Source organism: Serratia sp. BNK-10 (assembly GCF_047456065.1).
Taxonomy (GTDB): Bacteria; Pseudomonadota; Gammaproteobacteria; order Enterobacterales; family Enterobacteriaceae; genus Serratia; species Serratia ureilytica.
Window position 1 is genome coordinate 1,708,067 of the sequence record NZ_CP179894.1, and the last position, 900,961, is coordinate 2,609,027.

The 900,961-nt window shown below is 59.2% G+C and carries 858 protein-coding genes, 8 tRNA genes, 2 other RNA genes, 13 pseudogenes, 1 riboswitch and 2 other annotated features (2 of these 884 cut by a window edge); of the genes and pseudogenes, 485 read left to right on the forward strand and 396 right to left on the reverse strand.

The window, feature by feature from the left end; all coding sequences use genetic code 11:
- Positions 1-103, reverse strand: partial view of a Maf family protein gene (locus ACMGG9_RS08275; protein WP_033650741.1) — the 5' portion only. 479 nt of this gene lie to the left of the window's left edge; the window shows 103 of its 582 coding nt (coding positions 1-103); the start codon lies at positions 101-103; the stop codon falls past the left edge of the window.
- Between the two features lie 141 nt (positions 104-244).
- Between ACMGG9_RS08275 and yceD the strand changes: the two genes are divergently transcribed.
- From yceD to ptsG, 14 genes are all read left to right on the forward strand, one after another.
- Positions 245-766: a 23S rRNA accumulation protein YceD gene (gene yceD, locus ACMGG9_RS08280; protein WP_004927780.1), complete on the forward strand. Its 522-nt coding sequence runs from the start codon at positions 245-247 to the stop codon at positions 764-766.
- A gap of 16 nt (positions 767-782) precedes the next feature.
- Positions 783-950 (forward strand): 50S ribosomal protein L32, encoded by a 168-nt coding sequence (rpmF, locus tag ACMGG9_RS08285; RefSeq protein ID WP_004927778.1) that lies wholly within the window; start codon positions 783-785, stop codon positions 948-950.
- A gap of 11 nt (positions 951-961) precedes the next feature.
- The gene (gene plsX / locus ACMGG9_RS08290; RefSeq protein ID WP_025159946.1) at positions 962-1,996 is read left to right on the forward strand and encodes a phosphate acyltransferase PlsX; all 1,035 of its coding nucleotides are present in this window, start codon (positions 962-964) and stop codon (positions 1,994-1,996) included.
- 6 nt (positions 1,997-2,002) lie between these two features.
- A complete protein-coding gene (locus tag ACMGG9_RS08295) occupies positions 2,003-2,956 on the forward strand; it encodes a beta-ketoacyl-ACP synthase III (RefSeq protein WP_033642683.1) in 954 nt (317 codons plus the stop codon).
- An 18-nt stretch (positions 2,957-2,974) separates the two neighbouring features.
- Positions 2,975-3,904 carry an ACP S-malonyltransferase gene (gene fabD, locus ACMGG9_RS08300; RefSeq protein WP_033650742.1) on the forward strand — a complete coding sequence of 310 codons (930 nt, stop codon included), beginning with the start codon at positions 2,975-2,977 and terminating at the stop codon, positions 3,902-3,904.
- Between the two features lie 11 nt (positions 3,905-3,915).
- Positions 3,916-4,650 carry a 3-oxoacyl-ACP reductase FabG gene (fabG, locus tag ACMGG9_RS08305; protein WP_004928729.1) on the forward strand — a complete coding sequence of 245 codons (735 nt, stop codon included), beginning with the start codon at positions 3,916-3,918 and terminating at the stop codon, positions 4,648-4,650.
- Positions 4,651-4,804: 154 nt separating this feature from the next.
- The gene (gene acpP / locus ACMGG9_RS08310; RefSeq protein WP_004719003.1) at positions 4,805-5,041 is read left to right on the forward strand and encodes an acyl carrier protein; all 237 of its coding nucleotides are present in this window, start codon (positions 4,805-4,807) and stop codon (positions 5,039-5,041) included.
- 82 nt (positions 5,042-5,123) lie between these two features.
- Positions 5,124-6,365, forward strand: coding sequence for a beta-ketoacyl-ACP synthase II (fabF, locus tag ACMGG9_RS08315; protein ID WP_033642685.1), 1,242 nt, complete (start codon positions 5,124-5,126; stop codon positions 6,363-6,365).
- A 145-nt stretch (positions 6,366-6,510) separates the two neighbouring features.
- A complete protein-coding gene (gene pabC / locus ACMGG9_RS08320) occupies positions 6,511-7,308 on the forward strand; it encodes an aminodeoxychorismate lyase (protein ID WP_033642686.1) in 798 nt (265 codons plus the stop codon).
- A 13-nt stretch (positions 7,309-7,321) separates the two neighbouring features.
- Complete coding sequence (gene mltG, locus ACMGG9_RS08325) at positions 7,322-8,347, forward strand: endolytic transglycosylase MltG (RefSeq protein ID WP_414162065.1); 1,026 nt, start codon at positions 7,322-7,324, stop codon at positions 8,345-8,347.
- A complete protein-coding gene (tmk, locus tag ACMGG9_RS08330) occupies positions 8,337-8,975 on the forward strand; it encodes a dTMP kinase (protein WP_044031477.1) in 639 nt (212 codons plus the stop codon). Before mltG ends, tmk begins: the two co-directional genes overlap by 11 nt.
- Positions 8,975-9,982, forward strand: a complete 1,008-nt coding sequence (gene holB / locus ACMGG9_RS08335; RefSeq protein WP_033650744.1) for a DNA polymerase III subunit delta' — start codon at positions 8,975-8,977, stop codon at positions 9,980-9,982. The genes tmk and holB overlap by 1 nt, the downstream gene beginning before the upstream one ends.
- A 19-nt stretch (positions 9,983-10,001) precedes the next feature.
- Positions 10,002-10,778: a metal-dependent hydrolase gene (locus ACMGG9_RS08340; RefSeq protein ID WP_042784208.1), complete on the forward strand. Its 777-nt coding sequence runs from the start codon at positions 10,002-10,004 to the stop codon at positions 10,776-10,778.
- Positions 10,779-11,120: 342 nt separating this feature from the next.
- Positions 11,121-12,554: a PTS glucose transporter subunit IIBC gene (ptsG, locus tag ACMGG9_RS08345; protein WP_019455831.1), complete on the forward strand. Its 1,434-nt coding sequence runs from the start codon at positions 11,121-11,123 to the stop codon at positions 12,552-12,554.
- A gap of 748 nt (positions 12,555-13,302) precedes the next feature.
- On the opposite strand, the gene ACMGG9_RS08350 is transcribed toward ptsG, so the two are convergent.
- The 3 genes and pseudogenes from ACMGG9_RS08350 to ACMGG9_RS08360 all read right to left on the reverse strand — a co-directional run.
- The gene (locus ACMGG9_RS08350) at positions 13,303-13,572 is read right to left on the reverse strand and encodes a hypothetical protein (RefSeq protein ID WP_262825648.1); all 270 of its coding nucleotides are present in this window, start codon (positions 13,570-13,572) and stop codon (positions 13,303-13,305) included.
- Positions 13,573-13,891: 319 nt separating this feature from the next.
- The gene (locus ACMGG9_RS08355; RefSeq protein ID WP_262825647.1) at positions 13,892-14,917 is read right to left on the reverse strand and encodes a hypothetical protein; all 1,026 of its coding nucleotides are present in this window, start codon (positions 14,915-14,917) and stop codon (positions 13,892-13,894) included.
- A 272-nt stretch (positions 14,918-15,189) separates the two neighbouring features.
- Positions 15,190-15,804 (reverse strand): annotated as a pseudogene (locus ACMGG9_RS08360) (replication endonuclease); the annotation flags it as partial.
- 195 nt (positions 15,805-15,999) lie between these two features.
- Here ACMGG9_RS08360 and ACMGG9_RS08365 point away from each other — a divergent pair.
- The 3 genes and pseudogenes from ACMGG9_RS08365 (at position 16,000) to ACMGG9_RS08375 (ending at position 18,615) form a co-directional block, all read left to right on the forward strand.
- Positions 16,000-16,617 carry a type VI secretion system-associated protein TagO gene (locus ACMGG9_RS08365; RefSeq protein ID WP_414162066.1) on the forward strand — a complete coding sequence of 206 codons (618 nt, stop codon included), beginning with the start codon at positions 16,000-16,002 and terminating at the stop codon, positions 16,615-16,617.
- Positions 16,618-16,626: 9 nt separating this feature from the next.
- Positions 16,627-17,594: pseudogene (locus tag ACMGG9_RS08370) on the forward strand (tyrosine-type recombinase/integrase).
- Positions 17,595-17,700: 106 nt separating this feature from the next.
- A complete protein-coding gene (locus ACMGG9_RS08375; RefSeq protein ID WP_414162067.1) occupies positions 17,701-18,615 on the forward strand; it encodes a hypothetical protein in 915 nt (304 codons plus the stop codon).
- A gap of 232 nt (positions 18,616-18,847) precedes the next feature.
- On the opposite strand, the gene ACMGG9_RS08380 is transcribed toward ACMGG9_RS08375, so the two are convergent.
- Both ACMGG9_RS08380 and mntR read right to left on the reverse strand, forming a co-directional pair.
- Positions 18,848-19,213 carry a DUF4180 domain-containing protein gene (locus ACMGG9_RS08380; RefSeq protein WP_414162068.1) on the reverse strand — a complete coding sequence of 122 codons (366 nt, stop codon included), beginning with the start codon at positions 19,211-19,213 and terminating at the stop codon, positions 18,848-18,850.
- Positions 19,214-19,227: 14 nt separating this feature from the next.
- Positions 19,228-19,698, reverse strand: coding sequence for a manganese-binding transcriptional regulator MntR (gene mntR, locus ACMGG9_RS08385; protein ID WP_016928182.1), 471 nt, complete (start codon positions 19,696-19,698; stop codon positions 19,228-19,230).
- A gap of 230 nt (positions 19,699-19,928) precedes the next feature.
- Here mntR and ACMGG9_RS08390 point away from each other — a divergent pair, with 230 nt between their 5' ends.
- Positions 19,929-21,233 carry an Nramp family divalent metal transporter gene (locus ACMGG9_RS08390; protein WP_019455828.1) on the forward strand — a complete coding sequence of 435 codons (1,305 nt, stop codon included), beginning with the start codon at positions 19,929-19,931 and terminating at the stop codon, positions 21,231-21,233.
- 9 nt (positions 21,234-21,242) lie between these two features.
- Here ACMGG9_RS08390 and ACMGG9_RS08395 read toward each other — a convergent pair whose 3' ends face one another.
- Positions 21,243-22,148 (reverse strand): LysR family transcriptional regulator, encoded by a 906-nt coding sequence (locus tag ACMGG9_RS08395; RefSeq protein WP_142002294.1) that lies wholly within the window; start codon positions 22,146-22,148, stop codon positions 21,243-21,245.
- A 158-nt stretch (positions 22,149-22,306) separates the two neighbouring features.
- On the opposite strand from ACMGG9_RS08395, the gene ACMGG9_RS08400 reads away from it, so the two are divergent.
- Positions 22,307-22,825, forward strand: coding sequence for a YybH family protein (locus ACMGG9_RS08400; RefSeq protein WP_142075329.1), 519 nt, complete (start codon positions 22,307-22,309; stop codon positions 22,823-22,825).
- Positions 22,826-22,874: 49 nt separating this feature from the next.
- Here ACMGG9_RS08400 and ACMGG9_RS08405 read toward each other — a convergent pair whose 3' ends face one another.
- Entirely contained in the window at positions 22,875-23,624 is a 750-nt protein-coding gene (locus tag ACMGG9_RS08405) for an SDR family oxidoreductase (RefSeq protein WP_414162069.1), read from the reverse strand.
- Positions 23,625-23,723: 99 nt separating this feature from the next.
- Between ACMGG9_RS08405 and ACMGG9_RS08410 the strand changes: the two genes are divergently transcribed.
- Complete coding sequence (locus ACMGG9_RS08410; protein ID WP_080273385.1) at positions 23,724-24,101, forward strand: winged helix-turn-helix transcriptional regulator; 378 nt, start codon at positions 23,724-23,726, stop codon at positions 24,099-24,101.
- On the opposite strand, the gene ACMGG9_RS08415 is transcribed toward ACMGG9_RS08410, so the two are convergent.
- Entirely contained in the window at positions 24,098-25,003 is a 906-nt protein-coding gene (locus ACMGG9_RS08415) for a transporter substrate-binding domain-containing protein (RefSeq protein ID WP_060659655.1), read from the reverse strand. The two genes, ACMGG9_RS08410 and ACMGG9_RS08415, sit on opposite strands and share 4 nt — an antisense overlap.
- A 221-nt stretch (positions 25,004-25,224) precedes the next feature.
- Between ACMGG9_RS08415 and hinT the strand changes: the two genes are divergently transcribed.
- The 9 genes from hinT (at position 25,225) to ACMGG9_RS08460 (ending at position 32,394) form a co-directional block, all read left to right on the forward strand.
- Positions 25,225-25,575, forward strand: a complete 351-nt coding sequence (gene hinT, locus ACMGG9_RS08420; RefSeq protein WP_004928776.1) for a purine nucleoside phosphoramidase — start codon at positions 25,225-25,227, stop codon at positions 25,573-25,575.
- A gap of 11 nt (positions 25,576-25,586) precedes the next feature.
- Entirely contained in the window at positions 25,587-25,976 is a 390-nt protein-coding gene (locus ACMGG9_RS08425; RefSeq protein ID WP_025302428.1) for a YcfL family protein, read from the forward strand.
- 26 nt (positions 25,977-26,002) lie between these two features.
- Complete coding sequence (lpoB, locus tag ACMGG9_RS08430; protein WP_044031470.1) at positions 26,003-26,593, forward strand: penicillin-binding protein activator LpoB; 591 nt, start codon at positions 26,003-26,005, stop codon at positions 26,591-26,593.
- Positions 26,574-27,440, forward strand: coding sequence for a thiamine kinase (thiK, locus tag ACMGG9_RS08435; protein WP_414162070.1), 867 nt, complete (start codon positions 26,574-26,576; stop codon positions 27,438-27,440). The genes lpoB and thiK overlap by 20 nt, the downstream gene beginning before the upstream one ends.
- 37 nt (positions 27,441-27,477) lie before the next feature.
- Positions 27,478-28,497: a beta-N-acetylhexosaminidase gene (gene nagZ, locus ACMGG9_RS08440; RefSeq protein WP_033650752.1), complete on the forward strand. Its 1,020-nt coding sequence runs from the start codon at positions 27,478-27,480 to the stop codon at positions 28,495-28,497.
- Between the two features lie 79 nt (positions 28,498-28,576).
- Positions 28,577-29,119, forward strand: coding sequence for an alpha/beta hydrolase YcfP (gene ycfP / locus ACMGG9_RS08445; protein WP_015377468.1), 543 nt, complete (start codon positions 28,577-28,579; stop codon positions 29,117-29,119).
- 332 nt (positions 29,120-29,451) lie between these two features.
- The gene (locus ACMGG9_RS08450; protein WP_414162071.1) at positions 29,452-30,756 is read left to right on the forward strand and encodes an NAD(P)/FAD-dependent oxidoreductase; all 1,305 of its coding nucleotides are present in this window, start codon (positions 29,452-29,454) and stop codon (positions 30,754-30,756) included.
- 356 nt (positions 30,757-31,112) lie between these two features.
- The gene (locus ACMGG9_RS08455) at positions 31,113-31,649 is read left to right on the forward strand and encodes a glycine zipper 2TM domain-containing protein (protein WP_004928798.1); all 537 of its coding nucleotides are present in this window, start codon (positions 31,113-31,115) and stop codon (positions 31,647-31,649) included.
- A gap of 265 nt (positions 31,650-31,914) precedes the next feature.
- Positions 31,915-32,394 (forward strand): RrF2 family transcriptional regulator, encoded by a 480-nt coding sequence (locus ACMGG9_RS08460; RefSeq protein ID WP_033642703.1) that lies wholly within the window; start codon positions 31,915-31,917, stop codon positions 32,392-32,394.
- A 65-nt stretch (positions 32,395-32,459) separates the two neighbouring features.
- Here ACMGG9_RS08460 and sdeB read toward each other — a convergent pair whose 3' ends face one another.
- Positions 32,460-35,609 carry an efflux RND transporter permease subunit gene (gene sdeB / locus ACMGG9_RS08465; protein WP_206356739.1) on the reverse strand — a complete coding sequence of 1,050 codons (3,150 nt, stop codon included), beginning with the start codon at positions 35,607-35,609 and terminating at the stop codon, positions 32,460-32,462.
- 24 nt (positions 35,610-35,633) lie between these two features.
- Positions 35,634-36,821 (reverse strand): multidrug efflux RND transporter periplasmic adaptor subunit SdeA, encoded by a 1,188-nt coding sequence (gene sdeA, locus ACMGG9_RS08470; protein WP_047026285.1) that lies wholly within the window; start codon positions 36,819-36,821, stop codon positions 35,634-35,636.
- A 297-nt stretch (positions 36,822-37,118) separates the two neighbouring features.
- On the opposite strand from sdeA, the gene ACMGG9_RS08475 reads away from it, so the two are divergent.
- Positions 37,119-37,475, forward strand: a complete 357-nt coding sequence (locus ACMGG9_RS08475; protein ID WP_033642706.1) for a helix-turn-helix domain-containing protein — start codon at positions 37,119-37,121, stop codon at positions 37,473-37,475.
- A gap of 219 nt (positions 37,476-37,694) precedes the next feature.
- Here ACMGG9_RS08475 and ACMGG9_RS08480 read toward each other — a convergent pair.
- Positions 37,695-37,814, reverse strand: a non-coding RNA gene (locus ACMGG9_RS08480) — RtT sRNA.
- Between the two features lie 46 nt (positions 37,815-37,860).
- A tRNA-Ser gene (locus ACMGG9_RS08485) sits at positions 37,861-37,950 on the reverse strand.
- Between the two features lie 695 nt (positions 37,951-38,645).
- Between ACMGG9_RS08485 and ACMGG9_RS08490 the strand changes: the two genes are divergently transcribed.
- Both ACMGG9_RS08490 and ACMGG9_RS08495 read left to right on the forward strand, forming a co-directional pair.
- Positions 38,646-39,269, forward strand: coding sequence for a hypothetical protein (locus tag ACMGG9_RS08490; protein ID WP_414162072.1), 624 nt, complete (start codon positions 38,646-38,648; stop codon positions 39,267-39,269).
- A gap of 1 nt (position 39,270) precedes the next feature.
- Positions 39,271-40,398, forward strand: coding sequence for a hypothetical protein (locus ACMGG9_RS08495; protein WP_414162073.1), 1,128 nt, complete (start codon positions 39,271-39,273; stop codon positions 40,396-40,398).
- A gap of 446 nt (positions 40,399-40,844) precedes the next feature.
- Here the strand turns inward: ACMGG9_RS08495 and ACMGG9_RS08500 are convergent.
- Positions 40,845-40,934: transfer RNA gene (locus ACMGG9_RS08500), tRNA-Ser, on the reverse strand.
- Between the two features lie 446 nt (positions 40,935-41,380).
- Between ACMGG9_RS08500 and ACMGG9_RS08505 the strand changes: the two genes are divergently transcribed.
- From ACMGG9_RS08505 to ACMGG9_RS08530, 6 genes are all read left to right on the forward strand, one after another.
- Positions 41,381-42,847 carry a peptide MFS transporter gene (locus ACMGG9_RS08505; RefSeq protein WP_414162266.1) on the forward strand — a complete coding sequence of 489 codons (1,467 nt, stop codon included), beginning with the start codon at positions 41,381-41,383 and terminating at the stop codon, positions 42,845-42,847.
- 127 nt (positions 42,848-42,974) lie between these two features.
- On the forward strand, positions 42,975-43,916 hold the full coding sequence (ghrA, locus tag ACMGG9_RS08510; RefSeq protein WP_046686868.1) for a glyoxylate/hydroxypyruvate reductase GhrA: 942 nt from the start codon (positions 42,975-42,977) through the stop codon (positions 43,914-43,916).
- Positions 43,917-44,006: 90 nt separating this feature from the next.
- The gene (locus ACMGG9_RS08515; RefSeq protein ID WP_033642709.1) at positions 44,007-44,744 is read left to right on the forward strand and encodes a phosphatase; all 738 of its coding nucleotides are present in this window, start codon (positions 44,007-44,009) and stop codon (positions 44,742-44,744) included.
- A gap of 42 nt (positions 44,745-44,786) precedes the next feature.
- Complete coding sequence (locus ACMGG9_RS08520) at positions 44,787-45,365, forward strand: molecular chaperone (protein ID WP_033642710.1); 579 nt, start codon at positions 44,787-44,789, stop codon at positions 45,363-45,365.
- A gap of 149 nt (positions 45,366-45,514) precedes the next feature.
- Entirely contained in the window at positions 45,515-46,168 is a 654-nt protein-coding gene (locus ACMGG9_RS08525) for a tellurite resistance TerB family protein (RefSeq protein ID WP_108682279.1), read from the forward strand.
- 68 nt (positions 46,169-46,236) lie between these two features.
- A complete protein-coding gene (locus ACMGG9_RS08530) occupies positions 46,237-48,270 on the forward strand; it encodes a S9 family peptidase (protein WP_414162074.1) in 2,034 nt (677 codons plus the stop codon).
- 35 nt (positions 48,271-48,305) lie between these two features.
- Here the strand turns inward: ACMGG9_RS08530 and exoX are convergent, their stop codons facing one another.
- Both exoX and ACMGG9_RS08540 read right to left on the reverse strand, forming a co-directional pair.
- Positions 48,306-48,974 (reverse strand): exodeoxyribonuclease X, encoded by a 669-nt coding sequence (exoX, locus tag ACMGG9_RS08535; protein WP_033644251.1) that lies wholly within the window; start codon positions 48,972-48,974, stop codon positions 48,306-48,308.
- Positions 48,975-49,000: 26 nt separating this feature from the next.
- Complete coding sequence (locus ACMGG9_RS08540) at positions 49,001-49,747, reverse strand: carbon-nitrogen hydrolase family protein (protein ID WP_414162075.1); 747 nt, start codon at positions 49,745-49,747, stop codon at positions 49,001-49,003.
- A gap of 369 nt (positions 49,748-50,116) precedes the next feature.
- Here ACMGG9_RS08540 and dksA point away from each other — a divergent pair, with 369 nt between their 5' ends.
- Together dksA and pip are read left to right on the forward strand one after the other, a co-directional pair.
- A complete protein-coding gene (gene dksA / locus ACMGG9_RS08545; RefSeq protein ID WP_033652008.1) occupies positions 50,117-50,542 on the forward strand; it encodes an RNA polymerase-binding protein DksA in 426 nt (141 codons plus the stop codon).
- 177 nt (positions 50,543-50,719) lie between these two features.
- The gene (pip, locus tag ACMGG9_RS08550; protein ID WP_414162076.1) at positions 50,720-51,673 is read left to right on the forward strand and encodes a prolyl aminopeptidase; all 954 of its coding nucleotides are present in this window, start codon (positions 50,720-50,722) and stop codon (positions 51,671-51,673) included.
- Between the two features lie 31 nt (positions 51,674-51,704).
- On the opposite strand, the gene ACMGG9_RS08555 is transcribed toward pip, so the two are convergent.
- The gene (locus ACMGG9_RS08555) at positions 51,705-51,935 is read right to left on the reverse strand and encodes a DNA polymerase III subunit theta (RefSeq protein WP_033642715.1); all 231 of its coding nucleotides are present in this window, start codon (positions 51,933-51,935) and stop codon (positions 51,705-51,707) included.
- Between the two features lie 340 nt (positions 51,936-52,275).
- On the opposite strand from ACMGG9_RS08555, the gene ftnA reads away from it, so the two are divergent.
- The 5 genes from ftnA to ACMGG9_RS08580 all read left to right on the forward strand — a co-directional run bounded on the left by ftnA (position 52,276) and on the right by ACMGG9_RS08580 (position 55,692).
- Positions 52,276-52,794, forward strand: a complete 519-nt coding sequence (gene ftnA / locus ACMGG9_RS08560; protein WP_033642716.1) for a non-heme ferritin — start codon at positions 52,276-52,278, stop codon at positions 52,792-52,794.
- A 293-nt stretch (positions 52,795-53,087) separates the two neighbouring features.
- Entirely contained in the window at positions 53,088-53,504 is a 417-nt protein-coding gene (yobA, locus tag ACMGG9_RS08565) for a CopC domain-containing protein YobA (protein ID WP_046686875.1), read from the forward strand.
- Positions 53,505-53,506: 2 nt separating this feature from the next.
- Positions 53,507-54,388, forward strand: coding sequence for a copper homeostasis membrane protein CopD (copD, locus tag ACMGG9_RS08570; RefSeq protein ID WP_164120395.1), 882 nt, complete (start codon positions 53,507-53,509; stop codon positions 54,386-54,388).
- Between the two features lie 69 nt (positions 54,389-54,457).
- Complete coding sequence (locus ACMGG9_RS08575) at positions 54,458-54,799, forward strand: YebY family protein (protein ID WP_016928154.1); 342 nt, start codon at positions 54,458-54,460, stop codon at positions 54,797-54,799.
- Positions 54,800-55,287: 488 nt separating this feature from the next.
- Complete coding sequence (locus ACMGG9_RS08580) at positions 55,288-55,692, forward strand: hypothetical protein (RefSeq protein WP_187048805.1); 405 nt, start codon at positions 55,288-55,290, stop codon at positions 55,690-55,692.
- On the opposite strand, the gene ACMGG9_RS08585 is transcribed toward ACMGG9_RS08580, so the two are convergent.
- Entirely contained in the window at positions 55,689-55,907 is a 219-nt protein-coding gene (locus ACMGG9_RS08585) for a hypothetical protein (protein ID WP_004940942.1), read from the reverse strand. The two genes, ACMGG9_RS08580 and ACMGG9_RS08585, sit on opposite strands and share 4 nt — an antisense overlap.
- Before the next feature lie 74 nt (positions 55,908-55,981).
- A complete protein-coding gene (locus ACMGG9_RS08590) occupies positions 55,982-56,326 on the reverse strand; it encodes a hypothetical protein (RefSeq protein WP_033642719.1) in 345 nt (114 codons plus the stop codon).
- Positions 56,327-56,574: 248 nt separating this feature from the next.
- Here ACMGG9_RS08590 and ACMGG9_RS08595 point away from each other — a divergent pair, with 248 nt between their 5' ends.
- The gene (locus ACMGG9_RS08595) at positions 56,575-56,925 is read left to right on the forward strand and encodes a DUF4377 domain-containing protein (protein WP_089191555.1); all 351 of its coding nucleotides are present in this window, start codon (positions 56,575-56,577) and stop codon (positions 56,923-56,925) included.
- Positions 56,926-56,975: 50 nt separating this feature from the next.
- On the opposite strand, the gene ACMGG9_RS08600 is transcribed toward ACMGG9_RS08595, so the two are convergent.
- Both ACMGG9_RS08600 and ACMGG9_RS08605 read right to left on the reverse strand, forming a co-directional pair.
- Positions 56,976-57,278, reverse strand: a complete 303-nt coding sequence (locus tag ACMGG9_RS08600; protein ID WP_072627800.1) for a hypothetical protein — start codon at positions 57,276-57,278, stop codon at positions 56,976-56,978.
- Positions 57,278-58,054, reverse strand: a complete 777-nt coding sequence (locus ACMGG9_RS08605) for a DUF4225 domain-containing protein (RefSeq protein ID WP_197845149.1) — start codon at positions 58,052-58,054, stop codon at positions 57,278-57,280. Before ACMGG9_RS08605 ends, ACMGG9_RS08600 begins: the two co-directional genes overlap by 1 nt.
- A 276-nt stretch (positions 58,055-58,330) precedes the next feature.
- Here ACMGG9_RS08605 and fabV point away from each other — a divergent pair, with 276 nt between their 5' ends.
- The 6 genes from fabV (at position 58,331) to ACMGG9_RS08635 (ending at position 62,267) form a co-directional block, all read left to right on the forward strand.
- On the forward strand, positions 58,331-59,530 hold the full coding sequence (gene fabV, locus ACMGG9_RS08610; protein ID WP_033642722.1) for an enoyl-ACP reductase FabV: 1,200 nt from the start codon (positions 58,331-58,333) through the stop codon (positions 59,528-59,530).
- 157 nt (positions 59,531-59,687) lie between these two features.
- Positions 59,688-60,251: a DUF2975 domain-containing protein gene (locus ACMGG9_RS08615; RefSeq protein WP_033642723.1), complete on the forward strand. Its 564-nt coding sequence runs from the start codon at positions 59,688-59,690 to the stop codon at positions 60,249-60,251.
- Positions 60,252-60,258: 7 nt separating this feature from the next.
- The gene (locus ACMGG9_RS08620; RefSeq protein WP_025302459.1) at positions 60,259-60,474 is read left to right on the forward strand and encodes a helix-turn-helix domain-containing protein; all 216 of its coding nucleotides are present in this window, start codon (positions 60,259-60,261) and stop codon (positions 60,472-60,474) included.
- A 637-nt stretch (positions 60,475-61,111) separates the two neighbouring features.
- Positions 61,112-61,411, forward strand: coding sequence for a hypothetical protein (locus ACMGG9_RS08625; protein WP_033642724.1), 300 nt, complete (start codon positions 61,112-61,114; stop codon positions 61,409-61,411).
- A 61-nt stretch (positions 61,412-61,472) separates the two neighbouring features.
- A complete protein-coding gene (locus ACMGG9_RS08630; protein WP_050440156.1) occupies positions 61,473-61,898 on the forward strand; it encodes a hypothetical protein in 426 nt (141 codons plus the stop codon).
- A gap of 33 nt (positions 61,899-61,931) precedes the next feature.
- Positions 61,932-62,267: a hypothetical protein gene (locus ACMGG9_RS08635; protein ID WP_197751894.1), complete on the forward strand. Its 336-nt coding sequence runs from the start codon at positions 61,932-61,934 to the stop codon at positions 62,265-62,267.
- Positions 62,268-62,304: 37 nt separating this feature from the next.
- Here ACMGG9_RS08635 and dcuR read toward each other — a convergent pair whose 3' ends face one another.
- The 3 genes from dcuR to ACMGG9_RS08650 all read right to left on the reverse strand — a co-directional run bounded on the left by dcuR (position 62,305) and on the right by ACMGG9_RS08650 (position 65,598).
- Complete coding sequence (gene dcuR / locus ACMGG9_RS08640) at positions 62,305-63,024, reverse strand: two-component system response regulator DcuR (RefSeq protein ID WP_033642727.1); 720 nt, start codon at positions 63,022-63,024, stop codon at positions 62,305-62,307.
- A complete protein-coding gene (locus tag ACMGG9_RS08645; RefSeq protein WP_414162077.1) occupies positions 63,017-64,630 on the reverse strand; it encodes a sensor histidine kinase in 1,614 nt (537 codons plus the stop codon). Before ACMGG9_RS08645 ends, dcuR begins: the two co-directional genes overlap by 8 nt.
- 125 nt (positions 64,631-64,755) lie before the next feature.
- On the reverse strand, positions 64,756-65,598 hold the full coding sequence (locus ACMGG9_RS08650; RefSeq protein WP_033642729.1) for a class I fructose-bisphosphate aldolase: 843 nt from the start codon (positions 65,596-65,598) through the stop codon (positions 64,756-64,758).
- 496 nt (positions 65,599-66,094) lie between these two features.
- Between ACMGG9_RS08650 and ACMGG9_RS08655 the strand changes: the two genes are divergently transcribed.
- The 5 genes from ACMGG9_RS08655 (at position 66,095) to ACMGG9_RS08675 (ending at position 71,528) form a co-directional block, all read left to right on the forward strand.
- The gene (locus ACMGG9_RS08655; protein WP_033652022.1) at positions 66,095-67,024 is read left to right on the forward strand and encodes a sugar ABC transporter substrate-binding protein; all 930 of its coding nucleotides are present in this window, start codon (positions 66,095-66,097) and stop codon (positions 67,022-67,024) included.
- Positions 67,025-67,099: 75 nt separating this feature from the next.
- On the forward strand, positions 67,100-68,584 hold the full coding sequence (locus ACMGG9_RS08660) for a sugar ABC transporter ATP-binding protein (RefSeq protein WP_033642731.1): 1,485 nt from the start codon (positions 67,100-67,102) through the stop codon (positions 68,582-68,584).
- A 15-nt stretch (positions 68,585-68,599) separates the two neighbouring features.
- Positions 68,600-69,640: an ABC transporter permease gene (locus ACMGG9_RS08665; protein ID WP_033652114.1), complete on the forward strand. Its 1,041-nt coding sequence runs from the start codon at positions 68,600-68,602 to the stop codon at positions 69,638-69,640.
- Between the two features lie 65 nt (positions 69,641-69,705).
- The gene (locus ACMGG9_RS08670) at positions 69,706-70,626 is read left to right on the forward strand and encodes a sugar ABC transporter substrate-binding protein (RefSeq protein WP_033642732.1); all 921 of its coding nucleotides are present in this window, start codon (positions 69,706-69,708) and stop codon (positions 70,624-70,626) included.
- A 137-nt stretch (positions 70,627-70,763) separates the two neighbouring features.
- A complete protein-coding gene (locus ACMGG9_RS08675) occupies positions 70,764-71,528 on the forward strand; it encodes an SDR family oxidoreductase (protein ID WP_089196937.1) in 765 nt (254 codons plus the stop codon).
- Between the two features lie 46 nt (positions 71,529-71,574).
- Here the strand turns inward: ACMGG9_RS08675 and metQ are convergent, their stop codons facing one another.
- Positions 71,575-72,390 carry a methionine ABC transporter substrate-binding lipoprotein MetQ gene (gene metQ / locus ACMGG9_RS08680; RefSeq protein ID WP_015377546.1) on the reverse strand — a complete coding sequence of 272 codons (816 nt, stop codon included), beginning with the start codon at positions 72,388-72,390 and terminating at the stop codon, positions 71,575-71,577.
- 236 nt (positions 72,391-72,626) lie between these two features.
- On the opposite strand from metQ, the gene ACMGG9_RS08685 reads away from it, so the two are divergent.
- The 5 genes from ACMGG9_RS08685 (at position 72,627) to ACMGG9_RS08705 (ending at position 75,108) form a co-directional block, all read left to right on the forward strand.
- The gene (locus ACMGG9_RS08685) at positions 72,627-73,145 is read left to right on the forward strand and encodes a hypothetical protein (RefSeq protein ID WP_033652024.1); all 519 of its coding nucleotides are present in this window, start codon (positions 72,627-72,629) and stop codon (positions 73,143-73,145) included.
- Between the two features lie 147 nt (positions 73,146-73,292).
- Positions 73,293-73,718, forward strand: coding sequence for a universal stress protein (locus ACMGG9_RS08690; protein ID WP_033642735.1), 426 nt, complete (start codon positions 73,293-73,295; stop codon positions 73,716-73,718).
- Between the two features lie 110 nt (positions 73,719-73,828).
- Positions 73,829-74,143, forward strand: a complete 315-nt coding sequence (locus ACMGG9_RS08695) for an ArsR/SmtB family transcription factor (RefSeq protein ID WP_033642736.1) — start codon at positions 73,829-73,831, stop codon at positions 74,141-74,143.
- Entirely contained in the window at positions 74,140-74,469 is a 330-nt protein-coding gene (locus tag ACMGG9_RS08700; protein ID WP_414162078.1) for an SRPBCC family protein, read from the forward strand. The genes ACMGG9_RS08695 and ACMGG9_RS08700 overlap by 4 nt, the downstream gene beginning before the upstream one ends.
- 45 nt (positions 74,470-74,514) lie before the next feature.
- Entirely contained in the window at positions 74,515-75,108 is a 594-nt protein-coding gene (locus ACMGG9_RS08705; RefSeq protein WP_033642740.1) for an ATP-dependent Clp protease proteolytic subunit, read from the forward strand.
- A 5-nt stretch (positions 75,109-75,113) separates the two neighbouring features.
- Here ACMGG9_RS08705 and ACMGG9_RS08710 read toward each other — a convergent pair whose 3' ends face one another.
- The 6 genes from ACMGG9_RS08710 to ACMGG9_RS08735 all read right to left on the reverse strand — a co-directional run bounded on the left by ACMGG9_RS08710 (position 75,114) and on the right by ACMGG9_RS08735 (position 82,039).
- Positions 75,114-75,980, reverse strand: coding sequence for a hypothetical protein (locus ACMGG9_RS08710; protein ID WP_187048809.1), 867 nt, complete (start codon positions 75,978-75,980; stop codon positions 75,114-75,116).
- Between the two features lie 44 nt (positions 75,981-76,024).
- Positions 76,025-76,777: a molecular chaperone gene (locus ACMGG9_RS08715; RefSeq protein ID WP_226886058.1), complete on the reverse strand. Its 753-nt coding sequence runs from the start codon at positions 76,775-76,777 to the stop codon at positions 76,025-76,027.
- Positions 76,774-78,114 carry a fimbrial protein gene (locus tag ACMGG9_RS08720; RefSeq protein WP_414162079.1) on the reverse strand — a complete coding sequence of 447 codons (1,341 nt, stop codon included), beginning with the start codon at positions 78,112-78,114 and terminating at the stop codon, positions 76,774-76,776. The genes ACMGG9_RS08715 and ACMGG9_RS08720 overlap by 4 nt, the downstream gene beginning before the upstream one ends.
- Positions 78,115-78,141: 27 nt before the next feature.
- Positions 78,142-80,673 carry a fimbria/pilus outer membrane usher protein gene (locus tag ACMGG9_RS08725; RefSeq protein ID WP_414162080.1) on the reverse strand — a complete coding sequence of 844 codons (2,532 nt, stop codon included), beginning with the start codon at positions 80,671-80,673 and terminating at the stop codon, positions 78,142-78,144.
- A gap of 20 nt (positions 80,674-80,693) precedes the next feature.
- Positions 80,694-81,416, reverse strand: a complete 723-nt coding sequence (locus ACMGG9_RS08730) for a molecular chaperone (protein WP_033642746.1) — start codon at positions 81,414-81,416, stop codon at positions 80,694-80,696.
- A gap of 89 nt (positions 81,417-81,505) precedes the next feature.
- Positions 81,506-82,039, reverse strand: a complete 534-nt coding sequence (locus tag ACMGG9_RS08735) for a fimbrial protein (protein ID WP_342173910.1) — start codon at positions 82,037-82,039, stop codon at positions 81,506-81,508.
- Positions 82,040-82,414: 375 nt separating this feature from the next.
- On the opposite strand from ACMGG9_RS08735, the gene ACMGG9_RS08740 reads away from it, so the two are divergent.
- On the forward strand, positions 82,415-83,098 hold the full coding sequence (locus ACMGG9_RS08740; protein ID WP_414162081.1) for a helix-turn-helix transcriptional regulator: 684 nt from the start codon (positions 82,415-82,417) through the stop codon (positions 83,096-83,098).
- A 1-nt stretch (position 83,099) separates the two neighbouring features.
- Here the strand turns inward: ACMGG9_RS08740 and ACMGG9_RS08745 are convergent, their stop codons facing one another.
- Positions 83,100-83,600 carry a winged helix-turn-helix transcriptional regulator gene (locus ACMGG9_RS08745; protein WP_069100075.1) on the reverse strand — a complete coding sequence of 167 codons (501 nt, stop codon included), beginning with the start codon at positions 83,598-83,600 and terminating at the stop codon, positions 83,100-83,102.
- 166 nt (positions 83,601-83,766) lie between these two features.
- Here ACMGG9_RS08745 and ACMGG9_RS08750 point away from each other — a divergent pair, with 166 nt between their 5' ends.
- Entirely contained in the window at positions 83,767-84,192 is a 426-nt protein-coding gene (locus ACMGG9_RS08750; RefSeq protein WP_147880719.1) for a tautomerase family protein, read from the forward strand.
- Between the two features lie 111 nt (positions 84,193-84,303).
- Here the strand turns inward: ACMGG9_RS08750 and ACMGG9_RS08755 are convergent, their stop codons facing one another.
- A complete protein-coding gene (locus tag ACMGG9_RS08755; RefSeq protein WP_147880718.1) occupies positions 84,304-85,185 on the reverse strand; it encodes a LysR family transcriptional regulator in 882 nt (293 codons plus the stop codon).
- Between the two features lie 181 nt (positions 85,186-85,366).
- Between ACMGG9_RS08755 and ACMGG9_RS08760 the strand changes: the two genes are divergently transcribed.
- Positions 85,367-86,311 carry an amidohydrolase family protein gene (locus tag ACMGG9_RS08760; RefSeq protein WP_342173911.1) on the forward strand — a complete coding sequence of 315 codons (945 nt, stop codon included), beginning with the start codon at positions 85,367-85,369 and terminating at the stop codon, positions 86,309-86,311.
- A 131-nt stretch (positions 86,312-86,442) separates the two neighbouring features.
- Here the strand turns inward: ACMGG9_RS08760 and ychF are convergent, their stop codons facing one another.
- Together ychF and pth are read right to left on the reverse strand one after the other, a co-directional pair.
- Positions 86,443-87,534, reverse strand: a complete 1,092-nt coding sequence (gene ychF, locus ACMGG9_RS08765; protein ID WP_025302489.1) for a redox-regulated ATPase YchF — start codon at positions 87,532-87,534, stop codon at positions 86,443-86,445.
- 225 nt (positions 87,535-87,759) lie between these two features.
- The gene (gene pth, locus ACMGG9_RS08770; RefSeq protein ID WP_033652046.1) at positions 87,760-88,350 is read right to left on the reverse strand and encodes an aminoacyl-tRNA hydrolase; all 591 of its coding nucleotides are present in this window, start codon (positions 88,348-88,350) and stop codon (positions 87,760-87,762) included.
- 301 nt (positions 88,351-88,651) lie between these two features.
- On the opposite strand from pth, the gene ychH reads away from it, so the two are divergent.
- Positions 88,652-88,930, forward strand: a complete 279-nt coding sequence (ychH, locus tag ACMGG9_RS08775; RefSeq protein WP_108680531.1) for a stress-induced protein YchH — start codon at positions 88,652-88,654, stop codon at positions 88,928-88,930.
- A gap of 185 nt (positions 88,931-89,115) precedes the next feature.
- Here the strand turns inward: ychH and prs are convergent, their stop codons facing one another.
- The 3 genes from prs to lolB all read right to left on the reverse strand — a co-directional run bounded on the left by prs (position 89,116) and on the right by lolB (position 91,724).
- The gene (prs, locus tag ACMGG9_RS08780) at positions 89,116-90,063 is read right to left on the reverse strand and encodes a ribose-phosphate diphosphokinase (RefSeq protein ID WP_004941061.1); all 948 of its coding nucleotides are present in this window, start codon (positions 90,061-90,063) and stop codon (positions 89,116-89,118) included.
- A gap of 174 nt (positions 90,064-90,237) precedes the next feature.
- Positions 90,238-91,104 (reverse strand): 4-(cytidine 5'-diphospho)-2-C-methyl-D-erythritol kinase, encoded by an 867-nt coding sequence (ispE, locus tag ACMGG9_RS08785; protein ID WP_089191567.1) that lies wholly within the window; start codon positions 91,102-91,104, stop codon positions 90,238-90,240.
- Complete coding sequence (gene lolB, locus ACMGG9_RS08790; protein ID WP_025302493.1) at positions 91,101-91,724, reverse strand: lipoprotein insertase outer membrane protein LolB; 624 nt, start codon at positions 91,722-91,724, stop codon at positions 91,101-91,103. The genes ispE and lolB overlap by 4 nt, the downstream gene beginning before the upstream one ends.
- Before the next feature lie 468 nt (positions 91,725-92,192).
- Here lolB and hemA point away from each other — a divergent pair, with 468 nt between their 5' ends.
- Genes hemA through kdsA form a run of 6 tightly spaced genes read left to right on the forward strand, consistent with a single transcriptional unit; the run spans position 92,193 to position 97,567 of the window.
- Positions 92,193-93,455, forward strand: coding sequence for a glutamyl-tRNA reductase (gene hemA, locus ACMGG9_RS08795; RefSeq protein ID WP_019454778.1), 1,263 nt, complete (start codon positions 92,193-92,195; stop codon positions 93,453-93,455).
- A gap of 31 nt (positions 93,456-93,486) precedes the next feature.
- Positions 93,487-94,572: a peptide chain release factor 1 gene (prfA, locus tag ACMGG9_RS08800; protein WP_033652048.1), complete on the forward strand. Its 1,086-nt coding sequence runs from the start codon at positions 93,487-93,489 to the stop codon at positions 94,570-94,572.
- Positions 94,572-95,405 (forward strand): peptide chain release factor N(5)-glutamine methyltransferase, encoded by an 834-nt coding sequence (prmC, locus tag ACMGG9_RS08805; RefSeq protein ID WP_033642757.1) that lies wholly within the window; start codon positions 94,572-94,574, stop codon positions 95,403-95,405. The genes prfA and prmC overlap by 1 nt, the downstream gene beginning before the upstream one ends.
- A gap of 44 nt (positions 95,406-95,449) precedes the next feature.
- Positions 95,450-95,848, forward strand: a complete 399-nt coding sequence (locus tag ACMGG9_RS08810; protein ID WP_033642758.1) for a SirB2 family protein — start codon at positions 95,450-95,452, stop codon at positions 95,846-95,848.
- Complete coding sequence (sirB1, locus tag ACMGG9_RS08815; RefSeq protein WP_033642759.1) at positions 95,845-96,654, forward strand: invasion regulator SirB1; 810 nt, start codon at positions 95,845-95,847, stop codon at positions 96,652-96,654. Before ACMGG9_RS08810 ends, sirB1 begins: the two co-directional genes overlap by 4 nt.
- A 58-nt stretch (positions 96,655-96,712) precedes the next feature.
- Positions 96,713-97,567, forward strand: coding sequence for a 3-deoxy-8-phosphooctulonate synthase (gene kdsA, locus ACMGG9_RS08820; RefSeq protein WP_004941087.1), 855 nt, complete (start codon positions 96,713-96,715; stop codon positions 97,565-97,567).
- A 46-nt stretch (positions 97,568-97,613) separates the two neighbouring features.
- On the opposite strand, the gene dauA is transcribed toward kdsA, so the two are convergent.
- Together dauA and ACMGG9_RS08830 are read right to left on the reverse strand one after the other, a co-directional pair.
- Positions 97,614-99,302 carry a C4-dicarboxylic acid transporter DauA gene (gene dauA / locus ACMGG9_RS08825; protein WP_197771396.1) on the reverse strand — a complete coding sequence of 563 codons (1,689 nt, stop codon included), beginning with the start codon at positions 99,300-99,302 and terminating at the stop codon, positions 97,614-97,616.
- Between the two features lie 232 nt (positions 99,303-99,534).
- Entirely contained in the window at positions 99,535-100,020 is a 486-nt protein-coding gene (locus tag ACMGG9_RS08830; RefSeq protein WP_213587049.1) for a heme-degrading domain-containing protein, read from the reverse strand.
- 200 nt (positions 100,021-100,220) lie between these two features.
- Between ACMGG9_RS08830 and ACMGG9_RS08835 the strand changes: the two genes are divergently transcribed.
- Positions 100,221-101,321, forward strand: a complete 1,101-nt coding sequence (locus ACMGG9_RS08835; protein WP_117189103.1) for a GGDEF domain-containing protein — start codon at positions 100,221-100,223, stop codon at positions 101,319-101,321.
- Between the two features lie 32 nt (positions 101,322-101,353).
- On the opposite strand, the gene mfd is transcribed toward ACMGG9_RS08835, so the two are convergent.
- Entirely contained in the window at positions 101,354-104,827 is a 3,474-nt protein-coding gene (gene mfd, locus ACMGG9_RS08840) for a transcription-repair coupling factor (protein ID WP_414162082.1), read from the reverse strand.
- A 192-nt stretch (positions 104,828-105,019) separates the two neighbouring features.
- Positions 105,020-105,625, reverse strand: coding sequence for a serine O-acetyltransferase (locus ACMGG9_RS08845; protein WP_025302502.1), 606 nt, complete (start codon positions 105,623-105,625; stop codon positions 105,020-105,022).
- A 136-nt stretch (positions 105,626-105,761) separates the two neighbouring features.
- Here ACMGG9_RS08845 and ACMGG9_RS08850 point away from each other — a divergent pair, with 136 nt between their 5' ends.
- From ACMGG9_RS08850 to cobB, 6 genes are all read left to right on the forward strand, one after another.
- Complete coding sequence (locus ACMGG9_RS08850) at positions 105,762-105,959, forward strand: hypothetical protein (RefSeq protein WP_139276940.1); 198 nt, start codon at positions 105,762-105,764, stop codon at positions 105,957-105,959.
- Positions 105,960-106,046: 87 nt separating this feature from the next.
- On the forward strand, positions 106,047-107,249 hold the full coding sequence (lolC, locus tag ACMGG9_RS08855; protein ID WP_414162083.1) for a lipoprotein-releasing ABC transporter permease subunit LolC: 1,203 nt from the start codon (positions 106,047-106,049) through the stop codon (positions 107,247-107,249).
- On the forward strand, positions 107,242-107,946 hold the full coding sequence (lolD, locus tag ACMGG9_RS08860; protein ID WP_004941120.1) for a lipoprotein-releasing ABC transporter ATP-binding protein LolD: 705 nt from the start codon (positions 107,242-107,244) through the stop codon (positions 107,944-107,946). Before lolC ends, lolD begins: the two co-directional genes overlap by 8 nt.
- Entirely contained in the window at positions 107,946-109,193 is a 1,248-nt protein-coding gene (gene lolE / locus ACMGG9_RS08865; RefSeq protein WP_004941124.1) for a lipoprotein-releasing ABC transporter permease subunit LolE, read from the forward strand. Before lolD ends, lolE begins: the two co-directional genes overlap by 1 nt.
- A 53-nt stretch (positions 109,194-109,246) precedes the next feature.
- A complete protein-coding gene (gene nagK / locus ACMGG9_RS08870; RefSeq protein ID WP_197755972.1) occupies positions 109,247-110,164 on the forward strand; it encodes an N-acetylglucosamine kinase in 918 nt (305 codons plus the stop codon).
- Positions 110,165-110,255: 91 nt separating this feature from the next.
- On the forward strand, positions 110,256-111,092 hold the full coding sequence (cobB, locus tag ACMGG9_RS08875; RefSeq protein ID WP_046899329.1) for a Sir2 family NAD+-dependent deacetylase: 837 nt from the start codon (positions 110,256-110,258) through the stop codon (positions 111,090-111,092).
- Positions 111,093-111,136: 44 nt separating this feature from the next.
- On the opposite strand, the gene potD is transcribed toward cobB, so the two are convergent.
- The 4 genes from potD to potA all read right to left on the reverse strand — a co-directional run bounded on the left by potD (position 111,137) and on the right by potA (position 115,145).
- Positions 111,137-112,180: a spermidine/putrescine ABC transporter substrate-binding protein PotD gene (gene potD / locus ACMGG9_RS08880; RefSeq protein WP_089191573.1), complete on the reverse strand. Its 1,044-nt coding sequence runs from the start codon at positions 112,178-112,180 to the stop codon at positions 111,137-111,139.
- A gap of 226 nt (positions 112,181-112,406) precedes the next feature.
- Positions 112,407-113,189 (reverse strand): spermidine/putrescine ABC transporter permease PotC, encoded by a 783-nt coding sequence (gene potC / locus ACMGG9_RS08885; protein WP_033642769.1) that lies wholly within the window; start codon positions 113,187-113,189, stop codon positions 112,407-112,409.
- Positions 113,186-114,046 (reverse strand): spermidine/putrescine ABC transporter permease PotB, encoded by an 861-nt coding sequence (gene potB, locus ACMGG9_RS08890; RefSeq protein WP_164057131.1) that lies wholly within the window; start codon positions 114,044-114,046, stop codon positions 113,186-113,188. The genes potC and potB overlap by 4 nt, the downstream gene beginning before the upstream one ends.
- Complete coding sequence (gene potA / locus ACMGG9_RS08895; RefSeq protein ID WP_414162084.1) at positions 114,030-115,145, reverse strand: spermidine/putrescine ABC transporter ATP-binding protein PotA; 1,116 nt, start codon at positions 115,143-115,145, stop codon at positions 114,030-114,032. Before potA ends, potB begins: the two co-directional genes overlap by 17 nt.
- Positions 115,146-115,501: 356 nt before the next feature.
- On the opposite strand from potA, the gene pepT reads away from it, so the two are divergent.
- The 6 genes from pepT to ACMGG9_RS08925 all read left to right on the forward strand — a co-directional run bounded on the left by pepT (position 115,502) and on the right by ACMGG9_RS08925 (position 121,632).
- A complete protein-coding gene (pepT, locus tag ACMGG9_RS08900; protein WP_033642773.1) occupies positions 115,502-116,731 on the forward strand; it encodes a peptidase T in 1,230 nt (409 codons plus the stop codon).
- A 312-nt stretch (positions 116,732-117,043) separates the two neighbouring features.
- A complete protein-coding gene (locus tag ACMGG9_RS08905) occupies positions 117,044-118,186 on the forward strand; it encodes a tail fiber domain-containing protein (RefSeq protein ID WP_346405409.1) in 1,143 nt (380 codons plus the stop codon).
- Positions 118,187-118,418: 232 nt separating this feature from the next.
- On the forward strand, positions 118,419-120,389 hold the full coding sequence (locus ACMGG9_RS08910) for an S-type pyocin domain-containing protein (RefSeq protein ID WP_414162085.1): 1,971 nt from the start codon (positions 118,419-118,421) through the stop codon (positions 120,387-120,389).
- Positions 120,390-120,391: 2 nt separating this feature from the next.
- Complete coding sequence (locus ACMGG9_RS08915; protein ID WP_042784274.1) at positions 120,392-120,649, forward strand: bacteriocin immunity protein; 258 nt, start codon at positions 120,392-120,394, stop codon at positions 120,647-120,649.
- Between the two features lie 216 nt (positions 120,650-120,865).
- Complete coding sequence (locus ACMGG9_RS08920; protein ID WP_239507465.1) at positions 120,866-121,354, forward strand: colicin D domain-containing protein; 489 nt, start codon at positions 120,866-120,868, stop codon at positions 121,352-121,354.
- A complete protein-coding gene (locus ACMGG9_RS08925; RefSeq protein WP_033640608.1) occupies positions 121,351-121,632 on the forward strand; it encodes a colicin immunity domain-containing protein in 282 nt (93 codons plus the stop codon). Before ACMGG9_RS08920 ends, ACMGG9_RS08925 begins: the two co-directional genes overlap by 4 nt.
- A gap of 415 nt (positions 121,633-122,047) precedes the next feature.
- Here ACMGG9_RS08925 and ACMGG9_RS08930 read toward each other — a convergent pair whose 3' ends face one another.
- From ACMGG9_RS08930 to phoP, 4 genes are all read right to left on the reverse strand, one after another.
- On the reverse strand, positions 122,048-122,833 hold the full coding sequence (locus ACMGG9_RS08930) for an ATP-grasp domain-containing protein (protein WP_147880708.1): 786 nt from the start codon (positions 122,831-122,833) through the stop codon (positions 122,048-122,050).
- A gap of 271 nt (positions 122,834-123,104) precedes the next feature.
- Positions 123,105-124,226 carry a cupin domain-containing protein gene (locus tag ACMGG9_RS08935; RefSeq protein WP_004941161.1) on the reverse strand — a complete coding sequence of 374 codons (1,122 nt, stop codon included), beginning with the start codon at positions 124,224-124,226 and terminating at the stop codon, positions 123,105-123,107.
- Between the two features lie 84 nt (positions 124,227-124,310).
- Complete coding sequence (phoQ, locus tag ACMGG9_RS08940; protein WP_033644257.1) at positions 124,311-125,768, reverse strand: two-component system sensor histidine kinase PhoQ; 1,458 nt, start codon at positions 125,766-125,768, stop codon at positions 124,311-124,313.
- A 5-nt stretch (positions 125,769-125,773) separates the two neighbouring features.
- Entirely contained in the window at positions 125,774-126,445 is a 672-nt protein-coding gene (gene phoP / locus ACMGG9_RS08945; protein ID WP_004941169.1) for a two-component system response regulator PhoP, read from the reverse strand.
- Positions 126,446-126,823: 378 nt separating this feature from the next.
- On the opposite strand from phoP, the gene ACMGG9_RS08950 reads away from it, so the two are divergent.
- Positions 126,824-127,843: an ADP-ribosylglycohydrolase family protein gene (locus tag ACMGG9_RS08950; protein WP_414162086.1), complete on the forward strand. Its 1,020-nt coding sequence runs from the start codon at positions 126,824-126,826 to the stop codon at positions 127,841-127,843.
- Between the two features lie 4 nt (positions 127,844-127,847).
- Here the strand turns inward: ACMGG9_RS08950 and ACMGG9_RS08955 are convergent, their stop codons facing one another.
- Positions 127,848-128,612 (reverse strand): GntR family transcriptional regulator, encoded by a 765-nt coding sequence (locus ACMGG9_RS08955; protein ID WP_033652062.1) that lies wholly within the window; start codon positions 128,610-128,612, stop codon positions 127,848-127,850.
- Positions 128,613-128,751: 139 nt separating this feature from the next.
- Between ACMGG9_RS08955 and ACMGG9_RS08960 the strand changes: the two genes are divergently transcribed.
- From ACMGG9_RS08960 to ACMGG9_RS08970, 3 genes are all read left to right on the forward strand, one after another.
- Positions 128,752-130,266, forward strand: a complete 1,515-nt coding sequence (locus tag ACMGG9_RS08960) for a PLP-dependent aminotransferase family protein (protein WP_342174336.1) — start codon at positions 128,752-128,754, stop codon at positions 130,264-130,266.
- Between the two features lie 116 nt (positions 130,267-130,382).
- Entirely contained in the window at positions 130,383-130,835 is a 453-nt protein-coding gene (locus ACMGG9_RS08965; RefSeq protein WP_033642777.1) for a GNAT family N-acetyltransferase, read from the forward strand.
- 15 nt (positions 130,836-130,850) lie between these two features.
- Positions 130,851-131,555: a GNAT family N-acetyltransferase gene (locus tag ACMGG9_RS08970; RefSeq protein ID WP_164106068.1), complete on the forward strand. Its 705-nt coding sequence runs from the start codon at positions 130,851-130,853 to the stop codon at positions 131,553-131,555.
- 51 nt (positions 131,556-131,606) lie between these two features.
- Here ACMGG9_RS08970 and purB read toward each other — a convergent pair whose 3' ends face one another.
- On the reverse strand, positions 131,607-132,977 hold the full coding sequence (purB, locus tag ACMGG9_RS08975; RefSeq protein ID WP_213587041.1) for an adenylosuccinate lyase: 1,371 nt from the start codon (positions 132,975-132,977) through the stop codon (positions 131,607-131,609).
- Positions 132,978-132,999: 22 nt separating this feature from the next.
- Positions 133,000-133,626, reverse strand: a complete 627-nt coding sequence (hflD, locus tag ACMGG9_RS08980; RefSeq protein ID WP_033642780.1) for a high frequency lysogenization protein HflD — start codon at positions 133,624-133,626, stop codon at positions 133,000-133,002.
- A gap of 331 nt (positions 133,627-133,957) precedes the next feature.
- On the opposite strand from hflD, the gene kup reads away from it, so the two are divergent.
- On the forward strand, positions 133,958-135,826 hold the full coding sequence (gene kup, locus ACMGG9_RS08985) for a low affinity potassium transporter Kup (protein ID WP_033642781.1): 1,869 nt from the start codon (positions 133,958-133,960) through the stop codon (positions 135,824-135,826).
- Between the two features lie 50 nt (positions 135,827-135,876).
- Here kup and mnmA read toward each other — a convergent pair whose 3' ends face one another.
- From mnmA to rluE, 4 genes are all read right to left on the reverse strand, one after another.
- Positions 135,877-136,977 (reverse strand): tRNA 2-thiouridine(34) synthase MnmA, encoded by a 1,101-nt coding sequence (gene mnmA / locus ACMGG9_RS08990; RefSeq protein WP_342174333.1) that lies wholly within the window; start codon positions 136,975-136,977, stop codon positions 135,877-135,879.
- 106 nt (positions 136,978-137,083) lie between these two features.
- Positions 137,084-137,530, reverse strand: coding sequence for an NUDIX hydrolase (locus ACMGG9_RS08995; protein WP_176589504.1), 447 nt, complete (start codon positions 137,528-137,530; stop codon positions 137,084-137,086).
- A gap of 9 nt (positions 137,531-137,539) precedes the next feature.
- Entirely contained in the window at positions 137,540-137,878 is a 339-nt protein-coding gene (locus tag ACMGG9_RS09000) for a lysozyme inhibitor LprI family protein (protein ID WP_033652068.1), read from the reverse strand.
- Positions 137,879-137,900: 22 nt separating this feature from the next.
- Positions 137,901-138,527, reverse strand: coding sequence for a 23S rRNA pseudouridine(2457) synthase RluE (gene rluE, locus ACMGG9_RS09005; RefSeq protein WP_043141474.1), 627 nt, complete (start codon positions 138,525-138,527; stop codon positions 137,901-137,903).
- A 131-nt stretch (positions 138,528-138,658) separates the two neighbouring features.
- On the opposite strand from rluE, the gene icd reads away from it, so the two are divergent.
- The 3 genes from icd (at position 138,659) to ACMGG9_RS09020 (ending at position 141,890) form a co-directional block, all read left to right on the forward strand.
- Positions 138,659-139,912 (forward strand): NADP-dependent isocitrate dehydrogenase, encoded by a 1,254-nt coding sequence (icd, locus tag ACMGG9_RS09010; protein ID WP_015377612.1) that lies wholly within the window; start codon positions 138,659-138,661, stop codon positions 139,910-139,912.
- Positions 139,913-140,134: 222 nt separating this feature from the next.
- Positions 140,135-140,782: a hypothetical protein gene (locus ACMGG9_RS09015; RefSeq protein WP_060560430.1), complete on the forward strand. Its 648-nt coding sequence runs from the start codon at positions 140,135-140,137 to the stop codon at positions 140,780-140,782.
- The gene (locus ACMGG9_RS09020) at positions 140,769-141,890 is read left to right on the forward strand and encodes a helix-turn-helix domain-containing protein (RefSeq protein ID WP_076606769.1); all 1,122 of its coding nucleotides are present in this window, start codon (positions 140,769-140,771) and stop codon (positions 141,888-141,890) included. Before ACMGG9_RS09015 ends, ACMGG9_RS09020 begins: the two co-directional genes overlap by 14 nt.
- Before the next feature lie 38 nt (positions 141,891-141,928).
- On the opposite strand, the gene ACMGG9_RS09025 is transcribed toward ACMGG9_RS09020, so the two are convergent.
- From ACMGG9_RS09025 to ACMGG9_RS09065, 9 genes are all read right to left on the reverse strand, one after another.
- Complete coding sequence (locus tag ACMGG9_RS09025; protein ID WP_060559385.1) at positions 141,929-143,056, reverse strand: phage integrase Arm DNA-binding domain-containing protein; 1,128 nt, start codon at positions 143,054-143,056, stop codon at positions 141,929-141,931.
- Complete coding sequence (locus ACMGG9_RS09030) at positions 143,037-143,282, reverse strand: excisionase (protein WP_076606770.1); 246 nt, start codon at positions 143,280-143,282, stop codon at positions 143,037-143,039. Before ACMGG9_RS09030 ends, ACMGG9_RS09025 begins: the two co-directional genes overlap by 20 nt.
- A 76-nt stretch (positions 143,283-143,358) precedes the next feature.
- Positions 143,359-143,862, reverse strand: coding sequence for a siphovirus Gp157 family protein (locus tag ACMGG9_RS09035; protein ID WP_060559387.1), 504 nt, complete (start codon positions 143,860-143,862; stop codon positions 143,359-143,361).
- Positions 143,862-145,973, reverse strand: a complete 2,112-nt coding sequence (locus tag ACMGG9_RS09040) for a hypothetical protein (protein ID WP_346420479.1) — start codon at positions 145,971-145,973, stop codon at positions 143,862-143,864. The genes ACMGG9_RS09035 and ACMGG9_RS09040 overlap by 1 nt, the downstream gene beginning before the upstream one ends.
- Before the next feature lie 14 nt (positions 145,974-145,987).
- A complete protein-coding gene (locus ACMGG9_RS09045) occupies positions 145,988-146,308 on the reverse strand; it encodes a hypothetical protein (protein WP_060559391.1) in 321 nt (106 codons plus the stop codon).
- Positions 146,309-146,407: 99 nt separating this feature from the next.
- Positions 146,408-146,845 carry a hypothetical protein gene (locus ACMGG9_RS09050; protein ID WP_228392570.1) on the reverse strand — a complete coding sequence of 146 codons (438 nt, stop codon included), beginning with the start codon at positions 146,843-146,845 and terminating at the stop codon, positions 146,408-146,410.
- A 122-nt stretch (positions 146,846-146,967) separates the two neighbouring features.
- Positions 146,968-147,261, reverse strand: coding sequence for a hypothetical protein (locus ACMGG9_RS09055; protein ID WP_060559393.1), 294 nt, complete (start codon positions 147,259-147,261; stop codon positions 146,968-146,970).
- 387 nt (positions 147,262-147,648) lie between these two features.
- The gene (locus ACMGG9_RS09060) at positions 147,649-147,843 is read right to left on the reverse strand and encodes a hypothetical protein (protein WP_117189131.1); all 195 of its coding nucleotides are present in this window, start codon (positions 147,841-147,843) and stop codon (positions 147,649-147,651) included.
- 209 nt (positions 147,844-148,052) lie between these two features.
- Positions 148,053-148,625 carry a helix-turn-helix domain-containing protein gene (locus tag ACMGG9_RS09065; protein WP_060559397.1) on the reverse strand — a complete coding sequence of 191 codons (573 nt, stop codon included), beginning with the start codon at positions 148,623-148,625 and terminating at the stop codon, positions 148,053-148,055.
- Between the two features lie 105 nt (positions 148,626-148,730).
- On the opposite strand from ACMGG9_RS09065, the gene ACMGG9_RS09070 reads away from it, so the two are divergent.
- From ACMGG9_RS09070 to ACMGG9_RS09165, 20 genes are all read left to right on the forward strand, one after another.
- Positions 148,731-148,976 (forward strand): transcriptional regulator, encoded by a 246-nt coding sequence (locus ACMGG9_RS09070; protein ID WP_076606772.1) that lies wholly within the window; start codon positions 148,731-148,733, stop codon positions 148,974-148,976.
- A gap of 10 nt (positions 148,977-148,986) precedes the next feature.
- A complete protein-coding gene (locus tag ACMGG9_RS09075) occupies positions 148,987-149,418 on the forward strand; it encodes a toxin YdaT family protein (protein WP_060559398.1) in 432 nt (143 codons plus the stop codon).
- A gap of 215 nt (positions 149,419-149,633) precedes the next feature.
- The gene (locus tag ACMGG9_RS09080) at positions 149,634-149,864 is read left to right on the forward strand and encodes a hypothetical protein (RefSeq protein WP_075335059.1); all 231 of its coding nucleotides are present in this window, start codon (positions 149,634-149,636) and stop codon (positions 149,862-149,864) included.
- A gap of 39 nt (positions 149,865-149,903) precedes the next feature.
- Positions 149,904-150,839, forward strand: coding sequence for a hypothetical protein (locus ACMGG9_RS09085; protein WP_060559400.1), 936 nt, complete (start codon positions 149,904-149,906; stop codon positions 150,837-150,839).
- Entirely contained in the window at positions 150,840-151,238 is a 399-nt protein-coding gene (locus ACMGG9_RS09090; protein WP_085337051.1) for a zinc-finger-containing protein, read from the forward strand.
- Between the two features lie 16 nt (positions 151,239-151,254).
- The gene (locus ACMGG9_RS09095; protein ID WP_414162087.1) at positions 151,255-151,680 is read left to right on the forward strand and encodes a hypothetical protein; all 426 of its coding nucleotides are present in this window, start codon (positions 151,255-151,257) and stop codon (positions 151,678-151,680) included.
- 7 nt (positions 151,681-151,687) lie between these two features.
- Positions 151,688-153,310 (forward strand): DUF4942 domain-containing protein, encoded by a 1,623-nt coding sequence (locus ACMGG9_RS09100; RefSeq protein ID WP_414162088.1) that lies wholly within the window; start codon positions 151,688-151,690, stop codon positions 153,308-153,310.
- 4 nt (positions 153,311-153,314) lie between these two features.
- Complete coding sequence (locus ACMGG9_RS09105; protein WP_414162089.1) at positions 153,315-154,136, forward strand: chromosome partitioning protein ParB; 822 nt, start codon at positions 153,315-153,317, stop codon at positions 154,134-154,136.
- A complete protein-coding gene (locus ACMGG9_RS09110) occupies positions 154,133-154,459 on the forward strand; it encodes a hypothetical protein (RefSeq protein WP_414162090.1) in 327 nt (108 codons plus the stop codon). The genes ACMGG9_RS09105 and ACMGG9_RS09110 overlap by 4 nt, the downstream gene beginning before the upstream one ends.
- Positions 154,452-154,682, forward strand: a complete 231-nt coding sequence (locus ACMGG9_RS09115; RefSeq protein WP_414162091.1) for a hypothetical protein — start codon at positions 154,452-154,454, stop codon at positions 154,680-154,682. Before ACMGG9_RS09110 ends, ACMGG9_RS09115 begins: the two co-directional genes overlap by 8 nt.
- Positions 154,679-154,909, forward strand: a complete 231-nt coding sequence (locus ACMGG9_RS09120) for a hypothetical protein (RefSeq protein ID WP_048796141.1) — start codon at positions 154,679-154,681, stop codon at positions 154,907-154,909. Before ACMGG9_RS09115 ends, ACMGG9_RS09120 begins: the two co-directional genes overlap by 4 nt.
- Positions 154,906-155,556: an HNH endonuclease signature motif containing protein gene (locus ACMGG9_RS09125; protein WP_414162092.1), complete on the forward strand. Its 651-nt coding sequence runs from the start codon at positions 154,906-154,908 to the stop codon at positions 155,554-155,556. The genes ACMGG9_RS09120 and ACMGG9_RS09125 overlap by 4 nt, the downstream gene beginning before the upstream one ends.
- Before the next feature lie 593 nt (positions 155,557-156,149).
- Positions 156,150-156,749, forward strand: coding sequence for a DUF1367 family protein (locus ACMGG9_RS09130; protein ID WP_070914855.1), 600 nt, complete (start codon positions 156,150-156,152; stop codon positions 156,747-156,749).
- Positions 156,746-157,042, forward strand: a complete 297-nt coding sequence (locus ACMGG9_RS09135; RefSeq protein ID WP_075335058.1) for a Ref family recombination enhancement nuclease — start codon at positions 156,746-156,748, stop codon at positions 157,040-157,042. Before ACMGG9_RS09130 ends, ACMGG9_RS09135 begins: the two co-directional genes overlap by 4 nt.
- Entirely contained in the window at positions 157,039-157,728 is a 690-nt protein-coding gene (locus tag ACMGG9_RS09140) for a bacteriophage antitermination protein Q (protein ID WP_414162093.1), read from the forward strand. The genes ACMGG9_RS09135 and ACMGG9_RS09140 overlap by 4 nt, the downstream gene beginning before the upstream one ends.
- 85 nt (positions 157,729-157,813) lie before the next feature.
- Positions 157,814-158,089 carry a hypothetical protein gene (locus ACMGG9_RS09145; RefSeq protein WP_060559416.1) on the forward strand — a complete coding sequence of 92 codons (276 nt, stop codon included), beginning with the start codon at positions 157,814-157,816 and terminating at the stop codon, positions 158,087-158,089.
- 62 nt (positions 158,090-158,151) lie between these two features.
- A tRNA-Ile gene (locus ACMGG9_RS09150) sits at positions 158,152-158,228 on the forward strand.
- 2 nt (positions 158,229-158,230) lie between these two features.
- Positions 158,231-158,305 (forward strand) — tRNA-OTHER (locus ACMGG9_RS09155).
- Positions 158,306-158,307: 2 nt separating this feature from the next.
- Positions 158,308-158,382, forward strand: a tRNA-Gly gene (locus tag ACMGG9_RS09160).
- Between the two features lie 295 nt (positions 158,383-158,677).
- Entirely contained in the window at positions 158,678-159,247 is a 570-nt protein-coding gene (locus ACMGG9_RS09165) for a hypothetical protein (RefSeq protein ID WP_060559419.1), read from the forward strand.
- Here ACMGG9_RS09165 and ACMGG9_RS09170 read toward each other — a convergent pair.
- Positions 159,228-159,374 carry a hypothetical protein gene (locus ACMGG9_RS09170; protein ID WP_153303155.1) on the reverse strand — a complete coding sequence of 49 codons (147 nt, stop codon included), beginning with the start codon at positions 159,372-159,374 and terminating at the stop codon, positions 159,228-159,230. The genes ACMGG9_RS09165 and ACMGG9_RS09170 overlap by 20 nt on opposite strands.
- A gap of 141 nt (positions 159,375-159,515) precedes the next feature.
- On the opposite strand from ACMGG9_RS09170, the gene ACMGG9_RS09175 reads away from it, so the two are divergent.
- The 5 genes from ACMGG9_RS09175 to ACMGG9_RS09195 all read left to right on the forward strand — a co-directional run bounded on the left by ACMGG9_RS09175 (position 159,516) and on the right by ACMGG9_RS09195 (position 161,545).
- Positions 159,516-159,872: a phage holin family protein gene (locus tag ACMGG9_RS09175; protein ID WP_060559420.1), complete on the forward strand. Its 357-nt coding sequence runs from the start codon at positions 159,516-159,518 to the stop codon at positions 159,870-159,872.
- Positions 159,862-160,254, forward strand: a complete 393-nt coding sequence (locus ACMGG9_RS09180) for a M15 family metallopeptidase (RefSeq protein ID WP_060559423.1) — start codon at positions 159,862-159,864, stop codon at positions 160,252-160,254. Before ACMGG9_RS09175 ends, ACMGG9_RS09180 begins: the two co-directional genes overlap by 11 nt.
- Positions 160,251-160,637 (forward strand): DUF2570 domain-containing protein, encoded by a 387-nt coding sequence (locus ACMGG9_RS09185; RefSeq protein ID WP_060559424.1) that lies wholly within the window; start codon positions 160,251-160,253, stop codon positions 160,635-160,637. The genes ACMGG9_RS09180 and ACMGG9_RS09185 overlap by 4 nt, the downstream gene beginning before the upstream one ends.
- Positions 160,638-160,789: 152 nt before the next feature.
- Positions 160,790-161,032, forward strand: coding sequence for a hypothetical protein (locus ACMGG9_RS09190; protein ID WP_060559426.1), 243 nt, complete (start codon positions 160,790-160,792; stop codon positions 161,030-161,032).
- Positions 161,033-161,116: 84 nt separating this feature from the next.
- A complete protein-coding gene (locus tag ACMGG9_RS09195) occupies positions 161,117-161,545 on the forward strand; it encodes a hypothetical protein (RefSeq protein WP_153303156.1) in 429 nt (142 codons plus the stop codon).
- A 137-nt stretch (positions 161,546-161,682) separates the two neighbouring features.
- On the opposite strand, the gene ACMGG9_RS09200 is transcribed toward ACMGG9_RS09195, so the two are convergent.
- Entirely contained in the window at positions 161,683-161,928 is a 246-nt protein-coding gene (locus tag ACMGG9_RS09200) for a hypothetical protein (protein WP_060559428.1), read from the reverse strand.
- 18 nt (positions 161,929-161,946) lie between these two features.
- Between ACMGG9_RS09200 and ACMGG9_RS09205 the strand changes: the two are divergent.
- Both ACMGG9_RS09205 and ACMGG9_RS09210 read left to right on the forward strand, forming a co-directional pair.
- A pseudogene (locus tag ACMGG9_RS09205) lies at positions 161,947-162,435 on the forward strand (ParB/Srx family N-terminal domain-containing protein); the annotation flags it as partial.
- 246 nt (positions 162,436-162,681) lie between these two features.
- Complete coding sequence (locus ACMGG9_RS09210) at positions 162,682-163,374, forward strand: DNA methyltransferase (RefSeq protein WP_414162267.1); 693 nt, start codon at positions 162,682-162,684, stop codon at positions 163,372-163,374.
- Here the strand turns inward: ACMGG9_RS09210 and ACMGG9_RS09215 are convergent.
- The gene (locus tag ACMGG9_RS09215; protein WP_414162094.1) at positions 163,371-163,595 is read right to left on the reverse strand and encodes a hypothetical protein; all 225 of its coding nucleotides are present in this window, start codon (positions 163,593-163,595) and stop codon (positions 163,371-163,373) included. The genes ACMGG9_RS09210 and ACMGG9_RS09215 overlap by 4 nt on opposite strands.
- A gap of 69 nt (positions 163,596-163,664) precedes the next feature.
- Here ACMGG9_RS09215 and ACMGG9_RS09220 point away from each other — a divergent pair, with 69 nt between their 5' ends.
- The 31 genes from ACMGG9_RS09220 (at position 163,665) to ACMGG9_RS09370 (ending at position 187,617) form a co-directional block, all read left to right on the forward strand.
- Entirely contained in the window at positions 163,665-163,928 is a 264-nt protein-coding gene (locus tag ACMGG9_RS09220) for a hypothetical protein (RefSeq protein ID WP_070914863.1), read from the forward strand.
- On the forward strand, positions 163,928-164,956 hold the full coding sequence (locus ACMGG9_RS09225; protein WP_414162095.1) for a terminase small subunit: 1,029 nt from the start codon (positions 163,928-163,930) through the stop codon (positions 164,954-164,956). The genes ACMGG9_RS09220 and ACMGG9_RS09225 overlap by 1 nt, the downstream gene beginning before the upstream one ends.
- Positions 164,956-166,596 (forward strand): phage terminase large subunit, encoded by a 1,641-nt coding sequence (terL, locus tag ACMGG9_RS09230; protein ID WP_346420471.1) that lies wholly within the window; start codon positions 164,956-164,958, stop codon positions 166,594-166,596. Before ACMGG9_RS09225 ends, terL begins: the two co-directional genes overlap by 1 nt.
- Positions 166,597-166,600: 4 nt before the next feature.
- Positions 166,601-168,022: a DUF1073 domain-containing protein gene (locus ACMGG9_RS09235; protein WP_346420470.1), complete on the forward strand. Its 1,422-nt coding sequence runs from the start codon at positions 166,601-166,603 to the stop codon at positions 168,020-168,022.
- Positions 168,003-168,827: a phage minor head protein gene (locus ACMGG9_RS09240; RefSeq protein WP_346420469.1), complete on the forward strand. Its 825-nt coding sequence runs from the start codon at positions 168,003-168,005 to the stop codon at positions 168,825-168,827. Before ACMGG9_RS09235 ends, ACMGG9_RS09240 begins: the two co-directional genes overlap by 20 nt.
- A gap of 23 nt (positions 168,828-168,850) precedes the next feature.
- Positions 168,851-170,029 (forward strand): DUF2213 domain-containing protein, encoded by a 1,179-nt coding sequence (locus ACMGG9_RS09245; RefSeq protein WP_414162096.1) that lies wholly within the window; start codon positions 168,851-168,853, stop codon positions 170,027-170,029.
- A complete protein-coding gene (locus tag ACMGG9_RS09250; RefSeq protein WP_346420467.1) occupies positions 170,029-170,643 on the forward strand; it encodes a hypothetical protein in 615 nt (204 codons plus the stop codon). The genes ACMGG9_RS09245 and ACMGG9_RS09250 overlap by 1 nt, the downstream gene beginning before the upstream one ends.
- A gap of 62 nt (positions 170,644-170,705) precedes the next feature.
- Positions 170,706-171,668: a major capsid family protein gene (locus ACMGG9_RS09255; protein ID WP_346420466.1), complete on the forward strand. Its 963-nt coding sequence runs from the start codon at positions 170,706-170,708 to the stop codon at positions 171,666-171,668.
- A 3-nt stretch (positions 171,669-171,671) separates the two neighbouring features.
- Entirely contained in the window at positions 171,672-171,983 is a 312-nt protein-coding gene (locus tag ACMGG9_RS09260; protein ID WP_346420465.1) for a hypothetical protein, read from the forward strand.
- 41 nt (positions 171,984-172,024) lie between these two features.
- Entirely contained in the window at positions 172,025-172,498 is a 474-nt protein-coding gene (locus tag ACMGG9_RS09265; protein WP_346420464.1) for a DUF4054 domain-containing protein, read from the forward strand.
- Entirely contained in the window at positions 172,495-172,962 is a 468-nt protein-coding gene (locus ACMGG9_RS09270) for a hypothetical protein (RefSeq protein ID WP_346420463.1), read from the forward strand. Before ACMGG9_RS09265 ends, ACMGG9_RS09270 begins: the two co-directional genes overlap by 4 nt.
- Positions 172,963-172,964: 2 nt before the next feature.
- Positions 172,965-173,384: a hypothetical protein gene (locus ACMGG9_RS09275; RefSeq protein WP_346420462.1), complete on the forward strand. Its 420-nt coding sequence runs from the start codon at positions 172,965-172,967 to the stop codon at positions 173,382-173,384.
- Positions 173,381-173,917 carry an LIC_12616 family protein gene (locus ACMGG9_RS09280; RefSeq protein ID WP_346420461.1) on the forward strand — a complete coding sequence of 179 codons (537 nt, stop codon included), beginning with the start codon at positions 173,381-173,383 and terminating at the stop codon, positions 173,915-173,917. The genes ACMGG9_RS09275 and ACMGG9_RS09280 overlap by 4 nt, the downstream gene beginning before the upstream one ends.
- A 6-nt stretch (positions 173,918-173,923) precedes the next feature.
- Entirely contained in the window at positions 173,924-175,180 is a 1,257-nt protein-coding gene (locus ACMGG9_RS09285) for a DUF3383 family protein (RefSeq protein ID WP_346420460.1), read from the forward strand.
- Between the two features lie 7 nt (positions 175,181-175,187).
- Positions 175,188-175,592 carry a hypothetical protein gene (locus ACMGG9_RS09290; RefSeq protein WP_060559457.1) on the forward strand — a complete coding sequence of 135 codons (405 nt, stop codon included), beginning with the start codon at positions 175,188-175,190 and terminating at the stop codon, positions 175,590-175,592.
- The gene (locus tag ACMGG9_RS09295; RefSeq protein WP_060559459.1) at positions 175,592-175,855 is read left to right on the forward strand and encodes a hypothetical protein; all 264 of its coding nucleotides are present in this window, start codon (positions 175,592-175,594) and stop codon (positions 175,853-175,855) included. The genes ACMGG9_RS09290 and ACMGG9_RS09295 overlap by 1 nt, the downstream gene beginning before the upstream one ends.
- Before the next feature lie 12 nt (positions 175,856-175,867).
- Positions 175,868-176,257 carry a hypothetical protein gene (locus tag ACMGG9_RS09300; RefSeq protein ID WP_060559461.1) on the forward strand — a complete coding sequence of 130 codons (390 nt, stop codon included), beginning with the start codon at positions 175,868-175,870 and terminating at the stop codon, positions 176,255-176,257.
- Between the two features lie 253 nt (positions 176,258-176,510).
- Entirely contained in the window at positions 176,511-176,993 is a 483-nt protein-coding gene (locus ACMGG9_RS09305; protein ID WP_153303157.1) for a hypothetical protein, read from the forward strand.
- A 66-nt stretch (positions 176,994-177,059) separates the two neighbouring features.
- Positions 177,060-178,685 carry a glycoside hydrolase family 104 protein gene (locus tag ACMGG9_RS09310; RefSeq protein WP_414162097.1) on the forward strand — a complete coding sequence of 542 codons (1,626 nt, stop codon included), beginning with the start codon at positions 177,060-177,062 and terminating at the stop codon, positions 178,683-178,685.
- Positions 178,685-179,401: a phage baseplate protein gene (locus ACMGG9_RS09315; protein WP_253893550.1), complete on the forward strand. Its 717-nt coding sequence runs from the start codon at positions 178,685-178,687 to the stop codon at positions 179,399-179,401. Before ACMGG9_RS09310 ends, ACMGG9_RS09315 begins: the two co-directional genes overlap by 1 nt.
- The gene (locus ACMGG9_RS09320; protein WP_414162098.1) at positions 179,343-179,663 is read left to right on the forward strand and encodes a phage baseplate plug protein; all 321 of its coding nucleotides are present in this window, start codon (positions 179,343-179,345) and stop codon (positions 179,661-179,663) included. Before ACMGG9_RS09315 ends, ACMGG9_RS09320 begins: the two co-directional genes overlap by 59 nt.
- Positions 179,660-180,556 (forward strand): hypothetical protein, encoded by an 897-nt coding sequence (locus ACMGG9_RS09325; protein WP_414162099.1) that lies wholly within the window; start codon positions 179,660-179,662, stop codon positions 180,554-180,556. Before ACMGG9_RS09320 ends, ACMGG9_RS09325 begins: the two co-directional genes overlap by 4 nt.
- On the forward strand, positions 180,553-181,086 hold the full coding sequence (locus ACMGG9_RS09330) for a Gp138 family membrane-puncturing spike protein (RefSeq protein WP_414162100.1): 534 nt from the start codon (positions 180,553-180,555) through the stop codon (positions 181,084-181,086). Before ACMGG9_RS09325 ends, ACMGG9_RS09330 begins: the two co-directional genes overlap by 4 nt.
- Positions 181,083-181,154, forward strand: coding sequence for a hypothetical protein (locus tag ACMGG9_RS09335; protein ID WP_414162268.1), 72 nt, complete (start codon positions 181,083-181,085; stop codon positions 181,152-181,154). Before ACMGG9_RS09330 ends, ACMGG9_RS09335 begins: the two co-directional genes overlap by 4 nt.
- 34 nt (positions 181,155-181,188) lie before the next feature.
- Positions 181,189-181,458 carry a hypothetical protein gene (locus ACMGG9_RS09340; protein WP_414162101.1) on the forward strand — a complete coding sequence of 90 codons (270 nt, stop codon included), beginning with the start codon at positions 181,189-181,191 and terminating at the stop codon, positions 181,456-181,458.
- Positions 181,459-181,471: 13 nt separating this feature from the next.
- On the forward strand, positions 181,472-181,819 hold the full coding sequence (locus ACMGG9_RS09345) for a hypothetical protein (protein WP_414162102.1): 348 nt from the start codon (positions 181,472-181,474) through the stop codon (positions 181,817-181,819).
- Positions 181,819-183,024 carry a baseplate J/gp47 family protein gene (locus ACMGG9_RS09350; RefSeq protein ID WP_414162103.1) on the forward strand — a complete coding sequence of 402 codons (1,206 nt, stop codon included), beginning with the start codon at positions 181,819-181,821 and terminating at the stop codon, positions 183,022-183,024. Before ACMGG9_RS09345 ends, ACMGG9_RS09350 begins: the two co-directional genes overlap by 1 nt.
- Entirely contained in the window at positions 183,017-183,877 is an 861-nt protein-coding gene (locus tag ACMGG9_RS09355) for a DUF2612 domain-containing protein (RefSeq protein WP_414162104.1), read from the forward strand. The genes ACMGG9_RS09350 and ACMGG9_RS09355 overlap by 8 nt, the downstream gene beginning before the upstream one ends.
- 12 nt (positions 183,878-183,889) lie before the next feature.
- A complete protein-coding gene (locus ACMGG9_RS09360; RefSeq protein WP_414162105.1) occupies positions 183,890-184,879 on the forward strand; it encodes a hypothetical protein in 990 nt (329 codons plus the stop codon).
- A 170-nt stretch (positions 184,880-185,049) separates the two neighbouring features.
- Complete coding sequence (locus ACMGG9_RS09365; RefSeq protein WP_414162106.1) at positions 185,050-185,586, forward strand: fimbrial protein; 537 nt, start codon at positions 185,050-185,052, stop codon at positions 185,584-185,586.
- Between the two features lie 69 nt (positions 185,587-185,655).
- Positions 185,656-187,617, forward strand: a complete 1,962-nt coding sequence (locus ACMGG9_RS09370; protein ID WP_414162107.1) for an Ig-like domain-containing protein — start codon at positions 185,656-185,658, stop codon at positions 187,615-187,617.
- A 245-nt stretch (positions 187,618-187,862) separates the two neighbouring features.
- Here the strand turns inward: ACMGG9_RS09370 and ACMGG9_RS09375 are convergent, their stop codons facing one another.
- Positions 187,863-188,510, reverse strand: a complete 648-nt coding sequence (locus ACMGG9_RS09375) for a hypothetical protein (protein ID WP_060559491.1) — start codon at positions 188,508-188,510, stop codon at positions 187,863-187,865.
- 109 nt (positions 188,511-188,619) lie between these two features.
- On the opposite strand from ACMGG9_RS09375, the gene ACMGG9_RS09380 reads away from it, so the two are divergent.
- Entirely contained in the window at positions 188,620-188,814 is a 195-nt protein-coding gene (locus tag ACMGG9_RS09380; RefSeq protein WP_060559493.1) for a hypothetical protein, read from the forward strand.
- Between the two features lie 183 nt (positions 188,815-188,997).
- Positions 188,998-189,162 (forward strand): annotated as a pseudogene (locus ACMGG9_RS09385) (NADP-dependent isocitrate dehydrogenase); the annotation flags it as partial.
- A gap of 72 nt (positions 189,163-189,234) precedes the next feature.
- Here ACMGG9_RS09385 and uspF read toward each other — a convergent pair.
- The 3 genes from uspF to ACMGG9_RS09400 all read right to left on the reverse strand — a co-directional run bounded on the left by uspF (position 189,235) and on the right by ACMGG9_RS09400 (position 190,327).
- Positions 189,235-189,684: a universal stress protein UspF gene (gene uspF, locus ACMGG9_RS09390; RefSeq protein WP_042784284.1), complete on the reverse strand. Its 450-nt coding sequence runs from the start codon at positions 189,682-189,684 to the stop codon at positions 189,235-189,237.
- Between the two features lie 217 nt (positions 189,685-189,901).
- Positions 189,902-190,129 (reverse strand): YgdI/YgdR family lipoprotein, encoded by a 228-nt coding sequence (locus tag ACMGG9_RS09395; RefSeq protein WP_019454813.1) that lies wholly within the window; start codon positions 190,127-190,129, stop codon positions 189,902-189,904.
- 12 nt (positions 190,130-190,141) lie between these two features.
- Positions 190,142-190,327 carry a YgdI/YgdR family lipoprotein gene (locus ACMGG9_RS09400; RefSeq protein ID WP_372507307.1) on the reverse strand — a complete coding sequence of 62 codons (186 nt, stop codon included), beginning with the start codon at positions 190,325-190,327 and terminating at the stop codon, positions 190,142-190,144.
- Positions 190,328-190,737: 410 nt separating this feature from the next.
- Between ACMGG9_RS09400 and tolA the strand changes: the two genes are divergently transcribed.
- Entirely contained in the window at positions 190,738-191,175 is a 438-nt protein-coding gene (gene tolA / locus ACMGG9_RS09405; protein ID WP_414162108.1) for a cell envelope integrity protein TolA, read from the forward strand.
- A 157-nt stretch (positions 191,176-191,332) separates the two neighbouring features.
- On the opposite strand, the gene ACMGG9_RS09410 is transcribed toward tolA, so the two are convergent.
- The gene (locus tag ACMGG9_RS09410) at positions 191,333-191,623 is read right to left on the reverse strand and encodes a hypothetical protein (protein ID WP_042784287.1); all 291 of its coding nucleotides are present in this window, start codon (positions 191,621-191,623) and stop codon (positions 191,333-191,335) included.
- Positions 191,624-191,769: 146 nt separating this feature from the next.
- Here ACMGG9_RS09410 and ACMGG9_RS09415 point away from each other — a divergent pair, with 146 nt between their 5' ends.
- Positions 191,770-192,189, forward strand: a complete 420-nt coding sequence (locus ACMGG9_RS09415) for a GNAT family N-acetyltransferase (protein WP_042784288.1) — start codon at positions 191,770-191,772, stop codon at positions 192,187-192,189.
- Here ACMGG9_RS09415 and ACMGG9_RS09420 read toward each other — a convergent pair.
- Positions 192,186-192,398 carry a hypothetical protein gene (locus ACMGG9_RS09420; RefSeq protein WP_033652077.1) on the reverse strand — a complete coding sequence of 71 codons (213 nt, stop codon included), beginning with the start codon at positions 192,396-192,398 and terminating at the stop codon, positions 192,186-192,188. The two genes, ACMGG9_RS09415 and ACMGG9_RS09420, sit on opposite strands and share 4 nt — an antisense overlap.
- A gap of 92 nt (positions 192,399-192,490) precedes the next feature.
- The gene (locus ACMGG9_RS09425; RefSeq protein WP_122004146.1) at positions 192,491-193,606 is read right to left on the reverse strand and encodes an AI-2E family transporter; all 1,116 of its coding nucleotides are present in this window, start codon (positions 193,604-193,606) and stop codon (positions 192,491-192,493) included.
- Between the two features lie 295 nt (positions 193,607-193,901).
- Here ACMGG9_RS09425 and ACMGG9_RS09430 point away from each other — a divergent pair, with 295 nt between their 5' ends.
- Entirely contained in the window at positions 193,902-194,039 is a 138-nt protein-coding gene (locus tag ACMGG9_RS09430; protein WP_016928056.1) for a hypothetical protein, read from the forward strand.
- 72 nt (positions 194,040-194,111) lie between these two features.
- Here the strand turns inward: ACMGG9_RS09430 and ACMGG9_RS09435 are convergent, their stop codons facing one another.
- Positions 194,112-195,329 (reverse strand): CynX/NimT family MFS transporter, encoded by a 1,218-nt coding sequence (locus ACMGG9_RS09435; RefSeq protein ID WP_414162109.1) that lies wholly within the window; start codon positions 195,327-195,329, stop codon positions 194,112-194,114.
- A gap of 232 nt (positions 195,330-195,561) precedes the next feature.
- Here ACMGG9_RS09435 and ACMGG9_RS09440 point away from each other — a divergent pair, with 232 nt between their 5' ends.
- From ACMGG9_RS09440 to ACMGG9_RS09460, 5 genes are all read left to right on the forward strand, one after another.
- Positions 195,562-196,020: a hypothetical protein gene (locus tag ACMGG9_RS09440; protein ID WP_414162110.1), complete on the forward strand. Its 459-nt coding sequence runs from the start codon at positions 195,562-195,564 to the stop codon at positions 196,018-196,020.
- 98 nt (positions 196,021-196,118) lie between these two features.
- Positions 196,119-196,535, forward strand: coding sequence for a DUF2000 domain-containing protein (locus tag ACMGG9_RS09445; protein WP_069100051.1), 417 nt, complete (start codon positions 196,119-196,121; stop codon positions 196,533-196,535).
- Positions 196,536-196,607: 72 nt separating this feature from the next.
- Positions 196,608-197,639 carry a LacI family DNA-binding transcriptional regulator gene (locus tag ACMGG9_RS09450; protein WP_414162111.1) on the forward strand — a complete coding sequence of 344 codons (1,032 nt, stop codon included), beginning with the start codon at positions 196,608-196,610 and terminating at the stop codon, positions 197,637-197,639.
- 186 nt (positions 197,640-197,825) lie between these two features.
- Positions 197,826-198,749, forward strand: a complete 924-nt coding sequence (locus ACMGG9_RS09455) for a TIM barrel protein (protein WP_033652083.1) — start codon at positions 197,826-197,828, stop codon at positions 198,747-198,749.
- Between the two features lie 14 nt (positions 198,750-198,763).
- Positions 198,764-199,936, forward strand: coding sequence for a Gfo/Idh/MocA family protein (locus tag ACMGG9_RS09460; RefSeq protein WP_414162112.1), 1,173 nt, complete (start codon positions 198,764-198,766; stop codon positions 199,934-199,936).
- A 13-nt stretch (positions 199,937-199,949) separates the two neighbouring features.
- Here the strand turns inward: ACMGG9_RS09460 and ACMGG9_RS09465 are convergent, their stop codons facing one another.
- Complete coding sequence (locus tag ACMGG9_RS09465; protein ID WP_033652085.1) at positions 199,950-200,300, reverse strand: GFA family protein; 351 nt, start codon at positions 200,298-200,300, stop codon at positions 199,950-199,952.
- A 141-nt stretch (positions 200,301-200,441) separates the two neighbouring features.
- On the opposite strand from ACMGG9_RS09465, the gene ACMGG9_RS09470 reads away from it, so the two are divergent.
- Together ACMGG9_RS09470 and ACMGG9_RS09475 are read left to right on the forward strand one after the other, a co-directional pair.
- On the forward strand, positions 200,442-200,651 hold the full coding sequence (locus ACMGG9_RS09470; RefSeq protein ID WP_004941260.1) for a hypothetical protein: 210 nt from the start codon (positions 200,442-200,444) through the stop codon (positions 200,649-200,651).
- Positions 200,652-200,855: 204 nt separating this feature from the next.
- Positions 200,856-201,500, forward strand: a complete 645-nt coding sequence (locus ACMGG9_RS09475; protein WP_033642796.1) for a Qnr family pentapeptide repeat protein — start codon at positions 200,856-200,858, stop codon at positions 201,498-201,500.
- Positions 201,501-201,509: 9 nt separating this feature from the next.
- Here ACMGG9_RS09475 and ACMGG9_RS09480 read toward each other — a convergent pair whose 3' ends face one another.
- Positions 201,510-201,890 carry a hypothetical protein gene (locus ACMGG9_RS09480; protein WP_223523961.1) on the reverse strand — a complete coding sequence of 127 codons (381 nt, stop codon included), beginning with the start codon at positions 201,888-201,890 and terminating at the stop codon, positions 201,510-201,512.
- Between the two features lie 579 nt (positions 201,891-202,469).
- Here ACMGG9_RS09480 and cspA point away from each other — a divergent pair.
- Both cspA and ACMGG9_RS09490 read left to right on the forward strand, forming a co-directional pair.
- Positions 202,470-202,682, forward strand: coding sequence for an RNA chaperone/antiterminator CspA (gene cspA, locus ACMGG9_RS09485; protein ID WP_004941268.1), 213 nt, complete (start codon positions 202,470-202,472; stop codon positions 202,680-202,682).
- A 114-nt stretch (positions 202,683-202,796) separates the two neighbouring features.
- Positions 202,797-202,875, forward strand: a pseudogene (locus tag ACMGG9_RS09490).
- 213 nt (positions 202,876-203,088) lie between these two features.
- Here the strand turns inward: ACMGG9_RS09490 and ACMGG9_RS09495 are convergent.
- Entirely contained in the window at positions 203,089-203,766 is a 678-nt protein-coding gene (locus ACMGG9_RS09495) for an isochorismatase family protein (RefSeq protein WP_016928046.1), read from the reverse strand.
- A 253-nt stretch (positions 203,767-204,019) separates the two neighbouring features.
- Between ACMGG9_RS09495 and ACMGG9_RS09500 the strand changes: the two genes are divergently transcribed.
- Both ACMGG9_RS09500 and ACMGG9_RS09505 read left to right on the forward strand, forming a co-directional pair.
- On the forward strand, positions 204,020-204,448 hold the full coding sequence (locus ACMGG9_RS09500) for a universal stress protein (protein WP_147839343.1): 429 nt from the start codon (positions 204,020-204,022) through the stop codon (positions 204,446-204,448).
- A 314-nt stretch (positions 204,449-204,762) separates the two neighbouring features.
- The gene (locus tag ACMGG9_RS09505; protein WP_016928044.1) at positions 204,763-205,518 is read left to right on the forward strand and encodes an SDR family NAD(P)-dependent oxidoreductase; all 756 of its coding nucleotides are present in this window, start codon (positions 204,763-204,765) and stop codon (positions 205,516-205,518) included.
- Positions 205,519-205,561: 43 nt separating this feature from the next.
- On the opposite strand, the gene ACMGG9_RS09510 is transcribed toward ACMGG9_RS09505, so the two are convergent.
- The 4 genes from ACMGG9_RS09510 to puuD are packed head-to-tail and all read right to left on the reverse strand — an operon-like array spanning position 205,562 to position 209,681.
- Complete coding sequence (locus ACMGG9_RS09510) at positions 205,562-206,842, reverse strand: NAD(P)/FAD-dependent oxidoreductase (protein WP_016928043.1); 1,281 nt, start codon at positions 206,840-206,842, stop codon at positions 205,562-205,564.
- Between the two features lie 11 nt (positions 206,843-206,853).
- Complete coding sequence (gene puuC, locus ACMGG9_RS09515) at positions 206,854-208,350, reverse strand: aldehyde dehydrogenase PuuC (RefSeq protein WP_033642800.1); 1,497 nt, start codon at positions 208,348-208,350, stop codon at positions 206,854-206,856.
- Between the two features lie 15 nt (positions 208,351-208,365).
- Entirely contained in the window at positions 208,366-208,923 is a 558-nt protein-coding gene (puuR, locus tag ACMGG9_RS09520) for an HTH-type transcriptional regulator PuuR (protein WP_033642801.1), read from the reverse strand.
- Entirely contained in the window at positions 208,920-209,681 is a 762-nt protein-coding gene (puuD, locus tag ACMGG9_RS09525; protein WP_025302552.1) for a gamma-glutamyl-gamma-aminobutyrate hydrolase, read from the reverse strand. Before puuD ends, puuR begins: the two co-directional genes overlap by 4 nt.
- 219 nt (positions 209,682-209,900) lie before the next feature.
- On the opposite strand from puuD, the gene ACMGG9_RS09530 reads away from it, so the two are divergent.
- The 5 genes from ACMGG9_RS09530 to ACMGG9_RS09550 all read left to right on the forward strand — a co-directional run bounded on the left by ACMGG9_RS09530 (position 209,901) and on the right by ACMGG9_RS09550 (position 215,573).
- A complete protein-coding gene (locus ACMGG9_RS09530; protein ID WP_015377637.1) occupies positions 209,901-211,319 on the forward strand; it encodes a glutamine synthetase family protein in 1,419 nt (472 codons plus the stop codon).
- A gap of 308 nt (positions 211,320-211,627) precedes the next feature.
- Entirely contained in the window at positions 211,628-212,998 is a 1,371-nt protein-coding gene (locus tag ACMGG9_RS09535; RefSeq protein WP_047026239.1) for an APC family permease, read from the forward strand.
- A gap of 91 nt (positions 212,999-213,089) precedes the next feature.
- Entirely contained in the window at positions 213,090-213,983 is an 894-nt protein-coding gene (gene yddG, locus ACMGG9_RS09540) for an aromatic amino acid DMT transporter YddG (RefSeq protein ID WP_414162113.1), read from the forward strand.
- Between the two features lie 73 nt (positions 213,984-214,056).
- The gene (locus tag ACMGG9_RS09545; protein WP_004941292.1) at positions 214,057-214,329 is read left to right on the forward strand and encodes a hypothetical protein; all 273 of its coding nucleotides are present in this window, start codon (positions 214,057-214,059) and stop codon (positions 214,327-214,329) included.
- A gap of 362 nt (positions 214,330-214,691) precedes the next feature.
- Complete coding sequence (locus tag ACMGG9_RS09550) at positions 214,692-215,573, forward strand: nucleoside-specific channel-forming protein Tsx (RefSeq protein ID WP_046686925.1); 882 nt, start codon at positions 214,692-214,694, stop codon at positions 215,571-215,573.
- A 54-nt stretch (positions 215,574-215,627) separates the two neighbouring features.
- Here the strand turns inward: ACMGG9_RS09550 and ACMGG9_RS09555 are convergent, their stop codons facing one another.
- Positions 215,628-215,807, reverse strand: a complete 180-nt coding sequence (locus ACMGG9_RS09555; RefSeq protein WP_033642811.1) for a hypothetical protein — start codon at positions 215,805-215,807, stop codon at positions 215,628-215,630.
- A gap of 442 nt (positions 215,808-216,249) precedes the next feature.
- On the opposite strand from ACMGG9_RS09555, the gene ACMGG9_RS09560 reads away from it, so the two are divergent.
- Together ACMGG9_RS09560 and ACMGG9_RS09565 are read left to right on the forward strand one after the other, a co-directional pair.
- Complete coding sequence (locus ACMGG9_RS09560; RefSeq protein ID WP_033642812.1) at positions 216,250-216,744, forward strand: anti-virulence regulator CigR family protein; 495 nt, start codon at positions 216,250-216,252, stop codon at positions 216,742-216,744.
- 115 nt (positions 216,745-216,859) lie between these two features.
- Positions 216,860-217,390, forward strand: a complete 531-nt coding sequence (locus ACMGG9_RS09565) for a chorismate mutase (protein ID WP_414162114.1) — start codon at positions 216,860-216,862, stop codon at positions 217,388-217,390.
- Positions 217,391-217,393: 3 nt separating this feature from the next.
- Here ACMGG9_RS09565 and ACMGG9_RS09570 read toward each other — a convergent pair whose 3' ends face one another.
- From ACMGG9_RS09570 to hutC, 4 genes are all read right to left on the reverse strand, one after another.
- Positions 217,394-218,929 carry a serine hydrolase domain-containing protein gene (locus ACMGG9_RS09570; protein WP_033652094.1) on the reverse strand — a complete coding sequence of 512 codons (1,536 nt, stop codon included), beginning with the start codon at positions 218,927-218,929 and terminating at the stop codon, positions 217,394-217,396.
- Between the two features lie 243 nt (positions 218,930-219,172).
- Entirely contained in the window at positions 219,173-219,976 is an 804-nt protein-coding gene (gene hutG, locus ACMGG9_RS09575; RefSeq protein ID WP_108680572.1) for an N-formylglutamate deformylase, read from the reverse strand.
- Positions 219,973-221,196, reverse strand: coding sequence for an imidazolonepropionase (gene hutI, locus ACMGG9_RS09580; protein ID WP_123061638.1), 1,224 nt, complete (start codon positions 221,194-221,196; stop codon positions 219,973-219,975). The genes hutG and hutI overlap by 4 nt, the downstream gene beginning before the upstream one ends.
- 156 nt (positions 221,197-221,352) lie before the next feature.
- Entirely contained in the window at positions 221,353-222,108 is a 756-nt protein-coding gene (gene hutC / locus ACMGG9_RS09585; RefSeq protein ID WP_033652097.1) for a histidine utilization repressor, read from the reverse strand.
- A gap of 180 nt (positions 222,109-222,288) precedes the next feature.
- Between hutC and ACMGG9_RS09590 the strand changes: the two genes are divergently transcribed.
- The 3 genes from ACMGG9_RS09590 (at position 222,289) to ACMGG9_RS09600 (ending at position 225,293) form a co-directional block, all read left to right on the forward strand.
- The gene (locus tag ACMGG9_RS09590; RefSeq protein ID WP_414162115.1) at positions 222,289-223,659 is read left to right on the forward strand and encodes a formimidoylglutamate deiminase; all 1,371 of its coding nucleotides are present in this window, start codon (positions 222,289-222,291) and stop codon (positions 223,657-223,659) included.
- Entirely contained in the window at positions 223,659-224,222 is a 564-nt protein-coding gene (locus tag ACMGG9_RS09595) for a HutD family protein (protein WP_033652099.1), read from the forward strand. The genes ACMGG9_RS09590 and ACMGG9_RS09595 overlap by 1 nt, the downstream gene beginning before the upstream one ends.
- 69 nt (positions 224,223-224,291) lie before the next feature.
- Complete coding sequence (locus tag ACMGG9_RS09600; protein ID WP_033652100.1) at positions 224,292-225,293, forward strand: LacI family DNA-binding transcriptional regulator; 1,002 nt, start codon at positions 224,292-224,294, stop codon at positions 225,291-225,293.
- A 41-nt stretch (positions 225,294-225,334) separates the two neighbouring features.
- On the opposite strand, the gene ACMGG9_RS09605 is transcribed toward ACMGG9_RS09600, so the two are convergent.
- The 3 genes from ACMGG9_RS09605 to ACMGG9_RS09615 form a co-directional block, all read right to left on the reverse strand.
- Entirely contained in the window at positions 225,335-226,777 is a 1,443-nt protein-coding gene (locus tag ACMGG9_RS09605) for a glycoside hydrolase family 32 protein (RefSeq protein WP_414162116.1), read from the reverse strand.
- Positions 226,774-228,033, reverse strand: coding sequence for an MFS transporter (locus ACMGG9_RS09610; protein ID WP_042784312.1), 1,260 nt, complete (start codon positions 228,031-228,033; stop codon positions 226,774-226,776). The genes ACMGG9_RS09605 and ACMGG9_RS09610 overlap by 4 nt, the downstream gene beginning before the upstream one ends.
- Before the next feature lie 161 nt (positions 228,034-228,194).
- A complete protein-coding gene (locus tag ACMGG9_RS09615; RefSeq protein ID WP_033652103.1) occupies positions 228,195-229,136 on the reverse strand; it encodes a LysR family transcriptional regulator in 942 nt (313 codons plus the stop codon).
- A gap of 107 nt (positions 229,137-229,243) precedes the next feature.
- On the opposite strand from ACMGG9_RS09615, the gene ACMGG9_RS09620 reads away from it, so the two are divergent.
- Entirely contained in the window at positions 229,244-230,449 is a 1,206-nt protein-coding gene (locus ACMGG9_RS09620) for an MFS transporter (protein WP_033652104.1), read from the forward strand.
- A 29-nt stretch (positions 230,450-230,478) separates the two neighbouring features.
- On the opposite strand, the gene ACMGG9_RS09625 is transcribed toward ACMGG9_RS09620, so the two are convergent.
- From ACMGG9_RS09625 to ACMGG9_RS09635, 3 genes are all read right to left on the reverse strand, one after another.
- Positions 230,479-231,783: an MFS transporter gene (locus ACMGG9_RS09625; protein WP_033652105.1), complete on the reverse strand. Its 1,305-nt coding sequence runs from the start codon at positions 231,781-231,783 to the stop codon at positions 230,479-230,481.
- A 90-nt stretch (positions 231,784-231,873) separates the two neighbouring features.
- Positions 231,874-232,260 (reverse strand): GFA family protein, encoded by a 387-nt coding sequence (locus tag ACMGG9_RS09630; protein WP_033642828.1) that lies wholly within the window; start codon positions 232,258-232,260, stop codon positions 231,874-231,876.
- Positions 232,261-232,344: 84 nt separating this feature from the next.
- Positions 232,345-233,043, reverse strand: coding sequence for a DAPG hydrolase family protein (locus ACMGG9_RS09635; protein ID WP_025302572.1), 699 nt, complete (start codon positions 233,041-233,043; stop codon positions 232,345-232,347).
- A 93-nt stretch (positions 233,044-233,136) separates the two neighbouring features.
- Between ACMGG9_RS09635 and ACMGG9_RS09640 the strand changes: the two genes are divergently transcribed.
- On the forward strand, positions 233,137-233,781 hold the full coding sequence (locus ACMGG9_RS09640) for a TetR/AcrR family transcriptional regulator (protein WP_033652106.1): 645 nt from the start codon (positions 233,137-233,139) through the stop codon (positions 233,779-233,781).
- Between the two features lie 56 nt (positions 233,782-233,837).
- Here ACMGG9_RS09640 and pckA read toward each other — a convergent pair whose 3' ends face one another.
- On the reverse strand, positions 233,838-235,457 hold the full coding sequence (gene pckA, locus ACMGG9_RS09645) for a phosphoenolpyruvate carboxykinase (ATP) (protein WP_033642831.1): 1,620 nt from the start codon (positions 235,455-235,457) through the stop codon (positions 233,838-233,840).
- 432 nt (positions 235,458-235,889) lie between these two features.
- Here pckA and ACMGG9_RS09650 point away from each other — a divergent pair, with 432 nt between their 5' ends.
- Together ACMGG9_RS09650 and ACMGG9_RS09655 are read left to right on the forward strand one after the other, a co-directional pair.
- Complete coding sequence (locus ACMGG9_RS09650; RefSeq protein ID WP_414162117.1) at positions 235,890-237,233, forward strand: 2-hydroxycarboxylate transporter family protein; 1,344 nt, start codon at positions 235,890-235,892, stop codon at positions 237,231-237,233.
- A 328-nt stretch (positions 237,234-237,561) separates the two neighbouring features.
- Entirely contained in the window at positions 237,562-238,980 is a 1,419-nt protein-coding gene (locus tag ACMGG9_RS09655) for a serralysin family metalloprotease (protein ID WP_046686934.1), read from the forward strand.
- Between the two features lie 146 nt (positions 238,981-239,126).
- On the opposite strand, the gene ACMGG9_RS09660 is transcribed toward ACMGG9_RS09655, so the two are convergent.
- Positions 239,127-239,336 carry a hypothetical protein gene (locus tag ACMGG9_RS09660; protein WP_033642834.1) on the reverse strand — a complete coding sequence of 70 codons (210 nt, stop codon included), beginning with the start codon at positions 239,334-239,336 and terminating at the stop codon, positions 239,127-239,129.
- Between the two features lie 159 nt (positions 239,337-239,495).
- Between ACMGG9_RS09660 and ACMGG9_RS09665 the strand changes: the two genes are divergently transcribed.
- Entirely contained in the window at positions 239,496-239,648 is a 153-nt protein-coding gene (locus ACMGG9_RS09665) for a hypothetical protein (protein ID WP_162837208.1), read from the forward strand.
- A gap of 38 nt (positions 239,649-239,686) precedes the next feature.
- Here ACMGG9_RS09665 and yniD read toward each other — a convergent pair whose 3' ends face one another.
- Positions 239,687-239,779: a small membrane protein YniD gene (yniD, locus tag ACMGG9_RS09670; protein WP_016928013.1), complete on the reverse strand. Its 93-nt coding sequence runs from the start codon at positions 239,777-239,779 to the stop codon at positions 239,687-239,689.
- 336 nt (positions 239,780-240,115) lie between these two features.
- Here yniD and ACMGG9_RS09675 point away from each other — a divergent pair, with 336 nt between their 5' ends.
- Positions 240,116-240,508 (forward strand): ASCH domain-containing protein, encoded by a 393-nt coding sequence (locus ACMGG9_RS09675; protein ID WP_033638276.1) that lies wholly within the window; start codon positions 240,116-240,118, stop codon positions 240,506-240,508.
- A 4-nt stretch (positions 240,509-240,512) separates the two neighbouring features.
- A complete protein-coding gene (locus ACMGG9_RS09680) occupies positions 240,513-241,112 on the forward strand; it encodes a C39 family peptidase (protein WP_414162118.1) in 600 nt (199 codons plus the stop codon).
- A 55-nt stretch (positions 241,113-241,167) separates the two neighbouring features.
- Here the strand turns inward: ACMGG9_RS09680 and ACMGG9_RS09685 are convergent, their stop codons facing one another.
- From ACMGG9_RS09685 to yebS, 11 genes are all read right to left on the reverse strand, one after another.
- Positions 241,168-241,407 carry a YebV family protein gene (locus tag ACMGG9_RS09685; RefSeq protein ID WP_033652110.1) on the reverse strand — a complete coding sequence of 80 codons (240 nt, stop codon included), beginning with the start codon at positions 241,405-241,407 and terminating at the stop codon, positions 241,168-241,170.
- A gap of 135 nt (positions 241,408-241,542) precedes the next feature.
- A complete protein-coding gene (locus ACMGG9_RS09690) occupies positions 241,543-242,478 on the reverse strand; it encodes a spore coat U domain-containing protein (RefSeq protein ID WP_414162119.1) in 936 nt (311 codons plus the stop codon).
- Between the two features lie 16 nt (positions 242,479-242,494).
- Complete coding sequence (locus tag ACMGG9_RS09695; RefSeq protein ID WP_414162120.1) at positions 242,495-244,966, reverse strand: fimbria/pilus outer membrane usher protein; 2,472 nt, start codon at positions 244,964-244,966, stop codon at positions 242,495-242,497.
- Positions 244,967-244,988: 22 nt separating this feature from the next.
- A complete protein-coding gene (locus ACMGG9_RS09700; RefSeq protein WP_046686936.1) occupies positions 244,989-245,756 on the reverse strand; it encodes a molecular chaperone in 768 nt (255 codons plus the stop codon).
- A gap of 20 nt (positions 245,757-245,776) precedes the next feature.
- Positions 245,777-246,292: a spore coat U domain-containing protein gene (locus ACMGG9_RS09705; RefSeq protein ID WP_414162269.1), complete on the reverse strand. Its 516-nt coding sequence runs from the start codon at positions 246,290-246,292 to the stop codon at positions 245,777-245,779.
- 20 nt (positions 246,293-246,312) lie between these two features.
- Entirely contained in the window at positions 246,313-246,816 is a 504-nt protein-coding gene (locus ACMGG9_RS09710; RefSeq protein WP_033642839.1) for a spore coat U domain-containing protein, read from the reverse strand.
- 2 nt (positions 246,817-246,818) lie between these two features.
- Complete coding sequence (locus tag ACMGG9_RS09715) at positions 246,819-247,355, reverse strand: spore coat U domain-containing protein (RefSeq protein ID WP_197760061.1); 537 nt, start codon at positions 247,353-247,355, stop codon at positions 246,819-246,821.
- A 272-nt stretch (positions 247,356-247,627) separates the two neighbouring features.
- Positions 247,628-248,164 carry a spore coat U domain-containing protein gene (locus ACMGG9_RS09720; RefSeq protein WP_033652487.1) on the reverse strand — a complete coding sequence of 179 codons (537 nt, stop codon included), beginning with the start codon at positions 248,162-248,164 and terminating at the stop codon, positions 247,628-247,630.
- Positions 248,165-248,429: 265 nt separating this feature from the next.
- A complete protein-coding gene (rsmF, locus tag ACMGG9_RS09725; RefSeq protein WP_414162121.1) occupies positions 248,430-249,866 on the reverse strand; it encodes a 16S rRNA (cytosine(1407)-C(5))-methyltransferase RsmF in 1,437 nt (478 codons plus the stop codon).
- Between the two features lie 102 nt (positions 249,867-249,968).
- Complete coding sequence (locus ACMGG9_RS09730; RefSeq protein WP_033644262.1) at positions 249,969-252,599, reverse strand: PqiB family protein; 2,631 nt, start codon at positions 252,597-252,599, stop codon at positions 249,969-249,971.
- Complete coding sequence (yebS, locus tag ACMGG9_RS09735) at positions 252,568-253,815, reverse strand: membrane integrity lipid transport subunit YebS (protein WP_047026336.1); 1,248 nt, start codon at positions 253,813-253,815, stop codon at positions 252,568-252,570. Before yebS ends, ACMGG9_RS09730 begins: the two co-directional genes overlap by 32 nt.
- 255 nt (positions 253,816-254,070) lie before the next feature.
- Between yebS and ACMGG9_RS09740 the strand changes: the two genes are divergently transcribed.
- The 3 genes from ACMGG9_RS09740 (at position 254,071) to prc (ending at position 257,443) form a co-directional block, all read left to right on the forward strand.
- Positions 254,071-254,568: a GAF domain-containing protein gene (locus ACMGG9_RS09740; protein ID WP_414162122.1), complete on the forward strand. Its 498-nt coding sequence runs from the start codon at positions 254,071-254,073 to the stop codon at positions 254,566-254,568.
- A 96-nt stretch (positions 254,569-254,664) separates the two neighbouring features.
- Positions 254,665-255,375, forward strand: coding sequence for an RNA chaperone ProQ (gene proQ, locus ACMGG9_RS09745; RefSeq protein ID WP_004931497.1), 711 nt, complete (start codon positions 254,665-254,667; stop codon positions 255,373-255,375).
- Positions 255,376-255,394: 19 nt separating this feature from the next.
- Positions 255,395-257,443 carry a carboxy terminal-processing peptidase gene (gene prc / locus ACMGG9_RS09750; RefSeq protein ID WP_414162123.1) on the forward strand — a complete coding sequence of 683 codons (2,049 nt, stop codon included), beginning with the start codon at positions 255,395-255,397 and terminating at the stop codon, positions 257,441-257,443.
- A gap of 67 nt (positions 257,444-257,510) precedes the next feature.
- On the opposite strand, the gene ACMGG9_RS09755 is transcribed toward prc, so the two are convergent.
- The 6 genes from ACMGG9_RS09755 to ACMGG9_RS09780 are packed head-to-tail and all read right to left on the reverse strand — an operon-like array spanning position 257,511 to position 263,354.
- Positions 257,511-258,356 (reverse strand): DMT family transporter, encoded by an 846-nt coding sequence (locus ACMGG9_RS09755; protein ID WP_033642846.1) that lies wholly within the window; start codon positions 258,354-258,356, stop codon positions 257,511-257,513.
- A complete protein-coding gene (locus ACMGG9_RS09760) occupies positions 258,353-259,660 on the reverse strand; it encodes an opine metallophore biosynthesis dehydrogenase (RefSeq protein ID WP_414162124.1) in 1,308 nt (435 codons plus the stop codon). Before ACMGG9_RS09760 ends, ACMGG9_RS09755 begins: the two co-directional genes overlap by 4 nt.
- Positions 259,653-260,450 carry a nicotianamine synthase family protein gene (locus ACMGG9_RS09765; protein WP_346405474.1) on the reverse strand — a complete coding sequence of 266 codons (798 nt, stop codon included), beginning with the start codon at positions 260,448-260,450 and terminating at the stop codon, positions 259,653-259,655. The genes ACMGG9_RS09760 and ACMGG9_RS09765 overlap by 8 nt, the downstream gene beginning before the upstream one ends.
- The gene (locus ACMGG9_RS09770) at positions 260,438-261,223 is read right to left on the reverse strand and encodes an ABC transporter ATP-binding protein (RefSeq protein WP_414162125.1); all 786 of its coding nucleotides are present in this window, start codon (positions 261,221-261,223) and stop codon (positions 260,438-260,440) included. Before ACMGG9_RS09770 ends, ACMGG9_RS09765 begins: the two co-directional genes overlap by 13 nt.
- A complete protein-coding gene (locus ACMGG9_RS09775) occupies positions 261,220-262,260 on the reverse strand; it encodes an iron ABC transporter permease (RefSeq protein WP_347251058.1) in 1,041 nt (346 codons plus the stop codon). Before ACMGG9_RS09775 ends, ACMGG9_RS09770 begins: the two co-directional genes overlap by 4 nt.
- Before the next feature lie 2 nt (positions 262,261-262,262).
- Positions 262,263-263,354, reverse strand: a complete 1,092-nt coding sequence (locus ACMGG9_RS09780; RefSeq protein ID WP_414162126.1) for an ABC transporter substrate-binding protein — start codon at positions 263,352-263,354, stop codon at positions 262,263-262,265.
- A 368-nt stretch (positions 263,355-263,722) separates the two neighbouring features.
- Between ACMGG9_RS09780 and htpX the strand changes: the two genes are divergently transcribed.
- Both htpX and ACMGG9_RS09790 read left to right on the forward strand, forming a co-directional pair.
- Positions 263,723-264,601, forward strand: a complete 879-nt coding sequence (htpX, locus tag ACMGG9_RS09785) for a protease HtpX (protein ID WP_033652481.1) — start codon at positions 263,723-263,725, stop codon at positions 264,599-264,601.
- 338 nt (positions 264,602-264,939) lie between these two features.
- The gene (locus tag ACMGG9_RS09790; protein WP_240290423.1) at positions 264,940-265,647 is read left to right on the forward strand and encodes a hypothetical protein; all 708 of its coding nucleotides are present in this window, start codon (positions 264,940-264,942) and stop codon (positions 265,645-265,647) included.
- 104 nt (positions 265,648-265,751) lie between these two features.
- On the opposite strand, the gene ACMGG9_RS09795 is transcribed toward ACMGG9_RS09790, so the two are convergent.
- On the reverse strand, positions 265,752-267,146 hold the full coding sequence (locus ACMGG9_RS09795; RefSeq protein ID WP_414162127.1) for an MFS transporter: 1,395 nt from the start codon (positions 267,144-267,146) through the stop codon (positions 265,752-265,754).
- Positions 267,147-267,376: 230 nt separating this feature from the next.
- Here ACMGG9_RS09795 and kdgR point away from each other — a divergent pair, with 230 nt between their 5' ends.
- Positions 267,377-268,168 (forward strand): DNA-binding transcriptional regulator KdgR, encoded by a 792-nt coding sequence (gene kdgR / locus ACMGG9_RS09800; RefSeq protein WP_047026221.1) that lies wholly within the window; start codon positions 267,377-267,379, stop codon positions 268,166-268,168.
- Positions 268,169-268,213: 45 nt separating this feature from the next.
- Here the strand turns inward: kdgR and ACMGG9_RS09805 are convergent, their stop codons facing one another.
- The 5 genes from ACMGG9_RS09805 to phnR form a co-directional block, all read right to left on the reverse strand.
- Entirely contained in the window at positions 268,214-269,017 is an 804-nt protein-coding gene (locus ACMGG9_RS09805) for an ABC transporter permease (RefSeq protein WP_042784335.1), read from the reverse strand.
- A 2-nt stretch (positions 269,018-269,019) separates the two neighbouring features.
- Positions 269,020-269,883 carry a 2-aminoethylphosphonate ABC transporter permease subunit gene (phnU, locus tag ACMGG9_RS09810; protein ID WP_414162128.1) on the reverse strand — a complete coding sequence of 288 codons (864 nt, stop codon included), beginning with the start codon at positions 269,881-269,883 and terminating at the stop codon, positions 269,020-269,022.
- A gap of 1 nt (position 269,884) precedes the next feature.
- Positions 269,885-271,009 (reverse strand): 2-aminoethylphosphonate ABC transport system ATP-binding subunit PhnT, encoded by a 1,125-nt coding sequence (phnT, locus tag ACMGG9_RS09815; protein ID WP_414162270.1) that lies wholly within the window; start codon positions 271,007-271,009, stop codon positions 269,885-269,887.
- 8 nt (positions 271,010-271,017) lie between these two features.
- On the reverse strand, positions 271,018-272,028 hold the full coding sequence (locus ACMGG9_RS09820) for a 2-aminoethylphosphonate ABC transporter substrate-binding protein (protein ID WP_197751923.1): 1,011 nt from the start codon (positions 272,026-272,028) through the stop codon (positions 271,018-271,020).
- 175 nt (positions 272,029-272,203) lie between these two features.
- Positions 272,204-272,923, reverse strand: a complete 720-nt coding sequence (phnR, locus tag ACMGG9_RS09825) for a phosphonate utilization transcriptional regulator PhnR (protein WP_004931465.1) — start codon at positions 272,921-272,923, stop codon at positions 272,204-272,206.
- Positions 272,924-273,078: 155 nt separating this feature from the next.
- On the opposite strand from phnR, the gene phnW reads away from it, so the two are divergent.
- Together phnW and phnX are read left to right on the forward strand one after the other, a co-directional pair.
- On the forward strand, positions 273,079-274,182 hold the full coding sequence (phnW, locus tag ACMGG9_RS09830) for a 2-aminoethylphosphonate--pyruvate transaminase (protein ID WP_285160657.1): 1,104 nt from the start codon (positions 273,079-273,081) through the stop codon (positions 274,180-274,182).
- Between the two features lie 9 nt (positions 274,183-274,191).
- A complete protein-coding gene (gene phnX / locus ACMGG9_RS09835; RefSeq protein WP_414162129.1) occupies positions 274,192-275,001 on the forward strand; it encodes a phosphonoacetaldehyde hydrolase in 810 nt (269 codons plus the stop codon).
- A 63-nt stretch (positions 275,002-275,064) separates the two neighbouring features.
- Here phnX and ACMGG9_RS09840 read toward each other — a convergent pair whose 3' ends face one another.
- From ACMGG9_RS09840 to ACMGG9_RS09855, 4 genes are all read right to left on the reverse strand, one after another.
- Positions 275,065-276,456: an L-cystine transporter gene (locus ACMGG9_RS09840; protein WP_033652470.1), complete on the reverse strand. Its 1,392-nt coding sequence runs from the start codon at positions 276,454-276,456 to the stop codon at positions 275,065-275,067.
- 186 nt (positions 276,457-276,642) lie between these two features.
- Positions 276,643-277,191 (reverse strand): metal-dependent hydrolase, encoded by a 549-nt coding sequence (locus tag ACMGG9_RS09845; RefSeq protein ID WP_033642861.1) that lies wholly within the window; start codon positions 277,189-277,191, stop codon positions 276,643-276,645.
- 421 nt (positions 277,192-277,612) lie between these two features.
- A complete protein-coding gene (hxpB, locus tag ACMGG9_RS09850; protein WP_047026217.1) occupies positions 277,613-278,278 on the reverse strand; it encodes a hexitol phosphatase HxpB in 666 nt (221 codons plus the stop codon).
- A gap of 64 nt (positions 278,279-278,342) precedes the next feature.
- Positions 278,343-279,623, reverse strand: a complete 1,281-nt coding sequence (locus tag ACMGG9_RS09855) for an HdeD family acid-resistance protein (protein WP_046686946.1) — start codon at positions 279,621-279,623, stop codon at positions 278,343-278,345.
- Positions 279,624-279,808: 185 nt separating this feature from the next.
- Here ACMGG9_RS09855 and ACMGG9_RS09860 point away from each other — a divergent pair, with 185 nt between their 5' ends.
- On the forward strand, positions 279,809-280,369 hold the full coding sequence (locus tag ACMGG9_RS09860) for a YniB family protein (RefSeq protein WP_025302601.1): 561 nt from the start codon (positions 279,809-279,811) through the stop codon (positions 280,367-280,369).
- A 35-nt stretch (positions 280,370-280,404) separates the two neighbouring features.
- On the opposite strand, the gene ACMGG9_RS09865 is transcribed toward ACMGG9_RS09860, so the two are convergent.
- From ACMGG9_RS09865 to ghoS, 6 genes are all read right to left on the reverse strand, one after another.
- Complete coding sequence (locus ACMGG9_RS09865; RefSeq protein WP_033642864.1) at positions 280,405-281,274, reverse strand: fructosamine kinase family protein; 870 nt, start codon at positions 281,272-281,274, stop codon at positions 280,405-280,407.
- A 240-nt stretch (positions 281,275-281,514) separates the two neighbouring features.
- Positions 281,515-282,369 carry a metal ABC transporter permease gene (locus ACMGG9_RS09870; RefSeq protein ID WP_033642865.1) on the reverse strand — a complete coding sequence of 285 codons (855 nt, stop codon included), beginning with the start codon at positions 282,367-282,369 and terminating at the stop codon, positions 281,515-281,517.
- Positions 282,369-283,229: an iron/manganese ABC transporter permease subunit YfeC gene (gene yfeC / locus ACMGG9_RS09875; protein WP_016927980.1), complete on the reverse strand. Its 861-nt coding sequence runs from the start codon at positions 283,227-283,229 to the stop codon at positions 282,369-282,371. The genes ACMGG9_RS09870 and yfeC overlap by 1 nt, the downstream gene beginning before the upstream one ends.
- The gene (locus ACMGG9_RS09880; protein WP_033642866.1) at positions 283,229-284,119 is read right to left on the reverse strand and encodes a manganese/iron ABC transporter ATP-binding protein; all 891 of its coding nucleotides are present in this window, start codon (positions 284,117-284,119) and stop codon (positions 283,229-283,231) included. Before ACMGG9_RS09880 ends, yfeC begins: the two co-directional genes overlap by 1 nt.
- Positions 284,116-285,060 (reverse strand): metal ABC transporter substrate-binding protein, encoded by a 945-nt coding sequence (locus ACMGG9_RS09885; protein WP_033642867.1) that lies wholly within the window; start codon positions 285,058-285,060, stop codon positions 284,116-284,118. Before ACMGG9_RS09885 ends, ACMGG9_RS09880 begins: the two co-directional genes overlap by 4 nt.
- 131 nt (positions 285,061-285,191) lie before the next feature.
- Complete coding sequence (ghoS, locus tag ACMGG9_RS09890; RefSeq protein WP_033642868.1) at positions 285,192-285,491, reverse strand: type V toxin-antitoxin system endoribonuclease antitoxin GhoS; 300 nt, start codon at positions 285,489-285,491, stop codon at positions 285,192-285,194.
- A 109-nt stretch (positions 285,492-285,600) separates the two neighbouring features.
- On the opposite strand from ghoS, the gene ACMGG9_RS09895 reads away from it, so the two are divergent.
- From ACMGG9_RS09895 to ACMGG9_RS09920, 6 genes are all read left to right on the forward strand, one after another.
- Positions 285,601-286,266 carry a transglycosylase SLT domain-containing protein gene (locus tag ACMGG9_RS09895; RefSeq protein WP_004931439.1) on the forward strand — a complete coding sequence of 222 codons (666 nt, stop codon included), beginning with the start codon at positions 285,601-285,603 and terminating at the stop codon, positions 286,264-286,266.
- Positions 286,267-286,570: 304 nt separating this feature from the next.
- Positions 286,571-287,296 carry a gluconate 2-dehydrogenase subunit 3 family protein gene (locus ACMGG9_RS09900; RefSeq protein WP_033652465.1) on the forward strand — a complete coding sequence of 242 codons (726 nt, stop codon included), beginning with the start codon at positions 286,571-286,573 and terminating at the stop codon, positions 287,294-287,296.
- A gap of 2 nt (positions 287,297-287,298) precedes the next feature.
- The gene (locus ACMGG9_RS09905; protein ID WP_004931432.1) at positions 287,299-289,080 is read left to right on the forward strand and encodes a GMC family oxidoreductase; all 1,782 of its coding nucleotides are present in this window, start codon (positions 287,299-287,301) and stop codon (positions 289,078-289,080) included.
- Between the two features lie 12 nt (positions 289,081-289,092).
- The gene (locus tag ACMGG9_RS09910) at positions 289,093-290,430 is read left to right on the forward strand and encodes a c-type cytochrome (protein WP_414162130.1); all 1,338 of its coding nucleotides are present in this window, start codon (positions 289,093-289,095) and stop codon (positions 290,428-290,430) included.
- Positions 290,431-290,686: 256 nt separating this feature from the next.
- Positions 290,687-291,970, forward strand: coding sequence for a serine/threonine protein kinase (locus ACMGG9_RS09915; protein ID WP_033652462.1), 1,284 nt, complete (start codon positions 290,687-290,689; stop codon positions 291,968-291,970).
- A 150-nt stretch (positions 291,971-292,120) separates the two neighbouring features.
- On the forward strand, positions 292,121-293,254 hold the full coding sequence (locus ACMGG9_RS09920; RefSeq protein ID WP_047026214.1) for an ABC transporter substrate-binding protein: 1,134 nt from the start codon (positions 292,121-292,123) through the stop codon (positions 293,252-293,254).
- Between the two features lie 36 nt (positions 293,255-293,290).
- On the opposite strand, the gene ACMGG9_RS09925 is transcribed toward ACMGG9_RS09920, so the two are convergent.
- Entirely contained in the window at positions 293,291-293,980 is a 690-nt protein-coding gene (locus tag ACMGG9_RS09925) for a MarC family NAAT transporter (RefSeq protein WP_033652461.1), read from the reverse strand.
- A gap of 107 nt (positions 293,981-294,087) precedes the next feature.
- Positions 294,088-294,339, reverse strand: a complete 252-nt coding sequence (locus ACMGG9_RS09930; protein ID WP_154231732.1) for a hypothetical protein — start codon at positions 294,337-294,339, stop codon at positions 294,088-294,090.
- A 199-nt stretch (positions 294,340-294,538) separates the two neighbouring features.
- On the opposite strand from ACMGG9_RS09930, the gene ACMGG9_RS09935 reads away from it, so the two are divergent.
- The 25 genes from ACMGG9_RS09935 to ACMGG9_RS10055 all read left to right on the forward strand — a co-directional run bounded on the left by ACMGG9_RS09935 (position 294,539) and on the right by ACMGG9_RS10055 (position 319,915).
- Positions 294,539-295,588, forward strand: coding sequence for a YrzE family protein (locus ACMGG9_RS09935; RefSeq protein ID WP_108680603.1), 1,050 nt, complete (start codon positions 294,539-294,541; stop codon positions 295,586-295,588).
- Between the two features lie 239 nt (positions 295,589-295,827).
- Positions 295,828-296,451: a hypothetical protein gene (locus tag ACMGG9_RS09940; protein WP_047026212.1), complete on the forward strand. Its 624-nt coding sequence runs from the start codon at positions 295,828-295,830 to the stop codon at positions 296,449-296,451.
- A 218-nt stretch (positions 296,452-296,669) separates the two neighbouring features.
- On the forward strand, positions 296,670-298,598 hold the full coding sequence (thrS, locus tag ACMGG9_RS09945; RefSeq protein WP_025159696.1) for a threonine--tRNA ligase: 1,929 nt from the start codon (positions 296,670-296,672) through the stop codon (positions 298,596-298,598).
- A gap of 3 nt (positions 298,599-298,601) precedes the next feature.
- Positions 298,602-299,153 carry a translation initiation factor IF-3 gene (gene infC / locus ACMGG9_RS09950; protein ID WP_048233542.1) on the forward strand — a complete coding sequence of 184 codons (552 nt, stop codon included), beginning with the start codon at positions 298,602-298,604 and terminating at the stop codon, positions 299,151-299,153.
- Between the two features lie 98 nt (positions 299,154-299,251).
- Positions 299,252-299,449, forward strand: coding sequence for a 50S ribosomal protein L35 (rpmI, locus tag ACMGG9_RS09955; protein ID WP_004931418.1), 198 nt, complete (start codon positions 299,252-299,254; stop codon positions 299,447-299,449).
- Between the two features lie 43 nt (positions 299,450-299,492).
- Complete coding sequence (gene rplT / locus ACMGG9_RS09960) at positions 299,493-299,849, forward strand: 50S ribosomal protein L20 (protein WP_004931417.1); 357 nt, start codon at positions 299,493-299,495, stop codon at positions 299,847-299,849.
- Between the two features lie 113 nt (positions 299,850-299,962).
- Positions 299,963-300,085, forward strand: a sequence feature (Phe leader region).
- A complete protein-coding gene (gene pheM, locus ACMGG9_RS09965) occupies positions 299,967-300,011 on the forward strand; it encodes a pheST operon leader peptide PheM (RefSeq protein WP_121626058.1) in 45 nt (14 codons plus the stop codon). (Overlaps the previous feature by 45 nt.)
- Positions 300,086-300,272: 187 nt before the next feature.
- Positions 300,273-301,256 (forward strand): phenylalanine--tRNA ligase subunit alpha, encoded by a 984-nt coding sequence (pheS, locus tag ACMGG9_RS09970; protein ID WP_004931416.1) that lies wholly within the window; start codon positions 300,273-300,275, stop codon positions 301,254-301,256.
- A 14-nt stretch (positions 301,257-301,270) separates the two neighbouring features.
- Positions 301,271-303,658, forward strand: a complete 2,388-nt coding sequence (pheT, locus tag ACMGG9_RS09975; protein ID WP_414162131.1) for a phenylalanine--tRNA ligase subunit beta — start codon at positions 301,271-301,273, stop codon at positions 303,656-303,658.
- A gap of 4 nt (positions 303,659-303,662) precedes the next feature.
- A complete protein-coding gene (ihfA, locus tag ACMGG9_RS09980) occupies positions 303,663-303,959 on the forward strand; it encodes an integration host factor subunit alpha (RefSeq protein ID WP_004931414.1) in 297 nt (98 codons plus the stop codon).
- Positions 303,960-304,510: 551 nt separating this feature from the next.
- Entirely contained in the window at positions 304,511-304,927 is a 417-nt protein-coding gene (locus ACMGG9_RS09985; protein ID WP_047026211.1) for a DUF2502 domain-containing protein, read from the forward strand.
- A gap of 179 nt (positions 304,928-305,106) precedes the next feature.
- Entirely contained in the window at positions 305,107-306,114 is a 1,008-nt protein-coding gene (btuC, locus tag ACMGG9_RS09990; RefSeq protein ID WP_033652456.1) for a vitamin B12 ABC transporter permease BtuC, read from the forward strand.
- 45 nt (positions 306,115-306,159) lie between these two features.
- Entirely contained in the window at positions 306,160-306,711 is a 552-nt protein-coding gene (locus ACMGG9_RS09995; RefSeq protein ID WP_033642881.1) for a glutathione peroxidase, read from the forward strand.
- Positions 306,712-306,716: 5 nt separating this feature from the next.
- Positions 306,717-307,472 (forward strand): vitamin B12 ABC transporter ATP-binding protein BtuD, encoded by a 756-nt coding sequence (gene btuD, locus ACMGG9_RS10000; RefSeq protein WP_046898513.1) that lies wholly within the window; start codon positions 306,717-306,719, stop codon positions 307,470-307,472.
- Between the two features lie 401 nt (positions 307,473-307,873).
- Positions 307,874-309,028, forward strand: a complete 1,155-nt coding sequence (gene arnB / locus ACMGG9_RS10005) for a UDP-4-amino-4-deoxy-L-arabinose aminotransferase (RefSeq protein WP_047026209.1) — start codon at positions 307,874-307,876, stop codon at positions 309,026-309,028.
- Positions 309,015-309,995, forward strand: a complete 981-nt coding sequence (gene arnC, locus ACMGG9_RS10010) for an undecaprenyl-phosphate 4-deoxy-4-formamido-L-arabinose transferase (protein ID WP_033642884.1) — start codon at positions 309,015-309,017, stop codon at positions 309,993-309,995. The genes arnB and arnC overlap by 14 nt, the downstream gene beginning before the upstream one ends.
- Positions 309,995-311,977: a bifunctional UDP-4-amino-4-deoxy-L-arabinose formyltransferase/UDP-glucuronic acid oxidase ArnA gene (gene arnA / locus ACMGG9_RS10015; protein WP_033644264.1), complete on the forward strand. Its 1,983-nt coding sequence runs from the start codon at positions 309,995-309,997 to the stop codon at positions 311,975-311,977. Before arnC ends, arnA begins: the two co-directional genes overlap by 1 nt.
- Positions 311,974-312,879 carry a 4-deoxy-4-formamido-L-arabinose-phosphoundecaprenol deformylase gene (gene arnD, locus ACMGG9_RS10020; protein ID WP_033652453.1) on the forward strand — a complete coding sequence of 302 codons (906 nt, stop codon included), beginning with the start codon at positions 311,974-311,976 and terminating at the stop codon, positions 312,877-312,879. Before arnA ends, arnD begins: the two co-directional genes overlap by 4 nt.
- Positions 312,876-314,540 (forward strand): lipid IV(A) 4-amino-4-deoxy-L-arabinosyltransferase, encoded by a 1,665-nt coding sequence (arnT, locus tag ACMGG9_RS10025; RefSeq protein WP_033652452.1) that lies wholly within the window; start codon positions 312,876-312,878, stop codon positions 314,538-314,540. Before arnD ends, arnT begins: the two co-directional genes overlap by 4 nt.
- Positions 314,537-314,881 (forward strand): 4-amino-4-deoxy-L-arabinose-phosphoundecaprenol flippase subunit ArnE, encoded by a 345-nt coding sequence (gene arnE / locus ACMGG9_RS10030; protein ID WP_033642887.1) that lies wholly within the window; start codon positions 314,537-314,539, stop codon positions 314,879-314,881. The genes arnT and arnE overlap by 4 nt, the downstream gene beginning before the upstream one ends.
- Positions 314,878-315,270 carry a 4-amino-4-deoxy-L-arabinose-phosphoundecaprenol flippase subunit ArnF gene (arnF, locus tag ACMGG9_RS10035; RefSeq protein ID WP_033642888.1) on the forward strand — a complete coding sequence of 131 codons (393 nt, stop codon included), beginning with the start codon at positions 314,878-314,880 and terminating at the stop codon, positions 315,268-315,270. The genes arnE and arnF overlap by 4 nt, the downstream gene beginning before the upstream one ends.
- Before the next feature lie 176 nt (positions 315,271-315,446).
- Complete coding sequence (locus tag ACMGG9_RS10040; protein ID WP_016927954.1) at positions 315,447-315,911, forward strand: NlpC/P60 family protein; 465 nt, start codon at positions 315,447-315,449, stop codon at positions 315,909-315,911.
- A 59-nt stretch (positions 315,912-315,970) separates the two neighbouring features.
- On the forward strand, positions 315,971-316,984 hold the full coding sequence (locus ACMGG9_RS10045) for a lipoate--protein ligase A (protein ID WP_033642890.1): 1,014 nt from the start codon (positions 315,971-315,973) through the stop codon (positions 316,982-316,984).
- Between the two features lie 511 nt (positions 316,985-317,495).
- Positions 317,496-318,227 (forward strand): EAL domain-containing protein, encoded by a 732-nt coding sequence (locus ACMGG9_RS10050; RefSeq protein WP_033642891.1) that lies wholly within the window; start codon positions 317,496-317,498, stop codon positions 318,225-318,227.
- Between the two features lie 245 nt (positions 318,228-318,472).
- Positions 318,473-319,915, forward strand: coding sequence for a protein adenylyltransferase SelO (locus ACMGG9_RS10055; protein ID WP_414162132.1), 1,443 nt, complete (start codon positions 318,473-318,475; stop codon positions 319,913-319,915).
- 37 nt (positions 319,916-319,952) lie between these two features.
- Here ACMGG9_RS10055 and ACMGG9_RS10060 read toward each other — a convergent pair whose 3' ends face one another.
- The 9 genes from ACMGG9_RS10060 to ACMGG9_RS10100 form a co-directional block, all read right to left on the reverse strand.
- Positions 319,953-320,738 carry a heme ABC transporter ATP-binding protein gene (locus ACMGG9_RS10060; RefSeq protein WP_346405503.1) on the reverse strand — a complete coding sequence of 262 codons (786 nt, stop codon included), beginning with the start codon at positions 320,736-320,738 and terminating at the stop codon, positions 319,953-319,955.
- On the reverse strand, positions 320,731-321,735 hold the full coding sequence (locus ACMGG9_RS10065; RefSeq protein WP_414162133.1) for a FecCD family ABC transporter permease: 1,005 nt from the start codon (positions 321,733-321,735) through the stop codon (positions 320,731-320,733). Before ACMGG9_RS10065 ends, ACMGG9_RS10060 begins: the two co-directional genes overlap by 8 nt.
- Positions 321,735-322,565: a heme/hemin ABC transporter substrate-binding protein gene (locus tag ACMGG9_RS10070; RefSeq protein ID WP_033642895.1), complete on the reverse strand. Its 831-nt coding sequence runs from the start codon at positions 322,563-322,565 to the stop codon at positions 321,735-321,737. The genes ACMGG9_RS10065 and ACMGG9_RS10070 overlap by 1 nt, the downstream gene beginning before the upstream one ends.
- Entirely contained in the window at positions 322,562-323,599 is a 1,038-nt protein-coding gene (locus tag ACMGG9_RS10075) for a hemin-degrading factor (protein WP_414162134.1), read from the reverse strand. Before ACMGG9_RS10075 ends, ACMGG9_RS10070 begins: the two co-directional genes overlap by 4 nt.
- A 66-nt stretch (positions 323,600-323,665) precedes the next feature.
- The gene (locus tag ACMGG9_RS10080) at positions 323,666-325,750 is read right to left on the reverse strand and encodes a TonB-dependent hemoglobin/transferrin/lactoferrin family receptor (protein ID WP_033642897.1); all 2,085 of its coding nucleotides are present in this window, start codon (positions 325,748-325,750) and stop codon (positions 323,666-323,668) included.
- A gap of 94 nt (positions 325,751-325,844) precedes the next feature.
- Positions 325,845-326,027 (reverse strand): hemin uptake protein HemP, encoded by a 183-nt coding sequence (gene hemP, locus ACMGG9_RS10085; protein ID WP_016927944.1) that lies wholly within the window; start codon positions 326,025-326,027, stop codon positions 325,845-325,847.
- Between the two features lie 172 nt (positions 326,028-326,199).
- Positions 326,200-326,685, reverse strand: a complete 486-nt coding sequence (locus ACMGG9_RS10090; RefSeq protein ID WP_033642898.1) for a glutathione peroxidase — start codon at positions 326,683-326,685, stop codon at positions 326,200-326,202.
- 105 nt (positions 326,686-326,790) lie between these two features.
- Positions 326,791-327,837: a 3-deoxy-7-phosphoheptulonate synthase gene (locus ACMGG9_RS10095; RefSeq protein ID WP_033642899.1), complete on the reverse strand. Its 1,047-nt coding sequence runs from the start codon at positions 327,835-327,837 to the stop codon at positions 326,791-326,793.
- 196 nt (positions 327,838-328,033) lie between these two features.
- Positions 328,034-328,894 carry a pyruvate, water dikinase regulatory protein gene (locus ACMGG9_RS10100; protein ID WP_160880175.1) on the reverse strand — a complete coding sequence of 287 codons (861 nt, stop codon included), beginning with the start codon at positions 328,892-328,894 and terminating at the stop codon, positions 328,034-328,036.
- A 458-nt stretch (positions 328,895-329,352) separates the two neighbouring features.
- Here ACMGG9_RS10100 and ppsA point away from each other — a divergent pair, with 458 nt between their 5' ends.
- Positions 329,353-331,731, forward strand: a complete 2,379-nt coding sequence (gene ppsA, locus ACMGG9_RS10105) for a phosphoenolpyruvate synthase (RefSeq protein ID WP_033642901.1) — start codon at positions 329,353-329,355, stop codon at positions 331,729-331,731.
- A gap of 109 nt (positions 331,732-331,840) precedes the next feature.
- Here the strand turns inward: ppsA and rprA are convergent.
- Together rprA and ydiK are read right to left on the reverse strand one after the other, a co-directional pair.
- An RNA gene (rprA, locus tag ACMGG9_RS10110) (antisense sRNA RprA) lies at positions 331,841-331,952 on the reverse strand.
- Between the two features lie 258 nt (positions 331,953-332,210).
- Positions 332,211-333,311, reverse strand: a complete 1,101-nt coding sequence (gene ydiK / locus ACMGG9_RS10115) for an AI-2E family transporter YdiK (protein ID WP_117187489.1) — start codon at positions 333,309-333,311, stop codon at positions 332,211-332,213.
- A 245-nt stretch (positions 333,312-333,556) separates the two neighbouring features.
- Here ydiK and ACMGG9_RS10120 point away from each other — a divergent pair, with 245 nt between their 5' ends.
- Both ACMGG9_RS10120 and menI read left to right on the forward strand, forming a co-directional pair.
- Positions 333,557-336,613 carry an FAD-binding and (Fe-S)-binding domain-containing protein gene (locus ACMGG9_RS10120; RefSeq protein WP_414162135.1) on the forward strand — a complete coding sequence of 1,019 codons (3,057 nt, stop codon included), beginning with the start codon at positions 333,557-333,559 and terminating at the stop codon, positions 336,611-336,613.
- Positions 336,610-337,026 carry a 1,4-dihydroxy-2-naphthoyl-CoA hydrolase gene (gene menI, locus ACMGG9_RS10125; RefSeq protein WP_016927938.1) on the forward strand — a complete coding sequence of 139 codons (417 nt, stop codon included), beginning with the start codon at positions 336,610-336,612 and terminating at the stop codon, positions 337,024-337,026. Before ACMGG9_RS10120 ends, menI begins: the two co-directional genes overlap by 4 nt.
- Before the next feature lie 45 nt (positions 337,027-337,071).
- Here the strand turns inward: menI and ACMGG9_RS10130 are convergent, their stop codons facing one another.
- Positions 337,072-337,476, reverse strand: coding sequence for a hypothetical protein (locus tag ACMGG9_RS10130; RefSeq protein ID WP_004931369.1), 405 nt, complete (start codon positions 337,474-337,476; stop codon positions 337,072-337,074).
- Positions 337,477-338,001: 525 nt separating this feature from the next.
- On the opposite strand from ACMGG9_RS10130, the gene sufA reads away from it, so the two are divergent.
- From sufA to ACMGG9_RS10165, 7 genes are all read left to right on the forward strand, one after another.
- Positions 338,002-338,373, forward strand: coding sequence for a Fe-S cluster assembly scaffold SufA (gene sufA / locus ACMGG9_RS10135; protein ID WP_004931368.1), 372 nt, complete (start codon positions 338,002-338,004; stop codon positions 338,371-338,373).
- Between the two features lie 14 nt (positions 338,374-338,387).
- Positions 338,388-339,884 carry a Fe-S cluster assembly protein SufB gene (gene sufB, locus ACMGG9_RS10140; protein ID WP_004931367.1) on the forward strand — a complete coding sequence of 499 codons (1,497 nt, stop codon included), beginning with the start codon at positions 338,388-338,390 and terminating at the stop codon, positions 339,882-339,884.
- 43 nt (positions 339,885-339,927) lie between these two features.
- On the forward strand, positions 339,928-340,674 hold the full coding sequence (sufC, locus tag ACMGG9_RS10145; protein ID WP_016927936.1) for a Fe-S cluster assembly ATPase SufC: 747 nt from the start codon (positions 339,928-339,930) through the stop codon (positions 340,672-340,674).
- Positions 340,649-341,935, forward strand: a complete 1,287-nt coding sequence (gene sufD, locus ACMGG9_RS10150) for a Fe-S cluster assembly protein SufD (protein WP_108680613.1) — start codon at positions 340,649-340,651, stop codon at positions 341,933-341,935. Before sufC ends, sufD begins: the two co-directional genes overlap by 26 nt.
- The gene (gene sufS, locus ACMGG9_RS10155) at positions 341,932-343,158 is read left to right on the forward strand and encodes a cysteine desulfurase SufS (protein WP_414162136.1); all 1,227 of its coding nucleotides are present in this window, start codon (positions 341,932-341,934) and stop codon (positions 343,156-343,158) included. Before sufD ends, sufS begins: the two co-directional genes overlap by 4 nt.
- Before the next feature lie 35 nt (positions 343,159-343,193).
- Complete coding sequence (gene sufE / locus ACMGG9_RS10160) at positions 343,194-343,610, forward strand: cysteine desulfuration protein SufE (protein WP_047026200.1); 417 nt, start codon at positions 343,194-343,196, stop codon at positions 343,608-343,610.
- 298 nt (positions 343,611-343,908) lie between these two features.
- On the forward strand, positions 343,909-344,922 hold the full coding sequence (locus ACMGG9_RS10165) for a L,D-transpeptidase family protein (protein WP_414162137.1): 1,014 nt from the start codon (positions 343,909-343,911) through the stop codon (positions 344,920-344,922).
- A 139-nt stretch (positions 344,923-345,061) separates the two neighbouring features.
- Here the strand turns inward: ACMGG9_RS10165 and ACMGG9_RS10170 are convergent, their stop codons facing one another.
- The 7 genes from ACMGG9_RS10170 to ACMGG9_RS10200 form a co-directional block, all read right to left on the reverse strand.
- Positions 345,062-345,298, reverse strand: coding sequence for a major outer membrane lipoprotein (locus ACMGG9_RS10170; RefSeq protein WP_004931354.1), 237 nt, complete (start codon positions 345,296-345,298; stop codon positions 345,062-345,064).
- 308 nt (positions 345,299-345,606) lie between these two features.
- Positions 345,607-347,019, reverse strand: coding sequence for a pyruvate kinase PykF (pykF, locus tag ACMGG9_RS10175; RefSeq protein ID WP_033642909.1), 1,413 nt, complete (start codon positions 347,017-347,019; stop codon positions 345,607-345,609).
- 393 nt (positions 347,020-347,412) lie between these two features.
- Positions 347,413-347,718, reverse strand: coding sequence for a cupin (locus tag ACMGG9_RS10180; protein ID WP_099782863.1), 306 nt, complete (start codon positions 347,716-347,718; stop codon positions 347,413-347,415).
- Positions 347,719-347,839: 121 nt separating this feature from the next.
- A tRNA-Val gene (locus ACMGG9_RS10185) sits at positions 347,840-347,916 on the reverse strand.
- Positions 347,917-347,936: 20 nt separating this feature from the next.
- Positions 347,937-348,013, reverse strand: a tRNA-Val gene (locus tag ACMGG9_RS10190).
- A gap of 20 nt (positions 348,014-348,033) precedes the next feature.
- Positions 348,034-348,110, reverse strand: a tRNA-Val gene (locus ACMGG9_RS10195).
- Between the two features lie 181 nt (positions 348,111-348,291).
- Positions 348,292-349,668: an MATE family efflux transporter gene (locus tag ACMGG9_RS10200; RefSeq protein ID WP_033652604.1), complete on the reverse strand. Its 1,377-nt coding sequence runs from the start codon at positions 349,666-349,668 to the stop codon at positions 348,292-348,294.
- 239 nt (positions 349,669-349,907) lie between these two features.
- Here ACMGG9_RS10200 and ACMGG9_RS10205 point away from each other — a divergent pair, with 239 nt between their 5' ends.
- Positions 349,908-350,558, forward strand: a complete 651-nt coding sequence (locus ACMGG9_RS10205) for a riboflavin synthase (RefSeq protein WP_033642912.1) — start codon at positions 349,908-349,910, stop codon at positions 350,556-350,558.
- Between the two features lie 54 nt (positions 350,559-350,612).
- Entirely contained in the window at positions 350,613-350,906 is a 294-nt protein-coding gene (locus tag ACMGG9_RS10210) for an I78 family peptidase inhibitor (RefSeq protein ID WP_033642913.1), read from the forward strand.
- A gap of 72 nt (positions 350,907-350,978) precedes the next feature.
- On the opposite strand, the gene cfa is transcribed toward ACMGG9_RS10210, so the two are convergent.
- A complete protein-coding gene (gene cfa / locus ACMGG9_RS10215) occupies positions 350,979-352,130 on the reverse strand; it encodes a cyclopropane fatty acyl phospholipid synthase (protein ID WP_033642914.1) in 1,152 nt (383 codons plus the stop codon).
- Between the two features lie 344 nt (positions 352,131-352,474).
- The gene (gene punC / locus ACMGG9_RS10220; RefSeq protein WP_033652603.1) at positions 352,475-353,686 is read right to left on the reverse strand and encodes a purine nucleoside transporter PunC; all 1,212 of its coding nucleotides are present in this window, start codon (positions 353,684-353,686) and stop codon (positions 352,475-352,477) included.
- A gap of 123 nt (positions 353,687-353,809) precedes the next feature.
- Between punC and punR the strand changes: the two genes are divergently transcribed.
- Positions 353,810-354,766 carry a DNA-binding transcriptional activator PunR gene (gene punR / locus ACMGG9_RS10225; RefSeq protein ID WP_033642916.1) on the forward strand — a complete coding sequence of 319 codons (957 nt, stop codon included), beginning with the start codon at positions 353,810-353,812 and terminating at the stop codon, positions 354,764-354,766.
- Here punR and purR read toward each other — a convergent pair.
- The gene (gene purR / locus ACMGG9_RS10230; protein WP_004931336.1) at positions 354,754-355,779 is read right to left on the reverse strand and encodes an HTH-type transcriptional repressor PurR; all 1,026 of its coding nucleotides are present in this window, start codon (positions 355,777-355,779) and stop codon (positions 354,754-354,756) included. The two genes, punR and purR, sit on opposite strands and share 13 nt — an antisense overlap.
- A 321-nt stretch (positions 355,780-356,100) precedes the next feature.
- Between purR and ACMGG9_RS10235 the strand changes: the two genes are divergently transcribed.
- The gene (locus ACMGG9_RS10235) at positions 356,101-356,190 is read left to right on the forward strand and encodes a YnhF family membrane protein (protein WP_094143265.1); all 90 of its coding nucleotides are present in this window, start codon (positions 356,101-356,103) and stop codon (positions 356,188-356,190) included.
- Between the two features lie 64 nt (positions 356,191-356,254).
- Here ACMGG9_RS10235 and sodB read toward each other — a convergent pair whose 3' ends face one another.
- Positions 356,255-356,833, reverse strand: coding sequence for a superoxide dismutase [Fe] (gene sodB / locus ACMGG9_RS10240; RefSeq protein WP_004931333.1), 579 nt, complete (start codon positions 356,831-356,833; stop codon positions 356,255-356,257).
- A 200-nt stretch (positions 356,834-357,033) separates the two neighbouring features.
- Positions 357,034-357,852, reverse strand: coding sequence for a C40 family peptidase (locus ACMGG9_RS10245; RefSeq protein WP_042784370.1), 819 nt, complete (start codon positions 357,850-357,852; stop codon positions 357,034-357,036).
- A gap of 416 nt (positions 357,853-358,268) precedes the next feature.
- Here ACMGG9_RS10245 and ACMGG9_RS10250 point away from each other — a divergent pair, with 416 nt between their 5' ends.
- A complete protein-coding gene (locus ACMGG9_RS10250) occupies positions 358,269-358,616 on the forward strand; it encodes a Grx4 family monothiol glutaredoxin (RefSeq protein ID WP_004931329.1) in 348 nt (115 codons plus the stop codon).
- Positions 358,617-358,684: 68 nt separating this feature from the next.
- Here the strand turns inward: ACMGG9_RS10250 and rnt are convergent, their stop codons facing one another.
- The 6 genes from rnt to ACMGG9_RS10280 form a co-directional block, all read right to left on the reverse strand.
- Positions 358,685-359,368 carry a ribonuclease T gene (gene rnt, locus ACMGG9_RS10255; RefSeq protein WP_016927925.1) on the reverse strand — a complete coding sequence of 228 codons (684 nt, stop codon included), beginning with the start codon at positions 359,366-359,368 and terminating at the stop codon, positions 358,685-358,687.
- 77 nt (positions 359,369-359,445) lie between these two features.
- Positions 359,446-359,853, reverse strand: a complete 408-nt coding sequence (gene gloA / locus ACMGG9_RS10260; protein ID WP_033652600.1) for a lactoylglutathione lyase — start codon at positions 359,851-359,853, stop codon at positions 359,446-359,448.
- A gap of 333 nt (positions 359,854-360,186) precedes the next feature.
- Positions 360,187-361,290, reverse strand: a complete 1,104-nt coding sequence (locus ACMGG9_RS10265; protein WP_060660776.1) for an alkene reductase — start codon at positions 361,288-361,290, stop codon at positions 360,187-360,189.
- Positions 361,291-361,377: 87 nt separating this feature from the next.
- Positions 361,378-361,998, reverse strand: a complete 621-nt coding sequence (locus tag ACMGG9_RS10270) for a TetR/AcrR family transcriptional regulator (protein ID WP_033642921.1) — start codon at positions 361,996-361,998, stop codon at positions 361,378-361,380.
- Between the two features lie 102 nt (positions 361,999-362,100).
- Entirely contained in the window at positions 362,101-363,738 is a 1,638-nt protein-coding gene (gene eptA / locus ACMGG9_RS10275) for a phosphoethanolamine transferase EptA (RefSeq protein WP_147880576.1), read from the reverse strand.
- A gap of 136 nt (positions 363,739-363,874) precedes the next feature.
- Complete coding sequence (locus tag ACMGG9_RS10280) at positions 363,875-364,516, reverse strand: NAD(P)-dependent oxidoreductase (protein WP_033652597.1); 642 nt, start codon at positions 364,514-364,516, stop codon at positions 363,875-363,877.
- 138 nt (positions 364,517-364,654) lie between these two features.
- On the opposite strand from ACMGG9_RS10280, the gene ACMGG9_RS10285 reads away from it, so the two are divergent.
- The 3 genes from ACMGG9_RS10285 (at position 364,655) to ACMGG9_RS10295 (ending at position 366,842) form a co-directional block, all read left to right on the forward strand.
- Entirely contained in the window at positions 364,655-365,584 is a 930-nt protein-coding gene (locus tag ACMGG9_RS10285) for a LysR substrate-binding domain-containing protein (protein WP_187174031.1), read from the forward strand.
- A 21-nt stretch (positions 365,585-365,605) separates the two neighbouring features.
- Entirely contained in the window at positions 365,606-365,845 is a 240-nt protein-coding gene (locus ACMGG9_RS10290) for a DUF1289 domain-containing protein (RefSeq protein WP_019455980.1), read from the forward strand.
- 100 nt (positions 365,846-365,945) lie between these two features.
- Positions 365,946-366,842, forward strand: coding sequence for an aldo/keto reductase (locus tag ACMGG9_RS10295; RefSeq protein WP_033652596.1), 897 nt, complete (start codon positions 365,946-365,948; stop codon positions 366,840-366,842).
- Positions 366,843-366,903: 61 nt separating this feature from the next.
- Here ACMGG9_RS10295 and ACMGG9_RS10300 read toward each other — a convergent pair whose 3' ends face one another.
- On the reverse strand, positions 366,904-368,748 hold the full coding sequence (locus ACMGG9_RS10300; protein WP_414162138.1) for a polyurethanase: 1,845 nt from the start codon (positions 368,746-368,748) through the stop codon (positions 366,904-366,906).
- A gap of 241 nt (positions 368,749-368,989) precedes the next feature.
- Between ACMGG9_RS10300 and sodC the strand changes: the two genes are divergently transcribed.
- The gene (sodC, locus tag ACMGG9_RS10305) at positions 368,990-369,511 is read left to right on the forward strand and encodes a superoxide dismutase [Cu-Zn] SodC (protein WP_414162139.1); all 522 of its coding nucleotides are present in this window, start codon (positions 368,990-368,992) and stop codon (positions 369,509-369,511) included.
- Here sodC and ACMGG9_RS10310 read toward each other — a convergent pair whose 3' ends face one another.
- Genes ACMGG9_RS10310 through ACMGG9_RS10320 form a run of 3 tightly spaced genes read right to left on the reverse strand, consistent with a single transcriptional unit; the run spans position 369,512 to position 372,649 of the window.
- Positions 369,512-371,542, reverse strand: coding sequence for an FUSC family protein (locus ACMGG9_RS10310; protein ID WP_414162140.1), 2,031 nt, complete (start codon positions 371,540-371,542; stop codon positions 369,512-369,514).
- Between the two features lie 3 nt (positions 371,543-371,545).
- Positions 371,546-372,409 carry an HlyD family secretion protein gene (locus ACMGG9_RS10315; RefSeq protein WP_015377735.1) on the reverse strand — a complete coding sequence of 288 codons (864 nt, stop codon included), beginning with the start codon at positions 372,407-372,409 and terminating at the stop codon, positions 371,546-371,548.
- A 3-nt stretch (positions 372,410-372,412) separates the two neighbouring features.
- Positions 372,413-372,649, reverse strand: coding sequence for a DUF1656 domain-containing protein (locus ACMGG9_RS10320; protein ID WP_025159708.1), 237 nt, complete (start codon positions 372,647-372,649; stop codon positions 372,413-372,415).
- A gap of 180 nt (positions 372,650-372,829) precedes the next feature.
- Here ACMGG9_RS10320 and slyA point away from each other — a divergent pair, with 180 nt between their 5' ends.
- Complete coding sequence (gene slyA, locus ACMGG9_RS10325; protein ID WP_004931301.1) at positions 372,830-373,261, forward strand: transcriptional regulator SlyA; 432 nt, start codon at positions 372,830-372,832, stop codon at positions 373,259-373,261.
- Between the two features lie 93 nt (positions 373,262-373,354).
- Here the strand turns inward: slyA and ACMGG9_RS10330 are convergent, their stop codons facing one another.
- Positions 373,355-373,819, reverse strand: coding sequence for a glycine zipper 2TM domain-containing protein (locus ACMGG9_RS10330; RefSeq protein ID WP_025159710.1), 465 nt, complete (start codon positions 373,817-373,819; stop codon positions 373,355-373,357).
- Positions 373,820-374,170: 351 nt separating this feature from the next.
- On the opposite strand from ACMGG9_RS10330, the gene anmK reads away from it, so the two are divergent.
- From anmK to tyrS, 4 genes are all read left to right on the forward strand, one after another.
- Positions 374,171-375,292: an anhydro-N-acetylmuramic acid kinase gene (gene anmK / locus ACMGG9_RS10335; RefSeq protein WP_213586982.1), complete on the forward strand. Its 1,122-nt coding sequence runs from the start codon at positions 374,171-374,173 to the stop codon at positions 375,290-375,292.
- Positions 375,293-375,337: 45 nt separating this feature from the next.
- The gene (locus ACMGG9_RS10340; RefSeq protein WP_004931294.1) at positions 375,338-375,640 is read left to right on the forward strand and encodes an MliC family protein; all 303 of its coding nucleotides are present in this window, start codon (positions 375,338-375,340) and stop codon (positions 375,638-375,640) included.
- Between the two features lie 88 nt (positions 375,641-375,728).
- Complete coding sequence (gene pdxH, locus ACMGG9_RS10345) at positions 375,729-376,382, forward strand: pyridoxamine 5'-phosphate oxidase (RefSeq protein WP_033642930.1); 654 nt, start codon at positions 375,729-375,731, stop codon at positions 376,380-376,382.
- Between the two features lie 139 nt (positions 376,383-376,521).
- Positions 376,522-377,796, forward strand: a complete 1,275-nt coding sequence (gene tyrS, locus ACMGG9_RS10350) for a tyrosine--tRNA ligase (RefSeq protein ID WP_033642931.1) — start codon at positions 376,522-376,524, stop codon at positions 377,794-377,796.
- A 71-nt stretch (positions 377,797-377,867) separates the two neighbouring features.
- On the opposite strand, the gene ACMGG9_RS10355 is transcribed toward tyrS, so the two are convergent.
- Together ACMGG9_RS10355 and ACMGG9_RS10360 are read right to left on the reverse strand one after the other, a co-directional pair.
- Positions 377,868-380,942: a DUF4214 domain-containing protein gene (locus ACMGG9_RS10355; protein ID WP_187048843.1), complete on the reverse strand. Its 3,075-nt coding sequence runs from the start codon at positions 380,940-380,942 to the stop codon at positions 377,868-377,870.
- Positions 380,943-381,090: 148 nt separating this feature from the next.
- A complete protein-coding gene (locus ACMGG9_RS10360; protein WP_033652606.1) occupies positions 381,091-384,213 on the reverse strand; it encodes a hypothetical protein in 3,123 nt (1,040 codons plus the stop codon).
- Between the two features lie 298 nt (positions 384,214-384,511).
- Between ACMGG9_RS10360 and pdxY the strand changes: the two genes are divergently transcribed.
- Positions 384,512-385,372 carry a pyridoxal kinase PdxY gene (pdxY, locus tag ACMGG9_RS10365; RefSeq protein ID WP_033652591.1) on the forward strand — a complete coding sequence of 287 codons (861 nt, stop codon included), beginning with the start codon at positions 384,512-384,514 and terminating at the stop codon, positions 385,370-385,372.
- Between the two features lie 39 nt (positions 385,373-385,411).
- Here pdxY and gstA read toward each other — a convergent pair whose 3' ends face one another.
- From gstA to ACMGG9_RS10385, 4 genes are all read right to left on the reverse strand, one after another.
- Positions 385,412-386,017, reverse strand: coding sequence for a glutathione transferase GstA (gstA, locus tag ACMGG9_RS10370; RefSeq protein WP_025302671.1), 606 nt, complete (start codon positions 386,015-386,017; stop codon positions 385,412-385,414).
- A 92-nt stretch (positions 386,018-386,109) separates the two neighbouring features.
- Positions 386,110-386,994, reverse strand: a complete 885-nt coding sequence (dapA, locus tag ACMGG9_RS10375) for a 4-hydroxy-tetrahydrodipicolinate synthase (RefSeq protein ID WP_042784387.1) — start codon at positions 386,992-386,994, stop codon at positions 386,110-386,112.
- A 362-nt stretch (positions 386,995-387,356) separates the two neighbouring features.
- The gene (locus tag ACMGG9_RS10380; protein ID WP_033642935.1) at positions 387,357-387,620 is read right to left on the reverse strand and encodes a DUF3811 domain-containing protein; all 264 of its coding nucleotides are present in this window, start codon (positions 387,618-387,620) and stop codon (positions 387,357-387,359) included.
- Positions 387,621-387,715: 95 nt separating this feature from the next.
- A complete protein-coding gene (locus ACMGG9_RS10385) occupies positions 387,716-388,411 on the reverse strand; it encodes an HD domain-containing protein (protein ID WP_213586975.1) in 696 nt (231 codons plus the stop codon).
- 200 nt (positions 388,412-388,611) lie between these two features.
- Between ACMGG9_RS10385 and ACMGG9_RS10390 the strand changes: the two genes are divergently transcribed.
- Positions 388,612-389,004: a nuclear transport factor 2 family protein gene (locus ACMGG9_RS10390; protein WP_072627681.1), complete on the forward strand. Its 393-nt coding sequence runs from the start codon at positions 388,612-388,614 to the stop codon at positions 389,002-389,004.
- Here ACMGG9_RS10390 and ACMGG9_RS10395 read toward each other — a convergent pair.
- On the reverse strand, positions 389,001-389,270 hold the full coding sequence (locus tag ACMGG9_RS10395; RefSeq protein WP_033642938.1) for a hypothetical protein: 270 nt from the start codon (positions 389,268-389,270) through the stop codon (positions 389,001-389,003). The two genes, ACMGG9_RS10390 and ACMGG9_RS10395, sit on opposite strands and share 4 nt — an antisense overlap.
- 276 nt (positions 389,271-389,546) lie before the next feature.
- On the opposite strand from ACMGG9_RS10395, the gene ACMGG9_RS10400 reads away from it, so the two are divergent.
- Positions 389,547-389,927, forward strand: coding sequence for a nuclear transport factor 2 family protein (locus ACMGG9_RS10400; protein WP_033642939.1), 381 nt, complete (start codon positions 389,547-389,549; stop codon positions 389,925-389,927).
- A gap of 7 nt (positions 389,928-389,934) precedes the next feature.
- Here ACMGG9_RS10400 and ACMGG9_RS10405 read toward each other — a convergent pair whose 3' ends face one another.
- The gene (locus ACMGG9_RS10405; protein WP_033644265.1) at positions 389,935-390,315 is read right to left on the reverse strand and encodes a RidA family protein; all 381 of its coding nucleotides are present in this window, start codon (positions 390,313-390,315) and stop codon (positions 389,935-389,937) included.
- Positions 390,316-390,496: 181 nt separating this feature from the next.
- Here ACMGG9_RS10405 and ACMGG9_RS10410 point away from each other — a divergent pair, with 181 nt between their 5' ends.
- On the forward strand, positions 390,497-391,351 hold the full coding sequence (locus ACMGG9_RS10410; protein ID WP_033642940.1) for an aminoglycoside phosphotransferase family protein: 855 nt from the start codon (positions 390,497-390,499) through the stop codon (positions 391,349-391,351).
- Here ACMGG9_RS10410 and ACMGG9_RS10415 read toward each other — a convergent pair.
- Together ACMGG9_RS10415 and ACMGG9_RS10420 are read right to left on the reverse strand one after the other, a co-directional pair.
- A complete protein-coding gene (locus ACMGG9_RS10415) occupies positions 391,316-391,819 on the reverse strand; it encodes a cupin domain-containing protein (protein ID WP_414162141.1) in 504 nt (167 codons plus the stop codon). The genes ACMGG9_RS10410 and ACMGG9_RS10415 overlap by 36 nt on opposite strands.
- A gap of 100 nt (positions 391,820-391,919) precedes the next feature.
- Entirely contained in the window at positions 391,920-393,107 is a 1,188-nt protein-coding gene (locus tag ACMGG9_RS10420; protein WP_033642942.1) for a benzoate/H(+) symporter BenE family transporter, read from the reverse strand.
- A gap of 115 nt (positions 393,108-393,222) precedes the next feature.
- On the opposite strand from ACMGG9_RS10420, the gene ACMGG9_RS10425 reads away from it, so the two are divergent.
- Together ACMGG9_RS10425 and ACMGG9_RS10430 are read left to right on the forward strand one after the other, a co-directional pair.
- Positions 393,223-393,786, forward strand: coding sequence for a helix-turn-helix domain-containing protein (locus tag ACMGG9_RS10425; RefSeq protein ID WP_033642943.1), 564 nt, complete (start codon positions 393,223-393,225; stop codon positions 393,784-393,786).
- Between the two features lie 194 nt (positions 393,787-393,980).
- Positions 393,981-396,074, forward strand: coding sequence for a prolyl oligopeptidase family serine peptidase (locus ACMGG9_RS10430; protein WP_414162142.1), 2,094 nt, complete (start codon positions 393,981-393,983; stop codon positions 396,072-396,074).
- Positions 396,075-396,149: 75 nt separating this feature from the next.
- Here the strand turns inward: ACMGG9_RS10430 and dtpA are convergent, their stop codons facing one another.
- From dtpA to rsxD, 5 genes are all read right to left on the reverse strand, one after another.
- Positions 396,150-397,664, reverse strand: coding sequence for a dipeptide/tripeptide permease DtpA (gene dtpA / locus ACMGG9_RS10435; protein ID WP_033642946.1), 1,515 nt, complete (start codon positions 397,662-397,664; stop codon positions 396,150-396,152).
- 604 nt (positions 397,665-398,268) lie between these two features.
- Positions 398,269-398,910, reverse strand: a complete 642-nt coding sequence (gene nth / locus ACMGG9_RS10440) for an endonuclease III (protein WP_019455952.1) — start codon at positions 398,908-398,910, stop codon at positions 398,269-398,271.
- A complete protein-coding gene (locus ACMGG9_RS10445) occupies positions 398,910-399,608 on the reverse strand; it encodes an electron transport complex subunit E (protein WP_033652584.1) in 699 nt (232 codons plus the stop codon). Before ACMGG9_RS10445 ends, nth begins: the two co-directional genes overlap by 1 nt.
- On the reverse strand, positions 399,605-400,234 hold the full coding sequence (gene rsxG / locus ACMGG9_RS10450) for an electron transport complex subunit RsxG (protein ID WP_033652583.1): 630 nt from the start codon (positions 400,232-400,234) through the stop codon (positions 399,605-399,607). The genes ACMGG9_RS10445 and rsxG overlap by 4 nt, the downstream gene beginning before the upstream one ends.
- 9 nt (positions 400,235-400,243) lie before the next feature.
- Complete coding sequence (gene rsxD / locus ACMGG9_RS10455; RefSeq protein ID WP_033652582.1) at positions 400,244-401,329, reverse strand: electron transport complex subunit RsxD; 1,086 nt, start codon at positions 401,327-401,329, stop codon at positions 400,244-400,246.
- 365 nt (positions 401,330-401,694) lie between these two features.
- Between rsxD and ACMGG9_RS10460 the strand changes: the two genes are divergently transcribed.
- Positions 401,695-402,588 (forward strand): helix-turn-helix domain-containing protein, encoded by an 894-nt coding sequence (locus ACMGG9_RS10460; protein WP_033642950.1) that lies wholly within the window; start codon positions 401,695-401,697, stop codon positions 402,586-402,588.
- A gap of 33 nt (positions 402,589-402,621) precedes the next feature.
- On the opposite strand, the gene rsxC is transcribed toward ACMGG9_RS10460, so the two are convergent.
- The 4 genes from rsxC to ACMGG9_RS10480 form a co-directional block, all read right to left on the reverse strand.
- A complete protein-coding gene (gene rsxC, locus ACMGG9_RS10465; RefSeq protein ID WP_414162143.1) occupies positions 402,622-405,048 on the reverse strand; it encodes an electron transport complex subunit RsxC in 2,427 nt (808 codons plus the stop codon).
- Positions 405,041-405,613 (reverse strand): electron transport complex subunit RsxB, encoded by a 573-nt coding sequence (gene rsxB / locus ACMGG9_RS10470; protein WP_004938428.1) that lies wholly within the window; start codon positions 405,611-405,613, stop codon positions 405,041-405,043. The genes rsxC and rsxB overlap by 8 nt, the downstream gene beginning before the upstream one ends.
- Positions 405,613-406,194 (reverse strand): electron transport complex subunit RsxA, encoded by a 582-nt coding sequence (gene rsxA / locus ACMGG9_RS10475; RefSeq protein ID WP_004938443.1) that lies wholly within the window; start codon positions 406,192-406,194, stop codon positions 405,613-405,615. Before rsxA ends, rsxB begins: the two co-directional genes overlap by 1 nt.
- Before the next feature lie 135 nt (positions 406,195-406,329).
- A complete protein-coding gene (locus ACMGG9_RS10480; protein ID WP_004938446.1) occupies positions 406,330-406,770 on the reverse strand; it encodes a DUF2569 domain-containing protein in 441 nt (146 codons plus the stop codon).
- 235 nt (positions 406,771-407,005) lie between these two features.
- On the opposite strand from ACMGG9_RS10480, the gene ACMGG9_RS10485 reads away from it, so the two are divergent.
- Both ACMGG9_RS10485 and ACMGG9_RS10490 read left to right on the forward strand, forming a co-directional pair.
- The gene (locus ACMGG9_RS10485; RefSeq protein ID WP_033650498.1) at positions 407,006-408,046 is read left to right on the forward strand and encodes an oxidoreductase; all 1,041 of its coding nucleotides are present in this window, start codon (positions 407,006-407,008) and stop codon (positions 408,044-408,046) included.
- A 73-nt stretch (positions 408,047-408,119) separates the two neighbouring features.
- A complete protein-coding gene (locus ACMGG9_RS10490) occupies positions 408,120-409,124 on the forward strand; it encodes a bile acid:sodium symporter family protein (protein WP_033640474.1) in 1,005 nt (334 codons plus the stop codon).
- Between the two features lie 11 nt (positions 409,125-409,135).
- Here the strand turns inward: ACMGG9_RS10490 and ACMGG9_RS10495 are convergent, their stop codons facing one another.
- From ACMGG9_RS10495 to ACMGG9_RS10505, 3 genes are all read right to left on the reverse strand, one after another.
- Positions 409,136-409,681 carry an AAA family ATPase gene (locus ACMGG9_RS10495; RefSeq protein ID WP_414162144.1) on the reverse strand — a complete coding sequence of 182 codons (546 nt, stop codon included), beginning with the start codon at positions 409,679-409,681 and terminating at the stop codon, positions 409,136-409,138.
- A 117-nt stretch (positions 409,682-409,798) separates the two neighbouring features.
- The gene (gene add / locus ACMGG9_RS10500) at positions 409,799-410,797 is read right to left on the reverse strand and encodes an adenosine deaminase (protein WP_019455941.1); all 999 of its coding nucleotides are present in this window, start codon (positions 410,795-410,797) and stop codon (positions 409,799-409,801) included.
- A 135-nt stretch (positions 410,798-410,932) separates the two neighbouring features.
- Entirely contained in the window at positions 410,933-411,688 is a 756-nt protein-coding gene (locus tag ACMGG9_RS10505) for a DeoR/GlpR family DNA-binding transcription regulator (protein WP_033650520.1), read from the reverse strand.
- 96 nt (positions 411,689-411,784) lie between these two features.
- On the opposite strand from ACMGG9_RS10505, the gene ACMGG9_RS10510 reads away from it, so the two are divergent.
- Together ACMGG9_RS10510 and ACMGG9_RS10515 are read left to right on the forward strand one after the other, a co-directional pair.
- The gene (locus ACMGG9_RS10510; RefSeq protein ID WP_016927885.1) at positions 411,785-412,381 is read left to right on the forward strand and encodes an NUDIX domain-containing protein; all 597 of its coding nucleotides are present in this window, start codon (positions 411,785-411,787) and stop codon (positions 412,379-412,381) included.
- Positions 412,378-412,746 carry an NUDIX hydrolase gene (locus tag ACMGG9_RS10515; protein WP_414162145.1) on the forward strand — a complete coding sequence of 123 codons (369 nt, stop codon included), beginning with the start codon at positions 412,378-412,380 and terminating at the stop codon, positions 412,744-412,746. Before ACMGG9_RS10510 ends, ACMGG9_RS10515 begins: the two co-directional genes overlap by 4 nt.
- A 32-nt stretch (positions 412,747-412,778) precedes the next feature.
- On the opposite strand, the gene ACMGG9_RS10520 is transcribed toward ACMGG9_RS10515, so the two are convergent.
- Both ACMGG9_RS10520 and malX read right to left on the reverse strand, forming a co-directional pair.
- Complete coding sequence (locus ACMGG9_RS10520; protein WP_099782904.1) at positions 412,779-413,960, reverse strand: MalY/PatB family protein; 1,182 nt, start codon at positions 413,958-413,960, stop codon at positions 412,779-412,781.
- Complete coding sequence (gene malX, locus ACMGG9_RS10525; protein WP_414162146.1) at positions 413,953-415,572, reverse strand: maltose/glucose-specific PTS transporter subunit IIBC; 1,620 nt, start codon at positions 415,570-415,572, stop codon at positions 413,953-413,955. The genes ACMGG9_RS10520 and malX overlap by 8 nt, the downstream gene beginning before the upstream one ends.
- Before the next feature lie 223 nt (positions 415,573-415,795).
- On the opposite strand from malX, the gene ACMGG9_RS10530 reads away from it, so the two are divergent.
- Positions 415,796-416,827, forward strand: coding sequence for a Mal regulon transcriptional regulator MalI (locus ACMGG9_RS10530; protein ID WP_414162147.1), 1,032 nt, complete (start codon positions 415,796-415,798; stop codon positions 416,825-416,827).
- Here the strand turns inward: ACMGG9_RS10530 and ACMGG9_RS10535 are convergent.
- A complete protein-coding gene (locus ACMGG9_RS10535) occupies positions 416,824-417,705 on the reverse strand; it encodes a LysR family transcriptional regulator (protein WP_033650493.1) in 882 nt (293 codons plus the stop codon). The genes ACMGG9_RS10530 and ACMGG9_RS10535 overlap by 4 nt on opposite strands.
- A gap of 206 nt (positions 417,706-417,911) precedes the next feature.
- On the opposite strand from ACMGG9_RS10535, the gene blaSRT reads away from it, so the two are divergent.
- A complete protein-coding gene (gene blaSRT, locus ACMGG9_RS10540; RefSeq protein ID WP_414162148.1) occupies positions 417,912-419,048 on the forward strand; it encodes an SRT/SST family class C beta-lactamase in 1,137 nt (378 codons plus the stop codon).
- A 29-nt stretch (positions 419,049-419,077) separates the two neighbouring features.
- Here the strand turns inward: blaSRT and ACMGG9_RS10545 are convergent, their stop codons facing one another.
- Positions 419,078-419,983, reverse strand: a complete 906-nt coding sequence (locus ACMGG9_RS10545) for a LysR family transcriptional regulator (RefSeq protein ID WP_414162149.1) — start codon at positions 419,981-419,983, stop codon at positions 419,078-419,080.
- Positions 419,984-420,085: 102 nt separating this feature from the next.
- Here ACMGG9_RS10545 and ACMGG9_RS10550 point away from each other — a divergent pair, with 102 nt between their 5' ends.
- The gene (locus ACMGG9_RS10550; protein ID WP_273866081.1) at positions 420,086-421,240 is read left to right on the forward strand and encodes a serine hydrolase domain-containing protein; all 1,155 of its coding nucleotides are present in this window, start codon (positions 420,086-420,088) and stop codon (positions 421,238-421,240) included.
- 45 nt (positions 421,241-421,285) lie between these two features.
- Here ACMGG9_RS10550 and ACMGG9_RS10555 read toward each other — a convergent pair whose 3' ends face one another.
- On the reverse strand, positions 421,286-422,818 hold the full coding sequence (locus ACMGG9_RS10555; protein WP_414162150.1) for a YdgA family protein: 1,533 nt from the start codon (positions 422,816-422,818) through the stop codon (positions 421,286-421,288).
- A gap of 141 nt (positions 422,819-422,959) precedes the next feature.
- The gene (gene manA / locus ACMGG9_RS10560) at positions 422,960-424,138 is read right to left on the reverse strand and encodes a mannose-6-phosphate isomerase (protein ID WP_414162151.1); all 1,179 of its coding nucleotides are present in this window, start codon (positions 424,136-424,138) and stop codon (positions 422,960-422,962) included.
- 176 nt (positions 424,139-424,314) lie between these two features.
- On the opposite strand from manA, the gene ACMGG9_RS10565 reads away from it, so the two are divergent.
- The 5 genes from ACMGG9_RS10565 to ACMGG9_RS10585 all read left to right on the forward strand — a co-directional run bounded on the left by ACMGG9_RS10565 (position 424,315) and on the right by ACMGG9_RS10585 (position 427,784).
- Positions 424,315-424,581, forward strand: a complete 267-nt coding sequence (locus ACMGG9_RS10565; protein ID WP_162882352.1) for a hypothetical protein — start codon at positions 424,315-424,317, stop codon at positions 424,579-424,581.
- Between the two features lie 33 nt (positions 424,582-424,614).
- The gene (locus ACMGG9_RS10570; protein WP_213586952.1) at positions 424,615-424,947 is read left to right on the forward strand and encodes a hypothetical protein; all 333 of its coding nucleotides are present in this window, start codon (positions 424,615-424,617) and stop codon (positions 424,945-424,947) included.
- A 229-nt stretch (positions 424,948-425,176) separates the two neighbouring features.
- On the forward strand, positions 425,177-426,574 hold the full coding sequence (gene fumC / locus ACMGG9_RS10575; protein ID WP_213586950.1) for a class II fumarate hydratase: 1,398 nt from the start codon (positions 425,177-425,179) through the stop codon (positions 426,572-426,574).
- Positions 426,575-426,635: 61 nt separating this feature from the next.
- On the forward strand, positions 426,636-427,325 hold the full coding sequence (locus ACMGG9_RS10580; RefSeq protein WP_042784422.1) for a helix-turn-helix transcriptional regulator: 690 nt from the start codon (positions 426,636-426,638) through the stop codon (positions 427,323-427,325).
- A gap of 90 nt (positions 427,326-427,415) precedes the next feature.
- The gene (locus ACMGG9_RS10585) at positions 427,416-427,784 is read left to right on the forward strand and encodes a VOC family protein (protein ID WP_028128189.1); all 369 of its coding nucleotides are present in this window, start codon (positions 427,416-427,418) and stop codon (positions 427,782-427,784) included.
- Here ACMGG9_RS10585 and tus read toward each other — a convergent pair.
- Complete coding sequence (gene tus, locus ACMGG9_RS10590; RefSeq protein WP_042784423.1) at positions 427,774-428,712, reverse strand: DNA replication terminus site-binding protein; 939 nt, start codon at positions 428,710-428,712, stop codon at positions 427,774-427,776. The genes ACMGG9_RS10585 and tus overlap by 11 nt on opposite strands.
- 365 nt (positions 428,713-429,077) lie before the next feature.
- Between tus and ACMGG9_RS10595 the strand changes: the two genes are divergently transcribed.
- Positions 429,078-430,874, forward strand: coding sequence for a glycoside hydrolase family 3 protein (locus ACMGG9_RS10595; RefSeq protein WP_414162152.1), 1,797 nt, complete (start codon positions 429,078-429,080; stop codon positions 430,872-430,874).
- A gap of 126 nt (positions 430,875-431,000) precedes the next feature.
- Entirely contained in the window at positions 431,001-432,287 is a 1,287-nt protein-coding gene (locus ACMGG9_RS10600) for a glycoside hydrolase family 10 protein (protein WP_164057981.1), read from the forward strand.
- 59 nt (positions 432,288-432,346) lie between these two features.
- Here the strand turns inward: ACMGG9_RS10600 and ACMGG9_RS10605 are convergent, their stop codons facing one another.
- The gene (locus ACMGG9_RS10605) at positions 432,347-433,615 is read right to left on the reverse strand and encodes an MFS transporter (protein WP_169539675.1); all 1,269 of its coding nucleotides are present in this window, start codon (positions 433,613-433,615) and stop codon (positions 432,347-432,349) included.
- Between the two features lie 147 nt (positions 433,616-433,762).
- Between ACMGG9_RS10605 and ACMGG9_RS10610 the strand changes: the two genes are divergently transcribed.
- The 3 genes from ACMGG9_RS10610 to bioD all read left to right on the forward strand — a co-directional run bounded on the left by ACMGG9_RS10610 (position 433,763) and on the right by bioD (position 436,840).
- The gene (locus ACMGG9_RS10610; RefSeq protein ID WP_033650481.1) at positions 433,763-434,653 is read left to right on the forward strand and encodes a LysR substrate-binding domain-containing protein; all 891 of its coding nucleotides are present in this window, start codon (positions 433,763-433,765) and stop codon (positions 434,651-434,653) included.
- 159 nt (positions 434,654-434,812) lie between these two features.
- The gene (locus ACMGG9_RS10615) at positions 434,813-436,030 is read left to right on the forward strand and encodes an ROK family transcriptional regulator (RefSeq protein ID WP_033642978.1); all 1,218 of its coding nucleotides are present in this window, start codon (positions 434,813-434,815) and stop codon (positions 436,028-436,030) included.
- Positions 436,031-436,174: 144 nt separating this feature from the next.
- Positions 436,175-436,840 (forward strand): dethiobiotin synthase, encoded by a 666-nt coding sequence (gene bioD, locus ACMGG9_RS10620; protein ID WP_033642979.1) that lies wholly within the window; start codon positions 436,175-436,177, stop codon positions 436,838-436,840.
- A gap of 5 nt (positions 436,841-436,845) precedes the next feature.
- On the opposite strand, the gene ACMGG9_RS10625 is transcribed toward bioD, so the two are convergent.
- A complete protein-coding gene (locus tag ACMGG9_RS10625; RefSeq protein WP_414162153.1) occupies positions 436,846-437,340 on the reverse strand; it encodes a DUF2938 family protein in 495 nt (164 codons plus the stop codon).
- Between the two features lie 69 nt (positions 437,341-437,409).
- On the opposite strand from ACMGG9_RS10625, the gene ACMGG9_RS10630 reads away from it, so the two are divergent.
- A complete protein-coding gene (locus ACMGG9_RS10630; protein ID WP_414162271.1) occupies positions 437,410-437,802 on the forward strand; it encodes a helix-turn-helix domain-containing protein in 393 nt (130 codons plus the stop codon).
- Here ACMGG9_RS10630 and clcB read toward each other — a convergent pair.
- The 5 genes from clcB to ACMGG9_RS10655 form a co-directional block, all read right to left on the reverse strand.
- Positions 437,799-439,100 (reverse strand): voltage-gated ClC-type chloride channel ClcB, encoded by a 1,302-nt coding sequence (gene clcB, locus ACMGG9_RS10635; protein ID WP_414162154.1) that lies wholly within the window; start codon positions 439,098-439,100, stop codon positions 437,799-437,801. The genes ACMGG9_RS10630 and clcB overlap by 4 nt on opposite strands.
- 125 nt (positions 439,101-439,225) lie before the next feature.
- Entirely contained in the window at positions 439,226-440,365 is a 1,140-nt protein-coding gene (gene osmV, locus ACMGG9_RS10640) for an osmoprotectant ABC transporter ATP-binding protein OsmV (protein WP_197666537.1), read from the reverse strand.
- The gene (gene osmW, locus ACMGG9_RS10645; RefSeq protein ID WP_197666562.1) at positions 440,362-441,012 is read right to left on the reverse strand and encodes an osmoprotectant ABC transporter permease OsmW; all 651 of its coding nucleotides are present in this window, start codon (positions 441,010-441,012) and stop codon (positions 440,362-440,364) included. Before osmW ends, osmV begins: the two co-directional genes overlap by 4 nt.
- 9 nt (positions 441,013-441,021) lie before the next feature.
- The gene (locus ACMGG9_RS10650) at positions 441,022-441,879 is read right to left on the reverse strand and encodes a glycine betaine ABC transporter substrate-binding protein (RefSeq protein ID WP_229705511.1); all 858 of its coding nucleotides are present in this window, start codon (positions 441,877-441,879) and stop codon (positions 441,022-441,024) included.
- Between the two features lie 64 nt (positions 441,880-441,943).
- Entirely contained in the window at positions 441,944-442,660 is a 717-nt protein-coding gene (locus tag ACMGG9_RS10655) for an ABC transporter permease (protein ID WP_033642986.1), read from the reverse strand.
- A gap of 509 nt (positions 442,661-443,169) precedes the next feature.
- On the opposite strand from ACMGG9_RS10655, the gene ACMGG9_RS10660 reads away from it, so the two are divergent.
- The gene (locus tag ACMGG9_RS10660) at positions 443,170-444,657 is read left to right on the forward strand and encodes an MDR family MFS transporter (protein ID WP_197781783.1); all 1,488 of its coding nucleotides are present in this window, start codon (positions 443,170-443,172) and stop codon (positions 444,655-444,657) included.
- Positions 444,658-444,708: 51 nt separating this feature from the next.
- Here the strand turns inward: ACMGG9_RS10660 and ACMGG9_RS10665 are convergent, their stop codons facing one another.
- Positions 444,709-445,008: a DUF1161 domain-containing protein gene (locus ACMGG9_RS10665; RefSeq protein ID WP_392738178.1), complete on the reverse strand. Its 300-nt coding sequence runs from the start codon at positions 445,006-445,008 to the stop codon at positions 444,709-444,711.
- Positions 445,009-445,097: 89 nt separating this feature from the next.
- Complete coding sequence (locus ACMGG9_RS10670; RefSeq protein WP_089191705.1) at positions 445,098-445,466, reverse strand: DUF1283 family protein; 369 nt, start codon at positions 445,464-445,466, stop codon at positions 445,098-445,100.
- Positions 445,467-445,614: 148 nt separating this feature from the next.
- Here ACMGG9_RS10670 and ACMGG9_RS10675 point away from each other — a divergent pair, with 148 nt between their 5' ends.
- Positions 445,615-445,941: a YnfA family protein gene (locus tag ACMGG9_RS10675; RefSeq protein ID WP_033650474.1), complete on the forward strand. Its 327-nt coding sequence runs from the start codon at positions 445,615-445,617 to the stop codon at positions 445,939-445,941.
- 36 nt (positions 445,942-445,977) lie between these two features.
- Here ACMGG9_RS10675 and ydfG read toward each other — a convergent pair whose 3' ends face one another.
- From ydfG to fecI, 5 genes are all read right to left on the reverse strand, one after another.
- Positions 445,978-446,727, reverse strand: coding sequence for a bifunctional NADP-dependent 3-hydroxy acid dehydrogenase/3-hydroxypropionate dehydrogenase YdfG (gene ydfG, locus ACMGG9_RS10680; RefSeq protein WP_147880553.1), 750 nt, complete (start codon positions 446,725-446,727; stop codon positions 445,978-445,980).
- A gap of 125 nt (positions 446,728-446,852) precedes the next feature.
- Positions 446,853-447,374 carry a GNAT family N-acetyltransferase gene (locus ACMGG9_RS10685; RefSeq protein WP_033650472.1) on the reverse strand — a complete coding sequence of 174 codons (522 nt, stop codon included), beginning with the start codon at positions 447,372-447,374 and terminating at the stop codon, positions 446,853-446,855.
- Positions 447,375-447,577: 203 nt separating this feature from the next.
- Positions 447,578-449,830: a TonB-dependent Fe(3+) dicitrate receptor FecA gene (fecA, locus tag ACMGG9_RS10690; RefSeq protein WP_315970454.1), complete on the reverse strand. Its 2,253-nt coding sequence runs from the start codon at positions 449,828-449,830 to the stop codon at positions 447,578-447,580.
- A 213-nt stretch (positions 449,831-450,043) separates the two neighbouring features.
- Positions 450,044-451,000: a ferric citrate uptake sigma factor regulator FecR gene (gene fecR, locus ACMGG9_RS10695; protein WP_042784431.1), complete on the reverse strand. Its 957-nt coding sequence runs from the start codon at positions 450,998-451,000 to the stop codon at positions 450,044-450,046.
- On the reverse strand, positions 450,997-451,521 hold the full coding sequence (fecI, locus tag ACMGG9_RS10700) for a ferric citrate uptake sigma factor FecI (protein ID WP_033650469.1): 525 nt from the start codon (positions 451,519-451,521) through the stop codon (positions 450,997-450,999). Before fecI ends, fecR begins: the two co-directional genes overlap by 4 nt.
- A 427-nt stretch (positions 451,522-451,948) precedes the next feature.
- On the opposite strand from fecI, the gene guaD reads away from it, so the two are divergent.
- Entirely contained in the window at positions 451,949-453,265 is a 1,317-nt protein-coding gene (gene guaD, locus ACMGG9_RS10705) for a guanine deaminase (protein WP_147880550.1), read from the forward strand.
- On the opposite strand, the pseudogene ACMGG9_RS10710 reads toward guaD, so the two are convergent.
- Positions 453,250-454,300: pseudogene (locus ACMGG9_RS10710) on the reverse strand (MFS transporter). The gene guaD and the pseudogene ACMGG9_RS10710 overlap by 16 nt on opposite strands.
- Before the next feature lie 103 nt (positions 454,301-454,403).
- Here ACMGG9_RS10710 and ACMGG9_RS10715 point away from each other — a divergent pair.
- Both ACMGG9_RS10715 and dcp read left to right on the forward strand, forming a co-directional pair.
- Entirely contained in the window at positions 454,404-455,318 is a 915-nt protein-coding gene (locus ACMGG9_RS10715) for a LysR family transcriptional regulator (protein WP_414162155.1), read from the forward strand.
- Between the two features lie 106 nt (positions 455,319-455,424).
- Positions 455,425-457,626: a peptidyl-dipeptidase Dcp gene (gene dcp, locus ACMGG9_RS10720; protein ID WP_414162156.1), complete on the forward strand. Its 2,202-nt coding sequence runs from the start codon at positions 455,425-455,427 to the stop codon at positions 457,624-457,626.
- 189 nt (positions 457,627-457,815) lie between these two features.
- Here dcp and ACMGG9_RS10725 read toward each other — a convergent pair whose 3' ends face one another.
- Complete coding sequence (locus ACMGG9_RS10725) at positions 457,816-458,697, reverse strand: LysR family transcriptional regulator (RefSeq protein WP_414162157.1); 882 nt, start codon at positions 458,695-458,697, stop codon at positions 457,816-457,818.
- 107 nt (positions 458,698-458,804) lie between these two features.
- Between ACMGG9_RS10725 and ACMGG9_RS10730 the strand changes: the two genes are divergently transcribed.
- The 9 genes from ACMGG9_RS10730 (at position 458,805) to ACMGG9_RS10770 (ending at position 470,030) form a co-directional block, all read left to right on the forward strand.
- Complete coding sequence (locus ACMGG9_RS10730; RefSeq protein WP_164106322.1) at positions 458,805-459,548, forward strand: sulfite exporter TauE/SafE family protein; 744 nt, start codon at positions 458,805-458,807, stop codon at positions 459,546-459,548.
- Positions 459,549-459,813: 265 nt separating this feature from the next.
- Positions 459,814-460,137, forward strand: a complete 324-nt coding sequence (locus ACMGG9_RS10735; protein ID WP_108682301.1) for a hypothetical protein — start codon at positions 459,814-459,816, stop codon at positions 460,135-460,137.
- Positions 460,138-460,397: 260 nt separating this feature from the next.
- On the forward strand, positions 460,398-461,672 hold the full coding sequence (locus tag ACMGG9_RS10740) for an HlyD family secretion protein (RefSeq protein ID WP_108680675.1): 1,275 nt from the start codon (positions 460,398-460,400) through the stop codon (positions 461,670-461,672).
- Positions 461,665-463,764 carry a peptidase domain-containing ABC transporter gene (locus ACMGG9_RS10745; RefSeq protein ID WP_164106320.1) on the forward strand — a complete coding sequence of 700 codons (2,100 nt, stop codon included), beginning with the start codon at positions 461,665-461,667 and terminating at the stop codon, positions 463,762-463,764. The genes ACMGG9_RS10740 and ACMGG9_RS10745 overlap by 8 nt, the downstream gene beginning before the upstream one ends.
- Positions 463,765-463,935: 171 nt before the next feature.
- The gene (locus ACMGG9_RS10750; protein ID WP_033650461.1) at positions 463,936-464,991 is read left to right on the forward strand and encodes a P1 family peptidase; all 1,056 of its coding nucleotides are present in this window, start codon (positions 463,936-463,938) and stop codon (positions 464,989-464,991) included.
- Between the two features lie 16 nt (positions 464,992-465,007).
- Positions 465,008-465,832 (forward strand): M55 family metallopeptidase, encoded by an 825-nt coding sequence (locus tag ACMGG9_RS10755; protein WP_033650460.1) that lies wholly within the window; start codon positions 465,008-465,010, stop codon positions 465,830-465,832.
- Between the two features lie 201 nt (positions 465,833-466,033).
- On the forward strand, positions 466,034-468,256 hold the full coding sequence (locus tag ACMGG9_RS10760) for a xanthine dehydrogenase family protein molybdopterin-binding subunit (RefSeq protein ID WP_033650459.1): 2,223 nt from the start codon (positions 466,034-466,036) through the stop codon (positions 468,254-468,256).
- Positions 468,256-468,714, forward strand: coding sequence for a (2Fe-2S)-binding protein (locus tag ACMGG9_RS10765; RefSeq protein WP_101453049.1), 459 nt, complete (start codon positions 468,256-468,258; stop codon positions 468,712-468,714). The genes ACMGG9_RS10760 and ACMGG9_RS10765 overlap by 1 nt, the downstream gene beginning before the upstream one ends.
- Positions 468,715-468,725: 11 nt before the next feature.
- Entirely contained in the window at positions 468,726-470,030 is a 1,305-nt protein-coding gene (locus ACMGG9_RS10770; protein WP_413715881.1) for a c-type cytochrome, read from the forward strand.
- A 36-nt stretch (positions 470,031-470,066) separates the two neighbouring features.
- On the opposite strand, the gene ACMGG9_RS10775 is transcribed toward ACMGG9_RS10770, so the two are convergent.
- A complete protein-coding gene (locus tag ACMGG9_RS10775; protein ID WP_042784444.1) occupies positions 470,067-471,236 on the reverse strand; it encodes a cupin domain-containing protein in 1,170 nt (389 codons plus the stop codon).
- 290 nt (positions 471,237-471,526) lie between these two features.
- The gene (locus ACMGG9_RS10780) at positions 471,527-472,438 is read right to left on the reverse strand and encodes a LysR family transcriptional regulator (RefSeq protein WP_108680683.1); all 912 of its coding nucleotides are present in this window, start codon (positions 472,436-472,438) and stop codon (positions 471,527-471,529) included.
- 103 nt (positions 472,439-472,541) lie between these two features.
- Here ACMGG9_RS10780 and ACMGG9_RS10785 point away from each other — a divergent pair, with 103 nt between their 5' ends.
- A complete protein-coding gene (locus tag ACMGG9_RS10785) occupies positions 472,542-473,108 on the forward strand; it encodes a chromate transporter (protein WP_033650518.1) in 567 nt (188 codons plus the stop codon).
- Positions 473,105-473,626: a chromate transporter gene (locus tag ACMGG9_RS10790; protein ID WP_046688471.1), complete on the forward strand. Its 522-nt coding sequence runs from the start codon at positions 473,105-473,107 to the stop codon at positions 473,624-473,626. Before ACMGG9_RS10785 ends, ACMGG9_RS10790 begins: the two co-directional genes overlap by 4 nt.
- 4 nt (positions 473,627-473,630) lie before the next feature.
- Here the strand turns inward: ACMGG9_RS10790 and ACMGG9_RS10795 are convergent, their stop codons facing one another.
- On the reverse strand, positions 473,631-473,984 hold the full coding sequence (locus tag ACMGG9_RS10795; protein WP_208060176.1) for an AprI/Inh family metalloprotease inhibitor: 354 nt from the start codon (positions 473,982-473,984) through the stop codon (positions 473,631-473,633).
- A 411-nt stretch (positions 473,985-474,395) separates the two neighbouring features.
- Here ACMGG9_RS10795 and ACMGG9_RS10800 point away from each other — a divergent pair, with 411 nt between their 5' ends.
- The gene (locus ACMGG9_RS10800; protein ID WP_042784449.1) at positions 474,396-476,012 is read left to right on the forward strand and encodes a serralysin family metalloprotease; all 1,617 of its coding nucleotides are present in this window, start codon (positions 474,396-474,398) and stop codon (positions 476,010-476,012) included.
- 41 nt (positions 476,013-476,053) lie between these two features.
- Here ACMGG9_RS10800 and ACMGG9_RS10805 read toward each other — a convergent pair whose 3' ends face one another.
- Together ACMGG9_RS10805 and ACMGG9_RS10810 are read right to left on the reverse strand one after the other, a co-directional pair.
- Positions 476,054-476,704 carry a dihydrofolate reductase family protein gene (locus ACMGG9_RS10805; protein ID WP_047026155.1) on the reverse strand — a complete coding sequence of 217 codons (651 nt, stop codon included), beginning with the start codon at positions 476,702-476,704 and terminating at the stop codon, positions 476,054-476,056.
- Positions 476,705-476,773: 69 nt separating this feature from the next.
- Complete coding sequence (locus ACMGG9_RS10810) at positions 476,774-477,778, reverse strand: alpha/beta fold hydrolase (protein ID WP_033650452.1); 1,005 nt, start codon at positions 477,776-477,778, stop codon at positions 476,774-476,776.
- Positions 477,779-478,010: 232 nt separating this feature from the next.
- Here ACMGG9_RS10810 and ACMGG9_RS10815 point away from each other — a divergent pair, with 232 nt between their 5' ends.
- From ACMGG9_RS10815 to ACMGG9_RS10865, 11 genes and pseudogenes are all read left to right on the forward strand, one after another.
- A complete protein-coding gene (locus tag ACMGG9_RS10815) occupies positions 478,011-478,442 on the forward strand; it encodes a DcrB-related protein (RefSeq protein ID WP_033643010.1) in 432 nt (143 codons plus the stop codon).
- Positions 478,443-478,473: 31 nt separating this feature from the next.
- Positions 478,474-482,604 (forward strand): RHS repeat-associated core domain-containing protein, encoded by a 4,131-nt coding sequence (locus ACMGG9_RS10820; protein ID WP_414162158.1) that lies wholly within the window; start codon positions 478,474-478,476, stop codon positions 482,602-482,604.
- On the forward strand, positions 482,555-482,944 hold the full coding sequence (locus tag ACMGG9_RS10825; protein WP_071991644.1) for a hypothetical protein: 390 nt from the start codon (positions 482,555-482,557) through the stop codon (positions 482,942-482,944). Before ACMGG9_RS10820 ends, ACMGG9_RS10825 begins: the two co-directional genes overlap by 50 nt.
- A 122-nt stretch (positions 482,945-483,066) precedes the next feature.
- A pseudogene (locus ACMGG9_RS10830) lies at positions 483,067-483,921 on the forward strand (RHS repeat domain-containing protein); the annotation flags it as partial.
- Positions 483,895-484,278, forward strand: coding sequence for a ribonuclease domain-containing protein (locus tag ACMGG9_RS10835; RefSeq protein WP_414162272.1), 384 nt, complete (start codon positions 483,895-483,897; stop codon positions 484,276-484,278). The pseudogene ACMGG9_RS10830 and the gene ACMGG9_RS10835, both read left to right, overlap by 27 nt.
- On the forward strand, positions 484,275-484,607 hold the full coding sequence (locus ACMGG9_RS10840) for a barstar family protein (protein ID WP_147880545.1): 333 nt from the start codon (positions 484,275-484,277) through the stop codon (positions 484,605-484,607). Before ACMGG9_RS10835 ends, ACMGG9_RS10840 begins: the two co-directional genes overlap by 4 nt.
- A 341-nt stretch (positions 484,608-484,948) precedes the next feature.
- Positions 484,949-486,169 (forward strand): annotated as a pseudogene (locus ACMGG9_RS10845) (RHS repeat-associated core domain-containing protein); the annotation flags it as partial.
- A 3-nt stretch (positions 486,170-486,172) separates the two neighbouring features.
- Positions 486,173-486,607: a hypothetical protein gene (locus ACMGG9_RS10850; protein WP_414162159.1), complete on the forward strand. Its 435-nt coding sequence runs from the start codon at positions 486,173-486,175 to the stop codon at positions 486,605-486,607.
- Positions 486,608-486,659: 52 nt separating this feature from the next.
- Positions 486,660-486,998, forward strand: a complete 339-nt coding sequence (locus ACMGG9_RS10855; protein WP_414162160.1) for a hypothetical protein — start codon at positions 486,660-486,662, stop codon at positions 486,996-486,998.
- Entirely contained in the window at positions 486,940-487,317 is a 378-nt protein-coding gene (locus ACMGG9_RS10860) for a hypothetical protein (RefSeq protein WP_414162161.1), read from the forward strand. The genes ACMGG9_RS10855 and ACMGG9_RS10860 overlap by 59 nt, the downstream gene beginning before the upstream one ends.
- Positions 487,318-487,345: 28 nt before the next feature.
- Positions 487,346-487,798 carry a hypothetical protein gene (locus tag ACMGG9_RS10865; protein ID WP_414162162.1) on the forward strand — a complete coding sequence of 151 codons (453 nt, stop codon included), beginning with the start codon at positions 487,346-487,348 and terminating at the stop codon, positions 487,796-487,798.
- Between the two features lie 133 nt (positions 487,799-487,931).
- Here ACMGG9_RS10865 and ACMGG9_RS10870 read toward each other — a convergent pair whose 3' ends face one another.
- Both ACMGG9_RS10870 and ACMGG9_RS10875 read right to left on the reverse strand, forming a co-directional pair.
- On the reverse strand, positions 487,932-488,828 hold the full coding sequence (locus ACMGG9_RS10870; RefSeq protein ID WP_414162163.1) for a PhzF family phenazine biosynthesis protein: 897 nt from the start codon (positions 488,826-488,828) through the stop codon (positions 487,932-487,934).
- A 54-nt stretch (positions 488,829-488,882) separates the two neighbouring features.
- Positions 488,883-489,800, reverse strand: coding sequence for a DMT family transporter (locus tag ACMGG9_RS10875; RefSeq protein ID WP_033643015.1), 918 nt, complete (start codon positions 489,798-489,800; stop codon positions 488,883-488,885).
- Between the two features lie 178 nt (positions 489,801-489,978).
- On the opposite strand from ACMGG9_RS10875, the gene ACMGG9_RS10880 reads away from it, so the two are divergent.
- From ACMGG9_RS10880 to ACMGG9_RS10895, 4 genes are all read left to right on the forward strand, one after another.
- Entirely contained in the window at positions 489,979-490,848 is an 870-nt protein-coding gene (locus ACMGG9_RS10880) for a helix-turn-helix domain-containing protein (RefSeq protein ID WP_213586909.1), read from the forward strand.
- A gap of 18 nt (positions 490,849-490,866) precedes the next feature.
- On the forward strand, positions 490,867-491,301 hold the full coding sequence (locus ACMGG9_RS10885) for a glyoxalase (RefSeq protein ID WP_170853044.1): 435 nt from the start codon (positions 490,867-490,869) through the stop codon (positions 491,299-491,301).
- A gap of 310 nt (positions 491,302-491,611) precedes the next feature.
- Positions 491,612-492,064 carry a MoaF-related domain-containing protein gene (locus tag ACMGG9_RS10890; protein ID WP_099783007.1) on the forward strand — a complete coding sequence of 151 codons (453 nt, stop codon included), beginning with the start codon at positions 491,612-491,614 and terminating at the stop codon, positions 492,062-492,064.
- A 9-nt stretch (positions 492,065-492,073) separates the two neighbouring features.
- Positions 492,074-492,565, forward strand: a complete 492-nt coding sequence (locus ACMGG9_RS10895; protein WP_414162164.1) for an ester cyclase — start codon at positions 492,074-492,076, stop codon at positions 492,563-492,565.
- A gap of 172 nt (positions 492,566-492,737) precedes the next feature.
- On the opposite strand, the gene ACMGG9_RS10900 is transcribed toward ACMGG9_RS10895, so the two are convergent.
- Positions 492,738-493,937: a multidrug efflux MFS transporter gene (locus tag ACMGG9_RS10900; protein WP_033650443.1), complete on the reverse strand. Its 1,200-nt coding sequence runs from the start codon at positions 493,935-493,937 to the stop codon at positions 492,738-492,740.
- Between the two features lie 261 nt (positions 493,938-494,198).
- Between ACMGG9_RS10900 and ACMGG9_RS10905 the strand changes: the two genes are divergently transcribed.
- Complete coding sequence (locus ACMGG9_RS10905; protein WP_033643020.1) at positions 494,199-494,648, forward strand: MarR family winged helix-turn-helix transcriptional regulator; 450 nt, start codon at positions 494,199-494,201, stop codon at positions 494,646-494,648.
- Positions 494,649-494,685: 37 nt separating this feature from the next.
- Here ACMGG9_RS10905 and ACMGG9_RS10910 read toward each other — a convergent pair whose 3' ends face one another.
- Positions 494,686-494,967: a YjcB family protein gene (locus tag ACMGG9_RS10910; protein ID WP_046898399.1), complete on the reverse strand. Its 282-nt coding sequence runs from the start codon at positions 494,965-494,967 to the stop codon at positions 494,686-494,688.
- A 296-nt stretch (positions 494,968-495,263) separates the two neighbouring features.
- On the opposite strand from ACMGG9_RS10910, the gene mrdA reads away from it, so the two are divergent.
- From mrdA to ACMGG9_RS10925, 3 genes are all read left to right on the forward strand, one after another.
- Entirely contained in the window at positions 495,264-497,189 is a 1,926-nt protein-coding gene (gene mrdA, locus ACMGG9_RS10915; RefSeq protein ID WP_033650441.1) for a penicillin-binding protein 2, read from the forward strand.
- A gap of 107 nt (positions 497,190-497,296) precedes the next feature.
- The gene (locus ACMGG9_RS10920; protein WP_033643023.1) at positions 497,297-499,015 is read left to right on the forward strand and encodes a penicillin-binding transpeptidase domain-containing protein; all 1,719 of its coding nucleotides are present in this window, start codon (positions 497,297-497,299) and stop codon (positions 499,013-499,015) included.
- 332 nt (positions 499,016-499,347) lie between these two features.
- Positions 499,348-500,973, forward strand: a complete 1,626-nt coding sequence (locus ACMGG9_RS10925) for a methyl-accepting chemotaxis protein (protein WP_414162165.1) — start codon at positions 499,348-499,350, stop codon at positions 500,971-500,973.
- A 154-nt stretch (positions 500,974-501,127) separates the two neighbouring features.
- Here the strand turns inward: ACMGG9_RS10925 and osmB (ACMGG9_RS10930) are convergent, their stop codons facing one another.
- Positions 501,128-501,340, reverse strand: coding sequence for an osmotically-inducible lipoprotein OsmB (gene osmB / locus ACMGG9_RS10930; RefSeq protein WP_004940700.1), 213 nt, complete (start codon positions 501,338-501,340; stop codon positions 501,128-501,130).
- A gap of 231 nt (positions 501,341-501,571) precedes the next feature.
- Here osmB (ACMGG9_RS10930) and ACMGG9_RS10935 point away from each other — a divergent pair, with 231 nt between their 5' ends.
- The 3 genes from ACMGG9_RS10935 (at position 501,572) to ACMGG9_RS10945 (ending at position 502,900) form a co-directional block, all read left to right on the forward strand.
- Entirely contained in the window at positions 501,572-501,967 is a 396-nt protein-coding gene (locus tag ACMGG9_RS10935) for a DUF427 domain-containing protein (protein WP_414162166.1), read from the forward strand.
- 131 nt (positions 501,968-502,098) lie between these two features.
- Complete coding sequence (locus ACMGG9_RS10940) at positions 502,099-502,569, forward strand: Rrf2 family transcriptional regulator (protein WP_033650438.1); 471 nt, start codon at positions 502,099-502,101, stop codon at positions 502,567-502,569.
- Between the two features lie 193 nt (positions 502,570-502,762).
- Positions 502,763-502,900, forward strand: coding sequence for an AcrZ family multidrug efflux pump-associated protein (locus tag ACMGG9_RS10945; RefSeq protein WP_016927779.1), 138 nt, complete (start codon positions 502,763-502,765; stop codon positions 502,898-502,900).
- A 39-nt stretch (positions 502,901-502,939) separates the two neighbouring features.
- Here the strand turns inward: ACMGG9_RS10945 and ACMGG9_RS10950 are convergent, their stop codons facing one another.
- The 6 genes from ACMGG9_RS10950 to ACMGG9_RS10975 all read right to left on the reverse strand — a co-directional run bounded on the left by ACMGG9_RS10950 (position 502,940) and on the right by ACMGG9_RS10975 (position 509,306).
- Positions 502,940-503,701 (reverse strand): amino acid ABC transporter ATP-binding protein, encoded by a 762-nt coding sequence (locus ACMGG9_RS10950; protein ID WP_273974314.1) that lies wholly within the window; start codon positions 503,699-503,701, stop codon positions 502,940-502,942.
- Entirely contained in the window at positions 503,698-504,603 is a 906-nt protein-coding gene (locus ACMGG9_RS10955; RefSeq protein ID WP_273974313.1) for an amino acid ABC transporter permease, read from the reverse strand. Before ACMGG9_RS10955 ends, ACMGG9_RS10950 begins: the two co-directional genes overlap by 4 nt.
- Entirely contained in the window at positions 504,600-505,514 is a 915-nt protein-coding gene (locus ACMGG9_RS10960) for an ABC transporter substrate-binding protein (protein WP_273872884.1), read from the reverse strand. Before ACMGG9_RS10960 ends, ACMGG9_RS10955 begins: the two co-directional genes overlap by 4 nt.
- Positions 505,515-505,531: 17 nt before the next feature.
- Positions 505,532-506,869, reverse strand: a complete 1,338-nt coding sequence (locus tag ACMGG9_RS10965) for an LLM class flavin-dependent oxidoreductase (protein WP_197801306.1) — start codon at positions 506,867-506,869, stop codon at positions 505,532-505,534.
- 19 nt (positions 506,870-506,888) lie between these two features.
- Positions 506,889-508,193, reverse strand: a complete 1,305-nt coding sequence (locus ACMGG9_RS10970) for an MmgE/PrpD family protein (RefSeq protein WP_414162167.1) — start codon at positions 508,191-508,193, stop codon at positions 506,889-506,891.
- Between the two features lie 225 nt (positions 508,194-508,418).
- Complete coding sequence (locus tag ACMGG9_RS10975) at positions 508,419-509,306, reverse strand: LysR family transcriptional regulator (protein ID WP_414162168.1); 888 nt, start codon at positions 509,304-509,306, stop codon at positions 508,419-508,421.
- 121 nt (positions 509,307-509,427) lie between these two features.
- Between ACMGG9_RS10975 and ACMGG9_RS10980 the strand changes: the two genes are divergently transcribed.
- Both ACMGG9_RS10980 and ACMGG9_RS10985 read left to right on the forward strand, forming a co-directional pair.
- Positions 509,428-510,594 carry a serine hydrolase domain-containing protein gene (locus ACMGG9_RS10980; protein ID WP_033650436.1) on the forward strand — a complete coding sequence of 389 codons (1,167 nt, stop codon included), beginning with the start codon at positions 509,428-509,430 and terminating at the stop codon, positions 510,592-510,594.
- Positions 510,585-511,802: an MFS transporter gene (locus tag ACMGG9_RS10985; protein WP_414162169.1), complete on the forward strand. Its 1,218-nt coding sequence runs from the start codon at positions 510,585-510,587 to the stop codon at positions 511,800-511,802. The genes ACMGG9_RS10980 and ACMGG9_RS10985 overlap by 10 nt, the downstream gene beginning before the upstream one ends.
- On the opposite strand, the gene ACMGG9_RS10990 is transcribed toward ACMGG9_RS10985, so the two are convergent.
- Positions 511,729-512,604, reverse strand: coding sequence for an alpha/beta hydrolase (locus ACMGG9_RS10990; RefSeq protein WP_208060186.1), 876 nt, complete (start codon positions 512,602-512,604; stop codon positions 511,729-511,731). The genes ACMGG9_RS10985 and ACMGG9_RS10990 overlap by 74 nt on opposite strands.
- 150 nt (positions 512,605-512,754) lie before the next feature.
- Between ACMGG9_RS10990 and ACMGG9_RS10995 the strand changes: the two genes are divergently transcribed.
- From ACMGG9_RS10995 to ACMGG9_RS11005, 3 genes are all read left to right on the forward strand, one after another.
- Complete coding sequence (locus tag ACMGG9_RS10995) at positions 512,755-513,504, forward strand: DeoR/GlpR family DNA-binding transcription regulator (protein WP_033650433.1); 750 nt, start codon at positions 512,755-512,757, stop codon at positions 513,502-513,504.
- A gap of 12 nt (positions 513,505-513,516) precedes the next feature.
- The gene (locus ACMGG9_RS11000) at positions 513,517-514,584 is read left to right on the forward strand and encodes an oxidoreductase (protein ID WP_414162170.1); all 1,068 of its coding nucleotides are present in this window, start codon (positions 513,517-513,519) and stop codon (positions 514,582-514,584) included.
- Positions 514,585-514,697: 113 nt separating this feature from the next.
- Entirely contained in the window at positions 514,698-516,092 is a 1,395-nt protein-coding gene (locus ACMGG9_RS11005) for an MFS transporter (RefSeq protein ID WP_414162171.1), read from the forward strand.
- Here the strand turns inward: ACMGG9_RS11005 and ACMGG9_RS11010 are convergent.
- The 7 genes from ACMGG9_RS11010 to ACMGG9_RS11040 form a co-directional block, all read right to left on the reverse strand.
- The gene (locus ACMGG9_RS11010) at positions 516,077-516,613 is read right to left on the reverse strand and encodes a dihydrofolate reductase family protein (RefSeq protein ID WP_170853049.1); all 537 of its coding nucleotides are present in this window, start codon (positions 516,611-516,613) and stop codon (positions 516,077-516,079) included. The genes ACMGG9_RS11005 and ACMGG9_RS11010 overlap by 16 nt on opposite strands.
- A complete protein-coding gene (locus ACMGG9_RS11015) occupies positions 516,613-517,014 on the reverse strand; it encodes a VOC family protein (protein ID WP_015377846.1) in 402 nt (133 codons plus the stop codon). The genes ACMGG9_RS11010 and ACMGG9_RS11015 overlap by 1 nt, the downstream gene beginning before the upstream one ends.
- A 147-nt stretch (positions 517,015-517,161) precedes the next feature.
- Positions 517,162-517,356 carry a ribbon-helix-helix protein, CopG family gene (locus tag ACMGG9_RS11020; protein WP_004928567.1) on the reverse strand — a complete coding sequence of 65 codons (195 nt, stop codon included), beginning with the start codon at positions 517,354-517,356 and terminating at the stop codon, positions 517,162-517,164.
- A gap of 80 nt (positions 517,357-517,436) precedes the next feature.
- Positions 517,437-518,225, reverse strand: a complete 789-nt coding sequence (locus ACMGG9_RS11025; protein WP_047026131.1) for a spermidine synthase — start codon at positions 518,223-518,225, stop codon at positions 517,437-517,439.
- Between the two features lie 34 nt (positions 518,226-518,259).
- On the reverse strand, positions 518,260-518,715 hold the full coding sequence (gene fabZ, locus ACMGG9_RS11030) for a 3-hydroxyacyl-ACP dehydratase FabZ (protein WP_033643035.1): 456 nt from the start codon (positions 518,713-518,715) through the stop codon (positions 518,260-518,262).
- A 188-nt stretch (positions 518,716-518,903) separates the two neighbouring features.
- Positions 518,904-519,398, reverse strand: a complete 495-nt coding sequence (locus ACMGG9_RS11035) for a TIGR00645 family protein (RefSeq protein WP_025302805.1) — start codon at positions 519,396-519,398, stop codon at positions 518,904-518,906.
- A 94-nt stretch (positions 519,399-519,492) separates the two neighbouring features.
- A complete protein-coding gene (locus tag ACMGG9_RS11040) occupies positions 519,493-520,692 on the reverse strand; it encodes an MFS transporter (protein ID WP_414162172.1) in 1,200 nt (399 codons plus the stop codon).
- Between the two features lie 97 nt (positions 520,693-520,789).
- On the opposite strand from ACMGG9_RS11040, the gene ACMGG9_RS11045 reads away from it, so the two are divergent.
- On the forward strand, positions 520,790-521,731 hold the full coding sequence (locus tag ACMGG9_RS11045) for a LysR family transcriptional regulator (RefSeq protein WP_033650428.1): 942 nt from the start codon (positions 520,790-520,792) through the stop codon (positions 521,729-521,731).
- A gap of 6 nt (positions 521,732-521,737) precedes the next feature.
- Here ACMGG9_RS11045 and ACMGG9_RS11050 read toward each other — a convergent pair whose 3' ends face one another.
- On the reverse strand, positions 521,738-522,031 hold the full coding sequence (locus tag ACMGG9_RS11050) for a SelT/SelW/SelH family protein (RefSeq protein WP_025159743.1): 294 nt from the start codon (positions 522,029-522,031) through the stop codon (positions 521,738-521,740).
- Between the two features lie 127 nt (positions 522,032-522,158).
- Complete coding sequence (locus tag ACMGG9_RS11055; RefSeq protein ID WP_414162173.1) at positions 522,159-523,394, reverse strand: FAD-dependent oxidoreductase; 1,236 nt, start codon at positions 523,392-523,394, stop codon at positions 522,159-522,161.
- A gap of 191 nt (positions 523,395-523,585) precedes the next feature.
- On the opposite strand from ACMGG9_RS11055, the gene ACMGG9_RS11060 reads away from it, so the two are divergent.
- From ACMGG9_RS11060 to adhP, 3 genes are all read left to right on the forward strand, one after another.
- A complete protein-coding gene (locus tag ACMGG9_RS11060) occupies positions 523,586-524,371 on the forward strand; it encodes a sulfite exporter TauE/SafE family protein (protein ID WP_208060191.1) in 786 nt (261 codons plus the stop codon).
- Positions 524,372-524,387: 16 nt separating this feature from the next.
- Positions 524,388-525,677 (forward strand): bifunctional sulfur transferase/dioxygenase Blh, encoded by a 1,290-nt coding sequence (gene blh, locus ACMGG9_RS11065; protein WP_033643041.1) that lies wholly within the window; start codon positions 524,388-524,390, stop codon positions 525,675-525,677.
- A gap of 197 nt (positions 525,678-525,874) precedes the next feature.
- Complete coding sequence (gene adhP / locus ACMGG9_RS11070) at positions 525,875-526,891, forward strand: alcohol dehydrogenase AdhP (protein WP_033643042.1); 1,017 nt, start codon at positions 525,875-525,877, stop codon at positions 526,889-526,891.
- A 60-nt stretch (positions 526,892-526,951) separates the two neighbouring features.
- Here the strand turns inward: adhP and ACMGG9_RS11075 are convergent, their stop codons facing one another.
- The gene (locus ACMGG9_RS11075) at positions 526,952-528,472 is read right to left on the reverse strand and encodes an aldehyde dehydrogenase family protein (RefSeq protein WP_033643043.1); all 1,521 of its coding nucleotides are present in this window, start codon (positions 528,470-528,472) and stop codon (positions 526,952-526,954) included.
- 275 nt (positions 528,473-528,747) lie between these two features.
- Between ACMGG9_RS11075 and ACMGG9_RS11080 the strand changes: the two genes are divergently transcribed.
- Positions 528,748-530,523, forward strand: a complete 1,776-nt coding sequence (locus ACMGG9_RS11080) for a sigma-54-dependent Fis family transcriptional regulator (protein WP_414162174.1) — start codon at positions 528,748-528,750, stop codon at positions 530,521-530,523.
- 57 nt (positions 530,524-530,580) lie between these two features.
- Here ACMGG9_RS11080 and ACMGG9_RS11085 read toward each other — a convergent pair whose 3' ends face one another.
- Positions 530,581-531,498: an ABC transporter substrate-binding protein gene (locus ACMGG9_RS11085; RefSeq protein WP_089191740.1), complete on the reverse strand. Its 918-nt coding sequence runs from the start codon at positions 531,496-531,498 to the stop codon at positions 530,581-530,583.
- Positions 531,499-531,647: 149 nt separating this feature from the next.
- Between ACMGG9_RS11085 and ACMGG9_RS11090 the strand changes: the two genes are divergently transcribed.
- A complete protein-coding gene (locus ACMGG9_RS11090) occupies positions 531,648-532,841 on the forward strand; it encodes an MFS transporter (protein WP_414162175.1) in 1,194 nt (397 codons plus the stop codon).
- 30 nt (positions 532,842-532,871) lie between these two features.
- Here the strand turns inward: ACMGG9_RS11090 and ACMGG9_RS11095 are convergent, their stop codons facing one another.
- The 7 genes from ACMGG9_RS11095 to ACMGG9_RS11125 form a co-directional block, all read right to left on the reverse strand.
- Positions 532,872-533,684 carry a hypothetical protein gene (locus tag ACMGG9_RS11095; protein ID WP_414162176.1) on the reverse strand — a complete coding sequence of 271 codons (813 nt, stop codon included), beginning with the start codon at positions 533,682-533,684 and terminating at the stop codon, positions 532,872-532,874.
- A gap of 22 nt (positions 533,685-533,706) precedes the next feature.
- Positions 533,707-534,879 (reverse strand): MFS transporter, encoded by a 1,173-nt coding sequence (locus ACMGG9_RS11100; protein ID WP_414162177.1) that lies wholly within the window; start codon positions 534,877-534,879, stop codon positions 533,707-533,709.
- Positions 534,876-535,685 carry a hypothetical protein gene (locus ACMGG9_RS11105; protein WP_414162178.1) on the reverse strand — a complete coding sequence of 270 codons (810 nt, stop codon included), beginning with the start codon at positions 535,683-535,685 and terminating at the stop codon, positions 534,876-534,878. The genes ACMGG9_RS11100 and ACMGG9_RS11105 overlap by 4 nt, the downstream gene beginning before the upstream one ends.
- Before the next feature lie 3 nt (positions 535,686-535,688).
- Positions 535,689-537,137, reverse strand: coding sequence for a radical SAM protein (locus ACMGG9_RS11110; protein WP_033643048.1), 1,449 nt, complete (start codon positions 537,135-537,137; stop codon positions 535,689-535,691).
- The gene (locus ACMGG9_RS11115; RefSeq protein WP_414162179.1) at positions 537,137-538,414 is read right to left on the reverse strand and encodes a glycosyltransferase family 2 protein; all 1,278 of its coding nucleotides are present in this window, start codon (positions 538,412-538,414) and stop codon (positions 537,137-537,139) included. Before ACMGG9_RS11115 ends, ACMGG9_RS11110 begins: the two co-directional genes overlap by 1 nt.
- Before the next feature lie 76 nt (positions 538,415-538,490).
- Positions 538,491-539,867: a glycosyl transferase family 2 gene (locus tag ACMGG9_RS11120; protein ID WP_096242236.1), complete on the reverse strand. Its 1,377-nt coding sequence runs from the start codon at positions 539,865-539,867 to the stop codon at positions 538,491-538,493.
- Between the two features lie 277 nt (positions 539,868-540,144).
- Positions 540,145-542,250 carry a putative bifunctional diguanylate cyclase/phosphodiesterase gene (locus ACMGG9_RS11125; RefSeq protein ID WP_342173779.1) on the reverse strand — a complete coding sequence of 702 codons (2,106 nt, stop codon included), beginning with the start codon at positions 542,248-542,250 and terminating at the stop codon, positions 540,145-540,147.
- Between the two features lie 1,024 nt (positions 542,251-543,274).
- Here ACMGG9_RS11125 and ACMGG9_RS11130 point away from each other — a divergent pair.
- A complete protein-coding gene (locus ACMGG9_RS11130; RefSeq protein ID WP_233788444.1) occupies positions 543,275-546,205 on the forward strand; it encodes an autotransporter domain-containing protein in 2,931 nt (976 codons plus the stop codon).
- Positions 546,206-546,648: 443 nt separating this feature from the next.
- Here the strand turns inward: ACMGG9_RS11130 and ACMGG9_RS11135 are convergent, their stop codons facing one another.
- The 9 genes from ACMGG9_RS11135 to ACMGG9_RS11175 all read right to left on the reverse strand — a co-directional run bounded on the left by ACMGG9_RS11135 (position 546,649) and on the right by ACMGG9_RS11175 (position 556,675).
- Positions 546,649-549,084: a glucose/quinate/shikimate family membrane-bound PQQ-dependent dehydrogenase gene (locus ACMGG9_RS11135; RefSeq protein WP_414162180.1), complete on the reverse strand. Its 2,436-nt coding sequence runs from the start codon at positions 549,082-549,084 to the stop codon at positions 546,649-546,651.
- A 149-nt stretch (positions 549,085-549,233) separates the two neighbouring features.
- Positions 549,234-551,543, reverse strand: a complete 2,310-nt coding sequence (pqqF, locus tag ACMGG9_RS11140; RefSeq protein ID WP_414162181.1) for a pyrroloquinoline quinone biosynthesis protein PqqF — start codon at positions 551,541-551,543, stop codon at positions 549,234-549,236.
- 2 nt (positions 551,544-551,545) lie between these two features.
- Positions 551,546-552,682 (reverse strand): pyrroloquinoline quinone biosynthesis protein PqqE, encoded by a 1,137-nt coding sequence (gene pqqE / locus ACMGG9_RS11145; RefSeq protein ID WP_072627647.1) that lies wholly within the window; start codon positions 552,680-552,682, stop codon positions 551,546-551,548.
- Positions 552,675-552,953 carry a pyrroloquinoline quinone biosynthesis peptide chaperone PqqD gene (gene pqqD, locus ACMGG9_RS11150; RefSeq protein ID WP_033643059.1) on the reverse strand — a complete coding sequence of 93 codons (279 nt, stop codon included), beginning with the start codon at positions 552,951-552,953 and terminating at the stop codon, positions 552,675-552,677. The genes pqqE and pqqD overlap by 8 nt, the downstream gene beginning before the upstream one ends.
- Positions 552,953-553,708, reverse strand: coding sequence for a pyrroloquinoline-quinone synthase PqqC (gene pqqC, locus ACMGG9_RS11155; RefSeq protein WP_042784491.1), 756 nt, complete (start codon positions 553,706-553,708; stop codon positions 552,953-552,955). Before pqqC ends, pqqD begins: the two co-directional genes overlap by 1 nt.
- Before the next feature lie 9 nt (positions 553,709-553,717).
- The gene (gene pqqB, locus ACMGG9_RS11160) at positions 553,718-554,629 is read right to left on the reverse strand and encodes a pyrroloquinoline quinone biosynthesis protein PqqB (protein ID WP_033643061.1); all 912 of its coding nucleotides are present in this window, start codon (positions 554,627-554,629) and stop codon (positions 553,718-553,720) included.
- 58 nt (positions 554,630-554,687) lie between these two features.
- The gene (gene pqqA / locus ACMGG9_RS11165; RefSeq protein WP_004937827.1) at positions 554,688-554,765 is read right to left on the reverse strand and encodes a pyrroloquinoline quinone precursor peptide PqqA; all 78 of its coding nucleotides are present in this window, start codon (positions 554,763-554,765) and stop codon (positions 554,688-554,690) included.
- 117 nt (positions 554,766-554,882) lie between these two features.
- Complete coding sequence (locus ACMGG9_RS11170; RefSeq protein WP_414162182.1) at positions 554,883-555,908, reverse strand: dipeptidase; 1,026 nt, start codon at positions 555,906-555,908, stop codon at positions 554,883-554,885.
- Between the two features lie 104 nt (positions 555,909-556,012).
- Positions 556,013-556,675, reverse strand: coding sequence for an O-methyltransferase (locus tag ACMGG9_RS11175; protein WP_414162183.1), 663 nt, complete (start codon positions 556,673-556,675; stop codon positions 556,013-556,015).
- A 94-nt stretch (positions 556,676-556,769) separates the two neighbouring features.
- Between ACMGG9_RS11175 and ACMGG9_RS11180 the strand changes: the two genes are divergently transcribed.
- A complete protein-coding gene (locus ACMGG9_RS11180) occupies positions 556,770-557,411 on the forward strand; it encodes a TetR family transcriptional regulator (protein ID WP_414162184.1) in 642 nt (213 codons plus the stop codon).
- Between the two features lie 40 nt (positions 557,412-557,451).
- On the opposite strand, the gene ACMGG9_RS11185 is transcribed toward ACMGG9_RS11180, so the two are convergent.
- The 4 genes and pseudogenes from ACMGG9_RS11185 to ACMGG9_RS11200 form a co-directional block, all read right to left on the reverse strand.
- The gene (locus ACMGG9_RS11185) at positions 557,452-558,357 is read right to left on the reverse strand and encodes a LysR family transcriptional regulator (RefSeq protein ID WP_123061688.1); all 906 of its coding nucleotides are present in this window, start codon (positions 558,355-558,357) and stop codon (positions 557,452-557,454) included.
- Between the two features lie 142 nt (positions 558,358-558,499).
- Positions 558,500-559,969: a pyridoxal phosphate-dependent decarboxylase family protein gene (locus tag ACMGG9_RS11190; RefSeq protein WP_033650516.1), complete on the reverse strand. Its 1,470-nt coding sequence runs from the start codon at positions 559,967-559,969 to the stop codon at positions 558,500-558,502.
- An 18-nt stretch (positions 559,970-559,987) separates the two neighbouring features.
- The gene (locus ACMGG9_RS11195) at positions 559,988-561,370 is read right to left on the reverse strand and encodes a diaminobutyrate--2-oxoglutarate transaminase (protein ID WP_071845182.1); all 1,383 of its coding nucleotides are present in this window, start codon (positions 561,368-561,370) and stop codon (positions 559,988-559,990) included.
- Positions 561,371-561,875: 505 nt separating this feature from the next.
- Positions 561,876-563,095, reverse strand: a pseudogene (locus ACMGG9_RS11200) (NADH:flavin oxidoreductase/NADH oxidase family protein).
- Positions 563,096-563,165: 70 nt separating this feature from the next.
- Here ACMGG9_RS11200 and ACMGG9_RS11205 point away from each other — a divergent pair.
- The 8 genes from ACMGG9_RS11205 to ACMGG9_RS11240 all read left to right on the forward strand — a co-directional run bounded on the left by ACMGG9_RS11205 (position 563,166) and on the right by ACMGG9_RS11240 (position 573,002).
- Positions 563,166-563,573: a MerR family transcriptional regulator gene (locus ACMGG9_RS11205; protein ID WP_089194745.1), complete on the forward strand. Its 408-nt coding sequence runs from the start codon at positions 563,166-563,168 to the stop codon at positions 563,571-563,573.
- Positions 563,574-563,872: 299 nt separating this feature from the next.
- On the forward strand, positions 563,873-566,314 hold the full coding sequence (locus ACMGG9_RS11210; RefSeq protein ID WP_414162185.1) for a glycogen/starch/alpha-glucan phosphorylase: 2,442 nt from the start codon (positions 563,873-563,875) through the stop codon (positions 566,312-566,314).
- 1 nt (position 566,315) lies between these two features.
- Positions 566,316-567,203 carry a hypothetical protein gene (locus ACMGG9_RS11215; RefSeq protein WP_227414466.1) on the forward strand — a complete coding sequence of 296 codons (888 nt, stop codon included), beginning with the start codon at positions 566,316-566,318 and terminating at the stop codon, positions 567,201-567,203.
- Positions 567,204-567,302: 99 nt separating this feature from the next.
- Positions 567,303-568,451, forward strand: coding sequence for a PP2C family protein-serine/threonine phosphatase (locus ACMGG9_RS11220; RefSeq protein ID WP_232099365.1), 1,149 nt, complete (start codon positions 567,303-567,305; stop codon positions 568,449-568,451).
- 27 nt (positions 568,452-568,478) lie between these two features.
- The gene (locus ACMGG9_RS11225; RefSeq protein WP_089194747.1) at positions 568,479-568,820 is read left to right on the forward strand and encodes an STAS domain-containing protein; all 342 of its coding nucleotides are present in this window, start codon (positions 568,479-568,481) and stop codon (positions 568,818-568,820) included.
- 25 nt (positions 568,821-568,845) lie between these two features.
- Entirely contained in the window at positions 568,846-569,298 is a 453-nt protein-coding gene (locus tag ACMGG9_RS11230) for an ATP-binding protein (protein ID WP_142075527.1), read from the forward strand.
- A gap of 40 nt (positions 569,299-569,338) precedes the next feature.
- The gene (locus ACMGG9_RS11235) at positions 569,339-571,219 is read left to right on the forward strand and encodes a PAS domain S-box protein (RefSeq protein WP_414162186.1); all 1,881 of its coding nucleotides are present in this window, start codon (positions 569,339-569,341) and stop codon (positions 571,217-571,219) included.
- Positions 571,220-571,223: 4 nt separating this feature from the next.
- The gene (locus ACMGG9_RS11240) at positions 571,224-573,002 is read left to right on the forward strand and encodes an EAL domain-containing protein (RefSeq protein WP_414162187.1); all 1,779 of its coding nucleotides are present in this window, start codon (positions 571,224-571,226) and stop codon (positions 573,000-573,002) included.
- An 11-nt stretch (positions 573,003-573,013) separates the two neighbouring features.
- On the opposite strand, the gene ACMGG9_RS11245 is transcribed toward ACMGG9_RS11240, so the two are convergent.
- Genes ACMGG9_RS11245 through ACMGG9_RS11275 form a run of 7 tightly spaced genes read right to left on the reverse strand, consistent with a single transcriptional unit; the run spans position 573,014 to position 584,489 of the window.
- Positions 573,014-575,197: a glycoside hydrolase family 2 protein gene (locus ACMGG9_RS11245; protein WP_089194751.1), complete on the reverse strand. Its 2,184-nt coding sequence runs from the start codon at positions 575,195-575,197 to the stop codon at positions 573,014-573,016.
- Complete coding sequence (locus tag ACMGG9_RS11250; RefSeq protein ID WP_414162188.1) at positions 575,194-577,884, reverse strand: response regulator; 2,691 nt, start codon at positions 577,882-577,884, stop codon at positions 575,194-575,196. The genes ACMGG9_RS11245 and ACMGG9_RS11250 overlap by 4 nt, the downstream gene beginning before the upstream one ends.
- A complete protein-coding gene (locus ACMGG9_RS11255) occupies positions 577,881-578,333 on the reverse strand; it encodes a hypothetical protein (RefSeq protein ID WP_046898354.1) in 453 nt (150 codons plus the stop codon). Before ACMGG9_RS11255 ends, ACMGG9_RS11250 begins: the two co-directional genes overlap by 4 nt.
- Position 578,334: 1 nt before the next feature.
- Entirely contained in the window at positions 578,335-579,717 is a 1,383-nt protein-coding gene (locus ACMGG9_RS11260) for a DUF3131 domain-containing protein (protein WP_414162189.1), read from the reverse strand.
- Positions 579,702-581,270 carry a DUF3131 domain-containing protein gene (locus ACMGG9_RS11265; protein ID WP_197774905.1) on the reverse strand — a complete coding sequence of 523 codons (1,569 nt, stop codon included), beginning with the start codon at positions 581,268-581,270 and terminating at the stop codon, positions 579,702-579,704. The genes ACMGG9_RS11260 and ACMGG9_RS11265 overlap by 16 nt, the downstream gene beginning before the upstream one ends.
- A 19-nt stretch (positions 581,271-581,289) precedes the next feature.
- On the reverse strand, positions 581,290-582,654 hold the full coding sequence (locus ACMGG9_RS11270) for a DUF3131 domain-containing protein (protein WP_182074157.1): 1,365 nt from the start codon (positions 582,652-582,654) through the stop codon (positions 581,290-581,292).
- Between the two features lie 2 nt (positions 582,655-582,656).
- Positions 582,657-584,489, reverse strand: a complete 1,833-nt coding sequence (locus ACMGG9_RS11275; RefSeq protein WP_414162190.1) for a glycosyltransferase — start codon at positions 584,487-584,489, stop codon at positions 582,657-582,659.
- Between the two features lie 307 nt (positions 584,490-584,796).
- Here ACMGG9_RS11275 and opgC point away from each other — a divergent pair, with 307 nt between their 5' ends.
- Positions 584,797-585,999: an OpgC domain-containing protein gene (opgC, locus tag ACMGG9_RS11280; RefSeq protein WP_142075542.1), complete on the forward strand. Its 1,203-nt coding sequence runs from the start codon at positions 584,797-584,799 to the stop codon at positions 585,997-585,999.
- Between the two features lie 53 nt (positions 586,000-586,052).
- Here the strand turns inward: opgC and ACMGG9_RS11285 are convergent, their stop codons facing one another.
- Entirely contained in the window at positions 586,053-586,922 is an 870-nt protein-coding gene (locus ACMGG9_RS11285; RefSeq protein ID WP_182074155.1) for a LysR substrate-binding domain-containing protein, read from the reverse strand.
- A gap of 181 nt (positions 586,923-587,103) precedes the next feature.
- Between ACMGG9_RS11285 and ACMGG9_RS11290 the strand changes: the two genes are divergently transcribed.
- The 5 genes from ACMGG9_RS11290 to ACMGG9_RS11310 all read left to right on the forward strand — a co-directional run bounded on the left by ACMGG9_RS11290 (position 587,104) and on the right by ACMGG9_RS11310 (position 593,586).
- Positions 587,104-588,276, forward strand: coding sequence for an MFS transporter (locus ACMGG9_RS11290; RefSeq protein ID WP_414162191.1), 1,173 nt, complete (start codon positions 587,104-587,106; stop codon positions 588,274-588,276).
- Positions 588,277-588,293: 17 nt separating this feature from the next.
- Positions 588,294-590,264, forward strand: a complete 1,971-nt coding sequence (locus ACMGG9_RS11295) for an FAD-dependent oxidoreductase (RefSeq protein ID WP_414162192.1) — start codon at positions 588,294-588,296, stop codon at positions 590,262-590,264.
- A 233-nt stretch (positions 590,265-590,497) separates the two neighbouring features.
- Entirely contained in the window at positions 590,498-590,815 is a 318-nt protein-coding gene (locus ACMGG9_RS11300) for a cupin domain-containing protein (protein WP_033643078.1), read from the forward strand.
- 357 nt (positions 590,816-591,172) lie between these two features.
- Positions 591,173-591,964, forward strand: coding sequence for an AraC family transcriptional regulator (locus ACMGG9_RS11305; RefSeq protein ID WP_033643079.1), 792 nt, complete (start codon positions 591,173-591,175; stop codon positions 591,962-591,964).
- An 86-nt stretch (positions 591,965-592,050) separates the two neighbouring features.
- Positions 592,051-593,586, forward strand: a complete 1,536-nt coding sequence (locus ACMGG9_RS11310) for a phospholipase D family protein (protein ID WP_414162193.1) — start codon at positions 592,051-592,053, stop codon at positions 593,584-593,586.
- On the opposite strand, the gene ACMGG9_RS11315 is transcribed toward ACMGG9_RS11310, so the two are convergent.
- Both ACMGG9_RS11315 and ACMGG9_RS11320 read right to left on the reverse strand, forming a co-directional pair.
- Positions 593,567-593,923, reverse strand: a complete 357-nt coding sequence (locus ACMGG9_RS11315; RefSeq protein ID WP_050440108.1) for a thioredoxin family protein — start codon at positions 593,921-593,923, stop codon at positions 593,567-593,569. The genes ACMGG9_RS11310 and ACMGG9_RS11315 overlap by 20 nt on opposite strands.
- A complete protein-coding gene (locus tag ACMGG9_RS11320) occupies positions 593,920-594,336 on the reverse strand; it encodes an MAPEG family protein (RefSeq protein WP_227711495.1) in 417 nt (138 codons plus the stop codon). The genes ACMGG9_RS11315 and ACMGG9_RS11320 overlap by 4 nt, the downstream gene beginning before the upstream one ends.
- 192 nt (positions 594,337-594,528) lie before the next feature.
- Between ACMGG9_RS11320 and ACMGG9_RS11325 the strand changes: the two genes are divergently transcribed.
- Positions 594,529-594,843 (forward strand): ArsR/SmtB family transcription factor, encoded by a 315-nt coding sequence (locus ACMGG9_RS11325; RefSeq protein ID WP_033650397.1) that lies wholly within the window; start codon positions 594,529-594,531, stop codon positions 594,841-594,843.
- 24 nt (positions 594,844-594,867) lie between these two features.
- Here the strand turns inward: ACMGG9_RS11325 and ACMGG9_RS11330 are convergent, their stop codons facing one another.
- Positions 594,868-596,253 (reverse strand): MmgE/PrpD family protein, encoded by a 1,386-nt coding sequence (locus ACMGG9_RS11330; protein WP_033650510.1) that lies wholly within the window; start codon positions 596,251-596,253, stop codon positions 594,868-594,870.
- A 2-nt stretch (positions 596,254-596,255) separates the two neighbouring features.
- Positions 596,256-597,752: an MFS transporter gene (locus ACMGG9_RS11335; protein ID WP_232096647.1), complete on the reverse strand. Its 1,497-nt coding sequence runs from the start codon at positions 597,750-597,752 to the stop codon at positions 596,256-596,258.
- A gap of 223 nt (positions 597,753-597,975) precedes the next feature.
- Here ACMGG9_RS11335 and ACMGG9_RS11340 point away from each other — a divergent pair, with 223 nt between their 5' ends.
- Positions 597,976-598,608 (forward strand): TetR/AcrR family transcriptional regulator, encoded by a 633-nt coding sequence (locus tag ACMGG9_RS11340; RefSeq protein ID WP_414162194.1) that lies wholly within the window; start codon positions 597,976-597,978, stop codon positions 598,606-598,608.
- Here the strand turns inward: ACMGG9_RS11340 and ACMGG9_RS11345 are convergent.
- Together ACMGG9_RS11345 and ACMGG9_RS11350 are read right to left on the reverse strand one after the other, a co-directional pair.
- Positions 598,578-599,717 (reverse strand): ABC transporter substrate-binding protein, encoded by a 1,140-nt coding sequence (locus ACMGG9_RS11345; RefSeq protein ID WP_197849723.1) that lies wholly within the window; start codon positions 599,715-599,717, stop codon positions 598,578-598,580. The genes ACMGG9_RS11340 and ACMGG9_RS11345 overlap by 31 nt on opposite strands.
- Positions 599,717-601,858, reverse strand: coding sequence for a TonB-dependent siderophore receptor (locus ACMGG9_RS11350; protein ID WP_414162195.1), 2,142 nt, complete (start codon positions 601,856-601,858; stop codon positions 599,717-599,719). The genes ACMGG9_RS11345 and ACMGG9_RS11350 overlap by 1 nt, the downstream gene beginning before the upstream one ends.
- A gap of 137 nt (positions 601,859-601,995) precedes the next feature.
- Here ACMGG9_RS11350 and ACMGG9_RS11355 point away from each other — a divergent pair, with 137 nt between their 5' ends.
- From ACMGG9_RS11355 to ACMGG9_RS11410, 12 genes are all read left to right on the forward strand, one after another.
- On the forward strand, positions 601,996-602,220 hold the full coding sequence (locus ACMGG9_RS11355) for a hypothetical protein (RefSeq protein ID WP_033643087.1): 225 nt from the start codon (positions 601,996-601,998) through the stop codon (positions 602,218-602,220).
- A 300-nt stretch (positions 602,221-602,520) separates the two neighbouring features.
- Entirely contained in the window at positions 602,521-604,125 is a 1,605-nt protein-coding gene (locus ACMGG9_RS11360) for an AMP-binding protein (protein ID WP_414162196.1), read from the forward strand.
- Entirely contained in the window at positions 604,122-604,850 is a 729-nt protein-coding gene (locus tag ACMGG9_RS11365; RefSeq protein WP_033643089.1) for a thioesterase II family protein, read from the forward strand. The genes ACMGG9_RS11360 and ACMGG9_RS11365 overlap by 4 nt, the downstream gene beginning before the upstream one ends.
- A gap of 42 nt (positions 604,851-604,892) precedes the next feature.
- The gene (locus ACMGG9_RS11370; RefSeq protein WP_033643090.1) at positions 604,893-605,921 is read left to right on the forward strand and encodes a PLP-dependent cysteine synthase family protein; all 1,029 of its coding nucleotides are present in this window, start codon (positions 604,893-604,895) and stop codon (positions 605,919-605,921) included.
- Positions 605,922-605,943: 22 nt separating this feature from the next.
- On the forward strand, positions 605,944-606,501 hold the full coding sequence (locus tag ACMGG9_RS11375) for an allene oxide cyclase barrel-like domain-containing protein (protein WP_050440105.1): 558 nt from the start codon (positions 605,944-605,946) through the stop codon (positions 606,499-606,501).
- A gap of 40 nt (positions 606,502-606,541) precedes the next feature.
- Positions 606,542-607,717 (forward strand): NAD(P)/FAD-dependent oxidoreductase, encoded by a 1,176-nt coding sequence (locus ACMGG9_RS11380; protein ID WP_033643091.1) that lies wholly within the window; start codon positions 606,542-606,544, stop codon positions 607,715-607,717.
- A 13-nt stretch (positions 607,718-607,730) separates the two neighbouring features.
- Entirely contained in the window at positions 607,731-610,610 is a 2,880-nt protein-coding gene (locus ACMGG9_RS11385; RefSeq protein ID WP_414162197.1) for a type I polyketide synthase, read from the forward strand.
- Between the two features lie 16 nt (positions 610,611-610,626).
- Positions 610,627-611,664 (forward strand): Glu/Leu/Phe/Val dehydrogenase dimerization domain-containing protein, encoded by a 1,038-nt coding sequence (locus ACMGG9_RS11390; protein ID WP_147880503.1) that lies wholly within the window; start codon positions 610,627-610,629, stop codon positions 611,662-611,664.
- A 61-nt stretch (positions 611,665-611,725) separates the two neighbouring features.
- On the forward strand, positions 611,726-612,823 hold the full coding sequence (locus ACMGG9_RS11395) for a hypothetical protein (protein WP_414162198.1): 1,098 nt from the start codon (positions 611,726-611,728) through the stop codon (positions 612,821-612,823).
- A gap of 391 nt (positions 612,824-613,214) precedes the next feature.
- Complete coding sequence (locus ACMGG9_RS11400) at positions 613,215-613,595, forward strand: DUF4440 domain-containing protein (protein ID WP_033643099.1); 381 nt, start codon at positions 613,215-613,217, stop codon at positions 613,593-613,595.
- 6 nt (positions 613,596-613,601) lie between these two features.
- Positions 613,602-614,003: a hypothetical protein gene (locus ACMGG9_RS11405; RefSeq protein ID WP_414162199.1), complete on the forward strand. Its 402-nt coding sequence runs from the start codon at positions 613,602-613,604 to the stop codon at positions 614,001-614,003.
- A 468-nt stretch (positions 614,004-614,471) separates the two neighbouring features.
- Positions 614,472-614,849, forward strand: coding sequence for a VOC family protein (locus ACMGG9_RS11410; protein WP_042784515.1), 378 nt, complete (start codon positions 614,472-614,474; stop codon positions 614,847-614,849).
- Between the two features lie 82 nt (positions 614,850-614,931).
- On the opposite strand, the gene ACMGG9_RS11415 is transcribed toward ACMGG9_RS11410, so the two are convergent.
- Entirely contained in the window at positions 614,932-615,390 is a 459-nt protein-coding gene (locus ACMGG9_RS11415; RefSeq protein ID WP_042784516.1) for a YbaK/EbsC family protein, read from the reverse strand.
- A 168-nt stretch (positions 615,391-615,558) separates the two neighbouring features.
- On the opposite strand from ACMGG9_RS11415, the gene ACMGG9_RS11420 reads away from it, so the two are divergent.
- The 5 genes from ACMGG9_RS11420 (at position 615,559) to ACMGG9_RS11440 (ending at position 620,627) form a co-directional block, all read left to right on the forward strand.
- On the forward strand, positions 615,559-615,984 hold the full coding sequence (locus ACMGG9_RS11420; RefSeq protein ID WP_033650381.1) for a DUF2231 domain-containing protein: 426 nt from the start codon (positions 615,559-615,561) through the stop codon (positions 615,982-615,984).
- A 10-nt stretch (positions 615,985-615,994) separates the two neighbouring features.
- On the forward strand, positions 615,995-617,296 hold the full coding sequence (locus ACMGG9_RS11425) for a PQQ-dependent sugar dehydrogenase (protein ID WP_164058021.1): 1,302 nt from the start codon (positions 615,995-615,997) through the stop codon (positions 617,294-617,296).
- Positions 617,297-617,633: 337 nt separating this feature from the next.
- Positions 617,634-618,035 carry a DUF2946 domain-containing protein gene (locus ACMGG9_RS11430; RefSeq protein ID WP_071845141.1) on the forward strand — a complete coding sequence of 134 codons (402 nt, stop codon included), beginning with the start codon at positions 617,634-617,636 and terminating at the stop codon, positions 618,033-618,035.
- A gap of 222 nt (positions 618,036-618,257) precedes the next feature.
- Complete coding sequence (locus ACMGG9_RS11435) at positions 618,258-620,324, forward strand: TonB-dependent copper receptor (protein WP_102948133.1); 2,067 nt, start codon at positions 618,258-618,260, stop codon at positions 620,322-620,324.
- A 141-nt stretch (positions 620,325-620,465) separates the two neighbouring features.
- Positions 620,466-620,627, forward strand: coding sequence for a hypothetical protein (locus tag ACMGG9_RS11440; protein WP_162882344.1), 162 nt, complete (start codon positions 620,466-620,468; stop codon positions 620,625-620,627).
- A 21-nt stretch (positions 620,628-620,648) separates the two neighbouring features.
- On the opposite strand, the gene ACMGG9_RS11445 is transcribed toward ACMGG9_RS11440, so the two are convergent.
- Entirely contained in the window at positions 620,649-621,542 is an 894-nt protein-coding gene (locus ACMGG9_RS11445; RefSeq protein ID WP_047575189.1) for a LysR family transcriptional regulator, read from the reverse strand.
- 84 nt (positions 621,543-621,626) lie between these two features.
- On the opposite strand from ACMGG9_RS11445, the gene ACMGG9_RS11450 reads away from it, so the two are divergent.
- Positions 621,627-622,403 carry an NAD(P)H-dependent oxidoreductase gene (locus ACMGG9_RS11450; RefSeq protein WP_414162200.1) on the forward strand — a complete coding sequence of 259 codons (777 nt, stop codon included), beginning with the start codon at positions 621,627-621,629 and terminating at the stop codon, positions 622,401-622,403.
- A gap of 15 nt (positions 622,404-622,418) precedes the next feature.
- Here the strand turns inward: ACMGG9_RS11450 and ACMGG9_RS11455 are convergent, their stop codons facing one another.
- Positions 622,419-623,069: a LysE family translocator gene (locus tag ACMGG9_RS11455; protein WP_072022528.1), complete on the reverse strand. Its 651-nt coding sequence runs from the start codon at positions 623,067-623,069 to the stop codon at positions 622,419-622,421.
- Positions 623,070-623,160: 91 nt separating this feature from the next.
- Positions 623,161-623,715: an NAD(P)H-dependent oxidoreductase gene (locus ACMGG9_RS11460; protein WP_033643110.1), complete on the reverse strand. Its 555-nt coding sequence runs from the start codon at positions 623,713-623,715 to the stop codon at positions 623,161-623,163.
- Between the two features lie 101 nt (positions 623,716-623,816).
- On the opposite strand from ACMGG9_RS11460, the gene ACMGG9_RS11465 reads away from it, so the two are divergent.
- A complete protein-coding gene (locus ACMGG9_RS11465) occupies positions 623,817-624,176 on the forward strand; it encodes a winged helix-turn-helix transcriptional regulator (RefSeq protein WP_033643111.1) in 360 nt (119 codons plus the stop codon).
- A gap of 4 nt (positions 624,177-624,180) precedes the next feature.
- Here the strand turns inward: ACMGG9_RS11465 and entS are convergent, their stop codons facing one another.
- The 4 genes from entS to fes are packed head-to-tail and all read right to left on the reverse strand — an operon-like array spanning position 624,181 to position 635,646.
- Positions 624,181-625,464 carry an enterobactin transporter EntS gene (entS, locus tag ACMGG9_RS11470; protein WP_414162201.1) on the reverse strand — a complete coding sequence of 428 codons (1,284 nt, stop codon included), beginning with the start codon at positions 625,462-625,464 and terminating at the stop codon, positions 624,181-624,183.
- Between the two features lie 58 nt (positions 625,465-625,522).
- The gene (locus ACMGG9_RS11475) at positions 625,523-634,033 is read right to left on the reverse strand and encodes an amino acid adenylation domain-containing protein (RefSeq protein WP_414162202.1); all 8,511 of its coding nucleotides are present in this window, start codon (positions 634,031-634,033) and stop codon (positions 625,523-625,525) included.
- A gap of 51 nt (positions 634,034-634,084) precedes the next feature.
- Positions 634,085-634,309: an MbtH family protein gene (locus ACMGG9_RS11480; protein ID WP_033643114.1), complete on the reverse strand. Its 225-nt coding sequence runs from the start codon at positions 634,307-634,309 to the stop codon at positions 634,085-634,087.
- 29 nt (positions 634,310-634,338) lie between these two features.
- A complete protein-coding gene (gene fes, locus ACMGG9_RS11485; protein ID WP_414162203.1) occupies positions 634,339-635,646 on the reverse strand; it encodes an enterochelin esterase in 1,308 nt (435 codons plus the stop codon).
- 202 nt (positions 635,647-635,848) lie between these two features.
- Here fes and ACMGG9_RS11490 point away from each other — a divergent pair, with 202 nt between their 5' ends.
- Positions 635,849-638,038, forward strand: a complete 2,190-nt coding sequence (locus tag ACMGG9_RS11490; protein ID WP_414162204.1) for a TonB-dependent siderophore receptor — start codon at positions 635,849-635,851, stop codon at positions 638,036-638,038.
- Between the two features lie 50 nt (positions 638,039-638,088).
- Here ACMGG9_RS11490 and ACMGG9_RS11495 read toward each other — a convergent pair whose 3' ends face one another.
- On the reverse strand, positions 638,089-638,709 hold the full coding sequence (locus ACMGG9_RS11495; protein ID WP_042784528.1) for a transcriptional regulator: 621 nt from the start codon (positions 638,707-638,709) through the stop codon (positions 638,089-638,091).
- A 496-nt stretch (positions 638,710-639,205) separates the two neighbouring features.
- Between ACMGG9_RS11495 and ACMGG9_RS11500 the strand changes: the two genes are divergently transcribed.
- Both ACMGG9_RS11500 and ACMGG9_RS11505 read left to right on the forward strand, forming a co-directional pair.
- Entirely contained in the window at positions 639,206-639,553 is a 348-nt protein-coding gene (locus tag ACMGG9_RS11500; protein WP_033643118.1) for an antibiotic biosynthesis monooxygenase family protein, read from the forward strand.
- 542 nt (positions 639,554-640,095) lie between these two features.
- On the forward strand, positions 640,096-641,370 hold the full coding sequence (locus ACMGG9_RS11505) for a Glu/Leu/Phe/Val family dehydrogenase (RefSeq protein ID WP_033643119.1): 1,275 nt from the start codon (positions 640,096-640,098) through the stop codon (positions 641,368-641,370).
- 39 nt (positions 641,371-641,409) lie between these two features.
- Here ACMGG9_RS11505 and ACMGG9_RS11510 read toward each other — a convergent pair whose 3' ends face one another.
- Complete coding sequence (locus ACMGG9_RS11510; RefSeq protein WP_414162205.1) at positions 641,410-642,948, reverse strand: long-chain-fatty-acid--CoA ligase; 1,539 nt, start codon at positions 642,946-642,948, stop codon at positions 641,410-641,412.
- A 133-nt stretch (positions 642,949-643,081) separates the two neighbouring features.
- Here ACMGG9_RS11510 and ACMGG9_RS11515 point away from each other — a divergent pair, with 133 nt between their 5' ends.
- Positions 643,082-643,651, forward strand: coding sequence for a DJ-1/PfpI family protein (locus ACMGG9_RS11515; protein WP_033643121.1), 570 nt, complete (start codon positions 643,082-643,084; stop codon positions 643,649-643,651).
- A gap of 7 nt (positions 643,652-643,658) precedes the next feature.
- On the opposite strand, the gene ACMGG9_RS11520 is transcribed toward ACMGG9_RS11515, so the two are convergent.
- The 7 genes from ACMGG9_RS11520 to ACMGG9_RS11550 form a co-directional block, all read right to left on the reverse strand.
- Positions 643,659-644,012, reverse strand: coding sequence for a DUF1493 family protein (locus tag ACMGG9_RS11520; protein WP_033650369.1), 354 nt, complete (start codon positions 644,010-644,012; stop codon positions 643,659-643,661).
- 157 nt (positions 644,013-644,169) lie between these two features.
- Complete coding sequence (locus ACMGG9_RS11525; RefSeq protein ID WP_159085277.1) at positions 644,170-645,612, reverse strand: efflux transporter outer membrane subunit; 1,443 nt, start codon at positions 645,610-645,612, stop codon at positions 644,170-644,172.
- A 1-nt stretch (position 645,613) separates the two neighbouring features.
- Positions 645,614-648,751, reverse strand: a complete 3,138-nt coding sequence (locus ACMGG9_RS11530) for an efflux RND transporter permease subunit (RefSeq protein WP_414162206.1) — start codon at positions 648,749-648,751, stop codon at positions 645,614-645,616.
- Between the two features lies 1 nt (position 648,752).
- A complete protein-coding gene (locus tag ACMGG9_RS11535; protein WP_347882677.1) occupies positions 648,753-649,895 on the reverse strand; it encodes an efflux RND transporter periplasmic adaptor subunit in 1,143 nt (380 codons plus the stop codon).
- Between the two features lie 124 nt (positions 649,896-650,019).
- A complete protein-coding gene (locus tag ACMGG9_RS11540) occupies positions 650,020-650,682 on the reverse strand; it encodes a hypothetical protein (protein WP_414162207.1) in 663 nt (220 codons plus the stop codon).
- A 43-nt stretch (positions 650,683-650,725) separates the two neighbouring features.
- Positions 650,726-651,406, reverse strand: a complete 681-nt coding sequence (locus ACMGG9_RS11545) for a class I SAM-dependent methyltransferase (protein WP_414162208.1) — start codon at positions 651,404-651,406, stop codon at positions 650,726-650,728.
- Positions 651,407-651,484: 78 nt separating this feature from the next.
- Positions 651,485-652,624 carry an agmatine deiminase family protein gene (locus ACMGG9_RS11550; RefSeq protein ID WP_414162209.1) on the reverse strand — a complete coding sequence of 380 codons (1,140 nt, stop codon included), beginning with the start codon at positions 652,622-652,624 and terminating at the stop codon, positions 651,485-651,487.
- A 143-nt stretch (positions 652,625-652,767) separates the two neighbouring features.
- Between ACMGG9_RS11550 and ACMGG9_RS11555 the strand changes: the two genes are divergently transcribed.
- From ACMGG9_RS11555 to ACMGG9_RS11565, 3 genes are all read left to right on the forward strand, one after another.
- Positions 652,768-653,631, forward strand: coding sequence for a LysR substrate-binding domain-containing protein (locus tag ACMGG9_RS11555; protein WP_206357522.1), 864 nt, complete (start codon positions 652,768-652,770; stop codon positions 653,629-653,631).
- Between the two features lie 162 nt (positions 653,632-653,793).
- The gene (ggt, locus tag ACMGG9_RS11560) at positions 653,794-655,467 is read left to right on the forward strand and encodes a gamma-glutamyltransferase (RefSeq protein WP_414162210.1); all 1,674 of its coding nucleotides are present in this window, start codon (positions 653,794-653,796) and stop codon (positions 655,465-655,467) included.
- 203 nt (positions 655,468-655,670) lie between these two features.
- Positions 655,671-657,968 (forward strand): FdhF/YdeP family oxidoreductase, encoded by a 2,298-nt coding sequence (locus ACMGG9_RS11565; RefSeq protein WP_414162273.1) that lies wholly within the window; start codon positions 655,671-655,673, stop codon positions 657,966-657,968.
- A 48-nt stretch (positions 657,969-658,016) separates the two neighbouring features.
- Here ACMGG9_RS11565 and ACMGG9_RS11570 read toward each other — a convergent pair whose 3' ends face one another.
- The 3 genes from ACMGG9_RS11570 to ACMGG9_RS11580 all read right to left on the reverse strand — a co-directional run bounded on the left by ACMGG9_RS11570 (position 658,017) and on the right by ACMGG9_RS11580 (position 661,517).
- A complete protein-coding gene (locus ACMGG9_RS11570) occupies positions 658,017-658,787 on the reverse strand; it encodes a DeoR/GlpR family DNA-binding transcription regulator (RefSeq protein WP_033643131.1) in 771 nt (256 codons plus the stop codon).
- A 113-nt stretch (positions 658,788-658,900) separates the two neighbouring features.
- Positions 658,901-660,124, reverse strand: coding sequence for an FAD-dependent oxidoreductase (locus ACMGG9_RS11575; RefSeq protein ID WP_414162211.1), 1,224 nt, complete (start codon positions 660,122-660,124; stop codon positions 658,901-658,903).
- Positions 660,114-661,517, reverse strand: coding sequence for an NAD(P)/FAD-dependent oxidoreductase (locus tag ACMGG9_RS11580; RefSeq protein WP_414162212.1), 1,404 nt, complete (start codon positions 661,515-661,517; stop codon positions 660,114-660,116). The genes ACMGG9_RS11575 and ACMGG9_RS11580 overlap by 11 nt, the downstream gene beginning before the upstream one ends.
- A 258-nt stretch (positions 661,518-661,775) precedes the next feature.
- Between ACMGG9_RS11580 and ACMGG9_RS11585 the strand changes: the two genes are divergently transcribed.
- The 3 genes from ACMGG9_RS11585 to ACMGG9_RS11595 all read left to right on the forward strand — a co-directional run bounded on the left by ACMGG9_RS11585 (position 661,776) and on the right by ACMGG9_RS11595 (position 664,917).
- Entirely contained in the window at positions 661,776-663,236 is a 1,461-nt protein-coding gene (locus tag ACMGG9_RS11585; RefSeq protein ID WP_042784544.1) for an FGGY-family carbohydrate kinase, read from the forward strand.
- Complete coding sequence (gene eutH, locus ACMGG9_RS11590; protein ID WP_147880491.1) at positions 663,229-664,461, forward strand: ethanolamine utilization protein EutH; 1,233 nt, start codon at positions 663,229-663,231, stop codon at positions 664,459-664,461. Before ACMGG9_RS11585 ends, eutH begins: the two co-directional genes overlap by 8 nt.
- A 99-nt stretch (positions 664,462-664,560) precedes the next feature.
- The gene (locus ACMGG9_RS11595; RefSeq protein WP_147880490.1) at positions 664,561-664,917 is read left to right on the forward strand and encodes a DUF1937 family protein; all 357 of its coding nucleotides are present in this window, start codon (positions 664,561-664,563) and stop codon (positions 664,915-664,917) included.
- 38 nt (positions 664,918-664,955) lie between these two features.
- On the opposite strand, the gene ACMGG9_RS11600 is transcribed toward ACMGG9_RS11595, so the two are convergent.
- Both ACMGG9_RS11600 and ACMGG9_RS11605 read right to left on the reverse strand, forming a co-directional pair.
- Positions 664,956-666,881 (reverse strand): DUF3857 domain-containing protein, encoded by a 1,926-nt coding sequence (locus ACMGG9_RS11600; protein ID WP_033650356.1) that lies wholly within the window; start codon positions 666,879-666,881, stop codon positions 664,956-664,958.
- A 122-nt stretch (positions 666,882-667,003) separates the two neighbouring features.
- Positions 667,004-667,573 carry a helix-turn-helix domain-containing protein gene (locus ACMGG9_RS11605; protein WP_072627621.1) on the reverse strand — a complete coding sequence of 190 codons (570 nt, stop codon included), beginning with the start codon at positions 667,571-667,573 and terminating at the stop codon, positions 667,004-667,006.
- A 129-nt stretch (positions 667,574-667,702) separates the two neighbouring features.
- On the opposite strand from ACMGG9_RS11605, the gene ACMGG9_RS11610 reads away from it, so the two are divergent.
- Positions 667,703-668,599, forward strand: a complete 897-nt coding sequence (locus ACMGG9_RS11610; protein ID WP_414162213.1) for a DMT family transporter — start codon at positions 667,703-667,705, stop codon at positions 668,597-668,599.
- A gap of 209 nt (positions 668,600-668,808) precedes the next feature.
- On the opposite strand, the gene ACMGG9_RS11615 is transcribed toward ACMGG9_RS11610, so the two are convergent.
- The 5 genes from ACMGG9_RS11615 to tetR form a co-directional block, all read right to left on the reverse strand.
- Positions 668,809-669,414, reverse strand: coding sequence for a nitroreductase family protein (locus ACMGG9_RS11615; protein ID WP_033650353.1), 606 nt, complete (start codon positions 669,412-669,414; stop codon positions 668,809-668,811).
- A 69-nt stretch (positions 669,415-669,483) separates the two neighbouring features.
- On the reverse strand, positions 669,484-670,782 hold the full coding sequence (locus ACMGG9_RS11620; protein WP_353440398.1) for a c-type cytochrome: 1,299 nt from the start codon (positions 670,780-670,782) through the stop codon (positions 669,484-669,486).
- Positions 670,783-670,810: 28 nt separating this feature from the next.
- Entirely contained in the window at positions 670,811-673,069 is a 2,259-nt protein-coding gene (locus tag ACMGG9_RS11625; RefSeq protein ID WP_308383354.1) for a xanthine dehydrogenase family protein molybdopterin-binding subunit, read from the reverse strand.
- Positions 673,066-673,539 carry a (2Fe-2S)-binding protein gene (locus ACMGG9_RS11630; protein ID WP_197751986.1) on the reverse strand — a complete coding sequence of 158 codons (474 nt, stop codon included), beginning with the start codon at positions 673,537-673,539 and terminating at the stop codon, positions 673,066-673,068. Before ACMGG9_RS11630 ends, ACMGG9_RS11625 begins: the two co-directional genes overlap by 4 nt.
- 175 nt (positions 673,540-673,714) lie before the next feature.
- Positions 673,715-674,356, reverse strand: a complete 642-nt coding sequence (gene tetR / locus ACMGG9_RS11635; protein WP_033643144.1) for a tetracycline resistance transcriptional repressor TetR — start codon at positions 674,354-674,356, stop codon at positions 673,715-673,717.
- Between the two features lie 76 nt (positions 674,357-674,432).
- On the opposite strand from tetR, the gene tet(41) reads away from it, so the two are divergent.
- The 4 genes from tet(41) (at position 674,433) to ACMGG9_RS11655 (ending at position 679,312) form a co-directional block, all read left to right on the forward strand.
- Positions 674,433-675,599, forward strand: coding sequence for a tetracycline efflux MFS transporter Tet(41) (tet(41), locus tag ACMGG9_RS11640; RefSeq protein WP_414162214.1), 1,167 nt, complete (start codon positions 674,433-674,435; stop codon positions 675,597-675,599).
- 198 nt (positions 675,600-675,797) lie between these two features.
- The gene (locus ACMGG9_RS11645; RefSeq protein ID WP_046687083.1) at positions 675,798-676,754 is read left to right on the forward strand and encodes a sulfonate ABC transporter substrate-binding protein; all 957 of its coding nucleotides are present in this window, start codon (positions 675,798-675,800) and stop codon (positions 676,752-676,754) included.
- A gap of 258 nt (positions 676,755-677,012) precedes the next feature.
- A complete protein-coding gene (locus tag ACMGG9_RS11650) occupies positions 677,013-677,747 on the forward strand; it encodes a MurR/RpiR family transcriptional regulator (protein ID WP_033643147.1) in 735 nt (244 codons plus the stop codon).
- Between the two features lie 128 nt (positions 677,748-677,875).
- Positions 677,876-679,312 carry a 6-phospho-beta-glucosidase gene (locus tag ACMGG9_RS11655; protein WP_101453003.1) on the forward strand — a complete coding sequence of 479 codons (1,437 nt, stop codon included), beginning with the start codon at positions 677,876-677,878 and terminating at the stop codon, positions 679,310-679,312.
- A gap of 64 nt (positions 679,313-679,376) precedes the next feature.
- On the opposite strand, the gene ACMGG9_RS11660 is transcribed toward ACMGG9_RS11655, so the two are convergent.
- From ACMGG9_RS11660 to ACMGG9_RS11690, 7 genes are all read right to left on the reverse strand, one after another.
- Positions 679,377-680,555 carry a 4-hydroxybenzoate 3-monooxygenase gene (locus ACMGG9_RS11660; RefSeq protein ID WP_046687085.1) on the reverse strand — a complete coding sequence of 393 codons (1,179 nt, stop codon included), beginning with the start codon at positions 680,553-680,555 and terminating at the stop codon, positions 679,377-679,379.
- Between the two features lie 12 nt (positions 680,556-680,567).
- On the reverse strand, positions 680,568-681,923 hold the full coding sequence (locus tag ACMGG9_RS11665; RefSeq protein WP_414162215.1) for an MFS transporter: 1,356 nt from the start codon (positions 681,921-681,923) through the stop codon (positions 680,568-680,570).
- 395 nt (positions 681,924-682,318) lie between these two features.
- Complete coding sequence (locus ACMGG9_RS11670) at positions 682,319-683,656, reverse strand: D-serine ammonia-lyase (RefSeq protein WP_147880482.1); 1,338 nt, start codon at positions 683,654-683,656, stop codon at positions 682,319-682,321.
- A gap of 109 nt (positions 683,657-683,765) precedes the next feature.
- The gene (locus ACMGG9_RS11675; RefSeq protein WP_047026078.1) at positions 683,766-684,455 is read right to left on the reverse strand and encodes a VIT family protein; all 690 of its coding nucleotides are present in this window, start codon (positions 684,453-684,455) and stop codon (positions 683,766-683,768) included.
- 27 nt (positions 684,456-684,482) lie between these two features.
- Positions 684,483-684,956 (reverse strand): VOC family protein, encoded by a 474-nt coding sequence (locus ACMGG9_RS11680; protein ID WP_042784572.1) that lies wholly within the window; start codon positions 684,954-684,956, stop codon positions 684,483-684,485.
- Between the two features lie 11 nt (positions 684,957-684,967).
- On the reverse strand, positions 684,968-685,318 hold the full coding sequence (locus ACMGG9_RS11685) for a DUF1428 domain-containing protein (RefSeq protein WP_025302905.1): 351 nt from the start codon (positions 685,316-685,318) through the stop codon (positions 684,968-684,970).
- A 104-nt stretch (positions 685,319-685,422) separates the two neighbouring features.
- Positions 685,423-686,865 carry a sensor domain-containing diguanylate cyclase gene (locus tag ACMGG9_RS11690; protein ID WP_182074787.1) on the reverse strand — a complete coding sequence of 481 codons (1,443 nt, stop codon included), beginning with the start codon at positions 686,863-686,865 and terminating at the stop codon, positions 685,423-685,425.
- Positions 686,866-687,254: 389 nt separating this feature from the next.
- Here ACMGG9_RS11690 and ACMGG9_RS11695 point away from each other — a divergent pair, with 389 nt between their 5' ends.
- Positions 687,255-689,393 carry a TonB-dependent siderophore receptor gene (locus ACMGG9_RS11695; RefSeq protein WP_414162216.1) on the forward strand — a complete coding sequence of 713 codons (2,139 nt, stop codon included), beginning with the start codon at positions 687,255-687,257 and terminating at the stop codon, positions 689,391-689,393.
- Between the two features lie 4 nt (positions 689,394-689,397).
- On the opposite strand, the gene ACMGG9_RS11700 is transcribed toward ACMGG9_RS11695, so the two are convergent.
- Complete coding sequence (locus ACMGG9_RS11700) at positions 689,398-690,246, reverse strand: alpha/beta fold hydrolase (RefSeq protein WP_414162217.1); 849 nt, start codon at positions 690,244-690,246, stop codon at positions 689,398-689,400.
- Between the two features lie 129 nt (positions 690,247-690,375).
- Between ACMGG9_RS11700 and ACMGG9_RS11705 the strand changes: the two genes are divergently transcribed.
- Positions 690,376-690,540 (forward strand): hypothetical protein, encoded by a 165-nt coding sequence (locus ACMGG9_RS11705; protein ID WP_176445936.1) that lies wholly within the window; start codon positions 690,376-690,378, stop codon positions 690,538-690,540.
- A gap of 48 nt (positions 690,541-690,588) precedes the next feature.
- Here ACMGG9_RS11705 and ACMGG9_RS11710 read toward each other — a convergent pair whose 3' ends face one another.
- On the reverse strand, positions 690,589-693,018 hold the full coding sequence (locus ACMGG9_RS11710) for a DUF3772 domain-containing protein (protein ID WP_414162218.1): 2,430 nt from the start codon (positions 693,016-693,018) through the stop codon (positions 690,589-690,591).
- A 450-nt stretch (positions 693,019-693,468) separates the two neighbouring features.
- On the opposite strand from ACMGG9_RS11710, the gene ACMGG9_RS11715 reads away from it, so the two are divergent.
- Entirely contained in the window at positions 693,469-695,199 is a 1,731-nt protein-coding gene (locus ACMGG9_RS11715; protein ID WP_414162219.1) for an ABC-F family ATP-binding cassette domain-containing protein, read from the forward strand.
- Between the two features lie 336 nt (positions 695,200-695,535).
- Positions 695,536-696,381: an inositol monophosphatase family protein gene (locus ACMGG9_RS11720; RefSeq protein WP_033650338.1), complete on the forward strand. Its 846-nt coding sequence runs from the start codon at positions 695,536-695,538 to the stop codon at positions 696,379-696,381.
- Here the strand turns inward: ACMGG9_RS11720 and ACMGG9_RS11725 are convergent.
- The 5 genes from ACMGG9_RS11725 to ACMGG9_RS11745 all read right to left on the reverse strand — a co-directional run bounded on the left by ACMGG9_RS11725 (position 696,324) and on the right by ACMGG9_RS11745 (position 701,212).
- Positions 696,324-697,700 carry a cation diffusion facilitator family transporter gene (locus tag ACMGG9_RS11725; RefSeq protein WP_414162220.1) on the reverse strand — a complete coding sequence of 459 codons (1,377 nt, stop codon included), beginning with the start codon at positions 697,698-697,700 and terminating at the stop codon, positions 696,324-696,326. The genes ACMGG9_RS11720 and ACMGG9_RS11725 overlap by 58 nt on opposite strands.
- A 26-nt stretch (positions 697,701-697,726) precedes the next feature.
- Positions 697,727-697,906 carry a hypothetical protein gene (locus ACMGG9_RS11730; RefSeq protein WP_004938106.1) on the reverse strand — a complete coding sequence of 60 codons (180 nt, stop codon included), beginning with the start codon at positions 697,904-697,906 and terminating at the stop codon, positions 697,727-697,729.
- A gap of 107 nt (positions 697,907-698,013) precedes the next feature.
- Complete coding sequence (gene mgtS, locus ACMGG9_RS11735) at positions 698,014-698,106, reverse strand: protein MgtS (RefSeq protein ID WP_004938109.1); 93 nt, start codon at positions 698,104-698,106, stop codon at positions 698,014-698,016.
- A 132-nt stretch (positions 698,107-698,238) separates the two neighbouring features.
- Positions 698,239-699,261 (reverse strand): magnesium transporter, encoded by a 1,023-nt coding sequence (locus tag ACMGG9_RS11740; RefSeq protein ID WP_033643160.1) that lies wholly within the window; start codon positions 699,259-699,261, stop codon positions 698,239-698,241.
- Positions 699,262-699,336: 75 nt separating this feature from the next.
- Positions 699,337-699,510: riboswitch (M-box (ykoK) riboswitch) on the reverse strand.
- A 142-nt stretch (positions 699,511-699,652) separates the two neighbouring features.
- On the reverse strand, positions 699,653-701,212 hold the full coding sequence (locus ACMGG9_RS11745; RefSeq protein WP_414162221.1) for an ABC transporter substrate-binding protein: 1,560 nt from the start codon (positions 701,210-701,212) through the stop codon (positions 699,653-699,655).
- Positions 701,213-701,683: 471 nt separating this feature from the next.
- On the opposite strand from ACMGG9_RS11745, the gene ACMGG9_RS11750 reads away from it, so the two are divergent.
- The 5 genes from ACMGG9_RS11750 to ACMGG9_RS11770 all read left to right on the forward strand — a co-directional run bounded on the left by ACMGG9_RS11750 (position 701,684) and on the right by ACMGG9_RS11770 (position 706,115).
- Entirely contained in the window at positions 701,684-702,700 is a 1,017-nt protein-coding gene (locus tag ACMGG9_RS11750; protein ID WP_033650336.1) for an iron ABC transporter substrate-binding protein, read from the forward strand.
- Positions 702,701-702,733: 33 nt separating this feature from the next.
- Positions 702,734-704,317 (forward strand): ABC transporter permease, encoded by a 1,584-nt coding sequence (locus ACMGG9_RS11755; protein ID WP_414162222.1) that lies wholly within the window; start codon positions 702,734-702,736, stop codon positions 704,315-704,317.
- Entirely contained in the window at positions 704,314-705,351 is a 1,038-nt protein-coding gene (locus tag ACMGG9_RS11760) for an ABC transporter ATP-binding protein (RefSeq protein WP_414162223.1), read from the forward strand. The genes ACMGG9_RS11755 and ACMGG9_RS11760 overlap by 4 nt, the downstream gene beginning before the upstream one ends.
- 219 nt (positions 705,352-705,570) lie before the next feature.
- The gene (locus ACMGG9_RS11765) at positions 705,571-705,771 is read left to right on the forward strand and encodes a hypothetical protein (RefSeq protein ID WP_414162224.1); all 201 of its coding nucleotides are present in this window, start codon (positions 705,571-705,573) and stop codon (positions 705,769-705,771) included.
- Positions 705,772-705,812: 41 nt separating this feature from the next.
- On the forward strand, positions 705,813-706,115 hold the full coding sequence (locus ACMGG9_RS11770) for an isochorismatase family protein (RefSeq protein ID WP_414162225.1): 303 nt from the start codon (positions 705,813-705,815) through the stop codon (positions 706,113-706,115).
- Positions 706,116-706,160: 45 nt separating this feature from the next.
- Here ACMGG9_RS11770 and ACMGG9_RS11775 read toward each other — a convergent pair whose 3' ends face one another.
- Positions 706,161-707,657, reverse strand: a complete 1,497-nt coding sequence (locus ACMGG9_RS11775) for an alpha/beta hydrolase (RefSeq protein WP_197666460.1) — start codon at positions 707,655-707,657, stop codon at positions 706,161-706,163.
- A 221-nt stretch (positions 707,658-707,878) separates the two neighbouring features.
- On the opposite strand from ACMGG9_RS11775, the gene ACMGG9_RS11780 reads away from it, so the two are divergent.
- The gene (locus tag ACMGG9_RS11780) at positions 707,879-708,127 is read left to right on the forward strand and encodes a glycine zipper domain-containing protein (RefSeq protein ID WP_004938127.1); all 249 of its coding nucleotides are present in this window, start codon (positions 707,879-707,881) and stop codon (positions 708,125-708,127) included.
- Positions 708,128-708,376: 249 nt separating this feature from the next.
- A complete protein-coding gene (gene fusA, locus ACMGG9_RS11785; protein WP_414162226.1) occupies positions 708,377-710,482 on the forward strand; it encodes an elongation factor G in 2,106 nt (701 codons plus the stop codon).
- Between the two features lie 27 nt (positions 710,483-710,509).
- Here the strand turns inward: fusA and ACMGG9_RS11790 are convergent, their stop codons facing one another.
- Together ACMGG9_RS11790 and ACMGG9_RS11795 are read right to left on the reverse strand one after the other, a co-directional pair.
- Entirely contained in the window at positions 710,510-711,478 is a 969-nt protein-coding gene (locus ACMGG9_RS11790; protein WP_096242278.1) for a DMT family transporter, read from the reverse strand.
- Between the two features lie 98 nt (positions 711,479-711,576).
- Positions 711,577-712,404, reverse strand: a complete 828-nt coding sequence (locus ACMGG9_RS11795) for an AraC family transcriptional regulator (protein ID WP_163965373.1) — start codon at positions 712,402-712,404, stop codon at positions 711,577-711,579.
- 196 nt (positions 712,405-712,600) lie between these two features.
- Here ACMGG9_RS11795 and ACMGG9_RS11800 point away from each other — a divergent pair, with 196 nt between their 5' ends.
- Positions 712,601-714,034 carry an NAD-dependent succinate-semialdehyde dehydrogenase gene (locus tag ACMGG9_RS11800; protein ID WP_414162227.1) on the forward strand — a complete coding sequence of 478 codons (1,434 nt, stop codon included), beginning with the start codon at positions 712,601-712,603 and terminating at the stop codon, positions 714,032-714,034.
- Between the two features lie 428 nt (positions 714,035-714,462).
- Here ACMGG9_RS11800 and ACMGG9_RS11805 read toward each other — a convergent pair whose 3' ends face one another.
- Genes ACMGG9_RS11805 through ACMGG9_RS11815 form a run of 3 tightly spaced genes read right to left on the reverse strand, consistent with a single transcriptional unit; the run spans position 714,463 to position 717,345 of the window.
- Entirely contained in the window at positions 714,463-715,380 is a 918-nt protein-coding gene (locus ACMGG9_RS11805) for an alpha/beta hydrolase (RefSeq protein ID WP_414162228.1), read from the reverse strand.
- Positions 715,370-716,263, reverse strand: a complete 894-nt coding sequence (locus ACMGG9_RS11810) for an alpha/beta fold hydrolase (RefSeq protein WP_262825637.1) — start codon at positions 716,261-716,263, stop codon at positions 715,370-715,372. The genes ACMGG9_RS11805 and ACMGG9_RS11810 overlap by 11 nt, the downstream gene beginning before the upstream one ends.
- Before the next feature lie 26 nt (positions 716,264-716,289).
- Complete coding sequence (locus tag ACMGG9_RS11815) at positions 716,290-717,345, reverse strand: sugar phosphate isomerase/epimerase family protein (protein ID WP_042784599.1); 1,056 nt, start codon at positions 717,343-717,345, stop codon at positions 716,290-716,292.
- Positions 717,346-717,485: 140 nt separating this feature from the next.
- On the opposite strand from ACMGG9_RS11815, the gene ACMGG9_RS11820 reads away from it, so the two are divergent.
- The gene (locus ACMGG9_RS11820) at positions 717,486-718,076 is read left to right on the forward strand and encodes a TetR/AcrR family transcriptional regulator (protein ID WP_042784600.1); all 591 of its coding nucleotides are present in this window, start codon (positions 717,486-717,488) and stop codon (positions 718,074-718,076) included.
- Here the strand turns inward: ACMGG9_RS11820 and ACMGG9_RS11825 are convergent.
- The 4 genes from ACMGG9_RS11825 to ACMGG9_RS11840 all read right to left on the reverse strand — a co-directional run bounded on the left by ACMGG9_RS11825 (position 718,073) and on the right by ACMGG9_RS11840 (position 722,469).
- On the reverse strand, positions 718,073-718,375 hold the full coding sequence (locus ACMGG9_RS11825; RefSeq protein WP_042784602.1) for a cupin domain-containing protein: 303 nt from the start codon (positions 718,373-718,375) through the stop codon (positions 718,073-718,075). The genes ACMGG9_RS11820 and ACMGG9_RS11825 overlap by 4 nt on opposite strands.
- Before the next feature lie 118 nt (positions 718,376-718,493).
- Positions 718,494-719,213: a glucosamine-6-phosphate deaminase gene (locus tag ACMGG9_RS11830; protein WP_021503752.1), complete on the reverse strand. Its 720-nt coding sequence runs from the start codon at positions 719,211-719,213 to the stop codon at positions 718,494-718,496.
- A gap of 189 nt (positions 719,214-719,402) precedes the next feature.
- Positions 719,403-721,283, reverse strand: a complete 1,881-nt coding sequence (locus ACMGG9_RS11835) for a potassium transporter Kup (RefSeq protein WP_193160158.1) — start codon at positions 721,281-721,283, stop codon at positions 719,403-719,405.
- A gap of 256 nt (positions 721,284-721,539) precedes the next feature.
- Positions 721,540-722,469 carry a LysR substrate-binding domain-containing protein gene (locus ACMGG9_RS11840; RefSeq protein WP_033643182.1) on the reverse strand — a complete coding sequence of 310 codons (930 nt, stop codon included), beginning with the start codon at positions 722,467-722,469 and terminating at the stop codon, positions 721,540-721,542.
- Positions 722,470-722,639: 170 nt separating this feature from the next.
- Here ACMGG9_RS11840 and ACMGG9_RS11845 point away from each other — a divergent pair, with 170 nt between their 5' ends.
- From ACMGG9_RS11845 to ACMGG9_RS11885, 9 genes are all read left to right on the forward strand, one after another.
- The gene (locus tag ACMGG9_RS11845) at positions 722,640-723,590 is read left to right on the forward strand and encodes a branched-chain amino acid ABC transporter permease (RefSeq protein WP_042784607.1); all 951 of its coding nucleotides are present in this window, start codon (positions 722,640-722,642) and stop codon (positions 723,588-723,590) included.
- 10 nt (positions 723,591-723,600) lie between these two features.
- Entirely contained in the window at positions 723,601-724,713 is a 1,113-nt protein-coding gene (locus ACMGG9_RS11850; RefSeq protein WP_033643184.1) for an ABC transporter permease subunit, read from the forward strand.
- Positions 724,710-725,480: an ABC transporter ATP-binding protein gene (locus ACMGG9_RS11855; RefSeq protein ID WP_096242285.1), complete on the forward strand. Its 771-nt coding sequence runs from the start codon at positions 724,710-724,712 to the stop codon at positions 725,478-725,480. Before ACMGG9_RS11850 ends, ACMGG9_RS11855 begins: the two co-directional genes overlap by 4 nt.
- The gene (locus ACMGG9_RS11860; RefSeq protein ID WP_042784608.1) at positions 725,473-726,186 is read left to right on the forward strand and encodes an ABC transporter ATP-binding protein; all 714 of its coding nucleotides are present in this window, start codon (positions 725,473-725,475) and stop codon (positions 726,184-726,186) included. The genes ACMGG9_RS11855 and ACMGG9_RS11860 overlap by 8 nt, the downstream gene beginning before the upstream one ends.
- A gap of 76 nt (positions 726,187-726,262) precedes the next feature.
- Positions 726,263-727,372, forward strand: a complete 1,110-nt coding sequence (locus ACMGG9_RS11865; RefSeq protein ID WP_346405209.1) for a branched-chain amino acid ABC transporter substrate-binding protein — start codon at positions 726,263-726,265, stop codon at positions 727,370-727,372.
- 18 nt (positions 727,373-727,390) lie between these two features.
- On the forward strand, positions 727,391-727,882 hold the full coding sequence (locus ACMGG9_RS11870) for an L-2-amino-thiazoline-4-carboxylic acid hydrolase (RefSeq protein WP_033643188.1): 492 nt from the start codon (positions 727,391-727,393) through the stop codon (positions 727,880-727,882).
- A complete protein-coding gene (locus tag ACMGG9_RS11875) occupies positions 727,879-729,105 on the forward strand; it encodes a Zn-dependent hydrolase (protein ID WP_089194801.1) in 1,227 nt (408 codons plus the stop codon). The genes ACMGG9_RS11870 and ACMGG9_RS11875 overlap by 4 nt, the downstream gene beginning before the upstream one ends.
- An 82-nt stretch (positions 729,106-729,187) precedes the next feature.
- Entirely contained in the window at positions 729,188-729,535 is a 348-nt protein-coding gene (locus tag ACMGG9_RS11880; RefSeq protein WP_004938187.1) for an ArsR/SmtB family transcription factor, read from the forward strand.
- 3 nt (positions 729,536-729,538) lie between these two features.
- Entirely contained in the window at positions 729,539-730,072 is a 534-nt protein-coding gene (locus tag ACMGG9_RS11885; protein ID WP_033643190.1) for an SRPBCC family protein, read from the forward strand.
- Here the strand turns inward: ACMGG9_RS11885 and ACMGG9_RS11890 are convergent, their stop codons facing one another.
- Positions 730,073-731,101, reverse strand: coding sequence for a transporter (locus tag ACMGG9_RS11890; RefSeq protein WP_033643191.1), 1,029 nt, complete (start codon positions 731,099-731,101; stop codon positions 730,073-730,075). It lies immediately after the preceding gene.
- A gap of 256 nt (positions 731,102-731,357) precedes the next feature.
- On the opposite strand from ACMGG9_RS11890, the gene ACMGG9_RS11895 reads away from it, so the two are divergent.
- Positions 731,358-732,110: a hypothetical protein gene (locus ACMGG9_RS11895; RefSeq protein WP_147880462.1), complete on the forward strand. Its 753-nt coding sequence runs from the start codon at positions 731,358-731,360 to the stop codon at positions 732,108-732,110.
- A 68-nt stretch (positions 732,111-732,178) separates the two neighbouring features.
- Here ACMGG9_RS11895 and ACMGG9_RS11900 read toward each other — a convergent pair.
- Positions 732,179-733,608: pseudogene (locus ACMGG9_RS11900) on the reverse strand (SH3 domain-containing protein).
- A gap of 151 nt (positions 733,609-733,759) precedes the next feature.
- Positions 733,760-734,347, reverse strand: coding sequence for a hypothetical protein (locus ACMGG9_RS11905; RefSeq protein ID WP_147880460.1), 588 nt, complete (start codon positions 734,345-734,347; stop codon positions 733,760-733,762).
- A 168-nt stretch (positions 734,348-734,515) separates the two neighbouring features.
- On the opposite strand from ACMGG9_RS11905, the gene nudI reads away from it, so the two are divergent.
- The 3 genes from nudI (at position 734,516) to ACMGG9_RS11920 (ending at position 736,995) form a co-directional block, all read left to right on the forward strand.
- Positions 734,516-734,941: a nucleoside triphosphatase NudI gene (gene nudI / locus ACMGG9_RS11910; protein WP_033650314.1), complete on the forward strand. Its 426-nt coding sequence runs from the start codon at positions 734,516-734,518 to the stop codon at positions 734,939-734,941.
- A 93-nt stretch (positions 734,942-735,034) separates the two neighbouring features.
- The gene (pbpG, locus tag ACMGG9_RS11915; RefSeq protein ID WP_147880459.1) at positions 735,035-735,868 is read left to right on the forward strand and encodes a D-alanyl-D-alanine endopeptidase; all 834 of its coding nucleotides are present in this window, start codon (positions 735,035-735,037) and stop codon (positions 735,866-735,868) included.
- Between the two features lie 140 nt (positions 735,869-736,008).
- Positions 736,009-736,995 (forward strand): MsnO8 family LLM class oxidoreductase, encoded by a 987-nt coding sequence (locus tag ACMGG9_RS11920; protein ID WP_414162229.1) that lies wholly within the window; start codon positions 736,009-736,011, stop codon positions 736,993-736,995.
- Here ACMGG9_RS11920 and ACMGG9_RS11925 read toward each other — a convergent pair.
- Positions 736,992-738,296: an aminotransferase class I/II-fold pyridoxal phosphate-dependent enzyme gene (locus tag ACMGG9_RS11925; RefSeq protein ID WP_342173728.1), complete on the reverse strand. Its 1,305-nt coding sequence runs from the start codon at positions 738,294-738,296 to the stop codon at positions 736,992-736,994. The genes ACMGG9_RS11920 and ACMGG9_RS11925 overlap by 4 nt on opposite strands.
- 66 nt (positions 738,297-738,362) lie before the next feature.
- Here ACMGG9_RS11925 and ACMGG9_RS11930 point away from each other — a divergent pair, with 66 nt between their 5' ends.
- The 12 genes from ACMGG9_RS11930 to ACMGG9_RS11985 all read left to right on the forward strand — a co-directional run bounded on the left by ACMGG9_RS11930 (position 738,363) and on the right by ACMGG9_RS11985 (position 755,095).
- Positions 738,363-738,617 (forward strand): hypothetical protein, encoded by a 255-nt coding sequence (locus tag ACMGG9_RS11930; protein WP_033643198.1) that lies wholly within the window; start codon positions 738,363-738,365, stop codon positions 738,615-738,617.
- On the forward strand, positions 738,614-739,330 hold the full coding sequence (locus tag ACMGG9_RS11935; RefSeq protein ID WP_046687117.1) for a glutamine amidotransferase: 717 nt from the start codon (positions 738,614-738,616) through the stop codon (positions 739,328-739,330). Before ACMGG9_RS11930 ends, ACMGG9_RS11935 begins: the two co-directional genes overlap by 4 nt.
- Positions 739,331-739,333: 3 nt before the next feature.
- Positions 739,334-740,173 (forward strand): PfkB family carbohydrate kinase, encoded by an 840-nt coding sequence (locus ACMGG9_RS11940; protein WP_047026046.1) that lies wholly within the window; start codon positions 739,334-739,336, stop codon positions 740,171-740,173.
- A 452-nt stretch (positions 740,174-740,625) separates the two neighbouring features.
- The gene (locus tag ACMGG9_RS11945; RefSeq protein WP_046898261.1) at positions 740,626-741,150 is read left to right on the forward strand and encodes a hypothetical protein; all 525 of its coding nucleotides are present in this window, start codon (positions 740,626-740,628) and stop codon (positions 741,148-741,150) included.
- A 78-nt stretch (positions 741,151-741,228) separates the two neighbouring features.
- On the forward strand, positions 741,229-742,836 hold the full coding sequence (locus ACMGG9_RS11950; protein WP_414162230.1) for a hypothetical protein: 1,608 nt from the start codon (positions 741,229-741,231) through the stop codon (positions 742,834-742,836).
- Between the two features lie 4 nt (positions 742,837-742,840).
- On the forward strand, positions 742,841-744,595 hold the full coding sequence (locus tag ACMGG9_RS11955; RefSeq protein WP_414162231.1) for a hypothetical protein: 1,755 nt from the start codon (positions 742,841-742,843) through the stop codon (positions 744,593-744,595).
- On the forward strand, positions 744,592-746,022 hold the full coding sequence (locus ACMGG9_RS11960; protein WP_147880454.1) for a hypothetical protein: 1,431 nt from the start codon (positions 744,592-744,594) through the stop codon (positions 746,020-746,022). Before ACMGG9_RS11955 ends, ACMGG9_RS11960 begins: the two co-directional genes overlap by 4 nt.
- A 21-nt stretch (positions 746,023-746,043) precedes the next feature.
- Positions 746,044-748,200 carry a hypothetical protein gene (locus ACMGG9_RS11965; RefSeq protein ID WP_147880453.1) on the forward strand — a complete coding sequence of 719 codons (2,157 nt, stop codon included), beginning with the start codon at positions 746,044-746,046 and terminating at the stop codon, positions 748,198-748,200.
- Positions 748,201-748,328: 128 nt separating this feature from the next.
- The gene (locus ACMGG9_RS11970; protein ID WP_223524928.1) at positions 748,329-750,095 is read left to right on the forward strand and encodes a hypothetical protein; all 1,767 of its coding nucleotides are present in this window, start codon (positions 748,329-748,331) and stop codon (positions 750,093-750,095) included.
- A 13-nt stretch (positions 750,096-750,108) separates the two neighbouring features.
- On the forward strand, positions 750,109-751,767 hold the full coding sequence (locus ACMGG9_RS11975) for a hypothetical protein (protein ID WP_047026040.1): 1,659 nt from the start codon (positions 750,109-750,111) through the stop codon (positions 751,765-751,767).
- 9 nt (positions 751,768-751,776) lie between these two features.
- The gene (locus ACMGG9_RS11980; RefSeq protein WP_414162232.1) at positions 751,777-753,687 is read left to right on the forward strand and encodes a hypothetical protein; all 1,911 of its coding nucleotides are present in this window, start codon (positions 751,777-751,779) and stop codon (positions 753,685-753,687) included.
- On the forward strand, positions 753,668-755,095 hold the full coding sequence (locus ACMGG9_RS11985; protein WP_164106222.1) for a hypothetical protein: 1,428 nt from the start codon (positions 753,668-753,670) through the stop codon (positions 755,093-755,095). The genes ACMGG9_RS11980 and ACMGG9_RS11985 overlap by 20 nt, the downstream gene beginning before the upstream one ends.
- Before the next feature lie 60 nt (positions 755,096-755,155).
- Here the strand turns inward: ACMGG9_RS11985 and ACMGG9_RS11990 are convergent, their stop codons facing one another.
- The 3 genes from ACMGG9_RS11990 to ACMGG9_RS12000 all read right to left on the reverse strand — a co-directional run bounded on the left by ACMGG9_RS11990 (position 755,156) and on the right by ACMGG9_RS12000 (position 758,551).
- Positions 755,156-755,869 carry a flagellar brake protein gene (locus ACMGG9_RS11990; protein ID WP_033643201.1) on the reverse strand — a complete coding sequence of 238 codons (714 nt, stop codon included), beginning with the start codon at positions 755,867-755,869 and terminating at the stop codon, positions 755,156-755,158.
- Between the two features lie 76 nt (positions 755,870-755,945).
- Positions 755,946-756,728, reverse strand: coding sequence for an N-formylglutamate amidohydrolase (locus ACMGG9_RS11995; protein ID WP_033650300.1), 783 nt, complete (start codon positions 756,726-756,728; stop codon positions 755,946-755,948).
- A gap of 101 nt (positions 756,729-756,829) precedes the next feature.
- A complete protein-coding gene (locus ACMGG9_RS12000; RefSeq protein WP_033643203.1) occupies positions 756,830-758,551 on the reverse strand; it encodes a lysophospholipid acyltransferase family protein in 1,722 nt (573 codons plus the stop codon).
- 798 nt (positions 758,552-759,349) lie between these two features.
- Here ACMGG9_RS12000 and ACMGG9_RS12005 point away from each other — a divergent pair.
- The 7 genes and pseudogenes from ACMGG9_RS12005 to uspE form a co-directional block, all read left to right on the forward strand.
- Positions 759,350-759,501, forward strand: a pseudogene (locus ACMGG9_RS12005) (DeoR family transcriptional regulator); the annotation flags it as partial.
- 26 nt (positions 759,502-759,527) lie between these two features.
- On the forward strand, positions 759,528-760,694 hold the full coding sequence (locus tag ACMGG9_RS12010) for an SIS domain-containing protein (protein WP_033643204.1): 1,167 nt from the start codon (positions 759,528-759,530) through the stop codon (positions 760,692-760,694).
- Positions 760,695-760,703: 9 nt separating this feature from the next.
- Entirely contained in the window at positions 760,704-761,558 is an 855-nt protein-coding gene (locus ACMGG9_RS12015) for a tagatose bisphosphate family class II aldolase (protein WP_033650298.1), read from the forward strand.
- A gap of 306 nt (positions 761,559-761,864) precedes the next feature.
- The gene (locus tag ACMGG9_RS12020) at positions 761,865-762,176 is read left to right on the forward strand and encodes a hypothetical protein (RefSeq protein ID WP_414162233.1); all 312 of its coding nucleotides are present in this window, start codon (positions 761,865-761,867) and stop codon (positions 762,174-762,176) included.
- 219 nt (positions 762,177-762,395) lie between these two features.
- The gene (ogt, locus tag ACMGG9_RS12025) at positions 762,396-762,920 is read left to right on the forward strand and encodes a methylated-DNA--[protein]-cysteine S-methyltransferase (RefSeq protein ID WP_004938274.1); all 525 of its coding nucleotides are present in this window, start codon (positions 762,396-762,398) and stop codon (positions 762,918-762,920) included.
- Between the two features lie 280 nt (positions 762,921-763,200).
- Complete coding sequence (locus tag ACMGG9_RS12030; protein WP_004938278.1) at positions 763,201-763,965, forward strand: FNR family transcription factor; 765 nt, start codon at positions 763,201-763,203, stop codon at positions 763,963-763,965.
- Positions 763,966-764,091: 126 nt separating this feature from the next.
- Positions 764,092-765,054 (forward strand): universal stress protein UspE, encoded by a 963-nt coding sequence (gene uspE / locus ACMGG9_RS12035; RefSeq protein ID WP_004938281.1) that lies wholly within the window; start codon positions 764,092-764,094, stop codon positions 765,052-765,054.
- 61 nt (positions 765,055-765,115) lie between these two features.
- On the opposite strand, the gene pntB is transcribed toward uspE, so the two are convergent.
- Complete coding sequence (gene pntB, locus ACMGG9_RS12040) at positions 765,116-766,510, reverse strand: Re/Si-specific NAD(P)(+) transhydrogenase subunit beta (RefSeq protein WP_025159771.1); 1,395 nt, start codon at positions 766,508-766,510, stop codon at positions 765,116-765,118.
- Positions 766,511-766,520: 10 nt separating this feature from the next.
- Positions 766,521-768,050, reverse strand: a complete 1,530-nt coding sequence (gene pntA / locus ACMGG9_RS12045; protein WP_414162234.1) for a Re/Si-specific NAD(P)(+) transhydrogenase subunit alpha — start codon at positions 768,048-768,050, stop codon at positions 766,521-766,523.
- Positions 768,051-768,587: 537 nt separating this feature from the next.
- Here pntA and ydgH point away from each other — a divergent pair.
- The gene (gene ydgH / locus ACMGG9_RS12050) at positions 768,588-769,538 is read left to right on the forward strand and encodes a DUF1471 family protein YdgH (protein WP_025302966.1); all 951 of its coding nucleotides are present in this window, start codon (positions 768,588-768,590) and stop codon (positions 769,536-769,538) included.
- Here ydgH and ACMGG9_RS12055 read toward each other — a convergent pair.
- The gene (locus ACMGG9_RS12055; RefSeq protein WP_127897184.1) at positions 769,531-769,725 is read right to left on the reverse strand and encodes a hypothetical protein; all 195 of its coding nucleotides are present in this window, start codon (positions 769,723-769,725) and stop codon (positions 769,531-769,533) included. The two genes, ydgH and ACMGG9_RS12055, sit on opposite strands and share 8 nt — an antisense overlap.
- A gap of 57 nt (positions 769,726-769,782) precedes the next feature.
- Between ACMGG9_RS12055 and ACMGG9_RS12060 the strand changes: the two genes are divergently transcribed.
- The 3 genes from ACMGG9_RS12060 to ACMGG9_RS12070 all read left to right on the forward strand — a co-directional run bounded on the left by ACMGG9_RS12060 (position 769,783) and on the right by ACMGG9_RS12070 (position 772,307).
- On the forward strand, positions 769,783-771,174 hold the full coding sequence (locus tag ACMGG9_RS12060) for an amino acid permease (RefSeq protein WP_033643208.1): 1,392 nt from the start codon (positions 769,783-769,785) through the stop codon (positions 771,172-771,174).
- Between the two features lie 220 nt (positions 771,175-771,394).
- The gene (locus tag ACMGG9_RS12065) at positions 771,395-771,880 is read left to right on the forward strand and encodes a hypothetical protein (protein WP_047026034.1); all 486 of its coding nucleotides are present in this window, start codon (positions 771,395-771,397) and stop codon (positions 771,878-771,880) included.
- 52 nt (positions 771,881-771,932) lie between these two features.
- Complete coding sequence (locus ACMGG9_RS12070) at positions 771,933-772,307, forward strand: pyridoxamine 5'-phosphate oxidase family protein (protein ID WP_226886078.1); 375 nt, start codon at positions 771,933-771,935, stop codon at positions 772,305-772,307.
- A 99-nt stretch (positions 772,308-772,406) separates the two neighbouring features.
- On the opposite strand, the gene ACMGG9_RS12075 is transcribed toward ACMGG9_RS12070, so the two are convergent.
- Positions 772,407-772,817, reverse strand: coding sequence for a hypothetical protein (locus tag ACMGG9_RS12075; RefSeq protein ID WP_033643211.1), 411 nt, complete (start codon positions 772,815-772,817; stop codon positions 772,407-772,409).
- A gap of 183 nt (positions 772,818-773,000) precedes the next feature.
- Here ACMGG9_RS12075 and folM point away from each other — a divergent pair, with 183 nt between their 5' ends.
- The 4 genes from folM (at position 773,001) to ACMGG9_RS12095 (ending at position 777,360) form a co-directional block, all read left to right on the forward strand.
- Positions 773,001-773,723: a dihydromonapterin reductase gene (folM, locus tag ACMGG9_RS12080; RefSeq protein WP_033643212.1), complete on the forward strand. Its 723-nt coding sequence runs from the start codon at positions 773,001-773,003 to the stop codon at positions 773,721-773,723.
- 75 nt (positions 773,724-773,798) lie between these two features.
- Positions 773,799-774,524 carry a two-component system response regulator RstA gene (gene rstA, locus ACMGG9_RS12085; protein WP_042784624.1) on the forward strand — a complete coding sequence of 242 codons (726 nt, stop codon included), beginning with the start codon at positions 773,799-773,801 and terminating at the stop codon, positions 774,522-774,524.
- Positions 774,521-775,825 (forward strand): two-component system sensor histidine kinase RstB, encoded by a 1,305-nt coding sequence (rstB, locus tag ACMGG9_RS12090; protein ID WP_033643213.1) that lies wholly within the window; start codon positions 774,521-774,523, stop codon positions 775,823-775,825. Before rstA ends, rstB begins: the two co-directional genes overlap by 4 nt.
- A 35-nt stretch (positions 775,826-775,860) precedes the next feature.
- The gene (locus ACMGG9_RS12095) at positions 775,861-777,360 is read left to right on the forward strand and encodes a carboxypeptidase M32 (RefSeq protein ID WP_414162235.1); all 1,500 of its coding nucleotides are present in this window, start codon (positions 775,861-775,863) and stop codon (positions 777,358-777,360) included.
- 169 nt (positions 777,361-777,529) lie between these two features.
- Here the strand turns inward: ACMGG9_RS12095 and ACMGG9_RS12100 are convergent, their stop codons facing one another.
- Positions 777,530-778,435, reverse strand: coding sequence for an alpha/beta fold hydrolase (locus ACMGG9_RS12100; protein WP_414162236.1), 906 nt, complete (start codon positions 778,433-778,435; stop codon positions 777,530-777,532).
- Between the two features lie 185 nt (positions 778,436-778,620).
- Between ACMGG9_RS12100 and asr the strand changes: the two genes are divergently transcribed.
- Positions 778,621-778,899 carry an acid resistance repetitive basic protein Asr gene (gene asr / locus ACMGG9_RS12105; RefSeq protein ID WP_047026031.1) on the forward strand — a complete coding sequence of 93 codons (279 nt, stop codon included), beginning with the start codon at positions 778,621-778,623 and terminating at the stop codon, positions 778,897-778,899.
- Positions 778,900-779,194: 295 nt separating this feature from the next.
- Entirely contained in the window at positions 779,195-780,007 is an 813-nt protein-coding gene (locus tag ACMGG9_RS12110; protein WP_033650290.1) for a trypsin-like serine peptidase, read from the forward strand.
- A 96-nt stretch (positions 780,008-780,103) separates the two neighbouring features.
- Here ACMGG9_RS12110 and hrpA read toward each other — a convergent pair whose 3' ends face one another.
- Positions 780,104-783,991: an ATP-dependent RNA helicase HrpA gene (hrpA, locus tag ACMGG9_RS12115; RefSeq protein WP_414162237.1), complete on the reverse strand. Its 3,888-nt coding sequence runs from the start codon at positions 783,989-783,991 to the stop codon at positions 780,104-780,106.
- Positions 783,992-784,260: 269 nt separating this feature from the next.
- On the opposite strand from hrpA, the gene azoR reads away from it, so the two are divergent.
- Positions 784,261-784,866, forward strand: a complete 606-nt coding sequence (gene azoR, locus ACMGG9_RS12120; protein ID WP_015377994.1) for an FMN-dependent NADH-azoreductase — start codon at positions 784,261-784,263, stop codon at positions 784,864-784,866.
- Between the two features lie 118 nt (positions 784,867-784,984).
- Here azoR and ACMGG9_RS12125 read toward each other — a convergent pair whose 3' ends face one another.
- The 3 genes from ACMGG9_RS12125 to ACMGG9_RS12135 are packed head-to-tail and all read right to left on the reverse strand — an operon-like array spanning position 784,985 to position 788,123.
- A complete protein-coding gene (locus tag ACMGG9_RS12125; RefSeq protein WP_033643218.1) occupies positions 784,985-785,308 on the reverse strand; it encodes a YdbL family protein in 324 nt (107 codons plus the stop codon).
- A gap of 8 nt (positions 785,309-785,316) precedes the next feature.
- Entirely contained in the window at positions 785,317-785,514 is a 198-nt protein-coding gene (locus ACMGG9_RS12130) for a YnbE family lipoprotein (protein ID WP_025302979.1), read from the reverse strand.
- Positions 785,511-788,123, reverse strand: a complete 2,613-nt coding sequence (locus tag ACMGG9_RS12135; protein ID WP_414162238.1) for a YdbH family protein — start codon at positions 788,121-788,123, stop codon at positions 785,511-785,513. Before ACMGG9_RS12135 ends, ACMGG9_RS12130 begins: the two co-directional genes overlap by 4 nt.
- Before the next feature lie 443 nt (positions 788,124-788,566).
- Between ACMGG9_RS12135 and ACMGG9_RS12140 the strand changes: the two genes are divergently transcribed.
- Entirely contained in the window at positions 788,567-789,559 is a 993-nt protein-coding gene (locus ACMGG9_RS12140) for a 2-hydroxyacid dehydrogenase (protein WP_260048497.1), read from the forward strand.
- A 52-nt stretch (positions 789,560-789,611) separates the two neighbouring features.
- Complete coding sequence (locus tag ACMGG9_RS12145) at positions 789,612-790,037, forward strand: META domain-containing protein (RefSeq protein ID WP_414162239.1); 426 nt, start codon at positions 789,612-789,614, stop codon at positions 790,035-790,037.
- A 29-nt stretch (positions 790,038-790,066) separates the two neighbouring features.
- Here ACMGG9_RS12145 and ACMGG9_RS12150 read toward each other — a convergent pair whose 3' ends face one another.
- Both ACMGG9_RS12150 and ssmE read right to left on the reverse strand, forming a co-directional pair.
- Complete coding sequence (locus ACMGG9_RS12150; protein WP_015377999.1) at positions 790,067-790,321, reverse strand: DUF333 domain-containing protein; 255 nt, start codon at positions 790,319-790,321, stop codon at positions 790,067-790,069.
- Positions 790,322-790,820: 499 nt separating this feature from the next.
- On the reverse strand, positions 790,821-791,153 hold the full coding sequence (gene ssmE / locus ACMGG9_RS12155) for a multidrug efflux SMR transporter SsmE (protein WP_033632935.1): 333 nt from the start codon (positions 791,151-791,153) through the stop codon (positions 790,821-790,823).
- Between the two features lie 248 nt (positions 791,154-791,401).
- Between ssmE and nifJ the strand changes: the two genes are divergently transcribed.
- The 3 genes from nifJ (at position 791,402) to ACMGG9_RS12170 (ending at position 796,649) form a co-directional block, all read left to right on the forward strand.
- Positions 791,402-794,935 carry a pyruvate:ferredoxin (flavodoxin) oxidoreductase gene (nifJ, locus tag ACMGG9_RS12160; RefSeq protein WP_142075620.1) on the forward strand — a complete coding sequence of 1,178 codons (3,534 nt, stop codon included), beginning with the start codon at positions 791,402-791,404 and terminating at the stop codon, positions 794,933-794,935.
- 229 nt (positions 794,936-795,164) lie between these two features.
- Positions 795,165-796,103 (forward strand): tRNA 2-thiocytidine(32) synthetase TtcA, encoded by a 939-nt coding sequence (gene ttcA, locus ACMGG9_RS12165; RefSeq protein ID WP_033643222.1) that lies wholly within the window; start codon positions 795,165-795,167, stop codon positions 796,101-796,103.
- 147 nt (positions 796,104-796,250) lie between these two features.
- Positions 796,251-796,649, forward strand: a complete 399-nt coding sequence (locus tag ACMGG9_RS12170; protein ID WP_033643223.1) for a VOC family protein — start codon at positions 796,251-796,253, stop codon at positions 796,647-796,649.
- 217 nt (positions 796,650-796,866) lie between these two features.
- Here the strand turns inward: ACMGG9_RS12170 and zntB are convergent, their stop codons facing one another.
- The gene (gene zntB / locus ACMGG9_RS12175) at positions 796,867-797,850 is read right to left on the reverse strand and encodes a zinc transporter ZntB (protein ID WP_047575040.1); all 984 of its coding nucleotides are present in this window, start codon (positions 797,848-797,850) and stop codon (positions 796,867-796,869) included.
- Positions 797,851-798,005: 155 nt separating this feature from the next.
- On the opposite strand from zntB, the gene ACMGG9_RS12180 reads away from it, so the two are divergent.
- The 3 genes from ACMGG9_RS12180 to ACMGG9_RS12190 all read left to right on the forward strand — a co-directional run bounded on the left by ACMGG9_RS12180 (position 798,006) and on the right by ACMGG9_RS12190 (position 800,181).
- On the forward strand, positions 798,006-798,710 hold the full coding sequence (locus ACMGG9_RS12180) for a hypothetical protein (RefSeq protein ID WP_414162240.1): 705 nt from the start codon (positions 798,006-798,008) through the stop codon (positions 798,708-798,710).
- On the forward strand, positions 798,662-799,738 hold the full coding sequence (locus ACMGG9_RS12185; RefSeq protein ID WP_414162241.1) for a hypothetical protein: 1,077 nt from the start codon (positions 798,662-798,664) through the stop codon (positions 799,736-799,738). The genes ACMGG9_RS12180 and ACMGG9_RS12185 overlap by 49 nt, the downstream gene beginning before the upstream one ends.
- Before the next feature lie 194 nt (positions 799,739-799,932).
- On the forward strand, positions 799,933-800,181 hold the full coding sequence (locus ACMGG9_RS12190; RefSeq protein ID WP_004930507.1) for a hypothetical protein: 249 nt from the start codon (positions 799,933-799,935) through the stop codon (positions 800,179-800,181).
- A 158-nt stretch (positions 800,182-800,339) separates the two neighbouring features.
- Here the strand turns inward: ACMGG9_RS12190 and ACMGG9_RS12195 are convergent, their stop codons facing one another.
- Both ACMGG9_RS12195 and ACMGG9_RS12200 read right to left on the reverse strand, forming a co-directional pair.
- A complete protein-coding gene (locus tag ACMGG9_RS12195) occupies positions 800,340-801,974 on the reverse strand; it encodes a peptide ABC transporter substrate-binding protein (protein WP_033650282.1) in 1,635 nt (544 codons plus the stop codon).
- A 158-nt stretch (positions 801,975-802,132) separates the two neighbouring features.
- On the reverse strand, positions 802,133-802,483 hold the full coding sequence (locus ACMGG9_RS12200) for a hypothetical protein (protein WP_015378006.1): 351 nt from the start codon (positions 802,481-802,483) through the stop codon (positions 802,133-802,135).
- Between the two features lie 206 nt (positions 802,484-802,689).
- On the opposite strand from ACMGG9_RS12200, the gene mpaA reads away from it, so the two are divergent.
- Positions 802,690-803,397 carry a murein tripeptide amidase MpaA gene (gene mpaA / locus ACMGG9_RS12205; RefSeq protein WP_033643228.1) on the forward strand — a complete coding sequence of 236 codons (708 nt, stop codon included), beginning with the start codon at positions 802,690-802,692 and terminating at the stop codon, positions 803,395-803,397.
- A gap of 3 nt (positions 803,398-803,400) precedes the next feature.
- Here mpaA and ycjG read toward each other — a convergent pair whose 3' ends face one another.
- A complete protein-coding gene (ycjG, locus tag ACMGG9_RS12210; protein WP_414162242.1) occupies positions 803,401-804,375 on the reverse strand; it encodes an L-Ala-D/L-Glu epimerase in 975 nt (324 codons plus the stop codon).
- 225 nt (positions 804,376-804,600) lie between these two features.
- Here ycjG and tpx point away from each other — a divergent pair, with 225 nt between their 5' ends.
- On the forward strand, positions 804,601-805,104 hold the full coding sequence (tpx, locus tag ACMGG9_RS12215) for a thiol peroxidase (RefSeq protein WP_004930536.1): 504 nt from the start codon (positions 804,601-804,603) through the stop codon (positions 805,102-805,104).
- Positions 805,105-805,160: 56 nt separating this feature from the next.
- Here the strand turns inward: tpx and tyrR are convergent, their stop codons facing one another.
- The 3 genes from tyrR to ACMGG9_RS12230 all read right to left on the reverse strand — a co-directional run bounded on the left by tyrR (position 805,161) and on the right by ACMGG9_RS12230 (position 809,501).
- On the reverse strand, positions 805,161-806,732 hold the full coding sequence (tyrR, locus tag ACMGG9_RS12220; RefSeq protein WP_033643230.1) for a transcriptional regulator TyrR: 1,572 nt from the start codon (positions 806,730-806,732) through the stop codon (positions 805,161-805,163).
- Positions 806,733-807,045: 313 nt separating this feature from the next.
- Complete coding sequence (locus ACMGG9_RS12225; protein ID WP_414162243.1) at positions 807,046-808,107, reverse strand: TIGR01620 family protein; 1,062 nt, start codon at positions 808,105-808,107, stop codon at positions 807,046-807,048.
- Entirely contained in the window at positions 808,104-809,501 is a 1,398-nt protein-coding gene (locus ACMGG9_RS12230; protein WP_414162244.1) for a YcjX family protein, read from the reverse strand. The genes ACMGG9_RS12225 and ACMGG9_RS12230 overlap by 4 nt, the downstream gene beginning before the upstream one ends.
- Before the next feature lie 308 nt (positions 809,502-809,809).
- Here ACMGG9_RS12230 and ACMGG9_RS12235 point away from each other — a divergent pair, with 308 nt between their 5' ends.
- Entirely contained in the window at positions 809,810-811,657 is a 1,848-nt protein-coding gene (locus ACMGG9_RS12235) for a hypothetical protein (protein WP_213587753.1), read from the forward strand.
- 20 nt (positions 811,658-811,677) lie between these two features.
- Here ACMGG9_RS12235 and pspD read toward each other — a convergent pair whose 3' ends face one another.
- From pspD to pspA, 4 genes are all read right to left on the reverse strand, one after another.
- Positions 811,678-811,941 (reverse strand): phage shock protein PspD, encoded by a 264-nt coding sequence (gene pspD, locus ACMGG9_RS12240; RefSeq protein WP_071883554.1) that lies wholly within the window; start codon positions 811,939-811,941, stop codon positions 811,678-811,680.
- Positions 811,942-812,037: 96 nt separating this feature from the next.
- Positions 812,038-812,397, reverse strand: coding sequence for an envelope stress response membrane protein PspC (pspC, locus tag ACMGG9_RS12245; RefSeq protein WP_033643233.1), 360 nt, complete (start codon positions 812,395-812,397; stop codon positions 812,038-812,040).
- Positions 812,397-812,624, reverse strand: a complete 228-nt coding sequence (gene pspB, locus ACMGG9_RS12250; RefSeq protein ID WP_004930553.1) for an envelope stress response membrane protein PspB — start codon at positions 812,622-812,624, stop codon at positions 812,397-812,399. Before pspB ends, pspC begins: the two co-directional genes overlap by 1 nt.
- Before the next feature lie 63 nt (positions 812,625-812,687).
- The gene (gene pspA, locus ACMGG9_RS12255; protein ID WP_004930555.1) at positions 812,688-813,353 is read right to left on the reverse strand and encodes a phage shock protein PspA; all 666 of its coding nucleotides are present in this window, start codon (positions 813,351-813,353) and stop codon (positions 812,688-812,690) included.
- 184 nt (positions 813,354-813,537) lie between these two features.
- Here pspA and pspF point away from each other — a divergent pair, with 184 nt between their 5' ends.
- Positions 813,538-814,545: a phage shock protein operon transcriptional activator gene (gene pspF, locus ACMGG9_RS12260; RefSeq protein ID WP_042784644.1), complete on the forward strand. Its 1,008-nt coding sequence runs from the start codon at positions 813,538-813,540 to the stop codon at positions 814,543-814,545.
- A gap of 110 nt (positions 814,546-814,655) precedes the next feature.
- Here pspF and ACMGG9_RS12265 read toward each other — a convergent pair whose 3' ends face one another.
- The 4 genes from ACMGG9_RS12265 to folE2 form a co-directional block, all read right to left on the reverse strand.
- Positions 814,656-815,615 (reverse strand): SDR family NAD(P)-dependent oxidoreductase, encoded by a 960-nt coding sequence (locus ACMGG9_RS12265; RefSeq protein WP_414162245.1) that lies wholly within the window; start codon positions 815,613-815,615, stop codon positions 814,656-814,658.
- A 384-nt stretch (positions 815,616-815,999) separates the two neighbouring features.
- On the reverse strand, positions 816,000-817,187 hold the full coding sequence (gene zigA / locus ACMGG9_RS12270; RefSeq protein ID WP_414162246.1) for a zinc metallochaperone GTPase ZigA: 1,188 nt from the start codon (positions 817,185-817,187) through the stop codon (positions 816,000-816,002).
- Between the two features lie 10 nt (positions 817,188-817,197).
- Entirely contained in the window at positions 817,198-817,758 is a 561-nt protein-coding gene (locus tag ACMGG9_RS12275; RefSeq protein ID WP_033643236.1) for a carbonate dehydratase, read from the reverse strand.
- Positions 817,748-818,674: a GTP cyclohydrolase FolE2 gene (gene folE2 / locus ACMGG9_RS12280; protein ID WP_047575022.1), complete on the reverse strand. Its 927-nt coding sequence runs from the start codon at positions 818,672-818,674 to the stop codon at positions 817,748-817,750. The genes ACMGG9_RS12275 and folE2 overlap by 11 nt, the downstream gene beginning before the upstream one ends.
- 204 nt (positions 818,675-818,878) lie before the next feature.
- Between folE2 and sapA the strand changes: the two genes are divergently transcribed.
- The 5 genes from sapA to sapF are packed head-to-tail and all read left to right on the forward strand — an operon-like array spanning position 818,879 to position 824,173.
- Positions 818,879-820,528 carry an ABC transporter substrate-binding protein SapA gene (gene sapA, locus ACMGG9_RS12285; RefSeq protein WP_033643238.1) on the forward strand — a complete coding sequence of 550 codons (1,650 nt, stop codon included), beginning with the start codon at positions 818,879-818,881 and terminating at the stop codon, positions 820,526-820,528.
- Positions 820,525-821,490 carry a putrescine export ABC transporter permease SapB gene (gene sapB / locus ACMGG9_RS12290; RefSeq protein ID WP_004930575.1) on the forward strand — a complete coding sequence of 322 codons (966 nt, stop codon included), beginning with the start codon at positions 820,525-820,527 and terminating at the stop codon, positions 821,488-821,490. The genes sapA and sapB overlap by 4 nt, the downstream gene beginning before the upstream one ends.
- Entirely contained in the window at positions 821,477-822,367 is an 891-nt protein-coding gene (gene sapC, locus ACMGG9_RS12295; RefSeq protein WP_004930580.1) for a putrescine export ABC transporter permease SapC, read from the forward strand. The genes sapB and sapC overlap by 14 nt, the downstream gene beginning before the upstream one ends.
- Positions 822,367-823,359 carry a putrescine export ABC transporter ATP-binding protein SapD gene (gene sapD, locus ACMGG9_RS12300; RefSeq protein ID WP_016927551.1) on the forward strand — a complete coding sequence of 331 codons (993 nt, stop codon included), beginning with the start codon at positions 822,367-822,369 and terminating at the stop codon, positions 823,357-823,359. The genes sapC and sapD overlap by 1 nt, the downstream gene beginning before the upstream one ends.
- A gap of 1 nt (position 823,360) precedes the next feature.
- On the forward strand, positions 823,361-824,173 hold the full coding sequence (gene sapF, locus ACMGG9_RS12305; RefSeq protein ID WP_016927550.1) for a putrescine export ABC transporter ATP-binding protein SapF: 813 nt from the start codon (positions 823,361-823,363) through the stop codon (positions 824,171-824,173).
- Positions 824,174-824,318: 145 nt separating this feature from the next.
- Here the strand turns inward: sapF and ACMGG9_RS12310 are convergent, their stop codons facing one another.
- Positions 824,319-824,576 (reverse strand): hypothetical protein, encoded by a 258-nt coding sequence (locus tag ACMGG9_RS12310; RefSeq protein WP_004930590.1) that lies wholly within the window; start codon positions 824,574-824,576, stop codon positions 824,319-824,321.
- Between the two features lie 17 nt (positions 824,577-824,593).
- On the opposite strand from ACMGG9_RS12310, the gene ACMGG9_RS12315 reads away from it, so the two are divergent.
- Positions 824,594-825,778: a CMD domain-containing protein gene (locus ACMGG9_RS12315; protein WP_414162247.1), complete on the forward strand. Its 1,185-nt coding sequence runs from the start codon at positions 824,594-824,596 to the stop codon at positions 825,776-825,778.
- A 42-nt stretch (positions 825,779-825,820) separates the two neighbouring features.
- On the opposite strand, the gene ACMGG9_RS12320 is transcribed toward ACMGG9_RS12315, so the two are convergent.
- Both ACMGG9_RS12320 and dacD read right to left on the reverse strand, forming a co-directional pair.
- On the reverse strand, positions 825,821-826,726 hold the full coding sequence (locus ACMGG9_RS12320; protein ID WP_033650272.1) for a LysR family transcriptional regulator: 906 nt from the start codon (positions 826,724-826,726) through the stop codon (positions 825,821-825,823).
- Positions 826,727-826,790: 64 nt separating this feature from the next.
- Entirely contained in the window at positions 826,791-827,960 is a 1,170-nt protein-coding gene (dacD, locus tag ACMGG9_RS12325) for a serine-type D-Ala-D-Ala carboxypeptidase DacD (RefSeq protein WP_414162248.1), read from the reverse strand.
- A 282-nt stretch (positions 827,961-828,242) separates the two neighbouring features.
- On the opposite strand from dacD, the pseudogene ACMGG9_RS12330 reads away from it, so the two are divergent.
- Positions 828,243-830,548, forward strand: a pseudogene (locus ACMGG9_RS12330) (FdhF/YdeP family oxidoreductase).
- 15 nt (positions 830,549-830,563) lie between these two features.
- Here the strand turns inward: ACMGG9_RS12330 and ACMGG9_RS12335 are convergent.
- Positions 830,564-831,418, reverse strand: coding sequence for a LysR family transcriptional regulator (locus ACMGG9_RS12335; protein ID WP_213587741.1), 855 nt, complete (start codon positions 831,416-831,418; stop codon positions 830,564-830,566).
- A gap of 99 nt (positions 831,419-831,517) precedes the next feature.
- On the opposite strand from ACMGG9_RS12335, the gene gloA (ACMGG9_RS12340) reads away from it, so the two are divergent.
- Positions 831,518-832,045, forward strand: a complete 528-nt coding sequence (gene gloA, locus ACMGG9_RS12340; protein ID WP_414162249.1) for a lactoylglutathione lyase — start codon at positions 831,518-831,520, stop codon at positions 832,043-832,045.
- A 186-nt stretch (positions 832,046-832,231) separates the two neighbouring features.
- Positions 832,232-834,166, forward strand: a complete 1,935-nt coding sequence (locus ACMGG9_RS12345) for an exoribonuclease II (protein WP_197782101.1) — start codon at positions 832,232-832,234, stop codon at positions 834,164-834,166.
- 61 nt (positions 834,167-834,227) lie between these two features.
- Here ACMGG9_RS12345 and ACMGG9_RS12350 read toward each other — a convergent pair whose 3' ends face one another.
- Positions 834,228-835,538, reverse strand: coding sequence for an MFS transporter (locus ACMGG9_RS12350; RefSeq protein ID WP_240289826.1), 1,311 nt, complete (start codon positions 835,536-835,538; stop codon positions 834,228-834,230).
- A 30-nt stretch (positions 835,539-835,568) separates the two neighbouring features.
- Positions 835,569-836,732, reverse strand: coding sequence for a M20 aminoacylase family protein (locus ACMGG9_RS12355; RefSeq protein ID WP_033643248.1), 1,164 nt, complete (start codon positions 836,730-836,732; stop codon positions 835,569-835,571).
- Between the two features lie 384 nt (positions 836,733-837,116).
- Between ACMGG9_RS12355 and ACMGG9_RS12360 the strand changes: the two genes are divergently transcribed.
- On the forward strand, positions 837,117-839,183 hold the full coding sequence (locus tag ACMGG9_RS12360) for a carbon starvation CstA family protein (RefSeq protein ID WP_033643249.1): 2,067 nt from the start codon (positions 837,117-837,119) through the stop codon (positions 839,181-839,183).
- 48 nt (positions 839,184-839,231) lie between these two features.
- Here ACMGG9_RS12360 and fsa read toward each other — a convergent pair whose 3' ends face one another.
- The gene (gene fsa / locus ACMGG9_RS12365; RefSeq protein ID WP_033643250.1) at positions 839,232-839,897 is read right to left on the reverse strand and encodes a fructose-6-phosphate aldolase; all 666 of its coding nucleotides are present in this window, start codon (positions 839,895-839,897) and stop codon (positions 839,232-839,234) included.
- 149 nt (positions 839,898-840,046) lie between these two features.
- Here fsa and ACMGG9_RS12370 point away from each other — a divergent pair, with 149 nt between their 5' ends.
- The 4 genes from ACMGG9_RS12370 (at position 840,047) to osmB (ACMGG9_RS12385) (ending at position 844,656) form a co-directional block, all read left to right on the forward strand.
- Complete coding sequence (locus ACMGG9_RS12370; protein WP_213587737.1) at positions 840,047-840,946, forward strand: glycyl-radical enzyme activating protein; 900 nt, start codon at positions 840,047-840,049, stop codon at positions 840,944-840,946.
- 4 nt (positions 840,947-840,950) lie between these two features.
- On the forward strand, positions 840,951-843,383 hold the full coding sequence (locus tag ACMGG9_RS12375; RefSeq protein WP_213587735.1) for a formate C-acetyltransferase/glycerol dehydratase family glycyl radical enzyme: 2,433 nt from the start codon (positions 840,951-840,953) through the stop codon (positions 843,381-843,383).
- 50 nt (positions 843,384-843,433) lie between these two features.
- Positions 843,434-844,180, forward strand: coding sequence for a DNA-binding transcriptional regulator YciT (locus ACMGG9_RS12380; RefSeq protein WP_004930631.1), 747 nt, complete (start codon positions 843,434-843,436; stop codon positions 844,178-844,180).
- A gap of 257 nt (positions 844,181-844,437) precedes the next feature.
- Positions 844,438-844,656: an osmotically-inducible lipoprotein OsmB gene (gene osmB, locus ACMGG9_RS12385; RefSeq protein WP_004930634.1), complete on the forward strand. Its 219-nt coding sequence runs from the start codon at positions 844,438-844,440 to the stop codon at positions 844,654-844,656.
- Between the two features lie 188 nt (positions 844,657-844,844).
- Here the strand turns inward: osmB (ACMGG9_RS12385) and yciH are convergent, their stop codons facing one another.
- On the reverse strand, positions 844,845-845,171 hold the full coding sequence (gene yciH, locus ACMGG9_RS12390; RefSeq protein ID WP_004930637.1) for a stress response translation initiation inhibitor YciH: 327 nt from the start codon (positions 845,169-845,171) through the stop codon (positions 844,845-844,847).
- A gap of 10 nt (positions 845,172-845,181) precedes the next feature.
- The gene (pyrF, locus tag ACMGG9_RS12395; protein WP_369605800.1) at positions 845,182-845,910 is read right to left on the reverse strand and encodes an orotidine-5'-phosphate decarboxylase; all 729 of its coding nucleotides are present in this window, start codon (positions 845,908-845,910) and stop codon (positions 845,182-845,184) included.
- Positions 845,911-846,239: 329 nt separating this feature from the next.
- Here pyrF and bhsA point away from each other — a divergent pair, with 329 nt between their 5' ends.
- Both bhsA and ACMGG9_RS12405 read left to right on the forward strand, forming a co-directional pair.
- On the forward strand, positions 846,240-846,500 hold the full coding sequence (bhsA, locus tag ACMGG9_RS12400; protein WP_033643254.1) for a multiple stress resistance protein BhsA: 261 nt from the start codon (positions 846,240-846,242) through the stop codon (positions 846,498-846,500).
- Positions 846,501-846,672: 172 nt separating this feature from the next.
- Positions 846,673-846,972 carry a hypothetical protein gene (locus tag ACMGG9_RS12405; protein WP_108680864.1) on the forward strand — a complete coding sequence of 100 codons (300 nt, stop codon included), beginning with the start codon at positions 846,673-846,675 and terminating at the stop codon, positions 846,970-846,972.
- A 61-nt stretch (positions 846,973-847,033) separates the two neighbouring features.
- On the opposite strand, the gene lapB is transcribed toward ACMGG9_RS12405, so the two are convergent.
- The 3 genes from lapB to pgpB form a co-directional block, all read right to left on the reverse strand.
- A complete protein-coding gene (lapB, locus tag ACMGG9_RS12410) occupies positions 847,034-848,206 on the reverse strand; it encodes a lipopolysaccharide assembly protein LapB (RefSeq protein ID WP_342170864.1) in 1,173 nt (390 codons plus the stop codon).
- Positions 848,207-848,212: 6 nt separating this feature from the next.
- Complete coding sequence (locus ACMGG9_RS12415) at positions 848,213-848,515, reverse strand: LapA family protein (protein WP_033643257.1); 303 nt, start codon at positions 848,513-848,515, stop codon at positions 848,213-848,215.
- Between the two features lie 298 nt (positions 848,516-848,813).
- Positions 848,814-849,578: a phosphatidylglycerophosphatase B gene (gene pgpB / locus ACMGG9_RS12420; RefSeq protein ID WP_414162250.1), complete on the reverse strand. Its 765-nt coding sequence runs from the start codon at positions 849,576-849,578 to the stop codon at positions 848,814-848,816.
- Between the two features lie 279 nt (positions 849,579-849,857).
- On the opposite strand from pgpB, the gene ribA reads away from it, so the two are divergent.
- The gene (gene ribA / locus ACMGG9_RS12425) at positions 849,858-850,451 is read left to right on the forward strand and encodes a GTP cyclohydrolase II (RefSeq protein WP_019452695.1); all 594 of its coding nucleotides are present in this window, start codon (positions 849,858-849,860) and stop codon (positions 850,449-850,451) included.
- Between the two features lie 57 nt (positions 850,452-850,508).
- Here the strand turns inward: ribA and acnA are convergent, their stop codons facing one another.
- The 5 genes from acnA to topA all read right to left on the reverse strand — a co-directional run bounded on the left by acnA (position 850,509) and on the right by topA (position 858,292).
- Entirely contained in the window at positions 850,509-853,181 is a 2,673-nt protein-coding gene (acnA, locus tag ACMGG9_RS12430; protein WP_042784668.1) for an aconitate hydratase AcnA, read from the reverse strand.
- Positions 853,182-853,404: 223 nt separating this feature from the next.
- Positions 853,405-853,656 carry a hypothetical protein gene (locus ACMGG9_RS12435; protein WP_414162251.1) on the reverse strand — a complete coding sequence of 84 codons (252 nt, stop codon included), beginning with the start codon at positions 853,654-853,656 and terminating at the stop codon, positions 853,405-853,407.
- The gene (locus ACMGG9_RS12440; RefSeq protein WP_414162252.1) at positions 853,649-854,176 is read right to left on the reverse strand and encodes a DUF2778 domain-containing protein; all 528 of its coding nucleotides are present in this window, start codon (positions 854,174-854,176) and stop codon (positions 853,649-853,651) included. Before ACMGG9_RS12440 ends, ACMGG9_RS12435 begins: the two co-directional genes overlap by 8 nt.
- A 182-nt stretch (positions 854,177-854,358) precedes the next feature.
- Entirely contained in the window at positions 854,359-855,333 is a 975-nt protein-coding gene (gene cysB, locus ACMGG9_RS12445) for an HTH-type transcriptional regulator CysB (protein WP_004930690.1), read from the reverse strand.
- 361 nt (positions 855,334-855,694) lie between these two features.
- Entirely contained in the window at positions 855,695-858,292 is a 2,598-nt protein-coding gene (topA, locus tag ACMGG9_RS12450; protein WP_015378045.1) for a type I DNA topoisomerase, read from the reverse strand.
- Between the two features lie 426 nt (positions 858,293-858,718).
- On the opposite strand from topA, the gene ACMGG9_RS12455 reads away from it, so the two are divergent.
- Entirely contained in the window at positions 858,719-858,970 is a 252-nt protein-coding gene (locus ACMGG9_RS12455) for a YciN family protein (protein ID WP_033650243.1), read from the forward strand.
- Between the two features lie 50 nt (positions 858,971-859,020).
- Here ACMGG9_RS12455 and sohB read toward each other — a convergent pair whose 3' ends face one another.
- Positions 859,021-860,067: a protease SohB gene (gene sohB / locus ACMGG9_RS12460; RefSeq protein WP_072627554.1), complete on the reverse strand. Its 1,047-nt coding sequence runs from the start codon at positions 860,065-860,067 to the stop codon at positions 859,021-859,023.
- Between the two features lie 359 nt (positions 860,068-860,426).
- Here sohB and ACMGG9_RS12465 point away from each other — a divergent pair, with 359 nt between their 5' ends.
- Both ACMGG9_RS12465 and cobO read left to right on the forward strand, forming a co-directional pair.
- Positions 860,427-861,188, forward strand: coding sequence for a YciK family oxidoreductase (locus tag ACMGG9_RS12465; RefSeq protein ID WP_197755897.1), 762 nt, complete (start codon positions 860,427-860,429; stop codon positions 861,186-861,188).
- A 13-nt stretch (positions 861,189-861,201) separates the two neighbouring features.
- Positions 861,202-861,792: a cob(I)yrinic acid a,c-diamide adenosyltransferase gene (gene cobO, locus ACMGG9_RS12470; protein WP_197755896.1), complete on the forward strand. Its 591-nt coding sequence runs from the start codon at positions 861,202-861,204 to the stop codon at positions 861,790-861,792.
- Between the two features lie 39 nt (positions 861,793-861,831).
- On the opposite strand, the gene rluB is transcribed toward cobO, so the two are convergent.
- From rluB to rnm, 5 genes are all read right to left on the reverse strand, one after another.
- On the reverse strand, positions 861,832-862,737 hold the full coding sequence (gene rluB / locus ACMGG9_RS12475) for a 23S rRNA pseudouridine(2605) synthase RluB (RefSeq protein WP_033643266.1): 906 nt from the start codon (positions 862,735-862,737) through the stop codon (positions 861,832-861,834).
- 159 nt (positions 862,738-862,896) lie between these two features.
- Entirely contained in the window at positions 862,897-863,694 is a 798-nt protein-coding gene (locus ACMGG9_RS12480) for an alpha/beta fold hydrolase (protein ID WP_147838011.1), read from the reverse strand.
- A gap of 148 nt (positions 863,695-863,842) precedes the next feature.
- Positions 863,843-864,202, reverse strand: coding sequence for a Rap1a/Tai family immunity protein (locus tag ACMGG9_RS12485; protein WP_016927523.1), 360 nt, complete (start codon positions 864,200-864,202; stop codon positions 863,843-863,845).
- Between the two features lie 115 nt (positions 864,203-864,317).
- Positions 864,318-864,938, reverse strand: coding sequence for an L-threonylcarbamoyladenylate synthase (locus ACMGG9_RS12490; RefSeq protein ID WP_197755895.1), 621 nt, complete (start codon positions 864,936-864,938; stop codon positions 864,318-864,320).
- A 47-nt stretch (positions 864,939-864,985) separates the two neighbouring features.
- Positions 864,986-865,867, reverse strand: coding sequence for an RNase RNM (rnm, locus tag ACMGG9_RS12495; protein WP_033643269.1), 882 nt, complete (start codon positions 865,865-865,867; stop codon positions 864,986-864,988).
- A 252-nt stretch (positions 865,868-866,119) separates the two neighbouring features.
- Positions 866,120-866,223 (forward strand) — a sequence feature (Trp leader region).
- A 24-nt stretch (positions 866,224-866,247) separates the two neighbouring features.
- Between rnm and ACMGG9_RS12500 the strand changes: the two genes are divergently transcribed.
- The 6 genes and pseudogenes from ACMGG9_RS12500 (at position 866,248) to ACMGG9_RS12525 (ending at position 873,342) form a co-directional block, all read left to right on the forward strand.
- On the forward strand, positions 866,248-867,810 hold the full coding sequence (locus ACMGG9_RS12500) for an anthranilate synthase component 1 (protein WP_042784677.1): 1,563 nt from the start codon (positions 866,248-866,250) through the stop codon (positions 867,808-867,810).
- A pseudogene (gene trpD, locus ACMGG9_RS12505) lies at positions 867,810-869,406 on the forward strand (bifunctional anthranilate synthase glutamate amidotransferase component TrpG/anthranilate phosphoribosyltransferase TrpD). Before ACMGG9_RS12500 ends, trpD begins: the two are co-directional and overlap by 1 nt.
- A gap of 3 nt (positions 869,407-869,409) precedes the next feature.
- Positions 869,410-870,771, forward strand: a complete 1,362-nt coding sequence (gene trpCF, locus ACMGG9_RS12510; RefSeq protein ID WP_089191876.1) for a bifunctional indole-3-glycerol-phosphate synthase TrpC/phosphoribosylanthranilate isomerase TrpF — start codon at positions 869,410-869,412, stop codon at positions 870,769-870,771.
- A 26-nt stretch (positions 870,772-870,797) separates the two neighbouring features.
- Positions 870,798-872,003 carry a tryptophan synthase subunit beta gene (gene trpB / locus ACMGG9_RS12515; protein WP_187181470.1) on the forward strand — a complete coding sequence of 402 codons (1,206 nt, stop codon included), beginning with the start codon at positions 870,798-870,800 and terminating at the stop codon, positions 872,001-872,003.
- Positions 872,003-872,809 carry a tryptophan synthase subunit alpha gene (gene trpA / locus ACMGG9_RS12520; RefSeq protein WP_047574957.1) on the forward strand — a complete coding sequence of 269 codons (807 nt, stop codon included), beginning with the start codon at positions 872,003-872,005 and terminating at the stop codon, positions 872,807-872,809. The genes trpB and trpA overlap by 1 nt, the downstream gene beginning before the upstream one ends.
- A 218-nt stretch (positions 872,810-873,027) precedes the next feature.
- Complete coding sequence (locus ACMGG9_RS12525) at positions 873,028-873,342, forward strand: BON domain-containing protein (protein ID WP_046898934.1); 315 nt, start codon at positions 873,028-873,030, stop codon at positions 873,340-873,342.
- 44 nt (positions 873,343-873,386) lie between these two features.
- Here the strand turns inward: ACMGG9_RS12525 and ompW are convergent, their stop codons facing one another.
- Positions 873,387-874,019, reverse strand: a complete 633-nt coding sequence (gene ompW, locus ACMGG9_RS12530; RefSeq protein ID WP_099785823.1) for an outer membrane protein OmpW — start codon at positions 874,017-874,019, stop codon at positions 873,387-873,389.
- Between the two features lie 286 nt (positions 874,020-874,305).
- Here ompW and ACMGG9_RS12535 point away from each other — a divergent pair, with 286 nt between their 5' ends.
- The gene (locus tag ACMGG9_RS12535; protein ID WP_033643277.1) at positions 874,306-874,746 is read left to right on the forward strand and encodes a YkgJ family cysteine cluster protein; all 441 of its coding nucleotides are present in this window, start codon (positions 874,306-874,308) and stop codon (positions 874,744-874,746) included.
- A 34-nt stretch (positions 874,747-874,780) separates the two neighbouring features.
- Entirely contained in the window at positions 874,781-875,533 is a 753-nt protein-coding gene (locus tag ACMGG9_RS12540; protein WP_033643278.1) for a YciC family protein, read from the forward strand.
- Positions 875,534-875,583: 50 nt separating this feature from the next.
- Here the strand turns inward: ACMGG9_RS12540 and ACMGG9_RS12545 are convergent, their stop codons facing one another.
- Positions 875,584-877,287 (reverse strand): SulP family inorganic anion transporter, encoded by a 1,704-nt coding sequence (locus ACMGG9_RS12545; protein ID WP_346423567.1) that lies wholly within the window; start codon positions 877,285-877,287, stop codon positions 875,584-875,586.
- Positions 877,288-877,508: 221 nt separating this feature from the next.
- Between ACMGG9_RS12545 and ACMGG9_RS12550 the strand changes: the two genes are divergently transcribed.
- The gene (locus ACMGG9_RS12550) at positions 877,509-878,048 is read left to right on the forward strand and encodes a septation protein A (RefSeq protein WP_033643280.1); all 540 of its coding nucleotides are present in this window, start codon (positions 877,509-877,511) and stop codon (positions 878,046-878,048) included.
- Between the two features lie 76 nt (positions 878,049-878,124).
- Complete coding sequence (yciA, locus tag ACMGG9_RS12555; RefSeq protein WP_004932085.1) at positions 878,125-878,553, forward strand: acyl-CoA thioester hydrolase YciA; 429 nt, start codon at positions 878,125-878,127, stop codon at positions 878,551-878,553.
- A 69-nt stretch (positions 878,554-878,622) separates the two neighbouring features.
- On the opposite strand, the gene tonB is transcribed toward yciA, so the two are convergent.
- Positions 878,623-879,366: a TonB system transport protein TonB gene (tonB, locus tag ACMGG9_RS12560; RefSeq protein WP_033643281.1), complete on the reverse strand. Its 744-nt coding sequence runs from the start codon at positions 879,364-879,366 to the stop codon at positions 878,623-878,625.
- A gap of 235 nt (positions 879,367-879,601) precedes the next feature.
- Positions 879,602-880,255 (reverse strand): epoxyqueuosine reductase QueH, encoded by a 654-nt coding sequence (locus ACMGG9_RS12565; RefSeq protein ID WP_033643282.1) that lies wholly within the window; start codon positions 880,253-880,255, stop codon positions 879,602-879,604.
- A 175-nt stretch (positions 880,256-880,430) separates the two neighbouring features.
- On the opposite strand from ACMGG9_RS12565, the gene ACMGG9_RS12570 reads away from it, so the two are divergent.
- The gene (locus tag ACMGG9_RS12570) at positions 880,431-880,727 is read left to right on the forward strand and encodes a YciI family protein (RefSeq protein ID WP_033643283.1); all 297 of its coding nucleotides are present in this window, start codon (positions 880,431-880,433) and stop codon (positions 880,725-880,727) included.
- A 51-nt stretch (positions 880,728-880,778) separates the two neighbouring features.
- On the opposite strand, the gene ACMGG9_RS12575 is transcribed toward ACMGG9_RS12570, so the two are convergent.
- On the reverse strand, positions 880,779-881,690 hold the full coding sequence (locus ACMGG9_RS12575) for a LysR family transcriptional regulator (protein WP_414162253.1): 912 nt from the start codon (positions 881,688-881,690) through the stop codon (positions 880,779-880,781).
- 91 nt (positions 881,691-881,781) lie between these two features.
- On the opposite strand from ACMGG9_RS12575, the gene ACMGG9_RS12580 reads away from it, so the two are divergent.
- Positions 881,782-882,057, forward strand: coding sequence for an EamA family transporter (locus tag ACMGG9_RS12580; RefSeq protein WP_414162254.1), 276 nt, complete (start codon positions 881,782-881,784; stop codon positions 882,055-882,057).
- On the forward strand, positions 882,054-882,740 hold the full coding sequence (locus ACMGG9_RS12585; RefSeq protein WP_414162255.1) for a DMT family transporter: 687 nt from the start codon (positions 882,054-882,056) through the stop codon (positions 882,738-882,740). Before ACMGG9_RS12580 ends, ACMGG9_RS12585 begins: the two co-directional genes overlap by 4 nt.
- A gap of 37 nt (positions 882,741-882,777) precedes the next feature.
- Here the strand turns inward: ACMGG9_RS12585 and ACMGG9_RS12590 are convergent, their stop codons facing one another.
- On the reverse strand, positions 882,778-883,779 hold the full coding sequence (locus tag ACMGG9_RS12590; protein WP_033643286.1) for a LacI family DNA-binding transcriptional regulator: 1,002 nt from the start codon (positions 883,777-883,779) through the stop codon (positions 882,778-882,780).
- A 71-nt stretch (positions 883,780-883,850) separates the two neighbouring features.
- A complete protein-coding gene (locus ACMGG9_RS12595; protein ID WP_033643287.1) occupies positions 883,851-884,405 on the reverse strand; it encodes a D-lyxose/D-mannose family sugar isomerase in 555 nt (184 codons plus the stop codon).
- A 228-nt stretch (positions 884,406-884,633) separates the two neighbouring features.
- Here ACMGG9_RS12595 and ACMGG9_RS12600 point away from each other — a divergent pair, with 228 nt between their 5' ends.
- From ACMGG9_RS12600 to ACMGG9_RS12620, 5 genes are read left to right on the forward strand one after another with little or no spacing between them, the layout of a single operon-like run.
- Positions 884,634-885,668, forward strand: coding sequence for an NAD(P)-dependent alcohol dehydrogenase (locus tag ACMGG9_RS12600; RefSeq protein ID WP_046687216.1), 1,035 nt, complete (start codon positions 884,634-884,636; stop codon positions 885,666-885,668).
- Positions 885,669-885,672: 4 nt separating this feature from the next.
- Positions 885,673-887,190 (forward strand): xylulokinase, encoded by a 1,518-nt coding sequence (gene xylB, locus ACMGG9_RS12605; protein WP_414162256.1) that lies wholly within the window; start codon positions 885,673-885,675, stop codon positions 887,188-887,190.
- Positions 887,184-888,692: a sugar ABC transporter ATP-binding protein gene (locus tag ACMGG9_RS12610; RefSeq protein WP_373270270.1), complete on the forward strand. Its 1,509-nt coding sequence runs from the start codon at positions 887,184-887,186 to the stop codon at positions 888,690-888,692. The genes xylB and ACMGG9_RS12610 overlap by 7 nt, the downstream gene beginning before the upstream one ends.
- Positions 888,693-888,709: 17 nt before the next feature.
- A complete protein-coding gene (locus tag ACMGG9_RS12615) occupies positions 888,710-889,747 on the forward strand; it encodes an ABC transporter permease (protein WP_197752024.1) in 1,038 nt (345 codons plus the stop codon).
- 33 nt (positions 889,748-889,780) lie between these two features.
- The gene (locus ACMGG9_RS12620; RefSeq protein ID WP_033643292.1) at positions 889,781-890,788 is read left to right on the forward strand and encodes a substrate-binding domain-containing protein; all 1,008 of its coding nucleotides are present in this window, start codon (positions 889,781-889,783) and stop codon (positions 890,786-890,788) included.
- Positions 890,789-890,930: 142 nt separating this feature from the next.
- Here the strand turns inward: ACMGG9_RS12620 and ACMGG9_RS12625 are convergent, their stop codons facing one another.
- Positions 890,931-891,494 carry a TetR/AcrR family transcriptional regulator gene (locus ACMGG9_RS12625; protein WP_108680888.1) on the reverse strand — a complete coding sequence of 188 codons (564 nt, stop codon included), beginning with the start codon at positions 891,492-891,494 and terminating at the stop codon, positions 890,931-890,933.
- Positions 891,495-891,621: 127 nt separating this feature from the next.
- Between ACMGG9_RS12625 and smfY the strand changes: the two genes are divergently transcribed.
- Both smfY and ACMGG9_RS12635 read left to right on the forward strand, forming a co-directional pair.
- Positions 891,622-893,094 (forward strand): multidrug efflux MFS transporter SmfY, encoded by a 1,473-nt coding sequence (gene smfY / locus ACMGG9_RS12630; RefSeq protein WP_072627535.1) that lies wholly within the window; start codon positions 891,622-891,624, stop codon positions 893,092-893,094.
- Positions 893,095-893,294: 200 nt separating this feature from the next.
- Positions 893,295-893,786, forward strand: a complete 492-nt coding sequence (locus ACMGG9_RS12635) for a Dps family protein (protein ID WP_019452735.1) — start codon at positions 893,295-893,297, stop codon at positions 893,784-893,786.
- 46 nt (positions 893,787-893,832) lie between these two features.
- Here ACMGG9_RS12635 and ACMGG9_RS12640 read toward each other — a convergent pair whose 3' ends face one another.
- Complete coding sequence (locus tag ACMGG9_RS12640) at positions 893,833-894,009, reverse strand: YciY family protein (RefSeq protein ID WP_025159792.1); 177 nt, start codon at positions 894,007-894,009, stop codon at positions 893,833-893,835.
- Positions 894,010-894,251: 242 nt separating this feature from the next.
- Between ACMGG9_RS12640 and cls the strand changes: the two genes are divergently transcribed.
- Together cls and ACMGG9_RS12650 are read left to right on the forward strand one after the other, a co-directional pair.
- A complete protein-coding gene (gene cls, locus ACMGG9_RS12645; protein ID WP_033643295.1) occupies positions 894,252-895,712 on the forward strand; it encodes a cardiolipin synthase in 1,461 nt (486 codons plus the stop codon).
- Between the two features lie 56 nt (positions 895,713-895,768).
- Complete coding sequence (locus tag ACMGG9_RS12650) at positions 895,769-896,092, forward strand: HI1450 family dsDNA-mimic protein (RefSeq protein ID WP_004932139.1); 324 nt, start codon at positions 895,769-895,771, stop codon at positions 896,090-896,092.
- 73 nt (positions 896,093-896,165) lie between these two features.
- On the opposite strand, the gene oppF is transcribed toward ACMGG9_RS12650, so the two are convergent.
- From oppF to oppA, 5 genes are all read right to left on the reverse strand, one after another.
- Positions 896,166-897,167 (reverse strand): murein tripeptide/oligopeptide ABC transporter ATP binding protein OppF, encoded by a 1,002-nt coding sequence (gene oppF, locus ACMGG9_RS12655; protein ID WP_019452737.1) that lies wholly within the window; start codon positions 897,165-897,167, stop codon positions 896,166-896,168.
- Positions 897,164-898,180 carry an ABC transporter ATP-binding protein gene (locus ACMGG9_RS12660; protein WP_089191882.1) on the reverse strand — a complete coding sequence of 339 codons (1,017 nt, stop codon included), beginning with the start codon at positions 898,178-898,180 and terminating at the stop codon, positions 897,164-897,166. Before ACMGG9_RS12660 ends, oppF begins: the two co-directional genes overlap by 4 nt.
- Positions 898,181-898,191: 11 nt before the next feature.
- Positions 898,192-899,100, reverse strand: coding sequence for an oligopeptide ABC transporter permease OppC (gene oppC, locus ACMGG9_RS12665; RefSeq protein ID WP_033643297.1), 909 nt, complete (start codon positions 899,098-899,100; stop codon positions 898,192-898,194).
- 14 nt (positions 899,101-899,114) lie between these two features.
- Positions 899,115-900,035, reverse strand: a complete 921-nt coding sequence (gene oppB / locus ACMGG9_RS12670) for an oligopeptide ABC transporter permease OppB (RefSeq protein ID WP_004932150.1) — start codon at positions 900,033-900,035, stop codon at positions 899,115-899,117.
- Between the two features lie 83 nt (positions 900,036-900,118).
- Positions 900,119-900,961: the 3' portion of an oligopeptide ABC transporter substrate-binding protein OppA gene (gene oppA / locus ACMGG9_RS12675; RefSeq protein ID WP_033643298.1), read on the reverse strand. Its footprint extends 795 nt past the window's final position; the window shows 843 of its 1,638 coding nt (coding positions 796-1,638); its start codon lies beyond the right edge, outside the window — the gene reads right to left on this strand; the stop codon is at positions 900,119-900,121.

Sequence of the window (900,961 nt, forward strand, 5' to 3'; positions counted from 1 at the left end):
GGGTTTCATCCACCTCCGGCGCGGCGCAGTCGAACGGCAGCTGCAGTTTCTCCAGCAGCATTTTTCGATAGGGGGAGGTGGAGGCTAAAAGCAATCTCTGCATAATTTTTTTCGCAAACCGTAGCGTAAATGGGTACGGCATTTTAAACTGTCGGCCGCTGTGGAAGCGAATATTGGTGAAAGGAGCCGTTTTACGGCCTTTTTCTTTGACTCTATGTCGTTACAAAGTTAATATGCGCGCCCTATGCAAAAGGTAAAATTACCCTTGACCATTGATGCGGTACGTACCGCTCAGAAACGCCTGGACTATGCTGGTGTCTATGCGCCTGAGCAGGTTACTCGTGTTGCCGACTCCGTGGTCAGTGTGGACAGTGATGTTGAGGTGTCGTTGTCGTTTAATATCGACAATCAACGCCTCGCGGTGATAACAGGGCATGCGGACGTCACGGTAACGTTGATGTGCCAACGCTGTGGAGTCCCGTTCGAACATCAGGTTCACACAACATATTGTTTTAGCCCGGTCGTCAATGATGAGCAGGCTGAGGCATTACCGGAAGCGTACGAACCGATCGAAGTTGACGAGTTTGGCGAAGTCGATCTGTTGGCAATGATTGAAGACGAAATTATTCTTTCACTGCCTGTCGTTCCGGTACATGAATCTGAACACTGTGAAGTGTCCGAAGCGGACATGGTATTTGGCCAACTGCCTCCCGAGGCGGAGAAACCGAATCCGTTTGCCGTATTAGCCAGTTTAAAGCGTAAGTAATTGAGGAGTAAGGTCCATGGCCGTACAACAGAATAAACCAACCCGTTCCAAGCGTGGCATGCGTCGTTCTCACGATGCTCTGACCACGACTACTCTGTCTGTAGACAAAGTATCCGGTGAAACTCACCGTCGTCACCACATCACTGCCGACGGTTTCTACCGCGGTCGCAAGGTTATCGGCTAAGTAGCGATACCTTGACTCGTCTAACCCTGGCGTTAGATGCAATGGGCGGGGACTTCGGTCCCTGCGTCACAGTGCCTGCTTCGTTGCAGGCACTGGCCTCTAATTTACAGCTTCATCTCTTGCTGGTCGGTAATCCCGACGTCATCTCCCCTTTGCTTGCCCACGCCGATCCGGTTCTTCTGGAGCGTCTGCAAGTCGTGCCCGCCGAGTCTGTGATCGCCGGCGACGCCAAACCCTCACAAGCGATACGCGCCAGCCGCGGCACGTCGATGCGCATTGCGCTCGAACAGCTTAGCAGCGGCAACGCGCAGGGCTGCGTCAGCGCCGGCAATACCGGCGCGCTGATGGGATTGGCGAAGCTGTTGGTCAAGCCGTTGGAGGGCATTGAGCGCCCGGCGCTGATGACGGTGATCCCGAACCAGCAGCGCAGCAAAACCGTGGTGCTGGATCTGGGCGCCAACGTCGAATGCGACAGCACCATGCTGGTGCAGTTTGCCGTGATGGGCGCGGTGATGGCGGAAGAGGTGATCGGCATTGCGCAACCGCGGGTGGCGCTGCTGAATATCGGCGAAGAAGAGACCAAAGGCCTGGATAATATCCGCGAAGCGGCCGCTGTGCTAAAAAATACTCCGGCAATCAACTATATTGGTTACCTGGAAGGAAACGAACTGCTCACCGGCAAGACCGATGTGTTGGTCTGCGACGGCTTCGTGGGCAACGTCACGCTGAAAACCATGGAAGGGGTGGTCAGGGTGTTCTTATCGCTGCTGAAATCGTCCGGCGATGGAAACAAGCGAGCCTGGTGGCTGAAATTGTTGGGCCGTTGGTTGCAAAAACGGGTGGTCAAGCGGTTCGGCCACCTGAACCCCGACCAGTATAATGGCGCATGTCTGTTAGGATTGCGCAGCACCGTAGTCAAGAGCCACGGCGCTGCGAACCCTCACGCGTTTGCAGTCGCAATCGAACAGGCTGTGCAGGCGGTGCAGCGGCAAGTCCCGGAAAGGATTGCTGCGCGCCTTGAGGCTGTATTACCTAAGAGTGACTGATCGTACATGTATACAAAGATTCTCGGTACGGGGAGTTATTTGCCCGTACAAGTGCGCACCAATGCTGATTTGGAAAAAATGGTGGATACCTCTGACGAGTGGATCGTCACGCGTACCGGTATTCGCGAACGTCGCATCGCCGCTGCGGATGAAACCGTCGCGACGATGAGCTTCCAGGCCGCTGAGAAAGCGCTGGAAATGGCAGGTGTGGCTAAAGAAGACATTGGGCTTATCGTCGTGGCGACCACCACGACGACTCACGCGTTCCCGAGTGCGGCGTGCCTGGTGCAGCAAATGTTGGGCATCAAAGACTGCGCGGCGTTCGATCTGGCTGCGGCTTGCGCCGGCTTTACTTATGCGCTCAGCGTGGCCGATCAGTACGTGAAAAACGGCGCGGTCAAACATGCGCTGGTTATCGGCGCGGACGTCTTGTCGCGCACGCTGGATCCTGAAGATCGCGGCACCATCATTCTGTTTGGTGATGGTGCAGGGGCGGTGGTGCTGGGGGCTTCTGAAGAGCAGGGCATTCTGTCTACCCACCTGCATGCCGACGGCAGCTACGGCAGCCTGCTGACGCTGCCTTACAAGGATCGTCAGAATCAAGACAAGCCGGCCTATGTCACCATGGCGGGCAATGAAGTCTTCAAGGTTGCGGTCACCGAACTGGCGCGCATCGTCGATGAGACGTTGCAGGCCAACAACATGGACCGCAGCGAGCTGGATTGGCTGGTGCCGCACCAGGCCAACCTGCGCATCATCAGCGCAACGGCGAAAAAACTGGGCATGGGGATGGACAAAGTGGTGGTGACGCTCGATCGTCACGGCAACACCTCTGCCGCCTCGGTGCCTTCCGCACTGGACGAAGCCGTGCGAGACGGGCGAATTCAGCGTGGCCAGCTGGTGCTGCTGGAAGCCTTCGGCGGCGGCTTTACCTGGGGCTCGGCGCTGGTTCGTTTCTGATTTGAACAGGAATAAAAAATGACGCAATTTGCTTTTGTTTTCCCGGGCCAGGGGTCGCAGGCCGTTGGCATGCTGGCCGAATTGGCCGCACAGTTCCCGATCGTCGAAGAGACTTTCGGCGAGGCCTCTTCCGCGCTGGGTTACGATCTGTGGCAGCTGGTGCAGCAAGGCCCGGCGGAAGAGCTGAACAAGACCTGGCAGACCCAACCGGCACTGCTGGCGGCTTCCGTGGCGATTTTCCGCGTGTGGCAGCAGCAGGGCGGTAAAGCGCCCGCATTGATGGCGGGCCACAGCCTGGGCGAATACTCGGCGCTGGTCTGCGCCGGCGTGCTCGACTTCAAGGCGGCGATCCGCCTGGTCGAGCTGCGCGGCAAGCTGATGCAGGAAGCGGTGCCGGAAGGCACCGGCGCTATGTACGCCATCATCGGCCTGGACAACGACGCGATCGCCAAGGCGTGCGAAGAGTCCGCGCAGGGACAGGTGGTTTCTCCGGTCAACTTCAACTCGCCGGGCCAGGTGGTTATCGCCGGCAATAAAGAAGCGGTTGAACGTGCAGGCGCCGCCTGTAAAGCGGCGGGCGCCAAACGTGCGCTGCCGCTGCCGGTGAGCGTGCCTTCGCACTGCGCGCTGATGAAACCGGCCGCCGACAAGTTGGCCGTGGCTCTGCAGGACATCACCTTCAACGCGCCGCAGGTGCCGGTGGTGAACAACGTCGACGTACGCACCGAAAACGATCCTGAAGCGATCCGCAGTGCGCTGGTGCGTCAGCTGTACAGCCCGGTGCGTTGGACCGAGAGCGTTGAATTTATCGCAGCACAGGGAGTGACGTCGCTGCTGGAAGTGGGGCCGGGCAAAGTGCTGACCGGTCTCACTAAACGTATTGTTGACACCCTGACGGCTGCGGCGGTGAACGACACCGCCAGCCTGTCGGCGGCGCTTGAACAATAAAGAGGAAAATGATGAGCTTCGAAGGTAAAATCGTTCTGGTCACCGGCGCGAGCCGCGGTATTGGCCGAGCTATTGCAGAAACGTTTGTGGCCCGCGGCGCCAAAGTGATCGGCACCGCGACCAGCGAGAGCGGCGCTGAAGCGATCAGCGGCTACCTGGGCGCAAACGGCAAAGGGTTTATGTTGAACGTTGTTGATGCGCAATCTATCGACAGCGTGCTGGCATCGATTCGCGCCGAATTTGGCGAAATCGACATTTTAGTGAATAATGCCGGCATTACGCGTGATAACCTGCTGATGCGTATGAAGGATGATGAGTGGGAGGATATCCTCGACACTAACCTGACTTCCGTATTCCGCCTGTCAAAAGCGGTAATGCGCGCTATGATGAAAAAGCGGTTTGGCCGTATCATCACCATCGGTTCCGTTGTCGGCACCATGGGGAACGCAGGGCAGGCGAACTACGCGGCGGCTAAAGCCGGTCTGATTGGTTTTAGCAAATCTTTGGCACGTGAAGTTGCTTCTCGTGGCATTACGGTCAACGTCGTGGCACCTGGCTTTATTGAGACGGACATGACACGGGCGTTGACAGATGATCAACGCGCAGGCATTTTGTCATCAGTTCCAGCCAACCGGCTGGGCGATGCTAAAGAAATCGCCAGCGCTGTTGCATTTTTGGCCTCTGATGAGGCCGGCTATATCACCGGTGAAACGTTACATGTCAATGGCGGCATGTACATGATTTAAAAAATGTGAAAACCATTTGCGTTATTTGAGGCAAAAACCGCAAAATAGCGTAAAATCGTGGTTTGACCAGCCGGGATTTAGTTGCATCTTTTTCAGCATTTTATACACTACGAAAACCATCGCGAAAGCGAGTTTTGATAGGAAATTTAAGAGTATGAGCACTATCGAAGAACGCGTTAAGAAAATCATTGTTGAGCAACTGGGTGTTAAACAGGAAGAAGTTTTGAACAACGCTTCTTTCGTTGAAGATCTGGGCGCTGATTCTCTTGACACCGTTGAGCTGGTAATGGCACTGGAAGAAGAATTCGACACCGAGATTCCAGACGAAGAAGCTGAGAAGATCACTACTGTTCAGGCAGCTATTGATTTCATCAACGCTAGCCAGCAGTAAGAGAACATATCTAGGCGGTCGTTCGACCGCCTAAGTTTTTTCTATCCCTAGTGTCATATTTTTCCCTCCCTGGAGGACAAACGTGTCTAAGCGTCGAGTAGTTGTGACCGGACTGGGCATGTTGTCTCCTGTCGGCAATACGGTAGAGTCCACGTGGAACGCTCTTCTTGCCGGTCAGAGTGGCATCAGCCTGATCGACCATTTCGATACCACTGCCTATGCGACCAAGTTTGCTGGCCTGGTAAAGAATTTTAATTCTGAGGATTTCATCTCTCGCAAAGATGCGCGCAAGATGGACGCCTTTATCCAGTACGGTATCGCTGCCGGCATGCAAGCCATGCAGGATGCAGGTCTGGACATCACCGAGGCTAACGCCAGCCGCATTGGAGCCGCGATCGGTTCCGGCATCGGCGGCCTGGGTTTGATTGAAGAAAACCACAGTTCACTGGTTAACGGTGGCCCACGGAAAATCAGTCCGTTCTTCGTGCCTTCCACCATTGTGAATATGATTGCAGGTCACCTGACAATCATGTACGGCATGCGTGGCCCAAGCATTTCCATCGCCACCGCCTGTACTTCAGGTGTACACAACATCGGCCATGCCGCGCGTATCATTGCTTACAATGATGCGGATGTGATGCTGGCCGGTGGGGCAGAGAAAGCCAGCACCCCATTGGGCGTCGGCGGCTTTGGCGCAGCGCGCGCCCTGTCCACCCGTAATGACAACCCGCAGGCGGCGAGCCGTCCGTGGGATAAAGACCGCGACGGCTTCGTGCTGGGCGACGGCGCCGGCATGATGGTGCTGGAAGAGTACGAACACGCGAAAAAACGCGGCGCGAAAATCTACGCCGAAGTGGTTGGCTTTGGGATGAGCAGCGATGCTTATCACATGACGTCACCACCGGAAAACGGCGCTGGCGCTGCGTTGGCGATGGAAAATGCCCTGCTTGACGCCGGTGTGACCCCGTCACAAATCGGTTACATCAACGCACACGGCACCTCTACGCCGGCGGGTGACCAGGCGGAAGCGCAGGCGGTGAAATCCGTGTTCGGCGCTGATGCCCAGCGCGTGCTGGTGAGCTCGACCAAATCGATGACCGGCCACCTGTTGGGTGCGGCGGGCGCGATCGAGTCCATCTTTACCGTGCTGGCGCTGCGCGATCAGGCGGTACCGCCGACCATCAACCTGGATAACCCGGATGAAGGTTGCGATCTGGACTTCGTGCCTCACGAAGCGCGCCAGGTCAGCGATATGGAGTACACCCTGTGTAACTCCTTCGGCTTCGGCGGCACCAACGGCTCGCTGATCTTCCGCCGAGTGTAACTCGCGCGGTTATTCGCTGATGAAAAGCCCGGTTTTTTGACCGGGCTTTTTTACGCCTGGCGTCCGGCCGTCAGCAGGGCTGCGTATTGCCTCGCCGCCTGCTATTCTGCGAGCGTAATGAAATTACCCGGCGACAGGAGGAAGCATGTACTGGATTAACGGACAACGCCACGATGCGCTGGCGCCGAGCGATCGTGGTCTGCAGTTCGGCGACGGCTGCTTTACTACCGCCCGGGTTATCGACGGTAAAATCGAGCTGCTGCCCTGGCATCTGGAGCGGCTGCAACAGGCGGCCCAACGGCTGATGCTGCCCGCCACCGATTGGCCGGCTTTCGAGCGCGAGATGGCGCAGGCGGCAGAATCAATTTCGCTCGGCGTGGTCAAAGCGATACTGACGCGCGGCAGCGGTGGACGAGGCTACAGCCCGACGGGGTGCGAAAACCCGACGCGCATCGTCGCCCGCAGCAGCTACCCTGCGCACTATTTGCAGTGGCGCGAGCAGGGCATCACACTTGCGCTCAGCCCGGTGGCGCTGGCGCGCAATCCGCTGCTGGCGGGTTTGAAGCATTTGAACCGCCTGGAGCAGGTGCTGATCCGCGCGCATCTTGACCAGACGGCCGCCGACGAGGCGCTGGTGCTTGACACTGCCGGTATGCTGGTGGAATGCTGTGCGGCTAATTTGTTCTGGCGTAAGGGAAAAGCGGTGTTTACCCCGGATCTGAGCCAGGCGGGCGTCGCGGGCCTGATGCGGCGACGAGTGATCGCGCTGCTGGCGGGATCGGAATACCGTCTGCACTGCGTCAGCGAGCCTCTGGAGACGCTGGCCGATGCCGACGAAGTCCTGGTGAGCAACGCGCTGATGCCGCTGCTGCCGGTAAACGTTGCTCAATCATGGCGTTATCATTCGCGCCAGCTGTATGATTTTTTGCGTCCACACTGTTAACCATGGCTGATTGATGAAGAAAAGAAAGCTGAAGGTCCTGTCTGTTATTGTTGTTCTGGCATTGGCGCTGCTGTTTTGGGGCTACCAGAAGATCGAACGCTTTGCCGATACGCCGCTGGCTATCCAGCAAGAGACTATCTTCAAACTGCCTGCCGGCACCGGCCGGGTGGCGCTGGAAGGGTTACTGGTACGCGATAAACTGGTGCGCAGCGGCCGCTGGTTCCAGTGGCTGCTGAAACTGGAACCGGAGCTGGCGGAGTTCAAGGCCGGAACCTACCGGTTCACGCCGGGCATGACGGTGCGCCAGATGCTGAAACTGTTGGCCAGCGGCAAAGAGGCGCAGTTCACCGCGCGCTTTATCGAAGGCTCACGCCTGCGTGACTGGCAGCAGGTGCTCCAGCAGTCCAAATACCTGAAACACACTCTGGCGGGCAAAAGCGACGCGGAGATCGCCGCCGCGCTCGGCATTGCTGCAGGAGAAACCCCTGAAGGGCGGCTGTACCCGGATACCTACCAGTATGCCGCCGGCATGAGCGACATCGCGCTGCTCAAACGCGCCCACGTCCGCATGAACAAAGCGCTGCAGGCCGCCTGGGACGGCCGCGACACCAGTCTGCCGTACAAAACGCCGGAAGAGTTGCTGACCATGGCATCGATCGTCGAGAAAGAGACCGCGGTGCCGGAAGAGCGCAGCAAGGTGGCGTCGGTGTTCGTCAATCGCTTGCGCATCGGCATGCGTCTGCAGACCGATCCGACGGTGATCTATGGCATGGGCGAAAGCTATAATGGCAACATCACGCGCAAGGATCTGGAGACGCCGACGCCTTACAACACCTATGTGATCGCCGGCCTGCCGCCAACGCCGATCGCCATGCCGGGCGAGGCCTCGTTGCAGGCGGCCGCCAATCCGGCTAAAACGCCTTATCTCTATTTTGTCGCCGACGGCAAGGGTGGGCATACCTTCACCACCAATCTGGCGAGCCATAACCAGGCGGTGCGCGTGTACCGTCAGGCGTTAAAGGAAAAGAATGAAAAGTAAATTCGTTGTAATCGAAGGGCTGGAAGGCGCGGGCAAAACCACCGCGCGCGACACGGTAGTCAATGTGCTGCGTGAACATGGCATCAACGACATCGTCTTCACCCGTGAACCCGGCGGCACGCCGTTGGCGGAGAAGCTGCGCGACCTGTTCAAGCGCGGCATCGACGGCGAATTGCCGACCATCAAGGCCGAAGTCTTGATGCTGTACGCTGCGCGCGTGCAGTTGGTGGAAACCGTGATCAAACCCGCCCTGGCGCGCGGCGCCTGGGTGGTGGGCGATCGCCACGATCTCTCTTCACAAGCCTATCAGGGCGGCGGCCGTGGCGTGGATCCGCAGCTGATGACCTCGCTGCGCGACACCGTGCTGGGGGATTTCCGCCCGGATCTGACGGTCTATCTCGATCTGCCGCCGCTGGTCGGCCTGCAACGCGCGCAGGCGCGCGGTCAGTTGGATCGCATCGAGCAGGAGGCGCTGCCGTTCTTCGAACGCACCCGCGCTCGCTATCTCGAACTGGCGGCGCAGGACGAAACGATCGTCACCGTCGACGCCGCCCAGCCGCTGGAGCAGGTGACTGCGGCGATCCGCGACTGCGTCAGCCACTGGCTGCGGCAGCAGGAAGGCGCATAATGAACTGGTACCCGTGGCTGAATGGCCCTTATCGCCAGCTGATTGGGCAGTACGCCGACGGCCGTGGCCATCATGCGCTGCTGCTGCATGCGGCGGCGGGCAATGGTGACGATGCGTTGGCCTACGGCCTGAGCCGTTGGTTGATCTGCCAACAGCGCAACGGCGAAAAAAGCTGCGGCGAGTGCCACAGCTGCCGGTTGATGCTGGCGGGCAATCACCCGGATTATCACGTGTTGGCGCCGGAAAAGGGCAAGAGCAGCCTGGGCATCGAACCCATCCGCCAGGTGATTGAAACGCTGTACGCCCACGCGCAACAGGGCGGCGCCAAGGTGATTTGGCTGCCGCAGGCGGAACAGCTGACCGAGGCGGCGGCCAACGCGCTGTTGAAAACGCTGGAAGAGCCGCCGGAGAAAACCTATTTTCTGTTGGGTTGCCGTGAGCCGTCGCGGCTGATGGCGACGCTGCGCAGCCGCTGCCTGTACTGGCATTTGGCCAGCCCGGATGAGCAGCTCAGCCTGCAGTGGTTGGGCCGGCAGGCGGCGGGCTCTCAGACAGACCGAGTCACGGCGCTGCGCCTGCACGACGGCGCGCCCCTGGCCGCCGAACAGCTGTTGCAACCGCAGCAGTGGCAACAGCGCGGCGCCCTGTGCGCTGCATTGAGCGCCGCGCTGCCGCAACGCGATATGCTGTCGCTGTTGCCGGTGCTAAACCATGAAGACGTCGCCGAACGCCTGCATTGGCTGTGCGCGTTATTGGTGGACGCAATGAAGTGGCAACAGGGCGCGCATCACTATGTATTGAATCAGGATCAGCAGCCGCTGGTGCATCAGCTGGCCAGCCTGCTGAGCAGCGCTTCGCTGCAACAGATTGTGCAGCAGTGGCTGAACTGCCGTCACCAGCTGCTCAGCGTAGTGGGCGTCAACCGCGAGCTGCTGCTGACCGAACAGTTACTTCGCTGGGAACAGATGCTTGGCGCCGCCGGCTATTCCCAACCTCATTCGCTGTAAAGTAAAAGAGTTAAAAATTATGTTGTTAGTCGATTCTCATTGCCACCTTGACGGCCTGGATTACCAAACGCTGCACCAGAATGTGGACGACGCGCTGGCCAAGGCCAAGGCGCGCGACGTCGGCTATGTGCTGGCGGTCGCCACCACGTTGCCGGGTTACCGTTCCATGACCGAACTGATCGGCGAGCGCAACGATGTGGCTTTCTCCTGCGGGGTGCATCCGCTTAATCTGGAAGAGGGCTATGATTACGCCGAGCTGCGTCGCCTGGCGGCGGCGGAGCAGGTGGTGGCGCTGGGAGAGACCGGGCTCGATTACTTCTACCAGAAAGACAACCTTGAGCTGCAGCAGGACTCTTTCCGCGAACATATCCGCATTGGCCGTGATCTGAACAAGCCGGTGATCGTCCATACCCGCGAGGCGCGCGCGGACACGCTGGCGATCCTGCGTGAAGAGAACGCGCAAGACTGCGGCGGCGTGCTGCACTGCTTCACCGAAGATCTGGCCACGGCCGAAGCCTTGCTGGATCTGGGCTTCTACATCTCCTTCTCCGGCATCGTCACCTTCCGCAATGCCGAACAGCTGCGCGAAGTGGCACGCTACGTGCCGCTGGATCGCATGCTGGTGGAAACCGACTCGCCTTATCTGGCGCCGGTGCCGCATCGCGGCAAAGAAAACCAACCCGCCTATGTGCGTGATGTGGCTGAATACATGGCGGTATTGAAGGGCGTCAGCCTGGAACAGCTGGCCGAAGCGACCACCGCCAACTTTTCACGCTTATTTCACCTCGAACTGTGATCTTTGACCTAGGCTATAGCGGTAGGTCATTGTCTGCGTAATTTTTTTTAAGCTCGTAATTAATCACTGAAACGGGTAAGGTTCGCTCCCGTTTCAGGGTGATTGGCGCGCGTTTTTTGCTCTGTTTTGCCCAAAAAACGCCGGTTTATGCAAAGTTGCCGCGGCTCGATCATCGAAACGTGATTGTCATCAAACATTGCGCAGGCTATTTATTTTACTCTGCGTAATAAATTCAAGGGGTGCTCAGACACCCTGAATTGCAGGGGTTTTTCTCCCCCCTTGCAGCGCGACCAATCGCGACAAGAAGTAGCAAAGCATTATTACTCAGGAGCACACTCAACTATGTTCAAGAACGCATTTGCAAACCTGCAAAAAGTAGGTAAATCGCTAATGCTGCCGGTGTCCGTGTTGCCTATCGCAGGTATCCTGCTGGGCGTCGGTTCCGCCAACTTTAGCTGGCTACCTGCGGTAGTCTCCCACGTGATGGCGGAAGCGGGCGGTTCGGTCTTCGCCAACATGCCGCTGATTTTCGCCATCGGCGTCGCCTTGGGCTTCACCAACAACGACGGCGTTTCCGCGCTGGCGGCGGTGGTGGCTTACGGCATCATGGTGAAAACCATGGCGGTGGTTGCGCCGCTGGTGCTGCACTTGCCGGCTGAAGAAATTGCGGCCAAACACCTGGCGGATACCGGTGTGCTCGGGGGGATTATCTCCGGCGCCATCGCGGCCTATATGTTTAACCGCTTCTTCCGCATTCAACTGCCGGAATACCTGGGCTTCTTTGCCGGTAAGCGTTTCGTGCCGATCATTTCCGGTCTGGCGGCGATCGTTCTGGGCGTAGTACTGTCCTTCATCTGGCCGCCGATCGGTACGGCTATCCAGACCTTCTCGCAGTGGGCGGCTTATCAGAACCCGGTCGTGGCCTTCGGCATTTACGGCGTGGTTGAGCGTGCACTGGTGCCGTTCGGTCTGCACCACATCTGGAACGTCCCGTTCCAAATGCAAATTGGTGAGTTCACCAACGCGGCGGGCCAGGTATTCCACGGTGATATCCCTCGCTATATGGCGGGCGACCCGACCGCGGGCAAACTGTCCGGCGGCTTCCTGTTCAAAATGTACGGTCTGCCTGCTGCGGCCATCGCCATCTGGCACTCGGCCAAGCCGGAAAACCGCGCGAAAGTCGGCGGCATCATGATCTCCGCCGCGCTGACCTCGTTCCTGACCGGTATCACCGAGCCGATCGAGTTCTCCTTCATGTTCGTCGCGCCGATCCTGTACGTGATCCACGCTATCCTGGCCGGCCTGGCGTTCCCAATCTGCATCCTGTTGGGCATGCGTGATGGCACCAGCTTCTCGCACGGCCTGATCGACTTTATCGTACTGAGCGGCAACAGCAGCAAAATCTGGCTGTTCCCAATCGTCGGCATCATCTACGGTCTGGTGTACTACACCATCTTCCGCGTGCTGATCGCCAAGCTGGATCTGAAAACGCCGGGCCGTGAAGACACCGCTGCCGAGCAGACTGCGCAGGGCGGTTCCGAAATGTCCGCAGCGCTGGTTCAGGCCTTCGGCGGTAAAGAAAACATCACAAACCTGGATGCTTGCATCACCCGTCTGCGCGTCAGCGTGGCCGACGTGTCCAAAGTCGACCAGGCGGGCCTGAAGAAACTGGGCGCAGCCGGCGTAGTCGTCGCTGGCTCCGGCGTGCAGGCCATCTTCGGCACCAAGTCCGACAACCTGAAAACCGATATGGACGAATACATCCGTAATCACTGATTCAGGCAGGGGAGTTATCAAGGGAGGCGAAAGCCTCCCTTATTATTTTTGTTACAAATTGATTTTTAAGTGAATTTTTATTTTGTTGCCCATTGTTTGACGTAACCTTGTTTGATGCGGACATTCCGCCATTGCTTGTCACTCTATAAAATCTCGGTAATTAGGCGACGCCCTCTAAAGATCCTTTCGTTGCAACTTTGCAAAACTTCAAGAACCAACCAAGCCAAGCGTAAACCCGCGCCGCTACTGGCTTCGTCGCATTTTATTTTCGTTACGCCTCTCTTATGCCTTGCCGCTTAGAACCTCACGGAAAGCAAAAAAGATCCTTTTTATTCATTGAGTTAAATTTTATCCGGCTGGCTTCTCGCACCTCTGCTTTTGCAACTCTTTGAAAATCATTGCAATGTGTGCAACTGCGATCTGCGCGCAAAGCCCCAAGCGTGGCGCGGGCTGGCAATGGCAATTGCGGAAAAGATCCCTTGCAAATATTTCTCAACACGAAACGGGCAGGAGGGTGCGGTGTAGTGCCGTTTCAGTGGCGCTGCGGCTGCGTGCCGTGGGTTTCCATGCGCTCTGCGTGGCTCCGTACTGCGTTCTCAGATCCAGCCGGCGGACGTGCAAAAGCATCAGCGCCCCGTGGTGGGGGGCTGGCTGCGTTTAAATGCGGGTCTGGTTTTGGCGCTGGCTGGGTTGCCGATGAGGTGACCGTATTTCCCTTTCAGGGCGGTGGCGGTCGAGGACGCTTGCGCTATCTCGCAGGCGTTGGTTGGGGCGTCGGTGTTACTATGGGGGACTCTGCGGTGCGCTGTGCCAGGGTGTCGATCAGGTCGAGGGTTTCCATCAACAACGTCAACAGGTTTGTGGTGCCGTCGCCGATCGTGGTTTTGCCGGCCTGCAGCTGCAGTGCTGTGGAAATGCTCTGACGCAAATCGGCGATGCGTTCGGTCAGCGCGCTGCCGATATCAACGCTTTTACTTTGGGCTATCTTCTCGTCGGCGGCCTTGGTTACTGTCTTCAAGTTTGCGCTGGTGCCGACGGTGTAGTCTCCGCGGGCAACATGCGCCACGGCACCGGCGGTGGTTCTCGCTGTTCTGCTGCTCAGTTTGCTGAGATCTGAAGATAAACAGGTCGCCCTCGACTTGTTGCAGGGCCAGCCATGATTAAAACATCTTGATATCCGTGACAATTATTTGTTATCTAGAAACTTGTACCAAAATGGAACAGCAATCCTTTCTTTAATGATTAAAATAGCATCATCTTCTATTTTCACTATTGCCACTCATGTGACTCATGTGACTCCTATTTTAAAGTGAAGCTATTCAACGACATGTGTTAATCTAGTTGATCCCAAAAACCTCTTCATAATAACTAATTAATGTTCTTTTTTCCGTTGGAGTTAAACGTTTATTGAACCTTACTGTTGTAGTTCCATCTGGTTCTGTTTTTCCTGCGGAAGATTTAAAACCTTTGCTTTGTATTAGCTGAATAAAAGCTGGGAAAATTGATGGCGATATAGTTGCCGGTATTATCATTATCCTGCTTGCATCATCAAAATGTGCACCATCCTTTGTGACAAAAAAACCTTTTATCAAAGCAGAGTTGTCATTTATTTCGGATTGTAACAAACGAAGGGATGTGTTAATATCCTCATCTAGTATACCAGAGTAACTCTGTATTTTTAATATCAAACTTGCTAATTCCTCCGCGCTACTCTGTACACTCAAAAGAGCATTTTGGATATTTGTTAGTTCAATGCTTTTTTGCTGCAGTATTTCCCGCAAATTTTCAAAGCTTTCTTTAGTGACATTGTTTTCTGATAAAAATAGTTCAACTTTGTGTCGTTCTCTATTGGCGCTATTTATTGAGTTGGATATTTCTTTTTCTTCAAGTCTCAGATTCTTTATGGTTTCATGTGCTGAGTTCATTTCGCTGTTCAATGCGTCTCTTTGCTTTATTAAATCATCTATTCTTGCATTTGTTGACGTAATCATGAGTCTTTTTTCTGCTAAAGACTGATTAGTGCTCTCTATATAGTTGGTTAGGTAGTTTTCGGAATTGTGATTTAATTTGTTGTCTATGTTTTTTGCAAAGGTTGTTAGAAGTGTTATTAATATCTTTAAGTAAGGAGTCCCTATTTGTATCAACAACCCTGCAACGATCGGCCATCCAAATCCAGGCAGCTTTTCAAAACCATTAATCACGCTGGATATTTTAACTTCAGTGGTTTTAGAACTGAATATCATGAAGTAAAACCATGACCAGTTATAAACTAGAAATGATAAGGCAATATAACCTAAAGGCCCAGCAGCTCTTTCTTTTACCACTTTCTCCAACTCTACTTTAATCTCATCTACGCCAGACATTATTACTCCTGATTTTAAATGCTTTTGATTATTTGTTGCTCATGTAAGTTTGATTGAGAGGTCAGACTTCAACTTTTTACATTATTACTTAACTTTCTTTTAGGTCAACTGCCAACATTGAAACAACGATTGTTAATTTTACATAAGGCAGCACGAAGATAACCTTTGTCAAGATAGTATTTGCCGGCTTCTACTTTTTAGTAGAAAAATTCTACTCATTAGCGCACTACGTTTTTGTTCATAGCTTAGTGGTGCTAGATGTATGGAGCCATAAGGATTGGCCCGCCCTGGGAGTTGACGTACTCCGCCCACTTCCCGCAGTCGGCGGCATCGTGCACGGCAGCAAATTCGATGCTGAGGTCGACGGCGGTTTCATGATCGGCCATGCGGCGCAACTCACGATAAACCGTTACCGGCGCGCCGCCGATAAACTAAAACTGACGAATACGCCAGCGGGCCGCCCAGACAGACACGGCCGGGGCGACTACCTTCAGCTCTTTGCCACTGTCATCGTCAAGCCCGCCGTCCAGCGCGTAACCGTCGACTCCGGGTCGATGGCTTCAGCGTGGAAACGGGCCTTTCTGGTGCGCTCGCTGTAAAGCTCGTCAGTGTCTTCCGCGCAGGCATAAGCGTGCAGGGTATCGCGCTCCTGGCCAACTAGTTCGTAGCTGGGCACGTGCGCGCTCCCACACATTACGCAGATAGTGCTGCGTTTCGTCCAGGCTTGCCCCACACCATTTCCGATTGCAGTGGCCATGTCTGTTGGTGGCATGGAAGCGGGAGGGGGCTGTTAGGGTGTAGAACTCCCCCACGAACCTCATCTTATTACCGATATCCTCAAAACCACGAATGCGGTTCATCAGCTCGCACCGGAATTTGGCCAGATTTTTCCTGCTTTCTCCCCTGATGGATATGAAAGTAGATCCAACAACCGAAAAGCCATAAAGCTGGCTAATTGTACGGAATATTATGTATTCTTGGGCGACAGGGGGATTTGTGTGGAAAAAAAACCTGGCTGGATACATAACAGTCAGCCTGCACAGCAATTATCAATTGAATAATTACATTAAGTGATAGTTAAAATGAAAAAAATCATATCTCTGGTCTTATTTGGTTCTTTTGTTGGCTTCTCACATGCAGGAACGAACATTTCGGAGCAACTGGTACAGTGCCAGAAAGTTACTGGTGACAGTGAACGCCTTCAGTGCTTTGATAAACTCGGAAAGTTAAAGGCTGAGGACAAAACAGAAAGCTCAGAACCTCAGTCTGCGGGTAAATGGGAGACAAGAAGCGAAAAATCGCCAATCGATGATTCAAGTAATGAGTTCGTCTATTTGTCCGCGGAAAATCAGATTCGAGGACAATTTGGTGGATCAATTACTCCTTTCTTGTTCATCACATGCCGAGAGAAAAAAACTGAGCTTTTTATCAATTGGGAGACATTCCTGGGGATTGATGGTACGCGTGTTCTTACTCGTATTGATTCCCAAAAAGCAGTCAATCGTACCTGGCAGATCTCCACTGACAATAAGGCCACCTTCTATAGCGGACAGACAATCTCTTTCATCAAAGAACTGATGAAAAGTAAAAAAATGTTTGTGCAAATAACACCTTATGGAGAAAACCCTGCACAGACTACTTTTGATTTGTCTGGTTTGTCGACAGCTATCAAGCCGTTACGTGAAGCCTGTAAGTGGTAAGGGCAACGAATGAGTATTAAATCTCTTGGCGCTGATGGCTACATGGTAGATGTGCGCCCTCAAGGAAGAGAAGGGAAGCGTGTTCGCAAAAAGTTTGAGACGAAATCTGAAGCGCAGCAGTACGAGCGTTGGATTATCGCGACGCAGAACAACAAAGAGTGGCTTATCGACCATTAACCGACCTGATCGACCTGTGGTGGAGCCATCATGGCCAGCACCTGAAAGACGGAATGAAGAGGGCGCAGAAATTGCGTGTCATTGCGGAGAAAATGGGGCAACCCAAAGCGAGCCAGATCACCCGTACTTTCTTCGCCGACTACCGGGCGCTGCGATTTGCTGAAGGCAAGAAAGCCAAGACGGTCAACCTTGACCAGGAAATGCTGGGTGGCGTGTTCTCCGTCCTCATCGAACTGGGGCATTACCACGGCGAGCACCCGCTCAAGGCCATGAAGAAAATGAAGCTGCCGGCTCAGGAAATGGGCTTTCTTACCCAGGCCGAGATCGCCGCGTTGCAAGAGCGGCTCGACGGCGATCACCTGAAAGCTGTCCGTCTTTGCCTGGCGACGGGCGCCCGCTGGGGTGAAGTGGCGAAGCTGCGAAAGGAAGAGGTGATCGGTAACAAGGTTACTTACCTGAACACCAAAAACAACAAGAACCGGACGGTGCCGATCTCGCCCGAACTCTGCAAAGAGATCACCAACGGCGTGAAGTCGGGGCCGCTGTTCAATGATCTGAATTATCCCTATGTCCGGCTGTGCGTGAAGGAAGTCGCGCCCGGCCTGCCGGCGGGGCAAGCGGTGCATGTGCTGCGGCATACGTTCGCCAGCCATTTCATGATGAACGGGGGAAACATTCTGGCGCTGCAGCGAATTTTAGGACACTCAAGCATCTTACAAACAATGGTTTATGCGCATTTTGCGCCGGACTATTTAGAGGATGCAGTACGTTTTAATCCGCTAGTTTTAAATAAATATTGATTAATATTAAGGGGTTTTCCAAAAAATAAAGTATAAGATACTGCATTAGGTTTTATTTGTTGTTTTTTCATGTGAAATTTATTTCATTAAATATACGAAGGTAATTATGTTACATCATCTTAATTGCAATATTATTGATTTCTCTGGGAATTATGCAGGGTTGAATAGTTCATCTGGAGTGGGTATTACCGAGGAAGAGCTATTATGGGCGATGATAACTGTAGGGAAACGCTACCAACGTCAAGTGCTTATAAATGAAAATTTTTCCATTCTTGAAATTATAAATCGCATCAGTCTAATTGGTTCCATTCTTGACTTAAGTAACAGTGAAATATATAAATCTGTGATTTATAAAAACTCTGATCCTACAGAAAAAACATTTATGTCTTTCATGTTAGGAATGGCCGTTTCTAAACTACTTTCTCAGAAGTTACTTAATGTTCCTTGGTTAGCACATTTGCATATGTTGAAAACACCTATGTCATATTCAAGGAATACAAAATCACGCCCGGATTTGATTGGGCGGAATTCTAAAGGTGATTATATTATTGTGGAAGCAAAAGGTACCTCTGGGAGATATAATGATGCAACACAAAACAAAGCGTTAGATCAACTCAATGTTATTAAGACGGTTAATCGCACCACTCCAATATTATATATCGCCTCTCAATTATATTTTGATACATCGATGAGTGTTAAATTTCAAGACCCAGAGCCGGAGCAGGATGGTTTAGATATCGAATTTTCAGATGCTGAGTTTTTTAATGCATACTATTATCATTTGAGAGCTTTGGCCAATCCTGAATTTATTGATTATATTTCAAGTCATTACGGTGTTTCTGTTAAACTAACTGACCGATTGCAATCAGCCATGAAAAGCGATGATCTTAGTAACTTTTCTAAAATATTCTTAGATAGTAAGGGGCACAGCGAAAGTTATATCGACAGTGAAGGTTTTCATATATTTGGTGATGGATTAAAAATCAAAATAGTTAATAGGAATAAATTTTTAAACTATTAATGATGCTATCAATTGATGGTATTGCATAAAATATAATCTTAAAACTCTGCAAATGAGAATTTTATCTGGTATCGGCATATGGGAACTGTGTCCACATTCTGCCCAAAACACCCACGCCCTACCCATTTTAAGCACGCAGTTACTGGCATCTAACTCACTGATAATCCTGTAACTGCTTGTTTTTCTTACCCTCGAAATGGCGGCGAAAGCCTCCCTTTTTTATTGCCTGTCGTCAGGCGCTAAGGCGCTGATTTAGTTCGGCGAGAGAAGGAAGGAACCAGACCTGTTCGCCGCGATTGGCTTCGCGCACGAAATCTTGCAGCGCGTTGCTTTTCGCCAGCCAGGGGGTGATATCGCCTAGCAGCGCCACGCGCAGGCGGTAGTTGATGAATTTCTGCAATACGGCGCCGGCAATGCCGCTTCTGAGCTGGAAAAAGGTGGCGTCCAGGCGGTTGACGGGGAGGGCAATCATCCCGGCCTCGTGTTCAAAGGCGGGAGCGATAAACAGGCTGACGTCGTTTTCGTCTTTCAACATCGGCCCGGCTTCGGCGAAAACCACCAGGCGCAGATCGTAGACTTGCTGCACGGCGTAGCTCATTGGTGCTCCGGAAGTCAGGGTTTGGCATGTTTTTGCAGGTAATGCTCGAACACCGCCAGCGTTTCGTCCGAGATATGGTGTTCAATCCCTTCGCTGTCCAGCTCGGCGGTTTCGCTCGGCACCCCGAGGCACATCAGCAGATCGACCACGATGCGGTGACGGCGGCGCACCTTCTGCGCCAGCTGCTCGCCTTCCTCGGTTAAAAACACCCCGCGATAAGGGCGCGACTCCACCAGCCCGGCGCTTTTGAGCCGCGCGATATTTTTGATCGCCGTCGGGTGAGAGACGCCGAAGCGGCGCGCGATATCGGTGGTTCTGGCTTCGCGGGTGCTTTGCAGCAAATCGGCGATCAGCTCAACGTAATCTTCGATCAGCGCATTGGACTGCGCTTCGCGGGCGCGGCTAAAACGCAGGGCGTGCTCGGCCTCGTCCGGCATGTCGGTCTGGGCGTGGCGGTCGGCGTTATCTGGCGCGCGGGTAACCATAGTGTGGGGCGTCCTGTAAGCATAAAAATGGCGTCTCCCGGCAATGCGGGGAGGGTTGCCCTAAGTTAGTCCAAATAGCACACATTATCAATTCGATGCCATGCATTGTGGTAGTTAGAAATATCTCTACACAAAGCCCATTAATTTCGCCTGTTGCATAAAGTGTAGCCGATGCTACATTGTCAGCATGATAGGTGGAAAAATAACCAGTAAAAGATTGAGGGTACTTCATGCGTGATGCGGCAACCACTCCATCGTTAACCGAACGGACCAACATTGCGATTGGCGCCGCTCTTGCCGGACGCAAGCGCGGCGCCTTTACGCCGTTGCTGTTCGCCGGCCCTGCGGTGATTGCCTCTATTGCCTATATGGATCCCGGCAACTTCGCCACCAACATTCAGGCCGGGGCGAAATACGGCTACAGCCTGCTGTGGGTGGTGGTGATGGCCAACCTGATCGCCATGCTGTTCCAGGCGCTGTCGGCCAAGCTGGGCATCGTCACCAACCGCAATCTGGCGGAGATGTGCCGCGACCAGTTTTCACGGCCGGTAGTGATCGGCATGTGGCTGCTTAGCGAAGTGGCGGCGATGGCCACCGATCTGGCAGAGTTTCTCGGCGGGGCGATCGCGCTGGCGCTGCTGTTCCATATGCCGCTGTTGGCGGGGATGGGAGTGACGGCGGTGATCACCTATGCACTGTTGATGGTGGAAAAAAAAGGTTTCCGCCCGGTCGAGCTGATGATCGGCGGCCTGGTGGGGATCATCGCGCTGTGTTACCTGGTCGAGATGTTCATCGTACCGGTGGATTGGCAGGCGGCCGGGATCGGCATGGTGACGCCGCAGCTGCCGGACGCGCAGGCGTTGACCATCGCCGTCGGCATTATCGGCGCCACCGTGATGCCGCACGCCATTTTCCTGCATTCGGGGCTGACCCAGCACCGCAGCCCGGCCAGCGATAACGGCGAACGGCGCAAGCTGCTGCGTTTCTCCAATATTGAGGTGGTGATCGCGCTGGCGCTCGCCGGGTTGGTGAATATTGCGATGGTGATCATGGCCTCGAGCGCCTTCCACGCCGGTAACAGCGACGTGGCCGAAATTGGCACCGCCTACCATACGCTGACGCCGCTGTTCGGTGCGGCGGCCGCCGGCATCTTCCTGGCTTCGCTGATCGCCTCCGGTATTTCCAGCTCGGTGGTGGGCACCATGGCCGGGCAAATGATCATGCAGGGCTTCGTCGGTTTCCGTATCCCGGTGTGGGTGCGCCGTCTGGTCACCATGGTGCCGGCGTTCATCGTGGTGGCGATGGGCGTCAACGCCACCGACGCGCTGGTCTACAGCCAGGTGGTGTTGAGTCTGGCGCTGCCGGCGCCGATGATTGCGCTGGTAATGTTCACCCGTCGCCGCGACATCATGGGCGAGTTCGCCAACGGTCGCTGGACCAGCCTGGCTGCGGTGGTCGGCACGGTAGTGATTGTGCTGCTCAACGTGGTGTTGCTGCTGCAGACTTTCGGCGTCGATATCCCCGGGTTGGGATGAGCTACGCGATCAGTGCCCGGCGGATTTACCGGCGAACAGTTCGCTGATGAAGTCGACGAAAACCCGAATTTTATGGCTGCGATCCCGCAGGCGCGGATAGAGAATATTGATTGGCGCCCCAAGGGGCGCCCACTCCTGCAGTATCGGTTCCAGTTCGCCCGCCTTCAGATAGTTTTCCAGCGTGCAGTCCAGCAAGTAAACCAGGCCGAGATGGTTCCTGGCCACCTCACACAGCGATTGTGAATGGTTGAAGCTCAACAGCGGGCTGGGCGCCAGACGGTAGCGCTCGTCATCACGAATGAACTGCCAGTCGTCCGCCGCCGCCGCGCCTGAACGGATAAATCCCAGCCGCTGATGGCGTTGCAACTGCTCCGGGTGTTCCGGCCGGCCGTGGCGCGCAAAATAATCGGGAGACGCACAGCACAGATAACGGGGTTGCAGCAATGGGCGGCTGACCATCTCGGGGATGTTGCCGGCGCCGATGCGAATAAACACGTCGGCGCGATCTTCCGCCGGATTGACCAAGCGATCGCTGACCGACACGCTGAGCTGCAACTCTGGGTATTGCGCCAAAAAAGCCGGGAGCGCCGGGGCGATATGCATGCTGCTGAGCATCGAGGCTATCTCGACCCGCAGCGGTCCTCGTGGTTGTTCAAAATCGCACGACATGTCGTTTTTCAGCCGGTCAAACTGCTGCAGAATTTCTTGCGCGGTGTGATAGCAACGCTCCCCGGCGCTGGTCAGCGAGAAGCGCCGGGTTGAACGCTTGAACAGGCGTTGCCCGAACTGTTTTTCAAGCTGATTGATGCTGTATGTGACGCTGGCCGGGGAGAGCCCCATTTTGGTTGCCGCCTGGCTGAACCCCTCCATTTCCACCACCTGGCAGAATACGCGCAGCGCGTGCAGTTCATTCATGTTAACGGCTTCCATTATTTAAATTATTAAAAGAGTATTTTTAAATATGCCGGCTGTCAATTTAACGCGGCATTGGATAATTTATTTCCAGCGTTTTTATTTATCTGAAATCGCATCCTGTATTGCCATAATGAAATAACGCCTGAGAGGATATTTATATGAAAAAATTAACTGCCGTATTGTTATTGGCGGGCGTGGGCTTGTGTGGCCAAAGTTATGCCGCAAGCAGCGAGGCCGCATCGCAAAGTTACAGGGTTTCCGCTGAGGCGGGCGTCGCGGCCGAGCAGAAGGCGGTGTATAACCTGATAAACCGCTACCAGACAGCGCTTAACGCCGGCGATACGCAAACAATTTTGTCACTTTTTGCCCCGGAAAGTTACTCGCAATGGAACGAAAAACCGACGGCGGACAGCAATGAAAAACGCCGACAACAATATGACAATTTATTTAAAAACGAGAAATTTGAAACCGAGTTTGCTTATGACAGCATCAGTGTGAACGGGAATATGGCCTATGTGCGCACGCACCATCATCGCGGCGCGACGGTAACCCGAATAAGCGACGGAGCCACCTTGATCGATTTAAACCGTGAAGTATTTGTATTGGAGAAACAGCAGGGCCAGTGGAAGATCGTGGTCTACACCTTTAATACCAACCCGATTCAAGGGGTGAGTTGAGTGACACTGACAAAGGCCGCGCAAGCGGCCTTATTGTGTCGCGCGACGGCTAAAGATTCCCCACGCCACCGTCCATCTGCAGCTCGGCGCCGACCATAAAGGCCGACTCATCCGCCGCCAGAAACACCGCCGCTTTGGCCAGCTCCAACGCGCTGCCCATGCGGCCGATCGGCACCAGCGCGCGGATATCGTCGCGCAAGGCCCGCTCATCCGCTTCCGCCAGCCCCAGTTTTCCCAGCGCCGGGGTTTCGGTCGGGCCGGGGCTGAGGCCGTTGACGCGAATGCCGCGCGCGTGCAGCTCGCCGGAGAGCGTTCTGGCCAAAGACAACAAACTGGCTTTGCTGGCGGCGTAGGCGCTGCTCTGCGGCAGGCCGATATGGGCGCTGACCGAACCGCACAGGATCACCGAAGAAGGGTTGGCCAGCAGCGGCAGCAGCGCCTGGATCAAAAAGAACGGTCCCTTCAGGTTGATGTCCATCAGCCGCTGGTAGCTCTGCTCATCCCATTCCTGCAGCGGGCGATGCGTGACGTCGCCGGCGTTAACGTACAGCACGTCCAGCCGCGGCCACCGTTGCTCCAACTGCTGCGCCAGCGCGCGCTGCTGTGGGATATCGCCGGCGTCGCTCAGCAGCAGCAGCGCGTTGCCCGCCAATGCCTGGCCCGCCGCGTCCAGGGCGCGTTGGCTGCGGCCGGTGATCGCCACCGTTGCGCCCTCGGCGATGAACTGGCGGGCGGTTTCCAGCCCGATGCCGCTGGTGCCGCCGGTAATCAATGCGTATTTGCCTTGCAGTCGTGACATAACCGATTCCTCTTTAGCGTCTGTTGCGGCATTATTTGCGCTATAGTTCCTTTTGCATAGTAGGCACCTTTTGGATACTAAAGGACGAGGAGGGATGAAATGACGACGCAAGCGCCCTTAACGGCGGAAAATAATTTGTCGGCACTGCCGACGGCGGGCGAACCCTGCCCGATGGTGGACTTCGTCAATCTGGTGTCGGGCAAATGGGCGATACCCATCCTGTACCGGCTGATCATAATCGATGGCCCGGTGCGATTCAGCGAGCTGCAGCGGGCGGTGGCGCCCATCGCGCAAAAAGAGCTGACGCGCCAGCTGCGGCTGTTCGAACAACGCGGTCTGGTGACGCGGCAGGTGTATCCCGAAGTGCCGCCGCGGGTGGAGTATCAGGTCACCGCGCTGGGCAAATCGCTGCGGCCGACGCTGGACTCGCTGGCCGAGTGGATGCGTCGGCATGCCCCGCAGCTGATCGGCGGCTAGTCGCCGATGCCCGGCGGGTTGATGGTTGAACGCTCGACCTTTTCGTCGCCTTCGCCCCAGCGTTCCAGCACCTGCGCGTATTCGCCGCTGACGATCGCGCCATTGATCGCGGCGTTGACGGCGTTCACCAATCCGTTGCCTTTTTTGGTGGTGACCGCGACGTAGGCCACGTTGGGGCCGATGCCGACCATTTTGGTTTTGCCGGTCAGCGCCGCCTTGTAGGCGCCGGTGGAGTGGGGGCCGAAGAACGCATCGGCGCGCCCGGACTGAATGCTGAGGTTGGTGGCGGCGTCGTCGGTCACGTAGATCGGCTGTACCGGCGGCAGCCCGGCGGCGCGATTCTGCTTATCCCATCCCAGCAGAATGTTTTCCTGATTGGTGCCGGATCCGACGATGATCCGCAGCCCGGCCACGTCCTGCGGGCGGTTGATCGAGGTGATGTGGCTGGTGGATTTGACGTAAAAGCCCAGCGTGTCCACCCGGTAGGTGGCGAAATCGAATTTGGTTTTACGCTGTTTGGTGACGGCGATGTTGAAGATCGCCGCATCGTATTTGCCCGCGCTGATGCCCAGCGGCCAATCTTCCCAGGAGGTGGGCACCAGATTCAGCTCCAGCCCGAGGCTGTCGGCCACCAGGCGGGCGATGTCCGGATCGCTGCCGATCAGCGTTTTATTGTCTTCGGCGAACAGCGCCAGCGGCGGAGAGTTCTCGAATGCTACCGCCACCGTCAGCTTGCCGGGCACCGCGAAGTGAAAGTTCGCCGGGATCAGCGCGATAGCCGCCGGGTTTTTCTCCGCGCGTATCGGCTCTCGGTTAGCCTGCAGGTCGATACCGCCCGTCGTGGCCGCCTGCACGGCAGCGCTCAGCAACAGCGCGCACAGCGCCGCAATCTTCAGTGGCATAGTACCCTCTATCCTTTGTTAATCATGGGGTTACTATTGGCGGCGGCGCGGGGCAAGTAAAGCAACAATAGTGAATAACCAAAGTGAAAAGATGCACAAGCGGGGCGACGGCCTGCGCGAATCTGCAGCACTCGACGTGGAAAGTGCGCAATCAGGTTGAAAGCAGTAGAATTTGTCACTCATACTGCGTACAGCTAATTGTGTAAAACAAGGAACGCCAGATGGCCGAAGAAACGATTTTCAGTAAAATTATCCGCCGCGAAATCCCTGCTGATGTGGTTTACCAGGATGAACTGGTCACCGCTTTCCGTGACATCTCCCCCCAGGCGCCCACCCATGTGCTGATCGTTCCCAACGTGCTGATCCCAACCGTCAACGACGTGACCGTGGAGCATGAGGCCGCATTGGGCCGGATGATCACCGCCGCGGCAAAAATCGCCGAACAGGAAGGCATCGCCGAAGACGGCTACCGCCTGATCGTCAACTGCAACCGCCACGCCGGTCAGGAGGTCTATCATATTCATATGCACCTGGTCGGTGGCCGCTCGCTGGGGCCGCTGCTGTCACGTTAAGCGAGGAAATCATGCGCGGTAAAAAAACTCTGCGTTGTCTGATGGCGTTGGCGCTGCCCGCCGCGTTGCTGATGGGGTGCAGTTCGCCATCCGGCATTGCGGTTAACCGGGGGCAAACGGTGGTGATGGATCCTTCGGTGCTGACCGCCGGCATTTTTGCCGATACGCCCTCTGTCTCGAACGCTTCCGGGCGGGTGATGGCGACTTCGGTGCTCAATAACAGCCAACCGACGCCGGTCACCGTGCATTATCGTTTCTATTGGTACGACGCGCAGGGGCTGGATATTCGCCCCTTCGAGAAACCGCGTGAGATCGTCGTGGCGCCTAACTCGGACGCCAAAATCTACTCGATTAACGGTAATCTGGAAGCTAAAAGCGCGCGTCTGTATCTGTACCTGTAAGCGCTTGCCAGGTTTGGAGAAAAAGCATGAAAAAGTACGTCTTAGTGGCGCTGGCCGCATTCACCCTGAGCGGCTGTCTGTCGCGCCCGCCTGAGCCGGATCAGCCGTTGCCGCCGGTCACCGCCGAACCGGAACAGCCAACGCCGCCGGTCGAGCAGCCGCAGCCGCCAACCACCGAGCCGGTGCCGCAGCCGCCGAAAATCCAGCAGCTTGACTGGCTGGGCAGCGTTCAACCGCTGGTGAATCAGATGCTGAAGGCCGATGGCGTCACGGCCGGCAGCGTGCTGCTGCTGGACAGCGTCAAGAATAACACCAACGGCTCGCTGCAGATGGGCAAAGCCACCGCGGCGCTGTATAAGGCGCTGGCGTCGAACTCCACCTTCAGCGTGGTGCCGGAAGCGAAGCTGACGAGCGCCAGACAAACGCTGGGCCTGTCGGCGGATGACAGCTTCGGTTCGCGCAGCAAGGCGATTGGCCTGGCGCGCATTGTCGGCGCGCAGTACGTGTTGTACAGCGACGTCAGCGGCGACGTGAAGTCGCCGGCGCTGGATATGCAGCTGATGCTGGTGCAAACCGGCGAGATCGTCTGGTCGGGCAATGGCGCCGTTAAACGCTGAGGCCGCGCTGCGACAATTGATGGAAACCAGACTGCCGGCGGTGAATACCGCCGGTTGTCATTTCAGCCCGGTGCAGGGGCTGACCGGCGAGAGCTGGCGCATCGACGGATCGGGCATTACGCTGCTGGCGCGGCAAAACAGCGTGGAGAAACGCGCGCTGGGCGTGAGCAGACGGCGGGAAGCGCAGGTCTTGCGTCGCTGCGCGTCGGGGCTCGGGCCACGGGTTTTCGCGCAGAATAATCAGTGGCTTGTCCTCGAATGGCTCGACGGTGACATCGTCACAGAAGCTGAGTTTGACATGCTGAATCAACGCGGCGAGCTGGCGGCGATGGCGACGACGCTGCATCGGCGGCCGCTCAGCGGTTACCGGCTGGATCTGCGGCGGCAGTTCCTCCGCTACTGGCAGCAGCTGGATACGCGGCGTTTAACCCCCGTCTGGCTGCGTTGGCAGCGTCATTTCTTACGCTGCGCGCCGCCGCGGCCATTACGCCTGGCGCCGCTGCACATGGACATCCACCCGGGCAATTTGCTCGCGACCGGCGAGGGGCTGCGGCTTATCGACTGGGAGTATGCCGCCGACGGCGATGTGGCGTTGGATATCGCCGCGCTGTTTCGCGGCAACGGCTGGGCGGCTGAGCCGCAGCAGCGCTTTTTGCAGCACTATGCGCGTCAGGGCTATCACGATGTCGCCCGGCTGCAGGCGCAGGTGCAGCGCTGGCTGCCGTGGGTGGATTATCTGATGCTGCTGTGGTTTGAAGTGCGCTGGCAGCAGAGCGGCGACGTTGAATTTTTGCGCTGGGGCGCGGCGCTGCGCCGGCAATTCTGTTTATCATCATCCGAATTCTGAACGAACAATATGAAGTGAGGTGCCCGTGGGCCCAGTAATGCTAGATGTCGCCGGCTACGAGCTGGATGCAGAAGAACGCGAGATTCTGAAACACCCGCTGGTTGGCGGATTGATCCTGTTTACCCGCAATTTCCACGATGCGGAGCAGCTGCGTGAGCTGGTGCGCCAGATCCGCGCCGCTTCGCACGATCGGCTGGTGGTGGCCGTGGATCAGGAGGGCGGGCGCGTGCAGCGCTTCCGCGAAGGCTTCACCCGCTTGCCGGCGGCGCAATCGTTCGCCGCCTTGAACGATGCGCAAGAAGGTGGCCGCCTGGCGCAGGAGGCCGGCTGGCTGATGGCGGCGGAGATGATCGCGCAGGATATCGACATCAGCTTTGCGCCGGTGCTGGACATCGGCCATGCCAGCGCAGCGATCGGCGAGCGTTCGTTCCACAGCGATCCGCAGCAGGCGTTGGCGATGGCGGAGCGCTTTATCCTCGGCATGCACAGCGCCGGCATGAAAACCACCGGTAAGCACTTCCCGGGGCACGGCGCCGTCAGCGCCGATTCGCACAAGGAAACCCCGCGCGATCCGCGGCCGCTGGCGCAGATCCGCGAGCATGACATGGCGATCTTCCGCGAGCTGATCAATCGTCAGCTGCTGGACGCCGTCATGCCGGCTCACGTCATCTATACTGAAGCGGACCCGCGTCCGGCCAGCGGCTCGCCGTACTGGCTGCAGCAGATCCTGCGTCAGGAGCTGGGCTTCGACGGCGTGATTTTCTCCGACGATCTGTCGATGGAAGGCGCCGCCATCATGGGCAGCTATGCCGAACGCGGCCAGGCGGCGCTGGATGCCGGTTGCGACATGATCCTGGTGTGCAACCACCGCGAAGGCGCGGTCAGCGTGTTGGATAACCTGTCCCCGGTCAAAGCAGAGAAGGTGAAGCGGTTATATCATCGCGGTCAGTTCACTCGTCAGGAACTGCGCGACTCCGAGCGCTGGCAGCAGGCGCACAAGGCGCTCAGCGCGCTGAGCGAACGCTGGGAGGAGCACAAGCAGCGTTCGCAAGGGTGAATCCAGGCGCCGCATCGCGGCGCAGAGCGGAAATGATGAGGGCCGCGCCCGCGGCCCTTGGCTTGTTGCGAGGATCCACATGATTATCTATTTGCACGGCTTCGATTCCACCAGCCCCGGCAATCATGAAAAGGTGTTACAGCTGCAGTTTATCGATCCGGATGTGCGCTTTATCAGCTACAGCACGCTACACCCGCGTCACGACATGCAGCATCTGTTGAAAGAGGTGGACAAGGCGGTGCAGCAGGGCGGCGATGCGCACCCGTTGATCTGCGGGGTCGGCCTCGGCGGCTTCTGGGCGGAGCGCATCGGCTTCCTGTGCGGCATTCGCCAGGCGATGTTCAATCCCAACCTGTACCCGGAAGAGCACATGCACGGCAAGATAGACCGGCCGGAAGAGTATCGCGATATCGCCACCAAGTGCGTGGAGGATTTCCGCGAGAAAAACCGCGATCGCTGTCTGGTGGTGCTGTCGCGCCACGACGAGGTGCTGGATAACCGGCGCAGCGCCGAATTGCTGCATCACTACTACGAGATCGTGTGGGATGAACAGCAGACGCACAAGTTCAAAAACATCTCGCCGCATCTGCAGCGGCTCAAGGCGTTCAAGGCGCTGGGTTAACAGTTTCATAACGCTGCCGCGAGCCGCGCTCCCCGTTTTTCACCGACGGAAAGTGCGGCTTTTTTGTGCGCCAAAGCCAGATTTTGCGTGGCAATCGGCAAAATTTAAAACTGTGACTCAGCGCTAACTATTTGAATCGCAATCCCCAAAAAATGCCCTCGTCCAGCCTTTAACCAAAAAAAATTGATGTACGTCAATTTTGGTATGACCAAATAACCTCACATGCTATTCTGGCTGCAGAGAGCCGATTTATTTTACGCGAACCCTATGTATTCTAAGGATATTATTTATTTACCCTGGGATAACAAATGGTTCACATTTAGGGGGTTATTTTGACAACGCCAAAGAAGAAAATCGTTATTGTCGGCGGCGGCGCCGGTGGTCTGGAGCTGGCGACCAGCCTGGGCCATAAACTTGGCCGTAAGAACAAAGCCGAGATCACGCTGGTGGATCGCAACCACAGCCATTTGTGGAAACCGCTGTTGCACGAAGTGGCGACCGGCTCCCTCGATGACGGCGTGGATGCGCTCAGCTACCTGGCGCACGCGCGCAATCACCATTTCAGCTTCCAGCTGGGGTCGTTGACCAACATCAACCGCGAGACGCAAACGCTGCAGCTGGCGCAGATCTGCGACGAGCAGGGCGGCGAGCTGGTGCCGGCGCGTGAACTGCCGTACGACATCCTGGTGATGGCGCTGGGCAGCACCTCAAACGATTTCGGTACGCCGGGCGTGAAAGAGCACTGCATCTTCCTGGATAACCCGCATCAGGCACGTCGTTTCCACAACGAAATGCTTAACCTGTTCCTGAAGTTCTCGGCGCAGCCGGGGCAAAAAGAGCGGGTCAACATCGCCATCGTCGGCGGCGGCGCCACCGGCGTTGAACTGTCCGCCGAACTGCACAACGCGGTGAAACAGCTGCACAGCTACGGTTTTGAAGGCCTGGACAACAGCGCGCTCAACGTGACGCTGGTCGAAGCCGGCGAGCGCATTCTGCCGGCGCTGCCGCCGCGCATTTCCGCTGCGGCGCACCAGGAGCTGATCAAGCTGGGCGTGCGCGTGCTGACCAACACCATGGTGACCAGCGCGGACGCCAAAGGCCTGAATACCAAGGGCGGCGAGTTCATCGACGCCGATCTGATGGTGTGGGCGGCAGGCATCAAAGCGCCGGACTTTATGAAGGACATCGGCGGCCTGGAAACCAACCGCATCAACCAGTTGGTGGTGGAGCCGAAGCTGCAGACCACGCGCGATCCGAACATCTTCGCCATCGGCGACTGCGCCTCTTGCCCGAAAGAGGGCGGCGGTTTCGTGCCGCCGCGCGCCCAGTCGGCGCACCAGATGGCCTCACGCTGCGCCACCAATATTCTGGCGCTGATGAATGGTCAGACGCTGAAGCCTTACGTATACAAAGACCACGGTTCGCTGGTGTCGCTGTCGCGCTTCAGCACCGTTGGCAGCCTGATGGGCAACCTGATGCGCGGCTCGATGATGGTGGAAGGGCGCATTGCGCGTTTCGTCTACATCTCGCTGTACCGCATGCACCAGGTGGCGCTGCACGGCTACATCAAAACCGGCCTGATGATGCTGGTGGGCGGCATTAACCGGGTGATCCGCCCGCGTCTGAAGATGCACTGATCCCGCCGTTGTCGATCAACCCGCGCCGGTTCGCCCGCGCGGGTTTTTTTATGGCGGGGCGAGGCTAACGGCGGCGGTTGCTTGATTCTTCAGCATAAGCTGTCGCCGACATGGGTAAAATTCTTAAGATTCCTCCTAAACAACGGCAAAACGGCCGTTTTCCCGCATTTTTGGTCCCCTTGTCTTATTGCGAGCCCTCAAATCATTGTGCAGACTTTACCTCGTTTACAGACGGCGCGTCGCGCACGCCGTAAACCGGGATACCGCAAGCCGCCCAAGCGCAAAATAATAAGCGCGGTGCCATGCCGGTAACAGACCCGGAAAAAATGCGTGGTAACACTTTCAGGAGGTTTCCTGTGAACAAGTCAATGTTAGCCGGTGTTGGGATTGGCATCGCTGCCGCTCTGGGGATTGCCGCGGTAGCCAGCCTGGACGTCTTTTCTGCCGGTCCGCAATATGCGCAGGTGCTCGCCGCAACGCCGATTAAAGAAACCATCAAAACGCCGCGTCAGGAATGCCGCAACGTCACCGTCACGCACCGTGCACCGGTGCAGGATGAAAACCGCATCGCCGGTTCTGTGCTGGGCGCAGTGGCGGGCGGCGTGATCGGCCACCAGTTCGGCGGCGGTCGCGGACGCGACGTGGCGACCGTGGTGGGCGCTCTGGGCGGCGGCTACGCCGGTAACCAGGTGCAAGGGGCGATGCAGAATAACGACGTCACCACCAGCGTTCAGCAGCGTTGCAAAACGGTCTACGACAAGTCTCAGAAAATGCTGGGCTATGACGTGACCTACAAGATCGGCAATCAGCAGGGCAAGATCCGCATGGATCACGATCCGGGCACCCAAATCCCGTTGGACAAAAACGGCCAGCTGGTGCTGAACAGAGCCTGATCGACGCATTCGAATTAAACCCGCGGGCAGTGTTAGTTCTGATCGTTTAACTCGGTTAAGCGAGCGGCGTTAACATTGACGCGGGTTTCTGCTTTTTGTCTGCCCGCGAATTCGACGATCGTTCTAATGTCTGCGTGCGATATCACTGGGCAAAACTTCAAAAAAGCCCCCGCGTTTGTTATATTATTGTGCGATTAAGCGGTGTGTTCGGCGCTAATCGCCGCACCGGCCAAACCCGAGTATTTCGTCTCGCAGAGATAACGACATGTTAGATTTTCGCTTTCCGACAGCGTTGCAAATGGTCCTTAGCGTCGCCGTAGCTGAGAAGCAGGGCATGCGTTCGACGAGCGCCACGCTCGCCGCCACTCTGGAAGCTAACCCGAGCTTTATCCGCAAACTGATGGTGCCGCTGACCAAAGACGGCATCATCGTTTCCACCCTGGGCCGAAACGGCTCTATCCACCTTGGCCGCCCGGCGGAAGAGATTACCCTGCGGGATATCTACCTGGCGGTGATCGACGACAAGCGCATCTGGGCCTCACGCCCTGAAGTGCCGGCCCGTTGCCTGGTGAGCGCCAACGCCTGTTGGTATTTCAAATCGGTGGTGAACGAGGCCGAGCAGGCTTCGCTCGCGGTGCTGGCGCGCCACACCGTGGCTGACTCGCTGGCCGAACTGGAGCGGGGCGACAAGCGCGCCTGTGCGGAATACGCCGCTGCGCAAGAGGCTGAAACCGCCGATAAATAATCGCGGTTCGCATGCATAAAAAAAGGTCGGGCAATGCCCGACCTTTTTGCATGTTAAGACGAGGATTACGCCGTCTGCGTCTGCGTCTGCGTTTTGCGTGCCACCAGGCGACGCAGGGTGACGTAGAACACCGGCGTCAGGAACAGCCCGAACAGCGTGACCCCCAGCATGCCGGAGAACACCGTGATGCCGGTGACGCCGCGCACTTCGGCGCCGGCGCCGTGGCCGAGGATCAGCGGGATGGTGCCGGCGATGAAGGCGATGGAGGTCATCACGATCGGTCGCAACCGCAGGCGACAGGCTTCCAGCGCCGCCTCGACGATGCCTTTGCCCTGCATTTCCAGCTCGCGGGCGAACTCGACGATCAGAATCGCGTTCTTGCAGGCCAGCCCCATCAGAACGACCAACCCCACCTGCACGAACACGTTGTTGTCGCCGCCGGTTAACCACACGCCGAACAGCGCCGACAGCATGGTCATCGGCACGATCAGGATCACCGCCAGCGGCAGCGTCCAGCTTTCATACAGCGCCGCCAGCGCGAGGAACGCCAGCAGCACCGCGACCGGGAACACCACCAGCGCGGCGTTGCCCTGGGTCGATTGCTGGTAGCTCAGATCGGTCCACTGGATGTTCATGCCGTTCGGCAACAGCTTGCCGGCCATTTGCGTCAGCGCGCTCATCGCCTGGGTAGAGGAGAGGACGCGCGGATCGGCGTCGCCGATCAGGTCCGCCGCCGGGAAACCGTTGTAGCGGATCACCGGATCCGGGCCGTAGGTCGTGCCGATGCTGACCATACTGCCGATCGGCACCATTTCGCCTTTGTCGTTGCGGGTACGCAGGTTGGCGATGTCTTCCACGCTGTCGCGGAACTGGCCGTCGGCCTGCGCCATCACCTTCCAGGTGCGGCCGTAACGGTTAAAGTCGTTGATGTAAGACGAACCGAGGTAGGTCTGCAGCGTGCTGAACAGCGCATTGAGCGGCACCCCTTGGGCCTTGGCCTTGTCGCGATCGATTTTGGCGTCCAGCTGCGGCACGTTGGCCTGATAAGAGGAGATCGGGAAGCCCATGCCCGGCGTTTGCATAATGGCGCCGGACATCGTGTTGATCGCGGTCTGCAGCGCGCCGTAACCCAGCCCGCCGCGATCCTGCACGTACAGCGAATAGCCGGAACCCTGGCCGATGCCGAGGATCGGCGGCGGCATGATCGAGAAGGCGAAACCTTCCTGGATCTGCGAAATGCGCGCGTTAATCTCGGCGTTGATCTGCGCTGCGGTGCGGGTACGGGTGCTCAATGACTCCAGCGCGAAGAACACCGTGCCGGTATTCGGCGTATTGGTGAACTGCAGCGCGTTCAGGCCGGGGAAGGCCACCGCATCGGTGACGCCGTCCACGCTCAGGCCGATGGCGCTCATCTTGCGGATCACCGCATCGGTGCGCTCCAGCGAGGCGCCTTCCGGCATCTTCACGCCGCCAATCAGATACAGCTTGTCCTGCGTCGGGATAAAGCCGCCGGGCACGGTCTTGAACATCACCCCGGCGGCGACCAGCAGCAGCAGGTAGACGACGAACACTGCGCCGCGTCGGCCCAGCACGCGGGATACCCCGTGCTGATAACGCTGCGAGCCGCTGGCGAAGAAGCGGTTGAACGGCCGGAACAACCAGCCGAACAGCCGGTCGATCAGGCGCGACGGCAGATCTTTCGGCGCGCCGTGCGGCTTCAGCAAGCGCGCCGCCAACGCCGGCGACAGGGTCAGCGAGTTGATGGCGGAGATCACCGTCGAGATGGCGATGGTGACGGCGAACTGTTTGTAGAACTGGCCGGTAACGCCGGAGAGGAACGCCATCGGCACAAACACCGCGCACAGCACCACGGCGATGGCGATGATCGGGCCGGAGACCTCGCGCATCGCCTGGTGCGCCGCCGCCAGCGGCGACAGCCCCTCTTCGATGTTGCGCTCGACGTTCTCCACCACCACGATGGCGTCATCCACCACGATGCCGATCGCCAGCACCAGCCCGAACAGGCTAAGGGTGTTGAGCGAGAAGCCGAGCAGATACAGCGCGGCGAAGGTGCCGACTACGGAGATCGGCACCGCCAACAGGGGAATGATCGAGGCGCGCCAGGTCTGCAGGAACAGAATGACCACCAGCACCACCAGGATCACCGCTTCCAGCAGGGTGTCGACCACCGCGCGGATCGAATCGCGCACGAACACCGTCGGATCGTACGGCGATTTCCAGCTCATGCCGTCCGGGAAGCGGGTCGCCAGCTCGGCCATCTTGCCGCGCACCGCGTCCGACAGCTCGATGGCGTTGGCGCCCGGCGACTGGAAGATGCCGATGCCGACCGCATCCTTGTTGTTGAGCTGGGCGCGCAGCGCGTAGCTGCCGGAACCCATTTCGATGCGCGCCACGTCGCGCAGCCGCACGATCTCGCCGTTATCGCCGCTCTTGAGAATGATGTTGCCGAACTCTTCTTCGGTTTGCAGGCGGCCCTGGGCGTTGATCGACAGCAGATAGTCGCTGCGCGTCGGCATCGGCTCCGCGCCGAGCTGGCCGGCGGAGACCTGCACGTTCTGCTCCTGCATGGCGCTCACCACGTCGGAGGCGGTCAGCCCGCGCGCGGCGACCTTGTTCGGATCGAGCCAGATGCGCATTGCGTATTCGCCGGCGCCGAAGATCTGCACCTGGCCGACGCCCGGCAGGCGAGCCAGTTCATCCTTGACCTTCAGGGTGGCGTAGTTGCGCAGGTACAGCGAGTCGTACTTGCCGGAAGGCGATACCAGATGCACCACCAGCGTCAGCGCCGGAGACTGTTTCTGGGTAGTGATGCCCTGGCGGCGCACATCTTCCGGCAGGCGCGCTTCGGCCTGCGCCACGCGGTTTTGCACCTGTACCTGCGCCTGATCGGGATCGGTGCCCGGGCGGAAGGTGACGGTGGTCACCAACACGCCGTCGGAGCCGGCGACCGACTTCATGTACATCATGTTTTCGACGCCGTTGATCGCTTCTTCCAGCGGCGTCGCCACCGTTTCAGCGATCTCTTTCGGGTTGGCGCCCGGGTATTCGGCGCGCACCTGCACACTGGGCGGCACCACGTCCGGGTACTCGCTGATCGGCAGCAGCGGAATGGCGATCACCCCGGCGACAAAAATCAGTATCGACAGCACCGCGGCGAAGATCGGCCGGTCGATGAAAAAACGGGAAAAGTCCATGGGTCAGAATTCTCTGCTGGGAGCTTAGTTAAGGGCGGAGGCGGTGGTGGTCATGGCGACGCTTTTCGCGTCGACCGGCATGCCCGGCATAAACACTTTCTGCATGCCGTCGACGATCACCCGATCGCCGTTCACCAGGCCTTTTTGCACAATGCGCAATCCTTCGGCCATCCGGCCCACGTCGATGTCGCGGCGCTGCGCCTTGCCGTCTTTATCGACGATGTAAACGAACTTGCGGTTCTGATCGGTCATCACCGCTTTGTCGTCGATCAGCATGGCGTTGAACTCGGCGCTGCCGGGCATCTGCACGCGGGCGAACAGCCCCGGCGTGAAGCGGCGATCGCGGTTGTCGAGCAGGGCGCGCATGCGGATGGTGCCGGTCCCGGCGTTCAACTGGTTGTCGGTGAAGTCCACCAGCCCCTGATGCGGAGTGCCGTCCTCGCCCACCAGGCCCACCTTCACCGGCAGGCGCGCGTCGTGTCGGCCCTGCTGCTGATAGCGCAGGAAGGTCGCCTCATCCACGTCGAAATAGACGTAAACCTTATCGAGCGATACCAGCGTCGTCAGCACGCTGGCGCTGTCGCCGGCGGTGACCAGGTTGCCGGCGGTGATCATCGCGCGGCTGGCGCGCCCGTCGATCGGAGCGGTGACGCGGGTAAAGTCGAGATTAAGCTGCGCCATATCGAGCTGGGCCTGCGCCGCCAGCACGTTGCTTTGCGCCTGCGCGGCGGACGAACGGCGCTGTTCCCACACCTCTTGCGAGATGGCCTGAGTGCCGATCAGTTTCTCGGTTCGCGAAGATTCGCTGCGCGCGAGGGCTGCCTGATTGCGCGCCCGCACCAGCTCCGCCTGCGCCTGTTCGCGCGCGGCGCGGTAGGTGCGATCGTCAATGGTGAACAGCACCTGACCTTTCTTCACCTCGTCGCCTTCGGTGTAGTTGACCCGCTCGATGTAGCCGGAAACCCGCGGGCGCAGCTGTACGCTTTGCACCGCTTCGACCCGGCCATTGAACGCATCCCACTGGCTGATCGGTTTGACCACCACGCTGGCGGCGCTGACCACCGGCGGCGGTGGCGGGGCGTTGTGCGCGACGCTGTTGTCACACCCGGCGAGCAGGGCGGCCAGCAGCGCCACCCCGGAGAGCCGCTGGCCCAGAGCAAAGGCGCGCGTGCGGCGGCCGGCGTTGAACGATGAGTTTGGTTGATTTGGCATTATTTTTATTCCGATAAGTAAGCGCTGTCTGGCCCCATACCCAGCCCTGTTTTCCGGGCTTTTCCCTTCATGCCGGCGTTCGGCGAAAGGGGCGCCGCGCCTTGTCATGGCGCAACGTTAGGTTTTGAAACATATTGGTGTCACATTAATGTATCAATATCGGTTACATTAATTGGGTGGAGTATAGAGGCGGCTTTCTGGTAAATGCAATAATAAAAATTGCATTTAAAGCGAAACTGTTGCAACGTATGCGCACTGGGCAGAGGGGGACCCTGCCGACATGATGGGAGCATCAGCATGAACACGACGGGTTTCATTACCGATTTGAAGACGTGGATCGACAACAATCTGGAAGAAAAACTGGATATCAACACCGTAGCGGACCGCGCGGGCTACTCCAAATGGCATCTGCAGCGCATGTTCAAGCGCCAGACCGGCTATGCGTTGGGGGAGTATATCCGCATGCAAAAACTGAAGGTGTCGGCGGAGCGCCTGGCCAACAGCGGCGAACCGATCGTCAGCGTGGCGATCTCGCTTGGCTTCGACTCACAGCAGTCGTTCAATCGCAGCTTCAAACGCCAGTTCGGCCAAACGCCGGGGGATTGGCGCCGCGCACTGGCGCAGCCGACGGCGGTGAGATGCACGCACCACTGAGCGGTTTGGCAGTGGGAATAAAAAAGCCTGAATTTGCGTTCGGGCTTTTTTGTATGGCGGTAAGGGAGGGATTGATTCGCTGCGTTCACCCTGCGGCCGCCTTGGCGGTCCAAAACGCGAGCGTTTTGTCGAACCCTGTTGAGGATTCTCACCCTCCCGGCCGGTGCGCGATGCAAACAAAAAAGCCTGAACTTTCGCTCAGGCTTTCTCGTTAGAATATGGCGGTGAGGGAGGGATTGATTCGCTACGCTCACCCTGCGGGCCGCCGTTGGCGGTCCAAAACGCGAGCGTTTTGTCGAACCCTGTTGAGGATTCTCACCCTCCCGGTCGGTACGCGATGCAAACAAAAAAGCCTGAACGCGAGTTCAGGCTTCTTCGTAGAATATGGCGGTGAGGGAGGGATTCGAACCCTCGATACACTTTCGCGTATACACACTTTCCAGGCGTGCTCCTTCAGCCACTCGGACACCTCACCATATTTTTTTGTTGCGAAATCATCGCTGCAACGGGGCGCTACTATAGGGAGTGGGGCCGATCCGGTCAAGAATAATTTCTGTGTTTTTGCTTGTCCGCTCAAGCCGTGTTCACTTTGTTGAAAACTGCGGCGAACTACACGTCAGAAGTCATGAAAGGGCGAGAAAATCAGAAGTAAGGCTCGTAGATACGGGAAGAGAGCTTCTGCTGTAGAAGCATGGTTAGATTCATTGCACTCACCTTGCGGGCCGCCGGTGGCGTTCCAATGCTTTGAATTCTAGAAGTAAAACAAAGAGCGATTGTCTATGCGATGATGAGGGAATAAAATTTTGATGTGGCCGCTCTTGATATCGTGTTTTATCAACTTAACGAAGTTTATTGGCCGGGAAATTATACTTACTTGATGGCGTTTTTCAGTGATAGATACTGTACAAATGGATTTCGAAAAAAATTAATCCATTGCAGATTATATAAAACGATCTGAAAGTGCGTATTTTTAACTAATTCTATCATGGTTATAGCACCTCTAATATAAATTGTTGTATCTTTACATGCTTATGAACTAAGACAGGGTAAGTGGTAATTAACGTGATTTGAAAAAAAATTTTGAGCTTGTAATTTATTTCAATCTTAACTTTATCATGGCTAACAGTTCCATTGGTAATTATTTTAAAGGTGTTTATCTAGAAGGTTAAAATGAAAAGTCATGAATATATAGTCATTTGCGGGGTTAATCGCAGTTGGGTAGGAAAAACCATTGGCGTTGTTGCTTCTCTTTTCTCTGCGTTAATTATTTATGCTTTATTCAAGCTGGTTGAATTTTTGAAGCTATTTAATATTGAATCTACAATTCCTCCATCTGTTTTCTCTCTAATTAGTGCAGGGGGGTTATATGTTGCCATTTATGCTTGGTTTAATTCTAGTTTGTGGAAGGGACGATGGATTGCGAAGAAGCTAAATGTGCCTGACTTGTCAGGTACATGGGAGGTGAGTGGTGAAGGTCGTAACTTAAAGGATGAAGTTGTTGATTGGTTTGGGGAAATGAAAATTCACCAGTCTTGGGATAAAGTACATATTCGGTTAGATACACGACAATCTGGTTCTGACAGTATCGCAGCATCAATAATCTATGATGAGGGAGTAGGATATAGGCTTATATATAACTACAGAAATGATCCTCGTATTATCGAGAAGGAAATACACTCTCACATGGGATTTGCAGAGTTTACTTTTAATGACGACCTAACCAATGCAAATGGAGAATACTTTAATGGTCGTGGGCGTAATACGTTTGGAACAATGAATATAAGGAGAAAATGAAATGCCATCAGATTATAACAGAAAAATTGAGCGTCTAAAATCTCGACGCAAAGGGAGTAGTAGTATCTCCACGATGGACTCAACGCTGGAAATTAATCAGCGACTTTACCTCAAATCTTTTCAAACAGAGGCTTGGGAAAGTAGAGCTTCTAACAAGTCAGCTACACGTTATTCAATCGGTGCGATGCAAGAGGTTGATCAGGATTATACGCGAATCAGTATTGAAACAAGTGAGCGGATTGAAAATCAGTTAAATAAAAGGCTAGAAGAGAAAAATTTTAGCACGGTTTTTCGTCTACAGGGTTCAGTTCCATTGAACATTCATATCAAGGGGGTTAGCGATGTTGATTTGTTAGCAATTGAGCAGCAAATATTGCGTTACGCTCCGACAGGTCTAAAAGCAGAAAGTTATGAGCCGGCAACGCGTGATTCGCGGGATGTAGTTAGAGAACTTAGAAAAGAAGTAGAAATTGCATTGTCGGATGCTTTCCCTGCTGCGCATGTGGAATGTGACAACGCCAAATCCGTGAAAATCACAGGTGGGTCTTTAAGTCGTGATGTGGATGTGGTTCCATCAGTGTGGTGGGATACGGAGAATTATCAAGAAAGTGGTCAGGAACATGATCGGGGGGTAGCTATCCTCAACACCAAGACTAACGAACATATTTACAATACACCTTTTTTACACATTAAATTGATAACAGAACGTTGTGATGAATCTTTGGGAGGGCTGCGGAAATCGATACGACTTCTTAAAAATATCCGAGCAGATGCTGAAGAGGATGATAAATTAATAGATCTCAGTAGTTTTGATATAGCATCGATGATGTATCATTGCGATGTTAGTAATCTTAAACAAGGTTTTTATTATGAATTAGCAATTCTGAGTGAGACTCAGCGATGGTTAGATTTTCTTTGGCGTAATTTTAATTATGCTAAAACGCTGTACGTTCCTGATGAAACCCGGTTAATCTTCGATAAGGATAGTAAAAGGGATGAATTGTTGAAACTATCTATCTTAGTTGATGAGTTAACTAAGGAGGTGGCAAAAGAAATGAATTCGTCAATGAGTGATTCAGCTGCTATGGAGCAGATTAGGGATTATTTAAATCGTTCTATAGTTATCTGAAAATGTATGAATGACAGTAGTATGAAATCATTATCCTGTCGAGGCTTCTCACCCCTCTCGGCGGTGCACCATGCAAAAAAAAAGCCTGGACGCGAATCCAGGCTTTCTCTTTGAATTTGGCGGTGAGAGAGGGCTTGATTCGCTGCGCTCACCCTACGGGCTGCCGTTGGCGGTCCAAAACGCAGGCGTTTTGTCGAACCCTGTCGAGGCTTCTCACCCCTCTCGGCGGTGCACCATGCAAAAAAAAAGCCTGGACGCGAATCCAGGCTTTCTCTTTGAATTTGGCGGTGAGAGAGGGCTTGATTCGCTGCGCTCACCCTACGGGCCGCCGTTGGCGGTCCAAAACGCGGGCGTTTTGTCGAACCCTGTCGAGGCTTCTCACCCCTCTCGGCGGTGCACCATGCAAAAAAAAGCCTGGACGCGAATCCAGGCTTTCTCTTTGAATTTGGCGGTGAGAGAGGGGTTCGAACCCTCGATACACTTTCGCGTATACACACTTTCCAGGCGTGCTCCTTCAGCCACTCAGACACCTCACCGTTTTGTTGCCGATAACGCCTTGCGCTGTCGACGGGCGCTAATGTAGGAGAATCTGATCTCAGCGTCAACCCTCTTATTTCATTCTCATGACTGTTTAGCCAAACTTGCAGCAATTTGCTGATTTACCGAACGATATCCTGACTCTCGGCCGCCGGCGGACAGGGCGGCAGCGAGCAAAATGCGTGAAAGCCGATTGTTTGACTTTTTTCTGTACAGATAGCTCAATATCTCGCCATTGAGGTTGGGTTGTTTGCTGTTATATGCATTAATACTGGATTATTAGTCAGATGTGTCGCTAAATGGAATCATGTCGGCGCGGCGTTTTTGGCAAGGAACATCACGTCGCCGCGCAGATTGCCGGGTGACAGGCCGGCGATACCGCAGACAGGGACAGACTCATTACATAATAATGCAGTAGAGGTTCGTTTTGACTCCTTCAGATGCCATGCCGGCGCCGCAAGCGCGCCATGCCATTCCCCCCGGCGCGGGGGCGCTGTTCTTCATCCAGATCTTCGCCACGCTGGGTTTCGCCGTGCTCTATTCCACGCTGGTGCTGTACGCCACCAAGCGATTGGGTTTCAACGAAAGCAGCGCCAATGCCATGATGGGCGTGTTCGGCGCCTTCAACTATGGCCTGCACATGTTCGGCGGCTATCTCGGCGGCCGTTTCCTCAGCAACCGCAACCTGTTCGTGCTCGGTATGGTGCTGCAGGTGTTCGGCTGCGCGCTGATTGCCGTCGCGGGCGTGTGGGGGTTGTACTGGGGGCTGGCGATGTTCCTGACCGGCAGCGGTCTCAACGTGACCTGCATCAATATGATGCTCACCCAGCGTTTCAAACCGGACGATGATCGGCGCGAATCGGCGTTCCTGTGGAATTACGCCGGCATGAACCTCGGGTTCTTCGTTGGCTTTACTGTGGCCGGGTATTTCCAACTGACGGAAAATTATCGCGCGCTGTTCCTGTTCGCCACGCTGGGCAACGCGGCGGCGATCATCGTCGCCGTCTGTCGCTGGCGCATTCTGGCCGATCTCAATACGCCGCTCCACGACGCCAGCCGCAGCCAATACCGCTGGCGCATGCTGGTCGGGTTGGCGGTGCTGGTGGCGCTGGTGCCGATTATCCGCGTGATGCTGACCCATGCCGAGTTCAGTGGCCATTTCGTGATCGTGCTCGGCGCGCTGATCTTCCTGATGCTGTGCGTCGTGACGCTGCGCCACCATCCGCGCGATGAGCGCCGCAGAATGGCGGCCTATCTGATCCTGGCGCTGGGGTCGCTGGTGTTCTGGGCGCTGTATCAGCTGGCGCCGATGGGGCTGATGCTATTCTCCGAGCACAACATCAATCTGAACGTTTACGGCATTCAGGTGGCGCCGCAGTGGATCCAGAACATCAACACGCTGGTGATCGTGGTGGGCGGCCCGCTGCTGGCCTGGTGGTTCAACCGCCTGCGCGCTCGCGGCTGCAACATCGACATTCCGCTGCAGTTCTCCGGATCGCTGTTTTGCATCGGGCTCGGCATGCTGGTATTGCCGCTGGGCATCAGCATGGCGGGCGGCGACGGGCTGGTGGCGTTTAAATGGATCGTCATCAGCTATGTGCTGCAAAGCGTCGGTGAATTGATGATCTCGCCGATCGGTTACGCGATGATCGGCAAGCTGGCGCCGCCGCGCTATCAGGGCGTGATGATGGGCTGCTGGATGATGGTGACCGGCGTCGCTTCGGTGTTGGCGGGCTACGTATCCGGCCTGATGCCGGAAAATAGCGGCAGCACGCCGCTGCAAACCAATCCCGGCTACAGCGAAATCTTCAGCATGCTGGGTTGGGGGGCGACGGGCGTCGGCGTGGCGATGCTGATTTTAATTCCGCTGTTGCGGCGTCTTATCCGGCGCGACGGCGCGTCTGCCGCCTGATTTTGCGCACATGCACAACAGCCCCACTGGTCGGGGCTGTTTTTATTTTGGGCTTTAACGCTTGCATCCGGCGATGAATCGCGGAAGGCTGAAGGAAAACCAATAAAAACAAACGGGAGCCCGCAGTATGAACATCATCTATTACCATCCCTTATTTAACGCCCAGGAATGGCTGACCGGCATCAAGCAACGTCTGCCGCAGGCCGAGATCCGCGAATGGCAGCGCGGCGACGAGCGGCCGGCGGATTACGCGCTGGTATGGCGCCCGCCGCACGAGATGTTAGCCAACCGCCGCGATCTGAAAGCGGTGTTCGCCCTCGGCGCCGGCGTCGACGCCATTCTCGATCAGGAGCGCAAACACCCCGGCACGCTGCCCGCCGGCGTGCCGCTGCTGCGGCTGGAGGATACCGGCATGGCGCAGCAGATGCAGGAATATGCGTTGAGCTATGTGCTGCGCTATTTCCGCCGTTTCGACGAGTATCAGGCGTTGCAGCAGCGGCAGGAATGGCAGCCGCTCGATCCGCACTCGCTGGATGATTTCACCATCGGCATCCTCGGCGCCGGCGTGCTGGGGCAGAGCGTGGCGCGCAAGCTGACTGAGTTTGGCTTTAGCGTGCGCTGCTGGAGCCGCAGCGCCAAACAGATTGACGGCGTGCAAAGCTTCGCCGGGGAGGCTCAGCGCGCGGCCTTCCTCGACGGCGTCAAACTGCTGATCAACCTGCTGCCCAATACGCCGGAGACCGTTGGCATCCTCAACCGCGAGCTGTTCGCACAGTTGAGCGCGGGCGCCTACCTCATCAACATCGCGCGCGGCGCGCACCTGGTGGAAGCCGATCTGCTGGCGGCGTTGGAACAGGGGCAACTGGCCGCCGCCACGCTGGACGTGTTCGCCCGCGAGCCGCTGCCGCAGGATCACCCGTTCTGGCGTCATCCGCGTGTCACCATTACCCCGCATATTGCTGCCATCACGTTGCCGCAGCAGGCGATGGATCAGATCGCCGCCAACATTCGCGCGCTGGAGGCGGGGCATACCCCTGCCGGCGTGGTCGACAGGCAACGGGGGTACTGATCCTTCAGCCGCCGTTCGGTAACTGATAAGCTGACACCGTCATCGCGCCCGCCCGCACCGCTGCGGGCAGGCCCTCTGGAAGGAGAAACAATGTATCCCGTTGATTTGCATATGCACACCGTCGCCAGCACGCACGCTTACAGCACGCTGCACGATTACATCGCCGAAGCCCGGCAGAAGGGCATCCAGCTGTTCGCCATCACCGATCACGGCCCGGACATGGCCGATGCGCCGCACTACTGGCACTTTATGAACATGCACGTTTGGCCGCGCCGGGTGAACGGTGTGGGCATTTTGCGCGGTATCGAAGCCAACATCAAAAACCTGCAGGGCGATATCGACTGCACCGGCCCGATGCTGACGGCCACCGACGTGATCATCGCCGGTTTCCATGAGCCGGTGTTTGCGCCGCAGGATAAAGCGTCCAATACTGAAGCGATGATCGCCGCGATGGCGCAGGGGGACGTGCATATCATCAGCCACCCCGGCAACCCGCGTTATCCGATCGACATTCCCGCCGTCGCGGCGGCGGCGGCCAAATACGAGGTGGCGCTGGAGCTGAATAACTCGTCGTTCACCCACTCCCGCAAGGGCAGCGAGGCCAACTGTCGGGCGATCGCCGCCGCGGTGCGCGACGCCGGCGGCTGGCTGGCGCTGGGCTCGGATTCGCACGTCGCCTTTTCGCTGGGTAACTTTGAGCACTGCGAGCGCATTATCGAAGAGGTGGGCTTCCCGCAGGAGCGCATTCTCAACGTCAGCCCGCGCCGGCTGCTGGATTTTCTCGAGCGGCGCGGCAAGCCGGCGATTGCGGAATTGGCCGATTTGTGACATCGTCCCGGCAAAATTTTCCGTATTGAATAAGGCTTTATCATGAATGAGTTTTCGATTGTCTGCCGCGTGCTGGGTACGCTGTTCTACCGCCAGCCGCAGGATCCGCTGTTGGTGCCGCTGTTCGCGCTGATTAAAGAGGGCAAGCTGCAGCAGCACTGGCCGCTGGAGCAGGATGACCTGCTCAAGCGCCTGCAGCAGGGCGGCGACGTCAACCAACTGGCGACCGACTTCAATGCGATGTTCGTCGGCAGCGAATGCAGCGTGCCGCCGTTCCGCTCCGACTATGTCGAAGGCGCAAGCGAGGCTGAAGTGCGCGCCTTCCTGCAGCAGCGCGGCATGCCGCTGGCTGAGGCGCCGGCCGACCATTTCGGCCAGCTGCTGCTGGCGGCGTCCTGGCTGGAAGATCAGTCGCAGGAAGATGAAGCGCAGGCGCAGATCGCGCTGTTCGACGAGTTCCTGCTGCCGTGGTGCGGCCGCTTCCTCGGCAAAGTGGAAGCGCACGCCACCACCGGTTTCTACCGCACGCTGGCGCTGATGACCCGCGACGCCCTCCAGGCGATGCGCGACGAGCTGGCCGAGTACGAGCAGGACGACGAAGCGGGCGACGAAGACGCGTAACGCCGCAGCCATCCTGGCGGGCCGCCCGGCCCGCTAAACACAGGTTTGCATCCCCCAGACGTAAATTGACAAAAGATCCCCTAATCTGGCGGTTTACCGTCGGTTCGGCCGCGCCTGCGCGCCGCGTTTTCTCACGCAAGGGGTAGATGATGAAAAGTAACTGGATGCAGCAGATTCAAACGTTGATCGGGCAGAAGGGCGGCGCGATGGGCGGGGCAGAAGGCATCGGCAAGCTGCTGGCGCCCACGGCGCTGGGCGGCCTGGTCGGCGTGCTGTTGGCCAACAAATCTTCGCGCAAGCTGGTGGGTAAGTTCGGCAAGAATGCGCTGATTATCGGCGGCAGCGCGGCGGTGGGCGCGGTGCTGTGGAATAAGTACAAGCAGCGGGTGAAAGAGACCCATCAGGACGAACCGCAGTTCGGTTTGCAAACCACGCCGGTGGATCTGCGCGCCAAGCGTTTGGTGCAGGCGCTGGTGTTCGCCGCCAAAAGCGACGGCCATATCGATGCCGACGAGCAGCGCGCCATCGATCACAGCCTGGCGCAACTGCAGGTGGGGGAAGAGGCGCAGGGCTGGGTGCAGGAAGCGCTCGACCAGCCGCTCAACCCGGCGTTAATCGCCCGCAGCGTGCAAAACGAAGACGAGGCGCTGGAGGTTTATTACCTGAGTTGTCTGGTGATCGACGTCGATCACTTTATGGAGCGTGGCTATCTTGATGCGCTGGCGCAGGCGCTGAAGATCCCGGCGGACGTCAAGCAGGGCATCGAGAGCGACGTCAACGAGAAAAAGCGCGAGCTGGCATAGCGCCGCTTGGCAAGCCGGGGGGAATCGTGTCACTCTTGCCGCAATCTATGTAAGCGGATGATTTAGCAATGATGACCCCACCGAAAGCGGAAAAACGGCCTTATCCCATCACTATCCACGGCGATACGCGCGTGGATGACTACTACTGGCTGCGCGACGATGAGCGCGCAGACCGTCAGGTGCTGGACTACCTGCAGGCGGAGAACGCCTACACCGATGCGATGTTGAAGCCGCAGCAGGCGCTGCGCGAAGCCCTGTACGAAGAGATGGTGGCGCGCATCCCGCAGCAGGAACATTCGGTGCCTTACGTGCGCCACGGCTATCGCTATCAGACGCGCTACGAGCCGGGCAACGAATACGCGATTTATGTGCGCCAGCCGCGGGCCGAGAGCGAGCAGTGGGATGTGCTTATCGACGGCAACCAACGCGCCGAGAACCACGAGTTTTACACCCTGGGCGGGCTGGACGTCAGCCCCGACAATCAGCGTCTGGGGGTGGCGGAGGATTTCCTGTCGCGCCGCCAGTATGACATTCGTTTCAAGAACCTGGCCGATGGCAGCTGGGCCGACGAAGTGCTGGAAAATACCTCCGGCAGCTTCGAGTGGGCCAACGATTCCTCGACGGTGTACTACGTGCGCAAGCACGCCAAGACGCTGTTGCCGTATCAGGTTTATCGCCACGTAGTCGGCAGCGATCCGCAGCAGGACGAGCTGATTTACGAAGAGCAGGACGATACCTTCTACGTCGGGCTGGAGAAGACCACCTCCGAGCGCTTTATTCTGATCCACCTGAGCAGCACCACCACCTCGGAGATCCTGTTGCTGGATGCCGATCGTGCGGACGCCAAGCCGCAGCTGTTCGTGCCGCGCCGCAAGGATCACGAGTACGCCATCGATCACTATCACCAGCATTTCTATATCCGCTCCAACAAGGACGGCAAGAACTTCGGCCTGTACCAGAGCGAGCAGGCGGACGAAGCGCAGTGGCAGACGCTGATCGCCCCGCGCGCCGACGTGATGCTGGAGGGCTTCAGCCTGTTCCGTGATTGGTTGGTGGTGGAAGAGCGCAATGCCGGCCTGACGCTGCTGCGCCAGATCCACTGGCAAAGCGGCGAAGAGAAGCGCATCGCCTTCGACGATCCGACCTACACCACCTGGCTGGCGTATAACCCGGATCCGGAGACCGCGCTGCTGCGCTACGGCTATTCGTCGATGACCACCCCGACCACGCTGTACGAGCTGAACATGGACAGCGGCGAGCGGACGATGCTCAAACAGCAGGAAGTGAAGAATTTCACGCCGGACAACTACCGCAGCGAGCGGGTGTGGGTGAAGGCGCGCGACGGCGTCGAGGTGCCGGTTTCGCTGGTGTATCGCCAGGACAGCTTCCAGCGCGGCGCCAACCCGCTGATGGTGTATGGCTACGGCTCTTACGGCAGCAGCATGGATCCAGCGTTCAGCGCCAGCCGCCTGAGCCTGCTGGATCGCGGTGTCGTGTTCGCGCTGGCGCACATTCGCGGCGGCGGCGAGCTGGGGCAACTGTGGTATGAAGACGGCAAGTTGTTCAACAAGCAGAACACCTTCAACGACTTTATCGACGTGACCGAAACGCTGGTCGCCCAAGGGTACGGCGACGGCAAGCGAGTGTTCGCGATGGGCGGCAGCGCGGGCGGCCTGCTGATGGGCGCGGTGATCAACCAGGCGCCGCAGCTGTTCCACGGCGTGGTGGCGCAGGTGCCGTTCGTCGACGTGGTGACCACCATGCTGGATGAGTCCATTCCGCTGACCACCGGCGAATACGACGAGTGGGGCAACCCGAACGAGCAGGCCTATTACGACTACATCAAGCAGTACAGCCCGTACGATCAGGTGAAAGCGCAGGAGTACCCGCATCTGCTGGTGACCACCGGCCTGCACGATTCGCAGGTGCAGTATTGGGAGCCGGCCAAGTGGGTGGCCAAGCTGCGCGAGCTGAAAACCGACGATCGGCAGCTGCTGCTGTATACCGACATGGATGCCGGCCACGGCGGCAAATCCGGCCGCTTCAAGGCCTATGAGGATATTGCGTTGGAGTACGCCTTCATTCTGGCGCTGGCGGAATAACGGCGTGCGGCGGGCGGCCTGCGCCGCCCGCTGTGTTAGCCAATCAGATAGTATTTCAGCGTGTGTTTCATGTCCGGGCTCAGATCGTCGATGGATTTCAGCATCCAGCGCAGATAGCCAGGATCTTCCTGGGCGATGCGATCGATCTCCTGCCCGCGATATTTGCCGAACTTGAACTTCTTCAGCAGCACCGGCTGTTCGGTGATCTGCACCATTTGCTCCGGCGTCCAGCCCGAATCTTTGATGATGCGTTGCAGCAGCGCGGCGGTCACGTAGCAGTCATACAGCGCGCGGTGCGGGTACAGCGTGGCGTCTGCCGGCAGCTGCACGTCCAGATTCAGCGCGTAGCGCAGATACTGGTTGCCGTACTTGATGTCCGGATACAGCGTACGCGCCAGCTTGAGGGTGCAGATCCAGGCGCCGTTCATCTCCGGCAACACCCCGCGATCAAAGGCGGCGTTGTGCGCCACATAGTAGGGGCTGCCCTGATAGCGGCCGATCGCCACCGCAATGCGCGGTTTGCCTTCCACCATCTGTTCGGTGATGTGATGAATCGCCATCGCGTCGAGGCTGATGGGGCGGTCCGGGCTGATCAGGTCGCTCATCGGGTTGGTCAATTGGCCGTCGAGCAGATCGAGGGAGGCCACTTCCACCACGCCGCCGTCCAGCCCGCAGGTCTCGGTATCTATTACGCGTAACGTCATGCTTTCCTCCGCGTTGCCGTCAAGCTTCAGCTTAACCGGCACAGGCGGCCGTGCCAACCGTCGCGGGTCTTGTCGGCGATGACAAGACCAGGGGCGTCATCCGGTGCGGCAACCAAAAGCGCTCCCGTTTCATCCCAGATGGCGCTGCGGCCTGCCGGGATCCAGCCTCCGGTCGGCGCCGCATGGTTGGCCATCAGCGTGACCATGCCATAACGACGGGCATAGCCTGCCAGCGCGGCGCTGTCTTTCGCGTAACCGGCTTCAGATACCAGCACGCCGGCGGCATAAATCTGCGCACCCGCCAGCGCGGCGGCGCTTGCGTGGCCGGGTTGCGAGGTGTCGGCGCAGATAGCCAGCGCGATGCGTTGCCGATGTATTTCCAGCAGCGTGCCGCCATTACCGGGCAAGAACCGTTGTTGTTCCGCGCCGTGCAGATGTTGCTTGGTATAGGCGGCCACCGCGCCGTTGGGGTGAAAGATCAAGGCGGCGATATGCAGCGCCTGGCCGCTGCGCAAGGGCGTGCCGACGATGATCGTCATCTGATGCGATTGCGCCGCCGCAGTGAGCGGTTGCAGACGCGAATCGTCCAGCGTCAGCGCCAGCTCGGCGGCATCGGCCAGCTCATAGCCGCTTAGCGACAGTTCGGGAAAAACCAGCAGTTGCACCTGCTGTTCGGCTGCCTGCGCGACAAATTCAAGGTGACGTTCAAGGTTGCAGGCGATATTGGCCGCAGCGGCGGGGTATTGGGCTGCGGCGAGGGTAAAGCACGGCATTGGCCATCTCTCCAGTGAGGCAATAAAAAACCCGCCTTGGCGGGTTTAATGACGGATGGAAGGACGTTTACTCACCAGACGGATGCGCTTTTTTGGCGCGTTTCTCCGCACGTTTCTCTGCTGGGGTTTTCAACGGCTTCTTCTTCGCATTTTTTTTGCTATCCATTCCCTTACTCATGATGGCCTCTCGTTACCTATGATTGGGTGGCTTGCTCAGCCATTAACCGCCTAAAGCCGACAGGATGCAAGCGACAAAGTGCAAGTAGTATGTAACTGGCTGTTTGCACGTGAAATTTTGTTTTTGGATGACCGGGTGCTTAAAATAATTATTATGTTATAATATTACACTTTTAGGGTTCGGAGAACGCAATGACAGTGATGACATTACCGGATGCGCAGCAACTGCTGGCCATGCCGGATTCTGATTACATGAACTCGGTTCAACGGGCTTTTTTCCGCCAGCTGCTGCAGGATGAGCGGCAAAAACTGCTGCTGCACATCGATGAGCTGAAGAAGGCGATCGACAGCGGTGAAGCGACGGGCGATGAAGCCGACAAGGCGGCGCGCGAAGAAGAGCTGCGCCTGTTGTTCCGCCAGTTGGATCGCGAAAGCCGCCTGCTGCCGAAAATCGATGCGGCGCTGGCGCGGTTGCAGAACGGCGAATACGGCTACTGCCGGGAAACCGGCGAACCCATCGGCTTGGCACGCCTGATGTTGCGCCCGACGGCGGAACTGAGCATCGAGGCGAAAACCGCACAGGAGATGCGCGAGCCGCATATGCGTAAAGGCGTGTAGGCGTAACAAGGCGTGAACTGATCGGGCCTGTGGGTGTTTTGCAGGCGGGTCGTTGCGATTTTGAGCAAACGCGCGCCGAGTTCCCGGCGCGCGTTCGAGTTTTCAGGTTTTACCGTTGACCTGCCGGGCGGCTTCCGCTTTGATGAAAGCATGACTCACAGAGAGACGGAAAGCGCCATGGAACAATTACGAGGTTTGTACCCGCCGTTAGCGGCATACGACAGCGGTTGGCTGGACACTGGGGATGGCCACCGGATCTACTGGGAGCTGAGCGGCAACCCGAACGGTAAACCGGCGGTCTTCATTCATGGCGGGCCGGGCGGCGGCATTTCTGCGCATCATCGCCAGCTGTTCGATCCCGAGCGCTACAAGGTGCTGCTGTTCGATCAGCGCGGCTGTGGCCGCTCCCGTCCGCACGCCAGCCTGGACAACAACACCACCTGGCATTTGGTGGCCGATATCGAGCGGCTGCGCGAAATGGCCGGCGTCGAGCAGTGGCTGGTGTTCGGCGGCTCCTGGGGATCTACGTTGGCGCTCGCCTATGCGCAGACCCACCCGGAGCGCGTCAGTGAAATGGTGCTGCGCGGTATCTTTACCCTGCGCAAGCAGGAGCTGCATTGGTATTACCAGGACGGCGCTTCGCGCTTCTTCCCGGACAAGTGGGAGCGCGTGCTGTCCATTCTGTCGGATGACGAGCGCAAAGACGTGATTGCCGCCTATCGGCAGCGGCTGACTTCAGCCGATCCGCAGGTGCAGCTCGAAGCGGCCAAACTGTGGAGCGTGTGGGAAGGGGAAACGGTGACGCTGTTGCCAAGCCGTGAATCCGCTTCGTTCGGCGAGGATGATTTCGCGCTGGCGTTCGCCCGCATTGAAAACCACTACTTCACGCATTTGGGGTTCCTGGAGAGCGATGACCAACTGCTGCGCAACGTGCCGCTGATCCGCCATATCCCGGCGGTGATCGTCCACGGCCGCTATGACATGGCCTGCCAGGTGCAGAACGCCTGGGATCTGGCCACGGCCTGGCCGGAGGCGGAGCTGCATATCGTGGAAGGGGCGGGGCATTCGTTTGATGAACCGGGCATTTTGCACCAGCTGATGATCGCCACCGACCGATTCGCCGGCAAGTGACACGAAAAACCCGCCGTAACGGCGGGTTTTGTTATTTGGCCTTCGGTTCGTAAGGCAGACGCGAAAACTTGTGGGATTCCGCGCGGTAGTGCGCCACGCGCTCGCGAAAATAGTCGCGCAGCGGCTCCGGCTGCTCGCGCTCCACCACTTCCGGGATCACCGGCATGTTGTAACGCTCTTTGTACGCCACGCCTGAGGCGGCGAGATCCACATTCACCCTGTCCATTTCTTCTTTGGACAACTCGGCCAGATTGTAACCCACCTTATACTCCTTACTTTACCGCATTGAATCTGCGCAGAAGGTAATCCACCCGGCGGCGCTTGGCAAGCCCGTTGCGCCGCGGCGGCGGGCGATATTTATCCAAGAGTAATGCAATCTATTTATTCTTTTAAATAAGAATGATTCGCTTTTTGATTAAAATAAAAGATCTAAATAATTCTCATGTTAATTACCAATGATTTTATGATATTTTAACTTATTGATATAATTTGCTTTTATAATTGATTTGATTTGAATGTAAATAAGGTGTTTTTATTTTTACGGCGACAAGGCATAATGCGCGGAAATTAAATTCATGACCTGCAAAATAAAAGGAATCATTATGCTGACGCAAGAAATGACTCAAAAGCTGAATGAGCAACTGAATCTGGAGTTCTACTCCGCCAACCTGTATCTGCAGATGAGCGCATGGTGCAGCGACAAAGGCTTTGAAGGCGCCGCCGCATTTCTTAAAGAGCACTCTCAGGAAGAGATGCAGCATATGCAACGTCTGTTCGACTACCTGAGCGACACCGGCTCTCTGCCGCTGCTGGGCACCATCGCGGCCCCGCCGGTGGCGTTTGAGTCGCTGGCGGACGTGTTCGAACAGACCTACGAACACGAGAAGCTGATCACCCGTCAGATCAACGAGCTGGCGCACGCGGCAATGTCCTCGCACGATTACTCCACCTTCAACTTCCTGCAATGGTATGTGGCGGAGCAGCACGAAGAAGAGAAACTGTTCAAATCCGTGCTGGATAAGCTGGCGCTGGTGGGCACCAGCGGCAAAGGCCTGTTCTTCATCGACAAAGACCTGAAGAAAATGGGCGCGATGGGCCAGGGCGGCAACGGCCAGGCCTGATCCCTGACTGAACATTGAAAAACCGCGCGCGGGGCAAACCCGACGCGCGGTTTTTTTTACCCTGCGTTTATCGCGGTTATGCGGCGATACGTGCTGCCGGATCGCAAAATGCCAGTGATGCGCTCGACTTGCTGAGGCGTGCTCGTTATGATTTACCGCGATACGCTACAGGGATGGTAGAGTCAAAACAGCGGGTTAGCCGATACAACCCGTTTTTCTGTTTACCCGTGGCGCAATCATTTGCGGTGGGTTGGGGCCGCTGATACATCGCCTTGGCTGTGGCCTTAACCCTTATGACCCTCTTTATATTGTTAAGGGATACCACTGTGATCGGTAAAATTCGTTCCTCCTGTCGCCTGCTTTCCACCGTTTTCGTCCTGTTCGTTGGCCTGTCTTCACAGCAAGCCTTGGCGCACGCTCACCTGAAAGTGGAAACGCCGAAGGCCGACGCCAGCGTCAGCCCGGCGCCGAAGGCGCTGACTCTCAGCTTCTCCGAAGGCATCGAGCCGAACTTCAGCGGCGTGAAAATCACCGGCCCGGATAACGCCGTGGTGAAAACCGGCAAGCTGCAGCTCGATCCGAACAACAACACCCAGGTCAACGTGCCGATCGAAGGCGAGCTGAGCGCGGGCAAATACAACGTCAGCTGGCATGTGGTGTCGGTCGACGGGCATAAAACCAAAGGCCAGTACAGCTTCACCGTAAACTGATCGTGAGTTTGGCGACCCTGTTCGTTCTGTGTCGCTTGGTGCACTTTGCGGCGGTGATGCTGATGTTTGGCATCAGTCTGTTCACCGCCTTATTGGCACCGCAGCGCCTTTCCCCGATCCTCTCCCGCGATGTGCGTCCGCTGCTGCTTGCCGGCACCTGGATTGCCGGGCTTTCCGCCGTGGCGCTGCTGGCCATTCAGGCTGGGCAGATGGGTGACGGTTGGCAAGACGCCTGGCGGCTGGAGGTTTGGTGGGCGGTGCTCGGCACCACCTTCGGCGAAGTGTGGCGCTGGCATCTGGGCCTGTCGCTGCTGGCGATCCTGAGCCTGCTGCTACCGGAACGGCCGCGCGCGCAGGCGTTGGCGCTGTGCTCAGCGCTGCTGCTGGTGAGCCTGGCGTTCATCGGCCACGCGGCGATGCACGAAGGCGCGCTGGGCGCGCTGCACCGCGCCAACCATGCGGCGCACCTGCTGGCCGCCGGTTACTGGTTCGGCAGTCTGGCGCCGCTGCTGGTTTGCCTACGCTACCTGCAGCCGCCGCAGTGGCGCAGCGACGCCATCACCACGCTGATCCGTTTCTCGCGCTGGGGGCACCTGGCGGTGGCGGCGGTGATCGTCACCGGCATCGTCAACAGCCTGATCATACTCGGCGGTTGGCCGCTTAATCTCAGCTCGCCTTATCAGCGCCTGCTGCTGATCAAAACCGCGCTGGTGGCGCTGATGGTGATGGTGGCGCTGGCCAATCGCTACGCCATCGTGCCGGCGATGAGCCGCGTACCGGCGCTGGCGCAGCGCGGGGTGGTGCTGGCGTGCTGGCTCGAAGTCGGGCTGGGCATAGCGGTGCTGCTGCTGGTCAGTTTATTTGCAACCTATGCGCCGGTTTGACATTTCAGCTTGCCGCAGGCCGGCAAGCTGCGGGAAAATCGACGCGAATAGCAACCTTAAGGCCATCACATGAAATCGGTATTACTCGGCATTACGCTGCTGGCAACCGCGACCGGCGCGCTGGCGGCAGACAAACTGGTTAACATCACCAAACTGGAGTACGGCAAACAGTGGGCGTTCACCAAGGAAGAGGTGACGCTGCAGTGCCGCAGCGGCGGCGCGCTGTTCGTGCTGAATAACAGCACCCTGATGCAATACCCGCTCAACGACGCGGCGGAGCAGCAGGTGAAGAAGGGCCATCAGCGCGCGCAGCCGCTGGACGTGATCCTGCTGGACGATCCCGCTGAACCGGGGAAGAAAATGAGCATGGCGCCGTTTATCGAACGCGCCGAGAAGCTGTGCGCTGACTAACCGCTTGTTTGCCAACGCCTTGCCCAGCGCGCGCAGATTGATGCGCATTTGCCGCATAGTTATTTCGTCACGAAACTATCACGCGGCCACCGGGCGGCTGGCAAAACTGGCGCGGTAGGCTACTCTTAAAGTGCACGGCTGAACAAGCCCTGCATTAAATGCCAACTTTTAGCGCACGGCTCTCTCCCAAGAGCCATTTCCCTAGACCGAATATAGGAATCGTATTCGGTCTTTTTTTGTGTGATTGATTTATAAGTAAATTTCACCTAAGACGCCAGCAACAATCCCCGTTTCTCTTTTCGCGTCACAGCCATCAACCCGTGCTCCTGTCTCACTCCCCAACCGCACCTATCGCTAATTTGGCCGCACCAAAAGTCATTACGTCATCTATGGCGCTGATAAGCTTCGGCCATTGCTCCCATCAACGGTTTCGAGAGTGTCATTATGGGAAATATCCCGGCATCAGGCGCTATAAAAGGTAATCCGCAGTGAACGAGCAACTGAGTCAATTAAAGATGATGTTGCCCGGCTATCTCGAGGCGTGGCGTGAGGGGGCCTTACCCTCTGACTGGGAGCAGGTGGCTAATCCTGAAGTGGTCGCCGCCCTGTTGGCGGAGTGGGAGGCGCTCAGCGAGTTGGCGTCTCGGTTCGACACCGTCACTGAAACACGCGCCGATGCCACCGCGTTTTGGCATGCGCGCGCCGAGCTGATGGCGCAGCGCAATCGTGATCTTATGGCCCAACTGGCGACGCCAATCCGTTTGCCCAGCGCACGGGTGGCCTTTTTTGGCTATGTGAAAACGGCCGTGATGGACGCCAGGCAGGTTAAGGCGGCGATTCGCGATGCCGGTTTTATCGTTGCGGGCGGCGCCCCCAATAAGAACACGGCTTAGCGCGGTTTCTTCTCAAATTTTTCGGCAAAAAAGAACCGCAGCAATTTATGGGTCCACAGCAGGATGGCGCCGACCACCACCAGCGAGACGACGAAATGCGACAGATTTTTAGGCGCGGCGTAGCCGTGGGTAAAGGAGACCCCCGCGCCGCTGAGCAGCAGGGTGGCGATCCAGAAGCCGAGCAGCAGGCATAAGGTACGAAACAGTTTAAACATGGTTATCACCAAAAATACGGAAAGCACCGACCGAACGGAGAGGTTCAGCCGGGGCTTTGATTAATTAAAACCGCTTAGCGCGAACAGGTATTGCCGCCTTTATTGCTATTGCAGTTGCTGCCGCTGTTTTTGTTGCCGCCTTTCCCCATACCGACGTTGCCGCCGCCTTTGCTGCCTTCCTTGAAGCAGCCGCCGTTGAGCGCGCCTACCGCCAGGCCGCCAAGGCCACCCAGAGAACCGGTGATCACGCCGTTAACGCAATCCGGCGAGGTGTGCTTGCCGTAGAATCCCTGATTGGATGACCCGCCCCCGTTCTTGTTGCCGCCGTTGTTGTTGACGCGGCCATTGCTGCCGCGGTTGTCGGCAAAGTTACCGGCGCCGGCGATCAGGTGAAAGTGTTTGGCATCGATCTCTTGCATAAAATTCCCTCTTTATCGATTCAGTTAAATTCAGTAAAGCTTGCGCAAGCCAGCTGTTTTTAACAGAAAAAATAGCGGGGGTAATTACCGGTTCGGATAAGAACAGGGGGTTTATTTTGCGATATTTTCCAGACTGATAGAGCACCGAGGAATGATATTTTGGGCGTGTGGATCCGTATCGCTATCCGTTCTCTTGAGCTGGTTAATTTGTTAGCATGGCGCCCCTGGATGACTATTGGTGCAGTACATTGAAAATTAAAGCGTTGTTATTTGTTGCGTTGGCCGCGCTGGCCGGCTGCAGCCAGGAAGGAACCTCGATGAATCAACCCGCAAACGAGAAAGAAGACCAAACGGAAGTGTTGCTGGTCAACAGCGCGCTGGTGGACTGCGTGGGCGTCGGCCCGATGAAGTGCATGCAGGTGCGCCGCTCCGCGCATCAGCCGTGGGAGTTGTTCTATACCGGCATCGAGGGTTTCACCTTCGAACCGGGCTATCAGTATCGGCTGAAAGTGCGCGTCACCCCGGTGGAGAACGTACCGGCCGACGCCTCATCGCTGCGTTACACGCTGATCGAGCAGCTGGAAAAGAACAAGGCGTAATGGATCTATCTCGTCACCACCAAATGGCGTTTCATTTGGTGGTGACGTTTTCAGGAAAGTTTGTCTTTTTTCTTTCTTTTGGAGGATTCGAAAGTGGCGAAGGCATGTGCAAGAGCAAACCCCAGCGCACAGTAGCGTAGAGGCCAATTTTCTTTGGCCCATGTTTCAGAGCCAGCAATAAACATCGTGTTGCCGTTGGCAAAAAGGGTAAATTGCCAGCAAAGGATTAAAAAACATATCGTAACCAGAACGACATAACCCTTGGAACCCAGAGGCGGTCTGAAGCCGTATTTCACGGCCAGACAGGCCGCGGCAGCGAGAGTAGAAAGAATATAATATAAAGTTGGTTCCATCACTGTTCCTGGCTGCCTTTATAAATGGAATTAAGGGTTGAGACATCTGCGCCACCTTCAAGCATCAAGCTGGTTCTTCCCATGTTTCTCCAACCGCGAATATAGTCTGTATTGATGTAGCGAAATAATCGCCAGGCTTCTGGTTTCAGCGACAGTTTTAGTAAACCATAGCCTGATAACAGTAAGTCTACGCCACCTAACGCCATGTCTGCTGCTGAATGGGAATAGCCTAGCGTTGAAGCCGCAGAACGGTACATCATTCGGCCTGGACCAATAGTATTCTTGCCAAATAACAGCGTATAACCGTTTTCGTAGACATTATTGATGCCATTGATTAAAAGTAACGTTCCTGGAATGGCTCCGACGCCAGTCCAATCCAAGCCCGCGCCGAGTAAAATTTGTGCTATTCCCGAGAGGAAGCCAACGCCGGCTAACACGTAGGTCACTACGGCGTCATGACTGACTTTCTTTCTCATTACGGCATAAGGTGTCACGGCGTCAGTTCGCAATAAGCGATCTTGCTCAGAAAGCGATTGATATTCTTGCTTCATTTCTCTCATTGCAACATTCGCCGCTTCACCTACTTGTTGGCATTTTTGCAATTTATCATTCACAAAGCAGTGCATCTCATGTCTGAAGGCATTACCGACTGTCCGATCTTTTAAAAAGTCCCTATTAACGCGCTCTGAGAGTTCTAAAAGCATACGTCCTTGTTGACGAGCCATCGTTTGCGAGTAGGTATTTAAACGTTCCTTTAGTAACAGTGGATTATCCATTTTTCTTTGTTCCTCCCTGGATTTCGACCGAAAAACAGCCACACCATAACGCAACGCCAGAAGCATGATCAACTTTTGCTGATTTTAAGAGGGAAGGCTTGAACGCGCTGAGGGTGCGAAGCGTGGCGCGTGGAGGCATCACGATGCGGAGTTGGGCAACCCTGATCCCTCGACTAAACTGGTCTGTTCACTGCGCTTGTTTTCGCACTTTCTTAAGTATATCGAGAAAATCAGGTATATTGTCCTTCGGTTTTTAGCTACCAAGAAAAAATTACTATGATTATCAAACCTAAAATTCGTGGTTTTATCTGCACCACCGCTCACCCGGCAGGCTGTGAAGCCAACGTCCGTGAGCAAATCGCCTACGTTAAGTCGCGCGGCGAACTGAAAAACGGGCCTAAAAAGGTGCTGGTCATTGGTGCATCCACCGGTTACGGTCTGGCCTCGCGCATCAATGCCGCTTTCGGCAGCGGTGCGGCCACCATCGGCGTATTTTTCGAGAAGCCTGGCAGCGAAGGCAAAACCGGTTCCGCCGGTTGGTACAACTCCGCCGGTTTCGACAAGGCAGCTAAAGAAGAAGGCCTGTACGCGAAAAGCATCAACGGCGACGCATTTTCCAACGAGTGCCGTCAGACCGTTATCGATCTGATCAAGAAAGACCTGGGTCAGGTTGACCTGGTGGTTTACTCGCTGGCTTCGCCGGTGCGTAAGATGCCGGAAACCGGCGAAGTGGTGCGTTCCGCACTGAAGCCGATCGGCGAGCCGTACAAATCCGTCGCGCTGGACACCAACAAAGACGTGCTGGTTGAGGCCGTGGTCGAGCCGGCCAACGAGCAAGAAATCGCCGACACCGTGAAGGTGATGGGCGGCCAGGACTGGCAGCTGTGGATGGACGCGCTGGACGAAGCGGGCGTGCTGGCGGATAACGCGCAGTCTGTCGCTTACTCCTACATCGGTACCGATCTGACCTGGCCAATCTATTGGCACGGTACGCTGGGCAAGGCGAAAGAAGATCTGGATCGCGCGGCGCACGCCATCAACCAGAAGCTGCAGGCCAAAGGCGGCGCGGCTTACGTTGCGGTGCTCAAGTCGGTGGTGACGCAGGCTTCTTCCGCCATTCCGGTGATGCCGCTGTATATCTCCATCGTGTTCAAGATCATGAAGGAGCAGGGCATTCACGAAGGCTGCATCGAGCAGATCCAGCGTCTGTTCGCCACCAAGCTGTACAGCGGTGCGGCGCCGGATACCGACGAGAAACACCGTCTGCGCCTGGATGACTGGGAACTGCGTGACGAAGTGCAGGAAACATGCCGTGAAATCTGGAAGCAGCTTAACGACAGCAACATCAACGAACTGACCGATTACCAGGGCTACAAGGCGGAATTCCTGCGCCTGTTCGGCTTCGGTCTGCAGGGCGTTGATTACGATGCCGATCTGAGCGGCGAAGCCAACTTCGATGTGATCGAACTGGTCTAAGCGCGTCGAGCGGTCAAACAAGGTCGGGTTAGCCCGGCCTTTTTTATTGTCCGCGCGTTGGCGACCACCGCCTGACTCATCAGTCCACTTGATCATTGACAGCAATAAATTATCGTTTTACGATAATTTATTGCTGTTGATTAAGGGATAGAAAATTATGGGCGCTGCGCCAAGGATCCATCTGCCGCTGTATGTGCGTTGTCTGTGTTTGCTCATTATGGCGATGCTGATCGTCAGCACCGGCGTTGAGATGTTCATCATCGTGCGGGACTGGCTGCAGGGCGTAGCCTATCGCGATATCGTCGCCTCTTACCGGGAATATTACCCGGAGCTACTCGCCTACGCGATCCCGCAGCAACGCTGGGCGCTGTTCGCCACGCTGGTTATCGACATGCTCGGTTATTTGCCCTATTACAGCGCGCTGCTGTGCGGCGCCGGGCTGTTTTATCAATTCTTCCGCGGCAACGTGTGGCATCGCAACAATATGGTGCTGTTGCAGATCATTGGCATCTTGCTGATCGTCGATGTGTTGTTCCCGTCGTTAGCCGGTCTGCTGCAGGTAATGGTATTGACCGCCGATGAAAAAATGCTGTTTATCCTTTATTATGGCGTCAATAGCGAGTCGGTGCGCTCGCTGATCGTAGGCTGCGCAATCCTGGTATTTAGCCGGGTATTTCTGGAAGCGTTGCGGCTGAATGAAGAACAGCTTTCTTTCGTGTGAGAATAGAGTGGCAATAATCGTAAGTCTTGATGTCATGTTGGCCAAAAGGAAGATGCGTTCAAAGGAGCTGGCGGAGCAGGTGGGGATCACCGAGCAAAACCTGTCTCTGTTGAAAAACGGCAAGGTCAAGGGAGTCAGGCTGGAAACGCTGGACAAGATCTGCCGCATTCTCGACTGCCAGCCTGGCGATCTGTTGGCCTGGCAGCCGGACGGCGAAGAGTAACATCCCAGCGCACTCGGAAGTGCGCTGAGCCTGCTGGCCCATTTCTGCGATTAGCGTTGTCTTATTGAACGATATTTGTTTGATTCAGGTTAATTAAAATAACGGGCGATTAACACTTGCGTATTCTTTTTGTCGCAGGCGATTGCATGCGGCGAAGGTTATTAAACTAAATAAACTCGTTTTTCATTTACCGTCACTACCAATAGCGTTATTTTAAGGGAAATAGTATGACATGGCGTAATTCTCTTCTGGCATTGTGTCTTGTATTAAACGGATGCAGTGCCATTCACCCCACTGTTTCATCCTCATCCTCCTCCACTCACTGGGGGAATTGGGGAACTCCGCAGCCCGCAACGCGAGAACAGAAACAGCGCATTATCGCCGGCGAATCCGCCGCTGCCGTGCTGAATGAAGGCCGGGTCGGTATCGGCGGTACGCTGGACTGGTCGAAAATAGGGGGGCGCTAACCGCCGCTCTTTATTCGGCGGGGCGGCAGACGTTATCTCAAAGATATTGTGGAACGGTTTATTATTAATTCGCTACTCTGTTTTTCCGATGCGTTATTTATCTTTAAACGATGAATCTCTGCTTGTTGAATATATATCAACATACCCAGACATCCTTACAGGAGTTTTCAATGGCAAAGCGTATTGTCGCCATGTTGATAATGTCGTTGTTGAGTCTGCAAGCAAATGCGGCCCGTTACGATCGGCAATGCGAGGGAATTTCTCCCGTGCTGTTTCAGAAGAAATTGAAAGAGCTGGCGCATGGCCTGCGACAAGAGATGGCTGAGCCGACCCCGCCCACGGAGAATGAGGCCGAAACCTTGGCGCGTCTGGCGGAATGCGATGCCGAAAACGCGAAAGCGCCGGCGACGGGAGGGCAACATGCGCCCGATCCCGCGGAGCCTCAGGTGTCTTCACTCAACGGCTGTTGAACGGTTCTCTGCGTCGTTTTTCGCGGCGCGCCCCAGTCGGCTTATTCATGGAGCTTGTGTATTGAAACTACCTTCGTTAATCGCTGCGGCGCTGGCGCTGCTGGCCTCATTTTGCAGTCAGGCGTTCATCGATCGCCATTCCTCGCCCGGCGCCTCGACGGAAAGTCCCTCTGCGGCGGGGTGTCCGGCGCGGCTGGATGGCTTGTTGCAGCATATTTGGTTGGCTGAACAGATTCAGGCGGAGCGCATGCAGCTGGCGCTGCTGCGTGCGGAGCGGGAAGCGTTGGAAATCCGGTTGCAAACGCAGGAAGCGGCGAGACCTTCCGCGCAGGGGCATCAGAGCGCCCGATCGGCCTGTGAGCAGGGGGCCGATATCGTCCGATGCCTGTCGCTGCGTCTGCGGCGGACGTCTCTGACGGGGCCGCATCGGCCGTTTGTCGGCGTTTATTGCCGCGCCTGGCTGAATGGCCGGCCGCTGAATTGCTAAAGATGAGAACAGGGATTTGTCAGGAGTTTATCGATGAAAAGGCTAGTGTTGGCCGGCGTGGCCCTGTGTTGCGCCTGCTTTGCGCAGGCGCGGGTGGATTTGGAATACCACGCGGCGCCACCGAAGGACAATAAAGTCCCCGAGGAGTACCAGAAAAAACGCAGCGCGCTGCACCACAAGGTGTGGAATGTCGACAGCCTGACGCAGGCCAACGAGCAGGCGATTGCACGCGAACAGCAGCGCGAGGCCGCAGAAGCCGCCAAGCGGCAGCAGCGTCACTTGGAGCAACAGCAGAAAAAGCGGCGCTGCCTGCGGATACACTCGAAAGATCCTCACCGCGAGGCGAGGTGTTACATGTACAACTTCTAGCTTTCAACGTCCGGGCGCTTGCAGCGCCCGGCGTCGTTTATGCCGGGCGGCAATGCTCTTTCAGCATGGCGATCGCATCCGGCTTCAGCTGATACAGATAGACTGGGCGGCCCGTCGCGCCGTACAGAATGCGGGTACCGAGAATGCCGCTTTCCGCCAGATAGATGAGGTACTTGCGGCAGGACACCCGCGAAATGCCGATGGCGTTGGCCAGGTTGTCGGTGGAGAATTCGCTGTCGTGCTGCTGTTCTATCCACTCGCAGACCGTGCTCAGGGTGATGCTGGTCAGGCCCTTCGGCAGCTTTTTGCTCTCCTGGCCGCCGGGCTGGCGGCGCAGTAGGCTGTCGACGTCGGCTTGTGAAAACTCGCGCTGCGCCAGCAGCTGCGACTGTTGCCGATAGTGGCTGAGCGCCTCTTTGAAGCGGCTGAACTGGAACGGCTTGATCAGATAATCCACCACGCCGTAGTGCAGCGCCTTTTGCACTGTGTTCACATCGCTGGCGGAAGAAATGATGATCACATCGGTCTTCTCGCCGAGCTCGCGCAGGCCGGGCAGCAGGTCCAGCCCGTTCTCCTGCTGCATGTAGATATCCAGCAGCACCAGATCGATGCTGACGCTGGCGTCGGCCAGCAGGGCGCGCGCCTGGCCCAGGGTGGCGACCGTCGCCTGGCAGTGAAAACCGCCGATCTGGCTCAGGTAATATTTGTTCAGCTCCGCCACCATCGGGTCGTCGTCGACAATCAGTACGTTAATCATGGGTTTCGCTCTTGGCCTGATAGGGAAGGTGCACGAAAAATTGGGTCAGCTCGCCCGGTTCGGACTCGGCATCGATGCCGCCGCCCAGTTTCTCCAGATGGCTGCGGATCAGCGCAAGGCCGATGCCGCGTCCCGTTCCCTTGGTGGAAAATCCGTGTTCAAAGATGTGCGCGGCGATCGCCGGATCGATGCCGGGGCCGTCGTCGCTGACGATACAGTGTAATTGATCGTCGTGGTGATGGAAGCTCAGGCCGATCTCGTGGCCTTCAACGCCGTCGATGGCGTCGATGGCGTTTTCGATCAGGTTGCCGAGCACGCTGATCAGCACGTGCGTGGTTTCCGCGTCGTCGGTTTCCGGCAGCAGGCTGGTTTCCTCGATGGTCAGTTCGATGCCGGCTTCGTGGGCGCGGCTGATCTTGCCGATGAAGAAGCCCGCCACTTCCGGCGAGTGGATCTTGCGCAGCAGCGCGCCGATCTCTTCCTGGTAGTTGCTGGCGGTATTGATGATGTAGTTTTCCAACTGCTGATAAGCCTTCATGTGCAGCATGCCGAGTATCACGTGCAGCTTGTTCATAAATTCGTGCGACTGCACCCGCAGGGCATCGGCGTAGTGCGCCATGCCGCTCAGGCGCTGCAGCAGCCGGCTGACCTCGGTCTTGTCGCGGAAGGTGGCGATGGCGCCGGTCACCTGGCCGTTGACGATCACCGGCACGGTATTGGTCAGCAGTTCGCTGCCGTTGAAGCTGATCTGTCGATCGCGCAGCGGCTTGCCGCTGGCCAGCACTTCCGCCAGATGCAGCTGCGCCGGCCAATGCTTGCTGGCGGCGTCCAGCAGCAGGTTTTCCACCGGGCCGCTCTGGCGCAGCAGGCGCTTGGCCTCGTCGTTGACGATGGTGATGCGGGAATCATTATCGACCGCGATCACGCCTTCTTTAATCGACTGCAGCATGGCGTTGCGCTGCTCGAACAGGGTGGAGATTTCGTAAGGCTCGAAACCCAGCATGATGCGTTTGAGCGCGGAGACCAGGAAAAAAGTGCCCAGGCTGCCGACCAGCGCGGCGAAGGCGATGGTCCAATAGATGATCCAGCGGCTTTCCGCCACCACCCGCTGCACGGTGTCCAGCGCGATGCCGAGCGCCACCACGCCGATTTGCCGCCGTTGCTCGTCATACACCGGCACGAACACCCGTAGCGCCGGGGCCAGCGTGCCGCGGTTGATAGCGCTGTTGACGTTGCCCTGCAGCGCCGGCGCCAGATCTTCGCCGATGAAATGTTTGCCGATCAGCCAGGGTTTGGGATGCGAATAGCGGATGCCCTGCATATCCACCACCACCACGAACAGCAGCTCGTTTTGATGGCGCACCTGCTCGGCGAAGCGCTGCACGGCGCCGCTTTGATCGCGTCGCTGCAGGCCGTCTATCACGGTGCTCGAGAGCGCCAGCGTGTTGGCGATAGCGATGGCTTTTTGCTGCAGCTGATCTTGCCCTTCGCGGCTCATCTGCACGAAAAACAGCGCGAACACCACCAGCAGCACCGAAGCGATGATGGCGGACACCATCAGCGTGATGGAGGTGCTCAGCTTGAGCGGCACCCGTTGTTTTGGCATGGCGGTTCTCCGAATGGCGATATCACGGCGTATTCTAGCGAGGAATGAGGCAAGCTGCAGTTACCGGCAGCAGGTTATAGCATGCTGCCGGGTCGCGAAGGGGTTATTTTAGTTACAAAAGCGGGTCACTGTTGGTGGTAGATCTCCAGCGCCTGTTGGCCGCTGGCGCCTTGATGGATGATCGCCATCAGGGCGCGCACCACCTGCGACGGATTGCTGTGTTGATAGACGTTGCGGCCATAGACCATGCCGGACGCGCCCTGGGCCATCAGCGCCGCGGATTTCTCCAGCACCGGGCCCAGCTCCCCCTTGCCGCCGCCGCGCACCAGCGTCGGGCAGCGCGCCGCTTCCACCACGCGGTGGAAATCTTCCACCCGTTCGGTCGGGTCGGCCTTGATGATGTCGGCGCCCAGTTCGCGCGCCAGCCGCACCAGCGGCACGATCTTTTCCACGTCGCCGAGCGACCCGTAGGCGGCGCCCTGGCCGGCCGGGGCCATCACCAGCGGTTCGATCATCAGCGGCATGGCGTAGCGATCGCAGGCGTGGCGCAGGCGGCCGATGTTCTCTACGCACTGGCGGAAAATGCCGGGTTCATCCGGGATCATATACAGATTGACCACCACCGCGGCGGCGTCCATTTGCAGCGCGGCGAGGATCGGCGCTTCCGGGTTGTGCAACACCGCCCACATCTCACGGTGGCGTGCTGCGTTATAGGCGTTGCCGACGTCGGTGCGCATCACCAGCGCCGGCTTTTCGCGCTGCGGCGCGCGCTGCAGCAGCTCCGCCTGGCCGTAGTTGACCTGAATGGCGTCGGGGCGCGCGGCGATCAGGTTGCCCATCACCCGTTCGATATCTTCCAGACCGATTAAGAAATCCGGTTCGTTGGCGATGCCGTGATCGATCGCCACATCCAGGCACTTGCCGTTATTGAACAGGCGGTTCATCCGCACCTTACTGCTGAGCTGCATGTCAGGTCCTCCTGAGATAGGGATATGTCCATTATTGCCGAGTAAGGATGGTCGGGAAACGCGGAAACCGCAAACTGCGCGCCCGCTCGCAGTTTTTGCCGACGCCCGGCGTGGCGCACGCGCGGGGCGCGTTACCCGATGGCTTTCACTGCATTTGTTAGATCCGTGTCATGTTTTTGTTAATAAGCCATTCCAAAACGCATGTTTCGCTTGTTTGGGTTAAAAAGTTTCAATAATCTCAATTATGAAATAAACATTTAAAAAAGCGGCGAAGACGCGGCTTGCTCTGCCAGGGGTTTATTTCAATTGATTGTTTTTAATCTGTTTTGAGATATCGATCACCATTTTGTTCACGGCCTTAATACGGGGATAACGCGGTAATTTCGCCGTATCAAAGGGATAACACCGACCGTAATGTTGTTTGAATGTAAAAAATATCTTTCATTAGCTGTCAATCAACAGACCACTTCATTCTAACGATTAAAGGGTAACGAACATGAAGCTGAAGAAACTGATCGCCGCCTCCGTACTGATGTGCATGCTGCCGGCCAGCGTGTTGGCGAAAGACATCAAGATCGGCGTTTCCATGGCTTACTTCGATGACAACTTCCTCACCATTCTGCGCCAGTCGATGCAAAACAAAATGAAAGCCGACGGCAACGTCAGCGGCCAGTTCGAAGACGCCAAGGGCGACATCGCGCAGCAAATTCAACAAATCGAAAACTTCGTCAGCCAGGGCGTCGACGCCATCATCCTCAACCCGGTGGATACCCAGGGCGTCAAGCCGATGATCAAATTGGCCGAGAACGCCAAGATCCCGCTGGTGTTCGTCAACCGCAAGCCGGAAGTGACGCTCCCGGCCGGCATGGCCTACGTCGGCTCCGATTCCAAGCTGGCCGGCAAACTGCAGATGGAAGCGTTGGCCAAGCTGATGAACGGCAAGGGCAACGTGATGATCCTGATGGGAGAACTGTCGAATGAATCGACCCGCGACCGCACCCGCGGCGTGGAAGAGGTGGCGGCCAACTATCCCGGCATCAAGATTGTCGATAAGCAAACCGCCAAGTGGACGCGTAAAGATGCGGTGGATATCACCACTGACTGGGTGCTGACCGGCCAGCAGATCGACGCCATCGCCTCCAACAACGATGAAATGGCCATCGGCGCCATCCTGGCGCTCAAGCAGGCTAAAAAGTCCGGCGTGCGGGTGGCCGGCGTGGATGGCACGCCCGATGCGCTGGAATTCATCAGAAAAGGCGATCTGGCGCTGAGCGTGTTCCAGGACGCCAAAGGCCAGGGCGAAGGCGCGGTGCAAACCGCCGTTCAGTTGGTGAAAGGCGAGAAGGTGGAGAGCAACGTGCTGATCCCTTATCAGTTGATCACCCAGGCCAATTACCAGCAATTCGCCGATAAAAACAAAAAATAAGCCTTGAAGCCTGCCGCAGGCGCTCCACCTGAGCGCCCGCGGCAGAAAACGTGGGTCAGTGCGGAGGTAAGCGGTATGTACCCTTATGTTCTTGAGGCCGAAGGCATCAGCAAGCAGTTCCCCGGCGTCAAAGCGCTGGATAAGGTCTCGATTAAAATCAAACCCGGCAGCGTGCATGCGCTGATGGGCGAAAACGGCGCGGGCAAGTCGACGCTGATGAAATGCCTTATCGGCATCTATCACCCGGATGAGGGCTCGATCAAAATCAAAGGCCGGCCGGTGACCTTCAGCGACACGTTGCAGGCGCTGCATTCGGGCATTTCCATGATTCACCAGGAGCTGAACCTGGTGCCCTACATGACGGTGGCGGAAAACATCTGGCTGGGGCGTGAGCCGGCGCGGCTGGGGTTCGTCAACCACGAACAGCTGAATGAACAAACCCGCGAGCTGCTGGCGCGGCTGAACATCAAACTGCGGCCGGAAACGCTGGTGGGCGAACTGAGCATCGCCAGCCAGCAGATGGTGGAGATCGCCAAGGCCGTATCCTACAACGCCGACGTGCTGATCATGGATGAGCCGACCTCGGCGCTGACCGAAGGTGAAGTGGTGCACCTGTTCGCCATCATTCGCGAGCTGCGCGAGCAGGGCAAGGGCATCATTTACATCAGCCACAAGATGGACGAAATCTTCGCCATCACCGACGAAGTGAGCATTTTCCGCGACGGCACCTTCATCGCCTGCGACAAAACCGAAAATCTGACCAAACAGTCGCTGATCACCATGATGGTGGGGCGCGAGCTGACGCAGATGTTTCCCAAATTCAACAACAACATCGGCGAGGAAGTGCTGCGGGTGGCCGGGTTGCGCCGCAGCGGCTGGTTCCACGACGTCTCGTTCAGCGTCAAACGCGGCGAGATCCTCGGCGTCGCCGGGCTGGTGGGCGCCGGACGCAGCGAAGTGATGGAAAGCCTGTTCGGCATGCACCCGGCGGACGGCGGCGAGATCTTTATCGAAGGCCAGGCGGTGAAGGTGGATTCCCCGGCGAAGGCGATCGAGAGCGGGCTGGCGTTTCTCACCGAAGATCGCAAGAAGTCCGGCCTGTTTCTGGTGCTGTCGGTGGTCGAAAACATGAGCATCGTCAACCTGTCGGAATACATCGGCAAGAACGGCTTCGTCAGCCATGTGCAGATGGCCAAAGACTGCATGGCGCAGATCAAGAAGCTCAACATTAAAACGCCGACCATGGATCAGATCATCAATAACCTCAGCGGCGGCAACCAGCAGAAGGTGCTGATCGCGCGCTGGCTGCTGGCGCAGCCGAAAATCCTGATACTCGACGAACCGACGCGCGGCATCGACGTGGGGGCGAAAGCGGAAATCTACCGCCTGATCAGCGAGCTGGCCAACCGCGGCGTCGCCATCATTCTGGTGTCTTCCGAGCTGCCGGAGATCCTCGGCATGAGCGATCGGGTGATGGTGATGCACGGCGGCCGCATCACCGGCATTTTGGACAAAGACGACGCGGACCAGGAAAAGATCCTGGCGCTGGCCTCAGAATAACGAAGGGTGAACATCATGAGTAACGTAAAGATTGAGAAGCCGCTCTCCGCCGATTCAACGGGCAAGGGATCGCTGTTCTCCGGGCTGAGCGGCAAAATGCCGAAAGACACCGGTATTTTCATCGTGATGCTCGGCATTGCGCTGATCTTCGAAATCCTCGGCTGGTACATGCGCGATCAGTCGTTCCTGCTTAACCCGAACCGCCTGCTGCTGATCGTGCTGCAGGTGGCGATCATCGGCATCATCGCGGTGGGCGTCACCCAGGTCATCATCACCACCGGCATCGATCTCTCATCCGGTTCGCTGATTGCGTTGACCGCGGTGGTGGCGGCCAGCCTGGCGCAGACCTCGGACAGCATCTCGCCGATGTATCCGGGGCTGCTCGATCTGCCGGCGGCGATCCCGATCGGCGCGGGGATCGGGGTGGGCATCGTTTGCGGCTTTATCAACGGCTTCCTGATCACCCGCACCGGCATTCCGCCGTTCATCGCCACGCTGGGGATGATGGTATCGGCGCGCGGTCTGGCGCAGTACTACACCAAGGGCAACCCGGTCAGCTTCCTGTCGGATGGCTTCACGGCGATCGGCCAGGGCGCAATGCCGGTGATCATCTTCCTGGTGATCGCGGTGATCTTCCACATCGCGCTGAAGCACACCCGTTATGGCAAATACATCTACGCCATCGGCGGCAACATGACCTCGGCGCGGGTTTCCGGCATCAACGTCAATAAGTACCTGGTGACGGTTTACACCATCGCCGGCGGGTTGGCGGGACTGGCGGGCGTGGTGCTGGCGGCGCGCGTCAGCAGCGGCCAGTCGAGCATGGGCATGTCCTATGAGCTGGACGCCATCGCCGCGGCGGTGATCGGCGGCAGCAGCCTGATGGGCGGCGTCGGGCGCATTACCGGCACGCTGATCGGCGCGGTGATCCTCGGCCTTATCAAAAGCGGCTTCACCTTTATCGGCGTCGATTCTTACATTCAGGACATCATCAAAGGCGTGATTATCGTCGCCGCCGTGTCGATCGACATGCGTCGCAACCGCAAAAAACACTGATTGCCGTGAATTGCCGCCGGCGCCAAGGTTGGCCGGCGGCGTTTTTTTACCCGGGGGGACACATCATGAACTTTCTGAAAGGGCTGTGGCTGGCGGCGGCGCTGTGCGCTTCCGCGCCGGCATGGGCGCAAACCATCGGCGTATCGATGGCCTATTTCGACCAGAACTTCCTCACCATTATCCGCCAGGCGATCGACAAGGAGGCCAAAGCGCGCGGCATTACCGTGCAGTTTGAGGACGCGCGCGGCGACGTCGGCCGCCAGACCGATCAGGTGCAGAGCTTTATCAGCGCCGGGGTGGACGCGATTATCGTCGATCCGGTCAACTCGGCCAGCACGCCGGTGATGACCAAAATGGTGCAGGCCGCCGGCGTGCCGCTGGTGTACGTGAACCGCACGCCGGGCGACGCCAGGCTGCCGCAGGGGGTGGTGTTCGTCGGCTCCGACGAGCGGGAGTCCGGCACGCTGCAGATGGAAGAACTGGCGCGGCTGGCTAACTATCAGGGCAACGTGGCGGTGATGATCGGCAACCTGACCGACGCCGGCGCGCTGCAGCGCACCAAAGACGTGGAGCAGGTGGTGGCCAAATACCCGAAGATGAAGGTGGTGCAGAAACAGAGCGCCAACTATTCACGCAGTGAAGGTATGGACCTGATGATGAACTGGCTGACCAACGGCGAAACGATCGACATCGTCGCCGCCAACAATGACGAGATGGCGATCGGCGCGATCATGGCGTTGCAGCAGGCCGGCAAAGCGGACAAGAACGTGCTGATCGGCGGCATCGACGCCACGCCCGACGGCCTCAAGGCGCTGGCCTCCGGCAAGATGCAGGTCACGGTGTTCCAGGATGCGGTCGGCCAGGGCAAGGCGTCGGTCGATGTGGCGCAGCGCATGATCAACGGCGAAAAGCTTGAGCCGTATTACTGGATCCCGTTCGAGTTGGTGACGCCGGCCAATCAGGAGAAATACGCGGCCAAACCGTGAGTTCGCCGTCGGATCCGCGTTGCCGGGGCGCTGCTTGCAGCGCCTTTTTCATGGCGCCAATTGCATGTCCGCTTGCGGCCAGCGCTGCGCCGGATGTTGCGTCACACTGAGGCTCTTTTACGGTGTGAGGATAAGAGATGAACGCATTGAACGGTAAGGTGGCGGTGATTGGCGGCGCCAGTTCGGGGATCGGGCGGGCGGCGGCGCTGTTGTTCGCCCGGCAGGGGGCGACGCTGGTGCTGGGCGCCCGGCGCGAGCGGCTGCTGGCTGAACTGGTGGAGGACATTCGGCGCGAGGGCGGCCGGGCGTTGGCGGTAGCCGGTGACGTGCGCGACGAAGCCTTCGCCGAACGGTTGACGGCGACGGCCGTCGATGAATTCGGCGGGCTGGATATCGCCTTCAACAACGCCGGCACGTTGGGGCCGCTGGGGCCGTCGCTGGCGCTCAGCGCGTCAGAATGGCGCGACGTGCTGGAAACCAATCTGTCCAGCGCTTACTACAGCGCCAAATATCAAATCCCCGCCATGCAGGCGCGCGGCGCGGGCTCGGTGATCTTCACCTCTACGTTCGTCGGCCACACCGCGGCGTTTCCCGGTACGGCGGCCTATGCGGCCAGCAAATCGGGGCTGATCGGCCTGACGCAGGCGCTGGCGGTGGAATTTGGCGGACACGGCATTCGGGTGAACGCGCTGCTGCCGGGGGGCACCGACACGGCGATGGGGCGGCAGATGAGCAATACCCCGGAAGCATTGGCGCAGGTGGCCCAGCTGCACGCGCTGAAGCGGTTGGCGATGCCGGAGGAGATCGCGCAGGCGGCGCTGTATTTGGCGTCTGACGCTTCCTCGTTCGTCACCGGCACCGCAATGCTGGTGGACGGCGGCGTTTCCATCCAGCGCGGCTGAGGCTGTCATCGCCCGTGGCCAGGCGCCACGGGCCCTACGCGCGGCGTTACCAGCCTTTGACGGCGTCGCCCTTGTAGATTTCGGCGGCGCTGGCCGCCACTTCATCGGTCTGATAGGCCTTGACCAGATCCTTCACTTTCTCGCTGTCTTTGTTGTCGATGCGGCTGGCGAAGATGTTGACGTAAGGCGAGTTTTTGTCCTCGACAAACAGCCCGTCCTTCGCCGGCGACAGACCGATCTGGCTGGAATAGTTGGTGTTGATGATCGCCAGCGTCACCTGCTGGTCGTCCAGCGCGCGCGGCAGCTGCGGCGCTTCAATCTCGACGATTTTCAGCTTTTTCGGGTTGCTGACGATGTCCAGCGCGGTCGGCAGCAGGCCGACGCCGTCTTTCAGCGTAATCAGCCCCTGTTTTTGCAACAGCAGCAGCGAGCGGCCCAGGTTGGTCGGATCGTTCGGCACTGCCACCTGCGCGCCGTCCGGCAGTTGGCTGAGCGCGGTGATTTTCTTCGAATAGCCGGCGATCGGGTAGACGAAGGTGTTGCCTACTGCCGCCAGTTTGTAGCCGCGCTCCTGCATCTGTTTGTCCAGATACGGCTTGTGCTGGAAGGCGTTGACGTCCAGATCGCCGTTGTTCAGCGCTTCGTTCGGCAGCACGTAATCGTTGAAGGTCACCACCTCCACGTCCAGATCGTATTTCTGCTTGGCCACTTTCTGCACCACCGCCCACAGCGACTGATCGATGCCGGCGCTGATGCCGACCTTGATGTGGTGATCGTCCTGTGCGGTCGGGCCGCAGGCGGTCAGCAACAGCGTGCCGGCGGCGGCCAGCGCCAGCGTGAGGTTTTTCAGCGTAAATGTCATTTTCCCAGGGTCCTTGTCAACATTGCCTGCTAATTTAGGCGGGCAGAATAGTGGCAGTGACTGTAGGTAATCGCTGAGCTAAAACAAAATACTGATTCACTATGACTAATAGCGATTGGCTATGAGTAGCCGCCGCCCGGCGCGATGCGGATTGCTTTGACGGCGAATCGGCGGGCTTATTATGATAGCCGCTGGCCCGCGAGGGCAGACTGGGTACTGAAACGAAGGAAAAGACAATGCGATTGAACACTTGGAGCAAGGCGCTGCTGCCGCTGGTGGTGTTGGCCTGCGTCTCGGCGACTCAGGTTCGGGCGGCGGAGAGCGATACCGGGCCGATCCCTAAACAGCTGCTGGGCAACTGGCGCGTCAGCAAAATCGTGCCGACCCAAACCACCGGTTGCTGGGATCAGCAGCAGGCGCAGAGCCTGATTGGCGGCAAGATCAGCTATAAAGCGGATGCGTTCAGCTGGAACGGCACGGCGCTGAAAAGCGAGGGGGCTACCGTCAGCACCGTAGAGGCGCAGGAGTTTGTCGAGGACAACGCCGGCAGCAGTTCCTACATCGATTTCCCGATGCTGGGCATCAGCACGCCGTCGGTCGAGCGCGTGGCCATTCAGCATGCCGATACCGCCATCAAAGGCATCACCGATCAAGGCACCGAAGGGGTGCCCGGCGACAACGTGCTGGTGAAAGACGCCAACACGCTGATCCTGTCGTTGTGCAACGTCTGGTTTGAGGCGCAGCGCGAGAAGTAATTTCTGCCTTCAGCCCCGGCAACGGGGCTTTCCCACCGCATCACCTCCCGCCACGAGCGCCATTTCTGAACTAAAATTAACCATAACGATATGACCCCGGCGTGATATCGGAGCCTCGGCTCTACCGAGTCCATGACAGGAGGCGCTATGTGTTACCACCATATTGTCATCGCCACCGATCTGAGCGATGACGGCAAACGGCTGGTCGAAAAGGGGGCGCTGCTGGCGGAAGCGCTGAAGGCCAAACTCTCGCTGATCTATGTGGACGTTCACTACGACACCTACCACGCGGCGATCGGCTTTTCGGAGCGCAGCGACGACGGCGTGCCGTTCGAAGAGAAGATCCGTAAAGAGCTGGAACCCACCACGCAAAACGTCAATTACCCGATCGCGGAAGTGATTATCGGGCGCGGCGGCTTCGTTGACGAACTGCGCACGGCGATCGTGGATAAAGACATCGATCTGCTGGTGTTCGGCCATCACCACGATCTGTGGAGCAATCTGTTTTCTTCCACCCGCAACGCCATCAACCAGTTGAATATCGACGTGCTGGTGATCCCGATCCGTTCATAAGCGCGATCATGCCTCGTCCATTCACTCCGCGCTGCGGCGCGGAGTTTCTTTTGCAGCAAAAAATGCCTTGCTCGGTTGCATAATACATAAGTAAATACTAATGTGTTTGTATGAACGAAAATGACATCTTCAAGGCGTTGGCCGATCCGACCCGCCGCTGCATCTTCGACAAACTCGCCGCCGGCAGCATGAACGCCAGCGCGCTGCGCGAAGGGCTGACCATCAGCCAGTCGGCGATGTCGCAACACCTGGCGGTGCTGCGCAATGCCGGACTGGTGCGCGAGGCGAAACAGGGGCGCTTCGTCAATTACCAGGTCGACCCGGAGGGGCTGGCGCAGATCGCGCAGTGGCTGGCGAAGTACCGTGCTTACTGGCCGGCGCGCATCGACGCGCTGCAAACCTTGCTGAAGGACATGGATCAATGAACAAACAGGCCGAGTCGCCGCCGCAGGAACGGCTGGTGTTGGAATATTCGCTTGATGCGCCGCCGGAAAAAGTGTGGCGAGCGCTCAGCGTGCCCGAATTGCGCGAGCAGTGGCTGCCGACGGGAGATCTGGCGCAGGCAGAACCGTTGGCCGCCACGCCGGGCGAAGTGGTGAGCTATCGCCTGCGCGACGACCAACCGCCGTTTCTCGAAAGCATCGTCACCCTGCAGATCGTGCCGGACGCCGGCGGCGGCAGCCTGCTGCGGGTGATCCATCAGCTCGACGCCGCCAACGATGGCCCGACGACGGTAATGCGCGCCGCCTGACGCGTTAAACACCTTTCTCTTTGTTGCCAACCCAGGAGTTCACCGATGCGTGAGAAGATGATGCTCGTCCCGATGGTGGTGGAGCAGACCAGCCGGGGAGAACGTTCCTTTGACATTTACTCGCGCCTGCTGCGCGATCGGATCGTGTTCCTCAACGGCGAAGTCAACGATGACGTGGCCGAAATGCTGTGCGCCCAGCTGCTGTTTCTGGAAGCGGAAAACCCGGAAAAACCGGTCCACCTGTACATCAACTCGCCGGGCGGGGCGATCACCAGCGGGCTGGCGATTTACGACACCATGCAGTATATCCGCGCCCCGGTGCATACGCTGTGCATGGGCACCGCGCGCTCGATGGGGTCGTTCCTGCTGATGGCCGGTGAACCGGGGCACCGCATGGCGCTGCCCAACGCCAGCCTGCATGTGCACCAACCGCTGGGTGGCTTTCAGGGGCAGGCGTCCGACATTCTGATCCAGGCAGAGGAAATGAAACGCACCAAAGACCGGGTGATCCGGCTGTATGCCCAACATTGCGGCCTGAACGAAGAGGAAGTGGAGCGGGTGTTGGATCGCGATCGCTTTATGACCGCCGACGAAGCGGCGGCCTGGGGATTGATCGATCGGGTATTGCGGGCGCGGTAAAGGGCTCAGGAGTGCGTGGCGGATTGTTGCGTTTGCCAAACGTGTTCAAGCCCGAATTCGACCATCGCGAAATAGAGACTGAAATAACGCTCCGCCATGATGAAAAACGAACTGTTGAGTTCGATCACCACATTATTGGTGGTGGCCAGCAGGCCGGATTTTTCCGCCGCCTGCAGAATGCGGTTCACGTGAGCGCGAGAGACGGAACACGACTTGGCGATTTTCGCCGAGGAGAGCAGCAGAAAGGGGGAGTCCTGTCGAATGCTTTCGATAAACAGCATCAACAACACCATGTGGCCGGCGTCTTTGCTGATAAACAGCCCGGACTGTTGCACCAGATCGATCAGGTAGATCTCCTTGAGCATCAGTTGCCCGTAGGCGGCGAAAAAGGTGGGCAGAAAGTCGGGCGCCGCCAGCAGCGCCGCGATGGGCATCTGTGGCGCCAGCGCCTGATAAGGCCGCGCCATTGAGGCGATCAGCGCCTGGGTTTCCGCCAGCGCGTGCGGCGTAGGCTTATAGCGCAACTGGCGTTTGTCATGCTCGCAGGGTTTGACCTCCAGCCGGCGCCCGACCCGTAAAAAGAACAGAAAGGAATCCAGGGAGTTCTCGCTGATCATATTCTTCCCTTTGAAAAAGGCTTTGATGTCTTTCAGCGCGGCGGCGGGCTGGTGGTAATAAATGGACAGGATGGTGGAGCAGATGATGAACCGGCTGTTCCTGAAAATGATTTTGTAAAACAGCGGATGCTTCTTGTAGGTCTCCCTCAATAATTCCCCGTGTTTGACGATGGCGGTGTGAAACGCCGCTGACTGCCTGATGTTGTTGGCCTGTTTCTCCAGATGAAACTGTAGCTGGAATCTGCTTAGACTCATTTTCCCTATTTCCTGTACTTAAAAAAATGCGCTGCTTTTTATCGTTATGGGTTTGCTGTGTATGGCTTGACGATCTGCTGGCCCTGGTCGTTGATGAGGGTGGCCTGAACGGTGGCCCGAGAGGGGAGCGCGGATGCCGAAACGCCGTCGAGGTGATAATCCCGCGAGCTGAATGGCGCGGTCATCATGTCGCTTTCTTGCCGCACCGGGTAATCGCGCCTGTCGGCGTGCACGGCGATGCGCGCGAACGAGAGATAAAACGCCGATCGGTTTTGACAGCGCAGCAGATAACCGTCCGGCGATTTTTGCAGCGTGAATGAGACGGCCTCAGCCGCGTTTTCGGCTTTCCCCTTCAGCGCCCTGGGCCGGTAGAAGATTTTCATCTGGGTGTTCATCGCCAGCGTCACGCGCGACGCCAGCGGCGGCGTGGCCGGCCGGGTGGGCGGGATCTCATACAGGTTGAGCCAGAACACCGACTCTCTGTCGGCGGGCAGGTTCGCGCCGGCAAACAGGATCCGCAGCCCTTTCAGCGCCGAAGGCTGCAGCGCGAATACGCTGGGCAGGGCGACAAACGGCGCGCGAGACAGTTCGGGGGCGGCGTTGACGTCACCGTTATCGACCCAGGTTTGCGCCACGATCGGGTAGCCGTTGGTGTTGAGCAGCATCAGGGTTTTTTCCGTCTCGCCCTCGTGAAAGATCACCCGCGTGGCGGAGGCGATGATGCCCGCCTGCGCGCCGATGGAGGCCAGCGCCAGCAGCAGGGCGCATCCCATAATCAGGTATTTCTTTCTCATCATTGCACCTTAACCCAGACGTAGGCCCTGGCGTCCACCTTGCCGGCGGTGACGGTTTGGCCAGGCAGCCGGGCGAGCGTGGCGGTGAGCTGGGTGGTGTAGTGGGTAAACCCCGCTGCGGTGCTGCCGCCGCCGCTGGCGCCGTTGAGCACCGGATACCAGCCGGCGTCGCTGCCCTGCGGGCATTGCCCGGCGCTGCAGCGCGCCCAGCCGACAAAGTTCATCGGCGCGCCGTTGCCGGCGTTGGCGAGCGCGATGCCCACGCCGGTGGCGACGCTGCTGTCGGTGCCGTAGCCGCTGGAGAGCAGGTAACTTACGCCGCCGTTGGCGCTGACCAACCCGAGCCGCTGCGCCGCGACATAGCTTTCATACGGCACCTGCAGGCCGAGGGCGGTATTGTTGCTGCTGACGCCGGACACGGCGGCGTTGTCGCATTCGATATTGAGGGTGAACTGCGCCTGCGAGGTTTGCCCGGCGGTCAGTTGGCTGACGGAGAGGGTCGGCAGGATCACCAGCGGCGTGACGTTGCGCGCCACGCAGGTGGCGGTATAGGTCAGCGAAGAGATCGGTGCGGTGCCCATGCCCATCGCGTTCCAGCGCCCGGAGCCCCAGGTGGCGTAGTTGGTGGCGGAGTCGCTGCCGATAGGATCCGAGGCGATGCCGGGTCCCTGAAAGGTGACATAGCCGTTCGGCTGCGTGCAGGTATAGTTCGAATTGCCGGTGGTCGACGCCATGCCCACCAGCGGGTTGCCGGCGCTGTAGCCGCAGTAGTTGCTGGCGCCCGCGCCCGGCAGCGAGCTGATGCGGATCAGATCGGCGCGGATGGCGCTGAAGTCTTTCACCCGGATCTGGATTTTGTTGCCGACGGTGGCGTAGCGGGTAATCGGCGCCGACTGCCAGTAACGGGTAAAAACCTTGCCGGAATCCAGATGGGTCAAACGAATGCCGACGTAAGGGAAGTAGGTGGCGTAATAGTTGGGGTTGCCGTCCCTGGCGCCCAGATCGTAATAGCCGCCGACGCGATCGTCGCCGTTGGTGGCGAAGACTTCATAAATTTGCCCAACATCGCCGGCATCGCATTCATACAGCACCTTGTTTGGGTCGGGATAGCGGGTGCCGGAGGTCAGATCGAACACGCTGGTGCCCAGTGGCGTGCCGACGGGCTGCAGATAGGTGCTGGTCAGGTTGACCCGACCCAGCGCCGTGCCCACCCCGCAAGGATCGCAGCCGGAGTCGATCCAGGGGGCGACGCGCGTGCATTGCGCCAGCGCCGCGGGCGCGCCGAACAGCGACAGGGCGAACAGCGCCGGGGCGGCGACCAGATAAGAAATGCGTTTCATCGTCTCTCCTGAGATAAGTTAAACGGGTTAGCGGCACGGAGCGCTGAGCCGCTGAATCGGGCTGTCTTCCGCGGCGGGCAGGCGATAGTGCAGCGTGCACTGCTGGCCGGGCGCGTCGCCCCAGTTCAGCGTCAGCGTGCCGGCATTCCGGTCGCTGCGCAGATACACCTGATTGGCCTGGCCAACCATGCCTACGCTGTTGCCCGCGTTGTCCAACACGTTGGCGCCCATCGGGATCGGCGCGTTGTCGGGACGCTGTGCGGTAATCAGCAGCGCCTGGCCGCGCACGGTGTTGAAGCGCAGGCGCACCGTGGCGCCGGCGTACGGGGCGACGCGTTGCTGGCCGTCCTCCAGTTCCGCTTTATCATTCATGCCCTCGGGGTTCAGCGCGACGGTGTTGTAGTGATAGGGCACCAGCGCCGGCGCCAGCGCATAGCCGAAGCGATCGACGCGCGCGCCTTGGCCGCCCATCACCTGCGCGCCGTTGGCGCCGGGCGCCTCTATCAGGGCGAAGGTATCACCGACATACGGCCCTAATGTCACGCCGCCGCGGTGCGCCACCACCGCGCCCTGCAGCGACAGTGAGCCTTGTCGATACTGGCGCGCGGTGGAGAACGAGCCGGTGACGTTGGCGTAAGGCAGGCGGGTTTGCAGGTTGCCGCCCCAGATGCTTTGTTGGCGATCGTCGTCGGTGGTGAAGTTCAGGCCGTAGCTGACCGGCTGTTCGTCGCCGACGCTGCCCGACAGCGCAGCCTGATAGTTGCCGCCCTGACCCTGGCTATGGTTGGCCAGCAGCGAGACGCTGGGGGCGGATGACGAACGCCCGAGCGGGAAGCTCAGCGACAGGGCGGTGACGGTTTGCGTGTTCTGCGCCAGCGGCGCGCTGTAGACGTTATCCAACGGCCCGTAGCCGCGATAGTCGCCGTTGCTGTAGCCCAGGCTGCGGGTGCGAGTGACGGAGAGGTTAAGCGCCACGCCGTTGCCGAAGGTTTTCCCCCAGCCCAGCTGGAGCTGATTGTCGCGGCCGCGCTGATCGCGGTAGTCCTGGGTCGAGCCGGACATCGTCAAGCTGCCGAACGCGCCCATGCCCTGATTGACGGCCACCTCGAAACGCGAACGCTGGCGGTAGGAGTCGGACTGCCAGCGTTGGCCGGTGACGGCGGCGCGCCGCACGCCGAGCACGTCGCTGAGATCGCGGAAGCCTTCGGTGGAGTAACGGTAGCCGGCGATGGATAAGGTGGTGTCCGTCGGGCTGAAGGTTCGGCTGTAAGAGAGATGCAGCATCCAGCCTGAGGCGCCGCCGTCCGGCAGGCTGGCGTGGGAATAGGTGGTGTCCATGCCGAAGGCGCCCAGTTCGCTGCTGTACACGCCGCCCAGCATCATCGCCTGATAGCCGTCCGCCAGCTGGTTGCCGACGTTGAAGGTCAGGGCGTTGGTCAGGCCGTGTTGCCAGGTCAGTTCGCTGAACAGATCGTTATCGCCGACGTAGCGGGAACGGCCGACGATGGCGGAGTAGCGCGACTGGCCGGGGCGGATGGATTCCGGCACCGCGGCGAACGGCACGGTGAAGGTGCTGACGCTGCCGTCGGCCTCGGTCACCACCACGGTCAGATCGCCGGCGTAGTTGGTGGCGTACAGATCGTTGATGGCGAACGGCCCCGGCGCCACGGTGGTTTCGTACAGCGTGCTTTTACCCTGCAGCACCGTCACGCGCGCGTTGCTTTTCGCCACGCCGCGCACCACCGGCGCATAGCCGCGCTGTGAATCCGGCAGCATGCGATCGTCCGAGCTGAGCTGAATGCCGCGAAAGCCCAGGCCGGAAAAGAAGTGCCCGTCGGTAAAGCCTTCGCCCAGCAGCATTTCACTGCGCCAGGGCAAGATCGCGCGCTGCACGTAGCGGCGACTGGTGTCCAGGTGGCCGCCGAACTCCCGATCGTAGCGGTAGCTGGATTGCTGGCGGTAGCGCCAGAGCCCGAGGTTGAACCCGCCGTTCAGGTTGGCGTAGGTCGAGTCGAGGTCGCGGGTTTGCCCCTGTCGATAGCTGACGTGGTACTGGTTGAGGTTGTAATTGACGAAGACCATCGATTCGCCGCCGTCCAGGCTGGCGGGATTGACGCTACCGCGCGGCTGGCCGTTCAACAGCGCCTGCGGAATGCTCAGATCCAGGCGCAGCCGCGAGATATCGGCGTTCACCGTGATGTCCTTCAGATCCCGGCCGGGCAGCAGGCATGCCGTTTCGGCCGCCGGCGGATTTTTCAGCCCGAAGCGCGTCAGCTGCGCGCGATCGAAACAGGGTAGTACCTGCTTGCCATCGCGCACGAAACGAATTTGATCGCGCTCGAGAAACTGGCCGTTGAGGTACAGATCGATCTGATAGCTGCCGGGGGCGACGGCGTCCTGTTGGTTGAATTGACTCAGGGCGCTGTTGCTCAGCACGCTGCCGCGCAGCAGCGCGGGATCGAAGGTGTAGCCATCGGCGGCGGCGCAGCCCAGCGGCAGCGCCAGCAGCGCGCAACACCAGCGTGCGGGAAGCGGCGTCGTCTTGCGAGCATCGAACATGAAAACCTCCCTGTCTGGTTTCAGCGCGCGACGTTCAGGGTGCGTGTGATTTCCACCCCATAGTCATTGATGACGCGCAGCGCGATCTGCCGCACCTCACCGTTCACCGGCCAGCTGGCCTGCGAAAACGGCGGGATCAGGTCCGCCTGCGGGATCGCGGTGCGTTTTGCGCCGCTGAGTATCGCGGCCTGGCTGACGTTGGCGTAGTAGCCGGTAGGGTTATCGACGCGCAGCGCGTTGCCGACCTGGCGCAGGCTGAGCTTATCGATGACGTGATTGGCGTCGCCGGCCAGCCCGGCCGGGCGATAGAACACTTTCAGGCGATTGGTGACCACCAGCAGCAGTTTGTTCTTGTCGCTGTCCGTCTGACGCACGGCGGGCACCTGCAGGAAGTTGAGGTAGAACAGCGATTCGCGATCGCGCGGCAGCGGCTGGCCGACGAACGACAGCCGCACCATCTGCCCGCTGTGCGGATTCATGCGGAAGATTTGCGGCGAGGCGACAAAAGGCGCGTCGGCGTTTTCCGGCGTGGACTTGGGGTTATTGATATCGAGCCAGATCTGCATCAGCGCCGGGGCGCCGTCGTCATTGGTGAATTGCAGCGTTTTTTCCCGCGCCTCGGCGGGGTAGATCACGCGATTGCCGAGCAGCGTGACGCTGGCCGACGCGTAGCTGGCGGCAAAACTCATCAGGCAAAACGATAGGGCGGCCCAACGGCGGGCGTAACGGGTTATCTGCTGCATAAACGTGAACCGATAAAGGGAGCGAGTCATTCAGCGCCGTCCGCTAAGGAACGGCGCTGTCATCAACAGGTATGGCGCCTGACGCCGGCTTATCTGTAGGTAATGGCGAACTGTGCGGTGGCGATCACCGAACCGGCCGCTACGCCGGTATCTTCCGCGTAGTAGCGAGCCACTAGGTTCTGCGAGGTGGACGTGGCGTCTTTCGCCAGCGTCATCGCCGACGTGGTGACGGTAGAGCCGCTGGCGAATGACAACGGCGTAGTGGCGTCGCTGTCCAGCAGTTGAATGGAAACCTTGGCCGCATCGCCCGCGTTGCCCAGGTTGCCGTTAACTGTCGGGTTGTTGCCCGCCAGCACGGTTTTGATCGCCGTATCGCTGGTTGCCGCCGCACAGCCCGTGACGTTAACGGTAAAGGTGGTGTCGCCGGCGGTGGCGCCTTTGGTGGCGAGCTGGCTGCCGGCGACGGTCGGCAGCAGAACAACCGGGTTGGATTGGTTGCCGTTAATATTCACCGAACAGGTTTGCGTGCTGACTTCGCCTTTAAATTGCACCGTATTGGACGAGGCGGCCGCACAGGCGCCGGAGAGAGCCAGCATGGATAATGCGACTAATTTAACATTCATGTGAAATGCCCTTTAATTTACTTTAGAGAAAAGCTTTCCTGACAGTAATAATTTACTGACGTGCGGTTGTTGATTAATCATGTTGCGCAATTGTTTTTTAAACGCGTCGGCAAACATGGATTTTCATCCTAACAAACTAAGAATTTTCCCTATAGATATTTTGAATAAGGCAATAAGGCGATGGCTCCTGTTGTTACATTTGCTTTCATTTTTGCTTATATCATACAAAATAGAAAATAGATCTATATCATTGCGTTGCATTTTTATTGAATTGTCAGTTTTTGCGAATGAAATAATCTGAAACATTCATGCCTTTTTTGCGTATTAATCAAAGCGCTGGCTGTTGCGTGATTATTTGAAAAACATGTTATCAAGATGTTTTATATCGGTGTGCTTTGCAGGCGAATTACCCCAAAAAAGAGCAGCGACAAGCCGCCTGAGGTGTGGAAGCATACTTTTACGCTGATAAGGAGAATTAAAGTGAGAGTGATTTATATCGACGGTTCGCCGCTGTGCCGTTTGGGGATGAAAACATTATTGGGAGAAGGAGTGATAACCTTATCCTCGCCCAATATTAATATTATTAAAAATATAAGCCCTGCGCCTGATTTAATTATCATGGATTTTCCCCATGAAATTTATCGGTTCGAAGCGTATTTGCGATTTATTCACGCCTCACGTGCTGAATATGAAGGCGTCCGGATACTGTTCTTCGTCGATAAGACTTCGCCGCTGATCCTGGCGTTTATCGCGGCGGCGCAGCCGGATGCGATTTTGCACAAACGGGAAGCGCTACAGGTGGTGCGGGAGACCTGCGCGGCGCTGAGCCGCCGGGAAAAGGCGAGCGAACGGCGCGCGCTGAACAGGCATCGGGCGGCGGCGATCACGCCCGGTGAGGTGGCGGTGCTGTGTGAAACGGCCCGTACGGAAGATATCCGCCTGACCGCGCGGCGGCTGAATTTGCACCCGAAAACCGTTTATTCGCACCTCAACAATGCCGGCAAGAAGTTCGGCATCCGCAATCGGGTGGAATTGCTGAAGATGATTGCGCTGCTGTAGATCACAACGAACGGGCTTGGCCGACGGCCAGCCGCCATTGCGTCATTTCGTCGGCGCCCGGCCCGGCCGCCAGCGCCAGGTTTTGCGCCGGCAGCGATTCGCCGGTCACGGCATCCACCGCGCGCAGGGTGGCAGGGTGGCCGGTTACGCGGTCAACCACGCGCAGCGGCGGCCCGGCCAGCTCGGACAGATTCCATTTGTCGCCAATCTGAATCATCGCCATCACCAGCAGTCCGAGATCTTTTCCTTTCTCCGTCGGCAGATACTCATAACGAGCGGGGCGCGTTTGGTATTGCCGCTTTTCGATAAGGCCGTGGCTTTCCAGGGCCTTGAGCCGGTCGGCCAGCGTATTGTTGGTGATGCCGGTCGAGTGGCGCAGATCGTCATAGCGCGAGAGCCCCAGCAGCAGATCGCGCATGAGAATAGCGCCCCAGCGATCGCCCAATGCCGACAGCACGTGCGCCACCGAGCACGTCATGCCTTCAAACCCTTTTGCTTTCACGTTGCTTTACCTCCGCTTGCCGCCTGATTGCCGAGAATGTTATCGCCTCGGCTTGATAACTTCAATAATTGGAGTTATTACTCTTATTATTGGAGTTTATCATTAACAGCGGCTGATGGCCTGAGCGCCGGCCGGAAACCCGCGCCTTCACCGAGGAGAAAACGTTATGCCACTGTGGCAGATTTACCACCCTGAGCCGGCCTTCAGCGCCGCCGATAAACGCGCGATTGCGCAGAAGGTCACCGCCCTGTACCAGGACTTTTTGCCGCGCTTTTACGTCAACGTGTTCTTCCACGCGCTGCCGCCAGGTTCGGCCTATCTCGGCGGCGAACCGGCCGATGATTTCGTGCGGGTGACCATCGACCATATCGCGCGCGCCATGGACAACGACGCAGAGCAGCAGCAATTCCTGGCGGCCTGCACCCGCATCCTGCACCCCTACATCGCCGCCCGCGGGCTGCGCTGGGAATTGCACGTCGACGAAACGCCATTCTCGCTGTGGACGATAGACGGATTGAAACCCCCGTTGCCGGGGACGGCGGCGGGGGAGAGGTGGCGCAAGGAGAACCGGCCTTCGGCGTGGGAGGGATAGCGGCGTCTTCGGAATGCCCAATGCTTAAAGGCAGCGATGAGTGTCGGCTTTTATCTTCGCGTTCAAAGAGGGGGCGAGATTAAGCGTGGGGGGAGGAGAAATCGACGAAAGTCATAGATTACTTTTTACATCTGATATGAAGGCATTAACGATGGCGGATTTTTCATTCTCACGATAGATGAAAAAAAACTCAGTCACGTTATCGACACCGGGGATCGCTCTGTAGGTAATGTTAGGCAGCTTGATTGAGGATAGTGTAGAAGGAACGATAGCGATGCCCAGGCCAGAAGCCACCATGGCGAGCACGCTTAGTGTGCTGTCCAGCCGATAGGAAACCTGGACGTCTTCTTCAAGAATGGCTTTCAGGATACGAAGCTGACCATCGTCTCCGCTGTTTTCCGAGTAGATGATAAAGTCTCGTCCCGAGAGGTCTTCTTTTTTCAAGGTCTCTTTTTTCGCCAGATCGGAGTCTTCCTGAATCACGACGACCCAGTCAAACTTTTTAATGGGTATAAGGCCGAGCCCCGGTGGGATTTTGAGATCCAGATTGGGGCAGTAGCTGACGTCGATATTTCCGTTGACGATCTCATCGATTTGTTTCCAGTAAGACATCTCTTTGGCGCGGAAGTTAACGCCGGGATGCTCTGCTTTAAATCGATGAATATCGGCGGTGACTAATCCCGCCGCGACGGCATTGCCGACAAATCCGATGCGCACATTGCCATTCTCACCTTTCGCTGCTGCTTTGGTTTCGTCAAGCGCGCTTTTTATTTTTTCATAAATATCCGGTGCATTTTTTAAAAATATCTCTCCTACTTCGGTTAGTTCGACATTGCGATTGGTGCGAATAAAAAGTGGCGCACCAATTTCTTCTTCCAGCGCTTTTATCTGCATGCTGAAAGCCGACTGTGTAACATGAATTCGCTTAGCCGCCTTGCCGAAATGTTTTTCTTCAACGAGAGCCAGAAATGCCTGGATATGGCGAAAATTCATGGATTAGATTCCTGCATCAGTCGTTCAAAAAAATGAATTGGATATATAGCGACCATGAAAATACCCTCTAATAGAACTCACGTTAAAGTGTAGATTATTTCTGGAATGCGGGTTAGTCAACAACACTCAGCGTGTTGCTATCTGTTTCAAAGACCGAATATATGCATAGTGGAGGCGTTAAATGAATTCATTAGCCAGAATCGATGTTCATACTCACCTGGTCCCGCCTTTTTGGGGCAGCGCGCTGCCCAGCCACGGCGGCGATCCATCCGGTTGGTCTCTGCCCAAATGGACGGCGGACGACCATCTGCGCTATATGGACAAACAGCAAATAGCGACCAGCGTCCTGTCGTTAACCGCGCCGAGCGTGGTTGGCTGGGAAGGCCAGGCGCGCCGCGATATGGCCAGAAAAGTCAATGAGTATACGGCGGATCTGGTGGCGAAATACCCTACGCGGTTTGGTAACTTCGCGACCGTACCGTTGCCGGACGTTGAGGGGGCGGTGCTGGAAGTGGAGTATGCATTAGATGTGCTGAAAGCCGATGGTGTCGTATTATTAACCAACTATGAAGGGGTTTATTTAGGGGATAAAAAGTGGGCTCCGCTTTGGGCCGCGCTAAATCAACGCTCTGCCGTTGTTTTCATTCACCCTGGTCATCCCATCATGGATTTGCTGGATGGCGTTCCGGGTCCCTTGGTTGATTACCCGTTTGATACGGCGCGCAATGCCGTCCATATGGTATTGAATGGCGTTATGGACAATTATCCCAACGTGAGAATTATTCTTTCGCATGCCGGCGGATTCCTGCCTTATGCCATTCTGCGCTTTACATTGTTGGCGGAATCACTTAATCCAAATGGGCCGTCAGTTCAGGAGTTGAACGATAAATTTAAGCGTTTTTATTTTGATACCGCATTGTCTTCCGGCCCGAATGCATTTTCCAGCCTGCTGACGTTTGCGAATCAGAATAATATTCTGTTCGGCAGCGATTATCCTTATGCGCCGGAGTCCGTCGCCGCTAAGTTTAATCATATTCTCGATGCTGAGACAAATCTGACGGATGTGCAGAAAGCACGCTTCAACCGGAATAACGGTCTGGCGCTTTTCCCTCGGTTAAATAAATAAAGGTTCTGCTGGGGAGGGAGATGTCGCATTGCTTTTAGCGCCGACTCATTCCCTTTCGAAAACAAAAAATCCACGCTGAAGCGTGGATTTTTCCGTTTCCGGCAGCGCAGAAAAGCGCTGCGGAGAGAGGCTTAGACGTTGAACAAGAAGTTCATTACGTCGCCGTCTTTGACGATGTAGTCTTTACCTTCGGAGCGCATTTTGCCGGCTTCTTTGGCGCCTTGCTCACCTTTGTAGGTGATGAAGTCGTCATAGGAGATGGTTTGGGCGCGGATAAAGCCTTTCTCGAAGTCGGTGTGGATCTTGCCGGCCGCCTGCGGGGCGGTGGCACCTACCGGGATGGTCCAGGCGCGCACTTCTTTCACGCCGGCGGTGAAGTAGGTTTGCAGGTTCAGCAGTTCATAACCGGCGCGGATCACGCGGTTCAGGCCCGGCTCTTCCAGGCCCAGTTCGGCCATGAACTCGTCGCGCTCTTCATCTTCCAGCTCGGCGATGTCGGATTCCACGGCGGCGCACACGGCAACCACCACGGAGCCTTCGGCGTCGGCGATTTTACGCACGGTGTCCAGGTACGGGTTGTTCTCGAAGCCGTCTTCGTTGACGTTGGCGATGTACATGGTCGGCTTCAGCGTCAGGAAGCTCAGGTATTTGATCGCCGCCTTGTCTTCATCGGTCAGATCCAGTGCGCGCAGCATGCCGGCGTTTTCCAGGTGCGGCAGGCATTTCTCCAGCGCCGCCAGCTCGGCTTTAGCGTCTTTGTCGCCGCCTTTGGCTTTCTTCTGCACGCGGTGGATGGCGCGCTCGCAGGTGTCCAGGTCGGACAGCGCCAGCTCGGTGTTGATCACGTCGATGTCTTCGGCCGGATCGACCTTGTTGTTGACGTGGATGATGTTGTCGTTTTCGAAGCAGCGCACTACGTGGCCGATGGCTTCGGTTTCGCGGATGTTGGTCAGGAACTGGTTGCCCAGTCCTTCACCTTTGGACGCGCCTTTCACCAGGCCGGCGATGTCGACGAATTCCATGGTGGTCGGCAGAATGCGCTGCGGCTTGACGATCTCGGCCAGCTTATCCAGACGCGGATCGGGCATCGGCACCACACCGGTGTTCGGTTCAATGGTGCAGAACGGGAAGTTGGCTGCTTCAATGCCCGCTTTGGTCAACGCGTTGAACAGGGTGGATTTGCCTACGTTAGGCAGGCCGACGATACCGCATTTGAATCCCATGTTGTAATCACCTTAAATATCTTAACTATCAGCCGGTTAGATTTAACCGACTGCATAAAGGGCAAAATAATGCCGCCATTATACACGTAATGGGCGTTTATCTCGATCAGACTTGTTTGGCGGGGGCGATCCGCAGCAACAGGGGGAGACGCCGCGTGAGCGAGGAGACCTTCCACCCGCGTGGCTAAAAGCCGGCAGCGGGCAGGGCGCCCGCTGCGGCAAGGTTCAGGCTTGCGCCTTGAAGCTGTGCAGGCGCTGAACGGTTTTTTCCAGCCCGTCCTTCATCAGCATCTCGGTGCAGCGCAGCGATTCGTCGATCGCTTCGTCGATCATCTTCTGCTCGCCGGCCGGCGGCTTGCCGAGCACGAAGCCTACCACCTTGTTCTTGTCGCCCGGATGGCCGATGCCGATGCGCAGGCGATAGAAGTTCGGGTTGTTGCCGAACTTGTTTTGGATGTCTTTCAGGCCGTTGTGGCCGCCGTTGCCGCCGCCGAGCTTGATTTTGGCTACGCCGGGCGGCAGATCCAGCTCGTCGTGCGCCACCAGGATCTCGCTTGGTTCGATGCGGTAGAAGTTGGCCATCGCCAGCACCGCTTTGCCGCTCAGGTTCATGAAGGTGGTCGGCACCAGCAGGCGCACGTCGTTGCCCGCCAGGTTCAAACGGGCGGTATAACCGAAGAACTTGCTCTCTTCTTTCAGCTGCTGATTGTGGCGCTGGGCCAGCAGATCGACGTACCAGGCGCCGGCGTTGTGGCGCGTCTGGGCGTATTCCGCGCCCGGGTTAGCCAGGCCGACTATCAATTTAATACTGCTCACTGAGTGATTCGCTATGATCAGGGTAATGGAAAGGGAGTTAGTCTACCTGTCGGGGCGGCGAATGACAAAATCCGATCTCCGCCGTCGTCGCAGGTAACAAAGACGAATGATTCATTAGCTGAATAATTCAATTTGTCCGCTAATTTTCAGCCGTGTGTTAAGAAGTGTCAATAATTCTTTACCATTTGTGATCGCCTCCGCAATCCCCTTGCCGCAGCAAGGGCTATACTTAACTTATCAAAGTGGGTTAACAAGTTGCAGCGTTATCCCGGTTGGCACATGGCAATCATGGAGGTGGCATATGAAACGTAGAAACGCGGACAGAGTGGGCAACTTTTTTATGGGGCTGGGCCTGGTCGTGATGATCGGCGGCGTCGGATACTCCATTCTTGCTGAAGTATCGCAGTTCAATTTACCGCAATTTTTCGCCCACGGCGCCATCATGAGCATCTTCGTCGGCGCGCTGTTGTGGCTGGTGGGCGCGCGTATCGGCGGCCGCGAGCAGGTAGCGGATCGCTACTGGTGGGTAAAACACTTTGATAAACGGTGCCGCAACGATCAACATCGTTCGTCGCATTGATTAAAAAAGCAGAAGGGAAGCAAGAGCAGGGCAAGGGAACATCTGCCGTGCATTAAGGTTTGAGGTCATGTCGGACTACAAGTAGAAAACCCGTTGTTGCTCGCGCACCAACGGGTTTTTCTTTTTCTGCTGTCGGGCTCGCTATCTTTCCGGCACGGTGGGCGCCGCACCGGAAAGACGACGAATCAATGCTCGAACATCGCAGAGATCGACTCTTCGTTGCTGATGCGGCGGATGGCTTCAGCCAGCATGCCGGACAGGGTCAGAGTGCGAACGTTTTTCAGTGCCTTGATTTCCGGCGACAGCGGAATGGTGTCGCAGACGATCACTTCATCAATCACCGAGTTCTTGATGTTGTCCACGGCGTTGCCGGAGAAGATCGGGTGCGTCGCGTAGGCGAATACGCGCTTGGCACCGCGTTCTTTCAACGCTTCAGCCGCTTTACACAAGGTGCCGCCGGTGTCGATCATGTCGTCGACCAGCACGCAGTCGCGGCCTGCCACGTCACCGATGATGTGCATCACCTGAGAAACGTTCGCGCGCGGGCGACGTTTGTCGATGATGGCCATGTCGGTGTCGTTCAGCAGTTTGGCGATAGCGCGGGCACGCACCACGCCGCCGATATCCGGAGAAACCACGATCGGGTTTTCCAGATTTTGCTGCAGCATGTCTTCCAGCAGGATCGGGCTGCCGAACACGTTGTCTACCGGTACGTCGAAGAAGCCTTGAATCTGCTCAGCATGCAGATCCACCGTCAGAACGCGGTCAACCCCTACGCTGGAGAGGAAATCGGCGACAACCTTGGCGGTGATTGGCACACGCGCGGAACGCACGCGGCGATCCTGGCGGGCATAGCCGAAGTAAGGGATAACGGCGGTAATACGACCTGCGGAGGCGCGACGCAGGGCGTCGACCATCACAACCAGTTCCATCAGGTTGTCGTTGGTCGGGGCACAGGTGGACTGGATGATGAAAATATCACCGCCGCGTACATTTTCGTTGATTTGCACGCTCACTTCGCCGTCGCTAAAACGACCTACAGCGGCGTCACCAAGGCTGGTGTACAAACGGTTGGCAATACGTTGTGCTAGTTCCGGGGTGGCGTTACCAGCAAAAAGCTTCATATCAGGCACGAGAAGAACCTCAGGCTTGCGTCCAGAGAAGATATTGTCATGCGACATCGCCAAGGGGCAGTCGGCGACGCCGGCGCAATATACATACGGGTATGTAAAACTAAAATTGAGACCGCAGGCAGCGCAGGGATAACAGGGCCAGGTGTGCATGACCCTGCGCAGCGAAACGTTGAGCTACGACTCAAACCGCCCGGAACGGATGCGATGTAGTGGGGAGACGTTAACGCCGCGCGCTACAAAACCACACAACCACTCCGGGGCTTGATTTAACACCTGACGGGCGGCGATTTCTGTGTCGAATTCAGCAAACACACAAGCACCTGTGCCAGTCAGGCGTGACGGGGCGTATTCTAACAGCCATGAAAGAAGCTGTTCAACCTCGCGAAAACGTTTTCTTGCGATCGGTTCGCAATCATTTGCGTACGGCGCCTGCAACAGCTCACTTAAGGAGCGAACCGGGGTGTTTCTTTTCAATTCGGCGTCGCCGAAGATAACCGGCGTCGGGATGCCGACGCCGGGATGCGCCACCAGATACCATTTTTCCTGCGGCTCGGCCGGCTGCAGGCGCTCGCCGATGCCTTCGGCGAAGGCGGCGTGGCCGCGCACGAACACCGGCACGTCGGCGCCGAGGCTGAGCCCCAGCTCTGCCAGTTGGTCGTCGCCAAGACCGCAGCGCCACAATTCGTTCAGCGCCACCAGCACGGTGGCGGCGTTGGAGGAGCCGCCGCCCAAACCGCCGCCCATCGGCAGGCGTTTGTCGATGCTGATGTCGGCGCCGCGCGGCGCGGTCTGCAGGCCGCGTTCATCGCAATAGCTTTGCAGCAGGCGGGCGGCGCGCACGATCAGGTTCTGCTCGTCCGGCACGCCCTCAACCGGCGTCAGCAGGTGAATGCGGTCGTCCTGGCGTGGGTCGATGGTCAGGGTGTCGCCGTAGTCCAAAAACTGGAACAGCGTCTGCAGCAGGTGATAGCCGTCTTCACGACGGCCGGTGATGTACAGAAACAGGTTGAGTTTCGCGGGGGAAGGCCACTGGCGGATCATTTGAGCGTCCAGTTATCCATCTTCAGCTTGATGCGCTGGTCGCCCTGCTGCAGCTCCAGGCGGTTCGGCAGCGTCGGCTGCACCTCGTTGCTGTAGCCCTGGTAATCCACTTTCCAGGTTTGGCCGCCTTGCTGGTAGGTCAGTTTGCTCAGACGATATTGGTCATCCAGCGCAAAATCGCTGGCTTCGCCCGGCAGGCCGAGCATCCACTGGCGCAGGTTGTTCAGCGGGATCGCCATGCCGGTCAGCTTGCGGATCATCTCTTCCGGGTTGTCACTGACGTAGCGTTTGCCCTGGTTGTCGGTCAGCTGCACCACGTTTTTCTGCACGTTGAGATCCATTTCCGTACTGCCCAGCGGGTTGGTCAGCAGCAGGCGGTAGCGCTCCGGCGAGAACTGCTGCCAGAAGAAGCGGGCGTAGACTTTTTTCTGATCAGACAAGTAGGCGAAGGAGCCGCGGGTCTGATAGGTGCTGAGCTGTTGCACCGCCTGCTCATGGGCGCGCCACTGCGGTGAGGTTGGGCTGGTGGCCGGGCCGGTCGGCTTGGTGGTGGTACAGGCGGCCAGCACCAGGCTGGCCAGCGGGATCAGACGGAGCAAACTAACTTTGCGTATTGGCATAACTTTCTCTTGTCCTTTTGTCCTTGCGGGCATGCGCGACGAAACCCGGATTCAGCGCTCACGCTAACGGGGCGGCGGCGACGCGTCAATTTTTTGCTGCATCGCGTTGAATCTTGCCGCTTTTGCCGGCGCAATGCCAACCCGGCGCGCGCGTCGGGGTCGCCATTAAGATTAACACAATCGGCTGAAGGCGGGGGAGGCGCGCCCGATAAGCGGTGCCGGAGTTGCGCAAACGCCGCCGCTGCGTACGCCGAATAGCGTGCGCGTTATCGCAAACTGCGCTAAAATTTAAGCAATTAACCTACCCTATGACTATTTATCCTGCTGTATTTATTGCTTATTCATTAATTGATGTCATCTATGACAGCGATTGAACGGAAGATGCGGTTGTTACTTTTATTGATCCCGCGCATCAAGTAGAATGCCGTTCAACGAGAACCCGTACCAAGATAAGTATTACTCGAAGCAATGACCCTGCTGGCGTTAGGTATAAATCACAAAACCGCTCCGGTTTCTCTGCGTGAAAGGGTGACCTTCTCGCCAGAGTCCATCGATGAGGCGCTAACCAGCTTGCTCCAACAACCGTTGGTGCAGGGCGGCGTCGTGTTGTCCACCTGCAACCGCACCGAGCTGTACCTCAGCGTAGAGCAACAGGAACACATGCACGAGCAGCTGGTCGCCTGGCTGTGCGCGTACCACAACCTGCGCCCGGAAGAGGTGAAGAAAAGCCTGTACTGGCATCAGGGCAACGACGCGGTCAGCCATCTGATGCGGGTGGCCAGCGGGTTGGACTCTCTGGTGCTGGGCGAACCGCAGATCCTCGGCCAGGTGAAAAAGGCCTTCGCCGAGTCGCAACGCGGCCAGTCGCTGTCCGGCGAGCTGGAGCGGCTGTTCCAGAAATCCTTCTCCGTCGCCAAGCGCGTGCGCACCGAAACCGAAATCGGCGCCAGCGCCGTCTCCGTGGCTTTCGCCGCCTGTACGCTGGCGCGGCAGATCTTCGAATCGCTGGCCGATCTCAACGTATTGCTGGTGGGCGCCGGTGAAACCATCGAGCTGGTGGCGCGCCACCTGCGCGAACACAAAGTGCGGCACATGATCATCGCCAACCGCACCCGCGAGCGCGCGCAGCTGCTGGCGGACGAGGTCGGCGCTGAGGTGATCACCCTGCCGGAGATCGACGAACGCCTGGCGGACGCCGACATCATCATCAGTTCCACCGCCAGCCCGCTGCCGATCATCGGCAAGGGGATGGTGGAGCGCGCGCTGAAGGCGCGCCGCAACCAGCCGATGCTGCTGGTGGATATCGCCGTACCGCGCGATATCGAGCCGGAGGTCGGCAAACTGGCCAACGCCTATCTGTACAGCGTGGACGATCTGCACGCCATCATTCAAAGCAACCTGGCGCAGCGCAAAGCGGCGGCGGTGCAGGCGGAGTCGATCGTGCAGCAGGAAAGCACCAACTTCATGGCCTGGCTGCGTTCGCAGGGCGCGGTGGAAACCATCCGCGACTACCGTTCGCAGGCCGACCAGATCCGCGCAGAAATGGAGGCCAAAGCGCTGGCCGCCATCGCGCAGGGCGCCAACGTGGAGCAGGTTATTCACGAGCTGGCCCATAAACTGACCAACCGTCTTATTCATGCCCCCACCAAATCCCTCCAGCAGGCCGCCGGCGACGGCGACGTGGAGCGGTTGCAGTTATTACGCGACAGCCTCGGGCTGGATCAGCATTAGTTTTCTCTATTAACAGGGTTTATTACCACGCATGAAGCCTTCTATTGTTGCCAAACTGGAAGCGTTACAAGAGCGCCATGAAGAAGTGCAGGCGCTGCTCGGCGATGCCGGCGTCATCGCCGATCAAGACCGGTTCCGCGCGCTGTCGCGAGAATACGCGCAGCTGACCGACGTCAGCCGCTGCTTCCTGGAATGGCGTCAGGTGCAGGAGGATCTGGAGACGGCGGAAATGATGCTGGACGATCCTGAGATGCGCGAGATGGCGCAGGAAGAGCTGAAACAGGCGCGGGCGAGCAGCGAAGAGCTGGAACAGCAGCTGCAGGTGTTGCTGCTGCCGAAAGATCCGGATGATGAGCGCAGCTGCTTCCTCGAAGTGCGCGCCGGCACCGGCGGCGATGAGGCGGCGATCTTCGCCGGCGATCTGTTCCGCATGTACAGCCGTTACGCCGAAGGCCGCCGCTGGCGCGTCGAGGTGATGAGCGCCAACGAAGGCGAGCACGGCGGCTTCAAAGAAGTGATCGCCAAAGTTTCCGGCGACGGCGTGTACGGCCAGCTGAAGTTTGAATCCGGCGGCCACCGCGTGCAGCGCGTGCCGGAAACCGAATCCCAGGGGCGCATCCACACCTCCGCCTGCACCGTGGCGGTGATGCCGGAAGTGCCGGAAGCCGAGCTGCCGGACATCAACCCGGGCGATCTGAAAATCGACACCTTCCGCTCCTCCGGCGCTGGCGGCCAGCACGTTAACACCACCGACTCGGCGATCCGCATTACCCACCTGCCGACCGGCATCGTGGTGGAGTGCCAGGACGAACGTTCTCAGCACAAAAACAAAGCCAAGGCGATGTCGGTGCTGGGCGCGCGCATTCGCGCCGCCGAGATGGCCAAGCGCCAGCAGGCCGAGGCGTCCACTCGCCGCAACCTGCTTGGCAGCGGCGATCGTTCCGATCGCAACCGCACCTACAACTTCCCGCAGGGGCGGGTGACCGACCACCGCATCAACCTGACGCTTTACCGCCTGGACGAAGTGATGGAAGGCAAACTGGACATGCTGATCCAGCCGATCGTGCAGGAGTATCAGGCCGATCAGCTGGCTGCGCTGTCCGCCGAGCAAGAGTGATGGATTATCAACACTGGCTGAAAGCCGCCGCCGCGCGTCTGACCCACAGCGACAGCGCCCGGCGCGACGCGGAAATCCTGTTGGGTTTCGTGACCGGCAAGGCCAGAACCTTCCTGATGGCGTTCGGGGAAACCCTGCTGACGCCGCCGCAACAACAGCAGTTGGAGACGCTGCTGGCGCGCCGCGAACGCGGTGAGCCGGTGGCCTATCTGGTGGGCGAGCGCGAGTTTTGGTCGCTGCCGCTGTCGGTCTCGCCCGCGACGCTGATCCCGCGCCCGGATACCGAATGCCTGGTGGAACTGGCGCTGGCGCGCCTGCCGCCGCAACCCTGCCACTTCCTCGATCTCGGCACCGGCACCGGCGCCATCGCGCTGGCGCTGGCCAGCGAGCGCCCGGATTGTTCGGCAATCGGCGTCGATGTGCAGCCGGACGCGGTCGCGCTGGCGCAGCACAATGCGCACAAGCTGAAGATCGACAACGTTCGATTTTTACAGGGCAGCTGGTTTGCGCCCGTGGCCGGGCAACGCTTTGCGCTGATCGCCAGCAATCCGCCCTATATCGACGCCGCCGATCCGCATTTGTCGCAGGGTGACGTGCGCTTCGAGCCGGGCAGCGCGCTGGTGGCCGCTGAGCACGGGCTGGCCGATCTGGCCGCCATCGTGCGCCAGGCGCCGCACTATCTGCAGCCACAGGGCTGGCTGCTGTTGGAACATGGCTGGCAGCAGGGTGAGAGCGTGCGCGCGCTGCTGCAGGCCGCCGGATTTTCCGCTGTCGCCACCCACCGTGATTACGGCGACAACGATCGTGTGACGCTCGGCCAATGGCCGGGATAAGCGCCCCTCATAATAACGACGCCCGGGCCATCTAAGGGAGCATCATGACTGCATACACCGCGTTGAAACATTTCCATTTGCTGACGGTCGCCATCAGTATTACCTTGTTTGTGCTGCGTTTTTACTGGCAGTGGCGCCGCTCGCCGATCGTGGGGCGCCGCTGGGTCAAGATAGCGCCGCACCTGAACGACACGCTGCTGTTCGTCAGCGGCATCGCGCTGGTGGTGACGTTCGGGTTTTATCCGCTGCTGGGTATGGACTCATGGCTGACCGAGAAGCTGTTTGGCGTTATTATCTATATCCTGCTTGGCTACGTCGCATTGGGCAAGAAGACCAAAAGTCAGCGGCTGCGAACCGTGGCGTTCGTGCTGGCGTTGGGCTGTCTGTATCTGATAATTAAACTTGCCACGACGAAAATACCGTTTCTGATGGGATACCTATGAGTAGCATTGCTGATTTTGAATTTAACACCTCGCCGCTGAGCGAAGGGGTGATCCTGGTGTCGCAGTCGGTAAGGCGTGATTTCCCCGCCGCCGACGTGGAGCGCAAGCTGCAACAGCTGGTGGACGAAGCGCGCGCGGCGGTGCCGGCCGACATCACACAGGAGCAGCAACTGGATGCGCTCATCGAACTGTTCTACAAAACCTGGGGATTCGGCGGCGCCAGCGGCGTCTATCGCCTGTCGGACGCCATCTGGCTGGATAAGGTGCTGGAGGGGCGGCAGGGCACGCCGGTTTCGCTCGGCACCATCTTCCTGCATATCGCCAACGCGCTGGATTTGCCGCTGCTGCCGGTGATTTTCCCCACTCAGCTGATCCTGCGCGCCGATTGGCTGGATGAAGAGCTGTGGCTGATCAACCCGCTGAACGGCGAAACCCTGAGCGAACACCAGCTGGAAGTGTGGATCAAGGGCAACCTGGGGCTGGGCGCCGAGCTGGAAGACGACGATCTCGACGAATCCGAGAACATCATGGTGGTGCGCAAGATGCTGGATACGCTGAAGGCCGCCCTGATGGAAGAAAAGCAGCTGGAAATGGCGCTGCGCACCAGCGAAACGGTGCTGTGCTTCGATCCGGAAGATCCGTACGAGATCCGCGATCGCGGGCTGATTTACGCCCAGCTGGAGTGCAACCATATCGCGATTTCCGATCTCAACTATTTTGTCGAGCAGTGTCCTGAAGACCCGGTCAGCGAAGTGATCAAAGTGCAGATCCATTCGATTGAGCCGAAACAGGTGACGCTGCATTAATTCAATGACTCCGTGCAGTTTGCAAGGCGACGGTTACAACCTTAACAAAGGCGAAAGCATGAAACAGAAAGTGGTTAGCATTGGCGACATCGACGTAGCAAACGACCTGCCGTTTGTGCTGTTTGGCGGTATGAACGTGCTGGAATCGCGCGATCTGGCGATGAGCATCTGCGAGCACTACGTCACCGTGACGCAAAAACTGGGCATTCCTTACGTTTTCAAAGCCTCTTTCGACAAAGCCAACCGTTCTTCCATCCACTCGTACCGCGGTCCGGGCCTGGAAGAAGGGATGAAGATCTTCGAAGAGCTGAAGAAAACCTTCGGCGTGAAAATCATCACCGACGTTCACGAAGCGGCGCAGGCGCAGCCGGTTTCCGAAGTGGTTGACGTGATCCAACTGCCGGCCTTCCTGGCGCGTCAGACCGATCTGGTGGAAGCGATGGCGAAAACCGGCGCGGTAATCAACGTCAAGAAGCCACAGTTCGTCAGCCCGGGGCAGATGGGCAACATCGTCGACAAATTCAAAGAAGGCGGCAACGACCAGGTGATCCTGTGCGATCGCGGCAGCAACTTTGGTTATGACAACCTGGTGGTCGACATGCTGGGCATCAACGTGATGAAGAACGTGACCGGCGGCCATCCGGTGATCTTCGACGTGACCCACGCGCTGCAGACCCGCGATCCGTTCGGCGCCGCGTCCGGCGGCCGTCGCGCTCAGGTGGCCGAGCTGGCGCGCGCCGGCATGGCGGTTGGCCTGGCAGGGCTGTTCCTCGAAGCGCACCCGGATCCGAACAACGCCAAGTGCGACGGCCCGTCCGCGCTGCCGCTGGACAAGCTGGAGCCGTTCCTGGCGCAGATGAAAGCCATCGACGACCTGGTGAAGAGCTTCCCGGAGCTGGATACCAGCAACTAAGCGCTCATCGCCAAAAAAAAGCCCGACTCGTCGGGCTTTTTTACGTTTAGGCGCCGGTGTTCGCCAGCGCTTCCGGCAGCGTCGGGTAGAACTGCAGCCGGCCCTCGATCGGCTGCACCCGCGCGCGCGCCAGGGTTTTCAGCGGCTGGAACGGCACGTCGGTGATCACCAGCTTTTTATCCGCCGGCAGCACGTCGATAAAGCGACGCAGGGCGCTCAGGCCGCCGGCGTCGAGCACCGGCACCGCATCCCATTGCAGCACGATCGTCCGATAGCCCTCGCTGCGCGCCAACAGTTCGGTAAAGATGCGCTCGGCGGCGGCGAAGAACAGCGGGCCGTTCACTCGCAGCACCAGGCGGCCATCGTCGGCGCTCAGTTCGCTCAGCCGCGTCATGCGGGCGATACGGCGCATAAACAGCAGCGACGCCAGCACGATGCCCACGGTAATGGCGATCACCATGTCGAACAGCACCGTCAGCGACATGCACAGCAGCAGCACCAAAATATCGTCCTTCGGCGCCCGGCGCAGCAGGTAAACCACCTTGTGGGCCTCACTCATGTTCCAGGCGACCATCAACAGCAGCGCCGCCATCGCCGCCAGCGGCAGATAAGAGAGCCACGGCGCCAGGACCAGCAGCGCCAGCAGCACCAGCAGCGCGTGGATGATGGCGGATACCGGCGAGGTGGCGCCGGCGCGCACGTTGGCGGCCGAACGGGCAATCGCGGCGGTCGCGGTGATGCCGCCGAAGAACGGCGCGATGATGTTGCCCGCGCCCTGGCCGATCAGTTCGCTGTTCGAGTTATGCTTCTTGCCGGTCATGCCGTCGAGCACCACCGCACACAGCAGCGATTCGATCGCCCCGAGCATCGCCATCGAAAACGCCGCCGGCAGCAGGGCGGAGACGGTTTGCCAGCTGAGGCTGAACGGCTGCCCGCCGCCGCCCGGCAGATCCCAGGGCAGCAGCAGCTGCGGCAAGATAGGCGGGATGCCCTGGCCGCTGCTGCCGTCGGCCAGCAGGTAGCTGAAACGGGAGCCGATGGTCGCCACCGGGTGGTCAAACAGCGTCAGCAGCCCCATCAGCGCAGTGCCCGCCAGCAGCGCCGGCAGGTGGCCGGGCACGCGCAGGCCGAGTTTGGGCCAGAAGATCAGGATCAAGAGCGTCACCGCGCCGATCAGGGTATCGCCGAGATCCAACGTCGGCAGCGCCTGCAGCAGGGCGTACAGCTTGCCGACGTAGTTTTCCGGCGTGTGCGCCAGCTGCAGACCGAAAAAGTCCTTAATCTGCATGGTGGCGATGGTGATGGCGATACCGGAGGTAAAACCGAGCGTCACCGGCAGCGGAATGTACTCGATCAGCCGGCCAAAGCGCGCCAGCCCCATCAGCAGCAGAAATACCCCGGAGATCAGCGTAGCGACCAGCAGGCCGGCCAGGCCGAACTGCTGCGAGACCGGATAGAGGATCACCACGAAGGCGGCGGTGGGGCCGGAGACGCTGTAGCGCGAACCGCCGCTGACGGCGATGACGATGCCGGCGATGGCGGCGGTATACAGGCCGTACTGCGGCGGCACGCCGCTGGCGATCGCCAGCGCCATCGCCAGCGGAATGGCGATAATGCCGACCGTCACCCCGGCGATGGCGTCTTTCAGCAACCGCGCCAGGCTATAAGGTTCCCGCCAGCAGGCGTCTATCAGCGCGCTGAAGGGGCGAATTTTGTTTATTTCATGGGTTTTCATCTACGGTGCGTACCAAATCTTCAAAAGTGAAAGGAATGGCGGGCCCGATGAGGTCCGTCTTGTCACGTGACAGATACCATACGCCTTTTGCTCAGCGGATTACCAGACCTGTATCAATTTGGCGCAGGAAATCAGAGAGTCGCCATTTTATCCGGCGCTAAATGCCGCTGATGAGTAAGTCAGCCGCAGAATCTGCGGCTGAAAAGGAAGTGAACAATCAAGATTTTGACGGTTAATGCGGGGTGGGCAGGGATAAGCCGAGAAAATGGGCTAAAGTGCTCACCAGCAGCTGATGATCTTCTTTCTGCGGCGCGCCGGAAATGCTGATGCTGCCGACGCAGCCGAGGCCGGCCAGGGTGAGCGGAAAGGCGCCGCCGTGCACCGAATAGTCGCGTATGCTCAGCCCGTAACGCTCCTCCAGCGACGTTTGGCGCTGCTGCAGGCGCAGGCCGATAGCGTAAGAGCTTTTGTGAAAATGGTTCACCAGGTTGCGCTTGCGCCGCACCCAGTCGGCGATATCCGGCGTGGCGCCCGGCATGGCGTAATAAAACAGCGTTTGCCCGGCCAGCTGGATCTCGATGGCGATGCTCAGGCCGCGCCGCTCGGCGGCGGTTTTCAGCGCCGCACCCAGTTCCCAGGCGGTCGCGGCGTCAAAATGCGCAAACGCCAGCGTCGCTTCCTGTTCGCTGAGTGCGTGCAGTTCATCGTCGATATTCATGCGGTTCTCCCCAGATAACCCAAAGCACAGAGTAGCCTGAAGCGTTCGCCATGAGATAGACGGCTTAGCGATAAGATAGAACTGCTACTCTATTAATAGACCGTGTAAAATGGCCGCCGCCGAAGCGGAGACGACAGGGATGCGTTATTCAACGTCTGCATATTACCCCCTGGCGACACCGAGGAGCGCGCTGACTATTTATGACTTACATTGCGTCCATTTCTACCCTTTACAGCGACGCCTGCATCACCTACGCCACGCTGTCGATAAGCTATTTCCTGCTCAGCAAGAATGCCCCTTTTTCTTATCAATCCGCACGGTGGAAGCGCATCGTTTTCGGCCTGCTGGCAGGCGTGGCGGTGCTGTACTTAAGCCAGGACCGCCTGGAGCTGACCGATAAGGTTCACTACAGCTTCGCGATGATCCCGATGATTTTGGTGACGTTCTTCGGCGGCGGCGTCAGCGGGCTGGTAAGCTTTCTGTTCGCTATGGCACTGACCGGCGGCTTCACCGTCGATAACCTGTTCATCGCCTCGATCGTCGCGCCGCTGCTGCTGTCGCGGGTGTGGCTGAAGAAATCCCATCGGGTGTTTTACCTGACGATCGGCGTCATCGCGTTGTATCGTATCGTTGTGGTGTGGCTGTTGGTGGACCTGAGCGGGCTGTGGCCGGATGTGTTGCTGTACCAGGCGGCTTCGGCGCTCTGTCTGGCGATTTGCTATCATGCGCTGAATTTCAAAGAGCGCCACATCTACGCCTATTTCGCGATGCGCGCGCGCGCCACGACCGACAGCGTGACCCACATCAACAACCGCGCCAGCGTCGATTATCACCTGATGCTGCAGCGCGCCGAACGTCGCCCGTGCGGGCTGATGATCCTCGATTTGGATAACTTCAAAAACATCAACGACACTTACGGTCACCCGGCCGGCGACGTGCTGCTGGCGAGCGTGGGGCGGCTGTTGCAAAACAGCGTGCGCAATGAGGACTTCGTCGGGCGCTACGGCGGCGAAGAGTTTATGGTGATCACCGCCAGCTACGATCCGCAGGTGATCGGCGGGGTAGCCGAGCGCATTCGCAGCGCGGTGGAAAGCTCGACGTTCTTGCTGAATGCGCACGACGAAGCGCACATCACAATGTCCATCGGCGTGTCGCTGTATCTGCCTGGCATGATGCTGGACAAGGCGATCGCCATGACCGACGAGGCCTTGTATGAGGCGAAGCGCAGCGGCAAAAACCGGGTGGTGACCAGCCGCGTGATGCAGCTGGCGCCGTTGGGCGCCGGATTCCCGCGCGAGTAAGCCGCCCCCGTCGCCACGGCGGGGGCGTTGGCTCAGGCCGCCAGCGTGTGTTCGCGGAACGCGTTCAGCAGCTCTTCGGTGAACGTCAGGCGTTTCTGGCGATCGGCCAGATCGAGCGTGAACTTCAGCTTGCTCGGGCCATCCAGGCGGTAAACCTGCGGATTGCCCTGCAACAGGCCGATCAGATAACCCGGGTCGACGCGGTTATTGTCGCCGAACTCGATAAAGCCGCCGCGCTCGTTGCTCTCGATGCGTTTGATCCCCAGCTTCTGCGCATGCAGCCGCAGCGCTGCGCACTGCAACAGGTTACGCGCCGCGTCCGGCAGTTGACCGAAGCGGTCGATCAGCTCGACCTTCAGCTCATCCAACTCACCGTCGTTCTTCGCGCTGGCGATGCGCTTATACAGCGACAGGCGGGTATTGACGTCGGGAATGAAATCTTCCGGCAGCAGCGCCGGCATGCGCAGCTCCACCTCGGTCTGGCTGTTGGTGAGATCTTCCAGCGACGGTTCGCGGCCGTTTTTCAACGCGTCGACGGCGCTTTCCAGCAGCTCCATGTAGAGCGAGAAGCCGACGGTGGTCATCTGGCCGCTCTGGTCTTCGCCCAGCAGCTCACCGGCGCCGCGGATCTCCAGATCGTGGGTCGCCAGCGCAAAACCGGCGCCGAGGTCTTCCAGCGAGGCGATGGCCTCGAGCCGTTTATGGGCGTCGGTGCCCATGGCTTTCGGGTTTGGCGTCAGCAGATAGGCGTAAGCCTGGTGGTGCGAACGCCCGACGCGGCCGCGCAATTGATGCAGCTGCGCCAGGCCGAAGCGATCGGCCCGCTCGATGATGATGGTGTTGGCGCTGGGGATATCGATGCCGGTTTCGATGATGGTGGTGCACACCAGCACGTTGAAGCGCTGGTGGTGGAAATCGTTCATCACCCGTTCCAGATCGCGTTCGCGCATCTGGCCGTGGCCGATGGCGATGCGCGCTTCCGGCACCAGCTCAGCCAGACGCTGCGCCGCTTTCTCGATGTTTTCCACGTCGTTGTAAAGGTAGTAAACCTGGCCGCCGCGCAGCACTTCGCGCAGGATCGCCTCGCGCACCACCAGGCTGTCGTATTCGCGCACGAAGGTCTTCACCGCCAAGCGGCGCGCTGGTGGGGTGGCAATGATAGACAGATCGCGCATGCCGCTCATCGCCATGTTCAGCGTCCGCGGGATCGGCGTGGCGGTCAGCGTCAGGATATCGACGTCGGCGCGCATCGCCTTGATGCGCTCCTTGTGGCGCACGCCAAAGCGGTGCTCTTCATCGACGATCAGTAGCCCCAAATCCTTCCAGCGCAGATCGCTCTGCAGCAGTTTGTGGGTGCCGATGATGATGTCCACTTTGCCTTCGGCCGCGTCGTCCAGTACCTGTTGCTGCTCTTTGGCGCTGCGGAAGCGCGACGTCATCTCGATGCGGATCGGCCAGGTGGCGAAGCGATCGCGGAAGTTGTCGAAGTGCTGCTGCGCCAGCAGCGTCGTCGGCACCAGCACCGCCACCTGCTTGCCGTTTTCCACCGCCAGGAAGGCGGCGCGCATCGCCACTTCGGTTTTGCCGAAGCCGACGTCGCCGCACACCAGGCGGTCCATCGCCAGCGGCTGGCACATGTCGCTCAGCACCGCGTTGATCGCCTGTTCCTGATCCGGCGTGGTTTCGAACGGGAAGCTCTGGCAGAACAGCTGGTACTGCTCGCGGTTGTGTTTGAAGGCGAAACCGGCCTTGGCGGCGCGCTGGGCGTAAATATCCAGCAGCTCGGCCGCCACGTCGCGCACCCGCTCGGCGGCTTTCTGCCGCGCGCGCGTCCAGGCGTCGCCGCCCAGTTTGTGCAGCGGAGCGTTTTCGTCCGCGCCGCCGGCGTAGCGGCTGATCAGATGCAGCGAAGAAACCGGCACGTACAGCTTGTCCTCACCGGCGTAGGAGAGGATCAGGTATTCGGCCTTGATGCCGCCGGCCTCCAGCGTGGTCAGACCGACGTAGCGGCCGACGCCGTGCTCCAGATGCACCACCGGCTGGCCGGGATGCAGCTCCGCCAGGTTGCGGATAAGGGTATCGGTGTTGATGGTGCGCCGGTTGTCCTGCCGGCGACGGCTGACGCGCTCGCCGAGCAGATCGCTTTCGCAGATCAGCGCCCGCCGGCGCAGGCCGTCGAGGAAGCCGTGTTCGGCGGCGCCGACCATCATGTAACGGCCCGCGGTTTCCGCCTGATCGAGTCGTTGGATCAAGGCAGGCGCCAGCTTGATGCGGCCGAGCAGATCCTGCAGCGTTTCACGCCGCCCCTCGCTCTCGACGGAGAAGATCACGCTGCCGTCAAAACTTTCAATAAAGCGGCGCAGATTATCCAGCGGGGATTTATGCTGCGCCTGCACCGCCAGATCGGGCAGGGCATGGTAATCCAGATTGGTATTGCCCGCTTTGGCCGGCAGCTCATCGGTTTTCAGCGCGATGCGCGGCCAGGCTTTCAGCTCGCCGAACAGCGCGTCAACGCGCAGCCACAGCGTATCCGGCGCCAGCAGCGGGCGCATCGGATCGACGCGGCGGCTTTCGAAACGCTGGTTGACGTCCTGCCAGAAGCGCTCGGCGGCGCCCTCCAGATCGCCGGTGTTGACGATCAGCGTATTGGCCGGCAGGTAGCTGAACAGCGACGGCAGCGGCTGGCTGAAGAACAGCGGCTGCCAGTATTCGATGCCGGCGGGCCAGGCGCTTTTGCTGACCTGCTGATAGATGTGCTCGGCGTCGCGACGCACCTCAAACTGCTCGCGCCACTGGCTGCGGAACAGCTCGATGGCGTTTTTGTCGGTAGGGAACTCGTGGGCCGGCAACAGATTAATGGCCTCGACTTCGCTCAGCGTGCGCTGGGTGTCGACGTCGAAGATGCGCAGGCTGTCTATCTCGTCATCGAAGAAGTCGATGCGGTAAGGCTCATCGCTGCCCATTGGATACAGGTCGAGCAGCGCGCCGCGGGTGGCGAATTCGCCGTGCTCCATTACCTGATCGACGCTGCGGTAGCCGGCTTGTTCCAGCTGCGCGCGCAGTTTGTCGCGCGACAGGCGCTGGCCTTTTTTCATCACCAGCGCATGGCCGTGCAGGAATTCGTGCGGGCAGACGCGTTGCATCAGGGTATTGACCGGCAGAATGATCACGCCGCGCGCCATGGTCGGCAGGTGATACAGGCTCGACAAACGGTCGGAGATGATTTCCTGGTGCGGCGAGAAGCTGTCGTACGGCAGGGTTTCCCAGTCGGACAGGGTGGTCACCATCTGATCGGTGAACTGTTGGATCTCGTCGCGCAGCCGCAGGGCGTTTTGCATGTCCGGCGCGATCAGCATCACCGGGCCAGGGTGACGCTCGACGATCTCGGCGCATTCCACGGCGCAGGCCGCGCCGGTCAGTTGCCCCAGCTGGCGCAGATCGCCCGCGCGATCGGGCAGAGAATAACGGGGGGATGAGGAACGGTTACGGCTATCGGAAGTGCTCATTCAGGTATCTTTAATCAATGTGTTGGATGGCGTCCCGGCACGGATAACCCAGCGCCTTTATGCTGTTTATAGTAGCCCAGCGGCCGGCAAACTGACACCGATAAAAGTGCCCTGTCTCGCAAGTTATTGGGTTGGCATTGCATGCAAGCGCGACGCCAAACAGGCGTCGCGAGGGGCGGAAACAGTGCAAGATTAGCGCTTCTGATATTCGTCAAACGATAGGTAATCCGTATTCAGGACAATCGACGCTTTGCGCGAAATGATTTTAGCCGGTATGCCTGCCACGATGCAGTTGGGCTCGATATCGCTGGTGACTACGGAGTTGGCGCCAATCGTCACATTGTCACCGATGGTGACCGGGCCAACGATTTTTGCTCCGGCGGCAATGGTGACGTTATCGCCGATAGTGGCAACGTCGTCCCGGCTTTTGAAGAGGTTGTTGCCGATGGTCACCCCTTGCAGGATGGTACAATTTTTACCAATTTTGACGTTGGGATGGATGACGATGCCACCGAAATGCGGGATAACCAGACCTTCACCGATGCTGGCCTGATGGGGAATTTCGATGCCATATTTTATTTGCAGGCGCTTCAGATTCTTTACCAGCAGGCGGAAGCAAATTCTCTCAACGATATTGCGTTTCCTGGAATGAAAATCACTGTGCAGCCTCAGCGTGAAAATATAGTTAAAGCCGATGTAGTTCTGTTGGAAAAGGGACTTGATTAGTCTTGCGACGCCGGACTTTCTGCTGGCGCGAAAGAAGTCGGCATAAATTTTATATTTTGTTTCCGTTCTCATTGATTGCCCTTGGGTTTAACCGATAACTATCATCAACTTCGTCAATGTTGGCAGATAGTAACATAGGCCGAAATCGCTGGCGATCCTGTGCGGGAGTCCCAGACTGAAACCCGTCGGATAACGGCATGTGCCAATAATGATGGAAAACGAGGGCGCGGCGGGTGCCCTGCGAGCGACAGGGGCAAATGCGATTTCGCAGGCGACACTGTCATTTTCAGAAGAAACTGAGGCGGACCGGCAAAAACATTTTCGGCGACTCACCAAAACAGTCAAGGGTAAACAAGGGGTTATCCGCGATGGAAATGCCACATGCACATCGATGCAAGAATCGTAAAAATCTTTATTTTTCATTTAATTGTTTTCACGGCGACGATATAATCCGTGATCACTTTGCTTAAGCCACGGCTATCAAACGGATTTCATGTATCAACCTGTCGCGTTATTCATTGGCCTGCGCTACATGCGCGGGCGAGCCTCAGACCGCTTCGGGCGGTTTGTTTCCTGGCTTTCCACCATCGGCATTACGCTGGGGGTGATGGCGTTGCTCACCGTGCTGTCGGTGATGAACGGTTTCGAAAAGGATCTGGAGAACAACATTCTCGGCCTGATGCCGCAGGCGTTGGTCACCAGTCCGCAAGGATCGGTCAACCCGCAGCAGCTGCCGGCCTCCGAGGTGCAGAAGCTGCAGGGCGTCACGCGCGTTGCGCCGCTGACCACCGGTGACGTGGTGCTGCAAAGCGCTCGCAGCGTGGCGGTCGGGGTGATGCTCGGCGTGAATCCCGACGAGGCCGATCCGCTGACCCCGTATCTGGTCAACGTCAAGCAGCAACAGCTGCAGCCGGGCCAATACAACATCATCATCGGCGAACAGCTGGCGGGGCAACTCGGCGTCAAGCGCGGCGATTCGCTGCGCGTGATGGTGCCGAGCGCCAGCCAGTTCACGCCGATGGGCCGCATTCCCAGCCAGCGTTTGTTCACTCTCATCGGCACCTTCCACGCCAACAGCGAGGTGGACGGCTATCAGCTGCTGGTCAACCAACAGGATGCTTCGCGCCTGATGCGCTACCCGGCCGGCAACATCACCGGCTGGCGTCTGTTCCTGCAACAGCCGCTGACGGTCGATACCCTCAGCCAGCAGGCGTTGCCGGCGGGCACCGTCTGGAAAGACTGGCGCGATCGCAAGGGCGAGCTGTTCCAGGCGGTGCGCATGGAGAAGAACATGATGGGGCTGCTGCTCAGCCTGATCGTGGCGGTGGCGGCGTTTAACATCATTACCTCGCTCGGTCTGCTGGTGATGGAGAAGCAGGGCGAGGTCGCCATTCTGCAGACTCAAGGGCTGACCCGCCGCCAGATCATGTCGGTATTTATGGTGCAGGGCGCCAGTGCCGGCATCATCGGTTCGCTGCTCGGCACGCTGCTCGGCGTGCTGCTGGCCACCAATCTGAACAACCTGATGCCGATCCTCGGCGCATTGATCGACGGCGCTTCGCTGCCGGTGGCGGTCGATCCGCTGCAGGTGACGATCATCGCCGTGGTGGCGATGGCGGTTTCCCTGTTGTCCACGCTCTATCCTTCATGGCGCGCTGCCGCCGTACAACCCGCTGAGGCTTTACGTTATGAGTAACCATCTTTTGCTGCAGTGTGACAACCTGTGCAAGACCTATCAGGAAGGCAACCTGCACACCGACGTGCTGCGCAACGTCAGCTTTGCCATGCAGCAGGGCGAGATGATGGCGATCGTCGGCAGCTCGGGTTCCGGCAAGAGCACCCTGTTGCACCTGCTGGGCGGGCTGGACTCGCCGACCTCCGGCGAAGTGATCTTCAAGGGCGAATCGCTCAACGCCATGTCTTCGGCGGCCAAGGCCGAGCTGCGCAACCGCCAGTTGGGCTTCATCTATCAGTTCCACCATCTGTTGCCGGACTTCACCGCGCTGGAAAACGCCGCCATGCCGCTCTTGATCGGTGGCGCCAAACCGGCGCAGGCGCAGGAGAAAGCGCGGGAGATGCTGGCGGCGGTCGGGCTGGAAAAGCGCAGCAAACACCGCCCGTCCGAGCTTTCCGGCGGCGAGCGTCAGCGCGTGGCGATCGCGCGCGCGCTGGTCAATAACCCGGCGCTGGTGCTGGCGGACGAACCGACCGGCAACCTCGACAAGCGCACCGCGGACAGCATCTTCGATCTGCTCGGCGAGCTGAACGTGCGTCAGGGCACCGCTTTCCTGGTGGTAACGCACGATCTGCAGCTGGCCAAGCGCTTGAGCCGCCAGTTGGAAATGGCCGACGGTCACCTGCAGGCGCAGCTGACCCTGATGGGGGCCGAGTAATGGCGGGAGCCTCACTGTCCTTCCTGACGGCCCTGCGTTTCAGCCGCGGCCGTAAACGCGGCGGCATGGTGTCGCTGATCTCGGTCATCTCCACCATTGGCATCGCGCTGGGGGTGGCGGTGCTGATCGTCGGTCTGAGCGCGATGAACGGCTTTGAGCGCGAGCTGAAGAACCGCATTCTGGCGGTGGTGCCGCACGGCGAGCTCGAGCCGGTCAATCAGCCGTTCAGCGGCTGGCCGTCGATTCTGCAGCGGGTGGAAAAGGTGCCGGGCATCTTGGCCGCCGCGCCGTACATCAACTTTACCGGCCTGATGGAAAACGGCGCGCAGCTGCGCGCGGTGGAAGTCAAAGGTGTGGATCCGCAGCAGGAGAGCCGACTGAGCGCGCTGCCGCAGTATGTGCAGGGCGACGCCTGGGCCAACTTCAAGCCCGGCGAGCAGCAGGTGATCCTCGGCAAGGGCGTGGCCGACGCGCTGGGCGTCAAGCAGGGCGCCTATGTCACGGTGATGATCCCCAACAGCGACCCTGAGATGAAGCTGCTGCAGCCGAAGCGTATTCGCCTGCACGTGACCGGCATTTTGCAGCTCAGCGGCCAGCTCGATCACAGCCTGGCGCTGGTGCCGCTGGCCGATGCGCAGCAGTATCTCGACATGGGTGACAGCGTCACGGGCATCGCTCTCAAGATGAACGACGTGTTCGCCGCCAACAAGCTGGTGCGCGACGCCGGCGAAGTGACCAACGCTTACATCTACATCAAGAGCTGGATCGGCAAGTACGGCTACATGTACCGCGACATCCAGATGATCCGCGCCATCATGTACCTGGCGATGGTGCTGGTGATCGGCGTGGCCTGCTTCAACATCGTTTCCACGTTGGTGATGGCGGTGAAAGACAAAAGCGCCGACATTGCGGTGCTGCGCACCCTGGGCGCCAAAGACGGCTTTATCCGCGCCATTTTCATCTGGTATGGGCTGCTGGCCGGGCTGCTGGGCAGCCTGAGCGGCGTGGTGATCGGGGTGATCGCCTCGCTGCAGCTGACCAACATCATCCGGGGCATCGAGAAACTGGTCGGCCACTCCTTCCTGTCGGGCGATATCTACTTCATCGACTTCCTGCCTTCCGAGCTGCACTGGCTGGATGTGCTGATCGTGCTGGCGACCGCCATCGTGCTGAGTCTGTTGGCCAGTTGGTATCCGGCGAGGCGCGCCAGCCGCATCGATCCGGCGCGGGTGCTGAGCGGACAATAAAACCCACGGGGAGGCAGCGATGCCGCCCCGTTTTTTTAGCCTGGGGATGGGTTATGTACTACGGTTTCGATATGGGCGGCACCAAGATTGAGCTGGGGGTGTTCGACGACAGCCTGCAGCGCATTTGGCAAAAGCGGGTGCCGACGCCGCGCGACGATTATCGGCAACTGCTGGCTACGCTGTGCGAGCTGACCCTGGAGGCGGATGCGTTTTGCGGCCGGCGCGGCAGCGTCGGCATCGGCATTCCGGGCTTGCCCAACGACGATGACGGCACGCTGTTTACCGCCAATGTGCCGGCGGCGATGGGGCGGCCGCTGCCGCGCGATCTGGCGGCGCTGATCGGGCGCGAGGTGCGGGTCGATAACGACGCCAACTGCTTTGCGCTGTCGGAGGCCTGGGACGACGAGTTCCGCCGCTACCCGACGGTGCTGGGCATCATCCTCGGCACCGGCGTAGGCGGCGGCCTGATCGTCGAGGGTAAGACGGTGCCCGGGCGCAACTATATCGCCGGCGAGTTCGGTCATTTGCGCCTGCCGGTGGACGCGCTCGAGGTGCTGGGGCGTGATGTGCCTCGCGTCGCCTGCGGGTGCGGCCATCAGGGTTGCATTGAAAATTACATATCGGGCCGCGGTTTCGAATGGATGTACGCCCATTTTTATGGCCGGAGCTTGCCCGCCACCGAGATCATTGCGCATTATCAGGCGGGTGAGCCGCAGGCCGTGGCGCATGTCGATCGCTTTATGGACGTGCTGGCGATCTGCCTGGGTAACCTGCTGACGGTGCTGGATCCGCACCTGGTGGTGATCGGCGGCGGGCTGTCGAACTTCGACGCCATTTACCAGGCGTTGCCGCAGCGGCTGCCGGCGCACCTGCTGCGGGTGGCTCGGCTGCCGCGCATCGAGAAGGCGCGCTATGGCGACGCCGGCGGCGTGCGCGGCGCAGCGTTCCTCAATTTGGCTCGCCCAACGTAATGGGCGTTGCGGCCAGGCGTGAATGTATACAGCCAACAACGCCGCAACGTCCAGTAAGAAGGGTAAACAGGGAAAAGTAAGGAGAGAGTTAATGCACACTCGCCATCGGCTGTGTCAGTTTCGCAAGAGTAAGCATGTGCTGCATCAGCGCTTTCGTTCACGCATTTTTCACCGTGACACCATGGCGGCGGCCGAGCTGAAAAAGCCGTTTGTGGTGGTGTTGACCGGGGCCGGCATTTCGGCCGAGTCGGGCATTCGCACCTTCCGCGCCGCGGATGGGCTGTGGGAAGAGCACCGGGTGGAGGACGTCGCCACGCCGGAAGGTTTTCAGCGCGATCCGGCGCTGGTGCAGGCGTTTTACAATGAACGTCGCCGCCAGCTGCAGACCGAGGATATCGCCCCGAACGCCGCGCACCGCGCGCTGGCGGATCTGGAAGAGTGGCTGGGGGACAACTTCCTGCTGGTCACGCAAAACATCGATAACCTGCATGAGCGCGCCGGCAGCAAGCGGGTGCTGCACATGCACGGCGAATTGCTGAAGGTGCGCTGCACCCAGTCGGGCCAGGTGTTCGAGTGGCCCGGCGATCTCAGCGTTGACGAGCGCTGCCACTGCTGCCAGTTCCCGGCGCCGCTGCGGCCGCACGTGGTGTGGTTCGGCGAGATGCCGCTGGGCATGGACGACATCTACCAGGCGCTGAGCAAGGCCGATTTCTTCGTCGCCATCGGCACCTCCGGCCATGTCTATCCGGCGGCCGGGTTCGTGCATGAGGCGCGGCTGGGCGGCGCCTACGCGATGGAGCTGAACCTGGAGCCGAGTCAGGTGGAAAGCCAGTTCGACGAGAAACACTACGGCCTGGCCAGCGAAGTGGTGCCGCGTTTTGTGCACAAATTCCTGGTGGGCAAGGTGGCGCGGGCAGATAAGCCCTAAAGACATCAGGGCGCACTGCGCGCCCTGATGGGATGGCGGGCGTGTTAGCGCCCGGCTTTCAGCTTTTGGAAGTAGCTTTCGTACAGCGTGCTGGCGTCGCCGACGTCGTTTTGCCACTCGCCGTGCTCAATCACCGTTTTATCCGGGTAGAGAGACGGATCGTTGGCGATCTCCGGCGACAGCAGCTTCTTCGCCGCCAGGTTCGGCGTCGGGTAACCGATGGTTTCCGCCACCTGCACCGCGATTTCCGGCCGCAGCAGGAAGTCGATCAGCTTCAGCGCCCCCTCGACGTTGCGCGCGTTGGCCGGAATGGCCAGGCTGTCCATCCAGAAGATCCCACCTTCCTTCGGCCAGACGATCTCCAGCGGCGTGCCGGCCTGGCGCGCCACGAAGGCCGAACCGTTCCACACCATGCCGACGTTGACTTCCCCTTCCATAAACGGGTTGCCCGGGTTGTCGGAGTTGAAGGCCAGCACGTTCGGCATCAATTTCTGCAGTTCGTTGTAGGCGGCTTCAATCTCTTTCGGGTCGGTGGTGTTGCCGGAATAGCCCAGCTTGAGCAGCGCCATCTGGAACACTTCGCGCGCATCGTCGGTCAGCAGCAGACGGCCTTTGTACTGCGGCTGCCACAGATCGGCCCAGGAGGTGACGGTGGACGGATCCTGCGCGTCGCTGTTAACGCCGATGGCGGTGGCGCCCCAGATGTAAGGGATGGAGTAGTCGTTGTTGGGATCGAACGGCTTGTTCAGCAGGGTAGGATCGAGATCCTTGAAGTGGCTGAGTTTGCTCTTGTCGATTTTTTGCAGCATGCCTTCCTTGCTCATCTTGGCGATGAAGTAAGTGGAAGGCACCACCAGATCGTACGCGCCGTCCTTGTAGGTCTTCAGCTTGGCGTACATGCTTTCGTTGGATTCATAGGTGGAATAAATCACCTTGATGCCGGTTTCTTTGGTGAACTGCTCCAGCAGCCCCGGCGGGACGTATTCAGTCCAGTTATAGAAATACAGCGTTTTGCCGTCAGAGGCGTTTGCAGAGCAGAAACTCAGCGCCATCATCCCGGCTGCGAGCAGATGTGACCACTTTTTCATGCAGCGTATCCTTCAGCAGTAGTGAGCCGAACCCGTATGAGCCGCCGTTTTCGGCCGCGCCATACCCCAGAAAGGGGCCATTATAGGGGCGGGGGCGGGGTGGGTAAAGGCGGTTATCCCAGCGGCAAATCAGCGGGTTAACCGAGTCAGGGCCATCACCAAAGGCCGCTTTCATATCATTGTGGTCAATGAAAGAGACGGGCGCCGCAGCGCCCGGCGGGAAGGATTACTCGGCCTTGGGCGAGCGATCGCGCATCACCCACTGGCTGGCGATCACCAGCGTCAGCGACAGCAGCAGCAAAATGGTGGCCAGCGCGTTAACCTCAGGCGAGACGCCGACTTTCACCATCGAATAGATCTTCAGCGGCAAAATCTCGTAGCTCGGCCCGGTGACGAAGGAGGAGACGACCACGTCGTCCATCGACAGGGTGAAGCTCAGCAGCCAACCGGCCGCCACCGCCGGCATCGCCAGCGGCAGAATGATTTTGCGCAGGATGGTGAACTCGCTTGCGCCGAGATCGCGCGCGGCTTCCAGCATCTTCACGTCGAAGCCTTTTAGGCGCGCGTAGACGGTCACTACCACGAACGGCAGGCAGAAGGTGATGTGCGAGAACAGCAGCGACCAGAAGCCGAGCGAAATGCCCAGCAACATGAACAGCACCAGCAGCGAGATGGCCATCACGATGTCCGGCGACATCATCACCACAAACAGCATGCCGCCGACGAACGGTTTGCCGCGGAAGCGGTAGCGGTACAGCGCCACCGCGGTCAGCGAGCCGATCAGCGTGGCGAAGGTGGCGGAGAGCACCGCCATGGTCAGCGAGTGGCCCGCCGCCTGCAACAGGCTGTCGTTGTTGAGCAGCGTGCTGTACCACTTGGTGGTGAACCCTTGCCAGTTGATGCCGAAGCGCGAGGCGTTGAACGAGTTGACGATCAGGATGACGATCGGGATATACAGATAGGCGTATACCAGCGTCATAAAGCCGCCGCGCAGCAGACGTCCGATCATGCCAGATCCTCCTTCTTGTTCAGCAGGCGGGCGGCCCGGTAATAGACCAGCAGCAACAGCCCCATCACCAGCGTCAGGCAGATGCTGGTGGCCGCGCCGAACGGCCAGTCGCGGATATTGAGGAACTGGCTTTTAATCACGTTGCCGATCAGCAGATTTTTGGCGCCGCCCATCAGATCGGCGACGAAGAACAGCCCCATCGCCGGCAGCACCACCAGCAGGCAGCCGGCGATAATGCCCGGCATGGTCAGCGGCACAATGATGCGGATAAAGGTTTGGAGCTTGCTGGCGCCGAGATCGCGCGCCGCCTCCAGGCAGGATTTATCGAGCTTTTCGATGCTGGAATAGAGCGGCATCACCATAAACGGCAGCAGGATATACACCAGGCCGAGGATCACCGCTTCCGAGGTGTACATGATGCGAAGCGGCTTGTCGATGACGCCGATCCACAGCAGCGCGTCGTTGAGATAGCCGCGGGTGCTGAGAAACAGCTTCAGGCCGTAGATGCGGATCAGCGAGTTGGTCCAGAAGGGCACGATCAGCAGAAACAGCAGCAGCGGCCGCGCCTTCTGCGGCAAGCGCGCCAGAATAAAGGCGAACGGATAGCCGATCACCAGGCAGCACAGGGTGGCGATCAGCGCCATGTTCAGCGAGTGCAGCAGCACCTGGGCATACAGCGGATCGAACAAACGCCGGTAGTTATCCAGCGTGAACACCATCTGCACCAGGTTGGCGTCATCACGGGTCAGGAAGCTGGCGCCGATGATCATCAGGTTCGGCATGAACACGAACAGCAACAGCCAGGCGACGACGCCGACGATCACCACATTCTGGAAGACTTTACGCGATTTCTTCATCGGCCAGCACCACCTCCCAGCTTTCGACCCAGGTCACCGCCATCTTCTGATTGAGCGAGTGATCGACGTCCGGATCGTCTTCGTTGAAGAACTCGCTGACCATCACCGTTTTGCCGTTCTCCAGCTCGACCACCGATTCCAGCGTCATGCCTTTGTAGTTGCGCTCACGCACGTAACCGATCAGCCCGTCGTGCTGCGCGCTGTCGTTCACTTCTTCCACCCGCAGATCTTCCGGGCGCAGCAGCACCTTCAGCTTTTGGCCCGGTTCTACCGGCAGATCGGCATAGATGTTGCACTCGCGGCCTTCCACGTTGGCGCGCACCCGCTGCGGATCGAGGCGTTGCAGGACCACCGCGTCGAAGATGTTGATCTCGCCGATGAAGCTGGCGACGAACAGGTTTTTCGGCTCTTCATAGATCTCACGCGGCGTGCCGTCTTGTTCGATGCGGCCTTCGCGCATCACCACGATGCGATCCGACATGGTCAACGCTTCTTCCTGATCGTGGGTGACGAACACGAAGGTGATGCCCAGCTTGCGCTGCAGCGCTTTCAGTTCGTTCTGCATCTGCTTGCGCAGCTTGTAGTCCAGCGCCGACAGCGATTCGTCCAGCAGCAGCACTTTCGGCTTGTTGACCACCGCGCGGGCGATGGCCACACGCTGCTGTTGGCCACCGGAGAGCTGGCCCGGCCGCCGCTTGGCGAAGGCATCCAGCTGCACCATGCGCAGCGCCTCTTCGACGCGCGGCGTCAGTTCGGCCGCCGGCACCTTTTGCATACGCAGGCCGAAAGCGACGTTGTCGAACACCGACATGTGCGGAAACAGGGCATAGCTCTGAAACACGGTGTTGACGTGGCGATGCTCGGCCGCAATGGCGGTGATGTCCTGGCCGTCGAGCGCGATGCGGCCCCGATCGGCGTCTTCCAGACCGGCAATCAGGCGCAGCACCGTGGTTTTGCCACAGCCGGAGGGGCCAAGAATGGTGAGGAATTCGCCGTGATTAATCGTCAGATCCAGATCGGAAATGATGGTTTTGCCATCGAACGCTTTGCTCAGGGCATGCAGTTCAACAAGGGGGGCTCGAGAGGATGTCTCAGTCATTTATCGTCTTACTCTATCCCGTGGGCTAATGCAGATAGAACCGCAACTGGAAAAGACTGCCGGAGCTTGCGGGCATGCCCGCGATTCAAAAGAAGCTCAAACCAGTTGCGCCAATGGAAATTTTTCGAGCGCGCATGATAGACGCTGAATGCCGGAATTGAAAGCCGATCCGGCCCAGATGCCGCGTTTTTCATCATGATAGCGACAAATGACCCTGTGATGACAGCGTTATTTCCCTCTGAAATCATCACAAAGATTAATGATATTGGCTAATTCTGGTTAAAAATGACCTGACGCAATATTTGATCCTGATCGGTTCAGCATAATGAAACGCGATATTCTGAGGGGCCGCTACCATGGATAAATTACTTGACCGCTTTTTCAACTACGTCTCTTTCGACACCCAGTCCAAAGCGAACGTAAAGCATGTGCCGAGCACCGACGGGCAGTTGAAGCTGGCGCGTGCGTTGCAGCAGGAAATGATCGCGCTCGGCTTCGAGCGGGTGTCGCTCAGCGAGCACGGCTGCGTGATGGGCACCTGGCCGGGCAACGTCGCCTGGCCGGTGCCGGCGGTCGGTTTTATCGCCCATCTGGATACTTCGCCGGATTTCAGCGGCAAACACGTCAATCCGCAGATCGTCGAGAACTATCGCGGCGGCGATATTGCGCTCGGTATTGGCGATGAAGTGCTGTCGCCGGTGATGTTCCCGATCCTGCACCAGATGTTGGGGCAGACCCTGATCACCACCGACGGCAAAACGCTGCTGGGCGCCGACGACAAGGCCGGCATTGCCGAGATCCTCACCGCCATGGCGCGCCTGCGCGCGCGCAAAATCCCGCACGGCGACATCCGCGTGGCCTTCACCCCGGATGAAGAGGTGGGCAAGGGGGCACAGCTGTTCGACGTGGCGGCCTTCAATGCCGAATGGGCTTACACGGTGGATGGCGGCGGCGTCGGTGAGCTGGAGTGCGAAAACTTCAATGCCGCCTCGGTGACGATCAAAATCCTCGGCAACAGCGTGCACCCCGGCAGCGCCAAGGGCGTGATGGTCAACGCGCTGTCGCTGGCTACCCGCATTCATCAGGCGCTGCCGGCGGACGAAACGCCGGAGACCACCGAGGGTTACCAGGGCTTTTACCACCTCAGCAGCATCAAGGGCAGCGTGGAACGCGCCGAAATGCACTACATCCTGCGCGACTTCGAGCGCGAGGGATTCGAGGCGCGCAAACGCAAGATGGTGGAGATCGCCCGCGAGGTCGGCAAAGGCCTGCCGCGCGATTGTTATATTGAAGTCAGCATCGAAGACAGTTATTACAACATGCGCGAACAGGTGGCGGAGCATCCGCACGCGATCGCGCTGGCGCAGCAGGCAATGCGCGACTGCGACATTGAACCGGTGATGAAACCGATCCGCGGCGGCACCGACGGCGCGCAGCTGTCGTTCCGCGGCCTGCCGTGCCCGAACCTGTTCACCGGTGGCTACAACTACCACGGCAAGCACGAATTCGTGACGCTGGAAGGCATGGAGCAAGCGGTGGCGGTAATTATGCGCATCGCGGCGCTGGCCGCCGAGCGGGCGCGGTAAACACCTTCGTTCCCCGGCCGGCTTGCGCCGGCCCGCATTCCCTTCTCTGATACGCCCGGCGGGGCTCAGTGTGCCCGCCATTCTCTGCTTCTGTTCTCTTTATAGTTCCCGTTTCTTGGTTGTCCCTTTCACCACACAACCCGCGGTGAGGGAATCCCATTATCCTTCGAGATAAAGTGCTGTTTATGCATACAGTTTTCTGTGTGCTTAACCGGTTTTACAGCTTCGGTGCGGTGAGCCCAGTGGCCAGGGGATGCTGGGGGAATGAGCGCTGTTAACCGCCATCAAACAGGACGTAAGAGGGTAACAATCATGGCAGAAGAAAAGAAAAATGCTCAGGTGATTAACGGCGTTAACGACGATATTGCCGAACTGAAATCGCTGTCTACGCTGCGTCAGCGCGTGGTCAGCGACGGTGAAATCGTCTCCAAATCGGCCAACGGTTTTCGGCTGGCAAATGGCAATACCGGCGTGATGCTGCGCAACGACGGCGAAGCTTTTTACTTACTGACAACCCCTGCCGGGCAAGCTCAAAACGGACAATGGAACACCTTGCGTCCTTTCGCTTTCAGCCTGGCTTCCGGCAGAGTTGCACTCGGTAACGGCGTTGATATTTCCGGTGGGGCGATGGTATCGCATAACGCGGGCATTCGGGCGGTGATAACTGGGCCAGCGCCGCTGATCAATGGGCAAATGTACTCTGCGCCTCCGGTATATACCGATTTCACCAGCGGCAACAAAACCACCACCATGATGATGGGTTCACGGGTTGTCGCCGGTAAAGAAGACTACGGTTTGCTTTCGTACCGCGATTGGCAAGGGAACTGGAACGAGCTGCAGGTGAGAGCGAATAGCGAGCTTTCCGTCGGGCAGTTGGTAAAGCGTAACGCCAATGGTTGGATCGTGGCCGCAGGTAACTTCGACACTAATAATAATGCCGATCGTATTACCAACGCGATGCGTATACAGGGCAAGGGCGATCTGTTTGCCGACTTTTATCATTATGAACGCATCGGTCAGCACCACTTTGTGGGGCTGCACGTGGCTAACGGCGGGGCGCAAGGATGGTATGAATTCCGCAACGACGGCCACGCCTATGCCAACGGCGCATGGCACAGCAGCTCCGATGCCCGCATGAAAACGGATATCGCCAAAATTGACGGCGCATTGGACAAGCTGGCTGGTATCGGCGGCTACACCTACCTCAAACAGGGCGTGCCGGAAGCCGGGGTGATCGCTCAGGAAGTGGAGAACGTATTGCCGCAGTCGGTAACCCAAACCGAATTGAAGCTTAACGACGGCAGCGTGCTGAAGGATGCCCGGGGCATCAATATCAACGGCGTGGTGGCGCTGCTGGTTGAGGCGCTTAAGGAAGAGCGCTCACTTCGAGATGCCGAGCGGGAAGCATTTGAAGCTCGATTGGTTGCTTTGGAAAAAGCGATTGTGAACGCCTGATTAATAAAATTTTTGTAGGTTGTGCAGAGTATTAATCGATGGTGCTGCTGGTAATAAGCACTTAAGAATTTACTCTGCTGCCGAATAACGAAATAAAGGACTGACACATGAGTGGCGGAGATGGAAAAGACAGCCGTGGCCCAACTGGCGGTGTTAAAGGTGGGGCTTCAGATCAGGGGCCCAATGTAGGGCACGGTGGATCTATGGATATAAATATTCCTGGCATGGGGATGTGCATATCGATGGAGTACACGGTTTAAATCCCGGTAAAGATAACAGTACCAACTGGGATGGTGGTAATGGGAACGGTAATGGTGGCAGGGACAGTAGCAGCAGTGGAGATTCCCAAGGAGCGGCAATACGGCGACAGGTTAACGCTATCAAAAATGACCCTAAAGTTAGTAATATACTGAAGGAGTTACAAAAAAAAGTACGTACGGTTACAACTTATGCAAAGGTAGCGTTGAAAAGTGTTGAGGCTGACGGAAAAATACAGGTGCAAGTTGGTGAAATTCGTACAGCCGATGAAGCCGCCGTCAGCAAGGCTATTTCCTCTGTCCCACAAGTTAAAAATGTACTTGGCGTGGGGTTGCCTGCTCAAGGCGGAATCGTGTTCGCTGGCAATATCGATACCAATCATAGAATCGGTAATTATCAGAGCGTACCCAACGGCAACAATAACGGCAACAATTCTGCCGCAGAGGATAAGGCGCCATTAGCCACCTATTCCGAGGTGCTTAATGGAACAATTCCTCCGGGTTTCTGGCTTGATAATAATAGGGTGATGACCGAAGTTACGGAACAGTATGAGATCAACGGCGGCGGAAAAGGGAGCGATCGCACAGGCTACCGGCAACGTAATGTCGAAGTGCCTTCTTTAACCTCAGCCTATCAACAATTTAAACAGGTAGAACGAGAAGTGGCCGAAGAGGCTCGTAGAGCCGAGGAAGCCCGCAAAGCCGAAGAAGCCCGCAAGGCTGAAGCAGCAAGAAAAGCGTTGTTCGCTAAAGCGGGTATTATGGACGCTCCGGCGTATACGCCGGAAAAGCTAAAAGCGGCCAATGCGGCGCTGGCGGCGGCAGGCGCCATGGTGCTCAACCGGGCCCCCGCGATGCTGCAGACGTCGATGGTCGGACAAGGTGTGATGACGACCACAAGCGAACTGGCCGGCTGGGCAGCGAGCGCGTCGTGGCGGGCGGCCTCCGAAGTCGGCAGTATACGCGCTGGCACCGCGGTCGCCGCCGGATCGGTGCTGGGGGCTTTTGCCCTCGGCTTTTACCCGACGGAGGCCGGAGCCGGGAGTGCCCAGGTGCCCGGGCGGGATGTCAATCTGTTTGCCCTTCAGGCGAGCCTGGCGGCGGCGGGCAGGGCGACCATCCAGCCCGGCATGACCTCGGTCGATTTGCCGGTGCGCGGATTTATCACCACTGACGATGACGGGAGACAGAGCGTTAACTTCGTCAGAACGGGCGTCGGCGGTGTATCGCCGAGTGTGCCGGTATTCAGACCTGTTCGCGATGAGCTGACGGGGCTGGACAAAATCACGCTGCCGGCGGTGGCGGGCGCGCCGGCCAGAACGATACTGATCAACCCGGTGCCGACCGGGCCGGCAGCGCCGGCGCATACCGGCAACGGCTCACCGGGGCCTAAGTCGCCAGTGCATACCGGCACCGGCATCAGGCAGGCGGACAGCATCGTGGTCACCACCTTCCCGGCGGATGTGGTGCAGGATCTGCAAGACTTTATCCTGTGGCAGCCGGATGCGCTGGAAACCGGAGTTGAAGCTGTCTATGTGATGGTGCGCAGTCCGAGATATACTCCGGGTAAAGTGAGCGGCAAAGGACAGCAAGTGGGAGACGGCTGGTTGAATTCAGCAGGTCAGGAACTGGGTTCCCCGGTTCCCCGTCAGATTGCGGACAAACTGCGTGGGCGGGAGTTTGCGAGCTTTGACGCGTTTCGTAAGGCGTTCTGGACTGAGGTGGGGAAAGATCCTGAGCTGAGCAAACAATTTATTCCAGCTAATAAAAAACGAATGAGCCAAGGGTTGGCTCCACGTGCTAGAAATAAAGATACTGTTGGGGGGCGGCGTTCATTCGAACTTCATCATGATAAACTAATCAGTCAGGATGGTGGAGTCTATGATATGGACAATCTCCGTGTGCTTACACCTAAACACCATATTGACATTCATAGAGGTAAATAGTAATGGAACTGAAAAAAAACATCAGTGATTACACTGAAATTGAATTCAAAAAACTCATTGAAGCAATCATTAATTGTGACGGAGATGAGAAAACTCAAGATAACAACCTCGAGAGTTTTATCAATATTACTGAGCACCCTAGTGGTTCAGATCTAATTTATTATCCAGAAGGAAATAATAATGGAAGCCCTGAAGCCGTTATCGAAGAAATTAAGGAGTGGCGAACCAAAAATGGCAAGCCTTGCTTCAAACAAGGGTAACTACGTTTAATCATCTTATGATTAATAAATGGTGATGAGCATTTCATCTGCGCCCAGCAAACTAGCGTTTGTTGGGCGTTTTTTTCGCATTTCAATCAACTAATCTAGTTATCAGAAGGTGTTACGTAGTTTGAGTTAAACTCCGGGTAAAGTGAGCGCCAGAGGGCAGTAAGGGGGGCGGCTGGTTGCATAAAGCGGATCTGGAACTGGTTTCTCTTGTTCCAAGCCAAATCGCCAGTGCATACCGGCACCGGCATCAGGCAGGCGGACAGCATCGTGGTCATCACCTTCCCGGCGGATGTGGTGCAGGATCTGCAAGACTTTATCCTGTGGCAGCCGGATGCGCTGGAAACCGGAGTTGAAGCTGTCTATGTGATGGTCAGTGATCCGCTGGACTCGGGGTGTTTTACGCGTCAGCAACTGGATAAAAAGTACAAGCACGCGAGTGACTTTGGTGTTGCGGACACTAGAAAAAACAGAGAGACTCTGACTCAATATCGCGATGCGCTAGAGGCTCATTTGAATGATAGGGATACGGTAGAGAGAGGGACTTATATAAGAGAAAAAGACTCCAAAGTCTTTTTTAACTCAAGGACCAATAATGTTGTTGTAATTAGACGTGATGGATACTTCTCGACGGGAATGAAATTAAGCCCTGGGACGCCACAGTATAAAAACTATATGGAAAAAGGAGTACTGTTATGAGTATGAAGTTGATTGAAATAGCGCAGGCATTACTCGACTCTAAATTAACCGCTGATGAGTATGAGTCACAGTATCTTAATGTATGGAGGAAAGAACGCGATGACGGGACATTAAGAAATGATAGTAATGATGTTGGGTATTGTGCAGCAGAGCTTTTCAGCTTGGCGGATTGCTATACATCTTCCCCAAATCGGGATGGTAGCGATTTGGATGAGAATGAACTCAAGATAGAGGTAAAAAAAACGCTCGAGAAGTATAATTTTCTCAAAAAAGAGTAAGTTCTATATGTTTTATAAATGAATACGCACACTCTGCCATCACGACGATGAGAAAGAGGGGGGGCTTCGCACCCAGTAAAGAAAATTTACTGGGTGTTTTTACCTACACATGTTTGCTTATGGTGAGCATCAGTATTGTAGTCAGATATTCTAATATTGCTGATTTAGATGTGTCGAGACGTTAGCTTATCTGGAAATCTGCTGCGATAGATGCTGTCAGGCCGGAAAGAATGCCCTTTTAACATAGCGCATTTTTTTGCACTAATACCCCCAGTGCATACTGGGGAGGTAGTGACATCACATATCGATAAGGTACAGCGATGCAGACGGCCAGCATCACCTGGTTATTCACACTATGGAGGTTTTTTGGAATACACTTGGTCTTACTTATAACCACTCGAATTTAATGGGGTGGTTAACCGCCTGCTATACAAAATGCAGTAACCAGGTCTGCAACGCTCCACTCTTTGGTATCTGATACCTGGCCATCGCCTATTTCGATTAGGCGCAATTCGCCATTGGCATTTTTGGCGATATCGATCGAATAAAAAGGCGTTTTAATACACGATGCGATCTGATGAACGATGTCAGGTATTTCACCATCGGCGGAAAAAACCTGGCCGTTAAGCGAAAAGTATCGGCGCTCACTGTCGTCAAACAAGTTTTCAAAGCGTCTTAAGCTAACGCCGCCTTCAAGTTCCCCTCTGTAATGCATAATCAGTTTAAGAACCTCTCTGATTTCAGCGGCATTGTGAGCTACCGAGCCTCGGGATGTGGTCAGCGATTTCACATAATCCTTAACAAAGTAGGCGGGCCAACAAAGTTGGGTGACCAGAGTGTCGAAATCTGTATCAGCCGTGGTGAGCACGGTCTCTGCGGTATATGACTTACATGGCTCATACCAGCCGGTTATATGGTGATTACGCAAATACTCATCCGGGGACTCAAGCATTTCCCCTCCATTAGCCGTTACCGCACGGTGCAACTGGCGATATTCCTCTGCATTCAACATCCAACCACGCCAGATTACCGGTACGCCTGGTTCAAAGCGGCCCGAAAAACGGGTTTTTCCTAATGCTGCGGCTTCTGAGGAAAGTAGAAAACAGCGTATTCCTCTATCTTTGGCGCAGGTAAATTCTTCGGCAAAATTTTCATCCGGTCTGCCTTGGTTTGAATAATCATCAGGATAAATAATTTGCATGGATAACACCTTGTATTAATTAGTATTGTACGTAATTCAGTGAATGGCCTTAAAAATAACGTCAGTGGGACTGAGAAGCAATGGTTTGTTTGATTTCATGTGGTATGCATTACTTTCAAAATAATAATGATAGGGGCATTCGTGTGGTGGATAAATTGAGGTCTCGATAGAAACGTATTGTTGAGGGCGGGCCAGCTTTTTCCACCCTAAAGAAAAGGCCCGCATAAGCGGGCCGGTAGACATGTTCAACAGAGGCCACAGCCCCGAGAACTCAGTCGTTAAAGTACCAATAGCCGCTGTTGACCAGCGCGGTCAGCAGCGCCAGGAATGACGGGTCGTCCACCGCGTCGCCGAGCAGGGCGGCGTCGACGCTGAAGTGCTGGCACAGGGCGTCTGCGGCCTGCAGCTGGTCGGTGTCGATCAGTTCGCCGTTGACGAAGCAGCGATCGCCGACGCGCAGCACGCGCAACCCGCCCAGGCGCTGCAGCGCTTCACCCTGTTGCAGCAGTTCGTAGATTTCCCCGGCCTGATACGGCGGCTCCGGCGGCGCCAGATCCAGCTCGTGGCGCGATTGGGAGATAAACTCGCCGAACCAGTGCTGGAAGTGTTCCGGCTGTTGCACCAGATCCAGCATCATCTGCCGTAAGGCGTCCACTTCCTGCGGCAGGATCTCCGCCGGGTGTTCGCGCAGTTTAACGTCCGGATCGCCGTAGCGTTTGCTGCCCAGCTCGCGCGCCAGCACGTAATCGGCGAAGCCGCTCACCAGCTCGCGGCCGTTCGGCGCGCGGAAGCCCACCGAGTAGTTGAGCGCGTTTTCCAGCGCGTAGCCTTCATGCGGGAAGCCCGGCGGAATGTAGAGAATGTCGCCCGGCTCCATCTCTTCGTCGATGATGGCGTCGAACGGCTCTACCTGCAGCAGATCCGGATGCGGGCAGTGTTGTTTCAGCGGCGTTTTTTCCCCGACTCGCCAGCGGCGGCGGCCAGTGCCCTGAATGATGAACACGTCGTACTGATCGAGGTGCGGGCCGACGCCGCCGCCCGGCACCGAGAAGGAGATCATCAGGTCATCCATCCGCCAGTCCGGCAGTTGGCGGAACGGGCGCATCAGCGCTGCGGAAGGCTCATGCCAATGGTCCACCGCCTGCACCAGCAGCGACCAGTTGTTTTCGCTCAGGTGATCGAAGCTCTCGAAGGGGCCGTGCGCGACCTGCCAACGGCCATCCTGATGGCTGACCAGGCGGCTGTCCACTTCGTTTTCCATCGCCAGCCCGGCCAGCTCATCCGGGGAGATCGGATCGATAAAGTTTTTGAAGCCGCGCTTCAGAATCACCGGACGCTTTTGCCAATAACGTTGCAAAAAATCGTTCCAGTCCAGGTCTAATTGATAATCCATGTTCTATTCCAGGATAGAGGAGTGAGCCTGAGTGCGATTATAACGGAAGTTTGGCCCCGTGGATCGGGGCCGCAGAGGCATAATTTACTCGTTGTGGTGGGTATCGTGCTGGCGGGCGAAGGTGACCTGCATGCGCGCGCCGCCGAGCGGGCTGTCGCTGATGACGATTTCGCCGTCGTATTGCTCGATGATCTCCGCCGCCACCGACAGGCCAAGGCCCTGACCGGGACGCAGGGTATCCACCCGCTGGCCGCGCTGGAAGATCAACTGGCGCTTGCTTTCCGGGATGCCCGGGCCGTCGTCGTCGATGACGAGGATGAGGTTTTTATCGGAGTGCAGCGAGGTGATTTCCACGAACTCGAGGCAGTATTTGCAGGCGTTTTCCAACACGTTGCCCATCACTTCCATAAAGTCGTTCTTCTCGCCCATAAAGGTCACTTCCGGCGAGATGTCCAGTGTGATCACCACCCCTTTGCGCTGGTAAACCTTGTTCAGCGCCACCACCAGGCTGTCGAGCAGCGCCGGCACCGAGTGGATCTCGCGCGTCAGCACCGTCTGGCCGGAGTTGATGCTGGCCCGATGCAGGTAGTAACCGATCTGCTGAGAGATGCGCCCGATCTGATCCAGCATGATCGGCTCGGCTTCTTCGATGGTGGTCTGCTTGCCGCTGCGCAGCGAGCGCAGGGTGCTTTGCAGCACCGCCAGCGGCGTTTTCAGGCTGTGGGTCAGATCCGACAGGGTGGTGCGGTATTTGGTGTAGCGCTGGCGTTCGTTGCGCACCAGAATGTTCAAATTGCGCACCAGGCCGCGCAGTTCGCTGGGCGGGTTCTCATCCAGCTGATCGCGTTCGCCGTTCTCCAGCTCGCCCACCTGATTGACCAGCGCCTTGATCGGCCGCAGGCTCCAGTAGGCCGCCAGCCACAGCAGCGGCACCACCAGCAGCAGGTTGGCCAGCAGCACGTAGCTGAACCACTCCCACACTACGTCGGAGCGCTGCAGCTCCTGCGGAATGCTGTCGACCACCACGATGGTCAACGCCGGCAGCCGCGCCGTGGCGGCATAGGTATTGACCGCCACCGAGTGCGTCAGCGCGTTCTGATCGGTATCGTCATAATTCTTCAGCTGATCCTGCGCTTTGGGGTTGTCCCCCAGCACTTCGCTACTGATGCGGGTATCGGTGTCAATTTCGTAGAAGCCGGACTCCTCCAGCCATTCCTTGTTGATCAGCTTCTCCAGCTCCGGCACCTTGCGCTGGCTCCACAGCAGGTTGCCTTTATCGTCGTAGATAAACACCAGCGTGGGAAAATTGAGATCGATATCGGGAGGAATGGCGATGGTGAGCTTGTTGTCTTTCCACTGCGCCAGGCTGAAGAACAGGTTGCTTTCGCCGCGCAGCAGGCGGAAGGCGGTCTTGTCGAAGCTGACGATGTAGCCGACGACCGCCACCAAACCGTAAGAAAGCGACAGCGCCAGGATCACCCCGGCGGTCGCCATCAGGAAGCGGGCGCGCAGCGAAAACGGTTTTTTATTCTTGTTGAACATCATGTTCACTTCGCGTCAAAACGATAGCCCTGGCCACGTACCGTGGTGATCACTTCATGCGGGTATTCCGCCTGCACCTTCTTGCGCAAGCGGCCCATCAGCACGTCGATGGTGTGGCTTTCGCGCAGTTCGGCGTCCGGGTAAAGCTGCAGCATCAACGAATCCTTGCTCACCACCTTGCCGGCGTTGCGGATCAGGGTCTCGATGATGGTGTATTCAAAGGCGGTCAACTTGATCTGTTGATCGTTGACGCTCAGTTCGCGGCGCGACAGATCGATCTGGAACGGCGGCAGCACGATCACCTGCGATGCCAGGCCGCTGTTGCGGCGCATCAGCGCCTGCATGCGGGCGATCACTTCTTCCAGGTGGAACGGCTTGGTGACATAGTCGTCGGCGCCGGCTTCCAGCACCGCCACTTTGTCCTGCCAGCTTTCGCGGGCGGTCAGCACCAGGATCGGCAGCTTGGTCTGGTGCGCGCGCCAACGGCGGATCAGGCTCAGGCCGTCTTCGCCCGGCAGGCCGAGATCGACGATGGCGATATCCGGCGCATGCTCCTGCAGGAAATAATCGGCTTCTTTGGCGTCTTCAGCCGCATCGACCTGATGGCCCATCTCGCGCATCTGAACGGAAAGGTGGTGGCGCAGCAAACCATTATCTTCAACAACCAGTACTCGCATGGCGAACTCCTGTGACTGTGCGGGTGAATGTCCTGTCACCCACGCGATAAAAGGGAACACGCTCTGCGGCGTGTCAGGGGATAACGCGGCCACCTGAACCATTTTGGCAAAAAATGCTGAGGTTATGGTAGGTATAACCCGCCCGGCCCGCAAGAGAGCCGAAGCAATGTATTAAAATAAGCGTTATCAATTTGTTCGCCGACATTATCGACAAGCTCTGATAAACGTCGGATAAACAGCGGCGGGGCAACGTTAAACGCAACTTAAACGCGTCGGGCATTGCCGCGAAAGGAAAGTGTGAACCGGAGCGCTTGATAAGCTTTAAAGGTACTAATAAGGTATTATTGAGGTATCGGCATATTTTCTCAGGAGCGATGGATGAAGCAATTAACCCAGGCAGAACGCATAGCGGGCGCATTTTACGGACAGATGCTGGGCGACGCGCTCGGCATGCCTTCCGAGCTGTGGCCGCGCGAGCGGGTTAAGCGCCACTTCGGCTGGATAGACGGCTTCCTCGATGGGCCGGCGGAGAACTCGGCCGCCTGTTACTTCAAGGCCGGGCAATATACCGACGATACCTCGATGGCGTTGGCGCTGGCCGATGCGCTGCTGGAAGCGGAAGGCGAGGTGGTGCCAGAACTGATCGCCCGCAACGTGATCCGCTGGGTGGACAGTTTTGACGCCTTCAACAAGAACATTCTCGGCCCCAGTTCCAAACTGGCGTTGAGCGAGCAGAAAGCGGGCACGCCGATCGCCGCGTTGGAAAACAACGGCATCACCAACGGCGCGGCGATGCGCATTTCGCCTTTGGGTTGCGTGCTGCCGTCTGCGCCGCTGGAGGGGTTCTGTCAGCAGGTGTGGCTGGCCTCCAGCCCGACGCACAAATCCGACATCGCCGTCGCCGGTGCCGTGGCGATCGCCTGGGCGGTTTCGCGTGCGGTAGAGGGGGCGGACTGGGCCTCTATTCGCCTGGCGTTGCCGGGCGTGGCGGAGTATGCCCAGCGCCGTCAGGTGACGACGTTCAGCCCTTCGCTGGCGGCGCGCATCGAGTTGGCGTTTCAGGTGGTGGATGAGGCGGCCGATCCCGAACAGGCATCCGAGCGGATATATCAACTGATTGGCGCCGGGGTGAGCACCATCGAGTCGGTGCCGGCGGCGCTGGCGATGGTGCAGCTGGCGCAAACCGATCCTACCCGTTGCGCCGTGCTGTGCGCCAACCTGGGGGGCGATACCGACACCATCGGCGCGATGGCCACCGCTGTCTGCGGCGCGCTGCACGGCGCCGAAGCGATGGATCCTGCGCTGCTGGCGCAGTTGCAGCGGGTGAATCCACTGGACGTCGAGGCGTATGCCCAGGCGTTCGCGCGTTTTCGCCGCCGTCGGCAGGGCGAGGCGTAACGGATCAGCTTTCGCTGGTAAACTCGTACATGTCGCTGCGGCAGAAGCTTTCGCTGTATTCGATAGGCTTCTTGCGGTGGTCGAACAGCGTCTGGCGCACGATCAGCAGCGGCATCGGTTCTGATAATTGCAGCGCCCGGCGGATGTCGTCATCGGCCATGGCCGCGCTGACCTGGCTGCGCAGCGATCCCATCTCCACGTTATTTCGGCGGAAGTAGTCATAGAGCGAGATGCCAATCTCGTCGACGTTGGCAATCGCCGCCGCCACCACGTAGGACACCGCCACCGACATCGGCTGCCGATCGAGAAAGTGGATACGTTTGAGTTGATAGATCGGCGTTCCGGTCGCCAGCTGGAGCTTTTCCGCCAGTTCGGCGCTGGCCGGCACCCGTTCGCGGCTGAGCCATTGCGTGTCCGGCCGGCGCCCTTGTTGCATCACCTCGCGCGAGAACCCTTTGACGTCCGCTAATGAATAGCGCAGCTTCGGCGCGGGCCGTTGCGCCTGGATGAAAGTGCCGTAACCGCGTGAACGGCCGATGATGCCGTCTTGCTCGAGACAGGCCAGCGCTTTGCGCACCGTGATGCGCGAGATGCCGAGCCGTTCGGTAAACAGACGCTCGCTGGGCAGGAAATCCCCCGCGTTCAGCAATCCTTGCTCGATGGCCTGGCGCACCGAGGCGTTAAAGCGCAGATACAGCGGCATCGCGCCCGCGCTGGCCAGATCCTGCAGCAGTTTTTCCAGCAGACGCTGGTTGGTCTCCTTGCTCATAGCCGACGGAAATCCTGTAGCCTCAATGCAATGGCTTATTTAAGGGGATTTCGCCGGGCAGCGCAACTGCCGCCGCCGAGGGGATGAAATAAGGTAGAGTAGTGTGCAATCGCCCCGAGTTTGGAGAAACAGACAGCCCATGAGTGACCACCCATCCTGCGCGGACGACGCGGCAATCCTGGCGGCCTTCACCCAGCAGCGTCAGCAGGGGCTGACCCGACGTTCGGCGCTGCATCAGGCCCTGTTGCGGCTCATCACCGCCGGGGAACTGCCGTGGCGGGCGAAGCTGCCGCCAAGCCGCGCATTGGCGCCCCGGCTGGGGGTGGCGCGCGATACGGTGGAGCAGACCTACGCGCGGCTGGAGGCGGAGGGATACATCAGCCGGGCGGTGGGGCGCGGCAGCTATGTTCGCTATCGCTGCGATACGCTGCTCGGCCGTGAACTGCTGGCGACGCAGGCAGGCCAGGAGGCGCGGCTGGCGGAACGTGAGCTAAGCGATCGCGGCCGAGCGTTGCTGGCGGTCAGCCATACGCCGCACACCAGCCGTCAGGCGTCGCTGACGCCCTCGCTGGCGGATCTGCGGGCGTTTCCCATCGATTCGTGGCTGCAGTGGGAAAAGCAGGCGCTGCGGCGGCACGGCGAGCGGCTGTTGGGGTATGCCGATCCGCAGGGCTTGCCGGAGCTGCGTGCGGAGATCGCGCACTATTTGCAGCGGGAGCGGGGCGTCAAGGCGACGGCGGAGCAGGTGATCGTGGTCACCAGCTCTCAGCAGGCGCTGGCGCTGTGCACGCAGGTGCTGTTCGATCCCGGCGATGCGGTATTCGTCGAAGAGCCGGGTTACCAGGGGGCGAAAAAACTGGTGCAGTCGGCGGGGCTGCAGGCGCGGCCGATCGGCATCGATGAGCAAGGGCTGGACGTCGGGCAACTGATGCAGGCTTCGGGCGGCGGGCGGGGCGTGTACATCACGCCGTCCCATCATTACCCGCTGGGATACTCGCTGAGCCTCGAGCGGCGCCTGGCGCTGTTGCAGTGGGCCCAGCGCCGGCGGGCCTGGATCATCGAAGACGATTACGACGCCGAGTTCAACTACGATCGACAAACCAAGGCGGCGCTGCAGGGGCTGGACAGCGGCGGGCGCACGCTGTACATCGGCACTTTCAGCAAGACGCTGTTTCCGGGGCTGCGCATCGGTTTCATGATCGCGCCGCCGCAGCTGGTGCGGCCATTGGTCGCCGCCAGGCAGTTTCAGGACGGCTACACGTCAGCACTGGCGCAGATGACGCTGTTCCACTGCCTGCACGAGGGCGGCTACGCCGAGCATCTGCGCAATATGCGCACGCTGTACAAGGCGAGGCTGGACGTCCTGTACGACGCGGTACATCGCCATCTCGCGTCCTGGACGCGCCCGGCCTTGCCGCAGGGTGGCCTGCAGCTGGTTTGCCCGCTGGCGGATGCGGCGACGGAGCGGCGGCTGGTGACGGCGGCGGCCGAGCGGGGAATACGATTGTACGGCCTGGCGGATTTCTACACCGGCGCGCCGCAGCGCGGGGCGCTGGTGCTCGGTTTCTCGGCCTATGCGCCGGACGAGATCGTGCGCTTTATCGCCACGCTGGCGCAGGTGTTCAACGCGCTGCCGCGGGAAAACGGCGGTTAAAATTGGTCTGCTCGGCGTTTTGAATTGGTCCGTATTACACCGTCGCTGCGCGGTGTATCCTGCTGCTATTCGGTTATTTCCCTAATGGAAATAATATCTTAACCCCGTGAGGCGCTATGAACCCATCAAATCGTGAAGTGACTATCCGCAGAATCAATGGCGACGACAGAGCGCAATGGCTGGCGTTGTGGCAGGGCTATCTCGACTTCTACCGCGCCGACGTGGCGCCGCAGGTGACCGATCGCACCTTCGAACGGTTGGGGCAGGATGAACAGGTGTACGGGCTGGTGGCGGAGGATGCCGACGGCCGGCTGCTGGGGCTGATGAACCTGGTATTCCATCCGTCCACCTGGAGCGCGGTGGGCTATTGTTATATCGAAGATCTCTTTGTGTCGCCGCAGGCGCGCGGCCATAAAGTGTCGGAAAAACTGTTCGAACAGGCGTATCGGCTGGCGGAGGCGCGCGGCAGCGATCGGGTCTATTGGATGACTCAGGAGTACAACGCGCCGGCGCGTTCGCTGTACGACAAAATCGGCAGAAGAAGCTCGTTTATCGTTTATACCCGTTAACCGCAGGAGGCGCGTATGGCAATGAATCGTTATGGTCAGCCGATTGGCGAACCGATGCCGGATTGGCAGCCGGCTCGCCGCCCGGGCGGCGCAACGCTCGGCGGGCGTTTCTGTTCACTGGCGCCGCTCGAGCCGCAGCGGGATTACGCCGCGCTGTACGATGCTTTCCAGCTGGCGCCGGACGGCCGCGACTGGACCTATCTGTCTATCGAACGGCCCGATACGCCGGCGGCGATGCTGCAGCATCTGGAGACGCTGCAGGCCAACCCAGGGCTGGTCAATCTGACGGTGTTCGACGCCGCCAGCGACGCGCCGGTGGGGACGGTGGCGCTGATGCGCATCGACGAGGCCAACGGCGTGCTGGAGATCGGCCACGTCAGCTGGTCGCCGTTGATGAAACAGCGCTCCAGCGCCACCGAAGCCATCGCGCTGCTGCTGCGCTACGCCTTTGATACGCTGGGCTACCGCCGCTGCGAATGGAAGTGCGACAGCCACAACGCGCCGTCGCGCCAGGCCGCGCTGCGCTTTGGTTTCCGTTACGAGGGCAACTTCCGCTTTGCAGTGATCGTCAAGGGGCGCAGCCGGGATACCGACTGGTTCGCCATCACCGCCGACCGTTGGCCGATGGTGCGGCAGGGGCTGGCGCGTTGGCTGAGTGCCGAGAACTTCGATGCGCAGGGGCGGCAGATAGCCCGGCTGCAGGTGTTGCGCGGCGAATAATAAGCAACAAGGCGGCCCGTGGGCCGCCTTGTCGTTGTGGGTCTAACTCGCTTACTTCAGCTCGTCGACCAGGGTGGTGGCGCGGCCGATGTAGTTGGCCGGGGTCATCGCCTTCAGACGGGTTTTCTCTTCTTCCGGCAGCGCCAGACCGTCGATGAACGCCTGCATGCCGGCGGCGTCCACGCGCTTGCCGCGGGTCAGCTCTTTCAGCTTCTCGTAAGGCTTCTCGATGCCGTAACGGCGCATCACGGTCTGGATCGGTTCGGCCAGCACTTCCCAGTTGTGATCCAGTTCGTCCAGCAGGTGCGCCTGGTTCACTTCCAGCTTGCTGATGCCCTTCAGGGTGGCTTGATAGGCGATCAGCGCATAGCCCAGGCCCACGCCCAGGTTACGCAGCACGGTGGAATCGGTCAGGTCGCGCTGCCAGCGGGACACCGGCAGTTTGCCCGCCAGGTGGCCCAGCACGGCGTTGGCCAGGCCCAGGTTGCCTTCGGAGTTTTCGAAGTCGATCGGGTTGACCTTGTGCGGCATGGTGGAGGAGCCGATTTCGCCGGCGATGGTCTTCTGCTTGAAGTGGTTCAGGGCGATGTAGCCCCAGATGTCGCGGTCGAAGTCGATTAAAATGGTGTTGAAACGCGCCACGCAGTCGAACAGCTCGGCGATGTAGTCGTGCGGTTCGATCTGGGTGGTGTACGGGTTCCAGGTGATGCCGAGCGAGGTCACGAACGCTTCGCTGAACTGATGCCAGTCCACTTCCGGGTAGGCGACGATGTGGGCGTTGTAGTTGCCGACCGCGCCGTTGATTTTACCCATGATCTCCACGCGCTCCAGCTGGCGGTACTGGCGCTCCATGCGGTAAGCCACGTTGGCGAACTCTTTGCCGACGGTCGACGGCGTAGCCGGCTGGCCGTGGGTGCGCGACAGCAGCGGGATATCGCGGTATTCCAGCGCCAGCCCTTTCAGCGCATCGATGATTTTACGCCAGTAAGGCAGCACCACGTCCTGACGAGCGCTTTGCAGCATCAGCGCGTGCGACAGGTTGTTGATGTCTTCGGAGGTGCAGGCGAAGTGGATGAACTCGGACACCGCGTACAGCGCAGGCACCGCCGCCACTTTTTCCTTCAGGAAATACTCGACCGCTTTCACGTCGTGGTTGGTGGTGCGCTCGATGGTTTTGATGCGCTGAGCGTCTTCTTCGTTGAATTCAGCGACGATTTTGTCGAGGAAAGCGTTTGCGTCGGCGTCAAAAGCGGGAACTTCCTTGATTTCTGCGCAGGCGGCCAGTTTTTGCAGCCAACGTACTTCAACCTGTACGCGGAATTTCAGCAGACCGTATTCGCTGAAAATGGGGCGCAGTGCGCTGACTTTATCACCGTAGCGTCCATCAACGGGGGAAACGGCGGTCAGTGAGGATAATTCCATCGGTAGCAACTCCTGGGATCGATTAACAATGAGCAACGATATTTTGCGCCTGCTTGAACAGACGATTACGGGAAAACATTAACTGCAGGCGGCTGCCGCCGACCTGTTGCCACAGCACGGCGGCGCGAATGCCGGCCAGCAGCGTGGCGCGAACTTTGGCCTGCACCTGCGGGTTCTGCAAGATTGCCGGTGAGCCGGTCACCTGGATGCGCGGCCCGAGCGGGCTGACCACGTCGACATAAATGCCGGCCAGCGCGCTGATGATGGTGTCCGACTCAAGATCGAAGTGTGCCAGCTGGCGTTCGAGCTGGCCGAGGCGTTCGCCGAGCGTGTTCATCGCCTGTTTGTTGGCGTTGAGCTTGCGCTCCAGCACCATCAGGCTGATGGTGTAGCGGGTCAGTTCCGCGCCCGGCCCTTTGTTGTTGGCGTTAAGTACGCCCATCAGGGTTTCGAGGCCGACCATCAAATTGCGCTCCTCGCCGCCGAACACCGCCAGCGTAGAGGGTGGGTCCATCTGCAGCAGGCTTTTCAGCGAGGTGTGAAACGCTTCGCGGTCGCATTGCCCTTCATGGGCCAATTGCTGAACCAAACGCGCCGACTGGCTGATACCCGCCATGGCCAGCGTGATGTCATAATAATTCTTCGCCACGATGACTCCTGTAAACGCGGTGAACGGTACATGGCTTACTGTATAAGGTTGTGCGTATCGCCAGGGTAACGGCGGCGGCCGCGAACGGTAACGATCGGGCGTGGCTGTAACAACGATGACAACGAATGCCGCGGATCATGCCATAAAATTGAGGGTAAACCCAGCGTCTAATACGCCTGTGGCGAGGCGGATGCGCCGTGCGGCGCAGAACTGCGCAAATAGACGGCGAAAATCGCCGGTGGCGCGGCACGAACTTATTGTTGCGGCGGCAAATAAAGTGCGGCGGCTGCATCTATACTGCCAACGTGACCCCTCAAATAAAGACCTTTATATGCACGTAAAAAACAAGCAGCCGCTGCCGGCGGTGACGCTGGCGGCCATCGGCGTGGTGTACGGTGATATCGGCACCAGCCCGCTGTATACCCTGCGCGAATGCCTGACGGCGGAAGAAGGGATCACCCTGACGCCGACGTCGATCTACGGCTTTCTGTCGTTGATTTTCTGGCTGTTGACGCTGGTGGTGTCGATCAAATACGTCTGCTTCGTGATGCGCGCCGACAACGACGGTGAAGGGGGAATTCTGACGCTGATGTCGCTGGCGATCCGCAAGCTGGATGCGCGCTGGGTGCCGGCGGCGGTGCTGGTCGGGCTGGTGGGCGGCAGCTTCTTTTATGGCGATGGGGTGATTACCCCGGCCATTTCGGTGCTCTCGGCTATCGAAGGCCTGCAGATTATCGCCCCTGAGCTGGACAGCTTTATCGTGCCGCTGTCGCTGCTGGTGTTGACCGCGCTGTTCGCGATCCAGAAACACGGCACCGGCAGCGTCGGCAAACTGTTCGCCCCGGCGATGGTCATCTGGTTCCTGACGCTGGCGCTGCTCGGCATCGGCGGCATTTTGCATCACCCCGGCGTGCTGCGGGCGCTGAACCCTTACTGGGCGGTGAATTTCTTCCTCGAGTACAAGGCAGTGTCGTTCTTCGCGCTGGGCATGGTGGTGCTGTCGGTCACCGGCGCCGAAGCGCTGTACGCCGACATGGGCCACTTCGGCAAAAAACCGATCCGCCTGGCGTGGTTTACGCTGGTGGCGCCGGCGCTGGTGCTGAACTACTTCGGCCAGGGGGCGCTGCTGTTGGCCAACCCGGCGGCGATCAATAACCCGTTCTTCCTGCTGGCGCCCACCTGGGCGCTGATCCCGCTGCTGGTGATCGCCACGTTGGCGACGGTGATCGCCTCGCAGGCGGTGATCTCCGGCGTCTTCTCCCTGACGCGCCAGGCGGTGCGGCTGGGCTACCTGCCGCCGATGCGCATCATCTATACCTCCGATCAGGAGTCCGGGCAGATCTACATTCCGGTGGTGAACTGGCTGTTGTTCGCGGCGGTGTTGATCGTGATTATCAGTTTCAAACACTCCAGCAACCTGGCCTCGGCTTACGGCATCGTGGTGACCGGCACCATGCTGCTGTCGTCGATTTTGCTGAGCATCGTGGCGGTGAAAAACTGGGGCTGGCCGCGCTATCTGGGTGGGCTGATGCTGCTTGCCATGCTGTGCATCGACGTGCCGCTGTTCGGCGCCAACCTGATCAAGCTGGCGACCGGCGGTTGGCTGCCGGTGGCGCTGGGGTTGATCATTCTGCTGATCATGCTGACCTGGAAGACCGAGCGCTCGCGCCTGATCCGCCGGCTGCGCGACAACCAGGAAGGGCTGACCGCGCTGATCGAGTCGCTGGAGAAGGCGCCGCCGAAGCGGGTGCCGGGCACCGCGGTGTTTATGGAGCGCACGCCGCATGCGGTGCCGCTGGTGCTGCTGCATAACCTGAAGCACAACAAGGTGTTGCATGAGCGCGTGGTGCTGCTGACTATCGTGACTACCGACATGCCGTATGTGCACAACGTGCAGCGGGTGGCGATCGAACAGCTGTCGACGAGCTTTTGGCGGGTGGTGGCGAGCTACGGCTGGCGCGAAACGCCCAACGTGACGGATATCCTTTATCGCTGCGGCCTGGAAGGGATGAGTTTCACCATGAACGAGACCTCGTTCTTCATGTCGCGCGATACGCTGGTATTGGGCAAGCGCCCCTGGTATCTGCGCGTGCGCGGCAAGGTGTTCCAGCTGTTGCAGCGCAACGCGCTGCGGGCGCCGGATCTGTTCGAAATCCCGCCAAACCGGGTGATCGAACTGGGGGCGCAGGTGGAATTCTGAATAAAAAAACGCTGCGGTAAACGCAGCGTTTTTCTTGGGCGGCAGGCGAACTACGCCAGGCGCTGTTCGATGATGCCGCCGCCGAGGCAGATTTCGCCCTGGTAGAACACCGCCGACTGGCCGGGGGTGACGGCGGAGACCGGCTCGTCGAAACGCACTTCGATGCGTTCGTCGTCGAGCGGGGTCACGGTGCAAGGGATGTCCTGCTGGCGATAGCGGGTCTTCACCGTACAGCGGAACGGGCCGATCAGCGGCAGGCGATCCACCCAGTGCAGCTGCTGCGCGATAAGGCCGACGGACATCAGGCGCGGGTGATCGTGCCCTTGCGCGACCACCAGCACGTTATTGGCCACGTCTTTATCCACCACGTACCACGGATCTTCGCTGCTGTCTTTCAGGCCGCCGATGCCTAATCCTTTGCGCTGGCCCAGGGTGTGATACATCAGGCCCTGGTGTTCGCCGACGGTCTGGCCGTCGACGCTAACGATCGGGCCCGGCTGCGCCGGCAGGTAGCGGCCGAGGAAGTCGCGGAATTTGCGCTCGCCGATAAAGCAGATGCCGGTGGAGTCTTTCTTCTTGGCGGTGACCAGCTCCAGTTGCTCGGCGATGCGGCGCACCTCCGGCTTCTCCAGTTCCCCAACCGGGAACAGGCTTTGCGCCACCTGCTCGTGGCTCAGGGTATAGAGGAAGTAGCTCTGATCTTTGTTGCCGTCGACGCCGCGCAGCAGGCGGCTTTTGCCGTCCACGTCCTGGCGGCGCACGTAATGGCCGGTGGCGATGAAATCGGCCCCCAGGTCTTCGGCGGCGAACTCCAGGAAGGCTTTGAATTTGATTTCTTTATTGCACAGGATGTCCGGGTTCGGCGTGCGGCCGGCCTTGTACTCTTCCAGGAACAGTTCAAACACGTTGTCCCAGTATTCCGCCGCAAAGTTCACCGTGTGCAGTTCGATGCCCAGTTTGTCGCAGACCGCTTGCGCGTCGGCCAGATCGGTCGCGGCGGAGCAGTACTCTTCGTCGTCGTCTTCTTCCCAGTTTTTCATGAACAGCCCAGCGACCTGATAGCCCTGTTGCTGTAACAGATAGGCGGTAACGGAAGAGTCGACGCCGCCGGACATACCGACGATTACTTTTTTCTGGCTGTTGTCTGACATGGGGATCTCACGAACTTGAACACGAACCGTGCTGATAAAAACAAGCGCAGGATTTTACCACGTTGCACGCGCCGGCGCACTGTTCATCTTGTGCTGCCCGGCGCCCTCAATGCGGCCAGGCGAAGCTGCCGACCAGCGACAGCGGGTAACGCTCCGGCTGCTGATAGCTGCGAATGCTCTCGGCCACCAGCGCGGAACGCAGGTTGGGCGCCTGCAAAATCTCGTCGGCGCTCAACCACAGGCAGCGATCGATGTCGTTGTCGTGCGGCTCGGTCGGCAGCGGCTGTTCCAGCTCGATGACGAAGCAAAACCGCAGGAACGGCGTGCGATCCGGCGCAATCCATTGGTGCAGACGTAAAAACGCCTGCGGCGTGGCGCGGATGCCGGTCTCTTCCCACAGCTCGCGCTCGGCGGCCTGCACCAGCGTCTCGTCGGCCTCCAGGTGGCCGGCCGGCTGGTTCCACAGCGCTTTGCCGTTGATGGTCTCTTCGACGACCAAAAATTTGCCGGCGGCGTGCACCACGCAGGCCACGGTGACGTGCGGTTTGAACATGCGGTCTCCTTACAGCGGTTTGTCGATGCGCCGATAGATATCGTCCAGCTCGGCGATGCGGGTGCGGTAGCTTTTGAGCAGACAGGCGGTGTCGCCACCGCACCGCTGGCGTTTTGCCAGCCAGGCCTGCTGGCTGTCCTGCATCGCGCCGCGCGCGCCCATGGCGAACAGGCCGCGCAGCAATTGGTATTGGGTGGCCATTTGCACATCCAAATCGTTCAGCGTGCGGTTGGCGCAGATGGCTTGCTCATCGCGGCTTGCCGCCTTGGCGCAGTCGAAGCTGGCGGCCTGGGCGGCGAACGGGGCCGCCAGAGCGGCGAGCAGCAGCGCGATCGGCGTGGATTTCATGGCGCCTCCATCAGTTATCGGTCTACAGAGAATCGATGCTTTTCCATTCACCAGGCTGCAGTGAGCCCAGCGAAAGATTACCCATACTGTAGCGAATCAGGCGCAGGGTAGGGAACCCGATATGCGCCGTCATGCGACGCACCTGGCGGTTTCGCCCTTCGAACAGGGTGATTTTCAGCCAACTGGTGGGGATGGATTTACGCTCGCGGATCGGCGGGTTGCGCGGCCATAGCCACTGAGGCTCGGCCACCAACTCAACACCGGCGGGCAGCGTCGGGCCGTCTTTCAGCGTGACGCCGGAGCGCAATGGCGCCAAATCGCTCTCCTGCGGCGCGCCCTCGACCTGCACATAGTAGATTTTGCCGGTGCGCTTGCCCGGCTGGGTGAGCTGTGCCTGCAGCTGGCCGTCGTTGGTCAGCACCAGCAGCCCTTCGCTGTCGCGATCCAGGCGCCCGGCGGCGTAAACGTCGGGGAAGGGGATGTACTCTTTCAGCGTGGCGCGGCCGGCTTCATCGGTGAACTGCGGCAGCACATCGAAGGGCTTGTTGAATAACACAATTCGACGCGGCCCCTTCGGCGCGGCGGGTTTGGCGGCATTCGGCTTGCTGAATCGTTTAACGTTGTGATTTCTAACAGAGAATTTTTTCATAACAGTTGAGATTACGGATGATAAGCGCATTATAACCGAATCCGTTTCGGATTGGCGCGGACCGAATATTCAAGTAGTATCTACACGCATCTTACAAAGCATTAACAAAATTGCGCTTGAAGGAGAGGTTGATGGAAAGCAAAGTAGTTGTTCCGGCAGAAGGTAAAAAAATCACGGTTGACGCCCAGGGTAAACTGGTTGTTCCTCATAACCCGATCATCCCGTTCATCGAAGGCGACGGCATCGGCGTTGACGTGACTCCTGCCATGATCCACGTGGTTGATGCGGCCGTTAAAAAGGCTTACCACGGCGAACGTAAAATCTCCTGGATGGAAATCTACACCGGCGAAAAATCTACCCACGTTTACGGTAAAGACGTGTGGCTGCCGGACGAAACTCTGGACCTGATCCGCGACTACCGCGTCGCCATCAAAGGCCCCCTGACCACCCCGGTCGGCGGCGGCATCCGTTCTCTGAACGTGGCCCTGCGCCAGCAGCTGGACCTGTACGTGTGCCTGCGCCCGGTGCGTTACTACCAGGGCACCCCAAGCCCGGTGAAACAGCCTGAGCTGACCGACATGGTGATCTTCCGCGAAAACGCCGAAGACATCTACGCCGGCATCGAGTGGAAAGCCGGCTCCGCCGAAGCGGACAAAGTGATCAAATTCCTGCGCGACGAAATGGGCGTGAAGAAAATCCGCTTCCCGGAGCAGTGCGGTATCGGCGTGAAGCCATGCTCTGAAGAAGGGACCAAGCGTCTGGTGCGCGCGGCGATCGAATACGCCATCACCAACGACCGCGACTCCGTGACCCTGGTTCACAAAGGCAACATCATGAAGTTCACCGAAGGTGCCTTCAAGGATTGGGGCTATGAGCTGGCGCGCGAAGAGTTCGGCGGCGAGCTGATCGACGGCGGCCCATGGCTGAAGATCAAGAACCCGAACACCGGCAAAGAGATCGTGGTTAAAGATGTGATCGCCGACGCCTTCCTGCAGCAAATCCTGCTGCGCCCGGCGGAATACGACGTGATCGCCTGTATGAACCTGAACGGCGACTACATCTCCGACGCCCTGGCGGCCCAGGTAGGCGGTATCGGCATCGCGCCGGGCGCCAACATCGGCTCTGACTGCGCGCTGTTCGAAGCGACTCACGGCACCGCGCCGAAGTACGCCGGCCAGGACAAAGTGAACCCAGGCTCCATCATCCTGTCCGCAGAGATGATGCTGCGTCACATGGGCTGGTTCGAAGCGGCTGACCTGATCGTTAAAGGCATGGAAGGCGCCATCGCCGCCAAGACCGTGACCTATGACTTCGAACGCCTGATGGAAGGCGCTAAGCTGCTGAAATGTTCAGAGTTTGGCGACGCTATCGTTAAACACATGTAATTTTCAGCATTGCTGAAAATGTTACCGGGGGCTTCGGCTCCCGTTGTTTTTTCCCTTTCACCAAATCCTTCTGCAAAACTCCTGCAAAATTCTTCTGCAAAACTCAGCGCTCTACTCTCCTAAGTGAAGAAAAATATTGTTGAAGAGGCTGTGATTTATTGGTTGACAAAATCATGAAAAAACGAAAAGATGTGGTTGACGAATTCACAGATAAGCGAAAAGATGATGACTCAAGAGAACCTCAAACCGTGTTACGAAATACAACCTCTTCTTGATGAAGTGTCCGTGAATCGACTGCTGCATGAAATTGCAAATGTCTTGGGCAGTTTATCGTTTAATGAGCATGAGTTAGACGATAAGTGGATCAAAGGATGCAGAGCATATGCTTGGGTTAAGAACCATCTAGAAGCGAACTATAGAAATATTCCAGGTGTTGCAATTGTTAGCGATCGGATGGATTTCGTTTTTAGCCTCCATAGTGTACCACTTCAATTTGTTACGGATAAAGTCGATACTCCTCGCAAAAGGCACCGTCTGTTGCGAAATGAAGCCGAATTCCGACAAATGTCTTTATTCTCGGATGCAGAACCTGAGCAAGAAACGACATGGCGAATTTTTGCTGAGAAATTTTTTGATCTAGGGAATCCTGATGAAGATATGTTGCCAACCTGGATCGTGTCTTTAGCAGGGTTTAACTCATATGGCGCTATGATAAGTAAGGTTGAATTGCATTCTAAAGTCAGCGCCCCTGTAGAAAGTACTGATGTAAGTGACCTTCCAGAAGCGGCTGATATTCCTGCGGCACCTCTTAAACGTCGCGTGAAAGATGATCAGAAGCGTAACGATAGTGATCAAAATGGAACTGTTTGATTCAGAAATAACCTATCGAGGTGATAGGTTAAAGTTAGCGCGTTTAGCTAAGGGCTTATCTGGTGAAGACCTTGCATCTGTGCTAGGCGTAACAAAGCAGTATATTAGCAAACTTGAACGTGGCTTTACTCCAAGCAGCGCTATGGTGGCTACTTTGGCTGATTACTTAAATGTCGATGAGGGATTTTTCTTTACGGAAAGGAGAATGCCTCTTGATAGTGAGAACTGTCATTTTAGAAGTAAGAAATCGCGTACCCAGACTTTAACTAACTGCGTCCTTTCGCGTGCAGAAATTCTTGATGTTTTAGTGGGGAATATTGAAGAGGAAATAGAGCTTCCAGCACTGAATATTCCGGATATTTCCCATATGCCTCTATCTAATGATACTGACATTGAGCGAGTTTCAGAAGAGTGTCGTCGTTATTGGGGGTTAGGTTTAGGCCCTATATCTTCAATGATTAATTTTGTTGAAAGTATAGGTGTTGTCGTTGCGCATGTATCTGGAGTGGATGATAGAGTTGACGCTTTTACTGTGCATAATAAACGACCATTGATAATAAGAAATAGTGCTAAAAAAAGCGTATGCCGTTTTCGGTCTGATCTTGGTCATGAGTTAGGTCACCTTGTATTACATGAGGGAATTATTACTGGCGATAAACTGACGGAACATCAAGCTGATCATTTTTCAAGTGCATTTTTAGTTCCAAGGCTGTCATTTATTAAAGAGTTTCCTAAAATGAGAGGAAGCCATTTAGACTGGAATGCATTGGTTGAGTTTAAGGTTCGATGGAAAATCAGCCTCAGAATGTGTCTCTATCGCGCCTCTGTGCTTGGCATTATAAGTCCTGAGCAAATGAGACGAGGATTTATCCATCTTAATTCTAGAGGTTTTGTTGGTATAGAAAAAGGCGATGATAGAATCCCTAAGGAAGAACCAAGCATAATAGCTAATGCTGTTGGCATGTTAGATGATTATACTTGGAGCTGTGTATTGGAAAAATCAGCCTTAAAATCATCGTTTGTGAAAGAAGTGTTCTCAATTGATAGACCGCTTTTTGGCGATGATGGGAAATTGGTTTCAATATTTAAGTATAAGAATTTTGGTTAAGTTGAAGGACCTCTATGTATCGAGGTCCAATCTATTTGCTAAATGGCTACGACCTTCCATTCTTTACCTCGGGCATCATTATAACGATCAGTTTGACGTTGGGATTTGTGCCCTAACAAATCCTTAGTATTGATTTTTTGTTCCCGGTATAAGCGCTCCGCCAGCGAACGGATCTCGTGAAAGCTGGGAGGGGTACCTTTACTCCAAGACAACCCCGATAGCTCACGGATTTTTTTAAAACTTGTGCTGATAGTGTTGGGCTTAACCATACCTCCCCGCCTGGCCATTGCCGTATTGTGCGTGTAGTGGACAAGGTAAGGGCTGACGATATGATCCCGGCACTGAGTGATTACCTGTTCCAGGGTCATGCCAATGGCATCACAGCGAAGGGATAGCGGGATCGCGACCTTAGCCCCGGTTTTTATCTGTTCAACGTGTAGGTGGCCGTCCCACACGTCAGAAAACTGCATTTTGCTAATGTCGCCCTGTCGCTGGGCTGTAACGAGGCCCAGCAACATCGCATTTTTCATGTACTCGAACGGTGGTGGCGTTACGCTAAGCATGGTATTGAATTCATCTAAGATCATACGTTCACGGCCTATGCGGTTATGTGGATTTTTTGTAGCCTCGGCCGGGTTGTACCCTGGAGGAACTTCGCCGGCGTGCTGGGCTTCTTTGAAAACATCGATCAAAGTTGTTCTGACGACTTGGGCCATTCTTGAGTGGCCCTGCTTTTTGTAATCATCCAGAATGTCAGCAATATCGCGGGTATCGACATCACATATAGGTTTAGAGGCCAATGCGTTACGCATAGCTTTAACGGGTGCTATCTTTTGCTTCACAGTGTTCTCAGAAATTTCATTTGCGGCCTTGCGCTCCTCCTGGATAACCAGATAACGATCCAGCCATGTTGAAACGCTGATGCTCCCGCCGACCGCACGGCTCAGCTTGTCCCGTACCGCCAGTGTGTTACGCAGCTGCTGTTCCGATAATCGATTATTGGCTTCAATAGCTATTGCTTTCGCTTCTTCGGCATTTGTCCCTAAACCATGAACAGTTCCTGTGAGCGGATGTTTATATTTCCAATATATGCGCTGTGTTCTTTTATCTGTGCTGCAATACAGCCCTGGGATGTTTAACGCAAATTTACGAGGCCTGCCCATCATTTAAAATCCTCAGCAAACGGGGATCGTCGTTTTTCTTTGTCACAGGTTTGCATGAAAGCCCTATATACCTAGCTCCTTTGTCAACACGCCAATAGCGACCGGCTTTCTTTGCCGGTGGGTCAATCATGTTGTTTTTTGCATAATGAAGAATGGTTGTGTAACTCGGGCAATCGTCTTCTCCGAACTCCTCTATCGCCCAGTCCATTAATAACTGAGTACGTGCCATTGGTCATACCTCGAACGATATAACCGACCAGCAGGGTAACTTGCTGGCCGGTAAATTTTTGACTTTAAAAAATCAGTTATCGGACTTGCAAAGAGCGAGGGCCGGTTTCAAGGTGTGCGCCTTTAATCTCAGTGCCGGCCAAGATTGCTTTTTTAAGCTCATCTTTCTTTACCTTATTAACCACTTCAGTGAATGACTCTACGAACTCATCCGGTAGTAATTCCTCGTCATCGATAACCAGCGATTGCGAACCTTTACGAGCTGTAAAGGTGTTCAGATCGGTTTTAATCGTGTCAGAACCTGATGTTAGCAAGCATTCAAGTATATATTTTTTAAGCAGCCCCGCCTGGTTCTCCCAGCTCTTCTTGCGGGCTGCGAGACGCTTAGATTCAGCATCGCAAACATTGGCTTGGCCTTCAAAACCACGTACAACGGCTATGGTCGCATCCAGCTTGTCGCCGATCATGCCTTCCAACCCTTCGAGGGTGTCCTTTATCATCTCTGGGGTAAGCTCGCCATCTTCGGCCAATGCCTGAAGCTTTTTCATTTCGATTGCTAAATCGATAGTTCTGGTGCTCATTATTTTTTCTCCTCTTCAAATTTAGCCAGACATTCAACCTTAATTTCCTCCAGCCGGGTCAGGCGGCTTTCGAGGTATTTAACATGTTCCGTATCTGCAACAGCCTTTGCGCTCTTAATATGAGAACCAATTACACGAGTAAGGGATGAGCAAATTTTTGTCACTTCATTGCTTGTAACCGCTTCTCGCATCGTTTTTGTATTGGCCTTAAAACGTTCGTCCAATTCTTTTCTTAATCGGACGGAGTCGTCAGCCTTGGCACTGGCATTTTTTATGTTGTGCTCATATTCGTTTTCTTGTGTGTATTCGTTATCTTCGAACATACCCAAATAAACATCAGCGCTAAATCCAAGCGATGACAGGGCTTTTGTTGTGGCATCAGTGAGGCTTTTTTTGCTTGGCTCCTCTTCAACGCTCAGACCAAACTTACTTGCATACAGGTATTTGGTGTGGCCGTATGCGATGATCTCTCCGCGTGCACCAGCGTGGATGTACCAGAGCATTATCTTCATCGTGTGATTGAGAGACGTAAGGATTTTTCCATCCCCATCACGCATGACTTTCTTACCCGTTTCACGGCCGGCGCTATCAATAATGCCTTCCATTAAAGGGATACCGGGATCGAAGCGTTCTTCAAGCACATCAACGCCCCAACCAATACCGAATGGGCCGAATATTTCCGTGGCGCGCATATATTGGTATGTCGGCCGAATGCTCGTTACTGTGCGAATAACTTTTCCGCTATTGTCGCGGGTGTCTTTCCGTTTAGTTCGAGCTGGGTCAGTCCGCTGAACGCGTTTCCAAATATCGAGGTTTTTCGCTGCATCGCCTTCTTTGGAGTCCAGCTCTTTTTCGAGTACAGATGCGCGAGTTTGGAAATCGTCTGTGGTAATTTCATCGTCAGCGGTTGGTGCTTTATTTTCAGATTGCACCGCTGCTTTAGCTGTCGTTACAGATTGGGAAGGGGTAACCAGAGTTTCGTTGGCTGGTTCAATCGTTTTTTCCGAATTCCCCATCAATCCGTCAATGCTAAATTTGCCATCACCCAGGCTCTGTACTTTGAGCGATTCATCCTGGTCTGATGGCTCTTTTTGCTGGCTGTCAGCGGCCTTGCTTGCCGTATTTAAGGCTGGCTTTTCTTCTGCTTCAAAAGTCATCCCACAGCGTTCAGAGAGGCATTTGTGAATGAATTTCCGCCTCATGTCCGGGTTTGTGGAAAACTCGGGATATGAAAGCCCAGCGGTGATCATTTTGAAAATGATTTCGCGATCGATGTCTAGTATGCCGACAATAACCCGCAAGGACATACTCCATGCCCGCCATGTTTGATCTCGCTGGTTGATCAACTCCTTTGCTGCCGTTACATCTGCCGCTTTGGCGTGTAATGGATTAACGCCTTTGATTGCTAATGCGATTTCATTGTCGAGCATGTCGTAAGTGCGAGTAACGGTCACATCTTTATTAGCGGCTGCTGGTGTCCTGTCGGCATTTGCGGTTTGTACCCAGGTATCTGCAAACTTTTTGACCTCTGGCCATGTTGTCATCGCCGGTGATTTCGCCTGGATAGCTTCAATCAACTTTTCCACCGAGGTAACCAGCATTGACTTAACTTGTGGTACGCGGGGCAGAGCATCAACAATCGCGCGCAGACGTTGTTCAGCCTCGTCATCGTTGATCAGGTCATATGCGTTAGAAAGGTGCTCCATATCGACAGCATCAGGCTCTGCGCCGTACATCAAGATATATGCGACCCGGACGTCGATAGGCAGTTCGAAAATCGTTTTTGACGATGTGAGTCCTGCCTCACCATTTCCATCCTGCTCTGGAAGCTCGATTGCCTCGTATTCTTTAGTTTCTTCATTCCACTGATTTTTAGTCATCCAATCAGCGTCGAATTGATCAACGGGCGGCCGTGGTAGCCCTTCGCGATCAGCGCAAATTTTGGGTTTGAAAAAGTTACTGGTGGAATTGGGGAAAGCCTCTTCCAGTAGCATTGTCGCTTTCATTTCTGCCAGCTTGGCGTTCTTGGCCTCAACGGCAATTGCTAATGCAACGGTGCCATTTGCCGCAGCTGATTTTTTAGGGGGGAACCCACACGTAAATAAAGGCATTGGTCATTCCTCGCTTACATTTCTTTGGAAATAGATTTATGAGCTGTGATTAACTCGTTGAGAACTGCGTTGGGTAAAACATGGCGTAATGAAATTGCGTCACAGTTCTTTACTTGCTCGACAGCCAATGAAAGCAACTCTTCGACGGTAATGAAACCGACTTCCACCAGGTCTTTAACGGTTGAAATAACCGCATTATTAGATGTGGTGATAATTGCCTGCATTGGGTGGTCGCTTTCTGAACTGATAATGTTCACCGAGCAGGCTAAAACGCTAAAGGTTGTCTTTCTCATCTGGATCTCGCTATACTTATGGCGTCCAGTGGTGGAAGCCATTGGTCATACCTCGCAGGAGTCGGTTTGGTCGCTGACTCCGCCGTCACCGGGACGTTAAGCCGGTAGACTGGCCCGCCTTGTGCGGGCCTTTTTTACTTTCTAATCGCAATAACTACGGTTGCAGTGAGGGCAACCAGTAACCAGTTGAGAACCTGCGCGACGTACTGAAATACCAGTGACCGAAATTCCATTATCCATGCGTGCGTAAATATCCTTTTTGCAGCGAAAGCAAATTCCATCTAACGGGGCAAAATGAGGAGCGCGGCTTTCTTCACAGTATTTTTTTTGAGCTAAGCACGATGACTCGGAGTCGAATGCATTTTCAACGTCCAAAAACTCAATGCCTGCTGGAGTTGCGATAGCGCCGAAAAATGGAACTTGGTCGCTACCGTCACCCTCATACGCCATTGGTTTGCAAATGTTTATGTATTCTGGGTGAAGCTTCTGTATTTCACGTAGTTGCATGGCGATGTGGCGAGCATATATATCAGCTCCACCACGAATGCTATCTAATGCATCAATTAGTCGCTGTTCCATATTCTTCTCCTTTTGTTATTAAAATGCGCCCTGCGAGTTGACGCCCCGGATGGGAAACGCTGGACGCATATCAATAACTTCAAAAAGCCCCGCCAGCGACGGCGGGGAAGACTACACAGCAATTACTGGATTGATAACACGCTGATATTTAATGAGCGAATGCCGGCTTTGGGGGGGATTAGATCGATAGTTTCGCCAAGAGGTATACGCTCAAAACGACGGATAACAGCTTCAATCGCACACATTTCGCAATGCTCGTAACCAATATCTTTGCCATTGTGGGTGATAGCGAAAGGATGCTGGTTTTGATGCTCATTTTCGGGCAGGGCGATGTAACCGGCGGTTTCGTCATTTGAAAACACTTTAGCTACGTTTTTGCTGACCAGCGCTAATTTGAAAATTATTTCCTTGCTCATTGGTCGTACTCCGATTTTAGGTAATGGTGATCCGTAGCTAAATTAATTAGCTAGAGAAAAATTAAATTAGGTGCCGGTTACGTTTCCGGCGTCGTATTACCTACCTCTACGGGCGGAATATACGACCGTTCCCTGGTGTTGCATTTTCAATGAGTGCCGGCAGGCTCGAAATAAGGTGGAACGCTGCGAGCCTCGAACGCTGACTTGATTGCCCGAAGATTGCCGGTAGGTTCGAACCGATATACTTTGCAGTGAATATCGTAATGAGCCATCCATGCAGCGCCGGTGCGTTTATTACGGTATCTGGCTTGCTTGCCGCTATGTGGAATAGTTGTATTGATCATTGGTCATACCTCGGAGATTCTCCGCGCTTTATCGCGGTGGGTGTTATAACTTCGGCAGTTCGCGGAATTTACCGTAACTGGACTGATCAACAAAAATGCTGATTTCATCCCCTTGATCATCGATAACACGCACGCACTTTCCATCAGAGCAAGTGCTTTCGATGTCATATTGCTTACCAGCGGTAAGGTAGCCGACAGCCTCTTCGCTTGGGGTGATACATAGGACTGTTGCTTTCATCGTGTAACCCTCTGCCGTGTAGTGAAATCCATTGGTCATACCTCGCCGTCTTTCCGGCTGTCAGAACTTTGTACCTGAGCACTGCTGTGCTGTTGATGTGTTGATTAAATATCATATTTATATAAGTGTCAATATTATATTTATAGTCTTTCTGGAGATGAAAAAAAACCGCCACAGGGGCGGTGAGTAACTTTCTGATTTTTAGAGAGTTATCCTCTCATTTTTTTTAGTTCCTCGAACATGCTGTCGTAAAAATCAGCCTGCTTTTTTACATTCTCTAGAAATTCTTGCTTGGCTTTGCTTGTAAGCTTATGAAAGTAAAATAAAAGTTCTTTATCTTCATCATTTAGCTTTGTTGGCGAAACAGAACTATTACCGGCATCTAAGTGATTGAAAGGTAATCCATAATCTTGCTCAATCCGCCTGGCAGTTTTATCAGTGAAGGCGGCTTTCCCATTAACTAGATCTTCAAAAAATCCAGCTTCTTCTTCGGGGAATCCAGGCTCGCTAAACCAATCAGCAAGGCGTTTGGCTCGATGCGCGTTCAACTCATGGAGTTCGGGGCCACCTTCCAATATCCAATCCACCGATACGCCAGTAGCCGCGGCAATCTTCTTAGCGGAGGCTTTTCCAACCTCACCCCGATTGAACCAGCCATTAACGGCCTGAGCACTGACTCCTGCCATACGCGCAAGATCAGCTTTTTTCAGGTCTTTCATATGCATAAGAAGAGCCATGCGCTCTTCGAATGCTAACACTGGATTCGATATTTTTTCTTTCATTTCATGATTATAAACATTAGGTTTAATGCATCAACTACATATTTTGTTGACATTCTTTATAAATAAATTATTTAATGTCCGTGTCGTTAACCTATGGAGTCCAAAATGACAGTGCTAGACGAAGTAATTAAAAACTTTAGGAGTGCTTCTGGTTTAGCTAAGGCGCTAGAAGTAACACCTATGACCGTAAGCCAATGGAGGCATCGAGATAAGGGGAAAGTGCCAGAACGACACTTGATGAAAATTTACGAACTCACGGGGATTACCCCCCATGAACTTCGGCCGGATATTCATCCTAACCCTACGTCCGGATTGCCACTGAATATCAACAATAGCATCGCGGACGATTAAGGACTGACTTATGGAAATCAATTATGAAGCGATCTGCATTGAGCTACGCCGCTGGGCCAATGCGACAAAACGGGAAACGGTGGCTGCGGAGATTACTCAGCACTATTTCGAGTTAGGTGGCGGTGATCTGCCTTTGTATCCGATCGAGGCTCCTGGGGCGACACATAACAACATGCAAAATATTTTCCGCTGGTTGGATAGTGGCAGCAGGAAAGCGAAAGTAAAAATCGAAGCCTTAAAGCCTGCAATTTTGAAGGCGTTGGAGCAGCGGCGTTACGGAACAATCCAGTATCAGGTGGCAAGGGCGCAAAAGGAATTTGCCGAGGCCGTCAGTGCCGCACTGCTGGAGTTGCCGGAAGCGGACGAGGAAATCAACGACGCAATAGAAGCGTTGCATGTGTTACGAAGCAGACCCCATAGCGGCATTTACTGCCGGGGATAACGAGGTATGACCAATGGCTAATTACTGTGAAGACTGCGGCACGAAAAAATATAGCAGCGGCTTTTGCCCAAATTGTCAGGAGGAATCGTGCATTTATCACGACCAATATATGAACCCTGATTATCTCGGCGATGGGGAAATGATGGCGCCACCCGATGCTGATTCAGAATTTATGCGGAAGGTTCGAGAACAAAGTATTTAACGAGGTATGACCAATGGCTAATTTTACGAAAGAACAGGTTGAGGTGCAGATCCGCGATCAATTGGTACGTGAAGGTATTTCAATCGATGTGGCTCGTTCGGCGGCAATGCGTGGTGCTAATCATTACGCGAGCCGGCCAAATGCAACTATCGCAAGCAGTATAGCGATCGCCAAAACCTATGCGAAACCATTAAAGCGTGTGAAAGGGAAGCCAAATTGCAACGCCAATTCTCGCAAAAAGTAACGCTATCAGCGTTACAAAGTTAATACAGTCGAGGCGTATATGGCATCAAGTTGGATAAAAGTCGAAGTAATTACTCCAGATAAGCCGGAGGTATACCAGCTTGCTGAATTGTTGGAATTAGACCCTGATGCGGTACTCGGTAAGCTGATCCGCCTGTGGTCTTGGGCAGATCAACAAACAATTGACGGTAACGCAGATTGTAACGCTGTGAGCGTTACTAAAAGTGCGATAGATCGGATCACTTTTGTGAGAGGTTTCGCCGAAGCAATGCTGAAAGTTGGATGGTTGGCTCTGGATGGCGAAAAGTTGGTTTTTCCAAACTTCGAGCGGCATAACGGGAATTCCACTAAAAAACGGGCACTTACAAATAGGCGCGTTGCAAATTTACGCGATTCGCAACGCAGTGAAGCACCAAACAGTAACGCTCACAGCGTTACAAAAAAGGCACAAAAGGGGTTACCAGATGAAGATGAAGAGGAAGAAGAAGATATAAAAGATCCCCCCTTACCCCCCAAGGGGAACGGGGAGGGGCAATTTGATTTTAATTCGATTGAACTACCCGAATGGCTATCGCCTGAAATATGGCGTCAGTGGGGAGAGTTTTGCATCGAACTGGGGAAACCGGTGAAAACAAAACGTGCGGCAATGGCGAACATTAAGCGGCTGGAGGAGTTTCGGCAGCAGGGGCATTCACCCGACTCGGTGATTCTGCACTGTATCGCGAACGACTGGAAAACGTTATCACCACCGCTTGTTTCGCATCCGGTATCAAATTTTATTGATTTCGATGGGGCGTTTAACCGGCTAATTACTTCTCGCAAGAAGCCTCAGAACAGGGCGGAAGAAATTGCCAAGGAAAAATACTCGAAAGCTGGATTGCGGATGGCGAAAGAATTCGAGTGCCGTAACGCATGGCGGGGCTATTTAAGCCTGGCATACAAAGAAACCGGCGAGCAGCCGTACGTGGGAGGTTAGATGGAAACAAATACTATTAATCGGCTAGTGACGTGTGATTACTGCGGGAAGCCTGCCGCGCTGGTGAGGGGCTTTGTTATTTACCCGCACCGCAAGGATTTGGCGAATGGGTATTACTGGTCATGTGATCCATGTGGAGCTTATGTCGGCTGCCATCGAGACAGTAACGCGATGCCACTTGGCCGATTGGCGAATGCCCAGCTACGCGCCGCCAAGCGGCTTGCACACGCTGCCTTCGATCCCTTGTGGAAAGAGTTCGGGATGAAGCGGGCGGACGCGTACCAATGGCTGGCCGAACAACTCGGCATTCCTGGGGCTGAGTGCCACATCGGCATGTTCGATGTTGATATGTGCCGTCGTGTGCAGCGCGTGGCGACGGAATACAAGAATTCCCTGTAAGTACGAGGTATGACCAATGGCAGTAGAAATTAACAAATTAATCAACGAGCGTCGTATTGGTGTCGATGATGGCTGTGATTACGGTGCGGTAATTCTCGATAACCTGAATGCTGCGGCACGAGCAAGGACGAGAGCGTGTTATCAACCGCCGGTAAGGGCTCCGTTTGTCAGTCGGCCGCAAGGCGATGACAGCCCTGTGGTGAAGATTGGCAACCGCAATGTATACGGACGCAAAGTTATCACCGGGATTTATCAGCTCCATCTTTCTGGCCGCACTCCGGTTCAAATCGCCCGACTGCTGAAGATGCCGTTACACCGGGTAGAGCATCTACTCCGAAGGGGAACCAGCGTCCGCCGTGAAATTTTCCGGCATGTATCAACCCAGCCGTTGCCGACAGAGGCTGAAATTATGCGCTGCCTGGCGGCAGAGTCGAAGGCGTGAGGTGAGCATGAGCGAATTAATTTTAACTGAGGAGTTTTTTGCTCCGGCGGCCACCGATCTCGTGGATGGATTATTGGGGCAGTACAAGCATCTGCGCGCTGACATTGAACAGATGGCGGGCGTGATTAGCACTCATCATGCATCGGTGCATCATTTCCTGGAGGGGAATCAGAGCCAAGACCGACGCCATTATATCGGGAGTGTCGACCAACTTTTTAAACTTGAAGGGGCCATTGCGAGCCTGAACTCTACGTTTTGGCAAAAAGCTCTGAATATGACCGACGTGTACGAATATATGCCAAACAATCGCCGCACAGAATGGAATGAGCAGATCCGCGAAATGAAAACGCCGGATTTTGAAGAGGAAACGGTGCGGCCAACAATAATGGAACTGCTGAACTCGCGGCAGCAATTTTTCGCTGAACGTGTAGACGGCATTTTCCGTGCACTTTCCGGCGATCATGTTACTAACCGACCGGAGGGCTTCGGTAAGCGCATGATCCTCGCGCGCGTTTTCAACGAATACGGATGGACCAATCACGATATGAGTGGTTTTATCCAGGATCTCCGGCAGGTTATTGCTAAATTTATGGGCCGTGATGAACCCCGTTGGCGTGTAACCGATGACGCGCTCCAGGAGGCCCGTATCCGCCACGGTGAATGGCTGGTGATGGACGGTGGCGCATTACGTGTCCGGGCCTATCTGAAGGGTACCGCGCACCTCGAAGTTCACCCCGAAATGGCCTGGCGGCTAAATTGCATTCTGGCGCACCTGTATCCTATGGCAATTCCGCCTCAGTTCCGCCAGAAACCGAAAAAGAAACTCAAAGATTTCACTTTGATGGACAAGCCGCTTCCGTTCGCCGTTCTGGCTGTGCTTTCGGGGTTGAAAGCTGAGTATCACACCCCGATACGACGCAACAAATGGGATGATCCTACACCACCACTGACAACCAATCCGTTTAATCGCAGATTCGATTGGCGTGATGAAGATAAGGCAATCCGCGGACAAGCAGGCAAGGTGTTGGAAATGATCGGCGGCGTACTTATCAAAGCCGGCCCTCATAAAAATATCAACATCTGGGAGTTCGATTACGACCCATCCCGAGTGCTGGGTGAGATCGTTGCATCTGGCTGTATTCCAGACTATCAGTCGCACCAGTTCTACCCAACCCCCGAATCACTGGCCGAAAGGGCTGTATGTGAGGCCGAAATACAACCTGGCGAAAAATGCCTGGAGCCGAGTGCTGGCACTGGAAACATTGCGATATTGATGCCGGCAGATCAAACCTGCTGCGTGGAAATATCGACCCTACATTGTCGGGTGCTGGAAGCCAAAGGATTAACCGTTGAGCAGGCGGATTTTATCAAATGGGCGCAGAGCACCAACAAGCGCTTCGACAAGGTGGTAATGAATCCTCCTTTCAGCGAGGGGCGTGCCAAAGCACATGTGGAAAGCGCTGCCTCATTGGTAAATCGAGGAGGGCGTTTGGTGGCGATATTGCCCCTAGGTATGAAAGGCAAAGAAATATTACCCGGTTGGAAAGTTAACTGGTCAGAAGAGATCAGCAACGAATTCGCGGGAACAAGCATTTCAGTAGTTATTTTGACAGCAGAAAGAGAGGTATGACCAAATGGCAAACTCATTTAACAAAATGATTGACGAGAAAGTAATTAAGCGTGGAAAAACAAGCCTGCTTATACGTCTTGATGATATTCATATCAAAGAGGGTTTTAATCGTCGTGTTGACAATGAACGTTATCGTGAAGCTAATGAGAAGCTTTACCAATATATGCTCACGGGTGGGAAAATCCCCAACCTTGAGGTTGTTCCTCGCGATGAAGGTGGTGTGTGGGTTGTTGAGGGGCACCGCAGGACATTAACTTACCATCGTCTTCGTGATGAAGCAGGCAAGCCTGTTGAATGGATAAAAATAGAGCCGTTCGAAGGTAGCGATGTAGACCGTATCGCACGAATTAGAACCAGTAATGAGCAATTGCCGCTTACTGATTACGAAGAGGCACTATTGGTCAGAGATTTGCAAAATCTCAATCTTACCGCTGATAAAATTGCCGAGGTTTTACATATCCCTCGCTATAAGGTTGATAATGCATTGGTGCTGCTCTCTGCTAATTATGACGTTCACCAATTAGTAGAAGAGGGTACGGTTGATATTCCATTGGCTGTTGAACGTGTGAAAAAACACGGAGAAAAAGCCGGGGAGCTTCTCAAGGATGATGTCGCTAAAGCCCAGAAAAAGGGAAAGCCAAAAGCAACAAAATCGACAGCGATCCCGCAGTTCAGCGCTACAAAAAGTCGTAATGCCGTGAAGATATTTTCGCAAGCTGAAGTGCGGGAAATTGACGGGCAAACGGCTTATATACTGCCAGAAGGCACCGCGCTTGATGTGCTATTCATTCTTGATGAATTTCGCCAACAAGGAGCGGGAGAATGAGACTCCTTCAATTTTTCAGAAGAAAGGCCCAAAAAACGCCGGTGAAACACAATTACACCAAGATGTTCTGGGGGCACGCAATTCAGGGGCTTTCTGACAATTTCAACACCAAAAGGAAATTCAATGTTACTGGACATGGGCCGATCAGCCTTCCTTTTGGGCCGGCGATTTCAGCTGGTGACTTCATCCTGATTTCATCAAATCAGGGACCAGTAATCCGGCTTAAGGTGATTAAGGCCGAATATTTTAGAGATCCGTCGGATATGTTCTCCGCAACTCTAAAATTTGATGGCGTTGAGAATAAGGAGGTTTTCCATGGTTAAACCTGTCGTAAGAACGAAAACTGGCGCAAAGGTAACGCTCACTCTTGAGCTGACAAACCTTGGCTCGTGGGGGCCTGAATGCCAAATTAACCAGGTATACAAACAAGCACTGGATCAAGCCGCCGGCCAGCTGGGGCGACTTTTAAATGGGCAGTCTGATATTCGGATTGTCGGCCGGCCGGTAGTTCAGGCTATCACAACAGATATTGAGGTGAAATCGTGAAAAATTCACTCGCTGACCTGGTTAATCACCAGTTCATGATGCTTGAAAGGTTGGGCGACTTGTCGCTGAAAGGTGAAGAATTGGCGGAAGAGATCACTCGCGCTAAGGCTGTATCGGAAGTGGCCGGTACAATGATCCAAACCTACCGTGTCGCGCTGGATGCGCAGAAAGCCGTTTATGACGGTTACGCTGGGCGGGTGCCGAAAGTATTGGGGATAGAGGAATGAGTCAAAAATATACTGACGCGCAAAACTTATTTCTGGAAACTCATTGCAAAGGGAAAACATTTCGCGAAATTACCGATTTATTCAACTACGAATTTGGAACAAAGAAAAGACAAGGCACGATGAGGGAGGTGTTACGTCAGCGTGGGTTAGATCGGTATGTTGCAAAACAATTTCATTATAGCGAACAGCAATTAACTTACCTTTTTGCCAATAGAGCTGTTGGATGGAAAAAATTGACGCAGATGTTTAATGAGCGGTTTGGTGATAAAAAAACCGTAGACGCCATCAAGAAAACTATGGCTGGCAGAGGATGGAATCAAAAATGCAGGCATGGAACGGGTAAGGGGCTGAAATATATCTACGCAAACGGTAAGCGAATGCGCCTCGACGTTTACGTATGGGAGTGCGTCAACGGACCACTTCCTGCAGGTTACGGAGTTATTCATTTGGATAATGATGTGCAAAATAACCAGATTGGTAATCTCCGCCTTGCTCCGTTGCACATCAAATCGATGTTCGTACGAGCAGGTTATTCCGATGCACCGAAAGTCTTGGCACCAGGGCTATACGCAACAGTAATGTTGAAGGACCTGATTGGGCAAATTGAAAGGAAACGATCAGGACAGGGGGTAGGCCGTGGAAAATAATCTGAGCAAGCCAGTGGCGTATGTCCGCCTGGTTGATGCTGAAGATGATTTCTGACTGATGAATTGAACTTTTCATCCTCCCCATGAGTAGTTATGTCAAAAACCCGCAAGTATGCGGGTTTTTTGTTATAAATCAGACGAGTATAACAATAAACCATAGTTACTATGTGCTATCGATCGGTTTAAACGATCGAAGTGCCTGTATTGATCTATGCGACCTATTAGACAAAGCCGGTCCAGCGGCTTTACTGAAACATGGGAGTCCGTATATCCATGGTGTTTCGCCTCGACAGTGATTCTAACTTATTGAGGTGAAATATGATTTCTGAATGCCCGTTGTTTGATGTGCTTCGTGGTAGTTGCAGGTTTCGCGTTGAGGCTATTGAGGTCGATGGCATTATCATCAGGGAGATTGATACGGGGAGATGCTTCACGTTAAGTCCTGAGGTGTCGCGGCTCTCGCAAGCTGATCTGTGCGAGATTGCAGCGCAGGCGGGGTTAAATCTGGGTCTACATCAGGTCAAATGATGTTATAATTAGTCATCCAGTCTGAACAACTGGAACCTGAGCACTGCGCCATACCGGAGACGATCATGGCGCAGTTAATACAGTTAGTAAAATCCGCACCGACAATCCTGACCCCGGCAACGATCGAGGCCAGCGATTTCGTGCAACGTGTGAAACTCGGTGAATGGATACAGGCTGAGTTTCGCCGTGTCCGTAACTACCAATACCACAAGCGTTTTTTCAAACTTCTGCAATTTGGTTTCGACTACTGGACGCCAACCGGTGGCGCATTGACGCTCCCTGAACGCGAGCTTATCGATGGCTTCGTTGGGTATCTCGTTGAGATGTCAGGCCAGCAGCATGGCGAGGTTATTACTGCCGTTGCCGATGAATACTTGCTTAAGGTCGGCCAGCTTCGCACCCAAGAAATCGCGTTACTCAAATCATTTGAGCCTTACAGGGCCTGGGCAACCGTCGAGGCAGGTTACTACTATGAGGTAGTGCTCCCCAATGGACTACGCCAGCGCATTCCTCAATCAATATCATTTTCAAAAATGGATGAGGATACATTCCAGAGCCTTTATAAAGCGGTGTTCAATGTGCTGTGGAATTTCATTTTATTCAGGAAATTTAATTCACAGCGAGAAGCAGAAAACGTCGCAATGCAGTTACTGGAGTTCGCATGAGAAAGGAAGATCGCGAACATCTCCAGCGTGTAGCAGAACTCGGTTGTGTCGTTTGCCGTAATCTCGGATATGGCAGTTCGCCGGCAGAAATACATCATTTGAGAAAAGGGTGCGGGATTGGGCAGCGCTCTTCACACAAGCGAGCCATTCCATTATGCCCTCCGCACCATCGGACCGGTGGCTATGGTGTTGCTATTCATGCTGGGCAAAAAAAGTGGGAAGGGATTTATGGCACAGAAGAAAGCCTATTAGCGCAAATTGAATCCGAATTACGCGGGGAGTTTTTTGCATGAATGCACAGCAGCTGGAATTTATACGCTTAGAGTTAACTCGTGCCTTATTGGATGATTCAGGGGGTACTAAAGGACAGCTAGAGGCATTTAGCGAGCATCCTCCTGCTGATAACAAAAGCTACCCCCGACAACACATCCATAAAGTTGAGCTGGAGGGCGAGCGTTGGGTTAATACCGATAACTCCGCCGTATATGTGTTGGAAACACGTAGCCGGCGACGTCCTATGCCGCCGATGAAAGAGCATACATTTGCAACCTGCTCCTGGCGGCGAGCGGTTATGATGCTGGATGAATACCAGCAGGCGTGGGTCAGGTATTGTTACGGGTATGATCTGAGTTTCAGATACCAAATTGCGATATGTGAATATATTTGGAAGGGTTATGAAGCTGAGCTTGCAGATAAGAATATCCAGCGCCGCCTGAAAAACAAACTGGTGTCATTGGTTTGGCTTGCTGTCCAGGATGTAGCCGCAAAAAATAGCAACGAGTCATATCGTGAATATGCCGGTTCGGCATTGGCTAACCTTATGAGCATCACTCGACAGACATGGGGTGAGTGTTACGCCAGGCATTGGCATGAATTAAAGGAGAGGGCAATGGCGTTAGATCTTACAGCGCTGCAAGCGACTCTAATCCGCCATGAGCAGGTTAATACACAGCGGATATTGCAAAACCTGACAGAATAGGCTAAATTTAAGTTCAATTTGATATTTTGCCAAAATTATAAAAACCCGCCACTAGAGCGGGTTTTTGCATGTATGGTGCCTAAAAATGTCGAAACGTATTACTGAGAGTCTCGTCTTCAGGCCGGCGAGTGAACTACCGACCGCCGACCTCGATGGTAGGAGTGTGCTGGTGCTCAATCCCTGTGATGGGTGGCACGAGGGGCATATACGGGTATTCGAAGAAGACGGCGAGGTTTACCACATTGGGATTCACACCTGGCTGATGGAAGAAATGACCCCGCATGACTTCTACGTCGCCTGGGCTCTGTTGCCTGACGGTATCACGTTAAGCGCGAAGTTCGAGTCAGAGAAGCACCGTTGATATGTAAAGAAATATCAATGGGTCTTGTGTGGTTATGTTGACTGCATTAGTATTCGCGCCTCGGCCCTTTAGCTCAGTTGGTTAGAGCGCGCGACTCATAATCGCTCGGTCGCTGGTTCAAGCCCAGCAAGGGCCACCAAACCGCCATTAGCTCAGCAGGAAGAGCAACGACCATTAAGTTGTAGGTACGGGGTTCGAGGCCTCGATGGCGGACCAATGCGGTCATCGTATAATGGCTATTACCTCAGCCTTCCAAGCTGATGATGCGGGTTCGATTCCCGCTGACCGCTCCAAACAAAGCTTTTCAGCCTGCGATGAAGGGATACCCGGAGTGGCTGGAAAGCGCCTCAGAAGTATGAGAAAAGCCCCCTTGATTTCCCATCAACATACCTGCCGGTTTGTTCATAGGGGGCCTCTCTGATACATGCAGCTGCAAGAGCCCTGGCTAACCGCCGGGGCTTTTGCATTCTTGTGGATCAGATTTCAGCCGTTGGTGGTGATCCTCGGGCGACAATTGCCCTTCATACATGTTGCTGCAGCCAGCGTTGAGGTAAAATCCTTTCACTGCAATGCCAGGGGAACATAGCCATGAAAAACTTGCCTGATGATTATTTTCTGGATGCCGACGATGAGCTGGTTGATTTTCTGGAGGCACAGGGTGAGGCGTGCATCAAGGATATTTACCAGTCGAACACGGTGAATAAAGAAAACGGGTACAAGCTGCTCAGTATTCTGATCGTTGGTATTGGTTCGTCTTTTTTGCTGCTTACGCAAAGACCGAATTTAGACTTTCTCAGCACTGGGCTTGCGGTATTTATCGTGTACTGGTCACTGTGCGCGATCTATCTGGTAACGCAGGTTCTAACTGTCCACATGCGTGGGTTGGTTTATGCGTCGCCAGATCAGCTTTACACCCAAAATTACAAGTCTATTAATCAAGAGCATTTTGATTATTTCAAAAGCACTGGATTTAGAGGTGAGTGTAATCGCCTATCGGTGATGAGGCGGTATAGGCTGCATTCTCTATGCCTAACCGCCAATGAGTTAGCAAGCGACAACAAGAAAATAAGAAAAAGACTAACCTGGGCAAGGATGGCGACCATCATTACCCCGGTCTGCGCTCTCTTTATTTCTGCGCTTACTTACCTTTTTTCCTGAGGCCTTCAGCGGAATCACCAATGATCATGCGCTCAACCGTGAAGTCACCTGGCTTAACCGGAGCAGGCTTCGGTTGTTCTGCCGGCTGCGGTTTACTCTCGCCGGCAGGTTTATTTGTCTGACTCATAAAACTCTCCATTTCTGTAAGGTTGCTTGTCGCGATTCAACAATATCAGATGTGGAAAAACACCGCCAGGCTAGGTCTGGCACCTCCTTGAGGCTGCGCTAATGCGTGGCCTTTTTCCTTTCTGAAACCCGGAGCCGGGCAATGAATAATCAACACCTGCCGCCGGGTTTCCTGGAGGCTACTTTGCTGTGGATGAAAACTAATGCACCTGTGCTTTATGGTTCGTTCGCTGCGTTCGGCATGGCTACCTTGCTGACCTTGCGTGATGGCAAATCGTGGCTGGACGCGCTCTACGCTGGAGCCATTTGCTTGCTGATCTCTCTGGGCGTTATCAACTCCCTTGAGCTATTCGGAATGAGCCAAGACAACGCGCTGCTGATTGGCGTCGTGATTGGTGGCATCGGTGTGGAACGTTGCCTGGCAATTCTCCGCACTTTTTCCAGCATGAAAACCAACACACCAATGGATGAGAAGGAAAATCGTAAAAATGACCGTTAATTTTTGCTTTAGCCCACGCAGTGAAAAAAATCTGCAAGGTGTCAATCCTGCTCTGATTGCAGTCGTCCGCCGAGCTCTTGAATTATCACCCGTAGATTTCGGCATTACTGAGGGGCTTCGAACTCTTGAACGCCAGCGCGAAATGGTACAGACCGGAAAAAGCCAAACGCTGAAAAGTCGCCACTTGACCGGGCACGCTGTGGATGTGGTTGCATATTTGGGCACCAACATCAGTTGGGAATGGCGGTATTACGAACAGATCGCCACAGCGTTTAAGCAGGCCGGCAAAGAGCTGGGGACGGTGATCGAGTGGGGCGGCGACTGGAAAACCTTGAAAGACGGCCCGCACTTCCAGCTATCAGTGAGGGATTACCCAGCATGACCGGTTGGTTGCAAAAACTGATGCAGGGCGGGTTGGTGCTGTTGCTGCTGGTGGCTATCTGTCTTGGTGGTTACAGCTCGCTGTTGTCGCACCGGTTGGCGCTGGCACGCCAGCAGGTTGCAGATCAGGAAAAGACGCTGGCGCAGCAGGCTGGGCTGATCACTACATTGCGCGCGGATGACGCCCGTAATCGCGCAATGATGGTCGAACAGCAACGGAGAGAGTATCAACTGCGCCAGCGGGGTGAAATCTATCAAAGGAAGTACCAGGATGCTATCAAAAACGATGAGTGCGCCCGTGGCCGCGCTCCTGACGCTGTGCTTGGCCTCCTGCTCGGCACGGATGCCACCGCCACCGAAACCCATCGTCTTGCTGCCCCCTGAGTCTGTATTCAGGTTATGCGAGCGCCCGACGTTGCAGGGTAATACCTGGGGGGACATCGGGAGCTACGCGCTGGCACTGCAAACTGCTTTATCAATATGCGCCGGCCAAGTGGTCACGCTGAACCAATGGCGGGAAGCCGCCGGGAGATAAAATGGAAAATCAACACCGTAAAATTGCTGGATATCGTGAACTGACCCAGGACGAAATCGACTGCATGAACAAGGTTAAGGCATTAGGCGAAGAATTGGGTAAGCTTTATGACTATTTGTTAATCAGCAATCATGATACCGGCGGACATCAGATAGATATGCGTTGGTTGAATGAAGGGCGGACTGATCTTCAGAAGGGAATTATGTGTTGGGTGCGTGCCGTGGCGCAGCCTACGACATTTTAAAGATTGAGTTATATTTTGTTGTTTACGGTTTGGCAGGGTATCCTACTTTCGGCCATATGAGGCTATGACAAAAAGGATATTTTCATGAGTAATTATCTTGCCAAATCAGCAAATGGGCATGATCAGTCTACAGCAAAAGCAATACAACTAGGGTTACAAACTGCTATGAACAAAGGATGCAGCTTACTGCTGTTATCTCCTGGTATTCAGAACGCAAAAAACTCTGACGTACTTGAGTCTGCGCTAGGAAGTGCGGCTTATAAGCAGATTGTGAACCAAAGAGGACATGTTCAGATCCCTAATACTAACAATACGATTTCACTTGAAACAATAAGCACGATGAAACATGGTTTATCGGCTTTTGATGGTGTTATCGTTGGGTTGTGGACCTCATCTAAGGATGCAGACACTATATCTGCAACCGCAAAGCAAGCAAAAGATGTGATTCTTGTTGAGTGGGCTGATTCAGAGTTGGATCCTTGGAGTGGAAAGCACAATGCGACTATTATTTAAAAAATAATATTGCGTTGTTATTATTGTTTATCTAAACCCGTTACGGCGGGTTTTTTGTATTACAGAGCGGCTTTCCGAGGCTGCTGCGTAATGCGCAAGCAAAATCACCGGCAGATCCTGCCTGGTCACCCTGACCGTTATCTGCTGGTGGTTTTTATTTTGTTCTGAGTTTTTGCGTTGGCCACAAAGAAAATCAGCATAAACGATCTGTATTCGTAGATGGTGGTTAGCGGTTTTCCCGAGCGGGTATTCCAGAGGTCAGCAGAAAATTCTAAAGGAGGGTGGGCGACCATCGGCAGCTGTAACTGCCGATGGTCATTCATACCCACGTCACAGGTCATGAGTATGAACCAAGGCCCACTTGCTCTCGAGAGCAGGGCCATAGTATTGGATCCTCAGAAATGACCAAAGGAAAAAATCAATCAACGCTCTCAATTGTTTACAAAACACGCGAGTCGTTGATGGCTTATGCACGAAATGCCCGAACCCACTCCGATGAGCAGGTTCGACAGATTGTTGCCAGCATCAGTGAGTACGGGTGGACGAATCCGGTACTGATTGATGAAAACGAAGAAGTGATCGCCGGTCACGGTCGGTTGCTGGCGGCTGAACAGCTTTTTGTCGATGAAGTGCCGACTATCACGCTGTCGGGCCTGAGTGAGCAGCAGAAAAAAGCCTACCGCCTGGCGGACAACAAACTGCCGTTAAATGCTGGGTGGGACGATGAATTATTGAAGCTGGAGTTGAGCGACTTGCTGGACAGCGGCTTTGATATCGATCTGACTGGCTTTAGCCAGGCTGAGATTGATGAAATTTTCACTGTCGATGAGGTGTTGCCCGGTGAATCGAAGGCGGGAAACCTGACAGAAAAATTCTTAGTGCCGCCTTTTTCTGTGCTTAATGCCCGAGAAGGCTGGTGGCAAGATCGCAAGAAAAATTGGATCGCCCTTGGCATCCAATCAGAGTCGGGCCGCGAAGACGAATTGTTGTTCAGCAAATCGACGCAAAGCGGTGCGGTCTACGGCAAGAAAAACGCGTATGAGGCTAAAATAGGCAGGGTGGTCAGCTGGGATGAATTTTTCCAGGCGCACCCTGACCTACAGACTTTGCCGACCACGAGCATTTTCGACCCGGTAATGTGTGAATTGGCTTATCGCTGGTTTTCACCTGAGGGCGGGACGGTTATTGATCCTTTTGCTGGTGGATCAGTTCGGGGCGTTGTCGCTGCGAAACTGGGGCGGCAATACCTTGGCTGTGATTTGAGAAGCGAACAGGTAGAGGCGAATCGCCAGCAATGGGCGCAGATTGATACCGATGGTGGCGTTGCTCCTCATTGGCACTGTGGCGATAGTCGAGACATTCATCAGCACTTCAAAGGGGCGCAGGCGGATTTTTTATTCAGTTGCCCGCCTTATGCTGATCTTGAGGTTTATTCTGACGATCCCGCTGATATTTCGACGCTGAACTACCCGGAGTTCGTCATCGCCTACCGGCAGATCATCAAAAATGCGCTGTCACTGCTTAAACAGGACCGATTCGCGTGTTTTGTCGTAGGGGAAGTGCGGGACGCGAAAGGCATCTACCGTAATTTCGTCAGTGATACCGTGTTGGCGTTTTGTGATGCCGGCGCAGCGTATTACAACGAGGCGATCCTTGTTACTCAGGCGGGAAGTTTACCCGTTCGGGCTGGGAAAATGTTTTCCGCCAGCCGAAAGCTCGGCAAGACGCACCAAAATGTACTGGTGTTCGTTAAAGGCGATCCCCGTAAAGCGGTTGAGGCCTGTGGTGTCGTAGACGTCACTGATATTTTCCCCGACGAGCCAGACTAAAGACGATATTTCGCCTTGAGGGCGTCAATACCGGCGGCAATCAGTAAAACCGGCTCTCTTCCCATCTGTATTTGAAACTCTGGTCGCAGCACGGCTTCTTTAGCCCGTGTGATTACCCGCGCTTCATTTCCCAGGCGAGGAAAGCTGCCGGCAAGTTTGATAGCCGCTTCCCAATCGTTATTACTGGCAAGTTCCCTGAGAACGTCGATTTTCTTTTTCATGGCGTTTTCCTCTGTGCTTTGGACGATAGCGGAGTCATCGCCCCCGTTCGAGGGGGACGCGGGGGAAATATGCAAACTTTACCCATAGCGAACATCGAAGCGTTGGCCGCCCGTCGTTTGAGCGAGCAGCAGATAGCTGACGTGTTGGATATTTCTCTGGATGAGCTGAAAAAGGACAGAGAGCAGCTATCGCTATTTCGAGTCGCTATACGGAAAGGGCGGGCAAAAGGAGAGGCTGAGTTAAGGGGCGCGCTGTATAGGCGGGCCAAGAACGGGGACATACAGGCATACAGCGAATTGCTGAGGCGCGAGAAACAACAGGACAGTGACTGATGAGCAAGCCTGATGAGAAAGCAATCGAGCGTGATTTCTGTGCTGGTGAGCTTTCCCTACAGGATGTTGCGGATAAGCACGGGATCACGATAAAAGCCCTGCGATACATGGCGGGCAAACGCGGTTGGAAACGCAACAAAGGGGCAAGGGCAAAAGCGGGGCAAAAAAGCGGGGCAAAAAATAATTCTGCCCCAAAAAAAACGCCCCAAAAAAAGCAGCAAGATCCTGATGGCTTCCAACAGCCGCGCCGGAAAATTTCCAATGAAGAAAATTCCTCAGAGGACGATTTTGATCTGGCATTTGATCCTGATGAATTCGGACTTTCTGACCAGCAGGCGCTTTTTGTTTATTGGTATGTAAAAACAAAAAACAGAGTCGAGGCATATAGAAAAGCGGGCTACAAGTGCGAAGGCAACGCTGCTTATGCTGCCGCCAGTCGGATGTATAGAAATGTTAAGGTTTCGAAGGCTATCCGAGTGCTGTCAAATCGTCTCCGGGAACGCTACACCGCAGACCTTGATGAAATTGTCGATCAGCTGGTGGCGATAACGCGGGCCGACCCTAACGCGCTGACGCAATACCGCCGTGTGAATTGCCGCCACTGCTGGGGCGAAAATAATTTATACCAATGGCGAGATATTCAGGAGTACGACCGCGCCGCTGCAAAAGCGATGAAGGATGGCCGGTCAGAGCCTGAATACGGCGGCCTTGGCTTTGTCACTAACTCCGACCCTAACCCAGATTGTCCGCGCTGCAATGGCGAGGGCGAAGGGGAATTGTTGATGGGGGATACCCGCGACCTTGATGCTAATGAGCACGCTTATTTCCTTGGGGTGAAGCAAACCAAAAATGGGATTGAGGCTGTTACTGAGAGTAAGCAGGCGGCTCGAGCCATGTTGGTAAAAATCATCCAGGGGGAAAATGCTGCTAGTCGCGGTGGTGATAAACCGCCGGTCAATCAATATAGCCCCGATGATTACCGCGCTGCTGCTTCATCACTCGACGATGAATTTGGGGATCTGGACTAATGAGAATACTCGAATGGGAGGATCTCGATTTTCCTGCGCGGGTAGCCTTGAAGGCCAAGTCTGAAAAAAGCTTCCTCAATTTTACCCGGTTGCAGTTCGAGCTTCAGAGCGGTCAGCGGATGATGGTCAACTGGCATCATCGCCTTATGGCCTCGAAAATCGATGATCTGATAAAGGGCGAATTACGGCCGCGCAACCTGATCGTCAACATTCCACCTGGCGGCACCAAAACGGAGTTCTTTTCGATACATCTGCCCGCTTACGTGAACATGTTGGTGCAGACCGAGAAGTTACGCCGATTCCGCAACCTGAATATTTCTTTTGCCGATACGCTGGTAAAGCGAAATTCTCGCCGTACCCGCGACCTGATCTTGAGTCGGGAATATCAGGAGTTCTGGCCGTGCAGCTTTGGCGTCAACCAGGCGGAAGAATGGGAAATTGTCGATACGAGGGGCCGCTCTATCGGGCAAACCGTATCACGTTCAAGTGGCGGTCAGATCACCGGCGGACGCGGAGGTTACGCCGGGCCTGATTTTTCTGGTTTCGTCTGTCTGGACGACTACAACAAGCCCGACGATATGTTTTCGGCATCTCGTCGGGATGCCGCCAACCGCTTGCTGGTGAATACCATCCGCTCTCGTCGTGGTGATAAGTCAAAAGATCATCCGACCCCGTTCGTCAGCATCCAGCAACGTCTGCACATGAAAGATGCCACCGGTTTTATGCTGGCCGGTGGCATGGGCGTAGATTTCCACCACGTCGCGATCCCTGCGTTGGTCAGTGAAGAATTTATCGATTCACTGGCTGAGCCGTGGCGTTCGATGTGCTGGAACCAGGTAAAAAACACCGAAAGCGTGGTGGTGAACGGTGTCCGGTATTGGTCCTATTGGCCGGAAAACGAGTATATCGGCGACCTGCTGAAATTGTGGGAAAGCGATGAGTACACGTTTTGGAGCCAGTACATGCAGCGCCCGCGGGCATTGACCGGCGGTCTGATTGATACCGCATGGTTTCCTCGTTATCAAACGTTGCCACCACTGCGGCACCGCGCCGTCTATGTGGACACCAACTCAGGAAAAGTTGAGGACTACAACGACTACACCGTGTTTACGCTAGTGGGGGTAGGTGTTGACGGTAATCTTTACATCATTGATTCGGTGCGTGGTCGCTGGGATCCAGAAGACCTGTTGAAAAAGGCTATTGAGTTATGGGAGCAGTGGAAGCCGACGAACCCACGCCAGCCTGCACGTCTTCGCCATATGGGAATTGAAGATAAGCAAGCAGGCCAGGGTTTGATCACCACGCTTAAGAAACGCAAGTCCATCCCGTTACTGGAAATTCCTCGGGGTGCCGGCCAGAACAAGTTAGTGCGTTGCCTGAACGTTATTCCTGAAATCAAAACCGGGCGGGTATTTATTCCGGCGCTGATGACCGATGACGGTCGTCGTATTGATAGCGTGCGCTACCACGACGGCACGATAGCAGCCAGAACGGACTGGGTATTACCCGCATTGGCTGAGTGTGCGGATTTCTCGGCAGATGACAGCCATGCCAATGATGACATATTGGATACCTTTATGGATGCCATCGACATAGAACTGATCTCTGGCCTGTCTGCGGGTTACGGAGGATGGAATTAATCTTATGGCTGAAAGTACAGAAAAACAGAAGTACGGGGGGAAGCCCCGGATAAAATTGCTGAACGATGGCTCAATTGTTCCAACGTTTGACGGGCTGTCAAATGTGCTTACCGGCATGGGGACCAATCGTGACCGCCGTTCTTACAATCGGTTCAGCATCACGAGCATCAATGATTATCTGGAGATGGAAGCGGCGTATTACGACAACTGGATAGCGGCTGCCGTGATTGATAATCCGGTGGAGGATGCGACGCGAGAATGGCGACGATTCACCGGAGAGCATGCTGAGGCAATCAGTGAAGCAGAGAAGCATTTTGATCTTCAGGAGCGCGTACAAGATGCGTTTACCTGGGCGGGTGTTTATGGCGGAGCAGGTTTGTTACTGGTGACAGACCAAAGTTTTGAGGCTCCGCTGAACCTGGAGAAAATCAAAAAAGGGTCACTGAAGCGCCTTGTTTTCCTTGATAGGACGATGATCACGCCGGCAGCCTACAACTACACGGATCCCACGGCAGAAAACTACCTTCGTGCAGAAATGTACCGCATCAACGGCGGTTCGCAAGATGTTCACCACAGTCACTTTATTCAGGCCCCGGGGGCGCCATTGCCGCCTCGACTCAGGCTGCTCAATAGCGGGTGGGATGACAGTATCTTACGGCGTTGCATGGAGGATTTGAAAGATTCAGCGGCAGCCAAATCCGGTATTGCCTCGTTGATTCAGGAGGCCAATGTGGATGTGATTTCCCGTAAAAATCTGGCGACGGACCTTTCGGCGGGAGACATTGACGAGGACCTCACTCACCGCTTTATTAACTTCGGTATGTTGAAATCCATGTTTCGCCTGGCGCTGCTGGATGAGGATGAGAAGTTTGACCGTAAGCAGATCACCTTTGGTGGGCTCGGTGAAATCCTTGCCGTGTTAATGGAATGGACTGCCGGTGCAGCCAAACAGCCGATGACGCGTTTATTTGGTGTTCAGTCGAAAGGGATGGGGGATTCTGGCGAAGGTGATACGCGCAATTATTTCAACCGCATTCGGGGCGATCAGGAAAAGAAATACCGAAAATTTCTTAACCAAATTGATGAGGTCCTTATCCGCTCAGCATTGGGTGCAATGCCTGACGACAATGCGTTTGAGTTTAATCCGCTGGATATACCGACGGAAACGGAAATACAGGACCGCAACCTTGCCGAGGCGCAGGCTGACGATATGCGCATTCAGCAAAAGGTCGTTCCGCGTTCTGTTATCGCCAAAAAACTGAAAGAGAGCGGCCAATATGCCATTGATGACAAATTCATTGCTCAGCTCGAAGAGAACGAAAAAGCCGAAGCCGCAGGGGAATACCGTTTCGAGCTCGGAGAGACTGAGGAAACGGATCCAGGAAACGGCAATACGCCGGCAGCCGATGGATCCGGTGACGATTAACGGCGATCTGGAGCGATTTTATAATGGCCAGCTGCGCACGATGATTAATCTGATGGCTCGTAGTGTGCAGGAAGCATTAATTCCCGTTTTGAAGCGCAATTATACCGCTGACAGTTTTTTGACGGATTTGATTAAGGCCGCGTTGAATGCCGCCGCTGAGCGTTTTTATGTCGATACTTTCCATGGTCAGCAGGAGAAGTTAGCTCAGCGCGTTGTCAGTCTGGCAGAGTCAGAAACATCAGCGGCGTTCGTTGCGCAGATTAACCGGGCGTTAGGGGTTGATATTCAGGGACTGATGAACCGTGAGAGCCTGGGGAATTATTTCGATGCGGCGGTTGAAGAGAATGTGGCGTTGATACGGTCTCTTTCATCCGGGTATTTTGATGATATTCAGCGGCATGTAATGGACAGTGTGCTGCGTGGCGACAGCGTAACGACGCTGACGCGAAATCTTCAGTCAGTCACGGGGGCTGCATATAAACGTGCGGCGCTCATTGCTCGTGACCAGACATTGAAGGTCAGCGGTGATATTAATCGAAAGCGACAAACCACTGCGGGAATAAGCCGATTCCGCTGGTCGACCTCTCAGGACGTGCGTGTAAGCGGTAATCCGGCGGGAAAATACCCTAACGCCAAAATCAAATGCTTTGCGATTGCCCGTGCAGATGTGGGCTACGGACCCGGTGTTTATTTATGGTCGCGTGGCGCACAGTACAACGGAGAAACCGGACTGTTCCCCGGTAGAGCGCATATCAATTGTAGATGCAGCGCTATACCACAGATAGAAGGTCTGGATTACAAGTAACCCCTCCCACCACAGGAAAAAATATGCGGATCACGGTAACGGATCGGCTGTCTTTCCGCGTCGAGTCTCAGCGAAAAATCCTTGATAACGGTTATCTCTCGGTACCCGGAAAGGTGGCGCGCACGGGTGTGCAGCAGTACACCGCGCAAGAGCTCGGACTGAAGGACAGGCCGCCAAACGAGCTGATAAATGTTTACCGCCCGCCTGAAGAGGTATTCAGGCCGGAAAGCCTCGCCAGCTATGACAACGCAGATATTACGGTACAGCACCCCGATGATTTTGTGACTGCCGACACCTTTAAAGAGGTTTCGGTCGGTCATGCAACCTCTCAGGGGAGGCCGGACGGTGATTTTATTGTTGTTGATCTGCTGATAAAGGCGCAGGACGCCATTGATGCCGTGGAAGACGGCACAGCTGAACTTTCGGCGGGGTACAGCGCGAACTATAAGCACTCACCCGGTGTTGCTCCGTGTGGCACCCCCTATGAGTACTTGCAAACAGACATTGTCATTAACCATATCGCGCTTTGTGATTCCGCTCGAGCGGGGCATTTGGCGCGACTTTTTGATTCAAAACCGAAGGAGAGAAAACCCATGGCGCGTATCACATTGGACAGCGGTCGCACGATTGAGGTGGCTGACGAGTCAACGGCAACGCTGATCCAGACCACCATTGATACTCTGGTAAAGCGTTGTAAAGACAGCGAGGAAGATAATAAAAAAATTCAGGAGGACAACGATCGTCTGGAGGCGGAGAAAGAGCAGAAAGACGAAGAAATTGAAGAGCTGAAAGAAAAAACGTCGGATTCTGCAATCCAGCGTCGTGTTGATCAGGTCGTCGATGCGCTGGGTGGAGCTCGAAAGGTTGCCGGCAAAGATTTTACCTGTGACTCAATGGATCCAATGACCATTAAGCGTCAGGCGCTCGACGCTGCCGGCATCAAATGTAAGAAATACGCAACGTGGGACAAAGCGCCAGACGCTTACGTTTCTGCCTGGTTCGATGCTGAAGAGGAGCGAAAAGATCAGGAGGATGAGGAGCCGGATGATGATCAGAATACCAACGATTCACACCGCCAATTTGCCAAAGACATGAACAACGCAATGCGTCGTCAGGTGGGGGATGCAAACCAGCAACGCGTCAATGCGCGTACCGCTTTCCTTGATCAGCGTTACGGTCGTCAACCAGAGGGTAAAAAATAATGGCTATTGCTCAAGATAGTTTCGGGATGTTCAACGGTATCGGCTACGAAGGGCAGGTATCGACTATCGAGGTCAGTAAAATCGTGTCTCGCCTGGTTGAAGAGGAGTTTATTGCCTTTGGCCGAGCGGTGATCCGTGGCGTAGGGCGTCGCTCCTGTGCGCCGGTGACGGCTGATACCGTTGCGACCGATATTATCGGCTTCACCGTGCGCAGTATGGCGCAGGCCAGTCCAACACCGCCGAATAACGAAGGTATCTATGCCAGTGGTTACCGTATTAATGACGTGGCCTCTGTTCTGGAAGATGGTGCCGTCATGATGCTCTGCGTTGATGGTGCGATGGCCGGTGATCCGGTTGAAGTCATTGTGGACGATGCGGACAACTTAGGGCGTCTGACTGCGGGCGGCAACGGCATCGAATTGAGTTTGGTGCGTTGGGTGGATGATGTGGAGGCCGGCAAGTTGGGCGAGATCCGTGTTCATGGCATTTTAGCCGGTGCTGGTGGTGGCGGAACGCCGGGGCCCAAAGGGGAGAAAGGCGATACAGGGCCAGCGGGTCCAGAAGGTCCACAGGGCCCGAAAGGTGATAAAGGCGACAAGGGCGATCCGGCGTAATGCCGGATTTTCTCTATCCCCGTTCATTCACGTTGATTTATTGAAATATTGAGGAAAAGCAGATGTCGAGAAACGTCTTTGATATGGCTCCGACCGCAGCGTTGGGCTTTTTGATCCAGCAGGCGGCACACCTTGAAGCCAAGGTGTATGAGAAAAAATATCCGCAGTATAAATATGACCAACTGGTGCCATTGGATGACTCTGCGCCAGATTGGACTGATGTTGTGGCATTCCAGACCACCGATGCGCGCGGTGATCTGCAACTGCTGGGGCCGAACTCTACAGATGTGCCGACCGTTGATATTGCGATGGGGGTAGGTTTCCATCAGATTAAAACGGCGGCACTGGGCTATACCTATACCATCGAGGAGATTGGGCGCGCCAAACTGTACGACATGCCGCTGGATGCGCGTAAGGCACAGGCCGTGCGAGATGTGACAGAGCGAGGCCTGAACAAAATCTACCTGTGGGGGCGTCTGGTGGGGGAAGGTTTGTATACCAGTCCGAACGTGACCCGTGAGGCTGCGCCTAACACGCTGAAGGAGCTGGTGGCCGCCATTCCAGAAAAGGGAACTCAGCCCATCATCGACTTCTTCGGTCATGCTTATAACCAGGTTTACCTGAACAACACCAATACGGTGTTCCGTCCGACAGACTTTGTGCTGCCGCCTCAGCAGATGCAGCTGTTGATGCGTACCATGCTGTCTACGCATAACGCGTCGAACTACACGTTGCTGATGTTCCTTCAGGAAAACTTTAAGGACATGGCATTTACCGATGACATCATGTTGTCTGCGGACGTGAAGGACGATCAGGGGAAAGCAGAAGATACGCCGCTGGATGATGATCGCATGGTGGTGTATTGCAAGGATATGGAGGTCGTGAAAGGCCACGATACGATGCCATTGCAATTCCTGGCTCCCGCAACAGCCGACAACGTGCATTTTAAAGTACCGGCCATTATGCGTTCTGGCGGTACTGAAATTCGTGTGCCTGGCGCACTCCATTACATTGACGGGCTTTAATTTATGCAAACGCTTATCAACTGGACGAAATCACCTATCGTGGTCGTCGATGAAAATGGTGACCGTATTACTATCCCGGCAGGTCAGGAGCGGTCTGTTAACGGTAATTTCAGTCGCCATCCTTGGGTGAAAGAGGGGCGTCTTGAGGTGACGGAAGGAAAAGAGGCTAATGATCGTCGGGAGGAGTCGAGCGACGACGAACTGGACATGCTACGGTCGCAATATACCGGCATCTTCGGTAAGAAGCCGCACAACAACGCCGGCAAGGAGAAACTCCGAAAGGAGATCGACAAGTGGCGTAGCCAGCAGGACTAAAACCCATCCATCGTGATGGGTTTTTTATTGGGGGTAGCCAAATGCTATATCTCTATCCGTTTATGCCTCCCCACGCCGTTATGCCTCGCCCCGCGAAAAACTCGGTAAAAATCACGCCACGCATTGTGGCGGATTTCCGTGCTTATTACCCCGCCTTCGCGAACGCCGATTTGTGGCCTGAAGATATCGTTATTCGGGCGCTTGAAGAGGCAAATGCTGAGACGGGGCCGCGTTGGCTGAAATATCTGGCTAAGCCCGCCTCCATTAAGGCCAGGGGGATGTATGCCTTTGCGGCACATCGCCTGCTGATGTGGAAGCGTGCAGAGGAAGAAGAGGACGCGGGGGCAATGTATGCCGTTTCTTCCAAGAGCGTTGGGGATGAATCAACGTCATTTGCTGTGCCCTCCGTGAGCAGTGACGACCTGATCCTCAATGGTGATTTACCTATGACGCAATATGGCGTGGAATTTTTGCGCCTGAGGCGTCGGGCAAGTGCGGGGCCGGCGATTGTATGAAGATAAATGCAGAAGTGCGCGGCGGTGAAAAGTTGGCAAAAAAACTGAAGCAAATTCAGAACCGACTTACCAGTAAAAAACGTGTGTTGGTTGGGTTGCCAGCAGGTAGTGGGAATTATGAAGAGGGTGCACCGATCGTTGTGATCGGTGCCGTTCATGAGTTTGGCTCGGCAGATGGCAAGGTGCCGGAACGCTCATTCCTCCGTGTGCCGTTACGTCAAAATCAGGACAACATCAAAAAGGGATTTGCCGCGCTATCCAGAAAGGTGGTGAAAGGGGAGATCTCAGCATTCCAGATGTTGGACCAGATGGGTGCACGCGCGGTGGGTTATTGCCAGGAGGCCATTGAGGCGGGGATCTCTCCGGCGAATGCGCCATCAACAATCAAACGCAAAGGCAGCGCTACCCCCCTTATCGATAAAGGCATCCTCAAAAACAAAATCACCCATGTCGTGGAGGACTGAGTATGTACGGCAACGGTCTTGATATGCGTGGTCACGTTGATACGACGTTTAAGTCAAAAATCGCCGGGGGGATTTGGCTGATACGCATGAGCGGTGATTACTCCGGCCCTGGCGGGGTGTGGCAGGAGTCGGAGTCTGCCCGCCTGGCGCTTACGCACGTCAATGTTCAGCCCGCCCGTTGGCGAGAAATTACGCTACTGGTTGGGCAAGGTGGTGTGGCCACGCTGGGTGACTTCAGAACGGTGCACATCAACGATGGAAAAACCTATCTGATGCCTGATGAGAGTGGCGAATACCGTGATCTGCTGGAGTTCAGCGACGGTGTGACAATGCGCCGTTGGCGTGTGATGACGGCGGATAACCGCCCGTGGCGCAATTTTTGCCGCGCCGTTGTTGAAGTGGTCAGGGAGCCGGTGAAATGAAAGAAATCAGTGAACTGCATGCGTTGTTGCAGGGGCTGGTTTCAATCTGTTCAGGGTTGGACAGCGCCCGCATTGTCCTTGCCGATCAGGGGAGAGCCCCGCCTGGAGGAAGCGCGCTCTATGCGACCTATAATCCTATCCCTGTTCGCGCGTATGGGCAGCCGGGACAGAGGCTGGAGTTTATCGCGCCGGTGGAGGAATTCGACGAGTCTCTGGGGGCGGATTGGCAGGATTTGGAGGAAATTACGGCCAGCTCGATGGAATTGATGCTGTCGGTGAATTTCTTCAATGAAGGCGCGTCGCAGGCTGCCATGATGCTGCATAACGCCAATTTTCGAACCCCGGTTAGCGATTTTCTGTTTGTTAACCAGATAGGCTTTCGTTACGTCAGTAATCCCCGCAATCTCAGCACGCATTTTCAATCCGGTATTCAGCCGCGCTGGCAGGCTGACATTCATTTATTTGTTAACCATGAAGTTAGCAGCAAAGTATTACGTGCTGCGGGTTTCTCTATTCATTTAACAGAGGAGTAAAGCCTGATGGCGTACTCAGTAGACAATATTATCCCGGTCAACGTCATTATCGGTGCCGCCGGATTGGGGTATGCGGATTTTGCAACCGCGTTTGTTTTTGCCGACCAGTCTGATTTAGAGGCTGCGGAGCCGGATAACGTTCTGCTCACTGAAAACGGCAACAAAATCGAGACGGAAGATGGCCAGGCTATTATCGTGAATGAACATCCGATCACGCTGCGCGGCGTTGAATTCCCCATTGATACCTACCGCGATTATTCGGGCGTGACAGAGTTGGGGGCGGATTTCCCGACCTCCAGTGAAATTTACCGTATTGCCACGCGCTATTTCGCACAGATCCCGCGTCCGTCGACGCTCACGGTGTGGATGAAAAATCCCGAAGATGAGGGATTGATCGCGACAGTCAATAAAGCAGCCGAAGCCGCCTGGCGCTACAACTACTTCTTTAAAACTGAAGACTACAGCGACGAAAATCTGCTGTTGCTCAGCGACTGGAGCGACGCTGCCGGCCATCCTGTTTGGTACACCAATACACAGGATGAGGTGATCGATCAGAATGTGAAGGACGACATCGTTTCACTGCTGGCGAAAAAGGGTAATCGCCATATGTTTGCGGGGTGGCGGGCACAAGAAGCGGTTGATATTGATCCGTCGCAGGCGCATTCGATGGTACAGGTCGCCGCGACGTTCGCCAAATTCCGCCCCAATGGGCTTAACACGGCAATCACAGCCGAATATCAGGTGTTGCCCGGCATTGATGGCGATGAGTTGCAGACGAGCCACTACAAGGCGCTGAAAGCCAAAAAGGCGGTCTTTTTCACACCGATCGAGCTGGCTGGGCAGACGGATACCAGCCGGGTGATTAACAGTGTGTCGATGTCGTCCTATGGCGAGTTTATTGATGACGTGATCAACATCGATGTGCTGAAGAACCATCTGCAGGTGGATGGCTACAACTATGTCGCCAACGTTGGCACCAAACGGCCGTTAACGCCGAAGGGCTACGGTGGCTTGCTGAACGTGCTGACCGGCACCCTGAAGCGTTTCTATAACAACGGCGTGCTTGGCGAGGGGACATTCACGGATGAAGAAACCGGTGAAGAGAAAACGTCTGCGTTTGGTTTCGTCATCCTCTCCAGAGAAGAAGATGTCCTGAAACTGACCAAGGAGCAGCGCAAGAAGCGCGAATTCCCGCCGACAAAAATCCTCGTCATTCTGGCGCGTGCCGGCCATGTCGCCGAATTGAACGTAACTGTGGAGTAAATAGACGATGGCAATGAAGAACTACGGCGCCAGCCATGCTGATCTGACGATCAACGGCCTGCCTATCGACGAGTTCGGCGACAGCGATCCGCCGATCACAATTGAAGATATTGATGCACGCGCCACCCTGAAGCGGGGGATCGGCAAAACCTCCGTTCGCCTGGATGGGCCGACCCGACCGAAGCGCCTGACCGTCAACCTGATGCCGGGATGTGACCAAGTGCGCCAGTTGCTGGCGATTGAAAAATCCGGTGTGGATTTCTTCTTCACCTTTCGTCAGCGGGGAACGGATGAGTATGTGGCGGCGTTCGACGGTGTTATGACCCAACGTGGTAGCCTGACCCGCGGGGGCAAGACCAGCGCCAGTGACGAGCAATTTACATTCGAGTTCGCTGACTCGGAGGAAACCTGATGGCAAATAAACAACCGCTACGCGTAGCCATTGATTGCTCCAGCCTGAAAACGAAGGTTGATTACCTTTCCTTACTGCTTAACTGCGCTGATTATTCGCCGGAAAAAATCGAAAGCCTTGCGGCGGGGTTATCCCGTAGCCTGATTTTAGGCGAATGTCATTCTACTATTGCGGCAGACGGCGTGTTGGAACTGCGGCAGGTGGTGGATTTTGGCGGGCAGTACGATGAATTAGTGGCGAACCTTATCGATACGAAAAGATAAAAAGGAACGGAAATGGCACGAAATATTGAAGTGAGAATTAATGAGATTCCATACGTTGGTTCAACGGCGTCAGCCAAAGACCAGGTGGAAATGCTACAAATTGCATCACGGTGTGGTCTGCTGCCTGCTATCTCTGACAACGTGACCCCGATGGGAGTAGTGGCCAGTTTAGCGGCAGTGGACGCGGCCAACCTTAACCGTCTGAAGGTGTTATGCCTGACTAACGGTAATATTGTTCGTCAGAGTGATAATGTGCCGGTGGCCGAAAATATGTTCCAGGATGAAGTACATAATTTTCTGGGATTGATCGGGGGGGTATTGAAAGAAAATATCGGCCCTTTCTGGCAACTCAGCGGCAGCGAAAAAACCAGCCCCAACGCAGCGGCAGAGACTCAAGAGTAAACTGGTTTCTGTGGCGGCCTTGTGCCGGTGTCGGGCAACTATGCCCGCCACTGGCTGCATGGTCTGACATGATTGATGGAACTTATTGTCTCGAGGATGTGCAGGCTATGCATGATGTTCTGGATGAGGTGATTGACGCGGCTGAAAGAGCAAGAAATAAGTAGCCCGCTTCGCGGGTTTTGTTTTGGATTGGGGTGACGCTGAGGGCAAGGGGTGGTAGGATTTCTGCTCAAAATATAGGGAGATTCATTATATGTATAAAGGAATGTTGATTCTGTTGTTGTTGGTGGTGTTACCTTGCCGGGCGGATAACCTTTGCTCCCATCGCGATGGGAGCTGGGAACATCGCGTTGTAGAGAATGGCAGTCTTGATATAGCCACAAAGATGCTTGATAGCAGAGTGAGGATATATATCGGTGGTGTACCAGGAAAGCTGCAATTAATAAGACTGGATGGGGTGGGACGTGTAAAAACAGATGCACTAAAATCAGGCGAGCCTAACCCTCTCAGAGCAGCTTTTGTGACAATCGGTAGTGACGTATATAAAAAAGATAAAATCGCAAGCCTTTACTCTCAAGCTAACGGCGGTTCGATAACCATTCCAATGAGAGAACTTCTACAGTACATATTGAGAAGTCGTATTTTGCATATTTCAATCGAAGGTGAGAATAATAAGATGATTGAGTATGATATTGATGTTCGGGATATTCCTCTAGGCAGTGGTCATGATTGTTAATTTTTGCCTTCCATTTCCTTGCCCACTTTTAGTGGGCTTTTTTACATCTAAAATCTGAGGTCTAATATGTCAGAGGTCATAGACTCCCTGTTGGTTTCACTCGGCCTCGAAACCGATAAGAAAAGTTTTGATAAAGCCAATGCTGCGATTAATAGCGTTAAAACTGGCTTTGTCCAATTGGCAGCGGCAGCGGGTGTTGGCTTCGGGTTTAAGGCGCTTACTTCAGACCTTGCCAAATCTACAACGGAGATGGACCGCTTAAGCAAGATTACAGGATTTGCCGTCAAACAAATCGGAGGCTTGCGTTTTGCTTTACGCGCTTTAGGGCAAGACCCAGAAGCAGCAAATGGCATTGTTCAGAAAATCCCAGCTTTGCAGCAAATGGCAAAGCAAGGTGAGTTGGGTTCGAAAGTATATTGGAGCGGAACATTCAATCCTACTGAGTTTGCAAATAAGCCTGGAATGGATGCGTTTAAGTATCTTGTAGAGTCCTATGGGCGCATGGATCACGAGCAGCAGCGGAATTTACGAAGCGGTATCGGGGCTGGTGATAACGATCCTCTCACCCGTCTGATGGAACTGGGCTCGCAAGGGCTTGATGATGTACTTAAGGTTTACGAACCACTCTACCAAGCCCTTGATCCAAAACTCATTGAGTCTTCAATAAAATTCAACGAGGAACTAGCTAAATTATCTACAAGCTTTGAAAATCTACAAGCGCAAATCGGTGGGCCATTATTAGATGAGGTGAGTAAATTTTTAAATCTGACAAGTCGTGCAATATCAGGTGATGCTTATGGTGAGTCATTAAAGTATACTGAGAAAAAGGGGAAGGAGTTCCGGAATTGGCTCCGCGATAGTTATGTGGTGAAAAATGATGATTTTTTAAAATGGTTGTTTGGCGAAAAGGAGGTTGTCTCTGACGATGAACTGCCTGCTGAAAGACTCGTCAACCAGACTGCAATTCGTGTGGTAAATCATATTGCTGAAAATGATCGCTTATTGGGCAAGGTAATCCCTATACAAAAAGAACTCCCATTCTTTCTTCCGAATAGCCAACAAGCCTCGAGCCAACTCTCTAACGAAAACTTACAAAAGTATTTGAATATCATTGCGTTGTCGGAAGGTACTGCCGGTTACATGAATAATGGTTACAACACAATGTTTGGGGGTGAGCAATTTTCCGATATGAGCGATCACCCGCGCATCTTGAAAGAGTTCACTGATAAAAATGGTAAGAGGAATAAAACCTCAGCTGCGGGGCGATATCAGTTTACTCAGGCATCGTGGGACGAAGCAGCCAAGGCTCTCAACTTAAAGGACTTCTCACCACAAAGTCAGGATATGGCTGCCTTATACCTAATCCAGCGGGCGGGCCAGCTGGATAACGTGCTGAATGGTAACTTTGCCGAGGCTACGGCCGGTCTTGGTGGTGTGTGGGCATCCTTACCGTCTTCTACTTATGCTCAGCCGAAGCATAGCTACGAGGCCATGGAGAATTTTTATGCCATGAATAATACGCCACCATCCTTTGGTGGTACCGCTGGCGGCTCACGCATTGTTACTGTCAATAACCAATTCTCAATCAATGCCTCAGGGGCTAATGCTGATGAAGTCGCTGATATTGTGTTTGGGCGAGCCACAGATAGTGTTAACCAGGCAGTGGGGCAATTACCAGGGGATAAATTCTAATGGCTATTACCGGGCTGTTTACCAAAAACAGGCCGAAGATCGGCAGTCTTTATTTCGACGCACTTTTAAAGGAGAGCACCGAACTTCGGACCGATGTCAGTGAATACCCCCTCGAAACCGCAGCTACCGCACACGACAACGCCGTCACGCGCTCGTTAGCGATAACGATGGAGATCGGCGTATCAGATAACTGGTATCGCGGTATTATCACGCAGCAAGAAGAGATGGCGCAGCCCTTTGTTGATATTGGTGGTGGGCTGACAGTGGGTGTGGCGTCTTCTTTGCTATCAGGACGAACGGCAGCCTTGGCAGGGGTAGCAGCAAGTGTGGGGCTGGCGGTTTATCAGGGAAACCAGCAGACGACGCGCTCTCAGGGACTTCTTGAACAGTTGCGAACCATCCAGCGCAATCACGAGACATTCGATCTTGTTGCCAGCAAGGGGGCGTCTTACAAAAATTGTATTATCACCAACACCCGAACTGAGACAGAGATGAATACTGAGGGCGGATTGATTATCGCGGTCGATATCCTTCAGCTCACGATCATTCACGACACAGTGGCTGAGACGAACGCAAATTTACCCTATGGTGATTCATCGGCAACGCAGGGACAGCGTGAATTGTCAGGTGGCGAGGTTGTTGTTTCGGAGGTTAAAAGTGAATCTATCCCTCTCCCAGAACGGCCAGGGAACATTTCTGTCAATTCCGCTCAGTAGTGGCTATGCCTTCCAACGGTTTCGCGTTCAGTTGGGGTCGCATTACTTGGTTTTTCGCCTGCGGTGGCTAACCCGATTTCATTATTTTTGCGTTGATATTTATGAGAATGGGGAGCCTGTGGTTCTTGGGCGGGCATTACATCCTGATATGAATCTCTTGGCTGGATTGAACACGGATATTGGAAAATTATATCTGCGTGGTGAAAGCCCAACAGTTAGCAATCTTGGTGTAACCAATAAATTGGAATGGGTGGCAAAATGAGTAAATATTTTGACCGCCGTTACCATCTTGAAATTATTACAACCAGTGGTGAGGTGCTGACGTATGAGCCCCCCATAGAAATTCGCTTTCTGGTTGATAATTTCCCTCAGCATACTAATGCAACGGCTGGCATAACGATTTATGGCATTTCTTCACGTACCCGTGAATTAATCCAGTTGCGCGATGATGCTAATAATCACTATGGAAGGGTCGTGTTAAAAGCCGGGTATGGTGAAAATGTCGGGGTGATATTTACAGGGAGAATAAACAGCGTCCAAGTGGCAAAAGACGGTGTTAGCACCTGCATTAAGTTGTTCTGCTCAGCAACGGCAACTGAATGGGATGCTGTGTCATATCGAGCTTGGGGGGATAATACGCCTTATCAGGATGTGATCCGTGATATTGCCGAAGGGTTGGGGGCACCGGTCGAGTTCGTGGGGGATTTTTCAGACCTGCCAATGCTTACCCGTGGAAGAAATGCCGGTGGGAAATTATGTCGCGCTTTATTAGATGACTTGAAGTCTTTCTTTGGTTTCTGGTGGCTACATACGCCGACACGAACAATCATCATCCGTGACGGCGCGTCACGAGACTGGGTTGAATATGATGTTTCCGCATTGAATGGGATGGAGGGGGTGCCCCGCTGGTATACAAACTCATTGGAAGTTGATGTGAAACTGAATTTCCAGCTCCAGCCAGGCGATGTAATGAATGTTACATCTCGTTTTTGGACAATTAATTTCAGTGGTGCTTACTTCACTGATTTGCAGAATTTAGCCGACAAACAGAGAAAAACAGGGAAATTCACTATCCTCAGGACGGCTCATGAAGGGGCTTTGTGGGGGAATGTTTGGAAAACAACGGCAGTCTGTCTTTGGCGGGGGGATGTATGAAGGATTCAAACCCATTTTTGACAATGTTAAAGGGATTGCGGCCCCGTCTGCTTTGGGACTTGATGATCTGCTTACCGGGAAAAGTGATTGATTACGATCCCGACCTTCAGCGTGCTGTGGTGGAGTGCGGTATTCAGCGGCATGAAGGAAGCGGTGAATTTAAAACCCTGCCGGAGATCCGCCATGTGCCCGTTCAATTCTCCGGCTCTGCCGTCTGGTCCGTATTTCATGAGTTACCGGAAGGAACGGAAGGTTTAATTCATTTTTCTCAGCGATCGGTTGACTACTGGCTGGAGCAGGGCGGGCCTGTGCGGCCACTAGATGCGCGAATGTTTGACGCAACAGACGCTTTTTTTGCACCCGGTTATCGTTCTCGAGCCACGTGTATATCGGGGTTGCCTACCGAAGGGATCGGTATGAGCAACGCCAGCGGGACGGTACGGTTTCACCTTACCGATGCGGGCGTTGAGCTGACGGCCGGGGGGCAAAAGCTATCTCTTCCCCTGAGGGGCTCAGGCACAATGGTGTGAACATAGGTGCGACGCATACACATGGTGGGGTTGAGAACGGCGGTGGGAATACTGACGTGCCAAGTTGAGACAGATGTGAATGGTGGGAAATGATAGCCAGCCTTGAGCTGGTTTTTTAATGCCCAAAAACGTGAAAGCCCCGAACTGTTAGCAGCAGCCGGGGCTTTCTTATTTACAAAACTGATACGGTGGGTGCCGTGGGTGAATTATAAACGAATTTTGCTGAGGTTGACTATGAAAAACGGGTTGGAAGTTGATGCGCCAGTAACAAGGGATATCAGCAAAGCCGCTGCATGGGCTATCCGTGTTTTTGCTCTTACTGTGCTTTTATATGGCGTAGCTCGACTTATTGCCGCAGTTCGCTGGTGGTAGCTGGGAGGTTCTGATGATCCGCAACTTTGTAGACGGCGACATCGTGACGAGTGGCGATCACTTCGTTACCGGCAAGACCGAAACACAGCAGGCCTGCATTTGCAGGCTTCGTCTTTTTCTGGGGGAGTATTTTCTGGATGCGACCGATGGCACGCCGTGGTTCCAGAGCATCCTGGGCAAGAGCGCGCGGGATATTGCCGAGGCCAATATCAAGCAGCGTATTCTCTCCACGCGGGGCGTGATGGCGCTAAATACCTTCGAGATGGACAGCGACACGAAAAAACGCAAATTCACGGTATCGGCCACGCTGACCGACATCAACAACGAACAGTTTGAGTTCCTGTTTGAGAAGGAGCTGTAATGGCTGAAATCACAAAGTACGGGGTCACGGGTAAAACCCTGCAAGAGTACAAGGATGAAGTGAGTGAAAAGTACCTTGCCATAGACAGTGCCTGGAATATCGACCCGGAATCACCGGACGGCATGGCAATTGCTGTCTGGTCCGAACTGCTGGCCAATCTTGATGAAGAGGTGGTGAACAGCTACCACTCTGTGGATCCGAACTCGGCCATCGGACAGCAGCTTGACCGCATCGCTGCGTTTGCCGGCATTCAACGCCAGCCGGAAAGCTTCTCGACCGATGTGGTGGAGTTTGAAGGGGATGGTCTGATAGAAGTGCCCGCGGGGACAAAGGTGCGGCATCGTGTTACAGGCACCGTGTGGGCGACGGATGCAAATGTTATCACTGATACCAGCGGCAGAGCATCGGTCAGTGTCACCTGCACGTCAGCAGGGGCGCAGGGCGCGAACCCAGGCACGTTGACCATTATCGCGACGCCCGTTGCACGGATACGCTCCGTGACGAATACGCAGGGCGCCAGCCTGGGTAAGGCGGAGGAGAGCAACAATGCGTTTCGTGTGCGTCGCACTTACTCCGTCGCTTTGCCTGGCAATAACCAAATCGACAACATCAAGGCGGCGCTGGACAACGTGACGGGCGTTAAACAGTCGCTGGTACATGAGAACGTCGAGAGCGAAACGGATGAGCATGGTGTTTACGGCCACAGCATGGCGATATTTATCGATGGTGGTGAGACGAGCGACATTGTGTTGGCGATGGCCACACACAAGAATCCCGGCTGTGGTTTGAATCGCTACAACACCTTCCCTAACAAAATCAGCGTGGATACGTTTACTCCGAAGGGACAACCGGTAAACATCACGTTTTACCGCCCGGAGTATGTAGCGATTTATGTACAGGTAGATATTAAAACCAGTACGCTGGGCGAAGATGAAAAGGCGCTGATTAAAGCCGCCATTGTCGATTATACGTTGGTGGGATTTGATGAAACAACGGGGTTTGCCAAGCAAGGGTTTCGTATTGGTGAGGCATTGGCAGCGGGGCGGCTTTATACGCCGACGAACTACTTTGTCGGTGGCGATGACTATGTGAGTAACATCTCAATCGGCACCAGTGAAAGTGACATCACTAAGAGCGTCATTCCTGTCACGTTTAATCAACTGGGTGTGTTCAGCGTGGAAAACATTAAGATAAATTATGTCTGAATTTAAAAGCAAGGCATTAAGTCGCATTTATTGGCAATATAAAAATGCGCCTAAATTAATTCAGTGGATCCTAACGCTGCCCGATATTGTGCAAAGTAATATCGTTGAGCAGGTCGAGAAAATCCGCAATATTCTTGATATTGATAACGCAGAAGGGGAACAGCTCAATATTTGCGGCCGCATTGCCGGCTACCGCAAACGGCCTGTGGGGCGATTTTATCCTGGGTGCGTCGTGGCAGAAGTGGATGACGTGCTTTATCGGAAAATGATTAAAGCGAAAATCTGCAAAAATAACGGGATTGCCACGATTGACGATGTTAAAGCCGCGGCGGATTACATTCTCGACGTGGATGTTACGGTTCTCGACGCGCAGGATATGACGATGCGGCTTGTCTGGCAGGATGATAGCGTCAGTATCGCTGTGCAGCAGCTGGTGGCCGATTATGACCTTATTCCCCGCCCTCAGGGGGTTGGGATGCGTAAGCACCGCGTCGTCAAATACAAGCCGTTTGGCTTCGGTATTCACAATGCCAACTTTAACCGCGCGCCGTTCTGGTATGGCGACGGCACACCGCCCATAAATTACGACGCCACCATCACATTGACGTGGGCAGACGGGATGTTGACCGGACAACTGAGGGCGAACGTGCTGGACGTCTCTGACCAGGATGTGACGATCATCATCACAGGGGATGATGGCGCACCCCATGTTAGGCATGTGGTAACCGATGTATCAGGTCATTTCACTGTAGAAAATATCACTCCGCCGGCGACGGTCGTTGCCCGCGCCTTGCTCATCGCTCTGGATTGCCAGACGCTCGAGCTTGAGTCTGAACCGCTAAAAATTAACTAACCTGGAGTAAATATGGCGAATAAAAAACTCCCCTCTGGCCGCAAGTCCGGGGGGCGCTCTGCTGCGTCGAAAATGAACCGTGTGGCGATTAAATCGGATGCAACCGGTGTCATGATTTCTGACCTTCCTATTGCAGATGCGTTGACCGGTGCAGAGCTATTCCCCGTTGTTCAGGTGGGGGAGACACGGAAAGCAGACATCGAACAAATCACTGCGCTCATTCCTGCTGGCGCTGACGGTAAAGATGGCGCCCCAGGAGAGGTTGGCCCACAGGGTGAAAAAGGTGAAACCGGTGACGTTGGGCCTCAGGGGCCACAAGGTGAGAAAGGTGACAAGGGCGATATCGGCCCAGCCGGTCCGGCAGGTAAAGATGGCGCTGACGGTTCTCCTGGAGAGAAAGGTGAAAAAGGCGATGTGGGGCCACAGGGTGAAAAAGGAGATGCTGGACCACAAGGTGAGATTGGGCCGAAGGGCGATAAGGGCGATCCTGGACCGGAAGAACTTACGTTATCTCCTGGCTCCGGGCAACGCAATTTACTTGAGCGGCAGGTTGACGGATATAAAGTTGATGCCATGCGGGCTATCATTCCTAAATTCGGCCCAGAGTATAAGACTATTTTTCTGTCGGATTTGGTAAAAACATTTCCGAATGGTTCGGTTCTTTATCGTATAGAGAACAAAGTAATAAACCAACTTCGATACAAATCGCTGGGTGGCCTACCTATTCCCGTATCAGTGGACACCCGGTTGCAACAATATTTTCTTGACCAAGAGGGTAATGTTATTACGGTTCAGGCCATGTCGACCTATGATGTGCTGGATAGGGATTTTATTTCAGTAGTCACGTCTGTATTTATGAGTGCGGTACCCGATAAAGCATTCAATTTGAAAGACGATACACCATACCCAGATACAGGAGAATTGGAAAAGTTCAGTGTGTATCTGTATGTGCTCATTGGTAGCACGCTTAAGCAAAATGGGATTGATTCTCAGATGCTATGAGTTAGAGAAATTCTGCGTGTATTTTAATTTATATGCCGGAAGTGAACTTAAAAATTGGGTTTGAATAATTTTACCTATCGCTGACACAACAGTGATGAATTTCCATTTCATTTGCATGGTTATATCGTGGGTTTCGCCAATTACGGCGCAATTTCAATATGGAGATTATTATGTTTGAAAAGAAATTAATGGCGGTTTCACTTATCGCTCTGGGAATGGTCAGTTCTGTTTGTGTTGCAGCTGACCAGGGGCATGGTAAGGCAACGATGGTTGGGAGTATTGTAAGCACACAGCCAACCTGTTCAATCTCACCGGAGAGCCTTGATCAAACCATTAGCTTCGGCCAAATATCCGATGCGGTTTTATTGAAAGAAAATGGTTCAGGCAAGTCTACAGCACGTCCTTTTTCAATTGATTTAGAGAATTGTGATGTTGGCGGCGGTAACAGTGTAAGCGTCACGTTTTCTGGAATGGAAGGAAAGGATGGGCGGCTGGGTATTTCAGGGGCAGCCAGTGGCGCCAGTATTGCGTTTACTGATGGCACTGGAGATGTGATTAAGCTGGGACAGCCAAGCAAAAGTTTCTCTCTCCAGAATGGAAACAACACCTTACCTTTTGCCGTTTATCTCCAGGGGGATGGTGTGCCGGAAAATATTAAACCGGGTGATTATCATGCCGTGGCCGATTTTACGCTCAGCTATCAATAACACCATAATTTAACCATTAAGTGCCAAGGCAACTGTATATGCAGTTGCCTTTTTTATTTGGAGAATGCGATGGACCAGAAGTTTTTCCGTATCCCCTTCGCCAGTGCCGGCGATAAACAACAAATTCCCGACGATAAAAATGCAGAAGGTTATGTCAGCTTTGTCGAGGGGTGGGGCGAGGATTACCAAAAAGACCTGATGAGCGATGCGAATGCCAAGGAGGTAGAGCGTGACGTGATGAACGGTATTCTGAATGCCATCACCGTTGCGCTGAGGCAGTATCAAACAGACAGCTTCCCCGAATGGATCACGCCGGCGAATAATGGCGGCACTGCGTATCCCTATGGTGTGGGCGTTGTTGTTCGTCATCGTCAGGGCAACGGGGCATTCATCTCGTATGTTTCTCTGACGGATAACAATACGACCGAACCCGGCACCGAAGGGGCGCAGTGGCAAGGCTTCATCTATCGTCGTGCTTCACAGGACGAGGCAGATGCTGGTACGGATGATACCTTAATCATCACGCCGCCCACGTTGCAGCAGGCCATTAAAAACGCCATTGGCAATATAACGACTGAGCTGGCGCCATTCCTGCTGCCGGTCGGTATCATTGCTGCGTGGGGGAGTACTGTGCCCCCCGATGGGTGGATTGAGGCAAACGGCCAAGCGTTTGATATAGCGAAAAACCCGAAGCTGCACGCAGTGTACCCGTCGGGCAATGTGCCGGACTTGCGAGGGCGGTTTGTCCGCGGATGGGCTCATGGGAGTGGCGAAGATCCTGAACCAGGACGAGGGATCCTTAGCGTTCAGCTTCCAGCAGACATGAACCACTATCATTTGATAGGGCGTGCAAATGCAGATAGCGGGGAACGTGGGGACGATTTTACGATGCCAGTTCGCGGCCAAAATTGGCACGGGCAGTCTTATGGCGCTAGGGAGTTTTGGTGTCCAGATCAGTTTGCACATTTCAGTCAGATCCCAAACGGTCAGGTAGGCCAATCATTGGCAAGTGGCAACCCCGTAAAATATGACGATTCAGCAGATATGAATGCGCCTCATCCCGTTAACGTTGCGTTAATGTATATCGTTAAAACGGATCAGGCAGACAATATCAAACCGGACCCTACGCCGACGAACATTATCGTCACGCCGTCATCACTGAACATTGGGGTTGGAAAGACGCAGCAATTTACTGCTCAGGTACTGCCCGCTGATTTGGCTCCCAACTTCCCGGTTACGTGGATAAGCACGAATACGGGCGCAGGTACCATTAACGGCAACGGCCTGTTTACGGCGGTAGGACCAGGTACTACGGACATCATTGCCAGCGTCAGTTCAGGCCTGAGTGTACGCGTGACGGTTAGGGTGGATATTCTGCTCACGTCAATTGCGTTGGCGGCTATTCCCGATCAGGTAGCAGGAGACACCTACGACCTGGTCGTAACGAAGACTCCAGCGAATGCTACGGAAACGCTAGCCTATGCCTCAACAGACAGCGCTGTTGCGAGTCTGACGACAGATGGGCGACTCATGGCCGCGGGTGAAGGAACCGCCACGGTCAGCGTTATGGGAAGTGTGTCGGGAGTAAGTGCCAATCGGGTCGTGAAGGTTACGGCAGCCCCGGTGGTGTCGGATTATCTGGCAATCAAAAACAATCTTTCTGAAATTGCAGATGCCGGCGAAGTTGCGCAAGCGGAGGCGCAGAAAAATCTCGGGTTGGGTGCACTGGCGGCGAAGGATGTAGTGACAGCGGAGGAGGCGGGGGCGGTACCCGTTGCCGATAAGACGTTGCCTGCCGGAACCAACCTGAACGATGTGACTGAACCGGGTGAATACTTCCAGAACGTGACCAGTAACGCCACATCGACCCTGAACTACCCAGAGTCGGTGGCTGGTGCTCTTAAGGTGTATCGAACCGGGGTTGATGCTGGTGCGTGCCGCCAGGTGTATATGCCGTACAACTCAACGGTTGAGCACCGGCGCTATGCATTCGGCGATCCGCTGGTGTTCTCTGCATGGAAGGCGTATTGATGAAGATGGCCGGCATTTGTCGGCCTGGTACCATCAATAACCTCGTAGCTTTTTGATGAGTGTGTCGCCGAGCCAGCAAATGAGACAAAATATTGCTATTGTCGATAAAATGGCGATGACACGTTGAGTTATCGTGTCGAAGCTAAAGAAGAAATAGATACACAATAAGAATCCAGCCCCCCCTATTAACTGATAGAAAAACTCAAAGAAAAAAGAAAGTATGCGAATATGGATGCTATCTTTTCTCATTTCATTTTTTCCTCAATGTTTTGCAGCAATCTACTAAATGCTGCATCACCTTGGTTTTTACGTACAGCCAAAGCATCGATGAACGGATCAACATAGGGTTGCACTAAAAAGTAGATGAAATCCAAGTTTCCTGCACTTCTAAGCTTGTAGTAAACAGCGCTATGCGTACGTTCGAGACCGATTGATTTGTATATGCTTCGTTCTATCATACCGCCAGCCATCAGCGTGAAGCTCGTAGCAACGCCTGCACCTCGAGTAATCATGGCTGCACCGCCTGCAGATATTATGCTGTTCACTATTCTTGATGAAATCAGGGAGGTGGTAAGCATTCGGCCAGCGGAAGAGGAGCCCACGCTTCTAAATATTTTGTCTTGCGTATTTTTTGGAACGTAAGCGGCGAATGCATCAATGATGATTTTTGTCGTTCTGATGACGTGATGATAGTTCAATAAACCGGACTTCATTGCCCTCATCATGCGAATGCGTTCGTCTTCCATCTTCCTACGATTGCTTGTGTCAAAAATGCCTAGGGCTAGATAGCCAAGATCAACAGGTACTGACATTGCACCATCAAGCAACCCCACAACTGTTTCTGGGGAGACAATCACTTTTACTATCCGCTCCACTATCTCTGTGTTGTTCACTTTCGTCCCTCGAAATTTTTATGGTTGTAACATAACGGACGTGGGGACATGTTTCAATGTTTGGTCAGTGTGGTAGTCTGTTCGAAAATTATGCTATGGAGGTCTGGACATGGAAATCAACGAAGAACGAGCAGTGTTTATAGCCAACGAGATCGGTGCCGCAGTTATCGACCTAATCGCAAATGGTATGGATGTGAACCGCCCTAACATTGCTGACTCTCTTGAGATGAAGCGTAAGATTGTCGGCAACACGCTATACAAGGGCGTATTGCGGGATGCAGCTGCATTAGTCCGTGAAAAATAACAATGACCGGTCACCATTTTTTGCCGGTTGCCTACTTTGACGCTGGGGCGGTTCGTTCTGCAAAACTCAACTGAAACCACCATGAATAAAGGTCCATTAAACACGATTCGCTTGAAATGCCACAATCTGGAGTTGTGATATTTATATATATAATTCATTGGGTTAATTTTGACATCGTATGTGCTGCTGCGCCACATGGGCTGGTTCGAAGCGGCTGATCTGATCGTTAAAGGCATGGAAGGCGCCATCGCCGCCAAGACCGTGACCTATGACTTCGAACGCCTGATGGAAGGCGCTAAACTGCTGAAATGTTCAGAGTTTGGCGACGCTATCGTTAAACACATGTAAGTGTGTTTGCGTTTGAATGAGAGCGGGAGCCTAAGGGCTCCCGTTTTTTATTGTTCAAATGAGCAAGCGATTTTAAGCGTTAGCCGATTCACGCACGACCAGTACCGGACAATTGGCGTGGCGCACTACCGCGGTGGCATTTGAGCCGAGAAGGTAAGTCATTGCAGAAGGGCGGTTGGAACCCATCACAATAATCTCCGCGTTAAGCGCATCGGCGAGTTCCAGGATCTGATCTTTGGGATCGCCGACGGCGACATGCGTGGTCACTCGATCCTCGGGTACGCTGAATTGTTTTGCCGCTTTCGCCAGCCCCTCGGTCGCTATCGCAATGGTTTCATCTTTGGTTTCCACCGCCGCGGTGGCGGCAAAGCCGAAGGCCGCGTAGGTGGCGCGCGACGGGATCACCGCCAGGAAATGGACGTGGGAGTCTTCGAGCCTGGCGAGCGCGTTGACATGCGGGATGACCTGCTGTGTTAATTCCGGCTCGGTAATATCCACGGGAACCAAAATAGTTTTGTACATACTCCCTCCTTATCGTTTTAAAAAACTCCACTTATCGGATTATAGCCGTTCGACGCCGGGAAAGGGGAGATCCGTATGGCAAACCTGGCAACGTTGTCTGCTGAAATGTCAGGCGTTTATCGACGTTATCGTTAAACGCCAATGGGCGCGCTCACTGTTTGAATAGAAAGGGAGCCATCGGCTCCCTTTGTTTTAGCAGGCTCAGATTATCGGAACCTTAATGAGGGATTTCCGACACCTCTTTGACTTCCGTCTTGTTGATTTGCTGTTTGACGCCATTGGCGTCGGTATACCCGATCAACCCGGCAGAAGTCTCTTTCGGTTTGCCGTCACTGATGATCGTTCGGCCATCGTGGGTATGAATAGCGTAGCTGGTGCGTGTGCAGCCTGACAGTGCAGCGATGGCTACCAGGGCGATCGCGGGAAGAACAAGCGCTTTTTTCATTTGAAGCTCCTTTTAGTTATTCAACTCACTCATGTTTGCAATCTGGTCTCGATTGATCTGTTCCGTTTTGCCCGTTTCAGCATTTCGATAGGAGACCAATCCGGTATCTTTATCGATCTGGGGCTTGCCGTCGGTAACAATGGTTTTGCCGTCCGTTGTTTTGATCGCCTGATTGGAAGCGCAGCCCACCAGGGACATCAATGCTGTTGCCGCCAGCAGCGAGGCAAAGGGGCGTTTGCTTTTCATACCTACCATCCTGGTTACTTAAACAAATTTAATATCAGGAAGGTAAGTATAGGCAGATTTTCCAGATTGCCAGGGTTGAAAGCGCTTCTAATGGGATAAAAAATTAAGAATAACTTAATTTATTGATGGAGTGATTACTCGTTCGGATAACAAGGTTATCGATAGGTCAGGGTTTTCAGCTGTACGCCCCGCCTGGGACGCTATGGCTTCATGTCATCATCGGCCCACGATTCTCCGCATGCCGATGCTTGATACTCGCAATGTCTCTGGCGGTTTGGCGTTAATTCTGTATAAGTATGCGCCGGGGATCTTGTCGAATACCACGTTGATTTCGGCTGATAGTCATCCATAAGGACAGGGATATGAAAATCACGCATTCAGGCTATAAAACCGGCGCCGCCACATTATTGGCGGCGATGCTCGCGCTGGCGTTAACCGGGTGTGCCAAGAGCACCGCCCCCAGCCAAACCGATCCGGCAAATAAAGAGGTTGGCGATATTTTCGCCAACCTTGGCAACCCAAAGGCGCCGGGAAAAGAGGAATTACATTACCTGTCTCAGGTGCAAGCGGAGATCCAACGCCATTTTAAAGACGCCGAAACCTACTCAGGCAGAAGTTGTACATTAAGCATCAAGCTGGCGCCGGATGGCCTGCTGATCAGCATTCGGGCTGATCAAGGGGATCCGGAACTTTGCCAGGCCGCGATAAAGGCAATCGTCAATGCACGTTTGCCTAAACCGCCAACGGCCGCGGTTTACGAAGCGGTCAAAAGCAGCACGTTGGAATTTCGCCCGCAGTGAAAATAAACGGCACTGCGATGCCAGACAATTAAACCAAAGTCACAGGCCGTATTTTCATGCGGCCTGTGAGTATTGGGTTGTGCAATATTTCGTATAGCGCTTCCTCATGCTAAAGCCCGTTTTTTCGGCATTATTTCACGGCATGTGGCGCCACTCTCTACCGATACATCATCGCGCTCACGCGCTCGCTTCGGTCTTTAAAACCGTTGCTGCGCATCGTTACCACATAGTAGCGATAGTGGTGTTTCTGTGCGTATTCGCGCACCAGATCTTCGGCGAACAGGCCGCTGAAGGTGACGGTGGTGACGAACGTCAGCCCTTTCACTTCGTAGGTGCCGATCTCTTGCGGGGTGCCGATATACGGCGGCGGGAACACGGTTTTGTGGAACTGGCAGCCAGCCAGCAGCAGGGTAAACAGCAGGGCGGCGGAGATTTGCGGTATGCTCATCGGGAAATGCTTTCCTTCCTTGGCGTGTGTTTTGGTAACTCTATAATAGGATTACAAAATTCGACCGGGATGTAAAAACTATCCCGCCGCGGTTGCCGTTTCGTTGATGCGGTATCGCCGTTATCCATCAGCATGAGGATTAAAACATGTTTGTTCGCCAGGCCACCGACAGCGATGCCGCAGCCCTGATCGCCCTCGACAGCGTCGCCGAATACGAGCCGCAGCGCGCGGCGCAGATCCGCGCCTGGTGCGGGCAGGGCGTCTGTTATCTTGCCGAGGAGCAGGGCATGGCGATGGGATACGGTGTGCTGCACTATCACTTCTTCGGCTGCGGCTTTGTGGAGATGCTGATGGTCGGCGAGCGCTATCGCCGCCGGGGCGTCGGGCAGGCGCTGATTGCGGCGCTTAAGTTGCACTGCCGGCACCCGAAGCTGTTCACCTCCACCAATCATTCCAACCTGCCGATGCAGCGGCTGCTGTTGAACGCCGGGTTTGTCGCCAGCGGCCAAATTGACAATCTCGATGACGGCGATCCGGAGCAGGTCTTTTTTACCCCGCTGCGCTAATACAGCCGGACATCCACCGCCTGCTGTTGCAGCCAGGTGCTGACGTAGCCATAAGCGGCATAGAAGGCCAGCAGCGCGAAGATCAGCACGGAAAGCGAGGCCAAAAATTTGACGTCGCCCTGCTTCGAAAGCTGGTAAGCGCAAGAGATAAAGGCCAGCAGGCACAGCAGGGTGAAGGCGATGGCCAGCGTGGCGTAGAGAATAAGCATAACGAAACCCGTTCTTCCTTGTGAGCGCGGCAAGGATACCACAGACAAAAAAGGGGCCCAAACGGGCCCCGGTGCGATACGGCGCGAGAGGTTTACTCCGCCGCGTCGGGATGATTCTTGCCTTCTTCGATGAATTCTTCGTCGATCTCTTCGATGTTTTCCTTGCTGTCGCGGCCGGACAGGATGTTCCAGCAGGCGATGAACAGCGCGGCGATCAATGGCCCGATGACGAAGCCGTTAATGCCGTAAATCTCCATGCCGCCCAGGGTGGAGATCAGGATCAGGTAGTCCGGCATTTTGGTGTCTTTGCCTACCAGCAGCGGGCGCAGAATGTTGTCCACCAGGCCGATTACGACCACGAAGAACACCACCAGGAAGATGCCTTTCCACAGCATGCCGGTGGCGAAGAAGTAGATCACCGCCGGCACCCAGATGATGGCGGAGCCCACGGCGGGGATGATCGACAGGAACGCCATCAGCGCGCCCCACAGCAAGCTGCCGTCGATGCCGGTAAAGTAAAACGCCAGCCCGCCGAGCGCGCCTTGCACCACGGCGACCACCACCGTGCCCTTGACGGTGGCGCGGGAGACGGCGGCGAACTTCACGAACAGGTGGTGCTTCACGTGCTGTGAGAGCGGCAGCGCTTCGAGCGCCAGGTTCACCAGATACGGGCCGTCTTTCAGCAGGAAGAACAGCAGGTAGAGCATCACGCCGAAGCCGACGACGAAGTTGAAGGTGCCTTTGCCGATCAGGAACACGCTGCCCGCCAGGTATTGCCCGCCCTTGAGCGCCACCTCGGAAAGTTGTTTTTGGATCTCGGCGGCGCTGTTGAGGTTATGTTCCGCCAGGAAGCGCTGCGCCCAGCCGGGCAGATGACGCATGAAGTCCGCCAGCATGGTCGGCAATTGGCTGTTGTTGGTCTGCAGCTTGGTGTAAATCATGTTGAATTCCATCGCCAGCGATGAGGCGATGATCGCTAACGGCGTGAACACGATCAGGCAGATCAGCGCCACCGTCAGCAGCGACACCACGCCGTTGCGTTCGCCGACGTACTGCTTCAACTTCTTTTTCACCGGATGGAAAATCACCGCCAGAATAACCGCCCACAGCACCGAGGAGTAATAAGGCCCCAGCACGTCGAGAAAGGCGGCGGTAACGATGAACAGGATCAGAATAAAGAATCCCTTGGAAATGCCTCTAGACATCATAGTCGTCCCTCAAAAGATGAATTTTCAGCATAGATGAACTGAATGAAAACAACACTATCATTACCTTTGCTTATCCGGTAGGGGATTTTTAACGGCGTATTCCATAGGGTTACTAAGGGGAAAGGAGGGCGCCGCGCGAGGCTCAGGCAGCGACGCAAGGAAAGAAAGAACGCTAAATAGTTAACAAAATTTATTGATTGTGTTTCATTTTGTGTGTTGCGCTTGCCCCCTGCGCCAGGCTTTCCTAGTGTTGATGAGGGCGGCCGTTCGCCCGATACCACGAAGGAGTATGCAAATGACAGAACACAAACGACTTGCCGTTATCGAAAAGGCATTGCTGATCGCTTTCGCCGGTCTGCTGATTTATCTTGTTGCGACCGGCGCCTTGTCATTGTCGGGCCTGGATCATCACTGGCCTTATCCTTCACGATAAGCACGCGCTCGCACCAGGGAATATTCAGCACCGCTAATAATAAATAGAACCTCCTTTCTCATTATTGCGCCATTACGCCGCATTGCGTGGCCCGCGGCGATAAATCAGCGCCAATCCCGCCCCTGACACCGCCGCCGCCAGCACCAGCCAAGCCGGCGCCGCCCAACCGGCCGCGGCCACGATGGCGCTCAGCGCGACCGGGCCGATCACCTGGCCGAGGTAGTTCCCCTGCATCACCAACCCCAGACTCAGCGGCAGCAGCGTGGGCTCTGGCGTCGCCGCCGGCGTGGCGGCCAGAATGGTGGCGGGCAGCATGCCGGCGATGGCGCAGAACAGGAAGCACAGCGGGATCAGCAGGCCATTGGGCGTCATCGGCAGGAAAATGCCGATGCCGAAGATGCCGATGACCAGGCTGGTGGCCGCGAGCAGGCTCCCGGCCCGCAGACCGCGCGACAGCAAGAACCCGGCGGCGAGATTGCCGAGGATATTGACGGCCACCGCCGCCGCGCTGATGCCGCCGGCGGCCGCCAGCGTCAGACCGATGCGCTGCATCAGAAAGATCGGTAAAAAGGTCATCACCGAGAAAAACTGCAGGTTGTAAGCGGTGAACATCAGCGCCAGCAACAGCGGCTGGCGCGCCCGCAGCATCGCGCCCAGCGTTTGCCGCAGCGGCAACGGCGGAGCGTGCGCGTCGGCGGCGCGGCGCGGCGTGGTCAGCGGCAGCAGCAGCAGCAGCGCGGCCAGCAGCGTCAGCGCCGCACCGGCCTGCCAGTTCTGTTGCCAGCCCGCCAGGTGAGGGCCGAAAAACAGCGAAATGGCGATGCCCGCCGGCATGAAGGTGCTCCAGATGCCGAACACCAGGCTGCGCTGCGCCGGGGCGACGATGCGGTTCAGCACCGCCGGCGAGGCGACCACCACGATGACGAAGCCGAGGCCTTCGACAAAGCGGCTGACGATCAAGCCGCTGAAGTCGTGCAGCGTGGCGCCGGTAAAGCTGGCGGCGCTGACGATCAGCAATCCCAGCGCCAGCAGGCGCCGATCGCCCCAGCGGCGCACCAGCAGCCCGGCGGCGATGCCGCCGAACACCCCGACGAAAGGAAACGCCGAGATGACCCAGCTTAGCGTCTCCAGTGAACGGCCAAACTCGGCCTGCAGCGCCGGCAAGGCAATGGTGCCCTTGCCCACGTGCAGCGCCGCGGCGATGCCGGCGAACAGCACATTGATGACGGCTAGCCAGGGCGTGGCGGCGGGGGAAACGCGGTCGATGGCGTTCGGTTTAATCGCAGTCATAACACTCTCCAGTGGCGGTAACGCCCTCACTATGCGTCTGCGCTACGACAGAAGTCGTTCAAATGCTGCGCTGTCACGCGGGGAAATTATTCATTTCGAGCTTTATTTTGCGCGCCTCGTTGTTTGGTTCGCCAGCGTGCCGCCCTGCGTGGACGCGGGTGCCCGTTCAGCGGTTTACTGTTCCGGCACGCAGCGAGCGTGCCCGATCAATTTTATTTATAAGGAGCAGTGTATGTCAGAGATGATGAATGAAAACGGAGCGCCGGTGATGGAGTGGAGCTACGGCGGACGGGGTGACGATATTAGCAGCAGCCTGACCTTCGACACGGTAGAGGAACAGCCGCATGGCTTCCTGATGACGGTCGATCGGCCGGTTCAGATCTTCAAAGAGGCGCTGTTGCCGCTGATGGCCTTTGTCACGCTGCTGCGTCCGCTGTATGCGAAGACGGGCGAGGGATTCCAGTTCGTGCCGGTCTCCAACCCCTGGACCGACGTGCAGCGCCTGCCGCCAAGCGCCGGTTATCTGGGCGTGCAGGTCAACGCCGGTCTGTTCTTCCACGGGGCCAAACCGACGCACTATAAAGATCGCGACGGCCAGATGAAACCGATCGACGGCGGCACTGTCCTGCAGAACATCACCGTGCTGCATCAGGTGGCGCAGCCGCAGGGCCCGGGCGAAGGCGGGATCTGAGGCTGAAACGTTATCACGGGGCCGGACGCGGCCCTTATCTCGCCTTGAAAACCGCCCTTGGCTTGGGTAAAAAGGGTTGTCTATTCAAGGAGAAGAGTATGTACAGCGACAACGAGAAAAAATTCTACATCATCCTCAACCGCAACCACGAACCGGCCACGCTGTTTAACGCCTCCTGCCATCTGACGGCGGGCATCACCGATCTTATCGAGCAGCGCGAGTTTCACCACTACCCGAGCAGCCTCGACGGCGTCAGCGCCAATATGAGCCATTACCCGATCGTCATCCTGCAGGCCAAGAACAGCAGCCAGCTCAGCAGCCTGATCCTCAAATGCAAGGAGGAGGGCGTGCTGGCCAACTTCTTCACCACCACCATGTTGTCGCATTCCGCCGAGCAGCAGATCGCCGACACCGCCAATACCCCCTACGAGCAGTTGGACTTCGTAGCGGTAGCGCTCTACGGCGACACTGAACAGCTTAAGCCGCTCACCAAGAAGTTCTCCGTCTACCGTTAATCGCGAACGGCGTCACATCAGGGGCGGCAACGGCTATGATATTTTTCCATCAAATCGTTGATGGAGATGAACATGAGCGGCAAGAAAACCACCATGGCGGCCATCGCCAGAGAGGCGCGGGTCGGCATCGCCACCGTCGATCGGGTGATCAACCAACGCGCGTCGGTGCGGCCCGCCACCCAGCGCCGGGTGATTGAGGCGGCGAAAAAGTTGGGGTTCGCGTTGGAGAAATTCCACTGCCTGTCGGCGGTGCTGGGCAGGCCGGAGCGCCGCCTGAGAATGGGGTTTATCCTGCTGCGGCGCGAACACTCTTTCTATGCGCAACTGGCTGATGAACTGATGGTGCAAGCGGCGCCGTATCATGAGCCGGGTCAGCCGCCGCAGTTCATCTTCCACTCTCTCAATGCCATCGGCGACACCGCCGCCGCCATTAGCCAATTGAGCCGCCAGGTGGAAGCGATCGGCGTGTTGGCGCTGGATCACCCCCTGATCCACTATGCCGTAGAAGAAGCCGCCCAGGCGGGCATCAACGTTTTCGCGTTGCTGTCGGATTTATCGGTGCCCAGCCGCGCCGGCTACATCGGTCTGGATAATCAAAAAGCGGGCCGCACCGCCGGCTGGGCGGTGGATCGTCTGTGCCGGCGTCAGGGCGACGTCGGCGTGATCATCGGCGACAACCGTTTTACTTGCCAGGAAGCCTGCGAGATCGGTTTTCGCTCCTACCTGCGTGAGCAGATGAGCGGCCAGCGTGTGTTGGAACCGGTGCGCAGCCTTGAGGACGCGGAAACGGCGCGCCGGGTCACGCGTGAACTGCTGGCGAACCACCCGGAACTGGCGGCGCTTTACGCGCCGAGCGGCGGTGTGGAGGGCATTATTCAGGCGTTGCGAGAGAGCGGCCGGCAGCGCGACATCACGCTGGTGTGCCACGGCCCGGTGCAGGACGGTGAAATGGCGCTGCTCGACGGCACGGTGGATCTGCTGCTGTGCCACCGCATTCCCGAATTGGCCGCCACGATCGTCGAGACGTTTCTCGCCGCCGATGAACAACCGGGATTACGCCACATCATTAATCGCTTCGATGTGATCACCAAAGAAAACCTCTGACGGCCGCTGAGTGGTGGTTGCCGAGCTCAGGGCGCAGCCAGGCGCTGCCTGGATTTGATTAAAAACTATCAAGTAATTTATCAAAAATAGCGCGATCTCTATCAAAAAATAAAATTTTCATTATTGATGGTTTTGGAATTTTTGTTTGATACTGCCGGCATTCCCCGCAAAAAAGGAGCCGTCGCCATGACTTTGCCTATCGCCAATGCGCCCTGCAGTTGGGGCGTGGATGATCCGAACAACCCCCATTTGCCGCCCTATGCCACGGTTCTGCAAGAAGCGTCGGCGGCCGGCTACCGCAGCATCGAGCTGGGGCCATGGGGCTATCTGCCGACGCAGAGCGAGGCGCTGTGCGCCGCGCTGGAGCAGCATCGCCTGTCGCTAGTGGCCGGCACGATTTTTGACGATCTGGTCAGCGAGGCGAACATTGAGCGCCTGCTGGCCCTGACTCATCGGATATGCCGCAACCTCTCGCGGGCGCCCAGGGCGGAGCCGACCGAGGGCGATCGCGCCGCGCCGCCGTTCTTGGTGATTATCGATTTCGGTAATCCGCAACGCGCCAGGTTCGCCGGGCGTTCAGATTTAGCGCCGCGTTTGTCGCAGGGGGAGTGGCAGAGGATGATCGGGCACATTACGCGCATCAGCGAACTGGCCTGGCGGGAATACGGTGTGCGGCCGGTGGTGCATCCGCACGCCGGCGGCTGCATCGAGTTCGCCGACGAAATCGACCGGTTGGCGGCGGACATTCCGCATCACACCGCCGGATTGTGCCTGGATACCGGCCATCTGTATTACGCCGGGCTGGAGCCGGCTGCCTGGCTGAGCAAGCACTTTGAGCGTCTCGATTATCTGCACTTCAAAGACGTCGATCCGCAGGTGTTCCGCGAGGTGCTGGCGCGCGGCGTCGATTTCTTCACCGCCTGCGCCGAGGGCGTCATGTGCCCGTTGGGCAGCGGGGCGATCGATTATCCGCAGCTGCGCGCGCTGTTGGCCGAGCGCGGATACCGGGGCTGGATCACTATCGAGCAGGAGCGCGATCCGCGCAATGTGCAGGGCAGCCTGCAGGACGTCACCGCCAGCTTGCGCTACTTGCGCGGCCTCGGCTTTTAATCAGGAGAAACACGATGATCAACGGCAGCAAACCTTTGGCGAGATCGTTGCGCTGGGGCATGGTCGGCGGCGGCGGCACCAGCCAGATCGGTTACATCCACCGTTCGGCGGCCTTGCGCGACGGCGCGTTTACTCTGTTGGCCGGCGCGTTCGACATTGACGCCGAACGCGGGCGTGATTTTGGCCGGAGTCTGGGCGTGGCGGCGGAGCGCTGTTATGCGGATTATGCCGAAATGTTCCGCGCCGAAGCCGCGCGGGCGGACGGCATTGAAGCGGTCTCGATCGCCACGCCGAACAACACCCATTACGCCATTTGCCGGGCGGCGCTGGAGGCGGGATTGCACGTGGTATGCGAGAAGCCGCTGTGTTTCAGCGTCGAAGAGGCGCAGGCGCTGGCGGCGCTGTGCGAGCGGCAGCGCAAAGTCATCGGCGTGACCTACGGCTATGCCGGGCACCAGATGATTTTGCAGGCGCGGCAGATGATTGCCGATGGCCGCTTGGGGGAAATTCGGCTGGTGAATATGCAGTTCGCCCACGGCTTTCACGCCGCGCCGGTGGAGCAGGATAATCCCAGCACTCGCTGGCGGGTCGATCCGCGCTTTGTCGGCCCCAGCTATGTGCTGGGCGATCTGGCGACCCACACGCTGTTCCTGGCGGAAACCATGGCGCCGCAGCTGAAGATCCGGCGGCTGCTCTGCAGTCGACAAAGCTTTGTGCCGTCGCGCGCGCCGTTGGAGGACAACGCCTATGTGCTGATGGAGTATCACAACGGCGCCATCGGCTCCGTGTGGGCTTCGGCGGTCAACTGCGGTTCGATGCACGGCCAAAAGGTGCGCATTGTCGGTGAAAAGGCCAGCCTGGAGTGGTGGGATGAACAACCCAATCAGCTGCGCTTCGAAGTGCAGGGCGAGCCGGTGCGGATCCTGGAGCGCGGCATGCCGTATCTCGCCGCGTCGGCGCAGGCGGACGATCGCATCGGCGGCGGCCATGCGGAGGGGCTGTTTGAAGCCTGGTCGAATCTCTACCGCCGCTTCGCGCTGGCGATGGACGCCACCGATCGGCGCGACGCAGCCTTCCTGGCCGACTTCTGGTACCCGGACGTGCAGGCCGGCGCGCTGGGCGTGAAGTGGGTGGCGCGCTGCGTGCAATCCGCCGAAACCGACGCCGGCTGGGTCGCCTTCGACTGAGCGAGCGATTCGCTCAGACGCTGGCCCCGTCGTAGCGGTGGATCTGTAACGCATCCAGCGCGACGTCAGGCACGCAGCGCAGGTTAACGGCGCACATCGCGGCGCCGTCCGGCGCGGTGCCGTAGGCGAAGGGCTGGGCTCCGCAGACTCGGCAGAACTGATGGCGGATCCGGTGCTGATTGAAGGTATAGGCGCTGAGTTGATCTTCACCGCTGCGCAGCGTGAAGGCCGCGAGGGGAAAGAACGACAGCAACAGCCCCTTGCGGCGGCAGATCGAGCAGTTGCAGCTGAGGGCTTCGGTCGGCAGTTCGGCGTCTACGGAGAAGGTGACGGCGCCGCAGTGGCAGCTTCCCTGGAATGACATGGCGGTGATCCTGTGGCAGGAGGGCGGGTTTGCCCAGTATAGTGCAATTTATCGCCATTCGGCCGCGCCGGGCGCGGTTTCCTTAATAAATGCGCGGTTTTCTGGTAGGTTAAGGTTTAACGTCATCAAAAGGAGATCGCGATGTTAGAGCATTACTATCCGGCAAACATGGGCGCCGAACCGGTCACGGACGAACAGCACAAGCGGCTGGTGGCGGTGCAGGCGGCACTGGAGCTTATCAAGGCTACGCTGTCAGACACCAACGATGGCAACGGCGTGGATTTCCAGCTGAAGGCGGCGGAGAAGCACATCGGCCCGATGGCCGACGCTATTCAGGAAGCCCTGAAGTAACGGTTCGCCGTCACGTCAACCGCCCGTATCGGGCGGTTTTTTTTTGCGCCGATTACTGCGGTCTTTTACGACGCCAGCGGCTCAAGCCATCATCAGGTGCTCGTTCATATTCCGCTCTCGCGCCTTTGCTCGACGGCGGTTGCCAACCGCGCCGGAATAGGATTAAATGCCGCACTGACTGTATAAATAAACAGGGGTGTTACAATGAGCCTGGCGCTGAAGGGTGAGAAGATCGCGCGTAACCGCTTTACCGGCGAAAAAATTGAAAACGGCAGCTTTATGCTGTGTGATTTTTCGGGCGCCGATCTGACCGGCACCGAATTTATCGGCTGTCAATTTTACGATCGCGAGAGCCGACAGGGCGGTAACTTCAGCCGCGCGATCCTGAAAGACGCGAGTTTTAGAAGCTGCGATTTATCGATGGCCGATTTCCGCCACGTTGACGCATTGGGGTTGGAGATCCGCGAATGTCGCGCGCAGGGAGCAGATTTTCGCGGCGCCAGCTTTATGAATATGATCACCAGCCGCACCTGGTTTTGCAGCGCCTATATCACCAAGAGCAACCTGAGCTACGCCAATTTTGCCAAAGTGGTGTTGGAGAAATGCGAGCTGTGGGAAAACCGTTGGCACGGCGCGCAGGTGCTCGGCGCCAGCTTCAGCGGCTCCGATCTGTCCGGCGGCGAATTCTCCGGTTTTGACTGGCGCGCCGCCGATGTCACCCAGTGCGATCTGAGCAACGCGGAACTGGGCGAGTTGGATTTGCGCACCACCGATCTGCAGGGCGTTAAAATGGACAGTCACCAGGCCGCTCAACTGCTGGAGCGGCTGGGGATCGCAATCATCGGCTGAAGGGGAGGGTTAGCGCGATGGTTGGGCAAATAAGCGATTGAAAGCTTGATCCGCGTCCACGGGAATGCGGCGTTGCATTACCGGGATAGTGAAACGCGGATCGCGCACAAAGTGCCGAGCTTGCTCGTTGAGCGGCACGACGGCGATCGCCAGATTGTCGTTAGCCTGCATGACGCCTTCCTGCTCGAACAAGGCGAATACCGGCGCGTGGCGCGCGTTGCCCAATGAGCAAGCCGAAATCCAATAATCGCCGTCTTGGGCAAATTTGCACTGCGCCGCTTGCGGGCCAATCGCGCTGATTTGTTTGGCTATCAAGGCGTTCGCGTTTTCCACATAGCTTGGCGGTGCCGGCTGGCAGCCCGCCAAACTGAGCGTCAGCGCCGTCAGCATCAGTGTTCTTTTGCCCATCATAGCCATCCTTGAGGTCATTTCCTGTAAAGTAAAATAATTATCCTAACAACGATAATGCGCCAGTGTCGAGAACAGATTGATTTATTAAGCTTTTATTTCTCTTTCATGACGATTAAGCGGTTTTCTTCAGTGTTATAGCAGGGAGTAGTTTCGCGTGAAGGGAAGAGCAGAACGCGGAATCGGCGGCTGTTTGCGCGTTCATGATCGGCCCCGGCGCGGCGAGTCCAATCGTTCGTTATTTTTCACCCCGAACGCCGCGCCGAAAACCCTGAGCTGGCGGCAGATGTAGGCGGTGCTTTGCGGTAATAAATTTATGAGGCAGATGAATATAATTTAAAATATATCTTGCTTAAATAATTTAGCTGTGTGTAAATAGCGTCATCGGTTTGTAGTACAGACCTTATGAAAGCAGTTTTAGTAAAGCAGTTCTCAGTATTAGCGATATCCCTCAGATACCTCTTCTTCCGCGAATTCTCTTCTCTAGTGCCCCATAAGTTTCCAATAAAAACAGACCTCTATCGCCCTATGGCGTCGCAAAAATATAAAGGAAATATCTCTATGTCCAATAAAATGACTGGTTTGGTAAAATGGTTTGATGCAGGTAAAGGCTTTGGCTTTATCACCCCGGCAGACGGCGGCAAAGATGTGTTCGTACACTTCTCCGCTATCCAGAGCAACGATTTCAAAACGCTGGACGAAGGCCAACAGGTTGAGTTCACTATCGAAAATGGCATGAAGGGGCCTTCTGCCGGCAACGTGGTCGCGTTATAATTTTTGGCCGAGGTGCAATTTCTTACGACAGCGATGATGGTTTAAGCCGGAGCAGTTAAGCAATGAAATCCTCAGCCTGAATAAACTCCGGGTTCGCCCGGAGTCTTTCTCGATACGTCATTAGCTCAGCAGGAAGAGCGGCAGCGAAATTATTCGTTGGCGGACTGGGGTTCGATTCCTCGATGACGTTCCAATAATTAATGATTATTGGCAACAGAAAAACAGATTGCCGCAGAATTAATAACGCCGCGTTTCAGTCTATTTTTCTGTTGTGAAAAAGTCGCGCTTAGGCTGCGTAATGTTGGAGTGTGGGATGGACGCTTACGCCATAACATGACAGCCGGGAAAGTCACCGGCACACGATTAATAGCCCCGGCCTTGGCCGGGGTTTTTTATACCCGCGATCTTAACGCTGCGAGTCCAGCAGTTCGTTATTTTTCACCACGTCCTGCGCCTTGAGGTAGCTCTCGATCAGCAGCTGATAGGCCGGGAAGATTTTGGTGTAGACTTCGGCCCACTGCTGAGCGTCGGCGCGATTCCAGCTGCCCTGCAGCTCGGAGGCGACGCCGGCGGTGTCGATCGGCACCACGCCCGCCTGTACCACGCGCGCCAGGGTAATTTCCTGCGCCATTTTCGAGTAGGTGCCGGAGGCGTCGATTACCGCGAAGACCTTATAGCCTTCGGCCACCGCGCTGATGGACGGAAAGGCCATGCAGACGCTGGTGATGGTGCCGGCGATGATCAGGGTTTTGCGGCCGGTGGCTTTGACCGCCGCCACGAAGTCCGGGTTGTCCCAGGCGTTGATTTCCCCTTTACGGGCGACGTATTGCGCGTGCGGCGCATTCTGGTGAATTTCCGGGATCAGCGGGCCGTTGGGGCCCTGCGGCACCGAGGCGGTGGTGATCACCGGCAGTTTGCTGAGGGTGGCGATGCTGGCGAGGGCGGCGGCGCGAGCGCGCAGTTCGGTCATCGGCATATCGGCGACGGTCTGAAACAGACCGCTCTGGTGGTCGATCAGGAGCATGACCGCGTCATTAGCATCAATAACAGGACGCTGGCCGTTGAAGTTGGCTGGAGTGCTCATGGTGTCTTCCTTTTTTCGTCGTGAGGTCAGTGGGTATCTTCTTTGATTGATAAGGCTGAAACTCAGCACTTGCCTACAGTGTAGGGAGAGGAGAGAAATCCGGTAGAGCCTAAAGCCGGGATGCATCGTTCCATAAATGGAACGACACTGCAGCAGGCGCGGGGGCCGGCGCTGGGCTAAACTTAAGGTGCATGAGAAACATGCGGCAAGGAACGCCATCCTGTTCATGGGTTTGACGCGGAGGGCCGCCGTCATGGCTTATCAGCATATCGTTGTCGCCACGGATCTCAGCGAAGACGCCGAGTTCCTGTTGGGCAAGGGCGCCAGGTTGGCCGCCGCGCTCCAGGCCAAACTTTCACTGATTTATATCGATATTCACCGCGCCGGTTATTATGTCGATCTGGGCGTGGGAGATTACAACTACACCGATCGCACGTTTTCGGAGCGGGTGAAGAATATGCTCAATGCGATCAAAGGGCATTCTTCCTATCCGGTGGAAGAGGTGATCGTCAGCCGTGGCGCATTGACGGAAGAGCTGAATCGGGTGGCGAAGGAAAAAGGGTTCGATCTGGTGATCTTCGGCCATCACCACGATGTCTGGAGCCGGCTGGTTTCTTCGGCGCGTCAGGCGATCAATGAGTTGAACGTCGATCTGCTGGTGATCCCCATCGAGAAAAAATAGTCGCGGCCGCCGGCGGGCGGCTGCTTTTTTCATTCGCATCGCTTATCTCTGAGCGGTCATAACCGTCGATCTGCAATAATCCCGCTTGCTGACAATCCGCCAGGAAAATAGTGACTGGCCGCAATTTTATTATCTCCATCAATATGTTGGCCAAAATCCGATAAAGATTAACCCAGCGCATTGAAATGACTCGCATACCTCCTTTTGGTTAATAAACCGCACGTTTTGACTGGCTCTCAGGGAGCCTGCGTCTTATCCTCGGGGCAATGAGATTTGTATGACTTATATAAATGCGTTTACATGGAGGAGGTCTCATGCGTTTTGACAATAAAGTCGTGGTTATCACCGGTGCGGGCAATGGCATGGGGGAAGCGGCGGCGCGGCGTTTCTCCGCCGAGGGTGCCATTGTGGTGCTGGCCGACTGGGCCAAGGAAGCGGTAGACAAGGTCGCCGCTTCGCTGCCGAAGGGCCGCGCGATGGCGGTGCATATCGACGTTTCCGATCACGTGGCGGTTGAAAAAATGATGAACGAGGTGGCGGAAAAACTGGGCCGCATCGACGTCCTGCTGAACAATGCCGGCGTACACGTGGCGGGCAGCGTGCTGGAAACCAGCATCGACGACTGGCGTCGCATCGCCGGGGTCGATATCGACGGCGTGGTGTTCTGTTCCAAATTCGCCTTGCCGCACTTGCTGAAAACCAAAGGCTGCATCGTCAATACCGCATCGGTGTCCGGCCTGGGCGGTGACTGGGGCGCGGCCTATTACTGCGCGGCGAAAGGCGCGGTGGTTAACCTGACGCGCGCCATGGCGCTGGATCATGGCGGTGACGGCGTGCGCATCAACTCGGTCTGCCCGAGCCTGGTCAAAACCAACATGACCAACGGCTGGCCGCAGGAGATCCGCGACAAGTTCAATGAGCGCATCGCGCTGGGGCGTGCGGCGGAGCCGGAAGAAGTGGCGGCGGTGATGGCGTTTCTGGCCAGCGACGACGCCAGCTTTATCAATGGCGCCAACATCCCGGTCGATGGCGGGGCGACCGCCTCGGACGGCCAACCGAAGATCGTCTAAGCGTTAATGCGCAGGCCCGGCCATTATGACCGGGCCTGTTGTTTTAGACGCCGATGCGATCGCGCAGCGTGTAGTAGGCCGCGCCGATGGCGGTGAACGGGATCTGCAGATTGCGTCCGCCGAAGAACGGCAGGTGCGGCAGCTTGGCGAAGGCGTCGAAGCGTTCGGCGTCGCCGCGCATCAGCTCGGCGATCAGCTTGCCCGCCAGATGGGTGCAGGTTACGCCGTGGCCGCTGTAGCCCTGCATGTAGTACACGTTATTCTCCAGCCGACCGAACTGCGGCATGCGCGACAGCGTCAGCAGGAAGTTGCCGGTCCAGCGATAGTCGATACGCACCCCTTTCAACTGCGGGAAGGTCTTCAGCAGCTTCGGCCGGATCAGGTTATCGATGTCGTCCGGATCGCGCGCGCCGTACACCACGCCGCCGCCGTAAAGCAGACGATGATCGGCGGTGATGCGGTAGTAATCCAGCAGGTAGTTGCAGTCCTCCACGCAGTAATTCTGCGGGATCAGCGCCTGCGCTATCTCCGGCGCCAGCGGTTCGGTGGTCACCACCTGGGTACCGCACGGCATGCTGCGCTTGGCCAGCCGCGGCTCCAGCTTATCGCCCAGATAGGCGTTGCCGGCGACGATGACGAAGCGCGCCTTCACCTGGCCATTGGCGGTGCTGATGAGCGCCGGTTCGCCGTGGCGAATGTTCGTCACCGCCGATTGCTCGAAGATGCGCCCGCCCTGCAGGCGAATCGCCTCGGCCTCGCCCAGCGCCAGATTGAGCGGATGGATGTGGCCGCCGCTGTGATCGAGCAGCGCGCCGACGTAACGATCGCTGGCGATCTCCTGGCGCACCCGGTCCGCGTCGAGCAGCTCAAGCTGGGTATTGCCGTAGCGCTCCCAGTTGCGTTTTTGCTCGATCAGCGCATGGAACTGCTTGTTGTTCAGGGCGGCGAAGATGCCGCCGGGGCGGTAGTCGCAGTCGATGGCGTAGCGGCTGATGCGGCTGCGAATGATCTCCGCGCCTTCGAACATCATGCTGCCGAGCAGGCGGGCGCTTTCCGCGCCGTAACGCTCTTCAATCACATCAATGTCGCGGCTGTAAGAGTTGACCAACTGGCCGCCGTTGCGGCCGCTGGCGCCGAAACCGATGCGCGCCGCTTCCAACACCACCACGTCGTAACCGGCTTCCACCAGGAACAGCGCGGAGGAGAGGCCGGTATAGCCGCCGCCGATCACGCAGACGTCGCATTCGATCGATTCATTCAGTTGCGGATAGGGCTGATGTGCGTTGGCCGTGGCCGCATAATAGCTTTTTACGTGTTCAGTCATGATGTAAGCCCTTATTCCAGCGAGATCCAGGTGGTTTTCAATTCGGTGAATTTGTCCAGCGCATGCAGCGATTTGTCGCGGCCGTTGCCGCTTTGCTTGTAACCGCCGAACGGCACGGTCATGTCGCCGTCGTTGTAGTTGTTGACGAACACCGTACCGGCCTTCAGTTGGCGCGCCATGCGGTGCGCGCGCGCCAGATCGCGGGTCCAGACCGCGGCACCGAGGCCGTAGTCGCTGTCGTTGGCCAGCTGCAGCGCCTGTTGCTCGTCGTCGAACGCCGTCACCGCCAGCACCGGGCCGAAGATTTCATCGCGCGCCACGCTCATGGCATTGTCCACCTGGGTGAGGATGGTCGGCCCCAGATAGCCGGCGTGGTCGCCCTGCGGATGGTCGCGCCCGTCGAGGAACAGCGCGGCGCCCTGGCTCAGCCCCCGATCGATATAGCCGGCCACTTTCTCGCAGTGGCCGCTGTCGATGAGCGTGCCCATCACCGTGTCGGGATCGAGCGGATCGCCGGGCACGAAAGCCGCCGCGTGTTTGCGCAGCGCCTGCAGGAACGCTTGCTCAATGCTCGCTTCGACCAGCAGGCGAGTGCCGGCGATGCACACCTGCCCCTGATTGTAGAAGATGCCGGCGGCGGCGCTGCGGGCGGCCTGATCCAGATCCGGGCAGTCGGCGAAGACGATGTTGGCGCTTTTGCCGCCGGCCTCCAGCCAGACGCGCTTCATGTTCGATTCGCCGGCGTAAATCATCAGCTGTTTCGCCACCAGCGTAGAGCCGGTAAAGGTGAGGGCGTCGACGTCGCGGTGCAGCGCCAGCGCCTTGCCGGCGTCGTGGCCGTAGCCGGGCACCACGTTCAGCACGCCGTCCGGCAGCCCGGCCTGTTGCGCCAGTTTGCCGAGCAGGATGGCGCTCAGCGGTGACTTTTCGGAGGGTTTGAGCACCACGCTGTTGCCGGCGGCCAGCGCCGGGCCGAGCTTCCAGCAGGCCAGCAGCAACGGGAAGTTCCAGGGCACGATGGCGCCGACCACGCCGATCGGCTCGCGTTCGATCAGCGCCAGCGCCTCGCGACCGGTAGGGGCGATTTCGCCGTACACCTTATCGATCGCTTCGGCGTACCAGCGGATGCAGCGGATAGCGCCCGGCACGTCGTCGCGCAGGCTGTGACGAATCGGTTTGCCGGTGTCCAGCGTTTCCAGCAGCGCCAGCTCTTCGTGATGCTGTTCCATCAGCTCGGCGAAGCGCAGCAGCGTGGCTTTGCGCTGCGCCGGCGCGGCCTGGGCCCAGTCGCCGCGTTCAAAGGCGGCGCGCGCCGCGCTGACCGCCCGATCGATGTCGGCGGCTTCGCCGCGCGCGACCTGCGCCAGCTCACGGCGACCGGCGGGATCTTCGACGGCGAAACGTTTCCCCGCGGCGGCCGGCTGGTAGCGGCCGTCGATAAACAACTGGTGCTCAATCTTCAGGGCCTGCGCCCGTTGTTGCCAATACTGCAAATGGTGAAAGTTCATGCCTGGCTCCGTTGATCAGAATGTCGTCGGCGTATGGGCGCTGATAATCCGGCAAATGCGCGCCGACGTGTTGCTGAAACTGTGGGGAATGCCGGTATTGATGGCGTAGCTCTGCCCGGCCTGCAGGTGATAGCTCTGGCCGTTGACCTGCAGCACCACTTCGCCTTCCAGCAGCGTGCCGATCTCTTCCCCTTGGTGTTTGATGCGCTCGCCGGTGGTGGTGCCCGGTTCGTAGGTCTCGATCATCATTGCCAGCGTGCGATTCGGATCGCCGTTATGGATCAGCTTCATCGATACGCCCTGGCTGCCGATCTCGATCAGGTCGTCGCTGTCTATCACGATCTGCGGCTCAGCCGGTTTTTCCGGTTCGGCGAAAAACGCCGACAGCGACAGACCGTATACCGTCAGCAGCTTTTGCAGCGTGCTGATGGCCGGGCTGACCTTGTCTTGCTCGATAGTACTGATGGCGCTGTGGGTTAACCCAGACAGTTCGGCGACCCGGCGCTGCGACAACCCCAATTGTTGACGGATCTGCGACAGACGTTTTCCCGGTGCCAAGCTGACGTCGCTCATGGGCGTTTTTCCTTTTGATAGTTCCGACAGGCGGTAATGAAACCATCAAACAACAGGCGCGACAGGGCGTACTCGTCGCTGTTCCACTCCGGGTGCCACTGCACGCCGAGCGCGAAAGGCTGATCGCGCACGCTGATCGCCTCCACCAGCCCGTCGGCGGCGTGCGCCTCGATGCGAACGCTCGCGCCCAGGGTTTTGGCGCCCTGGCCGTGCAGCGAGTTCACCCAGAATCTGTTGCAATCCGGTATCAGTTGCGAAAGCAGCCCCCCTTCCTGAACGATGACCTCGTGGGCGGGGGCGTATTGCTGTTCCAGCGGCAGGTCGTGATCTTCACGATGCTCCAGCAGCTCGGGCAGTTCGTACAGGCGGCGATGCAGGGTGCCTTGAGTGGCGACCACCATTTCCTGCATGCCGCGGCAAATGGCGAAAAGGGGAATGCGCCTGTCGAATGCCTGGCGGATCAGCGCCAGGCTCAACGCGTCTCGGCCAGGATCGGCGTCAGGCTCATCGCCGTTTTCACCATAAAGGTGCGGCTGCACATTACTGGGGCTGCCGGGCAACAGAATGCCGTCGAGGCGCGGCAACAGTTCCGCCAGCATCTCAGGCTCCGCCAGCGCGTGCGGCAGGGCGATCGGTAAACCGCCGGCGGTGATAACGGCATTCAGGTACTTTTCTTGCAAGGTCTGCGTAAGGTGCCCGTTTAACCTATACCTGCACATGACGACGCCGATGACTGGTCTGTTAAATATATTGTCCATGCTATCCCCTTGGTACGTTCGAAATTATGAACGATAAGCTTCTCCACCGCCGATTTCGTTCAATATTCTATAAATCTAGCAGTCGATTGGCCAATATTCAAACCAAAAGTAACACTTGCAAAACAAATTTGTTTCATCTACGTTTCAATTGTGGGCATTATATTGAACAAGACGGTCAATAAACATCGACGACAGCAAAACACAAACGGCGGGTGAACCATGCAGACCAACATCGTAGAAGTGGAAAACTTTGTTCAGCACAGTGAAGAGAGACGAAGTAGCGCGTTCCAGCGCGAAGTGAAGAAGTACCTGGAACGTTATCCGTTAACCCAACATGTCGACGTCCTGTTGACCGATCTGAACGGCAGCTTCCGCGGCAAACGCATCCCGGTCGGCGGTCTGAATAAGCTGGAGAAAGGCTGTTACTTCCCGGCGTCGGTATTTGCGATGGATATTCTCGGCAACGTGGTGGAAGAAGCCGGGTTGGGGCAGGAGCTGGGCGAGCCGGATCACGTGTGCGTGCCGGTACCGGGCACGCTGACGCCGTCGGCGGCGGATCCGCAATATATCGCGCAGGTGCTGCTCACCATGTTGGATGAAGATGGCACTCCCTTTGACGTTGAACCGCGCAATGTGCTGAACCGAGTGTGGCAGCGTTTGCGTCAGCGCGGGCTCTCCCCCGTGGTAGCGGTAGAGTTGGAGTTCTATCTCATCGATCGTCAACGCGATGCGGAGGGGTATCTGCAGCCGCCGTGCGCACCGGGGACTCAGGAGCGCAACACCCAAAGCCAGGTGTACTCCGTCGATAACCTGAATCATTTCGCCGACGTGCTGAGCGAGATCGACGAACTGGCGCGCTTGCAGGGCATTCCGGCGGACGGCGCGGTGGCGGAGGCGTCGCCGGGGCAGTTCGAGGTCAACCTGCACCATACCGATGATGTGCTGCAGGCCTGCGACCATGCGCTGGCGCTGAAGCGCTTGGTGCGCATGGTGGCCGAGAACCACAATATGCAGGCGACCTTTATGGCCAAGCCGTATGAAGAGCACGCCGGCAGCGGCATGCACGTGCACATCAGCATGCTGAATGCGCAAGGCGACAACGTGTTCGCCGATGACGACGGCGAAGATTCGGCGCTGCTGAAACAGGCGCTGGCGGGCATGATCGCCCTGATGCCGTCCTCGATGGCGCTGCTGGCGCCGAACGTCAACGCCTACCGCCGCTTCCAGCCCGGCATGTATGTGCCGACCCAGGCCTCCTGGGGGCATAACAACCGCACCGTGGCGCTACGCATTCCCTGCGGCGATCGCGATAACCACCGGGTGGAGTATCGCGTGGCGGGCGCCGACGCCAACCCGTATCTGGTGATGGCGACCATTCTGGCCGGCATCGTCTACGGCCTGGAAACCGCATTGCCGCTGCCTGAGCCGGTGACCGGCAACGGGCTGGAGCAGGACGGGCTGCCGTTCCCGATCCGCCAGAGCGACGCGCTGTACGAGTTCGAACATCAGCCGGTGCTCAATGCATTGTTGGGCGAACGCTTCAGCCACGTCTATCTGGCCTGCAAAACCGATGAGCTGGTGCAGTTCGAGCGCCTGATCACCGAAACCGAGATCGAGTGGATGCTGAAAAACGCCTGATCCCGCTCACCCTGCGATTACCGCGCGCGTCCGGCGCATTTCATCGGCTCTCCTGTGGCCGGCGAGGCTGCGCGCTGCGGTACAGAATTTCTTCTATCACGGCGTACAGGACGCCGACGAGGAAATAACCATGACTCAGTCATCCCCCTGCGCAGACGTTTGCCTGTGCCGCAGTGCCGACGAGCCGGTCGCCGGCCGCCCGACAGCGATCCCAACCCGTTTTTACCGCCGCCTGAGCAGCAGTTTCCCTGCGGCCTCTCTGAATGACGTTGCACGGTTGACAGCAGAGGACCAAAAGGGGAAATGCCATGACGACTAAAGACATCGACGGCGGCCAGGCGGGCAAACCGCAGCTGCGCAAATCCCTCAAGCTGTGGCAAGTGGTGATGATGGGCCTGGCCTATCTGACGCCGATGACGGTGTTTGACACCTTCGGCATCGTCTCCGGCCTCACCGACGGCCATGTGCCGACCTCCTACCTGCTGGCGCTGGCCGGCGTGCTGTTCACCGCCATCAGCTACGGCAAACTGGTGCGCCAGTTTCCCACCGCCGGCTCTGCCTATACCTATGCGCAGAAGGCGATCAATCCGCACGTCGGTTTCCTGGTGGGGTGGTCGTCGCTGCTGGACTATCTGTTCTTGCCGATGATCAACACGCTGCTGGCCAAGATCTACCTGACCGCGCTGTTCCCGGAGGTGCCGCCCTGGGTGTGGGTGGTGGGCTTCGTGATTCTGATTACCGCCATCAACCTGAAAAGCGTCAATCTGGTGGCCAACTTCAACACCCTGTTCGTGCTGGCGCAGGTGGCGATCATTCTGGTATTTATCTACCTGGTGGTGCGCGGCCTGCACAACGGCGAGGGGATGGGCACGGTGTGGAGCCTGCGGCCGTTCCTCAGCGAGAATGCGCACCTGCTGCCGATCATTACCGGCGCGACTATCCTGTGCTTCTCGTTCCTCGGCTTTGACGCAGTCACCACGCTGTGTGAAGAGACGCCCGACGCCGCCAAGGTGATCCCGCGCGCCATCTTCCTGACCGCGCTGTACGGCGGGGTGATCTTTATCAGCGTGTCGTTCTTCATTCAGCTGTTTTTCCCGTCCATTCAACGCTTTCATCAGCCCGACGCCGCACTGCCGGAGATTGCGCTGTACGTCGGCGGCAAGCTGTTCCAATCGATCTTCCTGTGCGTGACCTTTATCAACACGCTGGCCTCCGGCCTGGCGTCGCACGCCAGCGTGTCGCGCCTGCTGTACGTGATGGGGCGTGACAACGTGTTCCCGGAGAAATTCTTCGGCTATATCCACCCCAAATGGCGTACGCCGGCGCTGAACGTACTGATGGTCGGGCTGGTGGCGTTGTCGGCGCTGTCATTCGATCTGGTGACCGCCACGGCGCTGATCAACTTCGGCGCGCTGGTGGCCTTTACCTTCGTTAACCTGTCGGTGATCAGCCACTTCTTTATTCGCGAAGGGCGCAACAAAAGCTGGAAGGATCGTTTCAACTTCCTGTTCCTGCCGTTGGTGGGGGCGCTGACGGTGGGCGTGCTGTGGCTGAATCTGGAGAAAAGCTCGCTGACCATGGGGCTTATCTGGGCGACGCTGGGCTTCGGCTATTTGGCCTGGCTGACCCGACGCTTTCGCCAGCCGCCGCCGCAGTTGGAGCGGCAACCGCAGCAATAAATTCACAGGCGGGAGTTTCCCGCCTTTCTTTTTGGCACGTGCGGCAGTAGAGTGAAAAACCTGATAAAAAATAACCTATTGGACCTGCCTTATGCCCGCTTTGCCCTCGCGTACCCGCGCCACGTTGTTCGGTTTATTGGCCATTGTGCTGTGGAGCAGCGTGGTCGGCCTGATTCGCAGCGTCAGCGAAGGGCTGGGGCCGATCGGCGGTGCGGCGATGATCTACAGCGTCAGCGCGGTGTTTTTGCTGGTGGCGCTTGGCGTGCCGAAATGGCGCAGCTTTCCGCGGCCTTATCTCATCGTCGGCAGCCTGCTGTTCGTCAGTTACGAGATCTGCCTGTCGCTGTCGCTCGGCTACGCCAATACCCGCCTGCAGGCGATAGAAGTGGGCATGATCAACTACCTGTGGCCCTGTTTCACCGTGCTGATGGCGCTGGCGATCAACGGCCAAAAGGCGAAATGGTGGCTGCTGCCGGGGCTGCTGCTGTCGCTGTTCGGCATCGGCTGGATCATGAGCGGCGAGGGCGGCTGGTCACCGGCGCAGATGCTGGCCAACGTGCGCAGCAATCCGCTCAGCTACGCGCTGGCCTTCAGCGGCGCGGTGATTTGGGCGCTGTATTGCAACCTGACCAAGAAGATCGCCCAGGGCAACAACGGCGTGGTGCTGTTTATCGTGCTGACCGCACTGGCGCTGTGGCTGAAGTACGCCTTCAGCGCGGAAAGCGGCATGCAGTTCAGCGTCGGCGTGACCGTGACGCTGCTGTGCGCCGGGGTGGCGATGGGGGCGGGGTATGCCGCCTGGAACGTCGGCATTCTGCACGGCAACATGACGCTGCTGGCGACCGTCTCCTATTTTACCCCGGTGCTCTCGGCGGTGTTCGCCGCGCTGGTGCTGCACACCTCGCTGACCGCCAGTTTCTGGCAGGGCGTAGCGATGGTCACACTCGGCTCGCTGATCTGTTGGCGGGCAACTCGCGGAAATTAACGGAAATTATCCGCTGTCGTCGCAATGTTGAACTAGAATTTAACTAGCCATGTTGCCTGAAGGAACGACGACAATGAGAAGTGACATTCAATTTATTCAGCAGCCTGAAATCGACGTGCATCATTATGAGCGCGGCGATACCGTGCGCCTGACCACGGCGAATTTGCGGCATGAATATCAACTCGATGTTTATATTTTGCGCCGCGACGACAAGCTGATTTACGGTTCGGTCGTCGCGGCGGCGCCCAAAACCGATATTCCGGTCGCCAGCTGGGAGGTCAAAAACGGTGAAGAGGTGGCGTTCCGCCAGGAAAACATCGCCAAAGCGGTGCCGGCGGTAAACTGATTTCACGTTCCGCACTTTCTCCTGATGCTGATGAAGGCCGACGCTCGCGCGTCGGCTTTTTCTTTTCCACCTCGTGATGACGCCCTGATGTCATTTGGCTTAAAAACTGCGCTAAAAAACGCGACACATGACAAAAATCACAGCGAATGTGAATTTGCATGAAACATAATTTGACAAATGTGAACGCAATCGATTACCTATTCGCGAAATGCGTAACTGGATCACAGATTCTTACAGTCAGTGGTTTCTATAATGCGCGCGTCATCCGAGTTTCTGTGTGAAGACAACGCCAGGTGTCGGCAGACTCATTGTCATCTTTTCTAAACGGGCAGGAAATGGCCCTTTAAGCATGTGGTAATAAAATGAAAAAAATAGCTCTCGCAGCAGGTGTACTGCTCGCAGCGTCTTACAGTGCATCATCAATGGCTGATAGCAAAGACAGTCAATATGTCTCCGACTGGTGGCACCAGAGCGTTAACGTGGTGGGCAGCTACCACACCCGTTTCGGGCCGCAACTGAATAACGACGTGTATCTCGAATACGAAGCCTTCGCCAAGAAAGACTGGTTCGATTTCTACGGCTACGTTGACGTGCCGAAGTTCTTCGGCGTGGGCAATACCCCGGACCGCGGCATCTGGGACAAAGGCTCCCCGCTGTTTATGGAGATTGAACCGCGCTTCTCCATCGACAAGCTGACCGGCACCGATCTGAGCTTCGGTCCGTTCAAAGAGTGGTACTTCGCCAACAACTACATCTATGACCTGGGCCATAACGCCGACGGCCGTCAGAACACCTGGTACATGGGCCTGGGTACCGATATCGACACCGGCCTGCCGATGAGCCTGTCGATGAACATCTATGCCAAATACCAGTGGGAAAACTACCAGGCCGCCAACGAGAACAGCTGGGACGGTTACCGCTTCAAGGTGAAATACTTTGTGCCGCTGACCCAGGTGTGGGGCGGCAATCTGAGCTACATCGGCTTCACCAACTTCGATTTCGGTTCCGATCTGGGCAAGGACAGCCATTGGGTTGACGGCACCGGCAAACAGGTGCGCACCAGCAACTCTATCGCCTCCAGCCATATTTTGGCGCTGAACTACGATCACTGGCACTATTCTTTCGTGGCGCGTTATTTCCATAACGGCGGTCAGTGGCAGGATGGCGCGGAGATCGGCACGCCGCAGGGCCCGATCAAGTCTACCGGTTGGGGTTACTACCTCGTGGTCGGCTATAACTTCTGATTTTCCGTGTTATCAGAAACAGAAAACCCCGCCTGGCGGGGTTTTTTTTCGTCATCACTGGGCTTGTTCTACCGGGAGATGCCTCACCGGCATAAACAGCCTGCCTTTGATCACGTGACATTCATTATTTATCCAACTAATGATTTGTTCACGGCTGACGCCTTCCGACTGCGCGTAACGATGAAGATCGCCGTTAAAGTGCCGAGTGATGTATTCCATGAGGGTCATTTGCACGTCTTTTGCTCCTGAACGCCCACCCGTTGCCAGCCTGGCCACCGCGGGAGGTTAAGGTTTCTCAGACAGCGAATGTAAATTATCGGCAACGAAATCTCAACATAAAGCACCAAATAGGGGCGACGCCGGTGGGAAAAAGAATCCCGCACGGAAAGGCGGGAAGTGTTCGATATTATCATTCTGGATGATAAGAATAAGATTTGAGGTGCGACGAAAAAGAGCACGCTAACTCTTTTTTGTTACCGTACCACGCTAGCGGAAGGCTTATTTTTCTTCAAGAAAAATCGGGGGTAGATTTCGGAATTCTCGAGGCGTTTTGCGTTAAAACAAGAGAGTGGCGCGAATGCCGTAAAACCGCACTGTCATCTCGGAGTTTTCCTTATACTTTGCCCGGAAAAGGCCAACTATAGTAAACAGAGTCCCCCACGCAGGAATACACAACATGAACAAACGTCGTACGACTCTCACGGTGTTGGCACTGATTGCATCGCTGGGGTTGTCATCCGCCCCGGCCATGGCCGACAAAGGCGGCAATGGTAACGGCAACGGCAACGGGCATGGCAACAGCGGCAATCACGGCAACAACGGTAACCACGGCAACAACGGCAATCACGGCAACAAAGATAAAGGCGACTATAGAGACTATAGAAACGACGATAATCTGGTTTCCGTCAGCCTCTCGCGCGACCGCGCCCGTTCGCTGGCGCACACCTACGGGCTGACCGGCTACCGCTCGTTGCCGCCGGGCATCGCCAAGAATCTGGCGCGCGGCAAACCGCTGCCGCCGGGCATCGCCAAAAAAATGGTGCCGTCTTCGATGCTGCGTGAACTGCCGCAGTATCCGGGTTATGAATGGCGCATCGCCGGCGACGATCTGGTGCTGGTCGCGCTCAGCACCGCGATTGTGGCTTCCGTCATCAACGGCGTGTTCGACTAACGCCGGTTGGATCTCATCGGGCCTCGCTGCGGCGGGGCCTTTTTTATTTGCCGGCGCGGGGCTGACGTGGTGAACTTGGCGCCTGACCTTTTCACTGCATCATAAGGGAGGCGCCATGTTCAGGGCGTTATTGATAGCGTGTTGCCTGACCAGTTTTCCGGCGTTGGCGGACGGTGGCGCCGCTATCGGCGAGCTGGTGAACCAACGGCTGTCGTTGATGAAAGACGTGGCCGGTTACAAGGCGCAGCAGCATTTGCCGATCGAAGATCTGGCGCAGGAGGCGAAGGTGTTGGCCAACGCGCAGGCGGAAGCGGGGCGTTTGGGGCTGGAGCCGGCGTCGGTACGGCCTTTTATCACCGCGCAGATGAACGCCGCCAAGGCGATTCAGTACCGCTATCGCGCCGACTGGTTGGCGAGCCCGGAAAGCGATTGGCAGCCGCGTCCGCTGGCGCAGGTGCGGGTGCAGATCGGGCAATTGATCAGCCGGATACTGCAGCGTTTGGCGGCGCGGCTGCGCGCCGGCCCGCTTGACGCGGCGGATCGGGCGGCGTTTATGGCGTCCGTGGAACAGGTGAATCTCAGCGCCGCCGACAAGCGGCGGCTGGCGGATGCGCTGCTGGCGGTCAAAGCCGACAGCGCGCGCTGATCGTCAGTCGCGGCCGACGGTGCTGCGGCGGAAGGTCAGCATCCGGCTGCGGTTGGCGATGAGATCCACGTTGTAACCGCGGAAATAGAGGCAAAAGCGTTTCAACCACGGGCCGTCCTGGCACTCCACCAGCATGCGTCCCTGGCCCAGCGGGCTGAGCGTGCCGGTCTGCGCCGCCGGGCCGACGCCGATATGCACCCGATTGCCGCGAATTTCAAAGGCGGTGCGATAGTGCGGGTGGTACCACAGCCCCTGCACATGCTTCAGGCAGTCGCCGTTGGCCGTGACCGGCAGGAAACGGCGCGCCACATGCCCGACTTCGCCCTCTACCGCTTCGCCGGTCCACTTCAGCCTGATGGGCATATGGGCGGATAACGACACCGCGTACCCGTCCTCCCCTTGATACAGCGGTTCATCGCTGCCCAGATAGGCCAGGTTACCGTTTTTGACTTCCAGCCAGTGCGGCTCCGCCAGCGTGGCGTAGAGGCCGTCGGGGATCGCCGCGCTGCGCTGCGGCAGCGGCTCGCCCAGCAGCGTCGCCATCACCTGCAAGGCCATGCCGAAACTGTCGCAATCTTCGCGGTTGGCCACCAGCGCGACGCCGGCCTGACGGTCGGGCGCCAGCAGGAAATAGGTTTTGTAACCGGCATGGGAGCCGCCGTGGCCCAGCAGGCTGCGGCGACCCAGCGGCGTGCGCGCCAGCCCCAGGCCATAGGCGCTGAGTTGGCCCTGATTGAGGCGGCGCGGCGCGCTGAGCTGCGCCAGCACGCCCTGGCCGGGGCCTTGGTCCGCCAACAGCGTTTGCAGCCAGCGGGTGAGGGCGTTGACGCTGCCGGTCAGGCAGCCGGAGGCGGAAAGGTGCAGGCCGGCGCTGGCGTGTTGCCAGCCCTGCGGCGCCCGCCAGTAACCCGGCACCAACCCCGGCACCACGTCGAACCAGCTTTCCGGCGCCCGCATCTGCACCTGCAGCGGCTGGGCGATATGCCGTTGCACCAACTGGTCGAAATCATACCCTTTGCTGCGCAGCGCGGCCTCCAGCAGCCGATAACCGGTATTGCTGTAGGCGATCTCGCTGCCGGCCTCATAGTTCAACCTTTCCAGCCCCTCGACAAACTGCATCACCGGCTGCGCCTCGCTGACGGCGTGCAGCGATATGCCCAGCAAGCCGAGTGTTTCGCGCACGTCAGGCAGGCCGCCGGTCATGTCCAGCGCCTGGCCGACGGTAACGTCCGCCAACGCGGGCTGCAGGGCGGGGAGCAGTTCACCCAGGCGTTGCTCCAGCCGAACGGCGCGATCGGTGGCGTTCAGCGCCAGCGCGGCGAAGATATGCTTGGTCACTGAGGCGTAGCGCACCACGCTGTCGGCGGTGAAGGGGGTGTTCTGCGCCAGATCGGCCAGGCCGGCGCAGGCGGTGGCGCGGAGTTGTTCGGCGTCAAACAGGGTGATGGCGCCGCCGGGTTCGCCACGCCGTTGCCAGCCGGCCAGCAGTTGTTCGGCGACGGCGCCGGCAGCGCGCCAGTTTAACGGTGTTACAGACATAGGGCCTCCAGAGAGATATTCGAAACGGGCCAGTTGGCCACAGGCCGCCCGGTGCTGACGATGAACACGGGCTTTTGGGCTGATTGTGGCGCAGTGCGTTTTTCGTCGGCCGCTGTTTTGTGCGCTGTTTGGACCAGTTAGCGGGGAATCACGCGAAACTTTGATATAGCGCGCAGATTGCTGCTGGCGTTGCGGTTAAAGGCAGGAGAAAAACAGGCGCCCGGCGGCGCCTGTAAAGGGGGATCAGTTCAGCCTGGCGGCACCGTCCAACAGGCTTTCAACCATCTGCTTGAGCAGGCGCTGCAGCGAGGCGGCGCGCTGCGGTTCGAACGCGAAAGGATACTGTTCGGACATGTAGTTGACCTGCGCCAGCTCGAGCTGGATCGCATGCTGTTGCTGCTGCGGTTGACCGTAGGCGCGGGTGATGTAACCGCCCTTGAAGCGGCCGTTCAGCACGTGGGTGTACTGCTGTTGCTGCTCGCAGCAGGCGACCAGCCGATCGCTCAGCGCCTGGGCGCAGCTTTCGCCGCCGTTGGTGCCGAGGTTGAGATCCGGCAGTTTGCCGTCGAACAGCCGCGGGATCACCGAGGCGATGGAGTGCGCGTCGAACAGCAACGCATAGCCGTGCCGCGCTTTGAGGCGCGCCAGCTCGTTCTGCAGCTGCTGATGATAAGGTTGCCAAATCTGCTGCAGATAGCCGGCGCGTTCTGTGTCCGTCGGCGCTTTGCCCGGCAGGAAGCTAGGGCGGCCGTCGAACAGCACGTCGGGATACAGACCGGTGGTGGCGGTGGTGTACAGCGGTTTGTCATCCGCCGGGCGGTTCAGATCGATGACGAAGCGCGAATAGTTGCCGACCAGCACGCTGGCGCCCATCGCCCGGGCGAAGTCGTACAGCTGCGGAATGTGCCAGTCGGTATCGGGCAGCGGGCGGGCGTCGTCGGTCAGCCCGGCCTCGACCGCCGGCGTCAGTTGCGTGCCGGCGTGCGGGATGCTGATCAGCAGCGGCAGGCTGCCGGTCTGGAAGCTAAAAGGATCGCGAATGGTCATTGACGTACTTCTCCTCGGAAAATCACCGTACAGGGCAGCTGGCCGCCCAACCAATAAGCCAGTTCCGCCGGCCGCGACAGCGGCCAGTGAACGAAGTCCGCCACCTTGCCGGTTTCCAGTGTGCCGTGGCTGTGTTGCAGCCCCAACGCTTTGGCGGCGTGGGTCGTGACGCCCGCCAGCGCTTCTTCCGGCGTCAGGCGGAACAGCGTGCAGGCCATGTTGATCATCAGGCGCAGCGACAGCGCCGGCGACGTGCCGGGATTGGCGTCGCTGGCGAGCGCCATCGCCACGTTGTGTTTGCGGAACAGCTCTACCGGCGGGCATTGGGTTTCACGCAGCAGGTAGTAGGCACCCGGCAGCAGCACCGCCACGGTGCCGGCGTCGCCCATGGCGCGGGCATCTTGTTCGGTGGCGTATTCGAGATGGTCGGCGGAGAGCGCGTGATGGCGCGCCGCCAGCGTGCTGCCGCCAAGGGCGGAGAGCTGTTCGGCGTGCAGTTTGACCGGCAAACCGGCGGCTTCGGCGGCGGCGAAGACTCGCTCCACCTGCGCCGGTGAGAACGCCAGATGTTCGCAGAAGGCGTCAACCGCATCCGCCAGGCCGGCGGCGGCGGCCTGCGGGATGATGGTATCGCAGACCAGATTGATGTAGTCGTCGGCGCGGTTGGCGTATTCCGGCGGCAGCGCATGGGCCGCCAGACAGGTGGTTTTCACCTCGACCGGCAGCAGCTCGCCCAGTTTGCGCGCCACCCGCAGCATTTTCAGCTCGCTTTCCGGGCTGAGACCGTAGCCGGATTTGATTTCCACGCAGGTGACGCCTTCCGCCAGCAGCGGACGCAGGCGGAACAGCGCCTGTTCCAGCAGCAGCGCTTCGTCGGCTTCGCGGGTGGCTTTCACGGTGGAGATGATGCCGCCGCCCTGCGCGGCGATGTCGGCGTAGCTTACGCCGTTCAGCCGCTGTTCGAATTCGCCGCTGCGATTGCCGCCGAACACCAGGTGCGTGTGGCAGTCAACAAAGCCGGGGGTGATGATGCCGCCGTCGAATTTCACCGTTTCGTCCGCGATCAGGCCGGGCGGCAACGCCGCATGTTCGCCAATCCAGACGATCTTGCCGTCGCGTACGGCGATCGCGCCGTCGGTCAGGGTGTGATATTTGCCGTCGCGCATGGTGACGATATCGGCGCCGTGCCACAGGCTGTCACAGTGAATCTCAGACGTCATTGCTTTCCTCCGCCGGAGCCGCAGCTCCCACATGGTTGTATATACAATTAAAAACAACCTAACGCATTCATCGGGATGTCACAAGAGGCGGGAGAGATTTTGTTATCAGGATGTGATCGACCGCGGAGATGCGGGCGCAGGGGCGCCCGCCGGGGATCAGACTTCGCTGGTGAAGCGGCCGAACAGCTGGTAACGGCTGCCGGGGTACAGCAGCCGGGCCGAGGTCACCACGGTTTTGCCGGACCAGGTGCGGCGGTGGATCAGCAGGCCGGGTTCGTGGTCCTCCAGCTGCAGCAGCTCGCGTTCACGTCGGGTCGGGATCACCGCTTCGACGATGTGTTCGCCGGCGGTCAGCGGCGCGGCCTGCGTCAGATAGGTGTAGGGCGTGACGCGGTCGAAATCCTGCTTCAGGTAATCCGGCGCTACCAGCGGATTGACGCAGCGGTCTTCCACCTGCACCGGCACGTCGTTTTCGTAATGCACGATCTGCGAATAGAACAGCCGTTGGCCTGGCTGGATGCCGAGCGCCGCCGCCTCTTCCTCGCTGGCCGGGCGGGCCTTCAGCTCGAGGATTTTGCTGCTGTGGCGATGACCGCGCGCGGCTATCTCATCGGCGATGTTGTGCACTTCAAGCAGCGCGGTGTGCGCCTTGGCTTCGGCGACGAAGGTGCCGACGCCCTGCATGCGGATCAGAAAACCTTCGCTGGTCAGCTCGCGCAGCGCGCGGTTGATGGTCATGCGGCTGACGCCCAGTTCCGCCACCAGTTCACTTTCGGAGGGCACGCGCTGGTGCGGTTGCCAGTGCCCCGCACGGATTTGATTCACGATCGCCTGTTTGACCCGTTGGTAGATCGGGGCGGGGGCATCGCTCATTGCAGCCGCCAGTTGTAACACGGTCTGTTGTTCAGCCACGACGTTAACCTCGTCAAATAAAAAAATAATAACACCAGTTTACTGTTGATGTCGGCGTATGTATATGTATATACAACTAGTGGCCGTCGCGCCAGAAACTTGCCGGCGACCGCCAAAAATTCCTGAAGACGCGCCATCGCCGCGCCTTATTCGCCGTTACATTAACCGTGGAATACTGCCATGCCTGCTTATTTTGCCCCACGCGCTTTGCTCCCTGAGGGCTGGGCGCATAACGTCCGGCTGGACGTCGATGCGCAAGGTTATCTGACTCAAGTTACCGCCAACGCTGAACCGCAAGGCTGCACCCGGCTGCACGGCGATGCGGTGCCGGGCATGCCGAACCTGCACTCCCACGCCTTTCAGCGCGCGATGGCCGGGGTGGCGGAAGTGGCGGGCAACCCGCAGGACAGCTTCTGGACCTGGCGCGATCTGATGTATCGGCTGGTGCAGCGCCTGACGCCGGAGCAGGTGGAGGTGGTCGCCCGTCAACTGTATATCGAAATGCTCAAGGGCGGATATACCCAGGTGGCCGAATTCCACTACCTGCATCACGACGCCGACGGCAAGCCTTACGCCGATCGCGGTGAGATGACCGGCCGCCTCAGCGCGGCCGCGCATCAGGCCGGCATCGGCATGACGATGCTGCCGGTGCTGTACAGCTACGCCGGTTTTGGCGCCCAGCCGGCCCAGCCGGGGCAGAAACGGTTTATCCAGGATGCCGAAGGCTATCTGCAACAGCAGCAGGTGATTGCTCGCCAACTGGCGGATCGCCCGTTGCAGAATCACGGTCTGTGTTTCCATTCGCTGCGCGCGGTGGAACTTGGTCAGATGCAACAGATTTTGGCCGCGTCGGATCGCACCTTGCCGGTGCATATTCATATCGCCGAGCAGCAAAAAGAGGTGAACGACTGCCTGGCGTGGAGCGGGCAGCGACCGGTGGCCTGGCTGTATGACCATCTGCCGGTGGATCAGCGCTGGTGCCTGGTGCACGCCACCCATCTGGATCGCGACGAGCTGGAAGCGCTGGCGCGCAGTCGCGCGGTGGCCGGCCTGTGCCCGACCACCGAAGCCAACCTCGGCGACGGCATTTTCCCCGGCGACGTCTATCTGCAGCAGCAGGGGCGTTGGGGCATCGGCTCCGACAGCCACGTTTCGCTCAACGTGGTGGAAGAGCTGCGCTGGTTTGAATATGGTCAGCGGCTGCGCGATCAGCGCCGCAATCGCCTGACGACACCGCAGCAACCGGCGGTGGGCGATGTGCTGTATCACCAGGCGCTGCAAGGCGGCGCGCAGGCGTGTGGCGCGCCGATCGGCCGCTTGCAGAGCGGCTATCGCGCCGACTGGCTGGTGCTGGACGGCGACGATCCGTATTTGTCGGCGGCGCCGGATGCCTCGATCCTCAACCGCTGGCTGTTCGCCGGCGGCAAAGAGCAAATTCGCGACGTGTTCGTCGGCGGCCGACAGGTGATCGAGCAGGGGCGGCACGCGCTGCAGCAGCAGAGCAGCGCCGATTTCCTGCAGGTGCTGAAAACCTTTCAGCAGGAGGCGTGATGAGCCTGACCCGTTTTAATTTCGCTGGGTTGCCGGTCAGCCCGTGGCGCAACGGCGGCGGGGAAACCCGTGAAATCGTCAGTTGGCCGCCGGGCGAGCCGGATTTCGACTGGCGCGCCAGCATCGCCACCATCGCACAGGACGGGCCGTTTTCCGCCTTTGCGGGCATCGATCGTTCGATCACGCTGCTGGAAGGCGACGGCGTGCGGCTGTTCAGCGCCGGGCATATCGACCATCAGTTGGCGCGTATCGGGGAGCCGTTCGCCTTTTCCGGCGACGTGGCGCTGGAAGCGACGCTGCTGGGTGGCGCCAGTCAGGATTTCAACATCATGACGCGCCGCGGCCGGCTAGCGGCGCAGGTGCAACGCAGCGCCGAGCCGCTAACCTTGCCGCCGGGGCGGGCGGGGGTGCTGTATGTGCTGAGCGGGCTCTGGTCGCTGCCGGGGGGCGGCGAACTGAGCGCGCGCGAGGGTGTCTGGTGGACGGCATCGGCGGCGGGGGGCGACGTGGCGCCGTTGAGGGCCGGCAGCGCCATCCTGTGGGCGGACATCACACCCCGTTAACGCAGAGTAGAGTCCTGCGCCCGGTTATGGGATTATTCACTTTTTCCCATTAATCATAAAGAAGGGCGCATGGCTTCGCTGAAAGACGTCGCAAAACTTGCCGGAGTCTCGTTGATGACGGTGTCCCGCGCCATCAATGATCCCGGCAAGCTGCGGCCGGAAACCTACCGCCGCGTCAAACAGGCTATCGATCGGTTGGACTATGTGCCGGATCTGTCGGCGCGGCGTATTCGCGGTGACGGAAATCGCGTGCAGACGCTCGGCGTGCTGGCGCTGGATACCGCCACGACGCCGTTCTCGGTGGAAATGATCCTGTCGATTGAGAAAACCGCGCGCGAGCGCGGCTGGAACAGCTTCGTCGTCAACCTGTTCGCCGACGACAACGCCGAACAGACCGTCGATCTGCTGCTGGCGCATCGGCCGGATGGGGTGATCTTCACCACGATGGGGCTGCGTGAGGTGACGCTGCCGGCCAAACTGCTGGACAAAAAGCTGGTGTTGGCCAACTGCGTCAGCCCGGCGCATTCGATCGCCAGCTACATTCCTGATGATGAGCAAGGGCAGTATGACGCGACGCGCACGCTGATCGCCAAAGGCTATCGCGCGCCTTTGTGCATTCATTTACCGGCGGATACGCTGGCGGCGGGGCTGCGCCGCCGCGGTCTGGAACGCGCCTGGCGCGAAGCGGGGCGCGATGTTGAACAGCTGCGGCAGTATCATCTCGATCTGAGCGCCGGCGATCAAAGCTATCGCGACTGCGTAGCGTTGCTGGAGCGGCATTTTTCCGCCGGCCGGCGCGATTGCGATGTCGTGGTGTGTGGGAACGATCGGATAGCGTTTCTGGCGTATCAGGTATTGCTGGCGCAAGGTTGGCGGATACCGCAGCAGGTGGCGGTGCTGGGCTACGACAATATGGTCGGCACCGGCGAGCTGTTCCTGCCTGCATTGACGACGGTGCAGCTGCCGCATTATGAACTGGGTCGCCTTGCGGCGCTGCATGTGATTGAGCGGCGGGAACAGCGTGATACGGTGAAAGTGCCTTGCCCGCTGCTGGAACGTGGTTCGCTGTAAGCGCACCGGGGGCATCGCTGCGCGCCCGGTGCTCATTCCCATTACCCCCAGATGCTTGCCAACTGCCATCCCGTGATGGGCTCGAACAGCGCCTGGCCGCCTTCGGCGAACAGGCTGAGGCGGCGATCGCCCGCCGTCGGATAGATGCGGCTGGTCAGGCAGGCCTGCCCCTGATTAACGAAGATCTCCAGTGAGGAGCGATCGATAAAGATCTGCAGCGACAGAATGTCACCCTCCGGCAGCGGCACACTGCGGCAGGTGCACAGCGCCGGGTGTTCATTAAAACGCTCCAGCACCAATCGGTGTGACTGATTGTCGACGAACAGCCGCGCCGCACTCCCAATGGCCAGACCGTACCGCTCGGCGTCGCTGTCGGCCGGTCTCAACGTCAGGATGAGCTCCTGCATATCGTTCGTCAGCGGCAGATGCTGATTGGTCAGCGTCTGCGCCGACAACGTCTGCGATCCTCGGCGCAACGCCGCCAGTTCACGAGCCGGATTCATGCGGACGCTGCCGTCGGCGGCCAGCGTCAGCTCGCGTGGCAGGGTGAGGGCGCCGGCCCAGCGGTGCGCTTTGCTGGGCATCGGTGATTCCCACATATCCATCCAGGCAAACAGCAGCCGACGGCCGTCGGCGGCGGTGAAGGTCTGCGGCGCATAGAAATCGTGGCCGGCATCCAGCTCGCAGAAGGGCTGCGTTACCGTAAAGTCGCCGTCCGGCCGCCAATGGCCGAGCAGATAGCCGCTCTGGAAGCGATTGCGGTAGCGGTAGCCCTGCGCCGCCAGCCCCTGCGGCGAAAACAGCAGCAGGTGTTGCTCCCCCAGCTGAAAGAAATCCGGGCATTCCCACATATAGCCCTGATGCGCCGTTTGCGCGCCGGCCAGCACCCGATCGAAGCGCCAGGCGCGCAGGTCGGTAGAGCGGTACAGGCGCACCTGGCCCAGGCCGTTTTCTTTGGCGCCGACCACCAGCCACCATTCGCCGTTTTCGCGCCAGACTTTCGGATCGCGAAAATGCTGAATGCCGTCCGGCGGGGCCAGTACCGGCCCGTGCTTGACGAAGCGTATGCCGTCTTCGCTGGTGGCCAGACATTGCACTTCCCGCACCTGGCTGTCGTCACCGGGTTCGCCCAACCACACATGGCCGGTGTAAAGCAGCGTCAGCACGCCGTTGTCATCCACGGCGCAGCCGGAAAAACAACCGTCTTTGTCATAGGGCGCATCGGGCGCCAGGGCGATGGGTTGGTGCTGCCAGCGTATCAGATCGCGGCTGGTCGCATGCCCCCAGTGCATGGGGCCCCAGTGTTCGCTATAGGGGTGATGCTGGAAGAACGCATGATAGACGCCGTCAATACAGATCAGGCCGTTGGGATCGTTGATCCAGCCGGCGGCCGGTGCGAGATGGAACTGCGGATAATAATCGTCTCGGCGCTCTGCGCGCAGGGCTTCGACCGCATGGTCGGCTTGAGCTAAAGCAGTGTTCATTGGACAGACTCACTTGATTTAATGGCGGATGGAAAGGGCGTTGCCGTGGCGGAGCGTTCGCCGCGCAGCAAGAAACAGGAGACAAGCGTGGTGACGGCGACCGCGCAGCCCATCAGCAGATAGGTGTCGGCAAAGCCGATGCGGTCATAACCGTAGCCCGCCAGCGGCGACAGGAAGCTGGCCATCACCTGGGTGATGAACTGGAAGCCTACCAGGTACAGCGTGGAGGAGAGTCGGCTGTCGAAGCGGCTGGCGATGTATTTGAAGATAGCGATCAGCAGGATTGGCAATTCTACGGCGTGCAGCAGTTTCATGGCGGAGATCATCAGGGCGCCGCTGACCAACCCGGAACCGAACATGCGCAGCGCCATCACGCTGCCCGCCAGCAACAGCCCCTGCTTGGCGCCGATACGGTTCACCAGCAGCGGGGCCAGGAACATGCCGCCGGCTTCGAGGAAGACCTGCAGCGAGTTGAGAAAACCGTACATCTCGTTGCCCTGTGCGCGAGAAGCGAACTGTGAAGCGAAGTAGACAGAAAATTGCTGATCGAAAACGTTGTATACGCTGATCCCCAGCACAAACACTACCAGCGCCCAGAAGCCCGGCATGCGCAGCAGCGCCAGCGCGTCCTGCAGCCGCAGGTTCTCCGGTTTGCCGAACGCCAGGCCGGCCATGGCGTTCGGCTTCAGCTCGCGCACCTGACTGAGCAGCAACAGGAACACCACGGCGGCGGCGGAGGCCAGCCAGAAATTGATGTTCGGGTTGATATTGAAGATAAAACCGGCCACAAAGGTGGCGCTGGCCCAGCCGAGCGAGCCCCACATGCGGGCGCGGCCGAACTCGAAACCGCTGATGCGGCTGACGCGCTCGGTATAAGACTCCAGCGCGCCGATGCCGGCGAAGAAGGTCGCGCCGATGAACACCCCGCCGACCAAAGCGCCGAGCGGCAGGCTGCTCGCCAGCAGCGGGGCATAAACGTAGATAAAGAACGGGCCGGTCAGCAGCAGCATCACGCCGAGAAACTGCAGCAGGTGTTTGCGCAGCCCAAGTTTGTCCTGAATAAAGCCGTACAACGGCTGTGCGCACAGCGCCACCAGCGAGATGGCGGAGAAGATCAGGCCGGTCTCGGCGCCTTTCAGCCCGATCTTTTGATTCAGCCATAGCGAGATCAGCGAAAAGCTGGAAGACCAGGTGAAGAAAAAGAAGAACAGCAGGCCGCTGAGCAGCACGTAATATTTTTTAGTTTCGCGGTTCATGGGTAGGGCCCCGGTGAGTGAAGTTAGCTCTATTGTTAACGTTAACTCGCGGATGGATGAAGCTGTCAGTTATCACTCATGCGATGTTAATCACAAAAGTTAACGTTAACATTGTTGATTTGTGATACTTCTCACGCAGAGGCGCGGATTAACGGGGGTGGTTACTCCTCCTGAGGGGCGACATAAAACGGCGGCGATTGGCCGGCGGCCGCAAAGCGGGCGATCAAGAAATCCAACAGCAGGCGCACGCGCGGCGGCTGATAGGGCGAGCGGCGAAACACGGCGTAGATCCCGGCGTCATGCGGGGTGAAGTCAGGAAGAATGACTTTCAGCCGCCCGGTGCGGATATCGTCCGCCGCATCCCAGATGGTTTTACGCGCGATGCCGTGCCCCGCTAAAGCCCACTGGCGCGCCAGCGCGCCGTCATTGGTCTCCCAGGCGCTCTCCAGCGGCACCGTGTGGCTCCAGGCCTGGCCGTCCTGGGAGAAATAGAACGTATTCAGCGGGCCGGCTGCGGTCACCAGTACGATAAAACGATGGCCGTTGAGATCGGCCGGCGTGCGCGGCACGCCATGTTGCGCCAGATACGCCGGAGAGGCGCACAGCACACGTCGGCTGTCGGCCAGGCGCCGCGCAATGAGCGTTTCTTCGCGCGGCGCGCCGAAACGAATGGCGATATCAAGATCGTCTTGCAGCAGGTTGGATAGGGAGTCCGACAGTGTCAGTGCGATCTGCAACCGGGGATGTTCGGCGCAAAATTCTTCAACCCACTGATTGAGAAGGTTGCGCCCGAAATCGGCGGAGGCCGAGAGGCGAAGTTTACCGCACACGCCGCTTTGGCTGGCCTGCAAAGCCGCCTCGCCGTCGGCAATCGCCTGCAACGCGAGAGTGCAGTGTTGCAGATAAATGCGTCCTTCTTCAGTGAGACGCAGGCGGCGAGTGGTGCGTTCAAAGAGTTTACTGTGCAGCGCCGCCTCCAGCTTGAACATCCGCGCGCTGGCGGCGGCGGGGGAAAGGCCGAGTTTGCGGCCGGCGGCAGAAAGGCTGCCCGACGCCGCCGCTTCGGCAAATAAACGCATGTCGCCCAGTCTGTCCGTTGCCATTTTTATCAATCTGAATTTGAAAATAATTCAAATGGTAGGCCAATTATCAATCCGTATGCAAGGTGAGACGCTGATGACTCTGCAATTGACTATGGGAGTTGTTGGTAATGAATGTTCACTCTGTTTCCACCGATGATGCGCCCGGCGCGCTGCCGCCGCTGAAAGGATTGCTGGCGCTGACGATGAGCAGTTTCATCGCGACCGCTAATGAGACTGTGCCGGCGGGCATGCTGCCGCAGATAGCCCGCGGCATGGGCATCAGCGAGGCGTGGGCGGGCCAAATGGTGACGTTATGCGCGCTGGGTGCCGGTGCGGCGGCGATCCCGCTGACGTTGGCGCTGGGCGGGTGGCCGCGCCGCCAACTGCTGCTGTTGGCGATCGGCATCTTTTTGATCTGCAACGCAGTGACGGCGTTGTCGCCCTGTTTTGGCGTAACGCTGGGGGCGCGCTTTTTGGTCGGCATCGCTACCGGGGTGACGTGGAGTCTGCTCGCGGGTTACGCGCGCCGCCTTGCCGTCGTCTCATTGCAAGGGCGGGCGATGGCGATCGCCATGCTGGGGATCCCGCTGGCGTTGGCGTTGGGCATACCAATGAGCGCCTGGCTTGGCGAACTGTTGGATTGGCGCTGGATTTTTGCCGCGCTGGCGAGCTTGAGCGCGTTACTGCTAGTGTGGATCCGGCTGGCACTGCCCGAATTTTACGGTCGCCGAACGCGAGGCAATGCGCGTTTGCGTGTGGTTTTCTGTCTTCCCGGCGTGCGGCCGATCCTTGCCGTATTGGCGTGTTGGATCCTGGCTCATTACACGCTGTATACCTACATTGCGCCCTATCTTGCCGCGCGCGGCCTGGCGGCCAGGCTGGATTTAGCGCTGTTGGCGTTCGGCATCGCCGCCGTTGCGGGCATTGTGCTGACCGGCTTATGGGTGGATCGCTGGCTACGTGCGTTGGTGTTGTTAAGCCTGGCGGCCTTCGCGTTAGTGGCACTGGCGTTTGGCGTGAATGGTTTGCCCGCAGGGGCGGTTTACGTTGGCATGGCGGCATGGGGATTGAGTTTCGGCGGTGCGCCGACGCTGTTGCAGACATCACTGGCGGATGCAGCGGGTGAACATGCCGATCTCGCCCAGTCGCTGCTGGTCACTTTCTTCAATCTGGCTTTCGCCGTCAGCGGCGTGTTGGGCGGAATTCTGCTGGCAAACGTCGGCGCTAACGCCATCCCCTGGATGGCTTTTGTCCTGTTGCTGGTGGCATGGAGCATTGCCTGGGGCGGTGCAAAGCGCGGCTTCGGCGCCGAACGACGCGCCGCGGCGCGCTGAGGTGGGGCGCCGTCGCCCCTGTGGCGAGATTAACGTTCGTTCAGCGAGCGCAGATGATCGTCGCGGCGCAGCGTCATCAGCGCAAACAGGCTGACCACCGACGTGGCGACCACATAGTAGGCGGGAATGTCGATATTGCCGGTCTGTTTGATGAGGCCGGTGATAATCAGCCCGGCCGAGCCGGAAAACACCGCATTGGACAGCGAGTAAGCCAGCCCCAGGCCGGTATAGCGCACCCGGGTCGGGAACATCTCCGCCAGCATCGCCGGGCCGGGACCGGCCAGCAGGCCGACCACGGCGCCGGCGATCATGACTGCCAGCCCTTTGATCCACAGTGAGCTCTGCGCATCCTGCAACAGGTGCAGCAGCGGGAAGGTGAACAGGATCACCGCCGCCACCGCCGTCAGCATCACCGTTTTTCGTCCCAGCCTGTCGCTGATGATGCCCGCCGGCAGGATGGTCAGGGCGAAACCAACGTTGGCCAGCACCGTCGCCACTAGCGCTTGCTGGAAGGTGGCGTGCAGCGAGGTTTGCAAATAGGAAGGCATCACCACCAGGAAGGTATAGCCGGCGGCCGACCAGCCCATCATGCGGCCGATGCCGACCAGAATGGTTTTCACCACGCCGCCCAGCTTCACTTCCGGTGGGGTGATAGCGTGTTCCGCATGTTGCTGCGCCTGAGTAAACGTCGGCGTTTCCTCAAGCTTGAGCCGCAGCCACAGCGCCACGGCGCCCATCGGCAGCGCCAGCAGGAAGGGAATGCGCCAGCCCCAGTCATGCAACTGCTGCACGCTCAGCAGCGCGGCCAGCAGCGCCACCAGCCCGGCGCCGGCCAACAGGCCGAGCGCGACGGTCAGCGATTGCCATGCGCCGAACAGCCCGCGCTTGCCCTTTGGGGCGAACTCGGTCATCAGCGACACGGCGCCGCCGAATTCGCCGCCGGCGAACAGCCCCTGGAACATACGCAGCAGCGTCAGCAGCAGCGGGGCGGCGACGCCGATCGAGGCATAAGTCGGCATGACGCCGATCAACGCCGTCGCCAGCGTCATCAGCAGCAGGACCGCAATCAGCGTCGGACGACGGCCGATGCGATCGCCGATACGGCCGAAGATCACCGCGCCGATCGGCCGGCAGAAAAATGCCAGCGCGAAGGCGGCGTAGGTGAGGATCAGGCTGGTGATTTCATTTTCACCCTGCAGCGTGAAAAAATTGGCGGCGATGACGGTGGCCAGAAAACCGTATACTCCGAACTCATACCATTCGATAAAGTTGCCGACCGAGCCGGCTAGCAACGCCTGACGCGACCGGCGCGCGTCGAGAGTCTGTTGATTCATCCCCGTTCCCATACATTTGAATTATTGTTCGTCAGTTCTAAATTTATACGACAAAACAATCAATTGATTTCAGCGGGAACTGTGAGGCGCTCAGCGCATGCCGTCGATACGCCACCATTCGGGGCAAACATCGGCGAACGCATGTGAGGTCGGGCGCAGCTCCGGCAGATTGGCCCGATCGAAGCTGCCGGTGGCCAGCGCCACCGTCGGCTCGTCGTCGATCGCCCCCAGCGTGCTGCCGCAGCGCGGGCAAAAGGCGCGGCTGGAATAGGGTGAAGAACGGTAGAGTGTGGGCATGCCGCCCGGGCCGTTCCACTCGATGGCCTGACGCGGAAATTCGACCCAGCAGAGCGTCGGCGCGCCGGAGTGGCGGCGGCAAAAATCGCAGGAACAGCTGTGCGGATTGCCAGGCAGGCCGCGTGCCTGAAAGCGAATATGCCCGCACAGGCAGCCGCCGCTATAGCAGGGATTTTCCATGATGTCTCCGTCATGAGCGCAGGGGAAAACGATGAAAATCACTATAGCGATATCGCGAAAAATTAACAGGTCCCCGCTGATGCATTACCAGAGCAACGGCGCCGGCTCGCGGCCGTTTTCGGCGTAGTACAGCGACGGCAGGAACTGCGCCAGATAGCTGAACTCGTTGTAGCAGTGGCGCATCAGGTTAAACCCGATGTCGTCCGACAGTTCGTCGTGGGCGTTGGCGCAGGCTTTACCCAACAGAAAACGGCTGCGCAGCACGCACCCGTAGGGCGTATCGCGCGCCAGATGCAGCATTTCGCCGTCGCAAGGATCGCCGTTGTCATCCAACGCCACCTGGTCGCCGAAGCCGATGCGCGCGCACACGGCGGCGGAGAGCGCCTGCGCGTCACGCGCCTGGCGCAGCGGTTGCGGCGCGAAGAAGTCCTCGGCGGCGTGGAATTTGAGGCGCGCCGCGACCGGCGGCAGCTCCGCCAGCCATTCGACCGCTTCGATGCTGGCGCCGACGTAGCTTTCCCCTTTTTTCCAATGGCGGTCCCAGCCGCGATGTTCGACGTGATCGTGCGGGTGCCACCAGTTGATGTGCTGCGTGTTCTCAAAGAAGGTGAACCACCAGTCCAGCATGCGCCCCTTGCAGCCGTGCAGATCGGTACGGACCGCGACGGTCAGCAAACCGTCGGCGCTGCGACTCAGCCCCATCTCCAGCCGCAGCGGTTCAGGTTTGAGCAACTCGTTGATATCGTTAACGCCCCACGGCGCCAGCAGGGAAGGATGTGTCATAATGGGTTCCTGTTTTATTTTGGAAACGAATTGTGTTTCCAAAATAAAACTATGCCGCTATGCTGAGTCTGTCAATGCTTGTGAGGAATAAATATGGCGAACCCGAATGAAGAACCGCTGCGTGCTCGCGGCCGGCCGGCCACGCCGGAAACGGCGCTGCGCGCCGCGCTGGCGCAGGCGACGCTGGCGCTGTTGCTCGACGGCGGCTATGCCGCAGCAACGGTGGATGCGGTGGCGAAACGCGCCGGGGTGGCTAAAAAAACCCTGTATCGCTTTGCGGCCAATCGCGACGAACTGGTGGCGCAGGCGGTGAGCGGCTGGACCGATGCGTTTCAGCCGGCTTTCGCCCAGGATGCCGGGCGGTGGGAGGCGGTGGCGCCGCTGTTGGAAAAAGGGCTGAAGGCGGTGGCGCAGCAGGTATTGAGCGCCGAAGCGGTGGGGATGTTTCGGCTGCTGCAAAGTGAGTTTCCGGGGCGCGAGGCGCTGCTGGACAGCTACCAGCGCAACGGCATTCTGCGCGGACGGGCGACGGTGGCGGACTGGCTGCGGCGCCAGCAGCAGTGCGGGTGGCTGCGTGAGCGCGACTGGGCGCAAACCAGCGATCTGCTGTTGGCGATGGCCATTGCCGAACCGCTGCGGCAGATGACGCTGGGGCTGTTGCCGCCCGGCAGCGCGATCGACGAGCGCATCGCGGCGGCGGTGGCGCTGATGATGCCGGGTTTGCTGGCGGAAGGATGAAAACAAGAAAGGGCCGAAAGTTCGGCCCTTAAACAGCAGGATGCAAAACGTCTGCGTTACAGCTTCGGCCCGGCGTTCACCAGCTTTTCGCCCGCCTGGGTGACGGTATATTTGGCGAAGTTATCGATAAAGCGCTGCGCCAGATCCTGCGCTTTCTCCTGCCACAGCGATTCGTCGGCGTAGGTTTTGCGCGGATCGAGGATCGACGGATCGACGCCCGGCAGCGCGGTCGGCACTGCCAGCCCGAAGATCGGCAGCGTGAAGGTGTCGGCCTGCTCAATGTCGCCATTCAAGATGGCGTCGATGATGCCGCGCGTATCTTTGATCGAGATACGCTTGCCGCTGCCGTTCCAGCCGGTGTTGACCAGGTAAGCCTGGGCGCCGGCGGCCTCCATGCGTTTCACCAGCACTTCAGCGTATTGCGTCGGGTGCAGCGTCAGGAACGCGGCGCCGAAGCAGGCGGAGAAGGTCGGCGTCGGGGCGGTGATGCCGCGCTCGGTGCCGGCCAGCTTGGCGGTGAAGCCGGACAGGAAGTGGTATTGGGTCTGCTCCGGCGTCAGGCGCGACACCGGCGGCAGCACGCCGAAGGCGTCGGCGGTCAGGAAGATGATCTTGCGCGCGTGGCCGGCTTTGGACACCGGTTTGACGATGTTCTCGATGTGATAAATCGGGTAAGAGACGCGGGTGTTCTCGGTTTTGCTGGCGTCGTCGAAGTCGATGCTGCCGTCGGCCCGCACGGTGACGTTTTCGAGCAGCGCATCGCGGCGGATCGCCTGATAGATTTCCGGCTCCGCCTGCGGCGACAGCTTGATGGTTTTGGCGTAGCAGCCGCCTTCGAAGTTGAACACGCCGTCGTCGTCCCAGCCGTGCTCGTCATCGCCGATCAGCTGGCGTTTCGGATCGGTGGAGAGGGTGGTTTTGCCGGTGCCGGACAGGCCAAAGAACACCGCGACGTCGCCTTGCTCGCCGACGTTGGCCGAGCAGTGCATCGAGGCGATGCCCTTCAGCGGCAGCAGATAGTTCATGATCGAGAACAGGCCTTTCTTCATCTCGCCGCCGTACCAGGTGCCGCCGATCAGCTGCATGCGCTCGGTCAGGTTGAAAGCGACGAAGTTTTCCGAGTGCAGCCCTTGCTGCTGCCAGTCCGGATTGGTGCATTTGGCGCCGTTCAACACCACGAAGTCCGGCTCAAAGTCCGCCAGCTCGGCGTCGCTTGGGCGGATAAACATGTTTTTCACGAAGTGCGCCTGCCAGGCCACCTCGGTGATGAAGCGCACCTTCAGGCGCGTATCGGCGTTGGCGCCGCAGAAGGCATCCACCACGAACAGACGCTTGCCGGAGAGCTGGTTGCCCACCAGCGTCTTCAGATGCTGCCAGACTTCCGGCGACAGCGGCTGGTTGTCGTTCTTGCCGGTACCGTTGTCGGACCACCAGACGGTGTCGCGCGTGGTGTCGTCGCGCACGATGTATTTGTCTTTCGGCGAACGGCCGGTAAATTCGCCGGTCGCGACGTTGACCGCACCCAGTTGGGTGAGGGTGCCGCGTTCCAGCGGCGGCAGGTCGGCGCGGGTCTCTTCAGCGAACAGCAATTCATAGCTGGGGTTATAGACGATGTCGGCGGCCTGATGGATGCCGTAGCGAGCGAGGGTTTGTGGGGTAACAGCGCGTGAAGACATATTCTACTTCCTTATGAGTCATATTATGCCTTTTTCCCGTACGGTGCCGCGCGCGGGATTAAGGTTCGGATCAAGCTGACCGGATTCAGCTAATGGCGTTTCCGGTTCTTTATTAATAAAGCAGGGGGATTTTTCGCCCTCCTATAGCATAGCAGCGAATTTAAGCCTGATTACTTTAATTACAAAATGCTGACGATAATTAATTAAAACCAACCTTGGCGGAGGGTCACAATATTGAATTCCCTCAGCGTAATTTAGTTTTGCATTTTTATTTTTTATCATATTGTCAGTGCTGTCTACTGTTTTATTTCTTATTAGAAAAAGCGAAATCCGCAATAGGATTTTTGTAATTAGTTGTTTTCACTTGGCTATGGCGGGATTGTTGCGCCAGGTGAATCTAACCGTACTGTACGCTTGTCAGCAGGGTGAATAATGAAACAGATAAATGCAGAAATAGCCTGTGATAAAAATACGGCATCGTCCGAATCATCAGGATTAATTAATCAACTTCGTCAAACAGATATCGGTGCGGTGCCGATCGCGTTGTTTATCACGATTTGCGCCATCGTGGCGATTTCCGCCTACGCCAACTTCCTGCCGAAGAATATGATCGGCGGCCTGGCGGTGATAATGACGCTGGGCTTTGCGTTGGCGCAGTTGGGTAAAAGCATTCCCGTGCTGCGCGATATCGGCGGGCCGGCCATTCTGTGTTTGATGGTGCCGTCGGTGCTGGTCTACTTCAACGTGTTCCAGCCCAACGTCATGGGCACCGTCCATCTGCTGATGAAAGACGCCAACCTGCTTTATTTCGTCATCGCCAGTCTGGTGGTCGGCAGCATTCTCGGCATGAACCGGGTGATCCTGATCCAGGGGATGATTCGCATGTTCGTGCCGCTGGTGGTGGGCACGGTCACGGCGGTGATCACCGGGCTGCTGGTGGGGAAACTGTTCGGCTTCACCTTCTATCACACCTTCTTCTTTATCATCGTGCCGATCATCGGCGGCGGCATCGGCGAGGGCATTTTACCGCTGTCGTTGGCCTATTCGGCGATCCTGGGATCGACGCCGGACGTCTACGTCGCGCAGCTGGCGCCGGCGGCGGTGCTGGGTAATATCTTCGCCATCGTGACCGCCGGGGTGCTGGCGCGCGTCGGCATGCAGCGCAAGGCGCTGAGCGGCGACGGCATGCTGATCCGTTCGGCGCAGGAGAACGCGATGTTCGCCATCAAGGAACAAAGCGGCAACGTCGATTTCCAACTAATGGGCGGCGGGCTGCTGGTGATCTGCGCCTTCTTTATCGTCGGCGGCCTGTTCGAGCATATCGTGCATATCCCTGGCCCGGTGCTGATGATCCTGTTCGCGGTGCTGTGCAAATACTGCCGGGTGATCCCGGCTTCGATGGAGACCGGCGCGCACAGTTTCTATAAGTTCGTCTCCACCGCGTTGGTATGGCCGCTGATGATCGGTCTGGGCATGCTGTACGTGCCGCTGGAAAGCGTGGTTGCGGTGTTTTCGGTCGGCTATGTGGTGGTCTGCGGCTCGGTGGTGCTGTCGATGGGGTTGGTCAGTTTCCTGATTGCGCCTTACCTGAAGATGTTCCCGGTGGAAGCGGCGATCGTCACCTGCTGTCACAGCGGCCTGGGCGGCACCGGCGACGTGGCGATCCTGTCGGCGTCCAACCGCATGGGGCTGATGCCGTTCGCCCAAATCGCTACGCGCATCGGCGGCGCTTCCACGGTCATTGGCGCGACGCTGTTGCTCGGTTGGTTAGTCTGAGTCCAGAGTGTGTTATGGATAGCCGGGGTTGGATTGCCCCGGTTTTTTTATACTTTTTTCGACATCGTGATAATGCTGATTATTACCTTGAAAATCATTCGCATGGCGGAAAATCCCTGTCACACTTTTGATAAGAAAAATCTGTTCTCGGTAAAATGTGTCTATTCTCTTCTCTTAAGGGATTATCGTTCTCATTCAGAGTGCCGATGGAAGGCGCCAGCGCATTACCGATATCCCCGTATTGATTCAACACCGGGCCGCTGCCGTTCAGGCAATCCGCCAGTTGGGGCATCCCCCCGATTGAATTGACGAATATGGAGATAAGGTTATGTCATCAAGCAATGCTTCCGTTAAGGCCGAAGGCGTATTAGCCCTGCTGGGCGCTTATAAACCCGATGAAGACGACACCATTACCGTGCTTCATCCGTCGAAAACGTTCGAGAATGCCGGCCTGGAACTGGTGCGCGGCGATCGCAGTTGGCACGACAAGGGCGTGACCGAAAAGCCGGTCTCCCTGACCTACAGCTTCTGGGAAAAGGCGCCGGGCAATATGTCGAGCATGAGCATCAGCGGCTTCAGCAGCTTTAACGCAGAACAGCGCGAGCAGGCCAAACTGGCGCTGCAGTCATGGTCCGACGTGGCCAACATCACCTTCACCGAGACCAGCAACACCGCCGCCGCCAACATCAAATTCGGTCTGTTCGATTACAGCTCGCGCGGCTCCTATGCCTTTGCGTATAACCCGGATTCATCGCCTTCGGTCGCCGGTCAAACCTGGTATAACGCCAAGAACCACACCTTCGTCAACAACCAGATCCATGAAAACGAGTACGGCCGCCAGACCTTCACCCATGAGATCGGTCATGCGCTGGGGTTGCAGCACCCGGGCGACTATAACGCCGCGCCGGGCGTCAGCATCACCTACGCTAAAGACGCGACCTACTTCGAAGACAGCCGCGCTCACAGCCTGATGAGCTATTTCAGCGAAAGCAACACCGGGCAGGACTTTAAAGGCGCGTACTCTTCCGGGCCGTTGCTCAATGACATCACGGCGATCCAGCATTTCTACGGCGCCAACATGAACACCCGCACCGGCGACACGGTTTACGGTTTCAATTCCAACACCGATCGCGACTTCCTCACCGCCACCGGCGCGCAGGACAAGATAATCTTCACCGCCTGGGATGCCGGCGGCAACGACACCTTCGACTTCTCCGGCTTTGGCCAAAATCAGCGCATCAACCTGAATGAAAAGGCGTTCTCGGACGTCGGTGGCCTGAAAGGCAACGTGTCGATCGCGGCGGGCGTAACGATTGAAAACGCCATCGGCGGGTCGGGTAACGATGTGCTGGTCGGGAACGCCGCCGATAACGTGCTCAAGGGCGGCGCGGGCGATGATGTGTTGTACGGCGGCAAAGGGGCGGATCAGCTGTGGGGCGGCGCCGGCAAGGACACCTTCGTCTACTTCGCGGCGGATGAGTCGACGGCGGCGGCGCCGGATTGGATCCGCGACTTCGTGCGCGGCGAGGACAAGATCGATTTGACGCTGTTCAACACCGGCAGCGCCGACGGCATCCGCTTCGTCGATCAGTTCAGCGGCAAGGCGGGCGAGGCGAAGCTGAGCTACGATGCGCAAAATCACGTCAGCGATGTGGCGATCAACCTGGGCGGCGCCTTTGACGGCAACGATTTCCTGGTGAAAGTGGTGGGGCAGCCGCTGGATGCCGGCGATTTCGTGTTGGCGTAAGGCAGGCAACAAAAATAGGGCATTTTGGGCAAAAACCCGACAATTCCTATTAATTACGTCATATTAGCGTGACATAGTAGCGCGCAGAAGGCCGGGCTTGCATACCTCGGGCTTCTGTCGGATCGCCAACCTTTTCGGTTGGCGATTCATTTTCCGCCTTTCAGCATGTTGATGGCGGCGCCGAGCAGGATACGCCGTTCGATGTCGTTGCTCTCGGCCAGCTGCCGCGCCAGATGTTTCTCCAGCGTTTCCACCGACAGCGCCTCGCCGCGATGGCGCAGCTGCATCACGCTGTCGCCGATCAGGCGCGCGACTTCATCCCATACGGGTTTAATCTCCTGTTCCGAGAACGTCATGGCCTACACCTCGGTGGGTTGATTTTCGCCCAATGTAGCAGTTGAACTGCGGCTTCGCTACCGACGGCCAAAAACAGGAAGCATAAAAAACAAGCCATCAGTATTTCTTCTGGTTTTTGCGCTCAATACTGGCAATGTCGAAAAGCAGGAGAACACATCATGAACTGGGTCGAAACCTTGGCGGAGTACTACCGCCTCAGCCGCACCGGTGAAACGCAACATTGGCTGTGCCGTCGCTGGTTGCCACAGGGGGAAGCGCGTCTGGCCTATTTGCGCGAGTTACTGGAGCCGACCGCGGCGCCGCGGCGGTGAGCAGGGCGCCGGCGGTTGGCCGGCGTCGTTTTATGGGATTAACCGAACGCTATCGCCGCCCAACGCAACAGCAGCAACGCCAGGCAGATCAGCAGCAGCACCACCACCATTTTACTGAGCTTGTTGCCCATGCGTTTTGTCGCCACGTCGCCCTCTCTTAACTGAAATACCATCCGCCGGCGATGGCGATGAGCAACAGCGTCGCCAACGCGACGCTGTTGAGTAAATCGCTGAAGGTATCGTCAGCATCGAAATCGTCTTGCCGCATGTTGCCGCCTGGCGTTGCCATTGAGTGAATAATGTTCACAGTATGCGCCCCGTAGCGCTGAAGGCACAGCGAAGAACGGTAAAAACTCGTAAAGACGGCGCTGGCATAACGCGCAGTCGCGCTTGAGACGGATGCAGACGGCCGCCAATACGTTGTACTATCCTGTCTGCATTGAGGCATTTTTCCAAAAGGTATAATCATGGCGACGGCAATTCCACAGAAATACGAGCACCTTGAGCGCTGGGCGTTCGGCGATACCGAACAGCAGGCCGATGAAGTGGTGCAATTGATTTTGAACGGCACCAAAACGGCGACCTGCTCCAACCTGGACGGCGAGGGCATCCCACAGGCCGGCGATCGGTTCCTGGTGGTGGACGGCAAGGGAGAGCCGGTCTGCGCGGTTGAGCTGACCGCGGTGGAAATGAAAACGTACGATCAGGTCGATGAAGCGCACGCCTTTGCCGAAGGCGAGGGCGATCGTTCGCTGGCGCATTGGCGCAAAGAGCTGCAGCGCTTCTTCGAAGAGTACGATCTGTTCTCGCCGGACATGACGCTGGTGCTGATGAATTTCAAAGTCGTCGACAAGTTCTAAACGGATGCGCGCCGTTCCCTACGAGTGCCAGTGGGCGAGCCCGGAGATGGCCGCCGATCTGATCGCTGGCCGCGCGACGCTGGCGCAAGACGAGAATTGGGCGCGCAGCGGCGCCCGCGATCGGGCGGAGTACGTCGAGTGGGCCAACCACGTGTGCGGCATGGCCTGCCTGAAAATGGTGCTGGGCCACCGCGATGGCGAAGCGCCGCCGCTGTTGGAACTGGCGCGCCGCAGCCTGCCTTATGGCGCCTATGTGCGTGAGAACGAGCGGATAAAAGGGCTGATTTACGCGCCGTTCGTCGAGTACGTGCGCGAGCAGTTCGCGCTGCAGGCGGAGGTGAAGGTGGGGTTGGCGGCCGCCGATGTGCCGGCGCTGCTTCATGAATGCCGCTACTTTATCGCCTCGGTGCATCCCACCATTCGCCGGCCCGAGAACATACCGCCGCAGCGGGGCGGGCATCTGGTGTTGATCACCGCCGCCGATGCGCAAAGCGTGACCTTCCATAATCCTTCGGGCGACAGCCCGGCGACGCGCGAGAGAGTACAGCTGTCACTCAACCGCTTCGCCCACTTCTTTGCCGGCCGCGGCATCGCCATCGCATAAAAAAACGCGCTGTTTCTGATGAAAGCAGCGCGTCGTCAGCCGACTGGATACATTTTCATGCCACCCGCATCACCCAGGCGTCCGTCTGTCGATCGTAGTGTTGCTTGTACAGCAGCGACTGCTTGCCGTTGAGGATGGCCGGAATGCTGGTGTGTTCATCCCAGCCGTCGAGCTGCATGCACAGATCCGGATCGGACTTGCAGGGGATGCTCAGGGTGCCTGCACGGTCGGCGGTGGCGTGAAGATGCGCGTCATCGACCTCGAAGCTGCCAATTTTTACGACGGTTTTGCTCATGGGAACTCCTTGCTCAATGATGTGGTAGGAGGTTAGACCAGTAAGGTCATCGGTATGAGCATAACCAAATGAGCAAAAAATGCCACATAAAAAATACATTCTGGCAACATTCGTGCCGGGCGGCTAGCGGCTGCGCTAGTAAGTCACGACATAGCTGACGTTATCCTGATAGGTGCCGACCGGCACTTCGGTCTGCGCCGGATTGACGGCGGCGGTAAAGGGGATGCTTTGCGCCAGGCCAGTGCCGGTGCCGCTTTGCGCGTTGGTGCTGCTCCACACGGTGCTGGTATTGGGCAAATAGATCTGATACTGCAGGAAGTTGCTGGTGCCGCTGAGCATTTGCCGCCAGCCGGTGATCGGGTTGTTGCCGTTGGTGAAGTAGGAGCTGTAAGACTGGGATTTGGTGCAGGTCAGCGTGATGCTTTGGTTGATCGGATTGAATTGCCCCACTAAGGCCATGCTGCCGAAGTTGACGTTGTTGGCGGTGTTGATCAGGCAACTCTTGGTGATGACCGCGGTGACGGTCACGGTGCTGGGTTGATTGGTGCCGTCCCACCAGATGCATGCTCCCAGGATGCCGATGCCGCAGATGTGATAATTCCACACCAGGTTGATGGTATCGGTATAGGTGCCGGCGCTGACGTTCGCGCCGACGACGGTTTTGATATACAACGGAAAGTTGACGTTGGCTGAGATCAGGATCAGCGACAGCAGATTCAGCGAGCTGTAATCGATGGTCTGGCCGACGCTATACGGGTACTGGTAGTTCGAATCCGGGTAGATCAAATAAGAAATTTTATCGCCTGAGCCGTTGCCATTTAGCAGAGCCATGTTGTTGGTGGTGGAAGCGATCTTGACCGTGACGGTGTTTTGCGACAGCAAATTGAGCCCGAGCCCGGTGCAGTTCAGCCCCGCGGTGCCCTGGGCGCTTATCTGACCGTTGTAGACGGCGAAGGAGTTGCTGCTGGGCAGGGTAACCGTGCCGTTGGTGGTGGTGCAGTCCGCCAGCGCGCGTTGTCCACACATCAACAGCAGCGCCGCCAAAAAGATTTTCACTTGCCGAGACATCATTCTTCTTCTCCGTGTGTTACTGGCAGACGAGAGGGCCGACGCGTTGCAGCCCCTGCGGGTTGGCCAGGCTGAAACTGACCTGGCACGGCGGGCCGCCGTCGGCCGGGATTACGCTTAATCGGTTGTATTGCTGCACCGGATCGATATAGGTCATGCCATCCCACCCGACGTAGCTTTGTTGATTGCCGCCGAGCACCGCAACCTGGCTGCCGTTGGCCAGCGGTTTGCCTTGCGCATCGACCAGCTCCACGTCGGCGGCGGACAGGCGCTGGACGGGGAATTCGACCAGGTAGCCGCTGTGATCGCGGATGGCGACGGTTTTTTCGACCGCGGGCAGGTTAACGTCCGCCGGTAAATTGAGCGGGTCGATTTGGAACTTGGCGTGGTAATACGAGGTAACGGTGGGCACCAGCAGATAACCTTTGTCGTTGGTGACGCCGATGCGCTGGTTCTCGTAGCTGACCGGAATGCCGGCGTAGCCGTCGGTCGATACCAGCGCGAAGGCATCGTTGATGGTGTTGGTGGCATAAACGCCGCCGTTCATCGCCACCAGAGAACCGCTGACTTCGCCCCAGCGGGTGTAGTCGTTACGGTTGCCATACAGCCCGGCGCGGGTTTCCAACAGCGAGGTGCGCCAGGTCACATCCGCCTGACGATAATCGCTGTTGCTGCCCTGGCCGCCGGCATAGGCCAGATTCCAACCGAAACCGCCGTCGGTCGGCGCGGCGCGGCTGTAAGCCACGCGTTCGCTCCAGCGGTTGCCGGCGTCGCGGGCGGTGCTGACGTTGGCGGTGCCCCAGGTATCGAACGGAATGCTGATCTGCAGCTGAGAGCTGTAACCGTCACCGCCAATCTCGCGGTTCGCCGAGGCGTACAGGCTGATGTTGCGCCACAGCGTCAGGCTGTACGACAGGTTGACCAGGCGAGTGCGCTGGCCGATGGCGTCGCGCACGTCGAAATAACCGGCGCCCAGGCTGCCGAAGCGGCTCAGGCCGATGCTGCCGGTCAGCTGATCGGTGCGGCGGCTCAGCCGATAGCTGCTCTTGTAGGTGGATAGATCGCCAAAGTCCGCGCTGCGCAGCACCCGTTGAGCGTTGAGGCTGAAATACTGATTGCTGTAGGTGTAGCTCAGGCTGGTTTGATCGCCGTGGCGGCCGGCGTACTGATAGACCGGCCCGGCATCTGCTTGCTGCACCGGTTGGCCAGTGACCGGATCGTAATACCGCGGCGTGACCGGAGGGGCGTTGAAAGCGTCGCGGCCCGCCTGGCTGTAGCTGTAGGAGGCGTTGAGCACCCCTAGCTGCCCGATGCGCACGCCGGCGCCGGCGCCGGTGACCGCCAACTCCGCCGCACCTTCCGCCCGTCCTTCTATCGTGAGCCAGTCGGTGACGCCGTAACGCCCGCTGCCGCTGGCCACCCACTGGCCGTAGTCCGCGGATCGGTAACCGTAGTTTTGGCGCAGCGCGCCTGCCGACAGGCTGAAATCGCTCAACCCGGCCTGCAGCAGCGAACTGGCGACATAGAACGGCACCGTCGTGCTGATCTGGCGGCCGAGCGCATCGGTCGTCACCACCGTCGCCTGACCGGCGCCGTTGATGTAGGGCACGGTATTCAGGGTGAACGGGCCGGGATTCACGTTGGCGGAGGTGTTTTTATAGCTGTTGATGTACAGATCGACGCTGCTCGGCACGGCGGCCTGGCCGGAGAACTGCGGCAGCGGGTAGGTAATGAGATCCGGCCGCGTGGCGAAATTACGCGCCACCTGCAGACCGCCGACGCGCACCGAACTGGTCCAGGGCAGCGAGCCGGTCGTGAGATCGCCGGCGGTATAGCTGAGCATGGTGTCGTCGTCGCTGTAGCGCCAGCTGCTGTCGTAGCGAATATATCGATTGTTCTGCTGCGCGGCGGTCTCGCCGTTGAAGCTGCTGCGGAAAATGCCGGTGTTGGCGATAACGCCGAAGCCGTCGAACAGGCGCTGTTCGCTCCAGGCGGAAAAATAGCCCGGATTGCCGCGCCCGCCGCTTTGGCTGACGTAGGCGTCGTAATTCAGCAAGAAGCCCAGGCTGCTTTGCGCCGGCAGCCGCTGCTCCGGGTTGGCGGCGCCGAGGGTTTGCCTGGGGAGCCAATCGTTGGGCACCGAGATCAGTAACTGCTGCGTTTCGCCGCTGTAGGTGACGTCGACCTTATCCAGTTGATCGACGGCGATCTCTTTCACCTGTTTGTCCGTCACCGGCAGGCCGGCATCGATCAGCTGCTGAGGCGTTAAATAGTAATGGCCGCCGCGGTAGGCGACCGGCACGACTTTGCCGGTCGGGCGGCCATTCACCACCGGCTCCAGATACAGCGTGGTATCCGGCATGCTGACGGCGCGGGGCGGCGGTGGCAAATCGTCGGCGGCGGCAGGCGGCGGGCACAGTTCTACCGCCATACAGAGTACGGCCAGGGCCAGCGGCTTGAGCTGCATGCCGCGTGAGGGCGATGGCGACATCCGCATCACCTGCGCCTCGGGCTCAGTAAGACGGGAGGGTTACGGGCTGTTTGTTGTCGTTGACCATCGCCTGCAGCTTGCCGGCGGCAAAACTGCCCGACGGTGGCAGGGCGAAACGCATTTGCGAACCCGGCAGCACATAGCCCAGCAGCCCGTTGTTGAGCGGCTTGCCCTGAATGCTGACCTGCGACAGGCGAGCATGCACGATGCCGTCATTGCGCACGTCGAGCCAGCGCTGGCTGTTTTGTTGCAGCAGCCGGTAGCTGAGCTTCGGCTGGTTGGCGGTGGCGTAGTCGCGCGGGTGTTCGAAGTCTTGCTTGGTCCAGACGCCTTTGCCGCTGACGAACAGCGGCACCGAATAACGCATCTGGAATTTCAGCCCCATCTGCGCGCCTTTGTCGGGCGCTGCGCCATCTTTATCTTTGATCGGCACTTCATCGACCAGGATGCGGTAAGCCCGCTCTTGTCCGGCGGCGGCCGGCGTCTGCTTGATCAGGCGAATCAGTTGGCGTTTGCCGGGGAGAATGGTGGCGACCGGCGGGCTGGCGAGCACCTCGCTCTGGTTGCGGTAATCGTCCTTACCGCCGGTTTGTTGCCAGCCCAGCACGCGAATTTGCATGTAAACCGGCTTGCTGTCGCGGTTTTCCAGCCACAGGGCCGTCGCCTGCTGGTTGTCTTCAATAACCGGATCGATGGGCCAAATCAGAATGGAGGCGGCGGCGAAGGCCTGCGGCTGGCCGGCTAACAACAATCCTGCCAGCAGAGGCAGGCGAAGCAGAGTAGTACGCATAATGTGATCCTTTTAAAAGCTCAATAACTCACCGTCACTAAGACCGTATCGTTGTAGGTGCCGCTGGTGGGCAAGGTGCTGCTCGCCATTAAACTGGCGTAGATTTTTATTTCCTGCGTACTGCCGGTGGAGGAGACGGTTTGGGCGGCGCCGCCGTTGCCGCCGTCTCCCCACAAAACGGCGTAGTTGGCATCCTGGTAGAGCTGGTAAATCAGCATTTCCGAGGTGACCGAGTTCAACAGCTTGCGCCCGCCCGCGATGGAGCCGGTCACGTTATTGCCGACGTTCAATCCCAGGGTGACGCTGAGCCCGGGGTTGCAGCGGATCAGGATTGAGCCGGCGCCGGCGCTCGAGACAATTTTTATCGGGCTGCTTAAAGACGCCACCTGGCCGAAGCTCATGCTGCCGAACGAGGTAACGTTGGTGACGCCGCTGCCGAGCACGCAGCCTTTGATGATCGAAGCATTGACCGTGAAGCCCTGGCTGACGGTATCGGCATGTGCCGCCGGAGCGCCAAGCAGCGCCGTCAGCAGCAGGGTGCGCAGCGTTCCGTTAATCACCAATTTATCGTCACCTGTACCGTGTCCGTATAAGTGCCCGTCGCCGGCGTCGCCTGCACCGGAATCATGCCGTACACCGGCAGCCAGACGCTTTGACCGGTGGCGGTCTGCGTCACGCCGGTGACGTTATCCCAGACGGTGGCGTAGCTGGCGCTGGTATACAGGTTGTAGTTCACGCGGGCGCCCGCCGCGCTTTGCAGATAGCGCGAAGCGGTATTGCCGCTCTGTCCGCCGCTGAGCAGCACCGTGTAACTGGTGCCGTTGTTGCAGTTGATCTGCAGTGCGCCGGCGTTCGCCTGGCCGGTCACTTTTATTGCCGTATTGAGGAAGTAAACCGTGCCGAAGTTAAAGGTGCCGAACGTGGTGTTGCCGCCGCTGGTGGTGCCTGCGACACAGGATTTGACCAAGGTGGCGCTGACGCCGACCGTCGCAGTGCTGACGTCGGCGCGGCAAGCGCCTGCCAACGACAGCAGCATGCAGGTGACGGCCAGGCGCGTCATGCTTACCAGGTGACGGTCATGGTGACGGTATCGCTGTACGCGCCTGCCGCCGGGGTGGTGCCCGCGGCGGGCACCAGACCATAGACGATCAACGGGACCGCCGAGCCGGTGCCGGTGCCGGTCAGCACGCCGGTGGTGCTGTTCCACGGCACGGCGTGGGCGCTGTCCTGGTAGAGGTTATAGCTGATGTAAGCGGGCACGCTGCTGGCCATGCGCCGCTGGCTGCCGGAGGCGTTGAGGCCGTTGTCCAGCGCCACGGTGTAGTTGGTGCCGGTGGTGCAGTTCAGCCCCAAGGTACCGGTGCCGCCGCTGCCGGTGGCGCTGGCGGTGATGACGTTAGCCAGCGACGAGTAGGTGCCGAAGCTGATGGAGCCGAAGTTGTTGGTGGTGCCGGAGCTGTTGCCGCCGGTAACGACGCAGCCGGCGCCGATGGTTAAAGTGACGCCCAGCGTGCCCTGAAGGGTGCCTGCCGCAAAGGCGGCGCCAGAGGTGCACAGCAGGGCCGCTGCCGAGGTTAATGCCGCCAGAGTCTTTTTCATCATGGTTCCTTGCCGTAGTAGAGAAGCCTGCCAAAAAGCCCGAAAAATGAGTCAAATGCATTAATCTATTTACAGATTAATTAATAGAATAAGAACGGGGGAATGTCTTGCCTAAAGATTAAAAACTTTATTTATTTTTAAGCGAGATCGCATGTTGAGTGCAGCGTAAACACATCAGGGGAATCGTGTTTGAGATAACGAGAGGGTGGATAGGAATATTATTATATTAATGAATAACGGAGCGCCGTGGTGGCGCCCCGTGTCGGCAGGCATCACCAGGTCACGGTCATGGTGACGGTATCGTTGTACACGCCGGCGGCCGGGGTGGTGCCCGCGGCGGGCACCAGACCGTAGACGATCAGCGGGACCGCCGAGCCGGTGCCGGTGCCGGTCAGCACGCCGGTGGTGCTGTTCCACGGCACGGCGTGGGCGCTGTCCTGGTAGAGGTTATAGCTGATGTAGGCGGGCACGCCGCTGGCCATGCGCCGCTGGCTGCCGGAGGCGTTGAGGCCGTTGTCCAGCGCCACGGTGTAGTTGGTGCCGGTGGTGCAGTTCAGCCCCAAGGTGCCGGTGCCGCCGCTGCCGGTGGCGCTGGCGGTGATAACGTTAGCCAGCGACGAGTAGGTGCCGAAACTGATGGAACCAAAGTCGTTGGTGGTGCCGGAACTGTTGCCGCCGGTGACCACGCACCCGGCGCCGATGGTCATTGTCACGCCCACCGTGCCCTGAATGGTGCCCGCTGCGTTGGCTGCGCCACTGATGCACAGCAGAGGTGTTAACGAGAGCAAAACCAGCAGAGTTTTTTTCATCATGATTCCTTGCCATGTCAGAGAAAGTCCGCAAAAACGCCACCCAGAGCTGAGTTGCACGCATTTATTTACTTACATTTAAATTAATAGGATAAGAACGTGAAATTGTCTTTATCAAAGGTCAAAACTTTTTAATTGGCACAGGGCAAGCGTGCGCGGGTGAAATAACGTGATGGTGAAATGATTAGAATAATAACGAATGGTGATGGGAATATTGTTATCTTTATTTATCGCCGGGGAAAGCGGCTCCCCGGCGCCAGGGCGATTACAGGTGAAAATCCAGCGCGCCGTCGCGCACCAGCTCGCGCGGCAGGTTGTTCTTGATGCGGCTGCCGATGCGTTTGGCGATGCCCAGCGGTTGCCCCTGATAGGTGACGATGCACTCGTCGCCCGCCGGCGGCTGCTCAGGGTAGAGATCGCGGCCGTGATACCACTCCTGGGCCAGCGTGGCGTCCAGCTCGAAATGCTGTTTGCCGTCGGCGCCCGCGAGGGCGATCGCCGCTTCGTGCTGCCAACGGAAACCTTTCGGGAAGCGCTCCGCCAGCTTGAGGCCGATACGCGAGAAGCGCACTTTGCCGAACAGCGGCTCCAGCTCGGCCGGGAAGAGCCAGATTTCCTTGTCGCGCTCCCACAGCCGGCTGTCATCGCCCCAGGTTAAGCCGGATGCGGCGGCGGCTTGGGCGACCAGCGCCGCCTCTTTGCCAGACAACGGGCTGAACGGGAATTTACCGACTTTATAGGTCGGCTTCGCCAACGGCGCCACGGCGTGTTTTTTACGCAGGCGGGCGACGAAAAACCCTTCGCTGTCGTAAATCTGCGGGAAGACGTGCAGGAAGCCCTCGGCGGTCAACGCCTTGTCGGCGCCGGGGAACAGCTCACCCAGCGGCTCGATGCTGACCGCGTCGCCATAGGTGTCCAGCAGCCAACGCACCACCTGCTGATTTTCCTGCGCATTGAGGGTGCAGGTGGAATAAACCATCACGCCGCCCGGCGCCAGCGCATGAAACGCGCTGTCGATCAGCTCGCGCTGGGTGGCGGCGATCTCGGCGACGCTTTCCGGCGACCAGTTGCTCATGGCGTCCGGATCTTTGCGCACCACGCCTTCGCCGGAGCAGGGGGCGTCGAGCAGAATGGCGTCAAAACTCTCCGGCAGCGCGGCGCCGAACACCCGGCCATCGAAGTGGGTCAGCGCCGTATTCTTCACGCCGCACCGGCTGATATTGGCGTGCAGCACTTTCACCCGGCTGGCGGAGTATTCGTTGGCGACGATGCCGCCCTGATTATCCATCAACGCGGCTATCTGGGTGGTTTTGGAGCCCGGCGCGGCCGCCACGTCCAGCACCCGATGGGGCGCTGCGCCGCCGGCGAACAACGCGCTGACCGGCAGCATCGAGCTGGCCTCCTGAATATAGAACAGACCGCTCAGGTGTTCGGCGGCGCTGCCCAATCGCAGCTCTTCATCGTCGCGCTCGATCCAGAAACCTTCCGCGCACCAGGGAATGGGTTCCAATCGCCAGTCGTACTCCCGCACCAGCGCCAGGAAGTCGGCGACGCCGATCTTCAGCGTGTTGACGCGCAGGCTACGGCGCAGCGGGCGCTGGCAAGCGGCGATAAAATCGTCCATCGCCAGCTCGGCGGGCATGATGGCGCGGGTGGCGTCGAGGAAAGCGGGGGGCAGAAAAACGGCGGTGGATTTGGCCACGGGGCGAACTCTCAGGGTGCAATAAAGACAAGGGCGAGAGTTTATCATAAAGCGGAAAAAAACAGGGCCCGGCATTGCCGGGCCCTGAGGAAAACGCGAAAGTTAATCGCGAGGAATGGCGGTGCCCCAGGTTTTCCAGTCCTTCGGCTCTTCCGGATTCAGCAGGAAGTGCTTGTTCGGCGTCGCTTTCGGCGCCAGCGGAATGGTTGGCGGCGTGGCGAAGGCGATGCCGCCGCGGATGAACTGCTGGAAGGTGCCACTCTTGATCACGCCGCCGGTCAGGCCGAACTGCAGGTTGTAACCCGACGCCAGCCAGAACACGCTGTTGTTGCGCACCAGATGCTGGTACTTCTTGCTGATGCGCAGCGCGACGTGCACCCGATCGGACATGGCGCCGAGGTAGAAGCCGGTGATGGTGCCGACCTCCACGCCGCGGAACAGCACCGGCGTGCCGATCTGCAGCGAGCCGGTTTCGGCCGCGTCGAGCACGACGCTCAGCCCATCGAGATAGCGCGAATCTGTGATGCTGGCCTGCTGCAGTTCGAAGGTGCGCAGCTCGCGCCCGCGGCCCGGCTCCACGTTGATATAAGGCTGGAGCAGGGTATCGAGGTTGCTGACGCCGGCGGCGGAGATCTCCGGCGACACGATCGAGAAGCGGCTGCCGAGGCGCGCGAAGGTCTGCACGTATTCCGGATACAGCACCGCTTTGGCCAACACTTCGTTGCGCTCCGGCGCCAGCTGCAGCGACTCCACCTGGCCGACGTCGATGCCGAGGTAACGCAGCGGCATGCCCGCCGACAGCTTGCTGGCGTCATAGGTTTTCAGCGTGATTTGGCTGCCCACCGCGCGGGCGGCGGTTTCGCTGGCGTACAGTACGCGGTTGGCGCCTTTGTTCAGCGTCACGCCCTGCAGATTGTCGAAGCTGATGGCGCCTTTCAGCGCGCGGTTGAGCGGTGAAGCCTGCACCGTCAGGCCGCTGCCGTTGAGCTGCACCTTGGCGCCGCCTTCGGCCCAGAAGATGCTTTCACGGGTCAGCAACTTACGGTATTCCGGGCTGATGTAGACGTCCACCTCAAACTCGTTGGCCTTCGGCCGAACGTTGACGATCTCGCCCACCTGGAATTTACGATACAGCACCACTGAGCCGGCCTGCACGTCCGGCAGGCTGGTGGCGCTGAGGGTTAGGGTGGTGGAAGGGGCGTTGCCGACGATGCCTTCCTCGGCTTTTTCGCTGTTGGCGTACAGCGGGTATTGGCCGCCAGGCTCCCCTTTGCTGCCGGGGATAATGCGCACGCCGCCGTCTACCCACTCCTGCGCGCTGGCGCCGAGCACTTCCATGCCGTCTATTCCCAGCTTGACATCGAGGCGGCTGTTGACCACGAATTTGCTGTCTTTGTGCAGCAGGCCGCGATATTGCGCATCAACGGCGGCGGTGAACACCACGCCGCCGGCGGTCAAGGTGCGGCTCAGGATTTGGCCGACTTTCACGCCGTGCACCACCAGCGGTTGCCCGACGTCGATGCCGTAGCTTTGCGGCGCCGTCAGCGTGACGGTCAACACGCCCGGCTGTTGCAACAGCGTTTCGCTGCTGTCCAGCACGTTGAAGCGCTGCTGCGGTTCGCCTTCACCCGGCACCAATTCCAGCGTGGTGCCGGTCAGCAGTTGGCTGAGCTTGGCGTCGTTGAGGCTGATGCGCGGGCTGCGCATCACGATGCGGGTGCCGCTGCGCATCAGATCGACCACCGAAGGATCGATGGTCAGTTCACCGATGACTTTGCTGTCCTGTTGCAACGTCAGCTTGGTCAGGGTGCCGACCTGCAGCCCCTGGTACATCAGCGGCGTGCGGTTTTCACTCAAATTGTTGCCGCTCGGCAGATCCAGCAGAATATTGACGCCGCGCTGGCTGTGGGCCAGGTCCGGGTAAAGGGTATAGTTCTGATCGCCCTTGGCCTGCTGGCCATCGGCCGGCGAATCGAAGGCGATGGCGCCGTTGACCAACGCCGCCAGGCTCTCCATCTGCACCGTGGCGCCGGACAGGCTGAAATCGCCCTTGAAGCCGGAGACATTCCAGAAGCGGCTGTTGCTCTTCACCAGGTTGGCGAAGCGGCGGTCGATCAGCACGTCGATGGTTACGCCCTTGTTGCCTTCGCTGATGGTGTAGTCATACACCTTGCCGACCGGGATTTTACGGTAATAGACCAGCGAGCCGCTGTTGAGCGAACCCAGGTCGTCGGCGTGCAGGTGAATCATCAGCTCGCCGGTGTTCAGGCGGTACTTCGGCTGGGTATCGAGCGCGGTGAAGTGGGTTTGCTCCTTGCCGCTGCCAGGCATCATGCCGATATAGTTGCCGCCGACCAGCGCATCGAGCCCGGAAACCCCGGCCAGCGAGGCTTTGGGCGTCACCAGCCAGAACTGGGTGCCTTCGCGCAGCGAGTCTTCCAGATCGCTTTTGATGCTGGCTTCCACCACGATGCTGCGCAGATCTTTGCTCAGGCTGATTTTTTGCACCGTGCCGACCTCAACGCCCTGGTAGCGCACCGGCGTGCGGCCGGCGACGATGCCCGCCGCCGATTGGAAATCGATGGTGACGGTGGTGCCGCGCTCCTGGAAATTGTTATAGACCAGCCACCCGGCGATCAGCAGGGCGATGAACGGCAGTAACCAGAACGGTGAAATGCGGCGTTTGTTCTTGACCCGCGCTTCAGTCGGTGTAGTCGGCGTTTCCTGTTGCATGTGCATCCCAAATCAATCGGCTATCGAGCCATTCAACGGCAAGAATAGTCAAAATGACCGCCGAGCCAAAGTAAAACGCGGCCGGTCCCATAGTAAAAGATAACAGTTGATCGCGATTTACCAGCGACATCATCAAGGCGATAACGAACAGATCGAGCATCGACCAACGGCCGATCCAGGTGACCAGGCGCAGCAGACGAATGCGCGTCTTCAGGCTGTGCGAGGTTTTGAAGTGGATGCTCAGTAACAGCACGATCAGCACGATCACCTTGGTGAAGGGCACCAGCACGCTGGCGATGAACACGATGGCGGCGATCGGCACGTTGCCGGAGGTGGCCAATGAGACCACGCCGGAGAAAATGGTGTCTTCCAGCCGCGTGCCGTTGGCGTAAATGATGGAAATCGGCAGCAGGTTGGCCGGTATCAGCAGGATCATCGCCGCGATCAGCGCCGCCCAGGTTTTCTGCAGGCTGTAGGGCTGGCGATGGCACATCGGCACATGGCAACGCGGGCAGCGGCCGCGCGCGTCGGGATAGCCGGTATAGTGGCAGGACAGACAAATGTGCAGCGCCGTCGGCGGGCCTTCCGGCTGTTCCTGCGGATAGTAGCGCTCCCACAGCTGCTCCAGGTTGGCGTGGATCAGCGTCAGGATGCTCAGCACCGTGAGCGACAGGTAAGCGATCAGCGCGCTGCCGGGCTGGATGTCGGCGTAATCCTGCACTTTGATCGCCGCCACCGCCATGCCGATCAGATAAATGTCCAGCATCACCCACTCTTTGAGCCGCTCCAGCATCAGCAGCACCGGGCGCAGGTTCATGCCGAGCGCGTGGCCGAAACGCAGGTACAGCAGCGACAGCACCAGCGTCAGCGGGGCGCCGATGGTGCAAAACGCCACCATGCTGGCGGTGAGCGGATCGCCCTGGCGGCTCATCTGCCAGATGCCCTCCAGCAAACTGGCGTCGATGCGCGTGCCGAGCAGACGAATGCTGATCAGCGGTTCGGTGAAGGCGAACGGCATCAGCAGCAGCATGGCGATCGCCATGGCGGTCAGGCGCGTCATCGACCAGTCGCGGCCGCTCACCACCTTGGCGTTACAGCGCGGACAATAAGCGGCCTGATTGCCGCTGAGCGGCGGCAGCACAAACAGCAGGTCGCACTCGCAGCAGCGTTGGTGGCGCGCTTTGGAAAGGGGGGCGGTGATCGCGTGTATTTTCATTTTTGACAAGTAGCTGCCCTTGAGCCCGCCGGAACTGTCAGCGTAGCTGAAAAATAAACCGGCCGCGTCACCGGCGATCGGGCGCCGGACGGTAAAACGAGGTAAACCGGGATTCTGAGCGGCAAACATACCCCGAGCGACGGGGTTTTGTGAAGCAACAGATGATTAACCTTGTGGCTATACGCATTTAATGCTTATTTTATAGGGCCTAAGCTTTGGGCTTCTGGCCATCTTCACTGTTTCAATGGTTAACACATGACAAAAGAACAATTCTACGCGGAATTAAAACGTGACCTGAGCGCGTTGCTCGGCGGGGAAACCAACTTTATCGCGGCGCTGTCCAACGCCAGCGCGTTGCTCAACGAGCGTCTGGATGACGTGAACTGGGTCGGTTTCTATCTGATGGATGGCGACCAACTGGTGCTGGGGCCGTTCCAGGGCAAGATCGCCTGCGTGCGCATTCCGGTGGGCAAGGGCGTGTGCGGCACGGCGGTGGCGGAAAATCGCGTGCAGCGCGTCAGCGACGTGCATGCGTTTCCGGGCCATATCGCCTGCGATGCGGCCAGCAACGCGGAAATCGTGCTGCCGCTGGCGGTTGGCGGCCGAGCGATCGGCGTTTTGGATATCGATAGCACGGTTTATCAACGCTTCGACGAACAGGACGAAGTGGGCCTGAAAGCAGTGGTGGCGGGGCTTTGTGAGCAACTGGAACAGTGTGACAGTGCGAAATATGTGACTGTGGCGGCAAGTTGATCGACGGTTAACGTGGCAATTACCGATGGCGTCATTATAATGACGCCTGTTCATGCCTGTGGCTTGTTGGCAATACCGTTGTAATCAGGAAATTTCATGGAAAATCAACCTAAGTTGAACTCTAGTAAAGAAGTCATTGCTTTTCTTGCCGAGCGTTTTCCGCTCTGCTTTAGCGCCGAAGGCGAAGCTCGTCCGCTGAAAATCGGTATTTTTCAGGATTTGGTAGAGCGCGTGCAGGGGGAAGAGAATCTCAGCAAAACGCAATTGCGTTCTGCCCTGCGCCTATACACCTCAAGCTGGCGTTACCTGTACGGCGTCAAGGTTGGCGCGCAGCGCGTCGATCTGGACGGCAATCCGTGCGGTGAACTGGAGCAGCAGCATGTCGATCATGCTCGCCAGCAGCTTGAAGAAGCCAAAGCGCGCGTTCAGGCACAGCGTGCCGAACAAAACGCCAAAAAACGTGAAGCCGCCGGCGAATCCGCCGATGCCGCTCCGCGCCGTCCGCGTCCAGCCGGTAAAAAGCCCGCTGCGCGTCGCGAAGGCGGAGCCGCGCCGGAAAACCGCAAGCCGCGCCCACAAACTCGCCCACAGCCCGCTCGCCAACCTCGTGCAGCCAAAGAGGAAAGCCAGCCGCGTTATGCGCCAGTCACGGATATCTCTAAACTGCAAATTGGCCAGGAAATCAAAGTCAGAGCAGGCAAGAGCGCGATGGATGCTACCGTACTCGAAATCGCTAAAGATGGCGTACGTGTGCAGCTCTCTTCCGGTCTGGCGATGATTGTGCGCGCAGAACACTTGCAGTTCTGATACGGAGGCCAACCCAGGCATGAACAAATTCGTCAGATTAACAGCGATTGCAGGGCTGCTGTGGGCGGGTGTCAGTTACGGCGCGGAAACAGCCAACATCCGCATCGGCCAACTGCCCCAACTGCAACAGGAACCCCAGCACGCTACGGTGAGTGAGCGCGTCACCTCGCGCTTCACTCGCTCTCATTACCGCCAGTTCGCCCTCGATGCGGAATTTTCAGGCAAGATCTTCGATCGCTACCTGAACATGCTGGACTACAACCATAACGTGTTGCTGGCCTCCGACGTGGCGCAGTTCGCCGGCAAACGCAATCAGGTTGGCGAAGAGCTGAAAACCGGCAAGCTGGACACCTTCTACGCGCTGTTCAATCTGGCGCAGAAACGCCGCTTTGAGCGTTATACCTATGCGTTGTCGTTGCTGGACAAGCCGATGAACTTCACCGGCAACGGCACTATCGATCTCGACCGCAGCAAAGCGCCGTGGCCGAAAGACAAGGCCGAGCTGGATAGCCTGTGGGATGCGAAAGTCACGTATGACGAGCTGAACCTCAAGCTGACCGGCAAGACCGACAAAGAAATCCGCGACACGCTGACCAAGCGCTATCAGTTCGCCATCAAGCGCCTGACGCAAAGCAACAGCGAAGACGTCTTCCAGCTGGCGATGAATGCCTTTGCGCATGAAATCGACCCGCACACCAACTATCTGTCTCCGCGCAACACCGAGCAGTTCAACACCGAGATGAGCCTGTCGCTGGAAGGCATCGGCGCGGTGCTGCAGATGGATGACGACTACACCCTGATCAACTCGATGGTGCCGGGCGGTCCGGCGGCGAAAAGCAAGGCGATCACCGTGGGCGATCGCATCGTCGGCGTCGGCCAGGCCGGCAAACCGATGGTGGACGTGATCGGCTGGCGCCTGGACGACGTGGTGTCGTTGATCAAAGGGCCGAAGGGCAGCAAGGTGCGCCTTGAGATCCTGCCGGCCGGCAAGGGCACCAAAACCCGCGTGGTCACCTTGACCCGCGAGCGCATCCGTCTGGAAGACCGCGCGGTGAAAATGACCATCAAGACCGTCGGCAAAGAGAAGGTGGCGGTGTTCGACATCCCCGGCTTCTATGTCGGTCTGACCGATGACGTGAAAGTGCAGCTGCAGAAGATGGCCAAGCAGAACGTCAAGAGCGTGGTCATCGATCTGCGCACCAACGGCGGCGGCGCGCTGACCGAAGCGGTGTCGCTGTCTGGCCTGTTCATTCCGAGCGGCCCGGTGGTGCAGGTGCGCGACAACAACGGTAAAGTGCGCGAAGACGCCGACACCGACGGCGTGACTTACTATAAAGGCCCGCTGGTGGTGCTGGTCGATCGCTTCAGCGCCTCCGCCTCCGAAATTTTCGCGGCGGCGATGCAGGATTACGGCCGCGCGCTGATTGTCGGCGAGCCGACCTTCGGTAAAGGCACCGTGCAGCAGTACCGTTCGCTGAACCGTATCTACGATCAGATGCTGCGCCCTGAGTGGCCGGCGCTCGGTTCCGTGCAGTACACCATTCAGAAGTTCTACCGCGTCAATGGCGGCAGCACCCAGCGCAAGGGCGTGACGCCGGACATTCTGATGCCGACCGGCGTCGATCCGGCGGAAACCGGCGAAGCGTTTGAAGACAACGCCATGCCGTGGGACAGCATCAATGCGGCGACCTACAGCAAGACCGGCGATATGGCGCCGTTCGAGCCGGAGCTGCTGAAAGATCACCAGCAGCGCATCGCGCAAAATCCGGAGTTCCAGTACATCGCGCAGGATATCGCGCATTACAAGGCGCTGAAGGATAAACGCAACATCGTGTCCCTCAATCTGGCGGTGCGCGAGAAAGAGAATCACGATGACGACGCGACCCGTCTGAAACGCATCAACGAGCGTCTGGAACGTGCGGGCAAGAAGCCGCTGAAATCGCTCGACGATCTGCCGAAGGATTACCAGGAGCCGGATCCGTACCTGGAAGAAACCGTGCATATCGCGCTGGACCTGGCTCATCTGGAAAAGGATCAGCCTGCTCAGCAGCCGACGCCGGCCAAATAAGGCCACGGCTTTGCCTGTGAAAAACGCACCTTCGGGTGCGTTTTTTTTTGGTTGCGGCAAGCCCGGCTTAAGCCGGTTTCTTACGGTGACGCAGCCCGAGCTGAATGCAGGAAACCACCACCAGCAGACAGCCGAACAGCGACAGCAGCAGCGGGATCTCATGCCAGAACAGCCAACCCCAGGCGATGTTGAACACGATGCCGATATAGCGCACCACCGAGACCACGATCAGGTTATCGGAAGAGAAGGCCTGGGTTAAGACGACCTGCCCCAACAGCGACACCAGGGCGATGGCGAGCAGAATGGCGAACTGATAGGCGTTGGGCCAAACGAACGCGTTCCACATCAGCGGCAGCGAGATCAGCGTTGCGATGAACAGGAAGTAGAACACGATCTCGTAGTTGTGGTGGCGCTTGCTGAGTTTGTTGACCGACAGATAGGCGATCGAGGCGAACACCGCGCTCATCACGCCGACCAGCGACGCCAGGGTATAGGCCGAGAAGTGCCACGGCCGCACCAGCAGCACGGCGCCGATGATGACCATCGCCAGCCAAAACGCGGTGCAGGCGCTGACCCGTTCACGCAGCACCAGCAAGGAGAGCAAAATGGAGAAAAACGGCGACAGGTAGGCCAGCATGCTGGCGTCGGCCAGCGTCAGATGGGCGATGCTGTAAAAATAACAAATGAGATACAGCCCGCCCATGGTGCCGCGCAACACCAGCAGCGGCCGGTCTACGCGGCTGAAGGCGATGCGGTGGCGGTACATCAGCAGCAGAACCAGCACACAGCCGATGCTGCTGCGAAAGAACACGATTTCACCGGTGGGAATAGCATCGGAGATGGTTTTAACCAGCGCGTTCATGACGCTGAAAATCAACGAGGCAAAAATGGCCAGTAGCGCACCCTGATTCATGCTTGCCTCCGCCATTGTCGGTAAATGATGTCCGCCTGCTCGTCGCAGGTATCGTCCAGCAACGAGCGATGGCAATGCTCGGCGCCGATCCGGGTGACGAAGCGCTGCAGCGCCTGCTGAAAGCGGGCCAACAGACGCTGGGCGGCGGGCATCTCGACGTCAAGCCGCTGCGCCAGCAAGACCAGGACGCGCAGTTTGCGCACGTCCTCTTGCGGCACGCGCGGCAGTCGCCAGCGCCCCTGGGCATCCTGGAAGACGCGGGCGACCCTGACGGCGGAAAAATCATAGTAGCGGCCCTGCGCATCCGGCTCGGAATAGGGGTCGACCAGCAGCGCGGTATAACGCGTAAACAGCGCATAGCATTGCTCCGTCGGCGCGAGCTGCGGGAATTGGTCAATCCAGTGGCGGCTCACCATACGGGGCGGAACCGGGTAGTTGTCGTCATTCAAAAAGCGCAGCAGGTTAATGGCCTCGATGCCGAGCCGGTTGAGCAACTGCTGGTAATCCTGCGAGAGCGCCAGCATGTCGGCGATCGCCTCGGGACAGATGGGGCCCTCGGGGTGGGTTTTATACAGGTACTGGATCGGCGCCTGCGGCTGGAATATCGCCTGCAGCGTGGTTTCGGCCAGCGCCAGCGGAGGATGAACATAATTGGTGATGCTGAAGCGCTCGGCGGCGAGCAGGCTGTTGCAGCGTTGGGCGTCAATGCCGTGACGCGCCAGCAGCGAGCAAAGCCAGTCGAGTTCGGCGCAGTCTGACCTTGCGCCTGCGCCGGCCAGATAAATTCGCTGCTTGAACGCCTTGGTGTAGGCGCGGTAAGGCTGCTCGGAGTTCTGGTATTTGGTGTCGGCGTAGTAGCTCGACAGGCTGATGACCTCGACGTGGGATTGCCCGGCCTCCTGCAGCAGGCTTTGCGCCATCAAGCCGGAGCCGATGGAGGGAGAGAGCAGGATCAGTGAGCGCAGTTGGGGCAACGCCGTCCATGGCACCTGTCGCAGCACGTCATGGTATTGATCGGCGGGGACGGCAAGGATCAGTCTGCGCCAGTCGCCGCCGACGAGCGCCAGATCATCGCAATAGCGATCAATCGTCACCTGCGCATCGTCTTGGGTGCGCTGCGCCTTACCGGCGCCCGTCAGCCACAGGCTGGGCGTGTGCGCCAGATGTTGCTTCAGGCGGCGCCCTTTTTCGCTGGGGCGGTTGTACAGGCCGATGCGCGCATTGCCCGCGGTCTTGACGTCCGCAGCCAGTTGGATCGCCGCCGGGCCGGCGCCGAGGATCAGGGTGGGAAAGGCATTATTCATGGCGGTGAGGCTCCAAAATCAACAGATCGTACAGCGGGGTGGTGAGCGGTTTACCGCTGAGGCGCCAGGGCGAGCCGGCGGCCTGGTGGTGGTAAGGGCAGTTGAAGATCGACTTGAGGCCGTTGCCATAGCGCACCAGCAATTTGCCGCACTGGGGCAGCAAAGGCCGCAGCGCCTTCAGCAAACCCTGCTTGTCCGCCACCAGGGAGGCGATGATGATGTGATCGATATCGTTGCGCGTCAGGCCGTTCAGCTTGTCGATGCAGGGCATCTGCTGCACCAGCCCCAGGTGGCGAGTGAGCCGGCGGGCAAAACGCTGGGCCGCCGGATCGCAATCGTAGCAAATGACGGTGGCGGAGAGCCTGGCGACCAGCGCCAGCGCCGTGGTGGGCAATGCGCCGCTGCCCACCAGCAGCACCCGTTCGCCGGGTTTAATGTCGGCGGCCGCGATCTCCAGCTGCAGCGCGCGGTCGAAACTGTTCAGGTAGGCGTTGGTTTGCGCCGGTTCCCGGCACAGCGCCGAGACGCGATGCTTCTCGTAGTCGCACAACGCGGCGTTGGCCGTCGCCCGCAGTTGGGTGATCTGCGCCGTTATCAAACGGTCGTTTTCCAGCTTTTGACGATAGGCCTGCAGCTGCGGTTCGTCGTTAAAGGCCTGCAGGCGGCTGAAACGACGTTCCAGCAGGGAAAAATGGCGCCGATCTTGCCGGGCGGAACGGTGAAGCTGGTGAATTTCCTGTTGCAAGCCGGCGAGTTGCGCCAGCATGTCCGCCTTGGTCAGAGTGTACATGGGGATTCTCCGTGTGCGTGTAACAGCTGTGTCGGCAGCAGATAGGGGGAGCCCTGCGGGCTGACGCCGTTTTCGATGCCGACGCCAAATACGCGAGACACCATCGGATGTCCCATCATCTGATGGGTATCGCCGTGGCAAACGACGCGTCCGTGCGCGAGCAGCGTGAGTGAGTGGCAATAGCGCAGCGCCAATCCCAGATCGTGGATCACCAGCAGCGTGATGCAGCGGTGGCGCCGGCCGTAGTCGGCGATCTGATTGAGCACGCGCAGCTGGTGGTGGATATCCAGCGCGCTGGTGGGTTCGTCGAGCAAAATGATCTGCGGCTGAGAGACGAAGGCCTGAGCCAGCATCACCAACTGTCGCTGGCCGCCGCTGAGACGGTTGAAGGGGCGATCGGCGAGCGCGGAAATGCCGCATTCCGTAAGCGCCTGCTCGACCGCATCGGCCTGGGCGGCGCTGACGCGCCAGCTCAACTGACGTACCTTGCCCAGCAGCACCATGTCAAAAGCGGTCAATGCCGAATCGCAGCGATTAAGCTGCGGCACATAGGCGATACGGCTGGTTTTCGGATCGAGAGGGCGCTCGCGGTAAGCGATCTCGCCGCTGCACGGCACCATGCGGTTAATCGCTTTGAGCAGCGTCGATTTGCCGGCGCCGTTGGGGCCGATGATGCCGCCGAGCTGCGCCTCCGGCCAGCTCAATGAAACGTCTGCCAATAGCGAGCGGCGATGCAGCGAGACGCCGACGCGGGTGAGGGTCAGTTGAGTCATGGGCGTTTAACCTGTCGAGTGACGAAGTAAAACAGCACCGGCACGCCGATCAGGGCGATAACGATGCCGATGGGCACCACGCCGTTCGGCATCACCAGCTTGGCGACGATCGAGGCGCACAGCAGCAGCAGGCCGCCGCAGAGGGCGGAAATGCAGATCAGGTAGCGCTGATCCTCACCCACCAGAAAGCGGGCGAAATGCGGGGCGATCAGCCCGACGAACCCGATGGTGCCGACAAACGAGACCGAGGCGGCCGTCAGCAAGGTCGCCAGCAGAAAGGCCAGCTTGCGCAAGGCGCTGACATTGATGCCCAGCCCCTGGGCCTGCTCTTCGCCGGCGGACAGCGCCGTCAGCCGCCAGGCGAGCCGCAGACTGACGAACAGCGCGCACAGCAACACGACGCCGGTGATCGCCACGCCGTGCATATTGGCTTTGAGCAGGCTGCCGAACAGCCAAAAGACAATTTGCTGCATGGCTTCCGGCGAGGCCAGAAACAGCAGCAGCGATTGCAGCGACTGAAAGAAAAACAACACCACGATGCCGCTCAACACTAATATTTGCGGCGTCATACCGCGGCGTTGTCCCAGCAGATAGACAGGCACGCAAGCCAACAGCGCCATCAGCGAAGCCAGCAGCGGCGTGCCCAGCGCCAACGCGCCGCCCAGGCTGAAGCCGGTGAGGATCGCCAGCGCCGCGCCGAACCCCGCCGCGGCAGAGATCCCCAGCGTATAGGGGCTGGCGAGGGGATTGGCCAGCACGGTCTGCATCAGCAGGCCCGCCAGCGCCAGGCTGGCGCCGACCACCAAGGCGGTGAGCGTCATCGGCAAGCGAATCGACCAGAAAACCGCCTGATGCAGTGCGTTGCCAGGCGCAGAGCCGGGCCAAAGCATCCGTACGATATCCGTGAGGCCAAGTTGCGCGGCGCCGACGGTGAGATCGATGGCGGTCGCCGCCAGCAGCGCGCCGAGCAGCGCCAGCGTCAATAGCCCGCGGCGCAGCCTGCGCCGTCGCAAAAACGCACGTCCTGTGTGGGCCATGGTTATTCTCCTTGCCAGCGTTGCAAGAAGACGCCGTCCGCCTCTATCGGCAAATATTGATGGTAGAACTGCGCCAGATTGCGCGCGGGATCAACATCGGCAAACGCGGCGGGATAGAGCGCTTTCGCCAGATACTGGACAAAGATAAAATCGTAAATCGTGCGCGCGCCGCCATGGTAAAGCGCATAAAGACGCTGATTTTTTACCGCCGGCAGTTGCGGCCATCCCGCCCGCCGGGCGTATTGCGTCAGGCGCGTCTGTAGGGGGGCTGCCTGCGTGCCGTAGCCCATCGGCACGGCGTTCGGCATGTTTTCCCAGTCGCCACCGGCGAGAAAAATCACCTCGGGCCGTTGGGTCAGGACATAGTCGGCGCGCAAGGGGGAAGGGCTGCCGACGACGCCGGCGGCGATATTGTCGGCGGCGGCCAGCTGCAGCAGCGGCCCCCAGATCGATGCGCCATAGCTGCTGCTGTACTCGCTGGGGCCCTTGTCCCCCAGCTCAATGTAGGTGACCGGCGGCGGCAGCTGCGCCTGGCGGATGCGCCGCCGGGTATCCTCGAGACTTTGGCGATATTCGTCGGCCAGCCGTTCCGCTCGCTCGGCGTGGCCCATCGCCTGGCCCATTAACCGGATGCTGGCGAGCTTGACTTCAACGCCCTGATTGAAGTCGACGACGATGTAAGGAATGTTGAGCTGTTGCAGCACCGGCAGGTAGTTGGCGAAGCCGTCGAGCTGCCACTTCGCCAGGATCAGCAGGTCTGGCCGCGTGGTCAGCAGGCGTTCAAAATCGAAGCTCTGGTTATAGAGCGAACCGACATCGACCAGTTGAGCGAGCCGTGGTAGCGCCGCCTGATAGCGCGTCCATTGGCTGGCGCGCAACGCCCAGTCGCTTTTGGAGAAGGCGACGACCTGTTGATAACTCTCCGGGCCGTTCACCGCCAGAAAATCTTCGTAGTAAAAGCCGATATAGGCGCGCTGTGCGGGGGCGGCCAGGGTAACCTGGCGTCCTTCAACGTCGGTGAGGTGAATTTCAGCGTGCGCGACCTGGCAGAAAAGCAGCCACGTCGCCAGCATCCAGACGATACGCGATAACATGATTGACATCCCTTTACGATTAATTGTGATGTTATAATGTAACAATTAATCGCGAGATTCAAACTTTCGTCGCCGCTGAATCAGGTGGGGCATGATGAAACGCGCTGAGCGGATATTGGCCTATAAAGCGTGAGGATAACGGTTCTCGTTGTCATGGCGTGCGGGCAAAGAAATTTTTCTGCAAAATCCCTCCGCCTTGCGCAACAATCGTTTACAATTTGCCAAATCCCGGTCGCGCGTCGTTTTTGTAAAGTTTCGTATTTTTAGTAGGTTAATGGCGCGCAACTCTTGAAACTGTGACGAATGCCCATACGATCCAGGGTATCTGGACAGTGTTTTGTTAACATTTATGAGGAAGTAAACATTTTATGATGCGTATAGCTCTGTTCCTGCTCACCAACCTGGCGGTGATGTTGGTTTTCGGGCTGGTGCTCAGCCTGACAGGAATCCAATCCAGTAGCGTTCAGGGCCTGATGATCATGGCCGGTCTGTTCGGCTTCGGCGGCGCTTTCGTGTCGTTGCTGATGTCCAAATGGATGGCGCTGCGCTCCGTGGGCGGGGAAGTGATTGAACAGCCGCGTAACGAAACCGAAAACTGGCTGCTGGAAACGGTGCGCCGTCAATCGCAGCAGGCGGGCATCGCCATGCCGCAGGTCGCTATCTACCACGCGCCGGACATCAACGCCTTCGCCACCGGCGCACGGCGCGACGCTTCGCTGGTCGCCGTCAGCACCGGCCTGCTGCAGAGCATGAGCCGCGACGAAGCGGAAGCGGTTATCGCGCACGAAATCAGCCACGTCGCCAACGGCGATATGGTGACCATGACCCTGATCCAGGGGATCGTGAACACCTTCGTCATCTTCATTTCGCGCCTGATCGCACAGGTTGCCGCCGGCTTCCTGGGTAACCGCGACGGTGAAGGGGAAGGCAACGGCAACCCGATGATTTACTTCGCCGTGTCGATGGTGCTGGAACTGGTGTTCGGCATCCTGGCGAGCATCATCACCATGTGGTTCTCGCGTCACCGCGAATTCTATGCCGACGCCGGTTCCGCCAAACTGGTGGGCCGCGAGAAGATGATCGCCGCCTTGCAGCGTCTGAAAACCAGCTATGAACCGCAGGAAGCGGGCAGCATGATGGCGTTCTGCATCAACGGCAAATCCAAGTCGTTCAGCGAGCTGTTCATGTCGCACCCGCCGCTCGACAAGCGCATCGAAGCGCTGCGCACCGGTCAGTACCTGAAGTAATCGGCTGAATGAAATGAAAAACCCCGGCTTGCCGGGGTTTTTTTATGGCATGCCTGAACCGCTATTTCAGCGGCGGCGACGGATTCAGCAATGAAATTCGGCAATGAATGGGGTGAGCGCTTCACCAAAGTTTGCGGGCGTTAATGCCGTGCAGCAGCGCCCGAAGTCGCTGAAGCCCACCTGCAAACCGCGTCTTTCGGCCTCTCAGCCTGGGCAGGCGCGGTGCCAGATCACCCGGTGAGAGGGCAAGCCGCATCGGGCCCGGTCACGACCGCCTGTTTGGCTTTGGAAGCGCATGTTATATGCTTTGGCACAATGACATTTGTCCCTGAGGCCCTATGAAAATCAACCACCTTCCCTTACTCAACGGTGATGAGGTGTCGGCGCGCCTGGCCGCATTGGCTGGCGGTGTCGCCGATGCGGTTGCGGAATTGTTGAACCGGCATGATGACGATGATGAACCGCCGGTTATTCGCTGGCATTCAGGCGATCTGCGCCAGCCGGCGTTTTTCCCCGACGAGCACGACGGCCACGATTACGATTACCTGATCGTGGACGGCGATGTGATCGTGGAGGGATGCCTGGCGGTGTCACCGCAGCGAGAGGACGGCGGCATTGTCGTGCTGGGGCGGCTGCAGGCGGATACGCTGATTTGCTGGGGCGGGCTGATCGTGCGTGACGATGTCCGCATACGCCATGCCTATTGCAGCTCAGGAAACGACGGCGCGTTCGTGGTGGGGGGAGACCTTACCGCGCTCACCCTGGTAGAAACGGGGGAGTTTATCCATGTTCATGGCGATCTCGACGCGCGATGTCTCGCTTCGTTGCAGAACTTCGTTCAGGTTGACGGAGAGACGCGCTGCGACTGCCGCATCGACAGCGCGCAATCCGAAGATCTGATAAAGCGCATGTTCGCCCCCGGCCTGCTGAAGGCCTTCGAGGGGATGGATAACGACGGCCAACGCCTTGTTGGCTGGTATCCGGATGACGACGCCTATTTAGCCTGTTTACGACAAGGCCGCAGCCCTTTGAGGTGCGGCGACTGACGCCTGGCCTGCCATGCTCCCGGCACCGCACCCGACGCGGCCTGGCCGCCAGTGTTGGCCCCGTCGGTTTTACAATCGATGGGGGCTCGGCTCTTTTATGTGCGCTATTTCACCTCGCGGCTGGGCTGCGCCGTTTGCGTCGTCGGTTGAGTGATGCGCAGGCTGCTGACGGCCGCCGCCAGGGTGGCGAACACCCCAGCCAGGATCAGTGAAGCGTGGGTGCCGGAGGTCGGGAACAGGTTGAACATCAGCGCCACCAGCGCGGCTCCCGAGGTTTGTCCCAGCAGACGGGCAGTGCCCAGCATGCCGCTGGCGCCGCCGCTGCGGTTGCGCGGCGCGGCGGAGATGATGGTGTGGTTGTTGGGCGACTGGAACAGGCCGAAACCGGCGCCGCACAGCACCATGCGCCAGATGATGTCCATATTCGACGGCGCCGCGGGCAGCAGCGCCAGCGAGAACAGCCCGAGCGCGAACACCGCCAGCCCGATGCACCCCAGCAGGCCGGCATGCACGTGTTCCACCAACCGGCCGGCGATCGGGGCCATCACCACGATCGCCAGCGGCCACGGCGTCAGCAGCAGCCCGGTCGCCACCTCGTCGCGGCCCAATGCGCTTTGCAAGAAGAACGGCAGCGACACCATCGCCAGCATTTGCGCGGCAAACGAGCAGATTGAGGTGCCCATCGACAGGGCGAAGATCGGAATGCGCAGCAGATCGACCGGCAGCAACGGAAATTCCTGGCGCAGCTGGCGGCGCACGAACAGCGCGCCAATCGCCAGCAGCGCGGCGATCTCGCTGAAGATCAGCGTCAGGCTCTGGCCCTGGGCGAAGCCGCTGATGGCGGTGATCAGCAGGCCGAAGGTCAGCGCGTTCAGCACGGCGCTGGTGGGATCGAAACGGCGGTTATCGCTTTTTTGGCCGTTGGCCGGCAGGAATTTCATCCCCAGCAGCAGCGCGACGATGCCGATCGGCAGGTTGATGGCGAACAGCCATTGCCAGGACGCGACCGACAGGATAGCGGCCGCCACCGTCGGCCCGGCCGCCGAGGAGCAGGCGACGATCAGCGAGTTGATGCCCATGCCGCGGCCGAGAAAACGCTGCGGGTAGATGATGCGGATCAGCGCGGTGTTGACGCTCATGATGGCGGCGGCGCCAAAGCCCTGCAGCACGCGGGCGATGGTCAGGGTGAGCAGCGAGTCGGACAGGGCGCAGAACAGTGAGGTGATGCTGAACACCAGCAATCCAGCCTGATAGATGCGGCGATAGCCGACCAGATCGCCGAGCGACGCCAGCGACAGCAAAGAGACGGTGATCGCCAGTTGATAGGCGTTAACCACCCAGATGGAACTGGCCGGACTGGCGTTGAGATCGCGCGCGATGGTGGGCAGCGCCACGTTGGCTATCGCGCCGTCGAGCACGGATACGGTAATGCCGAGGGCGATGGCGAGGATCGCCCCATAGCGTTGCGGGACGGGGAGGCCGTCGGAACAAGGACGCATGCAGGTCTCAGCGGTATTTATTCAGGAGAGTATTATCATGCTAATCATATTCGCCTGCGATTGCATGCCCCTTGTCCGCTTAATTGTAAACGGCGGTGAGCGGCAGGCGGTTATTCATTTGGCTTCAATCGCTTAGCCTTCAGCTGCGTTGCGCGTCGCGATCTGTTCCGATTATACTGAAACCCTTGTTTAAATTTCCTGAAACAAAACCGTTAAGTAGGGTATTCGCCATGGCTAACGCAGATTCAGACAAGCAACCGGATGCCGTCTCATCCGTGATGAAAGTGTTCGGCATTTTGCAGGCGCTCGGCGATGAGCGCGAGATAGGCATTACCGAACTGTCCCAGCGGGTGATGATGTCTAAAAGCACCGTCTACCGGTTTCTGCAGACCATGAAAGCGCTGGGTTACGTTTCACAGGAGGGCGAGACGGAAAAGTATGCGCTGACGCTCAAGCTGTTCGAACTGGGCGCCAAATCGTTGCAGAACGTCGATCTGATCCGCAGCGCCGACGTGCAGATGCGCGAGTTGTCGAAGCATACCCGTGAAACCATCCACCTCGGCGCCCTGGACGAGGATGGCATCGTCTACATCCACAAGATCGACGCGATGTACAACCTGCGCATGTATTCGCGCATCGGCCGCCGCAACCCGCTGCACAGCACCGCCATCGGCAAGGTGCTGCTGGCCTGGCGCGAGCGGGATGAGGTGGCGCAGATCCTGTCGCAGATTGAATTTACCCGCAGCACCGAGCATACCCTGACCAGCGCCGCCGAACTGTTGCCGGTGCTGGATCGGGTGCGTGCGCAGGGATACGGCGAAGATGCCGAAGAGCAAGAAGCGGGGATCCGCTGCATCGCGGTACCGGTTTTTGACAGGTTCGGGGTGGCGATCGCCGGGCTGAGCATCTCTTTCCCGACGCTGCGCTTTTCCGAAGCGGCGCGGGAGGAGTATGTGGCGTTGCTGCACGTCGCCGCCCGACGCATTTCCGAACAGCAGGGCTATCACGACTACCCGTTCTGACCTGCGTTTCGATGAGCAAGGCGCCGCCATGACGGCGCCTTGCTGTTATTTCGCGCCGGGCGTCAGCCGCTGAGAAATCCGCTCCAGCACCAACATCAGCAACAGCGTGGCCGCCACCAGGATCATGGTCAGCGTTGCGCCATTGGCGATGCTGCCGCGATCGGTCAGGCTGAAGATCGTGACCGGCAGCGTTGCCCAGCTCGGCGGGTAGATCATCATGGTCGCGCCCAGCTCCCCCATCGACAGCGACAGGCTGAGCGCGAAGGCGGAGATCATGTAGGGGGCGATCATCGGCAGGGTGACGTGGCGCAGGCGAAACAGCGGCGAAGCGCCCAGGCTGGCGGCGACGTTCTCGTAGTCGTCAGGCAGCCGGGTCAGCCCGGCCATGACGTTGCCGAAGGTAAAGGCGGAAATCAGCACGAAGTGGGCGGCGGGCACGATCAGGAAGGTGCCGTTCATCTGCAGCGGCCCCTGGCTGAACGCCACCAGCATCCCCAAACCGATAGAGACCGAAGGCACCGCGCTGGGAATGAAAAACAGCGTGCCCAGCAGCCGTCGGCCGCGTTCAGGCACGTGGCGCAGCGCCAACGCCGCCCAGGTGCCGCACAACAACGCGAACAGGCTGGCGCTGAAACCGATAGCCAGACTGGCGATCAGCGCGTCCCAGGAGGCGCCGCTGAACGCCTGGCGGAAGTGGCTGAGGGTGAAGCCGCTCGGCAGCACGCCGCTCCACTGTTCACTGAGGCTGGACATCAGGATCACCGCCAGCGGCAGGCAGAAGAACAGGGCGAACAGCGTGACCGCCAGTGTGCAGGTCAGGGTGCGTCCGGTGCGAGACCAAATCAACATCGTCAGTTCCTCAGCCCGGCGCGCGCCGCGGCGTAGCGGTAAAGGGAGAACAGCCCGAGCGACAGCGCGATATTCACGACGGCGATCGCGCAGGCGACGGCGTAGTCCGATTCCAAAATCGCTTTGGCGTAGACCATCATCGGCAGCGTGGTGACGCCCTTGGCGCCGATAAACAGCACGATGCCGAACTCATTGGTGGTCAACAACAAACACAGGCTGCCGCCGGCCAGCAAGGCCGGCAGCGCGGCCGGTAAAATCACCTGGCGCACCACCCGTCCCGGCCGGGCGCCGAGGATGCTGGCGGCCTCGAGCTGGCTGCGGTCGATCTGCGACAGCGCCGCCATCAGCGGGCGCATCACCAGCGGGGTAAACACGGTGATTTCCGCCAGGATCACCCCCCAGATGGAGTAAAGAAAATCCACCGGCGGCAGGGTGAAACCAAAGGTCGCCATCAGCGTGCCGTTCAGCAGGCCGGCGGAACCGTAGATGAACGTGAAGGCCAGCGTGATGAGGAAGGTCGGCATGGCGATAAAGGTATCGATCACCCGGGCGATCAGACGGCTGCCGGGGAACGGCGTGAACACCAGCAACAGCGACAGCAGGGTGCCGAGCACCAGGCAGCCCAGCGTCGCCAGCAGCGCGATCTGCAGCGTGTTGAGAAGGGCGCCGACAAAGCGGCGTGATTCAAACGCCTGCTGCAGCGCGGTGACGCTGAACAGCCCTTGGTCGTCGGTAAATGCCTGTTTGACGATCAACGCCAGCGGGTAGAAAAACAGCGTCGCCAGCGCCAGCAGCGGCAACAGGATCCACAGGCGGCGCGGCAAACGCAGCCGCTGGGCCGGGCGAGTAAGCGTAGAGTCGTTCATGTCAGTCCTCGATCAGTACCGCATCGTCGGGGGCGAAATAGAGCGGCACCCGTTCGCCGATCTGCGGCATCCGGCTGCGATGGGTGGTGACCACGCGCAGCGGGTGGCCTTGCGCGTCGAACTGCAGGTGCGTCAGTTCACCCTGCCAATGAATATCGCGCAGCGTGCCGATAAGGCAGTTGCTGCGCTGAGCGTCGGCATCGAGCGCAATATGCTGCGGCCGGATGCACAGCAGCTTGTCGAAGCCGCGTTGTGCGCCGTAGGTGAAACAGCCGATCACTTTGCCGGCGCAGCTGACGGTGGTCATGCCTTGCCCGGTGGTGGTCTCCAGCGCGGTGGCCGGCAGCAGGTTGGCGCGGCCGAGAAACTCGGCGGCGAAGCGGTTCGTCGGATGGTGGTACAACGCGCGGGTTTCGCCGTGGGCGATCAGGTGGCCGTCGCGCATGATGCCGATCTTGTCCGCCAGCGTCAGCGCTTCGCCCTGATCGTGGGTGACGTACAGGATGGTCAGATCCGGCAGCTCGCGGTGCAGGCGGGCGATCTCTTCCACCATGCTGTGGCGGATTTGCGCGTCCAGCGCCGACAGCGGTTCATCCAGCAACAGCACTTTGGGGCGCACCGCAATGGCGCGGGCGATCGCCACCCGCTGTTGCTGGCCGCCGGAAAGCTGGCTGGGATAGCGCCTGGCGTAGGCGGACATGCCGACGATGGCCAACGCTTCTTCGACGCGCTCGGCGGTCAGGCCGCGCGGCTTGCCCTGGGCGCGCAGGCCGAACGCCACATTGTCTTCGACGCGCATATGCGGAAACAGCGCATAGTTCTGCACCACCATGCCCAGGTCGCGTTCATAGGGCGGCACGTCGGTGACATCGATATCGCCGATGGCGATGCGTCCGGCGGACGGCTGCACGAAACCGGCAATCGCTCGCAGTACGGTGGTTTTGCCCGAGCCGGAGGGGCCGATCAGCGCCAGCACTTCGCCGGGCGCGATGGTGAGCGTCAGGGGTTTCAGCACTTCGGTGCCGCGGTACGACACGCTGACGCGGTCGAGCTGAATGCCCGACGGCCCGGCGATGTCCCGGCTGTTATCCCGCGCCTCAGCGCGGGAAGCGAGAAGAGAAGGCATGGTCAGCGTCATTCTGTCACCTTGTGCCAGCGGGAAATGTCGGCGGACAGGCTGCTCACCACCTGATTCCAGTCCGGCGCCCAGATATCCACGCCCTGCAGCGCAGCCTGCGACTGCCTGAAGTTATCGTCGGTCGGGGTCACGTCTTTACGCACCGGCATGCCGTAGGAAATGGCGCTGACGCTGCTCTGCGCCTCTTTGCTCAGCAGGAAATCGATCAGCTTTTTGCCGTTGGCGCTTTGCGGCGCGCCTTGCACCAGGCCGATGTAGTAAGGCAGCACCAGCGTGCTGCGCTTGCCGTCCGGCCCGGCCGGCCAGAACACCTTCACGTTCGGGTTGCTGCGCATCTGCGCCAGGTTCATCTGCAGATCGCCGTTGGCCACCAGCAGCTCCCCTTTATTGACCAGCGCGGTCAGCTTGCCGGTGGAGGCGGAAGGGCCGACGTTGTTGCTTTGCAGCTTGCCGAGGTAGTCGAAACCGGCGTCTTTGCCGCCGAAGCTGTGAAACGCCTGCAGCATCACCGCGGTGCCGTCACCCGCCTGGCCCGGCGTGGAGTACTGCAGTTTGTTGCGGAACTGCGCGTCCAGCAGCTGTTGGTAGCTCGCGGGCGCCTGCGGCAACAGTTTGGCGTTATAGATGAAGCTCAGGTAGTTGTTCACCAGCGGCACGAACTGCGGCTGGGCGCCGACGATCTGCGCCGCATCCTGCGGGGTGAAATCCTGCAGCAGTTTTTCCGCGGCGGCGCGTTGAATGAACGGCGGCAGCGTCACCAACACGTCGGCCTGCGGGTTGCTGCGCTCCTTCGACAGGCGCTCCACGATGGCGCCGGAACCGCCTTCGACGTACTGCACCTTGACGCCGGTCGCTTGGGTGAAGGCGTCGAACTGGGTTTGATACCAGCTGTGATCGCCGTCGTGCAGACCATCGGCGGAGTAGACGGTCACCACTGCATCGGCGGCCCAGGCCGGCGCGGAGCCGAGTGCGATGGCGGTCATCACGACCAGACGAGAAAGTTTCATAGCTTCAGCCTCACGGTTGCGGGTTAATGCGAAACTGGTATACACCAGATATGCGGCCAAGCTAATCGACGAATATGACAAACAAATGAAAGCGGCAAAATAGAGTTGCCGGCAACGGGGATTAGGCGTGGGAGAGAAAGGCGGAGCGGCAGGCGCAGCCCCGTCATTCAGGGGATTAAAGCGTATCGACCTCGATGCGCAGGCTGTCGTGGCGCCAGTATTCGATATCGAAATCGAGAATGCGGCCGTGCTGATCGTAATTCAAGCGGCGCAGCAATAAGGCGGGGAGGCCGACCATGGCGCCGAGCGCGTTGGCGGCGCGGTAAGGCAGGGCGGTCGGGTAGAACGACAGGTGCATGTTGCTGTAAATCAAATCGTAATGTTGCTGATAAACCTCGGTCAAGCTGCCGTTGAGATCGTGGCTCAGCAGTTCCGGTACCCGCTGCGGCAGACAGTGGTTCTCGCAATAGCAGATGGCGCGGCCGTCGGCATAGCGCACGCGGCGCAGCAGATACACCTGATCGAACGGCTCGAGCGCCAGCGGCTGCATCACGTCGAGCGGCACCGTGGTTTTTTCGCCGGAGAGCAGCGCGGTGCGCGGCGTGCGGCCCTGCTCCTGGCAGAGGCGGTGGAAGTTGGTGTTCTGCGTCGGATCCAACCACAGACGTTCCGGCGTGACGAACCAGCCGCGGCGATCGGCGCGGTAGATGGCGCCGGTGGCCTCCAGCTGCGCCAGGCTCTCGCGAATGGTAACGCGGGTGGTGGAGAAGATGGCGCACAGCTCGCGCTCCGAAGGCAGCTTGTCGCCCGCCTGCAGCGCGCCGCGGGTGATGCGCGCCTGAAGCTGATCCTTGATCTGCAGGTAATGGGGCATATCGCCCTGATGTTCTTTCATTTCATCTCGCTATGGCATCGGCCCGACATTCCGGCACGCGCTTATTATACATAGCCAGATGAATTTTTTGTTTCACCGCGCTTTGTCGTTTGACCGGGGAAGGAATTTGCCGCCACAATGCCTGCAATCTGGTATAGACCAAATAGGTGAATGACATGTCCGATCGTAACTACCTGCTGTTGACCCCCGGCCCGTTGACCACGTCGAAAACGGTAAAAGAGGCGATGCTGTTCGACAGCTGCACCTGGGATGAAGATTACAACCTCGGCGTAGTGCAGCGCATTCGCCAACGGTTGGTGGCGCTGGCGACGCCGTCCGCCGGCTATACCTCGGTGCTGTTGCAGGGCAGCGGCAGCTTTGCGGTAGAGGGCGTGCTGGGCACGGTCATCGGCCCGCACGACAAGCTGCTGATCGTCAACAACGGTGCCTACGGGGCGCGGATGATCGAAATGGCGCGGCTGATGGATATCGACCACCACGCTTTCGACTGCGGCGAGGTGAACGAACCGGACGTGGCGGCGATGGAGGCGGTGCTGAAAAGCGATGCGCGCATCAGCCATATCGCCATGGTGCACTGCGAAACCACCACCGGCATGCTCAACCCGCTGCAGAAGGTCGCCGGTCTGGCGGCGCGCAACGGCAAGACCTTTATCGTCGATGCGATGAGCAGCTTCGGCGGCATCCCGCTGGATGTGGACGCGCTGGGCATCGATTTTCTGATCAGCTCCGCCAACAAATGCATTCAGGGCGTGCCGGGCTTTGCTTTCGTCATCGCCCGCCGCAGCGAACTGGAGAAATGCGCCGGCCGTTCGCGCTCGCTGTCGCTGGATTTGTATGCCCAGTGGCGCTGTATGGAAGACCAGGCCGGCAAATGGCGCTTTACGTCGCCCACTCACACCGTGCTGGCCTTCGCGCAGGCGCTGAAAGAGCTGGAACAAGAGGGCGGCATTGCCGCGCGTCACGACCGCTATCACGCCAATCAGCGTCGGTTGGTGGCGGGCATGCGTGAACTGGGCTTTGAGACCCTGCTGGACGATGCGCTGCATTCGCCGATCATCACGGCGTTCTATTCGCCGAAGGCCGACACTTACCGCTTCGCCGAGTTTTATCAGCGCCTGAAGCAGCAGGGCTTCGTGATTTATCCCGGCAAAGTGTCGCAGAGCGACTGCTTCCGCATCGGCAACATCGGCGAAATTTATCCGCAGGATATCGAACGCTTGCTGGCGGCCGTCGGGCAGGCGATGTACTGGAATCAATAAGGATTGACCATGAAACAGATCAAGGCAGTGATCCTCGACTGGGCCGGCACCACGGTGGACTTCGGCTCCTTTGCGCCGACGCAGATTTTCGTCGAGGCGTTCAAACGCACTTTCGATATCGACATCAGCCTGGCGGAAGCGCGCATTCCGATGGGGCTTGGCAAATGGCAACACATCGAGGCGCTGGGCAAGTTGCCGGCGGTTGACGCGCGCTGGCGGCAGAAGCTGGGCCGCTCGATGAGTCACCAGGATATCGACGCGCTGTATCAAGCGTTTATGCCGCTGCAAATCGCCAAAGTGGTCGACTTCGCCGATCCCATCGAGAGCGTGCCGCAGGTGATTACCGCTCTGCGTGAACAGGGCATCAAAATCGGCTCCTGCTCCGGTTATCCGCGCGCGGTGATGGCGGTGCTGGCGCCTGCCGCGGCGCAGCGCGGCTACGCGCCGGATTACTGGGTCGCCACCGACGATCTCGCGGCCGGCGGGCGACCGGGGCCGTGGATGGCGTTGCAAAACGTGATTGCGCTGGGCATCGATGCGGTGACGCATTGCGTGAAGGTGGATGACGCGGTGCCGGGCATTGCCGAAGGGCTGAACGCCGGGATGTGGAGCGTCGGGCTGGCGCTGTCCGGCAACGAGTTTGGCGCGACCTGGCAGGAGTATCGCCAAATGCCACAAGGGGAGATCGAGCGCCGCCGCACGGCCGCCGCCGATAAGTTGTACGCGGCGGGCGCGCACTATGTGATAGATACGCTGGCGCAATTGCCGGGTGTGATCGCCGATATCAACCGGCGGCTGGCGAACGGCGAGCGGCCGTAACGACCGAACGCAGGGCATAAAAAAACCGGGGATCATCCCCGGTTTTTTCGTTCGCGGAAGGCGTTAACGGTGAGCCAATTCGACTTCGTCTTCGCTGTCCATCACGGCTTTGTCGGTTTGTTTCATCAGTTGGCTGGTGATGGTGCCCGCCGCCATGGAACCGTTGACGTTCAGCGCGGTACGGCCCATGTCGATCAGCGGTTCAACCGAGATCAGCAGCGCGACCAGCGTCACCGGCAGGCCCATCGCCGGCAGCACGATCAGCGCGGCGAAGGTGGCGCCGCCGCCCACGCCCGCCACACCGGCGGAGCTGAGGGTGACGATGCCGACCAGGGTGGCGATCCATACCGGATCCAGCGGGTTGATGCCGACGGTCGGCGCAACCATCACCGCCAGCATCGCCGGGTAGAGGCCCGCACAGCCGTTCTGGCCGATGGTGGCACCGAACGACGCCGAGAAGCTGGCGATGGATTCCGGCACGCCCAGGCGGCGAGTCTGCGCTTCCACGTTCAATGGAATGCTGGCGGCGCTCGAGCGGCTGGTGAAGGCGAAGGTGATTACCGGCCACACCTTGCGGAAGAACTTCAGCGGGTTCACGCCGGTGAAGGCCAGCAGGATGGCGTGTACCACGAACATGATGGCGAGACCGATGTAGGAGGCCACCACGAAGCTGCCGAGCTTGACGATGTCGTGAATGTTGGAACCGGCGACCACTTTGGTCATCAGCGCCAGCACGCCGTACGGCGTCAGCTTCATGACCAGACGCACCAGCTTCATCACCCAGGCCTGCAGGGTATCGATAGCCACCAGCACGCGCTCGCCTTTCGGCTTGTCGTCTTTCAGCAGCTGCAGCGCCGCCACGCCGAGGAAGGTGGCGAAAATCACCACGCTGATGATCGAGGTCGGGCTGGCGCCGGTCAGATCGGCGAACGGGTTTTTCGGGATGAACGACAGCACCATCTGAGGCACGGTCAGATCGGCCAGTTTGCCTACGTAGTTGGTCTGGATCGCCGTCAGGCGCGCGCTTTCCTGCGCCCCCTGCACCAGGCCTTCGGCGGTCAGGCCGAACAGGTTGGTGACCAGCACGCCCACCAACGCCGAGATCAGCGTGGTGAACAGCAATGTGCCGATAGTCAGAACGCTGATTTTGCCCAGCGAAGAGGCGTTATGCAATTTGGCGACCGCGCTCAGGATAGAGGCGAAGACCAGCGGCATGACGATCATTTGCAGCAGTTGCACATAGCCGTTGCCGACGATGTTGAACCAACTGATGGATTCTTTCAGTACCGGGTTGTCGGCGCCGTACACCAGCTGCAGCCCCAGACCGAACACCACGCCGACCACCAGGCCGACCAGCACTTTTTTCGCCAGGCTCCATTGCTTGTGGCGGGTTTGCGCCAGCAGCAAAAGGAGCGCGACAAACACCAGCACGTTAATCACGAGCGGAAGATTCATCCCCAATATCTCCAATAATCTTTCTTATATAAAAACGACTACGCACCATTAGGTGTGTCGCGATGTAAATATCGTAACAGTTTGCCGAGGGGCCCACTTATATCCAAATGGAATTTAATATAGCTTTTCGTGTGATTTTGTTCGTTTTATATACGGACTGGTGATGGGTTGAGCGATTTTTTGTGATCAGAGTCTAATATTTCTGATTTGCTCTACGTAGGATTGCACCGGGAGGGTGAAATCACCTTGCCAGCAGATGGCAAACGCCACCAGGCAGAGGCACAGCACGCGCTCCAACTGATTGCCTTTTTGTGAGTTGAGCAGCGGCAGGCGAAAACGCCAGCGGCACGGCCACAGCAGCGGCACACCGGCGGGCGTGAGCATGTCGGCCAGCAGATGGCTGAAGTAACCGATGATCATGGCGTGCAGCGCGTCGGCCGGGATCGGCCAACTGCGCGGCACATCAAGCTGAAACAGCGCCATGCCGCCGGCGATCGCCAGCAGGCTGTGGGTGAAACCGCGGTGGCCGAAGGCGCGGGCGATGGGAATGGCGATCCAGCGCAGACGCTGGCCCAGCACCGACTTGGGGTGATCGATGTCCGGCAGCAGTGAGGTCAGCAGCGCGGCGGGTATGATGTGCCACCAGTCGCCGGTAGCCAGCTCTGGCGTCACTTCCGCCTTCTTGGCGAAGATCGCGCAAGCGACAGAGAATATAAGGTGTCCTTCCGCGGTCATGCTGTTGCGATTCCGACTGGTAAACTGTTAATTTATCCAGTATATGGGAAAATTCCCAGTAGTGGAAGCAGTTACCCTGTAACCAATTGTTTATTTTTCCCTGTTTTACAACGGCTTGTTACGGCAATGGGTAACAAAGCATCGATTTTGACGGGCGAGAACAAAAAGCGGGCGATGGGGGGCGTATGGCGGTGAGAAAAAAGACGGTTGCTCAGCGTGTGGCGGGAGGAAGCGGCGGCCTTGAACCGCGCTGCGTGGCAGTGACAACGCGCCGCGGGCCGTCGCTTTCCCTGCCATGCAGCATAATGAGAACGTCATGCCAATTCAATAAAATGAAACGGTGTTTCGTTTGTTTTGCGGTGCGGATCCCTTTTATGACGCAGAGCGGCAAACCCAGGGCGCCGATGGCCGGCGCCGCAGGTCAGGCAAAGTGGGCGGGGGTGAGCTGTTCCAGGGTGTCCAGCTTGTGGTCCGCCAGCGCCCAGCGAGGATCGTGACGGTATTCGGCTGCCGGGATCACGATGGAACGCATGCGTGCGGCCTTGGTGGCGATCATGCCGTTAAACGAGTCTTCCAGCGTGATGCAGCGCAGCGGATCGCTGCCCAGGCGTTCGGCGGCGATCAGGTAGACCTCCGGGTGCGGCTTGCTGTACGGCAGGTCTTCGGCGGAAACCAGCTGATCGAAGTAATCCTCAAGCTCGAACATCTTCAGCACTTGCCGTTGCATGTGCAGCGGCGAGGCGGAGGCGAGACCGATGTTCAGCCCCTGGCTGCGGCACAGCTCCAGCGCCTGCTGAACGCCCGGCAGCAGCGGGCGCGTCTCGTGCACCAGCTCGATGGCGCGCTCGATAATCCGCGCCGACACCTCATCAAGCGAAACCCCTTGCCACGGCATCGCCTGATACCACATCTTCACCACCAGATCGATGCGCAGCCCCAGCGTGTCCGGCAGCTTGTGACGGTCGGACAGATCCAAACCCAGCGCGCCGAAGATATCCAACTCAGCCTGCAGCCACAGCGGTTCCGAGTCGATCAACAAGCCGTCCATATCAAAAATTGCGGTTTCAATGCGTTGCGAATAAGCCATTAACGGTTAACTCCTGCCGGCGCGGGTGAATGTGCCCGACACTTTATCATCGCCGGTGACGAGACTAAAACCTTTGCCTGCGCGTTTGGCTTTTGCCAAAACGCAGGATATTCCACACCTCGCGCAATTTTAGCCACCAGCGCTGGTGTTGACGCTCGGTGACCTGTTGCAACATGCGTGCGTAGTCCAGCACCAAACCCGGCGTCCAGGTCATGCTTTCGCCGCGGCTGCGCAGTACCGCCAGCATCCACAGGTTGGGATCGAGCACCAGCAACAGAAAGCGGCGCCACAGATGTTTATCGCCCAGCACGCCTTCCAACGCGCTGTCGAGCGCGCCGATGACCGTGGTGGAGCAGTTGCGCCGGGTCAGATTGTAGGTGGCGTCCTGCCGATAACGCAGCCAGAATGCGCGCAGCGCCGCCGGGTTATAGCGGTAGAATTGAATTTTCTTGTCCGGGGGGCACCAGGCGGCGATCTCGCCCGCCAGGTCGGGCAGGAAACGCCCGTCGACGTTGTTCTGTTCGCCGGCATGCAACAACTGGCGGAAATCCTGAACGGAATGGCTGATGTCGTTGAGCGGGTAGTGACTGATATACACATCCGGCGCGAGCGCCAGGGCGGCGTGACCGGTGGAGATATTGCCGCCGCCGTCAACCGCCGCGATGTATCGGTCGACGATGTAACGCCGGCGCGGATCTTTAGCCGCACCAATCGGTGTCCAGACATACACCGTGAGCGGCGCAGTCTCATCCTCCGGGTGCGGTGGCTGCCGCGCGGGGTGCTGATTCAGAGAGAAGCTTGTCAGTCTCCGGGCGATACGCAATAAGGCCCAGCCGGAAAGCACCATCATCACGCCGAGGCAAAAGGGCACCGTCATCCGATGCGGCGCCGGCCAGCCGACAAAAATCATCAACGAAAGCAGGATCTCGCCGCTGCCCGCCAGCGCCACGCCTTTCCATCGACTGTGTTGAATCACCGTGGAGGAGGCGATGCGCACGGCGCCGTCAAGCAGCAGCGCGCTGCCAAACACCACGGTGGCGACGATGTTATCGTCTGCGGGCACGTCCAGCATTAAAAAGGCCATAAAGACAAAACCCAATCCTTTCAGCAGCACCGGCCTGCTGGCCGAAGAGCCGATCACCAGCGCGGCGGATACCGCCACCAACCCCTCCAGCGCCAGGATGACCGCCAGGGCATCCAGCGCCAGCACCGACCGGCCATCCTGCAGGATGTCGAACAGCATCAGCGCCCCTGCGGCTATCCACAGCCAACCGAACAGCACCAGCAGACGGCGCTGACCGTGCAGCGCCTGCGCGCCCAGCAATAAGATAATCAGTCGAATCATGGAGGCCTCTGCCCGAATGGATAACGTTATCTCTTCAATGATAGTGTGCCGGCGCGGTTAAGTTTTTGATTTCGACTAATTCGGCTAAGCTTGTAGCACAGCGGGAGTGAAGAAAACGGTGGGCGAGTTTCGCCAACAGCAGGTAGACTTAGCCGATTCGGTTACGTCGCTAACAAGGGGAACACATGACGTATCAACAGGCCGGGCGTCTCGCCATTTTGAAACGCATTCTCGGATGGGTGGTTTTTATCCCGGCGTTGCTGTCGACGCTGATTTCCGTGCTGGGTTTTATCTATCAGCACAGTGAAAAAACCAAGGGCATCAACGCGGTGATGCTGGATTTCGTCCACGTGATGGTGGACATGGTGCGTTTCAACACGCCGTTCCTGAACCTTTTCTGGTACAACTCACCGGTGCCCGACGTGGATAAAAGCCTGTTCAGCGGCGCCAATCTGATGTTCATCATCATCTATATTCTGATCTTCGTCGGGCTGGCGCTGCAGGCTTCCGGCGCGCGCATGTCGCGTCAGGTCAAGTTCATCCGCGAAGGGTTGGAAGACCAGATGATCCTGGAGCAGGCCAAGGGCAGCGAAGGGCACACGCGCCAACAGCTTGAGGAGCGCATTACGCTGCCGCACCACACCATCTTCCTGCAGTACTTCCCGCTGTACATCCTGCCGATCGTGATTGCGGTGATCGCCTGGTTCGTGATCCGCCTGTTGGGGCAGTTGGCCGGCGCGGCCTGAACCATGAACGGGGCGCCGCTCGGCGCCCCGGAACGTTATGACGCTTCGGGCTGCAACAGCGCCTCCACCGCGCGTTGGGCAGCCACCAAATGCTGGCCGCCGAACAGATTGCTGCGGTTGAGCAGGTAGTACAGCTGATACAGCGGCTGGCGTTCGATAAATCCGGCCCCCAGCGGCCACACGCTCTGATAGCCGTCGTAGATCTGCGGCGGCAGCTCCGGATACAGCGGCAGCATCGCCAAATCGCACTCTCTGTCGCCCCAGTAGCTGGCCGGATCGAACAGTATCGGCCCGTTGGCGGTCATCGCGCAGTTGCCCGGCCACAGGTTGCCGTGCAGCAGGGAAGGCTGCGGCTGGTGGTGCTGCAAGCGCAGATACACCCGATCGACGATGTCGTCGATGTCGCCGAAGGTCATGCCTTTTTCCGCCGCCAGCTGCAGCTGCCAGCCGATGCGCTGCTCGGCGAAGAATTCCGACCAGCGGCGTTGCCAGGCGTTGGGTTGCGGGGTGGTGGTCAGATCGCTGTCGAAGTCGAGACCGAACTGCGGTTGCTCGCTCCACTGGTGCAGATGCGCCAGTTGTTGCCCCAGGCAGTAGGCGCCATGGGCGTCGAGGGGTTTCAACTGCTGATACTCCAGCAGCAGGAAGCTGTAGTCGCGATCGCTGCCGACGCCGTACACTTCCGGCACCCGCACGCTTTTGCTGCGCGCCAGCAGCGCCAGCTGATCGGCCTCGGCGGTGAATATCGGCAGTTGTTCACGGGCGTCGCATTTCACGAACACCTCGTTGTCACCGTAACTCACGCGCCACGCCGGGTGAATGTCGCCCCCGGGCAGTTCAATCCTTTCGCGTATCTCTGCGCTGCCAAGATGTTCACTTAACAGACGGCTAACGGCTTGCCACATGGTATTTCCCCCTCTGTGCTGCCTGATAATTCATTAGGTTAGCGTCTTTCCCGTGGTGAAAACACGACGCGGCGCACAGCCGGCGTCAAAGGCGGCGATTTTTTCAGCATCCCGCCAGCTCACAGTATATACCCTATTGATTAATTTAAGCGCAATACCGGTTGCAACTTGATGACAACGGATAAGGGGGCAGAGGAAACAGGATGCGGCGGAGAGCGCCGCCGCATCAGAGGAGGGCGTTTAACTGTCGCCCAGGGCGGTTTGGTTACGCTGTAACGGACGCAGTTTACCGTACAGTAAGGCGATAACGAACAGCACGGCCTGTACAATGACGATGCAGGGCCCGGTTGCGCCGTCGATGTGGAAACTGATCAGCGTGCCGAGCACGCAAGAGAACACCGACACCACCGTCGCCACCATCAGCATGCGATCGAAGCGGCGGCACAGCATAAAGGCGATGATGCCGGGGGCGATCAGCATGGCGATCACCAGGATCACCCCCACAGCCTGCAGCGAGGCGACGATGGTCATCGCCAGCAGACACAGCAGCCCGTAGTGCAGCAGCTTGACCGGCAGGCCAATCACCCGCGCATGGTGCGGATCGAAACAGTAGAGCATGAAGTCTTTGCGTTTAAGCAACACCACCGCCAGGGTGAAGCCGGCGATCAGCAGGGTTTGCTTCAGCTCGCCGTCGGTGATGCCCAGCATGTTGCCGAACAGAATGTGGCTCAGGTGCTGGTCGGTGTCGATGCGCGAGAACAGCACCAGGCCGAAGGCGAACATGCCGGAGAAAACGATGCCCATCACCGTGTCTTCTTTCACCCGGCTGTTCTCTTTCAGGTAGCCGGTGGCCACCGCGCAGAAGATGCCGGAGAGGAAGGCGCCGATCGCCAGCGGAATGCCGATGACGAACGCCACTACGATGCCGGGCAAGACGGCGTGCGAGATGGCGTCGCCCATCAGCGACCAGCCCTTGAGCACCAGATAGCAGGAGAGCACGGCGCATACCACGCCGGTGACGATGGCGGCGACGATCGCCCGCTGCATGAACGGGTAGGCGAAGGGTTCGCTGAGCAGTTGGTAGAGCGTGTCCATCAGCGGCCTCCGGTTGGTGACTGTGCTACGCGACGTTTTGCCGCCAGCAGGCCGTGTTTCGGCGCGAAGCAGAACGCCGCCAGGAACACCAGCGTTTGCAGGGTGACGATCACCCCGCCGGTGGCGCCGTCGAGGAAGAAACTCAGGTAGGCGCCGATGCCGCTGGTCAATGCGCCGATGATGATGGCGATGATCACCAGCCGGCTGAAGCGGTCGGTCAGCAGATAGGCGGTGGCGCCCGGCGTGATCACCATGGCGATCACCAAAATGGCGCCGACGGTTTGCAGTGCGGCGACGGTGCAGGCGCTGAGCAGGGTGAAGAACAGGATCTTCAGCTTCAGCGGCGACAGGCCGATCGACACCGCGTGGCTTTCGTCAAAGAACACCGCCAGCAGATCTTTCCACACCAGGCACAGGATCAGCAGCGAAACGCCGATGATGATTTCCACCTGCAGCACGTCTTCGTCGGCGATGCCGAGGATATTGCCGAAGATGATCGACTGTACGTTGACCGAGGTGGGGTTGAGCGACACGATCAGCAGGCCGACGGCAAAGAAAGTGGAGAAGATAAAGCCGATGATGGCGTCTTCGCGCAGCCGGGTGATGTGGCGCACCAGCGTCATCGCCAGCGCCGCCAGCATGCCGGTGAAGAAGGCGCCGGCGGCGTAGGGCAGGCCGAGGGCATAGGCGCCGGCCACGCCGGGCACCACCGAGTGCGACAGCGCATCGCCCATCAGCGACCACCCTTTCAGCATCAGGTAGGCGGACAGAAACGCGCAGGCGGCGCCGACGATGGCGCTGACCCAGATGGCCTTCACCATGTAGTTATAACTGAAAGGTTGCAGCAGAAGGTCCAGCATCAGGATTGTTTCTCCCTGGCCTGACTGTTGGCAGGCGGATCGCTCTTGGTGTGGCCATAGAACACCGCCGGGCGTTCATCGTCGGTCAACACCGTGACGGTGCGCGGATCGTTGTCGTCGTGCAGATCCGGGCCGGAGAGGTTGATATGGCGCAGCACGCCGCCGAACGCCAGCTCCAGATTGCTCTGGGTGAAGGTGGTTTCGGTCGGGCCGGCGGCCAACACCGTGCGGTTGATGAGGATCACTCGATCGCAGAACTCCGGCACGCTGCCGAGGTTATGGGTGGAAACCAGGATCAGATGCCCCTCGTCGCGCAGCGAGCGCAACAGATCGATAATGGCATTCTCGGTTTTCACATCCACGCCGGTGAAAGGTTCATCCAGCAGCAGCACCGTGCCCTGTTGCGCCAGGGCGCGCGCCAGAAACACGCGCTTTTTCTGACCGCCGGAGAGTTCGCCGATCTGCCGGCCGCGCAGCTCGCTGAGGCCGACGCGCTCCAGCGCCTTGTCGACCCGCAAGCGATCCTCGCGCGACGGAATGCGCAGGAAATTCATCTTGCCGTAGCGGCCCATCATCACCACGTCTTCCACCAGCACCGGGAAGTTCCAGTCGACGTCTTCGGTTTGCGGCACGTAGGCGATCAGGTTCTTTTTCAGCGCGTCCGCCACCGGTTTGTCGCTCAGCGACACCCGGCCGCTGGTGGGCTTGACCAGCCCCATGATGCTTTTGAACAGCGTCGATTTACCGCTGCCGTTAACGCCCACCAGCGCGCAGATAGAACCGCCGCTCAGGGTAAAACTGGCGTTATGAATGGCGGTGTGCCCGTTGTTGTAGGTCACGGTGACGTCGTCCACGCTCAATTCAGGGCGGACAAACAGCTCATGGGTCATTGATCGAATCCTTTGGCGATGGTTTGCACGGTGGTGTTAAGCAGATCGATATAGGTCGGCACCGGGCCATCGCGGGTGGACAGCGAGTCCACGTACAACACGCCGCCGTATTTGGCGCCGGTCTCTTTCGCCACCTGCCTGGCCGGCTTGTCGGAAATGGTGCTCTCGCTGAACACCACCGGAATATGGTGGGCGCGCACCGCGTCGATCACCCGGCGGACCTGTTGCGGCGAGCCTTGCTCATCGGCGTTGATCGGCCACAGATAGACTTCTTTCAGCTGATAGTCCTGCGCCAGGTAGCTGAAGGCGCCTTCACTGGTCACCAGCCAACGCTGCGCGGCCGGAATGCGCGCCAGGCGTTCGCGCAGCGGGGCGTCCAGCGCGCCGATTTTCTCTGCGTAGGCCTTGGCGTTGCGGTTGTAGGTTTCCGCATTGGCCGGATCGTGCGCCACCAGCGCTTTACGGATGTTTTCGATATATACCAGCGCGTTGCTCGGTGACATCCAGGCATGCGGGTTCGGGTTACCGTTATAGGGCCCTTCACGGATTGGCAGCGGGGTGATGCCTTCGGTCACGACCGCCGCCGGCACCTGCTTGATGTTCTCGAAGAATCGCTGGAACCAGCGTTCCAGGTTCATGCCGTTCCACAGGATCAGGTCGGCGTGCTGCGCTTTGACGATATCGCGCGGGGTGGGCTGGTAATCGTGGATCTCGGCGCCCGGTTTGGTGATGGATTCCACGACGGCGGCGTCACCCGCCACGTTCTGGGCGATATCCTGAATGATGGTGAAAGTGGTCACCACGCGCAGCTTTTTTTCCGCCAGCGCGGGTTGGCTGACCAGAGCGGCGCCGAGCAGCAAACAGGCGAGCGTGAAGGGGCGTAACAGTGCGGCAGCGCGGGGAGGGCGACTGCGACGAAAAGCGCAAGTTATCAATGGCATGATGACGTCTCCTGGTTCAAATGAAAATGATTATCAATATCAATTGAAGCGAAGTCAAGCGTCACTTGCCCACCGCCGGCGGGGCTATTTCTCCAACTGAAAAATAATACCGTCCGGGGAGTTATAACATTTTATGTATCAGTATGTAACCGCTGAAGGTAGTCCTTACAGGTGCAGATCGCCACCTCCGGCTGTTTTCCCAACGCCAACTGCCCGAACCCCTGCGCCAGTCGCTGCACATCCTCTTGATCCAGAACGGTTATGAACGCAAAACTGTTGCTGCCGAGCTCATGATGAACGCCATTTTCGTCTGTCACCGACGTGACAAAACCTTCACGGGTCAATTGCCCGGTCAGCTTGGCCAGGTCGGTCAGTCCCGCTTCCTGATAGCGAAAAGTCACCACAAAGCAGCTTGTTGCAGATTGACTCATAAATCACCTCTTGGTATATGGATAGCTTGAGATTAGTCCAAAAAATTACTGCAGGTGTCCTTACAAGTTGTATATGCTACGCAACTCATTGAAAGGAGTGAGGGATTCTGTGAAAACAAAAATAGGTTGCCTTACGGCAATTTTGCTTTTGTCGGGGTGCGCCAAAGACCCGCAAACGGCGAGCAATATTTCAGGCAGTGGCACAACGCGCGGCGGTTGGTTAAAACCCCCTCCGCAGGCACCGGTAAACCGCACAGGCACCCCGGTTGCTTATAACGATTACATTCGTCAGGCCGCCAGCAACTACGGCGTCGACGAAACGCTGATTAAAGCGATTATTCAGGTGGAGTCCGGGTTTAACCCGAACGTGGTCAGCACCTCGAACGCAGTGGGATTGATGCAGCTGAAGGCTTCTACCGCCGGCCGCGACGCCTATCGCATGAAAGGACGAAGCGGGCAACCCAGCTCGCGTGAGCTGAAGGATCCGGCGGTCAATATTGATCTGGGAACGGCCTATATCAATATTCTTCAAAGCCAGCAGCTAGCCGGGATCAACAACCCACAGACTTTGCGTTACGCCACCATCGTTTCGTATGTGAACGGGGCGGGCGCCATGTTGCGCACTTTCTCCTCGGACAAGCGCGTGGCGGTTAATCGCATCAATCAGATGAGTCCGGATGAGTTTTATCAGCACATCCAGAAAAAGCACCCGGCACCGCAGGCGCCGCGCTATTTATGGAAAGTGACCACCGCTTATCAGGCGATGTCGCAGTAATCCCATCCTTTGAATCGGCCGCCGAACGCGGCCGATTTTGTTTTCGGCGTCAGTTTTTAGCGCGACCCGCCTCTCATTTTTCGTTATTTCCTCATCGCTTATCAGAAAAACCGCACAAAAAGTTAAATTTACGTTAGCAGATAAATCTTTACGTTCATTCAATAAGTTACCGGTAACATTTTTGCTTTTGCTCGCATTCTGACCTTCAATAAATAGACAAATAAGTAACAAATTATTTTAAAAACCCGTATCGATCGCAAGGTTGCGGTTAAATAGTTGTGACTATCTTTGGATGGAATGTGACATGTCGAATCATAAAACCAACAATTCGCGGCGCGATTTCTTGTTGAAATCGATGACCTTAATTCCTGCGGCGGTAATTGGTGGCAGCGGCGTTGGCGCGCTGACGGCCCCAGCACCAGCGGTCGCTGCCTCGAACACTTCAACGCAGAACGATTACCAACCGACCTTTTTCACCCCGGAAGAGTGGGCCTTCATCAAGGCCGCCGTCGCGCGCCTGATCCCGGCCGACGAACGCGGCCCTGGCGCGCTGGAAGCCGGCGTGCCGGAGTTTATCGATCGCCAGATGAACACGCCGTACGCCACCGGTTCCATCTGGTACATGCAGGGGCCGTTCAACCCCGATGTGCCGAAGGAAATGGGCTACCAGCTGCCGCTGGTGCCCAAGCAAATCTACAACCTCGGCATCGCAGACGCCGACGCCTACAGCAAGAAAACCGCCGGCAAGCCTTTCGCCGAACTGGATGGCGCGCAGCAAGACGCCCTGCTGCAAAAGTTTGAGTCCGGCGAGGCGGAGTTCCAGCAACTGCCGTCGAAACTGTTCTTCTCCTATCTGCTGCAAAACACCCGTGAAGGTTTCTTCAGCGATCCGATCCATGGCGGCAACAAAGACATGGTTGGCTGGAAGCTGATTAATTTTCCGGGCGCGCGCGCCGATTTTATGGACTGGGTTGAGCGAGGGGAGCGTTATCCCTTCCCGCCGGTCTCGATTCGTGGGGAGAGGGGCTAACCATGGCAACGGTAATGAAAAAAGTAGACGCGGTGATCGTCGGCTTCGGCTGGGTGGGCGCGATCATGGCCAAAGAGCTGACCGAGGCCGGCCTCAACGTGGTGGCGCTGGAGCGCGGCCCGATGCGCGACACCTACCCGGACGGGTCTTATCCGCAGGTGATCGACGAGCTGACCTATAACATTCGACGCAAGCTGTTCCAGGATCTGTCGAAAAGCACCGTCACCATTCGCCACAACAGCAGCCAGACCGCGGTGCCTTACCGCCAGCTGGCGGCGTTCCTGCCGGGCACCGGCGTCGGCGGCGCCGGTCTGCACTGGTCGGGCGTGCATTTCCGCGTCGATCCGATCGAACTGCGCATGCGCAGCCATTATGAAGAACGCTACGGCAAAAACTTCATTCCGAAGGACATGACCATCCAGGACTTCGGCGTGACCTACGACGAGCTGGAACCGTTCTTCGACAAAGCGGAGAAAGTGTTCGGCACCTCCGGCACCGCCTGGACCATCAAAGGGCAGAAAGTAGCGCAGAAGGGCGGTAACCGCTTTGCGCCGGATCGCTCCGACGACTTCCCGCTGCCGGCGCAGAAAAACACCTACTCCGCCCAGCTGTTCGAGAAAGCGGCGCTGGAGGTGGGTTACCACCCTTACAACCTGCCGTCCGCCAACACCTCGGACTCTTACACCAACCCGTACGGCGCGCAGATGGGCCCATGCAACTTCTGCGGTTTCTGCAGCGGCTACGCCTGCTACATGTATTCCAAAGCCTCGCCGAACGTCAACATCTTGCCGGCGCTGCGCATGGAGAAACGCTTCGAGCTGCGCACCAACGCCAACGTGCTGAAGGTCAACCTGACCGACGACAAGTCCCGCGCCACCGGCGTGAACTACGTCGATGCGCAGGGCCGTGAGATTGAACAGCCGGCCGACCTTGTGATCCTGGGCGCGTTCCAGTTCCACAACGTGCACCTGATGCTGCTGTCCGGCATCGGCAAGCCTTACGATCCGGTGACCGGCGAAGGCGTGGTCGGGCGCAACTTTGCCTACCAGAACATGACCACCATCAAGGCGTTCTTTGATAAAGACGTCTTCACCAACCCGTTCATCGGCGCCGGCGGCAACGGCGTGGGCGTGGATGACTTCAACGCCGACAACTTCGATCACGCCAAAGAAGGTTTCGTCGGCGGTTCGCCGTTCTGGGTCAACCAGGCGGGGACCAAGCCGATCTCCGGCCTGCCGACCCCGCCGGGCACCCCGGCCTGGGGCAGCAAGTGGAAAGCGGCGGTGGCGGATGCCTACACCCACCACGTCTCGATGGATGCCCACGGCGCGCACCAGTCGTACCGCAACAACTATCTGGATCTCGATCCCAACTACAAGAACGTGTTCGGCCAGCCGCTGCTGCGCATGACGTTCGACTGGCAGGAAAACGACATCAAGATGGCGCAGTTCATGTACGACAAGATGGCGCCGATCGCCAAGGCGATGAACCCGAAACTGATCGCCGGCAGCCCGAAAAACGCCAACAGCCACTTCGATACCACCAGCTACCAGACCACCCACATGAACGGCGGTGCGGTGATGGGGGAAGATCCGAAGACCAGCGCGGTCAACCGCTATCTGCAGAGCTGGGATGTGCACAACGTGTTCTCGATCGGCGCATCGGCCTTCCCGCAAGGGCTGGGCTACAACCCGACCGGCACCGTGGCGGCGCTGGCTTATTGGTCTGCCCGCGCCATTCGCGAGCAGTATCTGAAAAACCCAGGCCCATTGGTGCAGGCATAAGGACGGCGAACGATGAAAACATTTGTACCGGCACTGGTTCTCAGTGCAGTGAGTTTCTCCGTTTGGGCGCAGGACGCCACCGTCAGCAGCGAGCTGATCAAGCGCGGCGAGTACCTGGCGCGCGCCGGTGACTGCGTGGCCTGCCATACCGATGGCAAGAACGGCAAGACCTTCGCCGGCGGCCTGGCGATGGAGACGCCAATCGGCACCATCTACTCGACCAACATTACGCCGGACAAGAAAACCGGCATCGGCGATTACAGCTTCGAGGATTTCGACAACGCGGTGCGTAAGGGCGTAGCCAAAAACGGCAGCACCCTGTACCCGGCGATGCCGTACCCGTCGTTCGCGCTGGTGAAAGAGGACGACATGCGCGCCATGTATGCCTATTTCATGCACGGCGTGCAGCCGGTGGAGCAGGCCAACAAGGATTCCGACATCCCGTGGCCGCTGTCTATGCGCTGGCCGCTGAGCATCTGGCGCGGCATGTTTGCGCCGTCGCCGGCGGATTTTGTCGCCGACGCCAAGGCCGATCCGGTGATTGAGCGCGGTCGCTACCTGGTGGAAGGCCTGGGCCACTGCGGCGCCTGCCATACCCCGCGCAGCATCACCATGCAGGAGAAAGCGTTGAGCAACAGCGAAAGCGACGACTACCTGTCCGGGAGCAACGCGCCGATCGACGGGTGGGTGGCTTCCAGCCTGCGCGGCGACCGCAAGGACGGCCTGGGCAGCTGGAGCGAAGCCGAGCTGACCGAGTTCCTGAAAACCGGCCGTAACGACAAAGCCATCGTGTTCGGCGGCATGAGCGACGTCGTGGAGCACAGCCTGCAATACCTGAGCGACGACGATCTGACCGCCATCGCGCGCTACCTGAAATCGCTGCCGCCGAAAGACGGCAAGCAGCAGGCGGCGCCGGTCGAAGACAGCGTGGCCAAGGATCTGTGGCGCGGGAATGACAGCAAGCCCGGCGCGGCCCTGTATGTTGATAACTGCGCGGCCTGCCACCGCACCGACGGCGTGGGTTACAAGCGCGCCTTCCCGGCGCTGAAGGGCAATCCGGTGGTGCAGACCGAGGACGCGACCTCGCTGATCCATATCGTGCTGACCGGCAACACCACGCCGGCGGTGCAGGGCGCGGTGTCCAACATCACCATGCCGCCGTTTGGCTGGCGTTTGAACGATCAGCAGGTGGCGGACGTGGTGAACTTCATCCGCTCCAGCTGGGGCAACAGCGCCAAACCGGTGAGCGCCTCCGACGTGGCCGACGTGCGTAAAGACCGCTCGATGATCCGCGATGAGAAGGAGATGGGCAGCGCCGAGGTGCCGGACCATCCGGACGCGAAGAAGTAAACCGTTTAAGGGCTCCGCAAGGGGCCCTTAGTTTTTCTGCTGCCGCCTGCTTTTTCAGCAGATTGTGTTCGCAAATCGTCCGTTCAGCCGATAAAACATAGACCCGCAGCGGATTTTTCATTATCCTTTGCCGTCCTTTCATCAGGCGTAAGTATGAAATATCGCTTTAATTCACTGATTATTATTAAAAAACTCGCGGAGAAGGATATCCCGTTAGGCGCAATCGTTGTCGCCGCAGATTAAGGTAGACTGTCTCATGAGTACGATTTCTCCCGATTCAGGCACGCTGACGGCCGCTCAGACTGCCAAATGGAACAAAACCGACACCGTCTGGATGTTCGGTCTCTATGCGACTGCGGTGGGCGCAGGTACGTTGTTCTTGCCGATCAACGCCGGCCTGAACGGCCCGCTGGTGCTGCTGTTGATGGCGCTGTTCGCTTTCCCGCTGACCTATTTGCCGCACCGCGCGCTCAGCCGCTTCGTGCTTTCCGGCTCCAGCCGCGACGGCAACATTCACGATGTGGTGGTGGAACACTTCGGCGTGCTGGCCGGCAAAATCATCATGGTGCTGTATCTGATGGCGTTCTTCCCGATCGTGCTGGTGTACAGCATTTCGATCACCAACGCGCTGGACAGCTTCCTGATCCATCAGTTTCACGTGGCGCCGCTGCCGCGCCTGTGGCTGAGCCTGGCCGTGGTGGTGGTGCTCAATCTGGTGCTGCTGCGCGGCAAAGACAGCATCGTGGCGGCGATGGGCATGCTGGTGTTCCCACTGCTGGTGTTCCTGATGGGCATTTCGCTCTATCTGATGCCGAGCTGGAATACCGCCAACTTCGTGCATGGCCTGGCCGCCACCCGCTTCGACACGCCGGGGTTGTGGCATTCTCTGTGGCTGGCCGTGCCGGTGATGGTGTTTTCCTTCAGCCATGCGCCGATCATCTCTTCCTTCGCCTCGACCCAGAAGAGCCTGTACGGCGACAAGGCGGAACGCCGCTGCGCGCGCATCATGCGCTACAGCTATGTGCTGATCTGCGTTACCGTGCTGTTCTTCGTGTTCAGCTGCGTGCTGAGCCTGTCTCATGAAGACATGCTGCAGGCGAAAGAGCAGAACATCACGGTGCTGACCACGCTGGCCAACAAGTTCTCCAACCCGCTGATCGCCTACCTTGGCCCGGTGATGGCGATGCTGGCGATGGCCAAATCCTATCTCGGCACCTCGCTGGGGGTGACGGAAGGGGCGACCAGCCTGATCGACGGCGTCACGCGCGCGGTCGGCAAGCCGCTCAGCTCGCGCATGACGCACCGCATTTCGGCGGTGTCGCTGTTCCTGCTCACCTGGGCGGCGACGGTGTGGAACCCCAGCGCGCTGCATATCATCGAAACCATCAGCGGCCCGCTGATTGCGGCGATCCTGTTCATCCTGCCGATGTACGCCGTGCGTGCGGTGCCGGCCATGCGCCAATATCGCGCGGCGAGCAACGTCTTCGTGCTGGTGATGGGGTTGATCGCGCTCTCGGCGCTGATCTACGGCCTGATATGATCCCCTGGGCGCGCCGGCTCCGGCGCGCCTCTTATCCTTCCTTTACACATCCCTTTGCAATTAATCGCCGGCATGCCGGGCGTTATCTTTGATAATGCAAGCCATTCTCATTAGTATTTCCTGAATGTATTCATGACTAAGGAGTCTTTCGTGCACCGTCGAATCACTTTGCCGGCGCTGGTTTGCGCCGCCTTACTCGCCTCTCCGGCGATGGCCACTACCTATCCGTTGACCCTGACCGACACCTCCGGCCAGACGGTCACCCTCCAGCAGGAGCCGAAACGCATCGTGGTGCAGGACGGGCGCGACATTCTCACGCTGGCGCTGCTCGATCGCGCCAACCCGTTCGGCCGGCTGGTGGCCTGGAATAACCTGCTGAAGAAAAGCGACGCGGCGACCTGGGAAATCTTGCAGAGCAAATGGCCGGCGGCGAAAAACATCATCGATATGGGATTCAGCGATAAAGGCGAAGTGAATCTGGAGAGCGTGATCGCCAAGCGCCCCGATCTGATGATCGCCCAACTGCGCTCCAAGCCTTCGCTGAGCCAAACCGGCGTGCTGGATAAGCTGAAGGCGCTGAACGTGCCGGTGCTGTTTATCGATACCATGCTCAAACCGGTGGAAAACACGCCGAAAAGCGTGACGCTGTTGGGGGAAACCCTCAACCGTGAAAGCGAAGCCAAGCAATATACCGATTATTATCAGCAGCATTATCAGGCCATTCTGGCCAAAACGCAGGCGGTGGCACCCAAACCGTTGGTGTTCTTCGAAGCCAAGGCCGGTCTGAATGGCCTGGAATCCTGCTGCTTCACCCATGCGCACGTCGGCTGGGGCGCGTTGGTCGAAGCGGTCGGCGCGCGCAACATCGGTTCTGCGCTGCTGCCGGGTGCGACCGGCGACGTGGCGCTGGAAAAAGTGATCAGCATGAAACCGGATGCCTACATCGTTTCCGGCTCGCAGTGGGCCAGCAAGACTAACGCCGCGGTGCCGTTCGGCTATGGCGTGACGCAGCAGCAGGTGGATGAGGCCTTCAACCGCATGAAACAGCGCCCGGGGTTCTCGCAGGTGTCGGCGGTGAAGGAAGGGCGGTTCTACGGCATCTACCATAACTTCTACAACCACCCGTACAACATCGTCGGGCTGGAGTATCTGGCGAAGTTTATCTATCCGGCGCAGTTCCCGGATTTGGATCCGGCCAAGACCTACAGCGAGATCCTCAGTCGCTTTACCGAAGTGCCGGAAGGCAAGGGCATTTTGGGCGCGCAGGCGCCGGCGGGGAAATAACGGCAACGGGCGCGATGTCGCGCCCGTTTTTCATGGTCAGGCGGCGGCCGGTGTATAGGTGGAGATGATCTCCAGCACGCCGTTGATGATGAACTGCACGCCCATGCACACCAGCAGGAAGCCCATCAGGCGCGAGATCGCTTCGATGCCGCTTTTCCCGACCAACCGCATGATGGCGCCGGAACTGAGCAGGCAGGCCCACAGGATCACCGCGACCGTCAGGAAGATGGCGACCGGCGCCACGGCCAACACCCAGGGTTCAAAGCCCAGCGAGTTCGCTTTGACGCTCGACGCCGAGCTGATGATCATCGCGATGGTGCCCGGCCCGGCAGTGCTCGGCATGGCCAGCGGCACGAAGGCGATGTTGGCCGACGTCTTGTGGCGCAGCTCGTGCGACTTGCTCTCCACCTCCGGCGCGTCTTCGGGGCTCTGCTGCGGGAACAGCATGCGAAAACCGATGAAGGCGACGATCAGGCCGCCGGCGATGCGCAGGCCGGGGATCGAAATGCCGAAGGTGTTCATCACCACCTGCCCGGCGTAAAACGCCACCGTCATGATGCAGAACACATAAACCGAGGCCATCAGCGACTGCTGATTACGCTCTTCGCGCGTCATATTGCCGGACAACCCGAGCAGCAACGCCACCGTGGTCAGCGGGTTGGCCAGCGGCAACAGCAGCACCAAACCCAGTCCGATGGCCTGGAATAACTGCAAAATACCCGTCATAAAATAGACTCCCTGTGCAACGTTCAAGCCGCCAAACGGCGGCCCATGAGCTGAACAGCCTAGCCTGCCGTACGCCTGGCGGCAATGGGGATAGCTCGTAACGTTAATTAACCGTCGGCCCGGGCGTTCAGCGTCGCCGGCCGGCGAAATTCGTCGGCGGGAGCCTCTTCGTCATCGCCGCACTCGCCGGCGAGCTCAGGTTCATCCTCACACCCCAGCGGCGCCTCGTTGACCGCAATCGCGCGCGGCACCGAACGTGCGCCAAAATGCACTCGCCCATACAGCGTCGCTAATACCGCGCATAGCACGACGAGGACTGCGAGTAACCGGTTCATGTTGTGCGCTAAGACCTTGTTCATTGGTGGATAGCGTAAGAATAGTGACGCTAAGGCGGTCTGTCAGCGTAGCGCCGCTGAAAGTAAACGCACGTCTGATGTCATTATCATTAATTATTTTTAACTGTTTTCACCCTTTAACCGCCTGATTGATGAGGCGAGTCTATAATGGTAAGGCTTTCTGGCATTTCTTTATAATCGTAAACTTAAAAGGAGTTTTACTATGGAAGTGGCAAAAGAATGGGTAGCGGCGAAAAAAATCTCCTGGGGCAGCGTCATCGGCGGCGTGATCACCGTATTGGCTGTTTCACTGTTGCTGTCGACGTTAGGCACCAGTCTTGGATTCTCCATCGTGGATCCGACATCAGACGATCCGATAAACGGCGCCGGTACCACCGTAGTGATTTGGTCCGCTGTTTCAATCATTATTAGTTTGGCCGCCGGCGCTTTTATTGCCGGGCGTTTGGCTGCTAATGACGGACTTATTCATGGCTTCCTGGTATGGGCGACCTCACTGATTGTGGCGGCGGTGCTGGGGGGGATGCTGGTCGGGTCTGCCGTGAAGGCGACCGGCAATGCGCTGGGCGCTATCGCTTCGACCTCCGGCAGCTTGCTCTCCGGCGCCGGTTCAGCGATTGGCAAAGGGGCATCCGGATTGGCGGACGCCGGCGGTAAAGTGTTTGACAAGTTGGGCATTGACACAACCTTGGAACCTGAACAGCTGCAAGGCGATGTGGTTACGGCGCTTAAAAAAAGCGGTATCCCGTCATTGCAGCCTGAATTCATGCAACAGCAGTTGAATGCGGCCAAAACTGATTTGGCGGACGCAGTAAAAGCTCTGGCACTTCAGCCTGACAATAGCGACGCCATTATTAATCAACTGGTCGCCAAGCTTAAAAAACAGGGTGAGGCCATCTCGCAAGATGTGGATCAAGACGCCCTGAAAAAGGCCTTGGCGGAAAATACCGATATGACGCCGCAGGAAGTGGACCAGACGGTGAAGAATTTGGTCGAAGCCAAAAATAAAACTGCGCAGCTGGTTAATCAGCGTTTGGATGACGCCGAAGCAAAAATCAATCAGGCAAAACAGGAGTATGTGGAGCTGAAACAGAAGGCGCGCGAACAGGCTGCCGCTGCTGCGGACGAATTGTCGCGGGCCGCATTGTGGTCGTTCTTTGCGCTGTTGATTGGCGCAGTGGTCAGTGCGTTGGCCGGCTTGTGGGGCGTTAACACCAATGTCCACCGTATCGCGGTATCACCTGCGCAGGCGTAATCTTCAGGCTCCTTTGCGCGTCTCGATGATATAGGGATGAGAGCCTGGAATACTGACGACGATGAAGTGACTGCCAGGAAAGACTGGCCTTACCCCGGCCCAGGTGCCGGGGTTTTTTATTGTTTCGGCGTAATTAACGACCACCTTTCGCGCGGCGCAGGGCATTAGGCATCAATTGCCACGATCCCTGAGAACAGGTGGATACCATAGATGCGCTGTAAATAATAATGAGTGTGATTATGAAACAAGAACTGCATATTTTACTGGGGAAAATCGGCGCATTCGCGCTTTCCGCCGCCTTCATGGCGGCATTGGTCGGCCTGGTGTTTATCGATGTGCATTGGCTGCATAACTTCGTGCATGAAACCTCGTTGACCGAAGCGGCGCAGGAGCTGTTGCTGCTCGCCATCTCCGGCGGTTTCTTCGCCGCGGCTCGGCGACAGGCCGAGCGTCGTTCCGCCTGGCTGCTGGTTGGCGGCTTCTTTCTCTGCATGCTGATCCGCGAGATGGACTTCGCTTTCGATGCGTTGTGGCACGGCGCCTGGGTGTGGTTCGCGCTGGCGGTCGCCTTGGCCTGTCTGTGGCATGCCGCAAGGCATATTGCGGCTACGGCGCGCGGCCTGGTCTATATCGTGTCGCACCCCGGCTACGGCATGATGTGCGCCGGCCTGCTGTGCATCCTGGTGTTTTCACGCCTGTTCGGCATGAGCGCGCTGTGGCAAACGCTGATGCTGGACGGTTACAACCGGGTGGTGAAAAACATGGTGGAAGAGGGATGCGAACTGCTGGGCTACGGCCTGTGCCTGCTGGCCACCCTTAGCTACCTGAAAGGCGTGTTTGCGCCGGATAGAGCGAAAGTGTGAGGGCGGCGGCGCTTTATTTATCCGGAACAATTTTAGTGATACTATTCGCTTAGCCGAATGCGGCTGAGAAGGTATGCGTTCCATTCTGTATACCCAGTGAGGTTTCAATCTGGCAATTGTGGGCGAGATCTGAAACCTGGCTGACCAAACCCAAAATCCAATTTTCGTACTGCATGTGATCTGTCGTGTGGGTCACCACTGTAGATAAGGAATTATTAATGCCTGTTATTACCCTTCCTGACGGAAGTCAGCGTCATTTCGACCACCCCGTTTCCCCGATGGATGTCGCGCGCGATATCGGCCCTGGCCTGGCGAAAGCCTGTATCGCCGGCCGTGTCAACGGCGAGCTGGTCGACGCCGGCGATCTGATCGAATCAGATGCGCAGCTGGCCATCATCACCATCAAAGACGAAGACGGTCTGGAAATCATGCGCCACTCCTGCGCGCACCTGCTGGGTCATGCGATCAAGCAGCTGTGGCCGGATACCAAAATGGCGATCGGTCCGGTGATCGACAACGGTTTCTATTATGACGTGGATATCGACCGCACCCTGACGCAGGAAGACCTGGATCTGCTGGAAAAGCGGATGCACGAGTTGGCCGATAAGGATTACGACGTCATCAAGAAGAAGGTCAGCTGGCAAGAAGCCCGCGACACCTTCGCTGAGCGCGGCGAAATCTATAAAGTGGCGATCCTGGATGAGAACATCAGCCATGACGATCGTCCGGGCCTGTATCACCACGAAGAATACGTCGACATGTGCCGCGGCCCGCACGTGCCGAACATGCGTTTCTGCCACCATTTCAAACTGCAGAAAACCTCCGGCGCTTACTGGCGCGGCGACAGCAAAAACAAAATGCTGCAGCGTATCTACGGTACCGCCTGGGCAGACAAGAAGCAGCTGAACGCCTACCTGCAACGCCTGGAAGAAGCGGCCAAGCGCGATCACCGCAAGATCGGCAAACAGCTCGACCTGTATCACATGCAGGAAGAAGCGCCGGGCATGGTGTTCTGGCACAACGACGGTTGGACTATCTTCCGCGAGCTGGAAGCCTTCGTGCGCATGAAGCTCAAAGAGTATCAGTACCAGGAAGTGAAAGGTCCGTTCATGATGGACCGCGTGCTGTGGGAAAAAACCGGCCACTGGGAAAACTACAAAGACGCCATGTTCACCACCGCGTCGGAAAACCGCGAATACTGCATCAAGCCGATGAACTGCCCGGGGCACGTGCAGATCTTCAACCAGGGCCTGAAGTCGTACCGCGATTTGCCGCTGCGCATGGGCGAATTCGGCAGCTGCCACCGCAACGAGCCTTCGGGTTCCCTGCACGGCCTGATGCGCGTGCGCGGCTTCACGCAGGATGACGCCCACATCTTCTGTACCGAAGAGCAGGTGCGCGCCGAAGTGAACGAATGCATTCGCATGGTCTATGACGTGTACGGCACTTTCGGCTTCGACAAGATCGCCGTCAAGCTGTCCACGCGCCCGGAAAAACGCATCGGCACCGACGACATGTGGACCCGTGCGGAAGAAGACCTGGCCGCCGCGCTGACCGAGAACGGCATTCCGTTCGAGTACCAGCCGGGCGAGGGCGCCTTCTACGGACCGAAAATTGAATTTACCCTGCATGATTGTTTGGATCGCGCATGGCAATGTGGTACCGTGCAGCTCGATTTCTTCTTGCCGGGCCGTTTGGGCGCATCGTACGTTGGCGAAAACAACGATCGCGTCGTGCCGGTAATGATTCACCGCGCCATTTTGGGCTCCATGGAACGCTTCATCGGTATCCTTACCGAAGAATATGCCGGGTTCTACCCGACCTGGATCGCTCCGGTGCAGGTGGTGGTGATGAATATCACCGACAGCCAGTCTGATTACGTCCAGCAATTGACCAAAAAACTGCAGGATGCAGGTATTCGCGTGAAAGCGGACTTGAGAAATGAGAAGATTGGCTTTAAAATTCGCGAACATACTTTACGTCGAGTCCCTTACATGTTGGTGTGCGGTGACAAAGAGGTCGAAGCAGGCAAAGTTGCCGTTCGTACCCGCCGTGGCAAAGACTTGGGAAGTCTGGACGTAAACGAAGTCGTAGACAAGCTGCTGAAAGAGATTCGCAGCCGTAGTCTTCATCAACTGGAGGAATAAAGTATTAAAGGCGGAAAACGAGTTCAACCGGCGCGTCCTAATCGCATTAACAGAGAAATTCGCGCGCAAGAAGTTCGCCTAACCGGCGTCGATGGCGAGCAGATTGGTATTGTCAGTCTGAATGAAGCTCTTGAAAAAGCTGAGGAAGCGGGCGTTGATTTAGTAGAAATCAGCCCAAATGCCGAACCGCCAGTTTGCCGAATCATGGATTACGGCAAATTCCTCTACGAGAAGAGCAAGTCGACGAAAGAACAGAAGAAGAAGCAAAAAGTTATCCAGGTTAAGGAAATCAAATTCCGTCCTGGCACCGATGATGGCGACTATCAGGTCAAACTACGCAACCTGATTCGCTTTCTGGAAGATGGCGATAAAGCCAAAATCACCCTGCGTTTCCGCGGGCGTGAGATGGCGCACCAGCAGATCGGCATGGAAGTGCTTAACCGCGTCCGTAAAGACCTGTGTGAAGATATGGATCTGGCAGTGGTCGAGTCCTTCCCTACGAAGATCGAAGGCCGCCAGATGATTATGGTGCTCGCTCCTAAGAAGAAACAGTAAGGCTTACAAGTAATGGAACCCGCGCGGCGCTTGCGCTGTGTGGGTTTTATTCGCCCAACTGATTCGTTGTTTAACAATGCGAAGTGGATTTAATTAAAATGCCAAAGATTAAAACTGTACGTGGTGCAGCCAAGCGCTTCAAAAAAACCGGCAGCGGTGGTTTTAAGCGTAAACATGCCAACCTGCGTCATATTCTGACCAAAAAAGCAACCAAGCGTAAACGTCACCTGCGTCCGAAAGGCATGGTGTCTAAAAACGATCTGGTCCTGGTTACCGCGTGCCTGCCGTACGCATAAGCCATTTTTTTTGAATTTAGAATAAGACTTTAGGAGAGAGCATATGGCTCGCGTAAAACGTGGTGTAATTGCACGCGCACGTCACAAGAAAATCATGAAGCAGGCGAAAGGTTACTACGGTGCCCGTTCGCGCGTATATCGTGTTGCCTTCCAGGCAGTAATCAAAGCAGGTCAGTATGCTTACCGTGACCGTCGTCAACGTAAGCGTCAGTTCCGTCAGCTGTGGATTGCACGTATCAACGCAGCTGCTCGTCAGAACGGTCTGTCTTACAGCAAGTTCATCAACGGCCTGAAAAAAGCCTCGATCGAAATTGACCGTAAGATCCTGGCTGACATCGCAGTCTTCGACAAAGTGGCCTTCGGCGCACTGGTTGAGAAAGCGAAAGCAGCTCTGGCGTAAGTCAGTAGAAGAGGGAGCTTGCTCCCTCTTTTAATCTTTGTTTTCAGCGACAAATATTGACTTTCATTGCCCGCCGCTATATCACTGGTGGACAATCATCGACAAGGTACCGCAATCATGCACGCAGCTATTTTTCGTTTCTTTTTTTACTTTAGCGCCTGATTTCAGGAGGCTTTGCGCGTAAGAAAAGAAACGAAAAGTAGCGCCTAAGCCTCCCTCGTGGAGGCTTTTTTGTTTTTGGCCATCGTCCCGCCTTGCAAAGCGTTGCGGTGAGAACGGCGGGTACTCAGCCGGCCCTGCGCCGCGCAGGCGAGCCGCCTGGCCGGCAACGCATTGAAAAGTCTTTGAAGATTGCTCAAAGGCGTGTTCGAATAATAGATAACAATTACTTAGGGCCATCCCGGCCAGAGGAAGAGGAAAGCAATGCCACATCTCGCAGAGCTGGTTGCCAATGCCAAGGCAGCCGTAGAAGATGCCCAGGATGTTGCCGCGTTAGATTTGGTGCGCGTCGAATATTTTGGCAAGAAAGGTCATTTCACCTTGCAGATGCAGTCTCTGCGCGACGTACCGGCGGAAGACCGTCCGGCGGCCGGCGCGGTGATCAACCAGGCCAAGCAAGAGGTGCAAGACGCCCTGAACGCGCGCAAGAACGCGCTGGAAAGCGCCGCGCTGAACGCGCGCCTGGCGGCTGAAACCATCGACGTCTCCCTGCCGGGCCGTCGCATGGAAAACGGCGGCCTGCACCCGGTGACCCGCACCATCGACCGCATCGAAACCTTCTTCGGCGAGCTGGGCTTCTCCGTCGCTACCGGCCCGGAGATTGAAGACGATTACCATAACTTCGACGCGCTGAACATTCCAGGGCATCACCCGGCGCGCGCCGACCACGATACTTTCTGGTTCGACGCTACGCGCCTGCTGCGCACTCAGACCTCCGGCGTGCAGATCCGCACCATGAAGAACCAGCAGCCACCAATCCGCATCATTGCGCCGGGCCGCGTTTATCGTAACGACTACGATCAGACTCACACCCCGATGTTCCACCAGATGGAAGGGCTGATCGTCGATAAAGACATCAGCTTCACCAACCTAAAGGGCACGCTGCACGATTTCCTGAATAACTTCTTTGAAGAAGACCTGCAGGTTCGTTTCCGTCCGTCCTACTTCCCGTTCACCGAGCCGTCCGCCGAAGTGGACGTGATGGGTAAAAACGGTAAATGGCTGGAAGTGCTGGGCTGCGGCATGGTGCATCCGAACGTGCTGCGCAACGTGGGCATCGATCCGGAAGTTTACTCCGGCTTCGCCTTCGGTATGGGCATGGAGCGCCTGACGATGCTGCGTTACGGCGTCACCGACCTGCGCGCATTCTTCGAAAACGATCTGCGTTTCCTCAAACAGTTTAAGTAAGGCGGGAATATCACATGAAATTCAGTGAACTCTGGTTGCGCGAGTGGGTAAACCCGGCCATCAGCAGCGAAGCATTATCCGATCAAATCACCATGGCCGGTTTGGAAGTGGACGGCGTGGATCCGGTTGCCGGCGCGTTTAACGGCGTCGTGGTGGGTGAGGTTGTCGAGTGCGGTCAGCACCCGAACGCCGATAAACTGCGCGTCACTAAAGTTAACGTGGGCGGCGATCGCTTGCTCGACATCGTCTGCGGAGCGCCGAACTGCCGCACCGGCCTGAAAGTGGCGGTCGCCACCGTGGGCGCGGTGCTGCCGGGCGATTTCAAAATCAAGGCCGCCAAACTGCGCGGCGAACCTTCGGAAGGCATGCTGTGTTCGTTCTCCGAACTGGGCATTTCCGACGATCATGACGGCATTATCGAACTGCCGCTGGATGCGCCGATCGGCACCGACATCCGTGACTATCTGAAACTGAACGACAACACCATCGAGATCAGCGTCACCCCGAACCGCGCCGACTGCCTGGGCATCATCGGCGTCGCGCGTGACGTGGGCGTACTGAACCAGGTTGCGCTGACCGAGCCGGACATGAGCCCGGTGCCCGCGACGATTGACGCCACGCTGCCGATCCGCGTTGACGCGCCGCAGGCGTGCCCGCGTTATCTGGGCCGCGTGGTGAAAGGCATCGACGTCAAGGCGCCAAGCCCGCTGTGGATGCGTGAAAAACTGCGTCGTTGCGGTATCCGTTCTATCGATGCCGTCGTCGACGTCACCAACTATGTGCTGTTGGAACTTGGCCAGCCGATGCACGCTTTCGATCTGAGCCGCATCGACGGCGGCATCGTGGTGCGCATGGCGGAAGAAGGGGAAACCTTGACGCTGCTGGACGGCAACGAAGCCAAACTGAACGCCGACACCTTAGTGATCGCCGATCACCAAAAAGCATTGGCGATGGGCGGCATCTTCGGCGGCGAGCATTCCGGCGTCAACGGCGAAACCCAGGACGTGCTGCTGGAGTGCGCTTTCTTCAGCCCGCTGTCGATCACCGGCCGCGCGCGCCGTCACGGCCTGCACACCGATGCTTCTCACCGCTATGAGCGCGGCGTCGATCCGGCGCTGCAGTACAAAGCCATGGAGCGCGCCACGCGCCTGCTGCTCGACATCTGCGGCGGCCAGGCAGGCCCGATTATCGACGTGACTCACGAGAACGAACTGCCGAAACGCGCTACCATCACGCTGCGCCGCGAGAAGCTGGATCGCCTGATCGGCCACGTGGTGCCGAGCGAGCAGGTCAGCGACATTCTGCGCCGCCTGGGTTGCCAGGTGACCGAACAGGGCGACAGCTGGCAAGCGGTCGCGCCGAGCTGGCGTTTCGATATGGAGATCGAAGAGGATCTGGTGGAAGAAGTGGCGCGCGTTTACGGCTACGACAACATTCCGGATGTGCCGGTGCGCGCCGATTTGGTGATGACCCAGCATCGCGAAGCCGATCTGACGCTCAAGCGCGTGAAGACCATGCTGGTCGATCACGGTTATCAGGAAGCGATCACCTACAGCTTCGTCGATCCGAAAGTGCAGGCGCTGCTGCACCCGAATGAAGAAGCGCTGATCCTGCCGAGCCCGATTTCGGTCGAAATGTCGGCGATGCGTCTGTCGCTGTGGACCGGTTTGCTGTCCGCGGTGGTGTACAACCAGAACCGCCAGCAGACGCGCCTGCGCCTGTTCGAAAGCGGCCTGCGCTTTGTGCCTGATAGTGCGGCAGATCTGGGGATCCGTCAGGACGTCATGCTGGCGGGCGTGATCGCCGGCCATACGCACGATGAACATTGGGATCTGGCGCGCAAGCCCGTCGACTTCTATGATTTAAAAGGGGATCTGGAGTCTGTCCTCGAGCTGACCGGTAAATTATCCGAAATTCAGTTCCGGGCGGAAGCCAATCCGGCCCTGCATCCAGGGCAAAGTGCGGCGATTTATTTGCACGGCGAACGCGTTGGTTTCATCGGTGTGATTCACCCGGAACTTGAACGTAAACTGGATCTTAACGGCCGCACCGTGGTGTTTGAACTGGAGTGGAACAAGCTTGCGAGCCGCGCCGTGCCTCAGGCGCGGGAGATTTCGCGCTTCCCGGCAAACCGCCGTGATATCGCCATTGTGGTGGCTGAAAACGTCCCCGCAGAAGATATTTTGGCCGAGTGTAAGAAAGTTGGCGCAAATCAGGTAGTTGGCGTAAACTTGTTTGACGTGTACCGTGGCAAGGGCGTGGCAGAAGGTGACAAGAGCCTGGCTATCAGTCTGGTATTGCAGGATACCGCTCGTACACTGGAAGAAGAGGAGATAGCCGCTACCGTTGCAAAATGCGTAGAGGCTCTAAAACAGCGATTCCAAGCATCCTTGAGGGATTGAACCTATGGCGCTTACTAAAGCTGAAATGTCAGAACACCTGTTTGAGAAGCTTGGGCTTAGCAAACGGGACGCCAAAGACCTGGTGGAACTGTTCTTTGAAGAGGTCCGTCGGGCCCTTGAGAATGGCGAACAGGTAAAACTGTCGGGTTTTGGCAACTTTGATCTGCGTGACAAGAACCAACGTCCGGGGCGTAACCCGAAGACCGGCGAAGACATTCCGATTACGGCGCGCCGCGTGGTGACCTTCCGTCCGGGGCAGAAGCTGAAAAGCCGGGTAGAAAACGCCAGCCCGAAAGGGTGAGTGACGTGACATCAAAAAAGGCCGCTTGCGCGGCCTTTTTCTTTTCTGGGACAAAATTCAGTTTATTCCTAATCGATAAGACATGATTCCATTGAGCCGTTAAGTCGGCACGGCGAAAATTATTGCCCTTAATTGCGGAATGTTCTTATATCTTATTTCATGTAATGCGTGGTTTTTATTTCTCACTTCAATAACGGCCGTAATAATGGCCAGGGCCATCGCCACGGTGGCCGCCGCCTCCGTGAGGGCCCCAGCAACAGGCGCTAAGGGTTGAGGCCAGGGCGACCACGGCCAGCAGCATACCGAGTCGTTTAATCATCTTATTATCCTCCGGTGGGGATCCGTTTAATTATCATTGTCGCGCCGCTTAAGCGATGTCAGTTATTCGTTAAGCCTTGGCAGAGGCAATAATAATTAAAGACGTCGGCAAACAGTGTCGGGATTGTGTAAGGCCGTCGAAAACGATCTGAAAATAGGCACCGGTGAGATAGTCGCTAAATAAGCGCACTGATATAACCACTGCAGCAAGAAAAATAGAGTGAGAAGGCAAAATGAAAAAGATCCTGTTGCTGGTGTGTTTCCCTCTGTTGCTGCCGCTGGCGGCACAGGCCGATGTCTCCGTCGATATCAACGTGCCGGGCGTTTCCCTGCATTTGGGGGATCAGGACCGCCGTGGTTACTACTGGGATGGCTACGACTGGCGTCCCCCGCAATGGTGGCATGCACACCAGGGCCGCGGTTTGGGGGAGCGAAATGCGCGCGGCCTGTACTGGGACGGCGGGCGCTGGCAGCCTTCGCCGCCGCGTGGCTATGAGCATCGCGAGCCGGCGCGCAGCGGCAATCCTTTCCACGGCGATCGCGATAATCGTGATCATGATGGCCGCCATGACGATCGCGGCGACCATGACCGGCGCGATGATGGCCGTGGCCGGCCCTATCCGCAGGGCAACCCCGGTCAGCATCGTTAACCCCTGAGTTTATCGGCGGCTGGTTTTGCCATCATCCTGGCGATGACGGGCAGGGCCAGCCGCTGCTTTCCTGCGCCATCGCTTACGCAAGGCTTCCCCTTGCGGCGTTAACCCCCTAATATTTGACTCAGACGTCAATTATCCGGCCACGACAGCGGCCGGCAGGGAATCGCCGCGCCATGCCAACCAGCCGTACCTTCACCTTACTGTTGCAACATCAACGTTACCGCGATAAACGCCAGGTCATTCTGTTGGCGCTGGGTGTGGTGCTGGCATTGCTGTTTAGCCTTTGCGCCGGCGATCGATGGATATGGCCGTCAGAATGGTTCAGCGATCGGGCGCAGCTGTTCGTCTGGCAACTGCGATTGCCGCGTGCGCTGGCGGTGATGTTGGTCGGCGCAGCCCTGGCGGTAGCCGGGGCGGTGATGCAGGCGCTGTTTGAAAACCCGTTGGCGGAACCTGGCCTGCTGGGGGTGGCGAACGGCGCCGGCGTCGCGCTGGTGCTGACGGTGCTGCTGGGCCACGGTTTGCTGCCGGTAGCGCTGATGAGCGCCGCCGCGATAGCAGGCGCGCTGGCGATGACGTTCTTGCTGCTGGGCTTCGCTCGCCGGCGCCGCCTGACCAATGCGCGGCTGTTGCTGGTGGGAGTGGCGCTGGGCATCGTGTGCAGCGCGCTGATGACCTGGGCGGTCTATTTCAGCACCAGCCTCGATCTGCGGCAGTTGATGTACTGGATGATGGGGGGCTTCGGCGGCGTCGACTGGCGCCAAAAGTGGCTGGTGTTGGCGCTGCTGCCGGTGCTGCTGTGGCTGTGCGGCCAGGGGCGAGCGCTTAACCTGATGGCGCTGGGCGAGGTGCAGGCGCGGCAGCTCGGGCTGTCGCTGCATCTGTGGCGCAACCTGCTGGTGCTGGCGATCGGCTGGCTGGTGGGCGTCAGCGTGGCGCTCGCCGGAGTGATCGGCTTCGTCGGGCTGGTGATCCCGCATATTTTGCGGCTCACCGGTTTGACCGACCAACGCTATCTGTTGCCGGCCTGCGCGCTGGCGGGGGCCGGCGTGTTGCTGGTGGCCGATGTGATCGCCCGCGTTGCGCTGCTGGCGGCCGAACTGCCGATCGGCGTGGTGACCGCTACGCTGGGAGCGCCGCTATTTATCTGGTTACTGACCCGGGCAAAAGGCGTAAGGTAGTTTTCTTCATTCACCTGCCATTAAAAAACTACAGGATGACAACCGATGAGCAATCCAATTTATAACCTGCCGTTACAGACCATCGAAAATCAGGCTACCACGCTGGGGGCCTATCAGGGCAAGGTGCTGCTGGTGGTCAACGTGGCCTCGGAGTGCGGCCTGACGAAGCAATATGAAGGGCTGGAAGCGCTGTACGAAACCTATCGCGATCGGGGGCTGGAAGTGCTGGGGTTCCCGTCCAATGAATTCCTGGGGCAGGAACCGGGCAGCAACGAAGAGATCCTGGCGTTTTGCCGCGGCACTTTCGGCGTGCAATTCCCGATGTTCGCCAAGATTGAGGTGAACGGCGAACACCGTCATCCGCTGTATCAGGCGCTGATTGCCGCGCAGCCGGCTGCTGTCGCGCCGCAGGGCAGCGAGTTCCTGGCGCGGATGACCAGCAAAGGGCGTGCGCCGAAGCACGCCGGCGATATTTTGTGGAACTTCGAGAAATTCCTCATCGCGCGCGACGGCACGGTGATCCAGCGCTTCTCGCCGGACACCACGCCGGAAGATCCGGCGCTGGTGGCGGCGGTGAAACAAGCGCTGGCAGGGTAAGACGGATGCTGCAACTCGTTGAGGTTGGGGTGGCGGGGCGCCTGGCGCCTTTTTCGGCACAGATTGACGGCGGGTTGCAGGTTCACCTGATCGGCCCAAACGGCGCCGGGAAGAGCACTCTGCTGGCGCGGGTGGCGGGCATGCTGCCGGGGCTGGGCGAGGTTCGTCTGGACGGACGCGCGCTCTCCGATTATCCGGGGAGCGAACTGGCATCCCGGCGCGGTTACCTCAGCCAGCAACAGCCGCCGGTGTCGCTGATGCCGGTGTTTCAGTATTTGGCGCTGCACCGGCCTGCGGCGGCGACGCAAACCGATGTGGAGCACGCCATCCTCTATCTGTGCCGGCGGTTGAAGCTGGTGGATAAGCTGTCACGCACGCTGACGCAGCTTTCTGGAGGAGAATGGCAACGGGTGCGGCTGGCGGCGGTCTTGCTGCAGGTGTGGCCCAGCGTCAATCCGCACAGCCGATTGTTGTTGCTGGATGAGCCGACCAACAGCCTGGATGTGGCGCAGAAAGTCGCGCTGGATCGCCTGCTGCGCGAATTCTGCCAGAGCGGGCGCAGCGCGCTGGTATGCGCGCACGATCTGAATCACACCCTGCAGCAGGCCGATCGGGTTTGGTTGCTGCATGCCGGCCGGTTGGTGGCGCAGGGCGTCACGCGTGAAGTGATGGCGCCCGCGCTGCTGTCGCAGATTTATGAAGTGGATTTCCAGCTGCAATGGGTCGGGGACCAGCGTTGGATCATGACCCGCACGGCTTAATTAACCCGGTCGGCGGGGCGCAACGTAAACGGAAACTAAACATAGTGAATATAAATAGTCAGATAAGCATCGGCGAATATTGTGCGGTCTCTCATTTTCATACCGATTTTCTTGAAAAACGTCGATGACGTGCTACGCTTGATTCGGCAAAAATAAAATACGTAAGTAATTATTAAAAAATATAAGAAATTGATTTACATAATAAAATTAAATTAATGATGACGGCACCTTCCTATCAGTTCTCCCACTGATGACAAGTCTCGTCTTAAGGTTTAGTTAAGCTTGCGGCCTTACATTGGCAGTTAATCCACGGAAACGATTCTTCTCTGGCGTTTAATATTCGTTAAACGAAAGGGATTTACAGTGTCATCAAAAGCAGTTCGATACGTTTGGGGTTAACTATGGATCAATTTTTACCTTTCTCTCGTCCAGCCATCGGCGATGAAGAAATCGCCGCGGTAGAGAAAGTGTTGCGTTCCGGTTGGATCACCACCGGCCCGCAAAATCAGCAACTGGAAAGCGACTTCTGTTCCACCTTCGGCTGTAAGCACGCCATCGCCGTCAGTTCAGCCACAGCGGGCATGCACATCACTTTGATGGCGCTGGGCGTGGGGCCCGGCGATGAAGTCATCACCCCTTCCCAAACCTGGGTTTCCACCCTCAACATGATCGAACTGCTGGGCGCTACGCCGGTAATGATCGACGTTGACCGTGAGACCTTGATGGTCAGCGCCGCCGACGTTGAGGCTGCCATCACCCCGAAAACCAAAGCGATTGTTCCGGTGCATTATGCCGGCGCCCCCCTGCAGATGGACGCTTTGCGCGCCGTGGCCGAACGCCATGGTCTGCCGTTAATCGAAGACGCCGCCCATGCGGTCGGCACGCGTTACAACGGCGAATGGGTCGGCGCGCGCGGCACGGCGATTTTCTCGTTCCACGCGATTAAGAACGTGACCTGCGCCGAAGGCGGCCTGATCGCCACCGACGACGATGCGCTGGCGGATCGCCTGCGTTGCCTGAAGTTCCACGGCCTGGCCGTCGATGCCTTCGATCGCCAGCAGCTGGGCCGCAAACCGCAGGCCGAAGTGGTGGAGCCGGGGTACAAATACAACCTGTCCGACATTCACGCGGCGATCGCCGTGGTGCAACTGTCGCGCTTCGCCGAGCTGAACGCGCGCCGTAAGGCGCTGGCGCAGCGCTACCTGAGCGCGCTGGAAGGCTCGCCGTTCCAGCCGTTGGGCGTGCCGGATTATCCGCATGACCACGCCTGGCACCTGTTTATGGTGCGCGTCGATCCCGAGCGCTGCGGCCTCGATCGCGACCAGCTGATGGAGCGCCTGAAAGAGGTTGGCATCGGCACCGGGCTGCATTTCCGTGCGGCGCACACCCAGAAATTCTACCGTGAGCGCTATCCGCAGCTGTCGTTGCCGAATACCGAATGGAACTCGGCGCGGCTGTGCACCTTACCGCTATTCCCTGACATGACCGACGCCGATGTGGATCGCGTGGTCAATGCCTTGTCTTCTGTTGTGGAGTCTTTACGTGTCTCGCGTTGAACCGATCAAAAAAGTGTCGATAGTCATCCCGGTATACAACGAGCAGGAAAGCCTGCCTGCGTTGCTGGAGCGCACTACCGCCGCCTGTAAGCAGTTATCCCAACCTTATGAAATCATTCTCGTCGACGATGGCAGCAGCGACAACTCCGCTGACATGCTGACCGCGGCGGCCGAAAAGCCGGACAGTCACGTGATTGCCGTCCTGCTTAACCGCAACTATGGCCAACATTCGGCGATCATGGCCGGTTTCAATCAGGTGACCGGCGATCTGGTGATTACCCTTGACGCCGATCTGCAGAACCCGCCGGAGGAAATCCCTCGGCTGGTCAGCGTGGCGGAAGAGGGCTATGACGTGGTGGGCACCGTGCGCGCCAACCGTCAGGACTCCTGGTTCCGCAAAAGCGCTTCGCGCGTGATCAACATGATGATTCAACGCGCCACCGGCAAATCGATGGGGGACTACGGCTGCATGCTGCGCGCCTACCGTCGTCATATCGTTGAGGCGATGCTGCACTGCCATGAGCGCAGCACCTTCATCCCGATCCTGGCGAATACCTTCGCCCGTCGCACGACCGAGATCGACGTGCGTCACGCCGAGCGCGAGTTCGGCGACTCCAAATACAGCCTGATGAAGCTGATCAACCTGATGTATGACCTGATCACCTGTCTGACCACTACGCCGCTGCGTTTGCTCAGCGTGGTCGGCAGCATCGTGGCGCTGTCCGGGTTCGTGTTGGCGCTGGTGCTGATCGCGCTGCGTCTGCTGCTCGGTCCTGAATGGGCCGCCGGCGGCGTGTTCACGCTTTTCGCCGTCCTGTTCACCTTTATCGGCGCCCAGTTTGTCGGCATGGGGCTACTGGGTGAATACATCGGCCGCATCTATACCGACGTGCGCGCACGTCCTCGCTATTTTGTTCAGAAAGTGGTCGGCGTACAGCAAGACCACAATACTCAGGAAGAAGAATGATGAAAGCTATTGTATTTGCTTACCATGATATTGGCTGCGCAGGTCTGAAAGCGCTGACTGAGGCGGGTTATGACGTGCAGGCTGTGTTCACGCACACCGACGACCCAGGTGAGAACAACTTCTTCTCCTCCGTGGCCCGTTTGGGCGCCGAATTGGATCTGCCGGTCTATGCGCCGGAAGACGTGAACCACCCGCTGTGGGTTGATCGCATTCGCGAACTGCAGCCGGACGTGATCTTCTCGTTCTACTATCGTCACATGCTGAGCGACGAGATCTTGTCGCTGGCCCCGTTGGGCGGTTTCAACCTGCATGGTTCGCTGCTGCCGCGCTACCGTGGCCGCGCGCCGGTGAACTGGGCGTTGGTGAATGGCGAAACCGAAACCGGCGCCACCCTGCACAAAATGGTGAAACGCCCTGACGCCGGCGACATTGTGGGCCAGCAGAAAGTGGCTATCGCCGACAACGACACCGCGCTGACGCTGCACAAAAAAGTGCTGGAAGCCGCACAGGCCGTGTTGAAAGAGCAGCTGCCGAAGCTGAAGAACGGCACCGCCACTTTTACCAAGCAGGATGAGTCTCAGGCCAGCTACTTCGGGCGCCGCACCGCGGCGGACGGCGAGATCTTGTGGCACAAATCCGCCAAAGAGATCAACAACCTGGTGCGCGCCGTCACTGAACCGTACCCGGGGGCATTCAGCTACCTCGGCCAGCGCAAGCTGATCGTCTGGCGTTCCCGCGTGCTGGATACCCAACACGATAAACAACCGGGCACCGTGCTGAGCACCGCCCCGCTGGTCATCGCCTGTGGCGAAGGCGCGCTGGAAATCGTCGCCGGGCAGAACGAAAGTGGCCTGTACGTGCAGGGCAGCCGCCTGGCGCAGGAAATGGGCATCGTCACCGACGTGCGTCTGGCCGCCAAGCCTAACGCCGTGATGAAACGCCGCACCCGCGTGCTGATCCTCGGGGTCAACGGTTTCATCGGCAACCACCTGACCGAGCGTCTGCTGCGCGACGATCGTTACGACATCTACGGTCTGGATATCGGCTCTGACGCCATCAGCCGCTTCCTCGACAACCCGCGCTTCCACTTCGTGGAAGGCGACATCAGCATCCACTCCGAGTGGATCGAGTATCACATCAAGAAATGCGACGTGGTGCTGCCGCTGGTGGCGATCGCGACGCCGATCGAATACACCCGTAACCCGCTGCGCGTGTTCGAGCTGGACTTCGAAGAGAACCTGAAGATCGTTCGCGACTGCGTGAAATACAACAAGCGCATCATCTTCCCGTCCACCTCCGAAGTGTACGGCATGTGCGACGACAAAGAGTTCGATGAAGACCATTCGCGTCTGATCGTCGGGCCAATCAACAAACAACGCTGGATCTACTCGGTCTCCAAACAGCTGCTGGATCGGGTGATCTGGGCTTACGGCGCCAAAGAAGGCCTGAAGTTCACGCTGTTCCGTCCGTTCAACTGGATGGGGCCGCGTCTGGATAACCTGGACGCCGCGCGCATCGGTTCTTCCCGCGCCATCACCCAGCTGATCCTCAACCTGGTAGAAGGTTCGCCGATCAAACTGATGGACGGCGGCGCACAGAAGCGTTGCTTCACCGACATCAACGACGGCATCGAAGCGCTGTTCCGCATCATTGAGAACCGCGACGGCCTGTGTGACGGCCAGATCGTCAACATCGGCAACCCGACCAACGAAGCGAGCATTCGTGAGCTGGCGGAAATGCTGCTGGAAAGCTTCAACAACCACCCGCTGCGCGACCGCTTCCCGCCGTTTGCCGGCTTCAAGGACGTGGAGAGCAGCAGCTACTACGGTAAAGGTTACCAGGACGTCGAGCACCGCACGCCGAGCATCAAGAACGCGCGCCGCCTGCTGGGCTGGCAGCCGACCATCGAGATGAAGCAAACCGTCGCCGATACGCTGGACTACTTCCTGCGCACTACCGTTCAGGAAGGGAACGATGCATGAAGAAAGTCGGTCTGCGGGTTGATGTAGATACCTTCAGCGGCACCCGTGAAGGGGTGCCGCAGTTGCTGGACCTGTTCGAAAAGTACGACATTCAGGCCAGCTTCTTCTTCAGCGTGGGACCGGACAACATGGGGCGCCATCTTTGGCGCCTTTTGCGTCCGAAATTTCTGTGGAAAATGCTGCGCTCGAACGCCGCTTCGCTGTACGGCCTGGATATTCTGCTGGCCGGCACCGCGTGGCCGGGGCGCAACATTTCACGCGCGCTGGGGCCGCTGATGAAGCGCACCGCCGAAGCCGGCCATGAAGTCGGGCTGCACGCCTGGGATCACCAGGGATGGCAGGCCAACGTCGGCAAATGGAGCGAGGCGCAGCTGACCGAACAGGTGCAGCGGGGCGTCGATGCCCTGAGCGCCAGCACCGGCCAGCCGGTGAAATGCTCCGCCGTAGCAGGGTGGCGTGCCGACACGCGCGTGCTGGAGGTCAAGCAGCGCTTCGGCTTCCATTACAACAGCGATTGCCGCGGCACCCATCCGTTCCGTCCGGTGCTGAGCGACGGGCGTCACGGTACGGTGCAGATCCCGGTGACGTTGCCGACCTTCGACGAAGTGATCGGCAGCGAAGTCAGCATGGCCGACTTTAACGACTACATTCTGCGCGCCATCGAGAACGATCGCGGCGTACCGGTGTACACCATTCACACCGAAGTGGAAGGCATGTCGCAAGCGGCGATGTTCGAACAGTTATTGCAACGCGCACGGCAGCAGGGCATCGAATTCTGCCCGCTGAGCGCGCTGTTACCGCAAGATTTGGCGTCACTGCCGTTGGGCCGCATCAAGCGCGCTCCTTTCCCCGGCCGCGAAGGTTGGCTGGGCTGTCAAACCGATGTGAAGGACGTTACATGAAGGCGCTAAAAGGATCCTGGGCCATTCTGCTGGCCGTTTTTTTTGCTCTGGTCTATCTGATCCCGCTTAACGGTCGCCTGCTGTGGCAGCCGGATGAAACGCGTTATGCCGAGATCAGCCGTGAAATGCTGCAACGCGGCGATTGGGTGGTGCCGCACCTGCTGGGGCTGCGCTATTTCGAGAAGCCGGTAGCGGGATACTGGTTTAATAACATCAGCCAGTGGCTGTTCGGGGAAAACAACTTTGCGGTGCGGTTCGGCTCGGTGTTCAGCACCGGCATGACCGCGCTGCTGGTGTTCGCGCTGGCGATGCTGATGTGGCGCAATGCGCGCCGCGCCAGCCTGGCGATGCTGATGTTCCTGTCGATGGTGCTGGTGTTCAGCATCGGCACTTACAGCGTGCTGGATCCGATGATTTCGCTGTGGCTGGCGGCGGCAATGGTCAGCTATTACCTGACGCTGAAAGCCACCTCGGTCAAAGGCAAGCTGGGCGCCTACGCCTTGCTGGGCTTGGCCTGCGGCATGGGCTTTATGACCAAGGGCTTCCTAGCGCTGGCGGTGCCGGTGATTGCGGTGATCCCGATTGTCATTCAGCAACGTCGCATCAAGGATCTGCTGTGCTACGGCCCGGTGGCGATCGTGACCGCCACATTGCTCAGCCTGCCGTGGGCGCTGGCGATCGCGCAACGTGAGCCCGATTTCTGGAATTACTTCTTCTGGGTCGAACACATTCAGCGCTTCGCCGAAGATAACGCCCAGCACAAGGCGCCATTCTGGTATTACCTGCCGATCCTGCTGGCGGCGGTGTTGCCGTGGCTGGCGCTGCTGCCCGGCGCGCTGCTCAAAGGTTGGCGCGAACGCGTGCAGCGCCCGGAGCTGTTCTTCCTGCTGAGCTGGGCGATGATGCCGCTGATCTTCTTCAGCATCGCCAAAGGCAAGCTGCCGACCTATATTCTGCCGTGCATGGCGCCGCTGGCGCTGCTGATGACCGCCTATGCGGAAGACTATGCCGCCACGCTGCGCGCCAGGCTGTTTAAGGCCAACGCCTGGCTGAACGGCCTGTTCGGGCTGATTGGCATCGTGGCGCTGGTGGTGTTGAGCTCCGGTTTGCTGCCGAAAGCGCATCTGTTTACTCCGCAGGAGTGGCCGAAAGTGGTACTCGGCCTGATCGCGTTCGGCGGTTGGCTGCTGTTCGCGCTGGTCTCCGCGCGCGATAACGGCCGCCAATGGCGTTGGGCGGCCGCTTGCCCGGTGCTGCTGTGCCTGGTGATCGGTTACGCGATTCCGCAGCAGGTGACCGATTCCAAACTGCCGCAGAACTTCGCCCGCGCCACGATGGCCGAACTGGGCGACAGCCGTTACGTGCTGACCGACAGCGTCGGGGTGGCGGCCGGCCTGGCCTGGGAACTCAAGCGCAGCGACGTGCTGATGTACAGCCAGAAAGGCGAGGTGGCCTATGGTCTGGAGTATCCGGACGCCAAAGGGCACCTGATCAGCGACGCCGACTTCCCGCAGTGGCTGGCGCAGGCGCGCAAGCAGGGGAATGTGTCGCTGGTGTTGCAGCTCTCCCGCGGCGAAGCGCTGCCGCAGGAACTGCCTGCCGCAGACAAGGTGGATCGCATGAACCGTCTGGTGCTGATGTGGTATAAACAGCAACCATGATCGGTTTTCTGTTGGTGATAGTGGTCAGTCTGCTCACCTGTGGTGGGCAGCTGTGCCAGAAGCAGGCGGCGCACTGCTGGGAACGGGCGGACGAGGCGCGGCTCAAGCAGACGCTGCGTTGGCTGGCGCTGGCGGTGCTGTTGCTGGGGCTGGGCATGGCGGTGTGGCTCAATGTGCTGCAACGCCTGCCGCTCAGCCTGGCTTACCCGATGCTCAGCCTTAACTTCGTGATGGTGACGCTGGCCGCGCGCTGGCTGTTTCATGAGCCGACGACCGCGCGCCATTGGTGTGGCGTGGCGTCGATTATGCTGGGGATCCTGCTGATGAGCGTGCATTCATGAAGGGCTATGCCTGGGGCGCTGCCAGCGTACTGCTGGTGACGCTGGCGCAGTTGCTGATGAAGTGGGGCATGGTTCAGATCCCGCTGATGTCGTTCGCCGACGTCTCGCTGACGCTGATCGGCGACTACTGGCTGCCGCTGCTGGCGGTGGGCGGCGGCATCTTTGGCTATGCGCTGTCGATGCTGTGTTGGTTCTTTGCGCTGCGCCATCTGCCGTTAAACCGCGCTTATCCTCTGCTGAGCGTCAGCTATGCGCTGGTTTACCTGGCGGCGGTGATCCTGCCGTGGTTTAACGAATCCGCTACGCTGCTGAAAACGTTGGGCACGCTGTTTATTCTGTTCGGCGTCTGGCTGATTAACAGCAAATCCGAGACCAAATCGCCGCAATAGGGCCAAAACCGGCGATCCTGCTATTATCTCCCTCATGGCGCTTGCCTTTTTCCCCGTGCGGGAGATAAATTAACGCGAAATAGCGCTTTCCTTACGTGGTGCCGGCTTTGCCTCGCAGGCAGTGTAGTGGTGTACCGAATGGCATAATGCGGCAACGTGTTCAATGAAGGGATATTATGCGGATGCGTGTGTGGTTTTTATTAGCCAGTTTAATCCTCGCCGGTTGCAGCAGCCATGCGCCGCCACCCAGCGGCCGCCTGGCGGATTCTATCGTGGTGGTGGCTCAGCTCAATGAACAACTGCGCCAGTGGTACGGCACGCCATACCGTTACGGCGGCCTGGATCGCGGCGGCGTGGATTGCTCCGGCTTTGTTTACCGCACGTTCCGCGATCGCTTCGATATGCAGCTGCCCCGTTCGACCGAAGAGCAAACCTCGCTGGGCACCAAGGTCTCGCGCGACGAACTGATGCCGGGCGATCTGGTGTTTTTCAAAACCGGCGGCGGTGAGAACGGTCTGCACGTCGGCATTTACGATACCAACGACCAATTTATCCACGCTTCGACCAGCCGCGGGGTGATCCGCTCCTCGCTCGATAACGTTTACTGGAAACGGGTGTACTGGCAGGCGCGGCGCATTTAGCCTTAACCCGTTGATTTGGTGTATCATGGCGGCATCACGTGTTTTGAACGGTGCCTGCCATGAACAGTCTGCGTTTACTGATCTCCGACTCCTACGATCCCTGGTTCAACCTGGCGGTGGAAGAGTGCATCTTCCGCGAAATGACTACGCAAAAAATCCTCTTCCTGTGGCGTAATGCCGAAACGGTGGTGATCGGCCAGTCGCAGAACCCCTGGAAAGAGTGCAACACCCGGCGTATGGAACAGGATGGCATTCGGCTGGCGCGGCGCAGCAGCGGCGGCGGGGCGGTATTCCACGATTTGGGCAACACCTGTTTCACCTTTATGGCCGGCAAGCCGGGGTACGATAAAAGCGTCTCCACGAACATCATTCTGCAAGCGCTGCGGCAGTTGGGCGTAACGGCCGACGCATCGGGGCGCAATGACCTGGTGATGGAAACTGCCGATGGGCCGCGCAAAATATCCGGCTCCGCCTATCGCGAAACGCAGGATCGCGGTTTCCACCACGGCACGCTGCTGCTGAATGCCGATCTGGAGCGGCTGGCGGACTACCTCAATCCGGATCCCAAAAAACTGCAGGCCAAGGGCATCACCTCGGTACGTTCACGCGTCGCCAACCTGGCGGAGTTTTTGCCGGGCATCAGCCATGAGCAGGTGTGTGAGGCGATCGTGCAGGCCTTCTTCGCCCACTATGGCGAGACGGCCGAGCCGGAGATCATTTCGCCGGATGTATTCCCCGATCTGCCCGATTTTGCCGCGCAGTTTGCCAAACAGAGCAGTTGGGAATGGAATTTCGGCAAGGCGCCGGCGTTCAGCCATCTGCTAAATGAACGCTTCGTCTGGGGTGGTGTGGACCTGTTCTTTGATGTCGAGAAGGGGACAATTGTTCGTGCGCAGGTATTCACCGACAGCCTGAATCCGGCTCCGCTACAGCGGTTGGCGGACATGCTGGTGGGCTGCGCGTATCGCAGTGAGCCCGTCGCCGCCTGCTGCGACCGCCTGGTGGCGGCCTATCCGCAACAGGCGGCTGAATTGACCGAGCTGCGGCAATGGCTGAGCGATACCATCCGCTAGCCGGGCGGTCTGGCTGCGAGGGGATGAGCGTGCTCATCCCTTTTTTTATCGCTGAAAGCGACGTTTCGCTGGGCGTAGCGCAGATTTTCTGAAAATCAAGGTGGGCATTTTTTCAGGTTTTCAATGCTGCGAATAACGGGCGGAATTGATGCGTTATTAAATTTAATCAGTCATCGTTAACGGCCGGAAAAATTGGCGTTAAGTCAGAAAGATTATTTTACTTTATTTAGGATTTTTCTTAATTAAAACAAAGGAGATAAGTCAAATTTGACCTCAAATCCATTCCACTTAAGCCAAATATCTTTTCGCATCACGCGCCGAACGAGAAAACTGGCATAAGTGCGGCTGCTTTTCTTTGCGCCGTTCGCGATTGTCGTATAGCTTTAATCTATCAATTAAATGATATTTTACGAGCATTTGCATTGATATTTCCGATTAATCCCAGAAGGATTGATCGATAAAATATATTGATATACGATGATACGCTAGCCATTCATCCTGTGGCATTAAAATGAACATCCAACTCGAAGCTGACTTTATTAGTAGCTATGTTTTTCAACCTGTTTACTCAATGGAGGGCGGGCTGTTGGCGGTGGAAATGTTGAGCCGTTTCAACAGTCTCGACGGTGATTTAGCCATGCCGGCCGAAATTGGGATTAATTTATTGGCGCCTGAACAAAGGATTGAGTTATTTAATGAGCAATTGAGACTGGCGGAGCAGCATGCTGCCTGGTTTACCGGTAACAGCGTGCAGTTGACCATCAATATCGAAGAAACCATCGTCGAGCTTATTCTTTCCGATCCGGCCTTGTGCCAGAGGATCCGGCAATATCCTTTTATTGCATTTGAAATGAGTGAGAGTTTTCCGAATCTTTCTGCCGGAAAGAACAATACGAGCGTGCGGCGATTAAGCGAATTGTTTACGCTGTGGCTCGATGATTTCGGTTCCGGTAAAGCCACGCTGACCGCGTTGTACGATGGTTTGTTTGACTACGTAAAGATAGACAAGCGTTTTTACTGGCAGCTGTTTACCCATCAGGGGTATGACGTGGTCATCGACTCGTTGTTAAAGAATATCAACCTGTTGTGTAAAGGCGTGATCGTCGGAGGAATAGAGAAAAAAGAGTACTTTAATAAACTCAGATACGCCGGTGTTTTAGGCCTGCAAGGTTTTTTATGGCCCAGCGTTGGTGTGGATAATCTGCAAGCTTTGCTGGCGATGCCCAGCGAGTTCAATAATTAAGAAGTGATGCAAAAAAACTACACACAATGAGGTAAATAAGCGACGGGGTGATGTTTAGCGTGATTCAGTCGCCGTTATTCACCCACGTTTTTGCTGATAACCGCGTTTGTCAGCCGACGTTCAGCGCGTTTCCTCACGCGAAACCTCCCGCATCCGTTCTGGCGACAGGCGGATGCGTTCTCCCTGCATTCCTTCGGTGTTAATCCTCCCGTTCAGGCTCTACACTACGCTGAAACGGAGGGCCTATGCCGCAATTCGATAACGCTTACTATCAACAATTACCCGGTTTTTACACCGCCCTGAACCCGACGCCGCTCAAGGATGCGCGCCTGCTGTACCACAGTGAGCCGCTGGCGCGCGAGCTGGGGCTGGATGACAGTTGGTTTACTCAGGATAAAACCCCGATTTGGGCGGGGGAAACGCTGCTGCCGGGCATGCAGCCGTTGGCACAGGTGTACAGTGGCCACCAGTTCGGCGTCTGGGCCGGGCAACTGGGCGATGGGCGCGGCATTTTGCTGGGCGAACAAGTCCTGGCGGACGGCAGTCACCGTGACTGGCACCTGAAGGGCGCCGGGCTGACGCCGTATTCACGCATGGGGGATGGCCGCGCGGTGCTGCGTTCGGTTGTCCGCGAGTTTCTGGCCTCTGAGGCGTTGCACCATCTGGGGAGCCCCACCACGCGTGCGTTAACTATTGTCACCAGTCAACAACCGGTATACCGCGAGCAGCCGGAACGCGGCGCGATGCTGCTGCGGGTGGCGGAAAGCCATGTGCGCTTCGGTCACTTCGAACACTTTTATTACCGCAAACAGCCGGAGCAGGTGCGGCAGCTGGCGGATTTCGTCATCGCCCGTCACTGGCCGCAGTTGCAGGATCAGGCCGATCGTTACCTGTTGTGGTTTACCGACGTGGTCGAACGCACGGCGCGCCTGATCGCCCATTGGCAAACCGTCGGATTCGCCCACGGCGTGATGAACACCGACAACATGTCGATTCTCGGCATCACCATCGATTACGGCCCTTACGGCTTCCTCGATGACTATCAGCCCGGCTATATCTGTAACCATTCCGACCATCAAGGGCGTTACGCCTTTGATAATCAGCCGGCGGTGGCGTTATGGAACCTGCATCGCCTGGCGCAAACCTTGTCGGGGCTGATGACTGCCGAACAGCTGCAGCAGGCGTTGGCGGCGTATGAACCGGCGTTGATGCGCGCCTATGGCGAACAGATGCGCGCCAAACTGGGCTTCTTCACGCCGACGGCGCAGGATAACGACGTGCTGACCGGCCTGTTGAGCCTGATGGCCCAGGAAGGGCGGGACTATACCCGCACGTTCCGCCTGTTGAGCGAAACCGAACAGCAACAGGCGCAGTCGCCGCTGCGCGATGAGTTTATCGACCGCGCGGCCTTCGACGCCTGGTATCAGCAATATCGTCAGCGTTTGCAGCAGGAGCAGGTCAGCGACGCGGAGCGGCAACGGGCGATGAAGGCGGTGAACCCACGGCTGATCCTGCGCAACTACCTGGCCCAGCAAGCGATTGAGGATGCGGAGAAAGACGACGTCGGCCGTTTGCAGCGGTTGCATCAGGCCTTGCTGCGGCCGTTCGACGATGCGCCGGAGTATGACGATCTCGCCGCGCTGCCGCCGGACTGGGGCAAACATCTGGAGATTTCCTGTTCCAGCTGAGATGAAAAAAGGGCGCCTCATGGCGCCCTTGAACGTTTCATTGGCGCAGATAGACCTGCGGCAACGACACTTCGGGATGATGAATCACGCCGAGATCGGCCTGGTACCAGCGGGTGAGGATTTCCGTCTGCAACACTTCCTGCGGTGTGCCGCTCGCCACCAAGCGCCCCTGATGCAACAGCAGGATGCGGTCGGCGTACAGCGCCGCCAGATTGAGATCGTGCAGCACACAGCAGACGCCCAGCGGCTGTTGGCGCGTCAACGAGCGCAGCAGGCGCAGGGTATGCTGCTGGTGGTAAAGATCCAACGCCGAAGTCGGCTCGTCGAGGAACAGCCAGGCGGGGGACGGCTGCGGCTGCCACAGCTGCGCCAATACCCGAGCCAGTTGCACCCGCTGCTGTTCGCCGCCGGACAGCTGACGATAGTCGCGCTGTGCCAGCGCCAGGCAATCGGTCTGCACCATCACCTGTTGGATCGCCTGGTGCTCGTCGCGTTTGCCGTGCGGCGCGCGTCCCATGCTGACCACTTCTTCCACGCTGAAGGGAAACGCCAGATCGCTGTATTGACGCATCACGGCTCGGACTTTGGCCAACTGCTGCGGCGCCCAGTGTTCCAGCGGGCGGCCAAGCAGCCGGCATTCGCCACAGTCCGGCGTCAAATAGCCGGTCAGCAAACGCAGCAGCGTCGATTTGCCGGCGCCGTTAGGGCCGATAATCGCCACCATTTCACCGCCGGCGAGGCTGAGCGAAACATCGTTGATCAAGCGGCGCGTACCGAGGCTGTAGCGCAACTCCCGGGCCGTGAGGTTGGCGGCGTTATCCACTGGTTCGCTCCCGCTGGCGCATCACCAGCCACAAGAAGTAAGGGCCGCCGATCAGGCTGGTCATCAATCCCACCGGCATTTCGGCCGGCGCCACCAGCGTGCGCGCCAGCGTGTCGCTGACCAGTAGCAGGCAGGCGCCGCCCAGGGCGGAGCAGGGCAGCAGCCAGCGGTGATCCCCGCCGAGGCGCATGCGCACCAGATGCGGCACCACCAGACCGACGAAGCCGATCACGCCGCTCATCGCCACCGCCGCGCCGATCAACAGGGCGCTCAACAGCAGCAGCTGCAGCTTGGCGCGCTGAACGCTCACCCCGAGGTAGTGTGCCTCTTCGTCCCCCAGCTGTAACAGGTTCAGACGACGCGCCTGCAGCAGCGTCAGCAGTGCCGTGGGCAGGATCAGCGAGGCGGAAACGGCCAGCGTCGGCCATTGCGACTGGCTGAGGCTGCCCATCATCCACAGCGAGAATTGGCGCAGCTGTTGATCGCTGCTGATGTAGGAGAGCACGCCGATGGCAGCCATACACAGGGCGTTGATCGCGATGCCCGCCAGCAGCAGCCGCGACAGATTGCCGTGCCCGCTGCGGCTGATGCCGTAGATCAACAGCGATACCAGCAGGCTGCCGAGGAACGCCGCCAGCATGTGGCCATACAACGCGATCGTCACCGGCAACGCCAGCGGCATCACGATGAACAGCGCGACAAACAGCGCGCCGCCGCTGCTGATGCCCAGCAGGCTCGGATCCGCCAGCGGATTGCGGAACAGCCCCTGCATTACCGCGCCGGATACCGCCAGCGCACAGCCGATCACCACCGCCAACAGCACGCGCGGCAGACGAATGTTCAGCCAGATGTGCCAGGCGGCGTCGCTGAAGGGTTCGCGCCACAGGGTGCCAAACGACAGCGTCAGCGCGCCCAGGTTAGCGGCGACCAGCGCCAGCAGCGTCAGCAGCACCAGCAGGCCGATGATGGCTAACTGAGGCGAGGTGCGACAGCGCATTACTTTTGCTCCGCCGCGTGGCGCAGTTTGGCCAGCGCCGCCGGCGTTTCCAGACCGAAGCCCAGCAGCGCCATGTCATCGACGATCAGCACGCGACGCTGCTTGCCTGCCGGCGTCAACGCCAGACCCGGCAACGTCCACAGTTGCTGTTCGCCGCCGAGGGTGCGTACGCCGTCGGTGGTGACCAGCAACAGATCCGGCGCGCTGGCGATGACGCCTTCCTGCGACAGCGGACGGTAGCGGTCAAAACCCTGCATGGCGTTTTTCAGTCCGGCGGCGGCGATCACCGCGTCGGCGGCGGTGTGTTGCCCGGCCGCCATCGGCGTAATGCCGCCGTGGCTCATCACAAACAGCACCTTGACCGGCAGCGGAGTGGTATCGACCGCCGCCAGCTGCTGTTGATAGCGCTCGCTCAACTGCTTGCCTTGCTCATCACGCTGCAGCGCGGCGGCGATCGCGGCGATTTTTTGCGGCACCGCCTGCAGGGTGGTGTCACCCGGCACGCTGACGACCTTGACACCGCTGTCCGCCAGTTGTTTGAGCACCAGCGCCGGCTGCGCCAGCTCGGTCGTCAGCACCAGCGTCGGTTTCAGCGCCAGAATGCCTTCGGCGTTCAGCTGGCGCATGTAGCCGACGTCCGGCAGCTTTTTCACCGCTTCCGGATGCAGGCTGGTGCTGTCGCGGGCGATCACGTCGTCGCCGGCGCCGAGCGCAAAGGCGATTTCCGTCACGTCGCCGCCGATCGAGACGATGCGCTGTGCGGCGGCGGCGGTGAGCGGCAGCGTCAGCGTCACCATCAACGCCAGGCGGCGGATCAAGGAGGATTTCATGCGGCGATGTCCTTGGCGGCGAGCGCGGCGACCTGCTCGCGCCACTGGGTTTGTTCCGGTTGGCCTTCGGTGCGCTGGCCATACAGCTGCGCGATCTGCGTGCCATCTGCGGCGAACAGCTCCAGGCTGGTGACGATGCCGTCTTTGGTCGGTTTGCGGGTGATCCAGCTTTCGGCGATGGCGTTTTCAATCAGGTGCAGCGTGAAGCGGCGGTTGAACACGTTGATCCAGCCTTCCTGCGGCATCAAGCGTTCGATCTGGCCGGTGAAAATCTGCACGCAGCCACGGTTGCCGACGAAGATCATGATCTCATTTTGCTGTTGCTGCGCCGCCTCCAGCAGTTGCGACAGCGCGCTGTTGTCCACCTGATAGGCCAGATCGTCGCCGACGGCGCGGAAGGCCTGCTGGCGCGTCAGCTTATTGCGGCTCAGCAGCTGGAAGAACTGGTGCACGTCGGTCATCGCGCGCCATTCAGCGTCGATTTTGGCCTGATCCTGCGTGGCTTCATCGGAGGTGGCCGCCTCGACGGGCTGCAGCGCCAGCGCCGGGTTTTCTTCGCTCAGGTGGCGTTCCACCAGCGCCATCCAGGCCGGCAGATCGGTTTCCTCGGTGGTGTAGACCTTGTGCAGCGCATCGCCCTGCGGGTCAAAGAACTGAATGCTGTGGCGCACGCCGCGCTTGTTGGGTTCGCTCATGGCGAAGACGCTGGTCCAGTGGTTGAGGAACAGGCGCAGATCCAGCTCGCGCGGGTTGAGGATCAGCCCGGCGTGGCCGTTGAGGTGCTGGTTGCGGTAGCGGCCCATCTGCTCATGCACCGCATAGCTGTTGCGGGTGATGGACTTGGTGACGCCCACTTGCTCGAGTTCGGTCAGCAACGTGCGGGCGTCGGCCTGCAGGCGGCGTGCGTCGTGGCCAACGCGGGCGTGCGTCAGCTCTGCTTCGCTGACGCCAAGGATCGCCGCCAGATCGCGGGCGTATTTGCCGGGATGGTCGATTTTAGCCTGTTGGTAACGTTCGTACAGGGTGTTGCTCATGCGGGATTCTCCTGCGCTGTGATGCGAATGGCGGACACACCGGATGTCCGCCAGATAGTCAAATGATCACCACTGGTAGCTGACCAGCAGTTTGGCGTTGCGGCCATCCTGCGGGACGCCCTGCGGCGAGTAATATTCTTTGTCGAAGGCGTTGCCCAGCACCACGGTGGTGGTGACGCCCTGCAGACGGTCGCGGCCTTTGTAGCTCAGATAGAAGTCGTTAACCCCGTAGCCGCCTTGCTCCGGCGTGCCCGTCTGCACGCGGGTGGCGCGTTCGGCGAAGGTGGCGACCCAACCGGCGGACAGACCGGTTTCGCCCAGCGGCACATCCAGCGAGCTGGTGACGGTGTCCGGATTGATGCTGCTCAACCAGTCACCGGTCGCTTCATTTTTGCCGCGGGTGCGGTTATAAGCCAAATCCCAGCCGAACCAAGAGGTTTTATAGCTGAGCGTAGCGTCCCATCCCCAGATTTTTGCGCGATCGATATTGGTCGAGAAGGTGGTGCAACTGATGCAGTAAGGGCCGCGCGGGCCGCGTCCCAGCTCCATGGTGACGTCGGTTGTGATGTAATCCTTGGCTTTGGTATCGAAATAGCTCGCTTTGAACTGCAAGCTATCATCGGCGAGCAGCAGATCGTCGAAACGCAGACCAAATCCGTACTCTTGAGTTTCATTGGTTTCCGGTTTCAAATTAGGGTTCGGCACCCAATAGTTGGTGATGGTGGTAGGCCCCATTGGGATGGAGAAGTGTTTGGAGTCGTTGTACATCTCACCCATCGTCGGTGCGCGGAACGCCTGAGAATAGGAGCCGAACAGCATCAGCCAGTCGGTGGGGGTAATGCTGACTGCGCCGCGTGAGGACCATTTGTTCGCATCCACATCGGCATAGCCGTCACTTGAGCCCTTGTAATTGTCATAGCGGGTGCCGGCGAGCAGGGTGACGGGCAGATCGCGCAGCGTGATTTCGTCCTGCAGCCAGCCTGAAGCGAAGTTGATTTTTGCGTGCGGGAAACTTTCGGTCGCTCCGCCCGGCGTTTGCTCCTGTTTGTAAGCCTCGGTGCCGTAGGTCAACAGGTGCGAAGCGAAAGTATCTGCAAACAGGCGTGTGCGGTTTTCGAGTTTGGCGCCTTTAGTGGTTTGTTTGCGCGCTTCATCTTCGCTGCCGCTGGCGTGCGCGTTAATTTTCACGTCCGAGTAATACACTTTCGCTTCAGCATCCAGCCAATCCTGGCCGACCGGCTTCAGTTTGTAACTCAGAGCCGCGTCGCGTTGGATCGTCGAACGATCGGTCATTAAGTTTCCAGCGGAGCTGGCTGGCGTTTGTGGGTTTTTCGGCTCTTGGGCGCTGTTGTTGTAGTAACGAAGGTTGCCGCCCAGCGACTGGTTGTCGTCGATCTTCCAGGTGCCTTTGGCCAGCACGTTGTTGATGGTTTCGTCGTTGGGGGCATCGAAGCCATTGCCCTGGCGCAGATTGCCGACGTCGCGGGTGCCGAACGACAGCAGGCCGTCGAGGTTATCGGTCTTGCCGTAGGCGCTGGCGCCCATGCCCAAGCTGTGATCGCCGCTGCCGGCGGTGCCGTAGACGCGGAACCCGCTGTCGTGGCCTGGCAACAGCAGGTCGGCGGCGTCGACAGTTTCATAAGACACTACGCCACCCAACGCGCCGCTGCCGTACAGCAGGGCAGAAGGGCCGCGCACGATTTCGATGCGCTTCACCAACGCAGGATCTAAAAATGTGCCGTTAATATGGCCGGTATCGGTGCCCTGGCGGATGCCGTCGACCAGCGTTAGCACGCCGCGTCGGTCGTAACCGCGCATCATGAGATCCTGCCCATTGCTGCGGCCGGAGCCCGTGACGGTAATACCCGGCACGCGGCGCAGCATATCGGCAGCGGTCCCCGCAGTTTGGCTTTCCGGCGAACTGCCTTCGATGACCGTCACCATCATCGGCGCTTCAAAGCTGCTGCGCTGATTGCCGGTGGCGACCACGGTCATGGTTTCGTCAGCGGCTTTGGCTTTTTTGGCCGGCGTCGCGGGGGAAGAAGAGGGTGTCGTGCTGGTGTTTTGTGCCAAGGCCACCGTAGGCAGAGCGCAGGCAATCGCCAGACTCAACGCGGAAAAACGCAGCCGGGTGGAAAATGTCAGAGGCATGGTGCAACTCTCCGTATGTAATGAAACATATCAATAGATTTGCTGGCTGCCTGGATCACAAGATCGGGGTGGCTGGCGTTTGAGGATTCTGTGGTTATTTGGTCAGGATCAATTTCCCTGCCTTGGTCTGCCGCAGTTGATAGCGCTGGCCCTGATGGGTAATGAACGCGATGCCGTCGGCGCCGAGCAGCTGTGCGCTGTCGTAGCTGGGCGGCGCGTTTGCGCTGTGCTCGGTCGGGGCCGCGGCGGCGGGAGTTGGCGTGTTGGCAGTATCCATCATCTTTGTGCTTATAAAACAGACCATTAAATGGTAATTAATATCAAATTGAGAATCATTATCATGTGATGGAAAGGTTACATCAAGGAAAATTTTCTTACCGATGGAACCTTTTTGCCGAACGGACATCCGGCGACGGGCCGAACGCGCTCGGCCCGTAAAAAAGAGGGGATTATTTCAGCAGGGTTTCGATACGGTCGAACAGACGCTCAGGTTTGGTGATCGGCGCAAAGCGCGTGACACGTTGACCATCGGCGGTGAGCAGGAATTTGGTGAAATTCCATTTGATGCGGCGGCTGCCCAGAATGCCGGGCGCCAGGCGTTTCAGTTCGTTGAACAGCGGATGGGCGCCGGGGCCGTTGACCTCTATTTTGTTGAACAACGGGAAACTGACGCCGTAGTTGAGGCTGCAAAAATTGGCGATCTCAAGCGGACTGCCCGGCTCCTGAGAACCAAACTGGTTGCAAGGGAAGCCGAGCACCATCAACCCGCGTTCGCGATAGTATTGCCACAAATTTTCCAGCCCGCGGTATTGCGGGGTGAAGCCGCACTTGCTGGCTGTGTTGACCACCAGGTAAGCGCGCGCCGGGAAATCGCCCAGCGTTTTTTGCTCGCCCTGCAGCGTGACGCAGGGGATGGATAACAGAGAGTGAATCATGCCGGGGCTCCCAGTGCGTTGCGGCGGGTATTAAAGGATTGCGATCAGTATAGATGAGCGAAACAGGGGAGATAAAGCCGGGGCGTGGCCCCGGCCTGCGATAGGCTAGAAGCGGCTATCGATGGCATCCGCCAGCATTGCCAGCAGCTGTTCGCTGTCGGACCAGCTCAGGCAAGGATCGGTGATCGACTGGCCATAGGTCAGCGGCTGGCCGGCGACGATTTTCTGCGTGCCTTCCACCAGGAAGCTTTCCGCCATCACGCCGGTGATGGCGGCAGAGCCGGCGCGGATCTGCTGGCAGACATTGTCGGCCACTTCCAACTGACGGCGATGCATCTTCTGGCAGTTGCCATGGCTGAAGTCGATCACCAGGTGCTCCGGCAGATCGAATTCACGCAGGCTGTCACAGGCGGCGGCGATATCGCTGGCGTGGTAGTTCGGCGTTTTGCCGCCGCGCATGATGATGTGGCCGTACGGGTTGCCGCTGGTCTGGTAGATGGTCATCTGACCATGTTTGTCCGGCGACAGGAACATGTGCCCGGCACGCGCCGCGCGAATGGCGTCGATGGCGATGCGGGTGTTGCCGTCGGTGCCGTTTTTGAAGCCGACCGGGCAGGAGAGCGCCGAGGCCATTTCACGGTGGATCTGGCTTTCGGTGGTGCGCGCGCCGATGGCGCCCCAGCTGATCAGATCGGCGATGTATTGGCCGACGACCATGTCCAGGAATTCGGTGGCGGTCGGCAGGCCGAGCTGGTTTACCTCCAGCAGCAGGCGGCGCGCCATTTCGATGCCGCGGTTGACCTGGAAGGTGCCGTCCAGCGCCGGATCGGAGATCAGGCCTTTCCAGCCGACAACGGTGCGCGGTTTTTCGAAGTAGGTGCGCATCACGATCTCCAGGCGATCCTGATAGCGTTCGCGCAGGGCGTTCAGCCGGCCGGCGTAATCGACGGCGGCGTCGAGATCGTGGATGGAGCAGGGGCCGATCACCACCAGCAGGCGGCGGTCTTCACCGGTAAGGATTTTTTCAATGCGTTTACGTGACGCTGTCACGTTATCGGCGACGGCCGCCGAGATCGGCAGCTTATCCGCCAACGCTTGCGGCGTGACGAGGCTGTCGATGCGCGCGGTCCGCAGTTCATCTGTTTTGTGCATGTTGTTCCCTGGAAACTGTTCTTCTCTGCGGCAGGAGCGCCGGGAAGTGATGGCGATCACAATAACGCAAAAAGCGCTGAATTCAACCGTAGAGATTGCGTTCTGTTGATCAAAGCCGCGAAAAAAAGCACAAAAAAATCAGCTGCTGCTGAAATAAACGGCAGGCGGCGGGGCGCGATGGCCCCGCGGGGAAAGATCAGAACATGCGGCGGCTCATGCCGAGGATATCGAGGATTTTGGTGGAGATCTCTTCGACCGAATAGTTGGTGGTGTTGAGGTAGCGGATCTGGTTTTTGCGGAACAGCGCCTCGACCTCGGCGATTTCCATGCGGCACTGGCGCAAGGAGGCGTAACGGCTGTTTTCGCGCCGCTCTTCACGGATCGCCGCCAGGCGCTCCGGATCGATGGTCAGGCCGAATAATTTATGCTGAAACGGTTTCAGCGAGGCCGGCAGATGCAAATTGTCCATATCGTCGGCGATAAACGGGTAGTTGGCGGCGCGGATGCCGAACTGCATCGCCAGATAGAGGCTGGTGGGGGTTTTGCCGCAGCGCGAGACGCCGAGCAGGATCACCTGCGCCTGATCGAGGTTGCGCAGCGAAATGCCGTCATCGTGCGCCAGGGTATAGTCGATGGCGGCGATGCGGGCGTCGTACTTGCCGAGATTGCTGGCGGTCAGGCCGTGGGTGCGGTTCGGCACCGGCGTCGGTTCCACATCCAGCTCGCCCTGCAGCGGGCCGACCAGCGCCTGCACGATATCCTGGCAGAAGCCCTGGCTCTGGACGATCACATCGCGCACTTCCGGCGAGATGATGGAGTAAAACACCAACGGGCGCACGCCGGTTTCATGGTAAATATCATCGATTTGCTGGCGAACTGCGCGTGCGCGGGCCTCGGTTTCGACAAACGGCAGGGTATAGGTGGTCGCCGTGACCGGGAACTGCGACAGCACCGCGTGTCCCAGCACTTCGGCGGTGATCGCCGTACCATCCGAAATATAAAAAACGCTTCTTTCCACCCGAGGCTCCTTACCTGAAAACGGTGTTCCTGCTGTCATCACTGTCAATATCATGGGCCGCAGACGATCCGTCGGTAAAGGGGCGAGAGAAAAAATTGTGACGACGGGGCGATAAACCGCCATGCGGCGGCGCGGGCGGAAAGCGCGATTAGCGGCCGTAAAAAGTGCGGCCCAGCGGCGCTTTTCCACCTGAAGCGCGAGTTTGCCGTTATTTTCACCAAAAACGGTAGCGTTTGCGCGGTCATTAAAACAGAAGTTTAAAAAGAACGTAATTTGTTGAGAACTAAGCTTTTCGTGCGTTTGGGAACGGTTCCCAGGCAAATCAGCCGGTTAGGACATTCTCTTAAAAACCACTTTCTTCAGTGGGTTGATCGATTCACCTTTCCATTTTCCCCGGATCAGTGTGCTAGTCTGATTCGGCTCCGCGTTTAGCGGCGCCGTAAAGCAAGCGAATTAAATCCGTCTTTACCCTACTGATAGCAATAAGGATTGTCTCGATGTCCAACAATGGCCCAGACTTGCGTAATGTGCTTTGGTACAACCAGCTTGGCATGCACGACGTTGACCGTGTCGGCGGCAAAAACGCTTCCCTCGGTGAAATGATCACCAATCTTTCCGATTTGGGCGTGGCCGTGCCGAACGGTTTTGCCACCACCGCGCAGGCGTTTAACGATTTCCTCGAACAAAGCGGTGTTAACCAGCGCATCTATCAGTTACTGGATCAGACTGACGTTGACGACGTTGCACAACTGGCCAAGGCCGGTGCCCAGATCCGCCAATGGGTGATCGACACGCCGTTCCACGCCGAGTTCGAGCGTGAAATTCATCAGGCTTACCAACAGCTCGCCGACGGCGAACCGGAAGCCTCCTTTGCGGTGCGCTCCTCCGCCACGGCGGAAGACATGCCGGACGCTTCCTTCGCCGGCCAGCAGGAAACCTTCCTCAACGTGCAGGGCATCGACGCCGTGATGGTGGCGATCAAGCACGTGTTCGCGTCGCTGTTCAATGACCGCGCCATCTCTTATCGCGTGCACCAGGGTTACGACCACCGCGGCGTCGCGCTGTCGGCGGGCGTACAGCGCATGGTGCGCTCCGATCTGGCCTCCTCGGGCGTGATGTTCACCATCGACACCGAGTCCGGCTTTGATCAGGTGGTGTTCATCACCTCCGCCTTCGGTCTGGGTGAGATGGTGGTGCAGGGCGCGGTGAACCCGGATGAGTTCTATGTGCACAAGCCGACGTTGCAAAAAGGCAAGCCGGCGATCGTGCGCCGCAACCTGGGCTCGAAAAAAATCCGCATGGTGTACGCGCCGTCGCAGGATCACGGCAAGCAGGTGCGCATCGAAGACGTGCCGGAAGCGCAGCGCAGCCGGTTCTCGCTGACCGATGACGAAGTGCAGGCGCTGGCGCATCAAGCGATCCTGATCGAAAAACATTACGGCCGCCCGATGGATATCGAGTGGGCGAAAGACGGCCACACCGGTAAACTGCTGATCGTGCAGGCGCGCCCGGAGACCGTTCGCTCCAACGAACAGACCATGGAACGCTATCAGCTGAACGGCTCCAGCCCGGTGCTGGTGGAAGGCCGCGCCATCGGTCATCGCATCGGCGCCGGTCCGGTGAAAGTGATTCACGATATCAGCGAAATGGATCGCATCCAGCCGGGCGACGTGCTGGTGACCGACATGACCGACCCGGACTGGGAGCCGATCATGAAGAAGGCCGCTGCGATCGTCACCAACCGCGGCGGGCGCACCTGCCACGCGGCGATCATCGCCCGTGAGCTGGGCATTCCGGCGGTAGTGGGCTGTGGCCACGCCACCGACGTGCTGAAAGACGGCCAGAAAGTCACCGTATCCTGTGCGGAAGGCGACACCGGCTTCGTTTACAGCGACATGCTGGACTTCAGCGTGCAGAGCTCCGAAGTGACCGAACTGCCGGATCTGCCGCTGAAGATCATGATGAACGTCGGCAACCCGGATCGCGCTTTCGACTTCGCGCGTTTGCCGAACGAAGGCGTGGGCCTGGCGCGGCTAGAATTCATCATCAACCGCATGATTGGCGTGCACCCGCGCGCGCTGCTGGAGTTCGATCAGCAAACGCCGGCGTTGCAAAACGAAATTCGCGCGTTGATGCAGGGCTATGACCACCCGGTCGAGTTCTACGTCGGTCGTTTGACCGAAGGGATCGCGACGCTGGGCGCCGCCTTCTGGCCGAAGCGCGTGATCGTGCGTCTGTCCGACTTCAAATCCAACGAGTACGCCAACCTGGTGGGCGGCGACAAGTATGAACCGCACGAAGAGAACCCGATGCTGGGCTTCCGCGGGGCCGGCCGCTACGTGGCCGACAGCTTCCGCGATTGCTTCGCGCTGGAGTGCGAAGCGGTGAAACGCGTGCGTAACGAAATGGGGCTGACCAACGTCGAAATCATGGTGCCGTTCGTGCGCACCGTGGCGCAGGCGGAAGCGGTGGTGGCCGAGCTGGCGCGTCAGGGGCTTAAGCGCGGCGAAAACGGGCTGAAAGTGATCATGATGTGCGAGATCCCGTCCAATGCGCTGCTCGCGGATCAGTTCCTTGAGCACTTCGACGGCTTCTCCATCGGCTCCAACGACATGACCCAGCTGGCGCTGGGGCTGGATCGCGACTCCGGCGTGGTGTCGGAACTGTTCGACGAACGCAACGACGCGGTGAAAGCGCTGCTGTCGATGGCGATCCAGGCGGCCAAACGCCACGGCAAATACGTCGGTATCTGCGGCCAGGGGCCGTCCGACCATGAAGACTTCGCCGAGTGGTTGATGGAGCAGGGCATCGATAGCCTGTCGCTCAATCCGGATACCGTAGTGCAGACCTGGATCAACTTGTCGAAAAAGAAATAAGGCTTCGGCGTTGCTAAGGCATTAATACCCGGCCGCAGTTTACGCTGCGGCCTTTTTATTTCTGAATGTAAATAACGGCGCGTTAAATAATCAATTTGGCGAAAAAAGAATAAAAAAAAGCCCATCGTAGGAGATGGGCAAAGACTACACACAGCAATTCACATGTATGGCATTACATTGTTCAGAAAGGTTGCTTTAAAATCAGTGATTTGAAGCAATAGATGGCCATAATACTAGATATTTGAACGCGACTAGTCATTAAGAATCATCCTAATCGATAGCGGTATCACCATTTATTTGCGGGCGTTATCTCTTTTTGCATTTTGCAGCAAACACGGATTTACATTGCACCTTTCCATTTGCCGCGCCTTAATCAATAAACAACGGCATTATATTTGGCGAAGATATTACCCGAATGAGGTAGGCGTAGTGAGAGGGGAAACTCTTCCGCCCGGCGATGCGGGCGGAAGGGAGGGCGATTAACGTTTTTCCAGTTCTTCGATCACTTGCTCCGGCGCGGTGGTCGGCTCCGGCGCTTCATCCATCCAGGCGGTCAGCAGGCGATAAGACACCGCCAACACCACCGGGCCGATGAACAGGCCGATCATGCCGAAGGCCAGCAAACCGCCGATAACGCCGGACAGGATCAGCAGCAGCGGCAGATCGGCGCCCATGCGGATCAGCACCGGGCGCAGCACGTTATCCAGCGTGGCCACCACGCAGCTCCAGACCAGCAGCACGGTGCCCCAGGTGGTGTCGCCGTGCCAGTACAGCCAAATGATGGCCGGCACCAGCACCAACAGCGGCCCCAATTGCGCCACACAGCAGATGAAGATCAGCATCGTCAACAGGGTGGCGGCCGGAATGCCGCTTACCGCCAGACCGATGCCGCCCAGCACCGACTGCACCAGCGCCGTCACTACCACGCCCAGCGCGACCGCGCGGATCGCCTGGCCGCCCAGCAGCACCGCCGCATCGCCGCGCGCGGAACCGAGGCGTACCGCAAAGTGACGGATACCCAGCGCGACCTGTTCGCCGCGCGCGTACAACAAGGCGCTGAACAGCAGCATCAGCGCGCAGTGCAGCAGCAGGCGGCCGATATGCGCCGCCTGCGCCACGAACCAGGTGGCGGTCTGGCCGAAGTATGGCTGTACCTTCGCCAGCAGCGCGGCGCCGCCGGCGTTAACCAGCGTATGGTAGCTGGTATAGAGCCTGTCGCCGATCATCGGGACGGATTGCAGCCAGGCGAGGTCGGGAATATGCAGCTTGCCTGGCGAGCTGGCCCAGGCGATCAACGGCGCGCTGTTATCCACCACGCTGCTGATCAGCAGGGAGATGGGCAGAATGAACAGCAGGATCAACAGCAGGGTCATGACCAGCACCGCCAGCGAGCGGCGGCCCCACAGCAGCTTTTGCAGTTTGAGCAGCAGCGGCCAGGTGGCGATGACCACCATGCCCGCCCAGGCGAAGCCGAGAATGAACGGTTGGATCACCCAGAAACAGGCGACGATCATGATGGCGATAAACAGCACGCCGAAAATAATTCGCGGTAAGTCGTAACGCGATTGCGGGAGTGGCATCAGTGGGTTCTCATCCTGGTCAATTAAATCCCTGGCACCGGCGAATCGGGGTGCCTGTCGGTCGGTTTATCACCGCCGGGCGGCCGCCTGTGGCGGCGCTCGCAGGGCGGTAATAATGTGAATGCCTTCACTAAACGAGTATGTTAGTTTTTAGTGTCACTAAAAAATAGGGTGGGTCTGAATTAAAGGCCCGATTCAGCGTACATCAGCGCATAAAAAATAGACGGACAGGGTCAAAAAAGCGAATGATCCCACAGATTTCTCAGGCGCCCGGCCTCGTTCAACGGGTGCTCGACTTTTTGGAAGCACTGAAGCAAAACGGATTCAACGGCGATACCGCCACCAGCTACGCCGACCGGCTGACGATGGCCACCGACAACAGCATTTACCAGCTGTTGCCCGATGCGGTGGTGTTTCCCCGTTCCACCGCCGACGTGGCGCTGATCGCCCGCCTGGCGGGGGAAGAGCGTTTCAATACGCTGACCTTCAGCCCGCGCGGCGGCGGCACCGGCACCAACGGTCAGTCGCTCAATACCGGCATCGTGGTCGATATGTCGCGTCATATGAACCGCATTCTGGAGATCAACGTCGAACAGGGCTGGGTGAAAGTCGAAGCCGGGGTCATCAAGGATCAGCTGAATCAATATTTGCGTCCGTTCGGCTACTTCTTCTCGCCGGAACTGTCTACCAGCAACCGCGCCACCTTGGGCGGCATGATCAACACCGACGCCTCCGGCCAGGGCTCGCTGGTATACGGTAAAACCTCCGATCACGTGTTGGGCCTGCGGGCGGTGCTGCTGGGCGGCGAGATGATCGACACCCGCGCCATGCCGACGGCGCTGGCGGAAACGATTGCCCTGGAAGAGACCGCCGAAGGGCGCATCTACCGCACGGTGCTGAATCGCTGCCGCGAGCAGCGCGCGCTGATCCTGGAAAAATTCCCCAAACTCAACCGCTTCCTCACCGGCTACGACCTGCGCCACGTGCTGAGCGACGATCTGCAAACCTTCGATCTGACGCGCATCCTCACCGGTGCGGAAGGCACGCTGGCCTTTATCACCGAAGCGCGGCTGGACATCACGCCGCTGCCGAAGGTGCGTCGTCTGGTTAACGTGAAATACGACTCCTTCGACTCGGCGCTGCGCAATGCGCCCTTTATGGTTGAGGCCAAGGCGCTGTCTGTGGAAACCATCGACTCCAAGGTGCTGAATCTGGCGCGTGAAGATATTGTTTGGCATTCGGTAAGCGAACTGATCGCCGACGTGCCGGACAAAGAGATGCTTGGGCTGAACATCGTCGAATTCGCCGGCGACGATCGCGCGCTGATCGACGGCCAGATGGAGACCCTGTGCCAACGGCTGGATGAACTGATCGCCCAGCGGCAGGCCGGCGTGATCGGGTACCAGATCTGCGGCGACCTGGCGGGCATCGAGCGCATTTACAACATGCGCAAGAAGGCGGTCGGGCTGCTGGGCAATGCCAAAGGGCGCGCCAAGCCGATCCCGTTCGCCGAGGATACTTGCGTGCCGCCGCAGCACCTGGCGGACTATATCGTCGAGTTCCGCCAACTGCTCGACGACCACAATCTGAGCTATGGCATGTTCGGCCACGTCGATGCCGGGGTGCTGCACGTGCGTCCGGCGCTCGACATGTGCGACCCCCAGCAGGAAGTGCTGATGAAGCAGATCTCCGATCGGGTGGTGGCGCTCACCGCCAAATACGGCGGCCTGCTGTGGGGCGAGCACGGCAAGGGGTTCCGCGCCGAGTACAGCCCTGAATTCTTCGGGGAAACGCTGTACGAGGAGCTGCGCCGCATCAAGACGGCGTTCGATCCGGATAACCGTCTTAACCCGGGCAAGATCTGTGCGCCGCTGGCGGTGGATGCGCCGATGATGCAGGTGGATGCGGTCAAACGCGGCACCTTCGATCGCCAGATCCCGGTCGAGGTGCGCACCTCGTTCCGCGGCGCGCTGGAGTGTAACGGCAACGGCCTGTGCTTCAACTTCGACGTGCGCAGCCCGATGTGCCCGTCGATGAAGATCAGCGGCAACCGCATTCATTCGCCGAAAGGGCGGGCGACGCTGGTGCGCGAGTGGCTGCGTCTGTTGGCCGAGCAGGGCATCGATCCGTTGGCGCTGGAGAAACAGCTGCCGCAGCAGCGCCTCAGCTTGCGCGGTCTAATCGAGAAAACCCGCAACAGCTGGCATGCCGGCAAGGGCGAGTACGACTTTTCGCACGAAGTGAAAGAGGCGATGTCCGGCTGTCTGGCCTGCAAGGCCTGTTCCACCCAGTGCCCGATCAAAATTGACGTGCCGGGGTTTCGTTCGCGCTTCCTGCAGCTTTACCATACCCGCTACCTGCGCCCGGTGAGCGACTACATGGTCGCCGGCGTAGAGAGCTATACCCCGTTGATGGCCCGCGCGCCGAAGGTGTTCAACTTCTTCTTCCGCCAGCCGTGGCTGCGGGAGATGAGCCGCAACGCCGTCGGCATGGTCGATCTGCCGCTGTTGTCCAGCCCGACGCTGCGTCAGCAGCTGTCAGGCCACCGGGCGACCACGCTGACGCTGGAACAGTTGGAAGGGTTGAACGCCGAGCAACGTGAAGAACACGTGCTGATTGTTCAGGATCCGTTCACCAGCTATTACGACGCCAAAGTGGTGGCGGATTTCGTCCGGCTGGTGGAAAAGCTCGGTTATAAACCGGTGCTGCTGCCGTTCTCGCCGAACGGCAAGGCGCAGCATGTGAAGGGCTTCCTGACGCGGTTCGCCCGCACCGCGCGCAAAACCGCCGATTTCCTCAACCGCGTGGCGCAGCTCGGCATGCCGCTGGTGGGCGTCGATCCGGCGCTGGTGCTGTGCTATCGCGACGAATACCGCGAGATCCTCGGCGCCGAGCGCGGCGATTTTCAGGTGCAGCTGGTGCATGAATGGTTGCAACAGCGGATCGCGGATCGCGCCGAACAGCCGGCGACCGGCGAACCCTGGTATCTGTTCGGTCACTGCACCGAAACCACCGCGCTGCCGGCCAGCGGCCAACAGTGGGCGGCGATCTTCGCCCGCTTCGGCGCCAAACTGGAGAACGTCAGCGTCGGCTGCTGCGGCATGGCCGGCACTTACGGCCATGAAGCCAAGAACCTGCAAAACTCGCTCGGCATTTATGAGCTATCATGGCATCCGACGCTGCAGCGTTTGCCGCGTCAGCGCTGCCTGGCGACCGGTTATTCCTGCCGCAGCCAGGTGAAACGCATCGAGGGCAATGGCGTGCGCCACCCATTACAGGCACTTCTGGAGATGATTGAGTGAAATTGTGGAAACGTGAAACATCGCTGGAGCAGCTGAACCGCGCCGGCGACGGCTGCATGGTCAGCCATGTGGGCATCGAGTTTACTCAGCTGGGCGAGGATTTCCTGGAGGCCACCATGCCGGTGGACGGCCGCACCCGGCAGCCGTTCGGGCTGTTGCACGGCGGGGCGTCGGTGGTGCTGGCGGAATCGATGGGATCGATGGCCGGCTACCTGTGCAGCGAAGGCGAACAGAAGGTGGTGGGGCTGGAGATCAACGCCAACCACCTGCGGGCGGTGTTCGATGGCCAGGTGCGCGGGGTGTGCCGCGCGCTGCACGTTGGCCGCCGTCATCAGGTGTGGCAGATAGAGATCTTCGACGCGCGCGATCGGCTGTGCTGCACCTCGCGTCTGACCACGGCGGTCATCGACTGATCCCCGCCGGTTTCCGCAGGCGATCGGCCTGCGGAGCGCTTCGTTTTACAGCTGAAACGGCACGCGTTTGACGAAGTCCTTCTGAAACGCGTTCGCCTTCTCCCAGGTGCCTTCCATCGCATATTTTTGGCAGATCAGCGTCAGCGTGTGGCGGGCGAAGTGGTAGCTTTGCACCCGAAACAGCTGGCAGCGCTGCGGATTGTTGATCTCGACGATCAGCCGGTTGTGCAGCTTGCTGAGCGCGTGCAGATAGCTGTCATCATCGCCGTTCTCCAGGCAAAGATTGGCCATGGTGAGGCTGACGCTGTTGTACCGCTTCAGATGATCAATATTGCATTCCGGGCGGCGCAGCGCCGCTTCGGCCATATAAAAGTCCACCGTGGCGTCGCGCACGCTGAATTTGTAGTCATCAATCTTGCCCAGCAACCATGCGTTGATCGAAAGAGTCATTGGCTTCGCGCTCAAATTCAAATTGAATGATAATCATTATCATATAAACTGCCGCGTTGCCGATCAATCCCCGTGGCGGCGTTTTTTCATTCCATGGGGGTAAAAGGCCATCGACGGCCCAACTTAACCCAGAGCGACTAAACTTTAACTTAAAGGCCGCGCCTTGCGCCGCGGCGCAAAATGCCGATAAACGCACATTTACGACAGACAGAATGCAGAAATAGGTATTTTCTATGAATGTTTAGATCGGCAACGCACCGCGGCGCTGTAACGCTGACGGGCCACCGGGGAGTGCGGTACGGTGATGCAGGATAAAGAACAAATTCATAGGGATAGCATGCACGCCTTGCCGCCACACGCCGCAAGCCGCCACGGATGTCCCGCTGGCTTGCCGCACGCCGCAGCGAAAAACCGCGCTCGCGGCGGATACCCCCGCAAAACAAACGGTTGAAGTGATAATCGTTATCACTAACATATAAGTAACCCAGATTGGCTGTGGCCAAACACGAGTGTGAGGTAGACCCTATGCAAACGGAAAATGTCGGCACTTTTTCTTTGGACGAGAATGTCTGGCAAGGCATTTCGCTCAGCGACAGCGCCGTACGACAAATAACGAAACTGATGCAGCAGGATCCGCAGGTGAAAGGGCTGCAGCTAGGGGTAAAACAATCCGGCTGCGCCGGCTTTGCCTATGTGCTGGATCTGACCCGCGAACCCGCCGATGACGATCTGCTGTTTGAGCGCGACGGCGCCAAACTCTATGTGCCGCTGAAGGCGATGCCGTTTATTGACGGCACCACGGTAGATTATGTCCGCGAAGGGCTGAATCAGATATTCAAATTCAATAACCCTAAAGCTCAGCATGCCTGCGGGTGCGGCGAGAGTTTTGGCGTTTGAGCGATGCAATCAACATGACACGAAGCAATGTAGAAATGCCTAATGAAGTGCAGGCTTGGGTCAGCGAAGGTCGCTACAAAGAAGGTTTCTTCACCCAGCTGGCAACCGATGAGTTGGCCAAGGGCATCAACGAAGAGGTGGTGCGCGCCATCTCGGCCAAGCGCAACGAACCCGAGTGGATGCTGGAATTCCGCCTCGAGGCCTACCGCGCCTGGCTGCAGATGGAAGAGCCGCACTGGCTGAAGGCCAATTACGAACGCCTTAACTACCAGGACTACAGTTACTATTCGGCGCCGTCCTGCGGCAGCTGCGACGACGCCTGCGGTTCGCAGCCCGGCGCCGAGCAGCAACCGGGCGCGGCGACGGAAAAAGATTACCTGACCAGCGAAGTGGAGCTGGCGTTTAACCAGCTCGGCGTGCCGGTGCGCGAGGGCAGCGAGGTGGCGGTGGACGCTATCTTCGACTCGGTCTCGGTCGCCACCACTTACCGTGAAAAACTGGCGGAGAGCGGGGTGATCTTCTGCTCGTTCGGCGAAGCGATCCAGGAATACCCGGATCTGGTGCGCCAGTATCTGGGGCGCGTGGTGCCGTCCAACGATAACTTCTTCGCCGCGCTGAACGCCGCGGTGGCCTCCGACGGCACCTTCGTCTACGTGCCGAAGGGCGTGCGCTGTCCGATGGAGCTGTCGACCTACTTCCGCATTAATGCCGCCAAAACCGGCCAGTTCGAGCGCACCATTCTGATCGCCGACGAAGGCAGCTACGTCAGCTACATCGAAGGCTGTTCCGCCCCGGTGCGCGACAGCTATCAGCTGCATGCGGCGGTGGTGGAAGTGATCCTGCATAAAGACGCCGAAGTGAAATACTCGACGGTGCAGAACTGGTTCTCCGGTGGTGAGAGCAAGGGCGGCATCCTCAACTTCGTCACCAAGCGCGCGCTGTGCGAAGGCGCCGGCTCGAAAATGTCCTGGACCCAGTCGGAAACCGGCTCGGCCATCACCTGGAAATACCCGAGCGTGATCCTGCAGGGCGACAATTCGATCGGCGAATTCTTCTCGGTGGCGCTGACCAGCGGCCATCAGCAGGCGGACACCGGCACCAAGATGATCCACATCGGCAAAAACACCAGGTCGACCATCATCGCCAAAGGCATTTCCGCCGGCCACAGCGAGAACACCTATCGCGGCCTGGTGAAAATCCTGCCGGGGGCGGAAAACGCCCGTAACTTTACCCAGTGCGACTCGATGCTGATCGGGCCGGACAGCGGCGCCCACACGTTCCCTTACGTTGAAGCGCGCAACAACAGCGCGCAGCTGGAGCACGAAGCCACCACCTCGAAGATTGGCGACGACCAGCTGTTCTACTGCCTGCAGCGCGGCATCAGCGAGGATGACGCCATTTCGATGATCGTCAACGGTTTCTGCAAGGACGTTTTCTCCGAGCTGCCGCTGGAGTTCGCCGTCGAGGCGCAGAAACTTTTGGCCATCAGCCTGGAACACAGCGTGGGCTAATCGCCGCATTTTTAGCGCCGTCGGCGCTATCTGAGGACACAGCATGTTAAGCATCAAGAATTTGAAAGTCAGCGTGGAAGGCAACGAGATCCTCAAGGGATTGGATCTGGAGATCAAACCGGGCGAAGTGCACGCCATCATGGGGCCGAACGGCTCGGGCAAGAGCACGCTGTCCGCCACGCTGGCCGGGCGTGAAGAGTACGAAGTGACCGAAGGGGAAGTCACCTTCAAGGGCAAGGACCTGCTGGAGTTGGATCCGGAAGATCGCGCGGGCGAAGGCGTGTTCCTGGCGTTCCAGTACCCGGTCGAGATCCCCGGCGTCAGCAACCACTTCTTCCTGCAGACGTCGGTCAACGCGGTGCGCAAATACCGCGAACAGGAGCCGCTGGATCGCTTTGACTTCGCCGATTTCATCGAAGAGAAGATCGCGCTGCTGGATATGCCGGCCGATCTGCTGACGCGTTCGGTCAACGTCGGCTTTTCCGGCGGCGAGAAAAAGCGCAACGACATTCTGCAGATGGCGGCGCTGGAGCCGGATCTGTGCATTCTCGATGAAACCGACTCCGGTCTGGATATCGACGCGCTGAAAATCGTCGCCAACGGCGTCAACTCGCTGCGGGACGGCAAGCGCGCCTTTATCATCGTCACGCACTACCAGCGCATTTTGGACTACATCCAGCCGGATTACGTACACGTGCTGTCCCAAGGGCGCATCGTCAAATCCGGCGATTTCTCGCTGGTGAAACAGTTGGAGGAGCAGGGCTATGGCTGGCTTACCGACCAACAGTAACGCCAACGCGTTGCAGCAGCTGTATCGCCTGTTCGAAGGCCGCGGCGGCGAGCGTTCGCCCCATGCGCTGGCGCACTGGCAGCAGGCGCTGAGACTCGGCTGGCCGACGCGCAAACATGAGAACTGGAAATACACGCCGCTCGAGGGGCTGCTGGAGCAGCAATTCCTTGAGCCGCAGCCCGCATCCGTGAACGCCGCGCAGCTCGAGGCGCTGGCGCTCGGTATCGACGCCTGCCGGCTGGTGTTTATCGACGGTCGCTACAGTGCCGCGCTCAGCGATGGCGATCTGGGCGACTACCAGTTCGAGCTGACCGCCTACGGCACGCCGCAGGCGCTGCCGGAGCCCATTCAGCCCGAAGTCTTCCTGCATCTGACCGAAAGCCTGGCGCAGGAAACCAGCCTGATCCGTCTGCCGGCCGGTAAAGCCCCCACACGGCCGCTGTACCTGCTGCATATCAGCAGCGGCCGCGGCGTGACGGGGGAAGTGAATACCGTGCATCATCGTCATCATCTGGAGATTGGGCGCGGGGCCGAGGCGGAAGTGATCGAACACTATGTCAGCCTGAGCGAGGCCGCGCACTTTACCGGCGCGCGCCTGACCGCCAACGTGGCGGACAACGCCGGGCTGTTGCACTGCAAGCTGGCGTTTGAAAGCCGGCCGAGCTACCACTTTGCCCATAACGATCTGGTCATCGGCCGCGACGCGCGGGTGAAAAGCGACAGCTTCCTGTTGGGCGCCGGCCTGACGCGCCACAACACCAGCGCGCAGCTGAACGGCGAAGGCGCCAATCTGGTGATCAACAGCCTGGTGCTGCCGGTGGGCAAGGAGATCTGCGATACCCGCACCTATCTGGAACACAACAAGGGTTACTGCGAAAGCCGCCAGCTGCATAAAACCGTGGTCAGCGATCGCGGCAAAGCGGTGTTCAACGGCATGATCAAAGTGGCCAAACACGCCATCAAAACCGACGGGCAGATGACCAACCACAATCTGTTGTTGGGGAAAGTGGCGGAAGTGGATACCAAGCCGCAGCTGGAGATCTACGCTGACGACGTCAAGTGCAGCCACGGTGCCACCGTGGGGCGTATCGATGAAGAACAGCTGTTTTATCTGCAGTCGCGCGGCATCGACAAACGCGCGGCGCAGCAGATGATTATCTTCGCCTTCGCCGCCGAGCTGACCGAAGGCATCGCCAACGACACCATCCGGGAACGGGTGCTGGCGCGCATCGCCCAGCGCCTGCCGGGGGAGGCTGCATGAGTTATCCGATTGAACGCGTGCGCGGCGACTTCCCGCTGCTGGCGCGCGAGGTGAACGGCCAACCGCTGGCCTACCTCGACAGCGCCGCCAGCGCGCAGAAACCGCAGACGGTGATCGACCGCGAACTGGATTTCTATCGCCACGGCTATGCCGCAGTGCATCGCGGCATCCACACCCTGAGCGCCGAGGCGACTCAGCAGATGGAAGCGGTGCGGGAACAGGCGGCGCGCTTTATCAACGCCGCCTCGGCGGAAGAGATGGTGTTCGTCAAGGGCACCACCGAAGGCATCAACCTGGTGGCCAACAGCTTTGGCCGCCACCGGCTGCAGCCGGGCGACGCGATTCTCATCACCGAGATGGAGCACCACGCCAACATCGTGCCCTGGCAGATGCTGGCGCAGGAGCGCGGTCTGCAGCTGCGGGTGTGGCCGCTGCAGCCCGACGGCACGCTGGATCTGGCGCAGTTGCCGGAACTGATCGACGCGTCCTGCAAACTGCTGGCGCTGACCGAGGTCTCCAACGTGCTGGGCACCGTCAACCCGGTGCGCGACATCATCGCCCGCGCCAGAGCCCTGGCGCCGGATCTGACGGTGCTGGTGGACGGCGCGCAGGCGGTGATGCACCAGCGCGTCGATGTTCAGGCGCTGGACTGCGATTTCTACGTGTTTTCCGGCCATAAGCTGTATGGCCCTTCCGGTATCGGCATGCTGTATGGGCGCCAGGCGCTCCTGCAGCAGATGCCGCCGTGGGAAGGGGGCGGTTCGATGATCCGTCAGGTCAACCTGACGGCGGGCACCACCTTCGCCGATCCGCCCTGGCGCTTCGAGGCTGGTTCGCCGAACACCGCTGGCATCATGGGGCTGGGCGCGGCGTTCGATTACGTCGAAGCCCTGGGGCTGAATGCGATCCGCGATTATGAACAGTCGCTGATGCATTACGCGCTTGAGGCGCTCAAGCAGGTGCCGACGCTGAAAATCTATGGTCCGGCGCATCGGGCCGGGGTGATTGCCTTCAATTTGGGGGAACACCACGCCTATGACGTCGGCAGCTTCCTCGATCAGTACGGCATCGCTATTCGCACCGGCCACCATTGCGCCATGCCGCTGATGGCGTTTTATCAGGTGCCGAGCATGTGCCGCGCGTCGCTGGCGTTATATAATACCCGCGAAGAGGTGGACCGGCTGGTGGCCGGGCTGCAACGCATTCATCAGCTGTTAGGCTAGCCGGGGCGCGTCCTCGGCGGTACAAAAGGATCCCCATGGCGAATTTGCCGGACAAAGACAAATTGGTGCGTAATTTCTCCCGCTGTTTGAACTGGGAGGAGAAATACCTGTACGTGATTGAACTCGGTGCCAAATTGCCGCCGCTGGACGAGGCCGAGCGGCAGGCCGAGAACCTGATTTCCGGCTGCCAGAGCCAGGTGTGGATCGTGATGCGCCGCGATGAGCAAGGGCAGGTCGAATTCCATGGCGATAGCGACGCGGCGATCGTCAAAGGGCTGCTGGCGGTGGTGTTTATTCTTTATCGTCAATTGACGCCACAGCAAATCGTCGAGCTCGACGTGCGGCCGTTTTTCACCGAGCTGGCGCTCAGCCAACATCTGACGCCTTCGCGCTCGCAGGGGCTGGAGGCGATGATCCGCGCCATTCGCAGTAAAGCCGCTCAGCTGGCCTGATCCTTAACGCCACTGCTCTTTAAAGGCTCATTGATATATTCGCTTTGTCAATGAGTCTTTACAATCCGCCGTTTTCCCCAGGGTTCATCCCCCAATTCAGTGATATTTCAGCAGCTTACCCATTGACGTTTCGTTGACAATCAACGACGGCGATTACGTTATAACGTGTTGATTTTTAGAGAACTTATTGCCTTTGATGCCAGCGTTGCTAGTATTAATCAGGTATTGTCTGATTTACCCACCGCCAGGCGCTCGTTAGCCTTGGGGGCGAACCGTCATAAAAAATATAGGGATGATAATGAAACGTGCGTTGAGTTTAATGGGCATGGTCTTCGCCACCGTACTGGCCGGCACGCAGGCCGCCAGTGCGACCGAATACCCGCTGCCGCCGCCGGACAGCCGTCTGATCGGCGAGAACACTACTTATACCGTGCCAAACGACGGCCGTCCGCTGGAGGCGATCGCCGCCGACTACAAGATTGGCCTGCTGGGCATGCTGGAAGCCAACCCCGGCACCGATCCGTTCCTGCCTAAGCCGGGTACGGTGCTGACCATTCCGACCCAAATGCTGCTGCCTGACACCAAGCGTGAAGGGATCATCGTCAACCTGGCAGAGCTGCGCCTTTACTACTATCCGAAAGGCGAGAATAAAGTGATCGTCTATCCGATCGGTATCGGCCAGACCGGGATGCACACGCCGCTGGAGGTGACCTCCATCAGCCAAAAGATCCCTAACCCGACCTGGACGCCCACCGCCAACATCCGCAAGCGCTATCAATCCCAGGGCGTGACGCTGCCTGCTGTGGTGCCGGCCGGCCCTGAGAACCCGATGGGGCTGTTCGCCCTGCGTCTGGCGATGGGGCGCGGTGAATACCTGATCCACGGCACCAACGCCAACTTCGGTATCGGCATGCGCGTTAGCTCCGGCTGTATTCGCCTGCGTCCGACGGATATCGAGGCGCTGTTCAACATGGTGCCGCGCGGTACGCGGGTGCAAGTGATCAACGATCCGGTGAAGATTTCGGTCGAGCCGGACGGCAAACGCTATGTGGAAGTGCACCAGCCGCTGTCGCGGGTGGAAAGCGACGATCCGCAGACCATGCCGATCGCGTTGTCTAAAGCGGAGAAAGCCTTTGCTGCCGATGGGCAAACCGATCGCGCCGTGTTCGATAGCGCGATTGTCCGCCGCTCTGGCATGCCGGTGCTGGTCAACGTAGGGGAGAGCCCGTCTGAGGTGAGTTTAACGCCTGCAGCGGCTCCTGCGGCGAATAAGAGCCCATTCAAGGCAGCGCCAATCAGCTCGGTGAACTAAGTTTGCCGGATTGAGCGGTCGAAGAGGGGTTCAGCGTGCTGAACCTCTTTTTTTTGCCTGCCGCGCTGGAAAGCCCAGGCCGACAAACAGACAAAAAAACGGCGCACAATGTGCGCCGTTTTCAATAACCAAAGCTATCTTACTTTTTGTAAGCGTGAGCTTGGTTGTCCAGACGCTGGTTAGCGCGTGCTGCGTCGTCTTTAGCCGCTTGAACGTCAGAACGCATTGCGTTCACGTCGTTGCTCAGCTGATCAACTTTAGCGTTCAGAGTCTGAACGTCAGAAGACAGTTGATCGATTTTAGCGTTGCTAGAGCAGCCAGCCAGCAGAGTGGAACCCAGGATTACCGCGCCCAGTACCAGTTTAGTACGATTCATTATAACACCCTCTAGATTGAGTTAATCTCCATGTAGCGTTACAAGTATTACACAAACTTTTTTCGAAAGAGAATAATTTTTTAGTGTTGAGGTGCTTTATTTTGATCGTTCGCTCAAACTTGCATCTGGTTTTACAAATTAGTTAAAAAAACGAGGGAAAACAGCCGGCTTCCATGGGACTACTCCGATTTGTTATTAGCTAAATAATGAGCAGATCGCGGTTGCGTTTTGAGAAAAATAGTTTACTGCCGATAAAAAAAACGCCGCAAAGCGGCGTTTTGATCAAGATAATTATGTCACGTTTTATATTACAGCACGTGTACCGAGGCGGTGTTGGTGGTGCCGCTCGGCACCAGCGCGCCGGAAACCATCACCACGACGTCGCCTTTTTGCGCCAGGCCGCTGGCCAGCGCGGCTTCTTTACCAATGCGGTAGAAGTCATCGGTGGAGGCGATTTCTTTGACCATCTGCGGGATAACGCCCTTGCTCAGCACCAGCTGATGCGCGGTGGTCTGGTTGGTGGTCAGCGCCAGGATCACGGCGTTCGGGAAGTATTTACGCACGGATTTCGCTGACTTGCCGCCGCTGGTGGCGACGACGATCAGCGGCGCGTCCAGTTTTTCGGCGGTTTCAACCGCGCCGCGGCATACCGCTTCGGTGATGCGCAGCTTGCGGCGATCGTTCAGGGTATCGATGCGGCTTGGCATCACGCGATCGGTGCGTTCGCAGATGGTCGCCATGATGTTGACCGCTTCCAGCGGGTATTTGCCCTTGGCGCTTTCGCCGGACAGCATGACGGCGTCGGTGCCGTCCAGAATGGCGTTGGCGACGTCACCGGCTTCCGCACGGGTAGGGCGCGGGTTCTTGATCATGGAATCGAGCATCTGGGTGGCGGTGATCACCACTTTACGCGCACGGTTGCATTTTTCGATCATCATCTTCTGGGCGAAGATCACTTCTTCTACCGGGATTTCAACGCCCAGATCGCCGCGGGCAACCATGATGCCGTCGGACGCTTCGAGAATTTCGTCGAAGTTGTTCAGGCCTTCCTGGTTCTCGATCTTGGAGATGATCTGGATCTGCTCGCCGCCGTGCGCTTTCAGGTGCTCGCGGATCTCCAGCACGTCGGAGCGTTTACGGATAAAGGACGCCGCCACGAAGTCGACGCCTTGCTCGCAGCCGAAGATCAGGTCGCGTTTGTCTTTCTCGGCCAGCGCAGGCAGTTGGATGGACACGCCCGGCAGGTTGACGCCTTTGTTCTCGCCCAGGTCGCCGTTGTTCAGCACCTTGCAAACGACTTCGTTCTCGGTCACGTTGGTGACTTCCATGCCGATCAGGCCGTCGTCAACCAGCACGGTGTTGCCGATCTTCAGGTCGGCGGCGAAGCCGGCGTAAGTCACCGCCACGCGTTCGCTGTTGCCGATCACGCTCTGGTCGGTGGTGAAGGTGAAGGTTTGGCCGGCGACCAGAGAGGCGTCTTTGCCGCCTTCCAGTTTCATGGTGCGAATTTCCGGGCCTTTGGTATCCAGCAGGATGCCGGCGTTGATACCGGTTTTCGCCATCACGGCGCGCATGTTCTTGATGCGGTTGCCGTGCTCTTCATAGTCGCCGTGAGAGAAGTTGAGACGCATCACGTTCATGCCCGCATTGAGCAGGTTGGTCAGCATTTCTTCCGATTCGGTTTTTGGACCGATGGTACAAACAATTTTGGTCTTTTTCATGGCGGAGTTTTCTACAAGTTGTGATGGATAAAAAAACGAATTTGACCGGCGTTGTTTACGCCGATAGGGAATTTGAGCCGTGCCTGGTGGTGAAAAACATAGTTAAGGATAGGTGACGACAGTTGATGTGGGGCGGAAAAATTCAGCCCGCGCGGGGGCGCGGGGATGCTGCGCAACGGGGTGAGATTAAATCGTGTTGTTATTGCGTTTTCGCAGATCAAGGGCTGAAACCATTCAACTGATAGACGTTGCGCATTATAAAGGCTAAGCGGCGGGAAACAAAATAAAAAACCGCGGCGGTGCGGCGGATATGTCAAAACGAGGGCAAATGTGGCGCAAATGCAACGCGTTGCGTACAGCTTGTTGCGCAAATAACCTTGCTGTAAATGCGGCTTAGCGCGTTTGCGGGATTTCCAGCAGCACACCGGCGCTCAGGCAGAAGCAGCCGCTGGCGACGTTGGCCGGCAGGGTCAGGCTCTCGCCGGCCCGCACTATCCGCGTGTCGCCGCCGAGGGTGAACTCGAATTCACCCGATATCACCCGGGTTTGCAGCGCGTGCGCGGGCTTTTGCAGCTGGCCGAAGGCCCCGGTCTCGAAACGCACTTCCGCTGCCGGCGAACCGTCGCTCATCACGCCTTCACGACGGGCAAGGCCATTGTCGAGCGGTAAAAAGGGGGTGTTGGCGGTGAAGGTGGTCATGTGGCGTTCCTGATGGCTGATGGCGGTAGTTCGGCGCAATCGACATGAAAAATCGAGCGGTCGGGCAGAGACGAAACAGCGAGAATTATAACGCGATAGGGGGAGAGGTGAATCAGCAATATGGTGCGTCCGAGTGGACTCGAACCACCGACCCCCACCATGTCAAGGTGGTGCTCTAACCAACTGAGCTACGGACGCACTGCACTGCTTCTGAAATTTGGTGCGTCCGAGTGGACTCGAACCACCGACCCCCACCATGTCAAGGTGGTGCTCTAACCAACTGAGCTACGGACGCACTGTACTGCTTCTGGAATTTGGTGCGTCCGAGTGGACTCGAACCACCGACCCCCACCATGTCAAGGTGGTGCTCTAACCAACTGAGCTACGGACGCATCTTTTCCTGTCTGTCATGGCTGACAGCGGGGACGAATATTAACGAGCTACCCGCGTGCTGGCAAGGGGAAAAACGCAATTTTATTCGGTATTTCACGCGATTGCTGAGGTTGTGCGCAGACAGGCGTTTTTTTCCGCAACCCGCTGCCCGGCCGGGGAGAAAACCGGCCGGGAACGGACTCAGCGGGTAGAACGCTGCAGGATGACGGTGGTCGGCTGTTTCTGCAGCCAGCGCATGCGCAGCGCCATCATGATGGCGGCGAAGGTCAGGCCGATGATAAAGCCGATCCAGAAACCGCTCGGCCCCATCGCCGGCACCACCGCATCGGTCAGCGCCAGCAGATAGCCGCTCGGCAGGCCCAACACCCAGTAAGCGATGAAGGTAATGAAGAAGATCGCGCGAGTATCTTTATAACCGCGCAGCACGCCGCTGCCGATCACCTGGATTGAATCCGAGATTTGATACAGCGCCGCCAGCAGCATCAGCTGCGAGGCCATCGCCACCACCGCCGGGCTGTCGTTGTACAGCAGGGCGATCGGTTCGCGGAAGGTGGCGGTAAACAGCGCAGTGCAGACGGCCATGGTGATGCCGACGCCGATGGCGGAGTATGCGGCGACGCGCGCGCCTTCTACCGACCCTTCTCCCAGACGATAACCGACGCGAATGGTGGCGCCGACGCCCAGCGACAGCGGCAACACGAACATCAGCGCGCTGAAGTTAAGCGCGATCTGGTGGCCGGCGACCGCGACGATCCCGAGCGGCGACACCAGCAGCGCCACCACGGCGAACAGGGTGACTTCGAAGAACAGCGCCAGCGCCACCGGCATGCCGATGCCGATCAGGCGCTTCAGCGCCGCCCAGTCCGGGCCGCCGAGATCGCCTGCCTGGCGCTTGATGTCGCGCTGCGACGGCGCGCGCTTCACGTACCAGCGCATCATCAGGAACATGATCCAGTAGACGCTGCCGGTCGCGACGCCGCAGCCCACGCCGCCCAGCTCCGGCATGCCGAACTTGCCGTAGATGAAGATGTAGTTGATCGGGATATTCACCAGCAGGCCGAGGAAGCCGATCACCATGCCGGGCTTGGTTTTGGACAGCCCTTCGCACTGGTTGCGCATCACCTGGAAGAACAGATAGCCCGGCGCGCCCCACATGATGGCGTGCAGATAACCGACGGCTTTATCCGCCAGCTGCGGATCGATGTTGTGCATCATGTCGATGACGAATTTGCAGTTATACAGCACGACGATCAACAGCACGGAAACGCCGGAGGCCAGCCAGAAGCCCTGACGCACCTGATGGGCGATACGATCGCGACGGCCGGCGCCGTTTAACTGGGCGATCACCGGGGTCAGCGCCAGCAGCAGGCCGTGGCCGAACAGGATGGCCGGCAGCCAGATAGAGGTGCCGACCGCAACCGCCGCCATATCGGTGGCGCTGTAAGCGCCGGCCATGATGGTATCCACCACGCCCATGGCGGTTTGCGAGATTTGCGCGATGATCACCGGGATAGCGAGAGCCAATAAACTACGCGCTTCAATTAAGTACTTCTGCACGCATACACCTTTCTATTTTATATATGTGGGAGGGAGGGCTGCCGCGAGAGGACAACAATTAAAATAGCGGAATTTTGTCAAAAATATTGTACCTGCTCGGCGTCGTTAAGCAAACGCCGCAGATAAATAGTTATTAAATGCGCAGGGACGCGTTTTTTGCCGTCGCGGATTTGGTTTTCAGCGCCAACTGGGGCAAACTGCCGGAAGCGTTTTAATCTATTGAGTAAGAAGAGGCACATATGTTCACCGGTATCGTACAAGGCACCGCGCCGCTGGTCGCCATTGATGAGAAACCCAATTTCCGCACCCATGTGATCGAGATGCCTGCAGAACTGCTGCCGGGGCTGGAGCTGGGCGCGTCGGTGGCCCATAACGGCTGCTGCCTGACCGTCACCGCGGTGGAAGGCAACCGCGTCAGCTTCGATTTGATCAAGGAAACGTTGCGCCTGACCAACCTCGGCGATCTGGCGCTGGGCGACATCGTCAATATCGAGCGCGCGGCGAAATTCAATGATGAAATTGGCGGTCATTTGATGTCCGGCCATATTATCTGCACGGCGGAAGTGGCCAAAATTTATACCTCTGAAAATAACCGTCAGGTATGGCTGCGCATGCCGAATGCGGAATTGATGAAATATGTGCTGCACAAAGGTTTCATCGGCATCGACGGCATTAGCCTGACCATCGGCGAAGTGGTGAATAACCGTTTCTGCGTGCATCTGATCCCGGAAACCCTGGAGCGCACTACGCTGGGTAAAAAACGCCTGGGCGATAAGGTGAACATCGAGATCGATCCGCAGACGCAGGCGGTAGTGGACACCGTCGAACGCGTGCTGGCCAATCGGGAAGCGACGCTGGCGGCGGCGGTGGCGCCGGCGCACAAAGACTGACAGCGATTCGGGCGTTGCCGCCGGAGTCGAATCATAAGCAGAGAGGAGAAACGCGTGAAGTTTTATGGGAAAACGTTGTTGTTAACCGCGTTGCTGGCGCTGAGCGCCTGCAGCAGTTCACCTGAGCAGGGCGGCGGCGCGCAAGTGGCCGATGCGGACGATACCTGCGGCGCTTCGCAGTATCAAAACTACGTCGGCAAGCCGATGACGTCGCTGGAAGGCGTGCGGATCGAATCCAAGGTGCGCGCCATTCCGTACAACTCTGCCGTCACCATGGATTTCAACCTGCGCCGTCTGAACTTCCTCGGCGATAGCAACGATAAAATCATCCGCGTTTACTGCGGCTAAGCCGCCTCGTTCGAAAGAGCAAAAAAAGCCCCGGCGATGAGGTTGCAGGGGCTTTTTTTATTAGGGGAGCGTTCAGCGTGCGACGCGGATGCCGCCTTCAACGCCTTTCGGGCTGAACACCACCTGCCACAGCTGCAGGTCGCGCGCCCGAAACGCGCCGGCGCAGGCGTTCAGGTAATAGCTGAACATCCGCTCGAAGCGCTCGGAATAACGCGGAGCAAGCTGCGGCCACGCCTGTTTGAAGCGCTCGAACCAGGCCATCAGCGTGCGATCGTAGTCGGCGCCGATGTTGTGCCAGTCTTCCATCACGAAATGGCCTTCGCTGGCCTCGGCGATATGCCTCACCGAGGGCAGGCAGCCATTCGGGAAGATATATTTGTTGATCCACGGATCGACGTTCATGTCGGTCTTGTTGGAACCGATGGTGTGCAGCAGGAACAGGCCGTGCGGCGCCAGATTGCGCTCTACCACGTTGAAATAGGTGCGATAGTTTTTGGGCCCGACGTGCTCGAACATGCCGACCGAGACGATGCGATCGAACTGCTGATGCAGATCACGATAATCCTGCAGCAGGATCTGCACGTCCAGCCCGGCGCAGCGTGCCTGAGCCAGCTTCTGCTGCTCGGCGGAAATGGTCACGCCGACCACCGACACGCCGTAATTTTTCGCCGCATAGGCGGAGAGGCCGCCCCAGCCGCAGCCGATGTCCAGCAAGCGCATGCCCGGCTGCAGCTGCAGTTTTTCGCAGATCATCCGCAGTTTCGCTTCTTGCGCTTCCTCCAGCGTGGCGGCGTCTTTCCAGTAGCCGCAGGAGTACTGCATGTAAGGATCGAGCATCAGCGTAAACAGATCGTTGCCAAGATCGTAATGCTCTTTGCCGACGATCCAGGCGCGCTTTTTCGATTGCAGATTGGTCAGGCGCGCCGCGGCGATACGCAGGGTATCTTTCAGGTGGTGGGGGAGCTTCTTCTCCAGCCCGGCGCTGACCACGCGCTGGAAGAATATATCCAGCCGCTCGCATTCCCACCAACCATCCATATAGCTCTCGCCGAGACCCAGGGAGCCTTGCTGCAAAACGCGTTTAAAGAATTCGGGGTTTTTAACCTGAATATCGAAAGGGCGCGATCCGTTAATTTCGATACCGGCCAGACCGAGCATTTCGTGCGCGATACGGTACCACTGGTTATCCTGGATGCTCAGATCTTCTATACACGATGAACTCATAGCTTCTCCATCACCTTCTTCTGACTGATGACCCGTTAGGAAACAGCTTAGACAATTTCTGCGGGTGCATACGTATACCGACGGGAAATAAGCCCGCGGCGTCTGATATCCGACTATGAACAGAGGAAATTTAAAGAAGCGACCCGACGCAAACGGCGCAGGATAAACGCCTCTTCAAAAAAAGAGTGTGACGCAAGACGCGTACACAACAGCTAATTGAGATATAGAGATTATAAGGTGTTACTTTACAAGGTTGTTTTTGAGTATAGGCGCGCCGAGGCATTGACTCAACTGTAAATCGCACTCGGCACGCATATTCTTTAAGTGATTATTTAGCTTGGCAATTATGACGCTGAGTTAGCATGTTCGCGCGGCGTTTCTTGCGGCGCCTTGGCCGCTTTTCCCCGCTGCAGGAAATACCCCAGCGCGGCCAGTATCACCGTGGACACCATCACCGTCACCGTCGCCAACAGCGGCTGCGCAATAAACGTCGATACCAGCATGCTCGCCACGAAACACAGCCCCAGCTGCAGCGTATTTTGCAGCGCGGCGGCTTTGCCGCTGCTGTCCGGGAACGGCATCAGCGCGTTGGCCACCATGATCGGATAGCCGGCGCCGTTGACCAGCGCCATCACGCAGAACGGGATCAGGAGCGTGGTGAGCGTCGGATTGGTCAGGGTCGCCACCAGATACAGGGCCACCATGCTGACAGCATAAGCTACCAGCAGCCACGGCAGCAGGGTTTTGCCATTGATGCGCTTGAGCGCGGCGCGGCACCCGTAACCGCCCAGCAGGAAGGCCAGCGTCTGCGGCACATAGCTCAGGCCGATGTCGCTCGGGCCGTAGCCCATATCACCGAGGATAAACGGCGAGCCGGTCAGCCAGGCGAAGAAACCGGCCGAACAGGCGGCGTATATGGCGACATTGCCGCTGAATACCGGGGATTTCAATAATTGCCAAAAACTGACGCTGCTTTTTGGCGCGTCGACGGCGGGTTTTGGCCTGGCGTTCTCTTTGAGCAGCAGCGTCGGCAGCAGCAACAAGGCGGTGATGGCCAGCAGCACGGCGAAGATCGCGCGCCAGCTGGCGTGGTTCAGCAGCCAGGCGCCCAGCAGCGGCGCCAGCGCCGGCGATAGCGCCACCAGCGGCATGATGGTGGCGAATACGCGGTTGGCCTGGCCTTCACGATAGCGGTCGACCACCAGCGCTTGCCAGATGGCGGCGGCGGAACAGACGCCTATGGCCTGAATAAAGCGCAGTATCCAGAGCTGCGCGGCATTTTCCACCCACAGCATGCCCAGGCAGCCGAGCGCGAACAGCGTCAGGCCAATCAACAATACCGGTTTGCGCCCCAGACGGTCGGAGAGCGGCCCCCACAGCAGCTGCGCGAAGGCGAAGCCGGCCAAAAAGATGCTCAGGCTGGCGCTGACCGCGCCGGCGGAAATTTGCAGTTCCTCCCGCATGGCGCCGAAGGCGGGCAGGTACATATCGGTCGCCAGATAACCCAGCATGCTCAGGCCGGCGAGGTAGAACATAAAACCAAAGGAATTTCGCATGGTATTTCTCGTTAATATTTTAGTGTCGCAGGTTTTTAGCGCCGGCCAGTGTATCCGGCTGGATCTCTGCTTGTGAAACGGTAATATTTGCAAAGTGCTGTTAAAAAAATTGAAGGCAAAGCGATGTGGTCTGAATATTCTCTCGAGGTCGTTGATGCGGTGGCGCGCACCGGCAGTTTCAGCGCGGCGGCGCAGGAGCTGCACCGGGTGCCGTCGGCGGTAAGTTATACCGTGCGGCAGCTGGAGCAATGGCTGGCGGTGCCGCTGTTTGAGCGGCGTCACCGAGATGTGGAACTGACGCCGGCCGGCGCGCTGTTTATCAAGGATGCGCGAGCTGTTATCAAAAAAATGCTCGACACCCGCCGCCACTGTCAACAGGTGGCCAACGGTTGGCGCGGTCAGCTGAATATCGCGGTGGACATCATCGTCAAACCGCAGCGCAGCCGCCAGCTGGTGCTGGATTTCTACCGCCATTTCCCCGACGTCGAGTTGATGCTGCAACCCGAGGTGTTTAACGGCGTGTGGGATGCGTTGGTGGACGGCAGGGCGGACATGGCGATTGGCGCCACCCGCGCGGTGCCGGTCGGCGGCGGCTTCGCTTTCCGCGACATGGGGGATATGAACTGGCTGTGCGTAGTCAGCCCACAGCACCCGTTGGCGCAGCTGGCAGGGCCGTTGAATGACGATCGGTTGAGGCCGTACCCTGCGCTTTGTCTGGAAGACACCTCGCGCAATCTGCCCAAGCGCGTCACCTGGACGCTGGATAACCAGCGGCGGCTGGTGGTGCCGGACTGGACCTCGGCGCTCGACTGTTTGTGCGCCGGATTGTGCGTCGGCATGATGCCGGCGCATCTGGCGCTGCCGCGGGTGCAGCGCGGTGAGCTGAAGGCGTTGCAGTTGCAGCAGCCGTTTCCCGCCAGCCCCTGCTGCCTGACCTGGCAACAGGATAAACCGTCACCGGCGATGAGCTGGCTGCTGGCGTATTTGGGCGATGGCGAGACGCTGAATCAGGAGTGGCTGAGTGAGGCGGCACCGGAAGCCGCGCCGGCTTCCGGTAGGGAGGACGATCAGCGGCGGTAGTCGATGAACGGACCGTCGGCGACCGAACGGCGTTCGACCAGCTTCGGATGCACTTCGATCACCTGCGATTCTTCGCGCTTGCTGATGATGCGATCCAGCAGCATGGTGAAGGCCATTTCGCCCAGACGCTCTTTCGGCTGATGAATGGTGGTCAGCGCCGGGGTGAAGTAGCGGGCGTTGCGCACGTTGTCGTAGCCGATCACGGAAATATCCTGCGGCACCCGCAGCCCCAGTTCGTCGGCGGCGCAGATGGCGCCCATCGCCATGATGTCGCCGCCGCAGAATACCGCGGTCGGTCGCTGTTTCTGCGACAGAATTTGATGCATCGCCTTGTAACCGGACTCCGGCTCGAAGTCACCCTGGACTATCCACTCTTCGCGAATATCGATATGCGCTTCCTGCAGCGCCTTCATAAAGCCCTGATGACGGCCGCCGCCGGTGTTGCGCGACAGCTGGCCCGGGATAGCGCCGATATCGCGGTGGCCGCGCTCGATCAGGTAACGGCCGGCCAGATAGCCGCCTTCGAACGCGTTATCGATGATGGTGTCGGTGAAGTCGCCGCGCGCGGCGCCCCAGTCCATTACCACCATCGGGATGTTGCGGTAGTCTTCCAGCATGCCCAGCAGCTGATCCGGGTATTCGGAACACATGACCAGCAGGCCGTCGACGCGCTTTTGCGCCAGCATCGCCAGGTAGGCGCGCTGTTTGTCCAGATTGTTGTGCGAGTTGCACAGGATCAGGGTATAGCCTTTGCTGTAGCAGCTGTTTTCCACCGCCTCGATCACTTCGGCAAAGTAGGGCGCTTCGCTCGAGGTGGCCAGCAGACCGATAGACTTGGTGTGATTGACTTTCAGGCTGCGCGCCACGGCGCTCGGCGAGTAGTGCAGCTCTTTGATGGCGGCCCACACGGCCGCTTTGGTCTCTTCGGCGACGAAACGAGTCTTATTGATGACGTGCGAAACGGTGGTGGTGGAAACGCCCGCGCGTTTGGCCACATCTTTAATCGTTGCCATGTAAGGAATGACTCCTGAACTCACATGTTTACAGCATGTAAGTGTGATGTTAATCGTTTGCCTACGTAGATCCTTCTCCAGAGAAGCGAAAACTGAGTTTTTAGTGTTGAAGTCGTCAGCGCTAATCAGGAGGGGCATGAATGCCGGTACGCAGTTGTGAACTGCGAATTTTGTCGCATATTGAACAAAAGTGGAAGAGGTAATCGAGATTATAAACCGGGAAATGATAACAAGATTTTATCGGCGAACTGTGGGAAAATGATTTGACGTACTAATTGTGCGCCTTTTATCCTTAGGAAAGCCCATTTTAAAGGAGTTGTCATGGATACCGATCTGAAGATGTCGCTGTTCACCACCGTTTGCGCATTGGCGATGATCATCGCTTTCAGCTTTGTCGCCGCGTTGAACTGATTTCCCGCCAGTTTTAAAAAAGGCGCAGCCAAGCTGCGCCTCATCACTTAGGCAAGGCCTGCGCTTACGCCAGGTTTTCCGCCGCGAAGGTCCAGTTGACCAACGCCCAGAAGTTTTCCAGGTATTTTGGACGCGCATTGCGGTAATCGATGTAATACGCGTGTTCCCACACGTCAACGGTCAGCAGCGGTTTGTCTTCGCCGGTCAGCGGGGTTGCCGCGTTGGAAGTGTTGACGATCGCCAGCGCGCCGTCCGGTTTTTTCACCAGCCAGGTCCAGCCGGCACCGAAGTTTTTCACGGCGGCATCGGTGAACTGCTCTTTGAACGCAGCGAAAGAGCCGAAGGATTTGACGATCGCCGCCGCCAGTTCGCCCTGCGGTTCACCGCCGCCCTGTGGCGACAGGCAGTGCCAGTAGAAGGTGTGGTTCCACACCTGCGCGGCGTTGTTGAACACGCCGCCGTTAGAGGTCTTGATGATCTCTTCGAGCGATTTGCCTTCGAACTCGCTGCCTTTCACCAGGTTGTTCAGGTTAACCACGTAGGTGTTGTGGTGTTTGCCGTAGTGGTATTCCAGGGTCTCGGCGGAGATGTGCGGCTCGAGCGCGTTTTTCTCATACGGTAATGCAGGTAATTCAAACGACATTGCTTCCTCCTTTACGGCGCCATTCAGCTTCTCGCCGGGGCGAACGCCGGATGGGCCGTTTTTTATTGTGGTCATTCAATCTTAACAATTTTCATCATAAAAAACAGGAGGAAAAGCGAGAAATGCACGTGGGGGAGTGCGATGGGCGATAGCTTGAGCAGGCGGTTGCGGCCGAGGCCGCAACCGCGAAGAGCAGGGAATTAACGGATGGTTTTCGGCGTCACTACGCGGCGAGCGCCGATGTAGTGGTTCTGCCAATAGTCGTTATCGAGCTGGCTGATGCGGATCTCTTCGCCGGTGCGCGGCGACTGGATGAATTTGCCGTTGCCGAGGTAGACGCCGACATGATCCGCCACGCCGCGGTTGTTAATGCGGAAGAACACCAGATCGCCGCTTTCCAGTTCGCTTTTCTTGATCGGCGCCGCGTCGCGCAGGTGATACATTTCGTTGGCGGTGCGCGGCATCTTGATTTTCACCACGTCTTTATAGGCGTAATAGATGAGGCCGCTGCAGTCGAAGCCGGTGCGCGGCGAGCTGCCGCCCCAACGGTAAGGCTTGCCCATCTGATCCATCAGCTTGGCCATCGCGGTCTGCTTGGCGTGCTGGTAACGCTTTTTGTGCGCCGGGCTGAGTTTCAACGGTTTTTCATCACGCGCCAGCTTGGCGGTGGCCATACCGGCTTCGCGGTGGCGGCCATAGCCTTTTTTGTAGCCCTTTTTCGGTGGGGTGACTTTAATTTTGGCGGTTTTCTGCGCTTTGGCCTTGGGTTTGGCGCTGACGATCTTTTTCGCGCTTTTCTCGCTTTTGACCTTGGCGGTCTTGGTTTTTTTCTCGGGGGCCGTCACTTTGGCTTTTTTGGCGGCTTTATCCGCTTTCTTTTTTCTGCGGTCATCGGGCCGCGCTTCATTGGCATGGCTTTTACGCTGCTCGGCGGCAACACGCGCCTGTGGCGCAGCGTGCGCCAAATTGAAGAAGAGCTGCGTAAACAGCAGCGCAAAGAGCGTAAGAATTAAACGCATGTCGACGTCACCAACCTTGGCCCCGAAACGGATATCGAAAGAGTTACAGTATTCCCGAATTTCGCCATATAAAACAGCGAAGAACTCATAAATAATAATCCATATTGTGAGAAAACGTTAATGACATTTTTTTTGGTTTAAAATCAGCCTGTTGGTGTATAAAAAAGCGCCAGGCGGCGGTGGCGGATATAATTAAGCCGCGCCGTCATCGCGGCGCAATATATTAGTGAAATGGTCGGATTAAAAATGTTATTCTCAACGTATGTTTTGACCGGAATGACGTGGCCGGTGAAACGCGATCGGCGGCGGGCGAATATCCTTGCAAAAGATGGCGTTTTCTTGCGACTGTTCCAGCCGCTACAATAGCCCGCGTGATGCATGTTGTAGCCATGAAATGTGGCTTGAGGAAGCAATAAATGACGACGACACTTGAAAAAATTCAGCACCAGATCGCTGAAAACCCGATTCTGCTGTACATGAAGGGTTCGCCAAAGCTGCCGAGCTGCGGCTTCTCCGCGCAGGCTGTGCAAGCGCTGTCCGCCTGCGGCGAGCGTTTCGCCTATGTGGATATTCTGCAAAACCCGGACATCCGCGCCGAGTTGCCAAAATACGCCAACTGGCCGACTTTCCCGCAGCTGTGGGTAGACGGTGAGCTGGTCGGCGGTTGCGATATCATCATCGAAATGTATCAGCGCGGCGAATTGCAGCAGCTGATCAAAGAAACGGCAGAAAAGTATAAAGCGCAGGAAGACCAGCAGTCTTAATCGACAGACTTGCGGTTATCGCGTAACGGGCGGCGCCAGTGCAAACTGGGCCGCCTTTTTTATTGGGCTTATTCGGCGAGATCGCCGGCGGGCAGCGGCCAGCCGCCGAGACGCTTCCAGCGGTTAACCAGCTCACAAAACAGCAGGGCGGTTTGTTCGGTGTCGTACAGCGCGGAGTGCGCCTGGCTGCTGTCGAACGGCATGCCGGCAGCGATGCAGGCTTTGGCCAGCACCGTTTGCCCCAGCACCAGGCCGCTCAGCGCAGCGGTGTCGAAGGTGGCGAACGGATGGAACGGATTACGCTTCAAACCGGCGCGTTCGGCCGCGGCCATCAGGAAGCTGTGATCGAAGTTGGCGTTGTGCGCGACGATAATGGCCCGGTTGCAACCGCGATCCTTGAGCCCTTTGCGCACCGCTTTGAAAATGGCGTGCAGCGCGTCGTATTCGCTGACCGCACCGCGCAGCGGGTTGTGCGGATCGATGCCGTTAAACGCCAGCGCTTCCGGTTGCAGGTTGGCGCCCTCGAAAGGCTCCACGTGGAAGTGCAGGGTTTCGTCGCGCTGCAGCCAGCCGTCTTCATCCATTTTCAGCGTCACGGCGGCGATTTCCAGCAGCGCATCGGTATTGGCGTTGAAGCCGGCGGTTTCAACATCTATTACTACGGGATAAAACCCACGAAAACGACCACTCAGGGCGTTAAGATCACTTTTTTCGGCCATCAGTTTCTTATCTTCATCGAATGCAGCGCGCATTATGGCAAATTTTGCGCCCGGTTGCAGGCGCTATCGCGCGGAGAATCAGCGGGGCGCAGGCGCACCCCGAGAGAGGCTTAGTGGCCGAGGCCTTGGCCGGCGTGTTTGTTTTCGATCAGCTCGATTTTATAACCGTCCGGATCTTCGACGAACGCGATCACCGTGGTGCCGCCTTTCACCGGGCCGGCCTCACGGGTGACGTTGCCGCCGGCGCGGCGGATGTTGTCGCAGGTGGCGGCGACGTCGTCCACGCCCAGCGCCAGGTGGCCGAAGGCGGTGCCCATGTCGTAGCTGTCGGTGCCCCAGTTATAGGTCAGTTCGATAACCGCGCCTTCGCTCTCTTCCGTATAGCCGACAAAAGCCAGCGAGTATTTGTACTCCGGGTTTTCGCTGGTGCGCAGCAGGCGCATGCCTAATACCTTGGTGTAGAAGTCGATGGAGCGTTGCAGATCACCGACGCGGATCATGGTATGGAGTAAGCGCATAATTCCTCTGAATTGACTGTGCCGTGGCAGACGGCGGGTGGATTGAAGCACAAGCGAGTATAGCCTTGTCCCGCAAGGGAATTCAACGTGACGAGTTGGTGACGATGTCGCTTTTTGCCCCCTCGCCATGGGTGTTTAAATATTGATCGAGTGTACCGATCGATACGAAGTAATTGATCTGCACAATCAATTATCAATTCCGCGCGTAACCGTGTAGAAATTGACCTGTAGCAGATAACAACACCAGGGAACGTCGGCCCGCCTTGTGCGGGCCTTTTTGCGTGCATAAAAAAACGGCCAGGCGGTTGCGTGGCCGTTTAGGGTCAGGACGGGTTACTTCGTCAGAAACGGGTAGTCGGTATAACCTTCGGCGCCACCGCCGTAGAAGGTTTCCGGCTTAGGTTCGTTGAGCGGGGCGTGTTGACGGAAACGCTCGACCAAATCCGGATTGGCGATGTAGCTACGGCCAAAGGCCACCGCGTCGATGAAGCCTTTTTCGATCAACGCTTCGGCTTTTTCAGCGGTGTAGGCGCCGGCGCCGACGATCACCCCTTTAAAGTGGGCGCGCACCGAGTCACGGAAGGCGTCGGAATACGGTTTGCCGCCGGCCCAGTCCGGTTCGGAGATGTGCAGATAGGCGATGTTGCGTTTGTTCAGCTCTTCCACCAGGTACAGCGCCGCTTCTTCCTGATCTTCACCGTTGTCCAGGCCGTTGAACGGCCCCAGCGGCGAGATGCGGATGCCGATGTGCTCGGAGCCCCATTCTGCGATGGCGGCGTCGACCACTTCCAGCGTCAGGCGGGTGCGATTCTCGATGTTGCCGCCGTATTGATCGGTACGTTGGTTAGACGCCGGAGACATGAATTGGTGCAGCAGATAGCCGTGAGCCGCATGCAGCTCGATAAAGTCGAAGCCGGCTTCACGCGCGTTGGCGGTCGCCTGGCGGAAATCGTTGACGATGCCCGGGATCTCGCTGGTTTCCAGCGCGCGCGGCGTAGAGGTCGGTACGCGCACCCAGGCGCCGGTTTCGTCACGCACGGTGGTGCGGGTGTCTGCGTTGATCGCCGAAGGGGCGACCGGCGCTTGTCCGCCCGGCTGGAGGCTGGTGTGGGAGATGCGGCCTACGTGCCACAGCTGTACGGCGATGTGGCCGTTTTTGTCGTGTACCGCCTGCGTGATGTGTTTCCACGCGGCGATCTGCTCCGGGGTATGCAGGCCCGGCGCACCGGCGTAGCCTTTCGCCTGGAAGGAGATCTGCGTCGCTTCGGTCACGATCAGACCGGCGCCGGCGCGCTGCGCATAATACTCCGCCATCAGCGGCGTGGGAATGTCGCCCGGTTCGATGCTGCGCAGACGCGTCAGCGGAGCCATAAACACGCGGTTGGGCAGGGTGACTGCGCCAACTTTCAGCGGAGAGAGCAATTTTTCAGTCTTCATAGTGCATCCTGTATTTAATAGACCGGTCGTCTAGTTATGGGCGATAAAAAAACACGAACTGCATTTTCACGAAAAAAGACGGTGGTGTTACGGCTGCGGCGGGCGCAGCAGCAACTCGATGCTTTCCAGCGCGCTGGTCAACGGGGCCAACGATCGCCGGATCTTGGCGCGCAGCGAGGCGCCGAGCCACAGGGCATACAGCGTCTCTGCGGTTGCCGCCGGGCTCATGGCTACCGACAGCGATCCCTCGGCGATGCCGCGCTCAATGGCCGCCTGCAGGTGGCCGATCACCCGGGCGGTCCCGGTTTCCAGCGCATGGCGCATCGGCTCCGACAGGTCGCTCACCTCGGCGGAGAGTTTCACCGCCAGACAGGCGTTATGACATTCGCTGCGGCAGTGGTAACTGATGGCCTGGGCGTAATACCCCAAGAGCTGGTGGCGCGCATCGGTATGCTCGTCGGCAAACAGCTTTTGCATTTGCGCATCATAGTGCGCGAAATAGCGTTGCAGCATCGCTTCGCCGAAGGCTTCCTTCGAGCGGAAATAGTGGTAGAACGACCCTTTCGGCACGCCCGCCGTGGCCAGCAGTTCGCTCAGCCCCATGCCGGTAAAGCCCAGGCGCAGGCTGAGGGTTTCGCCGGTGGCGAGCAGATGTTCACGTGTATCCACGTTGCAATGCGTTGATTTGGTCATCATGGCGCCGAGCATAATAGACCGATTGGTCTAGGTCAATGGGAATAAAAAAACCGGCGCACAAAACGCCGGTTGGTCTCAAGCATTGTGCCTCAGCGGCACGCGGAAGTTAAGCGCTTACGCCGCGTTGCGGCAGCGTTGCAGAATATCCAACTGGGATTGATATTCACGCGTCTGCACATTCAGCATGCCCAACAGGGTGTGGAACAGATTGTCCTGCGAGACGTCGTCCTTTTCCGCCAGCGCGCTCAGGCACTGGCGATCGATGCCGAAATTGCGCTGATAGTCGGCCGACATCCACATCAGGAATGGCACGTGAGTTTGCTGGCTCGGCGCGAAGACATAAGGCGTGCCGTGCAGATACATGCCGTTTTCTCCCAGCGATTCGCCGTGATCGGACAGGTAGACCAGCGCGGTATTGAACCGGTCGTCATACTGCTGCAGCAGCTTGATGGTGGCATCTAGCATCGCGTCGGTATACAGGATCGAGTTGTCGTAGGTGTTCACCAGCTGTTCATGGCTGCAATCCTGGATCTGATTGCTGTTGCAGGTCGGCGAAAACGTCTGGAACTGCGGCGTGCTGCGGCGGTAATAAGCCGGGCCGTGGCTGCCCATCTGGTGCAACACGATCACGCCGTCGTCTTTCAGGCTATTGATGTAGTCGTTCAGTTTGTACAACAGCACATTGTCCATGCAAACTTCGCCGTCACAGTCCTGCGGCAGTTTCAGTTTGGTCATGTCGATGTGCGGCACCCGATCGCAGGCGCCTTTGCAGCCGCCGTCGTTATCGCGCCACAGCACGTTGACGCCGGCATGCGCCAGCACGTCGAGCATGCCTTCCTGGTGCGTCGCCTGAGTTGCGTCGTACGCTTTGCGCGGCATGTTGGAGAACATGCAGGGGACGGAGATCGCCGTTTCGGTGCCGCAAGAGCTGGCGTTCTTGAAATAGACCACGTTGTCCTGCTTGAGGCGCGGGTTGGTCTCGCGATCGTAGCCCCCGAGAGAGAAGTTTTCGGCGCGGGCGGTTTCGCCTACCACCAGGATCACCAGCGTTTTCTTGGCCTGTCCGGCGATCAGCGGCCCTTTGCGCGCGTCTTCACCGATCATCACCAGCGGCAGATTGCGCGTGAAGTAGCGCTGCTCGGTAAACTTGATGGTGCCGGCGACGAAGTTGGAAGGCGTTAACATCTTCACCACGCTTTTATTGTTGCGGATCAGCGAAGCGTAGTCTTTGTAGAACAGCGCGGCGATGATCAGGATCACCACCAACGACAGCATGACGTTGGCGGCGCGCAACCCAACCATGTACCACCAGGGGCGGGTCTGGCGAATATGGGTGAAGCAAACCGCCGCCGCCGGCAGGACGCCGAGTAGCGCCAGCCACAGCCCCATGCGCGGCGTCAGCAACGCCGTCGCTTCGTGGGTGTTGGTTTCAAAGGCGTTTTGCATCATGTTGCCGTCGATCACCACGCCATAGCTGTACATGAAATAGTTGGCTGCGGCGCTGCCGAGCAAGAAAAAGACGATCAGTGGTTTGCGCAGGTAGGGCACGGTCAACACGCTGAAGATAATATTCAGCGCACAGAAGATCACCACCGGCATGCTGGCGGCGAATATCACGCTGTGGACGCTATCGAAGGTGATATACGACCAGGCGCGATGCAGGAATAACGCGTTTTGGAACAGAGTGAAGAACAGGGCGGTGGCGAGGATAAAACCGAGGCTGTTGCACTGTAAGCGTTGACGTAACCACATTGCCAAATCTGGATCCTGAGAGTAGATAATGCCTTGAAATCTACCGGATGAAACTTAAGAAAACCTTAGAAATTCAGAATACTGGCGGCGGCGAACGCGGGAAAACGCCAGGCCGGTGGCCTGGCGGTGAGGGGAATTAGTAGGCGGCGGTGAATTGGGCGCGAATAAACTGAGGTTTTTCAATCTCATCGACGATAGCCACCGCCAGATCTTCCACCGAAATGCTGGCCGGCGCGTCGCCGTTCATCAGCAGCTGCGTGGTGCCGAGGCGGAACTGGCCGGTGCGTTTGCCCGGTTCCAGCAGGGCGGCCGGAGAGAGATAGGTCCAGTCGAGCGCTGATTCGTTGCGCAGTTTATTGCGCAGATCGCGCACCGCCTGCGCGCCGGGGCGGATATTTTCCGGGAATTGCGGCGTATCCACCAGTTCAACGCCCGGCGCCACTTCCAGGCTGCCTGCGCCGCCCACCACCAACAGGCGCTTGACGCCTGCCTGCTCGACCGCGGTAAGGATCTGCTGGGCGCCGCGCGCAGTCTTCTCATACAGGTTGTCTTCACCCCAGCCGGGATTGTAGGCGCTGATCACCGCATCCTGACCGTGCAACTGCCCCGCCAGCCAGGCGGTATCGGCGACGTCGCCCAGCGCGACGGTCAGATTGGCGTGGTCCGGCAAATCTTTTTTCTGACGGGCGATCGCCGTTACCTGAATGCCGCGAGCCAGCGCTTCATCCACCACACGGCGGCCAACAAAACCGGTTGCTCCAATAATGGCTACTTTCATCTGTATGCTCCTTCAGGGATGGGTCAGTATCGTAAGGCAGGCCGATGTGCCTGCTGCGTGGGATCTACTCTAGTCCTTAACAATAGCCGTGATTAGTGCCATATTCATGCTTTCTTGATTAAGTAAAACTTCATAATCGTGGATAAACTCAATCGAATGGCGGTGTTCGCCACCGTGGTGGCGGAGGGATCGTTGGCCGGTGCGGCGCGGCGGCTGGGCATGACGCCGTCGGCGGTCAGTCAGCATATGCGCTCGCTGGAGAAGGCGCTCGGGGTGCCGCTGTTGCACCGCTCCACCCGCCGTCTGGCGTTGACCGAGGCGGGGGCGGCGTTTTATCCCGGCTGCGAGGCGATGTTGCAACAGGCGCAGCAGGCGGAGCAGCGGCTGGCGGAACTGCGGGACACGCTGGTGGGCGAGCTGCGCATCGCCACTCCGGTCGGCATCGGCGGCCGCTCGTTGGCGGAGGCGCTGGCGCCGCTGTTGCAGGCGCATCCCAAGCTGACGCTGCGGGTGCTGGCGGACGATCGCATCGTCGACATGATAGAACAGCGGGTCGACATTGCGCTGCGCGCCAATCGTCAACTGGCGGACGCCAATATGATCGCTCACCCGCTGACGGCGTGGCCGATGGTGCTGTGCGCGGCGCCGCGTTACCTCAGCCAGCATGGGGTGCCGGAAAAGCCGCAGGATTTGGTGCAGCACCGCTGGATCTCCAGCGGCTACAGCGGGGCCCATCTGGATTTGCTGCATCAATCCGGCCAGCAGGTCAAGCTGCGGCTGGCGGAGGGGCAGATCGTCAGCGAGAGCATGAACGTGATGCGCGCCTTTACCCGCGCCGGCCTGGGCATTTCCGTTCAGCCGCTGTATGAAATTGGCGACGAGCTGCAGCGCGGTGAGCTGTTGCTGCTGTTGCCGGAGTGGCGGCCGGCGCCGCTGCGGCTGCACGCGCTGACGCTGGAACGCACTATGCCGGAGAAAAGCCGCCAGGCGCTGCGCTATTTGCGCGACTATTTTCGCCGCAATGGCGAAAAGGGACTTGCCAGCGGCGGCGATGACGTCTTCAATTAGCAGGAGAATGCAGGAGGGCCCGTGGCACAGCAGCTTGAATTTTTCGACATCCCCAGCCCGTGTCGCGGCATTTGCCAGGCCGACGATCGCGGTTTCTGCCGTGGCTGCCTGCGCAGCCGCGAGGAGCGGTTCGGCTGGATGAGCATGAGCGACGCGCAAAAGCGCGAAGTGCTGCGTCTGTGTCGCCAACGTTTCCTGCGCCTGCAGCGCGCCAACAAAGCCCCCGACGAGCCGCTGCCGGAACAGCCTTCGCTGTTTTGACCCTTTCCTGATCTGCCGCACGTTCATGCGCCTTTGCGCTTCCCTGCGCCTCACCGGCTTGTGTATGCTGGCTGACAACTAATGTCATGAGGTTTTCGCAATGGTAGAACGCATTCGTCTCGCGCCGCAGGGGCCTGAATTTTCTCGTATGATTTGCGGTTACTGGCGGTTGATGGAGTGGGGCATGTCGCCGCAGCAGCTGCTGACGTTTATCGAACAGCATGTCGAACTGGGCGTCACCACCGTCGATCACGCAGATATCTACGGTGGTTATGCCTGCGAGCAGGCATTCGGCGACGCGCTGCGCTTGAAGCCCGCGTTGCGGCAGTCGCTGGAGCTGGTGAGCAAGTGCGGCATCGCCACCACCGCCAAGCCCGGCAACCCGATCGGCCACTACATCACCGATCGCGATCATATCGTACAGAGCGCGGAACACTCGCTGCGCCATCTGCATACCGACTACCTCGACCTGTTGCTGATCCACCGCCCGGATCCGTTGATGGACGCTGACGACGTGGCCGAAGCCTTTGTCGCGCTGCACAAAAGCGGCAAGGTGCGCCATTTCGGCGTCTCTAACTTTACGCCCGCGCAGTTCCAACTGCTGCAGTCGCGTCTGCCGTTCTCTCTGGTCACCAATCAGGTGGAAATCTCGCCGATTCACCAACCGGCGATCCTGGACGGCACGCTCGACCAGTGCCAGCAGCTGCGCATCAAACCGATGGCCTGGTCCTGCCTGGGCGGCGGCCGCTTGTTCAACGACGCCGAGTTCCAGCCGCTGCGCGACGAGCTGCAGCGGGTGGCGCAAGAGATCGGCGCCGAGACCATTGAACAGGTGGTTTATGCCTGGGTGATGCGCCTGCCGTCTTCGCCGCTGCCGATTATCGGCTCCGGCAAGATCGAGCGGGTGCGTTCGGCGTTGAAGGCGCAGAAACTGGCGCTGAATCGCCAGCAGTGGTTCCGCATTCGCAAGGCGGCGTTGGGGTATGACGTGCCCTGAGACGGGGGTAGAAAGAGGAAAGCCGGGCGGCGAAAGCGCCCGGCTTTTTTTACGTCGCTCTTTAGGCCAACACCACCTGATCGGGGTTGAAATGATCGAGCGAGACGCCGATCAGCGTGACCTGGCTGTGGCCGAAGGCCAGCACCAGATCGTCGTTTTGCTGCGTGGCATAGTCGCGGATATTCCCGCTGGCGCCCTCGGTGCCGATAAATACCAGTTTGTCGGTGGCGTTGAAACCATACAGCTGGTCGCGGCCGAAATCGCCGCTGAACAGGAAGGTATTGCCGTTGCCGACCCCCTTCAGGATGTCATCGCCGCTGCCGCCGACGAAGGTCAGGTTGCCGCCGGCATGGCCGATCAGCGTATCGTTGCCGGCATTGCCGAACAGCCAGGCGTCGTGGCTGCGAGCCTGCAGGACGTCATCGCCGTCGCCGCCGGTGGTGGCAGCCGCATAGGCTTTGAGGCCCGAATCCGATTTCAATCCGGCGGCGGTCACCTGATGATCCACCTCTTTGCTGAAAATCAGCCAGGAGGTTTCTTTGCTGCGCAGGGTGCTGATGTCGTCCGCCAGCGTAATGCCGCCTTTGGCGTCGCGCAGGTAAAGCGTATTGCCGTCGTAGGCGACCTCGGTGTTTTTCAACGCCTGCTGGGTATCGAAGATATTGTGGCCTTTGCCGCCGGCGATCAGGTTATAGCCGCCGGCGTCGCGGAAGATATCGTCACCGTCGCGGCCCTCGAGATAGTCGTTGCCTTTGCCGCCCTTGATCAAATCATTGCCGTCGCTGCCGATGATAAACGTCGGCCCGCTGTGCGTTTCCGCGTTGCGGTTCAGATCTTCCACCCAGGTACTGCCGCGCGTGATGTTCGACAGGTTGGAGACGATGATGGTCGAGTCTTTGTCGGTCAGCGAATAAAACTCGGAGTTCAGCACCCGCATCAGGCCATCCTGATAGAAGAACGGCAGGTGGGATAGCCAGGTCGGAATGTTGAGAATGGAGAACGGCAATAGATTCCAGGCGTCCGACGCGTAGTGGTCGTTGAAGTTGACGATATTGTTGGTGGCGGAGGTATGCGGCGCATCGTGAACGCCCAATGACGGCAGGGTCAGCGAGGTGCCGTCGAGCGCGCGAAACACCGGATCGTTCTCATAGCCGATGTTGATCACCTTGCCGCCGGCTTCGTACTGGGTCGGCGAGGCGAAGGCGATATAGTTGGACTGCGCGTAGAAGCCGCCCCAGTTGGCGTCGCTCTGCGCCGCCATGCTGTTGACCGCCAGCCCGCCGAGGCTGTGGCCGCTGATCACCACGTCTTCGCCGCTCAGCCCGTGGGCCTGCGCGAATTTCGCCACGTCCCCCAGCAAATTGCCGAAGGCCTTCAGCGTATAGCCGTCGGCATAGCCTTTCGGCCCGAACCCGGCCAACAGATCGTTAATCACATCGCCGATGGTATCGCCGATCAGCGACTCGCGCGGGCCGCTGGTACCGCGAAATGAGATGCCAATGGCGGTGAGATTGCCTTCGCTGTCATATTTGCCCAGCACCTCGGCCTGAGCGGTGGTGTAACCGGCGGTTTCGCCGTAGTAGGTGCCGCGCGCATCGGTTTTGCCGGCGTAACCCAACTGCGCGGCGTCGATCACTGACCAGCCGGCATTGTTCACCGCGTCCTGCGCGGCCTGTTCGGAATCGGGGTTCCAGGGAAGACCGGGCAGGCCGCCCTGCGACTGGGTGCTGCCGATGAGCGCCGTGATCAGCGTCAGCGGCAGACCGAGGCCGAAACCGGTCTGGTGATAGCCTTCATCGAAGCCGTTATCGATATTGTGGTAAGCGTAGGTAGAGATGGCCAAGGCGTCGGAAAACAGCGCCTTTGACGCGTTTTCGTCCAGATCCTTATAGCTAAAGATGCCCATATCAGTTCCTTATGAAGTATGCCGCCTGGCCGGGAAGTGAACTCTCGCGCGTCGGCGGTGGAAACAGGGAAACAACGTTAGCCGAACGACAGCTGGTCAGAGGACCAACATCGGTAGAATTATTATTGGTGCTAAATATTAGGCCCGCGAATCAAATTGGCGAGATTGTGCGTTGGTTAACAGTGCTGGCGCTGGCTCTCCTATACTGATAACTCGATATAGTCATTAAGGAGACTGATTGATGAAACGTTATTGGTATGCGGCGCTTGGCCTGATGGCCTGCGGGGCCGCTCAGGCGGCGACGGTCGACGTTGAGATGAACCTGGTGACCGGGCAGAGCATCGGTCAGGATATCGGCAAAGTGGCCATCAGCGAAACGCCTTACGGCTTACTGTTCACGCCGAGCCTGAAAGCCTTGCCGGCCGGGGTGCACGGTTTCCATGTGCATGAGAAAGGCAGCTGCGAGCCGGGCATGAAGGACGGCAAGGCGGTGGCGGCGCTGGCGGCCGGCGGGCATTTTGATCCGCAAAAAACCGGGAAACACCTCGGGCCGTATGCCGACGGGCATCTGGGCGATTTGCCGGCCATCTATGTGACCGCCGACGGCATGGCGAACGATCCGGTGTTGGCGCCGCGGCTGAAAAAAATCAGTGAAATTGAGGGCAAGGCGCTGATGGTGCATGCCGGCGGCGATAATCACTCGGATCATCCGCTGCCGCTCGGCGGGGGCGGTGAGCGCTTCGCCTGCGGCGTGATCAAGTGATCATCCGCCGCTGACGGCCGCTGTGGCGGCGGGCTGGCCAATGGCCTGTTGCAATTGCTGCAGCGAGCAGTAGAGCCGCCAAATCAGGCCGGCCAGATCGCGCGCCGCCTGTTCCGGGTGGTGCGCCAGGGCGTTGCTCATGCGCAGCAGTTCTTGCAGCGTGGCGTCCAGCGAACTGTGCTGCACGCCTTTCTCCGTCATGATGCCGCGCAGGCAGTGGATACAGACGTTGCGCACCGCCGACAGCGGATCTGAGCGGGTTTGCCAGTCGCGCAGCTGCCAGACGATGTGGCTGCAGTTGAGCAGCACCACGCCCCAGCGCAGCAACCAGGTGCGCGCCTCCTGATCCTGACTTTGATTGAGCTGGCTGATGCGATGGTAGATCAGCGATTCAAACTGGCTTTCGCTTTGCTGCGGCTTTTTGCTCAACTGATCGATAAAGTCGCGGCGCAGCGCGCGGATAATACGGCGGCTCTTTCGCTTGTCCGAGCTGGGGCGCAGGATCTGAAACGCCAGCCCGGCCAACAGCACACCGACAATTTTACCGATGTTGTCATTGATAAAGGACTGGTAGTCATAGCTCGGCGGATTGCTGACGGTCAGAAATGAGCCCATAAAGACGATCAGCTGCCCCCAAAGCGCGGCATAAGGCGGATTCTGCAGTTTGAGCATCTGCATGGTCACCAGGATCGGGAACAGGAAGGCGCAGAACACCCAGAAATCGTCAATCTGGATCATCAAACCGAATTTCACCACGAAGCAGGCGACCGAGAGCAGCAGCACCGCCTTGAGCAAGGTGCTGACGCTGTTGATCGGCGAAGGCGTGGAGGAGTAGAGCACGCAGCTGATGGCGGTGAGCGTCAGCGCCGCGCTGCCGGCGTCCCACTGCGTGTTGATCCAGTAGGCGCAGCCGATCACGATGCATAAAAAGGTGCGCAGGCCGTTATAGGCGGCTTCGTAGCTGTCGGTATGGCGCGCCAGCGAGGTGACGCGCGGCGGCTGGAGATCGCTGACCGCCGTGGCGCTTTCCAATCGCTGCAGCCAGCGGTTGCAGCGCAGATAAAGCCAGCAGAAATCACGCAAACGCAGCCAGAAGGCGCGATGGCGGTAGTTCGCTGCATCTTGCGGGGCGATCTGCTGGAGCAGGCGCGCCAAGCGATATTTATCGGTGGCGGGATCGCGCAATTCATCCAGCAGTTGCGTCAGCACCGGCATCAGATTGGCGGGACGATCCGGCCAGTTCAGCAGCATGCGGCGCAGGCTGGAAATGACGCTGGTAATGCGCAGCTGCTGGTGCAGCAGATAGTTGAGCAGGTTATTTTGCCGCCGCAGGCGGTAGTGGCTCCAAAACGCCTGAATGCGCAGCAGGTTCATGGTCAGGATCTGGCCGATAACCCCTTCGTGCGAGGTGCGCATCTGTGCGGTGACCTCCGGCTGCCACAGCATGGCGGCGTGCTCCAGCAGCCGCTGCTGCATGCGCCGCAGCGAAGTCAGCAAGGCTTCGCCGTCGGAGGTGCTGGGCAGGATCATCATCATCAGCCCGCCGCACAGAATGCCGGTGATCACTTCGCAAACCCGCGCCTGGGCGATATCGAAGATCTGCTGGGTATCGGTGACGTTGACCGTACCGAAGGCGATGATGGCGGCGGTATAGCCCGCCAGCGCGAACGCGTAGGAAACGTTGTTTTGATAATGGTTGGAGATATAGGTGCATAGCCCGATCCAGGCGGCGATGAACAGCGTGAACAGCCAGGGATCGTTCAGGCAGTGGCCGGCGATCGCCACCGAGGCGGCGGCGCCCACCAGGCTGCCGAAGATGCGGCCGATGCTTTTGCTGATCACGCCGCCGATGGTGGGGAAGCTGACCACCGCGGCGGAGGTGAGCGCCCAATAAGGTTCGTCGAGCTCGAGCACGAACGCCACCCACAGCGCCAGACACATCGCCAGCGAGTTGCGCAGCGCATAGCGCCATTGGCCGCCGGTCGCTTTACCCCAGGGGGTACGGCTCCACTCCAGAAAGGGCAGGGTCACACTTTAGTTCCGCTGATGAATCGAAATGGTGCAGGTGGTGCCGGCAACCAGCGTCAAATCGGCGGGCACGTTGAGCAATTTTATCCGCACCGGCACGCGCTGAGCCAAACGCACCCAGGGAACATTGGGCTTAACATCCATTAATAGATCGTTGTTGCTGTCAACGCTCTGATCGTAAATGGCGCGGCCGATACTCTCTACTTCCCCCTGCAACGGGGTGTTGCCGTTATATAAGACAATATCGGCTTTATTGCCTTCTTTTATATGTTTCAGCTTGGTTTCTTCGAAATAACCGAGTACATAAAACGAATGGACATCCACCAGCGCGACCAAAGGCGTGCCGGCGTTGGCGTAGTTCCCGACCCGCGCCTGCAGATTGGTGATATAACCGTCGGTCGGCGCGTAAATTTTAGTTTTGCTCAAATTCCATTTGGCCTGTTCCAGGTTGGCCAGGGCGGCTTTATAGGCGGCCTTCATTGCCTGAGCGGCTAAATTGGACTCATCCAAATCTTCAGCGGAAATAACGTTGCGCGGCAACCCGCGGCGTCGGGCGGCTTCGTGGTCCGCCTTGGCCAGATCCGATTGCGCTTTTGCCACCGCGGCCTCGGCATTGTCCAGCGCGATCTGATAAGGCACCGGGTCGAGGGTAAAAATCAGACTTCCCGCAGGTACGAATTGATTGTCATTCGCACTTATTTTCTCTAATCTTCCAGAAACCTCAGGGGTGATATTGACGAGTTCTGCGCGCACTTTTCCGTCACGGGTCCATGGGGATTGCATATAATAATTCCAGAGCCACCAACCGGCGCAGACGGCAATGGCGCAGACGATCACCGTAGAAAAGTATTTTAATGTTTTATGCTGCATGGGTTACCAACTCGCTAAAATCCATAAGGAACCGCTGACGGTCAGGACGAAAATGGACAGGTCCATCAACATGGGGTGCCAGATTTCACCGGAATACATCCAGTCCCTGAGCAGCTGATGAATCAGCAACCATAAGACCAGTCCTAGCAAAAAAGCTTTAAATATGGGTGGAAAATAAAGCGATGCCCCCAGGACCAAATCGGGTAAGGGCGATGAGGCGTGTAACCATGATGTATTCACATTAACAATCCCTACGGGTGAATATGTTGAATATTTGCATAACGATTAAACAATAGCGGCTAAAAATAGTGGTTATTTCCACAATATACATTATATACATTTGTGTTTTTAATGTGAGTTACCCAAAATAGTCTAAGCTCTGGGAGGTAATGTTAGCATGCTAATTATAAGGAGGGGTAAGTGGAGTCAACATTAGGTTCAGATTTAGCACGATTGGTTCGTGTTTGGCGAGCGCTCATCGATCATCGGCTCAAGCCGTTGGAGCTGACCCAAACGCATTGGGTTACGTTGCACAATATCAATCGCTTGCCGCCGGAGCAGTCGCAAATCCAGCTGGCCAAGGCGATCGGTATCGAGCAACCGTCACTGGTTCGCACGCTGGACCAACTGGAGGAGAAGGGGCTTATCACGCGTCACACCTGTGCCAACGATCGCCGCGCGAAGCGCATCAAGCTGACCGAAGCGGCCGATCCGATCATCAGGGAAGTCGACAGTGTGATCACATCTACGCGCAGTGAGATTTTAAGCGGCATTACCGCCGACGAAGTGCATCTGTTGGTAGGGCTGATTGGCAAGTTAGAACAAAATATCACCGAACTGCAGAACAAATAATAATATTCTTATTTTTCTACGATTACAGTTTCACAGCATCAGAAATAAAACCGGAGGCGATTGCCTCCGGTTTGCCGTGTGCCGCCTGCTGACTTACAGCGGAGAGACGGTGATGGTGTCGCCCATGCGCGCCATGCGCACGCGCTGACCCGGGCTGAACTTGGTGTCGCCTGCTTTCTGCACCACGACGATGTTCTCTTTCTGGTCGGTTTTGATTTCCAGCTCGTAGCCTGAGGTACGACCGGCCACTTCACCGATGCTGTTGCCCGCCGCGCCGCCGGCGATAGCGCCCGCCGCGGTAGCCAGCGTACGGCCGGTGCCGCCGCCAACGGTGTTGCCCAACAGCCCACCAATTACCGCGCCGCCGATCATCCCCAAGGCGTTGGAGCCTTCGCCGCCCTGAATTTTAACCGGACGCACGGAAACCAGCGTCCCGTAAGTGACGTTCTGCACCTGCTTGGCCTGCGAGGACGAGTAGACATCGCCGGACATGGATTCATTGGCACACCCAGCCAACGTAACGGCGGCGACGGCAACGACGAGAAGACGCTTGATCATATAAAACTCCTGATGGTAGTAGTCCATAACCTGGCAATGCTCACCAGGCAAGATTCAGTGAAAATGATAGACAAAGTATGGCGGAAAGTTGATACAGCGCCATGCCTCATCGCTGCACGCAGCTTAACTTTTCTCTGTTCAACCAATAATAAACCGCGGTTTACCTTTATGACAGCCTCACCGACATTCCGTTGCCGGTTAACGCACGGTTTAACACATAAAATGTGCCACAGCGACGCACCTGGCTCACGGCGCGTAAAAAAAGCATCATAATTCATGGCGTTAATTCGTCAATTCTGGTTTATTTGTCAGGATAAAATTTGCTTACCGTGCGGGTTAGAGGATGTTGCTATGAAGTCAGGCCGCTATATAGGCGTCATGTCCGGCACCAGTCTGGACGGAATCGATGTGGTATTGGCCGCGATTGACGATCGCATGGTGGCGCAGCAGGCCAGCTATAGCCATCCGATGCCGATCGCGCTGAAAAAAGAGATCCTGGGAATGTGCCAGGGGCAGCAAACCACGCTGGCCGCGGTCGGCCGGTTGGACGCACAGCTGGGCACGCTGTTTGGCGAGGCGGTGCTCGGCCTGCTGAAGCAAACCGGCATCGACGCGGATCATATCACCGCCATCGGCTGCCATGGCCAGACGGTATGGCACGAACCGGAAGGCGACGCGCGTTTCTCCATGCAGCTCGGCGACAACAACCGCATCGCCGCACTGACCAATATCACCACCGTCGGCGATTTCCGCCGGCGCGACATGGCTTACGGCGGGCAGGGCGCGCCGCTGGTGCCGGCGTTTCATCAGGCGCTGCTGGGGCATCCCGTCGAGCGGCGTATGGTGCTGAACATCGGCGGCATCGCCAACCTCTCTCTGCTGTTGCCCGGTGCGCCGGTGCGCGGTTTCGACACTGGGCCGGGCAACCTGCTGATGGACGCCTGGATCTGGCGCCACCGCGCGCAACCTTACGATCAGGACGGCGGCTGGGCCATGCAGGGGCGCGTCTGTTTGCCGCTGTTGCAGCAGATGCTGGCGGACCCTTACTTCGCGCTGCCTGCGCCGAAAAGCACCGGCCGCGAGTATTTCAACATCGCCTGGCTGGAGCGTCAGTTGGCCGGATTACCGGCGATTGCGCCGGTCGACGTGCAGGCCACGCTGACGGAGCTGACCGCCGTCAGCATCAGCGAACAGGTGCAGCTGGCCGGCGGGTGTGAGCGACTGCTGGTCTGCGGCGGCGGGGCGCGCAACACGCTGCTGATGGCGCGCCTGTCGGCGCTGCTGCCGGGCACCGAGGTCGGCCTGACCGATGATTGCGGCGTCAGCGGCGACGACATGGAGGCGCTGGCCTTCGCCTGGCTGGCGTTTCGCACGCTGTCCGGACAGGCCGGCAACCTGCCTTCGGTGACCGGCGCCAGCCGTGAAACGGTGCTGGGTGGGATTTATCCGGTTTTGCCATTCGGGGGGCGCTAGCTCTGTTAGGATAGCCTGTGAAGGATTTTTCTAAGGAGCAACAGCATGAAAAAAGTCATTTTCGTCGCCGGCGCGCTGGCGCTGTCCGGCTGCAGCTACATCCTGCCGCAGAGCAGCCAGACGATGCACTACCAGTGCGGCACCACGCCGTTGACGGTGGCGCTCGACGGCAAGGCGAGCGAAGTCAGCCTGCTGATGGATGGCGAGCAGCTGCATCTCAAGCAGGTGCTGGCGTTGACCGGCGCCAAATACAGCGACGGCAAATACACTTTTTGGTCGAAAGACCGCAATGCCTATCTTGAGCGCAACGGCAAGGTAGTCATGAGCGACTGCGTGTTGACGGAGTGACGGTCAGCGGCGGCGTCGGAGCGATTGAGTTCCTGGCGCCGCAGGCGCAGAATGTAACGACGGATTTTTCAGTTGGTCGATAACCCAGATGATTGAAAAGAATGAGTTTGATGTTGCGGACCTGCGCCGTGAATATACCCGAGGCGGCCTGCGCCGCAACGATCTGACCGCCAATCCGCTCGAGCTGTTCGAGCGCTGGCTGAAACAGGCCTGCGACGCGCGCCTGGCCGATCCGACCGCCATGTGCGTCGCCACCGTCGACGAACGCGGCCAGCCGTATCAGCGCATCGTGCTGCTCAAGCATTTCGATGAGCAGGGGTTGGTGTTTTACACCAACCTCGGCAGCCGCAAGGCGCAGCAGCTGGCGCAAAACCCGCATATCAGCCTGCTGTTCCCCTGGCACATGCTCGATCGTCAGGTGATTTTTCTCGGTCAGGCGGAGCGCCTGTCGACCCTCGAAGTGCTGAAGTATTTCCATAGCCGGCCGAAGGACAGCCAAATCGGCGCCTGGGTGTCGCAGCAGTCGTCACGCATTTCCGCGCGCGGCGTGCTGGAAAGCAAATTCCTCGAGTTGAAGCAAAAGTTCCAGCAGGGCGAGGTGCCGTTGCCGAGTTTCTGGGGCGGATTCCGCGTGAAATTCGACTCCGTCGAGTTCTGGCAGGGCGGCGCCCACCGCCTGCATGACCGTTTCCTGTATCAGCGGGACGGGAATGACTGGAAAATTGACCGACTGGCACCTTGAAGACGTAAAATCCCCCTCTAAGCGCTGGTGCTGACGCCGCCGGCGCTTTATTCTATGCGCTACCCTGAATTTTTATTTCGCCACTGGGCGAAAGGCCGTGTACCGGCAAAGGTGCATTCGTTTATACATGGAGTCATTGATGGCAAGCAGCAACTTGATTAAACAACTGCAAGAGCGGGGCCTCGTTGCCCAGGTTACGGATGAGGAAGCGTTAGCGGAGCGACTGGCGCAAGGGCCAATTGCACTGTATTGCGGTTTCGATCCGACCGCTGACAGCTTGCATTTGGGCCATCTGGTTCCTCTGTTGTGCCTGAAGCGCTTCCAGCTGGCCGGCCACAAACCGGTAGCGCTGGTGGGCGGCGCCACTGGCCTCATCGGCGATCCGAGCTTCAAAGCGGCGGAGCGCAAGCTGAACACCACCGATACGGTGAATGAGTGGGTGGAGAAGATCCGTAAACAGGTTTCCCCGTTCCTCGATTTCGACTGCGGCAGCAACAGCGCTATCGCGGCCAACAACTACGACTGGTTCGGCGGCATGAACGTGCTGACCTTCCTGCGTGATATCGGCAAGCACTTCTCCGTCAACCAGATGATCAACAAGGAAGCGGTCAAGCAGCGCCTGAATCGCGACGACTCCGGCATCTCCTTCACCGAGTTCTCCTACAACCTGCTGCAGGGCTTCGATTTCTCCGAGCTGTACAACCGCCACCAGGTGGAGCTGCAGATCGGCGGTTCCGATCAGTGGGGCAACATCACCTCGGGTATCGATCTGACGCGTCGTCAGCATCAGAAGCAGGTGTTCGGCCTGACCGTGCCATTGATCACCAAGGCGGACGGCACCAAGTTCGGTAAAACCGAAGGCGGCGCGGTCTGGCTGGCGCCGGAAAAAACCAGCCCGTACAAGTTCTACCAGTTCTGGATCAACACCGCCGACGCCGACGTTTACCGCTTCCTGAAGTTCTTCACCTTCATGAGCCTGGAAGAGATCAACGCGCTGGAAGAAGAAGACAAGAACAGCGGCAAGGCGCCGCGCGCCCAGTACGTGCTGGCGGAAGAAGTGACCGGCATGGTGCACGGTGCGGAAGGCCTGGCGGCCGCCAAGCGCATCACCCAGAGCCTGTTCTCCGGCGCGCTGCATGACATGACCGAAGCGGACTTCGCCCAGCTGGCGCAGGACGGCATGCCGACCATCAAACTTGAGCGCGACGCCGATCTGCAGCAGGCGCTGGTGAATGCCGAACTGGTGCCGTCACGTGGCCAGGCGCGCACCATGATCGGTTCCAACGCGGTGACCATCAACGGCGAGAAACAGTCGGATGCCGAATACCGCTTCAGCGATGCGGACCGTCTGTTTGGCCGTTACACGCTGCTGCGCCGCGGCAAGAAACACTACTGCCTGGTGGACTGGCAGTAAGCGTCAGGCTACATGACATGAAAAGCCCGGGGGTCTCCCCGGGCTTTTTTTTCGCATGGCGCGGATGAAGATTAGGCAAACGCCTCCGACGGCGAATTTTCGGCCGCAAGACCGTTCACGGTGACGGCCGGCGCATGGTAGTGCAGAGAGACGGCGGCCAGATAGGGATCCTGATTGCCGATCGAGAACACCACATCATCGGCGTCAAACGTCTGGTTATGATTTTTATCCACGATGACATAGACCGATTTATCCAGTTTCAGCAAACCGACTTCCGCCAACTGGTGGGTGCTGGCGCCGTTGGTCATTTTCGCCAGAACCTGCGAGAACAGCGCCTGGGCGTTGTTGGCGCCCGTCAGACCGCTAAACGCCGCCTGCAGTTCGGTGGCGCTGGTCGCGCTGCCATACAGCGTGGCGGTTTTATCGCCGGCCTTGGAGAAGACCCATTGGCTGGCGGCATCACCGACATTGATCACGCTATTCTGATAGCCGACGTTCAAGGTGACCATGTCATCTATTTTACTGTCGCTGAAGGAGAGTGTCCGTGCCGAGTCCACCGTGGTATTACCTTTTACCTGTGCTTTCAACACCGTCAGGCCGGTATCGTCAATGGTCAGTTGATGCCCGTTCAATTCGTTGATGACAGTGCTGAAATCGTCTTTGTTGGCCAAGGAGTTCAATGTGTTGTAGAAGCTGCCGCCACCGGTGCCGCCTTTCTCCGCCACTAACTGCAGCTTCATATCCGAATAAAAGCGGCGATCGATGTAGTCGTTTCCGCGAATGGTTTGCAGATTATCGCTGAAATCCGCCGCGACGGTGAGGTTGAGCACCAGTGCTTGATCGCCGGCATACATCGCACCGGTCAGTAGCAGGTCGGAAATTGAGTTATCCCCGCCGCTGAGCGTCATGGTGCGGTTTTGCACCATTTCTGCGTTGCTGCCCATATAGACTTCCAGCGTTTGTTTATGGTCAGAGGTAAAGCTGAACGTGCCCATATCCAAATCGAAGAACTTGCCGCTGTCTTTGGTGAATTCCAACGTAAAGCGGGTATCGCTTTGCCGGGTATCATGAATATGAATATGGCTGTTGCTTGTCAGACCGCCGGCCAGTTTGAACGAGTCATTGCTGACGTTAAGCAGTGTCAGGTCGCCGGAATAAGCCGAAATAATCCCACCGGCGTGGCCGGTATAACCGTTGCCGTTGCTCAGGGGCAACTCGGCTTGGGTGAGGGAGGATACGTTGGCGTAAGCCGCGTTGTGGATGCCGGCATTTTGGCTGAAAAGACCAAAGTCGAAGACCTTGCTGCCTTCGCTGGCAACCCATTTTCCGTCGAGATAAATGTCGCCGGTTCCTTTGTAGTGAGTCAGATCGATATAGTCAAAATATCTGAATTGGTTGACGTTGCTGACGATACTGCCGTCGAGATTACCGAGCTGATTTGTGGTCAGATAAACTGATTTGGTAATGAAGTTAGCTGACAGCATTGTGATAGTGGACGAACTCGCGGATTTAGCCTCTGCCAAAAAATGGCTGCCGATATGGTTGGCGCCGCCGTTGACGCCATTGCCGGCCCAGAGCAAGTTTTTCGCCATCAGGCTGGTATGGGCATTGTTCAGGCTGCTGCTTCCTTCAACCACGACGTTTAAAAAGCTGATGGGTAAAGCGGCATCCGCATTGGCGATATTGGCATCGTTGAGGCGCAGAGAAACGAATTTATTGCCCAGGGAAGAGAGCACCATGGTGTTCGTAGCATAGAGACCGGACAGCACGATGGAATTAACATTCTTCAAGGCTGTCACATCAAGGTTCGTGGGCGTATTGACGTTGAGGTTGATCTGACTCAACGTGACTATCTCGGCATTGGTGACCTCATGATCCCCTCTGCCATTAATGCTGGCCACCAGTTTACCGCTATCTGACAGGCTGAACGTTCCGTTGAAGTCCCGTTGATAGCCCAATGCATCGCCCAATTTTATATCGAAGTTTTTCAGCAGACTGGCCTGGGGCGGGTAGGGGTGATTATCCAGTGGGAATTTGCCTTCGCGGAAGGCATCGATAATCAGCGAGGAAGCCTTGATATTGTCGTTGCCGGCCTTCAGCAGGATAGCCTGCGCTGAAGCGCTGTCGAGTGGCTGGCCATAGAGTTTGAGGTAAATCTTTTGATAATCTCCGGCGTTGCGGAATTGGTAGGCGCTTGACAACATTTTAAGCAGATCGCTGTGAGAGGTGCCGCTGGCCAACAAACGGCTAAAGGTATCGAGCGCAGTGGCGTCAGCGGCGGTTCCGGCAACCGTCAGGTACAGCGCCATCACCGCTTCGGTATAAACGGGCGGCGGTAATTCACCTGGTCCATAGACATGAGTTGCCGCCGTGAAGTTTTGCTTGGCGGTGGTGGCGGCGGCGTCATTTCTGATGTCATCCATCATGCGCACTATGACATCACCGCGTGTTTCACTGTGATCGTTCAATCCCGTCACGTATTTTTGCAGGTCACTCTCACTGGCGCTTTTACCAAACCCCGTCGAAAATATTTTCCTGACAAAATCGTCGTTGCTGAGTGAATGGATATAGCTTTTCGTGGCGATGAATGCATTGGCGATGTCGACGGTATTTTTCTTGCCGCTAACCAGCAGGTCGCTCCAGTATTGGACGGCGGCGGAATGGGTCATGCTACCGAGCAGATAATAGAGACCTTGTACATCTGCTGCTGCAGAGAGCTGTGACGGTTGCACCAGCTCTGAAGGATACAGCGTGGTGTTGACGATCGTCTGCAAATGCTGTTGTTGAGCTTGCAGTCCGGCATCGTTGCCCGTGTAGTTTATGACGTTGGCGATCAACTCAGTCGTCAGGTTGCCGAGAGATTTTCCCGCGTTGACCTGCGTGGTGAGCGCGTTCAGCGTCAAGGCATCCGGCTGTGCGCCGGTGGTATTCTGATAGATGTATTGTATTTTTTGGCTGGTGGTCAGGCCATCGTAGCGATGTTGCCCGTCTTGCGAACGAATAAACATATTGGCTAATTCACTTTGCGTGTAATCGCCTTTCTCCAGTTTTTTGGCGAAATAATTCAACGCGTCATCATCGGCTTTTTTGCCCAATGTGGCATAGAACAGCTTGGCTACACCTTGTTGCAAGGTCAGTAGGCTCATGATATTTCCCTGTGTGTTGTTAAAATAAGTGCGAGGCATCGACAAGTACAGCCCAAAACAGCCTGATTGCAATGCGAGTGAACCTAAGGAAATTCTGTATTTGTTGAAAGTGCGGCCACCCACGACGCGAGGCGGCCGCTAATGACCATCAGGCCATGGCTAATTCCGTTGCGGGTGCGGCGGTGTTGCCGGCAAGCGTGATGACTGGCGCCTGATAATGAAGATGGGTCGTGATATCGTGGATGTCTTTATTGCCTAGCGAGAAAATAATATCCTGAGAATCAAGTTTTTGGTTGTTATTATTGTCAATAATAATATAAGCATTATTACCTAGCTTAACCACACCGACGCTTTGCAATAGGGCTTCACCGTTGCCATGCGTTATTTTCGTCAGGGCCTGGTTAAATATGTCCTGCGCGGAATCGCTGGGGCTGACAGCCAGTGAGTCAAACAACGCGTTGACCTGTTCCGTTTGGCTCAGTTCACCGTAAATGACGATCTCGCCTGATGACTTGGCGTTGAAGACCCAAGAACGATGCGGGTCGCCGACGGTGAGGGTATCCGTAGGGGTGAGGGTATTGATGGTGACCATGTCATCGATTGTGCTGTGCTCAAAGTTGATTTTGCTGTCGTGTGCATACTCATTGGCCATGGTCAATGGGTTCAACGTGGTGTTGCCTTTTAGCGTTAATGTCTGGCTGTTGGTATAGTCGATAGTGAGTTGTTCACCGGCTAATGCCTCAATGACGCTGTCGAAGGCGCTGTGATGCGTCAACGAGGTGAGTAGCTTATAGAACTCACCGCCGCCACTACCGCCTTTTTCCATCCTCAGGTCCGCTTCGACACGTGGGATGATTTCATGGCCGGGATTGAATGTCGGTTCAATAACAATACTTTTGAGGCTACTGCCAAAGTCTGCTTTTACCGTCACCTGCAATTTGCTTATACCGCCTATGCGTATTGTTTCAATCGCGTTTGCGCCTGCCAGAGTGACTGCAGCGAATTTTGAACCGTTGGCATATAAGCGAAGTTCTTCCGCTGGTTGCCGACCAAGGAAATGGCTGGTGAAGCTCAATGTCCCGGCTTCCAGGTGCTCGATGGCACGGTTGCCGATACTGACGCCCCAGGGCCCGAAGGGGTCTTCTGTTGGTGCGGCGACCGGCGCCAACTCCAGATGAAGTTTGCTTTGCGCTCCGGCGTTGCCGTTTATGGCGAGAAAGGGCAGCGTGTTGAAGACCGGCAGGTTGATAACATGCACATTATCGGCGAAACCTGAAAGTGTTAATCCCTGGTTGCCCGTCCAGTAATACCCGTCACCGCTTTTCTGGGCATGGGGAGCCTGTTGTAAATGGGCTACAGTTGGGATGCTGTCGTTATAAATACTGGCTGTTTGATTGATTACGCCATAATCGAAAATGTTTGCGCCTTCTGTCGCGATCCATTTCCCATCAAGATAAATATTTCCTGTGCCGCGATAACCCGCAAGATCGATCTGAGGAAAGAATTGAAACTGGTTAATGTTCGTTTTGATTACGCCTTCGGTGTCGCCACTTGCCGTCGAGGTCAGATAAATATCCTTCAAGATCAGGTTGGCGGAAATGACGCCATCCGCATCAAAAGCGTTCTGTGCGGTGAACGTCGTGCTGACCCTGTTGGCACCGTGGTTAACGCCATTGCCATTCCAGAGCAGGCTGGCGCCCCCTGCGCCAAAAAGAAGATCCATTTTGGCATTGGCGAGATCGAATTTATCGGAAATCATTACCGCATCACGTTCGGTACCAAATGCAATCTTTTCTGTCATCTTGAAGTAAGGGTTCTCGTCCAGATTGAGTCGCAAAGAGAATATCTTATTTTTCAATGAGTTGAGTGCAATGGCGTCAGTGGGCATATTCCCCTGCAAGGTCACTTCCTGCAATTTGATTGAATGGCTGAAATCAACGTCAACCGAGGCATTCACATTCAGAAAGACGTGCGTCAGAACGGCCAACTCCGCCGGGCTTAACGGATGTTGACTGCCGGTGTTCACCGAACCACTCAATACGCCGTCGGTGGAGAGCGATAATTCGGCGAAGGGTTTGTAATTCAGCGAGTTGGCGATGCTGAGTTGATAGGCGGCGACATCTGCCGGATGAGGTTCACGCGCGCCGTCGAGTGGGGAAATCCCCTGGCGGAATGACTCGATGACCAACACGCTGGCTTGATATTTATCATTGCCGGCCTTCAGCAACAAGGCCTGTGAGAGCGCCGGGCTCAAATTTTCGTGATACAGCGAAGCGTAGATTTTCTCGTAGCTGTCCGCTCCCTGGAATTGGCGGGCGTTGGCCAGCATTTTCAACAGCTCGACGGAAGACGTCCCGCTGGCGAGCAAACGGCTAAAGGTGTCAAGTGCGGTCGCGTCGGCGGAAACGCCGGCCACCGTCAGGTAAAAGGACATCACGGTTTCGCCATAGAGTAAATCGGGGCGCTCGCCAGGTGCATAGACATGGGTGGCAGCCAGAAAATGACTTTTGGCCGTTTCATGCTGAGTGTCTGCTCGAATATCCGTTATCACACGCATGATGACTTCGCCACGGGTTTCGCTGCCGACGTTCAAGCCCGCGACATATTTTTGCACCTCGTCGGCGCTGGCCTGGTTGCCGAACGCTTTAAAAAATATTCTCTTCACGAAGTCTTCATGGCTAAGCGACGTGATATAGGGTTTGACGGTGGTGAAATAGGTCGCTATCTGTGCGGCGGTTTGGTGGCCGCCGGCGAGGACGCTGCCCCAGTAATTTACCGCTGTGGCATCAATCATGCTGCCGAGTACATAATAGATGCCCTGAATGTCCGCCGCCGCCGGGGCATGTTCTGCTGCCAGCACAAAGGCGGGATAGAGAGTGGTCGCTATGGTGTTCTCAATGTGTTGCTGTTGTGCCAGGGTTGTTTTATCCGGCCCGGAATAACCGCTGAGCTGGGTGATGAGTTCTTGCGTCAACTGGCCGAGCGATTTGCCGTCATCGATCTGTTTTACCCACTGCGCCACAGTGTCTGGGCTGGGGGAAATGCCGCTGGCGTTGTGATAGAGAGACTTCACCTTGTCGGCGGTGTTCAGGTTATCATAGCGATGTCGGCCATCCGCAGAACGAATGAAGAGATCCGCCAGTTCGCTTTGATTATAAGTCCCTTTTTCAAGTTGTTTAGCGAAATAGATCAGGGCGTTAACGTCGGATTTTTTGCCCAGCGTGGCGTAGAATAGAATGGCAACGTCTTGCTGTAGTTTTAATAAACTCATGGCATTCTCCATGGCGTCGTGAAAAAACAACATTGGCAAGTAAGTAAAGTCTATCGTCGTCGAAATGCAATTCAGCGGCCGTGGGAAGATCCCGGATTTTCAGGTCGCAGAGGCCTTGCATGGCGGTTCTCGGCTTTTTTTGAATCGGACTTTTCGCTACAATACGCCGCCGTCGAAAGCATAAAAATTCCTCTCATTTCTTGTTTTTAACAGCGCCGGCATGACGTTTTCGCGTTATGCACCCATTTTCATTTCGCCGCGGGCTGATGCACACGGCATGGCGAGGTCAGTTGTTCCGATGAAAAACATTCTTTCTATCCAGTCGCACGTGGTGTTTGGTCACGCCGGCAACAGTGCGGCGGAGTTTCCGATGCGCCGCATGGGCGTCAACGTCTGGCCGCTGAACACGGTGCAGTTCTCCAACCATACGCAATACGGTCAGTGGACCGGCTGCGTCATGCCGGCCAGCCACCTGAGCGAGATCGCGCAGGGCATCGCCAATATCGATCAGCTGAAACGCTGTGATGCGGTGCTGAGCGGTTATATCGGTTCGCCGGAGCAGGGTGACCATATTCTGGCGATCGTGCGTCAGGTTAAGCAGGCGAATCCGAACGCCTGGTATTTCTGCGATCCGGTGATGGGACATCCTGAAAAGGGCTGCATCGTGGCGCCGGGGGTGGCCGAGTTTCACTGCCGTCAGGCGTTGCCGTGCAGCGACATGGTGGCGCCGAACCTGCTGGAGCTGGAAATGCTGAGCCAGATGGCCGTCGCCAACGTGGACGACGCGGTGCAGGCCGCTCGATCGCTGATCGCCAAGGGGCCGCGATTGGTGCTGGTCAAGCACCTGGCCCGTGCCGGCTATCACACCGACTGTTTCGAAATGCTGCTGGTGACGGCGGACGAAGCCTGGCACATTAGCCGGCCGCTGGTGGACTTCGGGGCGCGTCAGCCGGTGGGCGTCGGCGATTTGACCAGTGGTCTGCTGCTGGTGGATCTGCTGAAGGGCGAGGCGCTGGATAAAGCGCTGGAGCACGTGACCGCCGCCGTGTATGAGGTGATGCTGACCACGCAGGCGATGGGCGAGTATGAATTGCAGGTGGTGGCGGCACAGGATCGGATCGTGCAGCCGCGCAGCGAGTTCAGTGCGGTAAAACTGTAAGCGGCATCGGGCCCCGGCGAGAGCCGCCGGGGCTGAACCTTACTTCAATCCTTCGGCGTTCAGCGCCGCATCTACCGCCGGGCGCGCCGCAACGCGATCGAACCAGGCCGCCAGATGGGCGTGCTTGCGCACATCGAACTGCAGGGCGAATGCCCAGCGCAGCACGGTGAACAGGTAGGCGTCGGCCACGCTGAAACGGCTTCCCAACAGGAAGTGCTGCTTCGCCAGCACCGAATCCAGATAGCTGAACTGCTGCTCCAGCCTGGCGCGCGCGATGGTTTTATATTCCTCGGGCGTCTTCGGGTTGAACAGCGGGCTGAACCCTTTGTGCAGCTCGGTGGCGATGTAGTTCAGCCATTCGATCGCGTGGTAGCGCGACAGGGTGCCCGCCGCCGGGATCAGGTTGCGGTCCGGCACGCGGTCCGCCAGGTATTGCACGATCGCCACGCCTTCAGTCAGCAGGCTGCCGTCATCCAGCAGCAGCGCCGGTACCTGTCCCTTGGGGTTGATGGCGAGGTAATCGGCGCCGCTCTCGGTTTTCTTCTGCGCCAGATCGACCTTCTCCGCCGTAAAATCCAGCCCTGCCTCACGCAACACGATATGCGGGGACAGCGAACAGGCGCCGGCTTTATAGAACAGTTTCATCGGAAGCTCCTTGTTGATGACGAATGACGGGCATGCTTAACCTCTCATCGTAGTCCCATAGCGCCAAAATTACAGCGGCTTAGCTAACAAATTTAACCGACTATCGCCTCGGCGGGCTGCAGCTGCGCCAGCGTCGCGGCGATCTGCTGCTGCAGTGCCTGCGGCGCCACCTGCATCGGCGAGCGCAGTTCGTTGGCGATCAGCCCCTGTTGGGCCAGCACGGTCTTGACCGGCGCCGGATTCGGGAAGCTGAACATCTGGTGGATCATCGGCAACAGCTCATAGAAGTTGCTGCGCGCCGCGGCCAGATCGCCGGCGGCGACTTGCTGCACCAGCTGGACGAAACGTTCCGGGTGAACATGCGCGGCGGCGGAGATGGCGCCGGTGCCGCCGAGGCACAGCGTGGTGAGGATCAGATTGTCTTCCCCGGTCATCACATCGATTTCGCCGTCGGCGATCAGCGCCATGGTGGCGTCAGGGTTGCCGCCGCAATCCTTGATGGCGGTGATGCGCGGGTGACGTGCGAGCCGGCGCAGCGTGGCCAGCTCCATGGCGATGCCGGTGCGCTGCGGAATGTTGTACAGGATCACCGGCACGGTGGAGGCGTCGGCCAACTGGGTGAAATAGTCTATCAGGCCGCATTGCGAAGGGCGGATGTAGTAAGGCGCCGGGATCAGCACGCCGGCGATGTCGCGCAGTTGAATGGCTTGCTGCATCTGCAGCGTGGCGGCCATGTTATTGCCGGAAAGGCCCATCACCACCTGATGGGCGGGCGCCACCTCCAGCACGGCGTCGAGCACCGCCAGCTGTTCTTCCTTGCTCAGCGCGGCGGCTTCACCGGTAGAGCCGCAGACCACCAGGCCGTCGATGCCGGCGTCGAGCAGGTGCCGCGCCAGGCGTTTAACCGCCGGCAGATCGACGGCATCTTGATTGAAAGGGGTAACCATCGCTACCCAAATACCCGAAAATGAGGCCATAAAATATTCCTTCTGTGTGACCGACAGAGAAGCCAGATGAGAAAATTGAAGGCGGGGCATTGCAGGCCATCCAGTCAGCTCATCTGACGGGACAGCTCGCCCCGGTCAAATGAGCGTCTGTTTCTTCGATGTAACCGCCGCCAAACCGCCAACGGGCAACGCCGGGAGAATCGGTGTATTAACGTTGCGCGGATAGGCCATGGCAGTCTCGTGAAAAGAGGATGTGGAGGTGATAATGAATATTCTTCATCAGGCTGTCAATTTACAACAGATTGATAACATTGTTATTCATGATTGGTGAGGGCAGATGAGTTTGGCTAATAAACGACAATCCCCGCGGCGGCGGGGATTGTTTGGCTGATTCAGCGCGGCGGGCGGGTACCGATGGTGGCGGACCAGCTGAAGGTGTCGCCGCTTGGTCGGTAGCGGTTGGCCTTGCGCTCCGCGCGCTCTGCCTTGGCGAGCTTCGCTCTGGCGGCCATGATGCGCGCCACCACTTCATCTTTGACCTTGTGCTGTTCGGCGTTGGTCAGCGGCCGGCCGTGGCTTTTACGCGCTTTGTCCAGCTCGGTTTTGACTTCTCGTTGCTCGCTTTCCGTCATCTCTTTCAACGTCAACTTTTTCATCTTTGCCGCCCGTTCGGTGAAGTTGGCTTTCAGTTTAACGGTGTTATGTGACCGAAAATGTTATGGGCATAACGAAAATGCCCCGTAAGCCCAGGTTACACCTCTTCCAGCAGATCGTCGACAAAGCGCCGCATGCGTTCGGTGCGCTGCTCGGCCATCTGTCGCCCGGCGGCGGTCTGGAAGCCGTCTTGCAACTTGAAGAGCTTGGTTTCGAAGTGATCCAGGCTGAAACGCTTGTCATCGTATTGACGATGTTCGGCCCGCGGATCCGCAGCGTCATACAGCGCGCTGCGCATGCGGCCGCCGATATAGAAGCAGCGGGCTACGCCAATCAGGCCAATGGCGTCGAGACGATCGGCGTCCTGCAGGATCTTCGCTTCCAGCGTTTGCGGGGGGATGCCGGCGGAAAAACTGTGTGCTTCGATAGCGTGGGCCACCGCCGCGATGTCCGCCGGCGACCATTCGAGCCGGGTCAGCGTCAGCGTGGCTTGCTGCGCCGCCATGCGCGAAGCCAGGTGACGCTGCGGCGAATTCTTTTCCACCGCCACGGCGTCATGCAGCAGCACCGCCGCGCAGAGAATGCGCCGGTCGCCGCCTTCCTGCTTGCTGATGCGGCGGCAGTTCTTCCAGACTCGGTGCAGGTGCGCCACATCGTGCGAGCCATCGTCCGATTCGAGGGTGAGCGGCAGCAGCGTTTGCGCCAGCGTCTGGTAGGGGGAAAACGGCTGTAACAGCTCTTGCGTCAGCGGGGGTAAAGACACGTTCAGCTCCTGTTGGGGGAAATCGGGCAATCAGCATAGCCGCGTCGGAGGTCGAGAGAATGACAGAAGACGACTATTGTTTACTAAAGTGCAACCTACTATTGTCACAACTGCGGTTTTTGCAGCGAAACAAGCAACCTAGAATAGCCGCATTCCGCCGTCTCCGCCTGGTGAGAGCCTGTGTCCGCGGAGATGGTCGGAATATCCTTATCAGCCATGGGAGAAGAGACATGCCAACCCCTCTTGAGATAGTGCGCGCGACTTACGAAGGCAGTTCCGAAGAAAACGGCCGTAATCTGCTGGCGGCGCTGGCCCCCGATGCCGAGTGGACCGAAGCCGCCGGTTTCCCTTACGCCGGTACTTATATCGGCCCGGAGAATATCATCAAGAACGTGCATCAGCGTTTGGGCAGCGAATGGCAAGGTTACCGCGCCGATGTCGATCACTTTTACGACGCCGGCGACAACGTGATTGCTCAGGGTTTTTATCACGGCACTTACCGGGCCACCGGCAAATCCTTCAGCGCCTCTTTTGCGCATATTTATACGGTGCGCGCCGGCAAGATCGTGAAGTTCGTGCAGATTGTCGACAGCGCTAAAGTGCTGGAAGCGATGCAGCCTTAATCGCCGCTGTGCTTGCCGAATTTGCGATCAAACTCGCGCCGGTAACCCCGAGCCTTGTTGCGATCGCGGATCCACAAATAGCCGCACACCAGCGCAACCGCTCCCGAGAAGGTGACGTTGCGCATATCCCGGTCATACCAAAACACCAACAGCGCATCCAGCGCAGCAATCAGCGCGATCCATTTGTACATATGGGATTGGCGCCGCGTGGCGGCGTTGAGTCGTTTTAACTGTCTGGCTTCGTCCAACACCGGTTTTTGCTGCATAGCGTTTCGTTATCATCAGGCTGTTCACGCTAAATTAGCAGAATCCTCCCAACTGCCGCAAAGATTAACGCACGCCGTCAGGCGGTTTTCAGCGTTCCCCGGGGCACGCTGAAAATTTATGCGCAGACGCTGGTATTGTTTATCGGGTGTGATAGGTTATTTATTCGCTATTTATGGGTTTTTATTCAATCATCGCTGTGTCATCAAGCCGTAGCACTGGGCGGTTAACGTGATGGGTTCGACGCATGCGGCGGTTAACTTCGGCAGGAGAACATGATGAACGATAAGACGGCACGCCCGCAGGATGTGGTTCAACAACAGCTTGACGCCTATAACGCCCGCGATATTGAGGCCTTTATGGCCTGCTGGGCGGATGACGCGCAGTATTACGAACACCCCGACACGCTGCTGGCCAGCGGCAAGGCGGCGATCCGCGAACGGCATCTGGCGCGCTTTCGTGAGCCGAGCCTGTACGGCGAACGGATAAAACGCATGGCGGTGGGGAATATGGTGGTCGATCAGGAGGTGGTGACGCGCAACTTCCCGCAGGGGCGCGGCAAAATGGATGTCATCGCCATTTACGAAGTGGAACAGGGGCGGATCGCCAAAGCCTGGTTCAAGATCGGCCCCTGCGTGCCGGACGAAGGCGCGCTCTAGCCGCGCCTTATTGCAACGCCATCACCGCCTCTATCTCTACGCACACTGCGGGTGAGAACAACGCGCTGACCGCCATCAATGAACAGGCCGGCAGCGCGCCGTCGAAATAGTCAAACAGCACCGGGCGCACGCTCGCCAGATCGGCGATGTCGGTCAGGAACACGCTGATTTTAATCAATGCCTTGAGATTGACGCCTTCGCTGGCGGCGATGGTCGCCAACTGCTCAAGGATCTCTTGCGTTTGCTGCGGCGCGCTCAAGCCCTGCGCGTCGGTGGCGAAGGCCGTCAAGCCCGATACGTACAGGCGATCGCCGTGGCGCACGGCGTGCACATAAGGGCCACCCGGCGTAGGCAATTGCGGATAATTAATGCGTTTTAATGATGTCATGGTCAAACCCCGCGCAAGACCGGTTAATAAAATCGACAAACTTGGTTAGGATACTGGAGAAAACGCGGCAAAGCGCCGCACGCCGATGATATCTGAGAGAATCATCCCCCTTTATGTTATACGCCGTCTCTCACGCGAATGTGACAGTGCGGCGCAGATCGGCAACAAGGACGCAGAGACGATGAACCCGCTTTTTACGCCTTACCTGCAGCGCTGGCGGCTGGAGCAGGACGGCAAAGCCTTCGAAACCCACAGCAGTCTATTGATGCCGGTGCGTTACCGGGGCGCGGCGGCCATGCTGAAGATCGCCCGCGAGCAGGAGGAGCGCTTCGGTGGTCAGCTGATGTGCTGGTGGCGTGGAGAAGGCGCCGCGCAGGTGCTGGCGTGGCACGACGACGGCATTTTGCTGGAGCGCGCGCAGGGCGAAGGGTCGTTGGCGCAGCTGGTGCGTGACGGCGACGATGAACAAGCCACGCAGATCCTGTGCCGGGCGATCGCCGCCTTGCATGCGCCGCGGGCGGCGCCGTTGCCTGAGCTTATCCCGTTGCAGGAGTGGTTCAGCTCGCTGTGGCCGGCGGCCCAGGCGCACGGCGGCATGCTGCGTCTCAGCGCCACGGCGGCGGCGGAGCTGTTGAGCAGCCCGCGAGAAGAAAGCGTGTTGCACGGGGATATCCACCATGACAATGTGCTGGACTTTGGCGCACGCGGTTGGCTGGCGATCGATCCCAAGCGTTTGTACGGTGAACGAGGCTTCGATTATGCCAACATCTTCTGCAATCCTAACTACGGCGTCGCCACCGATCCGGCCATTTTCCATCGCCGCGTGGAACAGGTGTGCCGGTTGGCCGGGCTGGATCGCCGGCGTTTGCTGCAATGGATCCTGGCCTGGTCGGGGCTTTCCGCCGCCTGGTTTATGGAAGACGGGCAGGCGGCGGACATTGATTTTCGCGTCGCTGAACTGGCGGCGCGCGCGCTGGATCTCACGTTGCCGGACGGCGATTCAGGGTTCATCCTGCCAGTAATCGAGCGAGGCTGAAGGGCGCTGCAGATAACGCACCTGCTCGCCGTCATTGCCGCGCGCCATCGCCTGATATTTACCTGAGTCCGGATACATCACCACTTCCGGCTGTTCGCGCGTGCTGACGGACAGATACTTCAGCGGCGCATCGGAGGTGTTGATGATCTGGTGCGGGTATTCCGGGCCAGGCGGAATGAAAATGACATCCCCACTGACGATCGGCAGCATTTCTCCGGCTACCCGCAGCGTTCCGCTGCCTTCCAGAATGATGAACATTTCCTCCTGAGCGTAGTGAAAATGATAGGGGCAGGAACGCATGCCCGGTGCCACACAATCGAAGGAGGCGCCCAGCTTGTCGGCGGCGGTGCCGGTGCCGAGACGAGCGCCGACGCTGTCATACAGCGGCGGCCGCCAGTCATGCTTCATCTCTACCTGTTCGACATTGCGTATCAAGCGCTGGGCTAACAGCGCGGCTTTCTCGGTCATAAGCTTCCTTGGTGACGGCGTCACTTATTATGTGAATTGACATTCAGACGACAGAGAAAGTGAAGGCGCCACGGCGCCGCTTGTCAATGTAGACCGCCCGTTACGTCACGGTGGTTCGCCGCGGTAGCGACAGCAGCAGATGCGCGATGGCGCCGCCGACAATGCCCCAGAATGCCGAACCGATGCCGAGCAACGTGACGCCGGAGGCGGTGATGAGGAAGGCGATCAGCGCCGCGTCGCGCTGTTTTTCATCATGCAGCGCGCGTTGCAGGCTGCCGCCGATGGTGCCGAGCAGTGCCAGCCCGGCGATGGTGTGGATCAAGGCGACCGGCAACGCGCTGAACAGCAGGCCGATGGCGCCGCCGAACAACCCGGCCAACAAATAGAAGCCGCCGGCGGCCACCGCGCCCATATAGCGCCGCTGTGGATCGGGATGCACGTCCGGCCCCATGCAAATGGCGGCGGTAATGGCGGCGATGCACACCGAGAAACCGCCGAATGGCGCCAGCAGCAGCGCGGTCAGCGCCGTCCAGGCGATCAGCGGTGAGGTGGGAACACGGTAGCCCGCCGCCTGCAGCGTAGCGATCCCGGGGGCGTTCTGTGAAGCCATGGTGACCACGAAGAAGGGCACGCCGATGCCGAGCAGCGTCGGCCAGCTGAAATGCGGCGCGATAAATTCCGGCACGGCGACCGCCGGCGCCTGTTGCGCCAGATGGATATCGCCCTGTAGCGCGGCGATCGCCAGCCCAATCGCCAGCGTCAGTACGATGGCGTAGCGCGGCAGGTAACGGCGGCTGAGCAGATAGGCCAGCCCCATACCGGCGCTGAGGAGGAAATTGAGCTGCAGCGAAGCGAAGGCGTCCAGCCCGAAACGCAGCAGAATCCCCGCCAACATCGCGGCAGAAATCGCCTGCGGAATATAATCCATCAGGCGGGCGAACAGCCCGGTGACGCCGCAGAGCAGGATCAGGCCCGACGCGAAGATGAACACCCCGATCGCCTCATTGATCGGCGTGCCGGGCAGGCTGGTGACCAGCAGCGCCGCTCCTGGCGTCGACCACGCGGTGAGGATCGGGGTGCGATAGTACAGCGAAAGCCCCAGCGAGGTGACGCCCATCGCGATCCCAAGCGTGCTCAGCCAGCCGCCGATCTGCGCCGGCGTGGCGCCTGCGGCGGCGGCGGCCTGGAAAATGATGGCGGCAGAGCTGGTGTAGCCGACCAGAACGGCGACAAAGCCGGCCATGACGGCGGGCAGGGTCAGATGGCGCAAGGAGAGGGCTGGGCGCATGAGGAGCTCCAATCGGTGAGTGTACGTTATAACGCACGGTAAGAAATCAGCATAGCACCGTGCGCTATAGCGCACAAGCGGGTATAATCGAGCGCGATACGCAGAGGAGAACAGGATGCAGGAACTTGCCGGCCATTTGGCGCACACCCTTCGCACGCTGCGCGCGCAGCGCGGCTGGAGCCTGACGCAGGCAGCGGAATACACCGGCGTCAGCAAGGCGATGCTCGGGCAGATTGAGCGCGGCGAATCCAGCCCGACGGTGGCGACGCTGTGGAAGATCGCCACCGGTTTCAACGTGGCGTTCTCCGCCTTTCTTGAGGCGTCGCCCGCGCAGCAGCAGGCGACGCTGCACCGCTACGGCGAACTGCCGGTGTACGATCAGGACAACGCCGATATGCGCGTGGTGCCGCTGTTTCCCTACGATCGCCAGCTGGGTTTCGACATGTTCGTCATCGATCTCGCGCCGGGCGCGCTCAGCGAATCGTCACCGCATGAGCCGGGCGTGATTGAGCATGTGATCGTGATCAGCGGCCGATTGGAATTGGCGATAGACGGCGAGTGGCACAGCCTGGCGGCCGGCGAAGCGATGCGCTTTCAGGCCGATCGGCCGCATGCCTACCGCAACGCCGGTTCACACACGGTGCGCATTCACGATCTGATCCACTATCCTCAATCCTGACTCAACACGGCGGCCGCGGGCTTTGACTCCGCACCGCCAAACGCCTACCTTGTTGAAAATGACTCTTATTTCACAGGCTGTCGCCCATGACGGGGCGGCGTTGCAGCCGACTCAAAAGGAGCTTGATTTTGCCGGTCACCAATCGACGTCAGTTTATTAAACTCAGTGCGCAAACCGCAGGAGCCGTATTCGCGATGACTTCATTACCCAACAGTATCCGCCTGGCGATGGCGGCGGAGGGCGGCGCGGCCGCCGGCGATGAATTCCTGTGGCTGGAAGAGCTGCAGGGTAAAAAAGCGCTGCAATGGGTGCAGCAGGAAAATCAGCGCACCGTGGCACGTTTCGGCCAGGGCGAAGCCTTTCAGCGCATTGAGCGCGAAGTCCTGGATATCCTCAATAAAGACACCCAGATCCCGTGGGTGAGCAAACGCGGCGAGTACTATTACAACTTCTGGCAGGATCAGGCCAACCCGCGTGGCCTGCTGCGACGCACCACGCTGGATGAGTACCGCAAGGCCAAACCGGCCTGGGAGACGGTGCTGGATATCGATGCGCTGGGCAAGGCGGAGGGCAAAGATTGGGTTTATCAGGGCTCTCAACCGCTGGCACCGGAATACCGTTATTGCCTGATGCAGCTGTCGCCGGACGGCGGCGACGCCACCGAAATCCGCGAATTCGATCTGGTGGCCAAACGCTTCGTCAAAGACGGCTTTAACGTACCGGTGGCGAAAAGCCGGGTTTCCTGGGTCGATCGGGACACGCTGTTCATCGCCACCGATTTCGGCCCCGGCTCGATGACCCAGTCCGGCTACGCGCGCATCGCCAAACGCTGGCGGCGCGGCACGCCGCTGAGCGCCGCCGAAACGCTGTACGAAGCGCAGCCCGAGGACATGGCGGTCTTCGCCTATCACGACCGCACGCCGGGCTTTGAGCGCGATTTCGTCGGCCGCAGCCTGGACTTCTACCGCCGCGACTATTTCTTGCTGACTCAGGACGGCCGGCAGAAAAAAATCGACATCCCCGCCGACGCCGAGCTGGATACGCATCGGGAATGGCTGCTGATCAAGCCGAGCAGCGATTGGGACGTGGGCGGCAAGCGCTATCCGTCCGGCTCGCTGTTGGCGGCCAATTTCGACGACTATCTGGCGGGCAAGCGCGAGCTGCAGCCGCTGTTTACCCCGACGGCGGAGCAGGCACTGAGCGGCTACAGCGGCACTCGCGATCACCTGATCCTCAGCATCATGGATAACGTGGTCAACCGACTGGAAGTGCTGACGCCGCAGGGCGGCAGCTGGCAACGTCGCCCGCTGGGCAACCCCGGCGCCATCAGCACCCTTTCCGCCGGCGGCATCGACGACGAGAGCAACGCCTATTTCCTGACGGTCAGCGGGTTCCTGCAGCCGACCTCGCTGTATATGGGCAACCTCGACGGCGGGGAAGCGACGCTGCTGAAACAGGCGCCGCAGGACTTTGACGCCGCCGGCTATCAGGTCAGCCAGCATTTCGCGCGCTCCAAGGACGGCACCCGCGTGCCGTATTTCCAGATCGCCGCCAAAGATCTCAAGCTGGACGGCAGCACGCCGACGCTGCTGTACGGCTACGGCGGGTTTGAAGTGCCGCTGCTGCCGGGCTATCTGGGCGGCAAGGCGCCGGCCTGGCTGGAGCGCGGCGGGGTATACGTGGTGGCCAACATTCGGGGCGGCGGTGAATATGGTCCGGCCTGGCATCAGGCGGCGCTCAAGCAGAATCGTCATCGCGCCTATGAGGATTTTGCCGCCGTGGCCGAAGACCTGTTCGCGCGCAAGGTGACTTCCGCGCCGCATCTCGGTGCGCGCGGCGGCAGCAACGGCGGCCTGCTGGTAGGCAATATGCTGACGCTGTATCCGCAGCTGTTCGGCTGCATCGTCTGCGAAGTGCCGCTGTTGGACATGCAGCGCTATACCCAACTCTCCGCCGGCGCGTCGTGGATCGCGGAATACGGCGATCCGAGCAAGCCGGAGCAGTGGGCCTATATCAAAACCTTCTCGCCGTACCACAATATTCAGGCGAAAACGGCCTATCCGCCGGTGCTGTTCTATACCGCCACCAGCGACGATCGTGTCAACCCGGCCCACGCGCGCAAAATGGCGGCGCGCATGCAGGCGATGGGGTATCAGCAGGCTTACTTCTACGAAAATACCGAGGGTGGGCACAGCGCCGCCGCCGACAAGCAACAGGCGGCGTTCCACAGCGCGCTGGTGAGCGAATTCATGTGGGCCAACCTGAGCGGCAAGCGCAAGCCAGCGTAAACACGTTTCTTGCGGGCATAAAAAAACGCCGGGGGTTAACCCCGGCGTTTCTATTTACGCTCAATCCACAGGCGATCAGTGAGCCGCCGTGGCTTCCTGCGCTTTCTGATTCAGGTCTTCGCTAGTGTCCAGCGTCATGCGGTACAGTTTCGGCGCGGTCAGCATCATCAGGATGGCGATGACGGCAGTGGCGATGCCGATTTGCATAAACACATGGCTGTAGATGGCCAGTGAAGCGTGCGCGTCGTTGATGTCGCTGGGGACGGCGGTCAGACCGGCGACTTTACCGGCGATCAGCGCCGCGGCGGCGGTGGTCAGGAACCAGGAACCCATGATGAAGCCCATCAGACGCTGCGGCACCAGCTGCGCCACCATCGCCAGACCCAGACCGGAAATCATCAGCTCGCCGATGCTCTGCAGCGCGTAGCTCAGGATCAGCCAGTTGACCGACACGATGCCCTGTTCGTTGGCGAAGCTGGCGCCCCATGGCAGCACCAGGAAGGCGCAGGAACACAGGATCATGCCGAAAGCGAACTTGTGCGGCATCGGCAGGCGATCGCCCATCTTGTTATACAACGCGGCCAGAATCGGGCTGGCGAGCATGATCCAGAACGGGTTCAGCGCCTGGTACTGCTCCGGCTCGAAGGCGACGCCGAAGATGCTGTGCTCCACGTTGTGGATGGCGAAGAAGTTCAGCGACGTCGGCATCTGGCTGTACAGCACGAAGAATACCACCGCTTCCAGCATCAGCAGGAAGGCGACGATCATTTTACGGCGTGCGGCGCCATGCAGGGCGAAGGCTTCCTTGGCGAACACGATCACGATCCCGGCGGAGATGAAGGCCAGCGCCCAGCGCGCGATCACCTGGTTGTGCAGCAGCCAGCTGGACACGGCGACCAGCGCCACGATGCCGACCAGCACCATCAGCAGTTTCGGCAGATGCAGCGGCTTGAAGTCAGGCCTGGAGCCGTTTTTCTTCACCCACTTGTGGCACATCATAAAGTTGACCAGGGTGATCAGCATGCCGACCACGCTCAGGGAGAACGCCACGCTCCAGCCGTACTTCGCCGCCAGCCACGGGGTAGCCAGCATGGAGAAGAAGGAACCGATGTTCACCGACATGTAGTACATGGTGAAGGCGCCGTCGATACGCGGGTCGTCTTTCTCATAGCAGGTGGAGAGCAGGGAGGACGGGTTAGCCTTGAACAGGCCGCTGCCCACGGCGATGGTCGCCATGCCCAGGTAGACCCAGAAGATGTCGTGGCCGGAGTAGGCCACCATGGCGTAACCGGCGGCCAGCACCAGCGCGCCGAGCACGATCACGCGTTTGGCGCCCAGCACCTTGTCGCCCAGCCAGCCGCCAATGGCGACGAAGCCGTATACCAGGGCGCTGAAAGAAGAGAACAAGGTGATGGAGTCGGCTTCGCTCAGACCGAGCATCTTGACCAGATAAACCGCCATGATGCCTTGCAGGCCGTAATAGCCGAAGCGCTCCCACAGTTCGATCGAGAAGATCAGATAGAATGCTTTCGGTTGTTTGAACGCGTTAAGGCTCACGCTCTCCTGGTGTTGGTTGTTTGCTGTTGACACTGGTACCTCTGTTTTTTCGCAGCCCGTCTTTAGGGGACGGGAAAGTACAAAAGTTGATGCGGAACGGCATCCTTTTGCGTTGTTATAGGATGGGGACGGCGGTTAATGTTCACTATCTTTGTCAACGTGGCAAGCAGTTTGTCATATTCGGTTACATTTAACGCCGGCAGGATTATGCCGCGATGTTGCAAATGTTATGCAGTATTAACTTTCGGCTTTTAGTGGTTTATCGATTTTTTGTTTTGATTAAAAGCTATACGAATTTTAAACAGGGATATATTCTGCTGAATTGCTATTTTTTAGCGCATCAGTGTACGTGAGGTTATTAATCCGTTGGAATGTTGTGTATATGGCGCGATTTGTAAAATTATAGAAATTCAGGAAAACGGGGCTGGCATTTGTGAACGCCTTGTGATCCTGAAAGCGTGACGTTCACCGCAATTTTCGACTAATTTTTTGCTTGAAAATAACGCAGCGATGGGTTTCTTACTGAAAACCGTGATAACGCCGGGGTTACTGCTGCGCGATATCACATTTTTGATAAAAAAGCGGCGTTGGCGAGGGAAGAGGACGCGGCGGGTGCGGTTTGCCGCACCCAACGGACTCAGGATTCCGGATAAACCTTTTCTTTATATTCGCACAGGTCTTCGATGATGCAGGAGCCGCAGCGCGGTTTGCGCGCGATGCAGGTGTAGCGTCCGTGCAGGATCAGCCAGTGATGGCAATCGACCTTGAATTCGGCGGGCACCACCTTCAACAGTTTCTCCTCCACCTGATCGACGTTCTTGCCCGGCGCAAAGTGGGTGCGGTTGCACACCCGGAAGATATGGGTGTCCACGGCGATGGTCGCCCAGCCGAAGGCGGTGTTGAGCACCACGTTAGCGGTTTTGCGGCCAACGCCCGGCAGCGCCTCCAGCGCGGCGCGATCTTCCGGCACTTCGCCGCCGTGCAGCTCCAGCAGCATGCGGCAGGTCTTGATCACGTTTTCGGCCTTGCTGTTGAACAGACCGATGGTCTTGATGTACTCCTTGACGCCATCAACCCCCAGCGCCAGCATGGCGGCGGGGGTGTTGGCGACCGGATAGAGTTTGGCGGTCGCCTTGTTGACGCTCACGTCGGTGGCCTGCGCAGACAGCAATACCGCGATCAGCAGCTCAAACGGCGTGGTGTACACCAGCTCGGTGGTCGGATGCGGATTGTTGTCGCGCAGCCGGGTCAGAATTTCCAGTCGCTTCTGCTTGTTCATCAGGCCTTCTCAGCACGTCCTTGTTCCAGCAGCGGTTCCGCCGCCACGGCGCGGGCTTTGCGCGCCTTCATTTTTTCGTCGATCAGATACTTGACCGCCAACAGCAGGCCCAGGCCGATAAAGGCGCCTGGCGGCAGCATGGCCAGCAGGAATGGGCTGTCGAAGTGCACCACTTCGATGCGCAGCGATTTGGCCCAGCCGCCCAGCAGTTGATCGGCGCCGTCGAACAGCGTGCCGTTGCCCAGCAGCTCGCGCATTGAACCCAGCGTCACCATGACGCCGGTGGCGCCGAGGCCGATGGCCATGCCGTCCAGCGCCGAGAGGCCGACCGGTTTCTTGGCGGCCACCGCTTCGGCGCGGCCCACGACGATGCAGTTGGTCACGATCAACGGAATAAAAATGCCGAGCGACTGATACAGACCGAAGGCATAGGCGTTGATCAGCATCTGCACGATGCTTACCACCGCGGCGATGATCATGACGTAGATCGGAATACGCACTTCGCTTGGCACCCAGAGACGCACCGCGGAGATGGAGGCGTTGGTGAGCGTCAGCACCAGCGTGGTGGCCAGCCCCAGCCCCAGCGCGTTGGTGACGGTGGAGGTCACCGCCAGCAGCGGGCACATGCCCAGCAGCTGCACCAGGGCGGAGTTGTTCTTCCACAACCCCTGGACGATCAATTCTTTGGCTTCACTCATTCGCTGGCTCCACACGCAGGTAAGCTTTCAAGTTTAGGCGGCAGCGTTTCCATATACAACGCCGTGCGGCGCACCGCATTGACCACCGCACGCGGGGTGATGGTGGCGCCGGTGAATTGGTCGAACATGCCGCCGTCTTTCTTCACCGCCCAGCGTTTGTCGTCCGGGCCTTCGATTTTCTTGCCGCTGAAGAAGGAAATCCAGTCGGAAATGCGCAGTTCGATCTTGTCGCCCAGCCCCGGGGTTTCATGGTGTTCAATCACCCGGGTGCCGAGTACCGTGCCGTTGAAATCGGCGCCGACCAGCAGCTTGATGGCGCCGGAGTAGCCGTCCGGCGCGGTGGTTTCCAGCGCGGCGGCGGTCGGTTGCCCGTTTTTGCGCGCCAGGTATAAACGGTGTGGCGCGCCGTCGCCCAGCGCCGGATCGCTGACCAGGAAGCATTCGTTCTGCATGACGTTGTCGTAATTTTCCGGCGGCACCACCTGATCGAGCAGGGCTTTTTGCTGCAGCGCCGCCTGATGCGCGATGGTGGTTTTCGTCAGGGCGTAGACCACGGCGGTGAGGCCGGTGGTGACCGCCGCAAACACCGCCAGCGTGGTGCCGTGCTTTCTCATGGAATTCAGCATGGCGGCTCCTTAGCGATGGCCGTACACGCGCGGCTGCGTGTAGTGGTCGATTAACGGGACGGTGATGTTGGCGAGCAGCACAGCGAAGGCCACGCCGTCAGGGTAGCCGCCATAAACGCGGATCAGCCAGACCAGCACGCCGATCAGCGCGCCGTAGATTAAACGGCCCTTCGGCGTGGTGGAGGCGCTGACAGGGTCGGTGGCGATAAAGAACGCGCCCAGCATGCTGGCGCCGGAGAACAGGTGGATCAGCGGCGAAGCCTGATGCGCCGGATCGAGCCACCAGGCCAGACCGGAGCAGAAGGCGATAGCGGCCAACATGCTGAAGGGGATCTGCCAGTGGATCAGGCGGCGCGCCAGCATAAACAGGCCGCCGGCCAGAAAGCCGAGGTTGACCCACTGCCAGCCGATGCCCGCCAGCGCGCCGCCGAACAGCGGCTGCTGCAACACCTGTTCAACGCTGTGGCCGCTGCGCAAACCGGTTTTGAAGCCGTCGAGCGGCGTAGCCTGGCTGATGCCGTCAACGCCCATCTGCAATTCGTGCAGCGTCGCGCCCTGAGCGGTATGGCCGCTGAAAATGGCCAGCAGCGTGTCGTGGAACGACAGCGCGGTGGCGCGCAGCTCATCCGGCGGCAACCAGCTGGTCATCTGCACCGGGAAGGAGATCAGCAGCACCACGTAACCGACCATCGCCGGATTGAACGGGTTCTGCCCAAGGCCGCCGTACAGCTGTTTGGCGATGACGATGGCGAAGAAGGTGCCGATGACGATCATCCACCACGGGGCCAGCGGCGGCAGGCTGATGCCGAGCAGCAGCGCGGTCAGCAGGGCGGAGTTGTCCGCCAGCCGGCTGCGCACCGGCAGCTTGCGCAGCCTGAGGATCGCGCCTTCTGCGGCCAGCGCGACGATCGCCGCCAGCGCCACCTGAATCAGCACGCCATAACCGAAGAACCAAATCTGTGCTGCGATGCCGGGAATGCAGGCCAACATCACCCACAGCATAATGCGGCTGGTGCTTTGCTGGTTGTGGGTGAACGGCGAGCTGGCGATGTGTAAGCCTTTGGCGGCTGTGGGTGATACCGGCCTGAACTTCATAGAGTAACGATACCTTCTGCGCCGCGCCTGCGGCAGTTTCGATGCGCCGAATTGCAGGCGCGGCAAAAATAATAGCCGAGCATTCTACCTGATTCGATGCGAGGGTAATACGCCTTAATGATAGGGGTATTCGGCTTTTCGCACCCGTTGAGATCGGCGTGGCGCGATTTGATTTTTTTTTGGCCGGAAAATGGGCTAACGTGAGGAATTGTCTGTGGAACTTGTGCCGCCATCGCCCCTGAGAAATGGGGTAACCGTATGAATGAAATATCATTTTTGTCCAGATTTCCGCACAAAATAACAACTTTCACATAATACGTGTAGGTTACTATCGCGAACATTATTGAGTCAGTGAATCCATAATAATGACAAATGAAGACATTTTTTTTATTGAAGAGCTAATTGAGTGGGTGGAGATACATCTGGAGAAACGGCCAAACCTGGATGAAGTTGCGCGTATTTCGGGCTACTCCAAGTGGCATCTGCAGCGTAAATTCAAGCGTATTACCGGCATTCAACTCGCCACCTATATCCGCTCGCGCATCTTGACGCGCGCCGCGGTGGCGCTGCGCATCACCCGTCGCTCCATCATCGACATCTCCGATGAGCTGGGCTTCGACTCGCAGCAGACCTTTACTCGCATGTTCAAGCAGCGCTTCGGCACCACGCCCAATCGCTACCGCTCGATGGAGCACTGGGACGTGAAAAACCTGATGCCGCGCTTTAACTTCGAAGCCAGCTACGGCGCGGGATATTATCCGGAAGTGAAGCGGCTGACGCTGCCCGAGATGCAGCTGGTCGGCTTCTCGCGCCGGCTGGATTTCGCCTCCGAACAAGAGCTGGAGTACGCGTCCTGCATGGCGATGAAGGACGAGATTTTCAATGACTTCTTCAAGGGGTTGCACGTCGACTGCCGGCGAATTTACAGCATTTATTGCCCGCAGGCCGGGGAAGGCGACGAGCTGTCGTCCACGCTGGTGATGGCGGTCGATCCTGAACATAAAAAGGACATTCTTTCCAATCATCAGATAGACACCATCCATCTGCCGAGCCGCGAGTTTATCTCCATCAACCATAAGGGCACGGCGAAGGAGTGTCTGCAGTTTTTCGGTTATCTGGTGTCGCATGTGATGCCGGGGCTGAAGGATAAGGTGCGCGGCAGTATGGAAATGGAGATCATTCAAACCAAAGAGTGGAACCCGGAGTCCAAACTGCGTCAGATTGAAGTGGACTACACCTATCTGATCTCTATCGATTAAACGGCGCCCGGCGTAGGCCAGGCGCCGCCGTCATCATTTGTCTTCCGTTTCCGCCGCCAGCGATTCTCTGGCGGCTTTTTTGGCTTTGGCGCGGGCGATAGCCGCCGCAACCGCCGCCTTGCGCGGATCTTCTTCGGCGGCAGCTGGAGCCGGTTCTGTCTCGGCAGGAACGTCCGCCTGCTGCGCCGCTTTCTTGGCTTTGGCGCGGGCGATAGCCGCCGCGACCGCCGCTTTGCGCGGATCTTCTTCGGCGGTAGCCGGAGCCGGTTCTGTCTCGGCCGGAGCGTCCGCCTGCTGCGCCGCTTTTTTGGCTTTGGCTCGGGCGATAGCCGCCGCGACCGCCGCTTTGCGCGGATCTTCTTCGGCGGCAGCTGGAGCCGGTTCTGTCTCGGCAGGAGCGTCCGCCTGCTGCGCCGCTTTCTTGGCCTTCACGCGAGCCAGGGCGGCGGCGACTGCCGCTTTACGCGGATCTTCTTCGGCGGTAGCCGGAGCCGGTTCTGTCTCAGCGGGAGCGTCCGCCTGCTGCGCCGTTTTCTTGGCCTTCACGCGCGCCAAGGCGGCGGCGACTGCCGCTTTACGCGGATCTTCTTCGGCGGTAGCCGGAGCCGGTTCTGTCTCAGCGGGAGCGTCCGCCTGCTGCGCCGCTTTCTTGGCCTTCACGCGAGCCAGGGCGGCGGCGACTGCCGCTTTACGCGGATCGTCCTCTGTCGCGGCAGGGGCGGTGATGTCTGCGGCCGGTGCCTCTTTGCGCGCCTTAACGCGGGCCAGCGCTGCGGCCACGGCGGCCTTACGCGCGTCGTCGCCTGAGGTTGCCGGCGAGACTTGTTCCGCTTCGGCCGCCAACTGGGCGCGCCGTTCACGCGCCTGCGCTTTACGCGCTTCGCGGGCGGCGATCATCTCGCTGTTGTCCGGCTGCTGGCCGTCGACCGGCGTAACCGCCGCTTCGGCATTCTTGCTGCGTACGCGCGCCAGTGCGGCCTGTACCGCCCCCTGATCGTCGTCGGTCAGTTTGACGGCGGCCTTTTTGTGCCGCTCTTCGCGCGCCAGTTTCTCGCGCTCCAGACGCGCCAGCTTGGCCTCGTAACGCGCCTTGGCCTCGGCGGTGCGCGCCGCTTCCAAATCGATAGCCTTGATTTCGGCCTTTTCCTGCCGGTAGTACTGCACCAGCGGAATGTTGCTGGGGCAGACGAACGCGCAGGCGCCGCATTCGATGCAATCGAACAGGTTGTGGTTGCGCGCCTTGTCGTGCTCCTGCCCGCGGCTGAACCAGTACAGCTGTTGCGGCAACAGCCCGGCAGGGCAAGCGTCCACGCACAGGCCGCAGCGGATGCAGGATTGCTCGGGTTCCTGCGGCGTCATTTCATCCACCGTCGGCGCCAGAATGCAGTTGCTGATCTTGACGATCGGCACGTTCAGCGCGGGCAGGGTAAAGCCCATCAGCGGGCCGCCCATCACCACCATCTGCTGCGCCTGCGGACGGAAACCGACGAAATCAAGCAGGTGCTGCACCGGCGTGCCGATGCGCGCCCACAGGTTGCCAGGGCGCTCGACCGCCTCGCCGGTCAGGGTCACCACGCGCTCAATCAACGGTTCGCCGTCGACGATCGCCCGCTTGATGGCGAAGGCGGTGCCGACGTTTTGCATCAGCACGCCGATAGCGGAGGAGTGCTTGCCGTGCGGCACTTCCTTGCCGGTCAAAATCTTGGTCAGCTGCTTGGCGCCGCCGGACGGGTATTTGGTGGGGATGACACGCAGGGCAATGCCGGTCTGGCCGCGCAACGCCTGTTTCAGCGCCGCGATCGCCTCCGGCTTGTTGTCTTCAATGCCGATCAGTGTGACCTTGGGCTGCAGAATGTGTTGCAGGATCTGCGTGCCTTCAACGATCTGATCGGCATGTTCCTGCATCAGGCGATCGTCGGCGGTGATGTAAGGCTCGCACTCGGCGGCGTTGAGGATCAGCATTTCCACGCCGCTCATGCCGCCTTGCAGTTTACTGGCGGTCGGGAAACCGGCGCCGCCCAGACCGGCGATGCCGGCCTGATGAATACGTTGAATCAGCTCCGCGGCGGGCGATTGGCGGTAATCCGCCACCGGCTCGCGCTCGCACCAGCGGTCTTCGCCGTCTGCCTCGATAATCACGCACAGCTCCGACAGCCCGGAAGGGTGAGCGGTGATGTGCGGCGTGATGGCGCTAACGGTGCCCGAGGTCGGGGCGTGCACCGGCACGGTGCGCCCGCGGCCGACGGTCAGCGGCTGGCCTTTCAACACCCGATCGCCGGCGTTGACGCACAGTTCGCCTTCCGGCCCCAGATGCTGCTGCAGCGGAATGATAAAGGTCTTGGGCAGAGGGGCGACACGCAGCGGCGCGCCGCTCGACTGAGTCTTCATTTCCGGTGGATGGATCCCGCCGTCGAAATCCCAGATCCGGTCTTTTTTAAAGGCGGCGAACAGATTAAGCATGTTGCTCCACGTGGATCACTTGCACCGGGATCGTCTTCATGTCCCACTTCCAGTTGGCGGTGGTGGTGGCGACCGGTCTCATTTCAATACAGTCGGTAGGGCAAGGGGCGACGCACAGATCGCAGCCGGTACAGAGGTCGGTAATGACGGTATGCATGGCGCGGGTGGCGCCGACGATGGCGTCAACCGGGCAAGCCTGAATGCACTTGGTGCAGCCGATGCAGTTGGCCTCGTCGATATAGGCCACTTTACGCTCCGGCTCGGCGGCGGCTTCGCTGCCCAGCGGCTGCGGCTCCACGTTGAGCAGCTCCGCCAGTTTCAGCATCACCTGTTCGCCGCCCGGCGCGCATTTATTGATCATCTCGCCGTTGGCCACCGCCTCGGCATAGGGGCGACAGCCGGGGTAGCCGCACTGGCCGCACTGGCTCTGCGGCAAGATCGCGTCGACCTGCTCGGCGACCGGATCCTCTTCCACCTCAAAACGGCGCGCGGCGTAGCCCAGCACCAGTCCGAACAGCAGCCCGAGCGCGCTCAAAGCCGCGATAGCTATCCACAACGCAGTCATTAGAATTTCACCAGCCCGGTAAAGCCCATAAAGGCCAGCGACATCAGCCCGGCGGTGATCAGTGCGATCGAGGAGCCGCGGAACGGCGCCGGCACGTCGGCCACCGCCAGACGTTCGCGAATGGCGGCGAACAGCACCATCACCAGCGAGAAACCGGCGGCGGCGCTGAAACCGTAAACGGCGGACTGCAGGAAGTTATAACCGAGGTTGACGTTAAGCAACGCCACGCCCAGCACCGCGCAGTTGGTGGTGATCAGCGGCAGGAAAATGCCCAGCAGGCGATAGAGCGCCGGGCTGGTCTTGCGCACCACCATCTCGGTGAACTGCACCACCACGGCGATCACCAGAATGAAGGAGAGCGTGCGCAGATACACCAGATCCAGCGGAACCAGAATAAAGGTGTTGATCACCCAGGCGCTGACGGAGGCCAGCGTCATGACGAAGGTGGTGGCCATTCCCATGCCGATGGCGCTTTCCAGCTTCTTGGAAACGCCGAGGAACGGGCACAGGCCAAGAAACTTCACCAGAACGAAGTTGTTCACCAGTACGGTGCCGACAAACAGGAGCAGGTATTCGGTCATTGCGATGCCTAAAAAAATAAAAGCCGCCTATTATCGGGAATCGGCGGCCGGACGACAACATATGAATCGCAGGGGTATTGCCTTTTTTGGTGGAAATTTACACAAATCACCCAATAAAACGTGCTGCAATCGCCTTTAACGTTCGGTAAAGGTCCCTTTGACCCGCTGCGAGCGCTTGATGTAAGGCACCAGCAGCGCCGCCATCAGCAGCGGCCAGCCGAGGCTGCGCACCGCCACTTCATCCGGCACCGGCGCGAAGGCGAAGGCTTTCACCGCCAGGATCACCGTGATCAGCAACCATAACAAGAACAGCTTGGGGAAGCGCTGCGACCGCTGGCAAAACAAAAACACCAGCCACAGGGTGAAGCCCCACATCAAGAGCGTGGTCAGCACCGAAAAGTACCACTGCAGGGTAAATGCCTGGGCGTTGGTCAACAGATAGTCGCGCGACTCGGGCATGAAGATCGCCATGGCGTACAGGAGCAGCATCAGGCTGGCGCTGAGCAGGGTGACGATCAGATAGGCCAACGGGGCCAGCAACCAACCGCCGATACGAGAGTATTCAGCTTGAGACATAAAACGGCTTCCTGATTGAATCGGGGATCACAGGCGGCATAGCTTAGCGGGTAATACCGGCTTCGTCATCCCTATCAACCGGATAGCTCGGCGTCGCGGGGCCGGGCCGCACGTTTGGCTACTCCGGCGCCGTGCCGACCCCGCTTCGAATTAACATCTCATTTACTTCTTGTTCCAGCCGTCCGCATGGTGTCAAATCGAAAGGGTCTGTCGTGAGCCTGCAAGAGGAAATCCCATGGCTGAGAAAATTCGTGTCGGGCTGGTCGGTTACGGCTACGCCGGCAAAACCTTTCATGCGCCGCTGATCGCCGGTACGCCCGGGCTGGAGCTGGCCGCCGTTTCCAGCAGCGATGCCGGCAAAGTGCGCGCGGACTGGCCGTCGATGACGGTGGTGGGCGATGCGCAGGCGCTGTTCGCCGATCCGGCCCTCGATCTGATCGTGATTCCTACCCCCAACGATACCCATTTCCCGCTGGCGCAACAGGCGCTGGCCGCCGGCAAGCACGTGGTCGTGGACAAACCGTTTACCGTGACATTGTCACAAGCTCAGGCGCTGCAGCAACAGGCGCAGCAGAGCGGTTTGCTGTTGTCGGTGTTCCACAACCGTCGCTGGGACAGCGATTTCCTGACCCTCAAAGCGCTGCTGAACGACGGTTCGCTGGGCGAGGTGGTGTACTTCGAGTCGCACTTTGATCGTTACCGGCCACAGGTGCGTCAGCGCTGGCGCGAACAGGGCGGCGTCGGCAGCGGCATCTGGTTCGACTTGGGGCCGCATCTGCTCGATCAGGCGCTGCAACTCTTCGGCAAACCCGAGCGGCTGTTTGTCGATTTGGGTGAGCTGCGGCCGGGGGCGCAGGCGGTGGACTATTTCCACGCGCTGCTGAGCTATGGCGATCGCCGTGTGGTGCTGCACGCCAGCATGCTGGCGGCGGCGGAGAGCCCGCGCTATGTGGTGCACGGCACTCGCGGCAGCTATGTCAAATACGGCCTGGATCCGCAGGAAGACCGGCTGAAGGCCGGCGAACGCTTGCCGCAGGCCGACTGGGGCTATGACATGCGCGAGGGTGTGGTGACGCTGTCACGCGGCGACCTGCTGGCGGAACAGCCGCTGCTCAATATTCCCGGCAACTACCCGGCTTATTACGCGGCGGTGCGCGACGCGATTGCCGGCATAGGCGAAAATCCGGTGCCGGCCGCCGACGCCATCGCGGTGATGGCATTGATCGAACTGGGGCTGGAATCGGCCCGGCTGCAGCAGGCGCTGCCGGTGGTCTGATCCCGCCCACTTTTCTGTGGCCCGGCGCAACGTCGGGCCTTTTTACGACTCTACGTGCAAGGAAATCCGTTTCATGTCCTGGTTGCAGCGTTTGCGCATTGATAAATTTTTGCTGGTTCTGATTTTGGTGGTGATCGTCGCCTCGCTGTTCCCCTGCGAAGGCATCTGGAAAACCTTCTTTGAACACCTGACCACCGCCGCCATCGCGCTGCTGTTCTTTATGCACGGCGCCAAGCTGTCGCGCGAGGCGATCATCGCCGGCATGAGTCACTGGAAGCTGCATCTGCTGGTGTTCCTCAGCACCTTTGCGCTGTTCCCGCTGCTCGGGCTGGCGATGAACCTGTTGGTGCCGGGCATCATGACGCCGACGGTCTATCTCGGCTTCCTCTATCTGTGCGCGCTGCCGGCCACGGTGCAGTCGGCCATCGCCTTTACGTCGGCGGCGGGCGGTAACGTGGCGGCGGCGATCTGCAGCGCCTCGGCGTCGAGCATTCTCGGCGTGTTCCTGTCGCCGCTGCTGGTGGGGGCGTTGATGCATACTCAGGGCGGTAATACCGACGTGCTGCACGCCATCGGTTCAATCATTTTGCAATTGATGGTGCCGTTCGTGATCGGTCACCTGGCGCGGCCATTGATCGGCAAGTGGATCGATCGCCATCGCAAATTGATCAATCTGACCGACCGTTCGTCGATCCTGCTGGTGGTGTATACCGCGTTCAGCGCGGCGGTGGTGGAAGGGATTTGGCATCGCATCGACGGCTGGTCGCTGCTGACCATCCTGGTGATGTCGCTGGTGCTGCTGACGGTGGTGCTGGTGATCAACACCTACGCGGCGCGCTGGCTGGGCTTTAACACCGCCGATGAAATCACCATCGTCTTCTGCGGTTCGAAAAAGAGCCTGGCGAACGGCATCCCGATGGCCAACGTGCTGTTCCCGGCCGCGGCGGTGGGCGCCATGGTGCTGCCGCTGATGATTTTCCACCAGGTGCAACTGATGGTGTGCGCGGTGCTGGCGCAGCGCTATGCGCGTAAAACCGCCAAACAGCGGGCCGAGGCGGAGGCGCTGGCGGCCAAATAGGCCGCAGGCCGCTAACGGCGGCCCAGCGCGTCGAGCAGAAAGTCGGCGCGCTCATCGGGTGAGGCGCGCGGCAGCTCTTGCAGCCGATAGCCATAGCGGCGATAGACGGCCACCATCGCCCGATAGGTTTGCTCGGCTTCGGCGAAAGACTGTTTTCTCTCGCTGTCCTGCACGTAGATCGCTTGCCACGGCGGGGCGATGAACACAGTATCGGCATAGCGAAAGGCGCCGATCGCCGCCGTCAAATGCGCGGGGATCGGCAGTCCGCACAGCATGAGATACCCGGCGATATCCGGCAGCCCGCGATCGAAGAACCAGCATGTTGCGCCCGTCGCTTCGCGCCATGAGCGCAGTTCCCAATCGAGCATCCGCTCGGCGAAGGCCTGGCGATCGCCCCACGGCAGCGCATGGCCGCCGATACTCACCTGATCCTGAATAATCGCCCGGCCGGCTTCCTGCGAGTGCGGAAAGCCGCGGCGATGAAGAACGTCGATGAGCGTGCTTTTGCCCGAACCCGGGCCGCCGGTCAGCACGATGCGGCGTGTTTTGTCAGACATGCGAAATTCCTCTCTTGCGGCAGAGTCATGGGGTAACACAGCGATAAAGACGAGCAGTCGGAAGAAGACGGCGGGGAGAGGGATGAGAAGAAGGCGCCGTTTGGCGCCTGGGGGGATTTAGCCCTGAACTTTGGCGCGCAGCGCCTGTTTTTCCTGCTCGCTGAGGAAGGCCAGCTTCAGGCCGTTTTCCTGCGCGGTGCGGATTTCTTCCGGCGTCAGCCCGGCCTGCGGCGCGGCGACGCGGTATTCATGCTCGATCTCGATGCCCTGAACCGCCGGATCGTCGGTGTTGATCGACGCCAGCACGCCGTGGCGCAGGAAGGTGGCCAGCGGATGCTGCGCCAGAGACGGCACGGTGCTGGTTTGGATGTTGGAGGTCAGGCAGGATTCGATGCCGATGCCGTGTTCCGCCAGGAAGTCCATCAGCGCCGGGTCTTCGACCGCTTTCACCCCGTGGCCGATACGTTCGGCGCCCAGCTCGCGGATCGCCTGCCAGATGCTTTCCGGGCCGGCGGCTTCGCCCGCGTGCACGGTGATGCGCAGGCCGGCGTCGCGGGCGCGGTTGAAGTGGTTGAGGAACAGGCTACCGGGGAAGCCCAGCTCATCGCCCGCCAAATCCAGCGCGGTAATGCCGTCGCGGTGCGCCAGCAATCCTTCCAGTTCCTGCAGACAGGCGGCCTCGCCGAAGGTGCGGCTCATGATGCCGATCAGGCGAATGTCGATATCACGATCGCGGCAGCCCGAACGGATCCCGTCGATCACCGCTTCCACCACGCCGGCGACCGGCAGTTGATGCTTCATCGCCATGTAGTAAGGGGAGAAACGCAGCTCGGCATAGTGCAGGCCTGCGTTGGCGGCGTCCTCGACGTTTTCGTATGCCACCCGGCGGCAGGCGTCCAGATCGCCCAGCACCGCCACGCCCCAGTCCAGTTTCTGCAGGAAGCTGACCAGATCCGGCTCGGCATGGGTGATCTGCACGTGCGGGCGCAGGCTCTCCAAATCGTTGGCCGGCAGGGCGAGATTGAACTGGCGGCCGAGGTCGAGAATGGTCTGCGCGCGGATGTTGCCGTCGAGATGGCGGTGAATATCGGTAAGCGGTAGGCGGGGATCGATCATGCTGGGCACTCGCTAATTATCGTAGGTAAAGTGCAGAACAGTATAAAAACAAATGGATGAAACTTGCCATTGCGTTGCATAAAAAAGTGACTTGCATCACAAATAATGCGGGGTGTATCGCATTATCGTCGTGAATCAGGCTTTCAACACGCTGACCCCCGCCTGCTGCAACGGCGCGATCAGCGCGTCATCGGTAGCCCGCTCAACGATGATGGTGTGCGCCAGCGTAATATCGCCGATCGCATACTGCGAGGCGGCATTAAGCTTGGCGGCAGAAGCCAGCACCACGGTTTCCGCCGCACGGGCCGCCAGCGCGCGCTTGATGTAGGCTTCTTCCAGATCGCCGGTGCTCAGCCCCGCGGTGGGGTGCACGCCGGTCACGCCCATGAAATAAATATCGGCGCGGATATGCGACATCGCTTCTACGGCGGCGGCGCCGACGCTGACGATCGAATGCTTATACAGTCGGCCGCCGATCAGGATCACCTCGACCGTGGGGTGATCGACCAGGCCCACGGCGACGCTGGGGCTGTGGGTGACGATGGTGGCGTTGAGGTTGGCCGGCAGTTGCCTGACCAGCTCTGCGGAGGTGGTGCCGCCGTCGATGATCACCACCTGGCCGGGGGCGATCAGCGCCGCCGCCGCTTTGGCGATCGCGCGTTTGGCGCCGGATTCCAATTGATTGCGTTCGGCGAAGCTGGCGATGGCGGAAGAAACCGGCAGGGCGCCGCCATGCACCCGTTGCAGCAACCCCTCGGCGTCCAGTTCACGCAGATCGCGCCGGATCGTATCTTCCGACAGCCCGAACATCTCGCTGAGCTGTTTGGCCAAGACCTGACCCTCCTGGGCCAGTTTTTCCAAAATGATCTTCTTGCGTTGGCTGGTCAACATGGCCATTTCCTCTCAAATTTCCTATGCACGAAATATCTTGATCATACACGAAACTGCACGATAGTATCAATTTCCTTCCTCTGGCGGAGTAAACCGATGATAGCCACCAAAGACAGGGTTCGTATTGTCGAAACCCGGGTGTTGTCCGATGACTGGTACCTGCTGAAAAAAACCACCTTTGATTTTCTGCGGCGCGATGGCGTCTGGCAGCGGCAAAGCCGTGAGACTTACGATCGCGGTGACGGCGCGGTGATTTTGCTGTTCAACCGGCAGGCGCAGACGGTGATCCTGACACGCCAGTTCCGCTTTCCGGTGTTCGTCAACGGTCATGACGGCATGCTGATTGAGGCCGCCGCCGGGCTGTTGGACGACGCGTCGCCGGAGGCGCGCATCCGCGCCGAAGTTGAAGAGGAAACCGGCTACTTCGTGCAGAACGTGGAGAAAGTGTTTGAGGCGTACATGAGCCCTGGTTCGGTCACCGAAAAGCTGCACTTTTTCGTCGGCGAATATCAGGCGAGCGACCGCCTTAACGAGGGCGGCGGGCTGGCGGCGGAGGGGGAAGATCTGGAGGTGATCGAGCTGCCGCTGGCGCAGGCCCTGCAGGCGGTTCGTCAGGGTACGATCGTTGACGCCAAAACCATCATGCTGCTGCAGTTTGTCGCCTTGAATCGGACGTTGGAGGAACAACGATGAAAGCCCAACAAATCTTGATCGCCGGCCCTTATCGCAGCGGCACCGATGGCGATCCGCAGCGTATCGCCGCCAATCTGGCGCGCCTCGAACAGGCGGCGCTGGCGGTCTACCAACGGGGGCACGTGCCGGTGATCGGCGAATGGCTGGCGCTGCCTTTGGCGGCCGCGGCGGGTTCCACTCAGGTTGGCGATGCGGTCAGCGAGGCGTTTCTTTACCCAGTGGCTCACCGACTGATTGTGCAGTGTCAGGCGGTGTATCGCATCGAAAGGGCGTCTGCGGGGGCCGATAACGACGTGCGGTTGGCTAACGAATGGGGATTGACGGTCTATCGTCATCTGGAGGAAATTCCGTCTGTTCAGGCGTAACCGAGGGGCGGGCAGAGGCTCGCCCCCTCGCGTTATTTCTCGTCCAGCACAAACTTCAACCCGGCGATCAGTTTGTCCATGCCGGCTTCCAGCTTGCTGCGCGGGCAGCCGACGTTGAGGCGCAGGAACCCGCGGCCTTCTTCGCCGTAGGTAAAGCCCGGCATGATCGCCACCTTTTCACGCTCGATAAGCACCTGCTGCAGCGCCCGATCGTCCACGGCCAGCGGCCGCAGATCGATCCAGGCCAGATAGGTGGCCTGCGGCGGGCGCCAGCCCAGCGCGGGAAACGCCTCCGCCAGCCGTTCGGCGACGTAGGTCAGGTTATCCTGCAGATAGTCGCGCAGGGCATCCAGCCAGGGTTCACCGCGCCGATAGGCGGCTACGTGCGCCGCCACCGCCAGCACTGCCGGCGAGGAGAGGCCATCGCGGGCTTTGAGCTGCTGGAAATAGGCTTCGCGGCTGGCGTCGTCGCTGATAAAGCCGTAGGCGCCGGTTAACGCCGGAATGTTAAAACTCTTGGAGCCGGAGGTCAGTAAGGCCCAGGGGCCGGTCGCCACCTGGCTCCAGGGCGTATGGCGGTGTTCACCCCAGACCATGTCCATGTGGATCTCATCGCTGATCACCCTCACGTCGTGGCGTTCGCACAGTTCGGCCATCTGCTGCAGCTCTTCGCGGCGCCACACTTTGCCGGTGGGATTATGCGGGCTGCACAGCAGCAGGATCTTGGTCTGCGGCCGCGCCAGCAACGCTTCGAGGTGTGCCATGTCGCAGCGCCAGTCATCTGCGGCCTTGTGCAGCGGGCAGGCCAGCAGCTGGCGCTGGTTGGCGAGGATCACCTTATAGAAGGCGTCGTAGGCCGGGGTATGGGTCACCACGTAGTCGCCCGGCACGGACCATTGGCGGATCAGCTGCGCCGCCATGTAGATAACGGAAGGGCCGTACACCGCCGTTGCGGTGTCGATAGCGGTGTTGAAACGTTGTTGATACCAGTGGCGCAGCGCGCCGAGAAAATCCTCATGCTGCCAACGGCTGTAGCCCAGCACGCCGTGCTGCAGGCGCTGTTGCAGCGCCTCGAGAATGCACGGCGCGGTGGCGAAATCCATATCGGAGATGGTGAACGGCAGCAGGTCGGCGCTGCCGAAGCGATCGGCGATGTAATCCCACTGGGTGCACCAGGTGCCGTGGCGGTCGATCGGGGTGGAGAAATCAAACATGGGTGGCTCCCTGCAGCGCCGCGGCAGGGGGCGCCGTGGCTATCAGTGAGTCTAATTCATCCTTCACCGATTGCACCTGCGGGCCGATCACTACCTGCAGATTATGATCGTTGAGATGCACTACGCCGATGGCGCGGTTGGCCTTCAGCGCCGCGTCGTCCACCTGGCTCATGTCGTTGACTGACAGGCGCAGGCGGGTGATGCAGTTGTCCAGCGTAATGATGTTGTCCGGGCCGCCGAGCGCCGCCAAAATCGCCGGCACATTGTAGCCGGATTTGCCCGCCGCGCCGCTCGGCGCGTTTGGGGTGACGGCGCCGTCGCTCTCACGGCCCGGCGTTTTGATGTTAAAGCGCCGGATGGCGAAGCGGAAAATGGCGTAATAGCCGACGAACCAGACGGCGGCCACCACCGGCACCAGATACCACTTGGTGGCGGTGCCGTGCAGAATGCCGAACACCACGAAGTCGATAATGTTGCCGTCGGTATTGCCGATGGTCACGCCCAGCAGCGCCATCACGGTAAAGCCCAACCCGGTGAGCAATGCGTGGATCAGATAAAGGAACGGCGCGACGAACAGAAACAGAAACTCGATCGGCTCGGTGGTGCCGCCGACGACGCAAGCCACCACGCCGGAAATCAACAGCCCCTTGATTTTATGGCGGTTCTCCGGTTTGGCGCAGTGGTACATCGCCAGCGCCGCGCCCGGCAGGCCGCCGAGGAACGCCGGCATTTTACCCTGCGACAGGAAGCGGGTGGCGCTTTCGGCGAAACCGGTGGTGGTCGGGCAGGAGAGCTGCGCCTGGAAGATGGTCAGGGCGCCGCTGACGCTGTGGCCGCACACCTCCATCGTGCCGCCCGCCTCGGTAAAGCGGATCAGCGCCACCAGTATGTGATGCAGACCGAACGGCAACAGCAGGCGTTCGCCGGTACCGAAAATCATCGGCCCGAAAATGCCGGCGCCATTGATCATGCGCCCCAGGCCGTTGATGCCGGCGGCGAACCATGGCCAGATCAGGGGGATGAGCAGGCCGCACAGGCCCAGCGTCACGGTAGTGACAATCGGCACGAAACGGGTGCCGCCGAAGAAGGCCAGCGCATCCGGCAGCCGGATGGTGTGGAAACGTTCATGCAGCAGATACACGATGATGCCGACGATCACTGCGCCGAGGATGCCGGTGTCGATCGACTGAATGCCGAGAATGTTTTGGATGTTGTTGGCCTTCAGCACCAGCGGATCGCTGGTGGGCAGCACGCCGGCAGCAGTCAGGTAGAAGTTGGTGGCCAGATTCAGCACGGCGAAGCCGACGAAGCCGGAGAAGGCGGCGACGCCCTTGTTGTCGCGCGCCATGCCCAGCGGAATGGCGATGGCGAACATCACCGGCAGGAAGCTGAAGGCGAAGGAGCCTATCTTGCTCATCCAGGTGAAGATCAGCTGGAAGATCGGATGGCCGATAAACGGCATCAGGGTGATCACGTCGCGGCTGCTCAGCGAGCTGCCGATCCCCAGCATGATGCCGCAGAAAGAGAGCAAGGCGACGGGCAACATGAATGTTTTGCCCAGGCTCTGGAAGAACTCCCAGAGGGTGATTTTGGGTTTATTGGCTGCTGACATAACCGACTTCTCCTGGCGAAAAGACGAGCAAAAAGGGGACTTCTGATTAGGTAAAAATAAGATAAAACGTTTTACCTAGCAAAAATGCGCCGCCAATCACAAATCTGTCGCCCGGTTTTTGGCGACAATGCGGCGGGCAGTAAAACGTTTTACTGCATTGACGGATTCGGTATACCCTTGATCACTACGGCGCGGGTTGCCCAGGAACGGGTTCGCAGAGACTATGAGCATCAAAAAGATCACCATTACCGATGTGGCGCAACAGGCGGGCGTTTCGGTCACCACGGTTTCTCTGGTATTGAGCGGCAAGGGGCGGATTTCGCCGACCACCGTCGAGAAGGTCAATCAGGCGATAGAGCAGTTGGGCTACGTGCGCAATCGCCAGGCGGCGACGCTGCGCGGCGGCGAATCCGGGGTAATCGGCCTGATCCTGCGCGACATTTGCGAACCTTTCTATGCCGAAATGACCGCCGGGCTGAGCGAAGCGCTGGAGGCGCACGACAAACTGCTGTTTTTAACCCAGAGCGGGCGCGATGGTCAGGGGCTGCAGCGGGCGTTTGACGCGCTGCTGGCGCAGGGCGTCGACGGCATCGTGCTGGCGGGCGGCATCCGCGCGGCGGCCGGGCTGAAGGAAAAGGCGGCCGAGCAGGGCGTGCCGCTGGTATGCGTGGCGCGCTCCAGCGGTCTCGAGGGCGTGGACGTGGTGCGGCCGGACAATATGCAGGCCGCCAAGCTGGCCACCGAATTTTTGATCAAACGCGGCCATAGCCAGATTGCTTATCTCGGCGGCCAGAGCGACTCGTTGACGCGCGCCGAAAGGTTGGGCGGATTTTGCGCCACGCTGTTGCAGTACGGCCTGCCGTTTCGCAGCGAATGGATCGTCGAGTGCGATTGCCGGCAGCGTGAGGCGGCGGAAGCGGCGGAACAGCTGCTGCGCCACTACCCGAATATCACCGCTGTCGTTTGCCACAAGGCGTCGGTGGCGCTTGGCGCCTATTTTGGCCTGACGCGCAGCGGCCGCAGCATCGGTTCGGACGGGGTCGACGCCTACTACGGCCGGCAGGTGGCGCTGATCGGTTTCGGCGACGTGCCGGAGGCCGAGCTGACCGAACCGCCGCTGACCTTTGTCTCCAGCTCGGCGCGGGAAGTGGGGCGCAGCGCCGCCGCACGCCTGCTGCAGCGCATCAATGACGCCGGTCTGCCGGCGCAGAACGTCATTTTGCCGCCGACGCTGATCCGGCGCGGCTCCGCTTAGTCCCGCCGCTGTTCCTCTTCCGCTTCGCGGCAAATCCAGCCGATAAAGGCCTTCATCGCCGGCGTCAGATCCCGCGATTTCAAATGGGTCAGCCAGTAGGCGCCGAGCGCGGCCTCGGCGGCGAACGGCCGCTGCAGCGCGCCGGCGGCCAGTTCGCGGCGGAACATGCTGACCGGCGCCAGCGCCACGCCGTCGCACTGGAGCGCGCCTTCCACCATCAGCCTCGATGAGTCGAACACCGGGCCGTTGATTCGCCACGGCGTTACCTGCGCAGCCGTGAACCAGCGTTCCCATTCATCCTGGCGGTAAGTGCGCATCAGCAGTTCGTGCTGCAGATCCTGCGGCGTATGCAGCCGCGCGGCGACCGCCGGCGAGCAGAGCACCGTCAGCGGCGCGTCGAACAGCTTGATATTGCGGGTGGCGGGCCATAAACCTTCGCCGAAACGGATGGCGAAATCCATGCCGTCGGCCGACAGATTGACCAGGTTGTTGTGGGTCAGCACCCGCAGATCGATGAACGGATGCGCCGCGCGGAACGCCGCCAGCCGCGGCATCAGCCAGCCGACCGCGAAGGTGCCGACCACCGCCACCGTCAGCACTTCGTGGAAATGCCCGCCTTCGAACTGCTGCAACACCGCCTCGATGCGATCGAAAGCGTCGCTCAACACCGGCAGCAGCGCCTGGCCCTCTTCGGTCAGATCCAACCCGCGCGGCAGGCGGCGGAACAGCTGAATGCCCAGCTGTTCTTCCAGCATGCGCACCTGCTGGCTGACGGCGGCCTGAGTGACGCGCAGCTCCAGACCGGCGCGGGTGAAGTTCAGGTGGCGGGCGGAGGATTCGAACGCCCGCAGGGCGTTGAGGGGAAGTCGGTTGCGCATTGTTGATAGCCATAAGTTTTTCTTTATGCTGGCTGAAATTATTATCGCTTGTCAACCCGGCGGCAAAAACCGATATTTGGCGCGGCTGCCGCAAGATTGGCGGAGCCCGTAAAGGAATGACATCATCCATCAGGGAGTGCGCCGTGCGCAACGCCAATAAAAACTTTTGGCCGCGGCCGATGCCCTGCAACCGAAGAGCCTCTATCATGACGAAAATGAACCGCCTGGCGGCCGCGCTGATCGCCGCACTGAGCTTGCCGACCGCGCACGCCGCGCAGCAGCAGGATATCGACGCCGTTATTCAGCCGCTGATGAAAAAATACGGCGTGCCGGGCATGGCGATCGCCGTATCGGTCGATGGCAAACAGCACATTTACCCGTATGGCGTCGCCTCGAAACAGACCGGCAAACCGATCACCGAGCAGACGCTGTTCGAGGTGGGGTCGCTGAGCAAAACCTTCACCGCGACGCTGGCGGTCTATGCGCAGCAGCAGGGCAAGCTGTCGTTCAGCGATCCGGCCAGCCATTATCTGCCTGAGCTGCGCGGCAGCGCCTTCGACGGCGTCAGCCTGCTGAATCTGGCGACCCACACATCCGGCCTGCCGCTGTTCGTGCCGGACGACGTGACCGACAACGCCCAACTGATGGCTTACTACCGGGCCTGGCAGCCGAAGCACCCGGCGGGCAGCTACCGCGTCTATTCCAACCTCGGTATCGGCATGCTGGGCATGATCGCCGCCAAGAGCCTCGATCGGCCGTTTATCCAGGCCATGGAGCAGGGCATGCTGCCGGCGCTGGGCATGAGCCACACCTACATTCAGGTGCCGGCGGCGCAGATGGCCAACTATGCCCAGGGTTACAACAAGGACGATAAGCCGGTGCGCGTCAATCCCGGCCCGCTGGACGCCGAATCTTACGGCATCAAATCCAACGCCCGCGATCTGATTCGTTACCTGGACGCCAACCTGCAGCAGGCGAAGGTCGCGCAGCCGTGGCGCGAGGCGCTGGCCGCCACGCACGTCGGCTATTACAAAGCGGGCGTGTTCACGCAGGATCTGATGTGGGAGAACTACCCGTACCCGGTGAAACTGTCGCGGCTGATCGAGGGCAACAACGCCGGGATGATCATGAACGGCACGCCGGCCACCGCCATCACGCCGCCGCAGCCGGAGCTGCGCGCCGGTTGGTATAACAAAACCGGTTCGACCGGCGGTTTCTCCACCTACGCGGTGTTTATCCCGGCGAAAAATATCGCCGTGGTGATGCTGGCCAACAAATGGTTCCCGAACGACGATCGGGTCGAGGCGGCTTACCGCATCGTGCAAGCGCTGGATAAGCGCTGATCGTGGGGGGCGCCGTCGGGGCGCCCCTGTTACCGGTGCTGTCGCTCTCGCCGCTCGCGCATGAAATCGATAAAGGCGCGCAGCTTGAGCGGCAGATGCCTGCCGGCGGGAAAGTAGATGAAAAATCCCGATGCCTCGCTGGCATACTCCGGCAGCACTTCCACCAGATCGCCCTGCGCCAGTTCCTGCACCACCGTGCCCTGAAAACGTTGCGCGATCCCCAGGCCCGCCAACGCCGCATCCTTGATCAGCCTGTCTTCGTTAAAGATCAAACTGCCGCTGACGTCCAGCGCCCGCCCATCGCCGTGCCGACTGAAATACCAGGGCTCCAATTTGCCGCTGCCGGGAAAACGGTAGCGCAGGCAATGGTGCGCAAGCAGATCGTCCGGCGTGGCCGGCGCGCCGCAACGCGCCAGATAGTCGGGCGAGGCGACCAGCACCCGGCGCTGGCCGTTGTCGATTGGCACGGCGATCATGTCCTTTTGCAACATGGCGTGCATGCGAATGCCGGCATCAAAACTGCCCAGCACCAGATCGGAAAAGCGATCTTCGGTAAACAGCTCCAGCTGCACTTCGGGATAGCGTCGCTGAAATTCCGCCAGGTGCGGCATCACCAGCAGCGAAGCGGCCAGTTGCGGCAGCGTGATGCGCAGCAGGCCCGCCGGCTGCGCGCCCAGGGCGCGCACGTCGTCCGCCGCCACGTCGATCTGGTTCATCGCCGGCGAGACCTTCTGGTAAAACAGTCGGCCCTCGTCGCTGAGGCGCACCGAGCGGCTGGTGCGGTGGAATAAGCGCACCCCCAGCTGATTCTCCAGCGCCTGAATGTTTTGCGACACCGCCGGCGGCGTGACGCCCAGTTGGTTGGCCGCGCGGGTGAAGTTGCCTAGCCGCGCGACGGCTTCGAAATAGGGCAGCAGCTGCAGGAGTGAACTCATCTATCAATAACCTGTGCTTAATGATTCATTAAATTATGCATTATTTTAATTTATGACGAACGTTTTAGACTGATTTTACTTTCCCTCAGCGAGATAAAAATCATGTCGGCAGAACAACGGGCGTTAACAGAACGGATCGCGGCGATCGATCAACAGGCGATGGCCGAAGGGCGCATCGTGGGCAGCGTGGTGCTGGTGGCGCGGCGGGGTGAAATTTGCTACGCCGGTGCGGCCGGTTATGCCGATCGCGAAGCGCGGCAACCGATGCGGCGAGAAACGCAGTTTCGGCTGTCGTCGGTTTCCAAACCCTATACCACGCTGGCGGCGCTGCGTTTGATTGAACGAGGCAAGCTGAGCCTCGACGATGCGGTCAGCGATTGGCTGCCGTGGTTTACCCCGGCGCTGACCGACGGCCGCCGCCCGACGATCAAGATTCGTCATTTGCTGAGTCATACCGCCGGGCTCGACTATCGGCTGAACCAACCGCCAGCAGGCGTTTACCATCAGTTGGGGATCCAGGACGGCGTGGAGCTGTCGACGCTGACGCTGGAGCAAAACCTGCGGCTGTTGGCGCAGGCGCCGTTGCTGTCGGAACCGGGCGCGCGCTTCAACTATTCGCTGGCGATCGACGTGCTCGGCGCGGTGCTGGAGCGAGTGACGGGCATGCCGCTGCCGCAGCTGTTTGTCGAATGGGTGGCGCGGCCGCTGGGGCTCGGCAATACCGCGTTCCATGCGACCCATGCCGCTAACCTGGCGACGCCTTATTACAATACGCCGCAAGGGCCGCGGCGCATGCCGGAAGGCGTGCGGATCGCCTTGCCGGAAGGCATGGCGGGGGGAGAAGTGACGTTCTCGCCGGCGCGCGCGCTTAACGTCGGAGCCTATCCCTCCGGCGGCGCGGGCATGGTCGGTGATGCCGACGACGTGCTGCGGCTGGTGGAGGCGCTGCGCAGCGGCGGGCAGGGCATTTTGCAACCGGATACGGTGGCGTTGCTGCGTCACCCGCACGTCGGCGCCGAGGCGCAAACGCAAGGGCCGGGCTGGGGTTTTGGCTTTGGCGGCGCGCTGCTGGTGGATCCCGACGCTGCGCAGACGCCGCAGCATGCCGGTACCCTGACCTGGGGCGGCGTTTACGGCCACAGCTGGTTCTTTGATCCAGAGGCGCAGCTGAGCGTAGTCGTCTTGACCAATACCGCATTTGAGGGCATGTGCGGCCGCTACCCGCAGCAGATCCGCGATGCGGTTTATGCGGCGTAAATAAAAAGGGCCCCGCAGGGGGCCCTTGTTCAGGCTTTCAGGCGATTACTGCGCCGGTGCCGGAGCGGGTTCCGCTTCCTGCGCCGGTTCAGCGTCTTCCGCCGGGGCGCCCAGCATGGCGAACTGGCCGATGAACTCCTGCAGCGACATTTTGTTGCCGTTCAGGTCAACCTGATTGTCAGCGTAGTGGAACTTGCTCGCGATCACGCCGTCTTTCTGGGTGGTCAGCTTGAACATCTGACCCATGGCCGCCAGGCCCTGCACTTGCTGCTGCGCCAGTTTCTGCGCGTCTTCCTCATTGTAACCCTGCAACAAGGCGGTCTTCGCGGTCACTTCGGTAGCCATCGCTTCCGGAATGGTCAGGCTGAGATCCAGCTTTTTAACCGCCTGAGCGATCACTTGATCCGGCGACTGTGCCGGGGAGGCGGCCTTGCTCGGATCGGTCATCGCCAGATCCAGCGTGAAGATGCTCTCACCCTTGCTGTTTTTCCAGCTCAGCGGGGCGATGCTGAGGCTTGGGTTGCCTTTCAGCAGCAGCGGCAGGTTCTTTTGCAGCATCTCGGAGGTCTGCTGTTCGTAGACGTCCGGATCCAGGTTCTCGCCCTGCTGCAGCAGCGCCATGGTTTGGCGGTTGTAGCTGTCGGAGAAGTCTTTCAGCGCCTTGCCGTCGACGTTGTCGATTTTCAGCGTCAGTTTACCGGCGCCGAAGTCGTTGCCCTGCACCTTGAGCGCGTCCATGGTGTAATCGATCTGGCCGCCGATATTGCTGCTGCCTTGCTCGTCGAACTTGCTCACCAGATTGAAACCGTCCAACGCCACGGTGTCTTTACCGTCGATCGTCAGTTTGAACTGCTTCAGGGTCATCGTCTGATCGCCGAGCTTCACGCCGAACTTGCTTTCGTTGCTGTTGCCTTTCAGGTTGAAGCCCTGGAAGGTGATCTGCTCGTTTTGGCCGAATTCGTTCGGGCTGGCGAACACGATAGTGTCGCTATTGGCGTCCAGCGCGATTTTTTTCAGATCGCGGGACACGTCGGCGTCAATGGTGGCGCCGCTGAATTTCAGCGAAGATTTATCCTTCTGGTAGTCCAGTGGGATAAAGTCGATGGTGGACGCGGTATCGCCGCTGTACGAGATGCGCGAATCGGCGGTAAACAGCGATTTGCCTTTGGTGGTTTCAAACAGGCCTTTCACCGCCGGGGTGTTTTCCAGCTCGGTATGCACCGACGCCATGCTCGGCAGTAGGTTGAATTTTTTCAGCTGCGCGAACGGGAACGGACCGTGATCGATGGTTTCCAGGAACGCCACTTCTTCACCGGCTTTCAGCGCCGCGTTTTCGCTGGTATCCGTGCCGTCGGAACGCAGCACATAACGCACTTTACTGCTGAACAGACCGCGCTGGTAATTTTCATAGCTCAGCTTGACGCCGGCTTTCGGCAGGTAGGCTTTCAGTTGGCCGTTGGCGTTGTCGACGACTTCGCCCATGTGCTGCTCGATCTGTTTCCCGGTGTACCAGGATGCCCCGGTCCATGCTGCGCCAAGAACGACAATGACGCTGACAGCGACTAACGATTTTTTCATAGCTCTGTTTCATCCTTTTTTCTTATAACCCTCCGTTGCGAGGGAGGGGGCAAATGTGGGCCGACAAAAAACGCCCGCAGGCGTTTAATTGTGGGGGCAGCTCTCGCTTTCAGCAAGCAATTTGCTGAAATTTATCAACGGTTAGGCCAGTTGGTTATAAACCCTGGCGATACGGCCGCTGCCGCTGACGTTGACCGGCGATTCGAAGGCGCCGATAAAGCAGGATTCACCCGGTTTGAGCGTCAGGCGCTGCCCGGATTTTTCCAGCGTCGCTTCGCCGCTGACGCAGAACACGATAGCCGCGCTCCGTTGTGCGAGCGCCTGCGGCGCGGCGGTCAAATCGTGCAGCGAGAAGGCGAAATCTTCCACCGGGATCGGGAAGAACAGTTCGTTGCCGCGCCGCTCCGGTTGGGTCAGCAGGCCGGACGCCGGCTGCGGGCGGAACCGTAGGTTGGCCAGCAGCTCGGGTACGTCGATAAATTTCGGCGTCAGGCCGGCGCGCAGCACGTTGTCCGAGTTGGCCATCACCTCCAGCGCCACGCCTTTCAGATAGGCGTGCGGCGTTTCGGCATACAGGAACATCGCCTCGCCCGGCGCGAGCTGCACCACGTTCAGCAGCAGCGGTGAGAACAGACCGCTGTCGTCCGGATAGAAACCGGCGATGAAGCGCACGGTATCCCAGGGTTCACCCTGCTGGTTGTTGAGCGCGGCTTTCAGCACGCCGAGCGCCAGCGACTTTTGCTCGCCGCTCATCGTCAGCAGGCTGGCGAACAGGGTAGACAGATGGGCGGTGTCCGGCTGCTGCAGGAAGGTGGCGATATCGTGGTGCGCGCCGGCGATCGGCTGCAGCAGGGAGACGATATCGGCCAGTTCGCGAAAGCCGTTCATCGCCAGGAACGGCGTCAGGGCGAAGACCAGCTCGGGCTTGTGATTGGGATCTTTATAGTTGCGTTCGGCGGCGCTCAGCGGGATGCCGGCGGCGTTCTCTTTCGCGAAGCCGATCTCGGCCGCCGCTTTGCTCGGGTGGACCTGGATCGACAGCGGTTGATCGGCGCAGAGCACTTTAAACAGGAACGGCAACTCGCCAAAGCGGCTGGCGACGTCAGCGCCCAGCTGCTTTGGCTGGTCTTCATCGATAAGAAAGCGCAGCGAACGCAGTGCGCCATCGGCGCCGGGCACGCGGGAAGGGCTCTTGGGATGCGCGCCCATCCACAGTTCGGCCATCGGCTGATTATCCGGGTTGGCGATGCCGTAAAGACGGGTCAGCGCATCGTGGCTGCCCCAGGCGTAATTCTGTACCGCGTTGGTCATTTTTTGCATGTCGATAAACGTCCTTTGCGTCATTGCCGCACTAATAGCAATAACTTACTGATTTTATACGATTCGCTTCATCTGTGCCGACAACCATCATACGCCCGCGTCGGCAGGAACCCTCATGGGCGCGATCAAAACAACGCCGGATAAGGTTGCGTCCGGCCACGCGGCCAGAGTATAGCGTGATAACGATCGGCGTCTCAAATGGCTCACCGGCCTCAAGAGGGCCCGACAAATCCGCCAATCGAACGTTGATGGGAGGGAAAGAAATTATTGCCGACAGCGCAGGATTTCTACGTCATTATTTATTTATCGGCATGTCAAAGTATGTCGGCGGAATTTATTTTTTACCTTCTGAGCCATTCCCTTATTATTATTTTTGCGCCAAGTCGGGCGATCACACGCCGAGCTTAAACCTGAACGACAGACCGCTTTACCGTAGCCGTTAACGAGTCGATTTAACGAAACAAGAGGTCTGTTGCATGAAAAAATGGTTGCTGTTGTTGGGGCTTTGCACCGGAGCGGCCCAGGGGGCGGTGATCGTCACCTATCCCTACGTGGCCCCGCGCGCCGTGGTGATAACGCCGGCGCCGATCGTCGTTGCGCCCGCACCGGTCGCGCTTCCCGCCGTGACTGCACCCGTGGCGCATCCGCTGGCGCTTACCGCCGGCGCGGTGGCGACCGGGGCGTATCGCCATAATGAACGGCAGGATGCCTACGATGAGATCAATCATTTGCAACAGCAGCGGATCGATGAACTCAATCACTTACAGGCGCAGCGCATCAATAATTTTAATTCGCGTCACGCGCGTTAATTTTCATCTCCGCGTTTATTATCCCGGTTCTTTCTTCGTCTTTATTTCGGCACGGGTTAACCGACGGCAAATAACCGCGTCATGAATGGGTAAAAGAGATGAATCGTGCTGTGAGATAACTCTCTTAATGCGAATAGTTATTATGTCACTATACTGGGAATGCGTGCCGACGGGGGGTAGCGCGTCGGCCTAACCCTACAATTTTAGGAATTATGCTAAGGAGACAATGATGGCAGGCGTTCGTATCGAAAAAGACTCCATGGGCCCCATCGAAGTACCGGCCGACAAGCTGTGGGGCGCACAGACCCAGCGCTCATTGGCGCATTTCCGCATTTCCTCCGAAAAGATGCCGACCGCGCTGATCCATGCGCTGGCGTTGACCAAACGCGCCGCCGCGCAGGTGAACGTGGACCTGGGGCTGCTGCCGGCCGAGCGGGGCGCCGCCATCATCAACGCTGCCGACGAAGTGCTGGCGGGCTGCCATGCCGACCAGTTCCCGCTGTCCATCTGGCAAACCGGCTCCGGCACTCAGACCAACATGAACATGAATGAAGTGTTGGCCAACCGCGCCAGCGAGCTGCTGGGCGGCGTGCGCGGTGAAGAGCGCAAGGTGCATCCGAACGACGACGTCAATAAAAGTCAGAGCTCCAACGACGTGTTTCCCACCGCGATGCACGTGGCGGCGGTGATTGCGCTGCGCGAGCACCTGATCCCCGAGCTGAAAGTGCTGCACAAGACGCTGAGCGACAAGGCCGAAGCCTACCGCGACATCGTCAAAATCGGCCGCACCCACCTGCAGGACGCCACGCCGCTGACCCTGGGCCAGGAAATCTCCGGCTGGGCGGCGATGCTGGCGCACAATCTGAAACACATCGAAGACAGCATCCCGCACATCGCCGAGCTGGCGCTGGGCGGCACGGCGGTCGGCACCGGCCTGAACACCCATCCGGAGTACGCCGTACGCGTCGCTAAAGCGCTGGCGGAGTTGACCCATCAGCCGTTCGTCACCGCGCCGAACAAGTTCGAAGCGTTGGCGACCTGCGATGCGCTGGTGCAGGGGCACGGCGCGCTGAAAGGGCTGGCGGCTTCGCTGATGAAGATCGCCAACGACGTGCGCTGGCTGGCGTCCGGCCCGCGCTGCGGCATCGGCGAGATCTCGATCCCGGAGAACGAGCCGGGCAGCTCCATCATGCCGGGCAAGGTCAACCCGACCCAGTGCGAAGCGATGACCATGCTGTGCGCGCAGGTGCTGGGCAACGACGTGGCGGTGAACATCGGCGGGGCTTCCGGCAACTTCGAGCTGAATGTGTTCCGCCCGATGGTGATCCACAACTACCTGCAGTCGATCCGCCTGCTGGCCGACGGTATGCAGGGCTTCAACGAGCACTGCGCGGTGGGCATCGAACCGAACCGCGATCGCATCACCCAGTTGCTGAATGAATCGCTGATGCTGGTGACGGCGCTCAACACCCATATCGGTTATGACAAAGCGGCGGAAATCGCCAAGAAAGCGCACAAGGAAGGGCTGACGTTGAAAGCCGCGGCGCTGAAGCTCGGCTATCTGACCGAAGCGCAGTTCGATGAATGGGTGCGCCCGGAGGCGATGGTCGGCAGCATGCAGAAATAATTGATCTGTGAGGCAACCGGGGGCTTACTGAGGTAAGCCCCTTTTTTATGGAGAAATTAAGATGTCGCGCGCACAACGTTTACTCGATCTGATGCAGCTGTTGCGCAGCCACCGCTATCCGGTGGCGGGCCATGCGTTGGCGCAGACGCTGGGCATCAGCATGCGCACGCTTTACCGCGATATCGCCACGCTGCAGCAGCAGGGAGCGGAGATCGTCGGCGAAGCGGGGCTCGGCTATGTGCTCCGCCCCGGTTTTATGCTGCCGCCGCTGATGTTCTCGCAAGCGGAAATAGAAGCGCTGGTGCTGGGCATGCGCTGGGTCAGCCGCCGCGGCGACAGCCAGTTGGCGAGCGCCGCGGGCCAGGCGCTCGCCAAGATCGCCGACGTGCTGCCGACGGCGCTGCGGGAGGAGCTGGAGGCCAACACGCTGCTTATCGCACCGGCTCAGTCGCCGCCGGTGGCGGATGAGATGCGGGTGTTAATCCGTGACAGCATCCGCCGCGAGCGCAAGCTGCATATCGACTATCTCGACCTGGCGGGGCAGCGCAGCGAACGCCTGCTGTGGCCCTTTGCGCTGGGCTTTTTCGACCAGTTCCAGATGCTGGTTGCCTGGTGTGAGTTGCGTCAGGCCTTTCGTCATTTTCGCCTCGATCGCATTCAGGCCGCCACGCCGCTTGAACAGCGTTATCCGCATGGCCGGCGGCGACTGTTGAAAGAGTGGCGGTTGAGCGAAGGCATTGCGGAACAATAACGACACGCTGCTGCCATAAACTGTCAGTCGCCTCCTTTAGTCTGTGCCTATCGGGAACCAACCGGTTCCCATCACCCAGAGGACAGACCGATGACCCTTCCCAGCATGACCCTGCTTTACGTCGATAACCCGCTCAACAGCGCCGCCTTTTATCAACGCCTGCTGGGGCAGGCGCCGGTAGAGCTTTCTCCCGGCTTTGCCCTGTTCGTGCTCAACAACGGCTTCAAGCTCGGGATGTGGGCCAAACAGGGGGTAAAACCCGCCGCCACGCTGACCGGCGGCGGCGGTGAACTGGGCTTTTTATGCCAGGATCCGCAAGAGGTGGAGGCGCGCTATAACCAGTGGCGCGAGCTCGGGCTGCCTATCGAGCAAACGCCAACCGAAATGGAATTCGGCTACACCTTTGTGGCGCGGGATCCGGACGGCCATCGCCTGCGGGTATATGCCCTCAGCGAGTAGTGCCGTCGGTATACAGATGCAGACGCGGCACCAGCAGCCGCAGCGGCCTGGCGTCGGGTTTGTAGCGATGCTTCACTGCGTCGGCGTCGTAGTTGAGCAGTTCGCCGATCTTCGGCACCGCAGCGCCGCTTTCAACCTGACACAGGGCGATCAGCGGCAGCGGGCAGGGATGTTGCACTTGTTTTTGCTGCTGCTGATACCACACGCGGGCGATCGGCTGCACTTTTACCGGCCGCTTGATTTTCAACGTCGCATGCTGCGGCAGGCGGCTGACATCGTCTATCTCGCGGCTGACCAGGGCGGCCCACTGTTCACGGCTGTGCGGCGGCACCGCGCGGCCGGCTTTCAGGCTTTTCTCCAGCTGTGCCAGGATGTCGTCCCGTTTGACGTTTTTGATGATGTGCTTGTTGGCCCAGCCGAAGCGCACCGAGTCGGGATTGGTCAGGGCGGTGAGGGTGCGGTAGGCGCTGAGGGTAATCAGCCCGTGCAAATGGGTGTGCACGAATTCGAAACGCTGCTCCGGCGCCAGGCCGGAATCGACGGTGATAATCTGCTCCAGTTCGCCCTTCAGGCGGTTGATCAGCGCCAGCTGCGCCTGCAGCGCCTGATACTCCGCTTGCTCCACCGCCAGACAGATGACGCCGGGCAGGCGCACGGCGGCCTTGCTGCTGACATTCTCACGGTTATGGTGGATGAAGAGCCGCTGATAGTGTTCCAGCGCCAGATCGCGCGCCGCTTGCCCCACATGCTGCTCGACCGCGATATGCGAAATGGCCTGATGTTCCTGGCCTTTTTCTACCTCCGGCAGGCTAAACACCCGCGCCGCCAGCAGCCGCAGCGGGGTTATCTGCTGCTGCAATGCGCCGAGGGCTTGCTCCAGTTCGGCAAAGCAGGCGTTCATCCGGCCAATCACATCGTATTTGCTCATCATATGCCCCTGTTTTAGTTACAACATACTATAGGAGAGTAACAGGCTGGGGGCAACATCGGCAATGGGGCAATACTCGGCTTAACTGCCCGCCCGGCTTACCAGGGGGAAATAGGGCGGGCGGCGGGGGAATTCTCTCGCTCGTCTGCTACGCATGCGGGCAAGTGTGATTGTCGAAAATAAACCTGCTCTTCTTATGGTTTTGATTCATTGATGGATTTTTTCCTGTTCGTTTGTCTTCTGTTTAATCCATTTCCCGTTTGCCGTTGTCCAAACGCTGGAACAAACAGAATGGCAGGACGCTATGAGCCCTTGGGGTTATCTTTTCTTCTGTCATTAACGGGTGCTTTAACAGGAGGTTTACTGTGGATATTAAACAGAAAGTCAAAAACATGACGCTGGAAGAGAAGATCGGGCAAAAAATCATGCTGGATTTTCGCTACTGGGATCGGAACGGTAGCAGCAATCAGGATATGACCGTTCCCGATGAAGCCATTGGCAAGCTGATCACCGATAACCATGTGGGCGGGGTGATCCTGTTTGCCAATAATCTGAAAGATAAGCAGCAGATCAATACGTTAACGTCCTGGTATGCCGAGATGAAAACCCACGCCGGCATCCGCCTGTTCATTGGCACGGATAACGAGGGCGGTAACGTTTTCCGGCTGCCGCGCGGCGACTATGCCTCATTCCCCGGCAATATGGCGCTCGCCGCGGCGATTGAGGGCGGCGCGGATAAACAGCTCGCCGTTGAACAGGGCAAACTGATGGCCCAGGATATGCGCGCGTTGCATATCAATACCAACTTTGCACCGGTTGTGGACGTCAACACCAACCCGTTCAACCCGGTGATTAACGTTCGCGCCTTCAGCGATGATAAGAACGCCGTTTCCCACCTGGCCGAGAAAATGGTGGCGGGGATGAAGCAGCAAGGGCTTATCACCGCTTACAAACACTTCCCTGGCCATGGCAGCACCTCCACCGACTCGCATACCGGTTTGCCGCGCGTCGACCGTACGCGGGAAGAGGCGTTTGCCATCGATATCGCGCCTTACAAACAGGCCATTGACCGCTGTGCGGCGCCGGACATGGTCATGACCGCGCATATTCAGTACCCCGCGCTGGATAACCGCCAGATCGACACCCGCAGCGGCGAAAAAATCACGGTGCCGGCCACCATGTCGCATGAAATTCAGACCCGCATCCTGCGCGATGAGCTGGGTTATGCCGGCGTAACGATTTCAGATGCGCTGGATATGGGTGCGATTGCCGAGCATTTCAGCCAGCAAGGGGCGGCTGAAAACGTCTTTGCCGCCGGGGTGGATATCGCCCTGATGCCTGTCAGCATCGCTTCGCCGGCCCAGGCTAACCTGCTGCCGGACCTGATTCGTTACCTCGCGGACCGGGTGAAAACAGGGCATCTCAACGAGGCCGATATCGATGCTTCGGTCGAGCGCATTTTGCGCCTCAAATTACGCCATCACCTGATGGGGCATCGCGAGGCCCCTTGTTCCAGCAGCGTTTCGTCCTCAGCGCATAAGCTGGAAAAACGCATCGCCGATCGCTCCATTACCGTGGTCATTAACCGCCACAGCCTGCTGCCGTTGAAAGACAAGGCGCTGCGCTATTTTATCCTGACCCCGTGGGGTGAGCAGGCCAAAGGCATCGCTAACGTGATGGCGCAGGAGGGCTACCAGAACGTCGTTGCCGCGAAGGAAACGGAACTGAGCGATGCCCAAATCAGGGCGCATATTGCCGATTGCGACGTGTTCCTGCTCGGCACGCTTTCGACCCGCTTTACGCCTGCCGAGCAGGATGGCGTCGTTACCGCTGCCACCGGATCGGGTAATGACAGCAGCCCTTACCCGGGCTGGTTGAAATACGCCGCCGAGCAGGGGAAAAAACGCGTTCACCTCTCATTGCGCGCGCCTTACGATATCGTGAACTATGCCGCAGACGTGGATGCAGCCGTCGCCACCTATTCTTACTACGGGTATGACAGCGGCGTATGGCGCGGTCCCTCGATGATATCTCTGGCACAGGTGCTGACGGGGAAAATCACACCGCACGGCAAACTGCCGGTCAACACCTGGCATGACTACGATGAGGAAACCAATACGGGCAAGGTGGCGTTCCCTCGCGGGACGGGGCTGAGCTGGTAATGGGACAAGTACCGGCGTCGTCAGAAAGGGCGACGCCGGTCGCGGGATAGCGTTGAGAAAGCGGGCGGTTTCTTGCTCTGCACGATACGACATGGGATAACCGTCACTCACGGAAGGAGAACATTTATGCCGACAGGCGCAACAAAATTAGGCGGATGGCTGTTGATGGCCGCCATGCTGGGCGTGAGCGGATGCGCCAAACCCCCTGAGCCGGAAAAGCCTCCGCAGCCTGCACCGCCGGTCACACCGATGCGGGGCATCTGGCTGGCCACCGTCATGGGGCTGGACTGGCCGCCGGCGGCCTCCCTGAAAGCGGAAACCGCACCAGAGCGAATTCGCCTGCAGCAGCAGGCGCTGACGGACGCACTGGACGACATGGTGAAAACCGGGATTAACACGGTGTATTTTCAGGTTAAACCGGACGGAACGGCCCTGTGGCGTTCTGACATCTTGCCCTGGTCGGAGGTATTGACCGGCACCGTGGGCCAGGATCCGGGTTACGATCCGCTGGCCTTTATGCTGAAAGAAGCGCACCGGCGCGGCATCAAAGTACATGCCTGGCTGAATCCTTATCGGGTTTCCATGAATACCCGGCAGCAAACGATTGATGCCCTTAATCAAACGCTGCAGTCTCCGCCGGCCAGCGTCTATGCGCTGCATCCCGACTGGATACGTACGGCCAACGACCGCTTTGCGCTCGATCCTGGCTTACCCGATGTGCGCAACTGGATCACCGGCGTGGTGGCCGAAGTCGTCAAAAACTATGACGTCGACGGCATTCAATTTGACGATTATTTCTATTATGAGACGCCGCAATCGCCGCTGGATGATGAAAAGACGTATCGCGAATACGGCAAAGGGTTTGCAGACAAGGCCAGTTGGCGAAGAGACAACACGCTGCAATTGATAAAACAGGTTTCAGCCACCGTCAGGGCGCTGAAGCCCGCTGTCGCGTTTGGCGTCAGCCCGGCGGGCGTCTGGCGAAACAAAGCGGACGATCCCGCCGGCTCGGCGACTCAGGCCGGCGCGCCATCGTACGATGCGGCCTATGCCGATACGCGCCAGTGGGTCAAACTGGGGCTGCTCGACTACATCGCACCGCAGCTGTACTGGCCTTTCGATCGTGAAATAGTTCGCTACGACGTGCTGGCCAACTGGTGGGCCGAGGTGGTGAAAGACACGCCGGTTCGGCTTTATGCCGGGGTGGCGCTGTATAAAGTAGGCACGCCATCGGCGAGCGAACCGGCATGGACCGTCGACGGCGGCGTTCCCGAGCTGAAAAGGCAGTTGGATCTCAACGAGAGCTTGCCGGGGATGGGGGGAACCATCCTGTTCCGGCAACGTTATCTGACCGAGCCGCAAACGGATAAGGCCGTGGAGTACCTGCGTAGCCGCTGGAAAACCGGTCAATAATCACCGGCATTGGCATAGCGAGCCGCGGTATTCCACCGCGGCTTTTTTATTCACAGTATTCACAGGCGCGCCGCTTCCGGCAGGCGCTTCAGGTAATGCACCACCAGCAGCGCCAGCAACAGCATCAGGCTGATGAACGCCGCCACGCCATTCCAGCCGAAACTGTGCCAGAACACGCCGCCGAGGGTCCCGGCCACGCTCGAGCCGACGTAATAACAGAACAGATACAGCGACGACGCCTGGCCTTTGGCGCGGCGCGCACGGCGGCCAATCCAGCTGCTGGCCACCGAGTGGGCGGCGAAGAAACCGGCGGTGAACAGCATCATGCCGATAAAGATCGCTGGCACCTGCGGCAACGCGGTAATCAGAATCCCGATCAGCATAATCACGATCGACGCCAGCAGCACCGGGCCGCGCCCGAAGCGCGAGGTGAGCGCCCCTGCCTTGGGCGAGCTGTAGGAACCGGTGAGGTAGACCACCGACAGCAGGCCGACGATCGCCTGGCTCAGATGATAAGGATCCGCCAGCAGGCGATAACCGATGTAGTTGAACAGGGTGACGAAGCTGCCCATCAGCAGAAAGCCTTCCGCGAACAGCAGCGGCAGCCCCTTATCGTGCCAATGCAGTTTGAAGTTGATCAGCAGCGTGCGGGGGCGCAGCGAGCTGGCGCGAAAATGCCGCGAAGCGGGCAGGATGCGCCAGAACATGAAGGCGGCGGCGAGGGCGAACAGACCGATGACCCCGAGCGAGACGCGCCAGGAGAAGAAGTCGGTCAACACCCCGGTCACCAGGCGGCCGCTCATGCCGCCGATCGAATTGCCGCTGATGTACAACCCCATCGAGAAGGCGACGAAGCTGGGATGGATCTCTTCGCTGAGATAGGTCATGCCGACCGCCGCCACGCCGCTCAGCGACAGGCCGATCAACGCGCGCATCAGCAAAATGCCGTGCCAGCTGGTCATAAAGGCGCAAATCAGCGTGCAGACTGCCGCCAGCAACAGCGCCACCACCATCACCGACTTGCGGCCGATGGCGTCGGACAGCGGCCCGGTGAACATCAGGCCGATCGCCAGCAGGCCGGTAGAGACCGAGAGCGACAGGCTGCTTTCGGCCGGCGAGACGCCGAAATCTTGCGACAGCACCGGCAGGATCGGCTGCACGCAGTAAAGCAACGCGAAGGTCGCCAGACCGGCGGAAAACAGCGCCAGCGTTACGCGCATAAACTGCGGTGTGCCGCGTTCGATATAGGGGAGTTTGTTGTTGAGGGTGGAGCGTTTTACTTTTGGCGCAGCGGCCGCGTCATCGTTGGCGGCCAGCGTCGACGGCATCACGGCCGCAGAACGCACAGGGGTTGTCACAGCGTTTCCTTACCGAACTTCGGGGAGATAAACAGACACTTTGCAGATAACAAAATGATAGGGAGCGGCGATTTTTTTGTCTAATATATTAATAATTACAATTAAGACTTTTCAAATATGAATATCGAGTTAAGACATCTGCGTTACTTTATCGCCGTGGCGGAAGAGCTGCATTTTGGCCGCGCCGCGGAGCGGCTGCGTATCTCCCAGCCGCCGCTCAGCCAGCAAATCCAGGCGCTGGAGGATATGGTCGGCGCGCGGCTGCTGGCGCGCAACAATCGCAACGTCAGCTTGACGCAGGCCGGGGAGATGTTCCTCAAAGAAGCCTATCAGGTGCTCGATCAGGTCGGCCGCGCGGCGGAAAAGGCGGCGCGCCTGGATCGCGGCGAACTGGGGGAAATGACCATCGGCTTTACCTCTTCCGCACCGTTTATCGGCGTGGTGGCGCGCAGCCTGCGCGCTTTCCGTCAGCATTCTCCGCAGGTGCACATCAAGATGCGCGAAATCAACACCAAACAGCAGATCGAACCGCTGCTGAACGGTGAGCTGGATCTGGGGGTAATGCGCAACACGCGGCTGCCGGAAGCGCTGCACTATCAGCTGCTGCTGCGTGAACCGCTGGTGGCGGTGGTGCCGGAGGGGCATCCGCTGGCGGAAACGCCCGGCGGCGCGCTGCGTTTTCAACATCTGGCGCAGGAGCCGTTCGTGTTCTTCTCGCGCGAAGTGGGCACGGCGCTGTATGACGAAATTCTGCTGCTGCTCGGCAAGGCCGGCATTACCCCGTATATCACTCAGGAAGTGGGGGAAGCGATGACCATCATCGGTTTGGTCTCCGCCGGATTGGGGGTCTCGATTCTGCCGGCATCTTTCGCCCGGGTGCGGGTGGACGGCGTGCGTTATTTGCCGCTGGCGGAGCCGGACGCCACGACCGAAGTGTGGCTGGTGCATCACCGCCGACGGCCGCTGACCGCCGCGGCGCAGGCGCTGATGGCGTTGATGCTGAAATGACGTTGAGGTTGGGCAAATAAAAATCAATTCGCGCTGAAATTGCGAGGAATTTGTGCAGCAAATCACATAACGAATCAAATAGTTGACGCTGTATGACAAAAGCCCCACCATAACCCCTAGTCTTTATTTAGAAGCGCGAAAAATAGTAGGAGCCGGTTTGTGATTGCGGTTGGGCAGCCTGGGCATATTGATCAAATCAAACAGACCAATGCGGGGGCGGTTTATCGGCTAATCGATCAACTGGGCCCGATTTCGCGCATCGAACTGTCAAAACGCGCACAGCTGGCGCCCGCCAGCATCACCAAGATCGTGCGCGAACTGCTGGAAGCCCATCTGGTCAAGGAAACCGAGTACCAGGAAATCGGCAGCCGGGGCCGCCCGGCGGTGGGGCTGGTGCTGGACACCGAGGCCTGGCACTACCTGTCCGCCCGCATCAGCCGCGGCAGCATCACGCTGGCGCTGCGCGATCTGAGCAGCAAACTGGTGGTGGAAGAGCTGCTGCCGCTGGCGGCCGAAGATCCCGAACCGCTGCTGAAACGCATCCTGACCGAAGTCGATCAATTCTTTATTCGCCACCAAAGCAAGCTGGAACGGTTGACGGCGATCGCCATTACGCTGCCGGGTATTATCGACGTGCAGTCCGGCGTGGTGCACCGCATGCCGTTTTACGACGTGCTGGAGATGCCGCTCGGCCCGGCGCTGGAAACCCGGACCGGTCTGCCCGTCTATTTGCAACACGACATCAGCGCCTGGACCATGGCCGAGGCGTTGTACGGCGCCTCGCGCGGCAGCCAGAACGTGATTCAGGTGGTGATCGACCACAACGTCGGCGCCGGCGTGATCACCGGCGGCCACGTGCTGCATGCCGGCAGCCACAGCGTGGTGGAGATCGGCCACACCCAGGTCGATCCTTACGGCAAACGCTGCTACTGCGGCAACCACGGCTGCCTCGAGACCGTGGCCAGCATCGAGAACATGCTGGAGATCGCCCAGCAGCGGCTGAGCGGCTCGATGAGCTCCAGCCTGCACGGCGCGCCGCTGACCGTTGAATCGCTGTGCGACGCCGCGCTGGCGGGCGATCAACTGGCGCGGGACATCATCCTCGGCGTCGGCCACAGCGTGGGGCGCATTCTGGCTATCATGGTCAACCTGTTCAATCCGGAGAAGATCCTGGTGGGTTCGCCGCTCAACCGCGCGGCGGAGATCCTGCACCCGGCCATCGCCTCCTGCATTCGCCAGCAGGCGCTGCCGGCCTACAGCGAGCAGGTCAAGGTTGAATCCACGCAGTTCTTCAATCAGGGCACCATGCCCGGCGCAGCGCTGGTGAAAGAGGCGCTGTATAACGGTTCATTGCTGGTGCAGCTGCTGCAAGGCTAACATCAGAACTTCTTATTAATCCCGCAAAAGATTGAGCTACCTCAAGCCCCTACGTGGCGGCATCCCCTAGAATTTTTCCGCAAGACTTCTTCGCCGCCGGTGCGGCGATACATTGTTAACGGGGCATTCTGGGGCATTTTATTCATGTTGAAGCGTTTATTTGTGACAGGCACGGATACCGACGTCGGTAAAACCGTGGTTTCCCGCGGGTTGATGCAGGCGCTGGCCGCCGATGGCCGCTCGGTCGCGGGCTACAAGCCGATCGCCGCGCGCTGCCAGGAAACCAGCGAGGGCATCCGCAATAAAGACGCTTTGGTGTTGCAGGCATCTTCCACCTTGCCGTTGTGCTATGAGGAGATCAATCCCATCACCTGTCTGGATGAGGTGTTTCATGCGCATGCCACCGAGGACATCAACTACGGCCTGATGAGCAGCGGCCTGCGCGATCTGTCCGCCAAAGCCGATACGGTGGTGGTAGAGGGCAGCGGCGGCTGGCGCGTGCTGATGAACGATCTGCGGCCGTACGCCGAATGGGTGGTGCAGGAGCAGCTGCCGGTGGTGTTGGTGGTGGGTATCAAGCTGGGCTGCGTCAGCCACGCGCTGCTGACCGCGCAGTCGATCATCAACGACGGCCTGCCGCTGCTGGGCTGGGTGGCCAACCGCATCAATCCGGGGTTGGCACACTATGCCGAAACCATCACGGCGCTGCAGCAGCGCATTTCCGCGCCGCTGCTGGGTGAAATTCCGTATCTGCCGCGCGCGGAGCAGCGCGAACTGGCGCATTACCTCGATATTTCCACGTTGCTGTAGCCCATTCAGGCGCAGAACGTCGCCAACAATCGGGCGGCGATCAGCAGGCCCAGCCCATACACCGTGTGGGTGAGCAGGCTGAGGAGCCGCGCTCTGCGCGGATTGGCGGTTTTCGCCGCCGCCACGCCAAAGCCCAGCGCGGGCTGCATCACCAGAAACGGCGCCGCCAGGCTCAGCCAGCCGCTCAACAGCGCGATGCGCGGTTCCGGCGCCGCATACCACTCGATGCCCGCCAAACCGAGCGGGATAAAGGCGAACGCCAAGCCGATGGCGTAGTGCAGTATCCAGCCGATTTTTCTCTCACCCTGGCGCGGCGGCGCCGTGACGATGGTGGCGTGAAACCAGCGGCCGTCGAACATGCCGAGAAACCAGCGGCCCACCAGCGCGTAATCGAGGGAAGGGATGCCGAAGCGCCGCTTCAGCAGCAACGCCCACAAATCCATGCAGAGGATGGCGCCGGCGCCGGTTAACAGAATGCGTAATAACAAATCGGGGGTCATAGGGGTGTCCTTGGTTCAGTGACGTGATAAGGTGCGCACAGTGTGCAACTTAAAGTCGGCTTCAAGTCAATGGCAAAAGAACTGGATATCGGCGCGGTGGCGCGCCTGAGCGGAGTCGCGCCTTCTGCGCTGCGGCATTACGAGAAAAAGGGGCTGATCGCGTCAATAGGCCGCCACGGTTTGCGCCGTCAATACGCCGCCGGGGTGCTCGATCAACTGCGGTTGATCGCCCTCGCGCGCCTGGCCGGTTTTACGTTGGATGAGATGAGCGCCTTGTTTGACGAACGGGGCAAAATCGCGCTCGATCGCGTGTTGCTGGCGGCGCGGGCGGATGAGTTGGATCGCCATATCCTGCGCCTGATACAGGTGCGCGACGGGCTGCGGCACATGGTCGATTGCCCTGAACCCGAGCACCTGCAGTGCCCGCAGTTCAGGAAAATATTGCAGCAGGGTGAGTTCTAAGCCTCGCGTTTGGGCAGCGGCGCCGTGTGGTACACCGAGATCGGCCGCAGGCCGCGTGACACGGTGGTGGCGATCACGCAGGCGAGCAGAATGCCGGGCAGCAGCGCGTATTCGCCGGTCATTTCAAACACCATCAGCGCCGCCATGATCGGCGCATGGGTGGTGGCGGCCAGCAGGGTGGCCATGCCGGTCAGCGCCAGCAGCAGCGGCACCGCCGCATCCATGCCCGGCCACAGGCCGAACAGCTGACCGATTATCGATCCGAGCGCGGCGCCGACGAACAGCGTCGGGGTGAAGACCCCGCCGGGCGCGCCCGAGCCGCTGCTGGCGAGGATCGCCAACAGTTTACACACCAGGATCGCGCCCAGCAGCAACACCCCCGGCGGCGCGATCAGCAGCGCCTGCACCACGCTGTAGCCATTGCCCCACACCTGCGGAAACAGCAGCGAAAGCAGCCCGACGATCAGGCCACCCAACGCCAGCTGCAACGGCGGCTTCAGGCGCAGCGATCGGAAGGCACGGCCGGTGGCGGTCATCAACCACAAAAACAGCGGCCCGCCGGCGCCGGCCACCACACCGACCAGCGCCATCAGCAGGTATTGCGTCGGCAAGGGGGCGGCGAGCGGCGTCACCAGATAGAGCGGCGCCTGGCCGCCGTTGAGCAGGTTGGTCATCAGCAGGGCGCTCACTGCGGCGATCACCACCGGCCCGAGCGAGACCAGCATCAGGGTGCCGAACAGGATCTCGGCGATAAACAGGCTGCCCGCCAACGGCGCATGGTAAGCGCTGGCCATCCCGGCGGCGGCGGCGCAGGCCACCCACAGTTTCCATTCTTTCTCGTGCGTAAAGCGCTGGGCGAAGAGCGATCCCACCAGCGCCGCCAGCAGGATCATCGCGCCTTCGCGGCCGATGGCGCTGCCGCTCGACACCACCAGCAGCGACGCCAGACACTTCACCAGGCTGGCGCCGGTATCCAGCTTGCCGTTGCCGGTCTCAATCGCTTCCATATAGTCGGTGGGCGCCGCCGGGCGCTGGTGGCGGTAGCGCTGGTGAATGTACAGCAGCAGGCCCGCCGCCAGACCGCCCAGCGCGGGCGTCAGCGCGCGTCGCCAGCCGGGCAGCGCGGCGGCGGCGGCTACCAGGCTGCCGTCGGCATTGCCGAGCAGCAGCCACTCGAGGCCAATCATCGAACGGTGAAACAGCCACACCGCCAGGGCGGCGGCGACGCCGATAAACACGGCGATAAACAGGCTGCGCAGCAGGGCGCGATAGTGGTGCAGGTGGACCAATCTTTTCATGCGTGGGCGGCGTCGTGAGAAAAATCAAAGGGTCATCAGCGCATTGTGCTTGGCGCTCCGGCCGATGACCAGTGAATCTTTAGCAAACTGCGGCATGGGCGGGGCGGCGAGCGCCCCGGCGTGGGTTATTGCGGCGTCAACACCCGGCGCGTGCGGCCGGAACTGAGGTAGTCGGCGATATAATCCTGCGAGATTTCGCCGCTGTAGCGGCCGTCTTCATCGACGATCGGCATCCAGGAAGTGTTGTGTTCGTACAGCTTCGACAGCACCACGCGCAGGTTCTCTTCCGCGCGGGCGGTGACGCGGAAACGGTGCAGGCTGTCGGCGCACACCCCCGGCGCGCCGCGCGCCTCACGGCGTTTGACGTAGCCCAGCGGCTTGCCGTCGGCGTCCACTACCGTCACTGAACGGGCGTCGATATCGTCCATCAGCCCGAACGCCTCCACCAGCGGCGTTTCCCGGCGCACCGTCACCGTCTCTTGTTGGCCTGCCACGTCGCCGGCCTGCACCAGCAGCAGGCGCTTCAGCGTGCGATCCTGGCCGACAAAGGAGGCGACGAACTCGTTCGCCGGCCGTGCCAGCAGCTCATCGGCACTGGCGTTCTGCACGATTTTGCCCTGGCGGAACACCGCGATGCGATCGCCGAGCTTCAGCGCTTCGTCGATGTCGTGGCTGACCAGCATCACGGTCTTTTTCAGCTGGCGCTGCATGTCGAGAAACTCGTTCTGGATGGTTTCGCGGTTGATCGGATCCACCGCGCCGAAGGGTTCATCCATCAGCAGCACCGGCGGATCGGCCGCCAGCGCGCGGATCACGCCGATGCGCTGTTGCTGCCCGCCCGACATCTCTTTCGGGTAGCGGTGCAAAAAGCGTTTGGGATCCAGCGCCACCATGCTCATCAGCTCCGCGGCGCGGGCGTGGCAGCGTTTTTTGTCCCAGCCCAGCATGCGCGGCACCACGGTGATGTTCTCCTCGATGGTCATGTTGGGGAACAGACCAATCTGTTGGATGACGTAGCCGATTTTACGGCGCAGGCTGACGGTATCCAGCGCGCTGGTGTCTTCGCCGTTGATCAGAATGGTGCCGCCGGTGGGTTCGATCAGGCGGTTGATCATCTTCAGCGTGGTGGTTTTGCCGCAGCCGGAAGGGCCGAGCAGCACGCAGATTTCACCTTCCGGCACGTCCAGATTGATGTTGTCGACGGCGTTGAACGGCGTGCCGTTCTTTTGCATGAACTGTTTGGTCAGATTTTCCAATTTAATCATGAGCGGATCCCCTTGGGCGTTAGCGCAATTTGCAAGCGGTGCAATAACCAATCGAGGACGATCGCCAGCAGGCTGATCATCACGGCGCCGGTAATCAACTGGCGAATGTCACTGCTGCTGATACCGTTGAGCAGCAGCAGGCCGAGGCCGCCGGCGCCGATCACCGCGGCGATCGCCATCACGCCGATATTCATCACCACGGCGGTGCGGATGCCGCCGAAAATCACCGGCAGCGCCACCGGGATTTCCACCCAGCGCAGGCGTTGCCAGAACGTCATGCCGATGCCGCGGCCGGCTTCGCGCAGCCCGCCGGGCAGATTGTCGAGCGCGGTGTGGGTATTGCGCACGATCGGCAGCAGCGAGTAGAGGAACACCGCGGTGATCGCCGGCACGTAGCCGATGCCGTGGCCAATCAATGAAAACAGCGGGATCATTAGCCCGAACAGGGCGATGGAGGGCACGGTCAGCACCAGCGTGGCCAGGCTCAGCACCGGCGTCGCCAGCCATTTGTGGCGGACGATCAGCACGCCAAGCGGCACGCCGAACAGGATCGCCAGACCCACGGCGACGCCGACCAGCAGCAGGTGTTCCAGCGTCAACCCGGCGATATAGGCCCAGTTTTGCCAGGCGTAGAGTAAGGTATTCATCATGCCTCCTTAAATCAGGCCGCGCTGCTTGAGAAACGCGTCGGCGACCTGTTGCGGCGTCTGATAGTCGATATCCACCCTGGCGTTAAGCTCGGTGATCACCTGGTTATTGAACTGTTTCGACAGCGTGTTCAGCGCCTCTTCCAGCCCCGGCGTGTTTTGCAATACGTCGGCGCGTACTACCGGCGTGACCGCGTAGCTCGGGAAATAGCCTTTGTCGTCTTCCAGCACCTGCAGATCGAACCCTTTCACCCGGCCGTCGGTGGTGTACACCAGCCCGGCGTCGACGAAGCCGTCGCGGATGGCGTTGTAGACCAGGCCGGGGTCCATCTGGCGGATTTGCGGGCGATCGAGCGGCATGTCGTACAGCGCCTGCATCGGTTTCAGGCCGTCCGAGCGGCCGGCGAACTCCAGATCCAACCCCAGCAGCCAGTTGTGTTTAGGGTCCGTTTTACGCACCTGTTCCACTTTGGCCACCAGCTGCGACATCGTGCGGATCTGCTCTTTTTCCGCGCGCCGGCGCTGCATGGCGAAGGCGTAGGTGTTGTTCATGTCCGCCGGCTGCAGCCACACCAGGCCGAGTTTGGCGTCGAGCTTTTTCACCGTGTCGTAGGTTTCCTGCGGCGACATGCGCTTATTGATGTGATTAAAGATGATCAACGAGGTGCCGGTGTATTCCCAGGTCATGTCGATCTGCTTGTTGATCATGGCGTTGCGGGTGATCACCGTGGCCAGGTTGGTCTTGGGTTCGACCTGAAAACCTTTGGCCCGCAGGTATTGCACGGTGATCGCCGACAGAATGCGCTGTTCGGTAAAGTTCTTGCTCGCCAGCGTCAGCGGGGCGGCCCAGGCGGCCGCGCCGGTCATCAGCAAGGAGAACAGCAGCGCGTGGCGGAGGCGTTGTAACCATCGAGTCATCGCGTTTCTCCCATCAGGATGCGGTGTGCGGGCTGAGCCGGCGGCCGAGACCGGCCAGCGCCAGATCGAGCAGCAGGGCGATCAGCGCGGTGGCGGCGGCGCCGAGGATCAGCGTCGGGAAGTCGTTCAGGTAGATGCCGGGGAAAATCAGCTCGCCGTAGCTGCTGGCGCCAATCAAAAACGCCAGCGGCGCGGTGCCGACGTTAATCGCCATCGCGATGCGTATCCCGGCAAAGATCACCGGCAGCGCGTTAGGGAGTTCGACCTGGCGCAGCCGCTGCCCGGCGGTCATGCCAATACCGTTGGCGGCCTCGACCAGCGCCGGCGGCACCGAACGCAGGCCGGCATAGGTATTGCGCACGATGGGCAGCAGCGAGGCGAGGAACAGCGCCACCACCGCCGGCCGATCGCCGATGCCGATGATCACCATCGCCAGCGCCAGCACCGCCAGCGGCGGCAGGGTGTTGCCGACGTTGAAGATTTGCATCACGTGTTCCGCCCAGCGGCGGGCGAAAGGGCGGCTCAGCAAGATACCGCTGGGAATGCCGACCAGCAGCGACAGCAGCATGGAGCAGGCCACCAGGAACATGTGTTGCTGGCCGAGGTAGATCAAATCTTCCCGGCGCGACTTGAGGGTGTCCCAACCGATGCCGTAAACCAGCAGTGCGATGACGGCGATAAACAACAGGCTCCCGAGGAGCAGGCGCCGGTATGGCGCTGACTTGTGCATGATGTTGCGTCCTCCGTTGCGCGGAGCGGCCGACGAGACGGCGCATTCCGCTCTGATTGTTACCCACGGCCCGGCGGGCGTGGCGGTACAAAACGGGCGTTTCGCATGAGGTTAGCGACATTGAGCGAAGGGTGCGTTCGGCACAGCGTGCTGAACGTAGGCTCAATACGTGAGTTAATCAGCATAAAATACTGATATTTAAACCCGAGAAAGCACGAAGCCCAACGACTCCGGCTAGGGAAGGTATAGCACCCTGTCGTTGACCGTGCCAAGTTTTATGAACAAAATCAGGTGATTGAGTTTGCGCCAATCGGCGTCTCAGCCCGCGTCAGCGCTGGGATGGGGGGAAAGTGAAAAAAATCCGCCGCATAACGTTACGCCGTAACAACAAGTCCAAATGGTGCGATCCGCCGTCGGCGAAGACGGGATGTGAGGGCGGATAGACTCGGTGCAGGCGCTTGCTGATATACTCAGGGAAAACAAAAACGCCAGGAAACCTGCATAACGCCATGACAAATAACGTTTCACCCGCACCCATCGCTCACCGCCCGCTGATTCTGATCGCCTGCATGCTGGCGATGTTCATGTCGGCGATCGAAGCCACCATCGTCGCCACCGCCATGCCGACCATCATCGGCGATCTCGGCGGTTTCTCGCTGCTGGGCTGGGTGTTCGCGGTCTATTTGCTGTCGCAGGCGATCACCATTCCCATCTACGGGCGGCTGGCGGATCTCTACGGCCGCAAGCGGGTGTTCTTCTTCGGCGCCACGCTGTTCCTGTTGGGATCGGTACTGTGCGGTTTCGCCCCCGACATGTATTGGCTGATCGCCTTTCGTCTGCTGCAGGGGCTGGGCGCCGGCGCCATCATGCCGATCGCCTCCACCATCATCGGCGATATCTACAGCGCCACCGAACGGCCGAAGGTGATGGGATACCTGTCGAGCGTGTGGGGCGTGTCGGCGATCATCGGCCCGCTGTTGGGGGCGTTTATCGTGCAGCATTTGCCGTGGGCGTTGGTGTTCTGGGTCAACCTGCCGATCGGCCTGTTGGCGATGTTCTTCCTCTGGCGCTATCTGCCGGCGCATCAGCCATTGCGCCAGCACGCGCTGGATCTAGCCGGTACCGCCTGGCTGACGCTGTTCGTTTCGGCGCTGCTGCTGGCGCTGTTGCAGATGGAAAGCTTGGGCTGGTGGGTGGTGCCGCTGTTTGCGCTGGCGGCAGCGGCGCTGGCGCTGCTTGTCCGCCAGGAGCGGCGCGCGGTCGAACCGCTGTTCCCGTTGGCGCTGTGGCAAAGCCGGGTGATCGTCGCCGGTAACATCGGCGGGCTGGTGATCGGCGCGGCGATGATGGGCATCAGCGCCTTTCTGCCGACCTTCATTCAGGGCGTGATGGGGGGCTCGCCGCTGGAGGCGGGCACCACGCTGGCGCTGATGTCGATCGGGTGGCCGCTGGCCAGCACGCTGAGCGGCCGCTTGATGCTGATGACCTCGTACCGCGCCACGGCGCTGCTGGGCGCGCTGTTGTTGGTGGCGGGCGGCCTGATCTTGCTGCTGCTGCAGCCGGAGGGCGGCTTGCTGTGGGGCCGGGTGGCGGCGTTTATGGTCGGCGCCGGCATGGGGCTGTGCAATACCACGTTTCTGGTTTCGGTGCAGAACGCGGCACATTACAGCATTCGCGGCATCGCCACCGCCTGTACGGTGTTTACCCGCATGGTGGGCTCGGCCATCGGCACCGCGATTTTGGGCGCGACGCTGAATCTCAACCTGCAGTGGCGTTTGCCGGAGATTGACGATCCGGTACAGCGGCTGATGGAACCGGCGGTGCGCCAGAGCATGGGGAGCGAGGCGTTGGCGCAGCTGACCCAGCAAGTGGCGGCTTCGCTGCATTGGGTGTTTCTGGTTTCGGCGCTGGTGTCGTTGCTGGCGCTGGCGGCGGCGATGCTGATCCCGGCGCGTTGTCGGCCGCAGGGCGAAGAGGAAGAGGCGGAACAGGCGTAAGGAAGAGAAGGAGCGGGCGCTGTTGCAGAGCGCCCTGGTAGCCGGTGCGGCTTACTGCGTGTTGGAGGTATCCTGGCTGGTGCCGGTCTGCGCCGCATCACCGCGATCGTCGCCGTTGTTCAGGCGGGTGTAGACGATCTTCTGGGTGTCGTTTTCGCAGTGGCCGACCACCTGGCCGCCCGCTTGATCGGCCTGATCGTTTGGCACGATCTCCAGTTTGAAGCCGGACTCCGGTACGCCGTTATTGACGATTTTTTGCGAAATGTCCGCTTTCACGCTTTCGCAGGAGGCCAGGGCCGCTATCGGCGCGCTGGCCAGCAACACAGCGGTTAATATCAGCGTTTTTTTCATCACGTCATCCTTTTAGACAATGGACTTCCTGTAACAGGATAGCAGCAACGGCGGCCGGGTTTCACGCTTGCCCGCCCGCCGCAGGCGGATTAAGGATTAATCCGACGCCCGGTCTGGCGATCCAGACATTTACGGGTGTCCGGCTCCCAGTAGGCGTTGACGTTGTTGCTGTCGTTGCAGCGATCTTCGTCATCCGCCGCGCGATCGATCTTGTCGAATTCTTTCTCGACGCGGGTGTTAACCTTGTGGCGCAGGGATTTGGTATCATTCCACTGCTCTTTGCTCTGGCGCGCTTCTTCGGTGCTCATCGCGCCGCTGCCTTTGCCATCGACGGTGACGCAGGTGCTGCCCTGAGCGCAAGAGAGGGCCAGCGCCGGCGCCTGCCAGGCGCCCATTACGGCCAGCATGGCGACCGGCAGCATCCCGCGCAGCAGTCGTTGGGTCGAAAATGTTTTCATCGTTTCATCCTTATGAGTGAGTGCGCCTGATGAAGGCGGCACTGGCGTTACCTCGCCCGCAGGCGTGGTGACAAATATACCACCGCGCTCCTGGAATTCACCAGCCAAGCGCCGATTCGTTTACTTTATCGAGAGAAAACTGCGACCGATGTTAAAAACTACGCTGTTGTTTTTCGCCACTGCGCTCGCTGAAATTATCGGCTGTTTCCTGCCTTACCTGTGGCTCAAGAAGCAGGGCAGCGCCTGGCTGCTGCTGCCGGCGGCCTTGAGCCTGATGCTGTTCGTCTGGCTGTTGACGCTGCATCCTGCGGCCAGCGGGCGGGTCTACGCGGCCTATGGCGGCGTGTATGTGGCGACGGCGCTGCTGTGGCTGCGAGTGGTGGACGGCGTGAAGCTGTCTACGCTGGATTGGGTCGGCGCCGGGGTGGCGCTGGCGGGCATGCTGATTATTGTTTCCGGCTGGCGCGCGGCCTGAGGAAACACGGCGGGAGTCGCCTCCCGCCGACAGGGCTCAGGCGCCGCGGTGGATGTTCAGCCCGGCGAAGGACTGGCTGACCGGCATCATTTCCAGCGTGTTGATGTTGACGCGCGCCGGCAACGTGGCGACCCAGAATACCGACTCGGCGATGTCTTCCGGCGTCAGCGCATCGGCGCCTTCGTAGGTTTTATTGACCTTGCCGTCATCGCCCTTGAAGCGCACGTTGGAGAATTCGGTGCCGCCCACCAGGCCCGGCTCGATATCGGTCACGCGGATGCGCGTGCCGTGCAGATCGGCGCGTAGGCCCAGACTGAACTGCTTGACGAACGCCTTGGTGGCGCCGTACACGTTGCCGCCGGCATAGGGCCAGTTGGCGGCGGTGGAACCGATGTTGATCACGTGGCCGACGTTGCGCTCGACCATGGCGGGCAGCAGCGCGCGTGTCATGTTCACCAGCCCTTTGGCGTTGGTGTCGATCATGGTTTCCCAGTCATCGGCGTTGGCCTTGTGCGCCGGCTCCAGCCCCAGCGCCAGCCCGGCGTTGTTCACCAGCACGTCGATCTGGCGCAGCTCGGCCGGCAGCGCTTCTATCACCTGCTGAATGGCGGCGCGGTTGCACACGTCGAGCCGCACGATGTGCAGCGCTTCCCCCAATTCTTCCTGCAGCGCTTCGAGACGCTCAAGGCGGCGCCCGGCGGCGATCACCTGGTGGCCTTCACGGATAAAACGGCGTGCGATCGCCTCGCCGAAACCGGAGGTGGCGCCGGTAACAAATATAATCATGTTGCTGTTCCTCAACTGTTTTTACCCTACATGCTTCTATCATTAGCACAAACCCGCAGGCAGTGGCAGCGGTTATCACGGCGGAAAGGAAAAAAGGTCACACCGGGCCAGCGGCCCGATGCTGATTAGCGCTGAGGCGGCAGGTGGTAGACCACGGCGTCATACTTGATGTTTTCACGCTTGCCGGCCAGCACGCCGCCCAGCGACTCGACGAGGCGGCGGCTGGCGGTATTCTGCTCGGCCACCGGGTAGAGAAAGTGCGGCGGCTGAAAGCGCTCGCTGGCCCAGCGCGCGATGCCCTGCACGATTTCGCGGCCGTAGCCCTGGCCATGCAGGCTCTCTTTCACCCAGATGCCCAGCTCCGGGGTGGGGCTGCGCAGGTTGTGCGCGCCGCCGACGCCGACGAACTGCCGGTCTTCGCGCCGGCGGGCGACGAAGATCACTTCTTCGCCTTCGCGCATCAGCGGCAGCCAGCTTTGCCAAACGTTGGCGAAATCTTCCGGCGACGCCTCCGGCTCAAAGGTCATAAAGCGCGTCAGCGTGGGGGTGATCGCCTGGTAAACATCGTCGGCGTCTGCTGCGGTAAAGGGGGCAATCAACAAACGGTCGGTGTCAACGCGGCACTGAGAAAGGTCATTGTGATTCATTTTATTTATTTCCTCGCTTTTCAGGCCATAACGGCAAAAAATCCGCGCACATAAATCGGGGCGGATCGTCGATATTACGCGTATTGGCGTCAGAAGCGACTTATTTTTCGCCGCTGCGGCGGCGCGGAGGAACGGTTTTATGTGACGTCGTCACGTTGGCGGGAAAGGCGGCGGGCACGGTTAACCGCGCCCGCCGTTGAGGGTCAGAACTTCACCGAACCTTGCAGATAGATCGTGCGCGGCTGGCCGATGTACAGACCTTTGTTGTTGTCATCATAGGCGCGGGTGAAATACTCGTGGTTGAACAGGTTTTTCACGCCGACGCCCAGATTCAGGCCGGCCATTTCCGGGCCGAAATCATAGGCGGCGCGCACGCCCCACAGCATATAGCCGGGAATGCGGCCGGTGCTACCGTCGGCGCTTTCCGCCACGGTGTTGGCGTTGTCGGCGAACTGGCTGGATTGGAACTCGCCGTTAAGGTTAAACGCCCAGTTGCCCGGTGTGTAGTCCAGCCCCAGGGTGCCTTTATGCTTCGGCGAGAACGGCACCTGGTTGCCCTTGTAGCCGCCGTCTTCGCGGATGGTGGCGTTGACGTAGGCGTAGCTGGCGTAGGCGGTCAGGTCGTCCAGTTTCGGCGTCAGCTGCGACAGATCGTAACGCAGACTGCCTTCCAGCCCGGCGTGGCGGGTTTTGCCGCGCGCGGTCACGCTGTCGGTCACCTGGTTGGAATCGTACTGGTTGTTGAAGTTGATCAGGAACAGCCCGATCTCGCCGGTCAGCGCATCACCGGCGTAGCGGGTGCCCAGTTCCCAGGTGCGCGCCTTCTCCGGTTCAATCTTGCCGCTGTCGACTGCCTTGCCCATCTGGCTGTATTGCACGGTGCCGAAGGAGCCTTCAGTGTTGGCGTACAGGTTCCAGTATTCGTTCAGGTGATACATCACGTTCAACGCCGGCAGCGGCGCGTTATAGCTGACGTCGAGGCGGTTGTTCTTGATGTAGTTGTTCTGATACGACTTGATGTACTCGTAGCGCATGCCCGGCGTGATGGTCCAGTCGCCGATGTCGATGCGATCGTCGAGATAGAAGGCGTGCGCCTCGGTGCCGGACTGGGTGTCGCGATCGTACGGGCTGGCGGTGGACGGCAGCCTGCCGGTGCTGGCCTTGCTGGTGTAGCGCAGCTCATGGGTGGATTCACTGACGTAACGGTAGCCGACGCCGACCTCATGGGCGGAATCTCCCCAGCGGAAACTCTGGCTGTAGCGCGGTTCTACGCCGCGCACCCAGTATTCGCGCGGCGACAGCGTCAGGTTCTTGCCCTGATCCAGATAGCCGCTGCGCAGGGTGTAGGTGTAGAAGCTCTGCACGTCGAACTTGTGCTGCTGATCAGGCTGATATTGGTAGCCGAAGTTCGCCAACTGGCGGCGGCCCCAGAACTTGTCGTACGGGCGCGTAGACTGGAACGGGTTGGCGTTGTAGTCCGCCCGGCTCAGGCCGCCCGGCATGTTCGCTTCGCCTTCGTAGTATTGCAGCAGGCTGTTGAAGGTGTGCACCTCGTTCGGGGCGTAGCGGCTTTTCAGCATCACGTCGTCTATCTTGGTTGCGCTGTGCTCGCGCCAGTCGCTGCCGCGGGTGCCGGAGTAAAGCAGCGCCGCGCCGAAGCCGTTGTCGGCGGTGCCGCCGATCATCAGGTTGCCGGTGCCTTTCGGGTGATCCTGGCGCGAGGTCGGGCTGAGCTGCCCCTGCATGCCGGCCTCCAGGCCGAAGGTTTTCGGGATGGCGCGGGTAACGAAGTTGACGACGCCGCCGACGCTCTGCGGCCCATAGCGCACCGCGCCGCCGCCGCGCACCACGTCAATCGCATCCATATTGCCGAGCGAGACCGGCGCCAGCGACAGCTGCGGCTGGCCGTAAGGGGCGAAGGGCACCGGGATGCCGTCCATCAGCACGGTGGAGCGGCTGGCGAGGCGCGGGTTGAGGCCGCGTATGCCGAAGTTCAGCGCCATATCGTGGCTGCCGGTGCCGTTGTTTTCCGGGGCCACCACGCCCGGCACGCGGTTCAACGCTTCACGCACGGTGGTGGTGCCGGTTTTGACGAAGTCTTCGCGGCGCACTACGTCGCGCGCGCCGGGGTGTTCGAACACGTCTGCCTGACGGCCTTCCGCCAGCCAGTCGCCGACCACGGTGATGTCCTCTTCTTTCTGCGGCTGCGGCAGTTTGGCCAGCGTGTAGCCGTTGTTGCCGAGCGCTTTAGCCTGCAGGCCGCTGCCCGCCAGTAGGGCGTTCAGGCCGTCATCGACGCCGTAGCTGCCGCTCAGGCCCGGCGAACGTTTACCGGCGGTCAGTGCGCCGTCCACCGAGAGCGCGATGCCGGCGCGCGCGGCGAAAGCGTTCAGCGCGCCGTCCAGCTCACCGGCCGGAATGTGATAGGCGGCAGCGGCGCTGGCGGCGCTCGCCATCTGCGGTGCAGCGAAGACCAGGCCAATGGCCACGGCCAGCGGCGTGGCCCGTTTTCCCCAAAGCGAAGCCGGAGCGACCTTTCCCCAAGCGTTGTTCATACCTTCTCCTGAATCATTTTTTATTTATTGCTGCAGTGTTTTCCTGGGAGTCGGATGAGCAAAGCAAAAGGGACAATCAAGAATGCGATTTTTTATCATTTTCATTTAAAAAATTCAGGCGGGGACGATTTGCAACCAATAGCGGGTAAAGCTTTGCAGGCGTACCGGCAGCGTCTGGCTGAGCAGGGCGAGGGCGCGATCGGTATCGTTGAGCGGGAAACTGCCGCTGACGCGCAGGCCGGCAACGGCCGGATCGCAGCTCAGGTGGCCGCGCCGATAGCGCGCCAGTTCGGCGATCACCCGGTCCAGCCGCCACTGGCTGACGCTCAGCACCCCGTGCAGCCAGCCGTCTTCCGCCGTAGCCGGTTGCTTATCGCTGAAGGCCGCCGCGCTGAAGCTTATCTGTTCGCCGGCGTTCACCCGGCGCTTTTGTTGCGCGTCTTGCGCCAGCTGCGCTTCGACTGCATGCTCCAGCACCGTCAGGCGCGTTTCGCCGCCGCTCTCGCGCACCAAAAAACGGGTGCCGAGCGCGCGCATCGCCCCTTGCGGGCTCTGCACCCACAGCGGCCGGGCATCGCGTCCGGTAACCAGGCTGATTTCCCCGGCGTGCAAGCGGATAAGCCGTTGGCGATCGTCGTAATGCACGTCCACCGCGCTGGCGGTGTTCAGCACCAGCTGGGTGCCGTCGCTTAACACAATGGGTTTGATTTCGCCGGTGGCGGTGCGGTAGTCGGCGCGCAGCTCCTGGCCGAGCGGCGACCGGTAGAAGAAGCCGCCGCCGCCCACGCCGAGCAACAGCAGCAGGCTTTTCAGCAGGGTGCGGCGATCGATCGCCGATTGACGGCCGGCGCGATCGAGCGCGCGATAGCTGAATTTGCCCGGCACGCCCTGCAGCTGGCTCTGCAACGCTTCGACGCGCTGCCAGGCCCAGCGGTGATCGTCATGCTGCTGGTGCCAGGCTTGCCACTGTTGGCGCTGGCGTTCGGTGACGTGCTCGTCGCACAGCAGGGCATACCAGTGTGCGGCCATTTTCAGCGCCTGGCGCTGCTCGGGGGTGATGGCGTTGCTCATGAATAAACGTCGTTTTCGAGGCTGAACAGCAGGCAATGCTCGGTGGCTTTGGCCATGTATTTTTTAACCGAACTGACCGACACGCCGAGGCGCGCGGCGATGTCCGCATAGCCCAGGCCTTCGAGCTGCGACAACAGAAAGGCCTGTTTTACCTTCGGCCCCAGGCCGTCGAGCATGGCGTCGATCTGCTGCAGGCTTTCCAGCAGGCTCTGGCGCTGCTCCGGCGACGGGGCGTAGCCTTCCGGGATCAGCGCCAGCATCTCAAGATAGGCGCGCTCCAGCGTTCTGCGGCGGAACAGATCGACCATCACCCGCTTGGCGACGGTGACCAGAAAATCTTTCGGTTCGCGCAGGGTCGCCGCGGCGTCGCTTTTCAGCAGGCGCATAAAGGTGTCCTGCGCCACATCGTCCGCGTCGAAAGCGCAGCCCAGCCGCCGACGCAACCATCCCTGCAACCAGGCGTGGTGGGTGGCGTAAAGGCGCGACAGCGCGGCGTGCGGGGCAGAGGCGGTGGCGGACATGGTTTTCGCATTGCTGGTCAAAAAGATGCGCGGATGATAATTGAGAATAGTTATCGTTTCAAGTTTGGCCGTTGCCTCCAGGCTGGGGTTCCGCCCCCGGAAGCGGCGTTGAAATAAAGCGGACGGTCGTAAAGAGCGTCGTTTGCCCATTAAAGGTGCAGCGGCGCGGTGTTATTTCGGCAAGCAAACGGTTGCTATTTATCCGCCGTCGAAGACTGAGCGTGGGTCTTATTCTCTTTCGCCGGTCTATGCTTTTAGGTTAATTACTAATTAATTGTTTTTATTTAAAAATGTATTTTATCGCCGCCTGTTGGCATACGGCTTGCTATGCTTAAGCCGGTCTTTGCGTTTGGGCAAAAAAGCCTTGTTTCATCGGCGCAGGTTATTTCGCGGGTGAGCTTGGTCGGTCGTCACAAGGAAGAAAATAATGGCACTGCAATTCACCACGGCTATTCGTGGCAATTTTTTTGATATCGCAGCCTGTGTGGAGTCGCCGCAACAGCTCGAAGAACGCCTGCGGCATGTTCCCGACGGTTTGCTGCTGCTGAACGACGGCGTCATCGTCTGGTTCGGCAGCTGGCGGCAGGGCGAGGCGCTGCTGCCGCCGGGCTTCGCGGTCACGGAGTATCGCGACAAGCTGATCGTGCCGGGTTTTATCGATACCCATATCCACTATCCGCAAACCGAAATGATTGGCGCCTATGGCGATCAACTGCTGGACTGGTTAAACAATTACACCTTCCCGACCGAAAGCCGTTACGACTGTGAGCAGCACACCGACGCGATGTCGGCTTTCTTTCTGCAGCAGTTGTTGAGTAACGGCACCACCACCGCGCTGGTGTTCGGCACCGTGCATCCACAGTCGGTCGATGCGCTGTTCAGCCAGGCGGCAGCGCTGAACATGCGCCTGATCGCCGGCAAGGTCATGATGGATCGCCATGCGCCGGAGGCGCTGCTGGAAACGCCGGAGCAGAGTTATCGCCAGACGCGCGAACTGATCGAACGCTGGCACGGCAAAGGCCGCCTCGGTTACGCCATTACGCCGCGCTTTGCGCCCACCAGTACGCCGGCGCTGCTGGCGCAGGTGCAGCGGCTACGTGAAGAATATCCCGACGTTTGGCTGCAGACGCACCTGAGCGAGAACCCGCAGGAAGTGGCCTGGGTAAAAGCGCTGTTCCCGCAACACCGCAGCTATCTGGATGTTTACCACCGCTACGGCATGACCGGCGATAAAAGCGTATTCGCCCATTGCCTGCATCTGGAGGAGCAGGAGTGGGATTGCCTGTGCGATACCCGCTCGGCGATCGCCTTTTGTCCCACCTCCAACCTGTTTCTCGGCAGCGGGCTGTTTGACCTGCAGCAGGCCTGGCGCAAGCGGGTGAAGCTCGGCATCGGCACCGACGTGGGGGCCGGCACCACCTTCAATATGCTGCGCACGTTAGGCGAGGCGTACAAGGTCGGCCAGCTGCAGCATTACCGGCTCTCGGCCGTAGAAGCGTTCTATCATGCCACCCTGGGCGGCGCGCGCGCGCTGGCGCTGGACGACAAAATCGGCAACTTCAACGTCGGCAAAGAGGCGGATTTCGTGGTGCTCGATCCGGCGGTCACGCCGCTGCAGCAGCTGCGTCACGCCAACAGCGCCACGCTGATGGAGCAAGGGTTTGTGCTGATGACCCTGGGGGACGATCGCAACATTTATCGCACCTATGTGGACGGTAAGGTGGTTTATCAGGCGCCGCGCTGACGCAGCCGCGCCTGCAGCCAAACGCTGAGCGGCGCGACGGCGACGGCGCTCAGTGCGCATAACCACAGCAGGCGTTGCAAACTGCGCGGGGTGAGGCCGCCGCTCAGCAGCGCGGAAGAGAGCAAGAAGGCCACCGTGGCGCTCAGGTGTATCAGGGCGGTTTGCAGCGTGCCGAAGGCGGCGCGTTGCCGATTGTCCGGCCAGCGCATGCTCAGGGAAGAGATCGCCACCAGCCGCGCGTAGGCCGCCGCGAGAAACGTCACCATAAACAGTTCAGCGCGATCGCCACCGCGCGCCGCCGATGAGAAACAGCCAGGACAAATGCGCGTCTGCCACCTGTAACCGCTGGGTGAGCAGCGGCGCCAGCACCGGGATCAGCAGCATCGGGCTGAACTGCGTCAGACCGGCGGCGGAGGCGAACAGCAACAGCCGGCGATCGAGCGTGACGGGCGCGGCAGCCTGTGGCTGCGGCGCATCCCTGGGAACGAACAGCGCCACCAACACCGCCGCCAGCAGACACAGCCCGCCGATAGTCACCAGCGCGGCGCGCCAGCTTGCCACCTCGCACAGGTACAGCATGCCCGGCATGCCGACGATGCTCACCAGCGAAAAAGACGCGATCACCGTCGCCAACATTCGGCCGTGCAGCGCGGCCGGCGCGGCGTTGAGCAGCAAGCCGATCCCCACGCCCATCGTGGTGCCGCCCAGCAGACCGGCCAGCAGCCGCAGCGCCAACAGCCAATAAAACTGCTGGGTTGCGGCGATCAGTAAGGTCGTCACCCCCAGCAGCGCGACGTTGAGCAGCAGAAAACGCCGCTTTTCAACGCCGCCGATCCAATAGAACGCGCCGATGCCGGAAATCACCGCTGCCAGCGTATAGGCCGCGCTGACATATCCGGCGTAGCTGACGGGCACGGAAAAGTCGGCGGCCATATAGAGAAATATCGGGTTGAACACCATGTATTCCAGGGCATTGGTGAATTGAATAAAGACGATGACCAGCGCTATCGCCGTCAGCTTTCTCGTGGGTGTCATAAGCATCCATCGGTTGCAGAATCAGGCCGGCAGTGTAGCGCGTGGCGTTGCGCGGGATTAGGTGGTAGAAATGGCATGGTTTGTTATCAAATGTGGGATAATCATGCGCGCCAAATTGGATTTAAACCTGTTACGCATTTTCGTGGCGGTGGTGGAGCAAGGCAGCTTCGTCGGGGCCGCTCGGGCGCTGGCGATGCCGACCTCCAACGTCAGCCGCGCTATCTCGCAGCTGGAGCGCCAGCTCGACCAGCGCTTAATCGAGCGCAGCACCCGCTCAATGCGGCTGACGCCGAACGGCCAACTGTTGCATGAGCGGGCTCAGCCGTTGCTGGCGTCGCTCGATCACACCGCGCAAACGCTCAGCGAACGGCAGCAACAGCTGCGCGGGCCGCTGCGCCTGTGCGTGCCGAATGAAGTGGGGCCATATCTGTTGGGCGATCCGTTGGCGGCCTTCGCCCTGCAGCATCCGCAGATCGAAATCAGCTGCGTCACCAATCTGGCGGGCATGGCGTCGCTGCTTGACGATGTCGATCTGGCGGTCATGGTCAGCCGGGGCCTGTTGGACGACAGCGACTATGTCGCGCAGCCGCTGGCGACCTTTCCCTGCATTGTGGTGGCTGCGCCGGCGCTGGTGGCGCAGTGGCCGCCGACGTTGGAGATTGAGCAATTCACGCAATTGCCCTGTATCAGTACGGTGGATGCGCTGAAGGGCATGCCGTGGCAATTCGTCCGCCCGAACGGCAAGTTCGTTACCGTCCCGGTCAATGCGCGCTATCGCGTCAATAGCGGGGAGATGGCGCTGAAGGCGGCCTTGGCCGGCGTGGGGTTCGCCATACTCTCCGAGCTCGGCTGCCGGCCGTTTCTGGCCGACGGACGTTTGGTTGAAATACCGCTGGCCTTGCCGCCGGCGCCGCTGCAGCTGTATGCCGTTTATCCCGGCCGCCGCTATCTGCCGGCCAAAACGCGCGCGCTGCTGACCTTTCTGATACAGCAGATCGGCGAGGCGGCTCACTTCTAATCACTTGTTTTTGCTCAAACTGCCAACTGCGCCTAAGCTAGGAGGTGACTCAGAGGGAGCCATTCCCCGAGACCTTATTCCGTGAACATGGAGGAGTTTCGATTTGATGCGTTTATCCACATTGGTGCTGGCGATCGGCATGGCGCTGGGCTCGCAGGCACAGGCAGCAGAAACCCAACCTCACGCCGACCATAGCGCGCTGCCCAGCGGCCAGGCGAAGGAGGCTACCGTGACCGGTGAAGCCAATCAGCACGACAAGCAAAAGACCCAAAATCCGTTCTTCTATCAAAGCCGTCTGCCGTTCCAGGCGCCGCCGTTCAACCTGATCAAGGAAAGCGACTACGCCCCGGCGATCGAAGCGGGCATCAAGCAAAAGCGGGAAGAGGTGGAGAAGATCGCCAACAACCCGGCTAAGCCCAACTTTAAGAATACCTTCGTGGCGCTGGAGCAGGCCGGTTCGCTGCTGACGCGGGTGATGAACGTGTTCGGCGCCATGACCTCGGCCAATACCAGCGATGCGCTGCAGAAGCTGGATGAAGAAACCTCGCCGAAGCTGGCGGCGCTGAACGACGACATCATGCTCAACGGCAAGCTGTTCGCGCGCATCAAGGCCATCTATCAAGATCGCGATGCGCTGAAGCTGGATCCGGAGTCGCGTCGGCTGGTGGAAGTCACCTATAAGAACTTCGAGCTGGCGGGCGCCAACCTGTCGGACGCCGACAAGGCCAAGCTGAAAGCGCTGAACCAGGAAGCGGCGACGCTGAGCACCCAGTTCACCAACAAACTGCTGGCGGCGAGCAAAAACGGCGCGCTGGCGATAACCGACCAGGCGAAGCTGGACGGTCTGTCCGAAGGTGAGCTGGCGGCGGCAGCGCAGGCGGCCGCCGAGCGCAAGCTGGATAAACAGTGGCTGTTGGTGCTGCAGAACACCACCCAGCAGCCGCTGCTGCAGAGCCTGAAAGATCGCGATACCCGCAAAGCGCTGTTCGACGCCTCCTGGACGCGGGCGGAGAAGGGCGACGGCAACGATACCCGCCAGACCATTTCCCGACTGGCCAAGGTGCGCGCCGAGCAGGCCAGGCTGCTGGGCTACCCGAACTACGCCGCCTGGAAACTGCAAAACCAGATGGCCAAGACACCGGATGCCGCGCTGAGCTTTATGCGCAACATCGTGCCGGCGGCCACCGCGCGCGCCGAACGTGAAGCCAAAGACATTCAGGCGGTGATCGACCAGCAGAAAGGCGATTTCAAGGTGCAGGCCTGGGACTGGCAGTTCTACGCCGAACAGGTGCGCAAGGCCAAGTACGATCTGGACGAGTCGCAGATCAAACCTTACTTCGAGCTGAACAACGTGCTGAACAACGGCGTGTTCTACGCCGCCAACCTGCTGTACGGCATCAGCTTCAAAGAGCGCAAGGACATTCCGGTCTACCAGCCGGACGTTAAGGTGTATGAAGTGTTCGACAAGGACGGCAAATCGCTGGCGCTGTTCTATACCGACTACTTCAAGCGCGACAACAAGGGCGGCGGCGCCTGGATGAGCAACTTCGTCGATCAGTCGAAGCTCAATGGCACCAAGCCGGTGATCTACAACGTCGCCAACTTCACCAAACCGGCGCCGGGGCAGCCGGCGCTGCTGTCGTATGACGACGTAATCACGATGTTCCACGAGTTCGGCCATGCGCTGCACGGCATGTTCGCCGATCAGGAATACCCGAGCCTGTCGGGCACCAACACCGCGCGCGACTTCGTCGAGTTCCCGTCGCAGTTCAACGAGCACTGGGTCAGCGATCCGAAAGTGTTCAGCCACTTCGCCAAGCACTACCAGACCGGCGAGGCGATGCCGCAGGAACTGGTCGACAAGATCAAGAAGGCCGACAAGTTCAACAAGGGCTACAGCATGACCGAGCTGCTGTCCGCCGCGCTGCTGGATATGCACTGGCACATGCTGACCGCCGATCAGCCGCAGCAGGACGTGGACAAGTTCGAGGCCGAGTCGCTGCAAAAAGACAAGGTGGATCTCAGCTACGTGCCGCCGCGTTACCGTTCCAGCTACTTCCAGCACATCTGGGGTAACGGCTACGCCGCGGGCTACTATGCCTATCTGTGGACGGAAATGCTGGCGGACGACGCCTTCCAGTGGTTCACCGAACACGGCGGCCTGACCGCCGAAAACGGCCAGCGCTTCCGCGACATGATCCTGTCGCGCGGCAACAGCCAGGATCTGGAGAAGCTGTACATCGACTGGCGCGGCAAAGAGCCGAGCATCGAGCCGATGCTGATCAACCGCGGGCTGAAGGACGAGTAAGTTCGGCCATTCCCGGTAAGCAAACAGAAGGGCGCATTATGCGCCCTTCGTCTTTTGAGGCTTGGCCGACGCTCAGCGGTTCACCACCAGCTCGGAGAAGTTGGGCAGCGATGTGATGTCGCTGAGCGTCACGACAACGCTGAATATGAAACCGCAGGCACAAGATGGCGAGGCTGCGCACTGAGCCGCTCAGGCTTGGCGCAGGAACGCCACCAGCCGCTGCGCCGGCAGCGGCAGCTGCGCCAGGTCACGCACCGCGATCGACAGGCGCCGGGTCGCCCACTCGTCTGTCAACGTCAGTGCGCTGTGCCGAATTTGCGGATGGCGTTGGGCGCTCTCTTCCGGCACCACTGCCAGCCCGGCGCCGCGCAGCACCATGCGGCAGATGGCGTCGAAATGAGCCGCGCGCGCCCGCAATCGCATTGGGCCGCCGCTGCGTATCGCCAGCTGTTCCAGATGCTGTTGCAGCGCGCTCTCTTCCGGCAGGCCGATGAAATCAAAAGGCAGGGCGTCCGCAAAGCTGATCTGTCGACGGCCGCTGAGCGCATGCCCCGGCGGCAGCGCCAGCACCAGGCGATCCTGGCGAAAAGGGTAGCTTGTCAGCCCGCGCAGATCGGCGTGATCCGCCACGATGCCGATATCCGCCGCCTGTTCAGCGATCGCCTGCGCGATGGTCGGGCTGGGCAGCTCCTCCAGTACGATATCGGTATGCGGGTGCAGCACCAGAAAATCCGCCAACAGCTCCGGCAGAAAAGCGTCGGCGGCGACGGTATTGGCGACAATGCGCAGCCGGCTGCGCTGGCCCGGCGCGAACTCGGCCAGGTCGCCGCGCAACCGCTCGCGCTGCTGCAATAGCACTCGCGCGTGATGCAACAGGCGCTCACCGGCGGGCGTCGCCTGGACGCCGCGCGGATTGCGCGTCAGCAGCGTTACGCCGGCCTGTTGCTCCAGCCCGCGCATGCGAGCGCTGGCGGCGGCCAGCGACAGCCCGACGCGCTCGGCGCCGGCGGTGATGCTGCCGGTCTCGAGCACCGCCGCCAACAGTCGCAGATCGATAAAGTCAAAATGCATGCGTTTTCCCTCTGTCTTTGCCGCAGGCAGGCTCTGCCATTGCCGCATTGTGCCGCGCCATACCGCCGGCCACAATCGAGCCGTTGATTCGCCATAAGGATAGACGCATGTCGCTGACGCTACTTGAGATTATCGCCCTGACGGGCATTTTTACGCTGGCCGGCACGGTCAAAGGAGCGATCGGTCTGGGGCTGCCGACCGTGTCGATGGGGTTGCTCAGCCTGATGATGCCGCCGGGTCAGGCCGCCGCGTTGCTGTTGCTGCCTTCGCTGATCACCAACCTGTGGCAGTTGCTGCGCGGGGCGCGGCTGGGGGCGCTGTGCCGCCGGCTCTGGCCGATGATGCTGTGCGTCACGCTGGGCACGTTGTTGAGCGCGGGGGCGCTCACTGCCGGCGACGGCCGCCTGGCGCCGCTGGCGCTGGGCGTGTGTCTGATCGGTTATGCGCTGCTGGGTTTTACCCGTTTCGACTGGCGCGTTTCCGCTGTGGCGGAACCCTGGTTGGGGCCGCTGTGCGGCCTGGTGACCGGTGCGCTGACCGGCGCCACCGGAGTGTTCGTCATTCCGGCGGTGCCTTACCTGAATGCGTTGGGCCTGGCGCGCGACGATCTGGTGCAGGCGCTGGGGCTGTCGTTCAGCGTCTCGACGCTGGCGCTGGCCGCCGGCTTAGCCTGGCATCAGGCGCTGCCCGCCACGCTGCTCGGCGGTTCGCTGTTGGCGCTGTTGCCTGCGTTGGGCGGCATGTGGCTGGGGGAGAGGGTGCGTCGTCATTGTCGCCCGCAGCTGTTCCGCCGCCTCTTCTTTATTGGATTATTAATCTTGGGCGTTGAGATTATTTGGCGATTCAATTAATTGAATCGATAGTACCTACGTGTAATCAGGTTCGGTATATTATTCTCGGTTTTATTCTAATATGATTATTTTCAATGTTTAAAATGGGCTTTTTTATTGGATTTTTTATGAAATACAGAGTAGTTATGTATTATTAGTGTATTTTACTTTTTCAACTATAACCCTTTAAAAATGGGATAACCCCAGTGAATGCATAGGGGAACATTGATGAAGGAAATTTTAAGCAGCCAATTCGATGCGATGTCGGGTGGATGGCAGGATCGAGATGGGAGTGGAAAAAGAGCGTCTGATAACGGTGATGGGGTATATGATGAATAGATATGTTGTTTTTATAAAGAGTGATGAATCAAAAGTGCTAAGAAAGGAAATGGTTACACGAGAAATAATTAAAGACATGAAGCAGAAGGGGTTCAGAAAGCATCATATCGAAGTAGAGGCTGATAACGAAAGCGATGCCATTAAAAAATTAAATAAGAACAGCAATGATTATTTGGATTCATTGAGAAATTTTTCAGGTGATTTATTGTTCTGTTCTATTTGTGTCATTGTTATGACGATAGTCTATTTTGCCACGATGAAAATGAGTTAGAAGTAGATACTGTAGGGTTTAAAGAATAAAAAGGCTTGTCGAACTGGATCTCTCTGATTTTTTTCTGGATATGATACTGCCATTGGGTGAAACATACGTTCGTAAAATTTATTGGCGCCAGGTTCACTCAGAAGATTTAAAGGTGTTTATTGTAATGGTTTCATATCCTCTCACCAAAATTAACTGACCTTCTGCTTATTTTATTGTCAATACAGTAGCCTGTGAATTTGAATGTTAGCTATCACTAAGGGACGCTGCTCATGTTTCGCCAGGAAGCGATCGATAATCAGAAAATGAAATGGCGTGGCAGGGCGCTTCTGCTACCCGGTATTCCCGTTTGGGGCACGACAGGGTTCTGTCTGTTTTTCTTCATCGCCTTTCTCACCTTCGCGATCGCCGGTACCTATACCCGGCGGGTCAACGTGACCGGCGAGATCAGCACTTATCCGCGCGCCGCCAACGTTTATTCCGCCGTCCAGGGGATAGTGGTCAAGCAATTCGTCACCGAAGGGCAGGTGATTGCCGCTGGTGCCCCCATTTACCAGATCGACGTCAGCAAGAGTACCCGTAGCGGTGTGATCAGCGACAACCAGCGGCGGGATATCGATGGCCAGCTGGCACGCATTGCGCAAATCATCAACCGACTGGAAAGCAGCAAGCAGGCCACGCTTATCATGCTGGAACAACAGAAGGCGCAATACACCGCCGCATTCACCCGTTCCACCGATATCCTCAAACGCGCCCAGGAAGGGATTCGTATCATGAAGGAAAACATGGAGAACTACCGGCACTATCAGACCAAGGGGCTGATCAATAAGGATCAGCTCACCAACCAGGTGGCGCTGTATTACCAGCAGCAGAACAACCTGCTGGGCCTGTCCGGCCAGAACGAACAGAATGCGCTGCAGATCACCGCGCTGGAAAGCCAGATCCATATCCAGGCTGCCGAATTCGACAACCAGATTTACCAGATGGAGCTGCAGCGCTACGAGCTGCAAAAGGAGCGGCAAAACATAGATGCCACTGGCGATATTATCGTTCGCGCGCTGGCCGGCGGCCGTATCGATTCGCTGAGCGTCACGGTTGGCCAAATGGTCAACGTCGGCGACAGTCTGCTGCAGATTATCCCGCAAAACATCGATCGCTATGCCCTGGTACTGTGGGTGCCCAACGACGCTATCCCCTACATCGTCGCCGGCGATAAGGTCAATGTGCGCTATGACGCTTTTCCGGCGGAGAAATTTGGCCAGTTTGCCGGTACGGTGGCCGTCATCTCCAAAGCCCCGGCCTCGCCGCAGGAAATGCTGACCTATCAGGGAGCGCCCAAAGCGGCGCTGACCGCCGCCGTGCCGTACTACAAGGTGATCGTCATGCCGGAGAAACAGGCCGTTGCCTATGACGGTAAACGCCTGAGCCTGGAAAACGGCATGAAAGCGCAAAGCACCCTGTTTCTGGAAAAAAGGAAGATTTATCAATGGATGCTGTCGCCGTTCTACGACATGAAACACAGCGCGACGGGGCCAGTCAATGAGTAGGACCTCATTCAAACAACGGGTCAGCCAACTGGATCTGCGGTTGCGCCACCGGGTTTCGATGGTGCACCAGACCGAGTCGTCGGAATGCGGGCTGGCCTGTCTGGCGATGATCTGCGGTTATTACGGCAAAAATATCGACCTGATCGCGCTGCGCCGGCAGTTCAACCTGTCAACCCGCGGTGCAACGCTGGTTGGACTGACCGGTATCGCCGAGCAATTGGGGTTGAGCACCCGTCCCCTGTCTCTGGATCTGGACGAACTCGGCGCGCTAAAACTGCCCTGCATTCTGCACTGGGAATTCAACCATTTTGTGGTGCTGGTCAGCGTCAAAGGCCACCGCGCAGTGCTGCATGATCCGGCGCGCGGGCGCCGGGCCGTCAGCCTGACGGAACTGTCGCACAGTTTCACCGGCGTAGCGCTTGAGGCCTGGCCCGGCAGCGAATTCACCGCCGACAGCGTCCGCCATCGCATTCATCTTCGCACGCTGATCGGCAGCGTGCATGGCCTCAAGGGGGCGCTCGGCAAAATCTTTTGCCTGTCTCTGGTATTCGAAACCATCAACCTGGTGATGCCCATCGGCACGCAGCTGGTGATGGATCACGCTATTCCTGCCGGAGATCGTGGGTTACTGTCGCTCATTTGCGCCGGATTGATGCTGTTTATCTTGTTGCGGGCTGCCATCGGCATGGTGCGGGCATGGTCAGGATTGGTCATGGCGACGCTTATCAACGTTCAGTGGCAGTCCGGGTTGTTCACCCATCTGCTGCGCCTGCCGCTCGGTTACTTTGAACGTCGTAAGCTGGGGGACATTCAGTCACGTTTCGGTTCACTGGATACGCTGCGCAGCACTTTCACCACCAGCATCGTCGGCGCCATCATGGACGGCATCATGGTGATCGGTGTGCTGGTGATGATGGCGCTGTATGGCGGCTGGCTGACCTGGGTAGTGCTCACTTTCACTGCGCTTTATGTGTTGATGCGACTGCTGACCTACGGCTATTACCGTCAGCTGTCCGAGGAGGCGCTGGTGAGAGAGGCTCGGGCCGGCTCGTATTTTATGGAAACGCTGTACGGTATCGCTACCGTCAAAATGCAGGGCATGGCAGAACGCCGCATCGCTCACTGGCTAAACCTTGAAATCGACACCATCAACACGGGGATCCGCGTCACCCGAATGGACATGCTGTTTGGCGGGATCAACACCTTCATAGCGGCGTGTGACCAGATCGTCATTCTGTGGTTGGGAACCAGCCTGGTGATCGATAACCAGATGACCCTCGGCATGTTCGTGGCGTTCGGCGCCTTTCGGGGGCAGTTCTCCGACCGCATCGGGTCGCTGACGGAATTTTTGCTGCAGCTGCGCATGATGAGCCTGCATAACGAGCGCATTGCCGATATCGCCCTGCATCCGCGGGAGGAGCGTAAACCCGATCACCCTTACACGGCGGGCCTGCAACCTTTGGGATTGACGACCCATGCCCTGAGCTATCGTTACGACAGCCAGTCACCGGCTATCTTTGATGGCCTGGACATCAGCGTTGCGCCGGGCGAAAGCGTGGCCATCGTGGGCCCGTCCGGCGCCGGCAAAACCACGCTGATGAAGGTGTTGTGCGGACTGTTTACCCCGGCTGCAGGGCGGGTTGAGGTGAACGGCGTCGATATCCGGCAGCTCGGCATCAACAACTACCACAAAATGATTGCCTGCGTGATGCAGGACGACAAACTGTTCTCCGGCTCAATCCGCGAAAATATTTGCGGGTTCGCGGACAAGATGGATGATGCCTGGATGGAAGCCTGTGCCCGTGCCAGCTATCTGCATGAGGTGATCATGCGCATGCCGATGGGGTATGAAACCCCGATCGGCGAGTTGGGGGAAGGATTGTCCGGCGGGCAAAAACAACGGCTATTCATAGCCCGGGCAATCTACAAGAAACCGGCTATTTTGTTCCTGGATGAGGCCACCAGTGCACTGGATAAGGAGAGCGAAGCTGCCGTGAATCAGGCAATTAAGAGACTCAATATCACTAAGCTGATCATTGCCCACCGTGAAACGACCATTGCGTCGGCAGATCGGGTTATCCATATTGGATAAGGGGGGATATCACCTGCGCCACAAGCCACTTACATTGCTTTTCTCCCTAAAACCCAATAAGTGGCGATGGGGCAAGGCTATTTTTGCTGCTCGCTTCCGCTTTCAATTTACGGCGCGGCGCATTGCGCGATATTCTGGTTTTCTGATGGGCTAACGGCGGATGAGGGAACCATGACAGACAGCCAGGCATTTGAACAACAAAGCCTCGATAATCTGCTGAGCTATTGGCGGCGCCACCGCCGCCTGCCGGGCGCGCGTTATCCGGCCGGCCCGACCGACACCCTGTGCGACGTGCCGGGCGTCAGCGTCGGGCATCACACGCTGGCCGACGGCGAATGCCAGACCGGCGTCACCGCCATCGTGCCGCCGGGCGATCTGTTCAACCAGCCGCTGCCGTGCGGCAGCGCGGTGCTCAACGGCTTCGCCAAGCCGCTGGGGCTGGTGCAGCTGAACGAACTGGGGGTGCTGCAAACGCCGATCCTGCTGAGCAACACCTTCGCGGTCGGCACGCTGTTCAACGCCATGGTGCGGCGCAGCTGCCGGCGCTACCCGCAGATCGGCCGCGGCAGCGCCACCATCAACCCGCTGGTGCTGGAGTGCAACGACGGCTACCTCAACGATATTCAGGCGATGGCGGTGCGTGAGGAGCACGTCTTCAGCGCGCTGGATAACCATTCCACCCGCTTTGCGCGCGGCAGCGTCGGCGCCGGGCGCGGCATGAGCAGTTTCGGCTTGAAAGGGGGCATCGGCACCGCTTCGCGCTATTGCCCGGGGCTCGGCACCACGCTCGGCGTGCTGGTGCTGGCCAATTTCGGCACCCTCGACTCGCTGACGCTGAGCGGCGTGCGCGTCGGCCAGGCGCTGGGCAAGCTGTTGGCGGATCCGCCGCCGCAGGTGGACGCCGGTTCGGTCATCATCATCATCGCCTGCGATCGGGCGCTGGATAGCCGCCAGCTGAACCGCATCGCCCGCCGCGCGGGCGCGGGCCTGGGGCGGGTGGGCAGCCATTGGGGGCACGGCTCCGGCGACATCGCGCTGGCGTTTTCCACTCGGTTGCTGGGGGCGACGCTGCCGGACGAACGGCTGGAGCCGCTGTTCGCGGCGGCGGCGGACGCCACCGAATACGCGGTGCTGGATGCGTTGCTCAGCGCCGAAGGCGTCAGCGGCTTCGAGCAGCATGCGCGCGTGGCGCTGGGCCCGCTGCTCGATCGGCTGGCGGCAAATTAAATAACGGGAGCCTGATGTGAAAGTCTTTATCTCTGCGGATATCGAGGGGATCGCCGGCGTGATGCGGCCGGAGCAGTGCAACCCGGCCCACGCCGACTATGCGGCGGCGCGCGAGCTGATGGAGCAGGAGGTCAACGCCGCCATCGACGGCGCTTTTGCCGGCGGCGCCACCGAGGTGACGGTGGCCGACAGCCACGCGATGATGCAGAACCTGCGCGCCGACCGCATCGATGCGCGGGCGCGCCTGGTGCAGGGCAAACCGCGCGGGCTGTCGATGGTGGAAGGGCTGCAGCATCAACGTTACGACGGCCTGATGTTTATCGGTTATCACAGCGCCGCCGGCGAGCGTGGCGTGCTGGCGCATACCATCAACGGCCGGGCCTTTTATCGCGTCAGCCTGAACGGCGAGGCGGTAGGCGAAAGCGATCTGTATGCGGCGGCGGCGGCCGAGTTAAACGTGCCGCTGTGGCTGGTGAGCGGTGACGACGAGCTGCAACGCTGGATCGCTGAACGTTATCCGCAATCCGGCTATGTTTGCGTGAAACGCGCCCTCTCGCAAACCGCCGCCGAATCGCTCAGCCCACAGCGGGCGCGCGCCGAGATCCGCGAGCGCGCGATGCAACAGGTGCGCCAGGGCGCCAGACTGCCGGTGGAGCGCCGTTTTATGCCGCCTTACCGGCTGACGCTGATGGCGGCCAAACCGGTGCTGGCGGATCTGTTCAGCCTGGTGCCCGGCGTGGAGCGCCAGGATGCGCTCACCGTGGCCTTCGACAGCGACAACATGGCGGCGCAAATCCGCCTGCTCAGCGTCTTCTCCTATCTGGCGACGACGCAGAGCTGACCCCCGGTGCGGGTTCCCGCCCGCACCGCACGATTCTCCAATAGAAAATCCCTCTTCAACATTAAGCCTACTGGATAATAGGCTACGCTAATTATTGCTCTGTTGTGCTATGTCACCTGACCGGCGCGGCAAGCCATTCCCATAATTAGCGCTGTTTCGCCGAAGGCAGTGACGCCTCCGGTTTTTTTGGAGTCATGAGCAATGAGCATATCCCAAGTTCCGCTTTCGCGGCGGCGGTTTATCGTCGGCGCCGGGGCGTTGGTGATCGGCACCTATCTGCCGTCCACCGGTGCGCTGGCGCGCTCGAACGCCCCGGCCGCCGCCGGCGCGACGGCGTTTGACGCCAACGCCTTCGTCCAGATCGGCGCCGACGGCATCGTCACCGTCATCAGTAAACACACCGAAGTAGGCCAGGGGGTCTATACCGGCATGGCGACGCTGGTCGCCGAAGAGCTCGACGCCAACTGGGCACAGGTGCGGGTCGTGGCCGCGCCTGTGGACACCAATATCTACAAAAACCTGGCGTTCGGCTTCCAGGGTACCGGCGGATCCAGTTCGGTGGCCAACGCCTATGAACAGATGCGGCGCATGGGCGCCATGGCGCGCGCGCTGCTGGTGCAGGCTGCGGCACAGAGTTGGAAAACCTCCGCGCAGGAAATCACCGTGCAGGCGGGCAAGATCCGCCATGCCGCCAGCGGGCGCGAAGCGGGTTTCGGCGAGTTCGCCGAGTTGGCCGCCACGCTGCCGCCGCCCGATCCCGCCAGCCTGGCGCTGAAGGATCCGGCCAATTTCACCCTGATCGGCAAAACGCGCGGTCTGCACCGCGTCGATTCACTGGCGAAAACCAACGGCAGCGCGCAGTTCTCGCAGGATATCCACGAGCCGGACATGCTGACCGTCACCATCAAGAAACCGCCGCGCTTCGGCGGCAAGGTGGCGACGTTTGACGCCGACCGTGCGTTGGCGGTGCCGGGCGTGGTGGCGGTGAAACAGGTTGCCACCGGCGTGGCGGTTTACGCCAAAAATACCTGGGCGGCGATCCAGGGGCGGGATCGGCTTAGGGTCACTTGGGACGATGCGCAGGCGGAGCGACGCAACACCGAGGAGATCTACGCCGAATTCCGCCAGGTGGCGCAGAAAACCGGCGTAGTGGCGAAGAGTCTCGGTAAGCCGGACGAGGTGTTCGACAAGGCCGATAAGGTGATCGAGGCCGAATACACCTTCCCCTACGTCGCTCACGCGCCGATGGAGCCGCTGGACGGCTATCTGTTCTGGGACGGCGAAAGCGTCAAGGCGCGCTACGGCTGCCAAATCCAGACGCTCGACCACAAGCAGTTGTGCGATCTGTTCGAGCTGCCGCCGGAGAAGGTGCAGATTGAAACCATTCTGGCGGGCGGCAGCTTCGGCCGGCGTATCGATCTGGGCAACCCGACGCTGGGGCCGGATCTGGCGGCCGACATGGCGGCGGCGGCCAAGGGCATCGGCCCCGGCCACGGCGTGAAGGTGGTATGGACGCGCGAGGACGACATCCGCAACGGTTGGTATCGCCCGATGATCCTGCATCGCCTGCGCGGCGCCATTCGCGGCGGCAAGGTGGTGGGCTGGACCGATACCGTAGTCGGCCACTCCTGGACGCGCCACAGCGCGATGGATGCGCTGGTGGTCAACGGCCTCGATCAGATGATGGTCGAGGGCGCCAGCGAGGTGCCTTATACCTTTGAGGCCTTCCGCTGCGATGCGCATATCGTGCCCGGCAAGGTGCCGACCACCTCGCTGCGGTCGGTCGCCAGCACCCACACCGGCCACGCGGTGGAGAGCTTTATCGATCAACTGCTGCAGGAAACCGGGCAGGATCCGGTGGAAGGGCGGCTGGCGCTGATGGGCGACGCGCCGCGCGCGGCGGGCGTGCTGCGGGCGGTGGCCAAAGCCGCTGATTGGCAGGGCGCCAAGGTGGTGGACGGACGCGCGCGCGGCGTGGGCGTCGCCAAGGCGTTCGATACCTATGTGGCGCAGGTGGCCGAGGTATCGATCGGCGAAGGCGGTATCCCGAAAGTGCACAAGGTGTGGTGCGCGGTGGACTGCGGCGTGGCGGTGAACCCCGACGTGATCCGCGCGCAGATCGAAGGCGGCATCGGCTACGGCCTGAACCTGGCGCTGTACGGCAATATCACGCTGAAAGACGGCGTGGTCGAACAGTCCAACTTCAATAATTTCCGCCCGCTGCGCATCAATGAGATGCCGGAGGTTGAGGTGATCATCGTGCCCTCGACCGAGAAACCGACCGGCGTGGGCGAACTGGGGGTGCCGACCATCGCTCCGGCGGTCGGCAACGCGCTGGCGCTGCTCGGGCGGCCGCGCGCCTCGCTGAGCCTGCCGCTGCATAATCCCACTGCGAATCCGGCGTCTGACAAGGAGAGAACCTGATGATTCATTTAACCGTAAACGAGCAGCCGCTGACCTTTGAGGGCGATCCGCACATGCCGCTGCTGTGGTTTTTGCGTGACGAAGCCGGCCTGACCGGCACCAAGTTCGGCTGCGGCATCGCCATGTGCGGCGCTTGCACCGTGCATCTGGACGGCGTGCCGGTGCGTTCGTGCATGACGCCGGTCTCCGCCGCCGCCGGCAAGAAAATCACCACCATCGAAGCCGTCGGCGCCACGCCGGAAGGCAAGGCGGTGCAGGAAGCCTGGCTCCACCTGGACGTGGTGCAGTGCGGTTACTGCCAGTCCGGCCAGATCATGAGCGCCAGCGCGCTGCTGGCCCAGAGTAAAAACCCGAGCGATGCGGACATTGACGCGGCGATGGGCGGCAACGTCTGCCGCTGCGCCACCTATGTGCGCATTCGCGCCGCCATCCACCAGGCCGCCAAGGCGTTGGGTTAGGGAGAGATGCGATGAGCAACGCCTTGAAAGGGCTGTTATGGCTGATTATCGCCGTGGTGGTGTTGGCGGGAGGATACGCGCTGTATACCCTGCTGCGGCCTGCCGGCGCGGAGCCTGCGGCGCCGATCGCCGGGGCGCCGGCCGGCATGACCGATAAACTGGCGCGCGGCGAGTACCTGGCGCGCGCCGCCGACTGTGTGGCGTGCCATACCGCGCCGGGCGGCGCGCCTTATGCGGGTGGCTTCGCCTTTAAACTGCCGTTCGGCACCATTTACGGCACCAACATCACCGCCGACAAGGAGACCGGCATCGGCAACTGGAGCGACGATCAGTTCGTGCGCGCGGTGCGTGAGGGCATCGGCCCGCAGGGCAACCTGTACCCGGCGATGCCGTACACCTCGTACACCGGGCTGAGCCGCGACGACGTGCTGGCGATTAAGGATTATCTGTTCAGCCTGCCGCCGGTGAAACAGGTCAACCCGCAAAACGATCTGTCGTTCCCGTTCAATCAGCGTTGGGGCATGAAATTCTGGAACCTGGCGTTCTTCCAGGAGCAGCGCTTCGCGCCGGATCTCAACAAGGATGAACAGTGGAATCGCGGCGCCTATCTGGCGACGGCGCTCGGCCACTGCGGTGAGTGCCATACGCCGCGCAATCTGGGGTTCGGCCTTAACCAGAGCAAGCACCTGAGCGGTGAAGTGGTGCAGGGCTGGTTCGCCGCCAACATCACGCCGGACAAACAGACCGGCATCGGCGGCTGGAGCGACCAGCAGCTGTCGCAATATCTGGCCACCGGTCATGCGCCGGGGCGCAGCAGCGCCGCCGGCCCGATGGCGGAAGCGGTGGAGAACAGCCTGCAGTTCCTGACGCCGGAAGATAATCTGGCGCTGGTGAAATACCTGCGCGATATCGAGCCGATCGCCGGGGACGACGCCGCGGCGGTGAACCTGCAGCCGAAGGGCGCGGGGGCTTCCACGCCGATCCTGCCGGGCGGGCAAGACAGCTCGCTCGGGCGCCGGGTGTTCGCCAACGACTGCAGCGGCTGCCACCAGTGGAACGGGCCGGGCCGCCAGAGCGAGTACGCGTCGCTGGTCGGCAGCACGGCGGTGAACGATCCGCAGGGGCGCAGCGTGGTGCAGGCCATCCTGAAGGGGACGAGCATCAGCGTCGGCGAGCGGCATGAGATGATGCCGGCGTTCGGCAGCGCGTATTCCGACGAGGAAGTGGCGGCGGTCGCCAACTTTGTGGTCGGCCATTTCGGCGACAAGCAGGGCAAGGTCACCGCCAAACAGGTGGCGGAGCAGCGCAAGCAGTAAAGAAAGCGGCGAGGGAGATTCTCCCTCGCCGCGGCGTCAGCGGCTGCGGCGCGACATCACCCGTTTGTCTTTCGGTCTATCCTGCCAGTCCTCAACCTGATTATTGAAGTTGTCCGCCAGCAGGTAGGCCGGGGTTTTCGCCAGCCAGTCGGACAACGAAATATCCTGATAAATGCCGTTGTCCATCACGATCAGTACCTTCAAATCCTCATCGCCGATGTTCTCGATGTAATGGCCGAAGCCCTGCGGCACGTAACCGACGTCCGAAGGGGCGTACTCTTCCGTCTGCGCGTGGCCGTGCGAGCTGAACACCGTCATGCGGCCTTTGCCGGCAATATAGTATTGCCATTCGTTGGCATTGGGGTGCCAGTGCAATTCCCGGATTGCGCCGGGTTTCACGATCTCGATGATGCCGGTCATGGTGGTGGAAATGGGAAATTCTTTCGACGACACCAAATGGACGCTGCCGGCGTCATTTTCAAAGAACGGCTTTTGCTTCATTAATTCATAGCGGTGGGTCAGCGGGGCGTTATTTAATCCGCCGTCGCTTTTCGGCAATGGCAATGTGGGCGGAACGGCGCCGCCGACAATATAAGCCTCGCCCTGTTTGGCCTTGGAAAATACCGCCGCCGGCATGTCGACGCTTTTTTCCAATACTTCTTTCGGCATATGCGCCACCCAATCGGTAATGCTGAAGGTGCCGAATTCGGAGAAGTGGCCGTTATCAAACGCCAGAATAAAATGCGCGCCGTCCGCCAGCGCCTGAATGGAATGGCCATAGCCTTTCGGGAAATACCAGACGTCGCCGGGGCCGAAGTCCGCCACCTCACATTTTCCCTCGGGATCGAGGATGGTGATGCGCGCATGGCCTTCCAGCATAAACGCCCATTCGGCGGCGATGGCGTGCCAGTGCAGTTCGCGCACGCCGCCCGGCTCCAGCGTCATGTCGACGCCCGCCACGCCTTCGGAGATCGGGAATTGCTCGACGGTGGCTTCGCGCGCCCAGCCGTTGGGCAGGCTGCGCTTTTTGCTGTCGGTGAATTTGTATTTATAGAGATGCTGCGCATCGGCAGGCGGCTGATAGCTGCTGGGGGGCACGATATTGCGATGGTCGTCGGCAGCGGCATTTTTGGCGATGCCGCCGATCATGCCGGCGGCGGCCGCGCTGACGGCGGAGACTTTCAATATATCACGACGTGATAGCATAGCGTTTTCTCCAATATAAAACCGTGCGCCTGCAGCGGCAGGCGACAGGGAAGGCGCGATCGCCATTGAAATGATTTTTTGTCATCGGCGGGAATAGGCTGTGACCCTTAAATCCTAGCGGCTGGAATGTATTGCGTAGGCGCTTATTTGTTTGCGTTTGTTACTAAGTGAGAGCGGGTTTAATTAATTAACCGGAAGTTGAATAGTCATGGATTGGAATTAATTTTCACCGCTCACAGGCTTAAATAAATAATAAACGAACGTCATTCTTTATTGGCCGTTCGGGCTTTTTATGACTGCCCCACGGTCTCCAGCACCAACTGACGAAAGCGCTCGACGATCGGCGAAGCCGGGCTGCGGCGCAGCGCCAGGTAAAGCGGGGCGCTGAGCTGCGCTTCTGCGGCGAGAGTGCGGTAGACGATGCCGTCGCCGCCCAGCCGCCGCATGGAACCGGGCACGATTGACACCCCTAATCCGGCGCCCACCAGGCTGAGGGTGGCCGGCAGGCGCGGCGCTTCCTGCACGATGCGCGGGCTGAAACCGGCGCGGTGGCAGGCGGCCAGGATGGCGTCGTACAGCCCCTGGCCGGCCGGGCGGCGATAGAGAATAAACGCCTCGTGGGCCAGTTCGGCCAACGGCAGCGGTTGCTGCGTTTCTTGCGCCAGCCGGTGGCCCAGCGGCAGGGCGACGATCATCGGCTCGCTGAGCACTGGCTCGACGCTCAGGCCGGGAATGCCGTTGGCCGGCGAGCGCACGAAGGCGGCGTCGAGGCGCTGTTCCAGCAACGCCTCCATCAGTTCGCCGCTGCCGGCTTCTTCCAGTTGAGTGGTTATGCCCGGCAGGATGTCGCGGTAGCGGCGCAGCAGGTTGGGCACGAACGGGTGCAGCGCGGCGGAACTGGTGAAACCGATAGCGATGTGGCCCTGCTCGCCGCGGGCGGCGCGCTGCACCGCTTCGCGCAGGCGTTCGGCGCGCGCCAGCAGGGTGCGGGCTTCTTCGAACAGCACGCCGCCCGCTTCGGTGACGCGCACGCCGCGCGGCAATCGCTGTAACAACTTCACGCCCAATTCGTCTTCCAACCCCTGCAACAGGCGGGTCAGCGGCGGCTGCTGGATAAACAGCCGCTCGGCGGCGCGGGTAATGTTGCCTTCTTCCACCACGGTGACGAACGCCCGCAGGCGACGCAGTTCAATCATAGCCATACCTCAAAGGTATCTTTCGTTGTTCCGGAATGCATTAGACATCATGGCACGGCGACGCGCATGATACCAGACATCAAAACAAGCGATGTGGAACGGCAATGTCATGTCAGATATCAATACGTTAAAACCGCACCCGCCGGCAGCGCCGGGCAACGCGGCGCTGTTTTTGGGCTTTCTGTGGCTGGGGCTGATCGGCTTCGGTGGCGTACTGCCGATGGCGCGCAGCATGTTGGTGGAACGCCGGCGCTGGCTGAACGCGGAACAGTTCACCGAGCTGCTCGGCCTGTGCCAGTTTTTGCCCGGCGGCAATGTGATCAACCTGTCGGTGGCGGTGGGGATGGAATTTCGCGGGCTGCGCGGCGCGCTGTGCGCCTTGCTGGGCCTCATCAGCGCGCCGACGGCGATCGTGGTGGGGCTGGGCGTGGTGTACGCCCGCTTCCAAAACGATCCCCATGTGCAGCATGTGTTCGCCGGGCTGGCCGCCGCCGCCGCCGGGCTGCTGCTCTCGACCGGGATCAAGATGCTGCTGCCGCTGCGCGGCAAATGGCCGGCGCTGGCGATCGTCGCGCTGGCGCTGATCGCCATTGCCTGGCTGCGCCTGCCGCTGTTGCCGACCATGCTGGTGCTGGCGCCGCTGAGCATTCTGCTGATGTGGCGGTGGCCGTCATGAGCGGGGTGTTGATGGCGTTGGCGCTGATCTTCACCGAACTCTCTTTATTGGCGTTCGGCGGCGGCATGACCATTCTGCCGGAGATGCAGCGGCAGGTGGTGGAGGTGCATCAGTGGATGAGCGCCCAGGAGTTCAGCGCGCTGTTCGCCATGGCGCAGGCCGCGCCGGGGCCGAACATGATGATCGTACCGCTGGTTGGTTGGCACGTGGCCGGCTGGGCGGGGCTGCTGGTTTCTTCGATCGCCAAGTTCGGGCCGTCTTCCATCGTTACGCTATTGGTGATGGGCGCCTGGCGGCGCTTTAAGGATCGTCCGTGGCGCCGCATCGTGCAGGCCGGGCTGGTGCCGCTGACCGTGGGGCTGGTGGTGGCCAGCGGCCTTTTGATCGCCGAGGCTTCCGCGCCCAATTGGCGGCTGGCGGCGATCGTGGCGCTGGCGACGGGATTGAGCATGAGCAAGCGCCTCCATCCGCTGTGGGTGCTGGCGGGCGGCGCGCTACTCGGCCTGCTGTTTGCCTGAAGGATTAGCGCGGGATCAGCACAAAGCGTGAAGGGCCGTTGCGGTCGATCAGCTCATAGCGCTTCGGCGCGGTCAGGGCCAGAAACGCCACCATGCCCCCTTCGGCGTCGGTCAGCGTCATGCCGTCCGGCGTCGGCCGCCAGGCGACCGGCAGCGCGTGCAGCGCCAGCGGCTGCAGGCACTCGGCGGAGGCGCTGAAGCGGAAAGCGTTGGTGTTGGCTACCGTTTCGTCGCTCAGCTGCACCTCGCAGACGGCTTTACCGTCGCCGATGGCGGCGAGCTGCCAGTCGCCCTTCAGCGCGGCGGGTTCCAGCAACGGCAGTGAACTGCCCAGGGCACTGCTGCACAATACGCTCATAACGACTCCTGTCAGGCTGGCGCGGCGCAAGGCGCGCATAAGGAAATGGGTTGGCATCGGGTCACTCCTTTCGGCTGTCCGTTCACACCTTAGCACGTTCCCGGCGGGATGATGAGGCAAGGATTAGGTTTTTTAATCCTCGATTATTCTGATCTAACCGTCGCTAAAACGCGCAAAAAGACGAGTGATTAACCTGTTATTGCGCTTATTTTTCTCATTAATATAGTGAGAATACAAATTGTTATGGTTATCTCCTTCTTAACGCCCGGCGCGGTGAAGCCAGGCTGGGCGGGCTCGCGCCGCCGGAGTGAGTCACTATACTGGTCAATCCTAAGCCTCGGCTTAGATAAGAACAACTGATGAATAGTCTTACAAATCGAGTGGATTCCTAGTGTGTAAAAGGAGAATGCAATGAGCAGTCGCCACAACGACATTTTGCAAGATGACGATGAGTTCACCAGCCTGGCCGCCACATCCCCCAACGATCATAACTATCAGTTTTACTATCACCAGCCCGGCAGCCCCTATGACGGATTGGGCTACGGCGCTCTGTTCACGCTGGACAACGCTAACCTGTACAGTAACCAGCGCGGCGGGGCGGCGATTAATAATTTGGGTAAAATCCGCGATAACTTCAGCTTCGATCGCGCCGCCGATCAGTTGACGCGGCCGGGCCTGACGCACAACGGCGACCAGGTGTATCACCAGCCGGTCGCGCTGACCTATTCCTTCCTGACGCAAAGCGCGCTGAACCGCATCGGCCAGACCGGTGACGGCGACAAGGGGCTGCAGCCGTTGACCCAGGCGGCGCAGGCTCAGGCGCTGAAATCGATGCAGGCGTGGGCCGACGTGGCGAACGTAACCTTCACCGAGGCGGCGTCCACCGATATCAACCACCGCGCGGATATCACCTTCGCCTACTTCACGCAGCGCGCCGACGGCAGCACCGCAGCCGGCAGCGGCCCGAATGCCATCAACGCTTACGCCTATTACCCGCCGAGTTCCAAATCGGGCAGCGATAACGCCTTTGCGGGCACGGTGTGGTTCAACAAAAATTTCGCCACCCATAAGGCGCCGGTTAGCGGCGACTTCAGCAGCCAGACCTTCACCCACGAACTGGGGCATGCCCTGGGGCTGGCGCATCCGGGATCTTATGACGCATCGTTAGGCAACCCGAGTTACCAGAACGACGCGGCTTATTATCAGGATTCGCTGCAATACTCGATCATGAGCTATTTCAACGCCGGTTACACCGGCGCCGACACCAAAGGGGTGTATGGCTATGGGCCGATGGTGGATGACATCGCCGCGATCCAGAAGCTGTACGGCGCCAACATGAACACCCGCACCGGCGACACGGTGTACGGCTTCAACTCCAACACCGGCCGTGATTTCCTGACCGCCACGGCGGACAACGGCAAACCGGTCAACTTCGCGGTGTGGGACGCCGGCGGCAACGACACGCTGGACTTCTCCGGCTACAGCCAGCAGCAGATGATCAACCTGAACGACGGCGCGTTCTCCAGCGTCGGCGGCGGCACGCAGAACGTCGCCATCGCGCGCGGGGCGATCATCGAGAACGCCATCGGCGGCAGCGGGCGCGATCTGCTCATCGGCAACGATCAGGACAACCTGCTGGCGGGCAACGCCGGTTCCGACATCCTGTACGGCGGGCGGGGGGCGGACCATCTGTGGGGCGGCAAAGACGCCAACAACTTCACCGACTATTTCGTCTATCTCAACGCCAAAGAGTCGACGGTGGCGGCGTTCGACGTGATTGAAGACTTCGAGCACGGCATCGACAAGATCGATCTCTCCGGCCTGCGCTTCAACAACAGCCTGAGCGAGCTGCGCTTTATCGACAGCGGCAGCGCCTTCAGCGGCCAGAAAGGCGAGATCCAGCTCAACTTCGACGCCTTCAACGGCACCACCGATCTGTTGATGAACACCCAGAGCAACAGCTATGCCGCCGACTTCAAGATCCACGTGGTCGGGCAGGTGGAGCAGAGCGATATTTTGTTTGCCTGAAGTGAGGAAGGGGAAGAGAAAAGGGCCGACCGGCCCTTTTTTTACGACTGGGCCGCCGCGGCGCTTTCCGCCACGAAAGAGCCGGTTTTCACCGCGCCGGCGCGGCGGTAGTGAGCCACAATGACGCCGCCGGGCGAGACCACCGAGTGGGTCAGCGTGAAGGCCGCCGGCGCCGCGTTGTCATCGAACAGCCGCTTGCCGCCGCCGAGCAGCACCGGGTAGGTGAGCAAGCGCAGTTCATCCACCAGATCGTTGGCCAGCAGCTGTTGCATCAGCGTGCTGCTGCCCTGCACCAGCAGCACCGGCCCCTGGGTGCGCTTCAGCTCGCGCAGCCGGGCGAGGATGTCTTGCCCCAGCCACTGGCTGTTCTCCCACGTCAGCGTCTCGCCGTGGTGGGTGGCGACGTACTTGGTCGCCTGATTGAACACGCGGGCGATATCGGCGGAAAACGGGTCGGCCTCGTCGGTGATATGCGGCCAGTAGCCGGCGAAGATATCGTAGGTGCGCCGCCCGAGCAGCAGATCGAAAGGCGCAGAGAAAAGTTCGCCCATCGTTTCCGCGACGGCGTCATCCCAGTAGGGGGCGGTCCAGCCGCCGAAGCGAAAGCCGCCGCTGCGGTCTTCGTCCTGCCCGCCGGGCGCCTGCATCACGCCGTCGAGGCTGACGAACGCGCTGGCAATAATCTGTCGCATGGCTGTCTCCTGCAATTGAGTGCCAGCTGAAAGTTTAGCCGCCGCGCGCCGGCTGCGCCAACCGGCCGCTCAGGGTTGCAGCGCCTTGAGCAACGCCTGATGGAAGCGCGCCGGCTCCTCCATTTGCGGCGCATGGCCCAGCCCGGCGAATTCGATCAGCGTGGCGTGCGGGATCAGTTTCGCCGCCTGCTTGCCCAGCACCGCGTAGTGCCCGATCTTGGCCTTGACCGCCGGCGGGGCGATATCGCTGCCGATGGCGGTGGTGTCGGCGGTGCCGATCATCAGCGTGGTGGGCGTTTGCAGATCCTTGAACTCGTAATACACCGGCTGGGTGAAGATCATGTCGTAGATCAGCGCCGAGTTCCACGCCACCAGGCGGTGGCCCGGCCCGTTGTTCAGCCCGGCCAGCATATCCACCCAGCGATCGTACTCCGGCTTCCAGCGGCCGCCGTAGTAGGTGCGCTGCTCATAGTTGCGGATGCCCTCGGCGGTGGTGTTCAGCTCGCGCTCGAACCACCGATCGACGCTGCGCCACGGTACGCCTTTCGCCTTCCAGTCCTCAAGGCCGATCGGGTTGACCATCACCAGCCGTTCCACCGCCTGCGGATACATCAGGCTATAGCGCGTGGCCAGCATGCCGCCGGTGGAGTGGCCGATGACGATGGCCTTGCTGATGTTCAGATTCTGCAGCAGGCCGTGGGTATTTTGCGCCAGCTGTTGGAAGCTGTACTGGTAATGCGCCGGCTTGGTGGAGGAGCAAAAGCCGATTTGATCGGGCGCGATGACGCGGTAACCGGCCTTGCTCAGCGCCTTGATGGTGTCCTGCCAGGTGGCGGCGCAGAAGTTTTTACCGTGCAGCAGCAGCGCGGTGCGGCCGTTGGCGGCGCCTTCCGGCGGCACGTCCATATAGCCCATTTTTAACGGCTGCCCCTGCGAGGTGAAGCTGAATTGTTGCAACGGGTAGGGGTAGTGAAAGCCCTGCAGCTCCGGGCCGAATTTCGGCGTTTCGGCAGCGCCGGCGGTGAACGCGGCCAACGTGGCGCACAACAGCGCGCGGCGGGTTAATCTCAGCATCCTGATCTCCTGAAAAGGGCGATAGCCGAGTATAGCCACAATCGGCGCGCTGGCGCGCCAGTGGTTTCAGATAATTCTGTAATATTAAGGTTTGATTCCCGGCAAGTTTCCGACAACGCTCTTTTTCACAGTGAACGGGGTCACGCCGTGCAACATTCGCTGTATCTGATGGTTTTATTTCAAGGCTAAGTTATGCGATGCTTAAGCATTATTTATGCAAAAGGATCCTCGCATGTCCGCTTTATCCCGCTGCGCTTTCAGCGAAGGCAGCGTCGCTTTGCCGGAAGGCTATGCCGATCGCACCGTCAACGTGCTGTTGGCCGGCGATGATGTTTCCCCCTCAGTCAATATTTCCCGCGATGCGCTGCAGCCGGCGGAGAATCTGGAAAGCTACGTCACTCGCCAGCTTGATGCGCTGGCGCAGGGGCTGAAAGGCTGGGCGTTCAAAAGCCGCGAGCCGGCGTCGCTGGGCGATGGGCTGGCCGCCGGTGAGTGGGTACGCGCCAGCTACCTGCGCGACGGCAAACGCATCTGGCAGAACCAGGCGGTGTTCGCGCTGGCGGAAGGCCGGGTGCTGGTGTTCACCCTGGCGATGGCGCGCAAGCTGACGCCGCAAGACGACGCGCTGCTGCAGCAGGTGCTGAACAGCTACCGGGCGGCCTAACGATGAACTCTTTGCGTAAAAGGAACTTACGATGACCGAAGCGGCCCGCGTCGGCGATACCATCGGGCATTCCCATGCCCTGGCCGGCATGATTGCCGGCACCCTTGTCGGCGGCCTGATCGCCGCCGCAGGCGCATTGGCGGCGGGTGCGCTGTTCGTCGCCGGCCTGGCGGCTTCCTGTATCGGCGTCGGCGTGCTGCTCATCGGCGCCAGCCTGGCGGTGGGGTATCTCACCGGGGAGGCGGCCACCGCGGCGCGCGACGGCATTGCCGACGCCGGTGCCGGTAGCCTGACCCCCAAAGGCAATATCGTCACCGGCTCCCCCAACGTTTTCATCAACGGCAAACCCGCCGCGCTTGCCACCAACAGCCAGGTGGCCTGCAGCGACGACGGCCCGAGCATGCAGATGGCGCAGGGCTCCGACAAGGTCAGCATCAACGGCCAGCCCGCCTCGCGCGTGGGGGACAAAACCAACTGCGACGCGCAGGTGATGGAAGGTTCGCCCAACGTGTTTATCGGCGGCGGCACCGTCACCACCTTGCCGATCAGGCCCGAAGTGCCGGATTGGCTGTATAAGGTCTCCGATCTGACGCTGCTGTTCGCCGGCCTGGTGGGCGGCGTGGGCGGCGCCGCCGGCAAGCTGGGGGCGCTCGGCAAACTGCTGGGCAAACTGCCCGGCATCAACAAACTGGCGCGCATCGCCTGCCGAGCCGGCACCCTGATGACCGCGACCGCCGCCGTCGGCATTATCGCCCGGCCGGTGGATATCGTCAGCGGCCAGAAATTCCTCGACGGCGAAGACGATCTCGATTTCGTGCTGCCATCGCGCCTGCCGGTCGCCTGGCAGCGCTATTGGCGCAGCGGTAACCCCGGCGACGGCGTGCTGGGCCGCGGCTGGAACCTGTTCTGGGAGAGCAGCCTGCAGCCGTATCAGGACGGCCTGGTGTGGCGCGCGCCTTCCGGCGACTTCGTCGCTTTCCCCAGGGTGCCGCGCGGCCACAAAACCTATTGCGAAGCCGAAAAATGCTGGCTGATGCACAACGACGACGGCAGCTGGCAGCTGTTTGACGTCGGCGAACAGATTTTCCACTACCCGCCGCTGGCGGGCGAGCAGCCGAGCCGGCTCAGCATGATCACCGACGCCATCGGCAACGCCACCTCGCTGTTTTACGACGACGAGGGGCTGCTGAGCGAACTGGTGGACAGCGCCGGGCAGCGCCTGATGTGCCGCTATGCGCAGGGCCGCCTGCGCGAAGTGGCGCTGCAAACCGCCGAAGGCGAACGGACGCTGGCGCGCTACGGTTACGATGAGCAGGGCCAACTGACGACGGTGAGCAACCGCGCCGGTGAGGTAACGCGCCGCTTTGGCTGGCGCGACGGCCTGATGATCAGCCACCAGGACGCCGCCGGGCTGCTGAACGAATACCAATGGCAAGAGATCGACGGCGTGCCGCGCGTGACGGCCTATCGCAACAGCGCCGGAGAATCCCTTGAGTTCGGCTATGACTTCGCCGGCGGGCGCCGCAGCGCGGTGCGCGGCGACGGCAAGCGCGCGGAGTGGCGGCTGGATGACGACGACAACGTGGCGCAGTACACCGATTTCGACCAGCGCCGCTACGGTTTTATCTACCAACGCGGCGAGCTGTGCAGCGTGCTGCTGCCCGGCGGCGCGCAGCGCCAGAGCGAATGGGATCCTTACGGCCGCCTGCTGTCGGAGACCGATCCGCTCGGCCGCGTGACGCGCTATCAATATTCGCGCAACAGCGGCCGGCTGTTCGCCGTCGCATACCCGGACGGCAGCAGCGAAGCGCAGCACTGGGACACGCTGGGGCGCCCGACGCGCTATGTCGATGCGCTGGGCAATGCCACGCTCTACCGCTATCCGGATGACGAAGAGAGCCTGCCGGCCAGTGTGATCGACGCGCTGGGCGGGGAAGTGAAGCTGGAGTGGGACGCCCGCGGCCAGCTGACGCGCTACACCGACTGTTCCGGCAGCGTCACGGCTTATACCTACGATGCGCTGGGGCAACTGACGGCGCAGACCGATGCCGAAGGCCACCAGACGCGCTACCGGTGGGATAACGGCGGCCGCCTGCATACCCTGATCCACCCGGACGGCGGCGAAGAGCGCTTTAACTGGAACGCGCACGGCCAGCTGGCCGAACATCAGGACGCGCTGGGCAGCCTGACCCGCTGGCAGTACAACGCCCTGGGGCTACCGGTCAGTATCACCGATCGCATCAACCGCACCCGGCGCTATTACTACAGCCCGCAGGGCTGGCTGACGCGGCTGGAGAACGGCAACGGCGGCGACTACCGCTTCAGCTACGATGCGGTGGGCCGCGTGCTGACCGAAGAGCGCCCGGACGACACCCGCCATTATTATCGCTACGGCGCGGCCGGGCTGCTGGAAGAGCACCGTGAGGTCGGCTTGCCGGGCGGCGCGGGCGAGCTGACGCAGCGCGAACAGCGCTTCCGCTTCGACGAGGCCGGGCAACTGGTCTGGCGCGGCAACGCCAGCGCGGAATGGCATTACCGTTTCGACGCCATGGGGCGCCTGCGTGAGCTGAACCGCCTGCCGACGGCGAGCGGCGCGGCGCTGGGCATCGAGCCGGACAGCGTGCAGATGCGCTATGACGCCGCCGGGCGGCTGCTCGGCGAGCAGGGCGTGAATGGCGAACTGCAATACCAATGGGATGCGCTGGCCAACCTGCAGGCGCTGACGCTGCCCCAGGGCGATCGCCTGCAGTGGCTGTATTACGGTTCCGGCCACGCCAGCGCCATCAAATTCAACCAGCAGGTGGTGAGCGAGTTCACCCGCGATCGCCTGCACCGGGAAACCGGCCGCAGCCAGGGCGCGCTGCAGCAGCAGCGGCGTTACGACGCCATGGGCCGCCGCAGCTGGCAGAGCAGCGCCTTCGGCCACGACAAACTGACCCGGCCGGAAGACGGCGTGCTGTGGCGCGCTTATCGCTACACCGGCCGCGGCGAGCTGGCCGGGGTGAGCGACGCGCTGCGCGGCGAAGTGCACTACGGTTACGACGCCGAAGGCCGCCTGCTGCAACACCGCGAGCCCAATCAGGGCAAACCGGGCGCGCGGCTGGTGTACGATCTGGCGGATAACCTGCTGGGCGAACGCAGCCCGCAGAGCGACATCGACGCGCATCTGCCGCTGGCGCCGATCGCCGACAACCGCCTGACGCACTGGCAAAAACTGTTTTACCGTTACGACGCCTGGGGCAACCTGATCAGCCGGCGCAACGGCCTGTACGAACAGCACTACCGCTACGACGCCGACAATCGGCTGGTGCAGGCGCACGGCCGCGGCCCGCAGGGCGAGTTCGAAGCACAGTATCATTACGACGCGCTGGGTCGCCGCAGTCGCAAAGCGGTGCGCTACAAGGGCAAAACCGAACAGACGACCCGTTTCCTGTGGCAGGGTTATCGGTTGCTGCAGGAGCAGCGCGACGACGGCAGCCGCCGCAGCTGGAGCTACGATCCGGCCAGCCCGTGGAGCCCGCTGGCGGCGCTGGAGCAGGCGGGCGACAGCCGCTCGGCGGATATTTACTGGTATCACACCGATCTGAACAGCGCGCCGCTGGAAGTGACCGACGCGGCGGGCAACCTGTGCTGGTCCGGGCAATACGACACCTTCGGCAAGCTGCAGGGCCAGACGGTGGCCGGCGCGGCGAAGCGGCAGGGTGCGCAATATCAGCAGCCGCTGCGCTACGCCGGGCAATATCAGGACGACGAAAGCGGCCTGCACTACAACCTGTTCCGCTACTACGAACCCGAGGTGGGGCGTTTCACCACGCAGGATCCGATAGGGTTGGAAGGCGGGCTGAATTTATATGCTTATGGGCCAAATCCTTTAACTTGGATAGATCCATTTGGGCTGAGCTTCCTTGAGATCGTAGGCGATGCTGCTACGACAACCGGGAAAAAGTTCCAAGGTGCTGAGATTTATAAGATAACTAGTAAAGTTAAAGTTGGGGATGTGACCTTTAAAAAAGGTGATTACTTCTATTTGGATAATCTCCATAAAGATCACTATGAAACCTTCTCATCGTTGGATAAATCCAAAGGAGTGTTTAATTTGGATGGTTCTTACAATGAGAAAAAGTCAATTAAAGCTGCAAAAAGAAAAGGTCCGGGGTGTTAAAGTGAATGATAATTTAAAATGTGATATTTTAAAAAACAAAGATGATTTGATTGAAGGTACATTTTGTTACTCTCTATTTGAGGATGCTTTTTTTGATGAGCGACTATTAATTGATTTAATAGAAAAATCAGAGTTGTTTGTTAAGGTAAACAATCGAGATGAGGATGTTTTAAATTTGCTGTCATGGGTTGTTAATGGTGTTGATCAGTGTTTCACATCCCACAATGATAAAGATGACTATTATTCAATTGAAAACTATTCTGTGAATTTGGAGAAAAAATGGGGGGAGGTGTGGCGACCTGAAATTAATAAGATAGTCAATGGTGATAAAGATTGTTAGAGTTTCACAACAAATTTGAGAAACATTGAATATGAGATGTAAGGTAGATGCTTGAAAAGGAGATATTCGGTTCTTTAAAAATAAAAAAGGAAGAGTAAAAGCATTAGATTATTAGTTGCATCAAAGGCCGCCTGCTGCAACACCGCGAACCCAATCAGGGTAAACCGGGCGCGCGGCTGGTGTACGATTTGGCGGATAACCTGCTGGGCGAGCGCAGCCCGCAGAGCGACATCGACGCGCACCTGCCGCTGGCGCCGATCGCCGACAACCGCCTGACGCACTGGCAAAAACTGTTTTACCGTTATGACGCCTGGGGCAACCTGATCAGCCGGCGCAACGGCCTGTACGAACAGCACTACCGCTACGACGCCGACAACCGGCTGGTGCAGGCGCACGGTCGCGGCCCGCAGGGCGAATTCGAGGCGCAGTACCATTACGATGCGCTGGGCCGCCGCAGCCGCAAGGCGGTGCGCTACAAGGGCAAAACCGAACAGACGACCCGTTTCCTGTGGCAGGGTTACCGGTTGCTGCAGGAGCAGCGCGACGACGGCAGCCGCCGCAGCTGGAGCTACGATCCGGCCAGCCCGTGGAGCCCGCTGGCGGCGCTGGAGCAGGCGGGCGACAGCCGCTCGGCGGATATTTACTGGTATCACACCGATCTGAACAGCGCGCCGCTGGAAGTGACCGACGCGGCGGGTAACCTGTGCTGGTCCGGGCAATACGACACCTTCGGCAAGCTGCAGGGCCAGACGGTGGCCGGCGCGGCGAAGCGGTAGGGTGCGCAATATCAGCAGCCGTTGCGTTACGCCGGGCAATATCAGGACGACGAAAGCGGCCTGCACTACAACCTGTTCCGCTACTACGAACCCGAGGTGGGGCGTTTCACCACGCAGGATCCGATAGGGTTGCGCGGCGGGTTGAACCTGTATCAGTATGCGCCGAACCCGCTGATGTGGGTGGATCCGTTTGGGTTGACATGTAGCCATTCTGCTAAGAATCCTAAGCAGGCTCACGCTGCTATAAAGGATAAATGGGGACACGATATGACTCCTAAAGAAATGAAGGAGTTACATAAAACGGTAGACAATATCAAATTGAATAGGCCAGCTTATGCAAGGGATGGTATTGAATTTGAAAATAGTTATCGTATATCACCGAATAGCCAACGACTAGATACAGGTAGTGGGCCATATAGAGAATGGACAGTTAAGACCCCTGGTGTTAGTAATCGAGGTACAAGACGTATTGTTGTTGATAAAGCGACAGGGAAAGCTTACTACAGTCATGATCATTACGATTCCTTTATAGAAATAGATCTTTCAGGGTGGAAATGATGAAGTTTAAACGAGTAGTTGTTGATTTTTCAGAAATAAATACGGATGATAAATTTCATGATGAAATGAATAGGGTTTTTGGTTTTCCAGATTTTTATGGGAATAACTTCAACGCTTTTGTTGACTGTTTAAATAGTCTTAGATTTCCTGATGATGGGATGACTAGAATACACTTAGATAAGGATGAGTATTTGCTGATGAAAATCAATGGAATAAATTCGCTGCCTGACGATATTAGATATAATTTTTTATTGGCGGTAGAGGCTGTCAATAGGGGGGCTATCTCGTTTGGTGACGAAGCATTGATTCTATTACTTTTGGTTAAATGAAAAATGTACTAAAAAGGTGCTCAACTTTGAATTAAGGGACGCTTTTTTAATAATTTAAATAGAGCGTTCTTTAGAGATGGGTTGGCATGTCAGACCATTGTGATGCTCTGTTTAGCCGCAACCGCACACTCATTTTTTTCGGGTTTTCATTGGAAGCAATGAATTCACTAAATCAAGGTTTTTTTGTGCTGAGTGTTGTCTATCGGTGGCTAATGAGTAACTGTTTTATAATGGTCTGCTTTTAGATAATACCTGGTTTATATGAAAGAATTAAAATGTGAATAGATAATCTTCAGCTCTTTAAAAATAAAGAATCATAGAAAATTAATATTCCAAGTATTTATTGTAGAGCAGGCAGTCTGCTGCAACACCGCGAACCCAATCAGGGCAAACCGGGCGCGCGGCTGGTGTACGATCTGGCGGATAACCTGCTGGGCGAACGCAGCCCGCAGAGCGACATCGACGCGCACCTGCCACTGGCGCCGATCGCCGATAACCGGCTGACGCACTGGCAAAAACTGTTTTACCGTTATGACGCCTGGGGCAACCTGATCAGCCGGCGCAACGGCCTGTATGAACAGCACTACCGCTACGACGCCGACAACCGGCTGGTGCAGGCGCGCGGCCGCGGCCCGCAGGGCGAGTTCGAGGCGCAGTATCATTACGACGCGCTGGGCCGCCGCAGCCGCAAGGCGGTACGCTACAAGGGCAAAACCGAACAGACGACCCGTTTCCTGTGGCAGGGCTACCGATTGCTGCAGGAGCAGCGCGACGACGGCAGCCGCCGCAGCTGGAGCTACGATCCGGCCAGCCCGTGGAGCCCGCTGGCGGCGCTGGAGCAGGCGGGCGACAGCCGCTCGGCGGATATTTACTGGTATCACACCGATCTGAACAGCGCGCCGCTGGAAGTGACCGACGCGGCGGGCAACCTGTGCTGGTCCGGGCAATACGACACCTTCGGCAAGCTGCAGGGCCAGACGGTGGCCGGCGCGGCGAAGCGGCAGGGTGCGCAATATCAGCAGCCGCTGCGCTACGCCGGGCAATATCAGGACGACGAAAGCGGCCTGCACTACAACCTGTTCCGCTACTACGAACCCGAGGTGGGGCGTTTCACCACGCAGGATCCGATAGGGTTGCGCGGCGGGTTGAACCTGTATCAGTATGCGCCGAACCCGTTGATGTGGGTGGATCCGCTGGGGCTGAGTGTTGAATGGGTTAATCCATCAGATATCAATTTCTCACAGAGAACAATATCTGCAAATGATTATGCCGAGATCATGAAAAAAGGAGAATGGGATTGGGGGCGTTCTCCTCTAAATGTATTAGAGGTTGATGGCCAATTAGTCACATATGATAATAGAAGGTTAGATGCTGCTTTGGAAGCAGGTGTAGAAAAAGTTGCTGTTCAACGAGTTGACCCTAATGCTGTTCATCCTTCATCTACGACAGGAAAAACATGGCAGCAAAAATTCCAAGAGCGTTTCAAAGACCGCAGAAATGTTAAAGCTGGCGGTGTGGTTCCGGATAAAGGGCTCAATAGCCGACCTAAGAGGTGTCCATAAAAAATGAAGAATGTAATTACTGAACTGTGGGAAGCTGGTGAATTACCGATTAAAAATGCTCTGTATTTTTCAGATGGTAGAGCTGAGTTGATCGATATCATATCCTACCCCACGCCTAAAGTATCTAAATCGGGATGTTTCGATTTTTGTGAGTTCTATGAAAAAAATAAAGATGAGATTACTACTATTGATGTAATAAAAAAAATTAACTTGAGTTGTGGTGGATACTTATGTTTAGGGGAGGGGAGCTATGGTTCAGAAGGTTTTATCACTTATTTGGATCGCGAAGAAAAACTAGTTTGGGTTGTTTACTCGGAAAACTCCAACCCCTTCGTTTCTGCAACCATATTACATGATTCAACGGTTGCTATAGATTCAAGTGCTGGATTCCGACTGAAGGTCAATGTGCTAAAACCTGAGGAAATGGTGATAGTTTGATTGCTGAGTGTGCAGGAATTGAATAAAGAAATAAAGAGCATGGAGGATTGTCATGAGGTTTTTTATCTGTGATGACGGTTATCCGTCTATAGAATCTAATAGTGACTATAGGATACTAACTGACTTTATAAAGGATGATATCCAAAGAGGTTTTTATGGTGTCAATGAGTTTATTGAGGCTTGTAAACTTGTAAGATCTGGAAATCTGCCATTTTGGGAGGGAACGGGAAACTCTCATACTATAACTATTAAACCTAATGGTGTGGAGATTTTTAATGAGTACACCGAGGAGTCTATGATTGTTTCGAGTATAGATGAGTTTGAGGAGTGCCTTGAACAATGGAAGAGTCTGTTTTTTAATATGGGTGATTTTACAAATAAAACTAAATAAAGAGAATGAGAGAATAGTTCTATCTGGCCATGAAGCGATAGATATATTATCTGAGATAGAGTTTATTTTGATATCATTGCGGAACATTGCACGGCATTATTATACCGATGCAAGTGGGGAAGTAAGTCAGAAGGTGAGAAATGCATATTGTGAGGAAACTACGCAGTTTATTGATAAAAATAATGTTACTGGCCGCTTATCAAAAATAAGAGGGGTTATTTCTGAAAGGTTTAGTCATGAATTAGGGATGGATAGCATGGATGATATAGAAAGGGAAATGGAGAAAATAATTTATTGGGAGAAACCCGTTGACGAATGATGTTTAAATCTATTTGAGAAAATACTTTATGAAATTTATTGATGACAATATAATTAATGAGTGGGTTTCCCAGCATTATGCTACGATTAACCTTTCTCTATCTATGGTACTATTTGATAAATTATCCGCTCTACCTTGGGCCGCTGGGCATCTGGATTTTTCAAAATTAAATCACAGATTGATAAGTGCGCAGGAGATACTGGATAACGACTATGAAAATCAATATGTTAGAATGAATGAGTGGTTGAAAGGTAGTACATTTGAAAAGTGTTCACACGTATTGTTTTGGTATGGAAAGGTTAACCCTTGTGTGATCTGTGAAACTAGCTTTGGGTTGAGTAACATTGATACTGCATATTGGGGTGTTCCTGGTTGGAACTACATGTTTAGCTGTGATTTTGAAAATAATGACGTTAAATTGAATTGTGATAATATTTTATCCTTTGATGGAGCTAATCAGTTGGTATTATTAATGCAATAATTTCAACAGAAAAAATCTTTAAAATTAACCTCCGCTAGCTGAACTCACTTTCAGTGAGAGATAATTACTGAGCCTCATTAGGGCAAGCCGAATAGGCAGATAAAACCACTCCCTCCAACCTGTCCCCCCCAAACTAAATACCCAATGTGCCGTTAATCAGGGTGCAGCACTGCCCGCCGATCCAGGGCTCGCCGTCAATAAAGCGCACGCTCACGCGGCCATCTCGCTTCAGTTGGGTGCCCTGGCGCACCAGGTAGCCCTGCGCGGTTCGGTCGCCGTCGGGGAAGTGGTTGGCCTTCAGCAAGCGCGCCAGGCAGGCGTTGGCGCTGCCCGTTACCGGATCTTCGATCAAGGCGCCGCATTCCACCATAAATGCGCGCATTTCGTAATCTGCCGGTTCGGCCGCAGAACAGGCGCCATAAATCACTACGCCATCCACATCACAGGCGGTTTGCAACCGTTCGATCATGGTCTGATCCGGCATCACCGCCAGGCAAGATTGCGCATCCGGCAGGCGTATCATCAGCCAGCGGATGCCCATGTCGACAATAACCGGCAGGGTATCGGCTTCAATCACCGCCGGCTGTAAAGCGGCCATCAGCCGTTCTGTTTCCTCAACCGCCATCGCGCGAAAACTGACTTCGGGCGCGGCGAACGCCAATGCGCCTTCCGGCAGGATATTGATCGCCACCAGGCCGACGCCGCATTCCTGCATCACCGTTCCGGGGCGTTTAGGCGCCAATCCGGCTTCCAGCAGGGCGTGTGCGGTGCCCAGCGTCGGGTGGCCGGCGAAGGGCAGCTCTTTTTCGGTAGTGAAGATGCGCACCTTATAATCCGCCGCCGGGTGCGTCGGTTTAAGCACAAAGGTGGTTTCCGAAAGGTTGGTCCAACGGGCCAATGCCAGCATCTGCGCGTCGTTCAGCCCTTCGGCTTCCAGCACCACCGCCACGGGATTGCCGAGCAGCGGCGTGGCGGTGAAAACGTCCACCTGTTTGTAGGCGCGGGGTGTCACATCATCGCTTCTGAGCATTGGCCATCATCCGTTATCAGCAAAACCTGATGATAACGATATTCGCCAATGGCTTCAAAGGGTTGAATTTTGTTTTGGCATACCTGCCCGTCGCCACCTCAGCCCCGGCTTGGCAAACATCACCAGGTTGCCCAGCAGAATCAGGCACAGCCCCAGCACGGCGTTGAAGTGCCACTGGTAGCCTTCGTAGATCGTCGAGATGGTCAGCGCCACCAGCGGGAACAGCAGGGTGCTGTAAGCCGCCGCGCCGGCGCCGATGCGGCCGAGCAGGCTGAAGTAGGCGGCGAAGGCGATCACCGATCCGAAGACAGCCAGGTACAGCAGGGAACCGATATAGCGGCTGCTGAATTCGATCTGGAACGATGCGCCCTGCGCCAAGGCGATCAGCGCCATCAGCATCGCGCCGTAGGTCATGGCGTAGGTGTTGGTGGAAAAGATATCCAGCCCGCGGCGCTGATGACGCGCGCTGATCATATTGCCCAGCGAGAAGCCGTAGGTGCCGAGCGCGCTCAGACCGATGCCTTTGAGCAGCTCCGGCGCCATGCGGGTGGCGGCCAGATCTTGCCAGAACAGCGCCACGATGCCGGTCAACCCCAGCAGCGCCGCCGGCAACAGGTTGGGGCTGGGGCGCTGGCGGAAAAACAGCAGGCTGTTGAGGGCATTGAACAGCACCGCCATCGAGAAGATCACCGATTCCAGCCCGCTGCTGATATAAGCCGCCGCGTGGTAAAAGCAGAAGAAGTTGAAACCGAACACGCAGCAGCCCTGCAACACGCAGAACAAATGATCGCGCGGGGCGATGCGGCGCAGGCGGCGCGTTAGCAACAGCACGGCGAACATCACCGCGGCGGAAATGGCGAAGCGGTAAGCGATCGAGACAGGAATGGCCACCGGGCCTTCCTGTTGCAGGGTGATCGCAATCCAGGTGGTGCCCCAAATCAGCACCACGGCGAGGTACAACAGCGCATTCATTCTATTCACTCCGAAAAAGCCGATGGCGCAGTATCCGCTTTGGCGTGCGGCCGCGCTTGCAGCGCCTTGCGCCCAGTTGCATATTCTTGCGCTTTTTTTGCCAAAAGCGCGGGGCGGCCGCTGGCATGCCGAGGCGCCACTCTTTACACTGTCGGCATGTCGAACAACGGGGCCGGCGATGTCCAACTATCAGGCGTTTGAAACACTGCGTGAGCATAAAGCGCGGTTGCACGGCAGCGTGCTGCTGGGCACCGGCGTGGAGCTGGCGGCCTGGTCCAACTGCAACGATCGCGTCACGCAGGAGAGCGCCGACCACCATACCCTGAGCCTGTACGTCGCCGACGGCTATGAGTGTTACCAGCAGGTGCCGGGCGGCTGGCGCAACGGCGGTGGCCCGGATCGGTTCTGCATCATGCCGCGCCAGTATGCATCTACCTGGGATGTGCGCAGCGATCTGTCGTTCGTGCATCTGTATTGCACCGACGGGCATTTGCGCCGGCTGGCGGAGCAAACCTGGGATCGCAGCCCGGTGGCGATCAACGTAGAGCCGCGCAGCTTTGGCGAAGATCCGCAAATTACGCTGCTGTATCGCCAGTTTTTGCTTAACTGCGACTGGCGTGACAGCGCCAATCTGCTGGCGCTCAGCAGCGCGTCGAACCTGCTGATGTCGCACCTGATCCAACGCTACAGCCAGCTGCAGTGGACGCTGCCGACGGCGCGCGGCGGCCTGGCCCCCGCGGTAGCCAGGCGGGTGCGGGAATATATCGCAAGCCATCTCGATCGGCCGCTGCTGCTGGCCGATCTGGCGGCGCAGGCCGGATTGAGCGAGTACCACTTCGCCCGCATGTTCAAGCACGCCACCGGCCTGGCGCCGCACCAGTTCGTGATGCGCGCGCGGCTGCAACGGGCGGAACAGCTGTTGCGGCATAGCCAACAGCCGATCACCGAGATCGCGCTGGCGTGCGGCTTCAGCTCCGCCAGCCATTTCAGCAACCGCTTCAAGGCGGCCTATGGATTTGCTCCGCTGCAGGTGCGGCAGGGGCGCTAACCGGATGGGAGTGTAAGCATGGAACAACAATTTGCGGGCCTGGGCGTGTTGTTTGTCGCCGGATTCGGGCCCATCACGCGTGAGAGCGACGCGAGCAAGGCGTTTTATGTCGAGGCGCTGGGGCTGCCGCTCAAGCCGATGCCGGGCAACGAGAGCTATCTGCTGGCCGAGCAGGGTGCGCTGGACGGGGTGAAACACTTCGCCCTGTGGCCGCTGGCGCAGGCGGCGCAGTCCTGTTTTGGCGACGATCGCTGGCCGGCGGATCTCGCGGCGCCGCAGGCGTGGATCGAGTTTGACGTGGCCGACATGGCGATAGCCACCCAAGGGCTAATCGATCGCGGTTATCGGCTGCTGGTCGCCAACCGTGAAGAGCCGTGGGGGCAAAGCGTTACCCGGTTGCTCAGCCCGGAAGGATTGCTGGTTGGCGTCACCTATACGCCCTGGCTGCGTTAAACGCCGCGCCGCCCGCCACCGTTTCCCTGCGGCGGGCGGCTTAAGAATAAATTCGCATTAGCTTAAAGCTATCTGCGCTATAGACCTACCGAATCCCCGAGCTATCCCTCATCCTGAAAACAGTAATCCCGTTCATTGCGTAAAAACCAAGGGTCAGAATGCGCTATTGCCACGCCATTTCACGGCGATTTTTCACCCTCTTTTGGTGTCGTCAGGTGCCTGATGGGAATAGAGATTATTCTTATATTTCCGCTAACCGTTAAGAAATAATAATGATTCTCGTTTTCAACCACGGAAAGGAGAAGGAACGATGAAAACAGTGAAGCGAACGGGTATCGCGCTGGCGATAGCCCTGACTTTCCCCCTGGCATTGCCTGCCGCTACGGCGGCGCAAACCTCCCTGACAAACAGTAAGGCGGCGACGATGACGGAAAAACACGGGCAGTTTATTGCGGTTGGTAAAGTGGTGCAGGTGACCTTTGGCGATTTCGCCTTCAAGCTGGATTTTACCGATGACAAGACCATGACCTTCACCGGCATCGGCGAGGCGTCGCAGGGCATCACCGATACCGTGCAGTACACCGCGGTGGAAATTCGGCCGAAGGTCTACATGGTCTACTGGCATGAGCCGCAGTCCGGTGACAACGTGACGCATATCGAGGACTTCGAGCGCGGCGAGGTGTACACCAACATCGCCGCCAAGGACGGCAGCTTCACCCATCTGAAAGGGCAGCTGAAAATTGTAGGTCACTCAGGAAACTAAGGAGCAGTTATGAAAAAGGCATTGATCACCTGTGCGATCGTCGGCGGCCTGCTGGCGAGTTACCCGGCGCTGTCAACGGATCAGGCGGCGTCTTACAAATCGGCCGGCAAGGGCGGTTATCATCATGCTCAGCAAAAGCTGAAGGTGGTGGAAGATCTGTACGCGGGCTTCTTCAACCGCCATGACATCGGCGTGGCGCGGAAGCTGATTGTGGAAAACTACAAGCAGCATAACCCGTTCGTCGGCGACGGCATCAAGCCGTTCCTCGATTTCTTCAGCCAGACCTTCAAAGACAACCCGCAGTACAGCGCTAAAATATACCGCAGCGCGGTCAACGGCGATCTGGTCTACGTTCACGTCAAATATCAAAATACCCCGCAGGATCGCGGCACTGCCAGCGTGGATATTTATCGGGTGAACGATCAGGGGAAAATCACCGAGCATTGGGACGTCAATCAGGATGTGCCGGAAAAATCGGCCAACGACAACACCATGTTCTGATGCAAAAGGGCCGCTGCGGCGGCCCTCTACGCGCCTGCAACACTTTATTTACTTACATAAATACCAAACGTTCATCGCGTCGAGTAGGCTACGGCCGCCTTTGGCAGTGGCGGCACGGTTGATGGGCGTCATTGTCCCGCCACTGCTTGAGGCGCTTGCCTCGCATTCCCCGCTATCCCGCGCGTTTAGGCTGCACTTTTTTAAACTGATGGCGCAGCTGCAGCGCATTGAACAGCACCAATACCGCCGTCACGGCGAACACCCAACGGAACCCCATCATCGCCGAAATGCCCGAACCCAGCAGCGGGCCGACCACGTTGCCCAGATACATAAATGACTGGTTATAGCCGAAGATGCGCCCGGTCACCTGATCGGAGGAATACTTCAGCAGCAGCGCCTGCACCGCCGGCATCAGCGCGCCATCGGCGAAGCCCAGCAGAAAACGCAGAATGCCCAGCTGCAGCGGCGTATTCACCCAGGCCATCACGGCGAACAGGCCGGTGGTGAACAGCAGCGCGGCGATCAGAATGCGCGCGGTACCGATGCGATCGCCGAGCCGCCCGAGGCGCGGCGCGGAGATCAGCGCCGCGATGCCGGGCACGGCGGCGATCATGCCGCTGACGAAAGCGATATTGCTGACGTTGCCCGACAGTTCGCGAATGAACAGCGTCAGGATCGGGCTGATGGAGGAGTTGGCCAGCTGGATCATCAGGGTGCAAACGAACAGGGTGACGATCAGCGCCGGATAGGGCAGCGACCGGAATACCGCCTTGCCGCTCAGCTGATCCGCTTTTTTCACCGTGATGCGCCGCTCTTTAATCAGGAACAGCGTCACCAGGAAACTGACGAACATCAGCCCGGAAGTGACGAAAAACACCACCCGCAGCCCCAGATGGTCGGCCATCAGCCCGCCCAGCAGCGGCCCGGCGATCACGCCGGAGATCTGCCCGGTCGAGAGCGTGCCCAGCGCCCAGCCGCTTTTATCGCGCGGCGCCTGCGAGGCGACCAGCGCCATGGCGTTGGGAATATAGCCGGACGTCAGCCCCATCAGGGCGCGCAGCGCGAACAGCTGCCACACGTTAGTGGCCAGCCCCTGCAGCGCGATGACGATCGCCATGCCCAGCGAAGCGCGCAGCAGCATCAGCTTACGGCCTTTGCGGTCGGCCAGGCTGCCCCACAGCGGCGACACCACCGCCGAGACCAAAAAGGTGCCGCTGAATACCAGCCCGGACCACAGGCTGAGGGATTGATGATCGCTGACGCCAAGTTGTTCGACGTACAGCGGCAGAAAAGGGAGGATTTGGCTCATCGCCAGCCCGGTGAAGAAACACCCGAGCCAGACCGAGATCAGATTGACTTTCCACGCTTCCATCGGCTTATCGTACCACGTTGAATGAGGAGGGATTTGTTAAGCAAAATAATAATAACACTGCAAATTAGTCGGCGAGGGGGCAAATGCGTGAGCAAACGTAACCCTGCCGGCTGCAGTGTCTTTTTGCTATATATTAATAGCTATATTATCATAGATAAATGGGGTAAGCCAGAAGCGCGCGGTGGCCGAACGGGGCGCCATTGACTGCGCGATCCGGCGATGTGAAAGTAGGGACAAACTGAACGTTATCGACTGATGCCAATGAAAAAAGATCATCCTGAAGACGTGACGCTGCTGCGCACGCAGTTAATGTCGCTGGTGCGCCGCATGCGGCGCGAGTCGCGCAGCGACGAAAAATCCTGGGCCCAGCTGATGCTGTTGGGGGCTATCGATCGCCATGGCGGCGAGGCGACGCCGTCGTTGCTGGCGGAGTCGGAGCGTATGCGCTCCTCAAACCTGGCGGCCGCGTTGCGCGAGCTGGAAGCCGATGGGCTGCTGGTGCGCACGCCGGATGCCGAAGACAAACGCCGGGTGCGGGTGCGGCTGACGTCCGCCGGGCTGGGTTTGCTGCAGCAAAGCCGCGCCCGACGCGAGGCGTGGTTGCTGGCGGCGATGGAAAGCTGTCTGTCCGAGCGGGAGCAGGCGCTGTTGCTCGAAGCGGGGGCGCTGATGGCGCGGCTGGCGGCGGCGCCGTCTGCGGAAGCGGACTGATTGCAGGGGCGGCCTGAGTTGCTCCCCTGCGGCGAGATTACGGCATCGGCCAATCGACCGGCATGGTGCTGACCACGTCCACGTAGCGATCCCAGGCCGATGACCAGAATTGGGCGAAGGCTTCGAGGGTGAAGTGAATGCCCATCAGGCCCATCACGAACCAGCAGGCGGTAAACAGGCCCAGGCTGCTGAACATGAACGCCATGCCATTGCGGCTGGTTTTACGGCAAACGACGTTTAACTGGCTGGCGAAGAACATCATCACGGCGCTCAGCAACTCCCAGCGCATCATGATTAAACCGGTGGCAATGGTACTCATCGAACTCGATCCTATGTAACAAAAAGCCGCATCCGGCAGGGCGCCGACAGGAAAATGCGGAGGAGAATAACGGTAATAGTGTGATATGGATCACATTGTAGCATTGAGAGGAACGGCGGCTCAATGGGGCGCGCGGTGAAAAAAACGCCGCCGGTAACATTCCAATATGCTGAAACAGTTATGCCATTTCATTAGCAACCTTTTCATGGGGCGTCGCGCCCGATAACGCTATGCTTGCCGGCTTTTCAGTTCCCTGATTTTGCGGGGAAATGTGACGCAAAAGGTATCGGCTCCGCATGGCCCTGTTAAAAGAAAAAATTCGCGACCACTCCGCGGAAGAGATGTTGTTTATCCGTCGGGCGGCCGTGGCGCTGGCGCTGGTGGTGGTCTGTTTCGGCGCGCTGGTCGTCAACCTCTACCGGCTGCAAATTCGCCAGCACGGCTTTTACCAGACGCGCTCCAACCAGAATGACATCAAGATGTTGCCGATCGCCCCGAGCCGCGGGCTGATCTTCGATCGCAACGGCATTCCGCTGGTACGAAACGTGACACTGTATCGTATCGAGATCACGCCCAGCAAAATCACCGATATGGCGGCGCTGCTGCAGGCGTTGACGCCGATCGTCGATCTGACGCCGGAAGATATCAGCGCGTTTCGCGACGACATGCACCACAACAGCCGCTACAAGCCGATAACGCTAAAAGCGGGGCTGAACGACACCGAGGTGGCGCGTTTCGCCGTCAATCAATACCGTTTCGACGGGGTGACTATTGATACCTATCAGCAGCGTGAATATCCTTACGGCGCGCAGCTGGCGCACGTGCTGGGTTACGTGTCGAAGATCAACGACAGCGATCTCAAGCGCCTGGACAAGGCCGGGTTGAGCGAGAACTATGCCGCCGATCGCAACATCGGCAAACAGGGCATCGAGGCCTATTACGAGTCCGAGCTGCACGGCACCACCGGCTATCAGGAGGTGGAGGTGGATAACCACGGGCGGGTGATCCGCTTGCTGAAGGAGCAGCCGCCGCAGGCCGGCAAAAACATCTACCTGACGCTGGATCTGCCGCTGCAGCAGTACATCGAATCGGTGCTGAAGGGGCAACGCGCCGCGGTGGTGGTGGAAGATCCGCGCGACGGCGGCATTCTGGCGATGGTCTCCAGCCCCAGTTACGATCCTAATCCCTTCGTCAAAGGCATCGGCTATCAGGCCTATAAGGCGCTGCTCCGCAACCCGGATTTGCCGCTCATCAACCGCGTCACCCAGGGGCTGTACCCGCCGGCGTCGACGGTGAAGCCCTACATGGCGGTTTCGGCGCTGTTTGCCGGGGTGATCACGCCTACCACCACCTTTTTCGGCGCGCCGACCTGGACGCTGCCCGGCACCGAGCGGCGCTATCGCGACTGGCTGAAGACCGGTCACGGCATGCTCAACGTCACCAAAGCGATAGAAGAGTCCGCCGATACCTTCTTTTATCAGGTGGCGTATGAGATGGGCATCGATCGCATTCACCATTGGCTGAGCCAGTTTGGTTACGGCCAGTCGACCGGCATCGATCTGAACGAAGAGTACCGCGGCGTGCTGCCAAGCCGCGACTGGAAGCTGAGGGTGCACAAAAAAGTCTGGTATCAGGGGGATACGGTATCGGTCGGCATCGGCCAGGGATATTGGGTGGCGACGCCTATTCAGATGGTGAAAGCGCTGACTACGCTGATCAACAACGGTAAGGTGAAAACGCCGCACCTGCTGTATTCGCTGCAGCAGGGCAACCGGGTCACGCGTTATCAGCCGCCGACGCAGGCGCTGCAGATTGGCGATCCCCGTTCGCCTTACTGGGGCATTGTGCGCAACGGCATGTATGGCATGGCCAACCTGCCGAACGGCACCGGATACAAGCTGTTCCATACCGCGCCGTACCAGATTGCCGCTAAATCCGGCACCTCGCAGGTGTTCAGCCTGAAGCAAAACCAGACTTACAACGCCAAAATGATTCCGGTGCGGCTGCGCGATCATATCTTTTATACGCTGTTCGCCCCCTACAAAAACCCCCGGGTGGCGATGGCGTTGATCCTGGAAAACGGCGGCGGCGACGGCGTGGTGGCGGGGCCGACCGCGCGCGCGATCCTCGACCACATTTTCGATCCGGCCAACGCGCCCCAGCCCGGCGACGCGGCGCAAACTAAACCGCAGTTAAACGACAGTGCGGATGTGCAACGGTGATGCGGTTTGTTTTTACTTTCTTACAAACTGCAATCTCCTGACCATTTCCGGCAAGGTAGACTGAAATAACACGATAAACCGAATAAAAACGTAGGGTTAACACAACAGTGGCGCCATCGACCAAAAAGAGCGGTAAAACCTATTCCACAGTTCGCTTCGGCTGGATTTGCGCCGGCATGCTGGTCTGTTTTTTTCTGTTGGCGTTCAGGGTCGGTTACCTGCAACTGCTGGAACACCAGCAGTTGGCGAACCAGGCAGATCAGCGCTCGATTCGCACCCAGGTAGTGCCGACCAACCGCGCCATGATCACCGATCGCAACAATGAGGCGCTGGCGGTCAGCGTGTCGTCGAAAGACATCGTGCTGGATCCGAAGCATATTCTCGATACCCAGACCGATACCGGCAACGAACGCTGGCAGAGCATGGCCAACGTGCTGAAGATCCCGCTGGCGGACGTGCAGCATCTGATCCAGAGCAACGCGCACAAACGCTTTGTCTACCTGGCGCGCAAGGTGGAGGACGACAACGCCGCTTATATCAGCAAGCTGCACCTGACCGGCGTCAGCACCGAGCAGGATTTCAGTCGCTTCTATCCGATGGGCCAAGACGCGGCCGGACTGATCGGCATCGTCGGCCAGGACAATCAGGGGCTGGAGGGCATCGAGCTGGGCTTCAACCCGTTGCTGCAGGGTAAAAACGGCCTGCGGGTCTACCAGAAGGACGGCAGCGGTGCGGTGATCGGCGTGATTAAAAGCGTGGATCCGGTTCCACCGCCGAATGTGACGCTCAGCATCGACAAATTTATCCAGTACGTGCTCTATGCGCAGATCCGCGACGGCGTGGTGGCTAACCAGGCCGACTCCGGCTGCGCGGTGCTGGTGAAAATCGACACCGGCGAAATCCTCGGCATGGCCAGCTATCCGTCGTTCAACCCGAACAACTATGGCAGCACGCCGGCGAAAGATATCCGCAACGTGTGCAGCAGCGACAGCTTCGAACCGGGTTCGACGGTGAAGCCGGTCGTGGTGATGGTGGGGCTGGAACATAAGCTGATCCGGCCGGATACCGTGTTGGACACCACGCCGTATCGGGTGAACGGTCACCTGATTAAGGACGTCGGCCACTGGTCGAAGCTGACCATCACCGGCGTGCTGCAAAAATCGAGCGACATCGCGGTATCGCACATTGCGCTGGCGCTGCCGGCCACCGTGCTGCCGGCGGTCTACCGCAGCTTTGGCCTGGGGCGGCCGACCGAGCTTGGCATCGGCAACGAGAGCAGCGGCTACCTGCCGCAGCATCGCGAGCGCTGGGCCGATATCGAACGCGCCACGTTTTCCTTCGGCTATGGGCTGCGCGTGACGCCGCTGCAAATGGCGCGCGAGTATGCCGCGATCGGTTCCTTCGGCATTTATCGGCCGCTGTCGATCACTAAGGTGACGCCGCCGGTGATGGGGCAACGCATTTTGCCGGCCGATACGGTCAGGTCCGTGGTGCATATGATGGAAAGCGACGCCTTGCCGGGCGGCAGCGGGGTGAGTGCTGCGGTGCCCGGCTACCGTTTGGCGATCAAAACCGGTACCGCCGAGAAAATGGGCCCCAGCGGCAAATACGACGGCGGCTATATCAACTATACCGCCGGCGTGGCGCCGGCCAGCGATCCGCAGGTGGCGCTGGTGGTGATGGTCAACAACCCGAAAGCCGGCAAGCACTTCGGCGGCTCGGTAGCCGGGCCGGTGTTCGGCAAGATCATGGCCCAGGTGCTGGAGCACATGAATATCCTGCCGGATGCCCAGCCGCTCAATGTGGTGTCGTCGGTTAAAGGGTGAGGATTTAAGCGGGAAGTGAGTGGGTCAGAAAATGTCTGGCCCACGCTTCAATACAACGAGTTTAACCTACGGCAGTATTTATTATGGATATGCCTTGAGGTATTGATTGATATTCGACTTGAATGAATTTGTCTGTTTCTAAAATAATATTTCTTATTTGGCGATTCGCAGAGAAGCTTATTTTCTCACCAAGACGATTCCCTCTTTCGTTCACGCCTTAACATGATTTCAACGCATTCCGAACCCGGCAACACCCGTCTATGGGGGCTGTAATCGTCGTGTCATCAATGCTCGTTAGACTCGCGGCATCCTGGTATTACCGACTAAAAATCATGAACATAAAACTGACACTTGGCCGCGGGGCAAAACCTGCGCCCGCGCTGCCGCGCGCGTTTGGCTTCGGCAAAAGCATGGGGTTATTAAGCGGCGTAATTTGCGTTATCGCGCTATTTTCTCTGCTGCAATTGTTTTCCACCGTATTTATTTCCAATATTCTGCGCGACGCCAAGATTAACCTGGTGACGGGCGACGCCTTGCATCGCCAGCAGGCGGCGATGGATCGCGCCAGGCTGTCGCTGCTGACGGCCAGCGATACCCTGAACCGTGCGGGCATTTACTATCTGCAGGATAAAGCCACCGGTTCCGACGGCAGCTGGCATAGCCTGCTGGATGAATCGCTGGCGGCGCTGCAGGCTTCAGAGCAGGCCTTCGCCCGGTTTGAGCGCCTGAGCGCGACGGCGCCCGAGGCCGCTGACGCCCTGAAAGGCAGTTATCGCCTGTTCTATGACGGTCTGAAGGAGCAGGCGCAAGGGCTGCAACGCAGCGACAGCATCGATGCGTTTTTCGCCGTGCCGATCCAGGCTTTTCAGGCGGATTTCAACGAGAAGTATCTCGCTTATCAGGCGCTGAACGAACGACGCGGCGATGACGTCAACGTGCGGCAATTGGCGGCGCTGGAGCAGGCCAAAACCTATGCGCTCGGCGCGCTCGCGGCGTTGGCGCTGATCGCCTTGGGCGTGTGGTTCGGCGTTGCTCGTTGGGTGATCGCACCGTTGCAAAGGGCGATCGCCCATCTCAACGTGCTGGCCGCCGGCGATCTTTCGCGGCCGTTGCCGCCTGAACGGGCGGTTAACCGCGAAATGCGTCAGTTGCAAACCAGCATTGGCCACATGCAAAACGGCCTGCAGCGGCTGGTGAGTGAGGTGCGCGATGCGGCGAGCGGGATCCTGAACGGCGTCGGGCGGCTGGCGGACGGCAATCGACAGTTGACGGCGCAGTCGGCGAAGCAGGACGGCGAATTGCAGTTGGCGACCGAGCACGTGCAGCAGTTGGCGGCGCGGGTGGAAGAAAACGGCCAATACGCGCAGCTGGCCAATCAACGCACCGAACAGGCTAGACAGTGCGCCGGCGCCGGTGAAAAGATGATGCAAACCGTCAACGTCTCGATGCAAGGGATCGTCAACCAATCGGCCGAGATGCGCGGCATTGTGGCGCTGATCGACAGCGTGGCGTTTCAGACCAATATTCTGGCGCTGAATGCGGCGATCGAGGCCGCGCACGCCGGCGTTCACGGCCGCGGTTTCGCCATTGTCGCTAAAGAAGTGGGCCTGCTGGCGCAGAAGAGCAGCCATTCTACGCGCGATATTCAGCAGCTGATCAACCGTTCGTTGCAGCAAATCGATCAGGGGTCGCAAGCGGTAGAGCTGCTGGCGGGCAATTTGCGTCAAATTATCGATCTGGTGAACACGTTTAGCGCACTGATGGGGGAGATCTCGCTGGCGTCGCTCAATCAGGGGGAGAGCATTCAGGACGTGACGGCACGCATCGCCGGGCTGAATCAGGTGGCGCGGCAAACCGGCGCCGTGGTGAACGCGGTGACCGAGGCTTCGCAGTTGCTGCAGGGCGAATCGGAACGATTGGAAAAAGCGATGGCGCGTTTCAGGCTGCCGGCGCAATAAATAACCCTGGCGCAGGTTAATGAATAATAAAGCCGCGCTTAACGTTATTTATTTAGGTTCGCTCCCTGAGGAATTTCAGCGGAGTAAATAAAGCAGGCCGGCGCGTGTGGATTAAAAAAGCGTCGGCCTGCGGAGGTTATTTTTGGCGGGAGAATTAACGGCTGGTCTGGTGGCCGATGATGCCGCCCAGCGCTGCGCCGCCGAGGGTGCCCAGCGTGCTGCCGTCGGTCAATACCGCGCCGCCCACGGCGCCGACGCCCGCACCGATCGCCGTGTTGCGATCGCGATTGGACATATGCCCACATGCGGTAACGGAAAGCGTCGCCATTACCACCACCAACACACCCGCGGCACGTTTAATATTCATAATGAGTTCCTGGTAAATTGGCTAATTAATGGATTAAAAATAATCCGATTAACTCGCCGGTAGAAGTTGGGATGAATGTATTCCTCCGAAAGAAAATCGAACAGGTAAAAATTCTTAATTTTGGCGCGGTGAAAAGCGATCGCTCGCCGAATGTGCGGCCGTCGGCAAAACCGTTCGGCTATACTGGGAAGACGCCTCACGAGGGGCGGGGCGCACACGCTGGAGGCCGCCATGTCCGAGCTCGTTTCCGCATCCGGCAAACCGGTGAAAATTCCCGGCCCGGACCATCCGATTACGCTGACCCGCCATCCGACGCGGGTCGTGGTGCGCGGCGTCGGCCAAATCCTGGCCGACAGCCGTCATGTGCTCATCTTGCAGGAAGCCAACTATCCGCCGGTGTTTTACTTTCCGCGTGAGGATGTGAATATGGCGCTGCTGCATAAAAGCACGCACGTGAGCTACTGCCCTTATAAGGGCGACTGCAGTTATTTCTCCCTCACGCTGAACGGCCCGCAGGGGGACAATGCGGCCTGGAGCTATGAAATGCCTTACAACGCCGTGGTGACGATCAAGGATCATCTGGCATTTTATCCCGACAAAGTCACGGCGATCCGTACCGAAGCCTGAGCCGCCGCCGCCTTCGGGCGGGGGCAGGTTGACATTCCACTTATCCCTACTCATTATGTGTATTACCGGAAATTGATACGCTTTCCTTATGTTTTAATCCGACATAAGCGAAACTCTGAGCAGGTGCCAAGGTGTCTACCTCTACGCGATTTGCCGTTGCCATCCATATTCTGACCAACATCACGCTGTGTCGCGGCCAGACGGTGCGTTCCGAAGATATCGCCCGCAGCGTCAACACCAATCCGACGGTGGTGCGGCGCATTCTCGGGGCGTTGGCGGAGGCGGGGCTGACCTATTCGCAGATGGGGCAAGGCGGCGGGGCGCTGTTGGCGCGGCCGGCGGAAGCGATTTCTTTGCTGGACGTGTATCGCGCGGTGGAGGATCAACCTTATTTCACGCTGCATCGCACCCGGCCTAACGAGGCGTGCTATATCGGCCACGCCATTACCCCGGTGCTGGAGCAAGAGTTTGCGCGCGTCGGCCACGCGCTGGAAGCCAGCCTGGCACAGACCAGCATCGCCGAAATGGCCGGGCAGGTTGAGCTGCGCGCCGGCTATCCCTTCGTCCCTTGTTCACCGCAATATCAAGCAGATACGCAATAAAAAATCACGCCAAACCCCGTTCCGCGCAGAGCATTTTTTGCATTGCGTTAATGTAATTGTGTAAGTTACATTAGCTCGCATCAAGTGTGATGTAGCTCACGTTTTAGACTGCCTCCCCACGATAATCGACCGTTTGGCCGGAAACCTTTTCTTCCGGCGCAGATTCGCTGTGCTTATAAACCAGGAGAGAACGATGTTAGAAATGATTGAAAGCTTGGCCACCGTGGTGGTCCTGGTGCCGGTAATGGTGGCCGTCTTGCTCGGCGCGATTTACGGCCTGGGTGAAGTGTTCAACGTCTTTTCCGCTATCGGCAGAAAAAATAACGGCTGAATTTGAACGTCAGGGGACGCAACGCCCCCTGACGGAGGGTTACAATACCGTCGCCAGGAAGTTGCGCGTCCTCTCATGTCCCGGCGCATCCAGAACCTGCTGCACGCTGCCCGTTTCAACCACCTTTCCCTGATCCATAAAGACAATCTGGTCGGCCACTTCGCGGGCGAAGCCGATTTCGTGCGTGACCACCACCATGGTCATGCCCGAATGCGCCAAATCTTTCATCACCTGCAGCACTTCGCCAACCAATTCAGGATCGAGCGCGGAGGTCGGTTCATCAAACAGTAACACCTGCGGGTTCATCGCCAGCGCGCGGGCGATGGCGACGCGTTGCTGCTGGCCGCCGGACAGTTCACGCGGCCAGGCGTTGATGCGATGTTCAAGCCCGACGCGGGCCAGCAGCAGCTTCGCCCGTTCCTGCACCTCGGCTTTTTTTTCCTTTTTCACCCGCAGCGGCGCGTCGCTGACGTTTTGCAACACGGTGCGGTGCGCAAACAAGTTGAACTGCTGAAATACCATGCCGATGCTTTTACGCTGTTCGGCCACCTCGGCTTCTTTCAGCTCGTACAGATGCCGGCCTTTTTGACGATAGCCGATCAGCTGTTCGCCAACGCGAATGGTGCCGCCGTCCAGCTTTTCCAGGTGGTTGATGCAGCGCAACAGGGTGGATTTGCCGGAGCCGGAAGGGCCGAGGATCACCGTCACCGAACCTGCCGGAATGGTCAGGCTGATGTTTTTCAACACTTCGGTGCCGGAAAAGGATTTCCGCACCCGGTTGATGTGGATGGATGCGCTCATTGTTCACCTCCCTGAGGGGCTTTGCGGTTGAGGAAGAACCGGCCGCTGCGCGTTGCCTGCGTGCCGCGGCCAAAATAGCGCTCCACGTAGTATTGACCAATTGACAGAATCGAAGTCATGGCCAGATACCACAGGGTGGCGACCAGCAACAGCGGGATGACCTCGTAGGTGCGTTGGTAAATGATCTGCGCCGAATACAGCACGTCCTGCAGGGCAATCACCGACACCACCGCGGTGGTTTTCAACTGCCCGATCACTTCATTGCCCGCCGGCGGCAGGATGGTGCGCATCGCCTGCGGCAATACCACGCGCCACAGGATTTGCCCACGACGGTAGCCCAGCGCTTTGGCGGCTTCCAACTGGCCGCTGCTGACGCTTTGGATGCCTGCGCGCACAATTTCCGCCGCATAGGCCGACTGATGCATCACCAGCGCAATCACCGCGGCGCTGAAGGTGCTGATAAGGGTATTGGTCGGCGCGCTGGCGACTTCGCCCAGAAACGGGATCCACAAGCTGATGCGGGGATAAAGCGCGGCGATGTTGTACCACAGGAACAGCTGCACCAGCATCGGCACTGCACGGAAGAACCAGGTGTAGAACCAGCTTACCGCCACCAATACCGGATTGGCCGACAGGCGCATCAGCGCCAGCAGCACGCCGCCGGCGAAGCCGAACACCACCGAAATCACCGTCAGCTTCAGCGTCATGAGCACGCCGTTGAGGATGGACGCCTCGGTGAGGTTTTCCGCCACCACCGACCATTCAAAGCGCGGGTTGTGCAGCATGGAATTGACGATAACGGCGACGATCAGCAGCACAACCAGGGCGCTGAGCCAGCGCCCGTAATGCCGGAGGCCGACGATGCTCAGTTCCGCGTCGTCGACAGGGTATTGCCCACTCATTTTGCGATCTCTTCATTGATGCCGGCGGTTTTCACTGCACCAAAACCGATATCCCAGCCGTCGAGGATTTTCTGGTAGCTGCCGTCGGCGATCAGTGAATTTAGCGCTGCCTGCACCGGTTTCACCAGTTCGGAGCCTTTGGGCAGGGCGATGGCCACCGTGGTGCCGTCGATGTTGATATCACCGGCCAACGTCAGCGGTTTGACGTGGGCGGCCTGGTAGCGCAGCCCTTCATACGGGCCGAAAAACATCGGTACGCGGCCGCTGATCACCGCTTGCACCCCGGCCGGGCGGTCCGGGAAGATCGGCATGGTGATGGCCGGTTTGCCGGCGGCGACGCATTGATCGCTGGCCTGCTGCAGGCGGGTTATTTGCGAGGTGCCTGCGCCGGCGCCGACGGTCTGGCCGCACAATTGGGCCAGCTCGGTGTAAGGGCCAAGCGCAGCGTCTTTGCGGGCGATCAAGGCCAGCTTGGAAGCGTTGTAATAGCCGACGAAGTCCACCTGCTGGAAGCGCTTTTTGTTGGCGTCAATGTTGGCCAGCGCGACGTCATAACGGCCGGACTTCAGGCCGGGGATGATGTTGTCGAAACCGCCGGTGTCCTTCCAGTGGATCGCCACGCCCAGGCGATCGGCAATCGCGCTCATCACGTCGATTTCACGCCCGGCCAGCGTTTTGTTGTCCGCCTGGTAAAAAGTGGTCGGCGGGGTGTTCGGGTTAGTGCCGGCAACGATATAGCCGGCCTTTTTGATTGATTCAGGCAGGCTGTCGTGCAGCGCCGGATCGGCGGCAGCTTTCACCGCCGCCTTGAAGGGAACATCGCCTTCAGCGGCATGACCGGCGGCCAACGGCGCCAGCGTGGAGGAAGCCAACAGCAGGGACAGTACGGTGCGTTTGAATGTGGTTTTCATCATAATTTCCCTGCGGATTAAGCCGATTTTACGTTAGCGAAGTTGATTGCCGGTTCAGGCAGGCCCAGGTTTTCACGCAGGGTTGCATACTGATACTCCTCACGGAACAGGCCACGGCGGCGCAGCTCCGGGATCACCAGCTCGACGAACAGTTCCAGTTGGTTGGGCAACACCGCCGGCATGATGTTGAAGCCGTCTGCGCCTTGCTGTTCCAGCCATAGCTGGAAGTCGTCGGCGATCTCTTCGGCGGTGCCTACCACCACGCGGTGGCCGCGCGAACCGGCCGCGACGGCCGCCAGCTCGCGCAGCGTCAGGTTTTCCCGCGCGGCCAGATCGGTCAGCAGTTTCACGCGGCTTTGGCCGCCTTCGGTGGCGCCCACGTTCGGCACCGGGCCGTCCAGCGGGTAATCGCTCAAATCGAAACCAAAGCGCGCCGACAGCTGCTCAATGCCGTTATCGATATCCACCAGTTGATTCAGCTGATACCAGGTTTCCCGCGCTTCTTCTTTGGTACGGCCGACAATCGGCATCACACCTGGCAGGATCAGCAGGTGGTCCGGGTTGCGGCCGGCGTCGGCCACGTATTTTTTCTGACTGCGGTAGAAAGCCTGTCCTTCTTCCAGGCTGGCGGCGGCGGTGAACACCACTTCGGCGGTTTCCGCCGCCAGCTGTTGGCCGGCCGGGGAAGAGCCGGCCTCAATGATCACTGGCCGCCCTTGCGGCGAGCGGGAAATGTTCAGCGGGCCCTGCACCGAGAAATGCTTGCCCTTATGGTTGGCGGCGTGGATTTTCTCGTCGATGGCGTACACGCCATTTTGCTTGTCGCGCACGATGGCGTCTTTTTCCCAGCCGTCCCACAGTTTGTAGCTGGCCTCGAGGAATTCCCGCGCCACTTCATAGCGTTCCGCGTGCGACGGCAGATCTTCACGGCTGAAGTTGCGCGCCGCATCGCTGGAGAATGAGGTCACCACGTTCCATGCGGCGCGGCCGTGGCTGATATGGTCGATGGAGGCCATGGCGCGCGCCAGGTGGAAAGGTTGATCGAACGTGGTGGAGGCGGTCGCCGCCAGCCCGATATGGCGGGTATTGACCGCCAGCGCCGCGAGCAGCGTCAGCGGCTCCAGGCGTGACATCGTCGAGGGCAGGCGGTGCACGCTGGTCGCCAGCGCGTCGCCGACGAAGAACATATCGAAGGTGCCTTCTTCGGCTTTTTTTGCGATCCAGGTGAACCAGTCGATATCGGTCGGTGAACCGCTGGCGCCTTCTGCGCGCCATCCCCCGATGTGGTGCCCCAGCGCCTGAACGAACAGGCCGAGACGGAGTTGGCGCGATGGTGTTGAAGGTGAAGTACTCATAGTTATTCCTGTTTTATTATTAATTTAACAATGCAATCAGTCGCGGCAGCGCGCCAGGGGACATAAGCGCACAGTCGCGGATAACGCTCTCGCCTTCGAGGCCCGGAAGCAGCTGCAAAATGGCGCGCAGCTTGGCGTCGAGGTCTGTTGGCCGGGCGGCGGTTTGCTTTCTTGTGACTATGTCACTTATTTGCCTTCCGTCCTGCAGCGTCAGGGTCAGGCGATGGAAGCGCATCTCCGGATCGAGCGCGTCCGGCGGGGCCGCGGGATCGGCATGGCGCTCAACTTTTGCCGCCAGGGCGGCGATAGCCGCATCGACCGGCTGTTCGCCGTAATGCGTCAGCGCGACCTCGCCGTGGTATAGCGCATCGGCGATGACGTATTCGAGGCTAAAGCGCGCTTCCACACCGGTGGCCGGTTGGCGAATATAGGGCGCGGTATCTGCGCCGGGCGGAAAACTGACCTCAACCAGGGCGATCTCTGCAAGGGCGTCGCCTTGTTCCAGCAGCCGCTCGCGCAGGGCGAGCGCCGCCTCGGCCGCGCTGTGAGTGCCACCGCAGGTCGGGTAGCGCTTGAACTCCAGCCCCGGCAGCAGGATGCGCCAGGGCGCGCCCCAGCCGGCTGTCAGGCATTCCGGTTTTTGCCGGCCGTCACCGTGGGAAGCCAGCAGGCTGTCCAGCACGCCCTCCGGTTGGCCGATGAAACCGGCCTGAGCCAGCAGGGCGGCGTTGACCGCGTTGCGTGCCGCCAGGCCGGCGTGCAGCGGTTTGGCCGCCGAACCGAACTGGCTGCGCAGGCCCGCTGCCTGCGTGGCCGCCAGGCCCAGAGCAATCTGCGTTTGCCGCTGGTCAAGCTGCAGATAACGCGCCACGGCGGCGCAGGCGGCGACCGCGCCCAGGGTAGCGGTGCTGTGAAAACCCAGTGCGTAATGTTGCGTGCCAGCGGCCAATCCCAGCCGGCCAGCGGCCTCTACGCCGATGACATAGGCGGTTAACAGCTCAGTGACATTGTCACTCTCACCGTTCAGCGCCAGCAGGGCGGAGAGCACTACGGTGCTCGGATGGCCACGCAGCGCAGGATGGTAATCATCGAAGTCCAACGAGTGGCTGACATAGCCATAGCGCAGTGCGCGGTTCTCGCTGCCGTTCGGCGGAAACGTCGTGCCGATCGCTGCCAGACCGGCATCGCTCAACGCCCCGCGGGCAATCGGCAGCGCGCAGGCGAAGTAATCTTTCACGCCGCGGCGAGCGGCTGACAGGGCGGTTTCATCCGGCTGGCTGTTCAATATCAGATGAGCGAATTGGGCGGTTATCGGTAATGACAAGGCGTTAACACCTGAATTTATAGATGGTTATGCACGAGTGCGGGGTGAAAGGTATTGTGTGGCGGTTTTCTTTGTCCCGAAAGAACGAACGGCGCTTCCATATCGCTGAATGGAATATCACGACGGCGCTGCGCCGCCGTCAGGGCTGCTGGTAGGCGCGGCAGGCTGCGCTTTAGCTATTTTTATGCAAAGCAAAGCTGAATTTGTTCTAACACGGTAGAGGAGTTAGGCCGAGAAAAGGCGAACGCTCATGATGTCGATAAATGCCCTGAGACGCGGGGTAAGATGTTTGCTTGAAGGCCAGAGAATTTTGAGACTGCCACTGTGTCGGCAGTGGTCGCCAAGCACCGGTTGGAGCCGCTGCTGCTCCAGCGCCTTTCGCACCGCGAAATCGGGCAGGCAGGCGATGCCCAGGCCCTGTTCCGTCAGGTAAATCAGCGTATCGACGGTGTTGCATACCGTGCGCTTGCCCAGGCCTTCGTCGAGCAGTTTATCTCCGCCCGCCACCGGCCAGGTCTCGATTTTTCCGGTGGTGGGGAATCTGTATAACAGGCAGGCGTGATCGCGCAGTTCTGCCGGCTGGCGGGGTATTCCCGCCCGGCGCAGATAGTCCGGCGCCGCCACCAGCTGTAGGTGAAACGTGCCCAGTTGGCGGCTCATTAAGCGAGAATCCTCGGTATCGCCCACGCGGATCACCGCATCGAACCCTTCTTCGATCACCGCGACCCGACGGTCGGAAAAATCGGCTTCCAGCTCAATATCGGGATAGTTCCGGACAAATTCCGCCAATACCGGATTTAACAGGCCTCCCACCAGCGGCAGACTGACGCGCAGTTTGCCGCGCGGCGCGCTATGCGTATCACTGATATCCCGTTCCGCCGCCGCCATCTCCTCCAGAATGCGCTGACACCGCAGCAGAAACCGCCGCCCCTCGGCGGTTAGCGTCATGCTGCGCGTGCTGCGGTGAAACAGACGTACGCCCAGTCGGTTCTCCAGGCGGGCGATGCTTTTCCCCACCGCCGAGGCCGAGATGCCGAGCACGCGGCCGGCGTCAACGAAGCTGAGAGTTTCAGCGGCCTGCACGAAGGCGCTCACGCCGGCTAAGTTATCCATCGTTTGTCCTATTGCGGACGTTAATGTCCGTTATGAAGGGAAATCTAGCCTGTTTTTCCGCTAATCGCCAGGCCCTATGCTCGGTGACTTCAGCATGAGCTGATTATCTGGAGCAATGACGATGAGTGCATATGGGCATACCGCGGGCGTGATAGACCGGGCGATCGATAACGCGCTGGCGGAAAAACGGCTGGTTGGCGCAGTGGTTTTGGTGGCGCAGGGGGGCGATACGTTTTATCGCCGCGCGGCGGGGCTGGCGGATCGCGAAGCCGGCCGGCCGATGGCGTTCAATACGCTATTCCGTCTGGCTTCGGTATCCAAACCGATCGTGTCCACGGCGGCGCTGGCATTGATGGCGCAAGGCCGTATGCAGCTGGAGGATCCCATCACCCGTTGGCTGCCGCATTTTCGTCCGCGGTTGGCGGATGGCACCACGCCGTTGATGACGCTACGGCATCTCATGACCCACACCGCCGGACTAAGCTACCGTTTTTTCCAGCCGGAAGGGGGATTCTACGCCCAATCGGCGGTCTCCGACGGCATGGATGAGGCGTCTGTCAGCCTGCAAGAGAACGTGCGGCGTATTGCCTGCGCCCCTTTGCTGGCTCCGCCCGGCGCGGCGTGGCGCTATTCCATCGCGACCGATGTCCTGGGCGCAGCGATCGAACAGGCGAGCGGCCTGCCGCTGGCGCAGGCAGTAAAAAAATGGGTGACCGGGCCGCTGGCGATGACGGATACCGATTTCCTGGCGGTGGATCCTGCACGTTTGGCGGCCGCTTACGCCGATCATCCCGGCGAGCCGCGCCGCCTGCGCCAACCGGATCATTTACCGTTTATCGATGGCAGCGCCGGTTTTCATCTGTCGCCGGCGCGAGCGTTGGATCCGTTGGCTTACGCCTCAGGCGGCGCCGGCATGGTCGGCTCGGCCGAGGATTTCCTGCGCCTGCTGGAAGCGTTGCGCCAGGGAGGAACGCCGGTGCTGCCAACCGATTGGGTGACGGCGTTCACCAGCAACCAAATCGGCGATTTGCCGATGCCGTTTTGGCCGGGGCGCGGTTTCGGCCTCGGCATTACCGTACTGAAAGACCCCATCGCCGCGCAAACGCCGGAGTCCGTGGGGACCTGGCGAATGGGCGGCACCTATGGCCATTCCTGGTTCGTCGATCCTGTCCGGCAGCTCAGCGTCGTCGCGTTTACCAACACGGCGCTGGAGGGCATGTCCGGCGCCTTTGTCGGCGAGATTTGTCAGGCGGTCTATGCCGCGACGGGAGCGATGCAATGCGCCTGATGCCGCCGATTTTCTTTATCGCGCTGGGGTTGTTCGGCGTTTACTGCATCGAGTTCGGCGTGGTGGGCATTTTGCCGCTGATCATTGCACGGTATGGCATCTCCACGGCGCAGGCCGGCTGGCTGGTCGGGATCTTCGCCCTGACCATCGCGCTGCTCGGGCCGCTGTTGGTGCTGCTGGCGTCGCGATTCAATCGCAAACGCATGTTGTTGATCGCGTTGACCGTGTTCGCGGCGGCCAGCGCGCTGTCCGCTCAGACGGACAGCTTCACCATGCTCATGCTGCTGCGCATTGTGCCGGCGCTGTTTCATCCGATCTATTTTTCGCTGGCCATGGTGGCGGCCGCGGCGCTTTATCCCCCGCATCAGGCCACCAAAGCAACCGCCTATGCGTTCATCGGCACCAGCATGGGCATGGTGTTGGGGATACCGTTGACGCAATGGATCGCCGGGCAGTTCAGCTATGAAGCCTCGTTCCGGTTCTGTGCCTGGGTCAATCTCCTGGCAGCGGCGGGATTGCTGTGGCGTTTGCCTGATGCGGCCGTACAGCGCCTCAGCTATGGCAAACAGTTGGCAATCCTGCGCAGCGGGACACTGTGGCTGAATGTCATCACCTGCGTGCTGATCTTTGCCGCCATGTTCGCCGTCTATGCTTACGCGGCTGAGTATCTCAGCCGTGAAATCGGCCTCAGCGGCGGCGCCATCGGCTTTCTTCTGGTGGCGTTCGGCGTGGGCGGTGTCGCGGGCAACCTGTTGGCCGGCAAGGGGTTGAGCCGCCATCGAGCGCTGACGGTGCTGCTGCACCCGCTAGCCTTGATTGCGGCTTATGCGCTGCTGTATCACTACGGCAGCGCGAATATCGGTTCGATGACGGCGCTTTGTCTGTATTGGGGAGCGGCGCACACCAGCGGTTTGATCGTGACGCAGATCTGGCTGACATCCGAAGCCCCCCAGGCGCCGGCGTTCGCCACCGGGCTGTATATCGCCTTTATCAATCTGGGCGTGGCGCTGGGCTCGCTGGCGGGCGGCTGGTTCATCACCGCGTGGGGGCTACAGGGCAGCCTGCTGTGCGGAACCTTGTTCGCCGCGCTGGCGGTGATTACGATCGCCGCCAGACTCCGGCTGCAGCGGCAGGCTACCGTTGCGTTGCGTCGATCATCGCCATCACCTGCCGAAACATCGCGCTTTCCGCATCCGCCAGCTCGTTGACCAGCGTAAAGTGATTGCAGTGGCGGTCGGCCAGCAGGTGGACGTCGAGACCGCGCGCCAGGCAGGCGTCATAATAGGCCTGCGTTTGGTTTTTGAAGCCTTGCGTTTCGCGGTGGCCGACGTCGAGCAGGATCTGCGGCGCATTCGCTTTCGCCGGCAGCAAAAACAGCGGGCTGAGAGTTTGCGCCTGTTCGGGCGTCAGGTGCAGCCAGTCGTTGATGTAGATATCGCACAGCGGGCGCAGATCGTAGAGGCCGCTCAGCGCCAGCGCGCCTTTGATCGCATCGGGCGGCAGGCGATAGCGTTGCTGCCAGCCGTCGGCGATCAGCATGCCGCACAGGTGGCCGCCGGCCGAACTGCCGCTGACGAAAATGCGCGCCGGATCGATGCCGAACGGCGCTCCGTGATGATAAAGCCAGGCGACGGCGCTGCGCACCTCATGCACGATCTCCGCCAGCGTCGCTTCCGGCGCCAGCGTATATTCCAGCGTGGCGACCGCCACACCGCGGCGGGCGAACGCGGCGGCCATCGAGCAGGCTTCCTCTTTGCGCTGCGAATGCCAGTAGCCGCCATGTATAAAGATCAGCAGCGGGGCGGGCTGTGCGCTGGCCGGGAACAGATCGAGACGCTCGGCGGCGCTCATGCCGTAGCGCAGATCGTAAATGCCCGGCGTCTGCGCTTTGGCGCGCTGGGCCAGCGCGGCATAGTCCGCCATGCAGGCGTCAAAATCCTCCACCGAAGCGCGGGCGTTGTATTGCGCGGCGCGGGCGCTCAGGTCTTCAAACGTCAGATCGATGTTCATGCGTTTCTCCGGATTGTTATGCGTTATGTCTTCATCATCGTCCCGCAGGGGAAAAGATGTTTGATCTCCGGTGCGCACAATTGCGGCTTCTCCAATGCTGTTATCTGCTGTATATTGCCGTTTTATGCTTTTTTAATGCGGAATAATCCCATGCACAAAGCGGCACGACAGCGCCATTTACTGGATTTGCTCAGCGAACGCGGGCAGGCGGCGGTGGCGGAATTGGCCAGCGCCATCGGTGTTTCGGTCGATACCGTGCGCCGCGACTTGGCCGATCTCGAGCGGCAGGGGTTGGCGCAGAAACATCACGGCGGCGCGATAGCGCTCGAACCGTCCGGCATGCCGCGCCAGGCGCGCGCGGCGCTGTTGCCGCAGGTCAAGCAGCGGCTCGGCCGTGCGGTGGCCGCACAGATCCCGCCCGGCAGCACCCTGATGCTGGATGCGGGCAGTACGCTGTTGGCGGTGGCGCAAGCGTTGCGCGGCCCGGCGACGGTGATCACCGCCTCGCTGGATATCGCGCAGTGCCTGAGCGATAAGCCGGAGATCCAACTGATCCTGCTCGGCGGCCAGTGGGACGCGCGCCAACGGCTGTTCGCCGGCAGCGCGACGCTGGCGTTGCTGGAACGCTACCGCGCGGACATCGCTTTGCTGGGCGCCTGTGCGGTGCATTCTCAGCTGGGGCTGAGCGCCGGCGAAGAGGCCGATGCAGAGGTCAAACGCGCCATGCTGGCCAACAGCGGCGAGCGCTGGCTGGTGGCCGACCATATGAAGCTGGATCGCTGCGAGCCGCATCACGTGGCGGATCTGGCGCAGATCCAACGCCTGTTTACCGATCGCCCGTGGGATAACCTGGACGAGCAATCAATGATTGAACTTTGTGTCGTCGCCGACGACCGCTAGAGGAGAACACTGATGAACGATAACGCTCAACCGTTGCAGGTGGCGCTGATTGGTTACGGCTTTGTCGGCAAGGCGTTTCATGCGCCGCTGATTAACGCGGTGCCGGGTCTGGCGCTGAGCGTGGTGGCTTCGCGCGATGCCGCCAAAGTCCATGCCGATCTGCCGCACGTGCGCGTGATCGCCGATCCGCTGGAGGCGATCCGCTTGCCGGAAGTGGACCTGGTGGTGATTGCTTCGCCGAACGCCACCCATGCGCCGCTGGCGCTGGCTGCGCTGGAAGCGGGCAAGCACGTGGTGGTGGATAAGCCGTTTACGCTGGATTTGGCGCAGGCGCGCACGCTGATTGCAGCGGCGGAGAAGCACGGCCGTCTGCTGTCGGTATTCCAGAATCGCCGCTGGGACAGCGATTTCCTGGGCGTGAAGCAGGTGATCGAGCAGGGACTGATCGGCAAGGTAACGCACTTTGAGTCGCACATCGATCGTTACCGCCCAAAAGTGCGGGTGCGCTGGCGCGAGCAGAATCTGCCGGGCAGCGGGCTGTGGTTCGATCTGGGGCCGCACATGGTCGATCAGGCGCTGCAGCTGTTCGGTTTGCCGCACAGCGTGCAGGCCAACATCGCCACGCTGCGCGCCAATGCGCAGATCAATGACTGGGCGCATGTGGTGCTGAACTACCCGACGCACCGCGTGATTTTGCATGGCAGCATGCTGGTGGCGGGCGGCGTCGCGCGCTTTACCGTGCACGGCGATAAAGGCAGCGTGGTCAAAGCGCGCGCCGACGGGCAGGAGAGCCAACTGCTGGCCGGCGTAACGCCGGGTTCGGCTGAGTGGGGTAAAGACGACGACGCGATGAGCCTGTTTATCGGCACGGAGCCGGTGCGTACGTTGCCGACGCCGGATGGCGATCAGCGCCAATATTACGTCCAGGTGCGTGACGCGCTGCGCGGCGTCGGCGCCAACCCGGTCACCGCATCGCAGGCGTTGGCGGTGATGGCGGTGCTGGAAGCGGCCACCCTGGCGGCGGAAACCGGCGTAACCCAAACGCTGCCGCTCACCGAGGCGGAGATCGCCGCCTGGTAACGCATCGCGCCAGATAAGGCGTCAGATGCATTGATACAGTGCATCGCATGCGTCTTCCGCCATCCCAACCCCTGACATAGGCTAACCCTCAGTCTATGTCAGGAGTGCTTATCATGTTATCCCATCCTTCGCCGCAGGGCGTCCGCGGCATACTGGCCGCACTTTCTCTGTGTATGCTGCTGTCATCGCTCGGCATCAGCATCGCCAACGTCGGGCTGCCGGCGCTCGCCACCGCATTCCATGCCTCGTTCCAGGCAGTGCAGTGGGTGCTGCTCTGCTATTTGTTGGCCGTCACCACCTGCATCATCGGCATCGGCCGCTTGGGCGACAGCCTCAATCGTCGCCGCCTGCTGCTGGCGGGCATCGCGCTGTTTACCGCCGCTTCGCTGGCTTGTGCGTTGGCTCCGCAGCTGTGGCTGCTGCTGGCGGCGCGCCTGGCGCAGGGGCTGGGGGGCGCAGTCATGATGTCAATCACCATGGCGCTGGCGGGCGAGGCGCTGGGCACGGAAAAGATCGGCCGCGCGATGGGGCTGCTCGGCACTATGTCGGCCGTGGGCACCGCGCTGGGGCCGTCGTTGGGCGGCGCGCTGATCGCCGGCTTCGGCTGGCGAACGATATTCCTGATCAACCTGCCGCTGGGCCTGCTGGCGCTCTGGCTCGCCTGGCGATACTTGCCGGATGGGGCGCGGGCGGCGACGCGCCCTGAACCGTTCGACCGCGCCGGCACGCTGCTGCTGGGCGGCGCATTGCTGTGCTACTCGCTGGCGATGACTCTGGGACGCGGTGATTTCGGCGCGCTTAACCTGGCGTTGATGTTGGGCGCTCTGTTGGCGGCAGGGTTGTTTATCCGCGTGGAGCGCCGCGCCGTGTCGCCGCTGTTGGCGCCGACGATGTTCCGCCATCCGGCCCTGACGGCGGGGCTGGCGGCCAGCGCGTTGGTCATGACGGTGATGACCGCCACGCTGGTGGTCGGGCCGTTTTATCTGGCGCGCGCGCTGGGGTTAAGCACCGCGCAGGTGGGGCTGGTGATGTCGGCAGGGCCGGCGGTGGCGATCCTGACCGGTATTCCGGCGGGTTATCTGGTGGATCGCTTTGGATCGCAACGCATCGCCCAGCTTGGGCTGGCGGCAGTGGCCGCCGGGGCGGGATTGCTGTCGCTGCTGGGCCGCTGGGGCGTACTCGGCTATGTCGCGCCGATCGCGCTGTTGACCGCCGGTTATGCGCTGTTTCAGGTGGCCAATAACACGGTGCTGATGAAGGATCTGTTTCCAGAACGACGCGGGTTGATCGCCGGCATGGTCAATCTGGCGCGCAATCTGGGGGCGATCACCGGCGCGTCGGCGATGGGGGCGCTGTTTTATCTGGCCTCGCAGCGGGTGGCGGGCGCCGCTGCGGCCGCGGCTTACGGCATGCGCGTCACCTACGGCGCGGCGGCGTTGCTGGCGTTGGCGGCATTGCTTATCGCCTTCGGCGGCCGCCGACTGGCGCTGCGTTATGACGCGCGCTGAACGGCGTAGCGTTCTTGCACGAAACCGTTGTCCGACTGGGTGACGGCGAGCAGACGCAGGCGCTGCTCAGGGGCATCGGCGCCGAACAAGGGAATGCCGCCGCCCAGCAGCAGCGGCACGCGCGTAATCGTCAATTCGTCGATCAATCCGGCCTGCAGGAAACGCTGCACGGTCTGGCCGCCGTCGATATACAGGTGACGGCAGCCGGCCTCGGCCAACCGCGCCACGACGCTGGCCGGTTCGCCGCTCATCCAGCGGACAGGCTCTGCGCTCTGCGGTGCGGATTGCGTCGACAGTACCACCACCGGCAGTTCTCCATAGGGCCATTCGGGAAAGGCGCGGACTTTTTCATAGGTATGGCGGCCCATCACCAGCGCGTCGATGTCGGCGATAAACGCTTCAAAACTCAGGCCATTGAGCAACGACACCGCGTACTCGGGCCGCAGCAGCCAATCGATGTCGCCGTCCGGGCCGGCAATGAATCCGTCTACGCTGGTGGCGATGTAAACCGAGCATTTCATCAGGCGAGATCTCCGCGGTAAACCACATGGACCTTGTTGCCGTCGGGATCGCGCAGGTAAGCACCGAAATAGCCTTTGCCATAGTGCGCGCGCTCGCCGGGTTCGCCTTCACTGCTGCCACCCGCCAGCAGGCCGGCGGCGTAGGCGCGTTTAACCGCCAGCTCGTCGGCGGCGAGAAAGGCCAGCATGCTGCCGTTGCCGGCGCTGGCGGGCTGTCTGTCGAAGGGTTGGTAGGCATAAAACCGCGGCAGCGTTTGGCCCGGCATCACCCAGCAGCGGGCGGCGGGGCCGCCGTCCGGCGTCACTTCCCGCCGTTGTAAACCCAATGGCAACAAAATGGCGTCGTAGAACGCGGCGGCGGCGTCCAGATCGCTGACGCCGACGGTAATATGGCTGAACATGGCGCGTTTCCTTTCCCAAGAGAGAATAATGAACGGATAAAACAGTAGCAGCGATAGCGCAGGATGGACAGACCGCCGTGGAGGATTCGGATTAGGGACGCGCGCAGGGGGGCAAAGCGCGCTTCACGGTTTGTGGGGCGGGCCGCCTCAATTGCTCTCGACGCGAGGATTGGCGTGGGTCGGCTGGCTGGGATAATCCACCTGATGCTTGTGCAGATAATCGCGTATCAGCTGGCGCACCACCTGGGAAGGGGTGACGTCCTGCTGCAGGCACAGCTCTTCCAGGGCTTTCTTTTTGTCCGGGTCAATCAGCACCGTTAGCCGCGCCGTTTTCTTTTCCATCAGGATCCTCCAGAGAATGATGACTGAATGATAATACCATGTGAGCGAAGCGGCCAGCCAGACCGCGCCGCCGCTCGTCTTTAGCGGAAATGCAGCCGCTCTATCTTGCGTGACAGGTAGCCGAGTTCGCAGTTGAACAGCTCGCCGCTGCCGGCGGCCAGCGTGCGCAGCGTGCTGAGCGGCAGCGACACCTGGGCCGGCGTAGCATAAATGATCACGTTGCCGCTGGGGGCGACGCAAAACAGCACGGTGGCGAATATCCGGTGCAGGCTGTGGTACAGCAGGCTGTTTTCGTCGGGCAGATCGTGGTAATTCAGCACCAGCCAGCCCCCGTCATTCAGCCGCGCGGCGCAGTTCTCCAGGAATGTCTGGGTGCCTTGCTGCGGATCCATGGCGAACGCCGAATAAAGATCGGAGAAAATCAGATCGTAACGCGTTTCGGCGGGCGGGCGCACGAAGTCCATGGCGTCGGCGGTGCGCAGGCTGATGGTGTCGGTGGCCGGCAGCGTAAAATAGCGGCGCGCGACGGCGATTACCGCGGCGCGCAGCTCGACGACCTCCAGGCGCATAGCCGGATCGAGCGCGTGCAGCGCACGCAGCAGGCTGCCGCCGCCTAACCCCAGGATCAACGCCGACGTCGGCGGCTGCCAGGCCACCGCCATCAGCATCGCTTTGATGTAGTTGTGGATCGGCTGCGCGGGGTTGCTGAGGCTCATCTTGCTTTGCTCGCAGATGCCGTCAAACCGCAGCGTGCGGTAGTCCTTGTGATCGGAAACGATGATTTCGCCCCAGGCGTCGGCTTCGCGAGCGATCACCTGGCCACGCGGGGAGAAATCGAGGGTTCTGAGTAAGCTGTCAACCAGAGACATGGTATTCGCAGGGCTCCTTTGGCAAGCGGCCTGTTTACTTACGGGCGCACATGAAATCGGCGGTGCAAATGCGCCGGCCATCGATGCTGGCACGGCCGGTGAAGCGGGCGATCGCGCCGCGCCGGCGTACAAAGGCGACCTCCATCAACACCTGGTCGCCGGGACGGGCGGCGCGATAAAACCGCGCCCGCTGAATGGAAGCGAAGTAGTAATGTTCCCCTTCGTTCAGCGCCCCGAGATAGTAATGCGCCAGCAGACCGGTGCTTTGCGCCAGCGCTTCCACCAACAGCACGCCAGGAAAACCGGCGAAGCGCGCATGGCCGCTCCAGAACGTCGGCTCATTGGCGGTGATGTTCTTGATGGCGCTCAGCCGCCCTTCGGCGATGCAGGTGCCGGCGGGCAGCACGCGATCGACCAACAGACAGGGATAGCGATGAGGCAGAATCGCCTGAATATCGTGGAATTGCAGGGGGTGACCATGTAATGGCATGGGGGAGCGTGATCCTGTCTGCGGCGAATCCGGCGCGATGGCCGGCGTTCGGTCCATAATGAGTGTAATGACATTATAATAAAATTATCATCAGATGTGCCAGATGAAAGACATGACGGCGGCGACGGTTGGGAAACAGCGAAGGAGGGGAAGACACCCGATCCTGACGATCGGGCGTGGCGGCGCGTTTAGTGCTTGGAGCGGGTCACCTTGTCCAAATAACCCATCACGAAGGCGGAGAGCACGAAGGTGAGGTGGATGATCACATACCACATCAGCTTGTTGTCTGGCACGTTCTTGGCGTCCATAAACACCCGCAGCAGATGGATGGACGAGATGGCGACGATAGACGCGGCGACTTTGTTTTTCAGCGAGGTGGCGTCCATTTTGCCCAGCCAGCTCAGCTTTTCTTTTCCTTCGGTGATATCCAACTGCGAGACGAAATTTTCGTACCCGGAGAACATCACCATCACCAGCAGCCCGCCGACCAGCGCCATGTCGACCAACGACAGCAGGGTCAGGATCAGATCGGCTTCAGCGACGGAGAAAATGTTGGGCAGGACGTGCAGGATCTCCTGAAAAAATTTGATAGACAGGGCGACCAGGGCCAGTGAAAGGCCGAAATAAACCGGCGCGAGCAGCCAGCGGGAGGCGTACATCGCGTTTTCTAGCAAGCGTTCCATCATAAAATTGTTTTGAATGCGTAGCAAAAAGGGCGCTCAGTATAGCGCAAGAGGCCTGGGTGAAATCAACCGCTTGCGCCAGTAGAGGGCGATATCAGGCCGCTACGCGTGCCGTTTTGCGCCCGCAGCGGATCCACAGCGCCACGGCCCCCGCCGCGGTTGCCAGCGCCACGACGCCCGGCCAGCCCGCGCTTGCCAGAATGCGGCTGCCGAGGGCGGCGCCGGTCGCCATGCCGATGAATACGCCGGTGAACAAGAGGGCGTTCAAGCGGCTGCGGGCCGCCGGATCAAGACCGTAGACGATGGTCTGGTGTGCGATCAGCGTCGCCTGGATGCCCAGATCAAATCCGACGGTGCTCAGCGCAATGAGCGCCAGCTGCGCCGGGAGCGGCAACAGCGGAAGCAGAAACATCAGGGCGAAGGCGGCCAGGACCAGTGCCGCGCCGATGCGGGTCACGGCGTCAGGGCCGTGCCGATCGGCCAGGCTTCCCGCCAACGGCGCCGCCAGCGCCCCCGCCGCCCCCGCCAGACCAAACGCGCCGGCCGCCGTGCTGCCGATCTGGTAGCGCTCCGCCAGCATCAACGCCAGCGTTGACCAGAAAGCGCTGAAGCCCAATGACAGAAAGCCTTGCGCCAGCGTTGCACGCTGCAGCTCGGGATACGCGGCCCACAGATGCCCCAGCGAGCGCAGCAGCGCGGGGTAACTCAGCGCGTTATGGGGGCGAAGACGCGGCAACATGCGCCAGATAGCCAGCGTGATCGGCAAAACGCCCAGCGCCGCCAGCGCGTAAACGCTGCGCCAGCCGGCGAACTCGGCGAGCGCGCCGCTGAACACGCGCGACAGCAGAATACCGGCCAATAGCCCGGTCATCACCGCGCCGACGGTTTTGCCGCGGCTGGCCTCCGGCGCCAGCGTGGCGGCGGCGGGGATAATGTCCTGGGCGACGGTGGCGGTCAGGCCTATCGCCAGGCTGCTGAGCAACAACAGCGGGAATGAGGCGGCAAACGCGCAAAGCAGCAGCGTCAGCGTCAGCAGCGTGCCTTTGATCAGAATGATCCGCCGGCGATCGTACCGGTCGCCCAGCGGCGCCAACAGTAAAATGCCCAACGCATAACCCAACTGGGTCAGCGTCGGCACCATGCCGGCATCGGCGACGCCGGCGTGGAAATCGGCGCCCATCATGCCGAGCATGGGCTGGCTGTAATAGATTGAAGCGACGCTGAGGCCGGCGCCGGCGGCCAGCAGAAACACGACGTTGGCGGACGGGGCGCCGTTGGTGGCGGTGGTGCTCATGGCAAAGATCCCTGCAAAGTGAATGTGCGGCCATTTTTACCGCTTGCTTCATTCCGCTGTAGCCCCCTCGCAGGTAAAACTGTTATACACTTAACGTATGAATAAAATTAATTTACCCAACGGCGACCGCATAACTTTGCTGCATACGCTGGTGCGCATCGTCGAAAGCGGCAGCCTGTCGGCGGCGGCGCAGCAGCTGGGCACCTCACAACCGACGATCAGTCGGCGTCTGCAGGCGTTGGAGCAGCTGCTGGGCGCCAAACTGATCCAGCGGACGACTCACGCCCTCAAACTGACCGACGACGGCGAGCGCTGTTACCGCCAGGCGCGGGGGCTGATCGAGCAATGGCAAAGCCTGGAAGAAGGGCTGGGCGGCGCGCGCGACGAACCGGTCGGGGTGTTGCGCGTGCGGGCGCCGCACGCTTTCGGCCAGGATCAGCTGATCGGTCCGTTGGGCGAGTACTTGCGGCGCTACCCGCAAACTTACGTTGAGTGGACGCTGAACGATCATTCTCCGGACTTTATTCCCGAAGGCGTGGATTGCGCCATTCACGTCGGTGCTGTGACCGATCCGTCGGTCGTGGCGGTATTGCTGGCGGAGGTGCCGCGCAGCACGGTAGCGTCGCCGGCGCTGCTGAAGAGCCGAGAGCCGGTTCGCTGTCTTGACGATTTGGCGCGGTTGCCGTGGCTGGCGTTGAACAGTTTTTATCGCAATGAAGTGGTGCTGACCCATGTTGAGCGCGGCGAGCAGGGGCGGTTCGATATCACGCCGAGGTTGAGCACCGACAGCCTGTACGCGGTACGCAAGGCGGCGCTGGAGGGGCTGGGCGTCGCGATTGTCTCCTCCTGGCTGGTGCGGGACGATGTGGCCGACGGGGCGCTGCAAACCGTGTTGCCGGCCTGGCGCGCCGCGCCGCTGCCTATCTACCTGCTGTATCCCTACGCCAGCTATTACCCGGCTCGCCTGCGCAAGTTCATGGAAATGATGAAAGAAGTGATGCCGCGCATTCTCGGCGCGCGGCCGCCGGCGGCGGGCTGACGCCGTTCAGTGCCGGGCTTTTTTGCCGTCGCTGTGGCCGAGGGAACGCTCGGGAAAGCTGTGATCGCGCAGCCGCTGCTTTAACTGCGCCGCATCGGGGAAGCCGCCGTCAATTTTGCGATCCCAAATCATCACGCCATCGACGCTGATTTGATATACCCCGCCGGTGCCCGGCATCAGGGTGACGGAGGCGAGATCGTCGCCGAAGGTATTGAGCAGCTCTTGCGCCATCCAGCCAGCGCGCAGCAACCAATTGCATTGTGAACAGTAGTGAATCGTAACGGCGGGGGCATTTTTCATCGTTGATCGACCGGTTAGTGGTGACGGTTTGCAATCAGCCTGATGGCTCGCAAGCGATGGTGGCTGTGTATCGCCAAATAGTCAAGCGCCTGCGGAAGCCGCGAGGCGCGGATAACGATGACGGTCGCTATGGCTTGCTTTTGGCAAACCATTCGACCCCGCGCAACATGCCCGCCCAGTAAAATTTGGGTAAAAACCAGGCCTTCAGCCACCATGCCATACGGCTGGGATGCGTGTTATCGAACAGAGGAAAGGTGGGGAGCAATTTACTGTCGTAACCAAACTCCGCCAGAACAACCTTGCCTTTCTCTACCGTCAATGGGCAGGAGCCATAACCATCATACCGTGCCGCATCAGGAGCGCCGTTAAGCTGCGCCGCGATGTTCTCTGCCACCACCACCACCTGTTTGCGAGCCGCCGCCAGGGTTTTGGCATTTGGCGTGGCGCAACAGTCGCCAACCGCAAAAATCGTCTGCCACTGCTTATGCCGTAGGGTGAATTTATCCACGTCGCACCAACCTGACTCGTCAGACAACCCACTTTGCGAAATGAACGCCGGCGCAGATTGCGGCGGCACTACGTGCAGCATATCGAAGGGCAGTGTCACTTCGCGTTTGCCTTCTTCATCACCGTCCAGAGAAAAGGTCGCTTGCCGACGCTGCCCATCAACGCGAACTAAATTATGCCGGAAGTTGACCTGTGCGCGGTATTTTTTCAAGTAATCGGTCAGCGGAGGAACAAATTGCGGCACGCCGAATACCGCCGCGCCCGCCAGGCAAAAATTGACGTTAATATTATTAAGGACACCTTGTCGCTGCCAGTGATCGCATGAAAGGTATAAGGCTTTTTGCGGCGCGCCGGCGCATTTTATCGGAATTGGTGGTTGAGAAAATATCGCCTCGCCGCCTTGCATTTCACGAACCAGTTTCCAGGTGTATTCCGCAAGATCAAAACGATAATTAGAGGTGACGCCATTCATTCCCAACGTTTCTTCAAGACCCTCTATTTTATCCCAACGTAAAACGAGGCCGCAGGCAACAATAAGGAAGTCGTAGTTTATTTTCTGCCCTTGGCGAGTCTCGACATATTTTTGGCCGGGCTCCACTCTGACCGCGCTATCCTGAATCCATGCGGTTCCTGGGGGGATGACGGCGCGCATGGAACGCCGCGTTTTATTGATATCAAAGAGCCCGCCGCCCGCCAGGGTCCATGCCGGTTGATAATAATGACAGTCGCCAGGTTCAATTACCGTTATATCAATGCCTTTAACTCGCTTCCTTATGCTTGCCACGACGCTTATTCCAGATGAACCACCGCCAATAACAACAACTTTTTTCTGGGTGTTTATTTTTTCCGGTTTCATGCAGGCCTCCTTTCATAAGAAAGTAGGGGGTTAATGCCCAGATTAAAAGGGAATTCATAGAACTTATGGTTATATTGAAAATCACATATTCGATTTAGCTATATGTAATAGCCAAATGTAATAAGTTATTTGACAATCAATGCGAACTGATCGTTAATAAATGCCACAAACACCGTTCAGGAATTAACGCATTGGATTTTTTCCATTTTACTTTTTATACCCTGATGTTATTGGTGATAACCGGAGGAATAGTCGGATTTCTCTTGGCCCTGACAGGCGGAGGCGGCTCCATCGTTTGTGTGCCGCTGCTGCTGTATATGGTGCAAATCCCGGATACGCATTTGGTGATAGGCACCAGCGCCATGGCCGTCGCCGTCAGTGCGCTGCTCAACCTTTTTGCGCACGCCGCCAAAGGAAACGTCCGGTGGCGAACCGGCATTGTCGTGTCGCTGGTCGCGGTGGCCGGGACGCTGGCAGGTTCACAGATGGGAAAAATCACGGACGGGCGCTATCTAACCCTGCCTTTCGCTTTGCTGATGCTGATTGTCGCCGGATTAACGCTGAAAAAAAATCACCGGGGCGGCAACGGGTTGGCTTCCCCGGATGCAACCTTTCATCCCGCCATCGTGTGGCCCAGCGTGTTGGCGCTCGGCGCGGTGGCCGGCTTTCTGGGTATCGGCGGCGGATTTTTAGTGGTGCCGGCGCTGCTCTGGTTTTTCCGCTTTTCGCTGCTTGAAGCGGTGGCCACCTCGCTGGTGGTGGTTTCTGCCATGGGTTTATCGACGAGCGCAAGCTATGCCTTGTCCGGCAAGGTGTCGCTCGTCATTACGTGCTGGCTGATCGTCGGCGGTGTTCTGGGGGGCGTCGTGGGGGTTGCGCTCACCGAACGCCTGAAGAAACGCGAGGACATTATCCGTGTGCTCTACGCCGCCATGCTCTTGGTGCTGGCCCTTTATATGCTTTTTAAAAGCTTATAAGACAGAAGGAAAAAATATGCGCATCCGTACATACCATCATCAGCTCTCCTTTTCGGGGGCGCCCGCAGCGAGTGATTTCGCTACCCTGCATCAACAAGGCTACCGGCTTATCGTCAACAACCGGCCAGATGAAGAACCGGGGGAGCATCTATCCCATCAGCAAGAGAAAACGCTGGCTGAAGGCATGGGCATAGACTACGTCTATCTTCCTTACACGTTCGACACGCTGACCTGGGAGACCGTTTATACCTTCCATTACCTGTTGCGGCGGGGCAAGAAGACCCTGGCGCACTGCCGGAGCGGGGCGCGCTCAGCCTGCCTTGCTCTGCTGCATGCGCTGCGCGAAGGGCGGATCGATGAAGCGCGATTCCGCAGCCAATGCGAAGAATATGGCGCGGATGCCGATAAGGCGCTCAGCTGGTATCGCCGGCATCAGTCCGTTCAGTCTCATGCGCAAGTGCACGCATTTTATGAGCCGGAAAGCGGCAGCCTGCAGTATGTCGTCGCCGATCCCGAGGCGCGTCGCTGCGCCATCATCGACCCGGTACTGGATTTTGACCGCCGATCGGGCACGGTATCGCATCAGCAGGCGCACACCATTTTGAGCTTTATCCGGCAGCAAGGATGGGGCGTGGCCTGGGTGCTGGATACGCACCCGCATGCCGACCATTTTTCTGCCGCAACCTGGCTGGCGCAGAAAACCGGCGCCCTCAGCGGCATAGGCGAAAAAATCACCGCCGTGCAGGGGCTGTGGCAAGACATCTATAATTTGAAGGAACTGCCTCCCGCCGAGACCGTGTGGGATGCGCTGTTTGCGGATGGGGACGTCTTTTTTATCGGCAACCTGCGCGCTGAAGTCTTGCTGTCTCCTGGCCACACCCTGGCTTCCGTCACGTATCACATTGCCGATGCGGCGTTTATTCACGATACGTTTTTCATGCCTGACAGCGGCACCGCAAGGGCCGATTTCCCCGGCGGAAATGCGGAAGCCCTGTGGGATTCGCTGCAGCGGATCTTGAGCCTGCCAGCGGATACCCGCCTGTTTACCGGCCACGATTATCGCCCGGCGGGGCGTGAGGCCCGCTGGGAAAGCACCGTGCGAGAGCAGCGCGAGAACAACCCCTGGGTGGCCAACATGGATAAAGCCCAATTTATCGCGCAAAGAAAGCAGCGAGACGCCACGTTGCCGCATCCGGAATTGATGCTGATGGCGCTGCAGGTCAACATTCGCGGCGGCGTTCTGCCTGATTGCGAAGATGATGGGCGGCACTACCTCAAAATCCCTGTTAATCGCTTCAAGGGGTAAATCAAGCCAGAGAGGCGCGATCGTTCACGGCTGCCAAGCTCAAGGCGATCGCGCCGTCTGTTAATGGTTTTTTATGAAATAATCAGACTGATTCATATTTAATTATTTGTTTTTACACAAAACACGCGGCGCTTGCCCTCGCCGAATACAGTCACTACATTAACAACTGTACTTCCCACACTGCTAAGGAAAACACCATGAAAGCTGCCGTAGTGACGAAAAACCATACTGTAGACATTCAGGATAAAGTGCTGCGCCCGCTGAAGCACGGCGAAGCGGCGTTGAAAATGGAGTGTTGCGGGGTGTGCCACACCGATTTGCACGTGAAAAACGGCGATTTCGGCGAGGTGCCGGGCATTACGTTGGGGCATGAGGGCATCGGCGTGGTCTCCGCCGTCGGTGAGGGCGTCACCTCGTTAAAAGTGGGTGACCGCGCCAGCGTCGCCTGGTTTTACCAGGGTTGCGGCCACTGCGAATACTGCGTCAGCGGCAACGAGACCCTGTGCCGCTCGGTGAAAAACGCCGGCTACAGCGTTGACGGCGGCATGGCGGAAGAGTGCATCGTGGTGGCGGACTACGCGGTGAAAGTGCCGGACGGGCTCGATTCTTTCGCCGCCAGCAGCATCACCTGCGCCGGCGTCACCACCTACAAGGCGGTGAAGATTTCCGATATCAAGCCGGGGCAGTGGATCGCCATCTATGGCCTGGGCGGGCTGGGCAACCTGGCGTTGCAGTACGCCAAGAACGTGTTTAACGCCAAAGTGATCGCCATCGACGTCAATGATGGCCAGCTGGAGTTCGCCAAACAGATCGGCGCCGATCTGACTATCAACTCCAAAACGCAAAACGCGGAGGAGATCATTCAGCAGCAAACCGGCGGCGCTCACGCGGCGGTGGTGACGGCGGTGGCGAAAGCCGCCTTCAACTCTGCGGTCAATGCGGTGCGCGCCGGCGGTAAAGTGGTGGCCGTGGGGCTGCCGCCGGAGAGTATGGATCTGAGCATTCCGCGCCTGGTGCTGGACGGCATTCAGGTGGTGGGTTCGCTGGTGGGCACGCGCGAAGATCTGAAAGAGGCGTTCCAGTTCGCCGCCGAAGGCAAAGTGACGCCGAAAGTGACCAAACGGCCATTGGGCGATATCAACGCCATCTTCGAGGAGATGAAGGCGGGCACCATTCGCGGCCGCATGGTGATCGATCTCGGCATGGCGAAGTAGGCCACGCGAAAAAAGAAGGCCACCTGCGGGTGGCCTTCTTGTTATCTCATTACGCCGGCTTCAGAATAGGCCCAGCGGTTTGGCGTCGTAGCTGACCAGCAGGTTTTTCACCTGCTGATAGTGCGACAGCGCCGCCTTGTGGGTCTCGCGCCCGATGCCGGAGTTTTTGTAGCCGCCGAACGCGGCGTGCGCCGGGTACAGGTGGTAGCAGTTGGTCCATACGCGGCCGGCCTTGATCGCGCGTCCCATGCGGTAGGCGCGGTTGATGTCGCGGGTCCACAGCCCGGCGCCCAGCCCGAACTCGGTGTCGTTGGCCAGCGCCAGGGCTTCGGCCTCATCCTTGAAGGTGGTGACGCCAATCACCGGCCCGAAGATCTCCTCGCGGAAGAAACGCATGCTGTTGTCGCCGGTGATCAGCGTCGGCTGCAGGTAGAAACCGTTTTGCACTTCGTCGCCGCGCTGAGCGGGCTCGCCGCCCGCAACGATTTTGCCGCCCTCGTTTTTAGCGATGTCGATGTAGGACAGGATCTTGTCGTACTGCTGTTTTGACGCCTGGGCGCCGATCATGGTCTCGGTGTCGAAGGGATCGCCCTGGCGGATGGTGGCGATACGCGCCAGCACTTTCTCCATGAACTGCGGGTAGATGGACTCCTGGATCAGCGCGCGTGAAGGGCAGGTGCAAACCTCTCCCTGGTTGAAAAAGCCCAGCACCAACCCCTCAACCGCCTTGTCGATAAACGCCGGCTCCGCCTGCATGATGTCTTCAAAATAAATGTTCGGCGATTTGCCGCCCAGCTCGACGGTGCTGGGGATGATGTTCTCCGCCGCACAGGCGAGAATGTGGCGGCCGACCGGCGTGGAGCCGGTGAAGGCGATTTTTTCGATGCGTTTGCTGCGCGCCAGCGCTTCGCCGGCCTCGGCGCCGAAACCTTGCACCACGTTGAGCACCCCCGGCGGCAGCAGATCGCCGATCTCTTCCATCAGCACGCTGATGCCGAGCGGCGTCTGTTCCGCCGGTTTCAGCACCACGCAGTTACCGCCGGCCAGCGCCGGCGCCAGTTTCCAGGCGGCCATCAGCAGCGGGAAGTTCCACGGGATAATCTGGCCGACCACGCCCAGCGGTTCATAGATATGGTAGGCCACGGTATTTTGGTCGATCTCCGCCGCGGTGCCTTCCTGCGCGCGCAGGCAGCCGGCGAAGTAGCGGAAATGGTCGACCGCCAGCGGCAGATCGGCATTCAGGGTTTCGCGGATCGGTTTGCCGTTGTCCCAGGTTTCGGTCAGCGCCAGCATCTCCAGCCGCGACTCGATGCGATCGGCGATGGCCAACAGCACATTGGCGCGTTCCTGCACGCTGGTTTTACCCCAGGCGTCCGCCGCCGCATGCGCCGCGTCAAGCGCCAGCTCGATGTCTTTGGCGTCGGAACGCGGGAATTCGGCGATCGGCTGGCCGGTCACCGGCGAGGTGTTGGTGAAGTAGTTGCCGGATACCGGTTCGACAAATTTGCCGCCAATGTAGTTGCCATAGCGTTGACGGAACGAAACCAGCGAGCCAGGCAAACCGGGGTGAACATATTTCATGTGAAGCACCTCTCTGCAGATGATAACCGGCGCTATTGCGCTGCGCCTGTGAGTGCGGCCTGTCGCCGCAGCACAGAGAAGCACGCCCCGTGCCAGATTAGCGACGGACGTAGCGTTATTTAAAAAATGGCTATTTATTAAAACGTTAAGCACTGATGTGGGTAAGCCAATCGAGCGGTGCCGCTGCCGCCGATGATTTTTTGTGTTCCGTGTCGCAACGCCTGATACACATCTATGATACATATTTGCAACACTTGCAGCCGGGGGAGAAACGCATGTTGCCTGACGACCGCTTGCTCACTGAGAGCGCCAGTTTGCTGACCCACCCGCTGGCGGAATCCTGGCAGCGCAGCCGCAGTTACGGCCTGACGCGCGCCGATCAACATATCCCGTTTATCAAAGCCGGTCTGCTCGAAGAACTGCGCAGCCGCAACGACTGGGTGCCGCAACGGGTACAGCCGCTGATCGAACAGTTGGGCGCGCAAATTACGCGTCAACCGGCCATCGTGGTGATCGCCGACGCCGACGGGCTGGTGTTGGAAACCCGTGGCAATCACGATTTTCTGCACAAGGCGTCGCGCTTTGCGCTGGCGCCGGGCAACCAGTGGGGAGAAGCGGAGCGGGGCACCAACGCCATCGGCACTGCGCTGGCGCTGGGCGCTTTCTGCGAAGTGCGCGGCGATCAGCATTTTCTCAACCAAAACGCCGGATTGAACTGCACCGCCGCGCCGATCTACCGGCCGGATGGCCATATTGCCGGCATACTGGATCTCTCTGCCCCGGCCCAGCGCCCGTATCCTGATGCGCAGCGTCTGATCATGCAGGCGGTGCGCCATATCGAACACCGCTGGGTCAGAAGCGCGATCGCCGATCGTCACTGGACGCTGCGCCTGCACGCCGACGCTGGCCGCCTGGGCAGCGCGCAGGAACTGCTGATGGTGTTTCACGACGAAGTGCTGATCGCCGCCAATCGGCTGGCGATGGTCGAGTTCCAACTCTCGCCGGCCGCATTCGGCTCGCTTGAATTCGCTCAGCTGTTCCCCGATCTGTTGCGGCAACCCTCCGGCGCGCCACGCCAGACGCTGGCCGGCAATCAACGGCACTATTATTCGCTGCTCGAGGCGCCCCAACGCCGCGTTAGCGCTCTGCGTTCGACGCCGCCGGCGGAACGGCACGACGAGCAGCATCAGAAAGCGTTGCGTATTCTCAACGCCGGCCTTTCTCTGTGCGTGACCGGCGAAACCGGCTGCGGCAAGGAGCACTTCAGCCGCCGCCTGTTTCAGGAAAGTCGCTGGCGCAACGGCAACTTCGTGGCGATCAACTGCGCGGCGCTGCCGGAACCGCTGATCGAGTCCGAACTGTTCGGCTATGCGCCGGGGGCGTTTACCGGCGCCAACCCCAAAGGCTATATCGGCAAGATCCGCGAGGCGGACGGCGGCGTGCTGTTCCTCGATGAAATCGGCGACATGCCGGCGGGCCTGCAAACGCGCCTGCTGCGGGTGTTGCAGGAGAAAACGGTCACGCCGCTCGGCAGCCGCAGCGCCTATGCGGTCGATTTCGCGCTGGTTTGCGCGACGCACCACGATCTGCATCGGCAGGTGCAAACGGGGGCGTTTCGCGAAGATTTATTGTATCGCATACAGGAATACAGCCTGCGCATCCCGCCGCTCAGAGAGCGGGCGCAATTGGAGACCTTCATTCTGCAGCTGTGGCGGGAGCTGGGCGGCGAACGGCGCGACATTCGCCTGTTGCCGGAGGCGCTGGCGATGCTGGCGCGCTATCCGTGGCCCGGCAACGTGCGGCAATTGTTAAGTACGCTCAAGGTGCTGCTGGCGCTGGCGGACGATCGCGCGGTGATCACCCTGGACGATCTGCCGCAGTCGATCGCGGTACTGTCGCCGCGCCAGGCATGCGCCGACGCCGGCGGCGAGGATCTGCAGGCGGCGATCGACAGGGCGGGCGGCAATCTCAGTCGGGCGGCGAAGGCGCTCGGCGTTTCGCGCAGCACGCTGTACCGCAAGCTGGGGAGGCGAAGAGCGGCAGAGGAATGAAGCTTCTCGATTGACGGGCGATAAGGCCCCGCTGCGCGGGGCCTGTTTGTTGCTCTCTCAATCCCCCAGTCCCGGCGGGTTAATCTCGGAATGGGCAATCTTCTCGTCGCTCTCCGCCCAGCGATCCAACACCTGCAGATAACTGCCGTTGGCGATGGCGCTGTTGAGCGAAGCCTGCACCGCGTCCACCAGGCCGTTGCCTTTCTTCAGCGTGACGGCGATGTTGGCGGTCTTCGGCCAGCCGCCGGGCACGATGCCCACCAGCCGGGTTTTACCGGTCAGCCGCGCCTGATAAGCGCCGGAGACGTTGGGCCCGAAGGTGGCGTCGGCGCGGCCCGACTGAATGGCCAGCGTGGAGGCGGCCTTATCGGTGACGTACACCGGCTGCAGCGGCGCTAATCCCTTGGCGCGGTTTTCCTTGTCCCAGGCCAGCAGCACCGCTTCCTGATTGGTGCCGGAATCGACGATGATCTTTTTACCGGCGATATCCGGCGCCGTTTTGATCTGGGTGATTTTACTGTCGGACTTGACGTAGAAGCCCAGCGTATCCTGCCGATAGGTGGCGAAATCGAATTTGGTTTTGCGTTCGTTGGTCACGGTGATGTTGTAAACCGCGGCGTCATATTTGCCGGAGGCCACCCCCAGCGGCCAGTCTTCCCACGACGTGGGCACCAGCCTGAGTTTCAACCCCAAACCGTCGGCCACCAGGCGCGCGATGTCCGCCTCGCTGCCGATCACCGTTTTATTGTCGCGGGCGTACAGGCCGAACGGCGGGCCGCTGCCCAGCAGGGAAATGGCGACCGTCAGCGTGCCGGGTTCCACGAACCGGAAGCCGGCGGGGATTTTGGCCACGGCTTCGGCGCTCTTCACCGTGTGGATCGGCGTTTCGTTGGCGACGAGATCCACGCCCGGTGCGGCGGCGGCGGAAAAACTCAGCAGCGCCGCAATCACTATCATCTTTTTGCTATATATCATTATGTTAATTACCTTCATTATTATGGGTGTCACACGGTCGTTGCACTATCTCTAAAGGCTGCAGATCTGTGAACGAACAAAATCAACTAACCAATCTTGGAAAAATCATGAGGCGCCTCTGGCGGCGCTGAATCGATCGAGGATGAACCATGTCGTCGCGTTTCGCTACGTTGGGCCGCATACCGCGCGGCGTGTGGGTATTGGGTGGCGTGAGCCTGCTGATGGACGTTTCCTCGGAAATGATCCATAGCCTGTTGCCGCTGTTTATGGCGACGACGCTCGGCGCCAGCGTGATTGTCATCGGGCTGATCGAAGGGCTGGCGGAGGCGACGGCGTTGATCGTCAAGGTGTTCTCCGGCGTGATCAGTGATTACCTCGGCAAACGTAAAGGGCTGGCGCTGCTGGGCTATGGGTTGGGCGCCATCAGCAAACCGTTTTTCGCCATCGCGTCGTCGTCCGGCATGGTGATGAGCGCGCGCCTGCTGGATCGCGTGGGCAAAGGCATTCGCGGGGCGCCGCGTGATGCCCTGGTGGCCGACGTGACGCCGCCGGAAATTCGCGGCGCGGCTTTCGGGCTGCGCCAGTCGCTGGATACCGTCGGCGCCTTTTTAGGGCCGCTGCTGGCCGTCGGTCTGATGCTGCTGTGGCACAACGATTTTCGCGCCATCTTCTGGGTGGCGGCGATCCCGGCGGCGCTGGCGATTGCGCTGCTGTTTTTCGGCCTGAAAGAGCCGGCCGCCACGATAACCCACAAGCGCACCAACCCGATCACTCGCGCCAACCTGCGGCTGCTGGGGCGCAGCTATTGGTGGGTGGTGAGCATCGGCGCGATCTTCACGCTGGCGCGCTTCAGTGAAGCATTCCTGGTGTTGAAGGCGCAGCAGGGTGGCACGCCGCTGGCGCTGATCCCGCTGGTGATGGTCGCCATGAATCTGGTCTACGCCTGCTCGGCCTATCCGTTCGGAAAACTGTCCGACCGCATGAGCCATGAAGGATTGCTGAAAGCCGGGTTGCTGGTGCTGATCGCCGCCGACCTGGTATTGGCGCTGAGCGATCATTGGGGCGGGGTGCTTTTTGGCGTCGCGCTGTGGGGCGTGCACATGGGCATGACCCAGGGGCTATTGGCGGCGATGGTGGCACATACCGCGCCGGCGCACCTGCGCGGCACCGCGTTCGGCATGTTCAATCTGATCAGCGGCGTGGCGCTGCTGCTGGCGAGTCTGGGGGCCGGAACCCTGTGGGAGCTGTTCGGTTCCGCCTCCACCTTCTACGCCGGGGCGCTCATCTGCGTGGTGACGCTTATCGGCATGAAGCTGGCGCCGTTCGGCGAACGGCGGCCGTGAAAGCGGCGGCGCTCAACGCCGCCGCGCGGTTTACGCCGGATGGGCGTCATTCTCGTTGCCGCCAATCGCCAGGTAATCCGTGTAGATTTGTGGCGCGCCGGAGAACGACGCCAGTGTTTTCCACTCGTCGTACATGCGTTCGGTGTCCTGATGCTCGGCCACGAACCTGAGCGCTTGCTCGGTTGAGACGTCGAGCTCCGGATGGAACGCGTTGAGCGACGCCAGACTTTCAATGATCAGCATCACCGCGTATTGGTCCAGCCGGTTGCCGCTCTGGCCCTTCAGCAGGTGAAACTTCCAGCCCGGGTAGTCTTCCACGCGGTGGATGTTGTCGGTAATGAACCGTTCAAACCGCTCGGGCGAGACGCCCGCTTTAAGCGCCAGGTTATGAATGCCGATGACACGCTGAATGCTTTCCTTCCCTGGTTCGCTGCGGTAATTGGGGCCGGGCGGCAATGAACTGCGGCTATTCTCGGCCACCAGATGGTAACAGGTGTAAAGGGTCGGCAGTTCGGCGAAGGTCGCGAAGGTTTTCCACTCCTCAATCAGCGCGGCGGCCTCCGGACGCTGCCGCCAAAAGGCGTGCGCCTCGTCGGTCAGCTCGCCGTTGCCGTCGATATAGCGCGCGTAGGTGGCGGCGTCTTTAGCCTGATACACCATCAGGTACTGATTTTCACGCTCGCCGCGCAGGCCGCGCAGCAGCGTCCATCGCCAGCCGGGATAGGCCGGGATGGCGACGCCTTTATGGCGAACGAACGCTTCGAAACGATCCGAGGCGACGCCCCGTTTCAGGTTGATTCCCACGTAGTGCAGGGAGAAAACCGGCGTGGTTGATGCATGCATTAAACGATCCTCGCAAGTTAAGTTAGTGAGATGTGTTCGTCACGGCTTTGGCGCTGATGCTGACAAGCAACAGGCACAGCAACGTGCAGCCGAACGCCAGGGCCAGGCTGGTGTAATTGGCGATAAAACCGATCAGCGCCGGGCCGGTTAATAAGCCGAGATAGCCGACCAGCGTCACGGCCGGAAACGCCTGGCCAGGCGGCACCTGTTTTTGATTGCCGACGGCGTTGAACAGAATGGGAACGATGTTGGCGATGCCCAGGCCGGCGAGCATCAACCCGCCAAAGGCGGCCGATGCCAGAGGGGCGGTGACGGTCAACAGCACGCCCGCCGCGGCGCACAGGCTGCCGAGCAACAGAGTGCGGTAGCGCCCGATTGCGCCGATCAGCCTGTCGCCATACAGCCGCCCGCAGGCCACGGCGACGGCGTACAGCGTGAACCCGATCCCCGCCTGCGATTTGGCCACGCCGCGCTCGGCATGCAGGAATAATGCCGACCAGTCGAGCATCGCCCCCTCGGTCAGGAACACGAAGAAACAGAGCAGGGCGATAAACAGGATCTTGCCGTGGGCCAGCGCCCACCGCGCGCCGCCCCGTCGCCGCTCGCCGATGCCGCCGTGCGCCAGTAAATCGCCGGCGACGATCAGCAGCAGGATCGCGATGAGGAGGGCGATCAGGCCGATGGCCTGGGCCGGGGCGAGGCCCGCCAGCAGCAACAGACTGACGCCGCCGGCGCCGGCAATGCCGCCAAGGCTGTAGAAGCCATGAAAGCCGGACATTTTCGCCTGGCCGCTCTCCCGCTCGACGATTATCGCCTGTGAGTTCATCGCCACATCCATGATGCCGTTGACGGCGCCAAATACCCCCAATGCCGCCCCCATCAACAGCGGAGCATCGAGTAACGCCAACAGCGGCAAGTCGATGCACAGCAAGGCGCCAGCGCCCAGCAACACGGCGCGGCACCCCAGTTTGGCGATCAGATACCCGGCGAAGGGCATGATCGCCATGGAGCCGGCGGCGAGGCAAAACAGCAGCAAACCGAGCGCGCCGTCATTGATGCCCAATCGCGCTTTCACGAAAGGGATCAACGGCGCCCAGGCGGCCATGCCCAACCCGGCGAGGAAGAAGATCGCTCGGGTGGCGATTTGCCGGCGATGATTCTCAGCGGCCTCGCCGGTTAGCCAAGGCAGCATCATGACGATCGGCTCTGTGCGACGGACAGATAATCGGTATAAATCTGCGGTGAACCGGAAAATGACGCCAGTTGCTTCCACTCTTCATACATTTGCTTGGTGTCGCGATGCGCTTTGGCGAAGGTTGCCGCTTCGGCGGTGGCGATATCGGGCTCCGGATAGAACACGTCCAGCGCCGCCAGGCTGACGATTTCCATCATCACCGCGTACTGATCGAGCCGATTGCCGCGCTCTCCCTTCAGCAAGTGAAACTTCCAGCCCGGATAATCCTCAATGCGATGGTGATTTTCGGCGATAAAGCGTTCGAATTGCGCCGGGGTCACGCCTTCGCGCAGCGCCAGATTGTGGATGCCGATAATGCGCGCCTCGGGCGGTTCGCCCGGCCGTTCCCGGTAGCGCGGGCCGGGCGGCACGTCGCTTTTTCTGTTCTCAGCCAGCAGGCGATAATCGCTGAACAGCGTCGGCAGCAGGCTGTAGGTGCCCAGTTTTCGCCACTCGGCGAGGATTTCCTGCGCGGCGGCATGCCGCCGCCAGAATTCGTGCGCGTGCGCCGTTCGCTGCCCGGTGGCGGTGACGTAACGATCGCGCTGCTCGGCGCTGTTAATCTCGTACAGCATCAGGTATTGCCCGACGCGTTCGCCGCGCAGGCCGCGCAGCAACGTCCAGCGCCAGCCGGGATAACAGGGGATATGCACGCCTTGTTCGCGCACGAAGGTTTCAAACTGTTGTGGCGTGACGCCGGCTTCGGTATCGATGCCGATGTAATAAAAGCTGAATACCGGTTTGGGATCGGAGACTGTCGTCGTCATCTTTCACTCCTGATTGGCGAATGCGGCGGAAAATTGGGTATTGATAATGGCTTCGACCAGCGTGACGCCGATGGGCGTGAGCGTCACGCACGGGCCATCGACAGTGACCAGCGCTTTATCCACCAGGGTTTTCAATGTGCGGCGGATGACCGGGTTAGCAAACAGGCTGTTGCCGTCAAAGCGCCGTTTAAACACCCGATCGTCCACCGGCAGCAAGGTGGAGAGCGCCATTTTGAAGGCGTTCACTTCACGCTGGATCGGGGAGAAACCGCGGCTTTCCTCGATGGGCAGGCGGTCTTGGTTGAGCGCCTCCTTGTACTTCTTGTAACCGGTGATGTTGATGGCTTCGGATCGCGTCGATTTGGAGCTGCCGCCCAAACCGATCGCCACTTCCGGATACTGCTTGTCGAGATCGGTGATGAGCGCTTTCCACTTTTCCGGCTGTTGATCATTGCGGTGAAAGTACATGGTGGGGTGTTCGGTATAGCCGCCATTCAGGTAGTTCTCGACCAGCTCGCGCATTTGGTACTGTTTGCCCAGGCCAGGGAAGCGCAGGTTGTTGATGCTGATCAGCCCCTTTTTCTGCCACAGGCTTTCGCGCTCGCCCGAGACGCCGGTGCGATTTTTAATAAACTCATCCATGTGCAGCTTGGTGCAGACGACGTGCGACAGATTCAGCTCGAGGGTTTTTTCCATGTCGTATTTCACGTCGTCCACGCTTTGGCCCAGCATGCCGTAAATGAGATCCACGCTGACCCAATCAATGCCGAGCGCGCGCGCATGATGAATGGTCTCCACGCACTCTTCGGCCGAGTGCATGCGCCCGCAGGCGGTGATGATGTCGTCATTGAAGGATTGGGTGCCGAAACTGATTTTGCTGAAGCCGAGCTCTTTCAGCAGTGCCAGATAGGCTTTGTTCAGGGTGCCGGGCTCCCCTTCGAAGCGCAGGGTGGCGTTGGTGAAGTTAAAGTGGCTGAAGTAGAAGGCCATCATGCGGCGCAGTTCCGGCTCCGGCAGCAAGGACGGCGTGCCGCCAAAGACGTTGAATTCACCGATTTCCACTTCGGCCAGGCTGGGCACGCGCGCCAGCCACATTTGCGCCTCCTTGATGTTGAAATCGACCAAATCGCGGAATACCGCCTGAGAGGCGGGCGCCTTGGGATTGAGGATCACCGTGGGGTACTGACAAAAATGGCAGCGATAGCGGCAGGTCGGGATATAGGCCCAGAGGTGGATTTTGCCCGCCTGGCGAATGTCGGCCTCCATATCGGCAAAAAACGCGGCCAGCGGGTAGTCGACGAGATCGCCGGGGAACACGTGACAGCCGAACGGATCCTTATGGACGTACTCCAGAAAGGCCCGGTTTTCCGGTTGCGCCAGGAACGCGTTCACCCGCGGCGTGGGATAGTTTTCATCGATATCCAGCAATGAGTGCAAGGCTTCGTCGTTCATCAGAATACCCCTCCGTTGCCGAAATAGTTGTGGGCTTCGCCGGACTCGCGGTCTTCACAGAAGTAATAAACAAAGCGGGTGAAATCCTCGTCTTTGACCGTATCGAAGCAGGCCGGCAATGCGGGCGGGAAGCCGATATCGTCACCGACGGAGCGCCGCATGGCGGCAAACAGCGCATCGCGAAATTCGAGGTAGAGCCGATAGGCGGGGGTTTTATAGGCATGGATCGGTTTGAAATCGATGAGGCGCATCTCGTGTTTCAGCTCGTGAATGCGGCGGTAGAGGCTGTCGGCCAGCGGGCCGGAGAAGAAATCGCGCACTTCGCTGTTTTCCAACAGCAGATACGGATTGAGCAGCACCGGCAGTAAGATATTCTTTGGCGTGTAGTCCTTGACCGAGTAGTCCCAGGCCAGTTTCGCCTCCGCCGGCGTGGCGTCCGCCAGCGCGGTTTTCTGTCGCTCAACGTCCGGCCGGACGTCCTTCATGATAATGATGCCGTCCTTGCCGTAGGCGATGCCGTTGATCACCTCATCGAGAATGGTGTCCACCCGGCGGCTGTTGATCTCAACGTAAGCATGGCGAGCGTAAACCGGCTTGCCGCCGTAGGCGATGACCTTAATGCCGAAGTCCCAGTCGTCGGACAGGTGTTCGACAAAGCGGCCATGGTTGAGCTGGTAGAAGATTTCGATGCCGCCTACCGCGTCATACAGGCTGCGCTCCACCCCGAACCCTTTGCCGTCGGGGAAGCCGCCGAACAGGGAGAACGAAAATTCGCGCAGACGCAGCGTTTTTTGGATCTCGCGGAACAGGTTGGGGCGGTGCTCAAACTCTGCGGGAGGGTAGTAATAGTTGCAGGTGCCCAGGTCGCCTTGTTGCTCGATCATGGTATTCACCAGCTCGTAAAGCCAAAATGCATCCACGGTGCAATCGGCATCGGCGGAAACGATATAGTGCTTGCGTTTATTTCCCAGCCGGCTGTCGCGGGCTTTAGAACGCAGCGACGCATAGTCCATGCCGCGTTTTCTGGCCGAGGAGACACCCTGCACCGTTTCGGCGATAACATGAATGGCCATAGCCGGATGCCTTTCACTAAACGCGTTTATTTTAGCGACGGAATCATCGGTGGAGTTGTTATCAACGACAATCAGTTCGTAAGTGTCGTGGGTGATTAATTCATTCTTGGTGTGCTGATTGAACAGCGAAAGTAAAACCGCCTCAATACGGTCGCTTTCATTATAAACGGGCAGTACGACAGACACAAAAACAGTATCACGCATAGATCCTCCAAGGGCTAATGAAAGTCCACAGTTAGAAATGGCTTGTCTGAAAATGAAATGTCACGTCATTCGATGATTAGCTGATATTTAAGAACTCCATGACGTTGTTGGATAAAATCCGCTTGCCCAGCGCGTAATTCTTTTCCGCCACGCGCTTCATCTTCTCCTTGTTATTAATGAACCGGTAGACGTCCTGGATGAATTCGTCGTTCGGCGGCCCATCCTGTAACTCGGAGATCGGCATGACGGGCGCTTCAAACCCATGCCGGCCGTAGACTTCGTGATAATATTCGTAGCGAGTGGTGATATAGCAACGGCGGCAACTGATCGCTTCGCCGATAGGATTGCCATAGCTATCATAATCATACGAGGTGAGAAAAGAGACCAGGTCGCAAGAGTGATAGAGGTCCTCTATGCAAAACGCGTCGTTTTCCGAGCGCATATCGACATGAGGAAGCATGCCGACGAATTTGACATAGGGGAGAACATTCAGTTCCTGCGCCAATTTTGCGAGTTGCAGATAACATGACGGATTTTCATATTCATTGCCGGCGATCGCCAAATAGGCGCGTCGCGTGTTGTGGTCGCGGATAAATAAATCGTTCAGCCGGCTGATCAGAATAATATCGCGGTCCAATCTTTTCTGAGGGATGATGCGGGTGGTTCTGGCAATGAGAAGATCATTGTCGCGAATATTCATCTGCTTTCTGACATTCGTTCTTTCGTGACTGTCCGAGAAGTCATAGGTATTTTTCTTTACCTCGACATGGACATCATGATTGCACCAGGCCTCCAGCTTTTGCTTCAGATCGTGATTGAGCGTGACATAGGTAATGTATTTTGAAGGGATAGGTTTGATGGCGTGAGAATAAGGTGGCGGGCCGTATTTGAGCACCTTTTTTTCGCTGTTCCACATCAGGTCATGATCGCGCCAGATGACGAAACGCGTCAGTCGATAACGTCGGCCATAATCTTCGATCGCCAGATACAGCGCTTTGGTATAGATGATGTTTTCCGGCAGCGTGCCGTTTTCCACCACCACATGGCTGATTGCGAGCGCTTCCCATTGGGCGATGAGGCGATCCGCCAGCTGCCGCGCCGTCAACGCGATGGTATGCAACAAAGCGGCTTTTTCTTGCTCGTCAATGGGCGTTTTCTGGCCGATCAACGCCGCGTGCGCGTACTCGAGAAAGGCGGGGTGGTAATCTGGAATCGACGTGATGTCGTCCAGGCGGACCAGCGTAAAGACATCGCGGTAGATGTCATGCTCATGCTGATAGGGTTTATTAAAGTTTCCCTTATCAATCTTGATGTCGTATCCCAAATCAAGATAAGAGCGAAATCCACAGGCTTGCAGTCGTTTGGCAATCTTCATTGCTTCCACCGTGATCCCTGAGACCGAGACGGCATCGAACGAAATGAACATTGCATTCTTCTCTTGCCTTTCGTGCATCGCAGTACCTCCTGCTATTATTTGTAGTGCATTGATTTAAATTAACTATTTCTTAACAAGTCTCCGGTAACGTTCCCAATTGAGTGGAAAAAGAATCGTTTTGACGCTCTGGAATACACTCAAATCTGACAGAACGGAAGCTTAACCGTTCAAAAATGTAAAGATACGTTTATGCTTTGTGAGGGCTCTCACAAATCTTCCGGTGCGGGAGGCGTGAAACAAGCAGAGGAAAAGAGGGGGGACCAAGCCCCCCGAATGTGGGGCATGCGATGCCGATTTAACGATTCGCCATGCCGCCTTCGGCAGGCTGAAGTATCGCCTGCAGCAGCGTCGGCACCTGCTGGGATCCCACCGCCGGGCTGAACAAAAACCCTTGGCCGATATGGAAACCGGCTTCGCACAGCGTTTGGCGCTGCTGCTCGGTTTCCACGCCTTCGGCGATGATATCGATCGACAGCTTTTGACCGAGAATGCCGATGCTTTCCACGATCGCCAGGATCGCCGGTTCGGTGTTCATGCGTTGAATGAAGTCGCAGTCCAGCTTAATGCAGTCCAGCGGGTAGTCCATGATATGGCTGAACGAGGAGTGGCCAGTGCCGAAGTCGTCCAGCGCGATACGGATACCCATCTCTTTGAGCATGTGCAGCGCGCGCAGTACGTATTTCGAACCGTGCTTGTTGAACGCGTGTTCGGTCACTTCCAGTTCGATCAGGTGGTGGGGAATGTGGAACTTCAGCAGGCGTTGCAGGAAGGTTTCGGCGTAGTTGTCGCGTAAAAACTCGATCGGCGACACGTTCAGCGAAACGGGCCGCACCGCCACGCCGGCCGCGCGCCAGCGGGCGATATCGGCGAAGACTTTCAGCTGCATGGCTTCGCTGATTTTGGTCGCCAGTTCATAGTCGTTGAAGGCCTCGCTGACCGTCGCCGGCAGCTGTATGCCGTTTTGCGGGCAATGCCAGCGCAGCAGCGCTTCGAAGCCGACGATGCTGCCGTCGGCGAGGCTGACCTTCGGCTGGTAGTTGGGTCGAATGCAATTATCGCGCACGATCTGGCGCGCGTAGTTGAGCTGACTGGCGCGGGCGCGGGCTTTGTCCATCATCTTGCTGTCGAACATGTAGACGCCGCCGCGGCCGCCTTCTTTCAGTTCATACAGCGCGGTATCGGCGCACTTCATCAGCTCTGACGCATCGCGGGCATCTTTGGGATAGATGGCGCCACCGATGCTCATGCCGCAATGCAACGTCTTGCCGCCGTGGGTGATCGGCGTCTCCAGCTGCAGCAGAAACTTGTTGGCGATGCGGAAAATATCCTGCTCGTTTTCGACGTCGCTGATCACGACGGCGAACTCGTCGCCGCCGAGGCGAGAGACGAACGAATGGGTATTCATGCAGGCGCTCAGCCTTTTGCCCAGCACCCGCAGCAGATGATCGCCCGCCGCGTGGCCCAGCGTATCGTTCACCAGTTTAAAATGGTCAAGATCCAGCAGCATCAGCCCGAGCGACTTGTTGCCGTGCAGGGCGCGCTTCATCTCTTGCTTCAGCTTTTTCTTGAAGAGGCGCCGGTTGGGCAGGCCGGTCAGTTCGTCATACTCGCTGGCAAGCAGCAGGCGTTGCTCCATCACGCGCTGCGACGTCACATCCCGTGAGACGCACAAGATCTCGGCCACGGCGCCGTGCTCATCGCTGACGGGAGAGAGGATGTTGTCCCAATGCTGTTTTTTGCCCTGCGGCGTCACGCTCAATCCCGCGAAACGCGCATTCTTACCGGCTTTGACGCTGCGCAACGCTTTGCTGCCGCGGTGGCGAACTTCGGGCGACAACAGCCCCAGCCAGGGCATGCCAAACTCTTTTTGCGCCGGATCGAGGCCGAGCGCCAGGCTGCCGGAGCGGTTCATGTGGCGCAGCGTGCCGTCGCGATTGATCACTTTGATGCAGTCGACGCTGGCGTCCAGCATGTCTTGCTGGATAGAGAGCGCCTGAACGTTTTGCTGGCGTTGCAGCATTTGCGGATGGATGTCTGTAGCGGTGAGGTACCAGCTGGGCTCCAGCGCCTTGCCGTCCTGGCGGGCGTTAAACGCCAGCATAAACCACCGGTAGGCGCCGCTGCGCTCGCGCAGACGGGCTTCGCCGGCGAACGAGGAGAGGGCAACGATGGCCTGGCGCCATTGCGCGGCTAGGCGTTCGCGATCGTCAGGGTGCAGGGCCTCGAGCCAGTCTGCGGCGCCGTGCTCACCGGCGATTGCGCCGGTATAGTCGCGCCACTGCTTGTTGAAGTAACCGCCAAGGCGGTTGCCGAAGCAGATCAGACCCGGCAAGTCGTCTACGATTTCGCTGTAGAGGTCGATCGGATTTTTGTTATTGGTCTGCTCGGGCAACAGGCTCATGCGGTATTTCCTCGGAAAATTACCCATATTCTTGCTCTATAGCAGAGCCTCTTTCAATATAGTCTTGCCAATGAAAATGGGAATAGCCAGCGGGCGCGGCTAAAAATCGGCCTGGTAGCATGAAATAGATTACGCAAGAACGCATTAGGAATACTCCTGTTATTTATAAGCCCCTCTTATATTGCATCGAAAAATAAGTGCTCCGACCAGGCGGTTTAATAACCGCAAAAAAGTAATCAAACCTGATGTTTCTTTTTGAGGAAATGTTCAGTCTTTCTGCTGCTCTTTCACTCGTCATACCTCCTCTCTTATGCATCATGACTGACAAAATCCGCATGCCGGGCGGTAAAAAGTGCCATGTTATGCCCGGCTCAGCGGTGGCCGACGCACTTGTCGCCGACGTTTGCGGTGAAAGTTATGATGCAAATCAAGAAATGTTTTGTTTCATCTGTTGACACTTTGCTTACGTATAAGATAGCCTCGCGAATGAAAATCATTAACAAAACTGGATGATTGAGCGGGATGCACTCACAGCCTGATTCTCGCGCTTCGGCCGGATGGCCGAGCCGTGCCGGTATAACGGCGCCGGGTTTATCGCCGGCAAACGTACATTCGCCACCCGTCTGCACTTCTGCGCCCTAAGCGTATGGCGTGGTGACATCTTCATGTCCGCACGCCCGAATTTTTATCACTCAGCCTGTTTTATGCGGCCCGCGTCGGGCAGGCATGCGTTATCTGTCGTTTCACGATCATAGGAGGTTTCAGCGCGGTTAAAACGTCAGTTTTCTTCTGGGTATAAATAAACATGGAGCGTAAAATGATACTTAATAAAAAATTGAAGTTAGCGTATTGCGTGTTTCTGGGTTGTTATGGCTTGTCTCTTAATTCATCTCTTGCCGCTTATCGGGAACCAGGACAATTAGGTTCACCCGACAGTTGGAAAACCGCAGAATTTAATCGCCAATGGGGGCTTGAGGCTATTTCCGCCGAGTTCGCCTATGCCAGAGGCTATACCGGAAAAGGCGTGACGATTGGCGTTATTGATGATGCCATTCTCTCTCATCCGGAATTCGCCGGTAAACTGACGCGGCTGGATAACGGCAGCTATAATTTCTCGTACGATAAACAAGATAATATGTCATTCGGCACGCATGGCACGCATGTCGCCGGTATTGCAGCCGCCAAAAGAGACGGCTCCGGTATGCATGGCGTCGCCTACGACGCGGACATTATCGGCGCCAAGTTGAACGACTTCGGCAACCGCAACGGCCGCGAAGAACTGATCCAGAGCCCAGCCCGGGTTATCAATAACAGCTGGGGGATCCCACCGGCGGTCAGAAAGGATGCCAATGGCAACACCATTTGGCTGCCGAACGGGCGACCTGACTATGTGGCGTGGGTGAAAACCGACGTCATCAATGAAGTGATGCGCAATAAGTCCAACCTGGAATGGGGCAGCGAGCAACCCGTGCCCACCGGCGGGCACAGCGCCATGGCGACGCTGCTGCGCGCCGCCAAGCATGGCAAGCTGATCGTTTTCTCGGCAGGCAATTACAATAACTACAATATTCCTGAGGCGCAAAAGTCACTTCCCTATGCTTTCCCTGAGGTATTAAACAATTATCTGATCGTGACCAATCTGAGTAATAACGATAAGTTAAGCGTTTCCTCAACCAGCTGCGGACATACGGCCAGTTTTTGCGTGTCAGCGCCGGGCAGCAGTATTTACAGCAGCGTAGGGGAGCTGGTTTCCAATACCGGCGGGGCGGTGAACCGCGAAGCCTATAATAAGGGCGAGCTGACGGTTAAACCCGATTACGGAAATATGTCGGGCACCTCAATGGCGGCGCCGCACGTCACCGGATTTGCCGCCGTATTGATGCAGCGCTTCCCTTATATGAGCGCCGCTCAAATATCCGCGGTCATCAAAACCACCGCCACCGATTTAGGCGAGGCCGGCATTGATCATTTATTCGGCTGGGGCCGCGTCAATTTACGCGATGCGATCAACGGGCCGAAGATGTTTATCACCCAAGAGGATATTCCGCAGGAATTCTATGTGCCGGGTTCCTACAGTGAAAAACAGTTCGTGGTGAATATCCCCGGTCTGGGGAATATCGTCGAAGCCGGAACCCCGGTTGAGCGGCGTTGCACGTCGGGCGAATGCGACTTCGATTCGTGGAGCAATGACATCCGCGGCCACGGCGGGTTGACCAAAACGGGCGCCGGTACGCTGGCGCTGTTGGGCAATAATACTTACAGCGGTGACACCTGGGTGAAACAGGGCGTACTGGCGATCAACGGTTCGGTGGCGTCCAATGTCTATATCGAAAATAGCGGCACGCTGGCCGGCGACGGCACGGTGGGGGCGTTCAGAGCGGTTCGGGGCGGCAGCGTGACGCCGGGAAATGGCATCGGTACGCTGCACGTGTTGCATGACGCCGTGTTTGATCGCGGTTCGCAGTATAACGTCGAGGTCGCAGACAATGGCCGCAGCGATAAAATCGAAGCGCGGCGCGCTTTCCTCTACGGCGGCAGTGTGAACGTCAGCCTGGAGCACAGCAAAAACCTGCTGTCGCAAAATGAGGCGCAAAGCCTGCTGGGCAACAAATACACCATCCTGACGACGACGGATGGCGTGACCGGCCGCTTCGAAAATGCCAATCCTTCGTATCCGTTTGTCAACGTGACGCTGGACTATCAGGGCAATGACGTCGGCCTTGGGATCACGCGCACCGCCGCCCGTTTTGACAGCCTGGCCAGCACCGAAAACGAGAAAGCGGTCGCCCGCGCGGTGGAAACGCTCAACGCCACGGAACCGGTCACGGAAACGGCCAAACGCAGCGTCGCGGCGCCTACCGCTGAAGCGCTAACCGCACTGCAGGGTGTTGAAGGCGAGGCGACAGCCGTTACCGAAGCGACGAGCCCCGTGGCCGGCCATCCGGTTTATGAAAGCTTCCTCGGCTTCACTTCGGCCAGAGAATTGCAGCAGGCGACCCGTCAACTGTCCGGCCAGATCCACGCGGATATGGCTTCCGCCCAGATCAACGAAAGCCGTAATCTGCGCGATACCGCCACCGAGCGCTTGCGCCAGGCTGAAGGCCGCCGCACCGCTTCCGATATCAAAGCGGATGATAATGGCGCCTGGGCGAAACTGCTGGGCAACTGGGGGCATGCTTCCGGCAACGACAACGCCACCGGTTACCAGACATCCACCTATGGCGTGCTGTTGGGTCTGGACAGTGAACTGTTTGACGACGGCCGGCTGGGCGTGATGACCGGGTATACCCGCACGTCGCTGGATGGCGGCTATCAGTCAGATGCTCACAGCGACAACTACCATCTGGGGCTGTACGGCGACAAACGTTTCGGCGCGTTGGCGCTGCGAGCGGGCGGCACCTATACCTGGCATCGCATCGACACGTCGCGCTCGGTAAACTACGGCGCGCAGGCGGATCGCGAAAAGGCCCGCTATAACGCGCGCACCGGTCAGCTGTTTATCGAAAGCGGTTACGATTGGAGCAACGACGTGGTCAATCTTGAGCCGTTCGCCAACCTGGCGTACACCCACTATCGCAACGAGGGGATCAACGAGCAAGGCGGGGCGGCGGCGCTGCGCGGCGATAAGCAAAGTCAGTCCGCCACCGCTTCGACGCTGGGCCTGCGCGCCGATACGCAATGGCAGACCGACAGCGTGGCGATCGCGCTGCGCGGCGAGCTGGGTTGGCAACATCAGTACGGCAAGCTGGAGCGTAAAACACAGCTGATGTTCAAACGCAGCGATGCGGCGTTCGACGTGAACAGCGTCCCCGTTTCCCGTGACGGGGCGGTTCTGAAGGCGGGCGTCGATGTTTGGGTTAACAAAAACGCCGTGTTGTCCCTCGGTTACGGCGGGCAATTGTCGTCCAACCATCAGGACAACAGCGTCAATGCCGGTCTGACCTGGCGCTTCTGATAGCCGTTGATCCGTTTCACGCTACTCAGCCCCCATCGCAACGATGGGGGTTTTTTATGGGGCGCGCGGAAGCGACAGGCCGGGCGGCGGTGTCTTCACAGGATAAAGGCGCGTTAGAACAGGATGTTTCTAATTCTTTTGGTTAGAAAAATTGATGATAATCATCTGAAATGACTAAAAGGATTTAGGCCGAAACATGGAATTTCTCTTCATTTTATTATTTTTTACCTTATACATATCAATTGCCTGTGAGTATCACCGGCGCCGGTGGCGCGTGCTGTATCGCCGTAAGAGAAATAGAAGAAAAGGCATGAAAATGAAACGGATGGTTAATATTCTGCTGTTCAGGCAATAAACCCAAAAAAAAGAGACGTCATGCAACGTCTCCCTCTAAATGCCCATTGAGCGCGGTGCGCCGCTTTATTTAACCGGCGTTCCGGCGATTATTTATCCAGCGCGTAGGCGATGACGTAATCACCGCGATCCGGCGACTGACGTGCGCCGCCGGCGGAAATGACGACATACTGCTTACCGGTGGTCGGCGAGACGTAACTCATCGGCGTGCCGCCGCTGCCGACCGGCAAGCGCGCTTTCCACAGCTCTTGCCCGGTGGACGAATCAAAGGCGCGCAGATAATAATCCTGCGTACCGGCGATAAACACCAGGCCGCCTTGAGTCGCCAGCGTGCCGCCCAGCGTCGGCATGCCGATCGGCATCTGCGCGCGCATTTTGATGCCGAACGGCCCGGTATCCTGCACCGTTCCTACCGGAACCTGCCACACCACTTTGCGCGTCTGCAAATCGATGGCGGAGAGGGTGCCGAACGGCGGTTTTTGGCAAGGAATGCCCAGCGGCGACATGAAGCGATTCTTATTGACGGCATATGGCGTGCCTTTGAGCGGGACCGCGCCCATGCCGGTATTCACGGCTTCACCGCCGTTGCTGGCCGGCGCGCCTGCGTCGGCTTTCTGCGGGATCATCTGCACCCACAGGCCCAGACGCATATCGTTGGCGAAAATATAACGGTTGTTCGGATCGGTAGAGAGACCGCCCCAGTTCATGCCGCCCAGCGAGCCGGGGAAGCTGAGGGAAACGTCGGTGTCCGGCGCGGTGAACAGGCCGTCATAACGCATCGATTTAAAGCTGATGCGGCACATCAATTGATCGAATGGCGTAGCGCCCCACATGTCGGACTCGCTGAGCTTCTGCGCGCCAATCTGCGGCATGCCGACGGAGAACGGCTGCGTGGCGGAATATTGCTCGCCCGGAATGGTGCGGGTCTTCACCGGCAGTTCCTTCACTTCGGTCAGCGGTTTGCCGGTATGGCGATCCAGCACGAAGATCTGCCCGCTTTTGGTGCCGATAACCAGCGCAGGGCGGGTGGTGCCGTCCTGCATCGGGAAGTCGAGCAGGCTGGGCTGCATCGGCAGATCGAAGTCCCACAGATCGTTATGCACGGTCTGATAGACCCATTTCTCTTTGCCGGTGGTCGCGTCGAGCGCCAGCACCGAGGCGCCGTATCGGTGATCCAGCGCGTTGCGGTTGGCGCCCCACAGATCGACGGAGGAGCTGCCCATCGGCAGGAAGACTGTGTTCATCGCCGGATCGTACGACATCGGCGCCCAGGAGTTCGGGGTGCTGCGCACGAAGTGTTGATCCGGTTTCAGGGCAGCGTTCGGCTGCGGATTGCCCGGGTCAAACGCCCAGCGCATTTCGCCGGTGATCACGTTGAAGCCGCGCAGCACGCCGCCGGGCATATCGGTTTGCACGTTATCGGCAACGCGCCCGCCGACCACCACGGTGGTGCCGGCCAGCGTCGGCGCCGACGTCAGTTGATATTTCGGATCGGCGGCGTCGCCGAGACCGGCCTTCAGGTCTACCACGCCCTGGTTGCCGAAGTGTTGGCAGAATTCGCCGTTGTCGGCGTTAATCGCCATCAGGCGCGCGTCGATGGTGTTCATCAATATGCGCCGTTGGCAGCTGTCGCCGGCCGCCAGCGCGACGGGCGCGGCGGGCGTTGAACCCGGCACGCTCGGCGCGGGCAACGGCTTGTTGACGTCGAAGTAGGCCAGGCCGCGACAGCGGTTCCATACCTGCGACTTGGCGTTGACTTCTCGCCGCCAAATTTCTTTGCCACTGTCGGCGTCGACGGCGATCACATTGTTATGCGGCGTGCACAGGAAAATGCGGTTGCCGATCTGCAGCGGCGTTTGCTGATCTTCCGCGCCGTTGCCATCGGGACTGATAGGGATGTCACCCGTATGGAACGTCCAGGCGACTTTCAGCTCCCGCACGTTATCGCGGGTGATCTGATCCAGCGCGACGAAACGGCTGCCGCCCGGCGTATTGCCGTAGTTATCCCAATCTTTCTGCTGTTGCGCTTTATCAACCGGGATCAGCGGCAGCGGCTGGCCGCTGAAGGCAACGGTGGGATGCGGCTGGAACATTTGGACAAAGGCGCCGACCATGCCGACCGCCAGCAAGGCGGAGAGCAGGTAAGCCGGCTTGGCCAACGGCGCTTTGCCTTCGCGCTTGCGCAGCGCCGGCCAGGTGAGGAAGGCCAGCAGCATCAGGCCGGTCGGCACCATCAGACGGGAAATCAACGGCCAAAAATCAAAACCGGCGTCCAACGGCGCCCAAATGACGGTGCCGATGAACACCGCCAGGAACAGCCAAACCGCTGAGGACTTGCGGCGGAAAAACTGAATGGCCGACAGCAGGATGACGAGGCCGGCAATCAGGAAGTAGGCGCTGCCGCCCAGCGAGAGCAGTTTGCCGCCGGCGACAGTGAAGAACAGGCCGGTGGCGGCCAGGATGATGCCCAACAGGCAACACCACAGCGTAAGTTTTATGCCCGAACGTGCATTGGCATCTGACATTGAATAATCTCCAATAACATACTGATTCTTAAAGGTGAAAAGGTCGTTATTGGCGACTATTGTAACATTGATGGAGGTGCGCTTGTTAAGGATATGTAACTGTTTTTATGAGGGAAAAGCCGACGTTATCGGCACAACCTCGGTTTGGCTTAGAGGAATATCCGTTTCTGCCAGTGTACGAGCTGCGCGGCAGGCAGAGAGGCAACCTGCGCCACCCGGTGGCGATTTTCCAGGGCGATTTCCCGGGCGCGTTGCAACGGCTCGGCGCTGAGGCGCTGCACGCTTTGCCGCAGCGCCTGTTGCGCCAGCTCCAGTTCGCCGGTGCCGAGATGCGCCAGTTCATGGCGCATCTGCAGCAAGAATTCGTCGGTTAACTGCCGCAGCTGCTCAACGGCGAACGTCGGGGATTGCAGCGCAAACAGCAGGCCTTCGGCATCGGCGCTGCGATGAAAGGCGCATTGCACCACGTAACCCACGTTGCGCTCGACGCGCAACTGCTGGAAGTAACGCGGCGCGTAAAGCCGGGCCAGCACGCGCAGCGCCCAACGGCCTTCGGCTTCGTCGTTTGGCAGCGGGTAAAATTGCAGCAAGGCGTGTTCTGCGCCGCTTTCCGTCAGGGTGACGGGGTGGCGATGCAGAGGCGTCGGCCGCTGAGCCTCGTCGGTTATGGGAAAAGGAAAGTCATACAGCAAATGCGACAGCCGCCGCTTTAACTCGCCGTCGCCGCCGACCAGGGTGGCATGCCAGAGTGGGGCCGTTGCCGTTGATACGCTCAACGCCGCCGGCAATTGGGCTAACAGGCGGCGAATGGCGATATCGTTTTGCGCTTTGAGCTGCGCGTGGCGCAGGTTTCTCGCCGCCTCGTTGATGACGGCCGGCGGCAGCGCCGCCAGGGCTCGATTCACGACGTTCAGACCGTGGCAGATCAGCGCTGCGCTGCCCGCCAGCTGTAACAACCACACGCCCTGGTGGCGATCGAAGCTTAAATGTCCCTCCCGATGGGCTAACTCGGCCGCTCCAGGGCGCAATGCCGCCTGCAAACCACAGGCCTGTTCTTCGCTGAGAGCGCCATGCGGCGATGGGCGCAGCAGCAGCACCGGCTGTGCTTCATCGGGGCGCAGATGCCGCAGCGGCGCCTGGCCGGCCGGCAGGGGCGGGATCGGCAGCGCCGCCGAGGTGGAGAAAAAGCGGAAAGGATCTATTGTGGGCGTCGGCACGGTGCGGACGAAGGGCGCGAGCGCCAACGGCAGCCCTTGAATTTCACGCGTTTCACCGCCTCCCTCAGGCAGCACGGCCAGACGGCGATGCGGCGCGCTAATCAGCGCCGAAATATGCCGTGGCCAATCGTCGTTCGGCTCCACCGGCGGCAGCCCAAATGCTCTGGCGCGCAACTGATCGAGCGACGCCAAACGGTGGAAATCGCGGTTTGCCAGTTGCCCGAAATGCGCAAGCTGAGCCGGTGTCAGCGCGATCAGCGCCTGCAACCAGGCCAGCAAGGCGCTTTCGATGTGGGCGGCTTCAGACGCCGCGCCGTGATTGACGGTAAAAATAAAACTCAGTAGGGCGCTGTTTTCAGCGCAGCGAGCGTAATCCAGCCTAACGGCGTCGGCCCACGCGTGAGCGCGCAGCCGTGCCAGCAGCCCGCCAGGGGCTTCGTCCAGCAATAAACGCTCCAGCCGCCGCAGCCAGCCACGTGAACGGGAGTGCGGCAGGGCAAACACCAACCGCAGCTGCGGCGCGCCGGGCAGAGACAGCGTGTAATCTTGCCCGGCGGCCAGCGGCGGCAATGCCTCGGGCGGCGCGACGCTGCCCGGTGGCAAGGCGCCGCCGTAGCGCTGCGCCAGCGCATGCAACTGCTCGAGCGATTGCGGGCCTTGCAGCCACAGCGTGATGTTCGGCGCACGGTAATAGTGGTGGTGAAACTGCCGCAGCGCCCGTTGCAACGCGGGAATATCGCTGCCGAAAGCGGCGCGGCTGCCGATATGAAAGCGGTGCAACGCGTCAATGCCGCTGAACATCTGCCGCTGCGCCGCTTCGCAGCGGGTTTCACCGTCGGCGCGCAGCAGGCGATATTCGGCGTCGATGACCTCGATCTCCTGAGCGATTGCCTCAGCCGCCAGCTGTGGGACGGCGAGCATATCGATCAGCCTGGCCAACCCCTCCGCCAGCTGTTCGGCGCCCACCTCAAAGAAAAACGCGGTTTGCGTGGCCTGGGTCGTGGCGTTTAACCGGCCGCCGACCGCCGGCGTCCAGCCCATCAGCCCATCCTGTGCGCTAAAGTTCACGCTGCCGCGAAACAGCATATGCTCCAGCAGATGCGCCAGGCCCGGCCAGGCGGCAGGCGCCTGAAAGCTGCCCGCCTCGATGCGCACCAGCGCGGCGGCGGCCTCGGCGTCAGGGGTGCTAATCGCCCTGACGGCCAAACCGTTATCGAGCTGCCACGAGGCGGCGAGTGTCATCGTCAGCCCTTGAAGATCAGTCGGGAGTTGGTCTGATTGCGAAAACGCAGCTGATCGATGCCGATCTGCGAGCGATTCGCCGCTTCACGCGCCGCCAGAATGGTGCCATGGTGCGGCGACTTGCCGCACACCGGATCGGCGTTGTCGGCGTCGCCGGTCAGCATGAACGCCTGGCAGCGGCAGCCGCCGTAGTCTTTCTCTTTCTCCGAACAGGAACGGCAGGGCTCAGGCATCCAGTCATAGCCGCGATAGCGGTTAAAGCCGAAGGAGTGATACCAGATATGCTGCAGATCGTGCTCCAGCACCGACGGAAAGGCGATCGGTAACTGACGGGCGCTGTGACAGGGTAACGCCATGCCTTCCGGCGTCACGCTCATGAAAATAGCCCCCCAACCGCCCATGCAGCCTTTGGGGCGTTCCTCATAGTAATCCGGCGTGACGAACAGCAGGTTGGCCAGCTTGCCGTCGGCAGCCATGCGTTCGCGATAGCGTTTCACCACGGCTTCCGCATCGGCGATCTGTTCGCGGGTCGGCAGCAGGCCTTCACGGTTCAGGTGCGCCCAGCCGTAGAACTGGCAGGTCGCCAGCTCGACGTCGTCGGCATCCAGCTGGATCGCCAGTTCGATGATGCGGTCGATCTGGCCGATATTATGGCGATGCAAGACGAAGTTAAGCACCATCGGATAGCCGAGCGCCTTGACCGCCTTGGCCATCGCCAGCTTCTGCTGAAACGCCTTGGCGGAGCCCGCCAGTGCAGCGTTCAGCGTTTCATCGCTGGCCTGAAAACTGATCTGAATATGATCCAGCCCGGCGTCGGCGAAGGTCTGCAGCTTTTTCTCGGTCAGGCCGATGCCGGAGGTGATCAGGTTGGTGTAAAACCCGAGATCGCGCGCGGCGGCGATCAGCTCGGGCAGGTCTTTACGCACCAACGGCTCGCCGCCGGAGAAACCGAGCTGTACGCTGCCCATCGCCCGCGCCTGGCGAAACACCGCGATCCATTGCTCGGTCGTCAGCTCTTTTTCCTGCGCGGCAAAGTCGAGCGGGTTGGAGCAATAGGGGCACTGCAGCGGGCAGCGATAGGTCAGCTCCGCCAGCAGCCAGAGCGGCGGATTTATCGCCGGCGCGCGTGGCTCAGTCACGGAAGGTCACCCATTTTTGTTCGTAGGCGCGCTGGAAAAACGCCAGCACGTCGTCCGCCAGCCCCTCGGCGCCGGGGAAGCGGGCGTTCAGCTGCGCGATGATGCCGTTCAGCGTGGTGTTACCGTCAACCAGCTGCAGGATAGCGGCGGCGCTGTCGTTCAGTTTGGCCATGCCTTCCGGGTAGAGGATCACGTGGCTGTTTTGCACCTGCTCCCATTGCAGGCGGTAGCCGCGGCGGAAGACGGGGGTGTGTTCAGGATTCAGTGTCATTACACCAGCCTCTGATTGTGCCAGACCCGCGCGGCGGTCACGCTGTGGTAAGGCGGGCGGTTCAGGGTATAGGCCATGCTCATGGCGTCCAGCATGCTCCACAAAATATCCAGCTTGAACTGCAGGATTTCCAGCATGCGCTGCTGTTTTTCAACGGTATCGCAATAGTCCAGCGCCAGCGCCAGTCCGTGCTCCACGTCGCGGTTGGCCTGGCCGAGGCGACTGCGGAAATAGTCGTAGCCGGCGGCGTCGATCCACGGGTAGTGCTGCGGCCAGCTGTCGAGGCGCGACTGGTGGATCTGCGGCGCGAACAGTTCGGTCAGCGAGCTGCAGGCCGCTTCCTGCCAACAGGCGCGGCGCGCGAAGTTGACGTAGGCATCCACCGCGAAACGCACGCCGGGTAGCACCAGCTGCTCGGATAGCAGGGTGTCGCGCTGCAGCCCAACCGCCTCGCCGAGGCGCAGCCAGGCCTCGATGCCGCCTTCGCTGCCGCCGTAACCGTCGTGATCCAGAATGCGCTGCACCCATTTGCGACGGGTTTCCGGCTGCGGGCAGTTGGCCATGATCGCCGCATCCTTGATCGGAATGCTGGTCTGATAGTAGAAACGGTTGGCCACCCAGCCCTGGATCTGCTCACGGGTCGCTTCGCCGTTGTGCATCGCGATGTGATACGGGTGGTGGATATGATAATAAGCGCCTTTGGCGCGCAGTGCCGCTTCAAATGCCTGCGGAGTCAGGGGGAGTGGTTGCGTCATGGCGATTCCCTACAGTTCGATATTCATGCCGTCCCAGCTCACTTCGATGCCGGCGGCGCTCAGGCTCTGCCGTTCCGCGGAGTCTTCATTGAGGATCGGGTTGGTATTGTTAATGTGGATCAAGATCTTGCGTTTGGCGGGCAAGGTACTGAGCAGGGCAGCCAGCCCGTGCTCTTCCGCCAGCGCCAGGTGCCCCATGTCTTTGCCGGTATTGCGCCCCACGCCGGCGTTGGCCAGCTCGTTGTCGCGCCAGAGCGTGCCGTCGATCAGCAGGCAATCCGCCCGGCGCAGCCAGGGCATCAAAGCCTCGTCCGGCTCACCCAGGCCCGGCGCGTACAGCAGACCGACCCCGCGCGCGGTATCTTCGATAAACAGCGCCACGTTGTGGCCCGGCAGCGGGCGATCGCGGTACGGCGAATAGGGCGGCGCGTTGCTGAGCAGCGGAATGGCGGTGAAGCGCACGTTTGGGCAGACCGCCGTGTGGAACGGTTCGCCGGGCGTCACCGGGTGATGGATTAACCCGCCGTTCCAGTGAGAGAGCATGGGAAACACCGGGAAACCGGTGCTGAGATCGTCGTGCACTTCGGGGGTGCACCAGACCTGATGCGGGCAGCCCTCACGCAAATTGAGCAAGCCCGCGCTGTGATCGATCTGGCTGTCGGTCAGCACGATCGCGCCGATGCCGGTGCCGCGCAGCACGTCGGGATTGTTCAATTCGGGCGAGGCCAGCAGCTGATGGCAAATGTCCGGGGAAACGTTGCACAGCACCCAGTTTTTACCGTCGTCGCTGACGGCGATGGAAGACTGCGTGCGGCGCGTGGCGTTGATGCTGTGGCTGCGAACGCCCCGGCAGTTGTCGCAGTTGCAATTCCACTGGGGAAAGCCGCCGCCCGCTGCCGAGCCGAGAACTTTTATCTGCATGTCTGAACCAGAAAAAGAAGGAAAGAAATGCCCGCGCGAAAGGCGGGCAGACAGGCGATTAACGGTTGGAAATGTACAGCGTCACTTCCAGCCCCAGACGCAGGTCAACAAACTCAGGTTTGGTCCAGGTAGTCATAGCGGTGCTCCTTTGCATGCATCGTGATAGTTCGAAGCCAATGAGAAAAATTCGCATTCGGCTGGCTCAATGTTGACGAAATGTGACGGAGATCGCAACCGTTAAAGCGTAACCGGGTTATTCACCCCAGGTGGCGGAGAGCACGTTCAGCCAGTTGCGCCAGGTCAGCTTCTCCAGCAGCCGGTCGTCAAACCCCGCCTGCTTGAGCGCTTGCGTCAGGCGCGGCAGGCCTGCGGCGTCCTCCAACGGTTGCGGTACGTTAACCCCGTCAAAATCAGAGCCAAATCCCACGCGATCTTCACCAAGTTTAGCGATCAAATACTCAACGTGTTTAACAATTTCTGTTAAGCCTGTCGTTGCACTGTCACGTTTTCCGTCAGCCCGCAGGAAGGCGGTGCCGAAATTGACGCCGACCATACCGTCGCTCTGGGCGATAGCGTCCAGCTGCGCGTCGGTCAGGTTGCGCGGCTGCGGGCAGAGGGCGTGGGCATTGGAATGGGTGGCGACCAGCGGTGCGGTGCTCAACGCGGCGGTTTGCCAGAAGGTTTTCTCGTTCATGTGTGAGACGTCAATCATGATGCGGCGCTGGTTGCAGGCGCGGATCAGCGCTTCACCGGCCGGCGTCAGGCCGGGGCCGGTATCGGGTGAGCCGGGGAACGGCCCGCTGACGCCGGTGCCGAAGGCGTTCGGCAGATTCCAGAACGGCCCGATGCTGCGCACGCCCAGCCGATAGAAGGCCGCCAGCTGCGTCAGCGCCGCGTCGATCATGCCGGCGCCTTCGATATGCAGCACCGCGGCGATTTGCCCGTCGAGGCGGCACTGTTCTATCTCGGTAGCCGTGCGGCAGAGGCGCAACTGCCCCTGAGAGGCGCGTTCCAACTGGTGCAGGATGGCTATCTGCCGTTCGGCTATCGCCAGCGGATCGAACGCGGCCTGCGCTTCCTCCAGCGTTTGATTACGCATTTGGGCGATATAGCTGACCGGAGGAATAAACACCGCGAACAGCCCGCCGCAGAATCCGCCGCGCCGCATGCGTGGAAAGTCGAGGTGGCCCGGCGTGACGTGCGAATAAAAGGCGGTGACCGGATCGTCATCGTGCTGCAGCCACAGGTTGAGCAGCAGGTCGTTATGGCCGTCGAACACCGGCCAAAGGGGGGAAGCGTCATGGGCGTTTCACTGTGTCAGGCATCATGCACGCTATGTTGTACGATCGCGCGAGGGGGAACAACCCCCGCGCGATGAGGGATTTAAAGGCGTATCGACAGCTCGACGTCATCCGCGAACGGCGTGGAGAGATAACCCGACGCCGGAGAACGCATGCGCGCCAGATAATCCGGGCTGTAATCGGCGTTGTCGGCGACGATCAGCGCGCCGGGGCGCAGACGATTTTCCAGCAGCGCGAGGATATCGGGGTAAAGCCCCTTGGCGCCGTCCAGCAACAGCAGGTCGACAGTGGCCGGCAGATCGTCGCGCAGCGTTTCCAGGGCATCGCCCACGCGGATCTCCACCAGATCGACGACGCCGCCTTCGGTCAGGTTGTGGCGCGCCTGCGCCGCTTTGCTCGGTTCAAATTCGCAGGTGATCAACCTGCCGCCGCCGTTGTCGCGCAGCGCGGCGGCCAGGTGCAGCGTTGAAATACCGAACGACGTGCCGAATTCGACGATGTTTTGCGCCCGACAACCGCGCGCCAGCATGTACAGCAATGCGCCGGTTTCCGGCGACACCGCCAGGGGGAAATCCTTCAGGCGATGGTAGAGTTCACGATAGTCGGTTTTACTCTGCATCAGTCGATTTTGCTCTTCGTCAGGCACGTCGCGGAACAGGGCGGCGAGCGCCGGTGAACGGCCGGCGGCCTGCTGGAACAGGGTGCTTAGCAGCGGCGCCAACGGCGCGGTGGTCAGGGTACTCATGGCAAAACTCCCGTAGAGAAAGTGAGCGCGAAAGCGCGTGCCGCTATAATATGACGAACTATTCGCATTTCACTATTCGCATTGGCCGCCCGCTATGACTGAACGCCGCAGTAAGCAAATTTCCTCGAGAAAACAACCGCAACAGGCGCGATCCGCCGAATTGGTCTCCGCCATTTTGACCGCCGCTATTCAGGTTTTGGCGCAGGCGGGCGCCGCGCGTTTCACTACCGCCAGAGTGGCTGAACGCGCCGGCGTCAGTATCGGTTCGCTTTATCAGTATTTTCCCAACAAAGCGGCGATCCTGTTTCGTTTGCAAAGCGACGAATGGCGGCAGACCACCGCCATGCTGAGCGGCATTCTGGCCGATCGAGAGACTGCGCCGTTCGAGCGTTTACGGTTGCTGGTGCAGACATTTATCCGTTCGGAATGTGAAGAGGCGCAGATGCGCGTGGCGCTGAACGATGCGGCGCCGTTGTACCGCGATGCGCCGGAGGCGCAGGCGGCGAAGGCCACCGGCAAAGACATCGTGCAGGTGTTTATGGGCGAAGCGTTGCCCGATGCGGCGGAAGGCGTCCGTACGTTGGCAGGCGAGTTGATCGTCGGCACGCTGGGGGCAGCGGGCAAGCAATTCTCCGAAACGCCGCGCAGCGATGCGGAAATTGTGGCTTATGCCGATGCGATGGCGGACATGTTTTGCGCCTATCTGGCCGATTTAAACGGGCGAGAGGCGCCGTAAGGGAATGTTTGGTGACATTGTCACTTGAGGTGCGCGGTGCCTACGCCCGTTGGCGGCAGACGGCCAACACCAACTGCCGCAGCCAGCGGTGCTCCGCTTCAGCGTCCAGGCGCGGGTGCCACATTTGCGAGACGGTAATGGGCGGCGTTTTCACCGGCAGCTCGAACATGCGCAGCGGGCCGTCGTCCGGATGAGCATGCACAAAGGAGGCGGGCAACAGCGCCAGCAGGTCTGAGGCTTGCGCCACCGCCAGCGCGGCCGGAAAGCTCGGCACCACGGCGGCAATCTGGCGCGTCAGCCCCAGCTCCGCCAACGCGGCGTCTACCGGCCCGAGAATGCGTCCGCTGCGCGAGGCCACCACGTGGCCGCAGGCGGCGTACTCGGCGGCGCCTATCTTGGGCCGCTGCGCCAGCGGGTGCGCGCTTCTCATCACGCCGACGAAACGGTCGCGAAACAGCGCCTGCAGGCGGATTTCCGGCCCCATTTCGCCCAGCACGCCAATCTCCAGATCGACCAGGCCTTCACGCAGGGGGCGGTCGCTTTTCTCCGGCTTGGGCGCAAAGCGCAGCCGCGCCCGTGGCGCCTGTTGCGCAGCGGCGGCGATCAGCGCTGGGCCGAAGGCCTCGACGAAGCCGTCGTTGGCGCGCAGCGTAAAGGTCCGGTCGAGCGTGGCGGGATCCAGCGCGTTCGGCGTCGGACGCAGCAGCGCCCGAGCTTCGAATGCCGCGTTTCGCGCCCGTTCGCGCAGCGTTTCGGCATAAGGCGTCAGCACCATATGACGCCCGGCGCGCACCAACAGCGGATCGCCGGTGGCCGTGCGCAGTCGGCTGAGTGTGCGGCTCATCGCCGAGGCGCTTAAACCGAGACGTCGCGCCGCGCCGGCAACGCTGCCCGTCGACAGCAGCGCGTCGAGCGCGGTCAGCAGGTTGAAATCAGGGTCGGTCATGCGTTTATCCTGTGGCGCCGGAAATAGAGAAGGCGTTTACTGCAGTATATCAGCGTAAGCGCTGTGTCACTTGCTCTCTGATGGGCAATAAAAAAGCCGATAACCAGGGGGTTATCGGCTTTTAATGCGCAGTGGCGGAGGGTTACGCCGGCAGCTGCTGCGCGGTTTTCTCGACCAGCGCCAGCAGCAGCTTGATGTCTTCCAGCGTCACGATCGGGTTCAGCAGCGTCATCTTCAGGCAGGTCACGCCATCGAACTCGGTCACGCCGACGTTGGCGCGGCCCGACTCCAGCAAGGCGTCACCGATGCGCTGGTTGAACAGCGCGACGGCCGCGTCGCCTTTCGCCGCCAGCTGCGCCGGACGGTAGCGGAACAGCACGCTGGCCAGCTGCGGCTGCATCACCAGTTCCAGCGATTCCTGATCGGCGATGTAACGCGCCACCTGTTGCGCCAGCGAGACGCCATGATCGATGATCTCGGCATACTGCTTCTGCCCCAGCGCTTCCAGCCCCATCCACAGCTTCAACGCATCGAAGCGGCGGGTGGTCTGCAGCGATTTGGAGACCAGGTTCGGCACGCCTTGCGCTTCGTCGAATTCGGAGTTCAGGTAGGCAGCCTGATAGCGCATCAGCTCGTAGTGGCGCTCGTCTTTCAGCAGGAAGGCGCCGCAGCTGATGGTCTGGAAGAACTGCTTATGGAAGTCCAGGGTGATGGAGTCCACCAGCTCCAGGCCGTCCAGGTAGTCGCGGTACTGCTCGGAGAGCAGCAGCGCGCCGCCCCAGGCCGCATCCACGTGCACCCAAATTTTCTGCTCCGCCGCCAGCCGCGCGATATCGCGCAGCGGGTCAATGGCACCGGCATCGGTGGTGCCGGCGGTGGCGACGAGCGCCATCACCTGCTCGCCGTTAGCCTTGGCCTGCGCCAGTTTTTCCGCCAGATCGTTCACGTCCATGCGGGCGAAGCGATCGGTTTTCACCAGCGTGACGGACTGGTAGCCGAGGCCCATCAGCGCCATGTTCTTCTGCACCGAGAAGTGGGCGTTTTCAGAACAGAACACTTTCAGCTTGCGCAGATCGCCCACCAGACCGTCCTGCTGCACGGAGTGGCCCTGACGCGCGAAGAATGCATCGCGCGCCAGCATCAGCCCCATCAGGTTGCTCTGGGTGCCGCCGCTGGTGAACACCCCGGCGTCGCCGGGCTGGTAACCGACCTGGGCGCGCAGCCACTCGATCAGCTTCATTTCGATCAGCGTGGCCGACGGGCTCTGATCCCAGGAGTCCATGCTCTGGTTGGTGGCGTTGATCAGCACTTCAGCGGCCTGGCTAATCACCAGGCTCGGGCAGTGCAGGTGCGCCACGCACTGCGGGTGGTGCACCGACAGGCTGTCTTTCAAAAAGTACTCGATGGCGCGCTCGATCGCCGCCTGGTTGCCCAGGCCTTGCGGGGTAAAGTCGAGCTGGATGCGCTCACGCAGTTCGGCAACGCTTTTGCCCTGATACATCTCGGGCTGTTGCAGCCACTGCACGACGGCTTCACTGCTCTGTGCGATCGCCTGGCGGTAAGCCTCGGCGCTGTGCGCCGAGGAAGCCAGAATCGGGTTTAACTTGGACATCGCGGTCATTCGCTCCAATCAGACTGGCTTGACGCCGGCGGCCAACAGCGCCTGCTCAAATTTATCCAGGAAAATACCCAGCTCATCATTGGTGATCAGCAGGGAAGGCAACAGGCGCAGCACACAGCCATTGCGCCCGCCGCGCTCCAGGATCAAGCCGGATTCGAAGCATTTTTTCTGCAGCAGCGCGGACAGCTCGCCATCGGCCGGGTAGCAGCCCATGTGATCCTGCGCTTCGTTCGGCTTGACGATCTCGATGCCGATCATCAGGCCCAGACCGCGGACGTGCCCGATCACCGGATAACGTTTCTGCAGCTCGGCCAGCTTGCCTTTGAGCCATTCGCCCTGAGCGGCCACTTTGTCGGCGACCTTATGCTCCTTCAGGTACTGCAGGGTGGTCAGCCCGGTGGCCATCGCCAGCTGGTTGCCGCGGAAGGTGCCGGTGTGGTGGCCCGGTTCCCAGGCATCGAACTCTTTTTTGATGCCCAGCACCGCGAGCGGCAAGCCGCCGCCGACCGCTTTCGACATCACGATGATGTCCGGCTCGATGCCGGCGTGTTCGAAGGCGAACAGCTTGCCCGTACGGGCGAAACCGGCCTGAACTTCGTCGATGATCAGCAGAATGCCGTGTTCCTGCGTCACTTTGCGAATGCGCTGCAGCCACTCGGCCGGGGCCGGGTTAACCCCGCCTTCGCCCTGAACGGCTTCCAGGATCACCGCCGCCGGTTTACGCACGCCGCTTTCCACGTCGTTAATCAGATTATCGAAGTAGTAGGTCAGCGCCTTGACGCCGGCTTCGCCGCCGATGCCCAGCGGGCAGCGGTATTCATGCGGATAAGGCATGAATTGCACTTCCGGCATCATGCCGTTGATGGCCGCTTTCGGCGACAGGTTGCCGGTGACCGACAGCGCGCCGTGGGTCATGCCGTGGTAGCCGCCGGAGAAGCTGATCACGCCGGAACGGCCGGTGTGTTTTTTCGCCAGCTTCAGCGCGGCTTCCACCGCATCGGCGCCGGACGGGCCGCAGAACTGCAGGCAGTACCCTTTGCCTTCGCCCGGCAACAGAGAGAGCAGGTAGTCGGAGAAACGATCTTTCAACGGGGTCGTGAGATCGAGAGTATGTAACGGCAAGCCGCTGGTAATGACATTTTGGATGCTTTGCAGGACGTCGGGGTGATTATGTCCAAGAGCCAACGTTCCCGCCCCGGCCAGGCAATCAAGATATTGATTATTCTCAACATCAGTGATCCAAACGCCCTGGGCTTTCGCAATTGCCAACGGCAATTTGCGCGGATAACTCCTAACATTCGACTCAAATTCGGCTTGACGCGCCAAATAGGTTTCATTGTTTCCGTTTAATGAGTTTGCAACTAAAGTATCAATACGGACTTTATCCGTCATCATATCTCTCCTACAACCGAAGGTCTCAAGACGCAACGATTGAATTAATGAATTAGAAAAGTAACTGCCTTGTGAAAAGCGCGACCAATATATGGCTTTTTCGCTTGGGACTCAATAGCCGATTTTGTTTTGAATTGTTTGGTTTTTTCTTAGGCTCATCAATATGTTGTTGATTTGTTGACCGTTGGTTTTGTCGGCAAAAAACAACATTTCTTTAACATTGCGTAAAAATCCTTTTCTGCTTTCCTTTGGCTGCTTCTTTAATGCATTTATTATTAAGGTGAATTTCCGATTAATAACATAAATAGAAAATAGCGGCTTATTTTCATCTATTCACCACCTTAAGTCCTATAGCGGTTATATACACAAAATTTGTGATGAATATAAGCAGTCGAGCGTTAAAAGCGCAGTATCCAGGGTGGTGATTTCTTGCAGATTTTACGTAGCGCGATCAAAACAGCGGGATTTTTGTGCGGCGCCGGCGTGTCTGCCGGCGCCGCGGTCATTAACGTTGCCGTAACCAGGCATGATAGCGCCGCAGAGTGCGGCGGGTGCGCCACCGATCGATGAGCAGCGACCACAGCGGTGAGTAACGCACGTTGCGCGTCCGATCGCGGCTCAGGGCGTGCATGCGGCGCTTGATCAGCGACATGCGGGCGAGCAGCGTCAGCGTTTTGTCGCGCCATTTTACCGGTGCAGGCAGCGCATGAGGGGCTTCACCGGTTTGCCAGCGGCGCGGCAGATCGGGAATTTCCGCCATGGCGGTGGCGATGCCGACCACCGCGACGCCGCTGTTCAGCACCCGTTGTGCCACCGACGGGCGGGCGATGCCGCCGGTGGTCATCACCGGCATGCGCGCTACTGCGGCGAGATCGCGGGCGAAGGTCAGAAAATAGGCTTCACGCGCCAGGGTGCTGTCGTCTGCGGCTTCCCCCTGCATCGCCGGGCTTTCATAACTCCCGCCCGACAACTCCACCAGATCGACCGGCAGTTCGTTGAGCATCAACAACACCTGTCGGGCCTCGTCCGGCGAAAAGCCGCCGCGCTGAAAATCGGCTGAATTGAGCTTCACCGCCACGCAAAAGTCTGGCGAGACACGCTGGCGCACCGCGCGCACCACCTCCAGCAGCAGACGGGCGCGATTCGCCAGTTCGCCCCCCAACGATCGCTGCGCTGGTTGGCCAACGGCGACAAAAACTGGGAGATCAGGTAGCCGTGCGCCGCATGGATCTGCACGCCGGTAAACCCGGCCTTTTCGGCGGCGTGCGCGCTGGCGGCGAAGCGGGCGATCACCTCGGCAATCTGCGTTTCACTCATGGCCTCCGGCTGTGCGAACGCCTTACTGTACTTGCCCATCGCCATCGGGATGGCGGAGGGCGCCCAGGCGTTGCCGCCCATGTTGGCCATCACCTGACGGCCCGGGTGGCTGAGCTGCATCCATACCTGCGCGCCTTCCTGGCGCGAGGCCGCCGCCCAGGTTTTGAACGCCTCGAGCGGCGTATCCTGTTCCAGCACCACGCCGCCGGGGCCGGTCATGGCGCGTCCGTCGATCATCACGTTGCCGGTGATGATGAGGCCGGCGCCGCCGATACCCCAGTGGCGATACAGACGCCATAGCGCGGGGCCGGGCAGTTGGCCTTCATCGGCCAGATTTTCTTCCAACGCGGCTTTGGCCAAACGGTTGGGTAAGCGGCTGCCGTTGGGCAGAATAAGCGGGGTAAACATCGGGTACGTTCCTGTCGCAGGGGGAATGGCGCTATACTAGGTTTAAAGTTAACTTTAAGGTCAATAGGGCATGAAAATCGGAGAGTTGGCGGAGCGTGCCGGCATGGCCGCCTCGGCGATACGTTACTACGAACAGCAGGGTCTGCTGCCCAAAGCGGTGCGCGGCGTTAACGGATATCGGGTGTATAGCGAAAGCGCGCTGGAGCGGCTGCATCTGATCCAAATCGGCCAGAATCTGGGGTTCTCGCTGCAGGCGATCCGCGGGGTATTGGCGCTGCAGGGCAGCGCCTATCAGGATGGTTTGATACAAGGCGTCGACAGCCGGCTGGCGGAAATCGAGCGGATGATGGCGACGCTGAACGAGCAGCGTGAGACGTTGATGGCGACGCGGCGCATTCTGTTGGAATCCGGCGTGGCGGGGTTGTGCCAGGTCAAAAATGAAAAGCTGGCCGGCGGGCTGCCGCCCTGCAAGGCTTAGCGGCTTTAAAGGCGGAGCGCCCGGCCTGTGCGGTGAGCACCTTTCGCCCCGGATGCCGGGCGGGTTCAGTTTTAACCGCCATGTTTCCTATATCCGCAGCCGCGCCCACATCCCCTTGGCTTTCCCCATTTAAATAGCGGGAACCGCCTTAATATAATTAACATACATACCATTTCATTTTGAATTAAAAATAAATCCGGTAAAAAAAAGACATTATAAAAAAAGGCGCTAGAATTTATCTGATACTTATTGCCGTTTAACGAATATATCGTTAAACATCATTCCTGAAAGGAAGTGCAATGAAATCCAAGCAGCCTGTAGCCAATGCGCCAAGCGTTAGCGAATTGAGTGCGCAAATTGAAAATAACCTTAAATATCAACTATGTGTGACCTTGTCTGCGGCAACTGAAAGCGACGTTTTCAATGCGGTGGCGCTGACCGTTCGTCATTATCAATATGATGACTTTCTAATTTCACAACAAAGACAGCGGGCGGAGAAAAAGAAACGCCTTTATTATTTGTCGATGGAGTTTTTATTAGGCCAGTCATTGCGCAATAACCTGATCAATACCGGCTTGTTGAAGAATATGCAGCGTGCGGTCACCGAACTGGGATTCGATTTCGAGCGCATTGTGGATGAGGAACCCGACGCGGCTTTAGGCAATGGCGGTCTGGGCCGTTTGGCCGCCTGTTTCATCGACTCGATGGCCACATTGGATATCGCCGCCTCCGGGCACGGCATCAAATACGAGTATGGGCTTTTCAAACAGGCAATCCACGACGGCAGGCAAATAGAACAGCCGGATGACTGGCACTCTACGCGCTCGCCGTGGCTGGTAGAGCATCATGCCCAACAAATGCTGATCCCGATCGGCGGCCGCGTTGAACATGGCGAAGACGCCGAAGGCAACTATAACCCGATGTGGATGGACTGGCGGATCCTCGTCGGGATCCCGCACGACTATTTCGTTTCCGGTTATCAGGGCTCGGCGACCAATAAGCTGCGCCTTTACAGCGCGCTGGCTTCAGACTCCTTCAATATTCATATCTTCAACCGGGGCGACTATATCAAGGCGGTAAGCGAGAAAATCGCCTCGGAGAACATTTCGAAGATTCTCTATCCGGCCGATGAAGCTCTGACCGGCAAGGAGCTTCGTCTCACGCAGGAGTATTTCCTGGTCGCTTGCACTCTGCGCGATGTGCTGGCCGATTATGCGGGGGAAGAGGCATCTATCACGGCACTGCCGGAGCGGGTGGCGATCCAGCTCAATGACACCCATCCGGCTCTGGCGGTGGCGGAACTGATGCGTCTGTTGGTCGATGAGCACCAGCTGCCGTGGGAGCAGGCTTGGGATATCACGCAGCGAACCTGCGCTTTCACCAACCACACGCTGATGCCGGAGGCGCTGGAAACCTGGTCGGTGAGCCTGTTTGAAAAACTGCTGCCGCGTCATCTGCAGATCGTTTATGAGATCAACCGACGTTTTCTGGCGCACGTCGCCGCGCGATGGCCCGATAAGCCGCAGTTATTGCCGTCGCTTTCCCTGTTCGCGGGCGATAACGACAAGAAGATGCGGATGGCTAACCTGGCGATCGTCGGCAGTCATCGGGTTAACGGCGTGGCGAAACTGCATTCGGAGTTGATCAAGAAAAGCCTGGTGCCGGACTTTTATTTTATCTCGCCGGAAAAATTCATTAACCAGACCAACGGCGTAACGCCGCGTCGCTGGGTGCAGCAGGCTAACCCGCCGCTGGCGGCGTTTTTGCATCAGCATCTGGGTGACGAATGGCCGACGGATCTGCAGCAGTTGGCGGGGCTCGAGAAATTGGCCGACGATATTGGCGCGATCGACGAGATACGCGCGATAAAACGTGCGAATAAGGGCGCCTTATGTCGATTAATCGCACAGCGTCACGGCATACAACTCGATCCGATGGCGATGTTCGACTGTCAGGTGAAGCGGATCCACGAATATAAACGCCAGCTGTTGAATATTCTGCATGTCATAGATCTTTATCTGGAGATCAAAGAGGGCGGTAAGACTATCGCGCCCAAAGTGCATCTGTTCGCCGGCAAAGCGGCGCCCAGTTATGCGGTGGCCAAGCTGATCATTCAGCTGATAGGCGCCGTGGCGCAGCGCATTAATCAGGACTCTCGCGTCGGCGGCCAGCTGAAAGTGGCTTTCCTCGAAGACTATAAGGTTTCACTGGCCGAACATATCATCCCCGCGACCGACCTGTCCGAGCAGATATCGACCGCCGGCACCGAGGCCTCGGGCACCAGCAACATGAAATTCGCCCTCAATGGCGCACTGACCATCGGCACACTGGATGGAGCGAACATCGAAATCCGCGATGCGGTTGGGGCGGATAATTTCTATCTGTTCGGCGCCACCGCCGAGGAAATCGACGATATCAGACGCCATGGCTATCACGGCGGCGATCATTATCTCAACAACCCGCGCATTGCGCGCGTGGTGGATTCGCTGACTTCGGGCCTGTTCACAGCCGATAACGAGCTGTTCGCGCCGTTACGCAATATCCTGCTCACCGGCGACTATTTCTGCCATCTTCAGGACTTCGAGAGTTATCGGCTGGCCCAGCAGCGGGCGGCGGCCGATTTCGATGAGCCGGGGCAGTGGCACCGTCGCGCACTGTTGACCATCGCGCGCATGGGCGGTTTTTCCAGCGATCGCACCATTCGCGGCTACGCCAGGGATATTTGGGGGATGAATTACTGACATGACCACCCGTTTATTTCGGCGCCTGTCCCCGCTTGCCGGCTGTTTGTTCAGCGTTTGCGGCTGGGCGGCGGACACCGTGCCTAACCAGCCGGCGGTAAGGGTATTCACCAGCCCCTGGGCGCGTCTGTTTTCGGGCAGCGAGTCATCTTTTTCCACGGCGCTGACCTACAACTCGGATTTGGCTCGTCATCCGGTTTATGTGCCGACGGGACGGGACGCTTCCGAGATCCATGATAAATACAACCAGCGCCTGTTGCTGAGCATGCAGTATTCACCGATGAGCTATTTTTTTGCCAACATGACGGTGCGTGTGCCGCTGCAGGACACCAATAAATACAGCACCGACTTCGTGTACAGCTTTGGCTACGATGACTGGCATCCGGGCACCTTCAGCCTGGTGTACGGCAACTACAGCGAGGATAACCATTTTTATCCCGCTAGCGGCGCCAGACATACCTACTTCGAGCGGGGAGCCTGGACTTTCGCTTATAAATTCAGCTTGCCGGGCAGCCTCGAAAAACACTTGCTGATCAACAAAGAGGACGCGCTGATTTGCCAGGTGGGGTATAGCTATGTCCCGCGTTACTATTCTCTGGCCGACAGCGGCATCAAGCGCAATAAAAGCTCGCTGTTGGCCAGCTGCGGTTACACGCTGCTGCAACACTATTTCCTGCGCGTGTCGTCGTTTTATTATCCCGATAGCCGGCAACAGCAGCCGTGGGATTACGATTACACCTACAGTATCGGCTATGTGTCCAGCTATTTGCCGGGCGCGGTTTCCGTGCATTACGACAACTATTCCGGCACGCGCTACCCGTGGCGCAGCGATGCCAATGCCAATTTTCGTCGCGGGACGATCAACCTGAGCTGGACGCTCCCGTTTTAAGCGAGTGTGACTGTGGAACCGACGGACAAAGACAGCGCGTTCTCTCTGACTATCCTGATCGTCGATGACTCCAGGAGTTACCGACACCTGCTGGGCAGCATGCTGAGCAAATGGGGCTACCGGGTGCTGGAGGCGCAGGACGGCGTACACGCGCTGGCAATGTTGGAAACGCAGAACATCAACGCCGTCATCAGCGATTGGGAAATGCCGCAAATGGACGGTGTGGCGCTGTGCCGTCAAATTCGCCAGCGTGACTTCGGCCATTACATTTATGCCATTTTGGTGACCGCGCGCCAATCGATCGACGATCTGGTGCAGGGGCTGGAGTCCGGCGCTGACGATTTCCTTTCCAAGCCGGTCAATCAGAGCCAGCTGCGCGCCCGGCTGCATGCCGCGGAACGCGTCCTGACGCTGGAAAGCACGCTGGCGGTGCGCAACCAGCGCCTGAGCAGCGCCTACCAACAGATTGAGCAGGATCTGCAGGCCGCCGCGCGATTGCAGCGCAGCGTGTTGCCGTCGGCATCGCTGGCGTTCAGCGGTTATCAGGCGGACTGGATGTTTTTGCCTTCCGCGTACGTTTCCGGCGATCTGCTGAACTATTTTGCGCTCGATAGCCGTCATCTGGCGTTCTATTGTATTGATGTCGCCGGCCATGGCGTCAGCGCGGCGATGCTGTCGCTGGCGGTGGCCAGAGAGTTTCTCACCGGACGGATCGATGAGCGATTGCTGATCGTCGACGGGAACATCGTCGCGCCACATCAGGTGGTCGCTGCGCTCAACCGGCGTTTTTGCCTGGATAACGAAGAGATCACCAGCTATTTCACGCTCATCTACGGTTTTATCGACACGCAAACCGGGTTGGGCGCGCTCTGTCAGGCCGGGCACCCGACGCCGTTCATTATCCGTCAGGACGGCGAGCTGCGCACCGTCGGCCTCGGCGGCGTGCCCGTAGGGCTGTTTCCGCAGTCGGAATATCAGAGCAGCGAGTTTTGCCTGGCGCCCGGCGAACGGCTCTATCTTTACAGCGACGGCATCAGCGAATGTGAGAACCGCGCAGGCGAGCTTTATGGGGAAACGCGGCTGCAGCAGTTGCTGATCGCGCAGCGTAGGCAGCCGCGCTCGGCCGTTTTCCAATGCGTTGAGCGCGAGCTGGTGAGTTGGAGCCAGCCGGAGTCCGACGGGCTCGCAGAGTACGGCCGTTTCTTTAATGACGATATTTCGCTGGTGGCGATAGAGCGCACCGCATAACTCCCGACAACATCGATGAGGAAGACTATGAATTTTGAAATGCACACCGAAAATGACATTGAGATCGTGGTGCCGCTGGTGCGTCGTCTCGACGCCTCCGTCGCGCTGGCGTTCAAGCAACAGGTGCTGGAAGTGATCGAGCGTCATGGCCATCACGTACTGCTCGACTTCAGCCGGGTCGATTTCATCGACAGCAGCTGTTTGGGCGCCCTGGTATCAATACTCAAAACGTTGAACGGCAAAGGGGAGCTGGTGCTGTGTTCGTTGAACGGCAATATCCAGCATCTGTTCAAACTGACCCGCATGGACCGTATTTTTACCATCGGCGCCACGCGTCAGGACGCGATGAACATCCTCGCCCGCGAATAGTGCGGCGCTTTGCCGGGAGGCCTTGATGGAGACTGCCACCACCGCGCTGCGCCTGGGCGCGACGCTTGAGAACCTCGAGACGTTGAGCCGCGCCTTCCAACGTTTCGTGGCGCCGTTCGCGCTTGATCCCGCGGCGATATATCAGCTGGATTTGGCGGCCAGCGAGGCATTCAGCAACATCGTCCGGCACGGCGTCGATTACGACGCTCGGCAAACGATTGAGGTGACTATGTCACTTTCTTCCGGCGCAATCACTCTCACGCTCATCGATACGGGGCGTCCGATACCGGCGGACATTCTGCAGGCGGTGGCGGATAAGCAACGGTCGTTCCCCGAGCCCGGCGCCCTGGAAAATTGGCCAGAAAGCGGAATCGGATTGATACTGATTTATTCCATGATGGACAAAGTTCGTTACCGTACCGCCGACGGACGCAACGAGCTGATTCTGACTAAAAATACGATGGGCGAGCGAACCTGAAAGGCGGGACGCGCCCGTTGGAGACGCTACAGGAGTCAACATGCTCGAGCCATGCTTCCCCGAAAACGAAGCCGAACGCCTGTCGGTATTGGATTCGCTGAACGTGCTGGATTCGAACTCAGTAGAAAAGCTGGATCGCATCACGCGACTGGCTGCGAAATATTTCGGCGTCACCATTGCGCTGGTGTCACTGATCGACCGCGATCGTCAATGGTTTTTATCACGCTATGGCCTGGATGTCCGGGAAACGCCGCGCAACATCTCGTTCTGCGGCCATGCCATCCTGCAACGCGAAGCGCTGGTGGTGCCCGATACCGCGCAGGATCCGCGCTTTTTCGATAACCCACTGGTGGTCGGTGGCCCGCGCATCGGCTTCTACGTCGGGCAACAGCTGCTGTCCCTCGACGGGTTGCCGCTCGGCACGCTATGCATTATCGACAGTCACCCGCAGTCGTTTCCTCAAGATAAACTGGCCGACCTGCGTGACTTCGCCGCGGTGGTGGAAGAGTATCTGCAGAGCATCGAACGCAACGTCTATACCGAAAACCTGAAATCCGATCTGCAGCGCACGGAGGCGTTATTCGAACAGACTTTCTCTCAGGCGGCGGTGGGCATGGCGCTGGTTTCGCTGCAGGGGTATTGGCTGCGGGTCAATCCGCGCATCTGTGAAATGCTGCAATACTCCGAGCGCGAGCTGATGGATCGCACCTTTCAGGACATTACCTATCCGCACGATCTCAACACCGATCTGGAAAAACTGCAGCAGTTGCTGAGAAACGAGATCGACACCTACTCGCTGGAGAAACGCTATTTCCGCGCCGATGGCACGATCGTATGGGTGGAACTGACGGTGGCGCTCAATCGGCTGCCGAACGGCAAGCCGGATCATTTCATCTCGGTCATCGTCGACATCAGCGAGCGCAAGGCGGCGGAGGCCGACCTGTATGCCTTGCAGCATGAGCTGGAAGAACGCGTCGAAATTCGTACGCATGAGCTTAACGTGGTGGTCAAACAGCTTAACGAAGAAATAGAAACACGGGTGCTCGCCGAATCTCAGCTCAGTGCGGAAAAAGAACGCCTGCGCGCCATTACCGACAATATGCCGGCGTTAATCAGCCAAATCGACGCCAATGAACGCTACCTGTTCGCCAATAGCGCCTATAAGACCTGGTTTGGTCTGGAAGAGGCCAGCCTGCAGGGCATGACGGTGCGCGAGTTCATGGGGGAAAGCGTGTATCAGATGGCCCGGCCGATGATCGCGCGGGCTTTGGCGGGCGAAATGGTCAGCTTCGAAAACGAATTGCAGACCCAGCAGGGGCTGCTGATGATCCATACCACGCTGGTGCCGTGCGAGGCTCAGGGCTTTTACATTCTCTCCATGGATATCACCGAGTTGAAGCGGCTGCAGCAACGATTGGAATATGACGCCACGCACGACATGCTGACCGGGTTGACCAACCGACGCGCATTTCTGCGCCGGTTGTCGGGCACGTTGCAAGTCTGCTGTCATCAGCGGCAGATGGCCCTGTTGTTCATCGATCTCGATGGTTTTAAGGGCATGAACGACAGTTACGGCCATGACTTCGGCGATCTGATCCTGAAGACGTTCGCCAAATTGCTCAGCGCTTGCGCCGACGAACGGCACAGCGTCTCGCGCCTGGCCGGCGACGAGTTCACGGTGATCCTGTGGCCGCTGACAGCGCCGCGGCCTGAGGTCAGCGCGTTTTGCGAAAAGGTGTTGGCGGAGCTGGCCGGTATTTCGCAGATCGGTCAGCAGAAGGTCTGCCTGTCCGCCAGCATTGGCGCCGCTATCTCTGCGAGTGGGGACGTGACGCCGGAAATGCTGCTGGCCAGCGCCGACGGCGCGATGTATCAGGCGAAATCCGCCGGCAAAGGCACTTACGCCATCTGTGAGCTATGAGCCAATGTTACGACATCTCAGTAAGAACGAAGACGAGCGCCTGGCGGCCATCGATGCGCTGGCGGGGTTGGGCGCCGGCCATGACGACGCGATCCATCAGGTGCTGACGATCACCCGCAAGCTGTTACAGGCCGAGGGCTGCCTCATTTACCTGCACGGAACGCGCAAGATTTGGATCCGCGAGCACATTGACGTCGGGTTCGAGGAGATCGATTTCGTCAGCCCCTTGTTCAATTTCGTTCGTCTGAGCGGCGAGGCGTTGATTTGTCCGGACACCCATGCGGATGAACGCTTTGCCTCGGATCCCATGGTCAACGGCGCCGCGGCGATCCGCCACTGCGCCGCCATCCCGCTGTGCACCCGCGAAGGCTATACGATCGGCGCGTTCTGCCTCGTGGGTTCGCAGCCAAAGCATCTGACTCGCCGTCAGGTCGAACTGCTGCGCAGCATGGCCACCATCGTCGGCGAGCTGATTGAAGCGCAGAGTGAGATCGGCCTGGTCGATGCCATCACTCGCTTGCCCAATCGACAGCGGCTGATGGGGGAACTCGGCAATTTACCGGACACGGGCAAATACGCGTTATTGCTGTTCGATACGATAGATATCCAATACGCCTACGAGATGGCGCGTTCCTTCGGCCTGTCTACGGTAGAGTTACTGCTGGGGGATATCAGCCATTTCCTGAAAGAGACGTTTCTCAGTGAGCGCATGCTGTACAGCATCGCGCCCGGACGTTTCGCCGTCATTATCGAGGCGCAGCACATGCCGCAGGCGAAGCGCGATCTGTTGCGTTGCGCCGACCGTTTGCATCACGAAGTGAGAGGCGCCGTGCCGCTGCGCCTGGAGCTTAATGCCGGTTATGCGTTGTTTTCCGCGCCGCATGCCGATCCTCCCGAGATTTTGCGCCAGGCGACCAGCGCGCTGCATGATTCGATCGACGAGGGGCGAGCCGTCTCCCTCTATAGCGAGCCGAAGGATGCGGCGCGCAAGCATAATTTCAATATTTTTAATGCGTTGGTGCAGAGTCTGAAGGAAGATAATCGCGGGCTATTTTTGGAATACCAGCCGCAGATTGATTTGGCGAGCGGCAGGATCGTCGGCGCGGAAGCATTGCTGCGTTGGCGGCATGAACGTTGGGGGGCGATCCCGACGGGGGAGTTCATTCCACTGGTGGAAAATACCTCGCTGATCAAACCGTTGACCGAGTTTGTCATCGCGCAGTCGATTGAACAGTTGTTGTTGATGCGTGAAGCGGGGATCGCGTTTCCCATCTCGATCAACGTGACGGCCGGCAATCTGGCCGAGCGGCACTTTGCGGCGCGGTTGAATGAAGCCATCACCCGGCGCGGGCTGCAGGCGGGGGACATTGAGATAGAGTGCCTGGAGTCGCAACGCATTCAGGAAAGCAGCGCGGCGTTGGCCTGTCTGCATGCGCTCAAGGCCAACGGGCATCGCATCGCGCTGGATGATTTCGGCGCCGGCTACAGCAATTTAAACTATCTGCGCCATATCCCCGCCGACGTCGTCAAACTGGACGCCTCCCTGATAAGACTGCTGAAGAGCGATGCGGACAGCCGCATCATCGTGCAAAGCATCATCGATATGCTGCATAAACTCAACTATGAAGTCTTGGCGGAAGGGGTGGAAGACCTGGAGTCGCTCCACTACCTGACCGAGTATCGGTGCGATGTCGTACAGGGCTTCTATTTTTCACCGGCGGTGACGTTGGAAAAGCTGTGCACGCTCGTCGACATTCACGGGCAGCAGCGGCGAAATGCCTGAGGCAACGCCGCTCATGGCGCGCCAACCGGAAATCGCCGGCGATTCTCACCCAGGCGCAGGCCATTACTGTCCGTCAATTCCGTGACCACCTGCAGAGGCAGCGTCGAGCGCGGCGTGAGGTTGAGCTCCTTCAATTTACGGCTGCTGTCCGCCGGCAGGTCGAGCGTTGTCTCGCCGCGAGCCAATTCGTGCTCCCCCTGCGTCACTCGCCAACGCAGCGTGGCGGCGGGGTAATCTTGCCAGCGATCGTTGATCGCCCACAGGCCTATCTTGCCGCTTTCTCCCGTTCGCCAGTTGAGCGAGAGAGGCTCAATGGAGGGCAGTACCGGCTGATAGGCGCGTTGCAAGGCGTAGTAACCTGTTTTTGGATGGCGCTGATAGTCGATGACCGCCCAGTTGATTGAAGGCCAGGTCTCGCTGAACATGAACTGGAACAGGGCGACGACCGGCTGATAGCGTTGACGCCGATAGCTTTCCGCCGCCAGCTGGATGCCTTCCGCCTGATAGCGCTGGGTGTTGGCGATAAAACTCTCGATCGTGGCGCCGCGCGACAGCTTGGCCAGCCCGAAAGCCTGCTCGGGCTGGAAATTGTGATACTGCCAAACCTTCCAGCCCGGGTCGTCAGGCGAGGTGCTGGCGGGCCACAGGTGCGCCGCCGGAATGATAGTGCGCAACGTGGCGAGACGAGGCAGCGCCTGCGCGCCAAATTCGCTGATGATCGGACTGGTCGCCGGCTTGAGGAAATCGGCAATCGTGCCGAAATACCAGCCCTGCCAATAATGCTCCGCCACGGTAGACCAACGGTGCACGATGCGGCTGCGATCTTCGCTCAGTGCGTCCGCCACGCGGTGCGCCAACCGACGGTTGAGCGTGGGCGTCCAGTCGGTAAACCGCTGTTTCATCCACGGCGCGTCGAAAGGTGGCTCATTTTGCCCGGCCCACACGATCACCGAAGGGTGGTTGCCCCGTTGTTTCAGCAGGTCGCCGGCCTGGCGCGCCGCTTCGGCGGCGAAGGCTTCGCTGTCGTCATACCCCCATTGCAGCGGCATGTCTTGCCACAACAACATGCCCAGCGCGTCGGCCTCGCGATACAATGCCCGGCCGGCCACGTGCCCATGCACCCGCACCGCGTTGATGTTCGCCGCGCGCATCAGCAGCAGATCCCGGCGATAAAGCGCGGCGGTCATGCTGCCGAGCCACGGTGAACCGATATAGTTGGTGCCGCGAATAAACAGGCGGCGGCCATTGATCGTCCAGCCGTGGCCTGAGGCCAGCTCACGGACTTCTCTCAAGCCGGTCTGTGCGGTGCGCCGATCCAATATCCCTTCGGTATCGGACAGCGTTGCCTCGATGCGATACAGATTTTGCGCCCCATGGCCGTACGGCCACCAGAGCGCGGCGCCCGGCATCGGCAGCGAAACGGCGAGCGGCGCGCCGCCGGTCAACACCACGCGGCGGGAAAGGTGATAGCTTTTGCCGGTGAAGTTAAGCGGCGTCAGGCGCAGGGTCAGGCGCGCTTTTCTTGGCCGATTGACCCGATAATCGAGGCGGATGTCCAGCGCCGGCTTCTCCAGTCCCTGGCGCCAATCGGGCAGCGCCGTGAGGTTGTCGATCGCTGCGCCGCGGCTGAGGCGAAGCGTGACGGGTTGCCAAATGCCGCCTGAATTGGCGTCCTGGCCCTGCGGCGACCAGGCGCCGCCGGGGCGGGTATCGTGCTGCGACAGCACGCCTTTAATCGCGCGCTTGTGCAAGGGCCAAACGCTGCCGGGACGCTCGAATGGGCTGTCCACCCTGACCAGCAGGTGGTTTTCGCGGCGGGCCGCGTGGGTCACATCGAACTGGAAACGTTGAAAATAGCCCTGATGCTGGCCGACAAAGCGTTGGTTGAGCCATACGTCAGCGCGATAATCGACGCCGTCAAAAGTGAGCGTAGCCAACCGATCTCGGGTGAGATGCGGCAGAGTGAATGTCGTGCGGTACCACAGCGCGCCCTGATGATCGACGCCGTCACTGTACCAGTTCGCCGGTACTCGCAAGGGGCGCCAGTTCGGCGTCAGGCGCTGCCGGTCGTCATGAGGCGGGTTGGCGTTCTGGTATTGCCAGATGCCGTCGAGAGAAACGCTGCGCGGCGTCTGGGCAAGGGGGCTTGACGCGCAAACCAACAGCCCCAGCGAGAGCCAGATTCTTGTCTTCATGTTGCCTCCACGATGGCGAGCAGCGCGTCGCGTAACTGCCGGCTTAGCGGCGTCAGCTGCGACTGCAGTGGGGGAATCGACGCGAGATCGCGGGCGCCGGCGGCCTGCTCAATGGCTTGCAGACAGGGCGCCAGCGTCGAACCGGCAAAGTGCAGCGTTTCTCCTTTGAGGCGATGCGCACAGCGTTTGATCTCGTCGCATGCCTGATCGTCGATCGCCGTTTGCAGGGCTTGCAGCAGCCCAGGCAGTTCGTCGATAAACATCGTCGCCAGTTCGTTGAACAGGGCCGGATCGTTGTCCAACTGCGCGAGCGCGAGCGGATAGTCGAAGGCGGCTTCCGGCGCGGGCGCCGCGGCGACGACCTGCGTAATTTCTTCGGCCAGTTTGTCCAGCAGGATAGGCTTGGCGATATAGCCGTCAAAGCCGAGCTGCAGGCATTTCTCTCTGTCGCCTTTCATGGCGTGAGCCGTCATGGCGATGATCCGCTGTGTCGGTTCGCCCGGCGGTTGCCGCCGCTCCGCCTGACGAATCGCCTGCACCGCTTCGATGCCGCCCATCTCCGGCATCTGCAAATCCATTAAAATGACGTCGTAGCGCGCGGTTTTCAGCCGAGCCAGCGCCTCGACGCCGTTGCCGGCCAGCTCGGCGCTGTGCCCCAGCTTGCCGATAAAGCTGAGCGCCAGCTTTTGGTTGACCGGATTATCTTCGGCGATCAGCAAATGATAATGGGGCGACTTGGCGCTCACCGCCGGCGTGCGGGCAACTGGCGCGATGAGGGCCGTTTTCGGCAGCATCGGCACCAGCGCTTGTTCCATGGCGGCAAACAGTTCCCCGGCGTCGATGGGTTTGGTCAGGAAAAAGGAAACGCCCACTTTTTGCAGCACCGCCTTGTCGATACGGCTTCCCGTCGAGCTCAGCATGATCAGCGTGCAGTGCCGCAACGACGGGGTGGACATGATTTCCAGCGCCAGCGCCATGCCGTCCATTTCCGGCATTTGCGCATCCAGTAGCACCAGCGGGAAGGGCGCGCGGCTGTTCATCAGCACCAGCGCCTCTTTCCCCGAACCGACGGTGACGGGCTTCAGGCCCATATTGCGCAGCAGATCGGACAGCAGCCGCAGGTTGGTGGCATTGTCGTCCACCACCAGCACCTCGATGCCCGCCAGCGTCTGCGGCCAGCCGACGCTTTCTCTGCGCGCGCCTGACAACACCGGCAGTGAAAAATAGAAACAGCTGCCGCGTCCGGCGTCGCTGTCTACCTGCAATTCTCCCCCCATCATCGCGACCAGCCTGGCGGAGATCGTCAGCCCGAGACCGGTGCCGCCGTATTTTCTCGTCGTCGAGTTATCCGCCTGGCTGAACGATTCGAAAATGACTTTCTGCTTGTCTTTAGCGATGCCGATACCGCTGTCGCGGATGCTGAACAACAAACGGTGCGCATCGTTGACCACCGGTTCGATACGCAGCACCACTTCGCCTGCAGGCGTAAATTTGAGCGCATTGCCAATCAGGTTGGTCAAAACCTGGCGCAACCGCAGCGGATCGCCAAAGATCTTGTCGGCGACGTCAGGGTGGATATCCACCAGCAGCTCGACGTTTTTTTCGGAGAACTTGGGCGTCAGCGGGCGGGTGATCTCCTGCACCAACGGCCGCAGAGAGAAGTCCTCCGGATCCAGGCTGATCTTGCCCGCTTCGATTTTGGAGAAGTCCAAAATATCATCGATAATTTTCAACAGCGCGCGCGCGGAACTGTAAGCCATTGAGATGTAGTCGCGCTGTTCCTGATTCAACTCGGTCTCAAGACAGAGTTGGGTCATGCCGAGAATGCCGTTCATGGGCGTGCGAATTTCGTGGCTCATATTGGCGAGAAATTCGCTTTTCGCCAGGCTGGCCGCTTTGGCCATCTCAACCGATTGGCGGGATGAGGCTTCCGCTTCTTTGTATTCCGTAATGTCTTGCAGGGTGCCGATCGCCCGTTGTACTTCGCCTTTAAGCCCTTGTTGCACGATCTGGCCCTGCAGCGATACCCAACCGTACCGCTCGTCTGCGCGCTGCACTTTCACTTCGCAGGCGAAAATCGGCAAGATAGCCTGGTTCGCCTGACGGATACACTGAGTGAAATGCGCCAGATCGCCGGCCGGAAAGGCCTGCGCCCACAGTGAGCCGGAAAGCGTCGAATGCGTGCGAGGAATTTCCAGCAATAGCAGTAACGCGTCGTTGACCTGCAATTCGTCGGTCGCCAAATCCCACTCCCAAATGCCGATGCGCGAGGTCTCCGCCGCCAGGATAAAATCGCTGTGCAGCCGCTGTTCGGCCTTGATGACGTCGGCATAGCGGCTGATATCGGTGTGGGAGCTGATCACGCCGCCTTCCGGCGTTCGCTGGTGCTGGATATACAGGGTGCGATCGGTTATCCGTCTCACCTCGTAATGGTCTGGCCGGCGGTAGTTGGCCAGTAAGGAAGCCGCCATGCGCTTTTGGGCTTCGTCATGCAGCGCCGGATAGCTGATATCGATCATCTTGCGCAAGACGTCGGCGAGCGTAAGCCCGACGCTCAGCCAAGGTTCCAGCCCCGGATAATAATCGTTCACGCGCCGGTTCCAGTAGACCAGCCGCTCTTCGGCGTCATAAATGGCCAGCGCGATAGGCGGGGCGTTGAGCGCGGAAAGCAGCGTCGGCTTGTTCATCCCGGTAGCCCCGACTGCGCGGCGGGATTGTGATGCAGTTCGGCCTGACGCCGCATGAACTCGAGCCCCGGCGCCAGCACGATGGCCCACGCGGTCAGGATCTCTTCATCGCATTCAGGATCGAGGTCCCGCACGGTTTGCAGCACGGCTTTGCGCCACAGCGCATAAATCGACGGCGGCAGGTTGAGGCCCTGCGGGCTGCCTTCCTGCGTTACCTGTACCAGGTAATCCGCCACGATATGCGTGTTGGCGACCGAGAGCATGTAGAAAAAGGTTTTATAGATGATTTTCTGCTTTTCCAGCCGCTGGGCGATGCTGCCCGGTGAATTGAGATCCTCGGTGCTGCCGATAAACAACGCGTAGAAATGGGCGAAGAACCGATCGCCTTTATCGCCCTGAGTGATGCGGCTGTAGCTGTTATTGAACAGCTCTTCATAGTTTATCCCCATGTCATTCTCCTTTCGCACTGGGGAGCGGATGGCGCTCCTGCGGCAGACAGTGACGAGGCCAGTTGAAAACGTCTTGCATGCGAGCGCCGAGGTAGCCGTCGTTGAGCGGCGCCTGCAGCAGCGGGCCGCGATTCTGTTTGAACAACAGCGCCTCCAGCACGACGGTGTTGGTGGTGAGCGTGAAGGTGGTGTTATAGCCGCCGTTCGCTTCATAGCGGCCTTCGAACCAGCCGCGTTTGTCATCCTGATGCAGCCGCCCCAGTTGCATTAGGGCGTCGGTGTAGCGGGTATCCCACAGCACCCACAGACCGAAAATGGCGCGGGTCGAAAGCAGCGCCAGCTCGGGGGCGTAGCGGCCGTCGTCTGTGAGGGTATTCCAGGCGTAACCATTGGCGAACAGGCTGTCATATATCTCCCACGGCGCCGTGCTGCGTGAATATTGCGCCCGCGCAGTGAGGATTTTCTCCCGGTGCCAGCGCATTTCCTGCGCCTGGTAAAGACGTTGGGCTCGTTGCGCCATGCTGACGTCGGCCGCATCGCCGGCATTGGGCGCCGGCCATCCCATCTCGATCCCGGTCAGCAGATACGGCGTGCTTTCGATGCCGGCGGAGGTGCCGGTGAGGCGCGGATCGCGGGCCGTCACGGCGATGGGCTCACCATAGACGATAGCCGTTTTGAACGGCGCCATTCGGGGGGACGAGCGTTGAAACCCCCACAGGCGGAAAGCCGCGCTGTTGTAGTCGGCATAGCCGACGTCGCTGGCTGTGGCACTGCGCCAAGCGCCGTTTTGCTCTCGTCCGTCGAGCGGCTGACCGTCTTGGGTCAGCAGGTTGCAGAAGTTCCAGCGCAGCGCGATTCGTTCGAGAAAGGTGCGATATTCGGGGAAGCTTTGCGCCGTGAAACGCATGCCGGTGAGCAGACGGGCCATGCCTTGCGCTTCGCTGACGGCGCCGCCGTTCTGGCTGAACGCGGCGCTGGCGGCGTCATACAGCGCACCTGGCGCGCCAATGCGGGTTACCGGTAAACGATCGAGCGTCGTCAGCAGTGTCGCCAAACGGGCGTCGAATTCCCGTTGCGGGAGCAGGTTCAAACGCCGCGCGGCGGTCAGCGCGATCAGGCTGTCGCCAATGTTCCACAGCGAGACCACCGGATAACGATCTTTGCCGTTCACCAAACCGGAGCCGGGCTGCGTGTTGTTCTGCACGTAGCGCCAGGCGACGTCGGCCCATTGCCGTTGCTCTTCGGTCAACGCGCCGTGGCGAGGCTGTTGCCGCCAGCGCTCCCACAGGGCGCCGGCGCTGTCGGGGCGCGCCATGACGCCCAGCAACACGACCAGCGCAAGGGCGATGACGACGGAGGCGATCAGCGTTAGGGTTTTAAGCATGATGTCGCTACCGGGGGCAGTTTCACGGGCGCGTCATTTTGACACTGCGGGCATTTGCAGGCTTTGCAGGATGGCGCGTTGCGCAGTGCGATCCCCGTTTGTTGGCACCAGCTCTTCAGGTTAGCGTCAGGCGTGATAAAGGGGCGGTTAAACGGCGTGTTTTTGGTGTCAAACACGTTCACCAGCGTTTTATCCCACAGCGCCGGCGCGTATTTGCCGTCGCTCTGGTCATTGGTATTGAATTTCAACAGGCGCCCCTGTTTTTTAAACAGCAGGGCTTCGAGCATGATGCCATTGTTGTTGGCGGTGAATTCACGGATCGGGCCGGCGCCGTTTTCATACAACCCTTCATAGAAGCCTTTGTCTTTTTCGCCGGCATTCTCAATCACGTCGAGTAGCCGATCGGTATACGGAGATTGCCACAGGCTCCACATGCCGAGCGCCGCTTTGAGCGAGATGGCGGCGGTATCGGGCACATACTCGCCCTTATCCGTGATGGTGTTCCAGTCAAACCCGTCGGAATAGACGGTGTCGTACACGAAGTACGGCGCGCGGTCGAGCTGATGTTCGGAACGCGCCGTCAGGCGGCCGGTAATCTGGTAGCGATTCTCCTGCGCCTGATAGACGCGATTGGCGAAGTCTTGCATCCAGGGATGGCTGTGTTTAGCGAGGTCGGCGCTGCGATCGTCGCTGGTGTTCCAGCCCATCTCCAGCCCGTGTAGCACATAGGGTTCGGTGGCCACATAGTTATGCTGACTGGTGGTGCGCGGATCGCGTGAATCATAGGGCACCAGAACACAATAAATGTCCGCCAACTGGTAAGGCTCCGCGCGGGCGGCCTGGCAGGTGGAGAACCCCCACAGCTGGAAACCGCTGGCGGCGTACTCTTCATAACCCAGCCGGCCTTCTTGGACGTAAACCGGCTGTTTATTGGCATCCAGATTGGCGCCATACAGCGTGCCGCAGTCGTCGATGATATGACTGAAATCCCAACGCAGCACGACGTTATCGACGTCGTTGGCAAATTCGGGATAGCGCTCTTTGATGATTTTCAACCACAGCAGCATTCTGCCGATGTCGATGGATGAAAAGCCGATCTCGCCGGGCTTGTTGAGGTAGTCGACCTTTTGCGCCGTGATGGTGTTGTACGCTTTGTTGGGCATCTGATTTTGGAACAGCGGCACGGTATTGAGCGTGGCGAGAAACTTGATCAGACGCTGATCGAACTGTTCCTTGTCGATGATGCCGAGTTCACGCGCGGCCGTCAGCGCGGCCAGATAGGAGGCGCTATCCCACATGGTGGTCGAGGGATAGTTGTTGACGGCGTTGACCAAACCGGTCGCCGGTTGATAGTTGGTGACGAAATATTGCCAGGCCTTGACCGCCATCGCCTGTTCACGCGCCGTCAGGTCGCCGTGGCGCTGAGGGTAGGCGGCGGCGGGCAACTGGGTGTCGCCCACGGCCGCGGGCGACATCAGCAGCAGTAGCAGGCAACCGCACAGCACTCGCCTAACTAGCGTGATAAACGGCCTGGTGAAATAATGATGAGGCATAGTGGCTCCTTATAACTGATTACGGCCGTTGATCGTCGGCAAGATTCGCGGCGGGCGCGGAGGCGCAGTTTTGGCAAAACAGCGGACCTTGCGCGATGTAGACCAGGCTTTCCAATATCAGGGCATTGGTATTGGCGCCGATCACCCGACTCTGCTGCCCATTGGCGGCGATGATGCCGTCATACCAGCCGCGTCCCGGCTCGAACAGGACGCCGGCGCGCTGCCGCATTTCGTCACTCCACGACGTACGAAACAGCGCGTACCAACCGAATGCCGACTTGGTCGACAGCTGCAGCGCCGCCTCTTTGATTTCCGCACGCGACTTGTCGATCTGCGCCGGGAATCGACTGATGACCGCGTCGTCGATAAAACGCGGCAATTGCTCTTCATTGTCGGTATTCACATAGGCGTCACCGCCGCGGCTGCGATAGCGGCTTTCCTGTACTTTCATCACTCGCCAGCTGATTTCCGCCGACCGGATGTCGAACCCGACCTCCAGACCGGTCAGTAAATAGGGCATGGTAGTGACGACCGGGTGATCGACTTTGCCGATTTTGGCCAGGCTGTCGTAGGGAATACGCAGGCCGTCAATGCTGATGGTGCGGGCTGATGGCGGTTGGGTGCCGAGAACGATGCCGGCCAGAGGGCTGACGCGGCGCAGTCCGTGGGCGGCGTAAAGCTGGTAACCATAGCTGTCACGGTTGCTTTGAGTGACGAGCAGCCATTTTTTTGCCGCCCGGAAATTCAGCGGCTGTCGCTGCTCCTGCTGCATGAACAGGGCGTCGAACTGCCAGGGGGCGATTAAACGGGCGATCGCGCCGGTCTGTTCCGGGTACAGCCAGGCGACGATATCCAGCGCCATCAACAGACGGCTGAGGTCGACGGCAGACCAATCGGATTGGCTTTCGTTTTGGCTCAGGCTATTCAGCCTGATAGGGCGCTGAGTATGGTAATACAGCGACGGCAACTGACCGTCGGCCAGCGGTAACGAAGACAACGCTGTCAAAACGGCATTCACGCGCGCATTCAGCTCGTCCTGCGTAATGATCCCGAGGCGTTGTGCGCTGATCGTCGCCATCAGATAACTGCCGGTGTCCCACATGGTGGTGTAAGGCTGGTTGTCGATGGCATTCGCCAGCCCGCTGGATTGGGTGTTGTTGACAAAATATTGCCAGGCGATGCGCGCCCAGACGGCCTCGTCGAAGGTCAGCGCACGTGGCGCGGGCAGCGTGGGGAAATCGGCGCTCAGCGTCAACTCGGCGCTTTCCGCCGGGGCGGGGGGCATCTTCATCTCAACATACACTACGACGCTGAAGGCCAGCAGGAAGCCGAGGATGACCGCAATATAGCTGCGCGCCTGCAACAGTGAGTGTTTCCACGCCATGTCTATCCGGCCTCCTGCTGTTCGGAAGGGGGCTCCGACTCAGGGCGCCACAGCGCGGCGAACACCATCGGCAACATGGCCATCACGTTTACGCCGCCCCAAAAGATATTGATCACATAGCCGGCCGGATCGTCCACCTTGCCGAGATACAGCTGCGCGCCGCCCCATAACAGCCCCAACAGCGTTAGGGCGATAATGGCCAACTGCGGTTTGACCAGCGTCAGAAAGTTGCCTTGCTGGCGCTCTTTGGGCGTAACGTGGAACTTGATCTTTTCACCGCGCAGCACCGTATCCAGCGCGCGCAGATTCATCGAGAAAAGCGAAAGGTAGGACGCCTTTCCGTCCCAGGCAGAGATCCCCCAGGTGCCGAACATGAAAGCCAGCTCAGACAGCAGGAAAAACGGTAAAAAGTGCAGGTAAAAGGGCAACGAGTAAGCGGATACCGGCGGAATGCCGGTAAACAGATAGATCAACGGCGAGATCAGGAACACCGTATTCCACAGGCAGGCAAGATATGACCAGAACGTGGTGCCGTACATCAGCTTTTGCGCCAGACTCAGCCTGAAGTTTTTCGCGCTGAAGACTGCATCATGCAGCGCAATGTCCAGCGATCCCGCCGCATATTTGAAACGCTGAATCATCCAGGTCAACAAATCCTGCGGCGACAGCATTTTCGATTCCACCTCGGGATGCATGACGGAACGCCAGCGTCGCTCGGGATCGCCGTGCAGCACGATCGAGGTGTAAATATCTTCCGATACGTGGAATTTATACGGCGTCAATTCGGTATCGAACGCAATCTGGGGTTTCATCGCCCGGCCAAGATCGTCGCGCAGGCCGGCATCCGTGACGTCGCGGGTATAGCGATCGATTTCATTTTCGACGGCGCGCGCATAGCTGCGCAATGCGCTCTGCATGATAGCCTCGCGCCGATGAATTGACGCCGCGCCGCAACAGAAGGCTGCGTTGGCCGCATTGCGGCGGCGCAATATCACGTCGTAAAACATCTTGGGATCGTTGAAAAAGGGATCTTGGCCGACGGTGAGGGGCCCAACCACCCCTTCAAACGCGCGCCCGACGACATAGCCCGGCTGCCCCAGCTTGTCCTTCAACCAGTGCGGCAAACGCTTTCCGGCGGGCAGATCGTAAAACCATTGCGGCGTTTGCACCCAGGCCACCAGGGGATCGCGAAAATAACCCAGCGTGTCGGTCAAGATGGACGGGAATACACGGGTATCGGCATCGCAGATGACGATAAAATCCCCGTCCGTGTGTTCCAGTCCATTGCGCAGATTGCCGGCCTTAAAACCGATGTTGTTCTCGCGCGACAGATAATTTACGCCTTCTTGTTCGGCGACGCGTCGCATCTCGGGGCGTTTGCCGTCGTCCAGCACGTGAATGCGGTAGTCCAGCGGGAAGGGATAGGTGACTCGTTTGGCATCCTGAATCGACAACCGGACCAGTTCGGTATCTTCGGAATAAGTGGCGATAAACAGGTCGACTTTGACCGGGCGCGGTGCGATCGCCTCATCCGAATCGAGACATTGACGGATGTCGCGCGGCGGGGGGCGGCGATTGACATCGCGCACTTGCCACAGGTTGATGGTAAACAGAATTGTGCCGCAATAGGCCAGGGTTTCCGCTATCACCAAAGGAACGGCATACCATAAGGCGTCATAATTGAGTGACGCCATCCAACGCCAGCGAATGTAATTGGCGCCGACCAACAGAGCGGCCACGGCGAGGATTTGCCAAAGGAACTCTATTGCCCGCGAGGTTTTTAGCGGTGCAGGGGGGCTCCTTTTTTCAAAAGATGAAAAATAAAAATGCGCCATGCATTTCATTCCCGGCAAGGAGGTCATGATATAGATAGAGAGTTTAGTTAAGCATGGAAGATTAGCAAGATGGTGGATTTAAAATTAAACAGACATTCTGTTATTTTTTATATGATTGCAATAATGAGGATTTCCTCATCAAAAAATACGTGATGTGCGGATAAATTTATTTTTTCATCTAAAATTCCTATACGCCCGCTTAAGGCAAAAATGATTGGTAAGTTATATATTTTAATTTAAATTAATTACAAATTAAATAAAATCACATGGCGCTGTCTTTTGAACCGATTTATCATGAGATAACCGAATGAATTTACAGCAAGTTAGTGAATCTTCTACGGCAACGCTTCACTATGTCGCCATTGGGAAACGTGATTTGCGTATCGACATGCTGCGCGGCATCGCGCTGGTGATGATGGTGGTGGCGCACGTAGAGGTGATGTCGGTTTTGAATGTTTTTACCTGGGAGCGGTTCGGTTTGACTACCGGCGCTGAAGGTTTTGTTATCTTGTCGGGTTTTATTCTTGGCAATATGAAACGGCGACAGTTACAAACTGAATCCATGTTGACGGTGGCCTATTCGTTGGTGCGGCGCGCGGCTAAACTATATATTGTTAATATCGTTATCATTATAAGTATTTTGCTGCTGCAAATGCTGGACTTTATCGATACCTTTGAAGTGACACATTTCGTTGACCGTTTTTCAGGGGCGGTATATTCGATGTATCCGGTTAATGAACAAGTCAAAGAGGCCTGGTTCAACGAGATTATTTTTTTGCAGATAGGGCCGCATCAAACGCAAATTCTGGGGCTCTATTTTTACCTGCTGTTGTTTAGCCCGCTGTTCCTCTGGCTATTGAATACGGGCAGGGGCGCCGGGCTGTTGGCACTGTCGCTCATCGCTTACGGCTATTACCAAATCAGCGGCATGCCGATGACTTCGGCGGAGTTCGAGTTCGCTTTTCCTTTCCTGGCGTGGCAATTGATCTACATACTTGGCCTGTGCTGCGGATGGTACAAAGAGGAGATCGCGTCGTTGGCCCGCACTCAGGCAGGCAAGATTGCGCGCTATGGCATGGCGGCGGTGGCGCTGATAATGCTGTTCGTCGCGCAAAACCATACCAATCCCTTTATGCCGCCGGCGTTAATGCTGCACGTGATCCCGGCGGCGGAATTCAATGGGTTTTATCAACACCTGGCCGCCAAGAATGCGTTGGGGCCCGTGCGCATTCTGAATGATTTTTGTCTGATCGCCAGCGTCTATTGGCTGCTGACCGTCTGCTGGCGGCCCATCAACAAAGCCATCGGCTGGTTCCTGATCGTGCTTGGGCAAAACTCGTTGTATACCTTCATCATTCACGTCTATCTGGTGCTGTTCATCAGTCAGTTCGTGACCTTCGATCTCTGGACGCAACATTGGCTCTTCAGTACGGCGGTGCATGTGACCGGGCTGCTTGCGCTCTGGGTAATGGCACGTTACGGCCTGTTGAAGAAGATTGTTCCCAACTAATCGAGCCCGAAGAACGCGGTGGCTAAGGCGATAACCGGCCTGGCGCTCCACGGTCAGGCCAGGTAAGTGCGCAGCCAGGCGGCGAATGTTCTCACGACGTCATCGTCCCGGTCGCGCAGCAGCAGAGAATAGACGCCGGTTCGGATGGTCAGCGTCGGGAAAGGCGACACCAGTCGGCCGGACGACAGGTGTTTGGCGCAGAACAAATAAGGCACAACGGCCAGCCCCAGGCCGTCTTCGGCCGCCTGAATGGCGGCGAAGGTATGATCGAGCGTGAGCGGCGGCGGCGAAGCGTCCAGCGCCGTCGGATAAGCATTCAGCCAGCTGCGCCACAAATCTTCCCGGGCGCGGATGCGGATGGCGGTATGCTCGCCAAGCGTGTCCGGCGCAATGACCGGTCTGGCGTGCAAATAGCTCTGGCTGCAGACCAGCAGGCTGTCTTCCTGCAGGAAAGGGATCGCTTTCAGCCCTGAGAAGTGCGCGGGATCGCGTCGGATCGCCACGTCAAACGGCGTATTGCGATCGACGGCGCCGATGCCGGTGGTGATATCAATCGCGACCCCCGGATGACGCTCATTGAATGCCGCCAGCTTCGGCATCAGCCAGTGCATGGTGAACGTCGGCAGGCTGTGCACCACCAGCCGCTGCTGGCCGGCGCTCGCTTTCAGCGCGCTCTCCGCAGCAAACAGTTCGCCGATGACCCGGGACGCGGTGCGGGAAAAGTTCTCACCGGCCTGCGTCAGCCGCACGGATTTGTGTCCGCGATAAAACAGCGTGATCCCCAGCTGTGCTTCGAGACTGCGAATATGGCGGCTGACCGCGCCGGTGGTGAGAAACAGCTCATCCGCAGCGGCGCTGAAGCTGCCGAGACGGGCGGCGGCTTCGAAAGCGGACAGGTGCGGCAGGGAGTGGATTTTTTTCATAGGTTGAGTCTAGCTCAACCAAATGGGGGAAGAAAGATCGTTTGTCAGCCTTTGATTTTGCTCACTATGATGAGGCATCTCCTTCTGATTGCTGAGTTTATGATGCGGATCTTTTGGCTATCGGTCATGCGTGTTAATGGCGTTATTCTCCCCCTGCGGTTGGCAGGGAGGCGGCGCTGAAATGCGGGCTTTTTATCTGCTTTGCGTGAGCCGGGCGGGTCTGTGTCTGGGCACCATGATGTTCGCCGGCGCGCTGCCGACCATCAGGAGCGAGTGGCAGCTCGACGCCGCTTCGGCCGGCACAGTGCAGACGGTGTTCAGCCTGACCAACGCCCTGGCGTTGCTGGTGGCCTCCTGGTGGTGTGATTCGTTGGGCGCCCGCCGGGTTTATCTGCTGTTCTCCTGGCTGGGCGCCGCTGCGTTGATGCTGTTCGCCGTATTTGCCCATTCTTATCTCAGCGCGTTGGTGTTGATGGCCTTCGTCGGTTTGACGCAGGGCGGGGCTTATACGCCGGCGCTGCTGTTGGCGATGGGGATGAACGGTCCGGCGCGGCGCGGTTATGCCATCGGCATGGTGCTGGCGGCCAGTTCGTTGGGGTATTTTCTGTCGGTTTTCATCGCCGGTTGGAGCGCCATGCGCTGGGGCGCCGGCGTGGCGTTTTCTCTGTGCGCCGCCGGTGCGTTACTGGGAGCGCTGGCGGGATCGTTGGCCCTGGTCAGTTATCGGGAACCGCAACCGCGCACGCTGGGGAGGAAGACGAAACGTGAGAGCTATGCTATCACCTATGCGACCCTGCTGTTGCTGATCGGGTATATCGCCCACAGCTGGGAACTGCTCGGCAACTGGGCCTGGGCGCCCAGCCTGGTCAGCGAGGCGTTGAGCGGTTTCTCTCTGGATCCGCTCAGCGCCGGATTGATCGTCGCGGCGGTGATCCACCTGGCCGGCATGATCGCCACGCTGATTGTCGGCACCGTTTCCGACTATTTCAATCGCGCGTCGGTGCTGATGTTTATGGGCGCCGCCGGCGCGTTGGGTTCGCTGCTGATGGGAGGGTCGGCGAACTGGGGGCCGGGCTGGACGCTGCTGCTCGTCAGCATCGGCAGTTTCTTTATTCTCGGCGACTCCGGCGTGCTGTCGGCCGCGATGGCGGACAACGTGCCGCCGCAACAGCTCGGCAGCGTGATGGGCTGGCGATCGTTGCTGGGGTTCGGCATCGGTTCGTTCGCCCCTTTCTCCTTTGGCGTGGTGATGGATACCACCCACAGTTGGGGCGCGTCTTATGCCGTATTGGCCTGCGGCGGCGGGGTAGCCTGTCTGGCGGCCTGCTTGCTTTGGCGACAACATTTGAAATGAGGTACGGACATCATTAAATGAATGGAACATCATCACGCATTGTTATCGTGGGCGCCGGGATTGTCGGGGCATCGATCGCCTATCATCTCGCGCGTCAGGGGCAGCGCGTTATCGTCGTTGAGCAGGCGCATCCCGCGGCGGGGGCCACAGGCAGCTCGTTCGGCTGGATCAGCGAAGGCGTGCCAGAGGGCGCTCCCGATGCGTTTCTGCGGCGCGAGATCGTGGCTGACTGGGTGCGGCTGACGCAGGAGATCCCGGAATTGTGGGTGAATTGGTCCGGCGCGCTCAGCTATGGTCAGGCGCCGGCGACGCAAAACCCCGATAATCGGCGTCTGTCCTCCGCCGAGGTGATGGCGCTGGAGCCGGCGCTCGGGCGGCCCGATAGCCAGGCCTATTTTGCGGCGCGCGATGGCGCGGTCGATCCGCAAGAAGTGACACAGCGGCTGCTCGAACGGGTAGGCGCGTTGGGCGGCGAGTTGCTTCTGGGACGTGCGGTCAGCGGATTTCTGCGCGAGGCCGGTGGTCAGATAACCGGCATCGTTACCGAGGAGGGCGCGATCGCCGCCGAACGGGTAGTGCTCGCCTGCGGTACGGGGATCTCGGCGCTGCTGGACGGCAGCGAATTTTCGTTGCCGATCGAGGCGTCGCCGGCAATTTTGTTGCGCTATCACGCGGCGGCGCAGGCGGTGAACACGCTGATTGCGGGCGACGACATCGAAGTACGTCATGCGCAAAATGGCGATCTGCTCGCGGCGGAGGATTATCCTGCGGGCGGCGATGTCAAACGCGTGGAAGAGGACGCGCGATCGGCGATTCAAAACCGCCTGCACGGCTCGGCGCCATTGCAACTGCAGGCGTGTTCGGTGGGGCTGCGCCCCAGGCCGCGCGACGGTTATCCCATCCTCGGGCCGCTGGGCGTCACCTGTCTCTATGTGGCGGTGATGCATCCGGCCGTGATGTGCGCTCCGACGTTGGGTCGGCTGGTCAGCGACGAGCTGTTGCACGGCGTTAATCCCGCCATTCCTCACGGTTACCGCCCGGCGCGATTTATTGATGATGGGGGTGAAGGGGGGGATATCATCGCGATTGCCGGTCGGTTCGCGCTGGATACCGCGCAGCCGCCGCTCAGTCTTTATCCCTATGCGCCGGTTTATAAGATAGGGGAGCACGTCCTGAAGCGCACCCGTCCGACGTCGGGCGAAGCCCAGGCGCTGGCGGCGTATCTCACCGCGTTGCGTCGTCAGGGCGTTGACGTCGTGGCGCCGACGGCCTGTCCGCAAGAGATAGCGGGCAGTATGTGGGTGGTTTATCCCTTTGTGGCGGGAGAAAAATATGCGGGCCGCGATGAGCAGATTATCGCGGCGGGCAGGCTGTTGGGAAGGATCCACGCGTTATCTTCGGCAGACAATAACGCCGGGCTGGCGGTTTATGACGAGTATGCACTGACTGAAGACGATATCTTGGCGGATCTGGACGAGATCGCCAGTCATGCGGCAAGCCAGGGGCTGACGCTCGACATCGAGGCGCTAAAAACGCGTATGCTGCAGATTGCCGGGCGGCAGACGGCGCTTAGCGCACGGGGTCTCCCTTGCGTGGAAACGCCCTATGACTTTAAAGCCGATAATCTGATTTATGTCGCGCAGGATAGGCCAGTGCTGATCGACCCCGATAACGCGCTGTTTTTGCCGCGCGTGTTCGATCTGGCGCTGGTCCTGCTGCTGTTCCACAACGCACTGGACTCGGCGCCCGACCGCGTGTTCACCGTACGGGAATGGCGGCTGTTTTTGACGGGGTACGGTGAGTCTGTCGCGTTGACGGCCGGCGAAGTGCAAAGCTGGCATCAGGCGGTAGAGCATCTGTTTCTCGACGAAGTCCTGTGGCTGATGGCGGACTTTGCCGATGGCTGGCGCGATCCTCGGCAAACGGCGCTGTTCTTCTCTCTGATCGGGCTGCTGGATAATCTTTCCGACTACGGATTAACACCGTAATGCGCTCAACGTTACAGTGGTTTTTTGCGCCGTTGGCGAGGCTCTTATATATTTATTAGCATGCCTGAGGCAGGTTAGGCATGAAGCGGTGGCCGTACAGGCCGCTGCAAGCACGACAGTTAATCCGTTCGCCAAGAGGCTGCGAGACGGTGCTTTCGGTAGGGACAGCCGCCAAACGTTTTTACGGCGACCGAAGGCGGAGCAGCTACTCACAGGTCACGAGGACACTTACCATGCATAAGAGAACACTGGCGTCACTGCATTACGAAAACATGCCTTACGATGGGGTGCGCTTTCATATTTTGAAACGGGAGACGCCGGGCCATACGGCGTTGCTGAAGCTGGATGCGGGCAGCCGACAACCGGCGCGTTTTCATCCGGGATGGGTGAAACTGATGGTGCTGAGCGGTGAACTGAAGGTTGACGATCAGACGCTGCAACCTCATGAGATGTTAATCATTCCTGCCAATACCGCCTATACGGTAGAGGCCATAACGGAAGTGATTTGTCTGGCGATTTCCGAGCTGGACGGCGCCGAACTGGCCCGTTGACGTATTGACAAGAAGGGATAGCGGAGAGCCTAGGCGCTCTCCCTATCCCTTCAGCATTGAGCCGCCCCCCAGGCTAAGCTACCTGCTGACTAGGCATAAACCTCCTGATTCAATCCACCGCGCTTTCCCTTTCCATCACTTTCGGCCTCCGTCGCCCCCGCAACGTTGCCGCCATTGTGCAGCGCATGCACAATGTCATCGCCCCGTTACCACGCAGAACGATGAAATGTGGGTGTCATAGTGAGTTTATTCGCATAAGGCCCCTGGTGTGGCTTGCGAGAACGTCACTATATGGAGGATCATGCGGCCTCTCTATCAAATAAAAGACATTCGCGTTATCAAAAGGGACAAACGACCATGGGATTCGAAGTCGACAACGCCGAAACGAAACGCATCAACCTCAGCAGCCACGAGAATTCCTCGTTCGAGGTGACAGGGCTGGTGAAACACTATCCGGCAGGCTTTGTCGTTCCTTTCCACTCGCATAAACGTTGCCATTTGCTCTATTCGCAACAGGGAGTGATGGCGGTCGAGGCGGGCAGCGGGCGTTGGATCGTGCCGCCAACCACCGCAGTCTGGCTGCGGCCGGGGGTGGAGCATCAACTGGTCATGCAGAGCAATATCTGCGTTTACGGGATTTTTGTCGATGAATTCACCGCCGCGCGGTTGCCGTTGCGCGACGGCGTTTTGCAGGTGTCACCGCTGCTGCGGGAGCTGATCGCCCAATTGGCGACGCTGGCGCCCGAGGGCGAGGAAACCAAACGCCACGCGCTGCTCAGAGCGCTGTTCCTCGAGGAACTGAGCCTGCAGCCGCAGCTGGCGCTGCATCTCCCTTGGCCGATGGAAGCGAGAATGGCCGCCATTTGCCGGCAGTTGGTCATCACGCCGGCCGACGATCGCGGCATTGAGATCTGGGCGGATTCACTGTCGATCAGCGCGAAAACCTTCCAGCGTCACTTTACTCAACAAACCGGCATCACCTTTGGCCAGTGGAAACAGCGTCTGCGGCTGCTGTCGTCCATTCCGCTGCTGTTAGCCGGCCACTCAATCATACACGCCGCTTTCGAAAGCGGTTATGAGAGCCACAGCGCCTATTCGGTGGCGTTTAAAAAACTGTTTGGCGTTTCGCCTTCGCGCTTTACGCTATAGCCGTATTGCAGAGCGCGCTTCTCCTATAGATTGAAGCAACCTAATGACGTATAAAGCAAAGCAGTCAACCTCCGAGGCCGCTTCCCGTGATAAAAATTGTCGTGTACCTGATTATCGCCGTGACGATCGCCATTATTGCGGCAAGAGTCATCTTTCGTTTGCCGGATATTTCGCAGCGTCTGCCGCAGGCGGCATTGCCGGCGGATCCTGCCGCGCTATTGCCGGCGCGAGCCGCCGAACAGATGGCGGCGCATCCCGGCCTGAGCGGCGTGGTGCCGCTGGTCAGCGGCCACGATGCGTTCGCCAGCCGCCTGGCGTTGGCGCGGATGGCGGAAAGGTCGATCGATGCCCAGTACTATATCTGGCATAACGACACCTCCGGGCAGATCCTGCTGAAAACCCTGTATGACGCGGCCCAACGCGGCGTGCGTGTGCGGCTGCTGCTGGACGATAACGGCGTCGCCATGGATGAGACGCTGGCGGCGCTGAACGCGCAGAAAAACGTCGAGATCCGTCTGTTCAACCCGTCTACCGTGCGTACGCCGAAGCTGGCCGGTTACGCCTTCGACTTTATGCGCATGAACCGGCGCATGCATAACAAGTCCTACATCGTCGACGGCGCCGTGGCGATCATCGGTGGCCGCAACATTGGCGATGAGTATTTCCAGGTCGGCGACGAGAACTATTTCCTCGATCTCGACGTGTTGAGCGTCGGCAGGGTGGTGGCGGAGACCGCCGATGTCTTCGATCGCTACTGGAACAGCGCCTCGGTATTCGGCGTTGAGCAAATTATCCGGGGCCAGGGCAACCTCTCGGCATTCCTGTCGCAGGCCGCCGCAACCGAAACCAGCGAGCGCGCCCGTAAATTGGCGGTGCAGCTGGAAACCAGTGCGGTGCGCTTTCGTGATGGCGCCGTGCAGCCGGAATTCACCCAGGTAGAGCTGGTGGCCGACGATCCGGCGAAGGGATTGGGCAAAGCGTCGCGCGATCGCTTGATGGTGACGCAGCTGGGCAAGATCATCGGCGGCGTCAGCCGGCAATTGGATCTGGTCTCCGCCTATTTCGTGCCGGGGCGGGAAGGGGCAACCTTCTTTGAATCGCTTGCCAAACAGGGAAAATCCATCCGCGTGCTGACCAACGCAATGAACACCACCGACGTGCTGGTGGTCCACGCCGGCTACGCCAAATACCGGCGTGAGCTGCTGCAGGCGGGCGTCGAGCTGTTCGAGCTGAAGCTGCGCGCCGGGCAACCGACGGGGCGCAAGGAACTCAAGCCGCTGGGGCTGTCCGGTGCGGCGCTGCATGCTAAAACCTTCGCCATCGATGACAAACGGGTGTTTATCGGCTCGTTCAATTTCGATCCGCGCTCGGCGCACCTGAACTGCGAAATGGGATTCTTGATCGATAGCCCGTCGCTGGCGGCCGACACCCGCCAACTGTTTGATGGCCCGCTCGAATACGCCGCCTATCGGCCGGTATTGACGCCCGAAGGCAAAATGGTGTGGAAAGAAGCCTTCGAAGACGGCCACACCGAGGTGCACCAGCAAGAACCCGGCGCCGGCTGGGTAAAACGCATCGTTCTTACCGTGGCCGGCTGGCTGCCTATCGAGTGGATGCTGTAACGCCGGCGAAGGCCGTCGCCACCCGGTGTAACAGCCGTTGCAAGGGAATCTCGCCCGCGATGATTGCGATGAGGCGCGCATCCTCAAACAGGGCGAGGGAGGGCACGGATTTGATGCCGAACGCAGGGGCGACCGTCGGCGCCTGCGCGACGTCAATGCGGCCGAAGGCGATCTCGTTGGCGTGACGGTGCAGCTGTTCAACGATCCCCTGCATATTCTGACAAGGGCGGCACCAGGAGGCGGAAAAGTAGAGGATGGCCCGCTGCCCCTCGGGTTTGTCTGCGTCATAGAGGAAACGGGTCACCTCATGGGGCTCTGCCAGGTTCGTGATCGTCATGGCAGGCTCCTGACGATCTCTATCCCCATCCAAATCATCGTGACGATTTGCGTGAAAAAGAAAGCGAAGCGCCAGGTGGCGACTTTCTCCGTCTGCTCGAAACCGATGTGAACCAGGCTCTGCGCCATGCGCGCGCCGAGCAGGACCAGAGACAAGACATTCAGCGTCGTGCTTTCCACCTGAAATGCGGCTATCGCTACAACGAGGGCGGTATAAACCGGCAAATTTTCAATGCAGTTGCGATGCGCCGCAATGGCGCGCTGGTAGCCATCGCTGCCCTGCGGTTTGTTCGCTTGCCATTCGCTGACCGTGGCGCGGCCGGTTAAAATTCGGGACCAGCGATAAACACCGACGGTGCCGAATAGAATCAATAATGTCCAGCCGGCAAACGCCAGCAACACCAGGGTTGGCATATTCATAACGCATTCTCACTTGTGTTGGGAAAGAGCCTGCGGCCTCAGGGAGAGCCGCTCGGCTTGAATATAAGGTTATATTAGAATTGTATAAATTAGCAATATCTAATTTAATAGATGCTAATGTAATGCTGTGCCGGCGCCTGAAAGCCGCTATAATGCGGCTGAATGATGACGGGGCCGTGATTGACCATGAATGCAAAAGCTAAGCAGGATCCCTTTGTGAATGAAGGGGCGATTGAGGCCGCCAGGCTGTTGAAAGCGATAGGCAACGAACACCGCTTGCTGGTGCTTTGCCTGCTATTGAAACACGATGAGATCGCCGTGGGGGAGTTACAACAGTTGGTGCCGCTCAGCCAATCGGCGCTGTCGCAGCACCTGGCGAAAATGCGCAATGAAGGTCTGGTAACGTACCGACGCGAAGCGCAAACCCTGTTTTACCGTATCGATAACCCAAACGTGGCGAAAGTGATCGCCACGCTCAGAGAGATTTACGCGCCGAAGTGAGGGGGCAGGCGAAGTGCGTCGGGACTAGCGCACTTCTCGCGTTGCGGCCAACAAGGCTTGTAACGAAGGCGCTTCGACCAGATTCTCGATGCAGGCCATCAGTTTTCGCGCATTGAGGCGTAATCCCTCACTGGGTGATTGCGCACAGCAGTGAAGAAATTTCTCACGAATATCCTGCATGTCGGCCGGATTCTCCGGCCAGCCGCGGCCAAACTCGGCCTCGAGCCGCAGCGTATCACCCTGCTCCGGCGTGATGTGTAGTTCGAAGCGGTCAAACCTATCGAAGGCATGTTGTTCATGAACTTCGATACGCTGCGCCAGAGCAACGACCGTAGGTTCTGTCGCTGAAGCCGCGCTGAATTCACGTGCGCTGGCCTGGCCGCGCAGCAGCGCATTGGCGATGATGTAACGCGCGCTGAACTGCGCATCGATTTCGGCCGTTTTCTGCGGCTCGTATGGCGCGCCGCAGACCATGCGCATGGTCGGCGAGGCATGCAGAGTGATCTTCGCCCGTGCGGGATCGGACAACTGCCGATGCGGGCCGTCGTTCAACAGCGCTTCGGTCAGCGCCAGCAGAATGCTGCAGTGCGGGTAGAGTTTGAAACAGGTCGCTTCTTCACCCAGAAAGGCGGAGCCCAATTGGTGGGTCAGCAATCCCAGGTCGGGTTCGCCCGGGGCATAGAGATTGAAAAATCCGTTCTCGCCGCTCAGGACGCGTTTAGGGCCACTTATTCCAGCCTGCGCCATTAAAACCGCTTCCAGCGCATGGCGAGCCACCAATCCCTGGCTGATACGTACCGCCAGCGTCTTGTCCTGGTAGTGTTGGAAGGTGCCGATGCCAAAATCGAAAGCCAGGCCGATAGCGTCGGTAAAGGCGTGCAGGTCCAGGCGCAACAGGCGGGCGGCGATCGCTGCGCCGGAAAATAGGCCGAGGATGTTCGAGTCGAATCCGCGGTAGAAAAAGCCGTTCGCCTGCGCGGCGAGGTTGATGCGTTGAGCGAAGTCTTGCCCAACGGCCAACGCAGCCAAGGTGTCGAGGCCGGAAGCGCCCGACAGTTCCGCAGCCGCCAAGGCCACAGGAATATCCGAGGAGCTGGGGTGCCAGCCAGGAGAAAGCACGTCGCAATAATCGAGCGCGCGAGCGCGTACGGCGTTGACAAACGCCGCCTGAGGCGCGGCGAGCCGTTCTTCGCTGCCGATAATGCTGGCTTCGGCGTTGCCGCTCCAGCGTCTGGCCAGCGACAGCGCCGCGTCAACGCCGCTTTGATCGTAGCCGGCGGCGAGACAGCCAAGATTATCCATGAGCCGTTTACACTGGAATGCCAGGACGGCGGGGGGAATCATGCACGCATCTACCTGCGAAGCGAAAGCGATCAATTCTTCGATCGGGTCGACCGATAATTTTGTCATGTTCATTCCTCGTTCAGTCGTTCAGGTGACTTGTTCAGCACGGCGTTTCCGGCCTGAGGATGCAGACGGAAACGCGGATGCAGCATGATCAGCAGCCACACGGTCATCACGATGCTGAGTAATCCGGCACACAGCATGGCGATCCCGAAACCATCGGCGAAGGCGCTGTGCGTCAGCGCTTGCATGCGGCTCGCGCTCAATGCATCAACGGCCGTTTGCTGTTGTTCGATGACCGCCGTCCGGGCGATTGCGGCGGCCTGTTCCACGCCTTGCGTTTGCAAAGCCGCAGTCAAGGTAGTCACCGCTTTCATGCTCATCAGCGTGCCCAGCAAGGCGATGCCCAGCGTCATGCCGGTTTGTCGCAGCGCGTTCATCGTTGCCGACGCCATCCCGGAACGTTGCGGCGCAACGGTGCGCATCACCAAGGCGCTTGTCGCCGGCATGGACAGCCCCATGCCGAAACCGAGCAGGGCCAAATAGAGCGCCACCAGAGCGTAAGGCGAATCGGCGTGCAGCTGCGTCAGCAACAGCAGGGCAACGCCCATCAGGCCATAACCGACGATCATCAGCGAGTTCACGCTCAGTTTGGCGGACAGGCGGCCAAAACCGGAAGCGGCCAGCGCCATGGCGAGAAATTCCGGCGCCATGCGCCAACCGGTGTCGGCGGGGCTCCAGCCCTGGGCCTGTTGCAGAAATAGCGAGACGAAGAAGACGCTGCTGTAAGCGGAAAAACCGAGTACAAAAGAGGCGAGGTTATAGCCGCTAAAATCGGCGTTGCGAAACAGGCTCAGCTGCAGCAAGGGGCGTTTGACCCGCGTTTCCACCCAGAGAAACAGCGCCAACAGCGCCAGGGCGGCGTACAACGGAAAACGCGATTGCACACTGTGCCAACCGAATTCTCCGGCGGCAATCAGCCCGTAGGTCAGCGCGCCAAGCCACAAGATGCTCAACCCTTGCCCCAGCGGGTCAAGCGCAGCGTGCTCAGGATGCGAGCTTTCTCGCAGCCCCCAACCGCCCAATATCAACGCGACGATCCCAACCGGAATGTTGATCCAGAAGATGCCTGGCCAACCGGTGGTATGCACCAGCAAGCCGCCCAAAACCGGGCCAATCACCAGCGAAAGGGCATTGACCGAAGACCAGATCCCGATCGCGCGGGTGCGCAACTGTTCCTCCGGAAAAGCATGAGTCAATAACGACAATGCCCCAGGGATAACGGCTGCGCCGGCGATCCCTTGTATCACCCGGCCCGTCAGCAGCATGCCGAGAGAGGAGGCGAATGCGCAAACGAGCGAACCGACGGTAAACAATGCAACGCCGTACAGCCAAATACGCTTGCGGCCAAATCTGTCGCCCAGCGGACCGGAGGAAAGGATTAACGCGGAAAGGCAAAGGGCATAGGCGTCAACGACCCACTGCAGGCCCGACATGTCGGTTTGCAGCGATTCCAGCATCGTGGGCAGCGCCACATTGACAATGCTGATATCAAGCGACGCCATAAATGTACCCAGACAGATGGCGGCAACGAGCGAAATCCTGCGCATACCGGACATAGAGGGGCTCCTTATTGAGATGGGGGTGATAGTGAAAACTATTCTCATCCTATATTATGACTGACCGTCGGTCAATGGAGCGTAAATATTGATTTCACTGAGATAGGTCGGCTGGTCAATGGCAACAACATTGGTTACGATGGCCGCTGGACTCCTAGTGGATGTTGATATGAAGACAAAAGAGAAGATGAAAGAAACACAGCCTCGAACCAAACCGGCGGAAGTGCGCTTGGATGAATTGATGGATGCGGCGCAGAAGCTGTTTATCGAAAAAGGGTTTGAAGCGACCACCATCAGCGATATCGTCCGCGACGCCAACGTCGCCAAAGGGACCTTCTACCACTATTTCCCGTCCAAAAATGAAATGTTGTCCGCTTTACGTATACGTTTCACCAATCACTTTATCGAGAAAATTCAGCTGGCTATCGATGAGTGTGCGCCGGATGACTGGTTGGCGCGTCTGAGAGCCTGGTGTGATGCCGGCGTGGCGACCTATTTTGAAGGCATGGAACTGCACGATGCGTTGTATCACGATCATCATTATCATACCCGAGGCAATCAGGATCGTGATGCCGTGCTGGAGCAGATCCTGACGATTTTAAACGATGGCGCAGCGGCGGGCGCCTGGCATCTGGAGAATCCGCATCTGACCGCCATCTTGATGTATCACGGCATGCATGGTGCCGTGGATGACGTTATGGTCAACCCCGACGCCGACCGCCAAGGGCTGGGGCCCGCGCTGGCGCAGGAATTCATGCGTTTGCTGGGCGTTTACGGCGCCGCCTTGAGCGACACCCAGTAACCGGGCTGATACGGAATGGGAAGAAAGCGGGCGAAGAGTTCAGCAAAAGTCGCTTCGGGATCAACGCCGGCGAACAGCGACGGATGGAACCAAGTGGCCAGACGTTCGATCGCGACGAAATTAAAAGGGTGATCGTAAAACGGGTGCCAGATGGCGTACGCCTGTCCGTTCTTTGCCGCGGCCAGGGTGCGATAAGCCGGGCGTCGCATCAATTTTTCCAGCCGCGTTTTTGCCAGCGTCAAATCTGCGCCTGGCCCAAGGTTGATCCAGTCACCGTGGGGCGAGTAATGACTCCAGTTGCTGCCGGTCACGACGATTTTATCGGGCCGGGAAGCGATCACCGTTTCCTGACTCAATGCGCCGTAAACGCCGTGAATATGCGTCTGAGCCAAATTGAATCCTCCTGCGCTATCCACCATCTCACCGTAGTTGCCATTGCCCCAAGACAGGCAGCAATCCTCGTATAATCCGGCGGCGCGCTCCATCATTATGCGTGGGCGCGGCGGAGCCCGTTTCATCAGCGTGTCGCGGATCGTATCGAGATGACGCTGGCGGAAGCGAATCAGGCTATGTGCACTTTGCGGATTATCAAACAGCTGCCCCATGATGGCGATGCTTCTGGCGCTGTTGTTCATCAGGCCGATGCTCATATCGACAAACACCACGGGGATGTTCGCCGCCGTAAGCTTAGCCATCAGGCCGCTCGTTTCCAGCACAGAACGCGTATTCGCGTTGAGCAACATGGCGTCGGGCCGCAAGGCGATCAACCTTTCCAGATCGAATTGCATTTGCTGCACGCCGGCGAAGGCCGGCAGCTTGGCCAGTTCGGGAAAATAGCGCAGATACAGCCGGTAGCTGTCCAGGTCGGCGGTGCGGAAATTGTCTCGCCAACCCACCAGTTTTTCCATCGGCGCGCGTGGGTTGAGCGCCGCAACGGTATAAAACAGGTTGCCTTCCGCCAGAAAAATACGCCGCAGAGGATAGCGTAAAGTCACCGTACGCCCGACGATATCGGTCACGATCTGTGTATCAGCCTGGGCGCGCAGAGAGCGTGAAGGCGAAGAAAGTGCCAGCAAAGCGGCCGCCTGAAGAAAACGTCGTCTGTGCATCAGAAATACCAGCTTATCGAACCGATGATGCGGCGTTCGATGCCGATGCTGCAGTAAGGCGCACTGGTGCAACTGGCGATGTAAGATTTGTTGGTCAGGTTGTTGACCGTCAATCCCAGCTCCAGATTATACAGACGAGGATCCCAGGCACCCGGCGTATAGCGAACGGTCATATCGCCGAGCCAAACGGCGGGCACTTTGAAGGTGTTGGCGCCATCTCCCCAACTGGCCCCCAGGTAGCGGGTACCGCCACCGATCAGCAGCCCCTGCAGCGGCCCTTTAGTAAAGCGATAGTCCAGCCACATCGAGCCGGTCTGCGCCGGAACCCCCACCGGATGTTTCCCCTGCGTGCTATCGTTAGCCTCCGTCACGACGTTGTTGACCCAGGCATAGGACAGCATCAGATTAAGGTTATCGGTCACCGCCGCCCGTGATTCCAGCTCCACGCCGCGAGAACGCACTTCACCCGTTTGGGTGTAATAACTGGGATTAAGGGGATCGATGGTGTTCACATCGCGCTGCGTCAGTTGGTAGACCGCCAGGCTGGTCATCGTTGCGCTGCCGGGAGGCTGCAGTTTCATCCCCATCTCATACTGAGTGGAATGGGTTGGCTTGAACGGCGTGCCTTGAGCGTTTGTGCCGGTCAACGGATCGAAGGCGGTAGAGACGCTGGCCCACGGCGCCAGGCCATTGTCGAACGGGTAGCTCAACCCGGCGCGATAGCTCCAGGCTGCGTCATTGGTTTGCGTTTGAGTATGGGCCAGATTGTCACTGGTACGCATGCGTGACCAGTCATGACGGCCGCCCAACAACAAATGCCATCCGCGCCAGCTGGCTTCGTCCTGTCCGTATAAGCCCGTGCGCTGGAAGCGTTGCGTTGTCGACGTGCGTGAAACCGGGATAGGTTCGAATGAAGGGCGGTACTGTTCGGACCAGGGATCAAACGTCACGGTTTGCGATCCCCACCAGTCTTTATCCAATTTACCGGCCTGAAAGTCGATCCCGGCCAATCCCTGATGGACGATGGCGCCGGTAACGAATGTCGTCTCGGCCTGGTTATCCATCACGATGCTGTCCGCCTGACTCGGTGCGTCCTGATAAACCGCCGTCAAAAGTCCCTCGTCCGGCGTGATGGCGCGCGTAAAATCGCGCCGCACCGTCGAGTCTACGTGGGAATAGCGCAGGTTTTGCTTTAGGCGCCAGCGATCGTTCAATTCGAATTCAAGCAGCGAGGTCATATCGTATTGCGTACGGCTCGAGTGTTCGTGCGCGGGATCGCTGTAATTTCTATCGGTATCTATCTTGCCGTGCGGATTGGGCAACAGCCCCAAAACCTGGGCGGGAAGGGTGTTGTAATAGCCTGATTGGGGTTCGCGAAGATAGTGAGCCAACACGGTCCAGCGCGTGCGATCATTGGGTTGCCAGGTGATTGCGGGCGCCAGAAAGAGGCGCTTTTGCCTGGTGTCTTCGATCTGCGAACCGCGCGTGGCCGCCAGGCCATCGAAGCGGTACACCCACTGTTCGTCATCGGTCAGCACGCCGGTGGAGTCGAGGCTGAGGGCGTGCGAGCGGTCATTGCCGACATCCCATTTAAGCTGATTCGACTCGGCGGTGGAAGGGCGTCGGGAAATCATATTAATTACGCCGCCGGTGCCCCCCTGGCCGTATAACGAGGATGAAGGGCCATGCAAGACTTCAACGCTTTGCACTCCCCAGGTTTCAATTTGCGGTCCCCAAATGCCGCTATTGCCGATGACGCGCAATCCATCCAGGTAGTAGTCGGCCTCAAAACCGCGCATTTTGGCGAAGTCCACGCCGCTGGAAAAGGCGCCGAAACGTTCCACGGCAACGCCGGCGCTGTAGCGCAACGCCTGGCTAACCGTGTCGGCCGACTGCACGTCCATTTGCTGGCGATTGACCACCGAGACAAATTGCGGCACATCGACCAACGGTGACCGGGTTTTGGTCGCCACCGTCGCTTGCTGTGCGGCATAACCCTGTGGGGCATTGTCTGAGGATGAACCCTCTGCGACCACCCAGATCGACTCTTCATCGGCCGCCAGGGTCAGGCAGGGCATCATGCCCAGCAACAACGGGCAAAGATAAGCCTTACGCAGGCGAAATCCGTTGAATTTATTCAAAAAAAATCCCTCTTTAAGTAAGAGTCTCGCTGCGAGGGCGGGAGTCTGGTCATCTCAGGCAAGCGTTAAAATACTCATTGACCGACTGACGGTCAATATGAATAATTATCAATACCATTTAACGATTGGATAACATTATGAAGACTCTGGATGATTTGTTGGCGCTGTTGGCTGAGGTGGGGGTACCTGAAGATGTGCTGCAAGAGGCGGATGGCAGCTGGCAGTTGCGTCAAGATTTAGCACTCAGTTCGGCGGAAACGGTGGCATTGCAAGCCCTGCTGAAAGCCCGCTGTGTTAACGCGCCATCGCTGTGGGGAGGGCGAGACTATTCATTAGAACAGCTTATTTCTGAAATGTCATAAGCAAGTATAAAAAAAGTATTATTTATAATGTGTTGTTTATAAAGGAGATTAAAACGACATGATAGGGGTGAAACATAAGATCTACAAATAATTAACGCCAAGGTAATTGACTGACGGTCGGTCATGGTGTTTGATGTCGGCCAGAAAATGAAGTGTTTTTGAGTCCGTTTTGCTTTTCATTCTGAGCCAATACAGAAGTGATGGCGCCGCCTGACCGAGGTGCCGAAAGCTGTTTGTTTAACGAATTGTGATTGAGAAAGATAACAGTCAAACAGTGAGTTAACTCATTATGGAGTCGCTATGGTTAGTGTTGAGGATTCGATCAACCAACGTTTATTGCTGGCCCTTCAACAACATGGACAGCGCCCGGCGCTTTGTGAACACGGGGAGGTTTACACTTACGACTGGCTGAACGGTGCGGTGGCTTCAGCCGCTTTGAAGCTGTGTCAATTGGGCGTGGTGAAGGGTGATCGGATCGCCTATCAATTGCGCAACACCCGTGAAGCGGTTGTCATCATGCTCTCTTCGTTGATGCTCGGTGCGATCCCGGTGCCGATATTACCCTCTTATCGAGAAAAAGAGCTGAGGCACATTCTGCATCTGACGGCGCCAAAAGTATTTGCCCTGCAGCGAGGTTCCCGTCGCTATAACCCACTTGCCGCTTTGCAGACGCTGTTGGCCGAAGGTCTCAATATCGATGTGATATTGGTCGAAGACTACGATGACGCCGGGCACGACACTCGTTACCTAAACCTGCAACATTTCTGTTCGCCTTTGACGCCCGCGCCGCCACTTCACGCCGCCACCATGACGCCGTCGGATACCGCCGTCATGTTGCTCTCGAGCGGCACCACCGGTTTACCTAAAGCGATTGCCCGTAAAAATGGCGGCTACAGCTATATGATCGAGTGCGGCTGTGACGTGTTTGCTTTAGACAGCCATTCGGTCTATTTCGCTGCGATGCCGGTTTCGCATGGGTTTGTCATCAATTGCCCCGGTATACTCGGTACGCTTTCTCGCGGCGGCGCCGTTGCGCTCGCCGACGCCCCGTCGGCGGAAACGGCGTTGGACGTGATCGAGCAATGCGGCGTGACGCACACCACGCTGGTGCCTGCGTTGCTGTCTCAATGGAGCGAACTGCAGCGGCAAACCCCGCGCGACCTGACGTCTTTGTGGCATGTTCAGGTGGGTGGCGCCAGGGTGACGCCTGAGCTAGCGGCCTCCGCCTCCCGCAACCTCGGCATTACCCTGCAGCAGTGCTATGGCATGAGTGAAGGGCTGCTGTGTTTTAACTCGATTGACGATGATGACACTCTCCGATTCAGCTCTCAGGGCCGGCCGTTGAGCCCGCATGATGAAGTACTGATCGTCGACGAAAACGGCCGTCCTTTGCCCGTGGGCAAATCAGGCGAACTGATCACCCGCGGCCCTTATACGCTCACCGAGTATTACCAAAATCCCCAGGCTAATCGTAGCGCGTTTACGGCGGACGGCTTCTACCGTACCGGCGACCTGGCGCACGTCGATGCCGCGGGCAACATTTTCATCGACGGCCGCGTAAACGATTCGATCAACCGCGGGGGAGAGAAATTCAGTCCCAATGAGATAGAGGAGTTGGCTGAACAGCATCCTGCCGTGGTGCGAGCCGCCTGCGTTGGTATGCCGGACGATCTCTACGGTGAGGTGCCTTGTCTGTTTGTCACCAGCACGGATACCACTCTGACTCTCAGCGCATTGCGCCGCTTCTTTGAGAAAGAAGGGCTGGCGGCGTTCAAGGCGCCGGAACGGCTGATTGTCATCGATACCATTCCGATGAAAGGGATCGGCAAGATAGATCGCGTGACGTTGCGCGACATGCTGCGCCAGGAACAGACGGTCAAAAATACGGCGGGGTTGAACTCATGACGCCATTGCGCACGTCTCTCGGTTGCGTGGTGAGGCTCAGCCGCCCATGCAGTTCACCGGTCAGCAAACAATTGGTCGTATTTCCACATGCCGGCGGCGGCGTTGCGTTCTACCAGCACTGGCGTGATCTGCTGCCGGACGAGGTGGATCTGTTCATCGTGCAGTATCCCGGGCGAGAAGACGCGCAAGACGCGCCGGCTTGGGAAACGGCGCAGCGAGCCATTACGCGCTGCGTTGATGCGCTGCATTCTTCGCTGGGCATCGCGCCGGTGGTGATTTTCGGTCATAGCATGGGCGCGCTGTTTGCCCTGCAGGTTGCCGCGGCGTTACAAGCGTCGCGTTTTAACATCGACGCCGTGTTGTCGGCCCAGCGCGCCCCCTCTGAACTGAAAATACTTCAACAGGAAAGCCTGCGGCAAGAGGTGTTGGGCGACATCCTGACATTCAGTGAAAGCAGCGGCGCACTGTCGCTGGATGAGATCACTCGCCCGCTTGTCACCCGCTTGATACAGCAAGATCTACAGCTGTTGGGCGCGCTCAGCGCAGAACCTTTGCCCGACATGCAGCCACGCATTTTGGGCGGCGATAACGATCCGTTGGTTAGCCGCGCCGCGCTGTCGCTGTGGGAAAAAGAACTCCCCGGCAGCCGGGTGCAATTCCTCGCGGGCGATCACTTTTATTTCGCGCAGGACACCGCTGCGTTTCTCCGCCAGCTGCTCCGGTAACGCTGGCTTATTTGTCAACGTATGGCTTTAAAGGAACCTCTGATGAATTTTGAGCTGTTTAACCCACAGGATTGCGCACCGGATACGGAGAAAGCCTTCGCTCTGTTCCCCCAGTTGAAAAAATTCTATGCGACGTTAGGCAATACCCCGCTGGTTGAAGTGCCGTCGCCAAAGGGAAAGGCGTCGATTTACGCCAAGTTTGAGTTTGAGAATCCGTTTGGCTCGGTGAAAGACCGCACCGCGTTCGGTCTGTTTTGCGATGCCATCAATCAACACGACTTCGCCGCCGGTGAATTGAAGTTGCTCGATTCCTCGGGGGGCAATATGGCGAAAGCCCTGGCCAAACTCGGCAATATGTGCGGGATAGCGGTGCAAGTGGTGATCCCGGATTCGTCTCCGCAACCGCTTATCGACACGTTAAAAGCCGATAAAGCCATCGTTACTCTGGTCGATCGCAATCAGTTCCTGCTCGGCGTCATTGCACGCAGCCAGCAGATTGCGCATGAAGATGGCAGTTGGACGCTGCTTTCTCAGCATCTTAACCTGGTCAACACCGCCGTACATCAGCATGCGACGGGCGCAGAGATTCGCCGGCAGCTGGAGGGTGAGCGCATCGACGGTTGGGTATCGGCGGTAGGGACCGGCGGGACCTTGTCGGGGGTGGCCGCCGCGTTGCGGCAGGATAACCCACAGCTGATCGTGTGGGGCAGCACGCCGCGCGAACTGCCTTACGGTACGCTGTCTGCGCCGAACGGTGAACCTAAATTTGCCGGAGCCGGCGGGTTGGGCTTCGGTTTCCGTCAGCCTTTCATCAGTAAGTTGATGCCGCAGGAACCGCCTTTCAATCCGGTTTCCTATCGGGAAGCGCTCAGCGCGATGCACGAATTCCATCAGTTGACCGGCGTTAAAATCGGCGCATCTTCCGCCGCCAACTGGAAAACGGCCTGTAAGCTGGCAGAAACGCTGAGTGCGGATCAACGGGTTGTCACACTCTTTGCCGACGCCGGTTCCGATATCGATCGAGAAAAAGGGCGCGAGTGGTTCAAACAATCTGAAGCCTTGACCGTTTAATAACGTCTAAAAGGAATATTTCATGGAAATTATACAGGGCAATAATAATGTATTGTCTGAGCTGATCGCGCTTGGTGATTATGTTCGCCAGTTAATAAGTTCAGGTAAAGAGGCCAACGATATTGAGCATATTTTGGCGACGAAAGACGGCTATAACAATGCCACCGTGCTTTCCGTTATCGAAATGGCAAATATTACCTTTAAAGCAAAAGCGGATAATGTCCCTAACGTTGGCGATGCCAATTCACATATCGATCGGTTGGTGGATAAGCAGGGGCATGATATCGGCACGATGAAGGGCCAGGGGTGGAAAATCGCCTCACTGCCGGACGACAGCGTGGTTTCCTGGTACCACGAGACGGCCGAGACGCCGCTGGGGCGAATCGAAACCGCCGGCATTTGGAATTCCAGTGCGATTTGGGCGGGGCAATGGCAATCGTTGTTCGCCGCCGGCGTTAGCGGGGATGTCATGGGGAAGATCGGCGTTCGTCAGCTCTATCAGGATATTCCGCGAGAAAAATATCTGACGCTGATCGTCCTGTTGCCGCTGGATCAGATTAAAAGCTTAATTAAAAAATAATTTTATCAAACACACACAATATCCATTACGAGGGATAGGTATGCACACGTCGGTACACTGGGATGTCATTATTATCGGCGCTGGCCCCATCGGGCTGGCCGCCGCATGGAATTATGCGCGAGAGCATCGCGACCATAAGGTTTTGGTCCTGGAACAACATGCGTTATTTACGCAACTGGCCGGCACCAGCGGGGAGGAGCGCCATTGGCGTTTGCAATATTCGGAGCTGGAAATATTCCGCCTTACCCTGGAGGCCGACAAATTGTGGCGGCAGCTGGAACAACAGGCGGACAGAAAACTGATCCACCGCATTGGCAGCCTATGGTTCGGCGATGCGGATGTCTGGACCAATGAGGGGCAAATCCGCCAAACCATGCTTTCAATGGATGAAATGAGGTTGCCTTATGAACGTCTGACGATGCGTGAAATCGAACGGCGCTATGGTTTCACCGGCTTGGACAGCAACTATGAAGGTTTCTTGCAGCAAGACGGCGGCGTGATCGACGTTAAAGGCACCCTGGCGTCGCTTTACTCGCTGGCCAGCGAAGCTGGCGTGGAGTTCCAGTTCCAGCAATGTGTGAAGGCCGTGGAGCCCGATGCTCGGGGCGCAACGGTGCTGACGACGCAAAACCGTTATCGCGCCCGTAAAGTCCTGGTTGCCAGTGGGCCGGGCAGCAAGAAACTGCTGCGCCAGTTGGATATTGAACTTGCGCTTTCTACCTATGAGATGGCCTGCATCAGCATGCTGCGCAGCCAGCGCCTGGGAGCCAACGATCCCTTCTGGTTTGCTTTCCAACCGCCGGTGGAGAGCGACAGCAACCTGTTTTATGGCTTCCCGCCCAACCCTTGGTCCGTCAATGGGTTTGATCGGCTGGGGACCGATTTCGAAGTGGATCCGATCACCGAAGCCAATGCGCCTGGCTATAGGGCAAACCCGCAGCACGTGGAGCGCGCGTTGGAGTTTGCCCGCCGGCATATGCCGTTCCTCGAACCGGATAAACAGCATTCCGCTGCAAGCTGTCTGGCCGTGTTGCCCACCGATCCGGCGCGCCAATTCTATCTCGACAGCGCCAAGGGCCGCTGCCACGGCGGCGAACATCTGGTGGTCTCGGCAGGGGGATGGGCGTTCAAATTTACGCCTCTGATGGGGCAAATTTGCGCCGATCTGCTGGCGGAACGAGAGCCCCGTTGGGACATCAGCGCATTGCGTTTCTGAGCGGAGAACCTTCATGCAGCAGGTGAACAGCAATGAACGGGATATCGCCCTGGTTGGCATGGCCTGCCGTTTCCCGGGCGCCGAGGACATCGAAAGCTGGTGGCATAATTTGATCAACGGTGTCGAATCCCTGGTTCGCGTCGATAACGATCGGGATGATGCCGTCGACAAGGGATATATTCCCGTCGCCGCGCCTGTGGCCGGCGACATATCTCGCTTTGATGCAGGATTCTTCGGTATTAGCGCGCGCGATGCGCTGCTGATGGATCCCCAGCAGCGGCTCTTTTTGGAATGCGCCTGGCACGCGCTGGAAAGCGCCGGTGTGACACCGGGGGAACTTGAGGATACCGGGCTGTTCGCCGGCTGTAGCAGCTCTGACTATTTACGTCAGGCGCAAGGATCCGAGCTACTCGATAAACTCAATCCTTCGCCGTTCGAGCGGCAAATAATGAGCGATAAAGATTACCTCACCAGCAGGGTGGCCTGGCATCTGGGCATCGGGGGGCCGGTGTGCAACGTGCAAGCCGCCTGCGCCACTTCGCTGGTGGCGGTATACGAAGCGGTCCACGCCTTGCGCAGCGGCCGTTGCAACCTGGCGTTAGCAGGCGCTTGTACCCTAAGGATCCCGCAAAACGACGGCTATTTTGCGCAGCAAGGCATGGTGTTTTCCACTGATGGGCACTGCCGGCCATTTTCCGCAGATGCCAGCGGTACGGTATTCGGCAGCGGCGTCGGTGTGGTGGTGTTGAAGCGCCTGAGTGATGCGCTGGCGGCCGGCGATAACGTCGTCGCGGTGATCAAAGGCGTGGCGATGAATAATGACGGCGCGCGCAAAGTCAGTTTTACCACCACCAGTTTGCATGGCCAGCAACGCCTGCTGCGCCAGGCGATGGACGATGCCCGGTTGACGCCTGAGGATTTTCGCGCCATCGAAGCCCACGGCACGGGCACTCTGGCCGGCGATCCCATCGAATTCGAGGCGTTGAACGGCGTTTTCCGAGAGCATACGGCACGACAGGGGTTCTGCGCCATCGGCGCAGTCAAGGCTAACGTCGGGCACCTGGAAACCTGCGCCGGCATGGCGGGATTGATTAAGGCCGCCCTGCAAATTCAGCATGGCTGGCTCACGCCGCAGATCAACGTTGGCTCACCGAATCCGGAAATGGCATTGGCGGAGAGTCCGTTTGAGTTTATCTGTTCCGCTCAACGGTGGGATCGCGAGGATCCGCGCCAGGCCATCGGCGTCAGCGCATTCGGTATTGGCGGTACGAATGCGCATGTCGTACTGGCGAGGCCGCCTGTCATGCCGCCGGTGCGAACAGCGGCCTCATTGTCCTCCACCGTCGTACCGATCAGCGCACAGTCAGAACAGGCCTGGCATCGGCTGGTAAAACGCTATCTGCAGCGACCGCACGGCGAAAACGACGAACGCTTGGCCTGGAGCGCGCAAAGCGGAAGAAAGTCGCTGCGCTATCGCGGCACCTTGCAGATAGACGATCGGGGCGCGTTGAGCGTGAAAGAAAACATGATGGATACGGGGAAAGGGCGCTTGTCGATAGTTTTCCAATTCCCTGGCCAGGGAAGCCAGTTTATCGGTATGGCCAGCGATTTGATGGCGCAGGACGCGACCTTCAGAAAACTGATGAACGACAAACTGCAGATAGTGCAAACGCAAGCCGCACTGGATCTCTCGGCGTTATTTACCGGAGAGGCCGCGCCCGAGTCGATTAACGATACCGCGTTGACGCAGCCCGCGCTGATCGCCGTCGAAATCTCCGTGGCCGAACTGCTGATGCATTACGGCGTCGAGCCGGATTGGGTCATTGGGCACAGCCTCGGCGAAATTGCGGCGGCCTGGGCCGCTGGGGTGTTCTCGGTGCAAGAGGCGCTGGTTTTCGCCGCTCATCGTGGGCGTCTGATGGCCGGGTTGCCGTCCGGGATGATGTTGGCGGTAGAGCTGAGCGTTCAACAGGTTCAGCCCTGGTTGAGTCATCAGCTATCGCTGGCGGCAGAAAACAGTGATGACGGCTGCGTACTGTCCGGCACCGCTGAAGCCATTCGCGCTTGCGAACGCCAGATGCGAGACCGAGGCGTGCGATGCAAAGCCTTGAATGTTTCACATGCGTTTCATTCGACCCTGATGGATCCCATTCTTGACGAGCTGGCCAATATTGCGCCGCCGCCGCGTGAATCGGCGACGGGGGTACGTTACGTCTCAGCCTTGCTGGCGACCGAAGTCGAATGTTCGGCGCTTGACGGCCGCTATTGGGCGCGTCATGCCCGTGAACCGGTCAATTACCACCGCGCCTTGCAGCAGCTACCGCAGCGCGGCAAGACGTTGTTTATCGAAGTTGGGCCGGGTTCGACGCTCACGGCGTTGGTTGCACAGCTGAAATCCGCCGGTTCTGTGACCGCGGTGCGAACCTTGCCGCGTCGCGACGAAGCGCAGAATGAAGGCGCCGTATGGATCCAGGCGCTGCAAAAAATCTGGCGCGCCAGCGTCAACGTTAACTGGCGCCGCCTGTGGCAACTGCCGCCTTCGCGCATCGCATTGCCGATGTATCCCTTCGATCCGGCGCACTGGTGGTTGGGCGAACGGGACAGGCAGGGGCCGCAAGCCGAGCGAACGCCGGCGGCAACAAGCCAGTCAGATCCTCAGATGGCGCGTATCTGGCGCGTTTGGGGGGATGTGACCGGCGTGAACCCCGATTCTAACCACTGTGACTTTTTTGACGCCGGCGGACAGTCGCTGATGGCGCTGCGCCTGCTGGCGATGTTGGAGCAAGAGTTTGGCAAGGCAATAGGGATGGCCGATTTTCTTAAGCGGCCTACGCCGTGGGGCATTAAACAACAGTTGGACCAGGCTGGAGCATTCGAGCAAGATTCTCATTAAAACAGGATGGCAAATTATGTCAGTTAACAATGAATTGCTGAATACACATAACCAATACCAGATAGAAACGGTCGTAATCGATGACGAAACGTCATTCACCCTGGCTTACTCGTCGCAGATCAAGCTGCTACCGGCCAATGGCGGTATCCGTTGGCGAAACTATGCGTCCCGGCAGCAGCAGGAAGAGGAGGCGATCATGCTGGCGCAGCGCATGTCGCTGAAGCACGGGCTGTACAATACCGGCTTCAGCGGCGGCAAAATCGTGGTGAACAGCAAACGTTCTCCCCAAGAGCAACCGGCAGTGCTTGAAGCGATAGGCGCTCTGCTCAATCGCTATGGCGGCACCATGTTTACGGGATGCGATATCAATACCGGCAATCGAGAGATGGACTATCTGCGGCAGTTTACGCCGTGGATCCTGAATGCCATGGACAGCCCACAAGTCGATACATCGGTGGCAACCGGCTATGGCGTCTGGAGTTCGATGAAAAAGGTGTTGACGCTGAGGCTCAATCATTTGCCTCGCGCGCGCATTGCCATTCACGGTATGGGCAAGGTCGGCACTGAAGTGGCGAAACAAAGCCTGCTGTTCGGTTGTGAGGTGACGGCCTATGACATCAACCCCGCAGCGCAATTTCCTGCGGGGGTGCGCCGCGTGAGCGAAGAGGAGCTTTGGGCGCAACCCAGCGAGGTGCTGTGCATCGCGTCAATGTCCAACGTATTGAATGCACAGAATATTGAACAGCTGAATACCCGCTGGGTGGTGAGCAGCGCCAACTCACCGTTTAATACGTCACAGGCTGAACAGCGGCTGTTGGCGCGCGGTATTCACTATCTGCCGGACTACGTCAGCAACGCCGGCGCAGTGATCTGCGACAGCATCGAAATGGCGTTTACCGACCGTTATAACCAAATGAACCAGGATCAGGTCAACGCCTATGTTCATTCCGTGATTGGCGCCAAGACGGAGGAGTTGCTGCAGCGCGCTCAACTGCTCAATTGCGATATTGGACAATTGTTGCAACCGATCAAATCCGCCGCCATGGTGGCGTAAGAAATGGGCCGGGGAGCCTGCGCTTTCCCGGCCTCGGCTTTTTTAACGGGCACATAACTCCATGATTATTGTAAAAGACGCTTTGCGTTGCAAAGTAGAGGCCGAATCGCAAGGGCGTCGCACCGTGCTTTACACCGCAAGTGGGCAGCCCAGCTATATGCATGTGATACCTCGTTTTACGCTGCAAGAGGTCACATCAGGGTTAGGCGAGGCGGTTCATCCTGCGTTTATCGTCAACGGTCAACGAAAAGAGGCTTTCTTCTACGGCTGTTACCCCGGCACGCTGATCCATGGCGAACTGGTCAGCCAACCTGAGACGGCCCCGGCCAGCTGGCATGACCTGGCCGTATTTCGACAGGCGGCGGCTCGCAATGGACGCGGCTGGCACATTGGCACCAACGCCGAATGGGCCGCGTTGATGTTCTGGTGCCGTCGTCATGGCTGGCCGGAGTTAGGCAATACTGAGAGTGGGCGATCGCATCGCGATCGACGCCAGTATGGCAAGCGATGTGACGGCGGTGTCGTGGGCGATGAGCAGGGCGATCCGACAACGTTTACCGCATCCGGCCCGGCCGCCTGGTATCATGACGGTACGCCGCACGGTATTGGCGATCTCTGCGGCAACCTTTGGGAATGGCAACACGGGCTGAAATTGGTCGCGGGGGAAATCCTGCTTTTACCGGACAATGACGCCGCGATGCCAATGACCGACGATGAAGACGAACGCTGGCGCGCGGTCGACCTGGCAACAGGCGAGTGGCTACCTCCCGGCAGCCCGGGAACCGCAAAATTCGATGCTTCATCGCCGAGTCTTACCGGCAATGCCGGCACGCCGCTTATTACCGACTCTATTCAGCATTTTAACGGCGATCCGCAAGACAATGGGTATCCGCCAGGTTTGATGGATGATGAGTTCGGGCGTATTGGTGCGGCAAGTGGAGAGTCGGTGCCGAATATATTGAAAATCCTCGGCGTTGCACCGCATCACCGGTGTGCGGACGGCGATCAGGTTTATCTGCGCAACTACGGCGAACGCATGCTGATGCGAGGCGGCGCCTGGTATTCCGGTGCGGGTGCCGGGCTGAGAACGCTGTGCCTGAGCCATGGCGCAGGGCATGCCAGTGCGACGGTGGGCGCCCGGCCGGTATGGTGTTTGTAAGCGGTTGGCAATTCACTGGGTGGCGCTTTTTACGTGACAATGTCACTATTTAGGTTTGATGAGAGCGCATCGAGATAAAAAGAAAAAATTCTATAAAAGAGAAAGTGTTACCTCCAGAGGCCCCATGGAAAACAGGCGGACGGCTGCGTGAAAGTATGCATGGGCGGATACAACATGGCATGGATTACACGCCGCTATTTCAATTTTTGCTCGGTAAAGTAGGCCAACCCTGGAATGAAGTACACAGTGAAGCGATTAGTCGGTTGGATCAAGAAGCGCCTATTTGAGAAGGAATCCTGGGAATAGTCAGGTTTCACAAGAGTCATTCTGGTGTAGATTGACTGCCGAAGTTTGCCAGATTTCACGTAGCGCGATCAAAAAGGAGGGCATTTTGACGCATTCTGCAAAGTTGTTTAGCCAAATCCAGACGCTTGAGGTTGAACTGCATCAGCCATCGGTGCGCCGCGATCCGCAGCGCGTCGCGGCATTGCTGCATGAAGACTTTGAAGAGATTGCTCGCTCAGGTCTGCGTTATGACAAACGCCAGACCGTTGCGGCGCTGGAAATGGAAACTGAGCATCCGCAGATTGTTGCCGAAGGTTTTACGCTGGCGAAAATCAGTGAAGGCGCCGTGTTGCTGACGTATAAGAGTTTTCAACGCAACGCGCAGGGCAACGCCATTCGTTGCACAGAACGGTCGTCGATTTGGATGCTGACGGAAAAGGCCGGTTGGCAAATGCGGTTTCATCAGGGCACACCGACCGAGGATTAAACTGAGGTGCTGAAACTGAACGGGCTGATGATGGGCTTAAACATAAAAAAGGTTAGCAGCCTGATAAGGCTTGAAGGTGAGGTGAGAAAGGACGGCCAGGCTAACGGCGGTGCGTACCCAATAATGCAATTTAACATAATATACATTATGCGCACCCATATGGTTATACGTGGATTCTGGCGTCCTGGCTTGATCATGGGTTTTCTCCTGTGGTCAACCATTTCAACGTCCGTTGCTCATGCCGTTGAACGAATTCGTTTTTCAGCTGGTCTTAAGCCGTCGAGTTTTCGCTGCAGGCTTCATTGCCATTGCCGCTTATTGCTGAGCGACACCATGATGTTTGCGCAAAAATCTCTGAACACCCAATGCCTGTCGCCTGTTCACTTCCCAGTAAATGCATGCATGTGAGGCGTGCGTTTGCCGCTTCCCAGGATTTCGGTACCTGGCGTTCCAACGCCGCTTAACCTCCCAGCAAAATTATCAATCGTTGGTTTGGCCGCCAGCCAACTCTGCCGATGTGATGGACAGCCGTTAACACGCCAGCCAATATCTCGCGAAGTTTCAGCTTTATCACGTTCCATCCACTGAGGATCATAGATAAATGCGTTCTGCCATTAATGATGACCGGGCATGTTTATGTCGACGCATCTCTGGGGATATTGAGGCGAAATCCCCCCGCTTTTTTGATCGCGCTACGTGAAATCTGATAAAACATGGCTACTGCGATACGGCAGATTTCACCAAAACGCGCCATAAAAATGAACAACTTCTGGGCCTGCCAAATGCGTACTGGCGTTCGTCTTCACCGTTTCCGGTGGCCTTCATGGCGTTGGCTATACTGAATGGGAGCATTCTTCCACACTCCAGGACATCCCCATGTTTGACCATGTGAAATTTGGCGTCAGCGACTTTGCTCTGAGCAAAGCGTTTTTCCTTAATGCGCTGGCGCCGCTGGGCGTAAAGATCGTTGCCGAAGGTGAACCCGATTATGGCGTTGAGCTGTGTCCCGATCGGGGTAACGTGTCATTATGCCTGTTTCAGACCGATGAAAAACCGGCGCATCTGCACCTGGCATTTACCGCAAGCAGCCGTGAACAGGTCGATGCGTTCTATCACGCCGCGTTAAGCGCCGGCGGCAAAGACAATGGCGCGCCCGGTTTACGCCCCAATTATCATGCCCACTACTATGCGGCGTTTGTCATTGGTCCGGATGGCCATAATATCGAGGCGGTTTGCCACAACGCGAACGACTAGTTTTTCCCTTTTAAAACAGAAAATTACACAGAGGTAAAGACTCTAAATTTAACATAATGCATAGTGACGGTGTCACTATTAGTTACCCCGTCACGTCAATCCATTCCGCTCCCGTGATGCCGGCCAGCCGCTGTGGCGCAATTCTCACGCCAGAGTTATCGCTGCCGCCTGCCGGAAGCACTTCATCGAAAGCGCGCAGGCTATGATCGCAGTAGATCCTCACCGCCTCCGGTGCGGCAAAGGGACAAACGCCGCCGGGCGGATAGCCGGTTAATGCTTCAACCTCTTCCGCCGGCAACATGCGCGCCTTCACGCCGAAGAATTGCTTGTACTTCTTGTTGTCGATTCTGGCAGTTCCCGCCATCACCAGCAGCACCACATCGCCGTTAACGCGAAACGAAAGCGTCTTGGCGATCTGCCCGCTCTCCACGCCAAAGGCTTCTGCCGCCAGCGCCACCGTTGCGGTGTTCTTTGCCAGCACCGTCACCGTCGTCTCCGGTGCGTGCTCGGCCAGAAAACGCTGAACGCGTTCTATGCTCATGCCCTGCCTCCTGATATTGCTAAACCATTGATAATGCCGAAGTGATGGTTTCGGTTTTAACATCGCATGCTAAAAATGAGAATCAAAATTGTTCAAATCGCTGGATCTGAACAAAGCTTTAAGGGGCCAATGGCCTTTTTACCCATCATTTTTCATGGAGATGCCTGCATGACCACGCAAACGACAGCAAGGCCCTCAGCGGCCGCAGTGGCCGTCTATGAATGGCTCAACCCGATACCTTACGGATTTTTCACCGCGGCGCTGATTTTCGACATCATTTATGCCTGTACCGCTAATATTCAGTGGGTCAATGGCGCAAGTTGGCTAATTGCCATCGGCCTGATTTTTGCCATCATTCCCCGCCTGATTAACCTGGTACAGGTATGGTTCGGCAGCGCTCGGCTGCGGGGATCGTCGGTCAAACTCCATTTCTGGCTGAATTTGCTGGCCATCGTTCTCGCCATTATCAACGCTTTCGTGCATAGCCGGGATGCGTATGCCGTGGTGCCCCAAGGCCTGGTGCTGTCTGCGATCGTGGTCGCGCTGCTCAGCCTGGCGAATATTCTGCTGGCCCTTGGCGCCCGCGCAAAATAAGGAGGTTTTCATGAAGCTCTCATCTCTGGCGCTCACCCTTTCCGCCGTTTTGGCCTTGGCCGGCTGCGATAACAGCGCCGTCATTTCGCCAGAGCAACAAATGGGCCCGGACCCGACGTTGCCGGCGGCGCAAGACTTTCTGATGCCGCCGATGCAGGTGCCTAAGGGCGTTGGCTGGCAACAAGATCAGACGCCGAAAGTGGCGGAAGGCTTGAAAATCGATAAGGTGGCAGACGATTTGCTTCATCCGCGTCAGTTGCTCACGCTGCCCAATGGCGATGTGTTGGTCGTGGAGGCCAACGGGCCGGGCACGGAAGCGGTGAGCACGCCCAAGCAGCTGATCGCCGGCCTGGTGAAAGGCCAATCCGGTAAAGGCGGCAAAGGGGGCAATCGCATCACCCTGCTGCGCCCGACCGCCGGCGGCAACTGGGAAAAGCACGTCTTCCTCGAGGGGCTCGATTCCCCGTTCGGCGTCCAGCTGATTGGCAATACGCTGTACGTGGCCAATACCGGCAATATCATGCAGTACGCCTATCAGCCAGGCGAAACGCGCATCAGCGATCCGGGCAAAGAACTGGCCGATCTGCCGGACACCATCAACCATCACTGGACCAAGGCCCTGCTGGCCAGCCCGGACGGGAAAAAGCTGTATGTCGGCGTCGGTTCCAACAGCAACATCACCGAAAACGGCCTGGCCGTAGAGTACCGGCGCGCCGCCGTGCTGGAAGTGGACACCGCCTCCGGCGCCAGCCGCATCTTCGCCAGCGGCCTGCGCAACCCGACCGGGCTGCAGTGGGAGCCGCAAAGCGGCAAGCTGTGGGCGATTGTCAACGAGCGTGACGAAATCGGCGCCGATCTGGTGCCGGATTACCTGACCTCGGTGCAAGACGGCGGTTTCTACGGCTGGCCTTACAGCTATTTCGGCCAGCACGTCGATCGACGGGTACAGCCGCCGCGGCCGGATCGGGTGGCGAAAGCCATCAAGCCGGATTACGCGCTCAGCTCGCACGTCGCGCCGCTGGGGCTGCTGTTCTACACCGCGAGCGCTCTGCCGGCCGACTATCGCGGCGGCGCTTTTATCAGCGAGCACGGCAGTTGGGATCGCTCGCCGCTGAACGGCTATCGGGTCAGCTATGTGGCGTTTGAACAAGGCAAGCCGGTTGGCAAGCTCAAAGCGGTGGTCACCGGCTTTGTCTCCGATGATGAGAAGGAACTCTATGGCGCCCCTGTGGGGCTGGCTGTCGATAAGACCGGCGCTTTGCTGGTTGCGGATGACGTCGGCAACACTGTCTGGCGCGTCAGCGCGAAGTAAGGTTACGGGCGGGTTCCGGTGAACTCGTCCGTGACATTGTCACTCACTTCTCAACGCCAGCCAGAACGTCATAAAGCGGAATAATCGTTCTCGCCAGTTTTTCCGTCATTAATATTGTCCCCGTCACGTTATTGGCGTAAGAAAATAGCCTTTGGTCAGAATTAAAGCGCTTATCCGATAATATATTCATCAACAGAGCGTTGACCTGAAATAAAAGGTTTTAACATTTCGACATAAACCAGTACAATTCCCTCCCCTGTGTTAACCCTTTTTTAGGTTGATTGTGTCGTTAATTCAGCCCCCTGCATCACGTAACCGGGCCGCCGCCTGGTTAGGGATGTTCGCCATTCTGATGTTGTTCATTGCGCCGGTGGTCTCGCGATCCCTGGAGCATGCGCGCGCCGGAAGTGCTGAAACGACCGTCATGGCGGACTGCGGCATGGCGATGCCGATGCATCATGAGATGCATTCGCCGCCGGCCGCGCCGGAAAAGGCCGCATCGCCGATGATGCAGCACGGCGGCGGCCACCACAACATGGCGATGATGATGGACGACAGCGCCTGCGGCTACTGCGTGCTGTTGCTGCACGCGCCGCTGCTGGACGTGAGCCACGCCCCGCTGTTCTGGTCTCAATCTCTGGCCTCGCGCCCGCCGCCGACTCATTATCTCGTTCCCCTGTTTGCCCACGTCGTTCATACCGAATTACAGCCGCGCGCGCCGCCCGTCTCTTTCCTCTGATTTAACAATACCCCATTGCCGTTTCTGTATTGCCGTTGATCGTTTCAACATGGCGGAATTAATACGCCCAATGGTTATGCATTGAGACGACATTATTAGCCCGGTTATTTCCACGTTGAGGGAATTAACCCCCGTATTTTCCGATGGTGATTTTCGCCAGGCATCCCCACGCCTGAATAAATCGCCGGAGAATAATGGAAAAAGTTAGCTTAAGGAAAGATGATGTTTAAACCCGCTTATAAAAAGAACGCCGTCACCCGCGCCATCACCACCGCCATGCCGCTGTTCCTGCTGGCCGGCCACGCGGCGCAGGCGCATCAGCACCCTACCGACGCACAGGTTAATGATGGCGACGTGATCACCGTCACCGCACCGCTCTACTCTCCGCTGACCATCGTGACATCACCGAAAACCCCGCGTCAGCCGGTGCCCGCCAGCGACGGTTCGGACTATCTGAAAACCATTCCCGGTTTTTCGCAGATCCGCAACGGCGGCACCAACGGCGATCCGGTATTTCGCGGCATGTTCGGTTCGCGGCTGAAAATTCTCACTGACGGTTCGGAGATGCTCGGCGCCTGCCCATCGAGAATGGATGCGCCCACCTCTTACATCTCGCCGGAAAGCTTCGATCTGCTGACCATCACCAAAGGGCCGCAGACGGTGCTGTGGGGGCCGGGTTCGTCGGCGGGCACGGTGCGTTTCGAACGTGAACGTCCGCGCTTCGACAAACCGGGCATCAAGGGCAACGCCAGCGTGCTGACCGGCTCCAATGGCCGCTGGGACGAGAATATCGACGCCAGCCTCGGCGCCGAACAAGGTTACCTGCGGGTGATGGCCAACAAGTCGCGCGCCAACGATTACCAGGACGGAACGAATACGCGCGTGCCATCGCGCTGGGACAAATGGAACGGCGATCTGGCGCTCGGCTGGACGCCGGATGCCGACACGCTGCTGGAAGTGACGATGGGGCGCGGCAACGGCGAAGCGCGCTATGCCGGCCGCAGCATGGACGGTTCGCAGTTCAAACGCGAAAGCCTGGGCATGCGGGTGGAGAAATCCAACATCGGCGAGGTGCTGGATAAGTTGGAAGCGCAGGTCTACTACAACTACGCCAACCACGTGATGGACAACGTGACCCTGCGCTCGCCGGGCAGCGGCGGCATGGGCGGCCATGGTGGGCATGGCGGCATGAACATGGGGGGCCACGGCGGGCACATGATGTCTTCCGGCATGACGATGCAGCTCGATCGCCGCACCGTCGGCGGCCGCGTGATGGGCACCTGGCAGTGGCAGGACGTGAAGCTTGAAAGCGGCCTGGACACGCAGACCAATACCCACCGCAGCATGAGCCGCGGTAGCTGGGAAAAAGACGCCCAGTTCAACAGCTACGGCGCCTTCGGTGAGCTGACGTGGTCCACCAGCGATCAGGATAAGCTGATCGGCGGCGCGCGTCTCGATCGCACCCTGGTGGAGAACTTCCGCAGCGGCCGCGATGTGGAACGTTCAGATACCCTGCCGAGCGGCTTTATGCGCCTGGAGCATACGCTGGCCGAGCTGCCGCTGATGCTGTATGCCGGCGTCGGCTATACCGAGCGCTTCCCGGATTACTGGGAGCTGTTCTCGCCGAAGCTAGGCCCGAACGGCAACAAGGATCCGTTCTCCAGCGTCAAGAACGAGAAAACCACGCAGCTCGACATCGGCGCGCAGTACAACGGCAAGCGCTTCAACGGTTGGGTCTCCGCTTATGTGGGCCGCGTCGATGATTTCATCCTGTTCAAATACGATCCGCACAATGCGCGTCTCAGCCAGGCCGATAACGTCAACGCCAACATCATGGGCGGCGAAATGGGCATGGGTTATCAACTGAGCGAGCACTGGAAAACCGACGCCAGCCTGGCCTACTCCTGGGGGAAAAACGCCAGCGACGGCCGCCCGCTGCCTCAGATCCCGCCGCTGGAGGCACGCTTGGGGCTGACCTATGAGTACGGCGACTGGAGCGGCACCGGCCTGTGGCGTCTGGTCAGCAGCCAGCACCGCGTGGCGATCAACGAAGGCAACGTGGTGGGCAAAGATTTTGCCGAAAGCGCCGGCTTCGGCGTGCTCTCCGCCAACGCCGCCTACAAGGTGAATAAAAACGTCAAGCTGAGCGCCGGTCTGGATAATATCCTGAACAAGACCTACAGCGAGCACCTCAACCTGGCGGGCAACAGCGCCTTCGGCTATTCGGCCAACAGCGCGGTGAATGAACCGGGCCGCACCCTGTGGGCCAAGGTTAACGTCACCTTCTAAGCCATCCATCGGGCGATGGGCAACCGTCGCCCGGTTACGCGATATGCGATCCGGTTCTTAGGATATGAGTTTTAAGTTTTTCCCATTCGGTTTAGCGGCGATTACTATCACTCTCAACGTAATCAACGATCCGGAGGGAATATGCAAAAGCTCACTCGTTTTCTGGCCCTGCTCGGCGAGCTGATGATTGAAAAAGCCGAAGATGTCGCACCGCAGGCTGCTCAGCCTGACGATCGCGACGACGCGCTGCCACCGCGCCTCGAGCGTGGCGTTGCGCTGGCCGACCGCTTCCTGTTCATGTAATTCCCGCGCAGTTTAACCCACTCACACTGACCGCACGATATGTTCGCGCAGCCACCGATGCGCGGGATCCCGATGCGATCGTTCGTGCCACAGCATGGTCATTTCAAAACCCGGCACCGCCAGCGGCGGCTCGAGTTGTTGCAATAAAGGCTGGTTGCGCACCAGCCGCTCCGGCAGCATCGCCACCAAATCGGACTGCGTCAGCACCGAGATAACGAAGAGAAAATGCGGCACGGAAAGCACCACGCGCCGCGTCAGTCCCAAGTCCGCCAGCGCCCGATCGGTGATGCCGTAGAACCCGCCGCCGTCCGGTGAGACCATCACCTGCTCCAATCGGCAAAATTGCGCCAGCGTCAGGTTTTCATGCAGCTTGGGATGGCCGATTCTGCCCACCAGCACATAGCGTTCACTGAACAGCGTGCGCTGACGCAGACCGGGCGGCGCCCCTTCGCGGGTGTGAAACGCCAGATCGATCTCCCCCTGTTCCGCCAGTTTGGCGATGCGTGACGGCGCGGTCTCCAGCACCGCCAGCCGGGTGCCGGGCGCCGCCGTACGTAAACCGTTCAGCGCCGGCAGGACGATGGTGGATTCGCCGTAGTCGAAGGCGGCCGCACGCCAGGTATCGGTCGCCACGGCGGGATCGAACGGCGTGGCCGGCGTCACCGCCAACTCAAGCGCCGCCAACGCCTGACGCAGCGGTTCCCGCAGCTGCTCCGCTCTGGCAGTCGGACGCATGCCGCGCGGGCCGGGCAACAGCAGAGGATCGTCAAAGATCGCCCGCAGTTTGGCGAGATGCACGCTGACCGCCGGCTGAGAGAAATTGAGCCGCTGCGCCGCGCGCGTGACGTTGTGCTCCGCCAGCAGCGCGTCGAGCGTCACCAGCAGGTTGAGATCCAGCCGCCTTAAATTATTCATGGTTATACCTGTGATAACGGTAATTCATTTCTAATATACCTTGTGACGCCCTAACCTGCAGCTCTCACCCCAAGGAGCGTTGTTATGAATGTGCTGATTGTTTACGCCCACCCGGAGCCACAGTCGCTGACCGGCTCACTGAAAAACTTCGCCGTTAAGCGTCTGACGCAGGCCGGCCATCAGGTACAGGTGTCCGATCTGTACGCCATGAAGTGGAAAGCGGCGATCGACGCCGACGACAGCCTGGAAGGCGCATCAGGGCCCCGTTTCGTTCCTTCGCTGGATTCCCAACGCGCGTTCGCCAACGGCATGCAGAGCGCCGATATCGAACGGGAACAGCAAAAGCTGCGCTGGGCGGACGCGGTGCTGCTGCAGTTTCCGCTGTGGTGGTTCTCGGTGCCGGCGATTCTGAAAGGCTGGTTCGATCGTGTCTATGCCTATGGTTTTGCCTATGGCGTCGGTGAGCATTCCGATACGCATTGGGGCGACCGTTACGGCGAGGGTATGTTGGCGGGCAAACGAGCGATGCTGATCGTCAGCGCCGGCGGGTGGGAATCCCATTACGCCCCGCGCGGTGTCAACGGGCCGATCGACGATATTCTGTTTCCTATCCAGCATGGCATGCTGCATTACCCGGGGTTCGAGGTGTTGCCGCCGTTCGTCACCTATCGCGCCGGAAAGACCGACGAGACGCGCTTCGCCGCCCTGTGCGAGCAGCTCGGACAGCGGCTCGATAATCTGTGGCACACCGAGCCGATTCCGTTTCGGCGGCAGAACGCCGGTGACTACCTGATCCCGCAGCTGACGCTGAAAGCGCATCTCGCGCCGGGGCAAGACGGTTTTAGCATTCACCTGAAATAGCGCGAGCCGCTCCCCTTATCGCGGCGCTGACGCAGCGCCGCCCCCGAGGAGGAGTTTGGCGCCCAATCCCATCATGACCAAGCCCGTGAATCTCTGCTGCCACACCAACAACCGGGGATTGCGGGCGAGCCATTGTCCCACGGTGCCGGAGGCCATAGCGACAGAACCCAGCGAAAGGATCCCGGCCAGCTTCTGAATGGAACCTAAAACGAGCAATTGCAGCCAAACTGGCCCGGTTTCAGGGTTAACAAACTGCGGGAGGAAAGCAAACATGAACAGCAGCGACTTAGGGTTGGTCAGGCTGTTAATCGCTCCTTCTTTCACCGCCTGCCACTCGGTCATCATCCGGGGTTTTCGCACGGCATCGGAACGCTGCCGGCTTACCTTCAGCATTTTTATCCCCAGCCAGACCAGATAGGCGGCCCCAACCCAACGCAATACGTCCAACGCCAGCGGATAAGCATGCAGCAGCGTGGCGAGGCCGAGCACCAGCATGGAAACCTGCACCATACCGGCGACAAAAACCATGCCGAAAACATTGAGCAGCGCGATACGGCGGCCTTGGCCGATACCCCGGGCCAACGTGAGCATCATGTCCGGTCCAGGAGACAGTTCCAGAAGGGTAAGTGCAACAAGAAAAGCAATAAACGTTTCGGCTGAAGGCATGGGGTTATCACCGGCGAGTCAAAGGATACGGCAATCATATTCCTCCCCGGACATTCGCAACAGCACTCCCTGGCGCATCCGGGGAGTCTCGTTAATTCAGGGCGGCGAGAAATGCCCGATAGCCCTGCGCGCTGCTGTCCAACTCGTGCTGCTGAACCTGCTCTGCCGTCCCGTCCGAAGCGGCTTCCTTGCCGTAAAAGGCAAAGAACGAAGCATAGTCGGCCCGCACGTAATCGGCGGTCACTTCAAACGGCCGGAAAATCTCCTCCAGCGAGTAGCGATAACGCCCTTCACGCGCGTAATCTTCTGCGCGTACGCCCGCCGTGACCGCCAGCGCCAGTTTCTTGTTCTGCATCTTATAGCCGCTGCGAGAACCGTAGGCCCAGCCGTAGGTGAGCACGTCGTCCAGCCATTTTTTCAGCAGCGGCGGGCTGCTGAACCAGTAAATCGGGAACTGCAGCACGATGTTGTCATGCGCTTCAATCAACTGCTGTTCTTTGGCGACGTCTATCTGCCAGTCCGGATAGGCCTGATGCAGTTCGTGCACGGTATACAGCGCCGGATAGCGCCGCAGTTCCTCCAGCCAACGTTTGTTGACCACCGAGTTCGCCATATCGGGATGTGTCACTACCACCAACGTTTTCATACTGATCTCTCCAGTCAGGTGTTTCGACGCATCTTAGGGTATGCTGACAGAATGTAAAATACGCACACTCACGACACATACTTACCCTGGAGAAAGTGTAAATGACCGCCGAATCCCACTGCAGCCCTACGGGCATCAGCCTTGAAGACACCGGTTATGGCTACACCCTGTCGGTGATCAACGGTAAATACAAAATGATTATTCTCTACTGGCTGGCCTTGTATAAGCCGGTATTGCGGTTCAACGAACTGCAGCGCTGCATCGGTACCATTTCGTACAAGACGCTGAGCTCGACGTTGAAAGAGCTGGAAAAAGATCGGTTGGTGGTGAGGAAGGAGTATCCGCAGATCCCGCCCAAAGTGGAGTACAGCCTGTCCGAGCGCGGGCGTTCGCTGATCCCGGTGATCGACATGATGTGCGACTGGGGGGAGCGGCACCGGCCGGAACAGCCGGCGCCGTGAGGGGTTAGTTGTCCGCCGCCGCTGAGGTTGCCGGAGCCGGCTCATCGTGCTCGACCAACGCGTCCGCCGGCCGGCACTGGCGCAGCGTGCGCACGCTGAAGGCCACCAGCACGCCGAGCACTGCGGCGAATGCGCCAAACGACAGCACGCTCATCAATGGGGTTAACACCCTGCCCAGTACGCCGAGCCCCAGCGCGCCGATCGAATCGCCGGTCACGTCCTGCGCGGTGCCGAGGCTGTTCACCCGCCCCAGCAGATGATCCGGCGTATTGCTCTGGATCAGCATGAACTGCAAGAGCGAGGCGATGGCATTGGCGTAGCCGTAACACACCAGCGCCAGCAGCGCCGGCGCCAGATGGCTGAACAGCCCCAGTGACGCGATGGCGGTGAACGCGACGATAGCGGCGATCAGGATCAGCACCCCAGGGCGAGGGAAACGCCCCACCCAGCCGCTGGTCAGCGCGCCCAGCATCGCACCGAGCGGCACTGCGGAGTACATCAGGCCAATAGAGGACGCGCCGACGTGGTAAGCGTCCTGCGCCAGCGCCGGAAACAGTACCCTGACGGCGCCGACGATGCTCATCAACATCCCCAGCAACACCACCGAGCCGACCACCTTATTGCGCCAGACAAACTGGAAGCCGCTGGCGAGCGCGCGCAGCGGGTGTTCCGGCTCCTGCTGCTGCGGCAGCAGCGTCGGCAGGCGCACCAGCGGGACCAGGGTGCCCAGCGTCCCTGCCGCCGCGACGGCGAAGGCGAGACCGACGCCGCCGAACACGATGATGATCCCCCCCAGCGCCGGCGCCAGGATCGCGCCGATGCGCACCGTCACCATGCTCAAGGCCCCCGCCGCCGCCAGGTTTTCGCGCCCGACCAGCAGCGGGATTACCGCCATCAGCGCCGTCATGCCGAGCGCGCCGAAGAACCCGTCCCAGGCCGCCAGCAGATAGAGCGCCCACAGCGACGGGGCCGGCGCGAAGGCGTTCAGACTCAGGGCGACAAAGCCCAGCCCGCAGGTGCCGCGCGCGAACAGGATCAGCTTGCGGCGATCGTAGCGATCGGCGAGCACCCCGCCCAACATCAAGCCGATAAACATGCCTACGCCGTCCAGCGCCACCGCCACGCCCACCTGCAACGTGGAGCCGGTCATCGCCTGGATCTGAATCGGCACCCCCACCGCCAGCATGCCGAGTGAAAACACCGACAGCATGCGGGCGCAGAAAATCGCACGAAAATGCGCATTGCTTCTCAGCAAACTGAAATCAAGAAAAAAAGAAGGTCTGGCCATAGTGTCCTGCATATCATGTTTTAGTACGGGCCGTGGCGCACGCCCCGGCCCGGTTGCGTTATACCAATCCGTATTGCCGCGTCAGCAGCGAATGCAATAGCGGCCCGAGCGTCTCCAGCGAGGCCGGCGACAGAATGTCCGCGTGTTCGCAGCCTTGGTGATGACAGATCAGCCGATCCAGATACGGCGCCCACACGGCGTTGATGTCCATCAATGGCGGCAGCGTCCGGTCGGCGACAAACAGCGTCGCCGTGCCGTGGAAACGCTGACTGCGCGCCTGAGAAAGAAGGCGCACCGCGTCACGATAGTTGGCGACGATGCTGTCGAACATCGCCGCCTTCTCCGCCATCAGCGTTGGATCGCCATGATCTTCCGCCATAAACTCGGCCTGTTCCTGCGCCACCTCCTTCTGCGCCTCTTCCTCGGTGGGGCCGGTCCAATCCTGGCCTTCCGGCGGATAGGTATCCAGCATGCCGAGGAACGCCACCTCTTCACCCTGCTGCTGCAGACGCGCGGCCATCGAATGCGCCAGCGTGCCGCCGAGCGAATAGCCCAGCAGGTAGTAAGGCCCCTGCGGCTGCAGGCGGCGCAGAGTGGCGAGATGACGATCGACCATCTGCTCAATGTCCTCGCAGGTGGCGATGACGCCGTCCGGTCTTGGCGACTGCAGACCGATGATCGGGTAACTCCCCGGCAGATACCGGCTCAGCCCCGAGTACTGCCAGGCGAAACCGGAAGCCGGATGCAGGCAGAACAGCGCCGGCCCTTGGCCCGCCCGCAGCTGCAGGCACTCGCCGACGCCGCGGCTCTCGGCCGAGCCGGCGGCCTGCGCGTCATCGAGCAGGTGCGCCATTTTCTCCAGACTGCGGGCGAACATGATCTGCCCGACGCTCAACGGCCGGGTGACGCGCCGACGCAGCTCCGCCGCCAGGCGCATCGCCAGCAGCGAGTGGCCGCCCAACGCGAAGAAGTCGTCGTCGGCATACACCGTCTCGCGCCCCAGCAGTTCGCTGAACAGCGCCGCCAGCAGGCGCTCGCTGTCGCTGTGCGGCACGCGGCCGCTCTGCGGGCTCAGCTGCGGCCGAGGCAACGCCTTGCGATCCAGCTTGCCGCTGGCGCTGAGCGGGAAGCTGTCGGTAATGACATAGCTGACCGGCATCATGTGCGCCGGCAAACGCGCCTCCAGCGCCTGATGCAGGACGGCGGTATCCAGCGTCACGCCCGGCTGGGCGATCAGCCAGGCGACCAACTGCCGCATATCGGCGCCGCCCAGCCCCGTCGCGCCCTCACCCAGTTCGATGGCGTGCACCGCCGCCTGCGCTACTCCCGGCTGCGCCAGCAGCGCCTGTTCGATTTCGCCCAGTTCGATGCGCTGGCCGCGGATCTTCAGCTGATCGTCGCTGCGCCCCAAATACTCGACGCTGCCGTCTTCCAGCCAGCGGGCGATATCGCCGGTGCGATACATGCGCGCCCCGTTGCCGGCGGGATCGGCGACAAACCGCTGTGCCGTCAATCCCGGCCGATGCAGATAGCCGTCGGCCAGCTGAATGCCGCGCAGGTAGAGATCGCCGGCGCAGCCGACGGGCACCGGCCGCAGCATGGCGTCGAGAATGCTCAGTTGGGTGTTCCAGACCGGTTTGCCGATCGGCACGCCGGCGCCGCTCACCGCCGCCAATGCCTCGCCGGACGCCGGTTGATAGGTGACATCAACCGCCGCCTCCGTCGGGCCATACAGGTTATGCAGCGGCGCGGCGACCAACGCCTGGTAGCGGGATGCCAGTTCACACGACAACGCCTCACCGCTGCAGAACACGCGTTTCAGGCTGGCGGCGGCGCGCTGCGGCGCACGTTCGTTCAGCGCCTCAACCCAGATAGCCAACATGGACGGAACGAAATGCAGCGTGGTTACGCCATAATCGTCGATCACCGTCGTCAGCGCCTGCGGATCGCGGTGCGCCTCCGGCGGCGCCATCACCAGGCGCGCGCCGACCATCAGCGGCCAGAAGAACTCCCAGACGGAAACGTCGAAGCTGCACGGCGTTTTCTGCAATACCACGTCCTGCGCATCGAGCGAATACTCATGCTGCATCCAGAACAGACGGTTGACGATCGCCCGGTGGTTCACCACCACCCCTTTCGGCCGCCCGGTAGAGCCCGAGGTATACAGGACGTAGGCGGGATAATCGCCGTTCCCCGCCGGTGCGCGCTGCATCGGCTCGCGCCCGCTGTCGTCCAGCGCATCGAACCGCAACGTCGGCGCCAGCGCGGCAAAACGGGCATCCAAGGCGCTCTCGGTGATAATCAGCCGTGGCTTGGCGTCTGCCACCATGTAGGCCAGACGCTCATCCGGGTAACCGGTATCCAGCGGCAGCCAGGCGGCGCCGGTTTGCACAATCGCCGTCAGCGCCAGGCTGAGGCGCACGGAACGCGGCAACGCCACCGCGACGATATCGCCCGGCTGAATGCCCGCCGCCGTCAGCCGTTCGGCCAACAGCGCGGCCTGGCGCTGCATGTCACGGTAGCTGAGGGTGTGCCCGGCATCCTGCAACGCGATGCGTTCCGGCGTGCGCCGCGCTTGATCGGCGATCGCCTGATGCAAGGTGGTGTCCGCTACCGCCTGGGCGGTGCGGTTGACCGCCGCGATCAACGCCTGTTCCTGCGGGGTTTGCAATTGCCAGCGTGGCAACGGCAGATCCGGTTGCGCAATCCATTGTTGCAGCAGCGCCATCAGCCGCGCGGCGAAGCGTTCAGGCTGCGGCACCGAGTCACGGTACTCCATCAGCAGACGCAGACGCTCGCCCGGCAGCACCAGCAACGTCAGCGGATAGTGGGTATAGCCTTTGTTGCGGATGGCGTCGCAGCGCAGGGAACCTGTGCCGCCGAGCAAGGCATCGTTGTCCGGGTAGTTCTCCACCACCAACAGCGTATCGAACAGCGTGCCCGCGCCGGCCAGGTGCTGGATCTCACCCAATCCCAAATCGTCGTGCTCCAGCAGTTCAATCTGCCGGTGTTGCAGAGCGGTCAGCTGTTCCGTCAACGGCCGGCCGTTTTCCAGCCGTACGCGTACCGGCAGCGTGTTGCTGAACAGGCCAACGTGCTCTTCCACGCCGTCGATCTGGCCAAACCGCCCGGACACCGGCGAGCCGAACACCACGTCCTGATGGCCGCAACAGCCGGCCAGCTGCAGCGCCCAGATGCCCTGCATCACAGTATTGAGCGTCAGCCCGCGTTCGCGGCACAGGGTCAGCAAACGCTGTTCCTCCGCCGGCGGCAGCGTCATTTCCAGCTCAAACACGCGGTCGTCCTGCGTCTCGCCAAACAGCAGCGTTGGCCGTACGTCCTGCAGCGTCTCGCGCCAGATGCGGCGCGAGGCGTCGGCATCCCGCGCGGCCAGGCGACGCACGATATCGGCATAGTTCGAACGCAGCGGCGGCAACGCCGTTATCCCTTCACGCAATGCGAGCATCAGATCGTTGAGCACCACCGGCGTCGACCAGCCATCGACGATCAGGTGGTGGGCATTGAGGAACAGCGTGTAGCGTTCACTGTCGCCGTGTTTGACCAGCCGCGCGTGCAGCATTGCGCCCGGCTGATTAAACAGATCGCGCCGCAGTTCTTCCTGCTCCAGCTCATTCAGCGCCTGCATTTCTTGTTCGGCGGACAGCGGCGGCAGCCTGTGGCTGTCCAGCGGCCAATGGCTTTCCTGCGGTATCAACTGCAGCGGTTCGCCCTCGCGGTTGAACCGGGCGGCCAGCTGCGGATGGCGGCGGATCACCGCATCCAGCGCCTGCTGGAGCCGTGGCGCATCCAGTTCGCCGCAGAGGCTCAGGCGCGTCAGCGAGTTATAACTGCCGCCCTGCTGCGCCGTCTGGGCATGGAACAGCAGGCCGTGCTGCAAGGGCAACAGCGGCAGCGCATCGGCCAACGGCCCATACTCCCGCTCCCAGGCGCGCAGCGTTTCATCGTCGACGTTCGGTTGGGCGATCTCGGCCGCCGTCAACGTTGCCGCTGCGCGTTCGGGATGCCGTTCGGCAAACTCGCACAGCGCACGCACGGCCTGCTCGATGCCCCTATGCAGCGCCTCGATGTCGCTCGCGCTGAAAATCCCCTCCAGCCAGCTCCAGTTGATCGCCAGACACGCGCCGTCGCGCCGCTCTTCGACAAAGATGTTCACTTCCAGCCCGTAACACAGCGCCTGCTGCGCATCCTGCGCCACGGCGAAGGCGTCGCGGAAACGGGTCCGGCTGCGCTGCGGCGTCCAGTGTCCCTCACCCTGGCCGAAGCGCCCGAGGTAGTTGAACAAAATCTCCGGCGCATTGCGCTGCGCCAGCGCGGCCAGTTCGTCACGCTGCGGATGCAAATAGCGCAGTTGACCATAGCCGATGCCGCGATCGGCCACCGCACGTGTCACCCGTTTCACCGCGCGCACGGCCTCGTGGTGTTCGGCGTCATGCAGTTCGATGCACAGCGGGTACTCCGCCGTCAGCCAGCCGACGGTGCGCGCCAGATCGAGGCTATCGTCCAGTTCGGCGCGGCCGTGCGACTCCAGCGAAAAACGCAGCGAAGCGGCCTGGAAATGACGCCGGCAGGCCAGCGCCAGCGCGCACAGCATGATCTCTTCGACCTGAGCGCGGTATCCCTGCGGCAAGGCGCCCAGCAGCGCGGCGGTCAGCCGGCTGTCGAACAGCGTGCGCCGTTCGCTCACCGAAGCGAGACGATCGGTCTGCGGATCCAGCGCGCGTCGCCCCAAGCGCGGCACGCCGTCCGCCAGCATCTGCCGCCAGAACGGCAGCTCGGTTTCCCGGCGTTCGGCGTCGGCCCGTAAACGCGCGGACCACTCATAGAGCGAGGTTTCCTCCGGCGACAGCGCGATCGGCTGCCCCTGCATGGCGCTGTCGGCCGCTTGCCGCAGTTCGTCGAGCAGGATGCGCCAGGAAACGCCGTCAACCACCAGGTGATGGATCGCCAGCACCAGCCCGAGGCTCTGCCCGTCACGCTGCAACAAGATGGCCTGCATCATGCTGCCCTCGGCCGGATTGAGGCGCGCCAGCGCGGCATCAAACGCCTGTTCCGCCGCGGTTTCCAGATCGCCGGATACGGGATGACGCTGCATCAATTCACCGGCGGCGGCGGTTTCAACCACCAACTGGCCGTCGCGGATCCGCGCGCCCAGCGCCGGGTGTGCCGTACGCAGCTGTTCCAACGCATAACGCAGCTGTGCCGGTTGCAATTCGGCAGGCACGCGCAGGAAAACGCCGTGCGCGAAGAGACGATGCATGTCGCCCGTCTCGGCAAACCAGTGCAGGATCGGCAGCCCGTCGATCGGCCCTTGCTGCACGCTGCGCGCGGCCTGAGATCCAACGGCCAGCGGCTGCATCGCCTGCGCCATGCGCGCGGGGGTGTGCAGCGCGAAGATCTCACGCGGCCGCAGCAGATACCCGTTGCGCCGCAGGGCGGTGCCCAGCCCCATCGCCGAGATGCTGTCGCCGCCGAGCGCGAAGAAATCGTCGTCGGCGCCGACGCGCTCCATCCCCAACAGCTGCGCCATGGCGCGGCAAATCAGCCTTTCCTGCTCGGTGGCCGGCTCGCGAATGCTTTGCGCCAGCGTTTCCTGCGGTTTGGGCAGCGCCTGACGATCAATCTTGCCGTTGACGTTAAGCGGCAGCTCCGGCATCACCACCAGGATCGCCGGCACCATATAATCCGGCAGACGCTGCGCCAGCTGCTCCAGCAGCTCGTTTTGCAGCGCCGGCGAGGCACGGCGCGCGTCATCCTGCACCGAGCAGTAGCCGATCAGGCGATAGGTAGCGCCGATCGGCTCGGCGATCACCACCGCCCGCCCCACGTCCGGCAAGGCGGCCAAGGCGCTTTCCACCTCACCCAGCTCGACGCGGAAGCCGCGCACCTTGATTTGGTGATCGGTACGGCCAATGAATACCAGCTGACCCTCCGCGCTCCAGCGCATCAGATCGCCGCTGCGGTACATCACCTCGCCTTCGGCGAACGGATTGGCGACAAAGCGCGCCGCCGTCAGATCCGGGCGGCGCAGGTAACCGCGCGCGATGCCCTTGCCTGAAATGTACAGTTCCCCCGCCGCGCCGATCGGCACCGGCTGCAGGCGACTGTCGAGCAGCCAGACTTCGGTATTGGCCAGGGGGCGCCCGATCACCGGCTGGTCTGCGGCCGTGACCGGCGCGCCGAGGGTATCGACAGTGTATTCGGACGGGCCGTAATAGTTGTGGATCTCCACCTCCGGATGCTGCCGCATCAGGTTCCACAGCGTCGGCGTCGCCGCCTCGCCGCCGATCATCACAAACGCCGGCAGCGGGAACTGTCCCTTCAGCAGGCCGCAATCCACCAACTGCGAGAGGAACGACGGCGTGATGTCCAGCAGATCGATCGGGGTCTGTTGGGTCTGTTCGAGCAGCGCCCAGGGGTCGCGGCGCAGCTCTTCATCGAAGATAACCAGTTCGCTGCCCATCATCATGCAGAACAGCGGTTCCCAGGAGGAGTCGAAAGAAAACGAGGCGGTATGGCCGGCGCGCAAGCGGCGCGCGTGGCGAGCCTGGAATTTTTCGATCGCCGGGCCGAACAGAGAGGCCTGATGCGACAGGAACAGGTTCAGCAGCCCGCGGTGGGTGGACATGACGCCCTTGGGTTTGCCGGTCGAGCCGGAGGTGTAAATCATGTAGGCCAGATGCGCCTCGTTCAGCGGCACGCGCCGCTCTTCGTCCGATATCGGCGCGGCCTCGGCGGCCGCGCAGCGCGCCCGGCATTGCGCCTCATCGAGGCACATGATCTGCGGCAGATCCGGCATGTTGGCCCGCGTGTCGCTGTGGGTCAGCAGCATCACCGGCCGCGCGTCGTCGCACATCAGCGCCAGACGTTCACGCGGATAATCCAGATCGAGCGGCATATAGGCCGCGCCGCTGGCCAACACGCCAAACAGCGCGACCAGCGTGTCCACCGAGCGCGGAATGCCGATGGCGACCACGTCTTCGGCGCCGATGCCGCTTTCGATCAGCACGCGCCCCAGTTGCATCACCCGTTCACTGAGTTGACGGTAGCTGAGGCGCACATCGCCGCAGGTTACCGCCAACGCCTCGGGCTGTCGCTCAACCTGACGCTGGAAAGCGTCCATGATCGACACCATGCCCGCCGGCGGCGTCAGCTCAGCGCCGCGCCCCCAGGCCGCGAGTTGGCGCAGCTCCCCTTCGCTGACCAGCGCCAGTTGACCGTTCGGCTGATGCGGCCGCCGCGCCAGTTGCTGCAGCCAATGGCCAATGCGCTCCGCATGGCCTTGCAAGGTGCGCGGCGCGTATTTGGCCGGGTTGGCCACCAACGACAGCGTCAGCACGCCGCTTCGAAAACCGATCTCAAACTCGAGGTCGTCGACCGGCCCCATCGCCAGCGTATGGGTAACGGCCGCTTGACCGTCGAAGGACAAGGCGCTGTGGTAAACCTTGACGTTGACCACCGGGCCGTACAGCTCCTGATGGCCGCCGACCAGGCCGAGATCGCGTTTGATCTGCTCCGCCTCATAGCGTTGATGGCGCCGCACCTGTTTGATTTGCGCCGCGGTGGCCTGGCAGACGTCCGCCAGCGACATCTCCGGCGTCACGTTCAGCAGCAGCGGCAGCACGTTAACCACCGGGCCGATCGCCGCCAGCGCCTGCGAGCCCATGCGGCGCATGAAAGGAAAACCGATGGAGAGCCGGGTTTCGCCGCTCATGCGCGCCAGATACATCGCCAGCGCCGCCGTGACGATATCGGCCGGTTGCAACGACTGCAGCGCCGCATCGCGCAGCGCTTCGTCAAACAGCGACTCCGGCAGCACCAGCGCCTGTTTGAGCGGCCGAGCGCCCGGTTCGACCTCGCGGTTTTCCGTCGCCAATGACAGCGGCGACGGCAGATCACGCAGATGCTGCCGCCAGAATTCGGCCGCCCGCTGGCGTGCGGGTGACGTTTGCCATTGCTGAAACTCTTCCACCACCTTGCCGAACGGGGTAAACGGCGAGGCCGCCGGCGACAGCCCGTGGCGCAGCGCGCGGTAGATATCGGCGATCCGGCGGGTGATGGCCTCGAAGCTGAAGCCGTCCAGGGTCAGATGATGAAAGCGCTGGTACCAGAACCAGCGATCGGCGCTGATGCGGATCACCGCATGGCGATAGAGCGGGCGCTCGCCGTCCGCGGGCAGATCCTGCGCCAGATCGTCGTGCATCAGCGCCAGCGCCGCCTGTTCGGCGTCTGGCCGCGCGCTGAAGTCAAACCACTCCGGCGCCAGCACCCGCGCGGGATCCGCGTTCAGCGGTAAACGTTGCACCGGCTGGCCGTCCTGCGCCTCAAAGAAGCGCGCCTGAACCGTATCCGCCTCCGCCAGCCCCTGGCGAATCGCGCGCTCCAGCGCCGAACGATCGATATCGCCGTGCAGTTCGGTGTAGTGCGCCACGGCAAAGCTGTTGCGCCGCAGCGCGATTTGGTCGGCGATCCAGATCCCCGGTTGCGCCGCAACCAGCGGATAATCCCGATACTCGACCTGAGTATCCGGCAAAGAAAGCGTTTCTGACATGGTGTCTGTCCTTTTCCTCAAACGGAATGTAGCGATGTGGCTGTGCGGCGATTAACGCGGCGCATCCGCCGCTTTCAACGACGCCGGCCGCATGTCCTGCCAGTGCGCTTCGATATAGTCGATACATTCACCGCGCGACGCCGGCCCCATCAACACGCGCCATCCCGGCGGCGTATCGGCAAACTGCGGCCACAGCGAGTACTGCTGTTGCGCGTTGACCAACACGGAGAAACGGAGACTTTCGTCATCGAACGGGTTTTGTTGTTCCTGAGTCATTTGCCTTACCTGTCTGTCAAAATGTGGAATTACTTCATTGCGGAAAGCAGCCGGCGCACGCCGTCCACCAGACCGCCGCGCCAGCAGAGCGCGTCATGTCCGCCGGAATACACGCGGTAGTCGGCACGATGCCCGGCCGCCGTCAGCGCCTGGTGCATCTGGCGATTGACGAATTCGATGTCCGCCTCCCGATCGCCGGCTTGCTGAATCACGGTGAGCGTCGGCGTGGTCGCGCCGCGCTGCCGAACCTGGCGTATCAACCAGCCTTCCTCCAACTCGTGGCGTTTTTCGAACTGGGTAACGAATTGCACCGTAGGCCACCAGAAGGAGCCGGACTGGCTCAGCACATGGCCGAAGCGCTCGGGCCAGTGCAGGCCGGCGTATAACGCCGCCAGCCCGCCGTAGCTCTGGCCGGCGACCACGGTGCGCGCCCCCTCTTCGCTGAACGGTTCGTGCCGCTGCGCCTGCGGCAGCAGTTCGTCGATCACCGCCTGCCAAAAGGCGGCGTTGCAAGGAAGTTCGTTTTCCCGGTGTTCGCCATCGATCGCATCGATCAGCAGCCAGCACGCGGGCGGCAGATGCCCTTTTGCGGTCTCGTTCTCAATCACCGGCAGCAATGCGTGCCTTTCGATCCAGTTCTGGCCGTCGAGCAGCAGCACCAGCGGGCGGTTCGCGTTGTCCGCCGCCTCGCCGCCGGCATACAGCCACACGCGCCGCCGGGTGCCCAGCCGTTCGCTGTGCCAGTGAAAAAGCTGTAGCCGCGCTTCATCCAACGGCCGATCGGCGGCCTGCCAGGCGCTTTGGTCGTCCGCGTCCGGCCCCTGAGCCAGGGAAACGGCGCGCGGGCGATAAGCCGGCCCCAGTGAGGTGCGATTCAGCGGATCGGCGATCGCCAACGGGAACAGCGATACCCACCAGGCGCGCTGCTGGCGATCGCGCAACGTTTCGTCGTCGCTGAAGACGGGAGGAAGATCTCGCGCCGTAATCGGGATCAGGCTGTAACTGCCGCGCCAGCGGCGATCGACAACGGCCGCGCCGTACCAAACGTCGGTGCCGGGGAGCCTTTTCAGGCTGCTGGGGGTCGTGCTGTGATGGTCGGTAATGCCGTTGATATCGGCATAGACCCGGCATATCGGCGAGTGCCGCTCGTCGCCGGCAGGATCGCGCCATAGCCAGGTCATTCTGACGTGCTGTTCATCGTGCGCGTCGACGACAGGCGTGCCATGGGCGGCAACCTTCTGCCACCATGCGGGTTGCCCCGCCGCCGCCTCACGCAGCCAGTGCGCCGCCAATCCCTCATGGCCGTGTTCTGGCCTCTTTTCCGGCAAAAACTCCATAGCGCCCCTTACATAACGTGCGTGACTTTTACAAAACCTGACAATCGTATTGATACTCATTATCATTTTCAATACTATTTGTCGGATTTTTGCCGTCGTGCAAACGCGACGTCTCCGCGTCGACGAGGGAAAGCGTATTCATCGGCATTGCGGGGTTTATCAGGGTGGCATTACACACAAAAGTAGGCATGCAGGAGAGATAATGAATATTAGAAACAAAGGGATAAAAAACGATAGCGCAGAGGCGATGTCCGCCAACCGGCTGTTGCTGGGGGCGACGCTGGCGCTACTGCCCTTCGCACAAAACGCTTTTGCCGCGGCGGACGAGACGATGGTGGTGACCGCCGACGCGCAGAGCAGCGTAACCGCGCCCGTCAAAGGGATCGTCGCCAAAGAGAGCGCCGCCGGCACCAAAACCGCCGCCCCGCTGAGCAAAACCCCGCAGTCCATCTCGGTGGTGACGCGCGAGCAAATGAACGACCAGGAACCGGCGTCGGTCGCCGACGCCTTGAACTACACCAGCGGGGTGGTCACCACCTATCGCGGCAATTCCAACCGCAATGATGAAGTGATCAGCCGCGGCTTCCGCTACGCGCCCAAGCTGCTCGACGGCCTGCACTTTGGCCTCTCGAGCCAAAACGGCGGCGCCGGGCAGATCGATCCCTGGTTGCTGGAGCGCGTGGAAATGGTGCACGGCCCGGCCGGCGTGCTTTACGGCCAGGTCAGCCCCGGCGGCGTGGTGGTGATGACCAGCAAACGCCCTACCGCCCAGAGCATTCACGAAGTTAAATTCAGCACCGGCAACCGTCATCTGGCGGAAACGGCGTTCGACTTCGGCGGCAAACTCAACGACGACAACACCCTGTTCTATCGCCTGAACGGTATCGCCAGAACCGAACATGAGTTTGTCAAAGACAGCAAGCAGCAACGGGTGGCCATTGCCCCGGCCTTCACCTGGCTGCCGAACGAAGACACCAGCTTTACGCTGCTGACCAGCTACCAGAACGATCCGAAAGCCGGATCGCGCAACTTCCTGCCGCGCGCCGGCACGCTGTTCCCGACCAGCGCGGGCTATGTGCCCTATGACTTCAACATCAGCGAACCCAGCTTCAACAAGTCGCGGCGCGAGCAGGCGTCGATCGGCTACAGCCTCGAGCACAACTTCAGCGATGCGCTATCGTTTACCCAGAACCTGCGTTTCACCCACCGTGATGAGGACTATAAATATCTGGTTTATAACGTAAACTCGAAGGTCAACGACCACACCGTCACCCGCATGGCGCAACATGAAACGCAGATGACCAACGAGTTTGGCGTGGATAACCAACTGAAGGGCCTGTTCGACACCGGCGAGGTGAAGCACACGGTGCTGGGCGGATTGGATTACCGCTACAGCCATATCGATTCGAAGATGTATCGCGATCGCGGCAACGATTACCCGATCGACTGGGCCAACCCGGTTCGCCCCAGCATCGATGGCAGCACGCTGGCGCTGGCTTCCAGCGATTTGAAGACGCTGAATCAGGTCGGGGTGTATCTGCAGGACCAGCTGGCGTGGAATAACTGGAACCTGCTGTTGTCCGGCCGTCAGGACTGGTCGCAGGTCAACACCCGCGATCGCACCAGCGGCGGCAAAGAGCAGACCTACAACGATGCCCAGTTCACCGGCCGTGCGGGCCTGCTCTACGCCTTCGACAACGGCATTTCGCCGTACGTCAGCTACAGCACCTCGTTCGATCCTAACCTGTACCCGAGCGCGCCGGGCGCCGACCCGCTCAAGCCGACCACCGGCAAACAAACCGAGGTGGGCGTGAAGTACCAGATCCCGGGCGGCAACACCCTGTTGACCCTTTCCTGGTTCGACATCACCCAGCGCAATGTGGCGTCTTACAACCGTCTCACCTCCGCCTACGAGCAGATCGGTGAGGTGAAATCCAAAGGGATTGAGGCGGAAGTGCACGCTCAGCCGACGCCGGAGATCAAGCTGATCGCCGCCTACACCTACACCGACGTGGTGACCAAAGACTCCAACTCGGCCGACGAAATCGGCCACAGCCCGGCGGGCATTCCGCGCCACGCGGCGTCCGCCTGGGGCAGCTACAGCTTCCTGAGCGGCGCGCTCAACGGCCTGACCGTCGGCAGCGGCGTGCGTTACATCGGCGATGCGCCGGCCGACGCCACCGGCCAGTACGACGTGCCGCACTACACGCTGTACGACGCCATGGTGAAATATGATCTCGGCCAGGCCTCGCCGGCGCTGCGCGGTGCGGCGCTGCAGCTCAACGTGCAGAACCTGACGGACAAGAAATACGTTTCATCCTGCAGCGGCGAGTACGCCTGCTTCTACGGCAGCGGCCGCAGCGTCATCGCTTCGGTGAACTACCGCTGGTAACGAAAAGGGGCGGCCAGCGCCGCCCCTTTCTTCCACCTTTCCCGCCGCGTTTACTCTTGCTTCAATTCCCGCAGATGCTTGTACACCGTGGCGCGCCCCATCGACAGCACGTTGGCGATATAGTCCGCCGCGCTTTTGGCCTTGAACGCCCCCTGATGATAGAGATCGCTGACCAGCCGCCGTTTCTGTTCGCGGCTCAGCGCGCCGAGCGCAGCGTTCTCGCGCCGCAGCCAGTCATGCAGGAAGGTATTGATCTTCTCTTGCCAGTCGTCTTTGAACAGCTGTTGCGGCTGCGGCTGCAATCGCGTGACCGACAGGAACATATCCAGCGCGTTGCGGGCGTCCTCGAACATCGCGGTGCTCAGGTTGATGCACAGCAGATAGCTGGGGTTACCCTGCTCGTCGCGCGCGGCGATGCTCACCGAGCGCATCTTTTTGCCGTCCCAGTTCAGCTTTTCGTAGGGGCCGGTCACGTTGGCGCCGCCATCAAACGTGAAATCTTCCAGCCCCGCGTCGTCGCCCGGTTTGCGCTTCGACAGGTTGTTCGCCAGGTAGGCTATCTTGTTGGCGGCCAAATCGTGGATCACCACTTCCGCATTCGGGAAAAACAGGGCCGCGATGCCGTCGGCGACCGACCGCAACAGTTCAAGTTGAGAAGAAGAATTCGCCACGCAGGGGTGTCTCCGTATAGCCCGGTTTGGTTTGTTGTTCAGCCGCTTAGCATACCGCAGTTGCCGCCGCTTGCCGAGCGGATGGCGTTGGTTCCCCCCTCACCACCGGCTGCGCCCCGACGGGGGGGCATGATTGGCCATTGCCGGTCGCCGGCGAAATAACGCCCGCCCCTTCAAAGTGGAAAAGGAAATAGGTTAACCACGCCGTTCATCTACCGTTTTTTATTTAAAAACCGCCCCCCTTGCCAATGACATTAATAACCGCACCACCGTTATTGAATTATTGCCTCAGGCCGTTGGCAAGTTGATTAGCAAACTCCCTTATGCAAGAAAAATCTCATACAAATCATCATGTTTTGCATAAAGCAAAGCGCCAATTCAGATTATTCCTAATTATTTATTTCAGACATCAGGAATAAATTTAACCTGCAGTACTGCAATAAGGATGCAGCTTAATTTGAGTTGTATAAGCAATTTAATTTAAAGGACTTTTATTATGAATTATGAATCCAAGGCGGACTGTTCCGCCAACAGCTACATTATTGAAATTTCAAGTTTTAAACTGCCGGCCTCACTCAGCCCTGAAGCGTTTGCCGTATTGGACAAGCGCGTAGAAGAGGAATTTATCTCGAACCAGAACGGGTTTATTTCGCGTGACTCGGGCATCAGCGTAGACAATGAGCCTCGTTGGGTGAACATTGTAAAATGGGAGACGCTGTTGGATGCGGATGAAAACATCTACCAATTTACGCAAGCTTCCGCGCCGGCGTCCGTCAAAGAATATCTGGCGAGTATCGGCGCTGAACCGGTGGAATTACAACGCTATCAGCATACCGGCGCCTAATGCGTATCGGATGACCACGCCACCGCGGCGCGGTCTTCTTTAAACGCTGATTCGCCAAACCAGAACGGGTGGCCGGCCGCTCGCGGTCACCCGTCCGTTTCAGGTGAACACGCTTTTCAGCCCACTCTTCTGCCGCAATACCGTAAAACAACCCCGAATCATGCTTCTCGCTGCCCAGGCAAAACGCGGCGGCAGACGGCGTTTTAACAGGATTTTAACGCTGCCGAGGGGAAACGCCATTGTCAACATAGCAGTTAAATAAAATGAAACTTTTTGATCACATTCAAGCTTCTGAAAAATAGATATAAAGGGTTTTTATGCGTTTTATATGCATAAAGTATGCATGTGTCCGCTAACGCCCGGCGAAAAGTAATTAACTATTCATTTACCGCCCTGCAGGCGGCGAAAAACCGTCCGCTGGCCCGATGAGCGGGGGGCTAACAACCGGCATAATTAGTGGTAAATTTAGCGGCGCAAAGTGTTATGCGCTTGCTAATCCACGGTTAAACGAAATAAATACCTCTAAAATATAAAGGTTGGTTATGGAAAAGCTATCCTACGCTTCAGACAGCAGCACCACCGCTTGGGCTACATATCTGCAACAAATCGATCGCGTCGCCCCTTACCTCGGCGACCTCTCACGCTGGGTTGATACGCTGCGTCACCCTAAACGCGCTTTGATTGTCGATATCCCGCTGCAGATGGACGATGGCACCATCCGTCACTTCGAAGGCTTCCGCGTACAGCACAACCTGTCGCGCGGGCCGGGTAAAGGCGGTATCCGCTTCCACCCTGACGTCGATCTGAACGAAGTGATGGCCCTGTCCGCCTGGATGACCATCAAGTGCGCCGCGGTCAACCTGCCGTACGGCGGCGCCAAGGGCGGCATCCGCGTCGATCCGTTCAAACTGTCTGAAGGTGAACTGGAGCGACTGACCCGCCGCTACACCAGCGAAATCGGCTTCATCATCGGGCCACAGAAAGACATTCCTGCGCCGGACGTCGGCACCAACGCCAAAGTGATGGCCTGGATGATGGATACCTACTCCATGAACCACGGCACCACCATCACCGGCGTGGTAACCGGTAAGCCAATCCACCTCGGCGGCTCCCTGGGCCGTGAGAAAGCGACCGGCCGCGGCGTGTTCGTGACCGGCAGCGAAGTGGCCAAGCGTCTGGGCGTGCAGATCGAAGGCGCCAAAGTAGCGGTGCAAGGCTTCGGTAACGTGGGCAGCGAAGCGGCTCGCCTGTTCGTCGGCGTCGGCGCTCGCGTCGTCACCATCCAGGACCACTCCGCTACCCTGTTCAACGCCAACGGCATCGATCTGGCCGCGCTGACCGAATACCAGGCCAAGCACAAGCAGATCGCCGGTTTCCCAGGCGCCAGCGAGATCGAAAGCGAAGCGTTCTGGTCGGTTGACATGGACATCCTGATCCCTGCGGCGCTGGAAGGCCAGATCACCCGTCAGCGCGCCGAAATCCTCAGCGCCAAGCTGGTGCTGGAAGGGGCTAACGGCCCAACCTTCCCAGAAGCGGACGACATTCTGCGTTCCCGTAACATCACCGTGGTTCCGGACGTTATCTGTAACGCCGGCGGCGTAACGGTCAGTTACTTCGAGTGGGTGCAGGACATGGCGAGCTACTTCTGGAGCGAGTCCGAGATCAACGAGCGTATGGACAAGATCATGACCGACGCGATGGTCCACGTCTGGAACAAGGCCGCAGAGAAAGAGTGCAGCCTGCGCACCGCCGCTTATATCGTGGCTTGCGAGCGCATCCTGACCGCACGTAAAGAGCGTGGCATCTACCCAGGTTGATGCCCGTTTCCCGGCCTGCCCCGGCAGGCCGAATTTTCCTCAGCGCAAACAGCGTTTCAACACCTTACCGGTACTGGTCATCGGCAAGCGTTCGACAAACTCGACGATACGCGGATACTTGAACGCCGCCAGCCTCTCCCGGCTCCAGGCGATCAGCGCCTCTTCCTCGATCGGCTCCTCCGTCTCTTTCAACACCACCACCGCTTTGATCTCTTCACCCAGCGAAGGATGCTCGACACCGATCACCGCCACCAACGACACCGCCGGATGGCGAATCAGCGCCTCTTCAATCTCGCGCGGATAGACGTTGAACCCGCCGCGAATGATCATGTCCTTGGCCCGATCGACGATGAAATAGAAGCCGTCGGCATCGCGGCGCGCCAGATCGCCGGTGCGGAACCAGCCGTTTTCCAGCACTTCCGCCGTCGCCTCGGGACGGTTCAGATAGCCTTTCATGATGTTGTAGCCGCGCACCGCGATCTCTCCCACCTGATCGACACCGTCGATCGGTTGTCCGGTGACGTCGAGCAAGCGAACCTCCACGCCCCAGATCGGTTGGCCGATAGAGCCGGGTTTGGTCACGCGGTGCGGATGGTTAAAGGTGGCGACCGGGCTGGTTTCCGACAGCCCATACCCTTCGAGAATGTTGACGCCGAAGCGGCGCGAGAAATCCTCCAGGATCTGCACCGGCAGGCTGGCCCCGCCGGACACCGCCATACGCAGCGTGCTGCGCAGGCGCTCGATATCCGTATGCTCATCCAGTGCATTCAACAACGCCCAATACATGGTCGGCACGCCGGCAAAAAAGGTAATGCCGTGCCGCTGCATCAGCGCGATGGCCTGCGCGGCGTCGAAGCGTTCGACCAGCACCAGGGTGGCGGCGGCGGAAAATCCGGCATTCATCTGCACCGTCGAACCAAACGTGTGGAACAGCGGCAACGTCACCAGATGGCGATCGGGATCCGTTTCCGAGCCGTCGAACAGCCTCACCGATCCCAGCGCGTTAAGCACCAGGTTGGCGTGGGTCAACTCAGCCCCTTTGGCCCGGCCGGTGGTGCCGCTGGTATACAGCACCACCGCCGTGTCGCTTTCGAGCGTCGCGGCCGAAGCGAACTCGGTGGCCTGTGCGGCTATCGCCGTGCTGAAACGTTCGCCTTCGAGCGGCAGCCGATCGCCGATGATAAACACCTCACGGCATTGCTCCGCCTTCGCCGCCGCCCGCAGCGCCTCTTCCCCCAACGGCAGGCCGCTGCTGCCTTCGAAGCAAAACAACGACACCGCCGCCGAGTCCGCCAGGTAATAGTCGAACTCTGCGCTCTTAAGCAGAATATTGAGCGGCACCACCACCGCGCCGCTTTTGAGAATGCCGTAATAGATAGCCGGAAACTCCGGCCGATTGGGGCAGGCCAGCGCCACTCGCTCACCGGGCTGCACGCCGCGCGCGACCAGTAAATTCGCCACCCGGTTGGCCATTTCATTCAGCGCCCGATAGCTGAGCGGTATATCGTCCTGTATCACCGCCGGCCGTTCCGGCCAGGTGCGCGCACTTTCTTCAAGCAAGGTAGCCAGATTCAGCATCGGGGATCCTCCCTGGGTTGAGCGGCGAGAAAGCGCCGCAGTATCACGAGTATAGATAGGCGCTTTGCGGTTCGCATTCCCAGGGGCGCTGGGCTATACCTTAGGCATTCCCCCTCCTGCTGGAGTTGTGATCATGAGCAAGAAAAAAATCCTGATGCTGGTCGGCGACTACGCCGAAGATTACGAAACCATGGTGCCGTTTCAGGCATTGCAAATGCTTGGCCATTGGGTGGATGCCGTGTGCCCCGACAAAGCCGTCGGCGACTACATCCAGACCGCGATCCACGACTTTGACGGCGCGCAGACCTACAGCGAGAAACCCGGTCATCGTTTTACCCTGAACGCCGACTTTGCCGCCGCCAAAGAAGAACACTATGACGCGCTGTTGATCCCCGGCGGTCGGGCGCCCGAATACCTGCGCCTGAATCCCGACGTGATCGCGCTGGTGCAGGCGTTCGACGCCGCCAAAAAACCGATCGCTGCCGTTTGCCACGGCCCGCAGCTGCTGGCGGCGGCCGGGGTGTTGAAGGGCCGCACCTGCAGCGCCTACCCGGCTTGCGCCCCGGAGGTGCGGCTCGGCGGCGGCCATTATGCGGAGATCGGCATCGATCAGGCGCACGTCGACGGCAACCTGGTCACCGCCCCGGCCTGGCCGGCGCATCCGCAGTGGCTGGCGAAGTTCGCCGAGCTGCTGGAGCAGTAACCTGGCGCTAGCGCAATTGCTCGATAAGAAAATGGATGTCGTACAGCCAGCGTTTGGCGCGCGCCGAGCGCACCAGCATCGATACGCACAGCGGCCGGGTGTGTTCTTTACAGGCGGAGGGGGAAAACCAGCGCCCGGTATTGCTCGGCGGCTGGAAATACAGCTCGTGGTTGTAATTGCTGCTGTCGACGCCGAAGGTATCGAAGTAGCGGCGCATCAGCGTGTTGGAGTCGCTGAACGACAGGTTGAGCGCGGTGTTAATCTCGGTTTCCGGGGTGATGACCGCCCCCTTCTTCTGCCGCCTCGGTGCGTTGAATGCGGCGATAAGCGCGATGACCTGTTGCTGAATGTCTTCTGCCATGACGACCTCGAGCCGATATGAAGAAAAGGTGAATGCAATTATCTGTCTGACTCTGCCCGCCGCGGCGAGTTCGGGCCGCCGCGCGGGTTTTCCGTTTCTTTACACTTTCCATAAGTAAACCGCGCGCCGCCCAATTCGCGGCGCGCGCGGTCGACGGTTAGCGGCTGAGCGCCGCCTTATCGGCGATGACGCCGTCCCCCTGCCGCTCGGCGGCAACCCCGCCGCCCAACACTTTATACAGGGTCGCCTGATTGTCGTACGCGGTCTGCTGTGCGGCGATCAGCGACTGCTGCGCCGTATACAGCGTGCGGTGCGCGTCCAGCAGCGTCAGGTAGCTGTCCACGCCCTGGCGGTAACGCAGTTCGGCCAGGCGATAATATTGCTGCGCCGCCGCCACATAGCCGGTTTGCGCCGCCAACTGTTCCTGCAGCGTGGCTTTGCGCGCCAGCGCGTCGGCGGTTTCCTGAAATGCCGTCTGCACCGCTTTCTCATAGGTGGCGACATACAGGTCTTTCTGCGCCTGGGTGTAGTGGAGCTGAGCCGTGTTATAGCCGCCGCTGAAGATCGGCAGGCTGATGCTCGGGGCGAACGACCAGACGCCGGCGCCGTGGCTGAACAGCGCCGAGAGTTCACCGCTGCCCACGCCGCCGCTGGCGGTCAGGCTGATCGACGGGAAGAACGCCGCACGCGCCGAGCCGATGTTGGCGTTGGCGGATTTCAGATTATGCTCGGCCTGCAGCACATCCGGCCGCGTCAGCAGCACCTGCGAAGACACCCCGGCCGGCAGATTGCGCATGATTTCGCCGAGCGCATCGATACCGTCGGGCAGCAGGTTTTCCGGCACGCTTTGCCCCACCGCCAAATCCAGCGCGTTTTTCGCCTGCGCGGCGAGGGTGGCGTAGCTGGCGGCGTCCGATCGCGCCTGTTGATAAACGGTTTCCGCCGACGCCACGTCGACCAGCGACGAAATGCCGTGCTGTTGATTGTTGCGCGTCACGTCCAGCGAACGTTTGGCGCTTTCCATCGTCTGCTGCGCCACCGCCAGATTGCTGCGCTCGGCCGCCACCGCCACCCAGTCGGTGACGATATCGGCGATCAGCGTCAGACGGGTGCTTTTCGCCGCTTCCGAGTTGGCCAGATAGGTTTCGAACGCCGCCCGCGACAGGCTGGCGTTCTTGCCGAACAGATCCAGCTCGAACGCGCTGACGCCGCCCTGCGCTTCGTAACTCTGGCTGATGGCGGTGGCATTGCCGTTGCCGGTCAGCGAACGCCCGCGGCTGCCGTCGGCGGTGGCGTTGATCGTCGGGAACAGCGCCGAGCGCTGCTCACCGTACAGGGCGCGCGCCGAAGCGATATTGGCGATCGCCTCACGCAGATCGCGGCTGCTGTTCAGCCCCATCGCCACCACCTGCCGCAGCCTGGCGTCCTGCACATAGTCGCGCCAGGCGACGTCCGGGTAGCTCAACGCCTGTTTGCCGGCGGCCTCGCCCTGCGGCAGGTTGGCGGGCACCGGCGCCGCCGGGCGCTGGTAGTGCGGATCCAGCGACAGACACCCGCTCAGCAGCAGCGGTAAAGTTAACATCATGACTCGTTGCAACACGTTATTCTCCTGCCTGCGACGGCGAGTTGGTGGGCCGACGGGTAAACATGCGGCGCACCAACACATAAAACAGCGGTACGAAAAAGATCGCCAAGGCGGTGGCGGTGATCGTGCCGCCGATAATGCCGGTGCCGATGGCGATTCGGCTGTTGGCGCCGGCGCCGCTGGATACCGCCAGCGGCAGCACCCCGGCGGTGAACGCCAGCGAGGTCATCAGGATCGGCCGCAGGCGCATGCGCGCCGCGTGGACCGCCGCGCCAATCAGCGTTTCCCCCCGCTGGTGCATCTCCTCGGCGAACTCGACGATCAAAATGGCGTTCTTCGCCGACAGCCCGATGATGGTGAGCAGCGCCACCTGGAAGTAGATGTCGTTTTCCAGCCCGCGCAGCGTGATCGCCAGCAGTGAGCCCACCACGCCCATCGGCACCACCAACATCACCGCGAACGGAATCGACCAGCTCTCATACAGCGCCGCCAGGCACAGGAACACCACGATGAGCGAAATCGCGTACAGCGACGACGCCTGGCCGCTGGTCAGCCGTTCCTGATAGGACAGCCCGCTCCAGGAGTAGCTGCTGCCGGCGGAGTATTTCGCCGCCAGTTTCTCCATCTCGCTCATTGCCGTACCGGAACTGACACCGGCGGCGCCCTGCCCGGTGATCTCGAACGACGACAGCCCGTTATAGCGCGACAGGTTCTCCGGCCCGTAGATCCAGTGCGAAGACGCAAAGGCGGAGAACGGCGTCATGCTGCTGGCGCCCGATGCATTGGTGCCGCGCACAAACCAGCGGTCGAGGTCTTCCGGCTTGGCGCGGTACTGCACGTCGCCCTGCATATAGACTTTTTTCACCCGGTTGCGGTCGATAAAGTCGTTGATGTAGGTGCTGCCGAACGCGCTGCTGAGGGTGCTGTTGACGTCCGCGGCGCTCAGGCCGAGTGCCTGCAGTTTGCCGTTGTCGATCGCTACCTGCAGCTGCGGGGTGTCCGGCAAGGTGTTGGCGCGCACCGCCAGCAGCGCCGGGTTGTTGCCGGCGGCGGCGACGATCTGATCGCGCATCGCCTGCAGCTCGGCGCGGGTGGTCGCCCCCTTGGCCTGCAGCTCGAAGGTAAAGCCGTCGGATTGGCCAAAGCCGTCGATCGCCGGCGGGCTCATGGAGAACACCTGGGCGTCGCGCAGCGAGGCGAAATGCGCCATGGCGCGTTTGGCGATGGCGTCGGCGGTGTTTTCGCTGCCGCGGCGTTGGCTCCAGTCTTTGAGGCTGACGAACGCCATGCCGGCGTTTTGACCGCTGCCGCTGAAGCCGAAACCGTTGATGGTGAAAATGGTGCTGACGTTGGCCTTTTCCTGGTCGAGAAAATAGGCGGTCACCGCCTCGCTCACCGCCGAGGTGCGCGCGTTGGTGGCGCCGGCCGGCAAGGTGTACTGCACCATCACCGAGCCCTGATCCTCGTTGGGCAGGAAGCCGGTCGGCAAACGCAGATACATTACGGCGGCGGCGATCAACAGCAGGCCGTACAGCAGCAGATAGCGCGTTGGCCGGTGGATCACTGCGCCGACCTTGTCGGCGTACTTCGCCTGCAACCGGTCATAACCGCGGTTGAATTTGCCCAGCAAGCCTTTGTCGGTCTGCGCGTCGTGCGCGGGTTTCAGCAACGAGGCGCACAAGGCCGGCGCCAGCGTCAACGCCAGCACCACCGACAACACCATCGAGGAGACGACGGTGATCGAAAACTGGCGGTAGATCACCCCGGTGGAGCCGCCGAAGAACGCCATCGGCAGAAACACCGCCGACAGCACCAGCGCGATGCCGACCAGCGCGCCGGTGATTTCGCGCATCGATTTCTCCGTCGCCTCGCGCGGCGGCAGCTTATCCTCGCGCATCACCCGTTCGACGTTTTCCACCACTACAATGGCGTCATCCACCAATAGTCCGATCGCCAACACCATGCCGAACAGCGTCAGGGTATTGATCGAATAGCCGAACGCCGCCAGCACGCCGAAGGTGCCCAGCAACACCACCGGCACGGTAATGGTCGGGATCAGCGTGGTGCGCAGGTTTTGCAGAAACACGAACATCACTACCACCACTAACGCCACCGCTTCAAACAGCGTTTTCACCACCTCTTCGATCGAGATGTTGATGAAGTCGGTGCTGTCTTTCGGGTAGGCCACCTTGTAGCCCTGCGGCATAGCGCTTTGGTACTCCGCCACCTTGGCCTTCACCAGCTTGGCGGTGCTCAGGGCGTTGGCGCCCGCCGCCAGCTTGACCGCGATCCCCGCCGCCGGGTGGCCGTTGAGGTGCGCGCTGGCGGAGTAGTCTTCGTTGCCCAGCTCAACCCGCGCCACGTCGCCCAGCCGCACCAGCGCCCCGCTGCTGTCGCTTTTCAGGATGATATTGCGGAACTGTTCCGGCGTTTGCAGCCGCGACTGCGCCTTCACCGTGGCGGTCAGCTGCTGGTCGGCGGCGGCCGGCAGATCGCCTATCTTGCCGGCGGACACCTGGGTGTTTTGCGCCTCGATCGCCGTCTGCACGTCGGAAGGCATCAGCGAAAAGCTCGCCAGTTTGGTCGGATCCAGCCAGATGCGCATCGCGTATTCCGAGCCGAACACCTGTACGTCCCCGACGCCCTCGATGCGCGACAGCGGATCCTGCAGGTTGCTGACCAGATAGTCGGAGATATCGGCCATCGTCGCCTTGTCGCTTTCGTCATACAGCCCGACGATCAGCAGAAAGCTGCTCTGGGATTTTTTGACCGTCACGCCCTGCGCGGTAACGGCGCTCGGCAGACGACTTTCCGCCTGCTGCACCTTGTTTTGCACCTGCACCTGAGCGATATCCGGATCGGTGCCCTGCTCAAAGGTGACGTTGATGCTGACCGAGCCGCTGGCGCTGCTGGTCGACGAGAAATACAGCAGGCCGTCCAGGCCGGTGAGCTGCTGCTCAATCACCTGGGTGACGCTGTTTTCCAGCGTTTCCGCGTCCGCGCCCGGGTAGGTGGCGGAGATGGCGATCTGCGGCGGTGAGACGTCCGGGTACTGCGAGACGGGCAATGAATTGATCGACATCAGACCGCACAGCATGATGATGATGGCGATCACCCAGGCGAATACCGGACGCCGGATAAAGAACTGCGCCATATCACTGCTCCCCGCGTTGGGTTTTGTCGACCGAGACGTCTACCGGCTTCACCGCGGCGCCGATCGTCACCTTGCTGGTGCCTTCGACGATCAGGCGATCGCCGTCGTTCAGCCCGCTGTCGATCAGCCAGTTGCTGCCCACCACCCGTTCGGCGCTGACGGTGCGTTGCGCCACTTTGTTTTGCGCGTTTACCACCAACGCGGTGGCTTCCCCTTTGGCGTTGCGGGTGATGCCCTGCTGCGGCGCCAGGATGGCTTTGGGATCGACGCCGTTATCCACCGTGGCATGGACGTACATGCCGGGCAACAGCTCATGTTCGGGGTTGGGGAACACCGCGCGCAGCGTGACCGAACCGGTGGCCTCATCCACCGCCACCTCGCTCAACTCCAGCTTGCCGGCGTGGGCATAAGGCGTGCCGTCCTCCAGCTTGATGGCGACCGGCGTGACCGCACCGCGCTGCAAAGCGGCCTGCTGACGGCGCAGTTTAAGCAACTGGGCGCTGGACTGGGTCAGATCGACATAGATGGGATCCAACGCGCGGATGGTGGCCAACGCATCAGTCTGGCCGGCGGTGACCAGCGCGCCCGGCGTCACCGACGAAATGCCGATGCGGCCGGCGATCGGCGCCCTCACCTGGGTATAGGCGAGGTTGATGCGCGCCGTTTCCAGCGCCGCCTGATACTGCGCCACCGACGCCACGGCCTGCAGATACGCGGCTTTGGCGTCGTCTGCGTCCTGTTTGGAAACGCCGTTTTCTTTCACCAGCGCCGCATAGCGCTGCGATTTGAGCCGGGTGGATTGCACCGTGGCCTGAGCGTTTTTCAGCTGGGCGGCGGCCTGATCGTAGCTGGCCTGATAGCTGGCGGGGTCAATTTGATACAAGACCTGCCCGGCTTTCACTTCGGCCCCTTCGGTAAACAGCCGCTGCTTGATGATGCCGTCGACCTGCGGCCGCACGTCGGAGGTCATGGTGGCGTTAACCCGGCCGGTCAACTCGCTGCTCAGGGTTACAGACTGGCCGCGCAGCGTGACGACGCCGACCTCCCGTTCACCGCCTGCGCCCGTCGGCGCGCCGGCGTTTTGCCCATCGCAGGCGGCCAGCGACAGCGAAAGCCCCAGCGCCAAAAGCGTTTTCCTCTGCATTGCAATACGATCCTATTGAGAATGACTATTCTCAATATATCGAATGCCGGAATACGCTTCTGAAAGGGTTGCGTGAGGATTGCGTAAAATCTTGTCGAAGCGGGAAACGGTGGAGCAATATCGTTCAGCGTGGTTTCAGCACATTGGCGCAGTGATTCTTAGCCAATGCAATAAAGCGTTCCACTTCAGCCGGCGGCTGCGTCGTTTCAGTCGCATCAGGCTCTTGCTCCCGATGAGCTTCGCTCGCCGGCTGCTTGCAGCGATAAACCAGGCCATACAGGGGATGGCGCCCATCGTCGGTTTGATAATAATTGGCCACGCGGGCGAACGAATAGTAATAATAAGGCGTTGAATGTTCTTCGCCCCGATAAACGTTTTGCGTGCCGCCATCGTAGAACGTCACGTTGGCGGTCTTTTCCATCAACCGATCCAGGTCGTCGATCACCTGCTCAGTGCAGCGGTTTAATTCACGCCGATCTTGTTCATTCAATTTATCGGCATAGTCGTCGGCGCAGCGGGTGATATAACCTTCATACTGGAGATTGTCGGCGAGCTTAAGTTCGAAATAACGGTATGAGCGCTCGGCGATCTTCACCCCCTCACGCTCCTGAATCAGCTTCGCATCCTGAATAAGGTACACCGCCGCCGGATCCTGATTCTCGAGCGTAAGCATGGCCGCAGTGGCCCCTCCAACGGGCGTCAAGAGCGCCCCCATAAGCAGGGACAACCGTGTGATTAAACGAAAGTCCATTGTTTTAGCGTCTTGGTCCATCATAAATTTCGTCATCTTATCTCGTCAGCGGCGGCGTACCGAGCGCCGCGTGGGATTTTTAGGGTTTAACCAGTCTAAACACCGTTTTGGTGTGCCAATAGTAGTCGATCGCTGCCGAAATAGTCGGCATCCAGCCGTCCGGCTCATAGGGAGCGAAGCCGGAAAAACCCAGCCTGCGGGCAGAGACCTGGAACCCCGCGGCGGAGAAAATACGCGCATAATCGTCCAGAGAACGATCCTGCACCACGGTATGCGTCTGTTCAGCCACCCTTTCGCGCCATTGCGGCCACAGCGGGTTGTCGGTGTGGCAACCGGTCACCGCATAATAAACGCCGCCCGGCTTCAGCACCCGCAGCATATCGGCGGCATGCTGCGCGATATCTTCAATCAGGTAGATGACTTCATGACTGAAGGCGATATCGCAGTGGTTCTCATAACCCGTCAACCGCGTGTCGGTCTGATAAACGATCGGCAGGTTTCCTTTCAGGCGGTTGGCTTGTTCGACGGATTGGCGGGCGATATCAACGCCAATCCCCTCACTAAATGGCCGAATTTGATGCAACAGGCGCAGAAAACCGCCCTGATTGCAGCCGAAGTCCAGCACCCTGACGCCGGACAGTTCGCGTTCCGGCACCAGGCTCAGCAGATGCCGCCAGATGGGTGCATGGCCTTCGGTCATGGCCTGCTCTGCCTGCGGATCGCGATACCAGGTGGGAATGCTCAAGGGTGAGTCGTTCATTATGGCCTCCTTAGGTGACTCTGATCAGCCAACCACACCCGATGATGACAAACAACCGCACGCGCATTTTTTGAACATTCACGGGTCTGGTTTGCCAGGCGCCGGCAGTTGGCTGGTCACGCAGTGAATGCCGCCGCCGCCGGCGGCGATCGCGTCGATCTCCAGTTGCACCACCTTGCGCTGAGGATAGAGCGCCGACAGCAGCGCAAACGCCGCCTTGTCCGCCTGCGGGTCGCCAAACTCCGGGGCGATCACCGCGCCGTTGATAACGAAATAGTTGATGTAGCCCGCCGCGAAATCGGGATTGTGTCGGCTGAAACGGCTGTCGCGCGGTGCCCGCGGCGGCGAGAGCGTATGCACCTGCAGCGTGCGGCCGTCGGCGTCGGTCGCTGTCTTGAGGATCGCCAGATGCGTCTGGGTGACCGCATGATCGTAAGAGGCCGGGTCGGTGTCCAGATTGGCCACCACCACGCCCGGCCGCACGAAACGGGCGTAAAAATCGACGTGGGCATCGGTGATGTCCCGGCCTTTAATGCCCGGCAGCCAGATAATTTTACGCAGGCCGAGCATCGCCTTCAGCTCCTGCTCAACCCGATCCCTGCTCCAGCCCGGGTTGCGGTTCGCATTCACCCAACTGCTCTCGGTCATGATGCCGGTGCCGCGCCCATCCACTTCAATGCCGCCGCCTTCGCCTACCAGTGCGCTGCGGCGCGGTTGAGGGACGCCGTATCGCCTGGCGGCAAACCCTGCCAGACGCGCATCCCTGGCATGCTGCTGCTTATCGCCCCAGCCGTTGAAGTTGAAATCCACTGCGCCCAGTTCGCCGGCATCATTGACGACGAAATTGGCGCCGATGTCGCGCATCCAGATATCATCCAGCTCGGTGACGACATAGCTAACGTTGTGACTGCCGCAGGTGGCCTCGGCCAATTGCCGTTCACGCTCGCGGCAAAAAACCGTCAACGGCTGAAATTCGGCGATGGCGTGGGCGATACGCCCCTGCGCCGCCCGCACGTCCGCCGTGAAGTCGCCCCAAATCGCGCGCTGCGCGCCGAACGCGATAAACGCCCGCTGTTGCGGTTCCCCTTCATCCGGCAAGCGCCAAGCCGGCTTAAGCGCAGTTTTTGCGTGACCGCGTAACGAAATACCCAATGATGCCGTCAAGCCAACGCCGGCCACCGCCGAAAGCTGCTTGATAAAGGTGCGACGCGTTGACATAAACGCCCTCTTTTAATTAATTTAAATTCAATTGGTTAACCGGTTTTTTCGCTCTCCGGGAATTGAATCTCATGCTAGTCTTCCCCTGCCGCTGCGACAAACGATATATTTAGTGGATATCTGATTAGACAGGCTTATTGATAATGTTAAAACACTGGCCCCCGTTAAGCGCATTGCGCGGTTTTGAAGCGGCGGCGCGTCTGGGCAGTTTTCATCAGGCCGCCGAAGAGCTGCACCTTACCCAGTCGGCGATCAGCCAGCAGATCCGCAGCCTCGAGGCGTTTCTGGAACAGCCGCTGTTTTTCCGCACCGGCCGCAGCGTGACTCTGACCGATGCCGGCCACGATCTGTTCAGCACCGCGCAGGTGATGCTGCAACAATTGGCCGTCGGCATTCGTCGTCTGGACCAGTACCGCAAACCCAATCAGTTGATCGTCAACACGACGCCGGCCTTTGCCCGCCACTGGCTGACGCCACGGCTGGGCGAGTTCAACCAGCGGCATCCGCAGATAGATCTGTGGCTCTTCACCAGCTTCGAGCCACCGGATATGGCGACGGACAGCATCGACTTGGCGATCCGCGACGATCTCAGCGCGCAGGCGGACTGCACCTTTAAGGTTCTCTGCACCGACCGGCTTTATCCCGCCTGCCACCCCAGCCTATTGGCGCTGGCGGCGGAGCAGCGCGTCACGCTGCACGGCGAACGCGAAATGGACTGGAGCCACTGGACGGTGGCGGGCGGCGCGCACGTCGGCCAGCGCGACAGCGGGCTGAATTTCTCCGATCCTGGCCTGCTGCTGGACGCCGTCTGCCAGGGGCTGGGCATCGCGTTGGTCAGTCAGCTGCTGGCGCAGCAAGCGCGTGACGCTGGGTTGCTGCATCCGTTAACCGAGCAACGGGTGCGCGGCGCCAACTGGGCGTGGCTGCTGCATCGCGACAGCGAACACAATCCGCTCGCCCGGCACTTCTGCCAATGGCTGCAATCGACGCTGCCGGCCGACGCATAACGCGCCACATCACGATTTGCTACTCTGGTCAGGCGGCCCCGCCTGACCGCTGCTACCTTCAATAAAGCGCCGCAACAGCCCGAATAAAACGCGCTAACCCGCTGTTTCAAAAATAATTAGTTGAATTCACCTGATAACTGAACATCGCTAAAAGGATCTTCTATGTCTGCCGGTTTATTGAAAACGATAGCTCTGAGCGTGACCCTGGCCTGCACCGTTCCCGCCGCCTGTGCCGCCGATCTGACCGCCGGCGCGGTCGCCGCTCCGGATCAGTATGGCGCAAAAGTCGCCGCGCACATTCTGCAGGCCGGCGGCAACGCGGTTGATGCGGCGGTCGCCACCGCCTTTACCCTGGCGGTCACCTACCCTGAAGCCGGCAATATCGGTGGCGGCGGCTTTATGACGCTGTACGTCGACGGCAAACCCTATTTCCTCGACTACCGCGAAGTGGCGCCCAAGGCCGCCGGCAAAACTATGTATCTGAACGAGAAAGGCGAAGTGATCGAGAATCTCAGCCTGGTGGGCAGTCGCGCCGCCGGCGTGCCGGGCACCGTGCTGGGGCTGTGGGAAGCCCATAAACGCTTCGGCAAGCTGCCGTGGGCCGAGCTGCTGACGCCGGCGATCGGCTACGCCCGGCAAGGTTTCACCGTGGCGGGTCAGCAGTATCAGTACCGCGAAGACGCCAACAAGCTGTTTGCCGGTAAAACCAACTTCGGCGACTATTTCGGCGCCATGAAGCCCGGCACGGTGTTCAAACAGCCGGAGCTGGCCGCCACCCTTGAGCGCATCGCCAAATCGGGCGCCGACGATTTTTATCACGGCGAAACCGCCCGCCTGCTGGTGGCGCAAATGCAGCGCGACAACGGGCTGATCGGCGCGGCGGATTTGGCCGACTATCGGGTGAAATGGCGTGAACCGATGCGCATCAGCTGGCGCGGCAACACCGTGTATACCGCCCCGCTGCCCAGCTCCGGCGGCATCGCGCTGGCGCAGCTGCTGGGGATAAAAGAAGATCGCGCCGCCGACTTCAAGGGCGTGCCGCTGAACTCGGCGCGCTATATCCACCTGCTGGCGGAAATCGAAAAACGCGTGTTCGCCGATCGCGCCGACTACCTCGGCGACCCGGATTTCACTAACGTGCCGGAAGCGCAGCTGATCGCCCCCGACTACCTGCAAAAACGCGCCGCCGAGATCAACCCGACGGCGATCTCGCCGACCGAGCAGGTGCGGCCGGGGCTGGAAAGCCACCAAACCACCCACTTCTCGATCGTCGATGCGGCCGGCAACGCGGTCAGCAACACCTATACGCTTAACTGGGACTTCGGCAGCGGCGTGGTGGTCAAAGGCGCCGGTTTCCTGCTCAACGACGAGATGGACGACTTCAGCGCCAAACCCGGCGTCGCCAACGCCTTTGGCGTGGTGGGCAGCGACGCCAACGCCATCGAGCCGGGCAAACGCATGCTCTCCTCGATGAGCCCGACCATCATCACCCGCGACGGCGACGTCACCCTGGTGATCGGCACGCCGGGCGGATCGCGCATCTTCACCTCGATCTTTCAGGTGATCAACAATCTCTACGATTACCATCTGCCGCTGGCGCAGGCGGTGGCCGCCCAGCGCGTGCATCACCAACTGTTGCCGAAGGACACCGTTTATTACGACAGCTTCGCGCCGCTGACCGGCAAACCGGCGGACAAGCTGAAAGCCATGGGCTACACCCTCGAAGACCAGGGCTGGAACATGGGGGATATTCAGGCTATCCGCATCGATGGCCGCACGCCGGAAACCGCGTCCGATCCGCGCGGCCGCGGCGTGGGGCTGGTGGTGAAAAAGTAACCCTCCGGCGGCCCGCCTCCGATTAGACGGGCCGCCGCTCTCCCCGCACAGATGGCCGCTGTCTCCTTTTTCACTCATCTATACTGAATCGACAGGCCTGCGTTCAACGACGGCGGCGCCTGCGGTCCGCCTTGGACGATAAGGATAATATTCATAGTAAATCAATCACCTGCATTTATCGTAAGCGGTGTCGGAGGCAATCAATAATGGCGAAAAGACGAGCAGTCCCCGGGGTTCATCCCTACGATGGGCCCGCCGGCGGTTGGGGCGCGCTGAAAGCGACGGCCATCGCCGTGCGCACACAGATGGATACCCTGGAGGCGCCGGTAACGCTGATGCGCACCAATCAGCCCGACGGGTTTGATTGCCCGGGATGCGCATGGCCGGATAAAGAACATCGATCCACCTTCCAGTTTTGCGAAAACGGCGCCAAAGCCGTGACCTGGGAAGCGACCAGCAAACGCGTGACGGCCGAATTCCTGGCGCAAAATACCGTGACCTCACTGCTGCGGAAAACCGATTATGAACTGGAGGATTATGGTCGCCTGACCACGCCCCTGTTCTATGACGCCGGGACCGACACGCTGCGCCCGCTGGCCTGGGATGAGGCATTTCAACGCATCGCCGCCGTTTTGCAAACGCTGCCGCCGGAGCAGGTGGAGTTTTATACCTCCGGCCGGGCGTCCAATGAGGCGGCCTATCTGTTCCAGCTGTTTGCGCGGGAATTTGGCAGCAATAACTTCCCCGACTGTTCCAATATGTGCCATGAGCCGACCAGCGTTGGCCTGCCTCAGTCGATCGGCATCGGCAAAGGCACCGTGTCCCTGGACGACTTTGACAGCGCGGAGCTGATTATCTCCATCGGGCACAATCCGGGCACCAATCACCCGCGCATGATGGGCACGCTGCATGAACTGGCGCGCAAAAAAGTGCCGATTATCGTGTTCAATCCGCTGCGCGAGCGGGCGCTCGAGCGTTTCACCGATCCGCAAAACGTCATCGAAATGGCGACCTACAGTTCGACCGCTATCGCCTCCACCTACTATCAGGTCAAAGCCGGCGGCGACGCCGCAGCGCTCAAAGGCATTGCCAAAGCGCTGCTGCAGTTGGATGACGAACATGGCAATGCGCTGGACCACGCCTTTATTGCCGAGCACACGGAAGGTTTTGCGGATTTCGCCGCCGATCTGAAGACCACCGGTTGGGATGCGATTGAGGCGGAGAGCGGCCTGGCGCGCCGGGATCTGGAACAGGTCGCCGCCGCTTACGCGAAATCCAACGCCACCATCGTGACCTACGGCATGGGCATTACGCAGCACAATAAAGGCACCGCCAACGTGCGCCTGATTGCCGATCTGCTGTTGCTGCGCGGCAACATCGGCAAACCGGGCGCCGGCATCTGCCCGCTGCGCGGCCACTCCAACGTGCAGGGCAACCGCACCGTCGGCATCACCGAAAAACCCTCGGCCGATTTTTTGGCGAAGCTGGAAACGGTGTTTGGCTTCACGCCGCCCAAAGCCCACGGTCACGATGCCGTGAAATGCATGCAGGCGATGATCGACGGCGCCTCGAAGGCGTTGATCTGCCTGGGGGGCAACTTCGCCGTGGCGCTGCCGGACCCCGAGCAGAGTTTCCCGGCGATGAAAGCGCTGGAATTAAGCGTGCATATCGGCACCAAACTCAACCGCAGCCATTTGTTGGTGGCGAAAGAAACCCTCATTCTGCCCTGTCTGGGACGTACCGAACTGGACATGCAGGCCGGCGGGCGACAATCGGTGACGGTGGAGGATTCGATGTCGATGGTTCACGCCTCGTCCGGCAAATTAAAACCGGCGTCGGAGCTGTTGCGTTCGGAACCCGCCATTGTGGCCGGCATGGCCAAAGCGGTGATGCCCGCCAGCAAGGTGCCCTGGGATGAACTGATCGAAGATTACGACGTGATCCGCGATTTGATCGAAAAAACCATCCCCGGCTTCGACGATTACAACGCGCGCATTCGCCAACCCGGCGGTTTCCGCATGCCGCTGCCGCCGACTGAGCGCCAGTGGCCGACGGCGACGGGCAAGGCGATGTTTTCCGTATTCAGCGGGCTGCATGAGGACGAGACAACAGCAGACAAAGACACGCTGCGGCTGATCACGCTGCGCAGCCACGATCAGTACAACACCACCATCTATGCTCTGGACGATCGCTACCGCGGGGTCTTCGGCCGGCGCGACGTGCTGTTCATGAATGACAGCGATCTGCAACGTTTGGGGCTGGAACATGGCGACGTGGTCGATCTGGAAACGGCGCTGCCCGGCAGCACCCAGCGCCTGGAAGGCATCACGGTGATCGCCTACAACATCTCAGCCGGTTCGGTCGGCGCCTACTACCCGGAGGCCAACGTGCTGGTGCCGCTGCATTACATCGATGAGGAGAGCGGCACGCCTTCGTATAAATCGGTGCCGATCCGCGTGAAGTTGAGATCCAAAGAGGTGCGCGCGGTCGATATCGCCTGACGGAAGCGGTTTGAGCCTTTCTCCGCATGGAGAAAGGCTTCTCCCCCTTTAGACCTGCGCCACCAACACATTAACGTTGGCGGGGAAAACCAAGCCTTCTAATGCGTTACCGCTGTCGGAGGTCACCAGATAATCGACCTCGGGCCATTTGGCCACCAGCGTCATCGCATGCCCGCGCAGCTTATTTTCGTCGGCCAGCACGATGCACTTGCGGCTCTGGGCAATCATTTTGCGCGCGATGGCCGCTTCATTGACGTTCTGATCCATCACGCCGGTCTGCAGATTGACCGCGCCGGCGCCGATGATGGCGTAGTCGGCGAAAAACGCCTCGATATTATTCAATGCGATCGCGCCCAGGCACGCCATTTTGGAGTCGATGAACTGCCCGCCGATCAGCACCACGTCAATGGAGTCATTTTCCAGACAGACGTTGGCGATAAGCGGCGAGTTGGTGATGACCGTCAGTTGATCGATCGTCGCCAACTGCCGGGCAAACTCCAGCGTGGTGGAGCCGAAATCCACGAACACCGTATCGCCCGGTTGGAGCAGCGTCGCCGCTTTCTCCGCGATGGCGCGCTTCTCGGCCTCGGCGATTTTGGCCCGCTCGTTGAATTCATGCTCGAATTTAAACTGGCTGCTCACCGCGCCGCCGTGGATCTTCTTGATCAGCCGATAGTCTTCCAGCTTGTTCAGGTCGCGCCGAATGGTTTCCTGCGAAACCTGGAATTTATCCGCCAGCTCATTCACGTAAACCCGGCCGTTGGCCTGGATCAGCGCCAGTATTTCATTGCGCCTTTCCACGGAATTAGAGATATCCATTCACATTACACTCGCTGCCTTTAGTAAGAGTGACTGCCTCCGCCGAGACTTGCGGCGTTAACTGACGGAATACTACGGGTTTCAGGGCGTTAGACGCAAGCCGTTGCCGTCGTTCATCCTGCGGATTCGATGCTGATGTGCAGCGCATCACGCTCAGCCTCGGCCGGCAAGACGATATTGCGCAGCAGGATCCGCCGTTCAGGCAGGCAACGATGCGTTTTGCGGTACAGCACTTTCTCTCCCAGCCGTACCACCACCGAACCGGACACCGCCTGTTCCACGCGCATATTGATCGTGACCGTGGCGGGATTGCCGATCAGCGCCACACGGGCGGGCGCAGTCAGGCGTATCCGTTCGTCGTGCCGCACCGGCAGGATTTGCCGCGCCGGCGGCAGCGTGCGCTGCAGCGAATGGGCAACGGCCTCGCCGACGCGCAGCCCTTCCTGATAACACTGGTCGCCCATGTCCGCCGGGTGCAACATGTTGCCGACGGCGAAATAGGCGGCATCGGAACAGCGGCCGAACTGATCGGTCAACGGACAGCCGCTGTCCGGCCGCTGCGCCAGGTGGCTCTGGCGGATCAGCGTATACTCCCCGGTGAAGCGGCCGGTGAAGATCAGGCTGTCGCAGGCGATGCGCCGTTTCTCCCCCTGGCGATTTTCCACTTCTATGGATTCAACCCGATCGCGGCCGGCAATATCGGTCACGCGCGAATAGTAGTGGATCGGCACTCCCATCAGACGCGCATAGAGCGCGCTCAGACGCCAGGCGACGGGTCTGCCGCCGCTTTCAATCATGGCGACGGCGCGCACGCCGGCGTTACGCAGCGTCCACAGCGCGGAGAAACTGACCAGCTCGGTGCCGATCACCACCGGCTCCTTGCCCGGCTGCAGCCCGCGCAGATAGACGAACTGCTGCAGCGCACCGGCGGTGAGTACGCCCTGCGGCCGCAGCCCGCTCACCAGACGCGGATGGCGCGGCGTCTCGCGCACGCCGGTCGCCAGGATCACCCGCTGCGCTTTCAACGTGCTGACGCCGCGGCAGTCCGTGATGGTCAGCTCGCCGTCCGGCTTGATGGCGAGCACCGTCACGCCGGTACGGATCTCCACCTGCCCGGCGCGCGCCAGTATTTTATCGACATAGGTGGATCCCAGCATCGGCCTATAAAACGTTTGCAGCCCAAAGGTGGGGTGCCGACAGTGTCTCGGCACGCCGCCCGCCTGCCGTTCCCGTTCCAGGATCACCACATCCTCGATCCCCGCTTGCCGCAGCGCGGTCGCCGCCGCGATCCCCGCCGGCCCGGCGCCGACAATCGCCACCTGATACTCAGTTTTCATCAATGCTCCCTACGGCCAGCGTTTGGCCAAAACGATCGCCTACCATTTCCGCCACCCGGCTGCTGCAATAAAAGCCGTTGCAGCGCCCCATCATCACGCGCGTGCGGCGCCGCAGCCCGCCGATGCACTCCGGCGGCACGGCGGAATCGAACGCCGCCTCGATCTCCCGCTGGGTCACCAGCTCGCAGTGGCAAACGATGCCGCCGTTGTCCGGGCGCGCGTAATCGCGCAGCGCGTAGTCGGCAAGCATCGGCATTTGCGGCCAATACACGGTCTGCGGCGTTTTTGGCGTGAAGCACGGCGTAAAGTGGTCGCGATAGAGCTGTTCCACATATTGCGCGATGCCCAGCGCCGCCGTCAGGCCGGTGGAGCGAATGCCCGCCACGCAGATCCAATGCCGATCGGGATAGTGCTGAATGCGGTAGTGTTTCTGCTCGGTGGCCGGACGCAAGCCGGCATAGCTGGCGGTCACGCTGTAATTCGCCAGCGAGGGCAGCAGCCGGGTGCCCTGTTCGATCAGCTCGCGCATTTTGGTTTCGTCCACCGTCGCCGTCTCGCGATCCTGCTGTTCTTCGGCGGTCGGCCCGAGCAGCAAATTGCCGAAGATGGTTTTCGACAGCAGCACCCCTTTGGTGATCGCCGTCGGCACCGGCAGGATAATGGCGTTGACCTGCCCGGCGGCGGCCTTGTCGAACACCAGGAACTGCCCTTTGCGCGGGCGAATTTCAAACTCGGGCTGATGGCAGAAACTTTCTACCCGGTCGCCCTGATTGCCGGCGCAGTTGATGACGATTTTGCCGTGAAACTCGCCCCGGTTGCTGGTTAGCCGCCAGCCGGTCGGCAAGCGTTCGGCGCCGGTCACCTCGGTATTGAAGCGATAGTCGCCGCCGTGTTTAACGCCCTGCGTCAGATAAGCCAGCGGCGTGCTCCAGGGATCGATCACGCTCTCCCCCGGCACCTCTACCGCCGCCAACGCGCCGGGCGCCAGCTGCGGCTCACGGCGATACAGCTCGGCGGCGTCGATCTGCGCCACGTCCAGCACGCCGTTGTCGTGCGCCTGTTGCACAATCGCGGGCAGCGCCGCCAACTGCTGCTCGTCCCAAGCCACGACCAGCGCGCCGGTGGGCAACAGCGGCAGATTCATTCGTTCACGGATGGCGATAAATTCCCGGTACCCGGCCTGCATGCAATGCAGTTCCAGGCTGCCGCTGGGCGCATCGAAGCCGGTATGCAGCAGCGCGCTGTTGGCTTTGCTGGCGCCGGACAGGATATCGCCCCCTTTTTCCAACAGCAGCGTACGGGCGCCCATCAGGCAGAATTTGCGGAATACCGCACACCCGACCACACCGCCGCCAATCACGACAATGTCCCAACCCGTTTGTTCTTCCATCATGCTGATGTCCCGTTTTGATGTGATAACCACAATAAAACCACACAATAACCGCATTTGAAATGACAAAAACAACATAACTCCCAAAAAAAAGCCGCAAAAGGCGGTGATAAGCAAAAAGTATGAGGTCGATCACGCGGGGTTATTTTATCTTGTGATTTATGTTGCTTTTGTGTGTGAAATTGAAGATAGATTATTAAAACAGACACACAACCAACACCAGGCACAATAAAAAAACAAAACCTATAAGAGAGCGAAGCAATGATGAATCAACGTTATGCCGCGATTGATCAGGGGACCACCGGCACCCGGGTCGTGGTGTTCGGCGAAGACGGCAGGCACCATTCACCGGCCAGCATGCCGCACAAGCAGATCACCCCCAATCCGGGCTGGGTGGAACACGACGCCCTGGAGATTTTGGCGAATATCCGCCGCTGTCTCAGCCAGTGCGACATGGTGGATGCCATCGGTTTAGGGCATCAGGGCGAAAGCCTGCTGGCCTGGGACGCCGACAGCGGCCTGCCGCTGTACAACGCCATCGTTTGGCAAGATCAGCGCACCGAGCCGGAGATCCAGCGGCTGAAACGCGAAGGCGTTGAGCCGCTGGTGACGGCGAAAACCGGTCTGCCGCTCGATACCTACTTCTCAGCCAGCAAGATGGGCTGGCTGATGAACAACGCCCCGGGCGCCAGGCAATTGGCGCAACGCGGCCGCCTGCGGCTCGGCACCATGGACGCCTTCTTCCTGTTCCACCTGTGCGGCCGGCATCTTACCGACTATAACTCGGCCTCGCGCACCTCGTTGTTCAACATTCATACCCTGCAGTGGGATGAGGAGCTGTGCCGTTTGTTCGGCGTGCCGATCGACAGCCTGCCCGAGGTCAGAGACAACATCGGCCACTTCGGCGACGTCGCGCTCAACGGCAAACCGGTGCCGCTGACGGCCTGCATCGTCGACCAGTTTGCCGGCACATACGGCCACGGCTGCCATCAACCGGGGCAGATGAAGATCACCTTCGGTACCGGCGCCTTTTTACAGGCGATCACCGGGCCGCGCCCGATCGATGCCGGCGAGTCCGGCCTGTTGCCCACGCTGTGCTGGAAGCTGCCCGACAGCGAGCCGGTGTATGGCCTGGACGGCGGCGTTTATAATGCCGCCTCCGCCATTAACTGGGCGAGAAAGATAGGCCTGTTCAACGATTTCGATGAATTCGGCGACTTCCCCTCTCAGCCGGCCATCGCGCGCGGCCTGGCCTTTGTGCCCGCGCTCTCCGGACTGGCTTGCCCGTACTGGGACCGCTCCGCCGCCGGGATGTGGGCCGGGCTGTCGCTGGAGACCGAGCGCAAGGATCTGCTGCAGTCGATCCTCGAAGGCATCGCCATGCGTTCCGCCGAGGTGATCAACGCCATGGATAAACTGAAACCGATCGGCGACAGCATTTCGGTGGACGGCGGCCTGTCCGCCAACCGCTATTTCACGCAGTTTCTCGCCAACCTGATCCAAAAGCGCATCGTCTCTCCCGCCAATAAGGAGATCACCGCCCAAGGCGTTGCGTTGTTGGCGCGTAAAGGACTGGGGGTGGAACATCCGCTCAAGGTGCTCAACCGCTATGAAGTGACGGAACCCGCCGAGGTCGATATGGCGGGCTGGTTTGCCCGCTATCAGGAAATCATCGCGCGCTCGCGCGGCTTACGTTCATCGCAGGAGGAACACCATGGCTGAGTTCGGTAATTTCATCATCTATATCATCATGGCCGGCACTCTGATCGGTGCGCTGGCGTCGATCGCCAAACCGGAAGGCGAGCTGGGACGCGAATTCGTCAACGGCATTCACGCCATCGGCCCGGTGTTTCTCGCCCAGGCTGGCATCATGGCCGCAATCCCGATCATCTCTTACCTGATCATGTACAGCATCGGCCCCTTCTTCTCGGCGCTCGGCTCCGACGCCTCGATCGCGGCGCTGGCGGTGATCGCCGTGGACATGGGCGGCTATCAGCTGGCCGACGCCATTGCCGCCAACCGCGACATGTGGATCGTCGCCATGTTGGTGGGCTACACCTCGGGTGCCAGCATCGTGTACCTGATCCCGGTAGGGCTTATCATGCTGAACCGCGACGACCATAAATATCTGGCGCTGGGTGCCATGGCAGGCCTGATCAGCATTCCGTTCGCCGTGCTGATCGCCCTGGTGACCATCACCTTCAATAACCTGCCGGTCAGAGAGATTATCTCCACCACGTCACCTGCCGCGCACTATCTGCAGCTGGACTTGCTGCAGGCGCTGCGGCTGCTGTCGCCGCTGTTCGCCCTGTGCTTCCTGCTGGCGTTGGGGCTGAAGCTGCGGCCGGCGGCGATGGTGAAAGGATTCCTGATCTTCGGCAAGGCGGCGGATGCCTTTATCAAGCTGGTGTTGGCGCTGTGCATCATCGAGCATTTTACCGGTGTATTTAAAAAGGTGTTCGGCGGCTGGGTATTCGATCCGTTATTTGCCGACAAAGACGAATTATTCCGCGCTATCGAGATCGCCGGTTATATCGGCATTATGTTGGCGGGCACATTCCCCATTTGTTATTTATTCCAGCGCTATTGCCGCAAGCCGATGCATTTCATCGGTAAAAAGCTCGGTTTATCGGATACCGGCGCGCTGGGCTTTATTATGGTATTGGCCAATATCATCGCCGTTTATCACCTGTTCAAAGGCATGCGCGCCCGCGATAAGGTGCTGTGCGTGGCCTTCGGCATCTGCGCACAGGCCACGTTGGGCGATCACCTGGCGTTTACCGCCAACTTCCAACCTTCGCTGGTGTTGCCGATCATGATGGGCAAATTCCTCGGTGGCATGATCGCCGTGCTGATCGCCATAAAAATTTCGGTGCCGGAGGCTGAATTGCTGGAAAAAGAACAGACGCAAAGGCAATCGACGGCCATCGCCGCCGCCGCTCGTTAAATTTACCCCTAAGCCATAAAAATAAACGGGGCGCCGCCTCACGGTGAAGCTGCGCCCTTTTTTCGTCCCTGACAACAATTATTGAGAGAACAAACGCTAATGAGAAAAATATTTTTAGCCTGCCCCTACAGCCACACCGACGCCAACGTCGTGCAGCAACGCTTTATCGCCTGCAACGACGTCGCCGCCGCTATCGTGCGAGCCGGCAACGCCGTTTTTAGCCAGGTCAGCATGTCGCATCCGATCAACCAGTGTTTGCAAGAGCTAGACAAAACCGCCATCGGCAAGCTGTGGGCGCCGATCGACGCCCTGTTCATGGCGGCGATGGATGAATTGATCGTGCTCGACTTGCCGGGTTGGCAAGAGAGCGGCGGCATCAAGCGCGAGATGGACGCTTTCGCGGCGCGCGGTTGCCGCGTCAGCCTGTGGTCCGAGGTCGCAGGCGAGTTCAACTGAGGCGTGCGCCCCGCCGCTTGGCGCGACGGGGCATCGGCTTATTTGCCGTTGGCCAATTCACCGTACACCACCTGGCCGCGGAAACCGCGCCGCACCTGCTGGAACAGCTCGCGGAACGCCGGGTAATCCTGCGCCTGGCACAGCGCTTCCTTGCCGCGAATGGCGTTCACCTGCAGGCGGTGATTGACGGTCACCTGCTGCCCGTCGCGCCGCCACTCGACGCGATAGTCGCCCGCCGCATTGCGGAATTGCCGATCTTTCGGAATAGCGATGATCGGCACGTTGGCCGGCAGCTGCAGACGGTAGGTTTCGTCGTAGCGCTGCGCGGTGCAGTAGAACGGCGTTTCGTTGCCCGGCGCCGCCGTGGTGGTATACAGCGTGCGGAACGATTTGCCGCCGGGCGGGTTGGGCAACGTCATGCCGCCCACCACGCCGAAATCGACGTAGTCGTCCGCCTTGAAGCGGAAGCGATAGCCGAACTGCTTTTTGAGATCCAGCGGATCGCTGTTCATCGCCACTTCGCCGTTGCCGTCGATGCCGGAAGCGGACATGATTGTCGCTTCGGCCTGCGCCCGATTCTGACGGTTGATCTGCGAGAAGTAGCCCCGCAGGTCAATTTCTTCCACTTCGCTCAGCCGGCGCTCGGTCTGTCCGCGCAGATTGCCCGCCTTGTCGAACACGAAATCGACGTTCAGCGCGCTCTTGACCGGCTGCTCATCGCTGCCCGGCGTGCGCGCCAGCCTGGCGTCGCGCGTCAGCAGCACCGGCGCGCCCAAATCGCCCTCCGGCAGTTGCCCGAAACGCGCCCAGGGATTGGTGGAATCGAGGTACAGTTTGAATTCCGGCACGTAGGTGATGGCGTGATTGAAGCGGCCAAGCAGCGGCACTTTAGGCAGTATCGGGCCTTCATCCATGCCGATCAGCACCGGCGAGCTTTCAATGCCTTTGGCGGCGAGCAGCGCCTCCAGGATCACCACGTGATCCTTACAGTCGCCGTAATGGTTATCGAGAATGCTCTGCGCCGAATTCGGCTCCAGCCCGCCGTTGCCCAGGTACACCGCCACGTAGCGAATGTTTTGCGCCACCCAGCGATAGAGGGCCTCCGCCTGCTCGCGCCGATCGCTGATACCGGCGGTGATATTGTCCGCCAGCGCCTGAATGCCCGGCGTCACCTTCGCCGCCGCGCCGGCCTTCAGCTGGTAGGCCTTGGCCAACTGCGGCCACTCGCGGTAGGTGCTGGCCATGATGGTCGGGCTGAAGGTCCAGCTGTCCGCCGCCCAGTTTTGCGCCTTCATCGGCGCGCTGCGCGAATAATGCCAGCGCCAGTGCGCCTGGCCGTTGCGGATCTGCGGTTGGTCCCCGCCCTCGACGCCGCGCGTGAAGATATGCATCGGCAGCTTGGCCGGCGCCTGCAGGGTCACTTCGGCGTCGTCGAACTGATCGAAAACGCTGAAGGTCTCCCACAGGCCGAAATAGTCAGGGAAATACGGGGTGTTCTGCGTGCGGCGCAGTTCGTACACCACGCGCGAGCCCGGCGCCAGATTGGAGAACACGATGACGCGCACCTTGCGATCGGCATACAGCGGCGCCGTGGCGCTGGAATAGCTTTCCTGGGTATAGATGCGATCGGGCGCCACATCGTGGCGCTGGCCGTCGGCGGTCAGCGTATAGGCGGCGACCACCTCCAGCGTTTCCATTTTCTCGCTGTAGCTCAGGCGGATCTGGCTGAATTTTTCGACCGCCGCCTTGGTTTTCAGCAACACTTCGTAGCTTTCCGTCTTCACGTTAGTGGCGTTGGCGTTAACGCGATAATCCGCGCGATAACGCACGAAGCTGAAATCGTTGTTGGCCGTGTCGTTCTGGCCCTGATCCGCCGCGGCGGGCGGTGCAGCGGCCAACACGGTGGCCGGGTGCGTCGCCGTCAAACCGGCGAGTAACAGTATGGAAGGAATAGCGATTTTCATCTTCGGTCCTTGAAGGGCAACAAACGGCGACGCCGGGCTACGCGCCTGCCCCGGCGTCAAAACAGGCGGGCACACTAATATAATTGAGAATCATTTTCAATAAACGAACCGTCAACGCCGTGCTAGCCCTGCTCGATCAGCATCACAGCGGTGGTCTCCGGCTCCAGGGCCTCGAAAACGTGCTCGCGATCGGCGGAGTAACTGATGTAATCCCCGGCGCTCAGCTCCAGCGGCTGATCCGCCGGCCCGAGGCGCGCCCGTCCACTGCTGATGATCACATGCTCGACGGTGCCCGGCGGATGCGGCCGGGAAAGTTTGACTTCGCCGGGCTGCACCCGCAGCCGGTAAATGTCGCGCTGCGCGCCCGGTGGACAAGTGGCCAGCAACGTGGCGGCGTAGTTGCCCTGCTCTGACACCGCCGCGGTCCCCTCATGAGCGCGGATCACTTGCACCTGCCTGCTGGGTTGCGAAATCAGTCGGCTGACCGGCACATCCAGCGCCATCGCCAACGCCCACAGCGTTTCCAGACTGGGATTACCGCTGCCGGCTTCGAGCTGCGACAACGTGGACTTGGCGATACCCGCGCGCTTCGCCAGTTCGGTGACGGACAGGTTCAATCGCTCCCGCTCACGGCGGATTGCCGCCGACAAGAGGCCGATCGGCGTGATGTTCTGCATTAGGCTCTCGCTCATTGTTCGTTATACCATTCATTTGTTCGACTTGACGAACGCCGTCAACCATGTTCATCATAATGTTCGATTGTTCATTTTAATGATTAAGCGACTTCACCACAAGTACGGTCAGGCCGCGAGGGAAACGACATGAAAACGAAAACGCGCGGCGCAGTGCAAATGATCCTCGCCATGACGATCTCCGGCACCGTCGGTTGGCCGGTGATCGTGTTAGGGCAGCCGCCCGCCATGGTGGTGTTTTGGCGCTGCGCGTTCGGCGCGCTGGCGATGCTGGCCACCTGCGCCGCGCTTGGGCAACTGAAATCAGGCGCCATCAACCGGCGGCAGCTGGCTTTCGCCGTCCTGGGGGGCCTCGCGCTGGTGCTCAACTGGACGCTATTGTTTGCCGCCTATGCGCATGCCTCGATCGCTGTCGCCACCGTGACCTACCATGTTCAACCGTTTATGTTGGTGGCGCTGGGAGCGCTGCTGTTCGGCGAAAAACTGACGGCTAATCGGCTGGGCTGGCTTCTGCTGGCGTTCGCCGGGATGGTGTTGATCGTCACCGGCCGGCAGAGCGGTGGCGGCGATGGCGACTATCTGCTGGGCGTAGCGCTGGCGCTCGGTGCGGCCCTGATGTACGCCCTGGCGGCGGCGATTGTCAAACAGCTGGCCGCGTTGCCGCCGCAGCTCATCGTGTTGATTCAACTGACCGTCGGCGCGCTGGCGATGGCGCCGTTCGCCGGTCTGGCCCGCCTTCCCGCAGAACCGTTCGACTGGCTGCTGCTGGCGACCCTCGGCCTGGTGCATACCGGGGTGATGTCCACGTTGCTCTATGGCGCTATCCAGAAAATCCCCACCGCTCTGGTTGGCGCGCTGTCGTTTATCTACCCGGCAGTGGCGATCGTGGTGGACTGGGCGGCGTTCGGGCACCGTCTCAGCCTGTTGCAGCTGCTGGGCACGCTGGCCATTCTCGGCGCGGCCGCGGGCATGAACTTCGGCTGGCGATGGGCGCCCGCCGCGCACCGGGCCGGTAAAATCGGTTAATCCCGTCCGACGGGCAAGCTATGCACAATAAGGCATTCGCCTTGTGTTCGGCGCGGTGCTATTTATTTAAACCGTGTAGGGTAGAAGGAGTGTTCTATGTGGCATCACCGCCTGCAACGGCGCATCCGTTTCAGTTACTGGAACGAACTGTGCGTCATAAAAAAATAAGGGAAGGCGCAAGCCTTCCCTTTTGTCATTCACCGTTCAGCTCAGAAGCGATCGGTTTTCACCACCTCGTCGAACGGCAGCTTGCCGATGCGCGGGTAAGGTTGCCCCGCCGCCTTGCCGATAGCGACCATCAGCGCGATCTGATAATGCGCCGGCTTATTGATAATCTCGCCCACCGCGTCGAAATCAAAACCGTCCATCGGACAAGAGTCGTAGCCCTGCGCCTTGGCCGCCAGCATCAACGTCTGGGCGAAGATGCCGCTGCTGCGCATCACTTCGTCGCGCTGCACCTGCGGTTTACCGCGATAATACTGATCGACGGCCGGGATCATGAACTGCTGCACCGGCTCCGCCGCGTCGGCCCAAACGGTTTTTACCTTCGATTCCCAACTCGACAGATCGCCGCACAGCACGACCAGCATCGACGCGTCGGTCACCTGCGCCTGCCCCCACGCCGCCTCGCGAATTTTCTCGCGCTGCGAGCGATCTTCGATCAGCAGCGGGCGCCAGTGCTGCAGGTTAAACGCGCTGGGAGCGCCCTGCAGCGCAATGTTCAACAGCGCTTTTTTCTCTTCGAGCGTCATCACGTGCTGCGTATCGAACTGCTTGGTGGCGCGGCGTTGGCGGATCGCGTCTAACGTATTCATTTTACTGCCTCTGTCCATGTGAAAAGGTCTATTGTCGTCAACGCGGCGCGGCTGTCCAGCCCCAGGCGGCTATTTCTGCGCGGTTTCGGCGCGCAAACGGCTGACCTGCGCCGCCAAGTCCGGCCACGGCGCCTGACCGGCGTAATGCTGCCGCAGGTAGTTGAGCAGAATGGCGATCTGCGCGTCATTCAGGTTATGGCGAAAGCCCGGCATATAGCCCAGCTCGGCGTTCGCCGGCCGCTGTATGCCGTCCAGCACCACACGAATGGCGTTGTCCGGCGCGTCAGCGAACAGGTTGGTGTTCAGCGCCAGAGACGGCCGCACCCCCGCCATCTGCGCGCCTTTTTCCTGCGCATGGCAAGCCATGCAGGCGCCGGAAAACAGCCGCGCCCCTGCCGAACTCAGAGGCTCCACCTGCCGTTCCGCCTGAGCGTTTAACGTTGTCGCCGTAGCGCCCGCCGCCGCTTCAGGATGATAGCTGCGCAGATAGACGGCGATCGCCTGCAGATCGGCCTGCGGCAAGCGCGACAGCCCTTCTTCGATCACCGGCGCCATCGGGCCGGCGGCGACGCCGTGGTTGGCCGAGTAGCCGGTGCGCATGAAATCAACCAGATCCTGCTGCGTCCACGCGAGCGGCGCGGGCGAGCGGCCGGTCAACGCCGGCGCCGTCCATCCCTCCGCCACGCCGCCGGCCAGGTGCTCGCCGCCGGTTTTCTCGCCGAACAACACGTTGCGCGGCGAATGGCAGGCGCTGCAGTGCCCCAGTCCTTCGACCAGGTACGCGCCGCGGTTCCAGTCGGCGCTTTGGGTCGCCTGTTCCGGCATCGCGCCCGGCGTCAGGAACAGCAGGTTCCAGGCAAAGATGCCCTGGCGAATGTTGAACGGAAAGTGCAGATCGGTGGCTGGCGGCCGGTACTTGACCGGCGGCTGCGACATCAGGTAGGCGTACAGCGCCTGCAGATCGTCGTCGCGGGTGCGGGTAAAGGCGGTATAGGGAAACGCCGGATAGAGATAGCGGCCCTGGCGATCGACGCCGTGGCGCATGGCGCGTTCGAACGCCGCGTAGCTCCAGCTGCCGATGCCGGTTTCCACGTCCGGTGTGATGTTGGTGGTGTAAATGGTGCCGAAGGGGATCTCCATCGCCAACCCGCCGGTGTTGCGCTCGCCGCCCGCACGGGTGTGGCACACGGCGCAGTCGCCGAGATCGGCCAACGTTTTGCCACGCGCGATCTGCGCCTCGCTGAAACTGTGGGTCGCATCGGCGGCGAGCGGCGCAATCTCCGGCTGCCAACTGGCGACCACGCCGGCGACCACAACAGCGATCACCGTGACGCCGCCCCACCCGACGATTTTTTTCATCTTACTCATCTTTGCTGTCCTTGTTCGTTACGGGGGGTTAATGGCCGGCCTGAGCGCGCAGCGCGGCGAGCACCCGCGCCGGTGTGAACGGCACCTCGCGCAGGCGCACGCCGAGGGCGTCAAACAGCGCGTTGCCGATCGCCGCCGCACTCGGCACCGAGGCGGACTCTCCTGCGCCCATCGGCGCTTCGTCCGGGCGGTCGATCAGTTGGATATCGATCTGCGGCAATTCGTCAAAGCGCAGGATCGGATAGCCGCCCCAGTCCAATGACGTCACGCCCGACGCATTGAAGGTCACAAACTCTTTCAGCACCCGGCTGGCGGATTGGATAATGTTGCCGTGCACCTGATGGCGCACCCCGGCCGGATTGATCATCCGGCCGCAATCATGCGCCACGAAGATTTTATTGAGCGTGATCTGCCCGGAAAGGCGATTGACGCTGAGATCGCACACCCAGGCCGCCCAGGCGGCGCCGAAGCCGGGGAATTTGCTGTGGAAATAGCGCGCATAGGCGAAGCCGCGGCCGCTCACCACTTCGGCCCCGGCGGCGCGCGAGCGGTGCGCCGGGCCGTCTTGCCAGTTAGCCTGGCGCTTCAGGGCCTCAATCAAGGCCACCGCGCGCGGATCGTTCAGGTAACGCAGGCGAAACGCGATCGGGTCCTCGCCGGCGCGCCAGGCCAGCTCGTCGATCCAGGATTCATGGGCGAACACGTTGGGCAGCGCCGAAACGCCGCGCATCCACGACGCCCGCACGATCGGCGCGGCGTCCTGACAGATCACCCGCATGTGCGGATACGCGTATTGCGGAATGGCGGTGCGATCGCCCATCTGTTGCACGTCGGCCCGGTTGGCCACCTTGCCGGTCAACACCAGCGGCAAGGTCACCGCATTGTTGGAGGGATAGCTGGTTTTCAACTCGTAAGCCGCCACCCGATTTTGCGCGTCGAGGCCGCCGCGCACCCGGATCAGTTGGCCGGTGCCCTTAGGCTCCCAGCCGGATTCCTGTTCACGCATCAGCTGCACCCGCACCGGGCGGCCGGTGGCCCGCGCCAACAGTGCCGCGTCCGCCGAGACGTCGTCGGCGCAGTTGCGGCCATAGCAGCCGGAGGCTTCCATGCGGGTGATGTGCACCTGCTCAGACGGCAACTCGAGCAGCCTGGCGATATCTTTGCGCAGATCGTGCGGGTTTTGCGTGCCGGACCACACCTGCGCCCGCCCGTCTTTGACCTCCGCTACCGCGCAGGAGGGGCCGATTGAGGCGTGCTGATGGTAAGGCCAGACATAGTCCGCCTGCACTTCGGTATGCAGCAATGCCAACGCCTCGTCCGTGCCCGCATCATCGCGCAGCACGCGGTCGGTTTTCGGGTTGGCTTCCAGCGCGGCGGGCAGCGCCTCCGGCGACAGGTCCGGCAGGCCGGCCCAGGGTTTCCATTCGGTTTTCAGCCGGCGCATGGCGGCGATCGCCTGCTCTTCGCGCTCGGCCACAATGCCGATGAAATCGTTGATCACCACCAGTTTCACGATGCCCGGCAGGTGCGCGATCGAACTTTCATCCACCGACAACAGGCCGCCGCCCAGCGGCGCGCTGCTGTCGGCGCCTGCGTAAGGCGGGCGCACCACCCGGCCATGCAGCATGCCAGGCAAGCGCAGGTCGTGCACGTAGGTCAGCCCCCCGCTGACCTTGGCCGGAATATCGACCCGGGCGACGGCGCGGCCGACATAGCGGCCCTGCTGTTCACCGTTCAGCGGCACGTTTTTATCCAGCGTCACATGCAGATTTTGCCCGCTCGCCAGTTGCGCATAGCTCAAGGAACGCCCCGGGTGCTTGGTCACAAACACCTGTCCCGCCGCCGCCGTCAGCTGGTCGGCCGGCAGTTCGAAGGCTTTGGCCGCCAGCGCCGTCAGCATATGTCGCACCTGCGCCGCCGCCTGCCGCAGCGGCACCGACGTGACCTGGATGGTGGCGCTGGCGATGGTCGGCCCCTGATCCGGCGTGCGTTGCGTATCGCCGAGGATCATCGTGACGTGCTCGAACGGCACGCAAATTTCGTCGGCGACGATCTGCGCCAGCGCGGTGCGAATGCCGGTGCCGAGATCGACATGGCCATTGAAGGCCGTCACCCGGCCGTCGGCGGTGAGGCTGATAAAGCTGTCCACCCGATCCAGCGGCAGATCGGCAGGCGATGCAACCGCCTCGGCGGCGAAGGCGTTAAACGGCGCGGGCAGCAGACTGCTGACCATCACCACACCGCCGGCTTGCAACAACTGTCGGCGGGTCAGTTCGAGGCGGCTCATGCTTGCCTCCGCGCAGCCAGCAGATCGCGGGCGCGCTCGGCGGCGCGCAAGATCTCAAGGTGGGTGCCGCAGCGGCACAGGTTGTAGGCCAGCTCTTTCTTGATGGTTTGTTCATCTGCATCCGGCTCGCGTTCGAACAACGCGACCAACGTCATGATCATGCCGTTGGCGCAGTAACCGCACTGCGCCGCCTGCTCATCGATAAACCCCTGCTGAACCGGATGCATTGCCTCCGGCGTGCCCAGGCCTTCCAGCGTGGTGACGGACTTGCTTCCTACGGCGGCCAGCGGCATTGAGCAAGAACGCGCGGCGACGCCGTCGATCAGCACCGTGCAGGCGCCACACTCCCCCAGGCCGCAGCCATATTTGGGGCCATTCAAGTGCAGATCGTTGCGTAAAATGTACAGCAGCGGCGTGTCGGGCTCGAGATTGCCGAGTGGAACCACCCGGCCATTAACGTTGATTTCCATGGTGAAACTATCCCTTAAACAAACGGATTTAATCCGTAACATCACTGCGGTGAATAATTGCGCAGCGTGCTAATAATTATCATCAAAAGACTTGACGATGTTAAGGGAATGTAGCCGCCATGGCTTTAACGAAAAGTGGGTATTTTCTATAAATTTCCGATAGATAAGCGCATTTTTATGATTGCCGCCCGTGATTATTGTCGATCGCCAGTCCGGCCTCGGCGCCGTCGACCAACAGCCGCACACCGGCTTCGAACAGCGCATCCGCGCCCTTCTCCTGCAATGTTTCCCAGCCTTGGCACAGCAGCGGGTAACGGCGGCGGTCGGCGTCATTGAGCGGATCGTCAGGCTGCATTTGCTGTTCCTCCAGCACCCAGCCCACCACGAAACGCCCGACGGCGAACAGCAGGTTTACCGCGCGCTCCGGCGTCAACCCCGCCCGGCACAGCAGCGCCACCTTGGCCTCAATGACGGCGAATTGCGGCTCCTGCGGCCGGGTGCCGGCGTGCAGACGCGCGCCGTCGCGGTAAGCCAGCAGCGCCCGACGGAAGTTGCCGGCATTGGTGACAACCCAATCCTGCCAGGGCATGTCGGCGGGCACCTCTTCACGGTGATCCAGCATGATGGTTTCCGCCATCGCCTTCAGCAGCTCGGCCTTGTTCTTGAAATGCCAATAGAGCGTGGGAGATTGCACGCCCAAATGTTGCGCCAGGCGGCGGGTGCTCAGGGCATCGATGCCGATGTCGTTCAGCAACGCCAGCGCCCCGCGCAGGACGGTTTCTCGCGTTAAACGTGTCGCAGTATTTTTTTCGCTCATCTCTCTATCACTGATAGGGTAACTGTGGAATACTCAATACTCTATCACTGTTAGAGTCACAATTTTGAAAAAACCCATGCTGGTTATTTTGTTGACGGTGTTGCTGGATGCGGTGGGCATCGGTCTGATCATGCCGATTCTGCCGGCGTTGTTACGTTCGCTGGGCGGTCTTGACGCCGGCAGCCTGCACTACGGCGCCCTGCTGGCGGCCTATGCGTTAATGCAATTTCTGTTCTCGCCGATCCTCGGCGCGCTGAGCGATCGTTTCGGCCGGCGGCCGGTGCTGCTCATCTCGCTCGCCGGCGCGGCGGCCGACTATCTGCTGATGGCGTTCGCGCCGACGCTGGCCTGGCTCTATCTGGGCCGGTTGCTGGCGGGCATCACCGGCGCCAACATGGCGGTCGCCACCGCTTACGTCACCGACATTACGCCGGCCGGTCAACGCGCGCGGCGTTTCGGCCTGGTGGGCGCGGTATTCGGCGTCGGTTTTATCGTCGGCCCGCTGCTCGGCGGTTCGCTGGGCGAGTGGCATCTGCATGCGCCCTTCCTGGCGGCGGCGGCGATGAACGCCGTCAACCTGGCGATGGCGTTTTTCCTGCTGCCGGAATCGCATAAACCGCGCGCCCGCGCCGCCGAGAAAATCCGCCTCAATCCCTTTTCGTCATTGCGACGGCTGCACGGCAAGCCTGGCCTGCTGCCGCTGGTCGGCATTTACCTGATCATGGCGCTGGTTTCGCAGGCGCCGGCCACATTGTGGATTTTATACGGTCAGGATCGTTTCGGCTGGAGCATGATGGTGGCGGGCCTGTCGCTGGCCGGTTACGGCGCCTGCCATGCGCTGTCGCAGGCCTTCGCCATCGGCCCGCTGGTCGCGCGGCTCGGCGAACGCAAGGCGCTGCTGATCGGCCTGGCCGCCGACGCAATGGGCCTGGCGCTGCTGTCGATCGCCACGCGCGGCTGGGCACCTTTCGCCTTGCTGCCGTTCTTCGCGGCGGGCGGTATGGCGCTGCCCGCGCTGCAGGCGTTAATGGCGCAAAAGGTGGACGACGATCATCAGGGCGAGCTGCAAGGGACGCTGGCCAGCATGGGCAGCCTGATCGGCGTAGCGGGGCCGCTGGTGGCGACGGCGCTGTACGCCGCCACGCGCGATGTCTGGCCGGGCCTGGTCTGGGCGTTGGCCGCCGCCCTCTATCTGTTGGTTCCGCTGTTGCTGGCGCGTTCGCGCGAGCGTGACGCGGCATAACGTCGAGCTCACCCTCTCCCGCTTAAGCTGATTTATGGCTAAGCAAGGCATTATTCAGCATAAGCGGGCGCTTTACACGCCACTGCGCCGCTCATTATCATCGCCCTTATCCCGCCGCAGGAAAATTTAAATGCCGTTTCATGGCGTTACGCCCAGCGCGTCATCGCTACCGTTCACTTCGCCTATCGGAAAATCAGGATGAGAAAACTCACAACGCCGCTGATCGCCGCCCTGCTGCTCGGCCTGTTTAGCCTGCCGGCCGGCGCGCAGGAGAAACCGCAACAAATCACCATCGGTTACCAGAAAGCCAACATTTTTGCGCTGCTGAAATACCGCGGCACGCTGGAGAAAACCCTGGAGCCGCAGGGCGTCAAGGTTCGCTGGATAGAATTCCCCGCCGGCCCGCAGATGTTGGAAGGGTTGAACGTCGGCAGCATCGATCTGGCGGCGACCGGCGACGCCCCGCCGGCCTTCGCGCAAGCCGCCAAGGCCGATCTGGTTTATTTGGCGCATTCGCCGCCCAGCCCGAAAACCGAAGCCATCGTGGTGCCGCAGGATTCGGCGATCCGCTCCGTGGCCGATCTGAAAGGCAAACGCGTGGCGTTGAACAAAGGGTCGGACGTCAATTACCTGCTGGTGAGCGCGCTGGAACAGGCCGGCTTGAGCTACAAGGACATCACGCCGGTCTATCTGCCGCCGAGCGATGCCCGCGCCGCCTTCCAGCGCGGCAGCGTCGACGCCTGGGTGATTTGGGATCCCTACTACGCCGAGGTGGAAACCCATGCCAACGCCCGCCGGCTGAAAGATGCGGAAGGTCTGGTGCCGCACTACACCTTCTATCTCGCCAGCCGCCGCTTTGCCGAAACCTACCCGGACAGCGCCAAGCAGGTGATTCAACAGCTCGGCGCGCTGAGCGACTGGGCCAACGGCCATCCGCAGGAAGCGGCGGCGATCCTCGCTCAGAGCACCGGCCTGGATCAGGCGATTTGGGCCAGAGCCATCGCCCGCATGCCGTTCGGCAGCCAGCGCATGTCGCCGGAGGTGTTCAGACAGCAGCAGCAGTTGGCGGATAAATTCACCGCCATCGGACTGCTGCCGGGTAAGGTGGACGTCAACGCCGCCCGCTGGTCCGAAGATAAGCCCGAGACGCCGTAGCCTTTGCCGCGCTTTGGCTTTAGAAAGCAGAAACCGGCATTTTGCCGTCGGAGTAAGCTGACCTATGCTAACCCTGTGTGATGAAAAGCGTTTTCATGGCATGTCTTCCGGAACGTTTTGCTTTATTTGTTCGTCGTGAACCCTGGGCCGCCCCTGACTGGTGCGGCTTTTCTTTTTTGTTCGGCAGTGCCAGCGGCGGGGAATTTTGCTATGTTAACCCGCAGATACGCTTCCCGTTTTCAGCCGCCGGATCGACTCATGTTTACCCACAAAGCAATCGCCGCGCTCAACGCCCTGGAGCTGATGGTTTATAACTACGTCAGCAAACACAAGAATCAAGTGATGTACATGACCATCCGCGAACTGGCCGAGGCCGCCGGCGTGTCCACCACCACCGTGCTGCGATTTTGCAAAAAAATGGGGTGTGACGGCTATTCGGAATTTCGCATCCGTTTCAAACTGTACCTGGAGCAAACCGATGCGCCGCCGGTCGATTCCGGCATCGGCGAAATTCTCAGTTTTTTTAAAAGCGTCAGCAACGATGAATTTAATCAGTTGCTCGATGAAGCGGTGCGGCATATCGCCGCCGCCGAGCGAATTATTTTCGTCGGCATCAGCACCTCCGGCGCCCTGGGGAAATATGGCGCGCGTTTCTTTTCCAACGTTGGAAAATTCAGCACTCATATCGACGATCCTTATTATCCCGTCAACAGCGATATGTATAAAAGCGCGGTGGCGATCATGCTGTCGGTTTCCGGCGAAACCGAAGAGATCCTGCGGCTGGCCAGCCAGTTCAGCCTGCACCACTGTAAGATCATCAGCATCACCAACAACGAAACCTCTTCCCTGGCGCGGCTGGCGGACTTCAACCTGTCTTATCACGTCCCGCAACACTTGATCGGCGATCATCATAATATTACTACGCAAATCCCCGTGCTTTATATTATTGAAACCATCGGCAAGCGCCTGGGAAGAATGAACGCGATAAAATAAAACAGGCTGTTTTTTTATTGTGACAAATCACGTTTTACGGCGATTTGTTATATCGTGACATTTCTTTCGGTCTTGTTACTCTATTGGCAACGCGAACGTTATTACCCTTCATTAAATAAGATGAGACATTGACGATGAAACAGTTGCCGAAAGATTTTCTGTGGGGAGGCGCGGTCGCCGCGCACCAGGTTGAAGGCGGTTGGGATCAGGGCGGCAAAGGGCCAAGCATCGCCGACGTGCTGTCCGGTGGTTCGCACGGCGTGGATCGCGTGATGACCGACGGCGTGCTCGACGGCTATCGCTATCCCAACCACGAAGCGGTGGACTTCTACGGCCGCTACAAGCAGGACGTGGCGCTGTTCGCCGAGATGGGCTTCAAGTGTTTTCGCACCTCGATCGCCTGGACGCGCATTTTCCCGAACGGCGACGAAGCAACGCCGAACGAAGCCGGCCTGCAGTTTTACGACGACCTGTTCGACGAATTGCTGAAATACGGCATCCAGCCGGTGATCACCCTGTCCCACTTCGAAATGCCTTACCATTTGGTGAAAGCCTACGGCGGCTGGAAAAATCGCCGGGTGGTGGAGTTCTTCGTGCGCTTTAGCGAAGTGGTGATGCGCCGCTATCGCGAAAAAGTGAAGTACTGGATGACCTTCAACGAAATCAACAACCAGAGCAACTACCGCTACCCGCTGTTCGGCTACTGCTGTTCCGGCGTGGACTATACCCAGGAAGACAACCCCGAGCAGACGCTGTACCAGGTGTTGCACCACCAGTTCGTCGCCAGCGCGCAGGTGGTCAAACTCGGCCATCAGATCAACCCGGAATTCAAGATCGGCTGCATGCTGGCCTGCGTGCCGTTCTACCCTTATTCCTGCAAGCCGGACGACGTGATGTACGCCGTGGAAGCGATGCACCAGCGCTATCTGTATACCGACGTGCAAATGCGCGGCTACTACCCCAGCTACCTGCTGCGTGACTGGGAACGCAAAGGGCTGAAGATCGAGATGCAGCCGCAGGACGCGCAGATCCTGCGCGAGGGCTGCACCGATTACATCGGCTTCAGCTATTACATGAGCAATGCGCTGCAGGCCAACGCGGTGGACGGCAGCGACGGCATGTTCGGCTTCCCGGGCAACGTGCCGAACCCGCACGTCAAAGCCTCCGACTGGGGCTGGCAGATCGATCCGGTCGGGCTGCGCTATTCGCTGAACGTGCTGTATGAACGTTACCAGAAGCCGCTGTTTATCGTGGAAAACGGCTTCGGCGCCTTCGACAAGGTGGAAGCGGATGGCCAGATCAACGATGACTATCGCATCGACTATCTGCGCGCCCATATCGAAGAGATGAAAAAAGCGGTGATTGAAGACGGCGTAGACCTGATCGGCTATACGCCGTGGGGCTGCATCGACTGCGTGTCGTTCACTACCGGCGAGTACAGCAAGCGTTACGGCTTCATCTACGTCGATAAACACGACGACGGCACCGGCACGCTGGAACGGTCGCGCAAGAAAAGCTTCGACTGGTATCGTCGGGTGATCGCCAGCAACGGCGAACAGCTGTAACCGCCGCAGCTCAGGGGCGGTGGCGCCCCTTCTCGCCCATGCCGAACGGCATGGGCGTTTTCGCTTATATCGCCGGGAATGGCGCCCCGACATAATTTTCCGCCAGCATCGTCATGGCGCTGCGCGATTTCACCGTGTACTGCAACTCTGAGAGTTGCAGCCGGTGTTCGAAAGGCGTGTCTTCCCGCCGGGTATGCAGCATGTGGGTCATCCACCAGGAAAAATGCTCGGCGCGCCAGACCCGCTGCAAGGCGGTGTCGCTGTAATCGTCCAGCCGTTGCCAGTCGCCTCGCCGGTAAAACGTCTCCAGCGCCTGGGACAACAGGCAAACATCGGCCATGGCCAGATTCAACCCTTTGGCGCCGGTCGGCGGCACGATATGCGCCGCGTCGCCCGCCAACAGCAAGCGCCGGTAGCGCATCGGTTCGGTAACGAAGCTGCGTATGCCCACCACGTTTTTCTGAAATATGCGGCCCTTTTTCAGCGTCCAGCCTTCATGGTTTTCCAGCCGCTGCTCCAACTCGCGCCAGATACGATCGTCCGACCATTGATCGACCTGTTCCGCAGGATCGCACTGAAAATACATGCGTTGCACGCCGGGCGAACGGGTGCTGATCAACGCAAAACCGCGCGGATGGCAGGCGTAGATCAGCTCTTCGCTGGACGGCGGCGCTTCGACCAGAATGCCGAACCAGCCGAACGGATAGGTGCGGGTGTAATCCTGCCGCAGTCCGCCGGGCATCGCCGCGCGGCTGATGCCGTGGAATCCGTCGCATCCGATGACAAAGTCGCAGCGGAGCCGGCGCGGCTGGTCGCCATGACGGTAGTGAACCTCGGGCTGCGCGCTGTCCAGCGCCTTCAATTCAACCTGCTCCACCTCGAAAAACAGATGGCCCTGCGCCGCCAGACGCGCGGCGATCAGGTCTTTCAAGACTTCATGCTGGGCATAAACGGTGACGGCGCGCTCGGTCAATCCGGCCAGATCGATGCGGTGCTGCCGGCCGCCGAACGCCAAGCGGATCCCCTGATGCCGCGCCCCTTCCCGCCGCATCCGCTCCCCCAATCCGGTCTGCTCGAGCAGATCGACGGTCCCCTGTTCGAGCACCCCGGCGCGAATGGTCGATTCCACCGCCTCCCGGCTGCGCGTTTCCAACACCACCGATTCCACACCTTGCAGGTGCAGCAGATGGGACAACATCAAACCGGCCGGACCGGCGCCGATGATCACAACCTGTGTGCGCATAGCATGACTCCCTCATAGCATTTTGTTGAGCGGCGCCGGCAGCGCCGGGTAGCCGCCGGAAAGGTGTTTGGCGAGCAGCGCCAGCGCCGCGATCAGCGCCGGGATGGCCAACAGCGTGAAAATGGTGCTGAACGACAGCTGCATCTGCATCAGCACGCCACCGCTCATCGCCCCCAGAATGCCGCCAAAACGCCCGAGACCGAGCATCCAGGCTACGCCGGTCGCCCGGCTCTGGGTGGGATAGAACCCGGCCGCCAGGGCCGGCATGGATGACTGGGCGCCGTTCATGCAGGTGCCGGCGATGAACACCGTGAGCGCCATCAGCAGCGGAGAGGTATAGACATAGCCGATGATGCCGACGAACAAACCGGTCAGCACATAGCCGACGGCCACCACCTTGTGCGGGTTCATGCGATCCATCAACCAACCGATAATCAATACGCCGAGCCCCCCGCCGAGCGGAAACAGCGCGGTGATCAGCGACGCCTGCGTAACGGAGGCGCCGGTTTCACGGATCAGCAGCGGCAGCCAACTGGTCAGCAGATAGAAGATCATCAATCCCATAAAGTAAGTCAGACACAGCATCAACGTGCCCAGCAGATAGCGACGCGAAAAGATCATGCCCAGCGGCGACGCTGCCTTTACCTGCCCCTCTTCCTGCAACATGAAGCGCGGCGGCGGCGTCATTCGGATCGGCGCAATGCGCTTCAGCACCTTGGCGATGCGCTCTGCGGCATAGCCACGCGCGACCATGAAGCGCACGGATTCAGGCAAGGCGGCGATCAGGACCAGCGCCAGCAGCAACGGCATAACGCCGCCCAGCACCAGCACGCTCTGCCAGCCGAAATGCGGGATCAGCCAGGCGGAAGAAAAACCGCCCAGCGACGAACCGAGAGGGAAACCGCAAAACATCAGATTCACCATCAGAGCTCGGCAGCGCTGAGGGGCATATTCCGACATCAGCGTGGCGGCGTTCGGCATGGCCGCCCCCAGTCCCAGCCCGGTCAAAAAACGCAGCAGCGTCAGCGTCGAAAGCGAGCCGGCGAAGGCGGTCAGCAGGCTGAAGCCGCCGAACAGCAGCAGCGAAATCACCAGCACTTTCTTGCGGCCGATGCGATCCGCCAACGGGCCGGCGGCCAACGCGCCTACCGCCAGACCGACCAGCGCGGCGCTCATTACCGGCCCCAGCGCGGTTTTGTCTATTCCCCACTCCTGCACCAGCGACGTGGCGATGAAGCCGATAATGGCGGTATCGAAACCGTCCAGCGCAACCGCCAAAAAACACAAAGCCAGTATCAACCACTGGTAGCGAGAAAATGGCTGGTTATCGATAAACCCTCGAATTTCTACGTTGTTATCATGCGGCATGGCTTGCTCCTCAGAGAGTGCGGCAAACCTCGCCGCACGGAACAGCCGGCTGCGAGCCGGCGAGAGGGTTAATTTGTGCGATTATCGGAATATAGTTCGTTAATCGACAATCAAATCAAACCACCCCACGGCGAATGCTTCAATATTGTTAAAAAAATAAGCGTGCGATAAACGAACATCAGAAAGCGGTAAATAAAATAATTTTATTTACTATTAATTGGATATGGAGATTTAAGCCGTGACTGCGGCATGGGGAGTTGTGATTTTGTTAACATTTTAAAAACATCATGAGCGCCCGGTCTGACGTTGACCCTGGGCCGGAGGGAACCGGCGCCTGTCAAACCGCGCTCGCCGCCTAAAAACAGGAAACGAGCGCAAGCCTCGGCGCTATTGACTCACGGCGCCGTTTGCGCGGCCGCGAGGTATTTCGCCATTTCCGCCGTCGGCACCATGCCGCCGCCGGTCGCCCATACCAGATGCGTCGCCTGGGCCAGGCTCTCCGCGCTCACGCCCTGCTCCCTGAGCTGCCGCGCGTGAGCGGTAACGCGCCACGGCCCGGGCATGCCGGCCAGGGCGGAGGGTTCCAGCTGGATATGCTCGTGCCAATCCAACAGCCCGAGCAGCGCGAACATCTCTTCGTCGCTCAGGGTGTAAAACGCGCTCAGCAGGCGCTCCATCGCCCGGCCGACAAAACCGGAGGCGCGCCCCACCGCCAGTCCGTCCGCCGCCGTGCGGTTGTCGATGCCGAGATCTTGCACCGCAATGCCGTCATGCAACCCGCTGTAGACGCCGAGCAGCATGCAAGGGGAATGGGTCGGTTCGGCGAAAATGCAGTGAACATGATCGCCGAACGCCAGCTTGAGGCCAAAGGCGACTCCGCCCGGCCCGCCGCCGACGCCGCACGGCAGATAAACGAACAGCGGATGCTGCGCGTCCACCACGATGCCCTGTTCGGCAAACTGCCGCTTCAGGCGGCCGCCAGCCACCGCGTAGCCGAGGAACAGGGTTTGCGAGTTTTCATCATCGATAAAGAAGCAACTCGGATCGTCCGCCGCCTGTTTGCGCCCTTGTTCGACCGCCACGCCGTAATCTTCGGCGTATTCCACCACCGTCACGCCATTGTCGCGCAGCTTCTGTTTTTTCCACGCCCGCGCGTCCGCCGACATGTGCACGCTGACGTCAAACCCCAACCGGGCGCTGATGATGCCGATGGATAATCCCAGATTGCCGGTCGATCCGACGGCGATGCGGTACTGGCTGAAGAATTGACGGAACTCGTCGGAAAACAGCCGGGCGTAGTCGTCGCCGATCTGCAGCAGCCCCGCCTCCAGCGCCAGTTTCTCCGCATGCGTCAGCACCTCATAGATGCCGCCGCGCGCCTTGATTGAGCCGGAAATCGGCAGATGGCTGTCCTTTTTCAACAGCAGGCGCCCGCCCAACGTCTGCCCATAGCGCCGATCCAACGCGAGCTGCATGGCCGGGATCGCCACCAGCTCGGATTCGATGATCCCCTTTGTCGGTTGGGTTTCCGGGAAGGCCGCGGCAAGATAAGGCGCGAAACGCGCCAGGCGCTGCTCCGCGTCGGCGACGTCGGCGGCGGTCAACCCGACGTGGGGCAACCCTGCGGCCAGCGTTGTCGCGCGCGGATTGAACCAGGTGATCGGCTCTAGCGCGACCATGCGTTGCAACAGCGGATGCTGGGCGACCCACGATAGGATCTGTGATTTCTGCATAAGTGTCCCTGACTGATGTTGGCGTTGCCGTCACCTTGCCGCGAACGCCGGCGGCTGACAAATGATAAATTCTGAGCTTGAGGTGCACTAGATTGATGCAAGCGCGACGTTAGCCGGCCGTCACGCCAAACAGCAGGCCGACGCCGGAAGAAACCGCCATCGCCAGTGCGCTCCAGATGAGGATGCGCGCCACGCCCGGCAAGATCGGCGCCCCGCCGGTTTTCGCGGCGATGCCGCCGAGAACGCCGAGGGAAATCAGCGCCGACGCCACCAGCGCCGGCCGCGTCCAGGCGACCGGCACCCACATCGCCACCAGCAGCGGCAACAGCGCGCCGAGGGAGAAACTCAGGGCCGACGCCAACGCAGCCTGCAGCGGCCGGGCGCGGGTGGTGGAGGAAATGCCCAGTTCGTCGCGCGCGTGCGCCTCCAGCGCATCATGCGCCATCAGCTTTTCCGCCACCTGCCGGGCCAGCGCCGGATCCAGACCGCGATGCACGTAGATTGACGTCAGTTCGCGAAACTCCCCCGGGTAGTCTTCAAGCAGCTCCGCCTGCTCTTCCGCCAGCGCGGCCTTTTCGGTATCCGCCTGCGACGAGACCGACACATACTCGCCGGTGGCCATCGACATCGCGCCGGCCACCCACCCGGCGACGCCGGCGATCATCAGCGCGGAATGCGAGGCGTTGGCCGCCGCGACGCCCAGCAGCAGGCTGGCCGTTGAAACGATGCCGTCGTTGGCGCCGAGCACCGCCGCCCGCAGCCAGCCGATGCGTTCAATACTGTGCCGTTCTCGGTGCATCCGTTCTCTCCCTCTGTGAGCGTTGCGCTACTCGCGCGCCGCCGCTTCCAACCCGGCGATGTCGATTTTGCCCATCAGCAGCATCGCTTCCGTTACCCGCCGCACGCGGGCGGCGTCGGGATCGTTCATCAACTCCGTCAGGCGCCGCGGCACAATTTGCCAGCACAGCCCCCAGCGATCGCGCAGCCAGCCGCACTGCTCCGCCTCGCCGCCCTCGCTCAACGCATCCCACAGCCTGTCGACTTCAGCCTGATCGTCACATTCCACCATCACGGAGAAACTGTGATTGAACGGATCCAGCGGCCCGGCTTCGATCGCCGCGTAGCGCTGGTCCCCCAGCGTGAAGGCGGCCAGCTTCACACTGCCGGCCGGGCCGCTCGGCGTATCCGCCGGCAGGTCGGAAAACCAGTTCACGGATGATCCGGGGATCAGCGCGACATAGCAATTCAGCGCCGCTTCCATGTCTTTTTCAAACCACAGATGTTGCGTAATTCTGGCCATCTGCGCCTCCTTTACGCATCGAGGATCGGCGCGAAACCGCCGAAGATCATGCGCTTGCCGTCGAACGGCATCTCGCCCAGCGCTTTCATGCGCGGATCGTTCATCATTTTCTCATTGGCGGCGTCGCGCACCGCTTTGGAGGGGTACTCTATCCAGCTGAACACCACCACTTCGTCTTCCTGGGCTTTCACCGCGCCGCGAAAGTCGGTGAGCTTGCCATCGGGCACGTCATCGCCCCAGCACTCCACGATGCGCGTGGCGCCAAACTCTTTGAACAGCGGCGCTGCCGCCGCCGCCAACCGGTGATAAGCCTCCTTATTGGCGGCCGGCACCGCCACCACAAACCCGTCTACGTATTTCATTCTGGCATCCTCTTGTCTGATTAAGGACAGTCGGTTCGGCGCAGGCGGAAATGCCCGCGTCCCTTACCAGTTTAGACCGCAGGCACGCAGCGCGGATCGGAAGTTCAGCGGCCGTGACAGGCCGGCGGAGACGATTCCGGTGTGGCGACCCGGTTGCGGCCAGCGTTTTTCGCTTTGTACACCGCCAGATCCGCCAGCTTAAGCAGATCCGCCAGGCTTTGGCCGGAACCGCCCGGGCAGGTCACCATGCCGATGCTGACGGTGATCTGCAGCGGATGCCCGGCCGGCATGAGGATAGACTCCGTTTCGATGCGTTGCCGCAGGCGTTCGGCCAATTGCCATCCCTGCTGCGGCTGGCCGAGCGTCGAAACGATGGCGAACTCTTCGCCCCCCATGCGGCCGAACAGGTCACCGACGCTCAGATCGGCGGCGATCGCGCGGGTAAAAGCCATCAGCGCCTGATCGCCGCCGGCATGGCCGAAACGGTCATTAATCGATTTGAAATAGTCGATATCGAGCATCATGACGCACACCAGCTCGCCCTTTTGGTCTATCAACCGTTCGCCGCGCTGCATAAACGCATTGCGCGTCAGCACGTGCGTCAACGCATCGTGATTCGCCACGTGCTCCAGCGTGCGCAGCAGCGCATTGCGCGCATAGTTCATGCTGGCCACGGCGATGGGCCCCAGCGCCAGCAGCGCGATGCCCAAACGCATCGATACCGCGTTTTGCAACACCTTCATGTCGAGCGTCGAACTCAACAGCCCGAAATCGATAGCCAGATGGCACCACAGCACATAGATCAGCACCGCAATCATGGTGCAGAACAGTGAGAAGGACATCGCCAGCCACAGCAGCACCGGCATGGGAAAGATCACCGCCCCGGGGCCGCCGATCAGCACGCTGCACACCGCCGCCAGCAACAGCAGCGCCAACACCGTGAGTTTTCGCCCCGCCCGCGGCCATTGGCTGCGCTGGGTGAACATGGCGCCGGCCGCCGCAAGGCGACGTCGCCAATCGCCGGGAAACGCCAGAATAAACGGCATCAGCGTGACGTAATTGGTGAATTCGGACGAGAACCACAGCGCCAGCGAGGTCAGATAGGGTCTGCCGAACAGCCACTGCGAAGTTACGGCGCCCACCACGCCGGTCGCGGCGGCGGCGGCCAGGCAGATGCCGAACAGGTACATGCTGGACGTGCCGCGTTGCAACATGCGCGCCGGCGGCGACAGCCGCATGAACAACAGATACCCCACCACGACGCCGGTCAGATTGGCGACGTTCAGCAGCAGCGTCTTTTGCAGCGAACTGCCGGTCAACAGATCCGCCGCCAGATAGCCCAGCACCGCCATGCCCCAGCCGGCTCGCGTAGCCCACTGTGGCCGACGCACCAAAACGGCCAGCAGTACGGCGTTCACCGGCCAGAATATCGCCAGAAAGCTGCCGGGGCGACTCACGATGCCCAGCAGACACAGGGTGAACACCAACAAAAAAATGATGAGCGCGGGCCAGATTTTCCGGGTATCGGACAACGAGGTGGTTTGCATCTTGGATCCAGAGACTTCCGCTAGCATAAAGTGACAGTCTGTTCGCGTCACAACCGTCGGCGGTGAGGCGAAGATAAACGGCCGACCCGCCTATTATTGCCAGTTTTGCCTGCCCGGACACCTGTTTATTCATCAAGGGAAAATATATTTGTGTATCAATATATTGACAGGAATCACCCTTCCGGCGAACAAACTGCCGCGTCCCTCCCGTCACTGCGATCGTTATTGCCATCCATCCGACTTTTTACCGGAAAAATCGCCGTCTTTTTACCTAATGACAAAATTAAATCGTGCAATGAAGGGATGCCGGCATTCCCCTCTATTCAAAACCTATAAATGATAATTATAATGATAATCGTTACTATTTATTATTTTTTTCATGGAATTATATGCACCAGTCAGTTCTTCGCCACCCCACTAAAAGAAATAAAAATCACGTTCTTCGCACGCTGCCCCTGATTGCCGGTTTGTTCCCCGCGCTGGCGATCGCCGCCGCGCCCGGCGCAAAAACGGAGGAATCCATTACGGTGACCGCCGCGGCCCAGCCTTCCGGCAGCTACAGCGCCGACACCGCCTCGACCGCCGGCAAGACCGCCGCGCCGCTCGCCGAGGTGCCGCAATCGGTCAGCGTCGTCACCTCTCAGGTCATTGACGACTTCCAGGTCAAAAGCGTCAATGATGCGATGAAGTTCGTCAGCGGCGTCACCCAGGGCAACACGCTCGGCGGCACGGAGGATGGCTTCGTCAAACGCGGGTTCGGGGTTAACTCCGACGGCTCGGTCTTCATCGACGGCGTGCGCAGCAACCAAGGGCTGAGCATGGACGCCACCACCGATCGCGTCGAGGTTCTGAAAGGTTCCGCGTCGCTGCTGTATGGCATCCTCAGCCCCGGCGGCGTCATCAATCTGATCAGCAAAAAACCGCAGTATGACTGGAACACCCGCATCAGCGGCGCCACCAACAGTTTTGGCGGCGGCAGCGGCAGCGTCGATGTGACCGGCCCGCTGGGCGGCGGCTTCGCCTTTCGCCTGATCGCCGAACGCCAGCACGCAGATTACTGGCGCAATTTCGGCAGCGACGAACACACGCTGATCGCCCCCTCGCTCAGTTGGTTCGGCGACCAGGCTTCCTTTAACATCGCCTACAGCGAATACAAGTACGACATTCCTTACGATCGCGGCACCGCATTTATCGACGGCAAACCGGTCGATGTGCCCTATAACCGCCGCTTGGATGACTACGCGAACCATGCCTGGGGCAAGAACAAACGTCTGAACGCCCATTATGAGTACGCGCTCGATCCGATCTGGACGACCCGCTTCAACTACGCCTGGCTGCAACGCCGTTACGACAGCAACGAAGTGCGCGCCACCGCGGTCGACACCACGACCGGCATCGTCTCGCGCCGCGCCGACGCCAACCGCGGTTTCAATCATCAAACCCACTATTACTCCTGGGATCTGACCGGTTCGCCGCAGCTGTTCGGCATGCAGCACGATCTGCTGCTGGGCGTGGACTACGAGAAAAATCAGACCTACAAGGCCTATTCCTACCGCGGCAAGGTCTCGAAGACCTTCAACATGTACGACCCGGTGTATGGCGAAACGCCGATCACCGACAGCACCACCTACAGCGACGCGTCAAGCAACCTGCGCGCCACGCTGTTCAGCCGTTCCCTGTACACCAAGGACAGCATTCATCTTACCGATCAATGGATCGCGGTGCTGGGCGCGCGCTATCAGTCGTATTACCAGAACAACAGCAACGGTTTCCAGAAACCAAAAAATACGCTCAATGACAAAGACGACCAGTTTTTGCCGCAGGCGGGGTTGGTGTATAAGCTGACGCCGAGCCTGTCGCTGTACGGCAATTACAGCCGTTCGTTCACGCCGTCCACCGCCATCGACGACAATGGCGACGTCGCCACGCCGGAAACCGGCACCACCTATGAGGTGGGCGGAAAATGGCAGATCACCCCGGCGTTTGACGCCACGCTGGCGCTCTATCGCATTGATGAAAGCAACATGTCGATCTTTATCAACGGCGTGACCCGCAGCATCCCCAAAGCGCGCTCCACCGGCGTCGAACTGGAGTTGAACGGGGAAGTGGCGCGCAACTGGGATCTCACCGCCAACTACAGCTACGACAAGACCGAAATTGTCGAAGACAACCTCAACCCGGACAACGTCGGCAATCGGCTGGTCAACGCCCCAACCAACATGGGCGGCCTGTACCTCAGCCGCCGCATGACATTGCCGGTGGTGCCCGGCGAGGTGCGCATTGGCGGCGGCGCGCGCTACGTCGGCCGCCGAGCCGGCGATCCGGAGAACAGTTTCACCATGCCGGCCTATACCGTGGCGGATGCCTTTGTCGCCTGGGACAGCAAGCTGCTTGGGAAACATACCCAGCTGAAACTGAATGTGAAAAACCTGTTCAACCGCGAGTACTATGCCTCCAGCGCCGGTAATTTACGCGTGATTGAGGGTGAACCGCGCAGCCTGAGCCTGCAGGCTACGGTCGATTTCTAACCTGTCATGCCTTGGGCGCCGTTTGGCGCCCGTTTTCTTTGCGCCGGCCGCGGCACATCACATCGGCGAGAAAATCCAGCAACGCGCGGTTGAACAGCGCGGGCCGCTGCAGCGGCGCGAAATGGCTGACGCCCGGCAGCGTCGTCAAACGGGCACCGGGAATGCTGCGGCTAAGATAGGCGGCATGTTCGGCGCGGATAAATTCATCGTGTTCGCTGTGAACGATCGTCACCGGTACGCGAATGGCCGCCAATTCCTGTGCGCGGTAGTCCGGCTGGCTGCTCATCATCAGGCTCACGGCGGCGACGAACGCCTCGAAATCGTCCGGCGTCGGCGACAAGGCGGCATAGTCCTGCGCATGGCGCGCAAAACAGCGCTCGACGATCGGGCTGGGCACCAACGGTTTAACGCCGCTGGCGTCCATATTGCAGCCGAAGAAAAAAACGCCGTCCACCTGCCCGGGCGCCTGATGGGCGGCGATGAGCGCGACGCAAGCGCCGTCGCTCCAGCCCGCCAGCGCGGCGTGGGGTATTTGCAGCGCCGCCATCACCGCCAACAGATCATCGGCCATCCGATCGTAACGATACGGCCGGGCGTCGCGCGTGCTGCGCCCGTGCCCGCGGCTATCGATGAGCAACACCCCGTACCCGGCGGCCCGCAATGCCGGCAGCTGATACCCCCAGTTGCCGCTGTGGCCCAGGCCGCCGTGCAACAGGATCACCGCCGGTCCGTCGCCATAGGCGGCATACCAAATACGCGCGCCGTCGTGGTCAATATAACCCTGCCGGGCTCCCGGCGGTAAGGGCGGCGCCCCTAACGCGGCAAAGCGTGTCAAATCGTCGTCGATGTGCATCTTTCCCCCCTCGTTCGCCGGCGCGGTGCGGCGAAACGGCATCCAAGGAGTATAGATCGCACTGGCGGGCGGTAGCGTTCGCTTTCCCGACATATACTTAAAGGAGGAATCGCAATGGAGGACGGAGAGATGAAAAAGATAACGCTGGTGCTTTTGACGTTGTTGCTGAGCGGCTGTATCGGCGGCGGCGGTCCGTCGAATGCGCCGCCGGCGTCGCCGAATGAGCCCTACACCTGCAGCAACTCCGGCGCCAACAGCGACTGTTCGCAGTCCGTGGAGCCGTCGATGTACTAGCCGCGTTCGGCGGGCCGTTGATAAACGACCCGCCGCCTCATGGCAGAACTAGGAAGAGTGTTCCTCTTCGTTAGCCTGATATCGCGTCGCCTGCTGCTTCATGAACACCACCTCCTGCGGGCTGGACAGGCTCACTTCCTGAGCGCGCAACAGCTTGAGGATGTTAAACAGCAGTTCACTCTTGGTGGCGCCGACCATGCGCGGGCTCGGCACATAGCCAGTCACACTCAGGATAATGCCGTCCGGCCCCAACTGGCTGAAGCGCACGTAAGGTGCCGGCGTCTCCAGAATGGTTTCGTACTCGTTGTAAGCGCTCAGCAGGATATTGCGCACCTGCTCCGGATCGATCGAGGTCGGGAACGTCAGCGCAATGGTCACCACGCCTTGCGCGTTGCCCATGGTGGCGTTACGTACGTTCTGTGAGATCAGCTGCGAGTTCGGTACGATCATGGTGGAGCGGTCGCTGAGCTGAATTTCGGTGGCGCGTACGTTGATGCGCCGCACGTCGCCTTCCACGCCGCCGATGCCGATCATATCCCCGACCTTCACCGGGCGTTCGGTCAGCAGGATCAGGCCGGAAATAAAGTTCTTCACGATCTCCTGCAAACCGAAACCGATACCGACCGACAGGGCGCTGACGATCCACGCCAGGTTGCTCCACTGGATGCCCAGCGCCGCCAGGGTGATCAGAATGACCAGCACATAGCCGATATTGCTGAACAGCGTCACCAGCGAGGCGCGGATGCCGACGTCCGAAATGGTCTTCGGCAGCAGCTCAGAGCCCAGCCAGCGCCGCACCGCGCGCAGAATGTAGATGCCGATCGCCAGGCAGATCACGGCGTTGAGCAGGTTGCCTGGCACGATGTTGAAACGCTGCAACCCTTCGCCGGTCAGGATCGAGACGATTTTCTCCATCAGCGAGCCCGGCGTGGTGCTGCCGAACGAGCCGTTGAACAACGCGACGATCATCAACAGCAACAGCGAACATTTGGCCAGCGCGGTGGTGATGATCGCCACCTGCTCCAGATGGCGATCCTTGAAGCTGAGCGTTTTCTTCAGCATCTTGCCGCTGACGGTCTGCGGCGAAAACAGCGCGGCGCACAGGTCAGTGGCGAACAGCACCATGAAGTAGAACGCCATCAGCACCAGCACCACCCAGATGAGCTGGTAGGTCAGGAAGCGGGCAAAAGCGATATAGCCCACGAGCAGTGAAAGCAGGATCACCACCGAACACACCAGGGTGACGATATGCACCAGCCCGCCGACCAGCGTGCGTTTTTCCAGGTGCGCGCCCTGCTGCTCCAGACGGCGACGAATGCGCTGGCCGCGCAGCGGCGCCGCCAGCAGCACCATGCCGATCAGCCCCGCCACCAGGCCGTTGCCGAAGATGGTGGTGGCCAATGAGGCGCTGACGACGTTGTTGATCAGCTCCACGGTGCCGAACGCCAGCGCCAGGCCGGCCAGCAGCGGCGAGAAGTAACGCAGCCCGGCGGCCACTTCATTGTCCAGCGAAGCCAAACGCCAGGACGGGCGATTCAGCGACAGCGCCGCACGCCCCAGCCCGGCGATCAGCGCGCAGAAAATCCCCAGACGGTTAAAGCCTTCGGCGAAGTCTTCCAGCATGACCGGCAGCGGCTGCACGCGGATAAAGACGTAATACAGCAGGTTCAGCGCAATCGAGGTGGTGATCACCGTCACCGCCACGGTAATGATGGCCATAAAGCTGCGGCGCAGGCGCCCGTCCGGCAGGAAGCGAATGCTGACCCAGGCGAGGAAACGCTCGGACAAATAACGCCCCCAGGACCAGACGATCACCGCCAGCGCCAGCAACGCCAGCGAGCCGTACCGCCATTCGTCCTGCCAACTGGCGTCCCAGGCCGCTTTCATCTCGGCGTTGAACTGGTCCAGCCGCTGCACGTCATCCGCTGACGGCTGCACGACCGGCGTCCAGAATTTGACGCCCAAAATGCTGCCGGTGTTCAGCGCCAGCTGGGTTTTGAACGCCACCCGACGCAGATCGCTGATCTGCTGGCCCAGGTCGAAGGCGCTGGTCTTGATGGCCTGCGCGCGTTTTACCGCATCGTCCAACTGCTTCTTGCTGCTGTTCAGCGCATTGCGCTGCTGGGCGACGGCCGGGGTTTCCGGCAGCGCGCCGGCCGCCGGGGCCGGCCCCAGCACGTCCAGCTGCGCCTGCAGTTTTTCCTGCACCGGCTGCAGATCGGCGGACAATTTATCCATGCTGGCGACCAGATCGTCCGTCGCCAACCGCAGCTTGCTGAGCTGGGTGTCGGTCGTCGCTTTGGAAACCAGCTGCTTCATGCTGTCCAACTGCTTTTGCGCAGCTTTCAACTGCGTAGCGGGATCGGGCGCGCTTTCGGCGGCGGGATCATCCTGGGTAGCGGCGACGGCGGCGAACGGCGTCAGTTGCATACCCAACAGCAATAATAACAACAGCAGGAACGGGCGAGGCTTTAACATAAATTCAGTGCTCAGCATCATTATCTGATAGACAGACGAACAGGCGGCGGATGAACCGTCGCTTAACCATAAACGCTAATTATAATAGCTGCTTAATGTCGGCCGAAATACAGTAATTATTCCCATTGTGTGCCACGCGCCCGCGCTCGCCTTAGCTTGCTGATTATTCAGGCGCTTTTACACTGGCGATACGGCATGAAGCGCTCTATAATCCAGCCACCGATTAACCTGCAACCAATAAAAGGAGACTTACTATGCTGACGTGTGAATTGGTTTTTCACTCACACTTCTTTGGTAATCGTCGCCGCTCAAGCATTACCGGTATCGCGCTGCGATAACCCAGCTTGAGCGAAGCTTACTAAAATCCAGGATCTTCCCTCCGGCTTACCGGGTTATCGTCAGCAATGTTTGACGATAGGCATTGTCATGCCTGTAACTCTTGAGTAAGCAATGAGCACATTACTGTCTGCACAATCTGTCGGTTACGACAACGCGTTCGGCGTCCTGCTGAGCGAGATTTCCTTCAGCCTGAAAAAAGGCGACCGCATCGGTTTGATCGGCGATAACGGCTGCGGCAAAAGCACCCTGCTGCAAATTCTCAGCGGCGACCTGCCTGCGCACACTGGAACGGTGACATTGTCACATCAATGTCTGATGGCGCGCATCGAGCAGCACCTGCCGCCGGAACTGCACACCAGCACCCTGCTGGATGCGGTTCTGGCGCGGCTGCCTGCGGGCCAACACCTCAGCGAACGCTGGCGCTGCGAAGCGTTACTGGCCGAGCTGGGGTTTGAACCGTCGAGCTGGACGCTGACCGCCGGCACCCTCAGCGGCGGCCAGCATACGCGGCTGCTGTTGGCGCGCGCGCTGATCCGCCAGCCCGATCTGCTGCTGCTCGACGAACCCAGCAACCACCTGGACCTGCCCACGCTGCTGTGGCTGGAACAGTTCTTGCGTAACTGGACCGGCAGCTTCGTGCTGGTGTCGCACGATCGCTACCTGCTCGACCAGGTAACCAACTGCACCTGGATCCTGCGCGACAAAACGCTGCAGTTCTTCCGTTTGCCCTGCTCTGCGGCGCGCACCGCGCTGGCGGAACAGGACGCCGCGGACGAACAGCGGCGCCACGCCGAGCAAAAGGAAATCGACCGGGTGGAAAAAAGCGCCAAGCGCCTGGCGACCTGGGGCAAGGTCTACGACAACGAAGATCTGGCGCGCAAGGCCAAGCAAATGGAGAAGCACGTCGATCGGTTGAAGGAAGAACAGACCACCCTGACCGCCGGCAGTCCATGGCGGCTGCGGCTGCAGGGAGAAGCGCTGGACGCCGATCGCCTGCTGGCGTTGCCGCACTGGGCGGTGCGCCCGGCGCCGGATGCGCCGGTGCTGTTCAGCCTGGAACATCTGCGCGTGAAAAGCGGCGATCGCATCGCCATCGTCGGGCGCAACGGCTGCGGAAAATCGTCGCTGTTGCGCCTGCTGTGGCGCGAGTATCAGCAACAAACGCAGCGCCCGGCGCTGTTCCATCCGCGCGTGCGCATCGGCTATTACGATCAGAGCCTGCAACAGCTGCGCGATGAAGACACGTTGAGCGAAGCGCTGGCGCAGTTTGCGCCGCTGACCGAGGAACAGCGGAAAATGGCGCTGATCGGCGCCGGGTTCCCTTACCTGCGCCACCATCAGCAGATCCGTTCGTTGAGCGGCGGCGAGCGTTCACGGCTGCTGTTTGTCGGCCTGACGCTGGCCAACCATTCGTTGCTGCTGCTGGACGAGCCCACCAACCACCTGGATATGGCGGGCAAAGAGGAGCTGGCGGAAACGCTGCGTCAGTTCCCCGGCGCCGTCATGCTGGTCACCCACGATCGGATGCTGATCGAACAGAGCTGCAACCGCTTTTGGCTGATAGACCAACAAAAACTGGAGGAGTGGCACGATCTGGCGCCGGTGTACCAGCGTCTGGCGGGCGAAACGCCGGCGCTGCCGACGGCGCACGAGGCCAACGCAGACGCCCCGACGCCAAACCCGCAGTTGGAAGGCGAAGAGGCGTTGCTGACCGCCCTGTTTGCCCTCGAAAGCAAACTGGAGGCCGACCTGGCGCGTAAACCGAAGCATCAAAAACCGGAGCTTCAGGCGCGTTGGCGCCGCGAGATTGCCGACATCACCGCCCGGTTGCATCTGGGCTAATCTCACAGGCCGCCCGGCGGCCTGTCAGGCTATTGACAAAGAGGGGAAAAAGCGTGGTTTTTCCCCTCTTTGTAGTGATTAGTCGAAAATCAATAAATTGATTTTCCTTGTTTTTTATTCGGTGCTCTCTGCCAACCCGGCAAGGGTATAAGGTTTGTCATCAATCTCACAGGCCGCCCGGCGGCCTGTTTTTTTCCTCTTTGCAAAACCGTGTGCCGCCGGCGGCTTGAGGCGCGACACGCAGCGCTTTTGTTATCCGCAGCGCTGAGCGACACATTACTTTCATCATTCTCTGGCAGGCTACTGCCATTCCTTTTTTTCGTTATCAGGCACTGCATGACGTCACTCTCTCCACGGGACATCGAGGCGCGCTACCGCTTCGCGCGTGAGATCGCCCGCGCCGCCGCCGATCTCGCCTTCAGCTTTTACCAACGCCGGCAAAGTCTGGCCGTCGAGTTTAAACAGGGCCTGCAGGACGTGGTCAGCGAGGCCGACCGCCGCGTCGAGGCGCTGATCCGCCGCATGATTAACCGGCGGTTTCCCCTGGATGGGTTTCTCGGCGAAGAGAGCGGCGGCACCAACGATAGCGCGGCCTGCCTTTGGGTCGTCGATCCGATCGACGGCACCGCCTGCTTCCTGAACGGGCTGCATACCTGGTGTATCGCGATAAGCGTGGTGATCGACGGTGAGCCGACGATCGGCGTGGTTTACGATCCTAATCACCGCGAGATGTTCCGCGCCTGCCGCGGCCAAGGCGCTTTCCTCAACGGGGAACCGATCGGCGTGCATGCCGGGCGCAGCGTCGCGGATGGCGTGATGGGCGTCGGGATATCACCTCGCGCCTCGGCGGCGGAATTCAGCGGTTTTCTCTGTCGCCTGCTGCAGGCGGGCGGCATGTTTGTGCGCAGCGGCTCCGGTGCGTTGATGACCGCCCAGGTGGCCGCCGGTCGGCTGCTGGGCTATTACGAACCGCACATGAATGCCTGGGACAGCCTGCCTGGACTGGTGCTGACGCGCGAAGCCGGCGGCGTGGCGAATGACTTTATGCATCACAACGGGCTGCGGCGCGGCAACCCGCTGCTGCTGGCCAACGCGGCGCTCTATCCGCAATTGGCCGAGCTGATTCAAACGCCGGGCTTGATCGGCTCGACGTGCCCTATCGCGCGTGAGATGGCCGGATAAAGCGCGCGCAGCCGCCGCTCGACCCGATCGACCGCATCGTGCGCGGCGGCGATGGTTACCGCCGGCGACACCCGGCAGTGGAAGTTGACGATGATGCCGCTGTCGGTTCTGCGCGCCCGGATGTTGTGCACGTCTTGCACCTTATCCCCCTGCTCCAGCGCCGACTGCAAAATCAGCCGGATATCGGCCAGCTCGGCGGCGGAAACATCCTCGCTGGCCAGCCAGTGCGGCGTCTGCGGCTCCAGATGGGTCTCTATCTCGGTGTCCTCGCCGATCGCCTGACGCAGGATCCCTTCTATCTCCGTGGCGATATCATGCGCCTGCGCCACGCTGGCGTTGGCCGGCACCGCCAGATCCATGCCGATCGCCATGTGCATCGGCAACTGCTGCAAGGTGACGTTCTGCACCTGCGCGCCGTGATTGGCGGCGATCGCCCGAATGCGCGTCGCCATGTCTTCGTCGCTGCGGGTCTGCGGCACCGCGATGACGGTAAACTCCGCCTTGGCATACTGCTGCCGCAGCCGTTCGACGATTTCTCGCTTCAACGCATCGATGCGCTCCAGCGGCAAGGTGCGGCACACCGCCACCGTGATCTCGACAAACAGTACGGCGCCGGCGTTGCGAATACGCACGCTGTCGCAGGCCAGCACCGCCGGGAAGCTGTCCAGCGTGGCGCGAATCGCCTCGGTGGCCCCGGCGGGCGCAGCATCCATCAGCGAGTCGAAGGAACGTTTACCCAGTTTGATTGCCGCGACAAAGATAAAACCGGCGACGATCAGCGCGGCGATGGCGTCCGCACGGCCAAAGCCCAGCAGCACAAACACCATGCCCAGCAGCACCACGCCGGACGAAAGCATGTCGGAGAAGAAATGCAGCGCATCCGCCTCCAGCGCCGCGCTGTCGGTCGCCTTGGCGACGCGATTGAGCGCCCGCACGCGGAAAAAATCGACGCAGATGGAAATCAGCAGCACCGCGATCACCACCGGCGCCGCGACTATCTCATGCGGTTGTCCGAGCAGGCTGCTGCCCGCCTCGTAGACGATCCAACCGGCGGCGCCGAGCAACAGCAACACCTCGAACAGCGCCGCTAGGTTTTCCACCTTGCCGTGGCCGAAGTGGTGATCGTCATCGGCGGGTTTATCGCTGATGCGCACCGCCAGCCAGGTGATGCTGGTGGCGATAAAATCGGTGAAAGAGTGGATCCCTTCGGATATCAGGCCAATACTGCCGGTAAAAATGCCGGCGACGAATTTGCCCGTGGCCAGTAACCCGCTGGCGATCATCGAGTTTCTGGCCACGCCCTGTTTTTCATTTTGCATTATGCTGCTCACATTCGGACGGTGATTTATTTTTTTACTTTAGAGGATAATTGCCAGACAAAGGCGATCAGCAGCATACTGCCAGAGAAAGTCAGCATGAGGCTAGTAAGAAAATTGGATTTGCCGGTGGAATAAAAATAAATCTCATTCACCCCCACCGAAATCATTAAAATGGCGTAGAGCAATCCCAGAATAAGAATCGTCATTATTATCAACTCCCGTATCAGGCCGCGCGTTCAGCGCGCCGCTAAATCCTCCCCATAATAAATAGCGGTTACGGGGAGGATGCATCTAGGCGGATCTTTAGCGTTCATCAATCATCCCATTTGGTGCTCATATAGGCCGCCAACAGGCCCAGTGAGCTGATCATTGCCAGGAATCCCATAAAAATAGTCATGTTTCCCATTGTTTTGTCCTCAGGTTAAATGTTATCGATAAAATCCCCTTGCGTTAAATATCGGGGTTGGTCGGTGTCCATGGTTTTTTAACGTCCTCCTCTTTTTTGCAACATTCCCGCACTTTCAAGCGCGGGACCCGTTTAAATTCCCAGGACGTGCTGGGCAATTTTGAAATAGATAATCAGGCCGGTGCCGTCGATAAAGGTGGCGATAAACGGCGCCGACACCACCGCCGGATCGATACCGAGCCGTTTCAGCAGCATCGGGATGATCGACGAAACAATGGCGCTCCATACGGTGATCGCCACCAGCGACAGGCTGACCACCAGCGTCACCTCCATGCCGACGCCCATGATCCAGGCGCGCACCCAGGCCGCCAGACCAATGGTGACGGCGATCAGCAGCGAGGTCGTGACCTCTTTGCGGATCACCGCGCCCAGATTGCGCAGGCTGACCTCGCCCAGCGCCATGGCGCGCACCAGCGTCGAGGTGATCTGGGTGCCGCTGTTGCCGCCGGTGCCGATCAGCAGCGGGATGAAGAACGCCAGCGCAATCGCCGCTTCGAGCTGATCTTCAAACGCTTTCAGCACGTTGCCGGTGTAAGCTTCGGCCACGAACAGCATCAGCAGCCACACCGAGCGTTTGCGCCACAGCGCCCACGGGCTGGTCTCCAGATAAGGCTTGTCCAGCGGCAGGCTCGCGCCCTGACGCTGCGCGTCTTCGGTGTTTTCATCTTCGACCAGCCGAGCGATCTCGCGCTCGCCCAGCACGCCGACCAGCGTGTTGTTCGCCACGACCGGCACCACGTCCAAACCGCCTTTGCCCAGCAGATGCGCCACGTCGTTGCGATCGTCGTCGGGTGAAACCTGGAAATAGCTGTAATCCATCATTACCCCGACCGCTTTATCCTGTTCTTCGCACTGCAGCAGTTTTTTCACCGACAGCGTGCCGCGCAAATGATAATCGTCTGCGGTAATAAAGACCCGGGTAGGAATTTCGTCCGTTTTTAGCTGTGAAAGTAAATATTCCCGGGCATGCGTGACCGTCATCGTCGCGGGAACGGTAATAAAATCGGCGTTCATATAACCGGCGACCGAAGTTTCATCGAGAGTTTCAGTCGCGCGCAGCGCCGGAGAAGAAGAGTATTGATGTGACTTGATCATTTTGTCAGTCCCTATTTCTGTTGTGAACTTCAACAGCGAATCGCATAGGGGCGTAACCACAGAGGGAGTGCAGACTGCCTATCTCCGCGTCCAGGTTTTAGCACTATACAACGTATCCGAATTGTTGCTCGGAAGTTACTTTGGGCTGAACCTTAATCCGATAAAGCCTGTCTTAACCTTGGGCATCTCTCGATGTCGTCAGATCAGTAACCTGTGTTTGTATAGGAGCCTCGCCAAACGAGATACTGCATATAAACTACCGGCGCAGTATAGGCGTTGTTTTATCCGGCGGGAAGAAAAGATTGCCCGTCGTTTATGGAGTATTTAGGATATTTTTATTAAACGCGAATCTATAAAAACGGCTGATATAAATCAGCCGTTTTTTTATTTATCAGTGCGCGAGAATGTAGACGTTTTTATCGTATAGGGCGCCCTGTCGGGTGAAGTCGATCCCCTTGACGTAGGGTTTGATGAGCGTGGCGTTGGCTTCGTAGTACACCGGCGCGACCGGCGTATCGACGGCCAGCACCGCCTCGGCCTGCTGGAAATACTGCTGCACCTGCTGCGGTGTCGGCGCCGCCGTCGCCTGATGCAGAATGCGATCGTATTCCGGGTTACGGTATTTGGGGCTGTTCTCGCTGCTGTCGGCGCGGAACACATTCAGGAAGGTAGAAGGATCGTCGTAATCCGCCAGCCAGCGGGTAAAGGCTACGCTGTACTGGCCGCGGTTGATATTATCCAGCGTCACTTTACGCTCCTGACTTTGCAAGCCGGCCTCCACCCCGAGGTTCTTTTTCCACATGGCGGCGGCGGCGATGACGATCTTCTTGATGGTGGCGTCATTGCTGTACAACACGGTAAAGCGCAGCGGATGCTCGGCGTTGAAACCGGCCTCCGCCAACAACTTTTTCGCCTCGGCGTGGCGTTGTTCCGGCGTCAAACCGGCCGCGGCGCCGGCCTGTAGGCGATAGCCGCCCGCCCCCGTTGGGGTAAAGGTCCAGGCCGGCTGCTGGCCGTATCCCAGCACCTTGCCGGCGATAATCTCTTTGTCCAGCGCCAGGTTCAGCGCCTGGCGCACCCGCACGTCGTTAAACGGCGTCTGCCGGTTATTGAAGGCGAAATAGCTGGTGGAGAGCAGCGGATAGGTCACCAGCTGTTGATCCCCGAGCGTTTTTTTCAGCTGCTGATACAGTTCCGGCGGCGTGGTATAGCCCAATTCCACCTCGCCGGCGCGGAAACGCGCCACCTCCGGGAACCCCTGAATCGGCAGGAAGGTCACCTTGCTGAGCACGGTATTGGCGTTATCCCAATACAGCGGATTGCGTTCCACCACCACTTTTTCGTTCACCACCCACTCGCTGAGGCGAAACGCGCCGTTGCCGACAAAATGCGCCGGTTGAGTCCAGTTTTTGCCGTATTGCTCAACCACCTTGCGGTTGACCGGCAGAACCGGAAAATGCACCAGTTGTTTGAGCAGGTAGGCGTTGGGCTCAGACAGCGTCACCTGCAAGGTGTGCGCGTCCAGCGCTTTAACGCCCAGCTCGCTCGGCGGTTTGCTGCCGGCGTTGATCGCCGCCGCATTCAGCACATAGGCCGAGGCCAGATAGCTGCCGTAAGGCGACGCGGTTTTCGGATCGGTGAGGCGCCGCCAGCTGTAAACGAAATCGTCGGCGGTCACCGGATCGCCGTTCGACCATTTGGCCTGCGGCCGCAGATGGAAAGTCCAGACGTTGCCCTGGTGCTCCCATTTCTGCGCCAGCGCCGGGATCACTTCGCCCTCTTTTCCGACTCGTAGCAGACCTTCGAACAGATCGTTGAAGATGTAGAACTCCACATTGCTCTCGGCCAGGTTCGGATCCAGCGTCGCCGGTTCATACCCGTTGGCGCGCACCAATTCCTGTACCGGCGCCAGTTTAGCGCCCGTTGGCACCTCCGCCGCCTGAGCGATCATTGCGTTTAAAGCCAGGAGGATTAAACCAGACAGTTTCTTGCCATTGAATGAATATTTCACTTCGATATCCCTGATGAGTGTTTTATCGCGTTCAATATGCAATGTGGTAGTGGAATAAATTAAATCATTAATCGCTATGAGTCATAACCAAAAGCGGTGTTGAATTTCTTTCATTATCAAAGAAGTACTGGATAAAGGATGGCGATAAACAACAGAGCGGGTGCAAGGGCCGGCATGGCCGAACCAACATCTTGAAAGCAGGGAGAGAAATAATGCGGGCAATCAGTACAGATTATTCCAGCCGAAGCTTAACGTATCCTTAGGGCAATTCATTTTGTGAGCGATCGTCAAAAATAATTTAATACGAATCGTTTTCACTATCATTATGGATGTTCTTGGCTAAAATCGGGCTGCTTGCGCTTGCCAGGCGATATTCGTTTTCCTCATTCGAACACTAAAAAGGATAACTGCATGAAGCTGCGTATTTCATCCCTCGGCCCCGTGGCCCTGCTCGCCTCCTCGATGATGCTGGCCTTCGGCGCTCAGGCGGCTCCCGCCGACCAAGGCATCGTTATTTACAACGCCCAGCACGAAAATCTGGTGAAATCCTGGGTCGACGGTTTTACCAAAGACACCGGCATCAAAGTCACGCTGCGCAACGGCGGCGACAGCGAACTGGGCAATCAGCTGGTGCAGGAAGGCAGCGCCTCGCCTGCCGACGTGTTCCTGACGGAAAACTCCCCGGCGATGGTGTTGGTGGATAACGCCAAGCTGTTCGCCCCGCTCGACGCCGCCACGCTGGCCCAGGTAGAGCCGCAATATCGCCCAAGCCACGGCCGCTGGATCGGCATCGCCGCCCGCTCTACCGTATTCGTCTATAACCCGGCCAAGCTGACCGACGCGCAGTTGCCGAAGTCGCTGCTGGATCTGGCCAAGCCGGAATGGAAAGGCCGCTGGGCCGCTTCGCCATCGGGCGCCGATTTCCAGGCGATCGTCAGCGCGCTGCTGGCGCTGAAAGGCGAGAAAGCAACGCTGGACTGGCTGAAAGCGATGAAAACTAACTTTACCGCCTATAAAGGCAACAGCACGGTGATGAAAGCGGTCAATGCCGGCCAGATCGACAGCGGCGTGATCTATCATTACTACCCGTTCGTCGACGGCGCTAAAACCGGCGAGAACAGCAAAAACATCAAGCTGTACTACTTCAAACATCAGGATCCGGGCGCATTCGTCAGCATCTCCGGCGGCGGCGTGCTGGCTTCCAGCAAGCATCAGCAGCAGGCGCAGGCGTTCATCAAGTGGATCACCGGCAAACAGGGCCAGGAGATCCTGCGCACCAACAATGCCTTCGAATACGCCGTCGGCGTCGGTGCGGCCTCCAACCCGAAACTGGTGCCGCTGAAAGATCTGGACGCGCCGAAGGTAGACGCCGCGCAGTTGAACAGTAAGAAAGTTGTCGAACTGATGACCGAGGCCGGCCTGCTGTAAGGCCCGCCGGCAAACCGAGAGTTTTTGATCGTTATGTCAAACCTGAGTACCCACGCCGCGCAGACCGCGCGGCGTTATTCCACTATCCCTCGTCACCCGCGGCCGGGGCCGATCGTGGTGGCCTGCGCCGTGTTGCTGTCGTTGCTGGCGCTGCTGCCGCTGGGATTCGTTATCGGCGTGGCGTTTGAAACCGGCTGGCAAACGGTCAAAGCTCTGGTTTTCCGCCCGCGCGTGGCGGAGCTGCTGTTGAATACCCTGCTGTTGGTGGTGCTGACGCTGCCGATCTGCGCCGTGCTGGGGGTGGCCCTGGCCTGGTTGACCGAACGCACCACGCTGCCGGGCCGCCGTCTCTGGGCGGTATTGGCGACCGCGCCGCTGGCGGTGCCGGCCTTTGTGCAAAGCTATGCCTGGATCAGTCTGGTGCCGTCGATGCACGGCCTGGGCGCCGGCGTTTTCATCTCGGTGCTCGCCTATTTTCCGTTTATCTACCTGCCGGCCGCCGCGGTCTTGCGCCGTCTGGATCCCGGTATCGAAGACGTCGCCACCTCGCTCGGCTCCCGGCCGCCGGCGGTGTTTTTCCGCGTGGTGCTGCCGCAGCTGAAACTGGCGGTCTGGGGCGGCTCGCTGCTGATCGCGTTGCACTTGCTGGCGGAGTATGGCCTGTACGCCATGATCCGTTTCGATACCTTCACCACCGCGATCTTCGATCAGTTCCAGTCGACCTTCAACGGCCCGGCGGCCAACATGCTGGCCGGCGTGTTGGTGCTGTGCTGCCTGGGGCTGCTGTTGCTTGAGGCGATAAGCCGTGGCCGCGCACGCTATGCCCGCGTCGGTTCCGGCAGCGCCCGCAGCCAAACGCCACGCCGCCTTTCGCCGCCGCTCGCCGCGCTGGCGCTGCTGCTGCCGATCGCGCTGACTGCGCTGGCATTGGGCGTGCCTTTCATTACCCTGGCCAGCTGGCTGTGGCTGGGCGGCCTCGACGTATGGCGCAACGCCGATCTGTGGCCCGCGCTGTGGCAAACGCTGTCGCTGTCCGCCGCCGGCGCGCTGCTGATCACCCTGTGCGCCATTCCGATGGCCTGGCTGTCGGTACGCTATCCGGCCCGGCTGTATCGGGTGCTGGAAGGCTGCAACTACGTGACCAGCTCGCTGCCCGGCATCGTGGTGGCGCTGGCGCTGGTGACCATTACCATTCACAGCTTCCGGCCGATTTACCAGACCGAAATCACCCTGCTGCTGGCGTATCTGCTGATGTTTATGCCGCGGGCGCTGATCAATCTGCGCGCCGGTATCGCACAGGCGCCGGTGGAATTGGAAAACGTGGCGCGCAGCCTGGGCAAATCGCCGGCGCAGGCGCTGTGGAGCACCACGCTGCGGCTGGCGGCGCCGGGCGCCGCTGCGGGCGCGGCGCTGGTATTCCTGGCGATCGCCAATGAACTGACCGCCACGTTGCTGCTGGCGCCGAACGGCACCCGCACGCTGGCCACCGGCTTCTGGGCGCTGACCAGCGAGATAGACTACGTCGCCGCCGCGCCTTATGCGCTGATTATGGTGGCGCTGTCGCTGCCGCTCACCTGGCTTCTTTATTCTCAATCTAAACGCACGGCGGGACTATGAGCACGCTCGAACTGCACGGTATCGGAAAATCTTACAACGCCATCAGAGTGCTGGAACATATTGACCTGCAGGTTACCGCCGGCAGCCGCACGGCGATCGTCGGCCCTTCCGGCTCCGGCAAAACCACTCTGCTGCGCATCATCGCCGGCTTTGAAATCCCCGACGGCGGCCAGATCCTGCTGCAGGGGCAAGCCATGGGCAACGGCGGCGGCTGGGTGCCTGCGCATCTGCGCGGCATCGGCTTCGTCCCGCAGGATGGCGCGCTGTTCCCGCACTTTACCGTCGCTGGCAACATCGGTTTTGGCCTCAAAGGCAGCAAGCGCGAGAAACAGCGTCGCATCGAGGCGCTGATGGAAATGGTGGCGCTGGATCGTCGCCTGGCCGCCCTGTGGCCGCACGAGCTGTCCGGCGGACAGCAACAGCGGGTCGCATTGGCGCGCGCCTTGTCGCAGCAACCGCGGCTGATGTTGCTGGATGAGCCGTTCTCGGCGCTGGATACCGGCCTGCGCGCCGCCACCCGCAAAGCGGTGGCCGAACTGCTGACGGAGGCCAAAGTCGCGTCGATCCTGGTCACCCACGATCAGAGCGAGGCGCTGTCGTTCGCCGATCAGGTGGCGGTCATGCGCAACGGTCGGCTGGCGCAGGTGGGCGCGCCGCAGGATCTTTATCTGCGCCCGGTCGATGAACCGACCGCCAGTTTCCTTGGCGAAACGCTGGTGCTGACCGCCGAGCTGGCGCACGGCTGGGCCGACTGCGCATTGGGGCGCATCGCCGTCGACGATCGCCAACGCAGCGGCTCGGCGCGCATCATGCTGCGTCCGGAGCAGATTCAAATCGGTTTGTCCGATCCGGCGCAGCGTGGCCAGGCGGTGATCACCGGCATCGATTTCGCCGGCTTCGTCTCCACCCTCAATCTGCAAATGGCCGCCGACGGCGCGCAGCTCGAGATCAAAACCGTCAGCCGCGAAGGCCTGCGGCCCGGGGCGCAGGTCAGTCTCAACGTGATGGGGCAAGCGCATATTTTCACCGGCTGAGAGTGTGGGGAGCGACCCTTGACGTTCCCCTCGCCACCGCGCATTATCAATGGCATGAATCGCATCGCGCACGCCCTCACCACCACCACCGCAACCGCCACGCAATGGCGGGCTGCACGGGTGCGCAACAGCTAACGACGTATCCCCAAGCCCCGCCAGCCATGGCCGGGGTTTTTTATTTCTCCGTGCCCGCCGGCAATTTCATTACGGAGAAGACCTATGCCAACTATCCCCACACCGCGCAGCGCCCTGCTGGTTATCGACATGCAAGTCGGCCTGTTCGCCTCGCCGGACGATCCGCCGTTCGCCGCCGAAACCCTTCTGGCGAAGACCCATGCGTTGATACGCGCCGCACGCGTGGCGAATGCGCTCGTGGTGTTATTCGCCACACCGGCCCGGCAGGTTCACCTATCGCCGTAAACAGTCCGCTGTGGCAAGTTCACCCCGATCTCGACACCGACGTGGGAGCCGACTGGTTCATCGATAAAACCCATCCCAGCTGTTTTTACCGGACTGGCCTGGCGGAGCGGCTTAAGCAAGCCGGCATCGGTCGGTTGGTGATTTCGGGAATGAAAACGCAATACTGCGTAGACACCGCGTGTCGGCGCGGCGCGGAGTTGGGATTTGACCTGGTGTTGGCCGCCGATGCCCATAGCTGTTCGGACACGGCGACGCTCGGCGCCGACGCCATTATTCGTCACCATAACCAGACCCTGTCGGGGCCGTTCGTGACGCTGGCGCTGGCGGAAGAGGTGAAATTCTAAAACACGCGCGACTTGCCTGTCAGGCCGGGCCAACGCCCGGCCTCCTCAGCGGCAAACCTTGTCGCGGCGCGGCTTTTTCGGCGCCAGCAGATACTCCACCACGCTTTCGTCGACGCAGCTGTCGATGCCGTTCAGCGCCAACGTATGTCCGTCGCGTTCGCGGGTGATCAGCGGGCTTTTAAAGGCCGAGGCCATCACCTGGGCATTGCGGTACGGCGTAGTTGGATCGTAGCGCTGGGCGACGAACAGCAGCGGCGGCAGCGCGGCGGACGCCACCGGCATGTGCGGCCGATCTTTGCCGCGGTACGGCCACAGGTCGCACATTTCCAGCGGATACTCGTGCAGCGGCAGATAGTGGGCATATAAAGCGGCGGTATTGATCTCCTGCCGCTGCCTGCGCAACAGCTGCGGATCGGCCGTTGGGTTGGCGACGTCGGCGCAGGTGATGACGTTCAGGGCATCATCGGCATCCGGAGAATAGCTTTCGTCGATCAGATCGGAAACCTGTTGCCCGGCGATGCCGGCATCGAGCTGGCGCAGTACGGTGGCCAGTTCATGCCAGCGCTCCGGCCACAACAGCAGCGAACGCGTCACCGTCAGCACATCGTCGGCGGAGATCTCATAGCCCGCCGCAGTGACGAACGGCTGCTCATGCAGCTTGCGCAGCAAAGCGTGATAACGCTGAAGCGCCTGATTGGCGCCGCCGCCAAGCTGGCAGCTGTCGGTTTTTCCGCAATAGGCGGCGAAACGCAGGAAACTTTGCTGGAAGCCTCGCTCCTGATTCATGCGCTGGGTGAAATCGTCCTCGGCCAGATCCACCACCCCGTCCAGCACCAGCGCGCGCGTTTTCTTCGGAAAACGTTCGGCATACAGCGCCGCCACCTTGGTGCCGTAAGAGTACGCCACCGCCGTCAGCCCCGGTTCGCCCAGCGCATGGCGGATCGCGTTCAGATCGTTGACCGCCTCGTCGGTGCCGATGTGTTGCAGCACGTCCGCGCCGGTCTGTTTGATGCAGGCGGCGATCAGGGTGCGCGTCTGGTTCTCCGCGCCGGCCACATCGTTGTCGTCCGGTTCAGGGAGTTCGTCACCTTCGGCCACCTGGCAGGAAATTTTTGGCGTCGATTGACCGACGCCGCGCGGGTCGTAACCGATGATGTCGTAGGATTTACGCAGTTTGGCGACGTGGGCGTCGTTGCCGAGATAAGGATTGATCCCCGGCAGGCCCGGCCCGCCGCTGATCACCACGACGCTGCCCTTTTTCGTCCCGGTGGCGGGCAGCAGGGTCAGCGCCAGACGCACGGTCGGTTCCCCCGCCTGCGCCGAATGGGCGGGAGGCGTAGCGTAAACCAACGGCACGTCGAGGTAGCCGCAGCGCAGCCCCGCCGGCGGCGCTTCATCGAACCAACGCTGAAAGCCGCTGTTGAGACAAGATTGCCAACGAACGCCGTTCTCGGGCGCCGCGCCGTGAGCCGCAGGTTTGGCCTGGGCGGGCAACGCGGCGGCGGTCGCGGCGAGCAGCGCCAGAATACGCAGTACTGACATGGGGAGTCCTTTCAACTCAACGAATCGGTCAAAGGGTAACGATACTCGGTTAAACCGCTAGCCAATAGAACATAAAAAAACGCGCGGGTGAAGCCGACGCCGTGCGTATGGAAAGACTTTTCTTTGCTCGGATTGATCTTATAACGCACAGAATGCTGCAAAAAACGCCGTTCACCTGCTAGGCTTAGAGTTCGTTAACCCACAAGGAACAGGAGAGCAGCATGTTTGGTAAAGCGGAAGACAAAGCCAATGAAGCCGCAGGCGCGGTAGAAGAAGCGTTCGGTAAAGCCGTCGATTCGCCGGAGCATCAGGTGCGCGGCGCGGCGCGCAAGTACGCCTCCCAGGCCAGCTATGCCGCCCGTGACGCAGCGGACAGCGTAAGAACGCAGGTGGAAGCCAACCCGCTGGCCGGCGTAGCCGTAGCGGCGGCGGTCGGCATCGTTTTCGGCTTCCTGCTGGGACGCAAATAAGCGGCGAATGCGCCGTTCGACAATAGGCCCGTTACGGGCCTTTTTTTTCGCCCTTTTCTGCGCCGACGCCGTTGTGCGTGCAAACTTTCATCTATCACAACCATCGCTTAAAAAAACCAACGCCTTCAACTACGATTAGTTTGTGACCAGAGCAAGGCTCTGCGATCCGGCGGATAACCCTATGAGGATTATCATCATTATCCATGCTGTTTAAGCCGCTCTCTTTCACGCGGCTAAGAAAGGTTGATTATGGCTCGCACCCCCCCTATCGAACGTTACCGCAATATCGGCATCTCCGCGCATATCGATGCCGGCAAAACCACCACCACCGAGCGGATTCTGTTTTACACCGGGGTCAGCCACAAGCTGGGCGAAGTGCATGACGGCGCGGCGACCATGGACTGGATGGCGCAGGAACAAGAGCGCGGCATCACCATCACCTCGGCGGCCACCACCTGCTTCTGGAACGGCATGCAGCATAATTATCCGCAGCACCGCATCAATATCATCGATACCCCCGGGCACGTCGATTTCACCATTGAAGTGGAGCGCTCGATGCGCGTGCTGGACGGCGCCGTCATGGTCTATGACTCGGTGGGCGGCGTCCAGCCGCAGTCGGAAACCGTCTGGCGCCAGGCCAACAAGTACAAAGTGCCGCGGCTGGCGTTCGTCAACAAGATGGACCGCATCGGCGCGGACTTTTTCCGCGTGCGCAAAATGATGATCGAGCGCCTCAAAGCCAACCCGGTGCCGATCGTTATTCCTATCGGCGCCGAAGACCGCTTCAGCGGCGTGGTGGATCTGGTGCGGATGAAAGCCATTCTGTGGGACGAAGCCTCGCAGGGCATGAACTTCAGCTTCGAAGAGATCCCGGCCGACCTGCGCGAATCGGCGCAGGAGTGGCGTGAAAACATGATTGAAGCGGCCGCCGAAGCGTCGGAAGAACTGATGGAGAAATACCTCAATCAGGTGCCGCTGAGCGAAGAGGAGATCGTTCACGGGCTGCGGGTGCGCACCGTCGCCGGCGAAATCCAACCGATGCTGTGCGGATCGGCGTTCCGCAACAAAGGCGTGCAGCGCATGCTGGACGCGGTGATCGAGCTGATGCCCTCGCCGCTCGACGTGCCGCCGATGGAGGGCCACGGCGAACACGATGAAATCATCACTCGCAAAGCCGACGACAACGAAAAATTCTCGGCGCTGGCGTTTAAGCTGATGACCGACCCGTTCGTCGGCCAACTCACCTTCGTGCGCGTCTATTCCGGGGTGCTGGCCAAAGGCAGCAGCGTTTATAACCCAATCAAGGGCAAAAAGGAGCGTATCGGCCGCATCGTGCAGATGCACGCCAACGATCGTAAGGACATCGACGAACTGCACGCCGGCGACATTGCCGCCTGCGTCGGCCTGAAGGACGTCACCACCGGCGATACGCTGTGCGATCCCGGCGCCATCATTACGCTGGAGCGCATGACCTTCCCCGAACCGGTGATCGCCCAGGCGATCGAGCCGAAGACCAAGGGCGATCAGGAGAAAATGGGCATCGCGCTGCAGCGGCTCTCTTCGGAAGATCCGTCGTTCCGCGTGCGCACCGATGAAGAATCCGGCCAAACCATTATCTACGGCATGGGCGAGCTGCACCTGGAGATTATCGTCGATCGCATGCGCCGCGAGTTCGGGGTGGAGACCACCACCGGCAAACCGCAGGTGTCTTACCGCGAAACCATCCGCAAACGGGTGGCCGACGTGGAAGGCAAGTTCGTGCGCCAATCCGGCGGCAAAGGGCAATACGGCCACGTGGTGCTGACCGTCGAGCCGAACGAACCCGGCAAAGGCTTCGAGTTCTTCGATGAGATCAAGGGCGGCGTCATTCCCGGCGAGTTTATCCCGGCGGTGAAAAAAGGCGTGCTCGAGGCGCTGAATAACGGCGTGCTGGCCGGTTATCAGGTGGTGGACGTCAAGGTGCACCTGACCTTCGGTTCTTACCATGACGTCGACTCGTCGGAACAGGCGTTCCGCATGGCGGCGATCTTCGGCTTCAAGGACGCCTGCCGCCTGGCGGATCCGGTGATCCTCGAGCCGATCATGTCGGTGGAAGTGGAAACGCCGGAGGATTACGCCGGCAACGTGATGGGCGATCTCTCCTCACGCCGCGGTCTGGTGCAGGGCATGGAAGAGATCCCGGGCGGCGGCGGCAAGGAAATTCGCGCCAAGGTGCCGCTGTCCGAGATGTTCGGCTACTCGACCACCCTGCGTTCGATGTCGCAGGGCCGCGCCACCTACACCATGGAATTCAGCCACTACGCCGAAGCGCCGCGCAACGTGGCCGAAGAGATCATTCACCACAGCAAGCGTTAACCCTTACGCCCGCCGCCACGGCGGGCGTCACCTCGGCTTGTCCTCCAGCGCCACCACCACGGGCTGCGGTTTGATGCGCATGGCGTACACCACGCCGGCGATCAGACAGACGATGCCCGCCAGCGTCAGCAGCGGCGGCCAGGCCTGGCGCAACAGAAAGGTATACGCCAGCCCCGCCAGAATTTCGAACACGATGAGCGGCCCCACCAACACCGTCGGCAGCCGCTGGCTGGCTTCGTTCCAGCACAGCGCCCCCAGCCAGGAGCAGAACACGCCGATGATCAGCATCAGAGGGATAAACACCTCAGGGCGCGGGCCGAACGGCAAGGCGAACGCCGGCTCGCTCAACGCCAACTGACCGCAGACCGCCAGATAGCCCAGCAGCGCCAGCGGCAGCGTCACCAGCCCTTGGGCCGTGGCCCAGGTAGCCGGACGCTGCGTCGGATTCTCCCGCAGCCAGCGTGAATTGCGCAGCGGGAACCAGGTCCAGCACGCCACCGCCAACACGGCCAGCCCAAGACCGCTGAGATAGCGCCAGCCGTCGATCGGCACCGCATTGCCGCGCAGCTCGGCGACATTCACGCAAGCCAATCCACAGACGATCAACAGCAGTGCCGGCGCCAGTTTGCCCCAGGCCAGGCGCCCGTCGTGCCGGCCGTAAAACAGATTGGCGCAAATGGCGATCACTACCGGCAAGGTGCCGATGATCATGGTCGACACCGGCGCACCGGTGCGCTGAATGGCGCTGGCCAGGCACAGGTAGTACAGCAGATTGCCGATAGCCGTCAGCTTGAGCGCTTCCCACCAATCCTGGCGCTGCAGCTTACGCAGGCGGCGGCGATCGAACCACGCCAGCGGCAAGGCGATCAGCCCGAAGGCCAGATAGCGCCCGGTGGACTGCAGCGCGGCGGGATAGTCCGGCACCAGCAACGGACCGACGAAAATCAATCCCCACATCAGCCCGGCGGCCAGGGCAAACACAACGCCAATGAACATAACGACTCCGACAAACGGCCGGTGCGGCCAACCCGCCCGACAAGACAGCGGCAGAGTAACGAAAACGCGGGGAGGAATTATTGTAGCAGGTTGCTGTTTTAGCCCAATTTCACCTGTTTCTGGAAACGCACTGGAGTGACGCCGTAACGGTTGGCGAAGGCGCGCGTCAGGTGCGCCTGATCGGTCAGCCCCGCCGCCGCCGCCACCTGTGCGGCGGGCATGCCGCGCTCCAGCATGCGCTTGGCCTGCGACAGCCGGATCGCCATCAGCATCTGCTGCGGCGAGACGTGGTATTCGGCCTTGAACTTGCGCAGGAAATGGTACGGGCTAAGCGACACCAGCTCGGCCAGTTGGTTGAGCGTTATAGCCTCGGCGAAGTTATCGTGCAGGTAGCTTTTCACCACCTCGAAACGGTGCGCCGCCTCGGCTTTCTCCCGGCGCCCTGTGCGGATGTGCGGTTGCAGCAACGCCACCGCTTCCAACAGCAGGCCGTCTAGCGTAAGCGGATCGTCGGTTTGCCACAGCGCGGCGAGAATGGCGGACAGGCGCTGCGCCGCCCGCGGATCGTGGCGCACCGCATCGGTAAACCACTGGCTCCGATCGCCGGACAGCTGCTCCAGCGCCTCGGGCGCCAGATAGAGCATGCGATAACACCAGCCGCCCGGCGTTTCAGCTTCGCCGGTATGCAGCTCGTCAGGATTCATCAGCACCAGCGCGCCCGGCGCCGCCAGGTGCTGTGCCCCGCGATAGCGGAAGCGCTCCGCCCCGGTGTCCACGGTGCCGATAGCGAAGGCGTCATGGGTATGCGGCTCGAAGGCATAGCGTTCGATATGTGCCTGATAGAGTTCGACGCCGGGCAGATGCGACAAATGCCGGAACTGCGCGCTGTCCTTCTCGAACGGAAACTGTTGTGGAACCCCTTGCACCCGACCTCCTCATCCGTGCTGACAATCTGCTCAGCATAGCCAAAACATCGCCGGTTGAGTAGCCGCCCTGGTCCTTTCGTGCCCCTCGCCTGGACGATCGGCGCCATTCGGCGTAGGGTTAAGGTCCCTGTCCCTTTCAGACGGGCCGCATCGCGAAGCTCATCGGCCCCTGACACTCCGCAAACAAGAGGCAACAATGTATCCGGATACTCAACTGTATATCGATGGACAATGGCGCAGCGCGCTGGCCGGAAAAACCCTGCCGGTCTCCAACCCCGCTACCGACGAGATCATCGGTCAAGTGGCGCACGCCGCCGCAGAGGATCTCGATCTGGCGCTGGCCGCCACCGAACGCGGGTTTAACGTTTGGCGCAACACCGCCGCACACCAGCGCGCCAACCTGATGCGCAAAGCCGCTGCGCTGCTGCGCGAACGCGCCGACGCCATCGCCGCCATCATGACGCAGGAACAGGGTAAGCCGGTGGCGCAGGCCAAAATCGAAATTCTCAACGCCGCCGACGTGATCGAGTGGTTCGCCGGTGAAGCCATCCGCACCTACGGGCAGATTATTCCGTCCCGCGCTCGCGACGTGCAGCAGCAAACCCTGAAACTGCCGGTCGGCGCGGTGGCCGCCTTCACGCCATGGAACTTCCCGATCAACCAGATCGTGCGCAAGCTGTCCGCCGCGCTGGCGGCGGGTTGTTCAATCATCGTCAAAGGCCCGGAAGAAACGCCGGCCTCACCGGCTGAGCTGATCAAAGTCTTCGCCGACGCCGGCATTCCGGCCGGGGTGATCGCGCTGGTGTACGGCACCCCGGCGGAAATCTCGGAATACCTGATCCCGCATCCGACCATTCGCAAGATCTCCTTCACCGGCTCCACCCGCGTGGGCAAACATCTGGCTGCGCTGGCCGGCCAGCATATGAAAAAGGCCACCATGGAGCTGGGCGGCCACGCGCCGGTGCTGATCTTCGACGACGCCGATCTCGACGCGGCGGCCAAAGAGCTGGCGCAATCCAAGTTCCGCAACGCCGGCCAGGTCTGTATCGCCCCGACCCGCTTCCTGATCCAGCAAGGCGTTTATGAAGCCTTCGTGGAGAAATTCACCGCCGCGGTGCGTGAACTCAAGCTCGGCAACGGGCTGGAAGACGGCGTGACGATGGGGCCGATGGTGCTGGGCCGCAGCGTCGACAATATCGAGGCGCTGGTGCAGGACGCTATCGCCCACGGGGCGAAGGCCAGCACCGGCGGCAAACGCGTGGCGGGCAAAGGCAACTTCTTCGAGCCGACGGTGCTGCGTGACGTGCCGCTGAGCGCGCGCGCCATGTCGGAAGAGCCGTTTGGCCCGGTCGCCCTGCTACGCCCGTTCGCCACCTACGACGAGGCGATCGCCGAAGCCAATCGCCTGCCGTACGGGCTGGCCGCCTACGCTTACAGCCGCAACATCGCCACCGTCAATGCGCTGGGGCGCGACGTGGAGAGCGGCATGCTGAGCATCAACCACATCGGTTTCGGCCTGCCGGAAACGCCGTTTGGCGGCGTGAAGGACTCCGGCCACGGCACCGAAGGCGGCAGCGAAGCGATCGAATCCTACCTGGAAACGCGCTTTGTCACCGTCGCCGGCCGTTAATCGCACGTCGGATGAATAGCCAGAAGCCCCGCAATGCGGGTAATCCTGGTTAGTTAGCGTTTTTCTGAACGTATTTGTGCAGTTTTCGGTCGATAAAGGTGAGATGCGCCATGAAGCTCATACGCTTCGACCGAGCCAGGGGCCGAAGGCGCGGCCCCTGGCAACCCGCGCCTTTGCCCTATCAGACGGTTGGCTTTGCCAACTTCCCTCTCTCCGCCATACCGCATTGAGGCCGGTTGCGACAGGCGTCCCTGCCTGTCTCACCTGAAACCGCCGTCCATGGCGGTTTCTCCTAATGCGCTATGCCTGCGTTCGGCGTCTTCAAGGGCGCCCAACACCCTGCTTATCTCACTATTTTCATTGCCTTTCATAACGCAACATCAAACGAATGGGATAAGAATGGTTCATCGCGTCTTAGCGTGAACTTTTTACTCGCGAGCCAGCTCGAACAGGCGCCGCGCCGCCGGGGTCAGCCCCAACATGTGAATGCAGGCATGCACCATGCCCGGCAACCGTTCACAGCGTACCGCCACACCCGCCTCACGCAGCCGCTGCGCATACAGTTCGGCCTCATCGCGCAGCGGATCATATTCGCAGCTCAGGATAGTGGCCGGCGGCAATCCGCGCAGCGTGGCGGCGTGCAGCGGCTCGGCGTGCAGCGGCTCGGCGCTCGGATCGCGTCGCTGGGCCAGGTACTGCTGCCAACAAAACACCATCGCGTCGCGCGTCAAAAAATGCCCCTCGGCGAATTCGTAATAGCTCTTCGTCGCCATTTCGCGGCTGAGCGCCGGGTACAGCAGCAGTTGACGTTCAATGTGCGGGCCGCCGCGATCCCGCGCCAACAGCGCGACCGCCGCCGCCAGATTGCCTCCGGCGCTGTCACCACCCACCGCCAGACGGTCAGCGTCAATCCCTAACTGCGGCGCCTGTTGCGCCGCCCAACAGAGCGCCTGATAGACATCTTCCAGCGGCTGTGGAAAAGGAAACTCCGGCGCCAGTCGATAATCGACCGACAGGATCACCCGATCGGTGGCGTTAGCCAGCGCCTGACAGGGCTGGTCATACAGCGACAGCGAACCGAGGCACCAGCCGCCGCCGTGGGCGAACAGCATCGCCGGTTGTGCGGCAGCGCGCCTTTCCCCCGCCGGTAGATAGGCGCGCAGCGCAATCCGGTGCCCATCGGTGGCGACCAGCGTAAAATCCCTGACGCCGCCGCTCGGTTGCGGTGCGCCCTGCAGCAGACGCAAACCGCTTTCCGTGGCCGCCCGCATGTCCGCCAACGAAGCGGGTAGCGGCGCGTCGGCCGACGCCGCCAGAAAGGCGGCGATGCGTTCATCAAGCGGCATGTTGCTCTCCCGTCAGGAACGGCGTAATCAGTGCGATAAACGCCTCATGACACTCCTCGGTGATGAAATGGCCGCAGCCGGCGACCGTTTCGCCCCGCAGATCGTGCGCATTGCCCTGCAGCGTCGTCAGCGGCGCGTCGCCGGTGGCGTGCTCCGCTCCCACCGTCAACACCGGCATCGTCAACAGCGTGGCGGCGCGCAGCCGGTTCTGGCGAACGGTCTCCGGGATCGCCCGGTAATAGTCGAATCCGGCGCGCAGGCCGCCCGGCGCCGAATAGGCGGCGATATAGACCTCAGCCGCCACCCGATCGCGCCGATAAGACCAGCGGTTGAAGATATAGCCAAGATACTCCCGCTCGCGCCCCTGGGTCAGGGTCTCCGGCAAATCCGCCAATTGGTTGAACATGAAATGCCATAGGAAGATATTCTCCTCCGGCGCGACGAAAATCGGCGGCGGCGGCGCCAGACCGGGGATCACCGCCTCCGTCAGCACCAGACGCTCCACCGCCTGCGGGAAATCGCTCGCCATGGCGTAACCGATCCACATGCCGATGTCGTGGCCGACCAGTTGGTAACGTTGATGGCCCAGCTGCGCCATCATCGCGTGCAACGCCGCACCGATGCTGCCGGTGTCGTAGCCGCCAGCGGGCTTGTCAGAGTCGCCGATGCCCGGCGGATCGACGGCGATCGCCTGAAAACCGGCCGCCGCCAAGGCGCGCATCACATAACGCCAGGTGTACCAGGTTTGCGGCCAGCCGGGGATCAGCAGCACCGGCCGCCCTTCGCCGGCCACCACGCAGTGAAGGCGCCGGCCGTTGACCTGGGTATAGACGTGTTCCGCCGCGAGATCCTGCAACAGGATCTCGTTTTGACTGTGTTTCATGGGGTTAACTCCCTGTGGGGTCAGGCTCAGCGAATGCCGAGCAATGCATTGATCTGCTGAGGATTGACCGGCGCACCGGCGAAGTCATCAAACACTTTGTCGGTGACACGGATAATGCGCTCGCGAATGAAGGCCGCGCCTTCGCGAGCGCCGTCCTGTGGATTTTTCAGGCAGCACTCCCACTCCAGCGTCGCCCAGCCCGGATAGCCATACTGCGTCAAACGGGAGAAAATGCCGTTGAAATCGACCTGGCCGTCGCCCAGCGAGCGGAAACGGCCGGCGCGATCGATCCAGGACTGATAACCGCCGTATATGCCCTGACGACCGGTCGGATTGAACTCGGCGTCCTTAACGTGGAACATGCCGATAACGTCCTTATAGATATCGATAAACTCCAGATAGTTAAGCTGCTGCAGCACCATGTGGCTCGGATCGAACAACACCCGGCAACGCGGATGGTTGCCGACGCGCTGCAGAAACATCTCAAACGTCACGCCGTCGTGAAGATCCTCACTCGGGTGAATTTCATAACACAGATTGATGCCCTGCTCCTCGCAGGCGTCGAGCACCGGCAGCCAGCGTTTGGCGAGTTCGTTGAACGCGGTGTCAATCAATCCTTCAGGGCGCTGCGGGAACGGGAACAGATAGGGCCAGGCCAGCGAACCGGAAAAGGTGCCCAGTTCGCTGAGCCCCAGCCGCGCCGACGCCTTCACCGCCAACAGCATTTGCTGCCGCGCCCACTCGCCGCGGGCCTTGGGATCGCCCTGCAGCGCCGGCGGCGCAAAGCTGTCGCACAGCGCATCGTAAGCCGGGTGCACTGCCATCAGCTGGCCGAAGATATGGCTGGTCAGTTCGCTGACCACCAACCCCTGCTCCGCCAACATGCCGGTCAAATCGTCGCAGTAGGTTTGGCTTTCCGCAGCGGTGGCCACGTCGAATAAACGCCGATCCCAGGCCGGGATCTGCAAGGCGGTAAAACCGGTCCGCGCCGCCCACTCGGCAATGGCGGGCAAGCTGTTGAAAGGCGCCGCGTCATCGCTGAATTGCGCGAGATGCAGGCTTGGACCTTTGAGGGTTTTCATCGTAAACTCCTATTGGTTGTCGATTGACAAACAATGGAAGCAAAGCGCGGCGACCGCAAGCGAAATTTATAAAGGCATTGGTATTCCCGTCGATTTAAGCGATCCTATGTCGCTGAATGGCAGGTAAATTGGAGCAGCGAATGGCAGGCAGACCGCGCGAGTTCGATCGCGAACAGGCGCTATTGAAGGCGCGAAACTTATTCTGGCGGCAAGGTTACGAAGGCACTTCGATGTCGGATCTGGTGGCGGAGTTGGGCATCGCTTCCGCACGCATCTACAAAGCGTTCGGCTCCAAAGAGCAGCTGTTCCGCGAGGCGATTGCCTGTTATGAAGCCGCCGAAGGGGGCTTCGCCGATCGCGCCTTCGCGACGGAAAACGGCATTCGCCCGGCGCTCAAACGCCTGCTGGAAGACGCCGTGCGGCTCTATAGCCGGCCCGATCTGCCGCAAGGCTGCATGGTGGTCTCCGCCGCCGCCAGCGTCAGCGCGGAAAACGACGGGCTCAAAGCCTGGCTGGCAGAGCATCGGCTGCAGCGCACGCAGCAGATCGTCGAACGGCTGCGGCAGGCGGTGCAAACCGGCGAATTGCCGGCCGACACCGATGCCGACAGCCTGGGTGACTATTTCGCCGTCTTCCTGCACGGCCTGTCGATTCAGGCGCGTGACGGCGTCACCGAGGCGCGGTTATTGGCGGCGGTAAACGTGGCGCTGACGGCGTTGGGCGACGCTTAATCCTCCGGCAAATCGACAATCACCAGCGTGCCTTCGCTGCCCGGCAACACGCGGTGCGGCACGCCGGCCGCGGCCTGATACAGCTGACCGGCCCGCACCACCACGTCTTCCCCCGCCACCTGCAGCCGCAGGTGGCCGCTGATCACCAGCAACCCTTCGCTGTAATCATGCACTTCATCCGCAATGCTGCGCGCATCCATGCGCAGCACTTTGATATTGGCCGCACCGACGCGGCCCAGCACGGCAGAGCGCCAGGCCTCAGGCAGTTCGGCCGCCTGCTGGTTTAAATCGAACAGCATCGGAATCCCCCAGGTGCATGAAAAAACGCACTCTAGCCTGATTCTGCGCCGCAGGGAAAGACGCTTTGGTTGCAGGTTATGACCGTTGGTTCTGAGGCGAGACGCGCCGGATGAACGCTTAAGGCAGCAGCGCCGCGGCCTCCCGATCGGCGATAATCAACAGGTCCGGATGCAGCATCAAAATGCTGGCGGGCACCCCGCTCTCCACCGGCCCGCTGACAATGCGCCGCAAAATGTCCGCTTTGTGCGAACCGTTGACGAGCAGCACCAGCTTTTTGGCGGCCATCACGCTTGCAGGCCCCAGGGTGACGTAATGATCGGGCAACCATTCAGTGCGGCCGCCCACCTCTTTGAGCAAAATGTCCGCCATATCCGGCCTGGCGGAAACCGGCACCCGACAGGTGCGGTCTTCGAAGGCGGTGGTGCCCGGCAGATTGCCGCAGAAATGCCCGTCCGCTCCGACGCCCATCACGATTGCATCCAGCCCGCCATCTTCGGCGATACGCCGATCGTGCTGCAGGTAGTTGTCCGAATTCAAGACGTGCAGTTGCCGCTCGGGGATCGCCGCCGGGCCAAAGAACATACGGTGCAGATTCTCCATGGTGACGCCATAGCCCGATCGGCCAGCGTAAGGAATTTCATCGAAATTATAGTAATGCGCGTTGGCGAATTCCGCGTGGCCCTTGACGCGCGGAGCCAACAACTCATACATCCGTTTAGGCGTCGAGCCGGCGGTGATAGCCAGATTGACGCGCTGCGGGCGCAGCATGTAACTCAACAACAGGCTGGCGGCCAGCTCACTCATTTCCTGGTAATCATTAGCGACGACAAGTTTCATTCCCTTCTCCTTTTTGCAAAAAAAAACCTAACCGCCCATCCGGCCATGTTCGATGCCGGAAGAGAAGTTAGGTTTTGCCTGATCGCGTCAGTAACAATCCGTTTCTTGTCAGGTTATGGCGGCCAGGAATGAAATGCAAACCGCGTTGTGTGATGCAAGCCGCAATTGCGGCGATGCCTTTTTCGCGCCCTATACCGGCACGCGGCGGCTAATCTCCACCACCTGATCGCTGGGCAGGTAGTAATAATCCGTGACGTGCATGCCGTTGCGCACCATCAGCGCGAACAGGTTGCGCTGCCAGGATGGCAACCGGTCGTTCGCTTCGCGGCGCACCACGGTCTCGTGCCCAAGATAGTAGGTCGCCTCGTCGAAGTTCAGACCGGATTTCTGCGCCTCGACGTGCTGCAACAGCTGCGGGATGTTAGGCCGCTCCATAAAGCCATAGCTGGCCACGCCGCACCAAAAGCCCGGCGACAGCTCGCGCATTACCAAACGTTCAGCATTCGAGACCCGCGGCTCATTGACGATGGCAATGGTGAGTGCCAGCACGTTGGCGTGCAGCGAACCGTTGCGCTTGACCTGCCATTTCATCACCGGCGGCGTCCCCTGCAGGCTGCGAGTCAGGAATACTGCGGTGCCCGGCACGCGCGGCACGGATTCGCGGCGGATTTTCTCCAGGAAATCCTCTACCGGCACTGTCGTTTCACCGAGGGTGCGCGCGGCCGCCAGCACCCCGCGATGCCAGATCAGCATCACGGTATAGACCGCGGCGGCCAACAGCAGCGGGATATAACCGCCCTGCAGCACTTTAGTCATGTTGGCCGTCAGGAAGCTCAAATCGACCACGAAGAAACCGCCCGCCACCAACAGGCTGGCGATCGGCCCCCAGCGCCACACCTCGCGCATGGCGACGAACAGCAGGCCGGTGGTCATGATCATGGTCAACGAGACGGCGATGCCGTAGGCGGCGGCCAGATTGTCCGACGATTTAAAGAACACGGTCAGGAACAGCGTCACCACCATCAGCAGCCAGTTGATGGCGCCAATGTAGATCTGCCCGTAACTTTCCTCGGTGGTTTGCCTGACCCGCAGCCGCGGCAGCCACCCCAGTTGGATCGCCTGCCGGGTCATGGAAAACGCACCGCTGATGATCGCCTGGCTGGCGATGATCGTCGCCAGCGTGGCCAGGATCACCAGCGGGATCAGCAGCGCCGGCGGGCATAAACGGAAGAAGATGTTCTGCGTGACATCGGCGCCGCTCAGGATCAGCGCGGCCTGACCGGCGTAGTTAAGCAACAGGCTGGGAAAAACGATGCCGAACCAGGCCAGCCAAATCGGCCGTTTGCCGAAATGCCCCATATCGGCATACAGCGCTTCGGCGCCGGTGACGCACAAAAACACGCCGCCCAGCACCAGGAAGCTGGTCAGTCCGTTGGAGAACAGAAAGTGAATGCCGTAGAGCGGGTTCAGCGCCAGCAATACCGCCGGATGCTGGATGATGCCCCACACGCCCAACGCAGCGATCGACAGGAACCACAGCGCCATGATCGGCCCGAACACGCGGCCGATGCGCGCGGTACCCAGCGGCTGAATGGCGAAAAGACTGAGCAAAATCACCACCGCCGCCGGCAGAATATAGGGCTGCGACGCCGGCAGCACGATGTTCAGCCCTTCGAGGGCCGAGAGCACCGAGATGGCCGGCGTGATGGCGCCGTCGCCGTAAATGAGCGCGGCGCCGAACAGGCCGGCGAACAGCACCAGCGGCCGGGATTTTCGCTTGCTGACCAACAGCGACATCAGCGCCATGATGCCGCCCTCGCCGCGGTTGCCGATGCGCATGGCGAACATGGCGTATTTGAGAGAAGTGACGATCACCAGCGTCCAGAATATCAGCGACAGCAGGCCAAGGATCACCGGCGCCGAAGGCGCGTCGCCGGAGAGAAATAGCACGGTTTTCAGGGTGTACAGCGGGCTGGTGCCGATATCGCCGAACACCACGCCCAATGCGCCCAACGCCAGCGGCGCCAGCCCCGTCTTATTCACGGTTTCCGTATCATTGCCGACAGACATCTGCTCGCTCCTTGACGTTGCGCTGAGAGTGGGAATTATTGTCACTTTGTGGCCGTCGCGCCACGTGATCGGCAAGTTAAGCATAGCCGTCATCTTCGCCAGTGACAGCATCGCGCGTTGAAGCTTCAGCAATCATCGCCGGTGAGCAACGGTTTAAAAACGCCCACCCCGGAGGGCCTATTACTTTCCTGTTGGCGTGGCGTGCGTCGTGGGAAAGTGAAATGAACGTCCGGCTCCCCCCTGTTTCCGCCCGGCGTTACGCGAGCCGGCTCTCATCGGCTTCGCGGCGCAGCCACTGCCGCAGATTTTCGCCTTCCTGCGACAGCTCGCTATCCAGTCGAGCGCACAGGTAATAATCGCGGCCGTCGTCGATCGGCAGATCGAACATTTTAATCAACTCACCGCTTTCAAGGTACTGGGCGATTAACGGTTCACGCATCAACGCGCACCCTAACCCCGCCTGCACCGCCGCCAACGTCAACAACCCGTCCTCAAACATCGGGCCGATACTGCGCAGCGGGCGCTTGACGCCGGCCTGCTGAAACCATTGCATCCAGGTATTGCGCTCCTCGTCGTGCAGCAGCGGCAGCGTCGCCAGCTGCTCCGGCGTATCGAGCAAACCATGCAGTTTACTGAATGCCCGGCTGCACACCGGCACCATTTTGCCGGACATCAGCTTCTCGCTGCGATAGCCGGTCCACTGCCCGACCCCGAAGCGGATCGACAGGTCGGCGGCGTCGCTCAGGTAATTGCGGTGGTTGGCGTAGACCACATTGATGTCGATATCCGGATTTTCGCGCAGGAAACCGCGCAGCCGCGGAATGAACCAACCCATGCCGAACAGCGGGATCAGGCTGATGGTCACCTGCCGCGACGCGGATTGCTCGCGCACGTGTTCGGTCGCCTGGCGCAGCACGTTGAACGCCGAGCGAATCGAACGGTAATACTCCCGCCCCTCGCTGCGCAGCACCAGGTTACGCCCCTGCCGTTCGGTCAACGGCATCTGCAAAAATGCCTCCAGCGTTTTGAGTTGATGACTGACCGCCGAAGGCGAAATCATCAGCTCGTTAGCCGCCGCGCTGATGCCCCCCAGGCGCGCGATGGCTTCGAACGCCCGCACGGCGCGCAGCGGCGGATCGTTCGGCAGCATCGGCAATGGCTCATCGTACTGTTCTGTTTTTTTCATATATTGACTGTTTTTGGGAAATCGACACTGAAGGAATGGATTCAATATACATAAAAATCAACGCATTAAAATCACTCGTTTTTTGTATAAGAAAGTATTTTTCCGTATTTTACAATTTTTTTAAATTCTCTACTGTGACCCTCCTGACTCATTATCTCCGGACTCTCTCTATGGATACGCTGGTACAGCAAACCGTCAACGGTTTGATGCTCGGCAGCATCTATGCGCTGATCGCGCTCGGTTACACCATGGTGTACGGCATCCTGCGCATCATCAATTTCGCGCACGGCGACGTGCTGATGGTCGGTGCGCTGAGCGCGTTGTCGGCGATAAGCGTGTTGCAACACCATTTTCCCGCGTTACCGCCGTACGCCACGCTGCTGCTGGCGGCCCTGTTCGCCATGGCGGTCTGCGCCATCACCTCGATGGCGATCGAGCGTCTCGCCTACCGCCGATTGCGCAATGCACCGCGCCTGGCCCCGCTGATCAGCGGTATCGGCGTCTCGCTGCTGCTGCAAACCCTGGCGATGCTGATCTGGTCACGCAATCCCCTGATGTTTCCGCAGCTGCTGCCAATGACCCCCATCGCCCTGACCGCAGGCAGCGGCGGGCATGCGCCGGCGGTGATCACCGGCACGGCGATCGTCACGCTGGCGGTGGCCGTCGCGGTCATGGCCGGCTTATGGCTGCTGGTCGAACACAGCCGTTTCGGCCGCGCCATGCGCGCCACGGCGGAAAACCCGCAGGTCGCCGGCCTGATGGGCATCAGTCCTGACCGCATCATCGTTCTGACCTTCGCGCTCGGCGGCGCGCTGGCGGCGGTGGCCGGCATCATGATGGCCAGCAACTACGGCAACGCCGGTTTCTCGATGGGTTTTCTGCCGGGCATCAAGGCGTTTACCGCCGCCGTGCTCGGCGGCATCGGCAACCTGCGCGGCGCGATGCTCGGCGGATTGCTGCTGGGCCTGTTCGAATCGCTGGGCACCGGCTATCTCGGCGAGCTGACCGGCGGCGTGTTCGGCAGCAACTACCAGGACGTGTTCGCGTTTCTGGTGCTGATCGCCGTGCTGGTCTTCCGCCCCTCCGGGCTCTTGGGCGAACGCATCGCCACGCGCGCATAAGGACATCACCATGACCGTTTTGACTCCTCCCGTTCCTCTGGCCACGCCGCGCCGCGCCAGGCTGGGGCTGACGCTGTTCATTCTCGCGCTGCTGCTGGCGCCCTGGGTGGCGGGCGCCGCCGGGGGCAACTACTGGGTGCGGGTCGTCGACTTCGCCCTGCTGTACCTGATGCTGGCGCTCGGGCTGAACATCGTGGTGGGCATGACCGGGTTGCTGGACATGGGCTTTATCGCCTTTTACGCCGTCGGCGCCTATTTGGCCGCGCTGCTGTCGTCACCGCATCTGACACAGCAATTCCCGCTGCTGCTGCAGTGGTTCCCCGACGGGCTGCACCTGTCAATGCTGGGGCTGATCCCGCTGGCGGCGCTGCTGGCGGCGGCGTGCGGCATCCTGCTCGGCGCGCCGACGCTGCGGCTGCGCGGCGATTATCTGGCGATCGTCACGCTCGGTTTCGGCGAGATCGTGCGCATTCTGATGCGCAATCTGGATCGCCCGGTCAACCTCACCAACGGCCCCAAAGGCATTTCCGGCATTGACCCGGTCAGCCTGTTCGGCCTGAAGTTTTCCGGCATGCATGAGTGGTTCGGCGTGCGTTTTTCCGGCCTGTACCTGTATTACTACCTGTTCGCCGCCCTGCTGCTGGCGATCCTGTTTATCAGCCTGCGGCTGCAGAACTCGCGCATCGGCCGCGCGTGGACGGCGATCCGCGAAGACGAGGACGCCGCGCGGGCGATGGGCATCAACACCCGCAACTTCAAGCTGCTGGCCTTCGCCATCGGCGCCACCTTTGGCGGCGTGGCCGGCGCGCTGTTCGCCGCGTTTCAGGGCTTCGTGTCGCCGGAATCGTTCACCCTGCAGGAATCGATCGCCGTACTGGCGATGGTGGTGCTCGGCGGCATGGGGCACATCCCCGGCGTGATTCTGGGCGCGCTGCTGCTGGCCGCCCTGCCGGAGCTGCTGCGCAGCAGCATGGGGCCGCTGCAGCAGGCGCTGTTCGGCCAAGTGCTGATCGACCCGGAAATCATCCGCCAACTGTTTTACGGCCTGGCGCTGATCCTGGTGATGCTGTATCGCCCGGCGGGCCTGTGGCCGGCCCGCCACGCACGGGGGAACGCCGCATGACGCCGCTGCTCGCTTTACACCATATCAGCAAACGCTTCGGCGGCCTGACGGCGGTGGATGACGTCAGCATGAGCATCCGCCAGGGGGAAATCTACGGCCTGATTGGGCCGAACGGCGCCGGTAAGACCACCTGCTTCAACCTGATCACCGGCCTGTATCGCGCCGACGCGGGCGAGTTCCGCCTGGCGGGCCAGCGCTATAAGCCCCAGGCGATCGACAAAGTGGCGCAGGCCGGCATTGCCCGCACCTTCCAAAACCTGCGGTTGTTCAATGAAATGAGCGTGCTGGAAAACGTGATGGTCGGCTGCCACGTGCGCACCCGCAACGGCCTGTGGGCAGCGATCGCCCGGCACCGGCGCGCGAAAGAGGAGGAACAGGCGGTGCGCGATAAATCTCATGCGCTGCTGGAGTACGTCGGCATCAGCCAATTCGCCCATTACCGCGCCGGCGATCTCGCCTACGGCCATCAGCGGCGGCTGGAGATCGCCCGCGCGCTGGCGACCGAGCCCCGGTTGCTGGCGCTGGACGAACCGGCGGCCGGCATGAACGCCGGAGAAAAAGTGGCGCTGCGCGAACTGCTGCTGCGCATCCGCGACAGCGGCAAAACGCTGCTGCTGATCGAACATGACGTCAAGCTGGTGATGGGCCTGTGCGATCGGCTGACGGTGCTGGATTACGGCAAAGCGATCGCCGAAGGCGAACCGGCTCAGGTGCGGCGCGAACCGGCGGTCATTCAAGCCTATCTGGGAGGCGGCGCGCATGTCTGAAGCCCTGCTGAGCGTTAAACGACTCAAAGTGTCTTATGGCGGCATTCATGCGGTCAAAGGCATCGATTTCATGGTGAACGCCGGCGAACAGGTGACGCTGATCGGCGCCAATGGCGCGGGCAAAACCTCGAGCCTGCGGGCGCTGACCGGCCTGCAGCCGTTTGAGGGCGACATCCTGTTCGACGGCCGTTCGATTCGCGGCATGCCGCCGCACCGCTTGCTGCAGCAAGGGCTGGTGATGGTGCCGGAGGGACGCGGCATTTTCACCCGCCTGACGGTGCGAGAAAACCTGCAGCTGGGTGCCTATGCGCGGCGTGACGCATCGGCGGTGCGGCAAGATTTCGAACGCGTGTGCGCCACCTTCCCACGGCTGAGCGAGCGCCTGCATCAACCGGCCGGGCTGCTTTCCGGCGGTGAACAACAGATGGTGGCGATGGGCCGCGCGCTGCTCAGCCGCCCGCGGCTGCTGATATTGGACGAACCGTCGATGGGGCTGGCGCCGATTGTGGTAGAGGCCATTTTCTCGGTCATCAAGCAGTTAGCCCGTGACGGCGTCACGCTGCTGTTGGTCGAGCAGAACGCCCGCCTGGCGCTGGCGTCCACCGATCGCGCCTACGTATTGGACAGCGGCAGCCTGAGCCACAGCGGCCGCTCCGCCGACATGCTGGACGATGAAAAAATCAAACGGATCTATTTGGGTGAATAACCGTTGTTACCTTTAACCGCACCAGGAGTATGACATGCAGCAGAACATTCGCATCAAGCCGTTGGCGCTGGCCGCCATGACAATGATCCTGAGCCTCCCGGCGCTGGCGGACGACACCGTGTTGATCGGTCTTGCCGGGCCGCTGACCGGCCCTTCCGCGCGCATCGGCAAAGATCTCGAAAACGGCGCACGGCTGGCGATCGCCGATGCTAACGCACAGAAACCGACGCTGAACGGCAAACCGGTCACCTTCAAGCTGGTGTCCGAGGACGATCAGTCCGACCCGCGCACCGCCGTGGCCGTGGCGCAGCGTTTGGTCGACGAAGGCGTCGCCGGCGTGGTCGGCCACTGGAACACCGGCACCAGCATCCCGGCGGCGCGCATCTATCACGACGCCGGCATCGCTCAGGTGGCGCCGGTGGCGACCGGTCACGGCTACACGCAGCAAGGTTTTGACACCAGCTTTCGCGTGATGGGCCACGACGACGACGGCGGCAACTACGCCGGGCAATATGCGGTGAAGACGCTGAAAGCCAAGCGCATCGCAGTGATAGACGATCGCACCGCTTTCGGCCAGGGGCTGGCGGACGAGTTTATCAAATCGCTGCAGGCCCAGGGCGTGCAGCCGGTCACCCGTGAGTATGTGGATGACAAGACCGTTGATTTCAGCGCCGTACTGACCACCGTCCGCAGTAAAAACGCCGATCTGATCTTCTTCGGCGGCGTGGATTCGCAGGCGGCGCCGCTGGCGCGCAAACTGAAACAGCTGGGCATGAACGCGCAGCTGATGGGCGCCGGCGGCTTCGTCAGCCAAACCTTCCTGACGCTGGCGCAGCGGGAAGGCGAAGGCGTCGTCGCGCTGGAGCCGGGGCTGCCGCTGGAACAGATGCCGGGCGGCAAGGCGTTTGAACAAGCCTACCGCGATCGTTATCACACCCACATCGAACTGCATGCGCCCTTCGCCTACGACGCCACCCGGGTGCTGATCGCCGCCATTGAGCAAGCCGATTCGGCCAATCCGGCCGATTATCTGCCGAAACTGCGCGCCATACATTACCAGGGCGTCACCGGCGACATCGCCTTCGATGCGCAAGGCAACCTGCAACAGCCGAGCTTCACCCTGTACCGGGTGGTTGACGGCAAATGGCAGCCGCAAACCGTGTTGGGCGGCGCCAAGTCACAATAAATCAAGAGGAGCAAGGCGATGAGCTGTGCAAAAAACGAATTGGGCATTTTGGCCCGCAGAAAGATCGAGGCGGAGATCATCAAGCCGATCTACCAGATTCTGGTGCGTGAAATCGGCAAGGCGCGCGCTCAGGCGGTAATCGGCGAAGCCATCGAGAATGCCGCCATCGAGGCGGGCAAACAGTTCGCCGCCCAGGAACCGAACGGCGCGGATCTGCGCAGCTTCGCCGCCTTGCAGTACCTGTGGGAAAAAGACGATGCGCTGCGCGTCGAGGTGATCAATCAGGACGCGCAGCACTTCGACTATAACGTCACCCGCTGCCGCTACGCCGAGATGTATCACGAGATGGGGCTGGGGGAGATCGGCCACCTGCTCTCCTGCGCTCGCGACAGTCAGTTTATCGTTGGCTATGCCCCTGACGTCGACCTGCAGCGCAGCCAGACCATCATGTCCGGCGCCCCCTGCTGCGATTTCCGCTACACCGCTAAAACGCCGGGAGAAGATCAATGACGTATCGAGTCAACGGCGAGCGCCTGTGGCAAAGCCTGCAGACGATGGCGCAGTTCGGCGCCATCGCCAATAACGGCGTCACCCGGCTGGCGCTGAGTGAAGAAGATCGGCAAGCGCGCGATCAGCTGCGCGCCTGGGCGCTGGAGGCGGGTTGCACCGTACGCGTCGACAAAATGGGCAACATGTTCCTGCGGCGTGAAGGCGCTCGCCCCGAGCTGGCGCCGGTCGTCACCGGCTCGCACGGTGATTCGCAGCCCCGCGGCGGCCGTTTCGACGGCATCTACGGCGTGCTGGCCGGATTAGAGGTTATTCGTACCCTTAACGATCGGCAGATCGTCACCGAACGCCCGATTGAAGTGATCAACTGGACCAACGAAGAAGGCGCGCGCTTCGCGCCGGCGATGATCGCCTCGGGCGTGTTCGCCGGGGTATTCGACCTGGAATACGGCCTGACGCGCCGCGACGAGCACGGCGTCAGCCTCGGCGACGCGCTGGAGCGCATCGGCTACGCCGGCGAGTATCCGGTGGGCGGTTCGCCGATCCATGCCGCCTTCGAGTTGCACATCGAACAGGGGCCGATTCTGGAAGCGGAGCATCTCGACATCGGCGTAGTCACCGCCGCACAAGGGCAGCGCTGGTATGAACTGGAGGTCGTCGGCTTCAGCGCCCATGCCGGCACCACGCCGATGGATCGGCGCCGCGACGCCCTGCTCGGCTTTGCGGCGCTGGTCACGGCGGTCAACCGCATCGGTTGGGATTTCGCGCCCGACGCGCGCGCCACGGTGGGCATGGCGCAAATCACCCCCAATTCGCGTAACGTGGTGCCGGGGCGCGTCTTTTTCAGCGTCGAATTCCGCCATCCGCAGGAGGCTATTCTGGCGCAGATGGAGCAGCGCCTACTGGCGGCGGTAAACGAGGTCAACGGCGGCGGCCTGGCCGCCCGGGCCGAGCGCATCTTCCAGTATCCCCCGATCGCCTTCGATCCGGGGTGTATTGGCAGCGTGCGTCACGCCGCGCAGGCATTGGGCTATCGCCATCGCGACATGATTTCCGGCGCCGGCCACGACGCCTGTTACCTTAATCGCGTCGCCCCGACCGCCATGATCTTCATTCCCTGCGTGGACGGCATCAGCCACAACGAGCGGGAAGATATCACCCCCGCCTGGGCCGCCGCCGGCGCCGATGTGTTGCTCAACGCCCTGCTGGCGCACGCCGACGCCTGATCCTCGCCCCGGTTTGGCGCCGGGGCAAAAAATATTCAACAAAACGGTTGAATATTAGCCTGCCTGATCTATATTCAACCATATGGTTGAATTATCTTCCTCACAGCTGGACGCCATTTTTCATGCGCTGGCCGATCCGACCCGCCGCTCGATGTTACGCGCGCTGGCCGGCGGTGAACGCAGCATCGGCGAACTGGCCGCGCCGTTGCAGATGTCGTTCGCCGGCGCCTCCAAGCACGTGAAAGCACTGGAACATGCGGGCCTGGTGCAACGCACCGTGCAAGGAAGAAACCATATCTGCCGGCTCGAACCCGAGCCTATGGCGCAGGCCATGCACTGGCTGCAAACCTATGAACATTTCTGGACTGAACGGCTGGATGCGCTCGAACAGGCGCTGCTGCAGCCCGAACAGCTTCCTCCCAAGGAGTGAACCATGAATGATTACGGCATGATTATCGAACCCGGTACGCTGCGCATCCAGCGGTTGCTGCCCGGCCCCATCGAGCGGGTGTGGGCTTACCTGACCGAATCCGACAAGCGCGCCACCTGGCTGGCGGCCGGCGCCATGAAGTTGGAAAACGGCGCGCCGCTGGAGCTGGAGTTTCGCAACTCCGATCTGGCGGGCGAGCACGAGCAACCGCCGGCCAAGTACAAACAGCATGGCGGCTGCGTCAGCAACCGCGGCCACATCACCTGCCTGTTCCCGCCGCGCCTGCTGAGCTTTACCTGGGCCGAACAGGAGCAGGGGCGCCCTTCCGAAGTGACCTTCGAGTTGACGGAACAGGGAAACGCGGTGCTGCTAACGGTCACCCACCGGCGCCTGGCTAACCGCGACGAGATGCTCAGCGTCGCCGGCGGCTGGCATACCCATCTGGATATTCTGCTGGATCGCCTGCACGATCGGGCGCCGCAGCCGTTCTGGAGCACCCATGCCCGGCTGGAAGAAGAGTACCGCGCCCGCCTGTAATTACGACTCGTCCCTGCGCCTGAACGCCAGATAACCGGCGATCAGCGTAAAACTGCCGACCAGCAACACCAGCAGGATAAAACCGTGGTGATTGCTGGCCAGCGGTATCCCTCCGACGTTCATGCCGAAAAAACCGGCGACGATGTTGATAGGCAACGCCAGCACGGTGATCACCGTCAGGGTGTAAAGCGTGCGGTTATTCTGCTCCATCAGTTTGGCGCCCAGCTCTTCCTGCAGCAGCCGAATGCGTTCGGTCAGGCTGGCGAGATCGTTCAACACCACGGTGAACTCTTCGGTAAACTGCCGCAGATCCTGCACCACCTCACGGCTCAGCCAGCTCGGCGGCCGGTTCAACAGGCGAAACAGCGCGGCCGGCTCCGGCGCCAACAGGCGCTGAAAGCGCAATAGCATGCGGCGCATGCGCCCCAGCTCGGCGCGGTTGCGTTTAACGCGGCTCGTCAGCAGACGATCCTCGATGGTATCGACATACTGGTTGGCCTGCCGCACCACCTGCTCCAGCACATCCTCCTGCTCTTCCAGCAGGTGCGCCAGCAGTTCGGTGGACGACGCCAGCTGCAGCGCCGTCAGGCGGCCCAGCAACCGCTCGATCAATCGCACCGGTTTATGACGCACGGTCACCACCAGCCCACGGCGGCAATACAGCCACAGCGTCGCCGTTTCCGGGTTGTTGTCTTCAGGGTGGAAGATCACGTCGTTGAGCACGGCGAACAGATCGTCGCCCTGCCGCTCGATGCGAGTAGTGTGGGAACCGTGGCGAATTTCGTGAAAGAAAAAATCGGAAATGGCGAAATGGTTTTTCAGCCACTTCTCCGCCGCCGCGTGGTTGAGATTGAGGTGCAGCCAGATAAAACCGTCGCCGGGCGACAACGTTTGGTAAGCCAGGCAAACCTGCTGCGAGTTCAGGCGCGCCGGCGGCTCGCCGGAGCGAAACGCATGGCCGTAGATCAGCCCGGTCACTTCATCATCAAAATCCAGCTTGTGCATCTTTTCCGCTGCCCTTTGCACCATAACGCCTTATCCTGCCTATTGCCGTTAGCCCAGATCGTCCACGCTGTTATAACAATCTTTATCGCTCGGCGTTAATGATTTTCAGCGCTCCAGATCATTAATATTTTCGTCATAAAAACGTCATTTCATTTTAAAAAGTTTTCATCCCTTGCCCGTTCAGCAACCGCACAATGGCTAAATGAATATAGCGGCTGATACCCTCCATCATGCAAGACACATTCATTTAAGGAACACGCTCAATAAGGAGACAACGACAATGAACAAGTTTATTACGGGCGGATGGAGCCAGTCTCTGGCTGGCCAACCGCATAAAGCGTTCGATGTCATGATGTACGGCATGGTAACCAACCTTGATGGCTTAACCACAGGCACCTCAGCCCAGCCAGGATGGAGCCCGGAAAAACAAAACAAACCCGATACGCTTCCCGGCTTTAACGGAAAGACGCTATGGGTTTACGGCGGCGGCGGATGCTCCCCGCAGCAAAAGCCGGCCAATGAGGATGAAGTGTTGAGGATCGTCGCGGCCACGGTCGATCGGGGCTGGGATGGCGTCGATTTTGATGACGAATGCAATATGAACACCGAACGGGTCATCGAAGCCATGAAACGGCTAAAAGAGGCCGGGAAAGAGACCAGCTTTGGTTTTATTGCCGGTTATTCTTACAACCACCCCAATACGGAAAATGGCAACAAGCTCAACGAGAAAGTCAGAAAAATCATTCAATCAGACCAATGCGACCGCTTTATCCATTACTGTTATGCGGCAGCGATGTGGAGCAATGACGATATTCTCGCTAATGTGATCCCGGCATTAAAACATTCGTTGGCGAACGAGGCCGAAAATAAAAAATGCATTCTGGCCCTGACGACCAAAGGATTGACCGACTGGAATTTAAATTACTTTATCGATCAGGTTTTGGACTTTAACCTTGGCGGATTATTTATTTGGAATTACGCTAACCTGACGGATGAGCACGATAAAATAATCCAGCGCCGGCTAGGCAATTAGCGCAGTTCGATTTGTCGCCACACAACAAGCGGCCGCATTCGCGGTCGCTTTATCAGCTAAAGAAAGGGCTATTCAATAAATCCCAGTTTAAACTGCGCCTTGCCCGCCAGCGACATCAGGCTCGCATCTTCAGGATAGGTCGCCAGCAGCGGGAAAAATACTGCGCCGCCGATAATGCTGCGGCGCTTTGAATCTGCCGGGCGCAGCCCCCAGATATTCTGGTACGTCATCGGCACAACCTGGCCGTCAATGAGCGCATTGCCGATATACAGCATGATATGGCCCGGAATGTAAACCAGCGTGGTGAAGGGTTTGCCGTGATCTTTGAGATAGCGCAGCCGTTCACTGGTGTTCGCTTGAGCAAGATCAACCACGCGGGTGGCCGCCTGTATCTGCGCGGCGGAATTTCTGGGAAGAAAGAGGCCAAAAGGCATCAACAGACTGCGCAGTTCGGCGGAGCAGTCATTATTGAAGTTATAGTTCCCCCAGCCATAAGGCCTGCCGCTCATTGACCGCATCAGTACGGCAAGATGTTCGGGCGTCATTTTCCACGGCATGGCGGCAAACTCCCCCTTCTTGACAACGACCCGGCGCATCTGTGCGCGGCCATCCTCTCGGCGTACCGGCACGGCGACCACAAAAAGGCCCTGTCGGTGACGGTAAAATGGCAGAATCGTGCCGTGGCGCGCCGTAAAATAAAACTGGCCGCCCGTTTGCACCGAAACCGGCTGTTTAATGAATGCCCCCAGATTTTTCCCCGCCAGCGCCAGCCATTCGGAGACAAACCGCTGATCCGCCGCCGCGATGTCTTCGCTATGCACCCAACCGATCACCGTAGGCGACATGACGTATTTCCAGCGTTTATCGCGGCTTTGCGTAATAACGTATACCGGAGTGCCGGGGCGGATAGACGAATCCTGCAAATTATCAAAGGGATAACCTTGCCCAGCCAGGCGAGGATCGTCATAAGCCGGATCGTCCGTCGGCAGGATCCTGACCAGCGTCTCCCTGACCGCAATGCCTCGGGCCGAAGAATGATAAACCTGGCTAATGTCCGTAGAAGCGTTATCTCTGACTTGCTGTTTCCAGCGGTCGGTGTGAGTCCTGAAGTTTTCCCCCAGGAGACACTTCCACGGCCAAGGTATTTATCCATTGCGGCATCACGGTGGCTTTCCGCTTCGCGGTTCAGGACGGCAGCGATGTAATGCGGATTCCAGGGGGACTCATCGTTCGGCCCCATGCCAAAATAGTGAGATTTGAGGGCGGAAAAATGACGTTGCTGCGTGGCGGCATCCATCACGGGCACCCGCCGCTGCGGGCCGGGCGGCAACCATTTATCGACAGACTGCGAATAGTTCCCCAGCGGGAACAGCGATTTGGTGGCATCGATAGGGGCTGTCGCCATGGCGTCTTGAGGGGGCTGGCTGACCGGCGCGCTGTGGCAGGCCGACAGCAGCAGAAGAGTCATCAAAACAAAGGGTTTTATTCCATTAGGCATTTTTCATCATCTCCGTGACAGGTGAAAATTTCTTCTTTATCCTGACCAGAAATGATTGCAAATGATACTCAATAACACTACTGATTGACGCCAGGTTGAGGAACAAAACGCAAAAGCAAGCTGACCGGCTTGCTCCTGCTCATTCATATTTTCACCACGTCAACAGGCGATCCAGCGCCGCCACAGTATCTTTACGGCCGTTAAACGCCGCCCGATACCAGACAGTGTCATGTGCGGTCACCAGTTGCTCGCTAACCCAGCGTTGCCGAGCCACATCGCGCAACGCGCGCACGCTGTCGACGGTTCTGTACACCAGCCAAACGCCAAACAACGCGCCGGCCAAGGCTACCCACAGATAAGTCGCCGCCGCCAACTGCGCGATCAACAACAGCAACAGCGCCATCTGCAATACGGTTTTACCGGCGAAGGCGCGCAGAAAAAAGATCTGCATCGGGTATTCCAGGGCAAAACAAGGATTGGTTAACACCTGACGGGTTTCCTGTACCGGAATGCCCTGCACATAGACCATCCAGTGCGAATCCCGCCGGGGATTCATCGCCAGGCCCTTTTCCGTCAGTTGATGCAGCCGTATCGAAACGGCGACCGGCCACACAACCCCGAGCAGCAGGCAGTAAAAAATTGCCGCGTTAACGCCACACAGCCCCAAGCCGAGCGCAGCCAGCACCGCCAGCAGAACCTTGCCGGAGTAAAACCAAAATGGCACCACCTGATAATTCATAAAGCTCCCTCTTCGGTGAATTCACAGTTCTGGTAGATTACGCCTTTATCAGGACGATAACCGCTGCGGAACAAAAATTTTCGCTATCGCGCAGAACGCGATCCTGCCGCCTGTTCCGCGCCGCCAAACCTGTTACGCTGCGGGTTTGTTTTTTGACAGGAGTCCTCCATGCGCCAACGCATCATTGTCTGCCCGCTGATTGAAAACGATAACGCCTTCCTGCTGTGCAAAATGGCCGCGCACAAGGGCGTATTTCCCGGCCAGTGGGCGCTGTCCGGCGGCGGCGTCGAGCCGGGTGAGCAGATAGAGCAAGCTCTGCGGCGCGAAGTGCGCGAAGAGCTGGGCCCCGCACTGATCCTCGACAGCATCACGCCCTGGACCTTCCGCGACGACGTGCGCATCAAAACCTACGCCGACGGCAGTCGGGAACAAATCTACATGATTTACTTGATTTTCGACTGCCACGCTGCCAACCGCGACGTGACGATCAACGATGAATTCGACGACTACGCCTGGGTGCCGCGCGAACGCCTGGCGGACTACGATCTGAACGAAGCCACCCGCTTCACGCTGCGGCAAAAGGGATTGCTGTAACAGTTTGAGCGATTATCACCCTATTTCCTTCACATTTGCCGGGCAGACTCTTTTGATATTTTTTAATCACTTAGGGTCACTATTGCCGTCGCTATGCTTTTATTTCTCCCTGTTCTCCGTCTGTCCGTCCGGCGCTTCGGCGCCGCCCTGTTCAGCCTGCTGTTCGTTTTGGCGCCCGCCCATGCCGCCGCGCCGCCATTGGTGTTGAATGCCAAATCGGTGCTGGTCGTCAATCAGCGTACCGGAAAAACGCTCTATCAGAAGCAACCGAACCGCGTGCTGCCGATCGCGTCTCTCTCCAAGCTGATGACCGCCATGGTCGCCCTGGACAGCAAACGCCCCATGGGCAGTCAACTCAAAGTCACCGCCGCCGATCGCGATCTGCTGAAAAAAACCCATTCGCGGCTGACCATCGGCTCGGTGCTCAGCCGCCGTGACATGCTGCACATCGCCCTGATGTCTTCGGAGAACCGCGCCGCCGCGGCGCTGAGCCGCAGTTATCCCGGCGGGCGCAAGGCCTTCGTGGCGAAAATGAATCAGAAAGCGCGCGCCATCGGCATGAAACGCGCCCGTTTCTACGATCCGACCGGGCTAACGCCGCGCAACGTAGCCACCGCCAACGATCTGCTGAAAATGGTCAATCACGCCTATCGCTATCCATTGATTCGCCGCTTCAGCACCGACAAGCAGCAGATCGTGCGTCCTGGCCGCGGCCAGCTGGTCTATCGCAGTTCCAACGGTCTGATCAACAACCCGGCCTGGAAGATCCAGCTGCAGAAAACCGGCTTTACCGACGAGGCCGGTCACTGTCTGGTGATGCGCACCACCATCAAAGGGCAGCCGGTGGTGATGATCTTGCTTGGCGCGCAGCCGCGCTACGGCCACTACCGTGACGCCATTCGTCTGAAGGCCTGGCTGGAGCGGTAAAATCGCGGCGCTTTACCGTTATGCGCATATCCAAATCCGTTTTTGGATCAATGGAATATCCTATCGCCAATCAGTATTAAGCCGCGCGCCGCCCGCATGGTATTTGTCAGGCATATCTGATGATGAAAGGAGCGGGAAAAATGGCTTATGCCTTGAGCATATTGGAAAAAAGTCCGATCGCCGACGGGGAAAGCGCCGCGCAGGCGCTGGCGCGCACGCTGCAGCTGGCGCAACGGGCGGAACGCTGGGGGTATCGGCGTTTCTGGCTGGCCGAGCACCACAACACGCCGCAGCTCGCCTGCCCGTCGCCGGAAGTGCTGATCGGCTACCTGCTCGGCCAGACGACGCGCATTCGCATCGGCTCCGGCGGCGTGATGCTGCAGCACTACAGCGCCTACAAGGTGGCCGAAAACTTCAACCTGCTGGCGGCGCTGGCGCCGGGACGCGTCGATCTCGGGGTGGGCAAAGCGCCCGGCGGGCTGCCGCTCGCAACCCAGGCGCTGCAGGCGGCCCACGATCGGCAACGCAAGCCGGACTTTCCTCAGCAGCTGTCGCAGTTGACCGCCTATCTGAACGACGACGCCGAGCCCGGCCTGAGCGCCACACCGCTGCCGCCGCAGGGCGCACAGCGTTTTCTGCTCGGTGCCAGTAAAGAAAGCGCAACGCTGGCGGCCGAGTCCGGCTGGGCCTTCGTGTTCGCCGCCCATTTGAACGGCAATCCGCAGGATATCCGCGACGCGCTGGAGCACTACGCCGCACACAGCGGCGGCCGCAAGGCGCTGCTGGCGGTGGCGGCGATCGTGGCCCCCAGCGAGGAACAGGCCGCGGCATTGGCGGCCGACATTCGGCAATACCGCGTGCACATTGCCGGTGAGCAGAGTGTGACCATCGGCAGCCTGGCGCAGGCGGAGAGTTTCGTGCAGCAGGCCGGCGCCACCGACTACCGCATCGAGCCGCGGGAAAGCCATGTTCTGCTCGGCACCGCGCAGCAGGTGCATCAGCAACTGGCGCAGCTGCAGCAACAGTACGGCGTGGAAGAGTTCATCATCGACACGCCGATCGCCGAACCGGCCGCCCGGTTAGCCTCGCTGCAGTTACTGGCGGAGGAGAGTTTGACGCCGGCTTAGTTGATCGCCGCCGCCGCCCGCATGGCTTCGGACAGATCCTGTGCCAGCGGCGCCAACTGCGACGGCGTGACGTTCGCCAGGCTGACGCGGAGCGCTGGGCCGCCCTTCAGGCGGAAAGGTTCACCGCCCTGCACCAGCCACCCCCGCTGCGCCATCAGCTGCGCGGCGGCGGTTTCCGAGCGCACCGGCACCCACAGATGCAGCCCTTCACCTACCGCCAGCGCCGTGTGATTCAACGCATTGAGCCGCTGGACCAGCTCATCCCGTCTGGCCTGATACGCCTGTTGCGCCCGCTGCAATTGCCCTTCCTGCAAGGCTTGTTCCCACAGTCTGGCGGCGATCTGCTGCAAGATATGGCTGACCCAGCGTTCGCTGATGTACTGATCGGCGCGCATCGCCTGCAGCAAGGTCGGGCTGCCGCAGGCCAACGCGATGCGCAGATCCGGGCTGAGAAACTTGCTGAGCGACAGCACGTACAGGCCGCGATCGCCGTCGAACGGCAGATGCAGCGGCTGCTGCGACAGCGGCCCCCAGAAATCGTCGACGATCGCCAGACACTGCGGATGGCCGCGCAGAAAACCTCGCCACTGCTGCGCACGTTGCGCTGAAAGCGAAGCGCCGGTCGGATTATGGGCGCGCGGCGTCAGGATCACCGCGTCGGCCGTGCCACTCTCCGGCAGCCGACAGCCCTGTTCATCCACCGCCAGCGGCAGCGGCCGCAGGCGCAGGTGACGCAGCAGCGTCAATAGCGGCGGCCAGCAGGGATCTTCCACCCACACCGCCGCCCCAGGCTGGGCATGGCAGCGCAGCGCCTTTTCCATCGCGTCCAACGCGCCGGAAAACACCGCCGGTTCCCCCAGGGCCACGCCCTGGCGCCCGAGCCACTCACGCCCGAGACCGGTCAATACCGGCAGGTCGCCGCTGATGTCATAGCCGTTTTGCTGCGGGAACACCTCCGCCGCGCCAAGCCTCAGTGCCGGCAGCAAAGCGGCATCCAGGTTGCCGCTGGCCAGATCGCACATCCCCGCCGGCACCTGGCGCGGCGTATAGGCCGCACTCACCGCCGCCAGCGGCGGCTCCAGCACCACCGTACCCGCCCGCCCGCGCGTCGCCACCAGGCCGGCATCGCGCAATCTGGCGTATGCGCTGGCCACGGTATTCGGATTGACCTCCAGCTCCGCCGCCAGCTGGCGTACCGGCGGCAACAGTTCGCCCGGCCGCAGCGCGCCGTTTTTGATGCGTGCTGCGATCTGCTCGGCAATCTGGACAGCGCCGCCGCCTTTTGCATACAATGAAGCCATACATAAATCCTTTTGTACTAGTTCAAATAAGATTAGCAGTTTCTGCGGCCAAAAGTAAGGGGTTCCATGGATAAACATTACGTGCTCGACATTCAGTATGCAGGAAAAGCCTTTGCCCGCCTGCAGCTGTTCACCCCGTGGGCAGCCGATCAGCTGGAGCAGGCCTGCGCGCTGTTCCCGGCCGCACAGGGTTATCAGGTGCAGCTCAGCCAAGTCAGCGAACGCCGCATCGTCTACCAGAGCGGCGCGCAAGGCATCACGGTGCTGGGCGAGTCGCTGGCGCTGATCCCCTTCACTCACGCTAGCGAGGTTAAACAATGAAAAAAGCCGTCGCCATTCGGCACGTCAACTTTGAAAACCTGGGCATCCTCGGTTCCCTGCTGTCACTGCGCGGCTATCAGATCGATTATTACGATGCCGGCCGCGATGATATTCGTGCTATCAATAATGAAGAGACCGATCTGTTGGTGGTGCTCGGCGGGCCGATCAGCGCCGCTCAGCACTTTTCCGGCGAGCAGCGATATGATTTTCTCGACCATGAATTCGCGCTGGTCAAACAGCGCCTGGCGCAGCGGCGGCCGACCCTCGGGGTTTGCCTCGGCGCGCAAGTGATCGCCCAGGCGCTGGGCGCTGAAGTTATTTCGCTCGGCGTGAAAGAGATAGGCTTCGCCCCGCTGACCACGCCGCCGGCGGAAGAGGAGTCGGTGCTGGCGCCGCTGGCCGACACGCCGGTACTGCACTGGCACGGGGATATGTTCATGATCCCGGACGGCGCCCGCTGCCTGGCCGGCACGGCGGTATGCCCGCATCAGGCCTTCGACTATCAGGGGTTCGCGCTCGGCCTGCAGTTCCATTTGGAGGCGGATTATCGCGATATCGAACGCTGGCTGATTGGCCATGCCTGCGAGCTGGAACTGGTCGGCATCGCGCCCCAGACCCTGCGCGACCAGGCCGCGCGCCACGGCGCGCAGCTGGAACAGCGCGCGCGGCAGGTGTTCGCGCGCTGGCTGGATAACAACGAACCAAGGAAGTAACTCATGCAACAGGCTTCACCTTTGCGGTCACCGTCTATCGACGTGATCAGCATTCAATCTCAGGTGGTCTACGGCAGCGTCGGCAACGGCATCGCCTACCGCGCTCTGCTGAAAAAGGGACTGGAGGCGCTGCAGGTGCCCAGCGTGCTGTTCGGCTGCCCGCCCTATTACGGCAAACCGCACGGCGGTGTCATCTCCGGCGATTGGTTCGGCGGTTTTCTCGACGACCTGATCGCCCGCGGCGTCATGAAGCGCGCACGGGCGGTGATCGTCGGCTACCTGGGCGACGTGATGCAGTGCCATATTCTGGCCAACTGGCTGCAGCGGGTGCGCTCGCTCAATCCGCAGATAAACATCTATATCGATCCGGTGATGGGCGATTACGGTGAGGGGATCTACGTGGATGAGCGCATCGTCAACTGCTATCGCTCGCCGTTCCTGCGGCTGGCCAACGGCCTGACGCCGAACGGTTTCGAACTGGAGCAGCTGTGCGGCCGGCAACTGAGCAGCCGCGAGCAGACACAACACGCCGCGCAGGCGCTGTTGAACGACACCACCGAATGGGTGTTGGTCACCAGCGCTCCGGGCGTAGCGCAACACGAAGACGAAGTGGGATTGATGCTGGTCACCCGGCAGGAAACGCAGTGCTTTACTCATCCGAAGGTCAAATCGGCGGTCAAAGGCACCGGCGATCTGTTCACCGCGTTGCTGGTCAGCCATCTGCTGCAGGGCGCTGCGCTCGACGCGGCAGTGGTTGCCGCCGGCGATGAAGTGTGCGGCGTACTGGCCGAAGCGGCGCATTTCGGTTGGGAAGAGATCGGCAGCCTGCGGGCGTTAACCTAAACCCTGACCTGGGGCAGCCTGCTGCCCCGCCTCTCCCGTCTTGATTGTTTACCGTGGCAATCATTCCGCTGTGAATTTTATTTATTACTCCGTCAATGATGCGCACAGTAATGATAAATTAATTCACTATATATAAAAGATTAAACAACTAATGATTAGTGCTATTTAAAACCATAACCATACTCAACACATTGATTTATTAAAATTAAAGCCAACAAGAAAATAGAAACCGCAAAAAACATTCTGTTTTTTTGATTTCTTAAACTATTCCTCTTCTTTTACAACGCCGTGATTTTATTGATTATCTGTTATGCAAGAATAAACACTTAATTTATTTTTATGTATGTGTTGCTTTTTCAAGCGCCATTGCTATTGTTGAATGTGAGTAAAACGCGGCAACAAAGCGATTCACCACCTCCTTTTTATACCATCCTGCGTATAAGGATCTGACTATGCCTATTAAAAAGTATGTCATTCTTGATAGCGCACCCAAAGCTGTCGGCAATTCCGATTTTATTCTATTAGGGTTAAAGAGCGAAGGTTTTGCCAGAGGTTGTCCGATGTTATTTGGCGGCACCGCCGATGCTAAAGATGGCCCGGTCGATGGAAAAAACTTTGCGTTGAATGTAATAAAAAGAGAAACCTGGGAAGAAACCAATCAGAATATTGGCGTGGAACAGGTGGTAAGATATCAGGTTTACCCCAATGACATCAGCGTTTATACCAGTAAAGACTTCACTTTCACCGGAAAAGTGGCCATTGGCGGTGAGTTTGCCTGGATTCGAAAAGTGAGCAAAGGAAAAATCAAAACCTATTTTAAAAACAAACCCACTGCCACCAAAGACATGTTTGCTCAAGAGCTTTACGCAATGACGCTGGATGTCGATATTGAACCCACCGATGCGGAGTTCGAACAGTATTTATCTTCAGATTGCCTGAGCGCCATTTACGCTTACTGTAAAGAAACCTGCAAATAACGTCTATTAAAATGATGGGCACGCCATGATGATGGCGTGCATCTCTGGCAATGCCATTAATTTATTGGTGCCGATATTATGCTCGCAAAAGATTATACGTCAGATGAGAAACGCATCGTAAAAAACGTTATCGACCGATACGAGAACAGCGGCGTATTTCTTATCGAGCCAGGCGATCCGGTTTTAACCGAATTTTATGATATTCAATTAAAACTGGCCGGCGTCACCGCAGCCGCCGCACCGCAATTCAGCCAACTTTGGCAGCAGACGAAACGCGTCAAACGGGTCGCGGGCCGGATGAGCGAGGCCAACACCAGCGGCGCTCAGCCGGTGTACAGCATCGTCAGGCTGGATTCCACCGACGGTAAACGTTATCAAACCGACGCCATCGGCTCTCTGCCGGTTCAAGCGACCAATGTGACGCAAACCCTCGGCCTGTTCGACGGCGGCGCCGATAACGTCGGCAAGGTGGAATACAAAAGCGACTACGTTTACACGGCGGACTGCACCATCGGTGCCAGCGGTGACTATCCGCAAAGCCAGACCGGCGGCAGCTTTCCGGTTACGGTGATCTATACCTTCGCACAAACGGTCGGCCAGCAAACCGTTTACGGCGCCGAAATCGTCACGACGCAAAGCTACCCGAAAGAAATGATCAATGATTCCCCCAGGAATCTGTATAACCAGCGCATGATCAAGATTTGCCTGACGCGTGACGATGGCGACTGTGATTATCGCACCGTCTACGATCAGGACGGCACGGTTAAAGTGCCGATAAAAGGCAATATCACCTATTTTGGCAATATTGATCTCAGCAATGGCAAGCCGGTCAACGCCAGCAATACCATTTATCTTATCCGCACCCGCGCCGGCGGCGATCCGATCACCCCTTACGGCGGCTATAATATTTTTAATTCTGCCGCAACCCGAATCAGCGGGAATAACATCACCTGGGATCTTGACTGGCTGAAATTCAACCGCGTCGATTTTGAATCCGGCGAGATGGTTTATTACGTTTTTAAAATTACGCTTGATGTTGAAGGCCGCAGTATCGCCGCCTTTATTACTAACGCACCCAAAGAAAGCGATCCGGATCGCCGTCTGCTCAATACCGTACAAATCAAACCGATGCAGATTATTTATGGCTGCCTGGCAGAGGGTACATTGATTTTAATGCAGGATGGGACAGAAAAGCCGATCAATGCTCTCACGGCGGATGAGTTCGTTATTTGCGGAAATAACCACCCCAGGCGCATTGAGAATATCACCACGGGGCAGGAGCAGCATTACATTGACATTACCGCCCGCGACCAGGCGGCACGTGAATATCGTATAAAAGCCAGCCTGGGGCACCCTTTCGTCACCGCAAACGGTATTTTTCTCGCCCGTGAATTGACCTCAGGCATGTGTCTTAAAACCCGGCACGGTGAGTGCGAGATTACCGCCATCTCTCTCCAGCCCGGTGAGTTAACCGTTTATAACCTGCAACTCGGCGCTGACTCTCCGCTGCAAAAAAACCAATGTGCCCTCAGTACTTTTTATGCTAACGGCGTGTTGGTCGGTGACGCGCTGGTTCAACACATCTATGAAGACGAATATCACCAACGCCCAAAAAACGTGCTGAAAACGTTACCCGCCGAGTGGCACCAGGATTACCACAATATGATCAATGCAGCGGACGAATAATATCATGTATGAAGGCTATCCCGACTTCCAGCGCATTATTATCTGCGATGATCAACGTTTCGTCGCCGCGTATCGACAAAACGACGCCTATTATTTATATCCGCAGGCGCTCAGCATTCTGGCGGCCGACCCTTTGGCTTTCTCGCTGGATATCGTGCGTAGTTACAGTACCGATAGCCTCTACGGCTGGCTGAATTTCACCACGCAATTGCAGTTCGCCGGTGAACAAAGCCTGCAGATATTTAAGCAACAGTATCCGGATTGCGCGGTGAAGGCGCTGCCGGTCTTGCCGGGCAGCCTGGGATTCGACGTGCCCATCGATTACCACAGCGATCTGTACGGCCGGCACTACGACACCACCTGGTATTCAGCACAGTGCAGTCAATTCATCATTCTGCTCAATGCGACAAGCACTCAGTTGATCGAGCGCACCCTGCTCGATGAGACGATAGGCTTCAACGCGCGTCTTGACGGTTTCGTCGAAGGCGTATCACCGCGTCTGGCCTACCGGGTGGAATTTGATGCCCGTGCGCTGATCCTGGCCCTGGCCGCCGGCGTGGAGGGCGCCCATGCCGTGGGCGATACCGGGATTGTCTTTCCCTACGACGGGCTGCCCCTCTACCTCAGCCGCAACCTCACCCGCTTGCCGCTCGACATCGACCCACCGCCGCCGGCGAACGATCCGGCCGGCGATCTGCTGCTCAGCCAGGCTTTACTCGATCGGCTATACAACCTGTACGGTGCGCCGTCTGTCGGCCCCGCCGCCGGCAATATGGCACAGATCCTTCTGACGCCGCCCCCGCATGCCGGCCGGACCCGGTGCGATCTGGCCAATGTCGCGCTGACTCAGCGGCCGCTTTGCTTCACGCTGGATCCGTTCGCCGCCGCGCAGCAGATCGCCAAAGTTTCGCCCGATACCATTATCCATCGCACCACCGCACCGCCGCTGCCGGCGGGAGAGCGAGAGATCAACGTCTTTTACGCCTATCCGCTGGGGTTGCAATCCGGCGTTTCGATCGATATTCAGCTGACCGTACCGCCCGGCAATATCTACCCGATCGAGCAAACGCAAACGCTGGCGCTGCGGCCCGACCGCTCCTGGTTAACCTTCAAGTTTCACAACAGCGCGCTGGATGCACAGCCGTTTTTCTACCAGATCCGCGTGAATTACCCGCAAGACGGCGTTTACCGCACGCTGCCCGGCGAACAACGTCGCTGCGACGAGGATAACCTGGTACTGGATTACGCCGCGCTGCCTTGCCGCTTCCTGACCCTGTATCTCGACCCAACGTTCGCCCAACAAAGCCGACTTGGCGGCCTCTATCACTCCGCCGACTGGCGCCAAACGTGGACGCTCAGCGCATCGGCACCCTATTTCAGCGCACCGATTCTGGGCGATCCTACTTTTGCCGAAGCGACCGCCTATTCGCTTTCCGGCGGCGGCGCCGTCCCGTTACCCGCCCCGATCGTGCAAAACGCCACCATCGGCGCCTACAGTTTTCCACAGTTCGGCGCACAACAGGCGACGATCACCGTTCGGCTGCCGCCGCAGTTGCTCAGCGCCGTATTGAGTTTTCAGCCGCAGGACAGCGAGCGCACCAGCGAGCGCACTTTTACGCATTCGCAGCCGAGCTTCGTCTACAAATGGAACGTCACCTCCATTTTCGCCGCCGGCTTCCGCTACAAGACTCCCACTGGCCCCTGGTCGCCTTATGCCACCGGCGACCAAACGATCGATATCAAGGGTGATACACCATGACCGACGAATTGGATCCACAACGTACGTTGCAAAACTTCTTTCTTCTTGATCGCGCGCTGGCGTTTCACGACCAAACGCGCCCCAGCGGCTGTTACACCTACGGCAGCTATACGCCGCAGGTGGTGCAGGAAACGCCGGCCGGCAAGATCAGCTCGTTGCATTTGTTGACCAGCCCCGGCGGCGGCCTGGCGACTTTCATTGCACCGAAGCTGCCGGTCGACAGGACTGCGATCGAGGACTATATCCGCCGCCATTTCGTTCCCGCTCCGGAAACCATCACCCTGGAGCAGGAGGAGATCCAGCAATCGCTGTGGCTGCACTTCGCGCAACGGCCGGCTACTGCCGCCTACAGCGTCGAATTTGAACAGTCAAAAATGGCGTTGACCCATGAGGAGTCTGGCCGGCTGGCGGGCGCGATCCAGGGAACAAAAGACCAGGTCTATTTTCTCACCCGCAGCCGATTTAGCGTCGACAGCCGCGTCAATGCCCGTTTGCAGGCCGATTGGGTCGCGTTTGTCACCCTGGCCTTCAACGAGCAGGCGCGGCAACCGGAAGCGATCGCCAGGCTGCTGAACCAACAAATCGACGCCGGCGTCGTCATTGTACAAGCGCAGTTCGACAATGCGCCTTCAGAGCAGACGCAAGCTCGCGTTCGCCAGGCGTTGGTAAACACCGCCTCACTGCTGATCGCCAACACGCTGCGCAACATCTCGTCGCCAGAACAAATCCCCAACAAGCTGAATTACCAAATCGAATATGACGACACCGTGCCCCAGCGCTATCTGCTGGAGCAGCAACGTGACATTGCTGAATTGCTCAATCGGCTGCCGGCCGACGGCATCATCTCCTTTACCGCTACGCCCCTGCCGGAACCCAGCAGGCCGGATAAGCCGATTGAGCCTCAACGTTGCACCGTCAGCCTGGGATTTGATCCGAAAGGCTTCAATATCATGGCGATAGAGCTGCGCTGGGCAGATCAACAGATGCCGATGGCGTGGCCCAGCTTCCCGCCAGTGACGCTGGAAACGACAGCGACAGTGAGCGATATCGCACTCAAGGTGACCTTCGCCGATTACACCAGCTTCGAGAACCGGCTGGCGTGGCAGAACGCCATCGCGCTGACGCCGCAGGATGTGGGTTTCTATAGCCTGCTGTTCGACGCCGAGTCTCTGAAGTCCGAATTCAAAACGATCTCCGGCAGCGCCAGCTATCTCCCGGCGGGCCAGGGCAAGAAACAAAACTTCACCTTCGCCTTTTCCGCCGCGCAGTGGCAAGCCATCTGGTGGATCAACGCCCATGCCGCCGGCCTCAACGGCCGGGTGGACTATCGCTGGCAAGGGAAAACGGCGGCGCTATTCCCCAAAAATTACGACTCCGGCCCCCTGCAGGCCACCACCGGCCCCATCAAACTGCAATACCACAAGTGACATAAACAAGAGGACCGCCCTATGTTAACCACCGCTTTGCAGCAATCGATAAAAATCGACGTCACCGAGTATTTGGGCGTCAAGGAATACGCGTATACCTGCTACGGCGACAGCGACAGCAAGGATATCTTCTATGTGGTGCCGGAGATCCCGGTGTTTGCCAAACGGGATACCAATACGCCGAGCTTTATGTTTTACAAATACCGCAGCGAAGATACGCAAGGCGGCTACGCGCAATTCACCGTGCAGCTGCCGCAGCCGAATGCGGAAATGAAAGACCGCATCCGCCTGCAGCTGTATAACGGCCTTGGCAGAAAAGACGGCCCGCTGGATAAAAAATCCAAGCTCATTGTCGACTACATCAAGGCAAAACAGGCCTATGAAGCGGACCCGGAAAACAACACCAAGAAGACCGCGATGGACCAGGCGCAGAAGAATACCGGCCTGAGCGATGAACAGCTTAACCGGTTTGTCGCGCTCTACGACGGCAACAAGGGCGACGATCAATTCCTCAGCGAACTGATGCCGGCGGACGCTGCGAAAATCGAACTGATGCAGCCGCGCTACACCTCGGCGCAGGCCATGCTGATCCTCGACGGCAACGATAAGTTCTATCGCCAGATCCCAACGCCGCTGTCCCCCTCCGGCCTCGGCGACAACAATACCGTGTTCAGCCTGTCGCTGACCGGGGAAGGCGCCACGCTGTTTGAACAGGTGCTGAAAGGCACCGATAAAAACGCCAGCGTCGGCGTGCGCTTCGACCTCTCCCTGGATGCCTCCATGTCGGCGGCCAAAGTGATCGTCACCTACAACAGCGAGCAGGCCAAGTCCGTAGCGCAAACCATCAACTACCACACCTGGTCGGCCGACGAGAAAAAGATCGAGCAGGAGTTTTACGCCAAGGAAGCGATCAAGGTGGACGTGCGGATCGGGTTGACGGCGCAAGAGATGGGCATGGAACCCGCCGCCTATGATAAATGGAAAGAAAGTCTGCGGAACTGGGGGCAACAGCAGGTCGAGCAGATCCTGAGCAGCCAAACCGGCATCGACATGAGTCTCAATTTGCTGAACGACGCCGGCAGCTTTGAAAAATTCGAGTCCAAAATCTCGCAAACTCAGAGTTTCACCCGCGAATATGAAGAGAACGCCGTGGTGTCCTCCACCATTTACCCGCAAACTCAGCTGCCGTCGATACGCTCAATCGTCGGCGAAGCCGATTTGGATCAGTACTTCAAAGAGTACGATCTCCACGACCCGTTCTATCAGTACATCCAGCCGGAGTTCTTCGTCACCGAAGACATGGCCAAGTATGATATCGCCAATATCGTGGTCACCGCGGTATACGACGACGATCTCAAGAGCACGCTGACCTTTACGCCGAAGGATCCGGGGCCGAAGAAAACCGACAAGTGGTTTATCAAACCCGAGCTCGGCCGCGCCTACCGTTATCATTACACCGTCAACTTCACCGGCATGCAGGCCAGGCCTTACCTGTCTGGGGACATCCAGGTCAAAGACGATCTGGTGGTCACCATCAACGCGGCGCAAAGCGGCATCGTCTACGCAGATATCTCCACCCTGCTCAACCCGCTGGGCTGGGAGGTCTTCAGCCAGGTCGTAGTCAAGACCCAGTACGAAGACAAAGAGCACAGCGTGCCACTCAAGCAATACACCCAGGTGATCAGCGACAAGAACCCGCCGGTGCCGTTTATTTATCCGATCGGCACCAACGTGGAAAAGCCGCTTTATTATTCGGCCGACTACTATGCGCTGGACGGCGACAGCCTGACCTACCTCCCGCCGGGCGTGGAAAGCAACCCTCAACTGCCCGGCTATGGCGAAACGCGCGGCAATCAGATCCTGATCGCCAACGCCCTGCCGAAGCAGCAGAAATACACCATCATCTTCAAACCGTCGCAAAAAGACGTTTCGCTGATCACCTTCGAGATGACGGTGAACTACCCGAAATGGGACTTCTCGCAAACGCAGCCCATTGCGTTAACCGAGTTCGACACCAAGTCACTCACGCAGTACCTGACATTCAACCTGATGCAGCAAGAGAAAGGCAACGAGCCGCAGATCAGCTACACCGCCACGGTCTATTACGGCGATAACCAGGAGAAAACCGTCACCAAGCCGATCACGGGCACCAGCACCATCGTGGTCGTGACCTTCTGACGGCCGGTCTCCGCCGGAGCAAGCACGCCTTGCTCCGGCTCCCTCTCCGATGACGTGGGGTTGCCGCTATGCGCGATCAGGTAATCATGCAAGACATCTGTTTTATTCGAGCGGACCCGGACCGGCCCGTGTATTACTACTGTGCCGCCGCGCCGAGCGTGCAGGTCGCCGCAGGCAATCAACCCGATGTCCAACTGCAAATTTTCAGAAACCTCAACCAACCGGACGATCTTTACTACGCCACGCTGTCGTTGCAGACCCAGTTGGCCAGTTCGCCCGAAGCGGCGCAACGCGCCGCCGACGCCAGCCCGGACATACCGCGCGGTGCGATCTTATTGCCGCTGCAGGCGATCGCCTGCAGCGCGACGCTGAATATCCCCGATCTTATCCCAGGGCAGACCAGCAAAACCTCGCTGAGCGACCAGCAATATTGCTACCTGTCCGCCAAACTGGACGACGACGACGATATCCTGCTGTTGGCGAGCCTGATGCGTACGCCGGCCTCGACGCCGATCGCCGTCAGTTACAAAATCGACTACCTGCAGCAGCTGCCGCCAGCCACCTTCGAGCTGGAAGCCAACTGGGACCAGGTTTACCGTTACCTGCAGCGCTCGATAGGCTTTAACCTGCTGATCTTTAGCGTCGGTATCGAGCAGACATCCACCCAGTTGATCAGCGAGAAAATCGTCACCGTCAAAGTCAGGGACACCGACCCCGACGGCCATATGGCGCAGGCGGCCGCCGAACTGACGCAGATCCTCACCAGCCAGTTCTTCACGCCGGTTATCGCCAACGAACCACAGCAGACAAGCCCCAAAGCCGGCTTTTATCTGCAACAGGTCTCGGTTGAAAACATCGACCAACGTCGCCTGAGCGGCAAGATCAGCGAAACCACCGTCGTGCAGCGTTCGCTCTATCCGCAGGCCCTGTTCGCCCAGCTGGTCAACGGCACGGACTATCAGGCCGATCGCGCGATCGTCAAACGCGATCTGCAGGATGACTTTTTCGCCTATCGCGAGGTGCGAGTCAGCCTGCTGTCGGATGCCCTTGACGCCAATATCCTGCTGGTGACGGCCCGGTTGCGCTATGGCTCAAACAGCCGACAGCTGAAATTCACCCGCGACGACTTCGGGCCCAAACCGTTTAAGGAACCCAGCCTGATCGACCCTAAAACGGGAAAAATGCTGTGGCCGGTCGAGTATGACTTTACCGTGTACTTCAACCAGTCGATAGGCGGCGTAACTTCGGTCAGCTCCGGTAGCCTGCAAACGGAGATGAGCGAGGTCTTTCTGGATGTCGAGTCGCTCTACGGCCGCTATGATTTCGCGATCGAAGCGGCGCAACAGTTTGACTGGCAGCGCTATCAATCCGTGCTGGTCACGCTACGCTATCGCCACCGGCAACAGCCAAACAGCAGCGTGTCGCGCAGCTTCCAAATTGACCAGGCCAACCCGCGGGCCCACTACCCGGTCATGCTGCCGGAGCCGGACGAATACCAATTCGACGTCAACAAAACCTACAGCGCCGCCGTCAACTCACCGCATATTTCCGCCGAGCTGCAAGAACCGACCGGCCAGGACGTTTACCTGTTCTCGACCCTGTATCGCCAGCGCGTGCTGACGCTGTCGGCCGACATGGACTGGCGCCGGGTGGAAATGGTCATCGTTTCCGCCAGCTACGCCTGCACGCCGGCGGAAACGCTGCAGCAGGTGTTTCAATTCACCGAATCCGACGCCGCCCCGCGCTGTTTCAGCGCCGATCAACTCGATCCCAAGCAGCTGACCGTCGATCTGGATATCTGGTTTACCTATCAACCCGGCGAAGGCGGCGATCGGCCCGAAAACGTGCAGTGTTCGACCGACGCCAACGCTCTCGATCTCGCCACCCTCAGTTAACTAAGGAAACGCCATGTTATTACTCAGAGCCAAAACCGCCACCATCAACAACATCACCTTCTTCGCCGACGATTCAGACGATAACCAGTTCTGGTATCTGCCCGGCGATATCCACATTGCGCAAAAGTCGGGCGAACCGGTGTTTTCGTTGATCAAATACACCGGCGACGCCAGCGACCCGCAAGGGGGATACATCAACTTCGAGGTCAATACCGCGATCGACGAAGCGGTGTTGAACCGTGCCTTTAACGACTATCTGCGCAAACTGAACGTTGATCCCAAGAACGCCCGCAAGGCCCAGGTACCGTATGATAAAGGCACGGTGAACTTCTTCGTGCTCGACGCGGGCGCCGCCAACGGTGAGCTGATCAGCGCCCCTTGCCCAAGCCTGTTCGGCAACAACAGCGCCATTTTCAGCGCCAAGCTGACGCCGTCCCAGGCGGTGATCCTCGAGGCCGCGTTCACCCAGGCCAAGGCGCCGGCCGCCGTCGCCTATAACCTCAGCTTCACCGGCATCACGCCGGCGCTGAAGGTCGAAGTGACCGCACAGTTCGAAAGCATCTACAAAGAGTTCGATCTGAAATTCGGCGCCAACATTCCCATCCCGGTGGAGACGCCGGCCAGCTTCTGGCTGGGCTTCGACAGCGTCATCAAAAAACTGCAGCAGGATCAGAAACTGGTGATCAAGGTCACCGAAAGCATGCCGGGCGATGAAGAGGCCAAAGAGAAAGAGTGGGCGCTGCAGTTCGTCAAGGAAGAGATCCTGAAAAGCTTTTTCAGCGCCACGCTCAAACCTAACGACGACAGCAACCCGCAGGCGAAATCCGCCAGCGACGCCATTCTGGATTCGCTTATCGCCAGCGACAAGAAAGAAGGCGAAGAAGCCGGCAAAGGCGGCCTGTTCCCCAGCGCTTCGCTGGAGATCAAGCTGGTACGGATCGAGGAAACCAAAAGCCTGAACTTCAACTACACCTCGTCGAAGGCCCTCAGCCAATCCGCCGTGCCGCAAAACTTCATCGGCAGCGATATCCTGCATGCTCAGAAAACTGCGCCCTACTTTATTCAGGTCAACGTCAACGATCCGTTCTTCCAGCAGCTGGATTTGACCGTGCTCGGGCCGGACAGCTTCGAGGAATATGGGATCAAGGCCGCCAGCTTCAACATCCGTTACAACAACCAGGTTTATACCGGCGCGCCTTTCACCAACGATGACGGGACATGGACCAAACGCATCGCCCGCAGCAGCGATAAGAACGAGCTGTTCCATACCACCAGCGAATTCGCTTTCAAATCCGCAGCCTCCTCGGGCTGGGAAGGCAGCAGCAACTATCAGTCGCTGTCCGAATCGGCCTCGACGCTGCTGAACATGGATCCCGGCTCAGTGCTGTCGTTCAACGAGATCAGTATCTTCCTCGATCGCAAATTCTCTTGGGAAAACTGCAACCAGGTCATGGTGGAGCTGAGCTATCAGGATGACAAAGGAAGCCGCAAGATCAAGAAATATACCTTTAACCAAGACGCGCACGAGAGCCAAACGTTCAAATACCGCTGTCTGACGGAGAAGCCCTGGGCGGTCAATTACACCCTGATCTACTTCCTGGTAGGCGGGGAAACCGTCGAACGCAGCGGCAGCGAAAACCCGCCGGCGATCGTCATCCCCAATCTGGTTTAGGTGTGCGCCATGACCGATCGCAACGCAGTGTTACCCGCGGCATGGAACGCCCTGGTCAGCGCCCTGTGCAAGGAAGCGCCCCACTTGCAAAACACGCTGGCCCCGGACGTCGCCCGCTTCAGCCGTATGAAAGCGACGCCCGGTGGTTTGTCCGCCGCGTTTACCACCAGCCTGCTCGGTTATAACGGCAGCCCGTTGGAGTTCACCGTCTCGTCGGCCAAACCGCAGGGGCTCGCCTGCACGCTGGATCCCTTTTTACCGCGCTACGCGCAGCGGCGCGGCGTCGAGGCGTTTGTCCGACACTGTCAGGCGATCACCGCAGCCCCGCTCGCCGATCCCGCCAACAGCCTGGAGGCGGTGCGACGCATGCAATGTGCAAGCGTTCAGCCGTTGCGCTTCGGCGCCTGGCTCGGGCGAAAATACGCCCCGGATGTGATCAAAACCAAAGTCTACGTTGAAACCCCCGCTGACATGGCGGCCGCGCCCGATGGGTTGCAGGAGCCGCTCGCCGCCGAGGCCCGCCGCGCGGCGGGATTGACGCTGCTGATGGCCGGGTATTATCCGGAGTCTGACGACTCTCCGCGCGAATATTACTACCAGTGGCACAGTGCGCGGATCACGCGCGACGATATCCTCGCCGTCATGCGGCTGTTCGAGGGAGAAAGCCGTTTTTCCGCCCTGATGCCGCTGCTGGACCGCGCGCTGCAGCAGCAGGACCGACGGGACTTCCCCCTGACCACCTACGGGTTCAGTCTGGGATACGCGCCGGACGGCAATTTGGAGAGTTTTACGCTGTTCGCCATGGCGGCAAGTTTTTTCGGCGACAACCGCCGCGTTTTTGACGGCATCACCGCGTTGCTGGCGCCTGATGGCCAAACCCTGCCGCTGCTTAACCGCGCGGTGAGCGAGCAGGTTCCGTTGCAGTACAACGTCGTCGGTTTTTCCTGCGATCGCCAGGGCAATCACAGCGTCAGCTGCACGTTCAGCCCGCAAAACGCGCATTTCGAAATCCTGCCATGCAAAGCGCGCGAAACGGCACCGCTTGTGCCATTGCCGTTGGCGGAGCTGCTGGCGCAGCAGTGTGCCAGCGGCGCCTTTCCCTCTCATGTCAGAACGCCGGATGGCCGCTGGCACAAGGATGAAAATGCTTTTGTCACCGCCCAGGTGCTCCGCACGCTGGATTATAGCGCCCAGACCGCGCCCCATATCGAACTGGCGCTCGACTTCTTGCTCGGTTGCGAGAGCCGCCCGCATCACTTCCATTTTTGGCCTGCCGGCAAGCACCCCACCTGGATGGCGGGCCAGCGGATCGACGCTGACATCGACGATACCGCCATTATCACTGAGCTCTTGTATCGATTTCATCGGCGCTCGTTGGCGCAAGCCAAGCAAACGCTGGCGCAGATGCAGGCTTATCAGGTACAGCGCGTCGAACGGCGGCTGAAGACGACGCCCTATCCCTGGGCCGAGTGTTACGCCTTTCACACCTGGATGAAAGACGACGGTGATATCACGCAGTTGGACTGCTGCGTGAATACCAACGCGCTGATTTTAATCCATGCGTTGACCGCCGCTCACGGCAGCCCGCCGCCGGCCTATCCGCGCATTATCCAAATGCTGAATCAGGCGGTGAGCTGGAGCGACGGCGATTACAACCGCCTCAACGCGTTAACGCCCTATTATGCCCACCCGCATGAGTGGCTGAGTACGCTGGAATACGCCAGGCAGCACGGGGTGCCGCAGCTTTCACCGGCGATCGATGCGCTGGCCGCCTGGCGCTTGCCGGCGACCAATGACGAAAGCCCGCTCTATCGCCGTCACGACGGTCATTTTCTTTGGACTTCCGCCTGCCTGAACCAGTTCAGACATCTGGCACGCCTTTCTTCCCTGGAGGATCGCTATGAACATCTTTCTCAATGATCTGGTGACGCTGAACAAGGTCATTTTGGACAACGCGCGCGAACAGTTTCCCGACGCCGAAGCCCCCCGTCTGCGCTACCGCGCCGCGCCCGCGCCGGTGGCCGACGAACTGCAGGCCGATGTTTGTACCGAAGTCGTCTCGGGAGAGACGCGCTATCGCATCGCTACCACCAGTGACGGTACGCGCTGGCATATGACGGTGGATTTCGCGCTCAGCCGCGCCGTTCAGCAGGTGCCCTACGTGGTGCTGACCTTCAGCACTTTCGGCAAGGTCGAAGAAATGATCTTCGAACAGGTTTTGCTGGACGCCCCGCCGACCCGCTACCGCGCCCAGCTCGACCTGGACCGCCTGGAACAGCGTGACGCGCTGCTGCGAGCGCTGTCGGATTATGACTCGCAAACCACGCTGGTGGTCGCCATCGTCACCGATAACGGGCTCCTCAACACCATCACCTCGCCGAAAGTCTTCTACTTCGCCGAGAACTACTATCCCTATATCTATCAGGGCATCCTGCCGCCGCCGCCGCGCCTGCAGCTGATCCTCACGCCGCTGGCCTTCGGGCATCTGTGGTACAACTACTATCAGGACTATGTACGAAAAAACTATCTTTATTACCTGCCGGATACTTTCCTGCTGGCGACCAACGCCGCCGAGGACGACAAACCGATGCTGTCTATCTCGTTTTCTGCAGCGCCGCACGCGACCTCGCTCAACGATGTCGAAGTGACGTTCGACTATTTCCTGTCGCCCAAGGTCAATCAGGCGCGCATCGGCGACGCCACCACACAGTTCACGCAGATGCAACCGGACGGCAAGCTGGCACCGTTCGCCAACGCGGACACCCTGACGCTGCAGCTGGGGCTGCCGGACGGAAAAACGGAGGAAAAAAACGCGCTGATCAATCTGCAGAGCGGCATCGTGGATTCATTCACGCTGCCCGCCAACCAATTTGGATTGATTTGGGATGCCTTCTTCGATCGGTCGCCGCAAAACCTGCTGCTCAAGGGATATCTGGCGGTGCAGTTCACCGGCTTCAACCCGGATAATCTGCCCGTAGCGCTGGCGCTGGATGCCAAATACCAGAACAGGCTGCCGGATTTCATCAAGCAATCCGCACCGGCGGACATCAATAAGACCGTGGAATTCCGCAGCGACGCCGGCGCCTACGATCCTGCCGGACCGCGACCAATCAAGCGTATGCTGGTCAGCATCGACAACCAAACCATTGAGCTGGACAAGGAACACCCCGTTCAATCGGTTAACGTGAAGATTTCCGTGCTGGAACTGATCCTGCATCCGGACAAGAAGCTGGTGTATCACTACGATTTGCAGATTATCTATGTCGACGGCGGCAAAAAGTCCTCCTACGACAATACGTCCAGCTTCGAGATTATTTACGTCCCCTGAACGGGGAAAGAATGGCGGCGCGGCCGGGCGGCATCCAGCCCGGTGCGCCGGAACAGAGGATCAGCGTTTTTTCTTTTTGTTGAAATCCAGCTCGAAGGCGAACACCGCGCTCTGAATTTTGCGCTCCATCGCCAATCCGAGCTTAAGAAAGCGGCATGACAGGCGCGAGAAGTGCACCACCTGGTCGTTATCGTCGGTTTCCTGATCGTCGTTGACCACCACCAGCTCCATATTGACCTTGAAGCTGCCGTAGCTGCCCAGATCCAGCTCCGCTTTCTTGAACTGCAAGCCTGGCTGGAAGAAATCCGGCAGCGGGCCGTCGAAGCGTAAACCGACGCCGCCGGCGGAGAGATCGTGGATCCGCAGCTCGTACGGCGTGCCGTCCGGGTATTCGCCGGTACAAAAGAATTGGCGCCAGTGCGGCGTAGTGATGCGGAATTGACGGCGACGCTGGATATAGACCAGCTCCTGCGGCAGCCGGGTCGAACAGGCCTGTACGCCCTGATGTTCGGTCAGCTCCGCCTGGGGGACGGAAAACTCGATTTTGGCGTCGTTGCTTTCAATCACGATGGTGCAAGCGCCGTCGATGGCGCTCGAGGCTTCCTCACCGCTAAACACGATATTGTCCGGCCCGACGCTCAATAACAGACTTTGAAACCGGTGCTGCTGATTTTCTACGCGCAGCGGCGTGCGTTGTTTGCAAATTTCTCGCAGAATCGCCAGAACTTCAAAACGCTCCCGTTTGATAAACAGTCCGTTATCGCTGTGCTCCACACGTGTCTCCTGACTTTTTTTCTAATGACGTCTTACGTATTCCTTACGGTTATCATCTCTGGGAATATTCCTAAAGTCAAATTTGCCAGCGTTGCCAGGCCTGCGGCAGCAGGCGCGCGAAACGTTTCGCCCATGCCTGTTGCCCGCGTTCGTCAGCGACCAAATCCTGGCGAATTTCGATGCCGACGTAAGGCAAACCGCGGCGCTCCGCGTGCACCGGCAACGTGTAATCGGTGGCGTCCGTCATCGCATAAGGTTCGTTAATACCCACCTGCAGATCCCCCTCTTCACGCAGCAGTTCAGCCAACAGCAGCGCAAATTCCGGGTAGCGGTTAAACAACAGCCCCACCTGCCAGGGGCGCGGTTGCCCCTTGAACACCGGCGTGAAGCTGTGCATGGCGATCACCGCCGTCGGCAGTTCGCGCAGTTGGCGTTGCCCCAGATGCTCGTCGATGGCGTGGTGATACGGCAAAAATACCTCGCGCTCACGCGCCAGCGCGTGTTCGGCGTCGATGCCGATATTGCCGGGGATGGGCGTCAGTTCAGACAAATGCGGGATCGAGCTGGCGATGCCGGGCGCCCGGTTGCAGTCGATCACCAACCGTGAGTAACGCTGATGAATCAGCGTGGCGTCCAGTTGGCGGCTCAGATGGCGCGATACGCCCAGCGCGCCGATATCCCAGCCGATGTGGCGCTCGATCTCCCCCGGCGGTAAGCCTAGATCCCCGAGGGATTGCGGTATCGCCTTGCCGGCGTGATCGCACAGCAGCAAAAATGGCGCTTTGCCGCGCGGGGTTTCAACGGCGGCGGCGGGCGGTTCATCGGCGGACAATAACGGCGGGATAAACGAATGAGGCATGAAAGGCTCCGGCGGTGGAAAGCAAAACGTTTATCGTAGCGCTATCCCGTCGCCGGCCCCAAGGTCGTGCTTAGATCAAAAAGGCATGAGTCAGACGCCGATCATGCCGTCTCGGCTTCCTGCGGCTGATGCACCGCAATATAACGTTGATAACGCGACGGCTTGAGCCGCGAGGTATCCACCAGCACCAGGCCGTCGATGCAGTTGTTGAAGGCCGGATCGGTGCCAAAGTCGATAAACTGCACCCCGCCCGGTTCGCACAGCTCGGTGTACTGTTTGTACAGCGTCGGGATCGAGCAGCCGATGTTGCTGAGCAGGCTCTTCAGCCGCACCAGATCTTCCTGGTAGTTATCCCCGGCAAACTGCGCCAGCACCTGCGGCAACGACGCCGGATAAGGACGACGCGACTGCGCGAAGGCGTGGTCCGGCGAGAAATAGAGCCGATAGAAGGCGATCAACAGATCCCGCGCCGCCAGCGGCATGCCGCCGGAAATGGATACCGGGCCGAACAGATAGCGATACTGCGGGTATTTCGACAGATAGGCGCCGATGCCCAGCCACAAATAGTCCAGCCCGCGCTTGCCCCAATAGGCCGGCTGAATGAAGCTGCGCCCCAGTTCGATGCCCTGCGCCAGGATCGGTTCCATATCGCGATCATAGTGGAACAGGCTGTTGCTGTAGATGCTCTCCAGGCCCTTACGCGCGATTTGTTCGGCGGTGGGGATAAAACGATAGGCGCCGACGATCTCCAGCTCCTCTTCATCCCACAGCACCAGGTGATAATAATCGTCGTCGTAGCTGTCCAGATCGCGGCGGCGGCCGGATCCTTCCCCCACCGCGCGGAAAGCGATCTCGCGCAGGCGCCCCAGCTCGCGCAGGATCGGCGTGCGCGCTTCATCGTGTCGGCGATAGAGATAGATGGTTTTGCCGTCCGGCGTCACCCCCAGTCTTTCGCAGTTCGCCAGCGCCTTTTTCAGCTCCAGACGCTCTTCCGGCAACGCGATCGGCGATTCGCTGGCGAACAGCCCCGGTTTGCCCTGGCCCAGGCGATACACGTGGCGGCGAAAGCGCTCCGCCAGATCCTTGGCGCTGGTGTGGCCGTCGTGCCAGTTGGCGAACGGCACGCGGCCGCCGATGCGGATCCTGATGCGCCCGCCCCGCTGCTGGAACATTTCACGCACCAGCAGCAGCGTCGACAGCGGACGGTAGACCAGCGACGTAAAGTAGAACAGGTTGCTGTTGCGCGCGCTGATATGAATCGGCACGATCGGCGCGCGCGCCTTGGCGGCCAGACGCAGAAAACCGGTATGCCAGTGGCCGTCGCGGATGCCTTTCGGGCTCATGCGCGACACTTCGCCGGCCGGGAACAGGATCAGCGCGCCCTGATTGTCCAGCTGCTGCTGCATGCCTTCTATCTGTTTGCGGCTGGTTTTATAAGCGACGTTATCCACCGGCACGAACAGGTTGCGCAGCGGTTCGATGTAAGTCAGCAGTTGGCTGGCCACCACTTTCACATCCGGACGCACCGCCGCGACGGCGCGCAACAGCACCAGTCCGTCGAGCGAGCCGATCGGGTGATTGGCCACGAGCACCACCGGCCCCTGGCTGGGGATGTTTTCCAGATCGCCGTCCACCAGCTCGCAGCTGAGGTTAAAGTAGTCCACCACCTGCTCGATCAGATCGAGCCCTTTCAGGTGGGGATAGTCGGCGGCGAACTGTTTGAATTCTTTTTCGAAGAGAAGGGTTCTTAGCAGGCTGCGCTGCCAGGCAGGGGTATTGCGGTGTGGAAATGCATCTTGCAACAGAGAATCCAGGCTGAACATCGCGTTATCTCCTGACGTAGTCGCTGCAAACTTAAGCCAGAGCCATGACTCTGACATGTCAGTCACATGACAATAAAATGAATCCATCGACTATCAGGTATAGCAAAGTAATGGCGATTTGGGAGCGAAAGACGCATTTTCGCCCCCACTTCCCCTCACATCGGCGCCAGCAACGCTTCAATGCGGCGGTTCACCGCCTCACGCAGGCGCTATCGGCTGCAGATCCTCGCCGGGATGGGCCACGAACGGATCGCCGGAGGGAAACGCATGGCCGCTGTCGTTCACCCTCACCCGCTGCAATGCGGCGCTATTACACGCGCCGGCATAAAAAAACAGTGAAAGCCCGGCGGCTGCCGAATTATCGCTGCGGCTTTCGGCCTCGACGGACTAAATAATTAAATGCCGGGAATTGTCGACTGAAAAATAACGAATTTGCCGTTTTCAGTTTGCGTTGACGCTGCTTTCGGTTGGCGCTCAAACGAAAGCAAAAACAAATATAAGCAACTGATAGATATAGATATTTTAAAATTAATCGATTGCATTTCAGTGTTTCGTTTGCTGTAATTCGCCACGAACAACTGAAAGCGCTCCGGTCGGTATTGCTGCGGCTTATTAAGCCGCGGTCGGGCACGGCTACAGGTAAATCAGGAGTCTGCGTTAATGATCACTACCGCAAAACGCCGGGAATTAATTATCGACCCGCTGTGCCGCGAAGGCGCGTCGCGCGTGGAACCGCTCAGCCAGCTGCTTTCGGTCTCCAGCGTCACCATCCGCATCAATCGCGACGTCAAACACACCCTCGCCGACGCCAGCAAATTCGGCCGCACAAGTTTTTGCACGATCGCGACATCGGCCAGATCCACCGCCTGGTCACCGACAGCCGCATTCCAGAACACTGTCTGCAGGCGCTGCACCCTTTAGGGATCGACGTGATTATCGCCGACCGTTAACCGAGGATTTTTAAGGAGCTGTCATCATGAACGCGTATTTCTCTTACGAGGCGAATTGGCTGAAGCAGCGCAACGCCTGGCACACCGCCGCAGAAATTTGGCAACAGCCGGATCTGTGGGCGGCGCTGCACCGGCAGCTGCAGGATCAACAGGCGCAATGGCAGCCGTTTCTGGCGCCGCTGCTGGTCAATCCGCGCCTGCAGATCGTGCTGTGCGGCGCCGGCAGCTCGGCGTTCGCCGGCCGCGCCCTGGCCCCCTGGCTGCGCGAACGCACCGGCCGCGACGTGGTGGCCTACGGCACTACCGATATCGTCGCCAACCCGCTGCAGTATCTCGACCCTGAGCGGCCGACGCTGCTGGTCTCCTTCGCCCGCTCGGGCAACAGCCCGGAGAGCGTGGCGACGGTGGAGCTGGCCGACCAACTGCTGCCGGAAAGCTACCACCTGATGCTGGTGTGCAACCCGGACAGCAAGCTGGCGCAGTATGCGCATCAGCGCGACAACGTCTGTTCGCTGGTGATGCCGCAAGGTTCTAACGATCAGAGCTTCGCCATGACCTCCAGCTTCAGCTGCATGATGCTGAGCGCCGCGCTGCTGCTCGGCCCCCTGTCGCTCGAGGCCGCCCAGGCGCCGCTGCACGCCATGGTGCAGCGCTGCCGCGCACTGCGAGAAACGCTGCAGCCGCAGGTGAAGGCGCTGGCCGCCGGCGGCTTCCGCCGCTACATCACCCTTGGCGGCAGCTGCTTTACCGGCCTTGCCGAAGAGGCCTCGCTCAAGATGCTGGAGCTGACCGCCGGGCGCATCGTTACGCGCTACGACTCGCCGCTCGGCCTGCGTCATGGTCCGAAATTCATGGTCGACGGCCAGACGCTGGTGGTGTTGATGTTCTCGCGCGACGACTACGCCCGCCAGTATGACCGCGATCTGTGGAACGAGCTGCAGCGCGATGGGCAGGCGATGCAGCTGGTCGGATTGACCGGCGGGCGCCAACCCCTCGCCGATACCCTGCTGCATATGCACGATGCGGCAGACGATATCTGGCTGCTGTTCCCGTATCTGCTGTTCACCCAAATGCTGGCCTTCGAGAGTTCGCTGGCGCTGGGGCTGACACCAGACAACCCTTGCCCGACCGGCGAGGTTAACCGGGTGGTGAAAGGCGTGACGATTTACCGTTTTCCTTCCCCCGTGCAGTAAGGAGATCCCATGTATCTGATAGCCAACCGAGACATGCTGCTCAAGGCGCAGCGCCAGGGTTACGCCGTTCCGGCGTTTAACGTTCACAATCTGGAAACCGTGCAGGTGGTGGCGGAGACCGCCGCCGAGCTGCGCTCGCCGGTGATCATGGCCGGCACGCCCGGCACCTTCAGCTATGCCGGCACCGACTACCTGATCGGTATCTGTCAGGCGGCCGCGCACCGCTACGATCTGCCGCTGGCGCTGCATCTGGATCATCACGAAGAGCTCGATGACATCGAGCACAAGGTGAAAAGCGGCATCCGCTCGGTCATGATCGACGGCTCCCATTTGCCGTTCGAGCAGAATATCGCCAAGGTGGCCGCCGCAGTGGCCCTGTGCCATCGCTACGGCGCCAGCGTGGAGGCGGAGCTGGGACGCCTGGGCGGGCAAGAGGACGATCTGATCGTCGATACGGCGGACAGCTTCTATACCGACCCGGTGGCGGCACGCGAGTTTGTCGCCGCCACCGGCATCGATTCGCTGGCGGTGGCGATCGGTTCCGCCCACGGCCTGTATCACGGCGAACCGAAGCTGGACTTCGAACGCCTGGCGCTGATCCGCGAACAGGTGGACGTGCCGTTGGTGCTGCACGGCGCCTCCGGCATTCCGGAAGCAATGGTCAAGCGCGCGATCTCGCTCGGCGTTTGCAAGGTCAACGTCGCCACCGAATTGAAAATCGCCTTCGCCGATGCGGTAAAAAGCTACTTTTCACAGCACCCGGATGCCAACGATCCGCGCAAATACATCGTCCCCGGCAAGCTGGCGATGAAAGAAGTGGTGGCGGAAAAGATCCGCATCTGCGGCAGCAGCGGCATGCTGTAACCCCACGCCCGCCCCCGGTTTCAGTGGCTGCACCACGGGGGCGAAAACATCCCGCCATTTTCCGCTTTCCTGAGAGAACGATCACAGCCTGTTATCCCGCCCGCGCCGGAAATCATTAACCGGTCTTCACTATGATCCAAATCATGGTTTTACTCATCCTACCTCTCTATTATCAAATTCATTGAATGCAGGCAGTAGGATTTTTGCCCATTCGTTTTTATTTCGCCAAGCGAAATAGCTTATTTAATGAAAACAAGCGCGCTTGTTTTTTAATTGGCAGTGTTTTTACTCTGAAAGGAACAGCGTATGAACCATTACTTAGCCGTATTAAGCGCATTGGTCATTCTGCCCTTCGCTCTGCAAGCAAAACCGCTTTCCGGCAGCCAGGTCGCCTCTGGCGTCGTACGCTTCACCGGCGCCATTACCACGCCTGCATGCACCGTCAAACATCAGGATGAAAAGCTTATCTCCAGCTGCTTCGGTAAAGTGACGGAATATCAGAAAGGGTATATATCCTCTTCGTTAAAAGCGATGCCAAAAGAATTAGTTTCTGCCGTCAGCAGTGAGATGGTGAATAACGATCCCCATTTAAAACGCGTGACCATCAGCTATAAGTAACCACAAAGCGTTAATGCCTGCTGAAATAATAAACAAGACACAACTTGTCTTGATTACTTATAAATTTATTTTATAAATTTATCACACAATAACTCCCCGACTTACCGTAAGCCGGCTATTCGGGCGACCCTGCGGTCGCCCATCAGCATGTCCGAAATCCGCCATCGCTCCCTTCCATTTCATGCGATAATCGCCCTACCAAACCGAGGAGTGATCCAGATGCAGACTTTTTTGATTGATCGTACCGCCACGCCGGTGGGAGAACTGGTGCTGATTGCCGATGAACAGGGGCGCCTGCGGGCGATTGACTGGACCGATCACGAAGCGCGCCTGATGAAGCTGCTGAATACCCACTACCGCGCCGATCGGTTCACCCTGCGCGAACAGCGCGATCCCAGCGGGCTGACCGACGCCATGCAGCGCTATTTCGCCGGTGAACTGAGCATTATCGATCGGTTGCCGGTGATGACCGCCGGCACCGAGTTCCAACGCACCGTCTGGCAACAGCTGCGCCAAATCCCCTGCGGCGAGATCCTGACCTACGGCCAGCTCGCGCAACGCATCGGCCGTCCGACCGCCTCGCGCGCGGTCGGCATGGCCAACGGTTCAAATCCGATCAGCATCGTCGTGCCCTGCCACCGAGTGATCGGTTCGCAAGGCGCACTGACCGGCTATGCCGGTGGCGTACAGCGCAAACAATGGCTGCTGCAGCACGAAGGCTACCTGCCTAAAAGCCTGCTGTAGCCGCGCCAGGCGATTATCCGGCGCCATTGTTTGGCGACGCTTAATAAAGCCCATTGCTCAACGCCACGCTCGCAGGCCGCTGGGCCCTATGAATAACTTGTGTGAATAAAACGCATAAGTCACAAATAATACTCATAACTTCAGTCCCCTACAGAATAATCGGCGGCATGTGTGCGTAAAATTCGCACACAATGCCCCTATTCAGACTAATGCTACCCTTATCAGCTGCGGCAAAAGATGTTAAAATTGACTCATATCAATTATTGAATGAGCGTAATCTATGATCCCGGAAAAACGCGTGATTCGTCGTATCCAGTCTGGTGGTTGTGCGATCCATTGCCAGGACTGCAGCATCAGCCAGCTGTGCATTCCTTTCACCCTTAATGCCCACGAGCTGGATCAGCTCGACAACATAATCGAGAGGAAAAAGCCTATTCAGAAAGGCCAGACCCTGTTCAAGGCCGGCGACGAGCTGAAATCGCTGTACGCGATCCGTTCCGGGACCATCAAGAGCTACACCATCACCGAGCAAGGCGACGAGCAGATCACCGGCTTCCACCTGGCGGGTGACCTGGTGGGCTTTGACGCCATCGGCGGCCTGAAGCACCCAAGCTTCGCCCAGGCGCTGGAAACCTCGATGGTGTGCGAAATTCCGTTCGAGACCCTCGACGATCTGTCCGGCAAAATGCCAAACCTGCGTCAGCAGATCATGCGGTTGATGAGCGGCGAGATCAAAGGCGACCAGGACATGATCCTGCTGTTGTCGAAGAAAAACGCCGAAGAGCGCCTGGCGGCGTTCGTTTACAACCTGTCGCGCCGCTTTGCGGAGCGCGGTTTCTCTCCGCGCGAGTTCCGTTTGACCATGACCCGCGGCGATATCGGCAACTATCTCGGCCTGACGGTGGAAACCATCAGCCGGCTGCTGGGCCGCTTCCAGAAAAGCGAAATCCTCAGCGTGAAAGGCAAATACATCACCATCGAAAACGCCGACGCCCTGTCGGTGCTGGCCGGTACGCCGCGTATCAACGTGACCGTCAACGCCTGATTCTCCTGCCGGATCACCATTTCCCCGAAATTGTTGATCCGGCACGCTTCTGTTGTTGTTCTGTTTTTCAATGTTGGGTTACTCTGTAAATTAACAGACTGTTGATTTCAGCTGTAAGGAGGCCCTATGGCGAAGTATCAGAATCTTCTGGTGGCTATTGACCCCAATCAGGACGATCAGCCGGCATTGCGCCGCGCCGTGTACCTGGTAAAACGGAACGGCGGGCGCATCAAGGCCTTCCTGCCCATCTATGACTTCTCTTACGAAATGACGACCCTGCTCTCCCCGGATGAAAGAACGGCGATGCGGCAAGGTGTGATCAGCCAACGCGCCGCCTGGATCAACGAGCAGTGCCGTTTCTATCTCAACGACGGCGTGCCGATCGAAATCAAAGTGGTCTGGCATAACCGCCCCTTCGAAGCCATCATTCAGGAAGTGCTTTCCGGCCAACATGACCTGCTACTGAAAATGGCGCACCAACACGACCGGTTGGAGTCGGTGATCTTTACCCCCACCGACTGGCACCTGCTGCGCAAATGCCCTTGCCCGGTGTGGATGGTGAAAGACCAGCCCTGGCCGGAAGGCGGCAAGGCGCTGGTGGCGGTCAATCTGGCCAGCGAAGAACCCTATCACGATCCGCTCAATATCAAACTGGTGCAAGAAACCGTCGAACTGGCGCAAAACGTCAACCAGACCGAGGTTCACCTGGTCGGCGCCTATCCCGTTACCCCGATCAACATCGCCATCGAATTGCCCGACTTCGACCCGAGCGTCTACAACGACGCCATTCGCGGCCAGCATCTGATCGCCATGAAGGCGCTACGGCAAAAATTCTGCATTAAGGAAGAGTTCACCCACGTGGAAAAAGGCCTGCCGGAAGAGGTGATCCCCGATCTGGCCGAACACCTGCAGGCCGGCGTGGTGGTGCTGGGCACCCTGGGCCGCACCGGCATTTCAGCCGCCTTTATCGGCAACACGGCGGAACATGTGATCGATCATCTGAAATGCGACCTGCTGGTGATTAAGCCGGAAAACTTCAACTGCCCGATCGAGGCGGATGAAGACGACGAACACGACGACGAAGATTAAGCTTCGCGCATAAAGAAACGGGCCGCTGAAAAGCGGCCCGTTTTTCTTTGGTTGCCCAATTTTACTTCTGCAACGCCCGCAAAATCGCTTCCACGCTGTCTTTGGCGTCGCCGAACAGCATTTGGGTGTTCTCCTTGAAGAACAGCGGGTTCTGCACGCCGGCGTAGCCGGTGTTCATCGACCGTTTGAACGCGATCACGTTCTGCGCTTTCCACACTTCCAATACCGGCATGCCGGCGATCGGGCTGCGCGGATCTTCCAGCGCCGCCGGGTTCACCGTATCGTTGGCGCCGATCACCAGCACGGTGTCGGTATCCGGGAAATCGTCGTTGATTTCATCCATCTCCAGCACCACGTCGTACGGCACCTTCGCCTCTGCCAGCAGCACGTTCATGTGGCCCGGCAAGCGCCCCGCGACCGGGTGAATGCCGAAGCGCACCTTCACGCCGCGCGCCCGCAGTTTTTCGGTGATTTCCGCCACCGGATACTGCGCCTGCGCCACCGCCATGCCATAGCCCGGGGTGATGATCACCGAGGTGGAGTTTTTCAACTGCTCGGCCACCTCTTCCGCCGTGGTTTCACGGTATTCGCCCATCTCTTCGGCATCGCCGGTGGATGAACCGTCGCTGCCGAAACCGCCGGCGATCACGCTGATAAACGAGCGGTTCATCGCCTTGCACATGATGTAAGACAGGATCGCCCCCGAAGAGCCCACCAGCGCGCCGGTGACGATCAGCAGATCGTTGCTCAGCATGAAGCCCGCCGCGGCGGCCGCCCACCCCGAGTAGGAGTTGAGCATCGACACCACCACCGGCATGTCGGCGCCGCCGATCGAGGCGACCAGATGCCAGCCGAACGCCAGCGCGATCGCCGTCATCAGCAGCAGCGTCACCACCTGCCAGCCCACGCTGTCGGTGCGCACGAACGCCACCAGCAACAGGAACGAGATCACCAGCGCCGCCAGGTTCAGCTTGTGACGATTCGGCAGCATCAACGGCTTGGAAGAAATGATGCCGCGCAGCTTGCCGAAGGCGACGATCGACCCGGTGAAGGTCACCGCACCGATAAAGATGCCGAGGAACACTTCGGTCAGATGGATATTCGCCATCACCGGTTCCATCGGCGCACCGTGATCCAGATAACTGTTGAAACCGACCAGCACCGCGGCCAGGCCAACGAAGCTGTGCAGCACCGCCACCAGCTCCGGCATTTCGGTCATCTCGACCTTCTTCGCCAGATAGACGCCGATCGAGCCGCCGATGATCATAGCGATGATGATCCAGCCGACGTTGCCGGAATCCGGCCCCAGAATGGTCGCGATCAGCGCGATCGCCATGCCGGCGACGCCGAACAGGTTGCCCTGCTTCGACGTTTCATGACGCGACAGGCCCGCCAGGCTGAAAATAAACAAAATAGCGGCAACAATGTATGCAGCTGTAACCAATCCTCCAGACATTTGTTACCCCTTAGTTCTTGCGGAACATCTTCAGCATGCGCTGAGTGACGGTGAACCCACCGAAAATATTGATGCTGGCGATCAGCACGGCGATAAAGGAGAGAAAACTCACCCAGCCGCCGTGGCCAATTTGCAGCAGCGCACCGACCACGATAATCCCTGAGATCGCGTTGGTGACCGACATCAACGGGGTATGCAGCGCATGGCTGACGTTCCAGACCACGTAGTACCCGACCACGCAGGCCAGCGCGAACACGGTAAAGTGCGACAGGAACTCTTTCGGGGCTGCGTCCGCCAGCCAGCCGAACAGCAGGATCGCCAGAGCCATCAGGCCGTACTTCAGCCACGGCGAGGTCGGCTTGGCTTCAGGTTTGGCGACCGGTGCGGCGGCGGGCGCCGCTTTCGGCTGGGCGGAAACCTGGATCGGCGGCGCCGGCCAGGTGATTTCACCGCTGCGCACCACGGTAACGCCGCGGATCACCGTATCGTCGAAATCGATATCGATCTCGCCGTTCTTCTCTTTCGACAGCAGCTTCAGCAGGTTGACCAGGTTGGTGCCGTACAGCTGCGAAGATTGTGTCGGCAAGCGGCTCGGCAGATCGGTATAGCCGATGATTTTCACGCCGTTGTCGGTCACGGTAATGGTGTCGGCCACGGTCAGTTCGCAGTTGCCGCCGGTTTGCGCCGCCAGATCGACGATCACGCTGCCCGGCTTCATCGACGCCACCATCTCTTTGGTGATCAGCTTCGGCGCCGGTTTACCCGGGATCAGCGCGGTGGTGACGATGATGTCAACCTCCGCCGCCTGTGCGGCGAACAGCGCCATCTCGGCCTTGATAAAGGCTTCGGACATCACTTTGGCGTAACCGTCGCCGCTGCCCGCTTCCTCTTCAAAATCCAGCTCGAGGAATTCCGCGCCCATGCTCTGCACCTGCTCTTTCACTTCCGGGCGGGTGTCGAAGGCGCGCACGATGGCGCCGAGGCTGCCCGCAGCGCCGATCGCCGCCAGGCCGGCCACGCCGGCGCCGATGATCATCACCTTGGCCGGCGGCACTTTGCCGGCGGCGGTGATCTGGCCGGTGAAGAAGCGGCCGAACTCATGCGCCGCCTCGACGATGGCGCGGTAGCCGGCGATGTTGGCCATCGAGCTCAGCGCATCCATCGACTGGGCGCGCGAGATGCGCGGCACCGAGTCCATCGCCAGCGCGGTGACGTTGCGCGCCGCCAGCTTGGCCATCAGCTCGGGGTTTTGCGCCGGCCAGATAAAGCTGACCAGCGTGTTGCCTTCGCGCATCAAGGCGATCTCGTCGTCTTGCGGCGCGTTGACTTTCAGGATCAGATCCGACTGCCACACTTCGTTTTCGTCGACCAGCGCCGCGCCGGCGGCTTCGTAGGCGACGTCGTCAAAACTGGCCAGTTTGCCCGCCCCGCGTTCAATCGCGACGGTAAAACCCAGCTTCAGCAGTTGTTCCACCGTTTTCGGCGTGGCTGCGACCCGGGCTTCATTGGCCAACCGCTCTCTTGGTACACCAATACGCATAATGTTCCCTTCTCACCTGTCTTGGATGATGTTTATTATTTTCCTGCCCATAGAACGGCGCCATCGGCGAGCGAGGCGTCAACTTGCCCGCACTGATTTCAGACGCCAACTATAACCTACTGAAAATAAGGTCGATGATCCATAATTGCTTACGCATTCAGCCCTGTTTTTACATAAAAACGCCGGGCGCGATATGACAAATCGCAATTTACAGTGAAAAAATGCATACAGAACAGCACATTCTGCATGATTAGAGGTTTGCGCCCGGCGTAACGATTTATCGCCATGCGGGGCGGACAAGCATAAAAGTTATCATTTTGTGAATAATTAACACTAATGACACCAAAGCCTTTATTATGGAAACTTATGGCGGCGGCGCCATCCGTGCGACCCGCGTCACCGTCAAGGATTTGTCGCACGGGATAACATAAAATGCTGAGACAGTTTTCAGAATTACATGTAATAATCGACGGCTGAATTACACTTAAACAGTTCAGTACGTTATAAACGTTAATGCGCTAGGCGAAAGGATTTTTTATGAAGCTGAAGACCACGATCATCGCGTCAGCCTTGTTATCACTCACCGCGCTGTCCGCTCATGCGGCGCAAGAGTTAACTCCTGAGAAAGCAGCGGCGCTGAAGCCGTTTGATCGCATCACGATTACCGGCCGCTTCAATGCGATCAATGAAGCCGTCGACGCCGTATCCCGCCGTGCAGACAAACTGGGTGCCGATTCCTTCTATATCCAGGACAGCAACAACAGCAACAACGGCGGCAACTGGCGCGTCACCGCAGACCTTTATCATAAAGATGCGCCAGAAGTGAGCAAAACACCAAAATACCGCGTATTTAACGGCGTGAATGAACTGCCTAAAGAGGAAGCCTACCTGCTGGAGCCTTACGATACCGTGAGCGTCAGCGGTTTCTACCGCAGCCAGCCGGACATTAACGACGCCATCTCCAAAGAAGCGCAGAAAAAAGGCGCCGCCTCATTCTTCATCGTGCGCCAGGTTGACGCCAACTCCGGCGGCAACCAGTTCGTCACCGCCTACATCTATAAGGCCGATGCGCCGAAACGCCGCGTGCAGAGCCCGGACGCCATCCCGGCCGATTCTGACGCCGGCCGCGCCGCGCTGGCCGCCGGCGGCGCCGCAGCCGCGAAAGTCGAAATTCCTGGCGTCGCGTCTTCCGGTTCACCAAGCCGCGAAGTGGGCCGTTTCTTCGAAACCCAGTCCTCTACCGGCCAACGCTATACCGTCACGCTGCCTAACGGCACCAAGATTCAGGAAGTGAACAACGTGACCGCCGCGCAGATGGTGCCGTTCGATTCCGTCACCTTCACCGGCCACTTCAACAGCATGACCGACGTGTCCACCGAAGTGGCGAAACGCGCGGCCGAGAAAGGCGCCAAGTACTACCACGTCACTCGCCAGTGGCAGAACAAGAGCGGCGGCAACCTGACCGTCAGCGCCGATCTGTTCAAATAAAACCCGCTTTTCGGTTTACCATCGGGCAGCCCTTGAGCTGCCCGTTTTTATTGCCGCTCTTTTCGCCGCTCGTTGAATAGTTTTTTGTAAATTCCGCATATTCAATCATTGCATCTCTAATCATCCCTCCGTAGAATTTGCGCCAATTTTTAGGGCTATTGTCTATTAGCGCAATGGTTGTTAACACATTGTTGCCGCCAAGCAGTTCCCTTCCAGTTGTTTATTCTGCGTTCAGGATCCGTCATTGGAAAAAAAACTCGGTCTTACCGCGCTAACCGCTTTGGTGCTCAGCTCGATGCTGGGCGCCGGCGTGTTCAGTCTGCCGCAAAACATGGCGCAGGTCGCCAGCCCCGCCGCGCTGCTGCTGGGTTGGGGGATCACCGGCGTCGGCATTCTGTTTTTGGCGTTTGCCATGCTGTTGCTTACGCGTCTGCGCCCGGATCTGGACGGCGGCATCTTCACCTACGCCAAAGAGGGATTCGGCGAGCTGATGGGCTTCTGCTCGGCCTGGGGTTACTGGCTGTGCGCCGTGATCGCCAACGTCTCGTATCTGGTGATCGTGTTCGCGGCATTGAGCATTTTCACCGATCGCGGCGGCAACGTTATTCTCGGTGACGGCAATACCTGGCAGGCGCTGATCGCCGAATCCGCCCTGCTGTGGATCGTGCACGCGTTGGTGCTGCGCGGCGTGCAAACCGCCGCCAGCATCAATCTTGCGGCCACCCTCGCCAAGCTGCTGCCGCTGGGGATGTTCGCCGTTCTGGCGGCGATCGCCTTTAAAATGGACGTGTTCACGCTGGACTTCCAGGGGATCGCCCTCGGCAAGCCGGTATGGGAACAGGTCAAGGACACCATGCTGATCACCCTGTGGGTGTTTATCGGCGTGGAAGGCGCCGTGGTGGTTTCCGCGCGCGCGCGCAATAAGAAGGACGTGGGCCGCGCGACCATGTTGGCGGTGCTGTCGGCGCTGGCGGTGTATCTGATGGTCACCTTGCTGTCGCTGGGCGTGGTGCCGCGCAGCGAACTGGCCGACATGCGCAACCCGTCGATGGCAGTGCTGATGGTGGAACTGATTGGCCCGTGGGGAGACGTGATCATCGCCGCCGGTCTTATCATTTCCGTGTGCGGCGCCTACCTCAGCTGGACCATCATGGCGGCGGAAGTCCCCCTGCTGGCCGCACAGCACGGCGCATTTCCACGCGTGTTCGGCAAACAGAACCGCCATCACGCCCCATCGTCTTCGCTGTGGCTGACCAACATCGCGGTGCAGCTGGCGTTGGTGCTGATCTGGTTGACCGGCAGCAACTACAACTCGCTGTTGACCATCGCGTCGGAAATGATCCTGGTGCCTTACTTCCTGGTCGGCGCATTTCTGTTCAAGGTGGCTTACCGTCGTCGCGACAAGCGCCTGATCTTCGCCGCCACCGGCGCCTGCGTCTATGGTTTATGGCTGCTGTACGCTTCCGGGCTGATGCACCTGCTGATGTCGGTGCTGCTGTATGCGCCGGGCCTGTTGGTGTTCATGTACGCCCGCCGCGGCCATCAGGATATCAATCTGCTGAATCGCCTGGAAAAAGGCAGCATCTTACTGCTGCTGGTGGCCACGCTGCCCGCCGGCTGGTTTATGCTGCACTAAAGTGTCCCGTCAATGCGGCTGCCCGTCAGCCGCATTTTGCTTCCTCTTTTTCCCCTGCTACCGCGTTCCCCCCCTTTGCACAGTCAGCCATGCGCCACGCTTGCGATCTCAAATGCAATTAATTATCATTATCATTTATTGGTTGATGGCAAGACGCGAGTGCCCCTGGCGAGAGGCGTCAGGCGGCGGATGAAGACAGGTTGAATATGGAAGGCATTTCATGGCTGAGAAACTGCTGCACGCATTACCTTTGTTTACCGCTTGGGAGGCGCTGATCGCCGAGGGCAACATGGCGTTTAATCAGCGGCACGATCGCCAGGCGATGGCGCGCTATCAACAGGCGCTGGAGGGGGCTCAGGCGATCATCGCCGAGAAGCCCTGGCTGAATGCGGAATATACCGCCAGATTTGAAGCGCTGAATATTTTCGAGTCTGCCCTTGCCGCGCTGATCGTCACGTTCAACAACATTACCCATCTGCGCCTGCGGCAGAAGCCTCTGCGCGGCGTCGAGCTGCATGTTCATCAGGCCCGAGTCGCTATCGAGCAACTGTTGGACGATACGTCGCTGTGCGAACAGATGCAGCAAATCGCCGAACGGCACCTGCTGCGCTTCAGGATTGAGACCCTGCACTTGCTGCGCGAACACCGGTTGCCGGAAACCAGCGTCTGCGCGCCGGCGGCCAACGCTTCCGCTACCTTGCATTAAAAGTGACACACCAATCTGAGAGCCATCTGTAATGAATGAATTGAATGACGAGATGAAGAAGATGCTGGCTAAACAGCTGCCTGTGCAGGCGACCAGCAGCCCGAACGGCGTTCCCGATATCGGCCCCAAGCGCTCTTTGCGCCTCTATGATGACCGTACGCTGATTTACAACGAAAATACCGGTGGCCAAACGCTGAAAAACATCAAGGCCGGCTCGAAAATGGCCGTTGTGGTCATCGATCGCGAGGCGCTGGACGGTTACCGCTTCGTTGGCACGCCCGAACTGTTTCTGGCGGGCAAGCCGTTTGACGATGCGTTGACGTTTGCGGAAAAAAACGGAATGAAGCCGCCGAAGTACGCGGTGTTAATTCATATAGACAGTATTTATACCCTGCGCTCCGGCCCGAATGCCGGGACCCAGCTCTAGACGCCGGCCGTCATGCGGCGTGAGACATCACGTTCATGGTTAGGCCATCGCGACGAGTCAATTGCCTAACCATGAACGGGCGGCCGGGTTGATGCCCGGTCAGCTTTTGGGAGGGATCGCGACGGTCATGCGTTCACCCACCAGAGTAATCGCAATGCCTTCCGCACACTCTTTCTGAATGGCCGCCAGTTGTTGAGCCTCCAGCGCATAAGGCAACTGAATATCAAACACCGCCAGGCCCTGCTGCTGCGCCAGGTCAATCAGGCGCACGATGTTGGTTTCATCGCTGACCTGCGTCGACACCACCTGCAGCGCCAACTCTTTTAACTGCTCTTTGCGCGTTTGCGACGTGGTCACGCGCGATTTCAACACCATGCCGAAGATCGGCATCACACCATAAATAGCATCAACAAAGCGCCAGTGCTTCCTGCACGATGCGGACAGAAAATCCATATAGTCGAAACAGATTTTCTCACTGCGCGCGATGGATGCAAGGTGATTGCTGTTCATCCCCTCATTCCTCTCATGGCCAGTGTTAACCCGTGGTCTTTCAAGCCGCCGCCGGGGGCAACCTGAAATGCATTGGGGATCTTATATCCAGAAATGGATAATCATGCGAAGCTTTAACGACTTTCCGCCGTATGATGGCATAATTCCCCTATTGTTTGCCAGTCTGTCCAGGAGCTTTAATCAATGGAACACCACAACTCCGCCCCGGTGCTGATTACCGGCGGCGCACGGCGCATAGGGCTGGCGCTCGCCAGAGCGTTTCTCCAGCGCGGCGTTCCGGTCATCATCGCCTACCGCAGCGAATATCCGGCGATGGCCGAGTTGAAAGCCTTGGGCGCCTGCTGCATTCAGGGCGATTTTTCCACCCATGAAGGCATTTATCGTTTCGCCGATCAGGTGCGGCAGGCCGCGCCCAAGCTGCGCGCGGTGATCCACAACGCCAGCGCCTGGCAGGCGGAGTCACCGGAGGTGCCGCCGGAACAGGTCATGGCGGCGATGCTGCAAATTCACGTCTACACGCCCTATTTGCTCAATCAACTGCTCGAGTCCTGCCTGACCGGCCAGGGCCAGGCCGGCGCCGACATTATCCATCTGACCGACTATGTGGTGGAAAAAGGCAGCGACAAGCATATCGCCTACGCCGCCAGCAAAGCCGCGCTGGACAACATGACCCGGTCGTTCGCCCGCAAATTGGCGCCCGAAGTCAAAGTCAACGCCATCGCGCCGGCGCTGATCATCTTCAATCCGGGCGACGACGAAGCTTATCGTCGGCAGGCGCTGGCGAAGTCGCTGATGAAGGTCGCGCCGGGCGAGAGCGAAGTGGTCAATCTGGTGAACTACCTGCTGGAGAGCCGCTACGTCACCGGCCGCACCCACGGCGTCGACGGCGGGCGGCCGCTGCGCTGACGCAAAGATCCGCTTGGCGCAACCTCGCGGGCCGCGCTATGCTGAAATCCGCTTTTCTTATTAAAACACGGGCATATGCATAAAATTGTTTTTGTGGAAGACGATCCTGAAGTCGGCAAACTGATCGCCGCCTATCTGGGCAAACACGATATCGAGGTGCTGATCGAACCGCGCGGCGACAGCGCGCAAGCGCGCATCGAGCGCGAGCAACCCGATCTGGTGCTGCTGGACATCATGCTGCCCGGCAAAGACGGCATGACGCTGTGCCGCGATCTGCGCCCCACCTTCCCCGGCCCGATCGTGCTGCTGACCTCGCTCGACAGCGACATGAACCATATCCTGTCGCTGGAGATGGGCGCCAACGACTATATCCTGAAAACCACGCCGCCGGCGGTGTTGCTGGCGCGCCTGCGTTTGCATCTGCGTCAACACAGCCAGCAGCCGAAAGAAGAGTCGGCTCAGCCGCTTACCCAGCATAACGCGCTGCATTTCGGGCTGCTGTGCATCGATCCGGTCAACCGTCAGGTTACGTTGGGCGAGGAAACCATCACCCTGTCCACCTCTGATTTCGATCTGCTGTGGGAGCTGGCGACCCACGCCGGGCAGATCATGGATCGCGAGGCGCTGCTGCAAAACCTGCGCGGCGTGAGCTACGACGGCATGGACCGCAGCATCGACGTGGCGATCTCCCGCCTGCGCCGCAAACTGTACGACAATGCGCTGGAGCCTTTCCGTATCAAGACGGTGCGCAACAAGGGCTATCTGTTCGCCCCTAACGCCTGGGCATCGGTGCAACAATGAGAAAACTTTTCGTCCAGTTCTTCCTGTTGCTGTTCGTCTGTTTTCTGGTGATGGCGATGCTGGTCGGCCTGGTGTACAAGGTGACCGCCGAGCGCGCCGGCCGCCAGTCGATGGACGATTTGATGAAAAGCTCGCTGTACCTGATGCGCAGCGAGCTGCGCGAAATCCCGCTGAAGGACTGGAACAAAACTATCGCCACGCTGGATCTCAATCTGTCGTTCAAGCTTCATATCGAACCGCTCGGCAAACAGGAACTGAGCGAGGATCTGAAAAAGCGGCTGCGGCTGGGTGAAATCATCGCCCTCGACGATCAGTACACCTTTATGCAACGCATTCCGCGCAGCCACTATGTGTTGGTGGTCGGCCCCATTCCTTATCTGTTCTATCTGCACCAGATGCGTCTGCTGGATCTGGTGTTGCTGGTGTTTATCGGCATGTCGCTGGCGCTGCCGGTGTTTCTGTGGATGCGGCCGCACTGGCAAGACCTGCTCAAACTGGAAAACGCCGCTCAGCGGCTCGGCGCCGGGCATCTGGATGAACGCACCCACTTCGATCCCACTTCCAGCCTGAGCCGGCTCGGCGTGGCGTTCAACCAGATGGCCGACAACGTCAACACCCTGATCGCCAGCAAGAAACAGCTGATCGACGGCATCGCCCACGAGCTGCGCACGCCGCTGGTGCGCCTGCGCTATCGGCTCGAGATGAGCGATAACCTGTCCGAAGGCGAGCAGCAGGCGCTGAACCGCGATATCGGCCAACTGGAGTCGCTGATCGACGAGCTGCTGACCTATGCCCGCCTGGACCGGCCGCAGGTTGCGTTAAACATTGAACCCATCGATCTGCCAAAGTGGCTGGAGGACAAGGTCGATGATATCCGCCTTATCCATCAGGAACGCGACATCCAGCTCGACATCCCGCACGTCGGCGACTTCGGCGGCGTCGATCTGCGCCTGATGGAGCGCGTACTCGATAACCTGGTCAACAACGCGCTGCGCTATTCCGAACAGCGCCTGCGCGTTGGGCTGTGGTTCGACGGCGACCTCGCCTGTTTGCAGGTCGAAGATGACGGGCCGGGTATCCCGCCGGAAGAGCGCGAGCGGGTATTCGAGCCTTTCGTTCGCCTCGATCCCAGCCGCGATCGCGCCACCGGCGGTTGCGGGCTGGGGCTGGCCATCGTCCATTCCATCGCCGTCGCCTACCAGGGACAGGTGTTCGTCGAAGGCAGTTCGCTCGGCGGCGCCAGCTTCCGTTTCTGCTGGCCGGTGAAGCCGACATTCAGTTTAAAAGCCGATCTGGCGTAACACCGCCGGACCCTTCTCATTGGAGCCGAATAATAATGACATCTGCACCTTCCAACACGTCTGCTTACGATCACCTGCGCGCGCTTTTTAGCCGGCTGTCGCGTTTCGGTCACCTGTCCGCCATCGCCGGTTGGGACATGCAAACCATGATGCCGCCGGGCGGCAGCAAGGCGCGCTCCGAAGCCCTGGCCGAATTGAGCGTGCTGCAGCACCAGATTTTAACGGCACAAAGCACCGGCGCGCTGTTGGATCGCGCGCAGCAAGAGACGCTGGACGAGATCGACCGCGCCAACCTGCGCGAAATGCGCCGCCAGTATGAAGACGCGGTGCTGCTGCCGGCGTCGCTGGTCGAAGCCAAATCGCTGGCCGGCGCCCGCTGTGAACACGCCTGGCGCGCCCAGCGCCCGGCCAACGACTGGGATGGCTTCGCGGAGAATCTGCGCGACGTGGTCAACCTCAGCCGGGAAGAGGCGCAGATCCGCGCGCAGGCGGCCGGCACCAGCCGTTACGATGCCCTGCTCAACCTGTATGAGCCGGGCATACGCAGCAGCGATCTCGATCGCATCTTCGGCGATTTGAAAACCTGGCTGCCGGATTTGCTGCAGCGCGTGGTGGCCAAACAGGCCAATGAACCCTGCCTGGCGCCGCAGGGCCCGTTCAATGTGGACACCCAGCGCCAGCTGAGCCTGAGCGTGATGAAGCTGCTCGGTTTCAACTTCGACAACGGCCGCGTCGACGTCAGCGCCCACCCGTTCTGCGGCGGCGTGCCGGAGGATGTGCGCATCACCACGCGTTACAACGAGAAAGAGTTCCTGACCGCGCTGCTCGGGATCGTACACGAGACTGGCCACGCCCGTTACGAACAGAACCTGCCGCGCGATCTGCTCGGCCAGCCGGTCGCCCTGGCTCGCTCCACCGCCATCCACGAATCGCAGAGCCTGCTGTTCGAAATGCAGCTGGCGCGCGGCAATGAATTCCTGAAAATCTTGCGTCCGCTGGTTACCGCGCAGTTTGGCGAACAGCCGGCGCTGGAAGAAGCCAACTTCATTCGCCTCAACCAGCGGGTGAAACCGGGCCTGATCCGCGTCGACGCCGACGAGGTGAGCTATCCTGCCCACGTCATCCTGCGCTACGAAATTGAAAAAGCGCTGATTGAAGGCGAGATCGAAGTGGAGGACATTCCGGCGCTGTGGAATGAAAAGATGCACGCTTACCTAGGCCTCGATACCATCGGCAACTACCGCAACGGTTGCATGCAGGATATCCACTGGACCGACGGCGCCTTCGGCTACTTCCCGACTTATACCCTCGGCGCGATGTACGCCGCGCAGCTGTTCCACAGCGTGCGTCAGGCCCTGCCTTCGCTAAACGAGGACATCGCCGCCGGCAATCTGCAGCCGTTGTTCCACTGGTTGCAGCATAACATCTGGCGCCACGGCAGCCGTTTCCCGACCGACACGCTGATCGCCAATGCAACCGGTGAAGCGCTCAATCCGCGCTACTTCCGCCAGCATTTGGAAAACCGCTACCTGTAATCTCTCCCCGTGCGCGGCCACGGCCGCGCCCTTTTCCCCTGCTTGACCTAATAATGTTACATAGCGCGCTTTCCTTGCCGGCAACGCCTTGGCTGCAGGGTGGCGGGTTGCTACTCACCAATAGCATGTTGTAACTAAAACCATTAACAGCAGCGCCCCTATCTGCCTCTCATCCCAGCGCATGACGGGCGATCATCGTCACCAATTGTGGTCTCAACGCGGCGGGCAGATCATGCCCCATGCCCGGCATAATCTGCAATCTGGCGTTGGCGACGGCCCGAGCGATCGCCACCCCGCCGGCCTTGCGCACCAGCCGATCGCGATCGCCGTGAATCACCAGCGTCGGCGCGGCGATGCGCCGACTGTAACGCCGCAGATCGCCGCTGCCGAGCAGCGCGGAAAGTTGCCGCTGCATGCCCTCTGGATCCACGCCCCGCTTCAGCAACCGCTTCACCAGGGCATCCAGCTCCGCCTCCTCCGGCGGATAAGTCGCGGTGCCAAGCGCGCGCAGAAAGGCCTTCATCCCTTCCTGGCGCTGCTGCAGCGTCATATCGGCGGCAGGCCGGCGCACCAGCAACCACAGCAGCGAAGGCGCCGGCGGCGGTAACAGCGGTTGATTGGTGCTGGAAAACAAGATGCATAACGAGGCGACGCGCTGCGGGTATTCGGCGGCCAACACCTGGGCGATCATCCCCCCCATCGAGGCGCCAAGGACATGGGCCTGAGGAATGCGTAAATGATCGAGCAGATGCACTGCGTCCGTCGCCATATCCGCCAGGGTATAAGGCACCGGCGTTTGCCAGCCGAGCTGGGCACGCAACATCAACAGCCACAGCGGCGTCTTGCGCCGCGCCCGCGTTTTACCGGAAAGGCCGACGTCGCGGTTGTCGTAGCGGATCACCCGAAATCCCTTGGCGACCAGAGCGCGGCAGAAATCGTCAGGCCACAGCAAAAGCTGCGCGCCGATGCCCATGATTAACAACAGCGGCGGATGCGCCTCATCGCCCCAGTCTTCATAGGCCAGCGGCACCTCACCCTGTTCCGTCACGCCACAACGAACCGTTATCTCGTTCATTTTAAATCCCTTTTATCGAGCCTGACGGTCATTATAGCAGCAATCCCTCCTGCCGCCGCCGCCCTGTACATTAGGTTACAAGCCGAAACCAATCACTCACGGAAAGCCGGACGCCGTTTGCCTACTATCATCTCAACGGCCCCGCAGTGGGGTTGATACCCAAAAGTCATGTTGAGGATTCTGCGATGAAAAAAGTATTAGCTCTGGTTGTTGCCGCTGCAATGGGTCTGTCTTCCGTGGCTTTCGCTGCCGAGGCTGCCACCACTACCGCACCTGCGGCTACCGCAACCACCGCCACCGCTGCGCCGGCTAAAGCTCAGGTGAAACACCACGGCAAGAAAGCCCCGGTACAGAAAGCTCAGGCGGCCAAAAAGCATCACAAGAAAGCCGGCAAAAAAGCCCCGGCGCAAAAAGCCCAGGCGGCTAAAAAGCACCACAAGAAAACCAGCCACAAAAAAGCGTAATGTCGTGAGGTTCCCCTCACCGCTTCAGGCTTGACGTGCACGACACCCGGTTCACCGGGTGTTTTTTCATCCGGGGGGTTCTCATTGATGCTGCGCCGCTACCTGTTCGAGATCATTCTGACCGCCCTGATCCTCTGTGGACTGATCGCCGTCTTTTTTTACCTGTAGCCTGTCGCCTCGCCGGCGGGAAATTATTGAAAAATCAGTTATTGCCCATCCACATGGCTGCTAAATCAGTCTATAGTTAGCATTCAGTGTGTTTATGGATGATCCGTATTTGTCAGGCAAGAGATCTATGCGCATATCCGTTTTACTGTTGCTGTGCTCACTCCCGCTCATCGCCTCCCAGGCGGCACGCGCCGACGGCCCGTCCAAGGCCGAGCAAACGCGTCTGTTTTTCGGCAAAGATGAACGAATCAAGGTCACGGATACCGCCGCCCAGCCGTGGCAAGCCATCGGCCAGGTCGAAACCGCCAGCGGCAATCTGTGTACCGCCACGCTGATCTCCCCACACCTGGCGCTGACCGCCGGTCATTGCGTGCTGGCGCCGCCGGGACAATTGGATAAAGCCGTCGCCCTGCGCTTCGTGGCGGGCGATAAATCATGGCAGTATCAAACCGACAATATTGAAACCTTGGTCGACAGCAAACTGGGCAAAAAGCTGAAACCGGACGGCGACGGCTGGATCGTGCCGCCCGCCGCCGCCGCTTATGACTTTGCGCTGATCCGGCTGAAAGACAAAACGCCGCTGCCGATCGCCCCGCTGCCGCTGTGGCAAGGCGACAGCAAGGCGTTGACTCAGGCCCTGAAACAGGCCAAACGGCTGATCACCCAGGCGGGCTACCCAGAGGACCATCTGGATGACCTCTACAGCCACCAAAACTGCAAGGTGACCGGCTGGGCCCAGCAAGGGGTGCTGTCGCACCAGTGTGATACCCTGCCCGGCGACAGCGGCTCACCGCTGCTGCTGAAAACCGCCGACGGCTGGCAGCTGATCGCCATCCAGAGTTCGGCACCGGCAGCGAAAGATCGTTACCGCGCCGATAACCGCGCTCTGGCGGTGCCTGGCATCCGCGAGGCGCTGGACGCCCTGGCGGCAGGCAAGTAGCTCTCGCAACGGCGCATCAAGCGCCGTTGCTTTTTCTCTGTTCCCTGAATTTCAACTTGCGCTGCGCCGGCCGTTTGCCGGCCGGCGCGCCTGAGCTTAGCCCGAAAGCTGTTCGATGGTTTGCAGAATGCGCTTGTCGGAGATCGGGTAAGGTGTGCCCAGCTGCTGCGCGAACAGGCTGACGCGCAGTTCTTCAATCATCCAGCGCACCGCTTTCACCTCTTCCTCCTGCTGTCGCTTCGGCGGCAGCTTGTTCAGCCACTGCTGCCACGCCTGCTGCACCTGCTCCACCCGCAGCATCTGCGCGCGATCGCGGTGCGGATCGATAGCCAGTTTCTCCAATCGGCGTTCGATCGCCTGCAGGTAGCGCAGCGTGTCCGGCAGCCGTTTCCATCCGTTGCCGGTGACGAAGCCGCGGTAGACCAGCCCGCCGAGCTGGGTCTTGATGTCCGACAGCGCCAGCGCCAACGACATGTCCACCCGGCCTTTCAGCCGTTTGTTGATGTTGAAGACCGCCGTCAGGATCTGTTCAACCTGCTTGGCCACCTCAACGACCGTGTCGTTCAGCTCGGCGCGGATCTGCTCCTGCAACCGGGCAAAGTCTTCCTCCTGCCAAACCGGGCCGCCGTGTTCGGCGATCAGCTTGTCGATGCCGCACGATATGCAGTCGTCGATCAGCTCCAGCACCTTGCCGTACGGGTTGAAATAGAGCCCCAGCTTGGCTTTGTTCGGCAGTTTTTCATGCAGGTATTTGATCGGTGAAGGAATATTCAACAACAGCAGACGACGCGTGCCCTGCCACATCGCCTGTTGCTGTTCGCTTTCGCTGTCGAACAGGCGGATCGCCACGCTGTCCTTTTCATCCACCAGCGCCGGATAGGCTTTCATCGAATAGCCGCCGCGCTTCTGCTCGTAGAACGCCGGCAATTGGCCAAAGCTCCAGACATGCAGGTTGCTCTGCTCCAGTCCGTCATCGGCCACCGCCGACAGCGTCTCCTGCACCTTCTCTTTCAACTGCAGGCGCAGGGCGGCCAGATCTTTGCCTTCGCGCAGCGTCTGGTTTTTCTCGCCCACCACGCGGAAAGTCATTTTCAGGTGATCGGGCACCTGATCCCACTGCCAGTCATCACGTGACACGGTCACGCCAGTCATACGCCGCAGCTCGCGCTCCAGCGCGTCAAGCAGCGGCAATTCCAGCGCCGTTACGCGGCCAAGGAACGCTTCGGCGTAGTTCGGCGCCGGCACGAAGTTGCGACGCACCGGTTTCGGCAACGATTTGATCAGCGCGATCACCAGCTCACGGCGGATGCCGGGGATCTGCCATTCGAACCCCTGCTCCTCCACCTGATTGAGGATCGGCAGCGGGATGTGCACCGTCACGCCGTCGGCGTCAGTGCCTGGTTCGAACTGATAGCTCAGCCGCAGTTTGAGGTTGCCCTGATGCCAGAAGTTCGGGTAATCCAGCGCGCTGATCTTGTTGGCGCCATCCTTGATCAGCATCTCTTTTTCGAAGTTCAGCAGGTCGGGCTGCTGTTTGGCGGCGGTCTTCCACCAGCTGTCGAAATGACGGCCGGACACCACGTCGTTGGGGATGCGGCGATCGTAGAAGCCGAATAGCGTTTCGTCGTCCACCAGAATGTCGCGGCGACGCGATTTATGCTCCAGCTCTTCCACTTCGGCGCGCAGCTTTTGGTTATCGCGGAAGAAAGCATGGCGCGTCTGCCAGTCGCCCTCCACCAGCGCATGGCGGATAAACAGCTCGCGGCACAGCAGCGGATCGATGGCGCCGTAATTGACCTGGCGCGCCGCGACGATCGGCAGACCGAACAACGTGACCTTTTCGCTGGCCATCACCGCCCCCTGCGACTTCGACCAGTGCGGTTCGCTGTAGCTGTGTTTCACCAGGTGCTGAGCCAGCGGCTCGATCCATTCCGGTTCGATGCGCGCGGCGATGCGCCCCCACAGGCGGCTGGTTTCCACCAGTTCGGCCACCATGGTCCACTTCGGCGGCTTCTTGAACAGGCCGGAGCCGGGGAAGATCGAGAAGCGGGCGTTGCGCGCGCCGGTGTATTCCTGCTTGTCCGCATCCTTCTGGCCGATGTGCGACAACAGGCCGGTCAGCAGCGCGGTGTGGACGCTGCGGTAGTCGGAAGGCGCGCTGTTGATCGGCAGCCCCAGCTCTTTCACCACCTGGCGCAGCTGAGTATAGATATCCTGCCACTCGCGCACCCGCAGGTAGTTGAGAAAATCGTTGCGGCACAGCCGGCGGAACTGGCTGGAGGAGTTCGCCTTTTGCTGCTCCTGCAGATAATCCCACAGGTTGACGAACGCCAGGAAGTCCGAGTCTTTGTCGGCGAAGCGGCGGTGTTTTTCATCCGAGGCCTGCTGCTTGTCCATCGGGCGCTCACGCGGATCCTGAATCGACAGCGCGGCGGTGATGATCATCACCTCGCGCACGCTGCCGCTCTTCTGCGCTTCCAGCACCATGCGCGCCAGACGCGGGTCGATCGGCAACTGCGCCAGCTGCCGGCCCTGCGGCGTCAGCTGATAGTGGCCGTTATCGGCGGTGGTGATCGCCCCCAGCTCTTCCAGCAGGCGCACGCCATCTTGAATGTTGCGTTTGTCCGGCGCCTCGACGAACGGAAACGCGGCGATGTCGCCCAGCCCCAGCGAGGTCATCTGCAGAATGACCGACGCCAGGTTGGTGCGCAGAATTTCCGGATCGGTAAACGCCGGCCGCGAGAGGAAATCCTGTTCGGAGTACAGACGGATGCACACCCCCTCCGACACGCGGCCGCAGCGCCCTTTACGCTGATTGGCGGAGGCCTGCGACACCGGCTCGATCGGCAGGCGCTGCACCTTGGTGCGGAAGCTGTAGCGGCTGATGCGCGCGGTGCCCGGATCGATGACGTATTTGATGCCCGGCACCGTCAGCGAGGTTTCCGCCACGTTGGTGGCCAGCACGATGCGGCGGCCGTGGTGCGACTGGAACACCCGGTTCTGCTCGCTGTTCGACAGGCGCGCATACAGCGGCAGCACCTCGGTGTGCGGCAAATTGAGGCGGTTCAAAGCGTCGGCGGTATCGCGGATCTCGCGCTCGCCGCTCATGAAGATCAGAATGTCGCCCGGCCCCTCACGCCCAAGCTCGTCCACCGCATCGAAAATCGCCTGCAGCTGGTCGCGATCGATATCGTCGCCGTCGTCGACCACCGGGCGGTAGCGCACCTCCACCGGGTAGGTGCGGCCGGAAACCTCGATGATCGGCGCATTGTTGAAATGGCGCGAGAAACGCTGCGGATCGATGGTCGCCGAGGTGATGATCACCTTGAGATCCGGGCGCTTCGGCAGCAGTTCGCGCAGGTAACCAAGAATAAAGTCGATATTCAGGCTACGCTCGTGCGCTTCATCGATGATCAGCGTGTCGTACTGCATCAGCAGGCGATCCTGCTGAATCTCCGCCAGCAAAATGCCGTCGGTCATCAGCTTGACCAGGGTGTTTTCCCCCACCTGATCGTTAAAGCGCACCTTGTAGCCCACGCTGCCGCCGAGCGGGGTTTCCAGCTCGTCGGCGATGCGGTTGGCGACGGTGCGCGCCGCCAGGCGGCGCGGCTGGGTATGGCCGATCAGCCCTTTCACCCCACGCCCCAGCTCCAGACAGATCTTCGGCAACTGGGTGGTTTTCCCCGAGCCGGTCTCCCCGGCGACGATCACCACCTGGTGGTCGCGGACAGCGTTTAAGATGTCCTGCTTTTTCTGGCTGACCGGCAGGCTTTCCGGATAGGTAATGCGCGGGCAAGACGCGGCGCGCGCCTGCACTTTTTGCCGCGCCGTCGCGATGTCGCTTTCCACTTCGGCGGCGACCGCCAGCTGGGCATCGGGATTTTTGATTTTTCGTGCGCCCTGCAGGCGACGACGCAGGCGTTGTTGATCGCGGAGCATCAGCTCGCCCAGTTGGGCCGGCAGTGCCTCGAGCGGAGATTTCACGTTCGGTGTTCCTTGTTTCATCGTGGCCAAGACCAGGCTTAGCAACGGTTTAATGTTTTTTTAGCGATTTTTTTGCTTTAGCCGCACAGCCTATCACAAACGGCTTTTTCCCCCTACTTTCGCGAGTAAAGCCTCGGCATGTTATTCAATAAAATCGAACGAAGATCTCGAAATATTGCGCTATCACTGTTGGGGGAATGTGAATAGCATGTAGTTCATGCAAGGGACGCTGAGTCCTGATGTCACTGTCACAACGTAAGGAATTATCGATGAGCAACGTATTGGTTCTGAAATCAAGCATCCTGGCGACCTACTCTCAGTCTAACCAACTGGCCGATTTCTTCGTAGAGCAATGGAGCAACGCCCACAGCGGCGACACCATCACCGTGCGCGATCTGGCCGCACAGCCAATCCCGGTGCTGGACGGCGAGCTGGTTGGCGCGCTGCGTCCTTCCGATGCTCCGTTGACTCCGCGTCAACAAGAAGCGCTGGCCCTGTCGGACGAACTGATCGCCGAGCTGCAGGCCAATGACGTCATCGTGATCGCCGCACCGATGTACAACTTCAACATCCCGACCCAGCTGAAAAACTATTTCGATCTGGTCGCCCGCGCCGGCGTGACTTTCCGTTACACCGAAAACGGTCCGGAAGGCCTGGTGAAAAACAAACGCGCCGTGATCCTGACCAGCCGCGGCGGCATTCATAAAGGCACCCCAACCGACCTGGTGGAACCTTACCTGCGTCTGTTCCTGGGCTTCATCGGCATCACCGATGTAGAGTTCGTCTTCGCGGAAGGCATCGCCTACGGTCCGGAAGTGGCGACCAAAGCACAGGAAGACGCCAAAGCGGCCCTGTCTCAGGTGGTTGCCGCGTAAGAGACTGCGCAGGGGCGCTATGCCCCTGCCGGACAAGAGGCAAGCCTTGTCAAACCTGCACTACCCTCATAATAATCATCTATCCGTATCATTCAGCGCGCCAGACGGCGCGCTTTTTTTACTTCTTCAGCCACTGGCCGTTGATGCCGCGCACATACTCGCCGCTCTGCGCCCGCGTCACCAGCTTTTGGCCGGCCATGCGCGCCACTTCATCGACGGCGATATGGTTGCCGTCCGCCACTTCCTGATACTTCTCGGCGCGGCCGGCGTTGATGCGCTTCACCAGCGCCAAAGTTTCGGCGTCCTGCTGCACCGGCGCGATGTAGCCGCTCAGGGTTTCCCCCACCCGCCCTTGCTGCTTCGCCTCATCCAGCGTCAGCGCCATCGCCAGGCCGCTGAACAGCCAGGCGGCGCCGGCCAACCACAAATAACGTTTTTTCATGTCGGCTCCTAGAACAGACCGCTTTGGGTTTTCAGCAGGTTTTCGACGTCCTTATCCACCTTGATATGAATTTCATGTTCGATCTTGACGTTCATATTGATGGTGATCGGATCCTTAGGCGTCGCCACCTCGATGCGCGGCACGCAGCCGCTCAGCAGCGAAACGCACAGCACCGCTGCCAGCGTCGACACACTCATGATTTTCATTGTTGCTCCCCAGGTTGTGAGAGGGCCTGCTCCAGCCACTCCTGTAAATTGTCGCCGAAGCGCAAACTGCGCCACAGCTGAAACACGTTTTCCTGATGGCGATAGTTCAGGATCACCTCGCGCTTGGCGCTTTTCTGCGGGTTGATGCCGTCGATGCGCGCGCTCAGCGTCAGCTCGCCCAGGTTGTCGAGATCGACCCGGGCATGCGAACGGTTGATTTCCATGTAGCGCAGCCAGTCGATCGCCGCGCCGGTCGCCAGGTTGTTGCTGCCGATGGCGTCGGCCATGTCTTTGTCCAGGCGCAGCGTCAACGTGCCGGCGTTGGCGATCCAGCCGTTTTGCACCAGCCACTTCGGATGGTTCAGGAACAGCGGCAACTCGCCGTCGACGCGGCCGGACATGGCGAACTGCTTCGGTTTCAGCGCGGTAAACAGCGCGCTGAGATCGACCTTGTCCAGCTTCAGCACTGCGGCGTCATGCTGCGGCAACCGCAGCGCCGACAGGCTGATATGCCCGTTGAGCATGTCCACGCCGACGTTGCTCAACGTCAGCGGCTGCCCTTCGCTATAAGGATAGGTGCCCTGCAAATCGGCGGAAATGTTCTGCATCTCGAACAGGTTGGTGAAAGACTTGATGCGCAGCGATACCGGCTGTTTAGCTCCCAATTGCCAGTGATGCTGCTTGAACCGGTACGACAGGATGAAATCCAGGCCGCTCATCTCCCCGTCCTTCAGCCACATGCCGCCGTTTTTCACCACCCAGTGGCCACCGGCCTCGAACCCTTGTTCGCGGGCGGCGGAAAACGCCGACTGCGCGTAAAACTCGCCGTCGCGCAGCGTGAGATTGAGATCCGGCGCCAGCAGCGGTTGGAAGACCTTCAGCGACTGTTTCGGCCACCAGCCTTCGCCGCGCAGACGTTCGCCGTCCCAACGGCCGCGCAGCGCGATCGGACCGATCTGTTGCGCCTGCAGCTTGCCCTGCATCTGGAAACTGTCCGGCGAACGGCCGTTCACCTGCAGCGCCAGCACCGGCGCCGGCAGATAACCGCCATCGCTGAAGCTGACCTTATCCGCCGCCAGCTGCAGCTCACCGTTGAACTGCGGGCTTTGTTCATCACGCCGCCAGCGCAGCGGCTGGTTGAGGCTCAAGCGCGGCGCGGCGACCGTCACCAGGCCGTACTTCAACTTATCGAAGCCGGTGGAGAGTTTATCGAGCACCAACTCGCTGTCGCGCCAGCTGCCGCTGCCGGCCACGTCCCAGGCGGCCTGCAGCGGCGGCAAACGGCCATTGCCCCAGTAGCGCCATTGCCAGTGGCCCTTGTCCGGCCAGAAATCCTGCGCCTGGCCGTCCAGATGCAGCTTGAAGCGGCCCCAGTAACTGTCGCTGGCGCTCAAAATCGCCTGCAGGCGGCCGGTAATACCGGCGGCGGTCACCTTCACGCCCGCCAGCGGCAAACGCGCCTCTTCCAGCGTCATTTCCGGCGTCACCTTGCCCCACAGACGCAGCAACGAACCCGGCTGCAGAACCAGCGTCGGGTTGAGAATGCTGCCGCCGAGCACGCCCGGGATCGACGCGGTAGCGGAGAAGTCGGCCAGATTGGCCTGGCCGGTCAGTTGGAACCGCAGATCGCTGTCGGTCAGCCCCACCTTGCCCGGCCCAAGCGTCAGCACCGCATTGCCCTTGCCGTTGTGGCCGGCCGTGATCACGTTCAGCCGCGCGCTGATCTCCGTTTCATCCAGTCCCTTGCTCCAGTCGTGCAGCGCGATGCTGAGGCCGCCGTTCAACGGCTGTCCGCTGTAGGGCCAACGCCACTCGCCCTGCTTGATGCTGACCCGCTGCGGGGTCACTTCCCACGGCAGCACCGCCAGCGGCCGATCGTCGCCTTTCTCGCTCACCGTCAACACGCCCTGCTGCTGTTGCCAGCGCATATCCAGCAAAACCGGTTTTTCCAGATAGGCCGTCTGCATTTCACCCTGCAGCGCGCCCTGCGTCGGCAGGCTGGCCAGATCCAGCGGGAGGGTTATCTTGCCGGCGAGGCGCAGCGGTTGCGCGCTGTTGGGCGGAATGACGGTCAGGCTGTGCAACGTCAGCTGTTGTTTTTCATCCAGCTGCGCCTCGGCGCTGATATTCGGCCCCCGATAATGCAGACGTTGCCCGTAAGAGCCGGAGGAAAGCTGCAGCTTCCCGGCATAACGCTGCCAGGGAATGAGCGTGAGGTCATGAATGGTGAGATCCAGCGGCGGCAGCTGCCGCTGCAGTTGATCGAGCGCAAGCGGCGCGCTGTTGGCGTCGCCGCCCGGCAGTTTTGACAAACAGGCGCTATCGACGCTGACCTTATCGCTCGACAACTGCCAGCGGCCTTGCCGATAAGCCAGCCGCGTCGGCCCGACGCTGGCCAGCAGACAATCTTGCGCGGTGAAACGCGCCCCCGCCAACGTCAGGCCGCCCTGGCGCCAATGCAATTTGCCCTGCAACTCCAGTCGGCTTCCCGCCGGCAACCAATGCGATAACACCCCCGGCAGCCAGCGCGGCAAGGTTTGCCACAACGCCAGCACCAGGATTGCGCAGCCCGCCACCGTCCCTATGAATACTTTCAATCGCCTGGTCATTAAATGATTGCTTCGTTCCTGTGTTAGGCATTGGTTAAGTCTATGCCTGAATTGACAATAATGATGGCACGAATTTGACATAGGGTGAAGCTGAGCGCGGTCGCAGAGACGATTTGCACCCTTTTGGCGCAAGCGCGCGCGGAGTTGTAGATTTTCGTTACATATACATCACATAAATAGGACAGTTTTCAGACTTTTGTTATTGTTGTTACCGTTGATGATTAATAGTCTTGCAAGCATTCTAATAAAAGTTTAGCTGCTAGCTAACTGTGTACTAGAGAAGCCATTCCCCACACCCCCGTGGGGATTTTTTTGTCGCCCGCCTCACCGTCGCCTTCCCTTCACCGCCGCCAGCCCACAGCAGCCTTGCAGCGTGGCTAACCAATTGTCGAATTTACTAAAATCTGTTAAATTGATCACAAAATCACGGTGGAGAAACCACGATGAAATTGGCGATATACAGCACCAAACAGTATGACCGTAAATATCTCGAACTGGTGAATCAGCAGTTTGGCTATGAGCTGGAATTCTTCGACTTTTTACTCAGTAAAAAAACCGCCAAAACGGCCGCCGGTTGCAAGGCGGTGTGTATCTTCGTCAACGACGACGGTAGCCGTGAAGTGCTCGAAGAACTGGCGGCGCTGGGCGTCGAAATTCTCGCCCTGCGCTGCGCCGGTTTTAATAACGTCGATCTGGACGCCGCCAAAGCGCTGGGCATCAAGGTAGTGCGCGTGCCGGCCTACTCGCCGGAAGCCGTGGCGGAACACGCGGTAGGCATGATGATGTGCCTGAACCGCCGTATTCACCGCGCATATCAACGCACCCGCGACGCCAATTTCTCTCTCGAAGGGCTGATCGGCTTTAACATGCACAATCGCACCGCCGGCGTGATCGGCACCGGTAAAATCGGCGTGGCGACGATGCGCATTCTCAAAGGCTTCGGCATGAAGCTGCTGGCTTACGATCCGTTCCCCAGCGAACAGGCGCTGGCACTGGGCGCAGAGTATGTCGACCTGAAAACGCTGTACGCGCAATCCGACGTAATCACCCTGCACTGCCCGCTGACGCCGGAAAACCACCATCTGCTGAATGCCGACGCCTTCGCGATGATGAAAAACGGCGTAATGGTGATCAACACCAGCCGCGGCGCGCTGATCGACTCTACCGCCGCCATCGACGCGTTGAAGCAGCAAAAAATCGGCGCGCTCGGGATGGACGTCTACGAGAACGAACGCGATCTGTTCTTTGAAGACAAGTCTAACGACGTGATTCAGGATGACGTGTTCCGCCGCCTGTCGGCCTGCCACAACGTGCTGTTCACCGGCCATCAGGCTTTCCTGACCGAAGAGGCGCTGACCAGCATTTCACAAACCACGCTGCAGAACATCAGCCAGTTGGATCGCGGCGAAGCCTGCCCGAACCAGTTGAACGCGTAAATGGCATCTCGGGGCGCCCCTTGCGGCGCTCTGTTTATTTGAGAGCGCGACGATGAGAACAACGATGGCCGCCCTTGCGGCGCTGGTCTTGGGGGGATGCAGCATGAAACCACCCGCGACCGTTACGCCCGGCGATCTGACGCATCATAATTTCGTGTTGCAGAGCGTCGATGGCGAAGCGGCAAAATCCCCAACGGGCGGCGTCCTGCTCAATCTGGAGTTCGGCGAGAAACTGCATGTGTCCGGCGCGATGTGCAACCGCTTTTTCGGCCAGGGGCAATTACGCGACGGCGTACTGACGGTAAAACCGTTGTCCTCGACGCGCAGGCTGTGCCCTGATGAGCAGCGCAATCGCTGGGATCGGGTGATCGGCACCGTGCTGGAAAACGGCGCCGAAGTGACGCTGAGCGCGCAGCAGTTGACGCTCAACGGCAGCGGCCACACGCTGGTTTATGCCCTGCGCGACTGGGTATATTGATTCTGGACGCCAGGCCTGGCGCCGTGGGCTTACCCGGCGCAGCTGCCCAGGCCCAGCGTGCGTTCCTCACACTGTTTGCCGTTCGGCATCTGGCACATGCGCAACGCTTCACCGTTCAAGTTGTGCGCGATGGTGGTGACGCCGCCGACCGCCGCGCAACCGGCGCTGGTCTGCAACGTATTGATTCTGGCACTGTTGCCCTGCTGTACTGGCTCTTCGTTGTTGCTGCTGCAGGCGGCTAAAAGCAGCACGGCGCTGGCAAGCAGCCATTTTGATGTCGTCATTATCCCACTCCTGAACCCGGAACTGCGCTGTGTAAAATCGCCATTGCCGATAACGCGCGTCACTTGGCGGACACGTTTCGCTATCTTTGATGCAAACTTGTTTAATCTAGCTCGATATATAAATAATGAAAATATATTCCGGCCATTATTTGTGGTTTTTTTGCGCCGGCCGGACATTTATTTTGTTTGCAGAATATTTCCGCCCCCATTGCGGGAGGTTAAACGTGACAGCGGCCCCCACCGCCCGCCCCGGCCGCAGAGAGAAAGTGATAACGTCACCGTTGCCGGCGACGGGGTTTCTTCGCATGATATCGGTATTAATTAACCCCGCGTGCTTTCGGCGTGACGGCGCATTTTTTGCTACCGGAGAGGATGATATTTGCGTCTATGCTGACGGCGCTAACTAATTAGCATTCCACTATTTTCAGTGAATGATGGCTGAATTCTTCAACCGGCGCGACTTGCTGTCACGCCGGCTTTTTTTACATCAAAATAACATTCAGTGCACAGAGGCTTTCGACAGTAAATTAATTACCAGCACGCCGGCAATAATTAATCCCATGCCGACAATCGCCGGCCAATCCAATTTTTGCTGATAAACGAATACCGCCGCGACCGACACCAGCACGATCCCCATGCCCGACCAAATCGCATACACAATGCCCAGCGGCATGCTCTTGACCACCATCGACAGCCCCCAAAACGCCACGCCGTAGCCCAGCACCACCAGCAGCGACGGCCACAGACGGGTAAAGCCCTCAGAGGCTTTCAACATGGTGGTGGCGATCACTTCCGCGACTATCGCCATCGTCAAATACATAAATCCGCTCATGGTTTTCTTCTGTCAGTTTACCGATGCGCAATTATGACGCGCCGGAAATAAATTGTCTTTAAACGGCGAAAACAATTTATTGAAGTGATCTCAACCGGCGATGCAAATAGCGATGCCGGATACGCTTGCCGATTTATCGCCCGCCACACAAACGCGATAAAGCCGCGTTCAAACCCTCTGTTAGACTTTTTTCCATTACTGCGAAAGTGCGCTTTCGCGGCTTTGTGAGCAATGAAAAGGTAATGTCGATGATAACTACAGATGGTAATAATGCAGTCGCTTCCGTGGCCTATCGCACCAACGAAGTGATTGCCATCTACCCTATCACGCCAAGTTCCACCATGGCGGAGCAGGCGGACGCCTGGTCCGGCGATGGCCGGCAAAACATCTGGGGTGATATCCCGCGAGTGGTGGAAATGCAGTCGGAGGGCGGCGCGATCGCCACCGTGCACGGCGCCTTGCAGACCGGCGCGCTGTCCACCTCGTTCACCTCATCGCAGGGTCTGCTGCTGATGATCCCGACGCTGTACAAACTGGCCGGCGAGCTGACGCCGTTTGTGCTGCACGTCGCCGCGCGCACCGTGGCCACGCACGCGCTGTCAATCTTCGGCGATCACTCTGACGTGATGGCGGTGCGCCAGACCGGCTGCGCCATGCTGTGCGCCGGCAGCGTGCAGGAAGCGCAGGATTTCGCGCTGATCTCGCAGACCGCCAGCCTCAACGCGCGCCTGCCGTTCATCCACTTTTTCGACGGGTTCCGCACCTCGCACGAGATCAATAAAATCGTACCGCTCAGCGACGATACGTTGCGGCACATGCTGCCGCAGGCGGCGATCGACGCCCACCGCCGCCGGGCGCTGTCGCCGGATCATCCGGTGGTGCGCGGCACTTCCGCCAACCCTGACACCTATTTCCAGTCGCGCGAGGCCACCAACCCTTGGTATGACGCCGCCGACCAGCACGTGATCGACGCCATGGAGGCCTTCGCCGCCCTCACCGGCCGCCACTACCGGCCGTTCGACTATTACGGCCACCCGCAGGCCGAACGCGTGGTGGTGGTGATGGGCTCCGCCGCCGGCACCTGCGAAGAGGTGATCGACACCCTGCTGACCCGCGGCGAAAAAGTCGGCGTGCTGAAAGTGCGGCTGTTCCGGCCGTTCTCCGCCAAACACCTGCTCGGCGCGCTGCCGGACAGCGTGCGCAGCGTCGCGGTGCTCGATCGCACCAAAGAACCGGGCGCGCTGGCCGAGCCGCTGTATCTGGACGTGATGACCGCGCTGGCGGAAGCCTACAGCCGGGGCGAGCGCGCCACGCTGCCGCGAGTGATCGGCGGCCGTTACGGCCTGTCGTCGAAGGAGTTCGGCCCGGACTGCGCGCTGGCGGTGTTTCGCGAGCTGGCCCAGCCGCAGCCGCGCCCGCGCTTCACCGTCGGCATCTTCGATGACGTCACCGGCCTTTCGCTGCCGCTGAGCGACGAAATCCTGCCGCAGCGCGCCTCGCTGGAAGCGCTATTCTACGGTTTGGGCAGCGACGGCTCGGTCTCGGCCACCAAGAACAACATCAAAATCATCGGCAACGCCACGCCGCTGTATGCGCAGGGCTATTTCGTCTACGACTCCAAAAAGGCCGGCGGCCTGACGGTCTCGCACCTGCGCGTCAGCGAGCAGCCGATCAATTCGGCCTATCTGGTCAGCCAGGCGGATTTCGTCGGCTGCCACCAGCTGCAGTTTATCGATAAGTACCAGATGGTTGAGCGCCTCAAACCCGGCGGCACCTTCCTGCTCAATACCCCTTACGGCGCCGACGAAGTCTGGTCGCGCCTGCCGCAGGAGGTGCAGGCGCTGTTGCATCAACGCCAGGCGCGTTTCTACATCATCAACGCCGCCAAGCTGGCGCGTGAATGCCGGCTCGGCGCGCGCATCAACACCGTCATGCAGATGGCGTTTTTCCATCTGACGCAGATCCTGCCGAGCGACGTGGCGCTGCAACAGCTGCAGGACGCCATCGCCCGCAGCTACAGCAGCAAAGGCCAGGAGATCGTCGAGCGCAACTGGCAGGCGCTGGGCGGCACCCGCGGCGCGCTGATTGAAATCCCGCTGCAGCCGGTCGACGACAGCAGCCCGATGCGCCCGCCGGTGGTCTCGGACGCCGCGCCTGACTTCGTCAAAACCGTTACCGCCGCGATGTTGGCCGGACTGGGCGATGCGCTGCCGGTTTCCGCCTTCCCGCCGGACGGCACCTGGCCGGTGGGCACCACCCAGTGGGAAAAGCGCAACATCGCCGAAGCGATCCCGGTCTGGCAGCCCGACCTGTGCACCCAGTGCAACCATTGCGTCGCCGCCTGTCCGCACTCCGCCATTCGCGCCAAGGTCGTGCAGCCGGCGGAGATGGAACACGCCCCCGCCTCCCTGCAGTCGCTGGATGTCAAAGCGCGCGATATGCGCGGGCAAAAATACGTGCTGCAAGTGGCGCCGGAGGATTGCACCGGCTGTAACCTGTGCGTCGAGGTCTGCCCGGCGAAAGATCGCCAGAACCCGGAGATCAAGGCCATCAATATGGCTTCACGCCTCGATAATCTGACGGCGGAAAAAGACAACTACGATTTCTTCCTGCAGCTGCCGGAAATCGATACGGCGCAGTTGGAACGCATCGACATTCGCACCTCGCAGCTGATCACGCCGCTGTTCGAGTACTCCGGCGCCTGCTCCGGCTGCGGCGAAACGCCGTACATCAAGCTGTTGACCCAGCTCTATGGCGACCGATTGTTGATCGCCAACGCCACCGGCTGTTCGTCGATCTACGGCGGCAACCTGCCGACCACGCCGTACACCACCAACGCTGAAGGGCGCGGGCCGGCATGGGCCAACTCGCTGTTCGAAGACAACGCCGAATTCGGCCTGGGCTTCCGTTTGACGGTCGATCAACATCGCGCGCGGGTGCTGCGCCTGCTGAATTCGCTGGCGCCGCAGCTGCCGGAGCAGTTGGTCAATGCCCTGCAGATGGAAGACGTGGCGCCGGAGCCGCGCCGCAAGCAAATCGCCGAACTGCGCGCGCTGCTGGCGAGTATTGAAGGTGAAGATGCGCGCCAGCTGGCGACCGACGCCGACTATCTGGTGGATAAATCCATCTGGCTGATCGGCGGTGACGGCTGGGCCTACGACATCGGCTTCGGCGGTTTGGATCACGTCCTCAGCCTGACGGAGAACGTCAACGTGCTGGTGCTCGACACCCAATGCTACTCCAACACCGGCGGCCAGCAGTCGAAGGCGACGCCGCTCGGCGCGGTGACCAAATTCGGCGAGCACGGCAAGCGCAAGGCGCGCAAGGATCTGGGCGTCAGCATGATGATGTACGGCCATGTTTACGTTGCGCAGATCTCGCTGGGGGCGCAGCTCAACCAGACGGTGAAAGCGATTCAGGAGGCCGAGGCCTATCCGGGGCCATCGCTGATCATCGCCTACAGCCCGTGCGAAGAGCACGGTTACGATCTGGCGCTCAGCCACGATCAGATGAAACAGCTGACCGCCACCGGCTTCTGGCCGCTGTACCGCTTCGATCCGCGCCGCAGCGCCGAGGGCAAGGCCGCATTGGCGTTGGATTCGCGGCCGCCGAACAGCAACCTGTCGGAAACGCTGCTGAAAGAACAGCGTTTCCGCCGCCTGAACGCGCAGCAGCCGGAGGTGGCCAGCGCGCTGTATCAGGCCGCCGAGAAAGAGCTGAAGGAGAAATACGATTTCCTCAGCCTGCTGGCCGGCAAGGCGGAAAAGTCCGCCGCTGAGTAACCTCCCTCAGGGCGCGAGCGATTCGCGCCCTGATCTTTTACCGTTGACGTAAGGCGTAGCAATAAAACCTGCTGGCATTCCTGCGCGCAATCCGTACCATACAGGCCTCGCGTCGGGCGCGTGGAAGCTGGATGATGAATAATGATCAAAATCGGCCGGTTGAATGGTAAACTCGCGGTCTACAACGCCATGCCCCTAGTGCCCCCCATTGAGAATGAGCACGATTTAAATGTCAGAAAAGCAATCCGTTAGCCAAAAAGAGCAGTACAACCTGAACAAATTGCAAAAGCGCCTGCGCCGCAACGTGGGCGAAGCGATCGCCGATTTCAATATGATTGAAGAAGGCGACCGCATCATGGTCTGTCTGTCCGGCGGCAAAGACAGCTACACCATGCTGGAGATCCTGCGCAATCTGCAGCAGAGTGCGCCGATCAATTTCTCGCTGGTGGCGGTGAATCTCGACCAGAAACAGCCCGGCTTCCCTGAGCATATTCTGCCTGCCTACCTGGAAGGCTTGGGGGTGGAGTACAAGATCGTCGAAGAAAACACCTACAGCATCGTTAAAGACAAGATCCCGGAAGGCAAAACCACCTGTTCACTGTGCTCGCGCCTGCGCCGCGGCATTCTGTATCGCACCGCCACCGAACTGGGCGCCACCAAGATCGCGCTGGGCCACCACCGCGACGATATTCTGCAGACGCTGTTCCTCAACATGTTCTACGGCGGCAAGATGAAAGGCATGCCGCCCAAACTGATGAGCGACGACGGCAAGCACGTGGTCATTCGCCCGCTGGCCTATTGCCGCGAAAAAGACATCGAGCGTTTCTCGATCGCCAAAGCGTTCCCGATCATTCCATGCAATCTGTGCGGCTCTCAGCCTAATTTGCAGCGCCAGGTGATCGGCGACATGCTGCGCGACTGGGACAAACGTTACCCAGGCCGGCTGGAAACCATGTTCAGCGCCATGCAAAACGTGGTGCCTTCGCACCTGAGCGATATCAATCTGTTTGATTTCAAAGGCATTCACCACGGCAGCGCGGTGGTGGACGGCGGCGATTTGGCCTTCGATCGCGAAGACATTCCGATGCAGCCGGTCGGCTGGCAGCCGGAAGATTCGGACGACGCGGCGCCTGCGCCGGCGCGTTTGGACGTGCTGGAAATCAAATAAGTCCCCTCGCCGCTCGCCACCCTGCGAGCGGCGACCTTTTCCCTCTCTCGACGATCTCGATCCTGTTCACAGTTTGCGCATAATTTGCTGGGCGATGCCGTTTTTACCCTATACTGTGCATTTATACAGTCATATGGAGATCGCGCAATGAATATCACCCCCTGCCTGTCCCACGTCTCGCTGGGCTCGAACGATTTCGTCGCCGCCGCGGCCTTTTACGATCGCACGCTGGCCGCCTTGGGTTGCCGACGGGTGCTGGAGCATCCCGGCGCAATCGGTTATGGCCGCGACTACCCGGAGTTCTGGCTGCAGGTGCCGATCGACGGCCAGCCCGCTTCACCCGGCAACGGCACGCACGTCGGTTTTTTCGCGACCAGCAAGCAACAGGTGGATGAATTCCATCGCCAGGCGCTGCTGGCCGGCGCCGTCGATGAAGGCGCGCCCGGTTCGCGGCCGCATTACGGTGAGGCTTACTACGGCTGCTTTGTCCGTGATTTGGATGGGCATAAGATTGAAGCCAGCTTCTGGGATGAAAGCGCGGCCTGAGTAAGAGAGAAATCGAATAAAAAAATGCCGGTGATTAAACCGGCATTGTACGAATCAAATGTGCTATGCAGTAATTCAAAAATAAGAAAGTAAGACAATTATGGAGCGCAACGCCCATCGCTTGACGTTGCATTCACCTGCGAGAGAGATCATGCCCCATTTCCCCCGGCTAAATGTTGATTTTGCTCAATGTTAACCGGGTTTTCGTCATTTTCGCCTACAGCCAGCGGCTGCGCTTCAGCCACCAGGCGACGCCAAGCACCAACCCGACCAGCATCAGGCAAAATGCCGCGAAACCGAAGGGGTTGCCGCCGCCCGGTATGCCGCCAAGGTTGACGCCAAACAGCCCGGTCAGGAAGGTGGTCGGCAGAAATACCATCGCCAACAGCGACATGGTGTAAGTGCGGCGGTTCATCGCGTCGGCCATCACCGTGGTAATTTCGTCGGACAAGATGGCGGTGCGCGCGATGCTGCCGTCCAGATCGTCCAACCCGCGCCCCAGGCGATCCGCGATGTCCTGCATGCGGCGGCGATCGTCGTCGCTCATCCACGGCAGGCGGTCGCTGGCCAGCCGTGCGAAAACGTCACGCTGCGGCGCCATGTAACGGCGCAGCACGATAAGCTGTTTACGGATCAACGCCAGCTGGCCACGCTCCGGCACCTGCTGTTCCAGCAAGGCGTCCTCCAGATCGATAATCTTGTCGTGCAGATCCTCAATGAATTCGCTGGTGTGATCGGTCAACGCATCGGAAATCTCCACCAGCCAGTTGCCGCTGTTGGTCGGCCCCGCGCCGCTTTGCAAATCGTTCACCACCTGATCGATGGAATACACCTTGCGGTGCCGCGTGGAGATAATCAGTTTATCGGTGATGTACACGCGAATGGTGACCAACTGGTCCGGCCGTGAGTTGGCGTTAAAGTTGATGCTGCGCAGCGTGATCATGGTGCCTTCGCCCTGGCGGCTGACGCGCGGCCGTGAGCTTTCGCCGGAGAGCGCTTCGCGCACCGAGTCCGGCAGCAGCGGCGTGGTGCTCAGCCATTCGGCGCTGGCCGGGTGCGCGTAATCAAGATGCAGCCAGCAAGGCGCGTCGCAGGTGATCTTGTCATCCTGCTCGATCGGCGTGACGCCGCCCTTGCCATCCAGCTGGTAGGCGTAAACCGCGTCGGCGACCTGCAGCTCGCTCCCCTCAATCACATCCATTCATTTATCCCCTCAGTCTTGCTTATGTTGCTGAGTCTAGCGTTAACGCCTTGGAGATCAAAGACCAAGCTGTAACGCCAGTTTTCATGTTGTCCCATAAGCGTGGTCTATACTTCTGCTGCCAGGAACGCAAGACAGCCCGAGAGGAAACTCGCATGTTACAAATCAGCACCGCAGATATCTTGAAAATCGTCCTACCGACCGTCATTACGCTGTTTATCGCCGTGGTCAAAACGCCTTTTCGCATTCGGCGGGAAAACCACGATAAGCTGTTAAACCTGCTCGAATCCGTCGAGAAGCCCCAAAGCGCCCCCATACGTCTGTTGCGGTTTCGCGACTATATCGGCAACCGCAGCGCCGGCCTTGTTACGCTGCAGCTGCTGCTGGCATTGCCGGATAGCGTAGCGGCACTGGAACGCTATCGTTTCACCGGTGGCCGTCAGCAAATCTTGCGCGCCACGCCCGCAGGCTTCGTTTTGCGGCCAAGCGCCAATAACGCGTTCAAGCGTTTCTTGCTTTCCTGTCGCTATTTCTTGCTGTATTTGGTGTTCGTTACGTTGCTGGTGCTTTTCCCTGCTTTGACTCAATGGGGACTGCAGCAGTTAGGGGTATTGATTACGCCCTATTCACTCCGCTATCTGCCTAATGCGCGCATCACCGACGGCTGGCAGCTGCTGTTCCCCGGTTTATTATTTATTATCATTATGTTCAGCCTGGCATACCTGACCTTCAGGCAGCTGGCACGCGCGGGCAACCTCAGTTCGGAACGCGCCTTTTATCGCTACTATCAACGAGCGCGTGAGGAACAACTATGCCGGGAAGTCCTGAGACAGCTGCGCGCTGCGCTGCGCCGAACCTGACGAGAATGCGCCGCCTGCGCTGCATCGCAATGGCCGCCCTGCTGCTGTTCGGCCAATCGGCGCGTGCAGAGCCGGTGTTAGAACGCCTCGCCACGCCCTATCACGCGCCGACGGCGGCGGGTTCACTGCCTTATTTTGTCGCGCACGCTCACTCCCCCCAGCCGCGCACCGCGCTGGTGGTGATGCACGGCCACCCGCGCGATGTCGCCAAGACATTGCAAGCGGCGATCGACGCCGCGCAGGGAGCGGGAGACAACAGCTTGCTGGTCGCCCCGCTGTTCCAGGTGCCGGAGACGCTTGCCGCCCGCTGCCGTTCCGCCGGGCTACCGGCGCCGCAAGAGGGGGACGCCCTGTGGCACTGCGGCTCCTGGATCGAAGGCGGTTTGGATAATGGCGGGAAAACCGGCTCGTTCAACGCCATGGATAACCTGCTGGCCGATCTGAAACGGCGCTGGCCGTCGTTGCAGTCGATCACCGTCGCCGGTTTCTCCGCCGGCGCCCAATTCGTGCAGCATTATGTCGGCTTCGCCGACCCGCCGGACGGAGTGCGTCTGCGCTATGTCGTCGCCGATCCGGGCAGCTGGCTCTATTTTGACAACCTGCGTCCGGAGCGCTGTGGCAGTGAAAAAACCTGTCGCTTCCGCTGGCAAACGCTGGACGCCGGCCAGTGCCCACAGGCTAACCAGTGGAAATATGGTCCGGAAGCGCTTCCTGCTCACCTGCAGCGCACCGCCGACGCAGCCCGCCGGCGCTATGCGGCGGCGGATATCACCTACCTGGCCGCAGACGGTGATACCGGCACCGCGCCGGGCGCCTACTATCGGATACTCGACAAATCCTGCGCCGCCCAGCTGCAGGGCCCCTACCGGTTGCAGCGCGCCCTGGCCTATGCCGACTATGACCGGCGCTATCTGGCGCCGGAGAAGCCGCATCGGTTAACCCTCGTTCCCAGCTGCGGACACAACGTCGCCTGCGTCTTTCCCGCGCAGGCGGCCAGGCAAGCGCTGTTCTCCATTAATGCAGACTAATAATAACGGCATTGAAATAAACCATTGCCGATAAATCAGACAATATCGCCGATAAAGCGCTGGTAATGCCGTTATTATTATGACTTAACATATTGCTATCAATTTTAATTCAAAATGATAATAATAAATCAACACAAAGCTGTTTCAGCGCAAATTTTAGGGGCATATACTTTTCTCACTACGAGGAGGTAGTTATGTTACGCGACCATTTAAAAATAAACGCCAGCGATACGCTGGAAAAAATCAGCAATATCCATTTGCAAAACCAGGGCCAGGAAGAGATCAGTGAGTTTGTGGTGAAAAACGCCGCCGGCCTGCAGATTGGCAAGGTCTCCGTCCACGATCGTTTCAGTACCCGTCGTTCTTATCCCACCAGCTACCGCATTACTCAGACCGATATGAGTGGCCGCGTAGTGGTGGACGCCATGCGGGACTGTCTGTAAGCGTAACCGCTCTCTGAAATAGACAATATTAATGTGATGATGGCAACCCTGTTTATTATTAAACGGGGTTTATCGCGTGGAAAAATTAATTAGCCTCGTGGTTTCGCCGTCGAGAAAATAACGCCCCCGCATTGCGCGGGGGCGATAAATAAGCCCACTCAGTGTTTGATGATATACATCGTTTGGCTATAGGCCACGTCTTCCGGATTGGTGATCGGGTAGCCTTTTACCCACGGTTTGATCAGGCGGCCGTTGGTGTATTGGTATATCGGCGCGATTGGCGCCTGATCGGCAATGATCTGTTCCATCTTGTTGTAATCGGCAGTCACCGCCGCCGGGTTGGTTTCCCGCCCCGCCTGCGCCAGCAGCTTGTCGTAGTCCGCGTTCTTGAACTTGGCGATATTGCCGCTGTGGGTGGAGGTCAGCAGCGACAGGAAGGTCGACGCCTCGTTATAGTCACCCACCCAGGAGGCGCGGATCACATCGAAATTGCCGGTATTGCGGCTGTCGATGTAAGTTTTCCACTCTTGGTTTTGCAACTTGACGTCAATCCCCAGCTTTTTCTTCCACATCGAGGCCACGGCGATGGCGATTTTCTGGTGGCTCTCGGAAGTGTTATACAGCAGCGTCAGCTTCAGCGGGTTGTTCGGGCCGTAACCGGCCGCCTGCAGCAAGGCCTTGGCCTGTGCGTCCAGCTCCGCCTGCGGCTGCTGTTGCAGCAAACTCGCCTCGGGTTTGAACCCGGCGGTGACGTCCGGCGTGAAGTGATAAGCCGGTTTTTCACCGGTGCCCAACACTTTCTCCGCGATAATCTTGCGATCGATGGCGTAGGACAAGGCCTGACGCACCCGCACGTCGTTGGTCGGCGCACGCTGGGTGTTGAACGCGTAATAATAGGTGCCGAGCTGATCCGGGGTGTACACCTGCCCCGGGATGTCTTTCAGCAGCTTCTGATACATGTTTTTCGGGAAGGATTCGGTGATGTCGATGTCACCCGCCAGGTAACGCTTGGTGGCGTTGGATTCCTGGTTGATCGGCACGAAGGTCACTTTGGTCAGCACGGTGCGCGCATGATCCCAGTAATGGTCATTAGGCGTCAGCACCAGCTTCTCGTTCACCACCCGCTCCTGCAGTTTGAACGCGCCGTTGCCCACCAGATTGCCGACCTTGGTCCAGTCATTGCCGTATTTTTCCACCACCGCCTTGTTCACCGGGAACAGGCTGAAGTTGGCCGTCAGGCTGACGAAGTACGGCACCGGCTTGTCCAACTGCACCTTGAGCGTGTAGTCATCCGGCGCCGATACGCCCAAGCGATCGGCCGGCAGTTTGCCGCTGATGATCTGCTCGGCGTTCTGGATCCCCGCCAGTTGCGCGAACCAGGCGAACGGCGACAGATTTTTCGGTTCTACCAGCCGCTGCCAGCTGTAAACGAAGTCTTTTGCCGTGACAGGGTCACCGTTTGACCAACGCGCGTCTTTACGCAGATGGAAAATATAAGTCTGATTGTCGCTGGTCTGCCAGCGGGTGGCGACGCCGGGGATCACTTTGCCGTTGGCGTCCTGATTGACCAGCCCTTCGAACAGATCGCGCGCCAGCTGAGCCTCCGGCAAGCCAACCGCTTTGATCGGATCGAGCGAGGCCGGTTCGTCTTTAATGTGGCGCACGATTTCCTGTTTGTCCGCCAGCGCGGTGCCCGGGGGAACCTGCGCCGCCATGGCGCTGCTCATACAGGCGCCGATCGCCGCCGCGCAGAGCGCCAAACGAAAACCCCGTTGCATTTTTTTTCCCGTCATTATGATTTGTCCCCCGTTAACCATCTGAATTTTTTATCATATAGCACAAGATCCATCCGGCCTAGAGCCCGCGGGCGAGAAGTTGCAAAAAGTGCGATTCAGGCGATAAAAAACCCGTGCGGCGCAGGGCGGCACGGGTGGGATTACGGCAGCGACCGTCAGTCGTACAGGTGGATGCTGTTGATGCGGTAGCTGAACTCTTCACCCTCTTCTTCATCGAACACGGTGAAAAAGCCTTTCTCAGCCAGCGGACGGGCCGAGATATCGGTTTTTTGCAGCTGACGCGCATCCGCGTCGTCGTAGCCGTAGTCGAGATAGAAGGCATCTTTCTGGTAATCGATATGCAGGGTGAACGGATAGTTCGATTCGTCCCCGCGCCCGTCGTCATTTTTCACCACGCCGAACCATTCCCCCTGACGGATCTGGTTTTCAGCGTCTACGCCGCACAGCAGCGTGATGGTGTCATTTTCATTTTCGCTATAGCTGGCGATGATTCTGGCTACTGGCATGTTAAATCCTCTTGCGGGTGATTGGCTTAGCTCTGCCGTTAGTATAACAACAGCCTCAGGCCAGGTGCGGTTTAATTGGCGTTTTCGCCGCTACCGCATCACAGATCGCGCAAACGCCGCACAATTGCGATGGGAAAGATGTCTCAAAGCGTAATACACTGAATAAAATGACAATGACTCTCGGCCTTTAACTCAGGGACAACACCATGACCGAACATCGACCGCGCAGTGAACGTGGCCAGTTGGCCGTCGCAGGAGAGAACTACGGCAGCTCGCTGCTGGGCGCGCCGCTGCTCTATTTCCCGGCGGCGGTCAGCGGCCCGGAAACCGGGCTGATCATCGCCGGCACCCACGGCGATGAGAGCGCCGCCATCGTAACCCTGTCCTGCGCGCTGCGCAGCATCGCCCCCGAACAGTTGCGCCACCACGTGGTGCTGGCGGTCAACCCCGACGGCTGTCAGCTGGGGCTGCGCGCCAATGCCAACGGCGTCGATCTGAACCGCAACTTCCCGGCCGCCAACTGGCGCTCCGGCGACACCGTCTATCGCTGGAACAGCGCGGCGCCGGTGCGCGACGTCAGGCTCTCCACCGGCGGGCGCCCCGGCTCCGAACCGGAAACCCAGGCGCTGTGTCATCTGATCCATCGCCTGAAGCCGCATTGGGTGGTGTCGTTCCATGAGCCGCTGGCCTGCATCGAAGATCCCGCCAGCTCGCGGCTCGGCGTTTGGCTGTCGCACAAGTTCGAGCTGCCGCTGGTGACCAGCGTCGGCTATGAAACGCCCGGTTCGTTCGGCAGTTGGTGCGCGGATCTGTCGCTGCCGTGCATCACCGCCGAATTCCCGCCGATCTCCGCCGATGCCGCCAGCGAGCGCTACATCGACGCCATGACCGAACTGCTGACCTACCCGAATTAATCCCTACGGGGCGAGATCGACGATCGCCCCGCATTCGAACGCCAGACCCGGTTCGACGTCCCGCGCCAGCCAGGTCGGGCCGTCCAGATCGACGAAGCGCGCCGCCGGCGCCAGCGGCAAGGCGGCGGATATCGCCCGCGACGTGCACAACATGCAGCCGAGCATGATGGCGAATCCCTGTTCGCGCGCGGCCTGCGCCAGCGCCAGCGCCTCGGTCAAGCCGCCGGTTTTGTCCAGTTTGATGTTGACCATCTGATAGCGTTGCGCCAACCGCGGCAGATCGGCGCGGGTGTGGCAGCTCTCATCGGCGCAGATCGGCAGCGGATGAATAAAGTGTTCCAATGCGGCGTCGTCACCGGCCGGCAGCGGCTGCTCCAGCATCGCTACGCCGAGATCGGCCAACAGCTGGCAGCGTGCCGCCAGCCCTTCCGCCTGCCAGGATTCATTGGCATCGACAATCAGCGTCGTCTGCGGCACCGCGGCGCGGATCGCCACCAGCCGCTCGCTGATATAGTGATCGTCGAGTTTAATCTTCAGCAGCGTGGCGCCCTGCTGCTCCAGCTCACGCGCGGCGAAGGCCATCGCTTCCGGCGTACCGATGCTGACGGTCTGCGCCATGCGGATCTGCGCCGGCGCCGTCACGCCGCTGCGCTGCCACAGGCTCTGCCCGTGCAGACCACACTCCAAATCCCACAGCGCCGAGTCCAGCGCGTTGCGGGCCGCGCCCGCCGGCATCTGCGTCAGTAGCTGCTCGCGGGTGATGCCCTGCGCGATCGCCGGCGCCATCTCAGCCAGCTGCGTCATCACCGATTCCTCGCTCTCGCCATAGCGCGGATACGGCGTGCATTCGCCGACGCCGCGCACGCCCTGCTGTTCGATTTCGACCACCACCACCCGGGCTTCGGTGCGGCTGCCGCGCGCGATCACGAAGGCGGTGTGCAGCGGCCAGGCTTCCGGGTAAAAACGCATGTCTCTCATAACGGCTCCTGAGCGAAAACTGCGCATCCAGGCAGGCTGATGCGCCGGTGATGTTTTATAGAACAGCCTAATATATACAACTATTTAGCAAACTTTGATATCCAATCCGCCCCGCTTGTCATAAACTGGCGTCAGGGTGTGAACCTGATGTTAACAGCCGTCGCCGGCGCGCCGTTTTATCAGGTTCATACCCTTTGTATAAACACCTGTAAAAGGAATCTAGCAATGACTCAGACAGTACATTTTCAAGGCAATCCGGTCAGCGTAGCGGGCAAACTGCCACAGCAGGGCGAACAGGCCAAGGCCTTCTCGCTGGTTGCCAAAGACCTGTCAGACGTAGCGCTGAGCAGCTTCGCGGGTAAACGCAAAGTCCTGAACATCTTCCCAAGCATCGATACCGGCGTCTGCGCGACGTCGGTGCGTAAATTCAACCAGTTGGCCAGCGGCCTGGATAACACCGTGGTGCTGTGCATCTCCGCCGATCTGCCGTTCGCCCAGTCTCGTTTCTGCGGCGCGGAAGGCCTGAGCAACGTGGTCACGCTGTCCACCCTGCGCGGCGCCGAGTTCAAACAGGCGTACGGCGTTGAAATCGCCGAAGGTCCATTGGCGGGTCTGACCGCGCGTGCGGTCGTGGTGCTGGATGGCCAGGACAACGTGCTGTACAGCGAGCTGGTGAACGAAATCACCACCGAGCCGGATTACGACGCGGCGCTGGCAGCGCTGAAATAATAAAGCCGGCGAACACCGGCTTTGGATACACGGGAAGGCGCCGCAAGGCGCCTTTTTTATTCTTCGCCCTCAGCGCCGCCTTTGCGGCTGCTCAGGCCATACTCGCGCAGCTTGTTGGCGATGGCGGTATGGGAAACGCCCAACCGCTTCGCCAGCTTGCGGGTGCTGGGATAGGTGCGATACAGGCGCGTCAGCACCGAGCGTTCGAAACGCTTGCTGATGTCGTCCAGCGAACCGTCCAGCACCTCGTCGCCCAGCGACATCTCCACCTCGAACTCCGGCAACACGATATCCTGCGGCCGCAGTTCGTAGCCTTCGGTTTGCGTCAGCGCGCGGTAGATGGCGTTTTTCAGCTGGCGCACGTTACCCGGCCAGCCGTATTTGCTGAGGAAGCTGCCCAGATCGTTCGCCAGCTTAGGCCGCGCCACGCCCTGCTCATCGGCGAAGCGCGCCACGAACAGCTCGGTCAGCGGCATGATGTCCTGCGGACGTTCGCGCAGCGGCGGAATGGTGATGGTCAGCACGTTGAGGCGATAATAGAGGTCTTCGCGGAATTCGCCGCGCTGCACCAGCTCGGTCAGGTTCTTCTGGGTGGCGCAGATCACGCGCACGTCGACGTGCACCTCATGCTCTTCGCCGACCCGGCGGAACGTGCCGTCATTGAGAAAACGCAACAGTTTGGTCTGCATGCGCGGCGACATTTCGCCAATCTCATCCAGCAGCACCGAACCGCCGTTGGCCTGCTCGAAGAAGCCCTTTTTGCCTTCCAGCGCGTTGGGATAAGCGCCCGGCGCATGGCCGAACAGCTCGCTCTCCACCACGTCATCCGGCAGCGCGGCGCAGTTCAGCGCCAGGAACGGCTGTTTGCCGCGCGGGCTGCGCAGGTGGCAGGCGCGAGCCAGAATATCCTTGCCGGTGCCGGTATCGCCCACGATCAGCAGCGGCGCATCGAGCATCGCCAGTTTGCGCGCCTGCTCCAGCACGTGACGCATCTTGGCGCTCACCGCGACGATGTGATCGAATTCGGTATCGTCGTTCACCGACAGATTTTGCAGTTGGCGGCCCATGCGCGCGGTGGACTTCAACATCACCACCGCGCCGACCGCAGCCGGCTGTTGCTGTTCGTCCTCCAGATAGATAGGCGTAATGTCCATCAGGAAGTCCTGGCTGCGGATCACCACCCGTTCTGAGTGCGGCGCCGTATGCTCACTCTCCAGCCAGCGGCTGAAGTTATAGCCGCCGATCAACGCCCCGGCGGTCTGGTTGCGGATCTTGTCTTCGTTCAGGCTGAACAACGCCAGCGCCGCCGGATTGGCCAGCTCGACCTTGCCCTTCATGTCGATAGAGAACACCGGCTCCGGCATCGACTCCAGCAGCGCACGCAGCGCGCGATGCTCGCGTTCGGAAGGCATAAAGCTGACGGTGCGCACGTCGGTCACGCCGGCGATGCGGCGGATCTCCGCCATCAGCGCGCGGAAAGTATCGAAGTCCAGCTGGGAGAAATTGAGGTAAATGCGGCCGATGGGATCGATCTCGATGCCACGTAAATCAATGCTGCGCGATACCAAAAGATCGAGTAATTCTCGAGTGAGACCGAGGCGGTCTTCGCAAAATACTTCCAAACGCATCAGTGTTGGCCTTATCTCTGCAGGTGCGGGGATCGTTAGCGATGATGATACTCCCTCGCACCGGGCGGTAGAAGCGATCTGTCAGCAAAAGTTGACAGAACTCTGATTTATTGCCGTGGTTGCTGATTTTAAACGCAAGCGAATAACAGCATCGGCGTCATTTTAGCCCACGAACAGAGAGTTATCACAGACAGATTTAATTTTGCAGATATTTATCACGCAATCACAGGGGGATCGACTATCGTCAAGTCTCGATTACGTCCGGCGTTGGCGCCGGTGAAATAACGGCGCTGCCAGGAGCGCCGTCGCGGGGTTATTTGGTCTTGCCGTCACTCTTTTTCAGCGTGTCTTTCAATTGGCCGATCAGCTGGCTGCGGAAATCGCCAAGCTTCGGTTTTTCCCCTTCCAGCCACGGCAGCGGGCGACACAGTTCCATCGCCTTGATGCCCAGCCGCGCGGTCAACAACCCGGCGCCGATGCCCTGCGCCGCGCGCGCCGACAGCCGCGCCGCCAGATCCTGCGACATCCAGTCCATGCCCACTTCGCGCACCAGTTCGGAGGCGCCGGCAAAGGCGATGTTGAGCAGCACCAACCGGAACAAACGAATGCGGCTGAAGTAGCCCAGTTCGATGCCATACAACGCGGCGATGCGGTTAATCAAACGGATGTTGCGCCAGGCGATAAACGCCATATCCACCAGTGCCAACGGGCTGACGGCAATCATCAGCGTCGATTCGGCGGCGGAGCGGCTGATTTCTCGCCGCGCTTGGTTGTCGAGCACCGGCTGCACCAGTTTGGCGTACAGCTCCACCACTTCACGGTCATTTTGGGTTTCATGCAGCGAGGCCTGCCAACGCTGCAACGCCGGATGCCCCTGATCCAGCCCGGCCTGGCGCGCCAGTTTCTCGCAGAATTCGCGCCCTTGCCCCAGTCCGTGGCTGTGCAACAGCTCGCGCGCCACGTCGCGCTCTTCCGCGCGCTGGCGCAGCCGATACAAACGCCGCCATTCGGTGACCACCGAACCGACGCCGGCGAACACGATCAGGCCGCCGGCCACGCCGCCGCCCATGGCGATCCAGTCCTGCTGCACCCAGGCGGTATGCACCCACTGCACGCCCTGCGCCACCACGCTGACGCCGAACAGCGCCAGCCCGGCGGTGACCATTTTGCGCCACAGGCTGCGTTTCGGCTTCAGCGCAGCGTTGATGATGCCCTCGGCGCGCCCTTCTTCCTCCTCCTGCTGCAGCTCCGGCGCCGCCGGAAAGAAGCTCTCCGCCTGCTCGGCGTCGAAAGCGACGCCGGCGCGCAACGTCGGTTCCTGCGGCGGCTGCAACGGCTCGTCAAAATCGATACGCGGTTTGATCGGCTCGCTCATCGCAATTTGTCTCCCAGTAAAAATTCCATCACCGCATCCAGACGGATATGCGGCAACGGGCTGTCCACGCTCATGGCGCGCGGGCGAAACTCATCGAAGTGAAATCCCTGGCTCTGCCAGAACGCCGGCCCCGGCAAACGGGCCGGCACTTCGCCGGGGAACACCGTCAGCGGCGCGCCGTCGCTGAGGCGATTGCCCTTCAGCGCCGGAATACGCTGCCCCTGATGATCGACAATGCCGCTCTCGGTCGCCTGCACCGAGGCCAGGCCGACGCAATCCATGCTGATGCCTTCGAACGCCGCGTTCTGCCACGCCTCTTGCACCAGCTGTTGCAGCAACGACACCAGATTGGCGCGCTGATCGGCGGTGATGTGGTCCGCCTTGGTGGCGGCGAACATCAGTTTGTCGATGGTCGGCGAGAACAAGCGGCGAAACAGCGTGCGTTTGCCGTAATGGAAACTCTGCATCAGTTGGGTCAGCGCCAGGCGCATGTCGTTGAACGCCTGCGGGCCGCTGTTGAGCGGCTGCAGGCAGTCAACCAGCACGATTTGCCGATCGAAACGGACAAAATGCTCTTTATAGAAGTTTTTGACGATCGACTGGCAGTAATAATTGAACCGAGCGCGCAGCATGCCGATATTGGTGTGTTTGTCGGCCTGCGCCAGTTTCGACTCGCCCGCCGCGGCAACATCGGGCCACGGGAAAAACTGCAGCGCCGGTGCGCCGGCCATGTCGCCCGGCAGCACAAAACGGCCCGGCTGAATGAAATGCAGACCTTCGCTTTTGCAGCGCAACAGATAATCGGTGTAGGCCTGGGCGATCGCCGCCAGGCGATTTTCGTCGGCCGGGGCCAGCGGATCGCAGGTTTTACACAGGTCAAGCCAGGGCTTGGCCCATTCGGCGCGTTCCCCCTGCAGCAGCCCGGTCATCTGCCGCGACCAGGCCAGGTAATCCTGCTCGAGCATCGGCAGATCCAGCAACCATTCGCCCGGATAATCGACGATCTCCAGGTACAGCGTCGAGGTGTCTTTGAAATGGCGCAGCAACGAGTCGTTGGAGCGGTAACGCAGCGCCAGTCGGATTTCGCTGACGCCGCGCGTCGGCGTCGGCCAGGCCGGCGGCGCGCCGTACAGCTGCGCCAGCCCTTCGTCGTAGGTGAAACGTTGGATGCCGAGATCGCGCTGCGGGATGCGCTTGACGCCCAGCAGGCGTTCTTCGCGCACCGGTGAAAACAGTGGCATGCGCGCGCCGCTGTGCACATGCAGCAGTTGATTGACGAAGGCGGTGATAAAGGCGGTTTTGCCGCTGCGGCTCAGGCCGGTCACCGCCAGGCGCAGATGGCGATCCATTCCGCGGTTGACCAGCGAGGTTAACTCATTTTGCAGTCGTTTCATTTTGCCTGGAGTCACATCCTTTTATTCACTAAAACATGCAGTTACACGGTAACACTTCGCTAACCACATGGCCTATGCTCACTATTATAGCCATAAGCAGAGTGAGATTTGCCACAGATGAAAATTGCCACCTTCTCAACTTAACCGACAACGCTTTGTGTAAGACATAGCCGAGCAACCTAATATCGCCCCCTATACAAAGACGAGATAGTATTACCCCCACAGGAATAATCAGAATCACTCGTACTAACGATACAACCCCTTCATCAAAACGTTTATGTCAATACGAATATTAACCGGAGAATCCGATGAGCACAATTAATTTCGAGCGTGGCCTGACCATTATAAATTCGATGGCAACACTTAAAAACACCCAACCAGAATATGACGGTCAACGCATAATCTTAACCGAGTATTATCAAGGAAAGGGTAAAGGTGGTGGTGTATTTACAGGACACACCAACGCGGTAAATGCTATTGACGACGGTGGCTATTCGACGCTTAAAGTCAATCAATCCCCAGCAGCGTGGTATCGTAATGACTTAACCCAGCTTTCTTTATACGACGGGGGATGTGATCTTACTCTTGACGATAATGGCCCCCTGATTCAAAACATTGCACTGATCAGAGGTGAACGCTCCGTAAAGATTCCAAGCGGCTATTGGAATATTAAAACACCGGTCATCTTTCCAGCCAACAGTGGAATTTCCCTTTACGGTGAAAGCAGTTACAACGGTCGTGCCGTGCTCGTCTACAACGGACAAGATTTGGCAGAACAGACTGATATAACAGGGATTATAACCATCGACGCCGCTCAGGGAGAAATAACCTATAGCGGTGTCAGTTTCAGAAACTTCCAGCTAAGGGGAAATAACAAGACGATTTGCGGACTGAGTATAAAATACGCAAGCTATGTGCATGCCCAGAATGTAAGCATTCTTTACTGTCGGGGAGCCGGTCTTTATTTAGATAAGGTTCAGGATAGTTACTTCAAATTCGTCGAGGTTCAAGGCTGCGGCAGAACGTCGGGAGATTATGATAACTACCTGGACATCACTGACTTCAATAAGATGCTTCTTGCCCCCATTCATTTAACATCAACAATGCAAAATGACCACTGCAACATGTTACGATTCGAAGATTGTCAATGGGAAGCCAATTTGATAAGCCCGACTATCTATGTTAATGGTGGAATAGGACTTTGGTTTAAAAACCTACATATGGAACATCGAACCGGCCCGCTTCAAAAATTGATCGGCAACAATCCCAATGCCAGCTGTCTATTATATATGAATAATTCTGGCGAAGTTTACCTCAATGAAGTTCAGGCATCAGAGATAAAACACTTAGTCTATAGCTCTGGATACGGTGTTTTATATGCTACAAATATTAATCGAGGAGGGAACATTACTCACGCAGCATCAGGCAAAAAATTCAATGTGTTCATGAATGGGTGCTGGCTTCAGGATATGGACTTTTCATCCAGTGTAAAAGCCATGATCAGCAATTGCCGACTAGCCAGTTTGACCTGGCGATACCCTGCTTATCCAAGTACTATTTCGGACACCCACTTTTCCGGCAACGTTGCTTTGACAGAAGATGGAGCCAACCCACGTATCGATTTGGTCGACTGCCAGTATGGCAGCGTGAAAAGCAATACCAGCAATCTACGTTTCCTCGGCGGGCGTTGCTCGGGAGATTTTTACTATGTCTCACGATCGGGGGCTGGCTCGGTCATTGACGTTGACGTTGAAGGCAACACGACCATCAGCACCAGTTACGGCTGTTCATATCAGCCTGGAAAATCCAACTATACCGCAGTACGGATCGCCGACGGCCCCAAAGAGCTCGGCGGCGTAATGCGCCCCATTGGTTCCGAATGGTTCAATACTGCTGTGGCCGGTGACGAAGAAGGTGCCATCTATAGCTGGGTGAAAACGACTACCGGGTGGCGCCCCTCCAGTCGCATCAGTCGTTTCGGCACGAGCTTATCTTCCATGACGTTTGCTCAACTTCCTGCTGCGAATGTTTGCAAAGGCACCGCTATTTTTTGCACCAATACCGCAGCAAATCCATCGGCACAGGCAATCATAAGCAACGGTTCGAATTGGGTCTATTTGGCAACCCCGGGGACAAAAGTCACCGCAGCGAATTGAATGAACGATATCATGCCGCCCTACTTGGGCGGCATTTTCTCTCCCGCCACGTAACGCCCGAATGCCTTGTTCAGGCCTTTACGGAACAGCGGTTCCAGCACCAGCGCCAGCACGAAGCGCACCGGTTTGCGGCCGACGGTCTTCAACAGCCAGCCGGCGGCGCCCGCCGGGCCATAGTTCAATAACGCTATGATGATGACTTTAGCCAATGTCTTCAACATTGCCGCCGCTCCTGATTTAAACCCACCCGTTCTGGTGGCGTTCGCGACATCAATTTTATTCATGACAATGCCCTCCGGCACAAGACGATTAAGATAACCTTCAACGGGATGACGGCGGCGAGATACCCGGCCTGCACAGGCCGGATATCGCAAGAAGAGTTACAGCTTGCGGAAGCGGCTCTGAACGCCGAAGGTGTCGGACGTCACATAACGCTCGACCTGACGCAGCTGCTGTTCGCCGCTGCCCAGCTCATATTCCAGCTGATCGAGCAACTGGCGCGGCGTCTTCTGATGCTCGCCTTCGAAACGGCTGGCCGGCGCTTCGTCCAACACGAACACCAGCGCGATATAGGCCACCAGCGTGAAGAAAAACAGCCCAAAGAACAGCGACAGCACCACCATCACGCGGATCAGGCGCACCGGTACGTCGAAATAGTGGGCCAGACCGGCGCAGACGCCTTTTACCATGCCTTCTTCGGGTACGCGATAAAGCTTTTTACTGCCCAGCGTCATGCTCATCAGGACTGTCTCCAGTTCGGGTGTTCCGCATCGAGGATCTCTTCCAGTGCCTGAATGCGTTCACGCATGCGTTTGGCGTCTTCCGCCAGCTGCGCCAGGCGCTGCATTTCTTGCTGACTCAGCTGGATGCCGGTCTGTTGCCGATTGCTGTAATGCAGCCAAAGCCAAATCGGCGCGACAAACAGCACGAAAATTGTCAGCGGAATGGCAAGTAATAAAGCACTCATTGTTATTCCTTCTTATCGGATCCTGGATAGGCGGCCACCTCCGGCGTGTGGCCGCGGTTCGCCTTACTCGGAGCGGTTCATCTTGGCTTTCAGCGCCGCCAGCTGCTCACTGATGGCGTCGTCGGCTTTCAGCTCAGCAAACTCCTGGTCCAGTGACTTCTTTTTACCGATGCTGATGCTTTCCGCTTCGGCTTCCATATGGTCGATGCGACGTTCGAACTGTTCGAAACGCGCCATCGCCTCATCCAGCTTGCCGCTGTCGAGCTGACGGCGCACCTCGCGCGAGGAAGATGCGGCCTGATGGCGCAGCGCCAGCGCCTGCTGCCGCGCGCGGGTTTCGGTCAGCTTGTTTTCCAGCTCACCGATTTCGCTCTTCATGCGCGCCAGCGTTTCTTCTACGGTCGCCACTTCTTGCGTCAGCGTGGCGATCAGGTCGGCAACCTTTTGTTTTTCGATCAGCGCCGCGCGGGCCAAGTCTTCTTTATCTTTGCGCAGCGCCAGCTCGGCTTTTTCCTGCCAGTCGCTTACCTGGCTTTCACCCTGCTCGATGCGACGCAGCAACTGCTTTTTCTCCGCCAGCGCGCGCGCCGACGTAGAACGGACTTCAACCAGCGTGTCTTCCATCTCTTGGATCATCAACCGCACCAGCTTCTGCGGATCTTCCGCCTTGTCCAGCAGGGTGTTGATGTTGGCGTTAACGATGTCGGCAAAACGAGAAAAAATACCCATAATTCACTTCCTCTTGGTTCTGATGGCGTCTGAAGCGCCGCGTTAAGTCGTACAGCTTGCCCAAAGAGATAATCAAAACCCGTGCCAACTTTTATATTATTGAAAAACAACAACTCTTTATTTTTGACTCTCTGCGCGCTTGCTGTAGAGTGATTATTTTCACCAAACATTGGCGAATTTCATCATGAACGAACAGCCAGAGAATTTGTTGGGCGAAGCAAACGCCTTTGTCGAAGTATTGGAGCAAGTCTCCCAGGTGGCAAAGCTAAACAAACCGGTGCTGGTGATCGGCGAGCGCGGCACCGGTAAAGAGCTGATCGCCCATCGTCTGCACTACCTCTCCAACCGTTGGCAAGGGCCGTTCATCTCGCTCAACTGTGCGGCGCTGAATGAAAACCTGCTGGATTCCGAGCTGTTCGGCCACGAGGCCGGCGCCTTTACCGGTGCGCAGAAACGTCATCTGGGCCGCTTCGAGCGAGCCGACGGCGGCACGCTGTTCCTCGATGAGCTGGCGACCGCACCGATGCTGGTGCAGGAGAAATTGCTGCGGGTGATCGAATACGGCCAACTGGAACGCGTGGGCGGCAGCCAGCCGCTGCGGGTAGATGTGCGCCTGGTGTGCGCCACCAACGACGATCTGCCGGCGCTGGCGGCGGCGGGCAAGTTCCGCGCCGATCTGCTGGATCGGCTGGCGTTCGACGTGGTGCAGCTGCCGCCGCTGCGCCAACGCCGGCCCGACATCATGCTGCTGGCCGAGCACTTCGCCATTCAAATGTGCCGCGAGCTGGCGCTGCCGCTGTTTCCCGGCTTTACCGAACGCGCCAGGCAGACGTTGCTCAACTACGGCTGGCCGGGCAACGTGCGCGAACTGAAAAACGTGGTGGAACGTTCGGTCTATCGTCACGGCGACAGCGACAACCCGCTGGATGAGATCGTCATCAACCCGTTTGCGCCACGCGAGGCCACGCCGCTTACGCCTGCCCCTGAAGGCGCCGGCGCGTTGCCGGCGCTGCCGCTCGAGCTGAAAAACTGGCAGTTGGAGCAAGAGAAGGCGCTGATCGAAGCAGCGCTGCAGCAAGGGCGATTCAACCAGCGCAAGGCGGCGCAGCTGCTGGGGCTCACCTACCATCAGCTACGCGGCATGCTGAAAAAGCATGCGCTGCTGCAAAACGGCGAGCAAGGCGAAGATTAGCAACGCGGGGATTGGGTGCCGGTCTTTCCCGGCCGTCAGCTATTAGCCCCAGGTTGAGTGATGTGGCCTGAGAACGGCCGCCTGGAGAGGCCGGCTTTTTAGCGGCCTGGTCAGGCGAAGGCATCAATGCCGGTCAGCGATGCCGAAAGCGCCCACAGACGCTGCGCCTGTTCCGGGTCGATCGCGTATTCCTTCACGCCGACCAGCGCCTGACTGTCGTGGACGGCGATGCCGGCAATATCGCCATCCTCGCAGTAGAGGCCCCCTAATCCCTGCAACTGCGGTGAGGTGGCGGCCCAGATCTGCGTAGCAGCCCCCTGCTGAGGCGTTTTAAGGGCATCGGGATCGGCCGGATTGCCCTCTTCGTCCATCCAGCCCAGGGCTATCATCTCTGCTCTCGATATGTGCCGCTGCAGCGGCGTGGCGATGCTACCCGGATGCAGGCTAAATGCACGGATCCCCCGCGAGCGGCCCAGAAGATCCAACCAGACGGCGAACAGGGCATTCGCCGTCTTCGACTGACCGTACGCCAGCCACTTGTCGTAACCGCGTTCGAACTGCACATCTTCCCAGCGGATCGCCGAATGGTGATGCCCGGCGGAGGAGACGGTGACCACCCGCCCGCCATCGGCAATGGTCGGCCACAGCAAATTGGTCAGCGCATAGTGGCCGAGATGGTTGGTGGCGAACTGCCTTTCCCAACCGTGCCCCACCCGCGCTTCCGGGCATGCCATCACCCCGGCGTTGTTAATGACGATATCCGCCCGTAGGCTCGATGCGGTAAAGTCTGCAGCGAAACGACGCACGCTGTTCAAATCGGCGAGATCGAGTTCGGCGATCTCGACGCCGGCGCTCTGCCCTAACACCGCTTTGGCTGCCGCCGGTGCCCGGCAAGCGACGATAACCCGTGCGCCGGCGTTGGCCAGCGCCAGCGTCGTCTCCAGACCGAGGCCTGAATGGCCACCGGTGACGATGGCCAGCGTGCCTGACAGATCCTGGCCCGCGAGCACCTCGCCGGCGGTCGTTTTGGGCCCGAATCCTGACTTGATGGGGGTTTGTTGGGTAATCACAGGCATTCTCCTCACGGTTAACAGTGGCCGGCCAAACGCAGCCGGCGCGTCGATGAGAAGGAGTATGAAATTCCATCACGGGACTGTGAATGCATGAAACCCCGAACTTCTGTCGAGATCGTCCAGGTTACGCGGCAAAAAAGAAGAAAGTGGGGCATGGCGGCTCGCCAGGCGAGGTTTCCGGTCTGAAACAGGCAAAAAAAAAGCCAGCACCCGAGCTGGCTTAAAAAACACTGGAAGCAATGTGAGCAATGTCGTGCCTTCCACATCAGAGCCGCAAACTGTGGCCTTCCGTGAACTGCCAGGCGATGATAATAGTTATCAGTATCGTCTGTAAAGCACTTTGTTGAGAATTTTTCTCATTACCACACGAAGATTGCGCAATTACCACTCAGGGAACGGGTCTGCCATCTCCAGCCAATAGTCCACGCCGGCGGCCATTTCGTCGTCGCTCAGCAGGCAGTCGTCCAGCAGACGCACGATCGCCGCCTGTTGCAAGTGCTGGCCGATAAACACCAGCTCCTGGCGCATGTCGCCGAACGGCTCCACCCATTTCTCCTGTATATGCGCCCGCGTTTGCGGATCTTGCGGCCAATTGTCTTGCGGGATCGCGCGCCAAAAGGTGCCCGCCAGGCCGTAATGGGCGATGCCGCCGGCCTGGCTCCACTGCCCGGCCTGCCGCGGCCGTGTCGCCAGCCAGAAGAAGCCTTTCGAACGCAGCAGCTTACCGCCGCCCCAGTCGCCGTTGATCACGCGGTAGAACTTGTCCGGCGCAAACGGCCGCCGCGCCTGATAGACAAAGCTGCTGATGCCGTAGCTTTCCGTCTCCGGCACGTGTTCGCCGCGCAGCTCTTTCAGCCAGCCGGGCGCCTGCTGCGCCTTTTCAAAGCTGAAGCTGCCGGTATTCAGCACCGCCTCCAGCGGCAGTTTGCCCGGCACGATCGGCACAATGCGGGCGTCGGGATTCAGGCTGGCCAGCAGCGCCATCACTTCGCCCTGCTGCGTTGGCGTCAACAGATCGGTCTTGCTGACCAGGATCACGTCGCAGAATTCAATTTGCTCAATCAACAGGTCCGCCACGCTGCGCAGATCGTCCTCGCCCAGGCTTTGGCCAGCTTCCTGCAGGCTTTGCGCCTGCTGGTATTGCCGGATGAAATTCACCCCGTCGACCACCGTCACCAGGGTATCCAGCCGGGCGAACTGCGACAGGCTTTCCCCTTGTTCATCCTCAAAGGTAAAGGTTTCCGCCACCGGCAGCGGTTCGGAGATGCCGCTCGATTCGATCAACAGATAATCGAAGCGCCCGTCCTGCGCCAGCTCGCGCACCGACACCAGCAGGTCTTCGCGCAGCGTGCAGCAGATGCAGCCGTTGCTCATCTCCACCAGCTTCTCCTGCTGGCGATCGAGGCGCACTTCATTCTCCACCAGCGCAGCGTCGATATTCACCTCGCTCATGTCGTTGACGATCACCGCCACGCGCATGCCCTGCCGGTTGTTCAGGATGTGGTTCAGCACCGTGGTCTTGCCGGCGCCGAGAAAGCCGGAAAGCACGGTCACGGGAAGTTGTTTCATGGGGACCTCATTAAAATTCATTGCGTAATGCCTGGTAACCGCGCACCAGCTCGACGTTGGTGGCGGCCACTTCTTCCGAAAACTGCAGCGCGCCGCGATCGACCTGGCGATAGCGCGACAGGTCGCTGTCCGGCCCCACGCGCTCGGTCGAGGGGATATAGCGGTTTTCCGGCAGCGTTACGCCGTCCACGACCGCGTTGTAGCGCACCACGCAGCCGGACTGAACGTGGCAGTTGAACAGCACGCTGTTGAAGCCGATAAACACCCGATCGTCGATGCGGCACGGGCCGTGCACAATGGCGCGGTGGGCGATCGAGCTGTAACGGCCAATAGTCACCGCCGCCCCGCTCTTGGAATGGATCACCACGCCGTCCTGAATATTGGAGTGCGAGCCGATGACGATCGGCTCCATGTCGCCGACGGCGTTCAACTCATCGGCGCGAATTACCGCATAAGGGCCGACGTAAACGAAGTCTTCGACGATCACCCGGCCGCAAATAATGGCGGTGGGATCGATGTAGGCCAGCGGCGAGACCTGCGGCAGATGGCCACTGGGATTTTTACGCAGCATGGTGTTCTCCCCGCCAGCTCAGCTCCGCCACCGCATTGTGGGCATGCAGGCTCTCCTGATGCTCGACGCGCAGCGAAAAAGCGCGGTAGTCGCACTGGCTGCGCAGCATGCGATACAGACGGCGCGCCGCGTCCTCGCAAAACATCAGATTCTGACCGTTGGCCAATGCGAAGGCCTGTTCGTCGCTGCGTTTCACCAGCGTTTGCACCGGCGTGCCCAGCGCGTGTTCGATGCGATCAATCAGTTTCACCGGCTCAAACGCCCGCTCATTCTCGGGCGTCACGGTGATCCAGGCCCAGCTGCGCTGGCTGTGGGGGGTGGCCGGCATCCCTTGCTCCAGCAGCCACTCGCTCACCTGCCGTTGGCTGACCCGCTCCGCCGCCTGTTCAAAATCAAACTGGAACTGTTGCTGCGCCAACTGACGGCTGAGCGCCGCCGAACTCGGGCAGGTGGAGGAATAAGGCACGCCGACGGTCAGCGCCAGCGTCAGCGTGTCCGTCAGGGTGGCCTCGATGCGCAGCGGATAGGCTTTCCAGCCGCGCTGCGGCGACAGCAGCGCCGGGCGTGACAGCAACAGCTCGCCGCCGATCGACAAGCTGGCGCGATCGCTGCGTTCCGGCTGCGAAGCCAAAAAGGCCTGCAGCGTTCGGCCGATGCGCTGCGGCGTCAGCTCGCCCTGCGTCAACTCGTCCAGCGCCAGATACAGCCGCGACATGTGAATGCCGCGCTCGCCCGCCGCTTCGGCGCGCAGGTTGATACCGGCGTCGACCTTCGCCATCAATGGCTTGCCGGCCAGCTCCAGCGGCAGCGCGATCCCTTGCATCCCGACCCAATCGAGCCCGACATCACTCATTTCGCCGCGCCATGCCTGAGCATCCGGCAGCGAACGGCGTGGTGGAAGTGCAACTTCGTTCATACATCCCCTTGCGTTATTGTGACTTTGCCGGGGAACGGTAACATGATTTTGTTATATTATAACATAACATGAAAAACTTTTTTCTTGCCGCTGAATGGGCTGATCAATCAAGTCGCAGAAAACTCAGCGATTTTGCTCAATGGATTGGGCTGCTGGTCAGAGTGCGATACACTAACGCTATTGCTGATTAACCCATGAGCCTCTATGCGTGGTTTACCCTTTTGGATACTGTCGTTGTGCCTGACGGGCTCTGCCCTGGCCGCGACAACACCGCCCGCGCCCAGCGCGGCGCCGCTGCCGGACATTCGCCAGAGCGGCTTTGTTTATTGCGTCAGCGGCATACTGAATACCTTCAACCCGCAAATGGCCAGCAGCGGCCTGACGGTGGATACCCTGGCCGCCCAGCTGTACGATCGCCTGCTGGACGTCGACCCCTACACCTATCGCCTGATCCCCGAGCTGGCGCAGAGCTGGGAGGTGCTGGACAACGGCGCCACCTACCGCTTCCATCTGCGCAAGGACGTGCCGTTTCAGACCACCGCCTGGTTCACGCCCACCCGCAAGATGAACGCCGACGACGTGGTATTCAGCTTCGCCCGCGTATTCGATCAGAAACACCCGTATCACGACGTGAACGGCGGCGAATACCCCTATTTCGACAGCCTGCAGTTCGGCGATTCGGTGCAGAGCGTGAGAAAGCTCGACGACTATACGGTGGAGATTCGCCTGCAGTCGCCGGACGCCTCGTTCCTGTGGCATCTGGCGACCCACTACGCGCCGGTGCTGTCCGCCGAGTACGCCGATCTGCTGACGCGTGAGGGCCATCAGGAGCTGATCGACCGCGAGCCGGTCGGCAGCGGCCCGTTCCTGCTCAACGAATACCGCTCGGGGCAATATATTCGCCTGGCGCGCAACGCCGCCTACTGGAAAGGGCTGCCGCGCATGCCGCAGGTGGTGATCGATCTGGGCGCCGGCGGTACCGGCCGCCTCTCCAAACTGCTGACCGGCGAATGCGACGTGCTGGCTTATCCGGCGGCCAGCCAGCTGTCTATCCTGCGCGACGATCCGCGCCTGCGCCTGACGCTGCGTCCGGGGATGAACATCGCCTATCTGGCGTTCAACACCCGCAAACCGCCGCTCGACAACCTCAATGTGCGCCAGGCGATCTCGCTGGCGATCAACAACCAGCGGTTGATGCAGTCTATCTATTACGGCACGGCGGAAACCGCCGCCTCGATCTTGCCGCGCGCCTCCTGGGCCTATGACAACGACGCGCACGTCACCGAGTACGATCCGGCCAAATCTCGCGAGATGCTGCGGCAGGCCGGCGTCGGCCAGCTGAACCTGAAGCTGTGGGTGCCGACCGCCTCGCAGTCTTACAACCCGAGCCCGCTGAAAACCGCCGAGCTGATCCAGGCCGACCTCGGCCAGGTGGGCATCAACGTCACCATCGTGCCGGTGGAGGGCCGCTTCCAGGAAGCGCGCCTGATGGAAATGAACCACGATCTGACCCTGACCGGCTGGGCCACCGACAGCAACGATCCGGACAGTTTCTTCCGGCCGCTGCTGAGCTGCGCGGCAATCCGTTCGCAAACCAACTATGCTCACTGGTGTGACCCGAGCTTCGACGAAGTGCTGCAGAACGCGCTGCTGTCGCAGCAGCTGTCTCAGCGCATCGACAACTACCGCAAGGCGCAGAAAATCCTCGAGCAGCAATTGCCGGTGCTGCCGCTGGCGTCTTCCCTGCGCCTGCAGGCCTATCGTTACGACATCAAGGGATTGGTGCTGAGCCCGTTCGGCAACGCCTCGTTCGCCGGGGTGTACCGTGAATCCGCGCCGGAGGTGAAAAAGTGATTATCTTTACCCTGCGCCGCATTCTGCTGCTGCTGATCACGCTGTTCTTCCTGACGCTGGTCAGCTTCAGCCTGAGCTATTTCACGCCGCGCGCGCCGCTGAACGGCGCCGCCCTGCTGGACGCCTATCAATTCTACTTCGTCAGCCTGCTGCACTGGGACTTCGGCGTCTCCAGCATCAACGGCCAGGCGATCAGCGAACAGCTGCGCGAAGTGTTCCCGGCCACCATGGAACTGTGCCTGCTGGCCTTCGCCCTGGCGCTGTTTATCGGCATTCCGCTGGGCATCATCGCCGGCGTGCTGCGCGGCAAGTGGCAGGACACCGCCATCAGCACCTTCGCGCTGCTGGGCTTTTCGATGCCGGTGTTCTGGCTGGCACTGCTGCTGATGCTGTTCTTCTCGCTGCATCTTGGCTGGCTGCCGGTTTCCGGCCGTTTCGATCTGCTGTATCAGGTGAAGCCCATCACCGGTTTCGCGCTGATCGACGCCTGGCTGTCGGACTCGCCGTATCGCGCCGAGATGATCGGCAGCGCCCTGCGCCACATGATCCTGCCGATCGCCGCGCTGGCGGTGGCGCCCACCACCGAAGTGGTGCGGCTGATGCGCATCAGCACCGACGACGTGCTGAGCCAAAACTACATCAAGGCCGCCGCCACCCGCGGCCTGTCGCGCTTCACCATCATTCGTCGCCACGTGTTGCACAACGCGCTGCCGCCGATCGTGCCCAAACTGGGGCTGCAGTTCTCCACCATGCTCACGCTGGCGATGATCACCGAAGTGGTGTTCAGCTGGCCGGGCCTCGGCCGGTGGCTGATCAACGCCATTCGCCAACAGGACTATGCGGCGATCTCCGCCGGCGTGATGGTGGTCGGCACGCTGGTGATCACCATTAACGTTCTGGCCGACATTCTGGGTGCGGCAACCAACCCGCTGAAACATAAGGAATGGTATGCCCTTCGATAACGTATACCGCGAGAAAAAGATGCCGAGCCCGCTGCGCTACACCTGGCGGATTTTCTACGGCGACGCGCTGGCGATGATCGGTTTTTACGGCGTGATCGCCCTGCTGCTGTTGTCGCTGTTCGGCAGCCTGCTGGCGCCCTACGCGCTGGATCAGCAGTTCCTCGGCTATCAACTGCTGCCGCCGTCCTGGTCGCGCTACGGCAACGTGTCGTTCTTCCTCGGCACCGACGATCTCGGGCGCGACATCCTCAGCCGCCTGTTGACCGGCACCGCCGCCACCTTCGGTTCCGCGCTGGCGGTGACGCTGGCCGCGGCGTTCTGCGGCGTGATCCTCGGCGTGTTCGCCGGCGTCACCCACGGGCTGCGCTCGGCGGTGCTCAACCACATCCTCGATACTCTGCTGTCGATTCCGTCGCTGCTGCTGGCGATCGTGGTGGTGGCGTTTATCGGCCCCAAACTTGAACACGCCATGCTGGCGGTGTGGCTCGCCTTGTTGCCACGCATGGTGCGCACCATCTACAGCGCGGTGCACGACGAACTGGAGAAAGAGTACGTGGTGGCGGCCCGGCTTGACGGCGCCTCCACGCTGCAGATCCTGTGGTACGCGGTCATGCCGAACATCGCGGCGGTGCTGGTGACCGAGTTCACACGCGCGCTGTCGATGGCCATTTTGGATATCGCCGCGCTCGGCTTCCTCGATCTCGGCGCGCAGTTGCCTTCGCCGGAATGGGGAGCGATGCTCGGCGATTCGCTCGAGCTGGTGTACGTCGCGCCCTGGACGGTGATGCTGCCCGGCGCGGCCATCCTCGTCAGCGTGCTGCTGGTTAACCTGTTAGGCGACGGTATGCGCCGCGCAATCAATGCCGGGGTGGAATAATGCCGTTACTCGATATCCGCAATTTGACGATTGAATTTATGACCGCCGAAGGGCCGGTCAAGGCGGTCGATCGCGTCAGCATGACGCTGACCGAGGGCGAAGTGCGCGGCCTCGTGGGCGAATCGGGCTCCGGCAAGAGCCTGATCGCCAAGGCCATCTGCGGCGTAACCAAAGACAACTGGCGCGTTACCGCCGATCGCTTTCGTTTCGACGACATCGATCTGCTGCAGCTGAGCCCGCGCGAGCGGCGCAAGCTGGTGGGCCACAACGTCTCAATGATCTTCCAGGAGCCGCAGTCCTGTCTCGATCCTTCCGAGAGCATCGGCCGTCAGCTTGCGCAGGCCATCCCGGGCTGGACCTATAAGGGCCACTGGTGGCAGCGCTTCAACTGGCGCAAACGCCGCGCCATCGAATTGCTGCACCGCGTCGGCATCAAGGATCATGACGACATCATGGGCAGCTTCCCGTACGAGCTGACGGAAGGCGAGTGCCAGAAAGTGATGATCGCCATCGCGCTGGCCAACCAACCGCGCCTGCTGATCGCCGATGAGCCGACCAACGCCATGGAACCGACTACGCAGGCGCAGATTTTCCGTCTGTTGGCGCGCCTCAACCAGAACAACAACACCACCATTCTGCTGATCAGCCACGACCTGCAGATGATGAGCAAGTGGGCCGATCGAGTGAACGTGCTGTACTGCGGGCAAACGGTGGAGAGCGCCCAGTGCGAAGAGTTGCTGGCGGCGCCGCACCACCCTTACACCCAGGCGCTGATCCGCGCCATGCCGGACTTCGGCCGCTCGCTGCCGCACAAAAGCCGGTTGAATACGCTGCCGGGCGCCATTCCTTCGCTGGAACACCTGCCGATCGGCTGCCGCCTGGGGCCGCGCTGCCCTTACGCGCAGAAGAAGTGCATCGAAACGCCGCGCCTGCGGCCGGTCAAAAACCACTTCTTCGCCTGCCACTTCCCGCTGAACATGGAGGAGCAATAACATGGAAACGCTGTTGGAAGTGCGCAACCTGAGCAAAACCTACCGCTACCGCACCGGGCTGTTCCGCCGCCAGCACGTCGAGGCGGTGAAATCAGTCAGCTTTACCCTGCGCGAAGGCCAGACGCTGGCGGTGATCGGCGAGAACGGCTCCGGCAAATCCACGCTGGCGAAGATGCTCTCCGGCATGGTGGAACCCACCGCCGGCGAGCTGCTGATCGACGATCATCCGCTGGCGTTCGGCGATTATCGTTACCGCAGCCAGCGTATTCGCATGATTTTTCAGGATCCGAGCACCTCGCTCAACCCGCGCCAGCGCATCGGCCAGCTGCTGGATGCGCCGCTGCGGCTGAACACCGATCTTGAGCCCGCCGAGCGCGAGCAGCGCATCAACCAAACGCTGCGCCAGGTCGGCATGCTGCCGGATCACGCCTACTACTATCCGCACATGCTGGCTTCCGGGCAAAAACAGCGCGTCGCGCTGGCCCGCGCACTGATCCTGCAACCGAAGGTGATCGTCGCCGATGAGGCGCTGGCGTCGCTGGACATGTCGATGCGCTCGCAAATCATCAACCTGATGCTGGAACTGCAGGAAAAACACGGTATTTCCTATATTTATGTCACCCAGCACCTCGGCATGATGAAGCATATCAGCGACCAGGTGCTGGTGATGCACGAAGGGGAAATCGTCGAGCGCGGCAGCACCGCAGAGGTGTTGGCGGCGCCGCTGCACGAATTGACCAAGCGCCTTATCGCCAGCCACTTCGGCGAAGCGTTGACCGCCGATGCCTGGCGGCGCGACGGCGGCCGCTTCTGAGTCACGCCTTCACCTCAAACCCGCTGCGGCGGGTTTTTTATCGCCTTGCGCGCCTGCCGCTTAGCAAGAAAGCGCACATGCAAATTACATTCTTGTTATATATCCTTATATTTTATTCCTTTCAGTTATTGATTAGTCCGTAACATTATTTTATCTCGCCAGGGCGATCGGTGAGGATATCCCCTACGTTGCACTTCTCATACGACAGGATATCGCACTGATGAACAGCATTCGCCATCGCCGCCTTACGCAGTTTCTGCTCACGCTGGCAGCCGGTTTTTCTGTTTACGGCCACGCCCTCTGCTGTGATGAGCTGCGCTAAAACCGCCTTTCGCCCCGCCTGCGGGCATGTTGCCTCTTTGTCCAGCCGACGCTGCCGCGCGCAGCGGCGGCTGTTGATCATGATTAAGGATTGACCCTATGGAACGACTCCGTCGACAACATAATGCCCAGTGGTATCACGAAACCCAAAGCAGCGTGCGGGGCGATGCGCCGCTGGAACCCCAGGCGGCCACCCTTCGCGATCGCTTTCTGCTGGGGCTGGGCGCCTTCGCCGATGAAGCCTTAAACAATGCGCTCAGCGCTCGCGCCGGGGTGTTCAGCGCCTCGTTGGCCGGTTACCACGCGCTGTTTCCCGACCAGGTGCCGCTGTCACGATACGTGACATTGTCACCCTACGATCGCCTCAGCACCGCGTTGACCGTCGCTCAGGTGACGGGCGTGCAATCGCTTTGTAGCCACTACGCCGCCCGCCTCGCCCCGCTGCACAGCCCGGACGCCTCCCGGGAAAGCAATATCCGCCTTGCTCAGATCACCCAATATGCCCGCCAGCTTGCCAGCCAGCCCACGCTGATTTGCCGCAAGGCGCTGCAACAGCTCGCCGACGTCGGGCTGAGCCCGGCGGATATTGTCACCTTTTCGCAGGTGATCGGTTTTGTCAGCTATCAAGCGCGCGTGGTCGCCGGCGTCGCGGCGTTGGCCGGCCGCCCGGTGGTGGTGGTGCCCGGCTTTCCTAACGTCGAAGACGCCGATGGCATCGCTTTCAGCGCCGACGAACTGAATTGGTCTGCCCGCCTGCCACCGATCGACGCGGAAACCGCCGCCGCCGAACAGCTTGATGTGTTGGATCAAAGTCACCCGCAGGCGCGCGCCGAATCTTATTATTTGCTGTTAGCCCACGACGCCGCCACCCTGTGCGAGCGCAACGGGGTGTTCAACGGCATCAATGCCGAAGGATATGGGTTATCGAGTCGCCTCAAGGCGCTGGCGACGCTGGCGGTCTCGCGCATCAACGGCAGCCGTTACTGCGCGGCCACCGTCGCGCAAGAATTGCAGGATGAGGGATTGGTTCAGGCGCTGTTCGCCGGGCTGCCTCAGGGGCTGGCGTATACCGAAGATTCGGTAAAACTCGCAGTGATGCGCACCGCCGCCGAGCTGACGCGCGCACCTGAGAAGTTCACCCCGCAGAGCGTGCAGCCGCTGTTCAACAGCGGCCTCGATCAAGCGCAGGCGCTGGAGGTGATCCTCACCGTCGCGCTCTACGCCTGGGAAAACCGCCTGCGCCAAACGCTGGGCGATGCGGAATCTTTCAGCGCTATCGACTGAATACCACTACGCGGCTAATACTGGCCGCAATACATTCTTCCTTCAGATATTTTGCCGCCGCAACCACTCGCTGGCGGCATCGAAAAACTTCTGCGCCAACGGCGTGGCGCGCTCTGACATATCGACCACCACCGCCGCATGACGCGGCATGGCGGCGATGGCCACCGGACGCCGCTGCAATGCCGGCATCAGCGGCGATTGCAGTTGGCCGCGCGGGAACAACCCGCAGCCCAACCCGACGAAAATCCCCTCCAGCAGTTGGAAGATAGAGGTAGTTTCCAGCCGCGGGTGCAGCGTCAATCCAGCGTCGCGGAAATGCTGATCGAGATAGCGGCGGAAATAACGCGTCGGCTCGGCCAGACACAGCGGCAAGGCAGCCACCGCCTCCAGCGGCAACGGCGCATCCCCCACCAGCTTAGGGAAATGCTGCGGATGAAACACCAGCTCGACGCCGGTTTCCACCAGCGGCTGCGATTGGAAATGCAGTTCTTTCAAGGTCGACAGCTCGAAAAAGCCGATGCCGATATCTACGGTGTGCGCCGTCAGCGCCTCCAGCAGCTGATCGGCGCTCAGCACCGCCAACCGATAATCAAGATGGGGATAACGTTCGCTGACCGCCTTGAGCATTTCCGCCACCGAGATGCTGCACTGCGGCACCACGCCGAGGCGCAACGTGCCGTGCAAGCCGTGCTTGAGCGACTCCACCTCCAGTTTCAGCCCTTGGTAGACCGAGACGATCTCGCGCGCCCACGCCAACACCCGTTCTCCCTCGGCGGTAAAGCCGCCGAAATGGTTGCCGCGGTTAATCAGCGAAACGCCCAGTTCTTTTTCCAGATTTTTCAATCGCATGGACAGCGTCGGCTGGCTGACGAAGCTGGCTTCCGCCGCCCGGCCGAAGTGGCGCTCTCGTTCTAAATTACACAGATAAATCAGTTGTTTAATATCCATAGCACGGCTCAATGATCGGCATTCGCACCAGTATACCACCGGGCGCCGCCGCCCGCCCGGTGAGTCAGAGTTTGAGCTTCACGTAATCCGCCAGGCGCGAGAACACGCCGCCCTGCGGCATCGCCCGCAGCGCCACCAGCGGCAGGGTTTTCACCACCTGGCCATTGTCGCTGATGCGGATCTCGCCGACGATTTGTCCTTTGTTGACCGGCGCTTCCAGCCGCGCAACGTTGAGCACGTACTGCGCCTTCAGCTTGTCCGCCTCGTTTTTCGGCAGGCTGAGCGACTGGTCCTGCGCGCTGCCGACCGGCAAGCGGTGGCTTTCGCCGTACCAGATCGGCTCTTCCCCCAGGCTCTGGCCGGCGCTGAACAGGTGTACCGTGCTAAAGTCGCGCAGCCCCCAGCTCAGCAGCTTGCGCGCCTGTTCCTCGCGGCCTTTTGAACTTTTGCCGCCCATCACCACGGCGATCAGACGGCGATCTCCTTCGGTGGCGGAAGCGATGATGTTGAAGCCGGCCGAGGCGGTGTGTCCGGTTTTCAGGCCGTCGACGTGCAGGGTCTTATCCCACAGCAGGCCGTTGCGGTTCTGCTGCGTGATGCCGTTCCAGGTCAGCGATTTCTCGCTGTACATATGGTATTCCGCCGGCTCGCTCATGATGATGGCACGTGCAATCACCGCCAGATCGCCGGCGGTGGTGAACTGCCCCGGCGCATCCAGCCCGTGTACCGTTTCGAAATGGGTGTTCTGCAGGCCCAGCTGCGCGCTCTTCTCGTTCATCAGCTTGACGAAGTTGGCCTGGCTGCCCGCCACATAGTCCGCCATCGCCACGCAGGCGTCGTTGCCGGAATCGATGATGATGCCGCGGCTGAGATCGCGTACCGTGACCCTGTCACCAGGCTTCAGGAACATCAGCGAGGAGCCTTTGAACACCGGGTTGCCCTGCGCCCAGGCGTCTTTCCCCACGGTGACGACATCGTCGAGGCCAATCTTATGCTCATCGAGCGCATGATCGATCACCAAACCGGTCATCAGTTTGGTCAGGCTGGCCGGATTGCGCCGCTCGTCGGCATTGCCGGCAGCCAGCACCTGGCCGGTGGTGTAATCCATCAATACGTAAGAGGCGGCGTCTATCGCCGGTGGAGTCATGGTGGGAAAATGGGACGCCGTTTCCGCCGCCTGCGCTGCTAAAGGCAGTAAGATACCGCCGATCACCACTGATACTGAACGCTTCACGCTGTGTTCCTCAGGCCCGCAGGCTAAATAAAATGCCAATATAATCCGCGAGATAGACTGCATGAATTCACTTTCAGGCGAAACCATTACTCTTTTGCAGCGGGTGTCTTTATGCAACCATTTGTTTAGGTCAGCGTCCGCCTGCGATAGATATGCTCTATGCCGCCATTGCCCCATTCGATTAGACGCCTGCCTGCCGCGCCCCTAAACTTGTGACATAAATACGCAAGACGCATAAAAAAGCGTTTACTTTTTAGCTACAACCACCTGCGAAGTGTCACCATGAAATTCAAACCGTCAATCAAGCCTTATACCGGCCCAGCGGGCGGCTGGGGTTCGCTTGAAGCCACCACCCGCTTTGTCCTCGACAGTAAACAAACCCTAAAAAACATGCGCAACCTGATGCGCGTCAACAAGGCGCGCGGCTTCGACTGCCCCGGTTGCGCCTGGGGCGACGACAACCACAGCACCTTCAGCTTCTGTGAAAACGGCGCCAAGGCGGTCAGTTGGGAAGCGACGCGCAGCGCCGTCGAGCCCGAGTTCTTCGCCGCGCACAGCGTCAGCACCCTGCAACAGCAGAGCGACTATTTCCTCGAATATCAGGGGCGCCTCACGCATCCGATGCGCTACAACGCCGAAACCGACCACTATGAGCCTATTCATTGGCCGGACGCGCTGGCGCTGATCGCCAGGCACATCAACGCAATGGACAACCCGAACCAAATCGAGCTGTATACCTCGGGCCGCGCCAGCAACGAAGCGTCGTACCTTTATCAACTGTTCGGCCGCATGCTCGGCACCAGCAATTTCCCCGACTGCTCCAACATGTGTCACGAGGCGAGCGGCGTCGGGCTGAAGCAAAGCATCGGCGTCGGCAAAGGCACCATCCGCATCGATGACTTCGAAAAAGCCGACGCCATCTTCGTGTTCGGTCAAAACCCCGGCACCAACCACCCGCGCATGCTGCACAGCCTGAAAAACGCCGCCCGACGCGGCGCGCGCATCGTCAGTTTCAACACCCTGCGCGAGCGCGGGCTGGAAAGATTCGCCGATCCGCAGGATCCGGTGCAGATGCTGACGCCAAAATCCTCGCCGATCAGCTCCTCCTATTACCAACCGAATCTGGGCGGCGATATGGCGGCGGTGCGCGGCATGGTGAAAGCGCTGCTGGAAACCCACCGCCAGCGGCTGGCCGCCGGTGAGCCCCCCTGTTCGACCTGGCGTTTATCGAACGGCACAGCGTCGGCGTGGAGGCATACCTGGCGCAGGTGGATGCGACCGAGTGGCGGGCCATTACCGCGCAATCGGGCCTGAGCGAAGCGCAATTGCGCCAGGCGGCGGCCACTTACCAGGGCGCCGAGCGGGTGATCTGCACCTGGGCGATGGGCGTGACTCAGCATAAGCACTCTATTGCGACGGTGCGTGAAATCACCAACCTGCAGCTGCTGTTCGGGCAACTGGGCAAACCGGGCGCCGGTCTGTGCCCGGTGCGCGGCCACAGCAACGTCCAGGGCAACCGCACCATGGGGATTGACGAGAAGTCGCCCAAGGGGCTGCTCGACAGCCTGGAACGCCACTTTAACTTCACCGCCAATCGCGCGGTGGGCCACAACACGGTGGAAGCGATCGAAGCGATGTTGCGCGGCGAAGTGAAAGTGCTGATCGCGCTGGGCGGCAATCTGGCCGCCGCGGCGCCGGACACCGAGCGCACCGCCCGCGCCCTGCGCAACTGCGATTTGACGGTACACATCAGCACCAAACTTAACCGCAGCCACCTGGTGACCGGCAAAGACGCGTTGATCCTGCCGACGCTGGGCCGCACCGAATTGGACATGCAGGCCAGCGGCTCGCAGTACATCACTGTCGAAGATTCTTTCAGCATGGTTCACGCTTCGGAAGGCATCGGCAAACCGCTGGCGGATACCCAACGTTCGGAAACGGCGATCGTCTGCGGCATCGCCGACGCGGTGCTGGGCACGCAGCAGCTGGACTGGCTGGAGTTGGCCGACGACTACTCGCTGATCCGCGATCATATCGCCGCCACCATTCCCGGCTTTGAGGATTTCAACCGTCGCTGCGAGCAGCCCGGCGGATTCTACCTGGGCAATGCCGCCGCCGAACTGCGCTTCGCCACGCCGAGCGGCAAGGCGGAATTCAGCGCCGCCGCGCTGCCGGCGACCCTGTTCCCGCAACTGGGCGACGTGCAAGCGCCGTTTACCCTGCAAACGCTGCGCTCGCACGATCAGTACAACACCACCATCTATGGTCTGGATGACCGCTACCGCGGCGTTTACGGCCAGCGCGAAGTGTTGTTCATCCATCCGGAAGATCTGGCGGCGCTGGGCCTGCAGGATGGCGAACGGGTTGAGATAGAGACTCTGTGGAACGATGGCGTGGTGCGTAAAGTGGACGGATTCAAGCTGGTGAGTTACGACATTCCGCGTGGCAACCTGGCGGCCTACTACCCGGAAACCAACCCGCTGGTGCCGCTGGCCAGCTTCGGCGACGGCACCGGCACCCCGACGTCGAAGTCGATCCCGGTGGCGATTCGCCGCAGCGAACAGCACCCCTCGCTGCGCATTGCCTGAAAACGCGCGCCCGGTTTACGCCGGGCGCTTCAATATCGCCAGGATGGTCTGTAATTCGTCGGACAGCTGATGCCGTCGCCAGACGAAGTACAGATCGCTCACGCCCTCCTCGCCCATTTCCACCACCTTCAGTCCCGGAGCGGGCAAAATCTGCGGCAGCAAAGAACCCGGCACGCAAGCGACGCCGCAACCTGCCTGCACGCAGGCCGCCATCGCGGCATAAGACTCCATTTCCAGCGTCATGCGCGGTTTCAGCCCGCGCGAGGCCAGCCAGTGATCCACCTTCAGGCGGAACGAGCATTCTCGGCTGAACGTGTAAAATTCCAGCGCCGCCAGCGTGGAGGCATCGGGCTGCCCGGCATCGGCCGGCATCAGCATCACCAGCCGTTCGTCAAACGCCTTTTGGCTGGCCAGCAACGGATGTTCAATCGGGCCGTCGGTGATCGCCAGATCGAGGGCACTGTCGATCAGCATGCGCTCCAGCACCAATGAATCGCGGCTGAGCACGTTGATCTGCAGATGGGGTTGTAAACGGCGCAGCCGGGCGATGCGCGCCGGCAAATGGCTGACCAGCGAGAAATCCAGCGCCCCGAGGTTCAGCAGCCCATGCTGATGTTCTCCGGCGAACAGCTGCTTACTGCGCTCCGCCTGCGCCACGATGTCGCGCGCCTGTTGGTAGAACAGCCGGCCTTTGGGATTGACGTACAGCCGGTTTTTATCGCGGAAAAACAGCTCGCCGCCCAACGTCTCTTCCAGCTCGCGCAGCCGCAACGTGACGTTGGAAGGCACGCAATGCAGCTCACGGGCGGCGGCGGCGATGGTTTTGTGTTCCACCACGGTGCAGAAAAACTTCAGCTGGCTCAGCTTCATCTATCATTCACTTTTAGTTAGTGTTTTAGTTAAAAACAATCACTTTAGATTAGCATCGATTTCACCTACAGTCTGTCGACACCCTGAGGAGGATCACTGATGCCACTGAATGATTTACTGACGCTGCCCGGCGTGGCGGCCCAACCGGACGCGGTAACCGACGGTTACGTGTTCAACCACACCATGATCCGCGTGAAAGACCTGACCAAAGCGCTGGATTTCTACACTCGCGTACTGGGTTTTACCCCGGTCTATCTGGAAGAATTCAAAGAGGCCGCCTTCACCATCTGCTACCTGACGCGCAGCCCGCGAGAGCAGATCCCGCAGGATGACGACGAACGCAAACGCTGGGCGCTGAGCCAACCGGGCATTCTCGAGCTGACCCATAACCACGGCACCGAAAATCAGGCGAATTTCCATTACCACAACGGCAACGGCGAGCCGCGCGGCTTTGGCCACCTGTGCGTCACGGTGCCGGACGTGCGCGCCGCCTGCGAGCGTTTTGAGCGCCTGGGCGTCACCTTCCAGAAACGCCTGCATGAAGGCCGCATGAACTACGTCGCGTTCATTCGCGATCCGGACGATTACTGGATTGAAATCCTGCAGCCGACGCCGCTGCAGGACTGATTGCCCCCCTCCTTCACCCCGGCCTGCGCGCCGGGGTTTTTCATCGTTCGCCCTTCGATTGACCAATCTTGCGCAAAATCGCGCGGCAACGCGGGGTTCCGTGACGTTAGGCTTGCTCGCAGCGGGTGATTCGCGTAAAACTGTCAGCCGCAAATCTTGCCACTCACAACCCATTCACTGGACGATATGTTTCAAGATAACCCGCTGCTGGCGCAGCTAAAACAGCAACTTCACTCTCAGACCCCACGCGTTGAAGGCGTAGTGAAAGGGACTGAGAAAGGCTTTGGCTTTCTTGAAGTAGACGGTCAAAAAAGCTACTTCATTCCGCCGCCGTACATGAAGAAAGTCATGCACGGGGATCGCATTATCGCCACCCTGCACACCGAGAAAGAGCGCGAAATCGCCGAGCCGGAAACCCTGGTCGAGCCGTTCCTGTCGCGCTTTGTCGGCCGCGTGCAAAAGCGCGACGATCGTCTGTCCGTCGTGCCCGATCATCCGTTGCTGAAAGACGCGATTCCGTGCCGCCCGGTGCGTGAACTGACCCACAACTTCCAGGCCGGCGACTGGGCGGTGGCGGAAATGCGCCGCCATCCGCTGAAAGGTGATCGCGGCTTCAACGCCGACCTGACCCAGTTTATCACCGACGGTGAAGACCATTTCGCCCCGTGGTGGGTGACGCTGGCGCGTCACAACCTGGAAAAAGAGGCGCCGGAGATGCAGGCCCTCAGCGAGCCGGACGCTGCGCTGGTGCGTGAAGATCTGACCGCGCTCGAATTCGTCACCATCGACAGCGCCAGCACCGAAGACATGGACGATGCGCTGTACGTGACCGACAACGGTGACGGTTCGCTGCAGTTGACCATCGCCATCGCCGATCCTACTGCCTACGTAGAACAAGGCAGCAAGCTGGACGATATCGCCCGCGTGCGCGCCTTCACCAACTATCTGCCGGGCTTCAACATCCCGATGCTGCCGCGCGATCTGTCGGACAACCTGTGCTCGCTGCGCCCTAACGAGCGCCGTCAGGTGCTGGCTTGCCGCGTGACCATCGCCGCCGACGGCGCGCTGGGCGAAGATATTCAGTTCTTCGCCGCCGAGATCGAATCCAAAGCCAAACTGGTGTACGACGAAGTCTCCGACTGGCTGGACGGCATTGCCGGCTGGCAACCGCCGAGCGACGCCATCGCGCAACAGATCACCCTGCTGAAACGCGTTTGCGACGCGCGCAACGCCTGGCGCCACCAGCATGCGCTGGTATTCAAAGATCGCCCGGACTACCGCTTCGTGCTGGGTGAAAAAGGCGACGTGCTGGAGATCGTTACCGAGCAGCGCCGCAGCGCCAACCGCATCGTTGAAGAGTGCATGATCGCCGCCAACGTCTGCGCCGCCATCGTGCTGCGTGATCGCCTGGGCTTCGGCGTGTACAACGTGCACACCGGTTTCGATCCTGCGCTGGTTGAGCAAGCGGTCACCGTACTGCAGGCCAACGGCGTCGAAGCCGAAGCCGAGAAGCTGCTGACCCTCGACGGTTTCTGCGAACTGCGCCGCCACCTGGATGCGCAGCCGACCCAGTTCCTCGACAGCCGCATCCGCCGCTTCCAGACCTTCGCCGAGATCAGCACTACGCCGGGGCCACACTTCGGTCTGGGGCTGGAGGCTTACGCCACCTGGACATCGCCGATCCGTAAATACGGCGATATGGTCAACCATCGCCTGCTGAAGGCGATCATCAACCAGCAGCCGGCGGAAAAACCGCAGGATGACGTGACGGTGCAGCTGGCGGAACGCCGCCGTCTGAATCGCATGGCGGAACGCGACGTCGGCGACTGGCTGTACGCCCGTTTCCTGCAGGACAAGGCCGGTACCGATACCCGCTTCAACGCCGAGATCATCGACGTGACACGCGGCGGCCTGCGCGTGCGCCTGCTGGACAACGGCGCGGTTGCCTTCATCCCGGCGCCGTTCATTCACGCGGTGCGTGACGAGATGCAGTGCAGCCAGGAAACCGGCACCGTGCAGATCAAAGGCGAAGTGGTTTATCGCCAAAGCGATACCTTGCAGGTCACCATCGCCGAAGTGCGCATGGAAACCCGCAGCGTGATCGCCCGGCCGGCGGCCTGAAACGGTAGCGACGCCAAACGCCGACGGTGAAAACCGCCGGCGTTTTTTTCGTCCGCGCTCGCTAACGCAATGGATCACCGCCGGTTTCACGCAGCAATGGCAGCACCGCCAACGAAGCCAGCGTCGCCAGCATCAGGTAGACGGCGGGCGCCAGCAGCGAGCCGCTCAACGCGATCGACTGCGAGGCGATATATTGGGCGAAGCCGCCGAAAATCGCCACGCCGAGGCTGTAGACCAACGCAAACCCCAATGCGCGAATGCGCTGCGGAAACAGCTCCGAAATCATCAGCATGGTCGGCACCGAGCCGAGCGTGGTCAATCCGACCAATATCGCGACAATCAGCAGCAGCACCGCCGGATGCGGCGCGGCGCTCAGCCACCAAAACGCCGGCAAGGCCACGATCAAGATAGCGATGCGCGAGCCTCGTATCAGTGGCAAGCGGCCATAGCGATCGCACCAGTGCCCAACCAACAGGCTGCCGCCGAAGGTCACCAGCCCCGCCAGCAGCATCGCGGCATAGCCGTAGGCCTGCGGCATGCCTAAGTATTTCACCGCGTAAGTGCCGAGATAATACATCGAGATGTAAGTGGCGACGGTGGCGCCAATGGTCAGCATCACGCCGAGCACCACCGCCCGCGAGTGCCGTCGCAGCTGCGCCGGCGGTTCATGGGCCCGCGACACCGGCAGCCGGTCGCTTTCCAATCCGAGACGCAGCCAGCAACCGAGCGGCGCCAGCGCCACACCGATAAAGAACGGAATGCGCCATCCCCACTCGGCCATGGCATTCGGCTCGCCGGAGATCGCCGGCAACGCCGTGCTGAGCGCCAGCGCGGTGACGCCGCCGACCACGGTGGCGATGCCCTGTGTCGCCAGCGACCAGCTGGAATAGAAGCCTCGCCGGTTAGCTGGCGCCGACTCCACCAGCAACGACATCGATGCGCCCACCTCGCCGCCCGCCGCCACGCCCTGGATCAAACGCGCCGCCACCAGCGTGACGGTTCCCCAATAACCGGCGCTGGCGTAGGTCGGCGCAAAGCCGATCATCGCCGTGCCGAGGCTCATCAGTGAAATCGTCAGGATCATCGCCGGCTTGCGGCCATGGCGATCGGCATAGGCGCCGATCAGAATGCCGCCCAGCGGCCGCATGAAAAAACTGACGCCAAACGTGGCGAACGCCAACAGCAACGCCAAATTGGGATCGCTCGAGGGGGGAAAAAACAATACGCTGATATAAATAACGAAGAAGTTATAGATACCGAAATCGAAAAACTCCAGCGCATTGCCGAAGGAGGCGGCAAATATCACTTTCTTGCCGCCTACCCTCGCGGGCGCGTTTATTGTTGGTTGCGTCGCCGCCGTATTTTCACTCATCATTATCTTCCCTGTTATTATTCTTCGAATTTATTTTAAATACGCTTCCGCCAACGCTCCCCAATACTGGCTGCCGGCCGCCAGACACCCATCGTTAAAGTCATATCCCGGGTTATGCACCATGCAGCTCCCTTCGCCGTCACCGTTACCGATGATCAGGTAGCAGCCTTGCGGATGCGCATCGAGCATAAAGGCGAAGTCTTCGCTGCCCATCAGCGGCCTGGCGCCGTAGTGCGCGCGGGCGGCGCCGAACTGCTGCTGCGCCACGCGGTGGGCGAAACGGGTCATCGCTTCGTCGTTGACCAACACCGGCGTGCCGTTAACGTGCTCCACCGTCGCGTGGGCACCGAAGCTTGCCGCCTGCGCTTCGATCAGCGCCGGAATGCGCGCCAGCAGCGTAGCGCGCGCCTGGCGATCCAGCGAGCGTACGCTGAGCTTCATCTCCGCGCTGTCCGGGATCACGTTGGCCGCCTCGCCGGCCTTGATGCTGCCAACGGTGATCACCGCTGCTTCCAGCGGATCGATATTGCGCGAGACGATGCTCTGCAGCGCGACGGTGATATGCGAGGCCACCAACACCGGATCGACCGCCAGCTGCGGGATGGCGCCGTGGCCGCCGCGCCCCTGCACCCGCACGTTGAACTGATCCATCGAGGCCATGAACGGGCCGTGCTGGAAGAAGAACTCGCCGAGCGGCATCCCCGGCATGTTGTGCATGGCGAAGATGGCGTCGCAGGGGAAGCGCTCGAACAGCCCCTGTTCGACCATGCGCGCGCCGCCGTTCAGCATCTCTTCCGCCGGTTGGAAAATCAGGTGCAGCGTGCCGTTGAAATTGCGCGTTTGCGCCAGGTAACGCGCGGCGCCGAGCAGCATGGTGGTATGGCCATCATGGCCGCAGGCGTGCATGCGGTTGGCCACGCTGCTGCTCCAGGGTTTGCCGTTGTTTTCCTCGATCGGCAAGGCGTCCATATCGGCGCGCAGTCCGAGGCGTTTAACGCCGTCGCCCACCCGCAGCGTCCCCACCACGCCGGTGCCCGCCAATCCGCGGTGTACCTCATAGCCCCACGAGCTTAGATAATCCGCCACCAGATCGCTGGTGCGAAATTCTTCAAAACCCAACTCGGGATGCTGGTGAATATCATGCCGGATGGCCGTAAGCTGCGGTAAATACCCTTCAATGACTTTATTTATCATAATTAAATTCCTTTCGTAGCTTTATTATTTATTTAATGAATGAATAAAAGTGCGAATTGAAATAAAGGTATAACACGGCATGAGTAATTTTATTTCGGCGCGCCTCGCCAGATAAAATAATAGGCCGCCAGACGCCGTGCTCTGATAAAAAACGGCGATGATTCGCTGTATGCGAAGTGAAAGTGCAGAATGAACTTCTGCCGGGAAGCGCATGGGCCGCAGCCTGCGCCAGCGGTGTTTCATCACATTGTTTTTACACTAAAACCCCACCTGCTTCACATTTCTCATCCGACCTGCCACGGTTCGGCGGCAAAACTTCTACTGTTAAAACGTCATTCCTAATAACAACGTCGATTTTACCTCTGCACGCCAAGGAGTTATTTCATGAGAAACATCAGGTCCGGATTTATCTGGCTGCTGGTGGCGTTGGTCGGCGCCTTCGCCTTCGCCATGCTGGCGCTCAGCCGCGGCGAGCACGTCAACGCCGTCTGGCTGGTGGTCGCCGCCGTCGCCTGCTACAGCATCGCCTACCGCTTCTACAGCCGGTTCATCGCCGACAAGGTCTTTGAACTGGATGACCGCCGTCTGACCCCGGCCGAACGCCACAACGACGGCCTGGACTACGTGCCCACCAACAAATGGGTGCTGTTCGGCCACCACTTCGCCGCCATCGCCGGCGCCGGGCCGCTGGTGGGGCCGATCCTGGCCGCGCAGATGGGCTTCCTGCCGGGAACCATCTGGATCCTGGTCGGCGTTATGTTGGCCGGCGCGGTGCAGGATTTTCTGGTGCTGTTCATCTCCACGCGCCGCGACGGGCGTTCACTGGGGGAAATGGCCAAGCAAGAGCTGGGGGCGTTCGCCGGGGTGATCACCATGCTCGGCGCGCTGGGGGTGATGATCATCATCCTGTCGGCGCTGGCGTTGGTGGTAGTGAAAGCGTTGGCCGACAGCCCGTGGGGGCTGTTCACCATCGCCGCCACCATCCCGATCGCCCTGTTCATGGGCATCTACATGCGCTTTATCCGGCCGGGCAAGATCGCTGAAATTTCGGTGATTGGCTTCGTGCTGATGCTGCTGGCGATCGTTTACGGCGGCAACGTGGCGCAAGATCCCTATTGGGGACCGTTCTTCACGCTGCACGGCACCACCCTGACCTGGGTGCTGGTGATCTACGGCTTCGTCGCCTCGGTGCTGCCGGTGTGGCTGCTGCTGGCGCCGCGCGATTACCTTTCCACCTTTATGAAAATCGGCGTCATCATCGGCCTGGCCATCGGCATCGTCTTCGCCATGCCGGAGATGAAAATGCCGGCGGTCTCGCGCTTTATCGACGGCAGCGGCCCGGTATTCGCCGGCGCCCTGTTCCCGTTCCTGTTCATCACCATCGCCTGCGGCGCCATTTCCGGCTTCCACGCGCTGGTCTCCAGCGGCACCACGCCGAAGCTGGTGGAGCGCGAAAGCCACATCCGCTTTATCGGCTACGGCGCCATGCTGATGGAGTCTTTCGTCGCCATCATGGCGCTGATCTGCGCCTCGGTGCTGGATCCGGGCGTCTACTTCGCCATGAACTCACCGGCGGCGCTGATCGGCACCACGGTGGAAAATGCTTCGCAGGTCATTAACAGCTGGGGCTTTATCGTCACGCCGGAGACGCTGGCGCTGATCGCCAAAGAGGTGGGCGAGAACGCCATCCTGTCGCGCGCCGGCGGCGCCCCGACCTTCGCCGTGGGCATGGCGCACATCATCAGTGAGGTGTTCAACAGCCGGGCGATGATGGCGTTTTGGTACCACTTCGCCATTCTGTTCGAAGCGCTGTTCATCCTGACCGCCGTCGACGCCGGCACCCGCGCCTGCCGCTTTATGGTGCAGGATCTGGTGGGCGTGGCGGTGCCGCAGCTGGCCAATAACCGCTCCTGGTTCGGCAACCTGGCGGGCACCACGGTGGCGGTGGCCGGTTGGGGTTTCTTCGTGTATCAGGGCGTGGTCGATCCGCTCGGCGGCATCAATACCCTGTGGCCGCTGTTCGGTATCGGCAACCAGATGCTGGCGTCGATGGCGCTGATCCTCGGCACCGTGGTGCTGTTCAAGATGAAAAAGCAGCGCTACGCCTGGGTGACTATTCTGCCGACCGCCTGGCTGTTCGTGACCTCCATGACCGCCGGCTGGCAGAAGATCTTCCACGAAAAACCGAGCATCGGCTTCCTGGCGCAGGCGAAGAAGTTCTCCACCGGCATCGAGCAAGGCACGATCATTGCGCCGGCCAAATCGTTGAAAGACATGGAAACCATCGTGTTCAGCAACCAGATCAACGCCGCGCTGTGCGGGTTCTTTATGCTGGTGGCGGTGACCATGCTGATCGCCGCCTTCTTCGCGATCCGCCGGGCGCTGCGCGCCGAACAGCCGACGGCGCACGAGGTCGGCGCCGCGCTGAGGGAAGAGGCTGGCCGCAGCTAAACGAACCGAGCATCAAGCAAGGGCGCCGCGGCGCCCTTTTTACTGGCTTTAGCCTAACAGCGTGGAGCCGAACGCCCCTTGCCAATCCTGTTCGAATTTCTCGACTGCGGCCTGCACTGCCGGCGCATTCAGGAACTGCTCCGCGACGTCCACCGGCAGCGTGATGGCCTGGCAGCCCGCCAACAGGCACTCCAGCGCCTGGCGCGGCGTTTTGAAACTGGCGGCCAGCACCTGCGCCGACGGCGCATGCAGGCTCAACAGCTGCTGCAGCTCGTGCACCATTTCGATGCCGTCGCCGCCCTGCGCGTCCACCCGGTTGACGTAAGGCGCCACATATTCCGCCCCGGCCAAGGCCGCCAACAGCCCCTGTGCAGCGCCGTACACCGCGGTGCCCAACGTCGGAATGGACATCGTTTTAAGCTTCTTGATCGCCGCCAGCCCTTCGGCGGTCGCCGGGATTTTCACCACCAGTCCCGGTACGCGTTGGCTGAGCAGCGCCGCCTCCGCCACCATACGTTCCGCATCGGTCGCCATCACCTGTGCGAACAGCTTGCCGGTGCCGCCGAGGGCGTCGCGCAGCGCGGGCAGCACTTCCCAGATCGGCTTGCCTTCCTTCGCCACGATGCTCGGGTTGGTGGTGACGCCGTGCAGCGGCAGAATGCGCGCCAGGCGTTTTACCGCGGTCACATCGGCGGTATCGAGATAAAGCTCCATCACGGACTCCTGTGTCATGTTCTGTAGGCGGATTCAAACTCTGATCATCATAGGGCAAAAACCGCGCTAACTTTTGATCAAAATCAATTCAACTTTCATTCGAAACATCTTTAATGGCGGAAGATACAGCAACGCCAAACGGGTGACTCATGATCTTCAATCTGCAGCGCTACTCGACCCATGACGGCCCGGGCATCCGCAGCGTGGTCTTTTTAAAAGGCTGCCCGCTGAGCTGCCGGTGGTGTCAGAACCCGGAAAGCCGCTCGCGCCACGCAGACCTGCTGTTTGACGAACGCCTGTGCCTGAGCGGCTGCACGCTGTGCGCCGAGCGTTGTCCGCAAGGGCTGCAACGCACCGACGGGCCGCTGACGCTGCAACGCGAGCTGATTAGCGCAGACGATTATGCCGCCCTGGCCGCCGCCTGCCCGACCGGCGCGCTCAGCCTGTGCGGCAGCCCGATCAACCCCGACGATATCATGGCCGAGGTGATGCGGGATAAGCCTTTCTACCTGCGCAGCGGCGGCGGTTTAACGCTGTCCGGCGGTGAACCCTTTATGCAGCCGGACATCGCGGCGGACCTGCTGCGGCGCGGCCGCGAGGCCGGCATCCACACCGCCGTCGAATCCTGCCTGCACGTCCCATGGCGTTATATCTCCCCTTCGCTGCCGTGGCTGGATCTGCTGCTGGCCGATCTCAAACACACCGACGAAGCGCGCTTCAGAGCCTGGACCGGCGGTTCCGCCCGCCGGGTGATGAGCAATTTTCGTCGGCTGGCGGCGCACGGCGTACCAATGACCGTCCGTGTGCCGCTGATCCCCGATTTCAACGCAGATCGCCGCTCTGTCCGTACCATCGTCGACTTCGCCGCCGACGAGATCGGCGTGTCGGAGATCCACTTTCTGCCGTACCACACGCTCGGCATCAACAAGTACCACCTGCTCGGCGAACCCTACCGTGCCGCCCGCACGCCACTGGACGCACCCGACCTGCTGGCCTTCGCCGAAGAGTATGCCGGCGCCAAGGGCCTGACCGCCATTTTGCGAGGATAACACCATGACCACGTTGGATTTGACTACCCTGAGCGCCCGTATCCAGGCGCATAAGAATGCGCTGATTCACATCGTCAAACCGCCGGTGTGCACCGAACGCGCGCAGCACTATACCGAGGCCTATCAGCAGCATCAGGACAAGCCGCTGCCGGTGCGCCGCGCCCTGGCGTTGGCCAACCATCTGGCGAAACGCAGCATCTGGATCGCCAACGACGAGCTGATCGTCGGCAACCAGGCCAGCGAGCTGCGCGCCGCGCCGATCTTCCCCGAATACACCGTCGGCTGGATAGAAAACGAAATAGACCAGTTGGCCGACCGGCCGGGCGCCGGTTTTTCGGTCAGCGACGAGAACAAGGCAATTTTGCATCGTCTGTGCCCCTGGTGGCGCGGCCAAACGGTGCAGGATCGCTGCTACGGCATGTTCACCGACGAACAAAAGGCGTTGCTGGCCACCGGCATCATCAAGGCCGAGGGCAATATGACCTCCGGCGACGCCCATCTGGCGGTCAACTTCCCGCTGCTGCTGGAGTTAGGCCTCGATGGCCTGCGTGAAAAGGTGCGCGCGCGCCGCAGCCGCCTGCGTCTGACCGAGTGGGAAGATCTGCACAAGGCGCAGTTTCTCAACGCTATCGATATTGTGCTGACGGCGCTGAGCGAACACATCCTGCGCTTCGCCCGCCTGGCACGCGACATGGCGCAAAACGAAGCCCGCGACTGGCGATGCGCCGAGCTGCTGGCTATCGCAGACAACTGCGACCGGATCGCCCATCGCCCGCCGCAAACCTTCTGGCAGGCGCTGCAGCTGTGCTATTTCATCCAGCTGACGTTGCAGATCGAATCCAACGGCCATTCGGTTTCCTTTGGCCGCCTCGATCAGTATCTCTATCCCTGGTATCGGCGCGACGTGGAGCTGGAGCAAAACCTGACGCGGGAAAACGCCATCGAGCTGCTGCACAGCTGCTGGCTGAAGCTGCTGGAGGTCAACAAGATCCGCTCCGGCTCGCACTCCAAGGCCTCCGCCGGCAGCCCGCTGTACCAGAACGTCACCATCGGCGGGCAAAAACTGGTCGATGGCCGGCCGTGCGACGCGGTCAATCCGCTGTCCTACGCCATTCTCGAATCCTGTGGCCGCCTGCGCTCCACCCAGCCCAACCTCAGCGTGCGTTACCACGCCGGGATGAGCGCCGATTTCCTCGACGCCTGCGTACAGGTGATCCGCTGCGGTTTCGGCATGCCGGCATTCAATAACGACGAAATTGTCATTCCCGAGTTCATCAAGCTGGGGGTCGAACCGCAGGACGCTTACGACTACGCCGCCATCGGCTGTATCGAGACCGCCGTCGGCGGCAAATGGGGCTATCGCTGCACCGGCATGAGCTTCATCAACTTCGCCCGCGTGCTGCTGGCGGCGCTGGAACAAGGCCGCGACGCCACGTCCGGGCAGATTTTCCTGCCGCAGGAACAGGCGCTGTCCAAAGGAAACTTCGCCGATTTCGAGCAGGTCTTAACCGCCTGGGATCGGCAAATCCGCTACTACACGCGCAAGTCAATTGAGATCGAATGCGTGGTGGACAGCGTGCTGGAGGAGAACGCTCACGATATCCTCTGCTCCGCACTGGTGGATGACTGCATTGAACGCGGCAAAAGCATCAAGCAAGGCGGCGCCAAATACGATTGGGTTTCCGGCCTGCAGGTCGGCATCGCCAACTTGGGCAACAGCCTGGCGGCGGTGCGCAAACTGGTGTTCGACCAAGGGGCGATCGGCCAGCAGCAGCTGGCGACCGCGCTGGCCGAAGACTTCGCCGGGCTGGATGGCGAACAGCTGCGTCAGCGGCTGCTTAACGCTGCGCCCAAATACGGCAACGATGTGGACGAGGTCGATCGGCTGCTGGTGCGCGCCTACCAAACCTACATCGAAGAACTGAAACAGTACCGCAACACCCGCTTCGGCCGCGGGCCGATCGGCGGCGGCTACTACGCCGGCACCTCGTCGATTTCGGCCAACGTGCCCTTCGGCGCCGCTACCCTGGCCACGCCGGATGGCCGCAAGGCGCACGCGCCGCTGGCGGAAGGCGCCAGCCCGGCGTCCGGCACCGACCACCTGGGGCCAACGGCGGTGTTCAATTCGCTCGCCAAGTTGCCGACCGAGGCGATCCTCGGCGGCGTGTTGCTCAATCAAAAGCTGAACCCGGCGACGCTGGACAACCCGCGCGATCGGGAGAAGCTGATGCTGATGTTGCGCACCTTCTTCGAGAGCTATCGCGGCTGGCATGTGCAGTACAACATTGTGTCGCGCGAAACGCTGCTGGCGGCGAAGCAACACCCTGACCAATATCGTGATTTAGTGGTTCGCGTAGCTGGCTATTCCGCCTTCTTTACCGCATTATCCCCTGAGGCGCAGGATGATATTATTGCGCGCACAGAACATACTCTTTAAACCTTTGACTCTTAGCGGCCGCGCCTTGGCGGCCGCATCATCAGGCCGATATGAATTTACGACAACAGACCATATTGCAGTTGGTTAACGATCGCCGCCGGATCAGCGTCAATGAGCTGGCGCGCGCTTCGGGCGTCTCGGAAGTCACCATCCGGCAGGATCTCAACCTGCTGGAAAAACGCAGTTATCTGAAGCGGGTGCACGGCTCCGCCGTGGCGTTGGAAAGCGACGACGTCGACGCCCGCATGATGTCCAATTTCACCCTTAAGCAACGATTGGCGCAGTACGCCGCCGCGCAGGTCAACGACGGCGAGACGATTTTTATTGAGAGCGGCAGCGCCAATGCCCTGCTGGCGCGCTACATCGCCGAACGCAAGCGCATTACGCTGATCACCGTCAGCCACTACATCGCCAACCTGCTCAAAGAAACCGACTGCGACGTGATTGTGTTGGGCGGCATGTACCAGAAGAAAAGCGAGACCGTGGTCGGCCCGCTCACGCGGCTGTGCATTCAGCAGGTGCATTTCAACAAAGCGTTTATCGGCATTGACGGCTTTCAGGCCGAAACCGGCTTTACCGGCCGCGACATGATGCGCGCCGATGTGGTCAGCGCGGTGCTGGCCAAGGGCGTGGAGAATATCGTGCTGACGGATTCCAGCAAATTCGGCCAGATCCAGCCTAACCCGCTGGCGCAGCCGGGGCAAATCAGCCGGGTGATCACCGATTCACGTTTGGCGCTGGAGTATCAGCATCAGCTGAAACGTCAGGGAGTACAGGTGGAGCTGGTCAACGAATAACGCGCCGCGCGGGCCACGCCGCCCGCCGTTTCCCTTGCGCAGCGGGATTTTAAGACTATTTACCTGTTTATCCTTCCCGAGAAACCTATACTCAGCTTCGGTAACTTTTGGGCCGTAACCCGCTAATTATTCGGCCGTTAACAAAAATGCCATTTTTTATATCGATACCGCATGGGAATCAACAGCAGGCCTGATTTATGGTTAACGCCTATACTTATAGGGCACTTCCATATAGCCAATGCTAAGGAGAAGTCATTATGATGATTATCAATAAACGTTTCGCCACCGCCGCTCTGGCTCTGACTCTGGCGTTTTCACTGAGCGCCTGTTCCAACATGTCCAAACGCGATCGCAACACCGCTATCGGCGCCGGCGCCGGTGCAGTCGGCGGCGCAGTGCTGACCAACGGCAGCGCTTTGGGCACGCTGGGTGGGGCTGCGGTGGGCGGCATCATCGGTCACCAGGTTGGCAAATAACCTGCCCGATGCTCCTCCGCCGACAGGCGGGCAAAAGCGCCTCGGCGCTTTGACGTATTAACCAATAACGATGATTTCAGGTCTGTTTTACTTTAAGTCTATGGTTCTTTTGCCGTTAACGGGTTAACCCCCGGCAGCAACAACCTCTAGCCATGCCGCAGCATTGCACTGCGGCATGGCGATTCGCCTCAACCGCCCGCCAGTTTGACCTTCATGCCTTTGGCTTCCAGCAGCTGTTTGAGCAGATCGCGTTTATCGCCCTGGATCTCGATGACTCCCTCTTTCACCGATCCGCCGCAGCCGCATTTCTTTTTCAGTTCGGCCGCCAGTTTGTCGAGCGCGGCATCATCCAGATCGACGCCGGTAATCAGGCACACGCCCTTCCCCTTGCGGCCGCTGGTCTGGCGCTGGATGCGCACGACGCCATCGCCCTTGGCGCGTTGCGGTTTAACCTCTTCCTGCTTGATGCGACCGGTGTCCGTGGAATACACCAGACGGCTGTTATCGTCATTCATCATCGCTTCCTCAGGCCAAAGAGGCGCGGATCGCGCGCAGCGTCGCGGCCGGATCCGCAGATTGGGTGATCGGACGCCCAATCACCATATAGTCCACGCCGGCGGCCTGCGCCTGCACCGGCGTCATAATACGACGCTGATCGCCCGCCGCGCTGCCTTCAGGGCGGATCCCCGGCGTCACCAGTTGGAAAGCCTGCCCGCAGGCGGCCTTCAGGCGCTGCGCTTCGTGTGCCGAACATACCACGCCGTCCAGCCCGCAGTCGCGGGTCAGGCGCGCCAGGCGCTCGGCGTGTTCTGCCGGACTCGCCTCGATGCCGATGCCGCGAAGGTCTTCCGCTTCCATGCTGGTCAGCACCGTGACGGCGATCAGCAGCGGCGCATCCGCCCCGTATGGCACCAGCGCTTCTTTAGCGGCGGTCATCATGCGCGCGCCGCCGCTGGCATGCACATTGACCATCCAAACGCCCAGCTCGGCCGCTGCGGCTACCGCATGCGCCGTGGTATTGGGAATATCGTGGAATTTCAGGTCAAGAAATACGTCGAAGCCGCGCCCGTGCAGATCGCGCACCAGCTGTGGTCCAAACAGCGTGAACATTTCTTTGCCCACTTTCAGCCGGCAGTCTTGCGGATCGATACGGTCGGCGAACGCCAGCGCAGCGTTCTTATCGGCGTAATCCAACGCCACAACGATTGGAGATGATTTTAAGTCATTGTTATTAGCGTTATTTTCAGACTTCATTTCTTCTACCTTCTGTAAAATGGAGATAATCAGGGACTCACCCGCGAAACTGACCGCCGCATTCTACATGCCAGGGGCCAGAAATCCCAGCCACAGCGCGCACCGGCGCTCTGTCATGTTACCTTGCGTCTTTGTCATGGCGCGTCAACGTAAGCGCGTCAGCAATAAACCACGCAGCGTAAAACGCCGTAAAGATGCGTAAATTATCAATCAAATATTTTGAATCACTTGCTCAGCATTATCAGATTTTCAATCGGCCCAGATGCTTTATTATTCACCACATCGGAAGCGAATGGCTTCCTTCCTAAATAAACAGACTGGAGTCACCCATGAAAACCATCAAATATTTTGCAGCCGCTGCCGCTATCGCACTGACCTCTTTCGCCACTTTGGCCGCTGAGCCGATCAACAGCCAGCAGGCCGATAGCCTGACCGCGACCGGCGTCGTTTCCGCAGGCCACGCAACCACCCTCAGCAGCCTGGAGAAAAAACTGGCCGCTAAAGCAGATGCTCAGGGCGCCAGCAGCTACCGCATTATCTCCGCCGGCGGTAACAACATGTTGAGCGGCACCGCGATCATCTACAAATAAGGTTTCCGGTACAGGGCCCGAGTTTTCGGGCCCTGCCTCTGTTTCCCGCTTGAAAACCCCGCATTTGCCCCGCCCTTTATTGTTACAAAAATATTAAATTTTTATTACACACTAGACACCCGATCGCCAGTGGCTTAGCTTGAAGGCATCTTCCTGCAGAAAGGCTTTCAAAATGAGCGAGATATCAACACTTACCATTAAAATTCCTCTGGCACTGAAGGAGAAAATCCGCGCCGCCGCCGCTGAAAACGAATTTTCATTGAGCGTGGAAGTGTGCCAGCGCCTGGAAAGCAGCTTCAACGCGCCCGTCGTCAAGGCAGAAAAACCGGCCAAGAAAACGGACGACCTGCACCACGGCGAGATCGACAATCAAAGCACCGAAGAAGAAATCGAACAGCCTCTGAGCCAGAAAGAGCTGAAGAAGCTGCGTCAGCTATTGAAAACCGGCGCTAAAGGCGGCAAGAAAAAGTAAGCGATGAACATAGAAAAACGGGGCGATCAATCGCCCCGTTTTGTTTTGTCTCACCGCCGCGCTATTGTCCGTCCAGACCGCGGATCGGTTTAACCGATGACCAGGCGCGACACGACGGACAATGCCAATAGAGCGAGTGCGCCGTGAAGCCACATTTGTGGCAGCGGTAACGCGGCTTGGTGCGAATTTGCTCACCGACCATATCGCGCAACAACAGCAGACTCTCTTTCGCACGGCCGTCTTCAGCGTCCGCAAGGTGATAATCCATCAGCCGATAAAACACCCGCATAGTGGGGTGACGCTGCAGCTGACGGTTGATATAGACCTGCACCACGTCGCGCCCTTCGTGCTGCTCGATGATTTCGGCCAGCATCAGATCGGCGGTTGCGCCGGTGTTTTCTTCCACGCAGCGCTTCAGGAAATCAGCCCAGTTGTGCTGCTGTTCCGGCAGGTGCCGGTAGCATTCCTGCAGCATCGGCAGCGTTTCGCTGACCAGCTCTTTATCCTGACTCAATACGCGTTGCAGCGACTCCGCCGCTTTGGCGTAGTCGTTTTGCGCCATGTGAATGCGCCCGAACATGATGGACACGCGCGCGCACTGTTTATCGGCCGCGTCCGCACGCTTGAGCAGGCTCATCGCCCGATCGAGATCGTCGCTGCCCATCGCCTGCAGCGCCAGTTCACAATAAAAGTGCGCGATCTCGACGCGTTGTTTCTCTTTGCCCAGCTTGACCAACTTCTCCGCCACGTCGATCGCTTTCTGCCAGTCGCTGGTCGCCTGATGGATCACCAGCAGTTGCTGCAGCGCCGAGACGCGAAAATCCGCTTCGTCAGTCAACTGGCTGAACATGTCTTCCGCGCGGTCATAAAGCCCGGCGGCCATATAGTCACGGCCCAGCTGCTGCACCGCCAACAGGCGCTGCTCAAAGGTCAGGGAAGCGCTTTCCATCAAGGCCTGATGGATGCGGATAGCGCGGTCGACTTCGCCGCGCGAGCGGAACAGGTTGCCCAACGTCAGGTGGGCCTCAACGGTGTTACTGTCCTCTTTCAACATGTCGAGGAACAGATCGACCGCCTTATCCTGCTGGTTTGAAAGCAGAAAGTTCACCCCTGCCACGTATTCACGCGACAGGCGGTTGGCTTCTTGCTGTTTATCCTGCTGAGCGCTTCTGCGCCCCATGTACCAACCGTACGCGGCAGCCACGGGCAGCAACAGAAACAGCAGTTCTAACATAGAGGGTTATTCCTTGCTGACAACGGCCTGAGCCGCCGGTTCAGCGGGCTGCTCAAGCTGCAGCTCCAGCCTTTTGATCTTGCGCTCGGCGCGGCCCAGCGCAATGCGCGTACGCAGATAGAACAGACCGCAAATGATCCAGCCGAGAATGAAACCGGCGCCAAACAGCGTGGCCAACAGGGTCGATACGCGATAATCGCCCTGCGCAACCAGATAGTTAAAATTGACCACCTGATCGTTATGCGCACCCAAGGTGACGGAAATCACGAAGATCACCAGAACCAACAAAAAAATCAGCAAATATTTCACATTCTTTCCCGCGATGCCGAGTGAATCGGATGAACGATGCCAAAAAGTGGCGTCCCTAACCCTTAAGTTAGCATTTCCCGTTGCGGCAGGGAAACCCTGCGGCACGATAAAACCACATATCTGCTGGCATATTCGGCAGTAAACGGCTTTAACGAACAAATTGATGAGAAAGCTTCTCAAAACGTCGAATTTATAAGGATATGGGGGCGACGGCGCGGATTGCAATGGCGGGAAAATGTAAGCGGTTAATGCGGCGCCGATCTGGCGCCGCGCTTTTTGTGACATGGTCACATAACGTTCATTTCTCCGGCTTGCGCACCGCGATTTCCTGCTGCTCTTGCGGCGGCGGCGTCAGAGGACCGAACCAGCGCTGCGCCAGCCAGCAGGTGATCACCACCAGCAACCAGCTGATCAACGTGGCCATCGCCAGATCGCGCGGCCAGTGCATGCCCAGCAGCAAGCGGCTGCCCATTACCCCGGCCGCCCACACCATCAGGATCGCGACGGTTTTGTAATGGCGGCGCGGCCACAGCAGCCCTATGCCCAATAGCGCCCAGGTGGCGGCGAACATGGTGTGCCCCGACGGAAAAGCAAAGCCGGTTTCAAACTGCCAGTGCTTGCGCAGCCAGCTAGGCACCAGCGTCTGGTCTTGCAGTTGCTCGCGCACCAGCGCGCTGCGCTCTTTGCGCTGCAGCGAGTAGAAATACTTGCCGTCCACGCCGTGGGTTTGCTCCAACCACACCACGAAAGGACGCGGTTCTTGCACCCGATCCTTGATCAACGACTTCACGCCCTGCCCAATCACCAGCGCGGCGAAAAGCAGCATCGCCAGACCGATGGCCGGCTTCAGCCGAAAGCGCAGGCACCACAAAAACCAACCGCAGAGGATCGCGCTGGTCAGAATGCCCCACGGCGAGGTCACGGTTTCGGTCACCCAGTACAGCGCTTTCAGCAGCCGGTCATTGCCGCCGGGTTGCCAGTGCCAGCCGGATACCCAGACCGCCAACGGCATCAACAGCAGCAGCAACGCGCCGCCCGCCGTGCGTTTTGCTATCTCATACATACCCGTTTTCCTCTGCGTGAATCAGGCTGCAGTGTAACAAGAGTGCAATCTTGATAACACGCGAAAAATTAAACAGATAGACAACCTATCGCAATAATAGGTGGCCAGAAAACGCCATCTGCTGGTTTGCTGAGCACCGCCCGGCAAGAAGTTGTGGCAAAATAGCCGATAATTAACGAAATAGAGATCGGCGTAGCACGTTTTAGTCTTGGTCAATGCACTAAACCGGACTTAGGATGCGCGACAATGATTGAATCGTAGGTTTTTGTGGAGAGTGACATGCAGCTTAAACGGGTGGCAGAGGCTAAACTGCCGACACCTTGGGGCGATTTCCTGATGGTAGGATTCGAAGAACTGGCGACCGGGCACGATCATCTGGCGCTGGTTTTCGGTGATATTTCCGGTGAAGCGCCGGTGCTCGCACGCGTGCATTCCGAATGTCTGACCGGCGACGCGTTGTTCAGCCTGCGCTGCGACTGCGGTTTTCAGCTGGAAGCCGCGCTGGAGCAGATCGCCGAAGAAGGCCGCGGCATTCTGCTTTATCATCGCCAGGAGGGCCGCAATATCGGCCTGTTGAACAAGATCCGCGCCTATGCCCTGCAGGATAAGGGCGCAGACACCGTGGAAGCCAACCATCAGCTCGGCTTCGCCGCCGACGAACGCGACTTCACCTTGTGCGCCGACATGTTCAAACTGCTGGGCGTCGACGCGGTGCGCTTGCTGACCAACAACCCGAAAAAGGTCGAGATCCTGACCGAAGCCGGTATCAATATCAGCGAGCGCGTGCCGCTGATCGTCGGCCGCAATCCGAAGAACGAACACTATCTGGCCACCAAGGCCGCCAAAATGGGCCATTTGCTCGACCAGAAGTGATCGCCGCCACGGTGAAAACAATCAGGGCGCCTTGCGGCGCCCTTTTTACTGCCCGATTTACAGCATTTTCCTGATTACGTAGTGCAGGATGCCGTCGTTTTCGTAGTAGGTCAGCTCATTGCCGGTATCGATGCGGCAACGGGTGTCGATCACCTCCTTGCGCCCGTCGGCATAGGTAATATGTACCGGCACCGTCTGGCCCGGCTGCAGCTGTTGCAGGCCGCCGACGCTGATCTGCTCGTCCCCGGTCAGCCCCAGCGTTTTGCGCGTCACCCCCTGCGGGAACTCCAGCGGCAAAATACCCATGCCTATCAGGTTGGAGCGGTGAATACGCTCGAAAGATTCGGCGATCACCACCCGCACGCCCAGCAGGCGCGGCCCTTTCGCCGCCCAGTCGCGGCTGGAGCCGGAACCGTACTCTTTACCGGCGATCACCGCCAGCGGCACTTGCTCCTGCTGGTACTGCATGGCGGCGTCGTAGATAGACAGTTGCTGCTGCGACGGAATATGGCGGGTATAGCCCCCCTCCACGCCCGGCACCATTTCGTTGCGGATGCGGATGTTGGCGAAGGTGCCGCGCATCATTACTTCATGGTTTCCGCGGCGCGAACCGTAGGAGTTAAAGTCCTGCGGCGCCACGCCGTGCTCGCTCAGGTAACGCCCCGCCGGGCTGTCGCGCTTGATGTTGCCCGCCGGCGAGATGTGGTCGGTGGTCACCGAATCGGCCAGAATCGCCAGAATGCGCGCGTCCTTGATGTCCTGCACCGGATCCGGCTTCACCTTCATGGTGCTGAAAAACGGAGGATGGCGGATATAGGTAGAATCCTCCTGCCATTGATAGGTCGCCGAACCGGTCACCTGGATCGCCTGCCAGTTGGCGTCGCCATCGAACACTTCGCCGTATTCTTTGTGGAACATCTCGGTGCGCACTTCTTCCACCGCCTGAGCAATGTCCTGGCTGCTCGGCCAGATGTCCTTCAGGTAGACCGGTTGACCGTCATTGCCCTCGCCCAGCGGCTCTTTGGTCAGGTCGATCTTCATGCTGCCCGCCAGCGCATACGCCACAACCAGCGGCGGTGAGGCCAGCCAGTTGGTTTTCACCAGCGGGTGGATGCGCCCTTCGAAGTTACGGTTGCCCGACAGCACCGCGCCCACGGTCAGATCGCCCTCTTTGATCGCCTGCTCGATAGGATCCGGCAGCGGCCCGGAGTTGCCGATACAGGTGGTACAGCCATATCCCACCAGGTTGAACCCCAGTTCTTCCAGATAAGCGGTGAGCTTGGCGCTGTCGAAGTAGTCGGTCACCACTTTGGAACCCGGCGCCAACGACGTTTTTACCCAAGGCTTGCTGCGCAGCCCTTTCTTGACGGCGTTTTTCGCCAGCAGGCCGGCCGCCATCATCACGCTCGGGTTGGAGGTGTTGGTGCAGGAGGTGATCGCCGCGATCACCACCGCGCCGTCGTGCAGCTCGTGCTGCTGCCCATCCAGCGTAAAGGGTTTGCTGTCTGCCTTGGTCTTGTGGCCGCCGATATCCAACTCGGTGGCGGCCTTGAACGCCTGCGGCACATTCGGCAACGCGACGCGATCCTGCGGGCGTTTCGGCCCGGCGAGGCTGGCCTCGACCGTCGACATATCCAGCGCCAGCGAGCTGGTGAATACCGGCTCATCCCCCGGGTTGCGCCACATGCCCTGCGCCTTGGCGTAGGCTTCCACCAGCGCGATTTGTTCGGCGCTGCGGCCGCTGAGTTTCATGTAGCCGAGCGTGACGTCATCTACCGGGAAGAAACCGCAGGTGGCGCCGAACTCCGGCGACATGTTGGCGATGGTCGCCCGGTCCGCCAACGGCAGATCGGCCAGGCCGTCGCCGTAAAACTCGACGAACTTGCCAACAACGCCGTGCTTACGCAGCATTTGGGTGACGGTCAGCACCAGGTCGGTGGCGGTAATGCCCTCGCGGAGCTTGCCGGTCAGCTTAAAGCCGACGACGTCCGGGATCAGCATCGACACCGGCTGGCCCAGCATCGCCGCTTCCGCTTCGATACCACCGACGCCCCAGCCGAGAATGCCCAGGCCGTTGATCATGGTGGTGTGGGAATCGGTGCCCACCAGCGTATCCGGATAGGCCACGCGGCGACCGCTTTCGTCACTGTGCCACACCGTTTGGCCGAGGTATTCGAGGTTGACCTGGTGGCAGATGCCGGTGCCCGGCGGCACCACGCGGAAACGGTTGAAGGCTTTCTGCCCCCAGCGCAGGAAGGTGTAGCGCTCGTGGTTGCGCTGCATTTCGATACGAACGTTGTCTTCGAAGGCGTTGTCATCGCCGAATTCATCGACGGTAACCGAGTGGTCAATCACCAGATCCACCGGTGACAGCGGGTTCACCTGGTCGACATTGCCGCCCAGCCGCCGCACCGCTTCACGCATCGCCGCCAGATCCACCACCGCCGGAACGCCGGTAAAATCCTGCATCAGCACGCGCGCCGGACGGTAGGCGATCTCACGGTCAGCATGGCCGGTTTGCAACCAGGCGACGATGGCCTTGAGGTCGTCAACCTGCACGGTATCGCCATCCACATGGCGCAGCAGGTTCTCCAACAGCACTTTCATTGATTTCGGCAACCGGTCGATATCACCCAGCTGCTTCGCCGCCAGCGGCAGACTGTAGTAGTAATATTCGCTATTCAGCGCAACCAGCTTATCCAGACTTGTTTCACGAAGATCGGACGACATAGCTCCTCCATTTCTTATTGTGATTAAAACAGGGTAATCAGTGAGGTCTTGTTTAAAGATACCACAAAGATAAGTTAACGTTTTGATAACAACACGATTTGATCACAGCGATAGGTGAGAACAATCAAGAAGAAGGAAGTGCGAGCGCAGCCAAGGGGTTAGGCTACGCGTCAACGAAAACGCCGCAACGAGGCGGCGTTTTGGCAGCGGAAATCTCGCGGCTTTAGCGGGGTTTGCGCATTAAACTTTTGATGACGACCATTAAAATAAATGTTACGAGCAACATATAGGTCATCACCACGGGTAGAAACGCAGGATCAAACTCTCCATCACTTTTCGCTATGTTAGCGGCATTCATCCAATCACCAACCTGATTTACAGTCATATCAACCAGGTTTTTAAGCACCGGGATTTTGTTAAGAATAAAAAACGACGCTATGAAACAAGTTGCAAACAGCATCAGATTCTTAAACATCGCAAGCCTCGTAGTTAGTTGAACCCGTAACATCTACCCTACCATAGGTCATGATACCTACACGTGAGCCAGGAATTTTGAATTTTCTACGTTGGACGAGTGCGTGTCGAAATCGATTAAAATCAGTAATATGATAGAAGGTAATGCAACCCCATGATTCTCCTTCACCATTAGGTCTCAATGGATGAATGCGAAAACCGCCTCGGTTTTGTCCATTAATCCACAAATTATCGGTAAGCGTTTGGAAACTGAACAAACCAAGCCATGTAGAATGGTTTGTTCCATGCCATATGTCTTTACCTAATGACTCCAGCTGGTTTCGTATACTCCCATGAGGGCGATCAACAATCCAATACTGCCCAGGGGGTAGCGCCCCTTTGTCTCTGAAAGAGCAATCAGGGCGATTTAGCATACTCGGCTTGCCTGAAAACACCGGAAATGTCCCCACGCCGTAGACGTGGAGTTTCAGCACGCGGCGATCTGGAGAAGCATCGTTGTAGTTAAGCCTGCATATCTGCATAACGTTGAATTTCCTTATTCAATGATCCGAACGTTTTGCAGTCTACTTAGAGGTGAACGGGTTGAAAAGAGGACGGTGGCTTTTCAGGATGATCCTGAGAAACAAGGAAGGTGCGGGTTTCCGGGCTAAAAAAACCCGGTTTGGCAGGCGCCTAACCGGGTTTGATTTGATATCGTCAACGATTACTTAATCGGCAGCTTGATGTCCTTGAACATCGCTTCAATTTCTTCGTTGGAGCGCAGCGCCACTGCGCTGTCGACCACGTCGCGCGTCAGGTGCGGCGCGAAGCGCTGAATGAAGTCGTACATGTAGCTGCGCAGGAAGGTGCTGCGGCGGAAGCCGATTTTAGTGGTGCTGTAGGTGAAGATATCGCGCGCATCCACCGTCACCAGATCCGGATCCTGTACCGGATCCACCGCCATGCTGGCGATCACCCCTACCCCCAATCCCAAACGCACATAGGTTTTAATCACGTCGGCATCAGTGGCGGTAAAGACGATGCGCGGCGTCAGGCCGGCGCGGTTGAAGGCGGTGTCCAGCTCCGAGCGGCCGGTAAAGCCGAAGGTGTAAGTGACGATCGGGTAAGCCGCCAGTTCTTCAATGCTGATGCTGCTTTTGCCCGCCAAAGGATGATCGGGCTTCACCACCACCGCACGGTTCCAGTGGTAGCACGGCAGCATGATAAGATCGTCATACAGGTGCAGCGCTTCGGTGGCGATGGCGAAATCAGCGGTGCCCTTGGAGACCGCTTCGGCGATCTGCGTCGGCGAGCCCTGATGCATGTGCAGCGAGACACGCGGGTAACGCTCAATGAAGCCTTTGATCACGTTGGGCAAGGCGTAGCGAGCCTGGGTATGCGTGGTGGCGACGTACAGCGAGCCTTTATCCGGGTAGGTGTGTTCACCGGCGACGGCCTTGATGGCGTCTACCTTGGACAGCACTTCACGCGCGATGCGAATGATTTCCTGGCCGGCGGGGGTGACCTGGGTCAGGTGCTTGCCGCTGCGGGCGAAAATCTGGATGCCCAGCTCATCTTCGAGCATGCGCACCTGTTTGCTGATGCCGGGTTGAGAGGTATAGAGCCCTTCTGCCGTCGAGGAGACATTCAGGTTGTGGTTAACCACTTCCACAATGTAACGAAGCTGCTGCAATTTCATATCTTATACCATCCTAGGTTAAACACTGCGGCTTACCCGCAGCCAGGTATATCGGTGTCGCCCCGGTATGCTGAAACTCACAAGCCATAAACCCCGTGTTCTACCCTGATGGTGAAGAAAACGCCGTTGTTAATAAGCTTTAATAATAAAAAAACTTTTTATATAACCACTATACCACGATGCAGCTTCAAGTATAGATCCGCGTCACACTATGATAACGATTATTTTGCATGGGTATCAACGTGAAACGGCAGTGTCGGAGGGATAAAAACAGCAAAGGATAGATCCGTTTGCCCCTTTTCACCAATAAAAAAACCAGCCGCCAGGGCTGGTTTTTCATCTTGCGGTCAGGACATCGGCCTTACTTCTTGCCTTCGACCCACTTGCCGTCCACGTAGAACGCGGACCAACCGGTCGCCTTGCCGTCTTTTTCAGAGGAGACGTACTGCTGCTTGGTTTTACGGCTGAAACGCACCAGCGTTTTGTTGCCTTCGGCATCCGCCACCGGCGCATCGGCCAGGTAGCGTAGTTTCTCCGGCAGACGATCCTTGAAGCGAGCCAGTTCTTCCACCAGCGGCGCACGGGTCTCGCGCGATTTAGGGAAGGTGTTGGCCGCCAGGAACACGCCGGCAGCGCCGTCACGCAGCACGAAATAGGCGTCGGACTTCTCGCACGGCAGCTCCGGCAACGGCACCGGATCTTCCTTCGGCGGCGCGACATCGCCGTTACGCAGGATCTTGCGGGTGTTTTTGCAGTTCTCGTTGGTGCAGCCCATGTACTTGCCGAAACGCCCCATTTTCAGGTGCATTTCCGAGCCGCACTTGTCGCACTCCACCACCGGGCCATCATAGCCTTTCAGACGGAACTCGCCCTCTTCTATCTCATAGCCGTCACACGCCGGGTTGTTACCGCAGACGTGCAGCTTGCGCTGGTTGTCGATCAGATAGCTGTCCATCGCCGTACCGCATTTCTGGCAGCGGCGGCGGGCGCGCAGCGCGTTGGTTTCCGCGTCGTCGCCTTCGAGGATGTTGAGCACTTCCGCTTCCGGCACCAGGTTGATGGTGGTTTTGCAACGTTCCTTCGGCGGCAGCGCGTAGCCGGAACAGCCGAGGAAGACCCCGGTGCTGGCGGTACGGATGCCCATCTTGCGGCCGCAGGTCGGGCAGTCGATGCTGGTCATCACCATCTGGTTAGGCCGCATGCCGCCTTCTTCCGGATCCTTCTCCGCCGTTTCAAGCTGCTCGCTGAAATCAACGAAGAATTCGTCCAGCACCGCTTTCCACTCGGCCTGGTTGTTGGCGACCTCATCGAGGCCGTCTTCCATGCGCGCGGTGAAGTCATAGTTCATCAGCTCGCGGAAGTTCTCTTCCAGACGATCGGTGACGATCTCACCCATTTTCTCGGCATAGAAACGGCGGCTTTCCACCCGCACATAACCGCGATCCTGAATGGTCGAGATGATGGAGGCGTAAGTGGACGGACGGCCGATGCCGCGTTTTTCCAGCTCTTTCACCAGCGAGGCTTCGCTGTAGCGCGCCGGCGGCTTGGTGAAGTGCTGGCTCGGGATCAGTTTCTGCAGATCCAGCTCGCTGCCGATTTCGACGAACGGCAACGTGCGATCTTCATCGCCTTTGCGCAGAGCCGGCATCACCTTGGTCCAGCCGTCAAAGCGCAGCGTACGGCCCTTGGCGCGCAGCTGATAATCGCCGGCTTTCACCGTCAGCGTGGTGGAATCGTATTGCGCCGGCGTCATCTGGCAGGCGACGAACTGACGCCAGATCAGCTGATACAGTTTCTGCGCGTCCGCTTCCATGTCTTTGAGCTGTTCGGCGAGCACGTTCACGTCCGAAGGACGGATCGCTTCGTGCGCTTCCTGCGAATTCTCTTTGCTGCTGTACTGATTCGGCGCCTTCGGCAGGTATTTATCGCCGAAGTTGTCGCCGATGTAGCCACGCACCATGTTGAGCGCATCCTGGCTCAGGTTGGTGGAGTCGGTACGCATATAGGTGATGTGACCGGCTTCATACAGCCGTTGCGCCATCATCATGGTTTTCTTCACGCCGAAGCTCAGGCGGGTGCTGGCGGCCTGTTGCAGCGTGGAGGTAATGAAAGGCGCGCCCGGCTTGCTGCTGGTCGGTTTGTCTTCGCGATCCAGCACCGTGTAGCGGGCTTTTTCCAGCAACTTGACCGCGGCGTGCGTCTGCTCGCGGTTGACCGGTTTGAACGGTTTGTCGTGCGCATGGGTCACTTCCATCTGCAGCGCGGTTTCACCCTTCGCCAGCAGATCGGCATGCAGCTCCCAGTACTCTTCCGGCACGAACGCCTTGATGTCGCGTTCGCGCTCAACCACCAGACGCACCGCCACCGACTGTACGCGGCCGGCGGACAGGCCGCGGGCGATTTTTTTCCACAGCAGCGGCGAGACCATATAGCCCACCACGCGGTCCATAAACCGGCGCGCCTGCTGCGCGTTGACGCGGTCAATGTTCAGCTCGCCCGGCTGTTTGAACGCCTGTTGGATCGCGTTTTTGGTGATTTCGTTAAACACCACGCGGCTAAAGCGTTTGTCATCCCCACCGATCACTTCCCGCAGGTGCCAGGCGATGGCTTCCCCTTCGCGGTCAAGGTCGGTTGCGAGATAAATGTGGTCGGCGTTTTCCGCCAACGATTTTAACTCGGCGACCACTTTTTCTTTACCCGGCAGGATTTCATAATGCGCTTTCCAGCCGTGGTAAGGGTCGACGCCCATGCGATTTACCAGCGCCGCCTTCTCATCTTTTTTAACTTTTTTCTTGGCTTTGTCTTCGGTTGAGTCAGCGCTCTTTTTGCTGGCTGAGCCACTGGTCGGCAAATCACGGATATGACCGACGCTGGACTTCACCACGTAGTCACTTCCTAAATATTTATTAATAGTTTTGGCTTTTGCCGGGGACTCAACTATTACGAGAGCTTTACCCATATTTACCTTTACCTAATTTATTTCTTCTAAAAAGAAGTCTTTTATCTCGCCGTGCCGCGGCAATTCGTGTCTCTTTTTTTATATTGCGGCAGTCTGGCAAGAGATCAACAGATTTTTTTCTTTTGGTTGCCCAACTGCTCAACCTGAACGCAAGTTGTTGATCCTGCCTGCTATTCACCCATGCCCCAGAAGTATGGCTGTGTGAGTTTTATTCATGGCGTAAACAAAACCTTCCACCCGACGCCGCAAAATCCCACACTGTACCTGATAAAAAGCGTCACGCAACCTAATTAGCACGGAAAGGCAGATTTCGCCAACCGGCCGCCGCCCATGGCCATCCAGACGGCAAATAAACCTTAGTCGGTTTGCGGATAAAAGCGAACCGGCGTTAGAATATGCGCAGCGTTTTTTGTTTGGAGTCTAATAATGCACAAGAATACTGCACCTATCGGCCGCGAGGCCCTGCTGGCGGAAGCAAATAACATCATCCGCCAACACGAAGATTATCTGCACGGCATGATCGCCACCGACGTTGAACAAAAAAGCGGCGTTTTAGTTTTTCGCGGCGAATACTTTTTAGATGCCGATGGATTGCCCACCGCAAAAACCACCGCCGTATTTAATATGTTTAAACATTTGGCTCACCTGCTTTCGGAAAAATACCATTTGGTCGATTGAGAAAACAAAACGGGGGCGCCTGGCCCCCGTTGATTCCTGCTCTTCTCGCCTTACAACAACGGCTTTTCCCCGCGCTGCCACCAGCGCAACAGCAAACGATCGACGCTTTCCGCCGCGCTGCCGGTGAAACGATCCATCAAACGTTTACGACGTGCATAGCGTACGGCGATCACTTCATGGTTATCCAACTCGGCGATCAACAAATCGTCGCTGGTGCCGATGGCGTCGATAAGGCCTTTCTCTTTGGCCTGGGTCCCGAACCAGTGCTCACCGGTGGCGACGTTGTCGATGTCCAGCGACGGGCGCTGCTCGTGCACGAAGCGTTTGAACAGCTCGTGCGTTTCGTTCAGATCTTCGCGGAACTTCTCGCGCCCCTGCTCGGTATTTTCACCGAACAGCGTCAGCGTACGTTTAAACTGCCCGGCGGTATGCAGCTCCACGTCGATGTCGTTCTTCTTCAGCAGGCGGTGGAAATTCGGGATCTGCGCCACCACGCCGATGGAACCGATGATGGCGAACGGCGCCGCCACGATGCGATCCGCGACGCAGGCCATCATGTAGCCGCCGCTGGCCGCCACTTTATCCACCGCCACCGTCAGGCGGATGCCGCCTTTGCGCAAGCGCTCCAGCTGCGAAGCCGCCAGGCCGTAGCCGTGCACCACCCCGCCTGGGCTTTCCAGACGCAGCAGGACTTCATCCTGCGCCGAGGCCACCGCCAGCACCGCGGAGATCTCTTCGCGCAGCGACGTCACCTCGTGCGCATCCATGCTGCCCTTGAAGTCCAACACGTACAGGCACGGCTTGGCCACTTCCACCGCGCCGGATTTGGCGCGCTGCTTCTTCAATTTGTCATCAGATTTGGTCTGCTTCTTGAACTGTTTCAGCCAAACCTTTTGCTCGGCAGTATCCATACGCGCCAGGCGCATATCGCGCTGCATTTCGCGATACTGCTCACCGAGATCGGTCAGCTGCAGCTCGCCTTTCTGGCGGCTCTTGCGTTGCCCCAGACTGACCGCCAGGATGGCCAACGCGGCGATGGCGAGCACCACCGTGGCGACCTTGGCCAGAAACAGGCCATAAACAGATATAAACTCCACAGATTCCGCCTTTATTTACAGGTTGTTAGTATGATTCTTTCCATTTTAGCCAACCGCAGCGCCTGCTGTCGCGGCTAAATGAAAATTCATTGCGTTCTGCACGTCACTATGGGGACGATTCAAGGCCGAACCAAGCCGCCGCCACGCCGCTTTTGTTACAAAAGAATGCCATTTCAGCCTGCTACGCATTGAAAATGCGTACGGATTAAGGCATATAACACCCATTATTCATCAATATGATGAGACAGATTCGCTGCGCGGCCCGCAGAAGGTCGAGCTCTCGCTCCCGCCCTGGCCGCGCGTTTCACCCTTGCTCCCCACGATACGCGGGAGAACAGCCACCCAGGCGAGGATTTATCGTGCATTACCAACCCAAACAAGATCTGCTCGAACAACGCATTATTTTGGTCACCGGCGCCGGAGACGGCATCGGCCGCGAAGCGGCGCTGACCTACGCTCGCTTCGGCGCCCAGTTAGTGCTGCTGGGACGCACCGAGAGCAAACTGCTGGCGGTACAACAAGAGATCGCGGCCCAGGGCGGCGCCCCGGCCCTGGTGGTCACGCTCGACTTGCTGCACGCCACGCCGGAGCAATGCCGGCAGATAGCCGACGATCTGGCGCGCCAAATTCCGCGCCTGGACGGCGTGCTGCACAACGCCGGCCTGCTGGGCGACATTGCGCCGATGGCCAACCTGTCGATAACCATGTGGCAAGAGGTGATGCAGGTTAACGTCAACGCCACCTTTATGCTGACTCAGGCGCTGCTGCCGCTGCTGCTGAAATCCCACGCCGGGTCGCTGGTGTTCACCAGTTCCAGCGTCGGGCGCACCGGCCGCGCCGACTGGGGCGCTTATGCGGTGTCGAAGTTCGCCACCGAAGGCATGATGCAGGTATTGGCCGATGAATACAAAAATCGTAATTTGCGGGTAAACTGCATCAATCCGGGCGGAACTCGCACCAAAATGCGCGCATCCGCCTTCCCGCACGAAGACAAAAACAAGCTGAAAACCCCGGCTGACATCATGCCGCTGTACCTGTATCTGATGGGTGAGGACAGCCGGCGAAAAACCGGCATGAGCTTCGACGCCCAGCCGAACCGCAAACCCGGCGCGGCCGAATAATAAGGAGCGTTTCATGGCGGAAGATCGTCATCAACAGCGCCAGCAGCGCCTGAAAGAACAGGTCGATGCACGCATCGCCGCGGCGCAGGACACCCGCGGCCTGCTGCTGGTGTTTACCGGCAACGGCAAAGGCAAAACCACCGCCGCCTTCGGCACCGTCACCCGCGCGGTCGGTCACGGCATGCGCGCCGGGGTGATCCAGTTCATCAAGGGCGAGTGGCCCAATGGCGAAAAGAATCTGCTGCAGCAACATGGCGTTGAATTTCAGGTGATGGCTACCGGCTTCACCTGGGAGACGCAGAACAAGGCAGGCGACACCGCCGCCTGCCAGGCGGTGTGGCAGCACGGCAAACGCATGCTGGCCGACAGCTGCCTGGATCTGGTGCTGCTGGACGAAGTGACCTACATGTTGACCTACGGCTATCTGGAGCTGGAAGAGCTCAAAGAAGCGCTGCGGCAGCGCCCTGAGCACCAAACGGTGATACTGACCGGGCGCGGTTGCCATCGCGAGCTGCTGGAAATGGCGGATACGGTTACGGAGATGCGGCCGGTGAAACACGCGTTCGACGCGGGCATCAAGGCGCAACAGGGGATCGATTGGTAACAAAACGTTCTGGCCCCGAACGGGGCCAGAATGACGGGATTAGCTGCGTTTGCTCGGTTTGCCCGATTTACTCGGTTTGCTGCCCGGCGCACTGCGACGGCCGCTGCCGGCCACCTGCGAGTGACGCTTGACCGCGCGACGGATTTGGTTAGCCTTCACGCGGCGGCGCTCACGCTCCACCGGCATCTTGCTGACCGTTTCCGGTTTCAATTCAACCAGCTCGCGCAGGTAGTTGATCGCCGGCAGATCCAGCTCGGCCCAGCCGCCGCGCGGCAGGCCCTTCGGCAGATCGATATCGCCGTAGCGTACGCGGATCAGGCGGCTCACCTGCACGCCCACCGCTTCCCACAGGCGACGCACTTCACGGTTGCGGCCTTCGGTCAGGGTCACGTTGTACCATTGGTTGAGGCCTTCACCGCCCTGGAAGCTGATGGTGCGGAACGCGGCCGGGCCGTCTTCCAGTTGCACGCCTTTGCTCAGCTGCTTCACTTTCGCATCGTCGACCTGGCCAAACACGCGCACCGCGTACTCGCGTTCCACTTCACGGCTTGGGTGCATCAGACGGTTGGCCAGTTCACCATCGGTGGTGAACAGCAGCAGACCGGAAGTGTTGACGTCCAGTCGCCCTACCGCCACCCAGCGCGAACCGCGCAGCTTCGGCAAGCGATCGAACACCGTCGGGCGGCCTTCAGGATCGCTGCGGGTACACAGCTCACCTTCCGGTTTGTAGTAAGCCAGCACGCGGCAGACCACCTCTTCGGACTCTTTGATCGACAGGACATGACCATCCAGACGAATTTTCATCGCCGGGGTCACTTCAACGCGATCGCCCAGCTTGGCGACCTTGCCGTCGACGCTGACGCGCCCGGCTTCAATCATGGTTTCGATTTCACGACGCGAGCCGTGCCCGGCGCGCGCTAATACTTTCTGTAACTTTTCGCTCATTGAGCAACCTCTAATGTCGCCTTCACAGGCGTCGGGGGGATAACCGCCGCGGCCAATCGCCGCAACGGTAATAATACGTTTATCAGGATCGAACCGCGCATTATACAGGCTTTCTAAGGTGTTGAAACCCACTTTATCGGCGGTGACCCCAAGCGGCGTTCACGGCGCCAAGAAGTCCTCCACCGCCCTCAGCACCGCGTCGGGCCGTTCCAGAATGCCGAGGTGAGTGCGGGCCTCTTCTAAACGCGCCACGGAGAAAAACGGCCGCTCGGCGGCAAATGCCTGCTGTTGCCGCAGATAGTCATCGTGGCGATCCAGCGAGTAAATATGCCGGCACGGCGGCGGCGCGCTCATCCCCGCCAGGCGTTGCAGCGGCGAACCGAATTGCCGGTAGGCCTGTTCGATGGCCACGCCGGCGGCGCGCCAGAGCCGGTCATCTTCCTGCGCCATCTCGACCTCCAGATGGCGTTTGACCCGATCGTGGCGGATGCCGCCCTGCCAGAAGTCGAACAAGGCGTCGCGCGCCGCCAGCCACTGCTGCGGCTGCTGCATGCGGCTCACCGCCGTAAAGAACGCCGGCTCCGGCTGCGTCATGATCCAATCGAGAAACACCATGCCCTGCACCTGCTGCGGCAACGCCTCGGCCAACGCCACCGCCAACCAACTGGCGTGCGCCACCGACAGGGTGATCACGTTGTCCAAACGCAGCGCCGTCAGCAATTGGCGCACATCCTCCAGCAAATCGTCCGCCGTCAGCGACATCTCCGCCGCTTTTGACGACAGGCCGTGGCCACGCCAATCGAGGCTGATCGTCCGATAACGGTCGGCCGCCAGCGCGATGAACGGCTCAAACACGGTTTTCGGTTCGCACCAGCCGGGCAGCAACACCAACGTGAGCGGCCCTGAGCCGATATCCTGATAATCGAGCGTCATGTTGGCACTGTGAAATGCGGTCATATTACCTCCTGCGCGTCTCTCCCCGACCCGTTCGGGAATTACCGACGGGCTAAGGGTGACAGCGCAGCAGGTCATGATCTATTGAAGTTCGTGCGGAAAAGACCCGAGCGCACCTTATGAAAAAATGCGCACTTATTGGAATGGGAATTTAATGGCGCACGCAGGGATAGGCGGCGCTCAACGCCAGCATAATCACCGACGGTGCGGAATAATGCAGTTGCTCGGGATGTTCGTTCAAGTACTGCATTACCGCGTCGGCGGCTACGCCGATGCTCATTCCGGCCTCTGGGCAGATATTGCGATTGCCCTGCATGGAATAGGTATCGAATACGCCGGCGACGTATCCCATAAACATGCCGCCATTCAGCGCTTCGGCCACGGTGGCTTCACCGCTTTTATTTTTTACGTAACCGCCGGATTCCGCCAGCAAACCGCTGCCCGAATAAAAACCCGCATTCGCCATTGAGGAAAATAATAAGGCCGCTAAAAAAGAAACCTGTTTAATCATTGCTGCGCATCCTGCCCATTATCAATTCTGAAGTCTTCAAGAATAGCGGCTTTCACGCGAAATAGCGTCGCTTCAGCCGTTTTTCAGACAATGGGCAAGGTGGCAATATTTTACATCAGCGGAAAGGCGCCGCGTCGCCGGCGCCTTCGCGCACCACTTCCGGCGAGGATTCGGTCAGATCGATAACCGTGGTCGGCTGTTGGCCGAGGAAGCCGCCGTGGATCACCAGATCGACCACCTTGCCCAAATGATCGCTGATCTCTTCCGGATCGGACTCGGCGAAATCATTGCCCGGCAGCATCAGCGTGGTGGACATCATCGGTTCGTTCAACGCCTCCAACAGCGCCAGCGCGATTGGGCTCGACGGCACGCGCAGGCCGATGGTTTTGCGCTTTTCATTCATCAGGCGGCGCGGCACTTCTTTGGTCGCTTTCAGAATGAACGTGTAGTTGCCCGGCGTATTGTTTTTGATCAGACGGAACGCCGTATTATCGACGTGAGCATAGGTCGACAACTCGGACAGATCGCGGCACATCAGGGTAAAGTTGTGGTTGCCGTCCAGCTGACGGATGCGGCAAATGCGCTCCATCGCCGCCTTCTCTTCCAGCATGCAGCCCAGCGCATAGCCGGAATCGGTGGGATAGACGATCACCCCCCCTTTGCGCAGCACCTCTACCGCCTGGTTGATCAGGCGCGGCTGCGGGTTGTCCGGGTGAATATAAAAAAGCTGACTCATGACTTGCTCCTAAAATAATGCCCGCGCGCGTTGCCACGCGCGTAAAATCAGACCGCCTGGCCCGGCTGCGGCCAATCGCGCCACACCGGCTCGACGCCGCCCGGCAGCCACAGCTTGCGCCCCAGTTCGATCCACGAGCAAGGTTGATGGAAATCAGAGCCTTGCGAGGCCAACAGGCGGTAGTCTTGCGCGTATTTCGCCAGCTGAGTGCGCTCATGCGGCGCCTGCTGACACTGCGCCACTTCCATGGCGTCGCCGCCGTGTTCGGCGAAATGCGCCAGCAAGCGTTTCAGCCATTTCGCGGTCAAATCGTAACGGCCCGGGTGCGCCATCACCGCCTGGCCGCCCGATTGATGAATCGCATCAATGGCTTGTTCTATTGTACACCACTGCGGCGGTACATAGCCGGTTTTCCCCTTGGCCAGGTATTTCTTGAACACCTGAGCCATATTGTCCGCCACACCGATCTCCACCAGGTAACGGGCGAAATGGCCGCGGGTCACCGCGCCGGCTCCGGCCAGGCGCTGGGCGCCGGCATAGGCGTCGGGAATACGCGCCTTGCCCAGCCGCACGCCGATCTCCTGCGCCCGCCGGTTGCGGCGTTCGGTTTGTTCCGCCAACAGCGCCACCAGCGCCGGATGCGCGACGTCCATACCCAACCCAACAATATGGATTTCATGATTTTCCCACAGCGTCGAGATTTCCACTCCATTGACCAACCGCAACGGCAACACCTGCTCCGCGATGGCGGCGGCGGCCTCGGCCAGCCCGGCGGTCGTGTCGTGATCGGTGATCGCCAACACCCCCACGCGCATCTCTACCGCCCGCTGCACCAGCTGCGTCGGCGTCAGGTAGCCGTCGGAGGCGGTCGTATGGCTGTGGAGATCGTACAGGGTAAAAGCGGTGGATTGAGGGTTACTGTCTGTCAAAACGGCTATCCGGCAATGGCTTGGTTTTCTATCATACCTGCGATCGGCGGCCGGACGGAAATCTATTCTGCCCCGGTTGGGCGCGCGGGCGGGATGATGAACAGAATTCACGCTGACCGCTAAAACATTGTACAAAAAGGGGGTTGACTTTGCCCTCGCGAACCAGTTAACTAGTACACAAGTTCACGGCAGTGGCCGTGTCGGATGAGAGTTAACAAAGAGAGTCTGCAAATGAACACATACATTTCTCTTCACGGTTGGTGGCGTACCTCCCTCTTGCGGGCGGTGTAATCGCGCATAGCTGTCATCTGACAATGCAGATTTCCTGAGCCCGCACCTGATGCGGGCTTTTTTATGGACAGAATTCACTGGAACCACCGATGATGAACATCAAACCACAATTGACATTACTGAAGGCGCAGGCCAGTTACCGGGGCGATCCCACCACCCTTTTCCACCAGCTGTGCGGCGCCCGGCCGGCCACCCTGCTGCTGGAATCGGCGGAAATCAACAGTAAACAGAATCTGCAGAGCCTGCTGGTGATCGACAGCGCGCTGCGCATCACCGCGCTGGGTCACACCGTCAGCGTGCAGGCGCTCACCGCCAATGGCGCGGCGCTGCTGCCGCTGCTGGACGAAGCGCTGCCGCCCGAGGTCAGTATTCAGGCGCGCCCAAACGGCCGCGAGCTGACCTTCCCGGCGATCGACGAGGTGCAGGACGAAGACGCGCGCCTGCGCTCCCTGTCGGTATTCGACGCGCTGCGCACGCTGCTGACCCTGGTCGACTCCCCGGCGGACGAGCGTGAAGCCGTGATGCTGGGCGGCCTGTTCGCCTACGATCTGGTCGCCGGTTTCGAAAACCTGCCGGCGCTGCGCCAGGATCAACGTTGCCCGGACTTCTGCTTCTATCTGGCGGAAACCCTGCTGGTGCTGGATCATCAACGCGGTTCCGCCCGATTGCAGGCCAGCGTCTTCAGCGAGCAAGCGAGTGAAATACAACGCCTGCAGCAGCGTCTGGCGCAATTGCAGACCGAATTGAAACAAACCCCGCAGCCAATCCCGCACCAAAAGCTGGAAAACATGCAGCTGAGCTGCAACCAGAGCGACGAAGAGTACGGCGCGGTGGTCAGCGGGCTGCAGGAAGCGATCCGTCACGGCGAGATTTTCCAGGTGGTGCCGTCGCGCCGCTTCTCCCTGCCGTGCCCGGCGCCGCTGGCGGCCTACCAGACGTTGAAAGACAACAATCCCAGCCCGTACATGTTCTTCATGCAAGATGACGAGTTCACCCTGTTCGGCGCTTCGCCGGAGAGCGCGCTGAAATACGACGCGGGCAATCGCCAGATCGAAATCTACCCGATCGCCGGCACCCGCCCGCGCGGCCGCCGAGCCGATGGTTCACTGGATCTGGATCTCGACAGCCGCATCGAGCTGGAAATGCGCACCGACCACAAAGAGCTGGCCGAGCACCTGATGCTGGTCGATCTGGCGCGCAACGATCTGGCGCGCATCTGCCAGGCCGGCAGCCGCTACGTGGCCGACCTGACCAAAGTGGATCGCTATTCGTTCGTCATGCACCTGGTTTCCCGCGTGGTGGGCACCCTGCGCGCCGATCTCGACGTGCTGCACGCCTACCAGGCCTGCATGAATATGGGCACCCTGAGCGGCGCGCCCAAAGTGCGGGCGATGCAGCTGATCGCCGCCTCCGAAGGCACGCGCCGCGGCAGCTACGGCGGCGCGGTAGGCTACTTTACCGCCACCGGCGATCTGGATACCTGCATCGTCATTCGCTCAGCCTACGTCGAAGACGGCATCGCCACCGTGCAGGCCGGCGCCGGCGTCGTGCTGGACTCCATCCCGCAGGCGGAAGCCGACGAAACCCGTAATAAAGCCCGTGCCGTGCTGCGCGCCATCGCCACTGCGCACCATGCCAAGGAGGTGTTCTGATGGCCGATATCCTGCTGCTCGACAACGTCGACTCCTTTACCTACAACCTGGTCGATCAGCTGCGCGCCAGCGGCCACCAGGTGGTGATTTATCGTAACCAGATCGCCGCCGAGGTGATCATCGAGCGTCTGGCGCAGATGGAACAGCCGGTGCTGATGCTGTCGCCGGGCCCCGGCGCCCCTTCCGAAGCGGGCTGCATGCCGGAACTGCTGCAACGCCTGCGCGGCCGGCTGCCGATCATCGGCATCTGCCTCGGCCACCAGGCGATCGTCGAAGCCTATGGCGGCCAGGTCGGCCAGGCGGGGGAAATCCTGCACGGCAAAGCCTCGGCGATCGTTCACGACGGTGAAGGCATGTTCGCCGGCATGGCCAACCCGTTGCCGGTGGCGCGTTACCACTCGCTGGTCGGCAGCAACATCCCGGCCGATCTGACCGTCAACGCCCGATTCGGCGAGATGGTGATGGCGGTACGCGACGATCGCCGCCGCGTATGCGGCTTCCAGTTCCACCCGGAATCGATTCTGACCACCCATGGCGCGCGCCTGCTTGAGCAGACCCTGGCCTGGGCGCTGGCGAAGTCATAAAAGGAACACGACGATGCAACCTATCCTTGAGAAACTGTACCGCGCTGAATCGATGAGCCAGCAGGAAAGCCAACAGCTGTTCAGCGCCATCGTGCGCGGCGAACTGGAGCCGAGCCAACTGGCGGCGGCGCTGATCAGCATGAAAGTCCGCGGCGAGCGCCCGGAAGAGATCGCCGGCGCCGCCAAAGCGCTGCTGGAAGATGCTCAACCGTTCCCGCGCCCTGACTATCTGTTTGCCGATATCGTCGGCACCGGCGGCGACGGCACCAACAGCATCAATATTTCCACCGCCAGCGCCTTTGTGGCGGCGGCGTGCGGCGCGAGAATCGCCAAACACGGCAACCGCAGCGTCTCCAGCCGCTCCGGCTCTTCGGATCTGCTGGCGGCATTCGGTATCCGTCTGGATCTGCCGGCGGAAGAGGCGCGCAAGGCGTTGGACGATCTTGGCGTGTGCTTCCTGTTTGCGCCGCAGTACCACACCGGCTTCCGTCACGCCATGCCGGTACGCCAGCAGTTGAAGACCCGCACGCTGTTCAACGTGCTCGGCCCGCTGATCAACCCGGCGCGTCCGCCGCTGGCGCTGATCGGCGTTTACAGCCCGGAACTGGTGCTGCCGATCGCCGAAACCCTGCGCGTGCTGGGCTATCAGCGCGCGGCGGTGGTTCACGGCGGCGGCATGGACGAGGTGGCGATCCACGCCCCAACGCACGTGGCGGAATTGAACAACGGCGAAATCTGCAGTTATCAGCTCACGCCGCAGTCCTTCGGATTGGAAACCTATCCGCTGGAGGCCTTGCTGGGCGGCACGCCGGAAGAAAACCGTGACATTTTGGCGCGGCTGTTACAAGGTAAAGGCGAGCCGGCGCACGCTGCGGCGGTCGCGGCCAACGTCGCGTTGCTTCTGAAGTTATTCGGACATGAAGACCTGCGCCAAAATGCGCGGCAGGCACTGGATATGATCAACAGCGGGCAGGCCTATGAGCGTGTCATCGCACTGGCGGCAAGAGGATAAATAATGCAGGAAACCGTGCTACACAAGATTGTCCGCGACAAAGCGCAATGGATCGCGGCGCGACAACAGCAACAGCCCCTGGCCGGCTTTCAGAATGACATCGTACCGAGCGAACGCAGCTTCTACCACGCGCTGCAGGGCACCCGTACGGCTTTCATTCTCGAATGCAAGAAGGCCTCGCCTTCCAAGGGGCTGATTCGCGAGAACTTTGATCCGGTGGAGATCGCCACGGTCTATAAAGATTTCGCCTCGGCGATCTCGGTGCTGACCGACGAGAAATACTTCCAGGGCAGCTTTGATTTCCTGCCGCTGGTGAGCAAAACCGTCAGCCAACCGGTGTTGTGCAAAGACTTTATCATCGACCCGTATCAGATTTACCTGGCGCGCTACTATCAGGCCGACGCTATCCTGCTGATGCTGTCGGTGTTGACCGACGAACAGTACCGCCAGCTGGCGGCGGTGGCCCACAGCCTCAATATGGGCGTGCTGACCGAAGTGATCAGTGAAGAAGAGCTGCAGCGGGCGATCGCGCTGGAAGCCCGCGTGGTCGGCATCAATAACCGCGATCTGCGCGATCTGAGCATCGATCTGGACCGCACCCGGCAGTTGGCGCCGCGCGTGCCGCATGGGGTGACGGTGATCAGCGAGTCGGGCATCAACAATTACGGGCAGATCCGCGAGCTCAGCCACTACGCCAACGGTTTCCTGATCGGCAGCGCGCTGATGTCGGAACCCGATCTGCGCGCCGCCGTGCGCCGTGTGATCCTGGGCGACAATAAAGTGTGCGGCCTGACTCGCCCACAGGACGCCGCCGCCGCGTATCAGGCCGGCGCCATCTACGGCGGATTGATTTTCGTCGGCCGCTCGCCGCGCTATGTGGATATCGTCCGCGCCCGCGAAGTCATTTCCGGCGCGCCGCTGAAGTACGTCGGCGTCTTCTGCGACGCCCAGCTTGATACCGTGGCGCTGACCGTAGAGCGCCTCGGTCTGCAGGCGGTGCAACTGCACGGCGCGGAGGACCAGGCCTATATCAGCGCCCTGCGCGCCCGCTTGCCGGCCGATTGCCGCATCTGGAAAGCGCTGAGCGTGAAAGAACGGGTGCCGGCGCGCGATCTGCAGCATGTCGATCGCTATCTGCTGGACAACGGCGCAGGCGGCACCGGCCAACGCTTCGACTGGTCGGTATTGCAAGGCGAAGATCTGACCAACGTTATGCTGGCGGGCGGTCTGCGCGCCGACAACTGCGTCGAAGCGGCCAAGCTCGGCTGCGCCGGGCTGGACTTCAATTCCGGCGTGGAAAGCGAACCGGGTATCAAAGATCCCGCGCGCCTGGCCTCGGTCTTCCAAACCCTGCGCGCTTACTGAATACGGCTCTACATTAATAACGGATAATGACGGGAACTCTCATGACGCTGCTTAACCCCTACTTCGGCGAATTTGGTGGTCAATACGTACCGCAAATTCTGATGCCGGCCCTGAAACAACTCGAAGAAGCCTTTGTCAGCGCTCAGCGCGATCCGGCGTTTCAGGCGGAATTCATCGATCTGTTGAAGAACTACGCGGGCCGCCCTACGGCGCTGACGCTGTGCAAAAATCTCACCGCCGGCAGCAACACCAAGCTCTATCTGAAGCGGGAAGATCTGCTGCACGGCGGCGCGCACAAGACCAACCAGGTACTGGGCCAGGCCCTGCTGGCCAAGCGCATGGGCAAAACCGAGATCATCGCGGAAACCGGCGCCGGCCAACACGGCGTCGCGTCGGCGCTGGCCTGCGCGCTGCTCGGCCTGAAATGCCGCATCTATATGGGCGCCAAAGACGTTGAGCGTCAGTCGCCGAACGTGTTCCGCATGCGGCTGATGGGCGCGGAAGTGATCCCGGTGCACAGCGGCTCCGCCACCCTGAAAGACGCCTGCAACGAAGCGTTGCGCGACTGGTCCGGCAGCTATGAAACCGCGCACTACATGCTCGGCACCGCCGCCGGCCCGCATCCGTACCCGACTATCGTGCGTGAATTCCAGCGCATGATCGGCGAAGAAACCAAAGCGCAGGTGCTGGAGCGCGAAGGCCGCCTGCCGGATGCGGTCATCGCCTGCGTCGGCGGCGGCTCCAACGCCATCGGTATGTTCGCCGATTTTATCGATGACGTCGACGTTGGGCTGATCGGCGTGGAACCCGCCGGTTTGGGCATCGAGACCGGCCAGCACGGCGCGCCGCTCAAGCATGGCCACGTCGGCATCTATTTCGGCATGAAGGCGCCGATGATGCAGACCGCCGAAGGCCAGATTGAAGAATCCTATTCAATCTCCGCCGGGCTGGACTTCCCGTCCGTCGGGCCGCAACACGCCTACCTGAACAGCACCGGTCGCGCCGAATACGTGTCGATCACCGACGACGAAGCGCTGGAAGCGTTCAAGGCGCTGTCGCGCCATGAAGGCATCATCCCGGCGCTGGAATCCTCACACGCCCTGGCGCACGCGCTGAAAATGATCCGTGAAACGCCGCAAAAAGAGCAAATCCTGGTGGTCAACCTGTCCGGCCGCGGCGACAAAGACATATTTACCGTTCACGACATTTTGAAAGCACGGGGAGAAATCTGATGGAACGTTATCAGCAACTGTTCACGCGTCTGGAAAGCAGCAAGGAAGGCGCCTTCGTCCCGTTCGTGACGCTGGGCGATCCTAATCCGGCGCTGTCGCTGCAGATTATCGACACCCTGATCGAAGCCGGCGCGGACGCGCTGGAGCTGGGTATCCCCTTCTCCGACCCGTTGGCGGATGGCCCAACCATCCAGAGCGCGACGCTGCGTGCCTTCGCCGCCGGCGTTACGCCGACCCAGTGTTTCGAGCTGCTGGCGGCCATTCGTCAGAAGCACCCGACCATTCCCATCGGCCTGCTGATGTACGCCAATTTGGTGTTCCATAAGGGCATCGATGCCTTTTACCAACGCTGTGCGGAAGTGGGCGTGGATTCGGTGCTGGTCGCCGACGTGCCGTTTGAAGAATCGGCGCCGTTCCGCGCCGCGGCCGTGCGCCACGGTATCGCGCCCATCTTCATTTGCCCGCCGAACGCCGACGACGATCTGCTGCGAGAGATCGCTTCACACGGTCGCGGCTACACCTACCTGCTGTCGCGTTCCGGCGTCACCGGCACCGAAAGCCGGGCGCAGTTGCCGCTGCATCACCTGGTGAACAAACTGCGCGAGTATCACGCCGCGCCGCCGCTGCAGGGCTTCGGCATCTCCGAGCCCGAGCAGGTGAAGGCTGCGCTGCAGGCCGGCGCCGCCGGCGCCATCTCCGGATCGGCAATCGTCAAAATCATCGAACGGCACCATGCCAACCCGGCGGAAATGCTGACCAAGCTGGCGGCCTTCGTCAGCGCGATGAAGCACGCGACCCGCGCGTGATCCCCTTCGGCGAGCGCCTTGCCGGCGCTCGCTTTAACAGCTTGTTTCCCCTCAAAGTTTGTTCTATTTATTTACAGCAAAAATTTGAACAAACCCGCGTCTTGTCTCACAATAAACATTGTTCGCTATGCATTTCTTCATTTGATTTGGGGAATGCGCTCGCTGCGGCGAAAAAACCGCATCGAATTTCAACCATAACATTGCATGGAGAGTAATTTATGAAGCTGTTTAAAACCCTTTCGGCCTTGTGCATGGCAGCCGTTGTGGCGGTCGCGGTGAGCGCTTGCGCACCGACGGCGAAATCGGAGGGAACAGGCGGTTATATCGATGACACCGTGATCACCACCAAAGTGAAATCGGCGCTGCTGGCGGATAAAAACATTAAGTCGCGCGAAATCAGCGTGGAAACCTTTAAAGGACGCGTGCAGTTGAGCGGCTTCGTGACGTCAAGCGATGACGCCAACCGTGCGGTGCAGGTCACACGCGGCGTGGCCGGCGTGAAATCTGTTGAAAACGTCATGCAGGTTAAATAATACCGACACAGGGAGGCGCAATGCCTCCCTGTTTGCGGCCTTCATCAGAAGCGGTAACCCGCCCCAAACATAAACACCCACGGATCCAACCGCGTATCGAAGCTGTGGTGCCCACCGCTCGCGTCGTTGAAACGCGTTTTGGTTTCGATGTTCATCCACCACACCGACATGTTCAGCATCCAGTGCTCATCCAGGTTGTAATCCAGACCGGCCTGCGCCGCCACGCCCCAGGAGTCTTTCAGATCGAGGTTGCTCAACCCGGCGCTTTTGCCGTAGTCGTTGAACTTCTCGTCGAAGAAAGTGGTGTAGTTAACGCCGACGCCCAGATAAGGACGCAGTTTGTCCTGCTTGTCGCCGAAGTAGTATTGCGCCATCAGCGTAGGCGGCAGTTGATGAACGGTCGCCAGATCGGTGCCGCCCAGGGTAACCTTGTGGCGGAACGGTGTCGCGGCCAACAACTCAACGCCGATGTTGTCCGTCACCATATAACCGAAGGTCAAACCGAGCTGGGTATTGTTTTTCGCATCCAGCGATCCCAAACCCAATACGTTGTCCGAGCCCGCATTTGGACGCACCGTCGCGGTGCCCGCACGGAACAGGAAATCACCGGCCTGATGCGCACTTGCCAACATAGGCGCCATCATCGTCGCCAATACCACCAGAGTTGTCTTTTTCATTATCCATTCCATTTGTGTGGTTAATCTCTCGAGGGGGAATATACCTACTTTCGGGTATTTGTGATCCCATCGAGATCACATCTTATGTGTAAAATTTTAAAATCCCACCAAAAACAAGGTTACCTAACCGCTTAATAAATCAAGGATTGATCTGCATCAAAAAAACGATTTTGTTGCAAATTATCTACATGTTCAAATTTCAGTTGCGGAAAAAAATACGGCTGAGGTAATTTCATCTTCCGTGTTGGTTTTGGTTGGTGCCGTGAGGAGTCGGCGGGCAATCAAGATGAGCGAAATCCTTAATCCCTGTGTCAGCTGCGGCGCATGCTGCGGTTATTTTCGAGTGTCATTCTATTGGGCCGAAGCCGAAGACGGCGGCGGCACCGTTCCCCTTTCCCTGACGGAGCCTCTGACCCCGTTCCTGCGCTGCATGCAGGGGACCAACAGCAAGTCTCCGCGCTGCACCGCGCTGGACGGCGAGATTGGCAAAGCCGTGTCGTGCTCGATTTATCTTAATCGGCCAAGCCCGTGCAGAGAGTTCGATCAGTCCGGTGAAAACGGCCTGCGCAACGAAGCCTGCGATCGCGCTCGAGAACGCTACGGCCTGCCCCCCTTGCCGGTGCCCTTGCCGCTGTCGTTGCCTGAGACGACGATCGTTGAAGAAATAGACGTAGTGCAATTCGCGGGGTGCCACAGCGGCGTGGAACAGGGTACAATCACCCACTGATTTATCTCTGTTTTCTCGACGCCAAGGAGTCTGCATGCCTATCACGGCCAACGCTTTGTACCGTGACAGTTTTAACTTTTTACGCAATCAACTGGCCAGCATCCTGATGCTGGCGCTGTTGACGGCGTTTATCTCGGTGCTGCTGAACCAAGCTTTCAGCCCCGATGCCGAACAGTTGGCGACGCTGGCCGCCTCCACCAGCGATTTCGCGTCGTCGACCGGCATGGGCATTCAGGACGTGATCCAGCAGATGACGCCGGAACAGCAGATGGTGTTGCTGAAAGTGTCGGCCGCCGCCACGTTCTCCGCGCTGGTCGGCAACGTGCTGCTGGTCGGTGGGATGCTGACGTTGATCCGTCTGGTGTCTCAGGGGCAACGCACCAGCGCCCTGCGCGCGCTCGGCGCCTCGGCGCCCGATCTGCCGCGCCTGCTGCTGCTGCTGTTTATCTGCACCTTGCTGATCCAGCTCGGCCTGACGCTGTTCGTGGTGCCGGGCGTGATCATGGCTATCGCCTTCGCGTTGGCGCCGGTGATCGCCTCCGTCGACAAGAAAGGCGTCTTCGCTTCACTCAAGCTGAGCAGCAAATTGGCCTTCGCCAATGCGCGCGTGATTGTGCCGGCAATGATGCTGTGGTTGGCGGCCAAGCTGCTGGTGCTGTTTTTAGTGAGCCATCTGTCAGTGCTGACGCCGAACGTGGCCAGCGTCGTGCTGACCGCGTTAAGCAACCTGGTCTCCGCCCTGCTGCTGATCTATCTGTTCCGTTTGTATATGCTGCTGCGCGGCTAACGCCGGCGCAACAAATGCCCAGGGGCACGCTTCGGCGCGCCCCTTTTTGTTTACCCCACCGCCGCGGCTTCCGCCTGTTCCTTACTCTGAATCAGCTTTAGCGCCAGATAGAGATCCGGCACCAAAATCAGCTCCTTGTCCCGTCCCAACCGATTGATGCGGAACCAGCGCGTCAGTTCAGTACGGCGCCCGGCCAGCACCAGTTTGACGTTACGCTGCAACAGATCGCGTTTCAGTTCGTCGATGGCCGCCAGCACGCTGATATCGGCATGGGTAAAGCTGGCCACCGCGTCCACCACCACCCAGCGCGGCTGGAATGGCGTACTGTCGACCAAATTGAGAATGCGGCGTTTGAAGTAGGCCACGTTGAAGTAGGTCAGCGGCGAATTGAAGCGATACATCATGACGCCGGGCACCGCCTTCACCCCATTGTTGTTGCCCATGGAATGGATCATGCCTTCGTCGTTAACGCCCAGCAGCTGTTCCGTCGGCCGAAAGACGGTGTGTAGAAACTGCATCAGCCCCAGCAACACCGCCAGCCCGATGCCGCTGATCACCCCGACCAACAAGACGCTGAGGAAGGTAAATATCGCCAGGCGGAAAGCCTGCGCGTTGCGGCGGCGCAAGATCCAGATGCCGCGAAAATCCAGCAGCGACCAGGCCGCATACATCAGCACCACGCCCAATCCCGCCACCGGAATAAACTGCAGCGGCGCCATCAGGAACAGCAAGACGAAAGCGATCACCGCGGCGGCGATGATCGACACGAGCTGGCTCTTGCCGCCGTTGGCGTCATTCACCGCGGTGCGCGAATCCGCCCCGCTGATGGCGAAGCCTTGCGACAATGCGGAGACGATATTCACCATCCCCAGCGCGCGAAACTCAGCGTCAGCGTTGACCTCATAGCCATTTTTGGCCGCGAAACTGCGGGCGGTCAGCATCATGCTGACAAAGCTCACGACCGCCAGGTTGAGCGCCGGGATCACCATGTCGCGCAGCAGCCCGGGCTGAAAGTCCGGCCACTGGACGATCGGCAACACGCCGCTGAAACCGCCCACCGTCACCACGCCATACTGCTGCAATCCGCCCGCCCAGGTGACGAACGCCGCCAGCACGATGGCGAACAGCGGCGCCGGCCAGTTAGGCCGCCATTTTTTAAATCCGAGCAGCGTCACCAGCGTCAACAAGGACACCGCCATCGTCAGCCAGTCGCTGTGCAACAGGTTGGCCGGCAGCGCGTAGATGCGCTCGATCAGCTGCGCCGGGCGCACTGTGAACCCCAACACCTTGCCGATCTGATCGACGATGATGGTCAGCGCCACGCCGTTCAGCAGCCCGCTGAGGATCGGCCGCGACAGCAGATCCGCCAGCGCCCCCAGCTTGAACCGGCTGGCCAACAGGCACCAGCCGCCCATCATCGCGGTCATCATGATGGTCAACTGCCAATGGCGTTCCATATTGCCCGCCGCCAGCGGCGTCACCACCGCGGCGATCACCGCACAGGTGGCGGCATCGGGCCCGACGATCAGCTGGCGTGACGAACCGAACAGCGCATAGGTCACCATCGGCAAGATACAGGAATAAAGCCCCACCACCGGGCTAACCCCGGCCAGTTCGGCGTAGGCGATGGCCACCGGCAAGGCGACGGCGGCGACGGAAAGACCGGCGCGCATATCCGGTTTGAGCCAACTGCGTTGATAGCCCAATAAATGCGTCAAACCAGGCGTCAGGGCCTGGAGAGATTTCCACTGCATGCTGTTTTCCGCGGTAAATTATCTGGTTATTATGGCACTTACTATGCGATCTGCGGCCAGCGCTGGCAATGCGCCCGTGCTTTCTTGCGTAAGTTTATGCAAATTCCTGCTTTCGCGGCAGAAATCCGCCGGCCAAACGCCGATAATCGGCAGCGCCCGGCGGTACACAGAACTCGCCGAATCCGGTATAGTCGGCCGATGAACAGATGATGGATTGATTTATGAAGCAGTTTCTTGATTTCCTCCCGTTAATTGTCTTTTTCGCTTTTTACAAGCTGTACGACATTTACGTCGCTTCCGGCGCATTGATCGTCGCCACCGCGCTGGCGCTGGTGTTCACCTGGGTGAAATACCGCAAGGTCGAGAAGATGACGCTGATCACCTTCCTGATGGTGCTGGTGTTCGGCACCCTGACGCTGGTGTTCCACAACGATTTATTCATCAAGTGGAAAGTGACGGTGATTTACGCGCTGTTCGCGCTGGCGCTGCTGATCAGCCAGTGGGTGCTCAAAAAGCCGCTGGTTCAGCGCATGCTGGGCAAAGAGCTGACGCTGCCGGACAAAGTGTGGAGCAACCTCAACCTGGCCTGGGCCCTCTTCTTCCTGGCCTGCGGCCTGGCGAACATCTATGTCGCCTTCTGGCTGCCGCAAAGCGTCTGGGTCAATTTCAAAGTCTTTGGCCTGACGGTGCTGACGCTGGTATTCACCCTGCTCAGCGGCATCTATATTTACCGGCACATGCCGGCAGAACAGAAAAAATAGTTACAAATTTGTTAATGCCTGCGGCGCTTGCCGCGGGCAGTATGATGTGATTCCCTCCTTTTAAAAGCAGACTGCTATGACACAACAACGACCTTTACCCAGCGGCGAGCTGGTGCTGCGCACGCTGGCGATGCCGGCCGATACCAATGCCAACGGCGATATTTTCGGCGGCTGGCTGATGTCGCAAATGGACATCGGCGGCGCTATCCAGGCAAAAGAGATCGCCGAGGGGCGCGTAGTGACGGTACGCGTAGACGGCATGACCTTCCTGAAACCGGTGGCGGTAGGCGACGTGGTTTGCTGCTATGCGCACTGCATCCGCACCGGGCGCAGCTCGATCACCATCAATATCGAAGTGTGGGTAAAGAAAGTCTCCTCCGCCCCAATCGGCCAACGCTACCGGGCGACCGAAGCGGTGTTCACCTACGTGGCGGTCGATGCGGAAGGCAACTCGCGCGCGCTGCCTGAGGGTAAAATGAATTTCCGCGTCGGCTTCGAAGAGTAACCCTGCGGCTGCGCCGCAAATGCAAAAAGGGTCGCCGAGGCGACCCTTTTTTCTTGGCGCAAACCGAAATCAGTTCATTTCGGTGGTGCCGTTCAGCTTGAAACGAATATTGACGATAAGATCCTTCGCTTCTTTGGCTTGATACCGCCATTTGCGCAGCGCCTGTTTCACTTCACGCTCGAACATGTTGCGCGGCTCAGCCGACAAGATGCGCACGTTGGTCACGCGGCCATCGCTGTCGACATCGAACTGCACCCGCACGTTGCCTTCGATCTGCAAGGCTCTGGCGCGCGGCGGATAAATCGGTTCCGCACGGCTGATCGGTTTTGGCCCGACCTCGCGCGAGTTGCCCTGTACCGGCGCGGCGGGCGCTTGTTTCACCGGCGCTTTATCGATCGGTTTGGCCGGCGAGTCGTTATTGAACGGCGAAGGCTCGCGCGGCTCGACCTTCTTCGGCTCCGGTTTCACCGGTTTTTCTACCTTCGGCTTTGGCTTGGGCTTCGGTTTCGGCTTGACCGGCTCCGGTTTCACAATCGCCTTCGGCGGCGGCTCCACAATAGGTTCTGGTTCAGGTTCCGGCTCAGGTTCCACCTGCGGCGGCTCCGGTTCTGCCGGAGCAGGCGGCGGCGGTTCAGCCATCGCGGCGGTGTTGACCATCATGACGCTGATCGGCGCCTCTTCAGGCTTTGGCAGCTCAACCACTTCTTTTACCGAAGCGTAAAGCAGTCCCGCCACCAGGGCGCTGTGCAGGCCTACGGACAAGACGAAAGGCACGGATATACGGCGATTAAGGAACATCTTTTTTAGCGGCATAATGATTCTGTTTCCTCTGGTTCGCCAAGTTTAAATGCAAATAGCAATCATATTCAATAACGAAAGGCAAACTATCGCTTTAATCGTCAGTCTCCGCGGCGAAAACCAGCAAACTCATAAGGATATTAACCTGAACGTTGCTATTTTACCGCCGAATCAACACGCTTCATTAACGTTCAGACGGCGCTAAAAAATAAAAAACCCGCCGTAGCGGGTGGATTGCGGTGATTAAGCGTTATTCTTCATCACCATAGTAGAGCACGCCCAGTTTGATCAGCGGCCGCCCTTGCGCTTTGCGATGCAGGTTGGTGTCGCGCAGCGAATAGACGCAGCCGCAGTATTCCTGCTGATAGAAGCGTTCGCGCTTGCTGATCTCTATCATGCGGGCCGCGCCGCCCTTCTTGCGCCAGTTGTAATCCCAATACACCAGATCGGGATACTTTTCCGCCGCCCGAATGCCACAGTCGGTAATCTGCTGCATGTTCTTCCAGCGCGAGATGCCGAGCGAGCTGGAGATGGTGTCGTAACCGTGCTCATGCGCATACAGCGCCGTGCGCTCAAAACGCATGTCGAAGCACATGGTGCAGCGAATGCCGCGCTCCGGCTCATGTTCCATGCCCTTGGCGCGTTCGAACCAGTTGTCGGTGTCATAATCGGCATCGATGATCGGCACCCCGTGCTTTTCGGCGAAACGGATGTTCTCTTCCTTACGCAGCAAATACTCTTTTTGCGGGTGAATGTTGGGGTTATAGAAGAAAATAGCGTACTCGATGCCGGACGCCTGGATCGCTTCCATCACCTCGCCGGAACAGGGCGCACAGCAAGAATGCAGCAGCAGTTTGCTTTTGCCCGCAGGCAAATCGAGTTTTTCCCTTACCAGTTCCGTCATGTCCTCACCTCAATGGCATATCTGTTTAAGCGCGCCGCACTATACGAATAAAAAGTAGCGGCTTCAAGGCATAAGCGCCAATCCCCCCATAAATTCACCGCGCGCCGTTCCCCTGCCGCGCCTTTTGCGCTACCTTGGTAGCACCGTTTTATAGCCATGATTTTACAGGTGAAATATGCTTTATCTGATCTACGCGCAAGACGTTCCCCACTCACTGGAAAACCGTCTGGCGGTGCGCCCGGCACATCTGGCGCGCCTGCAGGCGCTGCGTGACGCCGGCCGTCTGGTGGTCGCCGGCCCCAACCCGGCCATCGACAGCAACGATCCCGGCGCCGCCGGCTTCACCGGTTCAACGGTGATCGCCGAGTTCGCCTCACTGGCGGAAGCCCAGGCCTGGGCGCAGCAGGATCCGTACGTCGCCGCCGGCGTCTACGCCGACGTGACGGTGAAGCCGTTCAAACAGGTGTTCTGATCTCCAGCCCTCCGAATACCGGGAACGCCCCGCTATACGGCGTTTCCGGCGCTAGCCACACCTCTGCTTGACCGTCGCGCTCGGGTCGTCTTCCCCGCGCGGTCGATATTCATGTTCCGCCCGGAAATACTCACCGATAACGCTTTCCAGCATCGCCACCGCCGATTGACCGGCGGCAGCGGCAGAGCGCAGCAGTTGCACTTCGTGCGGAGCGACCGACGGCAATTCGTCGAGGATCCGCATCGCCGCCGTCACGCGTGCGCGGTCGAGCAGCGTGACGGCCAATCCTGCCTCGACGGCGGCAGCCACCACGCTGGCCGATGGGCTGCTCACAACCACTCGCCAATGCCTTCCCGCCCCGCTCAATGCATCGATCATAGCCTCTCGGTAAGGGCAATCGGCGGCATGCAACGCCAATGGTATCGGTTGGGCCATATCCAGCGCCAACCGGCGGCCGCCAACCCAAACCGGCGCAGTCACCGCAAGCGGCATCTGGCGCAGTCCCCCCATCGGCAGCACCGCCAACGCCAGCTGTAGCCGGTTGCGTCCGATCTGTTCAACCAACGCCTGGCTGGCGGCCGTAGAAACCTCCAGCATCACCGCAGGAAAACGGGTGGCAAACGCCGGCAGCACATCGCGCATGACATGTGATGCGTATTCATCAGGCACTCCCAGCTTGATGTGCCCACTCAGCGGTGCGCCCTGCAGCTCACGCAGAATATCGTCGTGGGCATTCAACAGCCCGAGCGTCGAGGCCAGCAGTTTGTCGCCTAAGGGGGTCAACACGACGGACTGATTGTCGCGCTCCAGCAAGCGGCCGCCCACGACCTGTTCCAGACGCTGAATATGAACGCTCACCGCGGCTGGGCTGCGATGAACAAAGGCCGCCGCCGCACGAAATTGCCCCAAACGGGCGATAGCGTGAAAAGTGCGCAAAAGATTAATGTCCAGGGTTGGCCGCATGGTTTAACTCCATTAAACAACTGAACGAAAATTATTCGATTTATTAAATTATAGCGGCTCACTACCCTTGGGGAAAAAGGAGAAGATCACCATGCCCCTGTCAGAATTTCGTCCACCTTCCTGCCGCGATAAGGTGGGCGACAAAGCCGCCGTCTGGTTGCCGGCAGCGGAAGTCCTGCTGATCGTCGCCTGGAGCTCGGGCTTTGTCGGCATCCGTTTCGCCGCCGATTACGCGCCAGTGTTGCTGGTGGCGTTCTGGCGCTGTGTCGTGGTCGCTTTACTGCTGATGCCGTTTAGCCTTCGCGCCATCAGGCGCTCCTCGCCGCAGTCGGTAGCCGCCCATGCGGGATCGGGCTGCTTGCCATGACCGGATACCTGACCGGCGTCAGTAAAGGCATCGAGTACGGCGTGCCGACCGGGTTGGCCGCGCTCATCGCCGATTTGCTCCCTCTCGGCACCGCACTCTTGAACATGCTGTTTCTACGCCGGCTGCCCGATGGCCGCGTCTGGCTCGGCCTGGCATTAGGCTCTCTCGGGGTGATATTGGCGACGGGCGGTGCTATTTCCTGGGGAAGTGCGCCATTGTGGAGCTACCTGTTGCCGCTGGCGGGGATGCTGTCACTGGCACTGGCGACGCTGTGGCAGCAACGGCTGCCGCAGGCGCAAGCGGTGAGCCTGCCCGCCAGGTTGGGGATACAAAGCGCGATTTCAGCGCTGGCTTTTGCCCCACTGGCAGGCGCAGAAAGCCCGCTGCTGCCAACCATGACGACAGGGTTGGTTATCGGCGTGCTTTGGACCGCGCTTTTGGCCACGCTGGCCGGTTACGGTTTGTATTGGTTTTGCCTTAGGCATACCTCTGCATTGCGTGTGACGAGCCTGCTGTTCCTCAGCCCCTTCGTCACCTTCTGCTGGGCAGGGTTAATGTTCGATGAGCCCCTTTCCTGGCCCATGCTGCTGGGCGCAGCAACGGCGGGGAGCGGCTTGTGGCTGCTTATCCGCCCCCCGATGAGGGGCCGGACTGAACGCGCTGAAATGAATAATGGCAGATAAGGTTAACGAAGATGCCGGCTACACGTTGCCGGCACCGTTACACGACGAGTTTTCCCCGCACCACCACCTTGCCCGGCTTTATCTCGGGATCGGCAATACGGCGGATCGCCAGATTCAACGCTTGCCAGGCGATCTCTTGCAAGTCGTGTGACACACAGGGGAAATGGAAACCGTAGATCTCGGCATGTGAAACCTCATCGATGCTGAACAGCGACACGTCCTGCATCAACGGCAACCGATGTTCGATACAGGCCTTGATGATGCCCAGCGAGATCTGGTTATTGCAGCCGACGAAAAAATCGGGGGCGGGGTTATTGGCCAGCCAGCGGCTCGTCTCTTGCCAGGCGACATCCATAAAGAAATCGGCATACCGCACGTCGAGCGAAGCCACCTTCCCTTGCAATGCCGCCTGCAAGCCAGTGACCCTGTCACGCGCAACGTTGGAATTCTCCGGCCCGGAGATCACCACCACCCGCTGCGCCTGCTGTTCCAGAAGCCAACGCCCCGCCTGAAGGCCGCAATCCAGATTATCAATATACACCCCGCTGCAGTGGTGACTCTCCAATTCCCGATCGATCAACACCACCGGTATATTGAGCGTTTCCAGACGTTTGAGGTAGGAAGGCCGGTACAGATGATCGTTGGAAATGACCGAGAGAATAATCGCATCGACGTTGTAGCCAATGAGTTTGTCGATGATCCTGTCTTCGCTTTCCTGAGACTCATAGGAGTCGAACACCAGCGTGTCGTATCCCATCTTTTGCGCTTCAAGCGTCATCAGGCGCGTCAGGCCGCCAAAGAATGGGTTGGCCATGTCGGGGTTGACGATGCCAATGGTTCTGCTGCTTTTCGCCCGCAGATTGCGCGCCGCGGCATTGACCACGTAACCGAGTTCGGCGGCGGTCTCCCGAATTCTCCTCAACGTTTCCGGATGGACCTTGTCCGGCTGTGAAAATGCCCGCGAAGCGGTTATTTTGCTGACGTTCGCCTGTGCGGCGACGCTAGCCAGCGTCGCTTTCCGTCCTCGACCCACGGCCAAATGCAGCTCCTTAGCTTGAAGGTATCATTTTGTATCATTCCCGGCATCATGACAGAACTTTGTTCTTGGCGCTAATGGTTTACGCCGGCAAGACGGTTAATTCGCGGATCGGTAAAAATATCCAGCTCGTCACGGCTCTCGGAAGAGAACTCAGACACCACCGCGCCCTGCTTCCCCGCCTGAAACCAGTGACGGGTATTGGGCGCAATGGTGTATTGTTCCCCCGGCCGCAAGAGGATATAGCGATGACAGGTATACCACTGCTCCGCGCCCTCTGGCACCCGGCATACCGGTTGGCCGCCGCGATCGTTGGGCGTCAGGTTTTCATCATCGACAAACAAAAACACCTCTCCCCAACGGCAACGGAACGTCTCTTGCTTGCCGGGCGTGCCGGCAAAGGGAGGGTGTAAATGTTCCGGGCAAGTCTGCCCAGGAAACAGCACCAGCTCTTTCGCGCAATACCGAGGTGAGTTGACGTAGGTCAGCAGCTGCAACCCGGACGCGGGATAGTCGGCCAGACCAAACGTCGCAATTTCAATGCGTTGCTGTTCTTCTTCGGTCAAGATAATGTCCGCCTGGCGCAAATACTCCAGCGTAGCGGCTCTGGCGCTTTGTTGTTTGTTCATCATTCCCCCGGCAAAGTTACGGTATCGATATCAACAGGCCGATATTAAAACCGTCATTGCCACGCCGATTTTGTGACCACCGTCGCTATATTGAATAACAACCCGCCAGCAAAATTAACTCTCGTCGAGTAATTCCAACATTGATCACAGTTTAACCACCCGCATTGGCTCACTATCGCCGCATTGAAATGATACCGTTACCATAAAAATGATTCACCAGGAGGCAATATGAAAGCATTAGTGCTGGCCAAAGCGGGGGAAATCGCTATCGAGGATGTCCAACTGGCCGAAACGCTGGGGCCCGACGATGTACAGATAAAAATTCATTCCGTGGGCATCTGCGGCAGCGATGTGCACTATTACCAGCATGGCCGCATTGGCCCGTTTGTGGTCAAAGCCCCGATGGTGCTCGGCCATGAGGCCGCCGGCGTGGTGCTCGCGACAGGTGAAAACGTCACTCACCTCAGCGTCGGCGATCGCGTTTGCATGGAGCCCGGCATTCCCGACCTCAACTCGGCGCAGACGCGCGCCGGGATTTACAACCTGGACCCCGCCGTTCGCTTCTGGGCGACGCCGCCGGTGCACGGCTGTTTGCGCGAAACCGTCATCCACCCCGCCGCATTCACGTTCAAACTGCCGGACAACGTCAGTTTCGCTGAAGGCGCCATGGTTGAACCCCTGGCCATCGGCATGCAAGCGGCCACTAAAGCCGGGATCAAACCCGGCGATATCGCGCTGGTGATCGGCGCTGGGCCGATCGGCGTGGTCACCGCCCTCGCGGCGCTGGCGGGTGGCTGCTCGGACGTCATTATCTGCGACCTGTTTGACGAGAAACTCGCCGTGGCGGCCAGCTATGAAGGGCTGCACGCCGTCAATATCAAAACCGGCGACCTGGCGGGTAAAGTGGCTGCGCTCACCAGCGGCAACGGCGTCGATATCGTGTTTGAATGCAGCGGCGCAAAACCGGCTATCGCTACGCTGGCCGAACATGCGGCGCCAGGGGCGACCGCCGTGCTGGTCGGCATGCCGATCGACGCCGCGCCGATGGATATCGTCGCCGCGCAGGCCAAGGAAATCACCTTCAAGACCATTTTCCGCTACGCCAACATGTATCCGCGCACGCTGCGGCTGTTGAGCAGCGGCAAATTGCGCGTCCAACCGTTGATAAGCCAAACCTACAAATTCTCCGACAGCGTGGCCGCCTTCGAGCGCGCGGCGGCCGGACATGCCTCGGACATCAAAATCATGCTGGAAATGGAGTGATCCTATGGCGCTCTATGCTGGCATAGACTGCGGTACGCAAGGCACGAAAGTCGTGATTGTCGACAGCACACAGGGCGTGATCCTCGGTGAGGGCAGCGCCCCTCACCGCCTCATCAGCCAAGCCAATGGCCGGCGCGAACAAGAGGCCGACTGGTGGATTGAGGCGTTGGTCACCGCGTTTCACCAAGCCGTGACTAACGCCGGTATTGATGCCGGGGAAATTAACGCTCTCGGGGTCTCGGGCCAACAGCATGGATTTGTGCCGCTGGACGCAGATGGCAACGTGCTGCACAGCGTCAAGCTGTGGTGCGATACCGAAACCGCGGAGGAAAACGAACTGCTGCTGCAGCGGCTCGGCGGCGCCAAGGGCTCGCTGGACAAGCTCGGCCTGCGGCTCGCCACCGGTTATACCGCGTCAAAAATCCTTTGGTTCAAGACGCACCATCCGGCGCTCTGGGCAAAACTGCACACCGTGCTGCTGCCGCATGATTATTTGAACTTCTGGCTGACCGGGGAGCGTGTAGCGGAATATGGCGATGCTTCCGGCACCGGGCTGTTCGATGTGCGCGCCCGTAGCTGGAGTCAAGCCGCCGTCAATCTTATCGATGACAGCGGCCGTTTATGGCATGCCCTGCCGCCGCTCAAAAGCGCGGAATGCTGCATCGGCACGGTGCGCCCCTTCGCGGCGGAAAAGCTCGGCCTTGGCCCGGCAGTTCGGGTCTCGACCGGCGGCGGCGACAACATGATGGCGGCTATCGGTTCCGGCAACATCGAGGCCGGCACCGTTACCCTAAGCCTGGGCACCTCCGGCACGCTATTCGCCTGGTCCGCCGCGCCCGTCGTGGCGGAATCCGACATGATTGCCGGTTTCTGCTCCAGCACCAACGGGTGGCTGCCCTTGATATGCACCATGAATGTCACCTCGGCCACCACGGCCATGCAGACGCTGCTGGACGAAGATCTTGACGGCTTTAACCGCTTATTGGCGCAGGCGGCGCCGGGTGCCGGCGGCGTCGAGATGCTGCCGTTCTTCAACGGCGAACGCGTTCCCCCGCTGCCCCACGCGCGCGCCAGCCTGCATAACCTCGATAGCGACAATTTTACTCGCGCCAATCTCTGCCAGGCGGTGGTTGAAAGCGCCACCTACGGCCTGCGCTATGGCATCGAGCTGTTTCGCCGCCAGGGCATCGAAACGCGCGAGATCCGCCTCACCGGCGGCGGCGCCCGCAGCGCCACCTGGCGACAAATCGTCGCGGATGTGATGGGGTGCCCAGTAGTCTGCCTGAACGTCAAAGAGACCGCCGCGCTGGGCGGCGCCATTCAAGCGATGTGGGCGACGTCGTTGGCCGATCGCCCGCACCAGAACGCCGCCGGGCTCTTGGCAGAACTGTGCCAACGCTTCGTTTCCCTGGATGAAGCCACGCGCACGACGCCAAACGCCGACAGGCAAACGCAATACGAGACGCTTTATCAACGGTACCTGCAGCGTTTGCAGCGGACATACCCGGAGGTTCAATCGTGACGCGAGATCCCCATACGCAAGCCCCTGCCTATCTGCTGGAAGTCAGCGGCGTCAGGAAAGCCTTTGGCCCGGTCGTGGCGCTCAAGAACGCCGAGTTTTGCCTGCGGCGCGGATCCATCCATGCCCTGTGCGGCGGCAACGGCGCGGGGAAATCCACCTTTCTCAGCATTCTGATGGGCTTTATTCAACCCGATGGCGGCGACATTTTTATCAATGGTCAACGCTGTGAATTTCATCATCCCCGGGAAGCCCTCAATGCCGGCATCGCCATCGTGCAGCAGGAGCTGAGCGCGATCCCGGATCTGACGGTGGCCGAAAACATTTGGCTGGGCCGCGAGCCGAGACGCCTGGGTTTCGTCGACTTTGCGACACTCAACCAACGCACCACCCGTCTGCTCGAGGAACTTGATTTCAAGATCGACGCCCGAGAAAAAATGCGCAACCTGAGCGTCGCCGAGCAGCAACTGGTCGAAATCGCCAAAGCGCTGTCGCACGCCAATGCCGACATCATCATCATGGATGAACCCACCTCGGCGATTGGCGAAGAGGATGCGCAAAAAATCTTTCAGACGCTTCAGCAACTGGCGGCGAAAGGTAAAGGCATTATCTACGTCTCCCACCGTTTGTCCGAGATATTCCAAATCGCGGACAGCTACACCATTTTCCGCGACGGCGCCTATATCCATGAAGGCTATATCGCCGACATTACCCGCGAGCAGTTGATCGAACACATTATCGGCGGCGAGTACGACAGCGAGTTCGCCAAGTTCAATCAACCCGGCGAAGAGGTCTTGCTGGAGGTCAACGGCCTGTGTTGGCGCAGCAAGATAAAGGATATCAGCCTGCAACTGAAGCACGGTGAGATCCTGGGCATCTACGGCCTGGTGGGATCGGGCCGCAGCGAGTTTCTCGATCTTATCTTCGGCATTCAGCATGCCGACGCCGGCACGATTCGCTTGGGCGACAAGACGCTGAACCGCCATTCCCCGCGAGACGCCATCGATAGCGGCATTGCCTACGTGACGGAAGATCGCAAGGAAACCGGCCTGGTGCTGTGCCGTTCCGTCAGTGAGAACATCAATATCGCCTCTTTTGCCGGCATCAGCCGAATGGGGTTCGTCAGCGAGAAACGGGAGCAGGCGCGAACCCGCGACATGATCCAGCGCTTTAACGTTAAAACCCACGATGGTGAACAGCCCGTGGGCAACCTGAGCGGCGGCAACCAGCAAAAAGTGGTGCTGGGCCGCTGGGCGCTGCTGGATCCGGAGGTTTTGCTGCTCGACGAACCGACGCGCGGTATCGACGTCGGCGCCAAGAAAGAGATCTATCGATTTATGTCGGAGTTCGCCTTGCAAAACAAAGGGATCATCATGGTTTCCTCCGAGCTTTCGGAAATTATCGGCATGAGCGATCGCATCCTGGTGTTTCGTGACGGGCAGTTGGCCGGCGAGCTTTCGGCAGCCGATGCGACTCAGGCAGCACTGATGAAACTTGCGGTTTAACAGAGAGAGAAAAACAAATGAGCAGCGCCCACTCCTTATCACCAGGAATGTCATTTTTCACCCGCAATAAGCGCCGTATGCACAAATACGGCATTATCATCGCCTTCATCGCGCTGTGCCTGATCGTGGCGCTGATTGGCGAATATCAGGTCGCCCAGGGGGCCTGGAGCAGCAATTATTTTCTCAGCAATGAAAACACCCTGATCGTACTGCGCCAGGTCTCGATCAACGGCATTCTGGCGATAGGCATGACCTTCGTCATCATCACGGCAGGCGTCGATCTCTCCGTCGGCTCGGTGCTGGCGTTAAGCGGCATCGTCGCCGCCCGCTTCGCCACCAACAACAGCGGATTGGCTATCGGCGATACCGCGACCGCCGTTATGGCGCCGCTGATCGTGGCGCTGGGGATCGGCATCGTCTGCGGCCTGGTGAACGGCACCGTGTTGGCTCGCTACCGGCTGCAGCCGTTTATCGTCACCATGGGCATGCTCTCCGCGGCGCGCGGGTTAACCATGTTGACCACCAACGGCAATCCGGTATCGCAATTGAACAGCGATTTCCGCTGGTTAGGCAATGGCTATGTCGGCGGCGTTCCGGTGCCCGTCATCATCTTCATCGTGCTGTTCGCCCTCGCCTGGCTCGTGCTGAATAAAACCCTCTTCGGGCGCTACATCTACGCCGTCGGCGGCAACCCGAAAAGCGCGCGCACCTCGGGGATTAACGTCACGCGCATCAAAATACTGGTGTATACGCTGTGCGGCGCGCTGGCCGGCATCGCCGGCCTGATCCTCACCGCGCGCACCGGTTCGGCGCAAACCAACGCCGGCGCTGGGTATGAGCTGGACGCCATCGCGGCGGTGGTGATCGGCGGCACCAGCATGGCCGGCGGCGTCGGTACGCTGGTCGGCACCTTCTTCGGCGTGCTGATTATCGGGGTGATGAATAACGGCCTCGATCTGCTCGGCGTGCAATCGTACTACCAACAAATTATCAAAGGCGCATTGATCGTTCTTGCCGTCTTGCTCGACCCATCGCGTAAGCAACAGCGCGATTAATAACATCAGACCCAACTCTACCAGGAGAAAACCATGAATAAGACCAAGATAGCGTTGTTTGCCTCTGCCATGCTGTTCGGCAGCCTGTCGGCGGCTCAGGCCGCCCCGGTTAAAATCGCGGTATTGATGTACGGCAACAAAGCCGAGTTCGTGCAATTGATGGAAAGGTTCGGGAAAGAACACCCGGCGGTGAAAAGCGGCGAAGCGGTGCTGACCTTCTACGATGGGCGTTATGATGCATCGGTGCAAAACGATCAGGCCGCCACCGCTATCCAAACGCGCGCCGATGCCATTATCGTCAACCCGATGGATTTTGAGGCCAATATCGATATCGTCACTAATGCCAACGAAGCCAAAATCCCGGTGGTGGTCACCAACGCGCGCCTGAACACGGACGCGATGACGTCTGAAGTGGTGTCTAATGACGAGTTGGGGGGATACCTGGAAGCCAAAGCCGTACTGGACAAACTCGACTGCAAGAACCAGAAGGTGAACGTGGTGATTATCGAAGGCCCGAAAGGCGGCAGCGGCGAGATCCAGCGCGGCAAGGGCAATGATAAAGCGATTGCCGAGTGCGGCGCCGGCCAGGTGACCGTGCTTGAACGTAAAACGGCCAACTGGTCACGCGCTGAAGCGCAGCCGCTGATGGAAAACTGGCTGCAGAAACACCGGGGCAAAATCAACGGCGTGATTGGCCAGAACGACGAGATGGCGCTGGGCGCCATCGAAGCGATTAAAGGGGCCGGCCTGAACGTGAAAGACTTTGCCATTGCGGGCGTCGACGGCGTTTCCGACGCGATTCATGCGGTGCAGGCCGGTGAAATGGTCTCTATCCTGCAAGATGCCAAAGGCCAGATGCAGGGTTCCATCGACGTCGCGCTGCGCGCCGTGAAAGGGGAAAGTTATCAACCACAGTCGGATATCTGGAAACAGTACGCCAAAGATCTGAAATGGGAGGGCGGCACGCAGAAGCATTATTATATTCCGTGGACCGTCGTCACCGCAGAGAATGCCCAGCAACTGTTGGACGCGCGCAAGTAATGTCCGGCGCCCCCTGCCCTCAGGGGGCCTTTGTTCCGAAGCTTGCCGCAGGCAAAAAAAAGCCAGCACGGAGGGGCTGGCTAAAAAGTTCTTCGAGGGAATATCTTGTGTGATAAACATACGCCTTTCGCCGCACGCTTTACTAGCTATCAGTGCGATAGGCGCTGCCCGTTAAAATCAACGCCTGCATATCGGCGAACATCGTTTCCCATTCCGTCTGGTCGATATCCATCAAACCAAAGTAACGCAGCATAAAGGCGCCTTCGGTGGCGAGAAACGCCAGGCGCGCACGCTTGCCTTCTTCCGTCGTCAAATCCAAACCGGCGATGCGGCTGCGGTACCATTCGCGCGTGCTCGCCAGATGCTCCGGCGTTTGAATCAGCGTCGCCATCAACCCGGCGGCCTTGGCGCTGGCGGTCTGATCCGAACTTTGGGTAGCCAACATATGCGCCCGCACGCCGGTCTGCGGCGAAGGATCGTCGCCGGCGATCTCCGCGAACAGCGTTTCATAGGCGCTGCCCCAGCGATCGAACATCGCGTCAATCAGGGCGTCTTTGCTGCCGAAGCAATACTGCACCCCGCCCTTGGAGATCCCCATCGCTTTGGCGACGGCGTCGATGGTCAAACCGGCGGCGCCCTGGGTGGCGACGATCTCTTCGGCGGTGTCCAAAACCTTGTCGCGATCGATGCTGCGTTGACGTCCCATTAAGAAACCCTTCTTTTCAATACGAACGTATGGATATATATTATCACCAGTATACCACCCGGCATCGCCGGAGGGTTACCGCAATGGCGGCGCCTTCGCGCCGCCCACGTAAACTGGATTATGACTTATGTACGCCAAGAACCGCTGGTTGATCCTGACGATGGTCGCCAGCGCCCTTTTCCTGATTGTTATCGACATGACAGTGCTCTATACCGCTCTGCCACGTTTAACCCAGGCGCTGGACGCCAGCGCCTCGCAAAAACTCTGGATCGTCAACGCCTACCCGCTGGTGGTCGCCGGGCTGCTGCCCGGCGCCGGCATGCTGAGCGATCGCGTCGGCCATAAACGGCTGTTTCTCGCCGGGCTGCCGGTGTTTGCCGTCGCTTCGCTGTGCGCCGCGTTTTCGCCAACCGCCGAATGGCTGATCGCTGCACGGGTGTTCCTCGCCGTTGGCGCGGCAATGATGATGCCCGCCACGCTGTCCATCGTGCGCCACGTCTTTACCGACGAACGCGAACGCGCGCTGGCGATCGGCATCTGGGCTTCAGTGGCCTCGGGCGGCGCGGCCATCGGCCCGGTGGTCGGCGGCCTGCTGCTGGAGTATTTCTGGTGGGGATCGGTGTTCCTGATCAACGTACCGGTGGTGTTGCTGGTCTGGCCGCTGGCGTGGAAACTGATCCCCCGCTGCGGCGGCGATAACCCGCGCCCCGCCGATATCGTCGGCTCGGTGCAGATCATGATCGGTCTGGTCGGCGCTATCTATGCGCTGAAGGAACTGAGTAAGCCGGCGCCTGACGTCAGCGCGTTGCTCGCAGCGGCCCTGATCGGCATCCTGTTCCTGGCGCTGTTCGTGCGTCGCCAGCAGCGCAGCGCCCACCCGATGATCGATTTCTCCCTGTTTCGCAACCGGCTGTTCGCCGGCGGCATCGGCGTGGCGCTGCTGTCGATGGTGGCCCTGATCGGCGTCGAGCTGGTGCTCAGCCAGCGATTGCAACTGGTGCTCGGCCTCAGTCCGCTGCAGGCGGCGCTGTTTATTTTGCCGATCCCGCTGGCCTCGGCGCTGGCGGGGCCGATGGCCGGTTTACTGTTGCCGCGCTATGGCGAACGCAGCATCATCCTCGGCGGTTTCGCCCTGACCGCCTTCGGCATCGCCGCCCTCGCCCTGTTGTATCAAAGCAGCATGGCGCTGCAGCTGGTGAGCCTGGCGTTGGTGGGCTTTGGTCTCGGCGGCGTGATCACCGCCGCGTCCACCGCCATCATGCTGAACGCGCCGGAGGAGAAATCCGGCATGGCGGCCTCTATCGAAGACGTCTCCTACGAGCTGGGCGGCGTACTGGGCGTGACGTTGCTCGGCGGGCTGATGACGGCGGTCTACAGCCATAGTCTGGCGCTGCCGGCGGAGCTGCCGGTCAGCGAGTTGGCCTACGACAGCATCGACGAGGCGTTGCGCCTGGCGGCCGGGATGGCGGCCGATCGCGCGCAGCAGCTGACGCAGTTGGCCCGTTTGGCCTTCGATCGCGCGTTTATCATGGTGCTGATCGCCGCCGCGCTGTTAATGGCGCTGGGCGCCGGCGTGGTAAAACTGGCGCTGCGCAAGTAACCGATAAAAGCGGCTTTTTTCGCCTGCGGATCCTGCGTAAACTGATTCGGCAATTTGCTCGACGGATTTATCGTCATCGGTTTGAGCGATGGCAATGATGCCTGTTATCGTGTTTAACCCTGCGATAAATCCGGTTACTGTAACAGCTATGGAAATTGATTCTGTCTACCCTTGGAACGAATAATCAGGAGAAGATTATTATGGCAACGGCGAAGAAAGCAGCGAAAACCCATATCGGCCTCGACAGTAAACAATCGGCAAAACTCGCCGAAGCGCTAAATGCGCTGTTGGCGAATTATCAGGTGCTGTATATGAATGTGCGCGGCTATCACTGGAATATTACCGGCCCGCAATTCTTTGAGCTGCACGCGAAATTCGAAGAAACTTACAACGATCTGCTGACCAAGGTGGATGAGCTGGCGGAACGCATTCTGACGCTGGGCTCGCAGCCGCGCCACGCTTACAGCGACTATCTGAAAACCGCCGATATCAAGGAACACACCAATGTGACCGATGATAAGGGCACGCTGCGCGGCCTGTTGGAAGGGTATTCAATCTTGCTGCAACAGCAGCGTGAACTGCTGACGGTCGCGGCGGACGCCGGCGACGAAGGCACCGCGTCGCTGATGAGCGATTACATCAAAGAGCAGGAAAAACAGGTCTGGATGCTTAACGCCTACCTCGGCAAATAAACCCAGGCGCCATAACAAAACAGTCCCTCACGGGACTGTTTTCGTTTTACCACTCGCAGGATACCGCAAACAGCAGCGCGCGCCGATGCTGATCGTCCAGGCGACGGCGCACCCGGATAATATGGCGATTGCTGCAAGACTGGCGCTCCAGCCAACGATGCCGACGGCGTTGGCTCTGCCGCAACATTCGCCAACGGCCCACTTCATTTCTACTGCGTCTCATAATTCCGTCACTCGTTCGTCTAATGCCAACCGCGGGCATTATAGCCCTTTCAGCCCGCGATCCAAGTCGCCGTTATCGGCGACATCTCAGGCGCCGCGCCGCTAAAAGCCGCCCTTTCGGTTTCGGCAAGTGCCTTAACTTCATCATATTTATGTAACATAAGCGCCGATAAAAGGTTTCGCCTTGACCGATCTGTGCGTACACTCATCATTGGTGGTTTGCGAACGGGATTTTTCGCCTTTATGACAACATTTTATACCGTAATCAGTTGGCTCATGGTGTTCGGCTACTGGCTGCTGATCGCCGGCGTGACGATGCGCATTTTGATGAAACGCCGTGCGGTTCCCTCTGCCATGGCCTGGTTGCTGGTTATCTATATTCTGCCGCTGTTCGGCATCGTCGCCTATTTATCGTTCGGCGAGCTGCATCTGGGCAAGCGCCGGGCCGAGCGCGCCAAGGCCATGTGGCCGTCGACCGCGCGCTGGCTGAAAGAGCTGAAAGAGAGTCGCCGCATCTTCGCCACCGAATACAGTAAAGTCGCCGAACCGCTGTTCCAGCTGTGCAACCGCCGCCAGGGCATCGACGGCGTCAAGGGCAACCAGCTGCAGTTGCTCACCACCACCGACGACACGCTGAAAGCGCTGATCCGCGATATCGAGCTGGCGCGCCACAACATCGAAATGGTGTTCTATATCTGGCAGCCCGGCGGCCTGGTCGATCAGGTGGCCGAATCGCTGATGGCCGCCGCGCGGCGCGGCGTACACTGCCGTCTGATGCTGGACTCCGCCGGCAGCCTGCAATTTTTCCGCAGCCCCTACCCGGCGATGATGCGCAACGCCGGCATCGAAGTGGTCGAAGCGCTGAAGGTCAACCTGCTGCGCGTATTCCTGCGCCGCATGGATCTGCGCCAGCACCGCAAGGTGGTGCTGATCGACAACTACATCGCCTATACCGGCAGCATGAACATGGTCGATCCACGCTATTTCAAACAGGATGCGGGCGTCGGTCAATGGATCGATCTGATGGCGCGCATGGAAGGCCCGGTGGCCACCACCATGGGCATCGTCTATGCCTGCGACTGGGAAATTGAAACCGGCAAGCGCATTTTGCCGCCGCCGCCGGACGTCAACATCATGCCGTTCGAGCAGGAAAGCGGCCACACCATTCAGGTGATCGCCTCCGGCCCCGGCTTCCCCGAGGAAATGATCCACCAGGCGCTGCTGACCGCGGTTTATTCCGCGCGCGAACAGCTGATCATGACCACGCCGTACTTCGTGCCGAGCGACGATCTGCTGCACGCCATCTGCACCGCCGCTCTGCGCGGCGTCGAGGTCAGCATCATCGTGCCGCGCGACAACGATTCGATGATGGTGCGCTGGGCCAGCCGGGCGTTCTTCTCCGAGCTGCTGGAAGCCGGCGTGAAAATCTATCAGTTCGAAGGCGGCCTGCTGCATACCAAGAGCGTGCTGGTCGACGGCCAGCTCAGCCTGGTCGGCACCGTCAATCTGGATATGCGCAGCCTGTGGCTGAATTTCGAAATCACCCTGGTGATCGACGACGACGGCTTCGGCAGCGATCTGGCCTGCGTGCAGGAAGATTACATCGCTCGCTCCAAGCTGCTGAACGCCAAAGAGTGGCTGAAGCGGCCGTTCTGGCACCGCCTGGTCGAGCGCCTGTTCTACTTTTTCAGCCCGTTGCTGTAAAAGCCGCGGCGAGCGTGCTTTAATAGCGCCAAATCATTTGTTATCAGGATTTTTTTATGGATTTGAATAACCGCCTTACCGAAGACGAAACGCTGGAACAGGCCTACGACATCTTCCTCGAATTGGCCGGCGACAATCTGGATCCGGCGGATATTCTGCTGTTCAATCTGCAGTTTGAAGAGCGCGGCGGCGCAGAACTGTACGACCCCTCCGAAGACTGGAGCGAGCACGTGGATTACGACCTGAACCCGGACTTCTTCGCCGAAGTGGTGATCGGTCTGGCGGACAGCGACGGCGAGCCGATCAACGACGTGTTCGCCCGCGTGCTGATCTGCCGCGAGAAAGACCACAAGCTGTGCCACATTCTGTGGAAAGAGTGATTCACTGCTAACGTTTCGGATAAAAAAAGCCCCGCTGAATAAGCGGGGCTTTTTGTTGCCGGCTAGCGGCGCATTACAGCGGATCGACCTTCAGGCACGAAACCGCATGGCGGAAACTGCCCTCCAGCAGCGGGCGCGTCTTGGCGCACTCCGGCCCGGCGATCGGGCAGCGGGTGCGGAACACGCAGCCGGACGGCGGGTTGATCGGCGAAGGCAGCTCCCCTTCCAACAGCTGGATCTGCTTTTCCTTCTCCTTGTCCGGATCCGGGATCGGCACCGCCGACATCAGCGCCTTGGTGTAAGGGTGCTGCGGATTGTGGTACACCTCGTCATAGGTGCCCAGCTCCACCGCATGGCCCAGATACATCACCAGCACGCGATCGGAAATGTGCTTCACCACCGCCAAATCGTGGGCGATAAAGATCAATGACAGCCCCATTTCGCGCTGCAGCTGCTGCAGCAGGTTCACCACCTGCGCCTGAATCGACACGTCCAACGCGGAGACCGGCTCGTCGCAGATCACCAGCTTCGGTTCGAGGATAAGCGCGCGCGCGATGCCGATACGCTGGCACTGGCCGCCGGAGAACTCGTGCGGATAACGGTTGATCAGATTAGGCAGCAGGCCGACCTTCAGCATCATCGCCTTGACCTTGTCCTTCACTTCCTGACGCGGCATTTTCGGGTAGTAGGTACGCAGCGGCTCGGCGATGATTTCACCGATGGTCATGCGCGGGTTGAGCGAAGCCAGCGGATCCTGGAAGATCATCTGGATATCGCTGCGGGTTTTGCGCCAGTCGGCGTCGCTCATGCCCAGCAGATCTTTACCCAGCCAGGCGACGCGCCCGCTGGTGGCCTTCACCAGGCCGATGATGGCGCGCGCGAAGGTGGATTTGCCGCAGCCGGATTCGCCGACCACGCCCAGGGTTTCCCCCTCGAACAGCCGCAGCGTAACGCCGTCGACCGCCTTCAGGGTTTTCGGCGGCTGCCAGAACCACTGCTTGTCGTCATGAATGTCGAAATGCACTTTCAGATCGGCCACTTCGAGCAGCACTTTCTTGTCGGTTACTGCTGTCATACCAACGCCTCCACCGGTTTAAAGCAGGCGCGCAGGCGCCCTTCCCCAAATTGCTCCAACGGTGGAGCGCTCGCGCACTGTTCCATGGCGTACGGGCAGCGCGGCTGGAACGGGCAGCCTTTCGGCAACCGCAGCAGGTTCGGCGGGTTGCCGGGAATGGTCAGCAACGCCTCGCCTTCGGCGTCGAGACGCGGCACCGCGTTCAACAGACCGATGGAATACGGGTGGCTCGGCTGGTAGAACACCTCGCGCGCGCTGCCGTATTCCATGGTACGCCCGGCGTACATCACCAGCACCTTGTTGCAGATGCCGGCCACCACGCCCAGATCGTGGGTGATCATGATGATGGCGGTGTTGAACTCGCGCTTCAGCTCGTTGAGCAACGTCATGATCTGCGCCTGGACGGTCACGTCCAGCGCGGTGGTCGGTTCATCGGCGATCAGCAGCTTCGGCCGGCACAGCAGCGCCATGGCGATCATCACGCGCTGGCGCATGCCGCCGGAAAACTCGTGCGGGTACATGCGCATGCGCTTGCGCGCTTCCGGCATTTTCACCGCGTCAAGCATGCGTACCGACTCTTCGAAGGCTTCGCTTTTACTCATTTTCTTATGCAGCATCAGCACTTCCATCAGCTGTTCGCCAACGCGCATATAAGGGTTCAGCGAGGTCATCGGGTCCTGGAAGATCATCGAGATTTCCTCGGCCCGCAGTTTGTTGAGCTGATTTTCCGGCAGGTTGAGGATTTCACGGCCGTTGAATTTGGCCGAGCCGCCGATGCGGCCATTGCTGGCCAGCAGCCCCATCAGGGCGAACGCGGTCTGCGATTTGCCGGAGCCGGATTCACCGACGATGCCCAGCGTTTCACCGGCGCGCAGATCGAAGTTCAGATCGTTCACCGCCGTCACGTCGCCGTCCGGGGTGGAAAACGTGACGCGCAGGTCTTTCACGTCCAGCAGCGGCGACGATTTGACGCCGGCGGCGGTTTGCAGTTGAGGATGTTCAATGGTGCTCATGGTTGCACTCCTTAACGATCTTTCGGGTCGAGGGCGTCACGCAGGCCATCGCCGATAAAGTTGAAACAGAACAGAGTGACGACCAGGAAACCCGCCGGGAACAGCAGCAACCACGGTGAAACTTCCATTGAGTTGGCGCCGTCGCTGAGCAATGCGCCCCAGCTGCTCAACGGTTCCTGCGTGCCCAGCCCCAGGAAGCTGAGGAAGGATTCGAACAGGATCATGCTCGGCACCAGCAGCGAGGCATACACCACCACCACGCCGAGCACGTTAGGCACGATATGCCGCAGCACGATATTGCGCGTGGAGACGCCGCACACCAGCGCCGCTTCGATGAACTCCTTGCGCTTCAGGCCAAGGGTTTGCCCGCGCACGATACGCGCCATATCCAGCCACGACACCATGCCGATCGCCACGAAGATCAGCAGGATATTCTGACCAAAGAAGGTCACCAGCAGGATAACGAAGAACATGAACGGGAAGGAGTTGAGGATCTCCAGCAGGCGCATCATCACCGAGTCGACCTTACCGCCCAGATAGCCGGACATCGCGCCGTACAGGGTGCCCACCACTACCGCCACCAGCGCGGCGGCCACGCCGACCATCAGCGAGATGCGCCCGCCGATCGCCACGCGCACCAGCAGATCACGCCCGGAGGAGTCGGTGCCGAAGTAGTGCCCCGATTCCATGCTCGGCGCGGCGGACATCATCGCCCAATCCGTATCGTCGTAGGCAAATTGCGACAGCATCGGCGCCAGCACCACAAACAGCGTGATCAGCGCCAGAATGAACAGGCTGCCGACCGCCGCGCGGTTGTGCATAAAGCGCCGACGCGCGTCTTGCCACAGGCTGCGCCCTTCCACTTCCAGCTTCTCGCTGAAGTGCTCCAGAGCTTCGCTGTTCTTTTTAGTCAACATCATTCGCGTGCTCCAGATTAATAACGGATTTTCGGATCGATGACCGCATACAGCACATCGACGATCGCGTTGAACAGAATGGTCAGAGCGCCCACCAGAATGGTCAGGCTCAACACCAGGGAGTAGTCGCGGTTCAGCGCGCCGTTAACGAACAGCTGGCCGATCCCCGGCAGACCGTAGATGGTTTCGATCACCATCGAGCCGGTGATGATCCCGACGAACGCCGGGCCCATGTAGGACAGTACCGGCAGCAGCGCCGGCTTCAGCGCGTGGCGGAAAATGATGCGGCGCATCGGCAAACCTTTGGCGCGCGCGGTGCGAATGAAGTTGGAGTGCAACACTTCAATCATCGAGCCGCGCGTGATACGGGCGATGCTGGCGATATAGGCCAGCGACAGCGCCACCATCGGCAAGATGATGAACTTAGGTGCGCCGCCGTTCCAGCCGCCGCCCGGCAGCCATTTCAACGTAATCGCGAAGATCAGCACCAAGAGCGGCGCCACCACGAAACTGGGTATCACCACCCCGGTCATGGCGAACCCCATCACCGTATAGTCCCATTTGGTGTTTTGATTCAACGCCGCGATCACGCCGGCGCTAACGCCCAGCACCACCGCCAACAGAAACGCGGCCAGGCCGAGCTTGGCGGACACCGGGAAAGAACTGGCCACCAAATCGTTGACCGAATAGTCCTTGTATTTAAAGGACGGGCCGAAGTCTCCCTGCGCAAGCTGCGCCAGATAATGACCGTACTGTTTCCAGATCGGGTCGTTCAAATGGTATTTGGCTTCGATATTCGCCATGACTTCCGGCGGTAATGCGCGTTCCCCGGTAAATGGACTGCCGGGCGCGAGGCGCATCATGAAAAATGAGATGGTAATAAGGATAAATAGTGTCGGGATCGCTTCCAACAAGCGACGAAGTATAAATTTCAGCATTGCCCTAACCCTGTGCGACAGCCTGATGACGGCTTATTATTCTCAACATGGGCCGGCGGCCTGCGCCGCCGGCTCTTACCGTATCAATGCTTGATGATGTACAGGTTCTTGTCGTACACGTTATCAAGCGGGTCTTTGCCGGTGTAGCCACCGACGTAAGGTTTCACCAAACGGGCGTTCACGTAGTAATACAGCGGAACGATGGCGGAATCTTTATCCAGCTGAACTTCCGCTTTCTGATACAGATCGGCGCGCTCGTCTTTGGTCTTCGCGGTCAACACGTTGGCCATCAGCTTGTCGAACTCGGCGCTCTTGTAGTGCGGGGTGTTACTGCTGCTGTCGGACAGCATCATGTTCAGGAACGAACTCGGTTCGTTGTAGTCGGCGCACCAGCCGGCGCGCGATACGTCATAGGTGCCCTGATGGCGGGTATCCAGGAAGGTTTTCCACTCCTGGTTCACCAGCTTCACGTCCACGCCCAGGTTTTTCTTCCAGATGGAGGCGGCGGCGATCGCCAGCTTCTTGTGCAAGTCGGAGGTGTTGTACAGCAGGGAGAAGGTCAGCGGTTTACCCGGGCCGTAGCCGGCGTCCGCCAGCAGTTTCTTCGCCACTTCGTTGCGTTTTTCCTGCGTCCAGCCGAACCACTCCGGCGGGGTCAGCTTGGCGCCGTCGGTGTATGGCGGCGTAAAGCTGTAGGCCGGCAGATCGCCCTGGTTTTTCACCTTGTTGACGATGATGTCGCGGTCCATGCCCAGCTTCAGCGCTTCACGCACGCGCGCATCGGTGAACGGCGCCTTCTGGTTGTTGATTTCGTAATAGTAGGTGCACAGATAAGGATCGACGTGCACCTCTTTCGGGATCTCTTTCTTCAACTTCTGGAACAGTTCGATCGGCATGTTGTTGTAGGTCATGTCGATTTCACCGGT

Excerpts from the sequence above, each read along its gene's own strand:
- yceD (WP_004927780.1), top strand. The coding sequence starts at position 245 with ATGCAAAAGGTAAAATTACCCTTGACCATTGATGCGGTACGTACCGCT.
- rpmF (WP_004927778.1), top strand. The coding sequence starts at position 783 with ATGGCCGTACAACAGAATAAACCAACCCGTTCCAAGCGTGGCATGCGT.
- ACMGG9_RS08295 (WP_033642683.1), top strand. The coding sequence starts at position 2,003 with ATGTATACAAAGATTCTCGGTACGGGGAGTTATTTGCCCGTACAAGTG.
- fabD (WP_033650742.1), top strand. The coding sequence starts at position 2,975 with ATGACGCAATTTGCTTTTGTTTTCCCGGGCCAGGGGTCGCAGGCCGTT.
- fabG (WP_004928729.1), top strand. The coding sequence starts at position 3,916 with ATGAGCTTCGAAGGTAAAATCGTTCTGGTCACCGGCGCGAGCCGCGGT.
- acpP (WP_004719003.1), top strand. The coding sequence starts at position 4,805 with ATGAGCACTATCGAAGAACGCGTTAAGAAAATCATTGTTGAGCAACTG.
- pabC (WP_033642686.1), top strand. The coding sequence starts at position 6,511 with ATGTACTGGATTAACGGACAACGCCACGATGCGCTGGCGCCGAGCGAT.
- mltG (WP_414162065.1), top strand. The coding sequence starts at position 7,322 with ATGAAGAAAAGAAAGCTGAAGGTCCTGTCTGTTATTGTTGTTCTGGCA.
- tmk (WP_044031477.1), top strand. The coding sequence starts at position 8,337 with ATGAAAAGTAAATTCGTTGTAATCGAAGGGCTGGAAGGCGCGGGCAAA.
- holB (WP_033650744.1), top strand. The coding sequence starts at position 8,975 with ATGAACTGGTACCCGTGGCTGAATGGCCCTTATCGCCAGCTGATTGGG.
- ACMGG9_RS08340 (WP_042784208.1), top strand. The coding sequence starts at position 10,002 with ATGTTGTTAGTCGATTCTCATTGCCACCTTGACGGCCTGGATTACCAA.
- ptsG (WP_019455831.1), top strand. The coding sequence starts at position 11,121 with ATGTTCAAGAACGCATTTGCAAACCTGCAAAAAGTAGGTAAATCGCTA.
- ACMGG9_RS08355 (WP_262825647.1), bottom strand. The coding sequence starts at position 14,917 with ATGTCTGGCGTAGATGAGATTAAAGTAGAGTTGGAGAAAGTGGTAAAA.
- ACMGG9_RS08365 (WP_414162066.1), top strand. The coding sequence starts at position 16,000 with ATGAAAAAAATCATATCTCTGGTCTTATTTGGTTCTTTTGTTGGCTTC.
- ACMGG9_RS08375 (WP_414162067.1), top strand. The coding sequence starts at position 17,701 with ATGTTACATCATCTTAATTGCAATATTATTGATTTCTCTGGGAATTAT.
- ACMGG9_RS08380 (WP_414162068.1), bottom strand. The coding sequence starts at position 19,213 with ATGAGCTACGCCGTGCAGCAAGTCTACGATCTGCGCCTGGTGGTTTTC.
- mntR (WP_016928182.1), bottom strand. The coding sequence starts at position 19,698 with ATGGTTACCCGCGCGCCAGATAACGCCGACCGCCACGCCCAGACCGAC.
- ACMGG9_RS08390 (WP_019455828.1), top strand. The coding sequence starts at position 19,929 with ATGCGTGATGCGGCAACCACTCCATCGTTAACCGAACGGACCAACATT.
- ACMGG9_RS08395 (WP_142002294.1), bottom strand. The coding sequence starts at position 22,148 with ATGAATGAACTGCACGCGCTGCGCGTATTCTGCCAGGTGGTGGAAATG.
- ACMGG9_RS08400 (WP_142075329.1), top strand. The coding sequence starts at position 22,307 with ATGAAAAAATTAACTGCCGTATTGTTATTGGCGGGCGTGGGCTTGTGT.
- ACMGG9_RS08405 (WP_414162069.1), bottom strand. The coding sequence starts at position 23,624 with ATGTCACGACTGCAAGGCAAATACGCATTGATTACCGGCGGCACCAGC.
- ACMGG9_RS08410 (WP_080273385.1), top strand. The coding sequence starts at position 23,724 with ATGACGACGCAAGCGCCCTTAACGGCGGAAAATAATTTGTCGGCACTG.
- ACMGG9_RS08415 (WP_060659655.1), bottom strand. The coding sequence starts at position 25,003 with ATGCCACTGAAGATTGCGGCGCTGTGCGCGCTGTTGCTGAGCGCTGCC.
- hinT (WP_004928776.1), top strand. The coding sequence starts at position 25,225 with ATGGCCGAAGAAACGATTTTCAGTAAAATTATCCGCCGCGAAATCCCT.
- ACMGG9_RS08425 (WP_025302428.1), top strand. The coding sequence starts at position 25,587 with ATGCGCGGTAAAAAAACTCTGCGTTGTCTGATGGCGTTGGCGCTGCCC.
- lpoB (WP_044031470.1), top strand. The coding sequence starts at position 26,003 with ATGAAAAAGTACGTCTTAGTGGCGCTGGCCGCATTCACCCTGAGCGGC.
- thiK (WP_414162070.1), top strand. The coding sequence starts at position 26,574 with ATGGCGCCGTTAAACGCTGAGGCCGCGCTGCGACAATTGATGGAAACC.
- nagZ (WP_033650752.1), top strand. The coding sequence starts at position 27,478 with ATGCTAGATGTCGCCGGCTACGAGCTGGATGCAGAAGAACGCGAGATT.
- ycfP (WP_015377468.1), top strand. The coding sequence starts at position 28,577 with ATGATTATCTATTTGCACGGCTTCGATTCCACCAGCCCCGGCAATCAT.
- ACMGG9_RS08460 (WP_033642703.1), top strand. The coding sequence starts at position 31,915 with ATGTTAGATTTTCGCTTTCCGACAGCGTTGCAAATGGTCCTTAGCGTC.
- sdeB (WP_206356739.1), bottom strand. The coding sequence starts at position 35,609 with ATGGACTTTTCCCGTTTTTTCATCGACCGGCCGATCTTCGCCGCGGTG.
- sdeA (WP_047026285.1), bottom strand. The coding sequence starts at position 36,821 with ATGCCAAATCAACCAAACTCATCGTTCAACGCCGGCCGCCGCACGCGC.
- ACMGG9_RS08475 (WP_033642706.1), top strand. The coding sequence starts at position 37,119 with ATGAACACGACGGGTTTCATTACCGATTTGAAGACGTGGATCGACAAC.
- ACMGG9_RS08490 (WP_414162072.1), top strand. The coding sequence starts at position 38,646 with ATGAAAAGTCATGAATATATAGTCATTTGCGGGGTTAATCGCAGTTGG.
- ACMGG9_RS08495 (WP_414162073.1), top strand. The coding sequence starts at position 39,271 with ATGCCATCAGATTATAACAGAAAAATTGAGCGTCTAAAATCTCGACGC.
- ACMGG9_RS08505 (WP_414162266.1), top strand. The coding sequence starts at position 41,381 with ATGCCGGCGCCGCAAGCGCGCCATGCCATTCCCCCCGGCGCGGGGGCG.
- ghrA (WP_046686868.1), top strand. The coding sequence starts at position 42,975 with ATGAACATCATCTATTACCATCCCTTATTTAACGCCCAGGAATGGCTG.
- ACMGG9_RS08515 (WP_033642709.1), top strand. The coding sequence starts at position 44,007 with ATGTATCCCGTTGATTTGCATATGCACACCGTCGCCAGCACGCACGCT.
- ACMGG9_RS08520 (WP_033642710.1), top strand. The coding sequence starts at position 44,787 with ATGAATGAGTTTTCGATTGTCTGCCGCGTGCTGGGTACGCTGTTCTAC.
- ACMGG9_RS08525 (WP_108682279.1), top strand. The coding sequence starts at position 45,515 with ATGAAAAGTAACTGGATGCAGCAGATTCAAACGTTGATCGGGCAGAAG.
- ACMGG9_RS08530 (WP_414162074.1), top strand. The coding sequence starts at position 46,237 with ATGATGACCCCACCGAAAGCGGAAAAACGGCCTTATCCCATCACTATC.
- exoX (WP_033644251.1), bottom strand. The coding sequence starts at position 48,974 with ATGACGTTACGCGTAATAGATACCGAGACCTGCGGGCTGGACGGCGGC.
- ACMGG9_RS08540 (WP_414162075.1), bottom strand. The coding sequence starts at position 49,747 with ATGCCGTGCTTTACCCTCGCCGCAGCCCAATACCCCGCCGCTGCGGCC.
- dksA (WP_033652008.1), top strand. The coding sequence starts at position 50,117 with ATGACAGTGATGACATTACCGGATGCGCAGCAACTGCTGGCCATGCCG.
- pip (WP_414162076.1), top strand. The coding sequence starts at position 50,720 with ATGGAACAATTACGAGGTTTGTACCCGCCGTTAGCGGCATACGACAGC.
- ftnA (WP_033642716.1), top strand. The coding sequence starts at position 52,276 with ATGCTGACGCAAGAAATGACTCAAAAGCTGAATGAGCAACTGAATCTG.
- yobA (WP_046686875.1), top strand. The coding sequence starts at position 53,088 with ATGACCCTCTTTATATTGTTAAGGGATACCACTGTGATCGGTAAAATT.
- ACMGG9_RS08575 (WP_016928154.1), top strand. The coding sequence starts at position 54,458 with ATGAAATCGGTATTACTCGGCATTACGCTGCTGGCAACCGCGACCGGC.
- ACMGG9_RS08585 (WP_004940942.1), bottom strand. The coding sequence starts at position 55,907 with ATGTTTAAACTGTTTCGTACCTTATGCCTGCTGCTCGGCTTCTGGATC.
- ACMGG9_RS08590 (WP_033642719.1), bottom strand. The coding sequence starts at position 56,326 with ATGCAAGAGATCGATGCCAAACACTTTCACCTGATCGCCGGCGCCGGT.
- ACMGG9_RS08600 (WP_072627800.1), bottom strand. The coding sequence starts at position 57,278 with ATGGAACCAACTTTATATTATATTCTTTCTACTCTCGCTGCCGCGGCC.
- ACMGG9_RS08605 (WP_197845149.1), bottom strand. The coding sequence starts at position 58,054 with ATGGATAATCCACTGTTACTAAAGGAACGTTTAAATACCTACTCGCAA.
- fabV (WP_033642722.1), top strand. The coding sequence starts at position 58,331 with ATGATTATCAAACCTAAAATTCGTGGTTTTATCTGCACCACCGCTCAC.
- ACMGG9_RS08615 (WP_033642723.1), top strand. The coding sequence starts at position 59,688 with ATGGGCGCTGCGCCAAGGATCCATCTGCCGCTGTATGTGCGTTGTCTG.
- ACMGG9_RS08625 (WP_033642724.1), top strand. The coding sequence starts at position 61,112 with ATGGCAAAGCGTATTGTCGCCATGTTGATAATGTCGTTGTTGAGTCTG.
- ACMGG9_RS08635 (WP_197751894.1), top strand. The coding sequence starts at position 61,932 with ATGAAAAGGCTAGTGTTGGCCGGCGTGGCCCTGTGTTGCGCCTGCTTT.
- dcuR (WP_033642727.1), bottom strand. The coding sequence starts at position 63,024 with ATGATTAACGTACTGATTGTCGACGACGACCCGATGGTGGCGGAGCTG.
- ACMGG9_RS08645 (WP_414162077.1), bottom strand. The coding sequence starts at position 64,630 with ATGCCAAAACAACGGGTGCCGCTCAAGCTGAGCACCTCCATCACGCTG.
- ACMGG9_RS08650 (WP_033642729.1), bottom strand. The coding sequence starts at position 65,598 with ATGCAGCTCAGCAGTAAGGTGCGGATGAACCGCCTGTTCAATAACGGC.
- ACMGG9_RS08655 (WP_033652022.1), top strand. The coding sequence starts at position 66,095 with ATGAAGCTGAAGAAACTGATCGCCGCCTCCGTACTGATGTGCATGCTG.
- ACMGG9_RS08660 (WP_033642731.1), top strand. The coding sequence starts at position 67,100 with ATGTACCCTTATGTTCTTGAGGCCGAAGGCATCAGCAAGCAGTTCCCC.
- ACMGG9_RS08665 (WP_033652114.1), top strand. The coding sequence starts at position 68,600 with ATGAGTAACGTAAAGATTGAGAAGCCGCTCTCCGCCGATTCAACGGGC.
- ACMGG9_RS08670 (WP_033642732.1), top strand. The coding sequence starts at position 69,706 with ATGAACTTTCTGAAAGGGCTGTGGCTGGCGGCGGCGCTGTGCGCTTCC.
- ACMGG9_RS08675 (WP_089196937.1), top strand. The coding sequence starts at position 70,764 with ATGAACGCATTGAACGGTAAGGTGGCGGTGATTGGCGGCGCCAGTTCG.
- metQ (WP_015377546.1), bottom strand. The coding sequence starts at position 72,390 with ATGACATTTACGCTGAAAAACCTCACGCTGGCGCTGGCCGCCGCCGGC.
- ACMGG9_RS08685 (WP_033652024.1), top strand. The coding sequence starts at position 72,627 with ATGCGATTGAACACTTGGAGCAAGGCGCTGCTGCCGCTGGTGGTGTTG.
- ACMGG9_RS08690 (WP_033642735.1), top strand. The coding sequence starts at position 73,293 with ATGTGTTACCACCATATTGTCATCGCCACCGATCTGAGCGATGACGGC.
- ACMGG9_RS08695 (WP_033642736.1), top strand. The coding sequence starts at position 73,829 with ATGAACGAAAATGACATCTTCAAGGCGTTGGCCGATCCGACCCGCCGC.
- ACMGG9_RS08700 (WP_414162078.1), top strand. The coding sequence starts at position 74,140 with ATGAACAAACAGGCCGAGTCGCCGCCGCAGGAACGGCTGGTGTTGGAA.
- ACMGG9_RS08705 (WP_033642740.1), top strand. The coding sequence starts at position 74,515 with ATGCGTGAGAAGATGATGCTCGTCCCGATGGTGGTGGAGCAGACCAGC.
- ACMGG9_RS08710 (WP_187048809.1), bottom strand. The coding sequence starts at position 75,980 with ATGAGTCTAAGCAGATTCCAGCTACAGTTTCATCTGGAGAAACAGGCC.
- ACMGG9_RS08715 (WP_226886058.1), bottom strand. The coding sequence starts at position 76,777 with ATGATGAGAAAGAAATACCTGATTATGGGATGCGCCCTGCTGCTGGCG.
- ACMGG9_RS08720 (WP_414162079.1), bottom strand. The coding sequence starts at position 78,114 with ATGAAACGCATTTCTTATCTGGTCGCCGCCCCGGCGCTGTTCGCCCTG.
- ACMGG9_RS08725 (WP_414162080.1), bottom strand. The coding sequence starts at position 80,673 with ATGTTCGATGCTCGCAAGACGACGCCGCTTCCCGCACGCTGGTGTTGC.
- ACMGG9_RS08730 (WP_033642746.1), bottom strand. The coding sequence starts at position 81,416 with ATGCAGCAGATAACCCGTTACGCCCGCCGTTGGGCCGCCCTATCGTTT.
- ACMGG9_RS08735 (WP_342173910.1), bottom strand. The coding sequence starts at position 82,039 with ATGAATGTTAAATTAGTCGCATTATCCATGCTGGCTCTCTCCGGCGCC.
- ACMGG9_RS08740 (WP_414162081.1), top strand. The coding sequence starts at position 82,415 with ATGTTTTATATCGGTGTGCTTTGCAGGCGAATTACCCCAAAAAAGAGC.
- ACMGG9_RS08750 (WP_147880719.1), top strand. The coding sequence starts at position 83,767 with ATGCCACTGTGGCAGATTTACCACCCTGAGCCGGCCTTCAGCGCCGCC.
- ACMGG9_RS08755 (WP_147880718.1), bottom strand. The coding sequence starts at position 85,185 with ATGAATTTTCGCCATATCCAGGCATTTCTGGCTCTCGTTGAAGAAAAA.
- ACMGG9_RS08760 (WP_342173911.1), top strand. The coding sequence starts at position 85,367 with ATGAATTCATTAGCCAGAATCGATGTTCATACTCACCTGGTCCCGCCT.
- ychF (WP_025302489.1), bottom strand. The coding sequence starts at position 87,534 with ATGGGATTCAAATGCGGTATCGTCGGCCTGCCTAACGTAGGCAAATCC.
- ychH (WP_108680531.1), top strand. The coding sequence starts at position 88,652 with ATGAAACGTAGAAACGCGGACAGAGTGGGCAACTTTTTTATGGGGCTG.
- ispE (WP_089191567.1), bottom strand. The coding sequence starts at position 91,104 with ATGATCCGCCAGTGGCCTTCCCCCGCGAAACTCAACCTGTTTCTGTAC.
- lolB (WP_025302493.1), bottom strand. The coding sequence starts at position 91,724 with ATGCCAATACGCAAAGTTAGTTTGCTCCGTCTGATCCCGCTGGCCAGC.
- hemA (WP_019454778.1), top strand. The coding sequence starts at position 92,193 with ATGACCCTGCTGGCGTTAGGTATAAATCACAAAACCGCTCCGGTTTCT.
- prfA (WP_033652048.1), top strand. The coding sequence starts at position 93,487 with ATGAAGCCTTCTATTGTTGCCAAACTGGAAGCGTTACAAGAGCGCCAT.
- prmC (WP_033642757.1), top strand. The coding sequence starts at position 94,572 with ATGGATTATCAACACTGGCTGAAAGCCGCCGCCGCGCGTCTGACCCAC.
- ACMGG9_RS08810 (WP_033642758.1), top strand. The coding sequence starts at position 95,450 with ATGACTGCATACACCGCGTTGAAACATTTCCATTTGCTGACGGTCGCC.
- sirB1 (WP_033642759.1), top strand. The coding sequence starts at position 95,845 with ATGAGTAGCATTGCTGATTTTGAATTTAACACCTCGCCGCTGAGCGAA.
- kdsA (WP_004941087.1), top strand. The coding sequence starts at position 96,713 with ATGAAACAGAAAGTGGTTAGCATTGGCGACATCGACGTAGCAAACGAC.
- dauA (WP_197771396.1), bottom strand. The coding sequence starts at position 99,302 with ATGAAAACCCATGAAATAAACAAAATTCGCCCCTTCAGCGCGCTGATA.
- ACMGG9_RS08830 (WP_213587049.1), bottom strand. The coding sequence starts at position 100,020 with ATGAATATCGACGATGAACTGCACGCACTCAGCGAACAGGAAGCGACG.
- ACMGG9_RS08835 (WP_117189103.1), top strand. The coding sequence starts at position 100,221 with ATGACTTACATTGCGTCCATTTCTACCCTTTACAGCGACGCCTGCATC.
- mfd (WP_414162082.1), bottom strand. The coding sequence starts at position 104,827 with ATGAGCACTTCCGATAGCCGTAACCGTTCCTCATCCCCCCGTTATTCT.
- ACMGG9_RS08845 (WP_025302502.1), bottom strand. The coding sequence starts at position 105,625 with ATGAGAACGGAAACAAAATATAAAATTTATGCCGACTTCTTTCGCGCC.
- ACMGG9_RS08850 (WP_139276940.1), top strand. The coding sequence starts at position 105,762 with ATGATGGAAAACGAGGGCGCGGCGGGTGCCCTGCGAGCGACAGGGGCA.
- lolC (WP_414162083.1), top strand. The coding sequence starts at position 106,047 with ATGTATCAACCTGTCGCGTTATTCATTGGCCTGCGCTACATGCGCGGG.
- lolD (WP_004941120.1), top strand. The coding sequence starts at position 107,242 with ATGAGTAACCATCTTTTGCTGCAGTGTGACAACCTGTGCAAGACCTAT.
- lolE (WP_004941124.1), top strand. The coding sequence starts at position 107,946 with ATGGCGGGAGCCTCACTGTCCTTCCTGACGGCCCTGCGTTTCAGCCGC.
- nagK (WP_197755972.1), top strand. The coding sequence starts at position 109,247 with ATGTACTACGGTTTCGATATGGGCGGCACCAAGATTGAGCTGGGGGTG.
- cobB (WP_046899329.1), top strand. The coding sequence starts at position 110,256 with ATGCACACTCGCCATCGGCTGTGTCAGTTTCGCAAGAGTAAGCATGTG.
- potD (WP_089191573.1), bottom strand. The coding sequence starts at position 112,180 with ATGAAAAAGTGGTCACATCTGCTCGCAGCCGGGATGATGGCGCTGAGT.
- potC (WP_033642769.1), bottom strand. The coding sequence starts at position 113,189 with ATGATCGGACGTCTGCTGCGCGGCGGCTTTATGACGCTGGTATACGCC.
- potB (WP_164057131.1), bottom strand. The coding sequence starts at position 114,046 with ATGAAGAAATCGCGTAAAGTCTTCCAGAATGTGGTGATCGTCGGCGTC.
- potA (WP_414162084.1), bottom strand. The coding sequence starts at position 115,145 with ATGACTGAGACATCCTCTCGAGCCCCCCTTGTTGAACTGCATGCCCTG.
- pepT (WP_033642773.1), top strand. The coding sequence starts at position 115,502 with ATGGATAAATTACTTGACCGCTTTTTCAACTACGTCTCTTTCGACACC.
- ACMGG9_RS08905 (WP_346405409.1), top strand. The coding sequence starts at position 117,044 with ATGGCAGAAGAAAAGAAAAATGCTCAGGTGATTAACGGCGTTAACGAC.
- ACMGG9_RS08915 (WP_042784274.1), top strand. The coding sequence starts at position 120,392 with ATGGAACTGAAAAAAAACATCAGTGATTACACTGAAATTGAATTCAAA.
- ACMGG9_RS08925 (WP_033640608.1), top strand. The coding sequence starts at position 121,351 with ATGAGTATGAAGTTGATTGAAATAGCGCAGGCATTACTCGACTCTAAA.
- ACMGG9_RS08930 (WP_147880708.1), bottom strand. The coding sequence starts at position 122,833 with ATGCAAATTATTTATCCTGATGATTATTCAAACCAAGGCAGACCGGAT.
- ACMGG9_RS08935 (WP_004941161.1), bottom strand. The coding sequence starts at position 124,226 with ATGGATTATCAATTAGACCTGGACTGGAACGATTTTTTGCAACGTTAT.
- phoQ (WP_033644257.1), bottom strand. The coding sequence starts at position 125,768 with ATGTTCAACAAGAATAAAAAACCGTTTTCGCTGCGCGCCCGCTTCCTG.
- phoP (WP_004941169.1), bottom strand. The coding sequence starts at position 126,445 with ATGCGAGTACTGGTTGTTGAAGATAATGGTTTGCTGCGCCACCACCTT.
- ACMGG9_RS08950 (WP_414162086.1), top strand. The coding sequence starts at position 126,824 with ATGAAGCAATTAACCCAGGCAGAACGCATAGCGGGCGCATTTTACGGA.
- ACMGG9_RS08955 (WP_033652062.1), bottom strand. The coding sequence starts at position 128,612 with ATGAGCAAGGAGACCAACCAGCGTCTGCTGGAAAAACTGCTGCAGGAT.
- ACMGG9_RS08960 (WP_342174336.1), top strand. The coding sequence starts at position 128,752 with ATGAGTGACCACCCATCCTGCGCGGACGACGCGGCAATCCTGGCGGCC.
- ACMGG9_RS08965 (WP_033642777.1), top strand. The coding sequence starts at position 130,383 with ATGAACCCATCAAATCGTGAAGTGACTATCCGCAGAATCAATGGCGAC.
- ACMGG9_RS08970 (WP_164106068.1), top strand. The coding sequence starts at position 130,851 with ATGGCAATGAATCGTTATGGTCAGCCGATTGGCGAACCGATGCCGGAT.
- purB (WP_213587041.1), bottom strand. The coding sequence starts at position 132,977 with ATGGAATTATCCTCACTGACCGCCGTTTCCCCCGTTGATGGACGCTAC.
- kup (WP_033642781.1), top strand. The coding sequence starts at position 133,958 with ATGCACGTAAAAAACAAGCAGCCGCTGCCGGCGGTGACGCTGGCGGCC.
- mnmA (WP_342174333.1), bottom strand. The coding sequence starts at position 136,977 with ATGTCAGACAACAGCCAGAAAAAAGTAATCGTCGGTATGTCCGGCGGC.
- ACMGG9_RS08995 (WP_176589504.1), bottom strand. The coding sequence starts at position 137,530 with ATGTTCAAACCGCACGTCACCGTGGCCTGCGTGGTGCACGCCGCCGGC.
- ACMGG9_RS09000 (WP_033652068.1), bottom strand. The coding sequence starts at position 137,878 with ATGAAATCCACGCCGATCGCGCTGCTGCTCGCCGCTCTGGCGGCCCCG.
- rluE (WP_043141474.1), bottom strand. The coding sequence starts at position 138,527 with ATGAAAAAATTCTCTGTTAGAAATCACAACGTTAAACGATTCAGCAAG.
- icd (WP_015377612.1), top strand. The coding sequence starts at position 138,659 with ATGGAAAGCAAAGTAGTTGTTCCGGCAGAAGGTAAAAAAATCACGGTT.
- ACMGG9_RS09015 (WP_060560430.1), top strand. The coding sequence starts at position 140,135 with ATGATGACTCAAGAGAACCTCAAACCGTGTTACGAAATACAACCTCTT.
- ACMGG9_RS09020 (WP_076606769.1), top strand. The coding sequence starts at position 140,769 with ATGGAACTGTTTGATTCAGAAATAACCTATCGAGGTGATAGGTTAAAG.
- ACMGG9_RS09025 (WP_060559385.1), bottom strand. The coding sequence starts at position 143,056 with ATGATGGGCAGGCCTCGTAAATTTGCGTTAAACATCCCAGGGCTGTAT.
- ACMGG9_RS09030 (WP_076606770.1), bottom strand. The coding sequence starts at position 143,282 with ATGGCACGTACTCAGTTATTAATGGACTGGGCGATAGAGGAGTTCGGA.
- ACMGG9_RS09035 (WP_060559387.1), bottom strand. The coding sequence starts at position 143,862 with ATGAGCACCAGAACTATCGATTTAGCAATCGAAATGAAAAAGCTTCAG.
- ACMGG9_RS09040 (WP_346420479.1), bottom strand. The coding sequence starts at position 145,973 with ATGCCTTTATTTACGTGTGGGTTCCCCCCTAAAAAATCAGCTGCGGCA.
- ACMGG9_RS09045 (WP_060559391.1), bottom strand. The coding sequence starts at position 146,308 with ATGGCTTCCACCACTGGACGCCATAAGTATAGCGAGATCCAGATGAGA.
- ACMGG9_RS09050 (WP_228392570.1), bottom strand. The coding sequence starts at position 146,845 with ATGGAACAGCGACTAATTGATGCATTAGATAGCATTCGTGGTGGAGCT.
- ACMGG9_RS09055 (WP_060559393.1), bottom strand. The coding sequence starts at position 147,261 with ATGAGCAAGGAAATAATTTTCAAATTAGCGCTGGTCAGCAAAAACGTA.
- ACMGG9_RS09060 (WP_117189131.1), bottom strand. The coding sequence starts at position 147,843 with ATGAAAGCAACAGTCCTATGTATCACCCCAAGCGAAGAGGCTGTCGGC.
- ACMGG9_RS09065 (WP_060559397.1), bottom strand. The coding sequence starts at position 148,625 with ATGAAAGAAAAAATATCGAATCCAGTGTTAGCATTCGAAGAGCGCATG.
- ACMGG9_RS09070 (WP_076606772.1), top strand. The coding sequence starts at position 148,731 with ATGACAGTGCTAGACGAAGTAATTAAAAACTTTAGGAGTGCTTCTGGT.
- ACMGG9_RS09075 (WP_060559398.1), top strand. The coding sequence starts at position 148,987 with ATGGAAATCAATTATGAAGCGATCTGCATTGAGCTACGCCGCTGGGCC.
- ACMGG9_RS09080 (WP_075335059.1), top strand. The coding sequence starts at position 149,634 with ATGGCTAATTTTACGAAAGAACAGGTTGAGGTGCAGATCCGCGATCAA.
- ACMGG9_RS09085 (WP_060559400.1), top strand. The coding sequence starts at position 149,904 with ATGGCATCAAGTTGGATAAAAGTCGAAGTAATTACTCCAGATAAGCCG.
- ACMGG9_RS09090 (WP_085337051.1), top strand. The coding sequence starts at position 150,840 with ATGGAAACAAATACTATTAATCGGCTAGTGACGTGTGATTACTGCGGG.
- ACMGG9_RS09095 (WP_414162087.1), top strand. The coding sequence starts at position 151,255 with ATGGCAGTAGAAATTAACAAATTAATCAACGAGCGTCGTATTGGTGTC.
- ACMGG9_RS09100 (WP_414162088.1), top strand. The coding sequence starts at position 151,688 with ATGAGCGAATTAATTTTAACTGAGGAGTTTTTTGCTCCGGCGGCCACC.
- ACMGG9_RS09105 (WP_414162089.1), top strand. The coding sequence starts at position 153,315 with ATGGCAAACTCATTTAACAAAATGATTGACGAGAAAGTAATTAAGCGT.
- ACMGG9_RS09110 (WP_414162090.1), top strand. The coding sequence starts at position 154,133 with ATGAGACTCCTTCAATTTTTCAGAAGAAAGGCCCAAAAAACGCCGGTG.
- ACMGG9_RS09115 (WP_414162091.1), top strand. The coding sequence starts at position 154,452 with ATGGTTAAACCTGTCGTAAGAACGAAAACTGGCGCAAAGGTAACGCTC.
- ACMGG9_RS09125 (WP_414162092.1), top strand. The coding sequence starts at position 154,906 with ATGAGTCAAAAATATACTGACGCGCAAAACTTATTTCTGGAAACTCAT.
- ACMGG9_RS09130 (WP_070914855.1), top strand. The coding sequence starts at position 156,150 with ATGGCGCAGTTAATACAGTTAGTAAAATCCGCACCGACAATCCTGACC.
- ACMGG9_RS09135 (WP_075335058.1), top strand. The coding sequence starts at position 156,746 with ATGAGAAAGGAAGATCGCGAACATCTCCAGCGTGTAGCAGAACTCGGT.
- ACMGG9_RS09140 (WP_414162093.1), top strand. The coding sequence starts at position 157,039 with ATGAATGCACAGCAGCTGGAATTTATACGCTTAGAGTTAACTCGTGCC.
- ACMGG9_RS09145 (WP_060559416.1), top strand. The coding sequence starts at position 157,814 with ATGTCGAAACGTATTACTGAGAGTCTCGTCTTCAGGCCGGCGAGTGAA.
- ACMGG9_RS09165 (WP_060559419.1), top strand. The coding sequence starts at position 158,678 with ATGAAAAACTTGCCTGATGATTATTTTCTGGATGCCGACGATGAGCTG.
- ACMGG9_RS09170 (WP_153303155.1), bottom strand. The coding sequence starts at position 159,374 with ATGAGTCAGACAAATAAACCTGCCGGCGAGAGTAAACCGCAGCCGGCA.
- ACMGG9_RS09175 (WP_060559420.1), top strand. The coding sequence starts at position 159,516 with ATGAATAATCAACACCTGCCGCCGGGTTTCCTGGAGGCTACTTTGCTG.
- ACMGG9_RS09180 (WP_060559423.1), top strand. The coding sequence starts at position 159,862 with ATGACCGTTAATTTTTGCTTTAGCCCACGCAGTGAAAAAAATCTGCAA.
- ACMGG9_RS09185 (WP_060559424.1), top strand. The coding sequence starts at position 160,251 with ATGACCGGTTGGTTGCAAAAACTGATGCAGGGCGGGTTGGTGCTGTTG.
- ACMGG9_RS09190 (WP_060559426.1), top strand. The coding sequence starts at position 160,790 with ATGGAAAATCAACACCGTAAAATTGCTGGATATCGTGAACTGACCCAG.
- ACMGG9_RS09195 (WP_153303156.1), top strand. The coding sequence starts at position 161,117 with ATGAGTAATTATCTTGCCAAATCAGCAAATGGGCATGATCAGTCTACA.
- ACMGG9_RS09200 (WP_060559428.1), bottom strand. The coding sequence starts at position 161,928 with ATGGCCCTGCTCTCGAGAGCAAGTGGGCCTTGGTTCATACTCATGACC.
- ACMGG9_RS09210 (WP_414162267.1), top strand. The coding sequence starts at position 162,682 with ATGTGTGAATTGGCTTATCGCTGGTTTTCACCTGAGGGCGGGACGGTT.
- ACMGG9_RS09215 (WP_414162094.1), bottom strand. The coding sequence starts at position 163,595 with ATGAAAAAGAAAATCGACGTTCTCAGGGAACTTGCCAGTAATAACGAT.
- ACMGG9_RS09220 (WP_070914863.1), top strand. The coding sequence starts at position 163,665 with ATGCAAACTTTACCCATAGCGAACATCGAAGCGTTGGCCGCCCGTCGT.
- ACMGG9_RS09225 (WP_414162095.1), top strand. The coding sequence starts at position 163,928 with ATGAGCAAGCCTGATGAGAAAGCAATCGAGCGTGATTTCTGTGCTGGT.
- terL (WP_346420471.1), top strand. The coding sequence starts at position 164,956 with ATGAGAATACTCGAATGGGAGGATCTCGATTTTCCTGCGCGGGTAGCC.
- ACMGG9_RS09235 (WP_346420470.1), top strand. The coding sequence starts at position 166,601 with ATGGCTGAAAGTACAGAAAAACAGAAGTACGGGGGGAAGCCCCGGATA.
- ACMGG9_RS09240 (WP_346420469.1), top strand. The coding sequence starts at position 168,003 with ATGGATCCGGTGACGATTAACGGCGATCTGGAGCGATTTTATAATGGC.
- ACMGG9_RS09245 (WP_414162096.1), top strand. The coding sequence starts at position 168,851 with ATGCGGATCACGGTAACGGATCGGCTGTCTTTCCGCGTCGAGTCTCAG.
- ACMGG9_RS09250 (WP_346420467.1), top strand. The coding sequence starts at position 170,029 with ATGGCTATTGCTCAAGATAGTTTCGGGATGTTCAACGGTATCGGCTAC.
- ACMGG9_RS09255 (WP_346420466.1), top strand. The coding sequence starts at position 170,706 with ATGTCGAGAAACGTCTTTGATATGGCTCCGACCGCAGCGTTGGGCTTT.
- ACMGG9_RS09260 (WP_346420465.1), top strand. The coding sequence starts at position 171,672 with ATGCAAACGCTTATCAACTGGACGAAATCACCTATCGTGGTCGTCGAT.
- ACMGG9_RS09265 (WP_346420464.1), top strand. The coding sequence starts at position 172,025 with ATGCTATATCTCTATCCGTTTATGCCTCCCCACGCCGTTATGCCTCGC.
- ACMGG9_RS09270 (WP_346420463.1), top strand. The coding sequence starts at position 172,495 with ATGAAGATAAATGCAGAAGTGCGCGGCGGTGAAAAGTTGGCAAAAAAA.
- ACMGG9_RS09275 (WP_346420462.1), top strand. The coding sequence starts at position 172,965 with ATGTACGGCAACGGTCTTGATATGCGTGGTCACGTTGATACGACGTTT.
- ACMGG9_RS09280 (WP_346420461.1), top strand. The coding sequence starts at position 173,381 with ATGAAAGAAATCAGTGAACTGCATGCGTTGTTGCAGGGGCTGGTTTCA.
- ACMGG9_RS09285 (WP_346420460.1), top strand. The coding sequence starts at position 173,924 with ATGGCGTACTCAGTAGACAATATTATCCCGGTCAACGTCATTATCGGT.
- ACMGG9_RS09290 (WP_060559457.1), top strand. The coding sequence starts at position 175,188 with ATGGCAATGAAGAACTACGGCGCCAGCCATGCTGATCTGACGATCAAC.
- ACMGG9_RS09295 (WP_060559459.1), top strand. The coding sequence starts at position 175,592 with ATGGCAAATAAACAACCGCTACGCGTAGCCATTGATTGCTCCAGCCTG.
- ACMGG9_RS09300 (WP_060559461.1), top strand. The coding sequence starts at position 175,868 with ATGGCACGAAATATTGAAGTGAGAATTAATGAGATTCCATACGTTGGT.
- ACMGG9_RS09305 (WP_153303157.1), top strand. The coding sequence starts at position 176,511 with ATGTATAAAGGAATGTTGATTCTGTTGTTGTTGGTGGTGTTACCTTGC.
- ACMGG9_RS09310 (WP_414162097.1), top strand. The coding sequence starts at position 177,060 with ATGTCAGAGGTCATAGACTCCCTGTTGGTTTCACTCGGCCTCGAAACC.
- ACMGG9_RS09315 (WP_253893550.1), top strand. The coding sequence starts at position 178,685 with ATGGCTATTACCGGGCTGTTTACCAAAAACAGGCCGAAGATCGGCAGT.
- ACMGG9_RS09325 (WP_414162099.1), top strand. The coding sequence starts at position 179,660 with ATGAGTAAATATTTTGACCGCCGTTACCATCTTGAAATTATTACAACC.
- ACMGG9_RS09330 (WP_414162100.1), top strand. The coding sequence starts at position 180,553 with ATGAAGGATTCAAACCCATTTTTGACAATGTTAAAGGGATTGCGGCCC.
- ACMGG9_RS09345 (WP_414162102.1), top strand. The coding sequence starts at position 181,472 with ATGATCCGCAACTTTGTAGACGGCGACATCGTGACGAGTGGCGATCAC.
- ACMGG9_RS09350 (WP_414162103.1), top strand. The coding sequence starts at position 181,819 with ATGGCTGAAATCACAAAGTACGGGGTCACGGGTAAAACCCTGCAAGAG.
- ACMGG9_RS09355 (WP_414162104.1), top strand. The coding sequence starts at position 183,017 with ATGTCTGAATTTAAAAGCAAGGCATTAAGTCGCATTTATTGGCAATAT.
- ACMGG9_RS09360 (WP_414162105.1), top strand. The coding sequence starts at position 183,890 with ATGGCGAATAAAAAACTCCCCTCTGGCCGCAAGTCCGGGGGGCGCTCT.
- ACMGG9_RS09365 (WP_414162106.1), top strand. The coding sequence starts at position 185,050 with ATGTTTGAAAAGAAATTAATGGCGGTTTCACTTATCGCTCTGGGAATG.
- ACMGG9_RS09370 (WP_414162107.1), top strand. The coding sequence starts at position 185,656 with ATGGACCAGAAGTTTTTCCGTATCCCCTTCGCCAGTGCCGGCGATAAA.
- ACMGG9_RS09380 (WP_060559493.1), top strand. The coding sequence starts at position 188,620 with ATGGAAATCAACGAAGAACGAGCAGTGTTTATAGCCAACGAGATCGGT.
- uspF (WP_042784284.1), bottom strand. The coding sequence starts at position 189,684 with ATGTACAAAACTATTTTGGTTCCCGTGGATATTACCGAGCCGGAATTA.
- ACMGG9_RS09395 (WP_019454813.1), bottom strand. The coding sequence starts at position 190,129 with ATGAAAAAAGCGCTTGTTCTTCCCGCGATCGCCCTGGTAGCCATCGCT.
- ACMGG9_RS09400 (WP_372507307.1), bottom strand. The coding sequence starts at position 190,327 with ATGTCCCTGGTGGGCTGCGCTTCCAATCAGGCGATCAAAACAACGGAC.
- tolA (WP_414162108.1), top strand. The coding sequence starts at position 190,738 with ATGAAAATCACGCATTCAGGCTATAAAACCGGCGCCGCCACATTATTG.
- ACMGG9_RS09410 (WP_042784287.1), bottom strand. The coding sequence starts at position 191,623 with ATGAGCATACCGCAAATCTCCGCCGCCCTGCTGTTTACCCTGCTGCTG.
- ACMGG9_RS09415 (WP_042784288.1), top strand. The coding sequence starts at position 191,770 with ATGTTTGTTCGCCAGGCCACCGACAGCGATGCCGCAGCCCTGATCGCC.
- ACMGG9_RS09420 (WP_033652077.1), bottom strand. The coding sequence starts at position 192,398 with ATGCTTATTCTCTACGCCACGCTGGCCATCGCCTTCACCCTGCTGTGC.
- ACMGG9_RS09425 (WP_122004146.1), bottom strand. The coding sequence starts at position 193,606 with ATGATGTCTAGAGGCATTTCCAAGGGATTCTTTATTCTGATCCTGTTC.
- ACMGG9_RS09430 (WP_016928056.1), top strand. The coding sequence starts at position 193,902 with ATGACAGAACACAAACGACTTGCCGTTATCGAAAAGGCATTGCTGATC.
- ACMGG9_RS09435 (WP_414162109.1), bottom strand. The coding sequence starts at position 195,329 with ATGACTGCGATTAAACCGAACGCCATCGACCGCGTTTCCCCCGCCGCC.
- ACMGG9_RS09440 (WP_414162110.1), top strand. The coding sequence starts at position 195,562 with ATGTCAGAGATGATGAATGAAAACGGAGCGCCGGTGATGGAGTGGAGC.
- ACMGG9_RS09445 (WP_069100051.1), top strand. The coding sequence starts at position 196,119 with ATGTACAGCGACAACGAGAAAAAATTCTACATCATCCTCAACCGCAAC.
- ACMGG9_RS09450 (WP_414162111.1), top strand. The coding sequence starts at position 196,608 with ATGAGCGGCAAGAAAACCACCATGGCGGCCATCGCCAGAGAGGCGCGG.
- ACMGG9_RS09455 (WP_033652083.1), top strand. The coding sequence starts at position 197,826 with ATGACTTTGCCTATCGCCAATGCGCCCTGCAGTTGGGGCGTGGATGAT.
- ACMGG9_RS09460 (WP_414162112.1), top strand. The coding sequence starts at position 198,764 with ATGATCAACGGCAGCAAACCTTTGGCGAGATCGTTGCGCTGGGGCATG.
- ACMGG9_RS09465 (WP_033652085.1), bottom strand. The coding sequence starts at position 200,300 with ATGTCATTCCAGGGAAGCTGCCACTGCGGCGCCGTCACCTTCTCCGTA.
- ACMGG9_RS09470 (WP_004941260.1), top strand. The coding sequence starts at position 200,442 with ATGTTAGAGCATTACTATCCGGCAAACATGGGCGCCGAACCGGTCACG.
- ACMGG9_RS09475 (WP_033642796.1), top strand. The coding sequence starts at position 200,856 with ATGAGCCTGGCGCTGAAGGGTGAGAAGATCGCGCGTAACCGCTTTACC.
- ACMGG9_RS09480 (WP_223523961.1), bottom strand. The coding sequence starts at position 201,890 with ATGCTGACGGCGCTGACGCTCAGTTTGGCGGGCTGCCAGCCGGCACCG.
- cspA (WP_004941268.1), top strand. The coding sequence starts at position 202,470 with ATGTCCAATAAAATGACTGGTTTGGTAAAATGGTTTGATGCAGGTAAA.
- ACMGG9_RS09495 (WP_016928046.1), bottom strand. The coding sequence starts at position 203,766 with ATGAGCACTCCAGCCAACTTCAACGGCCAGCGTCCTGTTATTGATGCT.
- ACMGG9_RS09500 (WP_147839343.1), top strand. The coding sequence starts at position 204,020 with ATGGCTTATCAGCATATCGTTGTCGCCACGGATCTCAGCGAAGACGCC.
- ACMGG9_RS09505 (WP_016928044.1), top strand. The coding sequence starts at position 204,763 with ATGCGTTTTGACAATAAAGTCGTGGTTATCACCGGTGCGGGCAATGGC.
- ACMGG9_RS09510 (WP_016928043.1), bottom strand. The coding sequence starts at position 206,842 with ATGACTGAACACGTAAAAAGCTATTATGCGGCCACGGCCAACGCACAT.
- puuC (WP_033642800.1), bottom strand. The coding sequence starts at position 208,350 with ATGAACTTTCACCATTTGCAGTATTGGCAACAACGGGCGCAGGCCCTG.
- puuR (WP_033642801.1), bottom strand. The coding sequence starts at position 208,923 with ATGAGCGACGTCAGCTTGGCACCGGGAAAACGTCTGTCGCAGATCCGT.
- puuD (WP_025302552.1), bottom strand. The coding sequence starts at position 209,681 with ATGGACAATATATTTAACAGACCAGTCATCGGCGTCGTCATGTGCAGG.
- ACMGG9_RS09530 (WP_015377637.1), top strand. The coding sequence starts at position 209,901 with ATGCAGACCAACATCGTAGAAGTGGAAAACTTTGTTCAGCACAGTGAA.
- ACMGG9_RS09535 (WP_047026239.1), top strand. The coding sequence starts at position 211,628 with ATGACGACTAAAGACATCGACGGCGGCCAGGCGGGCAAACCGCAGCTG.
- yddG (WP_414162113.1), top strand. The coding sequence starts at position 213,090 with ATGCCCGCTTTGCCCTCGCGTACCCGCGCCACGTTGTTCGGTTTATTG.
- ACMGG9_RS09545 (WP_004941292.1), top strand. The coding sequence starts at position 214,057 with ATGAGAAGTGACATTCAATTTATTCAGCAGCCTGAAATCGACGTGCAT.
- ACMGG9_RS09550 (WP_046686925.1), top strand. The coding sequence starts at position 214,692 with ATGAAAAAAATAGCTCTCGCAGCAGGTGTACTGCTCGCAGCGTCTTAC.
- ACMGG9_RS09560 (WP_033642812.1), top strand. The coding sequence starts at position 216,250 with ATGAACAAACGTCGTACGACTCTCACGGTGTTGGCACTGATTGCATCG.
- ACMGG9_RS09565 (WP_414162114.1), top strand. The coding sequence starts at position 216,860 with ATGTTCAGGGCGTTATTGATAGCGTGTTGCCTGACCAGTTTTCCGGCG.
- ACMGG9_RS09570 (WP_033652094.1), bottom strand. The coding sequence starts at position 218,929 with ATGTCTGTAACACCGTTAAACTGGCGCGCTGCCGGCGCCGTCGCCGAA.
- hutG (WP_108680572.1), bottom strand. The coding sequence starts at position 219,976 with ATGACCATTCGCGATCCTTTTAGCTTCCAGACCGGCAGCCTGCCGCTG.
- hutI (WP_123061638.1), bottom strand. The coding sequence starts at position 221,196 with ATGACGTCTGAGATTCACTGTGACAGCCTGTGGCACGGCGCCGATATC.
- ACMGG9_RS09590 (WP_414162115.1), top strand. The coding sequence starts at position 222,289 with ATGCCTGCTTATTTTGCCCCACGCGCTTTGCTCCCTGAGGGCTGGGCG.
- ACMGG9_RS09595 (WP_033652099.1), top strand. The coding sequence starts at position 223,659 with ATGAGCCTGACCCGTTTTAATTTCGCTGGGTTGCCGGTCAGCCCGTGG.
- ACMGG9_RS09600 (WP_033652100.1), top strand. The coding sequence starts at position 224,292 with ATGGCTTCGCTGAAAGACGTCGCAAAACTTGCCGGAGTCTCGTTGATG.
- ACMGG9_RS09605 (WP_414162116.1), bottom strand. The coding sequence starts at position 226,777 with ATGAACACTGCTTTAGCTCAAGCCGACCATGCGGTCGAAGCCCTGCGC.
- ACMGG9_RS09610 (WP_042784312.1), bottom strand. The coding sequence starts at position 228,033 with ATGAACCGCGAAACTAAAAAATATTACGTGCTGCTCAGCGGCCTGCTG.
- ACMGG9_RS09615 (WP_033652103.1), bottom strand. The coding sequence starts at position 229,136 with ATGGCAACGGACAGACTGGGCGACATGCGTTTATTTGCCGAAGCGGCG.
- ACMGG9_RS09620 (WP_033652104.1), top strand. The coding sequence starts at position 229,244 with ATGAATGTTCACTCTGTTTCCACCGATGATGCGCCCGGCGCGCTGCCG.
- ACMGG9_RS09625 (WP_033652105.1), bottom strand. The coding sequence starts at position 231,783 with ATGAATCAACAGACTCTCGACGCGCGCCGGTCGCGTCAGGCGTTGCTA.
- ACMGG9_RS09630 (WP_033642828.1), bottom strand. The coding sequence starts at position 232,260 with ATGGAAAATCCCTGCTATAGCGGCGGCTGCCTGTGCGGGCATATTCGC.
- ACMGG9_RS09635 (WP_025302572.1), bottom strand. The coding sequence starts at position 233,043 with ATGACACATCCTTCCCTGCTGGCGCCGTGGGGCGTTAACGATATCAAC.
- ACMGG9_RS09640 (WP_033652106.1), top strand. The coding sequence starts at position 233,137 with ATGGCGAACCCGAATGAAGAACCGCTGCGTGCTCGCGGCCGGCCGGCC.
- pckA (WP_033642831.1), bottom strand. The coding sequence starts at position 235,457 with ATGTCTTCACGCGCTGTTACCCCACAAACCCTCGCTCGCTACGGCATC.
- ACMGG9_RS09650 (WP_414162117.1), top strand. The coding sequence starts at position 235,890 with ATGAAACAGATAAATGCAGAAATAGCCTGTGATAAAAATACGGCATCG.
- ACMGG9_RS09655 (WP_046686934.1), top strand. The coding sequence starts at position 237,562 with ATGTCATCAAGCAATGCTTCCGTTAAGGCCGAAGGCGTATTAGCCCTG.
- ACMGG9_RS09660 (WP_033642834.1), bottom strand. The coding sequence starts at position 239,336 with ATGACGTTCTCGGAACAGGAGATTAAACCCGTATGGGATGAAGTCGCG.
- ACMGG9_RS09665 (WP_162837208.1), top strand. The coding sequence starts at position 239,496 with ATGAACTGGGTCGAAACCTTGGCGGAGTACTACCGCCTCAGCCGCACC.
- yniD (WP_016928013.1), bottom strand. The coding sequence starts at position 239,779 with ATGGGCAACAAGCTCAGTAAAATGGTGGTGGTGCTGCTGCTGATCTGC.
- ACMGG9_RS09675 (WP_033638276.1), top strand. The coding sequence starts at position 240,116 with ATGGCGACGGCAATTCCACAGAAATACGAGCACCTTGAGCGCTGGGCG.
- ACMGG9_RS09680 (WP_414162118.1), top strand. The coding sequence starts at position 240,513 with ATGCGCGCCGTTCCCTACGAGTGCCAGTGGGCGAGCCCGGAGATGGCC.
- ACMGG9_RS09685 (WP_033652110.1), bottom strand. The coding sequence starts at position 241,407 with ATGAGCAAAACCGTCGTAAAAATTGGCAGCTTCGAGGTCGATGACGCG.
- ACMGG9_RS09690 (WP_414162119.1), bottom strand. The coding sequence starts at position 242,478 with ATGATGTCTCGGCAAGTGAAAATCTTTTTGGCGGCGCTGCTGTTGATG.
- ACMGG9_RS09695 (WP_414162120.1), bottom strand. The coding sequence starts at position 244,966 with ATGTCGCCATCGCCCTCACGCGGCATGCAGCTCAAGCCGCTGGCCCTG.
- ACMGG9_RS09700 (WP_046686936.1), bottom strand. The coding sequence starts at position 245,756 with ATGCGTACTACTCTGCTTCGCCTGCCTCTGCTGGCAGGATTGTTGTTA.
- ACMGG9_RS09710 (WP_033642839.1), bottom strand. The coding sequence starts at position 246,816 with ATGACGCGCCTGGCCGTCACCTGCATGCTGCTGTCGTTGGCAGGCGCT.
- ACMGG9_RS09715 (WP_197760061.1), bottom strand. The coding sequence starts at position 247,355 with ATGAAAAAGACTCTGGCGGCATTAACCTCGGCAGCGGCCCTGCTGTGC.
- ACMGG9_RS09720 (WP_033652487.1), bottom strand. The coding sequence starts at position 248,164 with ATGAAAAAAACTCTGCTGGTTTTGCTCTCGTTAACACCTCTGCTGTGC.
- ACMGG9_RS09730 (WP_033644262.1), bottom strand. The coding sequence starts at position 252,599 with ATGCAACAGGAAACGCCGACTACACCGACTGAAGCGCGGGTCAAGAAC.
- yebS (WP_047026336.1), bottom strand. The coding sequence starts at position 253,815 with ATGAAAATACACGCGATCACCGCCCCCCTTTCCAAAGCGCGCCACCAA.
- ACMGG9_RS09740 (WP_414162122.1), top strand. The coding sequence starts at position 254,071 with ATGACAAAAGAACAATTCTACGCGGAATTAAAACGTGACCTGAGCGCG.
- proQ (WP_004931497.1), top strand. The coding sequence starts at position 254,665 with ATGGAAAATCAACCTAAGTTGAACTCTAGTAAAGAAGTCATTGCTTTT.
- prc (WP_414162123.1), top strand. The coding sequence starts at position 255,395 with ATGAACAAATTCGTCAGATTAACAGCGATTGCAGGGCTGCTGTGGGCG.
- ACMGG9_RS09755 (WP_033642846.1), bottom strand. The coding sequence starts at position 258,356 with ATGAATCAGGGTGCGCTACTGGCCATTTTTGCCTCGTTGATTTTCAGC.
- ACMGG9_RS09760 (WP_414162124.1), bottom strand. The coding sequence starts at position 259,660 with ATGAATAATGCCTTTCCCACCCTGATCCTCGGCGCCGGCCCGGCGGCG.
- ACMGG9_RS09765 (WP_346405474.1), bottom strand. The coding sequence starts at position 260,450 with ATGTACACTCTGACCAAGGCGGACATGCTGGCGCAACTCGCCGGCTTG.
- ACMGG9_RS09770 (WP_414162125.1), bottom strand. The coding sequence starts at position 261,223 with ATGACTCAACTGACCCTCACCCGCGTCGGCGTCTCGCTGCATCGCCGC.
- ACMGG9_RS09775 (WP_347251058.1), bottom strand. The coding sequence starts at position 262,260 with ATGGCCCACACAGGACGTGCGTTTTTGCGACGGCGCAGGCTGCGCCGC.
- ACMGG9_RS09780 (WP_414162126.1), bottom strand. The coding sequence starts at position 263,354 with ATGTTATCGCGTATCGTCTGGATGCTGGCGACGTGGCTGCTTTTCTGC.
- htpX (WP_033652481.1), top strand. The coding sequence starts at position 263,723 with ATGATGCGTATAGCTCTGTTCCTGCTCACCAACCTGGCGGTGATGTTG.
- ACMGG9_RS09790 (WP_240290423.1), top strand. The coding sequence starts at position 264,940 with ATGAAAATCAACCACCTTCCCTTACTCAACGGTGATGAGGTGTCGGCG.
- ACMGG9_RS09795 (WP_414162127.1), bottom strand. The coding sequence starts at position 267,146 with ATGCGTCCTTGTTCCGACGGCCTCCCCGTCCCGCAACGCTATGGGGCG.
- kdgR (WP_047026221.1), top strand. The coding sequence starts at position 267,377 with ATGGCTAACGCAGATTCAGACAAGCAACCGGATGCCGTCTCATCCGTG.
- ACMGG9_RS09805 (WP_042784335.1), bottom strand. The coding sequence starts at position 269,017 with ATGTTGATTTGGTCTCGCACCGGACGCACCCTGACCTGCACACTGGCG.
- phnU (WP_414162128.1), bottom strand. The coding sequence starts at position 269,883 with ATGAACGACTCTACGCTTACTCGCCCGGCCCAGCGGCTGCGTTTGCCG.
- phnT (WP_414162270.1), bottom strand. The coding sequence starts at position 271,009 with ATGCCTTCTCTTCTCGCTTCCCGCGCTGAGGCGCGGGATAACAGCCGG.
- ACMGG9_RS09820 (WP_197751923.1), bottom strand. The coding sequence starts at position 272,028 with ATGAAACTTTCTCGTCTGGTCGTGATGACCGCCATCGCACTCGGCTCC.
- phnR (WP_004931465.1), bottom strand. The coding sequence starts at position 272,923 with ATGAAAGAACATCAGGGCGATATGCCCCATTACCTGCAGATCAAGGAT.
- phnW (WP_285160657.1), top strand. The coding sequence starts at position 273,079 with ATGTCCGATCGTAACTACCTGCTGTTGACCCCCGGCCCGTTGACCACG.
- phnX (WP_414162129.1), top strand. The coding sequence starts at position 274,192 with ATGAAACAGATCAAGGCAGTGATCCTCGACTGGGCCGGCACCACGGTG.
- ACMGG9_RS09840 (WP_033652470.1), bottom strand. The coding sequence starts at position 276,456 with ATGAATCTTCCGCTCGTGATTAACGTGCTGGTGTTTGTCGCGCTCCTT.
- ACMGG9_RS09845 (WP_033642861.1), bottom strand. The coding sequence starts at position 277,191 with ATGACCGCGGAAGGACACCTTATATTCTCTGTCGCTTGCGCGATCTTC.
- hxpB (WP_047026217.1), bottom strand. The coding sequence starts at position 278,278 with ATGGCTTATTCGCAACGCATTGAAACCGCAATTTTTGATATGGACGGC.
- ACMGG9_RS09855 (WP_046686946.1), bottom strand. The coding sequence starts at position 279,623 with ATGATTCGACTGATTATCTTATTGCTGGGCGCGCAGGCGCTGCACGGT.
- ACMGG9_RS09860 (WP_025302601.1), top strand. The coding sequence starts at position 279,809 with ATGACGTATCAACAGGCCGGGCGTCTCGCCATTTTGAAACGCATTCTC.
- ACMGG9_RS09865 (WP_033642864.1), bottom strand. The coding sequence starts at position 281,274 with ATGTGGCAAGCCGTTAGCCGTCTGTTAAGTGAACATCTTGGCAGCGCA.
- ACMGG9_RS09870 (WP_033642865.1), bottom strand. The coding sequence starts at position 282,369 with ATGGACACGCTCTACCAACTGCTCAGCGAACCCTTCGCCTACCCGTTC.
- yfeC (WP_016927980.1), bottom strand. The coding sequence starts at position 283,229 with ATGCTGGACCTTCTGCTGCAACCTTTCAGTTATAACTACATGGTGAAG.
- ACMGG9_RS09880 (WP_033642866.1), bottom strand. The coding sequence starts at position 284,119 with ATGACCCATGAGCTGTTTGTCCGCCCTGAATTGAGCGTGGACGACGTC.
- ACMGG9_RS09885 (WP_033642867.1), bottom strand. The coding sequence starts at position 285,060 with ATGCCATTGATAACTTGCGCTTTTCGTCGCAGTCGCCCTCCCCGCGCT.
- ghoS (WP_033642868.1), bottom strand. The coding sequence starts at position 285,491 with ATGAGTCAATCTGCAACAAGCTGCTTTGTGGTGACTTTTCGCTATCAG.
- ACMGG9_RS09900 (WP_033652465.1), top strand. The coding sequence starts at position 286,571 with ATGTCGAATCATAAAACCAACAATTCGCGGCGCGATTTCTTGTTGAAA.
- ACMGG9_RS09905 (WP_004931432.1), top strand. The coding sequence starts at position 287,299 with ATGGCAACGGTAATGAAAAAAGTAGACGCGGTGATCGTCGGCTTCGGC.
- ACMGG9_RS09910 (WP_414162130.1), top strand. The coding sequence starts at position 289,093 with ATGAAAACATTTGTACCGGCACTGGTTCTCAGTGCAGTGAGTTTCTCC.
- ACMGG9_RS09915 (WP_033652462.1), top strand. The coding sequence starts at position 290,687 with ATGAGTACGATTTCTCCCGATTCAGGCACGCTGACGGCCGCTCAGACT.
- ACMGG9_RS09925 (WP_033652461.1), bottom strand. The coding sequence starts at position 293,980 with ATGACGGGTATTTTGCAGTTATTCCAGGCCATCGGACTGGGTTTGGTG.
- ACMGG9_RS09930 (WP_154231732.1), bottom strand. The coding sequence starts at position 294,339 with ATGAACAAGGTCTTAGCGCACAACATGAACCGGTTACTCGCAGTCCTC.
- ACMGG9_RS09935 (WP_108680603.1), top strand. The coding sequence starts at position 294,539 with ATGGAAGTGGCAAAAGAATGGGTAGCGGCGAAAAAAATCTCCTGGGGC.
- ACMGG9_RS09940 (WP_047026212.1), top strand. The coding sequence starts at position 295,828 with ATGAAACAAGAACTGCATATTTTACTGGGGAAAATCGGCGCATTCGCG.
- thrS (WP_025159696.1), top strand. The coding sequence starts at position 296,670 with ATGCCTGTTATTACCCTTCCTGACGGAAGTCAGCGTCATTTCGACCAC.
- rpmI (WP_004931418.1), top strand. The coding sequence starts at position 299,252 with ATGCCAAAGATTAAAACTGTACGTGGTGCAGCCAAGCGCTTCAAAAAA.
- rplT (WP_004931417.1), top strand. The coding sequence starts at position 299,493 with ATGGCTCGCGTAAAACGTGGTGTAATTGCACGCGCACGTCACAAGAAA.
- pheS (WP_004931416.1), top strand. The coding sequence starts at position 300,273 with ATGCCACATCTCGCAGAGCTGGTTGCCAATGCCAAGGCAGCCGTAGAA.
- pheT (WP_414162131.1), top strand. The coding sequence starts at position 301,271 with ATGAAATTCAGTGAACTCTGGTTGCGCGAGTGGGTAAACCCGGCCATC.
- ihfA (WP_004931414.1), top strand. The coding sequence starts at position 303,663 with ATGGCGCTTACTAAAGCTGAAATGTCAGAACACCTGTTTGAGAAGCTT.
- ACMGG9_RS09985 (WP_047026211.1), top strand. The coding sequence starts at position 304,511 with ATGAAAAAGATCCTGTTGCTGGTGTGTTTCCCTCTGTTGCTGCCGCTG.
- btuC (WP_033652456.1), top strand. The coding sequence starts at position 305,107 with ATGCCAACCAGCCGTACCTTCACCTTACTGTTGCAACATCAACGTTAC.
- ACMGG9_RS09995 (WP_033642881.1), top strand. The coding sequence starts at position 306,160 with ATGAGCAATCCAATTTATAACCTGCCGTTACAGACCATCGAAAATCAG.
- btuD (WP_046898513.1), top strand. The coding sequence starts at position 306,717 with ATGCTGCAACTCGTTGAGGTTGGGGTGGCGGGGCGCCTGGCGCCTTTT.
- arnB (WP_047026209.1), top strand. The coding sequence starts at position 307,874 with ATGGATCAATTTTTACCTTTCTCTCGTCCAGCCATCGGCGATGAAGAA.
- arnA (WP_033644264.1), top strand. The coding sequence starts at position 309,995 with ATGAAAGCTATTGTATTTGCTTACCATGATATTGGCTGCGCAGGTCTG.
- arnD (WP_033652453.1), top strand. The coding sequence starts at position 311,974 with ATGAAGAAAGTCGGTCTGCGGGTTGATGTAGATACCTTCAGCGGCACC.
- arnT (WP_033652452.1), top strand. The coding sequence starts at position 312,876 with ATGAAGGCGCTAAAAGGATCCTGGGCCATTCTGCTGGCCGTTTTTTTT.
- arnE (WP_033642887.1), top strand. The coding sequence starts at position 314,537 with ATGATCGGTTTTCTGTTGGTGATAGTGGTCAGTCTGCTCACCTGTGGT.
- arnF (WP_033642888.1), top strand. The coding sequence starts at position 314,878 with ATGAAGGGCTATGCCTGGGGCGCTGCCAGCGTACTGCTGGTGACGCTG.
- ACMGG9_RS10040 (WP_016927954.1), top strand. The coding sequence starts at position 315,447 with ATGCGGATGCGTGTGTGGTTTTTATTAGCCAGTTTAATCCTCGCCGGT.
- ACMGG9_RS10045 (WP_033642890.1), top strand. The coding sequence starts at position 315,971 with ATGAACAGTCTGCGTTTACTGATCTCCGACTCCTACGATCCCTGGTTC.
- ACMGG9_RS10050 (WP_033642891.1), top strand. The coding sequence starts at position 317,496 with ATGAACATCCAACTCGAAGCTGACTTTATTAGTAGCTATGTTTTTCAA.
- ACMGG9_RS10055 (WP_414162132.1), top strand. The coding sequence starts at position 318,473 with ATGCCGCAATTCGATAACGCTTACTATCAACAATTACCCGGTTTTTAC.
- ACMGG9_RS10065 (WP_414162133.1), bottom strand. The coding sequence starts at position 321,735 with ATGCGCTGTCGCACCTCGCCTCAGTTAGCCATCATCGGCCTGCTGGTG.
- ACMGG9_RS10070 (WP_033642895.1), bottom strand. The coding sequence starts at position 322,565 with ATGAAATCCTCCTTGATCCGCCGCCTGGCGTTGATGGTGACGCTGACG.
- ACMGG9_RS10075 (WP_414162134.1), bottom strand. The coding sequence starts at position 323,599 with ATGAGCAACACCCTGTACGAACGTTACCAACAGGCTAAAATCGACCAT.
- ACMGG9_RS10080 (WP_033642897.1), bottom strand. The coding sequence starts at position 325,750 with ATGCCTCTGACATTTTCCACCCGGCTGCGTTTTTCCGCGTTGAGTCTG.
- hemP (WP_016927944.1), bottom strand. The coding sequence starts at position 326,027 with ATGGATACTGCCAACACGCCAACTCCCGCCGCCGCGGCCCCGACCGAG.
- ACMGG9_RS10090 (WP_033642898.1), bottom strand. The coding sequence starts at position 326,685 with ATGATTCACTCTCTGTTATCCATCCCCTGCGTCACGCTGCAGGGCGAG.
- ACMGG9_RS10095 (WP_033642899.1), bottom strand. The coding sequence starts at position 327,837 with ATGCACAAAACAGATGAACTGCGGACCGCGCGCATCGACAGCCTCGTC.
- ACMGG9_RS10100 (WP_160880175.1), bottom strand. The coding sequence starts at position 328,894 with ATGACAGCAGGAACACCGTTTTCAGGTAAGGAGCCTCGGGTGGAAAGA.
- ppsA (WP_033642901.1), top strand. The coding sequence starts at position 329,353 with ATGTCCAACAATGGCCCAGACTTGCGTAATGTGCTTTGGTACAACCAG.
- ydiK (WP_117187489.1), bottom strand. The coding sequence starts at position 333,311 with ATGCCACTCCCGCAATCGCGTTACGACTTACCGCGAATTATTTTCGGC.
- ACMGG9_RS10120 (WP_414162135.1), top strand. The coding sequence starts at position 333,557 with ATGATCCCACAGATTTCTCAGGCGCCCGGCCTCGTTCAACGGGTGCTC.
- ACMGG9_RS10130 (WP_004931369.1), bottom strand. The coding sequence starts at position 337,476 with ATGACTCTTTCGATCAACGCATGGTTGCTGGGCAAGATTGATGACTAC.
- sufA (WP_004931368.1), top strand. The coding sequence starts at position 338,002 with ATGCAAACGGAAAATGTCGGCACTTTTTCTTTGGACGAGAATGTCTGG.
- sufB (WP_004931367.1), top strand. The coding sequence starts at position 338,388 with ATGACACGAAGCAATGTAGAAATGCCTAATGAAGTGCAGGCTTGGGTC.
- sufC (WP_016927936.1), top strand. The coding sequence starts at position 339,928 with ATGTTAAGCATCAAGAATTTGAAAGTCAGCGTGGAAGGCAACGAGATC.
- sufD (WP_108680613.1), top strand. The coding sequence starts at position 340,649 with ATGGCTGGCTTACCGACCAACAGTAACGCCAACGCGTTGCAGCAGCTG.
- sufS (WP_414162136.1), top strand. The coding sequence starts at position 341,932 with ATGAGTTATCCGATTGAACGCGTGCGCGGCGACTTCCCGCTGCTGGCG.
- sufE (WP_047026200.1), top strand. The coding sequence starts at position 343,194 with ATGGCGAATTTGCCGGACAAAGACAAATTGGTGCGTAATTTCTCCCGC.
- ACMGG9_RS10165 (WP_414162137.1), top strand. The coding sequence starts at position 343,909 with ATGAAACGTGCGTTGAGTTTAATGGGCATGGTCTTCGCCACCGTACTG.
- ACMGG9_RS10170 (WP_004931354.1), bottom strand. The coding sequence starts at position 345,298 with ATGAATCGTACTAAACTGGTACTGGGCGCGGTAATCCTGGGTTCCACT.
- pykF (WP_033642909.1), bottom strand. The coding sequence starts at position 347,019 with ATGAAAAAGACCAAAATTGTTTGTACCATCGGTCCAAAAACCGAATCG.
- ACMGG9_RS10180 (WP_099782863.1), bottom strand. The coding sequence starts at position 347,718 with ATGACCACCTTCACCGCCAACACCCCCTTTTTACCGCTCGACAATGGC.
- ACMGG9_RS10205 (WP_033642912.1), top strand. The coding sequence starts at position 349,908 with ATGTTCACCGGTATCGTACAAGGCACCGCGCCGCTGGTCGCCATTGAT.
- cfa (WP_033642914.1), bottom strand. The coding sequence starts at position 352,130 with ATGAGTTCATCGTGTATAGAAGATCTGAGCATCCAGGATAACCAGTGG.
- punC (WP_033652603.1), bottom strand. The coding sequence starts at position 353,686 with ATGCGAAATTCCTTTGGTTTTATGTTCTACCTCGCCGGCCTGAGCATG.
- punR (WP_033642916.1), top strand. The coding sequence starts at position 353,810 with ATGTGGTCTGAATATTCTCTCGAGGTCGTTGATGCGGTGGCGCGCACC.
- purR (WP_004931336.1), bottom strand. The coding sequence starts at position 355,779 with ATGGCAACGATTAAAGATGTGGCCAAACGCGCGGGCGTTTCCACCACC.
- ACMGG9_RS10235 (WP_094143265.1), top strand. The coding sequence starts at position 356,101 with ATGGATACCGATCTGAAGATGTCGCTGTTCACCACCGTTTGCGCATTG.
- sodB (WP_004931333.1), bottom strand. The coding sequence starts at position 356,833 with ATGTCGTTTGAATTACCTGCATTACCGTATGAGAAAAACGCGCTCGAG.
- ACMGG9_RS10245 (WP_042784370.1), bottom strand. The coding sequence starts at position 357,852 with ATGCGTTTAATTCTTACGCTCTTTGCGCTGCTGTTTACGCAGCTCTTC.
- ACMGG9_RS10250 (WP_004931329.1), top strand. The coding sequence starts at position 358,269 with ATGACGACGACACTTGAAAAAATTCAGCACCAGATCGCTGAAAACCCG.
- rnt (WP_016927925.1), bottom strand. The coding sequence starts at position 359,368 with ATGCGCGCTGCATTCGATGAAGATAAGAAACTGATGGCCGAAAAAAGT.
- gloA (WP_033652600.1), bottom strand. The coding sequence starts at position 359,853 with ATGCGCTTACTCCATACCATGATCCGCGTCGGTGATCTGCAACGCTCC.
- ACMGG9_RS10265 (WP_060660776.1), bottom strand. The coding sequence starts at position 361,290 with ATGAAGACTGAAAAATTGCTCTCTCCGCTGAAAGTTGGCGCAGTCACC.
- ACMGG9_RS10270 (WP_033642921.1), bottom strand. The coding sequence starts at position 361,998 with ATGCTCGGCGCCATGATGACCAAATCAACGCATTGCAACGTGGATACA.
- eptA (WP_147880576.1), bottom strand. The coding sequence starts at position 363,738 with ATGTGGTTACGTCAACGCTTACAGTGCAACAGCCTCGGTTTTATCCTC.
- ACMGG9_RS10280 (WP_033652597.1), bottom strand. The coding sequence starts at position 364,516 with ATGAAAGTAGCCATTATTGGAGCAACCGGTTTTGTTGGCCGCCGTGTG.
- ACMGG9_RS10295 (WP_033652596.1), top strand. The coding sequence starts at position 365,946 with ATGGTAGAACGCATTCGTCTCGCGCCGCAGGGGCCTGAATTTTCTCGT.
- ACMGG9_RS10300 (WP_414162138.1), bottom strand. The coding sequence starts at position 368,748 with ATGGGCATCTTTAGCTATAAGGATCTGGACGAAAACGCGTCAAAGGCG.
- sodC (WP_414162139.1), top strand. The coding sequence starts at position 368,990 with ATGAAACGTTATTGGTATGCGGCGCTTGGCCTGATGGCCTGCGGGGCC.
- ACMGG9_RS10315 (WP_015377735.1), bottom strand. The coding sequence starts at position 372,409 with ATGCAGCATAAAACATTAAAATACTTTTCTACGGTGATCGTCTGCGCC.
- ACMGG9_RS10330 (WP_025159710.1), bottom strand. The coding sequence starts at position 373,819 with ATGATCAAGCGTCTTCTCGTCGTTGCCGTCGCCGCCGTTACGTTGGCT.
- anmK (WP_213586982.1), top strand. The coding sequence starts at position 374,171 with ATGAAGTCAGGCCGCTATATAGGCGTCATGTCCGGCACCAGTCTGGAC.
- ACMGG9_RS10340 (WP_004931294.1), top strand. The coding sequence starts at position 375,338 with ATGAAAAAAGTCATTTTCGTCGCCGGCGCGCTGGCGCTGTCCGGCTGC.
- pdxH (WP_033642930.1), top strand. The coding sequence starts at position 375,729 with ATGATTGAAAAGAATGAGTTTGATGTTGCGGACCTGCGCCGTGAATAT.
- tyrS (WP_033642931.1), top strand. The coding sequence starts at position 376,522 with ATGGCAAGCAGCAACTTGATTAAACAACTGCAAGAGCGGGGCCTCGTT.
- ACMGG9_RS10355 (WP_187048843.1), bottom strand. The coding sequence starts at position 380,942 with ATGAGCCTACTGACCTTGCAACAAGGTGTAGCCAAGCTGTTCTATGCC.
- ACMGG9_RS10360 (WP_033652606.1), bottom strand. The coding sequence starts at position 384,213 with ATGAGTTTATTAAAACTACAGCAAGACGTTGCCATTCTATTCTACGCC.
- pdxY (WP_033652591.1), top strand. The coding sequence starts at position 384,512 with ATGAAAAACATTCTTTCTATCCAGTCGCACGTGGTGTTTGGTCACGCC.
- gstA (WP_025302671.1), bottom strand. The coding sequence starts at position 386,017 with ATGAAACTGTTCTATAAAGCCGGCGCCTGTTCGCTGTCCCCGCATATC.
- dapA (WP_042784387.1), bottom strand. The coding sequence starts at position 386,994 with ATGGCCTCATTTTCGGGTATTTGGGTAGCGATGGTTACCCCTTTCAAT.
- ACMGG9_RS10380 (WP_033642935.1), bottom strand. The coding sequence starts at position 387,620 with ATGAAAAAGTTGACGTTGAAAGAGATGACGGAAAGCGAGCAACGAGAA.
- ACMGG9_RS10390 (WP_072627681.1), top strand. The coding sequence starts at position 388,612 with ATGCCAACCCCTCTTGAGATAGTGCGCGCGACTTACGAAGGCAGTTCC.
- ACMGG9_RS10395 (WP_033642938.1), bottom strand. The coding sequence starts at position 389,270 with ATGCAGCAAAAACCGGTGTTGGACGAAGCCAGACAGTTAAAACGACTC.
- ACMGG9_RS10400 (WP_033642939.1), top strand. The coding sequence starts at position 389,547 with ATGAACGATAAGACGGCACGCCCGCAGGATGTGGTTCAACAACAGCTT.
- ACMGG9_RS10405 (WP_033644265.1), bottom strand. The coding sequence starts at position 390,315 with ATGACATCATTAAAACGCATTAATTATCCGCAATTGCCTACGCCGGGT.
- ACMGG9_RS10410 (WP_033642940.1), top strand. The coding sequence starts at position 390,497 with ATGAACCCGCTTTTTACGCCTTACCTGCAGCGCTGGCGGCTGGAGCAG.
- ACMGG9_RS10415 (WP_414162141.1), bottom strand. The coding sequence starts at position 391,819 with ATGACCGAGAAAGCCGCGCTGTTAGCCCAGCGCTTGATACGCAATGTC.
- ACMGG9_RS10420 (WP_033642942.1), bottom strand. The coding sequence starts at position 393,107 with ATGCGCCCAGCCCTCTCCTTGCGCCATCTGACCCTGCCCGCCGTCATG.
- ACMGG9_RS10425 (WP_033642943.1), top strand. The coding sequence starts at position 393,223 with ATGCAGGAACTTGCCGGCCATTTGGCGCACACCCTTCGCACGCTGCGC.
- ACMGG9_RS10430 (WP_414162142.1), top strand. The coding sequence starts at position 393,981 with ATGACTTCATTACCCAACAGTATCCGCCTGGCGATGGCGGCGGAGGGC.
- nth (WP_019455952.1), bottom strand. The coding sequence starts at position 398,910 with ATGAACAAGCAGAAGCGACTGGAAATTCTGACCCGGCTGCGCGACAAC.
- ACMGG9_RS10445 (WP_033652584.1), bottom strand. The coding sequence starts at position 399,608 with ATGAGTGAAGCCAAAGAATTGATCGTCCAGGGGTTGTGGAAGAACAAC.
- rsxG (WP_033652583.1), bottom strand. The coding sequence starts at position 400,234 with ATGCTGAATTCCATGAGAAAGCACGGCACCACGCTGGCGGTGTTTGCG.
- rsxD (WP_033652582.1), bottom strand. The coding sequence starts at position 401,329 with ATGAAGTTCAGGCCGGTATCACCCACAGCCGCCAAAGGCTTACACATC.
- ACMGG9_RS10460 (WP_033642950.1), top strand. The coding sequence starts at position 401,695 with ATGACAAATGAAGACATTTTTTTTATTGAAGAGCTAATTGAGTGGGTG.
- rsxC (WP_414162143.1), bottom strand. The coding sequence starts at position 405,048 with ATGCTTAATCTGTTCGCCGCCTTTAAAAAAGACCGGATCTGGGATTTC.
- rsxB (WP_004938428.1), bottom strand. The coding sequence starts at position 405,613 with ATGACTGCGTTGTGGATAGCTATCGCGGCTTTGAGCGCGCTCGGGCTG.
- rsxA (WP_004938443.1), bottom strand. The coding sequence starts at position 406,194 with ATGACCGAATACCTGCTCCTGTTTGTCGGCACCGTACTGGTGAACAAC.
- ACMGG9_RS10480 (WP_004938446.1), bottom strand. The coding sequence starts at position 406,770 with ATGTCTCAAGCTGAATACTCTCGTATCGGCGGTTGGTTGCTGGCCCCG.
- ACMGG9_RS10485 (WP_033650498.1), top strand. The coding sequence starts at position 407,006 with ATGGCTGAGAAAATTCGTGTCGGGCTGGTCGGTTACGGCTACGCCGGC.
- ACMGG9_RS10490 (WP_033640474.1), top strand. The coding sequence starts at position 408,120 with ATGTCCTGGTTGCAGCGTTTGCGCATTGATAAATTTTTGCTGGTTCTG.
- ACMGG9_RS10495 (WP_414162144.1), bottom strand. The coding sequence starts at position 409,681 with ATGTCTGACAAAACACGCCGCATCGTGCTGACCGGCGGCCCGGGTTCG.
- add (WP_019455941.1), bottom strand. The coding sequence starts at position 410,797 with ATGATCGATCCCCGCCTACCGCTTACCGATATTCACCGCCATCTCGAC.
- ACMGG9_RS10505 (WP_033650520.1), bottom strand. The coding sequence starts at position 411,688 with ATGTTGACCAGCCAACGCAAGAAGATCATTTTGGAAAAACTGGCCCAG.
- ACMGG9_RS10510 (WP_016927885.1), top strand. The coding sequence starts at position 411,785 with ATGATAGCCACCAAAGACAGGGTTCGTATTGTCGAAACCCGGGTGTTG.
- ACMGG9_RS10515 (WP_414162145.1), top strand. The coding sequence starts at position 412,378 with ATGAAAGCCCAACAAATCTTGATCGCCGGCCCTTATCGCAGCGGCACC.
- ACMGG9_RS10520 (WP_099782904.1), bottom strand. The coding sequence starts at position 413,960 with ATGTTTGATTTCTCCACCCCGATCGACCGCCACGGCACCTGGTGCACC.
- malX (WP_414162146.1), bottom strand. The coding sequence starts at position 415,572 with ATGTCAGCAGCCAATAAACCCAAAATCACCCTCTGGGAGTTCTTCCAG.
- ACMGG9_RS10530 (WP_414162147.1), top strand. The coding sequence starts at position 415,796 with ATGAGCATCAAAAAGATCACCATTACCGATGTGGCGCAACAGGCGGGC.
- ACMGG9_RS10535 (WP_033650493.1), bottom strand. The coding sequence starts at position 417,705 with ATGCGCAACCGACTTCCCCTCAACGCCCTGCGGGCGTTCGAATCCTCC.
- blaSRT (WP_414162148.1), top strand. The coding sequence starts at position 417,912 with ATGACGAAAATGAACCGCCTGGCGGCCGCGCTGATCGCCGCACTGAGC.
- ACMGG9_RS10545 (WP_414162149.1), bottom strand. The coding sequence starts at position 419,983 with ATGAGTTCACTCCTGCAGCTGCTGCCCTATTTCGAAGCCGTCGCGCGG.
- ACMGG9_RS10550 (WP_273866081.1), top strand. The coding sequence starts at position 420,086 with ATGTCGGCAGAACAACGGGCGTTAACAGAACGGATCGCGGCGATCGAT.
- ACMGG9_RS10555 (WP_414162150.1), bottom strand. The coding sequence starts at position 422,818 with ATGAAAAAATCGTTAGTCGCTGTCAGCGTCATTGTCGTTCTTGGCGCA.
- manA (WP_414162151.1), bottom strand. The coding sequence starts at position 424,138 with ATGCAAAAAATGACCAACGCGGTACAGAATTACGCCTGGGGCAGCCAC.
- ACMGG9_RS10570 (WP_213586952.1), top strand. The coding sequence starts at position 424,615 with ATGAAAAAATGGTTGCTGTTGTTGGGGCTTTGCACCGGAGCGGCCCAG.
- fumC (WP_213586950.1), top strand. The coding sequence starts at position 425,177 with ATGGCAGGCGTTCGTATCGAAAAAGACTCCATGGGCCCCATCGAAGTA.
- ACMGG9_RS10580 (WP_042784422.1), top strand. The coding sequence starts at position 426,636 with ATGTCGCGCGCACAACGTTTACTCGATCTGATGCAGCTGTTGCGCAGC.
- ACMGG9_RS10585 (WP_028128189.1), top strand. The coding sequence starts at position 427,416 with ATGACCCTTCCCAGCATGACCCTGCTTTACGTCGATAACCCGCTCAAC.
- tus (WP_042784423.1), bottom strand. The coding sequence starts at position 428,712 with ATGAGCAAATACGATGTGATTGGCCGGATGAACGCCTGCTTTGCCGAA.
- ACMGG9_RS10600 (WP_164057981.1), top strand. The coding sequence starts at position 431,001 with ATGCCGACAGGCGCAACAAAATTAGGCGGATGGCTGTTGATGGCCGCC.
- ACMGG9_RS10605 (WP_169539675.1), bottom strand. The coding sequence starts at position 433,615 with ATGCCGTCGACGCTGGCCGCCAACGATGACGCGGCCGCTGCGCCAAAA.
- ACMGG9_RS10610 (WP_033650481.1), top strand. The coding sequence starts at position 433,763 with ATGAATATCGAGTTAAGACATCTGCGTTACTTTATCGCCGTGGCGGAA.
- bioD (WP_033642979.1), top strand. The coding sequence starts at position 436,175 with ATGTTGAAGCGTTTATTTGTGACAGGCACGGATACCGACGTCGGTAAA.
- ACMGG9_RS10625 (WP_414162153.1), bottom strand. The coding sequence starts at position 437,340 with ATGACCCCCGATTTGTTATTACGCATTCTGTTAACCGGCGCCGGCGCC.
- ACMGG9_RS10630 (WP_414162271.1), top strand. The coding sequence starts at position 437,410 with ATGGCAAAAGAACTGGATATCGGCGCGGTGGCGCGCCTGAGCGGAGTC.
- clcB (WP_414162154.1), bottom strand. The coding sequence starts at position 439,100 with ATGAAAAGATTGGTCCACCTGCACCACTATCGCGCCCTGCTGCGCAGC.
- osmV (WP_197666537.1), bottom strand. The coding sequence starts at position 440,365 with ATGATTAAATTGGAAAATCTGACCAAACAGTTCATGCAAAAGAACGGC.
- osmW (WP_197666562.1), bottom strand. The coding sequence starts at position 441,012 with ATGAATACCTTACTCTACGCCTGGCAAAACTGGGCCTATATCGCCGGG.
- ACMGG9_RS10650 (WP_229705511.1), bottom strand. The coding sequence starts at position 441,879 with ATGACCGGCGCGGCCGCCTGGGCCGCCCCGCTGACGCTGGCGAGCAAG.
- ACMGG9_RS10655 (WP_033642986.1), bottom strand. The coding sequence starts at position 442,660 with ATGCACAAGTCAGCGCCATACCGGCGCCTGCTCCTCGGGAGCCTGTTG.
- ACMGG9_RS10660 (WP_197781783.1), top strand. The coding sequence starts at position 443,170 with ATGACAAATAACGTTTCACCCGCACCCATCGCTCACCGCCCGCTGATT.
- ACMGG9_RS10665 (WP_392738178.1), bottom strand. The coding sequence starts at position 445,008 with ATGAAAAAAACGCTGATATTAACCGCTGTGTTGCTGGCCAGCGCGCCG.
- ACMGG9_RS10670 (WP_089191705.1), bottom strand. The coding sequence starts at position 445,466 with ATGAAAACATTTTCGACCCAACGACTGCTGCGCGGGATGCTGCCGGTC.
- ACMGG9_RS10675 (WP_033650474.1), top strand. The coding sequence starts at position 445,615 with ATGTTAAAAACTACGCTGTTGTTTTTCGCCACTGCGCTCGCTGAAATT.
- ydfG (WP_147880553.1), bottom strand. The coding sequence starts at position 446,727 with ATGATTATATTTGTTACCGGCGCCACCTCCGGTTTCGGCGAGGCGATC.
- ACMGG9_RS10685 (WP_033650472.1), bottom strand. The coding sequence starts at position 447,374 with ATGAATCACAATGACCTTTCTCAGTGCCGCGTTGACACCGACCGTTTG.
- fecA (WP_315970454.1), bottom strand. The coding sequence starts at position 449,830 with ATGGCGAGCGCCGCCAGCGCCGCTGCCGCCTATCACATTCCGGCCGGT.
- fecR (WP_042784431.1), bottom strand. The coding sequence starts at position 451,000 with ATGAGCAACGCCATCACCCCCGAGCAGCGCCAGGCGCTGAAAATGGCC.
- fecI (WP_033650469.1), bottom strand. The coding sequence starts at position 451,521 with ATGTCCGCCACCGCCTCTGCCCCGCACGCCGCGCTGTCGCGCCTTTAC.
- guaD (WP_147880550.1), top strand. The coding sequence starts at position 451,949 with ATGGCACTGCAATTCACCACGGCTATTCGTGGCAATTTTTTTGATATC.
- ACMGG9_RS10715 (WP_414162155.1), top strand. The coding sequence starts at position 454,404 with ATGCGCGCCAAATTGGATTTAAACCTGTTACGCATTTTCGTGGCGGTG.
- dcp (WP_414162156.1), top strand. The coding sequence starts at position 455,425 with ATGCGTTTATCCACATTGGTGCTGGCGATCGGCATGGCGCTGGGCTCG.
- ACMGG9_RS10725 (WP_414162157.1), bottom strand. The coding sequence starts at position 458,697 with ATGCATTTTGACTTTATCGATCTGCGACTGTTGGCGGCGGTGCTCGAG.
- ACMGG9_RS10730 (WP_164106322.1), top strand. The coding sequence starts at position 458,805 with ATGTCGCTGACGCTACTTGAGATTATCGCCCTGACGGGCATTTTTACG.
- ACMGG9_RS10735 (WP_108682301.1), top strand. The coding sequence starts at position 459,814 with ATGGGAGTGGAAAAAGAGCGTCTGATAACGGTGATGGGGTATATGATG.
- ACMGG9_RS10740 (WP_108680675.1), top strand. The coding sequence starts at position 460,398 with ATGTTTCGCCAGGAAGCGATCGATAATCAGAAAATGAAATGGCGTGGC.
- ACMGG9_RS10745 (WP_164106320.1), top strand. The coding sequence starts at position 461,665 with ATGAGTAGGACCTCATTCAAACAACGGGTCAGCCAACTGGATCTGCGG.
- ACMGG9_RS10750 (WP_033650461.1), top strand. The coding sequence starts at position 463,936 with ATGACAGACAGCCAGGCATTTGAACAACAAAGCCTCGATAATCTGCTG.
- ACMGG9_RS10760 (WP_033650459.1), top strand. The coding sequence starts at position 466,034 with ATGAGCATATCCCAAGTTCCGCTTTCGCGGCGGCGGTTTATCGTCGGC.
- ACMGG9_RS10765 (WP_101453049.1), top strand. The coding sequence starts at position 468,256 with ATGATTCATTTAACCGTAAACGAGCAGCCGCTGACCTTTGAGGGCGAT.
- ACMGG9_RS10770 (WP_413715881.1), top strand. The coding sequence starts at position 468,726 with ATGAGCAACGCCTTGAAAGGGCTGTTATGGCTGATTATCGCCGTGGTG.
- ACMGG9_RS10775 (WP_042784444.1), bottom strand. The coding sequence starts at position 471,236 with ATGCTATCACGTCGTGATATATTGAAAGTCTCCGCCGTCAGCGCGGCC.
- ACMGG9_RS10780 (WP_108680683.1), bottom strand. The coding sequence starts at position 472,438 with ATGGCTATGATTGAACTGCGTCGCCTGCGGGCGTTCGTCACCGTGGTG.
- ACMGG9_RS10785 (WP_033650518.1), top strand. The coding sequence starts at position 472,542 with ATGTCAGATATCAATACGTTAAAACCGCACCCGCCGGCAGCGCCGGGC.
- ACMGG9_RS10790 (WP_046688471.1), top strand. The coding sequence starts at position 473,105 with ATGAGCGGGGTGTTGATGGCGTTGGCGCTGATCTTCACCGAACTCTCT.
- ACMGG9_RS10795 (WP_208060176.1), bottom strand. The coding sequence starts at position 473,984 with ATGAGCGTATTGTGCAGCAGTGCCCTGGGCAGTTCACTGCCGTTGCTG.
- ACMGG9_RS10800 (WP_042784449.1), top strand. The coding sequence starts at position 474,396 with ATGAGCAGTCGCCACAACGACATTTTGCAAGATGACGATGAGTTCACC.
- ACMGG9_RS10805 (WP_047026155.1), bottom strand. The coding sequence starts at position 476,704 with ATGCGACAGATTATTGCCAGCGCGTTCGTCAGCCTCGACGGCGTGATG.
- ACMGG9_RS10810 (WP_033650452.1), bottom strand. The coding sequence starts at position 477,778 with ATGCTGAGATTAACCCGCCGCGCGCTGTTGTGCGCCACGTTGGCCGCG.
- ACMGG9_RS10815 (WP_033643010.1), top strand. The coding sequence starts at position 478,011 with ATGTCCGCTTTATCCCGCTGCGCTTTCAGCGAAGGCAGCGTCGCTTTG.
- ACMGG9_RS10820 (WP_414162158.1), top strand. The coding sequence starts at position 478,474 with ATGACCGAAGCGGCCCGCGTCGGCGATACCATCGGGCATTCCCATGCC.
- ACMGG9_RS10825 (WP_071991644.1), top strand. The coding sequence starts at position 482,555 with ATGAGAAAAAGTCAATTAAAGCTGCAAAAAGAAAAGGTCCGGGGTGTT.
- ACMGG9_RS10835 (WP_414162272.1), top strand. The coding sequence starts at position 483,895 with ATGTGGGTGGATCCGTTTGGGTTGACATGTAGCCATTCTGCTAAGAAT.
- ACMGG9_RS10840 (WP_147880545.1), top strand. The coding sequence starts at position 484,275 with ATGATGAAGTTTAAACGAGTAGTTGTTGATTTTTCAGAAATAAATACG.
- ACMGG9_RS10850 (WP_414162159.1), top strand. The coding sequence starts at position 486,173 with ATGAAGAATGTAATTACTGAACTGTGGGAAGCTGGTGAATTACCGATT.
- ACMGG9_RS10855 (WP_414162160.1), top strand. The coding sequence starts at position 486,660 with ATGAGGTTTTTTATCTGTGATGACGGTTATCCGTCTATAGAATCTAAT.
- ACMGG9_RS10865 (WP_414162162.1), top strand. The coding sequence starts at position 487,346 with ATGAAATTTATTGATGACAATATAATTAATGAGTGGGTTTCCCAGCAT.
- ACMGG9_RS10870 (WP_414162163.1), bottom strand. The coding sequence starts at position 488,828 with ATGCTCAGAAGCGATGATGTGACACCCCGCGCCTACAAACAGGTGGAC.
- ACMGG9_RS10875 (WP_033643015.1), bottom strand. The coding sequence starts at position 489,800 with ATGAATGCGCTGTTGTACCTCGCCGTGGTGCTGATTTGGGGCACCACC.
- ACMGG9_RS10880 (WP_213586909.1), top strand. The coding sequence starts at position 489,979 with ATGTCCAACTATCAGGCGTTTGAAACACTGCGTGAGCATAAAGCGCGG.
- ACMGG9_RS10885 (WP_170853044.1), top strand. The coding sequence starts at position 490,867 with ATGGAACAACAATTTGCGGGCCTGGGCGTGTTGTTTGTCGCCGGATTC.
- ACMGG9_RS10890 (WP_099783007.1), top strand. The coding sequence starts at position 491,612 with ATGAAAACAGTGAAGCGAACGGGTATCGCGCTGGCGATAGCCCTGACT.
- ACMGG9_RS10895 (WP_414162164.1), top strand. The coding sequence starts at position 492,074 with ATGAAAAAGGCATTGATCACCTGTGCGATCGTCGGCGGCCTGCTGGCG.
- ACMGG9_RS10900 (WP_033650443.1), bottom strand. The coding sequence starts at position 493,937 with ATGGAAGCGTGGAAAGTCAATCTGATCTCGGTCTGGCTCGGGTGTTTC.
- ACMGG9_RS10905 (WP_033643020.1), top strand. The coding sequence starts at position 494,199 with ATGAAAAAAGATCATCCTGAAGACGTGACGCTGCTGCGCACGCAGTTA.
- ACMGG9_RS10910 (WP_046898399.1), bottom strand. The coding sequence starts at position 494,967 with ATGAGTACCATTGCCACCGGTTTAATCATGATGCGCTGGGAGTTGCTG.
- mrdA (WP_033650441.1), top strand. The coding sequence starts at position 495,264 with ATGGCCCTGTTAAAAGAAAAAATTCGCGACCACTCCGCGGAAGAGATG.
- ACMGG9_RS10925 (WP_414162165.1), top strand. The coding sequence starts at position 499,348 with ATGAACATAAAACTGACACTTGGCCGCGGGGCAAAACCTGCGCCCGCG.
- osmB (WP_004940700.1), bottom strand. The coding sequence starts at position 501,340 with ATGAATATTAAACGTGCCGCGGGTGTGTTGGTGGTGGTAATGGCGACG.
- ACMGG9_RS10935 (WP_414162166.1), top strand. The coding sequence starts at position 501,572 with ATGTCCGAGCTCGTTTCCGCATCCGGCAAACCGGTGAAAATTCCCGGC.
- ACMGG9_RS10945 (WP_016927779.1), top strand. The coding sequence starts at position 502,763 with ATGTTAGAAATGATTGAAAGCTTGGCCACCGTGGTGGTCCTGGTGCCG.
- ACMGG9_RS10950 (WP_273974314.1), bottom strand. The coding sequence starts at position 503,701 with ATGAGCGCATCCATCCACATCAACCGGGTGCGGAAATCCTTTTCCGGC.
- ACMGG9_RS10955 (WP_273974313.1), bottom strand. The coding sequence starts at position 504,603 with ATGAGTGGGCAATACCCTGTCGACGACGCGGAACTGAGCATCGTCGGC.
- ACMGG9_RS10960 (WP_273872884.1), bottom strand. The coding sequence starts at position 505,514 with ATGAAAACCACATTCAAACGCACCGTACTGTCCCTGCTGTTGGCTTCC.
- ACMGG9_RS10965 (WP_197801306.1), bottom strand. The coding sequence starts at position 506,869 with ATGAGTACTTCACCTTCAACACCATCGCGCCAACTCCGTCTCGGCCTG.
- ACMGG9_RS10975 (WP_414162168.1), bottom strand. The coding sequence starts at position 509,306 with ATGGATAACTTAGCCGGCGTGAGCGCCTTCGTGCAGGCCGCTGAAACT.
- ACMGG9_RS10980 (WP_033650436.1), top strand. The coding sequence starts at position 509,428 with ATGAGTGCATATGGGCATACCGCGGGCGTGATAGACCGGGCGATCGAT.
- ACMGG9_RS10985 (WP_414162169.1), top strand. The coding sequence starts at position 510,585 with ATGCGCCTGATGCCGCCGATTTTCTTTATCGCGCTGGGGTTGTTCGGC.
- ACMGG9_RS10990 (WP_208060186.1), bottom strand. The coding sequence starts at position 512,604 with ATGAACATCGATCTGACGTTTGAAGACCTGAGCGCCCGCGCCGCGCAA.
- ACMGG9_RS10995 (WP_033650433.1), top strand. The coding sequence starts at position 512,755 with ATGCACAAAGCGGCACGACAGCGCCATTTACTGGATTTGCTCAGCGAA.
- ACMGG9_RS11000 (WP_414162170.1), top strand. The coding sequence starts at position 513,517 with ATGAACGATAACGCTCAACCGTTGCAGGTGGCGCTGATTGGTTACGGC.
- ACMGG9_RS11005 (WP_414162171.1), top strand. The coding sequence starts at position 514,698 with ATGTTATCCCATCCTTCGCCGCAGGGCGTCCGCGGCATACTGGCCGCA.
- ACMGG9_RS11010 (WP_170853049.1), bottom strand. The coding sequence starts at position 516,613 with ATGAAATGCTCGGTTTACATCGCCACCAGCGTAGACGGATTCATTGCC.
- ACMGG9_RS11015 (WP_015377846.1), bottom strand. The coding sequence starts at position 517,014 with ATGTTCAGCCATATTACCGTCGGCGTCAGCGATCTGGACGCCGCCGCC.
- ACMGG9_RS11020 (WP_004928567.1), bottom strand. The coding sequence starts at position 517,356 with ATGGAAAAGAAAACGGCGCGGCTAACGGTGCTGATTGACCCGGACAAA.
- ACMGG9_RS11025 (WP_047026131.1), bottom strand. The coding sequence starts at position 518,225 with ATGTCTCTGGTTGACAGCTTACTCAGAACCCTCGATTTCTCCCCGCGT.
- fabZ (WP_033643035.1), bottom strand. The coding sequence starts at position 518,715 with ATGCCATTACATGGTCACCCCCTGCAATTCCACGATATTCAGGCGATT.
- ACMGG9_RS11035 (WP_025302805.1), bottom strand. The coding sequence starts at position 519,398 with ATGGAACGCTTGCTAGAAAACGCGATGTACGCCTCCCGCTGGCTGCTC.
- ACMGG9_RS11040 (WP_414162172.1), bottom strand. The coding sequence starts at position 520,692 with ATGAGCACCACCGCCACCAACGGCGCCCCGTCCGCCAACGTCGTGTTT.
- ACMGG9_RS11045 (WP_033650428.1), top strand. The coding sequence starts at position 520,790 with ATGAATAAAATTAATTTACCCAACGGCGACCGCATAACTTTGCTGCAT.
- ACMGG9_RS11050 (WP_025159743.1), bottom strand. The coding sequence starts at position 522,031 with ATGAAAAATGCCCCCGCCGTTACGATTCACTACTGTTCACAATGCAAT.
- ACMGG9_RS11055 (WP_414162173.1), bottom strand. The coding sequence starts at position 523,394 with ATGAAACCGGAAAAAATAAACACCCAGAAAAAAGTTGTTGTTATTGGC.
- blh (WP_033643041.1), top strand. The coding sequence starts at position 524,388 with ATGCGCATCCGTACATACCATCATCAGCTCTCCTTTTCGGGGGCGCCC.
- adhP (WP_033643042.1), top strand. The coding sequence starts at position 525,875 with ATGAAAGCTGCCGTAGTGACGAAAAACCATACTGTAGACATTCAGGAT.
- ACMGG9_RS11075 (WP_033643043.1), bottom strand. The coding sequence starts at position 528,472 with ATGAAATATGTTCACCCCGGTTTGCCTGGCTCGCTGGTTTCGTTCCGT.
- ACMGG9_RS11080 (WP_414162174.1), top strand. The coding sequence starts at position 528,748 with ATGTTGCCTGACGACCGCTTGCTCACTGAGAGCGCCAGTTTGCTGACC.
- ACMGG9_RS11085 (WP_089191740.1), bottom strand. The coding sequence starts at position 531,498 with ATGATATATAGCAAAAAGATGATAGTGATTGCGGCGCTGCTGAGTTTT.
- ACMGG9_RS11090 (WP_414162175.1), top strand. The coding sequence starts at position 531,648 with ATGTCGTCGCGTTTCGCTACGTTGGGCCGCATACCGCGCGGCGTGTGG.
- ACMGG9_RS11095 (WP_414162176.1), bottom strand. The coding sequence starts at position 533,684 with ATGCATGCATCAACCACGCCGGTTTTCTCCCTGCACTACGTGGGAATC.
- ACMGG9_RS11100 (WP_414162177.1), bottom strand. The coding sequence starts at position 534,879 with ATGATGCTGCCTTGGCTAACCGGCGAGGCCGCTGAGAATCATCGCCGG.
- ACMGG9_RS11105 (WP_414162178.1), bottom strand. The coding sequence starts at position 535,685 with ATGACGACGACAGTCTCCGATCCCAAACCGGTATTCAGCTTTTATTAC.
- ACMGG9_RS11110 (WP_033643048.1), bottom strand. The coding sequence starts at position 537,137 with ATGAACGACGAAGCCTTGCACTCATTGCTGGATATCGATGAAAACTAT.
- ACMGG9_RS11115 (WP_414162179.1), bottom strand. The coding sequence starts at position 538,414 with ATGCGTGATACTGTTTTTGTGTCTGTCGTACTGCCCGTTTATAATGAA.
- ACMGG9_RS11120 (WP_096242236.1), bottom strand. The coding sequence starts at position 539,867 with ATGCACGAAAGGCAAGAGAAGAATGCAATGTTCATTTCGTTCGATGCC.
- ACMGG9_RS11125 (WP_342173779.1), bottom strand. The coding sequence starts at position 542,250 with ATGAGCCTGTTGCCCGAGCAGACCAATAACAAAAATCCGATCGACCTC.
- ACMGG9_RS11135 (WP_414162180.1), bottom strand. The coding sequence starts at position 549,084 with ATGTCAGATGCCAATGCACGTTCGGGCATAAAACTTACGCTGTGGTGT.
- pqqF (WP_414162181.1), bottom strand. The coding sequence starts at position 551,543 with ATGACACTCGCCGCCTCGTGGCAGCTCGATAACGGTTTGGCCGTCAGG.
- pqqD (WP_033643059.1), bottom strand. The coding sequence starts at position 552,953 with ATGACACTGAATCCTGAACACACCCCCGTCTTCCGCCGCGGCTACCGC.
- pqqC (WP_042784491.1), bottom strand. The coding sequence starts at position 553,708 with ATGACGCAACCACTCCCCCTGACTCCGCAGGCATTTGAAGCGGCACTG.
- pqqB (WP_033643061.1), bottom strand. The coding sequence starts at position 554,629 with ATGCAGATAAAAGTTCTCGGCTCGGCAGCGGGCGGCGGCTTTCCCCAG.
- pqqA (WP_004937827.1), bottom strand. The coding sequence starts at position 554,765 with ATGACTACCTGGACCAAACCTGAGTTTGTTGACCTGCGTCTGGGGCTG.
- ACMGG9_RS11175 (WP_414162183.1), bottom strand. The coding sequence starts at position 556,675 with ATGAGTACCCTGACCACCGCGCCGTTGGCGCCGCTGCTAAGCACCCTG.
- ACMGG9_RS11180 (WP_414162184.1), top strand. The coding sequence starts at position 556,770 with ATGACTGAACGCCGCAGTAAGCAAATTTCCTCGAGAAAACAACCGCAA.
- ACMGG9_RS11185 (WP_123061688.1), bottom strand. The coding sequence starts at position 558,357 with ATGACCGACCCTGATTTCAACCTGCTGACCGCGCTCGACGCGCTGCTG.
- ACMGG9_RS11190 (WP_033650516.1), bottom strand. The coding sequence starts at position 559,969 with ATGTCCAAGTTAAACCCGATTCTGGCTTCCTCGGCGCACAGCGCCGAG.
- ACMGG9_RS11195 (WP_071845182.1), bottom strand. The coding sequence starts at position 561,370 with ATGACGGATAAAGTCCGTATTGATACTTTAGTTGCAAACTCATTAAAC.
- ACMGG9_RS11205 (WP_089194745.1), top strand. The coding sequence starts at position 563,166 with ATGAAAATCGGAGAGTTGGCGGAGCGTGCCGGCATGGCCGCCTCGGCG.
- ACMGG9_RS11210 (WP_414162185.1), top strand. The coding sequence starts at position 563,873 with ATGAAATCCAAGCAGCCTGTAGCCAATGCGCCAAGCGTTAGCGAATTG.
- ACMGG9_RS11215 (WP_227414466.1), top strand. The coding sequence starts at position 566,316 with ATGACCACCCGTTTATTTCGGCGCCTGTCCCCGCTTGCCGGCTGTTTG.
- ACMGG9_RS11220 (WP_232099365.1), top strand. The coding sequence starts at position 567,303 with ATGCTGAGCAAATGGGGCTACCGGGTGCTGGAGGCGCAGGACGGCGTA.
- ACMGG9_RS11225 (WP_089194747.1), top strand. The coding sequence starts at position 568,479 with ATGAATTTTGAAATGCACACCGAAAATGACATTGAGATCGTGGTGCCG.
- ACMGG9_RS11230 (WP_142075527.1), top strand. The coding sequence starts at position 568,846 with ATGGAGACTGCCACCACCGCGCTGCGCCTGGGCGCGACGCTTGAGAAC.
- ACMGG9_RS11235 (WP_414162186.1), top strand. The coding sequence starts at position 569,339 with ATGCTCGAGCCATGCTTCCCCGAAAACGAAGCCGAACGCCTGTCGGTA.
- ACMGG9_RS11240 (WP_414162187.1), top strand. The coding sequence starts at position 571,224 with ATGTTACGACATCTCAGTAAGAACGAAGACGAGCGCCTGGCGGCCATC.
- ACMGG9_RS11245 (WP_089194751.1), bottom strand. The coding sequence starts at position 575,197 with ATGAAGACAAGAATCTGGCTCTCGCTGGGGCTGTTGGTTTGCGCGTCA.
- ACMGG9_RS11250 (WP_414162188.1), bottom strand. The coding sequence starts at position 577,884 with ATGAACAAGCCGACGCTGCTTTCCGCGCTCAACGCCCCGCCTATCGCG.
- ACMGG9_RS11255 (WP_046898354.1), bottom strand. The coding sequence starts at position 578,333 with ATGGGGATAAACTATGAAGAGCTGTTCAATAACAGCTACAGCCGCATC.
- ACMGG9_RS11260 (WP_414162189.1), bottom strand. The coding sequence starts at position 579,717 with ATGCTTAAAACCCTAACGCTGATCGCCTCCGTCGTCATCGCCCTTGCG.
- ACMGG9_RS11265 (WP_197774905.1), bottom strand. The coding sequence starts at position 581,270 with ATGCCTCATCATTATTTCACCAGGCCGTTTATCACGCTAGTTAGGCGA.
- ACMGG9_RS11270 (WP_182074157.1), bottom strand. The coding sequence starts at position 582,654 with ATGGCGTGGAAACACTCACTGTTGCAGGCGCGCAGCTATATTGCGGTC.
- ACMGG9_RS11275 (WP_414162190.1), bottom strand. The coding sequence starts at position 584,489 with ATGGCGCATTTTTATTTTTCATCTTTTGAAAAAAGGAGCCCCCCTGCA.
- opgC (WP_142075542.1), top strand. The coding sequence starts at position 584,797 with ATGAATTTACAGCAAGTTAGTGAATCTTCTACGGCAACGCTTCACTAT.
- ACMGG9_RS11285 (WP_182074155.1), bottom strand. The coding sequence starts at position 586,922 with ATGAAAAAAATCCACTCCCTGCCGCACCTGTCCGCTTTCGAAGCCGCC.
- ACMGG9_RS11290 (WP_414162191.1), top strand. The coding sequence starts at position 587,104 with ATGCGGGCTTTTTATCTGCTTTGCGTGAGCCGGGCGGGTCTGTGTCTG.
- ACMGG9_RS11295 (WP_414162192.1), top strand. The coding sequence starts at position 588,294 with ATGAATGGAACATCATCACGCATTGTTATCGTGGGCGCCGGGATTGTC.
- ACMGG9_RS11300 (WP_033643078.1), top strand. The coding sequence starts at position 590,498 with ATGCATAAGAGAACACTGGCGTCACTGCATTACGAAAACATGCCTTAC.
- ACMGG9_RS11305 (WP_033643079.1), top strand. The coding sequence starts at position 591,173 with ATGGGATTCGAAGTCGACAACGCCGAAACGAAACGCATCAACCTCAGC.
- ACMGG9_RS11315 (WP_050440108.1), bottom strand. The coding sequence starts at position 593,923 with ATGACGATCACGAACCTGGCAGAGCCCCATGAGGTGACCCGTTTCCTC.
- ACMGG9_RS11320 (WP_227711495.1), bottom strand. The coding sequence starts at position 594,336 with ATGCCAACCCTGGTGTTGCTGGCGTTTGCCGGCTGGACATTATTGATT.
- ACMGG9_RS11325 (WP_033650397.1), top strand. The coding sequence starts at position 594,529 with ATGAATGCAAAAGCTAAGCAGGATCCCTTTGTGAATGAAGGGGCGATT.
- ACMGG9_RS11330 (WP_033650510.1), bottom strand. The coding sequence starts at position 596,253 with ATGACAAAATTATCGGTCGACCCGATCGAAGAATTGATCGCTTTCGCT.
- ACMGG9_RS11335 (WP_232096647.1), bottom strand. The coding sequence starts at position 597,752 with ATGGCGTCGCTTGATATCAGCATTGTCAATGTGGCGCTGCCCACGATG.
- ACMGG9_RS11340 (WP_414162194.1), top strand. The coding sequence starts at position 597,976 with ATGAAGACAAAAGAGAAGATGAAAGAAACACAGCCTCGAACCAAACCG.
- ACMGG9_RS11345 (WP_197849723.1), bottom strand. The coding sequence starts at position 599,717 with ATGCACAGACGACGTTTTCTTCAGGCGGCCGCTTTGCTGGCACTTTCT.
- ACMGG9_RS11355 (WP_033643087.1), top strand. The coding sequence starts at position 601,996 with ATGAAGACTCTGGATGATTTGTTGGCGCTGTTGGCTGAGGTGGGGGTA.
- ACMGG9_RS11360 (WP_414162196.1), top strand. The coding sequence starts at position 602,521 with ATGGTTAGTGTTGAGGATTCGATCAACCAACGTTTATTGCTGGCCCTT.
- ACMGG9_RS11365 (WP_033643089.1), top strand. The coding sequence starts at position 604,122 with ATGACGCCATTGCGCACGTCTCTCGGTTGCGTGGTGAGGCTCAGCCGC.
- ACMGG9_RS11370 (WP_033643090.1), top strand. The coding sequence starts at position 604,893 with ATGAATTTTGAGCTGTTTAACCCACAGGATTGCGCACCGGATACGGAG.
- ACMGG9_RS11375 (WP_050440105.1), top strand. The coding sequence starts at position 605,944 with ATGGAAATTATACAGGGCAATAATAATGTATTGTCTGAGCTGATCGCG.
- ACMGG9_RS11380 (WP_033643091.1), top strand. The coding sequence starts at position 606,542 with ATGCACACGTCGGTACACTGGGATGTCATTATTATCGGCGCTGGCCCC.
- ACMGG9_RS11385 (WP_414162197.1), top strand. The coding sequence starts at position 607,731 with ATGCAGCAGGTGAACAGCAATGAACGGGATATCGCCCTGGTTGGCATG.
- ACMGG9_RS11390 (WP_147880503.1), top strand. The coding sequence starts at position 610,627 with ATGTCAGTTAACAATGAATTGCTGAATACACATAACCAATACCAGATA.
- ACMGG9_RS11395 (WP_414162198.1), top strand. The coding sequence starts at position 611,726 with ATGATTATTGTAAAAGACGCTTTGCGTTGCAAAGTAGAGGCCGAATCG.
- ACMGG9_RS11410 (WP_042784515.1), top strand. The coding sequence starts at position 614,472 with ATGTTTGACCATGTGAAATTTGGCGTCAGCGACTTTGCTCTGAGCAAA.
- ACMGG9_RS11415 (WP_042784516.1), bottom strand. The coding sequence starts at position 615,390 with ATGAGCATAGAACGCGTTCAGCGTTTTCTGGCCGAGCACGCACCGGAG.
- ACMGG9_RS11420 (WP_033650381.1), top strand. The coding sequence starts at position 615,559 with ATGACCACGCAAACGACAGCAAGGCCCTCAGCGGCCGCAGTGGCCGTC.
- ACMGG9_RS11425 (WP_164058021.1), top strand. The coding sequence starts at position 615,995 with ATGAAGCTCTCATCTCTGGCGCTCACCCTTTCCGCCGTTTTGGCCTTG.
- ACMGG9_RS11430 (WP_071845141.1), top strand. The coding sequence starts at position 617,634 with ATGTTCGCCATTCTGATGTTGTTCATTGCGCCGGTGGTCTCGCGATCC.
- ACMGG9_RS11435 (WP_102948133.1), top strand. The coding sequence starts at position 618,258 with ATGTTTAAACCCGCTTATAAAAAGAACGCCGTCACCCGCGCCATCACC.
- ACMGG9_RS11440 (WP_162882344.1), top strand. The coding sequence starts at position 620,466 with ATGCAAAAGCTCACTCGTTTTCTGGCCCTGCTCGGCGAGCTGATGATT.
- ACMGG9_RS11445 (WP_047575189.1), bottom strand. The coding sequence starts at position 621,542 with ATGAATAATTTAAGGCGGCTGGATCTCAACCTGCTGGTGACGCTCGAC.
- ACMGG9_RS11450 (WP_414162200.1), top strand. The coding sequence starts at position 621,627 with ATGAATGTGCTGATTGTTTACGCCCACCCGGAGCCACAGTCGCTGACC.
- ACMGG9_RS11455 (WP_072022528.1), bottom strand. The coding sequence starts at position 623,069 with ATGCCTTCAGCCGAAACGTTTATTGCTTTTCTTGTTGCACTTACCCTT.
- ACMGG9_RS11460 (WP_033643110.1), bottom strand. The coding sequence starts at position 623,715 with ATGAAAACGTTGGTGGTAGTGACACATCCCGATATGGCGAACTCGGTG.
- ACMGG9_RS11465 (WP_033643111.1), top strand. The coding sequence starts at position 623,817 with ATGACCGCCGAATCCCACTGCAGCCCTACGGGCATCAGCCTTGAAGAC.
- entS (WP_414162201.1), bottom strand. The coding sequence starts at position 625,464 with ATGGCCAGACCTTCTTTTTTTCTTGATTTCAGTTTGCTGAGAAGCAAT.
- ACMGG9_RS11475 (WP_414162202.1), bottom strand. The coding sequence starts at position 634,033 with ATGTCAGAAACGCTTTCTTTGCCGGATACTCAGGTCGAGTATCGGGAT.
- ACMGG9_RS11480 (WP_033643114.1), bottom strand. The coding sequence starts at position 634,309 with ATGACTCAGGAACAACAAAACCCGTTCGATGACGAAAGTCTCCGTTTC.
- fes (WP_414162203.1), bottom strand. The coding sequence starts at position 635,646 with ATGGAGTTTTTGCCGGAAAAGAGGCCAGAACACGGCCATGAGGGATTG.
- ACMGG9_RS11490 (WP_414162204.1), top strand. The coding sequence starts at position 635,849 with ATGAATATTAGAAACAAAGGGATAAAAAACGATAGCGCAGAGGCGATG.
- ACMGG9_RS11500 (WP_033643118.1), top strand. The coding sequence starts at position 639,206 with ATGAATTATGAATCCAAGGCGGACTGTTCCGCCAACAGCTACATTATT.
- ACMGG9_RS11505 (WP_033643119.1), top strand. The coding sequence starts at position 640,096 with ATGGAAAAGCTATCCTACGCTTCAGACAGCAGCACCACCGCTTGGGCT.
- ACMGG9_RS11510 (WP_414162205.1), bottom strand. The coding sequence starts at position 642,948 with ATGCTGAATCTGGCTACCTTGCTTGAAGAAAGTGCGCGCACCTGGCCG.
- ACMGG9_RS11515 (WP_033643121.1), top strand. The coding sequence starts at position 643,082 with ATGAGCAAGAAAAAAATCCTGATGCTGGTCGGCGACTACGCCGAAGAT.
- ACMGG9_RS11520 (WP_033650369.1), bottom strand. The coding sequence starts at position 644,012 with ATGGCAGAAGACATTCAGCAACAGGTCATCGCGCTTATCGCCGCATTC.
- ACMGG9_RS11530 (WP_414162206.1), bottom strand. The coding sequence starts at position 648,751 with ATGGCGCAGTTCTTTATCCGGCGTCCGGTATTCGCCTGGGTGATCGCC.
- ACMGG9_RS11535 (WP_347882677.1), bottom strand. The coding sequence starts at position 649,895 with ATGCAGAGGAAAACGCTTTTGGCGCTGGGGCTTTCGCTGTCGCTGGCC.
- ACMGG9_RS11540 (WP_414162207.1), bottom strand. The coding sequence starts at position 650,682 with ATGACGAAATTTATGATGGACCAAGACGCTAAAACAATGGACTTTCGT.
- ACMGG9_RS11545 (WP_414162208.1), bottom strand. The coding sequence starts at position 651,406 with ATGAACGACTCACCCTTGAGCATTCCCACCTGGTATCGCGATCCGCAG.
- ACMGG9_RS11550 (WP_414162209.1), bottom strand. The coding sequence starts at position 652,624 with ATGTCAACGCGTCGCACCTTTATCAAGCAGCTTTCGGCGGTGGCCGGC.
- ACMGG9_RS11555 (WP_206357522.1), top strand. The coding sequence starts at position 652,768 with ATGTTAAAACACTGGCCCCCGTTAAGCGCATTGCGCGGTTTTGAAGCG.
- ggt (WP_414162210.1), top strand. The coding sequence starts at position 653,794 with ATGTCTGCCGGTTTATTGAAAACGATAGCTCTGAGCGTGACCCTGGCC.
- ACMGG9_RS11570 (WP_033643131.1), bottom strand. The coding sequence starts at position 658,787 with ATGGATATCTCTAATTCCGTGGAAAGGCGCAATGAAATACTGGCGCTG.
- ACMGG9_RS11575 (WP_414162211.1), bottom strand. The coding sequence starts at position 660,124 with ATGAAAACTGAGTATCAGGTGGCGATTGTCGGCGCCGGGCCGGCGGGG.
- ACMGG9_RS11580 (WP_414162212.1), bottom strand. The coding sequence starts at position 661,517 with ATGATGGAAGAACAAACGGGTTGGGACATTGTCGTGATTGGCGGCGGT.
- ACMGG9_RS11585 (WP_042784544.1), top strand. The coding sequence starts at position 661,776 with ATGATGAATCAACGTTATGCCGCGATTGATCAGGGGACCACCGGCACC.
- eutH (WP_147880491.1), top strand. The coding sequence starts at position 663,229 with ATGGCTGAGTTCGGTAATTTCATCATCTATATCATCATGGCCGGCACT.
- ACMGG9_RS11595 (WP_147880490.1), top strand. The coding sequence starts at position 664,561 with ATGAGAAAAATATTTTTAGCCTGCCCCTACAGCCACACCGACGCCAAC.
- ACMGG9_RS11600 (WP_033650356.1), bottom strand. The coding sequence starts at position 666,881 with ATGAAAATCGCTATTCCTTCCATACTGTTACTCGCCGGTTTGACGGCG.
- ACMGG9_RS11605 (WP_072627621.1), bottom strand. The coding sequence starts at position 667,573 with ATGAGCGAGAGCCTAATGCAGAACATCACGCCGATCGGCCTCTTGTCG.
- ACMGG9_RS11610 (WP_414162213.1), top strand. The coding sequence starts at position 667,703 with ATGAAAACGAAAACGCGCGGCGCAGTGCAAATGATCCTCGCCATGACG.
- ACMGG9_RS11615 (WP_033650353.1), bottom strand. The coding sequence starts at position 669,414 with ATGAATACGTTAGACGCGATCCGCCAACGCCGCGCCACCAAGCAGTTC.
- ACMGG9_RS11620 (WP_353440398.1), bottom strand. The coding sequence starts at position 670,782 with ATGAGTAAGATGAAAAAAATCGTCGGGTGGGGCGGCGTCACGGTGATC.
- ACMGG9_RS11625 (WP_308383354.1), bottom strand. The coding sequence starts at position 673,069 with ATGAGCCGCCTCGAACTGACCCGCCGACAGTTGTTGCAAGCCGGCGGT.
- ACMGG9_RS11630 (WP_197751986.1), bottom strand. The coding sequence starts at position 673,539 with ATGGAAATCAACGTTAATGGCCGGGTGGTTCCACTCGGCAATCTCGAG.
- tetR (WP_033643144.1), bottom strand. The coding sequence starts at position 674,356 with ATGAGCGAAAAAAATACTGCGACACGTTTAACGCGAGAAACCGTCCTG.
- ACMGG9_RS11645 (WP_046687083.1), top strand. The coding sequence starts at position 675,798 with ATGAGAAAACTCACAACGCCGCTGATCGCCGCCCTGCTGCTCGGCCTG.
- ACMGG9_RS11650 (WP_033643147.1), top strand. The coding sequence starts at position 677,013 with ATGTTTACCCACAAAGCAATCGCCGCGCTCAACGCCCTGGAGCTGATG.
- ACMGG9_RS11660 (WP_046687085.1), bottom strand. The coding sequence starts at position 680,555 with ATGCGCACACAGGTTGTGATCATCGGCGCCGGTCCGGCCGGTTTGATG.
- ACMGG9_RS11665 (WP_414162215.1), bottom strand. The coding sequence starts at position 681,923 with ATGCCGCATGATAACAACGTAGAAATTCGAGGGTTTATCGATAACCAG.
- ACMGG9_RS11670 (WP_147880482.1), bottom strand. The coding sequence starts at position 683,656 with ATGCAGAAATCACAGATCCTATCGTGGGTCGCCCAGCATCCGCTGTTG.
- ACMGG9_RS11675 (WP_047026078.1), bottom strand. The coding sequence starts at position 684,455 with ATGCACCGAGAACGGCACAGTATTGAACGCATCGGCTGGCTGCGGGCG.
- ACMGG9_RS11680 (WP_042784572.1), bottom strand. The coding sequence starts at position 684,956 with ATGGCCAGAATTACGCAACATCTGTGGTTTGAAAAAGACATGGAAGCG.
- ACMGG9_RS11685 (WP_025302905.1), bottom strand. The coding sequence starts at position 685,318 with ATGAAATACGTAGACGGGTTTGTGGTGGCGGTGCCGGCCGCCAATAAG.
- ACMGG9_RS11690 (WP_182074787.1), bottom strand. The coding sequence starts at position 686,865 with ATGCAAACCACCTCGTTGTCCGATACCCGGAAAATCTGGCCCGCGCTC.
- ACMGG9_RS11695 (WP_414162216.1), top strand. The coding sequence starts at position 687,255 with ATGCACCAGTCAGTTCTTCGCCACCCCACTAAAAGAAATAAAAATCAC.
- ACMGG9_RS11700 (WP_414162217.1), bottom strand. The coding sequence starts at position 690,246 with ATGCACATCGACGACGATTTGACACGCTTTGCCGCGTTAGGGGCGCCG.
- ACMGG9_RS11705 (WP_176445936.1), top strand. The coding sequence starts at position 690,376 with ATGAAAAAGATAACGCTGGTGCTTTTGACGTTGTTGCTGAGCGGCTGT.
- ACMGG9_RS11710 (WP_414162218.1), bottom strand. The coding sequence starts at position 693,018 with ATGTTAAAGCCTCGCCCGTTCCTGCTGTTGTTATTATTGCTGTTGGGT.
- ACMGG9_RS11715 (WP_414162219.1), top strand. The coding sequence starts at position 693,469 with ATGAGCACATTACTGTCTGCACAATCTGTCGGTTACGACAACGCGTTC.
- ACMGG9_RS11720 (WP_033650338.1), top strand. The coding sequence starts at position 695,536 with ATGACGTCACTCTCTCCACGGGACATCGAGGCGCGCTACCGCTTCGCG.
- ACMGG9_RS11725 (WP_414162220.1), bottom strand. The coding sequence starts at position 697,700 with ATGCAAAATGAAAAACAGGGCGTGGCCAGAAACTCGATGATCGCCAGC.
- ACMGG9_RS11730 (WP_004938106.1), bottom strand. The coding sequence starts at position 697,906 with ATGACGATTCTTATTCTGGGATTGCTCTACGCCATTTTAATGATTTCG.
- mgtS (WP_004938109.1), bottom strand. The coding sequence starts at position 698,106 with ATGGGAAACATGACTATTTTTATGGGATTCCTGGCAATGATCAGCTCA.
- ACMGG9_RS11740 (WP_033643160.1), bottom strand. The coding sequence starts at position 699,261 with ATGATCAAGTCACATCAATACTCTTCTTCTCCGGCGCTGCGCGCGACT.
- ACMGG9_RS11745 (WP_414162221.1), bottom strand. The coding sequence starts at position 701,212 with ATGATCGCTCAGGCGGCGGAGGTGCCAACGGGCGCTAAACTGGCGCCG.
- ACMGG9_RS11750 (WP_033650336.1), top strand. The coding sequence starts at position 701,684 with ATGAAGCTGCGTATTTCATCCCTCGGCCCCGTGGCCCTGCTCGCCTCC.
- ACMGG9_RS11755 (WP_414162222.1), top strand. The coding sequence starts at position 702,734 with ATGTCAAACCTGAGTACCCACGCCGCGCAGACCGCGCGGCGTTATTCC.
- ACMGG9_RS11760 (WP_414162223.1), top strand. The coding sequence starts at position 704,314 with ATGAGCACGCTCGAACTGCACGGTATCGGAAAATCTTACAACGCCATC.
- ACMGG9_RS11765 (WP_414162224.1), top strand. The coding sequence starts at position 705,571 with ATGCCAACTATCCCCACACCGCGCAGCGCCCTGCTGGTTATCGACATG.
- ACMGG9_RS11775 (WP_197666460.1), bottom strand. The coding sequence starts at position 707,657 with ATGTCAGTACTGCGTATTCTGGCGCTGCTCGCCGCGACCGCCGCCGCG.
- ACMGG9_RS11780 (WP_004938127.1), top strand. The coding sequence starts at position 707,879 with ATGTTTGGTAAAGCGGAAGACAAAGCCAATGAAGCCGCAGGCGCGGTA.
- fusA (WP_414162226.1), top strand. The coding sequence starts at position 708,377 with ATGGCTCGCACCCCCCCTATCGAACGTTACCGCAATATCGGCATCTCC.
- ACMGG9_RS11790 (WP_096242278.1), bottom strand. The coding sequence starts at position 711,478 with ATGTTCATTGGCGTTGTGTTTGCCCTGGCCGCCGGGCTGATGTGGGGA.
- ACMGG9_RS11800 (WP_414162227.1), top strand. The coding sequence starts at position 712,601 with ATGTATCCGGATACTCAACTGTATATCGATGGACAATGGCGCAGCGCG.
- ACMGG9_RS11805 (WP_414162228.1), bottom strand. The coding sequence starts at position 715,380 with ATGCCGCTTGATGAACGCATCGCCGCCTTTCTGGCGGCGTCGGCCGAC.
- ACMGG9_RS11810 (WP_262825637.1), bottom strand. The coding sequence starts at position 716,263 with ATGAAACACAGTCAAAACGAGATCCTGTTGCAGGATCTCGCGGCGGAA.
- ACMGG9_RS11815 (WP_042784599.1), bottom strand. The coding sequence starts at position 717,345 with ATGAAAACCCTCAAAGGTCCAAGCCTGCATCTCGCGCAATTCAGCGAT.
- ACMGG9_RS11820 (WP_042784600.1), top strand. The coding sequence starts at position 717,486 with ATGGCAGGCAGACCGCGCGAGTTCGATCGCGAACAGGCGCTATTGAAG.
- ACMGG9_RS11825 (WP_042784602.1), bottom strand. The coding sequence starts at position 718,375 with ATGCTGTTCGATTTAAACCAGCAGGCGGCCGAACTGCCTGAGGCCTGG.
- ACMGG9_RS11830 (WP_021503752.1), bottom strand. The coding sequence starts at position 719,213 with ATGAAACTTGTCGTCGCTAATGATTACCAGGAAATGAGTGAGCTGGCC.
- ACMGG9_RS11835 (WP_193160158.1), bottom strand. The coding sequence starts at position 721,283 with ATGTCTGTCGGCAATGATACGGAAACCGTGAATAAGACGGGGCTGGCG.
- ACMGG9_RS11840 (WP_033643182.1), bottom strand. The coding sequence starts at position 722,469 with ATGAAAAAAACAGAACAGTACGATGAGCCATTGCCGATGCTGCCGAAC.
- ACMGG9_RS11845 (WP_042784607.1), top strand. The coding sequence starts at position 722,640 with ATGGATACGCTGGTACAGCAAACCGTCAACGGTTTGATGCTCGGCAGC.
- ACMGG9_RS11850 (WP_033643184.1), top strand. The coding sequence starts at position 723,601 with ATGACCGTTTTGACTCCTCCCGTTCCTCTGGCCACGCCGCGCCGCGCC.
- ACMGG9_RS11855 (WP_096242285.1), top strand. The coding sequence starts at position 724,710 with ATGACGCCGCTGCTCGCTTTACACCATATCAGCAAACGCTTCGGCGGC.
- ACMGG9_RS11860 (WP_042784608.1), top strand. The coding sequence starts at position 725,473 with ATGTCTGAAGCCCTGCTGAGCGTTAAACGACTCAAAGTGTCTTATGGC.
- ACMGG9_RS11865 (WP_346405209.1), top strand. The coding sequence starts at position 726,263 with ATGACAATGATCCTGAGCCTCCCGGCGCTGGCGGACGACACCGTGTTG.
- ACMGG9_RS11870 (WP_033643188.1), top strand. The coding sequence starts at position 727,391 with ATGAGCTGTGCAAAAAACGAATTGGGCATTTTGGCCCGCAGAAAGATC.
- ACMGG9_RS11875 (WP_089194801.1), top strand. The coding sequence starts at position 727,879 with ATGACGTATCGAGTCAACGGCGAGCGCCTGTGGCAAAGCCTGCAGACG.
- ACMGG9_RS11880 (WP_004938187.1), top strand. The coding sequence starts at position 729,188 with ATGGTTGAATTATCTTCCTCACAGCTGGACGCCATTTTTCATGCGCTG.
- ACMGG9_RS11885 (WP_033643190.1), top strand. The coding sequence starts at position 729,539 with ATGAATGATTACGGCATGATTATCGAACCCGGTACGCTGCGCATCCAG.
- ACMGG9_RS11890 (WP_033643191.1), bottom strand. The coding sequence starts at position 731,101 with ATGGTGCAAAGGGCAGCGGAAAAGATGCACAAGCTGGATTTTGATGAT.
- ACMGG9_RS11895 (WP_147880462.1), top strand. The coding sequence starts at position 731,358 with ATGAACAAGTTTATTACGGGCGGATGGAGCCAGTCTCTGGCTGGCCAA.
- ACMGG9_RS11905 (WP_147880460.1), bottom strand. The coding sequence starts at position 734,347 with ATGAATTATCAGGTGGTGCCATTTTGGTTTTACTCCGGCAAGGTTCTG.
- nudI (WP_033650314.1), top strand. The coding sequence starts at position 734,516 with ATGCGCCAACGCATCATTGTCTGCCCGCTGATTGAAAACGATAACGCC.
- pbpG (WP_147880459.1), top strand. The coding sequence starts at position 735,035 with ATGCTTTTATTTCTCCCTGTTCTCCGTCTGTCCGTCCGGCGCTTCGGC.
- ACMGG9_RS11920 (WP_414162229.1), top strand. The coding sequence starts at position 736,009 with ATGGCTTATGCCTTGAGCATATTGGAAAAAAGTCCGATCGCCGACGGG.
- ACMGG9_RS11925 (WP_342173728.1), bottom strand. The coding sequence starts at position 738,296 with ATGGCTTCATTGTATGCAAAAGGCGGCGGCGCTGTCCAGATTGCCGAG.
- ACMGG9_RS11930 (WP_033643198.1), top strand. The coding sequence starts at position 738,363 with ATGGATAAACATTACGTGCTCGACATTCAGTATGCAGGAAAAGCCTTT.
- ACMGG9_RS11935 (WP_046687117.1), top strand. The coding sequence starts at position 738,614 with ATGAAAAAAGCCGTCGCCATTCGGCACGTCAACTTTGAAAACCTGGGC.
- ACMGG9_RS11940 (WP_047026046.1), top strand. The coding sequence starts at position 739,334 with ATGCAACAGGCTTCACCTTTGCGGTCACCGTCTATCGACGTGATCAGC.
- ACMGG9_RS11945 (WP_046898261.1), top strand. The coding sequence starts at position 740,626 with ATGCCTATTAAAAAGTATGTCATTCTTGATAGCGCACCCAAAGCTGTC.
- ACMGG9_RS11950 (WP_414162230.1), top strand. The coding sequence starts at position 741,229 with ATGCTCGCAAAAGATTATACGTCAGATGAGAAACGCATCGTAAAAAAC.
- ACMGG9_RS11955 (WP_414162231.1), top strand. The coding sequence starts at position 742,841 with ATGTATGAAGGCTATCCCGACTTCCAGCGCATTATTATCTGCGATGAT.
- ACMGG9_RS11960 (WP_147880454.1), top strand. The coding sequence starts at position 744,592 with ATGACCGACGAATTGGATCCACAACGTACGTTGCAAAACTTCTTTCTT.
- ACMGG9_RS11965 (WP_147880453.1), top strand. The coding sequence starts at position 746,044 with ATGTTAACCACCGCTTTGCAGCAATCGATAAAAATCGACGTCACCGAG.
- ACMGG9_RS11975 (WP_047026040.1), top strand. The coding sequence starts at position 750,109 with ATGTTATTACTCAGAGCCAAAACCGCCACCATCAACAACATCACCTTC.
- ACMGG9_RS11980 (WP_414162232.1), top strand. The coding sequence starts at position 751,777 with ATGACCGATCGCAACGCAGTGTTACCCGCGGCATGGAACGCCCTGGTC.
- ACMGG9_RS11985 (WP_164106222.1), top strand. The coding sequence starts at position 753,668 with ATGAACATCTTTCTCAATGATCTGGTGACGCTGAACAAGGTCATTTTG.
- ACMGG9_RS11995 (WP_033650300.1), bottom strand. The coding sequence starts at position 756,728 with ATGCCTCATTCGTTTATCCCGCCGTTATTGTCCGCCGATGAACCGCCC.
- ACMGG9_RS12000 (WP_033643203.1), bottom strand. The coding sequence starts at position 758,551 with ATGTTCAGCCTGGATTCTCTGTTGCAAGATGCATTTCCACACCGCAAT.
- ACMGG9_RS12010 (WP_033643204.1), top strand. The coding sequence starts at position 759,528 with ATGAACGCGTATTTCTCTTACGAGGCGAATTGGCTGAAGCAGCGCAAC.
- ACMGG9_RS12015 (WP_033650298.1), top strand. The coding sequence starts at position 760,704 with ATGTATCTGATAGCCAACCGAGACATGCTGCTCAAGGCGCAGCGCCAG.
- ACMGG9_RS12020 (WP_414162233.1), top strand. The coding sequence starts at position 761,865 with ATGAACCATTACTTAGCCGTATTAAGCGCATTGGTCATTCTGCCCTTC.
- ogt (WP_004938274.1), top strand. The coding sequence starts at position 762,396 with ATGCAGACTTTTTTGATTGATCGTACCGCCACGCCGGTGGGAGAACTG.
- ACMGG9_RS12030 (WP_004938278.1), top strand. The coding sequence starts at position 763,201 with ATGATCCCGGAAAAACGCGTGATTCGTCGTATCCAGTCTGGTGGTTGT.
- uspE (WP_004938281.1), top strand. The coding sequence starts at position 764,092 with ATGGCGAAGTATCAGAATCTTCTGGTGGCTATTGACCCCAATCAGGAC.
- pntB (WP_025159771.1), bottom strand. The coding sequence starts at position 766,510 with ATGTCTGGAGGATTGGTTACAGCTGCATACATTGTTGCCGCTATTTTG.
- pntA (WP_414162234.1), bottom strand. The coding sequence starts at position 768,050 with ATGCGTATTGGTGTACCAAGAGAGCGGTTGGCCAATGAAGCCCGGGTC.
- ydgH (WP_025302966.1), top strand. The coding sequence starts at position 768,588 with ATGAAGCTGAAGACCACGATCATCGCGTCAGCCTTGTTATCACTCACC.
- ACMGG9_RS12065 (WP_047026034.1), top strand. The coding sequence starts at position 771,395 with ATGGCTGAGAAACTGCTGCACGCATTACCTTTGTTTACCGCTTGGGAG.
- ACMGG9_RS12070 (WP_226886078.1), top strand. The coding sequence starts at position 771,933 with ATGAAGAAGATGCTGGCTAAACAGCTGCCTGTGCAGGCGACCAGCAGC.
- ACMGG9_RS12075 (WP_033643211.1), bottom strand. The coding sequence starts at position 772,817 with ATGAACAGCAATCACCTTGCATCCATCGCGCGCAGTGAGAAAATCTGT.
- folM (WP_033643212.1), top strand. The coding sequence starts at position 773,001 with ATGGAACACCACAACTCCGCCCCGGTGCTGATTACCGGCGGCGCACGG.
- rstA (WP_042784624.1), top strand. The coding sequence starts at position 773,799 with ATGCATAAAATTGTTTTTGTGGAAGACGATCCTGAAGTCGGCAAACTG.
- rstB (WP_033643213.1), top strand. The coding sequence starts at position 774,521 with ATGAGAAAACTTTTCGTCCAGTTCTTCCTGTTGCTGTTCGTCTGTTTT.
- ACMGG9_RS12095 (WP_414162235.1), top strand. The coding sequence starts at position 775,861 with ATGACATCTGCACCTTCCAACACGTCTGCTTACGATCACCTGCGCGCG.
- ACMGG9_RS12100 (WP_414162236.1), bottom strand. The coding sequence starts at position 778,435 with ATGAACGAGATAACGGTTCGTTGTGGCGTGACGGAACAGGGTGAGGTG.
- asr (WP_047026031.1), top strand. The coding sequence starts at position 778,621 with ATGAAAAAAGTATTAGCTCTGGTTGTTGCCGCTGCAATGGGTCTGTCT.
- ACMGG9_RS12110 (WP_033650290.1), top strand. The coding sequence starts at position 779,195 with ATGCGCATATCCGTTTTACTGTTGCTGTGCTCACTCCCGCTCATCGCC.
- azoR (WP_015377994.1), top strand. The coding sequence starts at position 784,261 with ATGAGCAACGTATTGGTTCTGAAATCAAGCATCCTGGCGACCTACTCT.
- ACMGG9_RS12125 (WP_033643218.1), bottom strand. The coding sequence starts at position 785,308 with ATGAAAAAACGTTATTTGTGGTTGGCCGGCGCCGCCTGGCTGTTCAGC.
- ACMGG9_RS12130 (WP_025302979.1), bottom strand. The coding sequence starts at position 785,514 with ATGAAAATCATGAGTGTGTCGACGCTGGCAGCGGTGCTGTGCGTTTCG.
- ACMGG9_RS12135 (WP_414162238.1), bottom strand. The coding sequence starts at position 788,123 with ATGACCAGGCGATTGAAAGTATTCATAGGGACGGTGGCGGGCTGCGCA.
- ACMGG9_RS12140 (WP_260048497.1), top strand. The coding sequence starts at position 788,567 with ATGAAATTGGCGATATACAGCACCAAACAGTATGACCGTAAATATCTC.
- ACMGG9_RS12145 (WP_414162239.1), top strand. The coding sequence starts at position 789,612 with ATGAGAACAACGATGGCCGCCCTTGCGGCGCTGGTCTTGGGGGGATGC.
- ACMGG9_RS12150 (WP_015377999.1), bottom strand. The coding sequence starts at position 790,321 with ATGACGACATCAAAATGGCTGCTTGCCAGCGCCGTGCTGCTTTTAGCC.
- ssmE (WP_033632935.1), bottom strand. The coding sequence starts at position 791,153 with ATGAGCGGATTTATGTATTTGACGATGGCGATAGTCGCGGAAGTGATC.
- nifJ (WP_142075620.1), top strand. The coding sequence starts at position 791,402 with ATGATAACTACAGATGGTAATAATGCAGTCGCTTCCGTGGCCTATCGC.
- ttcA (WP_033643222.1), top strand. The coding sequence starts at position 795,165 with ATGTCAGAAAAGCAATCCGTTAGCCAAAAAGAGCAGTACAACCTGAAC.
- ACMGG9_RS12170 (WP_033643223.1), top strand. The coding sequence starts at position 796,251 with ATGAATATCACCCCCTGCCTGTCCCACGTCTCGCTGGGCTCGAACGAT.
- zntB (WP_047575040.1), bottom strand. The coding sequence starts at position 797,850 with ATGGATGTGATTGAGGGGAGCGAGCTGCAGGTCGCCGACGCGGTTTAC.
- ACMGG9_RS12180 (WP_414162240.1), top strand. The coding sequence starts at position 798,006 with ATGTTACAAATCAGCACCGCAGATATCTTGAAAATCGTCCTACCGACC.
- ACMGG9_RS12185 (WP_414162241.1), top strand. The coding sequence starts at position 798,662 with ATGCCGGGAAGTCCTGAGACAGCTGCGCGCTGCGCTGCGCCGAACCTG.
- ACMGG9_RS12190 (WP_004930507.1), top strand. The coding sequence starts at position 799,933 with ATGTTACGCGACCATTTAAAAATAAACGCCAGCGATACGCTGGAAAAA.
- ACMGG9_RS12195 (WP_033650282.1), bottom strand. The coding sequence starts at position 801,974 with ATGACGGGAAAAAAAATGCAACGGGGTTTTCGTTTGGCGCTCTGCGCG.
- ACMGG9_RS12200 (WP_015378006.1), bottom strand. The coding sequence starts at position 802,483 with ATGCCAGTAGCCAGAATCATCGCCAGCTATAGCGAAAATGAAAATGAC.
- mpaA (WP_033643228.1), top strand. The coding sequence starts at position 802,690 with ATGACCGAACATCGACCGCGCAGTGAACGTGGCCAGTTGGCCGTCGCA.
- ycjG (WP_414162242.1), bottom strand. The coding sequence starts at position 804,375 with ATGAGAGACATGCGTTTTTACCCGGAAGCCTGGCCGCTGCACACCGCC.
- tpx (WP_004930536.1), top strand. The coding sequence starts at position 804,601 with ATGACTCAGACAGTACATTTTCAAGGCAATCCGGTCAGCGTAGCGGGC.
- tyrR (WP_033643230.1), bottom strand. The coding sequence starts at position 806,732 with ATGCGTTTGGAAGTATTTTGCGAAGACCGCCTCGGTCTCACTCGAGAA.
- ACMGG9_RS12225 (WP_414162243.1), bottom strand. The coding sequence starts at position 808,107 with ATGAGCGAGCCGATCAAACCGCGTATCGATTTTGACGAGCCGTTGCAG.
- ACMGG9_RS12230 (WP_414162244.1), bottom strand. The coding sequence starts at position 809,501 with ATGAAACGACTGCAAAATGAGTTAACCTCGCTGGTCAACCGCGGAATG.
- ACMGG9_RS12235 (WP_213587753.1), top strand. The coding sequence starts at position 809,810 with ATGAGCACAATTAATTTCGAGCGTGGCCTGACCATTATAAATTCGATG.
- pspD (WP_071883554.1), bottom strand. The coding sequence starts at position 811,941 with ATGAATAAAATTGATGTCGCGAACGCCACCAGAACGGGTGGGTTTAAA.
- pspC (WP_033643233.1), bottom strand. The coding sequence starts at position 812,397 with ATGAGCATGACGCTGGGCAGTAAAAAGCTTTATCGCGTACCCGAAGAA.
- pspB (WP_004930553.1), bottom strand. The coding sequence starts at position 812,624 with ATGAGTGCTTTATTACTTGCCATTCCGCTGACAATTTTCGTGCTGTTT.
- pspA (WP_004930555.1), bottom strand. The coding sequence starts at position 813,353 with ATGGGTATTTTTTCTCGTTTTGCCGACATCGTTAACGCCAACATCAAC.
- pspF (WP_042784644.1), top strand. The coding sequence starts at position 813,538 with ATGAACGAACAGCCAGAGAATTTGTTGGGCGAAGCAAACGCCTTTGTC.
- zigA (WP_414162246.1), bottom strand. The coding sequence starts at position 817,187 with ATGAAACAACTTCCCGTGACCGTGCTTTCCGGCTTTCTCGGCGCCGGC.
- ACMGG9_RS12275 (WP_033643236.1), bottom strand. The coding sequence starts at position 817,758 with ATGCTGCGTAAAAATCCCAGTGGCCATCTGCCGCAGGTCTCGCCGCTG.
- folE2 (WP_047575022.1), bottom strand. The coding sequence starts at position 818,674 with ATGAACGAAGTTGCACTTCCACCACGCCGTTCGCTGCCGGATGCTCAG.
- sapA (WP_033643238.1), top strand. The coding sequence starts at position 818,879 with ATGCGTGGTTTACCCTTTTGGATACTGTCGTTGTGCCTGACGGGCTCT.
- sapC (WP_004930580.1), top strand. The coding sequence starts at position 821,477 with ATGCCCTTCGATAACGTATACCGCGAGAAAAAGATGCCGAGCCCGCTG.
- sapD (WP_016927551.1), top strand. The coding sequence starts at position 822,367 with ATGCCGTTACTCGATATCCGCAATTTGACGATTGAATTTATGACCGCC.
- sapF (WP_016927550.1), top strand. The coding sequence starts at position 823,361 with ATGGAAACGCTGTTGGAAGTGCGCAACCTGAGCAAAACCTACCGCTAC.
- ACMGG9_RS12310 (WP_004930590.1), bottom strand. The coding sequence starts at position 824,576 with ATGATCAACAGCCGCCGCTGCGCGCGGCAGCGTCGGCTGGACAAAGAG.
- ACMGG9_RS12315 (WP_414162247.1), top strand. The coding sequence starts at position 824,594 with ATGGAACGACTCCGTCGACAACATAATGCCCAGTGGTATCACGAAACC.
- ACMGG9_RS12320 (WP_033650272.1), bottom strand. The coding sequence starts at position 826,726 with ATGGATATTAAACAACTGATTTATCTGTGTAATTTAGAACGAGAGCGC.
- ACMGG9_RS12335 (WP_213587741.1), bottom strand. The coding sequence starts at position 831,418 with ATGAAGCTGAGCCAGCTGAAGTTTTTCTGCACCGTGGTGGAACACAAA.
- gloA (WP_414162249.1), top strand. The coding sequence starts at position 831,518 with ATGCCACTGAATGATTTACTGACGCTGCCCGGCGTGGCGGCCCAACCG.
- ACMGG9_RS12345 (WP_197782101.1), top strand. The coding sequence starts at position 832,232 with ATGTTTCAAGATAACCCGCTGCTGGCGCAGCTAAAACAGCAACTTCAC.
- ACMGG9_RS12350 (WP_240289826.1), bottom strand. The coding sequence starts at position 835,538 with ATGAGTGAAAATACGGCGGCGACGCAACCAACAATAAACGCGCCCGCG.
- ACMGG9_RS12355 (WP_033643248.1), bottom strand. The coding sequence starts at position 836,732 with ATGATAAATAAAGTCATTGAAGGGTATTTACCGCAGCTTACGGCCATC.
- ACMGG9_RS12360 (WP_033643249.1), top strand. The coding sequence starts at position 837,117 with ATGAGAAACATCAGGTCCGGATTTATCTGGCTGCTGGTGGCGTTGGTC.
- fsa (WP_033643250.1), bottom strand. The coding sequence starts at position 839,897 with ATGGAGCTTTATCTCGATACCGCCGATGTGACCGCGGTAAAACGCCTG.
- ACMGG9_RS12370 (WP_213587737.1), top strand. The coding sequence starts at position 840,047 with ATGATCTTCAATCTGCAGCGCTACTCGACCCATGACGGCCCGGGCATC.
- ACMGG9_RS12375 (WP_213587735.1), top strand. The coding sequence starts at position 840,951 with ATGACCACGTTGGATTTGACTACCCTGAGCGCCCGTATCCAGGCGCAT.
- ACMGG9_RS12380 (WP_004930631.1), top strand. The coding sequence starts at position 843,434 with ATGAATTTACGACAACAGACCATATTGCAGTTGGTTAACGATCGCCGC.
- osmB (WP_004930634.1), top strand. The coding sequence starts at position 844,438 with ATGATGATTATCAATAAACGTTTCGCCACCGCCGCTCTGGCTCTGACT.
- yciH (WP_004930637.1), bottom strand. The coding sequence starts at position 845,171 with ATGAATGACGATAACAGCCGTCTGGTGTATTCCACGGACACCGGTCGC.
- pyrF (WP_369605800.1), bottom strand. The coding sequence starts at position 845,910 with ATGAAGTCTGAAAATAACGCTAATAACAATGACTTAAAATCATCTCCA.
- bhsA (WP_033643254.1), top strand. The coding sequence starts at position 846,240 with ATGAAAACCATCAAATATTTTGCAGCCGCTGCCGCTATCGCACTGACC.
- ACMGG9_RS12405 (WP_108680864.1), top strand. The coding sequence starts at position 846,673 with ATGAGCGAGATATCAACACTTACCATTAAAATTCCTCTGGCACTGAAG.
- lapB (WP_342170864.1), bottom strand. The coding sequence starts at position 848,206 with ATGTTAGAACTGCTGTTTCTGTTGCTGCCCGTGGCTGCCGCGTACGGT.
- pgpB (WP_414162250.1), bottom strand. The coding sequence starts at position 849,578 with ATGTATGAGATAGCAAAACGCACGGCGGGCGGCGCGTTGCTGCTGCTG.
- ribA (WP_019452695.1), top strand. The coding sequence starts at position 849,858 with ATGCAGCTTAAACGGGTGGCAGAGGCTAAACTGCCGACACCTTGGGGC.
- acnA (WP_042784668.1), bottom strand. The coding sequence starts at position 853,181 with ATGTCGTCCGATCTTCGTGAAACAAGTCTGGATAAGCTGGTTGCGCTG.
- ACMGG9_RS12435 (WP_414162251.1), bottom strand. The coding sequence starts at position 853,656 with ATGTTTAAGAATCTGATGCTGTTTGCAACTTGTTTCATAGCGTCGTTT.
- ACMGG9_RS12440 (WP_414162252.1), bottom strand. The coding sequence starts at position 854,176 with ATGCAGATATGCAGGCTTAACTACAACGATGCTTCTCCAGATCGCCGC.
- cysB (WP_004930690.1), bottom strand. The coding sequence starts at position 855,333 with ATGAAATTGCAGCAGCTTCGTTACATTGTGGAAGTGGTTAACCACAAC.
- topA (WP_015378045.1), bottom strand. The coding sequence starts at position 858,292 with ATGGGTAAAGCTCTCGTAATAGTTGAGTCCCCGGCAAAAGCCAAAACT.
- ACMGG9_RS12455 (WP_033650243.1), top strand. The coding sequence starts at position 858,719 with ATGCACAAGAATACTGCACCTATCGGCCGCGAGGCCCTGCTGGCGGAA.
- cobO (WP_197755896.1), top strand. The coding sequence starts at position 861,202 with ATGGCGGAAGATCGTCATCAACAGCGCCAGCAGCGCCTGAAAGAACAG.
- rluB (WP_033643266.1), bottom strand. The coding sequence starts at position 862,737 with ATGAGCGAAAAGTTACAGAAAGTATTAGCGCGCGCCGGGCACGGCTCG.
- ACMGG9_RS12480 (WP_147838011.1), bottom strand. The coding sequence starts at position 863,694 with ATGACCGCATTTCACAGTGCCAACATGACGCTCGATTATCAGGATATC.
- ACMGG9_RS12485 (WP_016927523.1), bottom strand. The coding sequence starts at position 864,202 with ATGATTAAACAGGTTTCTTTTTTAGCGGCCTTATTATTTTCCTCAATG.
- ACMGG9_RS12490 (WP_197755895.1), bottom strand. The coding sequence starts at position 864,938 with ATGAGTCAGCTTTTTTATATTCACCCGGACAACCCGCAGCCGCGCCTG.
- ACMGG9_RS12500 (WP_042784677.1), top strand. The coding sequence starts at position 866,248 with ATGATGAACATCAAACCACAATTGACATTACTGAAGGCGCAGGCCAGT.
- trpCF (WP_089191876.1), top strand. The coding sequence starts at position 869,410 with ATGCAGGAAACCGTGCTACACAAGATTGTCCGCGACAAAGCGCAATGG.
- trpB (WP_187181470.1), top strand. The coding sequence starts at position 870,798 with ATGACGGGAACTCTCATGACGCTGCTTAACCCCTACTTCGGCGAATTT.
- trpA (WP_047574957.1), top strand. The coding sequence starts at position 872,003 with ATGGAACGTTATCAGCAACTGTTCACGCGTCTGGAAAGCAGCAAGGAA.
- ACMGG9_RS12525 (WP_046898934.1), top strand. The coding sequence starts at position 873,028 with ATGAAGCTGTTTAAAACCCTTTCGGCCTTGTGCATGGCAGCCGTTGTG.
- ompW (WP_099785823.1), bottom strand. The coding sequence starts at position 874,019 with ATGAAAAAGACAACTCTGGTGGTATTGGCGACGATGATGGCGCCTATG.
- ACMGG9_RS12535 (WP_033643277.1), top strand. The coding sequence starts at position 874,306 with ATGAGCGAAATCCTTAATCCCTGTGTCAGCTGCGGCGCATGCTGCGGT.
- ACMGG9_RS12540 (WP_033643278.1), top strand. The coding sequence starts at position 874,781 with ATGCCTATCACGGCCAACGCTTTGTACCGTGACAGTTTTAACTTTTTA.
- ACMGG9_RS12545 (WP_346423567.1), bottom strand. The coding sequence starts at position 877,287 with ATGCAGTGGAAATCTCTCCAGGCCCTGACGCCTGGTTTGACGCATTTA.
- ACMGG9_RS12550 (WP_033643280.1), top strand. The coding sequence starts at position 877,509 with ATGAAGCAGTTTCTTGATTTCCTCCCGTTAATTGTCTTTTTCGCTTTT.
- yciA (WP_004932085.1), top strand. The coding sequence starts at position 878,125 with ATGACACAACAACGACCTTTACCCAGCGGCGAGCTGGTGCTGCGCACG.
- tonB (WP_033643281.1), bottom strand. The coding sequence starts at position 879,366 with ATGCCGCTAAAAAAGATGTTCCTTAATCGCCGTATATCCGTGCCTTTC.
- ACMGG9_RS12565 (WP_033643282.1), bottom strand. The coding sequence starts at position 880,255 with ATGACGGAACTGGTAAGGGAAAAACTCGATTTGCCTGCGGGCAAAAGC.
- ACMGG9_RS12570 (WP_033643283.1), top strand. The coding sequence starts at position 880,431 with ATGCTTTATCTGATCTACGCGCAAGACGTTCCCCACTCACTGGAAAAC.
- ACMGG9_RS12575 (WP_414162253.1), bottom strand. The coding sequence starts at position 881,690 with ATGCGGCCAACCCTGGACATTAATCTTTTGCGCACTTTTCACGCTATC.
- ACMGG9_RS12580 (WP_414162254.1), top strand. The coding sequence starts at position 881,782 with ATGCCCCTGTCAGAATTTCGTCCACCTTCCTGCCGCGATAAGGTGGGC.
- ACMGG9_RS12585 (WP_414162255.1), top strand. The coding sequence starts at position 882,054 with ATGACCGGATACCTGACCGGCGTCAGTAAAGGCATCGAGTACGGCGTG.
- ACMGG9_RS12595 (WP_033643287.1), bottom strand. The coding sequence starts at position 884,405 with ATGAACAAACAACAAAGCGCCAGAGCCGCTACGCTGGAGTATTTGCGC.
- ACMGG9_RS12600 (WP_046687216.1), top strand. The coding sequence starts at position 884,634 with ATGAAAGCATTAGTGCTGGCCAAAGCGGGGGAAATCGCTATCGAGGAT.
- xylB (WP_414162256.1), top strand. The coding sequence starts at position 885,673 with ATGGCGCTCTATGCTGGCATAGACTGCGGTACGCAAGGCACGAAAGTC.
- ACMGG9_RS12615 (WP_197752024.1), top strand. The coding sequence starts at position 888,710 with ATGAGCAGCGCCCACTCCTTATCACCAGGAATGTCATTTTTCACCCGC.
- ACMGG9_RS12620 (WP_033643292.1), top strand. The coding sequence starts at position 889,781 with ATGAATAAGACCAAGATAGCGTTGTTTGCCTCTGCCATGCTGTTCGGC.
- ACMGG9_RS12625 (WP_108680888.1), bottom strand. The coding sequence starts at position 891,494 with ATGGGACGTCAACGCAGCATCGATCGCGACAAGGTTTTGGACACCGCC.
- smfY (WP_072627535.1), top strand. The coding sequence starts at position 891,622 with ATGTACGCCAAGAACCGCTGGTTGATCCTGACGATGGTCGCCAGCGCC.
- ACMGG9_RS12635 (WP_019452735.1), top strand. The coding sequence starts at position 893,295 with ATGGCAACGGCGAAGAAAGCAGCGAAAACCCATATCGGCCTCGACAGT.
- ACMGG9_RS12640 (WP_025159792.1), bottom strand. The coding sequence starts at position 894,009 with ATGAGACGCAGTAGAAATGAAGTGGGCCGTTGGCGAATGTTGCGGCAG.
- cls (WP_033643295.1), top strand. The coding sequence starts at position 894,252 with ATGACAACATTTTATACCGTAATCAGTTGGCTCATGGTGTTCGGCTAC.
- ACMGG9_RS12650 (WP_004932139.1), top strand. The coding sequence starts at position 895,769 with ATGGATTTGAATAACCGCCTTACCGAAGACGAAACGCTGGAACAGGCC.
- oppF (WP_019452737.1), bottom strand. The coding sequence starts at position 897,167 with ATGACAGCAGTAACCGACAAGAAAGTGCTGCTCGAAGTGGCCGATCTG.
- ACMGG9_RS12660 (WP_089191882.1), bottom strand. The coding sequence starts at position 898,180 with ATGAGCACCATTGAACATCCTCAACTGCAAACCGCCGCCGGCGTCAAA.
- oppC (WP_033643297.1), bottom strand. The coding sequence starts at position 899,100 with ATGATGTTGACTAAAAAGAACAGCGAAGCTCTGGAGCACTTCAGCGAG.
- oppB (WP_004932150.1), bottom strand. The coding sequence starts at position 900,035 with ATGCTGAAATTTATACTTCGTCGCTTGTTGGAAGCGATCCCGACACTA.